The sequence below is a fragment of the Paraglaciecola sp. IT1134 genome, from assembly GCF_058068185.1.
On sequence record NZ_CM176486.1, the window covers coordinates 2306368 to 3229113 of the forward strand.

A 922746-nucleotide genomic window follows, 5' to 3' on the forward strand; every position below is an offset into this window, starting at 1 on the left:
ATAATGACATTATTTATATCGATATCGATGCTTGGCACGTCATTTTATATTAAGCAATCACCACTATCACGGTTTGATGAAAAATATTAAATGGGTAATTTTACCCATTGGAGGTGCCGCCGCTTAGGCATTCTGGTTAAATAAAACGCGGCATGTCCTAACATGGTTAAATGCACAGACCATGAAACCAAACAGCAAACTAACCGCCCAAGATAGCTGGCTGCTTTTGTCTCAGTCTCTAAAGACAGGTATGAAAAAAGCCAGCTTTGTACTGGCCTTGATACTTCATCTTTGCCCATGGACTTATTAAGATTAACGTCTAATAAATGGATTAATTTAATACTTCAGCGAGGGTTTTGTCGCCGTTAAATAACTCTAATACCTTGCCAGTTAATTCAGGTTTGCCCACTGCATAGGTTAGTGCGCAAGCAGCATCTTCACGGTTAATGGTCATATCTTCTTTGCTGCTGGGCCTCAGGGTTCGCACTTTGCCTGTGGCGTCATTATCAGTTAATGAGCCGGGCCTAAAAATAGTGTAATTTAGCCCACTGTGGATCAAGTGTTCGTCGGCCATGTGTTTGGCAACCAGGTAAGGCCTCATTTTTTCTGCACCTTGAGAGGGATCGTCCGCGCCAATAGAGCTGACCATGACAAAATGTGACACGTTAGCCGCTTTTGCGTAATCGACAGCTTTACATGCCGCCCATAAATCAATGAGCATGGTTTTGTCTGCGCCTGTTTTGCCACCGGAACCCGCACTGAAAATGACCTGATCGCAATCTTCAAATGCCTGGCTGAAGTCATTTTCCAAATCTGCCTCAACAATGCGCAGTTGATCGCTGGAAATATCAGTCAATTTATCCTTGTCGCGCACTAAGGCTATCACCGCTTGGCCATCGGCTAACAGTTGCTGGGCTGTCATTTTACCGATTTGTCCGCTTGCGCCTATAATAAGTGTCTTTTTCATTTTAACTTCTCCTTCGTATGGAATTACTCTTTTTATCTTACCGCTAAACATGCTGGCGTCGTTTGCTACAGTGTTTATAGTATTTACACTCTCTCTAATAACACTGGGGTCTGATCAGAGCGTTTCAATGTATAAGAGGTTATTGGCGTTTCCCGGCATTTTATGTTTTAAAGGGTAGGGAGGACAAAACTCAGTAGACTGGGCATATTTTGCTGACAAATTAAGCGATTAAACAGTGCAAACCTAAGTTCGTGTAAATTCCTATTCGAAATACTTGTGTTTCACCGCAACTGCCCCAAGCTCTATTGTTAAGTCAAAGAAAACAGTAACGAAAAAGAAGTAACGTTAATCCAAGAGGAAAACCTATGAAAATAAATCTTTCTGGTCACCATGTAGATGTAAGCGATACCGTAAAAGAACACGTCAACGAGAAGTTTTCTAAACTAGCCATTCATTTTCCCACCCTGATAGTACTAGATATCATCATATCCAAAGAACATGGCGAGTATGACATTGAGATTAGAACCAATTACGAGGGCAGTCGGATTTCAGCCTCCGCGCAAAATACAGTGATGTACCCGGCTATAGCCAAAGCGGGCAAAAAATTGGATGCGGCCCTTAAACATCGCAAAGGCCAATTGAAAGAGGATTTGCATAAAAAACCCCAGGTTACTACACCAGATATCGCTCACGAAATTATCCAGGAGATGGATCTGACTTAATCCTTGCCCGCTAGGAATTATCTGTAAGCCGCTCAATTGAGCGGCTTTTGTTTGGCTGCCGTTGTGATTTTTTTATTGGCCGTTCGCTTGGGCTATTAAGATTAGGATAGGCGATAACCGTGTCAAACTCATTGGCGTTTTGTTCATCAGGATGCAGTATAAACAACAGGGCAGCAAGGTGGCCTGCCCCTATGTGATAAATATCGGCAAATAGGTTTTTCCTGCATCCACAGGCCTTCGCTACACAGGTCATTTAATCAGGGATGTTTTGCACAAATATTTAAAAACGTATATAAATGCCTGATGAGGAGGCCAAAACCTCAACCTGAAAAAATATATTTTGGGGTATTTGTGCGCTCTTTTTTGTAATTAAGTAATTGTGAAACCTGTTGGTTAATATAGGAACATATGGCGCAGTGTGATCCCATCGGGATATTTGATTCGGGTATCGGTGGTCTGTCAATTGCCAAACAAATTAGGGCATTGCTGCCCAATGATCACCTCATTTACGTCGCCGATACATTCCATGCGCCCTATGGCGACAGATCTGATGAGTATATTTTACAACGTTCCCTGGCGGTAACAGATTTTCTGTTTGCGCAAAACGTTAAAGCTGTCGTTGTGGCCTGCAATACGGCCACTACGGCCTGCATAGCCACACTGCGTGCCCGTTATCCCCTGCCATTTGTGGGTGTCGAACCGGGGATCATGCCCGGCATACTTCACACAAAAAGCGGGGTAGTGGGTGTTTTGGCGACCTCAAAAACCTTGATTACCAATTCCTTTGCCGCCCTGGCCAGCAGAGTCGGTGCAAACGTCAAAATTGAAATCATGCCCTGTCCCGATCTCGTCAGACAAGTCGAGGCATTAAAGCTGGATTACGCCGATGCGGTTAACGTCGTCAAAAAGTATGTACTACCTCTGATTGAAAAAGGCGCCGATACCCTCGTTCTGGGGTGTACGCACTACGGATTTTTGGCCCACGTTATAGCGCAAGTGGCGGGGCCGGATGTATTACTCATCAACACTGAAGGCGCAGTAGCAAAAGAGGTTGTGCGGCGCCTAGAACATGCTCAATTGATTGCCCCTCCAGGCCAGGTAGGCTGGGAACAATTCTATAGCAATGGTCACCTTGGTTCTTTTCAGCACCAAATTGATCTATTGTGGGGCCAGTCTGGTCAGGTCAAGGGGTTTAGTTAGGTTGGCCCTTTAGGTGTTTTTTCAATTCATAAACAAATTGTTGGTGTAACGTGTGGCGAGGGTAGGCCCCCGCTCATAAGGCTACAACTTAGCTTAAAAATCTGCAGCAAACAAAAGGTGTACGTTGGCTATTCACTAACTGGCGGGTGTTTCTTTCTCTTCGGCCTTTTTAACCCGGATTTTGCTGGTACCGAGTTGGTAACCATTTAAACTGATTACTGCCGCTTTGGCTTCACCCGGTTTAGGCATCTCAACAAAACCGAAACCTTTGGATAAACCCGTGGCCTTGTCGATCACCACATTACAAGACTGCACCATGCCATAACCTTCAAATAAGGTTTTTAGCTCTGTTTCGCTTGTGTTTCTGTCCAGGTTACGGATAAGTAATTTCATAAATCGGCCTCAAATTCAAAGAGGCATATGGTAGCAGGCTTAAGCGCTAAACCACATTAAAATGCTCCCTAAGATAGATATATAATCAAGTGAACCAGGGGGATCTTCCATAAATAAGGGGGTTGGTTGAGTTATTCCTTTATTGGCAGATAAAATCGTGAACCGGACTGAGAAGAACATTGAGCTGGGAAATTGAAGTAGGTCGGGTAAACAATCTTCATACTGTGAGCTTTAGGCTCGTATAGCTGCATAAAATTTGTATAATACCAATTGGCATAAAAACCTGGGAACGGCACATCAGTTGACCCATTACCCTATGGAACGTGTAGCGCTAGTGCACAACACCTATACTGCTGATTTTTCCGCGTCCCGAGCGTTTCGGCAAATTGCCCTTAAATTGCTGTGAGCGGATTAATATTTTTGAATACGTATGTAATCACCTGTTACCACGGGATGTCGACAGGTATGATTTGTGATTAACTTATTAAAACTAAACAGCACTTCAGTGTGATTTTATTAGGCGCTAAACCGTAAGCGTAGCTACTGGAGTGTCATGGAATAATTGTTATGACATTTTTATCCAAGCGGCCTTTGGCTCGATTGAGCCTGATTTCCGTTACCCTTGGGGTGTTATTCGCCTGTGCTCCTGGCGGTTATTATTCCACTACTGCGAACTCAGATACAGTTCCTACTGAGGAAGTAGAGCCCAGCGCGACCGCGACAACCATACCAGAGGTTGACGGCCAAGAATTGGTACCGTCCTCAGACGACAGCGTTGTGGCCGAAGTTGAGGAAACTATGCAAGAGATGCAAGGCAAACCTGTGGTATACCAAGTTTTCACCCGATTATTTGGCAATACTCAAACCAGTAATATTGCCTGGGGCACGATTGCTGAAAATGGGGTGGGTAAATTCAGTGATTTTACCGATAAAGCCCTAGAGGGGATCAAACAACTGGGTACAACTTATATCTGGTATACCGGTGTGCCTCATCATGGTGTGATCACCGATTATACGGCTTACGGCATCAGTCAAGATGATCCCGATGTAGTGAAAGGCCGTGCGGGCTCGCCGTATGCGGTCAAAGACTATTACACAGTTGATCCGGACTTGGCCGATGATCCCGCCAAGCGTCTGGAAGAATTCGAGGCGTTGATCAAACGTACCCATAAACATGGTATGCGTGTGATCATCGATATCGTACCCAATCATGTGGCCCGCAATTACCACTCGATCACCATGCCACAAGGTATCGCAGATTTTGGTGAAAATGATGACCAAACTGTAGAGTATGCCCAGGACAATAATTTTTATTATGTCGTAGGCAAAGATTTCAAAGTACCAGAATCTACTCACGGTTACCGGCCCTTAGGTGGTGATCGTCATCCCTTGGCAGACGGCAAGTTCAGTGAGTCGCCGGCAAAGTGGACTGGCAATGGTTCTCGTAAAGCGCAGCCCAAGAGCGATGATTGGTACGAGACCATAAAAATCAACTATGGGGTCAAACCTGATGGGAGCCATGACTTCCCGAGTTTACCGGAGGAATTTCGCCACAAAGATTACGCAGCTCACGCCGCTTTTTGGGCCGACAAAAAAGTGCCCGACTCCTGGCACAAATACCGCGATATTGCCCTGTACTGGATAGCAAAAGGGGTAGACGGCTTTCGTTATGATGTGGCCGAACTGGTGCCGGTTGAGTTTTGGAGTTATTTGAATTCATCTATAAAACTGGCTAATCCCGAAACCTTTTTACTCGCAGAGGTTTATAACCCTGCACTTTATCGCGATTTTATTCAATTGGGTAAAATGGATTATCTGTATGACAAAGTCGATACCTACGACACGCTGCGGGCCATAATGCAAAACAAGGCGCCGACCGATACCTTGGCAACCATCCAGAAAAGTTTGCAAGATATCGATATGCATATGCTGAACTTTCTGGAAAATCACGACGAACAGCGTATCGCCAGCCCACAATTTGCCGGCAGTGCCGAAAAGGGCAAACCCGCTCTGGTGGTGTCTTCGTTAATTAACCGGGCAGCGAGTATGGTGTATTTTGCCCAGGAAGTCGGCGAAGATGGCAGTGAAGAAACCGGCTATGGTGATCCCTCGCGAACCACTATCTTTGATTATGCCGGGGTACCGGCCCATCAACGCTGGATGAACCATGGCAAATTCGATGGAGGGGGCTTAAGCAAGCAGCAACGCGCCCTGCGTAAGTACTACAGTAAAGTATTGCAACTCTCTGCCCAAGCCCCCGCCATGGGCGGTCAATATGCCAGTCTGCATCAGGCCAACTTGGATGCAAACAGCACTTATGATCAACGGATTTTCTCTTTCGTTCGCTGGTCAAAACACCAAAAGCTGATCGTGATCACTAATTTTGACGCAGAGCAGGCCTATGAATTCGATTTACACTTACCCTCCCAAATAATGGCTAGCTGGAAATTGGACTCTGGTACCCATGCTCTGCAGGATCTGCTAACCGATCAACCAGCCCAGTTGCAAGTCGAGGACGGGGCAGGTCATATTGCGGTTGCGCTAGCGCCCCTGCAATCTATGGTTTTTACCCTCGTTGAATAAACACCGAGGTAATCAAAAACGGTGCCGTAGTAGGCCCATACAGGCAAACTTGTGATAAAAATTAAACACACTGCAGGCTGCTATCTATTGGGCCTAGCCTTATTGGGCCTAGCCTTAACGGGCCTGGTTGGATGCACAGAAAATGTCTCGGTGCAATCAACCGCTGCACCTAATGTCAGCGTATTACCCATGGGGTTTTTAATTCCCGAAGTTGAGCGCATCCGCACGGTTCGCTTGTATTTGCCACCGAGTTACGAGGCCAGCACAAAACAGTACCCGGTGCTGTATATGCAAGATGGGCAGAATTTATTTGATAATGCCACGGCCCATGCGGGTGAGTGGGGCGTCGATGAAAGTCTTAATAAATTGGCCGCAGAAAAAGGTCTGGAGCTGATAGTCGTGGGAATTGATAACGGCGGCGATTCTCGTATGAATGAATTAAGTCCCTGGCCGAACAAGCGTTTTGGTGAAGCCCAAGGTGAACAATATCTGCAGTTTATCGTCGAGGTGGTAAAACCTTACATAGATACCAATTACCGAACCCTGCCACAGACACAATATACCGGTATCTTGGGCAGTTCAATGGGCGGCTTAATGGCCCATTATGCTATTCATCAACATCCCAAAGTCTTTGGTAAAGCCGGGATATTCTCCCCGTCTTACTGGTATTCCAGCGAGGTTTTTGCCCATACCAAATCCCATCGGGCAGATGATCAGGCTCGCCTCTATGTGTTATTTGGAAGTGAGGAGGGAGACGGCATGATTGGTGATACCGACAAAATGCAACGCCAGCTGAAACAACAAGGTCATCCCCGCCAGAATATGTTTTTTACCAGAATTGAAGGTGGTGAACACAACGAAAAATTATGGCGCGAAGCCTTTCCGGCTGCCGTGCAATGGTTATTTAAATGATTCCCATACGCCGGCCTTTATGGCTGGCGCTAACCAACTAGTGATACCTACCCTATGATCCATACTAATTTTAGAAACCTGCGTCTATTTGCCAGATCACTGCTGCTAGCCAGTCTGCTGATAGTCAGTGGGTTGGGTTCTGCTGCCCGTTATCTTGACCATGAACTACAGGGACAAAGCCTGATAATACAAACCGACGAAGGGCAGGTGACGTTAACGGCCTACAATGCCCATGCCTTTGAGGTTTTTTACCAACCCGTGCATACTAAACAGCTACCTTCCTTTGCCATTGGTGATCCACCTCTGACAACCGAAGTGACCTTGGATGATCAAGCCCAATCGTTGCTTTTTCAGGTAGAGGGGTTAAAAGCGGTCATTGCTAAATCGCCGCTTAGTATTAGCTATTACCAGGGCGACAAACTCTTGTTGGCCGAAGAGGTTGGTCTATTCAAACAAGATACCCTGAGAGGATTTCGTTTCGCTCTGCAAACCGGTGAAAAATTACTGGGCGGTGGCGAACGTATATTAGGCATGGATCGCAGGGGTCAACGTTTCCCCCTGTATAACAAAGCCCATTATGGTTACGGCAATGAGTCTAACCAGATGTATTTTGGTTTGCCCGCCGTGATGTCGAGCAACAAATATGCCCTGATTTTTGATAATTCCGCCAGCGGCTATATGGATTTAGGGGCCACCGAAGGGGATATCATGCAATTTGAAGCCATCGGCGGGCGCACCAGTTATATCGTGATAGCCGGTCAAACCTATCCAGACTTGATCGCACATTATGTCCAAGTAACGGGCACTCAACCCTTGCCACCCCGTTGGGCCCTGGGCAATTTTGCCTCACGTTTTGGCTACCATACCGAGCAGGAAACTCGTGACACGGTACAGCGTTTTATCGAACAGGATTTCCCCTTAGATGCCCTTGTTCTGGATCTATACTGGTTTGGGGCCGATATCAAAGGCCACATGGGTAATCTGGCCTGGGACAAAAAGGCTTTTCCAACTCCGGTGCAGATGATTACCGATCTGAAAGCCCAGGGCGTGAAAACAGTGGTGATCACTGAGCCCTTTATTTTGTCCTCTTCGGCTAAATGGGCCAATGCGGTTAAACATGATGCCTTAGCCAAAAACCTGGGAGGTAAACCCCGCCAGTTTGATTTTTATTTTGGTAATACCGGTTTGGTGGATGTATTTGATGATAACGCCAGTAATTGGTTTAACCAGATCTACACCGATTTGTACAAACAGGGTGTGGCAGGTTGGTGGGGCGATTTAGGCGAGCCGGAAGTGCACCCCGGGGATACCATACATCAGTTAGACGGAGTCAGCGTAACCGGTGATGAAATTCACAATGTCTACGGCCATAAATGGGCTCAGCGTGTATATGAAAATCAGCGTGTCATCGCCCCACAACAACGCCCGTTTATTATGATGCGTTCGGGGTTTGTCGGCTCACAGCGCTATGGCATGATCCCCTGGACAGGTGATGTCAGTCGTTCATGGGATGGATTGAAGCCACAAGTAGAGTTGTCCCTGCAAATGGGATTATTAGGTATGGGTTATACCCATTCAGATTTGGGCGGTTTTGCTGGTGGCGAAGTCTTCGATCAGGAAATGTATATCCGCTGGTTGCAATATGGTGTCTTTCAACCGGTTTTTCGGCCCCATGCCCAAGACAACATTGCTCCAGAGCCGGTATTTCATGATCAGCAAACCCGGGATATTTTGCGCCCGTACGTCAAGTTGCGTTATGCCATGCTGCCCTATAACTATTCTCTGGCTTACCAAAATAGCCGAACCGGCCTGCCATTGATGCGCCCTATGTTTTTCGAAGATGAAACCGACAGCGCCCTTATGGACATCAAGGACCAGTATTTTTGGGGGGACGCGTTTTTGATCAAACCTGTGACCGAGGCAGGTATTGAAACCATCAGCATGCAATTACCCCAAGGACGTTGGTTTGATTTTTGGACAGATAAAGTCTATTCAGGATCCCAGAATATAAATCTGTCGCTTTCTCTAACCACGTTGCCAGTAATGGTCAGAGCTGGCTCCTTCGTACCTATGGTGGCACCGTTCCAATCCACCGATGACTATGTTACGGACAAGCTCGAATTACATTATTATGCTCATGAGTCCGTACTATCCGCCCAAGGGGTGATGTATGACGATGACGGAGTAGATCCCGAAGCTCTCAAAAGTGGCCAGTTCGAAACCTTGAATTTCAAGGCCGAGCAACATGGCGATAATTTGCAGATCGGCCTGGCCCGAAATGGTGAGTACCAAGGCATGCCGCTAACCCGTGAGCTGACAGTGGTGATCCACAACTGGCGTGAGGGGAGTGAAAAACTGCAAGCCGGCGGAAAAACGCTGGACCTTTATTCCACTGAGGCCGAATTGCTGCTACATCCTAGCGGTGCCTGGTGGGATGAAGGGAGCCACTTACTTAAAGTGAAATTTCCATGGCAACAAAATACCAACTTGAGCATAGGTGCTAACTAACGGGCGATGAGGCGTTGTCGGTCGTTAGGTGCAGCAGAATAATGCCGTGTCTAACGGCTAAAACACCGCAAATAGCCGTTTAAATAACTAAAATAACATGCTTCTTATTGGGAATTTTGCTGTAATGGGCAGGTATTAGTTACTCAGGTTATTTTCCCTATGCAGCCATATATATTAGCCGCTACCCTTGTTTTGGCCCTTTGCGGGCGACTGTCTAGTGCCCAGGCTGTGGCCACCGGTAGCCTTGAAACAAAAAGCCCCATGATGCAATCCACATCTACACCACATAAACCCCGTATTAACTTATCCAGACAGCCGGCGCCAACTATCATGAATTTTCGGTGTGACGGTCGTCAGTATTGTAGTCAGATGACGTCTCGTGGCGAGGCAGAATATTTCTTGCAGCACTGCCCTGATCCACGCATGGACGGGGATAGCGATGGTATACCTTGCGAAAATGACAGCCGGTTCTAACGGGCTCATCCGAGTCACCGTAAGACGATGCCCCATGTCTAGGCACAGATAAGTTCAAACATCGGTGGCGCAAACAGCCAAAGGATTTCAATGAATATAACCATCTTAGCCAACCGGGATATTGCCAGCAATTACGCGGTTAACTTATTACTAGCGGGTTTGACCGGTCATCGCGTAACGATTTTTTTGTCTGCCAGAGTCGGCGGAAGTGGCGTAAAACCCGTTGAATTACAGCGTTTAGGGCTTTATGAGCAAGCGTTACTCAAGCAATCTGCTGAATGCGGAAAAATTACCGGCGCATTTATGTCAGGGGCGCACACTGCCCAGGGACCAGTGCGTTGCCAATCCTTTGCTCAGTTGAGCGAACTTACCACCGGCTCCATTGTGGAGCTTAACCACATCAATAGCGCTGAGGGCGTTGCGACTATTCAGGCAGGTAGCCCGGATGTGATCCTGTGCATTCGTTTCGGGGTTATTCTACAGCCCCAGGTGATTCGCCTGGCTAAATACGGTGTGCTAAATCTGCATTCCGGCTTGTTGCCTAATTATCGTGGCGTGATGGCCACCTTTTGGGCGATGCTCAACGATGAACCACAGCTAGGCACCACACTGCACTATATCAGCGATAAGGGCATAGATACGGGGGACATAGTGGCCACCACTGAACTGGCAGTGAATAACAACAGCTGTTATTTGGCCCAGGTGCTGCAACTCTATGTTGCCGGTAGTGAGCAAATCCTGGGTGCGATAGCGACCATTGCAACAGGACAGGAAGTGTCCCGAATTTCCCAGCCAGTAGGGGGGAATTATTACAGTTTTCCCGATCAGGATACCCTGGGTGCCTTTAACCGCAAAGGTCTGTGTCTGATAAACGAAGTAGAAATGACGGCCTTTATGGCCAGACATTATTACTGAGCAGACATCAGTCCGGGCACTCTAAAACAATCATTACTGTGGTGGCTTAGAATATGTGTCGCTGTGCGATGGGCGTTTCACATCTTTTTTGCACAACAGTTTTTATGTTTTGTGAGCCTAACGAATGTTCAGTTACATTTAATTAACATAGAACATCGTTTACACTCACTTTGGTACTGTGTAAATGGATTAATTAGCCAATTATTCGGCCAAATAAAAAAGAGTGTTAAGATCCACAGCGGCAATAAAGGATTTATTTGTGAACCGATTTGAAGCAAATATGGCAGAATTTATTCAGGCTGAAATGCAAACCGATCTGGCCCATGATTTTCAACACGTGCAGCGTGTGGTTAACAGCGCACGTTTTTTATGCGCCAAAGAGCAGGGTAATATTGACGTTGTATTGCCTGCGGCCTGGTTACACGATTGCCAGACCCTAGCAAAAGACCACCCCCAGAGGGCACTCAGCTCCCAACTTGCCGCCGATAAGGCCATAGTATTTTTAACTAAAATTGGTTACCCTCAGGAGCATTTTGGGCATATTCACCATGCCATAGTTGCCCACAGCTTCAGCGCAAATGTTACACCACAAACTATAGAAGCCAGCATAGTACAGGACGCAGATCGCCTGGATGCATTAGGCGCCATAGGCGTAGCACGTTGTATTCAGGTCAGTGCGGCCCTTGACCGGCCGTTATATTGTCCGGTAGATCCCTTTTGCCAGCACCGCGAACCAAATGACGAGCGGTTTACCCTGGATCATTTCTATCAAAAATTGCTGCTACTAGGCAAATCCATGCATACCAACTCGGCTAGGCGTGAAGCCATGAAACGCAATGACTTCATGTATCAGTTTATCCTCCAGTTACGCAAAGAAACCACACTAGGCTGATTGCAATCAATCCAGCAGCAGCCTGCAGCGCCAACGCGATAAACGAATGAAGAAAAAACACCTGCTATGGTCGGATTTTTTGAAATAACCAAAGCGCTTCAATTGCTGTCACTACCCCTTTTAGCCCTCCAGGCACATTTTTTTGGGTGATGAGTGTAACCTGGTAGCTCGACCCATAATGGTTGAGTAATTCTGCCTCGCTGATGGAAAATGGTGGGCCATCCAATAGCTGTTGATCGTACTCAAAAGTGATTAATAATTGCGCTGCGCTCTGGCTGATGTCGATCAGGTGGGCGCTATATTGAACGCGCATCTCCGCTGGCAAGGCAACCAGGGCCGCACGATCATAGATTGCGTCTACCTGGCCCATATCTTCAGCGGTGATATCAAAGATGTTGCCCACCAAGATATCAATATCGGGTGTTTGGTAGCGCGTTACTTCTTTTTCCTTGGTTATTTGTGGCTGTACACCCAACTCGTCAAACAATTCGGTAACGGCGAACTCACTTAGTTCTGCGCCTACTACACGATAACCTTGGGAAACTAACCAGCCAATATCCCGGGTTTTACCACACAGGGGCAGAAATATCCGACTACCTTTTGCCAGCTCCAATTTTGCAACATGTTCAACCAAGTAGGCGTGTGCTTTTCTGTTATGAAAAGCGATGTCTCCTGCTGTCCATTTTTGATGCCAAAAACTTGCTTTCATTTAACCCTATTCACTTCCAAAACAATATGAGGGCAAAGCCTGGGGTTAACCTACCCAGCTATGCCTGGCGTTTAATTTTGCGCCAACACCGATATTAAATCTAATGCCGTTATTTGTGGCTACCATCACATAACGGAGGGGATGCTGTATCTTTACAACCACAGAAAAACACGGTTTTCGACCTGGTTGCCTGGTATTTTACCGGTGCGAAATCTGTACCTTTATGTGAACCATCACAATAGGGTTGTGATTTACTTTCACCACAAGCACACCAAAAATATGTGTGACCCGACTCTACAGCCATCGCGTAAGGAGCGTCTGATGCTCTTTTAGGCTTATGCATAATTAAATCTCCCAAATAAGTTAAATTTAATAGAGGGTTAGACAAGGGATAGGATGTAGCTAAAATATACCACTTAATGGCCTTATATCTACTGTTTAGCGTTACCTTTTACATAGATGCGAGGTATTACGCCAATTAGTCTGGTTCTAAATACCCGGTGCGTAATGTGTGGTATCCGTGGTCTAACACCATAGTATAACCCAAACCAGCCATCGAAATTAGCGATACCATTGGAGCAATAAAGCACGTAAAATCCGTATCTTGACAAGTTTTTCTTACGCTTAGTTTGAAAAATCCCCATTTAATTACGTGAATATACTGCCCTTTGCTAGGAGCTCGTTTAGATGCAGATCGGTGAAAAATTGAGGTCGGTGACCCGCTCAATTCATCTACAATTACATGCCCACCCATTGCTGAGTATTTTAACCAGCCCTGACATCAGTGCAGATGATCTGGTTTATATTCAAAAGGCGCAATATGGATATTGGCAGCTGTTGCAAAATGTCGATCATACATCTATGCCGGTAAGCCCGATGTTATTATGGCTACAAGAGGATTTGAGAGCTTCTGGTGTTGACCCTTTACAGCTCAGCATATGTCAGAATATACCGCCGTTGACCAATGAGGAACAACTACTGGGCTTAACTTATGTTAAGGAGGGGTCATTGCTAGGTGGGCAGGTGATTTTTAAACATATTAGTCAATCATTACCTGAGTGTGTGCATGCCTTGCGTTTTTTTCAAGGGCGGGGTAAAAATACAGGGTTACACTGGCGTGAATTTTTACACTATTTAGAGCTGCGTTCGCACAAACTTGATCATGATCTTATTTGCCAAAGCGCGTTAAATACCTTTATTTGCTTTAAGCAATGGATGGATCATTGTGACGACATGCGTCGTGTAACTCAAAAAGTGTAATTTTGTATCAGAGCTTGGGCCTGCTAAGACACAAGCTTTTCAGCTTTGCGAGAGAACAAATATTACTCTTCCAAAACGGATTTCAACGTATGTAATGAGACTGGTTTAACGAAATGCTGCTTGAAGCCTGCATCCTTTGCACGTTCGATGTCTTTTTTCGATCCCCATCCACTTAGGGCATAAAACGACGTTTTGGCTGCCTCGGACAATTTTTGCAAAATTCTACACAGTTCATAACCGTCTATATTTGGCATGCCAATATCAAGAAAAACAAAGTCCGGCTGAAATGTTTTAAATGCTTCTTTGGCTTTTAACGGATCGGATATACCTAGTGTTTTATAGCCCAAGGTGTCACAAAGTAAGCAATAAGCTTCCAGAATATCGACATTATCATCTACGAATAGAATTTTTTTGCCTTTTCCTGTCAATAGCGGGCGCGGTTGAGGAGGGGGAACCACAACTTCTGGCTGTTCCACCAGTGGTAATGTAATTTTAAACTGACTTCCCGTGCCAATGCCTTGACTGGTAACAGAAATCCTACCGTGATGAAGTAACACAAGTTTTTGCACTAGGGTTAAACCAATGCCAAGGCCGCCTTCTGTATGAGTAGAGTGCGCTTCAACCTGGGTAAACATGTCAAATACATCTTCTAAGCGATCAGGTGGAATACCCAAACCATTATCGCCAATAGTGATGACCGCGTTTTTCCCCTCGGACTCAATTTCCAGCTCAATCAGGCCTTCGCGCTCAGTATACTTAGCAGCGTTATGCAAAACATTGGAAAATATTTGAGATAAACGGGCTTGGTCACCGTTAACAAACAGCGCCTTAAGGGGTTTTTTTATACTCACACGATGGGATTTTTGTTCAATTATTTCGGCAACAATTTCAAGTGAATGAACTATAGTATCTTCCAAATTTAGACGTTCAAAATCGATTTTTATTTTGCCGCGAGTGATACGCGAAACATCCATTAAATCGCTGATAAGTTTCGACATATATTCTGCTTGGCGCTTGATTATGGCAACGACTCGTTTTCTTACCGGTGCTTCGGGTTCATTCTCTAATAGCGCAACACCGGTGTTTATCGGTGTCAGTGGATTTCTTAGCTCATGGGCCAAAGTGGCCAAAAATTCATTGCGGTATTTATCCTGCTTTTTTAAATTAGTGAGGCTATTGTGCATACGATCTTGCGCATCGAGAGCGTGCACCAAAAACATCCGATTTAGACGATTAGCCGTCGTAATATCGGACTGATCAAATGGAAGACAATACCCAGTTATCTCCCGGATATTGACTTGAAATGATGCTCTTGGTGAAAGCCGTTCTTTTTTCGATGCGTTCGCAGAGGTTTCTTTTTCAACACCTGTCCAACGTTGGTTTTGGATCCTTTCTTTGCGAAACCATGCGGTAAAAAATTTCTTTTTCTCAAATAGGGGGATGATCATTATGCCAGCGATACCGTTTAATTCTTCGGCGCTATATTGTTCAAATAAATTTTCAATGACATAAGGAAACTGATTTTCAGCACTGGCTCTTGCAACTAAGATTTTTACCAGGCTGATCGGCAAAGTTTGCCCTAACGTGATGGTTTCTTGTTGGGAATAATAAATAAACCCATCGCAGTTCATTGCTTCTAGAAAAGCGGTTTCGGCGCTTTTGATTACCTTGACGATAGAGTTGGAAGGCCCGATCAAGTCCAGCATGTCATCGACAGCTTGGTCCGTGTCATTTTTTTTCTTGGAGAGTAACTCTTCCTCTTTGGCCAATAAATGCCAACTGAAAAGCTGACTTAAATTTTCACACTGAAGCCTTACATCTTGGGATATATATCTAGGGTGTCGGCTGTGACAAGAAATGAGACCGTAAAGATCACCACCCGTCACTAAAGAAACTGAAAACGATGCTTTTAGACCTTGATTGCGAATGTATTGCAAATGAATAGGTGACACCGTTCGCAGTAATGAATGGGTCATATCCAATGGAGTGCGCTGCACTTCATTTGTTCTTGGCAACAGCGGGGAGGAAGGCAGGTTGACATCAGGCACTAACCTTACCCAGTTAACTTTATATAACTCCCTCGCCTGGGGCGGAATATCAGAGGCGGGGTAATACAAATCCATGTATGACTCCAAATCATCATCTTTTGCTTCAGCAATAACTCTGCCTGAATGATCGTCGTTAAACTTATACAAAACCACGCGTTCCATACTGGTCAAATAACGTATGGTTTCGACCATCTGCTGGGCCATTTCACTAAGGGAGGTTAGAGCCTTAAAACGCGGAGCGATGCTCATAGCATAGAGTTTTATATATTGCTCCGCGCTGTATCGCTCTCTAAATTGAGTAGAAGGCTCCAGTTCGACTACGTAATAGGGTCCACTTGCATAAACGACAGCAAAGTACTCTAAATCAGTGTCCGCCACTAATAACGACTGCTTAAATTTAATCCGAATTGGCAGTCGGGTATTACTTGTCTCTACCCGACTAAAGGTTTCTTGCAGAAAGTTGCGTTCGTCAGAATCCTCTTCCAGTAAATCAAAAAAAGGCATATCTACTAAGGTCAGGTCACCAAAAATATTTTCTGTATTGGCGCTAATGACAGATATTCTGAGAGAATCCCGATGAAATGCGAAAAGATAACCATATCCCTGAATTGATTCGGGAATGTGGATTTGCTCTTGTTCACACTTGTCAAAATTTAGCTTATCGATATCTAATTTCACTACTTTCCTTAGTTTTAACGCGTTGCACCTGGGATGTCTTTATTTCTATTGAACTGGTATAGAAGCACACATCCTATTTGTTTGGTATCAGCACTGAGCAACGTTGAAGCGAAATAAACACTAGTTGTGATAAATATCGCGTACTTGTTGTTACTGACTATTTTAATCAATCCTGTTCGCTTTTTAGAGACGCGAATATTTCCACCAAGAAATCTTTGAAAGGACTATGGCAGAAGGCCCGCAAGTACTCAACCCAGCTTTACATTGTGTTTATACACAGTGATTTTGCGTATTATGGCTAAGATAAAGGGTAACAGTCAATAATTGCTGACAGCGGCTAGGTTGCAAGCTTCAAATTCATATTCCTGGCATGCAGAACTGATAGGCATTTTGTTTTATCATCCCAATTCTAAACGGCGACTTTTAAGTCGTTATTGGCAACCAAACAATAGTTTATAAAGGTAAAATATGACACAGGCTTCAACCTATCACATTGGCACACCGGACAAACCTTGGGGCGAGAGCGAGAAAAAAGCCTGGCTGGCTGAGCAAAACAAAAAGCGCAGTTATGTAGATGATGTGGTTAGCCAAATTGAGCCGCTTAGGGCAGAGTTTGATATTGAGCAGTACGCCACCCTGGATTACGCAGCGGGCCAATATCCTCTGTTTGTGATTAAAACCAAGCTCTTTTCCCCAAATAAACCCACCGTTTTGGTGACCGGTGGGGTGCATGGTTACGAAACCAGTGGTGTGCATGGTGCTTTATATTTTGCCGCCCACCAAGCCAAACATTATGCCCAATACTTTAATATTGTGGTAGCCCCCTGTATCAGCCCCTGGGGTTATGAAACCATCAATCGCTGGAACCCCCAAGCTGTTGATCCGAACCGCTCTTTTGTGACCAATAGCCCGGCGCCTGAAGCGGCTAACATTATGGCCTATGTGGCGTCGTTGGGGCTGGATTTTCTGGCTCATATCGATTTACATGAGACCACAGACACGGACAATAGTGAATTTAGACCGGCCTTGGCGGCACGTGATGGCATCGAGCAAGATAACTGGAATATCCCTGATGGTTTTTATACTGTAGGTGACAGCCACGATCCGCGCCCGGAATTTCAAAGTGCGGTAATAGCCTCGGTAGAAAAGGTAACCCATATCGCCTTGGCGGATGAAACAGGAAAGTTAATTGGCTCGGATCTGGCCCAGCACGGCGTGATCAATTATCCCTTACACGAGCTGGGATTATGTGCTGGTTTCTCAAATGCCAAGTTCACCACTACTACCGAGGTATACCCAGATGGCGTCAATGCAACGTCAAAAGAATGTATAGCGGCGCAAGTGGCGGCCGTAGTGGGTGCCCTGGATTACCTAAAAGCTCAACTATAAGCCTGATTATCATCTGCGTTAACCTGGATAACCCAGGTTATTAAGGGTTAACGTGCTTTTTATTGCCAAATACACACAATCTATGACACCCCTTGGGGTAAAATCCTGTATATTTCGCCATCATTTTTTAACTACAACCAAGCAATTTCAACATTCAGATCCCGGCGCCGCTAAGTGAGCAGGGTTCAGGCAACTTTTTACAAACATAGTATGTAAACAGGTTGCGTCTATGTTTTGGTCTGCCGGTAGAGGAATTAGCATGAAATTTTCATCATTAGATTTAGCCAAACAACTGCAAGACGCCATTGACGTTTGTGGTTACAGCGATATGACCCCCGTGCAAGAACAAGCTATTGTGCCTGCCAGAAGAGGGCGAGACTTGCTGGCCACGGCGCAAACCGGTACGGGTAAAACAGCGGCCTTTGCTCTGCCTATTTTGCAACAGATGCTCGACAAACCCAAGGCCGCCCAGTCAGGTAATCCTCGGGCCCTGATCTTGACTCCCACCCGGGAACTGGCAGAACAGCTGGCCAATACCATTGCAGCATATGCCCAGTTCACCACATTGAATGTCACGGCTTTTTACGGTGGTGTGAAAATGGGGGGCCAGGCCGCCAAACTCAAAGCAGGAGTGGATATCTTAATCTCTACCCCGGGGCGTTTGCTGGAACATATGACCCTGAACAATGTGCATTTAGCCAACGTGGAATTTGTGGTACTAGATGAAGCTGACCGTATGCTCGATATGGGTTTTATTGCCGATGTGCAGCACATGTTGCAACAGATCAATAAAAAACATCAGACCTTGTTATTCTCGGCTACCATCTCCCCTAGTGTGAATGAGCTGGCGCACAAGATCTTGAATAACCACCAGGAAATTCGCGGTACCCGACTAAACAGCACCGCAGATACCGTTGAACACGTGATGTATCCAGTGGGCGAGTCGCAAAAAATTGAATTATTCAAAACCCTGCTGGCTGAGCAAAACTGGTATCAAGTGCTGGTATTTACCAGCACTAAAGAGCAAGCCGATACATTGATGGCCGCGCTCAAAGTGAGCAAAATTGAAGCCGGTGTTTGTCATGCAGATAAGAGCCAGGGTGCCAGACGTCGTGCCTTGGCCGATTTTAAATCCGCCAAATTGCAGGTACTGATCGCCACAGAAGTTGCCGCCAGAGGCTTGGATATTCAGGGTCTGGATCACGTAGTGAACTTTAACTTACCCTACCTTCCAGAAGATTACGTGCACCGTATTGGGCGCACAGGTCGGGCCGGAAAAGCAGGGCATGCCATCTCTTTTGTCAGCCGTGAAGAAGAGCGTACCGTGGAGCGGATTGAACGATTAATCGGCAGCAAAATCACGCGTATTGTTAAACCTGGCTTTGAAGTCAGTAACCGTGAATCCTTACTCAAAACCGTGTCTCGTCATAGTCGCCCCAGCCGGACCAATAAATCCACTCAAACTCAAATCGTGTTTGATAAAACCAGCGGTGGCAAAAACAAAAAAGTGAGCAAACCCGGCGCTAGCCGTAAACGCACCACGCCGGCAAAAGCCAATAAATAAAGCTTTATCTAGTGAGTGGCGGCCACCGAGTGGCGGCCACCGCGTAGCTTCCACGGCGTAGCTTCCACCGCGTAGCTTCCACGGCATAGCCCCCACCGCCAGCTACGCGGCTTTGTTTTATTTGGCCGTTATCAGGGCTGAGGTTTGGTTTCTCGGCCTCTGAGGCTTGAAATAAAACAGGCCCCTAAGGCACACCCAAAGGAGATATTCAATGCTAATACCACGGTTTGCAACAGGGCCGGGTATTGGGCAGGAGTAATTTGTTCATCTCCCAGAAAATGATGTACCAGCAAATTGACCAAACTCATACCCACCAGGTTACCTATAGTGCGCGCCAGGTTCATACTGGCCGAAGCAACCCCCAGTTCACGCATATGCACTGCGCCCATAATGGCATTGTTATTGGGTGTGGAAAATAAACCGAAACCTATACCAATCAAAAATAGTGATGAGCCGATATAAAAGGCGCTACTTTGTAAGTCCATGCGACTGAGAATAAAAAAACCGCAGGCGACGATCGCACAACCCAACGTCGCCAATAGTCTGGGTTGTACCTTGTCTGAAAGGCGTCCGGATAAGGGTGCTAAAAAGGCCATGGAAAACGCCTGGATCAGAATGATTTGGCCTGCGTCGGACGGACTAAAGCCCTTTACATATTGCAGGTATAAACTCAGCAGGAAGGTCAAAGGATAAATACTGGCATACATCAGCAATGAAGTACTCAGCGACATAGAAAAGACCCGGCTTTCACGAAACATCTGCACCCGGATCAGCGGTTCTTTATGGCGACTCTGATGCAAAACAAACAGGCCCATACTGATAATAGCGACTGTTAGCAAAACCAGGCCGGTTAAGCTGGGCAGCATACTGAGACCAAATACCAAACAGGTGGCAGACAAGGCAAAAATTGCCGTTCCACGCCAGTCGAATGCCGATCGTCTGTCGTTTTTCCAATCGCCGTGCAGGCGTAACTTGATCAGGATCAGCAAGATGGCCACCAGGGGGATTTGAAACAAAAAAACCGACCGCCAGCCCCAGAGCTCCGTTAACCAACCGCCTATGGCAGGGGCGACCGTTAATCCCACATAAACACAAGCTGCACTGATCCCCAGGGCAAAACCTCGCTTGCTTGGCGGGGTGACCGAGGTGAGTATGGCCACCCCGGTACCGAAGATCATGGCCGAAGCTGCGCCTTGTATAAATCGCCAAAACAAAATCCACTCAATGCTGGTGCCAAAGGCACACATCATGGACGCCAGGGCGTTAAGGGCGAGCCCCCCTGCATACACACGTTTACGGCCGTAATTGTCGGCTAACTTACCAAAGGGCAGCATAAACGCCACATTGGCCAATAAAAAAATAGTGGGTAACCAACTGACCATTTTGGCATTGGCTTGTAACTCGGCAGCCAGATCCGGGATCGCAATATTCACCGAGGCCATACCCAGTGGCCCGATAAAAGAACCGATACAAACGACAATAAGGGCGACAGTGGTTACAGGTAATTTCGAGAAAAAAGACATAACAACAGTTGGTAACCTAAAAGAGGTGCAATGATACCCAAGGCAAGCGTCAGTTGCACTGCTTGCATTTCAACATTAAGGCTCCGATGAAAAGAGTAATAAATACGGTAAACAGACATACCTATAGACATGCTTTGCAGGCCATATAGATAAAGGCTTGCATAGGTTTTAGAAATGTCTACGGCTTTGTGAAATTTTCTAGCTCTTTACCTGTAATTATGTCTATTGCTACCAAGCTGATTTTAACATTAATTCTGACTATATCGAGTGGTCGATGGGCAAACGAATAATAAGACATGACTGACGGCAATGAGCGATGAGCGGCCATTCAGAAAATCTGCTTATCTTTAAAATTGTTTGATGTTTTCTTTTGGCATCCTAATGAAAAGTGCTCCGACAAGGAGACATAAGCACTTAGAATTTTATAGGTGTATTTTGCTAATAAAGTCCATCAGTATAAAGCCGGTTTGTACTTTTAGTTCAAGCGGCCATAAAACCTGGATAAATTTATGTCTCTAACCCCATCTATTGAAGTCGTTTGAAGGGTAAAATCGTTCCGCAAGACTCAGATAGGTGGCAGTAAGTTGCTTGTTTGTATCAATAAAACATGTCGTTTTGAGTTGGTATCAAACTTGCTGATTTCGCCGAAAGCTTTAAGATGGTGTGTAAATTCCTATCGGGTAAGAATCATAAATATAAACCAACAAAAGTGATTCAAAACTTACTTTTGTTGGCATTAGACAAGTTTAATTGGGTACTTGTATGATGTGAACGCAAGGCATATAGTCTCCCCAAACATTCTCATTGCGACTAACTAAGCGTGTATCGATAATTTTGCGTGCACTATCTACCGTAAACTGTACTTTGCAATGCCAGAGTTTGTTGTCAGGTGCCACTATCTCTTTATGATATTCTAAGACCTCATTGCCTTGTGCATCTGCGCCGATGCCAGTAGAAGGACCGATTTGATTCACTAGACGTTTTGCAGTCTCGCCGTTCCATAATGCTAAACGTTGTTTTAATTCATCTACAGGCTCAACAACAGCCCAATTGGTTGAACAAGCACTCAATAGAAAGCTCGCAATAAACACTGATATAGTATATCTCTTCATGACATGCATCCTCAGTTACTTAGTAATGTTTCTTTGGTAATGAGCTTAATTGATTTCACCAAATTTTTTAGTTTATCGCTATATTGATCATCTGCCAAAATTCTATCTCTTTCTTCGTTGACCAAATCGTTATAGCTTTGAATGCGTTTACCTTTTATGTCCCAAACTTTGTTTCGAGCGCCTAAAGGCCAAACTTCGATTTCAATTTTAGACGTTTTCATTTGACCTAAAGCTAACCCTAATAACATTTGACCGTGCATTATGGTGCTGGAATCGGCAGTTTGTGTTGCATTTAAAAATTGTACGACACCTTTTAGACCGCTCATATAATCGTCTACTGCATCGTCATCGTACCGTTCAATACCAATGTTAATATCATCTTCAACCTTAATAGTTTGGGTTTTGGTAGGTTTAGTAAAAGCGCCAGTGTCGACATATGCGCACGAAGCGAGCGTGAGAGTAAAGGCTACTATTAATAAGCTTGTTATTTTGGTTTTACCTAGTTGCATGTCCTTTCCTTAGTGTTTGTTGGATGCAACGAGAACAAGGTGCCAAAGTTAGGCGTTTACCAAATAAGGCTCACGAAGAGCAAACTAGGACATTCATACTCGGAACTGCCAATATTTTTGTAGTTTTGAAAGTGATTAATAAATGATCTTTAAGTGACTAATAAATAGTCTATCGCACCCTATTTTAATCGACAAACTTTGTCAAGGAAGCATTTTAATAGTCGTTCTACTACGACCCCATAGAACCACTTTACCGATATAGTATGTCGTTCCGTCTATACTCTTACCATTTTCGGTAAAACCTTTTAATTTAAGAATATATTGCTCAAAATTAAGCTTTCCAACAAGACTTTAAATATGCTAGGTTTTATATACAAAAAATATAGATGCCTCATATATTTATGATTTTTTTATTGAAAATCAGTTTTTTTCAACATTGAAAAGCCACTTATGATTTGTATTACGCTATAACCTCAATTCGATAACTAATGTAAAAAGTGATTTCAATAGACTCAAGGAATAGTAATGAGCATTAATGACGATAATCCTAACAATGATACAATACAAAGCGATGTGCCAGAGTCAGTGGAAGCACAGGGCGGGATCAAACTTTAGGTTATAATTAGTCATCTATCGATCACCTATTGATATAAACAGTCTGGAACTTTTTGCTTGAGGGTCGATCAGATCGTCAACTTTCCCCAATCGGTATTATCATATGGAACTCATCGACTGCTTAAAAGACGTTCAAGAGACACGCTCGCATATTAATCAAACATATCCGTTACTGGAAATCATGTTCCTAGTGGTGGCGGCTTTAGCCTGTGGCCAGAAAGGGTGGTCAGATATACAAGATTTCGGTGACGGCAATCTTGACTGGTTACGCCGCTATTTGCCTTATGAGAATGGCATACCCACCCGGCATAACATCGCCAAGATAGTCCGTGCTGTCGTGCCGGATAGCTTTGTCGGTGCCTTAGTCAAGTGGGCGAATGTGCGGCGCACCCGCCATGGCAAGCCATTAATTGCATTAGATGGGAAAGATATTCGGGGTGTCGAGCGCAGTGGTAAAGCCTCGCCCCTGAGTATTGTCTCAGCCTTTGATGTGCAGCAAGGCTTAGTGCTCTATCATAGTGCCACACAAGGCAAAGGTCAGGAAATTCAAGCGGTGTGTGATCTGCTTGATGCACTGGATATCCAGGATTGCATTGTGACGATGGATGCACTGCACTGCCAAAGTGACACACTGAGCTTGATCAAAAAACGCGGCGGCGATGCACTCGTACAAGTCAAAAAAAACCAGGACGCCTTATTCAATCAGATAGATGGGGCATTTCAGGCATACTGGCAACAATCTCAAACCCAGGACCACATCGCAGAGGCAAGTGAGAATAAAGGTCATGGCCGGGAAGAGTCTCGTTGTGTATATAGCCTGCCTGCTACTCTTGGCGAGGCACTCAAGATAAAGTGGTCAATGTTAGAAAGCGTTATCGCGGTCGTTAGAACCCGCAAGATAGCGAATAAAGTCAGTCACGAAACCGCTTATTTTGCTTGCACCACCCACCTCCCCTTAGCCCTGGCAGCGGATGCCACACGTCGTCACTGGGACACTGAAAATCGTCAGCACTGGGTGCTAGACGTTGTATTCAGAGAAGATGCTCAAACCATTTACACACGCAAGGCCGCGCAGAATATGGCGACAGTAAGGCGTTTCGTATTGAATTTACTCAGGCGAGACAATGGGAAACAGAGCATGCCACGCAAGATGAACAAGGCGGCATGGGACGAGAACTATCGTCATGATGTATTGTTTACAAATTAGTTACAAAGTTCGCTCGCGCCCTGAGTGGAAGCACTACCCATAGAACAAACAGATCATGAACACCAAGAGAAAGGGCATAGCTTTTTCTATCCATTTGTGTTTCCATTTTATCAAAAAAACTGGCTACCTAAAATGTGGTGGGTTCCGGTTTTGGGATTTGTTCCAATCGTTAACTTGATATTGCTGCAAGGTTGGCGATTTTCTTTAGTTAGTCGCATGACCGCGCATGAAAAAGAAATACTGCCAACTGCCGATATATCTTTGTTTTTTAAAAAAGGCCTAGTTCTTTGGTTTATGACCTTGTTCTATCTAATCATTCCGACAATTATAATATTTAGCGCAGGTGCTGGAGAGCTAGGTAATCTGTTTAGATCATTGGGTTGTTTCTGGACATGGATCTTTGGAGACGAGAATTCCCCTACTTTGTATACATGTATAGTAGCCGAAGCTGGAGACATGATGATTCGCTTTGCTATCGAATTGGTTTGGCTTATTGTTCAAGGCACCATGTTTAAGGTTGCCCTTATTCGCTATGCAATTACCGGTAAAAAACGCGTATTCTTAAACTTGCCGGTTAATGCGGGCATCGCTCTATATCATATGAAAACAATTGTTATGATGATTGTTTTTGGACTGGTCATGACAGCAGTATTCTTGCTAGCAACATCGGTAATGTTGGCAACCGTGGTATTAACTCCCCTTATTCCGTTAATTCTTATAGTGGTATATTACTATGCAACTGGCTATGAATATGGCCACTTAGGCCATAACATTGCGGCCTTTAGGAAGAAAGAGCACCGTAAGCACTAATATACGGTTGAAATCTTACCGAGACACCAATTATAGATACGCTTAAATCACGAAACAGATTGCTGCAATGACAACAACCCTGGGTCCTTGATTGCGCGATTTGGATGAAAGGATGGCAGAAGTAAGTAAACTTATCGAATGGTCAATAGAAGATTTTTGCGTGTAAAAGAGGCAAATTTTTTATGACAGCCTTAAAGTTGTGAATGCCCATTTAGTTTTAGAACCAGAGCTACAATCTAGCGGCAAAAATCAGTTCAGTTCGAATTAAGTAAGTCCAACTGGCCGCTATTGGCACATTTTTGACTGACAACTCCGAGCGATCTGCCGGAAGTCGAAATTGGTTAATCCTATAATTCGCTCTTACTTCCCTGTCAGGTCTAGTTTGAATATATTGACAAGATGTGCTCTTTAAGTGAACTATAATTATGAGACCGTCTTGAAATAGATTATATATTGAAGATGTCCCATGACCGATGAACCTGACTGGACACTCAACCAAGAACCCTTTAAATCGAAACAAGCACCGCTCTCGTTTCTTCTTCGGGAAGTGGAGCCAGTGAAGATGTTCCTTCTCAAGGCCAATCGGTATATCGAGCAATGTGACTCATATCACGACTTACGGTTTTGAGATTTTTCTTTGAATAGTAGAAACGACTAAATGCATACCGGTTGGCTTCTTTTCAAGGCTCACCATCTGAAAAGAATATCTGTGGGAACGCTTTTATTTTCTTGGACTTAGGATTTGGAATAAAGCCATGCTTGGCATTTGGCGACGAAGGATTGTATATCATTGATTGATGAAGAATAGTTTCTAGAACTGCCATAATTTAGATCCAAAGCTATTATTCTTAGATAGTAAAGGATATACATTAAAAGTGTCTATAGTTCTTAAGTTTATATGTACTGTGTGCTGCGCTTAAGTATACCGTAAAGTGTCATCCTAAGCGGCTCAAAAGCGCCATTACCAGCCATGCGCTATTTGTTTGAAATAGTATTTCGCAAATAGACTTCTCATCAATAGCAGACTGAATAACGGCTTGGTGCCATAAAGTCCGATTTTGAGGTGAGGCTAACAACACCTGTCCGTTTGATTCAGTTAAGCAACCCATTTCCCTTTTTTAGTCAGCTACAAGTTATTCGAATAGCCAGTTTTGCTTCACAATTGCAGCCCAAGACAGCCTGTTGCTCATTGCTTGGATCAGAGATAGCGTTTATCCTTCTTAGACTAGTCCCGATAAACTGAAGTGAATAAATGCAATCGTTCGAAAAAAAGCTGGAAGCAGGAATTTTTGCCAGTCGATGGCTATTGGCGCCGTTTTTCGTCGGTCTCATCATCGCTATTCTGGTTTTGCTGATCAAGTTCATGAAGGAACTGGGTACGCTTGTCATGAGCGCCTGGAGCGCCGATGAGTATGAAACAGTAATTTCCATCCTCACCCTGGTGGATACGGCGCTGATTGCCAGCCTGCTGCTGATCATCATTTTCAGCGGTTATGAGAATTTCGTATCGAAAATTTCGGTTAGTGGCCACGAAGATCGGCCAGCCTGGATGGGCCGAGTTGGCTTTGCCGATCTCAAACTCAAATTGATTGGTGCCATTGTCGCCATCTCGGCAGTAGAGCTGCTCAAAGCCTTCCTGGTGAGTGACCTGTACACTAATGAGCAACTTGGCTGGAAAGTAGGCATTCACTTAACCTTTGTGCTTTCCGGGCTGTTCTTTGCATTAACGGACTGGATTTCTGAATCCCGGAAAAATGATCACTAAATGATCAGCGGTATCTGGCCTTGGGTGCTATTCAATTTGTTTGTGGTTGGCCTGTTGGCACTGGATCTTGGGCTTCTGCATCGAGGCAATCGGCAGATTACGGTGGCCCACGCGCTTTGGCTAAGCCTGGGCTATATGGTGCTGGCCTTTCTGTTTGCGGCTGGGATGTTCCATTTCGTAGGTGAGAAAGAAGGCTATCAGTTCATTACCGGCTACCTGATAGAAAAAAGCCTCAGCATCGATAACATCTTTGTGTTTGTGCTGATCTTTACGCACTTTTCGGTGCCTCAGGAGTACCAGTACAGGGTGTTGTTCTGGGGCATACTCGGAGCCCTGGTCATGAGGGGCGCGCTGATCCTGGTCGGCGCATCACTGATTGAGACGTTTCACTGGGTGATCTACCTGTTTGGCGCCTTCCTGATTTTTACAGGTATCAAGATGCTGATTACCGTGGGTGCCGAGCCGGATGTGGAAAATAACCCTGTCGTTCGGCTGATGAAACGACACTTCCGGGTGACCGAGGGTTTTGAAGGCGGCCGGTTCACGGTGCGCAAAGACGGCGTCCGTTACATCACGCCGTTGCTTATCGTGCTAGTACTCGTTGAGCTGACGGATGTGGTATTTGCACTGGATTCCATTCCCGCGATCTTCGCAATCACAACCGACCCGTTTATTGTCTATACCTCCAACGTCTTCGCCATACTTGGCTTGCGGGTACTCTATTTTGCTCTAGCCGGCATCCTCCACCGCTTCCACTATTTGAAATACGGGCTATCTCTGGTGCTGGTGGTGGTCGGACTGAAAATGGTCCTCAATGCCTGGTTCGGCGCCAAGGTCATCCCCACCGAAGTGGCGCTGCTTTTGACGGCGATACTTATTGGCGGCTCTATCGTGTTTTCTATGTGGAAAACTGCAAAGATGCCCGAAGGCGAAGCCCGGCGCCAGTCCAAGCGCTGGTGGGTACCTGGTAGCCCGGCGAAGAAAAAAGACAGCGCCCGGAAGCCTTGAGTTCCCTTGACTACAAAAAAATGTACGTAGACAGGTTAAATATCAAAAAACAGATAATTTTAAAATGGTCTATGTAACTCGCCGTCATGCATGGGGGCAGGGCACTAACTTGTTAATAAAATCAGAGGGTGATTATAAGCTCAATTGACGACGCATGCATCTTAGGCGTGATAACTGCCTCGCTAGTTGATTAAATTTACATATCCTACTGAAGCTGAAGATTGACGGGTAAATTACCATATTCAAGGTAAATGAGATATCCACAGCAATGCGGCGTCAGAGAACTTTCTGCTAATTCTGTTCGTGATTTTTCGTTTCATTTTTGTCGCGCTCAACTAACTCTTCAAGTGCTGAACCCGGATCTTCTTCTCCAGCGACGGATTCTTCAAACGGGCACGCTGCTTCAGCTTCACTGTCTTCGAGTGTAATTTCACGATTATGTAGCTCATTCTTTTTATCGTTTTTCATATCACTGCCTAATATGTTAATTGTTAGAAATAATGGCAAAAATTGAAATGACTTATTTGTGGAAAAGGCAATTTTGGCAGCTTTTTCGATACTGCGAAACACCCTAGTCTTTATTAAGATCGTCACTACTTTTTATACCATCGAGGATATAATTTTCAAGATTTTGTTTAATCAACTAAAGCTATCCGCACACCTAATCTGACAAATCCATTTCCCAATATTTGGATGTTCCGTTGGAACTGGGTGTGCTTGCCAAGCGGACATCGACACCTGAAATTTTCTGCATTGCTTTGATTTTAGCCTAAGTGTGCACGTTTAGTTAATTGGCTCGGTATTTCTCATATCAGCCAGCGTGTTGTCGCAGTGGGTGCCGAATTGCTCATTCAGTTCAAGTTGGTATGGGGTAGACCATGGGGTGAAGGTATCCCGCGGCTGCGGTTTTATTGGGTGGTTTTATATCTAACGCAACTGACATTGGTAAGCGTTATTTAAACAAACCGGCGTACTGAGCGGGCAACAGCGATAAAACACGAATCGCAATATTTTTTGTAAGAAATTTCGACCGCTGCGCTTTGCCACTGAATTTTCCCTTCGACAAGCGAAGTACTGACACCGTCTTTTAAATAGCGCGAGTTTTTGAGCACCATCACCACATGGCCATTAACAATGTGCAAATTCTGGCCTTCAAAACAGATCAGTTCTAGCGTGTTGCATTCACCTGCTGGTTTTTCAAAATTATCTTTGCTTAATACAAAGCCCTGAATTTCTGCGACAACTTCCATGCACGGAAATGTTCCTGTCCGTGTTTTCCAATGGCGCAGTATAGAATGCCACTGTCTTTAAGTTTGGTTTTCCGTGGTGACCATTTCAAATCAGGCGACTGACATTCTCGACGATACCTAGAAACCCGCTCCCACCTCAAAATGCAGCCATTTTTTGCTGACCGGGTGGTTAATTTTGAGGGATTGGGCGTGCAGGTACAGACGTTGGCCTTGTTTACCATAGAGATCATCCCCCATTATAGGCATATTCAAGCCACAAACATGAGCGCAATGCACCCGTAGCTGGTGAGTACGGCCGGTTTTGGGGTACAAATATACTTTAGTTTGCCCTTTCACATGGTCCCGAGCCAATACCTGCCAGCGGGTTTCGGCGGCTTTGCCGGAATCTTCACAAACGCGCTGTCTGGGGCGATCATAAAAATCGCCACACAGGGGCAAGGTGATCGTTCCCTCTTGCCCGGCTAATAGACCATCAAGCAAAGCCACATAACGTTTTTCTACACTGCGGCTGATAAATTGTTTCTGCAAATTTTTATGGGCCTCTTTAGTCAAGGCGATAACCATCAAACCCGAGGTCGACATATCCAGACGATGCACAATTAAGGGCCCGGAGGCCTGAGGGAAAAGGGCCTTGATGCGTTCATATACTGAATCACTGATATTTTTGCCGGGCACCGATAGTAACTCTGGCGGCTTATTGATGATTAACAGGGTGGCGTCCTGATAGAGGATAGTAAGCTTTTTATCCTGACCGGGGTTTAGCAGCATAGGGTTGTCATCAACCTCCAGGCCGTCAAGCATATGGGTCAAAATGGGGTGGCATTTACCCTGACAAGCAGGATAGTAATACTGATGCCGTCTTAGTTCAGCTTTTGGCGACGCCCCCCACCAGAACTCTGCCATCGCCAAGGGCCGTAAGTCCCACTGATAAGCGTAATGTAACAGTTTCGGGGCCGCACATTCACCCGCCCCGGCAGGCGGAAGGCCCGTAACCGTAGCAGCAAACAGCTCACCCAGGTTTTTTTGCTGTTTATTGGCGTTAAAAAAACAGTACTGCTTAAACAGCTTTTGTTGCAAGTCAGCAGATAAGGTTTTGCGTTTAAGCTTATGCTGGCTTATTTGCGCTTCCCATAGATTAACTTTGATTTGAGCCGCGTTTACCTGTGTATCCCAGTGTGATTTTAGCTGGCCAAGCTGTATTTTGAGTTCAATGCTCTGTTGATTGAGTTGCTGCTGTTTTTGCTCTAGCTTCATCGCGGGGAGTGTCTGTTGGGCGATGGCACGTTGAGCCTGGCGCTCAAGACGACTGGCTTGCATATCTTGTTTAAAAGCGGTGATATACCGCTCTTTGGCGGCAAGATGCTGGGTTAAAGCTGATTGTGCAGCGAGATAATCCGGGTGTGTTGCCAGTGTTTCAAGTTGCTGGTTTAACTGGTTTATCTGCTGTTGCCGGGGTAGGAAAAAGCCGTCTGTGGTTAACATGTCAAAAACCGGCGGCACAAATTTTGGTAAATGATTTTGCTGGGCTAATTTTCCGGAAAAGGCCGACAGGTAGCCTATGCGACCATCCGCGTCTTGAACTACCAAAACACCGAACATTTTGCCAATTACCTGCTCTCGATCCTCAGTTAAACCGAAGTTATGTTGCCACTGAGTCTGGTGTTCAAGGTGGTTTTGCAATTCTTTGGCCGCCACTAAACATAAAGGATGGGGCCGGTAATAAAACGGAAAGGTAAAACGTTCGGGCAAGCTATAACTTGCAATGTCTGCCTTAAATTCCGTAAAACAAATGGTTCGCTGCTGTGGTGGTGTGTCGAGTTTGGGTTTCATATAGTCATACTGCATACAGCCAATGCCAGGGTGATAAAAGGGAAATTAAAATAGCTCAACGTCGATGATGCCAGCTTACCGTGCCGGCTCCAGGTTATTTAAGGCCAACCAGGTCGCCTACCTTTATGCGCCCATCGCCTAACACTTGGCAACACACGCCACCGCGCCAGTTTGGCACTAACGCCTGAGTTAAGCCCAGGTACTGGGCATCCATTTTAGGGCAGGGGTCGGTTTCACCGGTGATCAAAAGGTGCAGTGCACCGATAAACAATTGTTTGCCCACATGCTGAGGGCCAAAGCTTAGGCCTTCAACTAACAGATTGGCCCGGCGTATTGTCCAGGGCAGGGTGGTGCCCAGGGCCGTACATGCCTCTTGCCATTGTTCAATGCTCAGTACGGTCACCTGGCGTTTACCTGGTCTGCGTCGAGCATCACCTTCTAGCCCGGATACACGGGTTACCATGGCACTAAAGGTGCGTTGCATGTCGGCCCGGGGCGCAGTCCGATAGGCGATATTGAGCAATTGCATCTCTTATTTTGCAACCTGGGTGTTAATGGTCAAACTGTCGTTTATGCCCTCTTGTGCATATCGGCGCTGAATGTAGCGCAGGCGCAACCCGAGCAAAATTGCCGCAGACGTGAGGCCACAGATAAAGCCAACCCAGAAACCGGCCGCCGCCATTTTGGGTACGATCCAATCGGTGAGGGCTAACACACAGCCGATGGTCATGCCTATCACCCAATACGAGATAAAACTCAGGTAGAACATGGCGGCGGTATCTTTGTAACCGCGAAGGGCAGTAGCTGAGACGACCTGGATGGCATCAGAGAACTGAAACATGGCCGCCAAAACCATCAGACTTGCCGCCATGTTGATCACCGCCATATCGTTGCTGTATAGCTGGCCTATGTGTACCCGGGCTAAAATGGTTAAAGAGGCGGTGATACAAGCGATAGTTAGGCCCATCAGTAGCGCACAATAGGTGGCTAACTTGGCTTGTTGTGGTTTGCCTTCCCCCAGCAAGTGCCCAATCCTAATGCTGGTCGCCATACCTAGGCTCAAAGGCAGCATAAACATCAAAGATGAGAAGTTCAGTGCCACCTGGTGAGCCGCTACTATAGTGGCCCCAAAAGGCGCCAGTAAAATGGCCACCACAGTAAACAGGGTTACCTCAAACAATATGGTCATGGCTATGGGTAAACCGAGTTTTAGACTGGCCAACATATCTTTGGCATTGGGCCAATGTATATTGGCGTGCAAGGCAAACTTTTTAAGCTTTTTAGAATGTAGGGTATACAGCCAGGTGGCTATTAACATAGCCGCAAAAACCAGGCCGGTGGCTACACCACAACCCGCACCGCCAAGTTCCGGTAGCCCAAATTTTCCATATATCAACACGTAATTGGCTGGAATGTTTATTAGCAAACCTATAACCATAATGATCATGCTAGGTTTGGTGATGGATAAGCCTTCACAGTAATTGCGCAGCACCTGGTAAAGGGCAAAAGCCGGCATGCTATAAAGCAGATATTGCACATATTCGATGGTGATCTGGCGTAACTCGGCCTCCATGGCGATCATCTGGAAAAAGTCGTGCAAGACAAAACTGACCAACAAGGCCAACATTGAAAACGCTAAGGTTAGCCACATCACCTGATAGGTGGCATTGGCGACTTTGTCTACTTGTTTGGCTCCGTTAAACCGGGAGATGATAGGCGGCAAAGCCAGGGTTATACCCTGGATAAAGACCAGAATAGGCATAGTAAAGCTAAAACCTATAGCGACCGCAGCCATGTCCGTGGCCGAATAGCGCCCGGCCATAATAGTGTCGGATACCCCCATCAAGGTTTGGGTGATTTGAGCGACCAGTAATGGCCAGGCCAGATGGGCGATAGTTTTTAATTCAGTTTTAAATGCCACTTAGTATGCCAATGTAATAAAAGGTTGAATGGTGACAGGCTGGCCTTGGGTAATATTGCCGGACTCTTGGGCCAATACCAGATAACAATTGGCCTGGGTGAGCGAACTCATGATCCCCGAGCCTTGTTTGGCAATAGGTTTGGCCAAAAGCTTACCCGTCTCGTCACGATAGTATATGCCCCGCTGGTAGTCGGCTCGTCCCGGGCGTTTTTTGATTTCACAATCAGCAGTGGCGATAAAATATTCTGCCGGGCGGGGGGCCTGAGCGGCTAATTTTGCCAGTACGGGTTTGACCAATTGTTCGAAGGTGACATAAGAAGACACCGGGTTACCCGGCAAACCACAAAACCAGGCTTGGGATAATTTACCAAAGGCAAATGGTTTTCCCGGCTTAATGGCGACTTTCCAAAAATTGACCTGACCGAGTTCCTGCAAAATATCTTTGACATAATCGGCCTCACCCACAGACACACCGCCGGATGAAATCAGCAAGTCGCATTCCTGATCGGCCTGGGTAAAGACCTGGCGCAACCGGGTTTTATCATCTGTCACTATACCAAAATTGATAACCTCGGCACCAAAATTCTTAAGCATGGCACTTAAGGCATAACTGTTGCTCTCAAATATCGCGCCGGTTTTTAATGTTTCACCCGGGGGGGTAAGTTCGTCGCCCGTGGCAATTAAGCCGACTTTTACCCGGCGCACTACTTGCAATTGGTTTAATCCCACCGAGGCCAATAAGGCCAAATGCGCAGGTTGCAAGCGACAACCTTTGTGCACGATCACCGCACCTTGAGTGATGTCTTCACCGGCAAAGCGGATGCTATTACCTGGCTTGGGGCGCTGGATAAATTGAATTGTGGAATATGATCCGCTACTTTTCTCACTGGCCTGGACTATGCGGGTGTTCTCCTGCATGACGACCGCATCGGCACCAGCAGGAATGACGGCCCCTGTCATAATTCGGACGCACTGACCTTGACGCACTTGGCCTTCAAAGGGTTTACCCGCTAAAGACGTGCCGATCAGGCTTAATGTATCAACTTCTGCCAAATCTGCCGCTCGAAAAGCATAACCGTCCATGGCTGAATTATCGGCAGGGGGCACCATGACGGGGGATATCACATCGACCGCTACAATACGCCCATTGGCATCGGCTAAGGGACACCAGCTACTATCGTCAATGGCAGTGATGGCTGAGAGCATAGTGAGTAAAGCGTCAGAAATGGGCAATAAGCCCGGGGTATCGCAGCTGGCTATCATAGAGAATCAGTGGCACGTATGTTAGGGTGATTTTGCTGGCCAATAATACTGGCAAGCGGCATTGAACGAAAGGCTAAGGCTTAAATAAAGCTAAAATTAACGGCTATTTTACCCTCGATCACCTAACCCCTTGGCCACATACCTCACATTTGGGCTGCTGAGCTATGTTGAAGGTTTGAAATTGCATGCTGCTGGCGTCAAATAAGAGTAACTTACCGGTCAGTAATAGGCCTGCACCAGTTAACAGCTTGATGGCTTCCAAAGCTTGCATATTGCCAATAACACCCACCACAGGACCCATCACCCCAGCCTCCACGCAACTCAGTTGTTGCTCTCCAAAGGACTGGCTCAAACACAAATAACAGGGGCCATGGCCGTCCATCAAAAAGGTGCTCAACTGGCCTTCAAAACGTATGGCCGCTCCGCTAATCAAAGGGATATGGGCAGCGAAACACAAGGCGTTTATTTGCTTTCTGGTGGCCAGGTTGTCCGTGCAATCGAGCACCACATCATGTTGGCTTATTTGCACGGCCATGGCATGGTCAGTTAACCGTTTATCGATAGTGTGAATAATACACTGGCTATTGACCGTTGACAGACTGGTTTTGGCTGATTCAACTTTTGGCTGGCCAATACTGTGCTCGTTATACAAAACCTGGCGTTGCAAATTGCTAATATCTACCTTGTCATCGTCCACCAGCGTAACACTACCTATACCGGCCGCGACCAGATATTGCGCCGCCGCACACCCCAACCCGCCCAATCCTATAATTAAAACCTTGGCCGCCAGCAGAGATTCCTGTCCATCCAGGTCAACGCCCGGCAGTAATACCTGCCTGGCATAACGCATGGCTTGAGAATGAGTGAGCTGAGCAGTGGATTTAGTCATCAGATTTTTTCGACTGTGTAACCATTGGCCACCAGTTTCACCAATACACTATCGGGACCGGCCAAATGTAGACTGCCCACCAAGATGAATTCGATAGGGGCATCGGTCAGCATGCGCTGAATTTGTGGCAGCCAGTTGTTATTGCGCTCAACCAGCAAGTCTTGATAAATCTGCGGATAATCTGCTTTAAAGGGCACAATACTCACTTCTGCCATTTTTTCGATATCCCCCTCACGCCAACTGGAGCGTAGCTCAGCAATCATTTGCGGCATTTTTTTAATATCCCGCAAGGAATATTCTATCAGAGCGTCTTCATCCCCTAAGCCCAGATTAGCCAAAAATGCCAATTGTTGCCCAGGGGTCTCTAACCAGCCCTGCTTTTTTCCTTTTTCAGTGGCCAAGTTGGCGTAAAACTGGTCAACACCAATACTGGTAAAACCCAGTGCGCGCAATTCCATCATGCTCAACGTTATGGCAACTAAACTCGGTTTTAGGCGAGCCAATTGTTGGATGGCCATGCCACGCTGGCTTAAATGGGTTTCCAGGGCCGCGTATATTTTAGGGGACAGAGCGTCACTTAAGCGCTTGCCGTCTTCATAAGACATGGAGGCCATCATTTGTTGTTGAAATTTCGGAGAATTAATGGCCGTCATATCGGTTTCAAACACTATGGTCGAAGCCAGGGCAAAGGCCTGATCGTATTGTTCGGGTAATGGGTAATCTTTAGGGGCCAATATATGGATAGTGCCACCTATATACAAGCTGTGCTCATTGGAGGTGACTTTCCAAACGGAGGCAGCTTGCAGGTTGCAGCTCAGTAAAACGAGCAGAGGCAGGGTAATACAGCGGATTAGATCCATAAATTGAAGTCTTCCATTACTAACGTACAATCAAGGTGTTACCAGAATTGAACCTAGGGTATGTAGTTAAGGTACCGAACTAGTTTGACGCCTTTACCGCCAATAGGGAAATAATTTTAACGCCAGGCGATATGTCTTCAGAAATAAAAATCCGTTGAGTTTTCAGATTAAGAAGTGAATTAAGATGAACATCGTTTTTTAAACGGGGATGCAAAGGCATAATAAATAAGGACAGGTCGCGCGCAGCCGCGACTTAAGCTTATTGTTGGACAAGCCCGGTAGGGGGCCCCGGCCGGAGAGCCCGGTGTGGAAGGTTTCTACTTATAACCGTGTGTTATCGCTACGCGATTTTATCTGACAATTTTAAACCCGTTATTTGGGCGTTGGTATGACTCCCCCACGTCAAAATAACCTAGGATGATCTATAAAAAAATGTTGGCGAAGTGGTTGCATTACATTGTTTTTTTGAAGCTCATCCATGAGCATCTTTCCCTCAAAAAATATACTTAAAACGTTGCTCCAACCCATAGCCACAGTTTGTCAGCATCTACCCGGGCACTTTCGCCTGAGTAAGCTGCATATTTAAGTCCCGCGCTGTAGTTTTTGCCGTATTTATAGGTGTACTGCAGATCGATTTCACTGCCCAAATCATCCACTGCGGTGCTGGCTTCATCGGCTTCGAAGTCATGGTAAACGGCCATCCAGCCGCCCCCTGCAAGCTTGCCCGCTAATGTTACTGAAACATCGACTAACCCCTGATCTGGCGTAGCCAAAAACTGATCAGACCAACCATTGAATTTATGTAAGGTCGCAAGCGGCGTAGAAAAACCATAGGCACCTTCGTCTGAGCCCAACACCTCATAGCCCAGTTTCGCGGTAATACCATTTAATACAGCCCCGGCTTCAAGCATTAGGTAGTCAGCATCATAGTCTGTACTGGCAGTTTCGCTGCTTTGACTGGCATATTCTGCGCCATACAAAATTTTAGTATCACCCGCCATGGTATTACCGCTAAAACTCACTCCATAGGTATCCAATGAATTGTCGGTATGGTTATCTACTTCCAATAAATACCCGTAGGCTACTAATGTGCCTACTGGGGATTTGTAGGATGCATTGAGCAAGTGATCTTTGGCATCCAGATCGGCGTCTTGGGCAAAGATACGGTTGCGCTGACTGATATAACCGTAATTCAGGGTTAGATCTTTAGTCGGGGTAAACTTTGCGGTCACACCATCAAATGTCTGCTTGTCTTGGCGCCAGCCTACGTCACCAATAAATCGGTGTCCGTCATAGGTGATCACCTGACGGCCCACTTTGACTTTAAGCTTGTCAGATTGGTATTGCACAAAACCCTGATCCAACTCAGTATGCTCTGGATCGGCAATCACCGAATAAATACCAGGATTATAACCGCTGGGTCCAACGGTATAGTCGCCCTCTCCTAATACAATACGATTATCTTCCATCTCAAGCATGGCAGAAAATCCGTTAACACTGCCGGTTGTATAACCCAATAAAGTACGCAAAGTTAAGGCACTGGCGTCTTTAGCGCTGTTATCTTGTTCAACACTTTCATAGCGCAGTCGAAAATCAACACTGGCGGTGCCAGAGGTCAGCGCGTCAGTGACACTATCGGCCAATACTGTTTGGCTGTTAAACGCGGTAAAACTTGCCATCACAGCAAGGCCAAGTGGTGTTAGGTTATGTGTGTTCATGGTTTTTCCTAGTTAAATTGACAATAAGATCCCACAGTACAAATGCACTGATTTTAAAATTTTGATTTTTTACTATTCATCCCTGAAACTGCATGTTCATTTGCTACCGCCATGCAATTCCGGTGATTTTGGGTGTAACTGTTCTAAAATACTGGGCAGCTAGGCTGCATTACTGTTGGTTCTATTTGGGATCACCTTGTCATTTTTTACTGTTGCTTTTAGTCCTGCCTGAATACGATGCTGAACTACTGATTCGACCTTGCGTTGTTTTTCATACAAAAAGCTTAATACTTCGTGACGGTAGTGGTTATATTGGGGGTTGTCGGCCAGAGCAATACGATTTCTTGGCCGCTCTAATTCCACTGCTAAAATGTCGCCTATGGTGGCCGACGGTCCGTTGGTCATCATCACTATACGATCCGATAGCAACACAGCTTCGTCCACATCATGGGTGATCATGATCACTGTGTTACCAAGTTGTGCATGGATCTCCATCAGAGAGTCTTGCAAATGAGCACGTGTGAGCGCGTCCAGCGCGCCAAAGGGCTCATCCATCAACAATACTTTGGGCTCCATAGATAAAGCTCTGGCTATACCTACTCTTTGTTTCATGCCACCTGAAAGTTCCGCAGGTAACTTGTCAATCGCATGGCTCATATGAACCAGTTCAAGATTGTGTTCCACCCATTGACGTATTGCTTTTTTATTGCGGCCCTGACGGGTTTGTTTAACCGCCAATTCCACGTTCTTGTATACCGACAACCAGGGTAGTAATGAGTGATTCTGAAATACCACGGCCCGTTCCGGCCCCGGTTCATCCACTTCCATATTATCCAGAATAACGCCGCCCGTCGTGGCCTGACATAAGCCGGCGACAATATTGAGTACGGTTGACTTTCCGCATCCTGAATGACCGATTAAAGAAATAAACTCGCCTTTATTAATACGCAAATTTACATCCGTCAGTGCAGTAAACGGCCCTTTAGGTGTAGGGAAATCGATCCCAACCTGAGTCAGTTCTAAGTGATGTTTAGTGGTCATTGTCATATTCTCCAATTTGGCCTAACGCAATACGGCATTTTTGTCCCAGCTTACTTTGCGTTGCAGCAGCAACATCAACTGATCTAATACAAAACCAATAATGCCTATGGTCAACACAGCCACCATAATTCTGGCTAATGATTCAGAGCTACCGTTTTGAAATTCGTCCCAGACAAACTTACCCAGTCCCGGGTTTTGCGCCAACATCTCAGCGGCAATTAACACCATCCAGCCAATGCCTAAAGACAAACGCAAACCGGTAAAAATCATCGGAATGGACGAGGGTAGAACAATCTTAACCACATGTGTCATGGGGCTTAGGCGCAACACTTTACTGACATTGATCAAATCTTTTTCAATACTCGATACCCCAACAGCGGTGTTGATCAATGTTGGCCAAATACAACACAGTGATACGGTAAAGGCAGAGGTGATAAAAGATTTAGAAAACATCGGATCATCACTCACATAGGCCGCGCTAACGACCATCGTCACCAGGGGTAACCATGCCAGTGGTGAAACGGGCTTGAACAGCTGTATCAGTGGATTCATCGCTGCATAAGCTGGTTTGCTTAAACCGCACAGGATCCCCACAGGAATAGCAATGAGTGAAGCGACTAAGAAGCCCACGGCAACGGTGTATAGACTCGTCCATATTTGCTGCAAAAAGGTAGGGGCACCAGTAAACGCACGTATTGTCGGCTGATAACTTGGGTCTTGCGTTACACGTACCTGATTACGTTTATCCTGACGCACATAAAATGCCTCGGCTTTGGCTTGCTGTGTTATATGCTCATCCACTAATACGCCGACCTGCTCCCATACCTGAGCAGGTCCGGGAAATTGTCCCAGCGACGTGTCGATGTTTTTAGCCATCACATTCCACAAGGCCAGAAAGATCATAAAGCCAAGTAATGGCAACATAATTGCGCCACTCAACGCTTTTAACATGTCGTAATTAAAGCTGTGTTTCACCGAACTTAAACCAAATGACAAAGTCGCATTTTTTAGCATATTGCTGCTCCCTTAAATATTTGCCGGAATGATCCCGGCAAAATAAGCTATATTTTTGTGTCACCTTTTAAACCAATTTTGAATTTTTCAAGATAGGCATTAGGTAAGGTTCCGTCATACACAATGTCATCAATAAAGTGTTTTTGCGGTGCTTTAAAACCCGACTCTGTGGCAAACTCAGGAAAATCTTTGGCATCGGCCTTACCTTCACCAATCAATGCTTTTGCGGCCTGGGCGTAAATGTCTGGGCGATAAACTTGTTTGGCTATGTTTTTATACCAATCATCAGACTTCATATCGGATATTTGTCCCCAGCGGCGCATCTGGGTTAAATACCAGATAGCGTCGCTGTAAAAGGGATAAGTAGCGTTGTGACGGAAAAATACATTAAAATCAGGTACAGCGCGTTTGTCGCCTTTTTCATATTCAAAGGTGCCTGTCATGCTGTTGGCAATCACTTCTGCGTCTGCTCCAACATATTGGCTTTTTGACAATATTTTCACCGCTTCCTGACGATTGGCATTATTGTTTTCATCCAACCACATGGCGGCACGGATCATAGCTTTGACTACGCGAATATGCGTATTTGGATATTTACCCGCCCATCCCTTACTGACGCCAAATACTTTTTCTGGATTGTTTTTCCAGATTTCATAATCGGTCACCACAGGCACACCTATACCTTTAAATACTGCTTGTTGATTCCAGGGTTCACCTACGCAGTAACCATCAATGGTGCCCGCTTCCATGGTGGAGGGCATTTGTGGTGGAGGAGTGACTGACAACAAGGCATCCGCACTCAACTGGCCACTGGTGTCACCGTTATGTGGTGCATAATAGCCGGGGTGTATGCCCCCTGCAGCTAGCCAGTAACGTAATTCGTAATTGTGAGTAGAAACAGGAAACACCATACCCATTTTGAAGGGTTTGCCCGCTTGCTTGTAGCTATCCACCACCGGCTTTAAGGCATCTGCCTTGATAGGATGCACAGGTTTGCCATTTTCATGGGGCACATGGAGCTTCATTTGTTTCCACACGTCATTGGAAACCGTGATGGCGTTACCATTTAAATCCATACTAAAGGCGGTAATGATGTCGGCCTTAGTACCATATCCAATCGTTGCACCTAAAGGTTGACCGGCCAGCATGTGCGCCCCATCCAATTGCCCGTCAATTACCCTGTCCAGCAAAACTTTCCAGTTTGCCTGCGCTTCAAGCGTGACATACAAACCTTCTGCTTCAAAAAATCCTTTCTCATAGGCAACAGCTAAAGGTGCCATGTCGGTCAGCTTAATAAAGCCAAATTTAAGTTCTTCCTTTTCAGGCCAACCGATTGTTTCTGCCGACTCAGCAAAAACATTCACTCCGCTTACTGCGCTAATAAAATAAGCGGCAAATAGGACGCCGGTACGGGTGCGTTTAACCATTGCTATTAACTGTGTAAGTCTCATTGTGTTCACTGGTTTTACTCCTGCTTATTGTGGCTAATAACAAATTTCAGACAAAAAAAAGCCCATACTGACCTCAGGACACGAAAGTCAGTACGGGCTACGTTGCCTTACTATCCAGATTGCAACATTGCAATCTGGATAGTATTTTTTATCGTTTTAGTTATTATTATGTGACGCACTTAATGTGCAGACAACTTAACAAAGCACAAACAGTGCCAATATTTTTATCGTTGTTTTACAATTGCTTATGAATTTTTAGAGGGTTTCCAACCACAAATGTATATTCATCGTTGTGCAGCGAGCACTAATACGGTGCTTCACTAGTTGCCCTTACACTGCCGGTAATATTTGCCGTCAATTTGTCCTGCCCGTTTTGACTAACCCTTCACCACGCACCAGTTGTGGCAAATTAATTGAGCCATTATTAGTAGACGAAAATTGATTGTATGACGGAATATAGCGCGGTGGTTTAGTAATATGGGTTCAAAAACAGCCACCAAAAAGCAGCTTCAGCGAATTTTACTGTTACATCAAAGCTGACTACCCGACAACACCGCAGTGTGAGCAAGCTGTATAATCATGTGTTACATAGCTTATCCAAATGGCTTAACTGTCGCCGTGCTCGTCGCAGTTACAACTGGAGTAATTTCAATAAGATGCTAGAGTATTTACAGATTCAGACGCTACGAGTTAGCAAGAGAGTAAACTATGTTGACAGGTATTAATGGGGGGCTCTCCCTCGATGCTATCAGAGAAAAATACATGAAAAATCTAATGACATTGGCTGTTTTATTTTTATGTGGGTGCAGTATTGCAGCAAATAAAGTTGATGCAAATGCATATCTTAAAACTACGAATATTCGTCACGAGACAGTGGTATCAAAAACAAAATGGAATCATGGCTCGACTCATTGTGAAACAAATGGTGATCCTGCTTTGGATATTTATAAACATGATACTCAGAGTTACATTATTAGGCAGAATAAGTGTTTAACGTTTGAAGCGCCATTTATTTACGTTCTGATTGGTACGCAGAAGATCTTAGTTCTAGATACAGGAGCATTAGAAGGCTTAGCTGGCTTTTCAATGTATCAACATATAAAAGATATGATTGGCGAAAGTCAACTAGCTAGTAAAGATATGTTAGTGCTGCATTCCCACGGTCACAGCGATCATTATAGTGGTGACGTTGACTTTAATGGTCAACCAGACGTTACTTTGATCCCGCCAACTGCGAAAGGTATTCAGCACTATTTAAAATTTACAGATTGGCCGCAGGGAGTAGCGAAGGTTGATTTGGGCGACAGATTAGTGACTATTATTCCTACACCCGGACACCAGGAGGAAGCCATAACTATTTACGACCATAAGACTAAATGGTTATTAACCGGTGACACTTTGTATCCTGGCTATATCTACGTTAAAGATTGGGACGCTTATCGAAGTAGTGTCGGCAGGTTGGTATCATTTGCAAACCAGAACGAAATATCCGCTATTCTAGGGGCACACATTGAAATGAAAAATGAGCCGGGGCAATATTATCCCATCGGCGCGACCTATCAACCGAATGAAGCGTCGCTTGACATGAGCGTTCAAAATTTATTTTTTTTGCATGATGCATTAACGAAAAACACTAAGCCGCTAAAATTAGAGTTTGATTCTTTTATTGTTGAGCCAATGGGAGGAATTCAAAAAACAATCAGTAATATTGTCAGGTGGTTCACACAATAGCTAATAAACAAGGATAGGTGCGACACGAAGTTGCATAATGAAGTTGTTCCGCCAGGCTTGGACGGAACCACCCATGTCACTGGGTGAATCTACGGGCCTGAATAAAGCAGCGGCCCGGACAATGTAACGAAGCACCGCAAGGTGCGGGGTGCAGAACGTGAGAGATGCGCCCTTCTGGCAGCCACAAGCCGGATGAGGACTAGATAGCCGGTATGGTGAAGATATCTGAACGTGTTGTAAAGATCGTTAGTTTAAACAAGCGGAAGTGGCTACTACGCTTGAACCAAAATGGTACAGGAAGTGGGAGTGGCGTTACTATCCTGCGCACTCGTGACCCACAGACTTCCCGGTCGACAGCAGGCACCTAACCCGGCGTACTTCATTATGTGGAACGTGGAAACCCCGTATCGCTCCCCAACGGGGACAGCAGACTGCAAAGCCTGCCTATAGCGATGCGGGTTTGGGAGGTCGGAAGAAGCAAAGGCCAGGCTATCAACCTCTACCGCTGCGGCGCATTTATATACCCAAGAAGAATGGCAAACGCCGTCCGCTCGGTATTCCCAGTATGGGTTGCAGGGCCATGCAGGCCCTACACCTGCAAGCGCTCGAGCCCGTCGCGGAAACACTGGCGGATCCGAATGCTTATGGGTTCCGTCCCAGGCGCTCGGCAGCAGATGCCATAGCGCAATGTTTCCATGTGCTCAGCCGCAAGAACGCTGCGCAATGGATCCTCGAAGGGGATATCAAAGCCTGCTTTGATCGGATAAGCCATCCATGGCTACAGGAGCATATCCCCATGGATAAACGCATCCTCGGCCTATGGCTGGCAGTGGGTTACATGGAAGAAGGCAACGTCTATCCGACAGAGGCAGGGACACCGCAAGGCGGCATCGCATCCCCCGTGTTGGCGAACATGGCACTGGATGGACTGGAAGTCGTCGCCCAACACGCGGCCCGAAACCAGAAAATCAATGTCATCAAGTACGCTGATGACTTTGTTATCACAGGTGCCTCGAAAGAGGTTCTGGAACAACGGGTGAAACCGGCCGTAATAGCCTTTCTCGGGATGCGTGGTCTGGAGCTTTCGGAAGAAAAGACTCACATCACGCACATAGACGATGGTTTTGATTTTCTCGGATTCAATGTACGCGAGTATAATGGCAAGCTCTTGATAAAGCCCGCTAAGGCTTCGGTCAAGCGCCTGCTGGCGGACATCCGGGCCCTGATCAAAACCAACAAGGCCGCCACTACGGAGCAGTTGATCCGGCAACTGAACAGCAAGCTCAGGGGCTGGGCCTACTATTACCGCCACGTGGTGTCCAAAGCAACCTTTAACTATGTGGACACGCAGGTGTTCCAGGCACTGATGGCTTGGATCAAGCGACGGCACCCCCGCAAATCGGCATACTGGAAGAAGCACCGCTATTTCCGCGTCGACGGTTTGCGCCAATGGGTGTTCTTTGCGTCGATCCGGGACAAGAAGGGTGCGGTTATTACACTCGATCTGTTCAAAGCCGCCAGTGTACCCATCGTCCGGCATGTGAAAATTCAAGCCAAGGCGACGCCGTACGACCCGGCCTACACCGCCTACTTCATTCAACGAGCGCAGTCTCGCCGGGTGTGTAAGCGAGCATGGGCAGAATTGCTGTCGATGTCTGGGCTGGGGTCGCCGAATGCACCACTGTGTCGAGTCACCGGGTCCGGTCAAACGGGCCTTTGTAAGGCTTGAGCCGTGTGCGGTGAAAGTCGCATGCACGGTTCTTAGGGGAGGGAACGGCGGTAACGTCGTTCTCTTACCCGACGTCGCGTGCTTTTTTTAGCGACTTAATCCTGTTGTTGAACAAGCCCGTTGGGAAGGTTTCTGTTTATACAGTAGATATATCGATAGAAAGTTGATGGCAAGTAAAGCGTTGTTGGGGCGGTTTCGTCAACGACAGGTTCCACTGTTGGTGTGACGTCAGGCGCGGGGACATCCAGTAACCGTCTCGTTAGCGCCAGTTTGGTTTTGCTGTCAAGCAACCCGTAATGACGTATGTGATGAAACCTGCATGGCAGTGCATGCAACATAAACCGGGGGATAAACTCGCTCGTTTCTAACTGCATGGTTTTGTGCTGAGTGCGTCCTTTGAGTCTATAGTTCTTGTAGATAAAGGTATCGTATTTTTCGTTGGTCTCGCGCAATCGCCACGCGATGCGTATATCTGGTTAAGTACGCCTATACCGCGTCTGGGCCAGCAAAGGTACGTTTGGCATACTCGACCCGCTCTCGGTCTTGTTGCTCAGCGCACCAGATATCGAAGCGGACAGGTGTGCTAAACCCACTCAGTTCACCGTAAAACAGTAAACGGCCATCTGCAAATAACTGGCGCTGCCCTGTGACAAACACACAGCGAAATAATCGAGGCAAGTATAGTGCCTAAAGCAAATCGCACACTCACTCATCACTCGCTTGGAATATTCTTCATTCCCCGAGCTAACGGCCTTAAGTTAAAAGCACCCCTGTGAACGATTTCCTAAATCCGTTTTGAAAGTCTGCCAGAACGAATAGAAAACACACTGTAACAATGGCTAGCAATGAATTGATCAACAACGCCCCAAACTGCATCCCGCACAGTACCTCAGTATAGAATAGCTTGGTCGAATTTGACGAATTGGGTGGTGGGGGCGACCAGCATATTGTTCTGCGCTACATCGGGCATACTTTCACGTGGTACTCCTTCATTTGATCCCCTCCGTTTGATTTAAAAACTTCCTTTAGTATCAACTAAATTTTAGTGATGTGTGATTGTTCTCTGACATTCTGGATAGCATTTTAAATCTAACTGATTTTGAGGAAGAAGAGAGTCGTTGATCCAATCACTTTCTTATCAGAGTGTCTGATTTACCTTAATTTGATAAACATGTTAAGCACATTAAATTTAACTCTACATTTCTAGTCAATGGGAGAACAAAATGCCAGTTTCACTTACTTATCCTGGAGTCTATATCGAAGAGGTTTCCAGTGGTGTTCGGACCATTACAGGAGTTGCAACATCAATTACGGCTTTCATTGGGCGGGCTAAACGTGGACCAGTCAATAAAGCAAAAACCATAAATAGTTATGCTGATTACGAACGAATTTTTGGCGGCCTAGATTTAAATAGTGCCATGAGTTTTGCGGTTAGAGATTTTTATCTAAACGGTGGTAGCCAAGCAATCATTGGTCGTTTGTATGAAACGAATCCAGATGGTGCGGCGCTAGCAGTGATAACAGTTGATACTTTACAACTTGAAGCGGCAAGTGAAGGTGCTTGGGGTAATAAGCTAAGAGTGAGAATAGAGCAAGCTGATTCCGCATCTGCAGATGTAGCTGCCCAACAAGGTTTAACTGTTGAAGATCTTTTTCATATTTCTATTCGTGATACAGGAACTGGAGAAACCGAACAGTTTTTGAATATTTCAGTTATTCCAGGTCCTCGACAAATCGATATGGTTTTGCTTAACCAATCGAAATTACTCAGAGTACAAGGTGCTTTACCAGCGGCTCGCCCGGCTGCGAGTGCTGATCCTTCGCCAGGAGATGACGCTTTTGCAATCAATGACCCGGTAACGAATTATTTCGCTACTACTGAAGCAGTTGATAGTGCACCGCTTGTTATTGGTTCTTATACGGCCGCAGGATTTTCGGATGCAAAACAGGGCTTGTATATACTAAAACAAGCGGATCTATTTAATTTGCTGTGTTTACCGAGCGAAGGCGCTGCTGATTATCCAGCAGGATTGTTAGCATCAGCAACGACTTTATGCGAACAAGAAAGAGCATTATTAATTGTTGACTCAGCAAGTACATGGACTGATAAAGATGCTGCCAAAGCTGGCGTTGGTGCTTACGTGGGTTCTAGAAGTAAAAATGCTGCTTTATTTTTCCCACGTTTAAAGCAAGCTAATCCATTACGTGAAAACCAAATTGAAGAATTTCCAGCATGTGGAACCGTTGCTGGTGTCATGGCTCGTACTGATGTGCAACGTGGAGTCTGGAAAGCGCCAGCGGGTATTGAAGCGACCATAAGAGGTGCTGCTGGTTTAAGTGTAAATCTTAACGATGCAGAAAACGGCGAACTAAATCCCATTGGGATTAATTGTTTACGAAATTTCCCTGTAATTGGGAAAATTGTTTGGGGCTCCAGAACCTTAAGAGGAGCAGACATTCTTGCAGATGAATACAAATATATTCCTGTACGTCGATTAGCTTTATTCATCGAAGAAACTTTATTCAGAGGCACTCAATGGGTCGTCTTCGAGCCAAACGATGAACCGCTTTGGTCTCAAATCAGACTTAACGTTGGGGCATTTATGCATAACCTGTTTCGCCAAGGTGCATTCCAAGGAACCACACCACGCGAAGCCTATTTCGTTAAATGTGACAAGGAAACGACGACACAAAACGATATCGACCGTGGCATTGTCAATATTGTTATTGGGTTTGCCCCATTGAAACCAGCAGAATTTGTCATTGTTAAACTCCAGCAAATTGCTGGCGAACTAGAAATTTAAAGGAGTAAGCCATGCAATTCAGTGTAAATCCACAACGATTCGATCCGTATAAAAACTTTAAGTTTCGGGTTAAATGGGACGGCAAGTTTGTAGCAGGTGTTAGCAAAGTTGGTGCCCTCAAACGTACCACAGAAATGGTTGAACATCGTGAAGGCGGCGACCCTAGCAGTACGCGTAAATCACCTGGTCAGTCCAAATTTGAAGCGATAACTTTAGAGCGAGGCGTAACCCACGATCCAGAGTTTGAAAAATGGGCGAATAAGATTTGGAATTTCGGTTCGGGTTTAGGCGCTGAAGTGTCACTTAAAGATTTTCGCAAAGATATTATTATTGAAATGTATAACGAAGCTGGTCAGTTAGCAGTTGCGTATAAGGTTTTTCGCTGCTGGGTTTCAGAATATCAAGCCTTACCAGAATTAGATGCAAGTGCAAATGCTGTCGCTATTCAAACCTTGAAATTAGAGAACGAAGGTTGGGAACGGGATTACGAAGTAAGCGAGCCCTCAGAGCCTGAGTTTACAGAGCCTCAGTAAACGAAACTCTGGTTATAACCATGCGACAATTCACTGCAATCGATATGTTAGCTGTTTGGGAACAGGGATTGAACGAATCCCTGTTAAATAAAGCTTTGCTCTTGTTGATGACGACTCATCCGGAACTCGACCCAAATGATATCGCAAAATGGAGTATTGGGCAGCGCGACCAGCATTTACTTCAGCTTCGTAAACAACTATTTGGTTCTACGTTGGTCAGTACATGCGTTTGCCCTGAGTGTTTTGAGCGTATCGAGTGGCAAAATAACGTTAACGATATTTTGATTGAAGAAGAAGAACTAAATGATTCTGACTTCGAGCTTGAAGTTGACACTTATAAAATGCGGTTTCGCTTGCCAAATAGCCTTGATATAGCAGCGGTTATAAACGCTGATGACATGGAAAAAGCACAAACTGACTTGTTGAAACGTTGTGTTCTGGAGTTTTCTAACAAAGGAAAAGAAGTGTCCCATGCTAAATTGCCGAAAAAAGTGGTCGTAGCACTGTCAAAACGTGTCGAACTTTTGGATCCGCAAGCTGAGATTGCTATTAATTTGACTTGCCCAGCCTGCGCGCATAGATGGGATGTGTTGTTTGATATAAGTCGTTTCTTGTGGACTGAATTAAACGATTGGGCACAGAGCACGATGCAAGTGATACATGTTCTTGCAAGTGCATATGGATGGACTGAGCAGGAAATTCTTATGCTGAGCCCAGTGCGCAGACAACTCTATTTAGGGATGTTGAGGCCATGAGTAACTTTTTTGCTGATCTAATCGGACGACACAAGGAACAGGGCTCAAACAGTTGTGCCAAACCAATAGTTGAGCCTCGTCCAAAAGCCCGCTATGAAGCAGAGTCTGAAGTGCCTAATGAGCCCTTATCAGATCAACAATCCTCTTTGCTTGTGAATACGGGGGTTGGCGAGAAATTATCGCGTAATTCGAAACTTACGCTTCCATCGTCTAACCAGCGCCCGAATTTACCAACACAGTCAAGTGTACTAGACACCACCTACCATAAAAAAACGTCTCGGAGAGAGCGAATCAATGAGATGGATATTTCTGCGAAAATAGAAAACTTAACAGTGTTTCCGCCCAACAGAGGGTTGTTGAAGGAGTTGACGATACCTGATCGGACTAATAGAGAAAGTCCGAAGCCTGGTTTTAAACTGGAAGAATTTGGAACTGATGACGACGGCCATAATAATGGCGCATTAGTTGCCAATGAATTGGATTTGCGTATTCAGTCTATTCTGCATCGCCTGAGATCTTCGGAAATAAAGCATAAGAGTGTTGATGAAGAATTTTATTTTGATAAAAAAGCAATGTTATCGACAAGCTCAGAAAATTCAAATCCAGCTCATTCGGAACACTTTGACAATCCTTCCAAAGATAAAATTGATGAGTCGTCGTTAGATTCAAATAGCAATAAAAGTACACGGGACGAACATAGTGTGTCCACGCCACTAAAAACAAACCCGGAAGGACTATTAAATATTCCAAACTGGTTAGCTGACATGCAATCAGATATCAATAAGCGCTGGCAACACCTCAACGCAAAAATTGGATCTACAAAACCTGTAGTGAATGTAACGATAGGCCGTGTAGAGGTTCGTGCCGTGCATGACTCTGGGTTGCAAGGGGCTAAATCGCAGAATCAGGCGCTTAAAAAGCCAAGTGGTGTTATGAGCTTGAATGATTATTTGAAATCTAGGGATAAAGAGGGGCGAGCATGAGCACGCCAACTGCTTTAGCCACAGTGACTGCAACTTTACATCATTTGTTATCCAATGTTACCCCTGGTGTCGTGGTGACAACCCAAAGCCCAAGCGTCGCACGAGTTGATAATACAAGTGATCAGATTAATATTTTTCTATACGGTATTCATTACAACCCGACATTTAGGAATTCGCCTATGCCGGGCGAAGTTAGAGGAGGAGAAAGTGCTTTTCCTCCGATGCCCTTGATTTTAAAATATTTAATAACGTCTTATGGGGCAGGAGATGATGATATATCGGGTCAACAGATTTTAGGGCAAGCGATGAGCCTGTTGCATGATCACCCACTGCTAGGGAGAACTGATATTGAAGGGATAACTCCAGACTCCGATTTGCAAAATCAAATTGAAAAAGTACGCATCACACCAGACGGTTTGAATTTAGATGATATGTCTAAACTTTGGACAAGTTTTCAATCCGCTGAATATCGTTTGTCTACAGGATACGAAATATCCGTGGTGCTAATCGAAAGTGAGCGTGCCAGTAAGACTCCTCTACCCGTTCTTAAACGGGGGGAAGAAGATAGGGGGGCAAGTATACTTGCTGCACCTACGTCATCACTTACTGGTTTGCGTTTTGTAAATCAAAAACCCAGTGCTGAATTAGGTGATCTGATTAGCCTACTCGGTGAACAATTAAGCGATATAAATACCATAGTACGTTTACAACATCCTCTGCTGAACAGTTCTATTGATATTCAACCCGAACCTCCGTTAAGTGAAACTGAAATGGCATTTCAAATCCCAACTTTCACAGACGATGTTGAACTTGGGTCCAAATGGCCAGCTGGTTTTTATACCGTATCATTAGTGACACAAATTACAGCTGTTCCCACAGTAGTAAGCAATTCAGTATTTATGCCTCTGTCGCCTCGCATAGAGTCGATTGATCCTATAAGTGCCCCGGCCGGGAACATCGTTTTCACTATTGAGTGCTTGCCTCAAATACGCGATGGTCAGAAAGTCAGCTTACTATTTGGTGACCAAATTATTTTGTCTGATGTTATTAATACACCGCCTGATCCCACCGCTAGAACAACCATAACGTTCACAGTAGCTAACGCTCTGAGTAAAGCGACGCCCTATGTATTACGTTTAAGAGTAGATGGAGCCGACAGTATACCCATTGATTTCTCTGGAGACACACCAGAGTTTGACGACAATCATAAGGTGACGGTGACATGATTGATCAAGACAGTTGGCTAGAAAACAATGATAAACATCTGCATGCGATCGTCGCATGGCTTCGGTTGTGCCTAGAAAAATTAGCTTCTTCATCAACGGTTGAGGTAGTAAAACCTCAAGAGTTATCAGAACCAGCATCCGGTTGGTTTAACCGTAAAAAATCAGATGATACAAAGCTGCTAACTCCGCCAAGTACGACACCCTTGGACCAACAAATTGAACATGCAAGACAAGAGATTAATAAATACGAAACTGATGAGCTTTCGCCCGCATTGGTTTTATTAGCTAAGCATTTAGGCTTGTCAAAATTTGATAGCCATGTGCTGGCGCTTTGTGCAGCCATGGAGCTAGACACCAGCATAGGAGCTCTTTGTGCTAATGCTCAGCAGAATCCCAGTAAAACCTACCCGACATTCGCACTGGCATTTGCCCTGTTTGACGATCCTGACTGGAATGCTTTATCTCCTCATGCGCCTTTACGTTATTGGCGTTTATTAGAAATTAATCAACCGGGTAGTGTTGCCCTCACTAGTGCATCGTTGAATGTAGATGAACGTATTGTTAATTATTTGAAGGGTATTAATTATTTAGATGATCGGCTTACGCCCTTGCTGGATCCCAGAGTACTGTCGACCAAAGCCGATGCATTACCCTTATCACAACAACAAGTGGTAAATGAAATAATTGAACGCTTAAAGTATGCAAACGGAATCGATAAAACTCCCGTTGTTGAGCTGTTGGGCCATGATTCAGCCAGCAAACAATTGCTTGCAGACGCTGTGGCATCTGAATTTGGTTTGAATTTGCAATTTATGAGTAGTAATGCAATTCCAAAGCAAGCGGGTGATTTTGAAATTTTCACTCGGCTATGGCAGCGTGAGTCATTATTAATGCCGCTAGCTTTGTATGTTGATATACAAGGAAATGAAAATGAGGATAAATCCCAATTTAAGCGTTTTATAGAGCGTTGTGATGGTGTGGTATTTGTTGATCTAAATGATACTAAAACCGAAATAGTGCGTAACCGCTTAAGTGTCGAAGTTAATAAACCAACCCCTTCAGAACAACAGAAAATCTGGGCACATGCTTTGCCAGGCCATGCTTTGCAATACCCCCAGCATCTTGTTGAACAGTTTTCGTTTAACCAAAGCGAGATAAACCGGATAGCTCACTCAGTAATTAACAAACCGGCTAACAAAAACGCTGATGAAACCAATTCCTCACAGCCCCCGAGCTTGGACGGCCAAATTTGGCAAGCCTGCCGGTTAACAGCAAGAGTTGGAATGGAGCAGTTGGCAAAACGAATAGACGTCAAAACTAATTGGGAGCAATTAGTTTTACCACCTGAACAAAAGGCCTTATTACAGCAAATTACTAATCAAGTTGCGCAGAGAAATCGTGTTTATGAACAGTGGGGTTTTCGCGACCGGATGAACAGAGGACTAGGTATAAATGCTTTATTCACTGGAGCAAGTGGCACCGGTAAAACCATGGCTGCTGAGGTTATGGCTAATTCATTGGGGCTCGATCTTTATAGAATTGATTTGTCTACTGTAGTCAGTAAATACATAGGAGAGACAGAAAAAAACTTAAGTAAGTTATTTGACGGTGCAGAAGATAGCGGTGCAATTTTATTTTTCGATGAGGCAGATGCACTTTTTGGAAAACGTAGCGAAGTCAAAGATAGTCATGATCGTTATGCCAATATTGAAATTAACTATTTATTGCAAAGACTAGAGTCTTACAAAGGCTTAGCAATTTTAGCGACCAATATGAAAAGCGCCATAGACAAGGCTTTTGTAAGACGCTTACGTTTTATTGTAGATTTTCGAATTCCTGACCATTTACAACGGCAGGAAATTTGGGAAAAAGTGTTTCCAGCTCATGCACCATTGGACGAAAACTTTGATTACAAGCGCTTAGCCAAATTAGATCTTACTGGCGGTAATATTCATAACGTCGCTATGAACGCAGCATTTTTAGCCGCGCAAGAAAATTCTAAAATCACCATGCCCCTAATTTTGAATGCGGCGCGTGTCGAATATAAAAAACTCGAACGCCCAGTTAAAGAATCGAATTTTCATTGGTTAGATGCGAGGCAGGCGTGATGGATATTAATTTACATATTGAGTGCTTGGTTTTGGACGGTATAGATGTTGCACCTGGTCAAAATGATTTGTTGCAAGCGAGTATGACGAATGAGTTAACTCAGTTATTCAACCGAGGTGGCTTAGCTTCAAATCTTGTTGGTGGTGAATCTTTGAGTGGAGTAGCGACTAACAGCATTCAATTGAGTGAGGGGAAACCGCGAGCACTAGGTCAACAAATTGCACAGGCTGTGTATGGAGGAATTGGCCGTGAATAGAACAGCTGTAGTTAAAAATAATAATTTCGAAACTTTTTCTCCACATTCAAGCGGTATCTTGCAGCGTAAATGTGCATGCGGGCAGCAAAAGCAGGGCAGTGAGCAGTGCAGTAGCTGTCAGAAAGATGAGCTAGTTCTGCAGCGTAAGGAAAAATCGAGTAAAACACCGGGATCAGTCGCTTCACCTTCTCTTGGCAGGACCAGTGGACAACCTCTTGGCGCTTCGTTGGCACAACACTTTCGTCCCAGCCTAGGGTCGTTGATTGATCGGGTTCGAATTCATAACGACAGTTCCAGTGGTGGGTTTGCCCATCGCCAGAATGCGGTCGCGGTGGCCTCTGGCACCGATATCTATTTTGCGCGGGGTACGTACCAAGCGGGTACGACGGCTGGTAGAAATTTGATTGCCCATGAATTAGCTCATGTGCATCAGCAGCATCGTAGTAACGGTCCTCCTGCAGGGTACCGTTCAACACCAGGAGACACCTACGAGAAAGAGGCAGATCGTTTTGCTGAAACCGGCCGTATGCCATCAGATGCATCCAGTGTGAAGATAAAAGCAAAACCAGTTTTTCAACAAAGAACTGCAGCTGAGCAGATAGCAACAACCTTACGTCAAGCGGGGGATGGGCTCGGTACCGATGAAGAAGCTATCTTCAACGCACTAACAGGCCGAACGGCGGCTGAAATAACGGATATTAAAGCGGCCTATCTGGCGCTTTCCGGTGGTGAGTCTCTGGAAGCGATGTTGCGCGACGAGCTCTCCAGAGATGACCTTTCGAATGCCTTATCGCTACTCCAAGGAGAAACGGCCGCGACGGAAACCGCACGACGTTTATGGAACGCGATGCGTGGGTTGGGAACGGATGAAGAGGCTATATACGCAGCAGTGGCGGGACGCACTGCGGCTCAATGGGCTGATATCCAGACCGTATACCAAACGATGTCGGGTAATGGACTTCTGGTTGATCTTCGTGATGACCTTAATGATAGTGAATGGCGTTATCTTCAAACGTTATTGCCGGGCGCAACGGGTGGAGCCGTGACTGACGAAGACCGAGCGACCGTGATCGCTAATCAATTAGAAGCGGCGATGGCTGGGCTTGGCACGGATGAAGAAGCAATTTATACGGCGTTGACTGGTCGGAGTAACGTTGAGCTACGCGCCATAGAAGCGCGGTTCAGGTTGTTAACTGGGTCTACGTTAGATGTGATGTTGCGTGATGAACTGTCCGACTCAGAGTATAACCGAGTACGATTATTACTGAATCATGATGAGCCGCTCCGTGTTGCAATGAGGTTGCGAGACGCGGTTGAAGGTATGGGTACAGATGAGCTAGAAATACAAGCCATCTTGACTGGCAGAACACCAGCGGATTTAATCCTCATCCACACAGCATATCAAACTGAGTATGGAGAATCATTAAGTGATCGACTAAATGATGAGTTCAGTGGTACGGAACAAACAACTACGAACACCTTGAGGCAACAAGGCGTGTTACCGCTTGAAGATGAAATTAAGCTCGCAATTGAGGGGGCTGGCACTGACGAAGAACGATTGTTCGCTGTACTAACAGAAATTAAGAGTGATCCCAACCCCGCTGCGAGGCTACAAGCTGTTGGTAATCAATATGCGGCTAAGGGCTACGGCAATATGGTGGAGGATATTGTTGGTGATTTATCCAGCTCCAAACTTGAACAGCTTTGGGCAGACTTTGTACGTTGCCCTTCTGTAAAAACAGTCAGTGTTGATTTCGTGAGGCTTGCTGGCTCTACGGGGTCACCAGCATCTGATTTAGGTGTTGCAAATCGAATTTTTAAGCAATGCTGCGTCCAATTTTCAATTGGCAAGAGTCCAACAACTGAGTCTGAAGCGACTACCAGATCCTGGCTAGGCGGCGATACGGATTTAGCGACAGCGGCATCCTGCAGCACTAGTCCGCCCGAGGAGACTTCGATGTTCACCAATGCCACGGCCGCGCATAGCTTGTCGAGTCGCATACGAGCGTTCTATCCGGCATCAGTTTCAGGTTTTTCAGCCCATGCTTATAGCATTACCCCGTCCTGTGCTGCGAGTGGTGTTGGTTTTGCCAATCATACAGTGATATATCCGACGGCATTTCCTGAAACCCTTGCTCATGAGTTTGGACATATTCTGCTAAATAGTGGCTTGCATACTGGAATTGTTCAGCCCTCAGATGAGCGAAACATAATGTTCTCTCCGCGTCAAAGTTCCCGAAAAAATTTAGATAACGTTCAGTGCCAAACGATATATGCCAACGCATAACGACTGGAAAAATTATGAGGACTTCTAACAAAACCCACACTTACAGCATCGGCGAGATGCTTGAGTTGGAAAAAAGCACTGACGAAATAGTGATTACAGCTTTGCCAGCTATTTTAGTTGATATATCCATTGTTGGCACTGAGCAATCTTCGTCAGCGTCAACAAAGATTAAAGTTAGTAATACAGAATTGGAAGGCTTGATGTACAGGAGCCGCACTTCAGCCCCAATGCAGTATGCAAATGCTGATCAAGGCAAGTTAAATCGCTGGGCAATCAAGCTTGGTCTGGCGTAGCAATTTAATGATGTAGTCGATGCTTTAAGGATAACAATTATGACAACGTTTCCAGGTTCACCAAAACTTATTAAAAGTGGTTTAGTGCTTTTAAATCCAAGTACGAACGCGGTGTTACGAGTCATAGCCTTGCAATATAACCCGGATACATTAACGCGTACTTTGCAAGTTCAAGGTGCGGGTGGTGATGGTGGTGATCGTTCTGAAGCCTTGCGCCTCAAAGGTCCACCCGTTGAAACCATAAAATTGGATGCTGTAATAGATGCGGCCGACCAACTGGAGTTTCCAGAACAGCATCAAAATGTTGTACAAAGTGGTTTGCTAACACATTTGGCAGTATTGGAAACTACCATTTATCCCACTAGCCAATCACTTAACGCTAATAACGTTTTAGCCAGTTTGGGAACGATAGAAATTGCACCGATGGAATCCCCATTGATGTTATTTATTTGGAGTAAAAATCGCATCTTACCTGTGCGTTTAACGGAGTTTAGTATTACTGAGGAAGCCTTCGATCCATCACTTAATCCGATACGAGCAAAAGTAAGCTTAGGCATGCGTGTGCTCAGTGTCGATGACCTTGGCTTTGATCACAAAGGCGGTAGTTTATTTATGAGTTACTTACAGAACAAAGAACAGTTATCGAGCAAACATTTTTCTAGTTCGTTAAATATATTTGGTATAGAGGGAATCTGATGAACGATCCGTTAGCAGCATTGATACAAGCAGGCGCCCTAAATAGAGCTTTATTTCCACCGACAAGTCGCTATCACGGCATTGAAACCAAGATACTTGAAAAAAAGGATGGTCAAAAGGTGATTTTTATCAAACGCCGATTTATTCCGCATCCCGAACGCTTCAGTTTATTGCAAGAACATGTGGTTACCGAAAATGAGCGCTTAGATAATATAACCGCCCATTACCTAGGTAATCCAGAACAATTTTGGCAACTATGTGATGCGAATCGTGCAATGTTGCCAGATGAACTGACCGAAGACATTGGCCGTCGCTTACGCATCACATTGCCCGACGGAATTCCAGGGGTAGACAATGCTTAAGGGTGTTCATCTCACTTTATTGATTGGGCCGGCCGTCCCTGTGCCAGCACCAGCAATGGTGGTTGATTCATTAAGTGGGGTGCAAGTAAGTCACGATAAAGATCGCAGCGGTTTTCAATTAACCTTTAATGTCAGTAAAAACTCCCTGTTATTAAACGTAATGTTGCCAGCTGGGTACTTTGACCCAATGATTACACGCGTCATTATTATCGCTACCTTAAATGGTTTTCCGCATGTACTAATGGATGGAATTGTTACTCGACAAGCTATGGCGCCAAGCAGTGACGTTGGGCAATCGACATTAACGATTACGGGCGAGGATTTGAGTATTGCAATGGATGTGATCGAGAATATATTGCCTTACCCTGCCATGCCAATTGTTGCAAAAATTTATACAATTCTAGCGCCGTATGCAGCGTTAGGGGTTGTGCCATTAGTAATTCCTCCCTTTATCGATATACCCGATGGGCTAACTGAGCGTTGGGAAACGCAAACAGTGACTGATCGGGTTTTTATAAAACGATTAGCGCAACTGGTTGGTTATGTATTTTTTGTAATGCCCGGTCCCTCACCTGGACAAAGCATCGCGTATTTTGGCCCGGATATTAATGTGCCTGTGCCACAACCAGCTTTGACCATGAATATGGATGCTCATACAAACGTAGAGTCACTAAGTTTCGCATTAGATGGTTTAGCTAAAAACATAACGATCATGAGTATTCTTGACCCAATAAGTAAAAAGGTGGTGGTGCCAATCCCACTACCCAATATAAATGTGTTTAAGCCGCCTTTAGGTGCAAGACCAACTGCACCAGCAAAAGTTACCTTTGATAAAACAGGAGCCAAATTGGGTCCCGCCAAAGCTGCTCAGAAAATTCTTGGACACTTAATGAACAACTCCTCTGCAGTTAGTGCTACTGGGTCTATAGATGTCATGCGATATGGTCATATTCTCAAATCAAGATTATTAGTTGGGGTTCGTGGAGCTGGACTGGCTTACGATGGCATGTACTACGTAGATAGTGTTAGCCACGACATTAAGCCGGGTGAGTACAAGCAAAACTTCACCTTATCGCGTGATGGATTAATTTCTAACACACCGCTGGTTTTACCATGAGTGATAACGACAATTTATTCGGTAAATATCGGGCAACAGTGATTAATAATGTTGATCCTGAATTACGTGGAAGGCTCATATTAAGTATTCCTGACGCCCTGGGATTGGTGCCTTCAACGTGGGCGGAGCCATGCACGCCGTTATCTGGACCTACTGGGCCTGCGATGGGTGTATACATGGTTCCACCTATAGGTGCAGGTGTTTGGGTGGAGTTCGAACAAGGCAATGTGGATTATCCAATTTGGGTTGGTGGCCGTTGGGGAAGTTCTGCGGATGTGCCTCCATTGGCACATGCTGGGCTACCCATTTCTCCAAATATAGTGATGCAGACAGCAGGCCAAAACGCTTTTGTTATTAGTGATTTGCCAGGGCCAACGGGTGGGCTGATGCTAAAGAGCGCCACAGGTGCATCAATCATTGTAAATGACACGGGTATTTATATACAAAACGGCAAAGGAGCCAGTCTGGTCATGACCGGACCAACTATAACGGTTAACAATGGCGCGCTAGTGATAACTTGAGGAATTAATTATGCCTGGATTTTTAGTACATGTTGGTGCACAAGTTCTTTGTTCTCATGCAGGACAGGCAACGCCAACTGCACCTAATCCACGGGTCACTGTGAGTGGACAAGCAACAACCTTAATAACGGCTCCTTATGTCGTTGCTGGTTGTACATTGCCGCCACCTAACGCTGCGAATGGGCCATGTTTAACGGCACAGTGGATAAGTGGTACTACGCGCGTTTTATCTAATGGCCAACCCTTAGTGGTTCAAAGTAGTCAGGCAATTTGTACTCCGACAGGCACTCCTTTATCAATTATTGCTACACAAACGCGCGTGACCGCTCTTTAGGGATATGAAAATTATGAATATAGATTTCCCATTTCATTTTTCCAGTCGCGGACAAACTGGACTGACTGATAACAATGATCATATTCGAGACATGATCGAACAATTTTTGTTTACCAATGCTGGCGAGCGAGTAAATCGCCCAGACTTTGGGAGTGGTTTAATGCAATTAGTTTTTGCGCCGAACCGTCCTGAATTAGCTGCAACTTTACAATTTACTGTGCAGGCAGGATTGCAACAGTGGCTAGGGGATTTAATTGAAGTACAAGAACTTGATGTAACTAGTGAAGATGCAATTTTGCGTGTCAATCTAGTTTACAAAGTGCGCCGGACAGAAGCGATAGCCTCGACTAGCTTTACACGGAGCGTAGCATCATGAGTACCTTAATTTGTAATAAGAATCGTCGCCGGGAAAAGATTCGCCAGCATCAAAAATTAAATGGTTTGGATTTCCTTGAAGTGGGTTCAGTGGAAGAAGGTAGTAACCAGTCCACTTTAACCGTACATCTTTTGGGAAAATCACCTGTAGAACTTAGTGCTGAAAACATTCTTATTGAAGGCGGTCAACGTATTCGCGACATCAAGGTTAATAGCGTTGAAATGGTAACTCATGATAGTGCTGATTTTGATAACACTATGGTAGTGATCGTTGATAAGGCGGGCGACTTCTCTAACTATACTTTAAGGGTTGTTGAAAAAAATGCACAGGGCCAATTAGAGAAACACGCTCAATTTGATCCGCGCTACGATCGTATTGATTTTAGTTTTAAAGTTGACTGTCACAGTGAGCTAGATTGTAAGCAAGCAATAATCTGTCCTGAAGTAAAGCAAGATGAACCCGATATTAATTATCTTGCAAAAGATTATGCCAGCTTTAGGCAATTGATTTTAGATCGTATGGCATTAACAATGCCTGACTGGCAGGAGCGTCATGTACCTGATATTGGAATCGCATTAGTAGAAGTGTTGGCATACACAGGTGATTATTTGAGTTATTACCAGGATGCTGTTGCCACTGAAGCCTATTTGGATACGGCCAGACAACGTATTTCTATACGACGTCACGCTCGTCTGGTTGATTACAAGATGCATGAAGGTTGCAATGCACGCGCATGGATTTGCATGACTGTGAGTCAGAATATACTACTTAATCTGCCTGATGAGAAAATACAGTTTATTGCAGGTTTTGATGAAAGTATTAATGCTCTTAGCACTATATTGCGTGACGACGATCTGCGAAAACTATCTACGACTGACTATGAGGTTTTTGAATCTTTACCAAAACCCCCAATACAGCTTTACCAAGCTCATAATCGTATTCGTTTTTACACTTGGGACGATCAAGAATGTTGTTTAGCTCGCGGTTGCACTACGGCAACCTTGGTAGGTGAGTGGGTATTATCAGTAGATGATGGCAGCGTGCATTGTGACCCCGAAGTCCCCGTCGATAATAGTGACAATACTGATAAAGGCGATGAGAAAGGCAACAACGGCTCACAAGTGGTAAACACAGTACCGGCATCGTTAACCAATGCAGCCAAGTTGCATCTGAGAGTTGGTGACGTACTTATTCTGGAAGAAGTCATTGGTTCACAAACTGGCCATCCTCAAGATGCAAACCCTAAGCATAGACATGCCATTAAACTTACCCATATCGCAGCTGATATTGATCCTCTAAATGGACAAGCAATTACTCATATCACCTGGAGCGAAGAAGATGCTTTGCCATTTCCTTTGTGTTTATCCAATTTAAGTTCAGCCCCTGAATGTAAGCTACTAGAGGACGTTAGTATTGCCTGTGGCAATGTAATACTGGTTGATCATGGCCGTAGTGTAGAACAAGAATTTCCTAAAGTACCTGAAGGAAATGTAGTTGAATGCTGTAAAAAAGAAGGTTTGGCTCAAGTCAGTCACATTGTTCCAATTGATTACAATCCTAGTTTGGATTATATGCCTTTAACTTTTTGTGAGCCGTTAATAACAGACATGCCCGCAAATCAAATGCTTGTCCAAAACGAGCGTGAAGCCATTGCAAAGATAGGTTTGGTAAGTAATTCAGAATTAGAAACTAAACAGGAATGGTTTTCGCAACAAGATTTATTATCGAGCACGGCCAATGATCATCATTTTGTCGCTGAACTGGATAATGATGGCAGAGTACACTTACGCTTCGGCAACAATGAAATGGGCCGTAGACCAGAGCCAGGATCAAATTTTAAGGCAAATTATCGCATTGGTAACGGCGTATCAGGCAATGTTGGCGCCGAAGTAATATCACATATTTACTCGGCGAAGACTGCTTTTGACGGTGTTAATTTATCAGTGCGAAATCCAATGCCAGCACAAGGTGGCGTAAATGCTGAGCCGTTAATCGATGTTAAGCAATTTGCTCCACAAGCGTTCCGTGAAGAATTACAGCGCGCTATTATTGCTGGCGATTATGCAGACATAGTATTGCGTGAATTTAAAAGCAAGGTTCAAAATGCTTATGCCAAGTTACGCTGGACGGGCAGCTGGTATGAAGTTTTAGTGGCGATCGATCCTTATAGTAAAGAATACGCTGATCAAGAATTGTTAGATGAAATTAGTGCTTGTATACATCGCTATAGACGTATGGGGCACGATTTAGTGGTGAAATCAGCACAACGAGTGCCCCTGGATATAGAGCTTAATGTTTGTGTACTTCCAAATTATTTACGTGGTCACGTTAAAGCTGAATTACTTGAATTATTTAGCAATAAACGCTTGCTAGATGGCAAGCTTGGATTCTTTCATCCTGATAAATTAAGTTTTGGAGAAGATATTTATCTAAGTAAGCTTGTAGCGACGGCTCAGTGCGTCGAAGGTGTAGCAAGCGTAGAGGTTGGCAAATTCCAACGTTGGTGTGAAAACGCAAATAACGAAATTGAAAATGGACTGCTAACGCTCAGTCCGTTTGAAATTGCTCGCTTGGATAACGACCCGAATTTTGTTGAAAATGGAATGCTCACTCTAGATATACGAGGTGGCAGATGAAAACTCATTGCGCCGACTGTTGTTCACCAAAAAGTGTTATCCCTGAATCTTGCGGATGTTGCGAAGGCGTAGAAATAGTCACTCCATTACCAACTTATAACCGCTCGGGATTATCTGAGATTAAATATCGTATTGGAACGCACGCTAGTTTTTTAGAAACCATGAGAGCTCGTTTAACCGGCTATTATTTAGAAAAACCAGATACTGACGGTAATCTTCGAAAAGTATATCCCTTACAGGGATTGACTACGCGAGATAAATCGGACCCATCCATCGCTTTATTAGATGCCTGGGCAAGCGTGGGCGATGTAATGACCTTTTACCAGGAACGCATTGCAAATGAGGGCTACTTACGCACAGCAACAGAGCGTCGTTCTATACTCGAGTTATCTAGATTAGTAGGATACAAACCCAGACCAGGGGTTTCATCCAGTGTTTTCCTAGCCTATAACATTGATGATAATTTTAAAGAAGAAACAGTTTTACCTATAGGTAGCAGGGCACAGAGTATTCCTGGCCCTGATGAGTTGCCGCAGGCATTTGAAACCAGTGAAGAGTTAACTGCGAGGGCACAGTGGAATGATTTAAAACCACGTGTATCCAGGCCACAAACATTAAAAAGTATTACCACTGTAAATTATAAATCGAATGTTCACGCTCCAAGAGTTTATCTGAAAGGTGTAAGCACAAATCTTGAGGTTAACGATCCGCTCTTAATTCAGTTTGGTAGTGAACTACCTAAATTTCATCGTGTACAGGAATTGCAATTAGATTCTCTTGCAAATAGAACGCTTGTAATACTCAATGGTGGCTCTAGTGAAAGTCCATCAGGGTCTGGTAAATATAATAACTCAAGTTTATTAAATGACTTGGTCTTGCCACCCTCTGTGCAACCAAAAAATAATTTAAGATTACGAAGGACGCTTGCTGGGCAATTTAAAAGTAAGGCAGCCTCTGGTTATAAGTCAGTAGCTAGTTTTACACCAAAATTAAAACGCATATTAAAGACTGCAACTGCTAACGCGATACTTACACCGGCGAACGAAGTAAAAGTATATGCACTGAGAACAGCAGCACCACTATTTGGTCATAATGCTTCAAAAGAACCAGCCTATAGCAAGGAAACAGGGCAGCTTCTTAGGCAAGCTCAATGGCATCCCTGGGATTTAGATACTGTTGTAGAAGCTGAAAATATTCTCCATTTAGATAGACAATACTCCAAAATTCAAAATGATACGTTCATTGCTGTTGAGAGATTGAATTCTGAACCCGAGGTTTATAAAACTGCTGCGGTAGAGACTATCTCAAGAAATGCATATGGCATTGCTGGTGAGTTAACAAAAGTTACTCTAAATAATAACTGGTGGGATTTGCACACTGAAATTGACCCAGGCGATTTCTCGGATATACAAAATACCAAGATATATGCTGAACCTGAAGAGCTTGAATTAGCCGAAGAACCCATCGATAAACTTGTTTGTGGTGGTGATGAGGATCTAATTGAGCTGGATGGCTTCTATGAAGGCTTGGAGTCAGGACGTTGGGTGATTGTTTCTGGAGAGCGTGATATAGCTGGAACGTCGGGTGTGCGTTTTAGTGAACTGGCCATGCTAAGTGAAGTAACGCAAGATGTGATTAATGTAGAGGTTGAGAAGGAGGGTGCTGCGTCTGCTTCAAGTATACGTCGTGGCGAAAAGCTTCATACATTTGTGAAACTAGCCGAAAAACTGGCCTATTGTTTTAAACGCGACACAGTAACAATTTATGGCAATGTCGTTAAGGCAACACATGGTGAAAGTCGTCATGAAATTCTTGGCAGTGGACGTGGTGCACAAACATTTCAGTCCTTTGAACTAAAACAGTTCCCGCTAACCCATGTGTCTGCGAATAATCCAACAGGAATTAATAGCTCCCTAAAAGTATTAGTTAATGATATTGAGTGGCATGAAGCCATGTCGTTGGCAGAGCTTGAGGCTTGCGACAGGAAATTTATTACTAAAACCGATAATGAAGATAAGACAAAAATAATTTTTGGTAATGGTGTTAAAGGTTCACGTTTGCCAACAGGAACCGAGAATGTCAGAGCCATGTATCGCAATGGCATAGGTAAAGACGGTAATGTAAATGCTCAACAAATTTCCATGTTATCGACTAAACCTTTGGGAGTTAAAGACGTTACTAACCCTCTGCCTGCCTCCGGTGGGGCCAATAGAGAAACTCGCGATCAAGCCAGGAAAAATGCGCCGTTAGCTATTAAATCTCTGGAGAGATTGGTTTCAGTACAAGACTATCAAGATTTCTCTAGAGTTTACGCAGGAATTGGTAAGGCCCAAGCTGTTGAAATCAGTGATGGACGACAACAATTTGTGCACGTCACTATAGCTGGCGCTGAAGATATTCCTATCGATGAAAGTTCAGACTTATTAAGAAATCTACGCACAGCGTTACACGACTTTGGTGACCCACAACAAGCCATTCAGGTGGCGGTTAGAGAGTTGATGTTCATAACAATTGAGGCTGCGGTTGCTATTCTTCCTGATTACCAGTGGGAGTCAGTAGAACCCAGTTTGCGTGAAAAGCTACTTGACGCTTTTAGTTTCGAACGTCGTGAGATTGGCCATAGCGTTATGTTGAGTGAGGTAATAAAAGTTATGCAATCGGTGCGTGGTGTTGCCTACGTCGATGTTAATGCGTTTGGAGGTGTGCCTGAGAAAAGGGCTTTAGATCGACGAGATATCGAAATGCTCAGAGCCCAGAATGGTTTAAAAGATAATGAAAAATTCGTTTTACCCTACAAACGAAAAATTCTCTCGCCTGACGAAATTACTAGTACCGTCGCTGAAATTCTCTACATATCAAATTCCGACGGCGTTCTAACTTCATCCAGAAAACCGATTGCGCAGCGAATTATTGTGCAAACTGCTGCTGTGGATGTAAGTATTCCCGAAAATAGGCATATACGGCCTGCACAACTGGCTTTCTTAACACCAAAAGTTCCATCAACATTAATTTTAAATCAAATTGAGAGTCTTTCATGAAAGATCCACGAATAGATCGTCTCTATGAATTGCTACCCGTTATCTACCGCATGCGTGATGCTGAGCAAGGTGAAGCGCTTAAAGCCTTATTGCAGGTAATTTCCGAGCAAGTAAATTTAGTTGAAGATGATATACGTCAATTAAACGAAAATTGGTTTATAGAAACTTGTGAAGACTGGGTGGTCCCGTATTTGGCAGAATTGATTGGGTACGAGCCGGTGCATGAAGCCGGTGAACCGACAAGCGGCAATAATGTACAAGAGCAATTACGTAATAAAATACTAATACCTCGCCGTGAAGTAGCCAACACTATTCGTTATCGACGACGTAAAGGAAGTTTGGCATTACTTGAATTACTTGCCAATGATATTGCTGCCTGGCCTGCCAGAGCAGTTGAATTTTATCAATTGCTGGCACATACACAGCCAGTTAAACATCTTAATTTAATGCGTGGAAAAACTTTAGATATACGCGATAACAAGTGTTTAGAGTTGTTGGATGGCCCTTTTGATAAAGCGGCTCACAATGTAGATGTGCGGCGTATTAACTCAAAATATACCAAAGGCAGAGTTAACTTGCCCAGTGTTGGGGTTTTTGTATGGCGTTTGAAGGCATTTTCTGTGACTGAAACACCTGCATATTGTTTGGAGTCTTCTGGTCCTAATTGTTTTACCTTTAGTGTTTTAGGTAACGATACGCCTTTATATAACAAACCTGAACCAGAAACCGAACCCACGCATATTGCCGAAGAATTTAATTTACCAGTGCCGATTAGACGATCGCGAATCAAGGAAAGTTTGCAACACTTTTATGGAAAAAAGAAGAGTCTAACTATCTTTACAGGCCGCAAAAGAACACCGGTCTCTATAAATGACATAGTCGTTTCTGATCTAAGTAAATGGCATTATTTCCCTCCAAAAGGCAAGGTTGCTGTTGATCCTGAATTAGGGCGTATTGCCTTTCCTAAGCGTGCTTTTCCTAAATCGGGTGTTTGGGTTAATTACCATTACGGTTTTAGTGCTGATGTAGGTGGTGGTGAATATGAACGTCCAATTTTACATGTGCAAACTTATCGGGTTGGTAGAGATGAAAAGTTAACAACCATAAACGCCGCTCTCGACCAATGGAAGTCTGAAAAACCAGAACACGCAAGCATTGAAATTACCGATAGTGGTGTGTATGTCGAACAGATCAATATAGATTGTTGTTCAGATGATAATAAATCTGAAGCTGTAAAACTGAAGAGTTTGGAATTACGTTCTGCTAATCGCAAGCGGCCCGTTATCAGATTACTTGATTGGCAAACGGATAAACCCGATTCATTATCTGTGAACGGAGATTGTCTTGATTGCTTAATTTTAGATGGACTCTTAATTACCGGCCGCAGTGTGCAAGTTAATGGTGCATTGTGTGATTTAACTATTCGACATTGCACTTTAGTACCCGGTTGGGAAACCGATAGTGATTGCGAGCCTGATAGAACTGAACCAAGTTTGGAGTTATTTAGCCCCAACGTTTGTGTCAAGATCGAGCATAGTATTTTGGGCGCAATTCAGGTTGATTCTTCAGTTGAAATAAAACGGCATGATTACGCCGTTGATTACGACGAAAGTGATGATTCTACTGCTAGCTCGAATGACTCTCTTGATTGTCCAGATGAATTTATTGAAGTACGTTTGGATCCCATTCGCATATGCATTTCAGACAGCATTGTAGATGCAACTGATCCTGAAATAGAAGTAATAGGTGCGCCTGGCTGTCCAGTAGCACATGTGTGTTTAAGTGTTAAACGTTCAACAATCTTTGGACATACTCAAGTACATGCCATTGAGTTGGCAGAGAACACCATATTCGATGGTCGCATCACAGTCGCTAGACGACAAAAAGGCTGTATAAGATTTTGTTATGTAACACCAGGCTCAAGAACCCCTAGACGTTATCGTTGCCAACCAGATCTAGTCACCTCTGCCGTAGCAAAACAATTATCGCAAAACGCAATCGAGAGAAATCACCCCAGCCCAAGTTCTGCGATTATTCAGACGGCACAAACTCAGGAATCATTACGAGTTCATCCAAGGTTTAATAGCGTGCGTTACGGAAAACAGACTTATTGTCAATTGACTGATTGCTGTGCTGAAGAAATAAAATGCGGTGCAGACGATGGATCAGAAATGGGTGTGTTTCACCATTTATATCAACCGCAGAGAATGGCTAACTTAAGCGTTCGTTTAAGCGAATATTTGCCCGCCCATATGGACGTAGGCATCATAGTATCCAGTTAGGAGAATGACATGGCTGTTAAAAAAGTATCGCAGAAAACTAGTGAAAATAAGGTCGCCAATGTATCGAGCTCAGCCAAAATGGCTTCACCAACCGTTGGGAATTTAGATGGACAGCTTGGTGGCGTCATAGTTACTGGCGGGCGACCTAGCCTCACGAATTTTAGAAAAGTAAATAGAGGTGAATTTCGCGGTGATTTTACTCGTGACACATTTGACTCGCATAATAGATTTAGCCGAGTATTAATGCAGCAAGGCAGAGTGCAAGTAGATGCTGATTGGAATGAGCTAAACTCAATTATGCTTCATCATTTAAGGAGTTTAACGTGCGATGTAGGCGGTGAACATTGGGGGCCAACAAACAACTCAGGTTTTAAAATACCAAACAGAGATGATGACAATAATAATTTCACTATATGTCCAGGACATTATTATGTGAATGGGATTTTTTGTGAAATTGGTTTAGATGAAAATAATGATTTTCTTACTTATGCAACTCAGCCCGATTTTCCGTTGCCAGATAATCAAACCGTTGCGGCACTTACTAATATATTTGAAACTTATGAGACTGAAAATATTGAGATGCGTGCATTAGTTTATTTGGATGTTTGGGAACGGCATTTTAATTATATCAACGATGATTCCATTAGAGAAGTTGCTCTTGGTGGCCCAGATACTGCAACTAGAGCAAAGGTTATCTGGCAAGTAAAAGTTTTACCAGTACCGGCCGAAAAAGTTAAGTGGGATAATAAGGGCAATCACCCCTTGAAAGTAAATTATAAACGTTTCTTTGAAGAAATTTCAGCTGTTACAAGTCCTGGATTAGGAACTTTATGTGCAAAAGTTAAAGATAAAAACAATGCTACAGATCCTTGTCTAATTACTCCTGAATCACGCTATCGCGGTGCTGAAAATCAACTTTATCGTGTTGAAATTCATGACTCAGGAGTTGCTGAAGGCAATGCAACGTTCAAGTGGTCAAGAGAAAATGCCTCCGTAGTCTTTCCAATAACAGATATCCGATCCAATTTAATTAGCCTTGAGCACCTCGGTAAGGATTGTCGTTATGGATTAAATGCAAATGACTGGGTAGAAGTTATAGATGATGATTCGGTTTTGCAAAATAGAACTGATAATTTATTGCAAGTTGAATCGATTGATAACGAAAATCGCTTGGTAATTTTAAAAGATGCCCCAGAAGAAATTTGCTCATTTGAAGCGTCAAAACATCCTTACTTACGCCGTTGGGACCATGCCGATGGCGATGAGCGGGGAGTTAAATTAGGAGAAACTGCTGATGGTCAAGCGTGGCTTGAACTTGAAGACGGTATTCTAATCAAGTTTGATTCAGGTGGTAAGACAGAAGCAGATGATGCGGGTAGAGAATTACTTAAACAAAATATTTATAAAACTGGTGATTATTGGTTGATTCCTGCAAGAACTATTACAGGGGATATTGAGTGGCCGCGTGATAATGCAGGTAATGCCAAGTGCATACCTGCGCAAGGCATCATTCATCATTACGCCCCCTTAGCACTTTTTAATGGTGGTACACGCAAAGATGAAAATGGAAACCCTATTGATATAGATGTGGATTTAAGACGTATTTTGAAGCAAGCTTGGGAAGATTCATAGAGACTTAATCATTATGCAGGATTCAATACGTGATCTTATTGAAGTGGAAGAAATGGATTCTAAAAACACATAATTCCAGCATATATTAAAACATAGCCCAATAGCTGGTATTTACATACCCATAGGTTTTCCGAAACCATTTGCTCTTGTTTCACGCGGAGATACTGTATCAGTCGGTTCAATTGACTAGCTAGCCAAAGACCTTACTATATGGCATGAAAAGGTTTTGCTGAGTAGCTTAGCTAGGCAGATAGAAATGCAAATAAATGTAATTGTTAAAATTAGAACTAATGTAACTAATGAAATTTATCAAGATTAATCAATCCCATTCGACAAGCCTGTATAGCAGCCTCAGCTCGACAGGAAATATTTAAGCTACGATAGATATCCCGAATATAACCAGCAACAGTACTGTCAGATATTGAAAGTAATCTTGATATTTCCTTACGACTTAATCCTTTTGAAATATAAATAAGAACCTCCGATTCTCTGGGGGATAAATGAGGGGTTTTATGATTAACCTGTGTGGCACTATCTCTATAATGCCGAAGTAACCTGCGTGTAATCCCCGGAGATAGTGGTGGGTCTCCAATATTTATTCCGCGTAATTTATCAATAAAAATTTCTTCTGAGATATCCTTGAGTAAGTATCCATATGCACCTGCTTGTAATGCACTAAGTAAATGTTTGTCATCATCAAATGTTGAACAAACTATGATATATGTATCGGGTGAATTTTTTTTTATTGATACTATAAGCTCCGTTCCAGCGCCATTCTGGAAGCCTATGTCAAGTAACACAATGCTGTATTTAATCGTAGTTATAGCTTTATAAGCACTATCAGTGTCTACATGTTCACTTATTAAAATACCAGGATATGCTCGCAGTAAAAGGTTTTTTAATCTATTACGACTGTCCGTAACCTCTTCAATAATTAAACCGTTTTTCATGCTATATCTCTCTTATTTCTTGTAACCCATAGCTCTAACCTTTCATTTAATAGCCCGATTTAATTTCTGATCACCCATACACATCAGCCAGTCTAATAGTCGGCATGGCATGGGCGGTGTTAGTACAGCGATCTTTGCAAGCCGTGGCAGCAACACCCATAGATCGAATCGGTTATTGAACCGGTAACAGACTTCCGTCAGGTGCCGTGGCAGATGCTTTGCGCCAATGGCCTGACAACTGCCTCGTAGCGAGTTTCTCTCGTTTCCTATTCCAATTGAGAGCAGGGTGGTCCAGCATAAACATATGACCGCCTTTGACCGCTCGAAAATGATGCTTATGCTCACTGGAAATGGCACGGAAGCAGGCCAGACTGTCGGAGATAACAGTGGTCTGAGGGCCTATATGCCACTCAGACCATTGGGCTATCAGCTTGGATTTGAATCCTTTTGCTACGCCCATCTTCATCCGTACCGGGTGGTCTTGCTCATTCAACGAAACGGCGACGACCAACGGTCGTCTTGCCGGCTGCGCTTTCCCTTGTTGCTCGCCGGCCCAATAAGCATTATTCAGTTAAACAATACCGCCAAGGAGATGATGGTAATCCATTTTTTCTTCGCCTGTAGTAACTTGTATTTTAGCTTCAAGGCAGTGTTATAATTAACGCCCAACTGGCGTTTCAGTTCCATCGCTGACAACCCCGTTTGAGACTGGGCCTACCGGATGGATAGCCATAAACGCTTAGTTAAAGGTAACTTCGTGCTAGTAAATAATGTTCCGCTGATCAGGGAGTGCTGGCAGCGACATAGATTACATTGCAACAGCCTACGGCACTTCAACTGGCAATAGGTACTATTGCCACATTCTCGGCGTATACAGACTTCTGCGAAACGCCAACTGAAAAACGCTTATTCACACACCTATCTTCCGTGCCAAAGCCTTCTGTAAACTCGAACTAGGTACACCCTTTCTGGAACTGACCCTGGTTCTTCGCCATGATCTGAACTCACCAAAAACTGTGTAAATGCACAGTTTGTCGGTGACTGTGCAATGTGGGTAATCAGGATTTAATTTGGGTTATAATTTTTTATTACTTTAATATATTATGGTAAAAAAAAATCTCGTATGACAAGGAGTTTAGTCAATAAAACAGCTTAAAACAGAAAAGCTCACAGAAAAAATAAAAATAGGTGTAAGAAGCAATGAGAAATAGCACCACATTAAGTATTTGAGGCCCTTTTTCCAACGGTTCGCGATAAAATAGATAAGCTTAAACAACTCGCTACAAAAACGTCGCGCAGGTGGATTAAAAGTATGTGTACCCCCCAGAAAGTCGGAGCAGTTATAAGTAGAAATTCCCGCTAACCTAAAACGGAGAAGTTTTGCATGGGTAAATCACGATATACCGAAAGTCAGATCGTGGCGATCTTAAAACAAAAGTGAACGTGGCGTGCCCATCGCTGATCTGTGTCTTTCGTGGTTATTTCCCCATAGGTAGTTTTTGCTAGTTTCTTACTCTATTCAATACTTTCAAGTAGATAGTTCTCCGGTCATTGTGCCCAATCAATGTGTCAGCTATTAGTGCGGATGGAAGGGAAGTCCGGTTTACCTCACTGATTCCTAAACGGACTGGACTGGTAATTTAGTGGCAGATCGCTCATAACCAAGCCGGAAAGCAAAATGTGAGAGCGACTTGAGTAGTAGCTCTCACAGTAGTTTTGTTAAACGTTATAAACGTTAATCGTGATTAACCGAGCCTATGCGATGGATGCTCAAATCTGCGCCTATATATTCATCTTCTTCGCTCATGCGTAAGCCCATTAATTTATTAACCAGGCCATAAACGATTGCGCCGCCTATAAGCGCCACGGCAATACCTGCTAGTGTACCGATAAATTGGGCGGTAAACGACACGCCGCCCAAACCGCCCAGTGCTTCACTGCCAAATATACCAGCGGCGATACCGCCCCATGCGCCGCACAGCCCATGTAAAGGCCATACACCGAGTACGTCATCCACTTTCCTACTTTTCTGGACCAAGGTGAAGAGTTTGACAAACAACAGGCCTGCGATAATACCTACCACCAATGAGCCGATAGGGTGCATCACGTCTGAGCCTGCGCACACGGCAACTAAGCCAGCTAGCGGTCCATTGTGGATAAAACCCGGGTCATTTTTACCAAACAATAAGGCTGCAATAATACCGCCGACCATAGCCATTAAGGAGTTCATTGCCACTAAGCCACTGATGCCGTCCATGCTTTGTGCAGACATAACATTAAAGCCAAACCAGCCGATACACAGGATCCATGTACCTAAGGCGAGAAAGGGGATATTGGAGGGCGCAAAGGAAATCAGCTTACTGTCTTTGATGCGGCCGTTTCTTAGACCTAAGAAATACACACCTACCAAAGCCAACCAGCCACCTACACCATGCACCACTACCGAACCGGCAAAGTCATGAAACTGGGCGCCAGTCTCTTTTTCCAACCACGCCTGTAAACCATAATTACCATTCCAGACTATGCCTTCAAAAAAGGGATATACCACCGCAACGATCAGTGCCGATGCGAGCAAAAATGGGTAAAACTTGGCGCGTTCGGCGATGCCGCCAGAAATAATCGCTGGAATGGCTGCAGCAAAGGTCATTAGAAAGAAAAACTTAACCAGGTCATAACCATTATTGGCGGTTAATTCGCTAGCGCTGGCAAAAAAGTTGGTGTCGTAGGCTATCCAGTAACCAATAAAAAAATAGGCAATACAGGAAACGGCAAAATCGGTAATGATTTTCACCAGGGCATTGACCTGGTTTTTGCTGCGTACCGTGCCCACTTCGAGAAAGGCAAATCCGCCATGCATGGCAAAAACCATGATCGCGCCAATTAACAGGAAATAGGTGTTTGAACTTTGCACCAGCGTTTCCACTGCGCTATTTACGTCTGGCATAGTGTTATCTCAGTTGAATATCTAATGGGTGTTCTTATGAGGCGCAAACTAAATAGCGTCATCATTCTCTTCGCCGGTTCTAATGCGGATAGCTCGCTCAACGTCAGAAACAAATATTTTTCCATCGCCGATTTTACCAGTAGCCGCGGTATTCATAATTGCCTCAATACATCGCTCTAGCTGGTCTGTTGTTACTACAATATCAAGTTTTACTTTAGGTATGAAAGCCACCTTGTACTCAGCGCCGCGGTAGGTTTCTGTGTGCCCCTTTTGACGGCCATACCCCTTAACCTCGGTAACGGTTAAGCCGCTTATTCCCGCTTCACTGAGGGCTTCACGCACATCATCTAGTTTGAAGGGTTTTATGATTGCTTCCACTTTTTTCATGAACTATTCCAATGAGTTAAGACTGTTAATATCAATTAAGTCACGCAGATGATACAACGATACGGTCCACATTAGTGCAGGTGGGATATACTCAAAAGTGATAGTCAATTACAAATTCAACGATTTGTTAACATTGCCTACCCTCTCAACGTATTATCGTCAAGTTCTCAAAGGTCAAAAGTAAGTGTCTGGTGGTCCTCACTTTCCACTAATTTATTTTGCAGGTCACAATATCGCACCTATTAATTATCGGAGTGGATCATGGCGTTACGTAGGGCTTATTGGTTGAGGCTGGCTAACACTAGTTTTTCGGCCGCGCTTAAACCGTGGGGGGATCTGGCCGAACGGTATTGGCCTGCATCAGCTAAGGTTTGTTGGTCGATAAGTTGCATGATGAGAGGGTGAATATAATAGTCTTTGCATACACTGGGGGTATTTCCCAGTTCGTCGGCCACAAAACGCAGCAGCACGTTGGTGAGTTTACGCCTGGGATTGAGCCCAATTTCTGTTAATGCCCGGGGGTAATATTCCACCGCCAGGCGGCTTGCTACCCAAGTACGAAAGTCTTTACACGTAAAGCTCTCACCGGCTAAGCTTCTTAGATAATCGTTCACCTCTGAGCTGTCGATATCCTGCCATTGCCCTTGTGTGTCCTGATATCGAAAAATTTCATATCCCGGCTGCTCGGCGACCTGTCTGATGTGTTTAACCAGTGCTGTATCATCAATGGTTACCTGTCGTTGTTGATGACTTTTTCCTTGGTAGCTAAAAAGCAATTCACTGCCATCTATAGAAATATGTTTGCGGCGCAAAGTAGACAAACCATAACTGGCGTTCTGTTCGGTGTAATGGTTATTGCCAATGCGAATGCCGGTTTGGTCAAGTATCAATAACATTAAACTCAGCACTTTGTTTTTTGGCCAATCGGACTGTTTAAGTGCGCCCAGGCAGTGCGACCTTACCTTGGGTAGCTGCTGACCAAATAGTGCCAATTTGGCAAATTTTTCGTCCTGACGCTGACGCTCCCATTCATTATGATAAATATACTGCTTGCGGCCTTTTTGATCACGGCCGGTAGCCTGGATATGGCCATCGTGCCAACGGCAGATATTAACGTCGGTCCACATAGGGGGGATCACTAACGCTTTTAACCGGAGCAGTAGCACAGGCTCTTTTATCTTACTGTTATGTTCGTCAACGTATTGAAATCCGCGGCCGTGTTTTTTGCGTTTAATGCTGAGCATGGAGTCATCAGCTTGTTTGAGAGTATGGCTCATGGGTTAAGTCCTGGTCTATTGGCTTCCAATCTGTGCAAAAAATGAGCTCTTTGCCAAACCACTAAAGAGGGGAGTGAGGTTAATTCAGCCTAGTCCCTATATGTAATTTTTACCATTTATGTTTATTTAATATAACTTTTTTACATTAACAGAATGTTAATGATTGAATTTCAGATGTGTTTTTTGCAGAGTGTTTTTTATTATTATATTTAATAACAGTTACTTAGGTTGTTTGGCGTAGTCCTTGCTCTAGCTTGCATTGGTTTAGTTCATAAGCGAGTTATCAACTGCCAATGAACTAACGTTCCGGTTGTTTAATGCAACCCTTATTATTAAAAGGAATACCCATGAAAAAATTACTTATCGCCTCAAGTGTTACAGCTATTGCCGCCTTTTCTGCAAATACGTTTGCGGCCAGCCCTGCGTGGAATTTTGTAGAGGGAGCTTATATTAAAGCTGATATTGAAGGTGAAGGTTTTGAATCAGAGCCCGATGGTTTTGGTGCCACAGGATCATTTTTACTCAATGAAAATATTTTTGTAATGGGTAAATATTCCCGTTTGTCTGATGACATTCGTGTGCTCAATGGCACAGTTGAAACGGATTATAACCAAGCGTCACTGGGGTTAGGTTATCGCCACCCTATCTCTGCTACGACCGACATCTTCGGTGCCGTGTCATATGAATATATTGAACTGGAAGCAGACGGTTTCGGCCAGTCTGACAGCGTAGATGAAGATGGCTATGGGTTAGCTGCCGGTGTACGGTCTATGCTAAATGAGAATGTAGAGTTAAATGGTACCTTATCGTATGTGGATATTGACGATGAGTCGGAAACCGCCCTTGGCTTAAGTGCTTATTATTACTTTAATCCAAACTTCGCAGCGGGTTTAGGTTATACTTTCGGTGATGATGCTGATACTTATCAGGCGTCTTTGCGTTACGCCTTTTAATTGTTAAGTTCAAGTATTTAACCTACAAACAGCCTCTTAAGAGGCTGTTTGTCTATTAGCTTGGCACCCATTTTTTATATTTTTAGTCGGTGACGTTAGCTGCAAGGTATCAAACACTGGCCAGTTAACCCCTTTAATTAGCGTGGCAGTGCAGGAGATTTGCCTCACTGACTCATTGAAATGGAATGTGTTCAGGTTTAGATCAAGAGCAAAACCATAACCAATGTCATTCTGTTTTTTTGTTAAATTTTTAGCTTCGGTAGCTTATTATATATGCCAGATTCTTTTTGCCATGTTTGGGAATACAAGGGCTATCCAACTGCCGATAAGCCCTAATAGGTAGTAGCTAACAATAACCAGGGCCGCGATAGGGACTTGCCAGATTTTTAAAGCGACCCGTTGTCTATAGGTTATTAATCGCTTTACTCCTCTATAGATTTTGGAACCACTCCAACGAATAGTTTCTCTGAACAAACTGCGTAACCTGATATCCGGTTCGCCCCACTGCACGATGTGATCTCTTCCTTCCGCCAGTGCCCGGGTGACAATATGGGTAAAATTTGCGGGGGCAGGGTGCTCTGCTCTAACGCCAGTATTAAACCAGATTTTTTCACCTGAATCCGTGAGCGATCTTGCCAATATTCCGCAGGCTCCACGCGTAACCCCATGAGGCATTTGTGGAAAAGTGTTACGTAAGAAAAAGGCTTTTTTAAAGGCGACATTATTGGCATAAAAATGCTGTCCATCAGGGGTTAAGTCGTCTATCGAGATACGCAACGGAAAAAACCAGCTTAAAGAAAAAACTTTATCCAAAAAATTATCAGTGGCCAGATAAGTGTGACCGGCCAATACGTTTATCTGTTGGTTTTCCTCGAACGTGTTTACCAGCGAAGGTAACCATGTGGGTTCAATAATAACGTCGGAATCCAAGAAGACAATAACCTTGCCTTTAGCATGGCGGGCACCTTCATTTTTCAATTCATAATAATGTTTATCTGGTATCGAAATAATACGCACAATCGCCATTTCATTTGGAAAATTAAAATGCTCATCTAATATTTTTTCTACGTCCCCTAGATTTAACTGAAGGGGGTTAAACAAGAACACAATTTCAATAGTTTTAGGCGACTGTTGAATTTGATTTTTTAATCTAGATAATAAAGTAAAAAAACGAAAATCTTCCGCTAGTATGACGTTTTCCCATTCAACCAGAATACTGTAATCAATATCACGCGTTAACTGCATGCGACTCTTCTTATTATTTTTATTAGACTTAGTATGCCCTAGAATATTTGTTAAATAAATGTGAATGCATCCAGTGGTGGGCATTGATATTGACCAAGCCATAAAGTTAAAGGTAAAAATACCAGCTAATGATCAGTGTTTATAGCCGCTCACTCAAGGTTAAGCAGTTGACTAAATCTTGCATTAACATTCTATTATCGTGATGTGAACCAACTAATCCAGTGTCCGCCGGTTCAGGTTTATTCAGCGGGGCGGTTAGCGAGCTAAATTGTTGTCGCATATGTTGCTTGGATGTTTCTGATAACCACCATCCCAGCGGCACTTGTTGGTCACTGTCTTCAATTTTTCCCAACATGAAATGCATGACCCCCTGATAGTTATTGAGCCAGGTACTACAAGCGCTTGGCTGGTTTTTAACGCTGGCCGTTAAGGCCGCCAACTGGCGTTGTTGTAATACCCCTAACTGTTTAACTGCGCCCATGGTATGTGCACCCTGAGTAGAGACCAAACCTTGAATGGGGCCGGTTATACCCGCCACAGGCCAGGTTGTAGATGTAAGCCATTCATCCGGAGTTAGCTTAAATTCTGTGGCGATGCGTGAGGGATCATTGGTGATGAGGATAACTATGGGCAGAATGGGGATTGGTACAAGTTGGCTATTGCCGTTTTGGTTAGTGGGAGAGTCATTTTTTTGTAGCAAAGATAAATGATGTAGCATATTGGCGGTGGCCAGGGTGCCATAGTTTTCATGGTAGCCACCGTCGAGAATGTGACCTTTGGGCATGTCGCTGTCTGTACTTTGTTTATTCAGACTACCTGCGGGTGTTATATAGGGAAAACGCGCGGCATTTAAGGCTACCGTACTTAGGTTCATATCTGCAGATAACTTATAATCCGCTGTGCGCAGATCGCGTCTGGCATAGATATCCCCTTGGTCGATAAATATTTCAGGCTCAACAGGAAAAGGCGCCGTGATAATACGGCGGCCGGATTCCTGGTGACTGCCCATACTTAAAATCAGCGGCAACCACCTATTGTCGGCAATGCCTTGTTGATACAGGGCTTGAAAACCCAGTGCCAGATTGACCTTAGCATCATCGGGGTAACTGGTTGCGAAGCCCCGTTCCCAATCTTGTTCCAGAACTTGGGCGCGATCCCGCTCCAATGGCGCCCATGGAATTGGTAAAAAACGATAAATCAGATCATTGTGAATAAAAGAAGTAACTACCCCTGAGAGGTAATCTCTGCCTACCGCCGCGAGCAACGGATCCTGCAACGAGCAATGAGCTTGCCCACCGGCAAGGCAGGCCTGATAATTAGCCAGAGCAGCGGTGTAAAATACATTTCCCACAGAGCCACCAGATACACCAGCTAAGCTGAAAATATAGTGATGAAAGCCTGGCATTTTTTTCTCCAGTTCGCTCAGTACCAGAGCTGTCCAGTAGGAAGCCCGCAGACCGCCACCTTGACTGGCAACAAAAAATGCCGGTAAATAGGTTTGGCCATTGAGTGTGATAGTAAACTTTGTTTTATCCTCTTGCCGACTCTGACGTTGGAACGCCACGACCTGGCCTTTAAAGCCTTGCCAGGCAAGTGCAAAATCATCAAAGGCATAACCCTGGTCTGCTCCAAGGGAATGTTTACGGATTTCATGATTATCGGTATCAAATAGCACAGACACCAATAAAGCTATGCCTAATACCGGCAGTAAAACCGGGTAGGGGGCTGAGGCAAAGTGGCGCAAAAAAGTATGAGAAAAGGCTAAATAGGTAAAGTAGGTGAGTGACCACAAGATGCTACCCAAGCCCCAGAAGATCACGAAGCCGGCGCCAAAAATATCGCCCATTACGTAAATCCAGCCTACGGCTACCACTGCAGAGACAAACCACAACGCCAGGGTTATCAACCCCCAGGTTTTTGCGCTCAACCAGGGGTTTGATAGTGTGCTTTGGGCCGCGATTGATCTTACGCCTTTACGCCGCAGACTGACCAAGATCAACACCACTATCGAGGTTGCCAAACTACAAAAGGCCACATACCCATAACCGCGGAATAGGGCATGACCGGCGACTATGGCCCCAGGGGTAAAGCCGTAAATCCGTGGTAACCATTTTATGGTTGCTGCGTTAATCGGACCGTTTACGGTCATTAAGCTTCGCGTAATAGGTTCAGTTCTGGCTACTTTACCCGATTGATTGAAAATAAAACGCCCGCACCACCAGCAATGCATAGACAACCAAAATAGCGCCAAATACGTGATGAAATGTTCAGGCGCATTCATTTGTAATATTATGTCGCCGATTTGATCGTTACCTAGTAGTAGAGCAAACACCACCAGACTGACAAAGGTAAAGCCAGTGGTATGCACACCATTAAATATTTTCCTGAGCTTATCGATGAAACTGAGGCGAGCAGGTTGCACTTGATACTGCCGCGCTGCTGGAGCCTGAGCCATGGGATAGTTCCTTGTAGACAGCTTATGTAGATAAAAATAGCCTATACAAGGGAAATAGATATGTAAAAATAGCTAGGTGCCTAACGTGATATTTATGGGAATTGCTGCAACTATTCATCTTTGGTTGCACCAACATCAGCATAACTGTGTGTGCCTTTAGCACTTCCTGAAGTTGGAGCCATTTATTTGGCCCGGCAACAATTGCATAAAGAGAACGTATTATGACAGTCAGTATCATGGCCACAGAGGCGGCCGAAGCGCCCAAAGTAGTGAAACAGCAATTTGAACAAAACCAAGTTGCATGCGAACAACTCGGTGCACGTATTCGCCAGTTTGCCCCGTCTTTTGTGTATATGGTCGGTCGAGGTTCGTCTGAGCATGCCGGAGTATTTGCCAAATATCTGATTGAAATCGAGTTGGGTATCCCTGTCACTGCGTCGGCGCCCTCGGTATCCAGTATTTATGGTAAACATTTACAATTACAACAGGCCTTGGTGATCGTTATCTCTCAATCGGGCCGCAGCCCGGATATTTTAGCCCATACCCAGGCCGCTAAAGATTCAGGGGCTTTGTGTATTGCTTTGGTAAATGATCAGAGCTCGCCTCTGGCAAAAATGGTTGACGTAGTTTTGCCGCTGCACGCAGGCCCGGAGTTGGCCATCGCTGCAACTAAAAGTTACATTGCTACTATCCATGCGCTACTCATGCTGGTGGCATATTGGAATCAGGACAAACCACTGATTGACTCGCTCGCCAAGTTGCCGGGTTATCTGCAAGACGCCATTGACGCACCAATACAATTACCCACTGCCTTTGTTAAACCTTTGGTTCATTGTGTGGTGTTAGGCCGAGGGTTCGGTTATGCCATTGCCCGGGAGATCGCCCTGAAACTAAAAGAAGTCTGCGGTGTACATGCCGAGGCGTTTAGTAGTGCAGAATTCTTGCACGGGCCTGTTACCTTGGTCGAGAAAAAACTGGCGATAGTGGATGTTTGTGTGCAGGATGAATCTTATGAGTCACATTGCGAGCAGATTGCTGAAGTAAAGAGGCGGGGTGCTCAATTGTGCCAATTGTCGCAGATAAGCGGTCACATCGAACCGCGTTTAGCGCCTATTACTATTTTGCAGCGTTTTTATCTGGATATAGAGAAGATTGCCGTTGATATGGGTAATGATCCTGACAAGCCAGTAGGCCTAAAAAAAGTCACGAAAACACTATAGGAATTCACGTGTCAATTACTTACCTCCCAACTTCCTTGTTTGACGGGCAACAAATCCATCAGAATCTGGCCATTACCCTTAACCATGGCAAAATTACCGCAATCGGTACCCCCCATGATATGGCTGGCGACATTATTGAGCTGGATGGCTTGCTTAGCGCCGGCTTTATAGATGTGCAAGTTAATGGTGGTGGGGGAGTGTTATTTAATAACAGCCCTACGCTGGCTACCCTGATCACTATGAGCAAAGCCCATGGTTGCTTTGGTACAACCTCGATGTTGCCTACCTTGATAACAGATGATATTGGGGTGATGCAGGACGCCGCCAATGCAGTCGCCGAGGCTATGGCCAGCAATCTGGCAACAATCAAGGGAGTGCATTTTGAAGGGCCCCATTTAAGTCAACCTAAAAAGGGGATCCATCCCCTGCAACATATTCGCCATATCAGCGAAGACGAATTAAGCTTGTTTTGTCGTCGGGACTTGGGGCAAGTAGTGGTTACTCTGGCGCCTGAAACTGTGCCCTGTGACGTGATCACCGAGCTGGTAAAGCAGGGTGTAAAGATCTGTCTTGGGCATTCGGATGCCGATATTGACACCACGCTGGCGGCCTTGGCTGCTGGGGCGAGTGGATTTACCCATCTTTTTAATGCCATGTCACCACTGGTAAGCCGCGCCCCAGGCATGGTGGGGGCTGCGCTACTGGACAATGACAGTTATTGTGGGCTGATCGTTGATCATCATCATGTGCATGCGCGCTGTTGCCAATTGGCTTTCAAATGTAAAGGCTACCACAAGACGATGCTGGTCACGGATGCGATGGCCCAAGTCGGTGGGCAGCGCGATACCCTTGAGTATTTTGGCTCGCTGATCACCCGCCATGGCAATAAATTAACCCTACCGGATGGTTCACTTGCCGGCTCTGCCTTGGATATGGCCAGCGCTGTGCGCCACTGTCACCAGGACTTGAACGTGCCACTGATGGGGGCGCTGACCATGGCCTCACAAACGCCTGCAGAATTTTTAGGATTAGGCAATACCCACGGCAAACTAGCACTGGGCCTTCAAGCCGATTTGGTGTTACTCGATAGGGATCTACAGGTCAGATCAACCTGGGTAAATGGTAAACCGGACTTCACCTCGAGTGAACACCACAAAACGTCGCAATAATTATAATAAAAGGCCGCCCAATGCAAACAGCCGCATTCGAAAAAGACAAACCGAGCTCCAGTTTGGTCCCCATGTGTATCATCGGCGCACTGTTTTTCATATTTGGTTTTGTTACCTGGCTCAACGGAGCCCTGATCCCGTTTCTGCAGATAGTCTGCGAGTTATCCGAAACAGAAGCATTGCTGGTGGCATTTTCTTTTTATATCTCTTATGTGGTGATGGCACTGCCTATGGCCTGGATCCTCGAACGCACCAGTTACAAACACGCCATGGTGCTGGGGTTGGTGATGATAGCCGCTGGTTTTTTGCTGTTTGTGCCCGCTGCTCTGAGCCGTATATTTGCAGTTTTTCTGCTCGCCCAGTTTGTAGTTGGCACCGGCTTGACTATATTACAAACCGCCTCTAACCCTTATATTGTCAAAATTGGTCCCCAAGAAACCGCCGCGGTACGTATCTCCATTATGGGGCTGTTAAACAAACTGGCCGGAGTTGTGGCACCGGTTATGTTCACTGCCTTAGTATTGGGTGAATTTCAGGGGATCACTGCCCGGGTGGTAGCCGCCATGCCAGAGACCCAGCGTCTTTCCCAGATTGAAAACCTGTCCCACAGTTTGATTGAACCTTATGTGGCTATGGCTATTGTTTTGTTGTTACTGGCGTTTTTCCTTAAGTTATCCTCTCTTCCTGAATTAGATTTGGCCAAGGAAACCGCCAGCTCAGCTGGGCAAAAACGTTCCATATTACAATTTCCGCAGTTGATGTTAGGGGTACTAACCTTGTTTATGTATGTTGGTGTTGAGGTGATAGCCGGTGACACCATTGGTTTGTTTGGCTCCCAGCTGGGCGTTGCCAATGCCACCTCACTCACGTCTTATACCATGGCCTTTATGGTCATAGGCTACTTGCTTGGTTTGGCGTTGATCCCGCGTTTGTTAAAACAACAACATGCTTTGACGGCATCAGCCATCGCAGGTTTAATCCTGTCATTTTGTGTACTATTTTCCAATCCGCAACACACCGCTGTGTCTGAATGGTTATGGGGCTGGACGAACATCCCAATCTTACCCAATACGATTACATATGTGGCTTTACTGGGGTTTGCCAATGCATTGGTTTGGCCGGCGATATGGCCGCTGGCGCTGGACGGGTTAGGCAAGTTCACCGCTAAAGGGTCGGCCCTGTTAATCATGGGCATATCCGGTGGAGCAGTGCTGCCGTTGGTGTACGGTGTCTTGTCAGATAATTTTGGCGGCCAAAACGCCTACGGGGTAATGATCCCATGTTATCTGTTTATCTTGTTTTACGCAGTGAAAGGCTACAAGTTACGTTGATATAGTTAAACGGCCCACTAGAGACTAGTGTTCGTAAGGACAATGTTGACGCTGGTAATTCTCAGGGTTTATCGGGAAGTCTGGGTAGTACCCTTGCTAGTGGAGACTCTTATATTATTGTCGGGTGGCCTATTACTCAGGCAGAAAGCCCTGAGGAATCTGCAAGAGAATTTAATAATCAAATACGCAGTGCGGCAAATGCTTAACAAATTGCGGTAATTAGGCCTAGTAAAGCCGTCATTTTTTGAAAAACATTCAAAAAAGCCGCTAACTCACCAAGCAGTTGTGGATCCAACGAATTGCAATACATCCAAAAGATATTGGGATGGACTCATTGGTATTGTGCAAGGTGCTGCTCCCGACGAATTTAAATAGGAATAGATGAAATATGGGCATGAGTGATGGAAATACTAAATTACCTTTATTGGCATCGCTGGCATTTGTGGCCTCTATACAAAGTGCGCACGTCCAAGCCGCGCCAACTGATGCCCTGCGCAATACCATAGTCTCATTGGACAAGGCTCTGTTCGATGCTTTCAATGCTTGCGATTTGAATGAATGGAGACGATATCTGGCCGAGGACATTGAGTTTTATCAAGACAATGACGATGTGACTAAAACGCGTGAGCAGCTAGAACCGTCGTTTCACGATCGGTGTGGGCCAGACAATAAATCGAGACTGCGCCGGGAACTGGTACTAGAGACAATCGAAGTTCATCCGATCCAGGGGTATGGCGCGGTGCAGCTTGGTTCGCATCAGTTCTGGCTTGAGGGAGCAGTAGAGCAGAGTAAGCCTGCGGCTACACCCAGGTTTGTGCATTTATGGCGAAATAATGATGGCGTATGGCAAATTACCCGAGTGATCAGCTATGGACACTAAACCGGGCCCCGGAGATAACATATCGCGTCCGTAACCTTTTTGTATGAGTAGTCGTACCCAATATATTGGCATATACCAACCAATCACCCGCACTTGACGCAGTTATGTCACACTCATGGCATATAGACGTCGTATTAAAAAAGGCAATACTTCTTCATATTGATTGAACATTTATGAAGAGGATTTGAAAATGGAAATGGAACTAAATAAAGCAACGTTAAAACTTCAAAGAGACTCTAGAGCTTGGAGTCAAACCCAATTGGCTCAGGTCTCGGGTTTAAGTTTACGAACGATTCAACGAATTGAAAAAACCGGAGTCGCATCACAAGAGTCTGCAAAATCTCTAGCAGCTGTCTTTGAATGTTCTATTACTGAGTTAGTAGCTAAACCGCTTGATGCAGTAACGAAAGGTAAATTTTCTGTCAGCAAAATGAGTTCAAAGACCAAGTTAATCCACCTTTCTGTATTATTGCCTGCTCTTTCAGTTGCTTTGTATCTTTTGTGGACGGGGCACAATTCTATTGCTTGGGTAAATTCACTTAGAGATTCCATTTTTAGCAGTGCTATTTCAGAGCAACGATTAGACAAAATTAGTTTCTTAATACTGGTTTTGGTGGTTGGTTTACCCTCGTTAATTCCTGGTTTTATTTATGACTTTATAAATAAACAAGGTGCATTTGAATAGCCGTATAGCTAGCCAGAATTTCACGCGGGACATATAGCAGCTTATACTATTTCGTGTCGCTAGATTATTTTCGCCATCTATTTTCTTTACTTTAAATCGACCTTAGGCAATGCTCGAACTTCTACTATTCAACCATCTTCACACACAGCTGAGCTAAGTCATGTTAAACATTTTCTATCTATTGATTGGCATCGGATTGTTAACCGCTGGCGGTGAATTTTTGATTCGAGGAGCGCTGGGTATCGCTAAAAGAGCAGGGGTATCGCCGCTCTTTTCTGGGCTTGTGATCGTTGGCTTTGGCACCTCAATGCCAGAGCTGGTTGTTTCCGTTAATGCGGCTATCAACGGACAGCCAGATATTGCCATTGGCAACGTTGTTGGCAGTAATATTGCGAACATTCTGCTCATCCTAGGTATCTGTGCATTGATTGCACCGCTGGCGGTATCTCCTTTGTCACTTCGTCGTGACGCCGTGGTGGTAATAGCGGCAAGCCTGTTATTTATCCTCCTCGCAATAGGCGGCTCTTTGAACATGGTTGATGCGGTGATCCTATTAACTGCACTGATGAGCTATTTGATCTGGACATATTGGACAGAGAAAAATCAATCTGTGCTTTCCGGGCAGGTGCATGCGGCCGAAGCCGCTGAGATCGAATTGGTACCTAAAACTCTCACTTGGTCGGCAATTGAAGTGACAGTGGGTCTGGTTTTGTTAATTGCCGGCTCTCAGGTTTTGTTAAAAGGTGCAGTTGGTATAGCCCTTGGTTTGGGGGTTTCCCAGGCTGTAATTGGGCTGACATTAGTCGCTTTTGGCACATCGCTTCCCGAGCTGACGATTTCCATCATCGCAGCCCTACGCAAACACGCTGATGTTGCTGTTGGCAATATCCTTGGCAGCAATATTTTTAATCTATTAGGTATACTGGGCGTTTCCGCAATCCTGCAACCAATCGAGGTCACAGGTCGGGTTGTGGAGTTTGATCAGTGGGTTATGCTTGGCGTGGCGCTTGTGCTTTTTGTCTTTTTGTATACCGGTCGAAAACTAAGTCGAATGGAGGGCGGGGTGTTATTGATCGGCTATTTTGCCTATATCAGCGCCAGTTACACGCTTTTTGTTAGCTAAATCTGATGCCTTTTTAGTATCAACTCTAATGGCTTAGTTAAGTAGGCCAACTAATAAGCTGCGTAATCTTTTTCTAAATTTTTCGATATTAATTGTCCTGCATCGTTGCCTCATTTTGGTTTTTTTGCACCACAATGAGGCACCTGGATAGCTGTCATAAAGTTTGATTGATATTAACCAATTGAATTATATCGATAAAAAATATGGCAGTGATCCTGCATTAACTCAGGCATCAAGCTGCAAGATTAGCTCAGGCTAGTTGACGTTAAGTAATGATTACTTAGCGCAGTGAACATAATTTTTGGTTGGCATTGTTGCCACACCATAAACAGGCAACGAAGCCCATCAATACTGTTATCTAACGGTCTTGATGGGTTTTTTTTTGCCCTTAACACAAGACCCAGGGGATGACGATGTCAGGCAATACACAGAAATTGAAAATAGTCGTGGTAGGTAACGGTATGGTTGGCCACCATTTTGTTGAACAAATCGTGCAACAAGGTAAGACTAATTCAGCGGTTGATTATGCCATCACAGTTTTGTCGGCTGAACCCAGGTTGGCTTACGATCGCGTTCATCTGTCGGAATATTTTTCAGGTAAAACAGCGGCGGATTTGGCACTTACCACCCCTGAGCAATATGAGGCCTTGGGTGTTGATTTTCATGTAAGTGCCCGGGTTAGCCATATAGATAAAGCGGCCAAAACCGTAACCCTGGCTAGCGGCGAGCTGTTTGCATATGACAAGCTGGTATTAGCTACTGGTTCGTTTCCCTTCGTGCCGCCTATTCCCGGTAACGATCAGCCCCACTGCCTGGTTTATCGCACCATAGAAGATTTAGAAAACATTAGCGCATCGGCCAAAACCAGCAAGATTGGTGTGGTGGTAGGCGGTGGATTACTTGGCCTGGAAGCAGCGAACGCCTTGCGTGAAGCCGGGCTTGAAACCCATGTAGTTGAATTTGCCCCCCAACTGATGGCGGTGCAGGTGGATGTGGGCGGCGGGCGTTTACTTAAACATAAAATTGAAGAATTAGGGGTGAAAGTTCATACCCAAAAGGCCACCCAAAATATCATCCCTGGGGATAACTGTCGTTATAAAATGTGTTTTGCCGATGGTGAAAGCCTGGAAACCGACATGATCCTGTTTTCTGCCGGTATTCGTCCCCAAGATAGCCTGGCCCGTGAATTTGAGCTCACCATAGGTGAGCGTGGAGGCATAGTGGTGAACAATCATTGTGTCACCTCAGACCCAGATATTTACGCTATAGGTGAGTGTGCGTTGTGGAATAACTTTATATTTGGTCTGGTCGCCCCGGGTTATACCATGGCTCGTGTTGCAGCCAGCCATATTAACGGGGGAGACGTCACATTTTTGGGTGCCGACATGAGCACCAAACTTAAGTTAATGGGGGTGGAAGTAGGCTCCATTGGTGACGCCCATGCACGGGGGCAGGGAGCGCAAACCTATACATACGAAGACCAACCCGCAGGCATTTATAAAAAAATTGTGGTGAATCCGGAACAAACTGTATTGCTAGGTGCGGTGTTAATAGGTGATACCAGCGAATACGATACACTTTTACAATACGCATTAAATGGCATTGAGTTGCCCAAGCACCCCGAAAGCTTGATTTTACCTGCTTCGGCTGACGCACCCAGCAAAGGTTTGGGGGCCGATGCCCTGCCTGAGTCCGCCACGATTTGTTCCTGTCACAATGTATCCAAAGGCGACATTATCGGCGCATTTGATGGCGGCGCCTGTGATTTGGCTGCGATTAAATCCTGTACTAAGGCGAGCACCGGCTGTGGTGGCTGCGCGGCACTGCTTAAAACTGTAGTGGATTGTGAACTGGGCAAACGTGGTGTTGAGGTGAAAAAAGACATATGCGAGCATTTCGCTTATTCACGCCAAGAGCTGTTCCATATGGTTAAAGTAGGGGGCATAAAGACCTTTGAAGTACTTCTGGCTAAACATGGCCATGGCCTGGGCTGTGAAATTTGTAAACCTGCCTGTGGCTCAATTTTGGCCTCGGTATGGAATGATTTTATCTTGGAAACACCCCATGTGGCCTTGCAAGATACCAATGATACTTATCTGGCCAATATGCAAAAAAACGGTACCTATTCGGTCATACCCCGTATCGCTGGCGGTGAGATCACCCCGGATAAATTGATTGCCTTGGGGCAAGTGGCAAAAAAATACAACCTGTATACCAAGGTAACAGGCGGCCAGCGCATTGATTTATTTGGCGCGCGCGTTGAACAGTTACCGCCGATTTGGGAAGAGCTCATCACCGCCGGTTTTGAAACGGGTCATGCATACGCCAAATCCCTGCGCACAGTTAAATCCTGTGTGGGTAGTACATGGTGTCGTTATGGGGTGCAAGATTCAGTAGGCCAGGCCATCGATTTGGAAAATCGTTATAAGGGTTTGCGGGCACCACACAAAATCAAGTTTGCGGTTTCCGGTTGTACCCGTGAATGTGCCGAGGCCCAAAGTAAAGACATCGGCATTATCGCCACCGAAAACGGCTGGAATCTTTACGTCTGTGGTAATGGCGGCATGAAACCGCGTCATGGGGATCTGTTTGCTACTGATCTCGACGATGCCACTTTGGTTAAATACATCGACAGGGTATTGATGTTTTACGTGGCCACAGCAGACCGCTTGCAACGCACCTCGGTGTGGATGGAAAACCTCGAAGGGGGCTTGGCGTATCTGCAACAGGTGGTGATCGAAGATTCACTGGGCTTAGGTGACGAGCTTGAGCGCCAAATGCAACATGTGACCGATAGCTACCAATGTGAGTGGAAAACCGCCGTTGAAAACCAGCAGTCACGCAAGCGTTTCCGCCAGTTTGTCAACAGCGATGAAACTGATCGTCAGATCGTATTTGTCCAGGAGCGGGAGCAAATCCGCCCAGCAACACCCGCTGAGATAAAACAGTTAACCCCCGAACATGCCTCTACTGACGACCAAGAGACAGACATTACTACCCTGGAATTAGTGTAAGGAGCCCATGATGACAAAATCGACTAGCTGGACAGCAGTATGTAGCGCCGATGACCTGGTGAATAACTCAGGTGTGTGTGCCTTGGTTGAGGGGCAGCAAATCGCCATATTTAAGGTGCGTTTAAATGGTTTGGAACAGTTGTTTGCCATCAGCAACTGGGATCCTATTGGCCTGGCCAACGTTTTGTATCGCGGCCTTTTGTGTTCTGTGGCGGATAAAACCGTGGTGGCATCCCCCTTGTATAAACAGCGCTTTTGTTTATTAAGTGGCCAGTGTATTGATGATGTCAGCCTGAAAGTACAGGTTTATCCGATACGCTTGGAAGGCCAGAATGTGTTATTACAAATGCCTACTGGGCAGTAGCTGTACAAGGTGACTGATATGAATCAAGCAAGCTTGTTATCCAGCGCGTTATCCGTCCCAAATACGGTTACTGAGTTTGTAGATAACAGTAATCAAGCGCCACAAAAACCTTGCCTTAAAAGTACCACGTGCCCTTATTGCGGCGTGGGGTGCGGTGTAGAAGTTAATCTGTCTCCTGAAGATAAGCAGGGCAAACAACAGTTACTCAAGGTCAGCGGTACTCATGGTCATCCGGCTAACTATGGTCGCTTATGTGTCAAAGGCAGTAAATTGCTGGAAAGTAACGGTTTAGCCGGGCGTTTGTTAACCCCCCAAGTGGGTGGGCAAGACGTTGATTGGCCCGAGGCCATCCATACGGTAGCGGATAAATTCTCTCAGGTGATCCGCGATCACGGCCCCGACGCCGTGGCCTTTTATGTATCAGGCCAACTGTTAACCGAAGATTATTACGTCGCTAATAAACTGATGAAAGGTTATATCGGCAGTGCCAATATCGATACTAACTCCCGTTTATGTATGTCTTCTGCGGTGGCTGCGTATAAACGCGCCTTTGGTGCCGATGCCGTGCCTTGTTGCTATGAGGATTTGGAGCACACTGAACTGCTGGTGATGATAGGCTCAAACGCGGCCTGGACCCATCCGGTGTTATTTCAGCGGGTTGAACGGGCCAAAAACCTTAACCCTAAAATGCAAGTGGTGTTTATTGATCCCAGGCGCACCGCCAGTTGTGAATTGGCCGACTTGCACTTGGCCATTAAACCAGGCTCAGATGTGGCTTTGTTTAATGGTCTACTGCACTACTTAGCCGCCCACAATGCTCTAGACGAACAATATATTGCTGATCACACCGAAGGTTTTAGTCATACCATTGCGGCATGTGAAACCTGGGATCCGGCCAGTGTGGCGAGCTATTGCGATATTGAACTGAATGATTTGCTGGCATTTTACCGGTCTTTTGCCTCGGCGAATAAAACTGTGAGTTTCTATTCTATGGGGGTCAACCAGTCCAGCTGTGGGGTAGACAAAGCCAACGCGATTATTAACTGTCATTTGGCCACAGGTACTATTGGTAAAGTGGGTTGTGGGCCGTTTTCAATCACCGGCCAACCCAATGCTATGGGCGGCCGTGAGGTAGGTGGACTGGCTAATATGCTGGCGGCACATATGGATATTGAAGACCCAGGTCATAGGCAACTGGTACAAGATTATTGGCAGTCGCCGACTATTCCTAGCCAGGGGGGCTTAAAAGCCGTGGATCTATTTGAGCAGATAGAGCAAGGCAAGGTTAAGGCGGTATGGATCATGGCAACCAATCCTATGGTCAGTATGCCAAATCGTAATAAAATCGAATCCGCTTTGGCTAAATGTGAAATGGTGGTGGTATCAGATTGTGTCGCCAAAAACGATACAATCAGCCTGGCAGACGTTGTATTACCCGCTACGGGCTGGTCTGAAAAAAATGGCACGGTCACCAACTCTGAGCGCTGCATCTCTCGCCAGCGTGGACTGTTAGCGCCTGCCGGGCAAGCTCGTCACGACTGGCAGATAGTGTGTGACGTGGCCAAAGCCATGGGATTTGCTAAAGGGTTTAACTTCACTCACCCCAGTGAAATTTTTTGTGAACACGCAGGTCTTAGTGGCCAGCAAAATGGCGGTAGTCGGGATTTCGACTTGTCTGCTCTGAGTCAATTATCCATGGCCCAGTATGACAATCTGGCCCCCGTGCAATGGCCAGTTAACCAGGCCAATCCTAATGGAACCAAGCGGCTTTTCACCGACGGCCGGTTTTTCACCCCAAACCGCAAAGCCCAATTTATTGCCCTGAAGGTGTTAACCCCACAGCAAATCACCTCTGCAGCCTTTCCTTTTGTGCTCAATACCGGGCGCATACGGGATCAATGGCACAGCATGACTCGCACGGGCACCAACACCGACCTGACCAGCCATATTGGCAAAGCGACCCTTAGTTTGCATCCCGCAGATGCCAAAGCGCTAGCCGTAAAAGAAGGGCAGTTAGTGGGCATAAGATCTGCCGTGAGTCGCGAGGTACGGGCCCAGGTGATCTTACCCGTGAAAGTCGATGACAGTCAGCGTCAGGGGGAAGTGTTTGCGCCCATCCACTGGAGTCAAAGCAATGCCTCGTCTGCCAGTGTCAGCTGTCTATTAACCGACGCTAATGATGGCATATCGGGTCAGCCAGAATTGAAACACGGCGCCGTCAGTTTGCAAAAAGTCGACTTTATGCGCTATGGCCAGTTAGCTGTTGCGCAAGACAGTGCGGAGCAGCTTGCCGATCCAAAAAGTTTGAGTATGGTTTTTGATTATTGGCGCAAAACCCCTATTGCCGGAGGCGAGCTGATCACTTTTGCCCAGGGTACCGTTGGGGGCGAGCTTGTGGAGCCTCAATCCCCAGAGTTTGTATTAACTGACTGGCTGCAAGCCAATATTACCCAACCTTTGCAATGGCTGACTAGCCAACGTGCCACTGGGCAAAACAGTTACGCCATGCAGGGACAAAAATTAGTCATAGCTGCCTTTAGTGAGCAAGATACGCTGGATATCAATGCACAGTGGTTAACTGCCTTGTTCGCCCAGGACCAACTTAGCCCAGAGCAACAAAGTGCCTTGTTACGTGGTGAGCCCGATGCACAGTTTAATCAGGGACGCCTAATATGCAGCTGCTTTAGGGTGGGAGAAACGGCAATTTTGGCGGCCATCGACAAGGGGTGTCAAAGTGTGGATGAACTCGGTGCCAAGCTGCAGTGCGGGACAAACTGTGGCTCCTGTAAATCAGAACTCAGTCAACTGTTACATCAACATAACGGCGTGGAGCAAGGTGCTGGTGTCAGCCCCGTTGTAGACAAACCTCGCCCTCACTTAATAGCGCTGGAGCCAGTGTAATGAATATGATCTTTTCTTTGTCACAGTTTATCAGTCAGTTTTTTGTGCCAGCCAGGCACGGATCCAATGGCGCCGGCAGACTTGTTAACTGGGCCACAACTAAAGTTGTTCGCCATGCTCCTTCCAAACAGCTGCCAAACCCGAGCTGTTATGGTCAGGTCTCGTTGATTGGTGCAGGGCCAGGAGATGCGGAACTACTGACCTTAAAAGCTTATCGCTTGTTACAGCAGGCCGATGTGGTCATGTATGACTGGCTGGTGAACCCCCAGATATTGCACATGATCCCCCCTCATGTGCAGCGGATTTTTGTTGGTAAAAAGTGTAACCAACACAGCATGGCACAACAGGATATTTGTCAGATGATGGTAACCTATGCTCAATCTGGCAAAAATGTCGCGCGCTTAAAAGGCGGCGACCCGGCTATTTTTGCCCGCACGCCTGAGGAATGTGTTGCACTGACTGAAAACAATATTGAATTTGTTATCGTGCCTGGGATCACCGCTGCCTCCGGAGCGTCAGCTTATGCAGGCATTCCCCTTACTCACCGGGACTGCGCTCAATCAGTGCGATTTATCACTGCCCATTTACAAGATCCCGATGCCCAACCTGATTGGGAAAATTTGGTGGCTCCATACAAAAGTGGTCACAATGGTGAAACACTGGTGTTTTACATGGGCTTAAGGCGCGTCGCCGGTATTATGCAAAATTTGCATAAACATGGCATGTCTGCGGATATGCCCGTAGCGGTGATCGATCAGGCAACGTCCGCAGCGCAACAGGTATGTGTGGGCAGTGTCACTAATATTGCCACTTTGTTGGCCAGTCTGAATTTTACGGGCCCGGCGCTGATTATTGTTGGTGAAGTTGTCAGTAAACGGCAGGGGGTGTCCGTGCACGCTCAAAAAACGGCATTCGGTAAGATAAATTAGCCCCCATGCTTGTCACAGATTAATGAAGAATCATACTGGAATTGGCTGCTTTGAGCGATATATAGCCGTTCGTCCATAGCAAGATGAATAGGCGGTTTTGATCCAAACCAGCCTTTTTAGTTAGGTAGACATTCATTTAGTTTGACTGTATAGCGGACTATGCTGTCAGTTATATTCGTTTACGGTCAGCTAAACAATTTCCCAACCGTTTTCATCGGTAAAAACATACGAGTGCGTCCGTTATGCTCACACAAAACTTCAAAGCCAAATTTCTGATAAAAACTTAAAGCAGGATCAGTCACACGGTCACCAACTATTGCGTAGGCGCGATGTGAGTATTAACATCCCACAGATATTCTAACTCCCTGATTAAACTCACTTTACCAAGAGCACTCCCATGAAATTCTTTATGCACAGCTAGCTGTACAAGCAAAAGTAAAGGAATTGGATAGCGAGGAAGTTTTTTTGACAGTTGAACAGGTAAAGTTTCTCGACTAATCGAGCGAGGGGCAACGCTATAAAAAGAACATATTGGATATTTTTGATGAGGTAAAGGGGTAGTAGCTGGCAAAACCATTGTGCGGCTTATGCCTGCTTGCATATGTTTAGCTGCCTGAGTTCAAATAAAAACATTCAACTCACTTGCCCCACAATCGAAAGAATCGCGATCATGCTTGGCCTTATTGATCTCTTCAAAAGCGTTCGACCAACTCACTTAATACCACCACCTTTAGTTAAAGTAGCGGCATTGGGCAACGCGCGATTGGGAGTATTAGCCTGGTCACAAGCTGACATAAACTGATCGAATACGTTGTCTTGAACAGTTACATTTTCGTATTGAGAGATAACTTGTGTTGAGTCTTCGTCCATTAAACGAACGACATATTCTGTTAAGATTTTCAAACTGAAGGTCGTATAAAAAACTGACCGTTTAGATTGGCCGCACCTTCATGGTGCGTTTGCACCTACTTACCCCTAAAAATGGCACTTGAATTTTTTACTGCAATTTAACTGGTTGTATTTTATAACATTATATTTTGGCTTGAGCCTTGCACATGACTGTTTAGATATAGTTAGGTAGTTTATATTCAGGAACCTGCGTTGGCGACATCAGTGAAACATAACTCAGGCCAGTTGGCCGTGGATCAACTAAACATTTTGTTGATCGATGAAAATGTGCAGCGTGCTCAGTCGATCACGGCAGCCCTGGATAAATCGCGTTATAAAATCAGTCATCTGGCCTGCTCAGAGGTGGGATTATTAAAACAAGTGGATCAATTCCAGCCTGATATTATTGTCATCGATATCGAGTCACCGAATCGGGATATGCTCGAAAGTCTAAGCACCATTTCCAGTTATAACCCCAAGCCTGTAGTGATGTTCTCATCCAAAGAAGATACAGAAACGATTAATTTGTCAGTGCAGTCCGGGGTCAGTGCCTATGTAGTGGGAGATATCGACCCACAACGGGTTAAACCTATACTAGACGCCGCCGTGGCTCGCTTTCATCAGTTTCATAAACTCAAAGACGAACTTACTGAAACCAAACATCAACTTGAATCCCGCATATCCATAGAGCAGGCCAAACGCTTGTTAATGAAAAGTAGCGGCTTAAGTGAAGAGCAAGCCTTTCATACAATGCGCAAAACAGCGATGGATGCAGGACAAAAATTGGAGGACGTAGCAAAAACCATTATTTCCATGCTGCGTACCTTAGATAAAGGAAGTCATCATGATTGAACCCGAGCAAACCCATTTAACCTTGGGCTTTATTCCGCTGACAGATTCAGCGCCACTGGTTGTGGCCAAAGAACTGGGTTTTTTCAGTCAGTGGGGATTAGAAGTAGAATTACAGAAACAGAACTCCTGGGCTACCCTGCGAGACAAGTTACACGCCGGTGTACTGGACGCCGCGCAAATGTTGGCACCTATGCCGATCGCCAGTACCTTAGGTTTAGGTGTAGAGCCTGCAAAGGTGATCACCCCGCTGATACTGAGTTTAAACGGCAACGCTATTACATTGTCTGAAAATCTGCATCAAGAAGTGCTGCTGGCCAATAATATTCGTAACGTCACATTGCCCATGGCGGCCTATTTACTGCAAAACGTGATTGCCAAACGCAAAAGCAGCGGCTTGCCCAGGCTCAAATTTGCCACAGTATTTCCTTACAGTTGCCATAATTATCAACTGCTTGATTGGCTTTTGTCGGCTAATATCACAGCGCAAGATGTCGATTTTTTGGTCGTTCCACCGGTGAATATGGTGACGTTTTTGGAAAATGGCGAAATTGATGGCTGTTGTGTGGGAGGCCCTTGGAACGCCAAAGCGGTGCGGGCTGGCATTGGCCTGACCGTCTTGACGTCGTTTGACATCTGGCAAGATTCTCCCGAGAAAGTACTAGGTTTGCTCGATAGCTGGTATCAACAGAACCCGAATACTGTTTTGGCGATGTGTGCGGCATTAAAACAGGCCTGTGTCTGGCTGGAAACTGTGCCCAATCGCTTCGAAGCCGCGCGTTTGTTGTGCCGTGAAGAATACTTAAATGCCGAGCTGGACGTGATTGCTCCCTCGTTATTAGGCAGTTGTTTAACTCACATATCCATGGCGCCACGTAGCATTTCATCTTACAACCAATTTTCGGTAAGCAACAATGGCTCCATTAATCAGCCTGAATTGATCCGGGGCGAGTGGCTGATCAAACAAATGAGTAACGCCGGGCAAATCCCTCTCAATTTGACTATTCCCACTGATTTGATTGCAACTATATTTCGCCCGGACATTTATCAGCAAATGCGTTTATTGTTGGCTGACCAATCAGTGCAGTTTTATCGTCGCTCTGGCTAAGCTGCACTTGTTTGGTGCGAGTTGCACCTAGGGGAGCAAAAACCGTTGAATGTGTTCATGTGCAAACCCCTAAGCCATTGTAAAATGTATAAAAAAAGTTTGGCCTTATTTGTGCTTTGTTATGACTAATTGATTAAGACTCGGATTATTCACTCTTAGTCGAAAAAATTATGTTTATTCACCATCGGGAGGGTAAACATACAGGCAACGTAGCCCACACAAGAATTTGAGTCATCAAATTCTTGTGTGGGTTTTTTTTGGTCAATCGATATGCCAACATAAAAGGGTTATCTATGAGTGCGGAAAAATTTAATTTGATGACATTTAGTGGCAAGATGAAAACCTTGCATTTATCCTGGATGGCATTTTTTATTACCTTCTTTGTGTGGTTTAACATGGCGCCGCTAAAAGAAGCCATCATGGGTGACTTAGGTTTAACCCTAAGCGAATGGAAAACCCTGCTGATCATAAACGTGGCCTTGACCATTCCTGCCAGAGTGTTGATTGGAGCGTTAACCGATAAATTTGGCCCGCGTTTGGTGTATTCAAGCCTATTGGCTGTGTGCGCTATACCTTGTTTTACCTTTGCCCTGGCAGATAACTTTACCCAGATGGTGATATCACGATTTGCCCTGGGCTTTATTGGTGCGGGTTTTGTGGTGGGTATTCGCATGGTCAGTGAATGGTTTCCCCCTAAAGAGTTAGGCACGGCTGAAGGCATATATGGCGGGTGGGGCAACTTTGGCTCGGCCGCAGCAGCCTTTACCTTACCCACTTTGGCCCTGGTATTTGGTGGGGACGACGGCTGGCGCTACGCCACCGGTCTGACCGGTGTGATGAGCTTGTTATTCAGCGTGATTTATTACCGCAACACCACAGATACTCCCAAAGGTTCAACCTATTTCCGACCCAAAAACCTCGGCGGTTTGGAAGTCACCAGCGTAGGTGATTTTTATTTTTTAATCCTGATGAAAACGCCTTTATATCTGGCTTTGGCCTTACTGAACTGGAAGCTGTCACCCGAGGGTGTAGGTCTACTCAGTGAATCGATTGCCCTGGTTTTGTATCTGGGTCTTGGGGGCTTATTTTTATACGATAGTTACGCCACCTATAAGGTTAATCGCGATATTTTTACCACTCCAGTACCCGAAATTCATCGTTACGCCTTTAAACAGGTGGCGGTTTTAAATATTTTGTATTTCGCCACTTTTGGCTCCGAGTTGGCGGTGGTGTCTATGCTGCCGGCATTTTTCGCCGATACCTTTACCTTGAGTATGGCCAGCGCCGGATTGTTAGCCGGTATGTATGCCTTTATGAATTTGATGTCACGCCCCGGTGGCGGCATGATCTCCGATCGCTTCGGGCGCAAAAAAACCTTGTTGATCTTAACCGCAGGTTTAGCGATAGGGTACTTTTGCATGAGTATGATTGACGCCAGCTGGCCTATCTGGGTAGCGGTTTTGACGGTCATGGCCTGTTCGTTTTTTGTGCAGTCAGGGGAGGGCGCTGTATTTGCCGTCGTGCCGTTGATCAAACGTCGTTTAACCGGGCAAATTGCCGGTATGACCGGCGCTTATGGTAATGTCGGGGCTGTGGTGTATTTAACCGTGTATTCCTTGGTCGAAGTCTCCACTTTCTTTATGGTTATTGCGGGCACGGCTGTATTGGGTTTTGTTACCTTGCTATTTATGCGCGAGCCAAGCGGGGCGATGACCGAAGTACGGGAAGACGGCAGTGTCGAACTGATCCATGTAACCTGAAGCAGGGTTATTATTCATTCTCAAAGGGCGTGGGTCTGCACCCACGCCCTGGACCCTACGTAATTGCTTAAACACCAACAGGTAACCGGTATTTTGCAGAAATTGAAAGTTGAATTTGGTGGGTATTCCAGCCCGGGGCTCAAAGCAGAAAATCAGGACGCCTTTGCTGCCTGGTTACCCAAGGACAGTCAACTGGAAACCAAAGGGGCGGTGGCCGCCATTGCAGATGGCGTTAGCGCTTGTAGCCGTGCCAGGGAGGCCGCCGAAACCTGTGTTACTAGCTTTATTCAAGATTACGCCCAAACCCCTGAAACCTGGACCGTGAAACGGGGCGTGAGCCAGGTGCTGGACAGTCTAAATCGCTGGTGCCATGGCCAGCATGATTACCAGCACGGTGGCCACAGCCAAATGGTCACCACTTTTAGCGCCGTGGTATTTAAATCGACCAGTGGCTTTTTATTGCACGCCGGTGACAGTCGCATCTATCGTTTGCAAGGTCATCAGTTTGAGCAGCTTACCATTGATCATACTTCACGCCAGGGCAGCCAGCGCTATTTGACCCGAGCTATAGGTATCGAACCTAAGCTGGATGTGGATTACCGCAAGTTCGAGCTGTTGCCTCAAGATGTGTTTCTGCTCACTACCGATGGGGTACACGAGTTTTTGTCTGCTAAACAGCTGCAAACCTTGTTAGCCAATTCCACACAAAGTTTGGAGCAAGTGGCTGAACAAATTGTGCAGGCGGCACTGGACGCCGGCAGTGACGACAACCTCAGTTGTTTGTTGGTACGGGTAGTTCAGTTGCCCTCAGGGGATTTAGACGAACATTATCGTCAGTTGACTCGTTTGGCGATGCCTCCGGCATTAACTGTGAGTATGAAGCTGGAAGGTTACCGGGTATTGCAAGTACTGTTTAATGGTACTCGCAGCAGTTTGTATAAAGTGCAAAGTGAAGTGGATGGCAAGGTTTACGGCTTAAAAACCCCGTCCCAACATTTTGCCGATGATCCGGTTTACCTCAGTGGTTTTTTGCGGGAAGAATGGATTGGTCAACGGATTAAACATCCCAATATTATGGCGATCCATAGCCGGCCGGATAACGCTAAATTTATGTACCATCTATGTGAATACATAGAAGGTCAAACCCTGCGCCAGTGGATAATAGACAATCCTCACCCCAGTCTAGAACAGGTCAGGGCAATCATCAGTCAGCTCGTCACAGCTTTAAGGGTATTACAGCGCCGAGATATGGTGCACAGAGATGTGAAACCAGAGAATGTGATGCTTACCTACCAGGGCGAAGTTAAACTCATCGACTTTGGTACAGTGTGGGTGGGGACGCTAGCGGAAACCAATACCTTGCCGTTGGAAGATATGGCCCTGGGCTCAGTACATTATATCGCTCCGGAATATTTGTTAACGGGGCACAGCGACCATCGCAGCGATTTATTTTCCCTGGGAGTGCTGTGTTACGAAATGCTCTGTGGTGTATTGCCGTTTAAAGCCTTTAGCTATCAGGACTATGTGCCAAAACACTACAGTGAGTGGCAGTATCAATATTTACATCACAGTCGCCCAGATTTACCCGGCTGGGTGAATCTGACCTTACGTAAGGCTCTACAAGCCAATCCGGCACTGCGCTACCAGGCTCTTTCAGAATTTCTGACTGACTTGTCTAATCCTAATCAGAGCCTGATTGTTGCCGAAAAATACCAACCCCTGGCCCAGCGTAATCCCTTGCTAATGTGGCAATTGATTAGTGCTTGTTTATTGATGGTAATAGTGTTTTTGCTTGCCAGCAGTTAACTCGTTAACCATCTCATGCCTCATCCAGACCAAGGACTATGCAGGGATTTCTGTTGGGCTCAATTAGGATGATTTTGCTCAAAACGCACTGGGTAGACATGGATCTTCGGTTAGTATTTTTTAACCATAGGTCAGTCTCTGATCCGATTATTTGGGCTTTGATTGTTCGCCAGGTGGGGACGGCATTTGTTCAAGGAAATGATATTTTTCGTATAATTTACCGAGTTGACCGTTTTGTGTCAGTTTTGCCATACCTTGCTCGAAAATATCGTTTAAGCGCTGCCCCCGTGCATTTTGACTAAAAATCATAAATAGCTGTAATCGGCCAATATCTTCCAATTGATAATCAGATGCCTCTAATTTTCCCGTAGGCTTCTTTTTTAGTTTCTCTAGCCAGGCTTGATGTAATGCTTTGGTATCTAAAAAATAATCCGCTCGACCAGAGACCAATAATTTATAAGCGGTCTGACGCTCTTGCACTGAAAAGCCTTTAATAAAAGCTTTGTTGGCAGTAGAGATTATTTCCTCCTCATAGGGGGCCGGCCATACCGCAACATAGTTTTGCAATGAGGCCATATTGGTGTACGTCATTTTCTTTTTATTGAGTAAAATACTGATGGGCGGTGCCAAAATAGCATACCGAGGAATAATGTAACCTGCCTGAAAACTCGTCGCCCCTGTGATGTCAGCAGTACCATTTTTGACTTCCAATAGTGCTCTTTTCCAGGGTACATAACTTATGTCAATTTGGTGGTCAGCAAAGACCGCCTGGATTATGTCATGGTATAAACCACTGCCGTCTTTATTGGTATAATTTTGCCAGGATTCAGTCACCCAACGGATAGTCTCTGCATTGGCAACGTGGATAGTTATACATTGGAAAGTTATACATAAAGTAAACAGGTATAACTTCATTCCATCATCTTTATATTGTTAATATTAATCCGCTTTATCCTGGGTAACGGTCAGGTTTATACTGTAGATGCTCGCAAATCATCTTTGCACATACTGAAAAGTATGTCATTTATAAGCGTTTAGCCTGCTATTAAATAAACACACTTGCTGCTTATTTAAAACGCTAGTCATACCCGTTTGTTGAGTGAGTGTATATTAAGTGGCAGCATCTGCTAGGGTTAGGGATAGAGATGTAGCAACAAAAACTTAAACCAAGGGATAACTTGTGACAGACCCACACCATGATCCCAGCTTATTTTTTCGGTTTCTAAACCTGGATAAGCTGCAAGCCTTTACATTAACCAAAGAAGTGGCAGGTGCAAGCTATACTCCACATCCAGAAAACAAGGGGTATATTGGATGCGTTCCCTTGCTGGAGTGTCATTTAGATAATTTGAATATTTTTTATGTGCGTCAACAAATCAAACTGAGTGACTGCGATATATTGATTGCTGCAACGACTCACAATACTAGCGGTACCTTTGCTATACCTCAAATTGTTAACAAGTGGCTAAAACACATTGATTGCCAATTGACGTTCTCTTTTACGTTACGTGAAGATGATTGATAACCCACGCCTGCCCAAACTTGGATATTTAACTCATTTGCTAGGCGGTTTTTTTTGGTGTTTAAGGGAGGGAGCTGTATTTTGTTTGGCGGCACTGTCAATATAACCTAAATTTATGACTACTTGCGTTAGCCTAAACAGCCCTACGCCGACCAAAGAAAGGCTGAGCCACTATTTAATCTACGATTTAGCTAATCAATTAGTCTAACATATTGTTGTTTTTCACTATTTCTGCTTGCTGCGCTCGCTATCAGCATGAATACTGAAATTATGTTGGCACCACTTTATGCCAGCTTCTAGGAAACATATTTTTTGGCTGTGCCCGTTGAAATTTGCTGTTGTCAATAATCCCACTGCGCTCGGCGTAATGAGCAGGAATAGACACGCTATCTCATGTTATTTAGATCGCTCGATCCAAATAACATCTCTACTAAAGGTAAAAATAATGAAATTAGTTAAAAATAAAGGCCTGTTTGCTGCAATCGCTATCACCACTTTTTCTGCATATAGCATGGCTGTCGAAATAAATAGCACCCATCCTGAGACACAAGGCGCTGCTTGTGAGGGATTTGGCCCTCAAACGCCAAGAGATATTGATAACGTAGTCGGTGAAAATGATCGCAGGTTTTCCCTCGCTCCAAATTATAAAGAAATGAATTTATGTAATATTCATTTTCACAACAACGCCGAACATAAAGCCAAGGATTTTGCGATCTTTGCCGGAGAAGGTGAACACGGGCATGGGGGAGGGTATCAATGCACCATCAGTCAATCTCTGACAAAATCCGAACTTCAGGCCCCTAAGGAAGAAATATGTAACGGGTTGACACCTGGCGATACCATAGAGGTGCATTGGGTGCATTCTTCCTGTGACGTGCAACCAGGTAAAGGTCTTGGTGCGTGTTTGTCCGAAAAATGTGCTAATCCAGAGCTGCGGGTAGAAACCCAGGTGTTCACTGTTGTTAATGATGCCTCAGCCCTTGATTTTAATGACTTGACCTATGACGGCAATATTGTAAATGATCTGCACCAAGCCAAGTCTTTGCCCCTTGATACTGGCAAACCCGTGGAATTTATGGGCTCAACTACAGGCCCCAAATATACTGAGCAAGTTTGCTCTCCGTTGCAGGTAACATGGAGCGTTCGCCCCCAGTGTGCCAAGGTCAATATCAATAGCTTGGGCCAGTGGTGTAAAAGCAACGTATTTGCAGAAGATCATGCCCATGGGGTAAGAAAGCTGGTCACCAATCCCAAACTATTATCTGAAATAAAGTAGAGGTGTTAATAATACCCTGTCTGCACAGTCATCACTATTTGATGACAGCGGCTGTCATTACGGTATCAGGCTCAGCGTAATAAATTCATATAACCGCTACACCAAACTGGTGTGGTGGTTAACCTAGTATGAAGGCAGGAGCTTGAAGTCGTAGCTAATAAGTATTGTTCATTTTAACAGGCAGTCGTGTATGCCGCGGCGCACTGACGCAGGCGGAGGTGGTGGTGCCTGGCCAATCCGCAGCAATATTTGTGGGCACTCCAAGGTCGTTAAGCGTTTTTGTAGCCGGTTGCGCTGTGCGCTGATCTCGATCACTTGATTGATGTAGGCTGCACCGAGGCCATGATGGGTTAAGATAAGCAGCACATGGCCTAAGGCACGACCGGTATCCAGCCAGTCGTGCTGTGAGTCAGATTGACTGGCAAATATAGCCAAGACGGGAGAGCCAGACTGGATCTTTTGTCGATTACGATCAGCTACCCGTTTACCTATGTTAAAGGTCCTGACCACGAAACCGGCTAGGGGGGTTAGCAGGTCAGGTAGGCCAAAACGGCCAGCCGACATGCCATCTTTGCTTAGGCTGTGTTTGGGGCGCATCCACGAGGCCAGTTCACTGCGAAACCATGGCTGGGCAAACTGCTTGCGATCCGCCAACTCAGCGAGCTCGGCAATAAAAGATTTATGTTCGGGCGAAGTAAAGTGCGCAAATTCCACCCCATACGATTTAGCCGCACTGACACAGTCGGCCATAACTTGAGGTGAGACGTCGGTGTCGTCAAACGAACTGCGACTGGTGTGTCGCCGTTTAATCGCTTCAAATATGGCAACATCATCACTTGACGGTGGGTGGCTTTTCGTCAGGCTGGCCGTGGCTAATAAATCCGGCGGGCGTGTGGCCGGTGCTAAGGTCACCTCTAACCGATAACCAAAATATTTTGCCGCGAGGGCCAAAGTGCCAATTGCCGCACCGCAACTGATGATCATTTCCCGATTATCGGGATCCACAATTGACAGGGTTCGTGTTTGGTCGAAAACAATATCGACACTGGTGTCGTTTAAGCGAAACAACCAGGGCTGGGCATTGTGGGCAGAAGGTGCCAGCAAAGCGTAATTAAGTAAAAAACTGAGTTGCGCCTTACCATTACCCTGGGTCGGAAACTGATTGGCATTAATGGTTCTGGGATTTCGGGGTGCTAGCATCATATGGGCTCCGGCTGATTGCCCAGCTATTCTAATATGCATTAAATACTACCCCCTCTCATCTTCCCCCCTCTTGACCTGGATCAAGCTGTATGACGACAGCCTATGGTTAACTAATTTAAATATTTGTGAAAGCGAGGCAACCCATGGCCACGATAAAATTTTTCGGTGCAGCACAAGAAGTCACGGGTTCATGTCATATGCTTGAATCCGCCGCTTTGGGGCGTATTTTACTCGATTGTGGCATGCATCAAGGTGGAAGCTCAGTGCGCAGGATCCAAAAGGAAACATTTCTGTTTGAGCCCAGTTCAATCGATGCTGTTGTGCTTTCCCATGCCCATCTTGATCACAGTGGAATGCTGCCCAAATTGGTACATGATGGTTTTGACGGCCCAATTTATTGTGCCGATGCCACTGCGGACTTGCTGCAAGTGATGTTACTTGACTCAGTGGATATTTATCTTGGGGATCTGGCCAGAGAAAATCGTCAATTAGCGCGCAAAGGGCGAGAGCCCCTCTTGCCGGAGTACACTGAAGAAGACGTATTTAAAACATTAAGTTTGTGCCAGTCAAAAAATTACCAGCAGTCTTTTCCTTTGCCACCTGCAGCCAATGTTACATTTTATGACGCCGGACATATTTTAGGTTCGGCCATTGTAGAAGTCGTATTTACCGAAAAAGGAAAAACCAAAACCTTAGTTTTTTCCGGTGACTTGGGCAATAAAAATGCGGTTTTGATGAAAGACCCCACAGTCTTGAAAAAGGCGGATATAGTCTTGATGGAAGGTACTTATGGTGATCGAAACCACCGACCTATAGAAGACACAGTCGACCAACTTAAGCAGATATTACGTGATACCCAAAAACGAGGCGGCAATATCATGATCCCGGCCTTCGCCGTGGGGCGTACCCAGGAGTTGCTATTCTATTTGGGGCAATTACAGCAAAGTGGAGAACTGGACAATTGGCAAGTGATACTCGACAGCCCCATGGCGATAGAAGTCACAAAAGTCTATGATCGCTGGTTTTCGTCACTGGACAGTGCGGAAATAGAGCAGGCCACACCATCTGCCCAGTCAATCATAAAAGACTTTATTCCGCGGCTTTTTCTATCTGTTACCCCAGAAAACTCCATGGCAATCAATAATATAAAAAAGGGGGCCTTGATTATCGCAGGTAGCGGAATGTGTACTGGGGGTCGTATTCGCCATCATTTTAAACAGCGTATTTGGGACAGCCGTAACACGATCATATTTTGTGGTTATCAGGCACAGGGAACGCTTGGGCGCTTATTAGTTGATGGCAAACAAAACATTAAAATTTTTAGTGACAGTTACGCCGTCAAAGCGCAAATCGAAACCCTAGGCGGCTTTTCGGCCCATGCGGGGCAAAGCGAGCTAATACAATGGGTATCAAATTTTACCGATTCCCCAAGAGTGGTCTTGGTGCATGGGGATCCGGAGGCGCTGGATGCTTTGTCACTTAAGTTGTGGGATGAAAAATCTATGGTCACTGACTTACCCGCCTTGGGTCAATGTATCGCGTTTTAAGCTCAAACAGTTAACACAAAGTAGAAGACACAAAGCTATGCTAAGAGCGAAACCGCTAAAGATGTTTTGGTGGGGCCGCATGGGAATGACTCACTGTTGCCCCAGGCGAGCTTCGTATCTTGCAGGGCATGTTTAATGAACACTTTTGTAGCATTCAACGGATTTCCCCTACTTTAGTTTAAGGACGTTATTTTATGAATACAGCTCGTAGTCTTGTTGTTTTTGCAAGCATAGTATTACTGTCGACCGTGCTTGCCGCAAGTGGTTGCAGTAGCGATTTTGCGGCAGCTATGCGTAAAGTTACCTACCCGCCAGATTTTAAATATGTCAGTGGTGAGATGCTGCGTTCAAGCATGCAACAACTGGCATATCAGCTTCAGCAACTTGATGAAGCACTGGTGCCCGACAATCCCCAAGACACCGCCCAACAACAAAAGGTGTTGGGCGCCCTGAGCAATATCGAACGCATAGGGGCGAGTTTACAAGCCGGTGATGCAGGGGCCAGTCATCCGTTTCTACAGGATTTTATGCAAGACTTCCTGGCCGATGTTGATCGGGCCCGCAGTGCCGCTTCCTTAAGCCAGCCGCGTTATTATCTTGCAGGCCGAGTTTCAGGAGGATGTCTCAATTGCCATAAGGTTAATCGCTAGGTAGGCACAGGTTAATATTGTGCCTATTAAGCAGTTATAACAATAGTGTAGTGAGCCAGCTGCTAACCAGCGACGATAACCATTTTTTGATGCAAAGGAAAACACGATGCATATCGAACAATTAAGTTACTTTTTTGGCTGGTGTACCGTGATGAATTACATCTTGTTGGTGATATGGTTTGGTATGTTCATACTGGCCCATGACTGGATTTACAGGACCCACCAAAAATGGTTCGACTTATCTGAGCAGCAGTTTGATCTGTTTCACTATAGTGGTATGGGGTTGTTTAAAATGTTTGTTTTTATCTTTAACCTGGTGCCTTACTTGGCGCTGCGCATGCTAGCTTAACACGGTCGTGCGTAACTCATTAGCCCTGGGCACGCAAATTGTGCCCAGGGATGCCTACTTGGATGGTTTACCAATGTGCTGGTGCTTCGAAATCATTCGGTTTGATCCCTAATATGTCGCAATCGACGATCTCAAGTAACGCTTGTGCGGTGCTGCCCAACAGGCCTGAGCGGTACGTGGTGCCCAGCACCAGTATGCCGCCTTGCAGTGTGGTTAGTTTTGCGGGCAACACCTGTTCGATGGCACCGGACAACAGGTGTTGATTAGCACTATTAGGCACCCATTGAGCGCATTCATGGGCAAATTGAGTATTATGCTCCTCACGTAGGTTTTCCATGATTTTGGCTTCATCTGTGTGCGTGGCAGCTGGGAATACTTTTTTCCATAAGGCGCTTTTTACTATGCCTGCAAATATCCTATCTGCGTAATCGGGATTAAAACAATGTACAGCATGCATAGGCGCATCAAGTTGGCGGGCAACAACATATGCTGTACTTAAGATAGTTTGATCAAGCTCGCTTTGTTTACTTAACGGATGACCGGGATCCAATGCGGCTACCACACTGGTTTTGGCCGACCATGATGGCTGTTTTACCAGTAAAATAGGTACCGGACACGTTTTGAGTAAATACCAGTCTGTGGGGGTGGAAAATCGCCGGGCAAGCGTACTATGTGAATGACTACCCTTGATAAGCATATCTGCTTGAAAATCATCAACCGCGCGTAGTATTCCCAAATACACCGGTGTTTTCAAGACGACCTCGGTTTGATATTCCACATTTTGCGTGGCATGTTTTTCTACCAGTTCCGTCAGTCTTTGGGTATGTATAGCCAATAAAGCTGCTTGAGACGTTTTGTGTTGTTCAAGGTGCAATGCCGTATCTAGCGCTTCTGATGGATAGGACAGGCAGGTAAGCAGTTTGATAACCACCTTGGTGTGACCGGCAAATTGCAAGGCCCTGGTTAATGCTGGCTGTTCCTGTGTGTCAGGATCGATATCAACCAAAATCCTGGTTATGTTGGGTGTTTTATCTGTCATGATGTTCTCTGCTCATTTCGGGTTTTAGGGCTAATATTTCGCAAGTCAGGTTGGCTAAAATGTGTTCAGCGGTGTTGCCAATAAAGGTTGCCGCCAGACCTGTTCGGCCCACCGTTCCCAATACCACTATTTGCGCTTCTAGCTCGTTAGCCACACGTGGGATCTCGATGTCTGCTGGGCCGTCAACTAGGTGCATGTGCTCGCTTAAAAAGTCATGACCGGCCAATAAGCTTTGCATTTTTTCCCGATGGGCTGCGGCGGTTTCTTCTCTGAGCGTCTTGTAATCCAGTCCAGGTAAATCAACGGACGGCAGGTGGCTAATTGTTTGGTAAGTATTGATGGTGTGGGGTTGGGCTTGGGTGACTTGGGCTAACATCTTAGTAAATTCAAGTATTTGATAATTCAACGCTAGGTGTTTGGCATCAGAGGCGTTGGGATCCACTGCGGCTAATATGGGTTTATCCGTCCACTGGGACTGCTTAACCAATAACAATGGAGCATGGCAATAACGTAATAAGTGTCTGTCAGTGGGCATGGCAAAAGGATTGAGACTGCCGGTGTCATCGCTGATATGTTTTATAACCAAGTCGGGGCGCACTTCGTCCACCGCCTGCTCTATGGCTTCATGTAACTCCCTGTGCCACGTTATATTAACACTGCACTTGATGCCTTTTTTATCCAGGGTTTCGGCGATGTCTTCCATGTATATCGAGCGATCAGCCATATATTGGCGCTTCATTTCGTTACGATGGGTACTGGACAACAGATCTGTTAGTTCCATTACCGGCTCATAAATGGAATTGAATAGATGCAGATGTACATCATTAAATTCGGCAAATTTTAATGCCCGTTGCAGAGCAGGATGTTGTTTGTGCTTGCCGCTTATGACGACCAGAATACGTTGGGGAGTTTTCATAGCGGGCTTCTACTATCAGCTGAAGTTTAATAACTAAATTCTAATCAGCTAACGCAACTATGGGTTGATATAGATCAACTAATGACAAGGCGAAGCATAGGTACCTCAAACACTTATTAATTTGTGGATCTTGACATGGGGTAAATTGTCGCACCCTTGGGAATAGGCAAAACTAAAATAATAGCGGGAAAAGACAGCAAAAATGCGTCAGTAATTTCAGTTTGGCATGGCTTTATATGCCAAACTGTGTCGAGGCCGGGTTATTGACGTACGGTCATCTCAATATTTCCAGCGTAAGCCGTATCAGGATCACCGCCGTAACGGTGGTTACGATCCAGTGCGTCAATCCACTGGATTTCATCGGGGGTCTACAATAAACGCGCAAGTTGTTGCTGAAGCAGCTGATTTTCCCGCTCAAGGGCTTCTTTTTGTTTCAGTAGTTCAATCACCATTGCAACCGCTACCCAGTCGATTTCCAGTTCCCGACTTAGGCGTATGGCTTTTTTTAGCCAATGTACGTTGGTACTGTCAAATAACCAGTCTTGGCTTGATTGGCCAGCAACGGGCTCGGCTATGCCATACTCGACTACGCTTATCACCAATTCTTCATTTATGTGGGTCGATTGGCATAACTCATTAAAGGAAATATTCCAAATTACCTTGCTCATTGTTCATTACTCCACTGGGCTCTGGGATCGAAATTGGCGGATTTAGCCAGCTGTTGCCACAAGGTGTTGACCTGTTCGTCGCTGGTGTCGGGCATGACTACCTTTAACACCGCTAGCATATCGCCCACCCCGGTTTTGGTTTTTAGACCTTTACCCTTTATGCGTAGTTTTTGTCCGGACTGGCTATTCTTGGCAATATTTAAGGTGATCTTACCTTTTAGAGTTGGCACGGTGATCTTCGCTCCCAATGCTGCCTCCCAAGGGGTCACAGGCACTGAAATGACCAAATTGTGCCCTTGCACATCGAACAGCGGATGGGGCACCAGACGAATATGCAGATAAAGATCGCCACTGGGACCGTTACCTTGGCCCGCTGCTCCCTGGCCTTTGATACGCACCCGCTCACCATCGCTGACGCCCACAGGGATCTTGACTCTCAAGGTCTTTTTCTCTCGTGATACTTGACCGTTTATCATGCTTGGCACCAAAAACTCTACGGTTTTTGCCTCTGCCGACAAGGTATCTTCGAGAAATATAGGGACTTCCAGTTCAACATCCTGACCTTTGTATTCAGGGGCAGCCCGCTGACCGCCTTGTGTGAAACCTCTTTGGCCACCAAAAATAGAATTAAAAAAATCTGAAAAATCCTCTGCACCCCCACCTGAAAACCCGTCTGAGGCGTGTCTGCTTTGCCAGCCTGGTGGCGGTTCAAACCCTTGGCCTGGGGCACCACCGTATTGGCGTAACTCGTCATATTCAGCTCGACGCTTTGGATCTTTTACCACTTCGTAGGCTTCGGCGATTTCCTTGAATTTCTCTTCTGCATTATCTGCTGCGTTCATATCCGGATGATATTTTAAGGCTAGCTTGCGATATACTTTTTTTATCTCCTTTAAATCAGCATCCTCTTTAACGCCAAGAATTTGATAATAATCTTTAAATTCCATTCAACATTCCTTAGGTGATCAGTACAGCTTGCCAAATTTGGCTGACGGTTATTTAGCTTTTGCTAAGTGCGGCTCGGGAGGTGATGCTTACACCGTCCGAAAGTTGATCGTTAGGGTATAAGACGAACCAGTCCCCCTCATTTAAGCCTGAAATGATCTGCGCCGCAAACGCATTTTTACGACCAATTTCCACCCGACGTTTTTCAACAACGTTATTATTGGCTAAAAATACCGCCCAGTGCTGTTGATCACGAAATAACGCGGTAATGGGTACCGTTAATACATTCGTACCCTCCCATAACATTATTTTTACGTCAACTTGGTAACCATGGCCAAGTCGTTGCCATAACGCTGGGTCACTTTGGACGCTAACAATAACATTAACCCTTTGTTCTTCAATGCCAAGGGCCGATACTTTTAAGAAACCTATGGGCTCGATGCGGCTCACCGCTCCGGTCAGTGGTGTTGTGCCGCCCCAATTGTCGATAGCGACTTTTTGCCCAGGCTGCACTTTAACAGCATCAAATGACAGCAATTCCACCACAATTTCTAAATCCTTGGGATCACCAATTTCAACCAAGGGGGTGCCTGCAGTTACTACGCCAGCGCTCTTGTTGATAATTTTTAAAATATGGCCATTTACCGGCGCGATAATATTTAAACACTGGCAACGACCATGGCTTTGTTGGGTAGTCGTGGGCGATAACAATAACGCTTGTACACGCTCAAACTCGTAGTTGCGCATTTGCAAAGCGGCCTGGGTTGTAGCCAACGCTGCTCGTTGAGATTTGTAAGCGCGCTCTGCGTTATCTAGCTCCCGTGTGGAAACACTATTATTGGCCCGTAGTTGTCGCATGCGCTCAACCTCAGATAGGGCAAATTCCAGTTCTGCCTCGGCCTGGTTGACTTCAGCTTTGGCCAGGCTTTTGGCTGAGTCGGCCGTCTGGATATCGGCCTTGGCTTGGGCTTCGCTGCGCGGGTCCAAAAATGCGGGGTCTATGGGTTCGATTTGCGCCACTATGGTACTGGAAATAAGCACCGGATCACCGACCTCGAGCTCTATACGTCGCAAATAGCCGGTGATCGGAGCTGATAACACATAGGTATCATGCACCCGGGTTTTGGCTTCATCGGAAATTGTCACCTGCAACGTGTCTCTTCTGACCTGGGTCATGTCGACGATCACCGCACGAGGCCAAAACAAATACAGCAGGGCAATAAACAGTAGTGTGCCAATTACCGTCCATAATATTTTACGTGAGTTTATCGCTTGCATGGCTTACTCCCGGGTTTTTAATACTCTGATCAAGTCAAGTTTGGCGATGCGCTGGCGCACCAGAATGGCGGTTAGGGCGCTAGCCAGTAAGACCCACACTATGGCATAACCATAGGTAGACGGGTCGATAACCAACGGAATACGATACATTTCTGTATCAAACGACTGGGCCATTGACCACACCAGGGCCCAGCCAAATAAAGCTCCCAAGGGCAAGCCGAGTAATGTAAGAAACATTACTTCACCTAGCAACACATAAGAAATCTCACCTTTGGTAAACCCCAGTACCCTTAACGTCGCAAGTTCTCGACCACGCTCGGATAATGCAATGCGGGCACTGTTATAAGTCACCCCCAAGGCGAGGGTGACCGCCAGCCCGGTAAACATGGAAATAAATACCATCAAGTGCTCGATAACATTTTCGTTGAAGGCGTTAAGCGCGGATTGTTTAAGCATCACTGCACTTATTTTGGGAGTATTTTTAAATGTCAGATAAAGCTCATCTTGCTGATTTGGGTCAAGCAGTAAATTGGCAAAACTGAACCTTGGGGGCTCGGTGAGAAGTCTGTTTAAAGTCTCTAAGCGCATATAAGCAGGTAGACCAATGTAGGTTTCAAAAATGCCGACTATCTGTATGGGTATTTCGGGCCGTCTACCTTGCAGGATTTCCACCCAGATTATATCACCCAATTTAACCTGTAATTTCTGCGCCAGGCGGCTGGCGATAACCAAGCCTGAGGCGGGCAGGCTGACAACCTTCCTTTGTGCATCGTCGTATATGGGGTGCAATTCACTGTTTTGAGGCAACGCGGTGATCGCCCCTCTGTGGGAAATAACCCCCGCTTTAAACTCAGCGCTTACCATGCGCATAGGCTCTGCTGCTAGTACTCCCGGCAAGTGGGCGAAGTCATGAATAGCCCGAATAGATTGGTCTTCCACTACACCTACCATAGCGTTTTGCCGCTGGGCTTCAAAAAAATATATCCGTGATAAATGTTTAAGGGAATCATCCCATTGCAGGCTCAAGATAATCAGCCCTGCGGCCAAGGCGATACCCGAGCTGGTCAGTAATGAGCGCACGGGCCAGCGAAAAATTTGCCTTAGGGCAATTCGGCTTGGTTGATCTAGCCAGTTAGCGATAATGGCCGAGGAGATAAAGGTGCTGCGGTAAGTGTCTGGTGAAGGAGGGATCATGGCTTCTGCCGGAGGCAGTTTGACCGCTTTACGTACGGCGTTTAAGGCGCCTAGCCAAGCCGCCAGTGTACTTACCAGCGCTCCTACCAGAAAGGCGAAAGGGCCGGGGTGGTAAATCAGTAAAGGGAAACGAAACAGTTCAGCGTACATTTGCGTATTGAGGCGCCCAAAATAGGCACCTATTACTGAACCGAGCAATACACCTAATATGCAGATAAGCAAAATCATTTTACTGTAGTGCCAGCCTATTTTCCCGCTAGAGTAGCCAAAGGCTTTGAGCAAACCGATTTCGGTTCTTTGGGTGGTGATCAGGCGGGTTAATACCATATTCGATAAAAACGCAGCTACGGCAATAAAAATAGTCGGTAATATTCTGGCCATGCTTTTTTGCTGGGTGATCTCATTTTGTACAAACCAGTTGGATATCTGGTCCTCGCGGGTGAAGGCGCGAGTGCCGCCATAAGGCTCCAGTATTACATCCAGTTGTTTTAAGACCCTCTCGGGCGGGGTCTTATAGAGCAACGTGAGGCTAAGATCGTTAAACGAACCCTCAAGATCATAGGCAGCCTCAAGAACTTTTTGGCTCATCCACATCACGCCGAAGCGTTTGTCATCCGGCAGTAAGGCACCAGGCCCGATGCTATAGATAAATTCTGGACTCAGGGCAACGCCGACAACATAAAAGCGCCGTTTGTGGCCGTTCATTATAATTACTATGGGATCCCCAGGAGCAAGTCGATGGGCCTGGGCAAAAGGTTCACTGAGGATCACCTCGTCGTCTCGTCCGGGGGAAACCCAACGGCCCTTACGGATCACCAGCTGGTTAAGCTTAGGCTGTGCGGTTTCCGGTATAGAGGTGATCTGACCGATAACCGGCTCGACAAAGCCGTCGATATCTATATTTGCCAGTCGGGTAATACGGGTTTGCACCGTCTGCACACCTGGCAAAGATGCAATCTGACTGAGCAAACGCTGCGGCGCGCGAGTCGCTTGAGCAAAAATTTCCGCGAATCGGTAGCGTTGATAATAAGTATCTGTAGTCTGTTGCAGAGCCTCTACCGTCGACAGTGACATGACCAAGGTCGCCACGCCCGAGGCAATAACGAGAGCTACCGCTAGCACTTGCCCACGCAAGTGCCATAAATCTCGTGTTAGCTTTTGATCCAGGGCGCTCATGCTCACCAACTCAGCTCCTTGGCTGCCTGGCGATGAGAATTCAGGGTAATGTCACAGATAAGACCATCAGAGATGTTGACTACCCGGTCTGCCATGCCGGCCACCACAGTGTTATGAGTGATCACCACTGTGGCGGTACCGAGCTGGCGATTGATATTCTCTATGGCTTCGAGTACCAGAATGCCGGTTTGTTTGTCCAGGGCGCCTGTGGGCTCGTCACACAATAAAATATCGGGCTGTTTGGCTATGGCCCGGGCAATAGCCACTCTTTGCTGTTCACCTCCTGATAATTGGGCGGGAAAATGATGCTGCCTGTGCCCCAGTTTTACCAAATCCAAGGCCGCGGCTGGGCTTATTGGATTGGGCGCGATCTCAGTGACTAACGAGACATTTTCGTAAGCGGTCAAACTGGGAATGAGATTGTAAAACTGGAATACAAAACCGACGTGGTCTCTGCGAAAAAGGGTGAGTTGGCTATCGTTAGCCTTGCTGAGGTCCTCATCGCCATAAAATACTTGCCCCGAGCTAGGTAAATCCAACCCGCCAAGGATATTGAGTAAGGTCGATTTGCCACTGCCGGAGGTGCCTAATAATACCACCATTTCGTTAGGGTAAAGCTCAAAATCCACACCGCGTAAAGCTTGTACTTCCAGGTCGCCACTGCCATAGATTTTGCTAATTTCACGTGCAGCAAGTACCGGTTGCAGTGCAGCGTGATTTGAAATTTTACCATCAGGCAACATGAGGCAGTCTCCATTGGATACTTATCTGAATATTTCCATCTATTTCACATTCACATATTGATTCAGATCAAAATACCCGCTCTCGGTGCCTTTACACTGTCAACCGACAAACAGCAATTGCACAGGTGTGAAGATCACAATTTCAATTTCCTCCGACCGTTATATGCAGCAGGGTGTTAGTGCAATCGACGAGTGCAAAGGCCTAAGGAAATAATATAGTGAGGATTTGCTCGCCAGAGCCAGATCAGTGGTTTATAAAAAGGCGTATCCATCAGGGCAATAAACAATATTTTGGTAATTTTTAAAGGAAGCAAGATAATGCAAAATACGAATACATCCAGTAATTCTGCCAGTATGGCCCCCGCAATCTGTGAATTAGACGGCAAAAAAATTAAAATTCGCCCGATTACAAAAGATGATATGCCTCTGGAAGCAGATTTTATTCAGCACTTGTCGCCCGAGACTAAACATTATCGTTTTTTCGGTGCGCTAAATACGGTTTCACCAGCCATGCTAAAGTCCTTATGTGATGTGGATGGTGAAAATTCCATGGCCTTTATCGCTACTGAAGAGGTGGATGGCAAAGACGTGGAAATAGGGGTGAGCCGATACGCGGTGGGCGATAGCCACGAGGTGCACGAAATAGCCTTAACCTTGGCTGATAACTGGCAGCACAAGGGATTAGGCAAGTTGTTAATGAGCTATTTAATTGATTACGCCAGAACCCATGGGGTGAAAATCCTGTTTTCAGTGGAATTAGCAGACAATAACACCATGCGTTTGTTAGCAAAAGAGATGGGCATGAAAGTCAGGCCCGATCCCGAGGATATTCATCAGCTGATCTATACCCTGGCGCTGTAGTTGTTTATAGCGATTAAGCGTTGCAGACCAACGTAGCATCAATCACTTCGCCAAAAAGATATGAGCGGCCAAATCAGCAAAACACCCTTGAAATATCATCGATAACAGGGAGGGGTACAGAGTCAATTGGATTGCGTTATTTATACTCACTCATCGGTCGGCCCGGCAATTAAGTAAGACACTCAGGGTAGATGATCAAAGTCACGGGCAGTGTGGTAAGCAGTGCGGTTATTCAAGATAACTTTTTAGAAAGTTTGGCTGGCTGAATCGTTAACGTGTCGATCATTACAAGCAATTGATCGGGGCCAGCTCACTGATGAAGTGGGCAATACCAAATTTGCTAAAAATAGCACTTAAGCCCGTTGTATTTATCACACAGCGGGGCTAATTTTCCATATTTATGTCCAGCCAGTTTCGACAGCAAAAAGAGTTTGGCGGTGTTAATGAAAAACCTTATGACTAAATCGAGCATGTTTGAATGATCCCATTAGCCTCATAAAGTCTTTGCGGTCGAGTTGGATCAAGGTTTCATGATCACCACTTTCGATAAACAATTCCTGCTGCTGGATCAATTCCTCGTCATAAACCGCGTCTAAATGATAGGCGCTGGGCATGGGAGGAATGGCTCCTGAGTCACAATCAGCAAACATTTGATAGACTTGGGCTTCTCTGGCCAATTTCAATTCACGGTTGAGCGCGGTACTCAGTACACGTAAATCTACTTTGTAGTCTGCTGGTAATATGGCCATTAAATGTTTCCCTTCGTGATCCTCTAACATGACGGCTTTTGCTATTCGGTGCATGGGAACTTCGGCGCTAATGGCCGAACTAATAGAACTTCTGCTGTGTGCATGGGGTACCATCGAGTAGTGGATATGCTCACTATCGAGAAATTGTGTAACACGATTTTGATTTATCATACTATTGCTCCAGTTGAGCCAATAAAGGAGCTGTAATTATAGTCCATAGCAGAGTATTTGAACTTTATTAACGACAAATATAAGCGTTAAAAAGGCATATCGGTTACTGGGCAGGGGTTTTTCACACCGCTATTGGAAATGACCGCTCCACACTTATAATTCCACTGGCCACCTTATTACTTTGGCCATAGTCGCTTACCGTTTTGGTTTTCTTACTATGGGCGGCTATTCGTAAATCTAAAAAGGTGCTCAGCCTATGCTGAACACCCTTGTGTTCGAAGAGCAGATACACCTTGGCCATTACAGCACACGATATTGACCGTAATGGGTATAGGTGATGGGTTTAAGTTCATATTTTGGTTGCAAAAACGACACGAGATTAACCAGCTCGGTAACGGTCATTACATCATTAAATATCGGCATTTTGGATGCGCCGCTTTCATCTTTTACCTTGCTTTCATAAGGGGCTCTTGGTGCCAATTTATGGGACGGATTAATAATAGAAGTCACCAGTTCTGCGTAGGTTTTTACCCTAGCCGAACGACCACCAAGTCTGACCGGTGGATCAAAAGCCTTTTCCATATCACTCCCTGCATAGTTATCTAAGGCGTGGCATGTCTGACACTGATATTTGATAAAGACCTGTTCACCCATGGCCACGTCCCCCTCAGGCAGGCTAAAACCTCTAGGCGAATCCGGGCCGTAGGAACAAGCTGCAAAGCCCGCAACCAATGCCGCCAAACCGATCAAATTTAACTTATTCATATTGATTCCTTGCTGAGAATGAACCGCTTAACGATAACGGATCAGCTGGCAATTGAAATCAATAAACCCCCACTTTATTGATGGAGATCAAGATGTCGAAACAAATATTGAAGAATGACTGCTTGGCACAGGCATGGGTGCCTTGCACAAGTGGTTGATGTACGAGCCAATGGGTTAACTCAGCGCCAGCCACACCCCGACCAACACCAACAAGCTACCCGCTATACGGTTCATCCAGCGAATATTGTCGCCTGTGTTTAAAAATGCCCTTAAACTTTTGCCACCGCAAGCGTAAGCCAACATACAGCCAAATTCACTGAACATAATAATACTCACCAGTACCACTAGCTGAGGGGCGACGGGTTTGGTCACACTGATAAAAGGAGGCAGCAAGGAAATCATAAAGGCCCAGCCTTTGGGGTTGGCCACAGCAGTAATAAAGCCTTGCGACACCAGTTGATTACGCCTGGCTTGGGGCACCTGGGTTTGCTCGCTGACTTGGCTTTTAGCTCGCCACATACTGAGGCCCATGTAGACCAGATACAGGCCCCCGAGCCATTTTCCTAACATAAATACGCTGGGGTAATTGAGCATAACGCCCGCCACTCCTAGAACGGCTGCCACGGCGACCAGCGCAACACCAGCCACTTCACCAAGCATCATCCATAAGGTGCGACGAACGCCAATACTCATGCCCAGCGTCATCGCCAGGGTCATACACATACCAGGCGTGATAGAGACAAAAAAGAAAGTCGGAATAAATACCGCCAACAGGGCAAAATCGGGCATAGTGATATTCAAAAATAGCAAAGAGCTGCAGTGTAGCGTTATTTGCCTGTTAAATAATACAGGCGCTTGTCCCAGATCTTAATAAATTTAATTGTGCCCACAATAGGTAAATCACGCCAGGCCCTTATCTAGAGCCACCTTTATAGACATCAAGCGCAGCTACAAAGGCGTAAGGTTATGCATTGCAAATAATAGGGCTCACCCGTTCGCCATTGAAGCTGGCAACGAGTTGTGAAAGGCATGTTTGGGGGATTTCCCAGACATACCTGCATCACCCTGCATGCAGTGGCTGTTATTTTTTAGCAGCTAACGCTTGCAGGGCAGTGGCTTGTCAAAGTCAATTTGCGGATATTAAGCTACAGATTGAGGTTCATTACTTAACCGTAAATCTTCTTCCTGGGGCATAGTTGTATCGGCCGGGGCTCGCACCGTGAGCAGCTTACGCAAGGCAGACACCAGAAATACCGTGGTTTCTAATGGCGAGCGCGCATAAAAACTCTCCCAGGCATGGCTTTTAAACTCATTATAATTGTCCACTCGCTTTGGATATTGATCCAAATAAGCCAAGTGCACTGCATGGCCTATGGTCACATCCACCACTATCGCCTCGTCTATCATAAGGGTCGGGTTTTGCTCAAAGAAGCTGGCCAGGGCGCTAAGGGTTTCCACTGTCAATTGCCGATATTCGGCTGCATGGATATTATTCAGCATGTGGGCAACCAACAGCGCAAACGCGGCTTCGCCTTCCGTCATATCACTTAGCACATAATCACTGTCGATACGGTTTCGTTTGTCCATTTTGTTACCGATCACCAGCGCCGGGGTATGATGCAAAATACGCCATATTTGACCATTAAACAGCTCCGTGCGCCGGTCGATGGTGCCTTGATGTTGGCGCCATACCTGCCAGCCTTCTTTTGGTGTAGCCAGTTGCTCCAGACCCAAATCTTGCTGCCATTTGAGCTTGCCTGGGCTGGCTTGAGCGTGCAGCTGTTCCAGTTTTTGCGGCAGGTCGGCCAAGGCTTGATATTCTTCCAAAACGGCTTCTAATCTGTTTTGAATAACAGAAGGAGGCATATCCATCAAGTTTTCGTAGGCTTGATCTGGTGTGCTGTGTTGTTGCCGGGCCAGTTGGCTGGTTAACAAGATAATCAGATGACTAACCCTTATGGTCAGTAATTCGCTAAATAGCTCTGGACGGGCTTTTATCAAAACCCCTAAACATAACAGTACTTCCTGGGTCAGGATCTGATCTCTGACATCTTCCCGGCAATAATTATGGATCTTGGCCATTAACTCTTCATCGTGCAGTGGCTTGGATATCAAAGAGTCGTCGCTGTAGGAGCGGCCCACCTGAATATATTTTTGGGCAACCAGCAAGGCACCTACTGCCAAGCTCAGATGACTGTCGATTTTGTTCAGTAATCCCGACGCATGGCGCAATATCGACCACAGGCGTAAGCGGCCCGCCTGGGTATACACTTCTTCGAGCAATTCACGAATACTGTGATTTTCATCCCGTAAGCTAATGCTGGTATCTATATCGCGTTTTTTTGCCAGTGCGGCCAACAAGGAAATTTGCAAATAGAGGTTATCGGCATCGGCCAGATGTTCGACTACTATATGTTCCTGGGTTTCCAGATCGATGCTTAATTCTTCGCTAGGCGTAAGTGGCCGGTGCGTGCCGTCTATGGCCAAAAACTTGGGCTGAGTCAATAAACTGGCCAGGGGCTGTGCGGGTAAAACTAAATCGTGTAATTCATCTATACGCTCAATAGCGGCTGTGGGGGTGAGCTGGGCCATACGGCCGTGTATGACTGGCACGCCAGCTACTTCGCCGCTGCTGATCTGCTGCATCAGCTCGAAGAATATAGTGCGCTCCGCATCCAGTAAATTGCGCGTTAGCAGTACCGTGACAGTCGGGCGGCCGACTTCGGTCCAGTTTCTGTGCAAATAACTCAACTCACTCTTAAAACGTCGCACCAGCAGGTCAATATCGTAGCTGAGAAAAAATTCCTGTTGCATAAAAGAAGGGCTTAAACACACTGCACGTTGTTTGCCTAACATATAGACCCGGCTGGTCGTCAGGCTTTTTAAAGTCCGGGGGATACGGCCGGTTAACCTCAGGCTATCGCAACGGCCAACCTGGGCATGCACAGCGGCAATATCTTCTGGGCGATAAACCTTAACCGGTGCGATATCGTCGAGGGTTTCGGTGGCGACGCCATGGGCCGCCATTTCCGCCTGTAGGGCCTGGTCTTCGGCTAAAAAGATCAGTTGCACCACAGGGCGTTTGGTTTGCTTCACGTGGCGTCGCCCCAGAGGATCAAGATCCCCGGGCAGAAGCAGTCCATCCTCAAGCATAGCCCCAAGCAAATACAAGCTTTGGGCCCATACCAAAGGCACATTGTCATTGGGCACTCGATCCTGAGATTGGGGGGTTTGCCGTTCAAGTTCAATAGAATCATGGGGCACAAAATACAGTTCCGGCAACAGTTTGTAGCCATTTTGTTCTACCAGCACACCGTCGAGGCGCTGACGGTAATGTTTTATCTGGGGGGTATCATCACGAAAAATGGCATCCAGGTACAAATAGGCATAAAACAGCGGCCATTCGGATTCAATATGTTCAAACTGTTTAAGCTCTTGCTCTTCATAATGCAGGCGCCCTTCAACTTCGAGCACGGTTTGATGCCCGTCACGCAAGAAACGTTTCAAGCCATAACGGCCCTCAAGCTTACTAATAATTTCGCCGCGCACCCGGTCAGCCAGGACCTGATCTTGTATCGCAAACGCTGGAAATCCCACCACACTTAATAGGGCAGCATCGATTTCCTTGGTATTGGACTCCCTGGGTAACATGGCGCTCAGGGTAATATTGGACTGGGCAATATTGTCTGGTGCGACATGTATAACGGTATTTTGCGAGCCTTTGGCACCAAACAGGTTGAAACCTGACAAGGCCTCTAGCGCCGCCTTTGCCATGCCCAACGAGCTGGCGTTGAGCTCCACATTACCACTATTTGATTTGGCCCCGCGCTCCCAAATACCATAGTCGGGAGTACGATAGGCCCGTTCAATGTAATACACCAGGTTTTGCACAAAACACACTTCTTCCTGGGTCCAAATCACCTCTAGGCCTGAGGCTATCATCTGCGTCATGGTTAACAGGAACACCGATGTGGCATCGATTTGCAGGTGGCCCCACTCCAGATCGCCTACAACATTGGCCCCGGTGATGGTGTCGTATTTGGCGTGTAACGCATCGTGGGGATTACGGGTCTTCTTAAATTCTTCGACCTTGGGCGATTGCGCCATCATAGAACTTAATAAGCCGCGCATTAACTTGACGGTCCGCTGACGTAATTCAAATCCTCGGCCGTCGTCGTCGTCAAGATTACGATAAGCCAGGGCTAAGCCCCAAACGGCGAGAATACTGTAAACGTTGTCCCGTACCCAGGCATCCTGGTAATTACCGTGCACGGTAATAGCCGTACTGGCGGGCAGCAACCCGGTAATGGGGTGCTGTTTGTCTAAAATGATTGACTTTACTTGGCGGTAATAATCATCAAGGTTGTTATGTAAATCGATACTTTGCATGGGAAGATCCTTGTTGACTAAAGAATGTCTTGGATGATGAAAAATAACTGGCATCCGGATAAACGGTTTACCTGTCAATTGTGACAATTTAAGGAACCGGCATTCGGTTAATTATCCAGCAAATAACGGGCCATAAAGAGGCTTTTTTTAGGCCCAGCTGATATAACCTAGCTAATTCATTGTTTATATGTACTTTAATTAAAGAATATACTTGTGTAAATTGCCGGGCAGTTTAGCCCGCCCAAGACCAATTGCCTATGTTTTGGCAACAACATACGTTTGCAAAAGCCTAAATTGGCCGAATTAGCACTAAGGGTGTGCAATAACCAGGGCCTAACATGGCCATAAGCAAGAAATTCGGCCTGAGACTTGTTTTAACCCAAACAAGACTCGAGATCTATTAGACCAATAGGTATACATAGGCAATAAATGCAAACAATAACTATTATCATTTAACTTTAAGTGCGACAATACTGGCTTATAATTATTAAGGGGGAAGTAAAAAGGCATGCGTAATATCATCAAAGAGTGTGTGACTTTTGTTCACCACTGGAACGATACCTTATTCAGTTTTAAAACGACCAGGGGTAAGTCATTTACCTTCGAAAGCGGACAATTTGTGATGATCGGATTAGAAATGGCGGGTAAACCACTCATGCGCGCCTATAGTATTGCGAGCGCCAATTATGCGGACGAACTGGAATTTTTTAGTATTAAAGTACCGGACGGGGCCCTGACTTCAGAGCTACAAAAAATAAAAACCGGAGACGAAGTCGTGCTCACCACTCGTGCCGCAGGTACCCTGGTAGCCGGTTATTTGCAACCAGGTAAAAATCTGTATTTACTCAGTACAGGCACCGGGTTAGCGCCGTTTATGAGCATTATTCAAGATCCGCACATTTATGAGCAGTTCGACAAAATAATTTTGGTGCACGGGGTGCGCTGGGCCTCGGAATTAGCCTATCAGCAGGAAATCGAAGTAGGCTTACCCAATAATCCGTATTTTGGCGATATGGTGCAAGAAAAGCTGCTTTATTACCCCACGGTTACCCGTGAGGTTTACGAATATAATAGCCTTAAAACAACCGACGGTTTATGTGCCCATCAAGGGCGTATTACGGATTTGCTGCTGTCTGATACGTTAACCAATGACTTGAATTTGCCGCCGATCAATCCTGATGCAGATCGTTTTATGTTATGTGGCAATGACGCCATGTTGAAGGATCTTGCCAGCATTTTGGATGCCAAAGGTTTTACTAAAGCCAACTCCCGCTCCCAGGGGCATTATGTGATTGAACAAGCTTATATCGACAAATAAATATTGCGCGCCTGGGGGGAAGGGGTTTTTTATTTGCTCACTGGTTTGATGGCTCACTTTGCTTCGCCAACCAATAGCCCATGCCCGGCACTGCTGATATACGTAGGGCCATAGTGGTTCTGTCGCCTATGACAAACGCGCCATTACCCGGCCCTGTATCTGGCGAATGATGACTCAAGCTTTACAACAGGACAAACCCATATTATCGATTTAGGCTGGTGTAATTACCCGGTGTTTTGCACAATATTATTCACCCCGTTACTGGAACAGTAGTTTATCCAAAAGAGAATGGCATGAAATTATTACGCTTTGGCCCAAAGGGGCAAGAAAAACCCGGCATAGTAGACAGCCAGGGCAAAATCCGCGATTTAACCGGTATCGTGACTGATATAGCCGGCGGCACGCTTGATGATGCCAGCTTGCTTAAAATTCAACAACTGGATTTGACTACCCTCCCTGTGGTCGATGCCGACGTGCGTTTAGGGGCCTGTGTGGATAAGGTCGGCAAATTTATCTGCATAGGACTCAATTACCGGGATCACGCCAAAGAAACCGGCGCAAAAGTGCCCAGCGAACCGGTTATCTTTATGAAAGCAACCAGTGCCATCAGTGGGCCAAACGATCCTATTGTTCAACCTAAAAATAGCACTAAGCTAGATTGGGAAGTAGAGCTGGCAGTCGTGATTGGTAAGCCTTGCAGCAATGTCACAGAGCAGCAAGCAACCCAGTATATTGCCGGTTATTGTATATGTAATGATGTATCCGAACGGGCATTTCAATTGGAAATGGGAGGGCAATGGGATAAAGGCAAAGGGTGTGACAGTTTTGGGCCTATTGGCCCTTGGCTTGTGACCCGAGATGAAATCCAAGATGTACTGAATTTGACCATGACCCTAAGGGTAAACGATAAGGTCTATCAAAATGGCTCGACCCAAACCATGATTTTTTCACCGGCCTTTATTGTCAGTTACGTCAGTCAGTTTATGAGTTTACAACCAGGAGATGTTATCAGTACGGGTACACCGCCTGGGGTGGGTTTAGGTCAAAAACCGCCGGTTTATTTGCAAGTCGGTGATAAGCTTGAACTGGCTATTGAAGGTTTGGGCATACAACGGCAAACTGTTCAAGCCTATGCAAACTAACCATAAAAGGTTGGGCCGACGGAAGCGTTAATCACTCGCTCGAAACAATCAGGGGCTTTGTTGGTGATCGCCCATTGTTTGACATTGCTGCAAACCAGCGCCAACCCCTATGTGGTCACTATGGGTAATAATAATACCGTCTAACTACGGCTTAATGTTGCACAAGTATTCAATCCCCTGGGTGGTATTAGCGGGATCCTGATCAGACAAAATATCATTTTTACCGGGGGCGAATATGCTCCCCAACAATTAGCTACGTCATCTGCCACAGGCGCTCGCCAGGCTAAGACCAGAGCAAATAACCCCCGGCTGCGATGTTTAGCCCGCTGTGATTGGTTACCCAGAATAACGGGCAGTGATTGCAATCATTCAAACATATCTTAAGGTGAACATACGCTGCGCACTATACATCGTTAAACTAAGTGTGGTAGAAGTTGTATAGGATCACTTAGCTATGTTGTTGTTCTGAAGATCGCGTTGTAGCAAAGATAGGTGCATATCTCGTGTATTCTATCTTGTTTTGGTATCGCCTCGCTAAATGCTGTTGCTTACATAATATAAAGGAAGTCGATGTATTCATACTTAGCCCGTCAACCAATAGTAGATAATACGCACACCATATTCGGATACGAACTATTGTTCCGGGACGGTGAGAAGAACTGTTTTCCGGATATTGATCCCGATGAAGCAACCTCAAAATTATTAACCCAAAGTCACCTCACTACGGGTGTCGAGATGATAGCTAACGGTAAATTGGCTTTTATCAACTTCCATGAAGATACCTTGATACACTGTTTTCCAACGTCCCTTGACCCGAAAAAAGTGATCATCGAAATAGTAGAAACGGTCCAGTTAACTGAAAGGTTAGTGCAAGCATGTGCGCACATTAAACAGTTGGGTTATAAACTGGCACTGGACGATTATGACTTCACGTCTAAATGGGACGTATTGTTACCCTACGTGCATTTTATCAAAGTGGATATTAGCGAACACAGTGTGGACGTCATTCGCGCTATCATGCCAAAACTTAAAGCATCAGGGGTTAAGTTAATAGTAGAGCGTGTTGAAACCAAACAAGAATTCGACTGTTTTAATCAGATGGGTTTTGATTATTTCCAAGGTTACTTTTTCGCCAAGCCAGAAATCATAAAGAATAAAGTTATTTCTTCTTCAAAAATGGCCTTGCTGCAACTAATGGCGGCCAGTAGTAAAACCAGCTTCGATTTTGACGAAATCAACACTATCATCGAAAGAGACGTGGCGCTGTCATACAAATTATTGCGCTTTATTAATGGCCCCTCGGTAAACAAGCGTCATAAAATACTGTCGCTTCGCCATGCCTTAAATTACATGGGCGTGGTTGAAGTGAAAAAGTTTATTGCGCTGCTGGCCTTAGCCAATCTCGCTGAGGACAAACCCCATGAGCTGGCAAATATGTCACTGGTTAGGGCCAAATTCTGTGAGTTATTGTCTAACGCCAAAACCGACGCCGAAAACCCGCCTTGCGGATTTTTGGTGGGCTTGTTTTCATTGCTCGACACCTTGCTTGAGCAAACTATGCAAGACTTGACGGCAAAACTGCCGTTAAATGAAGAGTTGGTCGCCGCGTTGTGTGGTCAAGACAATTACTTAAACCATTATCTACAACTTGTGTGTGCGTTTGAACATGGTCGATGGGACGACATTGCCCAGGCATGCGCATATTTGCACGTTCAGCAAGACGTAGTCTTTAATATTTACCAGGAAGCTATTAGTTGGGGTGGCGGCATGATGCAGGAAATGGCAGTAGCCTAACCGGCATTAATACGGGGGTGATCTGTGTTACTCACAGTATCAAAAAAACGGCGGTTATTTACAATCTCAGGGCGCGGATCCTTGCGCCCCAATTAGATTTCCCCTGATTGCACTTAAGCGTGCTGTTTGCTGGTTTGCAAATGAGGGCCCGCAGCGACCAATGCCATGCCATTTTGGGTATCGGTAAACTTGGTGAAATTCTCAATAAACAATTCCGCCAAATTCTCGGCTTTTTCAGTCCACTGACTTTCATCACTGTACGTTTTGCGAGGGTCGAGTATTTTAGAGTCAACCGCCGGCATGGCGTTGGGGATCTGCAGGTTAAAAATTGGCAAGGTATAAGTTTGTGCTTCGTCCAGTGAGCCATCGAGTATGGCGTCGATGATGGCACGGGTGGCCTTGATAGAAATACGTTTGCCTGTGCCGTTCCAGCCGGTATTAACCAAATAGGCCTTGGCGCCAGATGCTTGCATACGGCTGCGTAATACTTTGGCATATTGGGTGGGGTGCAGGCTTAAAAAGGCCGCGCCAAAACAGCTGGAGAAGGTAGGCGTAGGTTCGGTAATCCCCCTTTCGGTACCTGCTAATTTGGCGGTAAAACCAGATAAAAAGTAATATTCGGCTTGTTCGGCGGTCAGTTTAGACACCGCAGGCAAAACCCCAAAGGCATCGGCGGTTAAAAAGATAACCTTATCGGCATGACCCGCCCGAGATATGGGTTTGACTATGTTATCAATATGGTGAATAGGGTAAGAAACCCGGGTATTTTCGGTTTTTGAGCCGTCGTCATAATCAATCTTACCTTGGGCATCAACGCTAACGTTTTCCAGCAGCGCATCTCGGCGAATGGCCTGGTGAATGTCCGGTTCGTTCTCTTGGCTTAAATTGATGGTTTTGGCATAACAGCCGCCTTCAAAATTAAATACGCCGTTGTCGTCCCAACCGTGTTCGTCATCACCTATCAATTGGCGATGGGGATCAGTAGACAAGGTGGTTTTGCCGGTGCCGGAAAGGCCAAAAAAGATCGCCACGTCGCCGTCTTTACCTACATTGGCACTGCAATGCATAGAAGCGATGTTTTTAAGGGGCAAAAGGTAGTTCATTATCGAGAACATGCCTTTTTTCATTTCGCCGCCGTACCAGGTGCCGCCAATCAACTGAATTTTTTCGCTCAGGTTAAAGGCCACAAAATTCTCTGAATTTAAGCCATGGGCCTGCCAATTGGGGTTGGTGGTTTTGGCACCGTTCATCACGACAAAATCTGGCTCATAGCTGGCGAGCTCTTCATCTGTGGGGCGCAGAAACATGTTTTTGACAAAATGGGCTTGCCAGGCAACTTCAGTTATAAAACGCACTTTGAGGCGGGTATCTGCATTGGCGCCGCAATAGGTGTCGACCACAAATAGGCGTTTGGCGGATAACTGCTCGGTAACCAGGGTTTTTAGCTCAGACCATACCGCCTGTGAAATGGGTTTATTATCGTTTTTACCCTGGTGAGACCACCATACTGTGTCTTTGCTTACGTCATCATGCACTATGTATTTGTCTTTTGGCGAGCGGCCGGTAAACTTACCTGTGTTAACACATACTGCACCTGATTCGGTTACCACGCCTTTTTCGTATCCCTCAAGGCTAGCGTTAGTCGTCTCTTCAAACAGAAGATCATAAGATGGATTATGCAGAATTTCGCTAACGTTAAGAATGCCGTAACTTGCTAATTCTTCTGCTAATGCTGATATATTCATGAATAGGTAATCCTTTGATTGATGATCGCACCGCCCCGATGCGGTTTCAGTTTATTTACCCTTAGTTAAACTGAAGAGTGCAGTAGTATTGTTTTTGACTAACGTCGTTTCTGATTATATTGGTTATTTGGCATATTTATTATCATTTTTTGAAAGTTATTTGGTAATAAAACGTAATAACTTACAACTTTTTGCCTGGCATCCGGATGTTCTGTATAGCGGGTAGGCAGGTCATTCTTGCTGAATGTGTTGCTGGGTGGCGGTTTGGGGCGGGTTTGCATTGGGTGGGCCATGCGGTATTACCCTGTCAGAGGTTTGATTTTATGTAACCGGTGCTGGTGAATTACGGGTTGTTTTGGTTTGTTTGTGGTTAACATAAGGGCAAGAGGTAATGAATAAACCCACAGTGGAGTATTTGGCGGACCTTGAACTGTTACTGGATAAACAACAGATTATCCAGGATATCAGCCGCCGCCGGGCATTTGGTACCGACGCCAGTTTTTACCAGTTAGTGCCGGCGCTGGTACTAAAGCTGCACGATCACCAGCAAGTGCAAGACGTATTGCAACTGAGTAATGAACACCAAGTAGCGGTAACCTTTCGGGCGGCTGGCACCAGTTTATCGGGCCAGGCGATCACCGATTCGGTGTTGATCCTGCTTAGTGAACATTGGCGAGGCCACCAAATTCTTGATAACGGCCATAAAATTCGCCTGCAACCCGGGGTGATAGGCAGTGACGCCAATCGTTACCTGGCCCCTTATGGCCGTAAAATTGGCCCAGATCCAGCTTCTATTAATACCTGCAAAATTGGTGGTATAGCGGCCAATAACGCCTCTGGCATGTGCTGTGGGATCAGTCACAATACCTTTTACACCTTGGCAGATATGAGCCTTATTCTGGCCGATGGCAGCCAGGTTGACAGCAGCGATGCACAAAGTGTTAAAGCGTTTCGCCAGCTGCACAGCGCCATGTTAACCGAGCTTGGCCAACTAGCTGAGCAAACCCGCAATAACAGCGAGCTTAGCCAACTTATCGAACATAAATACCGCCTGAAAAACACCTGTGGTTATGCCCTTAATGCTCTGACCGATTACAGCGATCCCCTGGATATTTTATTACATCTGATGGTGGGCTCGGAAGGTACCCTGGGTTTTATCGCCGATATTACCTATTGCACCATAGTAGAACACCCCCACAAAGCCAGTGGTTTGTATCTGTTTAGCAGTGCCGCCCAAGCCTGTGCAATGGTAAACGGTTTAAGCCTGGTGGCGGTGGATGCAGTGGAGTTGATGGATCAGCGCGCCCTTAACTCGGTGCATGGCCAGCCGGGCTTGCCTGATAGCTTTTGTGGCAACCCCGACAGTTATACCGCCTTGCTGATTGAAACCAGTGCCGAGGGTGCCTTGGGCCTGGCTGAACAAATGGAGATGATTGGCCAGCTAGTGGCCGGGCATAACCCGGTGGCGCAAATCGCCCTGAGCAACGACGTTGAGCTGTGCGCCCAATTATGGGCCATTCGTAAGGGTACCTTTCCGGCAGTGGGGGCGGTGCGCGAAACCGGCACTACGGTGATCATCGAAGATGTGTCGTTTCCCTTAGCCACACTGGCCACGGGGATCAGCCGTTTACATGCGTTATTCGATCGTTTTGCTTACACCGAAGCGATCATTTTTGGCCATGCCTTGGCAGGCAACCTGCATTTTGTATTTACTCAATCTTTTAATACCCCTGGCGAAATACAGCGTTATGCCGATTTTATGCAGGCCTTGACCCAATTGGTAGCCCTGGAATGCCAGGGCGCCCTTAAAGCTGAACATGGCACCGGGCGTAATATGGCACCTTTTGTGGAACTGGAATGGGGTACCCAGGCGTATCGGGTTATGCAGCAGCTCAAGGCCCTGATTGATCCTAAAGGCATTTTAAACCCCGGAGTGATTTTAAATGCCGACCAGCAGGCCCATCTTAAACACCTCAAACCCATGCCCCAGGCGAATGAACTGATCGACAAATGCACCGAATGTGGTTTTTGTGAGCCGGTTTGCCCCGCGAAAGACTTAAGTTTTTCGCCCCGCCAGCGCATAGTGATCTGGCGGCGAATACAGCAACTAAGTCAGCAAGACACCATCAGCGAGACAGAAAAACAAGAGTTGGCAAGTTTAGAAAAAGATTTTCAGTACCTGGGTATCGATACTTGTGCGGCCACAGGTTTGTGTGCGGTGCGTTGCCCGGTGGGGATCAATACCGGGGATTTGATCCGCCAGTTGCGCAGTGAAAAAATCACTAAGTTTGGCCGGGTGATGGGCCAATTCAGTGCCGGGCATTTTGCAGGGGTAAGCAAATCCATGGCCTTGGGCTTAGGTTTGTCGGCCTTTGCCAGCAAAACACTGGGCCCTGGGCGCACCGATAAAATCGGTGCCGCCCTGCATAAGGTAAGTGCCAAGCGACTGCCTTTATGGTTTAGCCAGTGGCCAGGTAAAGCCCCGGCTTTACATTTTAGCCCCCCAAACAAACACAAACCCCTTATCTATTTCCCCAGTTGCGCCAGTCGCACTATGGGAGCCAGCCCCCATGAGACCGATAAACGCAGCTTGTTTGAGGTGGCCACATCGGTGTTTGCCAAAGGCGGATATGATTTGATCCTACCCGATGAGGTGACCGAGTTATGTTGTGGCATGCCTTTTAGCAGTAAAGGCCTGCCACAGCTTGCCAAGCAAAAAAGCCAGCAACTGGCGGAACAGTTATTGGCCATCAGCCAGGGTGGGGCGATCCCTATTGTGTTTGATACCAGCCCCTGCCAGTTGCAAATGGCGAGTTTAGCTTTGACCTTGCCCATATTTGAAATCAGTGAGTTTATGGTTAAACACGTGCTACAGGATTTACACATTACCCCCCAGCTTGAGCCCGTGGCCCTGCACATTACCTGCAGCAGTCGCAAGATGGGTTTAGAACCTTATTTGCAGGCATTGGCCCACGCCTGCGCCCAAGAGGTGATCGAGCCTGAACACATTCAGTGCTGCGGCTTTGCGGGCGACAAGGGGCTGTTTGTGCCCGAACTCAACGCCAGCGCCCTGAGTACCCTTAAACAGCAAATCCCCCCTAATTGCCATGCCGGTTACAGCAATAGCCGTACCTGTGAAATCGGCCTAAGCCTTCACGCTGGTATTCCTTATCGTTCGTTATTATTTTTGCTCGACAAGGTGAGCCGTGCCAAAAAAATGGCCAAAGCAAAAGACGCCACCCCCAGTTAACCTGAAAAACTGCCCAAGTTGCCCGACAAAACGCGGCGAAATAAGCGTTATGTGACCCCAACCATAGGTTAGGGGCAAGATTTTTAGTGGTTTTTGTGGTAGATTAGCTGGGCAGGTGTAGGTGGTTAACGACAATGCTCTTGAGTATTGCTGCCAGTGAACTGGCTGAAGCAACCATACTCGTGTTGGCTACCAGGCGCTGATTACGTCGCATCGGGAACGGACCCGGGGTGTATTCACCGGAAGCGATCAAACGCCAAGCTTAATAAGTGCCCCAACATTCGTGTTTTTAGCCCAACTCAGCTATCGCGTGATATCAACACTGGGCTTGAGCAAACTGCTCAACTCACTTTAAAAAAAGCGTTGTTCAGCAATTTTTGTAAGCTTGGTGTATGCCACTTGAGTGACCGCAGGTAAATGCCACCTTATCGGCAAGTATTGTGTGTAAGGTATTAATAACTATAATAATTAACTGGAGGTAGAGATATGGAATTCGACAAAGAGTCGGCAAACAGCAAAGAATTGGAAATTAAAGTATCGTTAAGAACTTCACTTATCAGCATGGGATTAGAGCCCAGCGTTACCGAAGAATTCATAGCCAATACTTTGAACGCTTCTATTTCGGTTAAACCTCCCAGAAAGCAAATGTCAGAAGCCACATCCGAGGCAACATCTAAAGATGGTGAAAACACCAAGCAAAAACCCGGCAATATTAAACTCAGTATTACTGCCCTGATTGATCAGATAGTTAAAACCTCACCGGCTGGCCACATCATCAAGCCTGAGCCCTGGGTCGCCGTTTTTGCCTTTATCGAAGTGTTACGCCAAAGCTCTAATTTACAAAACGTTAAGATCACTGAAACTGACGCTATGGTCATTTGGAGCATGTGGTTTGTAAGAAATCGTCGCAGCAATACCATCAGCAGTGACGACCTGCTCACCAAGCTAAATACCCATATTACCAAATATGAACGCACGGCACTGACGCAAAGTGAATTAGATGCCAGCGTTAAAACCCTGGAAAAAATCAGTACCATCAAGCAATCAAAAAATGCACCAGAAAGTTGGTACCTGGTGGGCTGGGTTAAAAGAAGCTACGAGTAACCTTAAATAATTCCAAGTTAAAATGGCTGCCCGGTTTTATCGCCTTCGCAGCCATTTTTTTGCCCGTATTCCCATGACAACAAAACCTGTGCCCTAAAACGGCAAGTAAATATTGCTCCGTAGCCAACCAATTGCTATAAAAAACCACCAAGCAACGTAAATAAATTAGCGCTAGTTGGTACTGCATATGAAAACCTTATGTTTATTGATGGCACCTGGCCACAGCTGCTATTAATGGGCCTTGTGACAATTAGGGGCAATAAAATACAAAGCAAATTCTCTGAGGATGTCATTCTTTTATCCGATCTGAAAATCAATCCAGGTAATCTTGTGGGTCGCGCCAATGACACGTTTTAGCCTATTCTGATAACAAGCAAAGGGCGGCGGGCGGCAGTGTTGCAAGGACTGACTGATATACGTGAGGGCAACACGGTCACATTGAATGAGGCTGAAAAAAATACTCGGCGTTAGGTAAATGAAACGCGTAATCGCGCGCTTGGCACTAAATGACCTACTAGTTATTTAGGCATATTACCAAGGGTAGGGCGTTACCCAAATCAGCCAATAGTTTGTAAGTGTTATTCTCAAACGGGCGCAAAGGCTGATTGACCACCTGACTCGGGGAGGAAAATTCTTGAGTTCGATCAAGAGATAATTCGAAAAATTACTTATCCGTAGTTTCGCATTATTTACCCGCGCTATACTTTAAAATCAATTCGCTTCGGGTATGGCGTATTGCTGGGATTGAGCGAAGTCTGCTGTTACTACCTGGACAAAACATAATATGGCGTTAAACGTGGGCCCATAACGGCTGTCATTGTTTTTTCACAAGAAAAACCGCAAAATCAATACCAACCTACGCGTCAGTTAACGAAGTGTTAAGCAAACAAGGAAAGTCTAATGAAACTTTTAACACCGCTATTTATCTTTCTCCTATTTCCATTGTCTGCGACTGCCAATGACTCAATATCTCAAAGCGAGCTAAAACATAAATCAGAAGCATTCATTAGCGCTAAAAATGCAAGACAACAACCCGACACGACCATAGAAGATATAGACTACTTCATTTCATTTTTGTCCGATGATTTCATTGACGAACATATTAAGTTTAACGTTACGGTGACAAATAAAGCGGACCTTCGAAAAGGTATGATTGAGAAGATGAAAGATAAAATTTTCTTCAGTGAAATAATTATTGATCAGATTATGGTTGGGCGGAATGTGGTGTTCGTTAAATATACTGAACACGCAAAAGTTCAACCAAGTCACATCGATAGAGTTGTCGAATATACGAGTACTAACATTATGTCTTTGGAGTTTAACAGTGAAGGCTTCATCAATCACATACGCCGACACCATGGATAACTGTTTGCCTAACGAATAAGGGTAGGTCGCGCGCAGCCCTTGATTAAGGGGGGCTCAAACGTTGCTGTATACCACACTGCTCCTTAATTTACCTTCAACATTCAAGGGCATCAGAAGTACAGAGCATCATTCACTCTGCAACGTAGCGGCTTCGTACAACAAACCAATTAACAAGCGACTTTGCAGCCAAACAAAAACTCGCAAGCCTCGCGTGGCACATCGCTAAATTACCCGTTATTGTGAGCGTAACCTGTTAATACAGTCGGAGGTACAGTGAACGTTGAAATTCAATCCAAGTTTAATAACTACCCGCAACAGGCGAGAAATCAGCTGCTCAAAGTACGCGACTTAATATTGGCCATCGCAGCCGATAAGGGGGTGGGCAGCGTAACAGAATCGCTTAAGTGGGGTGAGGCCAGCTACCACATAAAAGGGGGTAGCCCAATTCGCATAGATTGGAAGCCCAAAGACCCCGATAACATCAAGGTCTACTTCCATTGCCAGAGCAAATTGCTCGAAACGTGCAAAGAACTTTACCCAGATGATGTTAAATACGAAGGCAACCGAGCCATTGTTGTACCGCTCAATAGCAAAATTGAAGAAGGGCCACTGCGCCATTGTATCGCTCTGGCTCTTAACTATCACAACGTAAAACACCTGCCGTTGCTCAGGGAATAGGCGGGTAAAAACAGGCAACAAAGTAACAAAAAATTAGCAGCATCAAACAATCTTAAAATGTACCGTGCAACCCCATTAGGTATCTACCAACGGGTACTTTCTGCTTCACCGTAAGTTTCAGGATTATGCAAGTTTTAAACTTATTGACTATAGTGGGAACAGCAGTGTTTGGCAGGGACTGCCAGTTAGATTGACCCTTTTCATATATCAACCATTACACAAGCTAAACACCGTTAAGTTACCTACGTCTGAAAATCGCTGTAACAAAGGGGGGGATATGTTATACCCCAAAAATTATAAAAAGCCTAATGCCCCCATAGCCATTGACCAGGGCTATAGTTTTTTTAAACGTTGTGAGCAACCAGCTCCAGTCTGAGGAAAAAATGTAGGATTGGCTTTACAAATGGCACCGGATCACTATTTTTTTTAATGCATAAAGTAGGTGCTTAGCGATGTTAATGATTAGCCCGGTAAACCTCTGCATTTCTGGTGTATTCACGTCGCTCATCATTACACCATACATCAGTTAGCATCAGGGCAATTTAAACGGGGTTAGTTGGTGCGCTAAAATTTTATTCAAAGGAGAGCTACATGGATGAAGATATAGATTTTTTTGAAGGTCAACGGCCATTAACTAAACTCGTTCTTGTTTATCATAACGGCAAGGCAAAATTAACGCTAACACCATGGGAAGAATGGCGACTAATCGAACCAACGCCATTTACATTACGTTGCGGCAATAAACGCGATCGAAAAATTACTCAGCGTATTGGTATTGAGCATTCTCAACACAGTTCGTTCGAATCTTCGATTGGAAGTACTCTAGGTATAAAAGGAATAGCCTCGATTGAATCATCATGGAAATCAACTATCGGTACAAACATTAAATTTGAAGTTGGTTCTGAAATTGAAGATACATTTTCTTTTGAGTCGCCAGCTTGTGGATACAAGCTGGTAAAGCTTTTTCAGAAAGTCAGAGTGATACATCTACAGTATGAGGATACTAGATTTTGGCATAAAAACGCGGTCGAAATTTCATTGGTACAATGGTTGAAATCGATTTATGACGCAACAATCACGGTACAATTTGATCCGAGTTGCAAGTGCGAGCACTCTTCAGATTTAGAAGAGAAGAAAGGTTCGCCGGTCAGGATCGTGGCAGGTCTTATCGCCAAATTAGCAATACTCAGAACTGACAACAACCAATTAGAGTTTCCTGAAAAGGCAGAATCTTTAAACGATTATTTCACCTGGGGGGGCAGGGAGGTACCCGGTCAAATACCCGCTGATATTTTGCCAGATTACCTGCGCTTTCTATCAGGAGTAGACGACGGCGAATTCCTGGATGTTAAAGCCTGGCAAGAGTCTGTTCAGTTTGTAACTACGCCAGAATTTAATCACCCTGCCGGGGAAGTAGAAATAGAGTTTGACCAATTATTCCAACAAGTTGCACACACCTCGGCGCTTATGCCAGCTAAATTTGAACGGGTTTCAAATGAAGGGTCTTCTGTAGATATTCGAGAGCACGTTAAGGTACAAGATGATAGTTGATCACTGTTTTAAAAAAAATTCAAAAACGCGGCTCAAATTTTCTAGCCGCTCTAACTTTCCAATAATATCGGCCGAAGTGCACGTGGTCAGCAGAAGTACTAAATGAAGATATCGCCAAATGAAAAATGTTCCTAAGAGTCATTTTTATAACGACGTAAGGGTAATTGAAATATGATCACTTCGTTCGCAAAAGCATGCTAACCCCCATAACCCCCATAACCCCCATAACCCCCATAAATCCCAAAAAAGCCATGACATGAAGCATTCCCGCTGATAAAAGGTGCACCGTTTGGCCGCCTCAGCCCAACCTTTTACGACAACAGGTCAATTAAACCGAACACTTAAAAACTAACCACAACATCATAAAACCCTATCAAATATAAATATTGTATGGATAACCACCGCTTAATTCGGTTTGATCCCATATTCATGTTGTTTACACTTATAAAATAAATGTAGCCAATCTGCGACCTTTTAGTTGATTCACAAACGGCTACGCAGTATGGTGGAAAAACGCGAAATATTTTGGGCGCTGGTTCTCGCAATTTAGAGATCCAAAGCAAAATATGCAGTTACGCAGGGTAGATTTAATGAGTAAGGCAAATATCGCAATTTACGATGAACAAGCCACAGGCTTTTTCAATCTGTACGAGAGCCTGGAATTTGAACGGGTGCACGCTGATTGGTTAGGGTTATTGCCCAGTGGCGGTTACGCCCTCGATATAGGTGCTGGCTCGGGCAGAGATGCAGCCAAACTTGCAGCAAAAGGTTTTACCATATTTGCCGTAGAGCCTGCCTCAGCGTTACTTGCGCTAGCGCAACGTACCCATACATCGGCTAATATAAGCTGGTTTAATGACGAGCTGCCTCTACTTAGCACGATTGCCCAATCCCAGACGTTTGATTTAATTTTACTCAGCGCCGTGTGGATGCACCTAACCCAAGAACAGCAAACTACCGCGTTACCTGCCTTAATCCCGCGCCTTAATCCCGAAGGCCTGTTAGTTATTACCTTACGTACGGGTTTATATAGCGATGGGCGAAGCAGTTATACCGTACATACACAGCAGCTTATTGAGCACGCTGAAACCCAAGGGCTAGTGTTGCTTAAATTAAGCACTAACCACGATAAGTTAAAACGCGAAAACATCACATGGCTATCCTTGGTTTTTAAACGTCCAAGCCTGGTTCCTGGGCCGCACCAATAATCCCCATTGGCTATTCTGGTAACATGCCGAGGGCGGTTATTCGGGGACTGACAGTTATTCGTGAGGGCAACACTGAATCTTTCACGTGCTCATATTTGATTTCGTCGAATAACACTTCTGTAGTTACGTATAGTTGAGTTATATTAACGGTAACGCGGAGGACTAGTACATTAGCTACCTTTTATTCTCATCTTCTGAAATGAAAAAATTACTAAAATTGACTGACTGTGAGTTGATGCATTTACGTACATCAGGTGAGCTGACATTTCAAAAAGTGGGTAGGGCCTTTAGGTATATTCTGCCTAGTAATTTTTCTTTTATGCAGCACCCATTAGGCAAACAGTTAACAGAATGGCATGTTGATAGTCACCTTCGAACGATAGACAACACGCCTTCCGCTGTTTCAAAGCGCTTTTTAGAAATGCTTGTGGCAGAAATACTAATACCGATTGAGTGCGAATTTAACGACATAAAAATCACCTACGGTTTTACCTCTACAGCATTGGCAAAGTACATTAAAAAGCATTCGCCTGAAGGCACTGCGTCTTCGCTCGATCAGCATACGTCCTGTGAGCAAAATCAACGGGGGGATCAAATTTGTGATAGAGGCGGTAGCGCTTGCGATTTTTTAGTTCCTGGACACTCAATGGCTAATGTGACCCGTTTCATCGTTAATAATTTGAACTTCGATCGACTATATTATTACGGTGAGGATCGCCCCATACACGTGAGTGTAAATGACGAACCTTGTCGCCATCTGCAAGTGATGCAGGAAAGCAAACTAGGAAGACGATTTCCAGGTAAAAAAGCGTTCGCTGATGCAGCCATATTACTGGCAAAGGAGCTTTAATTATGGACGCCGCACTTTTTTCTAGTTTAGTTAGCCAAATTCAAGTAGGCAAAAAACTACCCGACGCAATCTACATTCACGAAAGCGCTTTAAGTGATATTCCCCCGAAATTAGCCACTATTATCAGTGCCGTAGGCAAGGCCCTTAAAATTCCCACAGAGCACTGGAATATCGTAAAGTTATCTCGAAAAAATTTTTCGATGAGTTTGCTGCACTATCCAACCTTCTTTGAAGAATCATATCCAGCAATAAAGCAAAGCGTAACGGTCGATTTAGAAAAATTAAGTCACAAAGTAACTGACTATTCGAAATACGACAACCCGCCAATATTGCATCGAAAAGAAACAATGATCACCAGTGAACATCCTGCTTTTGATGACTTTAGTTTGATAACTCAAGAAGGCGAAAATGCTGGACTGTATGAAAACTCACGACATATTGGATTTAAAGCATCCTGGGAAGCGATCATAAACTCTCATGGATATGAACTTGTAGATGGTCGCCTTTTTAGAAATTCTGCACTAGCTACTAAAGCAGACCAACAACAAATAAGTCGCGATAAAACGGCAATCGTTCGATACGACTTTTCAGCGCCGATGAAAACCTTAGCCAAAAATGGTTACTTGGAAGGGCAATATTCGATTTTCGATTACGGGTGTGGCCGTGGCGATGATCTACGTGAATTAGAGGCGCATGGTCTCGACGCTTTGGGATGGGATCCTAACTTTTTACCCGATGCTAACAAGGTACTCTCAGACCTCGTTAACATAGGTTTCGTGGTCAACGTTATCGAAGATAGAAACGAGCGTATTGAAGCAGTGCAGGGCGCCTGGGCACTTACCGCAAAGCTATTGGTTGTATCAGCCATGCTAGCCAACGAAAGTTATCTAACGCAATTTACACCCTATAAAGATGGCATCATTACCAGCCGAAATACCTTTCAGAAGTATTTTACGCAAAGTGAATTGAAGTTATTTATCGAACTCAGTCTTGATGAGCAAGCTATTGCCGTTGCGCCAGGCATTTATTTTATATTTAAAGATAAAGATTTCGAACAAGAATACCTACAAAATCGACACCGACGTCAACACTCATGGGAGCATAAATCCAATCCCATCGACGTAAAAGAAGCCACAACAAAACTGCTATTCACGAAACATAGCGATTTGTTTGAGTCATTTTGGCAGGCTTGTTTGCTATTAGGGCGGTGCCCAGTCGCTGAGGAATTTAACCAGTCAGCTGAGCTTATTGAAGTGATGGGAACGATTAAAAAAGCATTTAGGCTGTGTAAAAGCTTTTATGACCAAAGTGATATGCTTATTGCACAGCAAATGCGACGGGAAGATTTATTGGTTTATTTCGCTGTAGGTTTATTTGGCAAGCGTAAACCTTACAAACATCAACCTGAGCAAACAAAGCGTGACATTAAAGCTTTTTTTGATACGCATACTGCAGCGCAAACCGAGGCAACTGACTTACTATTTCAAATAGCAGACATCGAAAAAATTGAGCAAGAATGTATCGCCGCAAACGACAAGCTACCAGCTAGCGTTCTAGACCGTGAATACGACAAGCCCCACGCGCTAACCTTGCACAAACAGTACCTAGATTTACTGTCACCACTACTACGAGTGTACGTGGGTTCAGCGCTGCAGCTTTACGGCGAATTAGAAGATATACAGCTGATTAGAATTCATATCACATCAGGTAAATTAACCCTGCTTGGCTACGAAGACTTCGAGACTGAAGCGCAGCCTCGATTAAAAGAAAGGGTAAAAATAAAAATGGCCGAACAAGATGTAGATTTCTTTGATTATTCAAGCGAATTTTCGATTTGTTCACTATTAAATAAAGATAAATACTAACTTTATTTAATCCGAAAGTAATTTTATAAAATACAAGTCATCTTCTAATAGTTCAGGGTCTTGATCTATTTCGAGTTTTATATAACTTAGCCCCCCGTTCGCGTAAGCTTCTATCTCTTTTTTTACAAGTTTAATTTGCTGAGAAATAAACTCTTCATCCTCAAATTCAATAGCACTCATGTCAAATTCCGATAGCGCAATCGCACATGTTAAAAGACTATTAGTTAGGGATAAAGGTTGCCAATTTTTCATTTCCCAAAAATCCTTTAACTTGTCATCTTCGGTTAATTCTATTCTTTGGTTTTTATATAATCCGATAAAAAATGCATAGGTATAAAGCTCGTAGGCATTTGAAAAACTTTTAGCTTTTATATACTTATCCGCCTCTGCTCCGCCACCAAATTGCGAAAGTTGATCAAAGAAATCTTGATGTTTCGGCAAATACCCTGGTCGTAGGTTCCCAAATTTGCTTTTAAGAATAATCATAAATATACCTCTTTAATATCTACACTGAGATCTGATCTATTGTTATTATCCCCTGAAGGAGTAAACGAACTAATTTGATATACTTTTCCAATCTTGAAATATTTAAGATATTTCTTTTTATCGTCATCTAGAAAATCGTAAGTAGTAACAATACTTTGAGAGAATCTCTCACTTAGAGTTTTATAAAAACCAAACGTATAGTTTTCTGCCATTTTAGATGTAGGGGCATCTGAAATAAGTGAGTAATTATCACTCCATTTTGCGCGAGCAGTGAGAATAGCCATTATTAAGGCCAACTTAACCAATATTATATTAGAATCATTTGGTGACTTTATTATAAAACCATCACTATCAACTATTTCAGGTATATAACTTCCATTAGACAATTTTCTAAATTTAATATTTCCTTTAATAGAGGAGTTTTTCGAAGTCATACTTTCAAATATTTCATTAGCAGAAGACTCCAACTCTGAAATTATACTTTTGAATACTTGCTGCTTTGTGGAGTTTACTATTTTTAATAGTTTTGAAAAAATGTTTTCAGCTGTTTCTATTTTAGCGTCAATTTCACCAGTCACGAGTTTATCGATTTTCTTCTGTATATCGGTTTTATTATTGTTTGCTTTTTCCAAGTTATTAAGTAACTCAGCTTTATTTTCCTCAAACCTATCTCGTTGCTTGCTGTGTGATTTATAAGAACCAACAATGTCTTCTGATTTGTCTTCTTCAATTAATATAGTAAATTGACTGTCTATCTCCCTAATTTTTTTTCCGGCATCAGCTAATTTGGTTCTTAAATCTTGTATTTTTTCCAACTCATCCAAAATAGAATTATCTATCTCTTGTATAGAAACTCCGTACCTAAGATTATTCTTGTAATAATCTTCAAGTTCTTCGGAAAAATCGTTGTTGAAAATATTTTTAGGCGTTTCTCTTTTAATTAAACTCAATATATGTTCGTAAGCTTCAGAGCCTTCTAAAGCATCTCTCCCACAAACAAAACAGGCTTGATCTTCGAGCATTTTCTCTACGTGAATAGGCTGTGGCACATTCATCGGGAGCTTTATCTGAACTAGTTTATCCGTGTTCTCTTTTATATTATGTTGAGCAACATAATTTTTATACTTCGATTCAAATCTCTTAAAAAATGGTTCGGCATTCTTTAAAATCCAATGTTTTTTGAATAAATTTTTGGAAAAATCATTATTTTTGTTTAGTAGCTCTTTTTCTAGTCTTTTATATTCACTGCTAAGATTCTTTTTTTCAGCCTTATACTTAGCTTTCGACTCAGCATCATCGACCTTACTGATTAACTCCTCGACTTTTATTTTCGCTTTTTCAATTTGTATATTACATGTCTCAATGTCTTGCTCATATTTATTTATTTTCTTTAAACAGAATTCCATTTCTGTGTTGAGTGCGTCACTTTTCTTTACATCAGAACTTAGTCTGTTTTTATGCTTCTGTAACTCATTTGTAGCTTTACTGCTACCATTAGTTGCTATAGAAATAAGCTCTTCGTAATCTGTTATATCAGATAAAAGGTTAACTACTTTTGTTAATGCGGTGCTATCAGATAGGTCCATCAAACTATCCACTTGTTCACCCTGAAACCACATATAAGGTTCAATATGTTTTGGTATTACTCTTTGGAGTATACCTGCATGCTTTTGTATTGGGACTAAAGTCCACTTAGCTTGCGTGAATTCGTATATCAGTATTGTCGAGTCGGAATTTGAATCCCAGTTTCGTTCTCCCAATTTTTTAGCCGAAAATATTCTTTCGAGTTTATATCTTGTGTCGTTCGAACTAGTGACGAACATAATCACTTCTGCGGAAATGCTCGACCCTATTTCACATACAGACTTAGCTTTATCAGAAATTATATTTTCTTTATATATTCTGGTATTGATCATCTGCCTTTGATCTGACAGAAATATTTGGTTGTGAATAATCCAATAAAAAGCGTCGTACAGCTTAGACTTACCTCCTCCATTGTCACCTATAATGAGGTTTAAACCTTCTGTGAAGTTTAAAGTATTACTTTCGTGACTTCCGGAATAACATTGGAAGTTTTTCATTGATATAGAATTTACTATCATGATGTTGCGAGCTCACTTGATATTAAAATATTAATTTTTTTCAATACTTGTTGATGGCTGTCATCCATACAATAACTAAATATCAATTTTTTCACCGATTCAGCCAGTAAACTTTCAGAGCTCGAAGTGAAGTTTATCGATTTTATGTCGATATTTTCATTTTCCATAAACTCCAAAAATTTTTCATTTTTCAAGAACTGATTGAACATATCATTTCTGTCTCTTGCCATTAGTGACCTCCTAATTCATTATGCATTGCATAGATATCCAAATCATAAAAATTCGCTATCTGCTCGAATACTTCCATTGCTTGATAATAATTTTTAGCAAGGGAAGCAAAATATATAACCCTGATCAATTCTTCTCTTATTAAGTTCTTTTCGATATTAAAGGTAGATGGATCTGAGTCCGTGCTAGGAATTACTACTAAATCGTAAATTTTCGCGTAATCTTTATCCTTATGCATTCTTAGAACTCTGCCTCTTCTTTGAATAAATTGACGTGGATTACCCGTACTTGAACAGAATATTGCTAGTTCTGTTCTAGGAACATCTACTCCCTCATCTAAACATTTCATAGAAAATAAAGAGTCGATATACCCATTTTCAAAATTACTCATTATTTCTTTTTTGTGCTTGGTTTCCCCAGTAAAAGCTAGCGCTCTTGTACTTGGCGAGACTTCATTTAGAATAGATAAATATTCACTCATGATGTTATTCCCTTCTTCATCATCTCCTTCAGGCACATATACAAATGAGAACTCTAATTTCTGCTGTTCTTGGATTTGCTTTAATAATATTGATTTAAAGGCATTTTTTTTATTTTCTGCTTTATGAATAATTCGTTTTCTAGCTAATAAAAGTTTTTCGACTATATCGTTTTTCTTCAACATTTTAGTTTTACTATCAAAAAATTTTGCTAATTTCTTACTAATATCCTTGTATCTACCTAATTCTTCATCCGTCAAATTAACGATTGTTGGGAAATATTCATAGTTACATAATATTTTTTCTTGAATAGCCTTTTCCATTGAAAATGAATATGTATAGGGTTCTTCAGATGAAAAGAATTTTTCAATTAGATCATTACCATCTTCATCAAATTTTCTTTTTGGTGTTGCAGATAAAGCTAGTCTCTTCGCTAAACCTAAATTTGGAAGTAGAGCTTTCATCTTATGACTTCCAATGTTGTGAGCCTCGTCAGCTATTAGAAAAGTTTCTTTAGGAAGATCTTTTATATATTTAAAAAATTTTTCAGAAGAGAAGGTCGCATAAGTACTGATAATAATAAATGAAACTTTAGAATTTAGCACGAGGTGCATTGTTAGTTTATTTAGATTTTCCCGCCATTTATGATCTGACGATACAAGAAAAATATTTGAAAAATTAAACAAAGATATTTCATCGTACCATTGTTCAAGGAGCGTTTTAGATGGGACCAGTATAATTGCTTGATATATACCTGACTGTTTATACTCTTCCAATAAACAGTTAAGGGCAGTAATTGTCTTCCCTGTACCTGTGGCCATTGCAAATATGCCCTGTTTATCATTTTTAATCCAGCTACTATGTGCTTCGGTTTGATAAGTTCTTGGGGACGAGTTATATGGAAATCTAGGTGAGGATTTTTCTTTTTCGATTATACTATCAAGCTGTTTTTTATATTTATCAATTAGTATGGAGTTAGTTTTTTTTAAGTTTTCGTCCAATAATTTAATTTCATCTTCAAGTAATTCTTTTATTGTTTTTTCTTTTCCTATTGATGAAACTGCGTCAGTTATCTGACTGCTATCTAAATATTTATACCTTAAGTTTTTTCTATCACAAATGCTCATTATATCCTGAGTTTTACTTTCCACCTTTCGTTGTTCGAATTGTTCCCCCCATGAGCGATAAATTGAAATATTTTCACCATTCTCTAAAAGTCCATTCGCTGTAAAGTTACAACTTCCGTCCATAAATATAGCATCGTCATCTCCGTCGATAAAAATCCCTTGTTTATAGTGCGCCATCTTATTTGGCAATAGCATTACAGGTATTATTTCGATTCTATCTTTACTTATTAGATACCTTAAACAATTAAAGAACTGCTCTGTTTCAGATGATAGAGCGGACTTTAACGCGTCCAGATTATTTATTATTTCTAAATTCTCAACATCTTGCGGTTCTGCAGTGCCTTCAACCAGTTGCTTATCTGAATTATACAAAAAATGGTTCGTAGCAATTTTTATTTTCCCACCACGGTATATGAATAGAGCGAAACCGTATGCAAGCACTTTTATTGCCGTAGAGCTAAAGTAGCCTAGTTTCAAGTAAACAGTTCTGGAGCGCGGGAATGTGTTCAAATAGAACTCTAAAGGTAAGTCATTTGAATCGGAACTATATTCAAAATTGTGAGGAAATTTAACGTCTTTAAAGCTCAAAATGCTGTTCCCTTTGCTATGCTCGATAATCTCGGGGGTATACTAATCCTAAGTGTATAAGACTGAGTTATCATCTTTTAATAATTTTATTAATAATTGTTCTTTGATTTTTCGTTATATTGTACTATGCGCTCTTTCTTTACCGTCTGCAATTGCATACTGATTTTTTTGATTTTTGTGAAGTTATGGCCTATTTGGTAAAAGACTGGGTAAAAATACAGTATTTATTAAGCGTACTCGCTTTCAAAGCGTAATAAATGGATATAACATGTACTTCTGGAGAGTTTCTCCAAAAGTTAATGGATAAAGTATGAAAGCAAAATTTTCAGGGCACGACACGTTTCCTTTAAGATACGGATGGTTATACAAATCTGTTAACCATCTGAAAAATAGAGGTAAATTTCAAACTTCGAACGAAGGACATACTCGCGCAGCCATTGTGGAGCTTGGTGTTGGCAAAAATATGATCAATGCAATCCGTTATTGGGCAGAGGCATGCTCTTTTGCAGTGCCTGTGACTGACAATGGTAGAACTGAACATCAAGTTTCTCATCTTGGGGAATATATGTTCGGTTGTGGTGAGCCTGAAACCGGAGCTGATCCTTTTTTGGAGAAAATTGGCTCCATTTGGCTTGTACATTTTATGTTGAATTTTAGCTATGACAGTTTAACTGCGTATCGTTATTTTTTTAACTACTCCAATATTCAGAGCTTCGAAAAGAAAAAGTTACTTGACGATTTTGTTGATGAATCTGGTTTTTTAACGGATTCAGAAGTTTCAAACATCTCGACGCTAAAGAAGGATCTTGACTGTTTTATCAATACATATAGTAAGAAGCGTAAATCGGTTACCGGTAAGAAGAATTTTACGATAAATGAAGATCACTTCAGCTCGCCGCTTTCAGAATTAAACTTGCTAAACGAGAACAGTAACTCCTTTTTTATCAGTGAGTTAACCGAAAGGGTAAGCTTGCCAGTCGAAATTTTTATATTTGCGTTGGTGAAATTTGTTGCTTATGAAACGGCTGATTCAAGAGTCGATACTATAGATTTTGACTCTCTTCTTTCTAAGCCTTGCTCTCCAGGCAGAATTTTTAGACTGTCTGAATCAGGTCTTGGGCATAAACTCGATCAGGCTCAAGAATATACACAGGGCAAAGTTGAATGGATAGACTCCCTTGGCTTGAGGCAGGTAAGAGTGAGTAACGAAATTTTAAGCAAGCCTGAATCTTTTATTTATCAATATTACGGAGATAGCCGTGACAGTTAATCCCACTATTTCCGTCAACCAAAGATACAAAACTTCTACTCGTATTGATGGCGCAGATAATTATATTTCATTTATCGATGATTTTGTTGTTCATGGTACAGCAATAAACACTCTTGAAACTCTCAGTAGAAGCTATTCAACTAGCTCTCAGCGAACTTATACGCTAACTGGACCCTATGGGTCGGGTAAATCCACACTTGCACTTTTTTTATCGTCATTACTTTCTAAGAATATTAGAGAACGAGATTACGCTTACCAGAAAATAAAGAACAACACTGAGTTATTGGAATTAGTACAAAGCTCGTTTGAAGTAAAACATGGTTGGCACGTTATAAAACACGTTTGTGACCTAAATTCGCCTGCCCAGTCCATTCTAAAAAGTATTTGTCAGCAGATAAATGATGATGTTGCCGTTGCAACATTGACGATGATGACAGATGCTCAATGCCTAAAGAAAATCAAAGAGATATTTGACCGTAAGATTTACAAGGCTGATGGTTTCGTCTTACTTTTAGATGAGCTTGGTAAAGCCCTTGATTTTCAGTCAAGAGCTGGGGCTGATCTATACTTCTTTCAAGAGTTAGCTGATATAGCTCAACAGGCGAAAAGCGAAATTATTGTTATTGGATTTTTGCACCAAGCATTTGTTGAATACGCCAAGAATAAAGATGCATTAACACAGAAAGATTGGGCCAAAGTACAAGGCCGCTATATTGATTTTGGGTTTAACCCTAGCATTGATGAATCGCTTATTTTAGTGGGTGATTCAATATTTAAAGACAGTGCCACAACCACGGCCCTTGAAAATAAATACCGAGAGTTGGCTAAAATCACCGCAAGCGCTTTTAAAGGTCAATCAGCAAATCAAAACGTTTTACTTAAAACATTACCCTTAGATCCGTTGGTGAGCCTGTTGCTAGGGCCTATTTCAAGAAGGCGTTTTTCTCAGAATGAACGAAGTCTGTTTGGTTTTCTTGCATCCAACGAAAAATACGGTTTCCGCGAGTTTCTGCTTAAAAATTATCAGGGCGAGCCAGATCAATTTTTAAGTTATACACCTGAGAACCTCTGGGATTACCTATTGCATAATTTGCATCATGTAATAGTCACATCTGCTGATGGAAAAGCGTGGCTTGAGGCATGTGACGCAATCCAAAGAGCTACGCAAAAAGGGGAACAGCTACACATAGCAGTAACTAAAATTGTAGCGTTACTGTCTATTTTTGGTTTTCAGCATCATTTACATGCTACGCGTACATTCATTATTGATTATATGCAACAGTACGGCTTAGATCCGGTAGCAGTATCGAAAGTCATTGCGGATCTGGAGCGTTGGACAATTGTTATTTTCAGAGCCAATCATAATGCGTTGTTTGTGTTTCAAGGCAGCGATATTGATATCAATGCGCTATTACTCGAAACGATTGAGTCAATAAGTAGCGGTGTCGATTGGACATCAGTTTGCAATATTAATACACCTGTATTAGCAACATCACTTTATCACCGTACCGGCACGATGCGCTGGGCAAATACACTTATTACAGAAAAACTAGCAAGTATTGATGATGACGTATTGAATGCGTCTCAGCTGTCAGGCAATGCATTTGCCACTTTTGTCGTTTTGGCTAAAAAGACAAAAAATCAAGAGTTAAAAGACTTTTCATGTAAGTCCAGTGCCGTGATATTAGGGGTACCAGAAGATGTAGAACATCTAAAAGTAACGGCGATTGAGTTACTGGCCTTAGAGCATATTAAAAAGTATGAGCGACAGATAAATCACGATCTGATTGCTAAAAGTGAGTTAGAAAGCCGAATTGACGATGCAAAACGCAATGTAAACGACTTTTTTCATGAATTACTCGACAACTCGACTTGGTCGTATTTAGGCTCTGAGCTTAAACATCAACCCCTTACGGTAATCGCGTCGAACATAGCCGACAAGATTTTTTGTGATTCACCTACAGTATTGAATGAACTTGTTAATCGTTCTAAACCATCAGGAAGTGCAAACGCAGCAATAAATAAATTGATGCATGCCATGTTGGGTAAGGCAAGCATTAGTGATCTTGGATTTGAAGTTGATAATTTTCCTCCAGAAAAAGGAATTTACTTGTCTTGTTTGAAGAGTAAAGGCTGGCATAAAAAAACTCCTGAAGGTTTTATGTTTCCCTCTGAATGGGATGCGGAAACCGAAGGTGCAGAACCTCAGATGCACAATATTTGGAAATGTGGGGTAGAGTTTATTAAAACTAGTACCTCACTTGTTACCATCGATGAATTGTATAGGTATTGGATGGCGCCGCCCTTTGGTTTAACTTCGGGATTGTGCAGGATATATGGCCTGGCGTTGCTTAAATCATTAGAAGGACAAGTAGCCTTTTACGATAAAGACTCGACAAATAATCTTATTTTTATTCCTGAATTGGATGAAGTATTCGTAAATAAGTTGCATAAACACCCTCACGAGGCCGGTGTTAGATATTTTGAAGTAACGGGTATCCAGACTGACCTGATTAATAAAATCGCTGAAGCAACAAACTCTGCAGTTGGTAACGACACAACTATATTAGCAATTGCGAAACACATCGTAAAAATTGTTCATCAATTACCTGCTTGGGTTAAAAAGACTTCTGGTGATAGCTTTATCGACGGAACTGACTTAGGTTTAACAGCAGAGGCTAGGGCATTTAGAAATGAAGTTTTGCGAGCAAATGACCCATATAGGTTAATTCTTGAAAGCCTGCCAACTATTTTTGATGTTGATGCAAAGGATTTGGATGGTAAAGATGTACTCTCAAAAAAGTTAAAATCAGCAATTCAGGATCTTTCATCACAACATGAAATGTTGACAAGCGGTTTCAAAAAAATAATAACGGATTTACTTGGTACTGAGTTCAATGAGGAGCTAAAAAAACGCTGCTTAGATGTTGCGAGTGCATCGCAACGCCCTATGGTTAAGGAGTTTGCATCTCGAGTCGCCAATTACATTGAGGGTACTTTAGCGTTTGAAATGGTTATAGCAACTGTGGTGGGGGCGCCTGAGCGTAATTGGACTGATCGTCATATTAGAAACGCACTTGATGAGATTCAAAACCTGTGTATTCAGTTTAGAAGAATAGAGTCATTCAGCCGTTTTTCACAAGCAGCATCATCAACACCCTTTGCATTGTTAACGGAAGACGCGGCGGGGCAGCATAAGGGATATGAAATATATTTGGCTAAAACTCTATTCAATGACTCTGAGGTAAAGAGCACCGTGTCGCAATTAGACAAATTATTGAGTGACGTTCCAATTGAGAAGCGGAGAGCTGCACTAAGTCAGCTGCTGATGGCTAATATGGATGAAATTCAGAAGGAAAATAATGCAAGTTAAAAAAATAAAACATGTATTAGGATTGTCCGGGGGTAAAGACAGCAGTGCTTTGGCGCTTTATGTGAAGGAGACGCGACCTGACTTAGATATAGAATACTTCTTTACAGATACTGGGTATGAATTGCCTGAAACGAATGAGTTTATTGACCAGTTAGAAGAAAAGCTAGGTTATATCCATAGGCTGAACGACAGATCTTTGAATAATATTGAAGGACGAGGTGAAGTTGAATTTAAAAGCTTACTGAAAAAACATCAAAATTATTTACCATCTCAACGCGATCGTTGGTGCACCGTACAAATGAAATTAAAACCATTTGAGCAGTGGGTAGATGGATTTATCGCCGAGGGTTTTTCAGTTAAAAATTATGTTGGTATCAGGGCGGATGAACCAGAACGCGTGGGTTTTATGACAATAGCAAAGCCCATAGAATCTATTATGCCTTTTCGCGAAGATGGAATTGTAAAAAGTGACATAGAGAATATTCTGCAGCGCAACGGCTTAGAGCTGCCTGCATATTATTCATGGCGCTCGCGTTCTGGTTGTTCATTTTGCTTCTTTCAAAAGAAGATTGAATGGGTAAGGCTTCAAGAAAAACACCCCGATTTGTTTGAACAAGCTAAGGCCTTTGAAAAAGGCGAAAACAATAATGTAACTGGTGAACGTTTTTACTGGATGGGTAAGGGAGAGCCGCTAGAAACTCTTGAAGATCCTGTCAAGAAGGCGTCAGTCATTGAAAATCACGAGAAAAAAGTTGAACGCTTTAGCAAAAAGCGCCGGCGTAATGCTCTTCTTGGTGATATTGGTGGGGCTTGTGAAATGGAAGACCTTGACGAAATTTATGATGATGTAGAGGGCGGTGGAGCCTGTGTTACTTGTTATAAATAAAAACCGTAAGGATCCTTAATGAGTTATAGATCATTTTCCTGGGATATACGCTCTGCAACCTGCGCTGTAAAGACAGTCGATCCAAGCTTGTTGAAAGAGGGAACTACAGGCATTCCTCATGACATTGCCCCTTTCTTCTTTGGTAAACAACTTGAAGAAGGGGAAGAAAAATCGCTCTCTTTCAGTGTCTTGGGGCAAAGCGCCAAATGCTTATGCACTCGGAGAAATAATAGGCACAGATTGTTTTTTAAAGAATTAAAAAATCAACTCAACGCTTATAAATTAGGAGAAGGAGACCTGCTTTTTTTCGATAAAAATCCAGAGCAGAGTGATTCGTTTATTGTTTCAGCGATATTAAATAACGCTAATCAACTTATTCATCCAGATTTTCCTACCAATAATATAATCGGCGAAAATCGAGCGACCTATACAACTTATCGCATAGGACATGAGTTTTTTAGTGAGCAAGTTAGAAGAAGATTTAACAATAGTTGTGCGGTGACAGGTGTCAGTGATTTATCTCCAAAAATTTTAATAGCAAGTCATATTAAGCCTTGGAAAGATGCTAATAGTGTCCAGAAAGTTGATAGGTTCAATGGACTACTACTAACACCAAATTTAGACAAATTATTCGATATAGGCCATTTATCTTTCAATCACAAAGGGGAAGCTCTTTTAAGCCCAAATATTGATAGTCGATTAGACAGGCTGTGGGCACTATCCTCATGTTGTCTAAAAACATTAGCGCGTGAGTCGAGTGAATATCTCGCGTACCATAGGGAACTTCATGGATTTAATTAAGGCCCATTGCTACCGAGATGATATATCTCTCTGTCTTAAAGTGCAGCTAAGCTGTTAACAAACTGATTTATTTCGCTTACCTCATTAAAATGCCCAAAGCTTAATCTAAGCGTTTTATCTGCCATCTCATTACTCAAACCTAATGAAGTCAAGACATGCGACGGTTCAATTTCTTTGGCAGAGCAGGCGGAACCTTGAGCTAAACAGAACTTAGATTCAGTTTCGCGTAAGAGTAGGCCTACATCTATGATGGGAAAGGTGATAGAAACAATGTTTGGTAAAGTTGAGTCAAATTTTCCATTAATAGAAAAATCTATTTTTGCATCATTTAATGCATTGATGAGGCGGTGTTTCAAATTGTCCTGTTTTAACTTTTTGAAGTGTTTTGGAAATTGCTGAATAGCAACGCCAAATGCTGCTATTAAAGGGGCTGCAACAGTTCCACCTCTTAATCCCTCTTCTTGCCCAGCACCGTGTATGACTGGTGTTAAAGCTTTTTTTCTAAGATCCCGAATGTACGCTGCACCGATACCCTTTGGGCCTCCGATTTTATGTGCTGAAAATGACATCAAATCAACATTCAAATCATCAACGTCAATGGGTAACTTTAAGAGGCTTTGCGCAGCGTCAACATGGAACAATATTCCCTTTTCGTAACAAAGTGCCCCTATTTCACTGATTGGATTAATGGTTCCTAGCTCATTATTGACATGCATAATTGAAACTAAGACAGTCTCAGGTCGAATAGCTTGTTCTATCGCATTTTTAGAAATTATGCCGTCTTTATTTGGATTAATATAAGTAACCTCGAAGCCAATTCCTTCGAGGTATGCACAGATAACTAATATACATTTGTGCTCAATAGCGCTGGTAACAATATGGCGTTTAGATTTGAACTCATGATTATCGAGCAGCAGGCTTTTAAAAGCTATATTGTTAGATTCTGTTGCGCCACTCGTGAATATCACTTCGCTACTATAGGCTCCTATCACGTCGGCCAATTTATTGCGTACGATATTGACTGCATCACTAGCCTCAGCGCCAGCCAAATGAATAGCTGTTGAATTGCCATACAAGTGTTCGAAGGAGTCTTTTAACGTATCGAGTACTTCTGGTAGGACCGGATACGAGGCGGCAGAGTCAAAGTAAATCAAACAAATATTCCCAATAACAAAATATAGCTACAGAATACCTAAACGGCTTGATATTGCACCATTTCAGTAGATTCCATTTTCACTAAGCATTTCATATTTATCTGAACATGTGTAGCTGAAACATGAAGATAGTCGTTACCGTTACAATTATTGCTCATGGGGTCGTACCTGCGCGGTTAGATCGAATCATGTCGACTGACAATTTGAAAAATAAGTATATGCGGGAGCAATATTTTCAAAGAAGTAACAATAGGCTCGCTTGTTTCTTTAGCGGCCGGGTAGGTCTCGGCAACTTTTCGGGTCGCCGCACTAAAGGCTTAACGCTCACCCGTGCACAAATATAGAAAGTGTATGGCGATGAATACCACGTGGATCAGTTCCAACGCGATATCCTCTGGCAGGTCGTGTTGAATGTAACCGTTCACCGGACAGGTATTGACATGTAAAAATATTTATTTTGCATGATCCCGATGATCCTATTGCGCGATCCCGCCCATGTGGCATGGTGTCAACATGACACGCAAAAAATCCCGTCCAGCCGCCCCTAAAGCCGACACGCTTGAACAAGCCAATGCGCTTATTCAGTCGTTATGGGATAGGCTCAATGACATTGAAGACAGGCTGAAACAATCCAGTCGCAACTCTTCTCGCCCGCCTTCTTCCGATGGCCCAGCGGCTGTAGATCGCCCGCGTAAAAGTAGCGGCAAACCGCGAGGCGCCCAGCCGGGGCATAAGGGCAGCAATCGCGCGCGAGTAGATGAGGTGGATGTGACACTGTCCTATTATCCTCCCGGCGAATGTGCATGCGGGGGGAAAGTGGTATCCAATGCCACGCCTTATTATCGTCATCAGGTGTTTGATATCCCTCAACAAGCCTACAACGTGACGGAGCACCAGCTTTATCAAGGTAGCTGTTGCCGCTGTGGGGAGGCTGTCCAGGCGACGTTGCCCGAAACCGTCAACAATGGTCAGATGGGGGCCAACATGTTGGCCTTTATCGCCATACAGGCCGGGCAGTTCCATCAGAGTATCAGCCAAATCCAGCAACAGTTGCAGCAGAACTTCGGGGTGTACTTTAGCCGAGGTGCCATATCTGAAGCCCACGGCAAGGTCAGCGCGATGCTCACGCCCGTTCATCAGCAGATCAAACAGCTAGTCCAGGATTCTACCGTTATCCACGCTGACGAAACCCGGCACAAGCGTGAGAATGAAAACCGCTGGATGTGGCTGGCCTGCACCGATGAATTATCCTGTTTTATGATCCACTACTCCCGGGCGCAACATGCCGCCAGGGCATTATTAGGCGACGTCACCGAAGCCGTGATCGTTACCGATCAATATGCGGGCTACCATTATCTCCCCCCATCTCAGCGGCAATTTTGCTGGGCCCATATTTTACGTAATGTGGGGGCAATAGCAGATAGTTGGGGGCCGAATAAACCCATAGGGCAGCGATTAGAAACCTTGATCCATCTTATCTTTCGTACCCGCCACCGATTTGAGCGAGGGGAGCTATCGCCTTATTTGTATCAAAAGCGTATGGGTAAACTACGCAAACGTTGGCAAGCCACCCTGGAACATGCCACCGAAGCTTGTGTTACCCCGCGGTATCGAAACCGCTGCGGATTATTGCTCAAACACGATGAAAGCTGTTGGACATTTCTGACGGATAAGGATATTCCTCTGACCAACAACGAGGCAGAGCGCTCCTTGCGCAGCTATGTACTGTGGCGCAAAGGCAGTTATGGCGTGTACTCACACCGGGGCGAGCAATTTCGGCAACGCATTCTCACCATTGTAGAAAGCTGCCGCAAGCTGGGGGCCAATCCTCTGGACTGGCTAAGGCAAATCGTCCACGCCGTGATCACTCGCTCGGAATATCCGGCACTCCCTGAACTAACGGCCTTAAGTCAATAGCTCCCCGGTGAACGGTTACGTGTTGAATGGCATACATAAGATAGTAAAGCGAGCCAATACCGCGTACACCAACAGTGCTCTTGTCGGTGTCGTTTTTTACTCCACCATCGGGACTGCTAACGCTAATCGAGTCACACGATTCGAATATGTCATGCACTTGCTAGAGCAACTGAGTCAACCTGAGCCTGATATCGAATCGGTACTGCCATGGAGTATTAAACTAGGCCAGGCGCTAATGGCCGGGTAGTTACGTTTCGCTGGGTTAACGGGTTGTTTTTTGTTAGTATATTTTTATCCAAATTGTTTGATGTAAGATGCTGAAAGACTCAACGAACCAAGGTCATAAAAGTACTGGAGAAACGGGCTCAGACGGTAAGTTTATCAACCAGTCATTGCCTTTTAAACCTGTCAATTACCTATCTCAGCCTGGTCTCGGTCGCAATGCCGTGTTGTTATGGCTAGTGATATGCGTGATCACCATCCCACTTGGTACGCTTACGCGTTTCCTGGATTGGACGGGTATCGATCTCAACGTATTTGGGTTTACGTTGCACCTGACAATCTATATTCCCACCTTAATCTGCATTCCTCTTGTACTCTGGTATGGTTATTTTTGGTCGGCTATTCTGGCTTATTTGTCGAGTTTTACGGTGGCGCTGGTCGGGGGTATGCCACTTTCTTGGGCATTGATTTTTGCGTTTTCTAATCCGCTAGGGTTGGTGATGTATTCGCTGTTTTATCGGGTGTCTCAGCTGCGTATAGACATGCGAGACTCAAACTCTATTGTTGGCTTTGTGTTGATCTCACTGTTGGCCTCACTGGCCGGCTCAACCGGCTCTTTTATTTGGACTTACACCAATCAAATTGGCATCAATCAGACCTTTGCAGTATGGCAAGGTTGGTGGTTGGGTGAGTGGCTTCATTCGCTGGTGTTTGTTTTACCGTTATTATATTTTTCAAGCCCTTATATGCAAGCATGGCTACAGCCGTTAAAAAATCAAGAAGCCGTTTTTGCTATAACGCGAAAAACTATCACTGTTGCGGCGACAGCCTTATTGGTTGTGCTCGTAGGGTACGTTGTGACTGCACGCATGTTCAGCGTCAAACAAGCTGAGGCGGCCAAACAGCTAATAAACCAAGCAAACATCTCTGAGCTTATTACCAATGCCGTTGATGGCATGTCATATCCTTTGTTTGTGCTAATCGTAGTGATGCTGGCGATGGCTTTTTTGGGCTATCAGGTTGTCATATATTTTAATCGTGTGTTGCTAGCGGCCAATCTCAAGTTGTCTGAGCAGAATGTTACCCTTGAATCACTGGCCAACGTTGATGGTTTAACCGGCCTGTTGAATCGCCGCAAAGTAATGGATTTTTTTGAACTGGAATTTGTGCGAGCGCAACGTACCCAAAAATGGTTATGTGTCATGATGCTAGACGTAGACAACTTTAAGTCTATTAACGATAGGTTCGGTCATTTGGTGGGCGACGCAGTACTGATTGATATTGCCCAGCAAGTGAAAGCCAACTTGCGGCCCTATGATTTAGCCGGGCGTTACGGCGGTGAAGAGTTCGTCTTAATATTGCCAGATACTACTTTGCCTAAAGCCGCCCAGATCGGTGAGCGTATTCGCCAGGCTATCAAAAATTCCATCATTGAAATAAATGGCCTGAAAATCACTGTGACGGTTAGTATAGGCATTTCCTCTTACCACCAAGCCGACACGCTCTCAACACAATCACTGACCCGGGCAGATGACGCACTATACAAAGCTAAGCGTGCAGGTCGTGATTGTGTGGTGTTCTAATCACAATTTTAGCCAAAAACGATCAGCAAACAGGCAATTAACCATTGGTAAGTACAAAATATATTAACCCATTCACCATTGTGGCCCAAGAGAATGAAAGGTCAGTTACCCCAAATCTCAGCATCGATGAACGCATGCAAATCATAACTTCAGCGATTGGGTATATTTGGACATTCGCGGGTCATACGAATGGGGCTAATGAAGCCTTAGCCCCATGTTTATTATGAATTGATGCTAGCCACCAAGTAGCATTTTGATGACAATTTTAAGCCATTCACCACCCAAAGTAGGGGTAACGCTATAAGCCCATACTCCATGAATAAAACGCTGGATTCATTGATAAAGAAAGCGACTCTTTGGGATACAGGTGTTAGACGAATATCACTGGTACGCACATGCGTTATTGAGCTGTACCGCAATGGGGCAAGCACTACTGATATAATGGTCATAACAGGCTTTAGTGAGGAATCTGTAAAACAAATTCTCACGATGGATTACATGCAACTAAGCCCAATATACGGCTGGTTTGAGCAACGTTCAAAACGTAAGCAAAAGCGGCTTGAGAGCTTCAAAAGAAGAAGATTCATGATATGACCAAGAAGTTTAAATTCATAAATAACCAATCAAAGAAGGAGTTTCTGGCACTCCCGGATGTTATTCAAAAGCGCTTTGCCAACGATTTGAACGCGATTTGTCAGGGTAAAGAACCGTTTTGTAAATTTAAGCATCTGAAAGAAAGTGTTGGCATTGGGGCGGTAGAACTAATAGAGAACGGCAGGCCAGCGTACCGAACTGTCTATGTAGCTAAATTTGCTGACACTGTATTCATTCTACATTCTTTCACCAAGACGACCAATGGCGTGGATAGAAAAGCAATCGATACTGCCAAAACGCGCTACAAGCTTATGCAGCTAGAGTTAAATACCTAATATATCAATACTTGTATAAATATCAGTATTGATATATGTTGTGTGTGAGTTAATCAAAGAGAGCGAATTATGGCATTAGAATACAGCAATATTTTTGACGCCATCACGGACGATGCGGCGGAAGCCTCAGAGCTACAGACTCGCTCTGACCTTATGATAGCCATTCGAGACATTGTGAGTGCTAAGGGATGGGATCAGAAGCAAGCGGCGGCGGCGATGGGTATTACCCAACCGAGAGTTAGTGATTTGGTGAATGGCCGGATAGAAAAGTTTTCCATAGACAAGCTTATTACTTGCCTGTACCGCATTGGATATCGGTTCAAGCCCCATTTTGAAAAAGGTGAATTATCTATGGATGTTCAAATGGTGGCGCGTTCTGATAACAGTGATGTAATGACTACAGTGGTAACTCAATAGGAAATATCAGTTTTGAAATTGATCACAGTAGAAGAGAAAAGTGAAGGATTCAGTGTTCTTGTAGATGGCAAGCATGTTTACGGGCCAGCAACAAAAGATGAAGCTGAGTCGTATAAAAACAAGCTTGATAAGAAAAATCGAAACCCAAAGCCACCTGGTGATGAAGACGGTTTCGAACCATAGGAAACAAGCATGAAAACAGAATTAAAAAATGACCCAGGCGGACAGTCCTCTTCAGCTACTAATGTTTGGATTACCCTAAAAGAGCCATGCACCGTAACCGTTCACCGGGCATGCCCATAAACAAATTGTTACTTGATTACCCTCATTGTTAAGGCACTGCATTAGGAGTATTTATACAGTCACCGGTGGGTGCAAAGCATGGTGAACAGTGAACAATCAAGTTCAATACCCGATAGGGCATTGTTTATTCGAGTTTATGTAGGTCTTTGGCAGGCAAGATAAGCGCGAAAAAGCGTTGTTTAATTGGCGTTACCCAGCAGGTTACGTTTGGCTAGAATGTGCCAACAAAAACTCACGGCAACTCTTCGTGACGGCGCACTAAAGGCTTAACGCTCACCCCGTGCACAAATATTGAAAGTGCAATGGTGATGAATACGACATGGATCAGCTCTAAGGCGATATCTTCTGGCAGGCCGTGTTGAATGGCATACATAAGATAGTAGAGTGAGCCAATACCCCGTACACCAAACCATGCACTCATGCTGCGTATTTTCATTGGCAAACCGGATCGCCACAAACCGATGTAAACACTCAGGGGCCTTGCCACCATAAAAACAAACGCGGCAAACCCGACGGCTCGCCAACTCCAGGAGTCGAAAAATAAGGTACCGCCCAATAATATAATCAAGGCAAGCTCGGATATACGCTCCAGATGTTCATTGAACACTAAAACGCCTTCGCTTAAATGTTTAATAGGGGCAGTGGTATCTGTGCTTACTTCGGCAAGTTGTAATTCTTTTTGCACGGCCTGATTTTTTTTGTGTAAAGCAAGTGACGTTTCGGTTTGCCTTAAGGCCACGGCTGCGGCAAATACCGCTAAAAACCCCCATGCAGTCACTAACAAACTTACGCCGTAAACGGTGGCAATCAGCCCAAGGCCCAAGAAATCATGTAAAACAGCGGTTTTTTGGCGATAACGCCTTACATGCCACATCAAATAACCTAATAACCAACCGAATATTACGCCGATACCCAGACCGGCAATGGTCGCCCACAGTACATCTACAAGAAACCATTGGGCCCCAAAATCACCCAGCTCATGTAGCCCTAACAGGCCCAAACCCAACATCACAAACGGGAACGCACTGCCGTCGTTTAGCCCGGCTTCACAGGTTAAGTTAAATCGCAGTTGATCCTCGTCACCATGGTGACGTACTTGCACATCTGTGGCTAATACCGGATCGGTTGGCGCAATGATGGCGCCTAATAGTATGGCGGCGCCCAGGGGCAGTTGTAATGCTAAATGGGCAAAGGCGGCTACCAGGGCGACAGTGATAAACATCGAAAAAGATGCCAGTTGAATAGGGCCTCGCCAGAGCTTAAAAGAAACCGGCACGGGCATTTTAACGCCTGCTGCAAAGAGCGAAATTAACACCGCACATTCCGTTAAAATTTCAAGCGATTCGGCTTCCTCTAGGGGATTAAAATGAAAAAACGCAAAGCCCATGGGGCCTACCAAAATCCCCACGGCGAGGTAAAACATAGATGAGGTGATGGGCAAGCGATTTATCACAACCGTCAGAAAGCCCATGCTCAGCATAAGGCCACCAATTAACATAAACCATGAGGCTATCGCCATAATTGTGTTCGTTATCCATTGATTAAGACCGTTCGCCGAACAGCCCATATTCGTTAACTTGCCGTGAGGTAACTAACCCCGTACTAGCAATGCAATATTATATATTAAGCATCGAGTGCTTTATTGCCAAGCTCGACGTGCTCATTTTACACTTCACATCAACTTCTCTGCGCTCATTGTGATGTGTTCGAAACGCCCAGCTATGCGCTTTATTGAGCGCAAATCATCCATCAAAGTGGTTTGAATGCATAGCGTTTTTTCGGTAATTCACCTTCAGATCGTTGGGGGTCAGCGATCGAGATCGATGGGGTCAGTGAGATCGATGGGGTCAGTGTATTTGATTTGTCTCAAATGAGCTCAAAACGTTAGCAATACACGCATGTTAACGCACTATGGTTCACTGTTGCTCAGGCAAGTTAGCAAGATCCCGGTTTTTCATTCAAAATAAACTCATCTCTGCTGCTCGGTAGCCATTAGTCACTAACTTCTCTTGCCATTGTTGCCACTTGCCAAGTCGTTCGGCCAGCTGGAATTACGTTCTCAGCTTTTGTGCATAAACCTGCATAAAAGCTGGCATCAAAGAATTGCTCGGTGAGCTGGGCGTTAGCCGTAAAGTTGAAGCTGATAATGTCTGTGATACTATAGTGATACATTTTTGCATCGTTAATTGAATTTCTCATGAAAGTAGAGTTAGTTACAACGCTTAAACGGCAAGCAACCAAGATATTGGCTGATCTTCATTCGTCAAAAGAGCCAGTGTTAATTACCGAACACGGACAACCGTCTGCTTATTTAGTAGATGTAGATGATTATGAATTCATGCAACAACGCATGCAGATACTCGAAGGTGTTGCTCGAGGCGAGCAAGCTATTAGAAATGGCGATACATTCTCTAATGACGTTGCAAAAGAGAAAATGGGCAAATGGTTGAAATAATATGGACAGCGCCTGCTCTTCGTGACTTGAACTATATAGCTGAATATATTGCGCTAAGCAATCTATCAGCGGCCAAAAAATTAACCCAGAAAGTGTTTGATAAAATCGCAAGGCTAGAGAGTCACCCTGCATCGGCAAAGATCCCACCTGAGTTAAAAAGCTTAAACTACAGAGAAGTTATTGCTAATCCATGTCGTATTTTTTATAAAATAGATAACAAGCAAATTTATATACTGCATGTCATGCGCCAAGAGCGTGAACTGAGAAAATTGCTTTTAGGTAATTAACCGTTCGATCGGATCGCGTTCGATCGGGTCGCGTTCGATCGAGTCGCGTCGATGAGGTCGAGCAACTGATTTTCATACTCAGTCGTGATGGCTTTTCATGGTAATTTATCAAAAAATATTAACCTTGGCAGATCCCGACTTTAGTTAGAAATATCGGCAAATTTTTAGGCTAGCCAAAGCAATGGGCTTGGCAAAACGTTAATTCGCCAGGTTTGACAATAATGGCAACAAGACCATATTCGGTTTATATTTGGTCTCATTGCTTTTGTTTACGTTACACTGTTGGAGATTATTATGAGTTTATTGACACACACCAAACCTATTAGTTACTTAAAAGCTAATGCAGCCAAGATTGCACAAGAGCTAAAAAAAGACGGTGAACATTATATAATCACGCAAAATGGCGAACCTGCAATGGTGGTGCAATCGGTGCGTGAGTACGAGGAAACACAAGAAACTCTGGCTATGTTAAAAATGCTGGCACAAAGTGAGAAAGCTATTACACAAAGAAAAACAGTGTCAGCGGATGAAGCGTTTGACATGTTGCGGCAACGCCGTGGATTAAAATGAGTTTTGATATACGTTTCTCTCAGCCTGCTCGCGATGACTTGTTACAGATCCATGATTATTATCTTGCTAAGGTGAGTGATAGCTTTGCCGCTGGGTTAATCGACAAATTACAGTTTGCCGTTAATTTGCTGCACGATAACCCACAAAGAGGCTATTTCCCTTATGAGCTACATGGCACCCAAGATTTGTCTTATCGCCAACATATTGTTGAGCCTTTTCGGATAATCTATCAAATAAAAGCACCCTTTATTTTTATTCATGGGGTGTTAGATAGCCGTCGCAACGTGCGAACTATTTTGCAGCGAAGATGGTTAAACCAATAGAACCAAAACGTTCAGGCTAGGTGATTTATCCACTTTAATCATCCCTTATAAAGAACGTAACGCGTTGATTTTTATCGGCTTCGGTAATATCGATGTTAAGGGTGAGACTTTTTTGTCGTAGACGCCAATTAGCAAGCCACCTATATAAATCAAGATTTTCAACACAAGGATAAAGTATTAATGATGATTGTATTTTGGCTTTTATTAGCCGTGCTTGTAGGTGTGTATGCTTCATCTAAGGGGCGTTCAGGGTTTGGCTATTTTTTGCTAGCGGTGCTGTTGTCGCCACTAATCGGCTTTATTATCGTGCTAGTTTTATCGCCCATAACGAAAAATACCGAAGCAAAAGCGATTAGTTCTGGTGAGATGAAAAAATGCCCGAATTGTGCCGAACTTGTAAAAGCTGAGGCTAAGCTGTGCAAGCACTGTGGCTCTGATTTGGCATAGTGTTATATTAAGCCAATTATGTGTGTTCAACAGGTTGAACTAGGGCGCGCAATAACGTGCGGCCCATATCATTAAAAACTAGGGAGGGTTTGGCAAATGAAAAAACTAGCATGGTTAATTTATGTGGGTTTGGTTTTATTGCAATGGGCAAGTGTTGCTCAGGCGCGTTCATCGCAAGGTTTACAAGACGCGTATCAAAACCATAAAAGTGACATTCAGGTACAGGGCAGTGGCACTGTTGTGAGGATTTTAAAGGATGATAATCAAGGCTCGCGTCATCAAAAGTTTATTCTTAAATTGGCATCGGGTCTAACGGTTTTAATCGCGCATAATATTGATCTTGCCCCGAGAATTAGCTCAATTTCAGAGGGTGACACTGTGCAATTTTATGGCGAGTACGAATGGAACACTAAAGGTGGGGTTATACATTGGACCCACCGGGATCCCAACAATCATCATGTGCACGGCTGGTTAAAGCACAAAGGCAAGTTGTACCAATAGCGTTATAACAAGCTGCGCCGCAAAGCTGGCAAATTGACATGCCATGCAGGTTAATTTGGCTGAAGCCGAAGAATTAAAGCTTATAATAGATACTCGGTAATCCCCCGAATAGCTGGGGCCAATTTGTTTAATAAATCGGCAGTTTGATGTTGTGCCAGGTAAAAGGGTAATTGAGTGATTTCAAAAAAAATACGTGAACTGTTTGTCTCATTAATGGAGGCCAACAGCAACAACAGCACTGCGAATGTTAGCTTTGATCCTGAAACTGAGAAGTACACCGGGTTGTTTAACGAGGCACTGATCAACAAGTTCATTAATGAAGGGGCTTTTGAGCTTGTGGCTAGTGCTGATGGTATTACAAGTATTATCATGAACCATCGAGAAGACTTTTTAAGTGGCTTTGCCTCGGGTGTCAATGAGGCTCGATTAGGGCGGGATCAATACTACGCTGATTACAACGCCAACCCGTTTGCTTTTTCAATCGGCTATGAGCACTATTTGTACATGAATAAAAAACCCAAGCGGCTCGAAGATTATGTTTGTCACGGCTTTACGCATAATGACAGCGATTGATTTGGAGTGGCTCACATTGAATTTCCACTTTTTCTCAGTAGGTTCAAGCCATGCCTGAAGGGCAGGGCAGAGCGTTTTGCAGATTTGTTTTAAATGCTGTTTTTGTTTCCTGATAACACACAGTCGCCCATCTTCACCCAGTTTTGATATGGTTTTAATGATTGAATTTAGCCATGCCTGAACCACCGCCACTAGTCGTTGATTGGGGGGCATAGCGCAATCTATGGTTTATGGTTTTTTTATACAAAGGATGAAGGCTATTATAGCTGTTCAGCGCAATTTGCAGGTTTGCCTAACCTTAATAATGAGCAAGGCCATCTAAAATCAGGTGCTATTTTTCATCACCCTGGTCCAACAATCAGTTCAAATACCCTAAACCCAGCAAAATTAACGCCTGTTGAATAGAAGTGGTATAGCGTTTATCCTTATAATATTCAAAGAGTAACTCAACATAAACAAGGAACCAATGAATGGAAGAGATTCTTGGAACAGACATAAATGCTTCGGAATTATTAGACCAAGCCATATCGCTGGTTATGATTTACGCACCCAAGCTGGTGCTGGCTATTATTACATTGGTGGTTGGTCTGTGGCTGATCAATCGCTTTGTCAGCGTTATAGACAAAAGACTCGGCAAAAAAGACCCAACCTTGAACAAGTTCTTGTGTGGGTTGATCAGCGCCGTTATGAAAGTCATGCTGCTGATTTCAGTTGCCTCAATGATCGGTATTGCAACGACTTCGTTTATTGCGGTGATCGGTGCTGCTGGCCTCGCGATAGGTCTCGCGTTGCAGGGCAGCCTGGCCAATTTTGCCGGGGGGGTGTTGATCCTGATCTTCAAACCCTTCAAAGTGGGCGATACCATTGAAGCTCAGGGTTTTTTGGGTGCTGTCGCCGAGATCCAGATACTCTACACCGTGGTGAATACCTTTGATAACCGTCGTATCGTTATTCCAAACGGTAGCCTGTCAAATGCCACTTTGGTCAACGTTAGTATTTACGACAAGCGCCGCTGCGACATGACCTTCGGGATCCACTATGACGACGACATCGACACGGCTAAGGCCATTCTTCAACGCCTGTTTGAAGAGGACGAACGTTCACTGACGGATCCAGCGCCAAGGATCTGTGTTGGCAGCCTGGGCGATAACTCAGTCAACCTGATGTTTCGCCCCTGGGTTGCCACCGATAACTTGTGGCCCTACTACTGGGACATGCAAGAAAAGGTCAAAAAGGCTTTTGATAAAGAAGGCATTACCTTTCCCTATCCCCAACGGGACGTGCATGTTTATAAGTCTGAGTGATTGGTATTTTATGAACACAGTCTGTTATTCGCAGTCTGCACAGGCTCAACTACGTTGACATTTAGTGGCGGTGGGGTGGCGAATGCTGCCATACCGCAAGCCATTGAAGCCGGCAGTTTTACTCAGGCTGCGGCTGCCGCTTACTTAAAGTGCAGCCTTTTCAAACTTTAACATCCGTTACGGTCCCAAAGGGAATGCCCTGCGGATTTTGCGCTACGTTTTCGTTATTTGAAAGGAGGCGGCCATTTCTGCATAGCGACGCCTTGTTCAAAAAACGCTGGACGCATTCTAAGTGAGCATTTATTTATACCGATTGGTATAAGACCTAATTGTAAATTCCTATTCCAACAATTGACTCTTTACTATTACCTTGTTGTGCAACGTTTTATGCACCGGGCACTTGTCTGCAATTTCTAAAAAACGTGTTTTTTGTTGCTCATCTAAATCACCCACATAACTGATATTGCGCACAATAGCTTCAATACCCTGGCTGTTCATTTCACAATTTTCACAATCTTGTTGGTAATCACGTGTATGGGTGAGTTCTACCTTGATATGTTCCACGGGCAGTTGCTTTCGCTGGGCATACATTCGCAGAGTCATGGCTGTGCACGCGCCTAAACCAGCAAGCAGATGCTCATAAGGATCGGGTCCTGCATTTTGACCGCCCACTTTTACAGGCTCATCGGCCAACCAATAGTGGCTATTAGTGCTCACATGTTGCGTAAACTTGTGGTCTTTTTCTTCTACCATAACATGGCCTTGACTCACGTTTGCGTGGTAACTCTTAACTTCAGTTAGTACGTAACGAGTGGCCCAGGCCGCGATCACTTCTGCAACATATTCCGAGTCACGCTTATTGCTCAGTAAATGGTCTGCATCTTCTAAACTAACAAAACTTTTCGGATGCATTGCTGCACGATAGAGCTTTTCTGCCTCAGCTATTTTCACTGTCGCATCCACAGGCGAGTGCATCACCAATAGTGCCTTTCTAAGTTTACGGATATGGCTGGTATTATAACTCTTGATATCCTCTAAAAACTGCTTTTGGATCGTAAATTTTCGGCCCCCTAAACTCACCTCTGCTCGACCTTGTTGCTCTATTTCATCGATATGCATAGAAAAGTTCTGGGCTACATGGGCAGCGTCAAATGGGGCACCAATAGTGATCACGGCGGTCGATTCGGGCACATGTTTGGCAACACCAAGTACCGCGGCACCGCCTAAACTGTGCCCAATTAGCATTTTTGGCGCTTGATAGTTGGCCCGCAAAAAATCAGCCGCAGCGACCAGGTCTTGAATATTAGAAGAGAAATTGCTGTTCGCAAAGTCACCGTCACTGTTGCCCAAACCCGTGAAATCAAAACGCAATACAGCGACCCCTTTTGCCATTAATGCACGGCTGATCCGTGATGCCGCAGCCACGTCTTTTCCACAAGTAAAACAATGTGCGAACAATGCGTAGAATTTGATGTGGGTTTCTGGTGTCTCTAACAATCCACTTAACTGATTTTTTCCACTGATGAACTCTACTTTTTGTCGCATAAATACACCTTTGAATAATGGTTATTGTGAGTTACCTGACCGCGCGCCGCCCGTTATTATTTCTTTTTTAGCAGAACAGGCTTCATAGGAGCTACCGAGCCCCCTTTTGATTAAATGGTAGTCGTGGTTGATGTTACATCTCAAAATAATCTGCGCCCCTATACCCCAACCAATACTAACGTAAACTAGCAGCGTATCTTTTGAAGTCAAACTATAAACATAAAGCCGATTTAGTCCTTGGCTTGGGCCAGATACAGCGCCTTATCAGCTTGCCTAATTATAAAAATGAACAGGATAAAAATTAACACAACACCCAAGCTCATCGACTAAAACAGTAATCATGCATGGTTTGCTGGTTTTTTGCTCATTCACCTAAGGTTGTACACATAATATCTTTGCCGTTTTAATAGGTTAGTTTAAGGTAGGCTAATTATTTCAAACATGTTGTTGTGTTAATTGGGCTAGGGGCAACGCCGCTATAGCTTACCGGTACGCAATATCACACTTTTGTTGTGGTTGTTGGGCCCAAGGGGCTTTCTCTTGGGGCTAACAGATATCGCCATAATAAAAATAGCCATTAATAATTAGGTTTACTATGTTATCCGTACTCGTTTTTTGTACAGCATTGATTGTGCTGGCGACTTTGCTGCCTTTGTCCCGCCATCCCCATTGGTTTGTAAGGGGTATGGATTTTCCGCGTTTTCAAATTGCCTTTTTAGCCGCTGTGTTGTTGATTGCGGATTTGCTGGTGCTCGATACCCAAGAGGCCATTACCTGGGTACTGGTTGGCGCCATGGCCCTGTGTTTGGCTTGGCAGTTGTGGTGGGTATTGCCTTTTACATTTTTATGGCCTAAGGAAGTTAAAACCGCCAAGTATGAGAGCCCAGAGGTGCAACTTGGTATCCTTACCTCTAATGTACTTACTAGCAACCATAACGCCGAAGCGTTGATCGCTCTGGTGAGAAAACATAAGCCCGATGTGCTGGTCACCCTTGAATCAGACCAGTGGTGGGAAGATAAACTCAACGTGTTGCATGACGACATGCCTTACAGTGTTAAATGCCCGCTGGATAATTTGTATGGTATGCATCTTTATTCAAAAGTGCCGTTAGAGGAGCAAGAAATCTGTTACTTGGTCGAGGACGATGTGCCATCAATACACGCCTTGTTGGTATTAAAAACAGGGGATAAAATTCGTGTGCATTTTGTGCACCCAGCACCACCTAGCCCCACTGAAAATGAAGAGTCAACACAGCGAGATGCAGAGTTGGTGATTGTGGCCCGAAGTGTGGCCGAAAGTAAGCAACCTGTTATTGTAACCGGTGATCTGAATGACGTGGCTTGGTCTGCCACTACTCGTCTTTTTCGTAAAATCAGTGGCTTGTTAGATCCGCGTGTAGGGCGGGGTATGTTTAACACCTTTCACGTGGATTACCCGTTTCTGCGTTGGCCTTTGGATCATCTGTTTCATAGTCGACATTTTACCTTACGCTCCATTCAACGTTTACCGTCAATAGGTTCTGATCACTTCCCCCTGTTTACAGTACTTGAGTTTACGCCGGCCCAAGGTGCCGACCAACAAGGGCTAAACCCCGAAGGCGATGATAAAGATTGGTCAAAAGAGATAACTAACGATCAGCATGTGAGTAAAAACGATGTGCCAAAACCTGGTGAGTCAAATTTAGCCTGATCGTTAATTAGTGACGTTAAACTTTTGGGGTAATTATACCCTTTATCCTTGAAACTGCCTGTTTGTCGGCAGCGCTCATCCGGCAATGTTGGCAATGTTGGCAACCGCGTTGCGCCAACCGCGTTGCGGTAAACGCGTTGCACTTATCTGACTAAGCTCATTGGGACTCATTCGTTTGCCGCCGCCATGCAATTCCAATGATTTTGGGTATAAGCCGCCAATCCGTCTCTAGGGAGAGCTTGATCATCAAGGCCTTACAACTGCTTGACCATGAAGTATTTACAGCCTGTTTTTGGATAACCTTCTTGAACCCACTGAACCGTGTAGCCATGCTTTTCATAAAAAGGCTTAGCTTGAAAGTTTAGCGTATCCAATAAGCACTTTGTACAGCCACGAGATTTACCCGCTTCTTCTACTTTTTGTAAAATTTTGCTACCTACATCTTGACCACGCAACGCTTCAGCAACCCATAGCGTATCTAATAACAACCAATCACCAAACGAACGCGCTGCCGCACCCGCAACAACTTCACCTGAATCGTTTTTAATTTGAATTGCTAACGGGAGCCTTTCTTTTACTTCCCAATTAGCCCAATTGAAGTCAATTATTTTTTGGCCAAGGTAATCAATTAGCTCTTGTGCTGGATCTTCTATTACTTCGATATTCATTAAAACTCCATACTTGCCTGTAGTGCTAACGCCGCCAGTACGGGTCGGAAAACGAGAGCAAAATCAAAGGGGTCAGAGTCTGACGAATCCCCACGAAATATGATTAGAAAACAATAAGATAATTGAAAGTTAAATGGAACATTCATGGTGTTTGGTGATCAGATCTATCGCCAAACAAAAATAACCACGGGATTACACCATGAATGTAAAACAAATCTTATCAAAATGTTTAACTCATATCACTCCAACAATGCACAAAGTTCGTCGATTAAGTTTGTTTGCCGCCATTGAAAGAATCAAAGGGGTCAGAGTAATTGATCTTATAGAGTAGTGTGACTACTCTTAGTGTTTTCATCTGCTTGGTCGTTTTTTGATGGCTCGTTTACCTCGGCTAAATGTTCCCGGCGTCCCTCAGCATGTAGTACAAAGGGGGAATAATCGACTTCACTGTTTTTTTGAAGAGCAAGATTATTGGGTTTATCTCGATAAATTAAAGGTGTACGCCAAAAAGTATCAAGTAGAGGTGCATGCCTTTGTGTTAATGACCAATCATGTGCATTTACTGATGACACCTTCAACAGAGAAGGGCGTTAGCCAATTAATGCAATCGCTCGGTCGATATTATGTCAGGTATATCAATGTTACTTACGGGCGAACAGGTACATTGTGGGAAGGTCGATTTAAATCCACCTTGGTCGACAGTGAACAGTATTTTTTGTTGGTCAGCCGTTATATAGAGCTAAACCCATTGAGAGCGAATATGGTGACTCATCCAGCCGAATACCCCTGGTCAAGTTATCATGGCAATGCACTAGACAAGGAAATTGAATTGCTGACACCACATCCTTGTTATTTATCATTAGGGAACACGCCAATAAATCGCAAAAAAACCTATCAAACGTTCTTTGAGCAGGAAATTCCGGAGTTATCGCTACAGGAAATCCGAGATGCAACGAATAAGGCGTGGGTGCTGGGGGATAACCGCTTTAAAGAGCAAATTGAAGCAAAAACGGGCCGACGGGTATCACCCTTGACGCGAGGCGGGGACAGAAAATCCAAGGCATACAAAGATCAAAAGTGAATATCATAATATCATCGACACTGACCCTGAGGGATCCCCACGAAATTCAATAACACGCTTGTGGCTCCGCGATTAATGAATTTAACTGAGCTATTGCGGCTTCCCAATGTTTTTTTAATAAAACAAGTTGCTTATCTTTATATGCCCGTAATCCAATAAATTGATTTGATAATACGTTGCGGTTTTTAATCGAATTGGCCTGGTAACGATAGTGATATTCTGCCGACTTCACTGCTAAACCCAGTAAAATTAGTAAGTATTGTGAAACCAATGCAATTAGCAATAACACTTGTAATCGAGGGGAACGCCGAGAGCCACTATTATTCATTTTCAGCCCTGTTTTTAGATCGCGAAAGCTTTCTTCTATTTGCATTCTTGTCGCATAAATTTTGACTGCTTTTTTTGATAAGTTCTTCGTTTTATTCAAAGAGGTGGCTAATAGCCAGGGCTCCTTTTCTCGCTCAGCACACGCTCTGGATTTTTTACTTCTTCTGGCGCGCTCACCTGTGGCGGTTTTATCTTTTCGCCCTTTAGATTTACGCCAGACGATGATCATTCTCGACTTAAAAGCAATTTTCTCTCCTTGTTGATATATCCCTAAATCTTTCGGCCGTAAAGTGCCCAATTGATAAAGTGATTTCACTGGAGCCCACTCGTCATCTTGCAGCTTTTTGCAATGTGTTTTATTTCGTACTCGTCCAACGAAGTCCCAGCCCAGTGATTCAACAAGTTTAAACCAGGGGATCCGAAAGCCAGCGTCGGTGACAATAATAGGGTGGCAGTCCTCGGGTAACATAGCCTTTAGCTGTTGCATAAATAGAAGATGAGTTTTAGGTTTTTCTTTCATATCTAATGGATGGATTTCTTCGTAAAGCGTTAATGAACGCCCTTGCGTGGCCAGTGAGGCTCGAATAATAAAGTGTTGCTTACGATCATCCATATCTGACCAATCAACATGTATAATCGGTCGTTTAGTGGTATGGATAAGTTGAGCACACATTCGATGATAAACCGATGATATTTCTTGTTGTAAATGAACATTACTACACAAACGGTCAACTCGTTTTATACGATGTTTTTCAAGCGCCTTATTATCAATATTTCGACCAAGTCCGGTAACGGATAACGTGCCGCCATTAAGGGTGCTTTCAATGGCGGCAAACAAACTTAATCGACGAACTTTGTGCATTGTTGGAGTGATATGAGTTAAACATTTTGATAAGATTTGTTTTACATTCATGGTGTAATCCCGTGGTTATTTTTGTTTGGCGATAGATCTGATCACCAAACACCATGAATGTTCCATTTAACTTTCAATTATCTTATTGTTTTCTAATCATATTTCGTGGGGATTCGTCAGACACTGACCCCATTGATCTCAACGAATAAGGCGTGGGTGCTGGGGGATAACCGCTTTAAAGAGCAAATTGAAGCAAAAACGGGCCGACGGGTATCACCCTTGACGCGAGGCGGGGACAGAAAATCCAAGGCATACAAAGATCAAAAGTGAATATCATAATATCATCGACACTGACCCCATTGATCCTCAGACACTGACCCCATTGATCGACCCCATTGATCCCTGACCCATTGATTGGGGGTTTTTAAAAGCGTTTGGCCCAGGAGACATTTAAAAAATCTATTCCGGGGTTTCTTGAATTGAGTCCGCCATTGGAGTAGTGCATATATCGAATTGAAACGGACTGCTGAAGCTTGTCACCCAAGTCCATGGTTAGGCCTAAGCGATCTTCAAACTGGTAGTGAGATCCAATATCTTTGCCAGCAAACTGTGTATTATTTACCAGTGATATACCAATGCCAAATTCCCATCTTAACGGGTACTTATTTGCAATAGTCGCAAACTGAGAGGTGATTACCGGTGATAGGGCAAGGGCAAGATTGGTTTGGTGTTGATTGTCAGCCCCGTATTCCCAAAAGTTGGCGCTAAGTTCCCAGTAAAGACCAACTTCACCCAACCACGGGATTTGGGTAACTTTAATGGTATAGGGGCGATACGCCAATCTAACGCCACTTAAATTCCCTTCACCATTTAAGTAGTCAACGGCTATTGTTTGATGCTCGCTGGGTGGTAATTGCCATGCGCCTGCAATGCCCGGCAGCATCAGTAGAATAAAGCCTAAAGCCGAGATGATCTTTTGTTTGTTATATAACCAAAACATAATTAAACCTAAAATAAATTAATATATTGGTATATGTGAGGGTGGTTTTATAAAAATCCTGGCAATAAATAAGCAAAAAATCGCATAGATATTTCTATTTATTAGAACTTTTTTTGGGTGGCTTCATTTGCATCAAAAAGCGCAAGGTTTCTTTGATTAACTTTTTTCAAAATTACCGTCGCTTAGGGGGTAGTCCTCGTCTACACTGCGCCTTCTGATAAAAGCAGGATCAGCAGGGTGGTGTGTTTACCCGGTTGTTGTTGTCAGCCTTGTAACAGACCGCTCAGGTAACATCGTTATCAGCGCTGTCTGCGTCATTTTAAACACCTTAAAGAAGTAGGTTAGGTTTGCGTTTGGATCACCCCCCCTCAGTCTCGATAGACAACTCGGCAAATAAGTCGAATAACAACTCGAAAAATACACTCACAAAAACTGTCAACGATGCCATTAGCCATAGTTGGTTTGGCCGCTGGTTTGAAGGTTTGCAGGGCAGTGTATTGCTTAGCGAACAGGGTTTTAGTTTGCCCCAGGGGTATTCCTTTACTGATTTGGCCGATAGCCAGGCGTTACACTGGCAGCAATTAGATGCACCACCGGAATTTCAGTGGCATTGGCTGGGTGGGGTAATGCACTTTAGAGTCAGCGGTAAAGCCTATCACTTACCTTACTTGTGTTACTTCGCTGGCGGGCGGTTTCGCCAGCAGGTTCAGGGTTTATGGGCCAAGCAAAACCAACAGGCTCTGTTGCAGCTGATCTACAAGGTGGAACACGCCCTGCAAATTCAGTATTTACGCGCATCCCGCTGGGTGGCGATTCAAGGGCGGATAGCACGGGAATTCAAGCGTTGGTTCCCCTGGTGTGAAAGTGTGGCGCTTAACGGGGATCTGCAAGCTGCATTGGCAAAACTTCGCAGTATGCATGGCTGGAATAGTGTGCATGTCGAGCGTATTCGTGAAAGCTATATTCAAGGGCAGCTTAATACGTATGCTGATTTTTTTGAGCAGGTTGAATCGAACCCGCTCACCGAAAAACAGCGCCGGGCGTGCGTGATAGACGATAACAACAACCTGTTGTTGGCGGGGGCGGGCACCGGTAAAACCAGCGTGATGGTCGGTCGTGCCGGGTATTTGCTGGCTAGTGGTCAGGCTAAGCCTGAGGATATTTTATTGCTGGCCTATGGTAAAAAAGCCGCCGATGAAATGGACAAACGTATTAAACACAAGCTCGGCCTGGATGATATTAAAGCCAGTACTTTTCATAGCCTGGGTTTAAAAATTATCGCCGAGGTTGAAGGGGCAAAACCCAGCTTGTCACCTTGGGTAAACGATGAAAAAGCCAAGGGTAAATGGGTGCAAGATACCTTAGAGGCCCTGATTGAAGAGCCCCGTTACCGGGGGCAATTATTCGAGTACTTCAGCCACTATTATTATGTACAAAAAAGCCCCTTTTCCTTTCAAACCCAGGGGGAATATTTTGCCTATTTAACCGATAACGATATTCGCAGCTTAAAAGGGGAGCGGGTAAAGAGTTTTGGCGAGTTATATATTGCCAACTGGTTGTTTAGCAATGGTATTGAGTATCGGTATGAGGCCAGTTACGAACATGATGTCAGCAGTGTAGATTTTCGCCAATATCAACCGGATTTTTACTTGGTAGACTATGGGGTTTATATCGAATATTACGGCACCGACGAAGCAGGCAATACCGCGCCTTATATCGATAAAGATGCTTACCAGGCAGCGATGACCTGGAAGCGCCAGTTACATCAAGAGCGCGGTACAGCCTGTATTGAACTGTTTTATTTTCAGCATAAAAAAGGGGTTTTGATCCCGGAACTTGAGCGTTTACTGCAGGGGTTTGATGTGGTGTATTCCCCCTTACCCGATGAGGCCATACTCGCCACCTTGCATGAGTTAAACAGGATAACTGAGCTGGCTACGCTTTTTAGCCAGCTAATTGGCCTGTATAAAGCCGCTTGCCTTGATGAGCAGGGCCTTGAGCAAATGTTTGCCAACACCGCTGATGTTAACCAGACCCGCGTGGCCTTTGCCTTACTCAGCCCGGTGTACGAACAATACCAACAACAGCTGGCCATGCGCGGTGAGATTGATTTTGAAGATATGATCACCAAAGCGCTGGGATACGTGCAACAGGGGCAGTTTGTCTGCCCCTGGCGGTATATTATGGTGGATGAATTTCAGGATATTTCAGAGCCCAGGGCCCGTTTAGTGCGAGCCTTGCGGGATCACGCAGGGCAGGGTGCAAATAACCCCGCATCGCTTTTTTGTGTGGGGGATGATTGGCAGGCAATTTATCGTTTTAATGGCGCAGATGTGAGTCTAACCACCCACTTTGAGGGCTATTTTGGGCCCACAGCCAAAAGCGTTTTAGATCTCACCTTTCGGTTTAATAACCGTTTAGGGGAGGTGGCCACCCAGTTTGTTAGCCAAAACCCTGGGCAGCTGACAAAAGCGATCCGCTCTTTGGTACAGGTTGAGCCACCAGCGGTATCGATTTTACGCAGAGGTGCGCAGCAAAGCGCCACTGAGCAAGAGCCAACTGCCGATGCGCTCAACCAGGCATTGACGGCCATTACCCAGCGGGTTAAAGCCGCCGCTATTGTGGGAGATATTAGCTGTCAAGCCCGCCCTGAGCCCTTAACAGTATTTGTGTTGGCCCGCTTTGGCTTTCAGTTGCCGGCGCAATCTGTTTTACGGGCGCTAAACGCTACTTATACAAATTTGCAGATTGAATGCCTGACATTTCACGGGGCCAAGGGTAAAGAAGCTGATTATGTGGTGATCATGGGCATGACCCGCGGGAAACATGGCTTTCCTTCGAGCAAAATGACCCCGCCCCTGCTGGATGCCTTGTTACCTAAAGCTGAAGTGTACCCCTTTGCTGAAGAGCGCCGTTTATTTTATGTGGCCCTAACCCGGGCCAAACACCGGGCCTATATATTGGCCGATATGACTAACGTCAGCCCCTTTGTGGTGGAGCTTATCAACCAGCCCTATGGGGTAGAGGTAGATGAATTTGAAACCTCATTGGTGCAGCGGGTATTTGAAGATATTAACTGTGCACGCTGCGAAACGGGCAGCCTTAATTTCAGAAGTGGTAAATATGGGGCCTTTTATTCTTGTTCGCACTTTCCGCTGTGTGAACATACCGAAGCGGGCTGTGAGCGTTGCCATAACCCTATGACACGCAAACGAGTAGTCGGTTTTAAAGTATGCCTAGATGAGACCTGTGGCCATGCAGCACCGCTTTGCCGTGTGTGTGGCGGCGATATGCTCTTAAGGCAAAGCGCCCGCGGGCCGTTTTGGGGCTGCCGGAATTATCGAGGTAAAGACCAACCGGGCTGTAACCATACCCTAAACCAAGAGGAACTATCTATACCCGCCTGAAACCAGTTTAGAGGTACGTAAGTCCCAATATTCGAAGCCAATAAAAATGGGGCGCAAGGGCCCCATTGGTTTTGATAACTGAGTTACCTCAGTTGTTGTTTGTTTACGGTGCTTGCTCAGTCACTGTCAGGGTTGGGTTTGCCACGTCGCTGGCGTCTAACTCAAATACCAGATCGGTACTATTTGGTAGATTGATATGTAAGTTATCGCCTGATCCCGGGTACAGGGTAACCGCTGTGCCAAGCTGTACATCGGTATTGGCACCCAGATTGGGGCCGCCGCTGCCGCCCCAATCCTGGTCGGCAATTTTGAAGTAATAATCGCCGGCCCCAATGTTAAATATCCCTCGGTATATGCCGTTACCTTCGTAACTTAGAGGTGAACTGGTACCCCAGCCGTTCATATCGCCTCGTAATAAAGGCACATGGTTGCCATAGGGCGGGGGAATGGCATTGGGATCATCAGGTATAATAGTTAAGGTGGGGTTGGCGCTGTTGGCGGCGTGGAGCACAAATTTGTAGTTGCCATCAGCAATTAAGCTCACGCTTAAATTATTGGCTCCGTTGGTCAGGGTTGCGGGGGAGCCCACTGGCATGGTGAAATCTCCGCCTAGGTTGACCGCCGCAAAATCCTGATCGGCAATTTTAAACTGATAATCGCCTTGTAACAGTGCGGCATCTACTACGTAGCTATCGTTACCCTGGTAGTTAAAGGGTAATGATGTGCCCCAACTGTTAAAGTCACCACGCAAATAGATAATTTGCTCGCCATAAGGAGGCAGAGCCGATAACCCGTAACCTTGTGCACCATTTTGTGGTTTAACAAATACTGCAGTGGTTAGTGCGGGTACCGTAAAGGTACCGCTACTAAACGTGGCGGTTTGTACTCTGGTATCAACCGATTCTTGTTGGCTTTGATGCAACACAAAACCACTGGCGTTACTTACGGCCACAGTCTGGGCCGTGGCACTGCCATTAATCAGCACGACTACAGCGTCATTGGCGCTGTCTAAATCCGCCAGGCCAATGCCATCATCAATACTCATCACAATCAGGCCCTGGATTTGCTGGCTGCCGGTGTTGTTGAATTTAATGCGCTGGGCAATATCTTCTGCGCTATTTAAGCGGAACAACTTGCTGGTGCTGCGAATGTGTAAAAATTCTTTAAACAGTGTGGCAGAAAGTTGAACGTCAGTGGCGGTAAAATCCGTATTTGGGTTAGCGCTAATAGCACTTATGCTGTCCCACTTGTTTTGGTTATCCTGGGCTAGGGGTAAGCCAATATTCCAGTTGTTGGTAGCTTGGGTAAAGTCAACACGGTTATACCAGTCGCCCGCATCATAGGTATTTCTGTCCATGGATTTGGAGCGGATCAAGTCTGCGCCCATTTGTAAAAACGGAATGCCCTGACTTAAAAGCGGTATAGATAGGGCTACATTTTGAATACGTACCCGGTCTTGTACTCCTAAGTCTGCCGGCAACGCGTATTGCAGTTTGTCCCACAAGGTTTCATTGTCATGTTTGGATATATAGTTAATGGTATCGGCAGGATCATCGCTGTAACCCGCTGGCTGGCCATTCCATTGGTAATCGTAGGTTGATATATAGGCATCGCTGGCTGCCACAAACTGATAGCTACTTACATTGCCCACCATACCAACGCGGATCACGTCTTGCTCGCTAATGCTGCCGCCGGTAAACATGGCGCCGTCGCGCACGGCATCACGCTGACGATCAGAATAGGTGCCAATTTCGCTGCCCGCCATATTCAGTTGTGAAGCTTGCTCAAACCGGCGGTTATTCGCCACCTCGCCAAAATTCCAGCCTTCACCGTAAAAGTAGGTGTCGGAGTCCACCGCGCGCACGGCTTCCCGAGCATTCATAATGGCCTGTTTGGGGATATGCCCCATCAGGTCAAAACGGAAGCCGTCAAAGCCAAAATGCTGGGCAAAACTGACCAATGAATCATTCATCAATTTGGCCATCATTTTGTGTTCGGTGGCGGTGTTTTCACAACAGGTGGAGTTTTCAATTTGACCACTGGTTTCGTTTAAGCGGTGGTAATAGCCGGGCACAACTTTGTCCAGTACCGAGTTATCGTACACGCCCGAGGATGCAGCGTGGTTATACACTACATCGAGCACTACCCGCAGCCCTATTTCGTGTAAAGATTGGTTCATGGCGCGCATTTCCAAAATACGGCTGGCGCCATCTGCATCGGTTGCATAACTGCCTTCAGGTGCGGCGAAATGCTGGGGATCATAACCCCAGTTAAACCCGTCCATAGCGCGCATGGAACCCACCAATGCTTGTGCATCTGTGGTGGATGGGTCGTAACTTTCCAGCACTTGCAACAATGTTGACTGGTTATTTTCCACTGCACATACCGGGGCTGTGTTATTGAGCTGGCATAGCCTGGCGACAGTATCGGTAACATCTACTCGCTGGCTGTTATCTTCCTGGATTGAGGCAATGTCGTTGGCCGGCAATACATGGAAGTGAGTTAAACCCACTGCCTGCAAACTCTGTAAATGTTGCATGGGCAGGGAGTTGAGCTCAGTAAAGGCCAGGTATTTACCACGATGGGCGACACTGGTGCTTTGATCCAGAATACTGAAATCACGAATATGGCCTTCGTAGATCACCGCATCTTCGGGGTCGGTGATGGTTGGCACAGTATGGTCGTCCCAGTTAGCGGGTTTTAGGTCGGCATCAAGCAGGTTAACAAATTGGCTGTAACGGCCGTTGGTCGCCAGGCTGACCGAATAGGGATCCGTAGTAGCCAATTGTTCAATTTGCTCAGTAAGCGGGTGATATACAGTCACATCGTAACGATAAAACTGGCGATCAAGCGTGGTTTTGGCGCCGCTGTAAGTCCAAACACCGCTTGTCGCGTTTAAGCTCATGGCATGGCTGGCCAGAGGTTGTTTATTACTGTTAAATACACTGATATTCACCGCTGTGGCAGTGGGTGCCCAAAGGGCGGCTGTAATGGTGTCGGTGCTGTAGGTTACGCCTAACTGGGCTTCGTCGGCATCGTTAGCGGCGCTGGTATATAGGTTATCTAACAGCCGAGGCAGTTGTACCCGCGTGGCCTCGACCAGTTCGCCTTGGGCGTTCAGTGCCACTGCAAGGAGTTGCTGTTTGGCCCATTGTTTGGCCTGGCCTGTGGTGAGATCCATGGTAAACCCGCTAAAAGCGCTAAGTTGTGGGTCTTGCTCATACACAGCCGGGTCGGCGGCGGTCATGGTTAACGGCGTAAAACTTGCGTTGGCTAAGGCTTCGTCATTGACACTGGATAAACCGGCATCGGCAGAAGTGTATAACCGATATTCGGCGGCATTACCTGAAGTCGCCCACAGTAAAGTATTGGGGGTCATCCAATGTGCTTTTGCGCCGTCAATGGTAAAGGGGCGAGAGACAAGGGGTTCATACCAAAGCTCTGGGTAGCCGTCAAAGGTAAAGGCTTGCTGGCCATTGGCGGGTTCAAAACGACTATTATTATTGCCCAGCGCTTTGTTATCACCGTTATGCACGATAAAGTTGTAACAGGTTGAGCCTGGGGCAATGGTCAAAATATAATACGCGCCGTACAATGCGTGCACGCCATCAACCGGATAGGGATCGCCCCAGTTACCAAAATGGACATCGCTACTGGTAGGCTCAGCATAGTTACCACAGCCTTCACCATTCCATAAATGCAAGCCCCAGCCCTGGTAGTTATCGTCTTCTCGTTTGTAGAATAAAGCGATTTGATTTTCAGCTAGCTGCAACCCTGTATCAGGCAAAGTATCGGCCTGCAAACGCATTTGCATGGATATCCGTCCGCGCTTTAAGCTCTGCTTAACGGTGAACTTGTGCGACGTGCCAGCGGCAACTTTGTTTGTGGCCAAGGTAATAAAAGGTATATCGTTATCACTACCATCACTGTTCATAATTTGATGGCTGCTGGCATCAAACATCACCCGCATGGGCGCGTCAATAGTGTTGCCCGCATTGGTGAGGGTGACAATAGTACTGAATTGGCGATTGACCCGGTCAAAAACCGGCCGTGAGGAATAGCTAAACTCGGTATTGTCAACATCTTGCCAGGCCGCATTGGCGATAGGCGCCAATAGCAACATGACAAGTATATTTATACAGGTAAATAATTTCATATTAGATAGTCCGTTTGGGTTGTTTGCGCCGCGAAAACAGGGCCGCAGCACCCAGCAGTAACAACGCTGCCATAGGGGGGGTGGGCACATCTGTGGTTACAGCCCTAAGTGCCACATTGTCGATTAACAAAGTCGATGAAAACGAATCTGGGTTAAATCCGCCTTCTAAAGTGAAATCCAAAAACCAGCCTGGTTGATTGTTAAAGCTGCTATCGAGCATCACCGAGAAGCTGCCAGCGCCGTAAGCACTGATGGGATCAATTAAAAACCCGGGGTTGGCATCAGCGCCGGTCATATTTCCCAGGTCGTCGGTAAAATTCACGAAGAACCAATCGGCGGTGTCGGTGCCATCGTCAAAGCCGGCAAAATCCCAGTCAAAACTTAGCCATAAGTGCGTATTGGCAGCGGCACTTAAATCAAGCTCGGTAGACAGGGTATTGGCAAAAAACGCGCTGGCTCCGCTGCTAACATCAATATTGATCTGGGCCTGACAGTTGCCGCCACTATTAATGATATTAAAATCAGCGCTGGGGTCGGGGGTACTCTCCCCATCGATATATCTGTCCCAGGCGCTAAAGTCACAACTTTGAAAATCTCCGTTTGTGACCAATGAAGCCTGGGCGCTAAAAGCGATCAGTAAACATACTAATGTTATTAGTTTTGGTGTGGTTTTCACAGTAACAGCCTTTGTTGTTTGACGGTAAATACACCTGTGCAACACATCGTTGACAAGTTGTTTACATGAAACTTTAATTGAAAAAAAATTTATCGACCATTGAATTTGACCGAAAAGGGCATGAATACGTATGCAGCTAAAACGTCAAAATCTTCTAACAGGCAGTCGCTTTTGTGACTCACATAGCGAATGAACTGGGGATTTCGGCTATTCAATTGTGCATAAGGGACGGGGTGTTTTGATTAATTATTTTAGCGCAAATTTACCTGCTTGAATATCAACGCTCTAAAGCAATCAGCTGGTTTTAGATTTAAGTGATCCTGCAAGTTTGTCACTGGTACCCAACCTGCAATAAGACCCACATTTAACTATTAGATGTTAAAAAAGGGCAATATTATGTTTGGGCTGTTCTAGGGGGCATCACCTAAAAAGCGTCGTAAGCAATAGTCAGGATTTTCTCATTCCAGGTCTGCTGTATAGAGCAGGTATAGTGTGTGTTCTTCTCTACTCAATTTAGTCTGTCTACGGCTTCCCATCCTCCCGGATCACCAGCAGGGTGAAATCGTCTTGCAGGCTTACTGTAGAACGTGCCGCCGCCTTTCGTATGGACTCGATCATCGTCTCGGGATGGCTCGATTCGAGGGCTTTATCCCATATTTGGTCCCAGCCCGCGAACTTCCATACCCCGTCGGTCATGGCCAGTATCGTCCAAGGCGGTGCCAGGGAGAACTTGAAACCAAATGCCAAGGCCCGACCTGATCCGACGGGAGGGTTCTTCATCTGTCCGTTGGTCAATACCTGAACATCACTGGCGGTGACGGCCATTAACGCACTGTCGCCGCAGGCCGCCCCGCACAGCCGGTGCCGCATTACCGCGAATGCAACCAGGGTGGTGAACCCGGCGTTGGTGTCAGCACGCAAGGCTCGGTCGGTTTGCACCAGCAACCGTTTCCATTTTTGAGTCCAGCGCAGACTCCCCGGCCAGCATTGAGCTGCTGCATCTACTATCAACTGGCAGGCCCGTTGCGCGGCGACCTTGCCACCTGGTTGTCCCCCTTGTCCGTCGGCTATCGCCACTAGTAATAACCGTGGTTCTTTGGGATGTTGCAGTACCACCAGTGCATCCTGGTTTTCACCGTACCCGGGGCGGGTATCGCTGGCAATATGCAACATGACCGGCTACCCGCAGATCAGCACAGGACGATTGCTTTTTTGCAATACCTGCGTCACCGCACTACCCACGTTGATATACCAGGGCGCGTTCCTGCCATAGGTGCCCATGAGGATCAGATTGCTACCTTGTTCTTTGGCCGTGTTCAGGATCGCCTCGACGATATTGTTTGTTCTCTTAATAATATAGACTGCCTCGATGCCGTGGGACTCCAGATAATGACGGGCCCGTTGCTGGGTTCTGGCAGCAGGCACCTGATCCTCGTGGGCCGTTAACACTGCTAGCTCTACAGCCCACTGACTGGCCAGATAAGTGGCAGTATAAAGCGCTTCCCGGGCTTGGTCACTGCCGTCGTAAGCCAGCAGTATTCTATCGAGGTTTGATTTGACCTGTGTTACTACCAGCACCGGTCGCGGGCAGGAACGCAACAGGGTGCGCAGTCCCTCGCCGAGTTTCGTTTCTGGGGGCGGACACGTGAGACAGACTACCGTCAGGTCGGTATAGCGGGCGCGCTGGCAGATCCGGTTGATACGCTCACCGGCATCGATCGCTAACCGGCCTGACAAATCCAACGTGCAGCAGCGGTCGCTGAATTTGCTTTGCAGCTCATCGATCCGCGGTCCTTGGCGCTCGGTTTCTGCGGCAACGACATGTAGGCCGTGCAGCCGGGCACCGTTTTCGCGCCTGGCAATCAGAGCAGCATGGGTGAGACTGTTCCATCCGCTGTCGCAACCGTCGATGGCCACTAGGATATCCCTGAACAGACGACCTTTGACCAATGCCGCTTGTGGATCCGACCCCTCGTGCGGCGGAACGACCGCTCTGACCGCTCTGACCGGTTCGCTGGTCGCCCGATAACCGGACGAGCGCGGTTCGATATCGCCAGCGGCGGTTTCGGCGGTAATCTCCCAACCCAGGGTTTTCTCGAGTTCCGCCCTGTGCTGGGTGATATAGAGATAGAGATCAGTATCGGTGCGACCGGAAAATTCCCGCAACATTCCCCGCCTGCGGATGATATCGACTACCGGTTGATAAAGGGTATCGTACCAGTGTATCACCGCGTCGGCATAGGCGACGTCCCGGCGCTGGTCGATCCCCATATAGTAACGATGAACATTGATATGCTCGATCAGCGCGACGTACTGACCCGGTACAGTCACCGTCAGATCGGCGTCGGGTCGAATTTGGTCGAGCCGTGTCTGCTCGAGGAACTCGGCGAATTCAGCCTTGAGGATCAGTTCATCGGGCTCGACATCCAGGGTGAGTGGCACTTTGGTCCGCACGTGGGTGACATAGGCCTGGAAATGGCTGAATCCCATTTCCCGGGCCACCGACACGCGGTGATTACCGTCTTTGACGAAATAGACCTCGCCGATCTGATAGACTTCGATGGGCGGCACGCCTTTGAGACCGGTCATCGCCATTTTTACCCGAGCCCAACGTTCAGAACGGATACTGTCTCGCGGCAAAAATCGCCGGTTAAAATCCCGATAGCGGCCGACGCTGCCGACAATCGAATCAATTGGCACATCCTTGAGTTCCTGCGCCGAGACTTCGAGTCCTTTGAGCTTGTGAACGACGTCCTCGTAGGACAACAGGTCGGAGGATTTTCCTTTGAACTGGAAAACGATTTCCTGCAGAGCTGCGCGACGGCGGGCGCGGCGAAAGTCCTCGAGCGCGCCGGAGGGGTTGTGGCTAAATTCGAATGACATCGGTCGATTCTCCTGAGTTACTGGGTAATGAGTACATACTATGCGGCGCAAATTAACCAGACATGCAACATAACACGCTTTTTCAATTGATGAAATCGAGCCCTGTTTAAGAGGCTAACTATCAGTTTTTCTGGGTTATAAGCCTGTTAATTATTCTTAATAACCGCTTGTTTTCGGTAAGTTTAGTCAAGTTGGTGGGTTGTCTAAATGGGCAGGAGCGACAAGATGAGCCTCATCTGATAGCGCCAATGTTGACGCCTAAGAGGATCGCGGACAGGGTGGTTCTAAACATGAGCGTCGTGCATCACCAGAAGCGATTGAAGCGTGCGTTGATAAAACACCGTCATAGCAAGGCGTGAGAAGTACTGTGTCATTGTCTACGTTGGCTTGGTTAAAGAAACGTTCAGTTGAGCTGAAAGTGCTAGACAAAGAAGTGAATGACCACCTTGAACTTAAAAAAGTATTTCGGCTTAGTAGAACATGATTACTAAACACGGAAATAAAAAAGCTGCCGTTTAACACGCAGCTTTTTTAATGGTAATAATCAGACTAAGTTATTTAATAAACATCATTTCCTGATATTTTGGCAAGGGCCAGTATTCATCGGCAACAATACCTTCTAAAGCATCTGCAGATTCACGCACTTCTAGCATCAGCGGGCAAATAGTTTCTGCACAAAAAGACATATGCGCCTCAACCGAATCAAAATCGTGCTCATCAATTGCCACACTGAGTTTACTTACTGAAGCCATCATTTTATCTGCAAGGATAACGACATTTTCAAGGCTGGTTTTACTGACTCCAATTCCCATAGACGCTAAACTTGCTGTGGTTGAGGATAACTCAGAGATATATTTAATGGCTGCGGGGTATAATTTGGTCGTTGCGATGTCTTTAACCAGCTTAGCTTCCACTTCAATTGACAGAATATATTGTTCAGCATATACCTCGAATCGGCTTAACAACTCTTTTGGCGTCAATACGCCAGTACTCTTAAACAACTCTATGACTGCTGCATCTTTGAAATAAGGTAAAGCGTCAGCTGCTGTAGGGATATTTTTTAAACCACGCTCTTCAACAGCTTCCTTGTGCCATGCTGCTGAATAACCATCTCCGCCAAATATCACATTGCCATGCAACTCCATCAGCTCTTTTATTACCAGAATCACTGCTGTGGTTTTATCTGTACCATCGGCTAAGGCAGCCTCTAATTTAGAGGCTATCCAACTCAACGAATCCGCCAGCATGGTGTTCATTGCGACTAATGGACCCGATACCGACTGTGAAGAGCCTACCGCGCGAAACTCAAAACGATTGCCAGTAAAAGCAAAAGGAGAGGTTCGGTTGCGATCACCTGGGTCACGTTCAAATTTGAGAATTTGGGTCAACCCCAAGTCCATTAAGCCACCTTTAGCTTTCTCAAGTAAATTTCCGGCTTTAATATCATTAAAAACACTTTCAAGTTGTTCACCCAAGTAAACTGACAAGATAGCGGGAGGTGCTTCATTGGCACCAAGGCGATGGTCGTTCGCGGCCGATGCAATAACCGCACGTAACATTGGGCCATATAGATGCACACCACGAATGACTGCACCACAAAATAATAAAAAGTTAAGATTCGAATGGGGTGTACTGCCTGGATCAAGCAAATTACCCTGGGTGGCGTTACCCACCGACCAATTGACGTGTTTACCTGAACCATTCACGCCAGCAAAAGGTTTTTCATGCAATAAACATAAAAAACCATGTTGTTTGGCAGTACTTTTCATCAGCGTCATTAATAGCTGCTGATGATCAGCGGCGACATTAGCTGACTCAAAATACGGGGCTATTTCAAATTGCCCCGGCGCGACTTCGTTATGGTGGGTTTTAGCCGGAATGCCAAGATGATAGAGCTTGTCTTCAAAGTCTTGCATAAACACCTGAACACGAGCCGGAATGGCGCCAAAATAATGGTCATCAAATTGTTGCCCCTTGGCCGGTGGTGCACCAAATAAAGTTCTGCCCGTTAATAGTAGATCAGGACGACTATTGGCAAAATTTTCATCAACTAAAAAATATTCCTGTTCTGCCCCACAGCTAGAACTGAGAGTCGCAATCTCAGTTTCGCCCATCAGAGCCAATACTTTTTTGGCGGCCTTATCCATGGCAGAGTTGGAGCGCAATAAAGGAATTTTTTTGTCTAAAGCTTCACCCGTCCACGACATAAATACGCTGGGGATCATCAACGTCGCGCCATTATCTGTATACATGATATAGACGGGGCTGGTTGGATCCCAGGCAGTATATCCGCGGGCTGCATTAGTCATGCGTAAACTACCATTAGGGAAAGAAGAGCCATCTGGCTCGCCTTTAATTAACAGACTGCCAGTAAATTCAGTAATGGCATTACCCTCTGCATTTGTGATGATAAAACCATCGTGTTTTTCGGCAGTAATGTTAGTCATAGGGTAAAAAATATGAGAAAAAAACTTCGCGCCTTTTGACATCGCCCAGTCTTTTAATGCGGCTGCCACTACATCTGCGGTAGCAGGGTCGAGTGGGGCCCCGGTTTGAACGGTATTTTTCATTGCTTTAAAAGCATTTTTTGATAATGCTTCTTCCATCGCCGCCAAATTAAACACGTCCTTTGCCCAAATTTTGCTCAGAGGATCGGGCATTTTGCTCGTTTTTGGTTCACGATTAGTGATCAATGCGATAGCTTGTAATCTTGCTTGGTTTCCACTCATTGTTATTCCTCAGCCTAGTAATATAAAGGACTTGTTACCCGCCAATTCCATTCGTCCTGTTAAAAAATTTGAATGTAACCAAGGTAATCGCAACAACTATACCGATGAGTTTTTTTAAATCAATTTATTAACCAAGCGAGACGTAGATGTTTGTTTGAAGTGGTTTTTTTGATAAGAAAAAGATGCACTACGATGGCTCAAAACAGCCGTAATTTAACTTAAATCCCACAGGTATTTCAGACTCAAAATTTTTAGTGCAACAGTCAATTTCACGCTCGAAAAAACGAAAAAGCCAAAAAGGGGTCGGAGTGAAAAAGGGGTCGGAGTGATTTAAAGCTTATTCTCGGAAAATCACTCCGATCCCTTTTTCGCAACGGCATATCATTGACACTGACCCCATTGATCCTGACCCCATTGATCGGCAAACACATGTGGTTCGGCAGCGAACCGTAACCTGCAATCATGTCGTCTATTGCATTTCTGGCGCTGCTGTTAAATTCGGTCTGCTTTATTTTGCTATCAATTTGCGCGCCAGTTGGATCCGTTCTCGCAATTATTGTTATTCACTCTGCTTTGCAGATTATTCGTGGAGCAAGGTATTCAATTGCACAAAATAAATATCAACAAGTTAACATCAGTTCAGATTTACCTGTAAATTGAGTCAGGTATAATGTTAGCATGCCAAGCTTGTTGGCAATAGTTACCAATAAGCTTATCAATAAACAATGAGAGAATAAGTACTTAATAATGAAAAGTTGGTTGTGTCATTTATTGGTAGTATTGATTGCTTTGCAATCAGTTGTTGCTGTGGCTGACGTACACAAATCTCATCAATCCGGCCAACAACACCTTTCTTTTGATCACAATGATGCAGATTTTTCGATTGAATATTCCTCTATTAAATCCAAGTCGCTAAAGTCGGAAATCAGCAGTAAACAAATCCCATCAGCCACACCAAACTTTGATTGCCATCATTGTTGTCATTGCCACAGCTCACATTTGAATTACTTGGCCGTTAGCCAAGCCAAGATTTTCCCTTCAGTTAGCAAATCCTTAAACATTAATTATAAATATTTCGCTAAGAATGGCGAATACTCTACGCTCTACCGCCCACCCAAAGTTTAATTCTACGACCGATTTATAAATTTAATGTGTTGTGGCTGATGCCATAGCACCAAACTTTTATGCATTAAAAATTCGTGGAATATAGTCATGATAACGTTTTTCTATTCACCTAATAATGGTGATGTTACGCTCGTCAAACCCAAAATAAAGTGGATCATTTTTAGCGTATTGCTAATCTCTCAACCTCTTTTTGCGTCCGAAAAATTGAGCAAATTTGATTCAGGTAGCAGTACGCTGACGTTAACCACAGCAATCAAAAATACATTGCAGCAAAATCCCTCTCTTAAAGTGTTTGCTTTTCGACAATCAGCCTTACAAGGGCAATTACAAACAGCCAATTTAAAGCCAGTCTATGAACTCGGGGTCGATAGTGAAAATATATTCGGCACCCATAGTTTCACTGGTGTGGGTGGGGGCGAGCTAACTGTCTCGTTATCGTCGGTTGTTGAAATGGGCGATAAACTGGCAGCTCGTGTTGGCTTTGTTTCGAAACGTCAAATACTACTGCAAGCACAACGACAGGTAGCGTCACTGGATTTGCTGGGTGAAGTGACCCGCCGCTATATCAATGTATTGGCAGCACAAGAACAATTAACACTGGCTTTTGAGGCAGCCGAACTGGCCAATACCAGTCTTACAATAGTAAAAAAGCGTGCTAATGCTGGGGCGACACCCGAAGCTGAAGTCAAACGAGCACAAGCGGCAGACGCTCAAGCAAAGCTTGCATTAGTCGCTGAACAACAGCGATTGCGTTATTTGAAAACGGCTTTGGCGGCAATGTGGGGGTCATTAGAACCAGAATTTTCTACGGTTAAGGGTGATCTTTTTCAATTTGGTGCAGATGTTCCATTTGAAACACTGTATGCCAAAGTGGAGCAAAATCCAGCGATCCAAACGTTCGCCTCACAGACTCGACTCAAAGAAGCGGAAGTGCGGCTCGCACAAACCCAATCGAGTGCGGATATAAGCTGGTCCGTTGGTATCAGGCGGTTACAAGAAAGTAATGACACTGCCCTAGTTGCCGGATTTAGCATGCCGCTGTTTACAAGTAATCGAAATAGTGGCGCGGTGGCCACAGCCCTGGCGGAAAAAAATGAAGTATGGGTGCGGCGAGAAGCGACCTTGCTCGACTTACATACCCAACTTTTTCGCGCTTTTTATAATCGCCAACAGGCCATTGCGACTGTGAATGCATTACGTGCCTCTATCATCCCACCACTTGAACAAGCATTGTCTGAAACAGAGGCCGCTTATCAGCGAGGACGATATGGCTACCTGGAATATGTCAGTGCCAGGCAGGAGCTCCTTGATGCAAGGCGCACATTGATTGAATCCGCATCTGCCGCACTGTCCTATGGTGCCGAACTCGAACAATTAACCGCCCAGCCTCTTCCCGCCAATCAATACAGCGCTAAAAACGAATTATCAGGTACAAACCAATGAATATAACATCCAGAATGAAGAACGCATTAGTTGCAAGCCACGTTACGCTTTTCCTGATGTCGGGTATGTCGGTCTCGGGCCACGTTTGGGCCCAAGAAGGCCATGAAGAAGCATATATCGTATTAACTGACCCGCAGATAAAACATGCGGGGATCATGCTTGCGGATGCAACTGCCGGAACCATACGCGAAACACTACCTGTCTATGGGCAAATTGTGCCCAATGCAGAGCGAGAGCAGTCAGTCAAAGCCCGTTTTTCAGGGGTTATTCGGGACATAAAAAAAAGCGTCGGCGACCCGGTTCAAAAAGGTGAAGTATTGTTGACTGTCGAAGCCAATGAAAGTTTGAAAAGCTATTCAATCACGTCAGCGTTAAATGGCGTCATAACCGAGCGTTACGCAAATGTTGGTGAACAAACAACCGACAAAGTGTTATTTGTGGTGCGAGATTTTTCTTCACTGTGGGTCGAGTTATCTGTTTTTCCGAAGGATATTAATCGTGTTTCCGTCGGTCAGGTAGTGCGGATTAAACGTTTGGATCCAAGCGAGGTCGTTGCAGGAAAAATTATTTACATTGCCCCTAATGGGCAGATGGCCAATCAGGCGATCAGCGCTCGGGTATTAGTCGATAATGCCAAGGGAACCTTAAGACCAGGACATTTTGTCAACGCCCAAATCACCCTTACCGAAGTTTCTGCGTCAGTCGTTGTGCGTAACGAGGCCGTGCAGTTGGTTGAAGATAAAACGGTTATTTTTGTTAAAGGAGACGAAGGCTTTGAGCCCCGTGAAATTACACTTGGTCGCACAGACGGCGAATTAACTGAAGTACTCAATGGCCTAAATAATAACGAAGTTTATGTCAGCAAAAACAGTTTTGTTCTGAAATCAGAAATGGGTAAAGAGGATGCGGAACATGGTCATTAATCAAAAGCTGTTTACGTGTTGTTTATCCTTTAACTGTGGCGAATTTGTCGCGAGCCGACAATCACAACAATGCTTAATGGGAGGTCGTAATGATCGATAAATTGATCCAGTTTTCCATTGCCCGCCGCTGGCTAGTTATGTTTATGGTACTGGCTGTTGCAGCATTGGGCGCCTGGAATTATCAGAACTTACCAATTGATGCCGTGCCAGATATCACTAATGTGCAGGTGCAAATCAATACACAAGCGTCTGGCTACTCACCATTAGAAGTAGAACAGCGCATTACGTATCTGGTGGAGCTTGCTATAACGGGCTTGCCTTATGTGAAAGAGACCCGTTCGCTATCCCGCTATGCGCTGTCTCAAGTTACCGTGGTTTTTGAAAAGGGTACCGATATCTATTTTGCCCGCAATCTCATTAACGAGCGATTGCAACAGGCAAAAAGCGAGATGCCATCGGGTATTGAACCCGTAATGGGGCCGGTAGCTACCGGGCTAGGCGAAATATTTCACTATGCGGTACATGCAACACCTGGCGCACTTCAGGCTAATGGTAAGCCCTATGACTCAACAGCACTACGTACACTTCAAGATTGGGTGATCCGGCCACAACTTAGGCTGGTAGAGGGCGTGACCGAAGTGAATACCATAGGCGGATTCGAAAAACAGTTTCATATAAACCCTCAACCGGCAAAATTATTAGCCTATCAACTGACGTTTGATGATTTGGTTACGGCGCTGGAAAAAAATAATAACAATGTCGGTGCTGGTTATATTGAAAAAAACGGTGAACAGTATTTGATCCGCGCACCGGGACAGGTGGCCGATATTCCTGCTCTGGAAAAAATTATCGTCGCCCATCGAGGGGGAGTGCCCATCATAATTGCTGATGTCGCTTCAGTTGGTTTTGGTAAACAGTTACGTACCGGGGCCGCTACTCTCAATGGCGAAGAAACGGTATTAGGCACGGCCGTTATGTTACTCGGTGGCAATAGTCGCTCAGTGTCAAAAGCTGTATCCGCTAAATTAACTCAAATCAACAAAACCTTACCTGAGGGCGTGGTAGCAGAGGCCGTTTATGACCGAACCGTGTTGGTGGACAAAACCATATCCACGGTACAAACTAACCTGGTCGAAGGTGCCATTTTGGTAGTAGTCGTATTGTTATTAATGCTGGGCAATGTACGTGCGGCGTTATTAACGGCAATGGTTATCCCCTTGTCGATGCTTATGCTGATGACAGGCATGGTGCAAACTAATGTCAGCGCCAATTTGATGAGTTTGGGCGCACTGGATTTTGGGCTTATTGTTGATGGCGCAGTTATCATCGTGGAAAACTGCTTATTGCGGTTGGCCACAAGACAGCATCATCTCGGTCGTATTTTGAAGCTGGATGAGCGGTTTCAAACTGTCTTTGGGGCTACCCGTGAAGTTTTCATGCCTAGCTTGATCAGTGTATTGGTGGTTATTTTAGTGAATTTGCCGATCCTGGCGCTTACAGGGGTAGAAGGCAAAATGTTTACCCCGATGGCGATGGCAGTCATTATGGCTTTGCTGTCGGCGCTGGTATTATCGTTAACGTTTGTGCCTGCCGCAGTTGCACTGTTTATGACGGGTCGAATAGAGGAAAAAGACAATTTCATTGTTCGTCAGTCGAAACGACTGTATAGCCCAGTTTTGGCATGGGCACTAAGGTTTCGTCTGCTGGTATTGGCAGCAGCCCTGATATTTGTGGTATTTATCGGCGCAATGGTAACCCGCATGGGTACTGAATTTATCCCCAGTCTTGATGAAGGAGATATTGCTATTCAGGCGCTTAGGATCCCTGGTACCAGTCTCAGCCAATCCCTGGATATGCAATTTCAATTGGAAAAAGCCGTGCTGGAAATTCCTGAAGTTAAAACCTATTTTTCACGGGTTGGTACCGCCGAGGTGGCCAGTGATCCCATGGGACCTAATATCTCTGATGGATACGTCATGCTCAAAAAGCGCGACGACTGGCCTGATCCCGATAAGACTAAAACACAATTATTGATGGATATTAATGAAAAGCTCGCGTTATTACCCGGTAACGCCTTTGAAATTAGCCAACCAATACAACTAAGGTTTAATGAGCTGATTTCAGGAGTACGTTCAGATTTAGGTATCAAAATATTTGGTGATAATTTGCAACAGTTGCTTAAATCTGGTGGTGAAATAGCGTCAGTGCTCAGCGGTATTGAGGGAGCACAGGGGGTCAAAGTTGAACAAGTTTCTGGCTTGCCGATTTTGTCAGTCGAAGCAGATCGCTCAGCTTTGTATCGTTACGGCCTCAATGTCGCTGATGTGCAGGATGTTGTGGCCGCAGCCACAGGCGGCGAAGACGCGGGCTTGATTTTTGAAGGTGATCAACGTTTCTCCATTGTCGTTAGGCTGGCAGAAGATATAAGGAGTGACTTGCGTGCACTGGAACGTCTGCCTATCCCCCTACCAGAAGGCGGTTATGTACCGCTACGAGAAGTCGCCAAACTTAATCTGGCACCGGGGCCAAACCAAATTTCCAGAGAAAATGGTAAGCGGCGGTTGGTGGTCAGTGCCAATGTTAGCGGACGCGATTTAGGCGGGTTTGTGGCTGAAGTTCAGGCTAATGTTGAGCAAAAAGTAACCTTGCCACCCGGTTATTGGGTGGAATACGGGGGTACATTTGAGCAATTACAGTCAGCATCCCAAAGGCTAAGTCTTTTAGTGCCTATAACATTAGTGATGATTTTTGCGTTGTTAATGATGACATTTGGATCCGCAAAAGATGCAGCCTTGGTGTTCAGCGGCGTACCACTTGCCCTTACCGGCGGCGTCATTGCGCTGTGGTTACGTGACATTCCATTGTCGATTACCGCCGGGGTGGGATTTATCACCTTATGCGGCGTTTCGGTACTCACCGGGGTCATGATGGTCTCGGCATTTAGAGACGCATTGGAACGCGGTGAGACGATTGAACAATCGATACTTGAAGGTGCAATGCTCAGATTAAGGCCGATATTGATGGTCGCACTGGTTGCCGCCTTAGGCTTTTTACCTATGGCGCTCAACACCAGCACAGGCGCGGAAGTGCAAAGGCCATTGGCCACTGTGGTGATAGGTGGGATCATTTCCTCCACCTTATTAACCTTGTTGGTACTGCCAGGACTCTACCGACTGGCCTGGCGAAAACCGCAGGATGTTCATGCCAATGGAAGCGTCACCACTGAGTGACCACCCGTCAGCCGTGACAGGCTAACCCTGTCGCGGTACCCAATATGGTAAATTCCGACAACATTATTTAGGAAATTCAACATGAAATTAATTACAGCCTTAATTCACCACATTCGTTCAGCAACGGTTGTCGACGCATTGCACGACGCCGGATACAAAAATATTTCATTGCTTGATATCAAGGGGACCTTGACGCCATTGGGAGAGAAAGAATTATCTTATTCAGCCGAAACTGGAGTGGTCATTTCCGAGGTGCAATTGTCCCTAGTATGTGAGGAGCAACAAGTTAATGAAGTAACAACTATTATTCGTCGAGTGGCCAAGATAGGCCTAAATATTTCAGGTTGGGTTTATGTTAGCCCTATAGAACAAGCCTTACCGATTAATGGTGCGTAGCCATAATAATCGTTTAATTTAGCTCGACAGAAATTGCTTTTGCAAAGGCGAGTATATGCATAAACATAATCACGCTGGCGGTAGTGAAACCTCCAAAAGGATTGGGTGGGCGTTCTTTCTCAATGTCATGTTTACCATCATCGAGTTTATTGGAGGTTGGTTAACCAACAGTACTGCAATTATGGCCGATGCCGTCCATGACCTGGGCGATAGTCTGTCCATTGGCACGGCATGGGCGCTCAATAAACTCAGTGACAAGGAGGCAAACACCACTTTTTCGTACGGCTACAAACGTTTTTCATTGCTTGGGGCATTAATTAACGGCGTGGTGCTTACGCTCGGCTCATTCTGGATTTTGTTCGAGGCGATCCCCAGACTTGCCGATCCTGAAATGCCCCAAGTTGAAGGTATGCTGTTATTGTCGATATTTGGTATAGCGGTCAATGGATTTGCCGCTTATAAACTGAGTGAAGGCAATACACTTAACGAACGCATTCTCAACTGGCACTTACTTGAAGATGTATTGGGCTGGGTGGCGGTGCTTATTGTTTCAGTCGTACTGATGTTCAAGTCCTGGCCAATATTGGATCCAATATTGTCCATTGGTTTCACCCTTTTTATTTTGTTTAATGTGAGCCGAAATATTAAAGAGACCATACTGCTGTTTTTGCAAGCGACGCCAGACAATAGGCAAGAAAAAGACGTACGCAATATACTCTTGTCGAGAACAGAGGTTGCCGAGCTACATCATTTTCATATTTGGTCATTAGACGGTGAGCACAGTGTAATGACAGTGCACTTAGTGTTAAATACCGAAGTTACAGTGACGCAAATTAAAAACTTGAAAAATCAGCTTCAAAGCGAACTCGAAGCATTTGAATTTATTCATACTACAATAGAGCTAGAATTTGCGGATGAGGTATGTAGAGATGAAAGCACCGATATATAGTACGAAAAAGGAAAAAGGGGTCGGAGTGATAGGAAAAAGGGGTCGGAGTGATTTTCCCATTAAATCACTCCGACCCCTTTTTCACGCTTTTTCGAAGCTAAACATCGATAGGCCAGCATAATGGCCCAGATCAATGGGCATGGTCTTCTTTGCTGGTTTCTGCGTTGTCGTCGGACCGCCGTTGTGATAAATAATATTTCTCAAATGCAAAGAATCCGGCAATTCCAGCGAAAGAAATGACAATAATCATTGGATCGCTAGTCGCTTTCATGGTCAGAAACGCGCCAAGGACAATCAAATCCAGAATGATGGCACTTAGCAGTACCCACGATTTTGCCTCGACATCATCTTTGAGATGACGATATACGCCCCAATGAATGATGATGTCCATGACCAGATAAAATATTGCCCCTAAGGATGCAATTCGGCTTAAATCAAAAAACGCAGCCAATAGGGCCGCTGCGATGACGGTGAATACTAGCGTATGCTTTTGAATATCACCGGGCATGCCAAAATGGCGATGCGGAATGAGGTTCATGTCCGTGAGCATCGCGAGCATGCGCGATACGGCAAAGACACTAGCAAGCAGACCCGAAGCGGTTGCTATGATGGCAACCGCAACCGTGAACCAGACCCCGTATTGGCCAAAAGCAGGACGCGCCGCTTCTGCCAGCGCATAGTCTTTAGCGGCAGCAATTTCACTTATGCTCAACGTTGAGCCTACTGCCAGCGCAACGCTCATGTAAACCAACAAACAGATAGCCAGAGAAATTACGATGGCGCGACCAACATTTTTCTTAGGATCCACAACCTCGCCACCGCTATTGGTGATCGTAGTAAATCCCTTGAACGCTAATATTGCCAGTGCAACCCCGGCAATAAAACCGGTAGGCGAGGCGCCTTCGTTTGGCGTACTTTGGATAAACTCAAATGTGAACCCAGATACCCAAAGAATTGTAAGGGAGAAAATCAGTATTCCGCCTATTTTTAAAATCGCAGTGACGGTAGATATCGTGCCAATAATCTTGTTGCCGGCGATGTTGACGATAAATGCGAAGACAATCAGGCCTATCGCGAGTATTGGAACCAGTGCGGAATCGCCGCCTATATCGAACAATTGGAGCGTATAAGTCCCAAATGTTCGTGCAACCAGGCTTTCGTTGATAATCATCGAAAAGGCCATCATTAATGCCGCCGCACCAGTGATGGTCGATGGGCCATATGATTTTTTGAGAATCATTGCGATGCCACCAGCCGACGGATATTTATTGGATACTTTTATATAGGTATAGGCGCTAAACCCGCTGATCACGGCGCCAATCAGGAAGGCAAGCGGGAAAAGTGGCCCGGATAATTCGGCGACTTGACCCGTTAGTGCAAAGATCCCGGCACCGATCATGACACCTGTGCCCATGGCCACTGTTCCTGCCAGCGTTAAACTGTCTTTGTTATACGAATCGTTTTGCATATAATTGTTCCTTAGATATGTGCGACGGATATGAAATGTAAGTATGCAATTTTCAATATCTGGCTGTCTAGCCAGAATTAAACGTTTATTACTTTGAGCTATCCTTTATTTTTCGTCGTTTAACATAGGGCAAGTCGCTGAAATATTTGAAGTAAACGAACCTAGCCTAGGTACAAAAGTTGGACTTTAATAAATAATCGAATTCAAGCCAAACGCCCGGTTTTCCTGTCTCTGTCAGGATGTGCCTGTTTGGCATATTTTGCCAAAAAAATGGAAATCCTTCTGCAACTTGGGAAAATCACTCCGACCCCTTTTCCAGTTTTTTACCCCAGATATATGGGCTGCCACCACTTCATGCTTTTAAATTTTGGGGAAAGGTCATCTCGGTAAACGCATCAAATAGCATCATGTTATCGATGATTCATGTTATTTCTGATTGAAAAAAAATGTTGTTTATGCGACTATTTAGTTCAATTTTTATATTTAGTTGTTGATTTTTGACTTTTAACTTTCTTAATAAATTAATGGTATTGCTGGTGTGTTTGGCTTTTTTTAGTCAGACTATGGCGTCTACTATTATGCCTTATCAAATGATGAGCATGTCAGGAATGAATAGTCAGGAACAATCGCAAAATATATCAGTGATGGATCCCAGTAAGCATAGCATGGTTAGTGGTTATTCTTACGATTCAGAAAAATCAACTGACGATTGTTGTGTTAAAACATGTTACTGCGTCACTGTTGCTTGTTCATGCATTGCTGTGTTAATTAAGGATGTAGCCATTGGCTCAGATGCAATCCTTGATCTATCATCTAAAATAATTTCCTATTCATTTTTAGTACAGACCCCCCAGTTAACATCTTTATATCGCCCTCCAATATTAAGTTAAATACAGAATAAATGTGTCCAAAATTTGGTTCATTTATATAACTAATATCTGTATTAGGTTTTTTTGATCTTGGTGTATATAGAAATATTTTTATACCTCATCAAAAATAACCTAATTAATTAAAAAATATTAATTGATATCCCTATTGGGGGGGTTATGTTTTCAAATGAATTAACTTTAAAAGTTATAGCTACCTTTTTTGCGATAATTGCACTTGCGAGTTGCACTGATAACCAAACTATTGCCGGTGCGGCGCAGACTCAAAATGCTAGGTCACAATCTATTGTTTTAGATGTCTATAAAAATCCCAACTGTGGCTGTTGTAACAAGTGGAACAGTCATATCAACGAACATGGAATTCAATCGAACGTTCATATTTATCAAAATCCTTCAGTCATTAAAGATGAAAAAGGTATCGAGCCCCGATATCGTTCCTGTCATACCGCTATGTCCAAAGATGGGTACGCCTTTGAAGGCCATATACCTGCAAAGTTCATCCAGCAATTCTTGGATGAGACACACGCTGACGACGTTATCGGTTTGTCTGTTCCTGGTATGCCCTTAGGTACACCCGGTATGGAAGTTGATGACAAGTTTCAGCCATACAGGGTTTTACTTTTGAAGTCGGATAGAACGTCTGAAATTTACGCGAGTGTTCATTCCTATGAGGAACAATTCTAATGAATAAGCTAAATGGGAACACCAAGTTCCGCAGAAAATGCAGTGCGGGGGTCCTCGCTTTAACGGTTTTTTATGTCAATGCTGCACAGACCACAATAAGGAGTGTTAACACTCCTTTATCTTTTGAAAAGGCAGTCATGTCAGCTCAAAAGAACGATCCATGGTTAACCGGAAATATACATCAGCAGAAAGCCATTGAATCGATGAGTACAGCAGAAAGTACATTACCCGATCCAAAAATATCTATCGGACTTGCAAACCTGCCGACCAATGGCTTTGATTTTGGTCAGGAAGGCATGACACAGGCTCAGGTGAGTATTTCACAAATGTTTCCTCGAGGAGATACTTTGGATATTAAAAGCCAACAATTAATGATTCAAAGTAGAGCGTTTCCGTACCAAAGACAAGACAGAGAATCAAAAGTAGCCGTTATCGTAGGAAGTTTATGGTTGGATGCTTATCGAGTTCAGGAAAGTATCGCATTAATTGAAAAGAACAGATCATTATTCGAACAATTGGCAGATGTGGCTGAAGCAAGCTATTCATCAGGTATAGGGAAAACCCGACAGCAAGATATTGTTCGAGCACAATTAGAGTTAACACGTTTGGAGGAGCGGTTAGATATATTAGGCCAACAAAAAAATCATTATGAAGGGCTACTTTCCCAATGGTTGACAAAATTTTCTACGGGGAATGGTTCATTTGATGAGGCAACATTGGTAACTGACTTTTCTTTAAATAATATAGTGCTCAGTAAACAACTGCCTCTCATTAACTTGCTTAATCGTAAATTAGTTTACAACGAAAGTTGGCTTCAACCTGGAGAATTGGTCCGGTACTTTTCGAATCACCCGTCTGTAGTTGCTTTAGAAAAGAAAGTAGATGCAACCAAAACTGGGATTACATTAGCTAAGCAAAAATACAAACCTGAATGGGGGGTTAATGCTAGCTATGGATATCGTGCAGATGATCCAATGGGCACTAGTAGAGCCGATTTATTCTCAGTTGGCGTAACGTTCGATCTGCCACTATTTACTGAAAACCGACAAGATAAAGAGGTTCAATCAGCAATATCTAAAACAGAAGCTGTGAGAACCGAAAAACTATTGTTGCTCAAGCAATTGCTGGGTTCTTTTTCGAGCGCAAAGGGCAGGTTACTGCGCTTAAAAGATAGACAGAGTTTGTATAAATCAAAGTTATTGCCTCAAATACATGATCAAGCAGAAGCTTCTTTGACAGCCTATACCAATGATGATGGCGATTTTGCGGAAGTGGTTCGCTCACGTATCGAGGTGCTTAACGCTGAAATAGACGAGCTCACACTAAACGTAGAGGAACAAAAGATTCGGCTAGAGCTTAACTACCTTTTTATTGACAGTGTCAATACTGCAATCATACAAAAAAATATGAAATTAACCAATAGCAATCAATATGTTGCTGTTTCGGGACAAAAATAATGAATAATTATATTAAACCAATAATGGTTGGCATGATCATAGGCGGTATTCTCACATTTGGTACGTATCATTTTTTAGCAACTTCGGGTAGTGAGCAAGTAACTAGCGCTGTATCTGATGAAAAAAAGCCGCTTTATTGGGTTGCGCCAATGGATGCAAATTATAAGAGAGATAAACCTGGTAAATCGCCCATGGGGATGGATTTAGTGCCCGTATATGATGATGGGGGAAAAGGGCCTGATGAAGGGCCTGGAACAATCCGCATCTCTTCTGCTGTCGTAAATAACTTAGGCGTGAGAACGTCAACCGTAAACTATAGAGCATTACACACCGAAATAAACACTGTGGGGTATGTTACTTACGACGAAGATAAACTCGTTCATGTTCACCCGCGTATTCAAGGCTGGATCGAAAAATTATACGTTAAGGCTGTTGGTGATCCGGTTAAAAAGAACCAACCATTATACGATATCTATTCACCAGAATTAGTTAATGCTCAAGAAGAACTGCTATTAGCATTAGATCGTAAAAACAACCGCTTAATCAGTGCCGCCGAAAATCGATTGCAGGCATTACAGTTACCTAAATCGACCATTGCAAAACTGAAAAAAACTAAACAAGTTCAACAAATGGTTACTTTTTATGCACCTCAAAATGGTGTCATTGAAAACTTAACAATACGTGAAGGATTCTTCGTTAAACCGGGTTCTACTTTGATGTCAATCGGTGACCTATCAGAAGTTTGGGTTGTGGGTGAAATATTTGAAAGGCAGGCCGGCCAAGTAAAAACGGGTATGCCGGTTACCATGACACTTGATTATTTGCCCGGTAAACGTTGGAAAGGTCAAGTGGATTATATCTATCCAACGCTGGATCCTAAAACACGCACGGTGAAAGTACGTTTGCGTTTCAATAATGAAGAGGGGGGGTTTAAGCCTAATATGTTTGCACAAATTGCAATTCATACAACCAGTAATGAACAAGCGTTGCTCATTCCCAAAGAAGCGCTTATTAGAACGGGTAGTCAAGATAGGGTTGTTCTTGCATTAGGTTCCGGCAGCTTTAAGTCTGTTGAAGTATCTGTGGGTCGTTATGGCACTGAGAGCGTCGAGATACTTAAAGGGCTTAGCGAAGGGGAGGAAATTGTAAGTTCAGCTCAATTTTTACTTGATTCAGAGTCAAGTAAATCATCAGATTTTAAGCGTATGGATCACGAAGACTCTAACCGCGACGGAGCAGCACTTTCATCAGTGTGGGTGCAGGCAACAATACAAAGCACTATGCCTAGTCACAAAATGCTAACGCTAACACATGATGCGATACCTGAATGGGATTGGCCAGAGATGACAATGGACTTTACAGCAACAGATACCGTTGACTTTTCTGGGCTCAAAGAGGGGCTTAACTTACAGGTTGAGTTAACTAAAACCTCTAGCGGTGATTATCAAGTAAGTAATATTCGTGTGCCCGATGAAAGTACAAAGAGTGAAATGGATATGCCGCAAGATAATGGTGATAACCGCGCGACAGTAACAGGCATTATCAATTCACTCATGATTGATCATGGAATGATTAATATAAGTCGTTCAGCGATAGAAAAATGGAACAGACCAGCCGCTACACTTGATTTTATTACTGATGAAGACGTGAGGTTGAATGGGTTAAGCCAAGGCATGGAAGTTAGGTTTACCTTCGAAATACGTGACGGAAACTTTATTATCACCGATATTGCGCAATTGACTGACGATGCACAATCAGGCGTTAAATCTTCAGTGCAAGAAACGCCTGTTGATCATTCAAACCACTAATTAGGAGTTAAACTATTATGATTGCTTCTATTATTCGTTGGTCCGTTGGTAATCGATTTCTCGTACTACTAGCAACATTGTTACTTGTTGGCGCTGGATTATATTCTGTCAACAAAACACCTATTGATGCACTTCCTGATCTATCAGATGTGCAAGTGATAATAAAAACAAGCTACCCAGGTCAAGCGCCACAAGTTGTTGAAGATCAGGTAACTTATCCATTGACCACCGCCATGCTATCAGTGCCGGGTGCAGTCACCGTACGCGGTTTTTCTTTCTTTGGTGACTCATATGTGTACGTCATTTTTGACGAGAGTACTGACTTATACTGGGCACGTTCAAGGGTACTTGAATATTTAAGTCAAGTTGCTCCAAATTTACCCAGTAATGCTCGTGCACAACTAGGTCCTGATGCAACAGGTGTTGGCTGGGTATACTTGTATGCTTTAGTTGATAAAACGGGTCAACATGATTTGAGTCAGTTGCGCAGTTTGCAAGACTGGTTCTTAAAGTATGAATTGCAAACAGTCCCTGGCGTATCTGAGGTTTCCGTATTAGGGGGGATGGTTAAGCAATATCAAGTAAGAATTGACCCAGATAAACTGCGAGCCTTTGGCATTCCCTTATCACTTATTCAAATGGCTATTCAGCAGGGTAACCAAGAAATAGGGGCATCAGTTGTCGAGATGGCCGAAGCTGAGTACATGGTCAGAGCCACTGGCTACTTGAAAAGTGTTTCAGATTTAGAAAACATCCCATTGGGAGTGAATCAAAATGGCACGCCATTACTGCTAAGGGATGTTGCAGATATTGGCACAGGGCCTCAAATGCGCCGGGGGATTGCTGAGCTTAACGGTGAAGGTGAAACCGTTGGGGGCATAGTCGTTATGCGTTACGGTGAAAACGCTCAGCAGGTGATCAAAGGTGTAAAAGAAAAACTTGAGAAACTAAAAAAAGGTTTACCGGATGGCGTTGAAATTGTGCCTGTTTATGACCGCTCTGCACTGATTGAACGAGCAGTTGATAATTTGGCATATAAACTATTAGAAGAGTTTGGAGTGGTGGCGTTAGTTTGTATAATTTTCTTATTCCATGTTCGCTCTTCTTTAGTGGCGATTGTTAGTTTACCAGTAGGTATTTTAACAGCCTTTATTATTATGCATTTACAAGGGCTTAACGCCAACATCATGTCGTTAGGAGGTATTGCTATTGCTATTGGTGCGATGATTGATGGTGCTATCGTCATGATCGAGAATATGCATAAACATATGGAGAAAACACCATTAACCAAAGAAAATCGCTGGCAAGTCGTAGTGGAGTCGGCAAGTGAAGTAGGGCCTGCTTTATTCTTTAGTTTATTAATTATAACCGTTAGTTTTGTTCCAGTATTTACCTTAGAGGCGCAAGAAGGGCGAATGTTTGCCCCGCTAGCGTTTACCAAAACTTATGCAATGGCTGCTTCTGCCGCCCTGGCCATTACGTTAGTACCCGTACTGATGGGGTATTTTATTCGAGGTAAAGTTTTACCTGAGCATAAAAATCCGATAAATAGATTTTTGACCTTTATCTATATGCCGGCTTTAAAAACCGTTCTACGTTTTCCAAAAACGACATTATTAGTAGCATTAATGGTACTTGGCGTGGGTTTATACCCACTTGATAAAATCGGTAGTGAGTTTATACCACCACTTGATGAAGGTGACTTCATGTATATGCCAACTACTTATCCTGGTATTTCTATTGGTCAGGCACGTCAGCTGCTACAACAAACTGACAAGCTGATTAAAACCGTTCCAGAAGTGAAAACAGTATTTGGTAAAGTGGGAAGAGCTGAAACTGCAACAGATCCCGCGCCTCTTACAATGATAGAAACCTTTATTCAGTTAAAACCACACGATCAATGGCGGGAGGGAGTAACGACAGAAAGCTTGAAAAAAGAGCTGGATGCATTGGTAAAATTTCCTGGCGTGACTAACGCGTGGGTCATGCCAATAAAAACACGTATTGATATGTTAGCAACAGGAATTAAAACCCCTGTTGGTATAAAAATCGCTGGACCTGAATTGAACGTTATTCAAGATATCGGCAAACAAATAGAGATCATCTTAAAAGACGTACCTGGAACCGCTTCAGTTTATTCAGAGCGTGTTGCGGGCGGTCGATATATAAAGGTTGATATTCAGCGAGCGAAAGCAGCTCGTTATGGTTTAAATATCGCTGAAATTCAACAGGTTGTAGCTACTGCAATTGGTGGACTGGATGTCACTAAAACGGTTGAAGGTTTAGAGCGCTATCCTGTGAGTCTACGTTACCCTCAAGACTATCGTGACTCCCCTGAACAGTTATCACTGCTACCGATAGTGACGCCTAATGGACAACGTATTTCATTGGGAGATGTTGCTAATATCATCATAGAAGATGGCCCTCCAGGTATTAAATCTGAAAATGCACGCTTAAATGGCTGGGCATTCGTTGATATTGATGGCGTTGATGTTGGAACCTATGTTGTTGACGCACAAAAAGTGGTGGCAGATAAATTAGAGTTGCCTGCCGGTTATTCTATCGCCTGGGCAGGGCAATATGAATACATGCAACGTGCTAAAGCTAAGTTGACTTACGTTGTGCCATTAACCTTATTTATTATCATCATTTTGCTTTATCTTAACTTCCGTAATGTTATAGAAGTAGCGATGATTATGGGAACTTTGCCACTAGCTATGGTAGGTAGTGTTTGGTTGATGTATATACAAGGATTCAATTTCTCTGTGGCGGTTGGTGTTGGTTTTATCGCGCTAGCGGGGGTGGCGGTAGAAATTGGCGTCATTATGCTCGTTTATCTAAATCAAGCTTACCAAGAAATGCTTAGCGAGCACCATTTAAAAAATATTCCTACTACGAAAGCAGATGTATTACAGGCCGTTTTAAATGGGGCAGGTATGCGTGTTCGCCCGGTTATGATGACCGCAGCAGCGATTATTGTTGGTTTGTTACCAATTTTGTACGGGACAGGCACTGGCTCTGAAGTAATGAGCCGTATTGCTGCGCCGATGGTTGGTGGCATGTCAAGTGCGGTCATATTGACGTTGCTTATCTTGCCAACGTTATTTTATTTATGGCGCTCGTCATCGATAAAAAGCACCGCGTCAAAAACATAATGGCATGAACGTATTAAAAACCAGCATTTCATAAATAGTTGAGATTGGTTTTTGATTAGTCTATATCCGGTGTTTATGTATGTTTTGTTTCTAGAGATCGTTTCAATATGGCGATCTCTACATTCAGCCTGTAGTTAGACCACTTCATAGCGCCATGTAAATTATTACTTGTTCAATCGTTTAACCGGAGCAATAGAAGTAACTGAAAGATTAATCGTCGAACACCATTATGGCCCAATAAATCAGAAGAATTCTGACGTGAGCTGATCGCGAACACAGAGGACTGAAAAGAGCGATTGGATAAAAGCCTTTAAATCGTCTCTAATGCCGATTAATATGAATGTGATGTTTATGTGGTTATAGAGTTGAATGCTGTATATGTTGAATAGAAAGTTTATTGTTGCTGCACTGTTGTTGGCCTTCTTCGGTCAAACCTTTGCTGCGTCATTATCTTGTTCGACAAATAATTCCACTGAAAAGCAGAAAACGCATCAGAAAATGATGGATCACAATATGCCACTTAGTAAAATGATGATGGATCATCAGAAAACTAAAAAACCAGATTGTTGTGATAACGACTGTTCATGTCCTGTCAGTGCCTGTTCTTCGTTCTCAATTATCACAAATGGTACGGTTTATATTGCTCCTGGAACCAATCATCAAAAAATTGGCCAGCCCCCTGGCTTCGTACTCCAACCTGATATTACCTCCTTATTTCGACCACCCATAATTTCCTAACTTAGGATCAGTGTGTCTGAAATTCACTCAAATCGAGTGCTAAATTCAGCGTATCAATTTCATTTTAACTAACTTTTCAACATCTAATTTTTGTTGTACCTAGCCGATTTATTCGGGGGCGATATGTATCTAATAAATAAATATTTTAATAATTTAATGTGGGTGATTTTTATAACACTAAGTGTCTCTGTCATTGCTCAGGGGAATGAACTTGAAAAAACAGGTAAAATTGAACTAGAGGTGTACAAAACACCCTCGTGCGGATGTTGTAAAAAATGGGTGAGCCACATTGAAGATCAAGGTATTGCAGCCTCTACTCACGATTTTTACGATATTGGAAATATAAAATCTAAACTCAATATCAAACCAAAATACCAATCTTGCCATACCGCTGTATCAATAGAAGGTTATGTATTTGAAGGCCATGTTCCAGCCAAATTTATTAAAAAGTTTCTTCAAGAACAGCATCCTGATGCGTTGGGTCTATCTGTGCCAGGAATGCCTCTAGGTTCACCTGGAATGGAAGTTGGCGAGCGTTTTATGCCATATAAAATATTGCTATTACTCAACGATGGTAGCAGTCAAGACTACGCCATGGTGAATCATTACGAGGAGCAATTCTAAATGTACCCAACGAATAAAAAAAATACAGCCAGTGATGAGTTTGTTAACCAGGTGCTGAAAACGTTTGACATAAGGGGGGGCACTAATGAATAAATCGATGGGAATGCTCAAAACCAGCCGTAAATTTCATAAATGGCTGATGCTATTTGTTGGCGTGCAATTTGTTATTTGGTCAGTCACCGGGGCCTATATGGTCTTTTTTGATATTGACTACATTCATGGCGACAGTTTAGTGATTAATCACCAAACTAAAATAACCCCAAACGAGATGCAGTATTCATTGAAGAACCTACTCAATGATTATCCACAAGCTGAACAAATAAGAGTCGGCACATTTATCAATGCTAACGTCTATCGATTTACAGTGGAGGGGAAAGTACTGCTTGTTGATGCCGTCGAGGGCCGTCTGCTGTCTCCGCTAGATAAAGCAACGGCACAAAATGCGGCCAGATACTATTACAGTGGTGAAGGGAAGATCAATGAAGCCGAACTACTGATTGATAATCCACCCTTTGAGTTAAGCCGCCGGCAACTTCCTGCTTGGCGGGTAAATTTTGATGATTTCGGCTCACCATCAATTTATGTATCGGCTCAAAGTGGCCAATTGGTCGGTAAACGCCATGAATTTTGGCGACTATTTGATTGGATGTTTCGCTTTCATATCATGGACTACGGTGATGCAGAAGAGATCGATAACATGCTTCTTTTCTGGATTACCTTGACCGGTATCTTGGCGTGTATCTTTGGTCTTATGTTGGTCTATTTCAGAGTCTTTAAAATGAACAGTGAAAAAATGGATCCTGCATTAGAGTCAGCAATCATAAATAAAGGCGATAAATCATGATGCCATGGATAAGGAAAATACATAAATGGGCGTCTGTTATTGTAGGAATTCAATTTTTGTTGTGGTTGACCAGTGGAATATACTTTAACTTGATGGATCATGATAAAGCAGCGGGTCATGCCTACCTGTCACATTCACAACCAGTAGTGAATATTGATCCTCAAAGGTTACTGGAACCGGCGAAAGTGTTAGCAAATTTTCAGCCCAGTGTGCTGTTAACTTCAGCAATATTACTATCTAAGCCGATTTACCAACTCACACACCAAAAGGGCTTGTACGCCAACTTTGAAAATCACTACACGCTTGTTGATGCATATACTGGACACCAGATCACCATAGATCAAGCGATGGCCAACGCCTTAGCAAAGCAGTCGTACAATGGCCCAGGTAAGATCCGTTCGAGTGCATTGCTTAGTGGTTTAATCAGTGACTTTCCTAAGCAACAGAATCCGACTTGGCAGGTAGATTTTGATGATGATGTCGAGACAAGTGTTTATGTTGAGGCGGGTTCTGGCCGCATAGTAGGACACAGTGATGAAGATAAACGTTTGGCGGATATCTTTTTTATGTTGCACTTTATGGATTATGCTAACCAGGGAAGTTTCAATAGCGTGCAGATGATTCTGTTTGCATTTGTTTCTTTATGGTTATCCTTCACCGGTATAATTTGGACGGTTGATCTGGGTTTTCGTGGACAGTATCAAATAAAACTCTTTGCTAAAAAGCGCCAAGTAAAGCTGTTTGATGAGACGCGTAAAAGCATGGGCAGTGTCACGTTCTCAACCCACACTAATTTGCTTGATGGCCTGGTTGAGCACGATATTGTTTTACCCTCTACCTGCGGGGGAGGCGGCACCTGTGGACGGTGCAAAGTAATGATCAGCCCCCCGGTTAAAGCCACATCGGCGGATCAGCTACATTTTAACCACGATGAATTGGCACAAGGTTATCGTTTGGCTTGTCAGCATTTTAGTGATGATGTCAGTCATATGACATTAATGGATGTGACGAATGCCAGAAAGCATACCCTTGAACTTATGCAAAGTCGTTTTTTAAGTCCGTTTATTAAAGAATTACGCTTCAAAGTTAAAGGCGGCTATCGCATCCCCTATCAGGCCGGTGCTTTTATGCGTTTCTTTATCCCGGCTGCCAAAAGTAAATCGATTCCCTCGTCATTGCCTGAAGATCTCAAGACACATTGGCAACATGTCAAAGACATTCAATTTGACCACGATCCCTGCACAAGGAGTTATTCTTGCGCCGTGTCGGCCATGGCTACTGATGAACTTGTGTTTACAATTAAAATTCAATCTGCCCCCCATGAGGACGTGCGTCCCGGGTTGGCATCACATTACCTTGGTAACCTTGAACTAGGTAAAACGGTTGAAGTCATAGGTCCGTTTGAAGAATTCGCTATCAAACAATCCAGTGAGAAAAATATAGTATTTATAGGAGCCGGTTCCGGTATGGCCCCCTTAAAGTCGTTAATCGATGAAGAATTGGCAATCCAACACAAGGACCACAGCACTCAAACACGTCGTCAAATACACTTTTTCTATGGCGCACGTGCTGAGATCGATTTACTGTATGTGGACCATTTTTATCAGCTTGCCGAACGCAACATTAATTTTCATTACTACCCAATTCTGTCAAGGCCTGAAGATAAATGGTTAGGTGCAACGGGTTACGCACAACATATTTTGGCATTGAATCTTGATAACTTGGGGGATATACATGCTCTGGAGTTTTACCTTTGTGGGCCTCAAGGATTAATGGACGATGTGATTGCATTTTTGCGCAGTAAAGGTGTTAAAGATGAGGATATCAGATTCGACTTGTTCAAATAATAGCAACAATCACCGTCTCGTTATTGTCTAGGGTTTAAGTTGGCGCTTTACAGGGAGGTTGTATAGGCAAGCACGGGCAGATAACTTAGCTGAACACTCTAAGTACTAATGACCAATCCGGTAACTACTGGTTAGTTTGAATTTGTTGGCGGGATGATATAAAACAACATAACTGATGGGTTGCCCATTCGAATACGTACTCCTTGTTACTTTCAGACAAGGAGTATTGTCATTCAAATGTAGATTATGTTTAAGTATTTTTGTCGGCATTACAGCTTCTACACAGATGTCAGCTTCAGTTAGGGGAGCCACTGAGGTTAAATAGTGGTGCGCCGTAATTTTGCTGAAGTCTTGCTGTAAAAAAAGAGGCACTTTATCCGCATTGACGTATCTCTCTTCGAGCTGAATGGGGAAGTCATTTTCAAAGTGAATGATGATTATTTTAAACACATTTTTACTTTGTAAGGAGAAACTTATGGCAATCGCATCGTTTGGTACAAGCGTCAACTTACTGAGTACTGTCATTTTGTGGGAATGTCCCCTCGACGAGATCTCATCCGCAATATTTTTTATCTCTAATAGTGAGCTCTGAGGAATAATAGATTTAACAAACGTACCCACACTGGGGATACGTTCAAGCAAACCTAAGTTAACCACTTCATCGACTGCCTTTCTCGCAGTCATACGACTTGCAGAAAACTGAGTCGCTAAATCGGTCTCAGACGGAATTTTATACCCTTCCCGCCACTTCATCGATTCCATCTTATCTTTGATGAATTCAGCAATTAGCTTATATTTGGGTTGTATCATAAGTTCCACTTCTAACTTCTATAATGCGCAAAAAAGGCAGCTACCAAGTAAATGATTTGCATATCTTTTTAGTTAATTCCTCGCGAAATTAATTATTAAAGGTATTCACTCTTTAATAAATAATCCTAAATACTTCTCAACAGTTCATTTTCAATCATGGTTAATTTATATTCCTTTTTTTAGCTTACCTATCATTCCGCAACTTATGCATGAGTACAAGAGCAATTGAGCCCAAATCGATAAATAAAAATTGAAAAAATAAATTGTAGTATATACCACGTTGCGAAATGCTCAAATCGCATTTGATCGGTTTATTCCTTTACCTATTAGGATGTATGCAGTGTCTGTATTAAAACTAAGCTGTTGTATATACCAGTATGTTGGTATATAAAAGTACGGGGCACAGGTATTTTCTAATAAAATAATTATTTTCAAAAAGCACGAGGGATAACACATGAAACACCTAAATTTAAAGACTTCTCGTATTTGTACAGCCATGATTGTTGCCGGAATTGTTACAATTCCCACATTAGTCAACGCACAAGAAGCGGCCAAAGTAGAGAGAATCGAAATTACCGGTTCAAAAATAAAAAGAACTGATATTGAGTCAGCCAGTCCTGTATCTATCATAACTTCGGCTGATATAAGCATGTCAGGCATTTCTAACGTTGAGAATTTATTACAAGAAATGTCCTTCTCTGCTGGAGTGGCAGGAAATGCAACCAATGCCTACTGGACCAGTGGGGGATATGGAACTGCTCAGGTTAACCTACGGGGTTTAGGGATAAAGCGTACCCTCGTGCTTTTAAATGGTCGCCGGGTGGTGGGAGGCGGAACGGGGGCTAATAGTTCTGTGGATTTAAATATGATCCCGACCTCGATGATCGAGCGTATCGAAGTATTAAAAGATGGTGCATCGGCAATATACGGTGCAGATGCCGTTGCAGGAGTGGTAAATATTATTACCAAAAAAGAATTTAATGGAGCTGAGTTAAACATAAAAGCCGGTATAACCGACGAAAACGATGGAGAAAATCAAGACGTCAGCCTCACACTTGGTGGTAATTTTGATCGAGGAAATGCCATTTTTAGCGCGAACTATTCAAATACTTCGGCCGTACGTCAATCTGACCGTATTGAATGCTCAAAATTTGGGACTGAAGAGGGCACGTTTGAATGTTTCGGTAGCAGCACTACCGAAGGAGGGCGAGCGCTTTTGGCTGATGGTACCCAAGTACAGTTTAACCAGGATGCCGATACGGCCAATCGTGGCAATGATTATGGCCCCTATGATGCCTCCCAGCATAGCTTTGTATATATCCCTTACCTCAATGCCGTTAGCCCGTTAGAGCGTATTAATATTTCCAGCTTTGTAGATTATGAAATTAATGATTCATTAAGTTTATTCACCGAAGCGATGTATACCAAGCGCAAAGGCGAGCAAATTGTTACACCCAGAAATGGCTTTGCAGGAATAAAGGTCGGAGCCGATTTTCGATATAACCCGACAGGGCAAGATCTTGAATTTCAACGCCGCAGAAATACTGAGTTAGGCGCCCCTTATTTCTTCCAGGAAACCGATACGGTGCGTGTAGTAACGGGCATCAATGGCGCTCTTGAGAATGATTGGGAATGGGATGTCGCCTTCAATTATGGGCGTAATACTGGCACGGATGGTTGGACATTTGATATTGATCCGGCCCGCGCCTCTCAAACCTTGGATGACAGTGTTTGTAGTTATGACAATAGTAATGGAATTCCCTGTGGTGACTGGTTCGGTGCAAATGAATTGAGCCAGGAAGTCATTGACTACGTTAAATATCGTCGTGAAGGTACGGGTGGCAATGAAATGCGCAGCTGGACAGCCAATATTAACGGGGATTTAATCGAATTGCCTGCTGGTACCATGGGGTTTGCCGTTGGCGCTGAAAAACGTGCTGAAAAAGGCTGGCGTGATCCGGATTCAACCGTACTGCGCAATGGTCAGGAAGATCCGATTCGCGGTAGTTATGATGTAACTGAAGCCTTTGTTGAATTGTCAGTACCATTATTAACCGATATGACGCTGGTTAAAAACTTAACGGCAGAGTTGGCCGCCCGGTATTCCGATTACAGCACTGTGGGAGCTGAAACCACCTATAAACTGGGCGTAACCTGGAATGTGAATGATACATTAATGGTGCGGGGGGTTCAGTCTACATCTTTTAGAGCACCTGTGATCACTGAGCTATTTGGTGGTACAAATGGTGAAAACTTACGCACAATTGATCCCTGCGAGAATGCGACTGGCGTCATTGCCACAAATTGCCAGGCAGCCGGGGTGCCAGCGGATTTTGTCCAGGATGGAACAACCGTACTAACCAGTGTCGGTGGCAACCCGGATCTTGGTGCAGAATCAGCTGATACCACCACCATCGGCATTGTCTGGCAACCCGGATTTGCTGAAGGTTTGTCCACCACTGTGGATTATTTTAATATTGAAATCCAAGACGCCATAACGTCTGTCAATGGTTCAGATATGCTGAAGTTGTGTTACGAAGATCCCCAGGGCAATGCTCAATTTTGCGATACTTTTACGCGCCATCCGGTTACTAATCAGGTGAGCGAATTAAATCAGCGCCCCGTGAACGCCGCGGTAGAAAAGGTCAGCGGGCTTGACTTTAATATCGCTTATAAATTCGACATTATGGGGTTGGATGCCCGTTCTACCCTGGATATCACGCGATTACTCAATCATGAAAGTACCCCCTTTTCTGGTCAACCGACAATTGATAAAGTGGGTTTTATTACTGAAGATCAGGGTAGTTATACCAAATGGCGCAGTAATTTCAGCTTTTCATTGATGAGCGAAAAATGGACTGCTACCTATTCATTGCGTTATATAGGTGGGGCTGATGATGTTAACGGCGGTGATTTTGACCCCTTGGGGAAATCTGTTGATGCGCTGACTTATTCAGATTTAGCCGCGTCCTACTTCGTAAATGATGATCTTGTCGTCTCAATGGGCATAGATAACATCTTCGATAAAGAGGCTCCTTATCTTACCTCATGGAATGACGCCAATACCGATGTGATGACCTATGATTTGTTAGGTCGAAAAGGCTTTGTGAGAGTAAATTATCACTTTTAAGTTGTCATATACTTAGCCTGTTGATTTGAAGCTTGTCACGTACTCATTAGTGACAAGCTTTATTTATTAGTCATACAAGTAAATAACTTTGATGCTGAACAGCTTATAAGTAAAAATCCGGTTGCTGATTCTACTCCAGCCATTAAACGCAAGTCTTCGGTGGGCTGTGAGCTCCCCAGACCTAACGTAGTGATGGTCGTTAACGAAAAATAAAAAATATCTTTCACACTGTGTCCATCTTTAAATTCCCCGAGATCCAATTCAACCCCTATCAGGTAGCACAGGCAGAATAACCCTGCGTTTAACACTTGGCTGCCCACCGCAATCAATATAGTAATCTGCATTGCCGCAAATCGGCTGTTAAATTTACCTGTAATGCTGTCGGCCAGCCAGGTGATATTAACGTAATGTATTGAAAGTGCAGCAGAGACGGCTAGCAGTGAAATTAACAGCGTAGTTATCATAAATCACCTATATAAAAAGTTGGAGTATATGTTGCATGAAATATCATGCCTAGCCCCAAGTCATTGTAAAAACACTGCTTTTTACTTAAATTATTAATCAATATGAAAGGATTACTCGATGAATTATGTAAAATTTACAGCAATGATTGTTACATCCACCATTGCCATGTTTATCATGATGTACTTCAATACCTACGCAATGTCACATGTCTGGTTCAGCGAAACTAGAACCTATATGGCGCTATACATGGGTGCGGGTATGGCCATTATCATGCTTGCTTTTATGCTGGGTATGTATAAAAACAAAACTTTGAATATGGTTATATTTATAGGTGCGGCACTTTTATTTATCCTATCTGTGTACCTTGTACGCTCGCAGTCAACCGTTGCCGATGCATCCTGGATGAAAGCGATGATCCCTCACCATTCTATCGCTATTCTGACCAGTGAACGCGCCAATATTGAAGATCTTAGGGTTCGTGAATTGGCCGACGGTATTATCAAAGCACAACGTAAAGAGATCAAAGAAATGGAATGGTTAATTGGCGATATTGAGCAGAACGGGGTGGCCCAGACCACAACTGAAGCGAATGCCAGAGCTGTGCCCAAGTTTGAGGGGAAATTGAATAAAGGAGAAGAAGATGAATAAGACAGCTGTATTATACCGTATGGAGACAGACGAACATATTTGCCCCTATGGCCTGCGTTCCAAAGATTTACTGGAGCGACAAGGATTCACTATTGAAGATCATAAGCTCACTACGCGGCAAGCGGCTGATGAATTTAAAGCCAAACATAATGTCGAAACGACTCCACAGGCCTTTATAGAAAACGAACGTATTGGCGGGTATGACGCCCTTCGGGAATATTTTGGGAAAGGCGAGGCCGGGCAAACCGGTACTACATACACACCTGTTATTGCGATTTTCAGTGTGGCAGCACTGGTTGCTTTGGGATTTCAGATAGGGGTGTCCGGCACTATTTTATCTATTCGGACATTAATGTTGTTTATTGCTGTGTCAATGGTGTTGTTGGCCGTGCAAAAACTAAAAGATCTTTACAGCTTTACCAATTCATTTATTACCTATGATCTGCTGGCTATGAAGAATATACGTTACGGGTATCTTTATCCGTTTCTCGAAGCCTATGCAGGTATTGGCATGATCGCGTCTTTGTCTGCACTATGGGTAGCGCCAATTTCGTTATTTATTGGTACGGTAGGTGGAATTTCGGTTATTAAAGCGGTTTACATCGACAAACGTGAGTTGAAATGCGCCTGTGTCGGAGGCGACAGCAACGTTCCACTGGGATTTGTATCGCTAACGGAAAACCTATTCATGATTGGGGGCGGGCTGATTATGTTGATGCAGTAAAATCTGCTATTCAAGACAGAGGCTAATCACGCGTTAGCTTCTGTTAATTTAGGCGCACATTGAGCAAAACGGTGTGGCGCTAATCGACCATAACTGCCCATATGGTCTGCACTGCAAGGAGTAACATAAACGAAACGGATTCAATATAGCAGACCACAAACTAACATCACGGCAAACGGCTAATGATTTTAAAGCTGTGGTGACATATTTTAGCGGAATCAAAAACAGCGTAAATGTGATACCTCCGCCTTTATGGCATTAAATCAATTCCAAACTCCTTAACCAATAGTGCGAAAAGCCAAAAACAAATTACCGTGAAAACAGCACTGATCATCAATGAGAGCCAAAAGCTAAACTTTTGTAACAATGTCGGAAATATCAAAAACATCGGAAGTGTTGGTAATACATACCAGAAGGTGTACCAAGCGTGATTGGCAATTTTTTCCGTTGGTTGTTTTTCAACATATAACCAAATCATCGCCAGAATAGTAACAAGAGGCAAGGCCACAATTAGTGCGCCCAGTTTGTCATTTCTTTTGGCAATTTCCGATACTGCGACCACAATTGCCGCGGTGATCAGATATTTCGTAATCAACCATCCCATATGTGTTTACCTAATCCTATGCTGTAAAACCGATTGCCTGTCGGTTTTTATTGTGCCACTATAATGACCATTATGCTAAGAGAAATATGTCATGCAATTAGGTGAGCTCGAAAAAATGGTTCTGCAATACATCTGGTCAGTGCCTGAAGCTGATGCTAAGCAAGTACACGGTGTGCTTGGGAAAGAACGTGGAAACTCATTAAATACCATTCAGAGCACACTTGATAGATTACATAAAAAAGGGTTATTGGGCCGCACGAAACAAAGCCATGCGTACCACTATCGAACTAAAGTGGGGCGTGAAGAGTTAATTGCAAGATTAATTGATGTTGCCACAAGTGATTTTGTAGGGGCTGATGAGCATAGTTTAATCGCTGCATTTAGTTCAGCCTCCTCAAACATGAATGAAGCACAATTGGACATGCTTGAAAAAATGATCGAGCAGCAACGTCAACTGCGAAAAGGTGATAAGCAGTAATGCTGACAGGGAATGTGGCCATTATACTCAATTTGCTTAGCGTCGCGCTGCTGTCGTTTGCGATAGTTGTTGGATTTTTATCTATTCTCGTATCCGTTGTGCATTCTAAGCTTAAATTTTTTGCCTTGCGTTATCGTAAATGTTTGATGTGGTTACTGGCTGCTAGCCCTTGGTGGGTGGCGGCAACCTGTGTTGCGCTGTTCTGGCCCGCCACACGCAGTTTTAATACGGATCCATGGTTTAAAGATATCGCTCATTGGCATCATATTGATGTATTTAATCTTGGAAGTTGGCACGGCCTTGCGTTGCTGATGGCTGGCGGTTTCATGACTTGGTTGGCAGTATCAAAAACCTATCGAATTTTAACGCACAGTAATATCATTCAACAGTTAAACACTCTGGGTGTAGAGAAGCGCGAATGTTCACAAGATGGCAAGGTGCTATATATCCTGTCATCAACCGTACCTGCTGTTTTCACTACCGGGCTATTATCGCCGCGGATCTACATTACTACTTCACTTCAAAAACAAGTGAATCAGCAAGAGTTGGATATTATCGTTAAACATGAGTTAGCCCATGTCCGTGTTTATGATCCCTTATTTAAAGTCTTGTTCCTGATCTTATGTGGTTTCTTTCCAAAAACCGTCAGCCTATTACTTATGCAGCAATATACGCTTTTAACAGAACAAATAGCGGATTGTGCGGTGACCCGCCATCATGATAATTTGGATGTTGCGCAAACCTTAGTGAAAGTAGCCAGGTTGCAACGAACCCCACCTTTTAATTTTGATAGTGTTCAATTAAGTTATTTTGGCAATGAACAAATCAGTCAACGTGTGCATGAGCTGGTTTCTCCGTTACCTAAAACACCCATAATAGCCCTGTTTTTCGCCTTGCTCCTCTTTATCAGTACACCATTGTTCACTGCTTCTACGGTTGATAGTTTTCACCATCTCATTGAATCGTTTTTCACTCACTAAGTAAGGATTGGCCATGCAGCCATTTTTTCTGATCAATACACTTAAAAAACCGACCGGCAATCGGTTTTGCGTCGGTTTGCTGAGTCTATCGCTGGCACTTTCAGCATCTGCTGACGTTCCCCCAGGCTCAGGACCAGACCCGGTATTAACCTTGTCGCAAGCCGTTTCGCTAACGTTGAAACAACACCCTGAATTGAATGCCTTTGTGCCTCGACATCGCGTGCAGCAAGGCCAAATTCAACAAGCCAGTGTGGGTCAACGTCCCCAGGTTGGGCTAATGATAGAAGATGCGCTGGGTAATTCAGAGCATAGTGCTTTGGGAAGTATGCAATCGACTTTGACTTTTACCTGGATGTTACAGCAGGAACAGATCGATAGTCGTATCGCCGCAGCAAAATCTCAGACTGGCCAACTTGAGGTAGAGCAGCGGATAGCCTCTTTGGATTTGGCTTCCCATACCGCCAAAAAATTCATTCAAATCCTGATAAAAAATGAGCGTTTGAAGTTAAATAAAATCGCTCTGCAACAGGCAAAGGATGTACACAATGCCATAACCGAGCGGGTTGAAGCCGGTAAAAGCTCCAATGTTGAAAAATTTCAAGCCGAAGCGGAACAGGTGCGTCGTGAATTGGCTGTAGAGGATTTACAACATGAATTAAAGGCTAGTCATTATCAATTGACGTCTCTTTGGGGAGAAGCCGGTAAAGCCTATCAAGTGAGTGGCAATCTGATGGCACTGCCCGCTAACCCGTCAGTTGGATCGCAATTAAGTCGCCTTAAAAAACAGCCACTTCTGGCCAAGTTTGCCACCCAGCGGCGTATTGCTCAGTCGCAAATGGAGTTGGCCCGCATAGAGGCTAAACCGCAATGGCAATTGTCAGCGGGTGTGCGGCGGTACGAAGCGACGGATGATTTTGGTTTGGTTGCCGGGATCTCAATCCCTTGGGGTGACAGCAACCGAAATGCCGGCAAGATTGCCGCATTAAAAGCGCAGCAAGAAGTACTAGCTGATGAAGCCGGTGCTTTGTTACAAAAGCTTGATGCACAACTTTACGTGCTGCTTCAGGAAATGGGGCATTCACGTCATGTTATCGACACCATACAACAACGTATTGTACCGCTTTTGGAAAATGCCTTGTCAGATGCATCTAGTGCCTTCGACATCGGCAAGCTCAATTATACCCAATGGAACAGTGTTCGACAGGAATTGCTGACGGCGAAATCGCGATTATTAGACGCCTATGAAAGCTTACACCTGCAACATATCGAAATTCAACGCCTGACTGGCTCGTCTATTTCCCAATGAGAAATTTTATGAAGAACAAAAACATCATCTCAGCATTAACAACCACTATTTTGATGGGGCTGTCTTACTTATTATCCCCCTTGGCATTGGCGGAGTCGGCCCCTGCGGTCGAGCAGGTAGAGCCTGAAAAAGGCTCCCACAATGGTCGCATGCTGCGTGACGGTGAGTTTGCGATAGAACTGGCTATCTTTGAAACCGGCGTGCCGCCTGAGTTTCGTGTATGGATAACGGATAAAGGACAACAGATATTACCTGATAAGGTTGATCTTAATATCAAGCTCACCCGACTAGGCGGCATAGTGGATGACATCCAATTCATTAAGCAAGACGATTTTCTGCGCGGTGATATGGTGATTTACGAGCCGCATTCCTTTGTGGTAGCGATAACCGCTAAACATCAAGGTAAAACCCACCACTGGAAATACGACAATTTTGAAGGGCGTACCAGCATTGAGCAGGCTATTGCCGATGCCATGGAGATTAAAACTGAAGTCGCAAGTAGTGTCACGCTTCACCAAACGATCCCGGTTTATGGCACGTTAATGTTACCGCCAGGCGCAAACCGCATCGTTGCGGCCAGGTTTGATGGAGAAATCAAGCAATTGCATGTCAAGCAAGGCGAAAAAGTAAAAAGGGGCCAGTTGTTGTTGACCGTCGAAAGTAACGAGAGTTTGAAATCTTTTCAGATCACGTCTCCGGCGGATGGCATCATCACTGCACAACAGGCCAGTGCCGGCGAGCAAACTGCTGGACGAACTTTGCTCACTATTACCGACACGTCTACCTACATTGCGCAATTGGCGGTTTACCCCACTGATTACGCAAGCGTAACCATAGGAGCACCGGTCACCTTGAGTCTCGACGGGTACGCCTTAGCATTTACTGGCAATGTCGCGTATATCGAACCATCGGTGCGTGATGATCAGGCCAGATTGGTATGGGTGTATGTTGAGGATGCAGAAAACCAGTTAACCACGGGCAGTTTTGTTAAGGCGGCAATTGAAATCGCTAGCATTGATGTGCCCCTAGCAGTAAAACGTAGCGGCTTACAAGCCTTTCGAGATTTCACCGTAGTGTACGCAAAAGTAAGTGAGCAATACGAAGTACGGATGCTGGAATTAGGCCGTCAGGATAAAGTGTGGGTAGAAGTAATAGGTGGGCTGGAGCCTGGCACCGAGTACGTGAGCGAAAACAGTTACATTCTTAAAGCCGACATTGAAAAGTCTGGCGCATCCCACGACCACTAGGAGCTGACAATGTTAGAATCGATTCTACGTTTTTCGATTAAAAGAAACCTGCTCATTTTTGTGATGGTATTGGGTTTTGCAGGACTGGGGATATGGAATTTCACCAACCTCCCTATAGATGCAGTACCGGATATAACCAATGTGCAGGTAATGATAAACACCGAAGCGGCTGGTTATACACCGCTGGAAGTCGAGCAACGAGTTACTTACCCGTTAGAAAACGCCTTAGCGGGGTTACCAGGACTCACCTACACACGCTCGGTTTCCCGTTATGGCCTGTCACAAGTTATTGCCATCTTTGCTGATGATACCGATGTGTATTTTGCCCGCCAGTTGGTCAATGAGCGCTTGTCTGCTGCCCGTGCCGAACTCCCCTCTGGATTAGAGCCGCAGCTTGGGCCTATAGCCACCGGCTTGGGCGAGATTTTTATGTTTACCGTGGATGCGCAGCCTGGGGCCACCAACGAGGATGGGACGCCAATCACACCGATGGATTTGCGGACCGTTCACGACTGGACCATACGCCCACAATTGATGCGTGTACCTGGTGTGGTGGAAGTCAATCCTATCGGTGGGTATGAGCGTGAAATATTGGTCGGCTTTAAGCCTGACAAGTTGTTGGCGTACGGGCTGACGCAGGCGGATGTTATCACTGCAATTGAACAAAATAACAACAATCAGGGGGCGGGTTTCGTAGAACAAAACGGGGCGCAATGGCTGTTACGCATGCCTGGCCAGATAGAAGATTTGCAGGCGCTTGGTCAAATTCCGTTGCGTAGCACCAACAGCGCATCGATACGCATCAAAGATGTTGCCGATATCAGTAGTGGTAAGGGTCTTAGAAACGGGGCAGCGACACAAAATGGTCGTGAAGTTGTGATGAGCACAGTATTCATGCTCATTGGTGAAAATAGCCGAACCGTGGCTAGTGCAGTGGGTGAAAAGCTCATAGAAGTCAATGCCAGCTTACCTGAGGGGATTGTTGCAACAGCCGTGTATGATCGTACCAAACTGGTTGATAAAACATTACAAACCGTCAAGACCAATCTGCTCGAAGGGGCGCTATTGGTTATTGTGGTATTATTTCTACTGCTGGGCAGCTTTAGGGCCGCGTTTCTTACCGCACTCGTTATCCCTTTTGCCATGCTTATGACTATTACCGGTATGGTACAAAGTAATGTTAGCGCCAATCTGATGAGCTTGGGGGCACTAGACTTTGGACTGCTGGTCGATGGCGCTATCATCATTGTTGAAAATTGTTTGCGGCGCCTTAGTCAGGCCGGCTCTGCCAACCAGACATTGCCTTTGAAAGAACGGTTGGAGTTAGTATTTGAGGCAACACGTGAGGTCATTCGGCCTGCGCTGTTCGGCGTACTAATTATAACCGCTGTGTATCTGCCCATTTTTGCCCTCGAAGGCGTAGAAGGTAAAATGTTTCATCCTATGGCAATAACGGTCGTGATCGCATTACTCAGCGCCATGTTTCTGTCAATCACTTTTGTTCCGGCCATGATTGCACTGCTGTTCAAAAAACCGGTAAAAGAGAAACACAATCCTATCATTCGCGGTGCAACTGCCGTTTATCGTCCAGCCCTTGCTTGGGTGTTAAAAGGCAGATGGCTCGTGGTGATAGCCGCAAGCTTACTGGTTATCCTGTTTGGTTATCAGGCTACACGCTTAGGTAGCGAGTTTGCGCCGGATTTGGACGAAGGTGACATTGCCATGCACGCTTTACGGATCCCAGGTACATCCCTTAGTCAGGCTATTGCGCTGCAAGAGGTACTAGAAGAAAAAATTAAGCAAATGCCGGAAGTTGAACGCGTATTTGCCAAAATAGGCACCGCAGATGTGGCAACAGATGCCGTACCGCCCAGTGTGGCAGATAACTTTATTATCCTTAAACCTCGTGACCAGTGGCCTGATCCTAACAAGTCTAAGGAACAGGTGGTTGAAGAATTAGCCGCTATGGTTGCCCCAGTTCCAGGTAATCGCTACGAATTCCTGCAACCTATCCAAATGCGTTTTAATGAAATTCTTGCGGGGGTTCGTGCAGAGTTGGCCATCAAGGTATTTGGCGACGATTTCGACACTTTGGCCTCGATAGGGGGGGAGATAGAGTCTGCTATCACTAATGTTGCGGGTATTGCCGACATACAGGTGGAGCGCACTACCGGACTGCCAATGCTGAGTATTGAACCCAAACTTGAAAAGCTGGCGCAATACGGCATCAGTAAGGCAGCGGTGCAGTCGCAACTGACTACCGCAATGGGCGGTGCTGTGGTCGGTAAGTTCTACCAGGGGGATATTCGCTCAGACATTGTTGTGCGCCTTGCTGAAGAATTACGTACAGACATAGATGGACTTGCCTATTTGCCTATTCAACTTCCGGACGGTCACGCTGTGCCACTTCAAGAACTGGCCACACTGAATTTAGTGGACGGAGCCAACCAAATAAATCGTGAAAACGGCAAACGTCGGATAGTGGTTACTGCGAATGTCAGGGGGCGTGATTTAGGCAGTTTTGTGGCAGATATTCAGCAAACCATTGGCAACAATGTCGAAATTCCCGCTGGTAATTGGGTAGAGTACGGTGGCACTTATCAAAAGTTGCAATCCGCTTCAAAGCGACTCAGTGTGGTTGTGCCGATTACTCTGCTGATGATCATTGGTTTACTCATACTGGCACTTAGTTCATTTAAGGATGCCATGATCATATTTGCCGGCGTGCCCTTGGCTTTAACGGGAGGCATTGCAGCCTTGCTGTTGCGGGATATTCCGTTTTCAATTTCGGCTGCGGTAGGGTTTATTGCGCTATCCGGCATTGCCATTTTGAACGGATTAGTAATGGTCTCCTTCATTCGCGAACTTCGTAAAGACAATGTCTCGCTTAATCAGGCCATTTTTGAGGGGGCGTTAACCCGTCTTCGCCCAGTATTGACCACGGCCTTGGTTGCCGCCCTGGGATTTGTGCCAATGGCCCTCAATACCGGAATAGGTTCTGAGGTGCAGCGTCCGCTGGCAACGGTGGTCATTGGCGGCATCATCTCATCTACCTTGTTAACCCTATTTGTTATACCTGCGTTATATCGCATTTTACATAAGGAAAAGGAGTCAATCTTGACTGAGTCTGAAACATTGGAGCCGACCAATGCCAACTAATCTGTTGAAAGTTAGCCTGGTTATTTTTTCGCTGGGTTTAATGGCCCTGAGCCTAGACGTATTTGGCCATGGCGTAGATGACAATACCCGGGCGTTTCTGGAGCAGAACACTGGCATGCAATTTTTGCCCTTTTTGTATATCGGCGCTAAACACATGATCACCGGCTATGACCATCTGTTGTTTCTGGTGGGGGTGATCTTCTTCTTGTACAAAAGTCGCGATGTACTGCTGTATGTCACCATGTTCACTCTAGGTCACAGTACAACCTTATTGTTAGGCGTCCTGAGCGATGTTCAGGTCAACGCCTATCTGATAGACGCCATCATTGGTCTGTCGGTGGTGTACAAGGGCTTTGATAACCTAGGGGGCTTTAAACGATGTTTTAACTGGCAACCGAATACCAAATTGGCAGTATTGATTTTCGGTTTATTCCATGGCTTTGGATTGGCGACCAAATTGCAGGAATTCCAGTTGCCAGAAGATGGCCTGATAATCAACTTGCTCGCTTTTAATCTGGGTGTGGAGCTGGGACAGTTTGCGGCATTGGTATTTATCCTCATTGCCATTAATGCTTGGCGAAAGTTACCGTCTTTCCAACGATTCGCCACATTCACCAATACGTTATTGATGAGTGGCGGACTAATGCTCATTGGCTTCCAGCTCACCGGTTTTGTAATTAACTAATTAGAACGAGAATAATATGCAACACACTGTAAGTACTAAAACGCTATTAAAAGCCAGCGCATCGGCAACCCTTGTCGCTATAGTCGCGTTGATTACCTTCATTTTACCTGCCGAATACAATTTCGACCCCACAGGCATTGGACATAAATTGGGTTTGACGGCACTTGCCGTTGCTGCTGAAGCACAAACTCCAAATAAATTAGCCAAAGCAGGGTCGGATGAATATCAGGTTATCGAGGTTAGTGTGCCTGCCGGAAAAGGGATTGAGTATAAGTTTAGCATGCAACAAAACGATAAAATGACCTATGAATGGCTAACAGATGGTCCTTCGCTGTATTTTGATTTACACGGAGAACCTCAGGGGGATACCACGGGGTATTTTGAAAGCTACGCCATTGCCACTCTAAACGAGATGAAAGGCAGCTTTACCGCGCCTTTTGCTGGCTCTCATGGTTGGTATTGGAAAAATAATTCAGACAAGCCCATTGCGGTACAGCTAATGGTGAAAGGTCAGTATGAAGTGATTGGATTAAAATAATAATTGGAGAAAAATATGAAAAAAATACTATCTGTATTAACACTGTGTAGCGCGATGATCTGTAGCAACGTTTCAGCGCATAGTGATCACGGTATAATTAGCGGTCAGGCTGCTATCAATATCGCGAACAAATCGTTACCACAAATGACGTTCAAGGAATTTGGTTTTGAAGTCGGGAAGCTGGATACATCTTGGAAATTGCTGACAGCAAAAGATTTGTCAGTCGTGAGCGTTGAAGACAGCTTTTATGTTGTCAGCGCCATCAACAAAGAAACACAAAGTACGATCTATTTCAAGATCGCCAACAATGGCCAAGTAATGGATGTTACCCATAAAAACGATTTTTAAACTTAATGAGCCACTTCATGGCTTACTTCTCTTGTGAAGGGAGCAATGTTCTGGATTTGGCTTTTTGCTTTATGTACAAGCTTGTTGAAAAACATGACTAATATAACAGTCGTAACTGTGTGCCGGAATCAGTCGAATTTGGAAAGCTTATCTTGTCAATTTTCGGAAAGGCTTATTATTACTTTGCTGAAAACGGTAATAGACTGGTAGCGCGAAAAACGCTGCGATCCGCAGTGTCGTTTCTATGGAAGTCTAAGCCGGCACCTGGAAGGGACCTATTTCTGTCATTGTTGGGTGAGCGCACATTGTCGTTGATCTCTGGCAGTTAGGTCATGACTGACACCAATCCCATTAATGCAAAAAAAATCGGTTGGTGTACTAGGTAAATTATCAAACTATGCTGGCCTGGCACACTCAGCCATACATTTTTTTGAAATACCGCTTTGAGAGGGTCATGGATCAGTATTTTGGTGTGGCCCAGCCAGATGCCAATAAGTACTACGCCTATCCAAGGAAAGACGGGCACGTAATCATTCGAATAAGATGGCAGAAAGTGCGTGAACTGGCCGAATGGCCACGCACTATTTAATATGCCCACATTAAACAATGTGACGAAAACTATTCCAGTACAGAGGGCTAATTTGGGCCTGTTTACAAATGCTAATGCCACCAAACTTGCGAAAATAATAAAATGCAGCACGCCAAAGTAGATCCAATTATTAGGTACCATCAGCAGTGTGACCAAAGTGATAGCCGTTGCGCCGGCAACTATTTGCACTATGCGGATAAAAAATGCTCGCCATTTTATTTTTGCCGAATGCACTATGACCATAGAGACACCGAGGCTGATAAAGAACAGACTCAAAATTAATTGGCGAAATTGCTTCCATCCGGGACCGTCAGGCACACTCCATTGCACCCATCCAAAAAATTTCAGATCATACATAAAATGAAATATCACCATCAAAATAATTGCGAAAGTTCGCAATACATCCAGCGTGATATTCCGCTGTTTAACCCGATCATCCATTGCTTTTAGTGCTTATGTTTATTTGGTTTAGTGTCCCGTGATGATGAATGGGTGTGTAACACTTTCCACGTATCATCAATTTGCTTAAACAAAAACGTTTGATAGCCAGACTTGTCAAATTCCTTGCCTGAACTTTTGACTTTGCCCTTAACACGAGTATTGGCGATAACCCAAGCAAACTTGTCTTCTATATGCAGCTCGTAATCCGAGAAGTTTAATGAGAGGTACTCAAGGGCATCTTTTTCAGGTTCAACATGATTGATAACAAGGTCATCAAGACTGTCATTTTGTCCACCGGATTCAATATAACGCGCCCCATTAAAATCTAAATAATGCTTGCGAAATGGCGTCCCATCACCATTTTCCCAGCCGTGTTTAATGTCGTTGATGATACCGATTAAGATCTCTTTATCTTGTGCTGCCAAAGCCGCAGGGCTAATGATCAAGGCTATTAAAAAACCTAATATGAATTTATTAACTTTCAAAACGTTCTCCTTTTAATGATGATTGTTAGTGACATCAAAGAATAAGAGTGATCTTCCAACCATCACTCCCGTTACTTAGCGTGATAATTTCGTTGCCCTTCAGGTCAATATTTTTGCCTTTGGTCGAACTCGGTGAAATTGAAATACTGGGTCAAACTCTTGAACGTGATATTCAAGAGTTTCCACATCGGTAGCTTGGCAATATGTCATATCAGCTAACATGTGATGTCCAGTATATTCATATGTGCTACTGCCCCAGTACAGGGCTGAAATATTGTCCAGTTCACTTTACTTTACTTAATGTTGAGCGCCGTCCTCGTCAGCATCGCGAGCTGTCAATATTTGATATTCTTCTGCTGTTAATTTCGGTAATTTTTGCAAAAAAGCCACCATGGCCCAAATACGTTGGTCATCATGAGTTGGGCCCCAGGCCGGCATGCCGGAAGCCTTTATGCCATGTTTGATGACCCAAAATTGTCGACTTGCCAGCTGTTGAATATCGCCATTTTCGTGGTCTTCTTCATGATCGTTAACCGACAAATTCGGTGGGGCCGGGTATAAGCCGATGCTCATATCACTTTGTTCTTTACCTGGCTTTAAGTGGCATCCGGCGCACATATCATTGTAATCCGGCCCACCAGCCAGTAGCAGTTCGACAGACTCTAACGAAGGTACGCTGATTTTGGATGATGCACGATCAATGGAGTTATCGCGCAAGGTCTCTAACAGCCAAAATTCAGTATCATTATGGGGGACATCAGCACCGATAGGGTAAATACCAGAATAGATGAAACTCGCCACTCCTCCGATGGCAAGTACGATAATTGCCAATAATGTATAAAAAATTTTCATGACTAACTCTCCGTTTTAATTAGTCGTTTAGTGCTTATCTTGGTGATTGTCATCTTTTTCCATATCTTCCATGTGTTTATCTGAATTTTTGTCAGCCATTTTGTGGCATTTTTTCATCATTGCCATCATAACCGGATCATTTTTGTCCATTTTTCCCTTATCCATGTCCTGCATAGACTCACAATTTGGCGCTTCCTTTTCTTTTGCATGTTCTTTGGGATTATGGGCATAGCTACTCACTGAATAGGCTGCGGTAACTATTAGTAGGGTGGAAATCAGTTTATTGGTTTTCATGGTTATTCCTTATCTATATTGTGAAAAAAATAATAGTGCGTCGAAATAAAACATGTCGGCGCACAGGTTTTTTATTGAAACCAGAAGCGTATTCCGGCTACCCATTGCGTTTGTCTGGTTGGCCGGCCTTCTAATGTCGAAAAATCGGCGGTATTACCGTATTGACCTGTCCATTCCACCCCCAAATAGGGAGCAAATTGGCGGTTAAATTCATACCTCAGACGAATGCCAGCGGTTAACGAAGACAGGCCCTTGCCAACCCCATTTTGGGCGTCATCTTTACCGTAGGCGCTAATGGCAACTCGAGGTTGCAGTATTAAGCGCTGGGTAATAAGCAGCTCATACTCGGCTTCCAAATCAAACGCGGTGCGCCCTTCGGTACCCACTGATAAACTGGCATCGACTTCAAACCAATAGGGAGCGAGCCCTTGTACGCCAAAGGTCAACCATTGCCTGGATGGTCCTTCGGATGTATCGAATCTGGCACCAAGTTGAGTATCCCAGAAGCTACTAATGGCATGTCCCCACAAAATCTGGTTTTCACTCTCTTCCAGTTTTCCATCAACTATTTCACCTTCGCTTTTTATCACCAGACGATCGTAAGTGCTGCCGTACCAGGCTTGCATATCGTATTGAGCGGCACTGCCCAAACCACTAGATAGTCCGTCTGCATATTCAAAGCGGTCAAACAGAACTGTCCAAAAGGCGTGTTCATCGGCCATTTTTAGTTGTCTTGGCCCGGGCAAGGCGTAAGCACCGCTGTCCAGGGTTAACCCATCTGAATAAGCATGGGGATCGCGTGCGTCAGGCGGCGCAGTGTTGCTTTTATCGGGCATTTTGGAATGATCCATTCCTTGCGTTGATTCCATCTCGTCCATGGGATCATGACCCATGGCGCTGTGATCCATTGGTTTATCATCCTGGTCAGCATCATTGGACTGCATTTTAGAATGATCCATCTCTTGCATAGATTCCATCTCGTCCATGGGATCATGGCCCATGGCGCTGTGATCCATTGGTTTGTCATCCTGGTCAGCCTCTTTGGGCGGCATTTTGGAATGATCCATCCCTTGCATGGGTTCTACCTCGCCCATTGCGCTATGATCCATTGGCATGTCATCCGCGCTCTCACTTAGAGGAGGTTGTGGCTCGTCATTATCTTGCTGCTGCGCTATCGTGCCAGTACAAAACAGACAAACTAAGGTCGCGACCGCTGTTTTTTTATTCAATATCAATATATTTCTCATGAAATCACCACTTCACGAAACATGCCCGCATCCATATGGAATAGAAGGTGGCAATGCCAGGCCCATCTTCCTAATGCATCCGCATTTACTAAAAAGCTGATGCGCTGCGCGGGCTGAACAGGAATGGTGTGACGCCTAACCATAAATTCGCCTTTGTCATTTTCTAATTCACTCCATACGCCGTGTAAATGCATGGGGTGAGTCATCATGGTGTCATTTTGCAATATCACCCTGACGCGTTCGCCATGATTAAAGTGCACGGGGGTGGATTTGCCAAACTCCAACCCGTCAAATGACCAGGTGTAACGTTCCATGTTGCCGGTTAGATGCAGCTCTACTTCGCGCTCGGGTAATCGCGGATCGAGTGGGCCACCAATAGTGTGCAGGTCAGCTAGGGTGAGTACCCGTCGACCATTGTTGCGTAAGCCAACACCTGGATCGTCGTGATTGGTTCTGGGCATTTCGACTCTGGCATCCACTGAAGGGCCATATTCACTGCGGGCGTGATTAACGGTTTGTGACGGTACAGCCAACGGATTTTTGTGTTTGGCATGCTCTTTGTGATCCATCGACATAGCACCATGGGCCATTGAACTGTGATCCATCTGCATGTTGTCATCCATATTCATACCTGACATGTCACCCATCATGTCTTTCATGGCGAGCCACACGGGCTGATCAACCGTGGGGACTTCGGCAGTCAACCCTCGCTGCACGGCTAAAGTACCGCGAGAATAGCCTGTTCTATCCATCGACTGCGCAAAAATACTATGCGCATCATCGGTGGGTTTTACAATAACGTCGTAAGTTTCACCCGGGCCAAATCTAAATTCATCGACGCTAACCGGCTCCACGTCTTGTCCGTCAGCAGATATAACCGTTAGTTTTAAACCCGGGATGCGAACATCGAAAAAGGTGTTGCTAGAGCCGTTGATAAATCTAAGGCGAATGGTTTCACCGGGTTTAAAAATACCTGTCCAGTTGCTATTTGGTGTCTGACCGTTCATCAGAAAGGTAAAGGTTTCAGCGGATAAATCGGCTAGATCGGCGGGACTCATGCGCATCTCATTCCACATTTTTCGCATGGCAATGGCTTGTCCCATACCGTAACGGGACATGTCATCGAAGAAATCCCGAGCAGTAGGCTGGTTATAGTTGTAATAGTCACTCTGTTGTTTTAAATGGGCAAAAGCTGACATGGGGTTCTCATCAGTCCAATCAGACAACTGCACCACCATATCTTGATCGGTACTGATTTTTTCACCGGATTTGGGCTCAATGACTATGCTACCGTACATGCCGGTCATTTCCTGAAAGCCAGTATGGGAGTGATACCAATAGGTACCCGTTTGCTGTACTTTGAACCGGTAAGTAAAGGTCTCACCTGGGGCAATGCCCTCATAGCTGATGCCAGGCACACCATCCATCTGGAAAGGTAAAAGAATGCCGTGCCAATGAATAGATGTGGACACCGACAAACGATTTGTGACACGAATGGTCACTGTTTCTCCTTCACGCCAGACTAAGGTGGGGCCCGGAATACTGCCGTTTATGGTGGTCGCCGTACGTGATTGTCCGGTGAAATTAACAGTAGTTTCACTTACGCTAAGGTCAAACTCGTTACCCGTTAAGGTATTCGTTTTGGCAACACTGCCATATTCTTGGCTTTGCGCCGTACTGATACGCCCGACTCCCATAGCTATGGAGCCTGCCACCGCCCCTTTGACAAAGTTGCGTCGGGGTAGGCTTGGTGGCGAAATTGGATGACGACTGTTATTTGACATAGTTCCTCTAAGGTAAATTTAGCGTTTGATGTGGAATATAGTTTAGATTACCAGTCCTGACCTCAACATGACGACAAGATTACAAAAATGTAATCTTAGGGTAATCTGCTCGTTAAGCAGGCGGGGTAGAATGGTGTGGGTTAGCGTGATAGAAGCGAGACGGATATGCGGTTGTTAGTAGTAGAAGATGAAAAAAAAATTGGGGATTATTTGCAAAAAGGGCTAGAGGAATCCGGTTTTGTCGTGCAGCTTGAGCGAAATGGTCTCGATGGTTATCACTCAGCTGTGTCGGAGGCCTTTGATCTGATCATTCTTGATGTGATGTTGCCGGACATCAATGGTTGGCAAATTTTGCAAAAACTTAGAGCGGCTGATTTGTCTGTACCGGTTTTATTTCTCACCGCCAAAGACAGTCTGTCTGACAAGGTCAAAGGGCTGGAGATGGGAGCGGATGACTACCTGATTAAACCTTTTGCCTTTGCGGAGTTATTGGCAAGAGTGCGTAGTTTGTTGCGTCGCGGGGTGAGGCAGGTTATTCCTGATGTATTGAAAGTGGCAGACTTAGTGCTGGATATTCCGAAAAGAAGGGCAATAAGAGATCATATTCGAATAAATCTTACTAATAAAGAATTCTCGTTATTAGAGTTATTGGTACGCAGCCAAGGTGAAGTATTACCACGCTCGCTAATTGCCTCACAAGTCTGGGATATGAATTTTGACAGTGAAACCAACGTGATAGACGTTGCTGTCAGGCGTTTACGTGCAAAAATAGATGATCCGTTTGCGACCAAACTCATCCATACCGTGCGGGGTATGGGTTATAAACTTGATGTAGATGATGGCAGCTAAATTTATGTTTACCACCCCAGTGTCTCTTTCAAGCAGGGTCATTTTATTGGTGGGATTAACCCTCGTCCTGTCTTTTTTTTTACTGGGAGCGGTTATTGATCGCTCGATCCAGCATCACTTTGCACAACAAGATGCCAATGAACTGGAAGTGGTTGCGCAATCGGTCAAAGATAGGTTACGGACCTTGCACGCAGATGCTGGAACTGAAAAGATTCAACAGTCGTTAAACAGGGCTGTAGTTGGTCACCATGGTGTATATTTCGCTATTTACTCCACTCAAGAAAAACGAATTATATATCAGGCGGAAGAGGCGGACTTATCACCTTTATTGAGTATCCCTGCCTTATACCATTTATCTGTGGATACCTTGAGCAAGTGGCGAGCAGCTCAACATGCATATCGGGGGACAAATCTGGTCGGTTACATGCTCGATGCCTACCCAGTCAATATATTAGTGGCTAGTAATATGGACTTTCATATTGATTTTCTTGAGCGATTTCGCAAAACCTTATGGATTATTATGTTAATTGTCTGGTGTATAACCATGATATCCGCGTGGTGGGCGGTGACATTAGGCCATCGTCCGCTGTTAAAGGTGAGTCGGGATATACGCGATATCAGTGCCGATAACTTACATATCCGTTTACAGCCGGAGAAAATCCCCGATGAGCTACAGGAATTGGTGGTGTCATTTAATACTATGATCAGCCATGTGGAAGCGGGGTTTAAACGTTTGTCCTATTTTTCAGCGGATATTGCCCATGAATTGCGTACACCGCTAACCAACCTTGCCACTCAAACCCAAGTGGCATTAAGCCGACCCCGAAATGTAGATGAATATAAAGAGATCTTGTATTCCAATCAGGAAGAATTTGATCGGCTGACCAAAATGGTCAGTGATATGCTTTGGCTGGCAAAAACCGACAATGGATTAATCGTTCCAACATTAAACGAGGTGGATTTAAATAACGAAATACTGGCTTTGTTTGAATATTTTGATGCTTGGGCTGAGGAATCAGAACTCAAACTGAAATTAACTGGGCAAGGGAAGGTAAACGTTGACCGGGAGATGTTCAGACGAGCACTCAGCAACTTATTATCTAACGCTATCAAATATTCTCACCCTAAAACCACAATGTATGTGGGAATTAGCACATGTAATAACTCCGTTAAGATATCTGTCAAAAACGAGGGGGAAACCATTTCCCCCGAACATATTTCGCACCTGTTTGACCGATTTTATCGGGCGGATGAGTCGAGGACTCGTACTGGAGACGGTACCGGACTAGGTCTGGCAATCTGTAAATCGATTGTTGATATTCATCACGGCAGCTTAACCGTGAGTTCGACTCGCGGCGATACTATTTTTACCATCACGTTACCGTAGGTATTTATAATTCTAGGAAATTTAAATTCCGATTAATGTTATGAAAGTCTACCCTAAGATTCTTTTGACGGTGAAAAAAAGTCTGCAGTGAGAAAAAACACCACCGAGATCCCATTCACCAGCACTTGGAGTGGCCCTTCGGCCGTGGTTAACCAAGATACTCAGCTGTGCGGTTCGCAGGGCGTCCAAGACTGACTGCGAGGCCGGATCACACCACTGACGCGTGAGGATAAATCCGTCCATCTCTGTGCCAAGGTCGCCCGTGTCTGATGCCGACACAATAACAACTCTGCTCAGGTGCAGCTATAGATCGTAAAAGTCTGGCGACCCATGACCAGTGCAGTTTGTTCTACCAACGTATTGCCGCCTATGTTGGCGGCCTCGTTGCGTGCCAGAGCAAGTACCTCGTTGGCAACTTTTTTGTCGCTGCGTGAAGGCGCCCACCTGTCCCTGGTTTTCTCGGTGGTAGTACCGAGCAACTTGCAATCCGCCACATCTGCTCCGTTGCGCAGCTTCACGGTTTCAGCATCGGGCTGGAAATTTCCCAAGGTACAAGCGGAAGTCGCCGTCAGTACCACAGTCAGCGTAAAAAACCGCGTTAACATGCGCATAATTCAACCTCTGAATTTAAAGTCATAAAAAGCAACCCCATTATACTTAATTGCGTCTTGGCATAGATTGTTGAGGCCACAAAAAAGGTGTTTAAATAACCACTCGCTGCTCCACCACCATTAGCGCAGGCCACTCATGACAGGCAAACTGGACCAACTGAAACAGATGGCGGCGGAACTAAAGTTAGTTAGTGTTAATGAAATCTATAACGTGTTTACACAGAAAATGCAACAAAGTTATTATCAGTGATAATTGCACTTTGTGAGAGCCTTCGGTGCATTTTTGGATTTATAACTATGTCAACTACTTGGGATATGGAAGTGACTATATTAAATTGGTTTGAAAAATTCGCGCCTCTTTATAATTTATGGGATATTAGATGGGCTGTGGACATATTACCTAATTATTGCATGTTGCGCTGTAAGTCTTCTAAGTAAAGGGGGACACAGCGGTGAGTCTTTTGAAATATCCCAATTTAACCCTTACCTTTAAATGAGAACTATTCGTTACATGCCACAACGCTACTTGATTCGCGAGAACCCTATCGTGGAGTAGAAATTCTGCGCAATACGCATGAAGACATGAGTATTCTAAACGAACGACAAGTCAGGGATCTATACGATAAAAATGCACGTTACTACGATTTCTTAAACTTACCATTCTCTTCGACTGCGCCCTTAGCGTTACTTCTCATACCGCTGGACTTCAGACCCCTATAACTACGTAAATAAGGCATATCTCCGTTATCCTCGACGCTTCAACGATGTTGGCGGCATTTCAATCAGTTATGGGTCAATATACTTATAACTTGATCTAGATCATTTATCTTTTTGCACTGAGCGTTAGTGTTATCTCAGTGTTTAAACGGTTGAAAGTTATTGATGAAAAGTCGCGCACTTTTACAGCTTATCTTGATGATGGTGCTACTGCAATCTGCAGCAATGCCAGCTCGTGCTGCGCATGACTGTCAGTCAATGGATATGACCTCATATTCTTCGTCCGAGTTTAATCGTCAGATTAGTTCAGCACATGCTGGGCACATGGCTATGCACAGTGAGGCATCACCTGACGATATCAGCCAACTTTGTGAATGTGAGGATTGTGTTTGCCCTCAGGGGCAATGTCACTCAAGCGGCTTCGTTATGCATCTTGACCAGTCCCAATCCTTAAAGTTCGCGCCTGCCCACCATCTTAACCAGCATATTTATGTTGTGCTACCTCGAATTCTCACTCCCGATTTACGTCCTCCGATCATCTCGTAATACAGGATAGATCCGTCTGTTGGTTATATAACGGCCTGGCGTCTAGCCATCGGGCGTTCCGGTAAGGAACACCCTATGCACACTAATATAATTGGCAGTGAATTGAAAACCCGTTTCGATTGTCAGGGTGGCGCTTGGATCAGCACTGGATAACATCGTTCCTTCTTAAGGAGGCAATTATGTTAAGAAAAAATAGGCTGATCCACAATTTAATAACCATCATCAGCGATACCAAAGATGCCCATCTTTAAATGTTGGAACAACGGATGGCCATGATGGAAAAAATGATGGGGCATACCGTTGAGAAAAGTAAAAAAAGACATGTACACAAAAAAAATTAATCTGATGTGGAAACGCTTGACTTGTGTCTAACACACAGGTTTAGAGTTTGGCATGACTCAAACGTTTTAATTTAACAACCGCGCAATCAGGCGCACAAAAAGAAGGAATAGATCATGAAAACAATAGTAACGCTAGCGATCGCTTCATTGTTGGTCATCTCACCTGTAACAGCCGTTAACGCACAGCAACATGCTGACAAACAGTCCATGTCTATGGGGATGATGAATGAAGCAAAAATGGAAAAAATGCAGCAGCATATGTCCAAAATGAAGACCTTGCTCGAAGAAGTTAAGAGCGAAACGGACTCTGTAAAGCGTCAAGAATTGCTGCAAAAGCATGCCCAAAGCATGGAAGATATGATGACAATGATGCATGACGATAATAAAGACATGGGGCACTCCATGGGTAAACAGGATATGGCCAAGATGAAAAAGTCAGAAGCTATGTCGTCTGAACACAAGACTCAGATGATGGAAAAACGCTTAATGATGATGGAGCAAATGATGGGGCAAATGATGGGACATACAGCAGAGGAAAGTAAAATGGTTCACGAACACAAAAAATGAGTTAGCCATTTTGTGAACAGAAATGTTTAAGAGCCGTGCACCTGTGAGTCGTTCTCAGGTGTACGCATACTTCTCACCCCTTAAAAGCGAATATGTAAACTACGGACGTGGAGTTACTAAGGAACAACGCACGGCCAAGTTCGGTTGGGTGATGTGCTAGGTGAAGGGACATACCGTTGATAAAGGTAAAAAAGACTTGTTAATTAAAAACTTGACCTGTGAGTGAGACGTGGGTCTAGGATGCATGCAGAACAATATAGTGCAGTCGCACGAACGTTAAGGAATAACTTAGATGCAAGTAAGTGAAGTGGCAAAACTTCTGAAAGTAACTGCAGAAACCATTCGTTATTACACGCGTATTGGCTTAGTAGCGCCGAAAAAAAATGTCGACAATGGTTATAACGAATATAACGGGAAAGAGACCCAGCGCCTGAAGTTCATTTTAAGTGCACGACAACTGGGATTTTCGGTAAAAGATATCGAGCAAATTTTGGCTCAAGCCGCTCAGGGAGCAACCGCTTGTCCTATGGTAAGGCATCTGCTTGAGCAGCGTTTACTGGAGACTGAATATCAATTTCAACAAATGAAGGCATTGCGTAACAAAATGCAGGAGGCAATTGTGCAGTGGCAACAGTTACCAGACAAAGAACCAAGCAACGAAATGATTTGTCATCTGATTGAATCATCTTCTATCTAACAGCACGAGGTATAAGCCAGTGACGGAGTCAAAAGTATTAAAAGATGTTGTATGTGGTATGGAGGTGAGTGAAACCAGTGAATATCACAGCCAGCTCAAAACAATAGACTATTATTTTTGTAGTCAGCGCTGCAAAATCAAATTTGATACGGCGCCTCAAGGTTATGTTGAACAGCATAGTTGTGGTCATGGTGACAAGAGCGATCATCAGGCTAAACAAAAAGAAGCGGACGCAACTGGCGAGGATAAGGATGCTATTTATACTTGCCCCATGCATTTGGAAATCGAACAAGTGGGGCCGGGTACCTGCCCAAAATGCGGAATGGCGCTAGAGCCCAAAGAAGTATCGCTTAGTGTCACTAAAACCCAATATACCTGCCCAATGCACCCACAAATATTACAGGATGAACCGGGCAACTGTCCCATCTGTGGTATGGCTCTTGAGGCGACAACGGTGTCGCTTGAGGAAAGCAATCCTGAATTGCAGGATATGAGTCGGCGCTTCACCTGGAGTGCGCTATTGGCAACGCCAGTATTTGTGCTGGCAATGATCGCCGACCTTATGCCAAATTGGCTTCCTTCGCAATTATCTATGAGCACCGTGCAGTGGATCCAGTTCTTGCTGGCAAGCCCTGTCATTATATGGGGAGGTTGGCCCTTTTACGTGCGCGCCATTGATTCTGTAAAAAGCTGGAATCTGAACATGTTCACCCTGATAGGACTCGGAGTATCAGTGGCCTATGTTTACAGCGTGACAGCACTATTGATGCCGGGGTTGTTCCCAGGAGCCATGCAAAGTAGTGAGGGTGTAGTGCATGTATATTTTGAAGCCGCAGCAGTGATCACCGCTTTGGTGTTGCTGGGGCAGGTGCTGGAATTACGCGCCCGTTCACAAACCAATGCGGCGATAAAATTACTCTTGGGTCTGGCGCCAAAAACGGCACGGGTCATCAGCGACAGTGGGGACGAGCAAGATATTCCCCTTGAGCAAGTACAAGTAGGTGACCGTTTAAGAATTCGACCCGGTGAAAAAATCCCCGTTGACGGCGAGGTGCTGGAAGGCACTAGCAGCGTGGATGAGTCAATGGTCACAGGAGAGCCCATTCCTGTGGGCAAATCCCAAACAGAACGACTCATAGGCGCCACCGTAAACGGGACAGGTACCATGGTGATGCGGGCCGATAAAGTGGGTGCCGACACGCTGCTGGCACAAATTGTCAAGTTAGTTGCTGACGCCCAGCGTACCCGCGCCCCCATCCAAAAAATGGCAGACACCGTGGCGGGTTATTTTGTCCCTGCGGTGGTGCTTATTGCCGCAATTACTTTTGCTGTGTGGTTTATTTGGGGGCCAGAGCCTGCCTTTTCTTACGGCCTGATTAATTTTGTGGCGGTACTTATCATTGCTTGTCCCTGTGCGCTGGGCCTGGCCACACCCATTTCCATTATGGTGGGTACAGGCCGCGGCGCACTGGAAGGGGTGTTGATCAAAAATGCTGAGTCACTGGAAATACTGGAAAAAGTAGACACCCTAGTGATAGATAAAACAGGCACCCTTACCGAAGGCAAACCCAAATTAGTCAGTGTCACCCTCAATTCGGACCATAGCCAGAAGTTAGAAGAGGCGCAAGTATTGGGGTGGATAGCGGGGCTAGAAAAATATAGCGAACATCCCCTTGCCGCAGCCATAGTGCAAGGTGCTAAGGACAAAAACGTTGAGGCCATTGACGTTAGTGATTTTGAGTCGGTAACGGGCATGGGCGTCATGGGTAATGTAGCCGGTAAGTCACTGGTCTTGGGCAACCTGAAATTGATGCAAAAGCAGGGTGTGAGTGAACCCCAGACGAGTAGCGCTGAGCACTTCTTTGACCAGGCAGATGGGTTGCGTAGTGAGGGGCAAACGGTGATGTTGTTTGCAGTTGATGGTCAGCCAGCGGCATTAATAGGCGTGGCCGATCCGATTAAGCCCTCAACCGCAGACGCTATCGCCCAACTACACAAACAGGGTATCAGTGTGGTGATGTTAACCGGTGACAATGCCACCACCGCACATGCAGTGGCCGCAAAGCTGAATATTGATCGGGTGGAAGCCGATGTGTTGCCCGAGCAGAAAGCCAAAATAGTCAAAGAGTTGCAAGCGGCAGGAAAAATAGTCGCCATGGCGGGGGATGGCATCAATGATGCGCCCGCCCTGGCTCAGGCACACGTTGGCATTGCCATGGGAACGGGCACCGACGTGGCGATGGAAAGCGCCGGGGTAACCTTAGTTAAGGGCGATTTGCGCGGCATTGTCAAAGCCATAATATTAAGTCGTGCCACTATGCGTAATATTCGCCAAAACTTATTTTTCGCTTTTATTTATAACGCATTAGGTGTGCCGGTTGCGGCTGGGGTGTTATATCCATTTTTCGGTATTTTACTCTCACCCATGATTGCCGCTGCCGCCATGAGTTTTAGTTCGGTGTCGGTTATTTTAAATGCGCTACGGCTCAAAAAGCAAAAGCTTCGTTAATCAGGAGGTGACTTATGGACGGCTTAATTTCATTTTTACTCTTTGCCGTTTTTTTCTACTTTATGATGCGTTTTGGTTGTGGTGCCCACATGGCACACGGTCATCACCGTCATTCAAAATCAGATAAAGCAGAACCCATCATAGATCCGGTTTGTTCCAAGGTCGTGGAGCAAGAAAAAGGCTACGGTAAATTATACCAGGGCGCGCTTTATCGTTTTTGCTCCAAAACCTGCCTCGACGAATTCGACCTGCATCCCGAAAAATATATAACCACTACAAACGACAAGGGAACATCCCCATGAGCCACAAAATATCATTATTTGCCTTTGGCCATGCCAGCAGTCTTTTCATCAGCATCAGTTTTGTACTGTGTGTGGTGTTTGACCTGTTATTTCCCCAACAGGCTATGTATCAAGTGTGGCTGAAGTTGTTGCCTGGCTTTGAGTGGCTAAGTTTTAAAAGTTTTTTTTTAGGGCTGTTTGAAAGTTATTTGTACGGCTGGTTTATCACCCTAATTTGGGTGCCTTTGTACAATTTTTTCGGCAGTAAAGCGAAATAACTGCATTAACTATTTTAATAATTAACTTAAGGAGAGCAACCCATGAACGAACCTATAGCACATTCAGGAATATGGATCCTGGCGCTTATCATGATCGTGCTTGTCTCATGGTATATGTACAAATATTTGGCCCCAACATCCTGGCATGAATGGGCAGGGGCAGGGGTGGTACAAGCTTTCATCATTGCCCTGTATGCCGAAATGTATGGTTTTCCCTTAACAATCTATCTGTTGGCTAGATTTGGTGGACTGGATGGCACTGAACTTAATGCCAATTTATGGTCGTCGCTGTTGGGAATGGGCGAAACCGGCATGATGATTTCGATGATCCTGGGCTACATTTTACTGTTTGTGGGCATAGGGCTATTTTTTCAGGGCTGGCGTCAGGTATACAAAGCGCGACAACAACATGTCTTGGTCACCGATGGGTTGTACGCCCTGGCAAGACATCCTCAATACACAGGTTTGTTTATTGCTTTATTTGGTGAGGGCATAGTGCATTGGCCTACCTTATTTTCCGTCGCATTGTTTCCGGTTATTGTATTTATTTACTACCGTTTGTCCCTGCGTGAAGAAAGGCAGGTCATTGCCGAGTTTGGTGATGAATATATAGCCTACAAAAAACGCGTGCCAATGTTTATTCCGCGCCGTGAACAATGGAAGTCCTTTGTTAAGCAAGCAAAAATATAATTAAAAATTCAAAAGTTTTAAACCCACATTTTAGCCATATTTTAGGAGTAAGAACATGAGTGACTTAGATCACCGCGTAGGGGTTAGGGAAGTCAATTTGGTGGTAAGGCATTTAAAACTGGAAGGTGTAGATGAGACAAACCGAGACGCCATTGTTGAGGCCATTGATCACACCTTTGGCATTGACAGCGTGCAATATGATGACAAAACAGCCACCTTACACTTAGCCTACGACGCCACGCACTGTCAGCTAGACGGTCTGGAGGAAATGTTGATGCAATTTGACGTAGATATAGCCCATGACTGGTGGACACGTTTCAAAGAAGGCTATTACCAGTTTGTTGACGAAAATGTTCGCGAAAATGCAAAACATGTCCCTTGGTCATGCCACAAAGTACCGCCCGGCGCAGGGCGTAAACGTTAATGACACATAAACGCAAAATAAGATTACTAAAATGGTCACGAAATTTGATAGTACATAGGCCAAGCGCAGCTCTCTCCCCGGCATCTGCTGTAAGGGGGCTTGTTGCTGCCTTTGTCTTTTAAGCGCGTATAGCAATTTTTATACGGTGTCAGCTGAGTCTGTCGGTGTGGAGCCGCGCTTTGGGCATTATCACGAAGTCGTTGATCCCGGCCAGCATGCCAAATTTTCGTTTGGCGTGCATACTGTGATAGAGCCGCCTATCAAACGTCAGTTAAAACAAGAGTTCGGTTTTAGTACACCCGGTGCTACCCGGTTTGGAGATCTTTAGAAAAACGGTTCGTAAAAGAAGATGCCACACCTAAGGAGAGCATAATGAAACTTCACGCACAGAAGTTCGATATTGTTAACAGCATCAGCGCTGTGGGACATTACTGTGTGTGCATTTATTGCTTACTTGCGATCAGAGCACTGTATCGCATTGGACTAGCGTAGACGTGGCAATACTGAATGATTTTTGCGCGAAAATACGCGCACTATTGTAGAAGTAACACCACGAAAGATCAGAAAGGAGTTTTAGGAGCATGGCAAAAATCAATGAACCCAATCAACAGCGGCGCCCGTTTTTGACTGCTGCAACGTCTTTTCGGCAACGTGAACTGGTCCACGCTTTAAACGAGGGCAATGTCTCATGACGCATACCATGCCAAGCCTTTCAATTGCTGCTGGCGCATCCCCCGATCCTGATTCGATTGAGATACTCAACAGTGAATGCTTTTGTCTTAGCCTTGATACCGAGGCCCTGAGACAAGCGCTGGAGTCCGAGATTGGCCAACCGGGCCTGTTTGATTTGATTCAGCAACGTTGCCCTTACCTGTTCGCGACGCGCCCCGTCTTTGTCTCCCACGCCAACATGACACGTATGTCGCAAGTGGTTCACGCCATCGAGTCAGTCGTGGCATTGCCGGCCTATCGCGCGGAGATCTTGGCCAATTCGCCCCCCATCGCGAGCCACGAACCTGGTGGCGCCAAGGGCGTGTTCTTCGGCTACGACTTTCATGTCACCGAAGGCGGCTTCGGGCTTATCGAGATCAACACTAATGCGGGTGGAGCAATGCTCAACGCTGTATTGGCAAGGGCGCACCGCGCATGCTGTCCGGCGATAGACAAAATGGTTTCGTCGCTAGACATGGCCAGTGTGCTGGAAGACGACATCATCTCAATGTTCCGCCAAGAGTGGTCACTTTCTGGTCATGGACGAGCGTTGCGCAGCATCGCCATCGTCGATGATAACCCCACACAGCAGTATCTATATCCCGAGTTTTTGCTGTTTCAGCAACTGTTCCAGCGACACGGACTCCAGGCCGTGATTGCAGATCCGTCCGAGTTCAACTTCCGCGGAGGTTTGCTTAAATACGGCAAGATTAATATCGACCTGGTTTACAACCGACTGACAGATTTTTCGCTTACCGCGCCCACCAGCGCCACGTTACGTGAGGCGTACATGCAAAATGCCATGGTACTCACGCCCAATCCGCAGGCGCACGCCCTGTATGCAGACAAGCGTAACCTTGCATTGCTCAGTGATCCAATGCGGCTGCAGGCATTGGGTGTGCCTCAGTCCACGCAAGAGATTCTGCTGGCCGCTGTTCCCCACACTGAGATTGTGCTGCCTGAGAATGCCGACCGCCTTTGGGGTGAGCGCCGAGGTCTTTTCTTCAAGCCTTTCGCCGGGTTTGGCGGTCGAGCTGCCTACCGCGGTGACAAGTTAACTCAGCGTGTCTGGCAGGAAATCCTCGCCGGCGGTTATATCGCGCAAGCCTTGGTGAAGCCCGGCGGACGGGTCGTTTCAGAGCACGAACCGGCACAGGTACTGAAGTTCGACTTGCGCAACTACGCCTATGACGGCAATGTGCAATGGGTGGCGGCGCGTTTGTACCAGGGGCAGACGACAAATTTCCGCACCCTCGGTGGCGGTTTTGCGCCGGTGTACGAAGGGCCGACTGAGGCACATGAAGTAAGTTGTGCAGCGGTGCATGAGCCGGGCAATGACTTGCCCGGAATTGGTGTGCACGGCGACACCGGGTGCCCCGAACCGGTTGTGCAACATGAAACCCGACTGTTTCTACTCGACGAAAACGGTGTAAAGCGACTCGATCATGATAAGTACGTCGCGCTCGTTCGCGACAAGAGTACTGCGCAAGAGTTTGCCGGTCGTCGTTTTATCCTGATCGACTGGTATCTGCGCCTCGTTAGCGACCAACCCCAAGCCGTTGTCAACGAAACCTGTAGTTGGTTGGTATTCGATGCCCAAGGTGCGCTGGACTTAAACGCAGCCCATGAAATCGATGCCGAAGCAGCGCTAACAGAGGCACAGTGGGCACAAGTAAACGTGCTCGTGTTCAGCGATCCCGTAAATTCTCAGGGGGTTAAATGACGAATAGTGAAACACCGAGATAATATTCTTTACATGGATTAACTGGCGTTCAGCAGCAAAAAAAGGTGAGAGCATGCGTTCTTGGTCTGACTGTACTTAAGACGCACAAGCAATTGGCATACTATTAACGCAAAACATTTGCCACTGCACTTAGCGCATACCGGTTATTGGTTCAATAACCGGTATGCGCTAAGAACGTTGCTGGCAAAGCTAACAAAGTTTGCAGTGCAAACAGTACCTATGCCATACCGGCTGTTGTGGTTGGCTGATTTTTGTGGGTAATCTGGTACTTTATTGATTTGGTTACTTAGGGTATATAGCATCGATCGGATGCGAAATTTTGGATAAAGGTGAGAAATATGACAACCACATTTATAGTTATTCTGGTTCTGATTGCATTGCTGTTTTTTTATGTGATCAGCGTATTTAATAAACTGGTTACGCTCAAGAATCGCTACAAAAATGCCTTTGCACAGATCGAGGTGCAATTAAAACGTCGATATGATTTGATCCCCAACCTTGTCGAGACCGCCAAGGGCTATATCAAACATGAACGGGAAACCCTGGAAGCCGTTGTAGAGGCACGTAATACGGCGCAGAATATGTTGTCAAAGGCTGCGGCTGATCCAGGTAATGCTGATGCAATAAAAGGACTTAGTGGTGCCGAAGGTAAATTGGGAGCGGCCATGATGAACTTTAACATGGTGATGGAGGCCTATCCGGATCTTAAGGCCAATCAGAATATGCTGCAGTTAAGTGAGGAGCTTATCTCCACGGAAAATAAAGTCTCTTTTTCAAGGCAGGCCTTTAACGATCAGGTGATGACTTATAATACCTATAAACAGACCTTCCCTCCGGTCTTTATTGCCAAGCGATCTGGGCATACGCAAGATGCGGCATTGTTAGAGTTTGAAGACACTGTGGCTATCCAGGCGGCACCCAAAGTCTCATTTTAGGCATTTTTTCTAGGTAGTTGGCATGAATTTTTTTGAATCCCAGGACAGGGCACGTAAAAACACCTTCCAGCTGATTTTGTTGTTCAGCCTGGCGGTGATCGTGCTGATCATTATGGTGAATCTGCTGGTTATGCTGGCGTTTGGTTTTATCGACAATGCGCAAATGCCAAATGGTCCGTCTTTATGGCAGCAAATGGATTGGCGCACATTTGCCATGATAAGTATAGGTGTCGTTCTGGTGGTCTCGGTCGGCAGTCTCTATAAAATCATGGCCTTGTCGGCTGGCGGCAAGGTAGTTGCCGAAGGGTTGGGCGGGCAATTAATCGCGCAAAATACCACTGTTTTGGATCAGCGAAAATTATTAAATGTGGTAGAGGAAATGGCTATCGCCTCTGGTACGCCAGCACCACCGGTATATTTGTTGGCCGGTGAGAATGGCATCAATGCATTCGCTGCCGGTTTCTCTCCCAAAGATGCCGTTATTGGCGTGACTCAAGGAGCGATTGAGCATCTAAGTCGCGATCAACTTCAAGGTGTCATAGCCCATGAGTTTAGCCATATTTTTAACGGTGATATGCGCCTTAATATCCGCTTGATCGGAGTTTTGCACGGGATACTGATCCTCGGTATTGTTGGTTACCACTTGCTTTATTCCACGTCTGGTTCTAGGCGTGGACGGGGCAACGGTAAAGGGGCTGCAGGAATATTGGCAGTGGCGATAGGGTTAATTGTCATAGGTTTTGCCGGTACTTTTTTTGGCGGCTTAATAAAAGCGGCCGTGAGTCGACAAAGGGAATTCTTGGCAGATGCCTCGTCGGTTCAGTTTACCCGTAACCCCGAAGGAATTGCGGGTGCATTGAAACGTATCGGCGGGCTCGAGTTTGGTTCTGTGATAGAGGATCCCGGGGCACCTGAAATCAGTCATGCTTTTTTTGCTCAAGGCGTTTCAGGTTTCATGCAACGGTTGTCCGCTACCCATCCACCGCTGGCAACGCGTATCTTGCAAATCGATCCCCATTGGGATGGGAAATTTGCCACCGCTGACAAGGCTGACGAAGAGCAAAGTGTGCCATCTGGCGATAAAAAAGTAAGCAAGCCCCACGCAGAACGGGCAAACATAATCAGTGGTGTTGCTGCTGGAGCTGCCATGATCGATGTAGCCAATAGCATTAGTCAAATAGGCAATCCTAAGCGGGCAACTGTCGATTATGTCCAGGCATTAATCGCGCAGTTACCCACTGTCGTCAAGGATGCTGCTCGCGAACCTTATGGGGCTCGGGCCGTTGTTTATGCTCTACTATTGGATAAGGATCAGGAGGTTCGGCATAAACAACTAGCATATTTACACAACTATGCCGACCCGAATGTTGAAGTTTTTACCCGTAAACTGCTGTCTGAAATAGATAAGTTAGAAGCTGGGTCTCGGCTTCCATTAATTGATATAGCCATTGCGGCACTCAAACAGTTATCACTGTCTCAGTATCAGACCTTCAGAGACAATATGGATGCTCTGATCGACATGGATTTTAAACTTGTCTTAAACGAGTGGACGTTACGTAAAATTCTGTTCCTTCATCTGGATGCTCAGTTCTTCAAACATCCGCGCAGGAAAATGGGTAACATAGATAGTGAGCAACTTAAGCCCGAAATTGCATTGCTGCTATCAGTATTGGCCTATGCCGGCCAGCAAGACCAGGTTACCAGAGAGCAAGTTTTTATCACCGCGGCAGAAGTACTGGGAATGAGTGAACTGACATTAGTAAACGAAAATGCAGTCAATCTAACCGATCTGGACAAAGCGCTACACAAACTCGAAAAGTTAAAACCTCTGGCTAAACCAAAGTTATTGCACGCTTGTGCCGCCTGTATCATGCGCGACCAAAAGATAGATCCCGTTGAGGTTGAATTACTACGGGCTTTTTCAGATGTACTGGCTTGCCCAATGCCACCACTGATCCTTAATGTTTAAGTATTGTTGTAGGTTAACGTTGGTTATCAGGGGAAAATGTTACGTGAGCCAGAAACTTTTAAATATTGATTTATGATGCAAAAATTTGAAAGTTTTTAGGGGCTGTTGCTCTTTTTTAAATTTTATTGGTTGCTGGCAATCTCGTACAATTTATTTCTTACTCCGTCAAAAACAAACATAACGAGATTGCCATGCCCCGATTAATGCTCACTGATGAGTTATGGCCGAAGTTGAAAGCTATATTGCTGGAAGTTCACGTGTAACAACCTTTATCACTACAAATGCCAGCCAAAAAATTTGGCAGGCATGAGGTCACAAGTCACCTTTAAACTACTAATTGCAATGGCATTTGCGCTCCTTAGCGCAGCAACCACCCAGTGTCTTCGCCGAATATCCAGCCTTATGTAAAGCAGCCAATATATCTTCTTCACTGGCTTTACTGTCTATTGTAACCAACTGTGTAGCCAGGTCGACCTCAACTTTTGCATCTGCTTGGTGCTGCTGAATGGCTTTGGTTACTATTGAAATGCAGTGCTTACAGGTCATTTTTTCAATTTGAAGTTGTAACATATATTCTCTGCGAGTTGTAAAGTCGTTTACAGACTGAGACTTACAATAAGGAGAGGGTCAAGACGTTTTTAAATTTAGTTATGAAAAAAAAGATTGACCTTCCCATGGTGGTAAGCTTGAACCTTGGGTCGAGTTCACCAATTCAGTTAAGCGCAGAGGTTTTATGAGTACCACTTTACAACTTAAAATTGATGGCATGTCCTGCTCATCATGTGTCGGTCGTGTTGAAAAGGCCCTAGGAAAAATTGCTGGCGTAACAACGGCCAATGTTAACTTAGCAACGGAAACTGCAACGGTTCAAAGTACTGCCAGCAGCAGTGAAATAGTTGATGCTGTTAATGCTGCGGGTTATCAGGTGCCTGTAAAAGCAATGCAATTTAGCGTTGGCGGAATGAGTTGCGCATCATGTGTGGCCCGCATCGAAAAGGCACTTATAAACGTAAAAGGTGTGGTTAGTGCTTCAGTTAATTTAGCTACCGAGCAGGTGCATGTAAAGAGTTTGCCCTTTGTCACAAACGAGCAACTTGAACAAGCGGTGGCACAGGCGGGTTATACCTTGACGGCCCCGGGATCAGAAGATGAGGCTGAGTTAAAGGATCAAAATCAAGCTTTTTACCACAAACCTTGGTGGCCCGTATTGGGCGCAAGCTTGCTTACCTTGCCGTTGATTCTGCCCATGTTGGGCCTGTTATTTGCCGAGCAATGGATGTTACCCCCACTTTGGCAATGGTTATTGGCTACCCCGGTCCAGTTTTATTTTGGGTCACGATTTTATCGCGCAGGGTGGGGTGCATTAAAAGCCGGTACCGGCAATATGGACCTGCTTGTGGCAATTGGCACCAGTGCAGCCTACGGGTTGTCATTGTATTTATGGTGGAGTTTCGATAGCGCTGGTGGCATGCCGCACTTGTATTTTGAAAGTAGCAGCGCAGTCATTACCCTGGTTTTGCTGGGTAAGTATCTGGAACATAAAGCAAAACGCCGAACAACTGATGCGTTGCGTGCCTTGGAAAGCTTAAAACCTGTTGATGCAACAGTGAAGCGTCAGGGTGAATGGCAAAAAGTAGCGGCTTCATCGGTGCTGTCTACTGAAACGGTCAAGGTGATCCCTGGGGAACGGGTGCCGGTTGACGGTGAAATACTGCTAGGCCAGAGTCATCTGGATGAAGCGCTCATCAGTGGTGAATCGATACCGGTTAGTAAAAAACCGGGGGATAAGGTTACAGGAGGCTCGCTTAACCTGGACGGTATGTTGGAAATTCGTGCCACCAGTGTGGGTACAGAGTCCACGTTGTCTAAAATCATTCAACTGGTTGAGCAAGCCCAAGGGGCTAAGGCCCCGGTGCAGGCTATAGTAGATAAAGTCAGTAGTATATTTATTCCGGTGGTATTACTGGTGGCCCTCAGTACCTTGTTGGTGTTGGGCTTGGTAATGGGCGACTGGACAACCGGCATCCTTAATGCTGTGGCGGTGTTAGTAATTGCCTGTCCATGCGCACTTGGCCTGGCAACACCAGCAGCCATAATGGCAGGAACAGGCACCGCAGCGAGGCAGGGTGTGTTGGTTAAAGATGCGGTGGCATTGGAACAGGCAAAAAACATTGATTTAGTTGTCTTTGATAAAACCGGTACGCTGACCAAGGGTAAACCTGTTTTAACTAAGATGACGACCATCAACGGCGGTGAAGAAGCACTATTGCAGTTGGCCTATTCCTTACAAATAAATAGTGAGCACCCCTTAGCCAAGGCAGTGATAGCAGAAGCGTTAGCAGACGGTACACAACCGCTTGCTGTGGATGAGTATCAGGTCGTCGCGGGTCATGGTGTTAAGGGCATGGTTGGTGAACGGCTGATATTGATGGGCAGCAGTTATTGGATGCAACAGTTAGGCGTAAACCTACCCACTGATCAAATTGTTATACCAGGGGCTTCTGTCTCTTGGCTGGCAAGCCAGCAGCAAGATAAAACCGAATTATTGGGCCTGTTTTATTTCAGTGATGAGTTAAAGCCTGATGCAGTGTTAGCAGTGCGGGTATTGCAGCGACAAGGTATCAAAGTTGCTATGCTCACAGGCGACAATACCGCCAGTGCTACGGCGGTTGCTGAACAATTGCAGCTGGATGATTTTAAAGCAGAAGTATTACCCGAAGATAAAGCCAAATATATTCGTCAATACCAACAGCAAGGCCATCAGGTTGCTATGGTTGGCGATGGTATTAATGATGCCCCGGCGCTGGCTCAAGCCGATTTGGGCATGGCAATGGCAAGTGGCACTGATGTGGCGGTAAGTGCTGCCTCTTTCACCCTCATGCGCAGTGAGCCAAGTCTGGTGGCTACTGCACTGGTCATTGCAAGGCTTACTTACCGTAAAATCAGGCAAAACTTGTTCTGGGCATTTATCTTTAATGTAGTGGGTATTCCGCTGGCAGCTTTTGGTTATCTTGACCCGATTATTGCTGGGGCCGCGATGGCCTGTAGCAGTTTATTTGTGGTCAGTAACGCATTGTTATTGCAGCGCTGGAAATTGGAGGAAAAATAATATGGTTGAACCAGTCACAATAGGCGAAGCCGCCAAGTTAACCGGTGTGTCGGCCAAAATGATCAGGCATTATGAAAAAATTGAGGTATTAAAAAAAGCGAATCGCACAGATTCGGGCTACCGGCTTTATAATCAGGCACAAATACAACAACTGGGATTTATTCGTCAGGCCAGAAAACTCGGGTTTTCCATGGATGAAATTCAGTCACTGCTCAAATTCTGGCTGGATACAGGCAGAGAAAGTCGCAACGTAAAACAACTGGCTCTGAGTCACTTGTCCGATATCAATAAAAAAATATTGGAGCTCGAGAAAATGAGAACGGTACTACAACAACTTGCTGATCAATGCGATGGTGACGATAACCCGGAATGCCCGATACTAGATGGTTTGGCACAACTGCCACTAGAATAACTTCGGATAGTTCAGTTAAAATCAATAAAAAGTCATTCGGTAGGGGATCTGCTGATTTTGGTTATTTGCCTATCCCTATTTATGTTATTAAAAGGGTTAGGCAATTCACATCAACAAAAAGTGTGAGATGCGTTCGCGAAAACCAGGTGACACTATCCATCCCCCATGGCCAAGATGATTAATTACAAATTTGCTCCATCACCCAGTTGGTGCGCGCGGCGGTAATACCGGTAGAAGGGCAATGGCCCGTGCCCAGCAGTTCATCTACTATCGTCTGGATCAGGGGTTGCTGGATATGTTGGGGCAAGTCAAAGTCAAAACGTTGCAGACCCTGGTCGGTTTCCAGCAACACCTCTGCCGAGCCAAAGGAGGCATATTGAATGCGCCCTTTACTGCCGATGATCTCGGTGATATCACACTGGGCACTAGGGGCGCTGGTAAAACACCAACTGCCGGTGCCGAGCGCGCCAGAGGCAAATTCAAAGCTGGCCGTGACCATATCAGGGGCGGCATATAAACCCGCTTGGTTACTCGTGATCCCTTTGACTTGTTTAATCGGACCTAAGGCATAATCAAGAAAATCCAGCTGATGAGACGCGAGGTCATGAAAATAACCACCCCCGGCTATCTGGGGATCAACCCGCCAGTTGTCGTCCATGTTGGCTACCAGTTGCGGTTTGACAGGCTGGTTCATGCGGATATTCAGGTGGCGTACTTCACCTATGCTGCCGTTTTCGATTAAGGCCTTTACCTTTAAAAAATGGGAGAGGGTGCGCCGATAGTAGGCGACATACAATGGTACCCCAGCTTTTTCACAAGCCGCTATCATGCTTAAACATTCACTGTGATTGCGGGCCATGGGTTTTTCCACGTATACAGCTTTGCCCGCCGCGGCGGCTTTGAGGGTCATGGGCAGGTGTGCAACCGGTGGGGTAGCAATGTAAATGGCATTAATATTTGGGTCGGCAATGAGGGTATCGGCATCGTCATACCATTTAGGCACGTTGTGGCGTTTGGCATAATCCTCGGCTAGTTCGCCATTTCGGCGCATCACGGCGACCAATGAACTGTTTTTGACCCGCTGCATAGCCGGGGCACTTTTGACTTCACATACATTGCCCACACCGATAACGCCCCAGTTGATTTGGTTGCCCTGGATTTTTTGCATTTGTTTACCCTTTGCTGGCTGTTACGCTGCGTTTCTTACTGGCGGCGGTCGTAAATCTATTCTCTATGCTCTGGAGCCGCACCCGGTGGATTAAAGCGTTTCTATTTTTGCTAACATCTGACTAAATTCTGCCAGCTCGACTTCTAGGTACTCGCCGCCGTCACGCCATTCCACGCCAATTAACACATTGTCTTGAGCTAAGTCTTCTACCCAAAACTCTAACCAGTCAGCCAGGCTAATGGCCATAGGTACGTAGTCTTGCCATTCGTCTACGCAATGAGTTTCGGCCAATTCGATACTGGACCACACTGGCATTACATCGGCGTTTTCAAAATTAATGGAATCGAGTATCACCCATCCTTCACTGGTTTGATCTTGCAAGGCCCAGATAGTTTGAGTGTTTTGAACTTGGGACATAAAATCGGCTGAAGGCGTGTTGGTATCTGTCATGGTGAGTATTAATCTTATCTGTATTTGGGGTAATCATACGGAGTAAGTCAACCCGTAACAACGCTAAACTTATCATTGACCCTGGGTTACGCAACCGTACGGGGTGAGCTAAATGTCTTGTTACTGGTGTGCAGTAGGGCAAGCAGAATAACAGCCAAAGGCTGCACCTGTTGGGTATCACGCCAGGGTTGTTATTGTGGTTATCCTTATGCTTTGTAATCTGCTAAGTTTACGAAAAAGTAAGATGGATCATAAGGATAACTATGCAAACACTGGTGGTAACAGCTCAGCCCGGGTATTTATTACTTCTTGCTTTGGGGGCTGTACTCGCCTTGCTCGGCTTAATTGTCAAACTGCGCCTGCATGCCTTTATTGCCTTGTGTGTGGTCAGTTTACTAACGGCCTTGTTCGCCGGGATCCCGGTAGTTGAAGTGGTGCCTACTCTAATGGCCAGTTTTGGTGGCACCCTCGCATCGGTAGCATTACTGGTAGGGCTGGGGGCCATGATAGGTAAATTGCTTGAGGTGTCGGGTGGGGCACAGGTATTAGCCGACAATCTGGTGAATCGTTTTGGGGCTGATAAAGCCCCGTTGGCATTAGGGGTGGCGTCGTTATGTTTTGGGTTCCCGATATTTTTTGATGCCGGCCTGATCGTGATGATGCCGATCATCTTCAGTGTGGCCAGGCGTTTTAATGGGTCAGTATTAACCTATGCCTTACCCGCCGCCGGTGCATTTGCGGTGATGCATGCTTTTGTGCCTCCTCACCCTGGGCCGGTAGCTGCGGCGGACTTTTTGGGGGCCGATATTGGATTGTTGTTGCTGGTGGGTTTGGTGATCGCGCTGCCAACTTGGTATCTGGGGGCTTACCTGTATAGCCAATATGCCGGCAAACGTTTTGTTATCCCCTTAGATTCACTGTTTTTTACAGACAATTCCCATGGCAATACTGAGGCGCATACGCCGCCAAGTTTTGCCAGTGTAATGACTATTTTATTGTTACCTGTACTGCTGATTTTTATGGATACAGGCTTAAATACCTTGCTCACAGCCGGTGTCATCGCCGGGGGGAATACTGTAGTAGATACCCTCAGACTGGTAGGGAAAACTCCGGTGGCATTGTTAATCACTCTGCTGCTTAGTATCGTTATGTTTAGTCACCGTTACGGTATGGCCAAAATTCAAGATTGGTGTGGGGATTCACTGGCGCCTATTTGTGGGGTGATATTAGTCACCGGAGCAGGGGGCATGTTTGGTGGTGTATTGCGCGCCAGTGGCATAGGTGATGCCTTGGCTAGCTTGTTGGCCGATACCGGCATGCCATTGATCGTGGCGGCATTTATTATTTCTGCCTGTTTACGGGTCGCCCAAGGCTCGGCTACAGTGGCGTTAACCACTACTGCGGCCTTACTGGCGCCCATGGTTGCGGCCACCACAGGTTTATCAGCTATAGATTTATGCTGCGTGGTGATTGCTATTGCTGGCGGAGCAACAGTGCTGTCGCATTTTAATGATTCGGGGTTTTGGCTGGTCAGCGGCTTGTTAAATATGGATGAAAAAACTACCTTGCGCACCTGGACAGTCATGGAAACCTTGTTAGGCACCATCGCCTTTGCATTGGCATTGCTGATAAGTCTATTTTTGTAAATCGCTGTGAAGGGCTAAAAGGTGAGGGCAGCTTATTGGTGGCAGGCTAAAGCTGTGGAAGCGATTTTTTGCACACTTTTTGTGTTTTAACTTTGCTAAGAGGGGAACAAATTTTGGCTATTAGGGGATAGACTTAATCGGAGCAGCCGTTTATTCTACTTATACTCTTTAACGTTATATAACTCTTTAATTTTAAATTTTTGTTATAAGTTTGTTAGCGTTTTACGAGTTGTTACGTATATAGAGGCAGGACGATGGATTCAATTCTTCTAATTATTTTTATTTCTCTGGCCATCGCCAGTGTGCTTAATATCATCTTCAAAAAGCTGGCGATTTCACACATTATCGGCTACATCATCACCGGTACAATCATCAGCAATTTGTTTGATTTCAACAATGGGGACAACCCGGAATCGTTAGAGCTAATTGGTGAATTTGGCATAGTCTTTTTGATGTTTACCATAGGCTTGGAGTTGTCGTTCAGTAAGCTTAAACGCATGAAAGAAGTCGTGTTCGTGAATGGTACTTTGCAGGTTATGCTCAGTGCCCTAGTGATTTTTCTGCTGGCTCATTATGTATTTTCCATCGAGGCTAGCGCGTCGGTGGTCATTGCCCTGGCATTTAGTTTGTCATCAACGGCTATTGTTTTAAGTTATTTAAAAAAATCCAAAGATATTTATACCCCTTACGGCAATAAAACCGTCGCTATTCTGATATTTCAGGATTTAGCGGTCATCCCCATATTGTTATTGATCAGCTTTATGTCCAACAACGAGCTGTCGTTGGGCGATGTGTTATTAAAAACCCTGCTCTCTGCCACCTTGGTCATCGTTTTTATGTTTACTCTGGGCAAGAAGCTGATTGAGTGGTTGTTGCATTTTTCGAATAATGCCAAGCTGGAAGAGCTGTTTTTAGGCTCGGTGTTGAGTATCGTAATAGGTGCTTCTTTGCTGGCCCACGAAATGGGGTTCACTTATTCTCTGGGCGCTTTTATCGCCGGGATGATCATTGCAGAAACTAAATTTCATGTAAAGGTTGAGGCTGATATTGCCTCATATAAAGACATTCTACTGGGGGCGTTTTTCTTTTCCATTGGTAGCAATATCAATATCGCGTATTTCTATGAGCAGTTCTTTTGGGTGCTTGGGGTGTTGCTGTTTACCATGGTCATTAAAGCATTGCTTATCTATGGCTTAATCCGTCGCAAATCAAACAAGAGTGATGCCATTAAAACTGCCATTGCCTTATGTCAGATTGGCGAATTTTCGTTTGCAATCTTTTCCTTGGCTATCAGTCAGAATATTTTATCCCAGGAGTTAGGTAGTTTTTTGATCCTGGTGACCGTGCTGTCGATGATTATTACCCCGTTTATGGTAAACAATATTTATAAACTGGCATCTTATTTTGTGGTGGAGTTTTTCGAGTCGGACAAAATCACCCCCATAGACGCAAGCCAGCACGCGGTAATCTGCGGTTTTGCCGTAATAGGGCGCATAGTCGCCAAGGAGTTGACTAAAAGAGGGGCTAAATTCGTAATCATCTCTGACAATTTGCAGCATGTATTACTGGCGCGGGAACGTGGTTACATGGCCTATTTTGGGCATTTGGATAACCGCTCGGTACTTGAATCCCTAAGAGTTGAGCAATCAGCCAGCGTGATCGTTACGGTAAACACCCTATCTAGCAAAAAGATCATCTGTCAGGCGGTACTGGATTATTATCCTGGCGCCAATGTGGTGGTGAAAATTAACAGTCGTGATGAAAAGGTTGCTTTAAAAGGCTTAGCCATCAGTGCTTTTGTCCATGCTCGGCAAGAAACTGCAAAATTATTGGTAAATAAGAGCTTAGTCACCACCTCCACGCCTATACTAGATACTGTTAATAGAGTTGAATAGCTGAGGCTCAATTAGCCGAATGAAACAAGAGGGGAGTTTTTCATCGAGGGTAGGGGTATTTTTTTACTTATCAATGACCGTTCATTTAATTCTTTACTTTATGAACGAAAATTAGTTACCATCTAGCATGGAATTTTTTTAACCGTAGTTATTGCAAGGGCACCGGAATATGGATTTAAAAAATAGTGAAATTCCTGTCATTTTGAGGAATCTAAGAAAAGAGGCCGGTTATACCCAGGGTGAGCTTGCCCAGCGGTTGGGTTTGAGCCGTGAAACTGTTTCGGCTATTGAAAACCACAAACCTGAAACTATGCGTTCTCTGCAAATTGAATTAGTGAACAAATGGTGGTCTGTGTGTCGTAGTAAAGCCAAAGCTCAAACTCGAGCAAGTTTCGTTGATCAAATTGTCGGATACTTTAAATTTATTACCGATAGAATCTAGTAGGCGTGTATTTAAATTCTGCTCGCATAGCGAAGTTTGTCGGTGCGGTGGTGTTTATTGGCGCAGGCTTTTCCACTTTCGGTCAAGGCCTGTTATTCGAAAAAATTTATCTAGCCCTACTAGCTTTTTTAGCAATACTTTTTATCCGTGAAATTAACATGGTCAGTGTCATCGTTATCATGGCCGTGTCTAACTTATCTTCAATGTTGTTATTTCCTGTGATTATTGGCTCGGATTTTCAATTAACTTTGAAGATCTTGACCTACACTGCAGTAATTCTGTCACTTATCAAATTTAGCGAAGAATCCCTGCGCTTGTCGATAGCTGTGGTAGTGACTTTATGTATAGTCGCTGAGTTTTATTGGTATTTCAGCGAACACCAGGGCGCAGTGATCTATTGGTATGTATTATTAATTAATATCAACATGTTAGTCCGTTACTTTTTCTTTCGCCGGGTTTTTATCATGGCGACGTACTTTCCTACTCGTTATCGCTCCTTGGACCTGGATCATTCATTGTACCAGGTGGCGTTGTTATACATAGTGTTACATGAATTGGTGTTAGTGGAATATGTGTTAAGGCGGGTTTTTGATGTGCCTAGCACAGTGGTGTATTACGCTGCGCCCTATGTTTTTCATGGGCTTACAACCTATGCCGTACTATTAATGTTAGTGCAAGGGTATACGTTAATTTCCAAGTATTGGTTTAAGGCTTAATACTATCCCGGCAAGAGCATGAATGTTTAATTATTGCTCAATCGAGTTGCATCTCGCTAAAAATATTGCCCCAAGGTAGCAAGTAACCATTGCAGCCACTGATTGTTTACTCCAATCACTGGCTTTTGTAATCGTATCACCCTTTATCAGAATAATGCCGCTGTGGCTAAAACGGGCAATATTCTTGGCACCATCCCCACGCTATATTTGCCCGTTATCCTCACCTATCGCTGTGTTCAGGACCCTGTGCGCTTAGTTCCTATACGCCATTTCTCTGTCGTCAGCAGGACTCAGCTGATGTAATAGCAGTACACCAGTGACACCTTTTGGCCATTATGCTGGTAGTTTATCGCCATACGGATACGCTTTACATCTGCCCAATCATGGTATGTCTCGCCTTACCTAAATCTTCAAAATCCTTCCTGCCTTCACAGCCCGTGATGATGGCGCAAATAGATAAAAACAAAATATCATATAGGGCATAGCTTATTTTAGCCGTTTGCGGTGGGTCTTTTAGATAGGCGAAGTGCTGGGCACATACATCGTTTATCATAGTTTGACTGCCAAAAAGGAGCATAAGATCACAGCAAATCAGACCGTCAAATTATGTTGAGTCGGTTCAAATAACGATCACGATATCGCCGTGTTAATACTATGGTATTAAAAAAAAGCTATTAATTTCGCTTTAAGTGTGACATTGCCCTCCAATATCCTGATAATCAATATGTGGAACTCAATCCACCTATTGAGATATTTAGGATATTTATATGAAAACACTTAACCTTGTCACCCTTATAGCCGTTTCTGTTTTAGTTTCTAGTTCAGCTTTGGCTACTTCCTCGAGTAACAGATTAATATTTTCCGCTTCTGCTGATGCGATTACCTCTTCTGAGTCTGCCGTAGTAGGCGGTGTGATGACCCCTCCTGAATTTGCCGTAGTAGGCGGTGTGATGACTCCTCCTGAATTTGCTGTTGTAGGCGGTGTGATGACCCCTCCTGAATTTGCCGTAGTAGGCGGTGTGATGACTCCTCCTGAATTTGCTGTTGTAGGCGGTGTGATGACCCCTCCTGAATTTGCCGTAGTAGGCGGTGTGATGACTCCTCCTGAATTTGCTGTTGTAGGCGGTGTGATGACCCCTCCTGAATTTGCCGTAGTAGGCGGTGTGATGACCCCTCCTGAATTTGCCGTAGTAGGCGGTGTGATGACTTCTCCTGAATTTGCTGTTGTAGGCGGTGTGATGACCCCTCCTGAATTTGCCGTAGTAGGCGGTGTGATGACGCCTCCTGAATTGGCCATGGTTGGCGGTGTGATGACGCCTCCTGAATTGACTATGGTTGGCGGCGTGATGACGCCTCCTGAATTGGCTATGGTTGGCGGTGTGATGACCCCTCCTGAATTGGCTATGGTTGGCGGCGTGATGACCCCTCCTATAGTTTAAATAGAGGTAACCATTTGAGTATGCCGAGTCCAATCTGGCTGAGTAATTATCAGCCTGCCGTTGTGTCAGGCTAGTTTCTGCCGACCACATGATACTGTTAAATAGCCGTGCTGGCACAAGCAAGATGCTTAAAAATTGATATGCACTCCAAGGTACAGTGCCCTAGGCTGACCACCAAAATAGCGATAAGAGCCAAAGGCATAATCTGCACGACTGGCGTAGGCCTTATCGGCGATATTCTCGACTTTAGTGGTTACGCGTAACCAATGAGGTGGCTAGAATTGGCCGCGTAGCTGTAATAGCTCATGCCCAAGGTAGCTATGAGTACTGGCCGGGTTCAGGTAATAGCTACCAAGGTGTAACCATTCCCATTCCAGGTTAAAGGCTGAATTAGGGCGCCAGGTTAAACGGGCATTTCCAAGCTGCGTGGGAGCGGTGTCGATATTGTTGCCTTTAACCACACCACTGCTCGGGCGGTCAAATTCGTATTGATGTTGGCTGAAGCTGTAATTGATTGCCAGTACTATCTGTTTAATAAGTTGGTAGCGAGCGGCAAGCTCTACCGCGGTGTGAGGTTTCGCCGTCTGTAACATTTAGCCCGTCCTCATCTCGCAAGAAAAAATGGCTTTTATCCATGTTAAGACCCACAGCTTCAAAACTTAACTGGCCGGATCGCGGATAATATCTATCTTGCAGGCTTGAGCATGTTTACTCCTCAGCGGGTTTAAGCTTAGGTTCTGTGGCGCGTTTGAGGTTTACTTCTAGTGGTGAGTTCATATTGAGATGCACATCACGCTGAGGAAAGGATATTTCGATATTATTGTCACGAAATTCTTTATCTATACGCATGTGCAGTTCATGGGTCACCATGGCCCGGTCGACAACGGTACGAGCAAATACCCGTAGTTCAAAATCCAGACTGCTGGCACCAAAGGCCATAAAGAGTGCGGCAGGGGGCGGATCGGCAAAGACATTTTTGCTGGTACTGGCTATTTCGAGCAATAAAGCAACGACTTTTTGGGTATTGCTACCGTAGGCAACACCTACTGGAATAATTATTCGGGTCACGGGATCGGACAAGGTCCAGTTAATAAAATCCTGGGTGATAAAGGTTTTATTGGGGATGATCAATTCCTTGCCATCCCAGTCACTGACCGTGGTGGCGCGTATGCGAATCCGGGAGACCGTGCCGGTGTGCCCGGCTATGGTAATGGTATCTCCCAGTCGAACGGGACGTTCGAATAACAGTACTATTCCCGAGACAAAGTTAGCGACGATTTCCTGCAAGCCAAAACCTAATCCTACACTCAAGGCTGCGATCAACCATTGCAGTTTGGACCATTGGGCTCCCAGCAAATTTACCGATACCAAAATACCTATGATCACTATGCTGTATTTGAGCATGGTGGTTATGGCATAACTGCTGCCTGGGGCCAGATTCAGACGCCCAAGTACGGTCATTTCCAGCAAGCCGGGTAAATTGCGCACCGCAATTAAACTGATGATCAAGATAGCCACTCCCAGCAGACAACTCCAAAGAGTAATGGTCTTAACGGCTTCAGCAGGATCGCTGTTGGCGATTTCCCACATGACTATGTCATCTAACGAATTGACTACAGGGGAAAGTTCTTGCCAGATCACCATTAGCGAAGCAATCAAGCCAACCCAGATAACCAGGCGGATCACAGCTTTGGTCTGGCTGGTAATAGTGTGCCGGTCCAGCTCCTGGCTGTCGATGACTTCAGGGATACCCTCACCGGATTGTTCCGCTGAGTCTTGCTGGGCGCTGGCGGCAACGGCTGCGGCTCGTTTGGCGCGGATATGCTCCAGCGCAAGACGCCGGGCATAGACCTTCAACGCCCGATCTGCGGTGTAATAAAGTAGTAAAGCTGCCGTGACCAGGACTCCCGTTTGCAGGCTTAGGCTAAGGATACGTTGGGCACTATATTGATAACCTATAGCCGATAAAATGATCAGGCCGACGGGTAGCACGATCAACAAGGCATACAAAAAGTAGGAAAATCGCTCTGAGGAATGCAGGGAACGGCGGTTTTTGTAATATTCATTGCGGGTGATCCGGCTACCAAAAATGGCCAAAGACGAACACAAGATGATCAGAGATAACTGACCCAAGTCTTCCCTTATTTCGGCACTGGCCTGGGCGTTGATCAAGGTCATGATAATGCCCACGGGAATAAAGACGATCATCAGCAAGCGGTTGTTTTTGCGTAATAAACCCAAGGTGGAATCGCGCCAGCTAAAATGTGCCTCTCCCAGACCGTCTTTTCTGACCAGTTGCAACATAAACTCCAGGTAAATCATCATCAAGCCGCCTATATAAAAGGCGTTACTGAGACTATTGGCGAAACCGGAAGGCGCATCACATAATGCCGATAAGCCAAATAATAATAGGGCAGGGGGCAAAGCCAGTATGGTTGTTATGCCCAAGGCTTCAGCGGTCAATTTAAAGCTATCAGATTGCACGCGGCCAATATCTGGCGTGATTGCTGTCAGGCGCAGTTTAAGCCGGCGGCGTACCACCAAACTGATGATCAGAAACAGGCAAATGATCAGTAAACTGAAGATGTTTCGCGACAGGTTGACTTGGACTGCTCGGCCCACCGTCTGCCAATGCTCAGTGCGGAATAACCAGGTGGCAGAGTCGCCCGCTTCCGTGATGGTATTAAAATAAAATGGACTCGCACTGGGGATCCAAAACAGGTTGCTCTCCAGCAGGTTGCTGTATGTGACGGTGCGGTCAGTTAAATAACGTACCCGGTCGAGCAATACTGATAATTCTTCAACATGTATGGTGTAGGCATTACTTAGTTCAGAAATAAGCTCGTTGCGCTGTTCGACCAGTTTTTCAATACTGTCGCGCCATTGTTCTGCCTGAGGACCGATTTTGAGCATTAACTGTTTAATACTGGGCCTTTGGTAAGGCGCTCGGTGCTGATTAATACTGAACAAGGTGACCCGGCTGTCAATTAATGTCTGCTCAGTTGTTTCAATCAGGTTACTGGTATCACTAAAGTTGGAGGCCAGCTCCCATTCCTGACGGAGGGCGTCGCCGAGCACTGCTGAGGATGCATAAATCTCCAGTTCTAACAGGCGATTAAGAGATGAGTATTTGGCATTCAGATCGGTTATCTGGGCTTGAATATGAGACAGGTCATAGTTGGTTTTTTCCTGAGTGTCAGTCATTTTTGCACTAAGCGTAACCAAATCCAGATTTTCCTCGGCCATTTTTTGCAAGGCGGCGGGGGCAGTGCTTAATGTTTGGGAAAACTCCTTTAGCTTGGCTAACAAGGAGGCATTTTTTTGACTGTCCAACTGATTTTGCACCTGTTGCAATTGATTCAACAGCGCCTCGGTGCCAGCTAGTTGTCTACTTGTTAACGCAATTTCGCTTTCCAGCAAGGCAATCCGTACCGGGCGATAGATCAAACGCTGTTTCAACGATTCAATCTTAGCCTGTTGCATTTGTCGCTCAGCCTGCTCAGCGACCGATTGTGCTACTTGCCACTGCTTGGTATCGGGTTGAGCCACAGTTACACTGTTACCGGCATTGATTGCCAGTTGGGTTTCATTGATCATTTGCAACAGCAACAGGCTGCGCTCTTCGTCTAGATTAGCCTTGAGATCGGTCAAACTTGCCCTTAGGGTGGTGACTTCACCTTCGGTTTTGGTCACCCGACGTTTAATTTTCGTTAAGGAAACACCTTGTAAGGATCCGGTTAACGTCTCGGGCCGATAACGTTCCAGTTGCTGTTCCAGGGCTAACTGTTCTTTCGGGGCATTGAGCAAGACTTGTTTGTAATTCTGGGTCTCTGTTTCGAATTGTTGCGTGGCGCGAATATGCTCAATAGCCTGACTATAAAACTTGTCAATTTCGAGTTTTTCTACCTCACTTAAATCTTCCGCTTCGCTGGCTACGCTCAGGCGCTGTTGCAGGTCGGCAATAGTGGGTAAGGAGTCATCATCGGCTAGGCCTAAGGTGCTAAATATGATGGCGAACAAGCCAAAGCAGGCAAAAACAACGGAGGAGGTTGGGTTAGTAGTCATAAGGGCTCAAATAATCATGCTGTGGCATTGTACATCAGTTATCGGTGAATGTGACTTTGGCTTAACAGGCCCATAAATTACGCAGAGTTACGGGATATTATGCATGGCTATTTACACCTGGCGCAAAGTGAATAGCGAGATTAAATAAGGGCGATTACACCTTAGCAACCCTGAGTTAGAAAGGCTATAACACCGTTTGAAAAATTAACCTAACCGCCCTTTGTTAAGCAATTCAGCGAACTGTTCGGTTTTTAACGGATGGGAAAATAGATAGCCCTGGGCGAAATCACAGCCCATGTCTTCCAGAATTTTCTGCTGTTCGGTGGTTTCTACACCTTCGGCTATCACCTTGATGCCAAGTTTTTTTGCCATCACGATAATCGCTTCACACAATACTTTATCATTGCTCACCTCTGTCATGGAATGAACAAAGCTTTTATCAATTTTAAGGTAATCCGTGGGATATTTCTTTAAATAGGAAATGGATGAAAAACCCGTGCCAAAATCATCCAGGGCGATATCCACCCCAGCCTGGCGGAATTGAAATAGCTTTTTGGACACACTCTCATTGGAGTCCATCAGCAAACTTTCGGTTATTTCTAATAAAATAGCTTCCGGCGGCGTGGATGATTCCAATAAATAATTTAGCCATTGGGTAATGCAACGTTCATGGTCGGTGTAGTGCACTGGAGAGGTATTAATACTGATTTGTAGCCTGGGGCAGAGCGTTTTACGCCAGTGTTTTACCTTGTTACATACTTGTTCCAATACCCAGTTACTAATGTCGATAATAAAGCCAGTTTCTTCAGCCAAAGGGATAAAATCTACCGGAGCAATTAGGCCCCTTGTAGGATGTTGCCAGCGGATCAGTGACTCCGCTTTGTAAATATCTCCACTTTGTAAATCCACTATAGGCTGATAGACCACATACAATTCCTGATTGCTAATTGCCAGGCGTAAGTCGTTGATCAGGCTCATTCGTTCAAGGGCCGCATCACGCATACTCTGGGTATAATAATGGTAGTTATTTTTGCCCATGGATTTGGCGCCGTACATGGCTTGGTCGGCATTTTTTAACAAAGTGGGTACGTCTTTGGCGTCGTTGGGATAGATGGTAATGCCTATGCTGGCCGAGCTATGTACGACTTCGTTTTGTAATTCATATGGGACAGACAACACTTTAAGGATTTTTTGCGCTGTGCGTTCGAGGCCTTTGAAATCAGGAATGTCGGTGAGGATGATCACAAACTCGTCTCCACCTAAGCGAGCTACCGTGTCTTTTTCTCGCACACTTTGTTTGATGCGCTGGGCACATTCAACCAATAAATCATCACCTACGCTATGGCCCAAGGTATCATTGATATCTTTAAAATTGTCGAGATCAAGAAACATCAAGGCCACCTGGGTGTGGTCTCTGTGGGCTGCATTTAACGCATGTTTAAGATGTTCGCCCATGATATTACGATTGGGTAAGCCGGTGAGTTCGTCAAAATTGGCTTGATGCCAAATCAGATCACTGCTTCTTTGTCGTTCAATGGCGATACTGGCCAAGTAGGCAAATTGTTCAATTAATTTTATATCGTTTTTGTCGGGGGAAGCGGGGTGATTATGATAAATTGCAAAGGTACCTAACGCGGTGCCAGTTGCATTTTTGATCGGCTGTGACCAGCAGGACCGCAGATTGGCCTTGGCGGCGAGTTTTTTCCATTTCCCCCAATAGGGATGAGTCATGATATCTTCAGCTATTACTCGTTCGCCAGTGAACATAGCCGTACCGCAGGAACCTTGGCCCATGCCTATTGCTAACCCTTCAATTGCCATATTAAAAAAATCCGGAAAAGATGGGGCCGCACCTACGGTTATATGGGACCCTTCGCCATCAAGTAACAATATGCTACACAGTATATTGCCGTATTCCTGTTCGACACTTTTGACTATGGTATCCAATATAGGCGCGATAGCCGTCGAATTAACGATCAGTTCTAAAATATGGTTCCTGATCCGACCGAGTTTCTCGTTTTCTTTAAGGTGTTTTTCCGAACGAACCAGCGCCCGGGAAATGTCATTAACCTCCAGCGCTTGCAGCTCAGACTCGGCTATGGCGGCTAAATCTTCCAAGATTGCAACATCGGTGATACTCATGGCGCGCGGTCGATTGTCTAAGATACACAGGGTCCCGACCTTGTGTATCTTATTGATCTTTAAAGGAACTCCCGCATAGAAACATACGTGCGGTTCACCTGTGACCAGAGGATTGTTGAGGAAATCCTGGTATTCCCGGGTATCTGTTATGATCAGAGTTTTGTCATGTAAAATTGTATGGGCGCAGAATGATATTTCCCGAGGTGTTTCGATTAAATCCAATTGAACCGCGGATTTACACCATTGCCGGTTCTCGTCTACCAGCGTGATAGATGCATGGGCGCAATCGAATATTCTGGTAGCCAAGCGGGTAATACGGTCGAATCTTTCCTCTGGTGGGGTATCCAGCAGCGCCAGTGAATAGAGGGCTTTTAGACGTTGCAATTCATTATCTGGTTTCTCTGCACTTCTCAAACATCGACTCCCGAGTATGTAATTGCAACTAATCAAATATAATTAGGCAGGTCGCTGAAGACCCATAGTATAAAGATGTAACGAAAAAGCCAAATTCTTTAATGCAGTGCGCAAAGTCTAGAGTTTACAATGCTGCGTTTTATTCAAATATTGTTTGATGGACTCGATTGGAAAACCGTAGTCAATGTTAATGTTTTGGCCGCTATTTAACAGGATTTGAATGGACTCTTTACGTCTACCTGGTTTGCGCAACCGAATACTATGCATGTCAACAAAATAGACTCGCTCTTCAATCGCCCCGTCAATCAAAAGTATAGAGTCATCATCAATGTGCAGGCTAGGGAAATGGCTTTGTTTGTAAGCCTTAAGCCAAAATTGCAAAGATATAATAGCGCTAATTACTAGGGCCAATGGGCCTAATACCAGCATGCTGTTTTGTAATACATTGAATAGATATTTTAGCTCGAAGTGGCTAAACGTCCATGCGAGGTAGATGCCGGCTAGGGCGAACAAGGCTAAGGGAATAAACAGTCTTTTCAGGGTTTTTACACGATATTTATTCGTGAGATATTCAAATTTTTGCATGGCATTCCAAGGAAGATAATTAAGCTAGTTGTTGGTTTGCTAAGTAGCTGGCTAATAAAAATACCAACGCATAATACTAAAATACGATTACCGGTACTGGGTAACCGGTTGGGTCAGCAGATGCCAATATCTGAAAACTTATGACCCCCGACATCACGATTTTTTTAAGACCGGATCGATGTCTACTAAAAACTGTAGACCAGGTAATTAAAACACCAAACTTTATACCATAATTTAGCTGTTTTGCCGAGCGGGTTCAGGCCTTATGCCCGGATATTTAGGTTTTCTGCCCGTTAGGCCACAACTTAAATTGGGGTAACTGCCGTTGGGTGAGACGAATGAGTCTGCTATTTTACGCTTCTATATACACCTAAGATACGTATGAAGCGTTCTTATCTGAAGTTTGGGTACGCTTGGTGATTATTTAGGTCTATATTAAGTATCTACCTCCCAACGCTGTGCAAGGTTTTATCTTGGGACGAGGCAAACATTCAATGTGTTCCAAAGGACGGGAATATGACTGTCGCTCCTAAAAAGCAGCGTAAAATCATTGTCGTTCATGGCGTACAACTAGGCCAGGACGAGCACCAAAATTAACTTCAGGCGATAATGGAGTTAGTCAATAGTCGCTTGGACAACCTGCCTTTAAATTTTGCCGCAGAAATGTTTCGTTATGAAAATTTATGTTTATTACCGGCGTTGTTTCTGATATCGATAAATGATTTATTCCCGGGGCGGTTACCTATTTGTGACGTACCGCGCTTTAAACATAATACACACCCTGAGGTTTGCACCCGGGGAAAATAATATCTTGAGACAATAACATGCAGGAAATATCAGGCTTGATTGATAGCCTTTATAAAAGCGAATACCGCAGACTGTTGGCGGTGTTAACGCGAATATTTGGCGGACATAACCTGCATTTGGCGGAAGATGTTTTGCAGGAGTCGTTTAACCAGGCGTTAGTGCACTGGAAAAGCACAAGCGTCCCAGCTAATCCGTCAGCCTGGTTAATACGGGTGGCTAAAAATCGGGCGCTTGATGTAATCCGGGCCAATAAAACCAAAACCAATTTTGCCACTGATCTTGGCCAACAACTTGTTAGTGAGTGGACTTTAAATCTTACCGTAGAGCAAGCTTTTAGTGAGGACAATATTGTCGACGACCAGCAGCGTATGATCTTTATGTGCTGTCAGCTGGAGCAAAAAACAGAATACATCCTGCCCTTTGTCTTGCGTTATTTATGTGGTTTAAGTATCAAGGCTATTGCTAGAGCCTTGATACTGGAGGTAACTACCGTTAAAAAACGTCTGCTACGTTGTAAAGCTCAGTTGAAAAATGAATATTTCGTGCAGCCAGATGATTCTCAATTAGTAACTGCCATGGATAGAGTACATACGGTTTTATATTTATTATTTAACGAAGGTCTGCATAGCTCCGATGACAAAGCGTTGATCAACCCCTTGTTTTGCCAAGAGGCGATAGGCCTTGTTGACTTGATGCTGGACATGCCGAGGCTGGCCAATCAAGACACCTTCGCCTTATTTGCGCTGATGCACTTTCACATTGCCAAGCTTGATGCCCGAGTCGATGCCAAGGGCTTTGGCATCCCCCTGAATAAACAAGATCGTAGCCTGTGGCATAAAGGTTATTTGCACACTGCCCAGCAGATGCTGGCGTTGGCGGCAAAAATGCCCAAAGGGGCAACCGGACGATTTTACCTTGAAGCGTTAATCGCCCAGCAGCATTGCCAGGCGATTAACTTTGAGCAGACCGACTGGCGGCAAATTATCCGCCTTTATGACAGCTTAATCGATATCACCGACTCGCCTTTAGCCAGGCTGAACCAGGCAATTGCATTAGGCTATGCCGGCGAGGTAATTCAAGCTATTTCACACGTTCAAGCCTTGGCCCAAGACAAGGTGTTCGCCAAGTCCCATCATGTTTGTGCGGTACTGGCCCACTTGCATGCTAAAGCCGGTGATAAACAAATGGCTCAACATTATGTCGGGCAGTCGTTAGAGCAAGGAGGTACCGCCCATGAGCAACGCCTGATGATGCAGCAAGTGGCAAGCCTGTTGGCGCAAGCCGACAGCAACAATCAACAGGTCGCTAACCCTTAGTGGCTAACACCTGTTGATTGAACGTGTTCACTCAATGACCTGGCGACTAATCCATCTTAATCACTTGGCGCACTTCAACCGTGATATTCGGATAAGAAAAAATAGGACAGTCTCTGGCGATATCTGTGGCCGCTTCGATATTTTGAGCTTTAACGATAGAATAGCCTGATACCAGTTCTTTAAATTCAGTGGCGGCAATATCTGTGACTACGCCCTCTTTAGTCAAGGTTTTCCCGGAGTAAGCCAGGGGAGACCCGCCAGACACCAACTGATCTTGCTCTTGTAACCTGCCCATCCACGCTCCCCAGCGCTGCATAGAGGCATCCATATCCTGTTTGGAAACATTATCCATCCAGTTCGGATCGCCGCCTTTGTATATCAACATATATTCGTTCATGATTTATCTTTCCAGTTTAGTTGTAGTTGATACTAATAACGGATTTTATCAATATCACCAATTAGATGACGAGCAAAGGACTAGAAAGGAGACAATTTATAACAATATTTTGCCAACTTAGGTTCACAGACCTTAGACTAAAGTATAATATTCTCTTAAATTGACGTTAAGCGTCTGATGTTAATCATAAACTTTATAAACCGTGGCAAATCCAACAAATTTTTGTTTGGGAATTGAACAAATACATACGTCAACCTTAAAGGCATCGTTAAATGATCAGTAGTAATTCATCGGTAGTGAGTCAGCAGATTAGTTTTGGGGAAACGGAAGAATTAGTGTCGACCACTGATATACGTGGCGTGATCCAGTATGCCAACACAAGTTTCTGTCGTGTTGCTGGTTATACTTCTGAAGAGTTAATCGGGCAAAATCACAGTATAGTGCGTCATCCGGATATGCCCAAAGCCGCCTTTGTCGATATGTGGAGTAAACTAAAAGCTAAACAGGCTTGGCGAGGCGCGGTTAAAAATAAAAGTAAAAACGGTGGTTTTTATTGGGTTGACGCCTATGTCACGCCAATCTATGAAAGCGGAAGTTTAACTGGCTATCAGTCGGTGCGAAAAGTGCTTAAACCGGGTTATCAGTCTGTTGCCGAGTCGCTATATGCTAAATTAAATGCGGGTAAAACCCAGGGGAATTGGGTTGAGCAAAACGGCTGGAGCAAGGATGTGTTATTTGTTGCGGCTACGTTGGCAATAGTGGGGCTGAGTTTTATCTCTGCTTACTTCACTCTGTTGTCGTTGCTACTGCCTTATATAGTGTTTAATGCTGAGTTACTCGGATTTCGTCAGCATGCCACCGCTATCAAAACCCGTTACGATAGTGTCTCCCGGACGATTTTCTCTGGAAACGGCAATAAAAGTGTGGTGGACTTTGCCGTGAAAATGTTAGAAAGCAAGGTTGGCACTATATTAGGGCGGGTCAAGGACAGTACTACTTCCCTTGATCTTGGGGTGAACGTCTTAATGTCAGCTGTGGGTACCACCAAAACCAGTGTTGAAAATGAAACCCGACAGTTGCATCTGGTTGCTGCGGCAGTAGAAGAAATGGTCACAAGTATCGATGAGGTTGCAAAAAACACCATTCATACTGCGGCTAAGGTCGACTCTGTTCACCAAGATTGCCGTGAGGCCACAACTGCCATGTCTAGTACGATGAATAAGGTGGCGGCATTGGCAGTAGATGTTGCCAATTCGGCCAATTCGGCAGCAGGTCTTGCAGAGGAAGCCAAACGGATTGGCGACATTATGCAAGAGATCCAAAGTATTGCCGATCAAACAAACTTACTGGCATTAAACGCTGCCATTGAAGCGGCGCGCGCTGGCGAACAGGGACGGGGGTTTTCTGTGGTAGCGGACGAAGTGCGTGCATTGTCTAGCCGCACGCACGGGGCGACCACCCAGATCCAATCGTCGGTGGTTGAAATCCAAGATACCTTGCTTAGATGGTCAAAAACTATGGAGCAAGGAAAAGCGGCGGCTGAATCCTGTGTAGATGAAACCAGAGAAACACAAAATGTCGTTAATAAAGTGTATGACGACGTGGCAGATATTGCTGAATTGGCCAGTCAAATCAGTGTGGCGTCTGAGCAGCAAAGTATTGTGGCGCAAAGCATCAGCGAAAGCATTGTCAATATCAGTGATGCCTCACAACACAATTTAACACAGGTGGAAAAGGTTGAGTTTGAAGCTAAGAGCATATCGGCGCGCTCAAAGAATTTGGCTTCCATGGGGCAGACTTTTGGCTGATGGTACGATGGGGCTTCTGCCGCAGCGTGTGAAGATCAATCGCCCTCGCTGTAAATCGGGGGGATTAATAATCGCGGTTGCCAATTGAGCATCTTAGGGGCTTTCTCGGTTAACCTATGCTCGATAAAATTTATTCAGCATAAGGCATATTGACCTAATGACGGCAAAACTAACGACTTTTACATTGATGACGATTTTATTTGTCAGTCAGTCGTTTGCCTTTATTACAAAGGACTGCTAGCAGCACCGGGTCTGTCTATCCAATCCACAGTGCATAATATGGGACACTCTCTGTCAGGCAATACAGTCGTGAGCGCCTTGGGCATATGCATAGCGCTGATACCAGGGAACTGGCTGACACTAAGCCCGCCAAGCGCTTTTCGGCGTCGCGTCTTCAATGCGTTTTAAATGTATTCGACCCAACCCTTTTTTCACTTTCACAGCAATGGTAATCAGCTTCTTTCTCTACTATTTGCTGTGCTATCTTTGTTTGGCAGCCCATCGCATCAATGGATACCAGCGCACCTTTTACCTCCAGTAGCTTAATGAGCGCTGGGATGGCGGTAATTTCATTCGATTTTTGTTCGGTTTTAAGCTGTCCCATCACCACTTTGTTGGCACACGCAAACGCATTTACCATGTGAATAGTGGACTGCCTATCCCCTCGTTGGTACGAGCTACGTAATGTTTTTCCATCGATGGCGACCACTTCGCCTTCAGTCACCTGATGCACCTCCTGCATCCAATTTATAAAGCATTGCCGGAACTGCTCAGGTTCAATTTTAGAGATAATACGGGCAATGGTGTCATCGACCGGCACGCCATCGATAAGAAAACCCTGTTACTTGAACCAGTCGTGGTGACCTTCAGCGTAATCATAAATCTCAGACCAACCTTCTGCGCCTGCTATCACGCCACAAAGGGTGACGAACAACACATCACACAACGGATAGGTGACTTTAGCGGATTGACGTTGGTCGATAATGGCACTGAAATGAGTCGTAAACGCTTCGAGATACATAAAGGCCTCCACAAAAGGGAGTATAAGATCACAGCTACCTATAAAATCAAAGAATTATCTTAACGAAAAACTCTAATTGTCTAAAAAATGTTCACGATCTCGCCCTGTGAAGACAAGGTTATTTTACACAGTAGGGAGTTAGTATTGGAAAAGGCAAAAATGGCGAACCGATTACGCTGGTCCCGTGATGTCAGGAATTGCCAACCGGCAGGGCCAGTATCATTGAATCCAGAGAAGGAAAGTATAAAAAATGAGCAGGAGAATGTAGCCTAACAAAAGTTGGGAAAACAGTGCCAACTATCTTGAAAACCACCGGTATTGTCCAAAAAAGACAGATTTAAAAAATGTGACTCAACATCAATTGAGCAAGGTAGAAAACTCACTCAATAATCGACCGAGAAAATGCTTGGAATTTAAAACGCCAAATGAAGTCTATAATGAACTAAGTGGTGCACTTCGTTTTAGAATCTAGGGTTTACATAAATTGTACTTTAAAATGGATGTTTACATAAACTATTGAAAAGCCAATATAAAATATATACATGAGGGCGTTGTAAAAATATGCTTTGAATTGTATTCGACAGTTTGGGGTGTTTAAACAAACCATTTTGTCGTTAACTAAATTGTTAGGCCCAGGAACAAAAGTCTATGAAGATTAGAAAAAAAAATCTCGGCTGGCTGTTACTCATGGCCATCCTAATCACTGCCGGGGGAGAATTATTTGCAAGATACTATCTTGGCTTAGGCACGCCTCCTCTTACAGTAACAGACCAGACAATTGAATATATGTTTAAGCCTGATCAAAATCTCTTTCGGTTTGGTAACCACATTATCATAAATCATTATGGGATGAGGTCGGGTTCATTTCCTCCACAAAAAAGGGGAAATGAACATCGGGTTATGGTATTTGGTGATTCGGTATTGAATGGCGGCAACTTAATTGATCACGCTGAGCTGGCAACTAGTATTCTACAAGACGAATTGACTGAAATTACCGCAGGAAATGTGGTTGTGGGTAATATTTCTGCGGGTAGTTGGGGGCCAGGAAACTGGCTTGCTTATGTCAAAAAATACGGCTTTTTTGAAGCTGATGTCGTGGTCTTAGTGATTTTAAGCCATGACTATAGTGATAATCCAACTTTTCATCCTCTTAATTCAAATACACACCCGACAAGTAGACCGTTCTCAGCGCTGGTTGAGGGCTTTACTCGGTACTTGCCAAGGTATTTACCGAATTTTTCGTCGAGCGCAAATGCAAATGAGAACGATCATTTTGCAGTACCATCTACTGAAGAAGTTGCCGAGGGGCTTGATGATTTAAAGAATTTCTTGATCCTGGCGAAAAATAATTCCAAATCAGTCTTGGTGTTTCAGCATTGGGAAAGAGGTGAGATAAATAAAGATAGAGCAAACCCCGGCAATGCTCGAATACGTGAACTATGTGAAACAATAGGAATAACTGCGATACAGCTTGAACCATATTTCACAGAATCAATTAAGAATGGAAATAATCCATACCGAGACAATATTCACCCGAATCCAATAGGGCAACAGTTGATTGCAAAGGCGATATTGGGAAACATGCCTAATAAGCTGTTGAACTAAGCCGCTACGCGGAGCCTGCGCCTCTCCGAATTTAGACCACACTTATCGATAGGAATTGTTCCCCTTTATCGAAGGAGATAAGTGATGAACATCCTATCGCAACAACTCAGTGATGAAATTAACGCTCGAGGCTATTCTGAAAAGACCCTTAGTGCCTATTGGGCTGCAAGTGACCATTTAATTCGTTACTTCGAACAACCCGTTTCAGATATAAGCGACGAGGCACTTGGCGCTTATTTCAAACATCTCTCATTAGAGAAGAAATTATCCAGGGCGACGATCGCCTTAAAATTTAACGCGATCCATTTTCTATTTGCCAATGTGCTGCATCGCGAATTTGCCATTAAAGTGAGTTGGCCGAAGAAACAACTCAAAATACCGGAGTTGATGTCGCGAGCTCAAGTACAGAGCATCATCCAACACTGTACACCAGAAAAGTACCGTGTGATGTTGTCGATACTCTATGGTTGTGGTCTACGCATTAGTGAGCTTTTGAATTTGAAAGTGCAAGATATTGATGGGGAGCGCTGCACGTTTAAGATCCGATTAGGGTAAGGCAATAAAGACCGATTTGTCGTCATTCCCCCGTCGTTGCTTGGGCAATTAAGACGGTATTGGTGTCATGAACATCCCCGTGACGGGTTGTTTCCAACCGGTTTTCGAGGGAATTATCCTATCAGTGACTCATCACTTAGAAAAAAACTCAAGGCCACCCTGCAAATGGCCGCATCGTAAGGTGTCGAGTTAAGCGTTGATACGGGAAACTATTGAGCCGCGAAATCCACACTTAAGCGTGCTGACCTTGTTGGGTGAAGGGGAAGGCAACACGACTAATCGATGAAATGTCATAAACTGCGGTGCTAGTGATTGGTTGACGCTTCGCAGAAGTAATCAAGACACGATAATTCTTCCCACGATAACTCTTGGATAGCTAGGGGAACCCAATTACTTAGGTTCTATGTTTATGAACCATTTAATAAACAAGTAGCAACATCGGGTAATGGAACTATGATTTCATTTTTGGCTCCTAATATTGCTTGTGTTAATGAATCGTACTCTGCGGCACTTAAATTTGGTGGCACCGATGAAGGAGCACCAAATGAAAGAGAGCATTATGGTGCAGGTTATTACGGAGCTTATATTCGAGATCCTGATGGAAATAAAGTTCATATTGTTTGCCGAGGTGACATCTAAGCCTAACAATCGCTTTAAACGAAAAAAATGTTGTTGGCTGTTTTACTCCATTCAACATTTTAGCCAACAAAATCTTCCCGCTTAAGAGGGCGGTGAGCGACCATGGGGGAAAGTAGTAGTTGAGCCGTATTGTTTTCTGCGGCTTTGTGGCTTTTTTTGTAGTCGCGATCATTGGCTATCATACCAGAAAGTTGCCTGGGAGTGGCATTTCGGAGACTACCAGCGCCAAAACGGATTTCTAATTCCCAGTCACGGGGAAGTTGGTTGGTACGCCGATGGAAAACTACAGCTTGTATGGAACGGGGAATTAACCAGTGTGCGAATTAAAATTGATTGATAACCCCTTTTGCGGGCGCGCGCGCACGCCCAATAAATTATTGCATGTGATGTCTGACCCGCTGCCTATTTTTGCTGCCGCAAGAACAGGCATCGTCTCAAACTCACCTGAACTCGGAGGATAGGCCTAGATTATAGGAGAAAAGTACGATGTTTATATCTGATCGTTTTGTTTATCTTGAGCTGCATAAAACAGGATGTACTCATATTCGAAATACCTTGAAAGATCTGCTTGATGGGGAATTAGTAGGAAAGCACAATCAAGCAACTCCAGATTTATTTAATGGAAACAAGATATTTTTGGGGTCAGTACGAAATCCATGGGCGTGGTATACATCGCTATGGGGTTATGGTTGTGATAACAGAGGAGCAGTTTTTAGCAATGTCACAAAAGCAAATGATGATATACGTGGTTTGGGTTGGATAAACAATCCTTATGCTGCTTTTTTAAAATTACTTGCAATTCGTTCTAGAAACCCAAAAGCATGGAAAGATACATATGCAAACATTAATGATGCAAGTGCCTTCAGGGAGTGGCTGAACATGATGCATGATGAAAAATACATGGCCGATATCGGCGAAGGCTACAGTGGTTGCACAGTAAGTCGAGCTGCGGGGCTTATGACATTTCGCTATCTAAAACTATTCTGTACAAAATCGAACGAACTACACGTGCTTAATAAATTATCGACCGTTAAACAAATCAAGGAATATGAACAAAAAAACTGCTTTGTAAACCACTTTATTAAAAATGAAACCTTGGAAGCGGATCTGTTTCGCGGTCTTAGTAATTATGGTGTGGAGATGTCAGGAAATACGAAGTCAAACGTGATATCAAGGCCTAAGACAAATACCTCCTCTAGAAAGAATGGTCCAGAGTACTACTACGACATAAAATCAGCGAACCTTGTCGTCGAGAGAGAGCGATTAATTATCGAAAAATTTGGTTATGTTGCCCCCAGATTCGAAACAAGGCCCTAACAAGGCGCTTCACTCCACCGAGGAGTAATCAAAGGGAGTAATCAAAGGGAGTAATCAAGACACCCACGATAACTATCGAGTAATCAAGACACCCACGATAACTATCAATGACACGTTAGCATAAAGGCGTCCCTCACAGCGTTGAATATTTAAAATGGATATCTGTATAAACTAATATAAATTAGGGATACCCAGTTGGCGTTTACCGCGATCGGGTTTATCAATTTCCACACGCCGAACGGGTTAAGGTTGGTATTGGCCTGAGCGAAGCTCAGACATAATACGTTTCCAATTCCCATCCTTTGCCCAAGTGGGGAAGTCATCAATGGTCATCCCATCAACGCCAGCGGCCCTTTATTGGCTTGAACCCGTTTCCATGCCTTCAATATATTAGAATATTGGAGAATAGGCTCAAGTAGATACACGCTAAAGGCTGGCTACTTGTCGGTACGCTGAGTCACGTTGCTACCGGACGGCATTCGTGTGCTCAAGTCTGACAAGGCTCCTCCTTTGTTCTAAATGTTCTGGTGGGGCGCCCATGCGACTTCAACGTGTCTCAACCTTTACGATGGGCGTTTGGCTACTAAGCCGTCTGCTGACTTCTGCTTAATCACAAGACGGCTACACCGTCCCGCGCTATCGGTTTTCATCTATTCGCTCTATGCTGCTGATGATTTCAGCACAGCCAAGGCATTTGTATACCAGAGCTTTACTGATTAGTTGCCGATCGCTTGTTAAGCAGATCTCCGGAAGGCCGGCCCCACCCAGATAAGAGCATAAACTTTCCCTGCACTGCTGCATCATTTACGGTGGCCGTTAGATCACATGGCTTCGTCGTCTTGTGCCAACTCGCCTTCAGCCTACGCCTCGTATGACGTTCTAGTTCATCAGCTCGCAGTTTTGCGTCCGGCTTCCTTAAGACCAAACCTCACGGAGGCCGGCTCCCGGTTTGGCCCTTGCCATTTGCTAGTAGTTAACGTTTAATAACAATAAGTTACTTAAACGGCGATCTTCCTACAGAGGACTTTCATCCGGGGTGGACTGCGCTCATTAGTTCATGCCCATGCTGGGCGTACACAAAACATTGCACCGGACAAGCCGGTGAATACGGCGTTAATAGAAGTTTAATGCAATAAGGAAGTTTAGGTTTTGTTTAAATTAAAATAGGGAAAAATTATGAAGTATATTTGTATTTCAATTATTCTGCTGCTTTCTGTGCTGAGTACTAGTAGCAAAAGTTATAGTCAAGATGAATTTCCAATTCTGAAAGGTCCCTATATGGGGCAAAAGCCACCGGGCATGATGGCGGAGCCCTTTGCACCCGGCATTATCTCCAGAGAAGGCTGGGAGCTTGAGGGCGTGTTCGCGCCCGGCATGAAAGAATTTTACTTCACCACAGGAGGCGCAAAATACACACACACCACCGTTATCGGCTTCCGTCAGCAAAATAATGTCTGGAAGAAATACATTGAATTCACGCGCAGCGGTGAAGTTGTCCTCTCGCCAGACGGCACGCGCATGCACATGGCAAAAGGTTACAAGGACCGCATGGGCGACGGCTGGTCAGAGCTCAAAAGCCTTGGCCCCATGTTTGACCGAGAGGATTGGGGCATCATGCGCCTGTCGGCCTCAGCAAAAGGCACCTATGTGTTTGATGACTATAAAAGTAATGACGTGATCCGCATCTCAACATTCAAGGACGGCAAGCGCCAAGCACCCATACAAATGGGCCCGATAGTCAACACAGGCAAATGGACAGCCCACCCCTTTATCGCCCCGGACGAAAGCTACCTGATTTGGGATAGCGAGCGGGAAGGCGGCTACGGGGGCTCTGATCTTTATATTAGTTTCCGACAAAAGGATGGTTCATGGGGCCCTGCGATCAATCTGGGCGACAAGGTCAATTCCGATAAATGGGATGCCTATGCGAGCGTCACCCCTGACGGCAAGTACATACTCTTCAACAGAGGCATAGATGACGATAATCATAATGTAGATATCTACTGGGTGGATGCAAAAATTATTGAGAATCTCAGGCCCAAATCATAAGCCATATAATCGCAGCAAGAGCGAAGGCAAAAGACGGCGCGCATTCTGCGGGCGTTAAATTTCTCACGGATGGATTTGTGAATTTCAGAATTATTAAAAATGCTTTAGTAATTGTAACTGTATTAGCTGTATGTTTTGCCGCTTTCTTTAAGGTAAAGCAGTACAAAGATGAGTACACGTCTGATTTTGTTGATGAAACTGTATATTCTGCGGTACTAGGTGAAAACAGGAAGGTTTTTGTTCGGCTACCTAGTGGTTATGATCGAAGTAAAAGCTACCCACTAATTATTAAAATTGACGGTAATTTCAATCTGAAGCGGTGGGATGAAACACTGGCTGGGCTAGGACCGCAGGGTATTACTGAAGATTCGATAGTTGTTGCAATACCTAATTTATTTTGGGTTGATTCGAGAAACAGGGATTTGGTTCCTCCTTATGCTCGACGTGACGTAAGTATTGAGGCGCGCCCTGAAGGGGATGATAATCCGGATATATTTGGTAAAGCTGACGTGTTTTTGGAATTTATCGAAACTGAATTAATCCCGTATATTGAGAAAAAATATTCTATTAACGACAACAGATTGCTAACTGGCTTTTCGGCAGGTGGGAGTTTGGTGCTATATGCAATTGTAACTAAACCGCATCTATTTAGTGGTTATTTTGCTTTTAGTCCAGCAGCTTGGTATGACGATTCAGTGGTTGTAAAAGAGTTTGCGAAGAACTTGCCCGTAGCCAATGGCAAACCTATTTTTTTATACCTTAGCTTAGGTGTAGAAGAGAACGAAATTATTACGGCGTCTTTCAAAGGGTTACTTAGTGCATTAGAAACCAATGCGCCTGCAAATTTACAATGGGCGTACAGTTATAGCGAAGGAGCTGGGCATGTTGCTAACCCTTATATTTCTGTACCTAAAGCGCTTTCTAAGTACTATGAGTTTTGGGCAAAAAAAATTTAACAAGGCCAGTCAGCAACGCTCAATGCGTGGGCTGGACTTCAAACCTGCTGCGTGGCTTTTCGGCCGCCGCTGGCTGCGTTAAACCTACTCGGAGATTTCAGTGGTAACTGTTAGAGAAGCGAAATTATCAGATATCGATATTGTTTATGATTTGATTATTGCTATCGCAAAACACCATAATCAAGAGCAATATGTAATAACGACTAGAGATGAATTAATCAACTCTGGATTTGGGGATATCCCTTCATTCGGTGTACTACTGGCAGAAATCGACGGTGAAGTGACGGGGTATTGCTCTTACACATGGAACTATTCAATCTGGTGTGGTTCAACCTATATGAATATTGATGATGTATTCGTATGGGAAAAATTCAGAGGAAAACAGATAGGCGAGTCTTTGATGTTTAGAGCAAAAGAGGTTTGCTTAGCTAAAGGGGCTAGTCGAATTAAATGGGAAGTTGAACAAGATAACCATGGTGCAATAAAGTTTTATGAGCGTTTAGGCGCCAACTTGGATATTAAAGGTCTTTTCCGATGGGATGTTGCATCGTAGGCTTAATAAACAAGGATCGGTCGCGAGCTTTTTCCGCGACTTAATCCTGTTGTTGGGTAAGCCCGTTTGGACGTTTTCTGCTTATATAGTAGATATATCGATAGATGATTGAGGGTAAGTAAGCCATTGTTGTGACTTGCCTTTTTTATAGGCGAGTTTGGCTGAGACCACCATTATTACTGCTTTAGCCATCTGTGTTACCGCCCTTTTTAAATTCTTTTTATCCTGTCACCCCCTTGGTTGTTTTTACTCAATGTGGCGTGGGTGCATCGCATCCTGTGCCTAAGCGCAATCCATTGCTGTGTAACTTCGCGGTACCAGTGGCATGAGTTTGTTTCGTTTCATCCAAATCAGGCGCCGTGTTGTGCCACAGTCCGGGCAACTCATCGTTGCGTTATGTCAAAAAAGTAATCAAGCACCCAGTGCGCCGAGATAAATCGGCTCTTCACAGCGTTAAATATTTAAAATGGATGTCTACATAAATTTCTACATAAATTGTTCTCTCTGCCGCTTAGCGGCTTCGTTCAACAAGCTAAGGCAAGTGATGTTAACAACACACACCTGCTTAGGGCTTTGGCTCGAGATGCACTCTAGCATTTAGAATGAGGCGGCGTGTGTTCACGAGTTATCTCAACGAATTCTCCCTAAAAACTTCATATTGCCTGCATAATCATTCTGTATTATGTGCAACTATTGACAATAGAAGCCGTTGGAATAAAGGATATTAATTATGGGTTCATCAAGCTACCGATCACTAATGGGTGTCATTGCCTTTAGTGCACTAACTTTAGGGGGATGCGACAGCTCCTCTGACAAGGCAGCGGAACAAGTTACTGCTCCTGAGGAGCACATTACAGCAGAAAAAACAGCTCTTCCCAAGGGGATGGATGTTTCTATGTTCGCAAAGGAGGCATTTACCCAAGAACCTAAAATCGTTGACTGTGAAACCGCTGAAGGCACAAAAACGACCTGTTACCAAATCGTCACTGATGGAGCACCTGCCGGGCGAACACCTGGTCCTTTCTGTCCAAGAACAACCACCGATGGCGCTGATGTAAGCGGATCTTGGTTTAGCAAAGACGGCACTGGGGATTTGGTCGACATCACTGGAGAATTCATTCTAAAGCTGAGTGACTACTACGGTGACGAAAAATGGATGGTTTATGACGCAAAGACAAACAAAGTACGTTATACAGCGACGAAAGAAGCCTGCTTAGGCGCAGCAAAACCGGATGTTGAAGATGAGTATATGCAAAATTGTATTGAGTGCGAGTTGTCGTACCTTGATGATGATTTCTCTCGTACCTTCCTCATACCGACGACGCCTATTCCTGCTGCTAAGAAAGGCCGAGTACATTCTGCGGGTGTTGCACTAGACGGTAGCGAGCTATCGGGCTCAGCACCGGTTGATGCAATTTTAGGGGCTTATACGATTGCGGCATTTGATGATTGTGGTGGGCACATTAACGTACACCAAGGCTATCACTACCACTCTACGACGGGGTGTACTGATAAATCGAATAGTGACGATGGACACGCTCCATTAGTAGGCTATGCATTAGATGGCTATGGTATTTATGCATTTAAAGACTCACAGGGCAATGAAGCAGGTTCGCTTGATGAGTGTCGTGGTCAAACTGATGATGTCAGAGGCTATCACTACCATGCAGCAAGTCCGAGCGAGAATAGGTTTATTGGATGTTTTCACGGTGAAACTGTCCGCCCAAAAGGTGCCCCTCCTGGTGGACAACCTGTAGGTGACCGTCCCGAGGGCGGCCCTCCCTTAGGTGTTCACGGTGATAAACCAGCAGTACAGTGATGGGATTTCAATCAATTGGTCTTTTTTATAACAAGGCCATTAAATTTGTTGCATACGGTCGCCGGCCGCTCGCAATCTGGTGGCATTTATTGAGACGTTAGGGTTGTAATCAAACGGTGGAGTGTAAAATGAAATTAGGTGCATTTTCAGTAAGTTTATCGGTTAATAACATCGAAGAGTCAAAAGTGTTTTATCAAATATTGGGCTTCGAAATTGTTGGCGGAGACCAATCTCAAAATTGGTTAATACTAAGAAACGGTGGGCATACAATCGGTTTATTTCAAGGGATGTTTGAAGGGAATATAATGACGTTCAATCCGGGTTGGGATGAAGATTGTAAAACACTAGAATCATTTACAGATATTAGAGATATTTTAAAAGAGTTCGAGGCTCAAGGTGTCAGCATAATACAAAAATCTATTACGGGAGAAAGTGGTCCTTCAAGCTTTTCTATTAAAGATCCTGATGGCAATTCAATCCTAATAGATCAGCACGTGTAATAACAGAAACAAGTGAATATGGCGTCTATAACTAATTTAAAACCGTTGGTTTTTGCTCCTGCGTCGCTATTTTCGCCAACAATTTTGCCCATCATTCGGGCGTAAGCTGCTAAAAGGAGGAGTCATGCGGCTTGAAGTAGTGATTATCGATGCCCCCACAAACCTCGGCTTGAGGCCTCCGGAGCAGGGCTCTGTTCCGGGCTGTTACAAGATGCCTTGGACACTACGAAACGCCGGCTTGTTAGAAGCTCTTCATGCGAAGGACGCCGGTTGCATTGTGCCGCCTCGCTATGAGGCCAATTGGGCACCTGGACACACGACCCGGAACAGTCACGCGATCGCGGAATATTCGATCCAACTCGCCTCCCGGCTCAATGACGTTCTTCAAAGCGCCAGATTTCCTGTCATCGTGGGTGGCGACTGCAGCGTTCTGATTGCAACAGGACTCGCGCTGAAGCAGCGCGGCAGGTACGGCTTGGTGTTTCTCGATGCGCATTCGGACTTCCGCCACCTGGAAAGTTCCGAAAAGGTCGAGGTAGCGGCGGGTGAAGACCTCGCCACCTCGCTTGGTTACGGTGACCCGCACCTTATCAACCTCAGCGCCCACGGCCCCAACTTTCGAGCCGAAGATGTCGCCGTCCTGGGGGTTCGCGACTTTGACGAGCATCTTGATGAGTTGACTGGCCTCGGGGTGTTCCATGTCACGAGCAGCCAAGTTGCGCAAGCGGCTGATCAGCCGCTCCAAGATTCTCTCTGCGTCGTTACTCGGCAAACTGACGGCTTTTGGGTGCATGTCGATTTCGACGTTGTCGACTCAGAGGAAATGCACGCGGTAGACTGCCCAGAGCCGGAGGGGCTTTCTTTTCTGACGCTCTCTTGTCTGCTGCGTGGCTTGGTCAAGCATGATCGATGCGTCGGTGTCGAGCTGACAATTTATGACCCGGATCTTGATTCTACTGGAATCTGCGCCACGCGCATTGTCGAATGCCTAGGGAATGCGTTCAGCAGCTAATAATTCATTCAAACGTTACAACTACAAGGCGACTCATGAGAAAAACGATTAGTTCAGGATCACATCTTGAAGAACCAATAGGTTTTTCTCGTGCTTGCCGAATTGGTAATTATATCTCTGTATCAGGAACCGCTCCTATAAATAATGGAGAAACCGTTTATGTTGATGATGTATATAATCAAACGAAATATTGCCTTGAGCTTTCCATTTCGGCTATAGAAGAAGCAGGTGGAAATATTCAAGATGTTATTCGAACCCGGATTATGCTCACAGATATATCTCGCTGGAAAGATGCCGCAAAAGCTCACGGAGAGTTGTTTTCGACTATTAAACCCGCCTGCACATTTGTTGAGGTAAGTCAGTTCATCGATAAGCAGTGGTTAGTAGAAACAGAAATTGATTGTGTTGTAATGTAGTTATCAAGCAAATAAACAAGGGCACGTAACAGTTGGCTGCGTTCCACACTGTAGCCAACCATTACGTAGCATAGTATTTGGGCGTTGGTAATTGTAGGGGCTATGCGGGCAGCATCGAATATCGCCAAATCCAGTTCACCCTATTCCTGCGAGATTGGTAACGACATTCGGTCTGCTCTCAACCTAAGCATACGGCAGTGATGGGCGGCTCCTGCCAACTCTTTATGAGTATCAACGCTAATGAAAAGTATGTTATGTTTGCCCATGCTGACCTCCGTTTTTAGTTTGTTCAACACAACGATTATGGCGCTGGTCGGGCCACGCTGGCCGAGCCACGTTGACCTTGGCTAACCCACGAAAAATTGGAGATCAGCACCTAAAGAAGCTGGCTCGTGGGGAGCCATTATGTCTAGGTGTAAACTAAATAAGAGGTTATTCATGTATTACATAGTTGAAACCGTTAAGTCATTTGAGCAAGCATCGACCGATCTTGAATCAGCGGTAAAGCGGCATGATTTTGGTGTGCTGCATATCCACGACCTGGGAACCACACTGCGAAGTAAAGGAATTACATTTGATGAGCAGTGCAAGGTTTTTGAAGTCTGTAATCCGGGGCAAGCCGCAAAAGTGATGTCAACCGACATGCGCTTGAATATGGCGCTTCCGTGTCGGATCTCGGTATTTACGGAGAAAGGTAAAACAAAGATTGGCCTTATTAAGCCATTGCAAATGCTTTCGGCACTTTCTCAGGATGAAGCGTTGGTTCAAGTTGGAAAAGAGGTTGAAGAAAAGACCATCCAGATGGTTGACGAAGCGAAATAAACACACATCACAATAAACAATGATAGGTCGCGTGCTTTTTTCGCGACTTAATCCTGTTGTTGGACGCCCGGTTTGAGCCTCAGATGTTTGGATTTCCTGCTTATATAGTAGATATATCGATGGAGGTGCGTATTCCGGTAAAAACAGACAGTCATTTCGGTTTTATCCGATCAGTTTTAGAATGCCGTTGACAACCCGCTCTGTTTGACTTACCGCGAACCAAGATTTGATGAGCGATTGATAAGGCATATCTCGCTTATTAGCTTCAACTTTAATGCTATCCAATAACCTTTCGGGCAGTCGGAGCGAAATGGCGTTAGATTTGTCCTCGAAACTGATATGGCATGTTTTAAGGCAACGTAATCGCGCGATTTCGTATAGTGTTGCTTCCATGTGGCCAAATGAGTTAAGTAATCCGTATAACAGGGGAGATAACCAGTCTGGTGGACCGCGTGCCGCTTTCTGAGACAAAACACAGCATGATATGGCTAACTATTTGGGTTGATTGATTTTTGTACTTGAATGATCAATAGCCCCTACTAATAGTTTTCTCACTTTTAGTTGAAAAATACCCAGTGATCCAACAAACGCAGCAACAAGTGTTGAAATAATTATTCCTTCCTGAGTGGTGATCCACGTTTCTGTAAGTATCAAATAAAGCGTTAATATTACCCATAATATATCGCCAACTGAAAAATAAAGGGTTAGCGCTCTAGATGCTTCAGATTTTAGAGAAGTCCAAATCAAATGCAGCCCATTTAAGACAAGTCCAATACCAATTGTTGTAATCATCAAATCTGGTGCCTTATTGTCTAAGCTCAAAAAATTTGAGATTGTCGCTGGTACAGCTATAAAAAAAACACCAAAAAAAATACAACTTATTGAGTTTATAAGAAAAAGTCTCTTTAGCGTGATCATTTTCAAAACCTAATGTAAACTTGGTTGACATAAATTAAACTAATAGCGCATATATGTCAACCAAGGTGACACAAGATGACATTCCCATGGTGGATAGCCAAACTTTGAAATTGGTCTTTTCTACTGCCAAGGTTAATGAACAAATTACCACGTACGTATCCAACTCTTTAAAGAATATGGGTTACCAGTCAGCATCCGTATCCACGCTTAGTTTTCTTAGTACACTGGATTGCGGTGTAAACTATGGCTCTGAAATTGCGCGTAATTTAGGTGTATCAAGACAGATGGTTGCAAAAATAGTTAAAGAGCTTTGTGCGGCTGGATATTTAATACAAGCAGACGGGAAAGGAAAACAAAAACAAATCTTATACACCGAGTTAGGGGAAAAATTAATAGCAGAATCAAGAAAAATTCTTTCTCAATTAGATTCGTCATTAAGTAAAGAATTGGGTAAGACACCACTCAAAGTAACTATCTCAAGGTTAGAAAGAGTCAGCTCAGCACTAATGAAACTCAACAAGGCATATTAAACACCCCTACGTAAAGTTTACGAAAATTTTCACTTTTGACCTCAGCTATTTTGGGGGAGTGTTTGCAGTAGTACCGGATACAACTTTGCTTTTTTCGATGGTATGCCCTGATAGACTCGAGTAGAGTTAGTCGAAAGACTGCTAGAGAGCTTAGACGCCCCCAATACCGAAATAAATTCTATTTGGGCGCGGGAGTCAGATGCTCGCGCTCAAGCTTGCGAAAAGCATTAACTCGGTTCCAAGTCCGTTTCGGAAGTACTAAAAAAACACAAATAAATGAACGTTGAATTTTAGATATCGCAGAAAAGGAACTTGATGATGCGTTCAAATACTACGAGGAAATTTATAAAGGGCTCGGGTTTAGGTTCATTGGTGAACTAGAGACAACGATAGAACGAATTAAGTTAAATCCTTCAGCTTGGCAAAAATCTAGTATGTTTACACAGATGCTTACTCAATCGTTTTCCGTACTCTATGACTTATCAAATCTGAAATGATTTGTTACTTGTCGTTGCTGTTGCTTGCAACCACCAGAGACCGAACACTGGATTGATCGAGTTGACGACTAATAAACAATGATAGGTCGCGTGCTTTTTTTGCGACTTAATCCTGTTGTTGTATCTCACCTTTTTAAAAGCCGCGTTAGGCTGTGCCGCAATCCCGGCAACACATAGGGGCTTTATGTCGGCTCGGCGGCAGTGCGAGTTTGACCTTCAACATCTTACCTCTGCCGCTTAGCGGCTTCGTTCAAGCCAAGGCAACTGAAAATCCTCGTCGGCTAAGCCAAAACGCTTGCGTTGTCCGCTGCTTGGAACGTCATAAACCCGTGTTACCCAGGATCAGTAACCACCCTGTCTAGTTAGTGTCATTACTATGGAGGTGCTCGAAATGGCACGCAAGAAAAAACACGCATACACTCATACATTGATACATCACAGTTACACGAAAATATATAAACGATACGTTAACTATTGAAAGCAGGTAGAAACTTATGAAAAAAACAACAGTTGCGGCCTTGATAGGATTGTTATTTGGAATGGCACCTTTGCTAAGTGCCGGGGAAAGCAAAGTTGGTTCAAGCTTAAATGAGAAGTACGAGATTGAATTAACCGAAATACCTGACAGCGCCATGGTGGCCATTTTAAAATTTAGGCCAGATTTTGTAGCCAAAGAAGCAGAGAAAGAGCTTAAACACGGCAATCATTACCTTGATATTGAAGGTGTAGATGGAAAGGGGAATGACGTTGAGTTTGATATGTTACAAAAAGATGGTAAGTGGCAGGTTGTTGAGATTCAGCGTGATTTAACCTTAGCTCAATGCCCGCAGTTAGTACTTGATGTGTTACCTAAAATCAACCCACAACGCATTATCGAAAGTGACCAAACCAATGGTATCGTAATTTACGAATTTTATACGGTAGCGGCAGATGGTAGCGAAAGTAAATCTGAGGTCAAAGTAGAAAATAATCGAGCTGAATTGCTAAGCAAAGAGTGGCGTCATTAATTATGGTTAGAACCAGTCTGGTCATTGAGAATTTGCTGCTCGCAAAATTGGTAATGTAATTTATTGTTACCAATAATGTTAAATGTTATTACGAAGTTGTATAAACCTGTGTACTATTGGTTACAATTATTGGCTTAACAGATTCTATGTCGCCACAGTATTCATGCGGCTTGCTGCATCGATTCGACGCTGGAGCGCATTGTTTGTGATCTGTTTTGAGGATGGCACATTATGAAATTGATAAACAAGGAACACATAAACATGTACGCTAGAAAAATCACTTTCCTGTTGTTGATGGTAACCGCACTTGCAACATCGCTAGTAATACAGGCGCAGGATCATCCCAATCTGATACTGACTAAGGCCGGCGTCGAAAATATCAGAAGAAATTTGGGTAAAGCCCCGTTATTTGATGCGACCTTGCAAAGTGTCAAGCAAGAGGTCGACGCAGAAATAGCATGGGGTATCGATACCCCGATCCCAAAGGATTTTTCGGGCGGCTATACCCACGATAGGCATAAGCAAAATTTTATCATTGCCCAAAAAGCCGGGGTGCTTTATCAGATATTGCAAGAGCAAAAATACGCCGAATATATCCGCGATATGCTGTTCCAATATGAGGCTATGTATAAAGATCTTCCCGTTCATCCACAGGAAAGATCCTATGCTCGCGGCAAACTGTTTTGGCAATGCCTTAACGACAGTAATTGGCTGGTTTACATGAGCCAAGCCTACGACACTATCTATGATTTTTTGTCAGAAAACGAACGCGCCAAGTTAGAGACAAACTTATTCCGCCCCTTTGCCGATTTTATCTCGATAAAAAACCCACAATTCTATAATCGCATACACAACCACAGTACCTGGGGTAATGCGGCGGTCGGCATGATTGGTCTGGTCATGGGCGATGAAGAGCTCATTCACCGGGCGTTGTACGGTATAGAGGACGATGGCCTTGAGTTGGGTGGTAGAGACAATGATGGCGGTTTGATTAAAGTAGAAGGACAGAAATCGGGTTTCTTGGCCAATCTTGAAGATCCGTTCTCACCAGAGGGTTATTACACTGAAGGTCCCTATTATCAACGTTATGCCATGTATCCGTTTTTGATTTTTGCGCTGGCAATGAACAATGAAAAACCCGAATTAAAGGTACTTCAACATAAGGACGGGGTACTGCTAAAAGCCGTGAATGCACTTCTCAATCTATCTGATGCCGATGGTGAGTTTTTTCCGTTGAATGACGGCCAAAAAGGGATGTCCTATTATACCCCTGCATTGGTGACAGCTGTTGACATAGCTTATCATTACGGTGAACAAAATCCGCAATTGCTCAGCATTGCTGAAAAGCAAAATGAGGTGTTGTTGGACGAGTCGGGCCTGTCAGTTGCTATCGGAATTCGGGATGGGAATGTGCAACCCTTTGTCAAAAAATCCATCAATCTAACAGATGGGCAAAATGGCAAACAAGGCGGGGTCGGCGTACTTCGCTATGGCAATGAGGATTTAACCCTAGTATTTAAATATGCGGCGCAAGGATTAAGTCACGGCCACTATGACAAATTGTCTTTTTCTCTATACGAAAAAGGCGATGAAGTTATTCAGGATTACGGCCTTGCCCGTTTCGTCAACATTGGGCAAAAAGGGGGCGGTAATTATTTAAAGGAAAATAAAACCTGGGCCAAAACGACTATTGCACACAACACCATTTCCCAGAACGAAATAATGCATTTTAATGGAGATTATGAAACCGGGAGCAAACATCACTCGCAGTTGTATTTTTATGACGCTTCAAACAAGGATGTTCAGGTTGTGAGTGCCACAGAAATCAATGCCTATCCGGGTACCCAAATGCACCGCACTATGGCGCTGATAAAAGGTGAACACTTTGAGAAACCATTTCTGCTGGATATTATGAAAGTAAATTCTAGCACTAAAAATCAATATGACTTCCCCTTCTATTTTATGGGTCAAGTGCTCAATGAGAATTTTAGCTACGATTCCCCTTCCAGCTTGAGTCCATTAGGTAAAACGAATGGTTACCAACATTTGTATATAGAGGGCAAGGGCAAACCTTCTTCCGGTAATACGCAATTTTCATGGTTGGGCAACGGTAAATACTACACCCTGACCTCAGCGACAGATAAATCCGACGAATTGTTACTTACCCGTTTAGGTGCACATGATCCGGAATTTAATTTGCGTAGGGATGCTGCTTTGATGATCCGCAGGAAAGATAGCGACAACACCATTTTTGTGTCTGTCATTGAGCCACACGGAAGTTATAGCCCCGTTTCTGAATTGTCCAAGAATTCGGACAGCAACATTGCTGATCTCAAAGTTGTTTATGACGATGATAACTATACGGCGGTCAGCATTGAGGATGTAAAAGGAAACGGGCAATTGTTCATTCTATCGAATAAGGATCCATCAAGCTCGGCTAAACATCGATTAACAATCAATAATCAAGTCTATCGTTGGACGGGTCCCTATCACTATCAATGAAATTAGCTGGATAGCCACTTTAGTAATAAATTTCAAAAGCTGCCGAGCACTTTTAATTTGTTCAATTAGGTCTGAGTAGTTGCACTAAATGCCTAATAAACAACATTCGCGTCGCGCATTGGGGAAAAGCCGCGCTGGCATTTCGTGCCAAAGCACTCGGTTTTTCCCGTTATTGTAAGCGTCTAGAAACATATTAAATCGGATCAGAGTCGAAATGAATGAGTAAGCTAGATCCTCTGAAATAGGTCTTATGTTAGCATCCGACATAGATGTAGATACTCTTTTCAGAGACCGCAAAAATAACGCTGAGATTAAATTTGTGCAAGAATTATATGCTAAAGTATTTGGTCTCACTTGTTTAGTTGAAGATCCTGATGAGCATATTATTAGAGTCTGCTCAGTGGATTAACAATAAAGCTAACAAGCCTAGTCATCGGAAAACGGTGTTTGTTAAACTAGTTGGCGCGGCCACCACGTTATGCCTCTGAACTTTAACAGTATTACGTTCGTGGTTTAGTGCAATGTTCTGGTAAATCCCAACCTGGGATTTACCAGCCCATATATATCAGCGCTAACACATCCTTCACGATTTACAGCACGGTCGGTTATGGAATAATCTATGTAAGCTATATTGGTTGCAATACTGCCAAGCGTGGTTGTCGCACTTACATATATTAAGAATCAAAATATTCGAGGTCTGATTTACAGACATTCTCTCATTTAGTGCAAAATACCCTGTGGGAGACCATGCCGTTCCTTTAATTCGATACGTGCGTTGGTTGTGCGCCAAAGTGTCGCAACGCTTGCACTCGTTAGGCTGTTTACGCACCAAATTGTCTCAATCGAATACTTCATCTTTATGTTAACTATCTGAAATTTATCAATTTAGCTGGTTGGCACAATACTTGTTATAGCAATATTGATGTTCGGGTGATTTTGCCCTTTCAAACAAATTAATTCAGACGACGGTGTCTAGTTTATCTGCTTCTTAGCGGGTGAGCTGACACCGTTTTTTTGTTTGTTTGAAAGGAAAAAATGACTGACTTATCCGAACTGAAACCATATATCAGGCGAAACACAGTTAATTTAACGGGATTACTTATGGCTTATTTATTACCGGCAGAGTTTGCCGTCAAGATGGTTGATGCAGGGGAATCAAAAATATTCATGTCTACACGAGACACGTTGATCCGTGCTTACATGGCTGGGGCAATTTTGGCCCTAGCGGCGGTTTTCGCTATTACTATTGCAGTGCAAACGGGGATGTTTTTACTCGGTGCCATTTTATTCCCCGTTGGTTTTTGTATGCTGTATTTAATGGGCTTCGATTTACTCACAGGGGTCTTTGTTCTCACACCTTTAGCCTTACTCGATAAGCGGCCCGGCGTCACAATTCAGGGTGTACTTCGCAACTGGGGCTTGGTTTTCTTAGGGAATTTCGCTGGCGCGTTAACCGTGGCTATCATGATGGCGTTTATATTTACCTATGGCTTTAACACCGATCCTGGTGCTATCGGCAAGAAAGTCGCGTCAATCGGAGAGGCTCGTACTTTAGGTTACGCCGAATATGGTACCGCAGGTTGGTTTACGATTTTTATTCGTGGCATGTTGTGTAACTGGATGGTGTCGCTAGGTGTTGTAGGTGCGATGATTTCAACCCATGTAAGTGGCAAAGTGATCGCGATGTGGATGCCTATATTTCTGTTCTTCTTCATGGGCTTTGAACATTCAGTGGTTAATATGTTCTTGTTCCCATTCAGCCTGATTTTAGGCGGTGACTTCTCAGTCATGGATTATTTGGTATGGAACGAGATCCCTACGGCTTTGGGCAATTTGGTTGGTGGCTTGACCTTTACTGGCTTGACCTTGTATAGCACCCATGTGCGTACCGCGCCAAAACGTAATTTACCTTATGCAGAAACGGCTGATTTAGCCTCAAGCTCAGTCGCTGAGCATGCAACTCGCTAAGTTAATAGTCGGCCAGCATAGTATTGCTGGCGTTAAAGCTATTAATCAAGATTATTGCGGCAGCCGCTGTCCTGTGGACGCCCAATGGCGCATGAAAGGTCAGCTGCTGGCTATCGCAGATGGAATTGGCAGCAGTAACGTTAGCCAGGTAGCAAGTAAAGCTGCAATTAATAGCTTCTTGCAAGACTACTATGCTACGTCTGATGCTTGGTCAGTTGAAACATCCGCCAGGCGGGTGATGCAATCCATCAATGCGTGGTTGCATGGTTATACCAAACAAAGTGAGTTTTGCTACGATATTGAAAAAGGTTATGTGTGCACTTTTAGCGCCTTGATTATAAAAGGTAACACTGCACACATTTTTCATGTTGGAGATGCCCGGGTCTATCTATTACGCCAAGGGGTGTTAGAACAGCTTTCCAATGATCATCGTCAATATGCTGCCCAAGGGAAAAGTTATTTGAGCCGAGCGTTAGGTATGCATACCCGGCTGGATATCGATTATTCAAATATGCCGGTCTGCCAAGACGATATTTTTATCTTGTGTACTGACGGTGTACATGAATATCTATCCCCCGCTGATATGCTACACGGCGTAACATCGACGCCTGCTATCGACGATGAGTCCTCTGCTAGCGCTTTAGCCGAATCCTTGGTGCAACATGCCCTCAATAATGGCGGCGACGACAACCTGACTTTACAAGTCGCTAAGGTGACAGAATTAATCAAACCCCAGGGTAAACCTATTACCGATGAACTGACTGCCTTGCCATTGCCGCCTATGTTACAAGCGGGACAAAAATTTGATGGCTACAACATTCTTCGGTTAATACATGTGTCTCCCCGTAGTCACGTATATTTAGTTGAAGAGTTAACGACCCACCAACAATGGGTATTGAAAACCCCCTCGATAGATTTATCCGAAAACGATGAATACTTAGAGCGTTTTTGTTTAGAGGAATGGATTGGGCGGCGTATACATAACCCGCATGTGCTGAATGTCCTCCCTAGTTCAAGGCCCAAACAGTACATTTACTCTGTGGCTGAATATGTACAAGGTCAGTCTTTACGCCAATGGATGACCGACAATCCCAAACCTGAACTTGAGGCAGTAAGACGGATCATCGAGCAAATTGCCAAAGGGTTACAGGCTTTTCATCGCCTGGATATGCTGCATCAAGATATTCGCCCTGAAAACATCATGATCGACTCACAGGGAACTGTGAAGATCATCGATTTTGGCTCAACCACGGTCGCCGGCTTACAAGAGGTGGGGCAAGGCTGTGGTAAGAATGAATTGCTCGGCACTGCACTTTACATGGCGCCGGAATACTTTCTAGGGGAGGTAGGTACGCCGCGCTCAGATATATTTTCGTTGTCTGTATTGGCTTATCACATGCTCAGCGGCCGCTTTCCATACCATACCCATGTGGCCAAAACGCGTACGCGGGCACAACAAAGCCGTCTTATTTATCAATCTGTCAGAGATGACAACAGCGTATTACCTGCATGGTTAGATGCAACCCTGAATAAAGCGCTAAAAGTTGACCCTTACAAACGTTATGCACAGCTGTCGGAATTTATACATGACTTACGCACCCCCAACGCCGCTTTTGTGCGTCAATCAAAACCACCGATTATAGAGCGCAACCCTGTGGCATTTTGGCAATGTGTCGCCAGTGCGCTGCTTATCAGTAACCTATATTTTATTTACCTATTTTTAGGCTAATCAATCACATCAATTCATTTATTTATTTAGGAGTAGATTTTATGCAAAACAGAGAACAAGTTACTCAGGCAATCCTTGTGGCAAAAGTCCAAAAAGGCATTACCTGGCAGCAAGTTGCAGATGCTATGGGCCAATCAAAAGAGTGGACAACCGCTGGCTGTCTTGGACAAATGACGTTCGATGCACAGCAGGCGAATATCGTCGCCGAGTTGTTTGATTTAGATGAGAACGCTGCCGCTTGGTTACAAGTTGTGTCTTATAAAGGTTCCTTTACTGAAAGCGTGCCAAGTGATCCGCTACTTTACCGATTATACGAAATGATAAATGTTTACGGGTCGACAATTAAATCTCTTATCCATGAGGAGTTTGGTGATGGCATCATGAGCGCTATCGACTTCTCAATGGACATACAGCGCGAAGAAAATAGCGCCGGTGATAGAGTTAGTATTGGGTTGTCGGGTAAGTTTTTACCTTATAAATCTTACTAACTTGAATGCACAATGATGGCTAAGACGTGAGGAGTATTGGCGATATTATTTATGATATATCTGCGCAATTTCCTCTTATGGAGCTCACCTTAAATTTTGATTTCCCACCAAAATCATGAGCTGGGCTCACTAACTAGCGCTTAAAATTCCTCGCTGTCTGGTCCGGAAAAACTGAAAACCTTGGTTAGATCTTTTAAGTTCACCGGTTTGGTAAAATGATAATTAAAGCCCGCTTCGTTTGCTCGACGCACATCTTCTGCTTGGCCATAGCCGGTTAACGCCACCAGAACCCTGTTATTATTCTTGGTTAGAATATTTCGCGCCACTTGGTAACCATCCATATCGGGTAATCCAATATCTAATAATATGATTTGTGGGTCAAAACTGTCCACATATTCTAATGCCTGATGGGCCGTATAAGCTGTTGCAACCTTATGCCCTTGCAGTCTTAATAGCTCTGCCATGGTGTCGGCAGAATCTCTATTGTCATCCACTACCAGTACGCGTTTTCTAGCATTATTTCTGGTATCCAAGCCTTTATCTGCAAGTAGGGGGGCATTAACTTTTGGCAAGTTTATGCAAAAGCTGGAACCGCAGCCTAAACCGCCACTGCTCACTGTCACATTGCCGCCGTGCATATGCACCAAACGCTGCACAATGTTTAATCCTATACCCAGTCCACCTTGAGAACGATCCAGTGTTTGCTTCGCCTGCACAAATAACTCAAATACTTTACTCTGCATTTTTTGGCTTATACCGCAGCCATTATCAGATACGGTGATGTTCGCCATATCGTCGGTGCTAGCCAATTTAATATCTATTTTGCCGCCGCTGGGCGTGTATTTAATCGCATTATTGATCACATTTGACAGACACTGCACCATACGGGTCATATCACCGTTGATAAATAATGGCTGCGCGGCGTCAGTAAAATTTATTTTGTGTTTTTTTAAGGCTATGGTGCTTTGTAACGACTCCAGTGCCAAATTGACTATGGTAGACATATTTAAGACTTCGAGTTGCAAGGTAATACGATTTTGGCTGATACGTGAAATATCCAGCAGATCATCCATTAAACGCGTTAAATGCGTGACTTGGCGAGCGAGTATGTTGCCAATGTTTTGCAGCTTATTATCTTGCTGGGCAGATTGAGTTAACATTTCACTGACATTGCGTATGGGTGCTAAAGGATTACGCAACTCGTGGGCCAGCATGGCGAGAAATTCATCTTTGCGACGATCTTCTTCTTGCAGAGATTTATTTGCTAGGACGCGATCAGTTACGTCGTACCCCTCTACCAAAATCCCGGTCACCTCTCCTTCTGCGGCCAGTATGGGTTGGTAAATGAAATCCACATAAATTGGCTCCCCGGAACCAAAACTAAGGGGAGCGGCCACGCCTTGGTGGCTTTTACCATTTACGTATACCTTATCTAATAATTCAATGAATCCCTGGTTGCCGACTTCCGGTACCACCTCCATCACTTTTTTACCCAAAATATCCTGCTGGCCAAGCATCTCAAAGTAGTTGCGATTGGCATATTCGAAGCGATGCTCTGGCCCTTGTAATATACACATAAAGCTGGGGGCCTGATCAAACAATGCGCGCCAGCGTGCCTCTGCGGCTTTCATACGTTGCTCGGCCTGTACTTGTTTGGTTGTTTCAGTGCATACCACTAACACACCGCCCACTCCGGTGTACGCTTGAGGATCATCAATCGGTCCGTAACTGTAGGTCCAATACACATCCTCGCGTTTGCCGTTGCGGGTAATAGGTAACAGTTGATTTTCGTGCCAGGTATGTCCTTCACCCGCCAACACCTTGGTTATTTGCGGCTCTATGTCGGGCCATATCTCGGCCCAGCATTCTTTACCCTGTTGGCCAATTGCACTTGGATGACGTTCTGGGCCTATGGAGCGTGCGTAGGCGTCATTGTAAAATTGTATTAAATCTTTTCCCCACCAAATGAACATAGGATGACCGGTGGAGAGGAGTAAACGCAAACTGAGTTTCAATGGTTGCGGCCAGGTTTCGGGTAGACCCAATGGGGTTGCAGCCCAATCGTAGGCTCGAATGAAAGAGCCCATTTCACCTCCACCGGACATGAAATTTAATTGTGTATTTGCCTGAGATTTTTGAACCATAAACCTATTTCCAACTCAGCCAAACCGCCATTGTTGGTCCATGTGATAACAAAAAAACGCGTCGGGTCAGCTGGATTACCATGCCAGTCGACACAGAATCAAAAAATGATTAGGATCGAGTGTTTCTTCCTATATAAGGTGCACAGCATATTATACAAAACTGCTTCGTGACTAAAGAATTTAGCAGAAAAATCACCTTAAATATCTAGTGGATGTTGTAATAAATAGCGATTTTGTAGCGGTAAGCTTTGCGGTCTGTAGCGCTGCAACAAAGATTCAGATTCATGAAATTTAATCCAACGACATAAGCCCCCAAAATCTGAATAACGATTTTAGAGTGCACTAAGTCAACCAAGCCGCAAGCTTGTTTTGGTCTGTTACTTCAAGATAAATCGTGTCGGATTGGGCTTGGCTAACGGTCAGGTGTAATTGCTTTAGCTGATGATGGCGAAGTAGATGCAGTGGCACAACTTGGCCACATTCAAGATTATCCAATATGCTGTGTAGGTTATTTGCGTTAACCTGCCAATGGTTAATGGTCAGCAGTTGATCATCCACTTGTAAACCACTAGCAAAGGCGGGGGTGTTCTCAACCACCTGGCTAATTTTTACACCTGTATCCAGGGCTTTGATGTTCGCCCCAAAGTCATGTTTGATGGCGTTGTTAGCCGCTTTACCGCCCATATCTGTGGCGTTGGTGCGGGGCCGATAAACACAGTGGAGACCAAACCGACTCAATAACTCATCGACGGGTAATTCGTTGGTGGTATATAAGGCATTATTTAAAAATTCATCCAAGGGGAACTGCAGATAGTCGCGCAAAATAGTGTGAATAATATCTTTATTCGTTCCTTGGCCTACTTTGCCATGTTGGCGCCAAAGGTAGCGCATGACGTCGTCCAGGCTAAATTGCCCCTGACTGTTTGAGCGTATATGTAAATCCAGGCAAAGGGCGATAATGGCGCCTTTGTTGTAATAACTGACGATATTATTGATTGCGCTGGCATCCTGCTGGTAAAACTTGGTCCAGGCGTCGAAACTTGATTCGGTAACACTTTGCTTAAATCGGCCCTGGTTGCGCAACAGGCGAGTGAGGGTTTGTGCCAACACTTCCAGGTAACTCTGGGTGCTAATTACGCCGCAGCGTTGCAGGCTTAAATCGTCGTAATAACTGGTAAAACCTTCGTAGATCCATAGCTGTTCTGTATAGGTTTCTTCGCTCAGGGCAGGATTTTCAAGTTCAAGGGGTTTTGTGCGTTTTACATGCCAAGTGTGCAAAAACTCGTGGCTGCATAAACTTAAAAACGTACGATAGCCGTCAGGCATTTCAGAACTTTGAGTTTTTATTGGTAAATCGTGACGGCTAAATAACAACGCGGTGGATGACCTATGCTCCAACCCCCCAAATCCATCACCAGTGAGCATGGTAATAAACAGGTAACGCTCAATGGGCGGGGCATCGGCAAACAGATCGAAATGATGCTGACATATTTTAGTCAGATCCTTGGCCATACGTTCGGTATCACCTTGATGGCCACCAGCCAAGATTAATTCAAATTGGCAGTCCAGGGTATCGTTAGCCGCACCTGATGTTGCCTTAAAGGGGATGATATCGTAGCGACCCATTAATACGGGGTGGTCGATAAGTTCGGCATAATTGCCGGCCTGGTATTCACCAAATTGGTGAGGTTGCGTGCCGTGGGCTAAAGGCAGGGTGGTGGCCACGCTCCAATTCTTACAATTGGTCTGCGCAGGACGGTGCAAGATCACCCTGCAGTTTGCATCGCGTTGCCCGGCTACCGCTAAAAACATACTGGTGCCGTTAAAAAAACAGAATTCATCATCCAAATAGGCGCTACGTACCGATAAATCGAAAGCATAGACAGTGTAATGAACTTTAATTGGGCCGTTATGGGGGGCAATCAGCCAGTTTTGTTTGTCGTTTTTTTTCACATTAAGGGGTTGACCATCTGCGCTATAAGCACTGAGTTGAATAATATTTTTGGCAAAATCGCGGATCATATAACTGCCAGGGATCCATGCAGGTAGGGATAACTTTTGTCCCGTGACACAGGGCTGAGCGATATCCAGGGTAACATCCAGAGTGTGGCCGCCGACGGAGTGGATTTCAACTTGATATTGTACAGGCGAAGCAAGTGGGTACATGTATATTGACCTTAAAAGATAGACACCTGGACGGATTGAGAAATGCTGTTGTTATGCACACGTCTGGGTTTATTAATAATGATTAGGTGAAATAACGCTTCCTATTGCGCCGAATTTTCACTTTAATAGCTTTCTAATATGACATAAATCTGTTTGATATTTCAGGGGTTATAGCACTTTTGCCACAAATAAGCGGGTTAGCCAACGAGGATCTCCAAAAGCTGCGTTCGATGCGACCGGGCATGACGGTTGATTTGCAGATAAATTCACCAACCCTACGTAGACGTGTGCGCACGGAATTTGTAGGAATAGACGGCTCGCGATATCTGATTTTTCGTTTTCCAGACGAAAAAAAATGGGCAGGATTAGGTGGAGCGATTTATATCAATAATACCATGATAGTGCGTTACATATTGGAAGATGAAACCGGTGAAATTATTGCTTTCAAGGTCAAAATCATTGTGGTGATCAATAGCCCCAGTAAACTCATTTTCACCAAGTTTCCTGAAAGTATGCAAAGTCATGGCTTACGGGCTCAACCGCGCTCGCAAACCCGCATCGCGGCGTTATTGATTGACGCCAATAATGGCAGTCATATCGTGCCCTGTCTGGTGCGGGATATTTCTATCCAAGGTTGCATGATCAGTATCGGGCGCGAGGCCAAAAGTATCAAACCGCAAATCGATCAGCGTTTAGAATTGTTGATCAGAAACTCTCACTCAGACGATATCACCCTGGCTGGTGTGACACGTAATCACAAATCAGACGAAACTACTAACTATTACGGGTTACAGTTTGATGCCTCAGAAGAGGAAATGGAAAAACTGCTCACTCAGCTGTTGATAAAACCCGAAAAAACTTTATAGCTAAATGTACTGCTGTGGAGTCAGTGCTCATCGGGTTTAGAGTACTTTTGTTGGCTGGCGCAGTTCCCCTTGTGTAAAACGCGCCAGCTTAAGAAAAGGTTAGGGTTTGCTTTGCAGTAACTCCTCAGCCGCATTGACCAGAAAGATATAACGGGCCCCCAAATTGATAACATACTCGTCTTCACCCCACAAAAAATGGCCAGTCTTCCTTATCTTCAGGGAAGTCAGGCTTGAGGTTCAATACCCCAGGCAGTATATAACCTAATGACTTAGGGCATATTAGTGAGGTAAATCACACCGCCCCGTTTTTATTTAAATGCACATCCAGCGGTGTTTTTTGGCCGGTAAGATTTTCATGTCGTACAAATTTTCTACCAGCATATTTTTTATACAGGGTAGATAATTCCAATTGGTAACTTTTAACACTATATTTTGATTAGTTAATTTATTTGATTTAGCGGCTGATATAATAGTTGTTAATTGTTCAGGGACGCGGAAAGTTGACTACTTTCACGTATTTAGTAAAGCCGCTAGACAAATGGAGATATTATGAAAAGTCTACATGTAAACACATTAACTGCGGCATCATTTATATTAACAGCGAGTTTCGCACAAGGGGCTGTGAATAACAGTGGGGTTGATCATTATGGGATCTATGTCGGAGCCGATTATGGGTTGATAGACGTGCACGCTACAGAAGGCTTAGATCAAGCGGATAATGCATCGAATATTTATGTCGGCGCTCAATTTGGCCAAATATTTTCTGTGGAAGCCGGATATATTGATTTTGGTGAGTATGGAAACAATACCTTCGACACACAAGTAGACGGCTACACCTTAGGATTAAAAGCCGGATTGCCTGTAAACAATATGATCACTATTTATGCCAAGGGCGGACAACTATGGTGGCAGGCTGATCTGCATGCCATTGATGGCAATGATGATATTAACGGTTCAGATATATATTACGGTGTGGGTGCATCCTTTGCGTTGTCTGACGGTTGGGGCGTTCGACTGGAATACACCCGATTCGATTTGAAATTAGAACGAAATGACATCGGTATTTTAGCCGACATAGAAAGTTTCGATAGCAAGCTTGATTATACCAGTATTGGTATCCAACATACTTTTTAAGGGCTTTAATTGACGGTATGACTGGCTACAAAACAGCATTATTATAAAAAAAGTGTAACTACCAAAGGTTCGGCCCTGTGCACGAACCTTTGCGTTCTATTCCCAGCCAAATGACTGTAGTGCTATAACGAGTTTTTAGTTACCGTTGTTAGAGGCCAACGCGATAATGATTTGCAGGGACTCTTCCTTAGTAAAACCTTGGTCTATTAATGCCAGGTAATACTTTCTATGATAGGCCGCCTGGGCTTTTATCAGTTCAGGATCGCTCATAGCACGCATCTGATTTTTAAGTTGTTCTGCTAACTGGGCATTTACAAAGTCCAGTGGATTGCCAATTTGTTGCGCATTTAGAGGGCCGGAGGCGAACATGAGGATACCTGCCAAGGCGTATAGTGAGGGAATTTTACTGCGCATGGGACATTCCTTATTTAAAATATGGGTGGCGATATTTAGCAAACATGAATATCACGTTATCTGACTGCTGCCATAGCGTGGGCTGATTATTAGCCGAATCTAGGCGCAGATGTTGACCTGGGTCAGGTCTTTGCAAGTATATTGACAGCCAAGGGCGTGATTGGTTGCAGTCTACCCCCATGTTGGCTGATTACTGACAAGGGAAGGTAGGTCCCCTGCTAACGAGCCAGGGTCATGATCAGATCAGTGTGTTGGGGAAACAAAGTCAATAAGTTGGCCTTTTGCCCCAGTTGCATATCGTTATAATCGAATCCGGGAGAGACTGCCTCGCCGATAAGGCCGTAACCATAAATGCCAGTTGTGCTGATGCGAGATGCTTTCCAGGTGCCGCCGTTAACCACCATTTGCATTACCTGTCCTTGATTAGGCTTCGAGCCCATCACTACCGTTTCTAAGGTGCCATCAGGATGGATCAAATAATAGGTAATAGGGTCACCCATGTGGAAATAATGCACAATATCACTTTGGTTCATATGAAAGTGGCCAATAGGGGACTGGGCAGTCAATAAATAATAGATAGAGGTCAAGGTGACGCGCTCGCCATTTTCTGTGCTAATGGGGGGGCGATGATCAGCCTTAAACGTTTGTCGAAAATAGCCCCCTTCCACATGACCTTCGAGTTGCAGAGCATCAATCAATTGAGCGGTACTTAATCTAGGCATTTGGGCTTTGATTTCGGTTTGTAGCGCAAAAGCAGGAACAGTGGTTTTTGCTCCACTTAAAGATACGGATGACTCAATGGTATATGGTGGAGTTGTTTTATCCTCAGACCAGTTGGCAACAAGAGTATTCAACACCTTGCTGCCAACGGTGTAGGCTGATTCTGGGGACGATTGAATGCCAGCATAACCCTTCTCACCGCCCTCTGCTGTTTGACTGGTTTTTTGTGCAGAACATGCTGTTATCAGTAGCAGTAAACTACTGAAAATAGCTATTTTTAGAATGCGCATATTTACCTCTAAAAAAAGGATAAGCCTGTTTATACAACAGCCTTATCCCGTGATATTAGACCACTGAAATAATCAGCAGCTGCAGATTATTAAAACGTAAAAGCAAACTTCGCCTGATAACTAGGTGGCAATTCTGGTAATACCACCGAACTACCAAACAAATCAGCAAAGTTAAAACGGTAGTAGGTTTCATCAGTTAATTTTTTGATGTTAACACTAACCGGCTAGGTATCTTCTTGATACATCACACCGGCATTGACTAAGGTATAAGCGGGTAACTCAACTGCCTGAGAATAACCTATATAAGTGGAGTCAACATCTACAATACTGGTGTTAGCAGAAAACCCATTTTGGAAATTGTAAGTTGCCTTTAACAGCCACCTCTGTAAGTTCAGAGGTATCAAAAACATTACCTGCATACACACTACCGGTTTTAAGTTCAGCACCTTGCCGCGCAATGATAGTCGACTGCTGTGCGGCCGCAACTTACGGGATTAAACCAGCGTCTCAATAACTACCTGTATAGCATTGTGTCATCAACATCTATGTGCCTAGCCAATAAACGACGATCTAAAGCACTTGAAGCCATGGTTAAATTACGACGGTCAAAATATTTATTTCCAGTCTTCACCGTGTTCAAAATCGGTATAACGTAGAGAAGGAGAGACTTGCATTTGCGCCAAAAAACATCGGTTTAATAACCAGTTGAAAAGATAATTTTGTCTTCTACTACCCAGCTATCGTGGTATTGAGAGGATCCACACGTAACGAGAGCCGCGATAGGCTCTGCGAACCCTGATAAACGCAATTCGTCCAGGTTAAACACCGCCAGATCAGCTTGTTTGGCTTGTTAAGTCACTCACATTTTGCTGAAATGAGACGACCGCAACAGATAAAATATTTGGAGTCCTGAATGCAACACAGTAGCGCACTGGTTAGCCCATCTTGGTTATATGCCCATTTGCAGGATGAAAATATGGTGGTATTGATGAGCACTATGAACGTGATTGGCAGCGGGCAGCCAGAAGACGCTCCACCAGGGTACATTCCGGGAGCTCAGTTATTCGATTTTGAACATTGTGTATGTGATGTCCATGACCCTTTGCCGCACACTATGCCCACAACCGAGCTATTTGAAAAAGAAGTGCGCAAGTTAGGCATCACTCGGGATAGCGTGATAGTGGTGTATGACAATCAAGGCATTTATACTGCGCCACGGGTATGGTGGATGTTTAAAACCATGGGTCACCAACAGGTGTTTGTGCTCCAGGGTGGTTTGCCTGGCTGGCAGCGAAAGGGTTACGCCATTGCTCAAGGGTTAACCGTCGCTCAAAATAAGGGAGATTTTGTCAGCCACTATCAGGGCCAGCTAATGGGCGATGTCAACTCGGTTCTAGCGGCCATAGATGATCGCCATAGCCAGATTGTGGACGCCAGGTCATCAGGCCGTTTTAATGCAACTGAACCGGAACCAAGACCCGGATTAAGGGCCGGACATATGCCCGGGGCGTTAAATTTACCTTTTGGCCAGTGCGTACAAAATACTGAATTATTGCCCCCTGAACAGCTAGAAAACCTATTTAGCCAGTTAGGCCTTAGGCGGGACACCCGGCTTATTTTTAGTTGCGGCTCAGGAGTGACTGCCTGCGTGTTGGCGCTGGCGGCCCATGAAGCCGGTTATGCACATATAAGCGTTTATGATGGCTCATGGAGTGAGTGGGGCGCCCGGGCCGAGCTGCCCATTGCTGTCATCTAATTTGCTGTGGGATATTGATTTTAGTATATTTATTCAGCCTTAGTGAGTCGGGTTGGTTCAGCTGTTATTCATTCTGACACTGACACTATGTGTCGTTCTTATTGAGCATGTAATTTAATTACCTAGGACATACAATGAATAGAATTTTAACGATCCTCGCCATATTAAGCATAAGCATAAGCATAAGCGCCTTGGCCAATGAGCATAAAGTGGTGAATCAGATCAGCGTAAGCGGTCAAGCTAATGTGGCAAGCGTGCCTGATTTGTTTGAGTTTAGTGTTTATGTGGAAGAACAAGGAAAACGGGTGCAGGATTTAAATACTGTGGTGGCGACTAAAACCCAGGATATTATCGCTAGCGTGTTGTCTTTTGGGGTACAAGAAAAAGATGTGCAATCCATGCGGGTACAATTAAACCCATGGTATGAACATAAACAAAATGAGACGCGACAAATGGGTTTTCGCCTGTCGCGCGAGATTAAATTTACCCTGCGAGATATTCAAAAGTATGACCAAGTTATCGATGCGGTGTTAAGTACGGGGGCTACCCGTATCGAAGGGTTTAACTACAGCGTTGAAGACCCCGGACCTAGTTATTTACAAGCCCTGGAGCTTGCCCTAACGGATGCAAAGCTGCGAGCCAAACGTATGACTGAAACCTTAGGGGTAAAATTAGGCAAAGTAATAACGATACAAGAAAATAGCAGCTATTCACCTATGCCGTTGGCTCAGGAGTCACTAATGCGCAGTCAATCGAGTGATTCCTTACCGGGGCAAATTCAAACCAGTGCCCGAGTAAACGTAGTATTTGCATTAGTGGAGTAATAATAAGGGGAACAGGCCGATACTTAACAGCCTGATCCTAATCAGCCAAGTCGATTATTTCTGTGTCCAAGGCATAATCTTTATATACGTCAAGTCCGCGTGAGAAGAGACAGCAAACAGCAACATTAATACTGAAATGCAGCTAAGACAATATTTCGCTGTTTTTTCCCTGTTTAAGCGCCCGTTTTCAGGCGGTAAAAAGTATAGTGTTGTTTATAGATGAAGCAAAAATTGCCTGTTATATCCTTGCCGGTGAGAGCTATTTATAGGTTAAAAAATGTAATTTGGGTAATAAAGCTACCTAATAACAGCCAAGGTTAGCCAAAGGGATGATTTACTGCTCTAGAATATTGTTTATTATTAAGGCCCATAAGTACTGATACCCTTATTTTACAAGGTAAGCTGCATGAAAAAAGGCCAAGACTCATTAGACCGTATAGACCTTAAAATTTTAGATATTCTGCAACGGGATTGCCGAATTTCTAATGTGGAATTGGCTAACCAGATACACTTAAGTCCTACGCCTTGTTTAGAGCGGGTCCGACGCCTGGAAAAAAATGGTTTCATTGAAAAATATGTCGCCCATTTAAATCCTAAAAAACTCAATGTCAATTTAACCGCCTACATCCAGTTATCTTTGATAAGCACTAGCAGCGAAGATATACAAAATTTTAATCGTCAAATCTCTAATATAGATGAAGTGGTTGAATGCAGTTTGGTAGCCGGAGGGTTCGATTATTTGCTTAAAATCAGAACCCAAAATATCGAAGAGTATTGTAAATTTTTAGGCGATAAGTTGGCCTCCATAAAAGGTGTCACCCAAACCCAAACTTATGTGGTGATGGAAGATGTAAAATCTACTCATTTAATCCAATTATAAGAAATGCGGTAAAGAGCTGGTTGTTTGGCTGCAAGCCAATTCTAAATGATGCACAATTAGGCTATCTTGAGTCAAAAGCATCGTCGAATGAATAAAATCGCAATATTTGGGGCCAATGGCCGAATGGGAAGAGTACTTATTGAGGCGGTATATCTGGCGCAAGGGGCTCAGTTAACTGCCGCGTTTGTCAGACCAGGTTCGTCCTTATCGGGGACCGATGTGGGGGAATTGGCAGGTATAGGTACACGTAATATTAAGATTAGCAACGAACCTGGAACCGCGATCAAGGAGGTCGATATTGTTATCGACTTTACTTTGCCTGAAGCACTTGAAAGCAACCTGGCGCTGTGTGTCAAACACCAAAAACCTGTTGTCATTGGGACCACTGGACTTAATCAAACACAAAAACAAGCATTACAAGAAGCCGCCAAGCATATCCCCATTGTATTTGCCGCTAACTATAGTGTGGGGGTAAATTTACTGCTAAGCCTTGCGCGCCAAACCGCACGAGTACTCGGTGAAACGGCAGATATCGAAATAATTGAAACCCACCATAGATTCAAAAAAGATGCACCTTCAGGTACAGCTATGGCCATTGGCGAGGCTATCGCGGATGAACTGCAAAGGGATCTCAAGCAGTGTGCCGTATATGGACGAGAAGGGGACACAGGTGAACGTGACCAGAAAACGATAGGATTTGCTACAGTTCGCGCTGGCGATGTAGTGGGGGATCACACAGTATTATTTGCCGATCTTGGTGAACGACTGGAAATTAGTCACAAAGCTTCAAGCCGTCTGACCTTTGCCAAAGGTGCAGTTAAAGCCGCCCAATGGCTGACAACTAAGCCTCCTGGTCTGTATGACATGCAACAGGTTCTAGGTTTAAAGTAGTCTTTTTGCGGGTTAGATTGATAATATTGCATGAAAGCACTGTTTTCATAAAGTTTCTATTTGGGAATAGACCTCCAAGCGCTATTCATGTATATTATTGCGAATTTGCCAAATTTTAGTGGGTCTTTCGGTACCCACCCAAATATTAGCTGCAAATAAGGTAAAGCTAGATGTAAATCAATATGTTACATCTCGTTTTTTATAGATTAATGGTGCATTGCCTGCACTTTAATCTTAGGTTAACTATATTCGGAGGTTGACTTGGCTAATTCCGCCCTTTTAGTGCTAGAAGATGGTTCTGTTTTCAAAGGCACAGCTATCGGAGCGACTGGTACTTCTGTTGGGGAGGTGGTGTTTAATACCTCAATGACAGGTTATCAGGAAATTCTTACAGATCCCTCATACGCAGAACAAATTGTCACATTAACCTACCCCCATATCGGTAATACCGGTATAAATACTGAGGATTGTGAATCCGCTAGAATTTGGCCTAAAGGCTTGATTATTCGGGATTTACCTCTTCTTGCCAGTAACTTTCGTAGTCAACAAAGTTTAGCTGAATATCTTTGTGCCAATAACATCTTGGGTATTGCGGATATAGACACCCGCAGATTAACCCGTATTTTACGAGATAAAGGTGCACAAAATGGCTGTCTCATGGCCATAGATTCGGCATCCGATTTCACGTTGGACGAGGGCGTTGCCCTAGCAAAAGCCAAAGGTTTTGCCGGTCTCAAGGGTATGGATCTGGCCAAAGAAGTGACGACCGATCAAGCTTATAACTGGACGGACGGCTCATGGGTATTGGGTGAAGGGTTTGCTGAAAATCAAACCAATCTACCGTTTCATGTCGTGGCTTATGATTTTGGAGCCAAACGTAATATTTTACGCATGTTGGTGGACCGTGGCTGCCGTTTAACTGTGGTGCCTGCCAAAACCAGCGCTGCCGATGTATTGGCATTGAAGCCAGATGGCGTGTTTTTGTCCAATGGCCCAGGGGATCCTGAGCCTTGTGATTATGCGGTAAGTGCGATTAAAACCCTGCTGGATATAGACATGCCAATTTTTGGTATTTGTCTGGGGCATCAACTCTTAGCGCTGGCTAGCGGGGCTAAAACGGTAAAAATGAAATTTGGACACCATGGGGCCAATCATCCGGTTAAAGATATTAAGGGTGAGCGCGTTATGATCACTAGCCAAAACCACGGTTTCGCGGTGGATGAAGACGCATTACCGGATAATCTGCAAATTACCCATGTTTCGTTGTTTGATCAATCGCTGCAAGGCATACATCGCAAGGACAAACCGGCGTTTAGTTTCCAGGGACACCCTGAAGCAAGCCCTGGACCTCACGATGCAGCCCCGTTATTCGATCATTTTATTGAATTGATGCAAGCAAGCCGCTAACACAACCCTAGAGTCACGAATTAGAGTAAAAGCACAATGCCAAAACGTACCGACATAAAAAGCATCTTAATTATTGGTGCTGGCCCGATCGTCATCGGCCAAGCCTGTGAATTTGATTACTCCGGCGCGCAGGCCTGTAAAGCACTGCGCGAAGAGGGGTACCGGGTTATCTTGGTCAACTCTAACCCTGCCACTATTATGACCGACCCTGAGATGGCCGATGCGACCTACATTGAGCCGATCCATTGGGAAGTGGTAAAAAAGATCATTGAAAAAGAACGTCCCGATGCGATTTTGCCTACTATGGGTGGGCAAACTGCACTCAATTGCGCTTTGGATTTAAATAAACACGGCGTGTTGGCGGAATTTGGTGTAGAAATGATCGGCGCTACTGCCGATGCTATCGATAAAGCTGAAGACCGAGAACGTTTTGATAAAGCGATGAAGTCTATCGGCTTGGCTTGTCCCCGAGCAGAAATTGCCCACAGTCTGGAACAGGCATTTGATGTATCTACCAGGATAGGCTTCCCCTGTATTATTCGCCCTTCGTTTACCATGGGCGGCAGTGGTGGGGGTATTGCCTATAACGTAGAAGAATTTGAAGAAATATGCCGACGGGGCCTGGATTTATCCCCTACCTCTGAGCTGCTTATCGACGAGTCGCTAATTGGTTGGAAAGAATACGAGATGGAAGTGGTGAGGGACAAGGCAGATAACTGCATTATTGTCTGTACCATAGAAAATTTTGACGCCATGGGTGTGCACACTGGTGACTCGATCACTGTGGCCCCGGCCCAAACGTTGACCGACAAAGAATTTCAGATCATGCGTAATGCGGCTATGGCAGTGCTGCGTGAGATAGGTGTGGAAACCGGTGGTTCCAACGTACAGTTTGGCGTAGATCCTGAAACAGGACGCATGGTTATCATCGAAATGAATCCTCGTGTGTCTCGCTCATCCGCCTTGGCATCTAAGGCCACGGGATTCCCCATTGCCAAGGTGGCAGCCAAACTCGCCATAGGTTATACCCTGGATGAACTGGCTAATGATATTACCGGCGGCTTAACGCCTGCATCCTTTGAGCCGGCAATAGATTATGTGGTCACTAAAATACCGCGTTTTAACTTTGAGAAATTTGCCGGCGCCAATGACAGATTGACCACTCAGATGAAATCTGTGGGTGAAGTCATGTCCATTGGGCGCAATCTGCAGGAATCTTTGCAAAAAGCCCTGCGCGGCCTGGAAGTAGGCGTTAATGGACTCGATTCGATCATCGATATCACCGATCCTGAAAGTAAAAATATAATTTTACGGGAATTGCGTGAACCAGGCGCTGAGCGCATTTGGTATATAGCCGATGCAATGCGCATGGGCATGAGTGTTGACGAAATATTCACTCTGACCAATGTCGATCGCTGGTATTTGGCGCAAATTGAGGAACTGGTTATTATTGAAACCCAGATCGCGCAAAATGGTTTATCAGGTATAGATGCTGACCTGATGCGAACCTTAAAACGCAAAGGTTTTGCCGATGCGCGTATTGCCGAACTTACAGGTGTGGATGAGGCGGATGTGCGTCAATTAAGACGCGGTTTTGACATCCATCCAGTTTTTAAAAGAGTGGACACCTGCGCTGCAGAGTTTTCTACCAGTACGGCATATTTGTACTCCACTTATGACGAAGAGTGTGAAGCTAATCCGTCAGACAAAGACAAGATAATGGTTATTGGCGGCGGGCCCAATCGTATCGGTCAAGGCATTGAGTTTGATTATTGTTGTGTACACGCGGCCTTGGCCATGCGTGAAGATGGCTACGAAACCATCATGGTTAACTGTAACCCTGAGACAGTATCAACAGATTATGATACCTCTGACCGTTTGTATTTCGAATCAGTTACGCTGGAAGATGTACTTGAAATAGTGCGCATAGAAAAGCCTGTGGGTGTCATAGTGCAATATGGCGGACAGACGCCCTTAAAACTGGCCAGAGATTTGGAAGCCAACGGTGTGCCTATAATTGGTACATCACCGGATGCCATAGATAAAGCCGAAGATCGCGAACGTTTCCAAAAAATGGTCAATAAACTCAACCTTAAACAACCCGCTAATGCGACCGTAAAAAATATGGAAGAAGCGCTCACGGCAGCCAGCAAAATTGGCTTTCCTTTAGTGGTGCGTCCGTCTTATGTGCTCGGTGGGCGCGCCATGGAAATCGTGTATGACCTGAAAGATTTGAAACGTTATTTAAACAACGCGGTAAAAGTCTCGAATGATTCCCCCGTGTTGCTGGACCGATTCCTCGATGACGCCATAGAAGTTGATGTGGACGCCATTTGCGACGGCACTGACGTACTTATCGGCGGTATTATGGAGCATATTGAACAAGCCGGAGTGCACTCTGGTGATTCAGCCTGTTCGTTACCTCCTTATTCCCTGAGCCCAGAAATTCAAGATGTGATGCGTGCACAAGTCAAAGCTATGGCACTTGAATTAGGTGTGGTGGGATTGATGAATACCCAGTTTGCCGTCAAAGACGGAGAAGTCTATCTGATTGAGGTTAACCCACGAGCTGCGCGAACCGTGCCTTTTGTTTCTAAAGCAACAGGTTTGCCTATCGCTAAAATTGGGGCGCGTGCCATGGCTGGGCAGTCCCTTAAATCACAGGGTTATAATACTGAGATCATTCCGCCTTACTTTTCAGTCAAAGAAGTGGTGTTACCCTTTGCTAAATTCCAGGGCGTGGATCCCTTACTAGGTCCAGAGATGCGCTCTACTGGCGAAGTCATGGGTGTGGGCGATACTTTTGTGGAGGCCTATGCCAAAGCCAATTTAGCTGCCGGTGAACCGATCCCAGCTTGTGGTAAGGCGTTGCTTTCTGTGCGCTTAAACGATAAAAATCGGGTGATTGAATTGGGTCGTGCCATGTTAGCCAAAGGCTTTACACTCGAGGCAACAAGAGGCACAGCCGAGGTGCTTAATAATGCGGATGTGGCATGCAGCGTCGTCAATAAATTAAGTGAAGGGCGTCCCAACATCGTCGATGCGATAAAAAATGGCGAGTACTGTTATATAATTAACACCACTGAAGGTCGCCAGGCCATAGATGACTCGGTGTATATCAGACGCGAAGCGCTGCTTAATAAAATTGCGTATACCACTACCATGAATGCAGCCTTCGCCACCGTGAGCGCCAATAACGCAGATGATAGAGCGCAGGTAAATTCTGTTCAGGAATTGCACCAACGTTTACACTAGTAGACTAGGTCAGTTACTCGCAATTGGCTGACCAGACGTTGATTAATTTTGTTTGGTACATATTTATATATGTACCAAACAGTAACTAAACTTTAAAGCGAGCTATTGTTAAATGACTCAATATCCAATGACAGCCAAAGGCGCAGAAATGCTGCGCGAAGAGCTACTACATCTCAAGTCCGTAAAACGTCCGAAAATTATTTCTTCAATCGCGGAGGCCCGTGAACATGGGGATTTGAAGGAAAACGCTGAATATCACGCTGCTCGGGAACAACAAAGTTTTTGTGAAGGACGCATTCAGGACATTGAAGGCAAATTGTCTAATATACAAATTATTGATGTTACCAAAATGACGAATAACGGTAAGGTGATATTTGGCGCTACTGTGTCCATCGTGAACTTGAGTACCGATGAAGAAATCACTTACAGAATAGTTGGTGAAGACGAAGCTGATATCAAAAATAACTTGATATCATACAGCTCGCCTATTGCCCGAGGCCTGATTGGCAAAGAACTGGACGACGTTGTTAATATTCAGACACCTAAAGGTAAAGTTGAATTTGAAATTTGTGCGGTAGCGTATATCTAACCATCACCAGACAATGAAGTGATGTGCGGCGTTAACAACAAAAAGAGTGCTCAGTAGCACTCTTTTTTTCGTCCTTATTTAATGTCGCAGCGGTTCACTGAGGTGCTCGATAACCTGCTGGTTAAGGGTGACCAGGTTAGCAGAGGTTCTGCTGGTAAATAGGTCTTTATCCACTACTAGATCTCTGTCGATCGGCTTGGCTCCCGCATTGCGTAGGCGATTTAACACATCTGGGTAAAGGGTTACCATTCTATTACGTAAGACATTGGCTTGCATTAACATCCAGGCGCCTTGGTTTATGGCTACCACAGGTTTTGATATGGGGCTGTTAAAAAAACCCCTGACAAAATCGACCGCGTCCTTGTTCTGCACCAATACATCAGGATTAAATAATCCCCCGGGTAAAATAAGCGCGTCGTAATCCTCGGCACTGACATTTTTTAGGGTCTTGTCAACCTCGACCTCTATACCCCACTGATTTTCGTCCCAGGCTATGATAGTGCCGGGCTCTATGGACACAATATGTACCACAATACCCGCTGCGGTTAGTGCATCCCGGCTCTGTAATAATTCGCATTGAGCAAAGCCATCTTTGGCCAGGATTGCGGCTGTTTTTCCATTCAATACCGTGCTTAACATTTATTACTCCACAACTCAGGTACCTGCGTTGTCTGTTTATTATCGCCGAAAAGGCGTTTTAATTGACTCTTATGGGTTTATATGAAGAAAGCATGTAACGTGCCACAAGGTCAATAATTACACAATTAACAAGTTGTATTCTACACGCCTTGATTCTAGTCGCTCAGGAGCGCATTGCCTTCGCTCCATAAAATCTATAAACGTTAACTCTTATAATAATAGTCCGTATTTGACGATATTAGGTGGTAAAAATGAGCCAAATTTCTGACAAATAGGGGAAGCATATACTCGGCGGGGTAAGTTTATTTACCTAACCGGTTGTTTTACTTGGTTTAGCTCCAGGTAATCATCCCCCTGCCTACTCAGTTTCTGAAGTGTACGGATCACTTCTTGGGCAAGACCTCGAGCAATATCCGAGTCTTGATTGTGCCACCTAAGTTTGTTTAGCGCCTGTAGCAACTCTTTGGGAGTCATGGTCAAATGCATTTTATTCAGTGCCCCTTGGAGTTGGGGTATCAAGATCAGTGCCTGAGAATTTATCGCTGGGATTACCATATAGCTGGGAATAACGTCGTCCGGATCGGTCAATCTTATTACATCACCATCGAAAGTCTCTGGGTTGGTCTCATGACCGACAAATATGTCTGTTTCATGATTATGTAGGGCATAGTAACGTTTTTCTGCCCAGGAGGTGTTCAGGGGAGCACGAATTAGGAGGCGCGAACTACCTAAGGTTTAGCACGTACGGCTACGACTAAACCACATAGTGCGAGCAACCAAACCAGGCTATTGCCGAAATAGCGGTATGGCGTCATGCCTTCGACTCGCTGGATCTTATCCGTTAACACGCCGGTTTCAAACTGGGGCAGACGACTTTGGATTTCACCCTTATGATTGATAAAGGCGGTGATGCCATTATTGGTGGCACGTAACACTGGAAGGCCAAATTCTTTGGCCCGGACCTGAGCGATCTGCAAGTGTTGTGCTGGACCGTGGGAATGCCCAAACCAGGCATCATTGCTTACAGTAATAATAAAGTCTGTGTCAGGGGTAATATTCGCCGCAATTTGCGAGGGAAAGGCTATTTCGAAACACAGGGCGGGGGCAAAATGAAAACCGTTAATTTGTAAATTAGCTTGCTGATAGTCCCCTCTGGAGAAAGACGACATGGGCAAGTCAAATATCGGTGCCAGGCCTCTTAACCAATCTTCCATGGGAATAAATTCACCTATGGGTAACAGATGGTGTTTGGAATATCGATTGGCGTGACCATAGCTGTAATGACCTTGTTCGTCTTCAGCTTGTTGTAAGCCAAATCCGATTAGACTGTTGTAGGCTTCGCGCGTTTCAAAATTGTAATTTACGATACCACTAATTATGCCAGTTTTATGTTCTGCGGCTTGTCTGTCAAGATCCAGCAGGTAGTCACTGGACATAGGCTCTAACTTGGGGATGGCAGCCTCAGGCCAAATGATCACCTGATTATCCCAGTGTTCTTGGGTTAAATTAAGATATTTTTGCATGGTGGGCCAGTCTTGCTCAGGTGCCCAGCGTAAGTCTTGCGCAATATTACCTTGCACCATGGCAATGGATACCGCTTCACCTTTAGGACTAGACCACTGATGAAGTTTCAACATCCCGCCACTACCAAAGGTTACCAGTACCAGTATTACTGTATGCAGATATCGTTGTTGTCCTAACCACAGGGCTGATATTGCGGCTAACAGAACCAGTATACCACTGACCCCAAATTCGCCAATAACAGGTAACCAGCCAGCGAGTGGACTGTTTATCTGACTATAACCTAAGGATAACCAGGGAAAACCACTTAACAGCCAACTACGCAGCCATTCAACGAGTAGCCAGATGAAGGGCATGGCCCAGGGCCATAATCTGGGTTTAACATATTGCTTGGTGAGTTTACTAAAAACAGCCGGAAAGAGAGCCAAATAAACGCTCAGCAGTAACATTAGGCCCAGTGAGCCTGCGAGGGGCAAGCCACCGAATTGTGCGATACTCACATGCACCCAACTAATACCGGCCCCAAACCATCCCAGGCCAAAACTCAGACCCAGCTTAAACGCATCCGCTTTAGGTATCTTGTACAACAGCGCAAAATAACAGGTCAGGGCGAGGGGCATCACGGGCCAATACGAAAAAGGAGCAAAACTTAAGGTTAAGCTCGCTCCAATAAGTAGCGCCAACAAACAAGGAACTAATGTGGCCAGGGGATTACTCTTCTGTGTTGGGCAGGGTAACTTTTAACTGAATCAATCTGCGTGCGTCGGAGTTGGTGACTTTAAATATCATATCGTTTATCTTAACTTTCTCATCGCGCATGGGCATATGGCCGAATGCTTTGAGCACTATACCGCCAATGGTATCGGCCTCTTCTTCATCAAATTTTGTATTGAAAAATTTATTGAAGTCATCCAACTCAGTCAGAGCTTTAACCGAATAGGTATATTTGTTTAAGGGACGAATACCGTCGTTTGTATTCTCTCCAGCGTCATGCTCGTCTTCGATTTCGCCGACGATCAATTCAAGAATGTCTTCTATAGTCACCAGTCCGGAGACGCCGCCATACTCATCTACCACTATGGCCATATGGAAACGGTTTTGTTGGAACTCTTTGAGTAAAACATCAACTCGTTTGCTTTCTGGCACTATGACTGCCGGACGCAGAATATTTTTTAGTTCAAACACTTTGCCGGGAATAAACGCATATTCAAGTAAATCCTTGGCTAATAAGATCCCTTCAATGTGGTCTTTGTCTTCACTGATCACCGGAAAGCGAGAATGAGCTGATTCAAGCATAGTTGGTAAGAATTGCTCTACGGCCTCATTGATATCTATGGTGGTCATTTGCGCGCGCGGGATCATGATTTCTCTGACTCGCATTTCGCTGACTTCCATGACACCCTCGATCATATCACGGGTTTCAAGGTTAATAACTTCGCGCTGCTGAGCGTCAACAATGACGGCAAAAAGTTCTGTTTTGGTTTTCGGTTCTCCCGTGAATGACTGAACTATTTTGTCCAGCCAGCCTTTATTGGCAGAACCGCTACTAGATGGGGGGTTGTCTTCGCTCATGATCTCGTAATTTTATTGCGTGAATCGGTATCTTCAATGATCTTGGTAAGGGTCGTCAATCGATAAATTTCGCAATATCTCAATTTCCAGTTCTTCCATGTCTTGTGCGTCATTGTCATCTATATGGTCGTAACCCAATAAATGCAAGGTTCCGTGCACTAACATATGGGCCCAATGATGCATCAAGGGTTTATGTTGTTCCGTGGCCTCCTGTTGTACAACATCAGCGCAAATCACTAAATCACCGAGCAAATTCATCATTATACCCGGGGGGGCTTCGAACGGGAATGATAACACATTAGTCGCTTTGTCTTTCCCGCGATATTGATGATTTAGTGTCTGGCTTTCAGCTATATCGACCAAACGTACGGTGATTTCCTGATCAGCCAGATCCCTGGCATTTAATACGGCATCCAGCCATAGTTGCAGATTTTTCTGCGTAGGGATCTGTTGTGATTCACAGGCGACTTGTAAATCTAGCACTGTTGTCACTGGAATTTTTTCTCAGCTTGTTCCTTCTCGGCTTTTTTTTCCAACCGCTCGCGTTCTTGCTGAGCGTCAAATTCTTCATAAGCCATGACAATCCGCGCCACCACAGGATGACGTACTACATCATTGGCATTAAAGAAATTGAATGAGATGTCGTTGACGTCCTTAAGAACTTCTATGGCGTGACGTAAACCTGAGCGTGTACCTCTGGGCAAATCAACCTGGGTGATGTCGCCCGTGATGACCGCCTGAGAATTAAACCCGATGCGGGTCAAAAACATTTTCATTTGTTCGACTGTGGTATTTTGACTTTCATCTAGAATAATAAAAGCGTCATTCAGTGTGCGTCCTCGCATATAGGCCAGGGGTGCAACCTCAATCACATTGCGTTCGATCAGCTTTTCGACCTTTTCAAAACCGAGCATTTCGAACAAGGCGTCATACAAGGGGCGCAAGTAAGGATCGACTTTTTGGGCCAGATCACCAGGTAAAAAACCCAGTTTCTCGCCAGCCTCAACTGCCGGGCGGGTCAATAGTATACGCCTGACCTCTTGACGCTCCAGGGCATCCACTGCACAAGCGACGGCCAGATATGTCTTACCCGTGCCAGCAGGGCCAATGCCAAAACAAATATCATGGGTCAGAACATCACTGACATACTTGGATTGGTTGGGATTGCGGGGTTTAATTACCCCCCGCTTGGTTTTGATGTGTATATCTTTACCATAATGCCCGGCTTCGGCTCGTTCGAGGCATTTGGCTTCCTGAATGGCCAGATGTACCTGTTCGGATTCCAAATCCGGGATTTGACCGCGCACAGGTTGAGTTTCCATATATAACAACTTAAGTAATTCCGCGGCACCACTTGATTGGTGAGGCTGCCCGGTTACCTTAAACTCATTGTTACGATAAGTGATCTCTACCCCTAATCGGCGTTCTATCTGTTTTATATTGTCATCAAATGGACCACATAGACTTACCAGACGTTTGTGATCCGATGGTTCCAGAAATATGTCGTTACTTTCAAGTTGGCTCAATATAGGTCTCTCGTTTATGTGTAAACTATCAGTTAGACGGCACGTATTGGCTGACACCAATAGCATCTACTTTAGCTGATTTTTTAGCCAGTATGGCTTGAGGTGTAATGCTACTGCGTAACGCCATTTCAGCTTCTGTGCGCAGCACTACACCACGCAAGGAGTTAGCAAATACATCGGTTATTTTTACATCTACAAATCCGCCTATCATATCCGGTGTGCCTTCGAAATTGACCACTCGATTGTTCTCGGTGCGACCGGATAATTCCATGGGATTTTTCTTGGATGGGCCTTCAACCAAAATTCGTTGCTCGCTATCTATCATGTTGCGGGCAATACGCAGAGCCTGTTGGGTAATGCGCTGTTGCAATAGTTGTAAACGCAACTTCTTGGCATCCTCAGTCACATCATCCGGCAGATCCGCTGCGGGTGTACCCGGTCGGGCGCTGTAGATAAAACTAAAGCTCAGATCGAAATCCATGGCTTGAATCAGATCCATGGTGGCTTCAAAATCTGTATCGCTTTCCCCTGGGAAACCGATAATGAAATCCGAAGACATGCTCAAATTGGGCCGGATCTTTCTAAGTTTGCGGATTTTCGACTTATATTCTATTGCGGTATGGCCACGTTTCATCATGTTGAGGATCCGGTCTGAACCGGATTGTACCGGCAGATGCAAATGATCAACTAGCTCGGGAATGGTGGCATAGGCGTCAATAATATCGTCGGTAAATTCCACCGGGTGGGACGTGGTATAACGTATACGGTCAATCCCCTCAATCGAGGCTACCATTTCCAGCAATTCAGCAAAGGTACAGATCACGCCATCGTGGTGTGGCCCACGAAATGCGTTGACATTCTGACCAAGTAAATTCACTTCGCGTACACCTTGTTCGGCCAATTGGGCGATTTCGAACAATACGTCGTCCACCGGTCGACTGACTTCCTCACCACGGGTGTAAGGCACGACGCAAAAGGTACAATATTTCGAACAGCCTTCCATAATAGACACAAAAGCTGATGGGCCCTCTGCTTTTGGTTCTGGTAAGCGGTCAAATTTTTCAATTTCAGGAAAACTGATATCGATAACCGAAGAACTGCCTCCTTTTATCTGATTGATCATTTCTGGCAGGCGATGCAAAGTTTGCGGTCCAAAAACCAGATCAACAAAGGGCGCGCGTTGACGGATAGTCTGGCCTTCCTGTGATGCCACGCAACCTCCGACACCAATAATTAACTCAGGTTTATCCTTCTTTAGATTTTTCCAACGGCCCAGTTGGTGAAATACTTTCTCCTGGGCCTTTTCGCGAATTGAACACGTATTGAGCAAAATCAGATCAGCTTCTTCAGCGGTTTCGGCAACTTGATATCCATGAGTCGAGTCCAGCAGGTCAGCCATTTTTTGCGAGTCATACTCGTTCATTTGGCAACCCCAAGTCTTAATAAAAAGTTTTTTAGTCATAACGCCGTGTGTTTACCTTACTCTTGTAAAATCTACTTATAAAAAATGGATGTATCGGATTAGTTCGTTGCAATAATCAGATAAAACTGAACCGTATATTTTACGGGTTATTTGTATCTTAAGCTAGTTTTATCCTTTTTGGGGCTGCTAAAAAGGTTCTCAAACTTGGTAGTTTTAAGGGAACCGCCGGCGGGTGGCAGAAATATCTTGAGGAACATAATTTGCTCCTTGCATAATTATGTAGCGCCACTGAGCCTTACACCACTTTACGATTGACTGAACACCCCGTGTATCACGCTGAAGTGATACCCAAGTTTGTCTGGCCTTGTTATGCTAAAGGCACAACTTTAATTTACGATTTCCAGATATGAATAATTTACACTCTATTGCCATAGGCGACATTCGTGTTGCTAACGACCAACCTTTTGTTCTTTTTGGTGGAATGAATGTATTGGAGTCTAGGGATATGGCGATGCGCATTGCCGAATATTATGTGAATATTACCAGCAAACTCGGTATACCCTATGTATTTAAGGCCTCCTTTGACAAGGCAAACCGTTCATCGGTCAATTCCTACCGCGGACCGGGGTTAGACAAGGGATTGGAAATATTCGCGGAGATAAAATCCACTTTTAATGTGCCCCTGATCACCGATGTGCATGAAGCTCACCAGGCAGCACCTGTGGCGGAAGTGGTCGACGTGATCCAGTTGCCAGCATTTCTAGCACGTCAAACTGATCTGGTCGTGGCCATGGCGAAAACCAATGCAGTGATCAACGTCAAAAAACCACAGTTTCTTGCACCTCACGAAATGCGGCATATCATCAATAAGTTTTTGGAAGCAGGCAATGATAAAATCATTCTGTGTGAGCGCGGCTCCAGCTTTGGGTACAATAATTTGGTGGTAGACATGCTGGGTATGGACGAGATGAAAAGCTATGCTCCGGTTATTTTTGACGCGACCCATGCGTTACAAAAACCAGGCGGACGAGAAGATTCTGCGGATGGTCGACGTGCCCAAGCGGCACAATTAGCTAGAAGTGGCATGGCATTAGGTTTGGCTGGCTTATTTATTGAAGCCCATCCTAATCCTAATGCAGCGAAATGCGACGGACCTTGCGCGTTATCCCTGGATAAGCTGCAACCCTATTTAGAGCAGATGCTGGCGTTAGATGAATTGGTAAAAGGATTTTCGCCTTTGGATACCAGCGCTATATAAGATCGCCCTGGATGATAAACGGTAGTGAGCACTGGTTATCAAAGTGCTCGAACCGTCATGTGTGTAACGAGCTGAATATGACATTAGGACTAAAAAACTGTCCATATGTTTATTCAGTTAAGCGGAATTGATTAGTAGAACTCGTCGTGTCGCTGGCGCGGGGCATTTCAGGGCCAAAATCGCTATTCAGCTGCAGAACGACTTGATTAAACACATCTTGGCTAGTATGCATAGCGGCAATATCCGTTAACAGGCTAGAGATACTGGTTTCGATATGCTGACTGATAAAGTCTGCAGATAAATCGAACTCCTGGGCCGCAAGGTTGTGACTGAATACTAATGCAGTTAAACTGCTTAAAACTAATTTATTGTTGAATTTCATAATAATCACCTAAAATATATTAATGTAATGAGAAAATATTCGCACAACATGTTAACTAATTGCTTATCTTGTTAACTGTTGTTTTAAAAGTCATTTATTTTTTGACCGTGTGAATATTAAACAATTTGGCACTATTGTTAAAATGACATTATGTATGGATATGGATTAGATAAACTAATGAATACAACCCAGTGCTGACAGGAAGCAGTAAATAGCTAATGAGCCGTCGTTTACCCCCATTAAATTCACTTAAAGCGTTTGAGGCTGCTGCTCGACATCTAAGTTTTACCCGTGCCGCAGACGAACTTTTTGTGACCCAGGCCGCGGTCAGCCATCAAATTAAATCATTAGAGGAGTTTCTGTCGATGAAACTCTTTTTGCGCAAAAACCGCTCCCTACTATTGACCGAAGAAGGCCAGGGTTATTATCTGGATATCAAGGACGTATTTCACTCGCTGCACGACGCTACGGAGCGTCTATTAGCGCGCGGCGCCAAAGGAGCATTGACAGTCGCATTGCCACCGAGTTTTGCCATTCAGTGGTTAGTTCCCAGACTCAATCAGTTTAACCAATTCAACCCTGATATAGATATCCGCATTAAGGCTGTAGATTTTGACGAAGGTTTTTTAACTGATGATGTGGATGTGGCTATTTATTACGGCAGGGGAAAATGGCCAAGCTTGCACGCGGAAAAGTTACATACTGAATACCTGACTCCGGTGTGTTCGCCCTTGTTATTTCAAGGGCAAAAGCCCCTGAATACCCTGGAAGATCTTCGCCATCACTTATTACTGCATGATTCTTCGCGGGAGCCATGGAAGAACTGGATCAAACATTTCCGCATTGCTGGAATCAATGTCAATCAGGGGGCGGTGTTCAGTCACTCAATGTTGGTGCTCAAGGCCGCAGCATTAGGCCAGGGGATCGCGCTGGGCCATAGCGTGCTGGCAAGGCCGGAAATAGAAGCTGGACGACTGGTGTGCCCCTTTAACGAACGTTTGGTTACCAACAATGCCTATTATGTTGTCTGCCATCAATCCCAAGCAGATTTAGGCAAAATAGTGGCTTTTCGCGAATGGCTGCAAAACCAGGTGAAAGATGAACAGGAAGAAGACTATTTTAACCACTAAAGCTGGTAAACCCGTCGCCCACTTAATTCTTGGTCACGGTGCAGGAGCGGGCATGCGCAGTGACTTTATGCAAAACACTGCATTAGCATTAGCCGCTGAGGGTATTCAGGTGAGCCTTTTTGACTTTGCTTATATGCGATTGGCGACCGAGCTGGGTAAACGCCGTCCTCCGGATAAAATGGAAAAGCTGCTCGCTTGCTATCAACACGTGTTAAAGGACACAACCGATGGGCTGCCACTATTTATAGGGGGTAAGTCAATGGGTGGACGAGTCGCTTCTATGTTATTGCATTCATCAGCAGTATTAGGAGGGGTATGTTTTGGCTATCCGTTTCATCCAACGGGCAAACCAGATAAGTTAAGAACAGAACATCTTTACCATATTGCTAAACCTATGTTAATCGTCCAAGGGGCCCGTGACACTTTAGGTAACCAACAGGAAATTGCTGACTACGCTTTACCCAATAATATTCAGTTAAGCTATTTGAGTGACGGTGATCATAGTTTTAAGCCCCGTAAGTCGTCGGGTTTTACGTTTGAGCAACACTTTAACCACGCTATGCGCACCACCGCTGAGTTTATAAAATATCATATACCTGCTAATTTAAATTTGGAAATCTGATGAAAGCATTTTTAGCCCTGGCCGCCTGCAGCGCCATGTTAGCCGTGATCCTGGGCGCCTTCGCTGCCCACGGTCTCAAAGATAAATTAACTGAAACCGCAATGAGTGCATTCCAGACGGGCGTGCACTATCAGCTTTATCATTCTCTGGCGGTTATTTTAACTGTCGTTCTCTTTCGTCAAACTCCCACTCCCATGCTGCTATGGTCCGCTAGCTTTATGCTGACGGGAATAGTGCTTTTTAGTGGTAGTTTATATCTGTTGGCCCTCAGCGGTATCAAATGGTTTGGACCGGTCACACCCTTGGGCGGTTTATGTTTTATAATAGGCTGGGGATTATTGCTGGTTGCCAGTTTAAAAGGGAGCCAGTAGCACATGGCCGGGCTTGCACTTTATTGTCGAACGGGGTTTGAAAAAGACCTAGCCAACGAAATTCAGGAAAAAGCGGCGCAACTGGAGATATTTGGTTATCCCGAGGCCAAACATGACAGTGGTCTGGTTATCTATCATTGTTATCAATCAGAGCAGGCTGATGAGCTTGCTAAATCCTTGCCACTGAAACACCTTATCTTTGCCCGTCAGCACTTTGCCAGCTTTGAACGTTTACTCGACATGGACATAAATGATCGCATTGGTCCCGTATTGCTTGCCAGTAAGGATTTTCCTTTATGTGGTGAACTGCGGGTAGAACACGGGGATAGCACCCAGGGGCGCGAAATTTCCAAGTTTTGCCGCAAGTTCAGCGTCCCCCTGCGCCAGGCTCTACGTAGCAAAGGTAAGCTGACCACAAAAGAAAATCCTAACAAACCCGTTATGCATGTGTATTTTGAAGACAGCAATAACGCCCTGATTGGTTATTCATACCCCCATAATAACTCTGACCAACCTCTGGGTATTTTGCGTTTAAAGTTCCCCCACGATGCCCCCAGTCGTTCAACGCTTAAGCTCGAAGAAGCATTTGAATTGTTTATCCCTAAAAAAGAACAGGCTGTGCGTTTATCTGGCGGTCTGCATGCTGTTGACTTGGGTGCCTGTCCAGGCGGCTGGACCTATCAATTGGTTAAAAAAGGTATGTTTGTTGAAGCAGTGGACAACGGGGCGATGGATGAGGCCTTAATGGCGTCTGGGCAAGTAAGATATTGTCCCCAAGACGGTTTCAAATTTCAGCCACGGAAAAATAACATCTATTGGCTGGTTTGCGACATGATAGAACAACCTCAAAGAGTCGCTAAATTAATGGCAACTTGGGTGGCGACCGGACGCTGTCAGGAATCGATATTTAACCTGAAGTTACCCATGAAAAAACGTTACGAGTCTGTGCAACAAGCATTGGCAATCATCGATGAGAGCCTTGCACAATACCACGCAGGCCCATATGATTTGCAGGTTAAACATTTATATCACGATAGAGAAGAAGTGACGGTGCACTTGCGTTTACGCTCAAGTATCAAACACCCATAGCCCAATTTTGATTTTTAAAACACGCAAAAACAACAGCTTAAGTCACTATATGTGGGGACATAATTTGAGTTATTGCTCGAATTAATCCGTGCGCTGACTTTCGCTGTCAGTATAATATTCAAATGAAACATTTTAGATTTAGTGACAAGCCGAATGAAAAATATTGAAATCGAAGACGATTTATACGCTTTTATAGCGTCTCAGACTCAGCACATAGGTGAAACTGCGTCAGATATCCTCAGACGTATAGTGATGCCACAGAGCGGGCAACCCCCACATCTGTCCGGTGCTACAATTAAGGGGGATATCTTCAAGGAAATTACTGAAGAACAATTACTTGGATATCCTAAAATGGTAGAAAGATTTTTACTAATCTTATCAAAATTGCACCAGATCCACGGTCAGGGCTTCGAGCGTGTATTGCAATTAAGTGGCAGAAATCGGGTATATTTTGCCAAAGACAAAGAACAATTGTTACAAGCTAGCAGTGTAACGAATCCAAAACCTATTCAAAATACAGAGTTTTGGGTGATGACCAATAACAACACAGCTAAAAAAGCGTCTTTACTGCGGGAAGTGGCGGAAGTACTGGATTACTCGCCTGAGCAAGCCAAGCGTTTGGCCATATTGTTTGCTCCGGAATTATTTACAGATTAACTATCAGTTGAAGACGAAGTGTAAGACTAACCAAGGGGACATCAATGGCTATACATCCACAAGCAGGTAAACCTGCATCACCAGAACAACTGGTTAACGTTGCTCGTCTGATTTGCGCCTACTATAGCAACAAACCGGATAAAGGGGTTGTTAGCCAGGCTGTGTTATTCGGCACCTCTGGCCATAGAGGGAGTTCCTTATTAAGTACCTTTACGGATACACACATCGCGGCGATATGCCAGGCATTAGCTGAATATCGCCAGGCTCACAGAATCACTGGCCCGATGTTTGTTGGTATGGATACTCATGCCTTGTCTGAGTCTGCCTTTGTGACCGCCGTTGAAGTGCTCGCCGGAAATGCGGTGAAACTCAGGGTGCAGACTGACCGAGGTTATACCCCCACACCTGTTATTTCTCACGCCATTTTGGATTATAACGAGGGCAAAGATCAGGCCTTGTCTGATGGTGTGGTGATCACCCCGTCCCATAACCCGCCTGAAGATGGGGGTTTTAAGTATAACCCGCCGGATGGTGGACCTGCTGACAGCGATGTCACCAACCAGATCCAGGCCCGCGCCAATGAGTTGATCCAAAACGATTTGGCAGACGTGAAACGCATGGACTTTAATACCGCCTATGCCAGTGAATATGTGCAAGAAATGGATTTTTCCGAAAATTATATCGCCCAGCTCGACCAAGTGGTCGATATGCAGGCCATTGCCAAGGCTGGATTGAAACTGGGCACGGATCCGCTGGGTGGAGCAGGGTTGCTGTATTGGGACAAGATAGCCGAACGTTATGGTCTGGACATAGATGTAGTCAATCGTACTGTAGATCACCAATTTGCCTTTATGCGCCGGGATAAAGATGGGAAAATCCGCATGGATTGCTCCTCTCCCTATGCCATGGCAGGTTTAATAGACTTAAAAGACAAATATGATTTGGCCTTTGGCAATGATCCGGATTTCGACCGTCACGGCATTGTGACAAAAACAGGCGGATTGATGAATCCTAATCATTACCTGGCCGTAGCCATTGAATATTTATACCAACAACGTGGTGATTGGCCCAAAGGTCTCAAGGTGGGAAAAACTTTAGTATCTAGCAGCATGATCGATCGTGTGGCTAACAGCCTGGATCTAGAAGTAGCGGAAATGCCCGTTGGCTTTAAGTGGTTCGTTAAAGGGTTATTGAACTCTGAAATCGGCTTCGCTGGCGAAGAAAGTGCCGGGGGCATTTTTTTACGTCGCAATGGTAAACCCTGGGCTACAGATAAAGACGGCATCATCTTATGTTTGCTTGCCGCAGAAATCTTAGCGGTGACAGGCAAAGATCCCAGTGAACATTATCAACGCCTGACCCAAAAATTTGCTGCGCCTGTATATAGACGTATAGATGTTCCGGCTAACCATGCCCAGAAACAGCTGTTGAGTAAAATGGATAAAAGCGTTATTCAATCCACTACCTTAGCGGGTGAGCCTATCCTCAATATACAAACCCATGCCCCTGGCAACAATGCCGCTATTGGTGGGGTAAAAGTCAGTACTGAAAATGGCTGGTTTGCCGCTCGTCCTTCTGGCACGGAAGAAATTTATAAAATTTATGCCGAGAGTTTTAAAGGTGAAACTCATTTACAATTATTGATCGATGAGGCTCAAAATTTGGTTGACGAAGTTTTTAATTCGGTAAATGAGTAGTTAATAAATCCAAAGCGTTAACTAAGTGTTAAATAAGAAGGGCCGAACGCTAATAAGTTCGGCGTTTCTGTATCTGTTAACGAATATTTAACAACATTAAGCCAGAAATCCTGTTAAAACATATCTCAAAGCTAAATGTGTAATTTAATTACGAAATATTTCGACAGAAAATTGCGTCGATAATTAACCCTTAGTGTTAGAGAGTAAGATATGAGCAGTCCCACATCCAAACGAAACACCAAAGCAAAAGTTGGCAAAACCAGTGGCCAAACCGAAAATGTGCAGTTGAATAAAAATCAGATTAAGGCAGCAATAATCAGGCATCTGCATTGCTCATTGGGCACCGACGAAAATAAAGCTAATAATCACGCCTGGTGGAAGGCAACCTGTGCTTCGGTGCAGGAGCATGTGTTGGAAGGACTACGTAAAACTCAAAAATCCCATTATATGAATGACACACGGGCGGTACATTATTTTTCCGCCGAGTTTTTGATGGGGCGCTTGCTGTCCAACAATTTGCACAATTTGGGCCTTTACGCACAAACCGACCAAGCGTTGCAAGAGCTTGGCGTTAACCTTACGGACATCATGGAAGAAGAGCCCGATATGGCTCTAGGTAACGGTGGTCTGGGACGCTTGGCCGCTTGTTTTATCGATTCTTTGGCCACCCTGGATTTACCGGCCGTAGGTTACGGTCTACATTATGAACATGGTTTATTCCGTCAGGAAATTAAAAACGGCAAACAGATTGAACGGCCTGATAGCTGGCGTGATTATGGTAATCCATGGGAAATTTGTCGCCCTGAATCAATTCAGGATATTCCCTTATTTGGTTATGTTGAAACCAAATATGCTGAAAATGGACGAGTTCATAAAGAATGGCACCCTGGACACATTGTCAAAGGTTTGCCGTGGGACATCCCGGTAGTAGGTTATGGGGGAAAAACCGTCAATGTGTTACGTTTATGGCAAAGCCAAGCTTCGGATTATTTTAACTGGGATGTTTTCAATGCGGGGGGATATGTGGATGCGCAAAAGGAGAATGTGCAGGCCGAAACGATCTCCAAGGTGCTTTATCCTAATGATGAGACTGAAGCGGGTAAGGCGCTGCGCCTTATCCAGCAATACTTTTTTAGCGCCTGTTCGTTAAAAGATATCATTCGCCGGTACAAACGTGCCCACGGCGACGATTGGAGCCGTTTTTCAGAGCAAGTGGTGATCCAGTTGAACGATACCCACCCGGCCATCGCTATTCCCGAACTCATGCGCATATTAATCGATCGGGCCGAGCTGGACTGGGATTCGGCATGGGAAATATGCGGCAAAACCTTTGCCTATACCAACCACACCTTGTTGCCCGAAGCCTTAGAAAAATGGCCCGCTCGGATGTTTGAAAAAATTCTGCCTAGACATCTGGAAATCATTTATGAGATCAACCACAGGTTTATGGACCAACTTGAAAAAGTCTGGCCTGGGGATAATAAAATTAAACAGAAGCTGTCAATTATCGAAGAAGGCAACGAAAAAATGATACGCATGGGTAACTTGTCGGTTATCGGTTCATTTGCGGTCAACGGTGTGGCTCAGATGCACTCGGAATTAGTTAAAAAAGAACTGTTTCCGGAATTTAATAAATTGTGGCCGGATAAATTAACCAATGTCACCAACGGCATCACCCCGCGACGCTGGCTAAAAGCCTGTAATCCTGCTTTATCCAGTTTAATAGACGCCAAGATAGGCAATGACTGGCCGTTGCATTTAGATAAATTGCAAGGCTTAGCTCAATTTGCAGATGATGCCAAATTCCAGAAAGAGTTTATGGGTATCAAATATAACAACAAAGTAGCGTTGGCCAAGGAAGTATTAGCCTTGACTGGGGTAGTGATAGACCCCACTGCAATTTTTGACATACAGATCAAACGTTTGCACGAATACAAAAGACAACATTTAAATTTATTACACATTATGGCTCTTTATCGCAGGTTGCTTGAAAACCCCGGTTACGAAATGCATCCGCGGGTCTTTCTATTTGGTGCCAAAGCAGCGCCTGGTTACAAGCTGGCTAAAGATATTATTTATGCGATCAATAAAGTTGCGGACAAAATTAATAATGATCCCAGGGTCAATCACAAACTTAAAGTTGTCTTCCTGCCAAATTATCGAGTCAGTCTGGCTGAGAAAATGATCCCGGCGGCGGATATCTCAGAACAGATTTCCACTGCAGGTAAAGAAGCTTCGGGAACCGGCAATATGAAATTGTCCCTAAACGGGGCACTCACTGTGGGTACGCTTGATGGCGCTAATATTGAGATCGCAGAGGAAGTGGGCGAAGAAAATATTTTCATCTTTGGTTTGACGGTTGATGAAGTGAATGAACTTAATGCTAAAGGGTACCAACCCTATGATCACTATTATCAAAATCGCGAACTGAAAGCCATATTGGATTGGTTGGAAACCGATTACTTTACGCCGGGTAAACCAGGCGCTCTATCCTCGTTAAAACACAGTATGCTTGAAGGCGGGGATCCTTACATGGTGTTGGCTGATTTTGAATCTTACAGTGAGGCGCAGAAACGTGCCGACATAGCCTATCAGGATCCTAAACGTTGGGCAAAAATGGCCATTTTAAATACAGCGCATATGGGTAAGTTTACCTCGGATCGGTCGATACAGGATTATGTTGCCCGAATATGGAAGTTAGAGCCCTGCAAAGTGGAATAATGGCTTGTAATGAACAACCCATTCCCCACGATTTTATGCACATTTGTTTAATGCCGATAAAATTGTTATAACCTAACCTGGTAATGAAAGAACTCGGGCAAGTCTCCGAGTTTTTATTTTTTGCATGATAGACAGGGGGATGTCTGATGTTCACTGAGGTTTGTTTTTCACAATGAAGCAATTACATGAATCATTGCTTACTCTGCCTAATCGCCATATCTTTTTGCAACAAATAGCGGACATAGTCAACGACGATCCGTTGCAAACCCTGTTGCTTATTGATGTCGTACGTTTTTCCGATGTGAGTTGCAGTTTCGGTTATCAATTTGGTGATCAGATATTGCTGGAGATTGCCAATCGCATAGGTTATCTGTTCGAACGCTATGACGCCGTACTTGGTCGAGTAAGTGGCGATATTTTTGGTCTAGTCATCCCCGGGAAGTACAGTAAAACGCGGTTATTTTCTTTTTATACCCACCTGATAGATCATTTTAAAACTCCCATTGCATGTGATGACCACTCATTTATCGCCGATTTTAACGTGGGGGTCGTGTCCAACTTGTCAAAACTTGTGGATACTAATCGGTTTTTTTCCCGAGCCGAAGCCGCACTCAAACAAGCCAAGCAGAATCGTTTCGAAAATTTTTGTCACTTGAATATCGAGGATAAGAGCGATACGAGCCGTTCTTTGACCCTTAAGGCTGATCTTAAACGGGCCTTATCTGAGCAAGAACTTGAGATATATTTTCAACCCAAAGTTAATCTCAATAGTCTACAGATTACCGGAGCGGAATGTTTACTGCGCTGGAATCATCCCCTTGACGGGGTATTGTTTCCGGGAGCCTTAATCGAGGCTGCAGAATCTTATAACATGATGAACGAGATGGGCTATTGGGTACTAGAAGAAGCATTCAAGGCAGCTAAGGTCCTTTGCACCATCAATCCGGCTCTAAAAATATCCGTCAATATGTCACCGACCCAATTATATGATCCAGATTTTGTGACGAAACTGGCTGACTATGGTCAGAAACATCAGATTAATCTTAATCAAATTGAATTGGAACTCACGGAGGATGTGGCTTTATCCAACTCGTTTTTAGTGATCAAGCAATTATCTGCCGTTAGGGCCCTGGGGGTTTCGGTCGCTATCGATGACTTTGGAAAGGGTTATTCAAACCTGGCCTATATGCGCAATATTCAGATAGATACCATTAAAATAGATAAAACTTTTATTATGGAACTGGAACAAAGTCCAATTAATCGAGCCGTAGTGGAGGCAACGCAATTAATTGCCAAGGCCGCAGGCTGTGCCGTGGTTGCCGAAGGCATCGAGAATATTCATCACTTACATATCTTGCGAGAGGTTGGTGTGCTTGAAGGTCAAGGTTTTCTCTTTTCACGAGCTGTGCCAATCAAAGAGTTTGTCGCCTTGACCCAACAGGACTTGTCCGTTGGTGACTCGTTCGCCCGGCAATCCAGGGGTGATTAAGTTCCCATTAAGGGCAAAAATCTAAAATAGCGGTTCATTGCCTGGAACCTTGGGTTATCATTGTCTTTTTATCGTTATTGTCGAAAGTAATATGATAGCTACACAATTGCTAGAAACCGGTCAGTTTTTAGGCCTTTCCCGGACGCAGCCCCAACTGTTCACCCAACCCTTGAATTTTCAATTACCTAATGGTACCCAGGTTATGATTGACGGGCCGGGGATCATCGCGTTTACTCCTAAATTGCCGGGTAACAAACGGATTGTTTTGTCCTGCGGTATACATGGAAACGAAACCGCCCCTATAGAAATCTGCGACGGGTTTGTGCAGGGTATTTTAACCGGGCAACTTGATCTGAAGCATCGGGTGCTTTTTATCTTTGGCAACTTGCCTGCCATGGATATAGCCGAGCGTTTTGTGGAAGAAAACCTGAATCGTTTATTTTGCGGTGCTCATAGTGAACCTGCCAATGCAGTGTCATACGAACGCACCCGAGCCAAACAGCTAGAAAAATCCGTGGCAGATTTTTATCAGCAATCCCCCCAAGAAGGTGGAGGTGAGCGTTATCATTACGATTTACATACGGCGATCCGCGCCTCCAAAAATGAAAAATTTGCCGTATATCCCTATTTACATGGCAAGACTCACAACAAAGAGCAACTGCAGTTTTTATTGGCCTGCGGTATAAATACAATATTGTTGTCCGGTAGTCCAACAACTACCTTTAGTTATTATTCCTCTTTAAATTTTACCGCCCATGCATTTACCGTGGAGTTAGGTAAAGTAAAACCGTTTGGTCAAAATGACATGAGCCGCTTTAGCGACGTGCAAACGTGCCTACAAAAGCTCATTAGCGGGCAAACGATCGAATTTAAAGCCTTTAATAATACTGATTACCATATTTATCGGGTCAATCAGGTCATCAACAAACAGCAAACCGATTTTCGCCTTAACTTCCCAGATGATTTGCCAAATTTCAGTGTGTTTGCGTGCAATGACGTGCTCGCCGAAGAAAGTGGGCAACAGTATAAAGCCCAGTATGAAGGGGAGGCCGTAGTGTTTCCAAACGCCGATGTCGCAGTGGGGCAACGGGCATTACTGACGGTTGTTCCCACCCATATTTAACCTAAATGGAAAAGGGTTGTTACATTTATTCCTACCGTAACAGGATAATCTGACTAATATACCCAAGTACCTTAGCGCTTAGTTTTGTCGAAGACATTAAAGGAACCCAACATGATCATGACAACCACGCCGGGAATCGAAGGTAAAAAAATTGAAACTTACTGCGGGATAGTGGTAGGGGAAGCGGTAATGGGGGCCAATGTATTTAAGGATATTTTTGCGGCGATCAGAGACGTGGTTGGAGGCCGCTCCGGGGCTTATGAGGATGAGTTAACCAATGCCCGCAAAATAGGATTCAAAGAGCTGGAGGTTGAGGCCCGCTCCATGGGTGCCAACGCGGTCATTGGTATAGACATCGACTATGAAGTGGTAGGCAAGGGCGGTAGCATGTTAATGGTCAGTATCAGTGGCACGGCGGTGAAGTATGCCGATCTCTAAATAGCCAGACGATTAACATTTTTAGTGCGTTTAGGCGCACCATCTTAATCTGGCTGGGAGAAAACTACTTTTTACCCCAGTCATCCTCTTCATCATCGAAATTTTTATTGTTGTCTTTGCTTACTTTGGGCATTTTTGTATGCGCACTTTGTTTTAACAGTAATATATTGCCAATAATAAACCCCAGTACCACCACCACGATCGCCACGACTATCCAAATATTCATGTTGTGCCCTTATTTAACGTATAACGCTGGAAAATCAATTCCAAGTTGTCCAAAATACATGATTTTCCACCGATGTCTGCCTGTTCTATCGCGGCGCGTAGAGGTTCAAATGTCAGCTGTTGAGCAATTTGTGACGCTAGGGGTCGGTAACTTATATGCCAAGGCTCTGCTGCGACCCCGCCATTATATTGGGCATAGGGCTGGTAAAAACCATGTTTTTCACAGTTCTCGTTTAGCCATAAGACAAGTCTGTGACAAGGACCACCTGGCGCGTACTCTTGGCTGACTAGTTGCAGGGGCAAGCCAGATTGTTGCACGCCTTGTGGATCAAAGATATCGAGATCTGTTCCCCAGTGGTGACGGCTGGCCCCAGGCAGCGCCGACCAGGTGAGGATAGCGTGCAGTTTTTGAACATCGGACAAGGTATCTGCATTCAGTGCAATACCTTCTGGCGAATAAAGTGGCTTAAGACCTTGCCATTTTTGGTTCCAAATCCATAGTTGACGGTCAAAATCTCTATGGCTACTGGCGATACTTATTTCGATCCCGACGTGGCGGGCAGCCTGCTGCATTTTTGAAAAATGCTGGCAGGTTTGTGTTTCCAATTTATGTGGGGGCTGGATTGGTTGCAGATGCTCATTATTTTGCCCCAACCACTGCTTTGCAGAGATCACGTCAGTAGTTCAACCAGTATTTGTTCATAGACTAAGGCAAGGGACTCTAAATCACTCATTTTAACGCATTCATTCACTTTATGAATAGTGTCGTTAAGCGGACCAAGTTCAATGACCTGAGCCCCTGTAGGAGCGATGAAACGACCATCTGAGGTGCCGCCAGCCGTGGATAATTGGGTTTCTCGCCCAGTGATCTTCTTAATGGCGACTTGGGTCGCTTCCACCAGTTTACCTGAATCAGTAAGAAACGGCTGACCGTTAAAGGTCCAATCAATGTGGTAATCAAGTTCATGTCTGTCGAGTAGGGTGGTAACCCGCTCAATCAATTGCTGATCCGTAACCTCGGTAGAAAAACGAAAATTAAAACACACCTGTAAATCACCAGGTATGACATTACCCGCTCCGGTACCGCTATGAATATTGGAAATCTGCAAACTGGTTGGAGGGAAAAACTGGTTACCATTATCCCAGTGTATTTGCGTTAATTCCGTTAACATTGGAACCACGAGGTGAATAGGATTTTGCGCCAAATGGGGGTAGGCCACATGTCCCTGGATCCCCTTAATACTTAAATCAGCAGTGAGGGAACCCCGTCGACCGTTTTTTACCACGTCTCCCAGGTCTGTGGTACTGGATGGTTCACCGACCAGACACCAGGTTATTTTCTCGTTTCTGGCCTCAAGGGTATCTATGACTTTGGTTGTGCCGTTGATAAAGGGACCTTCTTCGTCACTGGTAATTAAGAAGGCTATGGAGCCCAGATGTTCGGGATGTTTTTGAATAAAATTTTTGCTGGCCACTAACATCGCGCCCAAACTACCTTTCATGTCTGCAGCACCACGACCATGCAAGTAACCGTCTAATTCTGTGGCCTGAAAAGGCGGGGTGTGCCATTTTTCGTGGGGGCCAGTGGGCACCACATCAGTGTGGCCGGCGAAACAAAATACTGGGCCTGAATTCCCCTTACGGGCCCACATGTTACACGTATCAGCAAACTGCATATCCTCGATATTAAAACCCAGGGGGGCGAGATATTCTGCCATCATATGCTGACAACCTGCATCATCCGGGGTAACCGAGGGACGATTGATCAACTCTTTAGTTAACTCTACAACTGACTTGTTCATGCAAAAATCTCTTGGTATTGGGTTTCGTTAAATCCTAGATGATATTGGCCATCGTGGATCAGCACCGGGCGTTTTATCATGGCCGGATTGGCGACAAGCAAGTCCAGTGCTTTATCCTTGTTTAAATCGGTTTTTTGTGTATCTGTTAATTGACGGAAAGTGGTGCCACGCTTATTTAGTAATGCTTCCCACCCAAGATGGGATTCAGTGGTAACTAACCAGGTTTTTTCCAAGCCATCAATCCGATAATCGTGGAATCGATAGGCGATGGCGTGACTATCAAGCCACTTGCGTGCTTTTTTGATGGTGTCACAATTTTTTATCCCATACAGCGTGGTCATAGAACCCCAATATCAATATCTCAAGTCAGGCTAAACTATAACGACAGTCACCCTGCGGGGTAAAGGGGCAATACTGTTTAAGCGCCAGGCTTTTGTGCCTAACTGCCGAAAAATACAGCAATTTACCAATTCTTCGGCTATAAGTCAGACTGGTTTGATGGAACTAATTGACTTCGGGGGCTTTTATTTAGTGCTTATTGCCATATATCAGGAGGATGAAAGAGCCTAATCCATTATCTAAAAGTATCGTCAGCAGTTGCTTATTTGTGTTGTTATTATGGTGCATAAAATCTGCGGAAATCCTATTTTCTCTAAACATGCATGGTTTAGGTGTTTATCCATTACACTGGCAAGGTTTACTGGGTGTTTTTACCGCGCCACTTATACATGGTTCCCTGACGCATATCTTCAGTAATACCTTACCGCTTCTAATTCTGGGCAGTGTATTGTTATATGGTTATCCCCGCTCACGTTTTCGTGTGTTAGCGTTTGTCTGGCTGGTTTCAGGCTTGGGTGTGTGGCTGTTTGCTCGACAAGCCAATCATATTGGGGCCAGCGGCCTTTCACATGGCATTTTCTTCTTTTTGTTTGTCGTAAGTATCCTCAGACGAGACAGAAGCTCAGTGGCAATCATGATGATAGCATTTTTAATGTACGGCGGTATGACCATGACTATTTTCCCCCGAGAGCCTGGCATATCCTTCGAATATCATTTTTTCGGGGCCTTAGCAGGAGCCGTTTCTGCTGTCCTGTGGTACAAGCGGGATCCCAAGCCCGTTGAAAAACGTTATTTTTGGCAAGATACCGATGAGCTGGATGACCCTGTCATTGGTGATGAATGGCGAACACAAGACGGCTTAACGGTAAACGAAGAGCAAGATATATCGCCCCAAAAGGACGAAGAGCACAGCAAAGTATTGCATTGATCCTTTCACCTAACCCTGTGGCTAATTATCAGTCAATGCCAGTCGAAACGGTTGTTCGTGACTCACCGATTGCCCATAAGTCAGCCTGATACATCTCTACCATCAACCAGCTTGATGATCCTATTGACACTCTGGCCATGGACTCTCGGGGAGCATAAGCGCTATTGTGGCCGTATTTCAGTGGAAGAGCGTCGTTATTTAATGAATGGGTAAACGAGGATTAAGCCACTCTCAGGCCGCTTCCCCTGGTTTAGGGCCTTTTAAATTACCGGCTAAATTCACTGAATACGTATGCAAAAACTTGTTTGTATAATGTTGCAAAGGATAGGCTACAGCCAACGTGTTATAACCCATTATTAACATCTATCTTGGCAGCTAATGTAAATAATTCTAGTGGATGTTCGTAACGAATGTTCGTAACGAGTGTTCGTAACGAATGTTTTAACCACGGTTTATGATCCAAGCCATTGCTTTTTAGCGTCTTCTTGCTTTGTTTTGGGTAAGGCAATTTAGAATGCGAATCATTGCTCGGGTTTGATTTTAAATTATTGACCGGTGACCACGCCCTATCTTACCTAACTAGGCCGCATCAGCAGTCCATCTACATCAGAGAAACATACATGCAACAATCAAAACCTCAGTTAAATTTTTGGCAGATTTGGAATATGTGTTTTGGATTTTTGGGGATCCAATTTGGCTTCGCCCTACAAAACTCAAACGTCAGTCGAATATTTGAATCACTGGGAGCCGATTATAGTAATCTGGCGGTGCTTTGGGTCGCGGCCCCGATAACGGGCCTGATAGTCCAACCTATAATAGGGTATTTAAGCGACAACACTTGGAACCGATTAGGTCGCAGGCGACCGTACTTTTTGTTTGGAGCCATAGCTGCAAGTCTGGCCTTATTTATCATGCCTAACTCCCCGACACTTTGGCTAGCGGCGGGTATGTTATGGGTCATGGATGCCTCAATCAATGTTTCCATGGAGCCCTTTAGAGCGTTTGTTGGTGATATGTTGCCCAAAAAACAACGTGCCCTGGGTTATGCCATGCAAACCTTTTTTATCGGGGTAGGGGCGGTCATAGCTTCGGCCTTGCCCTGGATGATGAGCAATTGGTTTGAAATCAGTAATGTGGCAGCAGCTGGCGTGGTGCCAGATTCGGTTAAGTTTTCCTTTTATGCCGGTGGCAGTATATTTTTTATTGCGGTGTTGTGGACCGTATTGTCTACTAAAGAGTATTCACCAGCCCAACTCAAAGCGTTTGATGAAGCGGTCAGCCATTCAAAAAAGACTCATGCAGTGCAGGAAGTGGCAAGAACGCCCCGCCAGTATTTTGTAGGTGGCACTATTTACTCCCTGGTTGGCGTGGCAGCCTATTTGGTCATTGTAACCAATATCGAGCAGTTGGATAAAAATCTGTATATTTTGGCCGCCGGACTGATAGGTTTTGGTTTATGTCAGGTAGTTGCAGGCATGCTAGGTAAAAGTGGTCGTACAACAAACGGTTTTGTGGAAGTGATGGGCGATCTCTTTACTATGCCACAAGCCATGCGCCAACTTGCAGTGGTACAGTTTTTTTCCTGGTTCCCGTTATTTGCCATGTGGATTTACACCAACTCTGCGGTTACGGCCCACCATTATGGCACCACAGATGTAACCTCAGTGGCCTACAATGAAGGTGCAGATTGGGTCTCGATTTTGATGGCGACTTATAACGGCGTGTCGATTTTTGCCGCTATCATTATCCCCGTGATTGTACGCATGTTGAACTTACAGTTTGCCCATATGATCAATTTAAGCTTGGGCGGCATAGGGTTTATTTCCTTTTTGTTTATTGACGATCCCGCCTGGTTAGTGCTGTCCATGGTTGGAGTCGGTTTCGCCTGGGCATCCATTTTGTCTGTACCCTATGCGATTTTATCCAATGTACTGCCCTCCCACAAAATGGGTGTCTACATGGGGATCTTCAATTTTTTTATTGTTATTCCACAAATATTGGCCGCCAGCATTCTGGGGTTTTTGATCACTAAGGTGTTTGATAATGAACCCGTATATGCACTGGTTGTGGGTGGTTGCAGTATGTTAATTGCCGGATTAGCCACGTTACGTGTGAAGATCCCAGAATGATTATCTTAGCTAAAACTATGAACCCACTGACCAAAAAGCGTCTCACCTGGCTTATTGCCAGTAGCTTGGCGGTTTCAGCTTGCAGTAACCACTATGACTCTACCTCTACCAAGCAGATAAATAACCCAAAGGACCAGGCTGAGTTTTATGGTAGTGACAACCCTTTTGTCAGGGAAGCCATTTATTTCGTGATGACCGATCGTTTTGTTGATGGGGACAGCGGAAATAATCAACCACTGCAAGGAGGAGCTTTCCCCACCTTTAATTTGCCCTTGACGTCCGCAGATGGTCAGACGGCCAATGTGGGTTATGTAGGTGGTGATCTGCGAGGTGTATTAAACAATGCAGCCTACATTCGTGACATGGGATTCACTGCGGTGTGGCTGACCCCAATAGTGGATAATCCTGATGAAAGTTTCGCTGGAGGGCAGCCTATCGAATTTGGCGGGGCATTTAAAGACGGTGGTAAAACCGGGTATCACGGTTATTGGGCGTCCAATTTTTATCAAATAGATGAACATTATCCTTCTGCGGGGCTGGGGTATAAGCAATATTCCACCAAAATGCGCAGTGAATATGGTTTGAAATCGGTCTTCGATATCGTGGCCAATCATGGCTCACCGTCTTTTTCTATGCCTGTAGATCAGCCCAAATATGCTGAACTTTATGACAAACAGGGGCAATTAGTCGCAGACCATCAAAATCTGCGCCCAGCAGAATTGGATGCCAACAACCCGTTGCATGCTTTTTTTCACAATACCCCTGACATCATGCAACTGTCTAATTTGAATGATGAGAACCAGCAATTACAAGATTATTTGATCAATTCTTACTTATATTGGATAGAGCAGGGGGCGGATGCTTTTCGGATAGACACCATTAAACATGTGCCTCACCACTTTTGGAAAACCATGGCCCAGCGTATCCGGGCAGTAAAACCACAATTTTACATGTTTGGGGAAAGTTTTGATTATAACGCTAATTTTATTGCCCAACATACTCTGGCGAAAAATGGCGCTATCAGTGTCCTGGACTTTCCAGGACAAAAAGCCATTACGGATGTTTTTGAACATCACAACAGTGACTTTGCTCAGCTACAAGACTATTTACACTTGACGCATGGCCCCTATGCTAATCCATATGAATTGGCTATTTTCTATGACAATCATGATATGCCCAGGATGAATGCTAACGACCAAGGTTTTATCGATGCCAATAACTGGTTGTTTACCAGTCGCGGTATTCCGGTTATTTATCAGGGTTCGGAAATAGGCTTCATGCGCGGGAAAGCTGAACATCAAGGCAACCGAAATTACCTGGGGCAAGAAAATATCAATCAGGCGCCGGGACATAAAATCCAGCAGAATTTGTCGCGCATTGCGAATTTGCGCAAAAATAATGTCGCCCTGCAAAATGGTCTGCAGTTAAACATTCAGCTCCAGGGGCACAAAGCTGCTTTCTACCGTATTTTCCAGCGAAAAGAAGAAGCTCAGACTGCGCTGGTGTTATTGAATAAAGGGGACACGGCAGCTGATTTTGTGATTAATCAATACTTACAAGAGGGGAATTGGATTGAACAGATCAGTGGCGATAATACAAACATAAATTCTGAGCATGCTCAATTAAAAACCCAGGTCAGCCCCCATGGCGTGCAGGTATGGATACGACAGGGCCAAATCGAAGAGTCCGGTTTGCTTACCCAACTCAGTTTGCTAATGCAAAACAAGTAATCTTGATTATGCACCAGGACCTATGGTTTTGCCCCACATGACTGACGGATGACCAGCTCCACAGGCATGAGGTAGTGTTCGACTTTTTCCCCGGCAATGAGTCTGAGTAAACTGTTGACTAATATTTCACCCGCCTGTTTGGTGTCCTGTTTAACTGTGGTCAAAGCTGGATTGGCAAAGCTTGCCACGGGTATATTATCGTAACCCACGACCGCAATTTGTGCGGGGATCTGAATATTATGATCTCGCAGTGCCCTAAGCACGCCTATAGCAATCAAATCACTGGCACATACTATTGCATCCAGTTGATGTGCTTGGCTTAGCAGGCTAGTGGCTGCATCATACCCCGAGTCTTCGGTAGAAATCGCGTCAACCTGCAATGCACTGACTACCTCTCCCCCTTGTTTGACTGCTTCTTTGTGGCCCATAAAACGCGCCATAAATTCCGGGGCGTGGCTGTCTGCACCACCGATGAAGGCAAAATTCTTCTTACCCAAACCCAAAAGATGCCGGGTAATGTCAAAACCGCCCTGAAAATTATCACAGCCGATTGAAACGCCAGGGTGTTGTACGTCATGAGCACCCCATCGCACAAAGTGGGTATGCTGTTCTTCCAGTTTGGTAAGTTTAGTCCGGTAATCGACATAATCCCCATAACCGAGCAAAATAATCCCATCGGCTTTATTAGAGTCTTCGTACTCTGCATGCCAGTCATCGTTAAGGTTTTGGAAGGATACCAATAAGTCGTATCCTGCCTGGGCGCTGGCACGGGTAATACTGCCTAACATAGAAAGGAAAAACGGATTGATCAGCGAGTTGTCGGAAGTGGGATCCTCAAATAATAACAAGGCAATAGTCTGACTATGTTGACGACGCAAATTACTGGCGTTTTTATCCACTTTATAATTGAGTTGCTGGGCGATCGCCTGCACCCTGTCTTTGGTTTCTTTATTTACCAATGGGCTATTTCTAAGCGCTCTGGAGACGGTAGATTGAGAAACGCCCGCTTGGTGGGCAATGTCAAAGGAAGTCGCTTTGTCTTTCATAAAGGAAGTTTAACCAACTACAAAAAAGGGTTATTTACTTATATTCATCAGTTATACACTAGGGAGCGTGGGATATCTTTAAATAAATGTCGATTTTGTCTATATCAGCGCCGGAGTATCGAAGGTAAGTTAATGATATTCATCATCTAAATATCTGGATGGTAAAAGAGATGACAGATAGGTGAATGGATACCGGTTATGAGAAAAGCACTTTGCCAAGCCAAGATACTGGTATAATATCCGTCGTTTTCACCGTGTTGTTGTTAGGGGTAATAATTAATGGCCGAGACCGAGAGTCGTCCGACCAATTTCATTCGTCAAATCATTGATAAAGATCTGCAAGCAGGTCGTCATACAGTGGTGCATACGCGTTTCCCACCAGAGCCTAATGGTTATCTGCACATTGGTCATGCTAAGTCGATTTGTTTAAATTTTGGCATAGCCGCGGACTATCAGGGCCTGTGCAATCTTAGGTTTGATGATACTAATCCAGAAAAAGAAGACATCGATTATGTCAACGCGATCAAAAAAGATGTGCATTGGCTGGGTTTTGAATGGGCAGGTGAGGCCCGTTATTCATCCAATTATTTTGCCCAGTTGCACGCCTACGCCATCGAACTGATTGAAAAAGGTTTGGCGTATGTGGACTTTTCTACTCAGGCTGAAGTGCGTGAATTACGGGGAACCTTAACCACTGCGGGTAAAAACAGTTCGTATCGTGATACTTCGGTAAGTGAGAACCTTGAGTTGTTTGCCAAAATGACAGCAGGGAAATTTGCTGAAGGCCAGTGTTTGTTGCGGGCCAAAATCGATATGGCCTCGCCCTTTATGTGTATGCGCGATCCCGCGCTATACAGGGTGAAATTTGCCCACCATCACCAAACAGGTGATAAGTGGTGTATCTATCCCATGTATGACTTTACGCATTGCATTTCGGATGCGATTGAAGGGGTCACCCATTCCTTGTGCACCTTGGAATTTCAGGATAACCGTCGTTTATACGATTGGGTTCTGGAAAATATCAGTATTCAAACCGTGCCGCATCAGTATGAATTTTCCCGTTTGAATTTACAGTTCACGGTGTTAAGTAAACGCAAGTTGATCCAACTGGTAGAAGACAAACACGTCGTGGGTTGGGATGATCCCCGTATGCCAACGATTGCCGGTTTGCGTCGACGGGGTTATACCGCCGCTTCTATCCGTGAGTTTTGTAAACGTATTGGCGTAACCAAAATGGACAACCTGGTGGAAATGGCCATGCTGGAAGCCTGTCTGCGAGATGAGTTAAACGAACACGCCCCTCGGGCCATGGCAGTACTGGAGCCCGTCAAACTGATCATCGAAAACTTTCCTGAAGATAAAGTGGAGCAGCTTGATGCCCCTAACCATCCTAATGATGAGGCAATGGGAACACGGGCGGTGCCTTTTACGCGTGAAATCTACATCGAGCAAGAAGATTTCCGAGAGGAGGCCAATAAAAAGTTCAAACGATTGGTAATGGGCAAAGAGGTGCGTTTACGTAATGCTTATGTGATCAAAGCACAGCGCGTGGAGAAGGATGACACGGGCAAGATAACGACGATTTATTGCAGTTATGACCCTGACACCTTGGGTAAAGATCCCCAAGACGGGCGTAAAGTTAAAGGCGTGATCCACTGGGTATCAGCGTCCCATGGCAAGCCTGCTGAAATACGTTTGTATGATCCGCTGTTTATTGTGCCCAATCCCGTCGCAGAAGAAGACTTGGTCAGCAGTCTTAATCCCGATTCACTGACTATCAAACAAGGCTGGGTGGAAGCCAGTTTAGGTGCGCTAGCTTTTGATGACGAGAAGATCCAAACCTTTCAATTTGAGCGCACCGGGTACTTTTGCCTGGACAAGGACTCCCGCGCCCAAAAGCCAGTGTTTAACCGCACTGTAGGTCTGCGCGATACCTGGGCTAAAATCGGCGATTAAGACCCGGCTATCGGCCACTACCATTAGTAATGTTTAAGCCCTTAAATATTCAGATATTTAAGGGCTTTTTAGTTTATTTAGAAAGCCTACTAGTACTATTTGGGTTGAGCATGAAAGGTTTTTCCGGTTTCACCCTGGCTTTCTTGACTCATTAAATATAAATACAGCGGCATAATGTCTGCGGCTGTTTTTAATTTACTTGAGTCTTCGGCTGGAAAGGCTTGGGCACGCATTTTGGTGCGGGTACCCCCTGGGTTGATACAATTAAAACGCATGTTGCTATTTTCATATTCATCGGCTAAAACTTCCATCATGCCCTGAGTGGCGAATTTGGAAATCGCATAACTTCCCCAATAAGCTCGGCCTTTTAGACCTACGCTGGATGTGGTAAATATCATCGAAGCATTAGGCGCTTTTTGCATCACAGGCAATAATGCCTGCGTCATATAAAACTGACTATTTAGATTAACTTGCATAATCTGCTGCCAATCACCTTCACTTATTTGGCCAAAAGGCCCCAGGTGTCCTAACATGCTGGCGTTATGTAAGACGCCGTCTAAGGTAGTAAACTGGTTGTCGATCGTGGCAGCCATATCGGCATAGTGTTTAACGGTTGCCCCAGCAAGATCCAGAGGAATTATCGCGGGCTCGCTGCCGCCTGCTGCGACAATCTGATCATACACCGCTTCTAGCTTGGCTACGGTTTTCCCCAACAAAATAACAGTGGCTCCGTATTGTGCGTAATGCAATGCGGCCTCTTTACCTATGCCGTCACCGGCCCCTGTGACCAAAATGGTTTTGTCCGCCAAAAAATTTGGTCTTGGTTGATATTTGTTCATATAATACTGCGCCCATAAAGTTTTACTAATTTTATCATTTAGAAGTGAAAATATCCTACCGAAAATAAAAAAGGCGCTGTTGGCCAAATATTATGACGGCTTGTTAACAAACCTTTGCAAATCCTCAATAAACTCAATAATATTGCCATACAAACACTGGTCTAACGTGTTATAAAGTTTTGATCTTACAAGCATAGGTTTGTAAATTCACTATTAGCTACTTGTATAGTCAATTAATAATAAAATTAGGGAGATACGATGAAAAAACTGTTACTCAGCGCGAGTATTACGGCAATCCTGGGATTAACGGGTTGTGGTGGCGATTCTATAGATGAACAAAAAAATGATACACCGGTTGCCAAACCCTTTGTAAGAGTGGTGTTTGATCCGGCTAATAGTGATTTAAACGTACCTAACGATTTACTTATGATCCCCCAAGGGACATTTTTTGATTTCACAATTAATACCGAAGGCACGGACACTTTTGATCCTGCTAATCCGGAGCATGCTTTAAGCGCCCTGGACGGTTGGTCCACTCAGCATCCTTTTGCCATTCGCGTTACCTTACCTACTGGTGTTGATATAGACCCCAGTTCGTTGTCAACTGGTGCTGTGCGGATTTTTAAAGCTACTCAAGCACTAGAGGGTGAAGGTGATCCAGTCTGTGACGCGATCGCTGCTGCGTTACCAGCACCGGGTATACCCTGTGCCTTAGGTGACGAGTTGCAATACGGTGAAGACTTTGTAACCTCCTATACACCTGGTTCCGGATCGATAAACGTAATCCCCTTAAAACCCCTAGCCCCTGCCCAAGGGCATATGTTAGTGGTCACCGAGCAGGTAAAGGACACTGATGGTAAAGCAGTCAGGGGTTCTACTACCTGGGATCTGGTACGCCAGGATATAGATACGGCCCCACTTGTCACTGATGAGCAGCTACAACTGCAAGGTTTGGTAAATCGCTTAGTAGCCGTCCTTGAACCAGCAGGTCTTGACAGAGATGAGGTATCTTATGCTGCTTATTTTTCGACTCAGTCCACCGGTACAGTGATAGGTTCCGTTAAACAATTGCAAATAGCCGGCTATGCTCAGGCTTATGCTGCCGCTTCGGCCCAAGGTGCAGATGCATCGGCAGCAGCGGCCATTGCTGCTCAATATTTACCGGCCATTACAACTTCTGTGCCAGCCTCTGGACCCAATGCATTTGAATTTTTAGCACCTAGTATTTTGTCTGCGGAACAATTAGCGAGTTTGACGGCAGTGGGTTTAAATACCTGTGACGGGTTGATGGCAGCTATTGCAGATCCTGATTCGCCATTAAACGGCGCTGCTACAGAAACCTTTACCACTGCAGGACCTTTGTGTGCAGCAACCCGTGTAGTAGGCCAAGTCAAGCTACCTTATTATTTGAATCCAGTAGATCCCTTGGGCGACTGGTGGCGTGCTGCCTGTACTAATGGTGCTATGCTGCGTGCTTTGGGCGCAGAAGCCGTTGGAGGGTTGATTCAAGCTGGCGCTGTGGGACCAAACAATGCATTGTGTCAATTGGCCTCGGACGGCCAATTGTATGATTTAGATCTCACCTCGTTAGGCATCGATGACCCTCGCCATCTAACCAAGGTTAATCCTTTACCCGTGGCCCGTGGTTCGAATGCTGATGATCCCCTCACACCTTATAATGAGGCGGGTAGCGAAACAGTCAATGTACAATTTACTGTACCCAATGAAGCGGTCATCGCCGCTTTTTCCGCAGCTAATGGTGGTGCGATCCCTTTAGTAACTAAACCTGCTGCAGGTTGGCCTGTAGTGATATTCCAGCATGGTATCACCGGAGCCAAGGAAAATACCTTAGCTCTTTCAGCTGCTTTGTCATTAGCAGGTTTTGCTTCGGCAGCTATCGATCACCCTTTACATGGCCAGCGTGGTTTCACTCTGGCCGATGGCAGTGTGGTCAGTGCGACCACTCATTCGGCCACGGATTATATGAACTTATCCAGTCTGTTGACGGCAAGAGATAATATCCGTCAAAGCATTGTAGATACGATGGGTTTCAGGTTGTCACTTAATGCCATCGAAAATACCACAGGTTTGATCGACCTTGATTTGAGCGAAGTGCATTTTATCGCCCAAAGTCTGGGGTCTATCACGGGCACAGGCTCGGTCGCCACCGCTAACGCCAGTTTACCCGGAGATTTCGCCGCCTTTAATGGCATGTATGCCATTAACACCGCTGTATTGAACGTACCTGCTGGAGGCGTGGCCAATTTCTTGTTTGAATCTGCCGATTTTGGCCCCTTGATTAAAGGCTCGTTATTAGCAGCTTCATCTGAGGATTTTGTGGCTTTTCTGACCCAATATGCGACTGCAAACGAGTTGTCGATTGAAGATGCCTTGCGCCCCGCCTATTTGGCCTTCGCCGCCGGTTTGACAGAAGAACAGTTAGCGGCCGTCAACGCCACGTTTTCTTCGTTTGCCTTTGCCGCACAAACGGTTATGGATGCTGGAGACCCGGTTAACTTTGCTGCGAGTCTAACCGAAACCACACCCACTTTGATGCAGCTTATGGTAGGTGGGGGCACCAATGATGATGGCTCTGAAGCGCTAACGGACCAGGTTAACCCCGTGCTAACAGCTTTGCCTCTGTCAGGTGGGATCCCTTTGTCCAAACTGATGGGGCTGACTCAGGTTTCATCCACTATTGAAAGCGATAGCACCCACAATGGTGTGGTTTATTTCAAAGAGGGTGAACATCAGTCACTGCTAAGACCATCACCTAGTGCAGGGGCCACGGCTGAATTGCAAAATGAGGCTGTGCAGTATTTTTTAAGTGACGGTACGAATATTATTATTGCCGATGAGTCAGTAGTAGCTAACTAGATTAGTCTTAATTGTAAAGCTAGGCTGCGGCCTAGCTTTTTTTTTACATTTTTGCCCCAATATCCTTTGAAATCTTATAGTAGGAGCAGTTAATTTTGGAATTTTTGTACGAGTATGGGTTGTTCATTGCAAAAACAGTAACCTTGGTCATCGCCATTTTGATCGTGGTGGGAAGCGTGATTAGCTTAGCCACCAGGCATAAACGACCTAAAGGTAATCTCGAGATCGATTCAATTTCAGACCGTCTGACAGAAGTAAAAGAGCGAGCTAACCATCTGATCAGCACCAAAGAAGAATTGAAGAAGCAACAAAAAGAGCAGAAAAAAGCCGACAAAGCAGCGAAAAAAGCCGCAAAAAATCAATTACCAAAAGACAGTAAAGGCAATTTATATGTTGTCGATTTTGACGGCTCCATGGATGCCCATGAAGTGGATAGTTTGCGTGAAGAAGTGACGGCTATTTTATGTATTGCCACCCCAAAAGACGAAGTATTAGTGAGGTTGGAAAGTGGTGGGGGAGTGGTGCATGGATATGGCTTGGCGGCGTCACAGTTACAAAGACTGAAAGATAAAAATATACCTTTGACCATAGCAGTGGACAAGGTTGCAGCCAGCGGTGGGTATATGATGGCTTGTGTTGCCGATACTGTATTAGCGGCCAAATTTGCGATCATTGGCTCAATAGGGGTTATTGCGCAAATACCGAATTTTAATAAACTGTTGAAGAAAAATGACATCGAGTTCGAACAACATACCGCGGGACAGTTCAAGCGTACCCTGACCATGTTCGGCGAAAATAGCGAAGAGGGACGTGAAAAATTTCGCAATGAACTGGAAGACGTACATCAGATGTTCAAAGGTTTTGTGCAGGAGCACAGAGAAAAATTGGATATTGACAAGGTTGCAACAGGTGAATATTGGTATGGCAGCAAAGCGCTGGAATTGGGGTTAGTTGATAAAATTCAGACCTCTGATGATTATCTGATCACGGCTAACGCCAACCAAAAGATCTATTCAGTCAAATATTCAGTGAAAAAGAATTTGGCCGAAAAGTTTGGGATTTCGGTTAGTGCAGCAGTCAGTAACATATTTATGCGTTTATGGAGCAAGAGCCAGTCGTTAACGAAATAAACTGCACTTTATTCTGACCTACGTGCAAACGCCAACAACGTTGTTGGCGTTTTTAGATTTTTTCTATTCCTAAATAGTTTTCATGTTATCAATATATCGCTTAATCATTATTCTCATTAACATAATGCCTTTTAATGCGCATTCAATAGAATATATCACTGTTAGTGTTCGCTGACTCTTCAATACTGCACAATCCGTTTGAAAGTTGAATTAATTATCCTATACATAATAAGGCACCCTAGATAAACGTTGCGTTTGTCCATGGAACAGCAAGAGAGCTATGTACTGTCTGCGCCAGCTGGCAATTCCTAAAATAATTTAAACATAGCGATAACCAATTACCTTAATTTGGAACGATAATGAACACACCGCTAAATAAATTAACGACAAACATTCGACTTATTTTTGCTGCTTCGGCTACGATTGCAGCGATGAATTCTGCAATCGCCCAAGAGACGGCCAACGACTCAGCAGATGTTGAAAAAATTGCAGTAGTAGGCTCGCGCTCGGCACCACGTTCTGTTGGAGAATCTGCGGTCCCGATTGATATCATCAGTGCAGAAGAATTTAAAAGCCAAGGTTCCACTGATATTACCTCAATGATGCAATCGGCTATTCCGTCGTTTAACGTTAACGACCAACCGATAAACGATGCCTCCACCCTGGTTAGACCTGCCAACTTAAGAGGATTGGCGCCGGATCACACGTTGATCCTGGTTAACGGTAAACGTCGCCATCGCTCAGCGGTTATTACCTTTCTTGGTGGGCAAATATCTGATGGTGCCCAGGGACCAGATATTTCAACTATCCCATCCATTGCCCTAAAACAAGTAGAAGTATTGCGTGACGGCGCTGCCGCCCAATACGGTTCAGATGCAATTGCCGGGGTGATCAACTTTGTATTAAAAGATGATTCCGAAGGCGGAGCAGTAGAATTTAACAGTGGCCAATATTACGCAGGTGACGGCAATGCTGTGCAAGTTGCAGGAAATGTTGGACTGGCACTAAGTGCTGACGGATTTGCTAATTTCTCCTTGGAATATCGTGAATCGGATCCCACTTCTCGCAGTGTACAGCGTGATGATGCGGCGGCCTTGAGTGCTGCAGGGAATAACAATATATTGAATCCGGCGCAAGTCTGGGGCAGCCCGGAGATTAAGGAAGATCTTAAATTGTTTGCCAATTTGGGGCTGGAGTTATCCAGTAACAGCCAGGCATATATGTTTGGCAATTACGCCACACGTGAAGTCGAAGGAGGCTTCTACTACCGTAACCCGCACAACAGAGGTGGCGTTAATGATGGTGGTAAAGAACCTGCTGACATCGACGGTGATGGTACTATTAGTGAGGGTGAAGGTTACCAATTATTGCTTGTAGGGGATTTGACCGCTGATATGAGTGGTAATTGCCCTACGGATATTCGAGTAGGCGATAATGTGTTAGATAACCCTCGTTATATTTCCGAGGTTGCCAATAACCCGGATTGTTTTGCCTTTAACGAAATACTTCCTGGTGGATTTACCCCCAAATTTGGTGGCACTGTGACTGATGCATCCCTTGCTGTGGGCACTAAAGGTACGCTTGGCAATGAGGTGAATTATGACGTCAGTACCTACTATGGCAACAATGAAATTGAATATGCTATTAGTAATACGGTCAATCCGTCAATGGGCCCTTCAACGCCCACTTCGTTCAAACCTGGTCGTTATATCCAGGAAGAAGCCAGCTTTAACGTCGACATCAATCAGTCATTTGACTTTGGTTTAGCTGAAGATGTGTTTTTGGCCGGTGGTTTCGAATATCGGTACGAATCATTTGAAGCCATAGCGGGTGATCCCAAGTCCTATGAAGTGGGGCCGTTGGCTGCCCAAGGGTTTGGAATTGGCTCTAATGGTTTTCCGGGATTAGCGGCGCGGTTCCAGGGTAAAAACAGCCGAAATAGCATGGCTTTGTATGTGGATTCTGAAACCTATTTGACCGAAGACTTTATGGTGGGCGCCGCGATCCGTTATGAAGATTTTTCTGATTTTGGCAATACCACTAAGGGCAAAGTATCGGCGCGATGGCAGCTGACTGATGTTGTGGCGTTACGAGGTGCGGTTGCTACTGGTTTTAAGGCTCCGACTATTGGCCAGTCTAATGTACGGAACGTCACCACGGCGTTCTCAGCTGCGGGTTTGGTTGACCGTGCCACCTTACCGCCTTCGGATCCTATTGCGATCCAAAAAGGCGCAACCCCCCTGGAGCCAGAAGAATCTACCAGCTTCAGTTTGGGTCTGGTCGGAAATTTCGACAACGGTTTATTTATAACTGTGGATTATTTCAACATCGAGTTAGAAAATCGCATCAGTACCACTTCAGGTATCCAGCTCACTGCACAGGACATTGCCGAACTGTTGACTCAAGGCGTGACGGATGCTTCCAGTTTTAGTGAGGTGAGCTTTTTTACCAATGACTTTACCACTACCACTGAGGGTATCGATGTCGTGGCTAATTATTCCTTAGAAATGTTGGGGGGGGATACCATCTTTTCACTGGCTGCGAACTGGACCGATACCGAAGTAGACTCAGTTAAAACCTTTATGGTAGATGGTCAAGAAGTAAAAAATATCTCGGATACCCGCATCCGAATGATAGAGGATAACTTGCCTGAATATCGATACAGCTTGACGGCCAATCACACTAATGGTGACTGGCGGGTGCTAGCAAGATTAAATTACTATAGCGAAATATTCGAAGATCATATTGACGCAGGTTTACCGATAGAAGAGGTGAGTGAAGAATACACCTTGGATTTGGAACTTGGCTATCATATATCGGAAAATCTGCTGGTCACACTAGGGGCTAAAAATACCTTGGATGAAAGACCGGATCGGAACGTGTTATACGACACCGAAGTCGCCGGTTCTAAGTATCCTACTACCTCACCTATAGGTATCAACGGTGGTTACTACTATGTGAAAGGTGTTTATTCCTTTTAGACGTTAGGTTTAATTAGGTTTTTTAAAAAAGGGCTAATTGCCCTTTTTTATATGAGGTGTTTATTGATTGAAAACCCTGACCTTGTTTCGCCATGCTAAATCAAATTGGCAATATGATCTTGAGGATATCTACCGGCCCCTGAATGCACGCGGCTACAAGCAGGCACAATTTATGGCCCAGCATTGTGAGTTACCGCCCCCTGATATAATCGTCAGTTCACCTGCCTGTCGCTCGTACAGTACGGCGTTATTTTATTTGCAAGCCTACGATTTGTCGTTAACTAGCTTGGTGTTGAGCGCTGATTTATACCAAAAATCCTGGCAGCACCAATTGAGCTGGTTAAAAACGCTATCCAATAACATTCAGCATGTTTGGTTATTTGGGCATAACCCTGACTTGGCTGATTTGGCTGACGTATTACTCAATATTAAAGGGTACTGCGGTGCAGACAACCAGTCGGCAAACTTGGCAACGGCAGCTTATATGCACCTGAACTTGTCGATTTTGACCTGGACAGCGTTGCACGATGGCAGTGCCGAGCTAATTTATTTTAGACGGCCTAATAAAAAACCGATCCGGTAGATCGGTTTTTATCATACATTACTGTTGGTATAAGGCCTCGGACCTCGGGCTTATTTGTCTAGACTAACCTTCCCAGCCACACTGACGATCGACATTTTGTTCATCGAGCCAGGTTTTCAGCGGTGCGAAGTAATCCAGTATCGCCCGGGCATCCATTTGTTCACTACCGGTTAACGATGCCAAGGCCTTCTGCCAGGGCTGGCTTTGACCCATTTCGAGCATAGTGTTCAATGCCTGACCTGCTTCTTTACTGCCATAAATCGAGCACCTATGGATAGGATCCGTATTACCTGCTATTTCGCAAAGTTTTTTATGGAACTGGAACTGTAATATATGTGCCAGAAAATAACGGGTATAGGGGGTATTACCCGGCACATGGTATTTTGCCCCGGGATCAAATGCATCAGCAGGTCGCTCAACAGGAGCCATTACCCCTTGATACTTTTCACGTAACTCCCACCATGCTGCATTGTAATCTTGCGGTTTAACCTCGCCTGAAAATACTTTCCAACGCCATTGGTCAACCATCAAGCCAAAAGGTACAAAAGCGATTTTATCCAGTGCCAGTTTAAGCAACATACCTATATCATTGGATGCATCGGGGATGCCGCTCACCAAACCAATTTCCTGCAGATATTTAGGGGTAATTGACAAAGCGATGGTGTCGCCAATGGCTTCATGAAAGCCGTCGTTAGCTGAATTACGATAAAGTAAAGGTTGGTCCTTGTAGGCACGTTGATAGTAGTTGTGCCCTAACTCATGGTGTATGACAGAAAACTCTTCACCAGTAAGCTGAATACACATTTTAATGCGTAGATCGTCTTTGTCATCTATGTCCCAAGCCGATGCATGGCACACCACATCCCGATCCGCTGGCTGGCTAAATAATGATCGGTGCCAGAAGGTCTCGGGTAGGGGGGCAAAACCCAAAGAGGAGAAAAAAGATTCCGCTTGTTTTACCATCTTTATTTCGTCATAACCTTTTTCAGCCAAGGCTTGGGTAACATCAATCACGGTTAATGTTTGCTTGGGTTTGACAATGTCATAAATATTCCCCCAACTTTGGGCCCACATATTTCCCAGTAAATGGGCGGGTATGGGTTTATCTTGGGGAACAATATCGGTACCGTATTCTCTACCCAACTCAGCACGCACATGACAGTGCAAGGCATCATAGAAAGGTTTGATTTGAGTCCACAAACGATCCAGTTCGACGGAAAAATCATCTGCTGGCATATCGTATCCGCCGCGCCATAATTGACTAATATCAGCGAAACCTAATTCTTGGGCGCCTTCATTGGCTAAGGCAACCTCTTCTTCATACAAGGCTTTCATGGGTGGCGAGACTTCACGCCAACCTTGCCACATTTCCAGTAATAGGGCCGGATCCCGTTCAGTGGCCATGATGTTGCTCATATCGGTCAGGCGCATGCAATCATCCTCGCTACGACAGTATTTGCCACTGCCATACATGCCTTCCAGCTCCGAGGTGATTTTTGACAAACGTTCGGATTTTTCTGCCGCCGCCGGGGCCGGTAAAACCAAACCATTGCGCATTAAATCGAGTTTGCGTCTGGTGTCGGGATCGACTTGCATATTATTATACCGGGCAGCTTGTTTAGCCAGTTGCGAGGCTTTACTGGAATGCTTTTCCGATAGATAAGCTGAGACCGCTGCCGTATCCTGATTGATATAAGTTTGATAGGCCCAGGCCGCTTGTGCTGCCGGAGTCTGCAATTTAGCAAGTTCTTGTTGGGCTTGTTCGGTAAATGCTTTGGCATCCTGAGGCACTGAAAGGGTAGCGGGCTCGACTAGTGTCCCGGTTGACTGAAATTCGGTCTCTGTGCACCCGCTAATTGCACCCGAAACAAAAAGCGCAGTAATTAAATTAAGTTTATGACCCATGATTCCCCCGTTGTATTTTTATTATTATCCACGCAGATTATACCTGACATTGAGGAATATCCGAGTGTGATCCCATAATTTGTGGCGCTAATTTTAGGTTAACTGATGCAGTTAACATGAAATGCTCAATTAAATTTAATCATTGCACTGATCAATTTTTAACTGAATGACGTATGTTGATAGTTCAAAAAACTATAACGAGTTGAGGGGAATAATGTGAAAGCTTTGGTGTGGCTGCGCACAGATTTACGGGGATCCTGGAACAGTGCACTGGATTATGCACTTGAACATCATCAACATGTCACAGTGGTCTATTGCCTAACGCCGCAGCAGTGGCAGAGTTATGGTTATGCCCCCTGCAAAATCAACTTGATATTGGATCGCTTGGCGGAGCTTGAGAAGGTCCTGGCAGAGCGAAATTTACAGCTTCATCTAATCGATAGCCAAGACTACGCACAAACTGCGGTTTCTTTATTGGCCTTTTGCCAAGAAAATTCAATCCGTTATCTCTATTTCAACGCTGAGTACGAATGGGATGAACGGCAGCGTGACGCTCAGGTCAAACATCTGCTTGAACATCAAAATATTTCAGTCGCCAAGTTTAATGATACCTGCCTGGTTAAACCCTCACTCATTTTAAGTAAACAACATACCCCTTATAAGATGTTTACCCCGTATTTTAATCGCTGGTTGGAAATTTTATTCAACAACCTGGCGCAGCCCGATAGCTTTAAGACGATGCCGGTTACGAATGATACCCACACCCGGTTGCCTGATCTTAGCTCTTTTACCCAAGACAGTACCGTGCCCCCTTGGCCATACAAAGATGTGGAAATTAACGACAAGCTACAGTTATTTATACGTGAACATGCCCCCGATTATGACTACAAGCGGGATATCCCCTCCATCGAAGGCACCAGCCAAATGTCAGCCTATCTGTCAATTGGTGCAGTCAGTGCCGCCCAATGCCTGGAAAGCTTACTGCGCGAATACGGTGACAGGGTACTTAATCCTCCCCATGGGGGTTTTGTGTGGCTAAAGGAGCTGGCCTGGCGCGACTTCTACCGTTACGTAATGTTTCATTTTCCCCATGTCAGTCGCGGCATGCCGTTTCAGAAGCATTATCAGGCTTTTCATTGGTCAACTAACCAGTCACATTTTCAAGCATGGCGCGATGGACAAACCGGCTACCCCATAGTAGATGCGGCCATGATCGCCCTCAAACAAACCGGTTGGATGCACAACAGATTACGCATGATAGTAGCCAGTTTTTTTTGCAAGCACTTATTGTTACCTTGGCGTTGGGGGGAAGCGTATTTCATGAGTCAACTGGTTGATGGGGATTACGCGTCTAATAACGGAGGTTGGCAATGGAGCGCTTCTGTGGGTACCGATGCTGCTCCCTATTTTCGCATATTCAATCCCACTACCCAGAGTGAACGATTTGATCCACAAGGACTATTTATCAAAAAGTGGTTACCGCAATTAGGTCAATTAAGTCCCAAGCAAGTACACCAGCCTGCTAAATATATGGATGTGACAACGTTGCCTTATCCTGAGCCTATTGTGGATCATAAAGCGGCGGTGGTCCGTGCAAAAGAGCAGTTTAAAGGGTTTTTAGCTGTCCTGAAGTCATAAAAACGCCAATAGCTTTATTGGCGTAATTCATTAACGAAATTGATAGCATTTAGCTATTTAACGAGGAGGTGTGGAGCCGGGGTTCTGCTGCTCTATTTGTTCTAACCACAAAGATTTAACTGAAAAAGAGTCTTGTTTGCCCTTGGCAGCTTTCTTGGTTTTTGATTTTGTCTTCGTCGCTTTGCTAGCCTTTTTACTGCTAGTTTTTTTGGCGGATTTTTTCGGTTTTGCCTGGGATTTAGTCGCAGGTTTACCACCGGCAAGCTCATCCGCCATTTCGTCAAGCTGTGCCAAACGCACATTTTTTTCGCCATCAACGCTGTACCAGCCGCCTTTTGCTTCAATATCAGGTGCTTTGCCATTTGCAGCGGTGTAAGCTTCGGTAAATTTTGTAACTACTAGGTCTTTATCCAAATCACTCATAATAAGGTCTCAGCCTTTGGTTGGTTAATTAATAGAAAAAAAGAGGCTAACTTTTATACCGTTTTTTACAGCCAAAGTCTAATAATCGCTTAACATCAGTGTATGTCGGCTAAAATCCGCGAGAAAATCACATGAGTATTAACAATCGAACCCTGCTTGCTTATCTTAACCAGCTATTGAAACCTGAGGCGCTCCAGGATTTTTGCCCCAATGGTTTACAAGTTGAAGGTAAAGCGACAATAACAAAAATAGTATGTGGTGTGACAGCATCCCAAGCTTTGATCGACCAGGCCGTTGTACAAGGTGCCGATGCTATTTTTGTGCACCACGGTTATTTTTGGAAAGGGGAGGACCCTTGTATTGTGGGAATGAAAAAACAACGTTTGGCAACCCTACTTGCTCATGATATTAATTTGTATGTTTACCATTTACCCTTGGATGTGCACCCCCAATTCGGCAATAACATTCAGTTGGCCAAACAGTTAGACATTCCCGTGTTAGGAACTTTATCTGTGCCTAATGCCCCAGAAGGCATTGTCATGCATGGAAAATTCCACAAGGGCATTGAACCTAAGCAGCTCAGTGAGATGCTTAGGCAAAGATTGGCCAGGGTACCTTTACTTGAGCAGGTAAATAATCAACTTATTAATACCGTTGCCTGGTGTACCGGTGGTGGTCAGGATTACATTAAGGCTGCCGCCGAACAGGGAATAGATGCCTTTATAAGCGGTGAGGTATCAGAGCAAACTATCCATACTGCTCGTGAGATGAACATTCATTTTTTTGCCGCAGGTCACCACGCAACAGAACGATACGGAGCCAAGGCGATAGGGGAACACTTGTCAGAAAAATTTGATCTTGATGTTAATTTCATCGATATAGCCAACCCCGCCTGACAATGAAGCGGGGTGCTGCTGGTTTAAATATAATATTGTAATTTGACTAAGCGATACTTATGACAATACACACCGGTGATCAAAACTTTGATGTTATTGCGGATAAGTTTGAAAACAACATTTATGGCACAACCAAGGGGCAGCTTAGACACGAGCTGTTAACCCATTACCTTGTCAAACACCTGGATTTCAAGTCGCCGCACCAAAAAGTGCTCGATGCTGGCGGAGGCACCGGGGAAATGAGCAAAGAAATGCTCAAATTGGGTTGTGAGGTGACCCTGACGGATATTTCCGCTGACACTTTGCAACTGGCCCAGTCCAAATGCCATCAACATCAGTCATTACATATAATCAAAGGGGATATTTTGAGCCTTCCCGAAGACCAATTGTACGATCTGGTGATATGTCATGCGGTGTTAGAATGGCTGAGCGATCCCTACCCAGTAATTGATAAATTGTTACGTTTGACCGCACCTTCGGGGCATTTGTCGTTGAGTTTTTTCAATAAAGACGCCCAGCGATTCGGTAACTTGCTGTATGGCAACTTTGACTATGTGCAACAAGGTATGAAGGTAAAAAATCAGGTGAGATTGAGTCCCAATTATCCCCTGTACCCCCGGGAGGTTTTAGGTTTTCTGGCCGCTAAGTCGCTAGACATTATATCGCTGGCAGGGATCCGCTGTTTTCACGATTATCTGCAAGAAAAAAACATGCAAGTTAGTCATTACGGTCAACTTAAGCAGGTGGAAATAGATTATGGCTCATGTGAGCCATATATGTGGTTGGGCAAATATTTCCATATTATTTTGAAAAAATCCTAACCTGCCCTCTATCAACCCACGCTATTGAGTTGTATTTCTATGTCCTGGCTAATTTGCCGAGGCTTAGTGGTGGGGGCATAACGCTTAACTACTTCTCCCTGTTTGTTAATTAAAAACTTGGTGAAATTCCATTTTATTCGTGTACTGCCTAATATCCCGGGAGCGGAATGTTTGAGGAAGGCAAACACGGGGTGGGCATGGGGGCCATTTACCTCTACTTTGGCAAATAAATCGAAGCTCAGGTTAAAGTTCAGGCTGCAAAACTGTTTGATTTGCTGGTCATTTTCCGGCTCTTGGTGGCCAAACTGATCGCATGGAAAACCGAGGACCTCAAAGCCTTGGGATTGGTACTGCTGATATAGTTCTTGCAGCCCAGTGTACTGGGGCGTGAAACCACATTTGCTTGCTGTATTTAGCACTAACAGCACTTTCCCTTGATAGTCCCCTAAGGATTTAATCTGACCATTGTTTAACTTGGCTTCGAACTGGTATATGTTTTCGGTCATAAAATTTCCTGAATCGTTGCTAATCGTTATATAGTGTCAGTTTTTTCAAGCTATCAAAGAATTATAGGGGATATAGTGAGTAAAAAAATTGCATTTATCGGATTAGGCGTGATGGGTTATCCCATGGCCGGGCATTTAAATAAAGCCGGTCATAACGTGACGGTGTATAACCGCACCCAAAGTAAAGCTAAGCAGTGGGTGTCCGACTATGCTGGTGAACATGCAGACACGCCTGCTATTGCCGTAAAAAATGCCGAAATTATATTTATTTGTGTAGGTAATGACGACGACCTGCGGGCTGTCATGTGCGGGGATGATGGGATCCTGGCGACAGCACCAAAGGGCAGCGTGATAGTTGACCACACCACAGCCTCAGCTGACGTCGCCCGGCAAATGCATGAATTGTGTCGCCAAACAGGTTGCCATTTTCTGGATGCCCCAGTATCGGGCGGGCAAGCAGGCGCACAGAACGGCCAATTAACCGTCATGTTAGGTGGGGAGCCTAGTGTATTTGCGCAAATTCAACCTATTATCACGGCCTACGCAAAATTCAGTCGCTTGCTCGGCCCGATCGGTAGCGGTCAACTGGCTAAAATGATGAACCAAATCTGTATTGCCGGGGTGGTTCAGGGTCTTGCGGAGGCACTACACTTTGGGCAGAATGCCGGACTTGATTGTGCTGCAGTCATTGAGGTGATTTCCCAAGGCGCCGCTCAGTCTTGGCAGATGGAAAACCGCTCGACCAGTATGTTGCAAGCAAACTATGACTTTGGCTTTGCCGTAGACTGGATGCGCAAAGATCTGAAGATTGCCCTGGATGAAGCACGTAAAAATGGCAGTACCTTGCCATTAACGGCTATAGTGGATCAGTTTTACGCCGACGTGCAACGTCTCGGCGGGGCCCGTTGGGATACCTCGAGTTTGCTGGCCAGGCTCAATAACCATTCGCCAAACTAAAATTAGCGTATGGAGTAATCTGAAATACGAGCCTGTTCAGGACGTTACAGGCTCACAATGCCATTGATGGCTATGGAAACAAACTTTCGCCTTGGAGAACTCGCGTTCTGCGCGCCAGGTTCGATTATTTAACTTCACTACCACCCCTGGATAAATACGCTTATTGGCGATTAACATAATACTCTGTTGGTAGTTTTCTTTAGCCACTGACATTTCACTGGATTTTTGTTCCAGCCACTGCATCAACTGGGTTTCATTTTTAAATAATTCCCTGGCTTCTTCCACTCTCTTTTGCAGATCCAGTGGAACCGATTTGGAGTTGATAATGTTCATACGATCCTGATGGCGATTAAAATTCTGGCGGATCTGTTTTACCAACTCATCTAACGTATCTTTTCGCTCGAGCAGAGTGTTAAAACCATCACTGAAATCCAAGGTTAAATTACTTCCGGATACCGCGCCGAATGTTCCGGCGGAAATTTTATTTTGACTAAAGATACTGCAGGCAAATAAGTTGCCATTGGGTTTATCAACTGGGCCCACTGACATTTCCCCGCGACAGACCACTTTGCTAAACGCCAGTTGACGGCCGATGCTGACGTTGCCTTCGCATTTAATATCCAACCCTTGTCCATGCTGAATATGAATACTTCCGTTGGCGCGCAACACACTACTGTAGCTGGTATTGGTTTCGTTTACCTTACCCATGGCTCCTTCAGTGATGATAATATCGCCGCCTGCTATGATAGTGGCTGATTCGACAAAACCATTCACAGTAACGTCGCCTGTGGCTATGATTTCCATTTTTTCGGTAATATCACCATTGACCAGTACCGCACCATCGTAATTCACATTACCTGTGCCAACATTCACGCCTTTACAAATGTAGGTATCATCGACCCACATTTTTTGATCTTTAAACTTGGGCATACCGGATATTTCTGCCAGCAACAGATTTTCATCTTTATTGCTAATAGCCGTCCCGTCTCCAGGCCTAAATTTTAGCCATTCTCCAGGTTTTGATTTTATGTTTTGCCCTGTGACTGTATAGCCTGCGCGACCATTTGACGGGGGCATACGTCTTAACAGTTCAGTGCCTATTTTGACACAGATAATGTCGCCTAAATTACGCATATCCACTCGACCATTATTGGACGATTGAGGACGTAATATACGTTCAAGGGCATTCTGTACCAGGGGTTTGAGCCGGGATGAACGTCCCGTTTTAGGGGGGAGACCTTTGGCGATTTGGGCAGTCATTTCTTCGCCGGATTTTGCTAAGCCGTATTGCTCGAATAGGCTTACCAGCCGCTTTACCCCCAAACCCCTGACTATGCCCGATTCTTTGGCACAATTTAAAAAATCCACCAGTAGCAAGGGTTTTCCCCCATAACCTTTGGTAACCGTCATGCTAGCGCCTAACTCACCCTCTTCAATCTTACACTTTATAGCTGATTGGCGGCGTTCACCGATACTCTCAGTTATAGGAACCGTTGATTGACTTTTTAGCGCCTTATGATGACTAGCGATCGCGCTTAACACAGCATCATCAAATATATAAAAATCCCTGAATTCACTTTGCATTATGTGTTTATGTAAAAGCATAAAGTCCAGTTTGCCTTTTATTTCCCCCGGGGAAATATGCAAATTTAGCTGGGTATCATCTTTGTCAACTTTGAGGGCTATTCCATCCATTCGAACCACCTAACAACTTAAGTAAAATAGGAGTGCAGGTTAACGAACATATTAACCTAACAATAGTGCTATCGGTCAATTATCAATTGTATAAAGGTAAAACTTTATAAAGTGTGTGTATTATTGCTCTTATAACGCTGTGGCGTATTGATATAGTGCACGCAAAATAGTCAGCTTTTCCGGGTTTGCTTGATACTGTAGGCTTAAGTCATCCAGGGTTTGCATGTATTGCGGCATTTTAATACTGGCGGGTGAGGTGGGATCCATGAACCTAAATTGCCTGTGGTTCTGCCATTGTTGTGATTCATTCGCCGTTAATATGTGTGGATAGTTACGTGCTTTATAGCGAAGCAACAATGAACTTAATCGGGGATCGCTAAAGGGTAATACGAGTTCGGTTAATTGCTGGACATCACTGCTCCTGACACGATCCATTAATTGTCTGTCGTTATCACTAAAAAATCCGCCAGAATACAGAGCATAATCCGCATCCAAGGGCTCGCGCTCTGGTGTCGTAGCATAAACTTCAATTAGTTTGGTTTTAAGTGTCTTATTTGCTTTTATTTTTTGTAAATTCGCCAGGCACAATTGGCGATTAATGCCTAAACGTTCTGCGTTTTGTTCGGTTAACGTTTTAGCGGGGGCCAACACTGGGCTTTTGTTCAGATGGACCAATTTAATAGGTAAACGTTCTTCCCCGGGTTCAAGCAGGTGATTTGGCGTGTAAAGTTTAGCTATGATTTCCTCCACACTGAGCTCGAATAGAGGATCGGGACAAAGCGCCAAATTCAATACGATAACAGCATTTTTGTTGCCGGGATGAAAACTGATGGGTGCTATCCAAGTACAACAGCCATGTTCGGCGGAAATTTTGGAAGAAACATGCACTACAGGGGTGACATTGTCACAGTCAATGAGTTGTGCAGCGGTTTTCTTGAATCTGAGGTTAAACAAAAAATCGTATAATTTAGGTTGTACCTGTTTAACCAACTTGGCCATACCTATAGTCGCGTGCACATCGGACATGGCATCATGGGCTGCGGCATGTTCAATTCCATTCGCTTGAGTTAAGTCCTGCAGTTTAAAACTCGGCAAGTCTTCTTCGTTTACGGGCCAATTAATACCATCAGGACGCAGGGCATAACAGGCGCGCAACATATCGATGATATCCCAGCGACTATTGCCATTTTGCCATTCTCTAGCATAAGGTTCATAAAAATTACGATAAAGCGTGTAGCGTGTCACTTCATCGTCAAAACGTAGATTATTGTAACCGGCGACACAGGTATTTGGCTGTATGAACTGACCATGGATTTGCTCAATAAACTCCGCTTCGATTAACCCCTCACGCAAACTGTGTTGTGGTGTGATGCCGGTGACTAGACATGCTTGCGGGTGAGGTAAATAATCATTGGGAATTCGACTGTAGATCATCAACGGTTCAGAGACAATATTTAACTCGAGATCCGTACGGATCCCGGCAAACTGACAAGGTGGATCTTTTTGCGGATTGACTCCCCAAGTTTCAAAGTCATGCCAATAAATGGAAGGTGAAGACACTTTATTCCTTAATAGGATAGTTATTCACTGATCAGAGCAGAAATAACCGCCAAACTCAACAATAGACTAGATTAGGGGAAATAGCCGTTGGGGTAAATGTCTTATAACTATGTATGTCTAATCAATATCGGGCGGGTAAATACAAATTATCGCTTTTATTTGACGATAATGCTGTCAAAAGCGAGAGCTTATGCTTATCTTTAGATTGTTAACTTTAAGTTAACACGAATTTATAGCCTACCAGCGGAGTATTTATGGAATCATTACGAGTTAGCGATCATATGAACCGCCGTCCCGTTACCTTTAACATTGAGATGTCAGTTGCTGAAGCGGTAGAAAGTCTATTACAGGTCCAACAAACCGGAGGACCGGTTATCGATGAATATAACAAAGTTGTGGGCTTTTTATCTGAACAGGATTGTTTGGTGCGAATGCTGGAGTCGAGTTATTACCGGGAACAGGTATGCCGGGTAAAAGATATTATGCGTACAGATGTGGTGGCGATTAAACCTTATATGTCTGTTATCGAGTTGGCAGAGCAAATGTCTGTGAATAAACCTAAGGTGTATCCTATTGTCGATGACGATGGTTATTTACTTGGCACTATAAACCGCACGGCATTACTCAAAGCTATAGATATGCACTTGCGTGATGGCTATCGCATAGCAGGATAAGTTAACTATTTGACCAGCGGCACTAGCATTTAAATTCTCATTCTTCTAGGATCTGCAACTGAATTTGCCCGTACCTACTCAGAGTAGAATTTATTGTTTTCAGATCATAGTTTAGATAGTCAAGAATTAACCATTGCCGAGTTAGCGCCGCTTATCAGTTCATGTATGTTGGCTGACAGATTTCGCCTGAGCAGGCGTGTCCGGCAATACAGTACAATGGACGACACCAAAAAGGCTGGTTTTCTTACCAGGCTTAATACCGATATTCGTCGCTCCTGTCAAACCAGTGAAAATCGTTTGGCCCAACGTCCCCTTGTGAGTTACCCGCCATTACCCGTTTCCGAGCAAAAGGACGATATCGCCCAAGCAATAAGAGAAAACCAGGTGGTGATCATTGCCGGCGAGACGGGTTCAGGTAAAACCACTCAAATCCCAAAGATATGTATCGAACTGGGCAGAGGGGTACAAGGTTTAATTGGCCACACGCAACCCAGACGTTTAGCTGCACGCAGTGTTGCCAACAGAATAGCCGAGGAACTCAATACCCCGCTTGGGGAGCAGGTAGGATTTAAGATCCGTTTCTCGGACCAGGTCAGTGAAAAAACTTACATTAAATTGATGACCGATGGCATATTACTGGCGGAAATCCAGCAAGACAGGTTCCTCAGTAGGTACGACACCATTATCATAGACGAAGCACATGAGCGCAGTCTAAATATTGATTTTATTCTGGGTTACCTCAAACAGCTGTTGCCCAAACGACCAGATTTAAAGCTGATTATCACTTCAGCGACCATAGACCCCCAAAGGTTCTCGGCCCACTTTGATAATGCACCCATAATCCAGGTCAGTGGCCGCACCTTTCCCGTTGAGGTTCGATATCGACCTTTAGGTGAGGCACCTGACAATGATGCGGATCAAACCCAGGCAATCATTGATGCAGTTAATGAGCTAAGTGGGCATAGCAACGGGGACATCCTCATTTTTCTTAGCGGCGAGAGGGACATTCGCGATACTGCCGAAGCTCTTAACCGCCAACAGTTCAGACATACTGAGGTTGTTCCCCTATACGCTCGGTTATCCGCCGCTGAACAAAATCGGATCTTTCAGCCCCATTCAGGTAGGCGCCTAGTCTTAGCGACGAATGTGGCGGAAACCTCGTTGACCGTTCCCGGGATTAAATATGTTATTGATCCCGGTACCGCCCGGATTTCTCGTTACAGTGTGCGTAGTAAAGTGCAGCGCTTACCTATCGAAGCGATCTCTCAAGCATCAGCCAATCAAAGAGCAGGGCGCTGTGGTCGGGTGTCGGAGGGAATTTGCATTCGCTTATATAGCGAGCTGGATTTTCAAAACCGAGATGAATTTACCGACCCCGAAATCCTGCGTACTAACCTGGCATCGGTCATTTTACAAATGCTGGCGCTGGGTTTAGGCAAGATAGACCAATTTCCATTTGTGCAGGTTCCGGACTCGCGCAACATCAATGACGGCTTTACGCTGCTCGAAGAGCTCGGAGGGGTTGAGAAAAATGCCAGTCGTCTCAAGCTTACGACCCTTGGCAGACAGATGGCCAGGTTACCCATAGATCCCAGATATGCTCGTATGATCATTGAGGCCGCCAAGCTCAACAGCTTAAGGGAGGTGTTGATCATAGCCGCTGGTTTGAGCATTCAAGATCCCAGAGAAAGACCTCAAGATAAACGACAGGCTGCGGATGAAAAACATCAGCAGTTTGTCAGCAAAGAATCAGACTTTTTAGGCCTGGTTTTGTTGTGGCAAGGATTTAGGCAGCAACAACAAAACTTAACTAATAATCAGTTGCGTAAGTGGTGCAAGCAACATTTTATTAATTATTTACGCATGCGTGAATGGCAAGATATCGTCAGTCAACTGAAAAAATCTATCGCTGAGCTGGGTTTACGTTTAAGTAATGAGGACGCCGACTATCAAGCCATACATCAGGCCATGGCTTCAGGTTTGTTGTCCCATATAGGAAATAAAGATAAAGAGCGGGAATACTTGGGGGCCCGCAATAGCCGCTTTATGATCTTTCCTGGCTCAGCTCTGGCTAAAGCCAACCCCAAATGGGTAATGGTCGCTGAACTGGTCGATACATCCCGGCTATTCGGCCGCATGGCGGCGAAAATTGAGCCTGAATGGCTCGAATCCCTAGGGCAGCATTTAATTAACCGCAGTTATAGCGAGCCTCATTGGTCAAAGAAACAAGGTGTGGTACAAGCCTTGGAGAAGATCACCCTCTATGGGTTAGTATTAGTAGCCGGACGACGTAAAACCTTTAGTCAAATAGATCCGGTATTATGCCGGGAAATATTTATCCGTGAAGCACTGGTGAACAATGATACCAAGCTAAAGTACCCTTTTTTAGAGATCAATCAACAAGCCGTGGAAGCGGTACAGGCTCTAGAAGATAAGACCCGGCGCAGGGATTTATTGGTCGACGAAGAAACCTTAATGAGTTTCTACTTCGAGCGCATACCCGAGCATGTATGCAGTGAAGCGAGCTTTAAAAAATGGTGGCAAAAAGTAGCGACAATTGAATCGACGTTGTTAACGTTCGACACCGATATGTTGCTCAAAAATAGTACCGAGCATGCCAATGCCGATAATTTTCCTGAAGTATGGCAACAGGGCAATATCAAGCTGCCTTTACATTATCATTTTGAGCCGACGGACGTGGACGATGGGGTGAGTTTGATGATCCCGCTGTCATTGCTTAACCAACTGCATGATGTTGGTTTCGATTGGTTGGTTTTGGGCTTGCGCAGAGAGTTGATCATAAGTTTAATCAAATCACTTCCGAAAAAATTAAGGCGCAATTTTGTCCCGGCTCCTAACTATGCGGAAGCCTGTTTGGCTGATATCAGCCCAGTGGATAACAAACAACAACCCATTGCCTTTTTGCAAGCGTTGAGTCTAAAACTCAAGCGGATGACAGGCGTGGAGGTACAACCTGATGAATGGCAAATGCAAAGCCTGGCAGCGCATTTGCGTTTTAACTTTAAAGTTGTCGATGAACACAACGCATTGTTAAAAGAAGGGCGAGATTTAGCCGAGTTACAACATGGTTTACAAGGCAAAGTGAAACAACGCCTACGTCAGGTGGCGACCCCTGAATTGGAACAAAGTGGGCTGACCCTTTGGAGTTTTGATCATCTGCCCGAAGAATTTGTCAGTAAACAGGCGGGGTTTGATATTAAAGCCTATCCGGCTCTTGTGGCGGAAAAATCATCTGTGGCCATTAAGCTATTCGACAAACCCCACTTGGCACAAGACGCTCATAAGCAAGGGGTACGCCAACTGATTTTGCTGAGCATTCCTTCTCCCATCAAGTATTTACAAGACAAGTTGCCGAATAAAGCTAAGTTGGGGCTGTATTTTAATCCTTTTGGCAAGGTCGGGGCCTTAATTGATGATTGCATTGACGCTGGGATTGACTTTTTAGTTAGCCAGTACTGCATCGAGCATGGCGTAAATATACGGGACAAACAGCTTTTTCAAGCCTGTTGTGATTACGTCAGGGCGCACATTAATGAGCAAGTCTTGGAGATTGCGCAAAAAATTGAAAAAGGCCTGACCAAAGCTCATTACATTAAGAAAAAAATGAAGGGTAATGTGCCACTGGCTATGATCAATGCTTATGGCGACATAAAACTACACTTGGACAGTCTGGTCTTTACCGGCTTTGTCAGTGATATAGGCGTCAGCAGGTTGGACGATTGGCAACGCTACATTGAGGGGATAGTGCGCAGATTGGACAAGTTAGCCATCGATCCGGTAAAAGACCGGCTGCACCAATTAAATATTGAGAAAGTCCAACAGACCTATAATAAACGTTTGCATAAAATTTCAGCGGGCGTGGCAGTTCCTCCCGAACTCGCCGAGATTCGCTGGATGATCGAAGAACTTAGGGTCTCGTTTTTTGCCCAACAACTGGGTACCGCTATGCCGATCTCTACAAAACGAATTATTAATCAGCTGGAATAGTGACAAGTTAAACTAAAGTCCGTTGACTTTAGTTTCTCTGCACCCTATAAACGAAGTGTAGACAGTAAACTAGGATGAGGTTTTTGATGTTAGGCTACAACGACAAACGTAATTTTTTTCGAATGATGATCAATTCAGGTTGTGAAATAGTAGTGAATGACCACGAATCGAGCCGGACCTTAACTGCGATTTGTAAGGACATAAGTGCAACGGGTATGTCGTTTGAAGTGGAGGATGAATCCGTGGAAATTGGCACTATGGTGGACGTGTTTATCGAATCCACCAACAGCCAAATTCCGTCGCTATCAGCCAAAGCCAGGGTAGTGCGCTCCGAGTGTGGGGCGGATAAAAGTTGCACCATAGGAGTTGAAATAACGGAAATGAATTGAGCTTTTCATTTCCGTTAAATTAAAGGACCTTACAGACTAAGCCTTTTAAGTAGAATCCTTCTGGATAATTAGTGGCCACGGGATGATCCGGTGCCTGACTCAGGCGTTGAATTATCTGTACTTCCCGTCCCGCATCTAAGGCCGCATCTGCCACGACTTTTTGAAATAAATCGAAAGGCATCAGTCCCGAACAGCTAAAGGTGACTAAGATCCCCCCGGGTCGCATAATTTGCATGGCCAGCATATTAATGTCCTTATAACCGCGACACGCCCGGTTGAGTGACGCTTTTGAGTCTACGAACTTCGGCGGATCGAGAATTATTTGCGAAAACTGGCGAGCTTGGGTTTTATAATCACGCAATGCCTGAAATACATCTTGATTAACAAAGTCGCATTTGCTGGCATCTAGCCCATTGATATCAACATTGCGTTTTGCCGTCTCTAAGGCCAGGTCTGATACGTCAATGTTGGTTACACTGTTGGCACCCGCCGCTAATGCATAACTGCCAAAGGTTCCCGTGTAGCAAAAGCAATTCAAAACATCCCGTCCTTTGGCATATATAGCGGCGATGGCACGATTATCCCGTTGGTCCAGATAAAAACCTGTTTTGTGACCTTTTTTGACATTCACAATGATTTGAATGCCATTTTCTTCAATAATTATTTCATCGGGCACTTCACCAGCCAATACCTGGGTAATCTCCTCGAGACCTTCTTTTTTACGCACCGACACGTCACTGCGTTCGTAAATAGCGTAATCAGGAAACTGTTTTTGTAACGCCCAAACTATTTTATCCCGATGTTTTTCAGCGCCCGCTGACAGCAATTGACACACCAAGACCTGGGCATAAACATCTATGGTCACCCCGGGCAAGCCATCGGATTCTGCGGCGATCAAACGATAACCGGATAAGCCATGACGGGCGATCATTTCCTCTCTTGCTAAATACGCTCTGGCAATGCGCCGTTGAAAAAAGCCGTTATCTATACTTTCTTCTTTTTCGAACGTCCACACTCTTAGTTGGATTTGCGAGTGTGGAGACCAGGCTCCCCGGCCTAACCAGGCTTGTTCATGACTATATATATCGACTGTGTCACCTAAGTTCATTCTGCCTTTGGTTTCGGATATGGCGCTGGCAAAGATCCAGGGGTGGCGACGAAGTAAGGATTTTTCTCGTCCGGGGTGTAGTATGACGCTCGATGACATAATGTATGTGTTTTCCAAAATACTGAATAGGTAAGTAAAATGTCTGTTACTGGCTAGACTTCGGTGTTAACAATAACCTTAAACCCATTCATCCTTTATACAGGAGGAACGATGCATTTCATTGATTACCAGGAAGGTGGCGCGGCTGACAAACTTTTTGTCAATACTACAGCAAAACCCTCGTTAGAGCATGGCCAAGTACTGATAAAAGTCGAAGCGTTCGGGATCAACCGGGCGGACACATTGCAACGCCAGGGTAAATATCCGCCGCCCAAAGGCGAAAGCGCCGTTCTCGGCTTAGAGGTGGCTGGCAAAGTGGTGGCTATTGGGCCTCAAGGCGATAACCATAGCAATCCAACATTATGCCGTTGGCAACTTGACGATAAGGTATTTGGTTTAGTCGCCGGTGGCGGCTATGCCCAATACGTAGCTGTCAATGCTGAACATTTGATGCCGGTGCCGAAAAATATGCCAATGATTGAAGCTGCGGGTATCGCAGAGGTGTTTTTAACGGCTTACCAGAGCCTATTTAAAGTAGGAATGTTGAAACCCAGGCAGAGGGTCCTGATCCACGCTGGCGCAAGTGGCGTAGGCTTAGCCGCAATCCAATTGGCCAAGGCGGCTGATTGTTTTGTGGCAGTAACAGCCTCGAGCCAAGTTAAATTGAATAAATGTCAACAGCTCGGCGCGGATATGCTGATTAACTATAAGCAACAAGACTTCGCGGCGGCTATTGAAAAACAAAATGGTGGCTTTGATGTGATCATCGATTTTGTGGCGGGGGATTACCTAAATCGTAACTTGAAGGTGCTAAATATCGATGGGCATATAGTATATCTGGCTATGCTCGCTGGGCGCTTTGCGGATAAACTGGATATGGGGTTGCTGTTGGGGAAAAGGGCAACCATTAGCGGTTCCACTTTACGAAATAGATCAAATGAATACAAACTTGCATTGATTAAGGAATTTTCTGAACGTTTTTACAGTGGGTTTGAACTAGCCGAGATTGTTCCCATTATAGATACCGTCTACCAGGCTGAGCATATCGCCGCTGCCCATAAACGTCTTGAGAGCAATGATAGTATGGGGAAACTAATTGGACACTGGTAACATAATGCCTGAACACTGTTGCCGTCAGCCCACAAACCACATATTAGTTCAGATATCCCCCAAGGGGGATATCTGAACATACAGTGTTATCTCGAAAAGCTATCTGACTTTTACGGCGGAAAACTCGGGTTTTGACAGAAAGCCATCCTGATTGGCATCAAGATCTGCAAAGATCGCCGTTAAGGTAGTGTCAACGCTCGCCTCTTCTAAGCTAATCAACTTGTCTTGATTAACGTCTAGTGTGGTGAACATGTCTGTTGTGGCCAAAACACTGCCTGTCACCATGACTAATACTGCGGAGATAACTAATTTTTTCATGCCTAAATCCTTGGTTTTATTTTATTACTTAAGTCGATTCGTGAGACGCTAATATTATTGAACCGCTTAAATTAATAATCGAGTTCACTGGCAGTCAGATATCCATCCTTATTTACATCTAGTTCAGTAAATGATGATGAGATAGATGAATCGGCTGATGCTTCTTCAACACTGATGCGACCATCGTTGTCAGTATCAAGCTTTGCCATCAAATCTTCATCAGCCATTACGGCAGTTGAAGCCAAAAACAGTGTAGTGAGAGCAATAAGTTTTTTCATTTGTTTCATTCCTAATTTCTGTGGCAGCAAAGTTAACTTGCCGATACTTAAATGAGTTCTGAAATCTTTCTGAACGCATTTATCCGTTTCACTATTTTACCTTAACGGTAAAAAGTAGCCTTTTTGCCTGCCTTGCCATACTACTTAATTGGTATTTAGGCTAGCTATTATCGATAGTTACATTAACTGTGCCATGTATATAATATCCCATTAAAACATAGACTTACCCAGCACCCTATGGTTACGCGTAACTAAATCATCGGCACTTGTTAATAAAATGTAGGTTTTGAGTTACGCTTTACCTTTAATTAAATTATTTTCCATATAAATCAATCTGTTGAAGTGATGCAAATCGGGGACGAAAGAGGTTTTTGGGGTGACAAAATTGTCCAACGTCCATGTCGCGGGATGGTAGGCTGACTATTACTGGCGAATATTGCTCAGCCACATCGTTTGGTAAGGATAAATATCAATAGTTAAATCATCGGCATAAATTTCTTTTTGGGCAAGCAAATCCAGCCATTTTTCCGAGCCAACTAAATTAATATCGGTTAACCTGATATTCTGCAGTTGATCACTAACGTTACTAATACAGAATATACTCTGGCGTCTATCAATACTTTGTCGCCAGAAACCAAAGATCTGGTCACCCAGTTGCAAAGTGAATTGGGTGGCGCTGGGGTGAAAGGCTTTTTGTTGTTTACGTATTTGAATTATCTCACTGAGTTTTTCCAGTGCTTTAAAATGTTGAGAATAGGGAGTGGCCAATTGCTCTTCTAACAAGGCATAATTCCATTTATGGCGATTAATGGCGCGGTTTTGGCTGGTATTTTTGACCCGTTCATAGTCATTACCCGTGCCCAATAAACTGTGTATATAGATGCCAGGGATCCCTTCAAGTCCCAACATGATGGCGTGGGCACAAATAAAGCGCTGAAGGCCCCATTTGTCCGGACCTTTAACCGTGCCTTGCAAAGCATCAATCAGCGCTATATTAATTTCATAGGCTTTTTGCTGACCTTTATCCGATGCTCGCCACGACACCCGTCCACCGAAGTTTTGCATGGTATTAACCAGTACAGTGAGTTCGTCGTCGTCTAGCAATCCTTCGGCCGGACGTAAACCTATGCCATCATGGGACGCGATAAAGTTAAAATAGGTAGTGCCATTTTGCGCAGGGGGCATACTCATTAACCAGGATTTCAAATAACGGCAGTTGCCCGTAATTAAACTGTTAACCAACAGGGGAGGCAGGGAAAAATTATAAATCGCATGGGCTTCGTTGGCGTTTCCCAGATACGCCAGATTTTCGCGGTTGGGAATATTGGTTTCGGTGATGATGATAACATCGGCCTGGGCATGTTCAATCAGAGTGCGCAATAATCGCACAACCTCGTGGGTTTGTTCCAAATTAATACAACTGGTACCGATTTTCTTCCATAAAAAAGCTACTGCATCTAAACGAAATAGTCTTATACCGCTGTCCAAATACTGACGGATAATAGACACAAAGGTATCGAGAACGTCCGGATTTCTAAAGTCAAAGTCCACTTGATCATGGCTGAATGTGCACCATACATGTTGGATCCCTTTGGCGGTTTCGGTCTCCCGTAACAATTCGGATGTGCGTGGGCGCACCACTTGTGATAAATCATCGTCTAGGCTGGCAGTAAAGAAAAAGTCGCTTCCTGGACCTTCGCCTTTTACAAAGTTGGCAAACCAGGCGCTACGCGCAGAACAATGGTTAATGACCAGGTCCGACATCACCCGAAAATCACTAGCAATACGGCCGATATCCTGCCAATCGCCCAGGGCCTCATTTACGCTGGAATAATCGATTACAGAAAATCCATCATCTGAGCTATAGGGAAAAAAGGGTAAAATATGCACACTATTGATGGTCGATTTACAATGTTTGGTTAAAAAGCAATGCAGGGTTTGCAGCGGTTTTACACCTTCCTCTTCGATGGAATCACCATAGGTTATCAGCACCATATCTTCCTCAGTCCAGTTATTCTGGTGAGGTAAAGGAGGCTGCAGAAGTTGATCATCCAACAAACCCATGGTGGCGAGTAGCCTCTTGCTGATTTGCTGATAACTTTGGGATAATTCAACGTCCTTGTATATCACACTGAGGTGATGCTCAACCCGCTCGGTCAGTTGTTCATATACGCTTAACATATTCCCACCATTGCAATAATTTATAAGGCTTTTTTTACCCATTTAGATCTTGTTTTCGTTGTAATCTTCTTCCACGGCCGTTTTTAGTCTGTCCAGTACATTGGGCATGGCACTGACAACCCGATTCCAGCTCGGTACAAAGGGCGTTTCCATAGGGTTATCCAGAAAACTTTCCCCTGCTTTCATAATATTGTGTGCAAACAACTCAACCGCCTTTTCTTCGCTGTGTATATCCAGTTCTAAGCCATTCATGACGGCGTCGTTGTGATAAGTTTCGACAAAATCCAGGGCGATACGAAAATAAGTGGCCTTTATGGAACGGAATCGTTCCGTATTAAAAGTTTCCCCCTGGGTTGCCAGCTTTCTAAAAAGCGCTTTGGTAATATCTATGGACATTTTGGACAGACCCCCCTGATCATTATCAGCAGATAAGTCTTGATGTTTATGATCATAGGTTTTAGCGATGTCCGCTTGACATAGACGATTGTTGGAATAATTGCGATGCATTTCCGATAACACGCCTATCTCTAAGCCCCAATCGCTGGGAATGCGAATATCGTTTAATACGTCACGTCTGAACGAAAATTCTCCCGCTAAGGGGTAGCGAAAGCTGTCCATAAATTCGAGATAAGGAGTATTACCTATTACCCGTTTCAATGCCCTGAGCATAGGTGTGACCAGTAAACGTGAAACCCGGCCGTTTATTTTACCATCTGCAACCCTGGCATAATAACCTTTACAAAATTCGTAATTAAATTGTGGGTTAGCTACAGGGTAAATCAGGCGGGCCAGTAAACTACGATCGTAGGTGAGGATATCACAATCGTGTAAAGCGACCGACTCGGCTTTACCTGTGGCTAAAATGTAGCCCATGCAATACCAGACATTTCGCCCTTTCCCTAGCTCTTTAGGAGCCAGTCCCATCCCCGCCAATTCGGCGTCCAGAGCCTTCAGCCGCGGGCCATCGTTCCATAATATTCGATGTTCTTGGGGTAACTTGCCGAAAAAAGATAAGGCATGTTTATATTGTTCCTTGTCCGCTCTATCCAAACCTATGACGATCTGTGACAGGTAAGGAACCTTGGTGATTTCATCTATGATGTGGGGCAGGGCGGTGCCTTCGAGTTCCGAAAACAATGACGGTAAAATTAGCGCCATGGGTCTTCTTTTAGAAAATTGTACCAACTCCCGTTCCAAATCCTCGATTGAACGATCAGATAAGTTATGTAAGGTGGTTACTATACCGTTTTGATAAAAGTCAGCCATGGGAATTCCTATAAGTGGTTAGCGAGTATTTGGGTCATACATTCATTCCAACCAGCAGGCCCAGTTTGCGTGCTGGTATAAAGGTTATGTTTAGGATTAACTTGAGGTAATGGGTTGCTGGGAGATAAAATGCGCACCGCAATATCGGCTGCCTCCAGCATGGCAATATCATTATTGCTGTCACCCAGGGCAATGGATAAACAGACACTGTCTGGATGTTGAGAACTAAATTCATCTACCAGCCAGTTTAAAGCTGTTCCTTTATCACAGTTACCACAGACGTGAATAAAACGCCCCCCCTGAAGAGGACTGGCTCCGAGCTGGGTTAATACCTGAATGAAATGCTTGCGGGTACTTTCGTTCCCCAACCAAAGCACAGGTTCTCCATACTGGCGTTGTGCTGCACGCTGGGCAGAAGGGCCGTCCAATCCCGTAGCCAGGCAAATCTGCTCGATAGTCATTTTTGAAAACTGTTGGAATAAACCGGCGAACTCTACCTGCGCTTGTTGGAGTATGGCGAGCCAGTGCTGCTTGGGATAGGTACATTCCTTAAGCCAAAAATTTGCCACAGTTTTTGTGCCACTGGGTTGGTTGGGTAGGAAGCCGTGGGGAATAAAAATAGCTGCACCATTTTCTGTAATAAACGGGCCGGACAAAGCCATTTCGTCCCGTAATACTGCCAACTCCGCAAAGGTTTTACTGGTCGTAGGGATCACAGGTATGTCTAGACGTTTGAGCTTATCGAGCATAGGTATAGCTGGCTTGTGGCTGTAAGTATGGTGGTCCAAAAGCGTGCCATCCATATCGGTAAAGACTAATACTTGTTTAGCCATGGTGACTCCGGGAATGGGCTTCGACGATCCGTCGGTTATGGTCGAGTTCGAAAACCAGATCACATTTGTCTGGCAGGGTATCCAAACCGTGTTGTGTCAGGCGTTGATAAAATTGGATAAAACGAGCGATTTGTCGGGGGTTCATCAAACCTGGGGCATCTTGGTCGGTGGTGGCGGCAATCAATTTTTGCTCCTGTTCAAGGCGCCAAGTATAAACATCTTGAAAAGAAGGGGCCTTCAACATGATCCAAAAATCCATCAAGGCATACATAGGTTGATAGTGTTTAGCTAACTGGCGATTGGCGAAACTGCGCCAGACTGCCGTTTCATCTTCGCAGCGTTCTAATTCGTTTATTGGCACCACCAGGCTTGCATTGGTTTGGGCTTCTACCCCGAAACACCAACCTTCAAAGATCACTATGTCTACGGGTGTCTGGGTAGTTGGCCATAACTTTTCCGATTTAGGATTGTCATTGGCTTTGTCAAATTTCGGTAAGGCTAGCTCCCCGCGTGTCTTGCCGAGTTTGTTCAATAACTGTTTGGCCATTTCAATGTTATGGGTGCCCGGGACGCCTCGGGTTTCAAACAGAGGATGCACTTTAATCGACAGAGCCATACGTTGAGATTGATCCAGGTAAAAGTCATCCAGAGACATAACAATGACATTGAGCTTATATTTATGCTGTAAATAGCTTTGTAGGAAATCCGCTAAAGTCGATTTCCCCGACCCCTGGCTACCATTGAGGCCAACATAAAACGTGCTTTTTGCACCATTATGGTGCTGCTTGAGTTGGTCGGCTAAAGGTATGTACCATTTTCTTGCCGTATGTAGAAATTCCTTGCCTAGCTTATGTTTGGTAGTAAATTCAGTCAGCATAAGACCTGTTAGACTCCTGTGTATGCACCAAAAATGTCTATCCTGTGCGGCCCAATTTGTTAAGCCCCTTGAAAATACTTCAACATGCGTGCCAAATATTATAGTCAGTAAAGTTCAGACTCGAACATCACAGTTTTTCAAGCCTCCCAGCGCAACAATCTTTCCATGGAAAACAACAATTAATTAAACCTCAGATGCCTCAGTAGAATAGAACCGCTTTACAAACTATGCTATTAATACCCTTTGGATTAACTCCGAGCCTTCAAACCTAACTCTGACTGACAGGGTTTGCTGGCCGCGATATTGGTTATCGCCAGGGTTGCAAGAGAAATCGCGCAGCCTCCCGTAAGTACCGCACTACTAATGTGTGGCCACTTCATTTTGGAAAGGTGTTATTAAAATGTTAGAAGATAAATTTGGACGCCGCTTCCATTATTTGCGGCTGTCAGTGACAGATGTATGTAACTTTAGCTGCGAATATTGCCTGCCCAACGGTTACCAATGTGATACAGAGCGTGACTTTCTGACACTTGACGAAATTCGCAAAATCGCTCGGGCGTTTGCAAATCTGGGTACCAGCAAAATTCGTATCACAGGCGGAGAACCGTCGTTACGTAAAGATTTACCGCAAATTATTCAGGCTTGTGCCAGTACACCTGGAATAGAGCAGGTAGCTATTACATCTAACGGTTATAAACTTCCCGAGCATATTGTCAGTTGGGTCGATGCGGGGTTAACCTCGTTAAATGTCAGCATTGATAGCCTAGATCCCCGCATGTTTGCCGCTATTACCGGACATGATAAGTTACGAACTATTATGCAAGGCATTGAATTGGCACTTGAGCTAGGCGTCAAGGTAAAGGTCAATGCCGTATTGATGCGCCATTTTAACCAAGGTGAACTAAATAGTTTCCTTGAATGGGTAAAACAGACACCTGTCACCTTACGTTTTATTGAGCTGATGCAGACAGGGGATAACAAGCTGTTTTTTGACCAGAACCATACCTCAGGTCTGCCGATAAAAGAGCGCCTGCTCGGCAACGGTTGGCAACAAACTGTACGAGATAAAGCCGCAGGCCCAGCACAAGAATTTACCCATAATGAATATAAAGGGCGAATTGGTCTGATCATGCCCTATAGCAAAGATTTTTGCGCCAGTTGCAATCGTTTACGCATATCAGCCCTGGGGAACTTGCACTTGTGCCTGTTTAGTGATCATGGACTGAATATCAGGCAGTATTTACTAGATGACTCTGTGCAACGTCTGCAAGATGAACTTGTTAGTTTACTGGGGGACAAAAAATCCACCCATTTTCTGCATGATGGTTATACAGGTGCAACCAAACATTTGGCGATGATTGGCGGCTAATGCAAGATCACGGCGAATATAGGATAGTGGTGTGTTAGTTGGTGTTGTCTTAGCCGGGGGCTTGTCGAGCCGAATGGGGACCGACAAGGCGACCTTGCGACACCCTGGCTCTGGGCTTACGCTGCAGCAACATGCGGCACGTAGTTTGGTGCATGCGGGAGCAGCCGTTACTATTACTAGCAGTAACCAACTGCCCGGCATGTTGGCCGATGAATATCCTTACTTCGGGCCCTTATCTGGGATCCACTCTGCCTTTACTTATTGTACTCAATCCTATCCATCTACTTCGGGTTTGTTATTTTTACCCGTGGACATGCCCAACATCACTTCGGCAATGCTGCTCTGGCTTTACAAACGGGGTAAATCACAGGGTAAGGCTTGTTTTTATGGTAGACAGTTTTTACCTTTATATCTGCCATTTTCAGTAGCCTACTTTGAATACCTGCAACACACCCTGTCCAAACGGGGAAATACTTCCCTAAACGCTATGTTAAGTGGCCCGTTAGGCGCAGTGCAGCTTGAGATCCCCACTAGTAGTAAAAACGCTGATGTCTTTATCAATATTAATCAGCCAAACCAGTGGGCGGCTTTTCAACATACCCAACTTAAGTCTATATATTAATCAGTAGGCAGGATAATCGTGACAGAGCACTCAACTATGACTCAACAAACATTAAAAGTGGCAATATTAACCGTATCAGATACACGTAATGAAGAAACCGACACCTCAGGTGCTTTTTTAGTTGACGCCGCAACGCAAGCCGGACACCTAGTTATTGACAAGTGCATAGTCAAGGACGATAAGTACCAGCTAAGAGCCATAGTATCCAAATGGATAGCTTCCACTGAGGTGCAAGTGGTATTGGTAACAGGTGGCACCGGTTTTACTTCACGTGACACCACGCCTGAGGCGTTATCGGTACTGTTTGACAAACAGATAGAAGGTTTTGGCGAGTTATTCAGGTATATTTCATACACGGAAATAGGTACGTCCACAGTGCAGTCTCGTGCGTTAGCCGGAATGGCCAATGGCACAGCTGTGTTTTGCATGCCCGGTTCCACCGGTGCTTGCAAGACAGCCTGGAACGGCATACTCCAGCAACAATTAGATAGTACACACAAACCGTGTAATTTTATTGTGCACTTGAAGTCTTCTGACTCAAGCCCATGCAATTCGCGGGGGTAACTAAATGAGCCAAACAAACACCCTGTCGCATATTGACCGCCACGGACAGGCCAATATGGTTGATGTCACCGAAAAAAACGTCACTCAACGAACGGCCTTTGCCGAAGGCTATGTTCATATGACTCAAGAAACATTTACGCTGATAACCAAAGGTGAACATGCTAAAGGTGATGTATTTGCCGTGGCGAGAATTGCCGGGATCCAGGCGGCTAAAAAATGCAGCGATTTGATCCCTCTGTGCCATCCCCTAATGCTGAGCAAGGTACAAGTGGACTTTGAGCCTGTTACCAAAAATCATAGTATTCGCGTGCTGGCTATGTGCAAACTTGCTGGGCAAACCGGCGTCGAGATGGAGGCGCTGACTGCAGTTTCTGTAGCAGCCTTGACCCTATTTGATATGTGCAAAGCTGTTGATCCGGCGATGTGTATTGAGGGAATAAAAGTATTGGAAAAACACGGTGGCAAAACCGGAAGCTGGTACCGAGGCCATCCACCCACAATAGACTAAATAGAGTGAGTTTAAGATGAAAGTACTTTTTTTCGGGCAGTTAAGAGAAATACTGCAAACCGATAGTATGGAAATTGATACTGCGTTAACTAAAGTGCATGAATTACGCAGGGAACTGCAACTAAAGGGTTTGCTCTGGCACAACTCCCTGGACGCTAAGCTCACTTTGGTTGCCGTTAATCAGACGATGGCCCACGATGATACACAACTGGAAAAAGACGATGAAGTCGCATTTTTCCCACCTGTGACAGGAGGCTAGCACTGTGGAAAATGTCATAGTGGTGCAAACCCAGGATTTCGATATGCAAACCTTGTATCAACAGTTACGTCAAACAAATACCACTGACGGTGCTATCGTAATTTTTACTGGTTTGGTCAGAGACTTTCATCACAACCTCCAGGTGTCCGGTCTTTACTTGGAACATTATCCGGCGATGGCACAAAAAGCATTGCAACAGATTGTCAGTGATGCGCGGCTAAGATGGGAATTAGGTCGGGTAAGCGTCCTTCATCGGGTAGGGCAGTTAGCCCCCGGTGAACAAATTGTGTTTGTAGGCGTGACCTCAACTCATAGACAAAATGCGTTTGCGGCCTGCGAGTTTATAATGGATTATTTAAAGACTAGGGCGCCGTTTTGGAAAAAGGAAATGACTAACGAAGGGCAACACTGGGTTAGCGCAAAGCAACAAGACAAGGCGGCAACGGATAGATGGGATCGATAAAATGGAGTTGCATACTGCTATTAGCGTTCGTTTTGACCTCTAATGCTGAACAAAAGGTTAGTGTGGCTGTTGCGGCTAACTTTAAACCTACAATAGAGCACCTTATCGACCAATACGAGGTGCTTAACCCACAAGTGCATATTGCCGTTTCCAGCGCTTCGACCGGGGTGCTTTTTGCTCAAATCCAAAGAGGGGCACCCTTTGATATATTTTTGTCTGCCGACAGTGCCAGACCTAAATTACTGGAACAAGAGGGCTTGATCCTAAAGGGGAGTCGGCAAAATTATGCCTTCGGACAGCTGGTTTTATGGGCCCCGGACGAGCATCAAACTGACAAAAACAGTTTGCACAGCCTTAAGGGAAAATTGGCCATTGCCAATCCGAAGTTGGCTCCATTTGGCCAGGCCGCCAAAGTTGCATTACAAAGATTAGGGTATTGGCAAAACGTTGGACCGCACTTGGTGATGGCCAATAATGTGCAACAGGTTAACCAACTGATATTCAGCGGGGCCGCACAAATGGGTTTTGTGGCATTAAGTCAAGTATTGGAGCTCCCCAAACCTCAATATTGGCTATTGCCGAGCAATTATTATCCACCTATCACTCAGCAAATGGTTATTTTAAACCGAAGAAAAACGGGTTCGGCAAAACATATCCAAGCAGTACATGGTTTTTTTGACTTTATTTTAAGTACACAAGGGCAGGGGATCGTTCACACAAATGGGTACCAGAGCGCGGCAAAACAAGAGAACCGTAGAGTAAGACCGGATGTTCGATAACCCGATTTGGCAAGCCGTTTGGTTGACCACAAAGCTGGCGACATTTTCTACGTTATTACTGTTCGTGTTGGGCTTACCGTTGGCTTGGTGGTTGAGCCAAACCCGCTCATATCTAAAACCCGTGGTGGACGCGGTGATCACGCTACCACTTATCCTCCCCCCCACTGTACTTGGCTTCTATTTGTTGGTGATGTTCTCCCCTAAACACGCTTTTGGCGGTCTGTGGTTGGATATATTTGACTCACCTTTGGTATTTTCATTTTACGGTCTGCTGATAGGATCGGCGGTGTACAGCATGCCTTTTGTGGTACAGCCTATACGTGATGCCTTTCGTAAAATTGATAAGGATTTACTGGACGTTAGTCGCACTATGGGCGCAAGCAAGGGACAAATTTTTCGCTTTGTTATATTCCCCCTCAGTAAACAAGGTATTACCACGGGTTGTATCCTGGGATTTGCCCATACGATAGGTGAATTTGGCGTAGTACTGTTAATCGGTGGCAATATTCCCGGTGAAACCCGGGTACTGTCGATTGCTTTATATGACTTGATCGAAACCATGCAAATGGATCAGGCCAATCAGTTGGCGGCAGGTTTACTTGGATTTTCGTTTACGGTGCTGTTACTGGTGAGTTATCTGCAAAGGCGTGAGTAGAAAACTTGTTAGCAGATAATTTGCAGTTTTTGCCTTGATGTAACTGGATTTGGCGATAAATGTATCAAAAATTTCTAGGCCTGAGCACAAGCAATACGCCCAGAAAAAACGTCTAGATGCGTGTTATGCATTAGCTTTTTATTAGGCTAAAACTGATATCTCCACCATTTCACTGGTTGGATGATTTAACACACTTTAGGACGAAGGGAGGCGATTCCTAAATATTAGTGACTCAATCTAGCCAGCAATATTTAGGCTATTCAACTTGCCATAAATAGGATCTTAATCGTCGTTGCAGTCTTCTTTACATTCCCCATAGAGATAGAGACTGTGGTGGGTTAATGTCATATTATGCCGCTGGGCCACTTCTTCCTGGCGTCTTTCAATTACATCATCTTCAAATTCGATAACTTTGCCACAATTTAAACAAACTAGATGATCATGGTGTTTTTTATGGCTAATTTCAAATACAGACTTACCTCCTTCGAAATGATGGCGATTTAATATACCAGCATCATCAAATTGGTTAAGTACTCGGTAAACTGTGGCTAAACCGATTTCCTCACCGTGTTCGATGAGTAGTTTATAGACATCTTCAGCACTAATGTGCTGATTCGCGGGGGCTTGCAGAATTTCAAGAATTTTTAAACGCGGAAGCGTTATCTTCAAACCTGCTTTTTTGAGTTCTTTATTTTGTTCCATCGACCTGACTTAGCAATGATTCGAACCCCATTATAATGGACTGAGCCGAATATGAAAGGTGTAAGGCGGTGTTTAAAATAATGAATGGGTGAATTCAGACAAATTTATATATTGCCACCATGCGCACAAATAATTTCATCGGAAAATACTGTAATAGAGGGATTAAAGAGATTTTAGTAACATTTAACAACGCTTGCTATTTCCTGGTGGAAAATGGCGATAACACGGTCCCGGCAAGGCTTTTTAGCCGAGGATAAAGGAGTTTAAGATATCAGGTTAAAATAAACAGAAAATAAAACAGGGAACATCTGCTCCCTGTTTACGTACTGATATTACAACAATTCGGCCAAACACATTTCTTCGTAAATTTGTTTACACCAACCTTTGACCCGACTATCAGTCAATTCCGGTTGACGGTCCTCGTCTATGCCTAAACCAACAAAATTATTCTCGTCAGCCATACCTTTTGAGGCTTCAAAATCATATCCCTGGGTTGGCCACTGACCAATTAGGATCGCGCCTTTGGCTTCTACTATGTCTCGCACCATGCCCATGGCATCGAGAAAATATTCTGCGTAATCTTCCTGATCACCGCAGCCGAAAATGGCAACTAACTTATCTGCAAAATCTATTTCTTCCAACTCCGGGAAAAAATCGTCCCAATCACATTGAGCTTCACCATAATACCAGGTTGGAATACCAAATATGAGTAAATCAAACTCGGCAATATCTTCCTTACTGCTCTTTGCAATATCACGCACATCGATCAGACTCTTGCCCAGTTCTTTCTGGATCATCTTTGCAATATGCTCAGTATTACCTGTGTCACTGCCGAAAAATAGGCCTACGCTCGCCATCGTAAGGGGTACCTCAAAAATCTAAAATTAATTACTACTGGCTAAGTGCCAGCGCCATTAGTTTGCCAAAATAATTGCACCACACCTTTAAATATAAAACCGGCGGCACCTAGAAATAAGACTAAATAAACAACGACTCTACCAATCACAGGAACGTCGTTTTTCTTCAAAATGTCATGTACAGCAAACCCCATGAGTAAAAATAAACCGACTAAGGCAAGATTTAATACAATAGCTTCAATCTGTTCATAATATTTACTTAACATGCATACTCTATAATTCAACTTACGGCGCTACTTTAACATATTGCCTTTTGCTTGAAAAAAACTAATTCAACAAAAATGTGCTGATGTGCCGGGCGCACACTTTTGGTTGTTCGGCATGTAACCAGTGGCCCGCATTACTAATTGTTTTTAAGCGACTATCAGGAAATAAAGTCAGCACCAGATTGCTATACTCACTGGCTAAATAATCCGACAGTTCTCCCTTAAGGAAAAGTACGGGTTTAGGGTAGGGAACGTCGCAGTGAATGGCTTGGGATAAGAGTGAATAATCCCTATTCAACAAGTTTAAATTAAAACGCCATTGCCACTTATGATCTTGTTGGAACAAACTTTTGAGTAGAAACTGACGCACTGACGCTTCCTCGAGATAGGTACTCATTACCTGATCAGCCTCTTTTCGCCCCTGTAACAGACTCAAATCCACTGCTTTTAATCCGGCTAATACCTTTGTGTGACGAGCTTTATAAGCGACCGGCGCAATATCCAAAATGACCAGCTTAGTCACTAACGTTGGATTGCTTAACGCCAGTTGCATGGCTACCTTTCCACCCAAAGAGTGACCAACCAAGGCAACCTCGGGTAGACCAAGGTCGGTTATCAGCCCCTTAATTGCTTCTGCATAGCCGTTAAAACTGAATTTATCGGTAAAACTAGATTTGCCGTGATCCGGTAGGTCTATGGATAAAACCTGAAATTCACTTTGCAGCTCTCGCCTTAACATTGCCAGGTTATCCAAACTACCAAACAGACCATGAATTAATATAATCCATGATGCGGTTGATTTATCCGAATCTATACGATAGTTAATATTAGAAGTAATTATGTAAGACCTTTAGAGGATATAAATAATTAGCTATTTACAACTAATTAACCAAGCTAATTTCAAAATGGTCGCGTTGAGTTACTCATTTGATCGTTTGTGACTATATTAAGTATTGATCCAGTGATTTACCTGATTCAAGCGCCGCAGCGTATACTTTAGGCATTCTGCCAATTCCTGTCCAGGTATGTTCATTGCCTTCGCTATCACTCAGCTTATATTTGATGGGCCGTTTTTGCCCAGTGCGAGCTGATTTTTTGGCAGGCTCTACTTGGCGTAAATCATCAAGCCCTAAACCGGCATCTTCGAGTTGGGCGAGAATACTATTTAATTTTTCTTGTTTAGCTTTTTGCTCAACAAGTTGTTCCTTTTCTTTTTCTTTGCGGTTTTCAATTATATTGTTTAGCTTGTCCGCCACTGTTACAAGTTCTTGAACAGATAATTCCTTTACTGCTCCTTGTAACCGACGTCCGTGTGTTAATATATTAATAAAATCGTTCATAAATCACCTTTTTGATATGTATACATTAGATAGGTAGCAACATATATTTTTAGCTCATATTTGGCAATGAATTTATATTTATTTAATCAATTATTTGTAACTTTTAGCTATTTTATTCATTCAAAGCATAGAAAGCGAAATTATTTTCGCTTTCTATGCTTGTTACATGTGAACTACATATTTGGATAATTAGGACCGCCGCCACCTTCGGGAACGACCCATTTTATATTTTGAGTCGGATCTTTGATATCGCAGGTTTTACAATGCACACAATTTTGTGCATTAATTTGCAGTGCTTTTTCACCTTGCGGGGAATCAACAATCTCGTATACCCCTGCAGGACAATAACGCTGTGCAGGTTCGTCGTACAAAGCCAAATTTACGATAATGGGAACCCTGTCATCCAGCAGTTTCAGGTGACAAGGTTGATCTTCTTCATGATTGGTATTGGAAATAAATACCGAAGACAACTTGTCAAAACTAAGAATACCATCCGGTTTCGGATAATTTAATTTCTGACAGTCCTTCGCGGATTGGATTTGCTCGTGATCTTTATTTTCATCTTTTAAGTCGAACCCCAAATTTCCCTTAAACCAATTTTGCTCCAGGGTATTAAAAGCACCACCAAAAAAAGTACCGAATTTATGTAACGCTGCACCGAAATTTCTGGATCTAAACAACTCGTCATATAACCAGGAGTCTTTAAAGCTAACGCTATAATCCTCTAAATCCTGACCACCTTTGGCGTCGTTTGCCGTGAGTGTTTTAAATAGCGACTCTGCGGCTAACATGCCGGATTTCATGGCGGTGTGATTACCTTTTATTTTCGCAAAGTTTAATGTACCCGCATCACAACCTACCAATAACCCGCCGGGAAAGGTCATTTTAGGTAACGAATTAAACCCGCCTTTAGCGATCGCCCTGGCACCGTAGGAGACACGTTTACCGCCTTGCAGATACTGTTTGAAAACCGGATGATGTTTCATTCGCTGGAAGTCATCGAAGGGACTCAAGTGCGGATTGGCATAATTGAGATCGACTATCAAACCGACTAAAACCTGATTGTCCTGGGCATGGTAAAGGTATGACCCGCCCGTTACATCCGTAAGCGGCCATCCTGCGGTGTGTACAACCAACCCTTCTTGGTGTTTGGCCGGTTCAATTTCCCAAATTTCTTTAAAACCTATGGCGTAGTGTTGCGGAGCTTTACCCGCATTGAGGGAAAAGTTATCTATCAATTCTTTGCCTAGATGTCCCCGGCAACCTTCAGCAAATACGGTATATTTGGCTTTAAGTTCCATACCTGGCATGTAAGAATCTTTGTGTTGGCCCGTTGCACTGACCCCCATATCACCGGTGATAACCCCCCCAACACTGCCATCTTGGTTGTAAATCACGTGTGATGCTGCAAAGCCGGGAAATATTTCAACACCCAGTTGCTCTGCCTGCTCTGCCAACCAGCGGCAAACATTGCCCATGCTGACGATATAATTGCCGGTATTGTGCATGGTTTTTGGGGTCATTATGGCTGGTAACTTTTGGGCTTTTTGCTCATCACGCAACAGATAAATGTGGTCTTCGGTAACTTTGGTTGTAATGGGCGCGCCTCGCTCCTGCCAATCGGGAAACAACTCATCGAGTGCGCGGGTCTCGAATACCGCTCCAGATAAAATATGCGCCCCTACTTCTGAACCTTTCTCTACCACACACACCATTAACTCTTGTTGTGCATCTTGGGCCAACTGCATTAATCGACAAGCAGTAGAGAGTCCAGCTGGACCAGCACCGACAATGACAACATCAAATTCCATCGATTCTCGTTCCACCAGTTTCTCCTTTATTATAAATATCTATTAGTTAAAAAAATATATTTCTGCCGCTTTATCGTCCGTTTTGCCGCGTTGCGGCATAAATAATCATCATTGCTACTGATAATCTAAACACTCGTCCCCGAGCAAATATAAAGCTTAAAGGCCTCAATCCCGCTGCCTCAGCGCTTTTCTAGCGCCTTGCTGTATAGTCTAAGTCATAGGGCGTAAGCTGTACTCATCCCGTAATTATTAGTTGGCTATGTTGTGCTTATTCGTTGACGTTTGACAATAAGGCGTGTTTTAGCCCATTGAGCGAGAGTAGTGTTGGTTGACGCTTACGTCAACAAAAAGTAAATTAGCCACCACCTACGTAAATGTGATGTAAATTGCATTGTTTTGTTGCTTAAACGCCTGTCGAAAGAGGTGAAAATGAAAATATTAGTGCCGGTAAAACGCGCCATAGATTATAACGTTAAAGTTCGCGTTAAGGCCGATCATAGCGCAGTGGATTTAACCAATGCCAAGATGTCGATCAATCCTTTTTGTGAAATAGCGGTTGAAGAAGCTGTTCGTCTCAAAGAAAAAGGGGTGGCCACAGAGGTGCTGGTTGTCTCTATTGGTGAGAAGGCCTGCCAGGAGCAGATCCGCACGGCATTGGCATTGGGTGCCGACCGTGGTTTACATATAGAAACTGCTGACAAATTAGATTCGTTGCAGATCGCTAAATTATTACAAAAAGTAGTTGAACAGGAATCACCAGATTTGGTTATTCTGGGTAAACAGTCTATTGATTCTGACAACAACCAAACCGGCCAAATGTTAGCAGCCCTAACCGGTATGCCTCAGGGAACCTTTGCCTCCGAGGTTGTGGTGGAAGCCGGTAAAGTCAAAGTGACCCGAGAAATCGACGGGGGTCTGCAAACCTTAGAATTAACCTTGCCAGCTGTAGTGACCACGGATCTTCGTTTAAATGAGCCGCGTTATGCTTCGCTGCCAAACATCATGAAAGCGAAACGTAAACCCTTAGAGGTAAAAGCCGCCAGCGAGTTTGGGGTTAACTTGACGTCGAACGTAAAGGTACTGAAAGTTGAACCGCCAGCTCAGCGCAAAGGTGGTGTTAAAGTGGCTGACGTAGCGGAATTGGTGGATAAACTTAGAAATGAGGCAAAGGTGATCTAATGGCAATTTTAATGTATGCAGAACATGACAATGAGCACCTTAAATCTGAAACCCATAAGCTAGTTCACGCAGCGGCTAACATGGGCGATGAGTTGCACCTTTTGGTAGCGGGAGCTAATTGTGCCGACGTGGCCAAACAAGCGAGCAAAATTCAGGGTGTGACTAAAGTGTTGTTAGCTGACAATGCTTCCTATACTCATCAATTGGCGGAAAATATCGCCGATCTGGTAGCTGAAATAGGTAAGGATTACAGTCATATAATGTGCGCTGCGACCACGACGGGTAAAAACTTTATGCCTCGAGTTGCGGCTATGTTGGATGTGGCACAAATTTCAGACGTTATTGGGGTGCAAAGCAGCGATACCTTCATTCGTCCAATCTATGCGGGTAACGCCATTGCCACCGTGCAATCTTCGGATGTAATCAAAGTGTTAACGGTCAGAACGTCAACCTTTGATGCCAATAGTGAAGGAAATGACGCGCCTGTTGAAACCCTGGATTTGGTCAAAGAATCGACTACCTCGCAATTTGTCAGTGCCGAGCTGACCAAATCAGAAAGACCAGAGTTAACGGCAGCAGATATAATAATCTCCGGTGGTCGTGGCATGCAAAACGGTGAGAACTTCAAATTGCTTGAGGGCATCGCGGATAAGTTAGGTGCCGCAATGGGCGCTTCGCGAGCTGCGGTCGACGCAGGTTTTGTACCGAACGATATGCAAGTGGGTCAAACGGGTAAAATTGTTGCGCCTCAACTTTATATCGCAGTGGGTATTTCTGGGGCGATCCAACATTTAGCCGGTATGAAGGACTCCAAAGTCATAGTTGCCATTAATAAAGATGAAGAAGCCCCCATTTTCCAAGTGGCCGATTATGGCTTGGTTGGCGACTTATTTGATGTGCTTCCTGCATTAGAAGCCGCTTTATAAATTAATGATAAATCATTACTTATGCCGCTTCCCAGAAGCGGCATTTTTGTATGTATCACTGTTTATACATCAGCAACTACCTTAGGTTTGCGCGGTGCAATCAAGGATTAAATCCTGATCACTGAGTTTTCATCTGATGAGACAGGAGACATCACATAATCATCCGCATGTCCGTCATTCTCATAGGCCGTCTGATTGAGCAAATACCTGAACTGATAATCCTTGTCCACGGGTAAGTCCAAGGCGGCAGAGAATCCGCCATTCTTAAGTTTTTTCATGGGCGCTGCTTCACCGTTCCAGTTATTAAAATCTCCAACAATACTGACAGAATTTGCTGCTTTGGCTTCATCTTTGGATAATTTGAAAGTCACTTTGCAAACAGGTTTAGATTTAAGATACAGTTTTTTAAACGCCATGGTGTTCCCCTATTGATAATCAAATGCCAATTTTTTGCAATAGCTAAAATTGTGTAAAGATGACACCTAAGGTGTCGTGAAATTCAACTGCCCCATTATGAGGCGGTTGATATAAAATGGTGCAAGCTATCTTGCCGCAGTCTTTTGTCCTCGATAGTTTACTACCTCCCTAATATACATAGTAAAAAGTAACAGGTAATGACAGTTTCGCCAATCTGATGAGTAAGTCACAAATGCACTGAACTTAATATTGTGTACCCGTGCAAAAAACATGCAATATATTCAAAAGTAAAGGTGTCGTTTTTAGGAACAAGGGGATTTTACAAAATTAAACCTTGCCCAAGGAGTCATACCCTGCATTAGCTCGTACAATGCTGGCTCAGGCTCAACGAGCCAGATTCAGTTATATATCAGGGATCAACAATAAAAGCAGGCCTGCCGGTCTTGATTGTCACGCTAGTTATAGGCGTGTCGGCACTGATGGTTTCGATAAAAAAGGTCCCAGAGCAAAAAACGGTCGAAGATAAAGATTTTGAGTCAACGCAAAGGCCATAACCACTCAAGATCTGAATTTCATTGTGAAGTCACAAGGGACAGTCACGCCGTAAATTCAAACGATTTTCAGTGCGCAAGTCACCGTTAGGACCGTCAAAGCGTCTGACTCTTTTATTGAGGGGGAATGTTCCGTAATGGGGATTTATTAATCCCGATAGAACCGTTCGACTACAACACAGATTTAAAACGTTATGAGACAGAACGGGCTCAAGCCAAAGCTGCTTTGTTAGAGGAACATGCCAGGTCATCTTGGAGTTTCACCAGGATCACTGCCCATAGCTATTAGCCATAGTCATTGGCAAAGCCTTAGCGTTTGAATTTTTTGCCGTACTGACTGGGTGACAGGCCCGTATGTTTTTTAAATAAGCGGGTAAATGAACTTAAGTCATCATAACCAACCTGACTGACGATCCGCTCTATAGAATCGGCACTCACTTCAAGACGCTTTTTGGCCGCCTCGATACGCACGCCTTGTAAATAGGACAAGGGACTTAGCTCGGTAGCCTGTTTAAAGCGTCGGATAAACGTACGTTGAGACAAGTTAACTTGTTTGGAAATCTCGCTTACCTGGATTTTTTCGGCGAAGTGCGCTTCCAGCCATTCCTGGATCTGGAGTATGTCACTATCTTGATGATACTTTTTCGTCCGTAAAGATGCATAAGCCGACTGTTCCCCTCGTGACAGGTCAATAACATGGGCTTTGGCTGTAGTGGTAGCTATGTCATGGCCGCAAAATCGCTCGATCAACAGTAAGGTCAAATCGAACCAAGCCATACCACCACCGGAACAATAGATATTGTCCTGATGGGTGATCAACCTATGAGCCTGCAATTTCACCTGGGGATAGCGACTTTTAAATAGCTCGGCATAACCCCAATGGGTAGTGGCATAGCGGTTCTCCAAAATACCCGCCTCCGCGAGAAAAAAAGCACCACTGCAATTGCTGGCAATATCCGCTCCGTTGAGGAAATGTTTCCTGATATGGGGTAACAGCGCCATATTGTTTCCCAGTACCTCTTCTGGTACCCCACCTATAGTCGGTATAAGCAGTAGGTCGGTTTGCTGCACTTTTTCAATAGCAATATGGCTATTGAGCTCTAATTGATTAATACAACGCACCGGTTTTCCTCCTAGGGAAGCAATTTGCACCTCAAACAGTGGTGTAATGGGTAAACCTTGCATGCGTTGCCAGGTGACACCGGCCAAGGCAAACAGATCAAGGGCACCGGTTATGGCACTCCCATAGGCCTGGTTAAAACCTAAAATGGTTACTTTAAACACAAATTCACCCTAACTATAAATGAGCCTTTATTGATTGTATAAGGCCAGGTGATATCTGGCCGAAATGACCATTATTATGTCATATATGACAGTTAAACGTGTCGGGAAAATTTGACAATATTGTCCCCTGTTAAGCAGATATTGATTTTGTCACCCGTGACCCAGCTTTTCCATTTCGGTCACTTGAGTCTGTATCTCACTATATGAGTAGCCAAGATGAGTGAAGAACTAGTCAGCCACAAAGAATTAGCATTTCAGCTCTACGAAGTGTTAGACACAGATAAATTGTGTCAGCGGGAGCGGTTTAGCGAACATAATAAAGACACCTTCGATGCTGTGATGGCAACAGCAGACAAGATAGCCAGGGAAAAATTCGCCCCTCACAATGCCAAAGCGGATGCCAATGAACCGACATTTGATGGTGAGAATGTGCATATGATCCCCGAGGTGCAACAAGCGTTTAACGCCTATGCCGAATCTGGGTTGATTGCCGGGCGTTTTGATTTTGCCGAAGGTGGCATGCAGTTTCCCGAAACCATAATGACAGCTTGTGCCGGCTATTTTATGGCCGCCAACCCCTCCAGTACTGGCTATGCTTTTTTAACCATAGCCGCGGCTAACGTGATTAAAAATTTCGCCAGTGATGATGTCAAAGGGCAATTTATGCCACGCATGTTAAGCGGTGAATTTACCGGCACCATGGCGTTGACCGAACCCCACGCTGGTTCTTCACTGGCAGACATCCACACCCGTGCTAAAAAAACCGAAGATGGCAGTTATCGCCTCAAAGGCAGTAAGTTGTATATCTCTGCGGGTGATCATCAGCTTAGCAAAAACATTGTGCACTTGGTGCTGGCTAAGATTCAGGGGTCCGCGGCTGGCGTGAAAGGTATTTCATTATTTGTGGTGCCTAAATTTCGTCTGGATGAAAACGGCCAACCCGGGCAACGTAATGATGTAGCCCTAGCCGGCCTTATTCATAAATTAGGTTATCGCGGCACAACTTCAACTGCCCTGAGTTTTGGCAGTCAGGATGATTGTCATGCTTACTTGGTGGGCGAAGAGCATCAGGGCCTTAAATACATGTTTTTGATGATGAATGAAGCCCGCTTGGGTGTGGGTTTTGGCGCCGCTATGGTGGGATATGCAGGTTATCGATATTCCCTGGCGTATGCCAAAGAGCGCACCCAGGGACGAGTAGCCCCCCATACCAAACCCGCGGACAAGGCCGCGGCCATTATTGGACATGGTGATGTCAAACGTATGCTGTTAACCCAGAAAGCTTACGTGGAAGGCGCCATGAGTTTGTGTTTTTACGCGGCACGTTTGGTCGACGATATTCATACCCTGGAAGACGAAGGCGCGCGGCATAAAGCGCGGGAACTATTGGATTTACTCACCCCTGTGGTTAAAGCCTGGCCTTCTGAATACGGTCCCAAAGCAAATGATTTAGCGATCCAGGTATTAGGAGGAGCGGGTTATACCCGTGAGTACCCGGTTGAACAATACTGGCGGGATAACCGTTTAAACCCCATTCACGAAGGCACAAACGGCATTCAGGCACTGGACTTGTTGACTCGCAAGTTATGGCAGGCAAATGGTGCGGGCCTAGCTCAACTGCAACAAATTATCCACGGGGATTTTGCCAAGGCCCAAGGAGAGGTGTGCCAACTTCTGGTAGCCAATACCCTGCCTTATTTACACCGATTACAGCCTCTTATTCCTCAACTTGCTGCGGCCCTTAAGGGCCAGGAGCAAAACGTTATGCTGGCTAATGCCCAATGTTTTATGAATATCTTTGGTCAGCTTGTGATGAGCTGGATCTGGATCAGGCAGGCCATTGTGGCCGAAAAAGCATTACAACAGACAGGTATCAGCCCTGATGAACAGCATTTTTACAAAGGTAAACTCCAGGCGGCGAGCTATTTTATCAATTGGGAATTAGCCACAATCACTCGTGACTTTGCCTTACTGGAAACTATGGATAACAGCTGCTCGGCTATGCAAGCCGAGTGGTTTTAATGAGCAGCCTTATTACGATTTATTCACAAGGAACAGATAATGAAAAATAGTCAGTTTTTACTCGCATCTCGTCCGGTTGGCATGCCAAATAAAGATAATTGGAATTTTGTACAAAGCCAAGTACCAGAGCTAAAAGACAATCAGGTATTAGTAAAAATAGAATATATCTCACTCGATCCCGCTATGCGTGGCTGGATGAATCAAGGAAAATCTTATATTGAACCCGTACAGATTGGCGCTGTTATGCGTGCCAGTACTGTGGGCAAAGTACTTAAATCCACTGATGCTAATTTTGCCCAAGGCGATTATGTGTATGGCCACTGCGGTGTGCAGCAATACGCCGCGGTATCCACAGCCGATATCCACAAGATAGATACTGATCTTGCTCCCCCTGAACGTTTTTTAGGGGTATTGGGCATGCCGGGTATGACCGCCTATTTTGGTTTGTTGAATACTGGTTTGCCGACAGCCGGTGAAACGGTAGTGGTATCCGGTGCTGCAGGTGCAGTAGGGACAGTCGTCGGGCAGATCGCTAAAATTAAGGGCTGCCGCGTCGTAGGTATTGCTGGCGGAGCGCAAAAATGTGCTTACCTGACCGAGGAGCTCGGGTTTGACGCCGCTATAGACTATAAAAACAGCAATGTTAAAAATGCCTTAAAAGAACATTGTCCCAAAGGCATAGATGTGTATTTTGATAATGTGGGCGGTGAAATTTTAGATGATGTGCTTACCCAAATTCGCATGAAAGCCCGTATCGTGATCTGTGGCGCTATTAGTCAGTACAACAATACTGCGCCGGTTAAGGGGCCCTCAAATTATTTGTCTTTGTTGGTTAACCGGGCGCGGATGGAAGGGATAGTGGTCTTCGATAACGTCAAGTATTATGCTGAGGCAGCGGCGGAAATGGCCGGTTGGATAGCACAAGGAAAATTAAAGGCCAAAGAGCATGTTGTTACAGGCATTGAAAAATTTCCAGCAGCCTTGTTGATGCTCTTTAATGGCGAAAATATGGGTAAATTGGTGCTTAAAGTGGACGAAAGTTAATGAGTGATAACAGTGTAAACGCTAAACATATTGTCATTACAGGCGGCGCATCCGGGATAGGCGAATACACCGCTATTTTATTGGCAAGACGCGGCGCCAAAGTCACCTTGGGTGATCTCAATCAGGTTGCTGGAATAGCCTTGGCTCAGCGTATTAATGACGATGGTGGACAAGCATTATTCATTCCCCTGGATGTCAGCCAACCGGATTCTGTAGCGGCTTTTTTCCAGCAGGCGATACAGAAAGTGGCGCCTATAGATGTGGCGATTAATAGTGCTGGTATCGACCATGTTCCCAAACCTATGCTTGAAGTAGCTGACGCGGTTTTTCATCAGAATATCGCCGTAAACCTGGCGGGTGTCTGGTATTGCATGAAACAAGAGATTGCCCATATGCTTGAAAACGGTGGCGGACACGTGATCAACATTGCGTCTGTGGCCGGCATACGCGCAGCGCCCACTTTGTCGGCTTATAGTGCCACGAAACACGGGGTGATGGGGCTAACTAAAACCGCAGCGGTTGAATACGCCAGGGCCAATATTCGTTTTAACGCTGTATGCCCCAGCTTCATCCGCACCCCTATGGTGGAAAACGTGTTGGCAAATGTGCATGAACGAGTGCAACAGGCCATGATCAAAGCCAATCCGATGAAACGTTTAGGTGAACCACAAGAAGTAGCGGCTGCCTTAGCTTGGTTATGCTCGGATGAATCCAGTTTTATGACCGGTCAATCTGTGGTCTTAGATGGTGGTATGACCGCCTAATCAGCCACTCAAAAAGGAAAGAATTATGAACAAAGATATTTTTGATTTAAGTGGGAAAGTAGCACTGGTAACCGGAGCAAGTCGGGGAATAGGCGAATCTATTGCCCGTTTATTAGCCGCCTACGGTGCTCATGTTATCGTGTCCAGTCGTAAAATTGATGGCTGTGAAACCGTTGCAGCCAGCATTCGTGAGACAGGTGGAACAGCCACGGCGCTGGCCTGCCATGTGGGGGAGATGGCCCAGATTGCGGCGACATTTGAAACCATTAAAAACCAGTTTGGGCGCTTAGATATTTTGGTTAACAACGCGGCGGCTAATCCTTTTTTCGGTCACATTCTAGATACAGATCTAGCCGCTTTCGATAAAACAGTCGATGTAAACGTTCGCGGTTATTTCTTTATGTCGATTGGTGCCGGCAAGATGATGAAAGAGCAGGGAGGGGGAGTCATTCTCAATACTGCCTCGGTTAATGGCGTATCTCCAGGGGCAATGCAGGGAATTTATTCTATAACCAAAGCGGCGGTGATCAGTATGACTAAAGCCTTTGCCAAAGAATGCGGTCCGTTAAATATCCGGGTTAACGCCTTATTACCGGGATTAACTGAAACCAAATTTGCATCGGCTTTAACCAGCAACGAAAAAATACTCAAGACCGCGTTAATGACCATTCCTTTGGGCAGGGTTGCCCAACCTGACGAAATGGCGGGTACTGTGTTGTATCTGGTCTCAGACGCTTCCAGCTATACCACAGGTACCACCATCACCGTGGATGGGGGCTATCTGGCTTAAGCTTTTGCTGACAGCATAAAGCCGACAAACTGTCGGCTTGTGTATTGCTCTTTATTTCTTGACCCAACTGCCGTTAACCAATAGATAATGACCAGAACTGGTTTTATCAAAAGCCTTCTTAGCCGCGAGTTTTTCAACTTGTTCTAATTGCAGGTTATTTTTAGCAGCCAACTCTGCGTATTTAGCCTTACGTTTGGCATTGACATCTATGATCAATGTTTGGACTTGTGCATTGTTAACCACAGCCCCCAAATAACCGTCCATTTGTTCGCCCACCAGGCCTTGATCCTTGGCGTCGTCCAAGTCTATGGCAAAGGCAATACTGCTAAATAACAGGGTTAGGGCACCGACTAAAGTCGCTAACGTCATTTTTTTCATCATATTTTCCTTAGAATAACTCGCTGTCTTCGCTGAAAATATCATCCAGCTCTTTATCAACTTTGACCCGAATTTCATGATCAATTTTAACATTAATATTGATCGTAATCGGCTCTTTGGTCTCAACTTGTACCTTGTGGGTACAGGCTGTAACCGCCACCGTCACTGCTATCAGCAACCATATTTTCACTTTTCACCACCTTGTTTGATTTTTTGTTCAATTTGACTTTGCACTGTATCGGTTAAGCGTAAGGATTTTAACAAGGTTAAAATATTTTCCTCGTGACTGTAATTGAAATTTACCCCTTGGCCAAGTTCTGGATTATTACCGAGAATGGAAAAATCCAAAAATAGCCAGCCGTCGGTATCGAGCCTTACATTACTGCTTAGCTGTTTAAAGTCCAGGTTCTCTAAATAAGCCAGCTCGGTCTGTTGCGCCTTAATCGACTCAAAGGCCGGGTTGTCGGTTATGCGTAGCTTGCCAGGCCCATGACTCGTTATCCTGCCCCCTGTTATCGTTATACCTTGTGCAGTTGATGTCAGAGGCAAGGTACCCTGGATTTCACCGCTTAACTGGATCCCTCGCTGTTGCTGCAATTGTGCGACCTCGCCTAATTCGATATGAGAAACTTGCACCACGGTACTTTGCTCGCGCCCATCCAGCCACAAATCGTTTAACGCCATACTCCCCCCTAAAAGCTGAGCTGTGACTCGGGTGATATTGACCTGACTATCCACCACCTTGTATGACGCATTTATGTCTGTTATGGGTAAACCTACTTGGGCCGAGGCGAGGGTCAGACTAGCTTTTTTTAGCTGAAGACCCGCTGAATCTAAAGTAAACGCACCGGCGGTAGTCAAGTCGGTAAAGACAAACTCCTGGTAGTGGGCAAGAAGTTCCTGGACATCGAACTTCCCCTGACCGGTTAGTATGCCAAGATCCAGTGCCAGATCCGCAGATAACAAACCCGCGGTTAGTTTGGCCTCAGGCAACAAGCTATGTAAAGCAGGGTTTAGTGCCTTTATAGATTGTTTTGCAATATTGATATTAACCCGACCCTGTTGCTGGTCTATCAATGCGAAAAACTGCTCATTTAGCAACACCTGGTGTTGGCTTGCCACTTGAGCAGATTGTTGCTTGGCACTGAGGTGATGTTTAACATTCACTTTGCCCAAGTTTAGATAACCTGCATCCTTAACCTTTATGACTAGGCCGCTTAAGTTAGATTCCCCGCTTAACGTCAACTCATTAAGTGTTTTAAGGGTCAGATCCAACTGGTTGTTTAGGGTGAGAATTGCAAACTGGTTGTACAGCACATCGGCCATAGAATTGTGCAGCTTAATGTTAACCTTGTCCAAATTCATGGCAATAGCACTGAATTGACTGGTCAAATTTTTGATGGTGATGGCCTTGCCATTTACTCCATAACTCAACCCGTGGACTGAACTTTTCCCTTTAAGTATTAACCCCTGATCGCTGGTTAACCTGGCACTGAATTCGACATTGGCCTTAGCCAGCTTTACGCCCTGGGCAAACTTGTTAATGCTCAGAGTGTTGGTCGGTGCCACTAGCTGCCAGTGGTCAGGACTATATTGGCCTTGGCCTGAAACTACTAAACTTATATCAGGGCTGCTAGTCTTGGTGGGCTCAGCATTAGGTTGGGGGGTAAACAACAGGGAAAAGTCTGCCTGCAGTTGGCTCTGCCCCGCACGGGGAGTAACGTGATAGTTAAGATCCCTAAGTTCAAGGTTGAGTTGGGATGCAGGGCCATCACTAATGCTGATCTGCGGCACAGTTATGGTGTCGGCAGTCAGAGATATTTTTTCGACAAATTCAACCCTCAGATGTTCGGGCAATGCAAAACCAACAACTTTGCTAGGGGGCAAGCAGTGTTTTATTGCTGATACTCGGGTATCCAAGCCGCTTAAGTCGAGGTACCCCTGTTTATTGAGCAATTCGAGGTTTGCAGTTATGCTGCCGTGGGTATTAAACGTTAACCGGCAATCTTCGTGCACTTGATAAATGCTTGTCAAATCCAGCTGGTGTTGGCTTTCAATATGCCGCCCGTCGAACAGCACCTTAGAATAAATAGGTGTTTTGACCAGGGCTTGCTGGGAAAAGAGTGCACCTTGCTGAGCCTGTAACTGGCGACCGAAAGCCAATTTTGTTAAAACATCGGCTAAAGACCAGGTCACATCCAGCTTAAGCTGTCCTGCCTCTAAGCGAACCGCTGCGCGGACATCCCCTGTTAATACAATATTGTTGGGGCCGGATTGCTCAACACTTAAATGGACAGGCTCAGCTAAGAGGGGGCTTCGTAGTTGTAATTGTTTTACCATGAGGCGGGGGAAATATGCCGCCAGGGAAAAATCCGCCAAGTTGAGCGTATCTGGTTCACTGGGTTTGTCTTCAGCATCTGTCTTTAACAAATGCTCTATACCCAGTTCACCGATAATCAATTCGTTTGTACGATAGTGCCATTGCGCATCTTGTAGCTGTAATTTGAAGTCCGGGCTGACTAAACATAATTGTTCTATGCTCAGGCTCAAATCCAGGTGCAGTTCAAACTCCAGGCAGCTTACTTCAATATGCTGCTGGGCGCCGAAATATTCCAAAACGGCTACCGCAATTGGCTGCCTAAAGGCATAAATCAATAGATCCGTCAGGATTATCAAACCGACAACCGCTGTTATTTTTAGGCTCAACCGACTCCACGACATTACGCGCATAGCTCCCTGTTTCTCATTTGTGGTGTTCCTTATATTGAACATTATCAAATAAATAGACAATGAACAGATAATTAAATTTTACATGCCCACATGACGACTAATCCGAGTTTAGGTTAATATAACGGGGGATAGACCCAAGGCGAAAGGATGTTAAAAAATGAAAATATGGGTAGATGCTGATGCATGTCCTGTGGTGATAAAAGAGATCTTATTTCGCGCCGCCGAACGTAAAAGCATAGAAACGGTCTTGGTGGCCAATCAATATATACGCACACCACCGTCTAAATTTATCAAATCGATGCAAGTAAAGGCTGGTTTTGATGTGGCTGATGATGAAATAGTCAAATTGCTCGGTCCAGGGGATCTAATTATCACCAGTGACATCCCATTGGCGGCCGAGGTTATAGAGAAGGGTGGGTTGGCGTTAAGCCCCAGAGGGGAAATGTTTACCAGTGAAAATATTCGGGCCAGGCTAAATATACGCGACTTTTTAGATACCATGCGGGCCAGTGGTGAACATACTGGCGGACCGGCACCATTAAATCAAAGTGATCGACAAAACTTTGCCAACCACCTGGACAGATTACTGGCGCAGCGCAATTAACGCTGCCACCAGCTATAACGTCAGTGCTTAGCGTTGACTGGTACCTCTATTACCGCTTCGGTTGCCAGTTTGGTGGCCGCGAGCGTTATCTCCTGAACGCTGGCCATCGCGATGGCCGACCCGTGCTCGTTTGGGCTTGTTGGCTTTGATGGGGCGGTTATCCAAGCGTGATTCAGGTAGGTCGTTAACCGGTTCAAAACCCTCAACTATCTTACGTTGAATAAGCTGTTTGATGAGTCGTTCGATATCAGCTAATAAACTAAATTCATCATTAGTCACTAGGGATATAGCCTGTCCACTGGCACCTGCACGACCTGTGCGGCCTATTCTGTGCACATAGTCTTCGGGCACGTTGGGTAAGTCATAGTTTACCACTTGAGGTAAGTGGCTTATGTCCAGGCCCCTGGCAGCTATGTCGGTGGCAACGAGAGCGCGTACTTTACCGCTTTTAAATTCAGCCAAAGCTTTGGTGCGCGCACCTTGGCTCTTATTTCCGTGGATGGCGGCGGAAGTAATGCCTCTCGCTTCCAATTGTTTGGAAATCCTGTTCGCCCCATGTTTGGTGCGGCTAAAGATCAATACCTGCTGCCAGTCATTATCCTTTATTAAACGAATAAGCACAGGAGTTTTCTGGTTTTTATCCACGGGATAAACCCACTGTTCGACCGATTCGACCGTAGTATTAGGAGGAGAAACCGATATCTCTACAGGATTGTTCACCAAACCTTTGGCCAGGGTGCGAATTTCGTTAGAAAAAGTGGCTGAGAACAGTAAATTCTGACGTTTAGCCGGCAGCAATTTAATGATCTTCTTAATATCATGAATGAAACCCATATCTAACATGCGGTCGGCTTCATCCAATACCAGTATTTCCAGTTCGTCAAAACGCACGGCATTTTGATTATACAAGTCGAGCAAACGGCCTGGGGTGGCAACTAAAATATCCACGCCTTTGCGCAGCTTTATCATTTGCGGGTTAATGCCCACACCGCCAAATACCACGGCTGAGCGCAATGACAAATCTTTACCATAGGTAGTTACGCTTTCGGCCACCTGTGCTGCCAGCTCACGGGTAGGGGTGAGGATGAGCGCTCGAGTCTGGTTACCTGTGGCATTCGTACCACGATTGAGCAACTCAAGTATGGGTAGGGTAAAACCTGCGGTTTTGCCTGTGCCGGTTTGTGCGGCGGCCATTACATCTTTACCTTGCAACACCGCTGGTATGGCTTGTGCTTGGATAGGTGAGGGATCGGTATAACCTTTAGCGGTTACTGCTGAAAGAATAGAGGGGGATAAGCCTAGGTCGGCAAAACTCATATTTTACTCGCTGGTGATAAATTAATGATTATTGTCAGTGTTGATATTTTATGCATCACTGCGCAGGCCGCGAGGATACAGCATCTAAGGGGATTAGCAATCGCGAACATAAAAAATCCGTTATTGGCTAATACCAATAACGGATTTTATTGACCTGATATCAAAAGTTAAGAATCAGAGCCTGGTCTGGTTGCCGGCGCTGCCGAGCTGGTAGAAGCTTTTAAAAATGTGGCTGTTTTACCAGACACTTTTATTTCTGGACGCGCTTCATTAGCCAATGACCCGACTTTTACCTGAGTAAACTCTTGCTCTATGCTGGCAGGTTTAGCCATAGGATGTGAAAAAGAAGCAGGTTTAGGTTTAGGCACGGGCGCCACCTTTTTTGTCTCGCTTATAGGTGTCGAAATAGTGGGTTTAGCCACAACTTCTGCACTTTGAGGCTTAACTGACTCTACTGCCGGTGCGGTGGCATTTGCTTGTGTTAGTTCAGGTTGAGTTTCAACATCAGGTTTAACTTCAGCATTAACTTCAGGTTTAACATCAACTTTAACTTCAGGTTTAACATCAACTTTAACTTCAGGTTTAACATCAGCTTTAACATCAGCTTTAACTTCAGCTTGAGCCTCGGCCTGTGGCTCAGAAGTTGAAGCCGCCGGCAGCTGTGTTTCGTCCACGTGCATGGCGTTAACTTCAGGGGCCACTGGCACAACTTCGGCCAGGGCCATTGGCTGATTTTCGTCAACCTGGGTCTCTTTTACGCTTGGCTGTTCAGCTACGGCTGCGGTTTCCTGGGTAATCATTTGCGCTGCAGCACCTCCTTGAACACTGGGCACAGGCGCAGTTTGCGGCTCGTCAAATTGCAATTCATCTTGCTCGTTAACGACAATTTCAGTAGCTGACTGCTCTTCGTTATCCTTGCGACGTTTTTGACCTGCGGCGCGAATATGACGAGGAGAACGGCGACTACGAGCTCGACTACCTGCGTCGTCCTTGTTATTGCTATGGCTGTGCTGGGCCTCTTCATGGGTCACATGAGTGGCCGTGTCACTGACGGTTGGCGTCAACTCTGCATCGTCTGTCTGCTTGACACTGGGCAGCTCAGTTTGCACGTCTTCTTGGGGCGTATCGGCGCCAGAAGCCTGGACCTTATTTTCCGTCACTGCGGCGTCCATTTGCACGGGTTTTTTCTTAGCTGCGGGTTTTCTAGGTGCGCGATTGCCATCAGTATCATCAACTGGTGCAACTTTGACCTCGTCGGTAGACTGGTTTTTGTCATCTACACGCACACTTCGTCTGTTATCACGACGTTTACGTCTTTCAGCCAATTGCTCTTTCTGTTCAACCGGGCGGCTAGGTGCCGTCTTGGCTGTGTTGGGTGTTTTTGCTTCAACAACGTTGCTGGCGACCTTCGGACTATCTTCACGACGAGGTTTGCGATTGTCTTCGCGACGTGGTTTACGCTCACCGGATTGCTCGCGGCTATCGTTTCTATCTTTCCTTTCACGACCTTCAGCGCTTTTCTCATTACGATCTCGGCCTTCACCACTTCTACCTCGTCTATTGGTATTGCGATCGGGACGGGTGTTTTTGCGGGTATTTTGCCCCCCAGTACTAGGTGTCTTAACCTCAGGTTCTGGTGTTTTGGGCTCAGATGCTAGCAAGCCACCCAGCCAGTTGCTCAGCTTGGTGAAAATTGACGTTCCCTGAGCCGTTGGGGTTTGAGTGCCAGTTGGCATAGCCTTGGCCGGAGATACGAAACTTTGCAATGCAGGCTGCTCTTTAACAGGCATAGCCGTAACTGGCCGGTCTGCTTCAGTGTCTGAGGTTTCCATAAGCGTGACGTTATAACTCATATCATGCATGGCATCATCGGGACGACGGCGAGCTACGTTATAATGCGGTGTTTCCATGTTTGGATTAGGAATGATCACCAGCTGTACATTGTGGCGTTTTTCAACACTAGCTACTGCACCGCGTTTTTCATTCAGTAAATAGGTAGCGACATTTACCGGTAATTGGGCTTCAATTTGTCCGGTATTATCTTTTATGCTTTCTTCTTCCATAATACGCAATACAGACAAGGCCAGCGATTCTGTACCACGCACTGTTCCATGACCACTACAACGTGGGCAAACATTATGGGCAGAATCACCTAATGACGGACGCAAGCGTTGGCGAGACATCTCCAGTAAACCGAAGCGTGAAATACGGCCTAACTGCACACGTGCCCGGTCATGACGAACCGCATCTTTTAGGCGGTTTTCGACTTCCCGCTGATGCCGTATCGGTGTCATATCGATAAAATCAATAACCACCAGGCCACCTAAATCACGCAAGCGCAACTGACGGGCAATTTCATCTGCCGCTTCTAAATTGGTATTAAAGGCGGTTTCTTCAATATCGCTCCCCTTAGTCGCCCGGGCAGAGTTGATATCGATGGACGTTAGCGCCTCCGTTGGATCGATAACAATAGAACCACCGGAGGGCAAGCGTACTTCCCGTTGAAATGCTGACTCTATCTGACTTTCGATTTGATAATGACTGAATAAAGGAACATCGCCCCGATATAATTTTACGCGACTGGCGAAGTCGGGGCGCACCAGCTCAATATGTTTCATCGCATGCTCATAAACACTGGTTTTATCGATCAATATTTCGCCTATATCACGGCGTAAATAATCACGAATAGCGCGGACAATGACATTGCTTTCCTGATGAATTAAAAACGGGGCAGGGCGTGATTCCGCAGATTCTGAAATGGCTGTCCAGTGGGTTAGCAATACGCTTAAATCCCACTGTAATTCTTCAGACGATTTACCCACGCCGGCCGTACGGACGATCAAACCCATGCCATCGGGTAAAGATAAATTACTCAGGGCTTGTTTTAGTTCTGTACGCTCGTCGCCTTCTATACGACGTGAAATGCCACCGGCCCGAGGATTGTTTGGCATCAATACCAGATAACTACCTGCCAAACTGACAAAAGTCGTGAGCGCCGCACCTTTTTGGCCACGCTCTTCTTTGTCGATTTGGATGATAACTTCCTGGCCTTCTTTAATGACGTCTTTGATGTTCGGACGCCCTTCAAATTTATAGCCTTTGGGGAAGTAAGTACGGGCAATTTCTTTTAGGGGTAAGAAGCCGTGGCGGTCCGCGCCATAGTCGACAAATGCGGCTTCAAGGCTAGGCTCTACGCGGGTAATGGTGCCTTTATAAATATTGGCTTTCTTTTGTTCGTGGCCTGGGCTTTCAATATCTAAATCGTAAAGTTTCTGACCATCAACTAGGGCAACGCGCAGCTCTTCTTGCTGCGTTGCATTGATTAACATTCTTTTCATTCTATTTAACTCGGTGGTATACCGATCGCCATGGATGAAAGACATGTGTTGATATTCGACAATTTTCTGTCATGCAGCCTCTCGGCTGTATTCAACTAATTTTAAGTTTTGCCTAAGTATCTTATACATTATTTTTATGTATGGTTTTTTAGATACTTGCCCATTTGGGTGTCAGTTACGGCTGTTATCTGACATTCACGTATTCGTTTCTTAAAACGGTTAATATTCGGTATTTAGCACCACAATCTCAGGCGCCAAACAAACCCAATACCTTGTCAATTCAATTACATTCTTCACATCATTGGCGATCAAAAGGTTATTTATCGCTGATGTCTAGGTTCTGTTCTATCTGACGTACGAAAAGTTACACACTTCGCAGTCGATACGGCAATATTTAACGACATTGATTTGTCGCCTTGCTACCAGAACGGATTCATACATCTGTTTGTTTAAAATTATTTTCATCTAATTTTAGACCGGTCCATTATCACATTAATCCCGTAAGGGTGGCAAGAGAATAAAAATGCTGGTCAAAGGTGGGGGTTCTTCAGTTACAATGCGCGCACTATGACAGATACATTATTTCAAAAAGTGCAATTCATCGATATCGATCCTGACCTTGAGGGGCAAAGGATCGATAATTATTTGCGTACCTTGTTAAAAGGTGTGCCTAAAAGCCTTATATATCGCATCGTGCGAAAGGGCGAAATCCGGGTTAATAAAAAACGGGTTAAACCGGAATATAAGCTCCAGGCAAATGATCAATTACGTATTCCACCTATTCGCATAGCCGAACCTAATGCTGCCCCCTCCACCAAACTTGATAAAGTGGCAACGCTGGAGTCACACATATTGTTTGAGGATGAGTTATTTATCGTACTCAATAAACCTTCGGGAATGGCAGTACATGGGGGCAGTGGTTTGAGTTTCGGAGTTATAGAGGCACTAAGGGCGTTGCGCCCGACTGAGCGCTTTTTGGAATTGGTTCACCGCTTGGATCGTGACACCTCAGGCTGTTTGGTGATCGCCAAAAAACGTTCTGCCCTAAAACATTTGCATGAACAACTACGAGACAAGAAGGTGGATAAACGTTATCAGGCATTGGTTGCCGGACACTGGCCCACAGACAGGTATAAGGTCAATGCCCCTTTATTAAAGAATACCCTCAAGTCTGGGGAACGTTTAGTGTCGGTAAATGCAGAAGGTAAACCTTCGGAGACCCGTTTTCGCATCTTGCAACAATTTACCGACGCCACCTTGGTCGAGGCATCGCCCATTACCGGCCGCACCCACCAAATCCGGGTACATTGTCTACACGCTGGCCACCCTATTGCTTGTGATGACAAGTATGGAAACAGTGAATTTGATCAGTATATGCAAGATAAAGGCTTAAAACGCCTCTTTTTGCATGCCTATTCTATTGCTTTCATTCATCCTAAAACACAAGAGCGGGTAAGTTTTATGGCTCCCCTGGACATGCAACTTAGCAAAGCGCTGAAAAAAATAATTACAAATATATAAGCAATAAGGAAAAGTCGTTAATGAAAATACTGGTAACCGGTGGCGCAGGTTTTATTGGTAGTGCAGTGGTTAGGCATCTGTTGGAAAACACAACAGATACTGTTATTAATCTGGATAAGTTAACTTACGCTGGAAACACTGAATCCATTCCGAGTGAATTGCACACTAATCGCTATCTTTTCGAACAGGTTGATATTTGTGATGCCCCCGAACTAAACCGGGTTTTGCAACAACATCAACCCGACGCGGTGATGCACCTGGCTGCAGAGTCCCACGTGGATCGTTCCATCGACGGCCCCGCCGAGTTTATCCATACCAATGTAGTGGGGACTTATACCTTATTAGAAGCCACGCGGAGTTATTGGCAAGGATTGTCTGGGCAGAAACAGCGCGGTTTTATCTTCCATCATATTTCAACGGATGAAGTTTATGGCGACTTACCCCACCCGAATGACTTGCCTCAAGGTGCTCCTTTACCACTTTTTACCGAAAATACCCCCTATGCGCCCAGCTCACCTTATTCGTCTAGTAAAGCCAGCTCAGATCATCTGGTGCGTAGTTGGCAGCGTACCTATGGTTTTCCTACTGTGATCACCAATTGTTCAAATAATTATGGGCCCTATCACTTTCCGGAAAAATTAGTTCCTCACGTGATCTTAAATGCTTTGGCGGGTAAACCGTTACCGGTTTATGGCGATGGCAGCCAGATACGTGATTGGTTGTATGTTGAAGATCATGCCCGCGCTCTGTGTTTAGTTGTCAAATCCGGTAGGGTCGGGGATACCTTTAACATTGGCGGGCACAACGAAAAACGTAATCTGGAAGTAGTGAAAACCATTTGTAGCCTACTTGACGAGCTAGCTCCGCAAAAACCTGAAGGAATTAGCCAATATAGTGAGCTAATAACCTTTGTTAAAGACCGGCCTGGTCACGACGCCAGGTATGCAATTGATGCCAGTAAAATTCAGCGTGAACTCAATTGGACCCCCCAGGAAACCTTTGAATCTGGTATGCGTAAAACGGTTAGTTGGTATCTGGAAAATCAAGGGTGGTGGCAAAGGGTATTATCCGGCGCTTATCAACTAAATCGACTAGGGTCAGGTGAATAAAGATGCTTAAGTATAAAGGGATTATTCTGGCCGGGGGGTCAGGGTCACGTTTGCATCCTATTACCCAGGGCACCTCTAAACAGCTGTTGCCCATCTATGATAAACCGATGATTTATTATCCTTTATCTGTACTCATGCTGGCCGGGATCCGCGAGGTGATGATCATAACCACCCCCGAAGATCAGGCAAATTTTCAACGCTTATTGGGTGATGGAAGTACTTTTGGCATAGAGATCACCTACGCAGTGCAACCCAGTCCCGATGGTTTGGCTCAGGCTTTTATTATCGCTGAAGCGTTTATTGGTACCGATAATGTCAGCCTGGTTTTAGGCGACAATATTTTTTACGGGCAACATTTCTCTGACAAACTCAAACAGGCCACGGCGCGGCAAACTGGGGCCACGGTTTTTGGCTATCACGTAACCGACCCGGGGCGTTTTGGGGTGGTCGAATTTGATGAACATAAAAAAGCCATCAGTATCGAGGAAAAGCCTGCCAAGCCAAAATCCCAATATGCGGTTACAGGTTTGTATTTTTATGATAACGATGTGATTGAAATTGCCAAAAATATCCAGCCCTCCCACCGTGGTGAACTTGAAATCACAGACGTAAACCTGGCCTATCTACATCGCGGGGATTTACACGTGTCGCTATTGGGCCGGGGTTTTGCCTGGCTGGATACCGGCACCCATGACTCCTTATTAGATGCGGGCCAGTTTGTGCAAACAATTGAACACAGACAAGGTTTAAAAGTTGCCTGTCTGGAAGAAATTGCCTTTCGCCAAAAGTGGGTGGATGTCGAACATTTGCTAAAACAGGGCAACAGTTTGCAAAAAACTGGCTATGGTCAATATTTGCTCAAAGTGGCAGGGGGTTATGAATAGATGAAAATTACTCACACACCATTAAACGACCTGTTGATTTTTGAACCCAAGGTGTTTGGGGACCAACGGGGCTTTTTTATGGAAACCTTCCGTGCAGATTATTTTACTGAAGTAACAGGTGTTGAAACCTTAGTTCAGGACAACCACAGTAAATCAGTGCAAGGTATTTTGCGGGGGTTACATTACCAGCTTGAACATACCCAGGGTAAGTTGGTGCGGGTCACCCAAGGCAGTGTCTATGATGTGGCCATCGATATGCGTCGCTCTTCTTCTACCTTTGGTAAATGGTGTGGTGTTGAACTAAGCGCTGACAATAAAAAGCAAGTATGGATCCCTGCTGGTTTTGCCCATGGTTTTTATGTCACCAGCGAAACGGCAGAGTTCGTTTATAAATGTACCGATTATTACCATCCCCAATCAGAGGTATCCTTGCGCTGGGATGATGCGCAATTGGCTATCCACTGGCCACTGGTGAATGACCAGCAACCGAGTTTATCGGCAAAAGATGCCAACGGCTTGGCATTTTGCGAGGCACCAACATTTCCCTAGCCTAAATTGATTGGCGCCATTTAAATACGGAAAAACACAATGAAAGTTATGGTAACAGGCAAAAATGGCCAACTGGGTTGGGAGTTAACCCAGAGCATTCCCGATGGTGTGGATTGCATTGCACTGGGCTCCGAAGAGCTGGATATCAGGAATGAGACAGCGGTCAATGCGGCCATAGCCAGCATCAAACCAGATGTGGTGATCAACGCTGCCGCTTATACTGGGGTAGATAAGGCAGAAGGTGAAGAGGAAGATGCCTATGCGGTCAACGCCCTTGGACCAAAGTACATCGCCCAGGCATGTTTGACCCATCAGGCCCGTCTGATCCAGATATCAACAGATTTTGTGTTTGATGGTAATCAAACCACACCCTATCAAACGGACGATCAACCCCACCCCCTTGGGGTTTACGGGGCGTCTAAATTGGCTGGTGAAAAAGCGATTACAAACATATTAGCCGATGCGGTGATTGTGCGCACAGCCTGGGTATATTCGGTGCATGGCCATAACTTCGTGAAAACCATGTTGCGCCTGATGACTGAAAAACCGCAACTGAGCATTGTTTATGACCAGGTCGGTAGCCCATGTTGGGCCGGGGGCTTAGCCAAATGGTTATGGGCAGTGGCCAGCAAACCGCAAATTTCCGGTACCTACCACTGGACAGACGCAGGCGTTGCCAGTTGGTATGATTTTGCCGTCGCTATTCAGGCGCTAGCCATGGAAAAAGGCCTGCTCCAGGCTGCCATCCCCATCCGGCCAATATTAAGCGCGGCTTTCCCCACCCCGGCCAAACGCCCGCATTTTTCGGTGATGGACAAAACCAGAGCCGAACAGGCTACGGATCTATTAAGCACACATTGGCGTATGCACTTGTCTGCTATGTTGGATACCCTGAAAACGATAGGTTAATTTAGTCGCCGGCGGGGCGGTTGATGTGGGCAAAAATATCGTAGTCAAATTTTCCAAGTAATTCGATCAAGCCAATGAGCGGTAAACCCACTAAAGTATTGGGATCGCGCCCGTCCAGTTTTGTGAATAAACAAATTCCCAATCCTTCGCTTTTAAAGCTGCCGGCACAGTCATAGGGCTGTTCTGCTTCCAGATAGGTTTCGATTTGCGACTGAGTTAAAGGTTTAAAGGTCACACTAAAGGGCTCGATTAAACTTTCATGTCTATTACTTATTGAGTCGTATACACACAAACCCGTATAGAAAATCACGGTTTTGGCGGCTAAAAAGCTCAGTTGCTGCACGGCATTGGCAAAGTTGCCCGGTTTACCGAGAATTTGCCCATCAACACTGGCGACCTGATCTGAGCCAATAATTAAACCTTGGTGGTGTTTGGCGACATTTTTGGCTTTAGCCAACGCTAAGCGTGCCACTAAGGTTTGTGGGGACTCAGTTAACTCAGGGCTTTCATCCACACTGGGGGCTATCGATTCAAAGGGAACCAGCAATTTTTTTAGGGTGGTACGTCGGTAGGCTGAAGTTGAGGCTAGAATTAGTTTCATGAAAATGATGACGTGTTATATAATTGAGGTCATCAAATCAAAGCATAATTCGCTTAAATTACATAGGACTAATCGTTATATTTTCTTTGACTAAACACTCTTCAGCCTTTATGATGCGCGCGCTATGCAGAAAGTGAAATTACCCAAACTACTTGACCCAGTCAAAAGTGCTACAAAACGCTCCGAATATCGGGGCATGATGTTAGCTTCTGATATGCCGAGGCTGCTTGAGGTTGTCGCTGGTATAGACGATGAAATTGATGCTGAGGTTAAGTTCTTAAAAGACGAGCAGGGTCTTTCTTACTTCGAGGGTCAATTACATTGTACAACATCACTTGTCTGTCAAAGATGTGGTGGTGTTTTTACTCATCCAGTAAATGTATCTTTTTGTTTCAGTCCTGTGCAGGGTCTGGACAATGAAGATACCGATGAGTTACCGGACACTTACGAACCGGTAGAGGTCAATGACCATGGAGAAATCAATTTACTTCAAGTATTTGAAGATGAGCTGATGTTATCCCTGCCCATCGTGGCCCTTCATGCAGAGGAGGATTGCGCTAGAAAGCGGGATGACATGAGTTTCGGAAAAATTGAACCGATCGATGAGCGTCCAAACCCGTTCGCGGTTTTGAAAGAACTTAAGCGAGACTAGGAGTAAACTAATGGCAGTACAAAAGAATCGTAAAACCCGCTCTAAACGTGGCATGCGTCGTTCGCATGATTCGTTGGGTACTACTACTTTGTCTGTAGATTCAACATCAGGTGAGACGCATGTTCGTCATCACGTGACTGCTGATGGTTACTACAAAGGCAAAAAAGTTCTCTCATTATAATTTGAGGCGACTTTGAGTCATCTAACCTTAGCGTTAGATATTATGGGGGGCGATAACGGCCCCCATATTACTCTACCCGCAGCCATGAAGGCGCTGCACGAATTCCCCCAGCTAAACTTAACCTTATGCGGCGATAAACCCATTATCCACGCCTGGCTTGCCGAAAATCCTAATTCCTATTCCAACCGCTATTCTATAATACACTGTGCACAACAAGTTTTGATGGATGAAAGTCCGGTTTCGGCGTTGCGCCATAAAAAAGAGTCATCTATGGCCCGGGCCATTCATTTAGTGGACCAGCAACAAGCCCATGCCTGTGTTAGTGCCGGTAACACTGGCGCTTTGCTAGCTATTGCTTATTCCGTTTTAAAAACCTTACCAGGTATTGTGCGTCCGGCGCTGATTTCAACCTTACCCACAGTGTCGGGAAAAAAAGTGTATTTATTGGATCTTGGAGCCAATGTGCAGTGCGATAGCGAGGCGTTGGTGCAAAATGCCATAATGGGCTCTGTGGTGGCGGAACATGTATCCGGTATCGCTTATCCTAAGGTTGCGCTGCTAAATGTGGGGCAGGAGCAAATTAAAGGTAATTTGCAGATAAAAAAGGCAGCTAAAATTTTAGCCACACTGCCCAGTATCAATTACATCGGTTTCATTGAAGGAGATAATATATTCAATGAGGTGGCTGACGTGATTGTCACCGACGGTTTTACCGGCAATATCGCACTCAAATCATGCGAAGGGCTGGTTAAGTTGCTAATTGAAGAAGTAAAACGCGATGCACGTCAAAATATGCTGACCAAGATCATGGCCAAATTAGCTCTGCCTTTATTGCGCAAGATTTATTTACGAGTGAACCCCGACCAGTATAATGGTGCGAGTCTGATAGGATTGCGCGGAATAGTGGTAAAGAGCCACGGTAATGCCTCCGACGAGGCCTTTTTGTATGCCATTAGAGAGGCGGTACAAGAAGTGACCAGACAAGTTCCGAATAAAATTAAAGATAAAATCGAAGCCGTATTGATGGAGCGCACAGAATAAATGAATTCGAAAATAATTGGTACTGGTAGTTACTACCCACAAGAGATACGTACAAACGCTGATTTAAGTCAGATGGTGGATACGTCTGACGAGTGGATTACAGATCGCACCGGTATCAAAGAAAGACGTATTATAGGTATCAATGAAACCGCCGCTACTATGGGCGCCGAAGCCAGCAAGAAAGCGATAGAAGCTGCAGGTATCGATCCTAAATCCCTGGATATGATAGTGTGCGCCACCACCAGTGGTCGATATGCTTTCCCCAGTACTGCATGTGAAATTCAAAAGGCGCTGGATATCGATGGCATCCCTGCCTTTGATGTGGCCGCGGCTTGTGCGGGGTATTGTTATGCCTTAAGTGTGGCTGACCAATACATAAAATCCGGCATGGCCAAGCGGATCCTGGTAGTAGGTACAGACTGTTTAAGCCGTATGATCAATCCCAATGACAGAACCATGGTGATTTTATTTGGTGATGCCGCCGGGGCGACTATTATTGAAGCCAGTGAAGAGCCGGGGATCTTGTCGACACACATTCATGCCGCCGGATCATTCGGCGATTTATTAACTGTGGGTAACCCAACCCGTGGAGACGAGCTGTCTATACACGAAAACTGGGGCTCCATGAAAGGCAATGAAGTATTCAAGGTGGCGGTGACCAAGTTAAGCCAAGTCGTAGAAGATACCTTAGCGACCAATAATATGCAGAAATCAGATTTAGACTGGCTGGTACCTCATCAAGCTAATTTTAGAATTATTAAAGCGACGGCTAAGAAATTGGACATGTCGCTGGATCAGGTGGTTATCACATTAGAAAAGTATGGTAATACCTCGGCAGCTACGGTACCCACGGCTTTGGACGAAGCGATCCGCGATGGCCGTATTAAACGCGGGCAACACTTATTGTTAGAAGCCTTTGGTGGCGGTTTTGCCTGGGCTTCGGCCCTGGTACGTTATTAAGCAACGATATATTAAAATTATTTTGTTAATTCTTTTGAAGGAAGCAGTATGACAAAACGCGCCTGGGTGTTCCCTGGTCAGGGATCACAATCAGTGGGTATGTTAGCGGATATGGCGGAGAAATTCCCCCAGGTTAAGCAAACATTTGACAGGGCAAGCCTTGTCCTGGGTTACGATTTATGGGACGTCGTGCAAAACGATACGGACCAGACTTTGAATCAGACCCATGTTACCCAGCCTGCCTTATTGGCAGCAAGTTACGCTATTTATAAAACACTGGAAGCCCAAGAAATCGACCTGCCTGATTACATGGCGGGACACAGTCTTGGGGAGTATTCTGCTTTGGTTTGTGCCGGGGTGATAAAATTTGAAGACGGCATACGCTTGGTGGAAGCCAGAGGCCGCTTTATGCAGTTAGCTGTACCTGAAGGGGTAGGAGCCATGTACGCCATCATAGGTTTGGCCGATGATAAGGTGCAAACCTGTTGTCAGCAGGCTGAAACGGAGACTGGCTTAGTGGTCTCTGCGGTGAATTTTAATTCTCCTGGCCAGGTTGTGATTGCCGGCAATGCCGAAGCTGCACAAAAAGCGGCTGCGCTATGTAAAGCAGCTGGCGCAAAACGAGCCTTGCCACTGGCGGTTAGCGTGCCTTCCCACTGCGCTTTAATGCGACCCGCCGCAGAAATGCTGGCCACTATGCTTGAAAATATTGATTTTTCCACTCCGACCGTGCCAATTATCAACAACGTTGATGTCGCGGTACAAAGTTCTGGGGAGCAAATCAAGTTGGCACTTACCAAACAATTATATAGCCCAGTCAGGTGGACCGAATCGGTGCAGAAATTAGCCTCATTAGGCACCGCTGAACTATATGAAATCGGTCCAGGCAAGGTACTGACCGGTCTGATCAAGCGTATTGATAAATCCTTGAGCTGTGAAGCGGTAAACAGTGCCGATTCAGTATCAGCCATTCACTAATTAACAGAGAGTATTCAATGTCTGGATTAACAGGAAAAATAGCCTTGGTCACAGGCGCCAGCCGGGGCATAGGTAAAGCAATTGCCGAGCGTTTGTTGGCTGACGGTGTGACGGTAATTGGCACCGCAACCTCGGCGTCTGGCGCTCAGGCTATCAGTGCGTACCTGGGTGAAAACGGTAAGGGCATGGTATTAAACGTTTCAGATGCCGAATCAATGAAAACCCTGCTCAGCGATGTGAGTGAGCAATTTGGGGTGATTGATATCCTGGTTAATAATGCCGGGATCACCCGGGATAATTTACTCATGCGTATGAAAGATGACGAATGGCAAGATATTTTAAATACCAATCTAAGCTCGGTTTTTAGTATGTCAAAAGCGGTGTTACGTGGCATGATGAAAAAACGCTGGGGCAGAATCATTAATATTGGTTCAGTGGTTGGCAGCACAGGAAACGCCGGACAAGCAAATTATGCCGCAGCGAAGGCAGGGGTCATTGGCTTTAGCAAGTCCATGGCTCGAGAAGTAGCATCTCGCGGTATTACGGTGAATGTGGTCGCGCCTGGTTTTATCGATACCGATATGACCAAGGCGTTATCGGATGATCAGCGAGATGCTATCTTTAAAGATATTCCGGCAAATCGGTTGGGCTCAGTTCAAGAGATTGCCGCTACGGTTGGCTTTTTAGCCAGTGAAGGAGCCGCTTACATCACAGGGGAAACTCTGCATGTAAATGGTGGAATGTTTATGGGTTAAGAAAAGTAATAGGTGCTACTATGTGCTGAAGCTTTACTTGATTGTAAAAATTTTGTTTATTAATATGGATTTTCATGTGGTTCGACCAGTAAAAAACTTTACAGTCTTGCTTGCAAGGCAGTGGGTTGGTGAATACACTACTCAAAATTTATATCTAGCGACTTTTAAGGGAAAACTAGAATTATGAGTGACATCGAAGAACGCGTTAAAAAAATCATCATTGAGCAACTGGGTGTTAAAGAAGAAGAAGTAAAATCAGAAGCCTCGTTTGTTGATGATCTAGGTGCGGATTCTCTGGACACAGTTGAATTGGTTATGGCTTTAGAAGAGGAATTCGATACAGAAATTCCTGATGAAGAAGCAGAAAAAATCACAACTGTTCAGTCTGCCATTGACTACGTTAACGCTCACAAAGACGCGTAATAAGTTTTAAAAACGGCTCTTCCTGAGCCGTTTATCATTTCTATAACTACCAATTTTAATAACGTTCGGAGGCCAATGTGGCTAAACGTCGGGTTGTTGTAACCGGTCTTGGCGTCCTATCACCTGTGGGCAATGATTTTGCCTCTACATGGGATAATATCGTCAAGGGTCAAAGTGGTATCGATCAAATTACTGCATTTGATGCATCTGAATTTACTACCCATTTTGCAGGGGAAGTAAAAAACTTTGATGCTGAGCAATACATCCCCAAAAAAGAAACCAAAAAAATGGACAGGTTTATCCAGTTCGGGGTTGCTGCGGGTAGACAAGCATTGGCCGATTCGGGTTTGGTTATCTGCGAACAAAATGCCGACCGCGTTGGTGTGGCAATTGGTTCGGGTATAGGTGGCTTAGGTCTAATCGAAGAAAATCACAGTAAGATGTTGGAATTCGGACCTAAGCGTATCTCACCGTTTTTTGTGCCAGCCACCATAACCAATATGATTTCAGGCTTCTTGTCTATTATGGAAGGTTTAAAAGGCCCCAATCTGAATATTGTTACCGCCTGTACAACCGGCGTGCACAATATAGGCGTAGCCGCTCGCACCATAGCCTACGGTGATGCAGATGCCATGCTGGCGGGCGGGGCAGAAGCCTCCATTTGCCGACTTGGCTTAGGTGGTTTTGCCGCTGCACGCGCATTGTCCACCCGCAATGACTCGCCGCAAATAGCCAGTCGCCCTTGGGATAAAGATCGCGACGGTTTTGTCATGGGAGAGGGAGCTGGAGTAGTGATGCTCGAAGAGTACGAATTTGCCAAGGCCCGTGGCGCAAAAATTTACGCTGAGTTGGTGGGTTTTGGCATGAGTGGTGATGCTTATCATATGACTTCGCCGCCGGCAAATGGAGAAGGTGCGGCAGCATCCATGCGCAACACCCTCAAAGATGCTGGCATCAACCCCGAACAGATTGGATATATTAATGCCCACGGCACTTCCACACCTGCCGGTGACATTGCCGAAGTAGCAGCATTGAAAAGCGTGTTTGCCCGTCATGCCAACAAAGTCTTGGTGAGCTCAACCAAATCCATGACCGGGCATTTGCTTGGGGCGGCCGGTGCCATCGAAGCGATCTTCACTATCCTGGCACTACGGGATCAGGTAGCTCCGCCGACCATTAACTTGGACAATCCGGGGGAAGGTTGTGATCTTGACTTTGTGCCTCATCAAGCCAAGGCCATAAAAATGGATTATGCTTTATGTAATTCCTTTGGTTTTGGTGGTACTAACGGCTCGTTATTATTCAAAAAAGTTTAAACTGGCAAGCACTAACGATCTTTAATAGTATCAAGTCTAAGCCTGTAATATCATTTGCTATTACAGGCTTTTTTAATCAGCGCAATAAATGTTAAAAGTGGATTTTCGCCAAACCAATGATTGTTAACGGACAACAAACTACTCAAATAAACATAGCTGATCGCGCCACCCAGTACGGCGATGGTTGTTTTACGACCATGGCCGTTGATTTTGGTGATGTGGCTCACTGGGAAGCTCACCTAACACGACTCAAAAACAGTTGCGATAGATTATATATTGCATTTGAACGTTGGGATGAGTTGCGCCACTGGGTATTCGAATTAGCACACAATTACCAAAGCTGTGTTATCAAAGTCATGATCAGCCGGGGAGAAGGTGGGCGAGGGTATGGCATAGCGGGTACAGGAAACCCGAGTTACATTATCACCCGGCATGATATGCCAGCGCATTATTCCACCTGGCGCAATAACGGTATTGAGCTCAATGTCAGTACGATCACTTTGGCTAAACAACCGCTTTTGGCAGGTTTGAAACACCTCAACCGGTTAGAGCAAGTATTAGTAAAACGAGAGTTGGAGCAAGACGCATTTCATGACTGCATTGTGATGGATACAGATAACCTGATAGTCGAGACTTCAGCAGGTAACTTGTTTTGGCATAAGGATGATACCTGGTTTACCCCCTCGCTATCATACTCGGGAGTTGAAGGGGTTATGCGTAACCATGTCATCGAGTTATTCAAGGCCATGGGTAGTCAAATCCTTGAGTGTCGTAACAGTCTAGACATATTACAACAAGCTTCCGAGGTGTTTGTCTGCAACAGCTTAATGGGAGTGGTGCCAGTCAATGCAATTGAATTCAATGATGGACATCGTGCTTATTACCACAGCCATTTGATCCACACACTTCAACAAAAGGTAAGCACTTATGCTGTTTAATATTCAGGTAGTCACTTGCTGAAATCTCATATTCTAAAATTCCTGCTGCTAGTATCCGTGTTTATTGTTGTCGCTGCGTTAGGGAGCTTTTACTATTTAAAACAGCAGGCTTACCAACCCCTTAACCTGGCTGAGCCCCGGCTTTTGACGGTGGAAAGAGGGCAATTTGCCAATTCAATTTTAGCTCAACTTAAAAAGCAGCAATTGCTTGATCACACACTCGCAGTGAAGCTGATGCTCAAAGTGTTACCTGCACTGTCATCCGTAAAAACCGGCACCTACGAGCTGACACCAGGCATGAACGCGTTAGATGTCTTCACCCTTATCGCCAGCGGCAAAGAAAAACAATTTGCTATCACCCTGGTTGAAGGTTTCAGATGGCAAGACTGGCGTAAACAATTATTGGCTCATCCGAATTTGCAGGTTTCCGCTGAGTTTGAACAGACAGCTACGAAAATTGCTCAGCAAACGAGGGGGCAATCGTTAGAAGGCTGGCTGCTACCTAATACTTATCACTTTATAAATCACACTTCGGTGGATGCAATAGTGTTGCGTGCATACACCCGGATGCAACAGGTATTGGCGGAGTTGTGGCTTAATAGACAACAAGACTTGCCCTACGAGAGCCCTTATGAAGCACTCATTATGGCGTCAATTATTGAAAAAGAAACGGGCAAACCGGATGAGCGTGAACGTATCGCCGGCGTTTTTGTCAATCGCTTGCGCTTAAACATGCGATTACAAACGGATCCCACTGTGATTTACGGAATAGGTGCGAACTTTGACGGTAATATTAGGCGCAAAGATCTTAAAACACCCACCCCCTACAATACCTATGTGATAAAAGGTTTACCCCCTACGCCCATTGCGATGCCCAGTAAGCTAGCGTTATACGCAGCCCTCAACCCTGCTACCACAGAGGATCTGTATTTTGTGGCAAAAGGAGACGGCAGCCATCATTTCTCAGCGTCGTTGCAGGAACATAACCAAGCAGTGCGCCAATATCAGTTAAAAAGATAGGAAAGTCGTTTTGAAGCCAAAGGGTAAGTTTATTGTCATTGAAGGGCTCGAAGGTGCGGGTAAAAGTACCGCCGTGAGTATAATAAAAGCCTGTATTGAAGCCGCGGGACAAACTCTGATTTGTACCAGAGAGCCAGGGGGGACACCCATGGCAGAAGCCATCCGCCATTGCGTGAAACAACATTGGCAAGATGAAACCGTAACGGTCGAAGCGGAATTGCTGCTGATGTATGCGGCCCGCGCCCAATTGCTGCACAATGTGATCCACCCTAACTTGCAACAAGGTAACTGGGTTTTAGGGGACAGACATGACATGTCATCTCGGGCTTATCAAGGCGGAGGACGTCAAATTGCCGACGAACTTATCGAGCCGCTACGACACATCACCCTAAAAGGGTTTATCCCTGATTTTACCTTGTATCTGGATGTGGAGCCCGAAGAAGGGTTAAAGCGGGCCAGGGGACGGGGTGAATTGGACAGAATTGAACAAACCGACATCCAGTTTTTCCACCGCACTCGGGCGCGTTATCTAGCCCTTGCGGAACAAAATCCGGCGTGTGAAATCGTGGATACCATGCAGCCCATCGAACAAGTGCATGCTCAGATTAAACATTTTATGCAACAATTTCTGGCTCAATAACATGTATCCCTGGCTACAACCGAGTATTAACCAACTTTGTGCCCGGGTTCAGCGGCATAAGCTTCACCATGCCCTGTTATTACAAGGTGCCGTAGGTATAGGCAAGACGGAGTTTGCCCAATTCTTGGGGCGTTACTTATTATGTTCTCGGCGCCATACCAGCGAACCTTGTAATGAATGCCAGTCATGTCTATTGCTGGCGGCGGGGAATCACCCGGATTTATACGAGATCATCTCCGATAAACAAATCGGGGTGGATTCTATTCGTGAGGCAATTCGTAACCTCAGTGGTTCATCCCAGTTATCCGGGGCTAAGGTACTAATAATACATGCGGCCCATACTATGACTGAATCCAGTGCTAATGCCTTGCTGAAAACCTTGGAAGAGCCGACCAACAATACATTTTTACTGCTGCTGACCCACAAACCAGATCGTTTGTTAGCGACTATCCGCAGCCGCTGTGAAAAAGTATTATTGCCCAGTCCGAATACTGATACTTGTATCAACTGGTTGTCTATGCAGGGAGCGTCATCCCCGGACCCTGCTTTGCTGAGTATGTATGTCAGCTCACCGCTAATTTTGCTTGAGCAGCTCAATCATCCACCGAAAATCACTTATCAACACGTCCTTGATGGGATCAGTGGATTACGCGCTGGTGATATAGGTACCGCGGAGCTTGCCACTAAGTGGCAAGAACATCCAGAAACGGTAGTCAAATGGTTGCAATATTGGCTAAGCGAACAGATGAAGCAGCAACAACAACGCCCTGAAATGTTATGGGCCATGCATCAGGCTTGCATTCACGCTGCGGCGCAACTTGCCCACCCGGGGATCAATAAAACCCTGCTGCTGGCTAATGTATTACAAAACTTGTTAGAGTAAAAAGTGCTCAACTTAATTGTTTTCCGCTCATTATTTAGGATATCCCTTTGTTTGTAGATTCTCATTGTCATTTAGATCGCTTGGAAAAAAGTCCCCAAGAGTTAGCCCAAATTATACAATTCGCCGAACAGCGGGGAGTTGAACACTTTTTGTGTGTATCGGTGTCAGTTAAAGACTTCCCGGCCATGCTCGAAACCATTCGTCCTTTTGCCAACGTTTCGGCGTCCTGTGGCGTGCATCCCTTACATCAGGAAGACGCCTGTAGTTACGAAGAACTGTTGGCGATGGCCTCTAAAGACGAAGTGGTAGCAATAGGGGAAACTGGCCTGGATTACTTTTACAGTGCCGATACAAAAGACGTGCAAGTCAGTTCTTTTGTTGATCATATTAAGGTAGCCAACAAACTGAATAAACCGTTGATCATCCATACCAGGGACGCCCGCGGCGACACGATTGAATTGTTAAAGAAACATAAACAGGCCGAGACCCGCGGTGTATTGCACTGTTTTACAGAGGATTGGCCAATGGCACAAGCGGCCATAGAGTTAGGTCTGTATATTTCGATATCCGGCATAGTAACGTTTAAAACTGCCACCGAATTACAAGAGGTTGTCAAAAAAATCCCGTTAGAAAAGCTGCTGATTGAGACAGATTCGCCCTGGTTGGCTCCGGTACCATATCGGGGTAAACCTAACCAGCCTGGCTATGTGCGGGAAGTAGGGGAGTTTATTGCCAATTTGAAGGGTATATCTGTGGCTGAATTGGCTAAGGTAACCAGTCAGAATTTTTATGATTTGTTTAATATTGCGCCTTCGAGCTCGCAATAGTCAATATAATCGTCAAGGTTTGGGCAGAAGTCAGCGAATAGTGGAGGGTGCATTGCATATCATCTTATCCTGCTCCAAAATTATTGAGCTACCCTAAAGAGCCAATAATTTCCCTTATACTGCTTCGCCAGGCTCGCCAGCAAGACATTGTGTAAAAAGGTAAATTTGATATGAGAAAATTTCATTTATTATGCTTATTTTTTCATCTCAGTAATTGACAGTACCTATTGAGCCTATGTGTTGTAAGGCACACAGCTGTTAATATCAATATGGCACGATTTAAGCCTTAATAAAGTTCCTACTCGTTAAAAAAGGAAATTATCATGTTACGTTGGGCGCTTATATTTTTAGTTATCGCACTGGTTGCTGCAGTATTGGGATTTGGCGGCGTGGCGGGTTCCGCGGCTGGAATAGCCAAGATCATCTTTTTTGTATTTCTTTTATTGTTAGTGATCTCGGTTGTTATGAATCTCGTTCGGGGTAAATAGCGATTTAATACTCCAAAGAACGGAGTATTAAAATATAAAAAAGAGGCTTATTAGTCTCTTTTTTTATATTCCATACATTGCGTTGTGATAATGGGTCGTTTCGTTTCGACCATTAATTTATTTAATCTAAAAACCGGGGCAAGGTGTCTAACGCTTAGCGTTGCATTTAGCCAGTGCCCCGCAACTGATATTAAAAACTGGCGGAGACGGATTCTGCACTTTGCTCAAGCTGGGACTTGGCTTGTTCGGTTTGTTGATGATTTTCTGTATGTATTATAACTACCCATTTGGCGTCTTGGGTCGCTTGTCGCGTCGCGTTCACCACTGCATCCTGATCCGGGCGCAACGAGACTAACCCTGCAATCATTAAACCGGCAAAAAGCCCCATTATCACAAGAGCTGCCACCGTTAATCCTGGACTAGACTGAGTATAGATCGGCCCGTAAATGCCCAGTATTATCCCCCCTGCCAGCCCCACCAATGCGCCGCAAATACCAAAATTCACATGGCTTTTAATTAACGTACGACCCACCTTTTTGTCATTGGGCTCTATCTTACGATCATAATTTACATCGTTGGGTGGTACGAGACTGATTTGTTTCTGAGCGAGCGACATTTTGCTCATGATGGCCTTTAGCGCTGATTTTGCTTGCTGTTCATTGGCGTAAATTGCGCTAACTTTACCGCGTATATGGCTGTTCATTACTGATCCTCTCCTTTGTCTATCAATAGTGCCTCACTATCGATAATTTGGTTTTGTATCGTTTTTGTTGTTTCTGATATTCGTACTGCGCAATTGCTATGCCAGTTTTAGACACCTGAAAGGACGTATTTAAATGGAGTGGATCAGTAGGGATTTATAAAACCTATAATTCGGGGGTATTACCAACATTGACGCTCTGGCAAGTTGGCGCAATTTAAGCTTAAGTACCTCATCAAAGAGAAGTACAGCCTACAATCCATTTTCACAATCATATGTAAATTTAAGGAAAAAACATGTCAAATCCCCAAGATAATCCAGGTTTATTCAAACTAGCTAAGGGGTATCAGGTCAAAGTGTGGGCCCCCCATGCGACATCCGTATCCATACGCGGGGAATTTAACGATTGGGCCGAAGAGGGGATCGCACTTGCTTCAGGTGAAAAAGGCATCTGGCAAGCTACCATAGATGACTTGCAAAACGGCCAGCAATATCAATTTGATATCTGCGATGCCCAAGGTAAGGTGTTAAAACGTAATGATCCTCGCAGCAGACTGATGACTAACAGTGTAGGAGCATCGGTCGTTTATGATGACGATTATCAATGGCCAGCCACTGATTTTACGTTACCTTCTTGGGATAAACTGGTTATTTATGAGCTACACATAGGCACCTTTAACCGCCTTGATAGCGACGAAGGATCGGGACCAGGAACCTTTAGTTCTGCAATCGAAAAGCTGGATTATTTGGCGCAATTAGGCATTAACTGTATCGAACTCATGCCAGTTAATGAATTCGCCGGTGACTTTAGTTGGGGTTATAATCCGGCCTATCCGTTTGCTGTAGAAGAAGCTTATGGCGGACCTAATGGGCTTAAAGATTTTATCCGTGAAGCACATAGCCGCAATATCGGGGTTATTCTGGATGTCGTATACAACCACTTCGGCCCCAGCGATCTGCATCTGTGGCAATTCGACGGCTGGTCTGAAAATGGCAAAGGGGGCATCTATTTTTATAATGACTGGCGCAGTGACACGCCGTGGGGCGACACCCGGCCTGACTATGGCAGACCACAAGTCAGGCAGTATATCTTTGACAACGCCATGATGTGGCTAGAAGAGTTTCGTCTGGATGGCCTGCGTATGGATATGATCCCCTATATGCGCTCAGTCTCGGGTAGTGAATTACCTGAAGATAGCATCCAAGAAGCGTACGAGCTGATCCGTTGGATTAACAGTGAAGCCAAAAAACGTTTTGCCCATAAATTAATGATTGCTGAAGACTTACATGGTAATGATTTTGTCAGCGATTTTACCGATGACGGCGGTCTGGGGTATGGGGCCCAGTGGGATGCCGATTTTGTACACCCGATCCGTGAAGTACTTACTCAACCCGAAGATCAAGCAAGGGATTTACATATTGTCATCAAGGCTTTATCCAGACGCTACAGTGACCAAGCATTTAATCGTGTGGTGTATGTTGAATCTCATGACGAAGTAGCCAACGGGAGTGCCAGGCTAGCCGAGGAGATAGCCCCAGGCAATGTTGATAAGGACTATTTCGCCCGTCAGCGCTCGGTAATTGGGGCGGCTTTAACCCTGACAGCTCCTGGGATCCCGATGTTATTCCAAGGTCAGGAATTACTTGAAGATCTGTGGTTTAACGATCAGGATCCCATTGATTGGGCAAGACTGGAAAAATTCCCGCAACTCAATAAAGCTTACCGAAGCCTGATCGATTTACGTAAAAATGCGGCGGGGTTAAGTGCTGAACTGATTACTTTTGTGCATCAGGATCACGACAATAAGATCTTAGTGTACCTGCGCGACCCAGAAGATAATGACGAAGGTAAGGTATTGGTACTGATTAACTTTAAAAATCAACGCCATGAAAACTACCAACTAAATGATATCGTTCAACAACATTGGCAATGTGTGTTTAATTGGCACAACGGTTATCATGAGCCTGATACCTTTGCCTTTACCGGCATGGATGAAGAGCCGCAAAGCACCTTGACAATTGAGCCTTATCAAGTCCTGATTTTCAGCCAAAAATAAATTAACAGGCTAACCAGGTGCGAGTTAGTTCGTTCCTGGTGGGCCCATTACATTTAGCCCGTAATGTTTTCCAAACTATGTGAAAAACTTACACGTTTTAGTTTTGCTAATATGGTTCAAAGCTCTTTGAGGATTGATTCTAGCGTATCTCATCATTAAGTTTTAACTATAAAAAAGGTGACTGTAACTAATTTTGTATCCCTGTTTTGTAATATACGTTTAACTGAGTTTTCGGCGACACCTGTTCTGGTCAACGCGATGCTAAAATTAAATGGATGGCGTAATAATTGCTCGTTATTTTGTCGATAACCATCAGGCTGTATTCAATATATTGGTAAGCCCTTGGCGGACGTTCTCGCCAAGGGTGAACATTTAAGTCGTTTCGTGCCAACTCCGAATAGTCACCAACTGATTTTAAACGCAACTCACTTAAACTGACTTTGAACTGAATGGCACTTAATTATTAAAGCAATATTAGTAAAATTGTGTGGTAAATACATTTTTAGTCATGATGCCATCATAATGTTAATGATTTCAGCATAACGAGCGCAAATGGGCTAGCTGTTGCCTGTCCAACTCACGTTACTCTCGTCCTTTGCTGCTGCCTTCAGCAAATCGATCAAAGGTAAAGCACGGTGAGAGAGACTGACCAAAGAAGCTTCCTCGTTATCGTCTTCAGACACTTCCGGTTCAGGTTGTTGCTTCGTTGCTTCGATCGCAGCTTCCAGATGCGCCAGTGCAGCCGGAACATCTTTTGCAAATATCGCACTGGGCACGGTACCGCTATGCCCCATCATTTTTAGCAATTCGACTGCCACATCTCCGAACATCGTTATGTTGGCACTGGCCGGACTGGAAAAAATTACTAGCATGATCAGTTCTCTCTTAAGGTTTGCTCAATGATTATAGGAAGAATAAACGCTATGCCTAATCTATACAACAGGCATTAATTTTGTGGGTTCATGGTCTGCATACCGTCAATCGCCACCAAAACATCTGAGAACATATTCATTTCACGACACAGCTCGTCAAACGCTCGGCATGCACGCTTAATACCTTTGCCTTTGTTCTATCTTAAATCAGCGATGGCCTCAAAATCAGGTTGTAGACGACCCAACAACCACAACACCTCAAACGACAGAATCGCTTGGTAATTAAGATACAAAAAAATAACTTGGCGGTAACACAGTTAAACTGTATTTGTATGTCCGCTTTGTCCCGACATAGCGACTTTGTTTACGCGTCAAAAAAACTGTATTTTGTATTTCGATTTTGTGTTGATAGCAGACTGTCACCAGCGAAGAAAACGCTTTCAAGCGTTCAAGCGTTCAAGCGTTCAAAAAGGCGACGCGACGTTTTAAGTTTTTTCCAGAAAATCTACTAACGCCAAACAGGTTGCTGATTCCTTACGTGGTGTCTCGGCGGGTACCTCCACCGAGACTGACTCACACTCGATTTTACGGCGCTTTTGCGGCTAATATTAACATCAGAGCGACGGTAACCGCGCCACAAAGGGAAAAACAGCTTCAACTTACCATCATGGGCTATTTAATCATCGTCGCTGTATTTAAAAGAAGTCATCGATTTTAATGCGTCCTTAGTTGAATCAAAATAGAGATCATCACCATCAGCACTCACACGGAGCTGGTCATAAGGCACAGCAACGAGCTTTTCGCCCATTCCTAAGAAACCACCCACTGAGATAATTGCCATGAGTTTTTCGTCCGTTCTTGAATAAACAACATCGTCGATTTCTCCAAGGTTATCACCATTGGCACTTTCAACGGTTTCACCAATGATTTCACTGATACGGATTTTATAAAGGCTTTTAGCATCACGATATTTACCATACTCAACTGAATTAGCAAACTCGCTTTCACGAGCATTAGATGAGGCATTTTCTCGACTCATTCTCATCTGTTTACCGGTATTTTCACCGTCGTTGTATTTAAACTCGGCTTGCGCTTTTAAGTTTTCTGAAGACGAATTGAGAAAAACATCGTCACCACCATCACTAACGCGAAGTTCGTTGTACGGTACAGCAATCAGTTTTTCTCCCAAGCCTAAAAACCCACCGATTGATATAATTGCCATGAGTTTTTTATCAGTACCGGCATAGACTAAATCATCGATTTCACCGATATTGTCGCCGTCACGTTGCTCTACCGTTTCGCCAATAAGCTCACTAGCACGTACATGGTAAGCACTTTTGGCATCTCGTTTTTGATCATACATGACTGAATTGTCATACATCGTACGGCGTTTATTGGCGGCCATTTTCATTCTCGCGTTTCTCATCATTTGGCCGGAAGTTTCGCCTTCATTGTAAGTAAATTCAGCTTTGGATTTTAATGCCTCTTCAGTTGAGTCAAGATAGACTTGATCACCATCTGCACTTACGCGCAATTCTTTATAAGGAACCGCAACAAATTTTTCACCCATGCCTAAAAAGCCGCCGACCGAAATAATTGCCATTATCGTACTGTCAGTATCTGAAAAAACTAAATCATCAATTTCACCAATACTATCGCCATTAGATCTTTCAACTGTCTGACCGATAAGTTCGCTAGCTCGAGCATGGTAGCTGCTTTGCGCGGCGCGATTTTTACCATATTCAACAGAACTTTCAAAGTTATTCTCAGATGAATTCATCATCTTAGCTTTACTTGTCGACTTATCTTCCTGCATTTTGCCTTGTGTCTCTGCAAATGCTTGACCATAAAAAGTCATGCTGCTAATAAGTATTGATATTGCTAAAGTTCGTTTATTAATTTTCATGATAATTTCCATTTGTCTGCAGGTTAATAAAAAACTACGTTGCACTTTTTACATTATGCGACAGGAACCGAATTTTTCAAGATAGATGCCTCCTCTAAAGACAATCAAATATTATGTCGTTTATTCAGTAATCTGTTTCTCCATTTTAATAAGTGACTGCAACCAACCACCCGAGTCAGGATAGATACCCCGCTAAAATTTCATATTTTTTAGATCGAGGGAGCGGTAATCGAACAATAAGTGTCTATGGATTCAACACAACGGTAAATACGCCACTAAAACCGTATGGAAAGCATGGGAGGCCCTAAAGATATCACGCATTGGATTTACGCCACCGATGAAGGAATTGGCCCAAATGCAAATATTCACCTGAAACTAAAGGGGCACTTTAATTATTGCATGGAGGCCAATGATGGCTAGGTGCGGTTTGACTTTACGGGTTTATTTACAAAAATTGAAACGCACCAAGTCATTGAATATGCATTTGAAGACGGTCATAAGGTACACCACTTTCGTTGAAACGGCGCATGTCATCAAAGTGCGGCAAAGTTTCGATGCTGACGATGAGCACTCCAGCAAGCAACAAAAACAAGGTCGGTAGACTATTTCAAACAACATGTTGAGCAAAACAACAATAAATAATACTGATAAAACAGGATATATAGTCATAGGGCCGAATCTAGTCACTTGGTTTGAAATTTAGGTTAATGATATGGCAAGCGCTAAAACATTTTATGAAGTCGTGTAAAAAATATCCTTAGAAGAACTCAAAGATAGTACTGACACTGAAAAAAAATAGTGATGCAATCCTTTCACTCTAAGGAGCTGTGGGGTCGAGTTCTTTGAAAAAAATCTCTTGGACTAACATATGCTAAATGGTTGCCGTTACCCAAGCGCCTATAGATCGCTCATTGGGGACTTTCAAGATAGTCGAACCCCAACCTCAAGCTGTCAGAACAGATTTGAGCTACGATAGTTTTCGCTCGACAGTAGCGGCAACTTGTTGCTGCAAATTCGCACTAATATAAATAGACAAGGTCGATAAATTGGCATGGCCCGCATTTTTCATAACCACCTGCAAAGGTGTACCAACTGCAATAGAAGTTGATATACCGGTATGGCGCAGCGAGTGCACACTGAAATGGCGTAATTCCTGAGCTTCATAGGGGTCATCATTGGTCAGTCTGTCAGCGGTTAACTCAAAAACCTCGCGCACAATACCCCGAATAGCTTCTACGCCCAACTGGGCATCTAAGATACCGGTATCACGGCCGTGAGTGGCAGCCTTATGCCTTACAAACAGCGGGATTTGTTCGTCTGGTTGTGGCAGTTCACTCAACCCAAGATACTGACGATAGCGTATTAAACACTGTAAAAGTTCATTTGGGCAGGGGATGATGCGGCTTTTTCCCCCTTTACTACGGGGAATTTTAAATACCCAGTTACCGCTTCTATGTTTGAAAAAATTGCTCATCAATGGGGTAAATCCTGGCCGCGCCGCTATTTCGGAAACTCTCGGATAGAGCAAGTAGAGTAGGGCGAGTAGCAGGCGGCTTCGTTGGTGTTTTTCTGGCTGCTCTTGCGCCAACTCATTAACCACCTCCCACACATTGTGCCATTGCAGTGTGCTTAATGCCTTTTCACCATCTTCACTTTCAGTTACATGGGTATTGTTAACGTTTAACCTACGTAACAATATGGCTGCCGGGTTCTTATCGTGATATTCCACGTCGTTTAGGAATAAGAAAAAGCTGCTTAAAAGTGAAAGTTGGGCCTTTAAGGTTGTTGTTTTGCGTATATATCTGCCCATACTACGATTTACAAAAGGTTGCCATTTAGGATTGGCTTGCACCAATTCAGTATGCACATCGGTGATAAAAAATGGATAGGAAGTACGGGCGATCAAGTGGGCAGGGGGTTGATTACAAAAGTCGATAAACTTGCGCAAAGTAATGCGATCGATCTGGGCAATAGAAACACCACATTCAAACCAAGCCCAGTTAAACAACAAATTCAATTCACCGCGAATTGATTTGAAATTATTGGCGTTGAAGCGATTCTCTGCCAGGTACTCAATCGCCAATTCGTAACTATAAGCTGCATCAGGAATACGTCTGTCGAGACGAGTGATACATTGATTAATATAATCCACTCCCAGTTCGAGCTGATCTGCATGGGGGAATAACGGCATGAAATTTTGGGACATGGCATGTTCAGAAATTTGGAAAACACATTTAACTAATTTTAACTGTATATTCATCCAGTTTACATCATCATTTGGTTAAATTCACTTATCTAACATAGCTATACCGATACCAGCGGATACTCCGTCCCCCTGACACCTCTTTAGCAGCCTTTTGACGCTCAGCAACTATGCAATAAATTTTTATTGCATAGTGAATTGTTCTCACTTGGGTGTTTACTTGTTATGTTTGGCATTGGGTTAAGACCCGCAGTCATTTTATTAGGTTATTATGCGTTCGAGTCGTCAGCTTAAGTACATTCTGTATTATTGAAAAAATGCACTATTGCGTGCAGAAGGAAATAATTTCAACGTGCATACATTAAGTAAAAATTTTTTGAAATTGTTCAATAAAGATTAAATAAAATCATACGTTTGAACAGGTTAGTAAGGAACGTGATATGAAAAGCAAGTCGGATATTGGTTTAGTGGGTTTAGCGGTTATGGGTGAAAATTTGATCCTCAACATGGAGTCAAAAGGTTTTACCGTAACGGCATATAATAGAAGTTACTCGAAGGTAAAAAAATTCATTGCCGGTCGTGCTCAAGGCAAAAACATCCGCGGTGCAGACAGTGTTCAAAGCCTGGTTGCCTCACTGGCCACCCCAAGAAAAGTGATGTTAATGGTAAAGGCAGGCCAAGCAGTAGATGATTTTATCGAGCAATTAATTCCGTTTCTTGCCCAAGGCGACGTCATTATTGACGGCGGTAATACCCATTTTCCTGATTCGAACAGACGAACAAAATATTTAGAAAGCAAAGGCTTGTTATATATTGGTACCGGTGTGTCCGGTGGTGAAGAAGGGGCGTTAAACGGACCTTCAATTATGCCTGGCGGTTCAAAAAAAGCCTGGCCGTTGGTTAAAGATATTTTCCAATCTATTTCTGCAAAAGTTGCTGATGATAATGGTAATGAAGTAGTTCCCTGTTGCGATTGGGTGGGCGATGCTGGTGCCGGGCATTTTGTCAAAATGGTTCACAACGGCATTGAGTATGGTGATATGCAACTAATTTGTGAAGCATATCAACTAATGAAGGTGGTATTAGGTTTAAGCTCTGACGAAATACAGAAAGTGTTTGCCCAATGGAATACAACGGAGTTGGATAGCTACCTAATTGATATAACTAAAGATATCTTCGCCTTTAAAGATGAAAATGGCGACGCGCTAGTTGAAAAAATTCTGGATACTGCTGGACAAAAAGGTACTGGTAAATGGACAGGTATAACTGCCCTTGATTTAGGCGTGCCTTTAACCTTAATTGCCGACGCCGTATTTGCTCGTTGTATTTCGGCTAAAAAAGAACAGCGAGTTGCTGCTTCGAAAGTCATTTCCGGTCCAGATATTCATTTTGACGGCGATAAAGCGGAATTTATTGAGAGCCTAAGACAAGCGGTATTGGCAGCCAAAATTGTCTCTTATGCACAAGGCTACATGCTCATGCAAGAAGCAGCAAAGGAGTATTCTTGGGAGCTAAATTATGGGGGCATAGCGTTAATGTGGCGGGGCGGTTGTATTATTCGTTCTGCGTTTTTAGGAAAAATTAAAGAAGCGTATGACGCCGAGCCAGAGCTAGAAAACTTATTATTAACACCTTACTTCAGAGATACCGTTGTATCTTCTCAAGCTGGATGGAGGAGGGTGGTCGGTACGGCCGTGGCCAACGGCATTGCCATTCCATGTTTAAGTTCAGCATTAACCTACTTCGATGGCTTTCGAACAGCCCGTTTACCTGCCAACTTGTTGCAAGCGCAACGTGATTATTTTGGTGCCCATACTTATGAGCGTACTGACCAACCTAGAGGGGAGTTTTTTCATACTAATTGGACTGGCCGTGGCGGCGATACAGCATCAACAACCTATGATGTGTAGTGATTCTCAAACACAGTCGTAGTATTTGATAATTAACGTCTTCGACCTCCTGGTCGAAGAATTGAACTTCGTCACCGAGGAAATAGCTCTTATGGTCGTATAACGCTAATTATACGACCATAAGTATTAGGCTCTCACTAACACTTTTAAACAATAAGATACCAACCAAGCATTCGGTTATTAACGCCACTGATAATCTCGCGAAAATAATGAGTAGCCTGTTATTCGCTATCCTTTCAGTTACATGGGTATTGTTAACGTTTGGTCTGCGCAGCAAAACGGCACCGAAGAGTGATCAGCATGGACGGGAGAACCGGTGAGCACCTTAGGGATAATGAATGATCATCTTCTTGGGAATACCCAGTACTTACATTTGCTTCAGCTCATATTCAGATAAGCCGCATAATATTGACATTTCTAACCTTTACGGTTTTTTCAGGACCATAACATGAACACCATAAAAACTTTTCTCAGTGTTGTTACAATAGTGCTGATAACGGGTTGCGGAGGCGGCAGCGATGATGACAGTAGCTTTATTCCCGGCCCCATTATTGAGGATCCCCAGCCTGAGTTCACGCAGCTTGGCCTCGACAATCATATTATTAACCGCATCACAGAGATCGAAGGCCAGTTGTTTGCCTCCACGGATCAGGGACTGTACGCGCAGATCGAGGATGACAACTGGCAATTGCTGACATTGACCCACTGGAACGTTCAGGATTTGGTAGTGGCAAGCGAAAACCAGTGGCTGATAAACGTCTCCGAAGACCAGCGGTACTTTCTGGCCCAGAGCACCAACACCGGAGAAAGCTGGCAGGTACTGGAGCATGATTTTGGTGGCCCTAACCGCAACCCGGCCGATCCACAAGAGCCCATATTCAGGCTGCTGCATGATGAGGGCCGGTTATTTGCGGTAGGACCTGACGCACTGGCCTTATCAGAAAACAATGGACGTAACTGGACATTGCAGGCGGGAGTCTGGGATGGCTTTGCCACCGGATTGGCGGCACTGGCCCTTAACAAAGACAGAAATGACGTTTGGTATGGCGGCCAGGGCGCAATCGAAAACCCCCGGCTGCTGCGCTACAGCCTCGACAGCATGGCGCTGGCGGAATTTCCTGAAATCAGTGAATTGCTGGAATTTCCGAGCGTGGTTAAAACCATCGTGCTGCATCCGCAACAGCCTGACACCCTCTATGCGGGCGGTGAAGGCGGCCTGATCCAGACTAAAAACTACGGTGTAACCTGGCAGGATATGCTCACCAATGACAACTCCCGTTTTTACTTTGATCTTGTGCTCGACCCATCCGACGCCAATATTCTGTATACCGCAGGCTGGGATAAAAACTTTGACGAACCGCAGCCGTTGATCCTGGAAATAAGCCGTGACGCCGGACAAACCTGGCAGAGCCACACCTTCCTCGATGACGACATATTCGGCGGTGTACAAAGCCTGCTTGGACGACATGAACAGGGCCAGTTTGTGTTATACATAGGCTTGTTCAAAGGCGGCGTATTCCGGGTAACCTTTAACTAATAGTGCCTGGCTACCAGCCTCCATTAGGTGGAATTTATTCCAACAACGGTGGCAACACAACGCTATTGTCGGGCTAAAGCCGCGGCCTACGAATTCCTCGTCATGAGTATAGAAAGGATAAACGCAGATAAGACATTGGGCTTATTGCAATAGGCCCAGATTCCAATAGTAAGTCCATCAACATGACATTGGTAGATTGCGCCTGACAAAGAGAATGTTATACAAAGGATAACTCGCCAAGGCGCTAACCAATCCGTATCTGAATAGATTCCGGCGACTATTGCCTTGAAAACTCAAAAGTATGCACGTAGCAGCGTGATAACATACTGCCATTGATAACTGAAATGAGGATAAATCAACGAAATAAGGCCTTCCTAAAGATCATATAGATATTCGCATAATGTATATTATGTTAAATTGATTATATTGTTGGATTTATCACTCGCTATCTTTTGTTAGTTCAAATTGAGACTGAGATCGGTTCTCACTTTCATTTGAAAATCGAAAACCATGCCCTACTTGGGATACCGTCGTTTTAGTAAAAGCACATTTTAAAAATTTTGTGAGATTCCGCTTCAAAATATTTATTAAGCTGCTATAAAGTGGCAAATGTATTCCAGCTACCATTCATCAAAGAGGTGATGGCATTTAGTAATGTCGTGTCTGCGGAAAGTTTTGTTTTGCTCAACAACATGAAGTTATCTAACCAATTACCTATTTCATGCAGTTCATAAGTATCAATCTAGCCAACACTACTTTTGGAGGCTGTTCGGGAGATTTTTACCAAGCAAAGTTGTCCCACCCGAACATTTATTAAATCACTAAAGACAAATCGTCCACGCCGTCATCACTCGCTCGAAATATCCGGCACTCCCTGAGTTAACGGCCTTAAGTCAATAGCTCCCCGGTCAACGGTTACCGCTCTAGTGACTAAGGATGATTTTTAGTCATGAGATTTATTTTTGCATATAGGATTCCAATCGATCTGTTTCACTTTTGACGACTTTATAACATTCGCATGATTGGGCTTCTAAGCGAGGGCGATCGACCACGCTAATATGACCGCGTTTATAGGTAATAATACCTAGCTTTTGTAGTTTTCCAGCTGCTTCGGTGACACCTTCTCTTCTCACCCCTAACATATTGGCGATCAGTTCTTGGGTCATGATCAGGTTATTACTGGATAAGCGGTCGAGGGATAATAACAGCCAGCGGCATAACTGCTGGTCAATGCTATGGTGCCTATTGCATACTGCCGTTTGCGCCATTTGGGTAATTAAAGACTGAGTATAACGTAGCAGTAACATACGCAAATCGAGCTGGCTGTTAAACTCGCTACGCAATTCCGCTGATGGGAAGCGGTAGGCAGACCCAGCACTTTGCACTATCGCCCGGCTAGGTGTACTTTCTCCGCCCATAAACACTGCGATGCCAACTAGCCCTTCGTTACCAATAACAGAAATTTCGGCAGAGGAACCGTCCATCATGACGTAGAGCAAAGACACAATACTATCGGTTGGAAAATACACATAATCCAGTTTTTGGCTGGCCTCATAGATGACTTTGCCCAGGGGTAAACTAATCAATTTGAGGTGTGGTAACATGCGTTTCTTCGCATCAAGGGACAGGGCATTAAGTAACTTGTTTTTTAAACGCTCCATTTTAAATCTATTTCCTTTTCAGAGACCTGCTTAAAGCACCAAATCCCTCACGAATTCATTCAGCAATGGTGATATTAGTATATATAACCTTTGGGTATTCAGTAAATGTTAATACAGTTTTTCAGAAGAATATTTGCAGGTATTTGACGTTTTTATTTTATGTGGTGTTTTGCTTCCGCAAAACTTCGATAACCTGTTTTGGTTTAACGGGTAACGCCAAATTTCTTTGATAGTACATGACACCATTAAAAGCAAAGACCCAAGTTAATCAACCCTACTCCGCTATGTGCGTTGGCGCACATACTAGCACCCTCCCCGGCAGTATCTTAAGGGAAGTTATTAACTCGAAGTCATGCGGTCACCCATGAACTCCACTTATGATCCCATTGTTTTAAATTATCCGGTCAGTATTTCCTGTGCACGGTCAACATTCCCTAGCGCAATCCTGTTTATCCGCCGAGAATGCATATAATGAGTTTAAAAACGCGGTTCACTACCTTTTTTCGCCGTTCTAGCTGGTTCAAATCACCTTTACCGGAGGAACAAACACCACTAAGAGCGGAACTGCTGAACGCGGTTCAAATGGCGCAGCACGCAATATCACTGGCCGAAATGCATGTATTGGACCCGGATAACTCTCGAGATCAACTGCTGAAACGACTGGACGCCAATGAACAGGTACTCATCGCTACCAATAGGTTGCTAACCCTTGCAGTAAAGGCTAAACAGCGCATTGCACCATCGGGGGAATGGTTGCTCGACAATTTTTACCTCATCGAAGAGCAAATTCGTACCGCACGGCGCCACTTACCCGAAGGTTATAGCCGCGAACTGCCTCGTTTAGCCCAAGGAGTGTCCGCAGGTTTGCCGCGGGTGTATGACATTGCGCTGAACGTTATCTCTCACCGAGATGGTCGTGTGGACGGTGAAATTCTTGCGCATTTTGTAGCGGCCTATCAATCGGTGACCCCCCTCGCGCTGGGCGAATTGTGGGCGATCCCTATCATGTTAAGGTTGGCTCTGATTGAAAATATGCGCCGGGTCAGCGGCCGCATCACCATTGCTCGCCAGTATTTAAATCTGGCCCAGCATTGGGCAAATGAAATGTTGGAAACGGCCGAAAACGATCCTAAAAGCCTGATCTTGGTGGTCGCAGACATGGCACGCTCAGAACCGCCGATGGAAAGTGCTTTTGTGGCTGAGTTGACCCGACAACTGCAGGGGCATGGCCCCGCTCTGGCGCTGCCTCTAACGTGGATCAAACAGCAACTGGTGGAATCAAGCCTCACCATTGAACAATTGGTGCAAACTGAAAACCAACAACAGGCTGCCGATCAAGTATCCATTAGCAATACCATTGGCAGTTTACGTTGGTTGACCGCCATGAACTGGCGCGATTTCGTTGAGGCCAACAGCGGTGTAGAAGAGGTCTTGCGAAAAGACCAGCATGGATTGTACGCCACCATGGATTTTGCCACTCGGGATAGCTATCGTCAGGCGATCGACAGACTAGCTAAACGCAGCCCGTTTTCTGAAATCCACATCGCTCAAACTGCACTGCAATTGGCGCAACAGGCCAAGGATCCACAAAGCGAAAATCAATGCATCACTAATCCTGCTAATCATGTCGGTTATTATTTGATTGATGACGGAATGGTGCAGTTAGAAACCGCGGTCAATGCGCGGAGCACCCTGTTGACGCGATTGCGAGCGTTTATTCGCGGCATACCATTAGTTCTCTACCTTGGGTCAATCTTGTTGCTAACTGCCCTGGTCAGTACTGGCCTATTGGTAATAGCTGAGCCACAAGACATCACAGAGTGGCGCTTCTTGCTACTGGCAAGCCTATCTTTACTGGGGGCCAGTCAACTGGCCTCTGCGTTGGTAAACTGGATTATCACCTTGTTGGTTGAACCCCAACGTTTACCGCGTATGGACTATTCGAAAGGCTTACCAGAAGCTATGCAAACGCTAGTAGTGGTGCCCACCATGCTCAGCAATGCAAGAGGCATCGAGCTTTTACTGGAAGTACTGGAAGTAAGATTTCTGGGCAATCGCGACGGGCATCTGCATTTCGCGTTACTGACTGATTTTCACGATGCGTTACACCAAACCGAAAACGAAGACCAACCACTGCTGCAACAGGTGCGTATGGGCATCGAGCAGCTCAACGCTAAATACCCGGCCCAATCTGCGCTACACGGTGATCATTTTTTTCTGCTGCATCGCCCGCGCAGCTGGAATTCACAGGAACGAGTTTGGATGGGTTGCGAACGCAAACGCGGTAAATTAGCGGATCTGAACGCACTGCTGCGAGACCATAATTCAAAAAACTTCGATCTCATCGTTGGCAGTATTAGTGGGCTTTCGCAGGTGAAATATGTCATTACTTTGGATACCGACACGCAACTGCCACGGGACTGTGCACTGCAGTTGATTGGCACCATGGCACATCCGCTCAATCAGCCACGTTTTGATAACAAAAAGCAGTGTGTGGTGGGTGGTTACGGTATTTTGCAACCGCGTATGGCGGCCAGTCTGTCCGGGCAGAACTTGTCGCGTTATGCGCAGCTGTGTGGAGAGGAACCAGGTATTGATCCCTATACCCGTTCGGTATCGAATGTCTACCAGGATCTGTTCGCTGAAGGCTCGTATATAGGTAAGGGTATCTACGATGTGGATGCGTTTGAGCGTACGTTAAACAACCGTCTGCCACAAAACCAGATACTCAGCCACGATTTGTTAGAAGGCTGCTACGCCCGCTCTGGGCTGTTAAGTGATGTGCATCTGTACGAGGAATACCCCGCCAGTTATGACACCGACATGGGCCGGCGCGAGCGTTGGATCCGTGGTGATTGGCAGATTGCTCACTGGTTGCTGCCCTGGGTAAAAAATGCCCAGGGCAAAAGATGCCGCAACCCACTATCCTCACTATCGCGCTGGAAAATTTTTGACAATCTACGTCGCAGCGTTGAACCCCTGGCGCTGTTATTGCTGCTATCGATGGGTTGGTGGGTGGTCCCTAGCCCCCTTTACTGGACACTGGGCGTTATGGCTATTTTTCTACTACCGCCACTGTTTACCGGTCTGCTGGCCGCCTGGCGAAAACCCGCCGAAATGTTGCTTGCCCACCACCTGCAGGGAGCGCTGCGCGACGGCGTGCGGCAAGTTGCTCAAGTCGGATTCCGCCTAGCTTGTCTACCCCACGAGGCCGTGTTTAATCTAACGGCGATTTTGCGTAGTCTCTGGCGCATGCTGTTCACCCATCGTCGCTTGCTGGAATGGCATGTGGCCGATGATAAGTCGAGCCATTGCACAGATGGTCTGCTCGGCAGCTACTGTTCCATGTGGGCTGCCCCGGTCATCGCGGCCTGCATAGCCAGCGGACTTGTTTGGAGGCAAGCCGATAACCTCCTACATTCCGATTTAGTGGCCGCTCTACCAATACTAGTGTTATGGTTTGTAGCCCCTGCTATCGCCTGGTGGTTGAGCCAACCACAATTCGATCCCAAGCCAACACTTACCTCTGAACAAAGTACTTTTCTGCACCGAATTGCGCGTAAAACCTGGGCTTATTTCGACCACTTCAGCATCGCAGAAGATCACTGGTTGATCCCGGATAACTTTCAAGAACAACCCGGCCCATTGACGGCCCATCGCACTTCGCCCACTAATATTGGTCTATCATTATTGGCAAACGTCAGCGCCTATGATTTTGGTTTTATTCCAGTGAGTGGTTTACTGCAACGCAGCGCCAATTGTTTTGCTACGCTGGATAAATTGGAGCGTCACCAGGGACATTTCTATAATTGGTATGACACCCAGTCGCTGCTCCCCCTGCCCCCGCGTTACATTTCCTCGGTTGACAGCGGCAATCTGGCAGGTCACCTGCTGACCCTGCGCATGGCGCTTCTGGAACTGCCAGAGCAACGCATCCTGCACCCGCGTTTTTTTGAAGGGCTGAGCACCACCTTGGATATTTTGGCGACGTCTTTTACCGATAAACCTTCGGGGTCTGAAGCGGAACTCAATACCGACATGCCCAACGATGAGGAAAGATACGTCATATTGGCTGCGATCCAATCGATGGGCACATTGTTAAGTGGTGCTCAAACACAAGCGCCTATCAACCTTAAACAGGCCGAGCAGCAACTAATCCCGCTTACTCAACGCGCCAAAACACTGGTCGCTAGTTTCCAGATGCAAGCCCATACACAAAGCCGACAATGGGCCGAAGACTTGCACACGCAGTGTGACGCGGCCCTGCAAGATTTACGTTTGCTGGCACCCTGGCTGCACCTGCCCATTGCACCAACCAGCCTTCAGTCATTCGCACAGTCGATTAATCAAGACAATGGCATCCCTTCCCTGCGCCAACTGGCAGCAAACAGCAGTGCCAATTTGGCTGCGATCGACGCGCGCTTATCATCAGCGCAGTCGGCGCAGGAGAGCCAATGGTTGTCTACTGTGCACAGCCAGACTATAAATAGCGCCGAACAGGTCAGCAAGCGAATGCAGGAGTGCGAACAACTGGCACAACGGGCGTTCGAGTTTGCATCCATGGAGTATGCTTTCCTGTATGACGAAACCCGGCACCTGCTGGCGATTGGCTACAATGTAGACGACCAGCGCCGTGATGCCAGTTTTTACGATTTGCTGGCCTCGGAGGCCCGCCAGTGCACCTTTATCGCCATTGCTCAGGGCAAGCTCCCGCAACAAAGCTGGTTTGCCCTGAGCCGTCTGTTGACCTCAGCGGGTGGCGAACCTGTGCTGGTGTCCTGGAGCGGCTCAATGTTCGAATACTTGATGCCAATGCTGGTGATGCCCACCTACCCCGGCACCCTGCTGGACCAAACCGGTCGCGCGGCCGTCACCCGCCAGATTGCCTATGGCAAGTTGCATTCAGTGCCCTGGGGGGTGTCCGAATCAGGTTATAATACAGTTGATGCGAATCTCAACTACCAATATCACGCCTTTGGCGTGCCAGGCCTTGGTCTGAAGCGTGGGCTGTCAGAAGATCTGGTTATTGCACCCTATGCATCAGCCCTGGCGCTGATGGTTGCACCACAAGCGGCTTGCGAAAATATGCAGCGCTTAGCGCAAAACGGGCTGGAAGGTCACTATGGATTATACGAAGCCATAGACTATACCCCGGCACGTTTATCCCGTGGCCAAACCAGCCAGGTTATCCAGTCGTTCATGGCCCACCATCAGGGCATGAGTTTGCTCGCGCTGGCGTATCAACTGCTTAACCGTCCCATGCAGCGACGCTTCGAATCAGATCCCATATTTCAATCCACCCTGTTACTACTCCAGGAACGAGTGCCGAAAACGTCGGTGTTCCAGCCGCATGTCGATCAATATGCCGAAAGCGGCGCACTGTTTGACCACCCCGCAGAGTCTGTTAATACGCCTATCTCTGGTGAAACCCCCACACCGGAGGTTCAACTGCTGTCAAATGGTCGTTACCACGTGATGCTCACCAATGCCGGCGGTGGATACAGCCGCTGGCTTGATTTGGCCGTCACTCGTTGGCGGGAAGACCCCACCTGCGACAATTGGGGCACCTTTGTGTATGTGCGGGATACCGCCAGCGGTGAATTCTGGTCTGCCGCTCATCAGCCCACGCTCAAACCTGCCCAATCTTACAGTGTATTGTTTTCAGAAGGCCGCGCCGAGTTCCGTCGCAGCGATCAGGACATTGAAACCTATACTGAAATTGTGGTATCGCCGGAAGATGACATTGAACTGCGCCGGATCCGTCTCACCAATCACTCAAACAACCCGCGCAAACTCGACGTTACCACTTATGCCGAAGTAGTAATGGCACTGCCAGCGGCGGATATAACCCAACCCTCGTTCAGTAACCTTTTTGTGCAAACCGAAATTGTCGCGGGCGGACATGCCATTTTATGCACCCGCCGAGCACGGTCCGCAGACGAAAAAACACCCTGGATGTTTCATCTGCTGGTGGCCCATTGCAGTGGTCACGGAGTCAGTGTTGGGGCGTTTTCAAGTACCACCGACCGTATGCAGTTTATTGGCCGTGGTCGCACGCTAGTGTCGCCACTAGCCATGGATGAATCCGGCGAATTAACTGGCAGTGCCGGCTCGGTGCTCGACCCTATGGTCGCCATTCGTTGCCCGGTGACGTTGGATGCGGGCAAAGTCGCCACTGTTGATTTGATTACCGGTATGGCAGACAGCCGCGAAGCCTGCCTGGCACTGGTAGCCAAATACCAGGACCGACATTTGACTGACCGGGTGCTTGACTTGGCCTGGACTCATAGCGGCGTTATTTTACGTCAACTCAACGCTAGCGAGGCCGATACGCTCCTTTACCGACGTTTAGCCGGTTCTATTTTGTACGCCAATTCGGCGCTACGCGCTGACCCGGCAATATTGATCCAAAATCGCCGTGGCCAATCTGGCCTGTGGGGTTACTCTATTTCAGGGGACTTGCCCATCGTGTTGCTGAAAATTTCCAGTAGCAATCACATCGAGCTAGCACGGCAACTGATCCAATGCCACGCCTACTGGCGCTTAAAAGGATTAGTGGCAGACCTGGTTATCTGGAATGAAGAGCAGGTCGGTTATCGTCAGCGCCTGCATGATCAAATCATGGGCCTAGTTGCCACCGGAACCGAAGCGCAATATATCGACCGTACTAGCGGTATCTTCGTGCGCTCAGGTGAGCAGATTTCAAGCGAAGATCGGATCCTGCTTCAGGCTGTGTCCCGCGCCATTTTAATCGACAACCGGGGGACTTTGGCTGAACAAGTCAATCGACGAACCCTAACCGAAAAACGCGTGACGTTATTGACGCCAACGGGAACATTCGGGTTGACAAAGGCGATAGAGCCGAGTAAACCACGGCGGGATTTGGTGTTGGGTAACGGGCTGGGCGGCTTCAGCAGCGACGGGCGAGAGTACATCATTACCACTACCCTGACTAACCAGACACCCTTGCCCTGGGTGAATGTGCTGGCCAATGCCCAGTTCGGTAGTGTAGTCGCAGAAAGTGGTCTGGCTTATACCTGGAGCGAGAATGCCCATGAATTTCGCCTGACCCCCTGGAGTGAAGACAGCGTTGGTGCATCCGGCGGCGAAGCTTTTTATCTGCGTGATGAGGAGAGTGGTTATTTCTGGTCGCCTACGCCAATGCCTAGCCGAGGAACGACCCCCTATGTTACTCGTCACGGTTTTGGTTACAGTATTTTTGAGCACACCGAAGACGGTATTCAGTCGGAACTTTGTGTGTACGTGGACTTAGAAGCAGCGGTGAAGTTTTCGGTGCTGAAGATCCGCAACACTTCCGGACGGCCAAGGACGTTAACAGCAACCGGTTACGTGGAATGGGTGTTGGGTGATCTACGTTCAAAATCCGCCCTGCATGTCGTAACCGAAATCGATGCCAGCAGTGGCGCAATGTTTGCTCGCAATGCCTACAACTCCGAATTTGGCGATAAGGTGGCATTTTTTGATGTGGACGACACGGCCCGTTCGCTCAGCGGAGACCGTACCGAATTTCTTGGTCGCAACGGCACACTGCGCAGTCCTAATGCCATGACGCGGGCACGACTGCCCGGCCGCTTGGGTGCGGCGCACGATCCTTGTGGTGCAATTCAAGTGCCATTTGAACTGGCCGACGGTGAAGAACGCAGCATCATTTTTCGACTCGGCGCCGGGCAGGATTTGGAACAAACACGTGCACTGGCATTGCAACTACGCCAACCCGGCACCGCTCGAAGAGCATTAGAGAATGTCCATCAGTTTTGGCACGACACATTAGGTGCCGTGCAGGTGGATACGCCCGATACGGCGGTGAATTTGCTGGCCAACGGCTGGTTGGTGTATCAGACCTTAGCCTGTCGTTTTTGGGCACGCAGTGGCTATTATCAGTCGGGTGGCGCATTTGGTTTTCGCGACCAGTTGCAGGATGCGATGTCATTGATACATGCACAACCGGCGCTGTTGCGCAAACACTTGCTTCACTGTGCGACTCGCCAATATCCCCAAGGGGATGTACAACACTGGTGGCATCCACCCGCCGGGCGCGGCGTGCGCACCCGCTGTTCAGACGATTATTTGTGGCTGCCATTGGCGGCCTGTCGTTATATATCAAGTACTGGCGACACTGGCGTGCTCGATGAGATGGTGCCATTTATTGAAGGCCGTGCCCTGAATGATGATGAGGAGTCTTATTACGACTTGCCTACCATCAGTCAAGAGCGATCCAGCCTGTATCAACATTGTGTACTGGCAATTTTACACGGACTGCGATTCGGTGAAAAAGGCCTACCTTTAATGGGCTCTGGTGATTGGAATGACGGTATGAGTCTGGTGGGCATTGACGGTAAGGGCGAAAGTGTGTGGCTGGGATTTTTCTTGTATAAAGTATTGCAAGACTTTTCGGTTGTCGCTGGTCAGCACAAAGATCCAGATTTTGCCCAGCGCTGTGTTGATGAGGCAAAAAAACTGCGAGTCAATCTGGCTAAACACGCGTGGGATGGAGCATGGTATCGCCGGGCTTGGTTTGATGACGGAACCCCCATTGGATCCTCTGTTAATACCGAATGTACCATCGATTCTATCGCGCAAAGTTGGTCGGTATTGTCTGGTGCGGGTGACATCAAGCGCTCACTGCAAGCAATGGGATCCCTCGATCAGCGTCTGGTTCGCCGCGACAGCAAGTTGATCCAATTGCTCGATCCGCCCTTTGATAAATCCAGCATGAATCCGGGGTACATCAAAGGCTATGTTCCTGGTGTACGTGAAAACGGTGGTCAATACACTCACGCTGCTATTTGGGCGACCATGGCCTTTGCAGAACAAGGAGACAGCAAACGGGCCTGGGAATTAATGGATTTGATCAATCCACTTAACCACGGCCGAAATGAACAACAAGTAGCCACCTACAAGGTGGAACCCTATGTAGTTACGGCTGATGTATATGGTGTTGCACCCCATATCGGACGTGGTGGTTGGAGCTGGTATACCGGTTCGGCTGGCTGGTTATACCGCCTGATACTGGAATCCCTGCTGGGATTATCGCGAGAGGCCGACCAACTGCGACTCACGCCCTGCATACCCCAAAGCTGGAGTTCATACTCGATCAACTACCGTTTTCGCAGTACCGATTATCATATTGTCATCTGTCAAATTTCGGCAGATGCAGATCTAATCGGCACAGGTCTGACACTCGACGGACTAGCGCTGCAACCACCCTATATACCGCTCAAGGATGATCAGCAAGAGCATAGTGTGAAGTTCACTCTTCGCCGGGCAACGACCGTCGAGGTGAAATCCTAACCAGAATATACAATTTAGTGTAACTAATTGGTTTATCCGATATATCTCGAATTGCTTTTAATAATTTGGAGCTAGTTTCTTCTGTCATGGCATCAATTATTTGTGCAAATATATAACAGGCAAGTATTGTGGTTTTTGTTTTTCGTACAAGCAGTCGAAGCACCTCTGCTAATATTGTTATTCTAATTTTTTAAACCAGCCGTGTGACTACATTGTTTTTTTAATGATTATTTGAATCCAAAAAAATCTATAATACTCATTTTTAAATCGTGCCGTTCAATGCGCCCTAAAGTATCCCCATGAATGACACATAAAAATCTAATCGAAAGATTGGTTCTATCAAAGGGAAGGTCATATAAATATCAATCGGCCTTAGTCGAAAATCTTCGGTTCAATATGCACCAGTACGTCCTGGATATTAAATTTATCGGCTAATACTTTTTCTATCTCATCAGCGATTAGGTGTGAGTCTATGGTCGACAAATTAGGATCAACGGTGACAATCACGTCAGCCACCCTGCCCTTACCACTTGTTCTTGAGCGCACCCTAACGACGGCATTCACATTTTCAACGCTATTAACAGCAGCAGAAACAGCCGTGGGATCCACATCACTATAGTCGACCAATATGGGAATGGCCCTTTGAAACAGTTTAAAAGCTAGATAGAAAATGATCGCCGATACCCCGACAGCAAACGCGGTATCCAACCAATAATAGCCCTGCGCCGCGAGTTGCCATCCAATTATGACCACCAAGGTGGTTAATACATCACTTAAGGTGTGGCTGGAATCTGCTTGCAAGATGTCAGAATCGAGACGTTTAGCCCAGTAACGTTCCCAAATAGTTAAGGCGATATTGATCAATAAGGTGATAATCAAGATACTTAAACCCAGATAACTTTGCTCAACTTCTTGGCCAAAGCGCTTCAAGGCATTTATTAATACTTCAAAAGCAACAATGCTCAGTAACGATGCTAGTCCAAATACGGCTAGTTGTTCATATTTTTGGTGGCCATATTGGTGATCGTTATCCGCCGGCGCCTTGGCCAGATTTATTGCCATCCATGCCATAACGTTATTAGCAACATCGGTTAAAGAATGCAGTGCATCAGCGATAACCGCTGAAGAGTTAGTCATAAAACCAACAGTCAACTTAGTCAACGTGATCAGTAAATTGATGCAGCCTTCGATCATCAAGACGGTTTTAACCTGCATTGTTAGTCCTTTGAGTGCGTGATTTACACGGGATCTGCCATTAACATCTTGGCATTTTTTTTGGCCCTAACATTGATTCCGGTCAAGGCTAACTTTACTTAATAAACACAATTGATTTAAGAGCATGGTGGTCGCTCAATAACGTGCATCTACTTACTTGGCACTTGTCCTGAGTCAATTTTCGAAGCTAGGTTTACTTTACTATTTGGCTATAACACGACTGCTAATCTTTTTTTAAGGTTTACTCCATGAAAATTGCTTTTTATAATACCAAACCCTATGACCGAGAGTATTTCGATAAACTTAATCAAACTCATGACCATGAAATACGGTATCTAACACCTCACCTGAACCTTGAATCGACTGCCTTGATCAACGACGAACAAGTCGTCTGCGTATTTATCAACGATTGCCTTGATGCCAGTGTGCTCGAAGTGTTGCAGCAAAAAGGCGTAAAGTTAATCGCATTACGTTCCGCTGGCTTTAATCATGTTGATTTAGTTGTCGCAAAACAATTAAAGCTGCCCGTGGTAAGAGTGCCTGCTTATTCCCCCTATGCTGTCGCTGAACACGCGGCAGGCCTGTTAATGTGTTTAAATCGTAAGCTCAACAGAGCCTATAATCGCGTACGAGAAGGAGACTTTTCGCTACACAACTTAATGGGTTTTGATCTGCACGGCAAAACCGTAGGTATTATCGGTACGGGTAAGATTGGCCAGGCGTTTAATAACATCATGCAAGGTTTTGGCTGCCACGTCATCGCCTCCGATAATACTCAATACCAAGAATGCATCGATACAGGTCTTGAGTATGTCCCCCTGGACACCCTATTTTCCCGGGCAAGCATCATATCCCTGCATTGTCCGCTCACGCCAGAGACAGAACATATGATAAACCCGCAGTCGCTGGCTAAAATGCAGGACAATGTGACCATTATCAATACCAGTCGCGGCAAGTTGATCGATACCAAGGCGATTATCAATGCGCTAAAGACCGGCAAAGTGGGTTTATTGGGCTTAGATGTGTATGAAGAAGAAGAAGCCTTGTTCTTTGAGGACTTTTCATCGAGTGTCATTAAAGATGATCAACTATCAAGATTACTGACCTTTCCCAACGTGATCATTACCAGTCATCAAGCTTTTTTTACGCGCGAAGCCATGCAACAAATCGCCCAGGTGACTCTGTCAAATATCACCCAATTTGAAAAAAATGGCATTATTGAAAATGAAGTGTCTCTTTGAACATAGTCAATAACCAGCCCACGTCCATGCGCGTTGGTATATTAACTGGCGGTGGGGATTGCCAGGGCTTAAATGCCGCTATTCGCGCGGTGGCTAAAAGTCTGATGTTAAGTTGCCACGCAGAAATAGTCGGCATTGAAGATGGTTTTGCGGGTTTAATCGAACGCCGAGTACGTCTATTAAGTTATGCAGATTGCAGTGGTATTTTATCACGAGGCGGCACAATTTTAGGAACCAGTAATAAAGCCAGTCCTTTTAGTTATAAGGGCGAAGATTGCTCGGCAAAGGTAATGTCATATTATCGGGAATTAGGCTTGCATGCGGTTGTTATGATTGGAGGCGACGGCACTATGTCAATTGCCTATGAATTATCAAAACTGGGCATGAACATTATTGGTGTGCCTAAAACCATCGATAACGACCTGATGTGTACCGAACGTACTTTTGGCTTTGATACTGCTGTGGCCATTGTCACCGACGCCCTTGATCGTTTGCGCACCACAGGACAATCCCACAAACGAGTCATGATACTCGAAACCATGGGCCGCTATGCGGGTTGGATTGCTCTGCATGCGGGCATTGCCGGTGGGGCAGATGTGATCCTTATCCCTGAATACCCCTACAACATTAATGAAGTAGTCAAAGCCTGCAAGTTACGCGCAAGTGATCAGCATTATTCGATTATTGTGGTGGCAGAAGGAGCCAAAGTTAAAGGTGAAGGTTTTACCGTTCATCACACAATAGAAAATAGTCCTGATCCCCTGCGCTTAGGAGGAATTGCCGAGATGCTCAAACAACAACTAGAGCCCCACCTTGATGCCGAAGTCAGAGCCACGTCACTTGGACATATACAGCGCGGGGGTTCGCCCACTGCCTTCGACCGAATATTTGCCACCAACCTTGGCTGTTATGCGGCCTCTATGGTTGCGTCTAAACATTTTGGCCGTGTGGTGGTAATGCAAAAAGGTGATTTAACCAGCGTTAAACTGGAACACGTTGCCAATCTTACCAAAACGGTTCCACCAGACGATATGGCAATGAAAAGTGCCCTTTCCCTCGGTATCAGTTTTGGCAGTCCTATACTCAACAGCCAGATAGATCAGCCTGTTGTAGTTGAGTTGAGATGAAAATATAAAGTACATCCTGTCCTGGTTTAAGATAGTGGTTCCGGGTGTTAAATTTCACCAAAAAGCTTAATGCAAGGTCAATCAAACAAATCTTGATCAGGGTCAATAGGGCCCAGTTAACAATCGGCATAATCAACTTAACTAATTTTGTGGAATATTTATGCCTACTCTTAGTGACATACCAGACTCAGACGACCCTGTGCATAGCGGTACTGTAGTTGCGGTGCGCGGCAGTGTAGTAGACATAAAGTTCACCAGCCATCTCCCCGCTATCCATACCGTCTTGTATGCACAAGACAAAAAAACGGTGATGGAGGTACACACTCAGCAAAATGCCCATCATGTAAGAGCCATAGCCTTAACCCCTACACAAGGACTTGCTCGAGGTATGCGGGTAACAAACTCGGGGCAACCCATCAAAGCACCTGTGGGTCGCAATATTCTTTCCCGTATGTTTGATGTATTTGGTGCACCTATTGATGGACTCACGCCGCCTACCGACGTGCAATGGCGCAGTGTCCATCAAGCGCCGCCTGCACTGGCAACACGATCCAGCAGTTCACAGATATTTGAAACAGGAATAAAAATTGTCGATGTTTTATCGCCACTGGAGCGTGGCGGCAAAGCCGGATTATTTGGTGGTGCCGGCGTGGGCAAAACAGTGTTATTAACAGAGATGATCCACAACATGCTTGGTCATCAACAAGGTGTGAGCATTTTTTGCGGTATAGGTGAGCGTTGCCGCGAGGGTGAGGAGCTATACCGCGACATGAAACAGGCTGGAGTATTGCCCAATATGGTGATGCTTTTTGGGCAAATGAATGAACCGCCCGGTAGTCGCTTTCGTGTTGGTCATGCGGCCCTTACCATGGCTGAATATTTTAGAGATGATGAACATAAAGACGTGCTGCTGCTGATTGATAACATCTTTCGCTTTATTCAGGCTGGCGCAGAAGTCTCCGGTTTATTGGGGCAAATGCCTTCACGTATGGGTTACCAACCGACAATGGGTACAGAGCTAGCGAGTCTCGAAGAACGGATTTCCAGCACAGACACCGGCGCCATTACTTCCATTCAAGCCGTTTACGTACCCGCGGATGATTTCACTGATCCGGCGGCCGTGCATACTTTTTCACATCTGTCAGCCTCTTTAGTGTTGTCACGCAAGCGTGCTAGCGAAGGATTTTATCCGGCGATTGATCCCCTGCAGTCCAGCTCGAAAATGACCACCCCAAGCATTGTTGGCAAACGCCACTATGAGCTGGCTCAGGAAATTCGCCAGATACTGGCCCAATACGAAGATCTCAAAGACATTATCGCCATGCTGGGTCTGGAACAACTTTCAGCTAGCGATCGTGACGTAGTCGTGCGCGCTCGCAGATTAGAACGTTTTTTTAGCCAACCGTTTTTTACCACGGAACAATTCACCGGCATGCAGGGAAAACTGGTAAGTCTTGAAGCGTCTCTAAACGGTTGTGAGCGGATATTGCGGGGTGAATTCAACCAATACCCGGAAAGTGCCTTATACATGATTGGCGCGATCGACGAAGCAATCAAATCGGCTCAAAAAGTTAATCCCAGCATAGAGGTTGAACATGATGCGCCTTAAAGTTCTGCTACCCCATATGGTTTTCGCCGAACATATGGATGTGCTGCGGATAGTGGCCGAAACGCATGAGGGCTCCTTTGGCATATTACCTCAACGGCTAGACTGTGCCGCTGCCCTGATCCCCGGCATATTGACCTATGAAACTCAAGCACAAGGCGAAGTATTTGTTGCTGTAGATGAAGGCGTACTCGTCAAAACCGGTGATCAGGTATGGATATCTGTACGCAGAGCCTTTGGTGGGGTGCCACTAGAAGCATTACGTGAAGCCATAAAAACAGAGTTTTTAAGCCTTGATGAACAAGATAAAGAGCTCAGAAGTGTATTAACCAAGCTGGAAAGCGGGTTTTTAAGGCAATTTACGGAGCTAACAAAAGTTTAATCTTGTGAATAATAAGCCCAGCAAAGAAATAGTCCCCCCCAAAAAGGCGAAGCTATCAAAGCAAATAGGGATAAAGGCTAAGCGTAAGCTTAAAGCTCGCCAACATGCGGGCGGCGGAATGTGGTTTGGTCTGGGCATGATGGGCTTGATTGGTTGGTCGATTGCCATTCCAACACTGCTTGGCACAGTCTTAGGTCTATGGTTAGACGAACATTATTCAGACCAGCGTTCATGGACCCTGGCTTTGTTATTAGCCGGGCTCGTTTTAGGTTGTTTTACTGCATGGAGTTGGATAATTAAAGAAGATAAGGCGATCCGAGAAAATAATAAGGATGAGGACGAAGAAAATGACTAATTTACTATCAGTGAGCTTAAACATGTTGCCAAACTTTTTGTTGGGCATGGTGCTTGGCTTGGCGTTTTTTTTGACCCTGTGGTTCACGGTGCGCCAAGGCTTGTTATCAAAGCATCCAGCTAAATGGTTTCTGGGTGGATTACTGCTAAGAATGAGTATTGTTTTAGTTGGTTTCTATGTTGTCGCAAAGAGCGGTTGGTTGCCAATACTGACCTGCCTGCTTGGATTTATTATTGCCCGTGAATTGGTGCAAAGATTATGGGTTTTTAGACGCCCTGGCGGCCCAAGTTCTCAAAACACTGAGCATCATAATGCACATTAGTCCCGACGAAATTATCTTTTGGCAATACGGTATTTTCAAGCTCAACGCTACTATAGCGTTCACTTGGGGGGTAATGATGGTATTAATAATTAGCGCAAAATTGGTGACGCGTAACCTATCCACAGCTCTTTATCACTCACGCTGGCAAAATGCTTTGGAAGTTATCGTAATTACCCTGGAACAACAAATTAGCCAAGCAGGATTAACACCCGCAAAACAGTACATTGTATTTTTAGGCAGTATATTCTTATTTGTTGCCACGGCAAACCTACTGACCATATTTCCCGGTTACGAAGCCCCTACAAGTTCGTTATCCACCACTATCGCTTTAGCATTATGTGTATTTGTTGCGGTGCCCTATTTTGGCATTAAGAAAAAAGGCCTTAGGGCATACCTGGCGTCTTATACTCAGCCTACAATGCTCATGCTACCTTTTAATATCATTGGCGAGTTATCACGCACCCTGGCGCTGGCCGTTCGGTTATTTGGCAACATGATGAGTGGCACCATGATCCTTGCCATTTTATTAGTGATTTCACCGCTTTTTTTCCCCATTCTGATGACCACGCTGGGTTTACTCACAGGCATGGTTCAAGCCTACATATTTTTTGTCCTGGCCTCGGTTTACATTGCCGCTGCAACAACGGTAGACGGTGAAAATTCGCCCCCTAATAATTCTGTAAATAATAGTAATAAGTAAGGAAATATCATGGATAGCTCAACGCTAATCGCAGTGGCCTCGATTATAACAGCAGGTATCACTATTGCTTTTGGATCATTAGGCCCAGCTCTTGCTGAAGGCAGAGCGGTAGCCACAGCATTGACCGCATTAGCCCAACAACCCGATGCATCGTCAACTATAACCCGCACCTTGTTTGTGGGTCTGGCAATGATTGAATCAACGGCCATTTATTGTTTTGTGGTAGCGATGATCGTGCTGTTTTCCAATCCATTTTGGAACTACTTTATCGCTCAAAATGGAGGTTAAAGATGCCTATTGATTGGTTTACGGTAGGCGCTCAAACAATTAATTTTTTGATACTTGTTTGGTTATTAAAGCGCTTTTTGTATCACCCTATACTTGACGCTTTAGATGCCCGCGAACAAAAAATAAAGACAATACTACAAGATGCAAACACGAGTAAAACTCAGGCGCAGAAATTACAAACACAACTGGAGCAAGAACAACTACAGATTGAACAACAACGCTTGAATATCTTAAATAAGGTTAACGAAGAAGCAACAATCAAACGTAAGCAATTATTCGAAGCCGCGCAAACAGCTGCCGATGGCATGCTCAGAAAACGCCTAGAAGCGCTGCAAAAAGAACTACAAAATTTGCAACATGATTTACTACGCCAAAGTGTAAGGGAAGTGTATGCCACCACCCGCAAAGTATTGCATGACCTTTCGGGGTTAGATATCGAGCAGTGCATGTTAACCAAGTTGTTAAATCAGCTAAATACGTTAAAAACCGAACAGTATACCGAGCTCATGACCGCCCTTGAATCTGCTAATTATTCAGTCATAGTTCGCAGCGCATTTGAGCTTAATGCCCAACAACAACAAGCAATCCAACTCTGTATACAAAAAAAATTCAGCGACCAGTCCGATAAATTGCTGCATCTTACCTTCACTCATGTGCCTGAATTTATTAATGGTATTGAGCTGACCATAAGTGGTTGGAAAATCGCCTGGAGTAGCAGCAACTATCTGGCGTTATTAGAACAAAAAATAAACCAGCTAAGCGGGCAAAAACTAACAAAGAAACAAAAACATAAACGATTGAGCCCCGTTGATGTGTAGATATAGGCAACAGGAATTAAGCAAATGAATGAATGGTTAGATAGCCATATGGGCGCGAACTATGAGCAAGTTTTTGCGGATTTACAACGCAGCAGAGAAAGCCTAAAACCCGTGCTATCGCCACAGGAAGTCGGTGCCGTGACCAGTGTGTCTAGCGGTATTGCAATGGTCAGTGGCTTGCCAGGTGTGGGTTTTGAAGAATTGTTAATATTTCCTCACGACATATATGGCATCGCTTTTAATGTAGACAAAACTGAAGTGGGTGTAGTGTTATTAGGGGAATATTGGCAACTCGGTGCTGGCGACGAGGTGTTACGCACAGGGCGAGTCATGGACATCGCGGTTGGAGAAGAACTTTTAGGTAGAGTAATAGACCCCACGGGACGTCCACTGGATGGCAAAGAGCCATTGAATCTCAGCCAGCGTATGCCAATTGAACGCCCTGCCCCCGCTATTATGGTGCGAGACCCAGTCACTGAGCCATTACAAACCGGCTTAAAGGTCATTGATGCATTGTTGCCCATAGGTCGCGGTCAGCGAGAGCTGATCATGGGTGACAGACAAACGGGCAAAACCTCCATTGCAATCGATACCATACTTAATCAGCGGGGCAAAAACGTATTGTGTATTTATTGCGCCATCGGCCAACGTGCAGCATCGGTTGCCAAAACTCTGGCTATTTTAAACACTAAAAAAGCCATGGAATACACGGTAATGGTGGTCACCGAAGGTAGCGATCCCCCTGGTTTAAACTACATAGCGCCGTATGCTGCTACTAGTATTGGCGAGTATTTTATGCAAAGCGGACGAGATGTATTAATTATCTACGATGACCTGACACAACATGCCCGTTCATACCGAGAGCTTTCTTTATTACTGCGTCGGCCGCCGGGGCGTGAAGCCTTTCCAGGAGATATTTTCTACATCCATTCACGATTGTTAGAGCGCTCAACACATTTAAAAAAGGAATATGGCGGTGGGTCGCTAACAGCCTTGCCTATAATTGAAACTGAAGCGCAAAATATGGCGGCGTATATCCCCACCAATTTAATTTCGATCACAGATGGACAGATTTACCTGTCCCCCACTCTGTTTGATTTGGGTGTATTGCCAGCCGTTGATGTAGGTAAGTCCGTCTCAAGAGTAGGAGGTAAGGCACAAAAGGCGGCCTATAGAGCGGTAGCCGGAGACCTCAAACTGGCTTATGCACAATTTGAAGAGCTGGAAACCTTTGCTCGTTTTGGTGCACGCCTGGATGAAAGCGCCGTAAAAACCATTGAACATGGACGACGCATTCGAGCATGCCTTAAACAAACAGAATCGTCGCCTTTGTCAGTAGCGGCACAGATTACCGTTTTATTGGCATTAACCAATGGGCTGTTTGAACCTATTCCCCTAACCATGATGAGTGTTGCCGAATCAGCCTTAATCAGCGCCACACCAGATTTCTCCCTTGAGCTAATTGGAAGATTAGAAGCGGCAGAGCTATTAAGTGACAAAGATAAACTGGCAGTGCTCACCCTAGCACGTCAAGTTTTAGCTGACTTAGGCGCGAACCAAAATATGCCAGAGCGAGTGAAAAATAACACTCCACAAAAAGTCCTAAGCGCAGATCTATCATGAGTGGATCTACGGTCGGCTTACAACGCAAGATGAACACAGCAAGTGAGTTAAAGTCTGTAGTGCGCACCATGAAAGCCATGGCGGCAGCCAGCATAAGCCAATACGAAAAAGCAGTGTTATCCCTAGATGATTATTATCGCACGGTGCAACTGGCGTTAGGCGCCTGTTTTGCTGGTACTGAGCCCCTTCGCATGAAACCTGCCAATCTGGCATTTGATCCCCTGCCCACCAATAAAAATACAGGCGCTATTGGGGCCATTATATTTGGCTCTGATCAAGGCTTGGTTGGACAATTTAATGACACACTCGTCAACTTTGTGACCCAAGAATTAGCTAAGTATCCCGGTAACAAACGATATTGGGCTGTGGGTGAACGGATGCAAGCTCGCCTGAATGAAACAACGCTGATTGCCGGTCGTAGTTTTGCCCTGCCCAGCGGCATTGAATCAATCACACCCTTAGTCGCAGAACTGCTAATAGAAATCGTTAAACAGCGGGAACGTGGTGAAATTGATCACATTTATCTGTTTTATAATCTGCCTAAATCTCAGGCGAGTTATCTGCCGGTTTGCCAATCACTGCTGCCCCTTGATCGACAATGGCAACAATCTGTGGTGGCAAATAAATGGCCGACAAAACAACTACCCCAATTGTTAAACACCATAGAAACTACCCTGCGGGCACTCGTTCATGAATATCTTTTTGTCTCGATTTTCAAAGCGTGTTCTGGGTCACTGGCCAGTGAAAATGCCAGTCGTTTAGTTGCCATGCAACGCGCCGAAAAAAACATCGAGGAACTACAAGACCGGTTACAGCGTACATATCACCACCAGCGACAAAGCAGTATCGATGAAGAGTTGTTTGATTTAGTTGGGGGGTTTGAGGCTTTAACAGATGTGAGTTGATACCCCCCCAATAAATTGGTGGGTATCAACTCACTACTTACCCTGAACTATTACCTCGCATTCAAGGTGAGATTCTGACTTTAAAGAGTTACTCACAAGACATGATTGCTCGGCTTTATTGAGCAAACGTTCAGCTTTCTCACTACTTTGTGTCGCCGAAATCACTAATTTGGCTTTGATAATAATTTTGGTAAACTGAGTTTTTCCTTCCGATTTATCAAGTTCTCCCTGCGCGTTACAATCCAATGATAACCAGCTAAGATTTGAGGCCCGGGCAATGGCTCTAAATGACAGGATAAAACAACTTGCTACCGAAGCCATAAAGAGATCTTCAGGTGACCATTGATCGCCAGGGCCACCAAACTGCGCCGGTGGCGCTACGGTTAAATCCGCAAGGTTCTGCACGGAAACTTGTAAATTGCTATCTGATTGGCCTTTAACATGAACATTATATTGATGTGGAAGTGCTTGCATTGTCTTGCCCTCGTATGTTGTTTTTCACATTTTTTCTAATTGACGAACATGGGTAATAAGTACATTAAGCACTGGCTGTTTGCCTCTGGCCCCTATTGCTGGAGGTCACAGTTAAATAAGTAGGAATCTCAATGGCCAAAAGCCTTACTTTGTTTATAGCGATTAAACGCGAGAGACATCCAATTCGAATTAAAGCGCTAGTCACCAAGTGTACGGTATTCTCAGGCTAACTACGCCATCGTGCCTATTTCTGCGCTAGCCTTGTTGGCGAAGTAGGCAGAGGATCATCGCTATCAAAACACAGTCCCAAAGGCGCACAATTTTGATAAACGTTATTGGCTTGTAATCTGCGCGTAATTATAATTTATCTCGAAGTCCATTTTTATTATTTGTTTGAGAAAGCAATCTTACAAAATTTGTCCATGTTGGGCTTTCGCCAGTGGGCTAAATCCTATACCTTAATGAGTAACGCTAGATATTCGTTATTCTGCGTAATTTATTGCGGAAAGTACGTATAAAAATATACCTCTAATAAAGAGCAGATGGAACAATACGGTGACCCAAGGTTTAGGGAAAAAAAAGATAACAGACGACAACAAACGCGATTTTAACGATGCGAATGCCAAGCTCAGCGCCCTATTAAATGCGACCGTTGACGCTATCATTATTATCGATCATTTAGGTAACGTTGAGTTATTTAACGCAGCAGCAGAACGCTTGTTTGGCTACCAAGCTGCCGAGGTGGTGGGTAATAATGTAAAAATGCTGATGCCGGAGCCATACCAAAGCGAGCATGATCAATACCTACATAATTATATGCACACCAATCAGGCACGAATAATTGGGATTGGCCGTGAAGTAAAGGCACGTAAAAAAAGTGGCGACATATTTCCTATGGAACTGTCTGTGGGAGAAGTGAAGGAGTCCAGCCATAAACAATTTGTCGGTATTATTCGTGATATTTCTGAACAGGTTAAAGCGCGTTCTGATGCGATTTTAAACCGCGAACGCTTAGCTCACGTTACCCGTTTAAGCACTATGGGCGAAATGGCCGCCGGCATTGCCCATGAAATTAATCAACCCTTATCCGCAGTAAGCAGTTATGCACAAGCTTGCAAAAACATGCTAAATAAAGGTGATATCAATTCAACTGGATCAGATTTTGAGCGGCAAAAAATATCCGATACCCTGGAAAAAATCAGTAATCAGGCGTTGCGTGCAGGGGAAGTAATACGCAGATTGCGTGCTTTTGTTAAAAAAGGAAATGTACAAAGAGAGCTTGTCGATCTTAATGGGCTAATAGTAGACACGATTGAATTAGCAAAAGTTGATACCCGTTTGCTCGACCACGGTATTAAACTGCATTTAAGCACTGAGCCTAAACCACAGCTCATAATAGACCCGGTTCAGATCCAACAAGTGCTGTTTAATCTCATTCGTAATGCCATTGATGCAATGGAAAAACAGCCCACTGAAGCGGTGCATATCCATTCCAGGTGGCTTGACCAGCAATTTTTAGAAGTTGCTGTGTCTGATACAGGCTATGGTGTAAGTGATGAACATCTGAATAACTTGTTTCATCCTTTTTTTACCACCAAAACCGCTGGTATGGGTATGGGTTTACCCATTTGTCAGTCTATTATAAAGTCTCACGGCGGCGAATTAAAACATCGTCCGGGCAACCCTAGGGGGAGTGTATTTTCCTTCACCTTACCCGCTAATCCAAATATTAATACCCAAGTAGAAACAAAAAATAATGATTGAGCGAATAAAAAAAAGAGTAAACAAAACCTTGTGTACTCCTATCGTTCACATCATAGATGACGATGAGGCAGTATTAGACTCATTAAGTATGTTACTCGACTCTGTTGGTATCGACAATACAGTCTATTCTAACGCCCAGTTTTTTTTGGATACTCATTCAGATGAGAGTTTAAAAACATTGTGCGGATGTATTGTACTGGATATTCGTATGCCCGGAATGAGCGGTATGGAATGCCAACAGAAATTGGAAGAATTACAATGTCCCCTGCCCATTATTTTTATCACTGGTCACGGTGACGTGCCCATGGCTGTAGAAGCGATGAAAAAAGGGGCGCTGGAGTTTATTCAAAAACCCTTTCGTGAGCAGGAATTGCTGGATTGTATTCATCACGCTTTGGAAATAAACAAATCTGCACAAGAACAAGTGTTTTATGCTCTGATTATCCAAACTCGTCTTCAGTCCCTGACGAAACGCGAACAACAAGTGATGCAACGAGTTATTGCGGGTCAAGCTAACAAAATCATTGCTAGCGATCTAAATTTAAGTCAGCGCACAATTGAAATTCACCGTGCCAATGTGATGGAAAAAATGCAGGCGCATTCTTTGGCCGAGTTAGTCACCATGGTGTTGACGCAGGAATAAGTCATTTTCTAGCCATGTAGTTCATTTTATTTTAATTCACTCAGAATTAATTTTTTCTTGATCTAAAACAAGTTTATTCGCTAACAAAGCTCTACCCTAAGATTGATATTATCACCATCACCTCCGAGGCAAGGCTGGGGATGTTCAACTCCACTAAAACACTTATTAAGCAACCTATTATATACTTGGTTGATCATGACGAGAATGCACTTGCTTCTTTGTCTTGCTTACTCGCCCCTTTAAACGCCAGCATACTATGTTTTACCAGTGCAGATGGCCTATTGCGCCACCCTAGCATCAGCCACGCCGCATGTATGTTAATAGAAGCGCATTTACAAGGTATCAGCGCTGGCGGTATCGATTTGTTAGAACATTTAGTCGGCCAGGGGCTCTATGTCCCAACAATTATTCTGGCTAGTATGGGTGACATTCCTACAGCGGTGCGAGCCATGCAGGCCAGCGCTATCGATTTTATCGAGAAGCCTTATGTTGAGCATCTATTAGTCAAAGAGGTTAAATCAATACTTCAACAATGGCCCCCAATTAGTCACTGAGCCGATCATTGGCCTGTCTCGCCAATGAAGATAGCGTTGCTAAGAGTCAATTTGTTCACCAAATACAACGCCCTCAAAAAAATAAATAGCCAGCCTGGCAGCAAAACTATGTTGCTAACAGGGTGGCTTGTAACGGGTATGCCATTTTCTTCCAATCTAATTGCCTAAAACATATTCAGCCATAGGTTAAATGCAAATTCCTTGAAGCATGAGGATGTTGAGTGATCAAGCGGGAAAGGTGTTTCGCCGCCTTGAGATAATTTATTTTGTTTATCTGGGTGGCAAATTCAAGCAAGCGGCCCTGCTGCGTTACCAATACCCAACAAAATACCCGACCATCTAATTGAGGTAATCGAAACTGGTGTAGATATACGGTTTCTTCTAAGTGCGCCGTACTGAGTTTTAGCCAGATTGCATGGGGGAATGTTTTCAAACCAAAGGGTTTAATCACCTTCCTCAGCCCTTCTAAGTCATTGCCTGGAAGAATACACAAGGTGTGCTGAAACGAGTTATCGGCTTCTTCGAAACCGATACCGTATTTTGCGATCAAGTTATCAATTGCCTTCAAACCACTGTGAGTGTTCATGCCAACCTCCACACTGTATGTACGCACAGTATAAAAGTTGATTGTAAATTAGGCAAATAAATTTAACATGCTGCTTAGGGGCCTATACTTGCGGGTACGATTTAAAGCGTATCCAGCAGGGCCAAAACCCCTACTGCCCCGGCGGATATGCTAAGTACCAAAACCATGGCGGCCAACATATCTTTGACCTGTCCAATGCTGGGATGGAGCTCGGGATGCAGGTGATCGATAAGCGCTTCGAGTGCCGAATTAATTAATTCACTAGCGAGGATCAAACCTATACATAAAATTATTAACGCCCACCATAGGAATGCTACTTGAATAACAGCAAACAATAGGATGGTACCCATACCCAGTACAACATGGCGACGCATATTAGCTTCGTTGCGCAAGGCGTAAACCATGCCATTTAACGCAAATCTCAGTTTTTGATAAAAAGGCTTATTTTTCATACCTGCTGAATTGTTTTTTACCTCGCTATCCTTCATTCATACCTCCTATTGACACTCAAGCCCCAGGGCTTAAAACGTCGCCGACAGCTCGATGCCGTAATGACCATTATTGGCATATGGGGTGATTTGCATGCCATTGTAGGGCGTAGTGAAATAAAGGCTAGATAAAACACCGATAGCGGCGCCAGCTAATACATCGACAGTATAATGTTGTTGTGACTCAACCCTGGTCCAGCCCACATAAGTCGCAGCCACGTAGGCCGGTATCCCATAAGTCCAACCGTAACGTTGCTCAATAAAAGTGGCGCTTTGAAATGCTATTGCGGCATGACCGGAAGGAAATGAAGTATAAGACGCTTCCAGGGGGCGTTTTTTACGCACCGTTACTTTGAGTAATTGGGTAGCTACGGCCGTACTTAAAATAGACTTATAGAATTCAATGCGCCCATCCTTGTCCCCCAGGTAAAATGTTGAGCCGTATGCTAACAAAGGTAATGCGAGTAAACCCAGATCGCCGGATGTTTCGACATCGCTTGTAGCGCCATTGGCAGACATTGATAGGCAGCATACTGCCGATATAAAACTAATTTTTATTCCCTGATTGATGAAATACATGCATACCCTTAACTGATTAGAATTCTATTATTTTCTTCTGGCTAGTAGCGGCTTTCATTAAGCGCTGCGACTGGATAGTAGCGGATAAAAATTAAGTGAACATTAACAATGCTGATCAATGATCGCTATGGGGATATGTCTATAGGTACTCAAACGAATACTGGGTAACAGGCCCCTACCCATTGATAAAAAAATGCACCCAAATGCCGCCTGCATAACCTAATGCAATAACCGGCGTCCATTTTAAATGACTAAAAAACGTATAATGACCACGGGCCTGGCCCATAAGCGCCACTCCAGCAGCAGAACCAATGGACAACAGGCTGCCCCCTACCCCAGCCGTAAGTGTTACCAATAACCACTGAAATTGATCCATCTGTGGCTCCATGGTTAACACCGCATACATCACCGGAATATTATCGACAATAGATGATAATAAGCCGATCAGCACATTGGCATTGGTGGGCCCCAAGTCACCGTACATATAGGCAGATACCAGACCAAGATAACCTATAAACCCTAACCCGCCGACGGCCATTATTACCCCATAAAAAAAGAATAGGGTGTCCCATTCGGCATTGGCGATATGTTCAAACACATCAACTTTGCGCTCATGGGCTTTTGCGTCGGGTACGCCAGGATCTGCTAACATGGCCTTAATTTTTATACTCATGTAATAACTGAATATTTTTAAATAAGCCAAGCCAGTCATCATGCCAAATACCGGGGGTAAATGGAGAAAATTCTGGAAACTAACGGCGGTAACAATCGTTAATAAAAATAACGAAATGATGACTATTGCACCTTTTTTCATCGCTTGCACATCTTCACTATCGGCTTGTGGACGTCCTGGGGGTATGTAAAATTGCATGATAAAAGCTGGGATAAGGTAATTGGCGACAGACGGCAGGAATAAATTCAAAAAGGTACCAAACGCCAACTCTCCTTTTTGCCAAACCATTAAGGTGGTGATATCACCAAAGGGGCTGAATGCCCCCCCGGCGTTAGCAGCTATCACTATATTAATGCACGCCAGGGAAATAAATTTAGGTTGATCTTTACCTGTGGCTAACACGACTGCACACATGATCAAGGCCGTGGTCAGATTGTCTGCGACCGCCGATAGAAAAAACGCCAAGATACCCGTTATCCAAAACAGGGTACGATAACTAAATTCCTTGTTAACTAACCAATATCTAAGGGTACTAAACACCCCCCGCTCCAACATGGTATTAATGTAGGTCATGGCGACCAATAGAAAAAAGAACAATTCGGAATATTCCAGAAAATTACGACTAATTGCCAACTCGGCCGTTTCGTTGTCGCCGCTGGCGTTATAGGCAAAGGCAATTAGTATCCAGATAATCCCTGCGGCCAATAACACAGGTTTGGATTTACGCAGATTGAGTTTTTCTTCCAGAATAACCAGTAGGTAGGCCAGCACAAAAATGCCAATGGCACTGTACCCAACCCAATGTTGGGTCAAATTCAATTTATCAGGTAACTCATCGGCGGCAATAACAGAGAATGACGGTATTAACATGGCCAGCAAACTGAATGACTTCAATCTTAATTCCTCAGAATTACCCATGATCCAAGATGCGGCTAAAACCTGGCAGGGTCAAGATCAGAACCCCATATTTCTCTGTATTATTAATATTTGCCAGTTATAGTGTTTAATGTCGAGGCTGAAAACAGGCTGTTTTAGAGCCAATTTTTACGTCTGAAATAATACAACATGCTGCCAATCATCGTAATTATCACCGACCACACGCCAACATAACCATATTGCGAAGTTAGTTCTGGCATACTAAATGGGCCCAACGCTGGGCTAAAATTCATGCCGTACAAACCGACAATAAAAGTGGGTGGAATAAACAGAGTTGCAATTATCGTCAGCACTTTCATAACATCATTCAACCTCAGGCTGACTGTGGTCATATGTAATTCCATCAGTCCTGATGTCATTTCATGATAGGTTTCCAGCATCTCCATTATGGAAATGGTATGATCGTGACAATCACGTAAAAACATTAATGTATCAGGCTGGATGAGATCGTTGTCATCGTCTCGCAACAGTTCGTTGATGACTTCACGTTGTGGCCAAAGTCTTCTGCGTAATAACAGTAATTCTCTGCGTAACGAATGGATTTGGCGCAGCACATTATTGTCATGACTCTCAAGCAGCGTTTCTTCAATCGCCTCTATTTTATCGGCGTATTTTTCCAATATGGGGTAGCCATAATCAATTACCGTATCGATCAAACAGTAAAATAAATAGTCCGTTTCCCGTTTACGTAGCCTTCCGATATTTGATCTCAATCGCTCGATTATTGCATCGAAAGGATTAAAGTCTCCGCTGCAGAATGAAATCAGGGTGCGGTTATCTAGGAAAAGACTGATCTGCTCGATATTCAGCCGTTCCAGTCCATTGACCGGAAGACTCAAGATCAAAAATATCTGTTTATCTAAAGTCTCTAGTTTAGGACGTTGACCAATATTGGCCACATCTTCAATATATAATTCGTGAATGCCAATACTATCAGCAAGTGACTTGAGGGTCTCATTGGTAGGCTCGCCTTGCACATGGATCCAGGTGAAATTATCGTTTTCTATAAAGTCTCGACAAGCATCCGTCGACAAATTATGTTCTTCAAAAAAGTCTTGGGCAGAATAATTAAAAAGTGAAAGGCTATACTCACCACTAAGCGGTTCTTTAAGCGTGCCTGGCATAGTGCCGGGAGGATGATAAGTTTTATGTAATAAATTCATCACTATAATCCAAGATATGTTTGTCCTTCTAGACTAAACCAAATATCCCTGAATACGAAAAGTAAGTTAGTTATCGATCTGCACCCACCCACCAACGAAAGTCCCGGAAATAAAAGCCTAATAGCTATCAACAACGAATTTCAGCATTTGAATAATAGGTACAGCAATCATGATAACCTCTCATTATCAAGGCCAGCCAGTCCATAAAGCCTCGCGTTTGTCAGGAGATTGCGTCGGTTTTAATAAAACAACCAGCATGACTTGGCTTAGGCTGGTAGTCCGCCAAAATAGACATAAGTTGGCCGTTGGCTATCTTCGTCATACCCCAGCCTGTCAACATCCCACGCGAAAAGACTCACTGCCTATTCAACTGTTCATAACGGCTACAACTGGCCTTATCGTGAATTGCCTATATTTACGTTATTAAAGGTGTTCTTAATAACCATACTCGTTATACTGCCGAATCCTTTTATTGGTCTATAAGCAGAGCAATCAGTTATTGTCAAATTTTTAACGATGAATATTTCGTCCCAATTCCTCTAATTTAAAGCTCGTCCAAAGGTTACGTACACTATGATCCCAGACACAACTGGCGCTATTCAGCCACTTACATTCAAATCTCCCAAGGCGACCACTTTTGGCGCAGTTGGCATAATTTTATTTCTGGTGATCAGTGGTGTGACGGCTTATTCCAATACACGTACGCTTTATAGTGAAACGGCACAAATAGTCAACATTCATCAAGTGATCGAGACGATGGACGAAATTTTCACCTTAATCAAAGACGCCGAAACCGGTCAACGAGGTTTCCTTATCACTGACGAAGAAAGCTACCTTGAGTACTATGCTAAAGCCCGTGAACAAGTGGCAAACAAAACGGTATCGCTGGTTCAGCTCGTGGGACGTAGACCAGCGATTATAAATCTCACCAATTTGGTTAACCTCAAGTTTGAAGAGCTTGAGCAAACGATTGTATTGAGACGCACACAAGGATTGCAAGCGGCGAGCAACGCGATGGCCACTGATCAAGGTAAAATTATAATGGAAAAAATCAGAGCTCAAATAGGTATAGTGCGAGCCGAGCGGGTGGATGACTACAATAGTCGGCTAGATAAAATGCGTGATGCTTATCAAACGGCGATAGTGGTGGGCATTATTACTAGCGTTTTGAGTTTAATCCTGGTTGGATTAGTGGTTTACCTTTCCAGAGTAACCAACGTCACCAGACGCCGCGAAGTGCGTAAACAACACTTACAAGTGGGCCTAAGCAAGGCCATGGACGGCGAACAAGGGCAAAAACAACTTGGCAGTAATATTTTGACATTTCTGGCCAGCAATCTTAACGCTCAAGCTGGGGCGGTTTTCGTTGGAAATCACGGTCTTTTTCAACGATTGGCTACTTATGGTGTCCCAGCAAACGCTGAGCTCCCAGAACAAATCCGCTTAGGCGAAGGGCTAATTGGCCAAGCTGCTACTGACAACAAAATGCACGTTATTGGCCCAGTGCCAGACGGGTACCTGACCATGGGCTCTGCCTTTGGCAGTGCAAGCCCACGATACTTAGTCATTTTCCCTACCTTGGTTGACGGTGTGGTCAACGCCATAGTTGAGCTCGGTTTCCTACATCCCGTCAATGATTTTGATCTGCAACTACTTGAAAGTATTGCTTTATCTATCGGCGTCGCCGTTAAGTCTGCTGACTATCGTATTCAGCAACAAAATTTATTGGAAAAAACCCAAAATCAGGGCGAAGAACTGCAAGTGCAAAGTGAAGAATTGCGCGTTGCCAATGAAGAGCTGGAACAGCAAGGCAATTTACTGCGTGTGTCCCAAGGGCAATTAGAACAGCAGCAAGAAGCACTCATGCAATCCAATGAACAGTTGCAACAACAAACGGATGTTCTTGAAACGCAGCGGGATGATCTAGAAAGCACTAAAGCAGCCGTGCAACTTAAAGCAGAGGAATTGGAACGCTCCAGTCAGTTTAAGTCTAATTTTCTGGCGAATATGTCTCATGAATTGCGTACCCCCCTCAATTCATTGTTAATTCTATCCAAATTATTGGCCGACAACACAAAAGGCAATTTGACTGAGGAACAAGTAAAATTTTCCACCACCATTAACTCATCGGGGAATAATTTACTGGAGCTTATCAACGATATCCTTGATCTTTCCAAAATCGAAGCCGGTCAGATGCAGATTTTTACAGAGTCAGTCTCTTTGCAAGGTTTAATCAACGATCTGCACAATACGTTTGAGCCCTTAGCCGAACAAAAATCCGTTCAATTGGAAATGAGTATTGCACCGCAAAGCCCAAAATTTATTACCACCGATCGCCAGCGCCTAGAACAAGTGCTGCGAAATCTGTTGTCGAACGCGGTGAAATTCACGGAAAAGGGCGGGGTTAGTTTAACCATTACGGCAGCGCCGGAAGCAAAAGTTGCATTTACGATTGTCGACACCGGCATAGGTATAGCCATAGACGAACAACAGTCAGTCTTCGACGCTTTTCAGCAAGCTGACGGGAAAGCTAACCGCCAGTATGGTGGTACCGGACTTGGATTGTCCATTTCAAAAGAATTGACGGGATTGTTAGGCGGTAGTTTAACGGTCCACAGCGTCCTTGGCGAGGGCAGTACTTTTACCCTCATTGTGCCTGAAAAATGTGACCCAGGCGCAGTATCCAACGAGCAACAAATTGAGCATGCTGAGATAGGCCTATCCTCAGTAGTTGATGCAAGAACGAGTACTCACAATGCGCCCAGCGAAACTGAAATAGTTGAAGCGCCGAAAGCGCGTTATCACCTGGAGGATGATCGTGAGCGCCTTGCTCAGGACAAGAATTTAATCCTGGTGGTTGAAGATGATGAACATTTCGCCAAAATTCTTTACGATCTGGCACATGAGCTTAATTTCTATTGTTTAATTACTTCTACTGCTCAAGAAGCGTTATTCTTAGCCAAACAATATTTACCAGCAGCAGTGCTATTGGACATTGGCCTTCCTGATGGCTCAGGCCTGTCCGTACTTGACCAACTCAAGCACGACAAACTCACCCGACATATTGCGGTGCACATGATCTCAGCTCAGGACGATCCATTAACTGCACTAAATTTGGGTGCCACCAGTTATTTGACCAAACCTGTTAGTAGTCAACAACTGATCCAGGCGTTTAAAAGCATAGAAGTCAGACTTAGCCAAAAGATGAAGCGAGTGCTAGTGGTAGAAGACAACCTGATCCAGCGTGAAAGTATTGCCAAGCTGCTGGACGCAGATAACATTGAGATTATCGGTGTAGCCAGCGCTGCAGAATGTTTAGCATTACTTAAAGATTCCACCTTTGATTGTATGGTATTAGACCTGAAACTAGCGGATTCATCGGGCAATGAGTTGCTCGAAACCTTGAGTGAAAACGACAGCTATTCCTATCCCCCGGTGATAGTTTATACGGGTCAAGAGTTATCCCCGTCAGACGAACGCAGTTTAGCCAAGTATTCGAAATCAATTATCATCAAGGGTGCAAAATCGCCGGAAAGACTATTGGATGAAGTCACGCTCTTTTTACACCAAGTAGTGTCCGATTTACCGGTAGAACAACAAATGATGCTCGAGACATCTGGAATTCGAAATGACCACCTGAAAAATCGCCATATATTGATCGTTGAAGACGATGTAAGAAACGTTTATTCCCTGGTCAGTATTCTCGAACCCCAGGGAGTAGTCCTAACCATCGCGCGTAATGGTTTCGAAGCGTTAGAGGCTTTGGAAAACATAGAAAGCAAAGGGGAAATTGAGCTGGTGTTGATGGATGTCATGATGCCGGGAATGGACGGTATTACCGCTGTAGGCAAAATTAGAGAAAATTCACTGTGGCAAACCTTACCCATTATTATGCTCACGGCTAAAGCAATGCCCAATGATCGTGACAAGTGTTTGCAGGCAGGTGCCAGCGATTATTTGCCAAAGCCTATCAATATCGACAAATTACTTTCTTTGCTGCGGGTGTGGATGCCCAAATAATGTCTACCCGCCCTACCCCAGTCACTGAGCCGCGCCAAAATCTTGAGGATTTTGAATTAGAGTTGCTACTCGAAGCGATCTTTTATCAATATCACTTTGATTTTCGTGGCTATTCAAAAGCCTCAATCAAACGCAGAATGACCAAAGCCAGAGAACATTTTGTCTGTGAGACGTTTTCATTGTTACAAAATCGCATCTTGCACGAGAGCGACATAATGCCAAAATTATTGGCTTTTCTAACCGTGCCTGTAAGTGATTTATTTCGCGATCCACTTTATTTTAAAGACCTTCGCGAAAAGGTACTCCCCCATCTGAAGACCTACCCATCGATCAATGTGTGGATCGCCGGATGCTCTACCGGTGAGGAGCTCTACTCATTAGTGATTTTATTTCGCGAAGAAGGGTTGGAAGAACGCACCACTTTTTACGCCACAGATATTAATAACGAATCATTGAAGAAAGCTAAAATGGCCGTTTATGATCTCGATAGGATGAAAGTCTTTAGTAAAAATTATTTGATGGCCGGAGGCAAAGCGTCGTTATCTGATTATTATACCACCGCCTACGGTGCAGCCAAATTAGATAGCAGCCTAAGTAAACGGATCGTTTTTTCTGAACATAATTTGGTCAGTGATGCTGATTTTGCAGAAATGCAATTGGTGTCTTGTCGCAATGTGCTTATTTATTTTGAAAAAGATTTACAAGCCAGAGTGATCAAACTGTTTAACCATTCCCTTTGCCGTAAGGGCTTTTTATGGCTTGGCTCTAAAGAAAGTTTACAGTTCTCCCCTCATGCCCATGCGTTTACTGCGTTTTTGCCTAAATCTAAAATCTATCAAAAAGAAACGAGTTTAGAATATGTCACATAACATTGAAGCAATAGTCGTAGGCGCGTCGGCAGGTGCTTTTGATGCGTTAAAGACTATATTGACGCGATTACCGGCAAATTATCCGTTACCGATCATAATAGTGGTGCATTTAGTCAGAGATCAGCCCAGTATGTTAGTCGAACTTTTGCAACAAGGTTGTCGGTTAACGGTAAAAGAGGCGCAAGACAAAGAAGCGTTAACACCTGGGGTGGTTTACCTAGGCCCCCCAGATTACCACCTGTTAATTGAAACCAATAAAATTTTGTCTTTTTCCAGCGATGAACCGGTACAGTATTCTCGCCCCTCTATTGATGTCTTGTTTGAAACGGCCGCCGATGCCTACCGAGAAAGGCTACTGGGTATTGTGCTCACCGGTGCCAATACTGATGGCGCTAAGGGTCTTAAACGTGTAGAACAAGTTGGAGGTATCGCAATAGTGCAAAACCCGGAAGAGGCTGAAATAGACACCATGCCATTGTCGGCGATTAATGCCTGTCAAAACCCGCGCATTTTAAACTTAAATGCGATTAGTGACTTTCTAACTGGGGAACTAATAGCATGACTACCTTACCTATTTACTTTTTGTTAGTTGATGATTTGGAAGAAAATCTGTTAGCGCTTGAGGCGCTTTTAATCCGTGATGGGCTGACGTTACTCAAAGCCAATTCTGGTGAAGAAGCCCTCGAACTACTATTGGAATACGAGGTAGCGCTGGCGTTGTTGGATGTGCAAATGCCGAATATGAATGGATTTGAACTTGCCGAATTAATGCGCGGACGAGAAAAGACCCGGCATACCCCTATTATTTTTCTTACCGCGGGTCACGACGATCAGAACCGACGTTTTCAAGGATATCAAGCCGGCGCGGTAGATTTTCTGCAAAAACCTATCAATCCGGATATTTTACAAAGTAAGGCGGCTATTTTTTTTGACATTTATGCCCAAAAATTGCAACTGCAATTACAGCATGACGAATTACAAACGTTAGCACATGAAAATAAGTCACTGTTAGATATTAGCCAAAAATATGCTCACGCGTTAAAAGAAAATGATCAACGAAAAGACGAGTTTTTGGCCACCCTGGCCCACGAATTACGCAATCCTTTGGCCCCGATCCACAATGGTCTACAGCTTATTCGTTTGAGCGAAGATCCGAGCAGCATCCTACAAATCTGCGACATGATGGATCTTCAAGTCAATAATATGGTCAGGTTAATCGACGATTTGTTAGATATCTCCCGGGTAAGTTTGGGCAAGATAAATCTCTGTAAAGATAATTTTCCTGTTGAAAACTTTATCAATAATGCACTAACGGTAAGCCTTCTTAATATTGAGAATAAAAAACAACACCTTAGCCTCGATATTGCAGACGGGTCGGATTACGTATATGGCGATCTGACCCGGCTCTCACAAGTCCTAATTAATTTATTAAATAATGCATCAAAATATACGCCAGAGGGTGGTCAAATTAGACTGCTCGCCTTTCGTGATAATTCAAGTTTCGTAATCGAAGTAAGCGATAATGGGATAGGTATTAGCGTTAATATGTTGACTAAAGTGTTCGACATTTTTACGCAAGTAGATTTCACCTCTCGCTATTCACAAGGAGGATTAGGCATTGGATTATCGTTGGTAAAACAGATTGTTAAGATGCATCAAGGGTCCATCGAAGCAAAGAGTGACGGGCTAGGTAAAGGCAGCACATTCAGGTTATGTTTACCCATAGTTTCAGATATCACTTCGAACATTAATCATACGTTCAGTAAAACTGCCACAGTCGCTGAGCAAGGCACTGCTAAGCCAGTCGCTTTACGTATATTAATTGTCGACGATAATCAAGAAGCGGCAAATTCGTTAGCTGAAATTATGACCTTGTTAGGACATGCCGCAAAAGTAGTATTTAATGGACGCAACGCCATAAAAATTGCCGCCGACTTTGCGCCGGCGGCAATATTGTTAGATATCGGCTTACCGGATATTGACGGCTACCAGGTTTGCCGTGAACTGCGTAAAAATAACCGTTTAGTCAATACACTCATTGTTGCTCAAACAGGGTATGGTCAGCAACAAGATCGTGAAGATGCCACTGCAGCTGGCTTCGATCATCATTTAGTCAAACCCGTAAGTTTAAAGGATATTAATGCCTTATTGGCAACTATAGAATAATGACTCTTGACACCAAACCTTGTCTTTTTAGCATGTATGCTGAGGTTAAGCGACGGCCCGAGATACTTTATGATGTTCACCCCTGAGATCAGACTAGAAATTAACCGTCTTGTTGATTATGCATCCCCCCGCCATTAGATCATTTGTCACCGTGCTTAAACACTTTTTCTAAACTATGCAGCAAATCCATAGGCAGCGGAAAAATAATCGTATTGCTTTTGTCGCCGGCTATTTCTGTCAATGTCTGAAGATATCTAAGCTGCAAGGCTTGAGGTTGTTTTGCCAGTGTAATGGCCGCACTGAGTAGCATTTCAGACGCTTCATTTTCGCCCAAGGCATGAATAACTTTGGCCCGGCGCGAACGCTCTGCTTCTGCCTGTTGGGCAATGGCTCTGATCATGCTTTCGTCCAAATCTACATGCTTTATTTCTACATTTGAAACCTTGATACCCCAGGCGTCGGTTTGTTTATCGAGTATGGCTTGGATATCGGCATTAAGTTTCTCACGCTCTGCCAACATGTCATCCAGTTCATGTTGGCCCAACACTGAGCGTAAAGTGGTTTGTGACAGCTGACTGGTTGCTGCTAAGAAATCCTCTACCTGGATGATGGCTTTTTCCGGGTCGATAACCCTGAAATAGAGGACGGCGTTAACTTTGACTGATACGTTATCTCTGGAAATAACGTCCTGGGTAGGCACATCCATCACCACAGTGCGCAGGTCAACCCGCACCATTTGTTGGATAAAAGGGATCACAATAATGAGACCGGGGCCTTTGACCTGTTGAAAACGACCGAGGAAGAAAATCACTCCTCGTTCGTATTCTCGTAGAACCCGAAAAATAGATAAGACAAACAACGCCAGTAAGAAGATTAAGGGTACCCACACATATTGTAAAAAAATTGTGTTATTCATTTTCGACCTCCGATTGTTTACGCACGTTTAAGATCAGTCCTTTGATAGACTTGATTATTACCCTGTCGCCTGGCTTCAATGGAGAGTTGGCCTGGGCCTGCCATAGCTCACCTTGCAGGCGAACCATGGCGTGGGTGTCATAGAGCGTTTCCACTTTTGCAGAAGCTCCGATCAAACTAGCCACGCCACTGCGTAACTTTTGCCGGCGATTTTTAAGCAACATACTAATGGTCAAAAAAGTAAAGCTGGCGCTGGCTATAGCGACGGCAGCAATTACTGGCCAGGCTATTTGCAGAGCAGGTTCTGGCGTATCGATCAAAATGACCGAACCTATAACCAGTACGACGGCACCGATAATCCCAAAAAAACCAAAACTAGGCAGCAACGCTTCTGCGACCATCAAGCCAACCCCCAGTAAAATACAAACAACCCCCACGTAATTGACCGGTAGTACCTGAAATGCATATAACGCCAAAAGTATACAAACGGCGCCTGTGATCCCCAGCACCCCTCCCCCTGGATTTGAAAACTCAAAAATTAGGCCATACACACCGATCATCATGAGCACATAAGCGATACTTGGATCGCTTATAACGGCCAAGAATTGTTGCCGCCAGGTTGCATCTTTTGTGACTATCTGGGCATCTAAGGTGTTCAGCGTCAGCTTTTTGTCTGGCATAGTGACCGTCATACCATCAAGCTGTTGCAGAAGATCGGCTATATCTAGTGCAACTATATTAATCACGTGTTGCTCCAATGCTTCTGCAGCCGACAGACTGGCCCCAAACCGAACAGCCTGTGCCGCCCATTGACGATTGCGTCCTCTTAGGTCGGCCAGGCCCTCGATATAGGCGGTTGCGTCATTTATGATTTTTTGCTGCATAGTGCTAACTGGCGGTGCAGCGTCACTACCTTCGTGATCAGATTGTGCCGGCGCTTGGGGGCCACCAAGTTGTACTGGCGTGGCGGCCCCCAGGTTAGTTGCCGGGGCCATGGCAGCGATGTGGCTAGCATATAATAGATAGGTGCCGGCACTGGCTGCCCGTGCCCCTTGTGGCGATACATAACCGACGACAGGTATAGTAGAAGATAAAATACGCTGGATCATTTGCCGCATAGCATTGTCCAGCCCACCTGGTGTATCCATCCGTAGAATAATGACCTGCGGCCGTTCTTTAGGGTCAGTATCAGTGGCAGAATCTATAGCTGACACCAGGTATTCCATGCTAGCCACGCCTATAGCCCCGCGAATTTCTAACAACCACACCTTGTTGGCCGCTGCGGTTACCAGAGGCGAAAAAAGCAGGATCAGCAATACCCATAAACGTATGTTCAACACAGTAACGACTCGGACCGGAATGACAGTTTAAGTATAGCCGTTACTGTACGAAAACGGTTTAATCGCCGGGCATTTTCAGCTAATACCCTCTAGTTCGTCACTATGCCGGGCTCAGACAAGCCAGACTTAGCGACAAAAAAAATAATGCCCCCAGGTCGCAACGGCTCTTGTAAGTCAATAACTTTGGATGCATATGGCAGCTAGGGTCCTGCCAAGTCCACCAGTGCGTTTTTGCCAAGGAATTTACTATATTTATCAAACTACTTCTTGTTTTAGCTCAATTGCTGTGTCTGAATAACAAGTTAGGATCTGGGCTGGTATTAAGCCATTCATCAGCAAAAATTAAGGTTGATTAAGTGAAAATAAAAAATATTCTGGTCGTTTCAGACCAAAAAGACGCGTCACAAAAAGCTCTTGCTCATGCGAAAACTATGGCAGAACGTTATGATGCCAATTTGCATGTCGTGGGATTTAGTTATGAACGCTTAGCCATTTTGTCCGAAAATTTGAACGAACAACAGCTTGGCCAAGCCAAACAGCAGATTATAGATAATCATCAAGTTTGGTTACAAGACGCCATCAGTAATCAAGGCTTACCCAGCGATACGAGCTGCGAAATCGTCTGGAGCAAAGACATGGCGAGCTGGGTCAAGCAGCATTGTGAAAATCATAGTTATGATCTGATCGTTAAAACGGGCCATCGTAGCGAAAAAGCATTTTACGTACCTACTGATTGGAACCTGTTACGCAACGGCGGGACGCCAGTTATGCTGGTCGCAGAAAAAAAGTGGCGTAAAAAACAGTGCATTATGGTGACTTTGGATATGGCTTCGAAAAAAAAATCCAAACAAGCCTTGAATCAAAAGCTGATTGAAGCAGGCAAAATGTTGGCTGCAGCAAACGACATGCCACTGCATTTGTGTTTTAGTTTGGCAATTTCTCCTGTGCTAAAAGATTTGGGAATAATTGATAAAAACAAAACTGTCAAACAAGCCAAGGCTAAATATATTCCATTAATGCAGGCAATGTTAGGCGACTACGATATTCCGTTGGATCATATACATATCAAAGCCGGCGACACTGACAAAGTGGTCCCCAGTGTCGCATCTGACATAGGCGCAGCGTTGGTGGTGATGGGTAGTGTTGGGCGCAAAGGATTGAAAGCGAAATTATTAGGCAATACCGCAGAGAGTGTGCTTGCTTTACTTAAAACCGACGTATTGATCGTTCAGCCCTAACGGAGTTACCCTAACGAGCGCCATTTTCGCCCCGAAATCAGGCTTATATTCGGCTAACAGGCAATACCTGTCACTGGCCAAGGGACAAAACTAAACGTGTTCCTTGGCTCCTTTATCGTTGCTATCCGACGAATCGGTTGCGACCGGTTTTTTTGGCTTTATATAGATTTTTGTCTGCAACTAAAACCAAATCGTCAGTAGACTGTTCATTACCGTCAATGACAGCCAAACCAACACTGATTGTTAAAATATTGAAGGGTGACAATTTGTGTGGGATCCCTAAGTCAGACACACTGTTGACCAACTTTTGAGCCATATACTGTGCTCCTTTCACATCTGTGCAAGGTAATACACACGCAAACTCCTCGCCACCATATCGAGCCACTATATCTGTAGGGCGGCTCAATACACTGCCTAAACATTGTGCAACTGCACTTAACTGATCGTCTCCGGCCAAATGACCATATTGATCATTAAACTGTTTGAAGAAATCAATATCGATCATCAACAATGCCAAAGTCTGTTCTGAGCGTTTGGCCTGGCCCATTTGCTTACGTAAAAAATCGTTAAAATATCTACGGTTATACACCCCGGTCAAACCATCCAAGTAAACCATTTTCTTCAGTAAATCGGTCTGAAATTTAAGGGTAATATGTGCCTTAACTCTATTACGTAAGGTGGCAGGGTTGACGGGTTTAATCAAATAATCAATGCCTCCCGCTTCCCAACAGGCATTTTCCTCATTTTGTTTTTGCAAAGCAGTGACAAACATCACCGGAATAGGTTCCAGTCCAGGGGTTTGTTTCATGATTTTACAGGTTGTCAATCCGTCCATATTAGGCATTACCACATCCATTAAAACCATGTCTGGTGGGGTCTTCGTGCAAAAATTCAGAGCTTCGTCCCCGGAGGTAGCAAAAAATAGCTGATAATCTTCTATCAAGATCTGGTTGATTATCTGAATATTAATCGGCTGATCGTCCACAACCAAAATACGCGGTTTGTCTGACAGGGTTACGCCTTCAACCGGATTTAGCGTCGTCTTCAAATTTTTCTCCCGGGTTTTTAAGTGATGCATATTTTACTACATCACACTAATTCAGAAGCAAACCACTTAACACGATGATTTTACTCCGCCTGACTAATAAAAAGAGCTCAATGTTTATCAACTTGACACTTGAGGCTCTGTATGGAGTAATAATATTCGTCTAACTGGTCATTGTCATTGACTAATACAGGTCAAGCCAAATTTTAATTGCACGTCGGATGGTTGCTAAAGTTTAATCCCACAACTGGATTGAAGTAAAAATGATTACTCCAGTTTCAGCATTCAGCCTACACTATAATAATGAAATATAGGGTAAAAAATTTGGGTTATAGTTCCGGTTAAGATGAAAATAGCACTTTTCAATCCCAAGGCATATGACCGCAATGCCTTTAACGTGCAGGATCAATTACAGCATCACGCCATTTATTACTTTTTGCCACGTTTAAATCTTGTGTGTATGCATTAATCACTAAAGACGTCATGCAACAAATTGCCGAAGTTACCCTGAACAATATTTCCCATTATAAGCACTATGGAGTAGTCGAATATGGCGTTAACCAATAAACCTTTACGAGTTGGATTATTAACTGGCGGAGGTGACTGCCCTGGATTGAATGCCGCTATACGAGCCGTAGCCAAAACCCTGATGTTAACCTGCAATGCTGACATTGTCGGAATTGAGGATGGTTTTCTGGGATTAATTGAAAAGCGGGTTCGAGCACTAAGTTACCAAGATTGCAGCGGCATTTTAGCTACGGGTGGAACCATAATAGGCACACACAATCGGGCCAATCCATTTGCCTATCAAGGTCAGGATCAGTCAGCCGCAGTGAAAGCCTATTATAATAAATTGGGATTAGATGCGTTAGTCATAATAGGCGGAGACGGTACGCTGAGTATCGGCTATGAGCTGACAAAGTTAGGCATGAATATAGTCGGTATACCAAAAACCATAGATAACGACCTTATGTGCACAGATCGCACCTTTGGCTTCGATACAGCCGTTAGTATAGTCACTGATGCACTGGATAGATTACGTACTACAGGTCAATCCCATAAACGTATTATGATTTTGGAGACCATGGGCCGCTACGCGGGCTGGATAGCCTTGCATGCAGGGGTAGCCGGTGGTGCGGATACCATTTTGATCCCCGAACATCCTTATGACATTGACGAAGTCGCCAAATCATGTAACGCCAGAATGGGCTCTCAACATTATTCAATAGTGGTGGTTGCCGAAGGAGCAAAACCCGCTGGTGGTGAAGTAATTGTCAGAGAAAATATAGCTAACAGCCCAGATCCATTGCGTCTTGGTGGTATAGGTAACGTATTAAAAACACAACTGGAAGAAAGGTTGGACGCAGAAATACGTTCGACGGCTTTGGGTCATATTCAGCGAGGTGGTTCGCCTACATCTTATGATCGTATTTTTGCAACCAATCTTGGTCGATATGCGGCTAACCTTATTGCAGCCAAAGAATACGGACGAGCAGTCGTGATGCGAGACAACAAATTATCCAGTGTAAAACTTCAACAAGTCGCGAATAAAACCAGATTAGTTCCCCAGGACGATCGAACATTTTTAAGTGCCCTTTCGCTGGGAATTAGTTTTGGGGATCCGGGTATGGCCTCACAAAAAAAATAGTCCTAAGAATTGTTTTTGCTAATGCGCCAAGCCAAAACGGCTAACTTCGCCAAACGCAGTTTCTGGCCAATATGAGTCACGAATTCCCCCCCTATTAGCGGTATGTTTGGCATGATGGAGTATTGTTGGCCTTGGCAGTACGTTCACTGTCTCACGGCCTTTAGCAAAAGGCGTCCTGCTTAGTACCGAGTCAGATTTCACAATCGATAGAACGGTCAAGTTTGCGGTTATCGACGATTTGGGAAGCAGCCGCATGCATATTGCCAGTATTTTGCACAATGAAAATTTTGTCGCTGAGACATTTGATTCCGGTAGCGCATTTTTATCTAAAAAAGATAAAATCATCAAATACGCTGGTCTTATCATCGATATACAAGTTGCGCTGTTTCAGGCGATTTCGATATGATTTTAATGGATATCAAGCTACCAGATATGAGTGGCATACAAGCCACTCATTTAATCAGCAACCAATCTGTCGCTATTCCGGTCGTTGCTTTAACCGCCAACGCTTATGAAGAGGACAAATTGCGTACACGGGAAGCCGGGATGTCTTATCACCTGGTTAAACCTGTGCTCTATTATGAATTAAATAATGTGGTAAAACTGATTTTGAGGACAGTTGATTTCATAGCCAATTCGTTAATTTCAGGCCTAAGCCTATACGTTGGACGTGCTGATCGTAGTAGATCAAGCTCTCACCGTAGCCGTTAAAATATTCCACATAGCCGTGCAGATGTTTAGTGATGGGAAAAGTCCAGCCCAATTGCACAGCCCCGCGATTATCACTACGCAGATTGTTCCTCAACTGTAATTCGAGGGTTTGCTGGTCTGAAATACTCCACACCGCACCTAATGCTCCGTAACCCATGTATTTTTCTATATCAGGGTTATCATCACCATCCGGTGCCTCCGGGGTTATTTTATTGTCTTCTGGTATACGCCACCATGTTTGCAGGCCCCAGGTAACGTTATTGGTATGCGCAAAAACAATACCCGCAATGATACGGTTCCAGCTTCTGGATAGCAGCCCCGTTTGACCATTTGATTGATGGTTCAAGGACAGGGAAGTTTGTTCAACCGGCAAACCTAACAATGACCAGGATTTATTAAGGTTGAGTATCAATTCAGGCTCATAATTAGTTTCTCTAAACGGTGCGGATATCTCCCCGTTGTAAGACTGCCAGTAACTATTTAGAGTGAAAGCTACCTGTAAGTCCAGCCCTTCAAATAACACGTCTTCTAGGGCCAGATATTTTAAAGATATTTGAAATTTGGCTTCAGTATCCTGATATTTTTCAGCCTTGGGATCGCCGACATAAGGATCTTTACTGATATCCGCCAGCGTGATGGGCAGCACATAGTTTGGCTTATGTGGTAATAAGGCAAACGGATTAAGGGCGGCTCTACGTTCTAGGGCAGCGCGCTTTTGCAGACGGTTATTCAGTGGATCACTGCACTGCAATCTAAGTTCGCCGACTGTGGTCTTTGCAGAGGCCATAGACAGCTGCTTGATCAGACAGTTGTCCATATTATCCGATGTTTCGGCAGCAGCTTCCTGTGCCTCAAGTATTCCAACCCTGAATAACAGGGGCAGTAAACAAAGTAATGGCGTGCGCATCTAATGTATCCGGTTTGTATTTTGCGATTAAGACTCGATTAGGCGTGTTAGGACTACGCTAATGTATCTTTGAAAATCAAAACATTGATTGTAGCGTTTTTAAAAGAGATAAAAAAGGCACCCTTTGGGGTGCCTTTGCCGTATAACTAAGCGTTGCTTGTTAGCTTTTAACTTTGGTTCTTATTGTTGCTGTTGCATGCGCTTCGATGCGGCGGTTGATCTTATTGGCTTGGGCCGTATTGCTGGTGTCCAGTAACTTGGTTTCACCATACCCTTCAGTTTGCAAACGCTCTGAGGCAATGCCGTATTTTTCTACCAGTAAGTTCTTGACCGCTTGAGCTCGGTCAATTGACAAGGCCATATTATAAATGGCTTCACCGGGAGCTGAGGCATACCCCTCAATCACGGCATCAGTGTCAGGGTGACTTTGCATAAAATCAGCAAATTCTTGCACACTGGCTCTATCAAAATTAGTCACTTCAGCAGAGTTATTAGTGAACAATATCTCCAATGTTTTTGATACTTGGTTTTGCGTGTAAATGCTGCAACCTACGGCATCCACTTTATCCCCTGCGGGCGTGTTGGCACATTCATCATTGGCGTCTAATACACCATCATTGTCAGTGTCTACATCTGTTGGCAACACACAACCGTTAGCATCAACTTGGGAGCCGTATGGTGTGTTAGGGCATAGATCACGTGTATCTATCACCCCGTCATTGTCCGCATCGCTTGGGGCGCGTGACGCTACAGTTTTACTGAAGCTATACGCCAAACCCAATTTCACGCTATATTCCGGGTTACCTTGACCAAAATCGTAATAACCCGCCGCTTCGGTAACAACCTTCAAGCGATCATTTAACTGCCAATGGGCACCCAAACCAAGATTAGCCGTTCTGTAACTTTCTTCCAGGCGTTGATTTTTCAAACCAGCAAACATATACATATTGCTTTGTTTGATATAATACAGACCATCAATACCAATTTTATCTCCGGTGATGTTGCCACTGCCAATTTCCGCATCCAAATCCAGGTGTGAAAACTCGAAGCGCACACCCCAATCAGGATTAAGACGCACCCCTATTTCTGCCCCATAACCCAATCCATTTCCATAGGCGGTGCCAGGTTCAAATTTTTCTGGATATGCTGAATAATACTCACCAAAAAGTGCTCCCCAAACTTCCTTTTCGACGATTTCTTGAGCGCCAGTAAATGTACTGCAAACTGCTAGTGAAATACCAATGGCCAATGTATGTTTTTTCATTATATTTTCCTTTATAAACAATTTCGAATGTCTGTATCGAATAGTGACTACTGGTATTTACACCATAGTTATTGACTAATCTTCTGTATAGACGAAGGCTAAACAGAAAAAGTCACACAACTAATTAATATTTATCAGATTGCTTGTTTTCTTTAGTTTTAGGCAGTAATTTGGTAAATGGAATAAGGGCACCCATTACGATCCCCAAACACAGAGTGAACAATAATAAAATGGCCCGGGGCATGGAAAAATCCCAAAATAAAAAGCTCACAATATCAGTTTGAATATTTTGTAAAATAAATAGTGCGAATAGCACTACTACCGAACCGTATAGATATAATTTAGGTTTGCTCATTTTAACCTCCTGGTATTAAATATCATGTTTGTTGTTGTTCCAATTGATTCGTTTCAGACCAAAAACTGCCATACTTATTCACTGTTTAAGCGGCTAGCGTCTAATTTAACAATTGTTCAGCCTTCAATTTATCCAAGGCGCGATAATAGCGCATTTTAGTAGCACTTAAAGTCAAACTCAGTTGTTGGCCTATTTCTTCGAACGAGCATTCTAGCACCGCTCTCATCACGACTATTTCTCGGTCAATTGTTTCTAAACTGGCCAGTAATCGCTCAGTCTCAGTCAAATCCAACGGCTCGTCGGCTTCTTCTTCCTGACGCAATAAATGGCTGATTTCATCGACCCGCTGTTTATCTCTTAACACATCCAAGGCCGAATTACGGGCGATCGTAACTAACCAGGGAAAAAATTTTTCGGGGTCTTTTAATTGTTCCAACTTATGCCAGGCCAGCATAAAGGTGTCTTGCAGGACGTCATCGCTTATCCCGTGGTTGTATCCCACCTTAGCACCTACATAGGCTGATACCTTCCTTTGGTACCTGGCATACAGATAGGCAAAGGCCAAAGTCGCGTCTCCTCTGCGTTGCAACGTTCTGCGTACCAGTTGCGTATCTGTTAAGTGTTGCAAGTTATTGAAATCATGTGCAAATGCGAAATCCAACTGAATTCAGTGCTGTCAACGTCAAAAAAATTAGTGAATGGTTAAGCCATCCAGGAAAACTTTATTATCAATCACCTTTAAGGATTCATCTTGTTGACGAACGATGGTTACCACAGCATTTATTTCCACCACTTTGCCCGCGACACCGTCTTTCAAGGTAACGCTGTCCCCTACCTTCACTGTATCGGCTATATACAAAGAGTAAATGATATTTTGCGATGCTTCACGACTGCCTAAACCCAAAGAGATGGCGGCTCCTATACCCAGCGCCGCCAATGCAATAGCAATAATGATATCCAATAGGCGAGTATCAATTTCCAACTGATTAATAGCGAGGGACAAAGTCAAAATTGCCACCAGGCCATAAGTAGCATTGGATAGCGGGCGGGCAAAATCAAAATGAGCTGCTTTTGCGTTTTCGTAGATCATCGCTTTTATCAGATTAGCGGCGGCTAAACCAAACAGTAAAATTAAGGTAGCGGCGATTAATTTAGGGATAAATAATAAAAACTGATCAACGGTTTCACCTAACTGGGCCAAACCTAGTGAATCTGCCGCCATGACCACAAATACCAGCAGCGTGATCCAAAACACCATCAAGCCAAGGGCGCTGGACACTGAGACTTTTTTACCCAAACGCGCTAGCTGCCCGTCAATGCCGGTAGCTGAAGCAAGCCTATCCATACCAGCCTTTTTTAAAACGGCCACTAAGGCATAACGAACTAAGCGGGCGATAAAATAGCCAACAACTAAGATAATGATGGCAGCAAACAAGCCTGGTAAAAACCCTGCAACTTCCATAAACAAGGCTTCCAATGAGCTCGATATCGCCTGAAACCAAACATTTATATTCTCTTTCATCAGCGCTTAACCTTTTTGGACTGGGAAGATTTATGCTGCAACAACAAAGGGGCAAATAGCGAAAGTACGACACGCATAGCCCCATGGACGCCTAGACGGACAAATTCTTTGCATTGAACATGTTTGGTAATCTGCGCCGCCATAACTTCAGCCGAGGGGAATTCATGTTTAGTAAATGCATCTTCTGCCAGTTTTTTTTCGAGTTCACTATAATCAGACGTCATTCCACTTGCTCCTGTTATCTGAATGGGGTCATAAACATCAACCTTTGGTTACCTGTAAAGGTTGAGAATCTAACAATGGACGTGGTGTAGCCAACAAAAGTCACAAAATTGCGGAAATTTTGTCACGCCGCATAAGTAAACGAAGACTCATTAGCCAGGATATAAGGTTAGGCCTTCACCTGAAAACATTTCATTGGAAGCTGATTTTTAGGCCTTGTAAACCCGTGACTAAAAAGCTGTTTGAGAGCAAAGGCGCAATCGCCAACCATTATCATTTTCATTCTATATCTATATGAAATAAAAAGCTTTTTTTTGCTTTATAGTAGTTAACAAATTATACTTGCAGCCTTTGATGATTTTAGCGCGCCAATAATTAATTGGGGCTTAAATACAGGTAACATACATGAAAGGTAGTAAAACCATTAATTCGATATTAAACGAGGTGCTGACCGGTGAGTTAACCTCCATAAACCAATATTTTTTACATGCCCGCATGTATAAAAATTGGGGGTTGACGGCTTTGGACAAACGTTGTTATAAAAAATCCATAAAAGACATGAAACAAGCCGATGTTTTAATTGAACGGATTTTGTTTCTCCAAGGCTTACCCAATCTACAAATGCTTGGGAAATTGTTGATTGGTGAAGAAACCCAGGAGATGATGGACTGTGATGCAACCTTCCAATCCCAGCAAATATCAGTATTGAAACATGCCATCAGTCAATGTGAAATTAAACAAGACTATGTGTCGCGGGATTTACTCGAAGATATTTTGAAATATGAGGAAGATCATCTTGACTGGCTGGAAACTCAGCAATACCAGATTACCAATATGGGTTTGCAAAATTACTTGCAGGCCCAAATAATTGACGGAGAAGATTGATGCAAGGCAAAGCCCCTATTATCGACGCGTTAAATGGCTTACTCGCTTATGAGTTAGCTGCGATGGATCAATATTTTATTCACTCACAAATGTATCAGGATTGGGGCCTACACAAACTGTTTGAGCGTATCGCCCATGAGTTTGACGACGAAAAAAGTCATGCAACCAAATTGATAGAGCGAATATTATTTTTGGAAGGCACACCAAACATGAAAGACCGAGACGGTCTGGAGATAGGTACAGATGTACCCTCTATGTTGGAAAGTGATTTACGGGTTGAGTATGAAGTATGCAATAAACTCAAAGATGTCATTGCCCAGTGCGAGAAAGAGCAGGATTACGTGACGCGAGAAATGTTAATGGTATTGCTCGATGACACGGAAATGGATCATGCCTACTGGCTGGAAAAACAGCTCGGCTTAATCAAGCGTGTCGGTTTAGCTAACTATTTGCAGTCACAAATGTAAAATCACAATTGAGCCGTTGCTAACGGTGGCGGCTTAAGCTCCTGTATCGGTGGAAAAATTGTAAAATAACCTGTGTTGTGTCCCTGATATCGGATTGAGATAAACCAGTACCAGTTGCCATTGCATCTTGCTTTCACTGCAAGCACCCAAGAAAAATGTCAGTTCACTAAACGATTTATCCCCATCGCTAACAATGTTTTTTGGTAATAAGGCAGTACGCCCCATATACATATTCACACCCTGGATCCAGCTTTTTTCCAGACGATAGTGAGCGGGGAAAACCAGTTTAATGCCTAACTCTTCTTCTACTTCTGCTGGCCGCAACATTTGCACCGCAAATTCTTGCTGTTCAATAACCAATACACATTGTTCGGTGGCGACGAGCTGACACTGGACCCCCGAATTCACATCATGTTTAACGCGGTTGTAAAAATAACCAAACAATAACAAGACTGCAATAACAGATAAGGGCAAAAAGCGAACAATTAATAAACGATTCAAAGTGTTGCCATTAATTAAATTGATTTGGATCAAGTTTGCCGCATAGAAACCCAAGTGACAATACTGTTTGCCGCTATCTTTTTGATACTGAAATGACTATCATAGAGCCGGTTTTTTTATTGGTATTTTCAGCTTATTTTTCAATCGGTAAGATCTTTTAAATAGCAAAATACATACATATCTAGGTTGACACCAGATACACATACCATCCTTATTGAAGTGGAAGATTCATTAAATGAGTGAAGCGATTCAAGTACACCCTGAATATAACTATAAGGTTATACGTCAGTTTGCAGTTATGACAGTGATCTGGGGCATAATAGGCATGTCTATTGGCGTGTTTATTGCCGCTCAGCTTTATTGGCCAGCCTTAAATTTCGACACTCCCTGGTTAACATTCTCGCGACTAAGGCCATTGCATACCAATGCGGTGATCTTTGCCTTTGGTGGTTGTGCATTAATGGCCACTTCTTTATATGTTGTGCAGCGCACCTCTCAAGTCAGATTATTTAGTGATAAATTGGCGGCGTTCACCTTCTGGGGGTGGCAGGCTGTGATAGTTTCGGCAGTGATCACCTTACCGATGGGGATAACGTCAACTAAGGAATACGCTGAGTTAGAGTGGCCAATCGACATCTTAATTACCCTGGTTTGGGTCGCCTACCTTATTAACTTTTTCGGTACTATGGTTATTCGCAAGGTATCTCATATCTATGTTGCCAATTGGTTCTTCGGGGCCTTTATAATCACCGTAGCGGTCTTGCACATAGGTAATAGTATGGTGGTGCCTATTTCCCTGACCAAATCTTATTCCATCTATGCCGGAGCCGTGGATGCCATGATGCAGTGGTGGTACGGACACAATGCCGTTGGATTTTTCTTGACCGCGGGTTTCCTGGGCATGATGTATTACTTTGTACCCAAACAAGCGGGCCGGCCGGTTTATTCCTATCGTTTATCTGTTGTGCACTTCTGGGCCCTGATTTCATTATATATCTGGGCTGGTCCACACCACCTTCACTACACTGCCCTGCCCGATTGGACTCAATCCGTAGGAATGGTGATGTCCATAATACTGTTTGTTCCTTCTTGGGGCGGCATGATAAACGGCATCATGACCTTATCTGGTGCTTGGCATAAACTGCGCACCGACCCCATTCTACGTTTCTTGGTTGTGTCTTTATCCTTTTACGGTATGTCGACTTTTGAAGGACCTATGATGGCCATCAAAACCGTTAACGCACTGTCCCATTATACAGATTGGACGATAGGCCATGTGCATTCAGGCGCCTTAGGTTGGGTTGCCATGGTCTCAATCGGTTCTATTTATCACTTGGTCCCCGTTTTATTCGACAGACCTAAAATGCACAGTATCTACCTGATAAACGTACATTTCTGGTTAGCGACTATAGGGGTAGTACTGTATATCGTTGCTATGTGGATGTCTGGCGTGTTGCAAGGTCTGATGTGGAGAGCAATCAACGCAGATGGAACCCTAACCTACAGTTTTGTTGAATCACTTGAAGCATCAAAACCCTTCTATTTTGTGCGTTTTATAGGTGGTATTTTTGTGGTCATCGGGATGTTCATCATGGCGTACAACTGCTATATGACTATTCGTTCCAAACCTGAAGAAACGGTTTCTGACTCAGACACCCAAGTGCAACCGGCATAGGAGCGAAGTATATGAAAAATGCACATGAGTTAGTTGAAAAAAATGTTGGTTTGCTAACTATCTTGATCCTGGTGTCCATCAGTTTTGGCGCTATGGTTGAGATCACCCCGCTGATGTATCAGCAACAGACTATGAAACCGGTAGACGGATTAAAGCCTTACACTGCCTTGCAAATGGAAGGTCGGGATATTTATATTCGTGAAGGTTGTGTAGGTTGTCATAGTCAGATGATCCGCCCCTTTCGTTCAGAAACTGAGCGCTACGGTCATTATTCCGTGGCTGGCGAATCGGTCTGGGAACATCCCTTTTTATGGGGTTCAAAACGCACTGGGCCCGATTTGGCCCGGGTTGGCGGTCGTTATAGTGACGAATGGCATAAAGTTCATTTGAATAACCCCAGAGATGTGGTGCCCGAGTCCAACATGCCCGGTTTCCCCTGGTTATTTGAAGATAAATTAACCGGCGAATTAACAGCCAAAAAACTGCAAGTATTTAGAGATTTTGGTGTCCCTTATACAGATGAAGATATAGCCGGCGCCAAAGCAGCCGTGCAAGGCAAAGCCGAAATAGAAGCCTTGGTCGCCTATCTGCAATCTCTTGGCACGGCGTTGAAATAATATGGATTACGCGGTCACGGGCACTATTTTCACATTATTCGTATTTGTTGTTTTTATAGGTATTGTTATGTGGGCTTACAGCAAAAAATCAAAAGCGGGTTTCGAGGAAGCTGCGAATTTAATCTTTGCTGATGAACCTAAAAAAGAAGAGCGGGAGTCAGGCATAAATGAGTAGCTTTTGGAGCATCTGGATAACGGTCATTACACTGGGATCAATTATTGGTTGTTTTTTACTTTTACGTTGGTGTTTAAGTAATAAAACCGGTGTAGCTGAAGGTGACGATATGCATCACGAATTTGATGGCATCATCGAAATAAACAATCAGTTACCACGTTGGTGGACCATCTTGTTTTACGTCTGTATCGTCTGGGGATTTCTGTATTTCTTGTTATACCCCGGCTTAGGAAATTTCGAGGGTATATTAGGATGGAAGAGTTCTAATCAAGGCGTACTGTCATTGGCCGAATCTGAAGCCGCCCGCAAGGCAGCAAAAGAAAATGGCAGTATAGTGCAATACGATCGGGAACTGGATTTTGCCCAAGAGCGTTTTGCCCCCATTTTTGCCGAATATGCCAAGCAGCCTATCGAGCAAATTATCCAGGATCCACAGGCGCTAAAAATTGGCCAACGTCTGTTTAGCCAAAACTGCTCACAATGTCATGGGTCCGATGCCCGTGGTCAAAAAGGTTTCCCTAATCTAACCGATGACGATTGGTTATATGGTGGTACACCAGCCAAAATCACCGAAACCCTGACGTTGGGCCGACAAGCCATGATGCCCGCTTGGTTAGACTCATTTGGTGACAAAGGCATTGAAGAAGTTGCTGCCTATGCGCTAAGTCTCAGTGGCAGACAAGTTGATCAGCAATTAGCCGATCAGGGCAAAGTGCGTTTTGCAGCCTGTGCAGCCTGTCATGGTCCAGACGGCAAAGGCAACCAGGCGCTAGGTTCTCCTAATCTTACGGATAATATTTGGTTATACGGTGGCAGCCATCGTGCCGTAACTGAAACCTTAAACTACGGAAGAAATGGGGTGATGCCCTCATTTAAGAAAACCTTAGGGGACGAAAAAATCCATCTGGTTGCAGCATATGTTTACAGTTTATCCCAAGAAAAATAGCCAAGTTGTGGTTAAATAAGCCTCGCGTTGTCGAGGCTTTTTTTATCAATCAACCTTTTCATAATTTAAGGTGTGTATGTCCCCTACTTCTGACCCTAGTGCTACTGATACCAAGAAATGGTATCAACAGTTTTGGCCCTGGTTCTTAATCACAATTCCACTGTGTTCGATGATCCTGAGTTTTAATATGCTGCGTTTTGCTTATAACAGTGAAGACAGCATGGTGGTGGATGATTATTACAAACAAGGCAAGGCCATCAATTTGAGTTTAGAGAAAATCGAAAAGGCTAAAGCATTAAACATTCGAAGCTTATTAACAATATCAGGTGACCAACTGACATTGACCTTTCCCCAAGGCCAGCCACAAGATGGCTCTGCACTAAGATTATCTTTTTACCATGTAACTCAGCAATACAAAGATCAAGCCTATGATCTAATTAAAGATGCATCCGGCGTATATCGCGCGACTGCTGCAAGGGACCTGAGCGGAAAGTGGCGCGTGGTATTGCAGCCCCATGATAGAGAGTGGAAAATTCAACAGACTTTATCCTTTCCCCAGGAACGGGCCATCCCCTTTAATCCCTGATGAATCAAGCCACGTCGAGATGCTATCACTGCGGTTTACCGGCAGTAGATGGTGATAAATTTGATACGCTGGTATTAGGTTCCCAACGCACTATGTGTTGTCCCGGTTGCCAAGCTGTGGCCCAAGCAATAGTCGAGAACGGACTGGATGATTATTATCGTTTTCGTACCCAAGCGGGCCACAAAATTCAATCAGACCTAGCCGACACCCTGCAACAGTTGGCATTATATGATGAGCCAGGTATTCAACATGATTTTGTGATCCAACAGGGGCAATACAAGCAGATCCAACTTTCTATTGACGGTATAACGTGCGCGGCTTGTGGATGGTTAATCGAAAAACAACTGGGCAAACTGCCCGGTATCGAACAGATTTCAGTTAATGTAACCTCAAATCGGGCGCTGATCAGTTGGTCTGCCGAATCGTTGGCCCTAAGCCAAATAATGGCGACCATAGAGCGCGTCGGTTATCATGCCAGTCCTTTTCAGGCAGACGGACAAGAAGCCTTATTTAAACGCGCCCACCAGACGTTGCTCAAACGTCTTGGACTGGCTGGTCTAATGACCATGCAAGTGATGATGTTAGCCGTGGCTATGTATTTTGATTTAATGGGTGATATCGACCCGCAAACCAGTTCATTTTTTAATTGGGTCAGTTTATGTTTGACTACACCGGTTGTTTTTTATTCTGGGGCGGGATTTTATCGAAGCGCACTTCAGGCTTTAAAAGCCAAAAGTATCAATATGGATGTTCCCGTTTCCATCGCCATATGGGCGACTTATCTGTCAGGTGTTTGGGCTACTTTCTATCACCAAGGCCAAGTCTATTTTGAATCGGTTTGCATGTTTATTTTTCTGTTGTTAATCAGTCGCTTCATTGAACATCAGGCACGACGGAAAGCCGCCCAGATCTCAGCTAACATGTTGCGCTATATTCCCCTAACGGCCAATGTACTTGTAGACCACACACTGCATAGCGTACTGGCTAAAAACCTCCAAGTTGGACAAAAAGTACTGGTCAAAACTGGAGAAAGCATCCCCATTGACGGTGAAGTTATAGCAGGCCACGGTCAAGTTGACGAGTCGTTGCTCACTGGTGAATTTTATCCGGTGGCTAAAAATCCCGGGGATAAAGTTTATGGGGGCACGATAAATAAGGGGGCAAGTCTGACGATTACCGTTAGAACTGAATTTAAACATGCCCTGGTCAACCAGATCGCTCGTTTACAAGAGTTGGCCATGGCCAACAAACCTAAAATCGCTACCTTGGCGGACAAAGTTTCCCGGTACTTTGTATCGTGTGTCTTGGTGCTGTCCCTGGCCAGTTATACAGTCTGGTCACTATTGGGTAACGACCAGGCTTTCTGGATTGCTATTTCCATATTAATAGCGACTTGCCCTTGTGCTCTTGGGCTGGCAACGCCTTCCGCCTTATCATTCGCCATGGCCAATTTGAATAGACAAGGGGTGTTGCTCACCCGCGCTGACGTGCTCGAACAACTCAACGATATCGACTGTATTATGCTGGATAAAACCGGCACCCTGACAGAAGGCAAGATCAGTATCAGTGAAGTTCAGACTCTGACTGGACACGACCCTGCTACGCTGATGGAATACGCTGCCAGTATCGAGCAGTTTTCTGAACACCCCATTGCCCGGGCATTTCCCGGCCCGAACACCGCTCAGGAAGTGACTGATTTTCACAGTACTTTAGGTTTGGGAGTGGAAGGACAAATCCAGGGCGCAACAATCAAACTGGGTTCACAGCGGTTTATGACCCAGCCCGTCCCTGATGAGTTGCGCCAATGTAGTATTTTTATTCAGGTCGACAAGCTGGTTTTAGGGGGATTTGTATTGACAGACAAGTTACGTGAAGATTGTCTGGATATGTTAACCCAGCTCAGAGACAGAACACTGGTACTTTTAAGCGGTGACAATCAATACAATGTTAAGCAAGTAGCCGAGCAACTTTCTATCTCCCAGTGGTATGCCCAGCAGACGCCAGCAGACAAATTGCAAAAGGTTGATCAAGCCCAGCAATATGGCCACAAAGTAATGATGTTTGGCGACGGCATTAATGACGGTCCGGTTTTGGCTCAGGCCGACATTGCGGTGACTTTGGGCGCCGGTTCAGATCTGGCCAAGTCCTCTGCGGACATTATTTTGCTACAAAACTCCTTACACAAATTACCGCTACTTTTTAGTTTGGCCAAACGGTGCAATAACAAAATCAGGCAAAATATACTTTGGGCCCTGGGGTATAATATGCTGGTTTTACCCTTGGCTATCAGTGGCGCCTTGGCCCCGTGGATGGCGGTGATCGGCATGTCATTAAGTTCGATCATCGTTGTAGTCAATTCTGTCAGGTTACTTAAATGACTCAAAGGCAACGTGTATTATGGACATAATCTATATCTTGATCCCCATTGCTGTCTTGTTAGTTTGCTTGGCTATCGGCCTTTTTTTCTGGGCGGTAAAATCCAATCAATTCGAAGATTTGGAGCGTCATGGCTCTAGTATTTTATTTGATGATGATATCAAACCCAAATCCCCTGCCCCTGCTAAAAAACCACGCACAGATAACAACCATGACTGAGTTGAGCCTGCTATCAGCCTTGTTTATTGGCCTGGCCGGCAGTGTGCATTGTGTTGGTATGTGCGGCGGCATTGTAAGCGCATTCAGTTTTGTGATCCCCAAAGGTGCCGCGCAATGGCCCTACATAGTGGCATACAATATAGGGCGTATTGGCAGCTATAGTCTGCTTGGTGGTTTAACCGGTTATTTGGGCAGTTTAGTGACGGTGCATGTGGCGAGTGGACTTCTGGTGCTGCAAATTATAAGTGGCGTATTTTTGTTGTTGATGGCTTGTTATATCGGCAATTGGTGGCGCGGGTTAAGTCATCTGGAGCGTGCTGGGGCCATACTGTGGCGCAGGATCCGCCCCTGGTCCAAGGCACTGCTGCCCTTTAAACACCCCCTATATGCCCTACCCTATGGCGTGATATGGGGCTGGCTTCCTTGTGGGCTGGTATATTCAACCCTGACCTGGAGTCTTGCCAGCGGCAGTGGCTACCAGGGAGCGGCCATTATGTTTTGTTTCGGGTTAGGCACTCTGCCAGCCCTTATCGCCATGGCGGCGAGCATCGAGTCCATCAAACATCTTCTTACTCACCCCGTTACGCGTCAAGCCGTCGCTAGTTGTCTACTGATTTTTTCCTTGAGTATGCTTTGGCAAGCGTTTTGATGGCTAAATAGTCCGTACGCCAGGCTAGGGACATATTCCCAAAATATTAGCTGCCCCCCGGTGTAGCGTAATTTGATTGTCGCTCCGCTAAAGTTATGCCAAGCTAGGCTGGTTAGCTAATTGAGCAAAAGATTGTTAATTGGTCGGCCATTCATGGCAAAAACCGACTTAGTTACATACACTTGTATTGCTCTTGGGTTTCGGCACTTTAGTACTGGAGAATGATGATGCAATATCAAAAAATACTTGCGGTGATAGAGCCAGAAGACGAACATCAAAAATCTATTTTACGGGCTATAGAGATAGCCTATATTACCGGAGCCAGCATTACCGCATTTCTGACTATTTATGATTTTTCCTACGAAATGACAACCATGTTGTCTACCGACGAGCGTGAAAACATGCGCCAGGCGGTAGTCGATGACCGAACCCTGTGGTTATCTGATTTAGTCGAAGAGATTATAAAGGGATCAAATATCGCAATCGATATCAAGGTGGTCTGGCACAACCGCCCTTACGAAAGCATTATCTGTGAAGTGATCAACCATGCATATGATTTAGTGGTCAAGGGAACCCAGCAAAACGATACCTTAAAAGCAGTGATTTTTACCCCAACCGATTGGCACATAATGCGTAAATCACCTGTTCCGGTGCTGCTGGTCAAAGATCATGGGTGGCCAAAAGGCGGACAAATCTTGGCCGCAGTTAATGTGGGTGTAGAAGACAAGGAGCACGACTCACTCAACCATAGGGTCACCACCGAAGCCAAACATTTTGCCCAATTGTTAAATGCCAATGTACATCTGATCAATTCCTACCCAGGGACCCCAGTTAACATTGCCATCGAAATTCCCGAGTTTGACCCGGGAGTATATAACGAATCAGTTAAAGAGCATCATCAACTCGCCATGGCCCGCCATGCCCAAAAACATAATATAACCGCGTCTCAATGTCATATTGAAGAGGGCTTACCTGAAGAGGTTATTCCCAGATTGGCGGAATATTTGGATGCCGAACTGGTCGTGATAGGCACAGTGGGTAGACAAGGTATTTCAGGGGTATTGATTGGTAATACCGCAGAACATGTCATTGATAAACTCAATTGCGATGTACTGGCAATTAAACCTGAAGGATTTGTCTCACCTATACGCTGTTAACTCACCCGGTAAAATACTCGAGCGAGGTTACGATGTTATCAAGCCTTGCTGCAATGAACGTTGGTAAGCACCAATGGCTGGCCACAGCGCCAGTAGCCAGGCCAAAATAACAGCTAACAAGATATAGCTAGCGATCTCGCTGTTTAGTACAACAGGAGCGATAAATAGACCGTAACTGTGCTGCAGTGTTTCTTGGCCAAACCACAATGCCGCACTCAAGCCCAGATAACCCAAAACACAGCCGAGTAGGGTCAACAGCAAAACTTCACTTTCAATCAGCAATATTATAATGAGCGCATTGGCGCCAAGTGCTCTTAACACGGCTATTTCACGCTGCCGCTCATGCATTGACGCCAATAACATGATGAGCATGCCAAGCATGGCTGCAAGCAAAATCAGACTGGATATAATACTCAGACTGACCTCCACTATCGCCATTAGCCGCCACAATTCGCCCAGGACTACCCCGGGAATAATCGCCGACAAGGCTTCATTTTTAAACTGATTAATCTGCCGCTGAACTTGCAAGATGGCGATTTTACTGCCTAACCCCAGGTAAATCGCACTCAGTTGCATATCATGCGCGTCTATATCCGGGGACGTGTCAACCAACTGACTACCAGTGACATTGGGACGCCCGGCGCCATGCATCGCCTCTATAGCGCCTATGTGCAGATAGATACTGTGATCCAGCGGCGTACCTGTGGCCCTGAGTATGCCCACTACCTTCAAGGGATGGCTACTGTGGTGACTAAAACTGACTCGTCCTGTGCCATGAGCGACGACAAACTCGTCATCTTCACCGTACCCTAGCTGTTTGGCGACCTCAAACCCCAAAACCGCTTCTTGTTGTGTGGAGAAGCGTTTGCCGCTTTGGAATTTCAAAGGATATTTGTCAGCATATCGAAAATGTTGGAAAAATGCCTGAGTCGTGCCAACGACCGAATACCCTTTATGGGAATCCCCTAAAGATATAGGAATAGCCCAAGCTACCCCCTGAGCTTTGCCGATAGCCTGATAGCTTTGCCAACTGATATTATTGCTTGGCATACCAATATGAAAAACCGAATACAGCAATAAATTTAGCTGACTGGTACGTGCCCCGACTATCAGGTCGACTCCAGATACCGAACGGGAAAAATTTGCTTTAATTTCGGTTTTCAGGTGTTGCACACTAAACAGCACAAACATGCTCAGCGCCACAGAAAACACAGTCAGGGAGGCCATCAGTTTACGGGCGCGCAAACTGGCTAACGTCAACTTAACTAACATTCTGTTGCCCTTTGTTGAGGGTATTGATGGCAAATTGTTGATCAAAATATTGACCCAGGCTCTGGTCGTGGCTGACAAAGATTACGGTGGCGTTATTTAAGCGACTTTGTTCCAATAACAAGGTGATAAAGTTATCTCTATGTTCCCTGTCCAGCGCAGAAGTCGGCTCATCGGCTATGATGATTTGTGGTTGGTTTATCAAGGCCCGGGCCACGGCAATACGCTGTTGCTGACCCACACTCATATGACTGGCTTTTTGTTTGAGCAAAGCCGGTGACAAACCTAACTGGTGGTATAGGTGCTGGGCGAGTTGACGTTGTTTAGTATTTTTATCCTGGCCTTTAGCTGTGTCTTTAAACGCGCCAGCCAAGGCGATATTTTGTTCACCGGTTAAATACCCCAACAAGTTAAACTGCTGAAAAATGACCCCAAGATGCTGCGCCCTGAAATGATCCCTTTGGCGGGCAGATAAGGCCTCAATATTCTGTCCTAATATTGATAACTGGCCAGCCTGGGCGGTCAACACCCCGCACAATAAATTCAGCAGCGTGGATTTACCACTGCCGGAAGGCCCATATAAAAACACATGTTGGCCACGCTCAACCTCCCACTTTGGGATATGCAAAGTAAGGTTAACTTTCTGGGACCAGGCAAAAACAAGATCAGATATACTTATCGCGAGAGACATACAACAACTAGCTAGGTAACAATAGCCACAGAGTAACAATTTTTGTTGTCTCGGCAAGACAATAGTCACTCCTAAAGTGCAGTTATTTGGGTATAATCCCGCTGCACTGTCTTTTCATATTCTCACTAGTTGCCTAGCTATGACCCAAAGTATCAAACCTAAAATCGCTTCCAATTTTAAAAAACTGCAGACTCGACTGCGTAAAAAGACCGGCCAAGCTATCGCTGACTTCAATATGATTGAAGCGGGCGACAAGGTTATGGTTTGTTTATCTGGAGGGAAGGATAGTTATGCCATGTTAGACATGCTGTTACACATGCAGCGTCATGCCCCCATCGACTTCTCTATACTCGCGGTCAACTTGGATCAGAAACAGCCTGGTTTTCCCGAACAGGTTTTACCTGAATATCTGCAACAATTAGGTGTGGAATATAAAATCATTGAAGAGGACACTTACTCCATCGTCATGGAAAAAGTGCCTGAGGGAAAAACCACCTGCGCACTGTGCTCTCGCTTGCGTCGAGGTATTTTGTATACCCAGGCCACTAAACTGGAGGTGAGTAAAATTGCCCTGGGTCATCACAGGGATGACATGCTGGAAACCTTGTTTCTCAATATGTTCTACACCGGGCGCTTAAAATCCATGCCGCCCAAGTTAACCAGCGATGACGGTAAACACATAGTGATCCGCCCATTGGCCTATTGCGCCGAACAGGATCTGGCCGACTATGCTCTGGCTAGGGCGTTTCCAATCATCCCCTGTAACCTATGCGGCTCACAAGAAAATTTACAGCGTAAACGCGTAAAACAGATGTTGCAGCAATGGGATCAGCAATATCCAGGGCGGATTGAGACAATGTTTAGTGCCTTGCAAAACGTGGTGCCCTCGCACCTGGCGGATCCCAAGGCTTTCAATTTCGTTGATCTTGCCAGCCAAAATACAGCATACGCCGGCGGTGATCAGGCCTTTGATCCTATTGATTTAACGGCCTCCAGCAAACGCCAGCGAGTCGAAGAATTTGTGAATATAACCCCTATTGAATAACCGGATGAAGACAGGTATGTACAGATGAAAATTGGACTTGCATTAGGAAGTGGCGCCGCCCGAGGTTGGGCGCATATAGGTGTCATCCAGGCCCTGGAGGAGCTAGGTCTACAAATTGATGTTGTCGCCGGTTGCTCCATCGGTGCGTATGTCGGAGCGGCATATGCCTCGGACAAACTAACCCCTCTGGAGGAGTGGGTACGAAGTCTCACTGAATGGCAAGTCTTCGCCCTGATGGGGGTCGGTTTATACAGGGGGGGGCTGGTGAGCGGCCTAAAGGTCTTCAAGGCCCTGAAAGATAATTTCAGCGCCCACACGTTTGAAGAACTCACCAAGCCATTTGCTTGTGTCGCCACCGATTTATACAGCGGTAAGGAGATCAACTTTTTGACGGGCTCAGTAGTCGATGCTGTGCGGGCCTCTTGTGCCATACCCGGTTTGTTTCCTCCTACCATGCATCATGACCGTTGGTTGGTTGATGGTGGCGTGGTTAATCCTGTGCCGGTCAATCTATGCCGTCACCTGGGTGCCGATATTGTGTTTGCCATCAATCTGAGCGCGGATTTTCGCCCTCAGGCCCTTGAGCAAAACAAAGTTGAACATGAACGTAATCAACAAAAGATCACAGATTTTTTTAGCAAAAGTCAGGCGCAAATCCAAAATTGGTTCAAAGGCGAGACTAAATCCGCGGAAGTATCCAGTCACCCGCCCCCGCCAGATCTGGGAAAAATTAACGCTGGAACCAAAAATAACGCCCCGAGTATGATAGGTGTGATGGCCAGCTCTTTGGAAATTTTGCAAGCCAGGGTTACCCGTTCGCGGTTGGCAGGTGATCCTCCGGATATCCTGATTGAACCACAGTTACGTGATTTTGGCATGATGGAGTTTTATCGGGCTGATGAATTAATCGAGGAAGGTCGAAACAGTGTCAGGCGCATCGCAGATCAGATCCGTTACCAGCTTAGGTTGAATTAATTTCCTGGTCTGAAATCAGGCTAGCCCTGGGTTATTTGTTAACAATGGCGGTTATGCGTAACGGCTTGTTCGTAAGTGTCAAACCATCGTTCTTTTCAATCCAGGCTTGGCTTAATTTCAGCTTACCTTGTTTGATCTGTAATTCATTATCTATAACCATATTCAAGTTATGATCAGCAAACTGAAAGGTCATTCCTTTCACTGTCGGCATCAAAAATGCTAGAAAACTGCCCATGTCATCAAAAAAGGTTTGGTACTGGGCATACAGCGCTTTGAGCTCTGCCGCCTGGTAATTCATTTTTAGCCAGTCTGGTTTTGTTTCAAGTTGTACCGATATGTCACATTGATTGGCGGGCTCTTGCAAGTCAAGTACGACCTCGGCTCGTGCCATTTTTAAGGCTTTTTCCGTGGGCATGGTGAAACGCTGTTCTCCAGTTACAAGCAATTCAATATCTTGTTTTTGAGTGTGAATATAAGCCGCGTTAATATGGCATAAATCTAAGCTTTGCACTCTTTTAAAGCCAAAGGCGAATTGCAAAGCATCGGTGTCTTCGTCCTGGATTTTTCTCAGGTGACTATAAAAAGTGCTGTATTCAACGACCAGTGGTTCGGCCATTAGACTGGCGGGTAATAACAATGTTGCCAATATCCATTTTTTCATAAATTCATATGTTTCTTATTCATTCTCATCATACCCACTAGTTCATCTATGTAGTCTTGGCCGCGTTCAGAGTAGCTATGTAAGCCTTGAACCAAGGCTTTGGCAGTAACAGGTTTGTCTTGTTGGCGCAACTGACTGCGTATTTCGCGCATTTCTTGGTAAGCATAATGACGGTTTAAATTTCGTATATAAGTCATCACTGCGTGGGACAAATTGTTAAATTTTGCCACCTCATGCACTGTTCCCTCATTGCGTCGATGGGGCACAAATCCGCAGCCTTTTTTAAAACACCAGAGGCCAAAAAAATTATATCCTTTGCGCGCAAAACGCGATGTTCCCCATCCAGATTCATTGGCGGCCTGGACGAGTACTAATTCAGGGGGAATTATATCCACCTTTTGCTTTAACACCGCCAATGCTTGTTTGTCATGCAAACTTTTTTTAACCCGATAATTTTTGCGTAAATCTGCCAATAACTCTTGGGCAAAAGGCGTCAAGGGTTGACTGGCAGATATAAGCTCTTGCATAGCGAAGACGGCTTTGCGTAAGGTCAAGGTGAGTTCGTTTTGACGCTTAATTTCAGGTAACAGATAAGCAAAAAAGGCGCGTTTTTTTTGGGTGACTGAGGAAAACTGCCGAAAATCAGGCATATCTTTTATCTTGTTGTAGTTATCCTCTTTAACGCGGTCAAATTCATCAATCAGTGTAGTTAGTTCGTTTTCTGTTAAACCTAGCCCGTCTTCGGGCCGCTGTGAATCAAAATAATAGTCCGCCATATACAAGATACAGAAGATCAGGATGCCGGCGCCAAGATAACGCCAGCGTTGATATTTGTCTTTTTTGTCAAGCATAAAAAACCGTTTCGTTTTTGTGGCTGGCAGTTGGCTGCCTGGGTGAGTTTACTTCAACACCAAATAACTCACGATACAACACACCTTTAGTATTAAAGTACCAAGGCACTAACCAAATATAGGCGATGCCCAAGGTAAATAGCCCTAACATAAAGAGTACAAAGGCACCGATATAAAACAGCGATAATGCTGACCAGTAACGGTTAAACACCCGGACAGACATTAACATCGCCTGACTAGGGCGCAATTTTTTGTCTGCCAACAGCGGCAGGGCAAAGGCGGTCGACATGGCCAAATAGACACCTGGCACCAGTAGCAACGACATTCCCAGGTTGACTAACGCCCCGATCATCAAGGCCGTAAAAATGAGTAAGGCAGAGCTAGCCATTTGTTTGGCCAAAGTTATAAAAACCGAACTATATCCCACACTCTGACGAATACCAATGACCATTAATGCAGTTAACAGCGGGGCTGTTAATAAGGTAAACAGCACATTTAGCAAAAAGCTGACCTGGATGGATACGTTTTGCAGATCTTCCAGATCAAACCAGATTTGGATCACAAAAATGAGTAACAGACTCATGGACAAAGTGAACAAGCTACCTTGCAATAACGCACCTCGGTTGGTTTTACTTAACAACCAGCCCTCTTTTGCACAGCTTGCCATTTCAATCTTGGTCTCCCCTCGCAGCGTCGTATCGATATCGCCACCTAAGGTGATTTTCTTTTCCTCACTCACAAATTAAACCTTTTTTGCATAATTGGTCGCTATGATAACTGATGAAAGGTCTCGATGCGAAATCTGCTCCGTTAGTCTAGGTAGACTGAATTATATTCCTAATTCGGCCAGAGTAATTTCAGGGCTAAAGCCAGTAATACCCCCCCCATCAGCCGGTCAAACCAGTATGCCTTTTCGCCAATAAATAATCGCACTTTTTCGCTGCTTAAAAAATAGGATAAAATACAAAACCACAGACCAGTGGCCAGGGCCAGGTAAAGTCCGTAGATCAGCTTGACACTAGTGGGTGTGTCGACGGATATTGCCACCGCAAAAACTGACAGAAAAAACAAGGTGGCCTTGGGATTTAAGCCATTGGTTAAAAATCCCACCATTATGGCTTTTCTATCGGAAATATCAGCCTTGCGAGGGCTACTATCTCTGCTGAAATCACCATTAGGCTGGCTGCGCAGAGCGCCCCAAGCGATAAATATTAAATAAGCGGCAGCAATATAGCTGAAAATTTGGAATAGCCCAGGGGTAGTTTTAATTAACAAACCCAGCCCGAGTAAAGAATACGCTACGTGGACCAGAATGCCCAGTCCCACACCCATACTGGTTAGCATGGCCGCCCTGCGTCCATAACCGATACTGTGTTTAAGTACGACCGCGAAATCTGGCCCTGGACTGGCTACGGCCAATAGATGTACCGCTGCAATGGTTATAAACTCGACCCAATAGAGGTCAAAATTTGTGAACATGAACTGAGTTATCCTTTAAGTAATTGGGCGATATAACCAGGTACGATTTCGCTAGCCAGGCCATAATAGGTTTCACTAAATTCGTTTCCCCCCATACTTGCTGCAAGATTCAACTCCACCGTATGCGCCCCAAATTGTTTGGCTTGATGGACGAAATCAGCAGCGGGGTAAACGCTGCCCGATGTGCCAATGGACACAAATAAGTCCGCCTGCCATAGCGCCTGTTCAATCTCATTCATGTACATGGGCAACTCGCCGAACCATACAATATCAGGGCGTATTTTGTTTCCCGGACAACAGCAGGTACACAAACTGTTTTGGTCGAAATTATCTCGGGTAACAAAACTTTTATGACTTACGCAACAACGGGCACCAAGCAGTTGCCCATGCATATGTAATACATTTTGGCTCCCTGCCCGCTCATGCAGATCATCGACGTTTTGAGTCACAATAAGTACGTTACCTGGGTGGCATTGTTCAAGTTTGGCCAAGGCCCCATGGGCAGCATTTGGCTGCACGGTTGGGCTCGTCAATTGGGCCCGGCGCAAATTGTAAAAACGATAAACCAGTTCAGGATCCCGGGCAAAGGCCTGAGGTGTCGCCACGTCTTCAAGACGATGATTTTCCCACAAACCATCATTATCCCTAAAGGTTTTCAAACCTGATTCAGCGGATATCCCGGCCCCCGTTAATACAACTATGTTGCCAAATTTCACCTGAAATACTCCAGTTCGACGCGTTATCTGAAAGTGCCAATATGGCTTTTAAGCATATTTGCGTTTGTGGTGAGTACATTTCACAATTATGCTTGAGCCAAGTTTTCCCAGTCGTTAAAAATGCCGTGGCAAAAATTTTATTTAAAGATCGCATCGAACAACACTACCAACAATTATCCCCAAACGGGCGTAAGATAGCCGACCATTTGCTGCATAATCCAATGGACGTGGTCAGCAGTCCGGTGGCGATTATAGCGGATAAAACGGGCACTTCAAAAGCTACCGTAAGTCGTTTTTTCCGACAGCTAGGCTACGCTTCCCATCAAGATGCCAAACAGGAACTGAACTCGTTGCGGGCCACGGGTTATCCTCTGTATATCAAATCCTCGGGCAGTGACCTATTGGCCCAGGAGCTGCAGCGAATTCAACAGACATGGAACAATATTGACGAGACGGCCTTGGACAAACTGATCGCCTCCATTTGTCACGCCTCACGGATCACCATAATAGGTTTTCGTAACAGCTACCCTGTGGCGCTGCATTTGCGCCAGCAACTACTGCAAATACGCAGCAAAGTCAGATTGTTACCCCAACCTGGCCAGACCCTAAGTGAAGAATTACTAGACATAAGCCCAGATGAATTGCTGCTGGTGATCGGTTTTAGACGCAGACCTAAGATTTTTCAGGCGTTAATGAAAAAACTACAGGATCATAATAACGTTGCTCTTTTGGCCGACCCTTCCGGCCAGCTATACTGTGATCAAGTAAAACATTTGATTATCTGTCAGTTAGGCCACGAACAAGCGTTGGACAGCTACGCGGCGCCAATGAGTATTATTTCCGTCATCTGTAACCGGGTCTTCGCTACGATGGGGCAATCGGCGCAACAAAGGACCAGCGCTATTTCTGCCCTTTACACCGACTTGGATGAATTGGAAAAAACCTGATATCAAGTCGTACAACATCTTCAGATCTCTCGATTTCAGGTCAACTACTCTATGGAACGTCAGTAGCAGGTCAGCATATATATTTGACCAATATTGTCAAATTATAGGACTTGAAAATATTCACTCAGGGCCAATACTAAGGTGTGTAGGTTTGATTAATTTGCAGCATAACTCATCCTAATATGATGAAGTCATCGAACTTACGTGCCCATAAATGAGATACATCCTTATTATACAGGAGCACTTTTATGTCGAACAACAAATGGCTACTTATCGCCAACGGCGCCAATGCCACCATTTCACGCTACTGCAATATATTCCAATCCCTCGAAGTTCTGCCTAACGGCACATTACAACATGTCAATCTTCCGTCTAGCGAGTTGGTCACCACCAAACGAGGCCGAGCCGTGAATAACGCCAGTGGTGGGCGCAGTGCATTCGAACGTCCCACGGATCCCCATACCCATGAAAAACAAGTCTTCGCCAACGAAATTGCCGATTTCTTGCAACAACATATAGATGAATTTCACAGTCTAATCGTTGTTGCGGCACCCAAGACCTTAGGAGATTTGCGTAACTCATTTTCGAAACAGCTTAAGGACAAAGTGATTGCCGAAGTGGATAAGGATTTCACCCACATTAAGGAACGTGATCTACCAGCAAAATTACGTATTTTATTGATGGATTCATTGTGGCCAGGAAAGGCAAACGCCTAAGGTAATTCATATGACTCACCCCAATCCGTTCGAAAATGCCCAGCACACCAGCCATCATTTATTTGGCAAACAGACCCAGCTTGCCCTGGAAAATTTTGCCATCAGTGGTTTACATATGCCCCCTGCTTTTATCCATGCCCTGGGACTGCTCAAAGCCACTGCGGCCCAAACTAATGGCGAACTTCAGTTACTGGATAAAGCCGTGGCAATCGACATTGAACGCAGTGCAATGGAGGTAGCAAGTGGCCAGCATGACAGTCAGTTTCCGGTAGACATATTCCAGACGGGCTCTGGTACCAGTACCAATATGAATGCCAATGAGGTGATAGCCACACTGGCGACGTCCAAGCAAGGTAAAGAAGTACACCCCAATGATCATGTGAATATGGGACAAAGCTCAAATGATGTAATACCCAGCTGTATTCATATCAGTGCCTCGTTGGGGATCAAACATAAATTGTTACCCGCCCTGGAGACGTTACGCAAGGCTATCGAAGGTAAAAGCCTGTTCTATCAGGACACAGTCAAGACGGGCCGCACCCATCTTATGGACGCCATGCCTATCACTCTGGGTCAAGAACTGGGTGGTTGGGCCCGTCAAATTGAGCTGGGTATCAGACGTTTAGACCAGGCTTTACCGCGCTTACATGAACTGGCGTTAGGGGGCACGGCTGTGGGTACCGGGATCAATACCCATGCCGATTTTGCTGCGTCGGTTTGCCATAAACTCGCTCATACGACGGGGATTAACTTTGTGCCCAGCCCGAATTATTTTGCCGCCATCAGTAGCCAGGATACAGCGGTTGAGATAAGTGGGCATCTCAAAACACTCGCTGTAAGCTTGATGAAAATAAGCAATGATTTGCGCTGGATGAACAGCGGTCCCCTTGCAGGACTTGGGGAGATCTCTCTGCCCAAATTACAGGCCGGTAGCAGTATTATGCCGGGAAAGGTTAATCCGGTTATTCCTGAAGCCGTAGCCATGGTTTGCGCCCAAGTGATAGGCAATGATACAACCATAACGATAGCAGGCCAGTCAGGGAATTTTCAGCTCAACACCATGTTACCCGTGATCGCCTATAACTTACTGCAAAGCATCGAAATTTTAGCTAATGCCACGGAGTCACTGTCGGCAAAGGCCATAATTGAACTTAGAGCAGACAAACAAAAGATGGCTGACTGTCTGACATTTAACCCTATATTGGTCACAGCACTAAATACCAAGGTTGGTTATGAAAAAGGGGCAGAAATTGCTCAAGCTGCCTATTTACAAAAACGTCCAGTGTTAGACGTTGCGCTGGAAATGACCAACCTGGATAAGGAAGAACTCACCCGTATGCTGGATCCAAAAAATATGACTTGATAATACATTGGCCAATAGTTCCTCACTATTGGTCACTTATTTATGACCCTTGTTAATACCCCTGTGAAACAAGAACAAGGCATAGTTTTTTAAATAGTCGCACCAGACCAATGCTTCTCTTGACTATTAATTGAAACATTTGTTTCATAGCGCAAGACTAATCACCCAAGATATACGCCCCAGTTACACATCCCATGGAGCAATTGAAGGAGCGCTGGTCTAATTTTAATTGATCGAGCAAAAAAATCACGATAAGGCACTTATCGAACTCACCCAAATGCTTATAGAGAAAACTACATGACAACATCCTATCCCGTGGCCTTTACTGCCCCCCATTATGCAGCCAGCCAAGTAGGGCAAAATATTTTAGAGCATGGTGGCAGCGCAATAGAAGCGATGGTGGCCGCAGCTGCCTCCATTTCAGTGGTTTATCCCCATATGAATGGTTTGGGCGGAGATGGATTTTGGTTGGTCAGTGAACCTGGCAAGGCTCCAATGGCAATTGATGCGTGTGGTGTAGCCGGTGCCAAAGCCGATCTCGCCTATTACCATGGCCATGAGGCTATTCCAAGTCGAGGGGCAAAAGCGGCACTGACTATGGCCGGAGCCGTTGCGGGTTGGCAAAAAGCACTGGAGATCAGCCACAATTGGCAACCTGGCTTAGCGCTTAGCGAGCTGCTCGCGCCGGCCATAGGTCAGGCAGAATGGGGAATCGAAGTCACCCAGAGCCTGCAAGATGCCAGCGAAAAAACGTTCGACGAATTGTCGCATCTGGCCCACTTTGAACAATTTATGATGAAAGGCAAGAGTCTTAGAAAAGGTAAAATATTAAAACTACCTGCCATTGCTAAGACGTTAACCACTCTTGCAGAAAATGGCCTGAATGATTTTTACCAGGGGGGTATTGCCCGAACATTGGCTGAAGATCTTCAAGCGGCCGGGTCGCCCCTCACACTGGCAGACTTTGAGACCTATCAAGCTCAGGTGGTGACGCCCCTTTGTGTGCAAACTTCCGTGGGCAAGTTATTTAACCTACCGGCCCCTACTCAGGGGATCGCCTCGCTAATCATTTTGGCACTTTTTGATAGGCTACAACACCAAGCTAAAACGGAAGCTGACTTCGTTCATCTTATAGTGGAATGTACCAAGCAGGCCTTTTTAGTACGCAACAGCCAGGTAACCGATCCCGGTAAATTGACCATAGAACTAGAAGCCTTTCTGTCTGATAAGGCCCTGGATAAGATGCAGGCTAATATCACCATGGAAAAAGCCTTACCCTGGCCCTATCAGGCGCAACAGGGAGACACCATATGGATGGGCGCCTGTGATAATCAAGGAAGAATGGTTAGTTACATCCAGAGCATTTATTGGGAATTTGGTAGCGCCGTAGTATCCCCGCAAACGGGCATAATATGGAATAACCGCGGCACGTCTTTCTCCTTAATACCTGATTCACTGCGGCAACTCTCCCCGGGGTTAAAACCTGTTCATACCCTAAATCCTGCTTACGCCGAACTAGCCGATGGCAGGCGTATGAGCTACGGCACTATGGGCGGTGAAGGTCAATCTCAGACCCAGGCGGCAATATTTGCTCGCTACGTCTATCAACAAAAGTCCCTGTTTGAATCCATCAGTCTGGGACGTTGGTTGTTAGGACGTACATGGGGCGACGATAGTCACAATCTAAAAATCGAAAGTGATTTAGCCAGCCACATCCAGACCGATTTGACCGCCAGAGGCCATGATATCGCAACTGTTGCTGCCTGTAATGAATTAATGGGACACGCAGGCGCGGTGGTACTCAGACCAGACAACACGGTAACCGCAGCCAGTGATCCCCGTAGCGATGGCAAGGCTTTTGCCACCCTCAACAATTTTTAACCCTATATTGACTGAGAACTTAATAGACTTGATTTTGCAAAACCTGCCGACCAATGGTGCGTTGGCTTGTACTGGTGTGTCTGCCGGATTATTGGGTGGCGGATGGAGCATTCAGCGACATGCTCCTGGCCTTAGAACGTGTTGTCAGCGCAAAAATTGGTCACCTCGGTCAGCCACTTGCAATATAAATAGGATTTGTGAGGGAACGGCATTTAGTCTGGATATTCCCAACGTAGCCGATGAACCTAACGGTAATGTCGCAGGGTAACCATTGATATCAAAGCCACCCATCAGGCAATGGCGGTAAAGTGTGACCAACAGCTCCAAGTTAAACTGGCCACTGCTCTGTAAACCAGTGGCAATATGGCTATGGCCAAAATCTGCACCGTGGCCATGTAGTTTATGCGCTGAGTATCTGTGATATAGCTCTCGCTACCCAGGTATTGGCAGAATTTTTAGTTAACTACTGAATCAGACCCTATTATATTGGACAATTGCTGCATTGACTAATACCCGTCGTATCCATGCAGTCAAATTTCTCTATATACTGCCTTCACTTTCCACCACTAGGATCCTAGCCTCTCCCAAAGGACAGGCCACGTGTTGCGTACCCTGTGACGCGTGGAATATATCCCCCTGATTCAATAGGACCGTATATACCACGTCGTTTTCCATGTATTGCATTTCTACCATACCATCGAGTACGACAAATACCTCCTCACCCTCGTTGGTATGCCACTTGTAAGGCTCATTTGTCCAATGTAGCCTGGTGGTAATTCCATTCATATTGGCAATTTTTTTGGCCCCCCAAGGATGGGCAGCGGTAAACTTCTTACTTCTTATGATTTCCATATATTTCTCTACGTGCTTTTCCTATTAAGGCCTGTTCATGGTAAAACGCAGACTTTCGTCTATAGAAAAGTAATCACCGGCACCTCCACCGCGTAACACTGGTTGAGCGGAAGCGGTATGGTAAATGCCGTCCTGAATAAGGGCATTGTCTATATGCACTCCGACCACTTCGCCAAACACCATCCAGGTATTAACCGGTTTTTTATCGGCGCCAGTTAATTGAATGATTTGCGATAGGCGGCATTCAAAGGTTACAGGGCTGGCTGCAACATGAGGCACAGACACAATCTTTGACATTTTAGTTTCAAGGCCAGCTAAGGCAAATTCGTTTACCTCAGCCCCTGCGCCAACGGACGTTTTATTCATAGCCTGGGCCAAGGGTTTGGTCACCAAGTTCCAGCAAAATTCTCCGGTTTTTTCGATATTACGCACCGAATCTTTATAACCAACACTGGCAAACCCCACTATAGGGGGATGGTAATTAAAGGCATTAAAAAAGCTGTATGGGGCCAGATTTAGATTACCTTGCTGATCTTGGCTGGATATCCAACCAATAGGCCTGGGCGCTACCAGGGCATTAAACGGATCATGGATCAAACCGTGACCATTTTGCGGTTCGTAAAAATAGCAATTATGTTGCAAAATTCATCCTTAAAGAAGGGGGATGGCAAGGCCATTACCCAAGCGGCCAACAGTTTTCGATTATACCGCCTATCTTACTATTTTTTATATTATTTTTTATATTAGACAAATATTTTAATGGCCGAATATTGACCATCCCGTACGCTGAACTAACATTTCTAGGGCTTCAGTACCCAGTTTACTGTTACCAATTACATCCAGACCCGGTGACCATACCGCAATAGACGCCTTTCCTGGGGCGATGGCCAGAATGCCGCCCCCTACTCCACTTTTGCCGGGCAAACCGACGCGAAAGGCAAACTCTCCTGAGCCATCATAATGTCCGCACATTAACATCAAGGAATTGATCCGCCTCGCCCTATGCTCAGGTACTACTTGAATTCCCGTATATTCATTCCTACCATTTGAGACCAGAAATGAGCCGGCCTTGGCCAGTTGTTCACAACTCATGGAAATTGAACAATGATGAAAATAGGTGCCCAAAACCTTGTCCACCGGATTACGCAAACGTTGGAAAGACGCCATAAAATGCGCCAGAGACGCATTTCTGCTACCGGTCAGCAATTCGGATTTCACCACTTTTTCGTCAATGCCGATAGAGTCATCATCAGCAACAAACCTGACAAATTGCAGGATTTCAGCTAAGGCTTCTTTGGGCTCATTGCCCATCATTACTGCATCGGCAATGACGATAGCACCGGCATTAATAAACGGATTACGGGGGATCCCTGCTTCATGCTCAAGCTGCACTATGGAGTTAAACGGATCCCCTGATGGTTCTCGGCCAACCCGTGTCCAGATTTCGTCGCCTAATTTACCCAGGGCAATCGTCAGGGTGAACACTTTGGAGATGCTTTGAATTGAAAACAGCGTATTGGCGCATCCTGCGCTGTAGATTGTGCCATCTTGCATCACCAGGCTTATGCCAAATTGATTGGGGTTTACACAAGCTAATTGGGGAATGTAGTTGGCAACTTTGCCTCGCTCGGTGCGGGTCGCCATTTCACGGTATATTTCATCTACAATATTTTGCACGCTAATCCACTTTTTATTGATGTTTTACCAAGAAAATTAAATGTTCTACGCCTTCATATAGGCCTTACAAATGGGTTTTATGGCTACGAGCCACCTTCCGACAACGGCTTTCCAAGCTTGATATAGTGGCTAATGCCACAGATCTTATCATCCGCGTGATGATTAACATAAATGACTGAGGTTGTTTGAAACTCACAGATGCGCTCAATTAAATGCAATACACGCTGGCGGTTCAAATCATCTAAGCCGTTACACGGCTCATCCAGTATTAACAGAGCTGGGTGTTTAACCATGGCCCTGACTACCAAACACAAACGCTGATCGCCGAATGATAATTGCTGGAACGGTTGATCTTGATCCGCTACTAACCCTATTAATGTTAACCATTGTTTCGCCAGTCTAACTTGCTCTGAAGTGGGTTGCTGATACAAACCAATGCTATCGTAAAAACCCGACAGAATGACATGTAATACACTACAGTTTACCCGATGCGCCAGATGTAATGTGTTCGATAACAATCCAATATGCTGTTTGATATCCCAAATACTTTCACCGCTTCCACGTTGGAAACCAAACACCTGAATGTCGTTGCTATAACACTGTGGGTGATCACCTGTTATCAACTGTAACAAACTGGTTTTACCCGAACCGTTGGGGCCACTTAACTGCCAATGCTGGCCACAATTAATTTGCCAATTCAAATTTTCAAACACTATTTTATCAGGATGAATTACTGTAACGTTTTTTAATGCAACCAACGAACAGCCTACCTTGAAAAGGTTACGCATAACTTTCACATCAGGTGATGGCAAGACCATTTCAGTATGTTGCTGGTGGATAAGTTGCTGCAATTGCTTACGCTGCAGAGGACTTTTATCACCCACAGTCACGGCAAGTTGTCCGCCCTTGACAAAAGCAAAATTGCGCACAAAATCCGGCACTTCGGATAGTCGGTTAAATACCATAACCATGGTTACAGACTGAGTTAACCCACTGAGTAACTCAGCCAACTTTTCGCAAGCGGAACTATCGAGACCATCAAATGGCTCGTCCAAAATAAGCAATTGGGGCTTGGAAATTATGGCCCTTATCAACAACAACTTGCGTGTCTCACCGGTCGATAAAGCCATAAAATCATGGTCTAGCAATGTCTCGAAATTGAACAGCACCAGCAAACACTGGCACAAGTCTGTGTACAGCACGCCGTCCCCCTGCTCACTGGTTTGGGTTAAAATTTCCCTGACTTTGGTCGGCACTGGCACTATATCCAATATATCAGCTGAATCTTTTTTTAACTCCAGCTCAATCAAGGCATTAAGGGATTCGTAGGAAACCAGCCCTATCCGAGTAAAGCTGGAACTCAGCTCCCCCTCGGTAATGTGTCCTTGACCCGCAAGCAAAGCTGCTAAAGCGGACTTTCCAGCGCCATTGGCACCCACAAGCACCCAGTGCTGATGCTCCTTAACCGTCCAGTTAATTTGCTTCAGACAAAAGTGCCCGGAAAATTCGGCACTGACATTGCTCAGTTTAATCTGTTGCTTGTCACCACTCGGTTGCAATTTAATATCCACTTGTTACCTATTTTTTACTGTAATTTTTTTAACAAATCCAGCAACGCAGTCAATTGTTTGGACCCCATGTCAGCCGTAACCGTATCCATGGCATTTTTACAGCTTAAAAATGCGTATTTATACAAGTCTCGTCCGCTAAACGTTAACTTAACCAGGCTGACCCGAGCGTCCCGATTATTCTTTTCCTTTTCAACCAGATGAGTTTTTTCCATTGGATTGAGCAATCGGGTAATACCCGAGGCGGAGAGATTGACTGCGTCCGCCAATTCAATTCTGCTCATCATTTGATTTTGCGCGTAGTTAAGTTGCTGCAGCACCATAAATTCACTCAAGCTAATGCCGTGTGTGCTCAAGACACGATCGACTTTTTTATTCACCTGACTAAAGACCCCCGATAACTTAAATAACAATTCCATAGATTCGGCTAGTGGCACCATTATCTTTACTCCTGCGTTTAAAGATGGCCGATATGACCATTCCAAAAAGAAGGTTACATCAAGTAAATACCCACATCAAGTAGTTGATCAATCAAGTATAGGTGAAATATGCATCAAGCTTCAATGAAGCGTAGGCAAACCTTTAGCGTTGCACTATTAAAGATTTATTATTCGGTCATCCCCTTTTTAAGTATGGGGTTAGGGTATAGCGATTACTTACTCGCTTTTTCAAATAACACGTCGCGAAACTGTGTTGGGTAAAGCTGATTATTAGAAAGCTGGGTTAAAGCTTATTTATGACTTCAGGGGGAATGAAAATTGGAAATTGTAGTGCGGTGGAGAAGACAGAAGATGTTTTAGCAGAAAATAACATGCCAATTCATTACATTTTTGGGCGGTGGTCTTGGGTGGCTATAGTCTATGGCGACTAATCTAAACGTTGCCCACACGGAATATTCAGTATTAGGTAATGGTTAATACTCAAACGACTGTCGTAAATGATTATGTTTAAGTGATTCCAGTCAGCGGTAAATCTGATAACAAAGAGGCTGCAATTATCTGTGCGGATTGTAGAGAGAGAATCTCATAGGAAATCCTTGCTTAAATCTACAAATATGGGGAGACCTAAAATGACTAATTTATTTCAGCTAAAAAATTTTGGACCTATGTAAAAACTGACCGACTTCAGACCTTTACATAGGTTGGAGAAAAAATACACTTCATTCCAAAATAGAAATAGATGGCTTTAGCGCTGATATCGCATCCCCCATCATGTCTTTAGTATTTAATCGAGTCACAAAGTCTACCCGTTTTCTGTGTGATTGAAGTTTAGGCTAAGGTTACTCTGGCTTCTTAGCTTTGTTGGCTAATTTTTCCATGCGTGTCAGTGTCCACAAACCGGCATATTTGTTGTAATTAGTTTGTGCATAATCCATGGCAATCAAAAAACCGACAGGGCCATCTAGAAAGCCACCGCGAATAAAATAAACCAAATTAAAAGTCCAAAAACCTCGAAGTAAAGCACTAAACAAGCTGTGGCAGCGTTTACCCTTGCTAAAATATTTTTGGCTGCCTAGCCAGGCGTATTTAACATTTTTATGGCTGGCATGGCCATAATTCCGGTGTGTGAAGTGCAATAAGCGGCCATTTAACGTGACAGTCTCGCCAGGTGGGTGAACTATTTTTTCATGCACCTGTGCATCAGTGAACGAAGCGCCCTCACGCCATACCATGCGTAATTGCGAACGTGCACTGCGGCCATGATCCAAGCGCTTATTGTAAATAGTCACGCCCCAAGGCATTTTGATGGCAACTTTGTTGCCCCTAGGTTCAAACAATAGTTTACGTACGCTTTCTTGTAATTCGGGGTCAAGTGCTTCATCTGCGTCGATCGCCAATACCCAGTCATACTGAGCCTGTTCTAGCGCCCTTTGCTTTTGAACCCCGTAACCAGGCCAGTCAGTCTCCCATATTTTGTTTGTATAACGACGCACAATATCCAAAGTGCCATCGGTACTGCCACTATCAAATACAATAATTTCATCGGCAAGATCTTTAACAGATTCTAGACAACGTTCAATTCGGTCAGCTTCATTTAGAGTAATGATGGTGACAGATAGGCGGTATAATTTATTCATGGGGGCCCTAAAAAAACAACTTTTCAAAAAAACTTTTAAATATTTAGCCGGGCATCTTAACACGCATATTCTAACCAAACCCAGCTTCAAGGTGGTGGAACATCACCTTCCCCCCGTTTTAAGCGATACTAGGGATGAGTTTTTTACACGGCAACCAGACTAATACAACCCTATGTCATCATTAGATAACGATGACAGTTTTCACCAGGATCATGTGCAGGAAATGCAAAGCCATTTTGCACGGCGAGATTAATGGCCCTGGACTTCGCAGAGGGTTATACCGTGCAAGTCGAACCATAGGTGCCTTTAGCAAAGAGATTCCATGTACATAATCCGTTTTTAAGTTTGATTGAGCTAGGCAATATCTATCTTTTAGGTTTAATGCGCATCGCGAGTCCAGATGACATCAACTACCCCATTAATGGACAATAAGTCACTTTTGCTATACTTCTTTAGTTTCCCATGATTGAGTTCCCAAGGATAAAGCCCAGCGTCAAAAATCAGTTCCAATAAAGCGCCCGGAGAAATGTTGTGGCGCCGCATGATATCCGGAGAGTATTCGCATAGAATAATTTGACAGCGTTTTAGTATCTCTTTTCCACTCTTTAGTGCGAAATATTCATAGCCTTCCACATCAATTTTTAAAACTCGCACTTTGCGATCTTCAAGTCCAATATCGCTAAAAAATTCATCTAAACCGACTGTATCCACATTGACAGAAGTTTGGTCCGATGATTCGAGCATAGAATGCTTTCCAAGGTTATTGCTGTTGTATTGGTAGAGCTTTGCTTTACCAGTAGACTCAGCCACTGCGGCCTGAATAACAGTGACTGACTTGGCCTCGTTAATTTCAAGATTATGATTCAACAGGGTACTATTCAAGGGATCCGGTTCGAATGCAAAGATTTGATTATCATTATTTGCTAGACGCGAAAAAAGAACTGAATACCAGCCAATATTCGCGCCTATGTCCAAAAGCACATCTCCCTTAAGAAGGGTCACATTATTCACTAGCCAATCGCTTAACTCAGGTTCATGCGCTTGGTATTTATATATATGTCGTCCTACCACGTCCTTGGTCTTTACTTTGAACACTAAGTTTAACGAATCAACTCTAGCATCCAAAAATTCTCTACGTAAAATCCAGCGCTGGAAAAAATAAGATGCTGCTCGTGCTAAAGATTTTTGTTTAACTATTTTCAAAAGTTGCTTTCCCTAATTCCACAATAATCATGTGAATATTTCTGTTAGTTTTATGAGTTACGGTTCAATTCATTGACTCTACAAAATTTGATTCATCAAAGTTGCAAAAGAATCGTCATTCCCAAATATTTCCTAAATTAATCACCACCATTACACCTAATAAAATTCTTGCAAAAATCTATTTTTCAGTGGGTTGTAGTGTCTCATTGTAATATATTTTGCCGGAGAAAAAGCAGTTAACTTAGGAGTAATTGAGCACTTAATCTAGCCAAAACAAGTTATGCACTTACTATTTGAATCCGGGAAGATAAAAACCCTGTGGAAGGTCGGTTTTAAATGACTGAAACGCACAGTCATGCGTTAGACGTTTTCAAAATAGTTTGCAAACCAGGCAGCTACATAAACGGCCTGATTTGCGGTTATCTACTCAACGCTCCAACACAGATTTCAACGAGCTGATGCAATAATCGACATTTTTCTGGTTGCAGCCATACCCCATCAATCCTATACGCCAGACTTTACCCGCCAAGGTACCTAATCCCGCCCCAATCTCTAAATTGAATTCGCTTAAAAGTTGCTGCCGGACAGCTGCCTCGTCCACCCCTTCAGGGATCCTAACCATATTTAATTGCGGTAAGCGATACTCGGGTGCTACCACAAAATCTAGGCCTAATGCGGTTAAACCGGTTCTAAGGGCCTGATGCAATCTGGCGTGTCGCTGCCAGGCCTGCTCTAAACCTTCGGCGTGTAAAATAATCAATGATTCATGCAAGGCATATAAACTATTAACCGGTGCGGTGTGATGGTAAGCGCGTTTGTTACCCTGACCCCAATAGCCCATCACCAATTCCATATCTAAAAACCAGCTTTGCACGGCAGACTTACGGGATTTGATCACTGCTATTGCCGTTTCGCTAAATGACACCGGAGATAACCCTGGCACACAGGACAAACATTTTTGTGTACCGGAATAAATAGCATCAATTTGCCAACCGTCCACATCCAGCTCAATGCCTCCAAGTGACGTCACCGCATCGACTATGGTCAAACAATGATATTGTTTTGCCAGGGCACAAATCCCATGGGCATCGTTACGCACACCAGTAGAGGTCTCGGCATGCACAAAGGCGACAATTTTTGTATCAGGGTGAGCTTTTAAGGTTTGTTCCAGCTTGTTTAAATCCGTTGGCTCACCCCAGGTATCTTGAACCATAATGGCTTGGCCGCCACAGCGCTGCACATTTTGCTGCATGCGGCCACCAAACACGCCGTTTTGACAAACAACCACTTTATCACCTGGCTCGACTAGATTGACAAATACAGATTCCATGCCAGCCGACCCCGGAGCCGAAACCGGCATGGTCAGTTCGTTTTTGGTTTGAAAGGCATATTGCAGCAGGGTTTTGATCTCATCCATTAAATCGATGAAACTAGGATCAAGATGGCCGACAGTCGGACGAGCTAAGGCACTGAGTATGCGGGGATCCACGTCTGACGGGCCTGGGCCCATTAAGGTTCTGACCGGGGGGATAAAAGAGTGAAATTTGGTTTGCATAAAATTCCTTAAAACAGACAACATCAATAGACAACAATCTTACAGATATCAGACTTGGCAACAAGAGCAGGATGTTGGACATAGATTAGCTGAATGTTCAGCTATCTATTCCCTGGCAACTAAAATGGTTGTGGTGAGTGTCTGATTTACGCGAACCACCTGTGCATAAGCGGTGCATAACACCTGGAAAAGCTGTGTATGCAGCACATTTTTGCCGCTAATAATTAAAGCTAAAATGTTGTTTTTAATAAGAAATCTTTCTTTGAGTAAAAAAATTAGTTTTCTAAACAACTTGTTCTACACTTATTATTCTGTAGTTGATAGGTAACAGTTAGCGCACGGCTCTACCATGGAGCCCTTCCCCAAGACTCGGATCAGTCATGATCCGAGTTTTTTTTATCGCACAATCTTTATTCGGCCACAGGTTTGAGTTCACGCCTAAACCGCTGGGCGTTATCTACATAGTGCTGAGCAGATTTACGCAGCATTTCTTTGTGCTCTTGGGCGATGGGTTTCACTACCTTGGCCGGCGAGCCCATCACTAGTGATCCATCTGGGATTTCCATATTTTCTGTGATCAGGCTATTAGCTCCTATCACGCAGTATTTACCGATTTTCGCTCCATTGAGGATCACACTGTTAATACCAACCAGGGTGTAGTCACCAATTTCGCAGCCATGCAACATGACTTTATGGCCCACTGTGACACCTTTACCCACTATTAGGGGCACACCAAAATCCGTATGTAAAATTGAACCATCCTGAATATTACTGTCTTCGCCGATTGAAATTAAGTCGCAGTCACCCCGTAATACGGCGTTAAACCACACACTGCTATTGTCTGCTAAATGCACTGCACCAATGACATGACTACCCGGTGCAATAAAAACGTTTTCCCCTAGAGTAACTTGACTATCACCTAGTGTATAAACCATGTCTAATCCTCTATCTTACGTATCAAGCCTTCTTGCATGGTAGATGCTACCAGCTTGCCTTGGCGATTAAAAAACTGCCCCCTAACCAGGCCTCTGGCCCCACCACTAAAGGGACTTTCGGCGCAGTACAGTAGCCAATCATCAAAATCAAACGGGTGATGAAACCACATGGCATGATCGATAGTCGCCATAATCAAATTTTTATCCCGTACCGATAAACCATGTGGCTGGGTAGCGGTTGATAGAAAATGATAATCCGAGGCATAGGCCAACATCGCTTGATTCAGAGAGATATTGCCTGAAAGCAACTCTTGTGCTTTCATCCAAATATAACGGGTCGGCTCCTGAATACCGGGATTGACAATATCGATATGCTGCACGGTGCGCATATCGATGGGTTTATGGTAACCGATTGCTTCGCGCATTCTCAAGGACAGACTGTCTTTGGATAACTCATCAAACATGGTGTCAGGTTCAATTGACTCAGGTGGTGGCACGTCGGGCATTTGGGCGAATTGATGTTCAAGCCCTTGTTCTGGTTGTTGAAATGAGGCCGTCATATAAAAAATATTGCGGCCATTTTGGATAGCTTTTATACGCCGGGTAGAAAAACTGCGGCCATCGCGCACCGTTTGCACGTCGAAAACCACTGGTTTTTTAGCATCACCAGGGAGTAAAAAATAGGAATGGAAAGAGTGCGCTACCCGGCCTTCGGGTAGGGTTAACTGTGCAGCCGCTAAGGCCTGGCCCATCACTTGTCCACCAAAAAGTGCCCGAAAACCCAAATCCCAGCTTTGTCCGCGAAACAAACCTTGCTCAATTTTTTCCAATGTGAGCAAATCTACTAATTTAATATCTGTCATAGGGTCCCAAAACAATCAAAAATTATACGAATATTAACTCGTGTGTGGATTTCTAGGGTAAAACTTATCAGGTAAATGCGCTTGATGCTCAAAAAATCGGGTGTCTTTATAGGGTAACTTCATAAAACCTGATAAACCAAGCCCTTGAATTTCTGGTATTAAATCCAAAATGTCCTGCAGTAAGCTTTTAAATTCCATCTCCATGGTGTGATCCAGCAGGGTAAAGTAACTGTGGATTTTCAGGTGAGTAGGTAAAGCTTCAAAAATAATACAACCCGTATGGTGAATACAATTTAACTGGCGAATAATGGTCATCAAGGGGTCTGGTAGAGTTAACAACTCATCGGGATCGTCACCGTCTTCAAAATAGGAATGCATACGACTTTCGTCTTCGGTTAACGAAATATGGTTTAAATCATAGGCAATGTTTAATCCACCTGGAGCAATAAAACACTCTTGCTCGTTTTCACGTTCAATATGTAAGGTATCCCTAGCGTTAAACATACAGCTTTTGAATACACCTACCCGGTGAATTGAACGAGCCAGGCTGATGACATTATTTACGGTTGCATCAAAGGAACGTTTGAGTGCCGGATCATATAAGTTCAAACTAGAGTCGATATAGACACCCTTCGCCTCCCAGCGCACCGCTAATCCACCCACTACAGGGTATTTACCCAGACGACTGACTTCTGAAATAAACGCTTTTTCTGTTTCGCCCATGCCTTGTAAATAGTTTTTGTAATAACGCTCAAACTGAGCATCATTTATATAATGCAGTTCTTGTGGGCTTTGGTCAGACTCCACACGCAAAAATGATTTGCGGGAGCTGTAGACTACCGTATCGATTTCCTTGCTCTTTTGATGACACCAAGTAGGAACTAGCGCGGCTTGGGGAACAGGATCGCCATCCTTAAACACCAGATTTTTCATAAATTGCATATTGTGAATAAAATAGTCCCCGCCCTGGCGACGTATCTGGGGATCATTGCTGAGCATAGCGCTCAACGTATGCGCCAATTCTATAGGTAACCCCAGGGCATTCGGCCGGATAACTTGGGCGCCAAAACGGCTCGATTGCCCCGAAGCTAATGCATATAGGGTACTGGCCAGGCCCTGCTCATCAAATCTAGGCGATGATAACTCGCCGTTTAGCTGCTCTTGCCCGATAAAATAGATATCGCCTAACCGGGCATTGGTTTGCTGCATGTCACTGGACATCAAATCCATGACATTGTTGCCCATAAACTGGCCATTTTCATCTAATTGGGCAAACACAGATGAGCCCCAATCAATCAAGCCAATTTCCTCACTTTGAGGATCAAAGACGATATTGGAAGGTTTAATATCACCGTGTGTTATGGGTTTGGCTTGGCCATTTTCCTGGTAGTTTCTCAATGTCAGCAAAATGTCCGCCAATTGCGCCGCAATCTTTACCACTAAACGCGGACTAAGGGGGCCGTACTCCAGTGAGATCCGTTCCAAATCTCTGCCTTTGGCCCGCTGCATCACCAGAATGGCCTGTTTTTTTATGTATTGAAATTCTATCAGCGCGGGCACATGAGTATGCAAGACATGACTCAGCATATGTGCCTCTTCTTCTAATCTGTCCTGAACATGCTGGGGTAAATTAATTCGCGAAAACTTGAACACCAGCTCCGCCGGTATAGCCTGATCCACCCGGGGAAAAATTCCGGCAAACGCGAAACCGAATGCACCTTTGCCTATCATTTCAATGTTTCTATACCCCAATAACTCAAGTTGCTCAGTACACAATTTAATCCAGTCTTTTAGTTTCTGGGCATCCTTGTGTGACAACAGATAAATGGACTGCTCGTCAGGGATATAAAAATGTTTTAGGTTGGCTTGTACAGACATAATAATTAGCGCCGAGTCGGGCTATTCATCCCCAACAAGCCAGTTAACTGTGCCTTTGGCCTTAGGCGACTGAGCCAAAAGAGGTACCAGGTCTTGTAAACATGCGCTGAGTTGTTCATCCAGTTGCCAAGGCGGATTTATGATGACCATTCCCGAGCCATACATGCCCTCGTCCCGAGTTTCATCTTGCACATTCAGTTCAACACTTAATAAATTTTTGAAACCCTGTAACTTAAGTTGTTCAAGCATGTCCTGGCTTTTGCCCTGTTTGCTTGGCGCCGCTTCGAAACGATCAGATTGCACAACATCACGCTGCCGGGCCTCGCCGTGCCCTGCGCCGCGTTTTAGCAACAGCGGGTACCAGATAGCATATATACCCGTAGGCCACTTTTTATAGGCTTTACTGACGGTGGCTACCACTTGTTGATAGTCCTCGGACGACTCATAAGAGGGGTCTATTAACACCATGCCTCTGGCGAGTTTAGGCGGTGTCATGGCCACCAGCCCCTCATTGCCATCTCTATGATGTATCGCTATATGGCTAGCTCTTAAATTGCGCTTGAGGTTAAGCACTTCCTGATTGTGCCACTCCATGAGCTGCAAATTGTCTTGGGGGCGCAGTAAAGCATGGGCAATCTCCGGCGAGCCGGGGTATTGATTATGTTTGAGGTATTTAGCGGTGAGTGCCTGGTAGGCTAAAATGGCTTTATTATCACCGCTGTAATCCGTGAGCCGGGCAATGCCTTGTTGATATTCCAGCGTTTTTTGTGCTTCAACGGCGTCCAGATCATAAATACCGGCCCCACTGTGGGTGTCGATATATACAAAACCCTTGGCTTTGCTCTTAAGTTTTTCAATGATCAACATTTGGCATATATGCTTTAGCACATCTGCATGATTTCCGGCGTGAAAACTGTGGCGGTAACTAAACAAGTAGCCTGCTCCTGGCAAAATGATTTACAACAAAAAAGGATAAGGCCCTAGTTTACCCGTGAACACCGAATATAAGCAAAAACAAACCCGCATTAAGCGGGTTGTTTGGCGTTTAATGGTGTGGCTATGTTAGCCCTTTTTGCTTATCGCAAGGTTGTCAGCATAGTTAAGGGTTGTTCCAGGTAACCTTTCCAGACATTATTAAAACGAACCATAGTCGCTCCATCAATAATGCGATGATCTCCTGACCAGCTTATTTGCATAATATTAACTGCTTTGACCTGATCCTGTTCATCAAACCGAGGCAAACGCTGGATTTTACCCAAGGCCACTATCGCCGCCTCTGGATGGTTGATCACAGGTGTGGCCACTGTCCCACCTAATACTCCTATATTGGAGATACTGATAGTACCGCCACGTAGATCGGCGCTTTTTAATCTCCCTTGGCGAGCCTGGTCAATCAAAGTATTGGCTTGCTGGGCAACTTCCAGCAAAGAGAGGTTTTGTACACCTTTAATATTAGGCACCATCAACCCTAACTTACCATCCACCGCCATACCAATATTGTGATTGGCAAAGTAGGTCAGTTCAGAACAGTCCTGGTTGACCTGGCTGTTAATAACGGGAAATTGTTTCAGCGCCATTGACAAAGCCTTAATGAAAAACGGCATAAAACTAAGCTTTACTCCCTGAAGAGCAAACTCGTCTTTTAACTGAGCACGCAAGGCAATTAAAGCGTCGAGTTGAATTTCCTCGCTCACGGTAAAGTGCGGAATAGTTGCCACGGCGTGGCTCATCTGTCTGGCCATTGCTGCTTTTATGCCCGAGATGCGTTCAGTACGATCACCCATTGATTGCTGTACAGCCGCGGGTCTAGACGACTCCTTAGCTTGTCCGTCTCCAGAAACAGAGGTATTCACTTGTGTTTTGCTTGGCAAATCACATTTCAGTACCCGGCCTTTGTCACCACTGCCTGTAATATTAGCCAGATTAATATCCAGCTCACGGGCCAAACGCCGCACCGCGGGACTGGCGAGGGCCTTACCCGTTCGTTTAGCATTAATTGTACTGTGGGGGATTGCTGGAGCCTGATCCTGCAGTGACTGACTAGTCGTTACATTGACCTGGCTGTCCTTTGTCACTGGATCGCTACTATCAGAGACCACGCGCATACTAAACAAAGGTGTGTGCACTTTAGCAATATCCCCTTGTTGATAAAATAAGCTGATAACTTTGCCCGAATGTTTAGCCGGAATTTCAACCAGGGCCTTGTCTGTCATCACTTCCACTACCGGTTGATCTTCGTGGATATCATCCCCTTCCCCAACCAGCCATTTAACCAGTTCGCACTCTACTATGCCTTCCCCTATATCAGGTAAGATGAATTCTTCTAATGTCGAATTCCCAGCTTGAGTCAGGTTTTGAGTATCTTGTGCTTTGCTGACTGTTGTTGCTGATTTTTCGGCTGGCACGGGCTCTTCTTGCCCCTCTATTTGCATGGCAAAGAGAGGGGAATGCACAGCCGCAATATCACCCGCCTGGTAGTAGAGTTTTTTAACCACGCCTGAATACATAGCGGGTATCTGTACTGTCGCTTTATCTGTCATAACTTCGGCCACGGGCTGGTCTTCAACTATCACATCCCCTTCGTTAATCAGCCATTCGAGTAACTCGCATTCCACTATACCTTCACCAATATCCGGCAAAATAAAATCTTTCATAATCCCACTCTCCAAATACTGGTTAGAAATTTACGCAACGTTTAATCGCTTCGTAGGTTTTAAGGTGATCAGGCATATATTCTTTTTCATGGGCCAGGGGGTAAGGGGTATCTAAACCACACACCCGCTGTATAGGGGATTCCAGGTGCAAAAAGCAGCGTTCCTGAACTGTGGCAGCAATTTCACTGGCGAAACCACCGGTTAAAGGTGCTTCATGATTGATCAACAACCTGCCGGTTTTCATCACCGACTCGCTAACAGTTTGGGCATCCCAAGGTAAAATGCTGCGTAAATCAACGATTTCACAGGAAATACCATCGTTTTGGGCCATATCAGCGGCTTTTTCCAAGATTTCCATTTGTGCGCCCCAAGCCAGCAGCGTGATATCCGTACCCTCTTTTACCACTTCAGCTTTTCCCAGAGGAAGTTGATAATCTTCGTCGGGCACTTCGCCTACTGAGGCCCGGTACAATCTTTTGGGCTCCATAAATAACACCGGGTTATCGTCGCGAATTGACGCCAGCAGCAGCCCTTTGGCTTGATAGGGATTACGAGGGATCACGATTTTCATCCCGGGTATATGAGCAAAAAAGGCCTCTGGTGATTGTGAGTGGTAAAGACCACCCGCAATTCCCCCACCGTATGGGGTACGGATGGTTAAGGTGCCACAGGTGAATTGACCTCCTGAGCGGTAGCGGAATTTCGCCGTTTCATTGAGTATTTGATCGAAGGCCGGGAAAATGTAATCGCCAAATTGAATTTCCGCCACAGGCACAGAGCCTTGTGAGGCCAAACCGTTGGCGAATCCTATTATTCCTTGTTCGGTCAAAGGTGTATTAAAACAGCGGCCTTTGCCAAATTTTTGTTGTAAGTTACTGGTGGCTCTGAATACGCCACCAAAATGACCTACATCTTCGCCAAATACCATGACTTTTTCATCGTCATTCATGGCCGTGATCAGGGCAGCGTTAACCGCCTGCAACATATTCATTTTACTCATTGCCAAGTCTCCCGGATGTCTTCGGATAAGCATCAGGATACTGACTGATATGACTCTTAAGCTCTTTGAGTTGCTGACGTAGGTGCCAGGGCGGCGTATCATACACATCATTGACAATCTCATCGATGTCACAAATATCTACTTTCTCGGCTTGTTTCATTTCAGCCAGTACCTCTTGTCGGGTTCGCTCGACAAATTTGTTATTTTCTTCATCGTCTAACCAATCTTGACTGTGCATCCAGTTGGCCATGCGCAACACAGGATCTTTGTCCCGCCATTTCTGCTCTTCGTCTTTGGAACGATAGCCGGTAGGATCATCTGATGTTGAATGCGCCGCCAGGCGGTAGGTCATAGCTTCAATCAATACCGGACAATTCTCGGCCAGGGCAATTTTCCGAGCATGTTGGGTCGCGGCGTAGACGGCTAAAACATCATTGCCGTCCACTCTAATGGTCTTTATGCCATAACCAATCCCTCGGGAGGCGATGCCATCTCCAGCAAATTGTTCTTCTGCCGGAGTAGAAATGGCGTAACCATTATTACGACAGAAAAAAATCACCGGACACTTAAGTACCGCCGCCATATTCAAACCCGCATGAAAGTCTCCTTCAGATGCCGCCCCTTCACCAAAATAACATATGGTGATCGCTTCATTACCTGCCATCTTTTGTCCGTATGCATAACCCGAAGCCTGAGGGATCTGAGTCCCTAACGGTGATGATATGGTCATAAAATTCAGCGCTTTATCCCCATAGTGGATCGGCATTTGACGTCCTTTATTGGGATCCAGTTTGTTGCTAAACATCTGGTTCATAAATTGGGTGGTGGTGTAACCGCGATACGCTAAAGCACCCTGCTCTCGGTACTGAGACATGATCATGTCTTGCGGCGCCAAAGCCGCCGCACTGGCAACTGTAGAGGCCTCTTCGCCGGTACACGCCAGATAAAAGCTTATCCTGCCTTGTCGCTGAGCGGCGACCATACGCTCATCCAGGATCCGCACATATTGCATAGTCTGGTATATCTTTTGCGCAGTGCTTTTTTCCATATTGGGTAGTTGGGCGCTGCTGTGCGCAGTGCCATCGCTTTGCAGCATCTGCAACATCGGAATATCCACCAGGCCATTGTCAATGATGTTGACGTTATGGCTCAAGCCGATATTTGAGAGATGATTTCTGTCTTTCACCTGTAACCCCTAAAATGAAAACATTGACCCAGAGCCAATGTTTAAAAATTGTTGCTTAAGTGTTAATGCTAGAGCATATATTAGGATAGAACCTTGCCAATTTAGATTCGAAAAACCACAAAGGTGGGACAGTCATTCTAATATTCAGATGAAAACATGATGCTCATACCCAAGTGACCTCAAAATGCAGGGTCAGAGTTTGTGCAGGAAGTCAGAGCCTGGCACAACACGCGAGAAATGGCATTCCCTTTTTAAGGGTTGTAACGCCGCACTGATTGTTGCCTAATCTTCCGGGAATACGGGCACACATCTACCAGGGCACAGCTAAAAAAGCCCGGAAGATGCTAAGCCAGCTAAACGGTTATTATTCATAATCCCTTAGGCGCTTGACTTGAATAGTATCAATATATCCATGCCAGGTGGCGTAACCGATAATCGGCATCAATACCACAAATCCGATAAAGCCAGTGGCAAATCCCAGTAATACAAAAAGCAAAATGATAACCGCCCAGAACAACATGGGCAGTTTATTGCTCCAAACCGCATTCATACTGGTCAATACCGCCGTTGCCAAATCGACTTTACGTTCCATTAAAATCGGTTGGGTAAAGGCACTGATAAAAAACACTAGTAAGGTAAAGCCAGCGCCGACAACGGTACCCAGAGCTAAGAACGGCATCAAATTTTCAAAATTTTCGTCCAGATAAGGCGGATATAAGACATGGATCGCCGAGGCGATCCTTAACCAAAAAATCATCAGTACCATCAACAAGATGCCAAATCCCCACTCATTCACAGCATTACGTTGTATGGCCTTGATACTATGCAAAATAGAAGGGGCTCGTTTTCTACCCAACTGCCAGCTCACATCATACAAACCCGCAGCGAGAAAAGGGCCTAGCAGCATAAAACACACAATCGCAGGCAAAATCACCAGATGCCACCCAGTCAACCTGACTAAGTAGGTAATAAACCAGGGGACGGCGGCAAATACCACACCGAAAAACAAAGTTAACATAGGCGCGCCCAGTGCATCTTTAACTCCCAGTTTAAGCCACCTGAGTGGATCGGACATCGATAACTGCTTACAGGGAATAACCCGGGCAATACGACTATCGGTAAAGGCATTTTGGGGGGCTTGTTTAAAAGGTTGCGACATAGATGTACTCCAATTAACAAAAATGAATTAACGCCTAACACTGCCAACATGTGCCTGTTAAGCGTAAGCCCATATCAACGGAATGTCAGGTCTAAATATGCGCAGGCATACTTTTATCGTCATTTCTGTGCAGTCAGCGTATCCACGGCCCTAACTCCACGGCAAGATCATTATAAATTGAACCTTTAGAAAAAGTAGTGATCAGATCGAGGCATAATATCTACCTCGGTCATCATAATGAGCTCTACTTTTCTGAAACACTTCTCCTCTATTTCTGATCCACGAATTGAACGCTGTAAAAAACATAACTTACTCGACATTTTGCTACTGGCTATTAGCGCCGTTATGTCAGGCAGTGAGGGCTGGGAAGACATTGAAAACTTTGGTCATCTCAAGCTAGATTGGCTTCGCAAGTATCGTCCATTTAAAGCAGGTATCCCACGGCATGATACGATTGCACGGGTGATATGCCGGTTAAAATCGGATGAAATAGAGAAAGCCTTCCAAACATGGATATCATCGCTTGTTGAAGATACGGGTTGTGGTGTGATTGCGATTGACGGTAAAACCGCACGACGCTCTTTTTGCACAAAAGAGCGAAAAAATGCACTGCATACCGTCAGTGCATGGAGTTGTGAGCATCAGCTTGTGCTAGGGCAAGTAGCAGTAGACAACAAAACCAATGAAATCACCGCCATCCCTGAATTGCTGGCAATGCTCGATATTGAAAACAGCATTATTACACTCGATGCAATGGGGTGTCAGCGTGAAATCGCCCAGCAAGTGATTAAACAAAAAGCTGATTATATCTTAGCGCTCAAAGGAAACCACTCAGGTATGCAGGCGGAGTTAGCCGCATGGTGGCATAGATGTGTGCGAGAGGGATTATCAGATAAGGTTTATTCGACCCATACAGAAATCAATACAGGACATGGGCGCATTGAAAGCAGAACATGCCAACAACTGCTTATTAATCACAATTGGTTGGATAAAAAATATCAATGGCGCGGTCTAAAAAGCGTTATTCAAGTGACGTCAGAGGTGCATGATAAATCGACAAGTACAGATAGTGTCGAAACACGCTGGTACCTGAGCTCTTTAGGTTTAAACGCCGAGCAGGCCTTGAATTGTGTCCGAAGTCATTGGCAAGTTGAGAGTATGCATTGGGTCTTGGATATGACGTTCAGAGAAGACGAATCACGTATCCGCAAAGGGCAAGGAGCACTGGCCTTCAATGTGATGAGGAAAATAGCGATGGCCTTGTTCAAACAAGATGAAACAAAAGTCGCTAGCATGGCAGCTAAAAAGAAAATGGCTGGGCTTGATGATGATTATCGCTCAACCCTTTTAGAATCTGGCATTAAAATGCGCTAGCCGTGGCCCTAACTCGGCCCTTGGCCAATTTACCTGACAGTGAAAATGTTTCTCTAACCGTTTATGTAAGTCACTGAAACGTGTCAGGGGTTCATTATTGCCGCTGATACATTGCCAGACAAATCTATGACAGTTGTTTTTGAATACATCGTACTCACTATATTGATAAAGCTGTGTCACTGCTCGCATGACTGCTTGTGCAGCAACCAGTGGTTCACCTTTTTCATTGCAGGCCACAGAAATCAATTCACCGCTGCGCTGGGCCACAAATCGCGCCGGAGAGATTGCCCAGATCAAGCCGTTGCCCTTAAGTTCAATGATATCGCCGTCTAACCAGATAGCGGTATGTTCAAACACACCAAAGATGCCACAGCTAACAATTGCTCCGTCAACCGGTGCAACAGCTTCTGCGGTCATAGCACTATGACGTTTATCGGCGTATTTAACGCCCGCACAGATAGCGGCTGCCCCCAGCCACATTAAGGGTATTGGCATCTCAATCTCCTGCTCATTTTAGGTATTGTTAGCGTTTATTAGCCTAAATGTACAATTTGAGACTGTAAGAAGATGTTAGCCAACATTTTCACAAAAAATAATAGCAAAATAGAATAATGACTTAACACTAACAGACTAGCTGTATTACCCTGTGAAACATGTGGTAGTGACTTGTAATGGCAATGAGAAAAATAAATAAATCTAACAAATTAGAAAACGTGTGTTACGACATTCGCGGTCCTATCCTGGCACAGGCGAAAATGATGGAAGACGAAGGGCATCGCATTTTAAAATTAAATATTGGCAACCCTGCGCCATTTGGCTTCGACGCACCTGACGACATACTCAAAGACGTGATCCACAATCTTCCCCAATCCCAGGGTTACTCAGATGCCAACGGCATTTACGGGGCACGGGTGGCGATAATGCAATACTACCAACAGAAAAATATCCGCCATGTATCAGTGGATGATGTATATGTCGGTAACGGCGTGAGCGAGCTTATCGTCATGACCATGCAGGGTTTGCTCAATACCGGTGACGAAGTGCTGTTACCTAGTCCGGATTACCCGCTGTGGACAGCAGCCGTAAGTTTAGCCTCTGGTGCACCGGTGCATTACCGCTGTGACGAACAAGCTGGCTGGCAGCCGGATATTGAGGACATCAAGTCCAAGATCACATCAAACACCAAGGCCATAGTGCTGATCAATCCCAACAATCCCACAGGTGCGGTGTACTCAAAGGCCTTGTTACTGGAAGTGATCGAGGTTGCCCGCCAACACCAGTTGATCATTTTTAGTGACGAGATATACGACAAAATATTGTATGACGATGCCCAGCATCACTGTATTGCAGCCCTGGCAGATGACGTGTTTTTTATCACTTTTAGTGGCCTCTCCAAAAATTACCGGGTGGCGGGGTTCAGAGCTGGCTGGTTCGTGGTCAGTGGTAATAAACTCATGGCTGAGAATTACATTGAAGGCTTAAATATCCTGTCGTCGATGCGAATGTGCGCCAATGTACCCAGTCAACACGCTATCCAAACGGCTTTGGGAGGTTACCAGAGCATCAATGATCTGACAGCTCAAGGGGGGCGCTTAAAACTGCAACGGGATCTGGCCAGCAGGATGCTCAATGAAATTGATGGTATCGAATGTGTCATCCCCAATGGTGCCATGTACTGTTTTGCCAAGGTGGATGCGAAAAAATTTAATATCACCAGCGATGAACAAATGATCCTCGATTTGTTACGACAGGAAAAAGTATTATTAGTGCACGGCAAGGCCTTCAATTTGGCCGGGGGCTGCTACTTCAGGTTGGTGTTTTTACCCCATGTGGATGTCCTTGAGCCGGCCATAAAAAAAATTGAAAACTTCTTTAAATATTACCGACAGGCAGACTAGTTAGTTATGAGTATTGCACCAAATAAAAGTCATTTTTTCGCACATATGTCTCGTATGAAACTCATCACTCGCTGGCCGTTAATGCGCAATGTACGAACGGAAAATGTGCAAGAGCACAGCCTGCAAGTGGCCATGGTGGCGCATTCATTGGCGTTAATTCGCAATAAGTATTTTGCCGGGCAGCTGGATCCTTTCAAGATAGCAACCATTGCCTTGTTTCACGACGTATCAGAAGTTCTAACAGGCGACCTGCCGACACCGGTCAAGTATTACAACCCGGCTATTCAGGCTGAATACAAAAAGATCGAAAAAATCGCCGAACAGAAATTGATCGATATGACCCCTGGGGATTTCAGGGAAGATTATGCTCAGTTGATCAACCATCACCACCATAGTCAAGATGAAGCCTTTATCATCAAAGCCGCCGACGTCATTTGCGCCTATCTGAAAACACTGGAAGAATTGTCTGCAGGTAATCATGAATTTGAACCCGCCCGCAAACGTTTAGTTAAGATTCTTGAAGATTACCAATCGGCGGAAGTGGATTATTTTATGGGTGCCTACGTGCCCAGTTTTAGCCTCAGCCTGGATGAAATTAGTTCGGAAGAATATTAAAGTTTAGACACAGCAGAAAAAACAGTTTCCCTACTATTTTCACCAACACAAGGCGGTTAATACCCATGCAGCAAAATTCAAAGTGGTCAGACCGGTGTTTCGGCCAACAAGTTCAGCGAGACGGGGATCATCGTTCAGTATTTCAACGAGACAAAGCCCGTATCTTACATTCCGCTGCCTTTCGTCGATTACAGGCCAAAACCCAGGTTCTGGGGGTGGGTATGAGTGACTTTTATCGTACCCGGTTGACCCATTCTTTGGAGGCATCGCAAATCGGACAGGGCATTGCAGCCCAATTGCGCAGCAAACAACCGCAATTGACCGAACAACTTGACCTTAATGACACCTTAATTGAAGCTTTATGTTTAGCCCATGATATTGGTCACCCTCCATTTGGCCACGGTGGTGAAATCGCTTTACATTATATGATGCGTAATCACGGTGGTTTTGAGGGCAATGGCCAGACGTTTCGGATTGTCACTAAGCTGGAACCCTACACCCGAGATCATGGCATGAACTTATGCCGTCGCACCCTACTGGGTCTGGTGAAATACCCCAATTATATTCAAAGTCTAAACACCAAGGAGAACCCCCCAAACGGTTTATCGCCCTTAGAACAGTTTTCCGTACCCCATCGCCAAATTAAAGCCAACGATTGGCATCCCCCAAAAGGGCTTTATAATTGCGACGCTGAAATGTTTGAGTGGTTGCTTGAGCCCATGACAACCGATGACAGAGCGCACTTCATGCAATACAGCAGCGCCGAACTGCCAAATAATCATCATAAAACCCGTTTTAAATCCTTCGATTGTTCGATCATGGAATTGGCCGATGATATTGCCTATGGGATCCATGATTTGGAAGACGCTATTGTTATGGGCATTGTTAATCGTCAGCAGTTTGAGACGGAAGTGGTTGAGCCCGTTTCCCAATTAAAGCCATGTTGGTTGGCCAACAAGATAGCCCCCTTATCCCATAAGCTTTTCAGTCGCCATCATCACGAACGCAAAGATGCCATTGGCGCCCTGGTCAATTGTTTTATTACTAATATAGAAATTAACCGAACCAATGCGGCTTTCGACCAAGACTTACTCAAATATAACGCCATCTTTCCTGCGACCTATCAGCAGGCATTGTCAGTGTTTAAACGATTTGTCTATCAAAGGGTGATCCGCAAACCGGACATTCAATTGTTGGAATACAAGGGGCAACAAGTGGTAATGGAATTATTCGAAGCCTTTGCCTCAGATCCGGCGCGATTGCTACCTGAAAATACCCGGCAACGCTGGTTAGAGGCTGAAAAAGTGCAAAACGGTCACCGCGTCATCTGTGATTATATCTCTGGTATGACAGATGAATTCGCGTCACGTTTGTACAACAATTTATTTACGCCCAAAAGCAATGGTGGCCACGACAGTATTACTATATAAAGCTAGCATTTCACTGATTTCCAAAGTGAAGTAACAGTCGTGATAAAAAAGTGATGAAATTAATGCAAGGCCAACCTTGTCCTTATTACTGAAAGAAAATGCGACCAAGCGGAAGTGACTTTATTATGTTGATCAAAACTCCCAATGCAAGTGCCGAAAACGAAAGTCAGGTGACAGATGAAGCCGTGTATTGGCAAAGACGGCAGGTTCTCAAGAGTATGGGATTTTTGGGCGCGGCGGCGTTACTGGCCAGTCCGGGGGCAAAGGCCGGTTTTTTTGATGATGACGAGATCAAATTTAAAACCCGAGCATTGGATTATCAGCCAGCCACCACTGCCCTATCCGGCGATAGCCTGACCCCGGAAGAAAAAATTATCAGCCACAATAATTTTTATGAATTTGGTACTGGCAAAACCGACCCCCTTAATAATGCCCAGCAATTTGATGTGGACCCCTGGTCACTGAGCATAGATGGCTTAGTTGAAAAGCCATATAAATTGGGTTACGAAGACCTATACAAACAGTTTGATTTGCAAGAACGTATATACCGGCTGCGCTGCGTTGAAGCATGGTCCATGGTTATCCCTTGGATTGGCTTTCCGTTGGCTCAGCTGCTAGCCAAGGCCAGTCCCTTGAGCTCGGCTAAATATGTGGCCTTTCAAACCCTGCACGATCCCAAACAAATGCCCGGACAACGTAATGCCTTTGCCGGTGGCGGTATAGATTATCCCTATGAGGAAGGTCTGCGCATAGACGAAGCGAGTCATCCTCTTACCCTGCTGTCAGTAGGACTGTATGGCAAGACTTTACCAGCGCAAAACGGCGCCCCGATACGCTTAGTTGTACCCTGGAAATATGGTTTTAAGAGTATCAAGTCTATCACTCGTATTCATTTGACCGATCGAAAGCCGGCCACCTCCTGGAACAAATTGGCTAACAACGAATATGGTTTTTACGCCAATGTAAATCCCCACGTAGACCATCCCAGATGGAGCCAGGCCAGTGAAAGACGTATCACCTCTGGTGGTATATTTACCCGAAACCGTATTCCTACCCAACTGTTTAACGGCTATTCACAAGTGGCCTCACTATACGCAGGCATGAACTTATCCAAAAGCTTCTAAAGATCAGGTGGATCTATTTAGGGTTAATTTTCTGCCAACAAGACCTGTTTACATGCTAATTAAAACTAGACTCACTTTGAAACATATTCAGTGGTTTAAGGTGTGTATTCATCTTAGCGCGCTGCCCCCCCTACTCGTGACCTATTACCGGGCATTTAACGATCAACTCGGGGCCGATCCGGTCGAGGCGCTTTTGCACTTCACCGGTATCAGCGCATTTAACTTACTGCTGATTTCCCTATGCATATCGCCAATGGCCAAAATTCTCAGACAAGGATTATTGCTCAATGTCAGACGACTGCTGGGGGTTTACGCGTTCGTTTATGCCCTGGCCCATGTGAGTAGCTACGTCTTATTCGAACTACAACTGGACTGGCGTCTAATAGTTTCAGAAGTGATTAAGCGGCCATATATTACAGTGGGTTTTAGCGCCTTTGTCATACTGTTATTAATGACTCTGACGTCGACTAAAAGTGCACAGCGCAAATTGAAGTCTAATTGGCAGAAGCTGCATAACTGGGTTTATTTGGCCGTGATATTAATTGCCTTACACTATATATGGTCGGTTAAGTCGGCCATAAGTCAGCCACTTTTGTATTGGGCCCTAGTAGGGTTTGTATTGTATTTCAGACGGCAAAAGTTATTGCGCCCGTTTATGCATTGGACAAAAAAGAGGCAAAAATAACAAAAAAAACTTGCATGTATTTATATACAGTACTAGTGTATACCCAACCACTGTATATAACATCAGCTAAAGAGCAACTTATGGCAAGTCTACATGCATTCTCGAATACCAGATTGACTAACAAACTAGATAATGTCTCTATCTATAACCAGGGACGCTTAGCTAGTTTATTTTTAGCCAACGAGCAACACAAATGGACTTATGTGATTGCTAATAACCTGGTTTTTTGTGCGCAGCAGGCACACGTGATCCAGTTGAAAAAGCCTAGAAAAGCAGACCTTGCCCAGTGGATAGAAAAAATAATTTGTGCCGGTCAATGTGCAATGTTATTTGTTGAGCAATTAGACTTGGATGAAATAAGCAAGGCGCGCATCATGCAACTATGTGTTATCCATAATGTGGTGCTGGTTAATATTTCACTTAACCAAGCCCAACGCGCTGAAGTTATTAAGGGCCCATGGTTAAATGACTAGGGCTGGATAACGTTTATAAAAGCTTTTGTGTTTATCAAGCTGGATTTACTCTAATGCCAGTGTATGATCGGCTCTAGTTTGACGAACGCCAAGATGATACTCCAGGTAGATATGAATAATGATTTTCCGTGTTATTGCGGCTACGACCACCCCTTTTCAGCCTGTTGTCTGCCGATTATAACAGGTAAACGGCAAGCCAGTACACCTGAAATCCTTATGCGCTCCAGATACAGCGCTTACGCTGGTAGGTATTTCGAGTATGTATTGGCAACCTATGCCTTAACCCCGCGCAATTTGCTAAACCTCAATGATATTCAGGAAGATGCCGGCAACACTAAATGGCTACGACTCGAAGTAATTAACACAATGACCAGCCAAGACACTGGCGAAGTGGAATTCAATGCGTTTTATCAGTTCGATAAGCAATTATTCAAATTGCATGAGCGCTCGCAGTTTTGCCAACAAGATGCTAATTGGCGTTACACTGCCGGTGAAATTTATGCCGATTCAGGCCCGTACCAGCAACGCAGAAATGACGAATGTCTTTGCGGCAGTGGTAAAAAATTTAAAAAGTGCTGTCTTTGACAGACGATAACAGCGCAAGACTTGGCAATGATGTGTTCGGGGCGTCAGCCAACAGAGACTTCCACCAAGCTGAAACCGAGGTATAAGATAGGTTGGTGTATTAAATAGATAATAAGTGAGTGGCGTCCCAGATATCCGAGCGCCCCACTTAACCTATTGTGGCTAAAACACAAACCAAACATATTTTTATACATAATATAAATGCCTATCAACACCACACCAAACCATGGGATGAAACTCACCAAATCTACTGAGCGTTCGGGTATAGACAAGTGCTCAACGGCCCATTTCCATAAGGGATAAAGATCGACGCCCCAGCCTAAATAGGCGCTGAGCATTAATACCCCCACTGCCAGGGATACTTTTGGTAACCTGGCAAACCATACTGAAAACAATAAAGATAATGCGATGAAATGCAGGATCCCGAAATAAACCCATTTATCCGGGTACATCAACAGGCTGCCGACTGTTATGCCCAAGGCGGATAAAACCAACAAACCCAGACTACGAAAAAATTTAGACCAGATGATTCGTTTTGAATAAGCAATGTAGCTGCTCATGCCAACAGCCAATAGAAACCCGCTGACGATAACTGCTCTAAAAACACGCCAATGTATATCGCCAGCAGTATTAAAATCGGCATAATCAAAAACGGCTAAATCAAAACAGAAGTGGAAAATCACCATTAGAACGATGGCCGTTCCCCGAAACACATCTAATTCAAAAATCCGCCGCATCATTTAAGACAAATCACCGGCGTTACCCACCTTAGGGGCTAAATTATTTTTCATGATCTTTTAACCACTCGTTAAGCAACTTTATTTGGCCGCATTTATATGCCGCGTAGGTTATGCGTAACGCATTAGACAGTATTTCACTGTCGGTCCAGCCGGTTTTGTCAGCTATCTCCTGGTAACTCTGCATAGCTTGCTGGGTCACGTATCCTCTGACCTGCCGCTTGCCTAGCTGTTTTTGGCGTTCACGGAAGCGGCGCTGTTTTTCGGCGTTCGCCTGCATTTTTACATTTTTCATTTCGATATCATCAGTTTATAAAATTCGACCTTGAACACTTTGCGCTATAATCTATTACTCAGCCCGTGATGTAAATAAATCACTGTTCAGAGTTGTTTAGCGTACAAGTGTTCGCTAAATTACGCCCTTTGAGAAAATAGATTCGGAATACTATGACAATACAAAAAGGCAGTTTCACAAGAGAAGATCTATTAGCCTGTAGTCGAGGTGAGTTATTTGGTCCTGGAAACAGCCAATTACCCGCACCGAATATGCTGATGATGGATCGCATCATTGAGATTTCAGAATCTGGTGGGGAACATGACAAAGGCGTAATCATCGCCGAACTGGATATCAATCCTGATTTGTGGTTTTTTGCCTGCCATTTCCCAGGTGATCCGGTAATGCCGGGCTGCTTGGGCCTGGATGCCATGTGGCAGCTCGTCGGTTTCTTTTTAGGTTGGTGTGGTGGCCCGGGTAAAGGTCGCGCCCTGGGTGTAGGTGAAGTGAAATTTACCGGACAGATATTACCTACGGCCAAAAAAGTAACTTACCGTATTGATATGAAACGGGTTATTAAACGTAAGTTATATATGGGGCTAGGTGATGGCACTGTATCTGTAGACGGACGGGCGATTTATCACGCAAAAGACTTAAAAGTTGGCTTATTCCAGGATACCAGTAATTTCTAACTCCTTAATAAAACTAAAGCCCCGTAAGGGGCTTAAAATTTATCTGGTGTTCAGACCTATATTTCGATCTCCGATGGCCTCTCGCCACCCCCCTAACCATTCAGATCTGGCCTCTGAAGCCTGGAAAGGGCATAGCTCTTTCGATCGTCCACAAATGCCTGCTTGGTAACCTTTGGAATGCGCTCTGGAAAGTTTATCTCTCTTTTGTCTCTTCATTGAGTTTCCTTTAATGACATAATTTAAACCGTGCTCAGGGTGAACACCCAGATAGAGATAGGGGTTCTACTCATTTGGTTCAATAACATTTCCTCAAATTAGGCTTTGATAGATACTAAGTAACTGAAACTAAGCTAATTTAACCTATAAACGTATTTAACATATTGAATCGTTATTTAAGACCATTTTGTAATAAACCGCTATTTACCCCCATATCGAGTAGGGTGAGGCTTATGCCTCATCCCTCTCACAGAACCGAACGTACGGACCTCGTACACGGCTCCTGCATACTTCATATCACCTTAATTTGTGACACAACATCATTATGACAACTAACATCGCGTGCTAGGTTCGCTTACGCTGTGTATCGCTAACTTCCTATGGCTTACTTCACACCCCACCGTTAGCCAGTGACGCACTTGCCATTCAGATTATCTTCCCCTTAGTCAGGGTGACTCCACTATCTTTCAAATGGACGGGTTTGCCAGCTTCGCTGGGCAAACAAAAAAGCCCGTTATAACGGGCTTTAAAAAATAACTTGAGCACTTAGGATCTGCGGCGCCAACCTACCAATAACAAACCTAAGATATTTAGGAAACCCAAGCCGGCGCCTTTACGATCGTTATTAATATCTCCGTCTGGGTCTGGGCCACAGTCATCAATAGTGCCCCCAAGTATGGGTTCCAGACGCACGGCAACCACTTTATCCGTTAAAACTTCATCGCCATTAGCATCAACGATATTTTGCCCTAAAATATTTTGCAACGGGCTACGTATGAGCGCGGAGGCAGCAATTACGTTTGAGTCGTTAATCGCCGCAGCATCCACCAGGGTATAAGCGGAATGACATTCGACTAAGGTATTTAGATTCTGAAACGCCGCAGTATCATGGTTATATAGAAAAGCTTCGCTTCTACGATTTGAGATAGAGTTACCCACTTCCCCCTTGCCTACCACCATGCCGGCGTTATTTATCCCGTTAGCAACGCTTGACGAGCCCCGGAAAAAGTCTGAAGGATAGACTGTCTCATCAGTATTGACGTCATGCACAAAAAACTTGCTGCGGGTGGTGCCGTTTACCGTTTTATAACCGTAGCCAGTCACTAGCCCAGCATTATTAATATCGGTAGCGGTGCTTGAGAAATATTCATTCTCGTCAGTAATAGGTTTGACATCATCACCGTTGAAAATCGCTGCAAATGTGCGGATAACGCCAGTATCCCGCAGCTCATCCTGGGAATCTCCCACCGCCACACCACTGTCATTGATGGCAACCGCCCGGCTAAAATAATTAGCGGTATCATCTTCCTCTGGGGTATAAAGCAGACCTAATTCTTTGGTACTGATGATGTTGCCTTGGTTGTCCAATTGCCAGATTGTTCCCCGGCGTTGAAAACTAAATTCCAATGTTTTAGCACCACTGGTATTTGCAAACAAAAAAAGTTTGCGTAAACAGACTTCAATGGGCTCATCGGGACGAGTGGCATCATCCTCACAAGTATCGATCGACGTTTGTAATGTGGCAGAATTCAACAATGAGGTGCTGTATCCGGCCACCTGATTGCTAGTATTGATATCGTAAGCTACACTTTTACCGCCCGCGGTTTCGTCTATGGGAGGCAATTCCACGGTGGTACCATTGACCTGGGCAAAAGCTCGGGAGTAAAAGTCGTTCACCACATAGGTAACGCCTGTCCCATCCTCAAGGGTATAATCCAGAGTGTAAAACAAATCAAAACTGGTGCCTACTGAGCTGCCAAGATCATTAACCGCTCGTACTGTAGTATCGTTACTGAAACTATAGGTATTGCTATCGTCCAACTGGTCAAAACCTGGTAAAAAGTTGCTTGAACTGTTATCTACCAAATAGGCCTGTGTTTGGGCAAGCTGTTGAACCGTCAAGTTTTCACGATTACTAGCGATCAAGCTATATAAAAATGCGTAATCGGCATCGTTATAATTGCCAATCTTGGCCGCTTCTATATCCGTTAAGTTGTCAATTAAGACTTGCAGCTCAAAATCGATTAACGATTCATCAATGGGCGGATTGTAGGGGGTGGCAACGTTGACAGCTATTTCGCCACTTGCGTTAATAGCAATGGGAAAGGTGTTTTGCCCTTTGTTGCTCACTTCAAGCTCGACAATTCTATATTGGGCACCCTGTGCCACAGAAAGGGTCAAAGCCGATAAGGTAAATGCTGCTGCCAGTCTTGTTTTATTCATTTAAAATCCTGATGTCTTTATTCAGTTGCTAATATTCAAGTTTCACTTATTCAAGCATTGCTTCTAGCTCATTCCATCGCTCAAAAGCTTCACTCAACTGACTTTCAGCTAAGGCTAACTTTTCAACGGTTTGGGACGAACTCAGGCTGTCTTGTTTAAAAAATTCCGGGTTATTAATATCAGTCTGTATCTCTTTGATTTGGGTTTCTAAAGCCTCGATAATTACTGGCAATTTTTCTAATTCAAGCTGATGTTTGTAGGTCAGCTTTTTACCTTTATTTGGCACCACAGTGGCCTTAGGACTGCTAGAACGATCAGAAGTTTCAGCTTTACTCTTAGTGGGTACCACTTGTTGATCATACCACTGGTAAATATCCCCATAACCACCCACAAATTCCTTAATCACCCCCTGGCCTTCAAAATACAAACTTGAGGTAATAACATTGTCCACAAACTCCCGATCGTGGCTAACCAGTATTAGTGTACCTTGATAATTCCCCAAAATATCTTCTAATAACTCCAAGGTCTCCACATCAAGATCATTGGTTGGTTCATCCAAAATAAGCAGGTTGTTGGGTTTTAACATCAACTTAGCCAATAACAATCTGTTTTTCTCACCACCGGATAATGAACTAACCGGCGCATTTATCCTGTCTGGGGTAAACAGGTAATCCTGAAGATAGCTAATGACGTGTTTACTTTGACCGTTGATAGTCACTTCGCGTTTTCCGTCGGCGATGGCATCCACGACTTTTTGATTTACGTCCAATTCACTGCGATGCTGGTCAAAATACGCCAGTTCAATCTTGGTACCACAACGTACCGTACCACTGCTTGGCTCAAGTTGTTCAAGTAACAATTTAATCAAGGTACTTTTACCACAACCGTTGGGGCCGATTAAGGCAATTTTATCGCCGCGGAAAATCGATAAATCGAGGTTTTTAACTATGACATTGTCTTCAATTTGGTAATTAAGTTGCTCTGCCTCAAAGATGATTTTACCTGAGTTCTGGCTTTGACCAAGGGTAACTACGGCCCTGCCTTGAACATTACGTCTTTCCGAACGCTCGTTTCGCAGTGCTTTAAGGGCTCTCACCCGGCCTTCGTTACGTGTTCTGCGGGCTTTTACACCTTGCCTGATCCAGGTTTCTTCTTGGCTCAGTCTCTTATCAAACAGGGCATTCTGGGTTTCTTCCACCTCAAGATCGTGGGCTTTTTTGTCCAGGTATTCCTGATAGTTGCCGGGATAACTGACTAACTGCCCACGGTCAAGATCAATAATGCGGGTGGCCACGTTACGAATAAATGCCCGGTCATGGCTCACAAATACCACTGCCCCTTGATAATCCAGAACGGTACTTTCCAACCACTTGATCATCTCAATATCCAGATGGTTTGTGGGCTCATCTAGTAACAAAATATCCGGTTGATTGGCCAACGCTCTGGCTAATGCAGCCTTGCGTCGCCAGCCCCCGGATAAGGTCGACAGTTGTTGATCCGGATCGAGTTGCAATTGCGTTAACACCTGCATAATTTTTTGCTCGAACTGCCAGGCATTATGATGATCTAGCTGTTGTTGCAGCTTTTCCAGCTTGTTGAGTTGCGCCTCACTATAATCAGTGGCAATGACATGCGTCTGATGGAAGTAGGCTTTGAGCAACTCCCCCACTTCAGCCATGCCTTCGGCCACGTAATCAAACAGGGTACTGTCCACACTAGTGGGCGGGTCTTGGGGCAAACGGGAAATCTTCACCTGGTTACCGACCAGACGCTGGCCGTCATCCAGCGCTAACTCACCGGCGATAATTTTCAGCAAGGTGGACTTTCCGCAACCGTTGCGTCCTACTAAACACACTCGCTCACCGCTATGGATCCCCATTTCAACCCCACTCAACAAGGGCGGGTGGCCAAAGATGATACTGGCGTTTTTCAGTTGTAATAAACTCAAGACAAAAACTCTCTTAATTGTTGTTTGTTAAATGGCCAGGCTAGCTCTTGAGCTGAGTCCTGACGTTGTAAGACCGGAATTCTGGCGCCGTATAGGTGGTAAAGCTGGGTGTCCGCCCGCACATCAATTTTTTTAACCTGAGCTTGGGGACTGACGTCTAGTAATAACGCTTGCGCCTCATCACACAGACAGCAGTTTTTTCCAGAATACAGGATTAGATGTTCGTTACCCACGTAAGGTCAGCAACCAGCACTGGTGGATTTTGGGATTACGGCTGAAATCTTCAGGTAACGTTTTGCTGCTTATATTTTCGATATCCAGTCCCAGGGCCGCAATTCCCTGCTCGTCCAGCTTAAATTGCCGCAGATTATTTGAAAACATGATTTGTCCTTGAGGCCGCAAACAAGTGACCGCGTCCCCTAATAGCCCTATATGGTCACGCTGAACGTCCCAGGTGGTATCCATGCGTTTGGAATTGGAAAAGGAAGGCGGATCGATAAATATAAAATCATAAACATTGCGATGATGTGCCAACCAGGTCAAACAATCCGCCTGCACAAATTCATAAGGCCCACGTAGATTATTGAGTTTAAAATTATCTTTGGCCCAATCTATATAGGTATTGGACATGTCCACTGTGGTCACCGATTTAGCGCCACCCAGCGCGGCGTGCACTGAAACGCTACCGGTATAGGCAAACAGATTCAATACATCTTTGTCTTTGGCTATTTGTCGCACTAACTGGCGAGTGGTACGGTGATCGAGAAATAACCCCGTATCCAGGTAATCCGTCAGATTGACCTTGAATTTGGCACCGTTTTCGTAAGCCTCTACGGTTTGCTGTACCTGTGAAACCTTTTGATATTGGTTCTTGCCCCTTTGCTGGGCTCGGACTTTCAATACTATATGATCACCAGGAATGTGCATGCATTGAGATAAAGACAGCAATACTTCCTGTAATCTGCGTTTAGCTTTGTGCTCGGGTACATCCTTAGGTGGTGCGTATTCCTGCACTACCAACCAATCCCCGTAACGGTCTATGGCAACCTTATACTCCGGCAAATCCGCATCATAGATCCGATAACAGTTAGTGTTTTGCGTCTTCAACCATTTATCAATGCGTTTAAGATTTTTACGCAAACGATTGGCGAAATCTTTATTTGGAGCGAGGGGCTCCATGGTTTGACAATTTTTTTCATCGAGTTCGAAGTTAACCAGTTGGCATTCCAGTTTACCGTTCATTAACTTGTATTGTTTGTGGGCAAACATTTTCATTTGTCGCAGCAAATCACGATTTGAGGTGAGCAAAGACAAATGCCAACCCTGGAAATTTAGCTTCATCCAGGCGCCCCAATTCTGAAACAAAGGCAGTAGTGCGTCTAATTCACTGAGGCGCTCGCCATAAGGGGGATTGCTCACAATATAGCCAGGGGGCTGACCTTGCGCGGGTTTGACTTTACATGCATCTATGCAGGCAAAATTGATATAGTCAAATACACCAGCGAGATCCGCATTTTCTTTGGCTGATGCCAACACGCTAGGATCTATATCACTGGCCGTAATACTGCCTTGGGGCACAACTATGGCTGCGTTGGCCTTGGAAATCAGTTGCTTCCAAATTTGCCCATCGTGTTGTTGCCATTTGGAAAATCCCCACCCTTCACGTTTTAGTCCTGGGGCTATATTAGCCAACATTAGGGCCGCTTCGATGGCAATAGTGCCGGCACCACACATAGGATCAAGCAAGGGTAAGGTCTGATTTTGGGTCCAGCCGCTGCGCACTAACATGGCGCAAGCAATATGCTCTTTAACCGGGGCAATGCCGGTTTTCACCCGGTAATGTCTTTGGTGCAAACTGTGTCCGGACAAATCCAGATAAAGGCTTAATTTATCACTCCACATCCGCCCTTGCAGGCGAATATCCGGGGCAATTTTGCTCACAGACGGGCGGGAATCGAACAGCTCACTAAATTGATCAACCACAGCGTCTTTAATTTTTAGTGCCCCGAACTGGCTATTGTTGATGCAATGGCTGGTACCAATAAAATCGACGACAAACGTATTATCCAAGGTGAAATGAGATGACCAATTAACCCCAGCGGTAATTTGATAAATGTCTTCGGCGCTGTCTACATGTCCTTCGGCAAGTTTGAGCATCACCCTGTTGGCCAAACGCGACCACAAGCAAATACTATAGGCCTGTTCCAGCTGGGCACTAAACAACACCTGCCCTGGCTTGGTTTTTACCGCAAGTCCTGGGCAGATATCAGCTATTTCTTGCGCCAACAATTGATCCAGACCTTTGGCCGTCGTGACTAAAAATTCAAACATATACCCACCCATTAATTTCTACGGGCGCGATTATACGGCAATAAGCAGTATATCGCTTGGTTAAATGCCAAAGAATCGGTTTGCTATTTGCGATGACCAGTAGATTAAGCGCGTTTAGAGAAGGCAATATCCGCTATATAAGGAATGAGCCTATTGTTCATCACCTTAATCAATTCGAACTGGGCCAGGGTTTTGGTCGCATTGATTTGAAAACTGGGCGCCAAAGACATGCAGGTGGCTGTATCTCTATCTTGCTGTAATACCAGCACCTCACCCAGTGCATAACTACCGTCCTGAATCAGGGGTTCCAACAGCGCTAAATGGCAATGTACTCCAGGTGTGCCCTGGGTGGCAAAATGCCAGCTCTTCACACTCAATGGTTTATGAAATGTTAGTGCAGCTGTGGCGTTTAACAAGATTTGACTGAGCTGACCGCTGCCCAAAGTGATACCGCTTTGGGCAAGGTTTTCTCCCAGCCCCACGTAGTGTTCTGTATCCTGCAGACTAAATAATTGTTTGCCCATGGGTAAATTAATCAAAAGCTTTAAGGGGTAAGGCACCACAAAGCTTAAATCGCCACCCAGATCGATGCGCAGCGTTTGCTGGTGCGTATACCAAAACCAATCTGTTTTAGGGAGAAGCATAAGTTTACAGGCTCAATTTGTTAAATAAATCACTCTAAAAGCTAACACAAATTGCGGCGAATGGCGCATGTTTCCTCATATCCAATAGCAATAAAAGCTAACGATCAGGCCTGGATCATTATAAGGAATCTACGATCTCCTTTATGACTTTTGGCCCCTTGTAGATCAATGAAGAATATAACTGAATCAAAGTTGATCCTGCTTCGATCCGTCTTTGAGCAGTACTTGCACTGTCTATGCCCCCCACGCCTATAACTGGCATGCAGCCCTTCAGTTCTCTACATAGCAACTCAGTAACGTGTTGGCTCTTGTCAGTAAGTACTGACCCACTCAGACCACCAGTCTCGTCAGCATGCTCCTGCCCTTTTACGGCTTCTCGATCCAGAGTGGTGTTGGTCGCGATCACACCATCGATCTGAGTGGCTATTAGAGAAGCAGCCAAATCCACCACTTCAGAATCTTGCAGATCAGGAGCGATCTTGACCAAAATAGGCACATACTTAGCGTGTTTTTCTGCTAGTCGCTGTTGCTCTATTTTAAGCCCACTCAACAAGTGTGTTAACGCCTCGCCGTACTGTAAATTGCGCAAACCCGGAGTATTAGGCGAGGAAATATTGATAGTCACATAACTGGCATACAGATAAACTTTTTGCAAACAGGTCACATAATCATCCAAGGCTTGATCTTCTGGCGTGTCCTTGTTTTTGCCTATATTAATACCCAGTATGCCTTGATATTTCGCGCGCTTTACCTGTTCGACTAAATAGTCCACGCCCTTGTTATTAAAACCCATTCGATTAATGATTGCCTGCCCTTTAGGCAGTCTGAACATTCTGGGTTTGTCATTACCAGCTTGAGGTTTAGGGGTGACCGTACCAATTTCAATAAAACCGAAACCCATGGCAGCAAAGGCATCGATGCACTCACCGTTTTTATCTAATCCCGCCGCCAGACCCACCGGATTTTTAAAATGCATGCCTAAAACTTCCACGGGTTTGTCCGCTATAGTTTGGCTGTAAACACAATCCAACAGGCTATTTTGCGTTCTCTTGAGCCAAGTTAACGTGAAGTCATGGCTCCACTCGGCATCCTGGGTAAATAGTAATTTCTGAACAATAGCGTACATATTAATTCGTTTTCCTTTGACAAAAAAAAGCCCCGGTTTACACCAGGGCGTGGATTTACTGCATGAAACCTAGGTGTTAGCGTTTATGCTAAGTAACATCAATTCGCGCAAGGCGACCGAGAACTTGGCAAATTCATGGGTGGTACTGGTTTTAAATTCGGACATCATACTATACCAACGTTCTAATAAAACCTGATTATTGTCCATCCAGTTTGTCAGTATTGCTTCGGCATCATTGTTTTTCGGTGCGGCTGTTAACAACACAGTAGCTAGAGCTCGCTGCTGCCAATCCAGCTCTTCCCGATAGGAGGCCCGGGCGAGAGCTTGCCAATGGTTACTAACAGTTTGCCTGTTGATCTGTTCCAGGAACCAATGCAGTTCCAGTCTTGAACCCAGTTTGAAATACAAGCTAGAGACCAGTTTGATATCACGCTTTTCGACTTCGGCAATTTGAGCCAAATCCAAACAGGGGAACAAATTACTTAAGCTGGCGACTTTATAGGCCACATCCTTAGGCACGCCTTGATTGATAAGGGCGGCGCTGGCAGATTCCAAATCATTGTATTCATCTTCAACTAAGTAGTTCTGCATGTTCACAAACAGATCTTTAAAGGTTGAGGTGTAGCGGTCAATGGCTTGTTGAATATCCATGGATTTTACCCCATGGCGTAAATACCACCTGGATGCCCGTCGCAGCGTTCGACGCATACTGTCGAGCATGGTCAACTGAGTATCGGCACTGACCTTGTTGTCGAGTTTTTCAATTTCTAGCCACAAGCTTTCCATACCAAAAATCCCTTTAACCACACAATAAGCATTAGCAATTTCGTCAATGGTGGCGCCGGTTTCTTCACGCATTCTAAAGACGAAATTCATACCCATGTCATTGATGATATTGTTGGTAAGTTTAGTGGCAATGATTTCACCGCGCAGTGGATGTTGTTCCATTTGTTTGACATAACGTTCCTGTAATACCTTAGGGAACGCGCTGACCAATAATTTTCTGTGGTAAGGATTTTCGGTAATTTCCGGCGTGTTAAATTTCTCTTTCAAACCCATTTTGCCGTAAGCAATCAATACAGAAAGCTCTGGACGAGTCAGGCCTTGAGACGCTGCCAGGCGGTCTGAGATATCATCATCTGAGGGAATATATTCCAGTTCACGATTCAGATTGCCTTCTTTTTCGAGATTGTGAATGAAACGCAGTTGTTCCTTGAGTTGACTCCCACCGCTCATATGGGTAATGGACATGGACTCTGTCTGGCGATAACAATCCTGAATGACCAGTTCCCCCACATCATCTGTCATGTCGTAAAGCAGGTTATTCCGCTGTTTAAGCGTTAAATCACCGGCATTAACCAGGGAATTAAGCAAGATCTTGATATTCACTTCGTTATCCGAGCAATCCACCCCACCGACATTATCAATAAAATCAGTGTTTAATCTGCCGCCATTGCGTGCTAGTTCTATCCGTCCGAGCTGAGTGAGTCCAAGGTTGCCCCCTTCTCCGATAATTTTTGCCTGTACCTCACCGCCATTGACACGCAAGTCATCATTGGCCCGATCTCCAACCTGAGCATGGCTTTCTTTACTGCTTTTTACGTAAGTGCCTATGCCGCCATTCCAGATCAGATCAACCGGCATTTTTAGAATATTATGGATCAACTCGTTAGGCGGCATAGTCATATGTTTGGTACCTAACCACTTCTTCATTTCCGGGGTAAGTTTAATAGATTTGGCAGAGCGATGAAAAACATCACCACCTTTGGAAATAAGCGACTTATCATAATCGTCCCAGCTCAGCGTAGGATTTTCAAAAAGACGTTTTCGTTCGCCGTAGCTGGTTTTAACATCTGGATTCGGATCGAAGAAAATATGCATATGGTTAAAGGCGCAAATCAGCTTGGTATGGTTGGATAACAGCATGCCGTTACCAAAAACATCTCCGGCCATATCGCCTATGGCTACACAGCTAAAATCTGTGGTCTGGCAGTTAACACCCATTTCGCGGAAATGACGTTTAACCGATTCCCAGGCACCTTTGGCAGTGATCCCCATTTTTTTATGGTCATAACCAATACTGCCTCCGGAAGCAAAAGCGTCCCCAAGCCAGAAATTAAACTCCTGTGAAATACCGTTGGCAATATCCGAGAAGGTGGCAGTGCCTTTATCTGCGGCAACCACCAAATAGGGATCATCTTCGTCTAAACGGATCACGTCTCTAGGATAAACCACCTTACCGTCAACTATGTTGTCGGTAATATCCAACAAACTGCGAATAAATATTTTATAACACTCTTGCCCTTCCTTCTGGAATGCTTCACGCCCTTGGTTTACGGGCAGATTTTTACATACGAAGCCACCTTTGGCGCCGACAGGTACAATCACAGTATTTTTAACTTGCTGGGCTTTTACCAGGCCTAAAATCTCGGTGCGAAAATCTTCTTGTCTATCCGACCAGCGTAATCCACCCCTGGCGACTTTTCCACCGCGCAGGTGAACCCCTTCAACTCTGGGGGAATACACAAAAATCTCAAATTTAGGTCTAGGTAAAGGCATGTCAGAAATAAGCTCAGGCAACATTTTAAAAGACGCATAGGACTTCTCATTGCCTTCTTCGTCAGTCTGATAAAAGTTGGTGCGCAAAGTTGCCAAAATCAAATCCAGATATCGACGAATGATACGATCATCATCCAGGTTAGATACGTTGTCCAAGCCTTCTTTTACTGCATTTAATAAGGCTTCTTCTTTTTTCGGTGATCGCCTGACTGTAGGGTTGTAGCGCTGGTTAAATAGTGCCACCAGAGTCTTGGCGATTTCTGGATAATTAGCCAAGGTATTGGCAATATAATTTTTACTGAATGAACTGCCGATTTGGCGCATGTACTTTGCGTAAGCTCGCAATATCGTCACGCTGCGTCCCGGCAGCCTGGCCCCTAGTACCAAACGGTTAAAGGCATCGTCTTCCAATTGGTTGTACCAAACCTTGGAAAAGGCTTCCTGGAACAGACGCTGGGCCTGTTCTAATTCCATATGATTGCTGCTGCTGTGCAACATGGAAAATTCCATTATCCAGTTGACTTCACCGTCGCTGGACTTGACCCGGTATGGACTTTCATCTATTACACGTAAACCAAAATTCTCCAGCATCGGTAACACCGCAGACAAATGAATAGGTTCATTTTTGTGAAATAACTTCAGCTTCACAACTTCACTGTTACGTCCTTCTTCCTGCGGTCGATAAAACAGCATGTCTAGAGTGTGTTCGACAGTTAGCAGTTCAATTTTTTCCAAGTCTACCAAAGCCGCACTGGGTAAGTTATGTTCTTTGTAGCTGGGGGGAAAAGCGTCGTCGTATTTTTTCTCCAGTACTTTGCCTGCCGCTTCTCCATAATTGGTGCGTATGGTCGCAGTTAATTTATCATTCCAGCTTTTCGTCAATTCAATAATGTTTTTCTCTATTTCCTTCACGTTGTATTCCGAATTATTGTCTTTTACTCTAACGATGTAATGAGTTCTGGCATACACGGATTCCGAGAAATAGGTAGTAAACTCGATGTCTTCATTACTATTAAATGACTTTTTAAGCAGCGTTTGGGTATCTTTACGCAGTTGGGTGTTGTAACGCTCCCGCGGCACAAAGACCATGCAGGAGATAAAGCGACCAAAAATATCTTTACGCACAAACAAACGTGATATGCCACGCTCTTGCATTTGAAAAATACCCAGGGCAATTTGTGCCAGCTCGTCTTCACTGCCTTGTAACAATTCGTCCCGTGGATAGGTTTCAATAATGTTCAAAAATGCTTTATAACCATGGGACTCTTTTTCAAAACCGGATTTTTGACAGATGTTGTCAATCTTGTTTTGCAAGACCGGTACCTGGGTAGCACTACTGTTATAAAACGATGCCGAGTAAAGACCTATAAAACGATCTTCGCCGACTACGTTGCCTTGTTCATCAAACCTTTTGACCCCGATATAATCCATGTAAGCCGGACGGTGGACCCGGGACCGGCTATTGGTTTTGGTCAGTAATAATGGGTGATTGCTTAAGGCTTCTTCTCGGGCGGAACCTGGAATATTGGACAGTACTCGATCCCGTTCACTGGTTGAATTTTTCATCAATCCCAAGCTCGAGTCGTTATCGGCTAACCAACGATGATCCCCTTTTATCGCCTTAGCAGAGTAGCCACGGTACCCCATCAAGGTGAAGTTATGATCACTTAACCAGGACAAAAACTTGATCGTTTGCTCTTTTTGTTCCGCAGAGGCCGGACAAGGTCGCTGACTAAAATCGCTGATAACCTCTTCTAATTTTTCGCACATCAAGAGCCAGTCTTTAACCGCTAAGGATACTTCATTAACCACAGACATCAATTCAGTGGTCAGGGCATCTAGGGCTTTTTTAGTGGTTTGTCTATCCACCTCGATTAGGAATATGGTTTCCTTGGTGGCAGCTTTGTCTCGTTTTTTGCTATCAACAAACTCGACAAACTTATGCTCGGCGTCGCGTTTAAGGGAAATAGGGCTATGCAATAATAAATGTGCGGTTACGCCCACACGGTTCAAAACCATTCTTACGGAATCAACCAGAAACGGCATATCTTCCACCAGAATTTCTACTATGGTGTGGGTTGACTGCCAACCATGTTTGCTGATTTCTGGATTAAATACATGAATATAGGGCTTGTTTGGATTAAAATCCAAAAACTGGTTCCACAAACTTAAAGTGGCCCCGTATAAGTCGCTGTCACTGCGGCTATCTAAATCATCGGCGGATATATTGTTAAACAAGATCCGCGAAAATTTTATTGCTAAGTCGGTTTGTGACTTGTGGACTTTTTTCTCTAAAAGTTTGTATACGTTTTCTAAAAGCACTGAATGCTGGTTTGTTGCAACCGTCATGTGTTTACCTATCCCCTACTGCGCGAAAGTATATTGGGTATCCAGTCAGTGCTCACACGACACAGATTGTCGTTAGGACACTGGCTAAAACTTATGAGACTCGACAAAAGACTGAGATATATACAGTTTTTCGCCTTTGTTGGTCTATTCTCGCTAAATTGGCAATGCATTAAAAGCATTAAATTTACCTTTAATTTACATAAAAAATAGTTATCTGAATTTCGCTCATAAAAAAAGGCCAAACGGCCTTTTTTATGCAAAAAACTAGATAGTTATGCGAAATTATTTTTGCTTATGCCAAAACAATGCAGCCAGGGCCGGCAAGACAATTATCGCCCCTAACATATTGACCACAAACATAAACGTTAACAAAATCCCCATATCCATTTGAAATTTTAACGCTGAAAATACCCAGGTGCTCACCCCGACGGCCAGGGTTGCGCCAGTAAACAGCACTGCACTGCCCCGCTCTCTCAGCGCTTCGAAGTAAGCCTGCCTGACGGCCATACCAGCCTTAAGTTTGCTATTCATAGTGGACAGAATATAAATGCCATAATCCACACCGATGCCCACGCCCAGTGCGATCACCGGAAGTGTCGATACAGTAAGCCCGATTTGCAAAAAGGTCATCAATGCCTGAGCCAATATCGAGACTACATACAGAGGGATAACCACAGCCAAAGTGGCTCTAAGCGACCTGAAACTGATTAGGCAAAGCAAGATCACCGCACCAAACACATACAGCAGCATAGGACTTTGCGCCGCTGAAACCGCTTCGTTTTGCGCTGCCATCACACCAATTGGGCCTGAGGCCAGTTTGAACTGCAGGTTTTCTGATTCATATTGACCGCGAAACGTCTTAACCGCATTGACAACCCGACTAATGGTCTCTGCCTTGTGATCCTGCATAAACAAGATGACCGGCATAACCGAACAATCTCCGTTTAACAATCCAGAGGATGTATCCACCCGGGCAATATCTTGTACCAAAGTTTGTTGATTGCGCGGCAATACCCGCCATTTAGGGTTGCCTTCATTATATCCAGCGTTGATGACCTTGGCCACAGAGGCCAAACTAACCGCCGATTGCACACCTTCAACATTGCGCATGCGCCACTGCAATTCGTCTATGGCATTCATCACCTCATAAGAGGTGCAGGCATCTTTACCGGTTTCCACTAAAATCGACATATAATCCACACTGATGGCGTATTTGTCGGTGATCAGGAAGGTATCCTGATTGTAACGCGATGACTCACGCAGGGCTGGGGCACCGGCGTGCAGATCACCAATTTTCAACTGTTGCGCTTGTTGCCATCCCAAACCAAAAAGCACACCCGTGATCACCAGGATCACAACAGCCACTTTGGGATTGGCACACCGTGCGATCCAGCTCCATATATGATCAAAACTTCTTTCTTTACCGGCAAATTTAAGATGATGCCTGTCACTGAATTTTACAAAAGACATCAACACAGGTAACAATAATAGATTGGTCAGAATGATCACCGCCACGCCTAAACTGGCAGTGATTGCCAACTCGCGAATAATACCGATGTCGATGACCAGCAAGGTCATAAAACCGATGGTATCTGACAATAGCGCCACCCCACCTGGGATCAGTAAACTGGCAAAGGCAATTTTGGCGGCATTTAACGAGCTTTTGCCACTTATCACTTCTTTACCCACAGAATTTATCATCTGCACACCGTGACTGATGCCTATGGCAAACACCAGAAACGGCACCAGTATTGACATAGGATCCAGACCAAAGCCCAGCAGTGTTAACATGCCCATTTGCCAAATCACCGCTATTACCGAACACAACAAGGGCAACACGGTCAACATCAGGGATTTACAAAAGAAAAACACCAATACAGCGGTGATGGCTATTGCCAGAGCAAAAAACAGCACTACATCTTTTGCGCCATCGGCCACATCGCCAATCATTTTGGCAAAACCAATAATATGGATGCTGATTTTATCGGTTTCGAATTGGCTCCTTAGTTGTTGCTCCAAATCGTCAGCCAACGCCAGGGTATTTAGCTTGGCGCCTGTTTCAGGGTCGAGTTCGAGCAGCTGGGCATTGACCATGGCGCATTGGTAATCGTCTGACACCAAACTGCCCACAATGCCCGCCTTTTCGATATTGGCAGACACTTTGTTCAAGCCTTGTTGATCCGTGGAATTAAAATCCGCGGGAATAACGGGTCCACCTGAAAATCCACCTTCGACAATTTCTGTGAAACGGGTTGAGGGCGAAAATAGTGACTTTACTAAGGACCGATCGACACCATTGATGAAAAACAATTGATCATGCACATTTTTCAAGGTATCGAAGAAATTTTGATTAAAAATATTTCCTTGGGTATCACACACTGATACAAGAATACTGTTTGCTCCGCCAAAATCTTTGGCGTGTTTCATATAATTCTGCATGTATTCGTGATTCAGCGGAATATTTTTAGTAAAACCTGCATCCAGTTTTAACTGGGAGGATTGGTAACCTAGAAAGACTGTGGTCAGTAAAAATATTACCAACACTGCCATTCGATTACCAAATATCAGGTTTTCTAAAGATTTGATTAAATTGACCATATTCTACTACTGTACCTCTTGCAAATGTTTAATACCGCCAACCGAAACAGCAATAATATGTTGCTTGAATACCAGGCCGCTAATCATGGACTCACCATCTTCTGCTTGGCGATAACTGGCTTTGTCGCCGACCAGTGTCACTATCGCTCCGTTATTGCCAAGCACAACGGTGGTTTTATTATCGACAGAAACAATCGCATTCAATGACGCATTGCTGCCGGAAACAATGGCTTTCCAGGCGCTGTTTTGTGCATCATAAACAAATAAATTGCCGCGTAATCCTGCCGCCACCAATGAGCCGGAAGACGTTTTAGCGATATTGAAAAAAGACCCTGAATAATCAATCTCCATGCGCTGCCAATGCGCGCCAAAATCCTCGCTAAAGGCCAGCAACCCTGCTTCACCGGCAAGATACAGGGTGTTACCACTTATGGATACGCTATTGAGATGCGGTAAAATAGAGGCTAATTCTTGCTCATAAAAGACTTCGTCTTCTAGGCGGATCTCGTTAAGATATTGCTGATCGTCCGGATCTAAAAATTCCGCATGTAACTCTCTGAGCCAGGTTTTTCCGCCATCTTCAGTACGTAAAAACGTGCCATAGGCACCCACTGCAATCCCCTGTTGAGCATTAAAAAAAAGCACGTCGAGTAACGGACGCTGCAGATCAGGGGCAAAATTTTGCACTTGCCAATGTTGGCCACCATCGCTGCTATGTAAGATATTCGCATCATGACCAACCGCCCAACCTTGCTGGCCTATGAAATAAACTCCGGTTAAGGTTGAGGTACTCGGCACGTCGACTTGCTGCCAGTTATCGCCGTCTGTAGACAAAATGATATGCCCTCTTTCACCCACAGCCACCAGTTGAGAACCAGTTTGAGCAATGTCTAATAACAGGGATTGGCTAACCAGGGGGGCTTGATAACTTTGTGGCGCTGCATTAAGCATAGACATAGGTGCAAGTAAAACTACCATACACACACTTGCTAAACGTAAAATCATAGTGTTTTCATCTCGTTAAAATAAAAACGGTTGGCATAGCCAACCGTTCTGTTAGTGATTAGCGTCTGCCTTCTCGGCGCAGCGCCTGTGGCGTAAACTCTCCATCATCCATGGGGACATTAAACTTGTACATCTTTTCTTCGTTATCCAAACCGAGAGCCAGATAACGGCGGGAATTCAAATCGTGATAAACATCCAGGGTAGACCACTGAGTAGGCACCTCATAGTAGTTAATCCCATGGGATATGGCTACACGATACAGTTCATTACGATTATCGTACATATCCGCCACTTGGATCTGCCAGCTATCTTCGTCAATATAAAACACCCGTTTTTGATAAATATGACGATATTCAGACTTCAAATTAGCTTCGACTACCCAGACACGATGTTTCTCAAAACGGGTCAATTCAGGATTGATATGACCCGGCGTCAAAATTTGCTCGTAACTGACATTGTTGCTGTGCAACTGGTAGTTATTATAAGCAACATACATCTCTTTTTTGCCCTTGAGTTCCCAGTTGTAACGGTCAGGTGCCCCGTTAAACATGTCGAAATCATCTGTGGTGCGCAAGCCATCTGACGCGGTACCTGGTGCGTCATAAGCTATATTCGGCGCTCTACGCACTCGGCGCTGGCCGGTGTTATAGGTCCAGGCCTGACGAGGTTCACGAATTTGATCCATGGTTTCATGCACCAACAAGGCGGTACCGGCCAAACGTGCGGGAGAGGTAACTTTTTGTTTAAACTTGGAGATAATATTTTCTTCAAGCAACTTTTCCCGGGTCGCACCTTTGGCTGAATATTTCTGCAACAATTCTTCGTCAAAACCTATGACATTGTAATCACCGGAAGCTGTAGGTGCAGCTTGGCCACCGAAGCGCTGAACTGTCTCACCACGATAACGCAAGATATGATTCCAAATCGCTTCGAGACCATTTGCTGGCAATGGAAACGGGATCCCAATTGCAGCATTTTTAACGCCGTTACCCCCTTCGATTAGTTCCGCAAGGCCGGCATTTTTGGCTGTCTCATCATAGACAAACTGAGGAGTAGACGCCGAACGACGACTTTGGTATACCGGCATTTTATAGCTATCGGGATAAGTTTGAAAAAGTTTCTTCTGGCCATCACTCAAAAAGTCTGAGTATTGCTCATAATTGTCCGAGGTGATCTCGAATAACACTTTGTCATCCGGAAAAGGGTCCGGATGAAAGTCACCCACTTCATAGCCCTGGGGTGCCTTAGTGATACCGCCTGTCCAAGCAGGTATACTGCCATCTGTATTGCCGGCTGTCAGGCCGCCAAGGGGCATAAGTTCACCACCCAATTTATCCGCGTCGGCTTGTGACACTTTGGCATGCAGTGCCCCCGAACTGAAAACTAACGCCATGGTAGACGTAAGAAGTGCGAGTTTTTTAATCATATTGCGGCTCCTTAAATAGAGTATTTAATATCAAACGATACAAAATCACGGTCAGACAAGCCGTTGGTTGTGCCAACACCTCCCCAGAACGTATTGTACGAGGCAGTGGCAGACCATTTACTCAGGTAATCCAAAGTCACTGACGCACTGGCAGATTTTCTATCTTCAACAAATAAGAACAAGGGATCTGGGGTTATGCCGTCAACGTCGTGGGCGAAGGTGCCTCGCGCTTGTACATTTACGCCAGCGAAAACGTTGTTATAAGAGGCAACAGCCAATACCCGATAACCCCATGCATCGTCCGTTGGAAACGGATTTTGCTCAGGACCATCAGATAGCCCCACATGCAATCCCTCTCTTGTATTACCGTTGGCGTCAGGCTGCAATGAAGGGGTACGCACCGAACCTGGGCCATTTAGACGAATAACGTTAGGATCCGGAAAGTCCTGGATACTTACATAACCGACTTCGCCTAATAAGATCAGGTTATCCGTGCCAAGTGCCGGGCCGAATATATGGGTTGCCGTAACCTGCATTTGCACCGTATCAGAAGTGATATAACCTTGGGCGGTTTCACCTGGGCCAGTGGTAAATCCCTGGAAACCGTCGAGTTGGGAAATACCCGCCAGATCCGGGCGTAGACCAGCGATGGCAAGTTGTTGTGGCATGGCTGCATACAACAGCTCAACATCATCGATTTGTAGCGGTTCGTCTACACGATAGGCGATTTCACCGGCCAACGCCGTTTCACCGACATTAGTATTAAAACTAAAACCGTATAGTTTGATATCTTCCGGATATTCGAAACCGGTTTTGGTAAAAGCGCGCAGGTCTGTAACGTTATCGCTGGTGATTTCGTTTGAAGCTAAATAAGCCAAATCCGCACCTATACCCGCTTGGGTAAAATCGGACGTTAGACCCGAAATCAATGGACGCTGGCTATGGTAGTTAATCAGGTACAAACTAAATTCAGTTTCGTTTAATTGTTCAGCATAATATCCGAGTTTGATCCCGTATTGACCTTGGTCATCCGCATCCGTATGGGCGCGATCACTGAAACCGCGCACCGCAACTTTGGTTGGGTAGGCTAAATACGCCTGTCCTATTTGGGCCGGATCAGCGCCGGCTTGCAATGCTGCCCCCAACTGATTAAGTCCCGAGAGCAAGAAATCCAAATCTATATCCGGGTTACCACTAAAACCAAGCTGGATATTTTGCGCTTGTCCGCCTTCACCGGCAAAATCGTTGGTTGAGAAATATGCGCCGGCCTGAGGTAAGCGGCTGCGCTCCCACTCGTATTGATAATACATGGACAGGCTGGTGTTATCAGTCAAACCAAATGACGCAAACACCATACCCACGGGAATAAAGACTTCTTTAAGCTCAGCTCCTGGTGCTTGTGCCCTAGATACATCGACCGGGTTAATGGTGTTGATCCCGTGTTGAATAAAGGTACTTTCACCCCAGCTGATCACCTGATCACCGATACGCAAGGTTACCGGAATATTGCCCATATCGAAATCTGCATAGAAAAATGCATCCAGCAAGCGGATATCGGAGCACAATTCGTCACTGGCTTGTGATGTTGCACAAGGATCCTGAGTTTTACCGGTGATAGGATTTTGCCAATCCCGGTCACCGTCTTTCATTTCAAAGTCGTAAAAATACATACCTCGAACAAACAACCCCATGTTCTTGTACTGAATGTCAAGTTCGTGCACACCTTTGAATAAGGTTGAAAAGGCTTCACCCTTGTCATAATTCAAGGTACTTAGGTCACCATTGGTTGAATAACCACCTGTGCCTAATGCCCACACATCTGCCGAGCCATAAATAGGATTCGTTGCCGGGTTATAACCTGACCAGTCAAACTGTAAACCGTTACTGTTGCCAACCCGGGAGAAATCCCGTTCTTCCACCCGGATACTGGTGCCTAATGAGAAGTTAGAGTCGAATGTGGCAGACCAATCGCCTTCTGACCAACTGGCGGCCTGGGCCGGCATAAATACACCGCCTAACAGTCCAATAACACCCAACGCGATAGGTGATTTCTTAAATGTGAAAATTTCACGGTTCATCCTTACCTCCCTAATCATAAGTTTGACTAAACCTATGTGACTATCGATTAAACAACTTGCTATTAACAAAATGATTACATCAAACTGAGCTGATAGCAAGGACTAATCGTACCAGTTAACTTAAGTACAACCTGTTCTATATCAGTAAGTTGGAATATTGATAGTCAAAAAAACATCCCTTTAGGATATTTTTTCCAGGCTGTATATTTTATTCTCAGGAGTAACCAGTAACCTAAAACGGCCTTGTAAACCGTTTCGTTGCACAAAAGGACGTAAATTTTTAGCCGGCAATTGGATACGCTTGCCGTTTTCTGCCAGTACAACGACCGAATTATTACCCGGCCGATACAAACTTTCACAGCGTTCATAGGAAAGCTTCAAATTAAAAAAATAGCTGTGCATTTATTAACTCGTAAAATCTAAACTCTTGCTGACTTTCTCCAACAGATCTTTACTTAACTCGGGACAATCGGCAATTCGCAGCAATTGCTGACGCATTAATCCCTGGCGTTTGGGATCAAACTTTTGCCATTGAGTCAGGGGGGTGATAATACGCGCCGCTACTTGGGGGTTGACGCTATTGAGGCGTAGCAGATAATCGGCAATAAACTTGTAACCACTGCCATCGGCGGCGTGAAATCCCAGCACATTATAGAAGGCAAAACTACCGACCAGTGAGCGCACTCGATTTGGATTATCCATGCTAAATTGACTGTGACTCATCAACAGCTCCAGACGCGTTAAGATATCGTCTCTGGGAGTATTGGCCTGCAAAGCGAACCATTTGTCTAACACCAGGGGATCATGGTGCCACTTCTGTTCAAAGCCTTGCATAAAGTGATCAAACAGCCCGAGTTCGCCAAATTGTGCAGCCTTAAGTACGCCTAAGGTATCGCTCATGTTGTCTGCTTGCTGATACTGCTTGTGCAATAAATCCGCAGCCCCGGATGCATCCCCTAGTACCAGGTATACCAGGCATAAATTGCGCAAGCGCCTGCTATTGACTTGTTCGGGGGTGTATTCATAAGGGTCGGTAATTTGCTGGTGGTATAGTGCCAACCACTTGTCTTGTAAACCCTTGGCCAATTGCCTTTGCAACTCTCGCTGGGCATTAAACAGCGCCTCAACATGGATCTCGTCAACCTGTTGACTCAAGGTTTCGAAACTGGGAAGACATAACATTTCCGCCATCAGGGCTGGATTGTTATGTCCCGTGGCCAAAATACTGTCAGCCGCTTCTAATACGCTGGCGATCAAGCTGTCGCTTTGGGTTTGATTAGCATTTACCAAACTATGAATACAGCGACTGTACAAGGTTTGGCTGGCATCCCATCTGGCAAAGTCATCACTGGAATGTAGCATGATGTGCTGTAATTGCTGGCTAGTATAGGGATATTCGAGTTTAACCGGCGCACTAAAATCGTGTAATAAAGAGGGCACGGGTTTGCTTTTTAATCCGGATAATTTGAGATTATAGGTACGCTGGCTTAATTCAATCAGTTCATTGTTCAGTTCCGGCACATCTGTCATTACCAGAGGTCGTCCCGTGTCATCGAGTAATTCAAATTTAATGGGGATATGCAGGTTGTGTTTACTTGGCTGACCAGCTGTTGGTAAATTGAGTTGTTCAAATACCAGGGAATATTCACCACTAGCTGGATCATACGAATCCTCTACTTTAACTCTTGGCGTGCCGGATTGGCTATACCATAACCTGAACTGAGTGAGTTCCACATCAGTGGCGTCTTGCATCGCCTGAACAAAGTCGTCGCAGGTCACAGCTTGACCATCAAAACGCTGGAAATATAAATCCATGCCCTGACGAAACCCTTGGGATCCAAGCAAGGTATGTAACATGCGGATCACTTCGGCACCTTTGTCATAGACAGTAACGGTATAGAAGTTATTCATCTCCATCACTTCATCGGGACGAATGGGGTGCGCCATGGCGCTGGCGTCTTCAGCAAATTGCTGCTCACGCATAATGCGCACGTTTTTGATGCGATTGATCACCGGGGACGACATATCCGCACTGAATTGTTGATCGCGAAACACAGTCAAGCCTTCTTTGAGACTCAGCTGAAACCAGTCACGACAGGTCACTCGGTTGCCCGTCCAATTATGGAAATACTCGTGACCGATAACCGCTTCAATATTGAAATAATCTTCGTCTGTTGCCGATTGTGCATCGGCCAGCACATACTTACTGTTAAAAACGTTTAATCCTTTGTTTTCCATGGCACCCATGTTGAAAAAATCCACAGCAACAATCATGTAGATATCCAGATCATATTCCAGGCCAAATACCTGCTCGTCCCAGCGCATTGATTTTTTAAGAGACGCCAGGGCATGATGACCTTTGGCTAATGCGCCTTTATCTACAAACAGTTGTAAGACCACCTCGCGGCCACTCTGGGTTGTGAATTTATCTTCGAGCAGGTCAAAATCCCCTGCTACCAAGGCAAATAGATAACAAGGCTTTTTAAAGGGATCATGCCAGGTTACCCAGTGCCGCCCGTCATCAAGATCACCCTTGCCAGTCTGGTTACCGTTAGACAGCAAAAATGGATAATCGGTTTTATCAGCATAAATCGTCACCTCATAGGTAGCTAAGATATCTGGCCTGTCGAGGAAATAGGTGATTTTGCGAAAGCCTTCCGCTTCACACTGGGTACAATAGGACCCTGCTGAAAGATACAAACCTTCCAGAGATTTATTGTTTGCGGGGTTGAGCTGAGTGGTTATGCGTAGTTCAAAGGCATCGGTAGTTACTGGCAAACTCAGACTATCACTGGTTTGCAGATAGTTGTCTGTAGGCGCCTGGTCAATGCATACCTCAACCAGCGTAATCCCTTCCCCATCGAGCACCAGAGGCTTATCATGTCGGCCGTTACGTTTCACCGTGCTGGTAGCGATAACCTGGGTCTGATCTCCAGCTAAGTCTAATACCAATTTAACCCCTTCGATTAAAAAATCGGGAACCTGGTAATCACTACGTTTTTTAATTTCTGGAGATAAAACGGCCATACTTTCCTCGATATTTTTATAAATGGAGTTCACTAGTTTCGGTGATAGCAGTTGACAGCACTAAGCCGCTTGCTGGTATTGATTAATTTGCTTTAGCCTGTGCAGCTTTGACTTGCTTGTCATCTTCAGCAACAGGTTCGGGAATAGGAATGCGCAATATTTTGAAACCCAAATAAGCATAAATGATGGCCAATACAGGGTTAATCAAATTGAAAAATGCGTAAAAGAAATAATCAAAGGGATGGACCAATAATACGCCCTGCATATACGCCCCACAGGTATTCCAGGGGATCAAGGGCGAAGTAATAGTACCGCCGTCTTCCAAACTGCGTGATAAATTCAGTTGATGTAATCCGCGTTTTTTAAATTCTTCTTTGTACATACGACCGGGCATAACGATTGCCATATATTGATCCGCGGTAATGATATTCGTGCCAATGCAGGTAAGAATAGTGCGGCTAATCATGCTACCGGCAGAGTGTGCACCACGTAAAAACAGCGAAACTATGGCCTTAAGCAAGCCGGTTTTTTCCAGCACTGCACCAAAACTCATGGCACACATGATCAACCAAATCGTATTTAACATGCTCGACATGCCCCCGCGACTCAGCAAGGCATTTAAATTTTCGTCGCTGGTGTTAAAGATCACCCCGTCGAATAATGCTGTCCAAACTACGGTTAAGGCGCCAGTAAAACCTTCACGGCCCTCACCAGCCATAGATGCCACCACTTCAGTTTGAAAGATAACCGCCCAAACGCCACCCAACAAAGCGCCTATGGCTACAGACGGAAAAGCCGGTACTTTTTTGATCGCCAGGGTCAATAATACAACTAAGGGCACCAACATCTCCCAGCCCAGGTTAAATTCCTTAGCCAGTAACGCCTGCATTTCTGCAATTTTACTTGAGGCGTCATGCTCCGCACCGGAAAAACCGATCAGGGTAAAAAGTATCAAGGCCAATATAAAACTGGGTACCGTGGTCCATAACATGTAGCGAATATGCTCAAATAGCTCGGTGCCCGCCACGGCTGGAGCCAAATTAGTGGTTTCCGACAAGGGTGAGATCTTGTCGCCGAAATAGGCACCGGAGATAATCGCCCCCGCGGTGATGGCTTCAGACATTTGCATGCCAGTGGCCACACCCATCAGCGCGACCCCAACAGTGGCCGCCGTGGTCCAGGAACTACCTATACTCATGGCAACCACAGCGCAGATTAAACAAGTAGCTGCATAAAATAACGAGGGATTGAGTAATTCCAGACCATAATAAATTAAGGTTGGCACAGTACCGGATAACATCCAGCTACCAATTAACGAGCCAACCGCCAATAAAATAAGCACCGCACCTAAGGATAACGAAATCCCACTGACGATGCCTTTTTCAATTTCATGCCAGGTATAGCCATTTTTCAAACCAACAATAGTTGCGACGCCCATGGCAAATAACAAGGCAATTTGGTTAGGGCCGTAAGAAGAATTATCCGCAAACAGATAAACTGAGGTACTGAGTAAAACAACTAAGACGACTAATGGAATGAGGGCATCCAATAATGAGGGCTCTTTGGGCTGCTGAAGCATATTTTTATCCATTATTAAACCGCCAATATATCCAGGGAACGTAAAAACATGAAGATGATGATAACCGGACAAACAAAGCGTAAATACCAAGGCCATATTTTCCAGAACAGGCTGTGCTCAGCCTGTGGGTTGCCTTGTTTTAATTCCGTCAGAATTTGATCGCGCTTCCAAACCCAGCCTACAAAGATACACAAGGCTAAACCCAGCAATGGTTGGCTGTATTGGGTAGTCATTGAGATGACTAGACCAAATAATTTATCAAAATTGAAAATAATAATGCTGCTGGCTACAAAGATGAGTAGCGCCAATAACCATACGGCTTTTGTGCGACCCAGGCCTTTACTTTCGACAACATAGGCTACGGGTACCTCTAACATGGATATGGACGAGGTCAAGGCCGCGATGATCATCAAGGCAAAAAAACCAAAGGCGACAAAATTGCCCACTACGCCCATGGTTTCAAACAACGAGGGCAGCACGGTAAAAATAAGGCTGTCCCCGGCGATAAATTCGCCATTTTCGGCAAAAATTTGCACGCCGTTATTCAGCGCTACGTACATGGCTGGAATAATTAACATGCCTGCCAAAATAGCTACGCCTATATCAACCAGGGCTACTGAAGCCCCAAGTACAGGTAGGTTTTCGTTTTTACTGACGTATGAACCGTAGACCAGCATAGTCCCCACACCAAGAGACATGGAAAAAAACGCCTGGCCCATAGCGCTGATCAACAGGTCAGCATCAAAAACCAAACTAAAGTCAGGCAATAAATAAGCCTTCCAGCCAGCCAAGGCACCATCGAGCGTTGATACATAGCCAATGAGCAAAACAATAATAAATATTAAAGTCGGCATTAGTCGTACAGACCAGCGCTCAATGCCGTCACTCACTCCGCCTGTAACGATCAAGGCTGTCAGTCCCAAAAACAGACCACAAAAAATCAGGCTACGGGCCGTGGATGACTCAGTCAACCAGGTTGAGGCCGCATCCCAGCCAACAATCTGACTCATGGATTCCAGAAAATAGGCAATCATCCACCCGGCGACTATGGCATAAAACGCCAAAATCAATGAAACCGTAATAAAGCCCCAAATTCCTGTGGCTTTACCCAGGCGACTACCGGATATCTTGCCTAAGGCATCGACCATGTTCGCACGGGTTGCCCGGCCTATTATCAGTTCGGCCATCAATACCGGGTATGCCAATACAAAGGCCAATAATACGTATACCAGCACAAAGGCCGCGCCGCCATTACTCGCTACCTGAGTGGGAAATCCCCAGATATTGCCTAATCCAACGGCCGATCCTGCTGCTGCCAGGACAAAACCTATTCGAGATGAAAATTCTCCGCGTGCACTCATCAATCACCTTCTTTCGTTTTTTATTGTTTTGAGGTTTTTGTTTTTGGTTGTGTGGGACCGGATAAAGAGCACGACGCTTAGGTAACGCTATACCGTATTATCCAGATCCATATTTTTACGCAAGTTTATCGTTCAGACGTGCTCCACGCTAACTAAAATGGAGGTTACAACAAAAAAGGGCTGTATAGCCCTTTTTATTTAGATTTAGCAAGTTAATTGCTGTGAATTGCGTATTTGCCCGTGCCCAATAGATCGTAGGTAATGCTGGCTGCCTCATCTAAAAACGGATCGAGTTCCGGCTGTTCATCAGGTAAATCATCCAGGCTGGCGATTTTCTCCAAACCTTGTCTGACTAAACGCTCATTGGCCCGTTTTAATTGTTTGGCGTCCATTTCATTTTTGTCTTTGATCCGCTGTGACTCAACCAGAGAAATAGTTTTGTCCTCCTTCTTACTTTTATATTCTTCGATATCTTCAAAGATATAAGCAAACTCAGGATCATCTAGTACACGTTTACGATGAATTTCACTCAATTTCGCAGCCACTTCTTTGGTTTCACCAAAGGCCGAATATTTAGCGCGCTCTATACTATCCCAAGGAAGGGCATTTTCTTCTTGGCTCTCGCCCCATTCTTTGGGATCAATAGCCGATGGAAATAGTACGTCCGGTACCACACCAAGATGCTGAGTGCTGCCGCCATTGATGCGATAAAATTTGGCGATAGTGAATTGCACACTGCCCAACGGGTTTTCATACAGATCGTAAATTCGTCCTAAACCACGATGTTGCTGCACCGTACCTTTACCAAAGGTTTGTTCACCTAGTATCAAGGCACGACTATAGTCTTGCATAGCTGCAGCAAAGATTTCTGACGCCGAGGCACTGTAACGATCAACCAATACGGTTAATGGGCCATCGTAATAAGTTACGCCGTCTACATCTTGTTCGACACGAATACGACCGGCTCCGTCACGAATTTGTACCACTGGACCTTTTTCAAAAAATAGGCCCGAGAGCAAGGTCGCTTCGGTTAACGAACCACCACCGTTGCCACGTAAATCGACAATAATTCCTTCGACTTTTTTCTCTTTTAAGCTTTCCAGTTCGACCCGCACATCCTGGCTGAGGTTGTTATAAAACGACGGGATAGTGATCACCCCCAGTTTTTCACCTTTGTGGGAACCGGACTTAGGAACATACACTTCTGATTTCGCTGCCCTGTCTTCTAATTTTATCTTGTCCCGGGTTAAACTGACCACCTCAGGAACACCACTGTCAGTATCACCTTTTTGGATCTGTAACTTGACCACACTGCCCTTAGGACCTTTGATCAATTCGACAACTTCATCTAAACGCCAGCCAATAACATCGACAAACTCACTGTCTTCTTGAGCCACACCGACAATTTTGTCTTCCGGTTTGATCTTCTTCGACAAATCAGCCGGCCCGCCAGGTACAACGCTGCGGATCACGGTATAATCATCTTCGCTGAGCAACACAGCTCCAATTCCCTCGAAAGATAAGTTCATCTCCATTTGGAATCGCTCAGCATTGCGTGGCGACAAATAACTGGTGTGCGCTTCAATACTACGGGCAAACGAGTTCATAACGATTTGAAAGACGTCTTCACTGGTGGTTTGTTTTAAGCGTTTAATTGCCTGTTCGTAACGCTTGGTGAGCAACTCCCGGGTTTTCTCCCTGTCTTTACCCGCTAATTTAAGATTTAACGCATCGTACTTAACCCTCTGGCGCCATAACTCATCCAGCTCAGCGGTATTTTTAGGCCAGGATGCCTCTTCCCTATCGAAAGAAAAACTATCCTTGGGCACTTCGAAATCAAATTCCTGATCCAATAAACTCAACGCATATTCGTAACGTTCAATTCTGCGCTGCATATTCAGTTGATAAATCTGGTATGCGCTATCCAAATCGCCCATTTCGATTGCTTCATCCAACTTATCTTGCTCAGCACTGAATTTCGCAATGTCCGAAGCCAAAAACACGCTGCGATTTGAGTCCAATGAGCGTATATAACGGTCGAAAATCTTTTCCGATAAAGCATCATCGAGGGAAATCTCTTTATAATGAGAGCGTAAAAAGCTTGATGATATGCGCTTAGTCGAAACGGCATGTTGCGACTCTTGCTTGAGAATAGGAATGTCTTCGACGCTGTTTGCATGATTAATAGCTAGCGCTACTGTACTAAAAGCAAACAACGCTGAAACAGCGGAAACACGAATTGAATTTATCATTAAATTACCTCTTAGAACGGGCAAGCCTCAAGTTGTCTACTTGAACCTTTACCACCATACCGGAATCAAGCTGCACTTGGATCCCGTCTTTGTTCACATCTGTGATGGTTGCAGGCATAGGTACTTTCCCTACTTTCACTGTCACCGCGGTCCCCGCCACGATCTGATCGGTCGACAACTTCTCAGCAGGGGGTAACTTAACCTTGGGCTTCACATTATCCGGAATAGTTCCCTTCTCCGAGGATTTAAATGCCGGTACGCCTTTATTTTTGTAACTTTTCTTTGCAGCTGGCTTTTCAACCTTTTGCGCTTTGCGTTTTTCGGCCACCTTGGCCTTACTTTCTTCTAATTGAAGTTTAGCATGATCTGCATGTTCTTTTTCGATTGGTGCATCATTTTCACCTTCCAGGTTTACTCTGAATGCCCCTTCTTTAACACTGTGCAGATAACGCCAACTATTGGTGTAATGGCGCAATGACGAACGCAACAGGGTTTTGCTTAACCGCTCTTCGTCCTTTAAGCGCTCGGCTAAATCTTGAAAAATACCAATTTTTAGCGCCTTAGCGTCGCCCGTCAGACTGAAACACTCTGGGAAGGTTTCGCTTAAAAAATTGATCACGTCTTTACTATTTGAAAACTTTTGAGGATTATCCATTAAATATTCTAGTTAGTGTGGTTAGCGGGGTTGTTGATGTTCATCATCCCAAGTTGACAATAATTGGTCAACCCAGTCGTATAAATCATCATCGTCTATATCAAGCAAATAACTATCTTCTCGCCAGTTTTCCCAAATATATTGGATCATATGTTCTAAACTGGCGGTTTCTATATCTTCATCGGCATTGTCATACAACATATGTAGCAATGCATTAAATCTGTCGGCCGCTTCTTCTGCCTGGTCGTCCCAAAAATCCATATCTTCAGCTGTGGCCAGGGTCACATGAATATCGACAGAGCTCTTCATGCCAAGGCGTCCTGCAGTAAATCAACCAATACTTGCAAGCCTGTCATATCCTCTTGATCAAAACGTCCTACCTTGGGACTATCCAAATCCATGACACCGTGCAGTTTCCCCTGATAATAAAAGGGTAACACCGCCTCTGAATTTGACTCGGCATCACAGGCGATATGGCCAGTAAATTCGTGTACATCATAAATACACTGAGGCAATCCGGTTTCTGCCGCTTTGCCACAGACTCCTTTACCCAAAGGGATCCTGATACAGGCTGGTTTGCCTTGAAAAGGTCCGAGCACCAGTTGATCTGCTTGTAGTAAATAAAACCCAGCCCAATTCACATCGGGCAAACTCATATACATAAGCGCACTGAGATTGGCCAGATTGGCAATCATATCAGATTCACCCGCCATTAAAGATTGGGCTTGCTGCGCTATCTCTTGATAAAGTTGTTTTTTACTCAAAGCCACTGTTGTTGATTACCAGTTGAGAAGTTAAATTACGCGACATCCATCGGATATGGCTTCCAAGTTACTTGGATCACACGCAAAATCAAAGCAATTTGCAGATAATTTTACGTTTAAACAGAATTATCCGCTATTTACTACGTTATCGCGCTTTTGTAGAGCGCCAACGGGTATAACCTTAAGGCTACCCCTATCTATTTTAGATAAAAAAAGCCGCTTGTTATGCGACTTTTTTGCTCCAACTATCCTTTGCAAAATGCACTAGATAAATAGTTAGTTAGTTAAATCATCAAAGAATTTTTTAACACCATCAAAAAAACCACTCTCTTTGGGACGGTTTTTGGCTGTATCTTTGCCCTTGCCCATGGATTCTTCCAATTCTTCCAATAGCTCTTTTTGTCGAGTATTGAGATTTACAGGGGTTTCGATTACCACCTTGCAAATTAAATCCCCCACGCTGCCACTGCGTACTGATTTTACGCCTTTATTGCGTAACCGAAACATCTTACCCGTTTGGGTTTCTGGGGTGACTTTAAGTTTTACCTTGCCCTCAAGGGTGGGAACATTGATCTCTCCCCCCAACGCAGCCCGGGTGAAACTAAGTGGCACTTCACAATACAGATTGTTACCATCACGAGTGAATATCTTGTGCTCTCGTACATGGACCTGCACATATAAATCACCTGCAGGTGCACCATTTTCACCGGCTTCCCCTTCATTTGATAAACGTATGCGATCACCGGTATCCACACCAGCTGGAACTTTTACCGACAAGGTTTTGGTTTTTTCCACACGACCCTGGCCGTGACAAGAAGAGCAAGGATCGGTAATAATTTTACCTTTACCCGAACAGGTTGGGCAAGTTTGTTGTACAGCAAAAAAACCTTGACGCATCTGCACCTGGCCTTGACCATGACAAGTCGTACAGGTTTTTGCGCTGCTACCTTTTTTTGCCCCTGAGCCGTCACAGGTATCACACTGGGCGAGCGTTGGCACACGAATTTCGACACTTTTACCACGAACCGCTTCTTCCAAGCTCAGTTCCAGATTGTAGCGCAGATCCGAACCTTGACGTGCTCGTGATTGACGCGCACCGCCTCGGCCACCGCCAAAAATATCGCCAAAAACATCACCAAAAATGTCGCCGAAATCACCGCTACCTTGGCCGCCCTGCCCGCGATTAGGATCCACACCTGCATGACCATATTGATCATATGCCGCTCGCTTTTGTGAATCCGTCAGAATTTCATGAGCTTCTTGCACTTCTTTGAACTTTTCTTCCATTCCTTTATCGCCCTGAGTACGATCCGGGTGGAATTTCATCGCAAGGCGTTTATAGGCCTTTTTTATATCGCGCTCGGCAGCCTCTTTGTCAACTCCCAGCACTTCATAATAATCTCGCTTCGACATATAGCTTGTTTATCCTGATATTTTTGCACCAACCAAAAGGTAAGTTGCCTATTCTTTTCATGTGTGTTTGTTAATTATTCGCCTAAATGATGACAGTCAGTTTGTGTCTGCACATCTCAATCCAAACGGCGTTGAAACAAACACGGGCGCAATGGAAACCAGTCCATGCGCCCGAGCATGCCCTTGCTGTACAAGGGCTAATGTAGTCGACAAAAAATTATTTTTTGTCGTCTTTTACTTCTTCGAACTCGGCGTCAACAACATCGTCGTCCTGTTGTGCAGAACCCGCTTCCGGCTGCTCGCCGCTAGCTTCTGAAGCCGCTTTAGCTTGGGCGACTTCCATCAGCTTGGCAGAAGCTTGGATCAACTCTTGAGTTTTGGCTTCGATTGCGTCTTTTTCGTTAGCTTTCACCGCATCTTCAAGTGCAGATACCGCCGTTTCAATTTCTGCTTTATCTTCTTCAGATAAGGCTTCACCGGCTTCTTCAACCTGTTTGCGCGTACCATGGATCAAGCCATCTGCCTGGTTACGAACCTGAACCATCTCTTCGAATTTTTTATCTTCTTCTTTATTGGCTTCAGCATCCTGAACCATTTTTTCCACTTCCTCTTCACTTAATCCAGAAGAAGCTTTAATGGTGATTTTTTGCTCTTTTCCAGTATCTTTATCTTTAGCAGATACATGCAAAATGCCATCTGCATCGATATCAAATGTAACTTCGATTTGCGGGGCGCCGCGCTGTCCAGGGCGGATGCCTTCAAGGTTAAATTGCCCCAGGGATTTATTACCTGCAGCTTGTTTACGCTCACCTTGTAATACGTGCACAGTAACCGCTGACTGGTTGTCTTCCGCTGTTGAGAAGGTTTGTGACTTCTTGGTGGGAACAGTGGTGTTCTTTTCTATTAGCGCGGTCATCACGCCGCCCATCGTTTCGATACCCAATGACAATGGCGTAACGTCAAGAAGCAATACGTCTTTCACTTCACCAGACAATACTCCACCCTGGATAGCTGCACCTACTGCGACTGCTTCATCGGGGTTAACATCTTTACGTGGCTCTTTACCGAAAAATTCAGTCACGTACTTTTGCACTAATGGCATACGGGTTTGGCCACCTACCATGATGATATCGTTGATATCACTAACGGATAAATTTGCATCCTCCAGGGCTTGTTTTAGCGGCCCCAAGGTTGCTTTAACCATACTTTCAACCAAAGACTCAAGCTTGGCACGAGTCAGTTTTATGGTTAAATGTTTAGGGCCAGAAGCATCAGCCGTGATATAAGGTAAGTTCACTTCTGTCTGCTGGGCAGAAGAAAGTTCAATTTTAGCTTTCTCTCCCGCTTCTTTTAAACGTTGCATGGCCAGGGGATCTTTACGTAAATCCATGCCTGATTCTTTTTTGAACTGTTCAACCAAATAGTTGATAACCTGGTTATCAAAATCTTCACCGCCCAAGTGTGTATCACCATTGGTGGCTAGTACTTCGAACGTGTGTTCGCCATCGGCTTCATCAATTTCGATGATAGAGATATCAAACGTACCCCCACCCAAGTCGTATACTGCAACGACGCTGTCACCTTTTTTCTTATCCATACCGTAAGCAAGTGCAGCGGCGGTGGGTTCGTTGATAATACGTTTAACGTCTAAACCCGCAATACGGCCCGCGTCTTTCGTTGCCTGACGCTGAGAATCGTTAAAGTAAGCTGGTACGGTAATGACCGCAGCAGTCACTTCTTCGCCCAAATAATCTTCGGCGGTTTTTTTCATTTTCTTTAATACTTCAGCAGAGATTTGTGGCGGTGCCATTTTCTCGCCTTTCGCTTCTACCCAAGCGTCGCCGTTATCGGCTTTGATGATGGTAAAGGGCATGATATCGATATCACGTTGCACTTCTTTATCTTCGAAGCGACGACCAATCAAACGCTTGATCGCGAACAAGGTGTTTTTCGGGTTAGTCACAGCCTGACGTTTAGCGGGTTGCCCAACTAAAGTTTCGCCGTCTTGGCTATACGCAATGATCGAGGGTGTTGTGCGATCCCCTTCTGCATTTTCAATTACTTTTGCTTTGCCGCCGTCTAAAACCGCAACACACGAGTTAGTGGTACCTAAGTCGATTCCAATGATTCTACCCATTAGTTTTTCTCCAAAAAATGTTCTATTAATGCCTGTACACTTTGTGGGGTTATTCTAAAATTTTTCAATGTCTTAACCGAAAAATTTTGCCACAAAAATGAAATATTTATTAAATAATCTTTGTCTACCCGCACTTAAGCTTGAGTATTTACGCCACTTTCAGCTGCCCGTGACACCATCACCATGGCTGGACGCAATAACCGCCCGTTTAGTACATAACCTTTTTGCATCACTGCCATCACCGTATTTGGGGCCAGTTCAGCATTTTCCTGCATGGACATTGCCTGATGCAGTTCAGGATTAAAAGTTTGGCCCTGGGGGTCAATCACCTCAATGCCGAATTTTCCAATTCCACTGATAAATGATTTAAGGGTTAACTCAACACCGTCTACCACAGGTTTTATGGCTTCGTTGGCTCGATCGGCAACTTGCAGGGCACGCTCCAGATTGTCAGCCACAGGTAATAATTCAGCGGCGAATTTTTCCAGGGCAAATTTGCGTGCTTTATCGATGTCGAGCTGGGCACGCTTACGCACATTGTCGGCATCCGCGATAGCGCGTATCACAGAGTCTTTCTGTGCCGCAAGCATTCCCTCAGAGGCGGCAAGTGCAACTTCTAGCTCCCGAATCCGCAATTGTTCAGGTGTCAATTGCTCTTCCTCAACTTCAGCGTTTTGTGTGACGCTTGCTTCTTGGGTTGCATCAACATCCACCGTTACTGGTTGTGCGTCTTCATTTTGAGCCTGCTCTTCGTTACTCATAATTACTCCGTTTACTTGGGGTCTCGTTAAACCTATTTTTCAATTGCAGCTATTTATGGGGTTAGTTTGACAAGCTTCAAGGGGAAATTTTGCATGTTTTCAAATTTGTCTGTGAAAATACCTCTCCCAAAAATGCTAAAACAGCGCTTTTACCTGCCAGGTGTTCGAGGTAGAGTGCTGATATATAGCCTTATTTTGGTAAGATATGTTTAGTGTTTGGAGTTTGATAGCGATAATTCTCGGCTATCTATTGATCTTGTTTGGTTTGGCATTTTGGGGAGATAAACGCTTTAGTGGCGGGCAACAGCATCCGTATATTTACAGTTTGGCCCTGGGTGTGCATTGTACATCATGGGCATTTTTTGGCACCACTACCCAAGCTGCGCAGTACGGCTGGGCATTTATTCCCACTTACTTGGGCATAATAGCGGTCTTTCTGTTTGCCCATCCCGTGCTCAAGCGCATTGCCAATCTGTGTCATCAATATAATGTCAGTTCCCTAGCAGACTTTATCAGCCTGCGTTATGACAAGTCACATTTATTGGCGGCCCTCGTTACCTTGTTATGTCTTATTGGTGTGGTCCCCTACATCGCCTTGCAACTTGATGCTGTCACGCGGGGGATCAGTGTGGTAACCGGCCTGGATAATTTATGGCCCGACAGCGTGGGCTTTTATGTGGCGGTATTGATGGCCCTGTTCGCTATTTTGTTCGGCACCCGCTCCTTGAGTCTTACGGACAAACATCCCGGCTTAATGTTAACCGTCGCTTTTGAGTCAATAGTAAAATTGGCGGCACTGGTGATTGTTGGTTTATTTGTGTGTTACGGCCTGTTCGACGGCGTATTTGACTTATTGGGTAAAGCGCAACTCAATCCCCGCAGTAAAGCCATAGTAGATGCCGATTCGGCCATTTGGGTGTATGCCAGCCAGATGTTACTCGGGGTATGTTCGATGTTCTGCCTACCCAGGCAGTTTCACATCAATTTTATCGAGAATAATGGCGATCAGGAACTTAACACTGCCCGTTGGCTCTTTCCCATGTATCTGATGGGCATGACCTTGTTTGTATTACCCATAGCCTTGGCCGGACACATGATCTTTGACCCAGGCACAGTGAGCACAGACAGCTATGCCTTGGCGCTGCCGGTGTTTGCCGGTAACCCCTGGATCACCCTTATCTCCTTTATTGGCGGGCTGGCGGCGGCCACCAGCATGATCATTGTTGCCACCCTTGCTATGGGGATAATGATATCCAACAACCTGGTGACCCCCCTGTGGTTCACGTTTCAGTTAAGAACCAATCAACGGCATAATTTAAAACCCAATATTATCCTGTTGATCCGCCGCTTGACGGTGCTAGTGGTCCTGGGAGTGGCTTACCTTTATCACTTGGATATCAGCAAATCCACGTCTTTGGTAAAAAGTGGCATCATTGCCATCGCGTTATTATCCCAGACCATGCCTATTCTAATACTCGGCTTGTATTGGAAACGTGGCAACAAACTGGCGGCGCATATAGCCTTGATTTGTGGTGCATTTTGTTGGGGCTACTGGCTGTTATGGCCCAGTATTACGGCCAGTTACTATTTCAATCCCCCTCCTAGCGATTTGGCCTTGGCCCAGGGTTTTTTGTACAGTTTATTGGTCAACATAGGGGCGTTTGTACTGGTGTCCTGGCTAACTTCCTCAACTATGCAAAGGAATGGTTTTAGTCCACTGGATCACAGTTTACCTGTGCTCAATCATGCGGTGAAAATTTCTAACCTGCTGGCAGTCACCGAAAAGGTCTGGGGGGCGGAGCGTCATCAACGTTTATTGAAAAATTTATCCGCCGCCCAGCTTTCCGGTTATGCCAGCCCCAAGTTGCTCAATAGTGTCGAGGGTGAGCTTGCCAGTCAGGTTGGCAGTGCCAGCGCCCGTATTTTACTCTCTGCCATAAGTGAGAAAAAAAATGTGGCCTTGGCGGATTTGGTGGAGCTGGTTGAGGAAGCCAGCCAAACATTCCAATTTAATCACGAAGTGTTGCAATCCTCGGTTGAGCACATTCAACAAGGTATCAGCGTACTTGACCGGGATCTTAGATTACTTGCCTGGAATCAACGTTATGTAGAATTATTTAAATACCCTAACAATTTTATCAAAGTCGGTTTATCCATACAGGAATTACTCAGGTTTAATGCCCAGCGCGGCTTGTTTGGGGACAGTAAAGATATCGAGACGGAAATTGAAAAACGGGTGGAATACATGCAAACCGGTAGCCGTTATAAATATGTTCGCCATCAGGAAAATGGCCAAGTCATTGAGTTAAATGGCAGTGCGTTACCCGGCGGCGGGTTTGTCACAACCTACAGTGACATCACTGAATACATAGCTATTCAACAACAGTTGCGCCAGGCGAAAACCCATCTGGAATCCCGAGTTGCAGAGCGCACCTTACAGTTACAAAACGCTAATAAAGCGCTGGATGCGGCCAGACGCGACGCTGAAAATGCCAATGACAGCAAAACCAAGTTTTTAGCCGCCGCTGGACATGATTTGATGCAACCCTTTAACGCCGCCTCTTTATTTGCTTCCATGTTAAAACAAAAAGCTCCTAATCAGGAAATGGCCGACATGAGCCATAAACTCGTGCAATCTTTAGGTAACGCTGAAGAATTACTTAGCATGTTGTTGGATATGACCAGACTGGAATCGGGCATACTGCAGACCCATATTCAAACTTTCTCCTTGCACGGATTGCTGTTGCCTATGATCGATGAATTTAGCGCCTTGGCACAACAAAAAGGGTTACGCCTAACCTACGTAACTACCGACTTAGTTGTGGTGTCTGACCCTAAGCTATTGAGACGTATTATTCAGAATCTGATATCTAATGCCGTGCGCTACACCCAAAATGGGCGCATTCTGATTGGTGTTAAACGCTCATCTGGCCAGGCTCGTATCTGCGTAATTGATACCGGCTGTGGCATAGCCAAGGACAAGCAGCAAGAAATATTCCTGGAGTTTCATCAACTCGAAAGCAATAACAGTTCACAGGGCTTGGGTTTGGGTTTAACCATAGTGGAACGGATCAGTACCCTACTTGCTCACCCGGTGACACTGCTGTCAACGCCTGGCAAGGGCACCTGTTTTGACGTGACTGTGCCTGTGGGTAAATCGCAAAACATAAACATAAAATCTCAAACCGCGGTACAAAGTGACAGCAGTTCATTATTGCGCGAAAAATGGGTTTTGATTGTGGATAATGATGCACAAATTTTATCCGCCATGCATACTCTTCTCACGAGTTGGGGTGCCATTGTGCTGGTAGCTAAGGATCTGCAAAGTGCTATGGCACAATGTACCCAGCCCCCGGATTTGATGGTACTGGATTATCAACTCGATCATGGTTTAACAGGGCTGGAAGTGTCTCGGGCTATTCGAGGTAAATTCTGTGAGCCGATTGTCGGTGTTTTAAATTCGGCTAATCAAAGTGATGAGGTGCGGGCCCTGGCAATCGCCGGCCAACTGCATTATTTACCTAAGCCACTAAAACCTGCAGCCCTGAAACGTTTGCTCAAACAACTAAAGCTTTGAATCACGCCCTGACCCGGTGAAAAACCGTTAACATAGAGTCAATACAAAGCGTATTGGGGGATTATTAGACTAATGAATGTCTAGTTGGCATTGCTTTTGAGGCGTGTATTGTGCTCAGATCCCACTTATAAAACACCTGTAATTTGAAAGGACTCCCTTTGAGCGATCCCGTTATCTCTTTAGTCGCCGTTGGCTTAATATCCATTGCCTGCCAATATCTGGCCTATAAAATAAAAATACCGGCAATTTTGCCCCTGCTGGTAGTAGGGATCCTGGTTGGGCCCGTTACTGGTATCATCGATGCTGACGCGCTATTTGGTGACCTTTTATTTCCCATAGTGTCATTGTCAGTGGCCATTATTCTATTTGAAGGGGCCCTGACTTTACGTTTCGAGGATTTGGGTGGCCATGGCTCTATGGTGCGCAACCTGTGCACGCTTGGTACGTTGATCACCTGGATGGTTGCGGCTCCCATCGCCCATTTTGCCCTGGACATGTCTTGGCAAATGGCCTTTTTATTTGGTGCGATAATCACGGTTACCGGCCCGACAGTGATTGTGCCTATGTTACGCACTGTGCGTCCCAGCTCAAAGATATCCAACATATTACGTTGGGAGGGGATCATCATCGATCCCATAGGGGCACTAATGGCGGTGTTGGTATTTGAATATATTATTTCTACCCAAGATGCCCTTAGCCATACACTCTATGCTTTTGGTTTGACTCTGGGCGTTGGCCTGGGTATAGGTGCGGCGGTTGGCTATTTACTGGGCCTGATATTGCGCAATAGCTGGGTGCCCCATTATCTTGAAAACACTGCAGTACTGACCTTGATGTTAGGGGCTTTTGCCGGTTCAAACCTCATCGCCCATGAGTCAGGTTTGTTAACAGTGACGGTCATTGGCATGTTTCTGGCCAACATGAAAAACGTCGATGTCGACGACATATTAGAATTTAAAGAAACCCTGAGCGTACTGCTGATATCAGGTCTGTTTATACTGTTAGCGTCGCGTATTCAGTTGGAGTCCATTGTCAGTATTGGTTGGGGGGCAGCAGTTGTTTTACTGGTTATCATGTTTATTGCCAGGCCCTTGGCGGTGTTTGCCTCATCCTGGAAAACCGAACTTAACTGGCGAGAATTGGCCCTGCTGAGTTGGATAGCCCCCAGAGGCATAGTGGCGGCCGCCGTATCGGCGCTATTTTCTCTCAAATTAGAAGCCCTAGGTTATGCCCAGGCAGAACTGCTGGTCCCCATGGTCTTTTTGGTGATCATTACGACCGTAGTGGTGCAAAGCCTGACGTCGATAAGGGTTGCTGAATATTTAAAGGTTCGCGCCCCGGAGCCCAATGGCTTTTTGATTTTCGGTGGTGGATTGTTTTGTCGCATGTTTGCCAAAGAATTACTTGCCCAGGATATTCCTGTGAGACTAGCCGATACCAACTGGGATGCTATACGCTCAGCACGTATGGACAATATTCCCACTTATTTTGGCAACCCTATGTCCGAGCATGCAGCTCGTACCCTGGATTTATCGGTATTTGGCAAGGTATTAGTGATGTCACCCTATCGCCAGTTAAATCCTATGGTGACCTACCATTTCGAGCACGAAATGGGCAAAGGCACGGTGTTGGGCTTGAGTAACAACGAACAACAACAACGACCCAGCCATCAAGTGTCCGAGTCTTACGCCAAGAAGTTGGGATTATTTGCCGAGGATGTCAACTATGGGAAATTGGCAGGTCTGGCATCAAAAGGTGCCTCCATCAAAACCACACGCCTTTCTGACACGTTCAGTTATGAGGATTATAAGAACCAATACGCCGACCGCTTATTACGTTTGTGTGCTATCGACCCCCAAGGCCAGGTGTTAATGTTTACCACTTCAAACAACATCAAACCTAAAGCAGATTGGCGAATAATCAGCTTAATTTCACCTGAAGTAGCCACACCCAAACCTGATGAGATTGTAAAAGTGGAATCTAAATTACCCACCTAACGTTGGGTGTATAGAGGGTGATATTGTTTTGTTTAAGCAGTCCAATGGCACTTACTTCAGGGTAAGATTATTATAAATAGAACTGAAGCAGCATTGTTTTGTCAGATCGAGAAACACTATCTAGAATTTCTCCTATGGAAATAATTAAATAACACACTTTTAGAGTTAGAAGCCCTGCATCGAGCGATACAAAAGGCATCAACTGAATAGTGTGCAATTATTGCACGGTAATCCCCTCAATTTAGGAACCGAAATTACGAGTATAGGCGGTATGCTCCAAATCACTCCGCCCCCTATTTACCTGACCGTGCGGCATGAAGTGCCAGTCCCAAGCCCACTTGTTAGGCTGATAGGACTCTTGTATGTTTAGCGCGCATCGTAGAAATGCTCCACAAACGGTTTACGAAAACTCTGATGGCATGCCAGACAACTGTTTTGTAGTTTCGCAAAAGACGAGATCACAGATTGTCCTTCGTTACGCACGCCCGCCTGCTCCAATGCTCGCGCCGCCTGGTGCGTTTTTTCGTCATAGCTCTTAAATTTGCCCACATCTGAACCGATAAAACTCAATATGCGCATTTTCTCAGCCAGTGGTGCCTGAGGGTGATCGGCAATCAAGGGGGCCGTTCTTGCCACCATTTCCCAGTCTTCGCGGGAAATTCCATCGGTAATAACCTGCATGTTCTTACCCATGTCTTGCATGATCTTTCGTAACGCTAGCGGCTTGGTCTTATCGCTGTCATCGGCCCAGGCCTGAGAGCTGACGCACGCCAGGATCGTGCTAATGACTGTGGCTGTAAAGTAAGCTTTGAACTGATGTCGGTGTTGCATGGATAATCTCCAAGAAATAGTTGGTTAATATTTTGAGGGTGCATTCAACGCGTGTAGCGCTCCCTGCGCCTCACTAGAACTCAATACTCAGGGCGATGGACCCGTAAGCTTGATTCGTGCTCTGTTGCTCGAATTCGCGCGTGCGGTAAACACGCATCAAGGCTAATCTGATGCCATTCCCCGCCAAGGTACCTTGCGTACTGACACCCACCGCAGCTTGGGCAAGCCAAGGCCGACGCGAAACACTGTGGCTGGAGCGAAAGAGGTTTCCGTCAAGGGAAAAGTCGTAGGCGACCGCCTTCGCTTCCAATATTCCGAAGAAGTGCACGCCGGGGCGTGGCCGACTGATGGCCGGGACGGAATCTCTGAATTTTCCATGAACGGAAACGGCTGATGGCGGACGGTTCTCGGCACCCGGCCTGAGGGGATAGCTCCCAAAATCATTCGGCAGATTCCATCCGACGCGACCCTCGATGCCTAACGTGGCTGATGTCTCGATGTTGCCAAGCCGGAGCCCCAGAGAAGGTATCGCGTCGGCGGAAAAACCTGGGATGACTGCCCCGGGTCCACGGAACGCCCTGAACTTGCGATCCAGAGCCAGTTGAAAGCCTAGCTCATTCTTCAATTGGTTCGGCCAGCCCTGAAACCTGTCAAAACCTCGCGCTTTGTGCACCAGGTTCTGGGTTTGTTCCGCCAGTGACCAGGAACCGATCACCCCGAGCGTGATCTCACGCGTATCGAGCATTTCACGATTCGAACCGAGTTCGTGTTTCCTTCGGTTCCATGCCAACCCCATGTAAAGCAATCCTGCATATGGCCGGTCGTCGGGGATCAGATCCGTCCGGGCGTAGTCCTCGGGCGTATACATAGACTGCCCGAATCTGACTACCACGTTTTGCGTATCTGTGGAATTAGCTGCACCGGCCCAGAATCCGGGATTCATGAATTGAATGAGTTCCGCATGCAGCCGAATCGGCACCGGCAAGCATTCGGGTCGCAGCCTACCGGGGATGTCGTGCGAAACCAGCGTGAAGGCCACGCCATTCGTATAGTTTTGGTCAGTGCCGGTAAACAGATCGTTTTCCAGTCTTAGCGTGCCACCACGGAATCGGAGTGCTTCTTGCGTTGCGCAACCACCGACGCCGTCAGCGCCCCCATTGGCGGCTAGCACCAGAGTCGGTAAGAGCATGATGACACTCAACGCCATGGCAATGTGACCCACACCGTACTTAACAAGCATGTATACGAAGACCGGACAGAGGGTGTATCTACTCACTTTTGCTAGCCCCAAAAACAGGCGATTTCATACGCGGCATTAGGTTCAAGGCCATAACTGCGATTGTCACCCCTACCAATGTTCGCAAGCTCATGGCGATCACCGACCGCATTTCATAAATACCACCGTCATACACATGTGCACCAAAAGCGGCAAACGCGAGTGCTGTCGCTACTGCAATAGCGACTGCCAGCCACGCAGCCCAACTCTGTTGTATCCATAGCCCGACACCAGAGATGGTATAAGCAAAACCCGCTAAAAAGTTAAACCAGAGCACGAATGGCACATAGTTCCCGACAGCAACACGTGCAGACTCGTTGCCGAACAGGCTTGTTCCGCCTTCCTTGACGGTCAGTAGACCGAAACCAACGGCGACCAGAGAAATACCCCTTATCCAGATGCCGCGCTGCTTGAATGTTGTCATAGCTATTGCTCTGTACTCAATTCAAAAATTTTCAGATACTCTGGTAGCAGCAAAGCACTCATTCGAACCCCCGCCCTTCACCCGCTTCCTCGTAGGTTACACCGTCGCGGATGTGGTAGATGCGTTTGAAAGTGGGGATGATTTTTTCGTCGTGCGTGACGACGATGATGGCAGTCTCGAACTTGTGCGCCATGTGATTGAGGATGCGGATGACGGCCATGGCACGTTCGCTGTCGAGCGGTGCTGTCGGTTCGTCGGCCAAGATAACAGGTGGCCGATTGACTAGCCCGCGCGCGATCGCTACCCGCTGTTGTTCGCCACCGGAAAGCTGTGATGGCATGGCGCTAGCGCGGTGCTGCACGTCCAACGCTGTGAGTAGTTCCAGCGCCTTTAACCGCGCTTCACCATTGGGTATACCGGCCAGCATCGGCAACAGCGCTACATTGTCAGTGACATCGAGGAACGGGATCAGATACGGCGCCTGGAACACGAAGCCAATCTTATCCCGGCGCAAGGCACGCAGGTCGCGCACTTTCCAGCCATCATCATAAATCACCTCATCGCCCAGGATCATACGCCCGGCGGTGGGTTCGATCACCGCGCCAAGGCATTTGAGCAAAGTGCTCTTGCCGGAACCGGAAGGCCCTATAAGCCCCACCACCTCTCCCGGTGCTACCTCCATGTTGACATCTTTTAGCGCATAGACGGTAGTATCACCCTTCCCATAACGCTTGCTCAAGCCCTCGATACGGATGCCTTTTTCGCTCATCTTGTCACCCAATCGCTTCGGCCGGATCGACCTTGAGTGCAGCACGAATAGCAATGATGCTTGATAATATGCAGATCAAAACTACCACCATGAATCCGATCACCGAATCGAGCGGCTCAAGCAACACATATTTGGGAAAAATCGGCGCCATAAATAAAGTAGCGGATATTTTTCCAACCACAAAGCCGATGACTCCGAGCGCAAGCGCCTGTTGCAGGATCATTGCGGCAATAGTTCGGTTTCGGGTTCCTATTAACTTGAGCACCGCGATCTCACGGATTTTACCGAGCGTCAGGGTGTAAATAATGAAGGCTACGATGGCCGCGCTGACAATCGAGAGGATCACCAGAAACATACCGATCTGTTTTGCGGAGGTGGCGATCAGCTTACCCACGAGGATTTCCTCCATCTCGCTTCGGGTGTAAACCGTCAGACGCTTCCAGCGGCGAATTGATTCAGCCACATCATTAACGCTGTAACCCGCTTTAATCTGCACAAGAACTGCGTTGACGAACGCGTTGGTGCTTTGTGAAGCGATGACTGCATCAAGCAAGCCCGGATTACCTGGGCTGTTGAACGCCGGGTTTGCCGCGCTGCGCCTTCGCTGCTGCAAAATAGCGTCATTGTCCTTCAGAAACTGCGCTTCCTGCGCATCCTTAAGCGGGATGAACACCATCGGATCGCCGCCGGAAGAAACCATACGTCGGGTCAGACCCACCACCGTGTAGTGGTTTCGACGGATCTGTAGAAGATCGCCAAGCCTGAAGCCGCTTGCGATGTCGGCTACCGCCTCGTAATGGCCACGGGTGATCTGACGCCCGGCAACCAGATGCGGCGGCCAGCCAGGTGCGCCGTGTTCGCTAGCCATTATACCGGTGATCATCGCCCGCACGTCGCGCTGACCTTTGCGCACCTGCATGGTGAGGTAGGTAACATTAGCTGCTCGCGCCACACCCGGCATGCCGCGGATGCCGCGCCACGTATCTTCGTAGATACTGGATGATTCTGCATACGGGCCCAAGGTGTCCTTTTGCACCACCCAGAGATCCGCACTGCTATTATCCAGCAGTACTTTGGCGTCATCAATCATGCCACGGTAGATGCCTGCCATCGACAGGGTCACACCGATCAGCAGCCCGAGGCCCACACCGGTAAAAACGAATTTCCCCCAGGCGTGCATGATGTCACGTCCAGCTAGACTGATCACTGTGGCGCTCCTGGAATATTTTCAACCACATGAATACGGCTGCGCGAGGTCAGCGCCTTTTCGCTGTAGATCACGACTTCGTCACCGGCATTGAGCCCTTCATGCACCTGCACGAAACCATTCAGATCGTAAGCACCGAGTTTGACCGAAGTGAATCGCAGATCTCCATCGACGATTTGCCAGACCCCGACCTTGTCGCCATCGCGCCGAATGGCAGCATTAGAAATGGCAGGTGCAGCTGGAAGTGCCGGGAGATCAACCGTGACCTCGGCCAGCTCGCCCACCGGCGGCAGAGGCTGAGGTATGCCATCGAAGACCACCTTGGCCAACATTTCTTCGGTCACCGCATCAGCCTTGGGTTCAACACGCAGTACTCGGCCTTTCGAGGTTTGGCCGCTACGCGAACGCAAAACGATGCGCGCCGGCAATCCTCCAGCCAGGCCCGATGCGCTGACTTGGTCAAAGCGCACGTTGATCCACAGACTCTTAGGATCGATAATTTCAACCACAGACTGGCCGGCCACGATGGTCGTGCCAGGATCTGCATAGCGCACCGCAACCACGCCATCCGCCGGTGCAATCAGGCGCAAGCTGCTGCGCTGTGCCACCACTCCTTCACGGTCGGCATGGGTGCGGGCGAGCTCCTCCTGGGCGGCCGAAAACGCAGCTTCAGCAATGTGTAATTCCTGGCGCTTAGTGGTGGTAATTTCCTCGCTGGTCAAACGTGCAGCAAACAATTGCTCATAGCGCCGTGCTTGGGTCTTTGCATAGGTTTGCCGAGCCCCGGCCTCGCGCAGTGTCGCTTCTGCACGTTTGAATGCAGCTTCCTGTGAGCGCACCCGATCATCGAGATCGACCGGATCCATCTCACCGAGTACCTGTCCGACTTTAACCTGGTCGCCCACTTGCACATCCAGACGTTTGACGCGCCCGGCAAACGTCGGCCCGATATTATAGGTGTAACGCGCCTCCACTGTGCCGATGCCGAATAACGCCGGCGTGACAGCGCGAGATTCCAAGGTCGCGACCTTTACCTCAACCGGTGCAAGTGGCCCGGAACGCAGACCAACATAGATGAAAAGTACTAGCAATGGGATGATAACGCCCAGCAGCGCTAGAGTACGACCTTGCACGGGTAATTTTTTCATTGAACTCTCCCGATACCGCGTTTATAAATGGCGAACACCTTGGGTGCATCGTGGCGTATACGTTCCACATCTCCAAGCAATAGCGACTGCATCACTAATCCCTGGATCGTGCCAATGAACAGCGTGGCCGCTGCCTCATTGTCCAGAGAGGGAGACAGCTCACCCCTCGCCTTGCCCTGTTCGATGAGGCTATGCAGCCGCTCCCCGTAACGCTGGATCAAAGTTTGCACCATGCGCTTGGCTGGTGTTAGTTCCGAACGTTGAAGCTCGCCAAACATAATCCTCGGCACGCCAGGATGTTCGGCCACGAATTCGATATGACTCATGAACATCGCCTCCATGGCTTCCAAGGGCGACTCAATCCCTTGCGCAGAACGATCGATTCGAGCCAGGAGACGTTCCGCAACCCACTGTACGACAGCCCTCCAAATATCGTCTTTGTTAGGAAAGTGCCGAAACAATGAGCCTTGGGTGACGTGCATGTGTTTGGCAATAGCAGCAGTAGTGATCTTGCTTGGGTTTTGCGTACCGGCAAGCGTCACTACGGATTCGACAGTTACGGCACGACGTTCATCAGCCGGAAGATGCTTTGGATGAGTATGCATGTTCGCCCCCTCAGATAAGATAGTAACTAATTACTATCTTATCATTAAGAAAGATGAATATTCAACTCAACACTACAAATAGAGATCATCTACTGATCATTATTGTCTCAGCCGGTCGTAACATCTTTGATCTGACTCAATATATGGAGCGCTATTTGCCGCACAGATTTGCTGGTTTATTATTGATTGTCCTGAGCAAACACCAGAAAAAGAACCGGTTGACGCTAGCGAGTACGCCAGACCCTAATAGATATAAGGAGATGAATGTGAGGTCGTATTTTTTGACAGCAAAAGTGGTGAACGCTCTATGTAAGGTTGCACTGAACACTGTCAGAAACAATACAACCCGAAAAGCGAGAATGAAGTAGAAACTAAAACAGGCCGTAGTCGCCGATGATTTCAGAGCTGTACTATGATTGGGGAAAATTCAAATGCCCTTACCCTGGCACTTAATTTGGCCTCTATATTCATTCGAGTAGCAGTGTGCCCTCAGTCCATGGGGATACACAGGTGTGATGCAGACCGATCTGACAAAGATTGAAAATAATGTGTTTTGGACGCCATAGGACTATTCGCTTACGTTAGCACCCATGATTTGTTTGAATAAAACCCCGGCCTGAGTGCGGTTATTAAAACTTAGTTTATGCAAAACTGCCGACACATGTTGTTTAATAGTAGATTCGCTGACATCCAATTGGTAAGCAATTTGTTTATTCAGTAGTCCTTCTGCCATAAGGTGTAAGACTCGGAATTGATGGGGGGTAAGTTGTTCGAGTTTGCTGGCAAATGCCTGATCCTGGTTACCATCTAGTTGGCTGATCTGGTTTAACATATCACCAGGTAACCATTGATCACCGTCCAAAATTTGCCTGACCGCATCGGCAATAATGGGCAAAGGTGTGGATTTAGGAATGTAGCCACTGGAACCAAAATCCATGGCTTTACGCACCATCAGCGGATTTTCATCGGCGGAAACTATGACCACCAAGATGTCCGGATATTTATTCCTTAAGGTCGTTAACCCGGTGAGACCTTCATTACCTGGCATTTTCAGATCGAGAAAGACCAAATCTACGTCCGGGTTATGCTCGAGTAGGGCAAGGGTTTCACCAAAAGAAGCAGCTTCAAGAATATTATTGCCCAATATGCCTTCAACGGCTTGTTTCATGGCGCTGCGAAATAACGGATGGTCATCTGCAACTATAGATTTTGCGTGCATTAGCGGCGCTCAGTTAAGCCCAAGTTTAAACTAAAAATGTCTGCTACCTATATGATATTTAATTAGATTACAAGTTGGCACTATCAGTGAGTAAGCCTTTAGTGTCAAGTTTGATTCAACCGAATAACAACTTATAATTAACAAAAAAGGCAGTCGAAACTGCCTTTTTCTTTTAGATTTTATTCAATCTCGATAGTGTGCCGTCTGGGCCTAAAAACGATAACCCACGGTCAGACTGACAGTACGTGGGTCTCCATAATAACCGATCAAAGTAAGGTCTCCGCCTAGCCCGGGTATATAACCTTCTTCCGCATTACCGCCGACAAAATTGTAACCACCTACCAGATATTCTTCATCTGTGAGATTTTTACCATGTAAGCTGGCATACCAGTCACCTTCCACACTTTGCCAATTGATACTGGCGTTAAGCATACCGTAACCCTTTTCCTGCAACAAATTACTGTCTTCAAACAGACGGTAATCATCACGGTAGTAATAATTGGTGTTGAAGACAAAATCACCCACTTCAGTATTGAATACATAATTAATCGCAAAATTTACCGTGTAATCCGGGGTGTTAGAAATACCCAACAAGGGCGGTACTGCGTTGTTTTCTTCAATTTTTGAGTCAAAGGTACCGACCGCTAAATCAAATGTCAGATTGTCACTGGCAACCAAGGTCAGTTCAGCTTCAATTCCCTGAGCAGACGTGGCAGCCACGTTAGCTAAAAACTGATTTAATACTGAAGCATCATCGCTTGGGATCACCCCTATATATTGGCGGTCTTTATGATCCAATGAGAAATAAGTGACGTTAGCGCGCAGCATGTCCCACCAATCACTTTTCATACCGATTTCGATAGAATCAACAATTTCTGGATCTGCCGCAGGCTCATTGACTGTAGCCCTAGGGTTAAATGTACCGGATTTAAAGCCTTGAGAGTAACTGGCAAAAACCATTAAATCCTGGTTAACCTGATACTCCAGACCGATACGTGGGGTAAAACGTGACCAGCTTTCAGTCGCGGCGGAGTCGAGAACATCGTCGCCATTTGAGTCGCTACCTAAAACTTGTGGCACTAATTCACCGTCTGGGCGCACATAGCCCGGAACCCAACCAGACTCAGGATAAGCCGCCGCAAATAACAAACCATTGTTAACATTTGCCTGTTTCTCTTCGTCGGTAAAACGTGCACCCAAGGTCAAAGAAAGCTGCTCGGTTAAATCAACTGAGCCCTGAACATAAGCGGCAATACTTTCACTGTTATTACAACCCGAGACTTCGCGAGTCAATCCAGGCAATCCCAAGCTTCGACCAAACACGCCTAAAATGGCTTCAAACTGTCCGCAGGATTCACCATCGTAATAATACACACCACCGACCGCTGTATAGCCATCGCCACTATAGTTGGCCTGTAATTCATGGGTCGTGTTTTTATCGTCATATACCGCAGGTACGTCAAAAATATCCAGGGGGGTATTGTCAAAATCGATGTTAGTGGGTGAATAACTTTCCCGTTTCGCGCCGATATATTTAAGGTTCAGATTATCACTTATGTCCCAGCTGGCGGTTAGGCTTATGCCTTCCAATTCAACTTTATTTTCAGTGGGCAAACTGGTATAGGAGTCAAACACGCTGTCGGGCACCGGGGCATCGGTTAGCAGACTAGGCAATAATCGATAGCCGCCTTTGGCATTGGAATCATCATCAGTTTTGTCCCAGTTTAAACGGAAAAACACATCGTCACTCGGCGTAAATTCAAGCGTTAACCGTGCAGCGGTTACGTCTTTGTTGTAGTTTTCCATATCCTGGTCAGGTAAGGCAGAAATCAGATATTCCCCAAAGCCATCGCGACTCAAATCGGCAAAACCAAAACCTACATACAATTTATCTTCTATGATCGGAAACTGACCGGTTACTTTCAGATCCCGCTGGGCGTAGCTGCCTACGGTACCTTGTACGTTTAGCGTTGGATCACCACTCATAGGTTTGGTTACATACTTGATAGCACCCCCTATGGTGTTTTTGCCATACAGCGTGCCTTGCGGGCCACGTAACACTTCGATACGTTCAACATCGAGCAAATCCAGTACTGCACCCTGGGGGCGAGCGACATAGACATCATCTATATAAATACCTACACCAGGCTCATAACCCCAGAGAGGATCCTGCTGACCTACGCCACGAATGAAAGCAGTCAATGTGGAATTAGTCCCGCGGCTATTTTGTAAAGTAGTATTGGGCGAAAACTGCTGGATTTCGGTGAGTACGGAAATACCTTTTTCACCGAGTTCGACAGCACCGATAGACGTCACGGCAATGGGCACGTCCTGTAAGCTTTCTACGGTTTTACGCGCAGTAACTTCGATGCGCTCTAATCCCTTTTTATCCGTTTGATTGGCTTGGGTTTCCTGGGCAAACAGGGCTGACTGGCAACACAGCACAGATGCAACCGCACCTGCGCAAAGTGATTTGGTGAATCTAGGTTTGTTCATAATGTGTCCTTGAATAGCAGTTCTAGTCTGGTTATTTATAGTTATTGTCGTAATCTGCATGCTGCGGTCTAAATAACCTTAATCCAGTTTTGCCTCCCCGTCCTTAGTACCATAGTACTATGGGCATGAAAGGCGCATTGCTACACAATCCTTACATCTTTTTTGTTTGACTGCGGTCACAGTTTAAACTTAAAGGAAAATAACATGCTCAGTTTAATTGGCTTGGTAGGTGGGTTACTGCTGTTAATAGTGTTGACTATTCGCGGAATGAACCTGTTTATTGCCGCGCCCTTGTGCGCTCTGGTAGTGGCATTAACCAGCGGCATACCGATATTTATCGGTGAAATCAATTTTGTTAACGCTTATATGCAGGGCTTCTCAGGGTTTATTGCCGCCTGGTTTTTTATGTTTTTGCTCGGTTCGCTATTTGGCAAATTTATGGAAGACACGGGTGCTGCGGACTCAGTGGCGCAGTTTATCATAACAAAACTGGGGCGCAGTCAAGCGGTAGCTGCGGTGGTTATCGCTTGCGCTATATTGACCTATGGTGGGGTCAGCCTCTTTGTGGTGGCATTTTCGGTGTATCCGATGGCCTTAAGCCTATTTAAAGATGCAAACTTGCCTCGGCGTTTTATCCCCGCAGCCCTGGCGTTTGGTTCGGTAACCTTTACCATGACCTCAGCGGGCTCCCCGGAAATCCAGAACTGGATCCCGATTAAATATCTGGGCACATCACCTTTTGCCGGATGGGAAGTCAGCCTGGTGGTCGCCATATTTATGGCCACTTTTGGTTTTTGGTGGATGCGGCGCATGATCAACAAAGCCCTGGCCAATGGCGAGACTTTTGAACATTGGGCCCAAGACCCCAAAATTGCCGAACGGGACTACCCGCACCCAATAACGGGGGTTATTCCGCTGTTGGTCGTCTTGGTATTGTCTTTTGTTCTACACGATACCCTGCAACAGCTGGCGCTCATCGTTGCATTAGGCGGAGGCGTCTTAACCTTAATGGTCATTAATTTTCGCCATTTCCATAACATGCAAGGCGCTATTACTGCAGGCACCACAGGGGCCCTGGTGGCTATTGGTAACACCGCTGCGGTGGTAGGTTTTGGCAGCATTGCAAAATCAACCCAAGCCTTTCAAACGGCGGTTGAAGTGATGACCCATATTCCGGGTAACGAGCTAATAGGTGCGGCGATTGCCATTAGCGTTATCGCAGGTTTAACCGGCTCTGCGTCCGGGGGGCAAGTGATAGCCCTGCCTTTATTGGCACCCCATTATATAGACCAAGGCGTCAACCCGGAGGAATTGCACCGAGTGGTATCTATCTCCTCAGGCGCTCTGGACTCCCTGCCCCATAATGGTTATGTGGTAACGGTTATCCGGGCTATCTGTAATGAAACCCATCAACGCGCTTATTGGGCCGTTGGGGCGTTGACTGTGGTGGTGCCGGTTTGCGGCTTGGCGCTGGCTATTGCATTATTCAATTTGTTTTAATCACAATGAGACTACACACTATGTATTATGTGAAATCACCACGTTTGATTGCCGGATTGCTGCTTAGTTGCTTTCTGGTTGCCACAGCACAGGCCAATACCGACCAGCTTGCTCTTGTTGAGAAACAACGCTTCGAGATGCAAAATTTTGTGACCTTTGGCGGCAAGACCATCAAACAGGTGCAAGTAGGCTGGGAAAGCTACGGTGAGCTTAATGCTGCTAAGGATAACGTGATCCTGATCACTCATTATTTTAGTGCCACCTCACATGCTGCGGGCAAATACGCCCAGGACGACCCACAAACAGGTTATTGGGATGCTATTATCGGCCCGAATAAAGCCATAGATACCAACCAGTATTTTGTTATCAGTGTGGATACCTTGGTTAACTTAAACGCCAACGATCCCCAAGTGATCACCACAGGCCCAGCCTCAATCGATCCCGATACCGGTAAGCAATATGGTTTAACCTTTCCTGTCGTGACTATCCGTGATTTTGTCAATGTGCAAAAGGCAGTGCTTGAAAGCTTGGGCATACACAAGTTACATGCCGTGATTGGCGCCTCTATGGGCTCGATGCAAGCTATTGATTGGGCAGCAGCTTACCCGGATTGGGTGCCAAGAATGATATCGGTGATAGGCAGCGGCCAGAGTGACGCCTGGACCACATCCTTGCTGGAACAATGGGCCATCCCTATCCGCCTGGATGTTAACTGGCAACAAGGTAATTATTATAATAGTTCGCCACCTACTGCAGGGTTAACGGCCGCATTGATGTTTATTACTCAAGATGCCCTGACACCGGCCTTTTTTATTGCCACCGGCCAGCAAGCATCGATTAACTTCCAAGCGTTAGAATCAGGCCCGTTACATGATATCCGTCAAAGCCACAGCATAGTCAAATGGCTGCATGAGCGTGCGGCCAGTCGGGTCAAACTGATGGATGCCAACCATTTACTCTATCTGGTTCGCGCCAATCAGCTGTTTGTGGCCGGGCATAAACATGACTTAACCAGCGGCCTGGAAAAACTCCGGGCAAAAACGCTGTTTTTACCTTCCAATAATGATTTATTACTCATGCCTTACCTGGCTAAAGACGCCTTTGAAATCCTAAAAAAACAAGGCAAAAATACAGAGTATGACGAACTGGACGGCGACTTAGGGCATCTCAACGGTGTGTCAAAAATCACTCAGCAAACACAAAAAATTAGCGAGTTTTTGGCTGACTACCCCCTAAATTATGAAAAAGAAGGATAACCTATGAAAACAACCAAGTTCGGTATCAACCTCATCTGTATGGCGATGTTAGGGGTGTCGTCCCTTTCGTCGGCTTTACCTAAGCTTAATCTGGATGTGGAACATGTCAGCCTATCGGGTTTATCCAGCGGTGGCTACATGGCCACCCAGTTCCAGCTGGCTCATTCGGATTGGGTCAACGCCGTGGGGATCATCGCTGCCGGGCCTTTTTATTGTGCACAAAATGATATCCGTATCGCCTTAAAACAATGTGTTAATCAGCTCACCAGCCCCATAGATCTGAACGTTTTAAACCAACAGGCGCAAACCTGGCAGCAGCAAGGGAAATTGCCCAGTTTGAGCAATCTTAAAAGCCACAAGGTTTGGTTGCTCAATGGCAGTAAAGACAGCAAGGTTATTGCAGGGGTTAATAATAAACTGGCAGAACAATACCAGCACTGGGTCGCACCTCAGAACCTCACGTATATTAATGATAAACCTTTCGCCCATCTGTTCCCTACCCTTAACACCGGCGGAAAATGCGAGGTATCTGAAACGCCATTTATTGGCAATTGTGGCTATGACGCCGCCGGAGAAATGCTGACATTTATGCTCGGTGAGTTGCAGCCCCGCAGTGAAAACCCTAGGGGAAAACTGGTTGAGATAGACCAACAAGCGTTAGGGGGAGAAGCCGCTGCGAGTCTGGCAGATAGTGGTTATCTGTATGTACCTCAATCCTGTGAAAATGGTACAACCTGTAAGGTGCATGTCAGCTTTCATGGTTGCAATCAAAATGCCGATGCAGTGGGTAAACAATATACCCAAAACACCGGTATAAACAATTGGGCTGACAGCAACCACATAGTGGTGCTCTACCCCCAAACCAAAAGCTCGATGATGTTACCGCTCAATCCCCAAGCTTGTTGGGACTGGTGGGGTTACACAGGGAAAGATTATGCCAATCAAGACGGCCCACAAATTAAAGCCGTAAACAACATCATTCACGCCCTAGCAAAATAACAGGAAATAAAATGCAACCAAGAACAGTATTGATCACCGGTGGTGCCAGCGGCATTGGCTTAGGTATGGCCAAACAGCTGGGCGCCAGTGGTCACAAAATTATTATTGCCGATATGAATATGCCGGCGGCACAACAAGCCGTGGCTGATTTAGCCGCTACCGGCATTGATGCCCGCGCCGTGCTGCTGGATGTAACAAAAGTCGAGCAAATCGCCCAATTGCCAGCCCAATTACTACCGGATAAAGTCGATGTATTGATCAACAATGCCGGTATTCAGCATGTGGCAAAATTGGAGGATTTTCCCGCTGACAAATGGCAGCTGTTGATTAATATAATGCTGGTGGGCCCTGCCCTGTTAACCCAGGCATTTTTGCCGTCTATGCGCCAGCATAACTTTGGCCGCATCATTAACGTAGGCTCAGTGCATTCCCTGGTTGCCTCACCGTATAAATCGGCTTACGTTGCAGCCAAACATGGGTTGTTAGGTTTTGCCAAAACCGTGGCACTGGAAACCGGTGACTGTGATGTGACGATCAATACCCTATGCCCGGCTTATGTGAAAACCCCACTGGTAGAAAAACAAATAGCCGCTCAAGCCAAAGAACATGGCATGAGTGAGCAAGACGTTATTAACAAGATCATGTTAGAGCCCATGCCGAAAAAATCCTTTATCGACATTGATGAACTCGCAGCCAGTGCGGCGTTTTTAATGCAAGATACCGCACGTAACATTACCGCCCAAACCTTAGTTTTGGATGGCGGGTGGACGGCAAGATAGCAATTTTCGTATCATGACAATGAGGGAATAATTAAAAAAGCCTGACATTACTGGGTAATGTCAGGCTTTTTTTTGGGCAACGTTTACTACTGAGCAACTTCTTTGCTTGCTAACGCTTGATTGACGACCTTATCACCTGCGTCTATACCAAAGCGACTATGATATTTACCTACAGGTAAGGTGGCAATTACCGATTGATTTACTTGATGGGCAACAGGCACATAGTCAATCATTGCAGTGGTGATCGCAGTACTAATAATATCTGCGATCAGATTACCGCTGTTGCCGGAAGTATTAATCACAACGACGTTGCGGTACGTCCACAACAGTTGCTTTGTAGTTGTAGAGATCAGCTCAAAATCAGCTCCAACCGTCACGTTACCGCCGGTCACATAATAGTTAGTATCCCATTGATTTATGGTAACGAATAGTACTGAGTCAGCACCAAACATAGTCTTAAACTTGGCAACATCCACGTTGCGCAGTTGCTCACCGTCGCTAACGCCTTCGTAAGCGAGCATCATCTCCACCATCGGAATAGGCATAACATAATAGCCCGCTTCAGCCAGAGGCTGAGCAATAGTGGTTGAATACAACTGTGGTGCATCTGCAGCTGTGGAGCGATTTACTGCCGGTACCACAACAATCGCGTTGGTACCTTCTTGATACATGTTTGGGTAGGCTTCACCTTTGGTTAAAAATGTTGGTGCTACGCATCCGACCGTTTGCAAGGTCAGTACCACAATCCCTAATCTAGCTAGTCGCTTCATTTACTGCTCCGTTTTTATCCATTAACTCTAACAATACTTCAACCATACGAGAAGATTCCGGGAATAAGGTTTTTTCCTGTTCCAGTAACGCTCTCGCGCCCACTAGGTTATTTGCTTCGAACTCCATTTTAGCCAATTCGGCATATATTCCTGGCGGTATTTTTTTATTTTTGTGCCCAGCATTATTAATAATGTCTAAAAGAGCATCTTTATGAGCCCTGGCTGTTTTGTCAGACGGTTCGTGTTTAAGCTCGTAGGCAGACTGGGAATAATCACCCCAGTAATAAAGCGATTTAGAGGTGGCACAACCCATTAAGGTCAAAATACCAACTGCAACAACAATATTTAAAACATTTTTAATCATGGGACTATTACCTCAAACACATTTCCGTTAGTGACATATATTTTGCGTTTAACTAAGGTTTTGTCGTTCTTAAGGACTTCAATTAAATGCGTACCCGGTTGCACTTCGAATTTTGCGACATTTTGGCCGTCTAATTTAAATGTATCGACCTGAGTTAGGTCGATTTTTTTGTCATCGATAATTAAAATACCATTTTCAAAGTCGCCCGTGAGCTGCAAATACGCTTTATCATCTAACTGTTTTACTTCGGAAAAATTTGTACTACATCCAGATAATAGGATGGCAAACAAGCATGTAATGATAAGTTTCATCTAGTTTTGCTCCTTAATTTCGCGCACAGCCAAGGTTGAAAATGCCGTTGCATCAACCGCGCCGTCAACAACATCAACCAAAGACAAGGCGTTTTGACCTTTGCCAATGAATGATTTCACTTTAATAGTGGCAACACGGTCGCTAGGCAGCTCGATCATCATGCCGGTTTGAGGATTTTCAACTCGTTTTCCCTGAGCAACCACGGAGAATTCGTCGCCAAGCTTGAGCCCTTGTTCAACACCGCCTGTCATCATAAACATACCGTTCTGCTCACCAACCAAATAAGCTTGCCAAGGGGAATCCATTAAATTTTCTACGATATTACTTACCAATTTGGAAATCGCTGCTGATATTGCACCGTCATCAAGGCTACTGTCATAGCCAGCGGTTTCACCCACGCCAAACACACGATTTGCTTCAGCGCGCGCTTCACCTGATGCTTCTTGTGAGTAAACAACTTGTCCGGTTTGGGTATTGATCAATCGAACATTAACAGTGGCAGAGGCGATTTGAATTTTGTTGCGACTAAAAACACCGACTTCGCTGTTGGTAGCGCGGCCAAATTGTGAAATTGAGCCGACGATGAGAAAGTCGGCACCTACTTTTTCAAGCGTACTCTGACGGATCTTATTTTCCGCTTCCAGTTCATCCATTTCCTGACGTTCCAGCATAATAAATTTCTGAGTATCAGTTAATCGACTGGACAATATATCCGCTGCTTGTTTACCTAATCTGTCACCTTTGTTATCTACAAAAAAGCTACTGCTGCGTTTGGTTTCATCGGAAAAACGTGAGATTGCCACGACTCGCTTTAACCCTAACTGCTCTTTCGTTACTAACGTTGGGCTAACAATCGGCGTAGAGCTCTCAACTTTGTTAACCTCTTCCCGGGTTGCACTTGTGCAGCCCCCAAGTGTCAATCCTATGGAAAACGCCATAGAAAATAATGCAATCCTTTTCATAATATCCTCAAATAGTTTTTGTTATTGTTTAGTTACGTTGCGAAATAGATAAAGAATTAGGCGGGGTGTGAAACAACGTCTGGTTCCATCAAACATCACAATCGTGCTAGCAGACTACCAAAAATCAGGAGTAAAAGAAAAGCCTTTAAATTCATACAATTAACCCGACCTCAATACCGCGCGCAATATCGCCGCCTAAATCATAGTTTTAGATGGTGGGTGGACGCGAGGTCGCTGCGCTTCCAGTTGGGGCACTCTGAAACATATATAAGAGCGTGCTGCGCACCGGGTTCGTCTCAGCTTTAGGCCTAACCAAACCCGCCATTGGATTAATAGAGATTAAACGTAAAATAACGAGAAGCCCATGACCCTAAACCTTCTTAGTTTTACCCTGCTTACCCTGTCACTGCTGTCGTTTTCGGCCATAAGTTCGACTTGTACCAAAACCAAATACCCTATAGTGCTGGTGCATGGCTTGTTCGGTTTTGATGATGTGTTAGACCTAGATTACTTCTATCGCATTCCTAATTCCCTGAATAAAGACGGTGCAAAGATGTTTATCGCCGCAGTATCGGCAGCCGATCATTCAGAAGTTCGCGAGGAGGAGTTACTCGCCCTATTAGAATATATACTCGAGTTGAGCGGGGTTAGCAAAACTGAACTTGATTGGCCATAGCCATTGTGGGCCTACAGCACCCTATGTTGCTTCGGTTACCCGTGTGGGTGGCCTTTACTAGGACACCCCGGTGGCTGATTTGCTCAGAAACAAGTACCCCCGGGGGCATCTTTGAATCCATTTTGTATGGCGTAGTCAATAGTCTGGCGGGTTCGATTGTCTTTAACCAAAGATATTCGGAAGAGCTACCGCGCAATCCTTGCGGTAATGGCACTATGTTAGAAGGCATCGACGTGGCATATTTCTCTTGGAACCGCACCTGGCCCGTCACCAACGTTTTTAACCCGGTCGAAGCCGCTCTTTCGATCATCATGCTATTATTTGGTGAGCCAAACGACGGATTAGTTTCTGCCGGTAGCAGCCACTTGGGCTATGCAATAAAAGATAATTACAAGATGAATCACCTTGATGAAGTCAATCAAATTTTGGGGATCCATCACTTGTTTGAAACCGACCCCATTACCCTGTATCGCAGACAAGTAAATCGTTTGAAAAACATGGAATTGTGAATTTTGATGTGGGAATTGAGCGTCGCCTGTTTAGTGCTAGCACCAATTCCCCATTCAGCAGATTACCCAAGTTGACTCCAAACTGCTCGATGCGACTGGGCCTATTGCCAAAGTGCTACCTGGCGCGGCGCTACAAAAAGACGACTCTCTCATCGCGGCGTTAGCGATAATAAGCCCGATTGGTTCGGTATATAGCTCAACGACAGGTTAGACGGCTTCAGCTCGGTATACGAACAGAGGGGAAATTAATGTGGCAAGCGCTCAACCAGCAATGTCAGTTGTTCGACGATTGTCCGGGACTATCGGAGTTATTCACTCGTTACCTGACACACAAAAAAGCGTTACAGGCTATAGATGGCCCTTCGCCCACAGATACAGAAACTTTTGTTTGGTGTCTGGATGATTTACTGCTTGTCCGCGGACAACACTTCACACCTACTGCGTGCGACACGCTCTTTAGTCGTGAACAGGCCTGGGGCGAAGCGGCGTTGCAACCCTTGCAAATCAATCAAGACCCAACCTTAAAAAAGCAGCAAAATAGACTATTACTCGTATCACCCCTCAATGCCTTGCCGGGTCCTTTAAAGCTCCCTTCTGCAATTACACCAACTAGCCGTCGAGTCTGGTCCACAAGCCGCTGATCGTCTTACCGAGTTAGCTCATAAACGAAAAAACTGGCAGCTCAGGGTCGATGATTGCCAACGCCAGGTAAAGAGGTTAAGCCGCGAATATACGGCCAATCAGCTAATCGCTGAAACTCAGGCGCTTAAAACTCAGCTATTTAACCACAATGAACAAAAACGTCTGGCGGTGTCTTAAGGAAATTGAGCAGGAATAGATTAATACTGATTTAACGCTAGGATGCTTAAATAATTAAGTAATGAAACACTATCTGGTAATATAAAAAGTTCGTTGCAAAACAGACTTATCTCTAAAACAATTAACGCGCCAAATAGCCCAAATCTATTTAGTTTCTCTACTCTGCGCTACGCTGACACTGTGCAAATCTTCGATAAAATAATCCAGCGCCCGTTGCTCTATTTGTCTTATCTGGGTTTGTTGTTTGGCATTTAACATGTGGTACATGCTGGCGGCACCAAAATCGCCAAAGATAATATTGGCCTCATGATCAAACAATGTATTGTGCGCATATAAATCACCATGACATACTTGATTGGCATGCAGGTGTTCAAATACCGCCTGCATTTGTACAGCTATTTTGTTAATTTGCCCAACAGACAGGCTAAAGCCTTGGGTGAAGGTATCCCGGGTGCAACTTTCAAGTGAAGGGGGTAAACCTAAATTTTGGTAGTGCTGAGGGATCAACTTCATGATCAAGGCTAAATAACCTGGCTCATTCACCTGAGCGATGGATTGCACCAGGTTTGCATGATTACCCACCTTTAAACACACTTGCAACTCATCTTTTGGATAACCGTCGCTGGTAACTTCACCTTTAAATACTTTAACCGCAATCTCCTCGGGAAATGCCGACTGTTGGGTATTCCAGCGCGCTTTTGATATCACCCCTGACGCGCCCTGTCCCAATACGTTTTGTAGCGTGTAGCTAGACGAAGGCAGATCAGGCGCGGAGTCAATGTGCAGATCAGCATTGGAAAATGGATTACCAGAAAACGCAAACCAGGCCAACTTGGGTAACGCCAGCAATTGATCGGGGCATTCGGTTAGGTTATTGGCTGAAATACGTACTAATTCCAGGTTGTGTAGCTGGTCCATATTCTGAGGAAGATGGGTTAACCGATTGCCTGCCAGGGCCAGTTTTTGCAATAGAGGTCGCTCACCTAACGTGTTGGGTAGGGTTTCAACTCTATTGTCGGTTAATATTAGCCAGCGCAATTTCACCGGCAATGCGCTCGAGGGTACCTGGCTTATTTTGTTTGACTTAAAACCTACCATCTCCAGGTTTTCACACTGCCCTAGTATCTCAGGCAGGGTGACAAACTGGTTATTCGAGGCAAAAATAATCTTCAGCTTGGTAAGCTGGGTGAGTGCGTCAGGCAAGCTACGAAGTTGATTATTGGACAAATCGAGTATTTCTAGGCTGTCCGCCAGTTGGAGTATTTCACTGGGAAATTCAGTTAAGTTTTCGGATAAGGTTAAACGGGTAATACCGCTTAACTGGCCTGATTGGAGCTGGGAGAGGGTTTGCAAAATACTAAATCCAGGGTAAGAGTAAAACAAAAACGGCGCTAGACTACTGAAAACCGAGGCAAAAAGAAAGTAAACATAAATTGATGTAACGGACTTAAGCCCCTTACTGGGTACTCTGTTTTTTCTCGTTAACCATGACCAACAGCTCAGCGGCGGCTTGTGCATCACACAAGGCCCGGTGATGGTTGTCGAGCTGTAGCCCATATTCTTTGCTTAATTTACCTAATGAATATGACGCAGAACCCGGAAAATACTTACGCATCTCCCTGACAGTACAAAGCTTAGGCAGACTAAATTCACGCTCAAGTCTGGCGTATTCAAGTTTGAAAAAGCCGTAATCAAAATTTACATTATGGGCCACAAAGATACTGCCGCGCATAAAGCTTTCTAAACTATCGACCACGTCACCAAAAAGTGGCGCCGTTTGTACCATGCCATCGCATATCCCGGTCAAGCGGGTAATAAATTTGGGAATACTGCGCTGGGGGTTAATTAGGCTGCTCCAACTATCAACGACTTGACCATCAATGACTTTTACCGCGCCGATTTCCGTTATGCGATGCCCGGCACTGCAGCCGCCTGTGGTTTCCACATCGACAACTACATAGGCCTGCTCGGGGTTGTAATACCACTGTACCTGGCACACCCCCACCTCAAAACCTGAATTTTGCAGGGCATCGATGCTCACTAACTGATTAGCTCGGAGCTGATCCCCCGGCGCTTTGATTTCCTCAAACCTAAGCTGGTCATTCTCAATAACCATCAAATCTGGATAACCGTCTTTAAGCCCCTGGTAGTTTTTGGCCATGGCGCGCAGGTGCCCTATTAAACTCGTAGCACTGACGTATTTTAGTAATACAGCGATTATTTCCAGTATTTTGGCATGCCAGTGGAAAATACCATTTGGTTGGCCGTAATGCCGGGTGGCGATATCCGTAAGGTAAAGCAGAGCCTGCTGTGGCTGTGTAAACAGGTTTAAACGCTGTTCAACCTGCTCTGCCAATTCGATATACAACCGGTTTTCGCGAATTAGCCGGGGTCGACGATCAAATTCCGAACCCGTAGCGCGCTGGGCTTTGTCAAACAATTCCGCCCAAAAGGTCAAACCGAATAATGCTCTGAACAGCCAATTTTCGGTGCGATATGCTTGTATGTCATGATCCTGATAGTACTGCTTGACGCCGTCCTCAACCCTATCTTTGTAAATTTCGTCAATATTCAACTTACGGCTGTTTTCACGCAGATGCTGGGTGCGAATACTGAGTTTGGCGTGATTAAATTTACGTTGGTAAAAGTCAAAAGCAAACAGGCTGAGTTCATCGTCCTGGGGATCATGTAGAATAACCTCCAGGGTTAGTTTTGCTGCATTTTTATCGACTTTGTAGGTTTCCCTTATCCAGCGCTCTTGGGCTTTTTGATGGGAAGACAATTTCCAGCAAGTGAGCGCCTGTGATTGATCAACAGACAACAATGCTGTACCGAGTAAATAAAACAAATTTGCCGCATACTCACGAGCCAATGTGCCCTTGGGCATTTGACTAATTGCGTTATCGTTTGCTAATGCCAATAGTTGCTGTTCATTCATATGTGGCAAGGCTTGGATTTGACTGGCAAAAAAATAGGCACTTTGCGCTTCATCAAGGGTGCTAAAACGCGCTCCTTGTTGCTGGTTTTTTTTACGGGTTTTAAGTAAACCTAAATCCCGCATAGAAAATTTATCCAGTGCACTGCTTAAATTCCCAAAAAATAAAAACAGCAGATATTGCCACTTTTGCACAAAGGTTTTTACCGCAAAATCGGTTATTACAGGGTGCCTAGTCATGTCGGTTGCATCTAGCTGTTCCACCAAGGCCACTAGAGCCCCCTTCGCTGCACTTTTTTTAAAAGCCACACCTTGGGATAAAAGCAATTCGACAATTTGTATTTTGTTTAATTTTACTAACAACTGTGGCATATGTTGGGGGGTGACCGAGTGCAAAAAGCCCTGCTCGGTTAAATGATTTATCTGCCCGGCACAATCGTTTATTTCGGCATACATTAATTTGCTTCGGGCAATAAAGGTTCCCCGTCGGTTTATGATCCGCACCAACATGCACTGGGCATTATGTTCAAGCCGTTTAAATGCCTGGATAAACTGGTTATGTTGGGCTAACAGTAGTCCGGCGCAATGCTGCTCAGTGTACGCGATGAATTCGTTGAAATGGTCAAGGTAATATTTTTCAGGCAAGATTAACAAGTTCGCCCCTAGTCGTCTTGCAAGTTAATGTTGTCGATCAGTAAACAGAAATCTCCGCGTTGGCTATCACCAATCAAAAAACCGAGCTGGTTTATATTTGTCCACAGTAAAGGCGCTGCACCAGTCAGGCGTTTACCCCGCAGAGATGCTTTAAAGTCACTTAACCTAAACTCAAATTGCTGCCATATGTTGGCTTGGGTACTAAAACCTGCACCATAGGATGGGCTATTTGATTCGGAGTTTTGCTTTACGCGCAACTGATAGCGTTTACCGTCGCCCATGACCCGAATGTGTAACACAGATTCCTGGCTGACTGGAGAGACACTTACCCGACGCTTGACCGAGGCGAAACCGCCGTTATTTTCCATTGAGACACAACCACTAAATACCGCTAACTTATTAACATGAGTTAATCGACTATTCGACACACCACCCATGACAACATCGTTAACCGACTGCCACGTATCACTATCTTGTACCTTAAAAAGATTCATCATTGTGCGCCTCAATCAAACCGCCCTGGTGTCAGGGTGTTATACTTGTTTATCAATACCCGTAAAAACCGAATCACATACAGTGGTTCATACAGTATTCTAACCAGCTTTTAGCGGTTAGCGCAAGGCACTCGTTAATATAAACCACAACTTAGAAATTACGCCTGTTCTTGTTCCTCAACCTTTACCCATTGTTGATTATTTTTTGCCACTTCAAAACGCGCCCAATTATGAAACTCGGTACGTAGGCACATATGTGTTTCGTAGCCCCCATCACCAGCTAACACCTTATAAATCACTTTGTCTTTACTGGTTGGTGTATTAACAGGCGCTGCATCCACAACTTGGCGGATACTCCACAATTTACCTAACTTACCATTACTGTATATACGCCCAGCGATGATCTGTGCCGGATGGGTGGTGTTTTTCTCTGCGTGCTTTTTAGCCAGTTCAAGAAGATCCGTTAAACCATCAGGCGTGATATCAACATAGGAGTCAAGTTCTTGCATTGCTGCGGCAAAATCTTCTTGGGTTAGATCGTGTTCTCGCTCACTGGATTGAGGACTTACCGGTTTTTTTAACTTATGGGCCAAATGTACGGGATAACGACGCCAACCAAAACACCAATTAAAAAGCAAAGTGATCCCTAAGATCACCAGGATATTCAGCGTTAAAGGCATCAACAAAAATTCATAGCCCAAAGCGTCAATATCTGCACCGCCTATAACGATGGTCAATGCGGTAGCCCCGCCTGGTGGGTGAATGCAACGCAAGTAATACATGGCACCAATTGCGCCACCAACAGCAAAGGCCGCCACCCAAGGACCATGGCCGAGAATTTTTACGCAGGTTACACCCAGTGCGGCAGAAATCAGGTGTCCGCCGATAACAGCCCACGGCTGAGATAACGCACCGTGGGGCACAGCAAAAAGTAATACGGCGCTGGCACCCATGGAAGCGATTATCAAAATGCTGCTATTAACGCTCAGTATCTGTGCCTGCACGAGAACATGCATAACCCACATGATACCGGCTATACCAAAGCCCCCCCCAATAGCAGAAATGATTTTTTCATTGTGACTGGTGGTATTGGCTGAAAAACCGAAAAGCAGTTTTAGTTCATGAAAAGTGGCACGTAATTTCATCAAGCAGACACGGAATAGAAAAAACAGGCGGGTATCCTAAGAGAAACCCACCACCAGGTGCAAGTAAATCTATGTATTGCAACTAACTAAGCTAGCGGTTTTTATGCTAATTTGTTGCTGCCTATTATTATTTGCGCCACAAAAAGTTGCCGCGCTGTGGCAAAGACCTGCCCGTTTGTCATCGCTTAATTTCCTTCATTTACAGCTGCTGGCGATATTAGCAGCTTGTTATTTTTCCGTTTCCTTTAACCCTAAGGTCTTTTTGACTTCATTAAACAGCCCCTGTGACTCTCCACGGGAAGCCACAGACAGACCCTTATCGGACAAATAGAAGCTATCTAGGGAAAATAGATATTCCCGACTTTGTGTCAGATAAGTCACGACATCGTCTTCATGAACATCCGCCGCTTGGAGTTTTTTGGCGTACTCCTGGGTTTGTCCCAACTCATAAAATTCTGACAAAGCATTGAGGCCAGTGAGCTTACTTTGTAGCCCGTGATTGCGATCCAGGTAACTTTGCAATTGTTGCACCCCTTTAGGCTGGGAATCTTGAGCGCTTAGGACTTGCCACTTGCCGTCTTGCTGCTGTAACCGTACATCAACATTCAGGCCCAGATCGGCAGCCGCTTTTTGCAAATCCTCAGCCACAGGACGCAAGTTGAAGCTGAGCATATTGTCCAGAGTTTGCAGACTCAAGCCGTTTTCACCACCCTGGATACGTGCCAAGGCATCATCGGCATTACCCGTAGCAAGGTTACCCTGCAGGCTGCGTATTTCGCCAGCAAGGTTATCTCCTTGCCTGGCTACACTCTCCTGTAAAGCACTATCTGCCTTGCTAGAATTCCCTATGTAGTCAAATAAAGATGTCCCGTTATTGTGTACTTGCATGAACTTGCCCGTTTCACTTTGCTAATGGCGTTATGGCTTTGATACAGCAAAGATTAGGCCACAAATTAACCACGCCGGTCCGCTGTTCAAGCTGTAAGGGCGTGACTCATACACTTTTGCTATCAGATCCGGTTTCATCTGAAATATTTGCTAAAACCACTTATTCGCATCCTTTAATCAACGTGCTAAAGTTCAGCGAAATCCAGCTTTTAAAGGCTATAACGTGCGATATTTTGTCGGTGCTTACGCTACCTCTCCCGCTTGGTCAACATGGGATCCCGCGCTTGAACGGGAGTATTACCAGCAACTCAAAACTTTTAACAATATTAAAGGCCTGGAACATCCCTTTGTAGGCACTTTGCACCCCCACGACGAACAGTGGTTTGTGGACAATATCGACCCCAACTGGGACTTTGTGTTTACCTGTGTACCGGGGATCATGAATGCTCTGGGGCAAAATCCTCAATTTGGCATTGCCTCAAATGATGAGCGAGGCCGGAGCCAAGCCCTGGCGTTTATGCAAAAAGCCTGTGAAGCCATAGGCAAACTCAATAGCGCCAGTGGCCGTCAAGTGGTTAAAGCCATCGAAATCCAAACGGCACCAAATCAGGTTGTTGCCCCTTCCTCTGCTGCTGCCTTACGAGATTCCCTGGAGACCATGCTTAGCTGGGATTGGCAAGGGGCAAATATTGTTATCGAACATTGCGATACCTTGATCCCAGGCCAAATCCCTGCCAAAGGTTTTTTAAGCCTGACGGATGAAATTGCGGTACTCACCGAGCTTAATCAAAGCCACGCAAAAGATATGGGCATAATCATTAACTGGGGGCGCTCAGCGATTGAGACGCGCAGCACACAAGGGGTTATCCAGCATATAATCCAGGCGAGAGACAGTGGGCTTTTAAAAGGTCTGATGTTCTCTGGCGCCTCTGATATAGATACGCCTTACGGTATCTGGAAGGATAGCCACATGCCCGCATTGCCCGCTGCGGATGGTCAAATCGGTGCAGAACATTCATTGTTAAGCGAAAGCCAAATTCATCAATGTCTTGCTACCTGTGGTGATGTACTGAATGCAGATACCATTATCGGCATCAAACTTGGCATACGTCCAAAAGATGCGCCCCTTGCCCAACGGTTGGCTTATAATGAGGCGGCTTTGACTATGTTAGATAAGTTTTTTGATTAATTTAAAACGCCAATCTTTTGCAAAAAACAGGTGACTCGATCGGGGCAAAAAGCAGAAACTGTCAGCCCCAGTCCAAGTTAGTGGATTTTATCCCCACGCCTCATCTTTAGTATGCCAGCAGGCCACACGCATAAACTTGCGGCCTGGAATCACCCCAAACCGAATCCGTACACCCTGATAGCCAACATTGCATTTTACGACCCGAAGTAAGGGCCACCAGTGACATAGAATAGATTGGGTAAAATCCGTCCTGATCCTCACTTAATACAAAAGGAATCGCCCCATCACATTCTTTAGGATTCGACTGAGCCTCTTTAGGGAAAAAATACAGCGTTTTATTGTCATATCTTACCTCTTGCAAGGTGAACTCTACGGCTAAAACATTTATCGATAAGAGTAAACAGATCCCAATCAAAATATTCCTCATAAACCTCTCCATGTAGATTCGCTTAGAGACAATAATTTCCTGCGAAGTTAACGTCATTCATTGGTGGAGTGACGATAAACTGCGTGCACCAGAGTTGACCTATTATAGTTGGGTTAGAGAAACAGGAAAAATAAACCGCCCCCCTTACCACCAGTTGCTATACATTTTACAAATAGGGGAAGGATCTTTAGGGTTTAAGAACTGAAGTCAGATGAAGTAAAATGGTTCATTTTTTGGTGGGTGTTTTGGGGCAAAAGGCCAAAATGCCAGCCTAAGTGATCGAATAGTTAACAAAAAAGCCGCCTTGGCTTGACGGCTTTTTTGACCAACAATACTTTATAAACCAAACAAGTTTGCCAGGAATTTAGACAACCAATAGCAAACTTGTTTTTTGCTGGACATTTTGCTTATCTGCGTCTAACTCTCAGTGCTAATAACCCAAATAATAAGTAGCCTAAATGAAAAGGCTCAGGGACCGGCAGTGCAGCAGGTACAGGCCCTACCCCGGTAGCCATTGACTCCGGATTACTAATGGCAAATACACCGCCAGGGCCAGAAGGGGCTTGGGTTGTCTGCCAAAAAAAAGTAATTTGTTCTTCGCTATCCCATTCATCAGTGGTGGTTGACCAAACGAGCTCGCCTGCGTTATTTAGATCTATGTCGAAATTGACATTTGCGCTGGCAGCGTTTGAAAAACTGTAACCTGCGATCCCGTTAAAGCCTACAGCCTCATATCCCAGCTTGAAATTCTGTACATTGTCAAACGCTAGCACCACAGGTGGGTTGGGAAAAGGTGCATCATTTACCTTATCAAACCCTGGAATAACAGTATGGGCGTAGGTATAAATTGTGCCAGGAGAATTGTTGGATGGAACACACGTTGTAAACCCCTCAGGGCAACTTACGCTGCTCGATAAATCCCCCACACTATTGCCGTCACCATTAATTATCGATACCTCGACGTCAGGTCCGACGGGCCCAACGATTTTAGCGCCTATATTTAGGACATCAAAATCATTAGAACTAATAGGGCTAGCCGATACAGACGTTGCCAATAAAAAAGGAAAGATGAGAAGATGACGAGCGGCACTGGGCATAAATATTCTCCAAAAAGTGTATCAAGATCGATTAAAACGTCAGTATAGATTGCATTTAGACCAACACATAGAGTAGGTAAAAATAATTCCAAAGAATTTTGAGTAATACTAACTACAATCGAATATCAAAAGGCGCAGTGGTGAGTCTCAGTGCGCCCTATTCAAAGATGAAAAAATTGATTACCAGCTTAAATCATCCGGAATGTCATAATCTGCATACCAGTCGTCGTCCTGGCTGTTTTTGGCTTGTTCTTCCGGTAAAATATCGGCCCTGTACACTACACAAGCCTGGTCGCGTTCAGCTATTTTATCCGCTACCGGCATAGGCACCAACTCATAACCATCGTTGAGTTTGACTATGGCCAGTTGCCCCTGGATGATCTGGCTATGGGTGTTTTTATTCACATATAACCGTTTGATAACCTGATTATCGGTAAAGTTACAGACTATATCGCCCTTACCCTTGGGCTGTTTGTTCACCTCAATCATCTGTTTGATTTGGGCCAAAACAGCCTTTTTTTCAGCTTCTTGTTTGCTCTGCTGATTTAACTGGCGATCTTTGGCTTTTTTGGCTGCAACGGCCTGTTCCACCGCTAACTTTTCTTCACTGGTGTCTGTTACATTTTGTCGTTGCTGTGCCTTGGCCTGTTTATGTTTTTGCTGACGTACCTGTTTCGCCTTTTTTTTATCGGCCAAACCTGCTTTTAATAGTTGTTCTTGAAGTGACAATGCCATGATTGAACCTGTGTCTTGAACGTGGATAAAGCCGGTGAACATTCGTCACCGGCTTGGTTTGTTTGCTGTGCTATTTGGCTATTTGACTTTTTTGCGTTTATCTTCCACCAGCCATTTACCATCTGTATGCCAGGCAGACCAACCAGATGCCTTACCTTCCTCATTTTCAGACATCACGTATTGCTGTTTAGTTTTTCGGCTGTAACGAATAAGCGCCTGATTACCATCAGGATCCGCTGCTGGGGCATCGGCCAAATAATAAAATTTGGGCGATATACGATCCCGAAAACGGGCCAGTTCAGCCACCAAGGGTGCGCGGGTTTCCCGGGATTTAGGGAAGTTGTGGGCCGCCATAAACAACCCAGAAGCACCGTCACGCAATACAAAATGCGCATCTGACTTGGTACACTCAAGTTCGGGCAAATCTACCGGATCTTCTTTAGGCGGCGCGGCTTCCCCACTACGTAGCAACTTACGGGTATTTTTACACTCTTCGTTGGTGCAACCGAAGTATTTACCAAAACGTCCGGTTTTAAGCTCCATATTCGAACCACACTTGTCACATTCCAGCAACGGCCCGTCATAGCCTTTAACCTTGAATGTGCCGGTTTCTACCTGTACACCTTCGCAAGTAGGAGCATTACCACATACATGCAATTTACGGGTTTCATCAACCAGATAGCTGTCCATGGCAGTACCGCAAATCTGACAGCGACGTTTGGCCCTGAGTAATTCAGTTTCCAGTTCGTCTTCATCTTCAACTTTTACCACTTCGTCGCCATGAGTCAGATTCATGGTCCCGGTGCAGCGCTCCTTGGGTGGTAAATTGTAGCCTGAGCATCCCAAAAATACGCCAGTGCTGGCGGTACGCACATTCATCGGTCGACCGCATTTTTTACACTCTATATCTGTAGGAACAGCCTGGTTCAAACGCATGCCACCATCTTCAGGTGGTTTTTCCGCCTGGATCAGCTTCTGTTCAAAATCTCCGTAAAAGTCGTTCAATACCCCCTTCCAGGGTGTATTGCCATTGGCTATTTCATCCAGTTGCTGCTCCATTTTAGCTGTGAAGTCATAACTAAGTAGATCATCAAAGTTTTCCAGCAGGCGATCATTAACTATTTCACCCATTTTTTCCGCATAAAAACGTTTGTTTTCTTGGCGTACATAGCCTCTGTCTTGGATAGTAGAAATAATACTGGCATAAGTAGACGGACGACCAATGCCGCGTTTTTCCAACTCTTTGACCAAAGATGCCTCGTTAAAACGGGCCACTGGTTTGGTAAAATGTTGTTTAGGATCCAGGATATTAAGCTCGAGTTTTTCCCCTTCTTTCACATCCGGCAGTAGCACATCTTCTTCGCCTTTTTTGCGCTGGGGATTTTGGACCCGGGTCCAACCATCAAATACAAGCACCCTGCCCTTGGCTGTCAGTTCAAACTCGCTGGCACTGACCCTAATGGTGCTGGCATCGTATTTGGCCGGTGTCATTTGACAGGCCACAAATTGGCGCCAAATCAGTTCGTACAGACGTTGAGCATCCCTTTCCATTTCAGACATGGATTCAGACTTAATTGCAACATTAGACGGGCGAATGGCTTCATGTGCCTCTTGCGCACCTTCTTTGCTACCGTATTTAAGGGCCGATTCTGGTAGATATTTATCACCAAAACTGTTGCTAATATAGTCGCGACAGGCATCAACAGCTTCTTTACCCAAATGGGTCGAATCAGTACGCATATAGGTGATGTGGCCACCTTCGTATAGGCGTTGAGCCATCATCATCGTCTTTTTGACGCCAAAACCTAAACGGGTACTGGCCGCTTGTTGCAAGGTCGAGGTAATAAAAGGGGCAGACGGGCGACTTTGGGTCGGTTTTGCTTCCCGGCTGATAACCTGATATTCCGCATTGTCCAATTTGCCCAAGGCTGCATCTGTTTGGGCTTTATTTACCGGTTTAAAGCTTTTCCCGTTATGTTTGACTACCTGCATACGCAAGTCTGTTTGTTTGGCGGTTAGCAAATCAGCATGTACATCCCAAAATTCCTCGGGTACAAAAGCATTGATTTCGCGTTCACGCTCTACCACCAAGCGCACGGCAACGGATTGTACCCGTCCCGCTGATAGCCCGCGGGCCACTTTTTTCCACAACAAAGGCGAGACCATAAAACCCACGATACGGTCTAAAAACCGCCGCGCCTGTTGGGCATTGACCCGCTCAACATTGACTTTTCCTGGGTGGGAAAAAGCCTCTTGAATGGCGTTTTTGGTGATTTCGTTAAACACCACACGCTGAAAATCTTTGCTAGGATCGTCAATCAACTCCTGCAAATGCCAAGCAATAGCTTCTCCTTCCCTATCCAAATCCGTTGCGAGATAGATAGTGTCGGCATTTTTGGCCAGCTTTTTGAGTTCGTTTACGACTTTTTCTTTGCCCGTTAAGACTTCGTAATGGGCGGCCCAGTCATTTTTAGGATCGATGCCCATTCGGTCAACTAATTTGCGATATTCATGTTCACGCAAATAACTATCACGCTTCTTTTCAGACAATAATTTAAGCTCTTTTGCCGGTTTTTTAGGCACAACATTGCCTAAAGCTTTGGTTGGAAGATCTCGAACGTGGCCTACACTAGATTTAACGATAAAATCTTTTCCGAGATATTTATTAATTGTTTTTGCCTTTGCCGGTGATTCGACAATGACTAGAGACTTTGCCATATATTTAGTCTTAACCTTTGATTATAATGGGATTTCTTGATGAACCTAAGGCGGTTTTTGAATTCATCGCTTGAGAATGCTTTTTAACATATATCGACAAAGTGAATAGAAAACAAGTTCTTCTTCATACTTATACGATAATCTTTATTTTCAGCCGGGCTTTAGCGTACAGATTTCATACAGCCCAATTGGCAGCGCCAAGAAAAACAGTATAATGCGGTTAAGTACTCGCCTAAATAAACAAATATTTGCAGTTTCAAGGCTAAATTTACCCGCCCAGGTTTGGGGCAACTGACGCTTGTAAGAGGATTTGAATGAAGCAGTTTGAAGTGAACTTTGACGGACTTGTGGGCCCGACTCACAATTATGCAGGCTTGTCTTACGGTAATGTTGCTTCTTTAAATAATGCGAGCGCTTCTAGCAGCCCTAAACAGGCCGCTAAGCAGGGTTTAAAGAAAATGAAGGCCCTAACCGACCTTGGCATGGTTCAAGGCGTGTTGGCACCTCAGGCGCGCCCTGACGTAGATGCCTTGCGTCGTCTTGGCTTTGCCGGAACAGACGCTAATGTTTTGCAACAGGCTGCCAAACAGGCACCTGCTATTTTTCAGGCCTGTTGTTCGGCTTCCAGCATGTGGACCGCCAACGCGGCAACGGTTTCGCCCAGTGCCGATACGGCCGATGGCAAGATCCATTTCACCCCGGCCAATCTAACCAATAAGTACCATCGGTCCCTTGAGCCCCAGGTTACCGGCAAAATTCTCAAAGCAACCTTTGCCAACCAAACACATTTTGCCCATCACCAACATTTGCCCGACAATGAGCATTATGGTGACGAAGGTGCAGCCAACCATACCCGCTTGTGCACCCAGTATGGGCAAACCGGTGTTGAGCTGTTCGTTTATGGCCGTTATGCCTTTGACCAGAGTAAACCGGCGCCGGTTAAGTTTCCCGCCAGGCAAACCTTTGAAGCCAGTCAAGCCATTGCTCGGCTGCATGGTTTACAAGATAACAAGGTGGTGTACATTCAGCAAAACCCGGATTTAATTGACCAGGGGGTTTTTCACAACGATGTGATCTCTGTGGGTAATCAGAATGTGCTATTTTACCATGAACAAGCCTTTTTAGATTCCGACAACGCACTGGCGCAAGTGAAACAAAAATTTGGTGATCATGAATTGCATTTCATCAAGGTTCGCACCAGCGACGTGAGTGTGCAAGACGCCATAAAAAGTTATTTATTCAATACCCAAATCATCACCTTGCCAAGCGGAGAGATGGCCATCATTGCGCCTTCTGAGTGCGAAGAAAACCCGGCGGTAGCAGCGTATCTGGCGAAGCTGGTTGCCATGAATACCCCGATCAAACAAGTTCAGTATTACGATGTCAAGCAAAGCATGCGCAACGGCGGCGGCCCTGCATGCCTGAGGTTACGCGTAGCCATGACAGACAGCGAACTAGATGCCGTTAATCAAAGTACTCTGATCAATGATGCACAATTTGACCGACTCAATACCTGGGTCGACAAACACTATCGTGACCATTTATTAGTAGATGACTTACGGGATGTAGAATTATTAAATGAGTCCCGTACTGCCCTGGATGAATTAACCCAGTTATTAAAACTCGGTTCTATTTATCCATTTCAGCAAGGGTAGTATTACAGCTGTTTTCGTTACCGCCTCTAGCTAAAATACGAGTAGACGAATAACAAAAAGCCCAGCAAATGCCGGGCTTTTTGTTAGGTTTTATTTGCCTACTAATTGGTGTCGTTGCAGTTAACACCTATCCCAAACGGACTAACCGGAGGCTTGCTTGCTTGGTTAGTCAGGTCCGCGGCGGCCACACCCAAGGCATGATCCCGCTGTTCAGATGATTCACTGCCCTGTGACTGGCCGCTGGCAGTGATGGACACATCTACCCAAGCACCAAAAGATCGAGGGTAACTTAGGGTAAACTGAACCTGGCCGTTGGCATCAGTAGTGCCATTTGATTGAATGGCCACCACATTACCCGGGGTCAATTGACCGTCACCATTTTTATCTTCATCCGCATCCAACATGCCGTTACCATTGTCATCTTCACCCGCATCCAAAATTCCATTGGCATTGGTATCTTCACTCAGATCTAAAATGCCGTTGGCATTGGTATCTTCATTGGGACAGGTTGCCGTCACAATTTGGAGCCACTGGCTCGAGCCAGTACCCCAAAACCAATCCCCCTTGCGATACACTCCGCCTAAATTAAATGCTACCGGCGGCGCCGAAAACGTCATTTCAGCTCCGGCCACAGGATTGGAGCCCGGGTCGGTCACAAAGGCTGAAAATTCTTTGCTGTAGGACGACGATGTTGGCGACTGAATAAGATTGCCGGTGCCAAACACAATATCGAAAGGTTTATCCCCCACGGTAAGCAGCGTAAAGTCCGTGACATTGCTGGTATCTGCCACAGTGGCGTACAGCTTTACCCCTTCAAAGGTGCTCAGTGCGTTGGAGGTGTACACCGTTGAGGCAATGCCGCTGCGATCGGTTGTAGCCTGATTAGGGGATATTTGCCCGCCACTGACATCATCCACCAGAAAGTTAATCAGTTTACCTTTTACCAGGTTACCGGTGGGATCGCGCACCACGGCACTAATGGTACTGGTTTGCCCTATAGGCCCAATTGAATCGGGAGTGGCATCCACTATGATGCTATTGGCTTGGGTAGCGACAAATTCAATTTGGGTACGGGCGCTGACCTCATTACCGTCACTATCCACCCCGATGGCAGAAACGGAGGCAATGCCGGCATTGTCTGAACTGATGTTAAAACTCACTATACCTTGTGCATCGGTGTTTTGTACTGGCGTCACAATCATACCTCTGGATGAAGCAACCGTAACTTGATCCCCAGCATTAGGCGCATTGTTCTTAAGCCAGCTAATGCTTAACAACGCCGAGTCACCTAAAGGAATGTCACCTACTGGCTCAGTAGTGAAGCTGAAATCATCTTCTTGTACGGTTACTTCAAAACCAGTTTGGGCATTAAGGGCTGACGCGGTGACGGTGTCCGGCCCGGCAACACTGGCGGTGTAGTCAACGCTAATTTGGCCATCGGCCGAAGTGACAGGGGCTGTATTAGACAACACCCCGCTTTGGGCACTTAACATCACTTGTTGGTTGGCTATACCGTTGCCATCTGAGTCCACTAAATTGATTGTTAAAGGCACGGGGTCGTTAATAATAATTGAGCTGGGCCCGTCGATATTAACCGCAGTGCCAACCACGGCTATATCCAGGGTTTGGCTAAGTGTGCCTGTTTGAGCAGTAACAGTTATAGTGCGATTCTGGCGGTTATTCTGGGTAGACAGGGTTGCCTTGGCGATACCATCATTGGCGGTGGTGCCCTGGTTAATCATTAAGGCTGCGTCAGAATTTGCAGAAAAAGTGACGGCCACACCTTCCATCAATACGTTTTGGGCATTTTTAACCAAGGCGATCAAATCAATTTGATCTGTACCACTGGACGCCAGTTGCACTGAACTGGCAAATAAATCTAATGAAGCGGGTAACTCGTTAGTTTGTGAGGTACCACTGGAAGTAAAGGTAGTACTGGCCGTTTCGCCCGAACTCAGGGTAGCTATGACTCGACCGGAGCCTGAACTTTCTGCGACGATTAAACCAATGCTCGCCACACCTGTGGTACCCGTTGTCCCCGTACCTGCGTCGTTGGAAAAGATTGCCAGTCCTACGGGCTCGAAATTAAAGACAACCAGTTGGTCAGCCACTTTTGCGCCAGTAGAATCGGTCACTGTAGCGCTTAGGGTAAGAGGGGTCGCTGGGGTTAATTGTGAGGAGACCTCGCCAGAATCATTGGTTAATGACAGTTGAATTGAATATGTCGCCGAACCGTTATCTCCGCCATTGTCTGTTGGGGTGCGTGATATGGCGTCATCCCCACCGCCGCCACAGGCAAAAAGAGCAAACAGTGCCGGTAGGCACAATACAGTTCTAAAACATACATTCATATAATAATCCTTGGTTTCCACGCATCAGTCAGTTTAATCGGCCGTAAGGCCAGATAACATTAATAGTTCAGCTTAACGGCCAATCTTGCTAATCTATATCTAATAATAATAATTCAGGAAAATCATGAGCCAATCCCTTCCCCAAAAATCCGAAAAATCCGAAAAATACAGTTTAACCGCCAGGATCTTCTTTGGCATGTTAGGTGGCATTGTTATTGGCGGCCTGTTGCAAGTGCTGTTTGATGATAGCGGAGATTTTTCCTTTAGTGTATTTGGCCTGCAGGTTTCTACGTATGGGTTTTTGGTAGATGGTATATTTAATGTTATCGGGCAAATTTTTATCGCCAGCTTGAAGATGCTGGTTGTACCTTTGGTCTTTGTTTCGTTGGTATGCGGTACTGCCAGTCTGTCTGATCCCAGTAAGTTGGGCCGTTTAGGCGGGAAATCTATTCTGCTCTATATAGGCACCACAGCTGTTGCCATCAGTCTTGCCGTCAGCTTTGCGTTACTGGTTTCACCGGGTGAGTCTATGAACCTAAGCACTGACTCCACGTTTGAGGCTCAAGAAGCGCCTAGCTTGGCCCAGGTTATTATTAATATGATGCCCACCAATCCGGTCAACGCCATGGCCGAAGGCAACATGTTACAGATCATAGTATTTGCTGTTTTATTTGGGATCGCGATGACATTATCAGGTAACGCCGGCAAGCGACTGGCTAATGTTTTTGAAGATTTTAGCGTCGTGATCATGAAATTAGTCACCATATTGATGAATTTAGCCCCTTACGGTGTATTCGTGTTGATGGCTAAATTATTTGCCACTATTGGTTTTGCCACCATAGGGGGTTTGCTAAAATACTTCCTGTTAGTGTTGTTTGTACTGGGCGTGCATGCGTTTGTCTCCTACCCCATCATTCTTAAACTGCTCAGTGGTCTTAGCCCCCTGATCCTGTTGCGTAAGATGCGTGATGCGGCAATATTCGGTTTCAGTACCTCTAGCAGCAGTGCTACCTTGCCAGTGACGCTGGAAACTGCAACCAACAAGTTAGGCGTGAACCCGTCCGTTGCATCCTTTACCGTGCCGTTAGGCGCCACAATCAACATGGATGGCACCGCTATCATGCAGGGTGTTGCAACAGTATTTATCGCCCAAGTTTATGGCGTCGACCTGTCCCTGGGTGATTATATGATGGTGATTTTAACAGCCACCCTGGCATCCATAGGTACTGCAGGTGTGCCCGGAGTTGGCCTAATCATGTTGGCCATGGTCCTCCAGCAGGTTAATTTGCCCGTTGAAGGTATAGCCTTGATTATAGGGGTCGACAGGTTACTTGATATGACGCGCACCGCAGTTAATATCACCGGTGATTGTATGGTGGCCTGTATCGTAGCCAAGAGTGAAGGCGAATTGAACTTAGAAAAATATAATGATCCCGATGCCGGGGCCAAAGAAGAAGAAATTGACATGGCAGCGATGACCAAAAAATCATCGAATTAAGCCAGGCTATTAATGCCCAAGCACGGTTGCCGGATCCACTCTGGCAGCCTTGCGGGCCGGATACAAAGTAGCGAGAAAACTAAGCGTCAGGGCGATAATAGTGGTTAAATACACTTCATGCCAGTTGAGTTGTGAGGGTAAAAAATCGATAAAATAAATATCCCCGGACAAAAACTGGATCCCCAATAAATATTCAATTCCTTTAGCTACCTGGGCCAAATTAAGGGCCATCAATACCCCAACTGAAGTTCCCACAATGGTGCCTATCACGCCATTAATCAAACCCTGCAGCACAAATACCGAGATGATCATGCTGTCTTTTGCCCCCATAGTTTTGAGCATGGCAATTTCCGTTTGCTTTTCGTTGACCGCCATCACCAAAGTAGAAACGATATTAAAACACGCCACCCCGATGACGAGTATCAAGGTGATATACACAACCACCCTGACCAGCTGAATATCTTGGTATAAATGGCCTTGTGTGCGGGTCCAATCTGACATGTAGACATCCTGGGTAAAGGCATAACCAATTTCCCGGGTAAGAGTGGGGGCAGCAAAAGGTTCAAAATAGCGAAAACGCAATCCTTGGGCGCCGTATTGAGTTCCCAGGGTTTGTGAGGCGAGTGCCAGGTGCATATAGCCAATATGATTGTCCAACTCACCACCAATGCTGATACTGCCGATAACGTTCAACCACAGTGTTTTAGGCGCCCGTATCGACAGATCTTCACTTATCTGCGGCAATAACAATTGCACCCGGTCTCCTACTTGCAGGTCCAGTTTATCCATAGCGCCCTTTCCCAGCAGCACACTTTTTGGATCGGCAATAAACTGCTGCCAAACACTGGGTGGCAGGGCATTAAGTATCTGATCATGTTCAGCATAATCCGCACTCACGCCCACCAATTCTATAGCTTTCATCTTGCCGGCTTTTTGTAACATGCCTGTGGCCTTGCTATAAGGTTGAATCGATTCGATCCGAGAGTCCTGTTGTAAACGAGCAATTTCTGCTTGCCAGTTTTTGATCCCCTGAGCGCTGGTTGAATAGAGCTCACCGTGGGGGATAATTGATAGCAAACGATCTTTTAACTCTCGTTCGAAACCGTTCATTACAGATAGCAGCAGGATTAATACAAAACAACCTAGGCCTATGCCGACCGTAGACGAGGCTGAAATAAAAGAAATATAGCCATTTTGCCTTTTACTGGCTCGAAAACGCCAGGCGAGCTGCCAAATTAGTTTCATTGTTGGTTACTCATGCCATCACCATTGATGGATAGGTGCCCGTCCACCAAGCTGTAAGAGCGGTCGAGGCGATTGGCCAATTGAATATCGTGGGTAACTACAATAAAACTGGTTTGAATTTGTTCCCTAAGCTCATTTAACAGCTGATAAATTCCTTCACCGGTTTTCTGATCCAGATTACCCGTGGGTTCGTCTGCTAGAACCAGTTTGGGTTGATTAACCAGTGCACGGGCAATAGCGACACGCTGGCGTTCACCACCGGATAATTCAGACGGTTTATGACTTAGGCGCGGTCCTAGGCCCACTTTGTGTAAAATATCCTGCGCTTGATGTTTGGCCTGCTCTGCGGGCAATTTAGCTATGAGTAGCGGCATCGCGACATTTTCCAGAGCACTGAATTCAGGTAATAAATGGTGTACCTGATAAACAAACCCTAAAGATTGATTACGAAACTTTGCTTGCTGTCCATTGGAGAAACTAAAAATATCCTGTTGTTCAAACAGTACCTGACCACTGCTAGGTTTATCCAGCGCCCCGAGTAAATGCAACAAGGTACTTTTTCCTGAGCCGGAACTGCCAACTATGGCTAACTGTTCACCTACATCAACCCGCAAGTTAACATTTGTCAATACCTCTACCAGATTCTTACCGTCGTTGTAGACTTTACTTAAATTTATGCACCTGAGTAATTCACTCATACGTCTAGCTGATGTCCTGTTGGTAATGGCGCGTCAGTTCGACGCTGCTTCTAAAGCTGTTTATCGCGCTTGATAAAAGCATTTCTTTCCCGGCGTTTCCACATTATTCGGGCTAATTTTTTCATACTGACGATTTTGTCGTTTTCATCAACGATTTCGATACCCAGTACACTCTCGATCAGATCTTCGTCGGTCAATATGCCTTCTAAGCCGCCATATTCATCGACGATCAATAACATGTTACCGCGTTTACTGTGCAAGGGATGAAACGCTGCGGATATGGACATACTGCTAAGAAGGGTCACCATGGATTTACGATAAACCCTGAGTGAGTTTTTCTCATTGCCCCTGATCATCGCTAATAACAAGTCCGTTTTGAGCACGTAACCTGTAATGCGCTCAGGATCGCCCTGTTCAAATACCGGGATGCGTGAAAATTCAATATTGCCGTGTTTATGGTAAAACGCTTTCACACTTGTATCTTCAGACACGGAAAAAATCACCGTCCGATGGGTCATCACATCTTTAATGTTGACCTGCTCTGTGGCTAACAGGTTTTGTAAGATATTGGCTTCCTGGTGCGCCAGTTGCCCTTCTTTGTGCGACTCTGCCGTTAATATGGCCAGTTCTGCGCGGCTTAGCCCTTTGAGCGGCGTATCTTCATTAAAACCTGACGTTAATTTATTGGCCAATAATACAAAAGGATACAGCACCAAGATCAGATATTTAAGCACATAGCTAACAACCGGGGCCAGTTTGCGCCAGTAAGTCGCCCCCAAGGTTTTAGGGATAATTTCTGAAAACACTAATATAAGCAGGGTCAAGACACCAGACACTACCCCCATATAGACATCACCGAAGACTTTGACGGCTTGGGCTCCGGCTCCCGCAGCTCCCATGGTATGGGCTATGGTGTTAAGCGTAAGGATCGCCGCCAGAGGATTGTTAATTTCTGATACTTGGGCCCTTAATAAGGCGCCGCTAGGATGTTGTTCGTTTTCTAAAACGGAAATGTAAGCAGACGAAACACTCAAGATCACCGCTTCAGCCACTGAGCAGACAAAGGAGATCCCTAATGCCAAGGCGATATAAAAGAACAGTAAGATCAATTTGAGTCACCGATTTGAGTAATTACAACTTCCTAAATAACATCATAGTTAGATTTGGCCGACCAGCCTAAAGATAAATATAAACGCAGCGATATAACAAGCCAGCAACGAGACAATTTAGTTTACCCGAATTTTTTACGACAACACAAAGTTAAGCCGATGATTTATGTAATTAAATAAACATAGCTAAATAAAAGAATGAGATAACACTAGAAGAATGAAAAAAGAAGAAAATTTAATGGCGGAACGGACGAGACTCGAACTCGCGACCCCCGGCGTGACAGGCCGGTATTCTAACCAACTGAACTACCGCTCCCCATATAAATTTTGTGTGTTTTGATTTGGCGGAACGGACGAGACTCGAACTCGCGACCCCCGGCGTGACAGGCCGGTATTCTAACCAACTGAACTACCGCTCCGCTGTATCAAAACTGAAAACGGATAAAGAAATGGCGGAACGGACGAGACTCGAACTCGCGACCCCCGGCGTGACAGGCCGGTATTCTAACCAACTGAACTACCGCTCCAGTTTCTTTATTATTTTCAACGGCTTATGAAGTTAATCAAGGATATCCCTCCTCAACCGCGGCGCAGATAATACGGGTTAGCCCACTATGAGTCAACTGCTTTTTAGCGCTTTTTCTAGATAAATCCTGATATTGGGTGTATTTGCTTTAGGAATAACCAATTTGCTTAATTAGCATGCAAAAATTAGTCTTTAGGCATGTCTAGGTTCACTATTCCGCTGTCTTGTGTATCAGCCGAGACTTTATTGTTTTTACTCTTTTTAGGGGCTTTAGGTCTATTAAAGTACGCTTTGAGTTTGCCAAGTAGACCTGTCTTGGGATTGTTCCTTACCTTAACAGCAGACTCAATTGCCCCGATCTTTTTATCTTTGGTGATAAACCAAATCAAGCCAACCCCCACTATTAATAAAAATAGATTGATACTAACAATCACGGTTACCAGGGTATCTGTACTCATTTCCTGCTCGTCAGCTATGGACGGTATGCTGCCGGGAAATGGCTGACTGACAGCATCGGTTGCACTACCACTGTCTACTGGGATTGCCATTTCGGTGTTGGTGGCATTTTCCACTGACGGCGGTAAGGGCTCCTCTGTCAAGAAACTAAATTCTGGCACGTCCAGAATAAAATCCCGGCCATCTAGGGTATTACCAAAAGCAGTTAACTTTACCCGGAACACCCCAAATTCATAATCAACGATCAGGTATTCCCGCATATCCGCAGACATCTCTGTGATAGAAAAATTTTGGATATCGCCGTTAGGAAACTGGATTTTGCCATCGATTAACAAGGTGGACATATCCACATATTTCCGGTTGGCGTCGATCATTAGTTTATGGTAACCGCCACCGCCGCCATTTTGCTCCACTGAAATAGCGATAGGATTAGGAAACAAGGTAACGGCTTCGCCTAGTTGTTCACGGGTGAACATGGGCGTGCTAACGACAAAGGTAGGCGTCCACTGACCAGCGGCAATCGATAAATTAAATTGCCCGGTAAACGTGCCATCCAAAGGCTTTTCATCCATGCCCTTGCCATTATCTTCAAAGCTTGCAATGGTCTGGGCGTCAGCACCAAAATTGTTGTATTCAGGATTGTTGGTGCTCAAAAATAACATGTTTAAGGACACCACATCCCGAAATGGCGCGTAATCTATCGGCTGGCCACCGTTACTCAGGTAGGCGGTTTGTTTGAGAATTTCGCCGGCGAATATGACCTTGGGTAAGGGCTGGGCATGCAATTGCAAATCGCTCATCACCATCACGCGACTTTGGGGAGTAATATTTCCCACGGCCTGCCAAGGGCCTGGCATAGGATTTTTTATGCTGATCAGGTCATAGGTCGAGCTATCAAACCAGAATATGCGCTTTTCATCGCCTTGGGACTGATAGATCTTTGAACCATCGGGTCGCACTAAAACGACGGGCACGCTGCCGTATTCGCGAAAGAACACCATAGTGATCTCTTCAACCTCATGGTCGATGCGGAAACGGTTCTGCAACAAGATGATGCTATTTTGAAATTCCGTGCCCAGGGTAGTCAGCGGGCTAACGGGTTCAGATTTGGTGGCGGCTTGCTGTGCCAGCGCAGTACCGACACACAGCAACAGACAAAGTACTAGGGGTCTTAACATAGGTTCTCAATTAGCTAATTGGGGATCATTGACGCCAGAGACTCGATTCACCTTCTTTGTCGACTACATCCAAACGTTTTTCATGCTCCTGTAATTCATCGGCTGTAGCTTGTATAATCTTTAATGGTTTTCTATCGCTGCTTAGCCGGCGGATCCCCTCAATTTGCACGCCCCCTTCACCACTGCCTTTACCACTGAGATTCAAGGCGGTCTGGCCTCCTGTCATCATCAAGTAAACATCGGCAAGTATTTCAGCATCCAATAAAGCGCCGTGTTTTTCCCGGTGCGAGTTGTCGATACCCCAGCGTTTACATAACGCGTCAAGATTATTTTTTTGCCCGGGATGCAGCTGTCGGGCTAAATGCAGGGTGTCGAGTATGGTGCAAAAATCTGCCGTTTTTTTACCTTGGAAGGCAGCAAGACGATAAAACTCGTGATCCATGAAACCCACATCAAATGGTGCATTGTGGATCACCAGTTGGGCGCCTTTAATAAACTCAAAAAACTCATTGGCTACCTGGGAAAAAAGCGGTTTATCCACCAGGTATTCATTGGTTATACCATGTACACCTATGGCTTCCTGCTCCACCAATCGCTGAGGATTGACGTAGACGTGAAACGTATTGCCGGTCAGACGACGATTGAGTAATTCCACACAACCAATTTCGATGATGCGATGCCCCTGTTTGGGATCCAGGCCGGTGGTTTCAGTGTCTAATACGATTTGTCTCATTGATTATCAATAGCTCCGCTGTGGTGTAAATCCTGTGGTAAAACATTATACTGCGCAAAATTTTAAAGTATTGGTTAATTAATGAAACACATAGAAATTTATACAGATGGCTCTTGTTTAGGCAACCCGGGTCCAGGCGGTTATGGCGCTGTACTAAAATTTGCCCAACACCGCAAAGAATTGAGCGGGGGCTTCAAACATACCACCAACAACAGAATGGAGTTGTTGGCCACCATAGAAGCCCTAGCCAGCTTAAACGAGAAATGCAAAATTGATCTGACCACCGATAGCCAGTATGTCAAAAACGGTATCAATCAATGGATTAAGAACTGGCGTAAAAATGGCTGGCGAACCTCGGACAAAAAACCGGTAAAAAATGTCGACCTGTGGAAACGCTTAGATGAGCAAGTTAATCAGCATGATGTAACCTGGCATTGGGTAAAAGGCCACTCAGGCCACCCGGAAAACGAAGCCTGCGATGTTTTAGCCCGCCAGGCTGCCGAAAGTAAGAGCCAGTCAATAGACGAAGGTTTTGTATCCTGAATAGCGCCCTGCCCCTGACATAAATCCGGCAAGTGGCACAAAAGCTACTTGTCACTCCACAACGCATACTCATTGTTATTGTTGTCACTAAAATGAAAACGCCGTCCGCCAGGGAAGGAAAATATGGGTTTGATGATCTTGCCCCCCGCCTCTTCGATGGCTGTTTGCGAAGCCGCTAAATCGGCGCTGTATATAACCACTAATACACTGCCCTGGTTAGTTGATACGGTGCCGCTGGACTTGAACAAACCGCCGTCTATACCGGCTTCAACTATGGCGGCGTAATCCTCGCCATAGTCGACAAACTGCCAAGCAAACACCTGGGAAAAAAACCGTTTGGATGCAGCAACATCCTTTACAGGGATTTCTATATAATTGATTTTATGGTGATTGCTCATGATGCACCTGATACCGAGTGGTTAACAAACATTGAGTATAAGCCAACTTAGCTCAGGCACAATCCACACTTACCCTATGGGGTATTAAGCCCCAGGCTAAAATCAAAACAAATAGGTATGGCTGGGTTAATTGACCTTCCTTGGTTTACGCGTTGTGGTAACTAAATTTCAAGTTGAAATGATAAGCGACCTTCCATCATATTATCGCAGCCAGTTCGGCACCTTGCCTGATCGCCCTTTTGGCATCCAGTTCGGTGGCCACATCGGCTCCACCAATGAGATGGGTGATGATGTTATGGGCTTTGAGCCCTTCTTGAAGTTCACGCAGAGGTTCTTGCCCCGCACATAAAATTATATGATCAACCGCCAGGCATTTTTGTTGCTCATCCACTTCAATATGTAGGCCGGCATCATCTATTTGTAAATAGGTAACGCCAGAGATCATCTGCACCTTATTTTTCTTTAGTGAACTGCGGTGGATCCAACCGGTGGTTTTACCTAAATCCTTGCCTACCTTGGAAACTTTGCGTTGCAGCAGATAGATTTCCCGAGCGGGATGACTCGGCTCGGCTGGCATTAAGGCTCCGCGCTCTTTATAGTCGCGATCTATGCCCCAGGCCGCTAACCACTTCTCGGGCTGGGTGGTAAGGGATTCGTCTTCTACCAAAAATTCCGCCACATCAAATCCTATACCTCCGGCCCCGATGATAGCCACCCGGTTACCCACAGGTTTATTATCTCTAAGTACATCCAGGTAACTAAGTACACTTGCATGCTCTATGCCTTCGATCTTTACGTCTCTGGGGACCACCCCCGTTGACAGTACCACTTCATCAAAGTTGCCTTGAGCTAAACTGTCAACAGTCTGTGGCGCATTTACCTGTAACTTAACCCCGGTTATTTCGATACGTTTAGTAAAATAACGCAGGGTTTCGTAAAACTCTTCTTTGCCCGGAATGCGCTTGGCGTAATTAAACTGCCCGCCTATTTGTGCGCCTTGTTCAAATAGATGCACTTCGTGACCACGTTGGGCAGCATAACAACTGAAGGCCAAACCGGCTGGGCCAGCACCGACCACAGCTATCTTTTTCTTGTGGGTGGTCAAAATAAAATTGAGTGATGTCTCGTAACCAGCCCGGGGATTTACCAGACACGTGGCCCGTTGTTTTTTAAAGGAGTGATCCAAACAGGCCTGGTTACAGGCAATGCAGGTATTAATTTCATCATCCTTACCCTGGCGTGCTTTAAACACAAAATTCTCATCAGCCAAAAAGGGGCGCGCCATGGAAACCATATCTGCCTGCCCCTGAGCTAATACACTTTCTGCAATTTGCGGGGTATTGATGCGGTTGGTGGCGATAAGTGGAATAGAAACTTGGCTTTTCATGCGCTCAGTAACCCAGGTAAAAGCAGCCCTTGGCACCATGGTGCTTATAGTGGGCACCCGCGCTTCATGCCAGCCAATCCCTGTATTGATCAGGGTCGCCCCTGCTCCCTCAATAAGTTTGGCCAGGGCCACCACTTCATCCCAGTTACTGCCGCCTTCCACCAAATCCAGCATCGACAGCCGGAAAATAATAATAAAATGGGCACCCACACGCTGGCGTACGGCGTCTACTATGTCAACCGCTATGCGGGCACGATTGGTGAAACTACCGCCCCATTCATCTTGGCGCTGATTGGTTCTGGCACACAAAAACTGATTAATAAAGTAACCTTCAGAGCCCATGACCTCAACCCCGTCATAGCCGGCTAACTGGGCCATCTGAGCACTATTGGCATAATCCTCTATGGTACTAAGGATGCCTTTTTTGGAAATTTCTTTAGGTTTAAATGGCACAATAGGCGATTTGATGGCCGAAGGAGCGACAATAAACGGATGATATCCATAACGCCCAGTATGCAAAATTTGCATGCATATTTTACCCTCATGGGCGTGCACAGCCTCCGTTATGACTTTATGTTTACCCGCATGACGTTTATTGGCCATACGTGAAGCAAAGGGAAATACCCAGCCTTGACGATTGGGGCTTATCCCCCCGGTCACTATAATACCTGCGCCCCCTGCCGCCCGCTCGGCGTAAAAATGGGCCAACAATTGATGACCATTTTTCTCTTCTTCTAGGCCCACATGCATCGAGCCCATTAACGTGCGGTTACGAATTGTCGTAAAACCTAAATCTAGGGGTTGAAACAAATGCGGGAAATACTGATTTAACGACATAGTAACCACCTAATAAGCAAAGATATTATAAGCCTCGAGTGTATCGCAAAAGGGCAAAAATAGAATTTTTGCGTTACAAAAATTTACACTTGTTGATTCTAACCTGGGGGGAATTTAGTTAGGATGCAGGACTATTAAGTCATGTAGTGAATAAATATTCTATGTCATCTGAAAAAAGTTGGACCAAGTCGCTGTTTACAGGCTTGTGGTCAATACTCAATTTTAGCCGTAAGTTATTCTTTAACATTATATTTTTGGTTATTGTTATAGCTTTTATCTCCGTTTTATTACGGGACAATGGCAGCGTTACCGTTCCCCAGGACTCGGCACTGGTACTAGCGTTAAAGGGTGATATCGTCATCCAGAAACAATCCGTTGATCCTTTTGCAGAATTTATGCAACAGGCATTTGAGCAAACTGATGATGAACCTGAGGTTTTACTGCAGGATATTTTATTGGCCATAGATAACGCCAAACAAGATCAAAGAATTAAGGCCTTGGTGCTGGATTTGCATGAACTCAATTCAGCAGGATTAGACAAGTTAGAACAAATTGCCCAGGCAATAGAAAGTTTTCGTCAAAGCGAAAAACCTGTATACGCAATAGGCGATTATTACACCCAAAATCAGTATTACATTGCCAGTCATGCGGATCATATTTATATGAACCCTATGGGTTGGATGTTGTTTGAGGGTTACGGCCGTTTTGGTATGTATTATAAATCGGCGCTGGATAAGATTAAGGCCACCACCCATGTCTTTAAAGTGGGCACCTATAAGTCTGCAGTAGAACCCATTTTACGGGATGATATGTCTGAACAGGCCAAAGAGGCCAACCGCGCCTGGTTAAATGCCATGTGGACCCAGTACAAAAATGATGTGGCGCACGCTCGTCATATGTCGCCTATGAATTTTGATGAGAAAGTTGAAGAATTCATGCATAAATTCGAACAGGCAAATGGTGACTTTGCCCGTTACGCATTGGATAACGGCTGGGTAGACTCGCTAAAAACCCGTGAACAAAGCTTACAAGAACTTATCAGCGTAGTCGGTGTTGATGAAGACTCCGAACGGGGTTACAACAACATTAGCTTTAAAGATTATCTGCATATCATCAACCCGGTTTTACCAAATATCCCTACCGATATGGATAGAGTTGGCATAGTTGTGGCCAAAGGCACCATTTTAAACGGGGTGCAAAAACCCGGTACAGTGGGTGGTGACAGTACTGCCGCCCTGCTACGCAAAGCCCGCTTGGATGAGACGATCAAGTCAGTGGTGTTGTACGTGGATTCTCCTGGTGGCAGTGCATTTGCTTCAGAAATTATCCGTCAAGAAGTGGAAAATCTAAAAGCCGCTGGTAAACCAGTAGTTGCCTTAATGGGAACTTACGCAGCTTCTGGTGGCTACTGGATATCCGCAAGCGCTGACCAAATCTGGGCCGCGCCCAGCACTATCACTGGCTCCATCGGCATTTTCGGCATGTTTTTGACCTTCGAAAACACCCTGGATTATTTAGGAGTCCACACAGATGGCGTAGGCACCACAGATTTTGCAGGCATGGGTATTACCCGTGGCATCGATCCAAAAATGGGCCAAATATTGCAGCGCGGTATAGAGCATGGCTACGACCAATTTATTACCTTGGTAGCAAACGAGCGCAACATGAGCAAGGAACAAGTGGATAATATCGCCCAAGGCCGAGTATGGATAGGTGAGAAAGCCCAGGAACTAGGCTTAGTGGATGAACTAGGTTATTTTGATAATGCGGTAAAGGCTGCGGCCGATTTAGCCCATCTTGAACGCTACGACGTAAAATACGTTGAACGTACCTTGAGCAGTTCCGAGTTATTTTGGAAAGGTATTTTTGGTCAAGCCTCGGTCCTGTTGGCCAAATCGCAATTCGCCCAAAGCGATAGCCGCTTGCTGGGATTAGTGAAAAAGCTGACGGCTGATTTTGAAGACTTTGCCAAGTTAAATGATCCCCGTGGTGTTTACGCGTTTTGTATCGCCTGTGAAATTTAACGTGTTAATAATCCGACTCGCAGCAATTTGCTGCGGGTCAATTTGCTTGCCATTTTAAGATTGTCACTTCCTCCCCCCCCAATTTGTCAGCTACAGTTCGCCATAAGGCAGCAGGTTGAGCAATGTTTCATCAAAGCCGAAATCGCTCTGCAACGACAATTTGTCCGCCCTAACCTGTATTTTACCCAGCGAGGTAAAATAGCCGGCTGTGCGCGCCTGCAAAGCAATGAGTTGAAGTTCAACCCCGTGTTGCTCGGCGATAATCTGCAAACGTTTTTAGCTGAGGTGGTGCCTCATGAGATTTGCCACTTGTTGGCTTTTCAGTTATACGGCAAAGTAAAACCCCATGGTCAGCAATGGAAAGCCTTGATGTCGAGCCTGTTTAATTTGCCCGGTTGCGCTTATCACGCTATGGATGTATCAAAGGTCAGGGGGAAAACCTTTGCCTATCAATGCCCCTGCGGACCGGTTGAGTTGAGTATCAGGCGGCATAATAAAGTTATTCGTCAACAGCAGTGTTATATTTGCCGAAACTGCCAACAGCCGTTACACAGAGGCTAAAACCACTGTTTGGTCAAAACTTTATCCAGTTCGTCAAATGCGGTTTTCAGCAATCTGGCTAATTCTTTGTATTTGGGTCGGAATTTAGGACTCTTTAAAGCGCAGCCTTGTAGCTGCATTTTATGATGAATGTCCTGATACCAGCTATTGGTGGAAGGAGGCAGAAATTGATTAGCTCGATGGCCTAACCACAGCACCCCCTGTGCTGGAATGGTCAGAAAAAACATTCCCATTGCGATGGCTTGAGGCAAGTGTTCAACACCCAGAAAACTGACTGAAGTGGCTACGGTCAATACCGCTAAAGGTGGCATAGTTTTTATCGACAGCCTAGTGGCTGACACGATCCGACATTCCGGAAACAGTGCATACAGTTCTTTCTTAACTGGCCAGGTTTGCAGATATTCCTGACCGTCTTTAAACAGCGCTGAAAGTGTCTGTGCCATGGTTTACCTTATACTGTCGACATCAATATCTGTAGTCTACCCGTTTAGCGTGGGGATCGCCAAAACCTTAGGTTATATTAAATCACTTTAGTCACGCAAAACTGCCTAAGCAAATAATTGGTTCTCAGATAGACGAATTAGTTTCAGCCAGCGGATTGAAAGTTTGTCCCCCGGCCGCATTAATAGAGCTAATCCTGTTGATCTACTTTACCTGGTTGGCGCTATTGCATAGAATCGCCGACAAATTTATTTTGGAGATATTCATGTCTGAAACGAGACACGTACGATTACTTATTCTAGGTTCAGGCCCTGCAGGCTATTCAGCGGCTGTGTATGCCGCCAGAGCCAACCTTAACCCGGTACTTTTAACGGGTATTCAGCAAGGCGGTCAACTGACCACCACTACTGAAGTGGAAAACTGGCCAGGGGATCCCGAGGGGTTGACCGGACCAGACTTAATGTTGCGCATGCAAAAACATGCCGAAAAATTTGATACTGAAATTATTTTTGATCATATCAATAATACTGACTTATCCAAGCGCCCCTTTACCTTAACTGGCGACCAGGGCACTTATACCTGCGATGCCCTAATTATTGCAACAGGTGCGTCTGCAAAATATTTAGGCATGGAATCCGAAACAGCTTTTATGGGTAAGGGTGTCTCAGCCTGTGCCACCTGTGATGGATTTTTCTATCGTAATCAAAAGGTTGCAGTAGTAGGTGGTGGCAATACCGCAGTAGAAGAAGCCCTTTACTTAGCCAATATCGCCTCAGAAGTACATGTTATTCACAGACGTGATTCGTTCAGGAGCGAGAAAATATTGTCACAACGCTTATTAGACAAAGCACAAAATGGCAATGTCACTCTACATTTAAACAGCACCCTGGACGAAGTCCTGGGCGACCAAATGGGCGTCACGGGGATCCGTATTAAATCCACTGAGTCTGAAACAACCACAGATTTGGGTTTGATGGGGGTATTTATTGCCATTGGACATCAACCCAATACGGGTATTTTTGCCGGGGAATTGGAGATGAAAGACGGTTACATTAAAGTCAATAGCGGCACAGCAGGCAACGCTACCCAAACCAGTGTGGAAGGCGTGTTTGCTGCAGGTGATGTGAGTGATCATGTCTACCGCCAAGCGATCACTTCTGCCGGGACAGGCTGTATGGCTGCATTGGATGCAGAAAAATATCTAGACGGTTTAGTTTAATCGAACAGGCCCCGCTTGGGGCCTTTTTATCCAACATAAGCGAGCCAATGATAGAGCTTTATCAACTAGACCATTCCCTCAGGTTTCCTGCGCCCGCAACCGCCCTATCCGATCCACCTGGTCTACTGGCATTTGGTGGAGATTTATCCGTTGAAAGGCTTAAATTCGCTTACCAAAATGGAGTTTTCCCCTGGTATAGTGAAGGTGAACCCATTTTGTGGTGGTCACCGGATCCCAGGGGCATTTTGCCTTTGGAGCACTTCAAGGTCTCTAGAAGTCTAGCGAAATTTATTCGTAAAACGCCGTTTAGGGTGACCTTGAATCAGGATTTTGCTCAGGTAATTGATGCCTGTGCGCATGCGTCCAGGCAAGATAGCGGTACCTGGATCAGTAAAGCTATGATCAGCGCCTATCAACGCCTGCACAAAGCCGGATATGCACAATCGGTTGAAGTGTGGGATGGGCCTGACTTAGTTGGTGGCTTGTATGGGGTAACGGTTGGCACGCTTTTTTGCGGTGAATCTATGTTTCATCACTCAACAAATGCCTCGAAACTTGCTATGTTTTATCTAGTGCAACATCTACGGACACAGGACTGTGAGTTTATTGATTGTCAATTACAAAATCCGCATCTTGCCAGCCTGGGTTGCATTGAAATACCCCGTGAAGAGTTTTTAGTCATGTTGAACAAAGCTATCAGTTCTGAACTGGATAAAACCCTTTGGCAATCAGTTGAGTTAACCAAAATCACATGAAATTTGGCATAACCCAGGCGTTTAGTTGTAGTTATCTTCCTGAGCAACAGGAGAAGCTGTTGGTCTACGCTAAGGATAAGCAGCCTGGCCCTTACTACGAAACGCTGTTAGGAGTCGGGTTCAGACGCAGCGGCGAGCAGATTTACCGTCCCCACTGTGATCATTGCCAAGCCTGTCAGTCGCTCCGTGTACCTGTTAGCCTATTTAAGCCCTCGAAAAGTCAGAAAAGGCTGTTGAGCCGCAATAACGATATAAAGGTGCTAGTGAGTGAGGTTAACAAACCCGGTTATTACTCACTGTATGAACAATACATCAATCAACGCCATGAAGATGGTAGTATGTATCCTGCAAGCGAAAAACAATATGCCAGTTTTTTGAGTTGTAACTGGATTGCCCCTTTATTCATCGAGTTTTTTCTAGCTGACAGACTGATTGCAGTTGCCGTCACGGATCAACTTAAAGACTCCTTGTCTGCGCTGTATACATTTTTTGCACCGGATCAACAGGCGCGTTCTCTGGGTACTTTTGCCGTGCTGCAGCAAATAGCCATTGCGGTGCAATTGAACAAGACATATCTGTACCTGGGATACCAGATCGACGACTGTCAGAAAATGAACTATAAACGTAACTTTTTGCCCCATGAGCGGTTTTTTCAGCATAAATGGCAGCTAATTACAAAAAAAGAGCAGTAAAGCTTTACAGCGCCGTGCTTATTGGGCAGAATCTGCGCGGCATTTTTGAGACTTATTATTACAGAGGTAACAGAGCTACATGGCGAAAGAAGATTGTATTGAAATGGAAGGTACTGTGTTGGATACCCTTCCAAATACCATGTTTCGTGTCGAATTAGAAAACGGTCACGTTGTTACTGCGCATATTTCAGGCAAGATGCGTAAGAACTATATCCGCATCCTAACAGGCGACAAGGTCACCTGTGAAATGACGCCTTATGATTTGAGTAAAGGCCGCATTATTTACCGCGCGCGCTAATATTTACCCTTAAAAAAAGCCCGGTGTTAACAGCACCGGGCTTTTTTTAGTGGGCGAAATAAACTAACAGACTCTTTCCCTAAGGGCCTGTAGTGAAATACAAGTTAAGCTTCTGATTTTTCTTGCTTGAGTGCCTTGAAGGTGAATACCAGTTTTGCATCTTTTAAGGAAATTTTTACACTGCCCCCCTGACTTAACTCACCAAATAACAGTTCGCTGGCTAGCTCCTTCTTCACCTGCTGCTGAATGACCCGAGCCATGGGCCTTGCCCCCATATCGCGATCATAACCCTGCTCAGCCAACCACAGACGCGCTTGATTGGTCACTTCCAGCGACACACCTTTATTATCAAGCTGTACTTGTAGCTCGACAATAAATTTATCCACCACCTGCAAGATCACGTCTTGGTTCAGATGATTAAACCACACGATGGCATCCAGGCGGTTACGAAACTCCGGCGTGAAAACCTTGTTAATGACCGACATAGCGTCATGGGTATGATCCTGCTGTTTGAAACCAATAGATTTACGAATGGTTTCCTGCACACCTGCGTTGGTGGTCATAACTAATACCACATTGCGAAAATCTACTTTACGACCATTATTGTCGGTCAAGGTACCGTGATCCATTACCTGCAACAGAATATTGAAGATATCGGAGTGGGCCTTCTCAATCTCATCCAGCAGTACCACAGAATAGGGATTTTTAATCACGGCATCAGTCAACAAACCTCCTTGATCAAAACCCACGTAGCCCGGTGGTGCACCAATAAGACGGCTTACTGCGTGACGCTCCATATATTCAGACATATCGAATCGTACCAGCTCCACCCCCATAATTTTGGCCAGTTGCTGGGTGATTTCGGTTTTACCCACTCCTGTGGGCCCCGCAAACAGAAAATTCCCTATAGGTTTGGTTTCTGCGCCCAGACCTGAACGGGACAACCTGATGGCATCGGTCAAGGTATCAATTGCTTCATTCTGGCCAAACACTACCAGTTTCAAGTCCCGGTCGAGATTTCGTAAGGCTTCTTTGTCGCTCGACGATACGGATTTTTCAGGGATCCGCGCAATTTTGGCGATGATATGTTCAATATCGGTTACCCCTATGGTTTTTTTGCGTTTTGACGGTGGTAACAACCGTTGGCTCGCCCCAGCCTCATCCATGACATCAATCGCTTTATCAGGTAAGTGACGCTCATTAATATATTTGGCAGACAACTCCGCTGCGGCGCGAATAGCTTTATGGGTAAAGCGCACGCTGTGGTGTTGTTCATAACGGGATTTGAGGCCCATTAATATCTTGGTTGTATCGTTAACTGTGGGCTCAACCACATCAATTTTTTGAAAGCGCCGCGCCAAAGCCCGGTCTTTCTCAAATATCCCTTGATACTCCTGATAAGTTGTCGAACCAATACAACGCAGCTCGCCACTGCTTAGTTTAGGTTTAAGCAGGTTGGAGGCATCCATGACACCACCTGAGGCAGCACCGGCCCCTATGATAGTATGGATTTCATCAATAAATAAAATAGCCTCGGGGTCTTTAGTCAGCTCTTTGAGAATACCCTTGAGGCGTTTTTCGAAGTCACCTCGGTATTTAGTACCCGCCAGCAAGGTGCCCATATCCAGGGAATAAACCACGGCATTGGCAATAACTTCTGGTACATCCTTGTTAACGATACGGTACGCCAACCCCTCAGCAATAGCGGTTTTTCCTACTCCAGCCTCACCCACCAACAAAGGATTGTTTTTGCGGCGCCGACACAAGATCTGAATACTGCGCTCCACTTCCATATCTCGACCAATCAGGGGATCAATCTTGCCTTCTTTGGCCAGGACATTGAGATTGGATGAATATTGGTCAAGCATGGATGCGCCCGCCTCCGGCTCAGTCCCTTCCTCTTCAATATCCGATGAATGTTCGCTAGATTCGTCGCTTTTGGACACGCCGTGGGAAATATAATTCACTACGTCCAGGCGCGTGACATCGGCTTTTTTCAATATATACACGGCTTGGGATTCTTGCTCACTGAAAATCGCTACCAACACATTGGCCCCGGTGACTTCGTCTTTACCTGAAGACTGAACATGGAATACGGCGCGTTGCAGGACCCGTTGAAAGCCCAAGGTCGGCTGGGTTTCCCGTTCATTATTGACATCATCAAGCAATAAAGGGGTAGTATCTTTAACAAAGTCGGTCAATTCACTCTTAATTGACTCGACATTCGCCCCACAGGCTTCCAGAGCCTCTGTGGCAGCACTATTATCGAGCAAGGCTAGTAGCAGATGCTCAACCGTCATAAACTCGTGCCTGTGCTCTCTGGCAAAGATAAACGCTTCGTTCAACGTTTGTTCTAAATCTTTATTTAACATTTTAAGACCCTCTTACTGCGTTAAACCTGTTCCATAGAACACATCAACGGGTGTTGATGCTTCTTGGCATACTGTGTAACTTGCAAAACTTTGGTTTCTGCGATCTCTGCAGTATATATGCCACAAACGGCTCTGCCTCGATAATGCACAGTTAACATAATCTGATTGGCTTTTTCTGAGTCTAGGTTGAAAAAACGGAGCAATACCTCAATCACAAAATCCATTGGGGTGTAATCATCGTTATTCAGCAAAACTTTGTACATAGGCGGTGGTGCCAACTTTTGCTTGACCGCTTCAAGCTGTTTCTCACGATCGATATTTATAGTGTTATCTTTGCTCATAATAAAAAGAATAGTGCCCTTAGTGCAAATTTTGCAGATTTATTACTATTTAACAAAAAGTCAAATTAGCCTTGACAAAAACAGGTTAAAAAATCTACATTTTCAGTAGCGATATTGTTTTTTTAGCAATTCGCCAAGCTCCATGTTTTATTGTGGGGACAAAAATGCGTCAGTTCAAGGGATTAAAAGGAAGCAGAAGTATGGCAGTCGGCAAAGTTAAGTGGTTCAACAATGCAAAGGGGTTCGGTTTTATTGTTCCGGAAGATGGTGGCGAGGATATTTTCGCTCATTATTCTACCATTCAAATGGAGGGCTATCGCTCTCTTAAGGCCGGACAAGAGGTTAAGTACGACGTTCAGCAGGGGCCTAAAGGCTTGCATGCCGAGAACATCGATTTTAACGGAGAACCCGAAAGATAGTATTCGTGCATAAAAAAAAGCAGACCCAAGGGTCTGCTTTTTTATTTCTTAGAACAAATATTTATTTAAAATCTTTTAATATTGTGTTCAAAGTTTCACTTGGACACATCGCCTTAGTGATTAACGTTTCATCGGGATAGTAATAACCCCCAATATTTTCAGGCGCTCCTTGCGTTGCATCAATCTCTTGCATAATTTTCCCTTCGTTTTCTTGCAAAAGTTTATGCAGCGATTTGAACTTGGCCGCCAATTCTGCATTGTCAGATTGAATTGCCAAAGCTTCTGACCAATACAATGCCAGGTAGAAGTGGCTACCACGGTTATCTAATTGACCGGCCTTACGCTGGGGAGATTTACCTTCATTGAGTAGTTTTTCTGTCGCCAGATCAAGCGTACTGGCCAACACTTTTGCTTTTGCATTATCATTTTTGAGCGCCAAATCTTCCAGCGATACCGTCAGGGCCAGAAACTCCCCTAATGAATCCCAGCGTAAATGGCCTTCTTCAACAAATTGCTGAACATGTTTGGGAGCTGAGCCGCCCGCGCCAGTTTCAAACAACCCGCCGCCCGCCATAAGTGGCACTATTGACAACATCTTGGCACTGGTACCTAGCTCTAAAATTGGAAATAAATCCGTCAAATAGTCACGCAATACGTTGCCGGTGACAGAAATAGTATCCAAACCCCTGATAGCCCGTTCCATTGAGTAACGGATCGCTCGGACCGGTGCCATAATTTGGATATCCAGACCTTGGGTATCGTGATCTTTTAAATAGGTTGTTACCTTGGCAATCAATTGTGCATCGTGAGCACGCTCGTCGTCCAACCAGAAGATAGTGGGGATGCCTGATTGGCGGGCACGGTTAACAGCCAGTTTCACCCAATCTTGTATAGGTTCATCTTTAACTTGGCACATACGCCAAATATCACCGTCTTCTACTTTGTGCTCAACTAAAACATTCTCATTTTGATCAATGATGCATACCGTTCCATCTCCGACCATTTCAAAGGTTTTATCATGAGAGCCGTATTCTTCGGCTTTTTGCGCCATCAAACCAACATTTGATACCGATCCCATAGTAGTAGGATCGAATGCCCCGTGAGTTTTGCAGAAATTGATCATTTCTTGATAAATAGTCGCGTAGGTGCTTTCCGGAATAACCGCTTTGGTATCATGCTGTTTGCCATCCGGCCCCCACATTTGTCCAGAAGCGCGGATCATCGCGGGCATGGATGCATCTACAATTACATCACTGGGTACATGCAAATTGGAGATCCCTTTGTCTGAATTGACCATGGCGATCAATGGACGGTCGGCATAACAGGCATTGATATCCGCCTGGATCTCCGCGCGTTGGGACTCGGGTAAACTGGCAATTTTGTCGTATACACTGCCTAAACCATTGTTGGCATCAACACCTAGTTCTGCAAATAAGTCGGCATATTTTTCAAACAACTCTTTGTAAAATACTTTGACACAATGGCCGAACACTATGGGGTGCGAAACCTTCATCATGGTCGCTTTAACATGCAAGGAAAACAGCACACCGGTTTTTTTGGCGTCTTCAATTTGCGTTTCGAAAAACTGACACAAGGCTTTTTTACTCATAAACATACCGTCGATAACTTCGCCGGCGAGCAAGTCAACTCGGGGTTTAAGAACCTTTACTTGGCCATCTGTACCGATAAATTCAATGCGTACGTGGCCCGCTTTTTCCACAGTCACAGATTTTTCACCTGAGTAAAAATCCCCTCCACGCATGTGCGCTACATGAGTACGTGAAGCCTGGCTCCACTGCCCCATGGAATGAGGATTTTTGCGGGCATAGTTTTTGACGGCTTTTGGGGCTCGGCGATCAGAGTTGCCTTCACGTAATACCGGGTTGACGGCACTACCCAATATCTTGCTGTAGCGCGCTTCAAGCTCAATTTCTTCGTCGTTAGCGGGATCTTCAGGATAAGCTGGCACCTTAAAACTCTTAGCATTTAATTCTTTAATCGCTGCTTTAAGCTGCGGTTTGGACGCACTAACGTTAGGCAACTTGATGATATTGGTCTGCGGATCCTGGGTAAGCGCACCAAGTTCGGCCAGGGCATCAGGCACTTTTTGCTCTTCTGTCAGGTAATCGGGAAAACTGGCAAGAATACGGGCAGCCAGAGAAATATCACTAAGTTCGATTTCGATGTTGGCAGGAAAAGTGAACGACTTGATGATAGGTAATAGTGAATATGTGGCTAACGCTGGGGCTTCATCCGTTTTCGTGTAGATAATCTTTGACTTCTGAGTTGTCATTATATGCCTCAAATGTTGCGGTAGTGAGCTACCGGATTAGTGTAGACTGGTAATAATAAAAGATAAAAATATCCTTAACACCTGTCGTATATGTAATTATTTAGACCTAAACTGTTAGGATCCTGAATTTAGCTAAAGGTTATTTTGGATAATTTGCTGCAAGATAATAAACAATTCATCGCAGAGTGCAAAACAACTCAGCAGATTTATGCATAATAAGTAGTAACAAATGACTATTAAGACCGCTAACAAATCCTCAACGCCTTCGCGCAGTACAAAAATCGTACTATTTAATAAACCGTTCAATGTGCTCACTCAGTTTACCGATGCCACAGGACGGCAAACGCTCAAAGATTATATCCCTATTTCCGAAGTATATGCAGCTGGCAGGCTGGATCGTGATAGTGAAGGACTATTAATTCTGACCAATGACGGAAAATTACAAAGTAAGTTGACCGATCCCCAAAATAAAACCACAAAAACCTACTGGGTTCAGGTCGAAGGGATACCGCAGGAAGATAAGCTCGCCCAATTGCGCGCCGGGGTCGAATTAAAAGACGGTATGACCCGTCCGGCAAAAATAAGTGTAATGCCTGAACCTGCCATATGGGCACGCAGCCCGCCGGTTCGCTTTCGCCAGTCTATTCCCACAAGTTGGTTGTCCATTACCATCACTGAAGGCAAAAATCGTCAGGTCAGACGCATGACGGCACATATCGGCTACCCGACCTTGCGCCTCATTCGCTACCGTATCGGTAATTGGTCTATAGATGGTATTGACAACGGCCATTATATTGAAGTGTGATATACCCTACATCCTTGAAACTGCTTGTTTGTTGGCTAAACTCATTCGCTGCCGCCATGCAATTCCAATGATTTGGGGTATACACATAAATATGATGTGCTTTTTAGATCTAGAATCAAGGTGATTTAAGCCAGCTAATTTGCTAGTATTCGCCTCCATTTTTCCAGACTCTATATAAAGTTAATCATGTTAAATACCCTGTCACAATGCGCCATCGAAAATTCCGACAATAAACACAAAAAAGTTATAGTTGGCATGTCAGGTGGCGTGGATTCATCAGTCTCGGCTTACTTGTTACTGCAACAAGGTTATCAAGTAGAGGGCCTGTTTATGAAAAACTGGGAAGAAGATGATAACGATGAATACTGCGCCGCAGCGGAAGATTTAAAAGATGCCCAGGCTGTAGCGGACAAACTGGGAATTGAATTACACACCATAAATTTTGCAGCAGAGTACTGGGATAATGTATTTGAATACTTTCTGGCTGAATATAAATCCGGACGCACCCCTAACCCGGATATCATGTGTAATAAAGAAATTAAATTCAAAGCCTTTCTGGAATTTGCGGCTCAAGAATTGGCGGCGGATTATATTGCTACCGGGCATTATGTGCGGCGACAAAAACATGACGGCCAATGGCAGATGTTGCGCGGTTTAGATGATAATAAAGATCAAAGCTATTTTCTCTATACCCTAGGTGAAGAGCATGTAGCCCAAACCTTATTCCCTATCGGTGACATAGAAAAACCAAAAGTGCGGGAAATTGCCCAGCAACAAGGGTTGATCACCCATGATAAAAAAGACAGCACCGGTATTTGTTTTATTGGTGAGCGCAAATTCACTGACTTTTTATCCCAATATTTACCTGCACAACCAGGCATTATCGAAACTGCCGAAGGACAGGAAATCGGTCAGCACCAGGGGCTGATGTATCATACCTTAGGTCAACGTAAAGGTTTGCTGATTGGCGGCATGAAGGAGTTTGGTGAAGAGCCCTGGTATGTTGTAGACAAAGACATGCAACGTAATGTACTGATAGTCGGCCAAGGTGCAGATCACCCTCGCCTGTATTCCACTGGGCTAGTGGCAAACCAGTTACATTGGGTGGATAGAAAAGGGCCAACCAGCCCCATACGATGCACGGTTAAAACTCGCTATCGCCAACAAGACATCGACTGCACATTGACGCCATCAGCAGATGGCTCAGTCGAAGTCGTATTCGACACCCCACAAAAAGCCGTTACACCCGGGCAATCAGCGGTATTTTATGCCCAGGACATTTGCCTTGGTGGCGGAATAATTGAGAGTTATATTCGATAAGATGCAAAATACATTAACCACCAGAGAAATTGAAAAAAACATTGCCCTGGCGGGTGTCTGTCAGGCCGCTATGTTAGTCAAACAAGTATCCAAACAAGGCCAATGTGATGAGCTGGCATTTAAGGCCAGTATAGCCAGTATCACTATTACTGAACCGGAAAATACGGAACAAGTATTTGGTCAACTGAACCATGTAAAGCTTGGTTTTACGACATTGCACAATCAGCTTGGTAACGGTTCAAGCGACAAAGATACCGAGATCACCCGTTATATAGCGAACTTGCTGAGCATTGAACGTAAGCTCAGTAAAAACCCTAAACGGATGACTGAATTGGGTGATCGTATCAATAACATCAAACGCCAACAAATGCATCTGGACTTATTTGACAGTCAAATGCTGGCTAACTTAGCTAGCATTTACAGCGATGTGATAAGCCCCATGACCACTAAAATTCAGGTGTCCGGAGATCCAGCGTTGCTAAAAATAGGTGAGAATCAACACAAGGTTCGCGCATTATTATTGGCCGGCGTGCGAGCGGCAGTATTATGGCGTCAGCTGGGCGGTAAGCGTCGGCACATTCTGTTTAACAGACAACGCATAGTGACATGTGCAGAACAAGCATTAGCGCAAATAAACCAATCAAGTTAGGAGCAATCACTTCATGCAGCTATCCGCATTAACCGCCGTGTCCCCAATAGATGGACGATACGCCGCTAAAACCACTGAACTTCGGACTATCTTTAGTGAGTTTGGGCTACTTAAGTATCGCGTTCAAGTTGAGGTACGCTGGTTACAAAAATTAGCCGCCACCCCACAGATTGAACAGGTACCGACATTCAGTGAGGCAGCCAATGCGCTGTTAGATTCCATAGTCGCTTCTTTTGATGAAAAAGGTGCCCAACGCATTAAAGAAATTGAACGTACCACTAACCACGATGTAAAAGCGGTGGAGTACTTCTTAAAAGAACAGGTCGCAAATAATGCGGAATTGCACAGCGTCAATGAATTTATTCATTTTGCCTGTACCTCAGAAGATATCAACAACCTGTCTCATGGGCTAATGTTGCAGGAGGCCCGTGAACAAATATTGCTACCTTATTGTGACCAGCTGATCGGTGAATTAAAACGTTTGGCTAAAGAATACAAAAATATGCCAATGATGGCCCGCACTCACGGACAACCAGCTTCTCCCACCACCATGGGCAAAGAAATGGCAAACGTAATGCAGCGCTTGGCGCGCCAGCGTCAGCAAATTGCCGCCGTGGATATACTAGGTAAGGCCAACGGCGCCGTAGGGAACTATAATGCCCATTTGTCAGCCTATCCGGATGTAGACTGGCATCAATTTTCCGGGGAATTTGTGAGCAGTTTAGGCATTACTTTTAATCCGTTTACCACCCAGATTGAGCCTCATGATTATATTGCTGAGTTGTTTGATGCTATTGCCCGTTTCAACACGGTATTACTGGATTTTAACCGGGATATGTGGGGCTATATTGCCCTGGGTCATTTCAAACAAAAAACCGTAGCCGGAGAGATTGGCTCGTCTACCATGCCTCACAAAGTCAATCCCATCGACTTTGAAAACTCTGAAGGTAACCTGGGCCTAGCCAACGCCATGTTTGCTCATTTAGCCAGCAAGCTACCCGTTTCTCGCTGGCAACGGGATCTCACCGACTCAACGGTGTTACGCAACTTAGGGGTGGGCGTCGGCTATGCAGTCATAGCTTATCAATCGTCACTAAAAGGGATCAGCAAGCTACAGGTCAACGAACAAAGTTTGCTCGACGAATTGGATAATAATTGGGAGCTGCTGGCAGAGCCAGTGCAAACCGTCATGCGTCGCTACGGTATCGAAAAACCTTATGAAAAGCTCAAAGAGCTAACCCGTGGCAAAAAAATCAATCAGCAAATTATTGCAACCTTTATCGATGGTCTGGATTTACCCGAGAGTGCCAAAGTTCAGCTCAAGTCACTCACGCCAGCCAATTATATTGGCCGTGCCATAACCTTCGTCGAACAACTCTAGGCCACTCTCATTTAAAGCGCAGAGTCGTCGTCTCTGCGCTTTAATATCCTCATTTTTCTCCTATACTTTATCCCTCCTGCTCGCTAGCTAAACGGATTTATTATGCTAAGCCGAATGTTGCACGCCTGGATCTGGTGCGGAATATCCCCCTCGTTAATCGAAAATATTAATCCGGTACGTATCTGTAACATTATTGCCTTACTGGTTATTTTCGTGCTCATGTTGCAAATTCCCATGGCCAGCTATTACTGGCAACAAGGCGGTAACCTCAAAGTGACCTTGTTACTGGGTCACATGCTGTTCTTATTCGCCATACCTTTACTCAATCAGGCCCAATTTCCACGCTTGGCAAAGCTCGCATTAGTCTTGGTATTTACCAGCTATATTTCTTGGTCCTGCGTTTTATGGCAAGCCAATATCCAGACTCAGTATTTTTTGCTATTAGCGGTATTTGTCTGCCCGTTTTTATTCGAGCCCCAAGACCGTCTGGTCATGTGGTGTTGCATCGTTTTAGATGTCAGTATCTTTACGTTTGTGGAATGTTATTATTTGCTGATTATCAATAGTCAGAACTTGTCTGAATACCATCAGGTTGTGGGTTTTTCCAGCAGTTTTTTCTTGGCTTTTTCTTGCACCCTAACCAGTTACCACGTAGGACGGAATGTTAACCGCAACCATCACAAGTTACTCTATGCCAGGCAGCGTTCAGAACAGTTGCTGCTCAATATACTGCCCCTGCCTATAGCTAACAGATTGAAAAACCATGAACGGCGGATCGCCGATCATTACGAGCAGGTATCAGTCTGTTTTGTGGATTTAGAAAATTTCACCCAGATATCCAAACAACTTAGTCCCCATGCATTGGTGGCGATATTAGATGATATTTTTTTACAATTTGATGGAATTACTCAAAAAAATGGCCTGGAAAAGATCAAAACGATGGGGGATGGCTACATGGCTGCAGCGGGTGTGCCCAGTGCCAATCCTATCCATGCCCTGCAATGCTGTACTTGCGCCTTGGCCTTCAAACAAGTTTTCCCTGCCTTACAAAAAAAGCATAAACTCCTAAATGGCATTCGCATCGGTATAGGTACCGGTGAGGTCGTAGCCGGCGTAATTGGTCAAAGCAAGTTCTGTTACGATCTATGGGGAGAAGCGGTAACCCTGGCATCCCGCATGGAAAGTCACGGCCAGGAAGGCAAAATTCAGGTCACCCAATTTACTTATGAAATGGCGAAACATAAGTATAACTTCGCCCCCCGAGGTAGAATTGCGGTCAAAGGCATAGGCGCAGTGGAAACCTATTGGTTGTTGGGCAGTAAATAACGGGATGTCATCCCGTTACACGTCTTAACCTATATCCTGCGACTGAAGAGCATCGATTGACAACGTTCCCCAGTAACAAATTTTAGGACCTTACATGTATAGATTAAGTAACTTTAACCCCGCCGATTTTCTAGCCCACTACTGGCAACAAAAACCCGCCATATTCAGACAGATATTTTCCGATTTTAAGGATCCCCTTGATGAACACGAATTGGCTGGCCTGGCTCAGGACCCTAATGTGGACTCACGTATCGTGGCCTTGGAAAAACACAAATGGTTAGTTAGCCACGGTCCATTTGCCGAGTTTACCGCCCATTGTCAGGGTGCCTGGAGCTTACTGGTACAAGCGGTAGATCAGCATATTCCCACAGCAGATAATTTGATCCGTGCCTTCAATTTCATTCCCTATTGGCGTATGGATGACCTGATGGTGAGCTTTTCCACTCAAGGAGCGGGAGTCGGACCCCATCTGGACCAATACGATGTTTTTATTATCCAAGGTAAGGGCTCAAGGCGGTGGCAAGTAGGTGCCAAAGGCGAATATACTGAACATTTCCCTCATGCTGATCTACGCCAAATAAGTGACTTCACGCCGATAATAGACGAGATATTGCAGCCCGGTGATATGATTTATATTCCTCCTGGGTACCCCCACAATGGTCGGGCTCTGGAGGAATGCTTAAATTATTCAGTGGGGTTTCGCGCCCCATCACAACAGGAGTTGCTGACATCATTTGCTGACTACGCTATTGATAACGGCTTGTTTAAACAACGCCATCAGGACAAAGCGCTAACAGTGCGTCCATCACCCAGCCAAATAAATCTTGACGAAGTAATCTCCTTTAAAAATTCACTCAAAGAGACCATCGACTCACCGTACTTTGACTCCTGGATCACCGAATATTTTAGTCACACCCAATTAAATCAGGGCTTTGACGAGGTGCATAACCCAGATTATCAACTCCCGGAAATAATCGAGTTATTCAAACAACAGACAGTGTTTGAACGTCAGGTTGGCATAAGACCGGTTTACCTGGAGTTAACACCAGACGACGCCACGTTGGAGGTATTTATTGAAGGACAATCTTTTGCCGTTTGCTTAAAATATGCTGAGCAGGCTAAAAAATTGCTGCAAGCGCCGCAATGGCAATTTAACCCAGATGAACAGCGAGATGACCTGCCCTTTTGGGGAGATTTGTTACTTAAGCTGGTAAATATTGGGGCCTGGTTACCGGAAGAATAACCTAAAATTTGACATGTTCTCATGAGCCTGCAAATGGGAGAGCTATTTAGCTGAGCGACCCAGGGACGTCAACATCGAACCGGTTACAACTATCAGTGCCCCCAGGTAAGCCCATACATTCAACTCACTAAAGGTAAAGTGAGTGGGCAAACACCACACAGCGACCCACATGCTGATAAAGGTAAACACCGGGGCCAGCGCAATAACCGCACTAACCTTAGCCGCCGGCCATACACCAAGTGCTTCGGTAAAGGCTCCGTAACCGATAATAGTATTGATACAACAAAAAATAAGGGCCCCAAATTGTAATTTGCTCATATGCATGAGCTGCGACAACTCAACAAAAGGAAAAAGTAAAACTACCCCTAGCAGATAAATCATCATAGTCAGTTGTCTGGCGGTTAATACTCGTAACAGAGGTTTCTGCATCAATGCATATGCTGCCCAAGTAGTGGCGGCAAACAAAACGTAAATGATGCCGATATTGAAATGATTGAGTGATCCAAACAAGGTATCTAACCTGTCATTAAAAAATAACAATAAGCCAAAAAACAGCAAACAGGCGCCAAATTTTTCAATAGGTTTTAAACGTTCACCAAAAAAAGCGATCCCCCCGATCATTAGTAAAAACGGGGCTAACTGCATAACCACTTGAGTTGTTTCGGGATTCAGATATTCCAGACCTTTTACGTTAGCGACGTAATTGCACAACAACAACACCGTGGCAACAAATAACAAAACGCCTCTATTCGAGGCAAAGCTGCGCATCACAGGCAGGGCCCGCTTTTTGGCTAGAAAGGTAAAAACAAACAAACCGGCAACGGCGAAACGATACCAGGTGATAGTAGGGGCATCCATTGTTTCAAGACACAATTTAATAAATACCGGTAACACGCCCCACATAAAAGCAGTGAGTAGTGATAATCCGAAACCATACCAGTGTCTGGCTGTATCTTGCACCTAGGTAGGTCCCTACAACTATGATTAATCCATGTAGGTTTATAGATCCTATAAACCTACTTTTTGTTTAGCAGATGGTCAGTCTTCTATCAGGTCATTGATATCATCAATAATACCTTGCAGCTCTTTGATGGCTTTAGTTCTTTGTTTTTTACTTAAGCTTTGGGATAACGCTGCGAGCAATTCACTGTAGACTTGGCTATTGAATGCCGACTTTTGGCGAAAGGCGGTATCTTGATAGTTTTCGGGCTGGAGCATCACCTCGAGCAATTTTGGTTGGAAATCCACTTCATGTCTATGCTCTAACATCAGTATTCTGGTATCACGTTGAATATCGCGGCGATAACTTATCCAGTCCTCAAAACTTAATTCAAAGCGCTGGGCATATTCTTCGACCAACTGGTTCTGCTTAGGAGTCAATCTACCTATAAATTCCTTGGCCTGCTGCTGAATGTCTTCAATTTGCATGGCCAATCGCTGTTGCGCAGTTTGTCCTTCCCGATCTTCGATCCGGTCGCGATTTTTCTCCTCTAAGGCGTCAAACAGTGAGTCTATTTGCTCGTCACTTAATTGGGGCGCGAGGGACACCAGTCCGGGGCTCACTTCGTCTCGTAAGCTAACCCAATGTTGTTTGGCGCCTTCCATGTGTGCCGACCACTGTCCGGGCGTGACAACACCTTCGCTGATCTGCTGCTTGAGGGTCTGCAATTGCGCCGCATATTGCTGCAACTGTTCGCTGCGATGCCAGACCAACCATTGTTGCACTTTAGGTTCGAGTGAGGATTTCTGTTGCCTGTCCAGGTCAATATAATCGTCAATATACCAGTACATTAACCAGTCGATATTGTTGTAGGCAAACTTCGAGCTACAGCCACTGAGTGTTAAACACATCATGCATAAAACCAGCAAATATTTTTTCATGTCTTCCTTAAATGAATTTTGGTCTTTGGGGTTACAGGAAATACGACTATAGCTTGATCATAGTTTTGACATTATCACGATGACTACGGCTGACTTTCAACTCACTGCCGTTGGCCAGAATGAGGTGATATTCGCCGCTGACATGGCTCACCAACTTCTGCACAAATTTGATATTGACGATAGCCGAGCGATGGATGCGCACAAAAAGACGGGGATCCAGCTGCTCTTCCAGTTCCTTCATGGTACGACGCATTATATGGGTCTGTTCACTAGTGTGCACACACATATAATCGCCGGCCGCATCTATCCACTGGATCTGGTTAATATCCACCCGGGTGACTTCCATGCCATCCTTGATCGCCAAAACGTCTGGATACTGGTTGGTATTAATTGGCTCTCCCGAGGCAAGTTTACGCAGTATGTCTTCGCAATCATCACCTGTAAAGTCAGCCACTAATTTAGCCAAGGTCTCTTTATGTCCGGTTTCAGTGTGCAAGGATACGTGTTCGAAAACCTTGTCCAGAGCCGATTTCAAGCGTTTTTCATCCACGGGCTTCAATACATAATCCAGCGCATGGGCATCGAATGCCTTGATAGCATAGGTATCATAAGCGGTGACAAATATAACCATGGGCACGAGTTGATTAAGATCTCGCAGTTTACTGATGACCTGAAAGCCATTTAAACCTGGCATTTGAATATCCAGAAAAATTAAATCTGGGCGCAGTTGGGGTATCAGGGTGACGGCTTCCAACCCGTTTTTACATTCGGCCACTATGTTTATTTGTGCATACTGAGCCAAGCGCATGGCCAGTCCCTTGCGAGCAAGAGGTTCATCATCGATGATCATGGTGTTAATTTTCATTAACTGTTTCATCCGTCTCAAATGGAATGCGTATTGACACCTTTATACCCGAAGGTTGATTGCCAGATACACTAAAAGAAAAATCGTCTTTATACAGGGAGCGCAGGCGTTCCTGAATATTCTCTAACCCTACCCCATTTGTGCGATAGAGTTGGCCTTTGACTATCTGTGCCCCGGGTCCGTTGTCCGCCACTTCTAACATCAAGTCTCGGCCGAATGCCTTAGCTGAAATGGCAATCGCGCCCCCTTCCTCGAGTTTAGATATGGCATGTTTGATGGAGTTTTCGATTAGTGGCTGCAAAATCAAGCTTGGCACCAAAGCCTGTGAGGCGTTTTGTTGTATGTCCCAAATAACGGTCAGGCGGTCCTCAAAACGTACTTTTTCGATTTCCAGATACAGTTCCAGGGCTTCTATTTCCTGACGCAAAGCAACTTTTTTAATTGGATCTTTATCCAATGAATAACGCAAAAAATCGCTTAAGCGACTGACCATAGCATCGGCTGTGTCATTTTCTTTCATCAGAATAAGGGTCGATATAGCGTTGAGGGTATTAAACAAAAAATGAGGGTTGAGTTGATACCTTAACATCTTGATATGTGCCTGGTGGGCCATGGCGGAGGCGCGCAATACGTTCTGCTTTTCCTTGAGCAACATTTGGTAATTTTTTATACCAAAATATAAACCTGTCCAACAACCTATCATAATTAACGAATTGACCGTATTGGTAAAATACATGTACCACTGTTCAGGCCGGTAGCCTTTTTTATAAATCTCCCAATAGTTCACGTTTTTCACCAGGGCCCAGGCCAGCGCTACCACATAGACGCTGGCAAGCACCACCAGCAACATATTCATGGGTTTAAGTTTCATCGCTCGGGCATAGATGTAACGCAGTGGAATGGTTAACAACCAACCTGCATAGGCATTTAATATGATCACAAACAGCCAGATACTGCGCATATCATGCAGTAAAGAACCGATATAATAAATCACCGCAAAGCCCGCCCAACCTAAGGTATGCAAGGTCCAAAAAAGGCGTTCACGAGTTTCGAACAGGGCTTGCCACTTGAGCACAGAAAATACCAATATAATTCAACTAAATAAGGATTATACGAGAAAGCAACACAGGGATCTCATCTTTGGTCTTGTCCCTAAGTTGATTTATCGCAATTCCCCGAGGGAATAAGCTTTTGCCTCTAATAGGAAATATTCATTCGCTTCAGCCAGTGTACCCACCACCAAGCAGGCCCCACCAGTAGAAACTGTAAATCTTTAAAAAATGATGGGCTTTTACCTTCTATTTTGTGACCAACGAATTGTAAAATCCACATCACAATAAATACCCCTACACAAAATTGCCATACGGGTACAGATGAGGCTTCTATCAGCTTGATCCCGGCAAGTGCGATAATACTTAACAAGGTCATCGCTGCGCCAATGGGCCCAGACAATTTGAAATAATAAAAAAGGATGGGAATAACCGCCACATGGGCCCAATTTATTCCAAAATGTTCCAACAACTCAGGCGTGGGCAGTGCCCATAATAAACCCAGAGTGACAAAATAAATTGCCGGTACGGCTATGACATGGATCATGATATTCATTTTATTGGTATGGCTGTGACCATACTCAGTGAGCAGAAATTCTATTTGGCGCATACAGGCCCTTTTGCATTAACAAATAATTAACAATGAAAGTAGCATACCTAAATCCAACACCGGCGTCTATTAGATCAATTAACAGATAAATTTCAATAAGTTAATAGTCTTATGCAACTCTAGTACTGACACAACTGTATTTTGACTGTTGCATTGTGCCGGCTCCCTATTAGCTGACCAGTAACAGATCAGTGCTCCATTACGCGTTTTTTCCAATATGCCTTTTTATCTTCACTTAGAAAGCTGGCGGTGAAGCTGTTGGCTACCAGTTTTTTGAGTTGGCTATGAGTCACGGGTAAATGATCCACTAATGCCTGATAGTTGTCATTTAAATAGCCGCCAAAGTAACTGGGATCATCAGCGTTAACCGTCACCAGCATTCCCATGTCGAGTAGCTGTAAAATATTGTGTTGTCTCATATGTGCAAATACACATAATTTAATATTAGACAGTGGGCAGACCGTCAACGGCATCTGGCGACTGGCCAGCTCACTCATTAACGCCGCATCTTCAATACTGCGTACACCATGATCTATGCGCTGCACATCTAAAACGTTTAGTGCTTGCCAAATATATTCTGGTGGGCCCTCTTCGCCAGCATGAGCGACCCGTAACAACCCCAGCTCCTTGCCTTTGGCAAAAACACGGGTGAATTTTTCAGGAGGATTACCCAGCTCTGCACTATCCAGTCCGACAGCTGTGATCATATGCAGATAAGGCTGTGCAGCGTCTAAGGTATGCAATGCACTTTGTTCACTTAAATGCCGTAAGAAAGACATGATCAATAAACTCGATTGGCCCCACTCTTGTCTGGCCTGTTCGATGGCCCGAGCAAAACCCGGCATGAAGATCTCAAACCCTATACCACGTTCGGTGTGAGTTTGGGGATCAAACATCATCTCGACGTGCACCACTTTTTCTTCTCGACACTTGCACAAGTAGGCCCACATTAACCGGTAGAAGTCCTCCTCATCACGCAACACCGAAGCCCCAATATAGTAGAGGTCTAAAAAACTTTGCAAATTGTTAAAATTATAGGCCGCGCGAACTTCGTCTATATTGGTGTAGGGCAAGGTCACTGCGTGTTTATGGGCCAATTGCATCATAAGTTCGGGCTCGAGTGTGCCTTCAATATGTAAATGTAATTCGGCTTTGGGCAAACATTTTATCAACTCGGTTATGCCCATTTCGAAACTATCCATCATGTGCTCCTAATTATTCTCTGATTGCACCACTATTCTGCAATTCTGCATCTCAAACGTGCGGTTTAACTTGGCCCTTGTGCGAAATTAGTCGCATTAGTATTATAAAATACTGGCTTGTGCACTGTGCAACTGAAGTGTGCTTGAGGTATAACAGCCCATGACTATTGTTTAGCATAAATCACTCCAAAGCTAGACTAAATGGTCAGCATATTGCTAATCAATGCTGGATATCCACTTTCGCCTTCGGCTCACTCGCCCATTAATAAGAATTGAGGCCCCCATATGCTTAGTGCAGTTTTTGAAAAGTTTTTCCATCTAAACCACAATGGCACCGACATCAAAACCGAATGTATTGCAGGCCTGACTACCTTTGCGGCTATGTCTTATGTGCTGGTCGTCAACCCAGGTATCCTGTCCGCTGGCGGTATGCCCATAGAAGGTTTGATCACCGTAACCGCATTAGCGGCCTGTCTGGGCACCCTGTTAATGGCGTTTATGACAAATTATCCCATTGCTCTGGCTCCCGGCATGGGTTTGAATGCATTTTTTGCGTTCACTATTTGTCTTACCCGTGATATTCAATGGCAAGCCGCACTAGGCATTGTATTTTGGAATGGCATTCTTTTTCTTTTACTTTCATTAACCGGGGTGCGCAGCAAAATTGCTGAAGCGATTCCTGAAGCGCTTAAAATTGGCGTGCAATGCGGGATCGGGCTTTTTATCGCTTTTATCGGGTTAAAAAATGCCGGATTGGTCGTTGCCCATCCCGCAACCTTTGTGACTATAGGCGATCTTTCGCAACCGGCCGCTATGCTGGCCTTGGCTGGCATACTGCTGACGATAATTTTGGTCATTAAGCAGGTCACCGGGGCGATTTTGGTTTCGGTATTAACGTTAACCCTGATAGGTGCCTTTATTCCGGTAGCAGACGGATACTTAACCGCACATACTGACTCGATAATTGGTTTACCAGACAGTATCAGCTCAACTTTTTTTGCCATGGATATTCTCTACCCTATAGAGCATATTGCCCAGACTTGGGATTTAATATTTGCCCTGTTGTTTGTCAATATGTTTGACACCATAGGCACCCTCATAGGTGTGTCGCGCCGGGCGAATCTGCTCACGCCACAAGGTAAATTACCCAAAATTGGCTCAGCCATGACAGCAGATGCTACCGCCAGCGTTGTTGGCGCCGCTTTAGGCACCTCCCCGGTTACCTGTTATGTCGAATCCGCAGCCGGGGTGGCGGCCGGTGGTCGTACCGGCCTCACCTCCCTGGTCGTTGCTTGCTGTTTTTTACTGGCACTGTTTTTCACACCGCTGATGAAAGTGATCCCGCTGATGGCGACTACGCCAGCCCTTATAATGGTCGGCATTTTAATGATGGATTCATTCCGCCAGCTGGATTTTGACGATTTAACCTCCTTGGCCACCGCTTCGGTCGCCTTGCCTCTGACATTCAGCATTAGCGAGGGAATTGCTCTGGGGGTTATTACTTATGTGGGGATCATGTTAGGAACAGGAAAATACCGACAGGTATCAGTTATCACTTATGTAATGGCGGCTATCTTCGTGCTTAGGTATGCGCTGGATTTGAAATAAACATGCAGCGACCAGTATAAAAAGCCCGAAGTATCTTCTACCACGGGCGGGGTATGAATACCTCAAGAATGAGATATCAAGGGTCTTATTTACTGGGAAAATGCTGCTGCCAGTGCCTGGCAATTTTCTCTCTGGTGCATAACCAGACATTGTCATGGCCTTGCACGTATTCGATAAAACGCTGCAATGCAGCCATTCTGGCCGGGCGGCCAACTATCCTGCAATGCAAACCGATGGACAACATTTTAGGTGCATACTCCCCTTCTGCGTACAATACATCGAAGGCGTCTTTTAAATATTGGAAAAATTGTTCTCCGCTATTAAAGCCGCCTGGACTGACGAAGCGCATATCATTGGTATCCAATGCATAAGGCACCACCAGCAAGGGTTTATCGTAGTTGGTATCATAATAAGGCAAATCATCCGCATAAGAATCCGCGCAATACAATAAATCCTCCCGCTCGGCGATGAGTTTTAAGGTATTGGAACTAGTGCGTCCGGTATACCAACCAGCAGGTTTAGAACCCGTAATCGCCTGGTGCAATTGTATCGAAGCATCGATCATCTTACGTTCTTGGACTTCTGGCATATCCTGATAGTGGAGCCAGCGCATGCCGTGACTGGCTATTTCCCAGCCGGCATCTTTCATTGCCGCCACAGCTTCTGGATTTCGCTGCAGTGCCATGGTCACGCCAAAAACGGTGATCGGCAGATGATAACGGGTAAACAGTCGATGCAAACGCCAAAATCCAGCACGACTACCATATTCATACATAGATTCCATGCTTAGGTGGCGGTCTGGGTATGCTTGAGCGCCAATAATTTCAGATAAAAACACTTCGGATTGTGGGTCACCGTGAAGCACACAACTTTCTGCGCCTTCTTCGTAATTCAATACAAATTGCACGGCAATCTTTGCCTTATCTGGCCAATTAGGGTGCGGCGGATTCTCGCCATAACCAATCAAATCTCGGGGGTACGCGTGGATCATGTCCGCTCTCTTTATCGATATTCCGGGGGTACTGTCAAACCACAACCATTTAATACTAATTTAATTAAACTTTTGGTGGCGTCTGTGAACTGGCTTTGATCCATCGGCTGGCCTTTTAGTTCAGTTATCTGTGCAGAAAAATCCGCATAATGCTGACAGCTGGCCCAGATGTTAAATAAGGTGTAATAAGGATCTACTGGTTGCAGCTTGCCCAGCTGGATCCATTGTTCGATTACGTGCACTCGCCCTTTCATCCAACTTAAGTGCTGATCTTTAAAAAAACTGCTTAAATTTGGTGCACCATTGATGATCTCCAGTGCAAAAATTTTCGACGCATCCGGACGACAGCGAGATATTTCCATCTTATCGGCAATGTAATTGGCTAACACTTCCCCGGGATCATCTTGAGCACAGGCACTGTCAAAACTACTATTCCACAGACTTAATATTTCTTGCAGCAAGTCAAGGTACAAACCATCCTTAGATTTAAAATAATACAACACATTGGTTTTGGGCAGTCCGGCCTGATCCGCAATTTTTTGTATACGTGTTCCTTTAAAGCCATGAATTGCAAACTCTTTTTCGGCGGCTGCGAGAATTTTCGCGCGGTTTACTGCGCCAATGCTGTCTTCTTTTTTTGATAAAGGTTCGCTCATCAACCAGTCCATTTCCTTGATTGTATTGTCCACTAAAACTCCCCCCGTCAGGGCTTAACACAAATTTAACATCGGTTAAGTCAACTTGCTAGTTTGACCGATGCGTCATGTTTACTAAAAGTAACGGCTTGCACTTTTTCAGCGCTCTTTGCTTAATTAATGCTGGTTTGGGCATTGTTATATAGCAGTCATAGTACCAAAATTTTCTTTTATCCGACAAATAAGCTGACCAGTTGGTCTGGTTTTTATGGTAAATCCAGCTATGATAGTGATAATTTGTTTACGAATGCCATCAAATTACTGGAGGATCCCATGATCAGCTTTTTGCTTAACGACAAAGCTGTGCAAATTTCTGATGTTAGTGCAGATACCACCTTGCTCAATTACCTGCGGGACAATAGAAGACTCACGGGGAGCAAAGAAGGCTGTGCATCTGGGGATTGTGGTGCCTGTAGCGTAGTATTGGCCGAACCTTGTGACCAGGGCAAAACTTTGCGGTACAGAGTCCTAAATAGTTGCGTGACGTTTTTGTCTGCCCTACAAGGCAAACAACTGCTAACGGTAGAACATCTGGCTGAGGGGGAAATACTGCATCCCGTGCAGGCAGCAATGGTGGACAAACATGGCTCCCAGTGTGGCTTTTGCACACCAGGTTTTGTTATGTCTATGTTCGCGCTGTATCAGCAAAATAGTCACCCATCGCGAGAAGACGTGAACGTTGCCTTGGGCGGCAATTTATGCCGCTGTACCGGCTATCGCCCCATAATCGATGCGGCATTGGTTTCATGTAGTGGTGTGGCCGATGATCAATTTGTGCGTAGACAAACACAGACCCTAACCCAACTCCGCCAACTTAACGATGCAAAACCCGGCCTGCATGGATTGCATATGCCGCAAAACCGTGTCGAGTTGGCGCAGGTCAGGCAAGCTTATCCCAATGCCAAGTTATTTGCCGGTAGCACTGATTTGGCATTGGAAGTTACCCAACAGCTAACAAACATGCATAACCTGATTTGTTTAACCCAGGTTTGTGAATTGCAGGAAATCATTGAACTGCCCGGATCCCTTAAAATTGGGGCGGCGGTATCCTTTGGCAAGTGTGAGCATTTATTACTCAAACACTTCCCTGGGCTTCAGGAACTGCTCGAGCGTTTTGCTGCCACACCTATACGTAATCAGGCAACCTTAGGGGGTAACGTAGCCAACGCCTCGCCCATTGGTGACATGCCGCCGGTATTATTAGCGCTCAATGCGCAAATCCAATTGGATAACGGCCAGGTACGCAGAAAAATCCCTGCCCAGCAATTTTTTACCGGTTACCGCCAAACCGTGCTCGCCCCTGATGAATGGGTAGAGGCCATCATCATTCCCTATGCAGACAAACACAACCAGCTAAGGGCATACAAGGTATCAAAACGTCACGAAGACGACATTTCGGCGGTCTGCGCCGTCTTTAATCTGCGCCTGGACGACGGCAAAGTGAAATACCTTCATTGCGGCTTTGGCGGTGTAGCCGCAATACCAATGTCAGTACCAGACCTTTCCACCGCCTTAACAAGTCTTGACTGGGCCAGTAGCGAGACATTTGAACGAGGCAAAGACATTATAAGTCAGGCTTTTAGACCAATAGATGACGTGAGAGCTACGGCCCACTATCGGCAGTCCGTATTAGTCAATTTGTGGACACGCTTCTGGTTGCAAACTAATCAGCAATCACAACTGATCCAAACCCGGGTGCACGTTTATGAATAAACAGCGGTTAGGGTTTTACTCACACAGGATTCACTACCATGCGTAAACTTATCACCCAACCTTGGGCACCAGGGATCCAGGGTAATGTGGGTAAGGCCCATCCACATGAAAGTGCGATCAGGCACGTTAGTGGCCAAGCCCGATATGTGGACGACATGCCCCACCCCGCCAATCTACTGCATGCTGCCGTCGGTATGAGCACCAGTGCGGCGGGTAAGATCACTAAACTGGACTTAACCCAGGTGTGGGCTGCCCCAGGTGTAATAGACGTCATTACGGTGGCAGACGTGCCTGGACATATCGATATTGCCCCGGTTTTTGACGGAGATCCGATTTTTGCCAAAGACCAAGTCTTATTTCATGGTCAGGCGCTTTTCGCTGTCTTGGCCGATAGTGTCAAACATGCTCGCCAAGCAGCGCGAAAGGCGTTACTTGAAATTACCCCCAACCCGGCCTGTTTGAGCATTACAGAAGCCAAACAGCAACAGAACTTTGTGCGGCCTCCTCATTTTATGCAACAAGGGGATTTTGAGCAGGCCTATGGCGCTAGCCCTTTGCAACTAACTGGTCAATTACGGATCGGCGGTCAGGAACATTTCTACCTCGAAGGTCAGGTGTCTATGGCTATCCACGACGAAGAAGATCGCGTACTGGTCTACACCTCAAGCCAGCACCCCAGTGAAGTGCAAAAACTGGTGGCGGAGGTACTGGATATCAAACTTCACAAAGTAGTGGTGGATATGCGCAGAATGGGCGGCGGTTTCGGCGGTAAAGAAACCCAGGCCGCTCAATGGGCTTGTATCGCGGCCTTGCTGGCCAAGCGCAATCGCTGTGCGGTCAAATTACGTTTGCCACGTATGCAAGACATGATAATCACGGGCAAACGCCACCCATTTGAAAACAGCTACCAGGTAGGCTTTGATGCTAACGGATTAATTTGCGCCACAAATATCGAAATCAATGGTAACTGTGGTTATTCAGCAGATTTGTCAGATGCCATAGTGGACCGGGCAATGTTTCACGCCGATAACGGTTATTACCTGGGCGATGTCAAGATTGCGGGCCATCGCTGGCGCACCAATCAGGTATCTCACACCGCCTATCGGGGTTTTGGTGGCCCCCAGGGCATGATAGTGGCTGAAGCTATGCTGGATGCCATTGCCCGCAAGGTGGGTAAAGATCCCCTCACAGTACGTAAACTGAACTTGTACGGCGAACATGAGCGTAATATCACGCCCTATGGCATGACAGTAGAGCATAACGTTTTAGCCGACCTAATTGGCCGCCTAGAGGATTCGTCAGATTACTGGGGGCGCAGGCAATCCATTGGCGAATTCAATCAGACCAGCCCAATCATTAAAAAAGGCTTGGCTCTTACGCCGGTGAAATTTGGTATTTCGTTTACTGCCAAACACCTAAACCAGGCCGGTGCCCTGCTGCACATTTATACAGATGGCAGCATGCAAATCAATCATGGCGGTACTGAGATGGGCCAGGGCCTGCATACCAAAATTGGTCAGATAGTGGCCCATGAGTTTGGTATTGTGTTGTCCGATGTAGAGGTCACGGCGACCCGCACCGACAAGGTTCCCAATACCTCACCAACCGCAGCCTCAAGTGGCACGGATTTAAACGGTAAGGCGGCACAAAATGCCTGTATTATCGTCAAACAGCGTCTGGCTGAATTTTACGCCGAGCAGTTTGATGATGAAGCATTGACTGCCGAAAAGGTCGTGTTTGTCCAGCAACAGGTGCGCTTAGGTGAGCACAGCATCGCCTTTGTGGATTTGGTGCAACAAGCCTATATTGCCCGAATATCCCTGTCTTCAACGGGATTTTATAAAACCCCAAAAATTCACTATAACCGGGAAACCGGACAAGGACGGCCGTTTTTCTATTTCGCTTACGGTGCCGCTGTCAGTGAAGTCACCCTAGACACCTTAACTGGAGAATACAAAGTGGAACGGGTCGATATACTGCATGATGTGGGTCAAAGCCTTAACCCAGCGGTGGATTTGGGCCAAATTGAAGGTGGCTTCATCCAGGGCATGGGTTGGTTAACCACAGAAGAATTGCAATGGGATAAGGACGGAAAATTACTCAGTAACAACCCAGCCACTTATAAAATTCCGGCCATAGGTGATACCCCCGGGATATTCAATGTTGATCTCTACTCTAGAGCGAACGACGAAGATAGCATTTATCATTCAAAAGCGGTGGGAGAACCCCCCTTAATGCTGGCCAATTCTGTGTGGTGCGCAATAAAAGATGCCATTTCCAGTCTCACCGATTATCAACACGACCCTGACTTACCGGCACCGGCGACACCCGAAGCGGTGCTTAATTGCATCGAATCACTGGGCGAGCTTAACTGATATGAATAGCAACAAATGGTTTGATGCCTTACATCAATGTCAGGAACAAGGCAAAGCCTACGTTTTGGTTACTGTGCTGGCATCTGCAGGCTCTACGCCCCGCGGCAATGGCACAAAAATGGTCATTACCGGGGAGGAGACCTTTGACACCATAGGCGGCGGTCACCTTGAATTCGCTGCCACAGAAAAAGCCCGTGAGCTATTAGCGGGCAATGAACATACCCAGCATATTGAGCATTACCCCCTTTCAAGCAAACTTGGGCAATGCTGTGGCGGTGCCGTTAATGTGTTGTTTGAAGCGATGGTGGAGCAATGTCAAACGGTGCAGATATACGGCGCGGGTCATGTTGCCCGTGCCCTTATCCCGCTATTAGCTCAGTTACCGTTGCAAATTCAGTGGATTGACCAAAGATCGGAATTGTTTCCTAAAAACGACAGCAAATTTGCCCTTACTAATCTAAACATGCTGGTCAGCGACGAACCTAGCGAACACATTGCCTTAGCACCGAGCAATAGCTGGCTGGTGATCATGACCCATAACCACCAATTAGATTACGAACTTGTAGAAGCGGCGCTTAAGCGCCCTGACCTGCCTTACATTGGCATGATAGGCTCTGACACCAAAGCTAAGCGCTTTAATAAGCGTATTTCGGCTCGTATGCCTGACATTAAGGCCCCAGAGCGTTTAGTTAGCCCTATAGGCGTACTCGAGATCCCAGGCAAACGTCCAATTGAGGTTGCAGTCTCCATTGCAGCTCAACTAATTCAGCGCCTTAACAGCCAAGACATGCAAGAAAAGGAAAAATATCAAGTAGCTCCCAATAGTACGGCAATCACTAAACGCGAAAAACAAGCACAGGCTTGGCGTGCAACCAAAGAGCTTAAAAATCTGTTATGACCTTAACCGAACTCAACTTATTAATCCCAAACAAGGCTGAAATATTTTTTAGCCAGACATGTGCTGCCAAACGTTGGGTGACATTAATGCAACAGCAGCGCCCCTATTCGAGCGTTGATCGGGTGCTTGAATGCGCCCAACAACATTGGCAAAACATGCAACAACAGGACTTTTTACAAGCCTTTGATGCTCACCCTATGATTGGCGACATAAATAGCTTGCGCGAAAAGTATGCCAACACCAAAATTATGGCAGGCAATGAGCAGGACGGCGCGCGACAAGCAGATGAATCAACCTTGCTGGCACTGCAAGAGCTTAATGTAGCGTACCGGGAGAAACATGGCTTTATATTTATCATCTGCGCCAGTGGTTTGAGCGTGCAAACCATGCTGGATGCAATCCGCTGTCGCATCCACAATCATCGCGAGCAGGAGCTTGGCATTGCCGCAGCCGAACAAATCAAGATCACCCTATTGCGTCTCACCAAAGGAATTGAAAATTAACACTATGAACAGTTTATCCAGCCATGTATTAGATACCACATTAGGTAAACCCGCAGTCGGCATGAAGTTGCAACTAACCGCCCCAAACGGCAAAACCGTGCACGGACAAACTGACCGCGACGGACGCTGCAGCAACTGGCAGGAGATGCCATTAGAGGCGGGAGTGTATCGTCTGCGGTTTAATACAGGAGACTATTTACAAACAACCCATGGCAGCGCATTTTACCCCCAGGTTGATATCCATTTCACCGTCGCCCAAGAAGGTGGCCATTACCATATCCCCTTGCTAATTTCGCCTTTTGGTTTTAGCAGTTATCGCGGTAGCTAACGAGTATTCTATCTATATGACAATTCAGACTTACCGCTCGGCTATTTTGCATTTCCCCGAGGCTAGCGACTGCCCCAGAGACGACTACGTCTACCTGGAAGACGGCCTTCTGGTTACGCGTAACCAAAAAATAATAGCTCTAGGCGAAGCTAAAAACCTATTAAATCAATACCCTGGAGCTATTCATCACGATTACTCAGGTCAATTGATAGTTCCAGGCTTCATTGACAGCCATCTGCACTTCCCCCAGACAGAAATGATCGCCAGCTTCGGTGAGCAACTGCTTGACTGGTTAGAAAATTACACCTTTCCGGTAGAGCGAAAGTTTGCCGATCCAGAATACGCCGACAAAATAGCCGAGATTTTTTTACGCCAGTTATACAAACATGGCACCACCACCGGCATGGTCTATTCCTCAGTACATAAACAAGCCACTGATGCCCTATTTAGCGCCGCACAACAAGACAACATGTTACTGATAGCCGGCAAAGTTTGCATGGACAGAAATTGCCCACCCTGGCTGCAAGACACTGCTGCCAGTGCCCAGAAAGACAGCGCTGAATTGATCGAGCGCTGGCATGGCAAAAATCGTTTGTTTTATGCTATTACGCCGCGGTTTGCCCCAACTAGCAGCGTAGAACAATTACATGCCCTAGGTGAGCTGGCCCAACAATATCCGGAAGTGTATATTCAGAGTCATCTGTCAGAAAACCTCAATGAAATTGAATGGGTAAAATCGTTATATCCCCAGCACAGCGGTTATCTGGACGTCTACGATCAGTTTAATTTACTGCGTCCCAAAGCGGTATATGGCCATTGTATTCATATGTTAGAGCCGGAATGGCAGCGTTTTGCTGAATCCGGGGCCACTATCGCCTTTTGCCCCACATCAAACCTGTTTTTAGGCAGCGGACTGTTTGATCTCAAGGAGGCTGAACAACACCACATTCCGGTGGCGTTGGCCACAGATGTGGGCGGGGGCACTAGCTTTAGCATGCTCAAAACCTTGGGAGAAGCCTACAAGATAGGTCAGTTGCAAGGCAATCAACTCAATCCTATGCATGGTTTGTATCTGATGACCCAAGGTGCGGCTTTGGGGTTGGGACTGGCAGATAAAATTGGCAATCTAAACCCCCAAAGCGATGCGGATTTTGTAATATTAAACCCGGACTTTGATGAGCTGAGTACCTTACGTTTTGAAACCCATCGCCAACCTCAAGACATTATTTTTGCCTTGAGTATGTTGGCGGACGACCGGGCAATAAGTGCCACGTATATAGCCGGTAAACCCGTCTACCAGGCAACCCAACAACAACAATAAAGGAATAAGCCATGCCATGGTTTGAATGGTCATCGTTATTTATCCGCTGGTTTCATGTGATAGCAGGGGTTGCCTGGATCGGCGCCTCTTTTTATTTTATCTGGCTGGATAATAATCTGCGCCCCCCGCCGGATTGGAAAAAACAACAAGGCATAAAAGGTGACTTGTGGTCGGTTCATGGCGGTGGCTTTTACGAGATTGGAAAATATGAATACGGCCCACAACAAATGCCGGAAAAGCTGCACTGGTTTAAATGGGAAGCTTACAGCACATGGTTAAGTGGTGCCTTGCTACTGGGCCTGATTTATTATTACGGTGCGGCAATTTACCTTATCGATCCGGCTGTGATGGCATTTACCCCAGGAGAAGCCATCACTCGCGGTATTGGACTGATTTTTGGCGGATTATTCATATACGAAGCCGCTTGTCGCAGCCCGCTTGGGCGTTATCCTGCCCTATTTGGCATCTTTTTGTTGTTAATGTTAACAGTGGCCAGCTTTTTAGCCACCCATTGGTTTAGTGGCCGGGGCGCATTTATGCATATTGGCGCCTTAGTAGGCACTATTATGGCTGGCAATGTATATTTTAAGATCATGCCAGCCCAACGCCTGATGGTCGCTGCAGTGGCGAATAAACAATCCGTAGACCCCGCTTGGGGTCAGGCGGCCAAGTTACGTTCGGTACACAATAACTACCTCACCCTGCCCCTGTTGTTCATAATGATCAGCAATCATTATCCTATGACGTTCCAGCATCCACAGAGCTGGTTAGTATTGGTGGCAATTGGAGTGGTATCGGCCTGGATCAGGCATTATTTTAATCTTAAACATCTGGGCATTTCCCGCCCGTCAATTTTAATCACCGGCGCCATCGGCATGTTACTGATCACCGCCTGGGTATCCATGCCCCCACGTCAGGGCAGCGAACAGGATCAAATAAAAAACACCGGTACATTCACCAGTAAGAGTCTCACCAGCGAGCAGCAACAGGTCTTTAACGTTATCCAGAAGCACTGCAGTAATTGTCACTCCGCCAAACCCTCCGATGAGTTATTTGTGGTAGCCCCTATGGGGCTAATGCTGGACAACTGGCGACAGATTGCGCTGCGGGCACCACAAATCTACCAGCGTGCCGCGGTCACTAAAGACATGCCGCTAATGAATAAAACCGGTATGAGTGAAGCAGAGCGGAAAATTATCGCTAACTGGTTTATACAACGAGGCGCATATTAAACCCAAGTCAGTATGTGCCTAGCTCTTTTATGTATCAATAGGACAGCTTAGACGTTTCGTTTCTGGCGGAGCGACTTGGTAGCGGTCAAGTAGTGTTACCTAGCTTTACCTGCTTGGGACGCTTCGGTAATTTCGACCAATTTACCGTTTTTGCAATCGTAGATATAACCGTATAGTGGAATATCTGCGGGTACCATGGCATTGTTTTTAATGCGTCTGACATCTTCCACCACACTTTTGGCATTGTCGCTGAAGGTTAGCCAATTAATGTACTTGCCCTCAGTGGTCCCCCCGCCCGCATTACTGTCATGCCAACCAGAGGCGTCAGCGCTGGCGGTTTTTAGGCTAGCGGTTAATAAATCGCCCATAACTTCATCGCTGAACGTTAACATACCGCAATCGGTGTGGTGGATCACAAACCACTCTTTAGTGCCCAGCAGTTTATAAGAAATCACCAGGGAGCGTATCGCATCATCACTGGCCCTGCCGCCTGCATTGCGAATAACATGTGCATCCCCTTCGGCAAGCCCGGCAAATTTGGCCGGATCGAGACGCGCATCCATGCAGGTCAAAATGGCAAAGCGTCGAGCTGGAGGCATAGGCAAATCCCCTTTATCACCGAAGTTCGCTGCGTATTTTTCATTAGCAGACGTTAATTCATTTACAAGATCACTCATTGTCACTCTCCATTGATTGGCCGCAACTTATCGACGTTAATGGTTTTCAAAGCCGCAATATTGAAAACCTCACGGGGACCCATCGTTTAAAACGAGATCATGTTTATCTTTGGGTTACTAGACTGATTCTAGGCGGCTTTTATTATTCTTGCTATTTACGCTTGAGAGGGTTAAAAAATCTACGGGATTATTAAGCAGTCAATACATAAGAGAGGTCTGATTGTTTTGTGTCTGTTTGTGGCCGCATCCAGGTTAGCAAAAACCGAACAACTTACCTGAAATGTTGATGGCTTATTCCTGGACCCATCACGAGCTTAGATTTGTTGTACCAGGCACTCAGTGGCAACAGCGCAAACTATTTTTCGTAAATTTGTCATTATCGGGCTTTCTGTTCGCCAGTAGTGCCAATAGAGTGGCACATCCATATAATAATCAGGCAGTAAAGGCATCAATCGTCCACTATCGATATGCGGTTTGATTTGTAATTCTGGCAGCAGTCCGTAACCCACCCCCGCCAATGCACATTGCACAAATCCTTCAGACGAAGGGCATAAATGAATATACGAGGGGTCGCAGTCTGCTATATTTTGCATAAATTGATGTTGCAGTAAATCATCACGGCTGAATATCAAACAAGGTATGTCTGCCAGCTGTTTATTACTCAGTTTCTTTATATGGTAACGCCGGATAAATTCTGGACTGGCAAAGGGGCGATAGCGCATCGCCCCCAAATACACTACTCGGCCGCCATTAACCGGCTCAGGATCGGAGCATAAACAGGCCATCACCTCTCCCTGACGCATACGCCTCAGCGCCACAGTCTGGTCTTCTACTAAAAAATCATAAGAAACGTTTTGCAATGATTCACTCACCAACGCAGCGGGCAACCAGGTCGCCAGCGAGTCCGCGTTAAGCGCAATTCGAATGCTTAGCCGCTGCGTTTCATTCACCAGTTTTAACCCCGCCTCCATTTGTTGTACCTGCTGCCAATGATTGTGCAGCTTTTGTCCTAACCTGGTGGCTCTGGGGGGAGTGCTGCGAATTAATACAGGTTGACCAAGTTGCGCTTCCAATAGTTTGATACGCTGGCTTATGGCCGACTGGGTAATAAAAAGGTTTTGTGCACCTCGCTCAAAACCTCCCTGCTGTATCACTGCGCCTAAGGCAGCTAATAAACGATAATCAAGCATAAGCAATGTTAATGTATCAGTAGTAATATTGATTTCACTAATACTAATCATCTCTCTTAAACTTACCAACACATTATTATTTAGGAAAACACAATGTTGTCGTTGATCACTGGATTTATCGTGGGTTTGGGCCTTATCGTGGCAATAGGCGCGCAAAATGCCTGGGTGTTAGGTCAAAGTATGCGGGGGCAAAACCGCCTTATTATAGCGTTAGTGTGTATCGCTTGTGATGTGGCGTTGATCACTTTGGGGGTATATGGATTACAGGAATTTCAACTTGTACTACCGCAATTCGTGCCTTTGTTAACTTGGCTAGGAGTCGGCTTTCTCCTTTACTTAACCTGGCAGTCGGCAAATCGGGCCTGGCAGGGAAAATCCAGTTTGCATCTGGCAGCAGAAGTGATTATTCGATCTCCCTGGAAGACCGTTGTTGCTACCTTGGCTATTACCTTACTTAACCCTCACGTTTATTTGGACACTGTGGTGCTGATTGGCAGTGTGGGTAACCAGCAAACCCAACCCCTGTTATTTACTTTAGGGGCGAGTTTAGCTTCAGGCTTTTGGTTTATTTCACTTACCGCCGGTGCCCCAAAACTGGCCAGTGTGATGAAATCTGAACGGCACTGGCAATGGTTTGACTACGCTATGGCTACGTTGTTACTCGGTGTCAGTGCGTCTCTGGTTTACAATCTCTAGAATGTTGAAGGCATGTACCTTAAACTAGAGTGGTAAAAGGTACTTCCCAGGTTATTCATTTCGGTACAAGGTACATACCTTGTTACCTGATGGATCACGCAAATAGGCTAAGTAGAGTCGGCCACTTGCGACCTCGCGAATACCAGGAGGGGCTTCACAGGCAGTACCACCATTGGCCAGCCCGGCTGCATGCCAAGCATCCGCTTGCGCTGGGCTTTCGGCTTTAAAACCTATGGTACTGCCATTGCCATGACAAGCCGACTCGCCGTCAATGGGTTTAGTTAGAGCAAAAACCCCTTTTTTATCGAAATAAAAACAGCGCCCCTTATCATCTATTACTCCGGGCTTATAACCCAAAGCCCCTAATGTGGCATCGTAAAACACCTTCGAATGCTCAACATCGTTGGCACCAACCATAATATGACTAAACATAACTACTCTCCTGCTTTACAAGTTTAAAAGAACAAACAACAGCGGATACCATTGCAATTCCGGCTACGGGAATGAAAAACAATGACCGATACAAGCTAACATCAAATCCTGATCAAGGTTGTGCCTTTCTCATTTAGTCACTTAAGCGCAATAAATTATCAGTACTTCTGGTGGGAAACCAGTGATTATCCAAGGGATATTAAAGGGGTAACTGAATAGGGCGCACCCGCCCTATCCGTGTTTTATGGTAAGTTGATTATTAGAGGATCACATGGCACGTACTGAGGCCATTTATTTAGCGATAATACCACAGGCAACACGATCACCACCGCCACCCAGGGATTTAGGTGAGTCTGAATAATTGTCACCGTCAGCATGGATCATGATCGCCCGGCCTTTAATATCATCTAGCTCCAAGTCCGGGATCATTACCGGATGGGTGGCTGTGCCATCCTGATCGACAAAAAGTGCGGGCAAGTCGCCTTCATGGCCTTTTTCTGACCAGGGAAAACTATGTTTGCCGGTTTTTTGGGGATCAAAATGCCCCCCTGCGGCTCCACCTAAAACCTTTTCCCCATTTTTTGTGGCAACCGAACAATCTGGATTTTGATGAATATGAAAACCGTGCAGCCCCGGCGTCAAGCCCTTCAGGCTAGGGGTAAACACCACTCCATCGTCATCATATTCGCTTAACAAGATGGTGCCCATACTTTGACCATCTTTAAGGGCGTTAATATTAACCGTGCTTTCACTGGCCAAAGATGCGCAGCTAAATGCAATGGCGATAGAGCCGACAAGGGCTGGTAATAAAGATTTGATCATATTGTGCTCCTAGGTGTAAGTTGATAAAAATACTCTTCCACCTAACTGAGAAGCACAAAACACACCAAGCCAACAATTGGGGCGCAGGGCTATACGAAACAAAGCACGTCGGGTCTTGTATGCCAGTGCCGACTCAACGAAAGAGCAACTTTTTCCGATCATAGATGCAAATTTTACATCATCTTTTATATGTATTGTTTTGGCCTAAAATGATCTACCGAACGGTTTATATCTAGTTGATGCGGGAGCTCTGGATTTTGCGAGAAGCGCTTATTTTATCGAAAAATAAAATAATACAAAAAATAGGACCCGGCGAGAGTCAGGTTTTGCTCATAACAAAACCCAAGATCCGCAAAATGTTCCTGAAGCTAAAATACCGAGGGGGAGTAAATCCCATAACTAATGTAAGTTTGCGCCCTGCTTAAGTGGCTAGGCTGATTTTAGGCGAACTAAATCACTGCCGGTTAAATAAGTACTAAATTCACTGATGAGTTTATTAACATAGTGCTGGGGTACTTTATCGCAAAACTTCAAATTTTTTATCGAAATCAAGCTGCAACCCAAACGCTGGGCGAAACAACTGGCTGGGATCCCACGATGGGAAATAAAAGTTAAAAAACGTTTACCGGTCATCCTGACTACTCCTACAACTTAACGCAGTAAAACCACTGCGTATTGCAGATTTTACACCTACAGGGGCAAAACTAACAAGGTTGTATGCAACATATTTTTTACAACAGAAACAAATACCTAACAATGCAAGGTGTTGCATTAAATATTACGTTGACGACACCTTAAGATAAGTTCGTCACCAGCTAGTTTTATTGGGTGATCGGCGCTAAAGGAAAGTTATAAAATATTAAGGTATCCGCCAAAAATCAGCCCCAAAGCCGGGTGATAAAGAAAGTTAATCAGTCGCCTCAACGCGATGAATTCGGGTAAACCCTCAGGCATCTTTTGCACAACGTAGATAAAACCTATATAAAAGATAGATATGGGCGCGGTGTAAAAATATGCTCTGGATAAAATTGGATATTTTGGGCGGTATAAATACACCATTTTGTTGTTAACTAAATTGTCGATGTATGTCGGCCAACTCTCCACGTTAAGGGTATACAAATATGCAACATGCTCTTGAAGCAAACAAACAGAACGCAATTGAATTTTATCGTACAGCCTACCTAGGCGATCCGGCCAAAGCTGTTGAGCTGTACGTAGGAGCGGAGTATATACAGCACAATCCGTTAGTCGCTGACGGAAAGGCGGCTTTCATTGAGTACTTCAATGAGATGGCGAAAGACTACCCTGAAAAAACTATCGAATTCGTGCGAGCAGTAGCGGAAGGTGATTTGGTCGCGCTTCATACGCATCAGACATGGCCCGGGAGCGAGGAGTATGTGACTATGGATTTCTTTCGCTTCGACGAGAACAAAAAGATCGTGGAGCACTGGGACTCGATACAGGAAGTGCCAAATGAAACGAAGAACGGCAACCCAATGTATTGAAAAAACACCTAATAAACAAGAATAGGTCGCGTGCTTTTTCCGCGACTTAATCCTGTTGTTGGACAAGCCCGGATTGGAGAGCCCGGATTGGAGAGCCCCGTTTGAGAGGCAGACATTTGGATTTCCTGCTTATATAGTAGATATATTGATATGGGTTTAATGACGCGTAAGGCTTTGTTATATCTAACTTTTCAAAAGCCGCGTTAGGCGGTGATCGCCATGTTCAATGCCTTAGCAATCTGTATTGAAGCACATTTTTAAGTCTTGTATATCTTGCCACCCCCTTGGTTGTTTTTGTACACGTTGGCGTGAGCGCATTCCGTGCCCGTCGAAAGTCATTGGGCAACACTTTTTGCAGCGGTTGCCCCCAGCCGGTTTAACAATGGGATCCAATCCCAGGGTTTATTCAGCACAAGGAGGTAAAGTACTGAATGGCATTGCGGGTAATTTAAACTGCACTCCATGATCTGGCTTCCACCAGAGACAATAATTAGCCCTTAAGCTGGGCAGCCGTTAATGCATCTGGGCAGGTATCAAAAAGCATCGAGACTTGTCGCAGACAGCAGCTATACATGTCAACGGTTTGGGGACTTTTACCTTGCAACGTCAATTCAGTTAGATATGCTTGGTAGACTTGATTAAAGCGGGCTTTATCGTTGATATTCATCTTAACACTCCTTAATTCACCGCCAACATTTAAGGCTTTAAGAAGTACCGACGACCATTTTCTTTGCCGCTTAGCGGCTTCGTTTAACAGGGCAATCGTGCGGGAAAAACCTGCACGTTGCTTCGGTTTCCCCACATTGCAGCGCTAGCATCTTTACAGTAAGGAGAACTCGGTGAAAAATAAACCTTGTGTATTATTCCTGTCCCATGGTGGAGGCCCAATGCCCCTTCTAGGAGATGAAGGGCATCAAGAAATGGTTAAATGTTTGCAAAAAATCGCAACTAATATAAATAAACCATCAGCTATTATAGTAGTAAGCGCACATTGGGAAGAAAGCATACCCACTATCACTTCGAGCTCGACGCCTTCACTTATCTACGATTATTCAGGATTTCCGGAAGAGTCTTACAATATTCAATATCCCTGCCCAGGAGAGCCCATTCTGGCTGCTCAAATACACAATACTCTTGAAGAATTCGGTATCAGATCCAAACTTGAAGATCAGCGAGGTTTTGATCATGGCCTATTTGTGCCACTTAAAATAATGTATCCAGATGCCGATATTCCGTGTGTTCAGTTGTCTCTGGTTAACAATCTTAATCCTGCTGAACACTTAAAAATAGGCCAGGCTCTGCAAGGTTTGGTTTATGAAAATTTGCTTGTTGTTGGTTCAGGCTTTTCCTTCCATAATATGAAGGCATTTTTTGCGTCGAACACCAATGAATCGAGAGCAATGAATGAATCTTTCGAAAGCTGGTTATTGGAGACCTGTTCCAATATGAATATTAGCGAAGTGGAAAGAGCGCAGAGGCTTGTCGAATGGGCGAAGGCTCCGTCGGCCCGCTTTTGCCACCCTAGAGAAGAGCATTTGTTACCTTTGCACGTCTGCTATGGTCTTGCTCAATCCGGTTGTTCCGAGTGTTTTGAGTTACAGATAATAAATAAGAAATCGAGTATGTATCTCTGGTCAACAGAATGCGTACACAAAACATTACATGGGACAAGCCGGTGAACGCGGCGTTATACAAAACTAGAGAATCCTGATGAGTAGTGATTTTTTCGAGCATAAAGCAGATATTTACGATAGAGATGACAATAGAGTTTCAAATGTAGAAAATATCGCTAATGCTATAATTGGAAGTGTTAGTCTCAATCCAAGAATGCACTTAATGGATTTCGGCTCAGGTACAGGACTATTGCTTGAGCGTATTGCACCATTCGTACGAAAAATTACCGCTATTGATATTTCAAAATCGATGAATGATCAGCTCGATAAAAAAAGACGCAGTATTAATTGTGAAATTGATATCCTGGAAATTGACTTAGAATATTCTGTTGTCACTGATAAATTTGACGGGATAATATCTTCCATGACAATGCATCATGTGAAAGATATTCGGGCGATGTTCGCAAAGTTCTATTCTTTACTAGATGAGGGCGGAATAATCGCTATATCTGATCTCGATAAAGAAGATGGAAGTTTTCATACAGAAGATACAGGAGTCTACCATTTTGGATTTGAGCGAGATGCAATTGCAAACGCTGCAAATCAAGTTGGTTTTCGAGAAGTTGTAATTGTAAATGCAAGTGTAGTGCAAAAGCCACATGGAGCGTTTCCGGTATTCTTACTAACGGCAAAGAGATAAAAATGTATATCAAACAGTTCCAGTTGAGGTATAGAGAGCGACATAGTGCAATTTTTAGATCACGTATCAATATCAGTTCTCAATATTGCCGACTGCAAGGCGTGATATGATTCAATGATGGATGCACTCAGTTGTGAAAAAGTTTACGAAACCAACGCGTCCTTGAGTTATGCCGTTAGGTGTTCGGTCGAGAATGAATCACATAATTGCCTTGCTATATTTCAATCTACGGCAGCTATTACTGACGATGTTCGTCACTGGTGTTTTAAAGCTGCATCTAGAAATGCTGTGGATCAATTTTATGAAGCAGGCATTCACCACGGTGGAACATGTAACAGTCCGCCAGGGCTTCGTCCCAATTACCACGAAAATTATTATGGTGCCTTCTTTTATGCCCCATCAGGAAACCGCATCGAAGCCGTGTCTCATGGACAGTAAAGACCTTAAAGACTCAATCATGTCGCCGCTAAAAAACGCCGCTGTGAGCTGTGTATTGAAGTGTCAGATTACTTAAGCACGTCCAAAACACTTAATTCTCTAGAGCTATAACGCAATATCATGACAAGAAAAATACTATCTTTGAATCTGAACAGAAATAGAGACTCAAAACAAGTAGATGAGGTGGTCAAGGCTGTATCTCATGATGACCCACAAAAGCATTTTTTAAATGGCGTAGCCATCAATCCTTCTCAGTGCATTTGCCTGGAATTAGGTTCTGGCCAACTCACCACGCGAGCGATGGATTTGATCACGCCAATCGGAATGGGCCAGCGAGGTTTGATTGTTGCTCCACCGGGCTGCGGGAAAACCACCATTTTAAAGCATATTTGCCAGGCGGTGGGGAAAGCTTATCCCGAGATAAAGCTTTATGCGTTACTCATTGATGAGCGACCGGAAGAGGTGACTGATTTTAAGCGCAGCGTGCCGGCACAAGTACACGCCTCATCCACAGATGAAAGCTATGACCAACACGTACGTGTGGCCAATGACCTTCTTAACACCGCCCGCCGAGAAGCTGGCGAAGGTCACAATGTAATGATTGTCATCGATTCTCTCACAAGGCTCTCACGAGTACATAATGCAGAGCGTAAAAGCAGCGGTCGTACAATGTCGGGGGGGCTTGACGCTAGAGCCTTGGAAATACCACGAAAACTGTTTGGCGCAGCTAGACAGATTGAGAATGGTGGCTCGCTTACCATTCTAGCAACCATACTCGTTGATACCGGAAGCCGGATGGACCAGGTGATATTTGAGGAATTCAAGGGCACGGGCAATATGGAAATCGTTTTATCACGGGAGATTGCTAGTCAACGGATTTTCCCCGCACTGGATATTGCTAAAAGTAGTACGCGTCGTGAGGAGCTTATTCTAAATTCGAACGACATCGAAAAGATAAGAGTATTGCGCAGGGCACTAACCCATCTTAAACCTGTAGAAGGCGCCAGGAAACTGGTTGAGTTACTTGAAAAATACCCAACAAATGCCGAGCTATTGAACCGTTTGTTACCAAAAAATTGAAAATCTGCCTTTCAAAAGACTTGATTAACGTAGGCGGTCAAACTGGATGTCTCAAATGCCTACTAACCATTACATCTTTGTATTTGGTGCTATCGTTGGTAGTAATATTGACGGTGAACAGCATTAAACAACGGGTTTAACCAATGGGGTCAAAGACGTTGCTCTGGTGTTACTCCCGTTGGTTGCTCAGTCTGTTGTCTGAAACGGTTTTCGCCTAACACCCAAGCTTAGTGAGTGGCATCACGTAATTTATTAAGCGTTGATGCGGGAATGTGATGTTCAAACTGTGCCCGAGTACCTCCTTTCGTTCTGCCTGGTTGCTGGCAAGTGTTTGATAACAATGATGGGGTGTCAATAACGCTATTTTTTTATCTAATGTATGCCCATGATAACTTGACTACGGATACTCAGCTGGGTGCTTAACCATATTTTCTCTGACAGCTTGAGTTCGATATAACGACTAACCAAGGCCGATTTATAGCGTGTTCTGGTCAACCTTTCCACAGCTTCATAAATACCCTCAACGGCAATCAGAGTGGGCCTGCACTTTACCCAAAAACAAAAGAGATTTTTTTGTTTTATGGATCATACTAACTGTTCAGCCTGGACAAAATACAATTAGCTGATTTCAGACGATTAATATTTTAGCCAATTATATTATTGCCCCTTAACTGGGCGCTGTTATATTTACTTGATAGCGGAGTGCAAAATTGGAAGATATAAATTATTCATTGTTAGCAAATTATATTGCAATCGTTGTACTAGTACTTAAATCGTTATTCGATCTCTGGATCAACAGATGTATATTTGATAGGCAAATTAGTAAGGGGGTGGATAAGTTAGATGCCCTTATGAAAAGAAATGCTCGCGGCAACATAACATCTGCAGTAGCTTTTACTGCGATGTCATTATCGATACTTTTATCAATAGGTGGAACTATGGAAAATGAAGATATTAGTCCTAGCACTCAAGATATAGCTAATTTACAGCAATCTATAAATGACCACGGCTCAAGATTAAAGAAAATTGAAAAAGTCATCTGGCCTCCAATTGAAGAAGGCGATTATGGCAACCCCGTGCCAAGAGGGCCATGGGATCCAGTAGGCATGGAAAACTCACTCGCTGAAATAAAGAAAGAGCTTGCCGATTTAACTGCTAAAGGAACCGTTGCAGAAGATCGGCTAGAAAGGCTAATTACAATAGTAAATCAACTAACTGAAAATGTAGAAGCTTATAGTAAGTCCGTTAAGCAGCTTGAGAAATTCATGGCAGCTCCCGCGGGGTAAAACAGTCAACGGACCTAGAAAAATAAAGTATTGCCTAAAAGGTTAAACCTTGAAGATTGGCCGCCCTCGCCTTGCAAACCGCTGGGGTAATTACAACATGCGCAGCATCGGTTTAATACCGGTCAAAAGCTATAGCTGGATCAACAGAATTAGTTAAATATAAAGAAGAATAAAAAATTTAAAATGGTGCCCGGAGCCGGACTTGAACCGGCACAACCTTGCGATCGAGGGATTTTAAATCCCTTGTGTCTACCAATTTCACCACCCGGGCATCGGATGAACTCACTGAACTGTGAGGAGCTTCTGGGTTTGGACCAAACTATGTTTGGTACCTTGTGGTCACTGCCAGCATCCTGCTTCACGCGACACTTGTGCATCCTGCACATCGTCTACCAATTTCACCACCCGGGCATCGGATGAACTCACTGAACTGTGAGGAGCTTCTGGGTTTGGACCAAACTATGTTTGGTACCTTGTGGTCACTGCCAGCATCCTGCTTCACGCGACACTTGTGCATCCTGCACATCGTCTACCAATTTCACCACCCGGGCATCGGATGAACTCACTGAACTGTGAGGAGCTTCTGGGTTTGGACCAAACTATGTTTGGTACCTTGTGGTCACTGCCAGCATCCTGCTTCACGCGATACTTGTGCATCCTGCACATCGTCTACCAATTTCACCACCCGGGCAACGGATGAACTCACTGAGCTGTGAGGAGCTTATAAATCTTCACCAAATGACTTTGGCTTTTGCGAATTATGGAGGCGGAACCCGGAGTCGAACCGAGATCCACGGATTTGCAATCCGCTGCATAGCCATTCTGCCATTCCGCCGAATTCAAAACTTGGAGCGGGAAACGAGATTCGTATCCGGCCACCGCGTGGTTGCAACCCCTTGGGGGAGCGACCAGTAGTAATAAAAAAAACTACTATTCTTTTACTACTTAAATTTGGAGCGGGAAACGAGATTCGTATCCGGCCACCGCGTGGTTGCAACCCCTTGGGGGAGCGACCAGTAGTAATAAAAAAACACTACTATTCTTTTACTACTTAAATTTGGAGCGGGAAACGAGATTCGAACTCGCGACCCCAACCTTGGCAAGGTTGTGCTCTACCACTGAGCTATTCCCGCACCTGCTTTACTGAGCCTAGGTTGTGAAATGCGCTGACTTGCCGCTTAACAACTTATGTACTGCTCTGTAAATCTGGGCTGCATTCTACATCGACAGTCATTACTGTCAACCACAAAAAACACATTTTCTGACTGACTGCCTGATTTTTGACTAATGCGGCTTATTTTTACACGATATACCACAAACTTACTGACTAAGATGACTTTTTGACAACGCAGGCCAAGCGGCAAGTGTGTAGGTGATCATCGACCAGAAAGATAAAATGGCGGCAAAATAGAGCAAACCATAACCCAAGGTTACCCAATAGATGGGAATACCCATAAAAAATTGTAGTTCCGAGAGCAAGCCAATCAACGCTAACATCTGGGCCATAGTCTTGGCTTTGCCCATAAACGAAACCTTAACCGAATCTTGCAAGCCCTTCTGCCCCATCCACTCGCGCAGTGCCGAGATATAAACCTCTCTGGCGAGGAGTAATATTGCCGGAATAGTGATCCATATGCTGGCATAGGAATGGGTGATTAACAGTAATGCTGTGGCTACTATTAATTTGTCCGCTACCGGATCCAAAAACGCCCCAAACGCGGTGGATTGCTGAAGTTTACGCGCCAGATACCCATCAACCCAATCGGTGATCGCAGCGAACCAAAAAATAAAAGCAGCAGCTTGATGCGCCCATTTCCAATCCAGAAAATATACGGCAACAAATATTGGGATAAGCACAACCCGTACTGAGGTAATGATATTGGGAATGGTCCACATTTAACGGTTAACCCTCTTGGTTATTTTTGTGGCAGAAAATGTCTGCGCAAGCATTATTATTGCGTTAGGCAAAAACTTTACGAACTAAATTAAAATTAATGGTGAATATGATCGTAAATTGTATCGGCTAATTCTTCACTGATACCCGGCACTTTGGCAATTTCACTTTTACTGGCTTGCAGCACCCCGTGTAATCCCCCCATATACTTCAATAAACTCTGCCGACGCTTGGCCCCTACTCCTGGGATCGATTCCAGTTTTGACGTCTTTTTGTCTTTTTGTCGCCGTTGGCGATGGCCGGTTATGGCAAAACGGTGGGCTTCGTCTCGTATATGTTGGATAAGGTGTAACGCAATGGAGTCGCCAGCCATGGGGATAGTAGCATGATTGCCAGCCAAAATTAGGGTTTCAAGACCTGCCTTGCGGCTGCTGCCTTTGGCAACGCCGATAAGCATCGGTTTTTTCGGCTGAGCCCAATCTTCGAAAAACGCTTCGGCTTGTGACAATTGTCCCTTACCACCATCAATAAATAAAACATCCGGTATTTTAGAGATATCTTTTACGTCGCGGTAGCGCCTTGTCAGGGCCTGCGCCATGGCGGCATAATCGTCGCCTGGGGTAATACCTTCGATATTATAACGTCTATAATCGGTCTTATAAGGGCCGTCCCGATTAAACACCACACAAGACGCCACCGTTAATTGGCCGGAGGTATGACTGATATCGAAACATTCCATACGCTCTATAGGCTTTTCGAAGTCGAGAATTTTTTCCAGTTCAAGGTAACGGGCGAATACCGATTTTTGCTGGTTCTGTTTCGTAATCAGGGCATTTTCGGCATTGGTCTTGGCTAAGTCAAGATAACGGCGTTTTTCATCACGTACACCGCGATAAAACTGGATTTTACGCCCCGCTTCTTTACTGAGTAAGTCTTCGATAGCACCTTGTTCTGATACCTCAAAAGGCACTACTATTTGTTTAGGAATGACTTTATTACCCGCTAAATAAAATTGCAGGATAAAAGATTGAAAGACTTCATCTTCACTGGAATCCGCCGGCACCTTGGGGTAGAAACTTTTGCTGCCAAGCAGCTTGTTGTCCCGGATAAATAGCCCTTGAATACTGGCGATACCGTTACGATAGGCCAAGCCGAATACATCCATCTCCTGCTGGTTACCACTAACCCATTGTTGCTCTTGCACCTTGTTTAGGGCACTGATTTGATCCCTATAACGGGCCGCCGCTTCAAAACGCAATTCAGTACTGGCGCTTTCCATGCGTTTAACCAGTGAGTCTATCACCTGTTTATTTTTGCCTTTGAGAAATAAACGCGCAAGACTCACCTGCTCCTGGTACTCCTCATCAGATACCAGCCCGCTCACACAAGGCCCAGCACAGCGTTGCAACTGATACTGCAAACAAGGGCGAGAACGGGCGCGATAATAACTGTCTTCGCATTGCCTAATGGGGAACAAGCGCTGCATGGTGCGCAGGCTCTCGCGCACGGCCCAAGCACTGGGATAAGGGCCGAAATATTCACCTTTGAGTTTTTGCGGACCACGATGATTGGTCAACCTTGGGTGCTCATGGGCTGACAAAAATATAAAGGGGTAAGATTTATCATCACGCAGCAACACGTTATAACGAGGTTTGTATTTTTTGATGTAATTATTTTCAAGAATAAAAGCTTCGGCTTCACTGTGCACCACAGTGACATCCATCTGGGCGATTTGCTTGACCAAAGATCGGGTCTTAATACTGTCAATATTGGCCCGAAAATAACTCGCCACTCGATTTTTAAGATTTTTGGCTTTGCCTACGTAAATCACGTCTTGATTGTGATTATACATGCGGTATACGCCTGGCTGGTTAGTGAGATCCTTTAAAAAAGCTTTAGGATCAAAAGGTTCAATATCGGTCATCTATTACAAATTATCTGAATTTATCAACTTGTGGCGCAAAGCCAAGTGGGTAAGTTCGACATCTGTACTAACACTTAACTTATCAAACATGCGATAACGATACGTATTGACTGTCTTGGCACTGATATTAAGATAACTGGCGATATCAGGCACCTTGGCCCCCTTGGTCAACATCAGGGTGATCTCGAGTTCCCGTTCAGACAAACATTCAAAGGGATTACCATTGCTAAAATCCAACGCCCCTATGGCTATTTGTTGGGCGATATCCGGCGACACGTATTTTTGTCCGGCGGCTACCTTACGGATAGCGCGGATCATCTCCTGGGGATCAGAGTCTTTGGTTAAATAACCAAACGCCCCCATGCGCATAACCTTGGCCGGTATGGGATTTTCTTTGTGTACGGACAACACGATCACCCGGGTATTTTCACTAAAACGTAATATTTGTTTGGTGGCTTCTAATCCCCCAATTCCCGGCATACTCATGTCCATTAATACCAAATCCGGGCTATTTTTGCGGCAAAACTTCACCGCCTCTTCCCCCGTAGTAGCCTCCCCCACCACAACAAAATCCTGTACGTCTTCTAAAATACGCCTTATACCGGTTCTGACCAGTTCATGATCATCGACCAACAACATTTTTATCAAGTAGCTGTGCTCCTAGTGGAGAGTAATTCTTCGCAAAATAAGGACTAAATATCACATAAAACGAGATTTATTTCAGCAATGAATTTCGTTTTTAAGCAGTTTATTTGGGGTATTTCACGGTTAACGTCGCTTAACGTGTACTTAACGGTAAAAATGAGTACTCAATCTGTTCCAGCCTAGTATGGTATCGTTTAAACCTTGACCAATATTTTTTGCACAGCAGGTTTTCACCTGACATTGAATAAGCCACCTGTTACTGCAACCAGCTACCTGCATGGGTATGCTCGGAGAGCCGCCACAGCGACAACGGTTAGGAACCTCAGCGACCGATAACTCCCGCATTTGACTATGCTCTCGACTCATTTACCTAACTCAATAATATTTTTACCGCCTTTAAAAGGGAGCATAAAGGAAATCACTGCCTAAAGTCACGGTTATATTGCTTGTGGTTAGGCTGGGAAAATAGAGGCAAGTAATTTACTTATTTCGCCTCGAGTAAGTCGCTTGTCACAAAAACGGTGCAAAGGTGGGGCTTTGTTTATATGGCTGACGGGAGGGATGTACTCTGGCACGTCGCTGTGCCTGGCGCAGCGTCCGCTTCGCGCGCCTGTGCCGGTAGTGAATGCTCCCGGCATTCGCTCGAACCGCGGGGCTTCTCACCCTCCCGTTTAAATTTGTTCTTCATTTGAAGCACAAAAAAACCCGCAACTTGTGCGGGTTTTTTTAATATGGCGGATAGCGAGGGATGTACTCAGGCACGTCCCTGTGCCTGACGCTCCGCGCGCCTGTGGCGGTAGTGAATGCTCCCGGCATTCGCTCGAACCGCGGGGCTTCTCACCCTCCCGTTTAAATTTGTTCTTCATTTGAAGCACAAAAAAACCGCAACTTGTGCGGTTTTTTTTTAATATGGCGGATAGCGAGGGATTCGAACCCCCGGTAGGTTTGACCCTACGTCTGATTTCAAGTCAGGTGCATTAAACCGAGCTCTGCCAGCTATCCAAATTTTTATGATGCTATTTTGTATACAACCCCGAAATAGCCGGGACAAAATTAACAATATGGCGGAGAGGGAGGGATTCGAACCCACGGTAGGTTTGACCCTACGTCTGATTTCAAGTCAGGTGCATTAAACCAAGCTCTGCCACCTCTCCGAATTGAGGGGGCGAATATTAATAACGTTTAAGGGTCTTGTAAAGTCTTAATTTGCTAAAGTAATTTAAATGAACACAAATCAATCACAGTGCCGGTATTTACATCAACTTACGAATAAAGTAGCCGATTATCGCTTTAGGCACTTGAAAAAGTGAACGAAACACCATACAACTGCATCATATTCATATAATCTAGTTTTTAATAACATCACTTTACCTATTGGAGGTAACAATGGAACAACGATCTACCTATAGCAACACCGCACAACCCTCGGTACTGCAAACTAACAAGGTATTGCGCAACACCTATATGTTGTTGGCAATGACTTTAACTTTTAGTGCAATCTGTGCCGGTATCACTGCCGCCATTGGTATTGGCCCTGGCGTGGCATTAGGCATGAACCTCGCCGCATTAGTAATGATATTTTTCCTTAATAAAGCGTCGCAAAGTTCAATGGGCATCTTGTTTGTATTTGCTTTTACCGGTTTACTGGGCGGTTCGCTTGGCTACACACTTAATTATTATGCTGGCATGCAGGGTGGTTCTGAAATAATCATGCAAGCATTTGGCGCAACGGCCTTAGTGTTTTTCGGGCTATCTGGCTATGTATTGACCACCAAAAAAGACTTCTCCTTTATGGGTGGGTTTTTAATAGTGGGTTTGATTGTGGCAGTCGTTGCTTCGCTGGCTAACATCTTCTTTCAAATCCCAGCGTTAAGTCTGGCCGTTAGCGCGGCTATAGTGTTTATCATGTCAGGTTTCATCTTGTATGATACCAGCCGCATCATCAATGGCGGTGAAACCAATTATATTCGCGCCACGGTTTCCATGTACCTGAACATCTATAACCTGTTCATTTCCATACTGCATCTGTTAGGTGTCTTCGGTGGCGATGACTAATATTAGTTGAAACAACGCTAACACCCCGCTAGTCGGGGTGTTTTTATTTGTACACGTTTATTTGGTATAGTTTGCGCGATATGGCAACGTTTAGTTTATTGGTTACTCACCCCCCTTTTGATCAGCAACATGCGTATAGCGCTTACCGGTTTGCCTTGTCTGCCATAAAGTTAGGCCATCAGGTCAAAGGTGTGTTCTTTTATCAGGCTGGCGTGCATAACAGCAATAGCTTTCAAGCTGGGCATTCTGACGAGTTTCATCTTTACCAGGCCTGGGTGAATCTCAGCAAGGAGCATAATGTCGACTTGCAGGTATGTGTCACGGCCGCCAACCGCCGGGGAATAATCAATCAACTGGATGCCAAAGACGCAGACAGAGAACACTATAATTTAACTGCACCTTTTTTTGAGGTGGGCTTAGGCGATTTGGTTGAACTGCTGCATGGAAGTGATCGAGTGATCCAATTTTGAGCAAAATCAGCATTGCCATTATCAACAGAAGCGCGCCTTATGGTCAGGCAAATGGTCAGGAAAGCCTGGATCTAGCCATAGCCGCGGCAAATTTCGGTCAAGCGGTCTGTTTAATTTTTATCGACGATGGGGTGTTCCAATTGTTAAAGGCCCAGTCTCCAGAGCAGGTACAAGCCAAGAATTACAGTAAAACCTTCGCCGCCCTGACCTTTTACGATATCGATGATATTTACGTCTGCGAACAAAGTTTGGCCCTGCGTAATTTAACCCCTGACGATTTATGTATCTCCGTTAAAGTGTTAAGCGGTGATCAATTAAAAACCTTGCTAGCTTCGCACCAGCACCTGATGAGTTTTTAATGGTTTTACATATTGTCAGTACCAGCCCCTTTGCCAGCCAGACATTGAGCCAGTGTCTTAATCGCATGACAAAACAAGACGGGCTATTATTGATCCAGGACGGTGTTTACGCTCTGACAGATCAACGTTTACACCAGCAATTAGCTGGAATCGAAAAGCTGTACGTCTTAAACGAAGATATACAAGCCCGAGGCCTGGGCTCAGGGACCCTCAGTGTCGAAATAATAGACTATGCGGCGTTTGTCACGTTGACTCTGGTCTATGAGCACAGCCTAAGCTGGTAAGGGCGCAATACGAGCTAATTGAAGTGTTAAGTTGAGAGAACACATGTCATATCAAATTGAACTTGCAGGAAAAACCATCCCAGTCGACAAAGCCGGTTATTTACTTAACGTTGAAGACTGGCATCCGGCTTTAGCACAGTTATTGGCCCAAACTGAGGAAATTGAACTGACCGAAAGCCATTGGGAAGTCGTCAATTTTGTGCGGGAATTTTACCTTGAATATAATACCAGTCCGGCAATGCGGGCACTGGTTAAAGCGATGCAGCTGAAATTCGGGCCAGAAAAAGGCAACAGCCGTTACCTGTTTCGGTTATTTAAAAAAGGCCCAGCCAAACAAGCCACCAAAATTGCCGGCTTACCTAAACCTGCCAAGTGTTTGTAACACTACAATAGTTAATGTTAAATCGAGTTAGTTTAAGCTTGTTTAGTTAATACACTCAGTCCCCGCATATAAGGTTGCAAAACTTTGGGCACGGTTATGCTGCCATCTGCTTGCTGATTGTTCTCCAGGATCGCCACTAACGTGCGCCCTACTGCTAGACCCGAACCATTTAGAGTATGCAATAACTCCGGCTTGTTCGTTTCGGGGTTGCGGAAACGTGCTTGCATTCTGCGTGCCTGGAAATCCAGCATGTTAGAACATGATGATATTTCACGATAGGTATCTTGAGCGGGTAACCAGACTTCCAAATCATAGGTTTTACAGGCGCCAAAGCCCATATCACCGGTACACAACAGCATTTTTCGATAAGGCAGTTCAAGCAACTGCAACACTTTTTCGGCATGGCCGGTTAACTCTTCCAGGGCCTCAAAGGAATGTTGCGGATCCACCAGTTGGACCAATTCGACTTTATCAAATTGATGTTGGCGTATCAGTCCGCGGGTATCGCGGCCGTAAGATCCAGCCTCACTGCGAAAACAAGGGGTATGGGCAGTCATTTTGACAGGCAACTGCTCGGCGGCAAAGATCTGGTTACGGGCGGTATTGGTCAAAGGCACTTCAGCTGTGGGGATGAGTGACAAGCCCTGGCCTTCTTCTGTGGCCGGTTTGGTATGAAAGGCGTCCCCTGTAAACTTGGGGAATTGCCCTGTGCCATACATACTATCGTCATTAACCAAATAAGGTACGTACATTTCCTGATAGCCATGTTCCTGGGTATGTAAATCCAGCATAAATTGCGACAAGGCACGGTTTAAGCGAGCGATTTGACCTCGCATGACCACAAAACGTGAACCGGTCAATTTAGTAGCGGTTTCAAAATCCAGACCATTGTCCAGGTCAGCGCCTAAATCCACATGATCCTTAACCTCAAAGGTAAAGGATTTGGGCGTTCCCCAGCGACTAATTTCAACGTTGTCCTGTTCGTCCTTGCCTTCAGGAACGGAATCATCCGGCAGATTAGGTAAATGTGACGCCAAGGTGTGGATCTCGTCCAACAGTGTGACTAATTCCGCTTTGGCCTTATCCAGTTCATCACCCAGCTGCCCCACTTGGGCCAGTAATGGCGCGATATCTTGACCTGAGGCCTTGGCTTTACCTATGGACTTTGAGCGCACATTGCGTTCATTTTGTAATTCTTGAGTGCGTATTTGTAGAGATTTACGCCTTTCTTCTAACTGCGAGAACAATGCCACGTCTAATTTGAAGCCACGTTTTTGTAACTTTACTGCTGCTTGTTGTATCTCGTTGCGTAAATAATTTGCGTCTAACATGTTGTATAAATTAACCTTTTACTAGTTGTGTGCCTAACCATGCGGCAAATAAGCAGCAGACAAGATTCAAAAAGATATTGACTATCCCTTTGAGCCACAAGCCCTGCTGCAGCAGCAAAATTGTATCGACTGAAAAAGTGGAAAATGTCGTTAACGCCCCCAGAAAACCAATTCCTATGGTAGTGCGCCAAATAATTATCTCTATGTGTCCGTGCTCGATTAATGCGTAAAGAAACCCCAGACAAAATGAACCAATCACATTGACCAGAAGTGTACCAAAAGGAAACCCTTTGCCAAACCACTGGAGCATTAAATGCGATAGAAAAAAGCGCAAACAGGCACCTGTGGCCCCACCTAGTGCAATAAAACTGTAAATGGCTACGCTGTGCTGCATTTATGTGTACCTTTTTTGGATACTTTGCCTATCTAAATCAGCGAGATAGTCCAACTTTGCCTTAAGCTTGATCTCAAGTCCGCGTTCGTTAGGATGATAATAACGGGTGTCTTTGAGTTCTGGCGGCATATAAGATTCACCGGCCGCAAACGCATGGGGTTCATTATGTGCATAGCGGTATTGTTCACCATAACCCAACTCTTTCATTAATTTAGTGGGTGCATTGCGCAGGTGATCTGGCACCGGATAATCCACCAGATTTTTGGCATCATTCACGGCACTTTTGAAGGCATTATATACTGCATTACTTTTAGGAGCGGCTGCACAGTATAAAGTTGCCTGGGCAATCGCCCTTTCCCCTTCGGAGGGCCCTACCCGGTGAAAAATATCCCAGGCGTTGAGGCACACTTGCATGGCCCGGGGATCCGCATTACCAATATCCTCGGTGGCTATCGCCAATAAACGTCGTGCTACATATAAGGGATCCCCCCCAGCCACTAGCATGCGCGCATACCAATACAGGGCCCCATCGGGTGCGGATCCCCGTACCGACTTGTGAAAGGCAGAAATCATGTCATAGAATTGATCACCCCCTTTATCAAACTGGGCAACCTTATCCCCTACCGCTTGTTTAACCACTTGAGGCGTAATGATCCCCTGTTCCGCAAAATCTGCAGATAATTCCAGGTAATTCAACAGACGCCTGGCATCACCGCCTGCCAGTTGCACAAGCAACGACATGGCGTCATTATCCATTGTAAGGTTCGACTGCCCTAAGCCTCGTGGTGTATCGCTCAAGGCACGACTGGCTATATCCCGTAACTCATCGGTGGATAACGGCTTAAGTACATAGACCCTGGCCCGAGACAATAAAGCGCTGTTGAGTTCAAATGAAGGATTTTCAGTGGTTGCGCCAATAAAGGTCACAGTGCCATCTTCAATAAATGGCAGGAAAGCATCTTGCTGACTCTTGTTAAATCGATGCACTTCATCCACAAACAAGATGGTGCGCTTGGATTGACTGGCAGCATATTGTTTGGCCTTTTCGATCGCGCTACGAATGTCTTTAACCCCTGAGGTTACTGCTGAAATTCGTTCAATATGTGCATCACAGTGCAGGGCGATAATTTCCGCCAAGGTGGTTTTCCCCGTCCCCGGAGGTCCCCACAGGATCATGGAATGACATTGTCCGCGGCTTACTGCCAAACGCAGTGGTTTACCCAGACCGACTATATGTTGCTGGCCAAAATATTGTTCAATATTGTGCGGACGCATACGCGCCGCTAAAGGTGAGAAATCGGCTTTATCGTCCCCAGCAAAATCAAATAAATCACTCATCAGTTACGCTGGTCATCCAAATCAAAGCCTTGAGGAAGGCTAAATTCAAAGACAGAATCAGCTATGCTTTGATTTTGCTGGGCATCGAAAAATTCAAGCACACTGGTTTGCTGCTGGCTGTCCTGCATGCTTAGTGCAACCAGTGCATCACCTTGAAAATTCAGGGTAAGGCGACTGATAGGAGAATCAGTCTGGATCGCCTGAATGATAAAGGTATCGGCTTGGCGAGTGACATTAAATTCGTCCCATACATCACTAAGGGGCTGAGTAAGTAAGATAAGCGGGTTGTTTTTAACCGCTTGTGCTTGTTCGACCGCCACCACTTGTTCAACGAAGGGATCCACGTTCCACAGAGTCTGGCCATCTGCAATGAGCACGCTTTCATGGGGCTCATCGAGCCGCCAAAACACCTTGTTGGGCTGTTGCAAGGCGATGTTGCCTTTGGCCTCTTGGAGCACTTCACCATTGGCATCCGTCACCCGCTGGCTGAATTTTGCCTGAAAACTATGTAGATTTGCCAACCTTATTTTCAGGCTATCCCCAGCATCAGCTGATTGCCCTGCGAAGGTAAAATGTGTGTTAAACACCAATAACGCTGCCCAAATCAACTTGAGCCCCTGGTTTAAACCGTTATGAATTTTAAACATTCTTTTTATTCCCTTGGTGGTGGCGGCGCTAAAACTTCGCGATTGCCATTGTGACCGGCTGGCGTTACGACACCACTTTGTTCCATTTGTTCGACTAAACGTGCCGCTCGGTTGTAACCGATGCGAAATTTGCGTTGTACACCTGACACCGATGCCCTGCGGGATTCAGTCACAAAAGACACGGCTTCATCATAAAATACGTCGAACTCCTGATCCGCGCCTTCGGCTTGTTCGCCAGGCAACAAGACCTCAGCGCCGGCATCACCACTTAATATTTCGTCTATATATTGCGGCTCGCCGCGTTTTTTCCAATCCGCCACCACAGCGTGCACCTCATGATCATCTACAAAAGCCCCATGTACACGAGTAGGCACGCCAGTGCCTGAGGGTAAATACAGCATGTCCCCCATGCCCAACAGGGTTTCTGCACCTTGTTGATCGAGTATCGTGCGTGAATCGATTTTAGATGACACCTGAAAAGAAATTCGAGTGGGTATGTTAGCTTTGATTAACCCGGTTATCACGTCCACAGACGGGCGTTGGGTAGCCAGGATCAGATGAATGCCCGCCGCCCTCGCCTTTTGGGCAATGCGTGCTATCAGCTCTTCAACCTTTTTACCGACTATCATCATCATGTCGGCAAATTCATCGACTACTACCACTATGGCCGGCAGTTTTTCCAGATCAGGGGCCCGGGTCTCCATGCTCTCTTCAAATCTCCACAGGGGATCTTTAATCGGCTCACCAGCGGCAATACCAGCGGCTATTTTAGCGTTGTAGCCCTTAAGGTTTCGAACGCCCAAAGCAGACATCAAACGATAACGACGTTCCATTTCCCCTACACACCAGCGTAAGGCATTGGCGGCGTCTTTCATATCCGTCACGACTTCGGTTAACAAATGCGGAATGCCTTCATAGACCGATAACTCCAACATTTTGGGATCGATCATTATCATACGCACATCATCTGGGCTGGATTTGTATAACAAGCTGAGGATCATGGTATTGACCCCCACAGATTTACCTGAGCCCGTGGTACCCGCCACCAACAGATGGGGCATCTTAGCCAAGTCAACCACCACGGGCTCGCCGGATATATCCGCCCCCAATACCATGGTTAAGGGAGAGTCTGCGTGTTGAAAAGCATCACAGCTGATAACTTCGCTAAGACGTACCATTTCCCTGTTTTTATTTGGCAGTTCCAGTCCAATTACTGATTTACCTGGGATGACTTCCACTACACGTACCGAGATAGCCGACATGGCCCGGGCTAAATCTTTGGATAATCCGGTGATCTTGCTGACTTTAACACCAGGCGCCAAGTCCATCTCGAAACGGGTGATCACCGGTCCCGGGTAGACCCCAACCACTTGTGCTTCAATATTAAAATCAGCGAGTTTTTCTTCCAATAATCGGGAAACTAATTCCAGTTCCTCTGGGGTAATAGGATTAAGTACCTTGTCTGCTCGATCAAGTAAATCAAAGGAAGGCAATGCTTCTTGCGGAGCATTTACATCGCCTTGTTCAATCAGCTGTTCGTCTTGCTCCCCTGGCTTTTCAATATCGCCTATTTGAGGCTCTACCTTAGGATTGGACTTTACCTTGCCCACTTTGCTGATTTTATTACGCAGTTCACTGATTGATATAGGGCTAGGGTTAGCCGGTTGAGTCTCCTTTTGTGTTCCGTACAGTGCCTCTTCAGGTATGCTAAATGCGGGCGCGCTGCTTGGGGGGACTGAAGGCTCGACTCGCTGATTAACCGGTTTATATAGTGGCGCGTGACTGGCGGCTTCGTCTACCAACGCTTCGTTGTCCTGTTTTCTAAAACCTAAGCGCAGCATGGGGACTTGCTGAATTTTCTCTGGCAAACCCCACATTGTGCGAAATATACCCAGAGTCAGCCCCCCAAGCTTATCTACTACTGTGAGCCAAGAAATGCCGCTTAATAGCGTAAAACCGGTGCAAAATAAACTTAGTAATAACAATACCGTACCGGCGAAATTCAAATAAGGGATCAATGAAGCACTGACTACGTCACCTAACATACCGCCGGCAGAAAAATAAAACAGATCATTAAAATTCAAACTGGCAATGCCTGCGGCTCCTACCAGAGCCAATAATAAACCAATGATGCGTAAACCAATGGTCAAATAATCAAACTCGGTGATGCTTTTTCTTTGTTGAAACATAAACCAACCGGCAAACGCGGCGGTAAAGGGAAAAACGTAGGCGATAAAACCAAAGGTAAAAAACAAAATATCCGCCAGCCACGCCCCTATAGCCCCCACCCAGTTGTGAACGCCACCTTGCAACCCTGCCTGACTCCAGCTGGGGTCAGCGGGATGAAAAGAAACCAAAGCAAGTAATATGAAAAAAGCAAATGCACAACTGAGCATCATACCTACTTCCATAATCCGCTGCATACCTGTAAGTCTTGCCATAGATTTTTTTATCAACATTAAGTGTCTACTAAAATTAGAGCTGTATAAGATACCAGTGCTTCACCTAAAATCCTAGTTGGAGGCAATCTTATGCTGAGTATTTAACCAGCTCGTAGTTTTCGCCTTTATCGTGGATTAATTTTCAACATGGTGGTGTCTTTTATTTCTTCCATAACCACATAAGTACGTGACGCACTCACTCCTGGGAGCCGCAATAGGGTATCCCCCAGTAGTTTTCGATAACTGGACATGTCTGCGACCCTGGCTTTGAGCAAAAAATCGAAATTACCGGATACCAGATGACACTCCTGAATGTCATCGTGTAATCTCACCGCAGCAGAAAATTCTTCGAAGATGTCCACCGAGGTCTTTGTTAAGGTAATTTCCACAAATACCAACATCGCGGCCCCCAGTTTATGGGGATCAACTCGAGCGTGATAACCCAGTATATAACCTTGTTGCTCCAGGCGCTTAACCCTTTCCAGGCAAGGGCTGGGGCTGAGACCAACTTTAGTGGCGAGATCAATATTCGATATTCTGCCATTTTTTTGCAGCTCAATAAGGATATTTCTATCTATCCGGTCAATGTGTTTCGGAGTTTTTATCAGCATATAATATTCTGGGTTATTACCGTTTAGCCATATATTAAACTTTATCTTTTGAATTTTCAGAATAATTTTCTTGCTGGCTTACTCTATACTTGCGGCGCTTCTTTTACATACAGCGTTACTCCTAACGCCAACTAATTAAGGTTTCGACATATGCTAATCGGTGTACCAAAAGAAATAAAAAATCATGAATATCGGGTGGGTCTTACCCCGGGTGCGGTCAAAGAATTTGTTACCTACGGGCATCAAGTCCTGATTGAAGACAATGCAGGCACATCTATCGGTTTCACCAATGAAGATTATATCGCTGCAGGCGCCGACATTGCCTCAGATGCGCAAGAAGTGTTTGCTAAAGCCGATATGATTGTGAAGGTCAAAGAGCCTCAGCCAAACGAGTGTAAGATGTTACGCAAGGGCCAGACCCTGTATACCTATTTACATTTGGCGCCGGACCCAGGTCAAACCAAACTCCTTATCGAATCCGGTGCAACTTGTATCGCCTATGAAACCGTCACCGATAACCGTAACGGTTTGCCATTACTTGCCCCTATGAGTGAAGTAGCCGGCAGAATGGCCGTTCAGGCTGGTGCCCATTATCTGGAAAAAGCCCAGGGTGGCAGTGGTACTTTGTTAGGTGGCGTACCTGGTGTTGCCCCTGGTAAAGTGCTGATAATAGGTGGTGGAGTAGTCGGCACCAATTCCGCCAAGATGGCTTTGGGTCTGGGTGCAGATGTTACCATTTTGGATCGTTCGTTAACCCGTTTGCGAGAACTGGATGACATTTTCGACGGCAGATTAAAAACCGTATTTTCTACTGTAGATGCCATTGAGCATTATTCATCAAAGGCAGATTTGGTTATCGGCGCGGTGTTAATTCCGGGGGCAGCGGCACCTAAGCTTTTGACCCGAGAACATATCAAAAACATGAAAGAAGGTTCGGTAGTAGTTGATGTCGCCATCGATCAAGGTGGTTGTTTTGAGACGTCCAAAGCGACTACTCATCAAGATCCTGTTTATGTGGTTGATGGTGTGGTGCATTACTGCGTAGCCAATATGCCAGGCGGTGTGGCAAGAACATCGACTATGGCTCTAAATAATGCCACCCTGCCCTTTGGTTTGGCATTGGCAAATAAGGGCCCTAAACAAGCCATGTTGGATGATCCCCACTTGTTAAATGGCATGAATGTGCACCAAGGCATGGTAACGTACAAGGCGGTGGTTGATGCCTTGGGCCGGGAACTTGGCCTGGAATATACCGATCCGAAAACAGCATTAAACGGCTAATTCGGCGCTAATATATAAAAAGGGCCACTTATTCAGTGGCCCTTTTCGTTTGTTAGTCAACCTCGCCGTTAGATAATTAGAGGATACTTTCGTTTATCGCCAACAAGGTGGCCAGAGGATCCGCAGATTGGGTAATAGGTCGGCCGATGACCAAATAATCCACGCCGGCATCAATTGCTTGTCGAGGGGTCATAATGCGTTTTTGATCGCCACTTTCAACGCCAACAGGACGGATACCTGGCGTAACTAACGTAAAATCACTGCCGAGTCGCGTTTTGAGCATGCTGGCTTCTTGAGCCGAGCACACCACCCCATCCAATCCACTTTGTTTAGTCAATTTGGCCAGGGTCAGAACATGCTCCATGGGGCTAGTGGTAACGCCAATGGCCTGAAGTTGGGCTTGATCCATACTGGTGAGCACGGTCACCGCAATTATCAACGGTCTGTCCTGTCCAAAACGTTCGACGGCAAGCCTTGCCTGATCCATCATTGTACTGCCACCCGAGGCGTGTACGTTTAACATCCACACACCCAAATCCGCCCCAGCGGTACAGGCTTTAGCAACCGTATTGGGAATATCATGAAATTTAAGGTCTAAAAATACATCGAAATTCTTGGCCACCAATGACTTGACAAATTCGGGGCCAAAATAAGTAAACATCTCTTTGCCGACTTTCAACCGACATAAGCTCGGCTCAAGTTTATCGACAAAGTTCATCGCTTGGGTTTTACAGTCAAAGTCAAGGGCAACAACAACTTTGGGATCATGCATTTTCAACTATTCTCCATCTAATCCTTTAATGGGTTTGACTAAACCCCACTTTTTACACGAAGGGCATAACCAATGGATCTGGCTTCCGGAAAAGCCACAGCTGTGACAACGATATTTGGGTCGTTGTTTAATTTGTTCTTCCACCAAACCTTTTAACAGGGTCAGGCTGTGAACCGACTCACTTTGTGTCGGCTGCTCAATATACAAGCCCATCAGGGTTTTGAAACCCTTCATGGTGGGGTGACGACGTAATTGTTGTACCAGCACTTGTGCAGCTTCCTCGGCTTCACCACGTTGTGCCATCAAATTGACCTTGGCCAAATAAGCGGTGGCACACTGTTGCCAATACTGGTCCAAAATACTCTCTAACTGAGACATATCATTCAGAGCCTGGGCACTTTGTTCTATCAGCGGAACTGCTTCACTAAACCAGGATATATCTCGTAAGGGTACTTGTTTCAGATATTCAATAGCCGTCTGGTATTGTTCTTGCTCTATGGACATTTTACCGAGCATTAACCAGGGGCGAACAGTGGTCTGATCGACATTGATGGCCTTTTGCAGGTTTTTTTCCGCCAATAAATAGTCTTTGTTACGTAATTCAATGGTGGCTTGTTCACAATAAAAATGTGCCACTCTGGCACAAAGCTCATCGCTGTCCCCATGACATTCCATCATATTTTCGGCTAATTCTATGGCCCGAGTCCAATCTTTAGTGGTCTGGTAAATATCAAATAATTGTTGCTGGGCATCGAGATAATGTTTATCACTGTTTAATAGTTGCAAAAAGGCATTTTCGGCCCGTTCCAAAAATCCTGCCAGAACGTAATCACGTCCGAGTTCTTTGAGGGCGGACTCTCTTTGGGTGGGGGAAATTTGCTCTTTACTGACCAGGTTTTGATGAACGCGTATGGCACGGTCCAACTCGCCCCTGTGGCGGAAAAATTTGCCCATGGCGATATGAGTTTCAACCGTATCACTGTCCAGGTTGATCATTTTTATCAGGGTATCAACAGCTTTGTCTGGCTCATCGGAGAGCAAAAAGTTGAGTCCCTTATAATAATGTTTAGAGAGGATGCTGGATTGTTTACGTTGCGCCTGACGCACGCTATTTCGCCCCATTACCCAGCCATAGCCGGCTGCAACAGGCAACAAAAGGAATAACAGTTCAAGCATAATTAAGTTTTTTCAACGCGAACCAATTTTTTATGCTGGCGCTGTAAACTAAGGATGCGCCATTTCAAACGCAAAATATAACTGGTAAATAATATCGCCGATAACGCGGCCCCAACTAGCAACATCACCAGCATCAACACTGACACCCGTAATTCACCCTCTGCTACGAGGTAATTCACCATGACACTATGAGTATTTTGCGAGCCCAGAAAACCGCCTATCAGGAGTAATACCAGCACCACTACAAGAGATAATAACCCCTTAAACTTCATATTTTTTTACCTCTGGGTAGATCCATATCTCAATGTTAGCGTTTAATTATGATTTTGCTCCCACGAGATTAACCATCCGTGACCCATATTGGAAGAGCACATTCGTAAATTAATACCACTCTAACAAAAACGGCACTCCAATTGGAGTGCCGTTTGAATGATTTATCGAAAAATCAACTTACTAAATCTTCGTTGACCCGTTCGCGCAGTTCCTTACCAGGTTTAAAGTGAGGGACGTATTTACCGTCCAACTCAACAGTTTCACCGGTTTTGGGATTGCGTCCAACGCGTGGTGCCCGGTAATGCAATGAGAAGCTGCCAAATCCGCGGATTTCGATACGTTCACCCTTTTGCAGGGTTTGCGCCATTTGCTCAAGCATTTCCTTAATAGCCAACTCAACGTCTTTTGAAGGTACGTGACGGGCTTTATCCGCTAGTCTTTCGATAAGTTCTGACTTGGTCATATAAACTCTCCTTCAACAAACAAAACGCTGTAAGTGATTTTAAAGGTGCGCATACATGCGCACCTGGCTGGATTAATCGTCGCTTTTCGCAGCTTTAAAGGCTTCAGCAAAGGCATTGGCAAAACCAACTTCTTCGTGCTGATTAACTTTATCCATTGCGTCTTTCTCGTCAGCTTGATCCTTGGCTTTAACAGACAAGTTAACGATGCGATTCTTACGATCTACGCCCATAAATTTGGCTTCAATCTCAGAATCAACAGCAACAACTTCGGAGGCATCTTCGACACGTTCGCGAGCCAAATCGGTGGCGCGAATGTATCCTTCAACTTCATCAGCTAGCTTAACGGTAACGCCCTTGGCGTCAACAGCAGTAACAGTACCAACAACGATAGCACCTTTTTTGGTGTCTGTCAGATACTGGTTAAACGGATCTTCTTCAATCTGTTTAACACCTAGAGAGATACGCTCACGCTCTGGGTCAACTTGTAATACAACAGCTGATATCTCGTCGCCTTTCTTGTATTCACGAACAGCGTCTTCGCCAGTCTTGTTCCAAGAAATGTCTGATAAATGTACCAAACCGTCGATGCCGCCGTCCAAGCCGATGAAGATACCGAAGTCAGTGATTGACTTGATCTTACCGCTGACTTTATCGCCTTTAACTTGCGCTTTAGCAAACTCTTCCCAAGGGTTAGGTTTGCACTGTTTCAGGCCAAGTGAAATACGACGACGTTCTTCGTCAATTTCCAATACCATAACTTCAACAGTGTCACCCAAATTAACCACTTTAGAAGGATGAATATTTTTGTTGGTCCAATCCATTTCAGATACGTGAACCAAACCTTCAACGCCGTCTTCGATTTCTACGAAACAGCCGTAATCAGTCAGGTTAGTTACCGCGCCGCTTAATTTGGCGCCTTCAGGATAACGCTCAGCAATTTCTTGCCACGGATCGTTGCCCATTTGTTTCATACCCAGAGAAACACGTGATTTCTCTTTGTCGAACTTAAGGACTTTAACGTTAATTTCATCACCAACATTAACGATTTCACTCGGGTGCTTAACGCGTTTCCAAGCCATATCGGTAATGTGTAACAGACCATCAACACCACCAAGGTCAACGAATGCGCCGTAATCAGTCAAGTTCTTAACGATACCTTTAACTTCATGGCCTTCTTCAAGGTTAGCCAACAAAGAATCACGTTCAGCACTGCTTTCAGCTTCGATAACCGCACGACGAGAAACAACTACGTTGTTACGTTTGGCATCTAACTTGATTACTTTAAATTCTAGTTCTTTACCTTCAAGATGAGTCGTGTCGCGTACTGGGCGTACGTCAACTAGCGAACCAGGTAAGAATGCACGAACTGTATTTACTTCAACCGTAAAGCCACCTTTGACCTTACCATTGATTACACCTTTAATCGTTTCTTTGTCATCGAAAGCTTTTTCTAGCTCAACCCAGGCTTCGTGACGTTTGGCTTTTTCGCGAGATAATATAGTTTCGCCGAACCCGTCTTCAATTGCGTCTAGAGCAACGTCGACTTGATCGCCAATTTCAACGTCCAGGCTGCCATCGGCATTTCTGAACTGTTCAATTGGAATAGCACTTTCAGATTTCAAACCCGCATCTACTAGCACGATGTCTTTATCAATAGATACTATAGTACCTTTGACAATCGCACCTGGACGGGTTTCAATTACTTTTAAGCTTTCTTCGAATAGTTGAGCAAAATTTTCAGTCATAGTTAAGTTAAATGTTTCATTTTGACATCCACACTGCAATCCGGCTAACGTGGGGTTGTTATTAATTGCCAACTGTCATCCTGATGTTGGGCAGTTACATACTTTAATCAATACGCTAAAAATTTACTGCTAGTTTAGAACGTACAAATTCACTAATCTTTTCAAGCACTTGCTCTACATTCAACTCAGTTGAATCTACCACAAGTGCGTCTTTTGCCGGCACCAAAGGTGCAACAGTGCGATTAGAATCGCGCTCATCGCGAGCCTCAATGTCCGTCAAAAGGCGCGATATGCTAACATCATACCCCTTTTCTTTCAACTGGTAATATCGTCTTTGCGCTCGCTGATTAGCACTTGCGGTTAGAAATATTTTCACCTCGGCTTCCGGGAAAACTACCGTGCCCATATCTCGTCCATCGGCAACCAGACCTGGGGACTCCTTAAACGCCCTTTGACGGCGTAATAGGGCCTCACGCACACTTGGCAAAGACGCAATTTGTGAGGCAACCGAGCCAACTTCCTCTGAACGAATGTCATCGGTGACATCTTCACCTTCCAGTATGACTTTACTGCCGTTATCTCCTGGCGCGAAGCTAACATCTAGCCCTGTGGCTAATGGTAACAAGCCAATCTCGTCACTGGGATCAATTTTATGATGAATAGATGCGATAGCCAGCACTCGATAAATTGCGCCGCTATCTAGAAAATGCCAACCAAGACGATTTGCCAGTAAGGTACTTACCGTACCTTTACCGGCGCCACTTGGACCATCGATAGTAATGACGGGAAATGCTTGCATGCTCTCTCCTGAGCTTATGAAAATCGCGCGCAATTATACGCATTGAGTGTAGATAAGCAATGAACGACAGGACAGAAAAAGAGTCGACGAGATCGACAAATGGCCATGGTCGCCATTAGCTAGCTACTGATCTGTTTTAGTCGGGCAAAATAATCCGGAAACGTTTTTGCCGTACAGCCCGGATCGTTAATCGTAACAGCGGTATCCCCTAAAGCGACCAAGGAAAAACACATGGCAATACGGTGATCATCATAGGTATCAATATCCGTTTCGAGCAGTTTTTCCGGAGGCGTAATTGTAATGAAATCGTTACCCTCTATCACCTCTGCCCCAACCTTTCTGAGTTCGCAAGCCATAGCTGCTAATCGGTCCGTCTCCTTGACCCGCCAATTATAAATATTGCGAATGGAGGTGGTACCTTTGGCAAATAAGGCTGTAGTGGCGATGGTCATGGCTGCATCCGGTATATGATTCATATCCATATCCACCGCTGTCAGAGGCGCCCCCTGTACCTGGATATAATCGTCACCCCAGGTGATCCTCGCGCCCATTTTTTCCAGTACATCAGCGAAACGAATATCTCCTTGAACACTTTTTTCACCCACCCCCGTGACCTTTACCGTCCCACCTTTAATTGCACCTGCCGCTAAAAAGTAAGAGGCGGATGACGCATCTCCTTCCACCAAAAATTCCCCGGGGGCCTGATATTGCTGCGCGCCCTGGATGGTAAAGGTTTGATAATTATCATTGACAACCGTCACCCCAAACTGGGCCATGATGCTCAAAGTAATGTCGATGTAGGGTTTGGACACCAGCTCACCGACAATTTCAATGCTCGAATTGTGGGCAAATAATGGTGCAGCCATTAACAGGGCTGTCAAAAACTGGCTGGAAACGCTGCCATCAACGCTTATTTTGCCACCGTTTAACGCCTTACCGGTTATTTTAAGTGGCGGATAGCCCGGTTTTTTTAGGTAGCTTATTTCTGCTCCCGCCTGGCGTAAAGCATCGACTAAGGCACCTATTGGGCGTTCTTCCATGCGAGGCTCGCCGGTTAATTCAAATTCCCCCGTCGACGTGGCAAGGACGGCGCATAAGGGGCGCATAGCGGTTCCAGCATTACCCAAAAACAGGCTTTGTATTTGGCTAGCTGAAAATGGTGCACCCAGACCGGTTACCCAACATTGGGTTTTATCATCGGACAGGCGGTAATCTACCTTTAATTGTGTTAACGCATTTAACATATGCCTTATATCATCGCTGTCGAGCAAATTCGTTAAATGGGTTTGGCCCTTGGCCATGGCTGCCAATAATAAAGCTCGGTTAGACAAACTTTTAGAGCCTGGCACGTTAACACTGCCGGAAATGTGTTTAATAGGCTTAAGTAATAAAGACGGAGGTTGACTCATCACTACGCATTCCTATTAGCAAAATCTTGCATGAAAGTTACAAGTGCCTGCACGCCAGCAAGTGGCATGGCGTTATAGATACTGGCGCGCATGCCACCCACTATACGGTGGCCTTTTAATGCCTTAAGTCCAGCGGCTTCAGATTCCAGCAGAAATTGCTTATCTAATTCAGCACAGCGCAAATGAAAGGTAACGTTCATCCGTGAGCGATAATGGGTAGCCACCTTATTATAGTAAAAATCAGACTGATCGATGCACCCATATAACAACTGAGATTTGGCCAGGTTACGCTTAGCCATTTCTTCAACGCCGCCTTGGGCTTTAAGCCACTTAAACACCAATCCAGCCAAATACCACGCAAAGGTTGGTGGCGTATTATACATGGAGTCATGTTTGGCGATGATGCCGTATTCCATTATGGAAGGTGTTTCACTGCGCGCTCTGTCCAATAAATCATCGCGCACGATCACCACAGACAAGCCAGAAGGGCCAATATTTTTCTGTGCACCGGCATAAATCACCCCAAACTTGCTCACATCTATGGGTTTGGACAAGATATTAGATGACATATCCGCTATCAATGGAATATTTCCGGATTGGGGAACCCAATCGATTTCAATGCCATCCACGGTTTCATTTGGACAATAATGCACATAGGCTGAATCTGGATTTATTTGCCACTGGGACTGCTCGGGCATGGCCAATAACCCGTTTTGAAAGCCGGCTTCAGCCAGCACCTTTACATTGACATATTTATGGGCTTCCTCCACGGCACTTTTTGACCAGGAGCCACTGACCAAATAATCGGCACTGTCGGTAGCAGCAGCCAGATTCATCGGCACCGCAGAAAATTGACCACGACCACCGCCATGGGTAAATAACACTTTGTAGTTATCAGGAATGCTCAGTAAATCTCTCAAATCCTGTTCAGCCTGGGTCGCCAAGGCAATAAATTCGTTGCTCCTGTGGCTGATTTCCATCACTGAGCAGCCTTGGTTTTGCCAGTTGACGAATTCACTTTGAGCTTGTTGCATAACAGCTTCCGGTAACATAGCCGGTCCGGCACAAAAATTATAAACCTTGGTCATTTTCTTATTTTCCGATAAAAAAAAGAGCGGCACAGCCGCTCGTTTTAACAAACTACAGGTAAGTGAAGTAAACCCAAGATCTACTCACCACACCCTACAGGCTTTATTCGTCGTTTTGAACGTCGTCATCAGTGGACGTATCCACTTCAGATATATCAGTAACGGCATCAATATCAGCGAGCTCTTCACTCTCATCGATTATTTCTACTTCCACTTCATCGATACGTTGCAAACCGACCACATGTTCATCGTCAGCGGTACGAATTAACCGCACACCTTGGGTGTTTCGACCCACGGTTGACACTTCGCTAACTCTGGTGCGCACTAAGGTACCTTGATCACTGATCAGCATAATTTCATCGCTGTCGTTAACCTGTACCGCACCGACCACTTTACCGTTACGCTGTGAGACCTTGATAGATACCACACCTTGGGTTGCACGACTCTTGGCGGGGTAATCCTCTACTGGCGTACGTTTACCGAAACCGTTTTCAGTCGCGGTCAATATGGCACCCTCTCCGTTAGGCACAATAAGCGATACAACACGCTGATCATCCTTCAATCGGATACCACGAACACCTGTGGCGGTGCGTCCCATAGGACGTAACGCTAATAACTCTTCGCCGGTTTCAGGATCGATTTTCACTTCACCAGTTTCAGAATCACGCTGTTTCTCATTAAAGCGCACCACTTTACCGGCATCGGAGAACAACATAATGTCGCTGCTGCCATCTGTGATATCGACTCCAATCAATTCGTCGCCTTCATTTAAATTTACCGCGATTATACCGTTAGCACGGGGGCGAGAATATTGCGTAAGAGCTGTTTTCTTGACCGTCCCGTTTGCCGTTGCCATTAATACGTATTTACCTTCTTCAAACGCTTTAATTGGCAAGATAGCGGTAATACGTTCACCCGCTTCAAGGGGTAAAATATTGATAATAGGACGGCCACGTGCATTGCGACTGGCAAGAGGTAGTTGATAAACCTTCAACCAATACAGTCGTCCACGGGTTGAGAAGCACAGAATATGATCATGGGTATTGGCTACCAACAACTTCTCAATGAAGTCTTCTTCTTTCATCTTAGTGGCGGATTTACCCTTACCGCCGCGACGCTGAGCTTCGTAATCATTTAACTTCTGATACTTAACATAACCCTCACGAGAAAGAGTAACCACGACGTCTTCACGTTCGATCAAATCTTCAATATCGATGTCATGGGTTGCAGCAGTAATTACCGTACGACGGGGATCACCGAATTCTTCGCGCACTTTTTCCAGTTCTTCTCTGATCACTTCCATCAAGCGCTCAGGACTGCCTAATATGTATAGTAGCTCAGCAATAACATCTAAAAGCTCTTTATATTCAGATAAGATTTTTTCATGTTCAAGACCGGTCAACTTGTTCAAGCGTAAATCGAGTATGGCTTGAGCCTGTTGTTCAGTTAGATAGTAATAACCTTCACGGATCCCGTACTGAGGTTCCAACCAATCAGGACGGGCAGCGTTATCCCCTGCTCTTTCAAGCATTTCTGCTACATCACCTAGCTGCCAACCTTGGGCTGTGAGCGCGACTTTAGCTTCCGCCGGGCTCTTGGACGCTTTAATCAAGGCAATAATAGGATCGATATTAACCAGGGCGATAGCCAGGCCTTCAAGGATATGCGCTCGTTCTCGTGCTTTTTTCAGTTCAAAAACGGTACGGCGGGTGACTACTTCACGGCGATGCAGTACGAAGGCCTGCAATATTTCCATGAGGTTAAATATTTTAGGCTGGGTCTTATCCAGGGCCACCATATTAATGCCAAACACAGTTTGTAATTGGGTCTGGGTGTATAAATGGTTCAGCAGCACTTCGCCGGACTCATTACGTTTGACCTCAACGACTATGCGCATGCCGTCTTTGTCCGATTCGTCACGCAGCGCCGAGATACCTTCGATTTTCTTTTCTTTTACCAGTTCGGCAATTTTTTCAATCAGACGGGCCTTGTTAACCTGGTATGGCAATTCGTGCACGATAATGGTTTCTTTACCATTGTCTTCCGTCTCGATCTCCGCGCGGGCACGCATGTATATTTTGCCCCGACCGGTACGGTAGGCTTCTTCAATTCCTTTGCGACCGCTTATAAAGGCGGCGGTAGGGAAGTCAGGCCCGGGAATATATTCTATGAGTTCTTCAATGGTTAGCTGGGGATTATCAATTAAGGCGATACAACCATTGATCACTTCCGTCAGGTTATGAGGCGGAATGTTAGTGGCCATACCGACCGCTATACCTGAAGACCCATTGACCAATAAGTTGGGGACCCTGGTAGGCAAAACATCTGGAATAAACTCTGTACCATCATAGTTAGGCACAAAATCCACTGTTTCTTTTTCTAAATCTGCCAATAGTTCGTGAGAAATTTTCGCCATGCGAATTTCGGTATAACGCATTGCCGCAGCTGAATCCCCGTCCACTGAACCGAAGTTACCTTGGCCATCCACCAACATATAACGCAGTGAAAAAGGCTGAGCCATACGTACTATCGTATCGTATACCGCCGAATCACCGTGAGGGTGATACTTACCAATCACATCACCTACTACGCGAGCGGATTTTTTGTAAGGTTTGTTGAAGTCATTTTTCAGTTCGTTCATGGCGAATAAAACCCGGCGATGCACCGGTTTTAAGCCATCTCGTACATCGGGCAGCGCCCTACCTACGATAACGCTCATCGCATAATCAAGATAAGAATTTTTAAGTTCTTCCTCGATATTAATAGGAAGAATTTCTTGGGCGTGATCAGTCATATACAGCCTTGTCCCTAGTCATTATTATTAGAAATAGAATTAGAATTAGACATAAAATTAGAAAATTCGCGTCACTTCAATTGAGCTAGGCCTCAAACTGGAAGACAACGTTTAACTCTGGAATTTTGTTCTATTAAGCTATGGGATTCTATCACCGGCCACAAAAAATTCATAGCCAGGATCCGCTCATATAGTAGGCAAACACGTTAAAAAACAGCATATATTCGATTTGTTTGCTGTAGCCAGAGTTCTAATTTGCTGGCTATAATAGCTGGGTAATGTTTTTTGGACCTATATATGACCACAGCGCAAAATGTTGACCCCATAGAAATACAGAAATTCGCCGCCCTTGCCTCAAGATGGTGGGACAAAGAGGGAGAATTCAAGCCGTTACACGAAATTAATCCCTTGCGCACTGACTTTATCAACCAATATGCCGATGGTTTAAAAGGCAAGTCGGTTCTCGATATAGGTTGCGGCGGTGGTATTTTAGCCGAAAGCATGGCTCGGGCCGGTGCTCAGGTGACAGGTATAGACATGGGGGAAGAACCCTTACAAGTAGCCCGCTTACACGGCCTGGAGTCGCAACTGAGTGTGGATTATCAGCTCAGTACTGCGGAACAATATGCCCAGACCTACCCCGGACAATACGACATAGTCACCTGTATGGAGATGCTGGAGCATGTACCCGACCCCGCTTCCGTGATCCAGGCTTGTGGTGCTTTGGTCAAACCTGGGGGCAAGGTATTTTTCTCAACGCTCAATCGCAATATCAAATCCTATCTAATGGCGATTGTGGGTGCTGAATATATTTTACGGTTAGTGCCAAAAGGCACCCATGATCATCAGAAATTTATTAAACCCTCAGAATTACTCAACTGGGTTGATCAGACCCAACTGGTGGCAAAAAATATAACGGGACTACATTTGAACCCATTGACACAACAGTTTTACCTGTCCGAGCAAAATGTCGACGTCAATTACCTGGTGCATTGCCAGCACGTTGGTAATGTCTGAAATGCCGCGCAAACCCCAGGCTCTGTTATTTGATCTGGATGGTACCTTGCTCGATACCGCCAGGGACTTAGGTAACGCCCTCAACCATGTGCTGGCCAGCCATAATCAGCCAATATGTGACTATGCAATTTATCGCAATATTGCTTCAGATGGTTCCAAAGGTTTACTCGATATAGGTTTTGGTCCACAGATACAAGATTACAATTTTGAAGAACTGCGCCAACAATTTCTAGACTATTACCACCAGGCCATCTGTGTAGATACCGAAGCATTTTGCGGCGTTCAGGAATTAATCCAAGGGCTCGATTCGGCGGGTATCCCCTGGGGCATAGTCACCAATAAACCCGGTTGGCTGACAGCAAAACTTCTGCCTCATTTTGCAGAATTGGAAAATTGCCAAGTGGTCATCAGTGGTGATACGTTTACCCAGCGCAAGCCGCATCCCTTGCCACTACTTGCAGCCGCCAAGACCTTAAATATCATGCCGGCTGAAATCTGGTATGTGGGCGATGCCAAACGAGATATCGACGCTGCTAAGGCGGCTAACATGGTCAGTGTGCTAGCAAGTTATGGTTATATAGATGCCACTCATCAAGCCCATTTGTGGGCCGCCGATTTGCAAGTAGACCATCCCGCAACGCTGCTCAACTACATTTAGCACAAACACGAGATGTAGTGGTCGAATATCATTCGCACCACTATATATCGTGATATTATAAATAATTATTTTTTAAACAAAAAAAGTTTAAGCAAAAAAAATTAACTAAATTGCACTTGCAATCCCTATATCCTCAACTCAGATAGTGTTGTTAGGTGAGTCGCCACTAACATTAATTTCACTGCACCATGATTGCGCAGAAAACCACCAGATGTTGGGTTGCAATGTACCCAAAACCTCACTATCTTGTGTTTCATCACTTGATGCACCTGCACACATTGTTCCACTAGGTATTTTTCAGTTGAGTGAAAATATTGAGGGGGTTGTTTGCCTGCAAACGGCCCTCAATTTGTACCCACTAAATAGATAACGGCATATACATGAATAATAAACTATTCGTTACCAAACGTAATGGCGAGCGCGAAGTCATCGATCTCGAAAAAATCCACAAAGTCATTACCTGGGCCGCCAAAGGCCTGAATAATGTTTCAGTTTCACAAGTGGAAATAAAGGCTCACCTCCAGTTTTACGACGGCATGAAAACCGCAGATATTCATGAAACCCTGATCCGTTCAGCAGCTGACTTGATCTCAACTGAAGCCCCGGATTATCAGTATTTAGCCGCCAGACTGGCCATCTTTCATTTACGCAAAAAAGCCTATGGCTGCTTTGAACCGCCTGCCCTATTTGAACATGTTCAATCTATGGTCAAGATGAATAAATACGATCGACATCTTGTTGAAGATTATACTCAGGCCGAGTTTGAGGAGATGGATGTTTACCTGGATCACTGGCGCGACATGGATTTCAGTTATGCCGCCGTCAAACAATTGGAAGGAAAATACCTGGTGCAAAACCGGGTAACAGGTGAAATATACGAAAGCGCCCAATTCTTGTACATACTGGTTGCTGCCTGTTTATTTGCCGATTACCCCAAAGATACCCGCATGGATTATATCAAACGTTTCTATGATGCCACATCCAAGTTCAAGATATCTTTGCCTACTCCTATCATGGCAGGTGTGAGAACCCCCACCCGACAGTTTAGCTCGTGTGTATTAATTGAAGCCGGCGACAGTCTGGACTCCATTAATGCCACGGCCAGTGCCATAGTAAAATATGTCAGCCAACGGGCCGGTATTGGTGTAAACGCCGGCCGGATCCGTGCCCTAGGCAGCCCCATTCGCGGGGGCGAAGCCTTCCACACCGGCTGTATCCCGTTTTATAAGTATTTCCAAACAGCGGTCAAAAGTTGTTCACAAGGCGGAGTGCGTGGTGGGGCGGCGACCTTGTTTTTCCCCCTTTGGCATATGGAAGTTGAATCCTTATTGGTGCTTAAAAATAACCGTGGAGTGGAAGAAAACCGGGTCCGTCATTTGGATTACGGTGTGCAGTTTAACAAACTTATGTACCAGCGTTTGATCAAAGACGAAAACATCAGCTTATTTAGCCCTTCAGATGTGCCTGGCTTATACGATGCGTTTTTTGCCGATCAACCCAAGTTCGAGCAATTGTATTGTCAATACGAACAGGATGAGTCTATCCGCAAAAAAACCATTAAAGCGGTGGAACTGTTCAGCATATTTATGCAGGAACGCGCCAGCACCGGGCGAATTTATTTGCAAAATGTGGATCACTGCAATACCCATAGCCCCTTTAATCCTGAGCTGGCACCCATACGTCAAAGTAACCTGTGTTTGGAAATAGCCTTGCCTACCAAACCCTTGGAACACGTTAATGACGAAAACGGCGAAATAGCTTTGTGTACCCTATCGGCGTTTAATCTTGGAGCCATTGAAAGCCTGGATGAATTCGCCGAAATGGCCGACCTGTCGGTGCGAGCCCTGGACAGCTTGCTCGATTACCAGGATTATCCTGTTCCTGCCGCTTACAATGCCACTATGGGTCGTAGAACCTTGGGCATAGGGGTGATTAACTTCGCCTACTACTTGGCCAAAAATGGGGTGAAATATTCAGACGGCAGTGCCAATGGTCTGATCCACAGAACCTTTGAAGCCATGCAGTACCAGTTGATGCGCGCATCGTGTAACTTGGCCAAAGAAAAAGGTGCTTGTCCCAAATTTAACGAAACCACTTATTATCAAGGTCTGATGCCGATCGATACCTACAAAAAAGATATCGACAAGATATGCAACGAACCTTTGCATTGCGACTGGGATACCCTACGTGCCGATATCAAACAATACGGTTTGCGCAACAGTACGCTGTCGGCTTTGATGCCATCTGAGACTTCTTCCCAGATATCCAATGCCACTAATGGCATAGAGCCGCCCCGCGGCCACATCAGTATTAAATCCAGCAAAGACGGCGTATTGAAACAAGTGGTGCCTGAATACGAAAGGCTCAAGGATAAATACGAATTGTTGTGGGATCTGCCCTCTAACGATGGCTATTTGCAGCTAACGGGTATCATGCAAAAGTTTGTCGACCAGACCATATCCGCGAACACCAGCTATGATCCTAATAAATACGAGGGTGGCAAAGTGCCGATGAAACTGCTGCTCAAAGACTTGCTCACCGCCTATCAGCTGGGGATTAAAACCCTGTATTACCATAACACTCGGGACGGTGCCTCTGACTCATCCCAACTAGAACTGAAATCTACCAAGTTTGTCCCCCAAGAAGTGGTAGAGGAAGAAGATGATGATTGTGCAGGCGGCGCCTGTAAAATATAACAAAGGTGCCCGTCAGTGCTAATAACTGACGGGCAAGTTTAACCAATAACGGCTATTTACTATTCATGAAATACACCACTTTTAATCAAAAGAATAACGATCCGTTAAAAGAACCTATGTTCTTTGGCAACCCGGTCAATGTTGCCCGTTACGATCAACAGAAACACAATATTTTCGAAAAATTAATCGAAAAACAAATTTCCTTTTTTTGGCGGCCTGAGGAAGTGGATGTCAGTAAAGACCGAGTAGATTTTCAAAAATTGAGTGATTCTGAAAAACATATTTTCATTTCCAATCTGAAATACCAAACTTTACTCGATTCCATCCAGGGGCGTAGCCCCAACATCGCATTTTTGCCGATCATTTCCATCCCAGAGCTGGAAACCTGGGTCGAGACCTGGTCCTTTTTCGAAACCATTCATTCCCGCTCTTATACCCATATTTTGCGCAATTTGTTTGGGGATCCCAGCAGTATCTTTGAAGATATAGTGGAAAACGAAGAAATCAAAAAACGCGCTGCCGATATATCACAATATTACGACGATCTGATTTTTTATACCCAGCTTTGGCAAACTTTAGGGGAAGGCATACATACCATTAACGGCGAAACTCATAATGTCACTATGCGCCAACTAAAGATCAAACTATTTTTATGTATGAACTCAGTCAATGCCCTAGAAGCCATACGCTTTTATGTGTCTTTTGCCTGTACCTTTGCCTTTGCTGAGCGTGAATTGATGGAAGGTAATTCGAAAATTATTCGCTTGATTTCCCGAGATGAAAATTTGCACCTTACCTCAACCCAACACATCTTAAATCTGTGGGCCAAAGGCAAAGACGATCCGGAGATGGCGGAAATCGCCCAGGAATGCAAAGAACAAGCTACGGAGATTTTTATGAATGCCGTAACACAAGAGAAAGAGTGGGCCGCATACCTGTTCCAGCACGGCTCGATGATAGGGTTGAACAAAGATATTTTATGCCAGTATGTTGAGTTCATCGCTAACCATAGAATGTCCGCTATTGGTCTGGGACAACCCTTTGATATTAAAAGTAACCCGCTGCCTTGGATGAATAACTATTTGAACTCGGATAACGTGCAGGTTGCCCCCCAGGAAACCGAAATCAGTTCCTACCTGGTTGGACAGATAGATTCAGAAGTGAACGCCGGCGATTTTGGTGATTTTGATTTATAGCCACTACCAATGAGCGACCCTAAAGGCAGTTTTGTGATCCACATCAAAGAACATAAAACTGTCTTGCAACAACCTGCTTGCACCCTGCTAGAAAGCATCGAGAAACACGATATTGATGTGCATTATCACTGCCGAGAAGGCTTTTGTGGCTCATGCCGAACCAAACTCATTAGCGGTCAGGTGGAATACACCACCGATCCTCTGGCTTATATAGACGATGACGAAATCCTGCCTTGCTGCTGCATCCCGCTGTCGGACCTTGAGATAGAATTAAGCTAATCAGCTTGCTTTTAATCGTGCATATTTAACCACCCAACAAAAAAGCCACAAGTTAGATTGTGGCTTTTTTGTTGGATCTGAGGTTGTGTATATACCCGAGGTTAAGCTAATCAACCAGCTGATACTCAGTGCGCAGGATAGTGATAATATCCGCTTTGGGATTATCGCTTAATTCGATTTTTTTACCGGTAATTTTTTCTGCTATTTGAGTATAAGTAGCAGATATTTGCATTAACACGTCCACCGGCAGGGCGTTGTTTTTGGCCAAAGCGTTACGCTCGTCCATCCGCTCTTTGTTTAACAGGATATCAGGATCCGGAAAATAGTTCAGCAGCAGTTGCCGGAAACCTTCCTTAGAATTTTCCACTATATTACCGTTGTCATAGGCGGCTTTGTCCCAAATTCGTGAAGAATCCGGGGTACCCACTTCATCCATATAGATGAGTTTCTCTTGGCCTTGAGAATCTTTCACATAACCAAACTCAAATTTGGTATCCACAAAAATTTGTCCGACTTCGGCCAATGCATGACTAATCACCTCAAAACCTTCGGTCAATAATCGTTCATATACATTAATATCTTGGGCCGAGTTAAAATTAAAGGCTTGATAATTTTTCTCGATATTATCCCGGGAAACATTCACATCATCCGCCTCAGGTACACCCTGGATGCCTTTTAGTACGCCTTTAGTCGACGGGGTGATCAACAGCCCAGGTAACTTGCTGTCACGGCCTAATCCATGAGGAAGTTCAATACCACAAAAGATGCGTTCGCCCTTTTCGTAAGCCCGCCACATAGAGCCGGTAATATACTGACGGCAGATAGCTTCAATCATCACCGGACGAGCCTTTTGTACTATCCAGACCAGGGGGTGGGGAATGTCTAGAATATGGCTGTCGGCCAAGCCATTTTGTTTGAACAGTTCAAACCAATGATTCGAGATTGCGTTCAACGCCGCTCCTTTGCCAGGTACACCGCGCATCCCCCCTTCCCCATGCCAAATACAATCGAATGCAGAGATACGATCGCTGATCAACATAATGGCCAAAGGTGTATCTTGGGGCACCGGATAACCTTTCTCCGTGATCAGGCGGCGACTATCTTGTGCTGTTAACCAGTAAACCGACCTTACTTTACCGCTATGCACGGGTAAATCTGTGCGTATGGGCAAATCGTCATTAACGGCAAGAACTTTATCGGCAAAGCTCATAGGGATCCTCAAGGGTGTTAAAATAGCGTAGAAGGCCAGTGTAGCACTTCAAAGAACTCATCGAGTATCCCTTAACACTACATTGGCTGTACATACCAATATGACTTAAATATCCAGGTTGTCGTCAGCCATGATCTTGGCAAAAGTCGCATAAAGTGACGCCAGTTTATCCTGGGTAAAGGCGGTATTATCCGTATCCAGTAAGGTTAAAGTACTTTTCTCATCCCGTTCAGCCAATTTAAAGCGGTACTCGTCTTTTTCTAACGGCAGGGCATTGGCGTCACTGGACCACAAAGAGCTCCACCATCCACTTTGGGTACCGTTGTACTTCACAAATAACAAACCATTGGATTGATCGTAGTCTTTTACATCAAAGCCAAGTTTACGTAATACCAATAACACTCTGGGCCAGGCGGTATCGTAATTTGCATCGATGACAAAAGCTGGTGCCCCCTCTTCGTCAAGACCTAATTCCATTTGCGCACCCCGGCGAATTTCCCGGATGCGTTTGGCGTCGGCTACGCGAATTTGATATTCGTAATGTCCGATAACCTTGTTCAATATACCTACTTCGTTGGCCCTAGCGTCGGTATCGTCCATTTTGGCCACCACGTTTTCGCCTTGTACTTCCTGGTAATCAAGTAAACGCACATGTAATGCAGCGGTTCTGCCGTGGGGTTTCATCTTCAAGGTAAATTCAAAACGCTGGCTGGTGCTTTTTTCCACCGGCGACCAATTATACCAATGGTCATCCAAGGTTTCGGTGATCACCATCCAGTCGGTGATCAGTAGTTGTTTTTGTTTATCGAAACTTTCAATACCAATTCCCTGCTCTTCCAGATAGCTCAGCAAGGAATTCCAAATGGTGGTGTCTAGCGCTTGGCTATCATCCACTTGATCGAACAAAACCGTGGCGGCTTTGCTACCATCTTCAACATGGGAGCCGCTAACTAGCGGTAAAACCAAAGGCGGGGCAACGATTTTTAATTTTTTACCGAGAATATTCTGGGGGGCATCATTGCCCAAAGGCGGCAAGGTATAGGCGCCACTAAATTTAGGGCGGTCAACATCTTGGGGTACCTTGAACTCTTGCCCAGGTTGCTCTTTAATATAATCAAAATCACCACTGGCGATTTGCCTCTCTTCCACGGAACTACAGGCTGTCAGACAGCCTACAACTAATGCGCCGCTAACAAAAAACTTATGTGTCATGCTATCTCCTTAAGATAATACGCCAGAACTGCGCATGACTTGTTCGATATGTATTTGGCTTTCAAGTTCCGATTCAATTAGCGGTAAACGCAAAAATGCCGTCTGAATAAGCCCCATTTTGTATAGTGCCCACTTGGGCAGCACCGGATTAGGTTCGATAAAAAGAGCAGAATGTAAGGCTGCTATTTGGCTATCAATTTGTTTGGCTTTGACAAAATCGCCCGCCAGTGCCGCCTCACACATCTGGGCCATTTGCTTAGGAACAATATTAGCCGACACCGAAATAACACCATGGCCACCCGCCATTAAAAATTCACAACTGGTAATATCATCACCACTTAGAAACAAGAAATCATCTGGCACCAAGGTCTGAGTTTGTTTAAGCCGCTTAATGTCGCCAGTGGCGTCTTTTAAACCAACTATTTTAGGATGGGTGGCTAATTCAGCGACCGTTTCGGGCAACATATCGGCCACTGTGCGGCCAGGCACATTGTATAACAAGACAGGTAAATCTGTGGCATCCGCTATAGCCTTGAAATGTGCGATCATACCTTTTTGCTGTGGCTTATTGTAATAAGGCACCACGCTAAGATAACCGTCGATACCCGTATGCGCCATTTGCTCACTCAGGAAGATGGCTTCCGAAGTGGAGTTAGCCCCACTACCGGCCAACACCGGAATTTTGCCCCCTGCAAATTCCACCATACGTTTGACTACTTCAATATGTTCATCAAATGGCAAGGTGGCAGATTCACCTGTAGTACCCACGGCAATTAATCCATGACTACCATTTTTAATATGAAAATCGACGAGCTTTTTAAGCGAGGGATAATCTATCTTCCCAAAGCTATCCATTGGGGTGACTAACGCAACAAAACTACCAGTAAACATGCCTACTCCAGAAAAAATTAGCGCCTAATGGTAAAGAGCATAAGTATTAAAAACAAGCATTGAATCACCAGAATTGAAAAGCAGTATTGAAACTGGAAATATAGGGCGACTTTCAGGTATGTTGTATAGGTCTTAACGGGGATAATAACGCGTAAAATGAAGCAACAATTAATCATTACCATATTGGGCGCCAATAAAGTTGGCATATTGAGCACCTTAGCAGACGCAGTGAGCGAGAGTGGCTGCAATATTTTGGATAGTCGACAGGCTGTGTACGGCCAGGACTTTTCCTTAACCATGATTGTCGAAGGCTCGCCCAGTGCCATAGTACGAGTTGAGCTGGCGATCCCGGTTAGCTGCCAACGTAACGATCTGCTGTCGATGATGAAACGCACCAAGCGGCATTGTAAACAAAATCTGGAGCATTTGGCGGACGTCGAATTTTCCGGAGCCGATGCCCTTGGGGTAATCAAACAGGTGACCCACTTTTTTTCTAAATATAATGTTGCTGTCAGTGCCTTGCGCTTGAAAACCCTGCAATCTGAGTCGCAAGGGACGGATTTGGTCCAGTGCAAAATGGTGGTCAGTATGCCTCACGATATACAATTTGCCGAATTTGATGCCCAATTTACTGGCCTGCTAAATGATCTCAATCTGCAAGGTGCCATTAAACAGAATCATTAAACAACCCGACTCACTTTCACCTTGGATACTAAAGGACCCCTATGACAAATTAGCTTGTTCGATAGGCCGATCATAGCCAATTGTTCAAACGTCCCAGTAAAAACACTAAGATGCCCGATCGTTCACAGTTTCATCCCCTGGGCCATGCCAGTACACGTTCCACTTAACCTTAAAAAGCAGTATTCAACAGCCTAAGCAGATTGTCTGAGATCGATTGACGATTGGCTTTGTAATCTTTTAGCGATTATGGCCAAGCTGAAAGTTTGCTTTTTTCCCCTGGTACAAACCAAAACCAAGCTCACGGATAATAATCCATAATCTGCCAAATAGCGTTGCTAGACACGCCTGTAGTGGACAAACTTAAGGGAGCAAGCTGATAGCTTGCATCTGCGCAAAAAGGCTTAATAGCAGAGCAATGGGTGTAATAATTATTTATCTGTCGTTAAAACTATTTTTAATATATTTAGTATATTGATTTAGAAAGCACACGACATGACTCCGAAGTCTTAAGTAGTGAAATTTTACGTCAAAAACACTGAAAGCAGACAAAAAAAGAACAAAGATATTATTAATACCGCAGCATTATGTAACACAATGCCATACATTGAGCATTACACAGACAAAATAACGACCGCCATGACGACGAAGTCAATAAAAAACACAGAAAAATGAAAAACCCTCAATAAACCCGTTAACCACTGTTTAATAAGTTAATTTTACAGAATATCACACCTGGCATTATCATTAACGCTGAGTGAAACACTTTGTTTTACGCAAACACTCTTGACATGAAAATGATTGCGAAGTACAAATATGACTGTGGGAGCTATCTAAATCCCCCCGCACTGATAAAATGATAATAAAACTAAATACACTCTATTGATTGATAGAAGGAAAAACTTACTCATGAAGTCAGCTACATCAAGAAACATCACGAAATCAGCAATAGCATTAGCGGTTATCAATGCTTGTTTAAGCCAATACGTATTCGCCGAGGAAGCGATAAAAAAAGAAAGTTCCGGTAAAATTGAAAAAATATTAGTGACAGCAAACCGCCAATCACAAGACTTGCAAGAAGTTTCTTCTTCTATCACCGCATTGGGTGCCGACGATGTAGAGCGTGCGGGTATTATTGATATAACTGGTTTGCAACAAGTCGTGCCGGGATTAAAAGTAGGTAGCTCTGGTGGTGAAGTACGCCCTGCAATGCGTGGCGCGCGCACAAATGAAGTAGGTGTAGCTGGTACAGGTATTGCGGAGCAGATTGTTGGTATCTTTCAAGATGGTATTTATGTACCTACAACTACCGCTGGCATGGGCGCCTTTGTAGATATTGAGCGAATTGAAGTATTAAGAGGGCCTCAAGGTACGCTTTACGGACGAAATACATTTGCGGGCAGCATCAATGTGATTACCAACCGTCCAGACATGGACGATATAGAAGGTAATGTTAAGATAACGACAGGTGCATATAATCGTAGTGCATATGAAAGTGTATTAAACCTACCGTTATCAGACGGCTTAGCAACACGTCTTGTTTTAGCCTCAGATAGGCATGATGGTTATATTAATAATCACTTTTTACCGGGTCCATCTGACGATTTACGTGAAAAAAATTCTTTTTATGCTCGCTCTGTTACACGTTATGAGCCAAATGATGACTTTAATGCCACATTCCGGTTAGATTATTCGAAGAAAGATGCTAACTCTGAAGCGATTTGGGGTTACCAACAAATAGCAGGTTATTCACTAACAGAAACCACACCTGGGTCTGGTGTTTTTAATCCGGATGCGACAGTGACCCAAGGCCATATCTACCAACCCGGCGACACAGAGCGTGATGATATTGGACCGTATGACGTTTATCGAAATGCGATGTCTTGGGACAAACAAGAAGCATTTTCTGCTACCACTACTCTTGAATGGTACACAGATGTAGCAGACTTTAAATGGACATCCAATTATTCTGAATTAAGCGGTAAGCAATTCTATGATAATGATTATAGTGACGGTGGCTTAGATTTTGTTGGTGGTTTTGGTCGTCAAGATGATCAAAAAACGATCTCAACTGAATTACAAATATCATCAAACCATGAAGGCCCGTTGCAATGGATAACGGGTTTATATTATTTTGATCAAGAAGCTGATTGGGAATGGATATCGAGTGAAGATACAACCGGAAATGGTGTAGCGGATTCATTAGTTGTACCGAGTTGGGGTAACCCTGATAACGATCCACATACGTCAGATTCAATCGCTATCTTTGGACAGTTACGTTATGAAATATCAGACGATTTACGCCTAGTCGGTGGCCTACGTTATAACAAAGATGAAAAAACATTTACCGGTGAGAGCATTCCTGATTGGGATGACTCAGCAGTATTATGGAAAGCAGCATTTGAGTTTGATCAAAGCGATGATTTAATGCTTTATGCTTCAGCTGCCACGGGCATTAGAACAGGTGGTGCTAACGATGGTCGTGTGGTATCTCGTGGCGCAGACCCTCTTTATAACAATGAAGAAGTAATCTCATATGAAATAGGTATGAAAAGTACGTTACTTGATGATGAAATGCGTTTAAACATTTCTGCATTTCTCAATGAATATGACGATGTAAAGGCGCAATTATTTGCTGTTGCGTGTAACGATAGCATGTCTACCGATACCGTATTAGATTGTGTTGAAGCCGGTACTACGCAAAGTTTCGAATACTACGAAAATGGTGGAGGTATAGATACAACAGGTATCGAAGTTGACATGCAATGGTACCCGACAAATAGCTTATCTCTTTCAGGTACGTTTACATGGTTGGATGCGAAATTTTCAGATGATTATGCCGTTGGAAATTCGTTGTTGCGCCCATTACTTGGTCTGGGCAATATTGAAGGTCGCCAAGATATAAATGACAATAACAGCAAATTTAGTTTTGCTGGCTGGTCACCTGCTATGGCGCCAGAATATACCATAGGACTGGCAGTAACATACGAAGTAGATTTAGGTAACGATTCATATGTAATTCCACATATTCAAATGAATTACAGTGATGACTATTACGCGTTTGATACAAATATTCCGGAAACTAAAGTAGATGCACACGCAATGGTTGATGCGCGTGTAAGCTGGATCATCAACGAAAATGTACAAATGGACTTCTTTGTTAAAAATCTAACAGATGAGGAAATACTGACGCGCGCAGTTGTACATTCACAAATTCGTGATTCTAAACCACTTAATTCAGTGCAAGCTAACTGGAACGACCCTAGAACTTGGGGCGTAAGCTTAAAATATACGTTTTAATGAGTATTAATGGTTCGTGATCAAAACCGCAGAAATATCTGCGGTTTTTTTATGACTAAACTTTGCTGATAATACTAAATTCAATGTAGAGTCGTCGGCACCTGAGCAACAGAACAAGACATCAGTTACACCCGCAACCAGCCTAAACGTAAGCCATTACCATAATACTTACCTTTGAAGTGATAGCGCAGACATCGTCGAAGCGGATAACGGTTGCGATTGCGATTGCTGCCAGGGTGTGATGTTCAAGCAATATGGAATTGAGCTGAGTCGTAATACTATGGGTGATTGGCTAATCAAAATCAACAAACTGCTCGAACCGCTATACGAACGATTGCATGAGTTGATATTGCACATGCCGTTATACAGGCGGATAAAACAATCTTAAAGGTCGTAAATGAAGATAAATCGATCTGCTATAGGTGGCTGTTCTGCAAGGTTACTGACTCGCCTAATGGTGCTTTATCTACCGGGAAAGGCTGCACCATACCCAATATCGTGTTGTACGATTATGCAGGTTATCTGCAAGTGGATGGATATCAGGGTTATAAGCAAACCCAAGCGAACTTAGTCGGATGTTGGACGCACGCCAGACGCAAGTTCTAAGAAGCGGAGGTTTCGCGTCGGAGCGCCGACCGACCAAACAGAGAAATGGGCAAAGGGAACTGGGCGCTGAATCACATTTAGAAGCTGTACCGGATTGAAACGCAGATAAAAGACAAACAGATAACACAACAACACGCGTGGCCACTGTTGAGCCAATTCAAAGACGGACGGGCTGGACAAGTCCACACTTCAGGTGCCGCCCAAAACGGCTATAGATACCCCTAGCGATTACCGTTTGCGTCAGTGTCCCAAACTCATTCGTTAAGGTGATGACGGTCATCTGTATATCGACAACAACCTACCAGAAAAAACAATTAAACCCTTCGTCATTGACCGAAAATGGGTTGTTCAGCCACAGCGTTAACGGTGCAAAGACCATTCGATTACTTGATGCACCGGCTAGAGCTGATCAGTCGGCCTGATCATGACATTCTGCAACTGTTACTATGGGGATCGACTAAACGCTAGGTGGGATCACAGGACTGACACGGTCATACGAACGGGAATGACAAGTTATAGCCTTTACAGATTGCTAACCAATCAACTTGAAATTGTTCAGCGATAATCATATTGTTTTTCAATACAATAATTGAAATCACAGGGATCCTAATGCGTTTTATCTTGTCACCTTCAAGATAATCGCCGTCAATTTGCCATTGAATAGCAACGCTGTTGTTCTCGCTGTCAAAACAAATGTGCTCTAATTGACAGTAACTACGCTTCATACGATTATGCAATTTAAGCTGAAACTTGCGCAACGCAAAATAACCTTGACTATCCCCTACACCTGCGATGTTCACTTCTGCATCTTTTGCATAAATTTGCTCAAAGCTCGCTAAGTGCTTTTCTTGCCAGATATTCCACCATTGGGTAATCGTCTGGTTTACGTTATCAGGCATTTCACAAACATCTTTTGGAACGGCATGATAACTTTGTGGGTGCATTTGATGATCAAATTGACTTAATGACAAAGGATCGGGTGATGGTAATTCTGCAATAACTTGTTCGGGTGATAGGTCCAATAACAGCGCCAGTTTTATCGTATCGATTATGCAATGTAAGCGCTTTACATGAGCATTGTTATGTTCAAAAAAAAGAGTTATAGAAATTGATTTTTCATCATTTTCAGTAGCAAGCTCAAAATAAATCGCTGAAAACTCCTGCCCCCGTACAATTTGTTTTTTAGATAGGGTTAAAAAACCAAACTGCTCTAGACTCTTTAGCCATAAATTTCCTATTTGCATATTGCCATAAGCAGTAAAGTCATGCTGTTTCCAAGAGGTGCTATGTAAAATACGTTGTGATAGTTCTGCGATATCGCCTTTGGTATAAAGCTCTATGAGTTTGTTAAACATAGTTAAACTCCCTGCCCTGAAAGGGGTAATGTTTTACCCGACTCACGAATAATGTTTGCATAAAGTGAAATTTCATCAAAAACAGTGACTTCTTTGATTATTTTTTGATTTCTAACCCTTAAATGTGTGCAGCCTAAGACAAAAAATCGATTCCCTTTCAACATATTCAATCTTTCGATATGTGGTGAATACGTGCCTGCAACCGACCAACGAAGTGCAATATCAATAGTCTCTTCATCAAAACCGACTACCGCTATATGATCAACACTCATCTTGGCGTCAGGGCATTGCGCTAACCACTGAATTAAGGTGCCACTTATCTGTGCAAGACCGGTTGACTTTCTGCCGCCCGGCCACTGATGAGCGGCCGCGGTATGATAAAAATCAGTTAAGGTTGAAAACTGTTTTTGATTAAAAAGCGTTTGCGCCCATGACTGGATAAAATTTGCTACCGTCCAGTTATCAACGTTTAAGTGAAATGTTTTACGATGCTCTTCCTGACGGACCCGCGTAAACTCTTCATCGTACCAAGCGGTAAATGTGTCATTGGGTACTAATTTAGAAAAGTGGATTGCAGCATCAATGAGATTAAGCCCAAGCTGTGCGATTAAAAAGCTGTTATCTCTAACTAGCCACTCTTTAATTATTTTATTTTCAAAACACACACAATCGGCGATCGTAGTTACTCGACCAGTTTTATTAGTTGCTAAACCAAAGTCTGAATTACCTGTATTGGTCATTATGCTGGTTATTAAATGTGAAGAGTAATACGTTTCATCTTCTTCCTCTTTCCAAATAACATTTTCACCAATCAAACTGCGATCAGGAAATGCAGCAATTGTTTTCAAGGTGTTTTGTACGACTTGTTCAACACATTCCGAATAACCACCTAGTGTATATACTGGGCAAATATCGCTATAATATTGATAACATAGTCCAACGTTTTTTTGCTCCCATATCCTATGGGTTATACGAATAATATAATCAACAATGTCAATGAATTCATCATCAAAACCTGACAATGTTTGTGTCTTTTCTCCCGAAGGCACTAACAATTTGGTTAGCGGCTGCCAATGCACTTGGGTGATCGTGTTGTTAAACTTAAAACTCATATATATTGCCTGTTATTCTTAAATAAAATACTCAAATGAAAATAGAAAAACGAGCGTGAAAATAAAGAATGCGAAGAGTGAGTAACACACCTTATCGACTTTACCTGGTACTAAATACCAACCATTTTCTTTAGTAGGAGCGCCGCTTTGTTCAAATGCCTTAATTTGACCTTTGATAGTGTATGGAGAATATTCAGTTTGTTTACCATCGATAATAATACTTGCAATGATCGTTACGATCACATTGACAAATGCGCCTATAGCCGCGTACCAAGGCCAAGCGATATCGGTATAAATTGCAGCATACGCCACTGCCACAACACCAACGAAGGTTCCGACTAATAATCCACGTTCGCTTGCATGTTTTGAAAAGAAGCCTAAGCCAAACATACCTAGTTGAGCACCGACAAAATATGAACCAACCTTGCTTAACACTTCCAAAATTGATCCGGTACTGTGTAGATGGTACATAATGGCAGGAATTATAATTATTGCGGCCCAAAAGACAGTGGAAACTCTAGAGACTTTAAGGTAATGAGCATCACTTTCAGCAGGTTTATAATATTTTTTATAAAAATCTATCGTTGATATTGTTGATAAAGAATTAAACGCAGAGTCTAAACTCGACATGGATGCAGCCATAACAGCAGCAGCAATTATGCCCATGAGCCCCGGCATACCGTACTCTGCAGCAAACTGTAAAATAATGGTATTTTCATTTTCAAATGTTTTACCTTGATAATAGTTATAAAACAAGATCCCCATGAGGATGAAAAAGAAGTAAACAAAAAACGCCAAAAAACCCATTAACAGATACGATTTTTTGGCATCACCGATATTTTTTGCGGCTAATGTACGTTGCACCATCATCTGGTTGGTTCCATAAACGGTAATATGATAGAGCGTCATTGCCAAAATACCTGACCAAGCAGTAGTAACCGTTGTTAAATCAAAATCAAAATTCAAGGGATTTGTTTTTCCTTGGGCTTTGAGTTGAGCAAGGCTTTCCATAACAGGTGTTGTACTGTTATCTATAAGCGCATACATAATGATACCTGCGCCAAAAAATAATATGGCAGATTGTATTACATCGGTCCAAATGACCGCAGTGATCCCCCCCATAACGGTATATATGAGCGCAATAATGGTCACTATCACAATCGCGGTAATTTCAGGAATGCCGGTAATAAAGCTCAAAACAATAGAGGTGGCGTATAAAACTGCGGCAGAACTCATCGTTTGTGAAACTAACCAAATCCCTGAAACAAGTGCTCTGGCTTTTTTACCAAAACGTTTTTCTTGGTATTCGTAAATTGAAGCAACCCCGGCATTATAAAAGAAAGGGAAGAAAAAAGTGATGACCGCAATAATAACTAGGGGATAATTAAGGTGAATGGCTATAACTGAAAGCCCATCTTTATATGCCCAAGCCGGAGCGCCCAGAAATGTCATCGCACTAACATAGGTTGCAATAACTGAAATACCGATTGCCCACCAAGGTGTTTGTTTCTGACCCAGATAGAAATCGTCTGCCGTACTAACTTTTTTACTAATAACAAAACCAAGCAAAAGATTAGCTAAAATGTAAACAATTAAAATAGTCCAATTAAGGGTTCCAAATTCTGCCATGTGTATATCTCTTATTGTTTTTAATAATAAATTGTATATCTCTTATTGTTTTAATAATAAATGTTGACGCTTCAATGAAATTGACTTCGAAGTCAAACAAACATAGCATTGATCTAAATAATATAAAAGCATAAGTTGTGAAAATTGGAATGAAAAGGTTGTACAGAGGCTTAGTGTTTGACACATGCCCAGCATTTAACGGTCGAAAACAATGCATTAAACGCATGAAACTAAAAGTAAAACCCATATTTTATAGGTAAAGGAAAATTTTCGTGAAAAGTATTGAATTACAAAATAAAGAACTTATTTTAGAATATTATCAAGCGCTAGAACAGGCTAACTCCGAAACCATTAGTGAAGTACTGTCACACTACATGAGTGACGACTGCCATTGGCATGGCGTACACCCGTTCAACGAGCAGATTGGTCCAAAGGCCATAAATAATACATTTTGGCAACCATTTTTAACATCTTTCAAGAATATTCAACGCCGACAAGATATTTTCATGGCGGGTGTTAGTGGTAACGATAAAACTAACTGGGTAACCAGTATGGGTCACTTCATGGTGCAGTTTGACAAAGACTGGCTGGGCATACCACGTTCGGGTCAAGTGGCCATGATCCGCTATGCTGATTTTAACTGCGTTAAAAACGGAAAGATCATTCGCTCTGGTTTCTTCTGTGACATTATTAGTGTTATGCATCAAGTTGGTATTAATCCTCTTCCTCAAGCTACCGGCCACTCCTTTATATACCCGGGTCCAAAAACTCATGACGGCATTCAGTTAGCTGATATGAAACACGATGAAAGTCAAAAAACCATGGCGATACTCAATCAAATGATTGACGATTTATCGCAACTCAATCAAACGGCCAACGATAATTATCCTCCTGAAATATTAGAAAAGACATGGGCAAAAGACATGGTGTGGTACGGGCCTGCAGGTATTGGCGCAACGTACACCATCCCCAAATTTCAAGAACAACACTCTTACCCATTTAGACAAGGGTTAAAAGATAAGGTATTTAATGGCCATATCTGTCGATATGCAGAAGGCAATTATGCGTGTTTCTTTGGTTGGCCAAATATAACTAATACGCCAATCGGAGGTTTTTTGGGACTACCCGGCGGCAATGTAAGAGCAGACATGCGAGTAGTTGACGTATACCGCAGAGAAGGCGATAAGCTCATCGAGAACTGGGTATTAATTGATATTCCATATTGGTTAAAACAGCAGGGATTGGATATTCTTGAACGTAGCAGGAAAATTAATAATCCCAGTTAATAGCTTATATTTTAATATCATTGAAAGGGAAGCTGATACTGCTCCCCTTTTTAGAAACCAAATACTTACTGGTTTCCTGTAAATTGTTGTTTCATCATCGCAAAGACATCAAGCCCCATTTGCATACACATATCAATAATATCAATTGCTACCCAGTTTTCTTTCAATAGCTCACCGTCTCTGCGCCATATATCCATCACTCGCAGCGATAACTCTTTATTGCAAGGAGGCAAACCTAACCAACCACCAACAGTATGTGTGCCATGCATATGGGGCCATCCGCCTGTAGATACATAATTACCCTGTGCCACTAACGTTGCTTTATGATCGACGCTACGATCGGGAAAACTAAAAACAAACGGTCCCTGGTGATTCGCCCTAAAACCTTCAATACCTCGGGTAGTACCTATTCCCGCAGGCCCATACCACATAAAGTCATGATGCCAAAAATTCTGTAATTGCATACTTTGTAATGATTTACCATCAAAACGGCCTAATTCGTCGAGCATATCAATCACAAGTTGCTGAGATTTTTTTGCTTCAACATCATCTGAATGTTCACAACATAAGCCATCCATAGTGGTTGGTGGCATTATTAAGCCATCATGACCCAAACTTTTTCTTAGGGGGTTAACGCCCGCTTGATTCATGGCATCCAAGAAATCAAGGATGATAAAGCACTGTTTAATTTTTCCTGCTTCAAGCTGCACTAGTTCGGTATAGCGTAAATATAACGTTCTATTCGTCGCCGGAATGCCGAATAAGTCATCAGTGAATGTGCCGATAAAATAACCTGTACCCGCTATCCACTGATCACCTTCATACTCACTTTCTATATGAATAAATGGCTTTCTTTCAATGTCAGGTAAAGCGGTTATCAAGGGTTGCCAAAATTGAGTTAACATCTGTGCTCTATTGTGCAGGTCATTAATCGGCGCACTTACATGCCATTGCACATCGCTCACAATATAGGCATCAATATTGTCGGTAGAAGATTTAAGCTGCAGGTATAAGTCATCTAAAAGTGTCGTCATTTAATTTATCCCTTTTAAAATTTTACTTGTATTGAATTTTTTGCAGAGTACCATCAAAAGACTTCGAAGTCATAAAGTTTTATAAACCCTTCAATGTATAGATAGTGGCGAATTGTCCCTCGTAGATAAAGCGTCAGATACACAACATATATACTGGAAATTATGGCTAGGTAGGTTTCTCAGAGGTTAGAAATGTCATCATTACATAACAGACACAAAGTATTACTCCAACCATTACGAAATGCTTTATATAACTTTGCCCCCAAGACCGTATTAAAAGCGTTAGAGAAAGTACTAGCGCCCGATGTGTTGGTGCAATTATCTTATCCATTTGAAACCATGCATGGCGTGCAACATTTTTTTGAAACCGCCTACACCCCCCTAAACATTGCCATTCCTGACTTAGAGCGCAGAGAAACAATTGTGATGGCAGGTAAATGCGAGGACGGTAGTCATTGGGTCGGATTTTGTGGCTATTATACGGGCAGTTTTGAAAAAAGCTGGCTCGATATTCCCGCCACAGGGCATCATGTATCGATGCGATTTCATGAGTTTTACCGCATTGAAAACAATCTAGTTGTGGAAATACAGGCTATTTGGGATATCCCTGAGGTTATGATGCAAGCAAAGGTCTGGCCTATGGTGCCTAGTTTGGGTCGAGAGTGGCATGTACCAGCACCTGCTACACAAGATGGTTTAAATACCCAAGAAGGCCATCTAACAAATACTAGCGTCAAACTTGTTGAAGACATGTGTAACTCGTTAGGTAATCATGCCAGCGGTGGTGTGGAAGCTATGGATCTTGATAAGTACTGGCATCCAAAATGCAGCTGGTATGGCCCATCAGGCATAGGAACAGGTCGAGGAATAAAAGGTTTTAGAAATTGGCATCAAATTCCGTTTTTAAATGCTATGCCTGACCGAGTTGGCGATGTTGAAAAAGGCTTTTTATTTGGCGATGGCAATTATGTTGGTTTTACCGCATGGCCAGGTATGCAAATGACCATTAGTAACAACGGCTGGTTAGGTATTGCACCAGCAAATCAACAAATAGCCATGCGTAGTTTAGACTTCTGGCGTTGTGAAAACGGCTTGATCAGAGAAAACTGGGTATTGGTGGATTTATTGCATGTATACCATCAAATAGGCGTTGATGTACTCGGGAGAATGGGAGAATTTAATAAAGCGCGTTGTTAATATTTCCAACAAATAAATAATAAAAAAGCGCTTATTGGCGCTTTTTCTATTTTCTCTGACCCGTCCTAAATAAGGTTGTCACTTTGCGCAATAGCCGCAGTAAATTTTTGTTTTAATTGTTCTGCACCGCTTAACATAAAGCTATGATCAGAGCCTAATAAAAATAGGCTAACACCTGCTGCAATCCAGCGAGGTAATTCCGTGAGATCACTGACAAACATTCCACAGTTCTTACCGAATTTATTCGCTGCATTAACGACCTTTTCTACAGCAGCCATTACATCAGGATGGCTCGCATTGGTTTGTTCTAACGCAACAGTAAGATCCATACGGCCAATAAAAATACAATCTATACCTTCAACTTGGCATATTTCATCAATATTATTTACCGCTTCCATGTCTTCAATTTGCGCGATTACACAGGTTTGATTGGCATTGTTGCGCAAATTCTCAGGTAGTTTTTTTGTTGTATAACCCGCAAATCTCGTCGAGCCGGCGTACCCTCGCCCGTCAGGCCCATAAAAGCACCTCTTAACAACTTCCCGGGCATGCGCCGCATTTAATATATGTGGTAATACCACACCATCAGCACCTAAATCCAAAGCATTTAAGATGGATGAATTTTCTGTATTGGGCAGCCGAATAATGACGGGTTTTTGTTGCGATCTGGCTGCTAATACGCATTTATCAAGATCCGCTCTATCAAATGGTGCATGTTCAGCGTCCAAACATAAAACGTCAAGGCTGGTATGAGCAAGCACTTCAGTATTGTGAAAATGAGGTGTTTTAATAAATGTGCCAATAATTGGCTGTTTTTTAGCTAACCTACTTTTTAATGACATGATAAGTGACCTATTATTCTTGATTAAGAAATTACAAGGAGTGCGATAAATACCATTTAGCCAACAATGACGACACCTTTTCTGGCTGTTCTAAGGGGGAAAAGTGCCCGCACTGCTCAAGTAACTCAATTTCACTATGGTTTAAGGCTTGGTGCATCATTTGTTGATGCTGCGCTGGGCAAATTTTATCTTGCATACCGCCAATAATCAGTACTTCTGCGGCGAGTTGTTGTAGTGTTGTTAGAGAATCGCCGCGATCTTCTAATGCTAACACTTGCGCTTCAAAACAATCAGCGCCTAAGATTTCAGCCATGCCAATAATAACTTTTTCGTGTTCACCGTTAGAGGTATATAAGTAATTTGGCAGCAAGGTATTTATTATTAATTCAGTAAAACCGCCAGAGTGTGCTTGTTGAATTTGTGCTGCACGTGGGGCTTTTCGTGCAGGAAGATCAGCGTGACAATTACTGTTAACCAGCGCAAGCTTTGCAATAAGCTCTGGCCGTGTTTTTGCAAGTTCCATTGCCACAATCCCCCCCATAGAGAAACCTATCATTGCACAGGGTTTATTATCGGTAGCGGATATTACTTTTTCCGCCATCTCGAATAATGTTGTTTCAGTGGTAAATTGTACAACATTGATATTGTCGCAAAATTGACCTAAATAATTTAATTGATGAGTGAACATTGCGGCCGTACACAAGGTACCAGGTAATATTAATATAGGTAATTGAGACATGTATCTTCACTTAAAAAGGCCAATCTAATATTACCTAACTCCACTATTTGAGCATACTAAGATTAGCTATAAACGTTTAACTGAATTACCTTTTATCAAAGCGCCTGTTAATACACGCGACTCCGGTGGTGAATCAGGATTTTCAATATGATCTAGTAGCATTTCAACCGAGGCTTTAACGAGTTGTTCAAGCGGTTGTTTAATCGTTGTTATTTGGTAACTTTGCCACGCTGAAGAAGTGATACCATCAAAACCAACAACTGACATATCATTCGGAATGTGGATGCCATGATTCTCTCGTGCTTCATCAATAACGCCAATGGCCATGGTATCATTACTACAAATTACTGCATCGGGCTTAGGGTTTTGCTCAAGCCACTTGGCAAGACAATCTCGACCCGATTGATAAGAGTAATCTCCATATAACACAGCGACATCTTTGACGCCAAATTGCATTAACAAACTCAGCGCAATTTCTCGACGATCATTGGCTACATCTGAGTCTTCAGGGCCAGATAATACCAAGTAGTTTTTGGGGTTGCTCTTTTCTAACTCAATAATTAGTTGCTTGATACCCTGCTCATGATTGCAACAAACCGTATTCGCCATGGCACCTGGTACATTTCGGTTATATAAAACAACGGGAATTTTATGCTGTTCAAATTGCGCTAATTTGTCACTTTCAAAATGTGCGGCAAGTGCAATAACGCCATCAACTTGAAAGGTCCAAATTTGTTCAAACAACTCATCAAGCCCTTCAGCATCATCAAGCGTAAACAACAAAACACGTTTATTTCGAGCGGCAAGTTGTTTACTGACCTGCGAAAGTACTTCAGGGTAGGTAACGTTTGCTCGTGATGACACAATGACAGCGATCATACCTGACTGCTTTGTAATTAGCATTCGGGCAATGGCGTTTGGTCGATAACCCATCATATTTGCTGTTGCCATCACTTTGTCACGTGTTTTTTGAGAGACACTCAAACCGGGTCTAAATACACGTGAAACGGCTGACTGAGACACGCCTGCCTCACGTGCAACGTCATAAGAAGTCACTTTATTATTTTTAGTCAATGTTTACCTTTTGTATCTTCTTAAGCGGATATCAGCTTGCTCCTTATGCCCAGCAAAGCCTTCAACTGCACATAATCTTGAGCAATATTCACCAACGACAACAGAAGCTTCTTCTGTTGCACTTTGGAACGTACAGGTTTTAATAAACTTACCCACCCATAAGCCGCCAGTATAGCGCGCAGCTTTACGTGTTGGAAGGGTGTGATTTGTACCGATACATTTATCGCCATACGAAACATTGGTTTCTGGCCCTAAGAACAACGCACCGAAATTACGCATGTTTTCTTTGAAGTAAGACACATTGTTTGTCATCACTTGCACATGTTCAAAGGCTAAATCGTTGGCGACTTCAATCATTTCTTCATAGGTATCACATACAATGACTTCACCATGATCACGCCATGCCACTCCTGCAATGTCTGCCGTAGACAAAATAGTTAACTGGCGTTCAATTTCTGCAAGTGTATCGTTGGCCAATTTTTCACTGTTAGTGAGCAAAATTGCTGGAGACGTTGGGCCATGCTCTGCCTGACCAAGTAAATCGGCCGCACACAACTCACCATCAACACTGTCGTCTGCAATAACAAGTGTTTCTGTTGGGCCCGCAAATAAATCAATACCAACGCGTCCAAATAACTGGCGCTTAGCTTCTGCTACATAAGCATTACCGGGGCCAACGATCATATCGACAGGTGCGATGGTTTCTGTACCTATCGCCATTGCCGCTATGGCCTGAACACCACCGAAGCAATAAATTTCATCTGCACCGGCAAGATCCATTGCAACAACAATCGCTGGAGATGGTTTGCCATTAAAAGGGGGAGCCGCCGCGATCACTCGCTTTACACCGGCAACTTTAGCAGTAACAACACTCATATGAGCAGAGGCAACTAAGGGGTATTTTCCTCCAGGGACATAACAACCAACACTTTCCATCGGAATATGTTTATGGCCTAATTTAACGCCAGGAAGCGTTTCAACTTCAACGTCTTTCATTGAATCACGCTGAATTTGGGCGAAATTTCTTACTTGAGTTTGTGCCCATTTAATATCTTCAATGACACTGTCTTCAAGTTGTTCATAACATGCTGATATTTCTTCCTTACTCAACCTGAATGACTTCGGATTCCACTTATCAAATGTTTCAGAGTATTTTGCAATTGCCCTATCACCACTTTCTTCAATATCTTCGATGATACTTTCAACAGTAGATTTAACTTGCTGTAAAAACTCTTTTTTTTCTTCTTCCTGTTTGCCTTTTTTGACATATTTTATCATTTGATAGTCTCCAACTTATTTTAGTTAAACCAAATATTATTTTGACAATGTTCTTGAATATGAATAAATCCTACGCAATAATGACTTCGAATGCAATAATGATTTAGAGTTATTTATGAACGGTTTTAATCACAATTTACTTTTTAATAAAACAATCCTTATAGCGGGTGCTGGTAAAGGGATTGGCTTGGCATGTGCCCGCATGGCGGCTGAATGTGGTGCAAATGTAATAGCTGTTGCAAGAACTCAAAGTGACCTAGATGCCTTAATTGAACAACATCCTAAAAATATTACCGGTTGGGCAATGGACGTAGCTAGCAATGAATTTTTCGAACGCATAAATCTATTGCCTAAATTGCATGGGTTAGTCAATAACGCAGGAATTAACCGCGTAGGGCCAATGGATAAACAAACAAATGAGAATATTGATGCGGTTATTGATTTGAATATTAGAACGTTATACAAAATATCACGGGCAGCAATTGCACCGATGAGACGCGCGGAAAATGCTTCAATAGTTAATATGTCTTCACAAATGGGTTTTGTTGGTTCGCCAAATAGAACGCTGTATTGCATGAGTAAACATGCGGTTGAAGGTGTTACAAAAGCCATGGCGGTCGAGTTAGCACCTGACAATATCCGAGTAAATACTGTAGCTCCAACATTTGTTATGACCCCCATGACACAGCCTATGTTTGAAGATAACGCATTTAAGACATTCGTATTCGATATGATCCCGCTTGGCCGTTTAGGCAAGGTAGAAGACGTCGCGAATAGTTGTACATTTCTACTCAGTGAACTTGCATCGATGATCACAGGTACGAGCATCAAGGTGGATGGTGGATGGACGGCTCGATAAATCAGCATCACGAGTACACAATTTTATCAATAATAGAAGGTAACGAATATGACACTTGAAGATAGACTAATTAGATATACTGACTTAAAACCATGCACAAACGCCTTTATTGATACACATAGCCCGGGAAGTGATAAAAAAGAAAATTTCACCTTAATTGGCCCAGGGGTTGCCGAAAATCCTGATCAACACATACATATTTCTATCCCCCACGGATTTAATATAGGTGGTGCAAGACAACCAGGTGGTTGCCTTAATTCGCAACATAGCCACCTTACTGAAGAAGTTTTTGTTATTCATAAAGGAACATGGGCATTTATCAGCGGTGTTAATGCCGATGACGGTAAAATCATTCTTAATGAGGGTGACATTATTTCAATTCCTATGGATATTTTTAGAGGGTTTGAAAATGTCGGCGATGATATTGGTTATCTACATGCGGTGTTAGGCGGTGATGATCCTGGGCGTGTTTTATGGGCACCTAAAGTTTTTGAGCTTGCCAAAGAATACGGCTTAGTTTTATTAGAAGATGGCAGTTTGATCGATACTACGCTGGGTGAAGTAGTACCTGAAGGTAAAAAACCTATGCCTGTCACCTCCCCTGAACAAATTGCTCAACATCGGGTTGTGGATAGTGATGCTTTGAATGCTATTGTGCAACGTACAGATAACTTCAATTGGTCAAAAAACAGCTGTTTGGCGCAGTTTGATGGCGTTGAAGAAGTGGCACTTGTTGGTGGTCAATGTCCATTAGAAGATTTGCCTAGCAGCAAATTGAACTGGTCTCACAACTTTGTTGTCCGCGCATTAAAATTAAGCACTGGTGCCAAGGTTAATGATCACATTAGATATGAAGAAGAAGTCATATTTGTTCATCAAGGCCAAATTGAAATAGCGGTAGATGGCGCGACATTATTATTAGAAAAAGGTGACACCTTCACAACTCCTATTGGATCTACCCGAAGGTTTACGCATATGGGGGCTCAAGATTGTATTATTTACATAACAAGACGCAATGATAAACCGACCCCTCCTAAATTTGTTTAACGTCGCTTAAAAAGGCATTTATTTTACTATAGTTTTTTAGCAAGCTGTTTGTACGAAATAGATCACAGGAGGAAGCGGTAAAAGGTAACAAACCAATCGCCAATCGTTCAAAGTCAAACAGCTTAGGCGGTGGCATCCTGCTTTTTAAGGATGAGCGCAGGGTTTGCTGACATGGGACCCAGGGGATGTAACGCTATTCGATTGAACACCTTGGTGTCTTTACCAAGATGTTTGAAGCAGGTGACCCACTTTTTTTCTAAATATAATGTTACTGTCAGTGCCTTGCGCTTGAAAACCCTGCAAGGTGCCATTAAACAGAATCATTAAACAACCCGACTCACTTTCACCCTGGATACTAAAGGACCCCTATGAACAGATTAGCCGCCGGTGATAACACACCTAATTTCAGCTTGCCAAATCAAGACGGCAACACTATCAGTCTACAAGATTATGTTGGGAAAAAAGTGTTGGTGTATTTTTACCCTAAAGCCATGACGCCTGGCTGCACTATCCAGGCTCAGGGGCTTAGAGACAGTAAATCTGCCTTGGACGAACACAATGTAGTGGTATTGGGGATCAGCCCAGACCCGGTCAAACGTTTACCTAAATTTATCGATAAAGAACAACTTAATTTCACCCTGTTATCGGACGAAGAACACGGGGTAGCCGAGCTCTTCGGGGTCTGGGGCCTAAAGAAATTCATGGGAAGGGAATATGATGGTATTCATCGCATTAGTTTTTTAATCGATGAAAATGGCCAGGTCGAACAGGTATTTGATAAATTCAAAACCAAGGTTCATCACCAGGTAGTATTGGATTATTTAACGAGCTAAACCGGTATCCAGTACCCGGCAAAAGGAGTATTGACCATACAGGTCAGTACTCCTATTGCTTTTATTAGGGTAATAACGGCTCATCTGGTTGCTGATGACCTGGTCCCCCCCAGGCATTGATCACCGCCTTGACTAACGTGGCCAAAGGAATAGCAAAAAACACCCCCCAGAAGCCCCACAATCCTCCGAAGAACAATACTGCAATAATGATATAGACGGGGTGCAAGCTCACAGCTTCCGAGAATAACACCGGCACCAATACATTGCCGTCTATCGCCTGGATCACCCCATAAGCAATAAACAAATACCAAAAATCCGGGGTCAATCCCCACTGAAATAATGCCACGATCACCACAGGCAAAGTTACCACAGCCGCCCCTATATAGGGGATCAACACCGATAACCCCACCAGTACTCCCAGCAACAAGGCATAACGTAAATCCATAAGCGCAAAAGTGACCACTGAGACGGTGCCTACTATGACGATCTCGATCACTTTGCCGCGAATATAATTGGCGATCTGCGCATTCATTTCAGTGCCAACTTGTTTAATCAGGCGACGCTGGGTGGGCAATAAAGGAGACAGGTTTTCCATAAGCAGAAATTTGTCCTTGAGCATAAAAAACACCATCAATGGCACCAGGATCAAATAAATCAACATGGAGGCCAGGCTACCTAAAGAGCTTACAGAGGCAGACAACAATTGTTGCCCCAGGGACACGATGCGATCGTTGACCCCCTCCAACATGTCTTGAATATTGCCCAGCTGCACAAAATCCGGATATTGCTCAGGCAGATGCAGCAGCCAAATCTGTGCCTGGGCCCAGATCTGCGGCATTTCGCTGATCAGATTAATACTCTGCTGGGAGATAACAGGCACCAAACTAATGAAGGTCAGAATGCTAAGGGCAATAAAACTAAATATCACCACACTGCAGGCATAACTGCGCCCTAAACCCAAGCGAGTTAATTGGCTGACGGGCCAGTCCAGTAGATAGGCAATAACCGCTGCCACTAATACAGGCATCAGTATTTCGCCCCAGATCGCCAGCAAAATGGAAACGACCAACAGCATAACCAACAACATCACAGAATCAGGATCGGAAAACTTACGTTTGTACCAACGTTCAAACACACTAATCATTTAGGCTCTCTATACAGTAATACAATTCAACATTTTGCTTCAATATCCCAAACCCAAGCCTCTAAGTTTGACGCTTAGCAGATTATAGCTGGCACAATTGACAACTTTTTTAGGCATTCTTATTTTGTCGCGGCATATTATATTGCCTAGCGACTAAAGATAAGTCTTTTCACTGTAAGTAACACAATATTGAAAAGCCTGATTTTTGGCAAAAAAATTAGCAGCGAACTACCCAAGCAATAATTAAATGTTAATCTAACAGAGCAGCGTCAGGCTAAACTGTAGTGGGCATATTACGCTGGCCAGATTATTCAACCTGTGTTCAGGCAGTATTGGGTCACAGGTAAGGCTGGCGTAGCTAAGGTAATACTGAGGAAGCAATTCACTTCGATGGGTTTTGCAATGCTCTAAAAGAGTATAATAGTCTCCGTTACTTTGACACATTAAGGCTTGAGTTGCTGGTCACATGCCTCAATACTATGGGAGTATCCGTCGGGCCAAGGAACTAAATGCATCTATCTGCATTCCTATAAAGGTAAGGCAATGGACAATGCGTAACGCAGTAAACAAAATTGAGTAACATGATTAGAACGACAAAAATATTCGCAAAAAGACTGGTCGCAAGTAGCATTGCGTTGGCAATACTGACGGTTTTGCCAGCGCATGCCATCAATCAGAAAAATGCATTACCGGAAATTGGGGTGGTGGCGTCTGGTGCAATTAGTCTGGATAAAGAGATCCAAATCGGTGATGTATTAATGCGTCAATTGCGCGGTCAGGCACCGATCATTAATGATCCTCTGTTAGAAGAATACATTCAGGATTTGGGCAATCGTCTGGTAGCTCAAGCTGATAATGTCAAATTTCCGTTCGAATTCTTTTTACTCAATAGCCCCAGTATCAATGCTTTTGCATTTTTTGGTGGACATGTGGGTGTGCATACCGGTTTGATTTTTAGCGCGAGAAATGAGAGTGAGCTAGCATCGGTATTAGCTCACGAAGTCAGTCACGTTACTCAACGGCATATCGCTCGTAGCATGGAAGCCAGACAGAAATCATCACCTCTGCAAATTGCGTCTGCTTTAGGTGGGTTGCTGCTTGCCATGGCGAATCCAGAAGCCGGTATTGCAGCCATGAGTGCAGGCTCAGCGGCATCCGCCCAGGCAGCTATCAACTACACCAGACAAAATGAAAAAGAAGCCGATAGTATAGGTATTCGTATACTGGCCGAAGCCGGATTTGACCCCAATGCCGCCGGCGCTTTCTTTGGCACCTTAGTCGAAAAATATAGATTGAAGTCCAAAACCACGGCATTTTTGCAAACTCACCCTTTACCTGAGTCTCGGGTCGCGGATGCCCGGACACGGGCGGCGGGTTACCGCGCGGGGCCCGTGCCTGAAAGTTTAAGCTTTCATCTGGCTAAAAGCCGGATATTGGCCCGTTATTACGGCAATCCTGAAAATAATATCGCCTACTTTACAGCCATACTCGACAACCACCGCTATGAGTTTAAACAGGCTGCTGATTATGGCTTGGCGTTATCTTATTTGGCAAATGAACAATATAACAAGGCCCAAGCGATCATCGACGATTTACTCAGTAAGGACGGGGATAACTTGTTTTATTTGGATACCTATACGGATTTGGCGCTGGAAACCAATAATATCCAAGGGGCCATCGACATCCTCAGCGCTCGGGCCAAACATGCCCCACGGAACAGAGTATTAAGCTTAAACTTGGCTAATGCCATGGTTAAAAACAAACAATTTAATGATGCTGTCCGTTTACTCAAGGACTATTTATTAATAGAGCCGAACAACTTATTGGCCCACCAGATACTCGCCGATGCCTATGGTGAGAGCCAGCAAAAACTGGAAATGCACCAAACCAATGCCGAAGTTTATGCCTTGGCAGCATCTTATCCCCGGGCCATTGATGAGCTGCATAACGCCTACAATTATGCCAGCACCAGAGAGCTGGAAAAGCAGCGCATCCGCGCCAGAATCGAACAATTTAGAGAATCACAAGCCCGAATGGAGGCCCTCTAAATACGCAATGGCTTGGCTGAGAGAATCGGCGCTCTGTTCGCCCAGTAATTGTTTGGCAACCGTGCCATCTGGGGCAATGAGAAACGTGGCAGGCAGGCTTTTGGGTCGCAGCATGGGTAGCGGTCCACTCACCTTGGCGATCAATGGAAACTGAATATCGAATTTTTGCTGCATGTCAGTCAGTTGTTGCGCGGATACGGCATCAAAACTGATGGCAAACAATTTAATTTGCGGGTTATTTTGGCTATAGAAAGTATTAAGCTGAGGAATTTCCCGTAGACAAGGCGCGCACCACTGGGCAAAGTAATTCACCACCACCCATTTACCTTGCAATTCTTGCCACTGATAATGGGTGCCATCCACTGTGGTAAAGTCAGGACGCTGAGCATTAAATGCCAAGATGCCAGCCCCAAGCGCCATTATGCCCAGGGCAAGCACTAAAATTTTTTTTAACAATGTCATGCATTTCCTTTACGTGATTGCCTAAGTCGATAGAATATCGCCATCAGCAAAAAATGACAGTAGAATTTCCCCCATGAATGACTTTATTATTTTACATAATCCGCGCTGCTCAAAAAGCCGCCAAACATTGCAATTACTGCAAGACAATAATGTACAACCTACGGTGGTGGAATATCTTAAAACCCCGCCCTCGATTGCCGAACTTGGCAATATATTGAGCTTGCTGGACATGACCGACCCGCGCCAGCTAATGCGTAAGGGGGAGCCTGAATATAAAGCGCTCAATATCGATAGTAACAATATGTCTGTGGATGAGCTGATCCAGATAATGCACCTTACACCTAAACTGATTGAGCGACCGATCGTTATCAAGGGGCCTTTAAGTGATGTTCAAAGTCGAGCGGTGATTGGCCGCCCACCTGAAAACGTCTTGAATCTCCTATGTTAGGGCCCGTTCTAGTGCTGTATTATAGCCGCAATGGTGCGACCAGGAATATGGCTAATAAGATCGCCCAGGGGATCGAAAAACAAGGCCTGACAGCGATGTTACGCACCGTACCTGAAGTATCGAGCGGTCTCCAGCCAGCTAAAGCACAGGTACCCGAAACCGGCGACCCTTATGTCTGCCAACAAGACCTGGTTGACTGCAGTGGGTTAGCCTTAGGCAGCCCTACTCGTTTTGGCAACATGGCCGCCGCGTTAAAGTACTTTATCGATGGCACCAGTGGCCAATGGTTATCCGGCGCTCTAGCGGGCAAACCGGCCACAGTGTTTACCTCTACCGGCAGTTTGCACGGCGGACAAGAATCAACGCTGTTGACCATGATGCTACCTTTGTTACATCACGGCATGTTGATCTCAGGTTTGCCCTATACCCTTCCACAATTGCATTCTACCAGCTCCGGCGGCAGCCCCTATGGAGCCACCCATCTTGCACAAGGCCAGTATGAAACCAAACTCACCGAAGATGAGCGCATATTATGTTTAGCTCAAGGGCAACGTCTGGCTGATCTGGCTCGCAAACTTGGATAAATTATGAGATTTAATACACAGTTTTACAAACGTCTTGCCCTCTGTAGTTATGTATTGCTGATTAGCTGGTTGCTGATTTGGCACTTTGTCTTGACGATCGATAAACCCACGTCTACTACCTTTACCCTGTTGTTTTGGATCTTACCTATTTTGTTACCCGTAAAAGGCTTGTTTGAGGGCAAACCGTATACCTATGCTTGGACTAATTTCATTGTTATGTATTATCTGCTGCATGGCTTAACGGCTATTTATGCTGTAGAGGGTGAACGACTGTATGCCGCCGTAGAAATACTGTTGTGCTGCGGTTTATTCACCGGATGTAGTTTCTATGCGCGGCTGCGTGGCCGAGAGCTGGGTACGGGGATCAGAAAACTCAAAGAAGAACTGCAAGAAGAGAAGGAAATATTCGAGGCTCGAATCGAAGCTCAACGAAAACGCTGAATATTAGCGACCAGCATCAGGCGAATAAAGCAGCTGATGTGTAGTTTAAGGCTGCATTGCGCCCAATACAGGCCCCAGTTTATGCATAAATACTTGTTGAATGACTCAGGGCGCGAACCCGACGTTCAAACAATCTGTATTTCCGTAGATTTGTTGATGATCCTTATGTCAGCTGATCCGACATTGCGGTCATAAGCGTTATTTTATTAGAGAAATAGTACAAAAAAAATAACCGACCAAAACAAAATAGCCCCAATACCATTCCACATTATTGTTTGCCTAAAAGTAAGTGGCGGTGCATTCATGAATTTATGATGAAATGCGTCCATGCTCTTTCGGCCTTTGAATACCAGCAGGGCCAACATTGCAATCCATGACCATAAGGTCATAGCAACAGTGCCCATAACCCCAGCTAATTTATTCAATTCAGGGTTTCATTATAAATTCCACTGAAATGTAGTTGCTCTTTAGGAGTGCTAATCTCATTTTTCATTTTTATACTTTTCAAAAGTTGCAGGTTCATTTTGTTTGGCTATTTCCAAGTGCTCTTCATAATTTTTGTTGAGGTTAACATCATCAGGGCTGTCACGTTTACGTTCGAGAAGACCCCGCAGATTAACTTCAAGTATTGATAATTTTTCATTCATATAAACTCTACCTTTAAAATAACTGAACGCACATAACAGTGTATTAGTTCGACCTTGTAAGGCATGTCAAGCCTATTGCAGTCTTCACTTACCCAATGCTGCATTCGGTCGTTCAGCGTATTGTTATGCATTTTTACTATGCTGAACTATAGATTCTATTGCCGCCAAGATTTTAGGCAATAGAGCCTCATGTATTCTTTTAACAGAATCGATGTGTTCGGACTTAATGTGAATGGACTCATCTTCAAATCCCCTTATAGCATCTGTACCTACTAAAATCCTAATGCGATAAGGAATCTCGAAAATCAATTGGTATGCTTCAATTATCACTTCGATTTCATCTGGTTCTAAGATGCCTATTTTATTTAGAAGCGTGTTATACACATTATTCTGAACCTTATTTTGCATGAGAGCGGGTCTATCACCACTAGGCTCATTGAACTGTTCAATTCTATGCTCGTATGCTTGTTTATTTGAAATAAGCTCGGCTTTTAAAGCACTTCGCAAAGCCTACTTTTCGTGCTGGATAGTTCTATTGTGCTGCGCGCGCTGTAAATATGCATTTGCCAGCATTGTAAATACAACCCCCGTAAAACCGACGATTCCAGCAACAAGAATTTGGTACGTTTTGAGGTAGCAAAGTAAATTGTCTATGAGTTATACCTTTATGCCTAACAGTGTCACCGATAGTTTCCAAGCTATCCTACCTTTTAAGGTATGACAAGCTTACGACTGCTATGTGCTCATTTTTGACGTTTTGGTAGTGAAATAAAATAAAATAAAATAAAATAAAATAAAATAAAAAACTAATGGGCAAAAATCACCTAATTTGAAGTAAAAGATTTTATTCTAATTACCTTTCAAATTGATCCATGAAATAATCCAACCTTATGACCGCTTCGGCCCCTAGAAGATAAATAGAACCTTGTTCATTAAAGCCAAGAATCAATGTCTTGCCCACCTAGAATAGCCATGATTTCAACACCTTCACTACCGACTCTATAGTAAATAGTATCAGAAGCGTAGGAGCATCTCCTGTAGCCAAGTCTAATATTGTCTATTGATTCATAATGGAGAGGATTTGCAGCTATTTTTTCAAATGCATCGAAGAAACCTGAATAATAGATATCAGCTTGCTGCTCACCGAAGTTTAAAAAACCATATTGATAAATTCTTTCGAGATCTTCTTTAGCTTCTTCTGATAGCAAGTAATCTGATTTCATTTTAACTTGCGCTTAAATTCAGCTAATATTTCAGCCTTAGTTTGCGTTACGAAGCCTCTTTTTTCTGCGCTCGCCAATTTTGCATTAATCAATTCTGCGCGCCGAGCCCTGCGAATTAAGTCATTAACTAGTTCGCTTTTATTTGCATAATCACCCTGATTATTAACTTGTTGTTTTAACCAGCTATCATTTTGTTCAGTAAGTGTAATACTTTGTCTCGTCATGATTTGCACCCTCCTGCCTGGTGCAATATTACACCACAGAGGTTTATTAACAAAGTAAATAAAACCTAGAGCGTTTTACTGTTATGACCGTAATGTGCTCAAACTTGTCTTTTGGGCTGTGAACCAGACTCACAAGTCAGTAGCAAAAATCAGCTTAATTGAAGTAAAGCGCAGTGACAGGTGTTGGCACCCATTGCGCCATTCTCATTTCACCGATTACTTAATATAAGAAGGAATATTCATGCTGTGATGGAGTACTCGTATCACCTGAATATTTGTAGTGCTGCCTGTATACACAATTAGGTGGCTCTTATACGGCGCCAATTTTACTGGCGGTTCAAACTCATTGCGAAGGGCAAATTTTTCAGGGAAGTTAGTTAAAGACTGTATTAATAAATTGAGAGAATCCAAGTAACTATCTGCGATTAAGTCTCCCCATTCAGTCTCGCCATACAACCAGATATCAATGAGATCATCTATTGCTAGGTTAGAAACATTTATATTCAAGATTGTTTACTAACTCTCAGCCGAGCAGACGCTTTAATGGACTCTATATCAAGCAAGCCACCGTCACCGCTTGCTATACCGTCATTGATAGCAGATTGAAGTGCTTGTTGTTTCAATTTTAAGTAGTCCTTTGCAGAAATTAACACGCCTTGCTCTTTGCCGTTACGTGTAATGCTTATAGGTGTTGATTGCACATTCATCAACAAATTACCAAAATTGTTTTTCGCTTCTGTCGCAGTGATGCTTTTCAAAGTAAATTCTCCACGGAAACTATGAAGTTTACACAATAGCCAAAGTAGCTAAACTAGACAACTATCACTGTTTAGTTTAATGACTATAATGTGCTCAAAATTGTCTTTTTGGCTGTGAACCAGACTCACAAGTTAGCAGCAAAAATCAGCTTAATTGAAGTAAATCCCAATGACGGGTTATGTTTACCCCTTACTTTGATTGATGTCAGCTTGAGTGCAAAATAATTCAACTTAGGGAGTGCGCCGCTAATCTATTGCCATCGTTAGCCTAGATAAATGCTGTAAAACCATGGCAGCGATAGAGGGAGTACGTTGGACAACCTGGCAGTCAGCATCCCGAGTATGACTAATACACTGTTAAATTCCGCCATCGACATTCATGTTCAACAACATCCCGCTGAGACGACTACAAATTCAACGCCTGTTTAACAAAAGGAATAGTCAATTTACGCTGTTGCTGTAACGACAATTCATCCAATTTATCCAGCGTACTCATCAAGGCCGGCATATCACGTTGCCAGTGATTTACCAGGTACAGGGCTACTTTGTGTGGCATATTCAACCCCCTTTGCCGGGCGCGAGTCAGCAAGGCGATACAGCGTTCTTCATCATTGAGGCCCTGGAGATTATAACTTACCCCCCAGGCAAAGCGGGAGGCCAAATCCGGCAACTGTAAGTCCAAGGATTTAGGACCACTGTTAGCACATACCACTACATGGCTTTTACCTTGCTCTTTTACCCTATTGAGCAAATCAAATACGGCTACCTGCCACTCCATTGACCCATTTAATGCATCAGCATCGTCCAGACAAATAAGTTGGCTATGCTCCAAACCATCTAATACTGCCGTGGTGAAGTCCTCTTTTTCTTTGAAATTCAGATAGACGGCATTTATTTGTGCAGATTGAGCCTTATGACATAATGAAAACAACAGATGACTCTTCCCTACCCCATGATCGCCGCTAATAAAGGTCAGCCAAGGTTGCAAAGTTTTTTCCGAGGTTTGGCTGAGCAAGCTCTTTAATTTATGAACCAATTGAGAATTCTCGCCCACAATAAAACTGTCGAACGTCTCAGTGTCCCGTAGGTTTACCGCCAAAGATAATTGCTTGGTCATTATAATACCCAGATGAACTCCAGGTCCTGCTTAACCAGGCCAAAATCGTTGACAGGTTTGAGTCTGTTGTCCAAGCCCATAGCATTGACAAAGTCATCGATACTGCCGAGCAAATCCAGTTCAAAGGTCGCCACCTGCCCCTGTTGCATGATCAACGATGCTTTATTGACCACGCTTAAACTATCGAAAAATTTCATTATGCTGGCATATTGTTGTAATGAACCAATGTTCATTATCTTAACCTTGCTTTTAAGCGCCCCGGGATCGAGTTTACTGATATCAATGGCATAACGCGCCGCTAAATTATCCGCCAAAACGTCAACGACTGCCTGGGCAGCTAATTCAGCTGAGCTTTGCTGTACTTGTCCTGACAACAATCGGCCTCCGTCCAACAAGGTCCAGTCAGCCGTCCACTCCAAGGCTGAAGATGAGGTATTAGTCTTCTGAACGCCCGGCGTTTGATATAGTCGTGCAGACAAAATATTGTCTACTCCGTATCGCTCGCTAGCCTGAGCGAGCTGGTGTACAAAACCGCCCCAAACATCATAACTACTGACGCGTTGTAAATCGTCCAGATCCAGCAAGGGAGATACAATGTTTATGCCCCGGGTAGCTGCGGTTTTTGTACTTAGTTCCAGAAGTTGGGGGTAATCGGATTCAGCGACTAATTGTCTGTGTCCCGAAACCGGATCTTTTATCGCAAACCATAAAATGGTATCAGGACGACGTTTGTCCCAAATCGGCAAACCCGCATCCCGGATCATTTTTTCTAGCCGCTGGGCATCGAAACTAACCAGAAAATACAACTGTTCATCAGATTCTTCAAATCGATAAGTATGGATATAGTCTTTCGCTCGCTTAATTTCGCGACTAATTGTCTTGTCGGACAATAACTGACTGCTGCCACTGACTTTAACTAACACTTGTTTAAATCCTGTGCGTACTGCCGACTCCTGGCTTTTTAGAGTCTGATCGGAAATTGCCACACGCGCCTCATACAAGTCATGCATGACCGAAGCGTTGACCGGCAGCAGCACACTGCACAAAAAAGCATAAAATAAGCCTAATGTGAGTCGAGATTTTAACGTTGTGAACATAGTTCCATACAGCTCCAAATTGCGCGGGGGGCTATTGTCATTGATTTATGTACAAATTTCATCTTTTGTTTGATCAACGATTATAGAGCTGTTGGTCAAATTGAATGGATTTTGTGTACCTTTTAACTTTCTGACCTGATAAAATCTGCGCTCATTTTTGCACTCTCTCCCTTATAAAGGTAATTACGTGACCGATAATAAACCCTCCTTAAGCTACAAAGATGCAGGTGTCGATATAGATGCGGGCAATCAACTTGTTGAACGAATTAAATCAGTTAGCAAGAAAACCCATCGACCCGAAGTAAGAGGCGGTTTAGGCGGGTTCGGTGCATTGTGTGCATTACCTTCTAAGTATCGCAATCCGTTATTGGTATCCGGAACCGATGGTGTAGGAACTAAATTGCGTTTAGCCATGGATTTAGCACGCCATGACACTATCGGCATTGATTTGGTTGCCATGTGTGTTAATGATTTGATCGTGCAAGGTGCCGAGCCGTTATTTTTTCTGGATTATTATGCCACCGGCAAACTCGACGTCGATACCGCAGCCAAAGTGGTAACAGGCATAGGCAAAGGTTGCGAATTATCCGGTTGCGCCTTGATTGGCGGCGAAACCGCTGAAATGCCGGGTATGTACCATGGCAATGATTATGATGTGGCGGGTTTTTGCGTGGGAGTTGTAGAGGCAGAAGATGTCATCGATGGCAGCCGGGTAAAAGCCGGAGACACCCTCATTGCCTTAGGCTCTTCTGGCCCCCATTCCAATGGTTATTCACTGGTACGTAAAATACTTGAAGTATCAAACAGTGATACAAACGAATTACTGGATGGCAAGTCCTTGGCAGATCACTTGCTCGAACCGACTCGCATTTATGTTAAAAATGTATTGGCAATGCTCGAACAAGTACAAGTCAGCGCTATTACCCATATTACCGGTGGCGGCTTCTGGGAAAATATTCCCCGAGTTTTGCCTTCAGGTACCAAAGCTGTTATCGACAAAAATAGCTGGCAATGGCCGAGCATTTTCAACTGGCTACAAGAAAAGGGGAATGTGTCCACCCATGAAATGTACCGCACTTTCAACTGCGGCGTGGGTTTGATCATTGCCTTGCCTGAAGATAAGGCGCAACAGGCGTTGAGCATATTAGCCGAATCAGGTGAAAACGTATGGAAGATCGGTCGTGTAGACATAGCAAGCGACAGTCAGCAAGTTGAGATCTGCTAAATGACTGAAGCACAAGAAGTGGCTTCAGTAGTCGTCTTGATCTCTGGTAATGGTTCGAATTTACAGGCACTCATCAACGCCATAAATGAACAGGATATCCCGGCTGAAATCGTGGCGGTTTTTTCCAATAAAATAGACGCTTACGGATTACAGCGGGCCCAGGACGCCAATATACCTGGCGTATGCATTGACCATAAAACCTTCGCCAGTCGCCAAGAGTACGACGGGGAACTTTGTCGGCAAATAGAAAAGTATTCCCCTGATCTATTGGTTTTAGCTGGCTTTATGCGTATCTTAAGTGACAAGTTCGTCGAAACCTTCGCGGGTCGTATGTTAAATATCCATCCCTCTTTGCTACCAAAATACAAAGGTTTGCATACTCACCAGCGAGCCATAGATGCAAACGATACCGAACACGGCGCGTCGGTACACTTTGTCACACCACAACTCGACGGTGGTCCGGTGATATTACAATCCAAGGTACCGGTTTTTGCTCAGGAAACGGCGATCGAACTGGCATCCCGCGTTCAAGAACAAGAACGTCAAATGTACCCATTAGTAGTCAAATGGTTCAGCCAAAAAAGACTAGTAATGCTTAATAACAAGGCATATTTAGATGGAAAAGAAATTCCTGTCTCCGGTTACGCCGCGGATTAACAAAGGGTGGTTAGGACTGGTGTTGATAGTGTTGTCCACCAGTGCGTTTACGGCAACCTTGTCCAGCTTTGAAGCTGAATACACGGCTTATCGTTATGGCAAAAAGCTAGGTTATGCCCTGCTGAGCCTGGAGGCACTAGACCAGGAAAATCAGTATCGCCTTGAGTACTATTCGAAAGTATCATTGTTCTTTCTGTCTGATAAACGCAGCGAAATCAGCAAATTTGAATACAAAGATAATAAATTTATCTCCCAAGATTATCGTTTTACCCGCACCGGTACAGGCAGTAATAAAAGTACTAACGTAGTGTTTGATCAGTCCAGCGGAAAAATCCTGGTGGATAAGGAGCCAGTTTTTGATTGGCAGGATCAGTTTGACAATCAACTATATCGTTTAGATATGCAGCGAAAACTTGCCCAAGGGCAAACTGATTTTAGATATCAGGTAATTAATTACCGCGGTCAGTCCAGAGAATATATTCTTAAGGTTATGGGCAAAGAACAATTAACCCTGCCCTATGGCACCCTTGAAGGGGTCAAGGTAAACATCGTACGTAATAATTCTTCCCGGGAAACGTTTGCCTGGTTTTCTCCGCAGCTGAATTATCAATTGGTGCGCTTGCAACAATTTAAAGATGATAAAGAGCAAGGCGATATACAACTAAAATCATTTCAACTCACCAAGTAATTATCCCCTAGCTATTTATCGGCTTTTTCTAGCCGGTAAATAATCCTCACTGTGTATCATTCAACTAAATTGTCCCTTAGGATATTTAATCATTGTTTCAAAGTTAATGAGTTACACTTATTTAGTCAGTTGATACTTGATATTTATTGCACAAAATAATACTGTAAACATTCTGGTCAGACCTCTATTGGAGTCTTTATGCAAACGTTTATCTGGTTACTTATTATACTCACTACAATTGGTGCGGTGAGCTACTTTAGAATGAAGCTTTTTAACGCCACCTTGGTCGTTGCCGCCGTAATGCTTGCAGGCAGTTTTTTGGGCATGGTAGGCGGCGTGCTTTGGCTGCTTTTTCTCATTATCGCCCTGCCCCTGAATATTGAATCTATCCGCAAAAAGTACATGACAGCGCCAATCCTGGATCTGTACAAGAAGATCATGCCAGAGATGTCCAGCACCGAAAAAGATGCCATAGATGCAGGTACGGTGTGGTGGGATGGTGAAATTTTTAGCGGCAACCCTAACTGGCAAACATTACACGGTATCCCTCAGGCGCGACTCACCACAGCAGAGCGTGAATTTCTGGACGGGCCGGTAGCCGAAGTATGCCGCATGGCAAACGATTGGGACATTACCCACAAGCGTACAGACTTGTCTCCTGAGGTTTGGCAATACCTTAAAGATAATAAGTTTTTTGCCATGATTATTAAGAAGCAATACGGTGGATTAGATTTTTCTGCCTATGCCCAATCCCGGGTACTACAGAAACTTTCAGGCGTCAGTGCCGTATTAGCCACTACTGTAGGCGTGCCTAACTCCTTAGGCCCAGGTGAGCTGTTACAGGATTACGGCACCAAAGAACAACAAGACCATTATCTGCCGCGTTTGGCCACCGGTGAAGAAATCCCGTGCTTCGCTCTGACCGGTCCAGAGGCTGGTTCTGATGCTGGCTCATTACCCGACACCGGCGTTGTATGTAAAGGCCAATGGGAAGGTAAAGAAGTGGTAGGAATGCGCCTTACCTTTGATAAACGTTATATCACCTTGGCGCCAGTTGCCACGGTTATTGGCCTGGCCTTTAAAATGTTCGATCCGGACGGCTTGCTCGGTGACGAAAAAGAGCTTGGCATCACCTGTGCCATGATCCCCAGAGATACTGAAGGTCTGGAAATCGGTAATCGCCATTTCCCCCTAAATGTGCCCTTTCAAAATGGGCCGCTGCGGGGCACGGACATCTTTGTACCGCTGGATTACATAATAGGGGGCGTAAAAATGGCCGGACAAGGCTGGCGTATGCTAGTTGAATGTTTATCCGTTGGCCGTTGTATTACCCTGCCCTCGACCTCTGCCGGGGGTGCCAAAAGTATTGCCCTGGCAACGGGTGCCTATGCACGTATTCGTCGCCAATTCAAAATGCCGGTAGGTAAAATGGAAGGTATCGAAGAAATGCTGGCCCGTATAGGCGGTAATACCTACTTAATGGATGCCGTCACCAGTTTGACCACTAAAGGCGTGGATTTAGGCGAAAAACCATCGGTTATATCAGCCATATGTAAATACCATTTAACCGAAAAAATGCGTCAACTGATTAATGATTCCATGGATGTTCATGGGGGCAAAGGTATTATGCTTGGGCCAAATAACTATTTGGGCCGGGCGTATCAAGGGGCCCCTATAGCCATTACGGTTGAAGGGGCAAACATTCTAACCCGTAATATGATGATTTACGGTCAGGGCGCCATGCGTAGTCATCCCTTTGTATTAAAAGAGCTGTACGCAGCCAATAACCCAGACAGTGAGCAAAGTTTAAATGAATTTGACGATGCTGTATTCGGCCACATAGGTTTTGCCATCAGTAATACCTTTCGTAGTATTTGGTTTTCACTCACAGGAGCAGTTTTTGCCGGAGCCCCCTTTGACGACGAAACCGCACATTATTATCGCTCCATGCAACGTTATAGCACCAACTTAGCCTTCCTGTCCGACGTGACCATGGGTGTATTGGGCGGCGAATTAAAGCGTCGTGAGCGCATATCCGCACGTCTGGGTGACATTCTCAGCTATCTGTACTTGGGTTCGGCAGTATTAAAGCGTTTCGACGATCAAGGACGTTTAGCCGAAGATTTACCCCTTGTTCACTGGGCCATGCAAGACACCCTGTCGAAACTGGAAGTGGCCTTGAATGAGTTACTCGACAATTTCCCATCACGGGTGATAGGCGCAGTGCTTAGGTTATTGGTGATACCTTTTGGCCCGACCTACAACCGCCCTTCTGATAAGCTGGATCACAAAGTAGCCGACATATTGCAAACCGACTGCGCGGCCCGGGCCCGTCTTGGGGAAGGCCAACATTTTGGTGGTAGCGATTGTTTAATGGGCGATCTGGAATTGACCTTCAGGGATGTACTTGCCAGCGAGCCTGTGTTCGACAAAGTGTGTAAAGCAACCAAAGAGCGTTTGCCCTTTACCCAACTTGATAAAGTCGCAGAAAAAGGCCTCGAGCTTGGGATTATTACGGAACAAGAAGCGGATTTGCTACGTAGAACCGAAGCAGGCCGTTTACGTACCATCAACGTAGATGACTTCGATCCTGCAGAGTTAATTGCCAACACCGCGGCACCTAAGCCCAAAGGTAAAGGGAAATCAGTGGCGGCAGCCTGATAGCCTAACTGGCAGCACGTTACCTGGGCATACATAGAAAACCGCTGTATCGGCAATGACCCCCACTAGTTGGATTATCCAATTAGTGGGGATCTTTTATTTCTACTGCAGTAACAGCTTCATCCCGATAGCCAGCATGACGTTGGCACGTTATCCAGCTAAAAAAAATCCGTTAAACGCGAAGTTCAACGGATTTTAAGTTAGTTACCACTGCCAAAATTTACTCAGTCGGTTTTGTGTTCTCAACACGACTCTTGAGCTTCTGTCCTGGACGGAAAGTGACGACTCTGCGCGCTTTAATCGGAATATCCTCCCCTGTTTTAGGGTTGCGTCCCGGTCGCTCATTCTTCTTACGTAAATCGAAATTACCAAAACCAGATAGCTTTACCTGCTCACCTGATTCCAATGCCTCACGGACTTCTTCGAAAAACGCCTCAACAAGATCTTTTGCATCTCGTTTATTTACGCCTAACTTTTCAAATAAATGTTCCGCCATTTCGGCTTTGGTTAACGCCATATCCGTCAGTCCCTCAAAGATGCCCCAAATTGCTCTGACAACTTAGCCAGAATACCATCGACCACCGCTTGAATTTCTGATTCTTCAAGCGTTCTGGTCCTATCTTGTAAAGTAAGTGAAATTGCCAAACTCTTAAACCCTGGCGCTATACCTTTACCCCTGTAGATGTCGAACAAGTTTAGGCCAACTAATTGATTTGCGCCAAATTTTTCTATGCAATCTAAAATTTCACCCACAACTTTATCATCGTCTACAACGATGGCAATGTCACGTCGATTTGATGGAAATTTAGATATTTCTTTTGCTAAAGGTAAGTTTTTACTGCCCAGAGCGTCAATTTCCAGTTCAAATACAAAAGTTCGGCCATTTAAACCCAAGCTCTTTTCAAACTTAGGATGCACCGCACCTAGGTAACCAATACAGGTTTCTCCCCGATACACAGCTGCACTTTGCCCTGGATGTAACCCACTATGCTGGGCAGCCACAAAGCGAAATTCCGATAATGTTGCCATGTTGCTTAAAATGGCCTCGACATCGGCTTTCAGATCGTAAAAATCCACAGCCCGGTCGCTACGATCCCAATGGGCGTCATGCAGATTGCCACTGATAGCACCGGCAATTACATTTTGCTGACGCACACCGGTTTTTTCAGTTTGCTCAGGGATAAAACGCAAACCTGACTCAAACAAGCGCACCCTAGTTTGCTGACGCTTTTGGTTATAGGAAACGGCTTGCAGCAAACCTGTCCATAAACTGACACGCATAACCGACATATCCGCGGAAATAGGTTGGGGTAAAACCAAACCAGAAATATCCGGGAATAGCGCTGCCTGATGTTTGGGATCAACAAACGAATAGGTTATCGCTTCCTGATAATCACGATTGACCAAACTGGATTTAAGTTGACTGATTGACAACAGCTGCTCGGAATTACCCGACATACGTAAATCAGCAATGGGCGCCACATTGGGAATATTGTTATAGCCGTAGACCCGAGCGACCTCTTCAATCAAGTCTTCTTCTATGCTGATGTCGAAGCGGTAAGCAGGCACTTCAACCTGCCAGGTACCACTGACAATTTTCGGGCTAAAACCTAAGCGACTTAAAATATCTGTGACACTTGCGGTCTCAATACTGATACCCAGTACTTGGCTCAAGCGCGCAGCGCGCAGTGTCACCGCTTTTACACCGGGAATATGTTCCTGACTAAACGCTTCGACTATAGGTCCAGCTTCGCCACCCACTATCTCAAGTAACAGGCTTGTGGCCCTCTCCATTGCCTGGCGTTGTAACTCGGGATCGACCCCCCGTTCATAACGATGAGAGGCGTCAGTATGCAAACCGTATTGACGTGCTTTACCCATAATGGCATCGGGAGCAAAAAATGCGCTTTCTAAAAAGATATCACGGCTAGTTGGGGTGACGCCTGAATCCAGCCCACCAAATATACCGGCCATGGCCAAGGCATTTTTTTGGTCGGCGATCACTAGCGTATTGGCATGCAGCTTAACTTCACTTTCATCCAGTAAGGTCAGCGTTTCCCCCTCACAGGCCATCCTAACAACCACGTCACCATTGAGTTTATCGTTATCAAAGGCATGCATGGGGTGGCCGAGTTCGAGCAATACAAAGTTGGTAATATCCACCACCGGATCGATGCTGCGCACCCCACTGCGGCGCAGTTTTTCTTGCAGCCACAAGGGTGATTTAACATCCTGATTAATATTTCTGATCACCCGCCCTAAATAACGCGGACAAGCTTCGGGGGCTGCCAACTGGATCTGACGTTCATCCGTAATTGACGGGATTATCGCAGGATAAACCGGTTTGCTCACTTCAGCCTGATTCAATACTCCCACTTCCCTGGCTACCCCACGCATGCCCAGGCAGTCAGCCCGGTTTGGGGTCAAATCAATTTCAATTGTTACATCGTTGAGGCCCAGGTAATCGCGAATATCCATGCCAATAGGTGCGTCCAGTGGCAGCTCCAGTATGCCATCATGATCATCGGATATACCTAGCTCAGAGAAACTGCATAACATCCCCAGTGAAGACTGACCTCTTAACTTGGCTTTTTTGATTTTAAAGTTGCCTGGTAAAACAGCACCGACCTTGGCCACTGCTACTTTGATCCCCGGGCGACAATTGGGCGCACCGCAGACGATATCTAATAGTTCGCCATCACCGACGTTAATTTTTGTAACCTGTAATTTATCAGCATCGGGATGCTGGCTACATTCAACGACTTCCCCCACTACCACTCCACTGAAGTCACCGGCGACAGGCGTGATCCCATCGACTTCCAGACCCGCCATACTCAGCTGATCGCACAAAGCCGCCGTTGAGATATCAGGGTTAACGCTTTCTCTTAACCATTTTTCACTGAATTTCATTGTCTAATTGATCCTTACTCTTAACGGAATTGCTTGAGGAAGCGCAGGTCGTTTTCGAAAAATGACCGCAAGTCATTCACCCCATAACGCAACATCGTCAGACGCTCGACTCCCATACCAAAGGCAAACCCGGTGTAAACTTCAGGATCGATATTTACCGCCTTAAGTACATTAGGATGCACCATGCCGCACCCCAGTACTTCCAGCCACTTACCGTTTTTACCCATCACATCCACTTCGGCTGAAGGTTCAGTAAAGGGAAAATACGAGGGGCGAAAACGCACCTGTAATTCTTCTTCGAAAAAATTATTCAAAAAATCGTGCAAGATCCCTTTGAGTTCGCTGAAACTGACATTTTTGTCAACCATCAACCCTTCCACCTGATGGAACATAGGCGTATGGGTTTGATCGTAATCGTTTCGATAAACGCGCCCGGGTGAGATAATACGTAAAGGGGGCTGCTCAGTTTCCATAGTGCGAATTTGCACCCCGGAGGTTTGGGTTCGTAACATCACATCGGGGTTAAAATAAAACGTATCGTGGTCGGCTCGGGCCGGGTGGTTATCCGGGATATTCAGAGCGTCGAAATTATGGAAGCCGTCCTCTATTTCCGGCCCAGTTTTTACACTAAAGCCAAGTTCGGCAAAAAATTGTTCTATACGGTTGATGGTGCGCGTTACCGGATGCAGCCCACCTAAGCGCGTAGACCGGCCAGGTAGAGTAACGTCGATAGACTCACCGGCCAGTTTGGCATTGAGTTCAGCGTTGCGTAAAAACTCCCCGCGCGCATGGATCAATTGCTGGATCTGCTGCTTAGCTTGATTGATTTTCTGACCGGCTGCAGGACGCTCTTCGCCACTCAATTTACCCAAACTCTTTAACTGTTCAGTTAAGTGGCCTTTTTTACCCATATACTCAACACGCACTGTATCGAGTGTCACGCCGTCTTTGGCATCGTTGATCAGCGCTTCGGCCTGCTTAATAATGGCATCGAGATCCATAGATTCCCCAAACATATACTGGATTGATAAGCGGCCAATCAGCCCCTAACGAAAAAGCCGTCTATTGTACACGAAGGGAGGGATTAACTGCTAGGCACAAGCTAAAAAACATTTAAAAATAAGCATGTTAGTGATAAATGGTGAATTTTCCTTTACTCTAGCATTCTGACATATTTAATTATTAATTTTATGATGAAAGTTTATACTGCCAGACAAGCCATACTTAATCGTAGACAACAAACCGTAGCTTATGAGCTATTTTTTCGAGACGGTATCGAAAACGCTTTTCCCAGCCACGTAGATTCTAATGTGGCAACGTCCAGATTGTTACTCAACCAGCACTTTAATCGGGGATTCAAAGCCCTGGCAAACGGTAAAAGAGCCCTGATCAATTTTTCAGAACAAGGCTTATTGGAGCGGATGCCAAGCCTGCTGCCTCCGGGCGACATCATCGTAGAGATATTGGAAGATGTGGAGCCAACCGATGCAGTTTATGAAGCCTGTCGTGAGCTATTTCACCAAGGTTATCGACTGGCTCTGGATGATTTTTTATATCATAAGGATTGGGATCGTTTTATCAATTTCAGTCGTTTGATTAAATTCGATCTTCACCGCACTCCTCTTGCCGAAATCGCCCCCTTATTGCCCCAATTCAGGAAACGCAAAGGCTTAAAATTACTGGCGGAAAAAGTCGAAACGCGAGAGGAATTCAAACAGGCGATGGATTTGGGTTTTGATTTTTTTCAGGGCTACTTTTTTTGTCAGCCAGAAATGCTGGTAAGTACTGATATTGAAGCTGAGCACCATATGATATTGATCGTCTATCAGGAAGTGCTCAAACCCTATTTCAGTTATAGCAAACTGGCCAAATATTTTGAACAAGACGTAGCTTTAAGTTATAAATTGTTACGTTTCACTAATTCAGGTTTGTTTCAGCTCAAAGAGCCCATCGAGTCCATCAAACAAGCTTTGGTCTATTTGGGAGAAGAACAAGCCAGAAAATTTGTTTGTCTGGTCGCCACCGCCCATTTAGGTAAAAACAAGCCGGTAGAATTAATCAGAATGTCTATTATTCGGGCCAGATTTTGTGAGCAAATTGCCCTGCGGGGTGATCCCAAGTTGGCGGACAACGCTTTTCTGGTTGGATTGTTTTCTCTGATGGACGCGCTATTAGATAAATCCATGCCAGATTTAGTCGCTAAACTACCATTAACTGATGACGTTAAAGATGCTTTATTAGGCGAAAAAAACGCTTTATTTTTTCAACTCGAGCTGGTCAAGGCTTACGAATCAGGTAGTTGGTTTGCGACCAGTAAACAGGCCAACATTGTCGGGATAAAACAGGAGGAACTGCCTGATATGTATGCAAGCGCCGCCAAATGGTCAGAGACTTATGAAAATTGTAATGCGGCGAATAGCCAGAAAAACGAAAGTCTTAAATAAAAAAAAACGGCAAACTTCCCGTTTGCCGTTCTCTGAAAGAACTTAAACTAATATTGAAAAATTAAGCTAACGCGCCTTTAGCAGCATTTACTAATGCGCTGAATGCGTTTTTGTCATGTACCGCGATGTCGGCCAAAATCTTACGATCGATTTCAACAGCGGCTTTCTTAAGACCATTGATGAAACGACTGTATGACAGACCATTTTGACGTGCCGCAGCATTAATACGGGCAATCCATAATTGACGGAATACACGTTTTTTCTGACGACGGTCGCGATAAGCATATTGACCAGCTTTGGTTACTGCCTGAACAGCAACACGATAAACTCGACTACGAGCACCGTAATAACCTTTGGCTTGCTTTAGTACCTTTTTGTGACGAGCACGGGCTACAACACCACGTTTTACTCTTGCCATTTTTTAACTCCTCTCTTAAACGTACGGTAACATGCGTTGGATCAACGCAGTGTCAGCAACATGGACTAATTTCTTGCCACGAAGGTGACGTTTACGCTTAGAGCTCTTTTTAGTCAAAATATGACGCAAGTGAGACTGTTTGCTCTTGAAACGACCTGAAGCGGTTTTTCTAAAACGCTTGGCAGCTCCACGGTTGGTTTTCATTTTAGGCATAGCTAAAACTCCGCATTGTTAATGACTAATCTGCTTTGCAGAAACAGAAAGTCGTAGTTACATATATAGCAGCAAGGTGAGGAAGGGTGCAGTGCCCTAACTACTTGTAGACCTTAACTACTTCTTGATTGGGGCGAGCACCATGATCATCTGACGACCTTCTACCCTATGGGGAAAAAATTCGCAGTTAGCAATGTCTTCTAAATCGGTTTTAACCCGTTTTAAAAGATCAATACCGATCTCTTGGTGAGCCATTTCACGACCGCGAAAACGGATCGTTACTTTAGCCTTGTCACCACCTTCTAAAAAGCGACGCAGGTTGCGCAGTTTTACCTGGTAATCGCCTTCATCAGTGCCAGGGCGAAATTTAATCTCCTTGACCTGAATTTGCTTTTGTTTTTTCTTTTGCTCTTTCTGAGCCTTACTCTTTTCGAAGATGAACTTGCCGTAATCCATTACCTTACATACTGGCGGCTCTGCATTAGGGCTAATTTCAACCAAATCCAAACTTGATTGTTCAGCAGTTTCCAATGCTTCACTGATTGATACTACACCAATCTGTTCACCATCTTTACCCACCAAACGCACTTCATTTTCTGTAATATCTTCGTTAATCCGAGCTTTGCCCGAATCTTTAGCCTTAATGTTAGCGCCTTTAATATGTTATTCCTCCACGAAATTTATCGAATTAATTTACTAGTGATCTGTTCACAAGCCAACTCGACGAAAGCATCGACCGACATCTTTCCAAGATCATCGCCTTTGCGTGAACGTACTGCTATTTCACCGGTTTCCATTTCTTTATCACCGACTACCAACAAATACGGGACACGCCTTAGCGTGTGCTCGCGGATCTTAAAGCCTATCTTCTCATTTCTCAAGTCAGACTTTGCCCTAATTCCACTTTCTTTTAGTTTTTTCACTACTTTATCGGCATATTCGCCTTGATTGTCCGTAATATTCATTACCACAACCTGAGTTGGAGCTAACCAAAGGGGGAAGGCACCGGTATATTCTTCAATCAAAATCCCGATAAAACGTTCTAATGAACCTAGTATTGCCCTGTGGATCATCACCGGCACTTTACGTTCGCCATCTTCTGCCACATAGGTTGAACCTAAGCGTCCAGGCATGGAAAAATCTAGCTGTACGGTACCACATTGCCATGCCCTATCCAGGCAGTCATGCAGGGTGAATTCGATTTTTGGACCGTAGAAGGCGCCTTCTCCTGGCAAATATTGAAATTCAACGCCTTTGGCGGTGAGCGCTTGAGCCAATTCTTTCTCAGCCTTATCCCATATTTCGTCACTGCCAACCCGTTTTTCCGGGCGAGTGGACAATTTGACCGAAATATTTTCAAAACCAAATATTTTGTATATCTCATATACAGAATCTATACACCCGCCTACTTCCGCCAAAACTTGTTCTTCAGTACAAAAAATATGGGCGTCATCCTGAGTAAATCCGCGCACGCGCATCAAACCATGCAAGGCGCCGGATGGTTCGTTGCGATGACAACAGCCAAATTCCGCCATGCGTAACGGCAAGTCACGATATGACTTGAGCCCCTGGTTAAAAATCTGCACATGCCCGGGACAGTTCATGGGTTTGATGGCATATTCCCGCTTTTCAGAGGTAGTAGTGAACATGTTTTCAGCGTATTTGTCCCAGTGTCCGGATTTCTCCCATAAGGATCTATCCATCATCAAGGGAGCTTTAACTTCCTGGTAATTATATTCCCGGAGTTTTTTACGAATAAAGGTCTCCAGTTCAGTATAAATACTCCAGCCGTCATTGTGCCAAAATACCATGCCGGGAGCTTCTTCTTGCCAATGGAACAAATCCAGTGCCTTACCAATTTTGCGGTGATCGCGCTTTTCCGCTTCCTCCAGGCGATTCAAGTAGGCCTTAAGTTGCTTTTTATCGGCCCAGGCTGTGCCATAAACACGTTGTAACATTTTATTATCGCTATTGCCTCGCCAGTAGGCACCCGCCACTTTCATCAATTTAAAATGCTGGCAGAAACGCATATTGGGTACATGGGGTCCGCGGCACATATCCACATATTCTTCGTGGTGATATAACCCTGGCTTATCGTCACGACTGATATTTTCGTCTAAAATTTGCAGTTTATAGGTTTCGCCTCGGGCTTCGAATGCGTCACGGGCTTCTTGCCAACTGACCACATTTTTGACAACCTCATAGTTGGTCTTGGCCAATTCAAGCATGCGCTTCTCAAGCTTTACCAGATCTTCATCATTTAGAGAATGCGCCATATCGATGTCGTAATAAAAGCCGTTATCGATAGTAGGACCAATGGCCATTTTCACATCTGGCCATAGCTGCTTGATTGCATGTCCAACTAAATGGGCACAGGAATGTCGAATAATTTCCAGTCCAGCTTCATCTTTGGCGGTAATGATCTGCAGGGTAGCATCGTCGTGGATCTGCTCGCAGGCATCAACCAGTCTACCGTCAATTTTACCAGCTATAGTCGCCTTAGCTAAGCCCGGGCCGATATCACTGGCCACATCTAACACAGAAACTGCATGATCAAACTGGCGTTGGCCGCCATCGGGAAGTGTAATAGTGGGCATAATAATCCTTGAGCAGTGGTGACACCTACCAAGCGCCACGTGCAAATATTGGGTGCGATAAAATCGCGTTTCTAAATAAAAAAACACCCTGAGCAGGTGTTAAAAATAGCCGTTCTGCTACTATCAGAATCGGTAACTGATTATAACGAAAATTCCCCTATTTATGCAATCACCATACAAATTCAATATTAGATTGCCCCTGTTGTGCTGGATGTTATGCATGGCCTTACCAGGTGCCGCCCAAGAATGGAAACTGGAAAAGCAACGGGACGGCGTGAGTGTATTTAGTCGCCCTTTGTCCAATCACCTACTGCAAATTAAGGCCCTTACCACTGTCCAAGGCAGCCACGAACGCTTTATTCGTTTGCTCGAGGATGTAGGACATTGCGCTAAATGGATTGCCAACTGTAAAAAAGTTGAGGTAGTTGCAGCCCCGGATCAGGCCACCCGCGTAGTACATACCTTTTTTTCGGCCCCCTGGCCTATTCGAGATCGGGATATGGTAACGCGCTCCATCACCACTAAACACCAAGACATATTGGAAATACGAGTCCAAGATGCCGGTCAAACGTTTCCCTTAACACCTAAACACGTGCGCATGACCGATGTCAGTGGCCAATGGCGATTGGTGGAAATACCCGATGGCACCATGACGGTTTCATATATTGGCAGTGGCAGCCCAGCGGGTAAAATTCCAGATTGGTTAGCCAAGGGTGCCCTGCTCGACTCAACGTTCGAAACATTTAGCAAGCTAAAAACCGTTATTAGCGACCCAAAGTATTCCATTGATCATAATGCTATTACTCCCTGATATAAATAGTGGCTTTTTCATAGCGCAATTAACCTAAAAACTGCTAAAAATAACGCATACTGTTGAGGGTATCTATTGACGAGTGTATGTGACTTATGTGGCATTTCATTAGTGAACAAATTGGTCTGCAACTTGATAGCGACTTTATCTGTAGCGATATTCGAAATCTTGCCGGTGGTCATACCCACCAGGCGTTTAAGATAACAGACGGTCGACGGCGCTTTTTTGTCAAAGTTAATCAAGAGCATAATGTTCAGATGTTCCACGCTGAGGCAGAAGGTCTTAATCACCTGCGAGGATCCGGCATTGTTAAGATACCCAAGGTCGTTTGCCTTGGCACGGTAGGCAGCCACAGCTTTTTGGTTTTGGAATACCTAAATTTAACCCCCGGAGATAACAATAGTTGGTTTGCTTTGGGCCAGCAGCTGGCTAAACAACACCGCCAGCAAACCCAAGAAATGTATGGCTGGCAAAGCGACAACTATATTGGTAGTACCTTACAACCCAATCACTGGCACAAAAACTGGAGTTACTTTTTCGCCGAACAACGTATCGGTTACTTGCTGCAACTACTGGCGGAAAAAAGCATTAAGTTAGCAAAAATAGAAGCAGTAATCGACACGGTCAAACAGCTGTTAGCCGGGCACAACCCTTTGTCTTCGATGTTGCATGGGGATCTGTGGCAGGGCAATATCGGCTTTAACAATCTTAATCCGGTGATTTTTGATCCCGCCCTGTATTATGGCGACCGGGAAACAGATTTAGCCATGAGTGAGCTTTTTAATCGTTTCCCCAACGCTTTTTATGATGGATATCAGGCTACGTGGCCACTGGATACCCAATATCAATACAGAAAACCTGTCTATCAACTTTATCACCTGCTTAATCACGCCCTGTTATTTGGCGGCCACTATGTGGGATCAGCGGAGGCTCTGGTAAAAAACATGCAAAATTGACAGCAACAGTTGGTTGAGCCAACGGTTTATGATTTAACAGTTTGTCAGTATGCTTAGGGTTAATTTAAAACGACGAACTTAATTATGACCGAAAAAGTAGTTTTTATCACTGGCAGCGCCAAGCGCATTGGCGCCACTACCGCTCGTTATTTGCACAATTTAGATTTCAACCTGGTTTTGCATTGCAACCACTCCGTAGAGCTAGCCCAAAGCTTGATGGTCGAACTGAATATGAAACGAGAAAATTCGGCGCGGCTGGTGACCGGCGATCTGTGTGATTTTTCGACCTTATCCGCTCTGGCAGATGCGGCAGTCCAGGCATTTGGTCGATTGGATGTACTGATCAATAATGCCTCATCGTTTTATCCCACCCCTATCGGGCAAATTACCCTTGAGCACTGGCAAAACTTGATGGGCAGCAATGTACAAGCGCCGCTGTTTCTTGCCCAGTACTGCGCGCCCCAGTTAGCCGTGAACAAGGGTGTGATTATCAATATGGTCGATATTCATGCCCAGCGCCCGCTCAAAGGACATACGGTTTACAGCATGGCCAAAGCCGCTTTAGTAACCATGACCCAATCCTTGGCCCAGGAACTTGCCCCGGATGTCAGGGTGAATGCGGTGGCACCAGGGGCGATCTTGTGGCCGGAACATCAATTGAGTCAACAGGACAAAGCGCAAGTGCTGGGACAAATACCGACCGGTAGATTAGGCGAACCCCAAGATATCGCTCAGGCCATCGCTTATTTGATTGATGCCCAATATGTCAATGGCCAAGTGATCGCCGTAGATGGTGGACGCAGTGTTGTGTCTAGCAGCAAGGCTTAAAAAATTGACCAGACTCGGTCTGGTTTATCTGCTGGCTGTCTGTGGTCTAGGTTGTGGCGGCCATACCTTACAAGACGATATAACCCTATATCAGAGTCGTTTGGCAAGGGTACTCGACAGCCAAATAGCCGAGGTGGAGCCACTTGAGCCCCTGCGTTATCCGTCATTACGAGATTTACAAAGCCAGCTTCCCCCCACCAGCATCGCGTTAAAGGATTTTCACGCCATCCAAGGCTGCCCGGCGAACTTGCTTATCGCCCAGCGAAACACTCCTTTGGGGCGCACCCAACTTCCTTCCAATCGTTATAGCTATGAAGTGCAGCTAATTACCGCCCTGCAAAACTGCTTAGGGCAAACCGCCTCTGGCAATACCAAGTTACAGGGCTGGTTAGCACAGAAAACCAATAATTTACCGTTGGTATGGGCAGATTTGATCCAAACCAGCAACGAAATCAAAACCGCCTTCAGCAGCAACGGCGTATTTTTAGACCAAACCACAAACGCAGCCCTAAGTGCCACTCAAAATGCCCTCGCTTATCTGCTGTCGTTAGAAAGTGGTGAAAATGCCAAGCTAGCAGGACTGGAACAGCACCTAAAACAATTGGCCCAACACAAGCTGCCAGCCAAAGTATGGCGGAGCCAGCGATTATTAGCCCAAGAACTAAATCGAACTACCCAGTGGCTAGTTAGCCGGGATCTGGCTAAGCAATGCATCAACGGGCAACCTAGCCAGCAACTTAGTTATCTTAAAAACGTTTTTCAGCTATTTTTTATTGAAAAAATTCAGCCCGTTGCCAGTCAACTTAACCATATTCAGTATCAGTTGGGCCCTTTGTATCAACAATTTGAACTCAGTCCCTATCTCAAGCCAAGTTTCAAAACCCTGCTAAAAAAGCATCATTTAGAGTTTATTGCCTATCAAGACGCCATGGCCCAACACATCAACTTCTGGCGAAACCTTCTGGCCCACTGCAACCTCTCCCCCACCGTTAACTCCAGATAGTACTAACAGGCGTATCTGGCGTCAGATGCGTTGCACTTTGGGCTTGCAGTAATTCGGCGCAGGCTAAAGCATCGGTCAAGGCATTATGTTGTCGATAGTAAGGTAAATGATAACGAGTGCGACTGTCAGTCAGGCGAATGGACGCCGGCTGTCGCCCCATCAAACTACGCCACAGAGTTTGGCGCATTGTACGAGTGAACCGGGCTTCAAGGGCCATGGTATCGATAACCGGGAATTCGATCCCCTCCTGGATATGACGTTTAAGCGCAGCATGCAAAAAACGCCGTTCAATAGGACTATGGTGCACAACCACAATCTTGCCCTGCAAACGAGACAGCAACTTTTCGATTAAGGTGGAAAAGTCAGGGGCATCAGCCACAGCTGAATGGGTAATACCATGAACCACAACAGAAGTAGAATGTAAGCGCGTTTCTGGTTTTATGATCCAGTGTCTGGCCGCATTGCACCGTATGCGGCTCATACTCATGGGGACCAAACCAATACTGACAATACTGTCACGATTGGGATCCAACCCCGTAGTTTCAAAATCCAGAGCAACCATAGGCACGTCAGCAATGGGGGTTGAGGGCGAGACAACGCCCTGTTGATAAAACGCTTTTAACGCCGGGTATTTGCTAGCTTTGGCCAGTGTCGCAAAACGACTGGACCAGTCCAGCTGTTTACCCTGTGGCATCGGTTGGGCCTGGCCGGTAAGTTGGTTTTTAGCAAGATAGAACATGCAACCTCCTCAATTTACCCTGCCTGGTTGATACCTGAATTTCATAAAACGCTGGGCACTGCTTAATATTTGAAAAGCCTCTTTAAGATTTTTGCGCTCAAAATCCGATAAATGCTCTGGCTCAATGTTGTTGTCCGGTTCACGTTTTAGTTCAATATCTAAGGCTTGATGACGGATCCTGACCATAGCAATAAATTCCAAGGCGTCGCGTAAATCGAGTCCCCTGCCGGGCGGCAGGATCTGCGCCTCAATAATATCTTCCAGGCGGTCAAATGTATTGCGCGCCGATGATCCCACAGCCAAAGCATGTAAACGCACAAGGTCGGCTATGGGGGCGGTGCCCCGGCGTTTCATATTGATCGAATTAGTCTGGCGACCATCCGTTTCCATCACAAAATCTTTGAAAAAACCCAAGGGGGGGGTTCTAAGCAAGGCGTTACGGGCCATACATGCCAAAAAACGCGAATTTTTATGGGCTTTTTCCCGGATCAACCGATTAAGTTGTTCCGCCCAGTGGATCTGGCCCCACACGCCTTCCAGATCGAAAAAAATAGCGCTGTGTAATAAAGACTCGGCGCTAGGTTTCTCTATCCATTGACTAAAATATTGTTGCCAAACAGCCAATGGTTGGCGCCACCGGGCATTGGTTGCCATTATGTTTCCTGTGCAATAGCTATAGCCACAAAGCGCCAGGCCGTCACTGACAAAGGTGGCCAAGGCACTAAAATATTCGTCATGCAGCTTGGGCACAAAGCTATTATCAAGAATAAGTGCATTATCCTGATCGGTCACTATCAGTTGTTCACCTCGCGCCATTGACCCTAAGGCTAAAAAGCAATAAGGCACCGGGGGCGGCCCCAAATGGACTTCTCCAAGCTCACACAAGCGTTGTTTAAAACTACGTCCTATCACCGCCATCGCACTGCCAATCATTTGTGAGTTAGCATCTTGGTGCACCATGCGCGTGAAACAACCTTGTACTTCCTGCGTAAGCCCGGCCAGCTCATCGACGTTTTGGGCATTAAAAATGCTTTTTACCACAAACAAGCTGTTTTGCGATTCGTAACGTAAGATATCAAGGTGACTTATAAGACCAATGGGCTGGCTTTTTTTCAACACCGGTAGATGCTGCACATTGTGTTTGAGCATCAACATCATCGCTTCAAACACAAACTGATGGCTCTGCACATAGATCAATTCTGTGGTCATGATATCCGCCACTTGAATGTCACTGCTTAAGCCTTGTGCAACCAGGCGCCCACGAATATCCAAGTCAGTAACAATACCGATGATTTGGGTTGCTTGCTCAGTTTGGCCGTTTTCAGAACGAGTGATTAATAATGAGGATACGTTTTCCTCGGTCATGCGAATGGCGGCTTGATGCACTGTGGTAGAGCTGCATACTTTGACGGGCAAAGCCGTGATTAAAGTGTCAACTTTAGCGGTTAGTAACGCATTATCGTCTTCGCGCTTGGCCATGGATTGGCGTAAACGGGTTTGGTCTTCTACTTCTACAAAATCCGCAAAATCTTCATAATTGTCGAATAAATGATTAAATCTTGTCTTATCAATAAGGTATACCAGCGTATCTTCCAGAGCGGTAACCGGAAAACGCACCGGGCGATTGAGCATCAAACTCTGTTCACCAAAAAAATCCCCTGCTCCCAGGCGATTATAGAGTTGACCGTCCCGGCGAAAGACTTCAACCGCGCCACTGCGGATCACATGCCACTGATGATTGTCTTGGCCTAACTGTAAAATAGCCGACCGTGCCCGGTAATAAGCGACTTCAACATTGTTGGCAACCTCACTTAACACCTGGTCAGGTAAATTTGAAAACGGCGGGTGACGCCGAAAAAAATCCAACACTTCGGATTGCTCAGCCTGCATTATCCTGCTCCGTGATTTGTTAGTTAGTCCCGGCCTGAACCAATGGTTGGTTCAGGCCGGGCACATGCCAAAGCCCGTATTATCTAGGCTCTGACATCAAACCTTTGACCGTGGAAAATGCAGCAACCAGCAGCACCAGGGTAAAAGGTAAGCCGGTAGATACCGCCATCGCTTGTAAGGCGACTAACCCACCCCCCAAAATAAGGGATACAGCAACCAGACCTTCAAATACACACCAGAATACTCGTTGGGGTGTCGGTGAGTCGACCTTGCCTCCGGCGGAAATTACGTCTATCACCAATGAGCCGGAATCAGATGAGGTCACAAAAAACACAATCACCAGCACAATGGCAATAAAAGAAGTGATACTGGACAAGGGTAATGCATCTAGCATGCTAAATAGCTGCAACGGCAAATCGGCCTCGACCACTTTTTGATAACCGTCTACCACAACTTGTTTGATGGCCGTACCGCCAAACACTGTCATCCAAAATACACTGGCGATCGACGGTATCAACAATACTGAAATGATAAATTCCCTTACTGTGCGACCACGAGAAACCCGGGCAATGAACATGCCTACAAAAGGACTCCAGGATATCCACCAGGCCCAGTAAAACGCTGTCCAGCCCGAGGAGAAATTACTGTCTTCGCGTCCCACGGGATTGGCCAGTTCCGGCAAATAACGGAAATAGGCCACGATGTTATCAACAAAACCTGTGGCAATAGCCAAGGTTGGTCCGACAAACACCACAAAAATCAATAATAGACCCGCAAGCACCATATTGATTTCAGATAATTTTTTCACCCCGGCATCCAAGCCCTTTACCACTGAAATTAGGGCCAGCGTAGTGATCCCGGTCACTAACAGGATCTGGGTGGTTTCCCCTAAAGGTATACCAAATAGGTAGTGCAGACCGGAAGCCGCTTGAGATGCCCCTAACCCCAAGGACGTGGCCAGACCAAATAAGGTCGCCAGCACCGCCAAAATGTCGATGATATGGCCAGGCCAACCCCATACTCGCTCACCCAAAAGTGGATAAAATACCGAGCGGATAGTCAGGGGTAAACCTTTGTTAAAAGAAAACAGAGCTAAACCCAAGGCCATCACTGCGTAAATAGCCCAGGGATGCAGTGCCCAATGATAAATAGTGGCAGCCATAGCCAAACGTTCTGCTGACTGGGCATCACCTGCTGCGCCGCCCAAGGGGGCCCAATCGGTGCGCACACCGTTTTCTGCTGCTGTTCCGGCAAAGGAAGTAGCAAAATGTGTCAGTGGCTCGGAGACGCCATAGAACATTAAGCCAATGCCCATACCGGCGGCAAATAACATCGAAAACCAGCCTAAATAACTGTAATCCGGCGTCGCTTCTGTGCCCCCCAGTCGTACCCGGCCCAAGGGAGAAACGACGAGAACTAAACAAATCAGCACAAAAATGTTTGCTGCACTAATGAAAAACCAGTCCAAATTGCTCGTCAACCAGCCTCGCACCCCACTAAACATAGGCTCTGCTTGCTCTTGAAAAAACAGGGTCAGAGCGACAAAAGCAATTACCGCAAGTGCAGAGATGGCAAAGACTCTATTGTGTATATCTAAACCAAACGGCCCCAGATTAACCAGAATATTGTCCTGGCCTACTTGATAGTCAGTATCAATCGGGGTGACTTTGCCATCAGGAGCCATTGGATCCTTATTATCTGTCATCAGATTATCCTTATTGTGTATTAATTAAAGTGTGTGACACTAAGTTAGCTTAAAAGTAATAACCGATATTGATATTAAAACGCTGCTCAAAGTCGTCGCTATCACCTGCTGCACTGCCGCCCACAAAAGGCTGGTTTTTGGCATGCACCCAATCAAAATAGGTAAACAGGCCGCCTGCCGCGACCGACACCCCAGTAATATTCATAACAGTATCTGCACTGTTGTCTGACTTGTCGTAAACGATACCGTAGTTATTATAAAATTGCAGGGCTGTCACTGGTCCAAATTGCACCGCCATATCGTAAGCCAGATTTACCGTAGTAGAGGTGGCCTCGGCGGCAATGGAGTCATAAAATGAATAAGCGCCTACGGCAATTCGCTCGACCTGATCTATGTCATAGTTATATTGGCTGTGTTGCAGTTGCAAATGCCAGTTTTGGTATTGGCTATTAGTATGCAATGCCCAGGCTTGGTAATCTCCAGCGCGACTCTCTCCATCATGCAGACCACCGCTTAGGGCTGATACGCCCACTTCTGTGGAGAGCGCTCCCTGGTTAAAATGGTAGGCAAAGCGACCACTAAAGGTATTGTATTCACCCAGGGCTTGACCTGGCTCATCATAAATCCCCTCGCCTAGAGACCGAATGCCAACAATATCATAGGAATAACGATCTGAACGATTGTCTACGTAACCGTCTACGCCTCCTAGTTCATCGTTTTTAAAGAACGCTAAATCCAACTGCCAATTATCAGCAATATTGCGTTTAAACACTATGCCCAAATCAAAGTCATCTTCCAAACCGAGATAATAATTGGTACTAAAAAAGTAATTTTGCGAATTATAAGGGCTGTTACCAAAAGGCACTTTAGTGATCCCTGCCTGCACTTGCCAATTCTGGCTAAATTGGTAGCCCACATAAGCGTATTTCACCGCCGTCATATAGTCGAAGAAACGAATTTCCCCATTTAGGGAAACTTCGCCTATTTCGCCGCTAAAATTCAGGCGAAAGATATCGAAATCAAAATCCCCACTGCGATCCTTATTGCCTTCACTATAAGATGTATGGCTGAAGTTGGTACGAATGGCCCCCCCCACTGTGATGCCGTCGTTAGACTCGGCCTCTACGGCCGTCGCATCAACGACTTGCTGCTCGGTTAGAGTTTTGGGGTTTACGGCCTCTTGTGCACTAGTTTCATTTTTTTGCTCTTCAAGCTCGGTGAGCCTGGCTTGCAGCGCCGAAATTTGGGTTTTAAGGCTAGACAGCTCTGTTGCCGTGACCTCTACAGTTTGTGCATAGCTCGGAATGACAAATGTGCTTGTTAATATAAGCGGTATGAAACGATACTTAGGTATCATGCTTTTTTCCCTGTAGTGAATAATTGAACTGGTTCTGTGTTAGTGTTAGGGGTGCAACTTGTGAAGGCAATTGCTGTCTTAAGCCACACGCCAAAAGTGTTTCCACTGCGTTAAACAAGAAGTGAAGATAAAATACAAAAATGTGTTGTGGGCCGGGTATTGCGTTAACCACTGTTACCCTGGATGTTTGATTGCAAACTGCCTTCGGTGCTAAATAGACGGACAACTCTCCATCGGGCATAATCCCCTGATTGTGCTGTTACAGCTTGTAAAGGATAGGCTAACAACCCTCAAACGGCGCAGCGACCAACGATGTTAGACGTTATAACTTGCCAGGATCACCGATCCACCCCAAAGTCATAAATTGAACACAGCAAAGATTAACATGTATCAGCCAAACCAGGCCCAAAAAAATACTCTGTTGCTATTTTTAGAACTGACTTTTGAATAAAAAATACTGCCGTGCAGTAGTGAAATGGTGCGTCCGAGTGAACTCGAATCACCGACCCCTACCATGTCAAGGTAGTGCTCTAACCAACTGAGCTACGGACGCACTGGGTACTGGCTATGCGTTTCAAGTGTTTACCTGAAAGCGGCGCGTATAATAACGATGCATGCATGGGACTGCAAGCGCTTTTTCAGTGCTCAAATCTAACTGCTGTAAATATAAACAAAATAATGACGTAGAAAGGTATTTCGGGGTTGGTAATTTGCTTAAGCGCTTGTCACTCAATGTGTCACACAGCTAAATTTGTACCAAAAACTTTCACAAGCGGGTTCCGACATAGCTTTTAGAGAGATAATCTATCAAAGTAGGCGCGATTTCGTTAATGTCTTTTATGTCCATAGCCGCCCCTTTTTCTATGGCGACCTTGGGCATACCAAACACCACACAACTTGCTTCGTCCTGCACCAAAGTGTAACCACCCTCTTGCTTGATATTTAATAATCCCTGAGCGCCATCCTTGCCCATGCCGGTTAACAATACCGCGGCAATATTACTGGCAAAGGGAACCAGAGACGCAAACATCACATCCACTGACGGCCTATGGCCACTGACAATACCCTCTGGTTCGAGAAAAGTACGATAATCTGCACCGCTTTTAACAATTTTGAGATGCATTGCCCCAGGGGCTAAATAGGCATTACCCGGTAATATCCTTTCATCGTGTTGCGCCTCTTTAACTGCGACCTTGCAACACGCGTTGAGGCGTTTGGCGAACGAAGTGGTAAAACCAGGTGGCATATGTTGGGTTATCACTATCGCCGGACTATTAGCTGGCAACGCGCGTAGCACGGTTTTAATTGCGTCAGTCCCTCCCACTGAGGCCCCAATAGCGATTATTTTTTCTGTGCCGCGATGCTGATAAGTGGTAGATAATACGGGAGCTTGACGGTGCACACGTCTTACATTTGCTTTAGAAACCAGGCGAATTTTATCGGTGATCAGTTGTTGATAGGCGCTAATACCCTCAGCGATGCCAAGCTTAGGTTTAGCTATAAAATCGACCGCCCCTAATTCCAGTGCTCTTAAGGTCGCGTCTGCGCCTTGCTCTGTCAGAGTGGATATCATCAGTACCGGGGTGGGCCTAGCCTTCATTAGTTTTTCTAAAAAGGTCAAGCCATCAACTTTAGGCATTTCTATATCCAGGGTAATCACATCTGGATTAAAGCGATTAACCATTTCCCGGGCAACGTAAGCATCGGGTGCTGCACCAACTAAATGCATATCCGGTTGTTGCTTAATTATGGCGCTTAATAAACTGCGAATAAGTGCGGAATCATCCACTATCAACACGCTAATAGACATCTCGTATCCTTATTAAAATAACTCAACTTCACCACAAATTTCTGCACTTTGTCGTAGCTTTATTCGGTATTCACTTTCACGATCAAAAATTGTAGTGTTATGTAACGTTTTGAGCTTTCTAACCTTTACTTCACCAGTGTCGGGGAAAAAATAAACCTTACGCGGGTATATATCTAACAAATCGCTGGCCACTACCGGGATCTGCTCGGTTTTAAGGTAGTCAACCACAAACTCGGCGTTTTTCTGACCTACAGGGTTAGTGACCAAACCTCGAAGAACGTTTCCCCCGCCAAATATTTTTGCTTCCAGACGATTTCTGTTTCCTCCCAACTTTAAAACCTGCGTAATCAGTATCTCCATGGCATAAACGCCGTAACGGGCGGATGCTGAATCCGCACTACCTTGTGAAGTATAATCATTGGGCAGCAGAAAATGGTTCATACCACCAATCTTCAGTTTAGGATCGCGTAAACAGACTGCAACACAGGAGCCTAAAACCGTCAGAATCAGGGTGTTTTCTGTGGTCGCATAATATTCACCGGGTAGAATTTTAACGGCATCACAAGCAAAGTGCCTATCGTAATAACGATTAGGTGCCATACCATCGGTGGCAGCATCTGAATGATAGGTATTCACTGTTGCCGCTTAACCGGCCGATAAACCGTCTTGCCCATTAGCTTGACCAGATGTCCTGCAGACGCGAAATTCTCCGAATGTCCGGCAATATATATTCCACGGTCAGGCAGTAATGAAACCATTTTTGTAAGTATTTTTAACTGTGTGGCTTTATCAAAGTAAATCATGACATTACGACAAAATATGATGTCAACCGTATCAGGCACTTGCCAAGTAGCATCAGTCAAATTTATCTGTCTGAACTGCACCATATCCGTTAATTGAGGCACTACCCTTACTTTGCCCTTATTGTCGCCCTTACCTTTATGCAAAAAACGTTTGCGCTGATCCATGCTCAAATTTTCGATTTTGTCTATGGGATAGATCCCAGTCTTGGCAGTATTTAGCACTTTACTATCGATATCAGAGGCAATGATCTCTACCGGTACGTCAAAACCTCCATAGGTCTCTGCCACTGTCATAGCAATCGAATAAGGTTCTTCACCTGTACTGCTTGCTGCGCACCAAATCCTTTTGGGGCCCGGGTTATCCAACAAATACTGTTGTAAAACAGGAAAGTGGTGCTGTTCCCTAAAAAATGACGTCAAATTTGTCGTCAACGCACTAATAAAATTCTGTTCTTCCTCTTTGTGTTCCGTCAAATAACCTAAATATTTTGCAAAAGTCGGGATATTCAGTTCCCGCAGCCGGCGCGCCAAGCGACTGTAGACCATGGAGTCTTTACTGTCGGCTAGGCGTATACCGGCTTTATTATGCAATAACTGCCTGACTTGATTAAAATCATGTTTGCTATAGGAAAATTCCTTTTGTTCAGCTGCCATTACTATCTCGCCTCCTCAATCAGAAACTCTCCCATTCGTCTGCTTCCTGGTTGCTAGGTTTAACTAACTTAACCTGGGTTTGGCGAGGACGGCTCGCTAGCGGGGCAACCTGATTTTTTGTTTTGTTGTCCAAACGGGCCACATTATTGGTTTCTTCCAAGGTGAAGGTGGCGACTCTTTCGCTTAACTCTTCAGCTTGCGATTGTAAACTCTCCGCGGCGGCCGATGCTTCTTCAACCAGAGCCGCATTTTGCTGAGTGACCTCATCCATCTGATTAATGGCCTTGCCAACTTCATCGATCCCCGATGCCTGTTCTGCTGATGCCGCGGCAATCTCTGCCATTAAGTCATTTACCCGCTTAATTGAGGTCACCACATTTCCCATAGTTTCACCCGAGCGATTCACTAAGGTGTTACCGTTCTCAATTTTGGATACTGAATCGGAAATTAATTCCTTTATATCTTTTGCGGCAGTGGCTGAACGCTGAGCAAGGGTTCTCACTTCTGATGCCACCACGGCAAACCCCCGTCCTTGCTCGCCTGCTCTGGCGGCCTCAACTGCGGCATTTAACGCCAGGATATTTGTTTGAAAGGCAATGCCGTCAATCACTCCAATAATGTCAGATATCTTTCTGGCTGATTCATTGATCGAGGACATAGTTGACACAACTTGTTGGATAAGCTCGCCCCCCTCACTAGCAACTGTGGAGGCTTGCGAAGCAAGTCCATTGGCTTGATTTGCATTTTCTGCATTGAGCCTTACTGTACCGGTCAACTCTTCCATGGTTGAGGCAGTTTCTTCTAAATTTGAAGCCTGTTGTTCGGTTCGGTTAGATAGATCCGAGTTACCTTGAGCAATCTCTCCCGATGCATTTTTGATGGTTTCGACCGATGTATTTATTTGCGCTATAGTGTTTGCTAAATCACTGATGAAGCTAGTGATCGCATCGCCTAACTCAATAAATTCACCGTCAAATTCCTTCTCGATTTTGGTAGTCAAATTCCCTGAAGACAATTGCATTAGTACCCGTTTTATTTCGTTTATGGCCTCTTTGCGTGCGGTGATGTCAGTGGCATATTTCACCACTTTAAACGGCTTACCATTGAGATCAAAGATCGGGTTGTAGGATGCCTGGATCCATACTTCATTCCCCACTTTACCGATGCGTTTAAATTCATCAGAGGTAAAGACACCGGCATTGAGTTGCTCCCAGAATACCCGGTACTCATGGCTGTTTTTAGATTCTGAATCTACAAATATACTGTGATGTTTACCTTTCACTTCAGCCAGCGTATACCCCATAGCATTTAGGAAATTATCATTAGCAACTTGAATAATGCCATCCATATCGAATTCAATGACCGCCTGAGACTTACCTATGGCGTCAATCTGCCCTGAATAATCGGCATTGCGTAATTTCTGCTCGGTCACGTCTGACGCATATTTAACCACTTTAAACGGCTTGCCATTGAGATCCAATATCGGGTTATAGGATGCCTGGATCCAGACTTCTTTGCCGTCTTTACCGATGCGCTTAAATTCATTAGAGGTAAAGGCACCTGTATTAAGTTGCTCCCAAAATGCCCGATACTCGTGACTATTTTTGTAGTCAGGCTCCACAAAAATACTGTGATGTTTGCCCTTGACCTCATCCAGGGTATAGCCCATGGCATTGAGGAAATTATCATTAGCAACTTGAATAATGCCATCCATATCAAATTCAATGACCGCTTGAGACTTACCTATGGCGTCAATCTGCCCTGAATAATCAGCATTGCGCAATTTCTGCTCAGTCACATCTGAGGCATATTTAACCACTTTAAACGGCTTACCATTGAGATCTAAAATCGGGTTATAGGACGCCTGGATCCACACTTCGTTTCCACTTTTTCCTATACGTTTAAATTCATTAGCGGTAAAGACACCTGCATTAAGTTGCTCCCAGAATGCTCGGTATTCGTGACTATTTTTGTAGTCAGGCTCCACAAAAATACTGTGGTGTTTGCCCTTGACCTCGTCCAGGGTATAACCCATGGCATTAAGGAAATTATCGTTGGCAAGCAGAATAATGCCCGCCATGTCGAATTCAATGACCGCCTGAGATTTTCCGATAGCGTTAATTTGTCCTGAATAATCCGCATTTAATAATTTCTGTTCGGTGACGTCTGTAGCGTATTTGACCACTTTAAACGGCTTGCCATTGAGATCCAATATCGGGTTATAGGACGCCTGGATCCAGACCTCGTTACCGTCTTTAGCGATGCGTTTGAATTCATTAGAGGTAAAGACACCTGCATTGAGTTGTTCCCAGAATGCTCGGTATTCGTGACTATTTTTGTAGTCAGGCTCCACAAAAATACTGTGGTGTTTGCCCTTGACCTCGTCCAGGGTGTAGCCCATGGCACTCAGGAAATTATCATTGGCAAACAGGATAATGCCCGCCATGTCGAATTCGATTACCGCCTGAGATTTGCCGATAGCGTTGATTTGTCCTGAATAATCCGCGTTTAGTAATTTCTGCTCAGTGACATCAGTGGCGTATTTAATCACACCTGTGGGTTTACCAGCGACATCTAATAATGGATTATATGAAGCTTGGATCCAGATTTCTTTACCACCCTTACCTATTCGTTTGAATACATCCGAAGTATAACGACCAGTATTTAATTTCTGCCAAAAATCGCGATATTCATCACTGGCTTTGTAGGCAGGCTCAACAAACATACTATGATGTTTGCCGATAACGTCTTGAGCTTGATAGCCCATTACCGACAGAAAGTTGTCATTTGCGGACTGTATAATGCCCTGTAGATCGAACTCAATAATCGCCTGAGAGCGATCCAGCGCTTCAAGCATACTCGCGTTGTGCTGGCGTTGCGCTGCATCACGCTTAGACGACTCACTATTTAGCCAATTAAAAAAATTCATATATTACTCCACCGCCGTTGCATTATTTTTGTCAAACAGACCCAATTCATCACTGGATATTAAACTGTCTATATTCACCAAAATGACCATATTTTCATCCACTGCCGCCAATCCATGTAGATACTTACTATCAAAAGCTACGCCAAATTCTGGCGGAGGGCGTACTTCGTCATCTTCAAGCTTGATTACGTCCGATACACCGTCCACCACTATGCCGACTATGCGCTCAAAAACGTTAAGCATTATGACGATGGTAAATTCGTTATAGGTTGCTTCACCCACAGCAAACTTTATTCGCAAGTCGACAATGGGCACTATGTCCCCACGTAGATTGATCACGCCTTTGATAAATGTCGGGGCGTTGGCGATCTTGGTTACTGTTTCGTATCCGCGAATTTCTTTGACTGCCATAATATCCAGGGCATAGTGTTCATCTCCTAAGACAAAGCTTAAAAACTCCTTTGACTCAGTGTGCAGATGATCTTGATGTACTTTACTGTTCATAGTGTGCTCTCTGCTCATGTATCAACTGTCATGACATTATTAGCCAGTGACTCAACATCTAGTATCAAGGCAACACAACCATCACCCATGATAGTTGCTCCCGCGATACCTTCGACTCGGCGGTAATTTTGCTCCAGGCTTTTAATTACCACTTGCTGCTGGCCTAATAGGCTGTCCACCACTAAGCCGAACCGCTTCTTACTGCTTTCAATCAACATGACTATCGCTTCGCTTGGTTCAGTGATGGCATTGTCAATCTCCATTTTTTTGTGTAGATGGACTAACGGCCAATATTGGTCGCGGATCCATAACAGTTTTTCTTTGGAGATCAACTTCATTTGTTTCTTCTCTGGCTGCACAGATTCGATAATGTTAACCAGGGGCACGACAAATATTTGCTCACCAACTGATACACAAATGCCATCCACTATGGCCAAGGTCAGTGGCAAATGAATATAAAAAGCTGACCCTTCACCGGCGCTGGATTCGATCTCGATCCTTCCGCCTATAGCCTCCAGGTTACGTCGCACCACATCCATGCCCACACCTCGGCCAGACACATCAGTGACTTCATCTGCGGTAGAAAAACCTGCTTCAAAAATAAGTTTCCATACGTCTTTATCCGGCATTGAGTGATCAACAACCAAGCCATTTTCGTCAGCCTTAGCTAATATACGATCACGGTTTAGGCCCGCCCCATCATCGATAATACTGATAAGAATACTGCCACCTTTTTGTTCAGCCCTGAGGATAACCGTGCCGGTTTCTGCTTTGCCGAGGGCGGCGCGGACGCCGGTTTTCTCAATACCATGATCAATGCTGTTACGCACCAAATGAGTCAACGGGTCGACTAATTTTTCGATCATGCTTTTGTCTATTTCGGTATTGCCACCTTCAATTTTGAGATCGACCTTTTTGCCCAGCTTAGACGATAAGTCTCGCACGACACGAGGGAAACGATTAAAGGTAAAGTGCATGGGTAACATACGCATTGACATCACGGATTCCTGGATTTCGCGAGTATTGCGTGTCAGTTCAGCAATGGCATTATGTAATTTATCGGTATTAATACTGTCCATTTCTGAGCTGATCAACGTTAGCATTGACTGAGTGATAACTAACTCACCAACCAGATTAACTAACGAATCTATTTTGGTGGTATCCACTCTAATGGATGATGATTCAATGATAGACTTATTCGGGTTGGCAACTGGTTTTGCAGCAGACTTGGGCTGATTTGCACTTTCTTTGGCTATTTGAGGTTCAAAAAATCCATAACCCTCTTCTACCTCAGGTTTATCTTCTTGGTCAAAAAAACCAAACCCGGCATCATCTTTATCATTAGGTAACGGTGTAAAAAAACCAAAGGACGGATCGTCGTTTTGCTCTTCCGACTCGGCTTCAGGCAAGGGTTCGAAAAATCCAAAACCATCTAAATCGTCAGAACTGGAGGCCAGTTCATCCTCCTCGACCTCCTTTAACAGAGTATTTAACTGCGCTATACCATCATCAATACTGTCTTGTTCAACTGGCAGCTGGTTACGATAGTTCTCCAATGTCAACTTCAACAGATCGACGGTTTCTAGCAGTAAATCAACTATTGGTGTAGTCAGCTCTATGCTATTTTTTCGCGCTTTATCTAACAGGTTTTCCATAATATGGGTAAGGCCGGTCAGCGCGTCGAAACCGAAAATACCACTGCCACCTTTAATAGAATGGGCCGCTCTGAAGATACTATTTAGCTGCTCCGGATCCGGTTGAGCTAAATCTAAAGCCATTAGCTGCTGTTCCATCTCAGCCAAATGCTCTTGGCTTTCGTCGAAAAACACTCCGTGGAACTGTTCCATATCTATGGACATATTAATCCTTACCCCATTAACCTAAGACTTTTGCGGCAACGTCAAGCAGCTTCTTTGGATCAAACGGTTTTACCATCCACCCAGTCGCGCCTGCGGCCCGGCCCTGTGCTTTCATATCGTCCCCCGACTCAGTCGTTAAAACGATAAGGGGGGTTGTGCGGTAATTGGCCATAGTGCGCAGGGATTTAATTAAGGTTAAACCGTCCATACGGGGCATATTTTGATCGGTTAAAACAAAGTCGAATTGCTTAGCTTTACACAAATCTAGTCCGGCTTGACCGTCGCTGGCCGTTGTAACCGCATATGAAGCTGACTTCAAAGTCATTTCTACCATTTGCCTAATGGATGCTGAGTCGTCGACGACTAATATATGTTTGCTCATAATGTGTTAGTTCTCATTTAATGACTACCCTAGTTCGATTACCCAGAGCGAAGACCAGTACTTGCTCTCAGAGTTGTTTACCCGATGGGATCCTCTGTTACACTCGCTCCATCCTTTATTTTCTTGTCAAAAAAATGGTCATAACCTTGACCACTATCAGTAATCTAAATATCCAGCTGACCGCGCTCAGATCCGAAGTGCAAGGAGAGACTGGTGCAATTTTCTAGTAGATTAAGACCCATGTGGTTTATTCGAACTCAAACAGCTTTTCAAAATTGGCGATTAACAAAATGTCCTTGGCATTACCTTCGGCCCCTGTGACAGATACTTTAATATTGTTTGTTTTAGCTTTTTTGTTTAGTAATACCATCATGCCCAAAGCCGAACTATCCAGATATTCAGTAGCAGAAAAATCCATTACTATTTTGCTGCAATTTTGGTCTTCCAACATTTGACTATATTGTTCAGTAAAGGACTTATGTTGTCCAAAATCGAATCTTTGAGGGATATTTAACACCCGTTTTTCACTCATTCACTTTCCCTAAAATAGTTAGAATAGCTCTAGCTCGCCCGCATCCATATTGTCTGATGAAACGGGATTATGTTTGTTTTGACGTTTTTCTTTAAAATTAACCAGGCAACGGTTAAACGTATCAAAATCGATATGACCGCCAGTTGCACAAAGTATGTCTAGCAGTTCGTTGACATAACCTAATGTCTCTTTGGTATAAGACAGGTTCTGAATATTGATATCATCAAACTGTAGCGCTCTAATGGCTTGTCCCAGGGCCGAATCCAAATTGCGAGAAATGTCATCCAGCTGATTAATCACCTTGGCATCACACTCTGCTTTATTAATAATTTCGGCCAACGCCTGCTTAATATCTCTTTTGGCATCAATTACATAAGTAACGTCGTAAGATGCAAGGGTGCCCACTTCATCAGTCAGTGCGCCTATTTCATCATTGATAAATCTTAAACGCTTTTGAATACTGTCACTGAATTCTGACGAACGGCTGGACAGCGAACGAACTTCATCGGCCACAACCGCGAACCCCCTGCCGTGCTCTCCAGCCCTCGCAGCTTCAATAGCAGCGTTTAGCGCCAGCAAATTGGTTTGGGAGGCAATGCCGTCTATGTCTTTTAATGCTTGCATCACCAGAGGCAAAGCTTCGTGAATTTTATTTACTCGATCGAGCAATTCCATCGACGCCGCAGACATATCGACAGTGGATTGAATAAAGCGGTCCAAGGTAACTTCAGTACCATTGGCAAACACGCGCATATTATCACTGTATAGGGCTTCACTATCCCCCTGCACAGTAATCAAACTGACAATACTCTTGCCTTGCAAGTTGATCATGGATTGCAGTTCAGAAAATGCGCTATTGAGCAAGCTAACTGCGTCGGACTGGGTAGCGCTAATACCATCTATATTATTTTCGCACTCCGCAATCACTGGTACGATTTCTGGTAACAAATTAGCGGTGTGGTCTTGATACTGAGAACTTGAATTTTCCTTTAACGTTGCTGAAACCGGTTGGACTGTGACTTTTTTCAGATTGTTATTAATCAACCAGGTTGCAAAAACCAGTATTGGTAACACTCCAACGTATATTTGTTCAAAATAATTCAACAAAAAAGACAAGGCGGTTACGACAATTAATATTTGCCAGTGCTTGTGCAAAATATTTACCTAAGAGTAAATTATTGGTCCACGAAACTAACGGCATTTTTAATAAACCACAAGCAATAAATTACTAACCCAAATAACAATAAAAATTTGTAACTTAGCAATTAAATAACCAACGGTATTTATTTTTTTCAAATCAAATCAGTGGCTTATACAAATTAGACTCATAAATCCAATGCAAAAAAAACAGAAACACTCTGTGCTCCAATATAATTTCTCATACTAATGTCTAATAATAAATACGGGGGTTTGTTGGAATTTTACGCTATTGATATTAATTTTTTGTAAACTGCTTTTTTTCAACCAAGGAAGATTTATAAACTTAAATGATAAATATGCAGATCACATTGTCTTAGTGACCAACCAAAATATAAGGTTTTAGCCAAGCGTATTTCAGGATCTTTAAAGGTGCCTGCGTCGGACCAAAATGCCTCCGGCTCTTTAGTTTGGATAAATATTTATTCGGTGATTTTTATAGCGACAAAAGCCAAAAACTCAATCTTCGCCCTTCTTACGCAGGTAACGTCACTAACGATTATATTAGTGCCGTTAAATTGTTCAAAATGAACATATTAATCATTAACCACTTAACCTAAGACTTTTGCGGCAACCTCAAGCAGCTTTTTTGGATCAAACGGCTTAACCATCCACCCCGTAGCACCTGCCGCCCGGCCTTGGGCTTTCATGGCATCCCCTGATTCAGTGGTTAACACGATAAGAGGGGTGGTGCGGTAATTGGCCATGGCGCGCAATGACTTGATCAGGGTCAATCCATCCATTCTCGGCATATTTTGATCGGTTAATACAAAATCGAATTGTTTAACTTTACACAAATCTAAACCGGCTTGGCCGTCATTGGCGGTGGTGACATTATAGGATGCTGATTTTAAAGTCATTTCGACCATTTGCCTGATGGAGGCTGAATCGTCAACGATTAATATATGTTTACTCATAGTCAGTTTATTCTCATTTAATGATTACTGAAGTTCTGTTTCCCGAAGCATATACACTCATCTGCGTACAAAGTTGTTTAACGAGTTTAAGCCCTCTGCCAGACAGTGCCCCTTCTCCCATATTTTTTAGCAAATCATGTTGATAGCCTTGACCACTATCACTAATAGTAAAATTAAGCTGCTCTTGCTCTGGTTCAAAGTTTAGGGAAAGTTTGATACGATCTTCCTGATCTAAACTTAGCAAACGTGTAACGCGCTCCTCCAAATAGAGCGAAAATCCTTCTATATCTTGTTTAAGGCTCGAATCTAACTGCAATACCCCATGATCCAGAGCATTGTTAACTAATTCAGAAACAACGGTAAAAGCTTTTTGCCGTAACTTGGCGCTTAAATTCATTCTGCGCAGCACATCGTCAACTGTTGTAACCAGATTAGTGGTGGCCAATAAATTTCCGGCAACATCCAAGTTAAAATCAAGATGACCGTTTTGTTTTCTATAGTGTTCAGACATGTCGGTATGATGTGATATATGCAACGCTTGCAGATCCACATAACAAACAGAGGCATCGTCCTCTATAAGCGTATCTGCGCAATGTTTTTCAAATGAAGCCAAAACCTCATCAAAAATCATCAGCGCTTTTGAACACCGGGCAAACACAGCGTGTAATCCTTTTTTACCAAACGCCTGATCCTGTGACGAACGCTGCTCAGTCAATCCGTCGCTGTAAAAAAACAGGTGCTGCCCAGCGGCTAATGGGAAGGAATCAATTTGCGGTGAAAAATCATTTTTATCGACTATGCCCAAGGGCAGTGAACGGGAACAAATGCTATGCAAAATTTCGCCATCATCACCCATCAATAATACATCGGGCATACCTGCATTGATGATATTAATCTCTTTGCGTTGATGATCGATTTCGATGCCGATGAGCGCTACAAATCTGTCCTCAGGTATTTTAGCAAATAATTTCGAATTAATTTCGTGCATAATCTGCTGTAATGGAATGCCTTTTTGCAGCATGGCACGGGTGGTGGTTACAACAGGCAAGATACTAATGGCGGAAGCCAAACCATGCCCTGTGCCATCCATTAACATCATTAAGCTATTTCCGTTAGGATATTGCTCCGAGATAAAAAAATCGCCGTTAAATGATTTTGACGACTGCATGTGTGTGCGAATAGCAGCGTTTTTCTCAGACGATGCCTGAGAGAGATGACGATATACATGCCTGGCTAAATCTTCTTCTTGCTGCTGCTCATCGAGCAGCAATTCTAATCGTTTATTCTGTAACCGAAGTTCCTGTTCGTTCTGATACGCGGTGTAACTACGGTGTAAAACCAACCAAAGTAATTCCATCTTCACCGGCTTAAGCAAATAAGCACTGATACCCAACGAAAAGTATTGCTGCATAGATATCTGATTTTCATCCGCAGTGATCATCAACACTGGCGACGAGATATGTTTTTCACGTACAAAACGCAGAAATTCAATACCAGTCCCATCAGGCAATAAACTATCGAGCAAAATCACATTGAATAAACGCTTACTTGCAATATCTTTAGCCGCTTGCAAATTCAAAGCAATATGTACCAAGAGTCCTTTGTTACTAAGATAAGCACCTACAGCTTGGCAAAAACTAACATCATCATCTACTAACAGCACGTCAGCGTTTTCTAATGGTTTTTTGTGCATTGTCGTTATTCGAAATCAAAAAGCTTTTCAAAGTTAGCGATGAGTAAAATGTCTTTAGCATTCCCCTGCGCTCCTTTAATTGACACTTTTTTATTGTTTGTTTTAGCCTTTTTATTTAACAATACCATCATGCCTAATGCCGAGCTATCGAGGTATTCAGTGTTAGAAAAGTCCATCACTATTTTGCTGCACTTGGTGTCTTCAACCATTAGGTTATATTGCTCTGTAAAGCTTTTGTGCTGTCCAAAATCAAATCTCGGAGGTATATTTAAAACTCGTATATCGCTCATTCATGTCCCATTATGATTAGAAAAGCTCTAACTCGCCCGCATCCATACTATCTGATGAAACGGGATTATATTTGTTGTGACGATTGGCCCGAAATGCATCCCGGCAGCGGTTAAACTCATCTAGCTTGGCCTCATCGTCCAGGTTGGCAATGATGTTTAACAGTTCGTTGATGTACCCTAAAGTCTCTTTGGTAAAAGCCAAATTCTGGTTATTAATATCGTCAAATTGCAATGCTCTGATGGCCTGCCCCAAGGCGGTTTCAAGATTATGAGAAATCTCATCCAGATTGTTAGTGACCTTGGCATCTGATTCAGCTTTATGAATGATCCCCGCCAGCGCACTCTTAATATCTCTTTTGGCGTCAATTACATAGGTAACATCGTAGGATGCAAGGCTGCCCACTTCATCCGTCAGTGCACCGATTTCGTTATTGATAAATCTTAGGCGTTTTTGAATACTGTCACTGAATTCTGACGAACGACTGGATAGCGAACGAACCTCATCGGCTACTACCGCGAATCCTCTACCGTGCTCTCCTGCTCGCGCGGCTTCAATCGCTGCATTTAGAGCCAATAGATTAGTTTGGGAGGCAATGCCGTCTATATCTTTTAATGCTTGCATAACGACTGGCAAGGCTTCATGGATCTTATTTACCCGATCGAGTAGTTCCATGGATGCCGCAGACATATCTACAGTGGTTTGAATAAAGCGGTCTAGCGTAATTTCAGTGTTATTAGCAAAATCACGCATTCTATCGCTATAAAGCTCGTCACTATCGTCATCAACCCGAATCAGACTTAAGATACTGCTACTTTGCAAATCGATCATGCTTTGAAGTTCTGCAAAAGCACTATTGAGCAAACTCACGGCATCGGCCTGGGTAGTGCGAATATCGCCTATATTAGTTTCGCATTCGACAATTGCCGGTATGACGTCCGGCAATAACTGGGAGCTGTGCACTCGCGCTAAAGAAGGGGGACTTTCCTCTAGTTTTGATGAAACAGGTCCGTTTGTACCATATGCTGCCTTACGTCTTGTCAACCAAACTGCAAAAAACAGCATTGCCAGTAAAGCAAGGTAGCTTTGACCATAATAATTCAACAAAACAGAAAGGGCAGTTACGACTGTTAATGCCTGCCATTGTCTGTTCAAAATTGTTCCCTAAAAGATATCGGCGAAAACAAAACTAACCGGAATTTTTAATTCCAGCAAGCAAAAACCGTTAAATAAACTAACCATCGACGGTAATTTAAGTTCACTACAAGACATAATTCAATCGCCGGACTTCACCTTTATCTAATAAAATTAATAAGTTATTAAAATGAAATGTAAATTACCACTGAACTAAACGCAGCGTAAATTATTCTCTTTTCTATGTTGCATTTCGTTGTGAAAAGACTCTTTTTATAGGCAATTAATCTTATTTTAGCGAAATAATGTACTGATTTGACTTTATTATTATCGTGCAGCGCTATCCTGCCGCTAAGCCAATATGCTGTTTTTGTGGCGAATACTAAGGCCATTTTTTCTTGACATGTTGTAGACTGCGATGAGGTAAATTCGGAAATTTTATGATCTTAGAATGTTAGATATATATGCAGGCAAAACTGCCATGACGACAATCCAAAAGGAAGGTTTTAGCCCATCGCTATTCAGCGCATTTTTAGGTGCCAGTGGTGGGCCAAAATGGTTCACACTTTTTGGTTTGGATAAATATTTGTTCAGCGAATTTTTTAGCGGCAGGCGCCAAGAGCTAAATTTAATCGGTTCTTCTGCAGGCGCATTTCGCGCAGCTTGTTTTGCCCAAAATGATCCGGTGGCAGCTATAAGCCGCTTAGCTAAGTATTACTCAGAATCCACCTACGCCGACAATGTCACTTCCTATGACATTAGTCTCAGTGCTAGCCAATTGCTAGATCGCGTGTTTGGTGATAAGGGCGCACAAGAAGTCATCGACAACCCTATCTTTAAAGCACATTTTTTGGTGGCTAAAACAAACGGCTTTGTGGCGTCGGAGCGTAAAACCTTACAAATAGCTGGCTTAGTTAAAAGTTACGCACTAAACCGGGTAAACCGTAAACTACTTACCAGGCAATACGAACGTATTGTCTTTCATCATCCCCGTAGTGCAATACTGATTAATGATGACAGTGGGTTTACAACACACAACGTGGCATTAAGCCAAGACAATATTAAAGCCTCACTGTTAGCCTCAGGCTCTATTCCTATGGTCATGTTAGGGATCAAGGATATTCCTGGCGCGCCAAAGGGCATGTATCGGGATGGGGGGCTCATCGATTACCACTTTGATATTTCCTTGCAAAACAGTCCGGGCTTAACCCTTTACCCACATTTTAATGCTCAGCCCAAGGCCGGATGGTTTGACAAAGATCTGGCTCGGGTTATCGCCCCAAAAAACTATGCCAAAACCGTGATGTTGGTGCCCTCTGCCAAATTCATCGCCACTTTACCTTATGGCAAAATACCGGATCGCGACGATTTCACCAAAATGCCAGCCGATGTACGTATTCAGTATTGGCAGACGGTGCTTAAGCAAACAGAACAACTCGCGGCATATTTGCATCAATTTTTACTAAAACCGGATATAACCCAGATCAAAGCGTTATGATCGCCGCTGGAGATCCGATCCCTAAGTTGGTTTTGTTAACCTGTTTAACACCCAACTACAGGATTTAAGCAATCCCAAAATTGCTCACTGGAGCTTATGGCTATTTATTTGAGCGCTGTAAATGCTGGTCTTGTGCGTTTTCCGACCAGCACTAAAATAGCTAAGCATATCAAACAATTAAGCACGATATAAAAAGAACTCAACAAGGTTATCCACAGAATCAGTGGATAACCTGAGTCATATTTGGCATAAATGTGAATAACAATCAGTTTAGAGCTAAATAAGCAACAGGTTTCGGGAGATTTACCATAACACGCTGGATCGGCAACCTGGTACTTGACTTAACGATGTGCTCACGCACAATAAAATCTTATCAAGCAAAGGAATCGACATGCCAAAACAAACGTTAGCCCTGCATCCCGAAATGTTCACTATCCACAGTTTGCCTGATATCGCCCCCATACCACCAGTGGTATTCACTGCACCGATTTATTTTATCGGCAAAACCCATGACGAGCTGTCTATCGTCATCCCGGCTAGTATCAGGATCATCAGCGATGATTCTGATACTGACTGGCGGGCGTTAGAAGTCTTAGGTCCGTTAAACCTGTCTATGGTGGGGATCATGGCGCAAATAGGTTCGGTATTGGCTAAAGCTAAGGTCAGTATTTTTGTACTCTCAACTTTTGAAACAGATTTTTTCTTGATTAAACAAACTCATTTGGATACGGCCACTAAGGCCCTACGTAATGACGGTTACAAAGTTAATAGTTAATGGGACTATATGATAAGTTGATCGACCCGCGAGCACCAGGTGACTTTCGTAAAAAACTGCCCCTGATTAGCCCCCTGACCGGCAGGGTTCAAACCCTGGCTCTCGTACCCTGCTCATTATTTAGTCAACGAGTTTTTGGTGAAGGCGTGGCAATTGAGCCCACTGGGTATCAATTACTCGCTCCCTGTGCAGGCCAAGTCATGGTCTTGAATGAATTGGGCCATCAAATGCGCTTGCAAGCCAAAAATGGTTTACAGCTATTGATCCAATTAGGTATCGGCTCAGAACACATGTTTGGGGAAGGTTTCAAACGACTGATCAAACCCGGACAACACTTCAATCAGGGACAAGTTTTGTTGGAGTTTGACTTGATCAAGATGAAAAAACAGCTGGTCAGTACCTTATGCCCTATCACTATTGTCAACAGTGACAAATTGCTGGGTATCGAAGCCCATTGCCATCATGTCATGGCAGGTGAAGATCCTGCCATGACGATCTATATTTAGCTTGGCAGAGCTCCGGCCACGACATGATTTTTAGCTGACCAATAGCCAAAAAGATCTCTACCAAGCCAAAACCCCATAATCAGATCATAGGCTAAAGTGTTTGTTAACCGGCAAATCCCGTATACGTTTACCACTAGCATGAAAAATCGCATTGGTCACCGAGGCCGCTACCGGTGGCACCCCCGGCTCGCCCACTCCCCCAGGAGGGGCGGTAGATGCAACGATATGGGTATAGATCTTTGGACTCTGATGCATGCGTAACACCGGATAATCATGGTAGTTTGACTGCACCACCGCGCCGTCTTTAACGCTCACCTCCCCCATCAAAGCGATAGACAAACCAAAGATCATGGCGCCTTCCTGCTGGGATTTCACTCGGTCGGGATTGACTATAGTGCCGGCGTCTATAACTGAATGCATTTCCAGCACCCTAACCTTGCCATCTTGTACTTTAACCTTGGTGGCCACCGCGACGTAAGACACAAAACTGCGATGCACGCTTATTCCCCATCCTTCATTTACCTGGGGTTTAACATTAACCGGTGTTTTGGCCATTAGTTCCGTGAGTACATACTTGAGCCGCTGGGTATCAAGGGGAAAAGTTTCGAAAGACTCCCCGTAATTTTCATATTCAAAGCCCTGGGGTCTGGGGTCAATATAGCGATCTTCACCTATCAATTGTAGCCACATTTTGTCCGTCGTTAGCTCACTGGCAACCGCAAGTTCATCCACAAAAGAACCCAGCGCAAAACCATGTTGAATATTACTTACGGAGCGTATCCAGCCAATACGAATGTGGCCGGTGGCCTTATGGGTTTCACAGGACAAATTAGCCACCGCCACAGGTACATCGCCAAAACCTAAGGATAATTCACCGTTTTGCGGCTCATCTGTGGTACCGGTAAAGGTCCAGCTAATACTGGGAAACGCGGTACGTTGCAGCCAGCTGGTTACCTGGCCGTTGGCATCGAATCCGGCTTGAAAATGCTGGGCACTGATGGCGTGATAATAGCCCTGGCGCACATCGTCCTCTCGGCTCCACACCACTTTGACTGGTTTGCCTGTTTCCTTGGCCAGAAGTGCGGCCTCCACTGAAAAATCCGGTTTAGATTTACGCCCAAACCCGCCGCCGAGCAAGGTGACATTTACTGTGACCTCAGATGTCTTTATATCCAGTGCCTTGGCCACATTTTGTTGGGTAGATTGAGGAGTTTGGGTACAGGCCCAGACTTCACACTGACCATTTTTAAACACCGCGGTGGCCGCAGGCGGCTCCATTGGCGCATGCACTAAATAAGGTACAGTATAGGTCGCTGAATGTTTGCTTGTTGCGCTGTCATAGGCTTGATAGGCATCACCAGCACTGCGAAACACTTTACCTTTGGTGACAATTTTCTGTTTTAAGTCCGCCAGGTAACGCGTCGAATCATGGGTCTGGTTGGCGCCCAAGTCCCACTCGATAGTCAGCTTTTGTCGCCCTTGCATGGCTGACCAGGTATTACTGGCTAAAACGGCCACTCCGTTAAAAGGTTTAAAGGCCACAGGTAAACTCTGCTCTGGCATCAGCACCACAGACTGTACTCCGGCAACTTGCATAGCAGCCTTTTTATCAAAACTTTTTACCTTGCCCCCCACTACCGGGCATCGCTCTATGCTGGCGAACAACATTTCATCCAGATAAATATCCTGGCCAAACACTGTATCTCCAGTCAGCACTTGGGGTAAGTCAACAGAGCTGACTGGCTTACCAATCAAGGTAAAGGTATCCGGCGATTTAAAGGTAAGTTTATCCGCTGCCGGGGGGGCAAGTTTTGCCGCCGCCTCTGCCAGTTCACCAAAGCCTAGCTGGCGTTGGGATTTCTTATGCAATACCATGGAGTTTTGTGCATACACCTGAGAGACGGGGACCTGCCAAGTATCGGCAGCGGCTTGCTCTAACATGGCCCGGGCCGTTGCGCCCATTTCGCGCATTTTGGTGTAAAAACGCCTAATTGAACGGGAACCATCGGTATTTTGGCTGCCGTACTCTTCATTAGCCAAACCTTGTATAACCTTTACTTTGGACCAGTCGGCACACAGCTCCTCTGCCACTACTTGGGGAATGCCTGTGCGTATGCCCTGCCCCATTTCACTGCGATGACATACGATATTCACGCTACCATCTGTGTCTATGCTGACAAATAAATTTAGCTGATTCTCCAGCTTGTTGGCCGACGGATTAGCCCGGGCCCATGCCTGAGTATAGATTGGCATTAGGGTGCCAAGGATCAGCGCACCGCTGGCCACGCCAGTATATTTCAAAAATGCCCGGCGACTGATATTTCGAATTTCCGTAGTCTGTTTCATGCCTCAGCCCCCACATTTTTAGCCAAAGAATATTTGCTTAATGGCTGCTGGGCGGCAGTTTTGATGGCGGCCTTGATCCGTGGATACGTGCCACAGCGACATATATTACCCTGCATATAGTTATCGATAGTGGCATCATCTGGATCCGGGTGCTCCTGTAAAAGGGCCACAGCACTCATTATCTGTCCTGACTGGCAATATCCGCATTGGGGAACATCATGTTTCAGCCAGGCTTGTTGCACGGGATGGCTGGCATCTGGCGACAACCCTTCTATGGTGTCAACCGACTTACCGGCTATGGCCGACAATGGCATCACGCAGGCGCGGATCGGCTGACCATCCAGATGCACGGTGCAGGCGCCACACTGGGCAATACCACAACCATATTTAGTGCCCGTCATATGCAAGATGTCACGTAAAGCCCATAACAAAGGCATATCCGGCTGGGCTTCCAGCTCTATTGTTTGCTTATTCAACGTAAAACTTATCATCTTCATCTCCAGTGTTCGCCCTATTGACGTTTTGGGTTAAAGGCATAAGGTTGATTACTCCGATTGGGCGGCTAACCAGCATTGCAAATCGGCCTGGGTATCAATATCGGTCTGGGCTTGTGGCATATCGATAGCCTCAACCTGTTGCCAGTGAATTTTTAGTAAGGCTCGTGCCCCCTGATCACCTTCAAGCTTAGCTAATTGGGCAAAAAAATGCCGGGGAAATATCACAGGAGGTCCACAAATATCAGCATATTTTGCGGCAATGATCTTATCCGGACTCTGGTGGCAATGGTGTATTAATAGGCTGATCAGATCATGGCTGACGTCCACCTGGTCCCCTAAAACCACCAGTAAGTGAGACACATCCTGGTTTAGCTGTTCCACGGCAAATGCCAGGCTGGCACCCATGCCTTGTTGCCAGTTTTCACAGGTTTTACTTTGCACAAAATTGGGTAATACCGGTACGATTTTCGCCGCATGAGCTCCGAGGATCACAGTCATACTTTGTAACTCACGCATCAGGTGACCATTAACGGCATATTGCCCAATCACCCGGGCGATCAGAGGTATATCATGCAATATCGTCAATTGTTTAATACCGTTAAAGCGGCGGCTATTGCCTGCGGCTAACATGGCCCCTGCGATATTCATCTACCCAACATGCCGCTGATCGATTGACCATCAGCCTGTTCGATATAAGCATGGGCTTCGGCTAACATCGACAAGGCAATTGACTCAGGTAATTCGCCTCCCAGGCGCAAACCCACAGGATTGGCTAAGGGTTTGCACAAATCGCTCCGGCACAATTTGATATGCTCCAGCACCCGTTCGGTTCGATGTAATGGCCCAAGCATTCCCACATAACGGGCAGAACTATGCTGAACAAGCGCTAAGGACTGGGCGTCAAGTTTGATATTATGGGTCATGATCAGGGCCATATCTATCTGTTGTAACCAGACGCTGGCCTCAAGTTCGTCTAGCGGTTGGCGAACAATAACTATAGACGGGTCGAACTGCCCACTGCGGGCATAACTGGTCCTGGGATCGATTAAGGTCAATTGCCAGCCAAGTTGCATGGCGATAGCCACCACCGGCCGTGCATCGACGCCTCCACCAAACACCGCTAAATGTGGCGCCGGTTTAATAATTTGTCGAAAACAGGCTAAGGGATCGTCAGCTGCTTGCCCCTGACTACCAACAGCTAACAGGGTGTTTTGGGGCAAGTTTTGGTGAATAAGTTGTTGATATTCACAACTTTGGCTGTTGCCTAAGTACTGGTAAAGCCTGTCCAGGCTAAGATACTGGTTCTCAGCGCTGACCGGTTGGAGTAGGATCTTGACCATGCCACCGCAACCTATGCCTAGCTGCCAGGCCAGGTCTTCCTCTTCGCGCATATCATACTCAACGATACGGTTATGCCCAGTATCCCAGCACCGCCGCGCTTGTAACATAATGTCAGATTCCAGGCAGCCGCCACTTAACAAACCAAAATATTGACCGAGATCGTTGATCATCATCATCGCTCCGGCCTTGCGATAGGATGAGCCAGCGGTTTCGATTATGGTCGCCAGTACCCATTGTTGCTCGTCTTTGCTGGTCAGCCAATTTTTCAATAATTGATTCAACCTATTGGCCATACCCTATTGCTCCACTTGCTCGGATTGCGCAAAAGGCACTTTTTCCCGGCGCAGATCGATGACCAGTGTTTCGGAAATTTTATCCTGAATAGCCTGACGATTGGGATCCCAGTATATCTGGATAAAACCCAATAAACCCGTAGCTACGCCAGCTCCGTAGCCACCATAACGACCGAAACTCTCCCACAAATTCAAACTACTGCCATCAAGTTTAATCACCTGTATGCCAAACAAACGTTTACCCGGGGTTTGCCCTCGCCATCTGGCGGTAAAGACACTGAAATAAACGGCTGCCCAGCCAAACCCCAGACCCATATCCGTAGCAAGTCCCAGGACCCAGTCAATTATACTGGGATTGTCCGACGCCAAACGTTTTTCCGCGGGCTCAATCTCCGCCAACTTATCCAGCCATTCACTTTGTGCTGATTTCTCCCCTGACTTGGCATCTACCATTGGTGTCTCTTCACGATCAGAAAGTTTTATGCCCGCCTCTGGCAGACTTTCTGCTAAGCCGGCATTATCGGTGTTTTTATTTTGGGCAAAAGTGTGTAAGAGCTGGGTTTCCAATTTGGCAACTTCAATCGGCGTCAGCGTGGCACTTGCCTGTTCAAGCAGCTGTTCAAATACTGGCTCAACGTCCTCTTCCCCAAGACCCAAAGAAGCCAAATCCTCGGCTAGATCTTGACCGAGTTCACGCCAGCACGGCAAGGCTTGGGCACAGGTTCCACTGGCGATATCGTCACCTACTCCCTTGGTTTTAAGCATATATTTAGCGGTAAGTCCGATTAACGCTAAACCTTCGACACTGTTCAGATCGTCAATCTGCAAATGGCTATCTGCGCCCTTGTCTACCAGTTCTTGGCGCAGCTTATCCGTCTCATCTCCTGAGTCGATGATTTCCTGCACCACATCCAGGACGCCAGCAGCTAATATAAATAACAACAGAGCACCGATTAAACGCAACAAAACCCGCCCCACATTGTAGCTTTTTTTTTGTTTAAGTCGGTTACCGGCTCGAAAAAAAGTGATGGCGGCAACCGCCGCCAACAGTAAACTGCTGGCCTGACTGACTAATCCCACCAGGGCAATATCAATACAAAAGGCCCCCGCTCTTTTTATCGGTCTGGCCAAAGGAGTGCCAAACAGTTCAGGGGGCACATGAAATGCGTAGGGGGTTACTATGTCTCGGGTTTCTTTTTTGCTGAGCGCCCCATGATCCACATCTTGTGACACATTAGTTTGCTCAGTTGTCGGTGTTGTCACCTGTTATACCTTTTCACTTTTTGTTTAATGCTTTGATACCATCACTGATGCCATCGAGTGTTAAGGGAAACATGCGTTTCTCCATTAATTCCTCAATAAGACCAATCGAGGCATAATAGTTCCAATACTTTGGCTGCTGCGGATTAAGCCAGATAGCCTGTTTGAAATGTGTCAACAGACGCTGCAGCCATATAGCACCGGTTTCTTCATTCCAATGATCCACGCTCCCTCCGGGATAGGTGATTTCATAGGGACCCATAGTGGCATCGCCAACAAAGATTAACTTATAGTCAGCGCCGTATTTGTGCACCACATCCCAAACCGGGATCACTTCCCTATCACGCCTTTTGTTGTCCCGCCACACCCCTTCGTATACACAATTATGAAAATAAAAATATTCCAGGTGTTTAAACTCGGTGTGCACCGCAGAAAACAACTCCTCACACACCTTTATGTGTGGATCCATCGACCCGCCTACATCGAAAAACATCAGCACCTTAATGCTGTTGTGTCGCTGGGGCATCATGTGAATGTCGAGTAACCCGGCATTTTTTGCGGTACCCGCTATGGTCCCTGGCATATCCAGTTCGTCGCTGGCGCCGGTACGGGCGAATTTACGCAATTTGCGCAAGGCAACCTTGAGATTACGGGTTCCGAGTTCCACGTCACCGGCCAAATTTTTAAACGCTCGCTTCTCCCACACCTTGGCCGCAGAGAAGTTACGATTGCCGTCCTGACCAATCCTTATGCCTTGTGGATTGTAACCGTTGGCACCAAAAGGAGACGTACCACCCGTGCCTATCCACTTATTCCCCCCCTGATGACGTTTCTGCTGCTCGGCCAAACGCTCCTTAAGGGTTTTAAGCAACTCATCCAGACCGCCTAATGCCTGGATCCTGGCTTTCTCTTGGTCACTGAAGTGCCGTTCAATTTCCTTGCGTAACCATTCATCAGGGATATCCTGACCAAACAGGTCAATACTTTGCACCCCCTCAAAATAATCTGCAAAGGCCCGATCAAAATTATCATACTGACTTTCGTCTTTGACCATACAAAGCCGCGCCAAAAAATAAAATTCGTCCAGGTTGGCAAACACCACGCCAAGCTCCAGTGCTTTGAGCAAATCCATTAATTCACTGAGGCTAGTGCTGACCTTGTAGTCTCGAAGTTTAAAAAAGAAATCGACCAGCATTAACGACGCGCCATGAATACCAGTTTTTCAAACAAGTGAATGTCTTGCTCATTTTTTAATAACGCTCCGTACAATGGCGGGATCGATTTTTTGCCGTTTTTATCCTGTAACACTTCAGGAGAAATATCTTCGGCGACCAGTAATTTTAACCAATCAAGCAATTCTGACGTAGAAGGTTTCTTTTTAAGGCCAGGCACATCACGCAAATCAAAAAAGGATTGCAAGGCCTGATTAAGTAAATCCTTCTTTATATTGGGAAAATGCACATCGACTATTTGACGCATTTCTGCCTGATCGGGAAACTGAATGTAATGAAAGAAACAGCGACGTAAAAATGCATCGGGCAATTCTTTTTCATTGTTTGAGGTAATGATCATCACAGGACGCTGGGCGGCTTTTATGGTCTGACGGGTTTCATAAACGAAAAACTCCATCTTATCCAACTCCTGCAGTAAGTCGTTGGGAAACTCTATATCCGCCTTGTCAATCTCGTCAATTAGCAACACCGGTCTTTGACCGGCCTCAAACGCCTGCCAAAGTTTACCCTTGATAATATAATTGCTAATATCGTGAACCTTGTCATCTCCTAACTGGGAGTCGCGCAAACGCGAAACGGCATCGTATTCATACAATCCTTGTTGGGCTTTGGTGGTGGATTTGATATGCCACTGGATCAGCTCAGTCCCCATACTTTTGGCCAACTCTTCGGCCAGCATTGTTTTACCCGTGCCCGGCTCACCTTTTATCAGTAGCGGGCGTTCAAGCGTGATAGCCGCGTTGACTGCAAGTTGCAGCTCGGTGCTGGCAATGTAATTTGTTGTTCCGTTAAAAGACATCAAGACCTCAATTCATTTATTTATACTTAGGCTCTATTTATCGCCTATGGGGAAAATATAACCGGCTAACATTACACTACAACAACCCTGTAAAATCGTACAGCAGGCGTCATTGCAGGACATCAATAGACGACTAAAGTGAACAATTTACCAATGATTATTTTTTAGTGTGAACTATTTCCATACGATATGGCGAAAAAGTACTTTGAATTTGCCCACTTCGCCGTAATCTACCTGCTTAATACCAAAAATGGTATCAGACAGAAACGTGTTATCTAACAATGTACAATAATGCCAAGCAATTTTCATTGCTAGCAAACAAGTAGCACAAAAAAAGCTTAAGGAAGTTTTATGCAAGTTTATGATGACAATTCATTAGCCATTGGCCCCCCTGGTTAAATTAAATCGCCTAACGGATGGCAATGTATATACCAATAGTTTTACCAGTTCCAGGTTCATCTTTTACCAACAATGGCTTCCCAAGAGTTATAGCGGCGTTTACTGCAAGCTTTAGTTCTTGGCTTGTCATATATTTTTATGGGCCGTTAACCGACACTAAATACCTCAATCATTAATTTTATACAGCATGTTAAAGCATGCACTAACTGTTTAGATGTTCATTATGACCTTTCATGTAAGGTTGAAACAAGTTCAATCTGATACTGTGCGCATGATAATGAATATTTTATTATTCCCACAAAGAATATAAATGGAGAGTTTATACGAAGAAAAATATTCCAAATAGTACTACTTTGACTATGCATTTTTTTAAAATGCAAGTCATTATTAACCCTCACAACTTTAGAAACTGGAGAGTTTAATCTAGTTTACATTTAGCAGTCCTCCACTTTTAAATATTACAGTTAATTTATTTTTTGATTCAACAGCTATTTCTTTGGCCCTAATACCAGACCTCTTGATATTCACGAACACAGAAAAGACAGCCATTTTAAAAGATGCATACTACAAGGTGGTGTGGTTTCGCCATGATCATCAAATATCATGCTCAATGAATTTGACCAATATTTGTATAATATTCACTTTGGGAAGAAAACGCGCAAAGGCGGTTGATATTGAAAACTTACCAACCAAGATAAATGCCCTATTGCAATAGAAGAGAACCGACAGTGGCTACCTGCTGCCGCTATCAGGCTTGGTTAACTGATGAGAATGCCTTAATAGCCGACTGGTTGATATGCATGACAGACAATCAACGCAACTGGGGGCTTTGGTTTGTGTTTTTTTGTACTTACGCAACGTTAATAATTATGGCTGGATCCACAAACACGTATATCGTATTTACCCAGAGCCGGAACTAAACCTTCTATTACCTGATACAACGCCTGCATCCAGGTAATAAAGCATTGGCTTAGCTGCAACAGGTCAATTTTGGAGGCAATACTACTAATCGATAAGCACAATGACATTTTTTATATGAACCTAAAGCTCAATTTTCCCTACATGGCCTTGCACATAAAGGTTTTTTTTGATTGCCTAAGGAAGATCCTGCACTATAATGGGTAGAGTTCGCCGTAATTTAGAGCAGCATTTTTTGGGTAATGGCAGGGTTTGTAGAGAAAGTCAGATTAAATCTAGTCAATCCAATAGTTTAACTTTGTCGGCATGCCTTTTGCTGGTATAGAAAGTAGAGAGAAAATAAAAAATAATAAGGTAGGTGTTAACTAAAGTTTCAATGTTGAAATTAAGGATGTATAACAAATAGCCCTAACATTTTTTGTTGTTACCCAGCATGTTTGTCTCAGACAAAGATTTAGCTTGGCTTGCAGTTTTGTTCGATATTGTCGTGCCTTTTTCAGGATTGTGAAATAGTAAAACACTCAATAACGGAACACTCAACACTCAACACTCAACACTCAACAAAATATTGTAGTACACATAATATTTGTAAAATGTGGTTATAGGGAAATATAACATGTTACAAAAAAACGGTATTATTGAAAATCACACCAGTAAATTCGCCACTTTTTATCAGCTCACAGATCTCGTTTTTATAAAATTCCCTTTGGTTTTAGCCTTGTCCATTTTTCAAACAGGGTATTCACACGAAATTTTTATCCTTCTCCTCATTTCTATCATAGGTTTTTCTATCTTTGCTTTATATCGCACACCGTGCGATGGCGGCTTTATACAAATAAGTTTTTATACTTTATTATGCGGGGCATTTTATTTTGCATTTGTCTTGCTTTTAAAATTATGGGCGTAATAAATGATTTTTTTGTTAGACCTCCCAACCCCAATTCATGGTATGTCAAATGTCAATTTAGCAATGACCAATTTAGCTAAAGGTTTTGGCTTAAAACCTAAAGTAATAAACACTGTGCCCTCTTATGCATCATCAATTTTCCCTGGAAAAACTTGGAATACTTTAAAGGCGTTACATACATTTTATTGTTATATATGCTTAGGTTTCTCATTACTATTAAGCCGAAGAGAAACAGTTTATCGCCCTATAAATGGAGGGGTTGGCCAAGTATACGATCTAATCTATATTTTGATTTCACACCTATTCGGTGCCAAATTATATATTCACCATCATTCATTTAGTTATCTAAATAGCAAAAGCCGTTTATTTACAATATTAAACAAATTCGCTGGACGCTCTGCAACACATATTGTCTTGGGTGAAAAGATGGCTGATTTGCTACAATCACTTTATAGCATTGAAAAAAGTCGGATTAAGGTAGTCTCAAACCTAGCTTTTTTCGAAAACGAAAAAATCTCTTCTTCAGAATCATTAAAGGTTTTAAGCATAGGGCACCTGGCCAATTTATGCACTGAAAAAGGAGCCGGTTTATTTATTAACATCTGTGAACAACTTGCAAGCCTTGAAGTAAATTTCATTGCGAAAATTGCGGGCCCATTTAGCGATAAGCATACAGAAAATATTATCTTAGAAGCCATTGAGAAAATCCCTCAAATTGAATATTTTGGTCCATTGTATGGAGAAAAAAAACTATCATTTTATGCCACACTAGATTGTTTCATATTTCCTTCAAAATATAAAAATGAAGCTGAACCCTTAGTATTATACGAAGCCGCTATGCATGGCGTTTTTTTGATTGGTACCCAGCGCGGTTGTATGCAAGAGGTTATCGCCAGATTGGGTGGGTACTCAGTAAACGAAAACGACCACCCCGTAGAAAACATGGTCAGTGCAATTCAGCAAGAATTCCAAAATAGCGAGCTGATAAATGATCAGAAGATAAAACGGGCGGATAAGTTTAGGGACGAACAAGTGAAGTCAAAAAATACGGTTATTTCACTAATGGATGAAATGAAAAATCATGAACTATCAAAAACTCACTAAATTCCAATTACCTAATGGGTTCAGAGGCCGCAATACAATTCAGGTTCAACTTTGGTGGTTAGTTCAGGCGACCCTGTTCAGTTGGTCACCACAATTTGCCTACCAATGGCGAAACTTTTTGTTACGTTGTTTTGGGGCAAAAATTGGCATAGGGGTCATTATCCGGCCAACCGTAAGGATTACTTATCCGTGGAAATTAGCGATTGGCAAGCATTCCTGGGTTGGAGATCATGTCGAGTTATATACATTAGGGAATATCACACTTGGTTGTAATGCGGTTGTCTCTCAACAATGCTATTTATGCACGGGTAGCCATGATTATCTGTCTGAAGCTTTTGATATATATGCATTGCCAATCGTCATTGAAGATGAAGCCTGGGTTGCAACCGACGTTTTCATTGGTCCGGGGGTTAGAATTGGAAAAGGCGCAGTTATAGCAGCCAGGAGCTCTGTATATAAGGATATGCCCGATGGCATGATATGTATGGGCAATCCTGCCAGACCAATCAAAAAAAGAAGTAAATTATGAAGCTACTTTTAACCAGCATCAATTATTCGCCTGAACTGACTGGCATCGGTAAATACAATGGCGAAATGTGCCCAGAATTAGTAGACCTTGGTATTCAAGTATCTGCAATAGTAGCTCCACCTTACTACCCCGAATGGAAGTTGCATAATGGTTATGCAAAACACTGGTACCGTACGGAAATAGTTAAGGGAGTAAACATTACTCGCTGTCCCCTTTATGTACCGAAGGATATTACCCTAATCAAACGACTGATTCATTTATCTTCATTTGCTTTTACGTCAGCATTTGCATTGTTTATTAAATTATTCTCAAAACCTGACGTAATTATTTTGGTACAACCAACTTTATTTTGTGCACCCTTCGTTTTACTTTTAAGCAAGCTGTGTGGTGCAAAGACGGTTATGCACATACAGGATTATGAAGTCGATGCCATGTTTGGTCTAAATATGATGGGTGATGGTAGATTGGCTAGTTGCACTAAAGCCATTGAAAAGTGGCTAACTAATAAATTCGATGCAGTTTCAACTATTTCATACAGCATGATCAATAATGCCAAACTTAAAGGTGTAGAAGAAAGCAAGATAATATATTTTCCTAATTGGTCAGACACAGCTTTTGTAACACCGGAAACAAATGGTGATCGGCTAAAACAAGAATGGGGATTTGAGGCTTCTGATGAAATTATTCTATACGCTGGCAATATTGGCGAAAAGCAGGGACTCGAAATGGTGCTCGAAGCAGCGAAACATTTTGAAGGTTCACCATCAGTAAAATTTGTTTTAGTCGGAGTAGGTGCTCGTGTTGAATATTTGATGAAGCATGCCGTCGAATTAGAGCTAAACAACTTACATTTCAAGCCACTTCAACCTTGGGAGCGTGTCCCGGAGATGTTGGCCTTGGCAAAGATCCATTTAGTAATGCAAAAAAAAGGCGCCGCTGACGCAGTTTTACCCTCAAAGTTAAGCAATATATTATCCGCTGGTGGTCATGCTTTGATTACCGCTGAACCTAACACTGAACTGACTCAGTTAAGTCAACGTTTTCCAGGTATATTCAGATGCGTAGAACCAGAGAATACTGATGCGTTCATCTCGGAATTAAAGTCAATTTTAGCCTCAGATATAAGCGCCCATAACACCATTGCCAGACAGTATGCTGAAGACTATCTGGCAAAAGATAAAATACTCAATAAATATGTTGCTGATCTTAGAAAACTTATTGCATAACGAGCTCATCTGGCAAAGATAAAATAATTTAAATGGAAAATAAGGGAATATTATGAAAAAAGCACTGATAACCGGCGTAACAGGTCAAGACGGTTCATATCTGGCAGAATTTTTATTAGAGAAGGGTTATGAAGTACACGGTATTAAACGCCGGGCTTCATCGTTAAATACGGAACGTATTGACGGCATATATCAAGATACTCATGACGATAATGCTCGGTTTTTTCTGCACTATGGTGACCTAACCGATTCATCCAGCCTTACTCGTATTATACGTGCAGTAGAACCAGATGAAGTCTATAACTTAGGTGCACAATCTCACGTTGCGGTATCCTTTGAATGTCCCGAATATACTGCTGATACAGATGCCCTAGGTACGCTACGTATTTTGGAGGCAATTCGCTTTTTGGGCTTTGAGAAAAAAACACGTTTTTATCAGGCCTCTACTTCCGAATTATATGGTGAAGTACGGGAAATACCGCAGAAAGAAACTACCCCATTTCACCCTCGCTCGCCTTATGCGGTAGCAAAGATGTATGCCTATTGGATCACTGTTAATTATCGTGAATCATATGGTATGTATGCCTGTAACGGTATTTTGTTTAACCATGAATCTTCACGTAGAGGTGAAACCTTTGTCACGCGCAAGATTACCCGGGCCTTATCAAACATTTCTCAGGGTTTGGAGAAATGCTTATATTTGGGAAATATGGATGCACTACGTGATTGGGGTCATGCAAAGGACTATGTGCGTATGCAGTGGATGATGCTACAGCAAGAATTCGCAGACGATTTCGTGATTGCAACGGGCAAACAAATTTCTGTACGAGAATTTGTACGTTTAGCTGCAAAAGAATTAGGTATCACTCTGGCTTTTTCAGGCAGTGGTGTCGATGAAATTGCAACAGTCGCAGCAATAAGTGGCGACATTAATCAAGCCGCTGCGGTTGGAGATGTTATCGTTAAAGTTGATACAAAGTACTTCCGCCCGGCTGAGGTTGAAACCTTATTAGGCGATCCAAGCAAGGCCAAGGAAAAGTTGGGCTGGGTACCAGAGATTACAGTAGAAGAAATGTGTGCAGAAATGGTCGCAAACGATTTGAGTAAAGCTAAGCAACAGACCCTGTTAAAAGGCAATGGTTACCATGTAAACGTTTGTCATGAGTAGAGATAGTTTAATATTTAGTGGGCAATGCCCTCGAAAAATAACTTAGCACATGGAATTCATGAATGTGTTTTAAATGTTAACGATAAACAACAATCGTAGGCCTGTGGCATTTTATAATAGGAAATATATATGAAACGAGTATTTGTTGCTGGCCATAACGGTATGGTTGGCTCAGCTATTGTTCGCCAATTGGCTGCGCAGTCAGGTATTGAGCTGGTATTACGCTCACGCAATAAGTTGGATTTACTCAATCAACAAGATGTTCATGACTTTTTTAAATCTGAGAATATCGACCAAGTATATTTAGCGGCGGCAAAAGTAGGTGGGATCATGGCCAACAATACTTATCCCGCTGAGTTTATTTACCAAAATTTGATGATACAGTGCAACCTAATACATGGGGCACATTTAGCCGATGTGCAGGATTTATTGTTCTTGGGATCTTCATGTATTTACCCTAAACTTGCCGAGCAACCCATGCAAGAAGCAGCGCTGCTAACTGGCCCACTTGAACCTACCAATGAGCCTTACGCGATTGCTAAAATTGCCGGGATTAAGTTGTGTGAGTCCTATAACAGGCAATATGGTCGTAATTATCGCTCTGTAATGCCAACCAATTTATATGGGCCTAATGATAACTTTCACCCAGAAAATTCTCATGTCATTCCCGCTCTGATACGCCGTTTTCATGAAGCTAAGTTAGCTCAGGCGCCCGAAGTAGTTGCGTGGGGCTCAGGTAAACCTATGCGCGAATTTTTACATGTTGATGATATGGCTGCAGCATCCATTTATGTTATGGGGCTTAACCAGTTGAGCTATGCCGCAAATACTCAAGAAATGCTTAGCCATATTAATGTTGGTACAGGGGTTGAGTGTACTATTCGGGAGCTGGTTGAATCCGTATCCAAAGCCACTGGTTTTGAGGGTACTATCTCTTTTGATCAAACTAAACCGGATGGTGCCCCCAGAAAACTTATGGATGTGTCTCGTTTGAAAAATTTAGGTTGGGAATATTCAATCAACCTCGAGCAAGGTTTGGCTAGCAGCTACCAATGGTTTTTGCAGAAACAGGGCGATTTCAGAACATCATAAGAAACATGTATGCACCTGATATGCTTTATGAAAAACCACAACAACATTGAGTTAAAAAGCACCACTCAGGTTAATTAGGATTTATGACATTTTTAAATAAACAAACATTTTCTAGTGTTATAAAAAATACACCTTTGGTATCTATTGATTTGGTGGTTAAAAATCGATTAGGGCAAGCTTTGCTTGGGCAACGACTCAATCGACCCGCACGATACCTATGGTTTGTGCCAGGAGGGCGGATATTAAAAAATGAATCAATATCTGCAGCCTTTAAACGTTTAACCTTAGCCGAACTGGGCCAGGAATTTGAAATAGAGCAAGCAAGTCCGCTTGGGCACTTTGATCATTTTTACCCTGATAACGTTTTCGGCGATAGTTTCTCAACCCACTATGTCGCATTAGCGTATGAGTTAAGACTAGACAACGAGTTAACCGCACTCCCTTTAAATGTGCAACATGGCGAATATGAATGGTTTGATATTAAATCTTTATTAGCTAATAATTATGTGCATATAAACACTAAAAACTATTTTAACTAAGTAACCTGTGTTTTGGATGATTTCCCTAACTATTTAATAGCAATTTATAAATCATATTTTGGGTGATGTGAATGTAAAACAGGCCAGTTAAAAAAAACTTTTTCAATATCTTACCTTTTTTCATTGTCTGAAATCTCATCTAAATCGTCAACATCAAATCTAATATGTTTGGTATTTGTGAGTTTCATGTGCTTTGTAAACAGTCTGGAGATTTTTTGTGTAATATTCAAGGTAGAGTAGCGCAGCAACAGAGTAATCGCACTAGGGTCCTTCGCGGTGTCTCTTACCAATAATATGAGTGCTCTCTTAGGATCGCGGCAAACTTCTCTGAAAAAGTCACGATAATGACCATGTTTGAGTGGTTCAACTAATCTCCTGAAATGGATATAAACCTCAATTTCATGGCCTCGCTTTTGCATAAATTCTAGCTCTCTGGCTTCAGATTTAGCATCAAATAGGGATATATAGCGTTGGTGCATATTTTTCCATTCAATAAAGCTGTTTATGTTAAGGCGCTTAGTCAAGCTCAGCACACCATCAATACGATAGTTGTAAAGAGGCTCGGTCACATAAATCATACGCTTTTCATGCTTTAAACATTCTAGTAAAAAATAAAAATCTTCACCCAGGGTTAGTCTTTTGTGGTGGTCATAACGAATTTGATGACGGTCCAGTAATTCGCGTCGGATCATGGGTTTCAATAACCCCAGATTGCGGGAACTTCGACTAATTCGGTCACCTTTAAAATAATCCTCAATAGTAAGGGTTTTAACTAAAAGATTATCACCTGAAGTCAGTAAATTTTTACAGTTCCCGCTTTCAGCTATAATAAATCGTTGATTATCGGCGGCAAGGTCTAAACCAAATTTATTGGCTGCCGCAATTAACCGCTCTAGCCTCTCAGGCTCATACCAATCGTCGGCATCTAAGAAGGTGACCCATTCCCCGCGAGATTGAGCGATACCCATATTTCGGGCATAACCCGGCCCACTATTTACTGGACAACGTAAGTGGCGGACACGGTTATCTCTAGCTTTCAACGATATAATTACGCTCATCGTGTCATCCGTTGACCTATCTTCAACTATGACGACTTCAAGATCACTAACACTCTGCTGCAACACAGATTGAACGGATTTTTCCAGGTAGTTCTCTGCATTAAATGCAGGGATGATCACTGAGACTAGTGGGACTGCCATATCTAGACCTCACCTTTAGTAAAGTGTAATTCATCAATTTTTTCACCGCTGGAATTATCATCCTCATTTAACAGGGCTCTGATAATCTGCCCATCGGTATGATCCAACTTCACAGAAAACAATTCTGCGATTGTAGGGGCAAAATCTTCTGTCTTTACATTGTATGACAATTTTTGTTGTTGCCAATCGCTAGCCAGAGCAAAAAAACGCCCTTTAATTCTGTGGTCACCGGTTCGGGTTTGCATATCAATTCCCAGGCAATCTACAATTCCTACCTTTGCAGACTCGAGATAGTTGATTGGGTGTGAACGATTCCAGGTTACCAGAAGGTCGGGCAAGCCCGTCAAAAATGGGCCTGGGTAAAGATCTCGTACCTGAATAACTTCTCGTACGGCAAGTTCGTCAGACTCTGGATTTTTGAGCTTGTACATTTCACTGGTTAACTCCGCACACAAGACCTCGTAATCATCCGCAGAAACAACCCCTTGCGCCTCCCTCCCTTTGAGATTAATGCGAATACCGGCAGTGCGATCATTTGCGTAGACTTCAAAAAAGCGTCGGCCTTCGCGGTTTGGCTGAAAACCGTCATTGGTTAGTCTTTTTCTGAAATTCAAAAACGGTTTTCTCATGTATTCTGGCATGACACGCCAAACACTGCGACTTAGGTTCATCAACAAACCTGCACGCGTAGCGACGGATTGATTATCCAAGCGTGCCAGTATTCTGTCCAATACTCGAGTTGCCGAGTGACGGGGTCCCATACCATGGCTTAGATACAAGATTACTCTGGCGTTGTTTTTTGTTTCTTTCACTAATCGCCCGATGGCTTGGTCTAACGCAATGTAAATATCTCGTAGTGGGTTTCCTGCGGCCTTCGCTAACTCAGCATTATGTAAATCATGATTGGGATCATGCAAGTGCCAGCAACGATGACCGGCACAATGTGCTTCGGTGAATACCGACATAAAAAAATCCCAAGGCTCTTGCTTCCATAGATGAAGAATCATATCAGTCTTTTTTTCAATTCGTTCGCGGTATATACGTCGAAAAGCATCCACATCCTCCAGGGTATCCATGGCGAAAAAATCACTTGATCGGCCTCCGGCAGGATCAGGCCCAAAGCGTTCTTCAATTTCCACAGCAAGCTCCGGTGGGTGGGTACGCAGATGCAGGAAATTGCCCCCTCCAGCAGGAACATGGCCAGCTCGGTCAACAACTTTGATACCATTAATACTATCGACCGGATAATTGTAGGGCGCGTCAATCACCGCACAACGTTTGCCTGCCTGACTTAATGATGCCCAGATAGGAGGCGTCGAATCTTTCTCTGGGTGATAGGACCTATGTTCATAATCGTCTGAATTAAAGAGTCTTGCTCCGTCATATTGCCCCATTCGACCGGGCCGAAGACCGAAATAAAAACTAGGCCAAACACTTCCAGCTTCAAATCCCTTGGGAGTGTCTATGTCCCCATACAAGGATGATTTCAGTAACTGATTGAAAGTCGGTAAATAGCCCTCTGCAACCCATTGTTCAACTAAATCCTTGTCAGCAGCATCCAGACAAACAAAAAATACTCTGGTTGACGTCATTTATAATCACTCCCTAACTTAAACAATATGTAATCGCTCCCTCTAACCTAAAAACTCCTCAGCCGTTCTTGGTACTGATTCTCATAATTTACTAGTGACAGTAAATTATGAGATTGTTATTCTCACCTAATGTAGATGGAAAACCCTATTCAATCGATTCGTGATTTGAATTTTAAGGATATTTACAGATTATTTCCATCAATTAATTGTTAAGTAATGAACATTACAAAAATCACTTAACTATACTATCCATCAAAATAAATATTTCGTTTACCTTGGATAAGACAGCGCTGTTTATTTTTACTATATGATGATCTCTATTTGATAGCACCATTTGCAAAAAAATATCGAAGTTTTCATCATTTTTGTCTATATCGTAAATTAGCTCATTCAGTCCCATTTCTTGATAAATAGCAAAGATTTTGGCATCCATAGAGTAACTGCCTATACAGATAGGCAAAGTCCCTAACATCATTGCTGGCAGTAACACGTGAAGACGATTACTAATGACTGCTTTTGCATCTGCCAAATGTTCCGCTGCTTTATTCAAATCATTATATTCTTCAGCGAGTCTTGCAGATATACCATTGGTCTCCAGATAAGACTTAAGATTGCTCTGCTCCGCTGAGTCAAACGTCACCTGCGAATAACATAATATATCACTAAATATTTTAGCTGCCTGTAAAGGTATATCATTATATACTGCCGCCTCATAATGCTTGCTAGATTTAGGGTAACGTCTATCGCCTCGTATGGAAAACACCACTTTATCTGAGAACGCAAAACCTCTTGACTTGGAACTTAGCTGTTTATAAGCTAGAAAACTCATATCGGGAACTACAGGGCAAAACCTTCTAGCAAATGGCAATAACTTTCTTTGACTATTCTCATCTCTCACGCAATAGACTTTAAATACTAATGCACTTAACGACTCGATAATCCTGGCTAGAATACCCATATTTCCGTGAGAAACGCCAACTCGAAATGTATATACGCCCCTCATACGTAAATACACAGATACCAGCAAAACCAGAATTTTTTTAATTTTCAAATTCCCTAAATGACCTGGTGATAAAACCACGGCATTTATAGCGAACCCTTTAAGTAAGCTTGTAACATAAAATCTTTTTGTCTTAACTGAATATCTGTCTGGGTCACTCGATGCTTTAATCGCATCTTTACCTGCTACTGCATACAAGAATTCATCAGGCATGCCCTGCTCTTCAATAATCACAGTTGCATCTTTACCCAACCATTTCACTAGTTGCTGGTTAATTAACAAATCACCTAGGTTTTGATGTTGGGTAGCCAGAGAGTACACATATATATTAGTGGTGTTCATTACTGATATACCTTATTCTTTTGATAAATAATTTCCTTATTACCCATAATGATTAACCATTTATAACAAGCGATATGGCGTCGCTGGGTTGATGAATACTGGGATGTGCTGGGTATCCAAAACCGATTTTTTATCGCGGAAAAGTAGTCACTCGAAATTGGCTCTCTTGGGCTTTTTTAGAATAGTCCTATATATATTTGACAGTAGTAATAAAACTCTCTTACCCAGGTATTTATTAATATAAAAAAGTAAATACGCTACATATAGTTGATATACTAAAATCCAAGAAGTATTTCTAATATTATTGATTTTACGAGCCAATAGTGATTCTTTATATGTGGTTACTCGATTTTTAATACTGGTCGATATTCCACCTTGTCCCATGAAAATACTAACCCCTTCGTATTTATCGATTTTATTTACATTTTTTTCGATACACCGCAACAAAAATTCGTAATCACCAGCAATTCTAAATTTCTCATTAAAACTTCCATAGTCATTAAAACAAGTTGCTCTATGTACGCAACCGGTATGAGGAAAAAGCATTGCATTGAGAAAATGTTTACGATAGTAGCTAATGTCTTTGGTGCCAAGAATTTCTATTTTCTGCATCGATTTGACATTGTCAACCAACTGCGCCTCAGGAAATACAAAAAGAGTTGATTCAGAAACATTAAGCAAAAATCTATAAATATTGCTCAGTGTATGTGGACCTGATAGACAATCGTCTGAGCCTAAGAAAAGAATCCATTTACCGTTAGTATGTTTTAACGCTTTGTTCCATGCATCATAAATGCCTTTATCTGGTTCAGAAATATAGTAGTTTATTAAATCACTGTACTCACTAATTATCTCTGGCGTTTTATCAAAAGATTCACCGTCGGCAATGACTACTTCAAAAGTTTTAAATATTTGTGCTTTGATGCTATCAAGACAAAGCGCTAATGTATCTTCTGAATTATATGTGGCAATAACTATTGTAAAAAAACACTCTTTAGATAATATAACGTTCATAAGCTTCCTTGTGGCAAGTTTAACCGATTAACCGATTAACATTCAGTGGGATGTCCCTCAAGTAATGATTTAGGAATATACGCATAATTTATTCCAGCCTGTCTAGGATATATTTCTTTATCAACTTAATTCTAGTATATGATATATGCCAAATTGATCTTATCCAGTGCAACGAAACCTTTTTAATTACATATCTGACTCATATTGATCCACTAGAATATTGATGGCTATTGTTATTAGTAAGTGCATTTGGCATTGATGTCACCAAAGTTTCGGCTTCATGTTTACTTAGTATACTTACCGCACGATTAAAACCCTTTGCTAAATCAGGGGCTCTGCCTTTAGTATTATGACAGTCTGATGCTATTGCACTAACCTGTCCGGCTATTAACAATTGCTCCGCCATAAACTGCACGTCTGCACCAAATTTACCTATTAGACTGCTCGCTGTAATTTGTAAATGACACCCCAAATCTACATAAACTTGTAACTTTTTCCTCTGGGCTAAAAAATTGCTATTCCGCTCAGGGTGCACGATTACGGGTAGGTAATCTTTTGCTATTAACCACTTAACTAAGTTTTCACTTCCAAATGGTATATCGCCACGTGGGAACTCCAATAAAAATATCTTTTGTCCTTGGTATATACCTAGACAAGGAATGGTATCGGCCACCGCCATTGCCATAATATCCGGATCAATGCGCAGTTCCGCCGCCAACAGCAACTTAATCGGTAAATTTTTGGCATCTACCTGCTCTCTAAAGCGCATAAAGCTTTGAACCAAATTTTCTCGATTGTTATCAAATCGCCCTCGATGAATATGTGGTGTTAATACTTGTGTCGTTACCCCTGAATCAAATGCCATTTGCAACATTGTCAGGGCTTCTAGTAGGTTGCGAGCGCCATCATCAATGCCAGGTAATATATGACTATGTATGTCTATCATTTTATATTAAACAGCAACAGGAAAGGACTCATCATCCTTGCCGGGCTTGATCCCGTAATATTCACCTGTTTGAAAGTGATCACCGTAGTAACTCATTTTTTTCGGGTCAGTTATGGTCAACACTGCACCAATGACATTGGCATTTAGTTTTTGTAGGCGCGATATCGCCTCTTTTGCAACTTTCACCTTTGTTGCTCCGGCTTTGATGGCAAATATGACACCGTCAACTTTGTTCGCCAATATGCAAGAGTCACTAACGGGCAAGGTTGGTGGGCTATCAATAATAATATATTCATAGTGTTGCTTAAATCTAACTAACAGTTCCTCGAATTTAATAGACGACAACAATTCGAGTGGATCATGAATGATTTTTCCTGATGTAATTACGTTTAATTTTCCATCATTTACGCTGTGTACAATATCTTCTTGACAAGTAACTGAGGCCCTTAACACATCAGTTAACCCCAACTTCGATTTGATACCGAAACTTTTTGCGATACTGGGTTTGCGTAAATCCACTTCAAGCAACAATGTTTTGCCCAAATTACTGAAAGAAGTAGCAAGGTTCATTGCCAGGGTTGATTTACCCTCGCTATCCACTGCTGACGTAACTAAAATAGTTTTAGGTGGATTAGCGATATTGGATAACAACAGACCCGTTCGAATTGTATTGATACTCTCAGCAAAGATTGAGTGTGAATCATGTAAATATTGGGTTTCCGGTATTACACCCTGCTTTTTCTCTTTCACGATCGATGTAATGCCAAGGGCTGGAAGGCTTAACTTTTCTTCAATAGCGTCTGTTGTTTTAAAGGTGTTATCTAATGCTTCACGCGTGAAAGCTAAAGTCATGCCAAAAATGAGTCCAAATATTATTGATAAAACCAAAATTAATTTTATATTGGGTTTGAAGGGCTTGTCTGGGACGGTTGCACTATCAATGATGTGCACATTTGACACTTTATATTCGCTAACTCTAGTGGCTTCTAACAAGCTTTCCTGGAAATTTTCATAAATGCGTCGATTGTTTTCTACATCCCGTTCCAAACTCACCAGAGAGAAATTTTTGGTTTGCAGTGCTTGAATATTGTTTCGATTTTGGACAATAAACTTTTCAATATTAGCGACCTGAACTTGGGCTAATTGATACGCTTTTGCAATGTTTTCTACCACTTTGTTGACTTCGACCGCCAGGTTATCTGTGGCGCTTGTTAACTCAGAACGTGCTGCAATCATCTTAGGGTGTTTCTCCCCATATCGTTCAAGTAATTCATTAACACGCTGAGACAAGCGAGCTTGCTGTTTTACCATGTCACTGGTCGTGCTGTTTTGTAAAACAGGGCCCAATGAATACAACTCTCTGGCGTCAGCCTTAACATTTTTGACTGCAAAATATTGTTCTTCTGCTGCACTTAATCGGGTTTGTGCCTTAATGAGCTCAGTGTTCAGAGACTGTAACTGGTTATTGAACAATTTTTGTTGTTGTTCAGTATTAACCAGTCCCTGCTGAAATTGATATTGATTTAGGCTAGCTTCAGATTTTTGTAGCGCAGTTCTTAACTGATTCGATTGCTCGCTTAACCATGTTTCGGTATTTCTCGCTTCATCTAAACGAGTTTCTAAGCCAAACTGGATATAGGCTTCAGAAATAGCATTAACGATAGCTGCCGCTTCCAATGGGTCTGGCGAAACATAACTGATGTTAATAATTTGACTTTGTTTACCACCACTTACCTCAAGCTTTTCCTGAATCTCCAAAGCCAGCTTAGTCCGTAAATTTGCGTCACTAAGAGGAGCAGTATTAGCATTTCCTCCGTCAGTTACGGATATATCTAGCAGTCCAAGTGTGTTTAGAACTGTATCAACGATTCCGCGCAACGGATCGGTAGATTCAGTGTATTTTCCGTCTAGTGGGTATTTATCAACCATCTCCAGTTTATCCACAACTGTTTCCGCAAGTTTGCGCGAGCTAATGATTTCATGCTGTGTTTGATAGAATAAACCGACCATGGCAGGCGTGATATTTTGCTCTTCCCCTTTAGCATTTGGCGGCTGTGGATCGGCCAATATTTTGCCCGACGCTTTATAAATAGGCTCTGAACATGACGCAATCCCCCCCCCTATAATGACGCAACACATGGTTATGGCAAAAATACTCCACTTAGCCCGTTTTATGGTGTTCCAATACTGAGGAAGGTCAATAACTTGCTCTTCTGCCTCGGTGCTTTTCTCATGCATGGGAGTTCCTCTGAATATTCTTTCTGCCACTACATCGTTCATTCTTTATACCAATCTATTTAGATTTTCTTAAAAAAAACTTTCGCCGATGGTGATCACATCACCCGGCTTCACATTATCACCAAGCGTCACCTCTCGGATATCAGGCTTAGCGCTGTCATTTACCAATGAAATCGCAGATTTCGAGGCTCTCTCAGTGAAACCTCCAGCTAATGTCACCGCCTTTTCCACTGTTAAGCCTTGCCTAAACGGATAACTCCCTGGATTTCGGACTTCGCCAGTTATGTAAAAAGGGCGATACTCAGTTATCGTCACAGTCAAATTAGGCTTTTTTAAGTAGTCTTGCATTAACAAGCCAGTTATTTTTTTTTCCACTTCCGCAACAGTCAAATTAGAAACAACAACCTGACCTAACAAGGGCATAGAAATAGTGCCGTTGGCACTAACCCTAACTTTTTTTAAATTAAGATCTAGTTCATTAAATACAGTGACCGAAATTTCGTCATCTGTTGCTAATCGATAACTATCAATATCGTCAGCACAGACATTCGCTGACCATACCAACAAAATACCGATACTGAATGCCAAGATGGCTCCTAAACACTTCATTTACTTTCCCTTATTTTCCCTTACTCTCAATTAACCAAACTACCCTGTGATTTATTCAAATGTACTATTTAACGATAGCTCCAATACATTAGCGTTAAATTCAAACAACTCAATATCTGACTCTCTTTTTTGGTGACGGTAATCTAACTGTATTACCAACCAGGAATTTAGCCTCTGCTTAACACCGATCTCTATATTTGTAAGGTGGTCTGTTCTATTTAAAAGTGAGGTGATTTCTTCTTCTGATTTGAAATAACCAGCGATGAACTCTGTATGAGGGGTGATCTCATGTTCAAGTGCCAACGAATAAGAGGTCTTTAGAAAACCACCTACACCGAGCTGTGCCGATTCTGTTGTCGCTCTTCGTGCGCCAAAATTAATTTTAGTATAGCTATAGGGCGACCAATCCATATTTAGAACATACGTTAGGCCCGATACATTATTGAACTGCTCTGCATCATAATCTTTGTTTTGATAGCCAATTTTGAAAGTACCATTGGTCTTTGCTGTCGCTTGCCATTCCACGCCCACAAAATAGCTATTTTCATCATTAGATTGATCAGCAAATTGAAGCTCTGATGTGTAATTAAAAGCAGCTACCCTCGCTTCAAATAACAATCGTGTATTTACTCCAAAATTATAGAACATGGTACCTATGAATGTGTTGCGATCGACGTTTCTAAATTCTTGTTGGTTATTGTTGTAGGCCCTATTATCAAAATCAAAAGAAAATACAATCTGACCTTTACTTTGACCTGAGCCATAATAAAACTTGGCCAGTGCACTTTTGCTTAAAATTTGAGTAAAGTCGTCAGCAGCAAAAGTCAACTCAGAGTTAGTCGTTCCTGGTTCTTCTATTTTGTCCTGGTAAGATAATCCGAATTCACTGTTAAAACGGTAACTATGGTCAAACAGTGCCGTCAATTTTAGACTATGATCAGTATAATTCAGTTTGCTGTTGTCTGAATAAGAAGTAAACCTTCCGTCGTAACCGAAAGAAAACTGATGTTTACCATACAAAGACATGAGGTTTACTTTGGGTAAAAATTTGATCATACGATCAGAAACGGGTGAGTTGCTGCGCAATAGATTATCATCATAACCAGCTGAAACGCCTGCATTTAACGACAAACCTTCCCGCGTTTGAGCGCTAGCGCTCATCTGGTTAAGCAATGCTATGACTAAGCAGTATGCCAATTTTACCGCCATCATGAACGCTGCGGTTTGTCCTTCACTATTCGTCACAAAACGTCCTCTTTGTCATACGCGAACATCTTTTTTATCCAGCCTTATTCTTTAATCAGCTATCATTCTCAGATTCAGGAGTAATATTGCCCCCTAAGTGAGCGACTTGCCCCCCTATATCCTAATTAATACTAAAAGTGCATTTCATTGCTTAATTCATCACCTAACCTTTGGCTAATTTGTTTAATAAGCGTTTTTATCAATAAATGAGCGAAAAATGGTATAAAAAACTATTTTAACGTCCATCCATAGGGACCATCGGCGAATGTAGTCAAGATCGTATTTAACCCGCATTTCCATTTTTTCGATTGTGTCTGTTTCACCACGCCAACCGTTAATTTGTGCCCACCCCGTAATACCTGGTCTAATTTTGTGGCGTAGCATGTAATAATGTACGGCTTTTCGATACTCTTCATTGTGAGCAACCGCGTGGGGTCGTGGCCCGACAACAGACATTGTGCCTTGCAATACATTAAAAAATTGCGGAAGTTCATCAAGCGATGTGCGGCGAAGAAACGCCCCTACTTTGGTGAACCGCGAATCATTCCTAGTTGCTTGAGTAACAATATTTGAGTTCTCTGTCGTTGTCATTGAGCGAAACTTCCATACTTTAAACTCTTTCCCGTTAAGGCCATAACGGCTTTGTTTGAAGATAATTGGCCCTTTTGATGTAATTTTAACGGCAATGGCTATAACAATTAATGGGACAGAGATCAGCATTAAAACAATGCTCGAAATAATAATATCTTCTAAACGTTTAATTAAAGCGTAGGAGCCTCGCAGGGGATTGCAATACACACTAATGGTTTGAATTTCGCCAACATATGCCATTGAGGAACTCATAATACTGAAAAGAAATAAATTAGGCACAAGCTGAACATTGGCTGTCGTATCGCCAAGTAATTGTAGAATGGTTTTTAAGCGTTCATCAGCCGTTAATGGCAAAGCTATGTAAATCACATCAAATTCATTTAAACGCGCATGGTCTATACCATTAGTAACCTTACCTTTAAGTAGTCCATGACTCATTTCTGGCAAACGTTTTGCATCTCGGTCATCATAGATAGCATTTAAACGATACCCAATTTGTGGATTGTCCAATATTTCTTGAGCAAGAAGTAGCCCTTCGTTTGTTAGGGCTATAATGGCTACACTGCGTGTATTCATGCCTTTACTGCGAATGTAACGTAGAAACAAAACAAAAAAGCATCGCCAAGAAACTAATATTATTACCGTTAGAACAAACCAAGTAGAGATTACCGCTCTGGAAATTTCAATGCTGTTTTCACTCAAAAAGGCATAAAGCAAAACAAAAACAAAAGAAAATGACCAAGATAATAAAGTATAAAAGATTGTTTCTATAAATAAGCCATCGCGCCATGAGCGATATAATGCGAACATTTCAGCAAAGATAGAAAAACCAATGATAGAAATGAGGAAAAGGATAAAAATTTCTTGTGAATAGCCTGTTTGAAAAGCGGACAAGACTAAAACCAAAGAAAATTTTATAAAAACGAGATCTGTGAGCCGATAAAAAGTGGCGAATTTATTGGTGTGACTTTCAATAATACCGTTTTTTTGCAACATGTTATATTTCCTTATAACCACATTTTACAAACACTATGTGTACTACAATATTTTGTTGAGTATTAAGTTTTCCGTTATTGAGTATTTTACTATTTCACAATCCTGACAAAGGTACGACAATATCGAACAAAACTGCAACCCAAGCTAAATATTTGTCTAAAAAAACATGCTTGATAACGACAAAAAATGTTAGGGAAAATTGTTATATATCCTTAATTCCAACATTGAAACTTTAGTTAACACCTACTTATTTCTTTTATTCTCTCTCTAATTTTTAATACGAGCAAAATGCATGCCGACTAAATCAAACTATTGTATTAACTAGATTTAATCTGACTTTCACTACAAACCCTACCATTCCCGAAAAAATGCTGCTCTAAATTATGGCGCGCTCTACCCATTATAGTGCAGGATCTTCCTTAGGCAATTAAAAAAACTGTATATGCAAGGCGATGTTGGCAGTCTGAGATATATGATTATGCTGAAGGTCATCATGACTGGTTCAAGCAACAGGGTTTTCTTATGGATGGTGTGCCGGTCGATGACACGAATGCCCGTATTATCTCTAAAATTGAACCTAAGCAGTATCAATAATGCTTTATTAAATGGATGCAGGCGGTGCACCAGGTGACAGAAGGCGAAGTGGTGATGGGACAGCTTAAAACCGAACAAAAATCGAATAAAATTACCACCATCCCAACACTCATTAAGCTGCTGGAGGTACGAGGTGCGCTGGTCTCCATTGATGCGATGGGCTGTCAAACAAAGATAGCGCAGCAAATAGTTGAGAAAGAGGCTGACTATTTGCTCGCCGTATAAGGTAATCAAGGCCAGCTACATCAAGCGCTTCAAGATGCGTTTATCGATGAGCGAGCGACACCCCTGGGTGGATTAGCGATAGAAAAAATCATGGCCGTGTAGAAGCCCGCGTGCAATATGTCAAAGATGCCAGCGAATTGGCGAGCACCTTCCCCCAGTGGCCTAAGTTGCGCAGCATTGGCTTGAGTATCGGGTTTCGTCAAGTAAAAGGTAAAGCGCCACAACTGGGTTATCGGTATTACATTAGCTGTGCCGAGCTGAGCGAAAAAGCGTTAGCCGAAGCCGTACATGCCCATTGGTCAATCGAAAATAGTCTGCACTGGGTATTGGACGTTGGCTTGGGAGAAGACCCATGCCAAATTTATCACCAACACGGAGCCGAGAATTGGGCAATGTTAAGGCAACTCTCTCTAAATATGCTCAGAGCAAAGCATTCAAAAGGCAGCATCAGTGCAAAACGCAAACGAGCATAGATGAAACCAACCTACTTAGAGGCTGTTTTAAAAGCGGGATTTAGCGAAATGTGTAAAAATTAAGCACTCATGCGGTTGCCCTGCAGTGCCACCCGCTAAGACAACAGGTTTCATTTTCATTCCTTAAAAGCTCAAACGACTTTAATCATATTTAATATAAGTGCTTAGATAGCTAATGCCTTATATAAATTAGTGGTTTAAAATAGTTAATGAAGAGTAAAAGTAAAATAGCGACAAATAGAAAACCCACTACAGCCATTAGGCTCCCTCTCAAAAAATAAACCTGATAGCAACAAAAGTAAAAATAAAAAATAGCGGGTAAAGCGCTTGTGCGATACAAATAGATGTTTTGTATTTTTTTATAAATCAACCCCAGTAAAAACATACCTATGGAGACGGCTATTAACCTGCCATCTAAATAGAACTCAGTTGGCAATGGAGCGGATAAATTTAAGAATTCATATTCCATATCAGAAGCGATTTTTTCTCCCGCAGATTTTAATTTCCCTGGCCAAAAAACTCTAGGAACAAAAAATAAAAGTGAGGAGGTAGTTTGCTGGCCATAAAATGGATCGATTTTTTCACTTAGATAAACAGCATTCATTTGTTGTTGGAAAGCATCGAAGTCTTGGCTGGACGCTAATTCTCCTTTTGGATCAATATTATTAATTGCTTCTATAATATTTCCGTCCATGGTATTTCTATATACATCCATGATTGGGAAAATGGCGACTAGTATGCTTACGTTTAACAAAAACCAAGCAGCTGTCCTAGCTTTATTAAACAATGAAAAATACAGTAATAGAGAACTTAAGAAAATAGCGCCCACCCAAAATCTAGGTGTTGATATTGGATTGTTTACCACACCGACTATGATGAGAAGGAATAATATTAACCAAACGCTAAATATTATATTTTTTCGATTGGCCTTTCTTTTTATTTGATAGACAAGATCGTAAACAAACAATAACATGATTATGACAGGTGGGACTCTAAGTATTGCCGATAGTATAGATCTTAGGCTACTATTCGAAATTGTAGAACTTATAGCGGCTGAGGCTTCATTTCTTGCTAAAAATATTGTAGAGACACCAACAAAAGAAAGACCTATAATCGTGCATAAGACCGCGCCTCCAAATAGTAAGAATTTGCCACGATTTGATAATAGAGGCTCTGCAATATTTTGCTCCACCTTTAACGATGAGCTGCGAATACAAATATATCCAATTTCAAAAAATAGCAATGATAATAAAGTTACCCACCATGCTTCCGTTATATATTGTTTGCTGTATCCCCCCCCCCAAGGAAATGCCCCGCTGAGTATTTGAATTAGTGGCGCAATAAGTAGAAAAACATAAAAAAACACAAGTAAAGACGCGTACAGGAAGTCTTTCCCTCTAAACCAAAAAAGTACCCCTATGACATAAGCAAATAGAAAAAATGCAAGCCATGCAGGCAAAATAACCTCTTCTAATTGCAGTAAAAGGTATGCAGGTATAAATAAAAGCACCAAATAGGCAATACAGTATCTGAGGCTAAGTTTTTCCTTAGTTACTTTAATTTTCAATTCCATATCACACTCTATATCCATATTGGTATTGATATCATTATTAAAAACTTATATTTGCGTATAGGAAGATAAACGCTATTCCTTATTTATACAACAGATTTGGATAGTGAACATACTGACTTCATATAACTGGAAATGAGCTATTTGTAAAGAAAATGTCTGACGAAAAATGCAAAACGAAATGATTAACAGCTGGATGACCAGTGCTTTTTATATTCGGCTTACAATACCATCAGTAAAGCAACCCTGCCCTCAGTAAAATGCTTATTGCTGTTGCGCACGCATGGGCAGAATTAAATTATATGGTTTGGCTACCGCTGACGGTTACAATCTATTACCCAGGTGTAACAGGACTTTTGGTTGGTACGGTTTGTCGGGCTCATTATTATCTTTCCTGATTACCTATGATCCTCAGCATAGCTGCAAAGCATTGCCCTGAAAGTCTTATTAACAGAGGCCATCAACTGTATCAGAACTCCATGCTAGTTCAGGAAGCCTATCGTTTACTTTGATTAAACCCTGTAAATTCAAAGCTTATAGCGATTTTTACTGCACAGTGACTGAGCCTTGTGGGTAATCGGGTTATCTTTTGATGATAAGTTTGGACTGTTCTTTCCGCGTTGTGAGGTAATTATTGCCGCTATAAGGCTAATATTGCCGCAAAGATACTGTAAAATCGCGTCGGGTTTATCCAACGCCGCTGGAGTTAATGCGGCGAGTTGGCAGCCACCTTTCAAGCAAAGCAGGTCTCCACCTTGCGCAATATTAACCAAACAATAATTCCGTCCTGAAATCTGAACTCCAAGCGGCAGCGCGTCGTTTGGCGGCCATGCTGTCTTTCTTGCCTTCATGTTGCTTTATCACGCCCAGACAGGCGCGATTGAACAGCGCCAGATGAGCCGCACCTGTTGGGTCAACCACCTTGAGTTCATCTTCTCGAAACACCATCCAGCACCCAATGTAATTGATTCTCGACCGCCCAATGCTCTCTTATAATTGTTGCGGCTTGTTCGGCATCAAGCGGTAATGAGCTAACATACCAACGTGATGAGCAGGCGTTGACGCCGTTCACGCAGCGCTCGCTGGCGACCTCAATTAGGGTACGAATGTGTGGCCACTTCTGCTTTAACTCTTTTGGCAATGTGGCATCCAACTGCATCACCGTGCGCTTTTCTTGGCGTCCGTGTCCACGATTTTCTTGCTCGAAGATAGCTAAATCCGGGTTATCATACTACTTGGCAAAACAGGCTCGGGTATGTTCGCTCAGAGCCGGTTGATTGCCCTTCAATTGAATAACGAAGTCACCTTTGCCTTTGATCACCGTTTCCATCGTCTGGGCCTGACAATGCAGCGCATCCAAGGTGACTACCGCATTATCTAATGCCAGCGACGCAATCACCTGGCGTGCGACTTCACCTTCGGTGCCTTTGCTGTTGGAGCGATCCTGATAGAGCGCCATCCCTCTGCCGACGTCAAATGCGCTGACCACATGCAGATCCTGACTGGTTTCCTTGCGCCACGCTCCGCGCATGGTTTTACCATCTAAGGCGATGATTTGTTTGCCTTCATGCTCGCGCCGCTCATTTATTCACCCAAAAACCGCTTGGGGCAGCACCTCTGTATCGAGTGCTTTGATAATGGCTGCAATGCAATGTCGCCGAGGAATACCCTGCTCAAATTCACGATGAAGCCGCAGCCACTCAAGCTGACTATCACCAACTCTTGAATGGACTTCCACCCCGTCGCGCCACTGAGAACAGCAGACAAGGTGAGAAAAATGACATCCACGAGGTTGTGCTTTAAATTGATGTCGTGACGATGGTCGGCAAAGATTTCCAAGTAGGTAATGAGGCTCATAATGGTCTTTGCCGATGATAAAAACCGACCTGATCACGCAAAGCAATAAGAGTTCTCAGATTTTATATATCAATAGATAATCAATCTGGGGAATCTTATATCAAAAAGTTAAGAATCTGCCTTGCCTTTCAAGTTAATTGTCGCTTAATACATACGTAACGGTTGGTCTATCGTAAAGTCTTACTGAATATTAGATGTTAAGTTGGGAGAAAACTAATGCCACATTCATATCCAATACGGTGCCAAGAATTGGGTAATGTTACGACAACTCTTTCTATACATGCTCAGAGCAGAAACTACAAAATGCAATCGAGCATGGATGAAACCAATCGTCTTAGAGGTTGTTTTAAAAGCGGAATTTAACCAATTGTGTGAAAATTAGACACTCGTGCTATTACCCTCTATCTGAGCTATAAGTTAATTTCACTGCGATGTGTCAATATTTTTACGCTCTCTATTATCATCATCAACACCACAATTCTAACCTCTGCCATATTGTTGACTTATATACATTTATATAACCTGGTCTATTTTTTGCTTAAACGGCACTAAGGGATTTTGCATAAATTTTAAAAAATCGTTACTGGTTGATTATTAAATAGTGCCGATAGCATTAATGAAAGAACAGGTTTAATTAGAATGAAAAGTTTAACTGCCCGCTTATGAGTCATTTCACACGTTAGCCGCAACAAAATTTAACCCGTCATTTGAAACAAAACAATGGATTTTTTTTCGACCAAGGTCGCCAGAAAATATTCGTTACGAGTTGATCAATAAAGGAATTTTTACGTCAGATGTCGCAGCAATTTAGGCTCGTGAAATACAAAGAAGCAGGCTATTAAAACGATTGTATCGTGAAAGAAGCGATTGAAATCCGACTAATTTCATAATGGTCAATTTGCAGAAATCTGCACATCAATGAACCAAAAATTAAAATATCTTTTTATAACATGAGGATGTTCTTTGTTAATACCAATGTATCGCTTTACAGATTTTACCACTGGTAAAAAATCTATTTAATGCACACCAACGAAGCTCATTAATTTTATTAGAAACAAATTGCAACCAAGAGGTATGTAAGTAGTGTCAAATTTATTTTCAAGTTCAATAATCGTTGCCGTATCCACATTTTTGATTAGCGGTGATGCTGAAGCCAGCACGCTGATCAATGGCAGCTTCGAGTCGCCAATCGTGAGCGACAACAACAGCCGATATCAATATTATTCCGGCAACGAAGTACCAGGCTGGCAGATTGCTGGTGATATCGATCTGATCACCAACTCAGTCTGGCCTTCGCCCGACGGCAACCAGCAACTCGATCTGAATGGGACGGGACCCGGCAGTATCACCCAGAGGGTATCTGACCTAGTCGCAAATGGAACCTATACGCTCAGCTTCGATTACGCACGGCATGCTTCAGGTGCGAGCGGCCTGAGAACAATGAACCTGTTCATCAACGGCCAACTGCTTGACTCGTTGTCGACATCCTCTCCTACACCAAATTACCTGTCGACCAGCTACCAGGTTCTGGCCACGAACGCAGGCGATCTCACGGTGATGTTTGAATCAACGTTCTTAAACGGCGATACCGGCATGATATTAGATGACGTCCGACTCGTCAGAAATGAGAATACCTCGCCTGTCATCTCGCCAATACCAAACCAGAGTTCACTCGAAGGGCAGACGATTGCACTTCAAATACTGGCAAGTGACACCGACAATGATCTCCTGACCTACTCGGCCCAAAATCTGCCCCAGGGCTTGTCAATTGACAATCAGACCGGCTTGATAAGCGGCTCCTTGGGCATTGGCTCGGCAGGTACCTACTCGGTGACCCTGACTGCCTCTGACGGCAACGGTGACGTGACAGACCAACTGATCCAGTGGATCATAAAAGTTGGCGGCGCGGTAATAAATGGCAGCTTCGAGTTGCCAATTGTCAGCGACAACAACAGTAAATATCAATATTATTCCGGCAACGAATTACCGGGCTGGCAGATTGGGACTGACATAGATCTGATCACCAGCCTGGTATGGCCGGCACATGAAGGTAACCAGCAGCTCGATTTGAACGGGATAGGTCCCAGCAGTATCACGCAGACCGTGTCCGACTTGGTCCCAAGTGGAACCTATACGCTCAGCTTCGTGTATGCCCGGCATGCTTTCGGAGCCAGCAGTCCCAGAACAATGGATGTGTTTGTTAACGATACGCTGCTCGACTCCTTGTCAACCACATCACCGGCGCCGAACTATCTGCCGGCAAGCTACCAGGTAAAGGCCACGAGCGCAGGCAACATTAAGATGATGTTTGCTTCAACGTTCTTAAATGGCGGTACGGGGATGGTGCTGGATGACGTGCAACTTGTGCGGGAGAACGCCGGCGATAATAACTCGCCTGTCATTACACCGATAGCTGACCAGAGCTCACTCGAAGGGCAGACTGTTACGCTGCAAGTCCTGACCAGTGGTGCCGACAACGATACCCTGACCTACTCGGCCCAGAGCCTGCCACCACCATTATCTATCAACAGTCAGACCGGCTTGATAAGCGGCACCCTGGATATCGTCTCAGCAGGTACCTACCCGGTGACCCTGACCGTCTTGGACAGCAACGGGGGCGTGGCGAACGAATTGTTCCAGTGGAACGTCGCGATAGTAGACGTTAATAGCCCACCTGTCATTACACCGATAGCTGACCAGAGCTCACTCGAAGGGCAGACTGTTACGCTACAAGTCCTGACCAGTGATGCCGACAACGATACCCTGACCTACTCGGCCCAGAGCCTGCCACCATCATTATCTATCAACAGTCAGACCGGCTTGATAAGCGGCACCCTAGAGACCGTCTCAGCAGGTACCTACCCGGTGACCCTGAAAGTATTGGACGGCAACGGGGGTGTGGCGAGCGAATTGTTCCAGTGGCGCGTAGCCACAGTAGACGTTAATAATCCACCTGCCATTACGCCAATAGCTGACCAGACCTCGGTCGAGGGGCAGACTGTTAGGCTGCAAATACTGGCAAGTGACACCGACAATGATCTCCTGACCTACTCGGCCCAAAACTTGCCCCAGGGTTTGTCAATCGACAATCAGACCGGCTTGATAAGCGGCTCTTTGGGCATCGGCTCAGCAGGTACCTACCCGGTGAGCTTGACTGCCTCTGACGGCAACGGTGACGGAACCGACCAACGGTTTCAGTGGGGCGTAGGCATAGTCGGCGGCACACTGATCAATGGCAGCTTCGAGTTGCCCTTAGTTAGCGACAACGGTAGCAGATATCAATATTACAGCGGCACCGAAGTACCGGGCTGGCAGATCAGCGGTGACATCGATTTAATCACCAGTCTGGTCTGGCCCGCGCCTAAAGGCAACCAGCAGCTCGATCTCAACGGGAAGGGTATTGGCAGCATAACGCAGACTGTATCTGGCTTGATCGCAGGCGAAACTTATAAGCTGAGCTTCGAATACGCCAGGCATGCTTCAGGTGCAGGTGAACCGAGGACAATGGACCTGTTCGTCAACGGTACGCTGATCGACTCGTTGTCAACGACCTCACCAGCGCCTAATTATCAGTTGGCAAGTTACCAGGTAAAGGCTACGGAAGCGGGCGATATCAATATAATGTTCGATTCGACGTATTCGAAAAACAGTACCGGTATGGTCTTGGACGACGTACGCTTGGAAGATTTTACGCAGAAGGCTGCAATCTCTGAACAAATGCCTCAGGCTGCAATCTCTGAACACTTTCTGCCCTCGGATCCTACTGTAAACGAAGATGCCCAAATAGCATCCAAAAAGGTCTTTGCTCACTACTTCACTCCCTACCCTCAGTCGATTAATAATAAAATGCCAGGAGAAAATTACTACGACCGTAATTATCTAAACCCTTATGGTGAAAATAACAAGTTTTTGCGTGGCGGCGGGTTACTCAGACAACGTCCGCTTTATCGGGCTCCCTTTGCTGGTGATTCCGAATGGCGTGTTACCGATGCACGATTCCAGGTCAGACAAGCAGCGGCTCTTGGTTTAGATGGTTTTTCAATGAATATCCTTTCCACCAGTGGTGCCAATTGGGATCGTCTTCTGCGCACCTACGATGCCGCGGAGGAACTCGGGAATTTCAAAATACTGATAATGCCCGATATGAACGCCGTTTTTAAAAACAGTCCAGAGCGATTTATTCCTACTATTCAAGCGCTTGACAAAAGGAAGGCGTCTTATCGTTTAGATGATGGCCGTTTGGTCATCGCTCCTTACTTAGCAGAAAACCGGTCTCCCGCTTGGTGGAAACAAACTCTGGATAAACTAAAAGCCTTAGGCATTAAAGTTGCGCTAATGCCTTTATATCAGGGCTGGGACTCTGATTTAGCTGCATTCAAGGAACAGGAGCCCGCTGCTTTCGATGAATACGTCTACGGCGTGTCTGATTGGGGACCAAGAACCCCCACCGCTGCATACGGTCTTATAAACCACCCCGGTCGTGCACAACAAGAGGGTATTAAATGGATGGCATCTGTTTCTCCCCAGGACAGCCGAGCTAAAAACCCTAGTTATACAGAGGCCGGCAACAGTGAAAATTACAGAGTCATGTGGGAAAGTGCTATCAAGGGCGGAGCTGACTGGGTGCAAGTCATTACCTGGAATGATTATTCAGAGACGACAGAAATTACACCATCTTCACAAACCGGCTATTCGTTTTACGACCTGACTGCCTATTATATTGATTGGTTTAAAACCAACCAAAAACCTAGCGTAGTGCGTGACACCATGTATGCATTCTATCGGGAGAACAGCACTAATACAGTCTTATCCGGCAGTGTGCAGACCAAAGCCTATGTATTGGTCAATGGAGAGTCTGCACGAAATGAAATAGAATTATTGGCATTCTTAACAACGCCAGCCACGCTGGAAATTAAAATAGCGGATAAAACGTATCAACAAACCGCAGCCGCTGGTATGACTAGCTTCAAAGTACCTTTGCAGGAAGGAACGCCTACATTTAGAATAATGCGAGATAATAAAATAATTCAGGAGATGGCCGGCCGGGTGGCTATTAACAACAATACCGTTGATGTTCAGGATATGACCTACCATGGTATGAGCAGTAGCCGATTACCAATTAGTCAAAATACCCAGCATTTAAGCTGGCCACAAAAGCTGAACACTGACAGCAAAAGCTCAATCAACAACGCGGACACACAATCTCCTTTTGCCAGAAATAGTAATGCTCTTTCTACAGAATTTGCTTTTGATGGACAGCAAGCAAATAGTGGTTTTGTTTATCAATTTTTAACATTGCCTGATAATTCATTAACCTCTATTGGATTTGACATCAATTTGAAAGATGCCTGCCTATTTGAATCTAACCTGGTGCTAAATCTGGCCGATAGCAATGGAAATACAGGCGGGGTGTTAGCGTTGTGCAATACTGATAATACGACGACTGAACTGGTCAACCGCTCGAGTTCTGGAGATGAAATTCTAGCAGGAACAAGTCTTTTACCTAATTCATGGTATCAGATAAAAATCACCGCTAAAAGTGGAGCCTCTGGTCAGGATGTTTATGATTTATTGATGACCCGACCAGATGGCTCAAACGTTGCGCATCAAAATTTGTTTTTCGAAAACGATGTTAATGGGCTTGGCAGTATTCAATTGATACTTGAAAATAGTGATCATACAGAAGTAAAAATCGCGATTGATAATGTTTATGTAGGGGAGCAATAAGCAAATCAATTGAGACCGTCTGAAACATGAGAGGATCTATGTTTTAGACGGCTCTTTCTGCACATTTATTTTAAAACAAATAATCTCTACGGGTGCTCAAGCCAGCTTGCAAACCCGTAGAGATTTGTCTTTTTATTATTTCCCTTCCTAATTTTCAAATTAGAAAAAACATTAAAAACCGGCATAATAAATGCCTGATATTTATCGCGAAACGCTGAATTCGATTTTTTTGACTTGATTTATGTATCATAGTTTTTCACAAATAAATCAATATTATACAGTGTAAATATTATTCTATATCGTATATACGTATAGGTAGCTTTGTTCCGCACTAACTATTTATCACCCTAATTAACTAATGTATATTACAACAATAGGATACTAGCAACACCAAAAACCAGCAATGGCGCAGCCACACAAAGTATCTGCAATAAGAAACACCAAATTTAAGAGATTAAGAGATTAATTAAATGAGCAGATATTTTACTAAAATAATATCTTCACATAGTTTGTTACTGTGTCTAACAGCTTGCAGTGTAACAAACTCTCAGAATGTTCCTTCGGCATCTGCACTTAATAGTCGCGATCCAACGTCAGTGAACCAAAGTGCCGTTGACATATCAAAACTGGTCTTCGCCCACTACTTCACTCCCTACCCTCAGTCGATTAATAATAAAATGCCAGGAGAAAATTACTACGACCGTAATTATCTAAACCCTTATGGTGAAAATAACAAGTTTTTGCGTAGCGGCGGGTTACTCAGACAACGTCCGCTTTATCGGGCTCCCTTTGCTGGTGATTCCGAATGGCGTGTTACCGATGCACGATTCCAGGTCAGACAAGCAGCGGCTCTTGGTTTAGATGGTTTTTCAATGAATATCCTTTCCACCAGTGGTGCCAATTGGGATCGTCTTCTGCGCACCTACGATGCCGCGGAGGAACTCGGGAATTTCAAAATACTGATAATGCCCGATATGAACGCCGTTTTTAAAAACAGTCCAGAGCGATTTATTCCTACTATTCAAGCGCTTGACAAAAGGAAGGCGTCTTATCGTTTAGATGATGGCCGTTTGGTCATCGCTCCTTACTTAGCAGAAAACCGGTCTCCCGCTTGGTGGAAACAAACTCTGGATAAACTAAAAGCCTTAGGCATTAAAGTTGCGCTAATGCCTTTATATCAGGGCTGGGACTCTGATTTAGCTGCATTCAAGGAACAGGAGCCCGCTGCTTTCGATGAATACGTCTACGGCGTGTCTGATTGGGGACCAAGAACCCCCACCGCTGCATACGGTCTTATAAACCACCCCGGTCGTGCACAACAAGAGGGTATTAAATGGATGGCATCTGTTTCTCCCCAGGACAGCCGAGCTAAAAACCCTAGTTATACAGAGGCCGGCAACAGTGAAAATTACAGAGTCATGTGGGAAAGTGCTATCAAGGGCGGAGCTGACTGGGTGCAAGTCATTACCTGGAATGATTATTCAGAGACGACAGAAATTACACCATCTTCACAAACCGGCTATTCGTTTTACGACCTGACTGCCTATTATATTGATTGGTTTAAAACCAACCAAAAACCTAGCGTAGTGCGTGACACCATGTATGCATTCTATCGGGAGAACAGCACTAATACAGTCTTATCCGGCAGTGTGCAGACCAAAGCCTATGTATTGGTCAATGGAGAGTCTGCACGAAATGAAATAGAATTATTGGCATTCTTAACAACGCCAGCCACGCTGGAAATTAAAATAGCGGATAAAACGTATCAACAAACCGCAGCCGCTGGTATGACTAGCTTCAAAGTACCTTTGCAGGAAGGAACGCCTACATTTAGAATAATGCGAGATAATAAAATAATTCAGGAGATGGCCGGCCGGGTGGCTATTAACAACAATACCGTTGATGTTCAGGATATGACCTACCATGGTATGAGCAGTAGCCGATTACCAATTAGTCAAAATACCCAGCATTTAAGCTGGCCACAAAAGCTGAACACTGACAGCAAAAGCTCAATCAACAACGCGGACACACAATCTCCTTTTGCCAGAAATAGTAATGCTCTTTCTACAGAATTTGCTTTTGATGGACAGCAAGCAAATAGTGGTTTTGTTTATCAATTTTTAACATTGCCTGATAATTCATTAACCTCTATTGGATTTGACATCAATTTGAAAGATGCCTGCCTATTTGAATCTAACCTGGTGCTAAATCTGGCCGATAGCAATGGAAATACAGGCGGGGTGTTAGCGTTGTGCAATACTGATAATACGACGACTGAACTGGTCAACCGCTCGAGTTCTGGAGATGAAATTCTAGCAGGAACAAGTCTTTTACCTAATTCATGGTATCAGATAAAAATCACCGCTAAAAGTGGAGCCTCTGGTCAGGATGTTTATGATTTATTGATGACCCGACCAGATGGCTCAAACGTTGCGCATCAAAATTTGTTTTTCGAAAACGATGTTAATGGGCTTGGCAGTATTCAATTGATACTTGAAAATAGTGATCATACAGAAGTAAAAATCGCGATTGATAATGTTTATGTAGGAGCCGGCCAAAGGAACGGGAATATCAATAATTCGCTAATCAATGGCAGCTTCTAGTCGCCACTAGTAATTGGCAACAACGGTAAATATCAATATTTTTCAGGCTCGAAGGTACCGGGTTGGCAGATCGGCAGTGACATCGATTTGATCACCAAACTAACCTGGCCTGCTCCCGACGGAAACCAGCAGCTCGATATTCACTGAACGGGTCACGGCGGCATTACACAAACAGTGTCAGGTCTGATAGCAAACGGGAATTATAAGCTCAACTTCGCATATGCGGGACATGCTTTGGGACCGAGTGGGCCCAGGACTATTGATATATTTGTCAACGATACACTACTCGACTCGTTGTCAACGACCTCAACGACGCCGAACTATCTGTTAGCAAGTTACTCGGTACAGGGGTCAAGCGAGGGCGACATCAAGGCGATGTTTGACTCGACATACTCAACCGGCGGCACTGGCAGGGTGCTGGATGGCGTGCAACTGGTAAATATAGGGAACCAATAAACAAGTTACATGAGACCGTCTGAAACATACATTGGTATAGCGTTAGGCGGCTCTTTTTACTTTAATTTGAGCCTGAGAGAGAACTTAACCGAACTAGAGTCTAGATACGGATTAAGTCCCGCTGTCGAGCGTCGCGCTGTCGAGCAATATAGAGTGCGTGACTATCGACGCTTAAAACACTCCAAATTGCCGACTAACCTTTGACCACGCTGCGTTAACATGCTATAAGCAAAGTAAGCTCTGGATCTATTTAACCAAATAGTTCCTACAAGCACTCTGCTTCGGTCATCGAGAAGTTATAAGGATTCTTGTTTTTAGTCAAAATTCTTATCTTCATGACCTGATTGTGATGTGCGAGGTTATTAATGCACCATTAGTAACCTTAATCGGGGTTGAGTTTAATCATTGATATTAAATTTTATCTACGTCTAATCGATGCCAATTTAAAACAATAACAATATTATTCTCTTTCATATTGGCTTACCTATATGGCCTACCAAATTGTCATATAGACTTTCTTTTTGTGTCTTTGGATAAGGTTCAATTGATTTAGTCTACAAAACCCACGTATAGATAGCTGAGAGACGTACGAGCCGAAACTGCTTGCCAGCATTCACTGTTAATAATTATGAATAAAACAGGGAGGTTCAGATGGTTACGAATATTAATACAGACGGATTACTCGCCAGAGCGAGAGTGATGTCGATAGGAACCGGACTACTCTTTGTTACGATTCTGTTCGCCGCATTGCCCGCACAGGTTGTTTACGCTGCGCCAGGAATCAATGCCCCCTTCCCGGTCGGCGCTTATCTCGACGGGGCGTTTCCGCCACTCAGCCCGGGCGCTGACCCAAATGCTAACTATACACCACAAAATCACTTTCCCACGCTGTCCTTTATTGAACCTATTCGCATAGTTGAACACCCAACAATCGACGAGTTGGCCATCGTGTCGAAAGACGGAACCATTCGTCTCGTTCCTAACGTATCCGGTGCAACAAGTACCACCCTGCTGCTGGATCTCAGCCCTATCATTCAGGCAAAGCTAGGGTCTGGCGAGGGCGGCATCGGTGGATTCGTGTTTCACCCAGACTTTGGTCAGCCGGCCAGCCCGAATCGCGGTTACGTCTACGTCTGGTATCGCTGGTCACCTGATGGCGGCTCATCGCCCAATGCTACAGTCGATGGCTACCAACATCTCTCGCGATTCGAACTAGCCGACGGCGCCACTCAGATTAACGTCGCAAGCGAAGTCATTCTTATTCAGCAATTCGACCGGCAGCAGTGGCATATCGGTGGTGCCATGTTTTTTGGCCAAGACGGTTTTCTGTATCTGAGCGTCGGTGACGAGGGCAACTGCTGCAACCGGCTCGAATCCTCCCAAAAAATAGACGGTGGTTTATTCTCGGGCATTCTGCGCATTGACGTCGATCAGGATCCAATACTGAGTCATCCAATCCGCCGTCAGCCCGAGAACGTTGGCACGCCACCTTCCAGCTGGCCAGATTCATTTTCACAAAACTATTATGTACCTAATAACAACCCCTTCCTCGATACTCAGGGGGGGGTTCTGGAAGAGTTCTATGCCATAGGCTTGCGACATCCGTGGACCGTCCACCGAGACGACGCAACGGGAAACATCTGGGCAGCTGATGTTGGCGAAAACACGTTCGAGGAAGTTAACGTAATCCAGAAGGGCGGTAACTACCAATGGGCTTATCTTGAGGGTATTTTTCCTGGGCTCATTGCCAAGCCACAGAATATTATCGGCACCGAGTACAGCCCGGTTTTCTACTATGACCGTACGATGGGCCAGGCCGTCATTGGTGCCGGCGTATACCGGGGTAACGTGCATCCCCAGTTAGTAGGAAAATATCTCGTATCCGACTTCCTGACGGGCACCTTATGGACAGTTGAGGGCACCGATCCCGCGACTGCAGTCGTAGAGCAAATCGGTAACGTTCCTGCGGGCTTCCCTATGGGGATAAACTCTTATCTGCTTGATCGGCACGGCCGGATCCTCATGGCCCAAACGGCGGGTGGCATGTTGCCCGGTGGTACAATTCAGGAACTAGTAACCAACGGTACTCCAAACCCAGAGCCGCCGGCTCTGTTGTCGCAGACCAACGCGTTCGACGACTTGATCGAGCTCAACGTGCACGACGGCTGTGTGCCCTATGACCTGAACGAACCCTTCTGGTCCGATGGCGCGCTTAAATCGCGCTGGTTATGTCTACCCAATGACGGCACGCACAATTCCCCCAACGAGCAGATTGCATTCAGCGAGAACAACGAGTGGAACTACCCGGTCGGGACCGTTTACATCAAACACTTCGAACTGCTGTTGGATCAATCCGATCCGACTTCGAACGTGCGCCTCGAAACGCGCTTCATGATACATGGGACCGATGGTTGGTATGCAGTAACCTATCGTTGGTTTAGCGACGAGACGGATGCAGAATTGTTGACGACTGCGGTCGATCAGTCCTACGTTGTGAACCGTGGTCAGGGTCCCGTGGAGCAGATATGGCATTTCCCCAGCCGCAGTGAGTGCCTGCAGTGTCACACGACGAACGCGGGCAGTGCTCTTGGCGCCAGCACCCGCCAGCTAAACGGCGACTTCAGCTATCCGCTTGCAGACGCCAACCAGCTTGAAACCTGGAACCACCTAGAGATGTTCGACCAATCGTTGACTCTCGGTCAGATAGCCGCTTTTCAAAAAAATTACGCCCATGACGATCTGAGTGCGAGTGTCGAAGATCGTGCGCGGTCGTATCTGGACTCAAACTGCGGCTACTGTCACAGACCCAGCGGCGTGCGCGCGAATTTCGATGCTAGATCAACCACACCATTGAGTTTACAAGGCCTGTTATTCGGCGAGGTGATTGAACACTTTGCCGGCGGCGATAGGGTCCTGTTCCCTGGCGATCCATCAAGGTCGGTCGCGTCCATCAGAATGGATCGGGTCGGACAGGGTGCCATGCCTCCCCTGTCGAAGGCGCTAGTCGACGACACTGGAGTAGCACTGCTCGAAGCCTGGCTGGACGTTGCCGCCTTAATCGGCAACGACACCAGCACCGACGGCTCCTTCATCGATGCTCATCATCCTAGCCTCTACATCAACGAAGCGGATACACTCGTCAATGGCGGCAGTGAAGTCAGCACCGTGACCGTTGGCGACTTCAAGTTCTACGCTCGCAAACTTGGCAATCCGATCACCCCTATCATCGTCAAGGTGGGTGGTGACAATCAGTTCATCGTCGTCGCCATCGGCACGTCGCGAACACAGAGCGAATATGTGATCGGCGAAAACCGATTCCCCTTTTCCGACACAGGTCTCATTGAAATCGAGTTGATGCCCGCTGAGATCTTGGCCACCGGCTTCATGGATGCCTACCCCGATGGCGATGGCTGGGGGGCCGGGACAGTGATCCCGGCCGACGACAGTGCTCTTGAGGATGAGATTTGGGCGCTGTTGCCCAACCCACTCGTGGCAACCTCGTCGGGATTCAATCCGTCTGCCGACACTCCAGCTGTTTTTCTCGGTGAGGACCCCCTAGTCACGAATGCTGGGAAGGCATTGGCCCAGTACACCACGCTAAATCGGAGCTATCGATACGGGATAGTGATGTCAGCGGATGGCGACCCCGGTATGGAGGAGATACCAGCGCTGCTGGTCAACGGTTCTTTTGAGTCGCCGTTAGTGATTGACAACAACTTTCGATATCAATATTACAGCGGCACCGAACTACCCGGATGGCAAATAGGCGGTGACATCGACTTAATCACCAGTAAAGTGTGGCCTGCCCCCAAGGGCATACAGCAACTTGATCTGAACGGGACAGGTCCCGGCAGCATCACCCAGACCGTGTCCGGCCTGGTCTCAAACGGGACTTATACCCTGAGCTTCAAATACGCCCGGCATGCTTTCGGAGCCAGTGGCCCCAGAACAATGGATGTGTTGGTTAATGGCACACTACTCGACTCCTTGTCAACTGTCTCACTGGCGCCCAACTATCTGCTGGCAAGTTATCATGTGCAGGCCACAAGCGCAGGCGACATCACGGTGATGTTTGATTCAACGTTCTTAAGTGGCGATACGGCGATGGTGCTGGATGACATACAACTGTTGGAGGGGAGTGCCGGTAATACACCACCTGTCGTTACGCCGCCCACTGACCAGAGCTCACTTGAAGGCCAGACGGTTGCACTGCAAGTTGAGGCCAGTGACGCCGACAACGATATCCTGACCTACACAGCCCAGGGCTTGCCGCCAGCGTTATTTATCAACAGCCAGACCGGCTTGATAAGTGGTGCACTGGACATTGGCTCTACCGGCACCTACTCAGTGACCCTGACCGTCGTGGACGGTCTCGGGGGGGTGGCAAACGAATTGTTCCAGTGGAGCATCACCCCCGGTGGGGGCAGTAATACCCCGCCTGTTATCACGCCGATACAGGACCAAAACGCCCTTGAAGGCCAGACGGTTACGCTGCAAGTCCTCGCCAGTGACGCCGACAACGATATCCTGACCTACTCAGCCCAGGGCTTGCCGCCAGGGTTATTTATCAACAGCCAGACCGGCTTGATAAGTGGTGCACTGGACATCGGCTCTACCGGCATCTACCCTGTGACCCTGACCGTTATAGACGGTATCGGCGGTGTGGCGAACGAATTGTTCCAGTGGAGCATCACCACCGGTGGGGACGGTAATACACCACCGGTTATCACGCCGCCCCTTGACCAGAGCTCACTTGAAGGCCAGACGGTTACGCTGCAAGTCCTCGCCAGTGACGCCGACAACGATATCCTGACCTACTCAGCCCAGGGCTTGCCGCCAGGGTTATTTATCAACAGCCAGACCGGCTTGATAAGTGGTGCACTGGACATCGGCTCTACCGGCATCTACCCTGTGACCCTGACCGTTATAGATGGTATCGGCGGGGTGGCGAACGAGTTGTTCCAGTGGAGCATCACCCCCGGTGGTAATAACCCGCCTGTTATCACGCCGATACAGAACCAAAACGCCCTTGAAGGCCAGACGGTTACGCTGCAAGTCCTCGCCAGTGACGCCGACAACGATATCCTGACCTACTCAGCCCAGGGCTTGCCGCCAGCGTTATTTATCAACAGCCAGACCGGCTTGATAAGTGGTGCACTGGACATCGGCTCTACCGGCATTTACCCTGTGACCCTGACCGTTATAGACGGTATCGGCGGTGTGGCGAACGAATTATTCCAGTGGAGTATCACCGCCAGTGGTGGCGGTAATTTGATCAATGGCAGCTTTGAGTCGCCGACCGTTATCGACAACAACGGTAAATACCAATACTACAGCGGTACCGAACTACCAGGCTGGCAAATCGGCGGTAACATCGATTTAATCACCAACCTGATCTGGCTCGCCCCCGAAGGCAACCAGCAGCTCGATCTAAACGGTACCGCTCCTGGCAGTATCACGCAGACCGTGCCCGGCCTGGTCGCAAACGGGACTTATACCCTGAGCTTCAAATACGCCCGGCATGCTTTCGGAGCCAATGTTCCAAGGACAATGGCTCTGTTTGTCAACGGCCAGTTGATCGACTCGTTGTCAACAACCTCTCCGGCACCGAACTATCTGTTGGCCAGTTACCAGGTGCAGGCAACTGGCGTGGGCGACATCAGCGTGATGTTTGAATCAACCTTCTCTGGCGGCTTGGGGATGGTGCTGGATGACATACAACTGGTGGTAGTAAGCGCCGGCGGTAATACACCACCTGTTATCACGCCGCCCCTTGACCAAAACGCCCTTGAAGGCCAGACGGTTACGCTGCAAGTCCTCGCCAGTGACGCCGACAACGATATCCTGGCCTACTCAGCCCAGGGCTTGCCTCCCGCGTTATTTATCAACAGCCAGACCGGCTTGATAAGTGGTGTACTGGACATCGGCTCTACCGGCATCTACCCTGTGACCCTGACCGTTATAGATGGTATCGGCGGGGTGGCGAACGAATTGTTCCAGTGGAGCATCACCCCCGGTGGTAATAACCCGCCTGTTATCACGCCGATACAGAACCAAAACGCCCTTGAAGGCCAGACGGTTACGCTGCAAGTCCTCGCCAGTGACGCCGACAACGATATCCTGACCTACTCAGCCCAGGGCTTGCCGCCAGCGTTATTTATCAACAGCCAGACCGGCTTGATAAGTGGTGCACTGGACATCGGCTCTACCGGCATTTACCCTGTGACCCTGACCGTTATAGACGGTATCGGCGGTGTGGCGAACGAATTATTCCAGTGGAGTATCACCGCCAGTGGTGGCGGTAATTTGATCAATGGCAGCTTTGAGTCGCCGACCGTTATCGACAACAACGGTAAATACCAATACTACAGCGGTACCGAACTACCAGGTTGGCAAATCGGCGGTAACATCGATTTAATCACCAACCTGATCTGGCTCGCCCCCGAAGGCAACCAGCAGCTCGATCTAAACGGTACCGCTCCTGGCAGTATCACGCAGACCGTGTCCGGCCTGGTCGCAAACGGGACTTATACCCTGAGCTTCAAATACGCCCGGCATGCTTTCGGAGCCAATGTTCCAAGGACAATGGATCTGTTTGTCAACGGCCAGTTGATCGACTCGTTGTCAACAACCTCTCCGGCACCGAACTATCTGTTGGCCAGTTACCAGGTGCAGGCAACTGGCGCGGGCGACATCAGCGTGATGTTTGAATCAACCTTCTCTGGCGGCTTGGGGATGGTGCTGGATGATATACAACTGGTGGTAGTAAGCGCCGGCGGTAATACACCACCTGTTATCACACCGATACAGGACCAAAACGCCCTTGAAGGCCAGACGGTTACGCTGCAAGTCCTCGCCAGTGACGCCGACAACGATATCCTGGCCTACTCAGCCCAGGGCTTGCCGCCAGCGTTATTTATCAACAGCCAGACCGGCTTGATAAGTGGTGCACTGGACATCGGCTCTACCGGCATCTACCCTGTGACCCTGACCGTTATAGATGGTATCGGCGGGGTGGCGAACGAGTTGTTCCAGTGGAGCATCACCCCCGGTGGTAATAACCCGCCTGTTATCACGCCGATACAGAACCAAAACGCCCTTGAAGGCCAGACGGTTACGCTGCAAGTCCTCGCCAGTGACGCCGACAACGATATCCTGACCTACTCAGCCCAGGGCTTGCCGCCAGCGTTATTTATCAACAGCCAGACCGGCTTGATAAGTGGTGCACTGGACATCGGCTCTACCGGCATTTACCCTGTGACCCTGACCGTTATAGACGGTATCGGCGGTGTGGCGAACGAATTATTCCAGTGGAGTATCACCGCCAGTGGTGGCGGTAATTTGATCAATGGCAGCTTTGAGTCGCCGACCGTTATCGACAACAACGGTAAATACCAATACTACAGCGGTACCGAACTACCAGGTTGGCAAATCGGCGGTAACATCGATTTAATCACCAACCTGATCTGGCTCGCCCCCGAAGGCAACCAGCAGCTCGATCTAAACGGTACCGCTCCTGGCAGTATCACGCAGACCGTGCCCGGCCTGGTCGCAAACGGGACTTATACCCTGAGCTTCAAATACGCCCGGCATGCTTTCGGAGCCAATGTTCCAAGGACAATGGCTCTGTTTGTCAACGGCCAGTTGATCGACTCGTTGTCAACAACCTCTCCGGCACCGAACTATCTGTTGGCCAGTTACCAGGTGCAGGCAACTGGCGCGGGCGACATCAGCGTGATGTTTGAATCAACCTTCTCTGGCGGCTTGGGGATGGTGCTGGATGATATACAACTGGTGGTAGTAAGCGCCGGCGGTAATACACCACCTGTTATCACACCGATACAGGACCAAAACGCCCTTGAAGGCCAGACGGTTACGCTGCAAGTCCTCGCCAGTGACGCCGACAACGATATCCTGGCCTACTCAGCCCAGGGCTTGCCGCCAGCGTTATTTATCAACAGCCAGACCGGCTTGATAAGTGGTGCACTGGATATCGGCTCTACCGGCATCTACCCTGTGACCCTGACCGTTATAGATGGTATCGGCGGGGTGGCGAACGAGTTGTTCCAGTGGAGCATCACCCCCGGTGGTAATAACCCGCCTGTTATCACGCCGATACAGAACCAAAACGCCCTTGAAGACCAGACGGTTACGCTGCAAGTCCTCGCCAGTGACGCCGACAACGATATCCTGACCTACTCAGCCCAGGGCTTGCCGCCAGCGTTATTTATCAACAGCCAGACCGGCTTGATAAGTGGTGCACTGGACATCGGCTCTACCGGCATCTACCCTGTGACACTGACCGTTATAGATGGTATCGGCGGGGTGGCAAACGAGTTGTTCCAGTGGAGTATCACCGCCAGTAGTGCCGGTAATTTAATCAATGGCAGCTTTGAAGCAGACGGCGCAGTGCCTCCGACTACTTCGATTACCGGTTGGACTGTGTTGACAGGCGATGTCGAAGTAATAGCAGCCGGCTATGACGGTGTTTACGCGCTGGATTTGAATGGCACGACACCAGGCAGTATCACCCAAACCTTAACTGAATTGACACCGGGTGTTGAATACATGCTCGACATCGTCTGGGCCGATCAGGCTCAGCGCAACCCAAATCTGCAAACACTGGCAACGGCGGATATATTCATAGCCGGCCAGTACGTCGCGTCCATGCGCACGACATCTGATACATTATTCGTCGACTGTAACTCGTTCCCATTTATCCCAACTGCTTCATCGGCAGAGCTCGAGATCCGCTCCACTACTCCATCTAATGTAGGTTTACGAATCGATAAAATCAGCATCCGTCAGGGCGTCCCCGTGCAGCCGCCTACATCGTCGCTTAACTTCACCAACGCGGGTTTCGAGATACCCTTGAATCCGCCAAACATCGACCCACACATTTGTGGGTTCAACCTCCCGGGGTGGCTGGTCACCCAAGAGAACGTCGACGTGGTCACACTTCTCTCGTTTGGTGCACCCGAAGGTGATTCAGTGATCGATGTCGGCGGCCATGGTCCGGGTGGCATTGCCCAGACAATCACCAACCTGGATCCTGGTCTGACTTATCAGCTGGGTTTCCAATACGCGCGGCACCGCTCCTGGGATCAGGAACCTGTGCTGACAGCAGACGTCATCATAGATGGCATCTTGGTGGACACACTGGCTCGGGACCTGACGCAGAAAGCACCAGCCTGGGAGTTCTACTCGTTGAACTTTGTCGCGCCACCGGACGGTTCGGTAACAATCGAGTTTCGCTCGACAGCACTCACTGTTGGAGGGGGTGTGTTATTCGACAACTTAACAATAACCCCTCAGTAACGAGCCTACTAGCAAGGAACTGTTTAATATGACTTATGAGCAGAACAAAACCATAACTGAGTTAAGTCAGATTGATGAAAATTTGTATGACATTGGGGTGTATCTGCGTGCGGTTTTTAATAATACCGGAGACCCAATATATTCGTAAAGGATGAAGAATTTACGTTCTTTATTGTTAATGACGCCTTTTGAAACTTTTTTTGAGTTATCTAGGCCCGAAATAGTCGGCACAAACTTGCCGAAAAATTTCCATCAAGTGAGATTGAGCATATTTTATCTATCGATAGACAGGTACTAAAGGCCGGGAAGGAGGTTTTATGCGAAGAGACCCTCTCACCTAGTGCAGTACAAGCTAAGACAGTTCTTAAAGTAGTCTAATTGATCCGGACACTCTAGATAATTATCAAAACCGGAGTGCACCATGAACGCTAGAAAGAAATAGTCAAAATAATTTAAGTTAGATACGATCAGCTTGGTGTTTGAGCAACAGAGCCGGAAATATTATGGCCTAATTCAGTAAGGGATAATTTTTGCCCGTCTATTAAAGATCTGGTTGCGACCATCAAAGAAACTAGTCGCCTAAAAATAATCATTTGATTAGGCCCATGATTTTTAGAAATTTTTCAGCCATACACGGTTTAGATAGGCTAGTAAATGTATTCAAAGCTCCCTGCGCTAATTGATACCTAATTTCATCATTTGATAACAATAGGTTTATTTTTGCTAACAGAGAGTCAACATTTAGACGCTCGAAAAGCAAGCCGTTAACTCCATCAATCACATAACTAGCCTCAGGTCCCATATGCCTTGCAATATCATTATGAACAATAACTGGTAATCCCAAGCCCATATAGTGCACAACACTCAAACCCGCATCTCCTCCATATGCTCCGGCAAAACAAGTAGACGCAATTTCCCTTTGTTTTACTTCGTCAAAAATAGCACCGTAAAAGGTCGCAATGGAGCCATATTTGTTCTTTAACCGCTCCACGTATTCGCTATCGCCTGTTCCAATTACTTTTACATTTACCTTACTTCGCAGAGCTGCTGCAAGCAATATATCAATATCACATCCTTGTCTTAAACGTCCTATATAAAATATCGAATGAGAAATGTTATTTTTTAACACCTTGTTGACGGGAGCAATATCCAATGTATTTTGACAAACACTAACTTTGTGCTGCAATCCACGAGGTAGTTTTTTTAATAATTCTTGTTTTGAATAATCGGTATAACAAATATATCCGTCACATAAAAATAAAAGCATTTTGTAAGTCGAATTAACAAAAAAATTACTACTTTTATACCCTCCTTGGCCGTGCAAATAAATTTTCTTGTTGGTAAAGAGCGTTGTTAACAAAAGTACCCATAATGACCAATACTTAAGATTTGCCACATGAAAAATAACGTCATGTCGATGCCAAAGTCGTAATAACTGCTTGTTGAAAATGAATGTTCCAAAAAAGCTGCGCCAGTTGGCGTCTTCATACACAAAATTACAATTTTTAGCGTTTTTTCTAGCGGGATCTGCTGTTTCTCCATGCATCCCAGCATATACAGTGACACTTCCCTTGTTGAATTTCGCAATTTTATCAAAGATATTTATTCTATATTCAGGTAATATTGGTTGGATTATTAATAGTTTATTGCCCATTTTTAATAGTCTCCTAAATCAGTAGTTTTTTTGTAAAAATTTAGTGAAAATAACAATACTAACACGGCTAAAAGATACCCAAATACAGTCATTAAACCGACGTGGGCAAGATAATTCGACCACCTCAGTTAAGCCAGATTTCTCCTTAAAAATATTTTAATGTCATCAAAACAAAATATTACACACAAGATAATAGAGCCAACTAGTAAACAAATGGAATTAAAAAAACCATAAGGTCTTAAGTTATTATTTGCATCTGTCAGCAAAAAGATTGTGTTATGTGTCACTGAATACCAAACGAATAATAACCAAAAAGCAGAGATCATAAGTAGTGATATTATTTTTAAACTTAAATTCATTTTTAGGATGAATTTAAAAGCCAGTAGATACATTAAAATAGCAACTATCTGAAATGTAGCTATGCTGCCCGATATAATTATTAAATTATCACTAAATCCTGATATTAAGGCTGTAAAAAAAAGAAAAATTGAGTCTATTAGTAAAGTTAAAAACTTACATTTAAATAATCCCAACGCATCCAACATCGAATATGTAACGGACATCATTATACGCGATAACAAACCCACAAGAAGTAGGTTGATTACCGGAATTGCATCTAACCATTTATCGCCCCATATTATTGAGATGATCGGCTTACTTATAATTATGCCCAGTGTGCAACATATAATAGCACCCGAAAGAACCAGTTTTGAATAAGACTCATAGTCCGCCCAAAATTGACTCATATTTCCTTCTATTTTTAATGCCGCAAGAGCGGGGGTGATAACAGTTCGAATAGTTGCCGTAATTAGTTGGCCGGATGCTGCCGTGAGTTGAAAACTAAAAAAATAAAACCCTAACAAAACAGCAGAAGAAGACATTGAAAGAGCAAGGAAATCACCTTGCATTGAAAAACCCATCACAAGTGCCGTGAGTAATGGCCATTTCGCCTCTCTCAGCATTGCGGTGATTTCTTTTATACTTAACTTAGTATTTTCACTCCGTACTAAATCCCTTTTTAGGATGCAGAGTACGAAAACCATGATGCCTACGAACAAATAAGGTAAGCCCAATGAATAAATCCCAAAATCCAGATACAAACAAATGATTAGTCCGCCATGCTGAGCTATGCTTGAATAAACGTTTAATTTACTTAGGGATTTGAAGTCTTGAAGGACTGAGTAGTGTAACCATAGTTCATCGCGTTTCCTTGATAATAATAAACATACAGAAAAAATAAGGAATAGGTTGGCTTTTTCCACTTCGTTTTGAAAGAACGCAAAAATTAAACATACGATAAACAATAAAATATTTAAATATGTTGCCAATTGAAGATATCGTTTTCTTCCATGTTCATTTTGATGTAAAAGAAAAGTAAATAGCCCACCATTTCTGACTGACAATAAAATAGCTGATATGGAAAAAACTGCAGCAAAAAGACCAAATTGTACTGGTAACAGATACCATCCTGCAACGATTTGAGCCCCCAGGCTGCCGACACGAGAAAAAACAACGCTAGACAAATTCCATAACAAACCTAGAAATGTATGTTTCCTACTCATCTTGTGTTTCCTAACATCACCCTGTTTTTTTGAGGGTTTAAATTGCCGTTGTAAAGTGCGAACAGGGTTCTCTGATAACTGATTTTCCAACCCTCAAACATAGCCAGTGAAATATGTTCATATTCTTTCAAAAATAACAGGAAAACGGTAATGATAAAAAGAGTAAAAAGCCTACCCGTGAAAGTATAGAAAATGAGGTTTTTTAGAGGACTAATTAGGTATAAAGAATATAATCCGAAAACATATTGACTTATAATATGCATTACAAAATCGTTGTTGTTATTCATATGATTCCCTTCTATTTGAACTCTTTGCACAATTAACTTTAATTCTTAATGGGAATTCACTTCATCCATGACAGGTCAATCTTAGATTCCGACACACTTGGTCTAGAAAGAGAGTAACCATCCGCGTTTGCCCGAATCCCCCCAGTGTCGGGGTTGACTTGTTTCAAATCATCCAACAAGTAATCAGAAAATAACCAAGCAGCGCCCTCTTCAGGTATGTCAGTTAGAGACCTTTAAGTTATATTTTTACTGGCAAGAAAGCGTTTATATGCTAGTGGGGCCGGAGCTTCAGTTGAAGTAGACGGTTTACCTTGTCGGAGCAAAGCATAAAGGAATTGTGTATGAGGAAAAAAGGGTAACCCGTCTGGCTGAAAAATCATCGTGAGCTTTCTAATCGGCTTAATAGACTGCTTTACTGTTAAATTTGACTCACCTGTTTCTATATTTATGACGTGTTCCAGTCTAGGATAAACTTGAGCACCAACTGGTTGAATATGAAAATCGTCTATCTGCAAAACTGATCTCCTAAAAGTACAATTTCATCTTAAGTCTTAATTTATCGAATTTCAACAGAACACATTGTCCGTCTTACAAAGTAGCGCACATTAATTTTTTTGGTTGTTCGAGATAATGATCATCACAGGACGCTGGGCGGCTTTTATGGTCTGACGGGTTTCATAAACGAATAACTCCATCATATCCAACTCCTACAGTAAGTCGTTGGGAAACTCTATATCCGCCTTATCAATCTCATCTATTAGCAACACCGGTCTTTGACCGGCCTCAAACGCCTGCCAAAGTTTACCCTTGATGATATAATTGCTAAAACCTTGTCATCTCTCAACTGGGAATCGTGCAAACGGGAAACGGCGTCGTATTCATACAATCCTTGCTGAGCTTTGGTAGTGGATTTGATATGCCACTGGATCAGCTCGGTCCACCTTTTATCGGTAGTAGGCGTTCAAGTGATAGCCGCGTTGACTGCAAGTTGCAGCCCGGCGCTGGCAATGTAATTTGCTTTTGCGTTAAAAGACCTCAATTCATTTATTCACACTTAGGCTCTTTTTATCGCCTATGGGGAAAATATAACCGGCTACCATTACACTACAATAAACCTGTAAAATCGTTACAACAGGCGTCATTGCAGTACATCAATAGATGACTAAAGTGAACAATTTACCAATGATTATTTTTTAGTGTGAACTATTTCCATATGATATAGCGAAATAGCACTTTGAATTTACTCACTTCGCCGTAATCTAAATGGTTAATACCAAAAATGGTATCAGACAGAAACGTGCTATCTAACAATGTACAATAATGCCAAATGATTTTCATTGCTAGCAAACAAATGGCACAAATAAACCTTCAGGAAGGAAATCTTATGCAAGTTTATGATGACAATTCATTAGCCATTGGCAAAACCCCGCTGGTTAAATTAAACCGTGTAACCGGTGGAAATGTGTATGCCAAGATAGAGGCACGCAACCCAAGTTTCAGCGTTAAGTGCCGTATCGGTGCCAACATGATTTGGGATGCCGAAAAACGCGGCGAACTGACTAAAGACAAAGAGATCATCGAAGCGACAAGCGGCAATACAGGTATTGCCCTGGCCTTTGTGGCCGCTTCCAGGGGTTATAAAATCACCCTTACCATGCCAAGTTCCATGAGTTTGGAACGCCGCAAATTACTCAAGGCATTGGGTGCCAAACTCGTATTAACCGAAGCGGCCAAAGGCATGAAAGGAGCCATTGCTGCAGCCGAAGAAATTGTCGCTGCATCCCCGGGGAAATACGTGCATTTGTTACAATTTGAAAACCCTGCTAACCCTGAAATTCACGAAAAAACCACCGGGCCAGAGATTTGGAATGACACAGACGGTAAAGTCGATATCTTCGTGGCCGGTGTTGGTACGGGTGGAACGATCACTGGTGTCAGCCGTTATATCAAACACACCCAGGGTAAAGCCATTATTTCGGTGGCCGTTGAGCCAAGCGATTCCCCGGTGATCACCCAAGCCAAAGCCGGACAAGAGCTCACTCCTGGTCCACATAAAATACAAGGCATAGGCGCGGGTTTCATTCCAGGTAATCTGGATTTGGATATAGTGGATGCAGTTGAGCAAGTAACCAATGAAGAGTGTATGGAAATGGCCCATCGCTTGATGAAAGAAGAAGGCATATTAGTAGGCATTTCTTCTGGAGCAGCGGTGGTAGCCGCCAAACGTTGGGCAGAAAAGCCAGAAAACGCCGATAAAGTAGTAGTGGTGATTCTAGCCAGTGCCGCAGAGCGTTATTTAAGTAGCCCCCTATTTGCCGGTGAATTTAGCGAGGCTGAAGAACTCCAATAGGCTGTTTTTTAGCTTAGGAAAAGGGGGCCGGCTGTCTCCCTTTACTTTTTTGTCGCAACAACGGTACACTTTGCTTCTCGTTGTTGTTAATAAAGAAAACTTGCATGATACTTTCCCGTAGCGCACGAACATCCCTTTGTTTGCTTTTTAGCTTGCTGGTAAGCAACTGCGGCGGCGACGAACCAGTCAAGGGTGCGGGTAAATATGGCATGATGGATAACAACATTCCGGAATACGCCGCATTACAATTTTTTGAACACATTTATGGCGATCCTACTATCACCCAAACGCTTGAGTACGCCAGCCCCAAGATGGCGCGACTGATCAAATCCTATCGAATCAACCGCAATGTTCAGCGACACGTGTTAAACATGGCCTTCGACACGGTAGAAATCAAACCCAACGCAGGCAGTGCCGGACGTAATGAATTTGCCAAAGAGGCCAGCGTCACCTTATTTTTCGAAGGCACCCTCAACGGCAAAAAGATAAAAGATTTGCGCACCATTAAACTGGTTCGTATTAATAAAAAATGGAAGGTAGACGAAGTCAGTCTGGAATAACCTCAAGTCAGTCAAACGATTGGTCGGTCCCGCTTGACATCGCTTTTCACCGCTTTCACATTTTATTACCAGTCATCATTCGTTAAGCGCCACTGATCCTGGGTGTTGGAAAACGACTCACCCACTACCATGCAGGCTTTAGCACAATAAGCTATGACTCGTGGTCCAAGTCTAAGGTAAGATACTGATCACTAAACTTAAAAATCCTAGTTATAAATTTCATGCTTAGCCTTCCGTTCCAAAAGACTCACATCCTTGGCCCTTTGTGCATTATCCTCATCAGTACTTTCCTGTTTCTTTTCGAACCGACCAGCAGCCTATGGCTGGCCTTCGACCGCAGTCAATTAGCCGAGCAACAGTGGTGGCGGCTACTCAGTGCTAATGTATTGCATACGAATCTCAATCATATGTTACTCAACTTTGCCGGCGTGATCCTGCTGTGGGGTCTGCACGGTGAATATTACCGCACCACACACTACCTGCTGATGTTCTCGTTTTGCGCGCTAGGCAGCAGCATAGGCATCTATTTTTTTGCACAACGCCTGGATTGGTATGTAGGTTTGTCAGGTGCCCTACACGGGGTATTTCTGTGGGGCGCCTTTCAAGACATCCAACATCAGCGGTCCAGCGGCTGGCTATTGATGCTTGCGGTTTGGTTTAAAATTATCCATGAACAATACTCAGGGGCCAGCGCTGACATCGCCCAACTGATCAACGCCAGTGTTGCCGTAGAAGCCCATCTGTATGGGGCGCTAAGCGGTATGTTGTTGATCTTTTATGCGTTAATTTTTAAGCAAAAAAAACTTAAATTGTGAAACACCTTGCGTTCGCGGTTTTTATCTAACTTTAAGCCGTGCGCGACATGAAATTGCCGTTCAACAATAGCGACTTTTATTACGCACCCTCAACCTGAAATAATTTTAATCGTTCCAGCTCATCCCCCGGCGACGACACCGGGAGCTAAGTGATACTCGGTAGCCTTATTTTGAATCGGCTCTGCTGACAAATTTATGTTCAGAAGTACTGACTTTAATTTTTTCGCCACTAGCGATGTACTCGGGAACCTGCACGGTCAAACCGGTAGACAATAACGCAGGTTTGGTACGCGCACTGGCAGAGGCGCCTTTAATAGAGGGATCAGTTTCGGTAATCAACAACTCTACATTGGGTGGCAGCTCTACGCCCACAGGTGAGCCATTTACGGTCATGATCTGCAACCCCACCGTGTCCTCGGTGATAAAAAACAACTCTTCTGCAATGGTTTCTTTGTTAAGTGAATAAGGAGTGTAATCTTCACTATCCATAAATACATACTCTTCACCGTCAACATAGGAGAAGGTAACTTGATGGCGGCTAAAATCGGCTAACTTAATCATCTCGTCCGCTTTAAAGCTCTGATCGGCTTTAGCACCCGTTGTCACTTCATATAAACGCATGCGATACAGACTCGCCCCCGCCCGACCACTAGGGGTGAGTTTGTTTATATCTTTGACAATATAAACTTTGTCGTTGTGTTCGATGGCCGTATTCTTTTTAACGTCACTGGCTTTTGGCATGATCATATCTCAAATTAAATTTTGCAAAGAAACTACCAGAAATGTCATTTTAGGCAAGTGTTGAAATTCCCATTTATGTTATTGAGTAGTATTTTCCTTTGCATAGGTGTTAATGCTACAGGCAAAAAAAACACCACAGACCCAAGGTGTGTGGTGTTTAAGGCATCTAACGCAATATTACAAGTTCGTTTCAAACAACTTGTAAATGCGCCTATATTCATCTAGCCAAGAGCTGGGCTGCACAAACCCATGACTTTCCACCGGGTAAATGGCCGTTTCAAAGTTCACTTTTTGCAATTCGATTAAGCGCTGCACCATCCGCACCGTATCAACGAAAAACACATTGCTGTCGATCATGGGGGCGTTAATCAATAAGGGTTTACGCAATCCTTCGGCAAAATACATCGGAGAGCTTCGTTCGTATGCAATAGGATCAATGTCCGGGGTATTAAGGATATTAGAGGTATAACCATGATTGTAGTGGGCCCAATCAGACACGGGTCTAAGCGCCGCGCCGGCCTGAAATAAATCCGGTTGGGTAAACAGGGCCATATAGGTCATAAACCCCCCGTATGAGCCGCCATAGGTACCGATACGCTGACGGTCAACCTGGGCATTTTTAACCAGCCAATTTACGCCATCTCGCAAGTCATCAATTTCTGGTTTGCCCATATGTCGATAGATTGCGGTGCGCCAATCCCGGCCATAACCAGCAGATGCCCGGTAATCCATATCCATCACAACATAACCCTGTTGCGCTAACATGCTGTGAAACATAAACTCCCGGAAATAACCCGACCAACCCAGATGGGAGTTTTGTAAATAGCCGGCACCGTGACTAAAGATCACCGCCCGATGTTTTTCTGGATCAGCAGCCTGATTAACGGGGGAATAAACCCGGGCAAAGATCGGCTGGTCGGCATTGCTGGATTCAACCGGCACTATATCCGGGGCCGTCCAGGGTATGGCCAAAAACGCTTCACTGACAGTGTGAGTAAGACGCTGAGCCTGGGCGTTTGGCTCAGCTGCCTGGCGGTATAATTCCGGCGGCAGACTGACTTTGGAGTGGGTCAGTAACAACTGTTTTTCATCCGGACTAAGCGCGTAATCCGTCATACCGTTAAGATCAGTCAAGGCCTCTATAGCCCCGGTATCCAAAGCCACACGATAGACTTCATAAATCCCCGGATGTTTTTTGTTGGCCTTAAAATACACGTATTTATCGTCATTAGTCAGGGTTAACGCATCGACTTCATATGGCCCTGAAGTCAGCGCCTTGGCTGGGCCATTCAGTTTTTTTTGATACAGGTGGGCGTATCCTGACTCCTCTGACAGGTAATAAAGTTGTTCACTGTTATGCAACCAGCCGAAACTGTTAAATTTGTAATTTATCCAGGCATCATCATGTAATTGATGTTGGTTAACTAACTGGTGTTGGTTAAAATCGACACTGGCTAACCAACGATCTTTGTTGTCCCATGCTTCCAGCATGATGGCGACTTGTTGCCCATTAGGGTGCCACACAATGGCGCTTTGCGACCAATACCAGTCCACCAGCAAACCTATGTCTCTGGGTAAGCGATTACTGATATAGCTTTCACCGTTAGCTTTGGCATTTTCCCTTTTCACCTCGGCTAATACGTCTTCGTTATAACCAGGCAACCCCTGATAACCGAGTTGATATTTTTGCTGTCCGGGGATATCTAACAACCACAACGTCTGGTTTTCAGGTTTGGCATCGGCCACCCGCTGGCGTACTTCTTTGCTTGCAATTCGCCCATCTTCACCAATGTAAGCTGGCATAAGATCATCATCACCACGCCAAGCAACGCTTGGTTGCTCAACCAAAATCAGTTTATGCCCATCTGGTGACAAGCTCGCTTGTACAGTTTGGTGCTCTTTAGCAAAATAAAAAGGTTGTGGGCTGAGGGTCGTATTGTGCGCCGTCAATTGCTGTTGCCGTTCAAACTGTTGCTGACGGTTGAGCCGGTTCAGCGCCACGTAATCAATTAAGTCTACCTGCTGGCGGGCGATATAATCCTCTGGCTCTTCTAACGCTTGAGGCTTGTCAGCAAATACCCACGAAACTAATTTCTGCCGGAATCCGTTGTTTAAATCCAGGGTGTAAAAACTATCTTCCAATTGATAGGCTACACGCCCGTCGAGTAAAAACTGCAACTGAGTCGGTTGGGCAGCGTCTTGGCTTACCTGCCTGATTTGGCCTGATGTTAAATCTTTAACAAAAATATTACCCTCAAATACCCAGGCACTGTGGCTTTGCTGATTATTGACTACCCGCCCCTCATAGCTGTACTGATGTAGCGCCTCAAGTGCTACCAGATCGCCATTCCCCTGAGTACTGTGTCCGTCAGTTTTTCGCTGCCAAAGGTTGATCAGCGGCGTGCCCTCTTCTTTGCGCTGATAAAAAATCGCGTGACTGTCATCTGCCCAATAACTGCCCAGAGGCTGGCGTCCTAACCAATCAGGGTCCGCCATGATCTGGGTTAGTTGAATAGCACCTGAGCCCGAACTTTTTGGCTGTGCTGCTTTTATGGTTGCAACCGTTGTCTTGGGTTGCGTGGGAACCGGCTTGGCTCCCACGGTGTCGACGTTGTTGATGGCACCGCAAGCGAATAAACTGCTGGTTATTATCACCACCAGCAGTTTCTTTGAATATTTATACATTATTGTTTTCCATGGAAATTTCGAACTATTTTGTGATTAACAATTTACTTTAAACCCAAAATCAAGCAGATTAAAGCCAAGCACAAGAGTGTTTACAATTATTTAATATAAATTGGCGTGAGATCAGTAGTGATACGCAAAGGGAGCACTATGCAAAAATTATTAATAATGACCTGCTTGTTTTTAATCGGTACCAATGTAAATGCAGCAGAGTGTCCGGATTTATTGAAATTCGCTAAACGTAAATTGAATTCTCAGGATACCGTCAACCTGTGCCAGGCGTATGCGGGTAAAACCGTGTTGTTTGTTAATACTGCCAGTTATTGTGGATTCACCCCACAATTTAAGGGGCTTGAGGCACTTTACCACAACTACCAGGATAAGGGTTTGGTGGTATTAGGATTTCCTTCCCATGACTTTAATCAGGAAGATCAAGACGAGGGAAAAACGGCGGAACTATGTGAACTCACCTATGGCGTTGAATTTCCTATGTTTGAAGCGATTTCGGTCAGAGGTAAAGAGGCAGATCCTCTGTATAGAATGTTAGCCAAAAAATCAGGCACCTCGGTTAAATGGAATTTTTATAAATACTTAATGGATAAAAACGGCGATATTGTGGAATCTTATGCCTCATCCACCAAACCTACTGATGCAGGTCTTATCGCCACCATAGAACAAACCCTGGCCAAGTCAATCCAGTGAACCTGGTAAAACATTGATCAGCGCTAGTATGCAATGTTAAGCCCAAGCTCTGGTATTACCAGGGCGTGGGCTGCTTAGGCTGCTTTTTTGGGTAATAACTTGGTCATAGCCTGACGGGCGGAATGCCAGGCTTCGGCAGTCGCCGACTCTCCCATGTTAACCCCCTCCAGATAAATAACGTGTACATCGGTCAATCCAATTAAGGCAAATACATCCCGCAAGTATTTGCTTTGGGTGTCTTTTTCTGTGCCTTGGTATATCCCGCCTCTGGCAGCTAAAACATAAACCGGCTTACCTTCAACCAGGCCTTTGGGGCCTGTGGCAGTATAACTGAACGTACGCCCAGCTCGGGCAATGCGATCTACCCAGGCCTTAAAGGTTGAGGGGATACCAAAATTGTACATTGGCATGCCAATCACAATGGCATCAGCCTCAAAAAGTTGGGCAAGCAATTGCTCGGAATGTGCCCCCAGGGCAAACTGCTCAGGGTTTTGCTTCTCAACAGGTACGGCCCAAGCCTGCATTTCAGCCATGCTTAAGTGGGGCAAATCCAACGCGGCCAAATCATTCTCGGTAATGGCCACTTTTTCACTACTCTGCCAATGTGCGATAAACTCCGCCGCCAGTTTACTGGAATTACCTGACGGGCCACTCAAACTGCTATTGAGCAATAGTACTTTTTTCATCACGTTTCCTAAGAAGGTTAATCAATTTATGGATCTGATTATACCTCCATAAAAAAGAACTAAAATCGCATTAAATTGCAACTATCATTCTATTTTTTAGAATTAAACAACTTCATACAGAAGCATTTTGCCACCTCAATATTTGTGAAACCTTTATTTACAATTTCAGCTAACCCAACAACTCTCACCAATTAACCTCACTTAACTTACTAATACCCAGGAAGACCTTGCCACCGGGTTTCGAGCTGTTAGCTTTACCCCTAGCGTTTGCGCCATGCTCGGGAAATTTAATTCAAGCCTGTTTTGTAAAAACAGGTAAAATACCCGGGGGATTTTACTGTGCTAATTACACAGTAATATATTGGTCAGCACGTCTGTGGGTAAAATTTCCCCTTGATATGATTTCAGTGACTAAAGTGATAAAAAAAGGAGACTGAGTGCGCGCTAAATACACCATTGGACTATGGCTTGGACTACTGCTACTTCCTGTTAGCGGCCACTTGCGAGGCAATGAAAATATCTTACTGCTGACCAACCCGGCTCCATTTTTTTCCACCCTGGATGAAAAAAGTCAACCTAGCGGTTATTCAGTTGAATTGGGCAAAGGGGTTTTAAGGCAAGCCGGTTATGTACCTATAACCATTGCCCTACCCTGGGCGCGATTGTTGAGATGGAGTGCAAAACTTGATCAGCATTTAATTTCTGATCTCGCCAGAACACCCTCTAGGGAGCAGCAATACCACTGGATCACGCCCGTCACGCGCAATCCCATTGCGGTTTATGCCAGGCGAAGTGATATTGGCCAAATAAATTCACTGGCTGAACTTAATAGGCTGGCTTCTATCGCGGTATTACGCGATGACTATCGAGTGGGGATCCTAAATCGAGCCGGAATAACCAATGTCAAACCGTTCAATACTTGGCCACAAGCGCTAGGTTCCCTTATCAAAGGCCGGGTCGACAGTCTGTTTTTGTCTGATCTGGGACTGACATTGACCTGTTTTGAAAGCAAGTTGGATTGTTCCCACATCTATAAAATATACGCTCATCAATTGTCCGACATTTATTTGGCCATGCCCAAAACACCTCACTCCCAACCGTTAGCCGATAACTTGCTAAAAGCAGCAGCTAAATACAAGTCATCTCCCGCATTTCGACATATGGCGAAACAACATTTAAGCGCAAATGACACTATCAGCCACGCCATGTCGCTCACGGATGGGGTGATCTCAGTTGGCAGGTAAGAGCGCTGTTTTTTTATACAACCGCTACACCCTAGATACCCCCTATCTTCCAATTAGAAATTTAACTAACAATTAGTCAATCTCACTAAAGCTTTTGTTAATAGTGAATACCAATCAATCAGACCTCAACCACTACCCGTATAAGCTTTTGATATAACTTGTTTTTTTACAAATAAAATTAGTGGCACAAGGCATGCAAACCTAGAGAAACACAATTTAATAATATAAGTTGCCGTCAAGATTGGCGTTTTCACCAGCAACTACACGATAAAAATAATGACACAGGGGAATAAAATGATCTTTAAAAGGATGCAAGTTATCAGTTTTAAAACGCTCACTTTAGGTTCGATGTTAGGTATGGCGGCATTATTAACAGGTTGTGGTGCAGAGGCCACCAATAGCGAACCGCAAAAAGATCTGGTGATTGCCGTACCCGTGGAAGCTGCTGGCCTGAAACAGGGTGATATTTCATCTAATTACACCACTACCGCCATACTGGAAGCTAAGGAAGAAGCCTATGTGGTCGCCAGGGCTTCAGGCATTATTGAGCACATCTACGTTGAAGAAGGGGATTATGTCGAAAAAGGCCAGGTGCTGGCCCAGCTCGAACCACAGCGTTATCGTCTGAGTTTGGCCAGAGCCAAAGCAGATCTACTCGGCATCGAAAAAGAGCTGGCAAAGATTGACAAGGTATACAACAAAAAACTGGTCAGTGATGATACCTACGATAAAATCAGCGCCCAGTACGCGTCGACTAAAGCCACCTTGTCGTTAGCCGAACTGGACTTAAAAGAAGCAACTATAGTGGCACCTATTTCCGGCTTTATCGCCCAACGCAACGCCAAGGTAGGCAATCTGACCGAATCCTTTCAGCGCGCTCAGATGTTCCATATTGTTGCCCAAAAAGAACTCTATGGCATAGTATATTTGCCGGAAAAAGAGCTAAGCAGAGTACACGAGGAGCAAGCAGCCACACTGATCCTCAGCGCCATAGGGGAAAATACGGTTAATGCATTTGTTGAACGTATCAGCCCGGTCATTGATGCAACCACAGGCACAGTTAAAGTCACCCTTAGAGTCTCCAATGAAGATAACCGCTTAAAAGCCGGCATGTTTGCCCAGGTTGAGCTGAATTACGACACCCATCACAACGTGACATTGATGCCCCGCAAAGCCATGCTGGCCATTGATGACAAGGTCAATGTGTTTGTGATTGAACAAGGCAAGGCGCACAAAAAACAAATCCAGGTGGGTTACCAAGAAGGTGAATACATAGAAGTGCTCAGCGGCCTCACAGGTGATGAACAGGTAGTCATCACCGGTCATCAGAACCTTAAAGACTTAGCCCCGGTAGAAGTAGTCAATAACGACGCCGACAACAGTTAATTAAGGATTTGTGATGAATATTGTTGATATAGCCGTAAAACGGCCGGTCACCGTGTGGATGTTCACCTTTGCCGTGGTGCTTTTTGGTATGGTTTCTCTGTCTCGCCTGGCATTAAATCTACTCCCGGAATTATCGTACCCCACCTTGACCATCCGCACCGATTATCCCGGGGCGGCACCGGGGGAAATCGAACAACTGGTGTCCAAACCAGTAGAAGACACCATAGGTGTAGTTAAAGGAGTGCGCATCGTCACGTCATCGTCCAAGGCCGGACAGTCAGACGTGCTGCTCGAATTCGAATGGGGCACGGATATGGATATGGCCAGCCTCGAAGTCAGAGAGAAACTGGACATACTGGAACTGCCCCTGGATGTGAAAAAGCCGGTTCTGTTGCGTTTCAATCCGAGTCTGGAACCGGTGATGCGTTTTGGTTTTGGTGCCACGACCTTAACGGCTAACAACCCACAGGTATCACCCCCTGCCTTGGCATTAAATGTGCCAGGCATGAAACGGCTGCGCACCTACGGCGAAGAACAACTTAAACGTAAATTGGAGTCCGTCAGCGGTGTGGCCTCGGTTAAAGTTGGCGGAGGACTGGAAAACGAAATTCAGGTCTTGGTTGACCAACAAAAAACCAGCCAGTTAGGTATCTCCCTCAGCGACGTTATAACGCGCCTCAAAGAGGAAAATGTGAATGCTTCAGGGGGACGGGTAGAAGACGGCTCTCAAGAATATTTAGTACGCACCCTAAACCAGTTTCAAAATCTGGATGACATGCGAAACCTGTTTATTGCCACCCGTGAAGATAAAAATATACGACTGGGGGATATTGCCCTGGTTCAGGATACTTACAAAGAGCGTAGCTCGATCACCCGTTTCGATGGATTAGAGGGGGTCGAGATTGCTATTTACAAGGAAGGCGATGCCAATACGGTTGAAGTAGCCAAAAATATTCGTCTACGCATTGCCCAACTGGAAAAAGAATTACCCCGGGATTATCAGCTGCAAATGATATATGACCAATCACGGTTTATTGCCAGCGCCATAGACGATGTCAAAGCCGCTGGCTTGATTGGTGGGGTATTGGCTATGCTGGTGCTATATCTGTTTTTGAAAAATATCTGGCCCACGTTAATTATTTCCATTTCGATACCGGTATCGATCATTGCCACTTTTAACCTGATGTACGGCAACGGCATTAGTCTTAATATTATGAGTTTAGGCGGCATAGCTCTGGCCATAGGTCTGTTGGTGGATAACGCCATAGTGGTGCTGGAAAATATCGACCGGCATAAAAAATTGAATAAGAGCTTTGCCCTTGCAGCCATAGACGGTACCAAAGAAGTTTCTATGGCGATCATGGCGTCAACACTGACTACTATGGCGGTATTTTTCCCGCTGGTATTTGTCAAAGGCATAGCTGGACAATTGTTTGGCGATCAAGCCTTAACGGTCACCTTTGCCTTGGGCGCATCTTTGTTAGTCGCGTTAACCCTGATCCCCATGCTTGCAGCACGACAAAACGCCCAGCCTACCCAAGACCCAAACAAGAGGGTCAGCAGCGAAGCAGTCATAAGTGCGGCGCCTAGGGGCAAGTTGGCCAAAATCTGGTATTACCTAGGTGTACCTTTGCGTTTTATTTTCATGTTGCTGTTTTATTATCTACCGCTACTTGCGTGCTCCAGTGTCCTGTTGCTTTTCAGATTGGTAACCAAGGTATTAGCTACCCTTTTCCGCCCACTGTTGTGGGCCTTTGACAAAATGTTCAACTCCATCGAGCGAAACTATTTAGCCGCCCTGAATCTGGCACTACAGACCAGGCTTTTAGTTTTGTCTGTAATTGTATTACTCAGTGGCGCCTCAGCGTTATTGCTTCCGCGTATAGGCATGGAGCTGATCCCGTCTATGGCCCAGGGGGAGTTTTACGTTGAAGTCAATTTGCCCACCGGAGCCCAGTTGCAACGTACGGATGCGCTTTTGGCCAGGCTCGCCCACTTTACCCAGCAACAACCCAAGGTAGCGCGCAGTTATTCATTGGCCGGTACCGGTAGCTTGATGAATGTTTCTGCCAGCCAAGGGGGGGATTATTGGGGCAAGCTTAATGTGGTGATGGAGCCAGGCAGTACACAAGCTGACAGCGAAAAAGTAAAAACTGTGATGCGCAACTTTCTAGCCAATCAGGCGGGGGTAAGAAGCCAATTCGGTGAGCCTGAGTTGTTTAGTTTTGCCAATCCTTTGTCGATTGAGATCATAGGATATGATCTGCAAAACCTTAGTCGTTACAGCGCCAAGCTAGTGCAAAGCTTGCAAAATGATCCACGTTTTGCGGATGTCAGTTCTTCCTTACAGGCGGGTAACCCTGAACTCAAGATAAGATTCGAGCACGCCAAACTGGCTCAATTGGGGTTGAATGCCCCAGAGGTATCCAAGTTGATCAACGCCAAAATCGGTGGCGAAGTGGCAAGCAAATTTAGTCTGGATGATCGCAAAGTCGATATTTTAGTACGTAGCCTTGACCGACAACGGGATTCCATCAGCGATATCGGGCAAGTTATTGTCAATCCTGGTGCAAGTCAAGGTATTCCACTCAATGCTGTGGCCCAATTAAGTATGTCGGTCGGTCCCAGTGAGATCACCCGTATCGGCCAACAAAGGGTGGCCGTAGTATCAGCTAATTTGCACACAGGTGATCTGGCCGAGGCGGTATTGGCCTCCAAGCAGATACTCAGCACATTAGATTTGCCTGTCAATATGCAAGCCAGGGTTGCCGGACAAAGTGAAGAAATGGAGGTCAGTTTTGCCTCTCTTAAATTTGCCTTATTGTTGGCGGTATTTTTAGTTTACCTGGTGATGGCATCCCAATTTGAATCCTTGTTACACCCGTTGTTGATATTATGCACTGTGCCCCTTGCCTGCGCTGGCTCGATATACGGCTTGTACCTCACCGGTACGAATATCAGCGTAGTGGTGTTTATCGGGCTTATTATGTTGGCCGGCATAGTGGTTAATAACGCCATAGTATTAATTGACCGCATCAATCAACTTCGCGCTGATGGTACCGATAAAATGGCCGCCATAGTTCAGGCGGCCCAAAGTCGTCTGCGACCCATTTGTATGACAACACTTACCACATCTCTGGGTTTGTTACCCATGGCCATCGGCCTGGGTGAAGGAGCGGAAATGCGCGTTCCTATGGCTGTTACTGTGATATTCGGCTTATTGTTTGCCACCCTACTGACCTTGTTTTTTATTCCCGTGATCTACAGCCTGTTTGACCGAAAACATTATACGCAGTCCGTACCTCAAACCGACAATGACAGTCAGGAGACAGTATATGGATAAGTTTGCCTCCACTGGTGCCAGTTTGGCGGCTTTTGCCATACGCCGACCGGTCACTATATGCATGCTGTTTTTGTCGATGCTGATATTTGGCATCATGGCCTCACAGCTACTGCCACTGGAGAAATTTCCCAGCATTGACATACCGGAAATTGCCATCCGTATTCCCTACCAAGACGCCACACCGGCTGAGGTAGAAAAAATGATCACCCGTCCTGTTGAAGAAGCCCTGGCCACCATGTCTGGCATCAAGCGACTGCGTTCACGTTCCAACGAGGATGCGGCGGAAATTCAACTGGAGTTTGCCTGGGATGAAAATCTCAAAGCCAAGGGTATCGAAGCCAGAGAAAAAATTGATGCCATACGCGATACCTTGCCTGACGATGTGCAGCGGATTTTGGTTTATCAGTTTAATACCAGTGACTTGCCTATCTTTCAACTCAGGGTTTCCAGCGATCGTGACTTGTCCAACGCCTACGACTTGTTGGAGCGAAATCTGAAAATGCCTATCGAGCGGGTACCTGGCGTGTCCAAGGTCGAGTTGTATGGCGTGTTAAAAAAGCAGGTCTCCATCCGTCTTGATCCCCTGAAGATGGCATCGTTAGACATAGATGCAACTGATTTGGCCAAAACCCTGCGCGCCGCCAATTTCTCCATGAGTGCAGGACAATTTTATGATTTACAACAGAAAATCACCGTAAATCCCCAGGGAGAATTTACGAGCTTTGAGCAAATCAGCGCATTACTAATACGCAAAGGGGTACGTTTAGCTGATATAGCCCAAGTCAAATACGAAAGTCCAAGGCGCATTGAAGGTCGGCATTTGGACCGTTCATATGCCGTGGGTTTCAATATTTTCCGTGAGTCTAATAGCAACTTGGTCGAGGTATCAAATCAGGTGATGCAGGTCATCGAGCAAGCCAATCACAACCCGGCGTTTACCGGCATCAACCTGTTTGTAATGGAAGACGAAGCCAGCAGTGTCACGGGATCTTTGGCAGACTTACTCAGTGCAGGTTTAATCGGTGCCTTGTTATCCGTATTGGTGCTCTATGCCTTTCTACGTAATCTGACCACTACCTTGATAGTGGTGCTCTCGGTGCCGTTCTCTATCTGTATAACCCTGGGATGTATGTATTTTATGGGGTATACCATTAACATTTTGTCGATGATGGGACTGATGTTGGCGGTGGGAATGTTGGTGGATAATGCAGTAGTAGTCACCGAAAGTATTCAGCAGGAAAAAGAACATGCCAGCGACCCAATCGAAGCTACCAAGGCCGGAGTGGGCAAGGTGAGTTTGGCAGTGATAGCTGGCACCGCCACCACCGCTATCGTATTTTTGCCCAATATAGTCGGCGCCAAGGTTAACATCACCATCTTTTTAGAGCATGTGGCTATCGCCATCTGTATATCGCTATTTGCCTCATTATTAATTTCCCAAACTCTGATCCCCTTGCTGGCTTCCAAACTCAAATACAGTGCTAAAACCCAAACCAGGCAGCCTAATCATTTCGCCAGAGGTTATGCCCGGATCCTTAACTGGAGTCTTAAACACAAGGGAAAAACCAGCTTGATAGCCATTGTATTATTGCTCAGCACGGCAATTCCCATGCAGTTTGTGAGCAGCGACGACGGTGACAGCAATAATCGCCTGTGGCTTAACTATGATATTCAAGGTAATTACAGCCTCAAAGAAGTAGAAAAATCCGTAACTAAGATGGAGGATTTTTTATATGCCAATCAACAGGCTTTTCACCTCAAACAGGTTTACACCTACTACACTGCCGGAGAAGCAACGTCGGCCCTGACCTTAGTTGATAACCTGCCGATCACCAAAGCCGAGCTGAAAGATAAAATTGCCAAACAAATGCCCAGCTTCGCCCGGGCTAAGCCGAGTTTCCAATGGGATCAAGGCAACGGTGGTGGCGTACAGCTAACCTTGCTAGGCGAATCATCTGAGCCATTAGACCGTATTGCGGCGCAAATTTTACCGGCACTTAGCAGTATTGAAGGTTTAACCGATGTAAAAAGTGACAGCAGCGTGCAAAAACAGGAATTGCAGATAAAGATTGACCGCCAAAAAGCCTATCGCTTTGGCCTCAACACTAACGATATTGCCAATATTATTGCCAACGGTTTACGTGGGGCCAACTTACGCACTTTACGTACCAGCGAAAGCGGCGAAATTGGTATACGTATGATGTATGACGAGCAATTACAAAGCTCACTGGCACAACTTAAAAACCTGAGTATCAAACGTCAAGGACAACAAAATGTGACCCTGGATATGCTGGCTGAAATGCGGGTGGTGCCCCGTTCCTCTGAAATCAAACGCAACTATCGCCAAGCGTCAATTACCCTTGGGGCTAACTTGCAAGAGGGCGTCACCTTGGAGCAAGCTCAAGAACGCATCGAACAGGTAATGCAATATATTGCCTTGCCAAATGGTTATAGCTGGACCTTTGATGGCAGTAGCATAGACAGGCAAAATGAGAATGAGTCGGTCATGCAGACCAATATGTTGCTCGCCGTGTGTATGATTTATATCGTAATGGCCGCCTTATTTGAGTCACTCTTGCTGCCTACAGCTGTGATTACTTCACTGTTGTTTTCACTTACAGGAGTCTTTTGGGCACTGTTTATCACCGCCACACCTATGTCGATAATGAGCATGATAGGCATGTTGATTTTGATGGGCATAGTGGTCAATAACGGCATAGTGCTGGTGGATAGGATCAATCAGCTAATCAATTGCGGGCAAGAAGTGCAACAGGCGGTGATCGAGGCTTGTTTGACCCGGGTCAGGCCCATACTGATGACGGTCGCCACTACCGTGCTGGGGCTAGTGCCCTTGGCGCTGGGTAATACCCAGATTGGTGGTGACGGCCCGCCTTACTCCCCCATGGCAATTGCCATCATAGGGGGGTTACTCTTTTCCACCGCCACCAGTTTGGTATTGGTACCCCTGGCTTATTTACTGTTGTTATCCCTTCGCAGTAAAACCCGAACAATGTTAAACAACAGCAAAACTATGGTCAGTCGCGTGATTAGAGCTCAGTAAAACCAAAAGTGCTGGTGGACAAAACACCGAACTTGGCCTTGGTTGAGTAACTCAATCCAGGCCATTCCCTCGGTTTATCAACGGCCAGAATTGTGAAATATTGGTGATTGGTTTAGGCTAACGGAAATTTTTTTAAGCGGACACACATATGATCATCCAAGATCCCAATCCACCCTACGTGGCCAATGCCGCACGTTACCAATCCATGTCTTTTAAACGCTGTGGTAAAAGTGGTTTGAAACTGCCTCAACTGTCCCTAGGTTTATGGCAAAATTTCGGTGCAGTTGACTCCCAGCAAAATGCCAGCTCCATGTTACACCGTGCCTTTGATTTGGGGATCACCCATTTCGATTTAGCCAATAACTATGGCCCGCCTTTTGGCTCGGCGGAAAGCACTTTTGGTAATATCATGGCCAAAAGTTTCAAGCCCTATCGCGACGAATTACTGATCTCCAGCAAAGCCGGCTATGATATGTGGGCTGGCCCTTACGGCATTGGCGGCTCCCGCAAGTATTTGATTTCAAGTTGTGAGCAAAGTTTAAAACGCACCGGCCTTGAATATTTCGATGTATTTTATTCCCATTGTTTTGATCCCGAAACGCCTCTTGAAGAAACCATGCAAGCTCTGGATCATATAGTACGCTCCGGTCGTGCCCTATATGCTGGTATCTCCAATTATTCACCCCAGCAAACCCAGCAGGCCCTGAGCATTTTGCAAGACTTAGGCACACCCCTGCTTATCCATCAAGCCAGGTACAATTTGTTCGACCGCAAGATTGAAGACGGGCTGACCACAGTGTTGGATGACAATGGGGTAGGCTCAATCGTATTTTCACCTTTGGCTCAAGGTTTTCTGACCAATAAATACTTAGGTGGCATACCTGAAGGATCCCGGGCCTCTCGCAAGGACCAAATCTACCTAAAGGCGGAGAATATAGAGCAACAAAAGGTCGCTAAAGTACAAAAACTTAACGACATCGCCCAGCAGCGCCAGCAATCCTTGGCACAAATGGCTCTTGCCTGGGTATTACACAATCCAACCGTAACCAGTGCGATTATCGGCGCCAGCCGAGTCAGCCAAATAGAAGACTGTGTCCAGGCCTTGGACAACCTGGAGTTTAGTCCCCAGCAGTTGCAAGCCATAAACCAGATAATGGCGGATTAGATGACTCAGCACGTCAGTTTATGCCTGCTCAATCCCAAAAGCCCGCAAAATATGGGCAGTATTTTGCGCGCCGCCGGGTGTTATGGCGTGCAGGATATTTTTTATACCGGCAGCCGTTATGCCAAAGCCAAGGCGTTTAGCACCGATACCAAAAACGCCGCCCTAAACATTCCTGTTAACAACATCGACTTTCCCGACCCGCCAGAGGATAAAGTCATGGTAGCCGTTGAATTGGTTGAAGGGGCAGAGCCACTGCCGCATTTCAACCATCCCCCAAAAGCCTACTATATATTCGGTCCGGAAGACGGTTCAATTGAGCAAGGCATACTCGACCGCTGCCAGCATATAGTTTATGTCCCCACCGAAGGTTGCATGAACCTGGCGGCAACAGTAAATGTGGTTTTATATGACCGACTGGCAAAATCAGCGGCCACCCATTACGGTGATGATATTATCCGCGCCAGTCGTGATACTAATAATCGCACCAGGAAGCGCCAAATCTAGGCAAGATGATGGTTCGGCTCATGACTGCAGGGCGATGAAGTGATACAAGCTCAAAACCCCTCATGCTAGATCTGGGTATTATGTTAACGACCAACTTTTTTAAATGGGAATTTGTGGTGAAAAAATCTGTGGCTATATTGGTTTCGCTGCTGGCTTTAGGCGCTTACGACCCATCGCCATAACTCCCATAACCACAGTGATGGGCTTATTACTGCTGATTTTGAGCAAGGATCCATGTTTTACGGCATGGCCAGTGTCATAGTGTTTGGCTTGGCCGTTGGTACAGTTTTAACCCTGGGGGGGTGCCTGTACTTTCCTGTACATTTTCCAAGGTTGAACGGCCTGAGGTGACATAACACCCTTAACCCGTCTATTGCATACCTCGTACAGTAACCGGCACACCGTTCAGTGCGGCGTTGCCTGATAATTCATCCAGTGCCATCTCGTCGGTCAAATCATTAACACTCACCCCGGCATGTTGTTCTGCTAGCTGCCAGGCCGTGCCTTTTTTATTATGTCCCCCCATGGGGAATGGAAATCACGCCAGGCATGATTTTGTCGGTGATATCCACCGCCAGGGTAACGTCTCCTACCCTGGAGGTGACACTAATTTGTTGCCCCTGGGTGATATCGAAACACTGTGCGTCCTGGGGATGCAGTTGTGCCGTACAGCGTGCATTGGCATTCATTTCCCCAGCAGCGACTTTATCCAGAGCCTCGTCCCAACTGATCGCCTGCCAACCATTGTCGGTTATTTTGCATGGGTTGGCGTAAACGCTGGGGATCGTCATACAAGTCTTTTAGTGCTGCCGCTTTAGGACACACATGGCCTTCACTAAAAGGATTTAATTTATCCCCCACTATAGACAGAATGTCCCGACCTTGAGTAGTCACTTCAATTCCGCACATCGCCTCACAAAGGGTACAAGTAGAATAGTGTTTTTGCTCGGGCGTCTGCATAGGGATATCGTTCGGTAATGGCTATTTAATAAACGTTAGCGAGTTAACATCTTATATACAAGCATCATTGAAACTTATGGATTGTGGATGTTCATTTATTGCAACTTCTAGATCTTGCAGTCCAGCGTATACATATTCAGGGGTTATGCCCCTCGCCCACTGGTAGCTGCTGAGGGTAAAGTTCAACGTTGGACAGCACCTTGTTCGTTAATGCACCGGGTGTGAATTACTTGTTGTTAATATTAAGTAATATTACCCATAGACAGCAAAGAGCAAATATTTTACCCTGAGTTTAATCGTAGTTTAGACAATTTATTTGTGGTGAATTTGTGGCTAAATTCGCATATGTCACAAGGAAAATCAGTGAAAATAGCCGATACTAGTGCTCAAGACACTGTGCTTGAACATAAAAAAAATTATAGATTCATCTGGCTAGTGGCTATTTGTGCGCTGATCCTGATCAGCATATACCTGTTGTTTGCTTCCTCATATACTCGCTGGTCGAATGCCGAAACTTCGGTCTCGTTGCAAAGTGTTCGCCTGGGGGAAGTCACTCAGGGCGCATTTGTGCGTGACTTATCCATACAAGGTCGAGTGGTAGCAGCAATCAGTCCGCGCTTGTATAGCCCAGCGCAGGGAACAATCACCTTTGAGGTCGATGCCGGCGATAGCGTGACAAAAGGCCAGGTGCTGGCTCGAGTAGAAAGTCCGGAGCTCACCAACCAACTGGAGCAAGAATTATCCGGCTTACAACGCAATAAAATGGAACTTGACCGCCAGCGTATCCAGGCCAAAAAACAGGCCCTGGAAAAACAAAAATCTGCGGACTTGGCGAAAGTTGCATTAACCGCGGCACAGCGGGAAAAACGCCGAGCAGACAACGCCTATTTAACCAATGCCATTAGCCAAATCGATTATGAAAAGGCCCAAGACGATTTGCAAAATGCCCAGTTGGTTTATCACCATGCATTAAAAGACGCCGAGCTGGATCGGGAAAGCCTGGATTTTGAATTACAAACCCAGCAATTATTGATCGACCGCCAGGCCTTGCAGGTTGATGAAACCAGCCGCCAAGTTACTCAATTAGAGTTGTTATCACCGGTCAATGGCATAGTGGGAAATCTCGCCGTTGAGCAAAAAAATCAGGTTAGCAAAAATCAGCCCATTTTAAGTGTCGTGGACTTGTCTGAGTTCGAACTGGAAGTGGATATCCCGGAAAGTTACGCCGATGATCTTGCCATAGGTATGGAAGCCGATGTGGTATTAAACGGGCAAGCGCATCGCGCCACCTTAGTGACCATTTCCCCTGAAATTGAAAATAACCAAGTCAACGGCCGGGTTCGGTTTGCTAAAGAGGATGAGCAAGGCCACCCATTACCTGCACCACAGGGTTTACGACAGAATCAACGTTTAAGCACGCGCATTTTAATGGAAAATAAAGCCGCGGTGCTAATGGTCCCAAGGGGTCAGTTTTTGCAAAGTAGCAACGGGCGGTTTGCCTATGTGGTCATAGATGGCCTGGCCCAGCGCACCCCAATTACCACAGGAGCCCGCAGTTTGTCTCAGATAGAGATACTGTCAGGGCTCAATTTGGGCGACACTATTATCATTTCAGGCACGGATCAGTTTGATGGCGCAGAAACGATCCTGTTGTCCAATTAAGCTAAAATACCATGATAAACAAGGACGACTTATGCTCAATATGAATGCTGTCGGTAAGAGTTTTCGTACCCAACTAATTCAAACCCTCGCCCTGCGTGACTTTAGCCTAAATGTTAAGGAAGGGGATTTTGTTGCCGTTACCGGCCCCTCAGGCTCAGGTAAAACCACCTTTTTGAATGTCGCGGGCCTGCTCGAAACCTTCGACAGCGGATCATATAAGCTCGACGGGCAAGATGTTAGTGGCCTAAATGACAATCAACGAAGTCGTTTGCGCAATGAGAAAATTGGTTTTATCTTCCAAAATTTCAACCTTATCCCGGATCTTGATCTGTTTGACAATGTTGATGTGCCGTTGCGATATCGGGGGTTTAACGCCAAGGAGCGCAAAAAACGCGTCGAACATAATCTAGACAGGGTGGGACTTGGCAAACGTATGTCTCACCTGCCTGCCCAATTGTCCGGCGGGCAACAACAACGCGTGGCCATTGCCCGAGCATTAGCTGGCGAGCCAAAATTTCTGTTGGCCGATGAACCAACCGGCAACCTGGACAGTGAGATGGCGCAAAGTGTCATGGGTCTGTTGCAAGAGATTAATCAGTCAGGTACCACTATCATCATGGTGACCCACGATAGACAACTCGCACAACTAGCCAAACGCATTATCACTGTACTCGACGGTCAGATAACCCAGGACCAGGCTATTGGTGCCCATCTTGCTTAGTTATTATTTACGCCTCGCCCTTAAAAGTATCATGCGCACCCCTGTGCTTAGCGCACTGACCATAACAACCATCGCCCTGGGTATAGCTGCCTGTACGATTACGGTGACCTTGTTGTATTTAATGTCAGCCGATCCCATTCCCCATAAGAGTAAACAATTGTTTCGGGTGCAACTGGATAACTGGGATCCAAATCAGGCTGCCATCGAGCCCAACTTACCGCCAGAGGATGTAACTTGGACCGACGCCACCAATATAGTGACCGCCAATCAGGCCCATCGCCAAACTGCCAGTGCCATTACCTGGGGAATGGTTAATCCTCAGCAGCAGGAAACCACGCCTTTTCTGGCCCAAATGCGCGTGACCTATGGAGACTTTTTCCTCATGTTTGCCGCTCCTTTTTTATATGGCAGCGGCTGGGACAACCAAGCAGACCAGGCAGGACAATTAGTAGTTGTACTTAGCAAATCTATCAACGAACAGGTCTTTAAGGGTGAAAACTCGGTGGGTAGAACCTTGCCTATGCTGGATAAAATATTCACTGTGGTCGGCGTGTTAGACGACTGGCACCCGAGTCCCAAGTTTTACGATATGGTTTATGGTGCATTTAGCGAGCCCGAAGATATTTATTTGCCCTTTCGTTTAAAAGCTGACCTGGAATTGCCCCATGGCGGACAAACCAACTGCTGGCAAGCCATTGAAAGTGATCAGTATGACGCTTTTCTGCACTCAGAATGCACCAACTTTCAGCTGTGGGTGGAGCTGAGAACACAGGCTGAAAAAACGGCTTTTAGTGATTACCTTCAGGGTTATGTGCAGCAACAAAAAACACTGGGACGTTTTCCCAGGCCAATCAATAATCGACTATCCAACGTCACCCAATGGTTGAGTTATAAACAGGTAGTACAGGCAGATGTGCGGGTAATGTTCTGGTTATCGCTTATGTTCCTGCTGGTATGTTTACTTAATGCCATTAGTTTGATCAGTGCCAAGCTCAATACTAAAACCCTGGAAATCGGCCTGCGCCGCGCTTTAGGCGCCAGCTATAGCCAGATAGTCACTCAATATCTGTTGGAGATCATGTGTTTGGGTTTAACCGGAGGCCTGTGCGGCTTGTTACTGGCCCTACTGGGGTTGCAGGGCGTCAAAGTGCTCTATTCGGGTTACGCCCAGCTGGTGCACCTGGATTTAGTATTAATTATGAGTGTGATGCTCCTGGCAGTAGTTAGTACTGTGGTTGCTGGTTTATTCCCTATCGTCAATGCCTGTCGCCCCGTGCCAGCCTTTCAGTTGAAGCAATAATAGGAGCCTGTATGCAAAAATTGTCCTTGTCCACATTGTCGATTGGCCCCATGGTAAGAGCCGCCGTTCGCAGCAAATACAGTGCTATGTTGGTTATCGTGCAAATTGCCATCACCATGGCGATAGTCACCAACGGCATCGCTATTTGCTGGGAACGCTATGAGCACATTGGTCGCAGTAGTGGCATAGACGAAGCCAACAGCTTTTACCTAACCAGCTCAGGATTCACCCCAGATTTTAACCCCAGGGTCAGCATAGAAGAAGACCTGCGCCTGATACGCCAGACCCCAGGTGTCATTGATGCGGTGCAAACCAACTCGTTGCCATTAACTGGCAATGGCAACTGGTATGAATTACAGACCAGTGCAGGGGATACAGTGAACAAGGTACCCACGGCTGGTTATAAATTTGATGAGCACGGTATTAACACCTTTGATTTATCTCTGGTGGCCGGTGAAAACTTCAGCCCGCAAGAATCCCTATGGTTAGGCGAATCTGACACACAATGGCCTGCACAGGTGATCCTTAGCCAAGCAACGGCCAGTGCCTTGTTTGGCGCAGATAACTGGCAACAAGCGCTAGGAAATACTATCTACGTCAATACAACTACCCCACTGGTAATCAAAGGCATAGTCGCCCGCCTGCACGCCCCTTGGGTGGAATGGCCATATGTGGAAAACAGCATGATCTCCCCTGCCCGGGTGATCTTGAATTCTGCCCGTTATGTTATTCGCACCCAGATTGGGCGACGGGACGAATTGATGCAAAACTTGGTTTTCACTTTGAGTCAGAGTAATCCCCGGCGGGTGATCCGCAAAGTGCACAGTATCGAAGCCGCCAAACGAGATATTTATGCACCAGATATCGCTACCGTCAGCATATTGTTAGTCGTTATGGCAGTACTCACCCTGGTTACCGCCATGGGTATAGCCGGCCTGGCCAGTTACAACATCCAAAAAAGGCGCCGACAAATAGGTATAAGGCGCGCTTTAGGCGCCAGCAAGACCAATATTATGTTTTATTTTTTGATGGAGAACCTGTTGCTGTCCACAATCGGGGTGATGCTTGGATCATTACTCAGTATAGGATTGAATATGAGCTTGGTGCATTTTTACGCTTTAGTCCCCCTGAATGTGGCTTATTTACCACTGGGCATGTTGTTGCTATTACTGATAGGCCAACTGGCGGTATTGTGGCCCGCCACGAAAGCCATGGGTATTTCGCCGGCTCTGGCAACACGAACGGTATAAGCAAGATATAGGCATAGATTGGTTGTTTAAAATAAACTTAATGCCCTGACGCTTGACGTCCGCGCCGCAAAACTATTAAGCAAACACACTTAAATGACATTTTTCAGCAAGAGCAAACGGCTGTCACGTAATGTCCAAGTTAAAGACACTGCTAAATATAACTATCTTTGCCAAATTACCTGGGGCTTATATAATCTGATTGAATAGGTTAACTGGACCGCTGATTTTGGTAATTGGGAGACATATGTTAGCTATTTATAAGACAACTGCTAGAGTGTGCTACCATAATGTGGACGCCATATACTTAGTATTATTTTGCAAGATAAAGCTTAAGTTGTCAGCTTATTTTACAAACAGTAAATAGATATCATATTTTTACATTAAAAATCAATAAGTTACAAATTGGCGCAATTTTTGTATTCATAACAAAATAGTTTGACTAAATTCAGGGTAGATAACGCAATGAAAGATTCAAATGGTAGCAAGGTAGTTGAACAGCAGGAGTCTGGCTCCTCAAGTAGACGTAAGTTTTTGATTAAAACGTCTGCTGGCGTAGTTATAACAACCTTACCTGCCCATTCTGTCTGGGGGGCCTGTAATGCCTCCGGTTTGTCCGGTGGTTCACGCGGTGCCGATCCCGTGTGTATTATCCCTTTAGTCAAAGGTGGCCGTTCACCAGGCAGCTGGAAAGTATTCGTAGATACTACTGAGAATAATGTAGCTACTACTCAAAGTAATAACGGACAAGCCAAAAAAGTTAAGGATGAGGAGCAGCTCGAACATAACAAAGTCAGAGAGATGTTTAGTCTGTCTAAATTTGACGACCTCGATGCGGCTTATTGTAGTGTTCGTAGCGAGATAGCTAGGATGCAACCTGTCGTGCTGTCTGACGGTACTGGCACTATTCCTTTTGCTGAGTTGAATATTAAAGAGGCCTTAGAGAATAGTGGCGGGATATGGAATCTGGCAGCCTATTATTTGAATGCCTATTTCGGCTTTTATGGCGATATTTCTCCTTTTAACAGTGCCCAAGAAATGGTGCAGCATGTTTGGGGGGTCTTATACGTTAATAATAATAATTCCGTTCCGACTGATTACGATCAGCTAACATCCAGTTTTACAGACGGTTCAACATCTTCTGATCGACTGCCAAGTGCTACTTGTTAATAATTTTCCAAAAGTTAAATTAGCAGACGATATGCTTTGTCATATCGCTGCTGACTTAAGTGGCCTGGTGTTTTTTTCTACTGAAGATTTTTCAACGTCTTGCATTCAATTTAATTTGTCTTCTTTTGAGCAATGCCGTCGTGCTGACGGCACTTTTGAGATAGAATTTTTTGACACGGCTTGTACGGGTAATGAGTCATTGAATGTGTTAAAACAACAACTCTTGGAAAATCATTTTATAACTGAGAGTTTGTGAACGCGATACTAGACTTAGGACTCTATCGGTTTGGTATCGAGCAGTGCCCTTCTTTTATTCTACCGAGTTTACATGCCTTGTATGATCAAAGTGTGGGATTGCATGCCGACAAACCAATCGATTTTCATTTAACTATCAAAAACACCTCCTTGCTTCGGCGTATCATCAAACCTCAAGTGTGTATTTATATTGATAATCAGCACCCCTTTCACCCGATTAAAAAAAGCTTATTGCTACCTTCTTTAGAATGGGGGCTGAATTGGTGTATTGCGTCTTTTGATTTTAATCATTTACTTATTCACTCTTCGGTAATTGTGAAAAATGGCAAAGCCATCATTTGTCCCGCTCAACCGGGTTCAGGTAAAAGTACGTTAGCCACCTATTTTGGATTACGGGGCTGGCAGGTTTATTCAGATGAAATGGCGATCATTAATTTACGAACTCAACGAGTACGCCCTATGCACAGGCCGTCTTCGTTGAAAAACAAGTCAATTGAAGTCATCAAACAGCTAGTTCCAGAAGCAGTAATGTCACCCACCGCCCATGGCACGCATAAGGGTGATATTGCCCACGTAAAACTCATGTCCCGGGCACAGTATGACAAGTTAGACGATGCTGAAGTGGTTGCGGTTGTGTTTCCTAAATATCAAATTAATCAGCCCCTTGAGATTGAAAATTTGTCACAAACCGCGGGATTTTCACGTTTAGTGCACCATGCGTTTAATTACAACGTATTAGGGACCGATGGTTTTAATACCCTTAAAAAGGTCATAGATAACTGTCAGCTTTATAATATTCGTTATTCAAATTACGAGGGTTTAGGTGAATTTCTGGATGACTTGGTGAGTTAATGCACAGCGGTATCAATCAACTACAATTTTTGCGTATTTTTTCTTGCCCAGCATCGCTAGAAGCGTTCAATGATAAAACGTGGGAGCAACTGCTAAGAGTGTTGCGTGGGGCCGATATGCTCGGCTCCTTCTATTACTTTCTAGAAACTAATCAGCAGTTAACCAGCGTGCCCCCATTTGCCCTTAAACATCTGCAATCCGCTAAACGCTACGCCGACCGACAGGTTCAGCAAATCAATACGGAAACACATGCCTTACAACAATGTTTGCGCAAGATAAATTGTAAACCTGTTTTTTTGAAAGGGGCTGCATACGTCTTAAATAAATCCAGTAATCACTTTGGCCGGGTAATGAGTGATATTGACATCTTAGTGCCTAAAACTGACTTGCATAAAGTTGAAAACGCCTTGAAAAAAGATGGCTGGATTGAAAAAACACTAGATGATTATGATGTGCAGTATTATCGCAAGTGGGCCCATGAACTTCCCCCATTTACCCACCCAGAGCGTGGGGCAACACTAGATGTTCACCATACTATTATCCCGCCTATTACCGGGGTTGTTATCCCAGAAACCGTGTTATTTACCCATAATAGTGTTACTCCACAGGGTAAACGGACATTGAGTGCGGAAATGATTATTATGCACTGTATTGTGCATTTGTTTTACAATGAGGATTACGAAAAAAGTTTCAGAGATATAGTAGATATTCATTTATTGCTAGCAGATTATGAAAGAAATAATAACCTGATTGAGATTAACGCATTAGCGACGTCTTTAGACTTTAGTAAAGAGTGGCATTATGCCTTATGTATTACCGATCAATTGTTTCATAGCAAACGTCTGGACCGGTTAATGAAAGAAACCGAACACTCAGTACTTTCAAAATTTAACCGGATTTTTATCGATAATATTATATTGGCTGCACTTATGCCCAATCATGATCTCATCGATACAAGATGGAACAAATTTGCACGTTTTGTCATGTTTGTACGTGGACATTTGTTAAAAATGCCCCTGAAAATATTGATCCCACATTTTTTGGTTAAAGCGCGCAGATCTTCAGTCATGTTGGTCATGGGGCCTCATCATTACGAGAAATGATGAATATCTGGGCTCAATTTTAAATAGCCTGTCATCTTTATTTTATTCAAACGTCTATGACATATAAACAAACAGCACCTCACCTATATGACATCCCAATACATGGCAGATCTGATCAACAGTCTATCAGGATTTTAAAAGCGCTAAACTTATCGGCACCAGAATTAGCGCTTAGTAAACTAACATAGCTATTGAGCTCAGTTGTGCACCTTAGTACTTAACTCCGCTTTGGTTGGCTTTATAATGCGCCCCAACAACGTTGTGCGTCATACGTTTGAAATATCAACAAACTAAATCAGGTCAGTAGAAGCGCTTGTTGAGCCGCCCATCAACCCTTTCACGCTTTCTTTCTAGGCCTGACTACCTTAATTAATTTTGTACACTAAACTTTATATACTTTACTAAATGGAGTTCACCGTCGTGTACTTAAAAACTCTGATAATTTCGCTGTTTAGCATGTTGCTTTTGTCTTGCGCCTCCATGGGGGATGGCTCGCTAACAGACAAGCGCGCGGCTATTTTACAAATGAAAGAATCCGCACTTGAGCAACTATTTGAAAAACGACCAGATGTCCGCAGCCAGTTACAAGCCGCGCCGGGATATGCCGTTTTTGCTAATGCAAACATCAACCTGTTGGTCATATCAGCAGGGACCGGTTCTGGCGTGGTATGGGACCAAAACCAAGCTAAACACACCTATATGAATATGGCTGAAGGTGGGGTTGGTTTTGGTCTGGGCGTGAAGGACTACCGCATCATCATAGTGTTTCACAAACCAGAGGCGATAAACCGTTTTATCAACTCGGGCTGGATGTTCGGGGGTAATGCTGATGCAGCGGCCAAGGCCAGTGATAAAGGCGTGTCTGTTGAGGGAGAGGCTTATTTTGGGAATGTAACAGTATATACCTTTACCACGAGTGGATTAGTACTCCAGGCTACGATCAAGGGTACCAAATTCTGGGTGGATGACGAGCTGAATTAAAATAAGCGAGCCAGGACGAATACAGCAAGTACAGCCGATACAAAAAAGCCCGAAAAGTTAATCAGAGTCAACGTTTCGGGCTCTATATTTGGTTGGTTGCGGGAGCGCAATACTAACAATATACCCTTTAAAATATCGAGAGTTGTTGCTCGATATAAGTGAGGTAGATTGCTGTCATGATCGAACTTGGGAGTATTGGAAAATACAATGTTAAGTATCAAAAAACCGTTTATTTAACTGGCATGCAGCCCTATTTTCCACAGGACGACGCGAGGAGAGGCTTAAAAATGTGAACAAATTTTTCGTCTTCAAATATCCCCATAACAATAGTATGTGCTAGCTGGTGATGAGGCTAATCTTAGCGAGGTTGATCGTAAACTGATTTGGAAGCGGCGGCTTCTGAATATATTTTCAATTGAGACGACTTAATGAAACTGACACAGGGGGATAATGCCACAATGAGTCAAGAACCCCTCGCGTTTTTCATTTAAGTCGCCAATATCTACACGGTAATATTAATCTGGTAAACGCCCCGTATAATATTGGTCGGCAGCTTACCCTGACCAAGCGACGGAAACATTGAGTCCGGTTTGAATCCTAGCATGATCGTCTGTGACCGATCTTCTATCCGCGCCTTGTGATGTGCAATTTCATATTTCATTACATCATCAAGATGAGGAATACCCAAATTTTGGGACAGCAGGAAGTCTGCCAGACTTGCGGCTTCTTCAGATGAAAACAAATTTGGCGTGGTACTTCGCCAGAATTTTTTCACTGTGGCCATTGTTTTCTCTTCACCGAGTTTTAATAGAAGATATCTGAATGTCAGGGTCAATGTTGATGCAAACATCCCGGCACGAATTTTCTCTATCAACTGTTGGTATATTTTCACACCTTGGTCGGAAGAGAACTGTTGATTACAACCTCTTTCACCACTTTGCATGATTGAATTCATTAAAGATTCCTCCCATTGTGCTGGGGAAATAGATGGGCAAGCAACTGTTTGGGTTTGGGCTTGTATTTGGCGACTATTAAAATATGTTTTTTTTGATGCACGCCATATTTTTTTCATGAATTCCAGTTCTCGTAGGATGTCATCAACCGATAGCTGTTTGGCCTGCAGGTATTCGGGCATAATTTCAAAATTAAAAGCCTTGAGGTTAATCAGACGCGGTATTACTGCACTAGCGATCTCTTTTAGCGGCTCAGGAATCAGGTCACTGTGGCCATCAAGCCAATAGCCATCCAGCCACTCACCTCCTGCAATATGCACTTCCCACACTCGTTCAAGCGGTAAACTGTCGATCACATCCATCAAGTCCTGACGACCATTGAGTTGGTTACACCACAGATTATGTAAGTCGAGTAAAATTCCGCAATCAGACTGCTCAGCTATTGTTGCGAAAAACTCACCGTCGCTCATTTCACCCTGAACTGGCTTCAGGTAATTTGCGGGTGTTTCGAAAGCGAAAGGCAGTTTCACTTCCTGTTTGAATAGGCGAATATTTGAAACTGACTGTTTGACGCCATCGCCGGTCTGTAAGGGGGGCAACAAAAAACCGGTATCCGCAACTTTTTGACCTACATGAACTTTGTTGAAGCTAAGATGCTCACTTACAAACTCAGGTTTGAGTTTAGCAGCGACTTCTCTGAAGGGTTCAAAAGAATTTTTGTCTGGAGGAATTGTACCACCGACAGGAAAACCAACACCATGTATCAGTTTATGAAACGGCAGGCGTGCAATATATTTCAGGGCCTGCTGGTTGACGTGAAAGCGGCCATCGCTTCTTCTGTACCAGATCGTTGCTGGCTCAAATTCGACAATATCAATCAAGTCTTCTCCGGCTTTTAGAATCGCTTCCAAGCCGGGGAAGTAAATAATCCCGACACCTAATGCATCCAAGGTATTATTCCAGTTTCGGGGGAAATATTGCTTTTATTTGTTAATGATGAAATTTCGTTGCATATCAAAACGAATGTCCCAACCCGAACAACACGCCATACATCCAAGCTCTCCAAGAATGTCTTTTTGAATATCCTGTATGCGCCCAAGGTCGTAATAGTCCTTGGCTGGAACGCTTACTCTTACAATATTGCGCTTAGTTCTAAAATTAACTGCTGCGGGTTTAATATCATAATTTTTAGCCATGATCCTTGCCTCTTTAATGTGAAAAAAATTGGAGTGAGATAATTTAGCCTTCTCAAATTCCCAAATTATTTCACTAATCAGATTCGATCATCTGATCACTTTAGAAAATAATTACTAAAAATAATTATTGTTCATAATTAAGACTAGCAGATAGTTAAAGAAAGTATATGTGGAGTCAGAATGATACTGTCAACTTATCGAATGCACCGGTAACTGTAGGATAATCCAAGTATTAAAACTACTAAAACGTACACGGGTTATCGCTATCCTGTCCAGATCATTAGTCATGCTTTACCATCGATTTACACTTAACTTTCGAGAGGTTGAAGCCGCAGCGTTAATGCGCAATCTTATCTATAAAATGTCGTTCATGGGGACGTGGGAAATATTAGTGCAGACCTCTGCGCAGATTATATGGGTCTAGTGCCAGAAACAACTCAACCCAGTCAAATGACTGGGTTGAGCTATGTGGTTGCGGGATCAGGATTTGAACCTACGACCTTTGTGGCTATAAAGAGCGAGCCCGAGGGCTAACCTTGAACAACACATACAAAAAAGCCCGAGATATTAAATGCCTATAACAATTAATATTTCGAGCTGTGTATTTGGTTGGTTGCGGGAGCAGGATTTGAACCTACGACCTTCGGGTTATGAGCCCGACGAGCTACCAGACTGCTCCATCCCGCGTCCGATGCAAGGAATATATACAAGCACTGCAGTCAGCGCAAGCGAAGTTTTACAAATAATGAGTGACTGCTTATTATTCAAACATCTTGTTGAATATAAAAGCAAAAACTCGCGAATTATTCAGGCTAGAGGCTAGCTGTGAGGCCCAAAACTTAATACCCGGGCAATCTGCCACTTATTTTCCCTGAGGCGTCAAATCATGCTTAAGTCCTCAATGCGCTCATTCGATTTTATCTAATTAAATTGGCAGAAACTATGACCGATACTGGAGCTTACTGCTCCTGGGTCAATATAGCCGCAAAAAAACATGGGCAAAACTCATCAGTATGGCCAGCGCGGTGAAAGTATTTTTCATTGGTTCTTCGAATGCGGAGTGTTATCTACCATAAGCCACTTCAGACAGTAAAAATTTTACTCGATAAAAATAATAAACATGCCCAATCCGCCTTGGCAAGTGCGGGCCGAAAATTACACTCATGCAGAAACGGTAACCCCCTGAAAGAGCAAAAGGCTAATTTTGATTATCTTTTTAAAACTCGACTTTCCTTTTAGGCATGACAAACAATTGGCTGGATTCGTGCCCACAGTTTAAAACTAAGACAACGGATAAAAACACATCCTGAAAAACCTAAAAAAACCATATTTTACAGTACGATAACAAATTTAATTCTATGATTTATTTTACCCACATAATACTATGAGCAATCACCTAAAGCTGGCATCGCACGGATCGCGATCCACAATAGAACGGTAGACAATGTTTACAGACCTTAAAATTGAATTTTTTCATTATCTTCTGCTGGCTGATTCATGTGAAAACGAACACCCCGTAGAAAGGTGGCGTGTGAGTGCCTTGCGGATCATTTTGGTTACCAGTTTTCTGTTATGTTTAGTCATTGCCATACACAGCTCTTTTAGCGCACTCAATCTGCAACTCTATTATGTATTGGCATTAACCAGTGGATTTTATGCGGTGACGGGTATTCAGATATGGCTTTCTAAAACACATTACCGGCTTAGTGCATATAGTTTATTGGTGTCTATCATTGCTGCTGCAATCTGCATTAACATCTTCATTAAAGATCCTGAACTGGCGATGTTAGGTCCTATTTTTATGTATTCCTTACCCTTAGTTGCCTTTATCTTACTTGGCCTTCGAATCGGTATATATTGTATGTTGATAAACATCCTGCCTTTTATGGGTTTGTTGCAGGGCCTGCATTTAGGTCAATATTTCAACTTTCAACTAGACTTGGAATATTCCGAAGTTTATCTACATAGCCTGGTTTTTCTGTTTTTTAATATCTGTGTGCCCCTGGCAGTGGCACGAGCGAGTGTCGCCGCAAAACGTTTAAACGCACAGATTTCTGCACAAAATACACGCCTGAAACGCCAAAACAATCTTTATCGCAGCTTATTTTTGGATACGGAAATTGCCAAGTTAATCGTCACCGGAGACGACTGTATTACCGAAATGAATCAAGCGGCAGAAAACTTGCTGGAATGTCAATTTAGCCAACTGCCCTCCCCTGTTTGTTTATCTACCTTGTTTTGTGAGCTCTCCGCAGAACTCAACGAAGTGATCGTTAATCGAACAGTGGCCGGCAGAATGAAGGCACTTAAAATAACCCGACGGATGACACCTGATGACAGCTACTTTCTTGTAACCATTCAAGATGTGACGGCCAAGGCGCTATTACATAAAACCTTGGCTGCGCAAACTCAGGTTATGAACCGTCATAAGAATTACAATGAAACAACGGGTTTACCCAATCGCTTATGGCTTGAAAACAAGCTAACGATGATCTTGAATGAGCACCGAGAAACGCTATCACTAATTGTCCTGAAAATTGACAATACCCAGTTTATTGAACATAAATACGGCTCGCATTATATACCGCAAATCATTCAAAAATTGGCCGGACTTTGGGATACCAAAACCAGTATCGAGTGTTTAACCGCAGCCATTGAGCCTAGTTATTTAACCATAGCCGTCACAGACCTGCCGGTTGTTCAAATGCAAAAACTTATCGAAAATTTTGTAGAGTCTGTACCCAAAGTATTCACCATTAAATCCCAGGACATTCCCCTGGTCATCAAAGTTGGGGTGTCCTTTTGTGAAGTAGTAGACTCGATGCCTGAAAAGTTGATCAACAACGCCCTGTATGCAGCGGATTCCAGTAAAAACCCTCTTAATTTTTACGAAAACTCCAGTTTTCAGCGCTTTATAGAATATGAAGAGATCAATATTCTGCTCAATGAAGCCATAGCTAATAATGAGTTACACATAGTGTATCAACCCAAAGTCTATGGTGACGGGCGTTTGATTGGTCTGGAAGCATTATTACGTTGGGACTGCGCAGTCATAGGCACCGTATCGCCGGCTATTTTTATTCCCATTGCCGAAAAATCGGGCTTGGTCGTGCAAATCACACAATGGTTAATCGACCATGTATGCAAGCAAATTGATGATTGGAGTAAAGCCGGCCTCTATACAGTGCCTGTGGCAATCAATATCTCTGGGGCAGATCTTGACCAAAAAGATTTTCACCAACATTTATTAAATTCCATCGTCAAATACAAGATCCAGCCCCAAGCCTTGGAACTCGAATTAACCGAATCAGCCAGAACTATTAACGCAAAAACAGCAGTAGAGACAGTACGTTACCTAGCTAATTGGGGGTTTTGTATTACACTTGACGATTTTGGCGTGGGCTACTCAGGCTTATCCAAATTAACAACCTACCCGGTAAAGAGGGTGAAAATCGATCGCCAGTTTATCAAAGACATCCATAAAGACACCAAGAAAGCCAAAGTGGTAGAGGCCATTATCGCGATGTGCAAAGTATTTGATATCGATATATTAGCCGAAGGAGTCGAAGCCTTAGAAGAAGTGGATAAATTATTAGCCTTAGGTTGTTCGACCTTTCAGGGATTTGTTTTTTCCAAGCCATTAATGCCTGAGCAGATAACAAAGTTACTGATTAGTAAAAACCTGTTAGTGATAGATGGCACAAAAGTGAATGTAAAAAATGGATCGCGCTCAGGTTAGTCAGGTATATCCATCGAAGCTAAAGGCACAGATTTAGCAAAATCAAGTTTATGCGTATTAATATCTTTTACTAACTATCCATCTATTCTTAAACAATCCATAGAAACTGATTTTAAATAGGCAACAGGTGACAGATCACTGCCAAAATCATCCAGCGCACATTTGCAGCCTAGTTTTTCAATGCAGCAACCAATGTACCACCTGAACAACATTGATCATGAGCACTGTTTCGGTCATTTCAAACCATATATTTTTCGGTTTCCCCCCATTTCTTAGCAGCAAAAAAAGCAGCCCCTTAAGAAAAGCTTTGTGCATTACACAGCAGTATTGGCCAACAAATCATTGCCATTAAGTGACTTGGGGAAACACACCTCAATTCTTCTTTTTTCTGGCATGGGAATAAGCAAATTTTGCGAGACCTAAGTTTAAAATAAATATCAATAAGCCCACAAATACGGCGTGAATTTGCAGTTATGTTGTATATGAATTAGTGAATCACATGGGGCCAAATGTTATAGTGCCTAAGAACAGGTCAGTTTTAGTAGATGAATAATTTGTGACTAAATTAAATGTAAATGACATAGCTTTAATAGCAGGTGTCAGCAATGCAACAGTTTCTAGAGCGTTTAGAGAGCCGGATAAAGTTTCAAAAAAAACCCGCGATAAAGTGATGACAGCGGCGAACAATCTTGGCTTTACCCCTAGTCGTTTGGGTGCAAGTTTAAAACAAGGCCGTACTTATAATATCGTTGTACTGGTACCCGATATTACCAATCCTTATTTTTCTCCTGTAGTGCGTTCGATGGAGAAAACCGCAAACTCCCGGGGTTATTCCGTACTATTAGGCGATACTCAGGACTCTCCAGAAAGAGAACAATCCTACGCAAAGATGGTTCAATCTAAACAAGCTGACGGTATTATAATTAACTCGCAAAGACTTCCTTTTGATTTGAATTTTAATCTAAATATCCCTCCGGTAGTCAGCTCATCAGAACTGGTTGAAAATGAAGATATTTACCGGGTGGGAGTAGACAATATTGCCATTGGAAAATTAGCGACATCACATTTATTGGCGCTGGGTCACACACGCATTGCGGTTATTAGCGGAACTAAAAATCTTCGCAGTTGTACTGAGCGCTTAGAAGGGTACAAGTTAGCATTACAGGAAGCGAATATTAATTACGATCCCAAATTAGTCTATTATGCAGAATACTCTCCAGAAACAGGAGCTCAAGCGGCCAAACAAATAGTGTCAGATTTCCCTGATATTTCAGCTATTTTTAGCTTTGGTGATTTAATGTCAATTGGCGTACTGCATATACTGTCTAAAATCGGTTATAAAGTCCCTCAGGATATTTCAGTGATCAGTGTTGACGATATATCCTTAGCACCATTTTGTAATCCGCCGTTAACAACTGTTGCGCAACCAATGGATGAAATTGGCGAGTTATCCATGACAACTTTAATAGACTTGATTGAGAAAAAAACACCTGTTAGTAAACTATCTATTTTGCCACATAAACTTGTATGCCGAGAAAGTACATCTCGATGCAAAGAGTTTAAATAAAGTGGTGACCTTATATTAAACATGACCATCTCACTGCTCGTATTTTCCTATTCCAGTGTTTCTTTTTCTAACCCAAAAACTGGCTATCAAAACAGCAAGCCCGGCAATACAGGCAGAAAAAACAAAGGTTCTCGACGAACCCTGTTGCCATGAATAGCCACTCAGTATCGAACCTATGGCTGTCCCTCCCCCTAAACAAACAGTAAAATAAATAACCACCCCTCTATCTTGATCTTTTTCAGTAAATTGTTGTCTGATTAATTCCAGTACCGCCGAATGTGTCGCACTATAAGTAAATGCATGCAATAGTTGAGCTATAAATAATACCGGTAATAATTCCACATATAATCCGACAACTAACCATCTGACAGCTGTAATAAAAAGACTTATGAGTAAAAGTTTATCTGCACCAAGTTTTAAAATTAATCGATAAACAAATAAAAACATAATGACTTCCGCGATAACCGCAACGGCCCACAAATTTCCGGTTATCCCCATCCCAATACCATGTTCATATAAATACAAACTAAAGAAACCGATATAGGCCCCCTGACTAATTTGTGCAAAAAAAATAGCGACAAACAAGCCCACACTACCACTGTCTTTTATTGCTCTTATAAGTCCAATTGTTTGGGTTTGTTTGTCAGCATATGTCTTGCCCGGCACTGTTTGAATGCTAATCAGCATCAACAACATAAAACAGGCAAGGATCAACGGGAAATTATCAATAGAAATGAACTCGAATGCCAAGCCTAAACCTGATACCGACAGCGCAAAACCTATAGACCCCCACAATCTGATGTGGCCATAATGGTGAGATAGCCTGCCCAAATGTGAAAGAGTTAATGACTCCATCAACGGATTGATCCCTTGCCAACAAAAACTCAAGACAAAAATAAATAATGATGTTGCAAGAAAACTATCTAATTTAAATAGAACGAATGAACAAAAAAAAGATAATAAAATTCCAATTTTGATAACTTTTATCGAACTTTGGACTTTATAATTCAACCGCTCCCAAAAAAACGGAGCGACAATGGTGGAAGTTAATAACAAACTACTACTGATCCCTATCTCACTACTTGTAAGACCAATTGAATCTAAATAAATCCCCCAATAGGGTAAAATCAGACCTAAAATCAAACAGTTAAAAAAATAAACACTAGATAAACGCCAAAAAGGCAATTCTGGCTCATTCAGTAATGAAGTGTAAGACATGATTTTCATAAAGAGGAATGGCTATTTGGCAGGATATTTATTAAAAACATTTATTCACCATATTATAGAACTACAATGAGCTAAAGACTTTGTATGCAACTTTTCTAACAGGGCTCTTAACAATGCTAAGGGCCCTATTACCATCCATTTTTATACGGCTACTTCTAATTAAATGCATAATCAGACGCTGGATTAGCGATTATTTATCAGATTATAAACAGTGATTAACACTCAACAACTCATTGCTGTCCTTACCAAGTCTTAATTGGCGTAATGCCAGTTTTGTATTAAAAAATAAGCCTAGGTTAGCCATTAGCCGTATGGTGAACTCATTTATAAATCGCTACTTTCAGTCAACCTAAATTCACTGCTTTGAACGTTATCAGAGCTAGTGCCGATATATAAGTCAAACTCACCCGCCTCCGCACCAAAACTCATATCCTGGCGATGAAAGGCTAAATCTTTGGCGCTAATAGTAAAACTTACCTTTTTCATTTCACCTTGTTTTAACCCTATTTTCTTAAAGCCTTTTAACTGTTTGACCGGCCGTGTTACCGATCCGACGCGATCGTGAATATACAATTGCACCACCTCTTCCCCGTCATAGTTGCCCGTGTTAGTAATATCTACGCTGGCAGTGAGGGTCTCTTTTGCCGACATCACCGGTTTATCTATGCTGATAGTAGAGTAGTTAAACGTGGTGTAACTTAAACCGTGGCCAAAATGATAAAGTGGCGTATTAACCGAATCTATATAACGTGATACATACTTCTGTTCTTTGTTGTCTTTGCTATAGGGGCGACCGGTATTTTTCATGTTGTAATATAAGGGAATTTGCCCCACGTTACGTGGAAAAGTAACGGGCAATTTGCCAGAAGGATTATAGTCACCAAACAGTACATCTGCGATGGCGGGTCCGCCCATCGTACCGGGGTACCAAGCTTCCAATATAGCATCCACATTTTGGTCCGCCCATTCAATCGTCATGGGGCGACCATTCATTAATACCAACACCATGGGCTTAGCCAGTTTTTTCAACTGTTGCATAAGTGCGTGCTGATTACCTGGAAAATCCAGGCTAGTACGACTTGTTGCTTCACCCGTCATATCCCATTTTTCACCCATGGCCAGTACTATGACATCGGCTTTTTTGGCTATGGCAATGGCCTGTTCAAATCCGGGATTACCTTGGTTATTAAACTCATAACTCGCTCCTTTGGCGTAAAGGACTTTAGATGGGTCGGCGACTTTAGCTTTAATCCCTGACAAAAGCGTGATGGGTTTTTCATGTCGATCACCAGCGGCAGACCAGCTACCAATCAGATCTTCTTTGCTGTCGGCTAATGGCCCAATTACCGCTATAGTTAAACCACTTTTACTTAACGGTAATTGCTGGTTTTCATTTTTCAGTAAAACCATTGATTTACGCGCTACGTCTTGAGCCGCTTGCAAGTTATCTTGCTTATAGATTTCCTGTGCTTCTCGTTTTTCATTTGAATAGCGATAAGGGTCTTCAAACAAACCTAAACGATATTTCATTTCAAGTACGCGACGGGCTGCGTTGTCTATCTGTTGTTGCGAGACTAAGCCTTGTTTGACTTGATTGGCCAAATATTCAAAATACACTGAGCCTTGCATATCCATATCAACACCTGCTTTGACTGCAAGCTCTCCGGCATGTTCATCATCCCGAGCAAAGCCGTGATGAACCATTTCATTGATAGAGGTGTAGTCGGTCACCACAAAGCCCTCAAAGCGCCATTCGTCACGCAAAATATCATTAAGTAAGTATTCGTTTGCTGAGGCGGGCACACCATTTAGTTCATTGAAAGATGTCATAAAGCTAGCGACGCCAGCATCAACCGCTGCTTTAAACGGCGGTAGGTAGGTGTCGCGTAATTCACGATCCGACATATCCGTGGTGTGATAATCTCTGCCAGCCTGGGATTGTCCATAGGCTGCGAAATGCTTAGCCGTTGCTAGAATGGTATCTGGTTTTGATAAGTCATCGCCTTGGAAACCTTTCACTCGAGCCCGTGCAATTGCAGTGGTTAAATAGACATCTTCACCCGAACCCTCGGAAATTCTGCCCCAACGAGGATCTCGAGCAACGTCAACCATAGGCGCAAACGTCCAATGGATACCTTCAGCTGACGCTTCAGCAGCAGCAACTTTTGCTGACAACTGAATCGCTTCAAGATCCCAACTGGCCGATTCACCTAAAGAAATGGGGAAAATTGTGCGATGACCATGTATCACGTCGTATCCGAATAATAGTGGGATACCTAAACGGGTCTCTTCAACCGCTATTTTCTGTAATTGTTTAGTGTATTTTGCGGTAAAGGCATTAAACACCGCTCCTACTTTACCTTCCTTGATTTTCTCTTGGTAATCGCTTCGAAGTGACGGACCTGTCACATCCCAATCACTCGAGAAAAGCGTCATTTGGCCAATCTTTTCTTCGAGGCTCATTTTAGCCATTAACTCAGCAATAAATGTATCCATTTGCGCTTTATCGTCGTTCCAGATAGTTTGCGAAATAGATGGTTGAGTATTTGGTTTTTCGGCAATGATAAGCGAAGGTTCGGTCACTGAATTACAACCCGTTAGGGCTAAATTGCTAATCAGGGCTGTTGCCAATAAATATTTTTTCATGAAATTATCTGCTACTTATAATTGAGTAAAAAGAATGGGTTATTGGGCTAATTTACTGTCTACAGTGAATCCCAATTTTGCTAAGCCACGTTGAACATCAGGATCTCGCATAAAATGATCCCATAATAGTCCGGAGCGATAATTTTCTATCATGGCCACAATAGGTCCCTGATCTATGGCTAGGTAGGTTTTTCTGACCTGTCGCGAAGTATCGTCACTAATAGATAAATTGATAGCATCATAGAATCCCATCATGCCAAACGCTTCTTTGCCATGTTGGTAATACAAATTCCTAAGAACCTTAATCGACTCATTAGGCGTATATGGCATTGATGAAAGTGCGGCGGTCGGATGTATTGTGCCTCGGTCTTTTTCACCTGGAGAGTGAGCCATATAGCCCTCAGGTAGCATATCGCCAGCGGTTATTCCCCAAAAGTCCTCGCCATAACCTTGCCAGTCTTTTGTGTTCTCAATCGCATAAGCTCGATTGATTAAGCTATGATTTTTATTTTGCTGCCAATAATCAGCATAACGGTCGTTTAAATCTCTAGGATCTAAGCTGAGATAAGAGTAGTGAGCAAAAAACAACGGCCCACCTAATTCTTTGGATGGCCCTAATGGGAGCGGGTAACCATAGAATTCTTCACCATTTTCAAAGGTGTTATGACCAGTTTCACCTGCAGCCCAGCCCTGGTGGTAAACGTCAGCCTCAACACTATGGGTCGGAGACGACGCCGCCAATATATAAACAATTAATGCCTCGTTATAGCCGCGAATACGGTGATTCATTTTCCAACCATAATTTTTAGACCAGTGCCAGGTTAAGACGTTTTCGGCTTTTCCCAGTTCATAACGGGTGTACCAATCCCACTGCATGTCCTGCCAAAGTTGTGTTATATCGGTTCGTAGCTGTTTTTCTGCCTCGTTATCGTGGGAAAAGTATTGCCGGGCTGTCAGCAGGCCTTGGATTAAAAACGCCGATTCAACAATATCGCCACCATCATCATATTGGCTGAAATGAAATACGTCTCCATCTTTATACCAATGTGCCCACATACCGTGAAAGGTTTCGGCTTGTTTCAATGAACGAGTTAATCTAAGTAATTGTTGTACGATTAGCTCACGTGTTGCCCACCCCCGTTCGGCTCCCGTAATGAGTGCTAAAATGCCAAAACCCGTCCCTCCGGAGGTGACAATATTTCCATCACCATTGGGAATACGCTCTTTCGCCCATCCTGTAGCGGTTTTGTCGTCAGGCCAAAAATAGCGAAATGTATAAGCTTGAACCATCTCTAACAATTCTTCGTCTGAGAAGGTCTGTGTAGCTAAACTAATTTGATCCAATTCAACTTCTTCATCACCTTGTAGTTGAGTTAATTTGTACTTTAACGACAGATTACTGCCTAATTCGCCCACAAAATCCAGCAAGGCCGTGGCCTGAGTCGTATGACGTAGCTGCCATTTTTGGCCCGCCACCGAGACATATATTTTATAGGTATCGTCATTTTTTTGTGTTTTGTGCCAATCTAGCTCTACGTGTTGATCATAGGCCTGTCCGTTTAACACAGGTGAAACAGTGGCAGTAGAAATGTTGGCAATCATCCATACTGACAAAACAAACATACTTACAAAAAAAGGATGATTTTTTAAAACTCTCATTTGGACTTTCAGCTCCATAAAACAACAAGCCTAACTAATCCGTTAGGCTTGAAAAATAAATAAAGTGCCGTTTAAGCGCTTTACTAACGGCATTTTTGGGTTGTGTACTGCCTAGAAGTCATAACCTATCGATAATTTCAGGGTCCGAGTAGGCCCTACAATTTGGCCATTGTGGGCACCATTACTTGCAGGAAGCTCTTCCCCCGCACCACCAAACCAGCTATCTGAAACACCGTAGTTTTTGGTATTAAGCAGATTCAATACATCTAAACGTACATACATAGCACCTAATCCAACATCAATGTCTTTAGACAAAGACATATCAACTTGTCGGTACGCCCAGTTGCCAACTAAAACACTTCTTTCGTCTTGGTAGCCAATAGAATATTTACAGTCTGACCAACCCGCTCTGCAATCCGTACCGTAAAATGGTGCCGCTGATTTTAGCGTGAGTTTTGTCGCCATTTGAATTTCCCAGGGAAGATCATAGGTCAGGCTAGCCACCAGTACATGATCACTGATGCCCGCAGAAGGATTAGTTCCAAAGCCATCGATGTCAGGGTAATCTAATGCAAATATTTCACCGAATTCACGGTTTTCGGTTGCGTCAGAGTAGGTGTAAGTTAACGCCCCTCCCCAATTGGTATTTTGTGTATGGGCTTTGGTTAGCTTAAGGTGCCATGAATCTCGGTCCGATTCCAAACCATTATTACCCAGTAATAAGTTGCTCAAGCCGTCGCCAGGGATATCATCCCCCCAAGGAACTCCCCAGGTTGCACCAGGGGCGAAAAAGGTTCCATCAGCACGACGGTTACCGATTTGGTACATGAAGCCGTCACGTGTTTCCACTCGAGTAAAGCCAACCTCTGTACTAAAATCCTCAAACGTACTACGTACACCAATGCTGTATTGATCCGCGTAAGGTTGCTTAAGGTCGTTATTTAACATAAACACCTCTCTGCTACCTGTTGCAGTTGGCTGATCAAGCGTAGTTAGAAAGTCTTCACTAAAAGGAATGCAAGGCGCATTACAAGGCTGTAAATGATCACCTGAAAAGTTAACCGTACGTTTGGGGAAGGTCCCTTTAGTGGTTTCTAATTGAAGATTGTCAAAACGGTTTCTGTCGTATGAACGTCCATACCCGCCAAACAATAAATGCATGGAGTCTTGGGTAAGTAAATAAGAAAAACCGATACGTGGCTCCCACTGCACATCGTTGCCGCTGCGTTCGTTGCCAGTACTAATATAATCATTAATATCATAATCGGTGTTTTCGATATTTGGCCAATTGGATACCGCACTCACCACATCTTCAGGTGTATGATAATCAGTATAAAGAGGCGAATCTTCATAACTCAAACGAAGACCAATATTCAGCTCCAGACGGTCATTAAGCGCCCAATCATCCTGAATATATAAACCAAACTGTTTATTTTTCGATACCGCGGCCCCGTTGCCTATTGAGTCAAGTGCTTCACCGTACTCTACTTTGTATGGTACAGCCGTCATAATGGTAGTGGTGTCATCTTCTGATACATTGGTGGCATCGAGTACATAGTATACTTGTGGATTGGCAGGATTTTTCTCAATAGCCGTCAATTCAACCGCTTTATAAGTAAAACCCATCTTCACGGTATGTTCGCCATGCCAAATGATGTCAGTGAAAGTAATATCATCTTTGATCGACCAACCTTTTTGGCCTTTTTCTTGAAAATCAGGACCAGCGCCCAGATTTATAATTGAACCAGACGTTTGGTCATCGGTACCGATCAAATATTTGGCACCCAACCCAGAGGTTCTTGCGTGAGGGCTCCATACCGCGTCTTCATAGGTAAGCGCAATATTATTTGACCAAGAATCGCCCCAATATTGATGATTTACCGTCAAACGTAAATCATCATTTTCTTTGTCCGTGCCATACTCCTGGGTGTTCACCCCCCCGATACCGGTTACTTCAACTTCATCACGATATTTGACTGTGGCAGATAAATTTTGATCATCGTCGATGTTCCAGTCTAATTTACCAAAAAATAAATCCTCTTCAAATCGAGCCGTAGTCGCACCGACGTTTTGAGCGATAGCGTCCTGTAATAACTGCGGATAGTTATCAATCAAGTCTTGTCGTTCTACGATCACTTCGCGTAAATCATCATTCTGTTTACGCTCATAGGTAGCAAAATAATGTAATTTATCTTTAATGAGCGGGCCTGCCAGCCAAAATCCAAATTGCTCCTGTTTACTGTCTGCTTTCTCGTTGTTACTTTCTTCGGTCGGCGTCTTCGCACGTAAATCTGAGTCCGTGTAATCATAGAAAACCCCACCATGTAATTCATTGGTGCCTGATTTAGTCACCGCAGTAATGGCCGCACTGGAAACTTGATCAAACTCGGCTTTGTAGTTGGACGAAATGATACGATATTCGCCAATCGCTGTTTGTGGGAAAGGGTTGCCCCGACTGCTATCCTGCCCTGATATACCACTTTTCAACACATAATCTTTTTGTCCGATACCATCAATAAACACATTTACTGCACTTGCTGTCTGCGCGCCGCTTCTGACGTTAATACTGCCATCAGCCTGGCTAACGCTTAAGTTAACTCCAGGTGCTTGGTCGGCAAAGGCCAAAAAGTTACGATTTATTTGCGGTAAACGTTGTATTTGCATTGCGGAGACATTAGTGCCGACTTCAGAACTCACATCAAAAGTGTTCGAATTCGCGACTACGCTAATGACTTCAATGTTTTCATCACTTCTAGATGTAACAGAATCATCTAAATCCATTACTTTTGATTGACCAACCTGAATATTGAAAATATCACTTTGACGGGTCGAATCACCTAATTGAATACGGTAGTTGCCAGGCTTCAAACCCGTTAATGTATAATTCCCGTTTGGATTGGTGGTGGCGTTTATTTTATTGCCGTTATCAACATTAATAATGGTGATATTCACGCCTTCGTTAGCCGATTTACCAGCCAGGATAACGTGACCTTTAATTGATGAGTCGCCAACATTTGCATTAGCAATTGGCGTCACACTTACCGCGCACCCTAAGATGGCTGCGGCTATATGGTTAGTTTTCTTTTTAAATGTAGTTCTCATAGTTGCCTCAACTGATATAAAGATAACAAAGGTAAATACTTTATTGTTATGCAAATGTTAAATCAAAATGTATACGTATACAATGCAAATTTTTTATACGTATCCGTTACGCGAATACAGGAGTACCGATTGCCTATTATCATCAGTTTAGTTACAAGGTGAATGTAAGGGCATGTTTATAATTTAAGCAGTAAAGATCTTCTGTCAGTAACGGGAGGCCATCGTGGCCAATCTCTGTTTGCGTTTTATACAGGCCTCACGTATCGTTTTTCGTTTGAGTTTATTAAGGGCAACTCGCTGGACAAGATCAATTTGTGGGTGGCTTCATCACGATATATCTGACAATCACCTTCACTCATCGCACCATCAGATACCCAGTGCAACTGATTTTCGAAGCCCCAGTGGCTACGCACAATTCTTGCCAAATTGTTCGACGTTGCAGATATCCGGAACATGCATCTGTTAGGTACTACGTATCTATAGTGACGACGTGGAAAATTGATGTTTAATAAGCACACTGCTTGTTTTCTATTAACGTAGCGCGATCTGCAAAATGCTCATGGAGTAAAACATCAAGTGCCGCGGCGGCAGCTTGTGCTTGTGCCACATCTTGAACTGTCACCGTTTTATCGACCCGAGTATAATGAAAACCGTAAAAATCTATGCCTGCGTCTTTTAATGCGTTTGCCATATTATTAATATTGTTAGTTTTATCATCTACAAAAACCACTGCATCGTATTGCCGACCGGTACGTACTAGCAAGTCCAATAACAATACCCCTTTATCCATACCCTGGACCATAAATACACCATCTACATAACTCACATTTGCGGTGCGCCCACCATGGCTAAAAGCATAATGATACGCCATGTCAGGTGGGGTCAATGCCTTGCGTTTGATATCCAGTTTGTTGCGGGCCAGCTCGCGCATAGTTGCCGCACGATAAGCACCGGAACGGGCGGTTAATATGACGAGATCGTTGCTCAACCCATTTACCAATTCCGCCATATTCTCTTGGGTGGGTTGGTTGGTGGCTATTTCAAACACCATACCTAAGGTATCGAATAGGCAATTCACTTTGTCACCAGGGGCCGTAGCCAAAACCTTTTTTTGTGGGCTAAGGGCACGCCCCCGCTGCCAGTCGTACCATTTATCGCTCCCAAAAAACTCAGTCGCCGTCAGCAAGGTGTCATCTATATCAAACACCACTAAGGTAGATGACAGGGGCAACGCTTGAGCTTGCCTGATGGCTGCGGATAAATCATCAACCTGCTGGATCTGGCTGACTGAAGGAACAGCAACGTGCCCGGCAAAATGGCTATCAGGGGGGCTGACACAAGCACTTAAGGTGAAACTAAAAAGTATGACAGCCGTTGGCTGAGCAACACCGCGATAAATTGCATGGAGATCAAACATATAAATGAAATACTCTTAGCTAGGATTGCCTTTAGGATACAACATACTGTTAATAAGGGTGATAAAAGTGCCAGCAATAAATCCCTTTATGATTTTGTTGTGCCCTGGCTCCACAGTTATCCTTTGCCGTTAGGCTACGTTCTTTTGTTAGAAAGATTTATGCTTAGCGCCTGTTTAATTTTCATTATTCAGTTAATGCCCGTGGTCTATCTATGAGCTAACCTTGTGTTAGTTCCCCAGCCTTGTCCTAAGGAAATTCTTATCTAAAGTGTGAATTTTTTTCTCACCCAGAACGGTCAGTCCCAGGTATAGAAAGTTGTCTAGGCCTGATGCGGATTAGGTTTAGGCTAAGTTGATATATCTGGCATGTCAACTGCAGTAATAGTTGAGAATTAGCAGCCTAGTCCGTGCCAGCAACAAAGCTTCAGGGTCTGCACGCTGCTCCAATCCAGTTAAGGAGTAAAGTTAATGTCAAATAGTATCCGAACACATATGTGGCAAGCCATGGCCAAAAGCCCTTATTTAATGATTGCGCTAAATGGCGGCTCACCTCATAGTGAACCCATGCGAGCTCAACTAGATAAAGATGCCGATGGCTGCTTTTGGTTTTACACTACCACTTCTAACCGAATCGCCAGTGGTGGGCAAGCAACGGCCCAATTTACCAGTAAAGATCACAAGGTATTCGCCTGCATTCAAGGCACCTTAACTGAAGAAACCGATCGTAGCATCATAGATAAGTACTGGTCGAAACAGGTGGCTGCTTGGTATGAATACGGTAAACAAGATAAGTCTTTGAAAATGATGCGCTTCGATCTGGTTGAAGCTGAAGTATGGCAGGTGGATCCGGACGTTAGCGGTTTAGTTAAGTTACTGGTAGGTAACAAGGTCGAACCGTCTGAGATGGGTGATCACCATAAAATAAAGTTATAATTCAGGATAAAGAAACACGGTTGGTGCCTAGCAACATGAATTGTGACTTAAACAGGAGATAAAATGAACTCAGGAAGTGTCCGTCCTCCGGTATTTTTGATGATAGAGAGTGATGCAGAAAATTGCGCACTCGTTCAGCTTGCTTTTGTCAAAAGCGGCGTGGCTAGCACGCTAGTAGTGGTCCAGGGCGCTGCTGCGTTGGTCAAATATCTTGCTGGTAGCGGTAAATATGCCAACCGCAGCGCATTTCCTTTGCCTAGTGTGATCCTGTTGGCGGTAGGCAGGGACTCTCAAAAAGCAGTAGAATGTTTAAGTCGGCTAAAAGCAACCCTTACCACCCGCAGACTTCCGGTGGTCATTTTGAGCAGCGTAAAAAACGAGCAGCATATGGGTCAACTTTATGCGTTAGGGGCCGCCGGATTTATTGTCAGACCTAACCCATTTACTGAGTTATTAGTTATGATCAGTAGCCTGGATGATTACTGGTCGCGTTGTGCTTTACCAGTATTGTCCCAATCGCTCCAAGGGATAGATATCACTAATTTGTTGGGAGAAAAGCAAGGTTATAGCTATCAGATTTTTGCGCCCACCTTGGATCGTCAAGCCTTGCAAAATACCGAGTAAAAAGAGCCCTATTCTTCCTGTGCAATAATTACAACAGGGGGCAACTGACTGGTCATCTAACGATAACCTGCCAGTTGTTAGGGCAGTAACTTTCTCCTCAGCTAACTCCCCAGCCAAAATAACTTCAGGCCTGTTTAAACCTTTTCCCACTCTACCTCGACTTATTGAGTGATTGTTCAATATTTCAGGGAAAACACATGAGAATCGCCGATACTAGCGGTCAAGACGTAGTGGTCACACAAAAAGCTAAACACAAAATTTACTGGGTACTAGCGGCCCTATCACTCCTTAGCATCGGCGGCTATGCAGCTGTCGCTCCGCTTTTAAGTAATTGGTCACATTCCGATACCAGTATTTCAGCAGCGCGCTTGCGATTAGCCCAGGTAAGCAAAGGGGATTTCATTCGTGACTTATCCATTCAGGGGCGAGTGGTGGCGGCCATCAGTCCGCGGCTATACAGTCCGTCCCAAGGTACCATCAGTTTTCAAGTAGACGCGGGAGATACAGTCAGCCAAGGGCAAATATTAGCCGTGGTCGACAGCCCGGAACTCACCAACCAATTGCAACAAGAACAATCCGCCTCGCAGAAGCTCCAGATGGAATTGGATCGCCAACGCATTATTTCTAAAAAACAAGCACTAGAGGACCAAAAAGCAGTAGACCTGGCGCATGTTTCTTTAACTGCCGCCGACCGAGAAAAACGCCGGGCCGACAAAGCCTTTACCAGTCGCTCAATCAGCCAAATTGATTTTGAAAAAGCTCAGGACGATCTAGAAAATGCCAAATTGGTTTATCAACATTCAGTGCAAGATGCCGATCTGAATAAAGAAAGTCTGGCCTTTGAAATCCAAAGTAAACAACTACTGGTACAAAGACAAGAATTGCTGGTTAGTGAGCTTATTCGCAAAGTAGATGAACTGGAGATGCGCTCTCCGGTAAATGGCATAGTAGGAAATTTGGCGGTACAGCAAAAAAATCAGGTGGCTAAAAATCAGTCGATTTTAAGTGTGGTTGACCTATCTGAATTTGAACTGGAGGTAGCTATCCCGGAAAGCTACGCCGACGATCTGGCAATTAATATGCAAGCCCTGGTATCCCTTAATGGCGAAACGCACTTAGCAAAGCTGGTCACTATTTCACCTGAAATTGAGAATAATCAGGTGACCGGCCGAGTGCGTTTTGCCACCCAAGACGAAAATGGCGATCCTCTGTACGCTCCCCAGGGGCTGCGCCAAAATCAGCGTTTAACCACCCGCATATTGATGGAAAATAAAGCCAATGTATTGTTGGTACAACGAGGACAATTTTTAGAAAGTGGTAACGGGCGAATTGCTTATGTAGTGAAAGATGGCATGGCCCAACGTACCAACATAGTCACAGGTGCCCGCAGTTTATCCAGTGTCGAAGTGTTAGATGGCCTAAATGCAGGCGAGACCATTATTGTCTCTGGCACTGACCAGTTTAACGGCGCCGAAAATGTGATGATCACCCAATAACCCATTTACTTCAAAACCGCTAAATACAGGGAAACAAACCATGCTAAACATGACAGATATAAAAAAAGTTTTTCGCACCGATCTGATTGAAACCCACGCCCTGCGTGACTTTAACTTACATGTAGAGGAAGGAGACTTTGTCGCTGTGTCCGGCCCTTCAGGCTCAGGTAAAACTACCTTTTTAAATATCGCCGGTTTACTTGAAACGTTTGACGGCGGCAAGTTTGAATTGGACGGCCAGGATGTCAGCAACCTAAATGACAAAACCCGCAGTCGTCTCAGAAACGAAAAAATAGGTTTTATTTTTCAAAGTTTTAACCTGATCCCAGACTTGAACCTGTTCGATAATGTCGACGTTCCCTTACGTTATCGGGGATTTAACGCCCCAGAGCGCAAAAGACGTATTGAGCAAAGTTTGGAAATGGTCGGTTTAGCTCAGCGTTTAAAACACCTGCCCGCTCAGTTATCCGGTGGTCAACAGCAGCGAGTCGCTATAGCTCGGGCGTTAGCTGGGGAACCACGATTCCTTTTGGCGGATGAACCAACAGGTAATTTGGACACCAAGATGGCACATAGCGTGATGGAGCTGATGCAAGAAATTAATGCCCGGGGCACCACTATCATCATGGTGACCCACGACGCCAATTTAGCGCAGCAAGCCAGACGTAATATCTATGTGCGTGACGGCAAAGTCAGTGAGATCAAAGAAAATGGCTTAGGTGCCAAACTAAATCTTGTCGAAGCCAGTGCCTAAGGAGCTGCATAATGTTTACCTACTATGTGAAACTCGCGTTTAAAAGCTTTAAGCGCAACCCCATACTCACCGCGTTGATGGTAGCGGCAATAGCGCTGGGCATTGGTGCCAGTATGACCACTATAACCGTCAATTATTTGATGTCTGCCGATCCAATACCTAACAAGAGCAGTGAGCTGTTTTATGTGCAGGTAGACAGCTGGGATCCCAATGAAGGATTTGACGATGAAGTGGATACCCCCCCAAACCAATTAACCTGGACTGACGCCACTAATTTGATGACCGCTCACAAGGCTAAGCGTCAAACCGCCATGGCAAAATCCGGTGGCATTATTCAACCCATGGGAGGTGACGCCAAACCTTTTGAAGCCTCTATTCGTTTAGCTTTTGCCGACTTTTTCCCAATGTTTGATACACCCTTTTTGTATGGCAGCGCTTGGGATGCCCAAACGGATAAAAAGCGGGAATTGGTTGTGGTATTAAGCAAAGACATCAATGATAAAGTTTTTGGCGGTGATAACTCAGTGGGCAAAAGCCTGGTGATGGCTGGCAAAAATTTCCGCGTAGTGGGGGTACTAGACAACTGGCAACCCGTTCCCAAATTTTACGATGTCAATAATGGCGCCTTCGATAAGCCAGAAGATGTTTACATGCCATTTTATTTAAAACAGGAGCTGGAACTACCGAACTGGGGCAATACTAATTGCTGGAAGACCCCTGACGGTGAAGGATTTGCGGCATTTCTACAATCTGAATGCATCAATTTTCAAATGTGGGTTGAGTTGCCAACACAAAATGCCAAGACGGACTATTTAGCTTTTTTGGATAATTATGTCAGGGATCAAAAAAACCTGGGACGTTTCCCACGCCCGATGAATAACCGCTTGTCTGATGTTATGCAGTGGATGGAAGATCAGGACGTGGTGGCCGATGACGCACAGATCATGATGTGGTTATCCTTTATGTTTTTACTGGTTTGCCTGCTCAATACCATAGGTTTGTTATTAGCCAAGTTTAGCGGCAAAGCCGCAGAAATTGGCTTACGTCGCGCTGTAGGCGCCGCCAAAAAAGATTTGTTTATCCAGCATCTAATCGAAACGGGCTGTATTGGCTTGTCCGGAGGCATATTTGGTTTAGGCTTGGCGGTCGTCGGTTTACAAGGGATCAAGAGCCTGTACGGCGATTTTGTCGATAACCTGGCGGCGCTCGATGCCTCTATGGTGTTTCTCGCGCTGGCATTGGCGCTGATATCCAGCATAGCTGCCGGATTATACCCAACCTGGCGCGCATGCAACATCGCCCCTGCCAGCCAATTAAAAAGCCAATAAGGAGCAAGCTGATGTCGACAAAATTATCCACAAATTGGGAAATCGGTCCGATATTTCGCGCCATGATACGCAACAAAGTCGGTGCTGTGCTGATCGCTATTCAGATAGCGGTCACCATGACCATAATAGTGAACTCCGTATTTATCATTGTTGAACGCAATCAACAAATGCAACGGGTAAGCGGCATAGATGAAGCCAACAGTTTTTATTTATCAAGCCTGGGCTTTGCCTCAGACTTTAATTCACAAGTCACAGTACAGGAAGATTTGGCCATGTTACGCAACTTGCCTGGAGTGGTTGATGCCATTCAGATCAACGCTATCCCCTTAAGTGGTAGTGGCTGGTCAATGGGCCTGCAAACCCAGGCTGGCGCAGAATACGATGGTGTAGGTACAGCGGTATACATGGTCGACGAACATGGTGTGAATGCGCTTGATGTAAAAATAATAGCGGGCGAAAACTTTAACCCTACGGATATTGCGCTGCGTGAGACCGGGCAAACTTCTTGGCCTGATAAAATTATCATCACCCAGGCGATGGCTGAAAAACTGTTTCCCGATGAAGGTTGGCAATTGGCCTTGGGCAAAACCGTATATATTAACGACATAGAGCCTATGGTGATAAGCGGCATTATCGACCAATTGCAAGCCCCCTGGGTGGGTTGGGATAATGTTGAAAACGTCATGTTATCTCCAGAGCGTATGAATGCTAAGTCCAGTCGTTACTTTATTCGCACCCAACCCGGTCGACGGGACGCACTGATGGTCGATATTGAAGAACGTCTGGCCAATAGCAACAAAGGCCGGATCATTAAAAGTATGCAGAGCATAGAAGAGGCACGCGAACGGGCTTATCGCGGGAATACCGCCATGATCAAAATCCTTAGCACGGTAATGGTGATCCTCACCATAGTCACAGGTCTGGGGATAGTGGGTTTGGCTAGTTTTAGTGTTAACAGACGTAAAAAACAAATTGGTACCCGCCGGGCCTTAGGTGCCAGCCAAGGGGCGATAGTGAGGTATTTTATGCTGGAAAATTTCTTGATTAGCAGCATAGGGGTAACACTGGGTGCGATATTAACCATTGGCCTAAACATGGTACTTGTGCACACCTTTAGCCTGGATCCTATTGCCTGGTATTATATCCCCATCGGCATGTTGATCCTGTGGGTTGTGGGACAGGTAGCCGTATTTGGGCCGGCCAAAAGAGCCGCTAATATTGCCCCCGCTATCGCCACCAGAACCGTGTAGTCATTTCAGTTAAACCAGCCTTTTTAACGGTTAAAGGGCTGGTATTCTTAGTCGTCAGATCAAACTGGCGATCCTCTTTTCTCCGGCTCTTTACCTGCGACTAATTACTAATAGAAATTAAGCCCTTTTTATCTTATCTTTGGAGTAATATTTTATTAAAGAACGTGGCGTAATTTCATAGCTGATATTGGCCTTGGGTAACGGAGATAACGAGAATATTATTTATTCTTGCAAAGCATGAAAAGGCAAAGCACTTACACCAGCAACCTGGATGGCAATATTCTTATTACCAGCATGTCCGGCAGCATCAACATTGCCGATACCCGGCGCATTTTTAAGCAAATAAAAATCCAGGTGCACACCCTAGCGGGTGAACCCTGGGCCAATTTAATTGATGCACAACAGTGGGAATTGAGCGCTGTCGATATTGATGACATTTTAATAGAAATGGAAATTTGGGCTAAAAAAGCAGGCAGGAGTCATCTTGTGTTTGTCATTGGCACTGAACATGCCGAATTAAAGAAATTCACCCTAAAAAAATACCTGGGAAACAACTTGAAGAAAAAAGAGATCCGGATAGTTGAAACCCTAACTGAAGGCCTTACCTGGTTAGTTCAGTACGGATTTCACTTGGCTAGTGTCAGTCAACCTCCAGTGGCGATACCCAATCAAAACTAAAAATTCACCTTGAGCCGCTAAATTAAAACACTTTGTGCAGACTTTTGCTTATAATAGCCAACTACCTTCCCCATCGATCCATGAGTCTACTTAATGAAGTATCTAGTTAAATTTATTCGCCAAGCCCTTGGTTATTTAATCGTGTTTCTCGACCTTGTCAGCCGCCCAAAAAAATTAAAACGCAGTAGCGAGGCTCAAGCGAAAGTGGAAACGGATATGGCCGGTATGTCGTTATATCAGTTTTATGCTTGCCCGTTTTGCATTAAGACCCGCCGGGCACTGCATCGCTTAAACCTGCCCATGGAAACCCGCAGTGCCAGTGAAGGTTCACCCCATAGACAAACCCTGCTTGCCGGTGGCGGCGCTATAAAAGTGCCTTGTTTGCGTATCGAACAAGATGATGAGATTAAATGGATGTATGAATCGTCCGACATCATTCAATATCTAAATCAGCGTTTCGCTTAGTAACACAGAAACAAACATTCCAGGCATATGTTGTGGAGTAACATCCGCTTGCATTCAATCCGATAAATAATATTCCACAGTGGAAACTACCCGCAACTTCTTGATATGCGGATTATTTTCATCCCTGGCGCGGACACTAAACTGGCCTTGGGATGCGCGTTTAATTTTACCCAGAGCGCTTTGTGGATCTGAGGCAAATTTTTCAGCCACTTCCCGAGCTTTACGAGTCGCTTCTTCGAGCATTTGGGGTTAGGCAGCATTTAAACGAGTGAAAATATATTCAATTTCGGCCTGATAGTTGTCACGGTTAAGTACGATGCCCTTTTTACCTAGTTATGACAGCTCCCCCATTACCTTTCTAACCAAGGCAATATTAGTGGAATATACCGTTACTGTTTGCAGCGCCGCATAACGAAATTCAACTTTAGCATTAGTACTGTATTGCTGGGCAGACTTGTCGTTGATGGATGGCGAGGCAAAACTCACTTCTTCGCTATTTCCCCCCCGTTGTAGCAGAAATTCGCTGATCAGGGCGCTACTTTGTTCAATTGACTCGTATAAACTTTCAAGATCTTTACCTGCCAAGGTAAATTGAATTGGCTAAATAACAATATCCGCTGGGAATTCCCGTTCAGACAAACCTTTTACCGTTACGCTGCGCTCATATTGCTTATAGGTTATGGCGGCATCTGCGAGCTGGTACTCCAATACTGAGAGGCCAGCACATAGAAAAACACCTAATATTAGTGCCGCAGCTGGCGTGTTTTTTTCCACTAATTTGAGCCTTAACTAACCATTAAAAATGACGAGGTTGGTTACTTTCCAAAACCACGATCAGCAAAGTCGCAAAGGGCCCAAAAAACAGGGAAAGTAAAAACCAGATCAAGCCGCTTCGTCCTTTGGCCTGGGCTAAACCAGCATTGATAAGCGCCAAGGTTCCCCAGCCAACAAAGTAAGAACTGGAGCTAATAATAGATTCAAATTCTGACATACTTATCCCCGTGGTGAATGTTTCAAATAATAAGGTGAGGTTGAGATAGACAGCTTAGCAAAACCCGCAACCGATAGCTCTCTCTGCAGAATATTGCCACGGCCAAAGGGGTAAGACTCGGTTGTCGTGTTTCGATACTTGGAGCCTCATATTTTGTGTTTTTGATTGTGGTCGTAGGTATGCTGACTAAGACACCAGCAGTATTAGTCGATCCGGCAGATACCAAGGTACGCGCCTTTACAACAACCTATTTGTGAGGCCTCCTTCACCTTATTTGTTAGCCCCCTTTTCAGGATTTCACTTCAGTTTGTCGGTACAACGACTCAAACGCACAGAACAGGCCAAATAACATCAGGCCCACGGCCATAATACCCAACAGCCATTGGCCAAAGGGTTGATTTAGGATCTCACCCATTGCTTCTTTTAATCCACCCGCTTCGTCGGGGTCGTGTTTATAAGCGGCTTGAATGAAAAAACCACCAACAAATACATAGAGTATGCCGCGGGCAGCATACCCCATGCGCCCGGCCCAGCGGCTGGCTGCTAATTCTTTGGTGCTCATACGCTGGCGTTCAAATTTTTGCATAAAATCACTTTTATGGGCGTGTTTGAACTGAACAAAAGCAAAGGTAAGAATTAATAACCCGACAATCCCCACCAACCACACACCTAAGGTGTATCCCATTAATTGTGCTGCCAAGGTTTCACTGTTGTCTTGTTCGCTGGACCTGCTCGAGTTCCCAATTAACACCCGAACAGCCAGCCACCCTGCCCCCGCGTAAGTCAGAGCCGAAAATACAAAAAATACACGCATCAACACGTCCTTTGCTTTGCTATTATCCAAATGCTCGGTATTTTTAATCGCCTGGATTAGCCGCCACAAGGCGTAACTAAATAACCCTAGGCTAACCAATGCCAGTAACACTTGCCCAAAAGGCTTTGCCAATATTTCGTGAAAAACGTCTTTTTGTGACAAGTTTTCGGTACTTTCATAAGACATGGCTGCAAGCAATGTCAGAATGCCTAGAGATATATACACTACGGTTTTGGCGGCGTAGCCACAACGGGCCACGTAATCAATCCAAGTTGTATGAGTGTTTTGCATATTCGATACTTTCCTTTTCGGCCAGAGTGTCATTCGTTAAGCTAGTATGTATTTCAACTCTACGCTAGCGCAACTGTTGTATTAGGCGTTTTGACAGGATTAACTGATGTGTGTGAGCCTCACATCAATCATTGGGGTAATTAATCTTACGCTGGAAATTGGTCCTGGATCAAATATACATCCGCAAATTACCTAAAAATATGATTTGTGAGATGGACAGTGACAAACTATCACTTGGTATACACGAAGCGATGGTTATTGGTGATTTTGCATAGCTGATAACGAGTGTGGCTTGGTACCCCGGCGTGGCATTCAGGAGCTCAACTCCTGTTAATACTCACTACTGATAGGCAATATTACACTGCATCTATGGTGCAAGATGCACAGTTTTTGTGCTGCACAAACCCCCCTTACCCCAGAGTGGATGGATGCGCCACCACCGATAAAATAACGACAACACTAAGCCACTCCACCCTGTCAGACTAATACACTCAAACTCAGACCAATATTTGCTCAATTTCTTTCGATAAACAAACATGCACCAGGATTTACGCCCCGTAACACCATTTTATTATAAAATGTTGTTACAACCCTGCTGCCCTTCAACCTATCACCACCCGCAAACCTAGGCCAATCAATAGTGTGCCCATCAGCCTGTCTACCCATTTGATATGCCGCCTAAGCCAGCTTAATGCGGGGCCACCAGCGAGCAACAAAGCGACTAGCAGGTACCATCCACTATCGATCAACATCACCGTTGCCCACAGCAGGGTTTGAGTCGTCAAATTCATATCCGAATGGATAAACTGGCTAAATAAGGCAAGAAAAAACAACGCCAGTTTGGGGTTTAATAACGAAATCATCAAACCATCCCGAGCAGCTTGGCCTAAAGACATGTCTGGTTGTTTGGACTCGTGTAAGCTGTTTTTACCTGCGTTACGGATAGCATTAATGCCAATCCATGCCAAATACAGACCCCCGGCAATTGAAATAACGTTAAATATTGCTGGATAGACCGTCATCACTACGGCTAAACCCTGCATAGTCAATAGTGCCCAAAGCCCCACGCCAAAGCCATGGGTCAAAGCCGCAATAGCCCCATGCATGGCTGACTGGGTCAAAGACAGGCGTAAAATAACCGCCAGACTTGGACCAGGTGACAATGCCCCCATAATACAAACGACTACTAACGACAGCCAAGTTGTCATTTCCATTGTTATTCCTTTTAGTTGTGAAACCGAATTTTACTCACCTAGGCCATATAACAAACTATATTTTCTTACTCAGCATAAGTGATCCCATAAATTTCCTCGCCCATATTGATGGTTATACAGCTGTTTTTTTACGCTTGTTTGTTGGTTTCGCTGCGGCTATGCTGATTTCCTAGGTTATATACTCAGCAATATAAACTCAGAACTACTGCGAAATATTTTACCCATACTGGAGTAACTAAAATGAAATTATACCCTTTAGCCATTATCGTACTGGTGATCTTTATTAGTGCCTGCTCAACCTCTTCCCGAGAAATTGTTGGTGTCAAACGCCCCCCCATAGAGGCCAGTGAGGTGCAGATCTACCTGCAAAAGCCTGCCCAATACGAGCAAATTGCCTTTATCAAAGCCAGTAGCAAGAATGCCCTTGCCTTTAGCGACGATAGCATGCAAGAAGTGGCAATTGATAGGCTCAAAAAAGAAGCCGCGGCGCTGGGGGCCAATGGTGTATTACTGACTACCAGTGAAGACGAAGTCACTGGCGCACTTGGCACGGGCTCAGGTGTTCAGGGTCGCAATGTCGGCATAGGTTTAGGCCTGAGTATTCCCGTCACCAACAAGCTACTCAGGGCGGTGGCCATCTACGTCGACCCACAATCGACGGACAATCAATCTGATAGCAGTGAATACCCACCGACATCAAAAAACTAGTGCTATTTGTCAGCACCAATGGGCGGTGAGCCTCTGAGTCACAACCGTTTTTAATTACGTGGATATCATTCCCAATGCATAAAAGCCTGCTCTTTTTAGTTTTCATCTGTGTTTTACAGTTGCCAGGATGCACTATTGCAACGGTTAAGTCAGCCGACCTAGCTCCTATTCCATCGGTGTTGATATTTAATATGGCCGACATGCATTCTGCTTATGATGCTTACCCCATTTTACTGGCCACGATAGACTCCAAAACCAGGGCCAGTAATGGCAGTCGATCCATCTTTGTCATCAATGGTGATTTTTTTGAAGGCGGCAGCATAGTTGCGCAAAAATCCAAAGGTAAACTGGACATGGCCTTGTTAGCACAACTGGTGAAACGGGGAGACGTGATTTTCAATATAGGCAATCACGATTTTGACATTTTACCCATGAACCACTTTATTCAACAGGCCACCGCCCTAGGCATAAAAGTCATTGGCACCTTTGCCAGCAGCCAGCTCGCCGCCCCGCTGCCCGCTTATACCGATATTCAAATCGAGCAACACAGTTTACGTTTTATTGGAGTCGATACTGACCATGTCCGCACTTTTCCGGCGGCCATACGACAAGGTCTGACCATTCCTTCGCCTGTAGAGTGGTTAAGGGATCATTATGGGGTATTGGCCCAAGGTGCGGACTACAACGTGTTGCTGTCCCATGCTGGCCTATTGGCAGATAAAGCCATGTTGGCATTTTTGGTCCCTCAGCCTATACAACCCTTATATATACTTGGGGCCCATGATCATCTTAATTTGCAAACAGAAATTGATGGCATACCTTATCTGCATAGCGCGTTTAAAGGCCTGCGCATGGTGATCACCACTGTGCTACTGACACAACCAGAGCCTCAGTTAACGGTGGAAACCCTGGTAACCGACTTTGCTCAGGCGGGGCTTAAGTCTTTTGCCGAACAGGTAGCAACTACGCGAGCCAAGAGTCTCAGCGCACAAGACTTGGTTAGTGTCGGCACCGTGCCCACAGCCATGACCTTGAACGAAGCGGTGGATTGGACCTTACACATAATGCGCGATAAAACCGCCGCAGATGTTGCCTTATTCAATCATTCATCCTTTGGCTCAGGTCTGCCACAGGGGCCATTGGCCCTGTATCGTTTTAATGAGTTTATGCGTTTTGAAAACCAACTAGTTGTTGTCTCAGTGGACGGCAAGACTTTAGAGCAGATCCTGTCTCGGGCCAACCAGCACCAATCAACACAATGGGCTAATCTGAGCGGTGATTTTGTCTATGCCAATGACATTAGTCCAAAGCCAGATAAACACTACAAGATTGTCACTACTGACTGGGTATCGGATCCCGATAACCAGGCGAACTATATAGGTAGGCAATTGAGCTTTCAGCCGCTGGCCAATATGTCCATCAAAGGTATTTTAAAAGAGGCGCTACGTGAACAGTGAGCGCCTGCCGAGCAGCAGTTGCCGAGCAAAGGTGCACGATACCGTTGCCCGGGCGCCAGTCAATATAACTTGATAACAACGGGTGACAAATAGATAGGCAAGCCAGTCAAGTAGTCTGCAGGCTTTTTTTAGAGCCAATCAGCCTTTTTCAGCGTCGCCTTTAGGCGATATCAGGACTAAATGCACATTACCGTCCCGAGCCGTTATCTTAATACTCTTAAGCTCATCATTTCTATAATCCACATAGATTTCTTGTGGCTCATGGATGATATGTTCAAACTCATTAGTCATCACCGTAAATACCTTATCTTTTTGATCATAGCTCAACCCTTTTAAGGCCACGGCCTTTACTTCTACTTGGGCACCAATGTCACGCCCCAATATATCGATTTCTACCTTATTACCTTCGACAAATTTTGATAAACCATTGAAATAATGTGGCCATTCCTGGCTTTCTATTTTATTAGTCGTCATTGCCAAATCCTCGCATTAATTGATTAAGTGTAGGTGCGCCTTAACGCTTGATGCATTCTGTTTCGATAAAAAACGTTTAAAAATGCACTGCTGGCTTAACTTTGATTCCAGCGTTAGGGGAACGTATTGATGCAGATCAACCTATTCATTGAGTAACGCAACGCACAGGTTTTTGGTATACCGAACAGCAAACAGTCGTATTAATCAGTCAGTAGAATGCAGACATACTACTTTCCTTAAGAATTTGCGCCAATTCATGCATTTTTATCACCAACATCTCGGCTAATGGCATGCACGGCAGCTTGGGTGAAAGCTTTTAAAATACGCCACTCGGCCTTAATTACATGTCCAAAATCCTTCCAGATTTGACGTTCACGTGGTCGATGGATATACCCATGACCTAACAGCTGTTGATAGTATTCAAGTGTTTTTTTTGCACACAAATCCAGTGAACAGGTCTGTGCTGTGACGCGAGCACCCTGACCGAGTTTTAACCGCTGGTTTTTGTCCAATGCAATAAACCAGCGCAACGCACCAGCAAACTCATCACAGCTGGCCTGGGCGGGCAATAACAGGCCATTGTGCTGATTGACCACCTCCCGCACACCCGGCGCATCCAGGGCGATGACGGGAACCGACAACGCCATAGCTTCTATCAATACCATACCTTGTGTTTCGCTGTGTGAACTAAAAGCAAATACATCCATTGCCTGATAAGCGCTAGACAACAAAGGATGTTCAATACAGCCGCCCATGTGCAGACGATCAGTTAAACCGAGAGTGGCGAAAGTCTGTTTAAGCATCACGTCTGAATTGCCCTTACCTACGACCAAAAAATGCGCTGTGGGTTCGGTTAGCATAAAGGCCGATACCGCTTGCGTTAAATACTGCAGGTTTTTTTCCGGGGCCAGGCGCCCCAAATGTCCCACCACAAAGGCGTCATCGGGTATGCCCAGCACGTTCCTGAAACCTTGACCACTACCCGGGGCAAAGGCATTGAGATCGACACCTGTGGGTGCGACTGCTATGGGGGAAAGTACGTCTCTGGCAGCGAGAATTTGCGCAATACTGTCACTGGGAGCAAACACTTGATCACACTTATTGGCGTAGCTTGAGGCTAACTTAATCGCAAATCGTTTTAATGTTTGCGAATCCCCGGGCACATAATGGGTATATTGTTCGTACATAGTATGGTGGGTAAAAACCAGGGGAACGTTTTGGGTACTGGCCACCAGTAGCGCGGTGGATCCGACCAAAAACGGATGATGTGAATGCACAATATCCGGCTCAAACTGGTTGATTTTTTCTCCTAAAAAATAGGGTACAGGTAGGGCCACGGAAAAATCACCACCATTAAATCGTTGAATGGCGGGTATACGTATAACCCCTTGCTCGTTGACCGGGGTTTGGGAGTATTCGGGCGCGACAATAAGCACTTTGTGACCAAAGTATCGGTAGTAGCGGCTAAAGCCCTCCACCGAACGCGCTACTCCCCCAACATGGGGCAAATAGGTATTAGTCATCATCAAAATATTCATATCGACTTAATTAGCTGCACACCTGCTCCTTTATTTGGCCAGCGCGGTCAAAAGCGGCACTAAGGCTTAAATCAGACTGCCCCCCTGCCGGGAGATCCAAAACTAACTTTTCACCTTCCAACTACCGTCTGCCTGGCGACAAGCGGTACCATATATTTTTTCAACGTTTCCCCCCAAAGTTGCATCAACTTGATACTCTCGGCAAGGTAAGGCGTTTTCTTGGTAAGTGCGGGTAGGAACCACCCGGTATTGATATCCAGAATCCGGATTGCGCCAACTGGATTCGACACCAGTACGCACATTCTCCAGCGAATGAGCAACTTTGATGCGATCATTCTGATCCATAACCCGTCCTACATTACCGCCAATAGAGGTGCCAATCAGGCTGCCTATTATAGTGGCAGCTGTCTGTCCGTGGCCGCCGCCTACCCCATGGCCCAGCACGCCCCCCAAAATGCCGCCGATGATCATGCCACTTGACTCATTTTGTCCTCGCGAATTAGCACAACCACTAAGCAAGAAAATAACACAGCATAATGCTACATAGAGATTCGCCTTAGCCCGGTTAATCATCATATTCACCATTTTTTATACCTGTCAGCCAACACAGCCAAACTGTTAATTAAATAATAAGATAGGCCCCAATGGATAATGCAATATTGATCTCCATCAACAACAGCGCGCATTCGCGATTTAAAGTCGGGCATCGAAATTGGTGCCTAACAGTAATGAAACAAGCCTTCGGAACGTTTAAAGACAGTGGTTTTATTTTCTAACTTGATAAACTCGTCATACCTATACGTTGGTCCCTGAACGCAAATTAAGTTGTTGGCAAGGTAACAGTGACCACACACACCCACACCACAAGACATTCTTTTCTCCAGTGACAACCAAATTTTATCAGTGCCTATAACGAGCCCCTGACAAGTTTTGGCTACCGATTCCATCATGGCTTGGGGTCCACAGGTCAACACGATTTCAGGCCGCCGAGCATGTTTTGCCAAAAACAGACTAATATGTTGTAACGGTGTGCCTAATGCGTCCGACCCGGCTCCATTGTTAAATGTTTCCAGCATTGGCAGTTGTGACTGCCAGCGGTGACGCTCTTGCTGCAATACCTGTGAGGCGTGATCAGCCGCACCATAAATGACAGTGGTTTCCCCCGCCTGCCCAAGCTGAATAAGTTGGTCTATGGCGGCCGCCAACGGCGCAAGACCACAACCTCCGGCAACAATAAGTACTTCCTTACCTACCATTTCATCCACCGGCCAGCCTTTACCCAGAGGCCCGATATAACCCAACACAGCCCCTGGCTGCAAAGCAAAAAGGGCTTCGGTAAGTTTGCCGACTTTGCGGATCAACGCGACAAAACGACCTTGATTATCCGGCAGTGAGGTATAAGTAAAAGGTGCCTGGCCCGCCCCCGGTACAGACAACATAAAGAATTGGCCTATCGCAACCGGGACCTTCTGGCTAATATCCGCAAGCTCAAAGGTAAAATGTTTAGCATCTTGCCCATCGTCGTAATGCGCAAGCATGTGAATAGGTTGAGGAGTCAGTTGTTGCATACTTGATCTATCCTTTTCATTACCGTGTGCACACCCACCGTCCCTGGGCAGCTCTGTTCACAGCGTCCGCATCCCACGCAACCGTAACGCGAAAATTCTGGTAAATATTCATCTGAAAATTTGTGAAACCAAAAACGTTCGGTTCGTTTTGCCGCCAAATGACTTGGATTGTGGCCACTGGCTTCCCGCTGAAATCCTTCAAATAAACATGAATCCCAGCACCTTAGAGTAGTGACCGCATCGCTATCTACCTCCTTTTGCTCATAAGTGCTGTAACAGGAACAGGTTGGGCACAAATTGGTGCAACCGGAGCAAGCCAAACAGCGCACACTTAATTCTTCCCACAGCTCTGCCGGAACAGCCACATCATTGATATGTTGGATACTGTTGTTGATATAGCTATGATCCGCGAATTGCTGCACGGCCTTAGCTTCCAGCCTGGTCCGTTCACTTAGGTGCTGCTCTTGGGCAAGGACCTTGGGCAAGCCCACAATACTGGCTTTTCCTCTGGCGGTGGCGGCGATAAGCAACCACGGTCTGTCTGGTAACTCAAGTTGGCTCAATATTAAATCTGCGGTCTGTTGTCGGACGTGAGGCCCAGCGTCCACCTGTGGGCAAAAACCCTGGTGGCAGGGCCCCTGGCAATCAATTCCCACGAGTAGCGTTTGCTCTCGTCTGGCCTGATAATGGGGATCATCCCTAAAAAAAGTGTCCTGATAAGCAATAGCGGTTAAATCACAGGCCTGCACGCCAAACAGCACCCTGGGTTTGCACAACGGGCGCCTTGGCGTAAAACTTTCCCCATCAAATTTAAATAACGCTTCATGGGGTGCAAATAAAAAGCCTTTTGGAGACATCAGGGGTAAATGATCCTGACCATACAATGGAGGGGTGTTCAGGGCGGCTACTTTTTGCCACTCATTTTCACCCTGGGCATCAGGCACAATTTGCAACAGCTCATAGTGTTTGGCCAAATGCTTTTGTAGGGCAGTCAGATCATTAAGTACATACTTATCGCCATTCATTGCTCGCTCTCCATCTGCCGGTTTGTTGTTTGTCTATGTAAACCAGGTACCCAAGGTCGGGGGCTCTGGTTGACTGGCAAACTCTGCACATTCACGGCACAGGCTTTAAGTTCCGGCATTTCGGTTAAGGGTTCCATGGCGTTATTTGTCAGTTGATTAGAGGGGGATTCTTTAAAGTGGTAGGGCATGCTCACTAAGCCCGGTGCGACTTGCTCACTAAAAATAACACGTGTTTCCACATACCCTCTTCTTGAGCTAACCCCCACTGCCTGATGATTTTGCAAACTCAGATCTCGGGCATCCTGTGGATGCATAAACAATATACCGTCCGGAGTTTCCCGTTCGAGTAAAGGGGATTGGCGCGTCATGGAGCCGCAACCATAATGAAAATGTAACCTGTGAGTGGTGAACCACAGAGGGTATTCGCTATCGGGCTGTTCCGCCGGCGAGAGCTGTTCAACCGCAATCAGCCGGCCTTTTCCAATGGGGAAAGTATCACGATGTAAATAATGGCTACCCAAAGGATGTGCAGCATTACATGGCCACTGCAAACCGCCATGTTTGGCCATTAGCTCATAAGACATGCCGCTAAAAGAATGCGATAGACTGGCCATTTCAGTAAACACTTGTTCGCTAGTTTGCCAATCCATAAGCGACCCCATGGCTAACTTATCGGCCAATCCGGCCAGAATTTGCCAATCCACTTTCGCGTCCCCCACAGGCGGAACAGCCCGGCGGATCAATTGCACCCGCCGTTCGCAGTTCGTAAAGGTGCCATCCTTTTCGGCAAAACTGGCAGCCGGTAGCACCACATCAGCCATCTTGGCAGTTTCGGTCATAGACAGCTCAACCACCACCAGCAAGTCCAGTGCATCTAATCCTTGTGCCACCTGATTCTGATCCGGGTCGGTCACCACTGGGTCTTCGCCAAAAACAAGTAACCCTTTAAAATTCCCCAGGCGCGCCTGATGACCCATGCCAAGAGATGTTAACCCGGGTATAGTGGCTACCTCCGTTCCCCACGCACGGCTGAATTTTAGTCTGACCTGTTCATCAGCCACACTTTGATAATCTGGATAAACATTGGGCAAGCAGCCCATGTCGCATGCACCTTGTACATTATTTTGGCCGCGCAAAGGATTAATACCGGTGCCGGGACGGCCTATTTGGCCACACACCAAAACCAGATTCGACAACGCTATCACGTTGTCGGTACCACATATAAATTGGGTAATGCCCATACCATAAGCCAGAAACGCAGCATTAGCCTGACTATAGTATTTGGCAGCCGCGACTAATTTGTCACCTGGGACACCCGTTACCTTGACCACTCGCGCTAAAGAGTAAGCTGCCACTTGTGCCTTAAGTGTTTGAAATTCCTCACAACGTAGAGCCAAGAAGTCCTCATTGTGCCAACCACGCTCAAAAATGATATTGAGCAGCCCATTGAGCAAGGCGATATTACTGCCAATATTGAGTTGCAGATGCACATCAGCCAGTTGCGACAAACGCGTTTGTCGGGGATCCACCACTATTAACTTGGCACCCTTGAGTTTGGCACCCATGATTTGGCCCCCGATGATGGCATGATTTTCTGTGGGGTCGGCACCAATTACCATAATCACATCGGCCTTGGCCACGTCATCAATGCTATTGGTCATAGCGCCTGAGCCCAAGGTTTGTTTTAGCCCAGCAACGGATGGGCTATGACAAATACGGGCACAGTGATCAATGTTATTGGTTTTGAGTACAGCACGGGCGAATTTTTGCGCCGCATAATTATCTTCGTTGGTGGCTCTGGCACTACTGATAACCCCTACGCGTTCAGGGCCGTCAGCGGTCAAATAACCCTGTAGTTTGTCAGCGATATAAGTGAATGCCTTATCCCAACTGACTGGTTGAAATTTACCCGCTACTTTTAATAAAGGATGGGTCAAGCGATGATGCCGCTCAATGGCAAATGCGCTACTCCAGCCTTTAGCGCACAGTTGCCCCTGACTGACAGGGTGATAACGAAGTGGTTGAACTGACACAACATTTTCATTCTCAACCGTTAAACCAATACCGCAACCTACACCGCAAAAAGGACAGATACTCTTAACTTGAGAGGGGCACATAACACGCCTAATAAGTTGTAAATAATACTAGTATTAAAGGATATTGTCCCTAAAGGGTGTTGATATACATCAAGTTCACGGCTTTTTATTTGCTGTGTTGTAACCATAAATCAGGTGATAGACCAGAGCCACCAAAACACTGCCACCAATAAGGTTACCTAAAATGACTGGCACGATATTGCCAAAAAAATCAGACCAGCTAATCATTTGAGAACCACCCACTAGTGAAGTGGATTGATCAAGCAACATGGCCATAGGGAAAAAATACATATTGGCCACACTATGTTCAAAGCCTGCCGCAACAAAAGCAGTGATGGGAAACACTATGGCCACCGCCTTATCCGTGATACTCCTGCCGGCAAAAGCCATCCATACCGCCAAACAAACCAGCACATTGCACAATATGCCTTTAAAAAGCGCCGCGCTGAAAGACAGCGAGCTTTTTGCCATTGCTATTTTCAGGTAAGTAACAGCCACCGCACCTTCATTCATTTCAGGGTGCCCCGATAAATAAACCAACACCGCCAGCCCCCCAGCCCCGACAAAATTTGCCAGACACACCACCAACCAATTCCTCATGACTTCTTTGAACGTGATCAGGCCATCAGCCCAGGCCATAACCAATAAATTATTGCCGGTGAATAACTCAGCCCCCGCAACAATGACCAACAACAACCCCAAACAAAACCCCAGCCCTCCGAGCAATTGCCCCATGGCAAACCCCAACGAAACATCAGACTTCACTAATACAAAACACATACCGCCGAGGCCAATAAAGGCTCCGGCCAATAACCCCAGCATGATTAATGGCAACATAGGTAGATGCGCTTTAACAACCCCAACTTGATCTACTCGCTGCGTAATTTGGCTCGGAGAAAAGGCATCAAAACCGAACATACCACTCATTAGCTTTCCCGGCTTATATTAGCTTTGTGGCGGGTGATATAAGTTGTCAAAGTCTGCAGACTATTCACTTGGTCGTAATCACTTTCCGGGATATTAACCCCCATATCTTTATCAATGCTGGTAAGCAGCCGCAGAAAATCCATTGAATCCAAATCCAGCTCATCCCGCATATCAGCGTTCGGATCCAGATTATCAATATCGGCCTCCGGCGCTATGTTCAGGATAAGGCGACACAGCTTGCTCTTGATGTCTTGTAAGTTCATTTTAGGGATCTCGGTTTTTGCAGTATACTATTGATTTTGTTTAGTAAACGCGCCCCAGAATGGCCATCACTGACCCGGTGATCCGCGGCTAAACTGATGGTCACGATATTAGCAATAGTGACTTGCTGATCAACCACCCAGGGCACGCTGCGCTGACGTCCGATAGCAAGGATGGCAACCTGAGGTGGGAAAATAATACTTTGCATGCTGTCCGTGCCCCTGTCCCCCAAGTTAGATACGGTGATGGTCGCGTCTTGCATTTCTGACATACGCAGGCCCCCTTCCCTGGCACGTATTACCTGATCAGTAAGTTTTATCATCATCTGCCGGGGATTAAGCTGTTGCGCATGGTGAATGGCTGCCACTACCAAACCACCATTATGCAAGCTGATGGCGTTACCTAAATGCACCGACTCCTGTGCTCGATAATGCCCTTGGTGATAGAAACCATTAAATGCCGGAAATGAGGGTAATGCCCGGGCGATGGCGCAATAGACCAGGGCATTAAGCAGTATGCGTTCATTCGCTGCTCGTCCTTTGTTATACTCACTTAGGTAAGCTAGGGCCTTATCTAGTTGTATACCCAGTTGCAGATAGTAGTGGGGGATTTCTCTTTTGGAGCGACTAACCACAGCCGCTATCGCCTCACGCATTTGTTGCGAGTTATGTTGCTCAGCGGTTTCAGTGACGACGACTGCGCTATTGTTCAGGGAGATAACATCCTCCAGTATCACCGCCCCTTGGGGGCCACTCCCCCCTTTTATTTGATGCCAGTCCAGTGAAAGTTCCGCAGCTTTTTTTCGTGCTGCGGGGGAAATGTTACGTCCGTAACCGCGGGTATTATCCACCGGGGTATTTTGTATCTCGGGCTCGGGGACAGGGTTTAGCTTGGTAGTGGTGTGCAAACTGTTGTCTGCATAATCCTGAATTTGTGGTCCATGATGGGGGCTCGATGTTTCAAGGGGGACAGTAGGCTCGTCAATCTGTGGCAAAGGCTCATTTAACAGCCGTAGCTCAGCAATAGGCTGACCTACTTTGATATCTTCCCCCAGAGGCACCAACAGCTTCTCGATAACACCATCATCAAAGACTTCCATGTCAATCAGCCCTTTCATGGTGTCTATGCTGGCCACGATATCACCTTTTTTCACCCTGTCTCCCGGCTTGACGAGCCACTGGGCCACTATGCCCGTAGCCATGTCCGCGCCAAATGACGGCATCGTCAACTGTTTCATATTGACCTGACCTGTTTGCCCAACAATGTAAGCACAGTATCCACTATTTGCTGAACTTGGGGAGTAGCCGCCTGCTCAAGATGCCGAGGGTAAGGGATCGGCACTTCCACACTGCATACTCGCTGCGGCGGCGCATCCAGCGACCAGAAACAATGCTCGGCAACTGAGGCACATATTTCAGCGGCTAGACTGCCGGTGCGCCAACCTTCATCCACCACCAGCAATCGTTTGGTTTTATCCACCGAGGCAAAAATAGCTTGACTATCCAGGGGGCGTAAACAGCGCAGGTCGAGCACTTCAGCGCTGATCCCCTGTTCTTCCAGTAAGGTCGCAGCCTGCAAAGTTTTGCCTAATGAGCCCCCATAGGTTATCAAGCTTATCTGCGTACCGGATGTGCGCACCACCGCTTTATGCATATCCGGGCAATCAACGGGTTCAGGCACGGCTGTCGTCTCGTTATAAAGCATGACATGTTCGAACAGCAACACTGGATCGGGGTCGGCTAAAGCCATGGCCAACATATACCGGGCATCGGCAACGGTGGCGGGGGCCAATACTTTAATACCCGGCACATGGGCATACCAGTTTTCTAGGCTATGGGAATGTTGAGCGGCTAATTGTTTGCCAGCGCCCGTAGCCATGCGGATCACCAACGGCACGCCGATTTGGCCACCGGACATATGTCTTAAGGTGGCGGCATTATTTACGATTTGATCAAGGGCCAACAGGCTGAAATTAACAGTCATGACTTCTACTATAGGCCGCATTCCCCCCATAGCTGCCCCAATGCCAGCGCCAACAAATCCGGATTCCGACAAAGGCGTATCAAGAATACGCTGGGGCCCAAATTCTGCGGATAAACCTTTGGATACGGCGTAACAACCACCGTAGTTACCCACATCCTCCCCCATCAGAAACACCCGCTTATCCTGGCGCATAGCTTCAGCGATTGCCTCATGGATGGCTTGTCGATAACTGAGCATATTATTGTCGGTTGAGATCACTGGGCATATACTCCCATGCTTAACTCTGACTCCGCCTCAAACGCCGATTTTTCAGCAAACTTCACGGCACTTGCAACCTCTTGTTGCACCTCATCTTCAAGTAACTGCAGTTCTGTTTGGGTGAGTTCATTGTTGGCTTGCAACCAGTGTTGTAACCTGACGATAGGGCCTTTATTTTGCCATTGCTGCACTTCCTCGGTGGTACGATAAAGTTGGCTGTCGAACATTGAATGCCCGCGAAAGCGGTAAGTGTTACATTCCAGCAGACGTGGCCCACCCCCGGCACGAATGGCCTGGCAATAAACAGTTGCCGCGGCTTCAACATCCGCCACATTCATGCCATCCACGGCCTTGGCTTGCATACCGTAACTTTGAGCTTTACTAAAAATATGCGGTTGTGATTCTGAAATCCCCAGAGCTGTGCCCATAGCGTAACCATTATTTTCACAGACAAATAGTAGCGGTAACTGCCACAGTTGTGCCAAGTTGAGACTCTCGTGGAACTCTCCTTCTGCCACCGCACCTTCCCCAAAAAAACACACAGTGACGGCCGCTTTGCCCTGCATCTTGTCTGCCAGCGCCAACCCCACAGCCAAAGGTAATGCCCCAGCGACTATGGCATTACCGCCATAGAAGCGTTTCTCGCTATCAAAGATATGCATGGAGCCACCTCGCCCACGGCTACTACCAGTCACTTTGCCGTATAGTTCAGCCATAACTTTGCCCATATCCAAGCCCCTGGCAAGGGCATGGCCGTGCTCCCGATAAGTCGCTAGCACGGCGTCTTGCGGCTGGAGTGCTTGCATGACCCCCACAGCCACCGCTTCTTCACCGATGTACAGATGTAGAAAACCCCGGATCTTTTCTTGGGTATAAAGCTCGGCACATTTTTCTTCGAACCGCCTGATACGCAGCATGTGTTTGAGTAACGCATGCAGGTGTGTTTTGTCCATATGAGGTTTGCGATTGTCATTCATCTGGATACTCATCACTTTCCAGGGTGGAAATATCACCCTCAGGTAAACCAAGTTCTCGGGCTTTTAACAAGCGTTCGCATAATTTTACCACTGCGGGTCTTAGGCAAATTAGCCTTGATAACGATATCTCTCGGAGCCAGTGCAGCGCCGAGGCGTTTTCGGGCATGGGCTAAAAGACTTTTGAGCAGCGCGTCATTTTGTGCATAATCAGGCTTGAGGGCTACAAAGGCTTTCACCACTTCGCCAGCCACGGGATCAGGTACTCCTATTACCGCCGCTTCCGCCACAGCCGGGTGTTCCATCAAAGCGCTTTCTACTTCGAAAGGGCCGATAAGATGCCCTGAAGATTTAATCAGATCCGAGTTTCTGCCAACAAACCAGTAGTATCCGTCTTTGTCGCGATAGGCCAAATCACCGGACAAATACCAGCCATCTTTAAAACAGTTGTGATAGCGTTCGGTGTCGTTCAGATAATCCCGAAACATGGAGGGCCAACCTGGTCTTAATGCCAACTCCCCCGTTTCATCGGCGCCCATCAATTGGATGACCTCTCCTTGGCTGTTGGTACTAACAATTCCGGCCTGAATACCCGGTAATGGCCTGCCCATTGAACCGGGTTTGACCTTTTCGTCAGCAAAATTAGCTAACATAATGCCGCCGGTTTCCGTCTGCCACCAGTTATCATGAAATGGTAGGCCCAGTACTTCCTGACTCCATATGACGGCCTCAGGGTTAAGGGGTTCGCCCACGCTGGCGATAAAACGCAGGGCACTTAAGTCATATTGATGACGTAACTCATCACCCGCTTTGATCAGCATGCGAATGGCTGTTGGGGCCGTATACCAAACATTGACGTGCTCATTTGCCAGGATGTGATACCAACGTTTTGGGTCAAATTCCCCCTGATCGACAATTATGGTAGCGCGATTACATAAGGGTGAAATGATCCCATAGGACATACCCGTCACCCATCCTGGATCCGCCGTACACCAATAAATATCGTTGGGGTGAATATCCAGGGCCAAATAGCCTGAATATTTATGATAAACCACAGCTTCATGCACATGCACTACCCCCTTAGGTTTACCTGTTGTACCGCTAGTGAAATGCAACAACGCGGTATCCTGAGCCGAGGTTTCACAAAGCTCATAATTTTCATTTTGTTGCATGAGAGCGCTGTCTACGTCAATACAATCGTCGGGGCAGTGCCCGTCACAATCATAGAGCAATACTTGGCGCAGGCAGTGCAGTTGCTCACGCCAAGGAGCGATTTTTTTACGATAAAGTCTGGCACTGGTCAATAAGGCTCGGGCTCCGCCTATTTCCATTCGCCAGCGGACGGGTTCTGGGCCAAATGCGCTAAACAAGGGGCTAAACACCACCCCAGCCTTTAACGCGCCCAGTACCGCGGTATAAAGTAAAGGAATGCGATCAGACAAGCTACACAGCAAATGCCCTTTGTCCAAATCCAAACTGTTTAGAAGGTTGGCGAACCTATTGCTTTGACCATTCAGGTCAGAATATGTATACGTTTGCCTTTGGCCATTTTTAGCCAACCAAATCAGGGCGAGTTGCTGACCCTGGCCTTCTTCGCAGTGGCGAACCACAGCTTCGTAGGCAATATTAATGCCCTTGCCATAACCCTTAATCTGCGCGGTGGCCTGTTGCCAATCAAAATTCTGATAATAATGTTGATAATCCTGCAGATTTGGCTGTCGATCGGCACTGCTTGGGGGTTTACTGATACTGGAGAATTTCATCACGCCTCCACTGTATTCTGTTTGGCCAAGTTGGTTAAAAAAGTGTAGTCAATGCCGCTATTTTGGGCTTGACCTGAATCAAGTTTGCACGGCAAATACCCACCTCGGTGAACCTAATTATTTGTCCTTGCATCGTTTATAGATAAGTCCCTGGCGTACCAGATATTTTTCAATTTCAACAGCACCCCAAACCAATGATGACACCAGAATACAGATCACCAAATCAAATAAAGGCAGAGGCTGGGTGTGAAATATATTATTCAGGGCCGGTACGTAGATCAGCCCCAGCTGCAAAATAATCGCTAACATTATTGCCCCCAGCAGTGGTAAATTACTCAACAACCCCATACTCAGCAAAGACGCTTTTTCGCTACGCACCGCCAGGGAGTGGAATAGTTGTGACATCACCAAAACGCTAAACACTGAGGTTTGCCAATACTCTGCATGTTTGGCGATCGTCCAGGCCATGACCCCTAACGATAGCCCCGCAACCCACAAGCCCACCCACAGAATATGTTGCCACATACCATGGGCAAAGATATTTTCATTGGGTGGACGTGGCGGCCGCTGCATGCTGTCAGGCTCAGCAGGCTCAGCAATAAAAGCCAGTCCCGGCAAACCGTCGGTAACCAGGTTTATCCACAAAATATGAATGGGCAGCAAAGGGATGGGTAAACCTAGAAATGGAGCCAATAATAAGGTCCATAGCTCACCTGAATTGGAACTCATGGTATATTTTATAAACTTGCGGATATTGTCAAAAATCCGCCGCCCAGCCTGCACCGAAACCACTATGGTGGCGAAATCATCATCCAGGAGCACCATGTCGGCGGCTTCACGTGCCACATCTGTGCCCTTTTGCCCCATTGCCACCCCAATATTCGCCTGTTTTAATGCCGGGGCGTCATTGATGCCATCTCCCGTCATGGCGACAAACTCACCGTTTTGTTGTAACGCCTTGACGATGCGTAATTTTTGCTCCGGCGACACCCTGGCATAGACAGTGAGTGCACCCACCTGTTGTGCCAATTCTGCATCGGTTAATTGTGCAAGTGCTTCGCCGCTCATAGGTTGGGTTTCTGATGTGGCGATACCCAAACGCCGGGCAATCTGCATTGCTGTGGCAGCATGGTCGCCGGTTATCATCACAGGGGTAATGCCCGCAGTTTGACAAGCTAAGACGGCTTGTTTTACTTCAGGACGCAAGGGGTCAATTAAGGCTACCAAACCTAGAAAAATCAGATCCTGTTCAATATTTTGTGCGCTGATATTGGCTGGTAATTCACTTAATTCACGGCTTGCTAGCGCCAAAATCCGGTATCCATCGTTCGCTAGCTCAACGGCCTTTCGTAAAATAATCTGTGGGTCAAAGCTTTTTGATTCCTCTAAATAAGCCGCACTACGGCAGCATGCCAAAATACTTTCCGGTGATCCTTTTACGTACGCTACCACCCCCTGTGCAACGGAATGCAATGTGGTCATGCGTTTGCGGCTACTGTCAAAGGCAATCGTTGCCACGCGTGGCTGATGTTTTTCCAGTTCAGCTTTGTTAAATCCGCTTTTTTGTGCCAACTCATACAAAGCCAGCTCTGTGGGCTCGCCGGCCGCTTTGCCGTCTATGACACTGATATCATTGTTTAGGGCAAGGGCATGCCCCAACGCCTGTTGCTCCTGAGGCACTAACTCGTCACGTTTATCAGCGCAATACACCCCCGCTGCCGACATTTCATTTTGGGTCAGGGTGCCGGTTTTATCGGCACAGATATAGGTTACCGAGCCCAGGGTTTCCACTGCGGGTAAGTTGCGCACCAGGGCACGTTGCCTCAAAAGCTTCCGCGCTCCCAGCGCAAGGGAAATAGTTACCACCGCAGGCAACGCTTCTGGAATGGCTGCCACCGCCAAACTGACAGCGGTTAACAACATAAATAATAGAGGCTGCCCCTGAACGAGTCCAGCAGCAAAAATCACCGCGCAAATAACTAACACCCCTAACACCAAATATCGCCCAAAGCGGACCAAGCGTAATTGTAGTGGGGTTTTCAATTCATTTTTTTCCGCCAGAAGCTGGGCGATCTGCCCCATTTGGCTATCAATTCCTGTGGCAATCACCACGCCTGTGCCACGCCCGTGAACAATTAAACTGCCCATAAAGGCCAAATTGGTACGCTCCCCTAATGCCAGTTGGGGTTGAGTTAAGGGTGCGGTTTGTTTAATGGCCGGGTGCGACTCCCCCGTCAGGCTAGACTCATCAACGTGTAAATCATCAACCTCAAGCAATCGTATATCCGCAGGGACTATGTTGCCCGTTTCCAACAAGACCACTTCCCCGGGTGTCAGCATATTCGAAGCCAAAGTCACCACTTGCCCATGACGAAATACCCTGGCCTGGGGGGCCGCCAATTTACCCAAAGCAGCTAAAGCTTGTTGTGCCCTGATTTCTTGAACGGCACCTAAAAGGGCGTTGAGTAATAAGATCACCAGGATGGCGATGGTATCGATGGCTTCACCAATCAAGCCGGAAATCAGCGCAGCCACTAACAATACAATAATCATAAAATCGGCAAACTGTTTAATAAACAGCCGCAACCAGGAAAGGCGAGTAGCCGTAGGAAGCTGATTCGGCCCATGCTGCGCCAGCCGGCGCTGGGCTTCAGCGGCGCTTAAACCTTGCATGGATGAACTGAGACGCTCAAGGGTTTGGTGTACATCGATACTATGCCAAATAATATTGGGCATATTAATCGGCAGCAAAAAAATAGATAAGGCTAATGGTTACCAGAGCCACCAATAACGTCTGAATACCGCTCACCCACCAGGCCCGCCCCGATATACCAGCCAGAAAAACCCCCAGTAAAAAGATGATCAGCAGGGCGACCACCATGGCCAGTAAAAGCGGAGAGATTGAGCATATATAACCGGCCTGGGCTAACCATAAGGGTGTCAAGATAAGTACCGAAATAAGCAGCGGCGCCAAGCCATTCACAACCGCCACCATGAAAGGAACCCACACTGCCGCATCGCCATGAGCACTATGTTGTAGATCACTGACCATAGCTTCCTCCAGTTTACTCAGGGCACGGCGGCGCTCTGCCTCTTCACTCACATAAGCACTGCTCATGCCACTCACCCCCAGAGCGATAGCCGCACCAAGACAAACCTTAATAACCACAGACAGTTCGGTAGGAGCACTGAGCATAAAACCAAGCATAAGCCCCAACATGGTCAAGGCACCATCAAATCCATTGACCACAAAATAGCGCCGCACGATGGCGTGGGTTTGGGTCAGTTGCAACAAAAGGGAAATGCGCTGAGCTAAGGGCATAACAAACTAAGTGGCATGATCACCCTCGCTTTCACTCTGGCTTTCTACCTCATCAATACTATGTATCGATGCGCCCATATCACTTATCCCCGCTTGAATAGCCGCAAAATCGATGGCGTTACCGCTTATCTCAATTTGCATGGTCTCGGTTTTTTCATCCACTTCAACCACAGTCAAACGCACATGATAATCAGGCCCCACTTTGGCGATAGCCAAACAAAACTCCAGGGCATTAGGTTGATGGGGTTTGAGTACATCCAGTACGATCCTTTTTATGGAGACCACAAGCTGACCTTAATTTGTAGAAATTAAATGGCTGCCGCCCAGTATACAAATGAGCAGCAACAGCAAATTGATCCAGAGCAATAAGCTTGGCTAAACGATAGTTCCGGTATTAGGCCATCTGTCTGGTCTTAGAAGATAAAAAAGCAGGCCGGTCTTTCACGACCAACCTCCTAGTTCCGTATTGGCTTTGTTAATGTATGATTTACAACAAATTGCTCCTAGGCACGTAATTGGAATGGTTTATGTTTGCTGGCCTAGAATGAAGAGTAAGCGTGCAAGAAATAGATGACACATTGCCGCTTTTTTTATTCGTTGTGGGGATTGATCACCGTTAACCGGCTAAAAAGAGCTGCTTCAAGATACCGTGTAGCGTAAAGCTCGTTTCACTGATTTTTATTAAAGATACAGTCTAGCTAATAAACATCTGCACAACGCCCATGAACCTGGCTAAATAATGGCTTATTTTGCCACTAAGCCTAGGTTCATTTATAAAGGGACTGTTTAAAAGCCGTGCCTTTGCTCCATTAACTTAACTGCACTTTGTTGCCATTTACCGCAGCGTTTTCCCTTTCGATCATCGTTCTAAATTCATCTTTATCATGGGCAAATAACACCCCTACGCCTTCTTTGTTGCGGTGCATAATTAGGCCTTTTTGCAGCAGATACCGATTTTTTTTATGTTTATCTAAAAAGTGCATTTCCACAAAGTCATTTGTCGTCAGATCGGTGGCAGATAGTTCTATAAATACCCCGTAAGGACTAATATCTCGTGTGGAAGTAAACCCTATATATTTGCCCCTATGCCGGACTTTGACATCTAGCGTTAGAGGAATACGACCACTGCTGCGATGATGGATAGACATTTCAACTTCTCCTGTGTTTAACTTTTTATAATCGTTTACGCGCCATTCTTAAATATAAGCAAAATAAACGAAACTTCACAAGTCAAAAAGGTAAATAAAACAACCTAAATGAATTGACTTTCTATTTTGTCAGGCAAGACTCAACTGAAAGCAATAATCTGCGGCGCAACGCTGTCACCGTGTGAATAGACCGCTTTTAATTAAGTGCTAGCTAATGTGTGTTTAACCGTGTGCATCACCTTTTGTTGAGGCGTAATCAAAGCCTATAACCGTCTTTTATAACCCGCCGCAAATGACGCCCCAGAGGCCTGCCATGAGCACAAGCAAAGTTTCAATGGGATCCTATTCCGACTGCAAAACAGGCAAAGGCTCGGCTTGACTAGTCAGCTTGTCCACTACTACTGACGCTGTTATATCACCCAATACATTAACTACGGTTCTGCACATGTCCAGAATTCTGTCTACGCCAAGCAGCAGCGCCATACCGCTTTGGGGGATACCTATGTTTTCCAGCATCATGGCGAGAATAACGATACTGGCGCCCGGTGCTGCGGGCGAGCCCATGCTGGCAAAAATGGTCATGGAGACAATTAACACCAAGGCACTGGTATCGAGCGGAACGTCAAATACGCCAGCCAGAAAAACGGTTGCCACCGACTGATATAAAGCGGTACCACTCATATTGATAGTCGCTCCAAGGGGTACCAAAAATCGTACAGTGGCCGAATTAACCTTGAGTTTTTCTTCCAAAGTCTTAATCGTAAGCGGCATCACAGCCGCTGAACTGGAGGTAGAAAATGCCAATAACAACACTTCCCGGCAATTCGTAACTACCTTACCTAAACCCATTTTTAGGTAAATACTGGCGATCAGCAAATACAACAGCGCAACGATTAATAGACCTAACAGAACGGTCAGTACGTAAACTAACATTCCGCTAAGTACCTCAACACCGACTGCCGACGTGAGTTTGGTCATTAAACCAAACACGGCCAGCGGAGCAATCCTCATCGCCCAGCCGACTATCGCCATACACACTTCTTGCAAGCTGCCTAATAAATCATATAAAGGTGAGGATTTTTTGGCGGGCAGGCTCATCAAGGCCACACCAAATACCAAAGCGAAAATTACTATTCGCAACATGTCACCTGATGAGAACGCGGCCAATGGATTATTGGGCAACAAACCCACTACTTGGCCGGGAATGTCTTTCATCGACGGCAGGGCGGATTGTGCATTACCAGCGGTGTTTTGGGCCACACTCGTTAGGCCTGTTCTAAGCTGGGTGCCATCCATAAAACTAGCGGGATCGATCCATTGGGCTACCACTATGCCAATAGCAGATGACGCCGCGGTTGCCAGCAAGAAAAATAATCCGCCATAAAGGCCAAGCAATTTGAGTTGATCCATACTGCTGGCGGCGGTTAAGCCCCGCACCACAGATGCCAATACCAAAGGCACCACGATCATTTGGATCAACGCTAAAAATAAGTGACCGGGAAAGGCTAACCAACTTGACACCAATAGCGACGTTTCGGCTGATACCCAGCCGAGATTCGGCCCCAATATCACCCCCATCCCGACCCCCAACAGCATGGCAAGAATGACTTGCAGCCACAGTTTATTTTCGACCAGCTTATGCAACTGATCGGAAAGCTTGCCCAAAGACGTCAGGTTGATATCAGTCAACGTTGCCAATTTTTAATACTCGTATCGAAATATGTTGCGAGTGTAAACGTCCGGCTATCAAACAAGCTGACATATATCAACTAACTGCAATTCTGCGCAAACCCCAGCGACTAAATAGCAACACACAAGGGCGCAACTCCCCTGCATAGAATACAACTGGGCTTTATAACCCAAACAAAACGCCCATCCTGTTTCTACTTTACCGGGATCAATACTAGATTTAGGCCAACTGCTTAACTATTCAGCACGTGCTGTCGTCACCTGTGCCATGCCACACATCCGGCATAAGACACTACAGGTATAGAAACAATATTAAACAGGGGCACTACTATGTCGAAGCTTTCAAAACAATCTCATTCAGCTGCCAAATTACGCTAAAGCCCATTTTTGTAATTATTCCGGCGAACTCAGCCAAAAGTTGACTGATTTTGTCCTTTATCCAAGCGTCAGATTATGAACATTCTTGTGGTGTATTATTCGTTAACAAGACACACAGAAGGTGTAGCGAAAGGCATAGCCGAGTTACATAGGTCTGATATTCAAAAGATAGAAGACGTACACAGGCGTAACAATGTATTGGGCTATTTGCGCTCGGGTTTTGAGGTACTGCTGGGGCTTAAAGGGAAAATCCGCCAACCGATAAGCAACCCCGCAGACTATGATCTGGTGTATTGGGCACCCCGGTATGGATGATGCGTTTGCCCTCCCCTATGCGAACCTATATTGCTGATCACCAGCGGCTATTTCCCAACATAGCGTTTTTTAGCGCCCAAGGGGCCTCTGGGGGTAAGGGGGTCTTTACAATCATGGCCAAACTAATCGGAAAAACGCCGCTGGCAACTATGGAAATCACCGAAGCAGAGCTTGCCAGCGGTGAAGACAGGGCCAAAATAGCATTCTTTGTGCAAGCCACTCAACAGCCTGTTGCCCCCCGGTCTAAACCCAACCTTTCCAGCGCTTTGACAAGTCTATTTTTGGCGATAACCAAGCAGCACCCCCCATATCGAAGGGTGTGAACCTTGCACCGATGCCCGTTTGGGCAGCGGATCGTTGACAATATTTGTTACTCAAGCGCCCACAACATGAAATGCCCTGACCAAATCCTATGGGCAATAATTGTCTGTAATTTCTTACCTGCTTAAGTTTATGTACAACATAAAATCAACCATTTCATTGATAAACAACAAACACAGGTAACATTGCAACTGGGCCTATGAGCAACGAATTTTAAGAATAAGTCCAAAATGCCAAGCAATCGTTTGTCTCATTTGTTATAAAATTACGATGACCAAACACAGGAACAGCGATGAAATTTACAACCTTATTATCAATAGTCTCAGTATTGCCTCTTTTAGGTAGCCCAGGCGCAAGTGCACAGGGCATTAGTCAACAAGTTGAATCGACTATGCCTGAGTTAATGGCTTTATATAAAGATTTACATGCCCACCCTGAACTAAGCGGCTTTGAAGTCAAAACGGCCGCAAAATTGGCTAAAAAAGCCCGGAAACTGGGTTTTACCGTCACCGAAAATGTCGGTGGAACAGGCGTGGTTGCGGTATTAGAAAATGGTGGTGGGCCGGTCGTGATGATCCGTGCCGACATGGATGGTCTGCCGGTGGAAGAGCAAACTGGATTGGCTTTTGCGTCTAAAGAGCGAGCCGTAACCGAAGACGGTATTGAGTCAGGCGTAATGCATGCCTGTGGTCATGATACCCATATGAGTGGCTGGGTGGGTATCGCAACAGCCTTAAGTGCCATGAAAAGCCAATGGTCGGGCACGCTCGTTATGATCCTGCAACCTGCCGAAGAACGGGGCAAGGGGGCCAGAGACATGCTAAACGATGGATTGTTCAGCCGTTTTCCCAAACCTGACTATGCACTGGCATTTCACGATTCAGCAGGTCTTCCCGCCGGTACCATTGGTTATACACCCGGTTTTGCGCTGGCCAATGTAGACAGTGTCGATGTCATAATTAAGGGCCAGGGTGGCCATGGTGCCTATCCTCATACAACCATAGATCCCATAGTGCTGGGCAGTCGAATAGTCGGGGCATTACAAACGTTAGTGAGCCGCGAGCTGGACCCACAAGACTCCGCCGTGGTAACGGTAGGCAGTTTTCATGCTGGCGCTAAACATAACATTATTTCAGACCGGGCTACACTGCTACTAACCGTGCGCAGTTATTCAGACCAGACACGCCAGGCGCTATTAGACGGGATCACGCGCATCGCCAAAGGTGAGGCCATTGCCGCCGGCTTGCCAGATAATTTAATGCCTCAAGTGATTATCAAAGATGAATATACCCCTGCCACTTATAACAGCCCGCAGTTTAGTCAACAAATGGCAGCGTTATTTAGTCAACAATTTGGAGAACAAAGGGTACAGCAAACCCCAGCGGTTATGGGTGGCGAAGACTTCGGTCGTTTTTACCGCGCAGATAAAAGTATAAAAAGCCTCATCTTTTGGGTGGGCGGAGTGCCGCAAGTCGTGTGGGACAAGGCGAAAAAAGATCAAGCTAAACTACCATCATTGCACAGTGCCCTGTGGGCTCCGGATGCACAAAAGGTCATAAGTACCGCGACACAAGCACTAACGTTGGCCGCCATGCACATCATGCAAAAATAGCTTCAGGTCTGCCGATAAAAGGGATATAGGTAAACGGTCCTTAATTTTCGCTATATAAAATGGGTGAAAGGAGTATGAAAGGAAGTGTTGTTATTGTTAACTAACCGTTAACAAACAAGCAGCTTTTGCCAATGTCGCCTATTTGTCTATTTCCCCGTTCTTTACGTTATTTTGTATTGTTACTCTCGTCAGTTATTGGTTTTACGGCGCATTGCGCAGATCAACAAACAGCTGGAGAGGCTTCTCACGTAAAGGTGATAACCTCAGGTGGATTCGCTGCGGCTTTTGCCCTACTGGCGCCTAAATTTGAACAAGAGTTTGGTGTTTTAATCACCACCTCTTATGGTTCATCCGCTGGCGGTGCAGCTGACTCCATTCCGGTACGGTTGGCTAAAGGCGAAACATTTGATCTGATCATATTGTCACGCTATTCATTAGATAACATGACTGAACAAGGCTTTGTGATCCCAGATAGCCGCACAGATTTAGTTCACTCAGATATTGGCATGGCGGTCAAACTCGGCTCGCCAATACCGGATATTAGTACCCCCGCAGCCTTTATTGATACCTTGTTAAATGCCAAGTCTATAGGTTATTCGGCGAGTGCTAGTGGCACCTATTTATCCACTAAACTGTGGCCACAAATGGGCATTTGGCAGCAAATACAGGAAAAGAGCCAACGCATTGTTAGCGAACGTGTAGCAACCGTCGTGGCACGTGGTGAGGTCGAAATCGGTTTTCAACAAACTAGCGAAATTTTGCCTATTGCCGGAACAGTCTATGTAGGCCCTATTCCTGGTTCTTTGCAAAAAATCACCACCTTTTCCGCAGGAATCTTACGCCACGCCTCTAACGCTGAGCATGCCAAACAACTTGTGGCTTATCTGGCTTCTAAAGAAGCCGCACCGATTATCGCCACCACAGGTTTACTGCCCGTGGTACTTGAACCTCCTACACCTGTGAGCAAAAAATAATGCGCTACCTATCTAACCTTTATATTAAACATGCACTTGTCAGCATAAGTTTAGTGTCATTAAGTGCGTTATTACCTTTTCCAGCCTTGGCCGAGGATGACACATTTCCCGATCAACCCATCACTATGGTGGTGGGTTTTGGTGTAGGGGGAGGGACAGATCAAATGGCCAGAGCCGTGTCGAAATATTTCGCGGACGAATTGGGACAACCTGTGCAGGTAGTCAATAAAAAAGGGGCGGGTACTTTGCTTGCTGCTAATTATGTACTTGCCAGACCCCACGATGGTTACACCATTTTTGCCTCAGGATTTAATCCTTACCTGACTAATACCGTGCTGGAAGGCAATGCAGATTACACCATGGATGATTTTGCCTACCTGAATTTTCAATGGTTCGACGAAGATCTGATTGCGGTTTATAAAGACAGTAAATATCAGAGCTTGCCAGAACTACTGGAAGAAATAAAAGCGCATCCTAAAACCGTAAAAGCTTCAGTAGTGCGAGGGTCAGGTGGGCATCTAATGGCCAAATTGTTACTCGAGCTTTACGGTATTCCCGCAGAAAACCTTAATTTAGTGACCTATAACAGCGGTGGAAAGGCGCGGGCGGCGGTTGCCGGTGGGGTCGTGGATTTCATTGTGATCAGTGCCAAGGGTTCAGAAAGCATTCGTGAGTATGTTCGTCCACTGGCTATTATCAGCGATGAAGATGAACTGGATTGGAACGCACCGGCGATCAATAAAGCGTTAGCGCCCTTGGGCCTTGAGGCGCCTGTGTTACAAGGTACAATACGCGGCTTTGCCACCAGTGCCGAGTTCAAACGGAATTACCCACAGCGTTTTGCCTTTCTGACTGCAGCGATGAAACGCACCTTGAAAAATCCAGAGCTACAGGCGTTACTCAAACGCTCAAGTATTTCAGGACGATGGACGGGCCCTGAACAGTCCGAACGAATCATGAAATTTAATTTTGAAGCCTCTAAACAATATTCATATTTGTTGCAACTGTGAGAGCCAATATGAATCAAATAGCCTTAAAATTCACCCGCCACCAACAAGCTGATTTAGTGGTTCTGCTCGCCTTATCTGGCCTAGTGGTCTGGTATTTGTTTGATGCATACAGCGCATCCAGTCACATTGCCAATTTAATCTTGATTTTGCCCGTCTCTATCTTGGTACTAGTACTATGTTTGGTTGAATTTATTAGCCAACTACGGGGCTTGCATGAGCCTCCGCCTGATCTTGATCCTATTGCCAGCATGTTGCCAGTCATCGTCTTGTTTATATTATTTGTCCTGTCTCTGGAGTGGTTGGGGTTTGATGTGGGCACCTTTGCGTTTATCTGTGCTTTTTTGTGGCTGCATGGAGAGCGACGCATAAGGTGGATACTGGGTTACAGCATCAGTTTTGCCTTACTTATGTCGTTGTTTTTCTCGGCAATGCTTCCCTACCCTATGCCTATGCTGATCTTACCAACTGCCTACTAACAGGAGAAATGCACAATGAATATGAATGATGTTATTGCCGGTTTTGGGCTGCTTTTTTCCGACTTGTCTGTTTGGTTAATCGTCATACCCGGCATTTTGATCGGATTGATTTTTGGTGCCATACCCGGTTTGCAAATATCCATGGCAATGGCTATTTTTCTGCCATTGACGCTGTACATGGATTTTATGCAGGCTATGTTATTTTTAACCGGTATTTTTACCGGTGGTGGCTTTGGTGGCAGCATACCTGCCATCCTGATGAATATCCCAGGTACGTCGTCTTCCATAGCTACCACCTTTGATGGTTATCCAATGTCGGTACGAGGGGAGCATAATACTGCTCTGGGTATAGGTCTTGGGGCATCCTGCATAGGCGTTATAATAGGCTACGGCTTGTTGTTTTTTCTGATTGGCCCTATTTCTGAAATGGTGCTGAAATTGGGTCCCGCTGAAATGGCGGCAGTGATTTTATGGGGCATTACCTTGATCGCCAGCTTAAGCGGCGCCAATCTGAACAAAGGGATCATTTCGGGCTTAGTGGGTCTATTGATCGGCACAGTGGGTTACAGCGAAGTAGGCGTTGCCAGAGGCACCATGGGCAGCGTGTATTTACTTGATGGCATACCCGCCATACCGGCCATGATGGGTATGTTTGCCGCATCAGAATTGTTTAAATTGGTCAACACCCACTATTTGGTGGAAGATAAAGCACTGCGTAAAGTCAGTGTAAGAAAGATATTTTCCGGTTTTCTGCATGCGTTTCACTATCCAGTGGCTCTCATTCGCGGTAGTTTAATTGGTGTTTTTGTCGGTGCAGTGCCAGGTGTAGGCTCATCGGTCGCCAGTTTAATATCCTATATTCAAGCCAAACGTAAAGCCAAAAACCCCGGATCCTTTGGTAAAGGAAATCCAGCAGGCATTGTGGCAGCAGAGGCGGCCAACAGTACGTCCGAAGCGGGATCAATGGCCACCCTACTCGCCCTTGGTATTCCTGGAGGCGGCGCAACTGCGGTTATGTTGGCTGCTTTTGCTATGCACAACATAACCGGTGGTCCGCAGTTTATTCGGGAACAAACTGATGTGGTGTATGCCATTATTTTTGCCAACTTTGGTCAGGCGTTTTTGTTGATAATATTAGGGCTTATGTTTATCCCACTGCTGGCGAATATCGTTAAAGTGCCAATGAATTATCTGGTTCCCTCAGTGCTCGCCGTTGCCGTATTTGGTGCCTTCGGACTCACGGGTGATTTAACCGGCCCCGTTACTGTTATGGTATTTTCGTTGATTGGCTGGTTATTCAAACGATTCGACTATTCGGTACCGGCAGCGGTTATTGGTATTTTACTCGGTGGGATGGCGGAAGAGTCTCTAATTTTCAGTTACCAAATAAGCGGTGGCTTATGGAGTTATCTGCTAGAGCGTCCCGTGACTATTTTCATTCTGGTAATGTTAGTTGTATCACTGTTTGGTGGTAAATTAGTGTCCATGCTCACCCGTAAAGTTAAACAATAGTGGCGCTGCTAACCGAGCTTTCCCTGTGGATTTGGTTGATTATTATTGTTGGTGCTTTTGTGACCGGAGTGCTCCACGGTGCCACAGGGATGTTAGGCGGTATAGTCATGACGGCAGTACTGTCACAGCTGATTGGCATTAAACAGGCCATCCCCGTGATGACCTGTGCATTGGTGTTTAGTCATGCCAGCCGGGTGTTGATTTACTGGCAAAATGTTGACCGAAAAATTGCAACTCGGGTACTACTGTTCGGTGGCCCCACCTTAATTTTAGGCGCCTATCTGTTTAGTATTTTAAATCCGAAAATCATTGCTATTGTGTTTGTGTGTTTTCTTATCTTGTCGTTTCCAATGAAATATTATGCTCGACGACATAACATCAAAACCGGGCCTAAATTATTGGCGTCCGCCAGTATGATTTGGGGCATGCTGGCGGGTAACGTAATCGGGCCAGGCTTTTTTTTGGCGCCATTTCTATTAGGCACGGGCATGAACCGCCTGACTTTTGTGGGTACCCTAGCCACCATTACCTTGGCGATGAACAGTATCAAGCTGGTGGTATTTGGTTCAACCGATCTGCTCAGCGCAGAGCTGTTAGCCTTAGGTATCATAGTTGGGCTTTGCACTATCCCAGGGAATTGGGTAGGCAAAGCGATTTTGCAAAAACTGTCTGATGATCACCACCGCTATATAGTGGATGGTTTTACCCTTCTGGTTATTGTTAACTTTCTGTATTTGGCCGTTTAAGACGATTTTTGCTCAAGTGCAAAGCGTATCAGTGCCGCATAACGATAGATTGCATGCACAAATTTGCTATAAGGTAATACCACAAAGAAGCCAAACACAAATCCAAGATGAATGGCTAGCAGCCACCCCATGGCTGTGGTTTCTCTGAAGGCCAATAATAATAATCCGGTCAGGCTAATAAGAAACAACAGGGCTAAAAAACCGTAATCCATACCATACTGCCTGACCAACATGGCCTCAGTGTCACTCTTGAGTTTTAACCATAACAAACCAGCCGGGCCTATGAGCAAGCCAATTCCGCCTAGAGTACCGAACATGACCGGCAGACTAAAAAAGGGAAAAGGTGACATGATCCCCAATAAATATTCGTACACGGTGGCGGTAGAGGTGGCAGCAAAACACAGCACAAACCCCCACGCCATAAAATGATGATATATTCTGCGCTGATTTGAAAATGAAGCATCTTCGGTATTACACCCCTGGCCATGCCCTCCACCTAAGTATTTAAGAGTGGCCGCATTTTTGGTGGCTCTGTAGAGCGCAACGGGATTAAACAACGCAGTGAAGCCCACCATGCTTTGCCGCCAAAAATTGATAAACCCCATTAATAAGGCAAGCGCAGAAAACCCACTAGTGGTTGCGGCTACACCGACCATGACATCATGGCTGATCACCCGATAAAATGCCCCTGCACCTGTGTGTTGACCCTGTAATACACTGCTGTCTTGTAGGGTAAAACTGAGTAACATCACCAACGCCAAAGCGCAGCACACCACCAGGGAAACCACCAAACCATTATTGGCAAATAACTTGCCCAAAGGCCGGGGCCAGGCATATTTTTCATAAGTTTCAGTGCGCAGTGCCGCCAGTGCTTGCGGCACATTCATAGCAAATTCGTGGGGGGGGGCGTACTGACAAGCGTGATAACAAGCAGTACAGTTGTGGCATAAATTGGCCAGATAATCTAAATCTTCTTCAGCAAATTGCCGTCTTTGCTCCATGGCCTGGAACACAGCACAAAACCCTTCACAATAGCGACAGGCATTGCAGATATTCATGACCCGGCGGGCTTCCTGTACCGCGGGCGAGCCGGTAAGTGCGTCTATTTCGACAATATCGATTATTTCAACTGACATGCTGCCTCCTGTCCGGCGATACGTCCAAATACGCCGCCAATTGCCATACCGGTGCCGGCACAATAGCCTTGACCTAAAATGTTACCTGCCATAATTTCTCCTGCTGCGTACATATTTTTACTGGGTTGTCCGGTTTGCATCATGATCTGCGCCTTATCATTTACGGCAACACCAAGATAAGTAAAGGTGATCCCGGGGCGTAACGGGTAGGCATAAAATGGGGGGGTGTTAATAGGTAGAGCCCAATGGGATTTGGCCGGTGTGAGTCCCAGCGTACAGCTATCATCTAAAGCATTGGTATCGTAGGTGCCACTTTGTACCGCTTGATTATACTCATCGACCGTGTACTGCAATTTGCGGGGATCTAAGCCAATTTTTTCCGCCAATTCGCTAATGGTGTTGGCTTTAATGGACGGGAATACCGATGGCATAAACTGCTCACTGACCTTGTCATCGATGATAGCATAAGCAATCTGATCCGGTTGTCCTGCCACTAAACGCCCCCAAATGGCATAACGCTTTGGCCAGAAATCTTCACCTTCATCATAAAAACGTTGTGCTAGTTTATTCACCACGATACTGAAACTGACACAATCCACGCGGGTGACAATACCGCCATCGAACTTGGGAGATCGAGCATCAATAGCCACCGCATGACATTGAGATGGTTCGCCCACAGTTTGTACCTTATTTTGCATCAGGCTTTTTAATACCGTTCCACGATTAAAAGGTGTGCCACGAATAATGAAGTTTTCCGCTGCATCGCCCCAGGCTTCTTTCAACCAGGGTAAGTTAGCCTGAAAACCACCCGAGGAAACGATTAACTGTTCGGCTTTAACGTCATAGCTAAAACCGCGATTAATCACGGTTGCGGAGGTAAATAGCCCCTCCTCGATCGTTAATCCTACCACTTCTGAATAGTAGGCAATTTTAACGCCCAATTTTTCTGCGCTGAGATAGAGGGCATTAACCAATGCCTTTCCCCCGCCCAGAAAAAAAGCATTGGTTCGTCCCAAACTTAAAGTACCGCTAAGTGAAGGTTGAAAATGTACACCGTGCTCGACCAACCAGGGCAGGAGCTCGGCGCTTTTGTCGATCATCAAGTCAGCCAGCGGTTTATTGGTGTGGCCTTGGGTAACGCGCCATAAGTCTTGGCGATACTCCTTGGCACTGTAACTACCGGATAACGTGCTGATCGGCCCCTCATGCATGGCGCGGAAATTTCGCGTGTGGCGCGTATTGCCCCCACGCATTTGTGGTGGCGCATGCTCTAAAAGTAGAACTTCAGCTCCCGCCTTTCGCGCTGTGATCGCGGCGCACAGACCAGCGTTTCCTCCGCCAACCACTAGAATTTCAACTTGGCTTGGTAATGACATACTCACTCATTCGGTTAGTTTAATTAACACCTAAATAACAAGCTTGAATTTAGATGTTAGAATGTAGATACTAATTTTATTGATATTAGGGCAGAATACCAGTAACACTTATTAACCAATTTGATTAGTAAAACTTACATATAGGTTTGAGATTTAACATGGATCACCATAGACTTCCGCCGCTCAAAGCCTTGATCACCTTGCAGGCAGTGGTCAAACACCAAAGCATCAGCAAGGCCGCTAAAGAGCTGTTTGTAACACACTCGGCGGTGAGTCAAAATATCAAACAATTAGAAGAAAGTTTGGGAGGTAAGTTGTTTACGCGAGTTGGGCGTAATATTGTGCCGACCACAAATACTTTGACATATGTTGCCCAGCTTAGTGAATGTATACAGGGCATTGCCCAAGCCACTAAGGCTTTCCAACTGCGCGAAACCCCAGATACTATTACGCTGAAAATGGTCAGCACGTTGGCGCTACGCTGGTTTATTCCAAAGCTGACGGTTTTGCAATCACAACACCCGGCTTTAAAAATCAAGTTAGTCACCGAACCGGTATCCAATGTCAATAACTTGCCAAGGGATGTGGATGCCGCTATAGGTTTTGCATCTGACAATACCTTTGCTAATTTGTATCATCGAAAGTTACATGCCAGCGAATTGGTTTTGGTCAGCAAGACTGCTTATTTTTCCCCCCAGCAAGCCATGTTAGAAAACGCCCCTATATACGCTGACACCCCCCTTAGGGCTGACGATTGGCGAGAGTGGTGTGTAGCCAATGATGTGCCTTTGCCTGCCAGCGAGAAAAAATTAGTGTTACCCAACAGTGCGCTCGCATTAGAGGCGCTGTCTGCCGATGCCGGAATAATGGTTACCCAACAGATATTCGTGCAACAATTACTTGAACTGGAGCTGTTACATTCTATTGGTGCATCGGTAATTGATCATGCACAGGGTTATTATTTTTACTGCCGGCCAGAGCAAATACAAAGGCCATCCATCAGATTATTGCTAGATTGGTTGTTATCCAAACCCAGTGGCAGCTAAATTGACCTGGGAAACCGACAAATAACACTTGTTCCACGACTATCCACACCCTCGCATAATTCCAGTGTGCCTTTGTGCGCCTCAACTATTTCTTTGACTATAGCTAATCCCAAACCAGAACCAGTCTGCCGATCATCTAAACGTACAAAACGTTCTGTGACACGATCATACTGGTCGAGTGGAATACCTGGACCATCATCACGGACTTCGAGTACCGAATGCGCTAAAGTTTGATACGTCATCACTTCGATCGTCACCTTGTCGTCGCTGTATTTCTTGGCATTATCTAACAAATTTTTAAGCAACTCCTCGATAAAAAATTCAATGCCATTAATTGCAGCCGGTGCCAAAGACACACTTAATTCTAATTGGGGATGCAAATCGGTAAACTGGATCGAGGTTGTTTTGGCGATAATCGCCAGATCTATAATTGGGTATTCTGACTGACTCAAAAATATAGACTCTGCATAGGTTAAATTAAGTAGTTGATGGGTGAGGCGTGCGATATTGTCGGCGCTTTTCTTTATTTTGGTCAATGAGGTGCGCTCTTGCTCAGTCTGCGCATTGCGTAGGGCCAATTCAGTTTGCGGTAGTAAGGCTGTAACGGGGGTACGCAATTGATGTGCAGCATTTTCCACAAAACGTTTGGTTAATTGCAAATGTCCTGACAAACGCGCCAACAAAGTATTCAGTGCCCCTACCAAGCCTGCAATTTCCTTGGGCAAATTTGCATAGGATATAGGTGATAGATCACTTTCAGAGCGCTGATGTACTGAGTCTTGCAGCCTTTTAAGTGGGCGTAAACCCAAAGATACACCAACGAACAGTAGTATTGAGGCAATAACTATCATCAATACCACCCGATAAAGATCGTTAACCAAAAATGATTGCACATACTCTTCTCGGTCGTGCAACGTTTGTGCGACAAAGGTCGTCATCCAGCCTTCGTAATCTGAATTATTCACCAACACGGATATGGCAATCACCCGGACCGGCTGATCCAGATAAATCGCATCGTAAAATTTAATGTTACTTTCTACTACATTAATGCCATCCGGAGGCTCTGGAATGTCTTCGTAGCCAGATACAAAGCTTGCGTCGGGTCCGATCACTTTATAATAAAGATTATCATTGGTGGTAATTCTAATCAGTTCCAGCACTGCGTCAGTTAATAAATCGCCGCCGGATGACAATGCGTGTTCGGAAATACTAATGGCGAGGGTGACTAACAGCCGATCAAAAATTTTCTGAGAGGTTATTTTAGTGTCCAAGTGTGAGGTATACAGATGCGTTGCCGACATAAATAACAGTGGAATAACCAACCAACCGAGTAGTCGGGCGCGCAGAGATTTAAACATGTGTTATCACGCCCGACACTATGAAACCTGTTGTAATGCATAACCTAAACCACGCTTGGTGGTAATACTGACGGCGGAACCGGTCAGCCTTTTACGTAACCGGTGAATATAAATTTCGATGGAAGACACGCCAGCCTCATCAGCGAAACTAAACACGTGATCCGCAATGCTCTCCTTGCTCATCACACCGCCATTTTTGCGGATCAATAATTCTAACACTGACCTTTCACGAGGTGACAGTTCTAATACTTCGCCTGCCAGCCAGAATTCTCGCGTGGTCTGATCAAACTCCAGACTAACAAACTGAATGCGCATATCACGTTCATTTTTTCCGCGGCGAAATAACGCGCGAACTCGCGCTTCCCACTCTGTAAGATCAAAAGGTTTAATTAAGTAATCATCGGCACCTAAATCCAGCCCCTTGACCCGATCTTCGATGCTGATCCTGGCCGAGACAATTAATACCGGAATTTCCGGTTGATCTTTCTTGATTTTGGCTAAAACTGTCAAACCATCCATATCAGGCAGATTAAGATCCAGCACCAGTAAATCGTAGGTTGCAACTTTGCTGGCATTTAAGCCCAGTTGGCCTTTGGCGAATCGATCAAAAGCGATGTCCATCTGCTGCAAAGATTGCTGCATGCAATCGGCAATATCGTCGTTGTCTTCTATTAATAATGCTCGCAATGTTTTACCCATTTTTATACAAGTTGAGGTTTTATCGTTAGCTGAAAGGTTTCTGAAAGTTCAGATGTTTACACTATGTTAAAACAATGTAAATAGTGACATTAAGTCATAACTAGTTCCACCACATGCACATCCTATAACAGAGAGAACACATAATGCGAACACTCCATTTGTCAAACTGCATCCGTGCAGCGCTATTAGCTAATTTGGTCGGCATAAGTGGCAGCGCCTTTGCCCAAGAAACAGCAACTGACAGCAAGCCAAAAACCCAGCATTTTGAACAGATCACAGTGACGGGTTCGAACATCAGACGCAGCAATATAGACGTTGCCACGGCCTCCCCTGTGCAGGTGATGGGTTTAGAAACCATAGAGGCTTCTGGCGCCGGACAAGTTCAAGATTTGTTTAAAAATCTCTCCGTTAATACCGGCTCAGAAATGTCTACCAGTCAAAACTCGCGCCAGGGTTTATCGCAATTCAGCTTACGTGGTCTGGGCGTCAGTGGAACGCTTACTTTAGTCAACGGACGACGGGCGGGCTTGTCCGCCGTTGCCAGTGATGACGGCTTTTTCTTTACCGATATAAATCAATATCCGGTCAATATGATCGAACGTATCGAAGTGCTTACTGACGGTGCTTCTGCGACATATGGCTCCGAGGCGGTGGGTGGAGTGGTAAATATTATTACCCGTAGTAACTTTGAAGGTTTTGAAATTGGTGCAGAAGCGCGTGATTCAATCAATTCTGCCTATCAGCTTAATGCAGCAATAGGCTCAAGTTTCGACAAAGGTAAATTCACATCTTTTATTAACTATTACCAACAAGATGGCAATTTTCGCAGCGAGTTTGATTTTATTCAAGAGCGCTCCAACAATGGCGGCAATGGATTAAGCACCGATTCGCAATGGGTCTCTGGCACCGGAGCCGGCCGTTATCAACTGGCAGAGCTGGGGGCTGATGGTAATTACAGTCGCACCGGCACAACCGTGCCAGATGCACATTGTGGGGAGTCCGGACCGGGTAACTTTGTTGACGGTACTAACTGTCGATATAATTTTATCGATCAGCGCCGCCTCATTGCCGAAGAGACACGTCTGCAGGTATTTAATCAGTTCTCTTATGATATATCCGACAAAACCCAACTATTTGCCGAAATGAGTTACTCGTCTAACGAAGTACGTGATGCCATTGGTGGTGCAGTATTACGTACCACCACCGACGATGGGGGGTTCTTTGTACCGGCCTCTCATGCCTTTAATTATTTTGTCGATGATGGCAATGGTGGAATAGTCTGGGACGAAGCTGCGGTGGCCGCTGCTCCCAACCAAGCGGTTGATGTAATTGTACGTCAACGTCCCTTAACCTCGGCCTACGACGGGGCGAACGCAGAAGATATAGTGCGTGAATTTGACAATACCCGTACCGTAGTCGGTTTAGATATGGCATTGACCGATGACTTAAGTTTAAACGCCTCCTATATGTACGCACGAACCAAAATGACCGATTCACAACCACGCAGCTATAACGCCGATGCTTATGCCGGAGCAAATCTTTCAGGTAATTGGAATCCGTTCGGCTTTGCATCTGCCCAGCCGAATGCGGTCTCGGTGAAAGATAATATTAGCGTGGCGGGAAATACCGCCAGTGGACTAGACTCTTTCTCGTCTAACCGCACATTTACTGCCGAGTCAGTGCAAAAAGTGGCTGAAATGATTGTCAGCGGCGACATGTTTGAAATCGGCAGCGGTGACATGGTAACTATGGCATTTGGTGCCCAATGGCGTGAATTTGAATTCACTGATGTGGCGGACAGTTTATCTGAATTCCAACTTGATGGACGTGCCGACCCGGTTTTTTCCATCATCGGTGCTAAACAAGATGTATATGCCGTCTACGCTGAAGCCATTGTGCCAGCGGGGGATGATTTGGAATTCCAACTGGCCTTACGTTATGAAGATTATGGTGAAGGAGAAGGCGGAGACACCACCGATCCTAAAGTAGGCGTAAGATATCAAGCCACGGACACTGTATTATTACGCGGTTCATGGGGTACTTCTTTTCAGGCGCCCTCTATTCGTAATGTCGCCGGAGCGGTTGGTTCAGGTGGTCTAGATGATCTCGCCCGCGGTTTAAAGGTCGGTGACACCTGTAGAGACCAAGCCGAACCATTTAACGCGGCGCAGATAACCACTGGTGGCGATTTAAATCCACAAAGCGCCACTAATTATAATTTGGGTTTTGTGTATGAAGGTGAAAATGCCTTTACCACTTCAATGGATTATTTTGTGTATAACTATAAGGATCTGATCCAGACGGGAGAAGATTTCCAAACCATAGTCGACAACGAATGTTCAACAGGTACGTTTCAACCTGATCCCAGAGTATTCAGAGACGCTGCGGGGCAATTAAATAATGTCACTTCAAGTTTTGTAAACATTGGTGAAGTAAAAGCGGCCGGATTAGATTGGACAGCGCTGTATGTGCTTGACGATATTATGGGCGGCGACGTACAGTTAAACGGTAATGCCACCTATGTGACAAAATTTGATATCGATCAGGATGGTTCTGGCAATGCCTTCGATGGGGCGGGTAATCGCAATCGCTTTATTGGGTTTGGCTCCATACCTGAACTTCGTGCTAATTTTGGCTTTACCTGGCGCAGCGAAGACCATACAGCGGGATTAAATCTTCGTTATATAAGTGATTATCGGGATGAAACCCCAGATTCGGTCGGTGTAGATATTGCCAGTCAAACCTTAGTCGATGCCCAGTACACTATCACCCTAGATGGTATTACAAGCGGGACCACTAGCTTCACTTTTGGTGTTAATAACCTGTTTGATAGAGACCCACCTGCAATAGCTGAGCGTATCGCCTTTGACGGTCAGGTACACGATCCTCGCGGCAGAGTAGTATACTTACGAGCTAAATCAAGCTTCTAACTATTATGGAGACCCGATATTTTTAAACGGATAATATACGCTAGTGCGCCACACAAGCCACTAGCGCGGTTATATAGAGTTTCTATCAATAAAACCATCCTGGCCCTTGGCGCCGGGGTGTTTTTTATCGCCGACGCAACCGGTGTTGAGTACAGTCAACTATTGATGCAACGCTTACACACCTGTACCGCTATTGTCCCCCCTCAGGAAAGGGTCAATTGTTATGATAAATGGCTGAAAATACCAGTAACAATAGAATCAAAAACACGTGTACCATCCAACGAAGTCGCCGCACTGCCGGTCACGAAACAACCACCTCGGCTTGTCACCACAACCCAAACATCAAAAGCTCAGGTAATCCCTGACATTAAGGAGATCCAACAATTCGGTAATAAATACTTAGGACCTGCCCAACATCAAGCAGCAGAACGTAAGATTAACTTGTCGTTACGAGCGGCAAAAAAAAATAAATATGGCAAATGGACATTTTATTTCGCAAATGGCCAAGTGTGGCAACAACTGGAAGCGAAATATATTTCGGTACCCAAAAACAAACCTGTAGTATCTACCTTATCCACAGGAACATTGGGCAGTTTTGATTTACGTATTGGACTAAGCACCAGAGTGATCAAAGTCAAACGGGTAGAATAAAATGTATAAGTTAAGCAAGCAGATCATGTGTCTTATTTCGCCACTGGCGGTCATATTCAGTGGATTAATTGCGGCTGCCGAGGTGGATTTTAGTGGTAAAACAATTGAATGGATTGTGCCTTTTAAGATAAATGGAGGTGCCGATACTTGGGCGCGTTTTAATGCCCCATTTTTATCTAAACACTTACCTGGAAAACCCACGATAATCGTCAAAAATATTCCGGGTGGTGGCTCCACCAAGGCTGCAAATCGCTATTCGCAAAAAGCCAATCCAGATGGATTATCGCTACTTGGCACCTCCGCCTCGACTCAGTTTCCGTTTGTATTAGGCGACCCAAGAGTCAGATATGATTACAAAAACTGGCAGGTTTTGATGGTCTATGCAAACGGTGGGGTAGTCTACACTACGTCTAAGTTTGGGATTAAAGATACCAGTCAAATTGAACAATTATTAACTGAGAAACTGCTTTATGGTAGTCAGGGAACGACGTCGTTCGATCTGGTATTATTGCTAGGTTTCGAGTTACTGGGTTTAGATGTGACACCGATTTTTGGCATTCGTGGCAGAGAAGCAGGACGACTAGCCTTTGAACGCGGTAATACCAACATCGATTTTCAAACGTCTTCTGCTTACATCAAAAATATATTACCTATGGTCGAAGCTGGCAGCGCCATACCTCTTTTTACCCTGGGTGCACTGGATCAAAATGGAAAAATGATCCGGGATCCGCAGTTTCCTGATTTGCCAACCATCAAAGAGGTATATCAAAGTCTGCATGGTCGGGTCCCCGTGGGGATCGGCTGGGACAGCTGGACAGCTTTTAAAAATTTGGGTTTTGCGGCACAAAAACTGCTGGTCGTGCCCCTTTCTACGCCTGACGAAATCGTTAACGCCTATCACAAGGCAATAGAAGCTATGTTTCAGGACCCGGAGTATCTCGCCGAAAAAGATGCGGTACTTGGCTCCTATATACAGGTAACTGGGGATACGGCTACCCGTTTATATAAACGTTCTACCGAGATACCGGATAAACAAAAAAAATGGATGCTGGAATGGCTACGCAGTAAATACAACCTTAATATCTAAACAGTCTATGTGGCGGTACTCAGTGTGTAATGACTGGCAAAAATCGCCCCTAATTAAGGTAATGGTTTTTAAAAACCAGACTCGAAGTGGCACTGGAAATCGGCTGATATTACCCTTCCCTTTACAAACCGATGATGATCATAGGTAACTATTCCCAAGTTGCTATTTTTTTGCACCTGAGGCGGCTAATGTCGCCGCCTTGGTACAAACATCTCACCAGCCACTGAAACCACAGACCAAAACTCAGATTTGAGCATATCGGGCAAAGCTAGCGACAACTACGCTAACCCGTTGATGTCATTTCACAGGCTTGTTGAATTTCATCCATAGCACAAGTGATCACAGTCACATTCTGATAACCAATTCTGGCCAGTTGCTCGGCGCTTAGAATTGCCCGAGCCGACGTAGCACAATGCAAATAAATAGGTCGATTGGGGTCTTTTTCCAGATCCAGCATCTTCATTTCCAACAGACCTCGGGGAACGTTGATCGCACCGAATGCTGGCTTGGTTATATGCTCCGCTGGCTCCCGTACATCAATCAACAAGCCATTATTTTGACTGCGTTCACTCACTGCAGCTTGCGCGGTAAGGCACCTGACATTTTGTCTCGCTTCTGTTAAAAGTTGGGGGATGGTTTTAAGCATTATTTAGTCCTCTAATCCTGATTTTCTGAGAATGCTCATCATCGGGCACCAGTTGGTAAACGCCGATTGCATGAGATTTAGGGCGATAAACACCGTGAAATATATCCAGTTAGGGTGCACAAAATAGGTTAAGCCCAAGGATACCAAGATCATTATACCTGCAACTAACCTTAACGCTTGATTGACTGTCATTGCTATTTCTCCTATTGATTTACATTTTATATTAGAAAAAACTAATATTAGACAAATCTAATATACTCCCTATAATAAGTCAACTCAGTTTAGGGCAAAGGAATAACGTTTTATGGATCTACATCAATTGGCCGCAAACGCTGGTCAGGCAGAATCATTTATGAAGATGCTGGCAAATAAAAATCGTCTGATGATCCTGTGTAGCCTGATTGACAAAGAATGCAGCGTGACTGAATTAAGCCAGATCGTGCCCTTAAGCCAGTCAGCACTGTCTCAGCATCTGGCATCACTGCGTAAACATGATCTGGTGGCGACCCGACGAGATGCCCAAACTATTTACTATTCAGTGATAGATAATCGAGTCAAAGCGATCATCCAAAAACTGTATGAGTTTTTCTGTGTTTAACGGCCTATACAACTTGAAAAGGGAGCACATCGGGTGACACAACATCCACTGGACAAACTGGTTAGCTACTCACTAAAAGGTGGGCTGCCCTTTTTTATGTTTTTATTTGCATTGGTGGCAGGTGCGGTTGCCCTGAACTTTACGCCACGGGAAGAAGAGCCACAAATAGTCGTGCCCATGATCGATGTTTGGGTAGAGGTACCTAATCTATCGGCCCGTCAGGTAGAGCGTCAGGCCACAGTAGCGCTGGAGAATTTGTTAACACAGATCCCCGGCGTTGAGCATGTCTACTCCACCTCGATGGACGGAAAACTGAGTGTGACACTGCGCTTTTTTGTGGGCCAAAATCGTGAGGACGCCCTACTCAATACTTACAACAAACTGTATTCCAACCAAGACAAGATCCCTAAAGTGGTATCCAACTGGATGCTTAAACCTGTGGAAGTAGACGATGTGCCTATATTGGTGCTGGGTTTATATAGCACTGATCCCCAACGTTATGACGATTTCTCTCTGCGGCGTATGGCCCAAGAGGTCGCGACCTTACTGCAGGGGATCGCCCACACCAGTGAAGTTAAGGTCATTGGAGGCAGGCCTCGAAGCATACAAATCCTGGTGGATCCCCCGGCATTAAACGCCAGACAAACCAGTGTACTGGACGTATATCAGGCGCTGAGAACATCAAACGAATTACTCAAGACCGCCAGTTTGATTGTCGAAGGTGACGCGGTATTAATTGAATCTGGCGATGTGCTGCGTGATCTGGATGAATTGGCGAATTTGCCAGTTAATGTGGTTAATGGCAAAGCTGTATTACTCAAAGACGTGGCGACAATCGTTGATGGTCCAGACACTGTTAAGGCTTATCAATGGCTGGAGTTCGCCCAAAGTGAGCCGTCATCACCATCACTTGATGCACAATTTCCCATGGTGACTATCAGTGTGGCCAAACAAAAAGGCAGTAATGCCGTGGCTGTAGCTGCTGATGTGATCAATAAACTGCACGAACTGCAACTCACGTTGTTGCCAGAGGAAGTGCAATTTGAAGTTCTTAGAAACTACGGACAAACCGCCAATGAAAAGGTCAACAATCTGACCTCAAGTTTAGCTTTTGCGATATTCACAGTAGTGGTGTTTATTGGCATCTTTTTAGGTTGGCGTCCTGCTGTGGTGGTCGGCCTGGCAGTACCGGTCTGTTACGGCCTGACCTTGCTGCTGGATTTGTTATTTGGCTATACCATTAATCGCGTGACACTGTTTGCCCTGATTTTGTCCTTGGGTTTATTGGTAGACGATCCGATAACCGGCATAGATAATATCAGCCGCTTTTTGAATAAAAAATCCATCCCCGGTGATAACGATAAAAACAGCCGCATTGTGGCCGCAATGTCGGAAATTCGCCCGGCCCTGATCATGTCGACAATTACTATAATCTTAGCCTTTGTACCTTTGGCTTATATTACTGGCATGATGGGGCCCTATATGGCACCCATGGCTTTTAACGTGCCAGTCAGTGTGGTTATTTCTACCCTGGTTGCCTTTATTATCACCCCCTGGTTAGCCGCTCGTTTACTTAAGCCTGCCGAGCAACTAGGCGCCTTACCGAGCATATTTTATGCGCGCCTGCTAGCCCCGCTGATTGCCAATAAAAAACGCGTGAAAATAGGTTTGTATGTAGTGCTCGGGTTATTTGTTGCGGCTTGTATCTTGCCGTTAATGCGCAGCGTACCTCTCAAACTTTTGCCTTTTGACAATAAAAACGAAATCCAGGTGTTAATCGACATGCCGCAATCCGCCACTTTGGAACAAACTGCGGCTATGGCCAATCAAGTCATGCAAATCGCCAAGCGATTACCTGAAGTCAAGGCCATTGGTGCCTATATAGGCCAACCTTCGCCGATCGATTTCAATGGTATGGTTAGACAATATTATCAGCGTACCCAAGCCAACTTGGGTGAGCTTAGGATCACTTTGATAGATAAAGATTTGCGCCAACATCAATCTCATGCAGTCGTGCTAAGACTCAGAAAGTTACTCGCGCCATTGCAACGTGCTAACACTGTACTCAAAGTGATCGAGGTTCCACCTGGTCCCCCCGTATTAAGTACCTTGGTGGCAGAGATATACGCCGATCCCTTTGTGGATCAACAAACCCATATACGCGGTGCAAGCAATGTCATAAAACGTCTGCAACAAGAACCCCACGTAGTTGAAGTGGACAGCACCTTAGACACCCCAATTGAAATCGCCCGTTTTGTGGTAGACAAACAAAAAGCCGCATTATCTGGTATCTCCACCACAGACGTTAATCAAACCGTCGCTATAGGCGTAGCGGGCCTTGCGGCAGGCACGTATCAGCAAGAAGATGAAGCCTACCCCGTGCCCATCCTGCTCAAGTTACCCTTTGCGATTGGCAACTCACTTGCTGATCTTAATGGCCTGGGCATAAAGGGTCGCATAGGTGTGGCGCAACAAGATGCAGGATTTGGACTGGTACCCGCTCCCCAAGCCCTGGTCAGCCTCAGCGAATTGGGAAAATGGCAATCGCTGCGGGCATCGCAACCTATCATGCACAAAGATCTTAGGCCGGTTATCTATGTCACCGCCGAATTATCCGGTAGAACCCCAGCCGAGGTCATTGCTGATATCAGCAGTGATTTGGTTGATGAGGATACCAAACATACCGCGGATGACAACAACTCCCAGGATTGGCAAGATCGCAGCTATTTATCTTCAGGCGGAGGTATTGCCTGGCACATTCCCCAGGGCACACATCTGGATTTTTCAGGTGAAGGCGAGTGGCTCATCACTTTGGACGTATTTCGTGACATGGGCATCGCCTTTGCCTTTGCCCTGGTTGGCATCTTTTTTGTTCTCAGGCTGCAAACCGCAAGCACTGCCCTGGCATTGATTATTATGTCAGCTATTCCTTTGACGATTATCGGTATCATGCCGGGTTTCTATCTTATGAACCAGTTTGGTGAACGTACGATAGCCGATGCTCCCGACCCGGTTTTATTTACTGCCACTGCTATGATTGGCATGATCGCTTTGGCGGGGATAGTAGTACGTAATTCATTAATATTAGTTGAATTTATCGACCTTGCACGCAAGCAAGGCATGGCTATTAAAGAGGCCCTTATCGAAGCGGGAGCGGTGCGTATGCGCCCAGTGTTACTCACTGCTGGCACAACCTTGTTAGGCAATTTAATCATCACCCTGGATCCGGTCTTCAGCGGCCTGGCATTGGCCATTATCTTTGGCATCGTGGCGTCCACCCTGTTTTCTTTATTTGTCGTGCCAATGGTCTATTATCTGGTCTTCGTTGAGGAGCCCAGCCAACATTCACAGGAGGTTAAATTATGAGTTCAGCGTTAACAAAAATCGCAGCACCACTATTGGCAGCGGTCATACTGCTGCTATCGGTTGCCTGGATGGCCGGAATGTTTACTAGCAAAGTGGCCCCGGATACCCAGGTATTGTCCGCAGACAATATGCAAAACCTACTGACGGTGACGGTTAAACCTGTGCAGCGCACTGAATCTGTTCCGGCTGGAATTAGAGCCCGGGAAACGACACAAATTGCCAGTCGTATTATGGCTCGTATTGAAAAAATCCACGTTCGGGCCGGCGATAGAGTGGAAAAAGGCAGTCTATTAATCAGTTTAGATGATAAGGCACTCAATACTCAGGTGGCACAGGCAACAGCTAGAATAGCGTCAATACAGGCGCTGCTGGATGAGGCTAAGTTAACACTTGAACGTACCCAAAATATCCGTAAACAGGGGTTAGTTTCAAGTAGTGATTTGGATAAAGCCCAGGCAAATTTCACCCGCTTAATGTCGGACTTACAAGCTGCCAAACAATCCGAGAAAGAGACCTCTACCGCATTGAATTACAGCAAAATTCGCTCCCCAATCGACGGGCGTATAGTCGATCGCAACGCCGAGCCAGGCAATATGGCCTCTCCCGGGCAACCACTGCTGTCTTTGTATAATCCTCTTTCCTTGTTGGTTGAAGCTGATGTGAGAGAGGCACTGGCGGTCACGTTGACATTAGGTCAAAAAGTCATGGTGAAAGTGGATGCCCTGAACAGACAGATACCGGCCACTATATCGGAAATGATCCCCGCTGCTGATCCGAACGCTCGCAGCTTTGTGGTTAAAGCAGATATCGCTTTTGATGAAGCTTTATTACCCGGTATGTTTGCCCGTATGGACATAGGGTTAGGCGAAGAACAACAAATTCAAATTCCCGTTGAATACGTGCATAGCTATGGGCAACTTGAGATGGTGTGGGTAGTGACAGCAAATCAGTTAAAACGCAGATTTGTGCGCCTCGGGAAACGCTATGATGGCCAAGTTGAAGTTGTATCCGGGCTAAACAATGGGGAACGCATAGCACCGCATACTTGAGATCGCTTTACTTAAACATCCATCTCTCTTGATCAGCGTCAATTTGACCTACCCCTGAGCTTTTATACTTGGGGTACGTTATGCCCAGTGTTACAGGAGCCCCGTTATGCGGGTCAAAGACATCAACAATATGGTCTCAAATCCCGAGGGCTGAATAAAATGGCCTTAATTCACCTTATCCAACACACCGAAGGAAATTTCGATTGTTTCGCCACAGCCTACCAAGGCTGTTGTGATCAATTAGCCTGTTTGTGGCGACAAGACTGTTTTAAACACTCGGTGAAAGCCCCTAATTCCAACATGCACCCGCAATGCTAACGATGGCGCCAAACCACTAGACCTCAAAAGCAGTGAACTTGTAAACAATGCTTAATATCCGGAATGTTATGCCTAGCACACCGCCCCCTTGTAGCTGCGATAGTCAGTCGTGATTAGAAAAACCAGGATTTACGCTGACAGCGATTGCAGTAAAGGTGCCCTATTGGATTTTGTCGGTAAGGCCACAAGAGCGGAAATATCACACTCCCCAGCGAGGCAAGCTTGCAGTTTTTTGCTGTCCAGCAGGGTGATTTTTCGGTGCTCGACGGCAATCACACCGAACGTTTGCATTTTAGTTAACAATCGACTGATCGTTTCTATGGCCATGCCAAGATAATTCGCAATATCAATTCTGGTCATACTCAGGATAAACTCTTTACCGGACAGTCCTCTTTTTTCAAAACGCGCTGAAATATCTAACAAAAATTTGACCAAACGTTGTTCTGAGGTCATTTTACTGAGGCTCAGTAACAGCCCCTGCTCATCGATCAGAGCATGACTCATGCCTTGTAATAATTTATGCCGCATTTGGGCTGATTCGCAAATAGCATTATCGAGCTCACCTAAGCCAATACAACACACACTGCTGGTTTCTAAAAAATTTAATCTGTGCACATGAGTTCCACGATCAAATCCGTCCAAACCCATTAGATCCCCTGGATAATAAAAACCGGTAATTTGTTCATCACCACTTACAGACGATATTGAGCTCTTGGCTGAACCTGAGCGTAAGATAAAAAGTGCGCTAAAAACTGTACCCTCCACAAACAAGGAATCCCCTTTGTGGTATATACGATGGGATTTTATGCCCGGTCGTAACGACGTTTGATCGACACTGCCCAGACAAGCACCAGACAACGAACAATGTTTACAAGTAGTGGATTGCTGCAATAAATACGAAATCATTTCGGATCCTCATTTCTAAAATAACAAGTAATTGGATAAAAAAAGCAGACTACTTAACCTTGCGTACCCACCGTTAACTTTTGCCAACGGATAAATCCTATGCATTATCTAGCAATCACGCCATTAGATATTGTGCCTAATTTATTACGGTAAATACCTAATCGACCCCGTCATACATCACACAGCCTAATCGCTAATCGACTACAATAGGTAAACACATTAACCAAACACATAGCACTGCCAACCGCACGGCATCAACCTATTGGATGCAAGCGTAAACGCTATTTTCGTTAGCGCTCGTCAGGGGGTAAGTAAATATAGGCGCAGCCAACAACCTAATATCATTGTTATGGGAGAGGGGTAAGATAACACCTCGTAATTTGTCGACATTAACTACCATATATCTGAACGGCTAAAAGCATTAGCCTGATTATTTGCTGTGGGACAAATGCCTGCTGACATTGGCCCGCATATGTATTACCTGCCTAACCAGCAGTAAGGCGAATATCCCACGCAAAAAAAACGTTATATGACAACGTTGTACAGCTGACTAATGGTCGAACTAATCACTAAGGTTTTGGCGACTAAGCACTAGCTTTATCATTAGCCATTTCCTTTTCCGCCTTGGCAATACTGTTAATAGTGGTAGCAAACGAATCCGGATTGAGAGAAATTGAATCAATACCACAGTTAACTAAAAACTCAGCAAATTGAGGATAATCTGAGGGAGCCTGGCCACAAATCCCGACTTTTACCCCATGCTGGTGGGCTACTTTGATAACCTCGCGGATCATTCTGGTCAGAGCCAGATTTTTTGGATCGAATAAGTGCGCTATCTCCGCTGAATCACGATCCACACCTAACACCAGTTGGGTTAAATCGTTGCTACCGATGGAAAAACCATCGAAACGCTGGGCAAACTCATCGGCTAACACGACGTTAGATGGCACTTCGCACATCATATATACCTGCAGTCCTTCCTCGGAGCGAGCTAAACCACATTCAGCCATAATAGCTAATACTTTATCGGCCTCTTCTACCGTCCGGCAAAATGGGATCATGACAATAATGTTACTAAAACCCATCTTTTCCCTGGCGTTTTTAATGGCACTACATTCCAACAAAAACGCTTCTTTGTAGCTCGGGTGGTAATAACGGGACGCGCCACGCAGACCAATCATAGGGTTTTCTTCGTCCAGTTCAAAATATTCTCCCCCGATAAGTTTTTTATATTCGTTTGATTTAAAGTCGGAGAATCGTACCACTACAGGTCTGGGGTAACAGGATGCCGCCACCTTTCCTATTCCTCTGGCCAGGGTATCGACAAAATATTCTGCGCCGCTGGCATGACCCATAATGATCTGCTCAATTTGCAGTTTTACCGCCGGATCAGACACCAGCTCTGGATGCACCAATGCCATGGGATGGATCTTTATGATGCCGCTAATGATAAACTCGATGCGGGTCAAACCTATGCCAGCACAGGGTAACTGCCACCAACGCAAAGCCCCATCAGGTACCGCGATATTAATCATGACATTAGTTTTGGTGTGGGGTATCTCATTCACTCGGATAACTGACACGTCGTAATCCAAGGCTCCTAAATACACCTTCCCTACTGAACTGGAGGCACAATCGAGGGTGACTTCTACCAAGTTTGTAAGGGTTTGGGTGGCCGAGCCCGTTCCCACAATCGCTGGCACTTGCAGTTCACGGCTGACTATTGCTGCGTGACTGGTGGTCCCCCCTGAATCGGTGACTATCCCCCCGGCCCGCTTCATCACAGGTACCCAATCGGGATCTGTGCGCTCGGTGACCAATATGCCACCGGTTGGAAATTTGTCGGCCTCCGCAGGGTCTTTCAAATAACAGACTTTGCCACATACAATGGCATTACCCACACTGGCACCCTGGGCGAGTAATAGCGATGTTTGTTTGAGTCGATAAGTTTTCAACAAATTACGATCTTTGCGCGACGTTATGGTTTCAGGCCTAGCTTGTACTATATACAAATTGCCGTTTACACCATCTTTTGCCCATTCAATATCCATCGGCCGGCCATAAGTAGTAGCAATAGATACAGCCCAGCCTGCCAACAACAGAATGTCGTCGTCGCTAAGGACCATGGTCTGTTGCTCTTGTTGACTGGTAGCCATAGTTCTGGTGAACCCAACAGAAGGATTTCTGCCTGGGGTATGCTGAATATCACCTTCACCTGGGTGATAAATCATCTTGTACAATTTACTGCCACAACGCTTTTCGATGATGGGTTGAGTAAGCTTGTTGGCCAACAGAGGTTTAAAAACCATATAGCGATCTGGGGTCACACTGCCTTTTACTACGGTTTCCCCCAGGCCCCAGGATGCGTTTATTAACACTGCATCCGGGAACCCGGTTTCTGTATCCACAGAAAACATCACCCCGGCACAAGCCACGTCAGAACGAACCATTTGCTGGACGCCTACGGACAAGGCAATGCCTTGCTCACTGACCTGTTGTTTTTCTCGATAGGCTATCGCCCGGTCGGTGTATAACGATGCAAAACATAATCGACAGCTGGAAAGCAGCGACTCGACGCCCTGCACATTTAGATAGCTTTCCTGTTGTCCGGCAAAACTTGCTTCTGGTAAATCTTCCGCTGTGGCAGAACTACGTACAGCCACATCACAATTTTGTACCCCTACTTTGTCACATAGGCTTTGATAGGCATCGGCAATCTCTTGTTTTTGTGGCTCAGTAAATTCGCCCTTGGTAATGGCCAGTCTGATGTTGGTACCGGTAGTGCTAAGATCGTGTTGCTGGTTTGTCAAGGCGCTTAACTCGCGCTGGATCATTTCCCCAAGATTGTTGTTGGCAATAAATTCACGATACAGAACTGTGGTTAAGGCAAAACCAGGGGGAACCAAAATATTATTGATATTTTGCATATGGCTTAATTCACCCAGATTGGCATTTTTGCCCCCCACTAAGGCAATGTCATCCAGCCCTATGAATTCAAAACCCAGTATTTTGCAAGCTTGTTTGTCCATAATGTTCCCCTCAAACAGTTAAACCAACCTAAAGGCTTGGGCAAATTTAACACGCGATCCGGTAAAAAAATTGTCGCAGATCAGGGAATCTCCGGTTATCTTTTCTTTAAATCATTGCGATTAGGAGCTTCAAGGACCGGGAGAAGGCGGGTGGTAATATGGTTTGAGAAGGTGGATAGTTAACGGTAACGTGATATTCAGCCAAAACGCCGTAAACATTAAAGTATAAAAGGCCTCTTTATGAATAATATGCTGTTGCACATAAGCAATATCCAATACTACAAACGCCAGCTCGGCACGCCCCAGCATACCGCAGCCTATCAATAAACTACCAGGCCACAACATGCCGCTGGTGTAACGCGCGGCCAAGGCAGCCGAAGCGATTTGGGCAATAAAAAGGGCCGACACGAGTGCCAGAGTTTGAGGGATAAGGGAAACAAATAGTTGCCAGTCAAATAGTATATGTGTACCTAATTGCACAAAAAATACTGGTCCAATCCAGGCAAATGCGGCGTTATCCACAGTGCGTTTGGTGTTGGCATAGGAATCATGGCCGTGAACACTTTTAAAATACTCCTCTTTTAGGATCAATCCCGCCATATACGCCCCGACCGCGGGATGAAAGCCCAAATAATGAGCGATCAGCCCCAAGGCCAGTGCCATAAAAAGCACAATGAGGGTCGCATATTCGCCCTTTTCGAACGCCAAGATACTACGGGCACTACAATGCCTGATGAGGGGCAGTCGGCCAGCCCAGCTGTTGGCGTCATGGGGTAGCAACCACGCGCCAAACGCTGATACCACTACAAAAAATGCCACCATCTTAGCAATGATGAACGCCATCCCGAGTATCCCAGGTATTTGCTGGCCACTCGCTAGGGGTACCAGAATTGCCACCATAACCAGCGCCCCGATATCATCCAGCACCGCTGAGGTCATAATACGTGTGGCAACCGGAGTGTTAGCCAACCCCTCACTTTTCAGTGAAACCATAGTCAAGGAGACCGCAGTGGCTGTCATGGCCAAACCACACATCAGAGCCAGATTAGTATCTTGCCAAAAATAATCGGCTACCCAAAAAGCGCTGGCAAAAGGTGCAATGGCACCAAACAAGGCTATGCCCCAACTTTTTTTAACACTGGATAAAAAATTACTGGGATTCTCTTCAAAACCCAGGGCAAACATAATAATGATAATACCCAGCTCGGCAAAACCGCGAATAAAGGGATCTGGCTGCTCAGGAAGTAAACCGCTATTGACCATTAGCATGCCAATCAGCAGAAAAAATAACACAGGTGTTAACCTGCAACTGCGCGCAGCGGCTACTGCAATAAAAATGGCTAGCCAAATAACAGCCAGCTGCCCTAACGATCCAATCAAGCCAATAGCCTCATATGGGGATGAATGTCTACCTGCTGTGAACCTGATTGCTGTTTAACAAGCATAGCTTGGGTGACCAATACAATGCCCTCATTGCTGATGCGGAATCCTCTGGCCACATCATGTGCTTTATCTATCCCAATTTGCATGCCATCTTCAATCTTACAATCGCTGTCGATAATGGCGCGTTTTATCTTGACATGACGACCTATATGCACACCAGGAAGCACTACAGATTCTTCTATATTGCTGTAGCAATCGACATGTACGTCTGAAAACAATAACGACTTGCTGACTTTTGCCCCCGAGATGATACAGCCACCAGATACCGTGGAATCTACCGCATAACCTTGACGTTGGTCATCGTTAAACACAAATTTGGCCGGCGGCGACTGTTTTTGATGGGTCCATATTGGCCAACCATCATCATAGATATTTAACTGGGGAGTAATGCTGACTAAATCCATATTGGCTCGCCAAAATGAATCCAAGGTGCCCACATCTCGCCAAAAAGGTGTTTTACCATTGCCATCTCTGAATCTGAAGGCGAGCACTTGATTATGTTCGATCGATGCCGGGATGATGTCTCTGCCAAAATCGTGTTGAGATTGCGGGTCTTTGGCGTCGGCCAGCAACTGCTTGATCAAAAACTCGGTATTAAACACATAATTGCCCATCGATGCCAGGGTATAACCGGGATAATCCTTTAGCGGACAAGGTTCTTTGGGTTTTTCATGAAAATCGATGATCCTGTTGTGTTCATTAACACACATAACACCGAAATTGTTGGCGGCCTCTGCGATGGGCACTTCAATACAAGATACTGTCATATCGGCTTTACTTTTTACGTGTTCCACCAGCATGTCGCCATAATCCATTTTGTAGATATGATCACCCGCCAACACCATCACATATTTAGGTGCGTATTGGCGAATAAATTCAATATTCTGATACAAGGCATCGGCCGTGCCCTCATACCAGTTGTCAGAATACTGCTGGGAAGCCGGTAATAATTCAACAAACTCACCTAAATCTCTGTTTAGATTTGACCACCCCCGGGCCAAATGCCTGATCAATGAATGAGCCTTGTATTGTGTCATCACACCTATCTGCCTGATGCCTGAGTTAACACAATTTGACAGTGGAAAATCAATCACCCTAAACTTGCCGCCAAAATGCAAGGCAGGTTTAGCCCGAGACTGGGTCAGTTCGTGTAAGCGACTGCCCTTGCCACCCGCCAGGATAAGGGCCAGGGTATCGCGGGTTATTTGACTAATGTAACGTGAATTGGAAGTGATCATTTAACGTTTCTCCATACAAAAAATGGTAAATTAAACAATCAAAGAGGCTTCATACTTTTACTGCAAGTACGTCACATTTAACTCCATGTAGAACACCGTTAGCGGTTGAGCCCAATAACAGTTTCAAACCACTTTGACCATGGGTACCTATCACAATTAACTCGGCTTGGATTTGTTCGGCCAAACGATGAATTTCATCAACCGGTGAACCAATAGGAGCGTACGCCTGGGTAGACGGAATGCCGTGTTTTTCAGCGAGTTGTTTTAGTTGTGAATCGGCTTGCTGACGAATATCGCTGACAAAGTCGCCACCAAATGCCGCGCCATAAGGTTCAAAATAGACATGAGGCAGTGACGCATGGATAATACTTAACACCTCTGGCTTTTTGGCAATACTCAGAGCGCGCAGCAGTATGGGTTCATAAGAAGTATAGATATCTAGTGCCACTAAAATTCTTTGATAATCTTGCATACATTTTCTCCTTAAAGTCAGGCCGTCCTTGGCACCTGGCAAATTTATGTCATTTGGTTTCAACGTTTATTTTACGCTGTTTTAGTTGGGCTTTTTCAGACTTGGGAAATGCCACAGTTAATATCCCCCTATTAAAATCGCCTTAATTGCATCCTCATCGATACTCGAAGGAATGCTTCTGCAGTATTTAAAACCAGGAGGAAATGCTGATATTGATCCGGATCAACTAAGCCTGACAAAGGCTAACAATGAACTGCCAAACTTAAACCAACGCTTAGCAGGCGATTTGGCGTTACAGTAGAATGCGCGTTGTACGGCCACTGTTGTGCAGCAACAGGCCAATTAGCATGGGTTATTTTTATAAAGGCGGCTTTACAGTCGTGCACTTCTCCAACCCGAGATATCAAACCTTATAGGTAAGCCGCCACTATCGAAGGCCATATGTATCTTGGCAGTGTACCCTGCAACACTCTTTGCAATCCCTTGTGCGTCAGGAGCGCAAGCTCCGGTACTATCCCCGAACCTATCCCCGGAACTATGTTGATGCGCTGTTGATAAAAGCTGGAAGCGACAAGAGTCATCTCTTGTGCGCAACCATTTATGTCAACGACATGAAGTATTTTGCGGCAATGAATGAAGTGTGGGATGCGTGGGTACCGGATGGTCATGCACCAGCACGTGCCTGCGTCGAGGCAAAGATGGCACGAGATGCGTTATTGGTGGCGATTGCCGTGGTTGCTGCTGAAAAAACAAGATTAGCCCATTTGTGTAGGCAAATGTAAGCCCTCAGAAACCCTGCCTGGCTTCATGAACGCCCAGCCGACAAACCGTTGATGTCTTGGATGATTTGAAGTTACATGGAAAAGCACAGGGTTTAATTATGTGTAACACTTGAAATTGTGCGCCGTCTAGAAAATTAAGATGGGTTTCTACATGGCATAGAAGAAACCCTAAAACGTCTGCTGACGTTTTAAGTTAACCTTGACCCAAGTGATTTTTATTAAAAGTATTTTTTGCCGGTAAGTGCGATGTGAATGGCAAAGATCCCAACCAAGGAATACATCACCTCAAAATAGCTAATTTCACCGTAGTCGCCTTGCACAACGGTCGCACCTATCATTAAGGCCAAAAACAAAGACGGAATGGCTAAAATACCTATCAATATCCTGATCTTTAAAGACAACATGGGTTTGTCACTATTCGACTTCATCGACAACTTTCTCCATCATAAAAAGCCCTACTTTGACCTTATTTATCAAAATTTACAAAGACATATATATTAATTATTGTTCAAAATATACAAAGGAGTTTATATTCACGTTTACCCCTAGAGCTTAATGTTGTTGATGCGCTGGTAAGTAGTGTAGAGGTGATCTGGTGATCCACTTGTTCTGTTACAATAATGATATTAAATAAATAGCTAAAAGAGAATTTGATGAAAAAAGGATTAGTGATTTTTGGTTTGTTAGTACTGCTGATTGCAGGCGGTGCTTGGTATATGTTAAGCGGGGCGGGCGACTTTATTCGTGCGCAAATAGAGCAACAGGGGAGTAAATATCTCGGCTCGGCTGTGTCGGTTGACAATGTTGACCTGGCACTGACTGAGGGGCGAATGACCATCCGTGATTTGAACGTAAAAAATCCGAATGGTTTCAGTAATGAAGATGCGTTCAGTGTCGATTCGATCGCGCTAGATTTAGGCGAGGTTTTCAATGAACCTTATGTGGTGCAGACCATCAACATCAATGCACCGGAAATTCTTTATGAAGTAGAC

Annotated in this window: 776 protein-coding genes, 10 tRNA genes, 17 pseudogenes and 1 riboswitch (1 of these 804 only partly in view); of the genes and pseudogenes, 414 read left to right on the forward strand and 389 right to left on the reverse strand. The window is 45.0% G+C overall.

The window, feature by feature from the left end:
* Positions 1-331: 331 nt before the first annotated feature.
* Entirely contained in the window at positions 332-967 is a 636-nt protein-coding gene (locus tag AC3RV5_RS10025) for an SDR family oxidoreductase (protein ID WP_489731782.1), read from the reverse strand.
* 365 nt (positions 968-1332) lie between these two features.
* On the opposite strand from AC3RV5_RS10025, the gene hpf reads away from it, so the two are divergent.
* Positions 1333-1689 carry a ribosome hibernation-promoting factor, HPF/YfiA family gene (gene hpf / locus AC3RV5_RS10030; RefSeq protein WP_489731783.1) on the forward strand — a complete coding sequence of 119 codons (357 nt, stop codon included), beginning with the start codon at positions 1333-1335 and terminating at the stop codon, positions 1687-1689.
* Positions 1690-2097: 408 nt separating this feature from the next.
* The gene (murI, locus tag AC3RV5_RS10035) at positions 2098-2889 is read left to right on the forward strand and encodes a glutamate racemase (RefSeq protein WP_489731784.1); all 792 of its coding nucleotides are present in this window, start codon (positions 2098-2100) and stop codon (positions 2887-2889) included.
* 135 nt (positions 2890-3024) lie between these two features.
* On the opposite strand, the gene AC3RV5_RS10040 is transcribed toward murI, so the two are convergent.
* Positions 3025-3282 (reverse strand): RNA recognition motif domain-containing protein, encoded by a 258-nt coding sequence (locus AC3RV5_RS10040; RefSeq protein ID WP_489731785.1) that lies wholly within the window; start codon positions 3280-3282, stop codon positions 3025-3027.
* Positions 3283-4080: 798 nt separating this feature from the next.
* On the opposite strand from AC3RV5_RS10040, the gene AC3RV5_RS10045 reads away from it, so the two are divergent.
* The 6 genes from AC3RV5_RS10045 (at position 4081) to AC3RV5_RS10070 (ending at position 11566) form a co-directional block, all read left to right on the forward strand.
* Complete coding sequence (locus AC3RV5_RS10045) at positions 4081-5865, forward strand: alpha-amylase family protein (RefSeq protein WP_489732131.1); 1785 nt, start codon at positions 4081-4083, stop codon at positions 5863-5865.
* 51 nt (positions 5866-5916) lie between these two features.
* On the forward strand, positions 5917-6777 hold the full coding sequence (locus AC3RV5_RS10050; RefSeq protein WP_489731786.1) for an alpha/beta hydrolase: 861 nt from the start codon (positions 5917-5919) through the stop codon (positions 6775-6777).
* 54 nt (positions 6778-6831) lie between these two features.
* Positions 6832-9285 carry a glycoside hydrolase family 31 protein gene (locus tag AC3RV5_RS10055; protein ID WP_489731787.1) on the forward strand — a complete coding sequence of 818 codons (2454 nt, stop codon included), beginning with the start codon at positions 6832-6834 and terminating at the stop codon, positions 9283-9285.
* Between the two features lie 159 nt (positions 9286-9444).
* On the forward strand, positions 9445-9759 hold the full coding sequence (locus AC3RV5_RS10060; RefSeq protein WP_489731788.1) for an excalibur calcium-binding domain-containing protein: 315 nt from the start codon (positions 9445-9447) through the stop codon (positions 9757-9759).
* 90 nt (positions 9760-9849) lie between these two features.
* A complete protein-coding gene (locus tag AC3RV5_RS10065) occupies positions 9850-10674 on the forward strand; it encodes a formyl transferase (RefSeq protein ID WP_489731789.1) in 825 nt (274 codons plus the stop codon).
* Positions 10675-10933: 259 nt separating this feature from the next.
* Complete coding sequence (locus AC3RV5_RS10070; RefSeq protein ID WP_489731790.1) at positions 10934-11566, forward strand: HD domain-containing protein; 633 nt, start codon at positions 10934-10936, stop codon at positions 11564-11566.
* Between the two features lie 64 nt (positions 11567-11630).
* Here AC3RV5_RS10070 and tmpT read toward each other — a convergent pair whose 3' ends face one another.
* A complete protein-coding gene (tmpT, locus tag AC3RV5_RS10075) occupies positions 11631-12275 on the reverse strand; it encodes a thiopurine S-methyltransferase (RefSeq protein WP_489731791.1) in 645 nt (214 codons plus the stop codon).
* A 109-nt stretch (positions 12276-12384) separates the two neighbouring features.
* Complete coding sequence (locus tag AC3RV5_RS10080; RefSeq protein ID WP_489731792.1) at positions 12385-12618, reverse strand: CDGSH iron-sulfur domain-containing protein; 234 nt, start codon at positions 12616-12618, stop codon at positions 12385-12387.
* A gap of 344 nt (positions 12619-12962) precedes the next feature.
* On the opposite strand from AC3RV5_RS10080, the gene AC3RV5_RS10085 reads away from it, so the two are divergent.
* Positions 12963-13535: a biliverdin-producing heme oxygenase gene (locus AC3RV5_RS10085; RefSeq protein WP_489731793.1), complete on the forward strand. Its 573-nt coding sequence runs from the start codon at positions 12963-12965 to the stop codon at positions 13533-13535.
* Between the two features lie 62 nt (positions 13536-13597).
* On the opposite strand, the gene AC3RV5_RS10090 is transcribed toward AC3RV5_RS10085, so the two are convergent.
* On the reverse strand, positions 13598-16261 hold the full coding sequence (locus AC3RV5_RS10090; protein WP_489731794.1) for an ATP-binding protein: 2664 nt from the start codon (positions 16259-16261) through the stop codon (positions 13598-13600).
* Between the two features lie 468 nt (positions 16262-16729).
* Here AC3RV5_RS10090 and AC3RV5_RS10095 point away from each other — a divergent pair, with 468 nt between their 5' ends.
* Together AC3RV5_RS10095 and AC3RV5_RS10100 are read left to right on the forward strand one after the other, a co-directional pair.
* The gene (locus tag AC3RV5_RS10095) at positions 16730-17650 is read left to right on the forward strand and encodes a M14 family metallopeptidase (RefSeq protein ID WP_489731795.1); all 921 of its coding nucleotides are present in this window, start codon (positions 16730-16732) and stop codon (positions 17648-17650) included.
* 259 nt (positions 17651-17909) lie between these two features.
* Entirely contained in the window at positions 17910-19214 is a 1305-nt protein-coding gene (locus AC3RV5_RS10100; protein WP_489731796.1) for a DEAD/DEAH box helicase, read from the forward strand.
* A gap of 131 nt (positions 19215-19345) precedes the next feature.
* Here the strand turns inward: AC3RV5_RS10100 and AC3RV5_RS10105 are convergent, their stop codons facing one another.
* From AC3RV5_RS10105 to AC3RV5_RS10115, 3 genes are all read right to left on the reverse strand, one after another.
* Positions 19346-20737 (reverse strand): MFS transporter, encoded by a 1392-nt coding sequence (locus AC3RV5_RS10105; RefSeq protein ID WP_489731797.1) that lies wholly within the window; start codon positions 20735-20737, stop codon positions 19346-19348.
* 746 nt (positions 20738-21483) lie between these two features.
* Positions 21484-21849: a hypothetical protein gene (locus tag AC3RV5_RS10110; RefSeq protein WP_489731798.1), complete on the reverse strand. Its 366-nt coding sequence runs from the start codon at positions 21847-21849 to the stop codon at positions 21484-21486.
* Positions 21850-21860: 11 nt separating this feature from the next.
* A complete protein-coding gene (locus tag AC3RV5_RS10115) occupies positions 21861-22358 on the reverse strand; it encodes a hypothetical protein (protein WP_489731799.1) in 498 nt (165 codons plus the stop codon).
* A gap of 718 nt (positions 22359-23076) precedes the next feature.
* Here AC3RV5_RS10115 and AC3RV5_RS10120 point away from each other — a divergent pair.
* From AC3RV5_RS10120 to AC3RV5_RS10135, 4 genes are all read left to right on the forward strand, one after another.
* Complete coding sequence (locus tag AC3RV5_RS10120) at positions 23077-24180, forward strand: ISAs1 family transposase (protein WP_489728374.1); 1104 nt, start codon at positions 23077-23079, stop codon at positions 24178-24180.
* Between the two features lie 24 nt (positions 24181-24204).
* Positions 24205-24990 (forward strand): DUF4013 domain-containing protein, encoded by a 786-nt coding sequence (locus AC3RV5_RS10125; protein ID WP_489731800.1) that lies wholly within the window; start codon positions 24205-24207, stop codon positions 24988-24990.
* A 1252-nt stretch (positions 24991-26242) separates the two neighbouring features.
* Entirely contained in the window at positions 26243-26755 is a 513-nt protein-coding gene (locus tag AC3RV5_RS10130) for a TIGR00645 family protein (RefSeq protein ID WP_489731801.1), read from the forward strand.
* On the forward strand, positions 26756-27763 hold the full coding sequence (locus AC3RV5_RS10135; RefSeq protein ID WP_489731802.1) for a TerC family protein: 1008 nt from the start codon (positions 26756-26758) through the stop codon (positions 27761-27763).
* Between the two features lie 291 nt (positions 27764-28054).
* On the opposite strand, the gene AC3RV5_RS10140 is transcribed toward AC3RV5_RS10135, so the two are convergent.
* The 12 genes from AC3RV5_RS10140 to AC3RV5_RS10195 all read right to left on the reverse strand — a co-directional run bounded on the left by AC3RV5_RS10140 (position 28055) and on the right by AC3RV5_RS10195 (position 41000).
* Positions 28055-28231 (reverse strand): hypothetical protein, encoded by a 177-nt coding sequence (locus AC3RV5_RS10140; RefSeq protein ID WP_489731803.1) that lies wholly within the window; start codon positions 28229-28231, stop codon positions 28055-28057.
* Between the two features lie 488 nt (positions 28232-28719).
* Positions 28720-29013 (reverse strand): LamG domain-containing protein, encoded by a 294-nt coding sequence (locus tag AC3RV5_RS10145; RefSeq protein ID WP_489731804.1) that lies wholly within the window; start codon positions 29011-29013, stop codon positions 28720-28722.
* A 117-nt stretch (positions 29014-29130) separates the two neighbouring features.
* Positions 29131-30843, reverse strand: a complete 1713-nt coding sequence (locus AC3RV5_RS10150; RefSeq protein WP_489731805.1) for an RluA family pseudouridine synthase — start codon at positions 30841-30843, stop codon at positions 29131-29133.
* 94 nt (positions 30844-30937) lie between these two features.
* Positions 30938-31372 (reverse strand): MOSC domain-containing protein, encoded by a 435-nt coding sequence (locus AC3RV5_RS10155; RefSeq protein ID WP_489731806.1) that lies wholly within the window; start codon positions 31370-31372, stop codon positions 30938-30940.
* 3 nt (positions 31373-31375) lie between these two features.
* On the reverse strand, positions 31376-32764 hold the full coding sequence (locus AC3RV5_RS10160; RefSeq protein ID WP_489731807.1) for an MATE family efflux transporter: 1389 nt from the start codon (positions 32762-32764) through the stop codon (positions 31376-31378).
* On the reverse strand, positions 32765-34027 hold the full coding sequence (gene moeA / locus AC3RV5_RS10165) for a molybdopterin molybdotransferase MoeA (RefSeq protein ID WP_489731808.1): 1263 nt from the start codon (positions 34025-34027) through the stop codon (positions 32765-32767). It lies immediately after the preceding gene.
* Between the two features lie 118 nt (positions 34028-34145).
* Entirely contained in the window at positions 34146-34916 is a 771-nt protein-coding gene (gene moeB, locus AC3RV5_RS10170; RefSeq protein WP_489731809.1) for a molybdopterin-synthase adenylyltransferase MoeB, read from the reverse strand.
* Positions 34916-35776 (reverse strand): TraB/GumN family protein, encoded by an 861-nt coding sequence (locus AC3RV5_RS10175; RefSeq protein ID WP_489731810.1) that lies wholly within the window; start codon positions 35774-35776, stop codon positions 34916-34918. The genes moeB and AC3RV5_RS10175 overlap by 1 nt, the downstream gene beginning before the upstream one ends.
* Before the next feature lie 506 nt (positions 35777-36282).
* Positions 36283-37494: an alginate export family protein gene (locus AC3RV5_RS10180; protein ID WP_489731811.1), complete on the reverse strand. Its 1212-nt coding sequence runs from the start codon at positions 37492-37494 to the stop codon at positions 36283-36285.
* 159 nt (positions 37495-37653) lie between these two features.
* Entirely contained in the window at positions 37654-38535 is an 882-nt protein-coding gene (locus tag AC3RV5_RS10185; protein WP_489731812.1) for an ABC transporter ATP-binding protein, read from the reverse strand.
* Positions 38536-38556: 21 nt separating this feature from the next.
* Positions 38557-39549 (reverse strand): ABC transporter permease, encoded by a 993-nt coding sequence (locus AC3RV5_RS10190; RefSeq protein WP_489731813.1) that lies wholly within the window; start codon positions 39547-39549, stop codon positions 38557-38559.
* A gap of 47 nt (positions 39550-39596) precedes the next feature.
* Complete coding sequence (locus AC3RV5_RS10195) at positions 39597-41000, reverse strand: CmpA/NrtA family ABC transporter substrate-binding protein (protein WP_489732132.1); 1404 nt, start codon at positions 40998-41000, stop codon at positions 39597-39599.
* A 708-nt stretch (positions 41001-41708) separates the two neighbouring features.
* Here AC3RV5_RS10195 and AC3RV5_RS10200 point away from each other — a divergent pair.
* Positions 41709-42731 (forward strand): MBL fold metallo-hydrolase, encoded by a 1023-nt coding sequence (locus AC3RV5_RS10200; protein WP_489731814.1) that lies wholly within the window; start codon positions 41709-41711, stop codon positions 42729-42731.
* A gap of 460 nt (positions 42732-43191) precedes the next feature.
* A complete protein-coding gene (gene ltrA / locus AC3RV5_RS10205; RefSeq protein ID WP_489731815.1) occupies positions 43192-44460 on the forward strand; it encodes a group II intron reverse transcriptase/maturase in 1269 nt (422 codons plus the stop codon).
* 185 nt (positions 44461-44645) lie between these two features.
* On the opposite strand, the pseudogene AC3RV5_RS10210 reads toward ltrA, so the two are convergent.
* Positions 44646-45138 (reverse strand): annotated as a pseudogene (locus AC3RV5_RS10210) (transposase); the annotation flags it as partial.
* Between the two features lie 545 nt (positions 45139-45683).
* Between AC3RV5_RS10210 and AC3RV5_RS10215 the strand changes: the two are divergent.
* The 18 genes from AC3RV5_RS10215 (at position 45684) to AC3RV5_RS10300 (ending at position 68700) form a co-directional block, all read left to right on the forward strand.
* A complete protein-coding gene (locus AC3RV5_RS10215; RefSeq protein WP_489731816.1) occupies positions 45684-47264 on the forward strand; it encodes a phage tail sheath family protein in 1581 nt (526 codons plus the stop codon).
* An 11-nt stretch (positions 47265-47275) separates the two neighbouring features.
* Positions 47276-47797 carry a phage tail protein gene (locus AC3RV5_RS10220; RefSeq protein ID WP_489731817.1) on the forward strand — a complete coding sequence of 174 codons (522 nt, stop codon included), beginning with the start codon at positions 47276-47278 and terminating at the stop codon, positions 47795-47797.
* A gap of 20 nt (positions 47798-47817) precedes the next feature.
* Positions 47818-48552: a T4 family baseplate hub assembly chaperone gene (locus tag AC3RV5_RS10225; protein ID WP_489731818.1), complete on the forward strand. Its 735-nt coding sequence runs from the start codon at positions 47818-47820 to the stop codon at positions 48550-48552.
* Positions 48549-49535, forward strand: coding sequence for a hypothetical protein (locus tag AC3RV5_RS10230; RefSeq protein WP_489731819.1), 987 nt, complete (start codon positions 48549-48551; stop codon positions 49533-49535). Before AC3RV5_RS10225 ends, AC3RV5_RS10230 begins: the two co-directional genes overlap by 4 nt.
* Positions 49532-50761, forward strand: a complete 1230-nt coding sequence (locus AC3RV5_RS10235; RefSeq protein ID WP_489731820.1) for a Pvc16 family protein — start codon at positions 49532-49534, stop codon at positions 50759-50761. The genes AC3RV5_RS10230 and AC3RV5_RS10235 overlap by 4 nt, the downstream gene beginning before the upstream one ends.
* Positions 50758-52869 (forward strand): ATP-binding protein, encoded by a 2112-nt coding sequence (locus tag AC3RV5_RS10240; RefSeq protein WP_489731821.1) that lies wholly within the window; start codon positions 50758-50760, stop codon positions 52867-52869. Before AC3RV5_RS10235 ends, AC3RV5_RS10240 begins: the two co-directional genes overlap by 4 nt.
* Positions 52869-53126 carry a hypothetical protein gene (locus tag AC3RV5_RS10245; RefSeq protein ID WP_489731822.1) on the forward strand — a complete coding sequence of 86 codons (258 nt, stop codon included), beginning with the start codon at positions 52869-52871 and terminating at the stop codon, positions 53124-53126. The genes AC3RV5_RS10240 and AC3RV5_RS10245 overlap by 1 nt, the downstream gene beginning before the upstream one ends.
* A 58-nt stretch (positions 53127-53184) precedes the next feature.
* Complete coding sequence (locus tag AC3RV5_RS10250) at positions 53185-55413, forward strand: eCIS core domain-containing protein (protein ID WP_489731823.1); 2229 nt, start codon at positions 53185-53187, stop codon at positions 55411-55413.
* A gap of 14 nt (positions 55414-55427) precedes the next feature.
* On the forward strand, positions 55428-55706 hold the full coding sequence (locus AC3RV5_RS10255) for a hypothetical protein (protein WP_489731824.1): 279 nt from the start codon (positions 55428-55430) through the stop codon (positions 55704-55706).
* Positions 55707-55745: 39 nt separating this feature from the next.
* A complete protein-coding gene (locus tag AC3RV5_RS10260) occupies positions 55746-56402 on the forward strand; it encodes a hypothetical protein (protein WP_489731825.1) in 657 nt (218 codons plus the stop codon).
* Positions 56402-56764 (forward strand): hypothetical protein, encoded by a 363-nt coding sequence (locus AC3RV5_RS10265; protein WP_489731826.1) that lies wholly within the window; start codon positions 56402-56404, stop codon positions 56762-56764. The genes AC3RV5_RS10260 and AC3RV5_RS10265 overlap by 1 nt, the downstream gene beginning before the upstream one ends.
* On the forward strand, positions 56757-57881 hold the full coding sequence (locus AC3RV5_RS10270; RefSeq protein ID WP_489731827.1) for a hypothetical protein: 1125 nt from the start codon (positions 56757-56759) through the stop codon (positions 57879-57881). Before AC3RV5_RS10265 ends, AC3RV5_RS10270 begins: the two co-directional genes overlap by 8 nt.
* Positions 57878-58402, forward strand: a complete 525-nt coding sequence (locus AC3RV5_RS10275) for a phage baseplate assembly protein V (RefSeq protein WP_489731828.1) — start codon at positions 57878-57880, stop codon at positions 58400-58402. The genes AC3RV5_RS10270 and AC3RV5_RS10275 overlap by 4 nt, the downstream gene beginning before the upstream one ends.
* A 347-nt stretch (positions 58403-58749) precedes the next feature.
* On the forward strand, positions 58750-59112 hold the full coding sequence (locus AC3RV5_RS10280) for a GPW/gp25 family protein (protein WP_489731829.1): 363 nt from the start codon (positions 58750-58752) through the stop codon (positions 59110-59112).
* Positions 59109-61748, forward strand: coding sequence for a putative baseplate assembly protein (locus tag AC3RV5_RS10285; protein ID WP_489731830.1), 2640 nt, complete (start codon positions 59109-59111; stop codon positions 61746-61748). The genes AC3RV5_RS10280 and AC3RV5_RS10285 overlap by 4 nt, the downstream gene beginning before the upstream one ends.
* A complete protein-coding gene (locus tag AC3RV5_RS10290; protein WP_489731831.1) occupies positions 61745-64786 on the forward strand; it encodes a putative baseplate assembly protein in 3042 nt (1013 codons plus the stop codon). The genes AC3RV5_RS10285 and AC3RV5_RS10290 overlap by 4 nt, the downstream gene beginning before the upstream one ends.
* A 50-nt stretch (positions 64787-64836) precedes the next feature.
* On the forward strand, positions 64837-67068 hold the full coding sequence (locus AC3RV5_RS10295; RefSeq protein WP_489731832.1) for a hypothetical protein: 2232 nt from the start codon (positions 64837-64839) through the stop codon (positions 67066-67068).
* Between the two features lie 9 nt (positions 67069-67077).
* Complete coding sequence (locus AC3RV5_RS10300; RefSeq protein ID WP_489731833.1) at positions 67078-68700, forward strand: DUF6519 domain-containing protein; 1623 nt, start codon at positions 67078-67080, stop codon at positions 68698-68700.
* Positions 68701-68996: 296 nt separating this feature from the next.
* Here the strand turns inward: AC3RV5_RS10300 and AC3RV5_RS10305 are convergent, their stop codons facing one another.
* The 5 genes and pseudogenes from AC3RV5_RS10305 to AC3RV5_RS10325 form a co-directional block, all read right to left on the reverse strand.
* A complete protein-coding gene (locus tag AC3RV5_RS10305; RefSeq protein ID WP_489731834.1) occupies positions 68997-69650 on the reverse strand; it encodes a response regulator in 654 nt (217 codons plus the stop codon).
* A gap of 70 nt (positions 69651-69720) precedes the next feature.
* Positions 69721-70645 (reverse strand): annotated as a pseudogene (locus AC3RV5_RS10310) (IS1595 family transposase).
* A 740-nt stretch (positions 70646-71385) separates the two neighbouring features.
* Positions 71386-72594 carry an ammonium transporter gene (locus AC3RV5_RS10315; RefSeq protein ID WP_489731835.1) on the reverse strand — a complete coding sequence of 403 codons (1209 nt, stop codon included), beginning with the start codon at positions 72592-72594 and terminating at the stop codon, positions 71386-71388.
* A 48-nt stretch (positions 72595-72642) separates the two neighbouring features.
* Positions 72643-72981 (reverse strand): P-II family nitrogen regulator, encoded by a 339-nt coding sequence (locus AC3RV5_RS10320; RefSeq protein ID WP_489731836.1) that lies wholly within the window; start codon positions 72979-72981, stop codon positions 72643-72645.
* A gap of 278 nt (positions 72982-73259) precedes the next feature.
* Positions 73260-74258: a DNA topoisomerase IB gene (locus tag AC3RV5_RS10325; protein WP_489731837.1), complete on the reverse strand. Its 999-nt coding sequence runs from the start codon at positions 74256-74258 to the stop codon at positions 73260-73262.
* A 347-nt stretch (positions 74259-74605) separates the two neighbouring features.
* On the opposite strand from AC3RV5_RS10325, the gene AC3RV5_RS10330 reads away from it, so the two are divergent.
* Positions 74606-75211: an outer membrane beta-barrel protein gene (locus AC3RV5_RS10330; RefSeq protein WP_489731838.1), complete on the forward strand. Its 606-nt coding sequence runs from the start codon at positions 74606-74608 to the stop codon at positions 75209-75211.
* 267 nt (positions 75212-75478) lie between these two features.
* On the opposite strand, the gene AC3RV5_RS10335 is transcribed toward AC3RV5_RS10330, so the two are convergent.
* The gene (locus tag AC3RV5_RS10335) at positions 75479-76540 is read right to left on the reverse strand and encodes a glycosyltransferase family A protein (protein WP_489731839.1); all 1062 of its coding nucleotides are present in this window, start codon (positions 76538-76540) and stop codon (positions 75479-75481) included.
* 55 nt (positions 76541-76595) lie between these two features.
* The gene (locus AC3RV5_RS10340; RefSeq protein ID WP_489731840.1) at positions 76596-78911 is read right to left on the reverse strand and encodes a hypothetical protein; all 2316 of its coding nucleotides are present in this window, start codon (positions 78909-78911) and stop codon (positions 76596-76598) included.
* A gap of 221 nt (positions 78912-79132) precedes the next feature.
* On the opposite strand from AC3RV5_RS10340, the gene nagB-II reads away from it, so the two are divergent.
* From nagB-II to cobA, 10 genes are all read left to right on the forward strand, one after another.
* Positions 79133-80131 (forward strand): glucosamine-6-phosphate deaminase NagB-II, encoded by a 999-nt coding sequence (gene nagB-II / locus AC3RV5_RS10345; RefSeq protein WP_489731841.1) that lies wholly within the window; start codon positions 79133-79135, stop codon positions 80129-80131.
* Between the two features lie 8 nt (positions 80132-80139).
* Positions 80140-81300, forward strand: a complete 1161-nt coding sequence (gene nagA / locus AC3RV5_RS10350) for an N-acetylglucosamine-6-phosphate deacetylase (RefSeq protein ID WP_489731842.1) — start codon at positions 80140-80142, stop codon at positions 81298-81300.
* 20 nt (positions 81301-81320) lie between these two features.
* Entirely contained in the window at positions 81321-82631 is a 1311-nt protein-coding gene (locus AC3RV5_RS10355) for a sugar MFS transporter (protein ID WP_489731843.1), read from the forward strand.
* A gap of 394 nt (positions 82632-83025) precedes the next feature.
* Positions 83026-83511, forward strand: coding sequence for a nuclear transport factor 2 family protein (locus AC3RV5_RS10360; RefSeq protein ID WP_489731844.1), 486 nt, complete (start codon positions 83026-83028; stop codon positions 83509-83511).
* Positions 83512-83701: 190 nt separating this feature from the next.
* On the forward strand, positions 83702-84196 hold the full coding sequence (locus tag AC3RV5_RS10365; protein WP_489731845.1) for a helix-turn-helix transcriptional regulator: 495 nt from the start codon (positions 83702-83704) through the stop codon (positions 84194-84196).
* A 160-nt stretch (positions 84197-84356) separates the two neighbouring features.
* Positions 84357-85319 carry a calcium/sodium antiporter gene (locus AC3RV5_RS10370; protein ID WP_489731846.1) on the forward strand — a complete coding sequence of 321 codons (963 nt, stop codon included), beginning with the start codon at positions 84357-84359 and terminating at the stop codon, positions 85317-85319.
* A 413-nt stretch (positions 85320-85732) separates the two neighbouring features.
* Positions 85733-88333: a nitrite reductase large subunit NirB gene (nirB, locus tag AC3RV5_RS10375; protein WP_489731847.1), complete on the forward strand. Its 2601-nt coding sequence runs from the start codon at positions 85733-85735 to the stop codon at positions 88331-88333.
* A 10-nt stretch (positions 88334-88343) separates the two neighbouring features.
* Positions 88344-88697, forward strand: coding sequence for a nitrite reductase small subunit NirD (nirD, locus tag AC3RV5_RS10380; RefSeq protein WP_489732133.1), 354 nt, complete (start codon positions 88344-88346; stop codon positions 88695-88697).
* A gap of 18 nt (positions 88698-88715) precedes the next feature.
* Positions 88716-91598: a nitrate reductase gene (locus tag AC3RV5_RS10385; protein WP_489731848.1), complete on the forward strand. Its 2883-nt coding sequence runs from the start codon at positions 88716-88718 to the stop codon at positions 91596-91598.
* The gene (gene cobA / locus AC3RV5_RS10390; protein ID WP_489731849.1) at positions 91598-92527 is read left to right on the forward strand and encodes a uroporphyrinogen-III C-methyltransferase; all 930 of its coding nucleotides are present in this window, start codon (positions 91598-91600) and stop codon (positions 92525-92527) included. The genes AC3RV5_RS10385 and cobA overlap by 1 nt, the downstream gene beginning before the upstream one ends.
* Before the next feature lie 185 nt (positions 92528-92712).
* Here the strand turns inward: cobA and AC3RV5_RS10395 are convergent.
* Positions 92713-93242 (reverse strand): annotated as a pseudogene (locus AC3RV5_RS10395) (GNAT family N-acetyltransferase).
* A complete protein-coding gene (locus AC3RV5_RS10400; RefSeq protein WP_489731850.1) occupies positions 93239-93430 on the reverse strand; it encodes a type II toxin -antitoxin system TacA 1-like antitoxin in 192 nt (63 codons plus the stop codon). Before AC3RV5_RS10400 ends, AC3RV5_RS10395 begins: the two are co-directional and overlap by 4 nt.
* A gap of 210 nt (positions 93431-93640) precedes the next feature.
* On the opposite strand from AC3RV5_RS10400, the gene AC3RV5_RS10405 reads away from it, so the two are divergent.
* From AC3RV5_RS10405 to AC3RV5_RS10420, 4 genes are all read left to right on the forward strand, one after another.
* Complete coding sequence (locus AC3RV5_RS10405) at positions 93641-94267, forward strand: ANTAR domain-containing response regulator (protein WP_489731851.1); 627 nt, start codon at positions 93641-93643, stop codon at positions 94265-94267.
* On the forward strand, positions 94260-95372 hold the full coding sequence (locus tag AC3RV5_RS10410) for a CmpA/NrtA family ABC transporter substrate-binding protein (RefSeq protein WP_489731852.1): 1113 nt from the start codon (positions 94260-94262) through the stop codon (positions 95370-95372). Before AC3RV5_RS10405 ends, AC3RV5_RS10410 begins: the two co-directional genes overlap by 8 nt.
* A 293-nt stretch (positions 95373-95665) precedes the next feature.
* A complete protein-coding gene (locus tag AC3RV5_RS10415) occupies positions 95666-97132 on the forward strand; it encodes a NarK family nitrate/nitrite MFS transporter (protein WP_489731853.1) in 1467 nt (488 codons plus the stop codon).
* Positions 97133-97225: 93 nt separating this feature from the next.
* A complete protein-coding gene (locus AC3RV5_RS10420; protein ID WP_489732134.1) occupies positions 97226-98938 on the forward strand; it encodes a bifunctional protein-serine/threonine kinase/phosphatase in 1713 nt (570 codons plus the stop codon).
* A gap of 147 nt (positions 98939-99085) precedes the next feature.
* Here the strand turns inward: AC3RV5_RS10420 and AC3RV5_RS10425 are convergent, their stop codons facing one another.
* Positions 99086-99853, reverse strand: coding sequence for a substrate-binding periplasmic protein (locus AC3RV5_RS10425; RefSeq protein ID WP_489731854.1), 768 nt, complete (start codon positions 99851-99853; stop codon positions 99086-99088).
* Positions 99854-100118: 265 nt separating this feature from the next.
* Here AC3RV5_RS10425 and AC3RV5_RS10430 point away from each other — a divergent pair, with 265 nt between their 5' ends.
* Entirely contained in the window at positions 100119-100460 is a 342-nt protein-coding gene (locus tag AC3RV5_RS10430) for a hypothetical protein (RefSeq protein WP_489731855.1), read from the forward strand.
* Between the two features lie 445 nt (positions 100461-100905).
* The gene (locus tag AC3RV5_RS10435) at positions 100906-101736 is read left to right on the forward strand and encodes a delta-class carbonic anhydrase (RefSeq protein WP_489731856.1); all 831 of its coding nucleotides are present in this window, start codon (positions 100906-100908) and stop codon (positions 101734-101736) included.
* Positions 101737-101904: 168 nt separating this feature from the next.
* Here the strand turns inward: AC3RV5_RS10435 and AC3RV5_RS10440 are convergent, their stop codons facing one another.
* Positions 101905-102939 (reverse strand): Acg family FMN-binding oxidoreductase, encoded by a 1035-nt coding sequence (locus tag AC3RV5_RS10440; RefSeq protein ID WP_489731857.1) that lies wholly within the window; start codon positions 102937-102939, stop codon positions 101905-101907.
* 143 nt (positions 102940-103082) lie between these two features.
* Here AC3RV5_RS10440 and AC3RV5_RS10445 point away from each other — a divergent pair, with 143 nt between their 5' ends.
* The 3 genes from AC3RV5_RS10445 (at position 103083) to AC3RV5_RS10455 (ending at position 105485) form a co-directional block, all read left to right on the forward strand.
* Positions 103083-104486 carry an MBL fold metallo-hydrolase RNA specificity domain-containing protein gene (locus tag AC3RV5_RS10445; RefSeq protein ID WP_489731858.1) on the forward strand — a complete coding sequence of 468 codons (1404 nt, stop codon included), beginning with the start codon at positions 103083-103085 and terminating at the stop codon, positions 104484-104486.
* A 194-nt stretch (positions 104487-104680) separates the two neighbouring features.
* The gene (locus tag AC3RV5_RS10450) at positions 104681-105136 is read left to right on the forward strand and encodes a hypothetical protein (protein WP_489731859.1); all 456 of its coding nucleotides are present in this window, start codon (positions 104681-104683) and stop codon (positions 105134-105136) included.
* Between the two features lie 106 nt (positions 105137-105242).
* The gene (locus AC3RV5_RS10455; RefSeq protein WP_489731860.1) at positions 105243-105485 is read left to right on the forward strand and encodes a DUF6868 family protein; all 243 of its coding nucleotides are present in this window, start codon (positions 105243-105245) and stop codon (positions 105483-105485) included.
* 67 nt (positions 105486-105552) lie between these two features.
* Here AC3RV5_RS10455 and AC3RV5_RS10460 read toward each other — a convergent pair whose 3' ends face one another.
* From AC3RV5_RS10460 to AC3RV5_RS10490, 7 genes are all read right to left on the reverse strand, one after another.
* Positions 105553-106524, reverse strand: a complete 972-nt coding sequence (locus AC3RV5_RS10460) for a universal stress protein (protein ID WP_489731861.1) — start codon at positions 106522-106524, stop codon at positions 105553-105555.
* Positions 106514-107440: a universal stress protein UspE gene (gene uspE / locus AC3RV5_RS10465; RefSeq protein ID WP_489731862.1), complete on the reverse strand. Its 927-nt coding sequence runs from the start codon at positions 107438-107440 to the stop codon at positions 106514-106516. Before uspE (AC3RV5_RS10465) ends, AC3RV5_RS10460 begins: the two co-directional genes overlap by 11 nt.
* Positions 107441-107808: 368 nt before the next feature.
* A complete protein-coding gene (locus tag AC3RV5_RS10470; protein ID WP_489731863.1) occupies positions 107809-108108 on the reverse strand; it encodes a chaperone modulator CbpM in 300 nt (99 codons plus the stop codon).
* Positions 108105-109055 (reverse strand): DnaJ C-terminal domain-containing protein, encoded by a 951-nt coding sequence (locus tag AC3RV5_RS10475; protein ID WP_489731864.1) that lies wholly within the window; start codon positions 109053-109055, stop codon positions 108105-108107. The genes AC3RV5_RS10470 and AC3RV5_RS10475 overlap by 4 nt, the downstream gene beginning before the upstream one ends.
* Before the next feature lie 52 nt (positions 109056-109107).
* Positions 109108-110331: an efflux RND transporter periplasmic adaptor subunit gene (locus AC3RV5_RS10480; RefSeq protein ID WP_489731865.1), complete on the reverse strand. Its 1224-nt coding sequence runs from the start codon at positions 110329-110331 to the stop codon at positions 109108-109110.
* Between the two features lie 3 nt (positions 110332-110334).
* The gene (locus AC3RV5_RS10485) at positions 110335-112701 is read right to left on the reverse strand and encodes an ABC transporter permease (RefSeq protein ID WP_489732135.1); all 2367 of its coding nucleotides are present in this window, start codon (positions 112699-112701) and stop codon (positions 110335-110337) included.
* Between the two features lie 2 nt (positions 112702-112703).
* Positions 112704-113444 carry an ABC transporter ATP-binding protein gene (locus AC3RV5_RS10490; RefSeq protein ID WP_489731866.1) on the reverse strand — a complete coding sequence of 247 codons (741 nt, stop codon included), beginning with the start codon at positions 113442-113444 and terminating at the stop codon, positions 112704-112706.
* Between the two features lie 318 nt (positions 113445-113762).
* On the opposite strand from AC3RV5_RS10490, the gene AC3RV5_RS10495 reads away from it, so the two are divergent.
* Entirely contained in the window at positions 113763-114305 is a 543-nt protein-coding gene (locus AC3RV5_RS10495; protein ID WP_489731867.1) for a GNAT family N-acetyltransferase, read from the forward strand.
* Between the two features lie 440 nt (positions 114306-114745).
* On the opposite strand, the gene AC3RV5_RS10500 is transcribed toward AC3RV5_RS10495, so the two are convergent.
* The 4 genes from AC3RV5_RS10500 to AC3RV5_RS10515 all read right to left on the reverse strand — a co-directional run bounded on the left by AC3RV5_RS10500 (position 114746) and on the right by AC3RV5_RS10515 (position 120379).
* Positions 114746-115225 carry an aminoacyl-tRNA deacylase gene (locus AC3RV5_RS10500; protein WP_489731868.1) on the reverse strand — a complete coding sequence of 160 codons (480 nt, stop codon included), beginning with the start codon at positions 115223-115225 and terminating at the stop codon, positions 114746-114748.
* A gap of 300 nt (positions 115226-115525) precedes the next feature.
* Positions 115526-115990 (reverse strand): cytochrome C, encoded by a 465-nt coding sequence (locus AC3RV5_RS10505; RefSeq protein ID WP_489731869.1) that lies wholly within the window; start codon positions 115988-115990, stop codon positions 115526-115528.
* A gap of 174 nt (positions 115991-116164) precedes the next feature.
* Positions 116165-116779: a LysE family translocator gene (locus tag AC3RV5_RS10510; RefSeq protein WP_489731870.1), complete on the reverse strand. Its 615-nt coding sequence runs from the start codon at positions 116777-116779 to the stop codon at positions 116165-116167.
* 351 nt (positions 116780-117130) lie between these two features.
* Positions 117131-120379 carry a glycoside hydrolase family 15 protein gene (locus AC3RV5_RS10515; protein WP_489731871.1) on the reverse strand — a complete coding sequence of 1083 codons (3249 nt, stop codon included), beginning with the start codon at positions 120377-120379 and terminating at the stop codon, positions 117131-117133.
* 508 nt (positions 120380-120887) lie between these two features.
* Here AC3RV5_RS10515 and AC3RV5_RS10520 point away from each other — a divergent pair.
* The 3 genes from AC3RV5_RS10520 (at position 120888) to AC3RV5_RS10530 (ending at position 124633) form a co-directional block, all read left to right on the forward strand.
* Positions 120888-121697 (forward strand): ferredoxin--NADP reductase, encoded by an 810-nt coding sequence (locus AC3RV5_RS10520; protein WP_489731872.1) that lies wholly within the window; start codon positions 120888-120890, stop codon positions 121695-121697.
* Positions 121698-121990: 293 nt separating this feature from the next.
* Entirely contained in the window at positions 121991-122839 is an 849-nt protein-coding gene (locus AC3RV5_RS10525) for a fumarylacetoacetate hydrolase family protein (RefSeq protein WP_489731873.1), read from the forward strand.
* A 570-nt stretch (positions 122840-123409) separates the two neighbouring features.
* Complete coding sequence (locus AC3RV5_RS10530; RefSeq protein WP_489731874.1) at positions 123410-124633, forward strand: EAL and HDOD domain-containing protein; 1224 nt, start codon at positions 123410-123412, stop codon at positions 124631-124633.
* 113 nt (positions 124634-124746) lie between these two features.
* On the opposite strand, the gene pckA is transcribed toward AC3RV5_RS10530, so the two are convergent.
* Positions 124747-126378 carry a phosphoenolpyruvate carboxykinase (ATP) gene (gene pckA, locus AC3RV5_RS10535; RefSeq protein WP_489731875.1) on the reverse strand — a complete coding sequence of 544 codons (1632 nt, stop codon included), beginning with the start codon at positions 126376-126378 and terminating at the stop codon, positions 124747-124749.
* 391 nt (positions 126379-126769) lie between these two features.
* Between pckA and AC3RV5_RS10540 the strand changes: the two genes are divergently transcribed.
* The 8 genes from AC3RV5_RS10540 to AC3RV5_RS10575 all read left to right on the forward strand — a co-directional run bounded on the left by AC3RV5_RS10540 (position 126770) and on the right by AC3RV5_RS10575 (position 138249).
* A complete protein-coding gene (locus AC3RV5_RS10540; RefSeq protein ID WP_489731876.1) occupies positions 126770-129628 on the forward strand; it encodes an FAD-binding and (Fe-S)-binding domain-containing protein in 2859 nt (952 codons plus the stop codon).
* 486 nt (positions 129629-130114) lie between these two features.
* Positions 130115-130732, forward strand: coding sequence for a hypothetical protein (locus AC3RV5_RS10545; protein WP_489731877.1), 618 nt, complete (start codon positions 130115-130117; stop codon positions 130730-130732).
* A 900-nt stretch (positions 130733-131632) separates the two neighbouring features.
* Positions 131633-132097: a nuclear transport factor 2 family protein gene (locus AC3RV5_RS10550; protein WP_489731878.1), complete on the forward strand. Its 465-nt coding sequence runs from the start codon at positions 131633-131635 to the stop codon at positions 132095-132097.
* A gap of 273 nt (positions 132098-132370) precedes the next feature.
* Positions 132371-132775, forward strand: a complete 405-nt coding sequence (locus tag AC3RV5_RS10555) for a DUF1801 domain-containing protein (RefSeq protein WP_489731879.1) — start codon at positions 132371-132373, stop codon at positions 132773-132775.
* Positions 132776-133366: 591 nt separating this feature from the next.
* Entirely contained in the window at positions 133367-134326 is a 960-nt protein-coding gene (locus AC3RV5_RS10560) for a hypothetical protein (protein WP_489731880.1), read from the forward strand.
* Positions 134327-134916: 590 nt separating this feature from the next.
* Entirely contained in the window at positions 134917-135534 is a 618-nt protein-coding gene (locus AC3RV5_RS10565; RefSeq protein WP_489731881.1) for a class I SAM-dependent methyltransferase, read from the forward strand.
* 319 nt (positions 135535-135853) lie between these two features.
* Positions 135854-136384 (forward strand): hypothetical protein, encoded by a 531-nt coding sequence (locus AC3RV5_RS10570; RefSeq protein WP_489731882.1) that lies wholly within the window; start codon positions 135854-135856, stop codon positions 136382-136384.
* Between the two features lie 2 nt (positions 136385-136386).
* Complete coding sequence (locus AC3RV5_RS10575; protein ID WP_489731883.1) at positions 136387-138249, forward strand: DNA phosphorothioation-associated putative methyltransferase; 1863 nt, start codon at positions 136387-136389, stop codon at positions 138247-138249.
* A 6-nt stretch (positions 138250-138255) separates the two neighbouring features.
* Here AC3RV5_RS10575 and AC3RV5_RS10580 read toward each other — a convergent pair whose 3' ends face one another.
* From AC3RV5_RS10580 to AC3RV5_RS10595, 4 genes are read right to left on the reverse strand one after another with little or no spacing between them, the layout of a single operon-like run.
* Positions 138256-138735 carry a hypothetical protein gene (locus AC3RV5_RS10580; protein WP_489731884.1) on the reverse strand — a complete coding sequence of 160 codons (480 nt, stop codon included), beginning with the start codon at positions 138733-138735 and terminating at the stop codon, positions 138256-138258.
* Positions 138732-140816 (reverse strand): hypothetical protein, encoded by a 2085-nt coding sequence (locus AC3RV5_RS10585; RefSeq protein ID WP_489731885.1) that lies wholly within the window; start codon positions 140814-140816, stop codon positions 138732-138734. Before AC3RV5_RS10585 ends, AC3RV5_RS10580 begins: the two co-directional genes overlap by 4 nt.
* Positions 140817-140833: 17 nt before the next feature.
* Complete coding sequence (locus AC3RV5_RS10590; RefSeq protein ID WP_489731886.1) at positions 140834-141067, reverse strand: hypothetical protein; 234 nt, start codon at positions 141065-141067, stop codon at positions 140834-140836.
* Positions 141067-143259 carry a DEAD/DEAH box helicase family protein gene (locus AC3RV5_RS10595; protein ID WP_489731887.1) on the reverse strand — a complete coding sequence of 731 codons (2193 nt, stop codon included), beginning with the start codon at positions 143257-143259 and terminating at the stop codon, positions 141067-141069. Before AC3RV5_RS10595 ends, AC3RV5_RS10590 begins: the two co-directional genes overlap by 1 nt.
* Before the next feature lie 310 nt (positions 143260-143569).
* On the opposite strand from AC3RV5_RS10595, the gene AC3RV5_RS10600 reads away from it, so the two are divergent.
* The 4 genes from AC3RV5_RS10600 to AC3RV5_RS10615 are packed head-to-tail and all read left to right on the forward strand — an operon-like array spanning position 143570 to position 149589.
* Positions 143570-144529, forward strand: coding sequence for a DUF4007 family protein (locus tag AC3RV5_RS10600; protein WP_489731888.1), 960 nt, complete (start codon positions 143570-143572; stop codon positions 144527-144529).
* On the forward strand, positions 144519-147902 hold the full coding sequence (locus tag AC3RV5_RS10605; RefSeq protein WP_489731889.1) for a hypothetical protein: 3384 nt from the start codon (positions 144519-144521) through the stop codon (positions 147900-147902). Before AC3RV5_RS10600 ends, AC3RV5_RS10605 begins: the two co-directional genes overlap by 11 nt.
* Complete coding sequence (locus tag AC3RV5_RS10610) at positions 147892-148788, forward strand: phosphoadenosine phosphosulfate reductase domain-containing protein (protein ID WP_489731890.1); 897 nt, start codon at positions 147892-147894, stop codon at positions 148786-148788. Before AC3RV5_RS10605 ends, AC3RV5_RS10610 begins: the two co-directional genes overlap by 11 nt.
* Positions 148789-148806: 18 nt before the next feature.
* Entirely contained in the window at positions 148807-149589 is a 783-nt protein-coding gene (locus tag AC3RV5_RS10615; protein WP_489731891.1) for an HNH endonuclease, read from the forward strand.
* A 35-nt stretch (positions 149590-149624) separates the two neighbouring features.
* Here the strand turns inward: AC3RV5_RS10615 and AC3RV5_RS10620 are convergent, their stop codons facing one another.
* Complete coding sequence (locus AC3RV5_RS10620) at positions 149625-150743, reverse strand: cysteine desulfurase family protein (protein WP_489731892.1); 1119 nt, start codon at positions 150741-150743, stop codon at positions 149625-149627.
* 513 nt (positions 150744-151256) lie between these two features.
* Between AC3RV5_RS10620 and tnpC the strand changes: the two genes are divergently transcribed.
* The 6 genes from tnpC (at position 151257) to AC3RV5_RS10650 (ending at position 155994) form a co-directional block, all read left to right on the forward strand.
* Positions 151257-152660: an IS66 family transposase gene (tnpC, locus tag AC3RV5_RS10625; protein ID WP_489728769.1), complete on the forward strand. Its 1404-nt coding sequence runs from the start codon at positions 151257-151259 to the stop codon at positions 152658-152660.
* 19 nt (positions 152661-152679) lie between these two features.
* Positions 152680-152907 carry a hypothetical protein gene (locus tag AC3RV5_RS10630; RefSeq protein ID WP_489731893.1) on the forward strand — a complete coding sequence of 76 codons (228 nt, stop codon included), beginning with the start codon at positions 152680-152682 and terminating at the stop codon, positions 152905-152907.
* 67 nt (positions 152908-152974) lie between these two features.
* Positions 152975-154465: a GGDEF domain-containing protein gene (locus tag AC3RV5_RS10635; protein ID WP_489731894.1), complete on the forward strand. Its 1491-nt coding sequence runs from the start codon at positions 152975-152977 to the stop codon at positions 154463-154465.
* Positions 154466-155055: 590 nt separating this feature from the next.
* Positions 155056-155394 carry a type II toxin-antitoxin system RelE/ParE family toxin gene (locus tag AC3RV5_RS10640; RefSeq protein ID WP_489731895.1) on the forward strand — a complete coding sequence of 113 codons (339 nt, stop codon included), beginning with the start codon at positions 155056-155058 and terminating at the stop codon, positions 155392-155394.
* A 69-nt stretch (positions 155395-155463) separates the two neighbouring features.
* A complete protein-coding gene (locus AC3RV5_RS10645; RefSeq protein ID WP_489731896.1) occupies positions 155464-155811 on the forward strand; it encodes a helix-turn-helix domain-containing protein in 348 nt (115 codons plus the stop codon).
* Between the two features lie 12 nt (positions 155812-155823).
* Positions 155824-155994, forward strand: a complete 171-nt coding sequence (locus AC3RV5_RS10650) for a hypothetical protein (RefSeq protein WP_489731897.1) — start codon at positions 155824-155826, stop codon at positions 155992-155994.
* Positions 155995-156346: 352 nt separating this feature from the next.
* Here AC3RV5_RS10650 and AC3RV5_RS10655 read toward each other — a convergent pair whose 3' ends face one another.
* Entirely contained in the window at positions 156347-157633 is a 1287-nt protein-coding gene (locus AC3RV5_RS10655; protein ID WP_489731898.1) for a cation:proton antiporter, read from the reverse strand.
* A 678-nt stretch (positions 157634-158311) separates the two neighbouring features.
* Between AC3RV5_RS10655 and AC3RV5_RS10660 the strand changes: the two genes are divergently transcribed.
* The 8 genes from AC3RV5_RS10660 to AC3RV5_RS10695 all read left to right on the forward strand — a co-directional run bounded on the left by AC3RV5_RS10660 (position 158312) and on the right by AC3RV5_RS10695 (position 162574).
* Entirely contained in the window at positions 158312-158569 is a 258-nt protein-coding gene (locus tag AC3RV5_RS10660) for a type II toxin-antitoxin system Phd/YefM family antitoxin (RefSeq protein WP_489731899.1), read from the forward strand.
* Complete coding sequence (locus AC3RV5_RS10665; protein ID WP_489731900.1) at positions 158557-158856, forward strand: type II toxin-antitoxin system RelE/ParE family toxin; 300 nt, start codon at positions 158557-158559, stop codon at positions 158854-158856. Before AC3RV5_RS10660 ends, AC3RV5_RS10665 begins: the two co-directional genes overlap by 13 nt.
* 294 nt (positions 158857-159150) lie before the next feature.
* Positions 159151-159426 carry a type II toxin-antitoxin system Phd/YefM family antitoxin gene (locus AC3RV5_RS10670; protein WP_489731901.1) on the forward strand — a complete coding sequence of 92 codons (276 nt, stop codon included), beginning with the start codon at positions 159151-159153 and terminating at the stop codon, positions 159424-159426.
* Complete coding sequence (locus AC3RV5_RS10675; RefSeq protein ID WP_489731902.1) at positions 159423-159749, forward strand: type II toxin-antitoxin system RelE/ParE family toxin; 327 nt, start codon at positions 159423-159425, stop codon at positions 159747-159749. Before AC3RV5_RS10670 ends, AC3RV5_RS10675 begins: the two co-directional genes overlap by 4 nt.
* 180 nt (positions 159750-159929) lie before the next feature.
* Positions 159930-160196 carry a zinc ribbon domain-containing protein gene (locus AC3RV5_RS10680; RefSeq protein WP_489731903.1) on the forward strand — a complete coding sequence of 89 codons (267 nt, stop codon included), beginning with the start codon at positions 159930-159932 and terminating at the stop codon, positions 160194-160196.
* A 96-nt stretch (positions 160197-160292) separates the two neighbouring features.
* Positions 160293-160697 carry a DUF3465 domain-containing protein gene (locus AC3RV5_RS10685; protein ID WP_489731904.1) on the forward strand — a complete coding sequence of 135 codons (405 nt, stop codon included), beginning with the start codon at positions 160293-160295 and terminating at the stop codon, positions 160695-160697.
* Between the two features lie 174 nt (positions 160698-160871).
* A complete protein-coding gene (locus tag AC3RV5_RS10690; RefSeq protein ID WP_489731905.1) occupies positions 160872-161270 on the forward strand; it encodes a hypothetical protein in 399 nt (132 codons plus the stop codon).
* A 470-nt stretch (positions 161271-161740) separates the two neighbouring features.
* Positions 161741-162574 (forward strand): mechanosensitive ion channel family protein, encoded by an 834-nt coding sequence (locus AC3RV5_RS10695; RefSeq protein WP_489731906.1) that lies wholly within the window; start codon positions 161741-161743, stop codon positions 162572-162574.
* A 339-nt stretch (positions 162575-162913) separates the two neighbouring features.
* Here AC3RV5_RS10695 and AC3RV5_RS10700 read toward each other — a convergent pair whose 3' ends face one another.
* Positions 162914-164119, reverse strand: a complete 1206-nt coding sequence (locus tag AC3RV5_RS10700) for a bifunctional alpha/beta hydrolase/OsmC family protein (RefSeq protein WP_489731907.1) — start codon at positions 164117-164119, stop codon at positions 162914-162916.
* A 595-nt stretch (positions 164120-164714) separates the two neighbouring features.
* On the opposite strand from AC3RV5_RS10700, the gene AC3RV5_RS10705 reads away from it, so the two are divergent.
* Positions 164715-165809, forward strand: a complete 1095-nt coding sequence (locus AC3RV5_RS10705; protein ID WP_489731908.1) for an endonuclease/exonuclease/phosphatase family protein — start codon at positions 164715-164717, stop codon at positions 165807-165809.
* Positions 165810-166063: 254 nt separating this feature from the next.
* Here the strand turns inward: AC3RV5_RS10705 and AC3RV5_RS10710 are convergent, their stop codons facing one another.
* Positions 166064-166477, reverse strand: a complete 414-nt coding sequence (locus tag AC3RV5_RS10710; RefSeq protein ID WP_489731909.1) for a GNAT family N-acetyltransferase — start codon at positions 166475-166477, stop codon at positions 166064-166066.
* Positions 166478-166850: 373 nt separating this feature from the next.
* Between AC3RV5_RS10710 and AC3RV5_RS10715 the strand changes: the two genes are divergently transcribed.
* Positions 166851-167558 carry a transposase gene (locus tag AC3RV5_RS10715; RefSeq protein ID WP_489731910.1) on the forward strand — a complete coding sequence of 236 codons (708 nt, stop codon included), beginning with the start codon at positions 166851-166853 and terminating at the stop codon, positions 167556-167558.
* Positions 167559-167604: 46 nt separating this feature from the next.
* On the opposite strand, the gene AC3RV5_RS10720 is transcribed toward AC3RV5_RS10715, so the two are convergent.
* The gene (locus AC3RV5_RS10720) at positions 167605-168798 is read right to left on the reverse strand and encodes an IS4 family transposase (RefSeq protein ID WP_489728999.1); all 1194 of its coding nucleotides are present in this window, start codon (positions 168796-168798) and stop codon (positions 167605-167607) included.
* A gap of 364 nt (positions 168799-169162) precedes the next feature.
* Positions 169163-169738 (reverse strand): acyloxyacyl hydrolase, encoded by a 576-nt coding sequence (locus tag AC3RV5_RS10725; RefSeq protein ID WP_489731911.1) that lies wholly within the window; start codon positions 169736-169738, stop codon positions 169163-169165.
* A 377-nt stretch (positions 169739-170115) separates the two neighbouring features.
* Between AC3RV5_RS10725 and AC3RV5_RS10730 the strand changes: the two genes are divergently transcribed.
* Positions 170116-173145: a UvrD-helicase domain-containing protein gene (locus AC3RV5_RS10730; protein ID WP_489732136.1), complete on the forward strand. Its 3030-nt coding sequence runs from the start codon at positions 170116-170118 to the stop codon at positions 173143-173145.
* Between the two features lie 103 nt (positions 173146-173248).
* On the opposite strand, the gene pulA is transcribed toward AC3RV5_RS10730, so the two are convergent.
* From pulA to AC3RV5_RS10755, 5 genes are all read right to left on the reverse strand, one after another.
* Positions 173249-177301, reverse strand: coding sequence for a pullulanase-type alpha-1,6-glucosidase (gene pulA, locus AC3RV5_RS10735; protein ID WP_489731912.1), 4053 nt, complete (start codon positions 177299-177301; stop codon positions 173249-173251).
* Position 177302: 1 nt separating this feature from the next.
* Positions 177303-177977, reverse strand: a complete 675-nt coding sequence (locus tag AC3RV5_RS10740) for an MYXO-CTERM sorting domain-containing protein (protein ID WP_489731913.1) — start codon at positions 177975-177977, stop codon at positions 177303-177305.
* Between the two features lie 522 nt (positions 177978-178499).
* Positions 178500-179150: a protein phosphatase 2C domain-containing protein gene (locus AC3RV5_RS10745; RefSeq protein ID WP_489731914.1), complete on the reverse strand. Its 651-nt coding sequence runs from the start codon at positions 179148-179150 to the stop codon at positions 178500-178502.
* 6 nt (positions 179151-179156) lie between these two features.
* Positions 179157-180860 (reverse strand): universal stress protein, encoded by a 1704-nt coding sequence (locus tag AC3RV5_RS10750; RefSeq protein WP_489731915.1) that lies wholly within the window; start codon positions 180858-180860, stop codon positions 179157-179159.
* Positions 180861-181414: 554 nt separating this feature from the next.
* The gene (locus AC3RV5_RS10755; protein WP_489731916.1) at positions 181415-183589 is read right to left on the reverse strand and encodes a glutamine synthetase III family protein; all 2175 of its coding nucleotides are present in this window, start codon (positions 183587-183589) and stop codon (positions 181415-181417) included.
* Between the two features lie 747 nt (positions 183590-184336).
* On the opposite strand from AC3RV5_RS10755, the gene AC3RV5_RS10760 reads away from it, so the two are divergent.
* The 6 genes from AC3RV5_RS10760 to AC3RV5_RS10785 all read left to right on the forward strand — a co-directional run bounded on the left by AC3RV5_RS10760 (position 184337) and on the right by AC3RV5_RS10785 (position 191655).
* A complete protein-coding gene (locus AC3RV5_RS10760; RefSeq protein WP_489731917.1) occupies positions 184337-184714 on the forward strand; it encodes a hypothetical protein in 378 nt (125 codons plus the stop codon).
* Between the two features lie 87 nt (positions 184715-184801).
* Positions 184802-186157: a TolC family protein gene (locus AC3RV5_RS10765; protein ID WP_489731918.1), complete on the forward strand. Its 1356-nt coding sequence runs from the start codon at positions 184802-184804 to the stop codon at positions 186155-186157.
* Positions 186154-187080: an efflux RND transporter periplasmic adaptor subunit gene (locus AC3RV5_RS10770; protein WP_489731919.1), complete on the forward strand. Its 927-nt coding sequence runs from the start codon at positions 186154-186156 to the stop codon at positions 187078-187080. Before AC3RV5_RS10765 ends, AC3RV5_RS10770 begins: the two co-directional genes overlap by 4 nt.
* An 89-nt stretch (positions 187081-187169) precedes the next feature.
* Positions 187170-190310, forward strand: coding sequence for an efflux RND transporter permease subunit (locus AC3RV5_RS10775; RefSeq protein WP_489731920.1), 3141 nt, complete (start codon positions 187170-187172; stop codon positions 190308-190310).
* Positions 190311-190391: 81 nt separating this feature from the next.
* On the forward strand, positions 190392-190706 hold the full coding sequence (locus AC3RV5_RS10780; protein ID WP_489731921.1) for a P-II family nitrogen regulator: 315 nt from the start codon (positions 190392-190394) through the stop codon (positions 190704-190706).
* 55 nt (positions 190707-190761) lie between these two features.
* Positions 190762-191655 carry a cation diffusion facilitator family transporter gene (locus tag AC3RV5_RS10785; RefSeq protein ID WP_489731922.1) on the forward strand — a complete coding sequence of 298 codons (894 nt, stop codon included), beginning with the start codon at positions 190762-190764 and terminating at the stop codon, positions 191653-191655.
* 130 nt (positions 191656-191785) lie between these two features.
* Here AC3RV5_RS10785 and AC3RV5_RS10790 read toward each other — a convergent pair whose 3' ends face one another.
* Positions 191786-193123 carry an APC family permease gene (locus AC3RV5_RS10790; protein WP_489731923.1) on the reverse strand — a complete coding sequence of 446 codons (1338 nt, stop codon included), beginning with the start codon at positions 193121-193123 and terminating at the stop codon, positions 191786-191788.
* Positions 193124-194169: 1046 nt separating this feature from the next.
* Here AC3RV5_RS10790 and AC3RV5_RS10795 point away from each other — a divergent pair.
* The 8 genes from AC3RV5_RS10795 to AC3RV5_RS10830 all read left to right on the forward strand — a co-directional run bounded on the left by AC3RV5_RS10795 (position 194170) and on the right by AC3RV5_RS10830 (position 205167).
* The gene (locus AC3RV5_RS10795; RefSeq protein ID WP_489731924.1) at positions 194170-194694 is read left to right on the forward strand and encodes a DUF411 domain-containing protein; all 525 of its coding nucleotides are present in this window, start codon (positions 194170-194172) and stop codon (positions 194692-194694) included.
* Positions 194694-196151 carry a TolC family protein gene (locus AC3RV5_RS10800; protein WP_489731925.1) on the forward strand — a complete coding sequence of 486 codons (1458 nt, stop codon included), beginning with the start codon at positions 194694-194696 and terminating at the stop codon, positions 196149-196151. The genes AC3RV5_RS10795 and AC3RV5_RS10800 overlap by 1 nt, the downstream gene beginning before the upstream one ends.
* Positions 196151-197959: an efflux RND transporter periplasmic adaptor subunit gene (locus tag AC3RV5_RS10805; protein WP_489731926.1), complete on the forward strand. Its 1809-nt coding sequence runs from the start codon at positions 196151-196153 to the stop codon at positions 197957-197959. Before AC3RV5_RS10800 ends, AC3RV5_RS10805 begins: the two co-directional genes overlap by 1 nt.
* 17 nt (positions 197960-197976) lie before the next feature.
* The gene (locus AC3RV5_RS10810) at positions 197977-201114 is read left to right on the forward strand and encodes an efflux RND transporter permease subunit (protein WP_489731927.1); all 3138 of its coding nucleotides are present in this window, start codon (positions 197977-197979) and stop codon (positions 201112-201114) included.
* 378 nt (positions 201115-201492) lie between these two features.
* The gene (locus AC3RV5_RS10815; protein ID WP_489731928.1) at positions 201493-201852 is read left to right on the forward strand and encodes a hypothetical protein; all 360 of its coding nucleotides are present in this window, start codon (positions 201493-201495) and stop codon (positions 201850-201852) included.
* Positions 201853-201975: 123 nt separating this feature from the next.
* Entirely contained in the window at positions 201976-202476 is a 501-nt protein-coding gene (locus AC3RV5_RS10820) for a DUF411 domain-containing protein (protein WP_489731929.1), read from the forward strand.
* An 85-nt stretch (positions 202477-202561) separates the two neighbouring features.
* Complete coding sequence (locus tag AC3RV5_RS10825) at positions 202562-203320, forward strand: PepSY domain-containing protein (protein ID WP_489731930.1); 759 nt, start codon at positions 202562-202564, stop codon at positions 203318-203320.
* Positions 203317-205167: a 2Fe-2S iron-sulfur cluster-binding protein gene (locus AC3RV5_RS10830; RefSeq protein WP_489731931.1), complete on the forward strand. Its 1851-nt coding sequence runs from the start codon at positions 203317-203319 to the stop codon at positions 205165-205167. The genes AC3RV5_RS10825 and AC3RV5_RS10830 overlap by 4 nt, the downstream gene beginning before the upstream one ends.
* Positions 205168-205272: 105 nt before the next feature.
* Here the strand turns inward: AC3RV5_RS10830 and hutC are convergent, their stop codons facing one another.
* Complete coding sequence (gene hutC / locus AC3RV5_RS10835) at positions 205273-205977, reverse strand: histidine utilization transcriptional repressor HutC (RefSeq protein ID WP_489731932.1); 705 nt, start codon at positions 205975-205977, stop codon at positions 205273-205275.
* A gap of 454 nt (positions 205978-206431) precedes the next feature.
* Here hutC and AC3RV5_RS10840 point away from each other — a divergent pair, with 454 nt between their 5' ends.
* Positions 206432-209107: a TonB-dependent receptor gene (locus AC3RV5_RS10840; protein WP_489731933.1), complete on the forward strand. Its 2676-nt coding sequence runs from the start codon at positions 206432-206434 to the stop codon at positions 209105-209107.
* Between the two features lie 59 nt (positions 209108-209166).
* Here the strand turns inward: AC3RV5_RS10840 and AC3RV5_RS10845 are convergent, their stop codons facing one another.
* The gene (locus AC3RV5_RS10845) at positions 209167-209571 is read right to left on the reverse strand and encodes an ion channel (RefSeq protein ID WP_489731934.1); all 405 of its coding nucleotides are present in this window, start codon (positions 209569-209571) and stop codon (positions 209167-209169) included.
* Between the two features lie 118 nt (positions 209572-209689).
* Here AC3RV5_RS10845 and AC3RV5_RS10850 point away from each other — a divergent pair, with 118 nt between their 5' ends.
* Both AC3RV5_RS10850 and AC3RV5_RS10855 read left to right on the forward strand, forming a co-directional pair.
* Positions 209690-210220: a DUF305 domain-containing protein gene (locus tag AC3RV5_RS10850; RefSeq protein ID WP_489731935.1), complete on the forward strand. Its 531-nt coding sequence runs from the start codon at positions 209690-209692 to the stop codon at positions 210218-210220.
* Positions 210213-210944 carry a MauE/DoxX family redox-associated membrane protein gene (locus AC3RV5_RS10855; protein WP_489731936.1) on the forward strand — a complete coding sequence of 244 codons (732 nt, stop codon included), beginning with the start codon at positions 210213-210215 and terminating at the stop codon, positions 210942-210944. The genes AC3RV5_RS10850 and AC3RV5_RS10855 overlap by 8 nt, the downstream gene beginning before the upstream one ends.
* Before the next feature lie 250 nt (positions 210945-211194).
* Here AC3RV5_RS10855 and AC3RV5_RS10860 read toward each other — a convergent pair whose 3' ends face one another.
* Positions 211195-211548 (reverse strand): DUF3147 family protein, encoded by a 354-nt coding sequence (locus tag AC3RV5_RS10860; RefSeq protein WP_489731937.1) that lies wholly within the window; start codon positions 211546-211548, stop codon positions 211195-211197.
* 91 nt (positions 211549-211639) lie between these two features.
* Between AC3RV5_RS10860 and AC3RV5_RS10865 the strand changes: the two genes are divergently transcribed.
* From AC3RV5_RS10865 to AC3RV5_RS10900, 8 genes are read left to right on the forward strand one after another with little or no spacing between them, the layout of a single operon-like run.
* The gene (locus AC3RV5_RS10865; RefSeq protein ID WP_489731938.1) at positions 211640-212026 is read left to right on the forward strand and encodes a BlaI/MecI/CopY family transcriptional regulator; all 387 of its coding nucleotides are present in this window, start codon (positions 211640-211642) and stop codon (positions 212024-212026) included.
* A complete protein-coding gene (locus AC3RV5_RS10870; RefSeq protein WP_489731939.1) occupies positions 212026-213006 on the forward strand; it encodes a M56 family metallopeptidase in 981 nt (326 codons plus the stop codon). The genes AC3RV5_RS10865 and AC3RV5_RS10870 overlap by 1 nt, the downstream gene beginning before the upstream one ends.
* 13 nt (positions 213007-213019) lie before the next feature.
* Positions 213020-214312 carry a TolC family protein gene (locus AC3RV5_RS10875; RefSeq protein WP_489731940.1) on the forward strand — a complete coding sequence of 431 codons (1293 nt, stop codon included), beginning with the start codon at positions 213020-213022 and terminating at the stop codon, positions 214310-214312.
* Positions 214313-214320: 8 nt separating this feature from the next.
* Positions 214321-215559, forward strand: a complete 1239-nt coding sequence (locus tag AC3RV5_RS10880) for an efflux RND transporter periplasmic adaptor subunit (protein ID WP_489731941.1) — start codon at positions 214321-214323, stop codon at positions 215557-215559.
* A gap of 9 nt (positions 215560-215568) precedes the next feature.
* Positions 215569-218718 (forward strand): efflux RND transporter permease subunit, encoded by a 3150-nt coding sequence (locus AC3RV5_RS10885; RefSeq protein ID WP_489731942.1) that lies wholly within the window; start codon positions 215569-215571, stop codon positions 218716-218718.
* On the forward strand, positions 218708-219403 hold the full coding sequence (locus AC3RV5_RS10890; RefSeq protein ID WP_489731943.1) for a HupE/UreJ family protein: 696 nt from the start codon (positions 218708-218710) through the stop codon (positions 219401-219403). Before AC3RV5_RS10885 ends, AC3RV5_RS10890 begins: the two co-directional genes overlap by 11 nt.
* A 16-nt stretch (positions 219404-219419) precedes the next feature.
* Positions 219420-219941 carry a hypothetical protein gene (locus AC3RV5_RS10895; RefSeq protein WP_489731944.1) on the forward strand — a complete coding sequence of 174 codons (522 nt, stop codon included), beginning with the start codon at positions 219420-219422 and terminating at the stop codon, positions 219939-219941.
* A 15-nt stretch (positions 219942-219956) separates the two neighbouring features.
* Positions 219957-220289, forward strand: coding sequence for a DUF6488 family protein (locus AC3RV5_RS10900; protein WP_489731945.1), 333 nt, complete (start codon positions 219957-219959; stop codon positions 220287-220289).
* Positions 220290-220614: 325 nt separating this feature from the next.
* Here AC3RV5_RS10900 and AC3RV5_RS10905 read toward each other — a convergent pair whose 3' ends face one another.
* The 6 genes from AC3RV5_RS10905 to AC3RV5_RS10930 all read right to left on the reverse strand — a co-directional run bounded on the left by AC3RV5_RS10905 (position 220615) and on the right by AC3RV5_RS10930 (position 225981).
* Positions 220615-221319: a heparan-alpha-glucosaminide N-acetyltransferase gene (locus AC3RV5_RS10905; RefSeq protein WP_489731946.1), complete on the reverse strand. Its 705-nt coding sequence runs from the start codon at positions 221317-221319 to the stop codon at positions 220615-220617.
* A gap of 5 nt (positions 221320-221324) precedes the next feature.
* The gene (locus AC3RV5_RS10910; RefSeq protein ID WP_489731947.1) at positions 221325-221804 is read right to left on the reverse strand and encodes a nuclear transport factor 2 family protein; all 480 of its coding nucleotides are present in this window, start codon (positions 221802-221804) and stop codon (positions 221325-221327) included.
* Positions 221805-222101: 297 nt separating this feature from the next.
* The gene (locus AC3RV5_RS10915) at positions 222102-222656 is read right to left on the reverse strand and encodes a c-type cytochrome (RefSeq protein WP_489731948.1); all 555 of its coding nucleotides are present in this window, start codon (positions 222654-222656) and stop codon (positions 222102-222104) included.
* A gap of 27 nt (positions 222657-222683) precedes the next feature.
* Entirely contained in the window at positions 222684-222950 is a 267-nt protein-coding gene (locus AC3RV5_RS10920; protein ID WP_489731949.1) for a hypothetical protein, read from the reverse strand.
* 71 nt (positions 222951-223021) lie between these two features.
* Positions 223022-224197 (reverse strand): copper resistance protein B, encoded by a 1176-nt coding sequence (locus AC3RV5_RS10925; RefSeq protein WP_489731950.1) that lies wholly within the window; start codon positions 224195-224197, stop codon positions 223022-223024.
* On the reverse strand, positions 224194-225981 hold the full coding sequence (locus AC3RV5_RS10930; protein ID WP_489731951.1) for a copper resistance system multicopper oxidase: 1788 nt from the start codon (positions 225979-225981) through the stop codon (positions 224194-224196). The genes AC3RV5_RS10925 and AC3RV5_RS10930 overlap by 4 nt, the downstream gene beginning before the upstream one ends.
* Positions 225982-226146: 165 nt before the next feature.
* Here AC3RV5_RS10930 and AC3RV5_RS10935 point away from each other — a divergent pair, with 165 nt between their 5' ends.
* Positions 226147-226830 (forward strand): heavy metal response regulator transcription factor, encoded by a 684-nt coding sequence (locus AC3RV5_RS10935; RefSeq protein ID WP_489731952.1) that lies wholly within the window; start codon positions 226147-226149, stop codon positions 226828-226830.
* Between the two features lie 4 nt (positions 226831-226834).
* Positions 226835-228217, forward strand: coding sequence for a heavy metal sensor histidine kinase (locus AC3RV5_RS10940; RefSeq protein ID WP_489731953.1), 1383 nt, complete (start codon positions 226835-226837; stop codon positions 228215-228217).
* Positions 228218-228510: 293 nt separating this feature from the next.
* On the opposite strand, the gene AC3RV5_RS10945 is transcribed toward AC3RV5_RS10940, so the two are convergent.
* Positions 228511-228828, reverse strand: coding sequence for a DUF4156 domain-containing protein (locus AC3RV5_RS10945; RefSeq protein WP_489731954.1), 318 nt, complete (start codon positions 228826-228828; stop codon positions 228511-228513).
* 1718 nt (positions 228829-230546) lie between these two features.
* On the opposite strand from AC3RV5_RS10945, the gene AC3RV5_RS10950 reads away from it, so the two are divergent.
* The 11 genes from AC3RV5_RS10950 (at position 230547) to AC3RV5_RS11000 (ending at position 241237) form a co-directional block, all read left to right on the forward strand.
* A complete protein-coding gene (locus AC3RV5_RS10950) occupies positions 230547-230999 on the forward strand; it encodes a hypothetical protein (protein WP_489731955.1) in 453 nt (150 codons plus the stop codon).
* 292 nt (positions 231000-231291) lie between these two features.
* The gene (locus tag AC3RV5_RS10955; RefSeq protein WP_489731956.1) at positions 231292-231696 is read left to right on the forward strand and encodes a MerR family transcriptional regulator; all 405 of its coding nucleotides are present in this window, start codon (positions 231292-231294) and stop codon (positions 231694-231696) included.
* 58 nt (positions 231697-231754) lie between these two features.
* Positions 231755-234205 (forward strand): heavy metal translocating P-type ATPase, encoded by a 2451-nt coding sequence (locus AC3RV5_RS10960; RefSeq protein ID WP_489732137.1) that lies wholly within the window; start codon positions 231755-231757, stop codon positions 234203-234205.
* A gap of 14 nt (positions 234206-234219) precedes the next feature.
* Positions 234220-234507 (forward strand): YHS domain-containing protein, encoded by a 288-nt coding sequence (locus AC3RV5_RS10965; RefSeq protein WP_489731957.1) that lies wholly within the window; start codon positions 234220-234222, stop codon positions 234505-234507.
* Positions 234504-234764 carry a DUF5676 family membrane protein gene (locus AC3RV5_RS10970; RefSeq protein WP_489731958.1) on the forward strand — a complete coding sequence of 87 codons (261 nt, stop codon included), beginning with the start codon at positions 234504-234506 and terminating at the stop codon, positions 234762-234764. The genes AC3RV5_RS10965 and AC3RV5_RS10970 overlap by 4 nt, the downstream gene beginning before the upstream one ends.
* Positions 234765-234806: 42 nt before the next feature.
* Positions 234807-235454: a methyltransferase family protein gene (locus tag AC3RV5_RS10975; RefSeq protein WP_489731959.1), complete on the forward strand. Its 648-nt coding sequence runs from the start codon at positions 234807-234809 to the stop codon at positions 235452-235454.
* A 55-nt stretch (positions 235455-235509) separates the two neighbouring features.
* On the forward strand, positions 235510-235878 hold the full coding sequence (locus AC3RV5_RS10980; RefSeq protein ID WP_489731960.1) for a cation transporter: 369 nt from the start codon (positions 235510-235512) through the stop codon (positions 235876-235878).
* 145 nt (positions 235879-236023) lie between these two features.
* Positions 236024-236206 carry a hypothetical protein gene (locus AC3RV5_RS10985; RefSeq protein WP_489731961.1) on the forward strand — a complete coding sequence of 61 codons (183 nt, stop codon included), beginning with the start codon at positions 236024-236026 and terminating at the stop codon, positions 236204-236206.
* A gap of 360 nt (positions 236207-236566) precedes the next feature.
* Positions 236567-238312, forward strand: a complete 1746-nt coding sequence (locus AC3RV5_RS10990) for a hypothetical protein (RefSeq protein WP_489731962.1) — start codon at positions 236567-236569, stop codon at positions 238310-238312.
* 359 nt (positions 238313-238671) lie between these two features.
* Positions 238672-239268 (forward strand): LemA family protein, encoded by a 597-nt coding sequence (locus AC3RV5_RS10995; protein ID WP_489731963.1) that lies wholly within the window; start codon positions 238672-238674, stop codon positions 239266-239268.
* 22 nt (positions 239269-239290) lie between these two features.
* Positions 239291-241237 (forward strand): M48 family metallopeptidase, encoded by a 1947-nt coding sequence (locus AC3RV5_RS11000; protein ID WP_489731964.1) that lies wholly within the window; start codon positions 239291-239293, stop codon positions 241235-241237.
* A 333-nt stretch (positions 241238-241570) separates the two neighbouring features.
* Here AC3RV5_RS11000 and AC3RV5_RS11005 read toward each other — a convergent pair whose 3' ends face one another.
* Positions 241571-241807, reverse strand: a complete 237-nt coding sequence (locus tag AC3RV5_RS11005; protein WP_489731965.1) for a heavy-metal-associated domain-containing protein — start codon at positions 241805-241807, stop codon at positions 241571-241573.
* Positions 241808-241970: 163 nt separating this feature from the next.
* Here AC3RV5_RS11005 and AC3RV5_RS11010 point away from each other — a divergent pair, with 163 nt between their 5' ends.
* Both AC3RV5_RS11010 and cueR read left to right on the forward strand, forming a co-directional pair.
* Positions 241971-244346 (forward strand): heavy metal translocating P-type ATPase, encoded by a 2376-nt coding sequence (locus AC3RV5_RS11010; protein WP_489731966.1) that lies wholly within the window; start codon positions 241971-241973, stop codon positions 244344-244346.
* A gap of 1 nt (position 244347) precedes the next feature.
* Positions 244348-244758, forward strand: a complete 411-nt coding sequence (cueR, locus tag AC3RV5_RS11015; RefSeq protein ID WP_489731967.1) for a Cu(I)-responsive transcriptional regulator — start codon at positions 244348-244350, stop codon at positions 244756-244758.
* A 178-nt stretch (positions 244759-244936) separates the two neighbouring features.
* On the opposite strand, the gene AC3RV5_RS11020 is transcribed toward cueR, so the two are convergent.
* The gene (locus tag AC3RV5_RS11020; protein ID WP_489731968.1) at positions 244937-245926 is read right to left on the reverse strand and encodes a Gfo/Idh/MocA family protein; all 990 of its coding nucleotides are present in this window, start codon (positions 245924-245926) and stop codon (positions 244937-244939) included.
* Between the two features lie 90 nt (positions 245927-246016).
* The gene (locus tag AC3RV5_RS11025; protein WP_489731969.1) at positions 246017-246376 is read right to left on the reverse strand and encodes a DUF2750 domain-containing protein; all 360 of its coding nucleotides are present in this window, start codon (positions 246374-246376) and stop codon (positions 246017-246019) included.
* Between the two features lie 263 nt (positions 246377-246639).
* On the opposite strand from AC3RV5_RS11025, the gene AC3RV5_RS11030 reads away from it, so the two are divergent.
* The 4 genes from AC3RV5_RS11030 to AC3RV5_RS11045 all read left to right on the forward strand — a co-directional run bounded on the left by AC3RV5_RS11030 (position 246640) and on the right by AC3RV5_RS11045 (position 251075).
* On the forward strand, positions 246640-248022 hold the full coding sequence (locus tag AC3RV5_RS11030) for a GntP family permease (protein ID WP_489731970.1): 1383 nt from the start codon (positions 246640-246642) through the stop codon (positions 248020-248022).
* Between the two features lie 254 nt (positions 248023-248276).
* A complete protein-coding gene (locus tag AC3RV5_RS11035; protein ID WP_489731971.1) occupies positions 248277-249917 on the forward strand; it encodes a cation:proton antiporter domain-containing protein in 1641 nt (546 codons plus the stop codon).
* A 169-nt stretch (positions 249918-250086) separates the two neighbouring features.
* Positions 250087-250359, forward strand: a complete 273-nt coding sequence (locus tag AC3RV5_RS11040; protein ID WP_489731972.1) for a helix-turn-helix domain-containing protein — start codon at positions 250087-250089, stop codon at positions 250357-250359.
* A gap of 5 nt (positions 250360-250364) precedes the next feature.
* Positions 250365-251075, forward strand: a complete 711-nt coding sequence (locus AC3RV5_RS11045; RefSeq protein WP_489731973.1) for a hypothetical protein — start codon at positions 250365-250367, stop codon at positions 251073-251075.
* Between the two features lie 394 nt (positions 251076-251469).
* Here AC3RV5_RS11045 and AC3RV5_RS11050 read toward each other — a convergent pair.
* A pseudogene (locus AC3RV5_RS11050) lies at positions 251470-251628 on the reverse strand (transposase family protein); the annotation flags it as partial.
* Positions 251629-251842: 214 nt separating this feature from the next.
* On the opposite strand from AC3RV5_RS11050, the gene AC3RV5_RS11055 reads away from it, so the two are divergent.
* Positions 251843-252514, forward strand: coding sequence for a hypothetical protein (locus AC3RV5_RS11055; protein WP_489731974.1), 672 nt, complete (start codon positions 251843-251845; stop codon positions 252512-252514).
* Positions 252515-252789: 275 nt separating this feature from the next.
* On the opposite strand, the gene AC3RV5_RS11060 is transcribed toward AC3RV5_RS11055, so the two are convergent.
* From AC3RV5_RS11060 to AC3RV5_RS11075, 4 genes are all read right to left on the reverse strand, one after another.
* A complete protein-coding gene (locus tag AC3RV5_RS11060) occupies positions 252790-253107 on the reverse strand; it encodes a hypothetical protein (protein WP_489731975.1) in 318 nt (105 codons plus the stop codon).
* Between the two features lie 115 nt (positions 253108-253222).
* Positions 253223-256579: a mechanosensitive ion channel domain-containing protein gene (locus AC3RV5_RS11065; protein ID WP_489731976.1), complete on the reverse strand. Its 3357-nt coding sequence runs from the start codon at positions 256577-256579 to the stop codon at positions 253223-253225.
* A gap of 204 nt (positions 256580-256783) precedes the next feature.
* Positions 256784-259135, reverse strand: a complete 2352-nt coding sequence (locus AC3RV5_RS11070) for a sensor domain-containing phosphodiesterase (protein WP_489731977.1) — start codon at positions 259133-259135, stop codon at positions 256784-256786.
* A gap of 117 nt (positions 259136-259252) precedes the next feature.
* Positions 259253-259720: a hypothetical protein gene (locus AC3RV5_RS11075; protein WP_489731978.1), complete on the reverse strand. Its 468-nt coding sequence runs from the start codon at positions 259718-259720 to the stop codon at positions 259253-259255.
* Positions 259721-260544: 824 nt separating this feature from the next.
* Between AC3RV5_RS11075 and AC3RV5_RS11080 the strand changes: the two genes are divergently transcribed.
* Complete coding sequence (locus tag AC3RV5_RS11080; protein ID WP_489731979.1) at positions 260545-261843, forward strand: RNA polymerase sigma factor; 1299 nt, start codon at positions 260545-260547, stop codon at positions 261841-261843.
* 46 nt (positions 261844-261889) lie between these two features.
* Here AC3RV5_RS11080 and AC3RV5_RS11085 read toward each other — a convergent pair whose 3' ends face one another.
* Complete coding sequence (locus AC3RV5_RS11085) at positions 261890-262240, reverse strand: YciI family protein (RefSeq protein ID WP_489731980.1); 351 nt, start codon at positions 262238-262240, stop codon at positions 261890-261892.
* Positions 262241-262512: 272 nt separating this feature from the next.
* Here AC3RV5_RS11085 and AC3RV5_RS11090 point away from each other — a divergent pair, with 272 nt between their 5' ends.
* A complete protein-coding gene (locus AC3RV5_RS11090) occupies positions 262513-264048 on the forward strand; it encodes a methyl-accepting chemotaxis protein (protein ID WP_489731981.1) in 1536 nt (511 codons plus the stop codon).
* A 448-nt stretch (positions 264049-264496) separates the two neighbouring features.
* Here the strand turns inward: AC3RV5_RS11090 and AC3RV5_RS11095 are convergent.
* A pseudogene (locus tag AC3RV5_RS11095) lies at positions 264497-265069 on the reverse strand (ISAs1 family transposase); the annotation flags it as partial.
* A gap of 648 nt (positions 265070-265717) precedes the next feature.
* Between AC3RV5_RS11095 and AC3RV5_RS11100 the strand changes: the two are divergent.
* From AC3RV5_RS11100 to AC3RV5_RS11110, 3 genes are all read left to right on the forward strand, one after another.
* Positions 265718-266674: an SGNH/GDSL hydrolase family protein gene (locus tag AC3RV5_RS11100; RefSeq protein ID WP_489731982.1), complete on the forward strand. Its 957-nt coding sequence runs from the start codon at positions 265718-265720 to the stop codon at positions 266672-266674.
* Between the two features lie 84 nt (positions 266675-266758).
* Positions 266759-267229: a tyrosine-type recombinase/integrase gene (locus AC3RV5_RS11105; RefSeq protein ID WP_489731983.1), complete on the forward strand. Its 471-nt coding sequence runs from the start codon at positions 266759-266761 to the stop codon at positions 267227-267229.
* A 453-nt stretch (positions 267230-267682) separates the two neighbouring features.
* Positions 267683-267868 (forward strand): VOC family protein, encoded by a 186-nt coding sequence (locus tag AC3RV5_RS11110; protein ID WP_489731984.1) that lies wholly within the window; start codon positions 267683-267685, stop codon positions 267866-267868.
* Positions 267869-267927: 59 nt separating this feature from the next.
* Here the strand turns inward: AC3RV5_RS11110 and AC3RV5_RS11115 are convergent, their stop codons facing one another.
* Positions 267928-268050 carry a hypothetical protein gene (locus tag AC3RV5_RS11115; RefSeq protein WP_489731985.1) on the reverse strand — a complete coding sequence of 41 codons (123 nt, stop codon included), beginning with the start codon at positions 268048-268050 and terminating at the stop codon, positions 267928-267930.
* A gap of 304 nt (positions 268051-268354) precedes the next feature.
* On the opposite strand from AC3RV5_RS11115, the gene AC3RV5_RS11120 reads away from it, so the two are divergent.
* From AC3RV5_RS11120 to AC3RV5_RS11160, 9 genes are all read left to right on the forward strand, one after another.
* Positions 268355-269185 (forward strand): hypothetical protein, encoded by an 831-nt coding sequence (locus tag AC3RV5_RS11120; protein ID WP_489731986.1) that lies wholly within the window; start codon positions 268355-268357, stop codon positions 269183-269185.
* Between the two features lie 1176 nt (positions 269186-270361).
* Positions 270362-271234 carry a TolB family protein gene (locus AC3RV5_RS11125; protein ID WP_489731987.1) on the forward strand — a complete coding sequence of 291 codons (873 nt, stop codon included), beginning with the start codon at positions 270362-270364 and terminating at the stop codon, positions 271232-271234.
* A 77-nt stretch (positions 271235-271311) separates the two neighbouring features.
* A complete protein-coding gene (locus tag AC3RV5_RS11130; protein ID WP_489731988.1) occupies positions 271312-272190 on the forward strand; it encodes an alpha/beta hydrolase in 879 nt (292 codons plus the stop codon).
* A 100-nt stretch (positions 272191-272290) separates the two neighbouring features.
* Positions 272291-272743 (forward strand): GNAT family N-acetyltransferase, encoded by a 453-nt coding sequence (locus tag AC3RV5_RS11135; protein WP_489731989.1) that lies wholly within the window; start codon positions 272291-272293, stop codon positions 272741-272743.
* Positions 272744-273473: 730 nt separating this feature from the next.
* Positions 273474-274562, forward strand: a complete 1089-nt coding sequence (locus AC3RV5_RS11140; RefSeq protein ID WP_489731990.1) for a YHYH protein — start codon at positions 273474-273476, stop codon at positions 274560-274562.
* A 128-nt stretch (positions 274563-274690) separates the two neighbouring features.
* On the forward strand, positions 274691-275062 hold the full coding sequence (locus AC3RV5_RS11145; RefSeq protein WP_489731991.1) for a VOC family protein: 372 nt from the start codon (positions 274691-274693) through the stop codon (positions 275060-275062).
* A gap of 124 nt (positions 275063-275186) precedes the next feature.
* Positions 275187-276074 carry an arginase family protein gene (locus AC3RV5_RS11150; RefSeq protein WP_489731992.1) on the forward strand — a complete coding sequence of 296 codons (888 nt, stop codon included), beginning with the start codon at positions 275187-275189 and terminating at the stop codon, positions 276072-276074.
* Between the two features lie 35 nt (positions 276075-276109).
* Entirely contained in the window at positions 276110-276490 is a 381-nt protein-coding gene (locus AC3RV5_RS11155) for a RidA family protein (RefSeq protein ID WP_489731993.1), read from the forward strand.
* Between the two features lie 438 nt (positions 276491-276928).
* Complete coding sequence (locus AC3RV5_RS11160) at positions 276929-277312, forward strand: DUF302 domain-containing protein (RefSeq protein WP_489731994.1); 384 nt, start codon at positions 276929-276931, stop codon at positions 277310-277312.
* Between the two features lie 162 nt (positions 277313-277474).
* On the opposite strand, the gene AC3RV5_RS11165 is transcribed toward AC3RV5_RS11160, so the two are convergent.
* Together AC3RV5_RS11165 and AC3RV5_RS11170 are read right to left on the reverse strand one after the other, a co-directional pair.
* Positions 277475-277705 carry a CopG family antitoxin gene (locus AC3RV5_RS11165; protein WP_489732138.1) on the reverse strand — a complete coding sequence of 77 codons (231 nt, stop codon included), beginning with the start codon at positions 277703-277705 and terminating at the stop codon, positions 277475-277477.
* Positions 277706-277804: 99 nt separating this feature from the next.
* A complete protein-coding gene (locus AC3RV5_RS11170) occupies positions 277805-278230 on the reverse strand; it encodes a hypothetical protein (RefSeq protein WP_489731995.1) in 426 nt (141 codons plus the stop codon).
* 53 nt (positions 278231-278283) lie between these two features.
* Between AC3RV5_RS11170 and AC3RV5_RS11175 the strand changes: the two genes are divergently transcribed.
* The 7 genes from AC3RV5_RS11175 (at position 278284) to cynS (ending at position 286951) form a co-directional block, all read left to right on the forward strand.
* Entirely contained in the window at positions 278284-278760 is a 477-nt protein-coding gene (locus AC3RV5_RS11175) for a MarR family transcriptional regulator (protein WP_489731996.1), read from the forward strand.
* A gap of 138 nt (positions 278761-278898) precedes the next feature.
* Positions 278899-278991, forward strand: a complete 93-nt coding sequence (locus tag AC3RV5_RS11180; RefSeq protein ID WP_489732139.1) for a hypothetical protein — start codon at positions 278899-278901, stop codon at positions 278989-278991.
* A 760-nt stretch (positions 278992-279751) separates the two neighbouring features.
* A complete protein-coding gene (locus AC3RV5_RS11185; RefSeq protein ID WP_489731997.1) occupies positions 279752-280264 on the forward strand; it encodes a hypothetical protein in 513 nt (170 codons plus the stop codon).
* Between the two features lie 261 nt (positions 280265-280525).
* Positions 280526-282766, forward strand: coding sequence for a heparinase II/III domain-containing protein (locus tag AC3RV5_RS11190; protein WP_489731998.1), 2241 nt, complete (start codon positions 280526-280528; stop codon positions 282764-282766).
* A 1101-nt stretch (positions 282767-283867) separates the two neighbouring features.
* Positions 283868-284734: a formate/nitrite transporter family protein gene (locus AC3RV5_RS11195; RefSeq protein WP_489731999.1), complete on the forward strand. Its 867-nt coding sequence runs from the start codon at positions 283868-283870 to the stop codon at positions 284732-284734.
* The gene (locus tag AC3RV5_RS11200; protein ID WP_489732000.1) at positions 284721-286463 is read left to right on the forward strand and encodes a bifunctional protein-serine/threonine kinase/phosphatase; all 1743 of its coding nucleotides are present in this window, start codon (positions 284721-284723) and stop codon (positions 286461-286463) included. Before AC3RV5_RS11195 ends, AC3RV5_RS11200 begins: the two co-directional genes overlap by 14 nt.
* Positions 286464-286504: 41 nt before the next feature.
* Entirely contained in the window at positions 286505-286951 is a 447-nt protein-coding gene (gene cynS, locus AC3RV5_RS11205; protein ID WP_489732001.1) for a cyanase, read from the forward strand.
* A 140-nt stretch (positions 286952-287091) separates the two neighbouring features.
* Here cynS and AC3RV5_RS11210 read toward each other — a convergent pair whose 3' ends face one another.
* Positions 287092-289095, reverse strand: a complete 2004-nt coding sequence (locus tag AC3RV5_RS11210) for a hybrid sensor histidine kinase/response regulator (RefSeq protein WP_489732002.1) — start codon at positions 289093-289095, stop codon at positions 287092-287094.
* A gap of 342 nt (positions 289096-289437) precedes the next feature.
* Complete coding sequence (locus AC3RV5_RS11215; protein WP_489732003.1) at positions 289438-291261, reverse strand: M61 family metallopeptidase; 1824 nt, start codon at positions 291259-291261, stop codon at positions 289438-289440.
* A 242-nt stretch (positions 291262-291503) separates the two neighbouring features.
* Here AC3RV5_RS11215 and AC3RV5_RS11220 point away from each other — a divergent pair, with 242 nt between their 5' ends.
* Positions 291504-292127, forward strand: a complete 624-nt coding sequence (locus tag AC3RV5_RS11220) for a flagellar brake protein (RefSeq protein WP_489732140.1) — start codon at positions 291504-291506, stop codon at positions 292125-292127.
* A 549-nt stretch (positions 292128-292676) separates the two neighbouring features.
* A complete protein-coding gene (locus AC3RV5_RS11225) occupies positions 292677-293261 on the forward strand; it encodes a porin family protein (RefSeq protein WP_489732004.1) in 585 nt (194 codons plus the stop codon).
* Positions 293262-293396: 135 nt separating this feature from the next.
* Here the strand turns inward: AC3RV5_RS11225 and AC3RV5_RS11230 are convergent, their stop codons facing one another.
* From AC3RV5_RS11230 to AC3RV5_RS11240, 3 genes and pseudogenes are all read right to left on the reverse strand, one after another.
* Positions 293397-293675 (reverse strand): hypothetical protein, encoded by a 279-nt coding sequence (locus AC3RV5_RS11230; protein ID WP_489732005.1) that lies wholly within the window; start codon positions 293673-293675, stop codon positions 293397-293399.
* Positions 293676-293893: 218 nt separating this feature from the next.
* Positions 293894-294601: pseudogene (locus tag AC3RV5_RS11235) on the reverse strand (cupin domain-containing protein); the annotation flags it as partial.
* Between the two features lie 308 nt (positions 294602-294909).
* Entirely contained in the window at positions 294910-295104 is a 195-nt protein-coding gene (locus tag AC3RV5_RS11240; RefSeq protein WP_489732006.1) for a hypothetical protein, read from the reverse strand.
* Between the two features lie 494 nt (positions 295105-295598).
* Between AC3RV5_RS11240 and sseA the strand changes: the two genes are divergently transcribed.
* The 7 genes from sseA to greA all read left to right on the forward strand — a co-directional run bounded on the left by sseA (position 295599) and on the right by greA (position 304287).
* Positions 295599-296441, forward strand: a complete 843-nt coding sequence (gene sseA / locus AC3RV5_RS11245; protein WP_489732007.1) for a 3-mercaptopyruvate sulfurtransferase — start codon at positions 295599-295601, stop codon at positions 296439-296441.
* 134 nt (positions 296442-296575) lie between these two features.
* Entirely contained in the window at positions 296576-297265 is a 690-nt protein-coding gene (locus AC3RV5_RS11250; RefSeq protein WP_489732008.1) for an SIMPL domain-containing protein, read from the forward strand.
* A 406-nt stretch (positions 297266-297671) separates the two neighbouring features.
* Entirely contained in the window at positions 297672-298145 is a 474-nt protein-coding gene (locus tag AC3RV5_RS11255) for an Lrp/AsnC family transcriptional regulator (protein ID WP_489732009.1), read from the forward strand.
* Between the two features lie 87 nt (positions 298146-298232).
* Positions 298233-299036, forward strand: coding sequence for a 4-hydroxy-tetrahydrodipicolinate reductase (gene dapB, locus AC3RV5_RS11260; protein WP_489732010.1), 804 nt, complete (start codon positions 298233-298235; stop codon positions 299034-299036).
* A 261-nt stretch (positions 299037-299297) separates the two neighbouring features.
* The gene (gene carA / locus AC3RV5_RS11265; protein ID WP_489732011.1) at positions 299298-300443 is read left to right on the forward strand and encodes a glutamine-hydrolyzing carbamoyl-phosphate synthase small subunit; all 1146 of its coding nucleotides are present in this window, start codon (positions 299298-299300) and stop codon (positions 300441-300443) included.
* Positions 300444-300479: 36 nt separating this feature from the next.
* Positions 300480-303698: a carbamoyl-phosphate synthase large subunit gene (carB, locus tag AC3RV5_RS11270; RefSeq protein ID WP_489732012.1), complete on the forward strand. Its 3219-nt coding sequence runs from the start codon at positions 300480-300482 to the stop codon at positions 303696-303698.
* Positions 303699-303810: 112 nt separating this feature from the next.
* Complete coding sequence (greA, locus tag AC3RV5_RS11275) at positions 303811-304287, forward strand: transcription elongation factor GreA (protein ID WP_489732013.1); 477 nt, start codon at positions 303811-303813, stop codon at positions 304285-304287.
* A gap of 78 nt (positions 304288-304365) precedes the next feature.
* Here greA and AC3RV5_RS11280 read toward each other — a convergent pair whose 3' ends face one another.
* The 7 genes from AC3RV5_RS11280 to miaB all read right to left on the reverse strand — a co-directional run bounded on the left by AC3RV5_RS11280 (position 304366) and on the right by miaB (position 311007).
* Positions 304366-304926 carry a DJ-1/PfpI family protein gene (locus AC3RV5_RS11280; RefSeq protein WP_489732014.1) on the reverse strand — a complete coding sequence of 187 codons (561 nt, stop codon included), beginning with the start codon at positions 304924-304926 and terminating at the stop codon, positions 304366-304368.
* A gap of 306 nt (positions 304927-305232) precedes the next feature.
* Positions 305233-305637, reverse strand: coding sequence for a glycine betaine ABC transporter substrate-binding protein (locus AC3RV5_RS11285; RefSeq protein ID WP_489732141.1), 405 nt, complete (start codon positions 305635-305637; stop codon positions 305233-305235).
* A gap of 17 nt (positions 305638-305654) precedes the next feature.
* Complete coding sequence (gene lnt / locus AC3RV5_RS11290) at positions 305655-307067, reverse strand: apolipoprotein N-acyltransferase (RefSeq protein WP_489732015.1); 1413 nt, start codon at positions 307065-307067, stop codon at positions 305655-305657.
* 91 nt (positions 307068-307158) lie between these two features.
* Positions 307159-308019 carry a CorC family transporter gene (locus tag AC3RV5_RS11295; RefSeq protein WP_489732016.1) on the reverse strand — a complete coding sequence of 287 codons (861 nt, stop codon included), beginning with the start codon at positions 308017-308019 and terminating at the stop codon, positions 307159-307161.
* 33 nt (positions 308020-308052) lie between these two features.
* Positions 308053-308511 (reverse strand): rRNA maturation RNase YbeY, encoded by a 459-nt coding sequence (gene ybeY / locus AC3RV5_RS11300; RefSeq protein WP_489732017.1) that lies wholly within the window; start codon positions 308509-308511, stop codon positions 308053-308055.
* Positions 308508-309545 carry a PhoH family protein gene (locus AC3RV5_RS11305; protein ID WP_489732018.1) on the reverse strand — a complete coding sequence of 346 codons (1038 nt, stop codon included), beginning with the start codon at positions 309543-309545 and terminating at the stop codon, positions 308508-308510. Before AC3RV5_RS11305 ends, ybeY begins: the two co-directional genes overlap by 4 nt.
* A 28-nt stretch (positions 309546-309573) precedes the next feature.
* Positions 309574-311007, reverse strand: a complete 1434-nt coding sequence (miaB, locus tag AC3RV5_RS11310; protein WP_489732019.1) for a tRNA (N6-isopentenyl adenosine(37)-C2)-methylthiotransferase MiaB — start codon at positions 311005-311007, stop codon at positions 309574-309576.
* Between the two features lie 367 nt (positions 311008-311374).
* Here miaB and kdsA point away from each other — a divergent pair, with 367 nt between their 5' ends.
* Positions 311375-312226, forward strand: coding sequence for a 3-deoxy-8-phosphooctulonate synthase (gene kdsA, locus AC3RV5_RS11315; protein WP_489732020.1), 852 nt, complete (start codon positions 311375-311377; stop codon positions 312224-312226).
* A gap of 109 nt (positions 312227-312335) precedes the next feature.
* Here the strand turns inward: kdsA and AC3RV5_RS11320 are convergent, their stop codons facing one another.
* Complete coding sequence (locus AC3RV5_RS11320; protein WP_489732021.1) at positions 312336-312608, reverse strand: hypothetical protein; 273 nt, start codon at positions 312606-312608, stop codon at positions 312336-312338.
* A 218-nt stretch (positions 312609-312826) separates the two neighbouring features.
* On the opposite strand from AC3RV5_RS11320, the gene AC3RV5_RS11325 reads away from it, so the two are divergent.
* The 10 genes from AC3RV5_RS11325 to AC3RV5_RS11370 all read left to right on the forward strand — a co-directional run bounded on the left by AC3RV5_RS11325 (position 312827) and on the right by AC3RV5_RS11370 (position 323945).
* Entirely contained in the window at positions 312827-313738 is a 912-nt protein-coding gene (locus tag AC3RV5_RS11325) for a transcriptional regulator GcvA (RefSeq protein WP_489732022.1), read from the forward strand.
* The gene (locus AC3RV5_RS11330) at positions 313707-314360 is read left to right on the forward strand and encodes an alpha/beta family hydrolase (protein ID WP_489732023.1); all 654 of its coding nucleotides are present in this window, start codon (positions 313707-313709) and stop codon (positions 314358-314360) included. Before AC3RV5_RS11325 ends, AC3RV5_RS11330 begins: the two co-directional genes overlap by 32 nt.
* On the forward strand, positions 314360-314731 hold the full coding sequence (locus AC3RV5_RS11335; protein ID WP_489732024.1) for a DUF423 domain-containing protein: 372 nt from the start codon (positions 314360-314362) through the stop codon (positions 314729-314731). The genes AC3RV5_RS11330 and AC3RV5_RS11335 overlap by 1 nt, the downstream gene beginning before the upstream one ends.
* Positions 314732-314734: 3 nt before the next feature.
* Positions 314735-315820: a 23S rRNA (cytidine(2498)-2'-O)-methyltransferase RlmM gene (rlmM, locus tag AC3RV5_RS11340; protein WP_489732025.1), complete on the forward strand. Its 1086-nt coding sequence runs from the start codon at positions 314735-314737 to the stop codon at positions 315818-315820.
* A 153-nt stretch (positions 315821-315973) separates the two neighbouring features.
* On the forward strand, positions 315974-316477 hold the full coding sequence (locus tag AC3RV5_RS11345; RefSeq protein WP_489732026.1) for a Negative modulator of initiation of replication: 504 nt from the start codon (positions 315974-315976) through the stop codon (positions 316475-316477).
* A gap of 44 nt (positions 316478-316521) precedes the next feature.
* On the forward strand, positions 316522-318174 hold the full coding sequence (pgm, locus tag AC3RV5_RS11350) for a phosphoglucomutase (alpha-D-glucose-1,6-bisphosphate-dependent) (RefSeq protein WP_489732027.1): 1653 nt from the start codon (positions 316522-316524) through the stop codon (positions 318172-318174).
* Between the two features lie 210 nt (positions 318175-318384).
* Positions 318385-320895 (forward strand): glycogen/starch/alpha-glucan phosphorylase, encoded by a 2511-nt coding sequence (locus tag AC3RV5_RS11355; protein ID WP_489732028.1) that lies wholly within the window; start codon positions 318385-318387, stop codon positions 320893-320895.
* Between the two features lie 172 nt (positions 320896-321067).
* Complete coding sequence (locus tag AC3RV5_RS11360; protein WP_489732029.1) at positions 321068-322384, forward strand: putative bifunctional diguanylate cyclase/phosphodiesterase; 1317 nt, start codon at positions 321068-321070, stop codon at positions 322382-322384.
* A 91-nt stretch (positions 322385-322475) separates the two neighbouring features.
* On the forward strand, positions 322476-323507 hold the full coding sequence (gene astE / locus AC3RV5_RS11365; protein WP_489732030.1) for a succinylglutamate desuccinylase: 1032 nt from the start codon (positions 322476-322478) through the stop codon (positions 323505-323507).
* Positions 323508-323618: 111 nt separating this feature from the next.
* The gene (locus AC3RV5_RS11370) at positions 323619-323945 is read left to right on the forward strand and encodes a heavy metal-binding domain-containing protein (protein WP_489732031.1); all 327 of its coding nucleotides are present in this window, start codon (positions 323619-323621) and stop codon (positions 323943-323945) included.
* Between the two features lie 64 nt (positions 323946-324009).
* On the opposite strand, the gene AC3RV5_RS11375 is transcribed toward AC3RV5_RS11370, so the two are convergent.
* From AC3RV5_RS11375 to AC3RV5_RS11390, 4 genes are read right to left on the reverse strand one after another with little or no spacing between them, the layout of a single operon-like run.
* Entirely contained in the window at positions 324010-324171 is a 162-nt protein-coding gene (locus AC3RV5_RS11375; protein ID WP_489732032.1) for a DUF2897 family protein, read from the reverse strand.
* Entirely contained in the window at positions 324168-324845 is a 678-nt protein-coding gene (locus tag AC3RV5_RS11380) for a M15 family metallopeptidase (protein ID WP_489732033.1), read from the reverse strand. The genes AC3RV5_RS11375 and AC3RV5_RS11380 overlap by 4 nt, the downstream gene beginning before the upstream one ends.
* Positions 324842-325972, reverse strand: coding sequence for a succinyl-diaminopimelate desuccinylase (gene dapE, locus AC3RV5_RS11385; RefSeq protein WP_489732034.1), 1131 nt, complete (start codon positions 325970-325972; stop codon positions 324842-324844). The genes AC3RV5_RS11380 and dapE overlap by 4 nt, the downstream gene beginning before the upstream one ends.
* On the reverse strand, positions 325969-326313 hold the full coding sequence (locus AC3RV5_RS11390; protein ID WP_489732035.1) for an ArsC family reductase: 345 nt from the start codon (positions 326311-326313) through the stop codon (positions 325969-325971). The genes dapE and AC3RV5_RS11390 overlap by 4 nt, the downstream gene beginning before the upstream one ends.
* 215 nt (positions 326314-326528) lie before the next feature.
* On the opposite strand from AC3RV5_RS11390, the gene AC3RV5_RS11395 reads away from it, so the two are divergent.
* The 3 genes from AC3RV5_RS11395 to AC3RV5_RS11405 all read left to right on the forward strand — a co-directional run bounded on the left by AC3RV5_RS11395 (position 326529) and on the right by AC3RV5_RS11405 (position 331098).
* A complete protein-coding gene (locus tag AC3RV5_RS11395; protein WP_489732036.1) occupies positions 326529-327239 on the forward strand; it encodes a rhomboid family intramembrane serine protease in 711 nt (236 codons plus the stop codon).
* Positions 327240-327859: 620 nt separating this feature from the next.
* Positions 327860-329368, forward strand: a complete 1509-nt coding sequence (locus tag AC3RV5_RS11400; protein ID WP_489732037.1) for an MFS transporter — start codon at positions 327860-327862, stop codon at positions 329366-329368.
* Positions 329365-331098, forward strand: a complete 1734-nt coding sequence (locus tag AC3RV5_RS11405) for an alpha-amylase family glycosyl hydrolase (protein WP_489732038.1) — start codon at positions 329365-329367, stop codon at positions 331096-331098. The genes AC3RV5_RS11400 and AC3RV5_RS11405 overlap by 4 nt, the downstream gene beginning before the upstream one ends.
* A gap of 20 nt (positions 331099-331118) precedes the next feature.
* Here the strand turns inward: AC3RV5_RS11405 and AC3RV5_RS11410 are convergent, their stop codons facing one another.
* Positions 331119-332144: a LacI family DNA-binding transcriptional regulator gene (locus AC3RV5_RS11410; protein WP_489732039.1), complete on the reverse strand. Its 1026-nt coding sequence runs from the start codon at positions 332142-332144 to the stop codon at positions 331119-331121.
* A 279-nt stretch (positions 332145-332423) separates the two neighbouring features.
* On the opposite strand from AC3RV5_RS11410, the gene glnS reads away from it, so the two are divergent.
* A complete protein-coding gene (gene glnS, locus AC3RV5_RS11415) occupies positions 332424-334100 on the forward strand; it encodes a glutamine--tRNA ligase (RefSeq protein WP_489732040.1) in 1677 nt (558 codons plus the stop codon).
* Between the two features lie 95 nt (positions 334101-334195).
* Here glnS and AC3RV5_RS11420 read toward each other — a convergent pair whose 3' ends face one another.
* Positions 334196-334939 carry a YciK family oxidoreductase gene (locus tag AC3RV5_RS11420; protein ID WP_489732041.1) on the reverse strand — a complete coding sequence of 248 codons (744 nt, stop codon included), beginning with the start codon at positions 334937-334939 and terminating at the stop codon, positions 334196-334198.
* Positions 334940-335197: 258 nt separating this feature from the next.
* Here AC3RV5_RS11420 and AC3RV5_RS11425 point away from each other — a divergent pair, with 258 nt between their 5' ends.
* The 4 genes from AC3RV5_RS11425 to AC3RV5_RS11440 all read left to right on the forward strand — a co-directional run bounded on the left by AC3RV5_RS11425 (position 335198) and on the right by AC3RV5_RS11440 (position 342510).
* A complete protein-coding gene (locus tag AC3RV5_RS11425) occupies positions 335198-337816 on the forward strand; it encodes a VolA/Pla-1 family phospholipase (protein ID WP_489732042.1) in 2619 nt (872 codons plus the stop codon).
* A gap of 95 nt (positions 337817-337911) precedes the next feature.
* Positions 337912-338946 (forward strand): protease SohB, encoded by a 1035-nt coding sequence (sohB, locus tag AC3RV5_RS11430; RefSeq protein WP_489732043.1) that lies wholly within the window; start codon positions 337912-337914, stop codon positions 338944-338946.
* 359 nt (positions 338947-339305) lie between these two features.
* Positions 339306-341927: a TonB-dependent receptor plug domain-containing protein gene (locus AC3RV5_RS11435; RefSeq protein WP_489732044.1), complete on the forward strand. Its 2622-nt coding sequence runs from the start codon at positions 339306-339308 to the stop codon at positions 341925-341927.
* Positions 341928-341994: 67 nt separating this feature from the next.
* Positions 341995-342510 (forward strand): SixA phosphatase family protein, encoded by a 516-nt coding sequence (locus tag AC3RV5_RS11440; protein WP_489732045.1) that lies wholly within the window; start codon positions 341995-341997, stop codon positions 342508-342510.
* A gap of 63 nt (positions 342511-342573) precedes the next feature.
* Here the strand turns inward: AC3RV5_RS11440 and AC3RV5_RS11445 are convergent, their stop codons facing one another.
* Positions 342574-344415, reverse strand: a complete 1842-nt coding sequence (locus AC3RV5_RS11445; protein ID WP_489732046.1) for a M2 family metallopeptidase — start codon at positions 344413-344415, stop codon at positions 342574-342576.
* Between the two features lie 216 nt (positions 344416-344631).
* Here AC3RV5_RS11445 and AC3RV5_RS11450 point away from each other — a divergent pair, with 216 nt between their 5' ends.
* Positions 344632-346053 (forward strand): cryptochrome/photolyase family protein, encoded by a 1422-nt coding sequence (locus AC3RV5_RS11450; RefSeq protein WP_489732047.1) that lies wholly within the window; start codon positions 344632-344634, stop codon positions 346051-346053.
* Positions 346054-346110: 57 nt separating this feature from the next.
* Here AC3RV5_RS11450 and AC3RV5_RS11455 read toward each other — a convergent pair whose 3' ends face one another.
* Complete coding sequence (locus AC3RV5_RS11455) at positions 346111-346476, reverse strand: hypothetical protein (RefSeq protein WP_489732048.1); 366 nt, start codon at positions 346474-346476, stop codon at positions 346111-346113.
* A 131-nt stretch (positions 346477-346607) separates the two neighbouring features.
* Here AC3RV5_RS11455 and AC3RV5_RS11460 point away from each other — a divergent pair, with 131 nt between their 5' ends.
* Both AC3RV5_RS11460 and AC3RV5_RS11465 read left to right on the forward strand, forming a co-directional pair.
* A complete protein-coding gene (locus AC3RV5_RS11460) occupies positions 346608-347372 on the forward strand; it encodes a Nif3-like dinuclear metal center hexameric protein (protein ID WP_489732049.1) in 765 nt (254 codons plus the stop codon).
* Between the two features lie 59 nt (positions 347373-347431).
* Positions 347432-348193 (forward strand): methyltransferase domain-containing protein, encoded by a 762-nt coding sequence (locus AC3RV5_RS11465; protein WP_489732050.1) that lies wholly within the window; start codon positions 347432-347434, stop codon positions 348191-348193.
* Positions 348194-348204: 11 nt separating this feature from the next.
* On the opposite strand, the gene AC3RV5_RS11470 is transcribed toward AC3RV5_RS11465, so the two are convergent.
* Positions 348205-348699, reverse strand: coding sequence for a glutathione peroxidase (locus AC3RV5_RS11470; RefSeq protein ID WP_489732051.1), 495 nt, complete (start codon positions 348697-348699; stop codon positions 348205-348207).
* A gap of 75 nt (positions 348700-348774) precedes the next feature.
* On the opposite strand from AC3RV5_RS11470, the gene AC3RV5_RS11475 reads away from it, so the two are divergent.
* Positions 348775-349656: an NAD(P)-dependent oxidoreductase gene (locus AC3RV5_RS11475; protein WP_489732052.1), complete on the forward strand. Its 882-nt coding sequence runs from the start codon at positions 348775-348777 to the stop codon at positions 349654-349656.
* Between the two features lie 36 nt (positions 349657-349692).
* Here the strand turns inward: AC3RV5_RS11475 and AC3RV5_RS11480 are convergent, their stop codons facing one another.
* On the reverse strand, positions 349693-351351 hold the full coding sequence (locus tag AC3RV5_RS11480) for a flagellar assembly protein A (RefSeq protein ID WP_489732053.1): 1659 nt from the start codon (positions 351349-351351) through the stop codon (positions 349693-349695).
* Between the two features lie 129 nt (positions 351352-351480).
* The gene (sbcB, locus tag AC3RV5_RS11485; RefSeq protein WP_489732054.1) at positions 351481-352911 is read right to left on the reverse strand and encodes an exodeoxyribonuclease I; all 1431 of its coding nucleotides are present in this window, start codon (positions 352909-352911) and stop codon (positions 351481-351483) included.
* Between the two features lie 254 nt (positions 352912-353165).
* On the opposite strand from sbcB, the gene AC3RV5_RS11490 reads away from it, so the two are divergent.
* The 3 genes from AC3RV5_RS11490 to AC3RV5_RS11500 all read left to right on the forward strand — a co-directional run bounded on the left by AC3RV5_RS11490 (position 353166) and on the right by AC3RV5_RS11500 (position 357982).
* Positions 353166-353585 (forward strand): CBS domain-containing protein, encoded by a 420-nt coding sequence (locus AC3RV5_RS11490; RefSeq protein WP_489732055.1) that lies wholly within the window; start codon positions 353166-353168, stop codon positions 353583-353585.
* A gap of 165 nt (positions 353586-353750) precedes the next feature.
* On the forward strand, positions 353751-357593 hold the full coding sequence (hrpA, locus tag AC3RV5_RS11495; RefSeq protein WP_489732142.1) for an ATP-dependent RNA helicase HrpA: 3843 nt from the start codon (positions 353751-353753) through the stop codon (positions 357591-357593).
* A gap of 86 nt (positions 357594-357679) precedes the next feature.
* Positions 357680-357982 carry a PilZ domain-containing protein gene (locus tag AC3RV5_RS11500; RefSeq protein ID WP_489732143.1) on the forward strand — a complete coding sequence of 101 codons (303 nt, stop codon included), beginning with the start codon at positions 357680-357682 and terminating at the stop codon, positions 357980-357982.
* 19 nt (positions 357983-358001) lie between these two features.
* Here the strand turns inward: AC3RV5_RS11500 and AC3RV5_RS11505 are convergent, their stop codons facing one another.
* Positions 358002-359189 carry a class I SAM-dependent rRNA methyltransferase gene (locus AC3RV5_RS11505; RefSeq protein WP_489732056.1) on the reverse strand — a complete coding sequence of 396 codons (1188 nt, stop codon included), beginning with the start codon at positions 359187-359189 and terminating at the stop codon, positions 358002-358004.
* Positions 359190-359300: 111 nt separating this feature from the next.
* Here AC3RV5_RS11505 and AC3RV5_RS11510 point away from each other — a divergent pair, with 111 nt between their 5' ends.
* On the forward strand, positions 359301-360299 hold the full coding sequence (locus tag AC3RV5_RS11510; protein WP_489727793.1) for an NAD(P)H-quinone oxidoreductase: 999 nt from the start codon (positions 359301-359303) through the stop codon (positions 360297-360299).
* 99 nt (positions 360300-360398) lie between these two features.
* On the opposite strand, the gene AC3RV5_RS11515 is transcribed toward AC3RV5_RS11510, so the two are convergent.
* From AC3RV5_RS11515 to AC3RV5_RS11540, 6 genes are all read right to left on the reverse strand, one after another.
* Positions 360399-360617: an EF-hand domain-containing protein gene (locus AC3RV5_RS11515; protein WP_489727794.1), complete on the reverse strand. Its 219-nt coding sequence runs from the start codon at positions 360615-360617 to the stop codon at positions 360399-360401.
* 71 nt (positions 360618-360688) lie between these two features.
* Positions 360689-360895 carry an EF-hand domain-containing protein gene (locus AC3RV5_RS11520; protein WP_489727795.1) on the reverse strand — a complete coding sequence of 69 codons (207 nt, stop codon included), beginning with the start codon at positions 360893-360895 and terminating at the stop codon, positions 360689-360691.
* Positions 360896-361318: 423 nt separating this feature from the next.
* Positions 361319-363076 carry a sugar phosphorylase gene (locus AC3RV5_RS11525; RefSeq protein ID WP_489727796.1) on the reverse strand — a complete coding sequence of 586 codons (1758 nt, stop codon included), beginning with the start codon at positions 363074-363076 and terminating at the stop codon, positions 361319-361321.
* A 42-nt stretch (positions 363077-363118) separates the two neighbouring features.
* Positions 363119-364342, reverse strand: coding sequence for a glycosyltransferase family protein (locus AC3RV5_RS11530; protein ID WP_489727797.1), 1224 nt, complete (start codon positions 364340-364342; stop codon positions 363119-363121).
* 8 nt (positions 364343-364350) lie between these two features.
* The gene (locus AC3RV5_RS11535; RefSeq protein ID WP_489727798.1) at positions 364351-365175 is read right to left on the reverse strand and encodes an HAD-IIB family hydrolase; all 825 of its coding nucleotides are present in this window, start codon (positions 365173-365175) and stop codon (positions 364351-364353) included.
* Entirely contained in the window at positions 365168-366052 is an 885-nt protein-coding gene (locus tag AC3RV5_RS11540; protein ID WP_489727799.1) for a P-loop NTPase fold protein, read from the reverse strand. Before AC3RV5_RS11540 ends, AC3RV5_RS11535 begins: the two co-directional genes overlap by 8 nt.
* A 240-nt stretch (positions 366053-366292) precedes the next feature.
* Positions 366293-366460, forward strand: a riboswitch (molybdenum cofactor riboswitch).
* Here AC3RV5_RS11540 and moaA point away from each other — a divergent pair.
* The 8 genes from moaA to modB all read left to right on the forward strand — a co-directional run bounded on the left by moaA (position 366453) and on the right by modB (position 371271).
* Positions 366453-367421 carry a GTP 3',8-cyclase MoaA gene (moaA, locus tag AC3RV5_RS11545; RefSeq protein ID WP_489727800.1) on the forward strand — a complete coding sequence of 323 codons (969 nt, stop codon included), beginning with the start codon at positions 366453-366455 and terminating at the stop codon, positions 367419-367421. (Overlaps the previous riboswitch by 8 nt.)
* A gap of 31 nt (positions 367422-367452) precedes the next feature.
* Positions 367453-368043: a molybdenum cofactor guanylyltransferase gene (locus tag AC3RV5_RS11550; RefSeq protein WP_489727801.1), complete on the forward strand. Its 591-nt coding sequence runs from the start codon at positions 367453-367455 to the stop codon at positions 368041-368043.
* 36 nt (positions 368044-368079) lie between these two features.
* Positions 368080-368607, forward strand: coding sequence for a molybdenum cofactor biosynthesis protein B (gene moaB / locus AC3RV5_RS11555; protein WP_489727802.1), 528 nt, complete (start codon positions 368080-368082; stop codon positions 368605-368607).
* A 4-nt stretch (positions 368608-368611) separates the two neighbouring features.
* A complete protein-coding gene (gene moaC / locus AC3RV5_RS11560; RefSeq protein ID WP_489727803.1) occupies positions 368612-369115 on the forward strand; it encodes a cyclic pyranopterin monophosphate synthase MoaC in 504 nt (167 codons plus the stop codon).
* 16 nt (positions 369116-369131) lie between these two features.
* Positions 369132-369374, forward strand: a complete 243-nt coding sequence (gene moaD / locus AC3RV5_RS11565; RefSeq protein ID WP_489727804.1) for a molybdopterin converting factor subunit 1 — start codon at positions 369132-369134, stop codon at positions 369372-369374.
* A 4-nt stretch (positions 369375-369378) separates the two neighbouring features.
* Positions 369379-369837, forward strand: a complete 459-nt coding sequence (gene moaE, locus AC3RV5_RS11570) for a molybdopterin synthase catalytic subunit MoaE (protein WP_489727805.1) — start codon at positions 369379-369381, stop codon at positions 369835-369837.
* Positions 369825-370616 carry a molybdate ABC transporter substrate-binding protein gene (gene modA, locus AC3RV5_RS11575; protein WP_489727806.1) on the forward strand — a complete coding sequence of 264 codons (792 nt, stop codon included), beginning with the start codon at positions 369825-369827 and terminating at the stop codon, positions 370614-370616. Before moaE ends, modA begins: the two co-directional genes overlap by 13 nt.
* The gene (gene modB / locus AC3RV5_RS11580; RefSeq protein ID WP_489727807.1) at positions 370606-371271 is read left to right on the forward strand and encodes a molybdate ABC transporter permease subunit; all 666 of its coding nucleotides are present in this window, start codon (positions 370606-370608) and stop codon (positions 371269-371271) included. Before modA ends, modB begins: the two co-directional genes overlap by 11 nt.
* Positions 371272-371553: 282 nt before the next feature.
* Here the strand turns inward: modB and fur are convergent, their stop codons facing one another.
* The 6 genes from fur to AC3RV5_RS11610 all read right to left on the reverse strand — a co-directional run bounded on the left by fur (position 371554) and on the right by AC3RV5_RS11610 (position 376262).
* Complete coding sequence (gene fur / locus AC3RV5_RS11585; RefSeq protein ID WP_489727808.1) at positions 371554-371973, reverse strand: ferric iron uptake transcriptional regulator; 420 nt, start codon at positions 371971-371973, stop codon at positions 371554-371556.
* Between the two features lie 332 nt (positions 371974-372305).
* Positions 372306-372830, reverse strand: coding sequence for a flavodoxin FldA (gene fldA, locus AC3RV5_RS11590; RefSeq protein ID WP_489727809.1), 525 nt, complete (start codon positions 372828-372830; stop codon positions 372306-372308).
* 41 nt (positions 372831-372871) lie between these two features.
* Entirely contained in the window at positions 372872-373096 is a 225-nt protein-coding gene (locus AC3RV5_RS11595) for a DUF2788 domain-containing protein (protein ID WP_489727810.1), read from the reverse strand.
* A gap of 61 nt (positions 373097-373157) precedes the next feature.
* Entirely contained in the window at positions 373158-373835 is a 678-nt protein-coding gene (locus tag AC3RV5_RS11600) for an alpha/beta fold hydrolase (protein WP_489727811.1), read from the reverse strand.
* A gap of 202 nt (positions 373836-374037) precedes the next feature.
* Positions 374038-374436, reverse strand: coding sequence for an H-NS histone family protein (locus tag AC3RV5_RS11605; protein WP_489727812.1), 399 nt, complete (start codon positions 374434-374436; stop codon positions 374038-374040).
* 173 nt (positions 374437-374609) lie between these two features.
* Positions 374610-376262 (reverse strand): electron transfer flavoprotein-ubiquinone oxidoreductase, encoded by a 1653-nt coding sequence (locus AC3RV5_RS11610; RefSeq protein ID WP_489727813.1) that lies wholly within the window; start codon positions 376260-376262, stop codon positions 374610-374612.
* A gap of 414 nt (positions 376263-376676) precedes the next feature.
* Here AC3RV5_RS11610 and AC3RV5_RS11615 point away from each other — a divergent pair, with 414 nt between their 5' ends.
* Both AC3RV5_RS11615 and AC3RV5_RS11620 read left to right on the forward strand, forming a co-directional pair.
* Positions 376677-377426, forward strand: coding sequence for an electron transfer flavoprotein subunit beta/FixA family protein (locus tag AC3RV5_RS11615; protein ID WP_489727814.1), 750 nt, complete (start codon positions 376677-376679; stop codon positions 377424-377426).
* Positions 377426-378352 carry an electron transfer flavoprotein subunit alpha/FixB family protein gene (locus AC3RV5_RS11620; RefSeq protein ID WP_489727815.1) on the forward strand — a complete coding sequence of 309 codons (927 nt, stop codon included), beginning with the start codon at positions 377426-377428 and terminating at the stop codon, positions 378350-378352. Before AC3RV5_RS11615 ends, AC3RV5_RS11620 begins: the two co-directional genes overlap by 1 nt.
* Before the next feature lie 107 nt (positions 378353-378459).
* Here the strand turns inward: AC3RV5_RS11620 and AC3RV5_RS11625 are convergent, their stop codons facing one another.
* Together AC3RV5_RS11625 and AC3RV5_RS11630 are read right to left on the reverse strand one after the other, a co-directional pair.
* Positions 378460-378768, reverse strand: a complete 309-nt coding sequence (locus AC3RV5_RS11625; RefSeq protein WP_489727816.1) for an isoamylase early set domain-containing protein — start codon at positions 378766-378768, stop codon at positions 378460-378462.
* Positions 378769-379629: 861 nt separating this feature from the next.
* Positions 379630-380604 (reverse strand): GlxA family transcriptional regulator, encoded by a 975-nt coding sequence (locus tag AC3RV5_RS11630; RefSeq protein WP_489727817.1) that lies wholly within the window; start codon positions 380602-380604, stop codon positions 379630-379632.
* Between the two features lie 216 nt (positions 380605-380820).
* On the opposite strand from AC3RV5_RS11630, the gene AC3RV5_RS11635 reads away from it, so the two are divergent.
* Genes AC3RV5_RS11635 through AC3RV5_RS11650 form a run of 4 tightly spaced genes read left to right on the forward strand, consistent with a single transcriptional unit; the run spans position 380821 to position 385224 of the window.
* A complete protein-coding gene (locus AC3RV5_RS11635; protein ID WP_489727818.1) occupies positions 380821-382626 on the forward strand; it encodes an acyl-CoA dehydrogenase in 1806 nt (601 codons plus the stop codon).
* A gap of 39 nt (positions 382627-382665) precedes the next feature.
* Positions 382666-383670 carry an NADP-dependent oxidoreductase gene (locus tag AC3RV5_RS11640; protein WP_489727819.1) on the forward strand — a complete coding sequence of 335 codons (1005 nt, stop codon included), beginning with the start codon at positions 382666-382668 and terminating at the stop codon, positions 383668-383670.
* On the forward strand, positions 383670-384434 hold the full coding sequence (locus AC3RV5_RS11645) for an SDR family NAD(P)-dependent oxidoreductase (protein WP_489727820.1): 765 nt from the start codon (positions 383670-383672) through the stop codon (positions 384432-384434). Before AC3RV5_RS11640 ends, AC3RV5_RS11645 begins: the two co-directional genes overlap by 1 nt.
* Positions 384435-384459: 25 nt before the next feature.
* The gene (locus tag AC3RV5_RS11650; RefSeq protein ID WP_489727821.1) at positions 384460-385224 is read left to right on the forward strand and encodes an SDR family oxidoreductase; all 765 of its coding nucleotides are present in this window, start codon (positions 384460-384462) and stop codon (positions 385222-385224) included.
* Positions 385225-385275: 51 nt separating this feature from the next.
* Here AC3RV5_RS11650 and AC3RV5_RS11655 read toward each other — a convergent pair whose 3' ends face one another.
* Genes AC3RV5_RS11655 through AC3RV5_RS11665 form a run of 3 tightly spaced genes read right to left on the reverse strand, consistent with a single transcriptional unit; the run spans position 385276 to position 388308 of the window.
* Positions 385276-385602, reverse strand: a complete 327-nt coding sequence (locus AC3RV5_RS11655; protein ID WP_489732144.1) for a YdbL family probable chaperone protein — start codon at positions 385600-385602, stop codon at positions 385276-385278.
* Between the two features lie 10 nt (positions 385603-385612).
* Positions 385613-385792, reverse strand: a complete 180-nt coding sequence (locus AC3RV5_RS11660; RefSeq protein WP_489727822.1) for a YnbE family lipoprotein — start codon at positions 385790-385792, stop codon at positions 385613-385615.
* Positions 385789-388308 (reverse strand): intermembrane phospholipid transport YdbH family protein, encoded by a 2520-nt coding sequence (locus AC3RV5_RS11665; protein ID WP_489727823.1) that lies wholly within the window; start codon positions 388306-388308, stop codon positions 385789-385791. The genes AC3RV5_RS11660 and AC3RV5_RS11665 overlap by 4 nt, the downstream gene beginning before the upstream one ends.
* Before the next feature lie 181 nt (positions 388309-388489).
* Between AC3RV5_RS11665 and AC3RV5_RS11670 the strand changes: the two genes are divergently transcribed.
* Positions 388490-388936, forward strand: a complete 447-nt coding sequence (locus AC3RV5_RS11670) for a YaiI/YqxD family protein (RefSeq protein ID WP_489727824.1) — start codon at positions 388490-388492, stop codon at positions 388934-388936.
* 27 nt (positions 388937-388963) lie between these two features.
* On the opposite strand, the gene AC3RV5_RS11675 is transcribed toward AC3RV5_RS11670, so the two are convergent.
* Positions 388964-390253: a DEAD/DEAH box helicase gene (locus tag AC3RV5_RS11675; protein WP_489727825.1), complete on the reverse strand. Its 1290-nt coding sequence runs from the start codon at positions 390251-390253 to the stop codon at positions 388964-388966.
* A 167-nt stretch (positions 390254-390420) separates the two neighbouring features.
* Positions 390421-393582, reverse strand: coding sequence for a ribonuclease E (gene rne, locus AC3RV5_RS11680; protein ID WP_489732145.1), 3162 nt, complete (start codon positions 393580-393582; stop codon positions 390421-390423).
* Positions 393583-394158: 576 nt separating this feature from the next.
* Between rne and rluC the strand changes: the two genes are divergently transcribed.
* From rluC to rfbD, 5 genes are read left to right on the forward strand one after another with little or no spacing between them, the layout of a single operon-like run.
* On the forward strand, positions 394159-395112 hold the full coding sequence (gene rluC / locus AC3RV5_RS11685) for a 23S rRNA pseudouridine(955/2504/2580) synthase RluC (protein WP_489727826.1): 954 nt from the start codon (positions 394159-394161) through the stop codon (positions 395110-395112).
* Positions 395113-395132: 20 nt separating this feature from the next.
* Positions 395133-396221, forward strand: coding sequence for a dTDP-glucose 4,6-dehydratase (gene rfbB / locus AC3RV5_RS11690; RefSeq protein WP_489727827.1), 1089 nt, complete (start codon positions 395133-395135; stop codon positions 396219-396221).
* Positions 396222-396223: 2 nt separating this feature from the next.
* Positions 396224-397105: a glucose-1-phosphate thymidylyltransferase RfbA gene (gene rfbA, locus AC3RV5_RS11695; RefSeq protein ID WP_489727828.1), complete on the forward strand. Its 882-nt coding sequence runs from the start codon at positions 396224-396226 to the stop codon at positions 397103-397105.
* Positions 397106-397654, forward strand: coding sequence for a dTDP-4-dehydrorhamnose 3,5-epimerase (rfbC, locus tag AC3RV5_RS11700; RefSeq protein WP_489727829.1), 549 nt, complete (start codon positions 397106-397108; stop codon positions 397652-397654).
* A 39-nt stretch (positions 397655-397693) separates the two neighbouring features.
* Complete coding sequence (gene rfbD, locus AC3RV5_RS11705; protein ID WP_489727830.1) at positions 397694-398563, forward strand: dTDP-4-dehydrorhamnose reductase; 870 nt, start codon at positions 397694-397696, stop codon at positions 398561-398563.
* Between the two features lies 1 nt (position 398564).
* Here rfbD and AC3RV5_RS11710 read toward each other — a convergent pair whose 3' ends face one another.
* Positions 398565-399164, reverse strand: a complete 600-nt coding sequence (locus tag AC3RV5_RS11710) for a Maf family protein (protein ID WP_489727831.1) — start codon at positions 399162-399164, stop codon at positions 398565-398567.
* A 124-nt stretch (positions 399165-399288) separates the two neighbouring features.
* Between AC3RV5_RS11710 and yceD the strand changes: the two genes are divergently transcribed.
* The 14 genes from yceD to AC3RV5_RS11780 all read left to right on the forward strand — a co-directional run bounded on the left by yceD (position 399289) and on the right by AC3RV5_RS11780 (position 410266).
* Positions 399289-399816, forward strand: a complete 528-nt coding sequence (gene yceD, locus AC3RV5_RS11715) for a 23S rRNA accumulation protein YceD (RefSeq protein ID WP_489727832.1) — start codon at positions 399289-399291, stop codon at positions 399814-399816.
* A gap of 10 nt (positions 399817-399826) precedes the next feature.
* Entirely contained in the window at positions 399827-399997 is a 171-nt protein-coding gene (gene rpmF / locus AC3RV5_RS11720) for a 50S ribosomal protein L32 (RefSeq protein ID WP_489727833.1), read from the forward strand.
* 12 nt (positions 399998-400009) lie between these two features.
* A complete protein-coding gene (gene plsX, locus AC3RV5_RS11725; protein ID WP_489727834.1) occupies positions 400010-401038 on the forward strand; it encodes a phosphate acyltransferase PlsX in 1029 nt (342 codons plus the stop codon).
* Complete coding sequence (locus AC3RV5_RS11730; RefSeq protein ID WP_489727835.1) at positions 401039-401998, forward strand: beta-ketoacyl-ACP synthase III; 960 nt, start codon at positions 401039-401041, stop codon at positions 401996-401998. It abuts the gene before it with no gap.
* Between the two features lie 48 nt (positions 401999-402046).
* Positions 402047-402976, forward strand: a complete 930-nt coding sequence (gene fabD, locus AC3RV5_RS11735; protein ID WP_489727836.1) for an ACP S-malonyltransferase — start codon at positions 402047-402049, stop codon at positions 402974-402976.
* Positions 402977-402993: 17 nt separating this feature from the next.
* Positions 402994-403731 (forward strand): 3-oxoacyl-ACP reductase FabG, encoded by a 738-nt coding sequence (fabG, locus tag AC3RV5_RS11740; RefSeq protein WP_489727837.1) that lies wholly within the window; start codon positions 402994-402996, stop codon positions 403729-403731.
* A 183-nt stretch (positions 403732-403914) separates the two neighbouring features.
* Entirely contained in the window at positions 403915-404154 is a 240-nt protein-coding gene (gene acpP, locus AC3RV5_RS11745) for an acyl carrier protein (RefSeq protein WP_006993870.1), read from the forward strand.
* 77 nt (positions 404155-404231) lie between these two features.
* Positions 404232-405470: a beta-ketoacyl-ACP synthase II gene (gene fabF, locus AC3RV5_RS11750; protein ID WP_489727838.1), complete on the forward strand. Its 1239-nt coding sequence runs from the start codon at positions 404232-404234 to the stop codon at positions 405468-405470.
* A 116-nt stretch (positions 405471-405586) separates the two neighbouring features.
* Positions 405587-406408: an aminodeoxychorismate lyase gene (gene pabC / locus AC3RV5_RS11755; protein ID WP_489727839.1), complete on the forward strand. Its 822-nt coding sequence runs from the start codon at positions 405587-405589 to the stop codon at positions 406406-406408.
* An 18-nt stretch (positions 406409-406426) separates the two neighbouring features.
* Positions 406427-407428 carry an endolytic transglycosylase MltG gene (mltG, locus tag AC3RV5_RS11760; RefSeq protein ID WP_489732146.1) on the forward strand — a complete coding sequence of 334 codons (1002 nt, stop codon included), beginning with the start codon at positions 406427-406429 and terminating at the stop codon, positions 407426-407428.
* A gap of 10 nt (positions 407429-407438) precedes the next feature.
* Positions 407439-408068 carry a dTMP kinase gene (gene tmk, locus AC3RV5_RS11765; protein WP_489727840.1) on the forward strand — a complete coding sequence of 210 codons (630 nt, stop codon included), beginning with the start codon at positions 407439-407441 and terminating at the stop codon, positions 408066-408068.
* 1 nt (position 408069) lies between these two features.
* Positions 408070-408951 carry a DNA polymerase III subunit delta' gene (gene holB / locus AC3RV5_RS11770; RefSeq protein WP_489727841.1) on the forward strand — a complete coding sequence of 294 codons (882 nt, stop codon included), beginning with the start codon at positions 408070-408072 and terminating at the stop codon, positions 408949-408951.
* A gap of 47 nt (positions 408952-408998) precedes the next feature.
* Positions 408999-409778: a TatD family hydrolase gene (locus tag AC3RV5_RS11775; protein WP_489727842.1), complete on the forward strand. Its 780-nt coding sequence runs from the start codon at positions 408999-409001 to the stop codon at positions 409776-409778.
* 323 nt (positions 409779-410101) lie between these two features.
* Positions 410102-410266, forward strand: a complete 165-nt coding sequence (locus AC3RV5_RS11780) for a DUF1328 domain-containing protein (protein ID WP_489727843.1) — start codon at positions 410102-410104, stop codon at positions 410264-410266.
* A gap of 190 nt (positions 410267-410456) precedes the next feature.
* On the opposite strand, the gene AC3RV5_RS11785 is transcribed toward AC3RV5_RS11780, so the two are convergent.
* Positions 410457-410969, reverse strand: coding sequence for a hypothetical protein (locus AC3RV5_RS11785; protein WP_489727844.1), 513 nt, complete (start codon positions 410967-410969; stop codon positions 410457-410459).
* Between the two features lie 293 nt (positions 410970-411262).
* On the opposite strand from AC3RV5_RS11785, the gene AC3RV5_RS11790 reads away from it, so the two are divergent.
* Positions 411263-413023, forward strand: a complete 1761-nt coding sequence (locus AC3RV5_RS11790; protein ID WP_489727845.1) for an alpha-amylase family glycosyl hydrolase — start codon at positions 411263-411265, stop codon at positions 413021-413023.
* Positions 413024-413580: 557 nt separating this feature from the next.
* Here AC3RV5_RS11790 and AC3RV5_RS11795 read toward each other — a convergent pair.
* The 4 genes and pseudogenes from AC3RV5_RS11795 to AC3RV5_RS11810 form a co-directional block, all read right to left on the reverse strand.
* Positions 413581-413895 (reverse strand): DUF1840 domain-containing protein, encoded by a 315-nt coding sequence (locus AC3RV5_RS11795; RefSeq protein ID WP_489727846.1) that lies wholly within the window; start codon positions 413893-413895, stop codon positions 413581-413583.
* 101 nt (positions 413896-413996) lie between these two features.
* Positions 413997-414155 (reverse strand): annotated as a pseudogene (locus tag AC3RV5_RS11800) (IS5/IS1182 family transposase); the annotation flags it as partial.
* Positions 414156-414571: 416 nt separating this feature from the next.
* The gene (locus AC3RV5_RS11805) at positions 414572-415801 is read right to left on the reverse strand and encodes a PRC-barrel domain-containing protein (RefSeq protein WP_489727847.1); all 1230 of its coding nucleotides are present in this window, start codon (positions 415799-415801) and stop codon (positions 414572-414574) included.
* Between the two features lie 967 nt (positions 415802-416768).
* Positions 416769-418061 (reverse strand): tyrosine-type recombinase/integrase, encoded by a 1293-nt coding sequence (locus AC3RV5_RS11810; RefSeq protein ID WP_489727848.1) that lies wholly within the window; start codon positions 418059-418061, stop codon positions 416769-416771.
* Between the two features lie 383 nt (positions 418062-418444).
* Between AC3RV5_RS11810 and gnd the strand changes: the two genes are divergently transcribed.
* Together gnd and AC3RV5_RS11820 are read left to right on the forward strand one after the other, a co-directional pair.
* Complete coding sequence (gnd, locus tag AC3RV5_RS11815) at positions 418445-419914, forward strand: decarboxylating NADP(+)-dependent phosphogluconate dehydrogenase (protein WP_489727849.1); 1470 nt, start codon at positions 418445-418447, stop codon at positions 419912-419914.
* Between the two features lie 448 nt (positions 419915-420362).
* Positions 420363-421451, forward strand: coding sequence for a hypothetical protein (locus AC3RV5_RS11820; protein ID WP_489727850.1), 1089 nt, complete (start codon positions 420363-420365; stop codon positions 421449-421451).
* Between the two features lie 956 nt (positions 421452-422407).
* On the opposite strand, the gene AC3RV5_RS11825 is transcribed toward AC3RV5_RS11820, so the two are convergent.
* Positions 422408-423112 (reverse strand): Crp/Fnr family transcriptional regulator, encoded by a 705-nt coding sequence (locus AC3RV5_RS11825; RefSeq protein WP_489727851.1) that lies wholly within the window; start codon positions 423110-423112, stop codon positions 422408-422410.
* A 471-nt stretch (positions 423113-423583) separates the two neighbouring features.
* Between AC3RV5_RS11825 and AC3RV5_RS11830 the strand changes: the two genes are divergently transcribed.
* Positions 423584-432424: a glycoside hydrolase family 94 protein gene (locus tag AC3RV5_RS11830; protein WP_489727852.1), complete on the forward strand. Its 8841-nt coding sequence runs from the start codon at positions 423584-423586 to the stop codon at positions 432422-432424.
* 372 nt (positions 432425-432796) lie between these two features.
* Here AC3RV5_RS11830 and AC3RV5_RS11835 read toward each other — a convergent pair whose 3' ends face one another.
* Positions 432797-433639, reverse strand: a complete 843-nt coding sequence (locus AC3RV5_RS11835) for a cation diffusion facilitator family transporter (protein ID WP_489727853.1) — start codon at positions 433637-433639, stop codon at positions 432797-432799.
* A 248-nt stretch (positions 433640-433887) separates the two neighbouring features.
* Here AC3RV5_RS11835 and AC3RV5_RS11840 point away from each other — a divergent pair, with 248 nt between their 5' ends.
* The 11 genes from AC3RV5_RS11840 (at position 433888) to AC3RV5_RS11890 (ending at position 443006) form a co-directional block, all read left to right on the forward strand.
* Positions 433888-434880: a 2-hydroxyacid dehydrogenase gene (locus AC3RV5_RS11840; RefSeq protein ID WP_489727854.1), complete on the forward strand. Its 993-nt coding sequence runs from the start codon at positions 433888-433890 to the stop codon at positions 434878-434880.
* Entirely contained in the window at positions 434877-436007 is a 1131-nt protein-coding gene (locus AC3RV5_RS11845) for a 6-phosphofructokinase (protein ID WP_489727855.1), read from the forward strand. Before AC3RV5_RS11840 ends, AC3RV5_RS11845 begins: the two co-directional genes overlap by 4 nt.
* 160 nt (positions 436008-436167) lie before the next feature.
* A complete protein-coding gene (gene atpD / locus AC3RV5_RS11850; RefSeq protein WP_489727856.1) occupies positions 436168-437616 on the forward strand; it encodes a F0F1 ATP synthase subunit beta in 1449 nt (482 codons plus the stop codon).
* Positions 437603-437995, forward strand: a complete 393-nt coding sequence (locus AC3RV5_RS11855; RefSeq protein ID WP_489727857.1) for a F0F1 ATP synthase subunit epsilon — start codon at positions 437603-437605, stop codon at positions 437993-437995. Before atpD ends, AC3RV5_RS11855 begins: the two co-directional genes overlap by 14 nt.
* 4 nt (positions 437996-437999) lie before the next feature.
* Positions 438000-438350 (forward strand): AtpZ/AtpI family protein, encoded by a 351-nt coding sequence (locus tag AC3RV5_RS11860; protein WP_489727858.1) that lies wholly within the window; start codon positions 438000-438002, stop codon positions 438348-438350.
* Between the two features lie 22 nt (positions 438351-438372).
* A complete protein-coding gene (locus tag AC3RV5_RS11865) occupies positions 438373-438672 on the forward strand; it encodes an N-ATPase subunit AtpR (RefSeq protein WP_489727859.1) in 300 nt (99 codons plus the stop codon).
* Positions 438662-439372: a F0F1 ATP synthase subunit A gene (locus AC3RV5_RS11870; protein WP_489727860.1), complete on the forward strand. Its 711-nt coding sequence runs from the start codon at positions 438662-438664 to the stop codon at positions 439370-439372. The genes AC3RV5_RS11865 and AC3RV5_RS11870 overlap by 11 nt, the downstream gene beginning before the upstream one ends.
* 9 nt (positions 439373-439381) lie before the next feature.
* Positions 439382-439660, forward strand: a complete 279-nt coding sequence (locus AC3RV5_RS11875; protein ID WP_489727861.1) for a F0F1 ATP synthase subunit C — start codon at positions 439382-439384, stop codon at positions 439658-439660.
* Positions 439661-439662: 2 nt separating this feature from the next.
* Positions 439663-440478: a F0F1 ATP synthase subunit B family protein gene (locus tag AC3RV5_RS11880; RefSeq protein ID WP_489727862.1), complete on the forward strand. Its 816-nt coding sequence runs from the start codon at positions 439663-439665 to the stop codon at positions 440476-440478.
* A gap of 24 nt (positions 440479-440502) precedes the next feature.
* Entirely contained in the window at positions 440503-442101 is a 1599-nt protein-coding gene (locus AC3RV5_RS11885; RefSeq protein ID WP_489727863.1) for an alternate F1F0 ATPase, F1 subunit alpha, read from the forward strand.
* Positions 442098-443006, forward strand: coding sequence for a F0F1 ATP synthase subunit gamma (locus AC3RV5_RS11890; protein WP_489727864.1), 909 nt, complete (start codon positions 442098-442100; stop codon positions 443004-443006). The genes AC3RV5_RS11885 and AC3RV5_RS11890 overlap by 4 nt, the downstream gene beginning before the upstream one ends.
* 33 nt (positions 443007-443039) lie before the next feature.
* On the opposite strand, the gene AC3RV5_RS11895 is transcribed toward AC3RV5_RS11890, so the two are convergent.
* Positions 443040-443480 carry an OsmC family protein gene (locus AC3RV5_RS11895; RefSeq protein WP_489727865.1) on the reverse strand — a complete coding sequence of 147 codons (441 nt, stop codon included), beginning with the start codon at positions 443478-443480 and terminating at the stop codon, positions 443040-443042.
* Between the two features lie 555 nt (positions 443481-444035).
* On the opposite strand from AC3RV5_RS11895, the gene AC3RV5_RS11900 reads away from it, so the two are divergent.
* From AC3RV5_RS11900 to AC3RV5_RS11910, 3 genes are all read left to right on the forward strand, one after another.
* Complete coding sequence (locus AC3RV5_RS11900; RefSeq protein WP_489727866.1) at positions 444036-445244, forward strand: two-component system sensor histidine kinase NtrB; 1209 nt, start codon at positions 444036-444038, stop codon at positions 445242-445244.
* Complete coding sequence (locus AC3RV5_RS11905) at positions 445237-445887, forward strand: response regulator transcription factor (RefSeq protein WP_489727867.1); 651 nt, start codon at positions 445237-445239, stop codon at positions 445885-445887. Before AC3RV5_RS11900 ends, AC3RV5_RS11905 begins: the two co-directional genes overlap by 8 nt.
* Positions 445888-446027: 140 nt before the next feature.
* A complete protein-coding gene (locus tag AC3RV5_RS11910; RefSeq protein ID WP_489727868.1) occupies positions 446028-446441 on the forward strand; it encodes a response regulator transcription factor in 414 nt (137 codons plus the stop codon).
* Positions 446442-446616: 175 nt separating this feature from the next.
* Here the strand turns inward: AC3RV5_RS11910 and AC3RV5_RS11915 are convergent, their stop codons facing one another.
* The 5 genes from AC3RV5_RS11915 to corA all read right to left on the reverse strand — a co-directional run bounded on the left by AC3RV5_RS11915 (position 446617) and on the right by corA (position 450866).
* Positions 446617-447027 carry a hypothetical protein gene (locus AC3RV5_RS11915; RefSeq protein WP_489727869.1) on the reverse strand — a complete coding sequence of 137 codons (411 nt, stop codon included), beginning with the start codon at positions 447025-447027 and terminating at the stop codon, positions 446617-446619.
* Between the two features lie 101 nt (positions 447028-447128).
* A complete protein-coding gene (locus AC3RV5_RS11920) occupies positions 447129-447515 on the reverse strand; it encodes a diacylglycerol kinase (RefSeq protein ID WP_489727870.1) in 387 nt (128 codons plus the stop codon).
* A gap of 33 nt (positions 447516-447548) precedes the next feature.
* The gene (locus tag AC3RV5_RS11925; protein WP_489727871.1) at positions 447549-448094 is read right to left on the reverse strand and encodes a phosphatase PAP2 family protein; all 546 of its coding nucleotides are present in this window, start codon (positions 448092-448094) and stop codon (positions 447549-447551) included.
* A gap of 175 nt (positions 448095-448269) precedes the next feature.
* A complete protein-coding gene (nhaD, locus tag AC3RV5_RS11930) occupies positions 448270-449661 on the reverse strand; it encodes a sodium:proton antiporter NhaD (protein ID WP_489727872.1) in 1392 nt (463 codons plus the stop codon).
* A 137-nt stretch (positions 449662-449798) separates the two neighbouring features.
* Complete coding sequence (gene corA, locus AC3RV5_RS11935) at positions 449799-450866, reverse strand: magnesium/cobalt transporter CorA (protein WP_489727873.1); 1068 nt, start codon at positions 450864-450866, stop codon at positions 449799-449801.
* A gap of 573 nt (positions 450867-451439) precedes the next feature.
* Here corA and AC3RV5_RS11940 point away from each other — a divergent pair.
* Genes AC3RV5_RS11940 through AC3RV5_RS11955 form a run of 4 tightly spaced genes read left to right on the forward strand, consistent with a single transcriptional unit; the run spans position 451440 to position 457921 of the window.
* Positions 451440-454886 carry a response regulator gene (locus AC3RV5_RS11940; RefSeq protein ID WP_489727874.1) on the forward strand — a complete coding sequence of 1149 codons (3447 nt, stop codon included), beginning with the start codon at positions 451440-451442 and terminating at the stop codon, positions 454884-454886.
* Complete coding sequence (locus AC3RV5_RS11945; RefSeq protein WP_489727875.1) at positions 454886-455755, forward strand: CheR family methyltransferase; 870 nt, start codon at positions 454886-454888, stop codon at positions 455753-455755. The genes AC3RV5_RS11940 and AC3RV5_RS11945 overlap by 1 nt, the downstream gene beginning before the upstream one ends.
* On the forward strand, positions 455745-456317 hold the full coding sequence (locus tag AC3RV5_RS11950) for a chemotaxis protein CheB (protein WP_489727876.1): 573 nt from the start codon (positions 455745-455747) through the stop codon (positions 456315-456317). The genes AC3RV5_RS11945 and AC3RV5_RS11950 overlap by 11 nt, the downstream gene beginning before the upstream one ends.
* Positions 456314-457921, forward strand: a complete 1608-nt coding sequence (locus AC3RV5_RS11955) for a response regulator (RefSeq protein WP_489727877.1) — start codon at positions 456314-456316, stop codon at positions 457919-457921. Before AC3RV5_RS11950 ends, AC3RV5_RS11955 begins: the two co-directional genes overlap by 4 nt.
* 139 nt (positions 457922-458060) lie before the next feature.
* Here the strand turns inward: AC3RV5_RS11955 and AC3RV5_RS11960 are convergent, their stop codons facing one another.
* Positions 458061-458837, reverse strand: a complete 777-nt coding sequence (locus AC3RV5_RS11960) for a slipin family protein (RefSeq protein WP_489727878.1) — start codon at positions 458835-458837, stop codon at positions 458061-458063.
* Complete coding sequence (locus tag AC3RV5_RS11965) at positions 458830-460176, reverse strand: NfeD family protein (RefSeq protein WP_489727879.1); 1347 nt, start codon at positions 460174-460176, stop codon at positions 458830-458832. Before AC3RV5_RS11965 ends, AC3RV5_RS11960 begins: the two co-directional genes overlap by 8 nt.
* Before the next feature lie 356 nt (positions 460177-460532).
* Between AC3RV5_RS11965 and AC3RV5_RS11970 the strand changes: the two genes are divergently transcribed.
* Positions 460533-461414 (forward strand): universal stress protein, encoded by an 882-nt coding sequence (locus AC3RV5_RS11970; protein WP_489727880.1) that lies wholly within the window; start codon positions 460533-460535, stop codon positions 461412-461414.
* 121 nt (positions 461415-461535) lie between these two features.
* Here AC3RV5_RS11970 and AC3RV5_RS11975 read toward each other — a convergent pair whose 3' ends face one another.
* Positions 461536-462462: a GGDEF domain-containing response regulator gene (locus tag AC3RV5_RS11975; RefSeq protein ID WP_489727881.1), complete on the reverse strand. Its 927-nt coding sequence runs from the start codon at positions 462460-462462 to the stop codon at positions 461536-461538.
* A 547-nt stretch (positions 462463-463009) separates the two neighbouring features.
* Here AC3RV5_RS11975 and AC3RV5_RS11980 point away from each other — a divergent pair.
* The 3 genes from AC3RV5_RS11980 to AC3RV5_RS11990 all read left to right on the forward strand — a co-directional run bounded on the left by AC3RV5_RS11980 (position 463010) and on the right by AC3RV5_RS11990 (position 464818).
* Positions 463010-464107, forward strand: a complete 1098-nt coding sequence (locus AC3RV5_RS11980; RefSeq protein WP_489727882.1) for a 6-phosphofructokinase — start codon at positions 463010-463012, stop codon at positions 464105-464107.
* Positions 464108-464360: 253 nt separating this feature from the next.
* Positions 464361-464513, forward strand: coding sequence for a hypothetical protein (locus AC3RV5_RS11985; RefSeq protein ID WP_489727883.1), 153 nt, complete (start codon positions 464361-464363; stop codon positions 464511-464513).
* Between the two features lie 26 nt (positions 464514-464539).
* Positions 464540-464818: a response regulator gene (locus AC3RV5_RS11990; protein ID WP_489732147.1), complete on the forward strand. Its 279-nt coding sequence runs from the start codon at positions 464540-464542 to the stop codon at positions 464816-464818.
* Here the strand turns inward: AC3RV5_RS11990 and AC3RV5_RS11995 are convergent.
* The 6 genes from AC3RV5_RS11995 to AC3RV5_RS12020 all read right to left on the reverse strand — a co-directional run bounded on the left by AC3RV5_RS11995 (position 464733) and on the right by AC3RV5_RS12020 (position 469090).
* Entirely contained in the window at positions 464733-465725 is a 993-nt protein-coding gene (locus tag AC3RV5_RS11995) for a phospholipase A (protein WP_489727884.1), read from the reverse strand. The two genes, AC3RV5_RS11990 and AC3RV5_RS11995, sit on opposite strands and share 86 nt — an antisense overlap.
* Positions 465726-465885: 160 nt before the next feature.
* Complete coding sequence (locus AC3RV5_RS12000; RefSeq protein ID WP_489727885.1) at positions 465886-466989, reverse strand: OmpA family protein; 1104 nt, start codon at positions 466987-466989, stop codon at positions 465886-465888.
* 124 nt (positions 466990-467113) lie between these two features.
* Positions 467114-467344 (reverse strand): lipopolysaccharide assembly protein LapA domain-containing protein, encoded by a 231-nt coding sequence (locus AC3RV5_RS12005; protein ID WP_489727886.1) that lies wholly within the window; start codon positions 467342-467344, stop codon positions 467114-467116.
* A gap of 100 nt (positions 467345-467444) precedes the next feature.
* Positions 467445-467972 (reverse strand): RNA polymerase sigma factor, encoded by a 528-nt coding sequence (locus tag AC3RV5_RS12010; RefSeq protein WP_489727887.1) that lies wholly within the window; start codon positions 467970-467972, stop codon positions 467445-467447.
* Positions 467973-468035: 63 nt separating this feature from the next.
* A complete protein-coding gene (locus AC3RV5_RS12015) occupies positions 468036-468866 on the reverse strand; it encodes a mechanosensitive ion channel family protein (RefSeq protein WP_489727888.1) in 831 nt (276 codons plus the stop codon).
* The gene (locus AC3RV5_RS12020) at positions 468866-469090 is read right to left on the reverse strand and encodes a hypothetical protein (RefSeq protein ID WP_489727889.1); all 225 of its coding nucleotides are present in this window, start codon (positions 469088-469090) and stop codon (positions 468866-468868) included. Before AC3RV5_RS12020 ends, AC3RV5_RS12015 begins: the two co-directional genes overlap by 1 nt.
* Before the next feature lie 403 nt (positions 469091-469493).
* Here AC3RV5_RS12020 and bfr (AC3RV5_RS12025) point away from each other — a divergent pair, with 403 nt between their 5' ends.
* Positions 469494-469973: a bacterioferritin gene (bfr, locus tag AC3RV5_RS12025; RefSeq protein WP_489727890.1), complete on the forward strand. Its 480-nt coding sequence runs from the start codon at positions 469494-469496 to the stop codon at positions 469971-469973.
* The gene (gene bfr / locus AC3RV5_RS12030) at positions 469973-470440 is read left to right on the forward strand and encodes a bacterioferritin (RefSeq protein WP_489727891.1); all 468 of its coding nucleotides are present in this window, start codon (positions 469973-469975) and stop codon (positions 470438-470440) included. Before bfr (AC3RV5_RS12025) ends, bfr (AC3RV5_RS12030) begins: the two co-directional genes overlap by 1 nt.
* 33 nt (positions 470441-470473) lie before the next feature.
* Here bfr (AC3RV5_RS12030) and AC3RV5_RS12035 read toward each other — a convergent pair whose 3' ends face one another.
* Entirely contained in the window at positions 470474-470941 is a 468-nt protein-coding gene (locus AC3RV5_RS12035) for a hypothetical protein (RefSeq protein ID WP_489727892.1), read from the reverse strand.
* Positions 470942-471176: 235 nt separating this feature from the next.
* Between AC3RV5_RS12035 and ccoN the strand changes: the two genes are divergently transcribed.
* From ccoN to uspE (AC3RV5_RS12080), 9 genes are all read left to right on the forward strand, one after another.
* Positions 471177-472616, forward strand: coding sequence for a cytochrome-c oxidase, cbb3-type subunit I (gene ccoN / locus AC3RV5_RS12040; protein WP_489727893.1), 1440 nt, complete (start codon positions 471177-471179; stop codon positions 472614-472616).
* A gap of 11 nt (positions 472617-472627) precedes the next feature.
* Positions 472628-473233 (forward strand): cytochrome-c oxidase, cbb3-type subunit II, encoded by a 606-nt coding sequence (gene ccoO / locus AC3RV5_RS12045; RefSeq protein ID WP_489727894.1) that lies wholly within the window; start codon positions 472628-472630, stop codon positions 473231-473233.
* A 1-nt stretch (position 473234) separates the two neighbouring features.
* A complete protein-coding gene (locus AC3RV5_RS12050; protein WP_489727895.1) occupies positions 473235-473408 on the forward strand; it encodes a cbb3-type cytochrome oxidase subunit 3 in 174 nt (57 codons plus the stop codon).
* Positions 473401-474354, forward strand: coding sequence for a cytochrome-c oxidase, cbb3-type subunit III (gene ccoP, locus AC3RV5_RS12055; RefSeq protein WP_489727896.1), 954 nt, complete (start codon positions 473401-473403; stop codon positions 474352-474354). Before AC3RV5_RS12050 ends, ccoP begins: the two co-directional genes overlap by 8 nt.
* A 76-nt stretch (positions 474355-474430) precedes the next feature.
* Positions 474431-474940, forward strand: a complete 510-nt coding sequence (locus AC3RV5_RS12060) for a FixH family protein (RefSeq protein ID WP_489727897.1) — start codon at positions 474431-474433, stop codon at positions 474938-474940.
* On the forward strand, positions 474940-477318 hold the full coding sequence (locus tag AC3RV5_RS12065) for a heavy metal translocating P-type ATPase (protein WP_489727898.1): 2379 nt from the start codon (positions 474940-474942) through the stop codon (positions 477316-477318). The genes AC3RV5_RS12060 and AC3RV5_RS12065 overlap by 1 nt, the downstream gene beginning before the upstream one ends.
* A 19-nt stretch (positions 477319-477337) precedes the next feature.
* Entirely contained in the window at positions 477338-477535 is a 198-nt protein-coding gene (gene ccoS / locus AC3RV5_RS12070; RefSeq protein ID WP_489727899.1) for a cbb3-type cytochrome oxidase assembly protein CcoS, read from the forward strand.
* On the forward strand, positions 477528-478184 hold the full coding sequence (locus tag AC3RV5_RS12075; protein ID WP_489727900.1) for a sulfite exporter TauE/SafE family protein: 657 nt from the start codon (positions 477528-477530) through the stop codon (positions 478182-478184). The genes ccoS and AC3RV5_RS12075 overlap by 8 nt, the downstream gene beginning before the upstream one ends.
* Positions 478185-478408: 224 nt before the next feature.
* Positions 478409-479341 carry a universal stress protein UspE gene (uspE, locus tag AC3RV5_RS12080; RefSeq protein ID WP_489732148.1) on the forward strand — a complete coding sequence of 311 codons (933 nt, stop codon included), beginning with the start codon at positions 478409-478411 and terminating at the stop codon, positions 479339-479341.
* A 27-nt stretch (positions 479342-479368) separates the two neighbouring features.
* Here uspE (AC3RV5_RS12080) and AC3RV5_RS12085 read toward each other — a convergent pair whose 3' ends face one another.
* Positions 479369-480613 carry an ABC transporter permease gene (locus tag AC3RV5_RS12085; protein WP_489727901.1) on the reverse strand — a complete coding sequence of 415 codons (1245 nt, stop codon included), beginning with the start codon at positions 480611-480613 and terminating at the stop codon, positions 479369-479371.
* Entirely contained in the window at positions 480603-481301 is a 699-nt protein-coding gene (locus AC3RV5_RS12090; protein ID WP_489727902.1) for an ABC transporter ATP-binding protein, read from the reverse strand. Before AC3RV5_RS12090 ends, AC3RV5_RS12085 begins: the two co-directional genes overlap by 11 nt.
* A 139-nt stretch (positions 481302-481440) precedes the next feature.
* Here AC3RV5_RS12090 and ttcA point away from each other — a divergent pair, with 139 nt between their 5' ends.
* Positions 481441-482346 carry a tRNA 2-thiocytidine(32) synthetase TtcA gene (gene ttcA / locus AC3RV5_RS12095; RefSeq protein WP_489727903.1) on the forward strand — a complete coding sequence of 302 codons (906 nt, stop codon included), beginning with the start codon at positions 481441-481443 and terminating at the stop codon, positions 482344-482346.
* Between the two features lie 24 nt (positions 482347-482370).
* Positions 482371-483321 (forward strand): patatin-like phospholipase RssA, encoded by a 951-nt coding sequence (rssA, locus tag AC3RV5_RS12100; protein ID WP_489727904.1) that lies wholly within the window; start codon positions 482371-482373, stop codon positions 483319-483321.
* A 31-nt stretch (positions 483322-483352) separates the two neighbouring features.
* On the opposite strand, the gene AC3RV5_RS12105 is transcribed toward rssA, so the two are convergent.
* From AC3RV5_RS12105 to cobB, 5 genes are all read right to left on the reverse strand, one after another.
* Entirely contained in the window at positions 483353-483982 is a 630-nt protein-coding gene (locus tag AC3RV5_RS12105; RefSeq protein WP_489727905.1) for a DUF2987 domain-containing protein, read from the reverse strand.
* Positions 483979-484833, reverse strand: coding sequence for a glucosaminidase domain-containing protein (locus AC3RV5_RS12110; RefSeq protein ID WP_489727906.1), 855 nt, complete (start codon positions 484831-484833; stop codon positions 483979-483981). The genes AC3RV5_RS12105 and AC3RV5_RS12110 overlap by 4 nt, the downstream gene beginning before the upstream one ends.
* Positions 484826-485572, reverse strand: a complete 747-nt coding sequence (locus AC3RV5_RS12115; RefSeq protein ID WP_489727907.1) for a DUF2189 domain-containing protein — start codon at positions 485570-485572, stop codon at positions 484826-484828. The genes AC3RV5_RS12110 and AC3RV5_RS12115 overlap by 8 nt, the downstream gene beginning before the upstream one ends.
* 98 nt (positions 485573-485670) lie before the next feature.
* On the reverse strand, positions 485671-486312 hold the full coding sequence (locus AC3RV5_RS12120) for a LysE family translocator (RefSeq protein WP_489727908.1): 642 nt from the start codon (positions 486310-486312) through the stop codon (positions 485671-485673).
* A gap of 8 nt (positions 486313-486320) precedes the next feature.
* Positions 486321-487028, reverse strand: coding sequence for a Sir2 family NAD+-dependent deacetylase (gene cobB / locus AC3RV5_RS12125; protein WP_489727909.1), 708 nt, complete (start codon positions 487026-487028; stop codon positions 486321-486323).
* 125 nt (positions 487029-487153) lie between these two features.
* Between cobB and AC3RV5_RS12130 the strand changes: the two genes are divergently transcribed.
* The 4 genes from AC3RV5_RS12130 to AC3RV5_RS12145 all read left to right on the forward strand — a co-directional run bounded on the left by AC3RV5_RS12130 (position 487154) and on the right by AC3RV5_RS12145 (position 491935).
* Positions 487154-487975 (forward strand): MurR/RpiR family transcriptional regulator, encoded by an 822-nt coding sequence (locus tag AC3RV5_RS12130; protein WP_489732149.1) that lies wholly within the window; start codon positions 487154-487156, stop codon positions 487973-487975.
* Between the two features lie 248 nt (positions 487976-488223).
* A complete protein-coding gene (locus AC3RV5_RS12135; protein ID WP_489727910.1) occupies positions 488224-488691 on the forward strand; it encodes a host attachment protein in 468 nt (155 codons plus the stop codon).
* A gap of 10 nt (positions 488692-488701) precedes the next feature.
* Entirely contained in the window at positions 488702-490054 is a 1353-nt protein-coding gene (locus AC3RV5_RS12140) for a class II fumarate hydratase (protein ID WP_489727911.1), read from the forward strand.
* 297 nt (positions 490055-490351) lie between these two features.
* Positions 490352-491935, forward strand: a complete 1584-nt coding sequence (locus tag AC3RV5_RS12145) for a gamma-glutamyltransferase family protein (protein ID WP_489727912.1) — start codon at positions 490352-490354, stop codon at positions 491933-491935.
* Positions 491936-492475: 540 nt separating this feature from the next.
* On the opposite strand, the gene AC3RV5_RS12150 is transcribed toward AC3RV5_RS12145, so the two are convergent.
* The 16 genes from AC3RV5_RS12150 to AC3RV5_RS12225 form a co-directional block, all read right to left on the reverse strand.
* The gene (locus AC3RV5_RS12150; RefSeq protein WP_489727913.1) at positions 492476-492787 is read right to left on the reverse strand and encodes a cupin domain-containing protein; all 312 of its coding nucleotides are present in this window, start codon (positions 492785-492787) and stop codon (positions 492476-492478) included.
* 24 nt (positions 492788-492811) lie between these two features.
* Complete coding sequence (locus AC3RV5_RS12155; RefSeq protein ID WP_489727914.1) at positions 492812-493429, reverse strand: flavin reductase family protein; 618 nt, start codon at positions 493427-493429, stop codon at positions 492812-492814.
* Positions 493430-493543: 114 nt separating this feature from the next.
* Positions 493544-494464, reverse strand: a complete 921-nt coding sequence (locus AC3RV5_RS12160) for a glutaminase (RefSeq protein WP_489727915.1) — start codon at positions 494462-494464, stop codon at positions 493544-493546.
* 83 nt (positions 494465-494547) lie between these two features.
* The gene (gene modF / locus AC3RV5_RS12165) at positions 494548-496035 is read right to left on the reverse strand and encodes a molybdate ABC transporter ATP-binding protein ModF (RefSeq protein ID WP_489727916.1); all 1488 of its coding nucleotides are present in this window, start codon (positions 496033-496035) and stop codon (positions 494548-494550) included.
* A gap of 14 nt (positions 496036-496049) precedes the next feature.
* Positions 496050-496472 carry a MarR family winged helix-turn-helix transcriptional regulator gene (locus AC3RV5_RS12170; RefSeq protein ID WP_489727917.1) on the reverse strand — a complete coding sequence of 141 codons (423 nt, stop codon included), beginning with the start codon at positions 496470-496472 and terminating at the stop codon, positions 496050-496052.
* A gap of 839 nt (positions 496473-497311) precedes the next feature.
* Positions 497312-498109: a glycosyltransferase family 2 protein gene (locus AC3RV5_RS12175; RefSeq protein ID WP_489727918.1), complete on the reverse strand. Its 798-nt coding sequence runs from the start codon at positions 498107-498109 to the stop codon at positions 497312-497314.
* A gap of 378 nt (positions 498110-498487) precedes the next feature.
* The gene (locus tag AC3RV5_RS12180) at positions 498488-499312 is read right to left on the reverse strand and encodes an FkbM family methyltransferase (RefSeq protein ID WP_489727919.1); all 825 of its coding nucleotides are present in this window, start codon (positions 499310-499312) and stop codon (positions 498488-498490) included.
* Positions 499313-499739: 427 nt separating this feature from the next.
* A complete protein-coding gene (locus AC3RV5_RS12185) occupies positions 499740-500867 on the reverse strand; it encodes a pyridoxal-phosphate-dependent aminotransferase family protein (protein ID WP_489727920.1) in 1128 nt (375 codons plus the stop codon).
* Between the two features lie 410 nt (positions 500868-501277).
* A complete protein-coding gene (locus AC3RV5_RS12190; RefSeq protein ID WP_489727921.1) occupies positions 501278-501802 on the reverse strand; it encodes a gamma carbonic anhydrase family protein in 525 nt (174 codons plus the stop codon).
* Between the two features lie 2 nt (positions 501803-501804).
* Positions 501805-502665, reverse strand: a complete 861-nt coding sequence (locus tag AC3RV5_RS12195; RefSeq protein WP_489727922.1) for an acyl-CoA thioesterase domain-containing protein — start codon at positions 502663-502665, stop codon at positions 501805-501807.
* A 33-nt stretch (positions 502666-502698) separates the two neighbouring features.
* Entirely contained in the window at positions 502699-504543 is a 1845-nt protein-coding gene (locus tag AC3RV5_RS12200) for a protein kinase domain-containing protein (RefSeq protein ID WP_489727923.1), read from the reverse strand.
* Between the two features lie 21 nt (positions 504544-504564).
* On the reverse strand, positions 504565-505476 hold the full coding sequence (locus tag AC3RV5_RS12205) for a 23S rRNA (adenine(2030)-N(6))-methyltransferase RlmJ (RefSeq protein ID WP_489727924.1): 912 nt from the start codon (positions 505474-505476) through the stop codon (positions 504565-504567).
* A gap of 143 nt (positions 505477-505619) precedes the next feature.
* The gene (locus tag AC3RV5_RS12210) at positions 505620-507197 is read right to left on the reverse strand and encodes a dihydrolipoyllysine-residue acetyltransferase (RefSeq protein ID WP_489727925.1); all 1578 of its coding nucleotides are present in this window, start codon (positions 507195-507197) and stop codon (positions 505620-505622) included.
* Between the two features lie 22 nt (positions 507198-507219).
* Positions 507220-508197, reverse strand: a complete 978-nt coding sequence (locus AC3RV5_RS12215) for an alpha-ketoacid dehydrogenase subunit beta (protein ID WP_489727926.1) — start codon at positions 508195-508197, stop codon at positions 507220-507222.
* A complete protein-coding gene (locus tag AC3RV5_RS12220; protein WP_489727927.1) occupies positions 508190-509383 on the reverse strand; it encodes a thiamine pyrophosphate-dependent dehydrogenase E1 component subunit alpha in 1194 nt (397 codons plus the stop codon). The genes AC3RV5_RS12215 and AC3RV5_RS12220 overlap by 8 nt, the downstream gene beginning before the upstream one ends.
* Before the next feature lie 364 nt (positions 509384-509747).
* Positions 509748-510542: a DUF2189 domain-containing protein gene (locus AC3RV5_RS12225; protein ID WP_489727928.1), complete on the reverse strand. Its 795-nt coding sequence runs from the start codon at positions 510540-510542 to the stop codon at positions 509748-509750.
* A 237-nt stretch (positions 510543-510779) separates the two neighbouring features.
* Here AC3RV5_RS12225 and AC3RV5_RS12230 point away from each other — a divergent pair, with 237 nt between their 5' ends.
* Entirely contained in the window at positions 510780-511916 is a 1137-nt protein-coding gene (locus AC3RV5_RS12230) for an ISAs1 family transposase (RefSeq protein ID WP_489727929.1), read from the forward strand.
* On the opposite strand, the gene AC3RV5_RS12235 is transcribed toward AC3RV5_RS12230, so the two are convergent.
* Entirely contained in the window at positions 511890-512411 is a 522-nt protein-coding gene (locus AC3RV5_RS12235; protein ID WP_489727930.1) for a hypothetical protein, read from the reverse strand. The two genes, AC3RV5_RS12230 and AC3RV5_RS12235, sit on opposite strands and share 27 nt — an antisense overlap.
* A gap of 182 nt (positions 512412-512593) precedes the next feature.
* On the opposite strand from AC3RV5_RS12235, the gene AC3RV5_RS12240 reads away from it, so the two are divergent.
* From AC3RV5_RS12240 to AC3RV5_RS12270, 7 genes are all read left to right on the forward strand, one after another.
* Entirely contained in the window at positions 512594-513814 is a 1221-nt protein-coding gene (locus tag AC3RV5_RS12240; protein ID WP_489727931.1) for a pyridoxal phosphate-dependent aminotransferase, read from the forward strand.
* A gap of 6 nt (positions 513815-513820) precedes the next feature.
* Positions 513821-514429 carry a 5'-deoxynucleotidase gene (gene yfbR / locus AC3RV5_RS12245; RefSeq protein ID WP_489727932.1) on the forward strand — a complete coding sequence of 203 codons (609 nt, stop codon included), beginning with the start codon at positions 513821-513823 and terminating at the stop codon, positions 514427-514429.
* Between the two features lie 65 nt (positions 514430-514494).
* The gene (locus AC3RV5_RS12250) at positions 514495-515859 is read left to right on the forward strand and encodes an anti-phage deoxyguanosine triphosphatase (RefSeq protein WP_489727933.1); all 1365 of its coding nucleotides are present in this window, start codon (positions 514495-514497) and stop codon (positions 515857-515859) included.
* A gap of 125 nt (positions 515860-515984) precedes the next feature.
* Positions 515985-516983 (forward strand): protein-methionine-sulfoxide reductase catalytic subunit MsrP, encoded by a 999-nt coding sequence (msrP, locus tag AC3RV5_RS12255; RefSeq protein ID WP_489727934.1) that lies wholly within the window; start codon positions 515985-515987, stop codon positions 516981-516983.
* A 52-nt stretch (positions 516984-517035) separates the two neighbouring features.
* Positions 517036-517668: a protein-methionine-sulfoxide reductase heme-binding subunit MsrQ gene (gene msrQ / locus AC3RV5_RS12260; protein ID WP_489727935.1), complete on the forward strand. Its 633-nt coding sequence runs from the start codon at positions 517036-517038 to the stop codon at positions 517666-517668.
* Between the two features lie 80 nt (positions 517669-517748).
* Positions 517749-518141 carry a hypothetical protein gene (locus AC3RV5_RS12265; protein ID WP_489727936.1) on the forward strand — a complete coding sequence of 131 codons (393 nt, stop codon included), beginning with the start codon at positions 517749-517751 and terminating at the stop codon, positions 518139-518141.
* A 111-nt stretch (positions 518142-518252) separates the two neighbouring features.
* The gene (locus AC3RV5_RS12270; protein ID WP_489727937.1) at positions 518253-518726 is read left to right on the forward strand and encodes a YchJ family protein; all 474 of its coding nucleotides are present in this window, start codon (positions 518253-518255) and stop codon (positions 518724-518726) included.
* A gap of 44 nt (positions 518727-518770) precedes the next feature.
* Here the strand turns inward: AC3RV5_RS12270 and AC3RV5_RS12275 are convergent, their stop codons facing one another.
* The gene (locus tag AC3RV5_RS12275; protein WP_489727938.1) at positions 518771-519466 is read right to left on the reverse strand and encodes a heparan-alpha-glucosaminide N-acetyltransferase; all 696 of its coding nucleotides are present in this window, start codon (positions 519464-519466) and stop codon (positions 518771-518773) included.
* 40 nt (positions 519467-519506) lie between these two features.
* Complete coding sequence (locus tag AC3RV5_RS12280) at positions 519507-519758, reverse strand: RepB family protein (RefSeq protein ID WP_489727939.1); 252 nt, start codon at positions 519756-519758, stop codon at positions 519507-519509.
* 152 nt (positions 519759-519910) lie between these two features.
* Here AC3RV5_RS12280 and fabA point away from each other — a divergent pair, with 152 nt between their 5' ends.
* On the forward strand, positions 519911-520429 hold the full coding sequence (gene fabA / locus AC3RV5_RS12285) for a 3-hydroxyacyl-[acyl-carrier-protein] dehydratase FabA (protein ID WP_489727940.1): 519 nt from the start codon (positions 519911-519913) through the stop codon (positions 520427-520429).
* A gap of 39 nt (positions 520430-520468) precedes the next feature.
* Here fabA and rmf read toward each other — a convergent pair whose 3' ends face one another.
* The 23 genes from rmf to grpE all read right to left on the reverse strand — a co-directional run bounded on the left by rmf (position 520469) and on the right by grpE (position 554881).
* Positions 520469-520645 (reverse strand): ribosome modulation factor, encoded by a 177-nt coding sequence (gene rmf, locus AC3RV5_RS12290; RefSeq protein WP_489727941.1) that lies wholly within the window; start codon positions 520643-520645, stop codon positions 520469-520471.
* 546 nt (positions 520646-521191) lie between these two features.
* On the reverse strand, positions 521192-522868 hold the full coding sequence (locus AC3RV5_RS12295; protein WP_489727942.1) for a DUF3466 family protein: 1677 nt from the start codon (positions 522866-522868) through the stop codon (positions 521192-521194).
* Between the two features lie 46 nt (positions 522869-522914).
* On the reverse strand, positions 522915-524816 hold the full coding sequence (gene uup, locus AC3RV5_RS12300) for an ATP-binding cassette ATPase Uup (RefSeq protein WP_489727943.1): 1902 nt from the start codon (positions 524814-524816) through the stop codon (positions 522915-522917).
* On the reverse strand, positions 524813-525049 hold the full coding sequence (locus AC3RV5_RS12305) for a glutaredoxin family protein (protein ID WP_489727944.1): 237 nt from the start codon (positions 525047-525049) through the stop codon (positions 524813-524815). The genes uup and AC3RV5_RS12305 overlap by 4 nt, the downstream gene beginning before the upstream one ends.
* Positions 525042-527147, reverse strand: coding sequence for a bifunctional 23S rRNA (guanine(2069)-N(7))-methyltransferase RlmK/23S rRNA (guanine(2445)-N(2))-methyltransferase RlmL (gene rlmKL / locus AC3RV5_RS12310; protein ID WP_489727945.1), 2106 nt, complete (start codon positions 527145-527147; stop codon positions 525042-525044). Before rlmKL ends, AC3RV5_RS12305 begins: the two co-directional genes overlap by 8 nt.
* A 104-nt stretch (positions 527148-527251) precedes the next feature.
* Positions 527252-527791: a cell division protein ZapC domain-containing protein gene (locus AC3RV5_RS12315; RefSeq protein ID WP_489727946.1), complete on the reverse strand. Its 540-nt coding sequence runs from the start codon at positions 527789-527791 to the stop codon at positions 527252-527254.
* 118 nt (positions 527792-527909) lie between these two features.
* Entirely contained in the window at positions 527910-528917 is a 1008-nt protein-coding gene (pyrD, locus tag AC3RV5_RS12320) for a quinone-dependent dihydroorotate dehydrogenase (protein ID WP_489727947.1), read from the reverse strand.
* Positions 528918-528986: 69 nt separating this feature from the next.
* Complete coding sequence (locus tag AC3RV5_RS12325) at positions 528987-533825, reverse strand: NAD-glutamate dehydrogenase (RefSeq protein ID WP_489727948.1); 4839 nt, start codon at positions 533823-533825, stop codon at positions 528987-528989.
* Between the two features lie 282 nt (positions 533826-534107).
* Positions 534108-536423 carry an efflux RND transporter permease subunit gene (locus AC3RV5_RS12330; RefSeq protein ID WP_489727949.1) on the reverse strand — a complete coding sequence of 772 codons (2316 nt, stop codon included), beginning with the start codon at positions 536421-536423 and terminating at the stop codon, positions 534108-534110.
* Positions 536424-536429: 6 nt separating this feature from the next.
* The gene (locus AC3RV5_RS12335; protein WP_489727950.1) at positions 536430-537428 is read right to left on the reverse strand and encodes a YCF48-related protein; all 999 of its coding nucleotides are present in this window, start codon (positions 537426-537428) and stop codon (positions 536430-536432) included.
* A 58-nt stretch (positions 537429-537486) separates the two neighbouring features.
* Positions 537487-538854, reverse strand: a complete 1368-nt coding sequence (locus AC3RV5_RS12340) for a DUF1329 domain-containing protein (RefSeq protein ID WP_489727951.1) — start codon at positions 538852-538854, stop codon at positions 537487-537489.
* An 11-nt stretch (positions 538855-538865) separates the two neighbouring features.
* Positions 538866-540932, reverse strand: a complete 2067-nt coding sequence (locus tag AC3RV5_RS12345; protein ID WP_489727952.1) for a DUF1302 domain-containing protein — start codon at positions 540930-540932, stop codon at positions 538866-538868.
* A gap of 180 nt (positions 540933-541112) precedes the next feature.
* Positions 541113-541334: a DUF2835 family protein gene (locus AC3RV5_RS12350; protein WP_489727953.1), complete on the reverse strand. Its 222-nt coding sequence runs from the start codon at positions 541332-541334 to the stop codon at positions 541113-541115.
* 3 nt (positions 541335-541337) lie between these two features.
* A complete protein-coding gene (gene pepN / locus AC3RV5_RS12355) occupies positions 541338-543959 on the reverse strand; it encodes an aminopeptidase N (RefSeq protein ID WP_489727954.1) in 2622 nt (873 codons plus the stop codon).
* A gap of 82 nt (positions 543960-544041) precedes the next feature.
* Complete coding sequence (gene nhaC, locus AC3RV5_RS12360) at positions 544042-545550, reverse strand: Na+/H+ antiporter NhaC (RefSeq protein ID WP_489727955.1); 1509 nt, start codon at positions 545548-545550, stop codon at positions 544042-544044.
* A gap of 2 nt (positions 545551-545552) precedes the next feature.
* The gene (locus tag AC3RV5_RS12365; RefSeq protein WP_489727956.1) at positions 545553-546899 is read right to left on the reverse strand and encodes a sodium-dependent transporter; all 1347 of its coding nucleotides are present in this window, start codon (positions 546897-546899) and stop codon (positions 545553-545555) included.
* A gap of 212 nt (positions 546900-547111) precedes the next feature.
* Entirely contained in the window at positions 547112-549151 is a 2040-nt protein-coding gene (gene prc / locus AC3RV5_RS12370; protein WP_489727957.1) for a carboxy terminal-processing peptidase, read from the reverse strand.
* A 4-nt stretch (positions 549152-549155) separates the two neighbouring features.
* On the reverse strand, positions 549156-549806 hold the full coding sequence (proQ, locus tag AC3RV5_RS12375; protein ID WP_489727958.1) for an RNA chaperone ProQ: 651 nt from the start codon (positions 549804-549806) through the stop codon (positions 549156-549158).
* Positions 549807-549827: 21 nt separating this feature from the next.
* Positions 549828-550115 carry a hypothetical protein gene (locus tag AC3RV5_RS12380; RefSeq protein WP_489727959.1) on the reverse strand — a complete coding sequence of 96 codons (288 nt, stop codon included), beginning with the start codon at positions 550113-550115 and terminating at the stop codon, positions 549828-549830.
* Positions 550112-550570, reverse strand: a complete 459-nt coding sequence (locus AC3RV5_RS12385; protein WP_489727960.1) for a GAF domain-containing protein — start codon at positions 550568-550570, stop codon at positions 550112-550114. Before AC3RV5_RS12385 ends, AC3RV5_RS12380 begins: the two co-directional genes overlap by 4 nt.
* 276 nt (positions 550571-550846) lie before the next feature.
* Complete coding sequence (gene dnaJ / locus AC3RV5_RS12390; protein WP_489727961.1) at positions 550847-551983, reverse strand: molecular chaperone DnaJ; 1137 nt, start codon at positions 551981-551983, stop codon at positions 550847-550849.
* Positions 551984-552200: 217 nt separating this feature from the next.
* On the reverse strand, positions 552201-554120 hold the full coding sequence (dnaK, locus tag AC3RV5_RS12395; protein WP_489727962.1) for a molecular chaperone DnaK: 1920 nt from the start codon (positions 554118-554120) through the stop codon (positions 552201-552203).
* Between the two features lie 134 nt (positions 554121-554254).
* Positions 554255-554881 carry a nucleotide exchange factor GrpE gene (grpE, locus tag AC3RV5_RS12400; protein ID WP_489727963.1) on the reverse strand — a complete coding sequence of 209 codons (627 nt, stop codon included), beginning with the start codon at positions 554879-554881 and terminating at the stop codon, positions 554255-554257.
* Positions 554882-555086: 205 nt separating this feature from the next.
* Here grpE and AC3RV5_RS12405 point away from each other — a divergent pair, with 205 nt between their 5' ends.
* The gene (locus AC3RV5_RS12405) at positions 555087-558458 is read left to right on the forward strand and encodes a PAS domain-containing hybrid sensor histidine kinase/response regulator (RefSeq protein ID WP_489727964.1); all 3372 of its coding nucleotides are present in this window, start codon (positions 555087-555089) and stop codon (positions 558456-558458) included.
* A gap of 158 nt (positions 558459-558616) precedes the next feature.
* A complete protein-coding gene (locus AC3RV5_RS12410; RefSeq protein ID WP_489727965.1) occupies positions 558617-560455 on the forward strand; it encodes a cation:proton antiporter in 1839 nt (612 codons plus the stop codon).
* 366 nt (positions 560456-560821) lie between these two features.
* Here AC3RV5_RS12410 and AC3RV5_RS12415 read toward each other — a convergent pair whose 3' ends face one another.
* From AC3RV5_RS12415 to AC3RV5_RS12455, 9 genes are all read right to left on the reverse strand, one after another.
* Positions 560822-561286: a cytochrome c gene (locus AC3RV5_RS12415; RefSeq protein WP_489727966.1), complete on the reverse strand. Its 465-nt coding sequence runs from the start codon at positions 561284-561286 to the stop codon at positions 560822-560824.
* A gap of 73 nt (positions 561287-561359) precedes the next feature.
* The gene (locus AC3RV5_RS12420) at positions 561360-562493 is read right to left on the reverse strand and encodes a lipid A deacylase LpxR family protein (protein ID WP_489727967.1); all 1134 of its coding nucleotides are present in this window, start codon (positions 562491-562493) and stop codon (positions 561360-561362) included.
* Positions 562494-562554: 61 nt separating this feature from the next.
* A complete protein-coding gene (locus tag AC3RV5_RS12425) occupies positions 562555-562986 on the reverse strand; it encodes a hypothetical protein (protein ID WP_489727968.1) in 432 nt (143 codons plus the stop codon).
* Positions 562987-563044: 58 nt separating this feature from the next.
* Positions 563045-563755 carry an ABC transporter ATP-binding protein gene (locus AC3RV5_RS12430; RefSeq protein ID WP_489727969.1) on the reverse strand — a complete coding sequence of 237 codons (711 nt, stop codon included), beginning with the start codon at positions 563753-563755 and terminating at the stop codon, positions 563045-563047.
* Positions 563756-563759: 4 nt separating this feature from the next.
* A complete protein-coding gene (locus tag AC3RV5_RS12435) occupies positions 563760-564962 on the reverse strand; it encodes an ABC transporter permease (protein WP_489727970.1) in 1203 nt (400 codons plus the stop codon).
* A complete protein-coding gene (locus AC3RV5_RS12440; RefSeq protein WP_489727971.1) occupies positions 564959-566110 on the reverse strand; it encodes an efflux RND transporter periplasmic adaptor subunit in 1152 nt (383 codons plus the stop codon). Before AC3RV5_RS12440 ends, AC3RV5_RS12435 begins: the two co-directional genes overlap by 4 nt.
* Positions 566107-566715, reverse strand: coding sequence for a TetR/AcrR family transcriptional regulator (locus AC3RV5_RS12445; RefSeq protein ID WP_489727972.1), 609 nt, complete (start codon positions 566713-566715; stop codon positions 566107-566109). The genes AC3RV5_RS12440 and AC3RV5_RS12445 overlap by 4 nt, the downstream gene beginning before the upstream one ends.
* A gap of 568 nt (positions 566716-567283) precedes the next feature.
* Entirely contained in the window at positions 567284-567934 is a 651-nt protein-coding gene (locus tag AC3RV5_RS12450) for a response regulator (protein ID WP_489727973.1), read from the reverse strand.
* A 210-nt stretch (positions 567935-568144) separates the two neighbouring features.
* Complete coding sequence (locus tag AC3RV5_RS12455) at positions 568145-570430, reverse strand: TonB-dependent receptor (protein WP_489727974.1); 2286 nt, start codon at positions 570428-570430, stop codon at positions 568145-568147.
* A 204-nt stretch (positions 570431-570634) separates the two neighbouring features.
* On the opposite strand from AC3RV5_RS12455, the gene AC3RV5_RS12460 reads away from it, so the two are divergent.
* The 4 genes from AC3RV5_RS12460 to AC3RV5_RS12475 are packed head-to-tail and all read left to right on the forward strand — an operon-like array spanning position 570635 to position 574964.
* The gene (locus tag AC3RV5_RS12460) at positions 570635-571930 is read left to right on the forward strand and encodes a GntP family permease (RefSeq protein ID WP_489727975.1); all 1296 of its coding nucleotides are present in this window, start codon (positions 570635-570637) and stop codon (positions 571928-571930) included.
* Between the two features lie 20 nt (positions 571931-571950).
* On the forward strand, positions 571951-573186 hold the full coding sequence (locus tag AC3RV5_RS12465; protein ID WP_489727976.1) for an E22 family MetX-like putative esterase: 1236 nt from the start codon (positions 571951-571953) through the stop codon (positions 573184-573186).
* 3 nt (positions 573187-573189) lie between these two features.
* On the forward strand, positions 573190-574185 hold the full coding sequence (locus AC3RV5_RS12470; protein WP_489727977.1) for an extracellular catalytic domain type 2 short-chain-length polyhydroxyalkanoate depolymerase: 996 nt from the start codon (positions 573190-573192) through the stop codon (positions 574183-574185).
* A gap of 11 nt (positions 574186-574196) precedes the next feature.
* On the forward strand, positions 574197-574964 hold the full coding sequence (locus tag AC3RV5_RS12475) for a 3-hydroxybutyrate dehydrogenase (RefSeq protein ID WP_489727978.1): 768 nt from the start codon (positions 574197-574199) through the stop codon (positions 574962-574964).
* 86 nt (positions 574965-575050) lie between these two features.
* On the opposite strand, the gene AC3RV5_RS12480 is transcribed toward AC3RV5_RS12475, so the two are convergent.
* From AC3RV5_RS12480 to AC3RV5_RS12495, 4 genes are read right to left on the reverse strand one after another with little or no spacing between them, the layout of a single operon-like run.
* On the reverse strand, positions 575051-575734 hold the full coding sequence (locus tag AC3RV5_RS12480; RefSeq protein WP_489727979.1) for a GNA1162 family protein: 684 nt from the start codon (positions 575732-575734) through the stop codon (positions 575051-575053).
* Positions 575718-576098 carry a DUF4810 domain-containing protein gene (locus AC3RV5_RS12485; protein WP_489727980.1) on the reverse strand — a complete coding sequence of 127 codons (381 nt, stop codon included), beginning with the start codon at positions 576096-576098 and terminating at the stop codon, positions 575718-575720. Before AC3RV5_RS12485 ends, AC3RV5_RS12480 begins: the two co-directional genes overlap by 17 nt.
* Complete coding sequence (locus AC3RV5_RS12490) at positions 576095-576409, reverse strand: hypothetical protein (protein ID WP_489727981.1); 315 nt, start codon at positions 576407-576409, stop codon at positions 576095-576097. Before AC3RV5_RS12490 ends, AC3RV5_RS12485 begins: the two co-directional genes overlap by 4 nt.
* A complete protein-coding gene (locus AC3RV5_RS12495) occupies positions 576410-577372 on the reverse strand; it encodes a CsgG/HfaB family protein (protein ID WP_489727982.1) in 963 nt (320 codons plus the stop codon).
* A 364-nt stretch (positions 577373-577736) separates the two neighbouring features.
* On the opposite strand from AC3RV5_RS12495, the gene AC3RV5_RS12500 reads away from it, so the two are divergent.
* From AC3RV5_RS12500 to AC3RV5_RS12515, 4 genes are all read left to right on the forward strand, one after another.
* On the forward strand, positions 577737-578048 hold the full coding sequence (locus tag AC3RV5_RS12500; protein ID WP_489727983.1) for an esterase/lipase family protein: 312 nt from the start codon (positions 577737-577739) through the stop codon (positions 578046-578048).
* Positions 578039-578557, forward strand: coding sequence for a hypothetical protein (locus tag AC3RV5_RS12505; protein ID WP_489727984.1), 519 nt, complete (start codon positions 578039-578041; stop codon positions 578555-578557). The genes AC3RV5_RS12500 and AC3RV5_RS12505 overlap by 10 nt, the downstream gene beginning before the upstream one ends.
* Before the next feature lie 248 nt (positions 578558-578805).
* Positions 578806-579198 (forward strand): lipase secretion chaperone, encoded by a 393-nt coding sequence (locus AC3RV5_RS12510; protein ID WP_489727985.1) that lies wholly within the window; start codon positions 578806-578808, stop codon positions 579196-579198.
* On the forward strand, positions 579152-579376 hold the full coding sequence (locus tag AC3RV5_RS12515) for a lipase secretion chaperone (protein WP_489732150.1): 225 nt from the start codon (positions 579152-579154) through the stop codon (positions 579374-579376). The genes AC3RV5_RS12510 and AC3RV5_RS12515 overlap by 47 nt, the downstream gene beginning before the upstream one ends.
* 144 nt (positions 579377-579520) lie before the next feature.
* Here AC3RV5_RS12515 and AC3RV5_RS12520 read toward each other — a convergent pair whose 3' ends face one another.
* The 5 genes from AC3RV5_RS12520 to AC3RV5_RS12540 all read right to left on the reverse strand — a co-directional run bounded on the left by AC3RV5_RS12520 (position 579521) and on the right by AC3RV5_RS12540 (position 585492).
* Positions 579521-580729, reverse strand: a complete 1209-nt coding sequence (locus tag AC3RV5_RS12520; RefSeq protein ID WP_489727986.1) for a leucine-rich repeat-containing protein kinase family protein — start codon at positions 580727-580729, stop codon at positions 579521-579523.
* Between the two features lie 103 nt (positions 580730-580832).
* Complete coding sequence (locus AC3RV5_RS12525) at positions 580833-582965, reverse strand: exonuclease domain-containing protein (RefSeq protein ID WP_489727987.1); 2133 nt, start codon at positions 582963-582965, stop codon at positions 580833-580835.
* Between the two features lie 8 nt (positions 582966-582973).
* Positions 582974-583462: a CIA30 family protein gene (locus tag AC3RV5_RS12530; RefSeq protein WP_489727988.1), complete on the reverse strand. Its 489-nt coding sequence runs from the start codon at positions 583460-583462 to the stop codon at positions 582974-582976.
* Between the two features lie 155 nt (positions 583463-583617).
* Positions 583618-584604 carry an HPP family protein gene (locus AC3RV5_RS12535; RefSeq protein WP_489727989.1) on the reverse strand — a complete coding sequence of 329 codons (987 nt, stop codon included), beginning with the start codon at positions 584602-584604 and terminating at the stop codon, positions 583618-583620.
* Between the two features lie 228 nt (positions 584605-584832).
* A complete protein-coding gene (locus AC3RV5_RS12540; protein WP_489727990.1) occupies positions 584833-585492 on the reverse strand; it encodes a hypothetical protein in 660 nt (219 codons plus the stop codon).
* Between the two features lie 223 nt (positions 585493-585715).
* On the opposite strand from AC3RV5_RS12540, the gene AC3RV5_RS12545 reads away from it, so the two are divergent.
* Positions 585716-586681, forward strand: coding sequence for a DUF4862 family protein (locus tag AC3RV5_RS12545; RefSeq protein ID WP_489727991.1), 966 nt, complete (start codon positions 585716-585718; stop codon positions 586679-586681).
* 106 nt (positions 586682-586787) lie between these two features.
* Here AC3RV5_RS12545 and AC3RV5_RS12550 read toward each other — a convergent pair whose 3' ends face one another.
* From AC3RV5_RS12550 to topA, 4 genes are all read right to left on the reverse strand, one after another.
* Positions 586788-587108, reverse strand: a complete 321-nt coding sequence (locus AC3RV5_RS12550; protein ID WP_489727992.1) for a hypothetical protein — start codon at positions 587106-587108, stop codon at positions 586788-586790.
* Positions 587109-587515: 407 nt separating this feature from the next.
* A complete protein-coding gene (locus AC3RV5_RS12555) occupies positions 587516-588205 on the reverse strand; it encodes an exosortase, PEP-CTERM interaction domain protein (protein WP_489727993.1) in 690 nt (229 codons plus the stop codon).
* 180 nt (positions 588206-588385) lie between these two features.
* On the reverse strand, positions 588386-588940 hold the full coding sequence (locus AC3RV5_RS12560) for a DUF2058 domain-containing protein (protein WP_489727994.1): 555 nt from the start codon (positions 588938-588940) through the stop codon (positions 588386-588388).
* A 78-nt stretch (positions 588941-589018) separates the two neighbouring features.
* Positions 589019-591658: a type I DNA topoisomerase gene (topA, locus tag AC3RV5_RS12565; RefSeq protein ID WP_489727995.1), complete on the reverse strand. Its 2640-nt coding sequence runs from the start codon at positions 591656-591658 to the stop codon at positions 589019-589021.
* 314 nt (positions 591659-591972) lie between these two features.
* Here topA and astB point away from each other — a divergent pair, with 314 nt between their 5' ends.
* Positions 591973-593313 (forward strand): N-succinylarginine dihydrolase, encoded by a 1341-nt coding sequence (gene astB / locus AC3RV5_RS12570; RefSeq protein WP_489727996.1) that lies wholly within the window; start codon positions 591973-591975, stop codon positions 593311-593313.
* A gap of 101 nt (positions 593314-593414) precedes the next feature.
* Here astB and AC3RV5_RS12575 read toward each other — a convergent pair whose 3' ends face one another.
* Positions 593415-595664, reverse strand: a complete 2250-nt coding sequence (locus tag AC3RV5_RS12575; RefSeq protein WP_489727997.1) for an Ig-like domain-containing protein — start codon at positions 595662-595664, stop codon at positions 593415-593417.
* A 124-nt stretch (positions 595665-595788) separates the two neighbouring features.
* On the opposite strand from AC3RV5_RS12575, the gene AC3RV5_RS12580 reads away from it, so the two are divergent.
* The gene (locus AC3RV5_RS12580) at positions 595789-597162 is read left to right on the forward strand and encodes a dicarboxylate/amino acid:cation symporter (RefSeq protein ID WP_489727998.1); all 1374 of its coding nucleotides are present in this window, start codon (positions 595789-595791) and stop codon (positions 597160-597162) included.
* 9 nt (positions 597163-597171) lie between these two features.
* Here AC3RV5_RS12580 and AC3RV5_RS12585 read toward each other — a convergent pair whose 3' ends face one another.
* The 8 genes from AC3RV5_RS12585 to dnaQ all read right to left on the reverse strand — a co-directional run bounded on the left by AC3RV5_RS12585 (position 597172) and on the right by dnaQ (position 603107).
* Positions 597172-598407, reverse strand: a complete 1236-nt coding sequence (locus tag AC3RV5_RS12585; protein WP_489727999.1) for a lipoprotein-releasing ABC transporter permease subunit — start codon at positions 598405-598407, stop codon at positions 597172-597174.
* Positions 598404-599105, reverse strand: a complete 702-nt coding sequence (lolD, locus tag AC3RV5_RS12590) for a lipoprotein-releasing ABC transporter ATP-binding protein LolD (RefSeq protein WP_489728000.1) — start codon at positions 599103-599105, stop codon at positions 598404-598406. Before lolD ends, AC3RV5_RS12585 begins: the two co-directional genes overlap by 4 nt.
* Before the next feature lie 50 nt (positions 599106-599155).
* Positions 599156-600214 (reverse strand): CNNM domain-containing protein, encoded by a 1059-nt coding sequence (locus tag AC3RV5_RS12595; protein WP_489728001.1) that lies wholly within the window; start codon positions 600212-600214, stop codon positions 599156-599158.
* A 239-nt stretch (positions 600215-600453) separates the two neighbouring features.
* A tRNA-Asp gene (locus AC3RV5_RS12600) sits at positions 600454-600530 on the reverse strand.
* Positions 600531-600556: 26 nt separating this feature from the next.
* Positions 600557-600633 (reverse strand) — tRNA-Asp (locus tag AC3RV5_RS12605).
* Between the two features lie 31 nt (positions 600634-600664).
* A tRNA-Asp gene (locus tag AC3RV5_RS12610) sits at positions 600665-600741 on the reverse strand.
* 184 nt (positions 600742-600925) lie between these two features.
* Positions 600926-602374, reverse strand: a complete 1449-nt coding sequence (locus AC3RV5_RS12615; RefSeq protein WP_489728002.1) for a TIGR03503 family protein — start codon at positions 602372-602374, stop codon at positions 600926-600928.
* Between the two features lie 25 nt (positions 602375-602399).
* The gene (gene dnaQ, locus AC3RV5_RS12620; protein ID WP_489728003.1) at positions 602400-603107 is read right to left on the reverse strand and encodes a DNA polymerase III subunit epsilon; all 708 of its coding nucleotides are present in this window, start codon (positions 603105-603107) and stop codon (positions 602400-602402) included.
* A gap of 81 nt (positions 603108-603188) precedes the next feature.
* Between dnaQ and rnhA the strand changes: the two genes are divergently transcribed.
* A complete protein-coding gene (gene rnhA / locus AC3RV5_RS12625) occupies positions 603189-603650 on the forward strand; it encodes a ribonuclease HI (RefSeq protein WP_489728004.1) in 462 nt (153 codons plus the stop codon).
* Positions 603651-603694: 44 nt separating this feature from the next.
* Here the strand turns inward: rnhA and AC3RV5_RS12630 are convergent, their stop codons facing one another.
* Both AC3RV5_RS12630 and AC3RV5_RS12635 read right to left on the reverse strand, forming a co-directional pair.
* Positions 603695-604048, reverse strand: a complete 354-nt coding sequence (locus AC3RV5_RS12630) for a VOC family protein (protein WP_489728005.1) — start codon at positions 604046-604048, stop codon at positions 603695-603697.
* A gap of 196 nt (positions 604049-604244) precedes the next feature.
* Positions 604245-606272, reverse strand: a complete 2028-nt coding sequence (locus tag AC3RV5_RS12635) for a 2,4-dienoyl-CoA reductase FMN-binding domain-containing protein (protein WP_489728006.1) — start codon at positions 606270-606272, stop codon at positions 604245-604247.
* 161 nt (positions 606273-606433) lie between these two features.
* Here AC3RV5_RS12635 and sppA point away from each other — a divergent pair, with 161 nt between their 5' ends.
* Positions 606434-608296: a signal peptide peptidase SppA gene (sppA, locus tag AC3RV5_RS12640; protein ID WP_489732151.1), complete on the forward strand. Its 1863-nt coding sequence runs from the start codon at positions 606434-606436 to the stop codon at positions 608294-608296.
* Between the two features lie 51 nt (positions 608297-608347).
* Positions 608348-608857: a SprT family zinc-dependent metalloprotease gene (locus AC3RV5_RS12645; RefSeq protein ID WP_489732152.1), complete on the forward strand. Its 510-nt coding sequence runs from the start codon at positions 608348-608350 to the stop codon at positions 608855-608857.
* On the opposite strand, the gene yfbV is transcribed toward AC3RV5_RS12645, so the two are convergent.
* Positions 608854-609300, reverse strand: a complete 447-nt coding sequence (gene yfbV / locus AC3RV5_RS12650; protein WP_489728007.1) for a terminus macrodomain insulation protein YfbV — start codon at positions 609298-609300, stop codon at positions 608854-608856. The two genes, AC3RV5_RS12645 and yfbV, sit on opposite strands and share 4 nt — an antisense overlap.
* Positions 609301-609563: 263 nt before the next feature.
* On the opposite strand from yfbV, the gene trxB reads away from it, so the two are divergent.
* The 4 genes from trxB (at position 609564) to infA (ending at position 612262) form a co-directional block, all read left to right on the forward strand.
* A complete protein-coding gene (trxB, locus tag AC3RV5_RS12655) occupies positions 609564-610517 on the forward strand; it encodes a thioredoxin-disulfide reductase (RefSeq protein WP_489728008.1) in 954 nt (317 codons plus the stop codon).
* A 47-nt stretch (positions 610518-610564) separates the two neighbouring features.
* Positions 610565-611272 (forward strand): leucyl/phenylalanyl-tRNA--protein transferase, encoded by a 708-nt coding sequence (gene aat / locus AC3RV5_RS12660; protein WP_489728009.1) that lies wholly within the window; start codon positions 610565-610567, stop codon positions 611270-611272.
* A complete protein-coding gene (locus AC3RV5_RS12665) occupies positions 611269-611964 on the forward strand; it encodes an arginyltransferase (protein ID WP_489728010.1) in 696 nt (231 codons plus the stop codon). The genes aat and AC3RV5_RS12665 overlap by 4 nt, the downstream gene beginning before the upstream one ends.
* A gap of 79 nt (positions 611965-612043) precedes the next feature.
* A complete protein-coding gene (infA, locus tag AC3RV5_RS12670) occupies positions 612044-612262 on the forward strand; it encodes a translation initiation factor IF-1 (protein WP_006990869.1) in 219 nt (72 codons plus the stop codon).
* Positions 612263-612366: 104 nt separating this feature from the next.
* On the opposite strand, the gene clpA is transcribed toward infA, so the two are convergent.
* On the reverse strand, positions 612367-614634 hold the full coding sequence (gene clpA / locus AC3RV5_RS12675; RefSeq protein ID WP_489728011.1) for an ATP-dependent Clp protease ATP-binding subunit ClpA: 2268 nt from the start codon (positions 614632-614634) through the stop codon (positions 612367-612369).
* Between the two features lie 20 nt (positions 614635-614654).
* Positions 614655-614975, reverse strand: coding sequence for an ATP-dependent Clp protease adapter ClpS (gene clpS / locus AC3RV5_RS12680; RefSeq protein WP_489728012.1), 321 nt, complete (start codon positions 614973-614975; stop codon positions 614655-614657).
* Positions 614976-615175: 200 nt separating this feature from the next.
* On the opposite strand from clpS, the gene cspD reads away from it, so the two are divergent.
* Positions 615176-615394: a cold shock domain-containing protein CspD gene (gene cspD / locus AC3RV5_RS12685; RefSeq protein ID WP_489728013.1), complete on the forward strand. Its 219-nt coding sequence runs from the start codon at positions 615176-615178 to the stop codon at positions 615392-615394.
* Between the two features lie 61 nt (positions 615395-615455).
* Here cspD and AC3RV5_RS12690 read toward each other — a convergent pair whose 3' ends face one another.
* A complete protein-coding gene (locus AC3RV5_RS12690) occupies positions 615456-617687 on the reverse strand; it encodes an NADP-dependent isocitrate dehydrogenase (RefSeq protein ID WP_489728014.1) in 2232 nt (743 codons plus the stop codon).
* 229 nt (positions 617688-617916) lie between these two features.
* On the opposite strand from AC3RV5_RS12690, the gene AC3RV5_RS12695 reads away from it, so the two are divergent.
* The 6 genes from AC3RV5_RS12695 to AC3RV5_RS12720 all read left to right on the forward strand — a co-directional run bounded on the left by AC3RV5_RS12695 (position 617917) and on the right by AC3RV5_RS12720 (position 624411).
* Positions 617917-618492 carry a pseudouridine synthase gene (locus AC3RV5_RS12695; protein WP_489728015.1) on the forward strand — a complete coding sequence of 192 codons (576 nt, stop codon included), beginning with the start codon at positions 617917-617919 and terminating at the stop codon, positions 618490-618492.
* A gap of 186 nt (positions 618493-618678) precedes the next feature.
* Positions 618679-619812: a tRNA 2-thiouridine(34) synthase MnmA gene (gene mnmA, locus AC3RV5_RS12700; protein WP_489728016.1), complete on the forward strand. Its 1134-nt coding sequence runs from the start codon at positions 618679-618681 to the stop codon at positions 619810-619812.
* Between the two features lies 1 nt (position 619813).
* On the forward strand, positions 619814-620461 hold the full coding sequence (gene hflD, locus AC3RV5_RS12705) for a high frequency lysogenization protein HflD (RefSeq protein WP_489732153.1): 648 nt from the start codon (positions 619814-619816) through the stop codon (positions 620459-620461).
* 13 nt (positions 620462-620474) lie between these two features.
* Positions 620475-621842 carry an adenylosuccinate lyase gene (purB, locus tag AC3RV5_RS12710; RefSeq protein WP_489728017.1) on the forward strand — a complete coding sequence of 456 codons (1368 nt, stop codon included), beginning with the start codon at positions 620475-620477 and terminating at the stop codon, positions 621840-621842.
* A 102-nt stretch (positions 621843-621944) separates the two neighbouring features.
* The gene (locus AC3RV5_RS12715) at positions 621945-623168 is read left to right on the forward strand and encodes an adenylate/guanylate cyclase domain-containing protein (RefSeq protein WP_489728018.1); all 1224 of its coding nucleotides are present in this window, start codon (positions 621945-621947) and stop codon (positions 623166-623168) included.
* Positions 623169-623262: 94 nt separating this feature from the next.
* Positions 623263-624411 (forward strand): cupin domain-containing protein, encoded by a 1149-nt coding sequence (locus AC3RV5_RS12720; protein WP_489728019.1) that lies wholly within the window; start codon positions 623263-623265, stop codon positions 624409-624411.
* Between the two features lie 42 nt (positions 624412-624453).
* Here the strand turns inward: AC3RV5_RS12720 and AC3RV5_RS12725 are convergent, their stop codons facing one another.
* From AC3RV5_RS12725 to AC3RV5_RS12750, 6 genes are all read right to left on the reverse strand, one after another.
* Positions 624454-625371: a DMT family transporter gene (locus AC3RV5_RS12725; RefSeq protein ID WP_489728020.1), complete on the reverse strand. Its 918-nt coding sequence runs from the start codon at positions 625369-625371 to the stop codon at positions 624454-624456.
* 78 nt (positions 625372-625449) lie between these two features.
* Positions 625450-626292: a DUF6279 family lipoprotein gene (locus AC3RV5_RS12730; protein ID WP_489728021.1), complete on the reverse strand. Its 843-nt coding sequence runs from the start codon at positions 626290-626292 to the stop codon at positions 625450-625452.
* A gap of 46 nt (positions 626293-626338) precedes the next feature.
* Positions 626339-627157 carry a LytR/AlgR family response regulator transcription factor gene (locus AC3RV5_RS12735; protein ID WP_489728022.1) on the reverse strand — a complete coding sequence of 273 codons (819 nt, stop codon included), beginning with the start codon at positions 627155-627157 and terminating at the stop codon, positions 626339-626341.
* On the reverse strand, positions 627147-628232 hold the full coding sequence (locus AC3RV5_RS12740; protein WP_489728023.1) for a sensor histidine kinase: 1086 nt from the start codon (positions 628230-628232) through the stop codon (positions 627147-627149). Before AC3RV5_RS12740 ends, AC3RV5_RS12735 begins: the two co-directional genes overlap by 11 nt.
* Positions 628233-628354: 122 nt before the next feature.
* Positions 628355-628816, reverse strand: a complete 462-nt coding sequence (locus tag AC3RV5_RS12745; protein ID WP_489728024.1) for an Mpo1 family 2-hydroxy fatty acid dioxygenase — start codon at positions 628814-628816, stop codon at positions 628355-628357.
* Between the two features lie 188 nt (positions 628817-629004).
* Positions 629005-630003 (reverse strand): adenosine deaminase, encoded by a 999-nt coding sequence (locus AC3RV5_RS12750; protein WP_489732154.1) that lies wholly within the window; start codon positions 630001-630003, stop codon positions 629005-629007.
* 300 nt (positions 630004-630303) lie between these two features.
* On the opposite strand from AC3RV5_RS12750, the gene AC3RV5_RS12755 reads away from it, so the two are divergent.
* Complete coding sequence (locus tag AC3RV5_RS12755) at positions 630304-631626, forward strand: NCS2 family permease (protein WP_489728025.1); 1323 nt, start codon at positions 630304-630306, stop codon at positions 631624-631626.
* 85 nt (positions 631627-631711) lie between these two features.
* Here the strand turns inward: AC3RV5_RS12755 and puuE are convergent, their stop codons facing one another.
* The gene (gene puuE / locus AC3RV5_RS12760) at positions 631712-632617 is read right to left on the reverse strand and encodes an allantoinase PuuE (protein ID WP_489728026.1); all 906 of its coding nucleotides are present in this window, start codon (positions 632615-632617) and stop codon (positions 631712-631714) included.
* Between the two features lie 11 nt (positions 632618-632628).
* The gene (locus AC3RV5_RS12765; protein WP_489732155.1) at positions 632629-633273 is read right to left on the reverse strand and encodes a TetR/AcrR family transcriptional regulator; all 645 of its coding nucleotides are present in this window, start codon (positions 633271-633273) and stop codon (positions 632629-632631) included.
* 312 nt (positions 633274-633585) lie between these two features.
* Here AC3RV5_RS12765 and xdhA point away from each other — a divergent pair, with 312 nt between their 5' ends.
* Genes xdhA through AC3RV5_RS12800 form a run of 7 tightly spaced genes read left to right on the forward strand, consistent with a single transcriptional unit; the run spans position 633586 to position 641682 of the window.
* Positions 633586-635025, forward strand: coding sequence for a xanthine dehydrogenase small subunit (xdhA, locus tag AC3RV5_RS12770; protein WP_489728027.1), 1440 nt, complete (start codon positions 633586-633588; stop codon positions 635023-635025).
* A gap of 38 nt (positions 635026-635063) precedes the next feature.
* On the forward strand, positions 635064-637400 hold the full coding sequence (gene xdhB, locus AC3RV5_RS12775) for a xanthine dehydrogenase molybdopterin binding subunit (RefSeq protein WP_489728028.1): 2337 nt from the start codon (positions 635064-635066) through the stop codon (positions 637398-637400).
* Between the two features lies 1 nt (position 637401).
* Positions 637402-638298, forward strand: a complete 897-nt coding sequence (xdhC, locus tag AC3RV5_RS12780) for a xanthine dehydrogenase accessory protein XdhC (RefSeq protein ID WP_489728029.1) — start codon at positions 637402-637404, stop codon at positions 638296-638298.
* On the forward strand, positions 638295-638801 hold the full coding sequence (gene uraD / locus AC3RV5_RS12785; RefSeq protein ID WP_489728030.1) for a 2-oxo-4-hydroxy-4-carboxy-5-ureidoimidazoline decarboxylase: 507 nt from the start codon (positions 638295-638297) through the stop codon (positions 638799-638801). Before xdhC ends, uraD begins: the two co-directional genes overlap by 4 nt.
* A 4-nt stretch (positions 638802-638805) precedes the next feature.
* The gene (uraH, locus tag AC3RV5_RS12790) at positions 638806-639129 is read left to right on the forward strand and encodes a hydroxyisourate hydrolase (protein WP_489728031.1); all 324 of its coding nucleotides are present in this window, start codon (positions 638806-638808) and stop codon (positions 639127-639129) included.
* A 16-nt stretch (positions 639130-639145) separates the two neighbouring features.
* Positions 639146-640450: a guanine deaminase gene (gene guaD, locus AC3RV5_RS12795; protein ID WP_489728032.1), complete on the forward strand. Its 1305-nt coding sequence runs from the start codon at positions 639146-639148 to the stop codon at positions 640448-640450.
* A gap of 11 nt (positions 640451-640461) precedes the next feature.
* On the forward strand, positions 640462-641682 hold the full coding sequence (locus AC3RV5_RS12800) for a urate hydroxylase PuuD (protein ID WP_489728033.1): 1221 nt from the start codon (positions 640462-640464) through the stop codon (positions 641680-641682).
* A gap of 95 nt (positions 641683-641777) precedes the next feature.
* Here AC3RV5_RS12800 and AC3RV5_RS12805 read toward each other — a convergent pair whose 3' ends face one another.
* Positions 641778-642359: a beta-class carbonic anhydrase gene (locus AC3RV5_RS12805; protein ID WP_489728034.1), complete on the reverse strand. Its 582-nt coding sequence runs from the start codon at positions 642357-642359 to the stop codon at positions 641778-641780.
* A gap of 314 nt (positions 642360-642673) precedes the next feature.
* Entirely contained in the window at positions 642674-643600 is a 927-nt protein-coding gene (locus AC3RV5_RS12810) for a LysR family transcriptional regulator ArgP (RefSeq protein WP_489728035.1), read from the reverse strand.
* Positions 643601-643642: 42 nt separating this feature from the next.
* Here AC3RV5_RS12810 and AC3RV5_RS12815 point away from each other — a divergent pair, with 42 nt between their 5' ends.
* Positions 643643-644245, forward strand: coding sequence for a LysE/ArgO family amino acid transporter (locus AC3RV5_RS12815; RefSeq protein WP_489728036.1), 603 nt, complete (start codon positions 643643-643645; stop codon positions 644243-644245).
* 51 nt (positions 644246-644296) lie between these two features.
* Here AC3RV5_RS12815 and AC3RV5_RS12820 read toward each other — a convergent pair whose 3' ends face one another.
* From AC3RV5_RS12820 to AC3RV5_RS12830, 3 genes are all read right to left on the reverse strand, one after another.
* Positions 644297-644677: a VOC family protein gene (locus AC3RV5_RS12820; RefSeq protein ID WP_489728037.1), complete on the reverse strand. Its 381-nt coding sequence runs from the start codon at positions 644675-644677 to the stop codon at positions 644297-644299.
* Between the two features lie 291 nt (positions 644678-644968).
* Complete coding sequence (sodC, locus tag AC3RV5_RS12825) at positions 644969-645499, reverse strand: superoxide dismutase [Cu-Zn] SodC (RefSeq protein WP_489728038.1); 531 nt, start codon at positions 645497-645499, stop codon at positions 644969-644971.
* A 429-nt stretch (positions 645500-645928) separates the two neighbouring features.
* Positions 645929-646132, reverse strand: a complete 204-nt coding sequence (locus AC3RV5_RS12830) for a hypothetical protein (protein ID WP_489728039.1) — start codon at positions 646130-646132, stop codon at positions 645929-645931.
* Positions 646133-646620: 488 nt separating this feature from the next.
* Between AC3RV5_RS12830 and AC3RV5_RS12835 the strand changes: the two genes are divergently transcribed.
* Complete coding sequence (locus AC3RV5_RS12835) at positions 646621-647004, forward strand: nuclear transport factor 2 family protein (protein WP_489728040.1); 384 nt, start codon at positions 646621-646623, stop codon at positions 647002-647004.
* Between the two features lie 490 nt (positions 647005-647494).
* On the opposite strand, the gene AC3RV5_RS12840 is transcribed toward AC3RV5_RS12835, so the two are convergent.
* A complete protein-coding gene (locus AC3RV5_RS12840) occupies positions 647495-647671 on the reverse strand; it encodes a hypothetical protein (RefSeq protein WP_489728041.1) in 177 nt (58 codons plus the stop codon).
* Positions 647672-647891: 220 nt separating this feature from the next.
* On the opposite strand from AC3RV5_RS12840, the gene AC3RV5_RS12845 reads away from it, so the two are divergent.
* The 5 genes from AC3RV5_RS12845 to AC3RV5_RS12865 all read left to right on the forward strand — a co-directional run bounded on the left by AC3RV5_RS12845 (position 647892) and on the right by AC3RV5_RS12865 (position 652121).
* Positions 647892-648683, forward strand: a complete 792-nt coding sequence (locus tag AC3RV5_RS12845; RefSeq protein WP_489732156.1) for a DODA-type extradiol aromatic ring-opening family dioxygenase — start codon at positions 647892-647894, stop codon at positions 648681-648683.
* A gap of 31 nt (positions 648684-648714) precedes the next feature.
* On the forward strand, positions 648715-649317 hold the full coding sequence (locus AC3RV5_RS12850) for a class I SAM-dependent DNA methyltransferase (protein WP_489728042.1): 603 nt from the start codon (positions 648715-648717) through the stop codon (positions 649315-649317).
* Between the two features lie 114 nt (positions 649318-649431).
* Positions 649432-649755, forward strand: a complete 324-nt coding sequence (locus AC3RV5_RS12855) for a VOC family protein (protein ID WP_489728043.1) — start codon at positions 649432-649434, stop codon at positions 649753-649755.
* A 120-nt stretch (positions 649756-649875) separates the two neighbouring features.
* On the forward strand, positions 649876-650835 hold the full coding sequence (gene rho, locus AC3RV5_RS12860; RefSeq protein WP_489728044.1) for a transcription termination factor Rho: 960 nt from the start codon (positions 649876-649878) through the stop codon (positions 650833-650835).
* 710 nt (positions 650836-651545) lie between these two features.
* A complete protein-coding gene (locus AC3RV5_RS12865) occupies positions 651546-652121 on the forward strand; it encodes a hypothetical protein (RefSeq protein ID WP_489728045.1) in 576 nt (191 codons plus the stop codon).
* Between the two features lie 184 nt (positions 652122-652305).
* Here AC3RV5_RS12865 and AC3RV5_RS12870 read toward each other — a convergent pair.
* The 8 genes from AC3RV5_RS12870 to AC3RV5_RS12905 all read right to left on the reverse strand — a co-directional run bounded on the left by AC3RV5_RS12870 (position 652306) and on the right by AC3RV5_RS12905 (position 657738).
* Positions 652306-652392, reverse strand: a tRNA-Leu gene (locus tag AC3RV5_RS12870).
* A 490-nt stretch (positions 652393-652882) separates the two neighbouring features.
* Positions 652883-652956 (reverse strand) — tRNA-Cys (locus AC3RV5_RS12875).
* 223 nt (positions 652957-653179) lie between these two features.
* Positions 653180-653254 (reverse strand) — tRNA-Gly (locus tag AC3RV5_RS12880).
* Between the two features lie 187 nt (positions 653255-653441).
* Entirely contained in the window at positions 653442-654017 is a 576-nt protein-coding gene (gene pgsA / locus AC3RV5_RS12885) for a CDP-diacylglycerol--glycerol-3-phosphate 3-phosphatidyltransferase (RefSeq protein ID WP_489728046.1), read from the reverse strand.
* A 95-nt stretch (positions 654018-654112) separates the two neighbouring features.
* Entirely contained in the window at positions 654113-655939 is a 1827-nt protein-coding gene (uvrC, locus tag AC3RV5_RS12890; protein WP_489728047.1) for an excinuclease ABC subunit UvrC, read from the reverse strand.
* Positions 655940-655942: 3 nt separating this feature from the next.
* Positions 655943-656587, reverse strand: a complete 645-nt coding sequence (gene uvrY / locus AC3RV5_RS12895) for a UvrY/SirA/GacA family response regulator transcription factor (protein ID WP_489728048.1) — start codon at positions 656585-656587, stop codon at positions 655943-655945.
* A gap of 907 nt (positions 656588-657494) precedes the next feature.
* A tRNA-Ser gene (locus AC3RV5_RS12900) sits at positions 657495-657586 on the reverse strand.
* A gap of 60 nt (positions 657587-657646) precedes the next feature.
* A tRNA-Ser gene (locus tag AC3RV5_RS12905) sits at positions 657647-657738 on the reverse strand.
* Positions 657739-657970: 232 nt separating this feature from the next.
* On the opposite strand from AC3RV5_RS12905, the gene AC3RV5_RS12910 reads away from it, so the two are divergent.
* From AC3RV5_RS12910 to AC3RV5_RS12930, 5 genes are all read left to right on the forward strand, one after another.
* A complete protein-coding gene (locus tag AC3RV5_RS12910) occupies positions 657971-658639 on the forward strand; it encodes a Bax inhibitor-1/YccA family protein (RefSeq protein ID WP_489728049.1) in 669 nt (222 codons plus the stop codon).
* 80 nt (positions 658640-658719) lie between these two features.
* Positions 658720-659109, forward strand: coding sequence for a sulfurtransferase complex subunit TusD (tusD, locus tag AC3RV5_RS12915; RefSeq protein WP_489732157.1), 390 nt, complete (start codon positions 658720-658722; stop codon positions 659107-659109).
* Positions 659106-659468 (forward strand): sulfurtransferase complex subunit TusC, encoded by a 363-nt coding sequence (gene tusC, locus AC3RV5_RS12920; protein ID WP_489728050.1) that lies wholly within the window; start codon positions 659106-659108, stop codon positions 659466-659468. The genes tusD and tusC overlap by 4 nt, the downstream gene beginning before the upstream one ends.
* A complete protein-coding gene (gene tusB / locus AC3RV5_RS12925; RefSeq protein WP_489728051.1) occupies positions 659468-659752 on the forward strand; it encodes a sulfurtransferase complex subunit TusB in 285 nt (94 codons plus the stop codon). Before tusC ends, tusB begins: the two co-directional genes overlap by 1 nt.
* A gap of 43 nt (positions 659753-659795) precedes the next feature.
* Entirely contained in the window at positions 659796-660134 is a 339-nt protein-coding gene (locus tag AC3RV5_RS12930; protein ID WP_489728052.1) for a TusE/DsrC/DsvC family sulfur relay protein, read from the forward strand.
* 32 nt (positions 660135-660166) lie between these two features.
* Here AC3RV5_RS12930 and serS read toward each other — a convergent pair whose 3' ends face one another.
* The 6 genes from serS to lrp form a co-directional block, all read right to left on the reverse strand.
* Positions 660167-661465: a serine--tRNA ligase gene (gene serS, locus AC3RV5_RS12935; protein ID WP_489728053.1), complete on the reverse strand. Its 1299-nt coding sequence runs from the start codon at positions 661463-661465 to the stop codon at positions 660167-660169.
* 10 nt (positions 661466-661475) lie between these two features.
* Positions 661476-661859 (reverse strand): fluoride efflux transporter CrcB, encoded by a 384-nt coding sequence (gene crcB / locus AC3RV5_RS12940; RefSeq protein WP_489728054.1) that lies wholly within the window; start codon positions 661857-661859, stop codon positions 661476-661478.
* On the reverse strand, positions 661860-663197 hold the full coding sequence (locus tag AC3RV5_RS12945; protein ID WP_489728055.1) for a replication-associated recombination protein A: 1338 nt from the start codon (positions 663195-663197) through the stop codon (positions 661860-661862). It abuts the gene before it with no gap.
* Positions 663197-663844, reverse strand: a complete 648-nt coding sequence (lolA, locus tag AC3RV5_RS12950; protein WP_489728056.1) for an outer membrane lipoprotein periplasmic chaperone LolA — start codon at positions 663842-663844, stop codon at positions 663197-663199. The genes AC3RV5_RS12945 and lolA overlap by 1 nt, the downstream gene beginning before the upstream one ends.
* 5 nt (positions 663845-663849) lie before the next feature.
* Entirely contained in the window at positions 663850-666285 is a 2436-nt protein-coding gene (locus AC3RV5_RS12955; RefSeq protein ID WP_489732158.1) for a DNA translocase FtsK, read from the reverse strand.
* Positions 666286-666410: 125 nt separating this feature from the next.
* Positions 666411-666896: a leucine-responsive transcriptional regulator Lrp gene (gene lrp, locus AC3RV5_RS12960; RefSeq protein WP_489728057.1), complete on the reverse strand. Its 486-nt coding sequence runs from the start codon at positions 666894-666896 to the stop codon at positions 666411-666413.
* Between the two features lie 150 nt (positions 666897-667046).
* Here lrp and ald point away from each other — a divergent pair, with 150 nt between their 5' ends.
* On the forward strand, positions 667047-668177 hold the full coding sequence (gene ald / locus AC3RV5_RS12965) for an alanine dehydrogenase (protein WP_489728058.1): 1131 nt from the start codon (positions 667047-667049) through the stop codon (positions 668175-668177).
* Positions 668178-668253: 76 nt separating this feature from the next.
* On the opposite strand, the gene pyrF is transcribed toward ald, so the two are convergent.
* The 9 genes from pyrF to gyrA form a co-directional block, all read right to left on the reverse strand.
* On the reverse strand, positions 668254-668949 hold the full coding sequence (gene pyrF, locus AC3RV5_RS12970; protein WP_489732159.1) for an orotidine-5'-phosphate decarboxylase: 696 nt from the start codon (positions 668947-668949) through the stop codon (positions 668254-668256).
* Between the two features lie 6 nt (positions 668950-668955).
* Positions 668956-670125, reverse strand: coding sequence for a lipopolysaccharide assembly protein LapB (gene lapB, locus AC3RV5_RS12975; protein ID WP_489728059.1), 1170 nt, complete (start codon positions 670123-670125; stop codon positions 668956-668958).
* 2 nt (positions 670126-670127) lie between these two features.
* Positions 670128-670397, reverse strand: a complete 270-nt coding sequence (locus tag AC3RV5_RS12980; RefSeq protein ID WP_489728060.1) for a lipopolysaccharide assembly protein LapA domain-containing protein — start codon at positions 670395-670397, stop codon at positions 670128-670130.
* Positions 670398-670570: 173 nt separating this feature from the next.
* Entirely contained in the window at positions 670571-670861 is a 291-nt protein-coding gene (gene ihfB, locus AC3RV5_RS12985; protein WP_489728061.1) for an integration host factor subunit beta, read from the reverse strand.
* Between the two features lie 72 nt (positions 670862-670933).
* Entirely contained in the window at positions 670934-672607 is a 1674-nt protein-coding gene (rpsA, locus tag AC3RV5_RS12990; RefSeq protein ID WP_489732160.1) for a 30S ribosomal protein S1, read from the reverse strand.
* 115 nt (positions 672608-672722) lie between these two features.
* Complete coding sequence (gene cmk / locus AC3RV5_RS12995; RefSeq protein WP_489728062.1) at positions 672723-673406, reverse strand: (d)CMP kinase; 684 nt, start codon at positions 673404-673406, stop codon at positions 672723-672725.
* 119 nt (positions 673407-673525) lie between these two features.
* On the reverse strand, positions 673526-674815 hold the full coding sequence (aroA, locus tag AC3RV5_RS13000; protein ID WP_489728063.1) for a 3-phosphoshikimate 1-carboxyvinyltransferase: 1290 nt from the start codon (positions 674813-674815) through the stop codon (positions 673526-673528).
* Between the two features lie 2 nt (positions 674816-674817).
* Positions 674818-675903 carry a 3-phosphoserine/phosphohydroxythreonine transaminase gene (gene serC, locus AC3RV5_RS13005; protein WP_489728064.1) on the reverse strand — a complete coding sequence of 362 codons (1086 nt, stop codon included), beginning with the start codon at positions 675901-675903 and terminating at the stop codon, positions 674818-674820.
* A 103-nt stretch (positions 675904-676006) separates the two neighbouring features.
* Entirely contained in the window at positions 676007-678697 is a 2691-nt protein-coding gene (gene gyrA / locus AC3RV5_RS13010) for a DNA topoisomerase (ATP-hydrolyzing) subunit A (protein WP_489728065.1), read from the reverse strand.
* A 297-nt stretch (positions 678698-678994) separates the two neighbouring features.
* Between gyrA and ubiG the strand changes: the two genes are divergently transcribed.
* The 5 genes from ubiG to yfaE all read left to right on the forward strand — a co-directional run bounded on the left by ubiG (position 678995) and on the right by yfaE (position 684543).
* Entirely contained in the window at positions 678995-679714 is a 720-nt protein-coding gene (gene ubiG / locus AC3RV5_RS13015; RefSeq protein ID WP_489728066.1) for a bifunctional 2-polyprenyl-6-hydroxyphenol methylase/3-demethylubiquinol 3-O-methyltransferase UbiG, read from the forward strand.
* Positions 679707-680372 carry an HAD family hydrolase gene (locus AC3RV5_RS13020; protein ID WP_489728067.1) on the forward strand — a complete coding sequence of 222 codons (666 nt, stop codon included), beginning with the start codon at positions 679707-679709 and terminating at the stop codon, positions 680370-680372. Before ubiG ends, AC3RV5_RS13020 begins: the two co-directional genes overlap by 8 nt.
* A 380-nt stretch (positions 680373-680752) precedes the next feature.
* On the forward strand, positions 680753-683068 hold the full coding sequence (nrdA, locus tag AC3RV5_RS13025) for a class 1a ribonucleoside-diphosphate reductase subunit alpha (protein WP_489728068.1): 2316 nt from the start codon (positions 680753-680755) through the stop codon (positions 683066-683068).
* Between the two features lie 65 nt (positions 683069-683133).
* Complete coding sequence (gene nrdB / locus AC3RV5_RS13030; RefSeq protein WP_489728069.1) at positions 683134-684264, forward strand: class Ia ribonucleoside-diphosphate reductase subunit beta; 1131 nt, start codon at positions 683134-683136, stop codon at positions 684262-684264.
* A gap of 9 nt (positions 684265-684273) precedes the next feature.
* The gene (gene yfaE / locus AC3RV5_RS13035; RefSeq protein ID WP_489728070.1) at positions 684274-684543 is read left to right on the forward strand and encodes a class I ribonucleotide reductase maintenance protein YfaE; all 270 of its coding nucleotides are present in this window, start codon (positions 684274-684276) and stop codon (positions 684541-684543) included.
* Positions 684544-684649: 106 nt separating this feature from the next.
* Here yfaE and AC3RV5_RS13040 read toward each other — a convergent pair whose 3' ends face one another.
* The 3 genes from AC3RV5_RS13040 to dapA all read right to left on the reverse strand — a co-directional run bounded on the left by AC3RV5_RS13040 (position 684650) and on the right by dapA (position 687856).
* Complete coding sequence (locus AC3RV5_RS13040; protein ID WP_489728071.1) at positions 684650-685753, reverse strand: phosphoribosylaminoimidazolesuccinocarboxamide synthase; 1104 nt, start codon at positions 685751-685753, stop codon at positions 684650-684652.
* 105 nt (positions 685754-685858) lie between these two features.
* Positions 685859-686965 (reverse strand): NlpB/DapX family lipoprotein, encoded by a 1107-nt coding sequence (gene bamC, locus AC3RV5_RS13045; RefSeq protein WP_489728072.1) that lies wholly within the window; start codon positions 686963-686965, stop codon positions 685859-685861.
* 9 nt (positions 686966-686974) lie between these two features.
* On the reverse strand, positions 686975-687856 hold the full coding sequence (gene dapA / locus AC3RV5_RS13050) for a 4-hydroxy-tetrahydrodipicolinate synthase (protein ID WP_489728073.1): 882 nt from the start codon (positions 687854-687856) through the stop codon (positions 686975-686977).
* Between the two features lie 156 nt (positions 687857-688012).
* Between dapA and AC3RV5_RS13055 the strand changes: the two genes are divergently transcribed.
* The 3 genes and pseudogenes from AC3RV5_RS13055 (at position 688013) to AC3RV5_RS13065 (ending at position 692443) form a co-directional block, all read left to right on the forward strand.
* On the forward strand, positions 688013-688540 hold the full coding sequence (locus tag AC3RV5_RS13055; protein WP_489728074.1) for a glycine cleavage system transcriptional repressor: 528 nt from the start codon (positions 688013-688015) through the stop codon (positions 688538-688540).
* Positions 688541-689446: 906 nt separating this feature from the next.
* A complete protein-coding gene (locus AC3RV5_RS13060; protein WP_489728075.1) occupies positions 689447-691837 on the forward strand; it encodes a TonB-dependent receptor in 2391 nt (796 codons plus the stop codon).
* A gap of 280 nt (positions 691838-692117) precedes the next feature.
* Positions 692118-692443 (forward strand): annotated as a pseudogene (locus AC3RV5_RS13065) (IS66 family transposase).
* Positions 692444-692934: 491 nt separating this feature from the next.
* Here AC3RV5_RS13065 and AC3RV5_RS13070 read toward each other — a convergent pair.
* The 3 genes from AC3RV5_RS13070 to AC3RV5_RS13080 are packed head-to-tail and all read right to left on the reverse strand — an operon-like array spanning position 692935 to position 696539.
* The gene (locus AC3RV5_RS13070) at positions 692935-693798 is read right to left on the reverse strand and encodes a hypothetical protein (RefSeq protein ID WP_489728076.1); all 864 of its coding nucleotides are present in this window, start codon (positions 693796-693798) and stop codon (positions 692935-692937) included.
* Between the two features lie 2 nt (positions 693799-693800).
* Positions 693801-694910, reverse strand: a complete 1110-nt coding sequence (locus AC3RV5_RS13075; RefSeq protein ID WP_489728077.1) for an ester cyclase — start codon at positions 694908-694910, stop codon at positions 693801-693803.
* Positions 694911-694928: 18 nt separating this feature from the next.
* Positions 694929-696539: a sodium:solute symporter family transporter gene (locus AC3RV5_RS13080; RefSeq protein WP_489728078.1), complete on the reverse strand. Its 1611-nt coding sequence runs from the start codon at positions 696537-696539 to the stop codon at positions 694929-694931.
* 272 nt (positions 696540-696811) lie between these two features.
* Here AC3RV5_RS13080 and AC3RV5_RS13085 point away from each other — a divergent pair, with 272 nt between their 5' ends.
* Entirely contained in the window at positions 696812-697825 is a 1014-nt protein-coding gene (locus AC3RV5_RS13085) for a nuclear transport factor 2 family protein (protein WP_489728079.1), read from the forward strand.
* Between the two features lie 65 nt (positions 697826-697890).
* Here AC3RV5_RS13085 and AC3RV5_RS13090 read toward each other — a convergent pair whose 3' ends face one another.
* Complete coding sequence (locus AC3RV5_RS13090) at positions 697891-698859, reverse strand: ester cyclase (protein WP_489728080.1); 969 nt, start codon at positions 698857-698859, stop codon at positions 697891-697893.
* Positions 698860-699051: 192 nt separating this feature from the next.
* Between AC3RV5_RS13090 and AC3RV5_RS13095 the strand changes: the two genes are divergently transcribed.
* On the forward strand, positions 699052-700056 hold the full coding sequence (locus AC3RV5_RS13095; RefSeq protein WP_489728081.1) for an ester cyclase: 1005 nt from the start codon (positions 699052-699054) through the stop codon (positions 700054-700056).
* Positions 700057-700121: 65 nt separating this feature from the next.
* Here AC3RV5_RS13095 and AC3RV5_RS13100 read toward each other — a convergent pair whose 3' ends face one another.
* The 4 genes from AC3RV5_RS13100 to hisD form a co-directional block, all read right to left on the reverse strand.
* Positions 700122-700898 carry an HpcH/HpaI aldolase family protein gene (locus AC3RV5_RS13100; RefSeq protein ID WP_489728082.1) on the reverse strand — a complete coding sequence of 259 codons (777 nt, stop codon included), beginning with the start codon at positions 700896-700898 and terminating at the stop codon, positions 700122-700124.
* Between the two features lie 31 nt (positions 700899-700929).
* Positions 700930-701637 carry an alpha/beta fold hydrolase gene (locus tag AC3RV5_RS13105; RefSeq protein ID WP_489728083.1) on the reverse strand — a complete coding sequence of 236 codons (708 nt, stop codon included), beginning with the start codon at positions 701635-701637 and terminating at the stop codon, positions 700930-700932.
* A gap of 66 nt (positions 701638-701703) precedes the next feature.
* Positions 701704-702711 carry a LacI family DNA-binding transcriptional regulator gene (locus tag AC3RV5_RS13110; protein ID WP_489728084.1) on the reverse strand — a complete coding sequence of 336 codons (1008 nt, stop codon included), beginning with the start codon at positions 702709-702711 and terminating at the stop codon, positions 701704-701706.
* Positions 702712-702714: 3 nt separating this feature from the next.
* Positions 702715-703989: a histidinol dehydrogenase gene (gene hisD / locus AC3RV5_RS13115; RefSeq protein WP_489728085.1), complete on the reverse strand. Its 1275-nt coding sequence runs from the start codon at positions 703987-703989 to the stop codon at positions 702715-702717.
* Between the two features lie 115 nt (positions 703990-704104).
* On the opposite strand from hisD, the gene AC3RV5_RS13120 reads away from it, so the two are divergent.
* The 3 genes from AC3RV5_RS13120 (at position 704105) to bcp (ending at position 706728) form a co-directional block, all read left to right on the forward strand.
* Entirely contained in the window at positions 704105-704848 is a 744-nt protein-coding gene (locus AC3RV5_RS13120) for an SDR family NAD(P)-dependent oxidoreductase (RefSeq protein WP_489728086.1), read from the forward strand.
* 48 nt (positions 704849-704896) lie between these two features.
* Positions 704897-705895, forward strand: coding sequence for a cupin domain-containing protein (locus tag AC3RV5_RS13125; protein WP_489728087.1), 999 nt, complete (start codon positions 704897-704899; stop codon positions 705893-705895).
* Between the two features lie 368 nt (positions 705896-706263).
* Positions 706264-706728 (forward strand): thioredoxin-dependent thiol peroxidase, encoded by a 465-nt coding sequence (bcp, locus tag AC3RV5_RS13130; RefSeq protein ID WP_489728088.1) that lies wholly within the window; start codon positions 706264-706266, stop codon positions 706726-706728.
* Positions 706729-706792: 64 nt separating this feature from the next.
* On the opposite strand, the gene AC3RV5_RS13135 is transcribed toward bcp, so the two are convergent.
* Positions 706793-707872 (reverse strand): AI-2E family transporter, encoded by a 1080-nt coding sequence (locus AC3RV5_RS13135; protein WP_489728089.1) that lies wholly within the window; start codon positions 707870-707872, stop codon positions 706793-706795.
* Between the two features lie 581 nt (positions 707873-708453).
* Here AC3RV5_RS13135 and bepA point away from each other — a divergent pair.
* Positions 708454-709920 carry a beta-barrel assembly-enhancing protease gene (bepA, locus tag AC3RV5_RS13140; RefSeq protein WP_489728090.1) on the forward strand — a complete coding sequence of 489 codons (1467 nt, stop codon included), beginning with the start codon at positions 708454-708456 and terminating at the stop codon, positions 709918-709920.
* Here the strand turns inward: bepA and AC3RV5_RS13145 are convergent.
* On the reverse strand, positions 709894-710382 hold the full coding sequence (locus AC3RV5_RS13145) for a TlpA family protein disulfide reductase (protein ID WP_489728091.1): 489 nt from the start codon (positions 710380-710382) through the stop codon (positions 709894-709896). The genes bepA and AC3RV5_RS13145 overlap by 27 nt on opposite strands.
* Before the next feature lie 73 nt (positions 710383-710455).
* On the opposite strand from AC3RV5_RS13145, the gene arsC reads away from it, so the two are divergent.
* From arsC to AC3RV5_RS13160, 3 genes are read left to right on the forward strand one after another with little or no spacing between them, the layout of a single operon-like run.
* On the forward strand, positions 710456-710830 hold the full coding sequence (gene arsC, locus AC3RV5_RS13150) for an arsenate reductase (glutaredoxin) (RefSeq protein ID WP_489728092.1): 375 nt from the start codon (positions 710456-710458) through the stop codon (positions 710828-710830).
* 47 nt (positions 710831-710877) lie between these two features.
* Positions 710878-711414 carry an NAD(P)H:quinone oxidoreductase gene (wrbA, locus tag AC3RV5_RS13155; protein WP_489728093.1) on the forward strand — a complete coding sequence of 179 codons (537 nt, stop codon included), beginning with the start codon at positions 710878-710880 and terminating at the stop codon, positions 711412-711414.
* A gap of 3 nt (positions 711415-711417) precedes the next feature.
* A complete protein-coding gene (locus tag AC3RV5_RS13160) occupies positions 711418-711855 on the forward strand; it encodes a DUF2069 domain-containing protein (RefSeq protein WP_489728094.1) in 438 nt (145 codons plus the stop codon).
* Between the two features lie 482 nt (positions 711856-712337).
* On the opposite strand, the gene AC3RV5_RS13165 is transcribed toward AC3RV5_RS13160, so the two are convergent.
* The 8 genes from AC3RV5_RS13165 to AC3RV5_RS13200 all read right to left on the reverse strand — a co-directional run bounded on the left by AC3RV5_RS13165 (position 712338) and on the right by AC3RV5_RS13200 (position 716921).
* Complete coding sequence (locus tag AC3RV5_RS13165) at positions 712338-712502, reverse strand: hypothetical protein (RefSeq protein ID WP_489728095.1); 165 nt, start codon at positions 712500-712502, stop codon at positions 712338-712340.
* A 123-nt stretch (positions 712503-712625) separates the two neighbouring features.
* Complete coding sequence (locus AC3RV5_RS13170; protein ID WP_489728096.1) at positions 712626-713009, reverse strand: hypothetical protein; 384 nt, start codon at positions 713007-713009, stop codon at positions 712626-712628.
* Between the two features lie 425 nt (positions 713010-713434).
* Positions 713435-713725 carry a type II toxin-antitoxin system RelE/ParE family toxin gene (locus AC3RV5_RS13175; RefSeq protein ID WP_489728097.1) on the reverse strand — a complete coding sequence of 97 codons (291 nt, stop codon included), beginning with the start codon at positions 713723-713725 and terminating at the stop codon, positions 713435-713437.
* Positions 713722-713949 (reverse strand): ribbon-helix-helix domain-containing protein, encoded by a 228-nt coding sequence (locus AC3RV5_RS13180; protein ID WP_489728098.1) that lies wholly within the window; start codon positions 713947-713949, stop codon positions 713722-713724. The genes AC3RV5_RS13175 and AC3RV5_RS13180 overlap by 4 nt, the downstream gene beginning before the upstream one ends.
* Positions 713950-714165: 216 nt before the next feature.
* Positions 714166-714456 (reverse strand): type II toxin-antitoxin system RelE/ParE family toxin, encoded by a 291-nt coding sequence (locus AC3RV5_RS13185; RefSeq protein WP_489728099.1) that lies wholly within the window; start codon positions 714454-714456, stop codon positions 714166-714168.
* On the reverse strand, positions 714453-714707 hold the full coding sequence (locus tag AC3RV5_RS13190) for a type II toxin-antitoxin system Phd/YefM family antitoxin (RefSeq protein ID WP_489728100.1): 255 nt from the start codon (positions 714705-714707) through the stop codon (positions 714453-714455). Before AC3RV5_RS13190 ends, AC3RV5_RS13185 begins: the two co-directional genes overlap by 4 nt.
* Before the next feature lie 406 nt (positions 714708-715113).
* Positions 715114-715824, reverse strand: a complete 711-nt coding sequence (hda, locus tag AC3RV5_RS13195) for a DnaA regulatory inactivator Hda (protein WP_489728101.1) — start codon at positions 715822-715824, stop codon at positions 715114-715116.
* A complete protein-coding gene (locus tag AC3RV5_RS13200) occupies positions 715824-716921 on the reverse strand; it encodes a DUF2066 domain-containing protein (protein ID WP_489728102.1) in 1098 nt (365 codons plus the stop codon). The genes hda and AC3RV5_RS13200 overlap by 1 nt, the downstream gene beginning before the upstream one ends.
* A gap of 187 nt (positions 716922-717108) precedes the next feature.
* Here AC3RV5_RS13200 and purM point away from each other — a divergent pair, with 187 nt between their 5' ends.
* From purM to fadE, 4 genes are all read left to right on the forward strand, one after another.
* Positions 717109-718146: a phosphoribosylformylglycinamidine cyclo-ligase gene (gene purM / locus AC3RV5_RS13205; RefSeq protein ID WP_489728103.1), complete on the forward strand. Its 1038-nt coding sequence runs from the start codon at positions 717109-717111 to the stop codon at positions 718144-718146.
* Complete coding sequence (gene purN / locus AC3RV5_RS13210) at positions 718147-718803, forward strand: phosphoribosylglycinamide formyltransferase (protein WP_489728104.1); 657 nt, start codon at positions 718147-718149, stop codon at positions 718801-718803.
* Positions 718763-719491 carry a DUF3108 domain-containing protein gene (locus AC3RV5_RS13215; RefSeq protein ID WP_489728105.1) on the forward strand — a complete coding sequence of 243 codons (729 nt, stop codon included), beginning with the start codon at positions 718763-718765 and terminating at the stop codon, positions 719489-719491. The genes purN and AC3RV5_RS13215 overlap by 41 nt, the downstream gene beginning before the upstream one ends.
* A 198-nt stretch (positions 719492-719689) precedes the next feature.
* Positions 719690-722152, forward strand: coding sequence for an acyl-CoA dehydrogenase FadE (gene fadE, locus AC3RV5_RS13220; RefSeq protein WP_489728106.1), 2463 nt, complete (start codon positions 719690-719692; stop codon positions 722150-722152).
* Between the two features lie 220 nt (positions 722153-722372).
* Here fadE and AC3RV5_RS13225 read toward each other — a convergent pair whose 3' ends face one another.
* Genes AC3RV5_RS13225 through pheS form a run of 3 tightly spaced genes read right to left on the reverse strand, consistent with a single transcriptional unit; the run spans position 722373 to position 726063 of the window.
* Positions 722373-722669 carry an integration host factor subunit alpha gene (locus AC3RV5_RS13225; protein WP_489728107.1) on the reverse strand — a complete coding sequence of 99 codons (297 nt, stop codon included), beginning with the start codon at positions 722667-722669 and terminating at the stop codon, positions 722373-722375.
* 5 nt (positions 722670-722674) lie between these two features.
* Positions 722675-725062, reverse strand: coding sequence for a phenylalanine--tRNA ligase subunit beta (gene pheT, locus AC3RV5_RS13230; protein WP_489728108.1), 2388 nt, complete (start codon positions 725060-725062; stop codon positions 722675-722677).
* Positions 725063-725082: 20 nt separating this feature from the next.
* Positions 725083-726063: a phenylalanine--tRNA ligase subunit alpha gene (pheS, locus tag AC3RV5_RS13235; protein ID WP_489728109.1), complete on the reverse strand. Its 981-nt coding sequence runs from the start codon at positions 726061-726063 to the stop codon at positions 725083-725085.
* A gap of 189 nt (positions 726064-726252) precedes the next feature.
* Here pheS and AC3RV5_RS13240 point away from each other — a divergent pair, with 189 nt between their 5' ends.
* Positions 726253-727506, forward strand: a complete 1254-nt coding sequence (locus AC3RV5_RS13240) for an EAL and HDOD domain-containing protein (RefSeq protein ID WP_489728110.1) — start codon at positions 726253-726255, stop codon at positions 727504-727506.
* Between the two features lie 61 nt (positions 727507-727567).
* On the opposite strand, the gene rplT is transcribed toward AC3RV5_RS13240, so the two are convergent.
* The 4 genes from rplT to thrS all read right to left on the reverse strand — a co-directional run bounded on the left by rplT (position 727568) and on the right by thrS (position 730734).
* Positions 727568-727924 (reverse strand): 50S ribosomal protein L20, encoded by a 357-nt coding sequence (gene rplT, locus AC3RV5_RS13245; RefSeq protein ID WP_489728111.1) that lies wholly within the window; start codon positions 727922-727924, stop codon positions 727568-727570.
* Between the two features lie 15 nt (positions 727925-727939).
* Complete coding sequence (rpmI, locus tag AC3RV5_RS13250; RefSeq protein WP_007105571.1) at positions 727940-728137, reverse strand: 50S ribosomal protein L35; 198 nt, start codon at positions 728135-728137, stop codon at positions 727940-727942.
* A 117-nt stretch (positions 728138-728254) separates the two neighbouring features.
* Positions 728255-728782, reverse strand: coding sequence for a translation initiation factor IF-3 (gene infC, locus AC3RV5_RS13255; RefSeq protein ID WP_489732161.1), 528 nt, complete (start codon positions 728780-728782; stop codon positions 728255-728257).
* Between the two features lie 35 nt (positions 728783-728817).
* Complete coding sequence (gene thrS / locus AC3RV5_RS13260; protein WP_489728112.1) at positions 728818-730734, reverse strand: threonine--tRNA ligase; 1917 nt, start codon at positions 730732-730734, stop codon at positions 728818-728820.
* A 220-nt stretch (positions 730735-730954) separates the two neighbouring features.
* On the opposite strand from thrS, the gene AC3RV5_RS13265 reads away from it, so the two are divergent.
* The 4 genes from AC3RV5_RS13265 to AC3RV5_RS13280 all read left to right on the forward strand — a co-directional run bounded on the left by AC3RV5_RS13265 (position 730955) and on the right by AC3RV5_RS13280 (position 734332).
* Positions 730955-731545 carry an START domain-containing protein gene (locus AC3RV5_RS13265; RefSeq protein ID WP_489728113.1) on the forward strand — a complete coding sequence of 197 codons (591 nt, stop codon included), beginning with the start codon at positions 730955-730957 and terminating at the stop codon, positions 731543-731545.
* 95 nt (positions 731546-731640) lie between these two features.
* Positions 731641-732501 (forward strand): fructosamine kinase family protein, encoded by an 861-nt coding sequence (locus AC3RV5_RS13270; protein WP_489728114.1) that lies wholly within the window; start codon positions 731641-731643, stop codon positions 732499-732501.
* Between the two features lie 84 nt (positions 732502-732585).
* Positions 732586-733329, forward strand: a complete 744-nt coding sequence (locus AC3RV5_RS13275) for a pteridine reductase (protein WP_489728115.1) — start codon at positions 732586-732588, stop codon at positions 733327-733329.
* Positions 733330-733333: 4 nt separating this feature from the next.
* Positions 733334-734332 (forward strand): DUF3080 family protein, encoded by a 999-nt coding sequence (locus tag AC3RV5_RS13280; protein WP_489728116.1) that lies wholly within the window; start codon positions 733334-733336, stop codon positions 734330-734332.
* Here AC3RV5_RS13280 and AC3RV5_RS13285 read toward each other — a convergent pair.
* The 18 genes from AC3RV5_RS13285 to AC3RV5_RS13370 all read right to left on the reverse strand — a co-directional run bounded on the left by AC3RV5_RS13285 (position 734319) and on the right by AC3RV5_RS13370 (position 754656).
* Positions 734319-735071 carry a 3'-5' exonuclease gene (locus AC3RV5_RS13285; protein WP_489728117.1) on the reverse strand — a complete coding sequence of 251 codons (753 nt, stop codon included), beginning with the start codon at positions 735069-735071 and terminating at the stop codon, positions 734319-734321. The two genes, AC3RV5_RS13280 and AC3RV5_RS13285, sit on opposite strands and share 14 nt — an antisense overlap.
* A gap of 9 nt (positions 735072-735080) precedes the next feature.
* The gene (locus tag AC3RV5_RS13290; protein WP_489728118.1) at positions 735081-736961 is read right to left on the reverse strand and encodes a putative nucleotidyltransferase substrate binding domain-containing protein; all 1881 of its coding nucleotides are present in this window, start codon (positions 736959-736961) and stop codon (positions 735081-735083) included.
* A gap of 79 nt (positions 736962-737040) precedes the next feature.
* Entirely contained in the window at positions 737041-738666 is a 1626-nt protein-coding gene (locus AC3RV5_RS13295) for a BCCT family transporter (RefSeq protein ID WP_489728119.1), read from the reverse strand.
* A gap of 49 nt (positions 738667-738715) precedes the next feature.
* The gene (locus AC3RV5_RS13300; protein WP_489728120.1) at positions 738716-740023 is read right to left on the reverse strand and encodes a porin; all 1308 of its coding nucleotides are present in this window, start codon (positions 740021-740023) and stop codon (positions 738716-738718) included.
* Positions 740024-740499: 476 nt separating this feature from the next.
* Positions 740500-740576: transfer RNA gene (locus AC3RV5_RS13305), tRNA-Val, on the reverse strand.
* 213 nt (positions 740577-740789) lie between these two features.
* On the reverse strand, positions 740790-741833 hold the full coding sequence (locus AC3RV5_RS13310) for a protein-glutamate methylesterase/protein-glutamine glutaminase (RefSeq protein WP_489728121.1): 1044 nt from the start codon (positions 741831-741833) through the stop codon (positions 740790-740792).
* Positions 741834-741845: 12 nt separating this feature from the next.
* Positions 741846-742433, reverse strand: coding sequence for a chemoreceptor glutamine deamidase CheD (gene cheD / locus AC3RV5_RS13315; protein WP_489732162.1), 588 nt, complete (start codon positions 742431-742433; stop codon positions 741846-741848).
* Between the two features lie 32 nt (positions 742434-742465).
* Positions 742466-743290 (reverse strand): CheR family methyltransferase, encoded by an 825-nt coding sequence (locus AC3RV5_RS13320; protein WP_489728122.1) that lies wholly within the window; start codon positions 743288-743290, stop codon positions 742466-742468.
* A gap of 19 nt (positions 743291-743309) precedes the next feature.
* Positions 743310-746219, reverse strand: a complete 2910-nt coding sequence (locus AC3RV5_RS13325; RefSeq protein ID WP_489728123.1) for a methyl-accepting chemotaxis protein — start codon at positions 746217-746219, stop codon at positions 743310-743312.
* A 3-nt stretch (positions 746220-746222) separates the two neighbouring features.
* Positions 746223-746723 (reverse strand): chemotaxis protein CheW, encoded by a 501-nt coding sequence (locus AC3RV5_RS13330; RefSeq protein WP_489728124.1) that lies wholly within the window; start codon positions 746721-746723, stop codon positions 746223-746225.
* 14 nt (positions 746724-746737) lie between these two features.
* The gene (locus AC3RV5_RS13335) at positions 746738-748582 is read right to left on the reverse strand and encodes a chemotaxis protein CheA (RefSeq protein ID WP_489728125.1); all 1845 of its coding nucleotides are present in this window, start codon (positions 748580-748582) and stop codon (positions 746738-746740) included.
* 16 nt (positions 748583-748598) lie between these two features.
* Positions 748599-748964, reverse strand: coding sequence for a response regulator (locus AC3RV5_RS13340; protein WP_489728126.1), 366 nt, complete (start codon positions 748962-748964; stop codon positions 748599-748601).
* Positions 748965-749211: 247 nt separating this feature from the next.
* Positions 749212-749496 (reverse strand): STAS domain-containing protein, encoded by a 285-nt coding sequence (locus tag AC3RV5_RS13345; protein WP_489728127.1) that lies wholly within the window; start codon positions 749494-749496, stop codon positions 749212-749214.
* Positions 749497-749514: 18 nt separating this feature from the next.
* Positions 749515-750651, reverse strand: coding sequence for a methyl-accepting chemotaxis protein (locus AC3RV5_RS13350; RefSeq protein ID WP_489728128.1), 1137 nt, complete (start codon positions 750649-750651; stop codon positions 749515-749517).
* Positions 750652-751244: 593 nt separating this feature from the next.
* Positions 751245-751610, reverse strand: coding sequence for a response regulator (locus AC3RV5_RS13355; protein WP_489728129.1), 366 nt, complete (start codon positions 751608-751610; stop codon positions 751245-751247).
* A gap of 13 nt (positions 751611-751623) precedes the next feature.
* Positions 751624-753303, reverse strand: a complete 1680-nt coding sequence (locus tag AC3RV5_RS13360) for an ATP-binding SpoIIE family protein phosphatase (RefSeq protein WP_489728130.1) — start codon at positions 753301-753303, stop codon at positions 751624-751626.
* 5 nt (positions 753304-753308) lie between these two features.
* Positions 753309-753593, reverse strand: a complete 285-nt coding sequence (locus tag AC3RV5_RS13365) for an STAS domain-containing protein (protein WP_489728131.1) — start codon at positions 753591-753593, stop codon at positions 753309-753311.
* A 16-nt stretch (positions 753594-753609) separates the two neighbouring features.
* Positions 753610-754656 carry a methyl-accepting chemotaxis protein gene (locus AC3RV5_RS13370; RefSeq protein WP_489732163.1) on the reverse strand — a complete coding sequence of 349 codons (1047 nt, stop codon included), beginning with the start codon at positions 754654-754656 and terminating at the stop codon, positions 753610-753612.
* Between the two features lie 520 nt (positions 754657-755176).
* Between AC3RV5_RS13370 and AC3RV5_RS13375 the strand changes: the two genes are divergently transcribed.
* The 3 genes from AC3RV5_RS13375 (at position 755177) to AC3RV5_RS13385 (ending at position 757504) form a co-directional block, all read left to right on the forward strand.
* On the forward strand, positions 755177-756223 hold the full coding sequence (locus AC3RV5_RS13375; protein WP_489728132.1) for a patatin-like phospholipase family protein: 1047 nt from the start codon (positions 755177-755179) through the stop codon (positions 756221-756223).
* Positions 756224-756614: 391 nt separating this feature from the next.
* Positions 756615-756998 carry an ACT domain-containing protein gene (locus AC3RV5_RS13380; protein ID WP_489728133.1) on the forward strand — a complete coding sequence of 128 codons (384 nt, stop codon included), beginning with the start codon at positions 756615-756617 and terminating at the stop codon, positions 756996-756998.
* Positions 756998-757504, forward strand: a complete 507-nt coding sequence (locus tag AC3RV5_RS13385; protein ID WP_489728134.1) for a PTS sugar transporter subunit IIA — start codon at positions 756998-757000, stop codon at positions 757502-757504. The genes AC3RV5_RS13380 and AC3RV5_RS13385 overlap by 1 nt, the downstream gene beginning before the upstream one ends.
* Positions 757505-757588: 84 nt before the next feature.
* Here the strand turns inward: AC3RV5_RS13385 and AC3RV5_RS13390 are convergent, their stop codons facing one another.
* The 8 genes and pseudogenes from AC3RV5_RS13390 to AC3RV5_RS13425 form a co-directional block, all read right to left on the reverse strand.
* Positions 757589-759850, reverse strand: coding sequence for a xanthine dehydrogenase family protein molybdopterin-binding subunit (locus tag AC3RV5_RS13390; RefSeq protein ID WP_489728135.1), 2262 nt, complete (start codon positions 759848-759850; stop codon positions 757589-757591).
* The gene (locus tag AC3RV5_RS13395) at positions 759847-760341 is read right to left on the reverse strand and encodes a (2Fe-2S)-binding protein (protein ID WP_489728136.1); all 495 of its coding nucleotides are present in this window, start codon (positions 760339-760341) and stop codon (positions 759847-759849) included. Before AC3RV5_RS13395 ends, AC3RV5_RS13390 begins: the two co-directional genes overlap by 4 nt.
* Positions 760342-760395: 54 nt before the next feature.
* Positions 760396-760995, reverse strand: coding sequence for a nucleotidyltransferase family protein (locus AC3RV5_RS13400; RefSeq protein WP_489728137.1), 600 nt, complete (start codon positions 760993-760995; stop codon positions 760396-760398).
* Positions 760992-761981 (reverse strand): XdhC family protein, encoded by a 990-nt coding sequence (locus tag AC3RV5_RS13405; protein ID WP_489728138.1) that lies wholly within the window; start codon positions 761979-761981, stop codon positions 760992-760994. Before AC3RV5_RS13405 ends, AC3RV5_RS13400 begins: the two co-directional genes overlap by 4 nt.
* 3 nt (positions 761982-761984) lie before the next feature.
* Positions 761985-763244, reverse strand: a complete 1260-nt coding sequence (locus AC3RV5_RS13410) for an RDD family protein (RefSeq protein ID WP_489728139.1) — start codon at positions 763242-763244, stop codon at positions 761985-761987.
* 13 nt (positions 763245-763257) lie between these two features.
* A complete protein-coding gene (locus AC3RV5_RS13415) occupies positions 763258-764436 on the reverse strand; it encodes a vWA domain-containing protein (protein ID WP_489728140.1) in 1179 nt (392 codons plus the stop codon).
* Positions 764436-765272 carry an AAA family ATPase gene (locus AC3RV5_RS13420; RefSeq protein ID WP_489728141.1) on the reverse strand — a complete coding sequence of 279 codons (837 nt, stop codon included), beginning with the start codon at positions 765270-765272 and terminating at the stop codon, positions 764436-764438. The genes AC3RV5_RS13415 and AC3RV5_RS13420 overlap by 1 nt, the downstream gene beginning before the upstream one ends.
* Positions 765273-765705: 433 nt before the next feature.
* Positions 765706-765801: pseudogene (locus AC3RV5_RS13425) on the reverse strand (AAA family ATPase); the annotation flags it as partial.
* A 604-nt stretch (positions 765802-766405) separates the two neighbouring features.
* Between AC3RV5_RS13425 and AC3RV5_RS13430 the strand changes: the two are divergent.
* The 8 genes and pseudogenes from AC3RV5_RS13430 to AC3RV5_RS13465 form a co-directional block, all read left to right on the forward strand.
* A pseudogene (locus tag AC3RV5_RS13430) lies at positions 766406-766596 on the forward strand (IS3 family transposase); the annotation flags it as partial.
* 609 nt (positions 766597-767205) lie between these two features.
* Positions 767206-767496, forward strand: coding sequence for a hypothetical protein (locus AC3RV5_RS13435; protein ID WP_489728142.1), 291 nt, complete (start codon positions 767206-767208; stop codon positions 767494-767496).
* A gap of 3 nt (positions 767497-767499) precedes the next feature.
* Complete coding sequence (locus AC3RV5_RS13440) at positions 767500-768600, forward strand: glycosyltransferase family 4 protein (protein ID WP_489728143.1); 1101 nt, start codon at positions 767500-767502, stop codon at positions 768598-768600.
* Positions 768578-769129: a putative colanic acid biosynthesis acetyltransferase gene (locus AC3RV5_RS13445; RefSeq protein WP_489728144.1), complete on the forward strand. Its 552-nt coding sequence runs from the start codon at positions 768578-768580 to the stop codon at positions 769127-769129. The genes AC3RV5_RS13440 and AC3RV5_RS13445 overlap by 23 nt, the downstream gene beginning before the upstream one ends.
* Positions 769126-770355: a WcaI family glycosyltransferase gene (locus AC3RV5_RS13450; RefSeq protein ID WP_489728145.1), complete on the forward strand. Its 1230-nt coding sequence runs from the start codon at positions 769126-769128 to the stop codon at positions 770353-770355. Before AC3RV5_RS13445 ends, AC3RV5_RS13450 begins: the two co-directional genes overlap by 4 nt.
* Positions 770356-770407: 52 nt before the next feature.
* A complete protein-coding gene (gene gmd, locus AC3RV5_RS13455) occupies positions 770408-771523 on the forward strand; it encodes a GDP-mannose 4,6-dehydratase (RefSeq protein ID WP_489728146.1) in 1116 nt (371 codons plus the stop codon).
* Between the two features lie 129 nt (positions 771524-771652).
* Positions 771653-772615, forward strand: a complete 963-nt coding sequence (gene fcl, locus AC3RV5_RS13460; protein ID WP_489728147.1) for a GDP-L-fucose synthase — start codon at positions 771653-771655, stop codon at positions 772613-772615.
* Between the two features lie 83 nt (positions 772616-772698).
* Positions 772699-773154 (forward strand): GDP-mannose mannosyl hydrolase, encoded by a 456-nt coding sequence (locus AC3RV5_RS13465; protein ID WP_489728148.1) that lies wholly within the window; start codon positions 772699-772701, stop codon positions 773152-773154.
* A gap of 110 nt (positions 773155-773264) precedes the next feature.
* Here AC3RV5_RS13465 and AC3RV5_RS13470 read toward each other — a convergent pair whose 3' ends face one another.
* From AC3RV5_RS13470 to AC3RV5_RS13510, 9 genes are all read right to left on the reverse strand, one after another.
* Complete coding sequence (locus tag AC3RV5_RS13470) at positions 773265-774353, reverse strand: glycosyltransferase family 2 protein (protein WP_489728149.1); 1089 nt, start codon at positions 774351-774353, stop codon at positions 773265-773267.
* 2 nt (positions 774354-774355) lie between these two features.
* Positions 774356-775945, reverse strand: a complete 1590-nt coding sequence (locus AC3RV5_RS13475) for an alkaline phosphatase family protein (RefSeq protein ID WP_489728150.1) — start codon at positions 775943-775945, stop codon at positions 774356-774358.
* A gap of 232 nt (positions 775946-776177) precedes the next feature.
* Complete coding sequence (locus AC3RV5_RS13480; protein ID WP_489728151.1) at positions 776178-777287, reverse strand: polysaccharide pyruvyl transferase family protein; 1110 nt, start codon at positions 777285-777287, stop codon at positions 776178-776180.
* Positions 777288-777434: 147 nt separating this feature from the next.
* Positions 777435-778301, reverse strand: coding sequence for a glycosyltransferase family 2 protein (locus tag AC3RV5_RS13485; RefSeq protein ID WP_489728152.1), 867 nt, complete (start codon positions 778299-778301; stop codon positions 777435-777437).
* Between the two features lie 199 nt (positions 778302-778500).
* Entirely contained in the window at positions 778501-779247 is a 747-nt protein-coding gene (locus AC3RV5_RS13490) for a tyrosine-protein phosphatase (protein WP_489728153.1), read from the reverse strand.
* A 6-nt stretch (positions 779248-779253) separates the two neighbouring features.
* A complete protein-coding gene (locus AC3RV5_RS13495; protein WP_489728154.1) occupies positions 779254-781485 on the reverse strand; it encodes a GumC family protein in 2232 nt (743 codons plus the stop codon).
* 69 nt (positions 781486-781554) lie between these two features.
* Positions 781555-782073: a polysaccharide biosynthesis/export family protein gene (locus AC3RV5_RS13500; RefSeq protein ID WP_489728155.1), complete on the reverse strand. Its 519-nt coding sequence runs from the start codon at positions 782071-782073 to the stop codon at positions 781555-781557.
* Between the two features lie 72 nt (positions 782074-782145).
* On the reverse strand, positions 782146-783339 hold the full coding sequence (locus AC3RV5_RS13505) for an outer membrane beta-barrel protein (RefSeq protein WP_489728156.1): 1194 nt from the start codon (positions 783337-783339) through the stop codon (positions 782146-782148).
* Positions 783340-783522: 183 nt separating this feature from the next.
* Positions 783523-784926: an undecaprenyl-phosphate glucose phosphotransferase gene (locus tag AC3RV5_RS13510; RefSeq protein ID WP_489728157.1), complete on the reverse strand. Its 1404-nt coding sequence runs from the start codon at positions 784924-784926 to the stop codon at positions 783523-783525.
* Positions 784927-785388: 462 nt separating this feature from the next.
* Between AC3RV5_RS13510 and AC3RV5_RS13515 the strand changes: the two are divergent.
* A pseudogene (locus AC3RV5_RS13515) lies at positions 785389-786218 on the forward strand (ISAs1 family transposase); the annotation flags it as partial.
* Between the two features lie 172 nt (positions 786219-786390).
* On the opposite strand, the gene AC3RV5_RS13520 reads toward AC3RV5_RS13515, so the two are convergent.
* The 3 genes and pseudogenes from AC3RV5_RS13520 to AC3RV5_RS13530 all read right to left on the reverse strand — a co-directional run bounded on the left by AC3RV5_RS13520 (position 786391) and on the right by AC3RV5_RS13530 (position 789645).
* A complete protein-coding gene (locus AC3RV5_RS13520) occupies positions 786391-787791 on the reverse strand; it encodes a hypothetical protein (protein WP_489728158.1) in 1401 nt (466 codons plus the stop codon).
* A 524-nt stretch (positions 787792-788315) separates the two neighbouring features.
* Complete coding sequence (locus tag AC3RV5_RS13525; protein WP_489728159.1) at positions 788316-788561, reverse strand: hypothetical protein; 246 nt, start codon at positions 788559-788561, stop codon at positions 788316-788318.
* Positions 788554-789645 (reverse strand): annotated as a pseudogene (locus tag AC3RV5_RS13530) (ISAs1 family transposase). The gene AC3RV5_RS13525 and the pseudogene AC3RV5_RS13530 overlap by 8 nt, the downstream one beginning before the upstream one ends.
* A 1083-nt stretch (positions 789646-790728) precedes the next feature.
* On the opposite strand from AC3RV5_RS13530, the gene AC3RV5_RS13535 reads away from it, so the two are divergent.
* The 4 genes and pseudogenes from AC3RV5_RS13535 (at position 790729) to AC3RV5_RS13550 (ending at position 807749) form a co-directional block, all read left to right on the forward strand.
* Positions 790729-795372, forward strand: a complete 4644-nt coding sequence (locus tag AC3RV5_RS13535) for an endo-1,3-alpha-glucanase family glycosylhydrolase (protein WP_489728160.1) — start codon at positions 790729-790731, stop codon at positions 795370-795372.
* A gap of 596 nt (positions 795373-795968) precedes the next feature.
* A complete protein-coding gene (locus AC3RV5_RS13540; RefSeq protein WP_489728161.1) occupies positions 795969-797975 on the forward strand; it encodes a glycoside hydrolase family 71 protein in 2007 nt (668 codons plus the stop codon).
* A 1155-nt stretch (positions 797976-799130) separates the two neighbouring features.
* Positions 799131-800291: pseudogene (locus AC3RV5_RS13545) on the forward strand (PQQ-dependent sugar dehydrogenase); the annotation flags it as partial.
* Between the two features lie 600 nt (positions 800292-800891).
* A complete protein-coding gene (locus AC3RV5_RS13550; protein WP_489732164.1) occupies positions 800892-807749 on the forward strand; it encodes a putative Ig domain-containing protein in 6858 nt (2285 codons plus the stop codon).
* Positions 807750-808338: 589 nt separating this feature from the next.
* On the opposite strand, the gene AC3RV5_RS13555 is transcribed toward AC3RV5_RS13550, so the two are convergent.
* The 4 genes and pseudogenes from AC3RV5_RS13555 to AC3RV5_RS13570 form a co-directional block, all read right to left on the reverse strand.
* Positions 808339-809403, reverse strand: coding sequence for a glycosyltransferase (locus AC3RV5_RS13555; protein WP_489728162.1), 1065 nt, complete (start codon positions 809401-809403; stop codon positions 808339-808341).
* Positions 809404-809531: 128 nt separating this feature from the next.
* On the reverse strand, positions 809532-810965 hold the full coding sequence (locus AC3RV5_RS13560) for an oligosaccharide flippase family protein (RefSeq protein ID WP_489728163.1): 1434 nt from the start codon (positions 810963-810965) through the stop codon (positions 809532-809534).
* A 520-nt stretch (positions 810966-811485) separates the two neighbouring features.
* Positions 811486-811767, reverse strand: a complete 282-nt coding sequence (locus AC3RV5_RS13565; RefSeq protein ID WP_489728164.1) for a hypothetical protein — start codon at positions 811765-811767, stop codon at positions 811486-811488.
* A gap of 96 nt (positions 811768-811863) precedes the next feature.
* Positions 811864-812291 (reverse strand): annotated as a pseudogene (locus AC3RV5_RS13570) (MoxR family ATPase); the annotation flags it as partial.
* A 345-nt stretch (positions 812292-812636) separates the two neighbouring features.
* Between AC3RV5_RS13570 and cysK the strand changes: the two are divergent.
* From cysK to rrtA, 3 genes are all read left to right on the forward strand, one after another.
* A complete protein-coding gene (cysK, locus tag AC3RV5_RS13575; RefSeq protein WP_489728165.1) occupies positions 812637-813602 on the forward strand; it encodes a cysteine synthase A in 966 nt (321 codons plus the stop codon).
* 104 nt (positions 813603-813706) lie between these two features.
* Positions 813707-814162 carry a hypothetical protein gene (locus AC3RV5_RS13580; RefSeq protein ID WP_489728166.1) on the forward strand — a complete coding sequence of 152 codons (456 nt, stop codon included), beginning with the start codon at positions 813707-813709 and terminating at the stop codon, positions 814160-814162.
* Positions 814163-814383: 221 nt separating this feature from the next.
* Positions 814384-814977, forward strand: a complete 594-nt coding sequence (rrtA, locus tag AC3RV5_RS13585; protein WP_489728167.1) for a rhombosortase — start codon at positions 814384-814386, stop codon at positions 814975-814977.
* A gap of 165 nt (positions 814978-815142) precedes the next feature.
* On the opposite strand, the gene efpL is transcribed toward rrtA, so the two are convergent.
* Together efpL and AC3RV5_RS13595 are read right to left on the reverse strand one after the other, a co-directional pair.
* A complete protein-coding gene (gene efpL / locus AC3RV5_RS13590; RefSeq protein WP_489728168.1) occupies positions 815143-815718 on the reverse strand; it encodes an elongation factor P-like protein EfpL in 576 nt (191 codons plus the stop codon).
* Between the two features lie 177 nt (positions 815719-815895).
* Positions 815896-818403, reverse strand: a complete 2508-nt coding sequence (locus AC3RV5_RS13595; RefSeq protein WP_489728169.1) for a S9 family peptidase — start codon at positions 818401-818403, stop codon at positions 815896-815898.
* Between the two features lie 150 nt (positions 818404-818553).
* Here AC3RV5_RS13595 and AC3RV5_RS13600 point away from each other — a divergent pair, with 150 nt between their 5' ends.
* Complete coding sequence (locus tag AC3RV5_RS13600) at positions 818554-819105, forward strand: glutathione peroxidase (RefSeq protein ID WP_489728170.1); 552 nt, start codon at positions 818554-818556, stop codon at positions 819103-819105.
* Positions 819106-819179: 74 nt separating this feature from the next.
* Here the strand turns inward: AC3RV5_RS13600 and AC3RV5_RS13605 are convergent, their stop codons facing one another.
* The gene (locus tag AC3RV5_RS13605) at positions 819180-819791 is read right to left on the reverse strand and encodes an FMN-dependent NADH-azoreductase (protein ID WP_489728171.1); all 612 of its coding nucleotides are present in this window, start codon (positions 819789-819791) and stop codon (positions 819180-819182) included.
* 437 nt (positions 819792-820228) lie between these two features.
* Between AC3RV5_RS13605 and AC3RV5_RS13610 the strand changes: the two genes are divergently transcribed.
* From AC3RV5_RS13610 to AC3RV5_RS13635, 6 genes are all read left to right on the forward strand, one after another.
* The gene (locus AC3RV5_RS13610) at positions 820229-821035 is read left to right on the forward strand and encodes a substrate-binding periplasmic protein (RefSeq protein ID WP_489728172.1); all 807 of its coding nucleotides are present in this window, start codon (positions 820229-820231) and stop codon (positions 821033-821035) included.
* 309 nt (positions 821036-821344) lie between these two features.
* Complete coding sequence (locus AC3RV5_RS13615; RefSeq protein ID WP_489732165.1) at positions 821345-822421, forward strand: efflux RND transporter periplasmic adaptor subunit; 1077 nt, start codon at positions 821345-821347, stop codon at positions 822419-822421.
* 13 nt (positions 822422-822434) lie between these two features.
* A complete protein-coding gene (locus AC3RV5_RS13620; RefSeq protein ID WP_489728173.1) occupies positions 822435-825764 on the forward strand; it encodes an efflux RND transporter permease subunit in 3330 nt (1109 codons plus the stop codon).
* Entirely contained in the window at positions 825757-828825 is a 3069-nt protein-coding gene (locus AC3RV5_RS13625; protein ID WP_489728174.1) for an efflux RND transporter permease subunit, read from the forward strand. The genes AC3RV5_RS13620 and AC3RV5_RS13625 overlap by 8 nt, the downstream gene beginning before the upstream one ends.
* Before the next feature lie 148 nt (positions 828826-828973).
* A complete protein-coding gene (locus AC3RV5_RS13630) occupies positions 828974-829990 on the forward strand; it encodes an aldo/keto reductase (RefSeq protein ID WP_489728175.1) in 1017 nt (338 codons plus the stop codon).
* Complete coding sequence (locus tag AC3RV5_RS13635; protein WP_489728176.1) at positions 829991-830494, forward strand: RNA methyltransferase; 504 nt, start codon at positions 829991-829993, stop codon at positions 830492-830494.
* Positions 830495-830864: 370 nt separating this feature from the next.
* Here AC3RV5_RS13635 and AC3RV5_RS13640 read toward each other — a convergent pair.
* Positions 830865-831454, reverse strand: a pseudogene (locus AC3RV5_RS13640) (molybdopterin dinucleotide binding domain-containing protein).
* Between the two features lie 363 nt (positions 831455-831817).
* On the opposite strand from AC3RV5_RS13640, the gene AC3RV5_RS13645 reads away from it, so the two are divergent.
* The 9 genes from AC3RV5_RS13645 (at position 831818) to AC3RV5_RS13685 (ending at position 840745) form a co-directional block, all read left to right on the forward strand.
* Complete coding sequence (locus AC3RV5_RS13645; protein WP_489728177.1) at positions 831818-833116, forward strand: efflux RND transporter periplasmic adaptor subunit; 1299 nt, start codon at positions 831818-831820, stop codon at positions 833114-833116.
* Between the two features lie 31 nt (positions 833117-833147).
* Positions 833148-833837, forward strand: coding sequence for an ABC transporter ATP-binding protein (locus AC3RV5_RS13650; RefSeq protein WP_489728178.1), 690 nt, complete (start codon positions 833148-833150; stop codon positions 833835-833837).
* On the forward strand, positions 833830-835137 hold the full coding sequence (locus AC3RV5_RS13655) for an ABC transporter permease (protein WP_489728179.1): 1308 nt from the start codon (positions 833830-833832) through the stop codon (positions 835135-835137). The genes AC3RV5_RS13650 and AC3RV5_RS13655 overlap by 8 nt, the downstream gene beginning before the upstream one ends.
* Positions 835138-835148: 11 nt before the next feature.
* Positions 835149-836387 (forward strand): ABC transporter permease, encoded by a 1239-nt coding sequence (locus AC3RV5_RS13660; RefSeq protein ID WP_489728180.1) that lies wholly within the window; start codon positions 835149-835151, stop codon positions 836385-836387.
* A gap of 462 nt (positions 836388-836849) precedes the next feature.
* A complete protein-coding gene (locus AC3RV5_RS13665) occupies positions 836850-837554 on the forward strand; it encodes a hypothetical protein (RefSeq protein ID WP_489728181.1) in 705 nt (234 codons plus the stop codon).
* Positions 837541-837810 (forward strand): hypothetical protein, encoded by a 270-nt coding sequence (locus AC3RV5_RS13670; RefSeq protein ID WP_489728182.1) that lies wholly within the window; start codon positions 837541-837543, stop codon positions 837808-837810. Before AC3RV5_RS13665 ends, AC3RV5_RS13670 begins: the two co-directional genes overlap by 14 nt.
* Positions 837807-838661, forward strand: coding sequence for an HprK-related kinase A (locus tag AC3RV5_RS13675; RefSeq protein WP_489728183.1), 855 nt, complete (start codon positions 837807-837809; stop codon positions 838659-838661). The genes AC3RV5_RS13670 and AC3RV5_RS13675 overlap by 4 nt, the downstream gene beginning before the upstream one ends.
* Positions 838661-839764, forward strand: a complete 1104-nt coding sequence (locus AC3RV5_RS13680) for a nucleotidyltransferase domain-containing protein (protein WP_489728184.1) — start codon at positions 838661-838663, stop codon at positions 839762-839764. Before AC3RV5_RS13675 ends, AC3RV5_RS13680 begins: the two co-directional genes overlap by 1 nt.
* 405 nt (positions 839765-840169) lie before the next feature.
* Entirely contained in the window at positions 840170-840745 is a 576-nt protein-coding gene (locus AC3RV5_RS13685; RefSeq protein WP_489728185.1) for a lipid-binding SYLF domain-containing protein, read from the forward strand.
* A 502-nt stretch (positions 840746-841247) separates the two neighbouring features.
* On the opposite strand, the gene AC3RV5_RS13690 is transcribed toward AC3RV5_RS13685, so the two are convergent.
* The 3 genes from AC3RV5_RS13690 to AC3RV5_RS13700 all read right to left on the reverse strand — a co-directional run bounded on the left by AC3RV5_RS13690 (position 841248) and on the right by AC3RV5_RS13700 (position 843581).
* A complete protein-coding gene (locus AC3RV5_RS13690; protein ID WP_489728186.1) occupies positions 841248-842648 on the reverse strand; it encodes an MbnB/TglH/ChrH family RiPP precursor modification enzyme in 1401 nt (466 codons plus the stop codon).
* Positions 842649-842681: 33 nt separating this feature from the next.
* A complete protein-coding gene (locus AC3RV5_RS13695; protein ID WP_489728187.1) occupies positions 842682-842894 on the reverse strand; it encodes a hypothetical protein in 213 nt (70 codons plus the stop codon).
* 610 nt (positions 842895-843504) lie between these two features.
* A tRNA-Met gene (locus AC3RV5_RS13700) sits at positions 843505-843581 on the reverse strand.
* Between the two features lie 757 nt (positions 843582-844338).
* Between AC3RV5_RS13700 and AC3RV5_RS13705 the strand changes: the two genes are divergently transcribed.
* Together AC3RV5_RS13705 and AC3RV5_RS13710 are read left to right on the forward strand one after the other, a co-directional pair.
* Positions 844339-846633: a putative bifunctional diguanylate cyclase/phosphodiesterase gene (locus AC3RV5_RS13705; RefSeq protein WP_489728188.1), complete on the forward strand. Its 2295-nt coding sequence runs from the start codon at positions 844339-844341 to the stop codon at positions 846631-846633.
* A gap of 556 nt (positions 846634-847189) precedes the next feature.
* On the forward strand, positions 847190-848200 hold the full coding sequence (locus tag AC3RV5_RS13710; RefSeq protein WP_489728189.1) for a LacI family DNA-binding transcriptional regulator: 1011 nt from the start codon (positions 847190-847192) through the stop codon (positions 848198-848200).
* Positions 848201-848230: 30 nt separating this feature from the next.
* Here the strand turns inward: AC3RV5_RS13710 and AC3RV5_RS13715 are convergent, their stop codons facing one another.
* The 5 genes from AC3RV5_RS13715 to AC3RV5_RS13735 form a co-directional block, all read right to left on the reverse strand.
* Positions 848231-849427: an MFS transporter gene (locus tag AC3RV5_RS13715; protein ID WP_489728190.1), complete on the reverse strand. Its 1197-nt coding sequence runs from the start codon at positions 849425-849427 to the stop codon at positions 848231-848233.
* A 324-nt stretch (positions 849428-849751) separates the two neighbouring features.
* Positions 849752-852073, reverse strand: a complete 2322-nt coding sequence (bglX, locus tag AC3RV5_RS13720; RefSeq protein ID WP_489728191.1) for a beta-glucosidase BglX — start codon at positions 852071-852073, stop codon at positions 849752-849754.
* A 39-nt stretch (positions 852074-852112) separates the two neighbouring features.
* The gene (locus tag AC3RV5_RS13725) at positions 852113-853732 is read right to left on the reverse strand and encodes a glucoamylase family protein (RefSeq protein ID WP_489728192.1); all 1620 of its coding nucleotides are present in this window, start codon (positions 853730-853732) and stop codon (positions 852113-852115) included.
* Between the two features lie 111 nt (positions 853733-853843).
* On the reverse strand, positions 853844-856834 hold the full coding sequence (locus AC3RV5_RS13730) for a TonB-dependent receptor domain-containing protein (RefSeq protein ID WP_489728193.1): 2991 nt from the start codon (positions 856832-856834) through the stop codon (positions 853844-853846).
* A 505-nt stretch (positions 856835-857339) separates the two neighbouring features.
* Entirely contained in the window at positions 857340-858251 is a 912-nt protein-coding gene (locus tag AC3RV5_RS13735; RefSeq protein ID WP_489728194.1) for a DUF2608 domain-containing protein, read from the reverse strand.
* A 468-nt stretch (positions 858252-858719) separates the two neighbouring features.
* Between AC3RV5_RS13735 and AC3RV5_RS13740 the strand changes: the two genes are divergently transcribed.
* The 8 genes from AC3RV5_RS13740 to AC3RV5_RS13775 all read left to right on the forward strand — a co-directional run bounded on the left by AC3RV5_RS13740 (position 858720) and on the right by AC3RV5_RS13775 (position 865779).
* Complete coding sequence (locus AC3RV5_RS13740) at positions 858720-859184, forward strand: pyridoxamine 5'-phosphate oxidase family protein (protein ID WP_489728195.1); 465 nt, start codon at positions 858720-858722, stop codon at positions 859182-859184.
* Between the two features lie 63 nt (positions 859185-859247).
* Positions 859248-859808, forward strand: a complete 561-nt coding sequence (locus tag AC3RV5_RS13745; RefSeq protein ID WP_489728196.1) for a response regulator — start codon at positions 859248-859250, stop codon at positions 859806-859808.
* A gap of 197 nt (positions 859809-860005) precedes the next feature.
* Positions 860006-861304: an efflux RND transporter periplasmic adaptor subunit gene (locus AC3RV5_RS13750; protein ID WP_489728197.1), complete on the forward strand. Its 1299-nt coding sequence runs from the start codon at positions 860006-860008 to the stop codon at positions 861302-861304.
* A 40-nt stretch (positions 861305-861344) separates the two neighbouring features.
* Entirely contained in the window at positions 861345-862058 is a 714-nt protein-coding gene (locus AC3RV5_RS13755; RefSeq protein WP_489728198.1) for an ABC transporter ATP-binding protein, read from the forward strand.
* Positions 862059-862069: 11 nt separating this feature from the next.
* The gene (locus AC3RV5_RS13760) at positions 862070-863386 is read left to right on the forward strand and encodes an ABC transporter permease (RefSeq protein ID WP_489728199.1); all 1317 of its coding nucleotides are present in this window, start codon (positions 862070-862072) and stop codon (positions 863384-863386) included.
* An 11-nt stretch (positions 863387-863397) separates the two neighbouring features.
* Positions 863398-864636: an ABC transporter permease gene (locus tag AC3RV5_RS13765; protein WP_489728200.1), complete on the forward strand. Its 1239-nt coding sequence runs from the start codon at positions 863398-863400 to the stop codon at positions 864634-864636.
* A 237-nt stretch (positions 864637-864873) separates the two neighbouring features.
* A complete protein-coding gene (locus tag AC3RV5_RS13770) occupies positions 864874-865314 on the forward strand; it encodes a hypothetical protein (protein ID WP_489728201.1) in 441 nt (146 codons plus the stop codon).
* Between the two features lie 93 nt (positions 865315-865407).
* Positions 865408-865779 (forward strand): glutathione S-transferase N-terminal domain-containing protein, encoded by a 372-nt coding sequence (locus tag AC3RV5_RS13775; protein WP_489728202.1) that lies wholly within the window; start codon positions 865408-865410, stop codon positions 865777-865779.
* A gap of 54 nt (positions 865780-865833) precedes the next feature.
* Here AC3RV5_RS13775 and AC3RV5_RS13780 read toward each other — a convergent pair.
* From AC3RV5_RS13780 to AC3RV5_RS13795, 4 genes and pseudogenes are all read right to left on the reverse strand, one after another.
* Positions 865834-866553 (reverse strand): annotated as a pseudogene (locus AC3RV5_RS13780) (SIMPL domain-containing protein).
* Positions 866554-866575: 22 nt separating this feature from the next.
* Complete coding sequence (locus tag AC3RV5_RS13785; RefSeq protein ID WP_489728203.1) at positions 866576-866770, reverse strand: antitermination protein NusB; 195 nt, start codon at positions 866768-866770, stop codon at positions 866576-866578.
* 289 nt (positions 866771-867059) lie between these two features.
* Positions 867060-867875, reverse strand: coding sequence for a DUF1206 domain-containing protein (locus AC3RV5_RS13790; protein WP_489728204.1), 816 nt, complete (start codon positions 867873-867875; stop codon positions 867060-867062).
* Between the two features lie 602 nt (positions 867876-868477).
* On the reverse strand, positions 868478-869089 hold the full coding sequence (locus tag AC3RV5_RS13795) for a LysE family translocator (protein ID WP_489728205.1): 612 nt from the start codon (positions 869087-869089) through the stop codon (positions 868478-868480).
* Positions 869090-869329: 240 nt separating this feature from the next.
* Here AC3RV5_RS13795 and AC3RV5_RS13800 point away from each other — a divergent pair, with 240 nt between their 5' ends.
* Together AC3RV5_RS13800 and AC3RV5_RS13805 are read left to right on the forward strand one after the other, a co-directional pair.
* Positions 869330-869797, forward strand: a complete 468-nt coding sequence (locus AC3RV5_RS13800; RefSeq protein ID WP_489728206.1) for a DUF4156 domain-containing protein — start codon at positions 869330-869332, stop codon at positions 869795-869797.
* A gap of 74 nt (positions 869798-869871) precedes the next feature.
* Positions 869872-871254, forward strand: coding sequence for a metallophosphoesterase (locus tag AC3RV5_RS13805; RefSeq protein ID WP_489728207.1), 1383 nt, complete (start codon positions 869872-869874; stop codon positions 871252-871254).
* Between the two features lie 138 nt (positions 871255-871392).
* Here AC3RV5_RS13805 and AC3RV5_RS13810 read toward each other — a convergent pair whose 3' ends face one another.
* From AC3RV5_RS13810 to AC3RV5_RS13890, 17 genes are all read right to left on the reverse strand, one after another.
* A complete protein-coding gene (locus AC3RV5_RS13810) occupies positions 871393-871728 on the reverse strand; it encodes a DUF5335 family protein (protein WP_489728208.1) in 336 nt (111 codons plus the stop codon).
* A 254-nt stretch (positions 871729-871982) separates the two neighbouring features.
* Complete coding sequence (locus AC3RV5_RS13815; RefSeq protein WP_489728209.1) at positions 871983-873254, reverse strand: glycosyltransferase; 1272 nt, start codon at positions 873252-873254, stop codon at positions 871983-871985.
* A 114-nt stretch (positions 873255-873368) separates the two neighbouring features.
* The gene (locus AC3RV5_RS13820; protein ID WP_489728210.1) at positions 873369-873851 is read right to left on the reverse strand and encodes an RT0821/Lpp0805 family surface protein; all 483 of its coding nucleotides are present in this window, start codon (positions 873849-873851) and stop codon (positions 873369-873371) included.
* A 134-nt stretch (positions 873852-873985) separates the two neighbouring features.
* Positions 873986-874834: an FAD-binding oxidoreductase gene (locus AC3RV5_RS13825; protein WP_489728211.1), complete on the reverse strand. Its 849-nt coding sequence runs from the start codon at positions 874832-874834 to the stop codon at positions 873986-873988.
* Positions 874822-875859, reverse strand: a complete 1038-nt coding sequence (locus AC3RV5_RS13830; RefSeq protein ID WP_489728212.1) for a 4Fe-4S dicluster domain-containing protein — start codon at positions 875857-875859, stop codon at positions 874822-874824. The genes AC3RV5_RS13825 and AC3RV5_RS13830 overlap by 13 nt, the downstream gene beginning before the upstream one ends.
* On the reverse strand, positions 875856-877976 hold the full coding sequence (gene fdhF, locus AC3RV5_RS13835) for a formate dehydrogenase subunit alpha (RefSeq protein WP_489728213.1): 2121 nt from the start codon (positions 877974-877976) through the stop codon (positions 875856-875858). The genes AC3RV5_RS13830 and fdhF overlap by 4 nt, the downstream gene beginning before the upstream one ends.
* Positions 877977-878051: 75 nt before the next feature.
* A complete protein-coding gene (locus tag AC3RV5_RS13840) occupies positions 878052-878882 on the reverse strand; it encodes a formate/nitrite transporter family protein (protein ID WP_489728214.1) in 831 nt (276 codons plus the stop codon).
* The gene (locus AC3RV5_RS13845) at positions 878882-879145 is read right to left on the reverse strand and encodes an acyl carrier protein (RefSeq protein WP_489728215.1); all 264 of its coding nucleotides are present in this window, start codon (positions 879143-879145) and stop codon (positions 878882-878884) included. Before AC3RV5_RS13845 ends, AC3RV5_RS13840 begins: the two co-directional genes overlap by 1 nt.
* Positions 879142-880380, reverse strand: a complete 1239-nt coding sequence (locus AC3RV5_RS13850; RefSeq protein WP_489728216.1) for a dihydrolipoamide acetyltransferase family protein — start codon at positions 880378-880380, stop codon at positions 879142-879144. Before AC3RV5_RS13850 ends, AC3RV5_RS13845 begins: the two co-directional genes overlap by 4 nt.
* On the reverse strand, positions 880377-881384 hold the full coding sequence (locus tag AC3RV5_RS13855; RefSeq protein ID WP_489728217.1) for an alpha-ketoacid dehydrogenase subunit beta: 1008 nt from the start codon (positions 881382-881384) through the stop codon (positions 880377-880379). The genes AC3RV5_RS13850 and AC3RV5_RS13855 overlap by 4 nt, the downstream gene beginning before the upstream one ends.
* Positions 881381-882373, reverse strand: a complete 993-nt coding sequence (pdhA, locus tag AC3RV5_RS13860) for a pyruvate dehydrogenase (acetyl-transferring) E1 component subunit alpha (RefSeq protein WP_489728218.1) — start codon at positions 882371-882373, stop codon at positions 881381-881383. Before pdhA ends, AC3RV5_RS13855 begins: the two co-directional genes overlap by 4 nt.
* 26 nt (positions 882374-882399) lie before the next feature.
* Positions 882400-884121, reverse strand: coding sequence for an acetate--CoA ligase (gene acsA, locus AC3RV5_RS13865; protein WP_489728219.1), 1722 nt, complete (start codon positions 884119-884121; stop codon positions 882400-882402).
* 117 nt (positions 884122-884238) lie between these two features.
* A complete protein-coding gene (locus AC3RV5_RS13870) occupies positions 884239-886857 on the reverse strand; it encodes a cation-translocating P-type ATPase (RefSeq protein ID WP_489728220.1) in 2619 nt (872 codons plus the stop codon).
* Position 886858: 1 nt separating this feature from the next.
* Complete coding sequence (locus AC3RV5_RS13875; protein ID WP_489728221.1) at positions 886859-887443, reverse strand: VIT1/CCC1 transporter family protein; 585 nt, start codon at positions 887441-887443, stop codon at positions 886859-886861.
* Between the two features lie 6 nt (positions 887444-887449).
* Positions 887450-887728 (reverse strand): DUF211 domain-containing protein, encoded by a 279-nt coding sequence (locus AC3RV5_RS13880; RefSeq protein ID WP_489728222.1) that lies wholly within the window; start codon positions 887726-887728, stop codon positions 887450-887452.
* A 524-nt stretch (positions 887729-888252) separates the two neighbouring features.
* Positions 888253-888591 carry a PilZ domain-containing protein gene (locus tag AC3RV5_RS13885; RefSeq protein ID WP_489728223.1) on the reverse strand — a complete coding sequence of 113 codons (339 nt, stop codon included), beginning with the start codon at positions 888589-888591 and terminating at the stop codon, positions 888253-888255.
* A 342-nt stretch (positions 888592-888933) separates the two neighbouring features.
* Positions 888934-890289: a dicarboxylate/amino acid:cation symporter gene (locus tag AC3RV5_RS13890; protein WP_489728224.1), complete on the reverse strand. Its 1356-nt coding sequence runs from the start codon at positions 890287-890289 to the stop codon at positions 888934-888936.
* A gap of 444 nt (positions 890290-890733) precedes the next feature.
* Between AC3RV5_RS13890 and AC3RV5_RS13895 the strand changes: the two genes are divergently transcribed.
* From AC3RV5_RS13895 to AC3RV5_RS13930, 8 genes are all read left to right on the forward strand, one after another.
* Entirely contained in the window at positions 890734-890973 is a 240-nt protein-coding gene (locus AC3RV5_RS13895; RefSeq protein ID WP_489728225.1) for an NADPH-dependent FMN reductase family protein, read from the forward strand.
* The gene (locus AC3RV5_RS13900) at positions 890970-891296 is read left to right on the forward strand and encodes a hypothetical protein (protein WP_489728226.1); all 327 of its coding nucleotides are present in this window, start codon (positions 890970-890972) and stop codon (positions 891294-891296) included. The genes AC3RV5_RS13895 and AC3RV5_RS13900 overlap by 4 nt, the downstream gene beginning before the upstream one ends.
* A 290-nt stretch (positions 891297-891586) precedes the next feature.
* Positions 891587-892906: an amidohydrolase gene (locus AC3RV5_RS13905; protein WP_489728227.1), complete on the forward strand. Its 1320-nt coding sequence runs from the start codon at positions 891587-891589 to the stop codon at positions 892904-892906.
* Positions 892907-893037: 131 nt separating this feature from the next.
* Complete coding sequence (locus tag AC3RV5_RS13910) at positions 893038-893880, forward strand: substrate-binding domain-containing protein (RefSeq protein ID WP_489728228.1); 843 nt, start codon at positions 893038-893040, stop codon at positions 893878-893880.
* Entirely contained in the window at positions 893880-894890 is a 1011-nt protein-coding gene (locus AC3RV5_RS13915; protein WP_489728229.1) for a Bug family tripartite tricarboxylate transporter substrate binding protein, read from the forward strand. The genes AC3RV5_RS13910 and AC3RV5_RS13915 overlap by 1 nt, the downstream gene beginning before the upstream one ends.
* Before the next feature lie 8 nt (positions 894891-894898).
* A complete protein-coding gene (locus tag AC3RV5_RS13920) occupies positions 894899-895366 on the forward strand; it encodes a tripartite tricarboxylate transporter TctB family protein (protein WP_489728230.1) in 468 nt (155 codons plus the stop codon).
* 15 nt (positions 895367-895381) lie between these two features.
* Positions 895382-896878 (forward strand): tripartite tricarboxylate transporter permease, encoded by a 1497-nt coding sequence (locus AC3RV5_RS13925; protein ID WP_489728231.1) that lies wholly within the window; start codon positions 895382-895384, stop codon positions 896876-896878.
* A 59-nt stretch (positions 896879-896937) separates the two neighbouring features.
* Complete coding sequence (locus AC3RV5_RS13930; protein ID WP_489728232.1) at positions 896938-897624, forward strand: sulfite exporter TauE/SafE family protein; 687 nt, start codon at positions 896938-896940, stop codon at positions 897622-897624.
* Here AC3RV5_RS13930 and tcuB read toward each other — a convergent pair.
* Together tcuB and tcuA are read right to left on the reverse strand one after the other, a co-directional pair.
* Positions 897621-898760, reverse strand: a complete 1140-nt coding sequence (gene tcuB / locus AC3RV5_RS13935) for a tricarballylate utilization 4Fe-4S protein TcuB (protein ID WP_489728233.1) — start codon at positions 898758-898760, stop codon at positions 897621-897623. The two genes, AC3RV5_RS13930 and tcuB, sit on opposite strands and share 4 nt — an antisense overlap.
* Entirely contained in the window at positions 898745-900136 is a 1392-nt protein-coding gene (gene tcuA / locus AC3RV5_RS13940) for an FAD-dependent tricarballylate dehydrogenase TcuA (RefSeq protein WP_489728234.1), read from the reverse strand. The genes tcuB and tcuA overlap by 16 nt, the downstream gene beginning before the upstream one ends.
* A 158-nt stretch (positions 900137-900294) precedes the next feature.
* On the opposite strand from tcuA, the gene AC3RV5_RS13945 reads away from it, so the two are divergent.
* Positions 900295-901182, forward strand: coding sequence for a LysR family transcriptional regulator (locus AC3RV5_RS13945; RefSeq protein ID WP_489728235.1), 888 nt, complete (start codon positions 900295-900297; stop codon positions 901180-901182).
* Here AC3RV5_RS13945 and AC3RV5_RS13950 read toward each other — a convergent pair.
* Complete coding sequence (locus tag AC3RV5_RS13950; RefSeq protein WP_489728236.1) at positions 901179-902540, reverse strand: sensor histidine kinase N-terminal domain-containing protein; 1362 nt, start codon at positions 902538-902540, stop codon at positions 901179-901181. The two genes, AC3RV5_RS13945 and AC3RV5_RS13950, sit on opposite strands and share 4 nt — an antisense overlap.
* 18 nt (positions 902541-902558) lie before the next feature.
* Positions 902559-903227 (reverse strand): response regulator, encoded by a 669-nt coding sequence (locus tag AC3RV5_RS13955; protein ID WP_489728237.1) that lies wholly within the window; start codon positions 903225-903227, stop codon positions 902559-902561.
* A gap of 155 nt (positions 903228-903382) precedes the next feature.
* Between AC3RV5_RS13955 and AC3RV5_RS13960 the strand changes: the two genes are divergently transcribed.
* The 3 genes from AC3RV5_RS13960 (at position 903383) to AC3RV5_RS13970 (ending at position 907907) form a co-directional block, all read left to right on the forward strand.
* Positions 903383-906169 carry a TonB-dependent receptor gene (locus tag AC3RV5_RS13960; RefSeq protein ID WP_489728238.1) on the forward strand — a complete coding sequence of 929 codons (2787 nt, stop codon included), beginning with the start codon at positions 903383-903385 and terminating at the stop codon, positions 906167-906169.
* Positions 906170-906286: 117 nt separating this feature from the next.
* Positions 906287-906820, forward strand: a complete 534-nt coding sequence (locus tag AC3RV5_RS13965) for a hypothetical protein (RefSeq protein ID WP_489728239.1) — start codon at positions 906287-906289, stop codon at positions 906818-906820.
* Between the two features lies 1 nt (position 906821).
* Positions 906822-907907, forward strand: coding sequence for a Bug family tripartite tricarboxylate transporter substrate binding protein (locus tag AC3RV5_RS13970; protein ID WP_489728240.1), 1086 nt, complete (start codon positions 906822-906824; stop codon positions 907905-907907).
* A 283-nt stretch (positions 907908-908190) separates the two neighbouring features.
* Here the strand turns inward: AC3RV5_RS13970 and AC3RV5_RS13975 are convergent, their stop codons facing one another.
* Both AC3RV5_RS13975 and AC3RV5_RS13980 read right to left on the reverse strand, forming a co-directional pair.
* Positions 908191-908553, reverse strand: a complete 363-nt coding sequence (locus AC3RV5_RS13975) for a rhodanese-like domain-containing protein (RefSeq protein WP_489728241.1) — start codon at positions 908551-908553, stop codon at positions 908191-908193.
* A gap of 3 nt (positions 908554-908556) precedes the next feature.
* Positions 908557-908745 carry a YgaP family membrane protein gene (locus AC3RV5_RS13980; RefSeq protein WP_489728242.1) on the reverse strand — a complete coding sequence of 63 codons (189 nt, stop codon included), beginning with the start codon at positions 908743-908745 and terminating at the stop codon, positions 908557-908559.
* A 112-nt stretch (positions 908746-908857) separates the two neighbouring features.
* Between AC3RV5_RS13980 and AC3RV5_RS13985 the strand changes: the two genes are divergently transcribed.
* From AC3RV5_RS13985 to AC3RV5_RS13995, 3 genes are all read left to right on the forward strand, one after another.
* Positions 908858-909151: an ArsR/SmtB family transcription factor gene (locus tag AC3RV5_RS13985; RefSeq protein WP_489728243.1), complete on the forward strand. Its 294-nt coding sequence runs from the start codon at positions 908858-908860 to the stop codon at positions 909149-909151.
* Positions 909152-909247: 96 nt separating this feature from the next.
* On the forward strand, positions 909248-912517 hold the full coding sequence (locus AC3RV5_RS13990; protein ID WP_489732166.1) for an efflux RND transporter permease subunit: 3270 nt from the start codon (positions 909248-909250) through the stop codon (positions 912515-912517).
* On the forward strand, positions 912514-913566 hold the full coding sequence (locus tag AC3RV5_RS13995; RefSeq protein ID WP_489728244.1) for an efflux RND transporter periplasmic adaptor subunit: 1053 nt from the start codon (positions 912514-912516) through the stop codon (positions 913564-913566). The genes AC3RV5_RS13990 and AC3RV5_RS13995 overlap by 4 nt, the downstream gene beginning before the upstream one ends.
* Before the next feature lie 447 nt (positions 913567-914013).
* Here AC3RV5_RS13995 and AC3RV5_RS14000 read toward each other — a convergent pair whose 3' ends face one another.
* The 5 genes from AC3RV5_RS14000 to AC3RV5_RS14020 all read right to left on the reverse strand — a co-directional run bounded on the left by AC3RV5_RS14000 (position 914014) and on the right by AC3RV5_RS14020 (position 920972).
* On the reverse strand, positions 914014-914790 hold the full coding sequence (locus AC3RV5_RS14000; protein WP_489728245.1) for a helix-turn-helix domain-containing protein: 777 nt from the start codon (positions 914788-914790) through the stop codon (positions 914014-914016).
* Positions 914791-915374: 584 nt separating this feature from the next.
* Entirely contained in the window at positions 915375-917819 is a 2445-nt protein-coding gene (gene ppsA / locus AC3RV5_RS14005) for a phosphoenolpyruvate synthase (RefSeq protein ID WP_489728246.1), read from the reverse strand.
* Between the two features lie 129 nt (positions 917820-917948).
* A complete protein-coding gene (locus AC3RV5_RS14010; RefSeq protein ID WP_489728247.1) occupies positions 917949-919199 on the reverse strand; it encodes a cation:proton antiporter in 1251 nt (416 codons plus the stop codon).
* Positions 919196-920500, reverse strand: coding sequence for a glucose-1-phosphate adenylyltransferase (gene glgC / locus AC3RV5_RS14015; RefSeq protein WP_489728248.1), 1305 nt, complete (start codon positions 920498-920500; stop codon positions 919196-919198). The genes AC3RV5_RS14010 and glgC overlap by 4 nt, the downstream gene beginning before the upstream one ends.
* A 49-nt stretch (positions 920501-920549) precedes the next feature.
* The gene (locus tag AC3RV5_RS14020; RefSeq protein WP_489728249.1) at positions 920550-920972 is read right to left on the reverse strand and encodes a universal stress protein; all 423 of its coding nucleotides are present in this window, start codon (positions 920970-920972) and stop codon (positions 920550-920552) included.
* Positions 920973-921511: 539 nt separating this feature from the next.
* Between AC3RV5_RS14020 and AC3RV5_RS14025 the strand changes: the two are divergent.
* Positions 921512-921754 (forward strand): annotated as a pseudogene (locus tag AC3RV5_RS14025) (RidA family protein); the annotation flags it as partial.
* Between the two features lie 218 nt (positions 921755-921972).
* Here AC3RV5_RS14025 and AC3RV5_RS14030 read toward each other — a convergent pair.
* Complete coding sequence (locus AC3RV5_RS14030) at positions 921973-922182, reverse strand: hypothetical protein (RefSeq protein WP_489728250.1); 210 nt, start codon at positions 922180-922182, stop codon at positions 921973-921975.
* 225 nt (positions 922183-922407) lie between these two features.
* On the opposite strand from AC3RV5_RS14030, the gene AC3RV5_RS14035 reads away from it, so the two are divergent.
* Positions 922408-922746 carry the 5' end (the start) of a hypothetical protein gene (locus AC3RV5_RS14035; protein WP_489728251.1) on the forward strand. The gene runs 444 nt beyond the window's last position, so 339 of the gene's 783 nt are visible here — the first part of the coding sequence; its start codon is at positions 922408-922410; its stop codon lies off the right edge, out of view.

Coding starts and splice junctions, on each gene's coding strand:
- AC3RV5_RS11465 (WP_489732050.1), top strand. CDS start 347,432: ATGACAATACACACCGGTGATCAAAACTTTGATGTTATTGCGGATAAG.
- yfaE (WP_489728070.1), top strand. CDS start 684,274: ATGAGCGACCCTAAAGGCAGTTTTGTGATCCACATCAAAGAACATAAA.
- serC (WP_489728064.1), bottom strand. CDS start 675,903: ATGACCAAGGTTTATAATTTTTGTGCCGGACCGGCTATGTTACCGGAA.
- AC3RV5_RS10215 (WP_489731816.1), top strand. CDS start 45,684: ATGCCAGTTTCACTTACTTATCCTGGAGTCTATATCGAAGAGGTTTCC.
- AC3RV5_RS11600 (WP_489727811.1), bottom strand. CDS start 373,835: ATGTTAAGGCGAGAGCTGCAAAGTGAATTTCAGGTTTTATCCATAGAC.
- AC3RV5_RS13560 (WP_489728163.1), bottom strand. CDS start 810,965: ATGAGTAGGAAACATACATTTCTAGGTTTGTTATGGAATTTGTCTAGC.
- AC3RV5_RS12090 (WP_489727902.1), bottom strand. CDS start 481,301: ATGTCTCTCGCGATAAGTATATCTGATCTTGTTTTTGCCTGGTCCCAG.
- AC3RV5_RS10995 (WP_489731963.1), top strand. CDS start 238,672: ATGACAACCACATTTATAGTTATTCTGGTTCTGATTGCATTGCTGTTT.
- AC3RV5_RS13145 (WP_489728091.1), bottom strand. CDS start 710,382: ATGACATTGTTAAAAAAAATTTTAGTGCTTGCCCTGGGCATAATGGCG.
- AC3RV5_RS10120 (WP_489728374.1), top strand. CDS start 23,077: ATGGAACTCATCGACTGCTTAAAAGACGTTCAAGAGACACGCTCGCAT.
- AC3RV5_RS12550 (WP_489727992.1), bottom strand. CDS start 587,108: ATGAGGAATATTTTGATTGGGATCTGTTTACTCTTATCGATAAATGTT.
- dnaQ (WP_489728003.1), bottom strand. CDS start 603,107: ATGAGACAAATCGTATTAGACACTGAAACCACCGGCCTGGATCCCAAA.
- AC3RV5_RS10610 (WP_489731890.1), top strand. CDS start 147,892: ATGCAAGTTAAAAAAATAAAACATGTATTAGGATTGTCCGGGGGTAAA.
- AC3RV5_RS11085 (WP_489731980.1), bottom strand. CDS start 262,240: ATGAACGAATATATGTTGATATACAAAGGCGGCGATCCGAACTGGATG.
- AC3RV5_RS10505 (WP_489731869.1), bottom strand. CDS start 115,990: ATGAATAAGTTAAATTTGATCGGTTTGGCGGCATTGGTTGCGGGCTTT.
- cobA (WP_489731849.1), top strand. CDS start 91,598: ATGAATATGATCTTTTCTTTGTCACAGTTTATCAGTCAGTTTTTTGTG.
- AC3RV5_RS13020 (WP_489728067.1), top strand. CDS start 679,707: ATGTCTGAAATGCCGCGCAAACCCCAGGCTCTGTTATTTGATCTGGAT.
- AC3RV5_RS11460 (WP_489732049.1), top strand. CDS start 346,608: ATGAGTATTAACAATCGAACCCTGCTTGCTTATCTTAACCAGCTATTG.
- AC3RV5_RS11480 (WP_489732053.1), bottom strand. CDS start 351,351: ATGGATGGAATAGCCCTCAAAGTTGACAAAGATGATACCCAGCTAAAT.
- AC3RV5_RS12540 (WP_489727990.1), bottom strand. CDS start 585,492: ATGCAAGTACACAATAACGGGACATCTTTATTTGACTACATAGGGAAT.
- AC3RV5_RS10485 (WP_489732135.1), bottom strand. CDS start 112,701: ATGAGCGCCCTGGATCAAAAGCTAACACGAGATTTATGGCACTTGCGT.
- AC3RV5_RS11785 (WP_489727844.1), bottom strand. CDS start 410,969: ATGAACAGCCATATACGCGGTAAAGTTAGCGCAATTTACGCCAATGAA.
- AC3RV5_RS12745 (WP_489728024.1), bottom strand. CDS start 628,816: ATGCGCCAAATAGAATTTCTGCTCACTGAGTATGGTCACAGCCATACC.
- AC3RV5_RS13380 (WP_489728133.1), top strand. CDS start 756,615: ATGCCAAAACAAACGTTAGCCCTGCATCCCGAAATGTTCACTATCCAC.
- AC3RV5_RS10515 (WP_489731871.1), bottom strand. CDS start 120,379: ATGCAAAGTATCGATTTACATAACAACCTTGATGATTATTACCGCCAA.
- AC3RV5_RS10580 (WP_489731884.1), bottom strand. CDS start 138,735: ATGATTATTCTTAAAAGCAAATTTGGGAACCTACGACCAGGGTATTTG.
- AC3RV5_RS10820 (WP_489731929.1), top strand. CDS start 201,976: ATGTATCTAATAAATAAATATTTTAATAATTTAATGTGGGTGATTTTT.
- AC3RV5_RS13725 (WP_489728192.1), bottom strand. CDS start 853,732: ATGAGAGTTTTAAAAAATCATCCTTTTTTTGTAAGTATGTTTGTTTTG.
- AC3RV5_RS11620 (WP_489727815.1), top strand. CDS start 377,426: ATGGCAATTTTAATGTATGCAGAACATGACAATGAGCACCTTAAATCT.
- AC3RV5_RS10915 (WP_489731948.1), bottom strand. CDS start 222,656: ATGAAAATTTTTTATACATTATTGGCAATTATCGTACTTGCCATCGGA.
- xdhA (WP_489728027.1), top strand. CDS start 633,586: ATGATCAGCTTTTTGCTTAACGACAAAGCTGTGCAAATTTCTGATGTT.
- sseA (WP_489732007.1), top strand. CDS start 295,599: ATGCAACACAGTAGCGCACTGGTTAGCCCATCTTGGTTATATGCCCAT.
- AC3RV5_RS13785 (WP_489728203.1), bottom strand. CDS start 866,770: ATGTCAGAATTTGAATCTATTATTAGCTCCAGTTCTTACTTTGTTGGC.
- AC3RV5_RS12380 (WP_489727959.1), bottom strand. CDS start 550,115: ATGAAGAGCTCTGTCGATATTCATGTGACCCTGGCCACAGCTGAAGAT.
- AC3RV5_RS13095 (WP_489728081.1), top strand. CDS start 699,052: ATGTCATCATTACATAACAGACACAAAGTATTACTCCAACCATTACGA.
- AC3RV5_RS11470 (WP_489732051.1), bottom strand. CDS start 348,699: ATGACCGAAAACATATACCAGTTCGAAGCCAAGTTAAACAATGGTCAG.
- AC3RV5_RS13075 (WP_489728077.1), bottom strand. CDS start 694,910: ATGAGTTTTAAGTTTAACAACACGATCACCCAAGTGCATTGGCAGCCG.
- ccoN (WP_489727893.1), top strand. CDS start 471,177: ATGAGTGAAGCGATTCAAGTACACCCTGAATATAACTATAAGGTTATA.
- AC3RV5_RS10240 (WP_489731821.1), top strand. CDS start 50,758: ATGATTGATCAAGACAGTTGGCTAGAAAACAATGATAAACATCTGCAT.
- AC3RV5_RS11895 (WP_489727865.1), bottom strand. CDS start 443,480: ATGCAAGCACTTCCACATCAATATAATGTTCATGTTAAAGGCCAATCA.
- rpmI (WP_007105571.1), bottom strand. CDS start 728,137: ATGCCTAAAATGAAAACCAACCGTGGAGCTGCCAAGCGTTTTAGAAAA.
- rnhA (WP_489728004.1), top strand. CDS start 603,189: ATGAAACACATAGAAATTTATACAGATGGCTCTTGTTTAGGCAACCCG.
- rlmKL (WP_489727945.1), bottom strand. CDS start 527,147: ATGTTTGAATTTTTAGTCACGACGGCCAAAGGTCTGGATCAATTGTTG.
- AC3RV5_RS10025 (WP_489731782.1), bottom strand. CDS start 967: ATGAAAAAGACACTTATTATAGGCGCAAGCGGACAAATCGGTAAAATG.
- AC3RV5_RS12135 (WP_489727910.1), top strand. CDS start 488,224: ATGTCGAACAACAAATGGCTACTTATCGCCAACGGCGCCAATGCCACC.
- trxB (WP_489728008.1), top strand. CDS start 609,564: ATGTCTGAAACGAGACACGTACGATTACTTATTCTAGGTTCAGGCCCT.
- AC3RV5_RS11540 (WP_489727799.1), bottom strand. CDS start 366,052: ATGCTGACTGAATTTACTACCAAACATAAGCTAGGCAAGGAATTTCTA.
- AC3RV5_RS13920 (WP_489728230.1), top strand. CDS start 894,899: ATGAATCAAATAGCCTTAAAATTCACCCGCCACCAACAAGCTGATTTA.
- AC3RV5_RS10370 (WP_489731846.1), top strand. CDS start 84,357: ATGTTAAACATTTTCTATCTATTGATTGGCATCGGATTGTTAACCGCT.
- AC3RV5_RS10060 (WP_489731788.1), top strand. CDS start 9,445: ATGCAGCCATATATATTAGCCGCTACCCTTGTTTTGGCCCTTTGCGGG.
- AC3RV5_RS10570 (WP_489731882.1), top strand. CDS start 135,854: ATGCAGCACCCATTAGGCAAACAGTTAACAGAATGGCATGTTGATAGT.
- AC3RV5_RS11890 (WP_489727864.1), top strand. CDS start 442,098: ATGAGTGGATCTACGGTCGGCTTACAACGCAAGATGAACACAGCAAGT.
- AC3RV5_RS10945 (WP_489731954.1), bottom strand. CDS start 228,828: ATGCGCATGTTAACGCGGTTTTTTACGCTGACTGTGGTACTGACGGCG.
- dnaK (WP_489727962.1), bottom strand. CDS start 554,120: ATGGGTAGAATCATTGGAATCGACTTAGGTACCACTAACTCGTGTGTT.
- AC3RV5_RS12500 (WP_489727983.1), top strand. CDS start 577,737: ATGACCCTAAACCTTCTTAGTTTTACCCTGCTTACCCTGTCACTGCTG.
- AC3RV5_RS12445 (WP_489727972.1), bottom strand. CDS start 566,715: ATGCATACTCATCCAAAGCATCTTCCGGCTGATGAACGTCGTGCCGTA.
- AC3RV5_RS11960 (WP_489727878.1), bottom strand. CDS start 458,837: ATGAATAACACAATTTTTTTACAATATGTGTGGGTACCCTTAATCTTC.
- AC3RV5_RS11400 (WP_489732037.1), top strand. CDS start 327,860: ATGCAACAATCAAAACCTCAGTTAAATTTTTGGCAGATTTGGAATATG.
- AC3RV5_RS10385 (WP_489731848.1), top strand. CDS start 88,716: ATGAATCAAGCAAGCTTGTTATCCAGCGCGTTATCCGTCCCAAATACG.
- AC3RV5_RS12015 (WP_489727888.1), bottom strand. CDS start 468,866: ATGAAAGAGAATATAAATGTTTGGTTTCAGGCGATATCGAGCTCATTG.
- AC3RV5_RS12665 (WP_489728010.1), top strand. CDS start 611,269: ATGAAATTTGGCATAACCCAGGCGTTTAGTTGTAGTTATCTTCCTGAG.
- AC3RV5_RS12150 (WP_489727913.1), bottom strand. CDS start 492,787: ATGGAAATCATAAGAAGTAAGAAGTTTACCGCTGCCCATCCTTGGGGG.
- AC3RV5_RS13795 (WP_489728205.1), bottom strand. CDS start 869,089: ATGGAAATGACAACTTGGCTGTCGTTAGTAGTCGTTTGTATTATGGGG.
- bfr (WP_489727890.1), top strand. CDS start 469,494: ATGAAAGGTAGTAAAACCATTAATTCGATATTAAACGAGGTGCTGACC.
- AC3RV5_RS10895 (WP_489731944.1), top strand. CDS start 219,420: ATGCAACACACTGTAAGTACTAAAACGCTATTAAAAGCCAGCGCATCG.
- AC3RV5_RS11215 (WP_489732003.1), bottom strand. CDS start 291,261: ATGTACCCACTTGCTTCGCCTGTACAATATCAAGTTGAAATCCACTCC.
- murI (WP_489731784.1), top strand. CDS start 2,098: ATGGCGCAGTGTGATCCCATCGGGATATTTGATTCGGGTATCGGTGGT.
- AC3RV5_RS10850 (WP_489731935.1), top strand. CDS start 209,690: ATGAATTATGTAAAATTTACAGCAATGATTGTTACATCCACCATTGCC.
- AC3RV5_RS11090 (WP_489731981.1), top strand. CDS start 262,513: ATGATCAGTAGTAATTCATCGGTAGTGAGTCAGCAGATTAGTTTTGGG.
- ttcA (WP_489727903.1), top strand. CDS start 481,441: ATGACCCAAAGTATCAAACCTAAAATCGCTTCCAATTTTAAAAAACTG.
- AC3RV5_RS10705 (WP_489731908.1), top strand. CDS start 164,715: ATGTTATCCGTACTCGTTTTTTGTACAGCATTGATTGTGCTGGCGACT.
- puuE (WP_489728026.1), bottom strand. CDS start 632,617: ATGATCCACGCGTACCCCCGAGATTTGATTGGTTATGGCGAGAATCCG.
- AC3RV5_RS12495 (WP_489727982.1), bottom strand. CDS start 577,372: ATGAAAAGGATTGCATTATTTTCTATGGCGTTTTCCATAGGATTGACA.
- AC3RV5_RS11120 (WP_489731986.1), top strand. CDS start 268,355: ATGTTTATATCTGATCGTTTTGTTTATCTTGAGCTGCATAAAACAGGA.
- infA (WP_006990869.1), top strand. CDS start 612,044: ATGGCGAAAGAAGATTGTATTGAAATGGAAGGTACTGTGTTGGATACC.
- AC3RV5_RS11390 (WP_489732035.1), bottom strand. CDS start 326,313: ATGACCACGCTGTATGGGATAAAAAATTGTGACACCATCAAAAAAGCA.
- AC3RV5_RS10770 (WP_489731919.1), top strand. CDS start 186,154: ATGAATATAACATCCAGAATGAAGAACGCATTAGTTGCAAGCCACGTT.
- AC3RV5_RS11330 (WP_489732023.1), top strand. CDS start 313,707: ATGAACAGGAAGAAGACTATTTTAACCACTAAAGCTGGTAAACCCGTC.
- AC3RV5_RS14020 (WP_489728249.1), bottom strand. CDS start 920,972: ATGCAAGATTATCAAAGAATTTTAGTGGCACTAGATATCTATACTTCT.
- nirB (WP_489731847.1), top strand. CDS start 85,733: ATGTCAGGCAATACACAGAAATTGAAAATAGTCGTGGTAGGTAACGGT.
- AC3RV5_RS11875 (WP_489727861.1), top strand. CDS start 439,382: ATGGATAGCTCAACGCTAATCGCAGTGGCCTCGATTATAACAGCAGGT.
- AC3RV5_RS13750 (WP_489728197.1), top strand. CDS start 860,006: ATGAGAATCGCCGATACTAGCGGTCAAGACGTAGTGGTCACACAAAAA.
- AC3RV5_RS12455 (WP_489727974.1), bottom strand. CDS start 570,430: ATGAACAAACCTAGATTCACCAAATCACTTTGCGCAGGTGCGGTTGCA.
- AC3RV5_RS10860 (WP_489731937.1), bottom strand. CDS start 211,548: ATGGGATGGTTGATTACGAAATATCTGATCACCGCGGCAATTGTGGTC.
- AC3RV5_RS13175 (WP_489728097.1), bottom strand. CDS start 713,725: ATGAAATCAGATTACTTGCTATCAGAAGAAGCTAAAGAAGATCTCGAA.
- AC3RV5_RS13815 (WP_489728209.1), bottom strand. CDS start 873,254: ATGATGACTAATACCTATTTGCCCCATGTTGGGGGAGTAGCGCGTTCG.
- AC3RV5_RS11295 (WP_489732016.1), bottom strand. CDS start 308,019: ATGAGCGAAGACAACCCCCCATCTAGTAGCGGTTCTGCCAATAAAGGC.
- AC3RV5_RS13770 (WP_489728201.1), top strand. CDS start 864,874: ATGAAAAGGCAAAGCACTTACACCAGCAACCTGGATGGCAATATTCTT.
- AC3RV5_RS13135 (WP_489728089.1), bottom strand. CDS start 707,872: ATGATTAGTGTGTTTGAACGTTGGTACAAACGTAAGTTTTCCGATCCT.
- AC3RV5_RS13055 (WP_489728074.1), top strand. CDS start 688,013: ATGAAGCAACAATTAATCATTACCATATTGGGCGCCAATAAAGTTGGC.
- AC3RV5_RS13355 (WP_489728129.1), bottom strand. CDS start 751,610: ATGAGTAAACATATATTAATCGTTGACGATTCAGCCTCCATCAGGCAA.
- AC3RV5_RS10325 (WP_489731837.1), bottom strand. CDS start 74,258: ATGAGCCATACTCTCAAACAAGCTGATGACTCCATGCTCAGCATTAAA.
- AC3RV5_RS12330 (WP_489727949.1), bottom strand. CDS start 536,423: ATGGTCAATTTAATCAAATCTTTAGAAAACCTGATATTTGGTAATCGA.
- rssA (WP_489727904.1), top strand. CDS start 482,371: ATGAAAATTGGACTTGCATTAGGAAGTGGCGCCGCCCGAGGTTGGGCG.
- AC3RV5_RS12810 (WP_489728035.1), bottom strand. CDS start 643,600: ATGATTAGTATTAGTGAAATCAATATTACTACTGATACATTAACATTG.
- topA (WP_489727995.1), bottom strand. CDS start 591,658: ATGGCAAAGTCTCTAGTCATTGTCGAATCACCGGCAAAGGCAAAAACA.
- AC3RV5_RS13285 (WP_489728117.1), bottom strand. CDS start 735,071: ATGTTCTATCTTGCTAAAAACCAACTTACCGGCCAGGCCCAACCGATG.
- AC3RV5_RS10725 (WP_489731911.1), bottom strand. CDS start 169,738: ATGTTTTGGTTATATAACAAACAAAAGATCATCTCGGCTTTAGGCTTT.
- clpS (WP_489728012.1), bottom strand. CDS start 614,975: ATGAGCAAAGATAACACTATAAATATCGATCGTGAGAAACAGCTTGAA.
- cheD (WP_489732162.1), bottom strand. CDS start 742,433: ATGGCACCTAATCGTTATTACGATAGGCACTTTGCTTGTGATGCCGTT.
- AC3RV5_RS11195 (WP_489731999.1), top strand. CDS start 283,868: ATGGCTTATTTATTACCGGCAGAGTTTGCCGTCAAGATGGTTGATGCA.
- AC3RV5_RS10105 (WP_489731797.1), bottom strand. CDS start 20,737: ATGTCTTTTTTCTCGAAATTACCTGTAACCACTGTCGCCCTTATTGTC.
- AC3RV5_RS11995 (WP_489727884.1), bottom strand. CDS start 465,725: ATGCGCACGCCATTACTTTGTTTACTGCCCCTGTTATTCAGGGTTGGA.
- AC3RV5_RS13330 (WP_489728124.1), bottom strand. CDS start 746,723: ATGAACAGTAAAGTACATCAAGATCATCTGCACACTGAGTCAAAGGAG.
- pheS (WP_489728109.1), bottom strand. CDS start 726,063: ATGGATCTCGATGCCATTATTAAGCAGGCCGAAGCGCTGATCAACGAT.
- AC3RV5_RS13885 (WP_489728223.1), bottom strand. CDS start 888,591: ATGTCTATCCATCATCGCAGCAGTGGTCGTATTCCTCTAACGCTAGAT.
- AC3RV5_RS12910 (WP_489728049.1), top strand. CDS start 657,971: ATGGAACAACGATCTACCTATAGCAACACCGCACAACCCTCGGTACTG.
- pheT (WP_489728108.1), bottom strand. CDS start 725,062: ATGAAATTCAGTGAAAAATGGTTAAGAGAAAGCGTTAACCCTGATATC.
- AC3RV5_RS13470 (WP_489728149.1), bottom strand. CDS start 774,353: ATGGCAGTCCCACTAGTCTCAGTGATCATCCCTGCATTTAATGCAGAG.
- AC3RV5_RS12530 (WP_489727988.1), bottom strand. CDS start 583,462: ATGATGAATCTTTTTAAGGTACAAGATAGTGATACGTGGCAGTCGGTT.
- AC3RV5_RS11395 (WP_489732036.1), top strand. CDS start 326,529: ATGAAAGAGCCTAATCCATTATCTAAAAGTATCGTCAGCAGTTGCTTA.
- AC3RV5_RS11405 (WP_489732038.1), top strand. CDS start 329,365: ATGATTATCTTAGCTAAAACTATGAACCCACTGACCAAAAAGCGTCTC.
- AC3RV5_RS11530 (WP_489727797.1), bottom strand. CDS start 364,342: ATGGCTGACTTTTATCAAAACGGTATAGTAACCACCTTACATAACTTA.
- atpD (WP_489727856.1), top strand. CDS start 436,168: ATGCCTACTCTTAGTGACATACCAGACTCAGACGACCCTGTGCATAGC.
- AC3RV5_RS10530 (WP_489731874.1), top strand. CDS start 123,410: ATGTATTCATACTTAGCCCGTCAACCAATAGTAGATAATACGCACACC.
- AC3RV5_RS10545 (WP_489731877.1), top strand. CDS start 130,115: ATGGAATTCGACAAAGAGTCGGCAAACAGCAAAGAATTGGAAATTAAA.
- AC3RV5_RS10700 (WP_489731907.1), bottom strand. CDS start 164,119: ATGCGACAAAAAGTAGAGTTCATCAGTGGAAAAAATCAGTTAAGTGGA.
- AC3RV5_RS11240 (WP_489732006.1), bottom strand. CDS start 295,104: ATGCAGGTAATGTTTTTGATACCTCTGAACTTACAGAGGTGGCTGTTA.
- AC3RV5_RS10080 (WP_489731792.1), bottom strand. CDS start 12,618: ATGCATAAGCCTAAAAGAGCATCAGACGCTCCTTACGCGATGGCTGTA.
- AC3RV5_RS13375 (WP_489728132.1), top strand. CDS start 755,177: ATGTTAGATATATATGCAGGCAAAACTGCCATGACGACAATCCAAAAG.
- fadE (WP_489728106.1), top strand. CDS start 719,690: ATGCAAACGTTTATCTGGTTACTTATTATACTCACTACAATTGGTGCG.
- AC3RV5_RS10680 (WP_489731903.1), top strand. CDS start 159,930: ATGATGATTGTATTTTGGCTTTTATTAGCCGTGCTTGTAGGTGTGTAT.
- AC3RV5_RS12275 (WP_489727938.1), bottom strand. CDS start 519,466: ATGATGCGGCGGATTTTTGAATTAGATGTGTTTCGGGGAACGGCCATC.
- xdhC (WP_489728029.1), top strand. CDS start 637,402: ATGAATAGCAACAAATGGTTTGATGCCTTACATCAATGTCAGGAACAA.
- AC3RV5_RS11040 (WP_489731972.1), top strand. CDS start 250,087: ATGGATTTAAAAAATAGTGAAATTCCTGTCATTTTGAGGAATCTAAGA.
- AC3RV5_RS12235 (WP_489727930.1), bottom strand. CDS start 512,411: ATGCCAATACCCTTAATGTGGCTGGGGGCAGCCGCTATCTGTGCGGGC.
- AC3RV5_RS11710 (WP_489727831.1), bottom strand. CDS start 399,164: ATGAAACTAATTCTAGCCTCAACTTCAGCCTACCGACGTACCACCCTA.
- AC3RV5_RS11375 (WP_489732032.1), bottom strand. CDS start 324,171: ATGAATATTTGGATAGTCGTGGCGATCGTGGTGGTGGTACTGGGGTTT.
- kdsA (WP_489732020.1), top strand. CDS start 311,375: ATGAATAATTTACACTCTATTGCCATAGGCGACATTCGTGTTGCTAAC.
- moaC (WP_489727803.1), top strand. CDS start 368,612: ATGAGCCAAACAAACACCCTGTCGCATATTGACCGCCACGGACAGGCC.
- AC3RV5_RS11855 (WP_489727857.1), top strand. CDS start 437,603: ATGATGCGCCTTAAAGTTCTGCTACCCCATATGGTTTTCGCCGAACAT.
- msrP (WP_489727934.1), top strand. CDS start 515,985: ATGTTGATCAAAACTCCCAATGCAAGTGCCGAAAACGAAAGTCAGGTG.
- AC3RV5_RS11355 (WP_489732028.1), top strand. CDS start 318,385: ATGAGCAGTCCCACATCCAAACGAAACACCAAAGCAAAAGTTGGCAAA.
- AC3RV5_RS11145 (WP_489731991.1), top strand. CDS start 274,691: ATGAAATTAGGTGCATTTTCAGTAAGTTTATCGGTTAATAACATCGAA.
- AC3RV5_RS13595 (WP_489728169.1), bottom strand. CDS start 818,403: ATGTATAAATATTCAAAGAAACTGCTGGTGGTGATAATAACCAGCAGT.
- AC3RV5_RS12555 (WP_489727993.1), bottom strand. CDS start 588,205: ATGCCCAGTGCCGCTCGTCATCTTCTCATCTTTCCTTTTTTATTGGCA.
- AC3RV5_RS11280 (WP_489732014.1), bottom strand. CDS start 304,926: ATGTTAAGCACGGTATTGAATGGAAAAACAGCCGCAATCCTGGCCAAA.
- AC3RV5_RS12730 (WP_489728021.1), bottom strand. CDS start 626,292: ATGAAAAAATATTTGCTGGTTTTATGCATGATGTGTTTAACACTCAGT.
- AC3RV5_RS13625 (WP_489728174.1), top strand. CDS start 825,757: ATGGATAAGTTTGCCTCCACTGGTGCCAGTTTGGCGGCTTTTGCCATA.
- AC3RV5_RS12110 (WP_489727906.1), bottom strand. CDS start 484,833: ATGCTTGACAAAAAAGACAAATATCAACGCTGGCGTTATCTTGGCGCC.
- AC3RV5_RS10525 (WP_489731873.1), top strand. CDS start 121,991: ATGAAATTATTACGCTTTGGCCCAAAGGGGCAAGAAAAACCCGGCATA.
- AC3RV5_RS11535 (WP_489727798.1), bottom strand. CDS start 365,175: ATGGCTAAACAAGTATTAGTCTTTACCGATATGGATGGCACGCTTTTG.
- dapA (WP_489728073.1), bottom strand. CDS start 687,856: ATGTTTACTGGTAGTTTTGTTGCGTTAGTCACCCCAATGGATAGCTTT.
- lnt (WP_489732015.1), bottom strand. CDS start 307,067: ATGCCCCTCGCCCTGACCTGTTATTTTGCGCTGTTGTACAAGATACCT.
- AC3RV5_RS13445 (WP_489728144.1), top strand. CDS start 768,578: ATGAACTATCAAAAACTCACTAAATTCCAATTACCTAATGGGTTCAGA.
- AC3RV5_RS11790 (WP_489727845.1), top strand. CDS start 411,263: ATGTCAAATCCCCAAGATAATCCAGGTTTATTCAAACTAGCTAAGGGG.
- AC3RV5_RS10565 (WP_489731881.1), top strand. CDS start 134,917: ATGAGTAAGGCAAATATCGCAATTTACGATGAACAAGCCACAGGCTTT.
- hda (WP_489728101.1), bottom strand. CDS start 715,824: ATGACCAAGCAATTATCTTTGGCGGTAAACCTACGGGACACTGAGACG.
- rpsA (WP_489732160.1), bottom strand. CDS start 672,607: ATGACTGAAAATTTTGCTCAACTATTCGAAGAAAGCTTAAAAGTAATT.
- AC3RV5_RS11980 (WP_489727882.1), top strand. CDS start 463,010: ATGGCGTTAACCAATAAACCTTTACGAGTTGGATTATTAACTGGCGGA.
- AC3RV5_RS10720 (WP_489728999.1), bottom strand. CDS start 168,798: ATGAATGTAAAACAAATCTTATCAAAATGTTTAACTCATATCACTCCA.
- AC3RV5_RS10435 (WP_489731856.1), top strand. CDS start 100,906: ATGAAATTAGTTAAAAATAAAGGCCTGTTTGCTGCAATCGCTATCACC.
- AC3RV5_RS13080 (WP_489728078.1), bottom strand. CDS start 696,539: ATGGCAGAATTTGGAACCCTTAATTGGACTATTTTAATTGTTTACATT.
- miaB (WP_489732019.1), bottom strand. CDS start 311,007: ATGACTAAAAAACTTTTTATTAAGACTTGGGGTTGCCAAATGAACGAG.
- AC3RV5_RS12185 (WP_489727920.1), bottom strand. CDS start 500,867: ATGCAAACCAAATTTCACTCTTTTATCCCCCCGGTCAGAACCTTAATG.
- AC3RV5_RS12690 (WP_489728014.1), bottom strand. CDS start 617,687: ATGACAACTCAGAAGTCAAAGATTATCTACACGAAAACGGATGAAGCC.
- AC3RV5_RS12805 (WP_489728034.1), bottom strand. CDS start 642,359: ATGAGTGATCTTGTAAATGAATTAACGTCTGCTAATGAAAAATACGCA.
- pyrF (WP_489732159.1), bottom strand. CDS start 668,949: ATGCATGATCCCAAAGTTGTTGTTGCCCTTGACTTTGACTGTAAAACC.
- cysK (WP_489728165.1), top strand. CDS start 812,637: ATGCAAGTTTATGATGACAATTCATTAGCCATTGGCAAAACCCCGCTG.
- AC3RV5_RS11360 (WP_489732029.1), top strand. CDS start 321,068: ATGAAGCAATTACATGAATCATTGCTTACTCTGCCTAATCGCCATATC.
- bepA (WP_489728090.1), top strand. CDS start 708,454: ATGATTAGAACGACAAAAATATTCGCAAAAAGACTGGTCGCAAGTAGC.
- AC3RV5_RS12845 (WP_489732156.1), top strand. CDS start 647,892: ATGCCCCTTCTAGGAGATGAAGGGCATCAAGAAATGGTTAAATGTTTG.
- AC3RV5_RS13975 (WP_489728241.1), bottom strand. CDS start 908,553: ATGCTTAAAACCATCCCCCAACTTTTAACAGAAGCGAGACAAAATGTC.
- AC3RV5_RS13510 (WP_489728157.1), bottom strand. CDS start 784,926: ATGTTGCAAAAAAACGGTATTATTGAAAGTCACACCAATAAATTCGCC.
- AC3RV5_RS11650 (WP_489727821.1), top strand. CDS start 384,460: ATGAACAAAGATATTTTTGATTTAAGTGGGAAAGTAGCACTGGTAACC.
- AC3RV5_RS10295 (WP_489731832.1), top strand. CDS start 64,837: ATGCGTGATGCTGAGCAAGGTGAAGCGCTTAAAGCCTTATTGCAGGTA.
- AC3RV5_RS10840 (WP_489731933.1), top strand. CDS start 206,432: ATGAAACACCTAAATTTAAAGACTTCTCGTATTTGTACAGCCATGATT.
- AC3RV5_RS13040 (WP_489728071.1), bottom strand. CDS start 685,753: ATGAGCTTTGCCGATAAAGTTCTTGCCGTTAATGACGATTTGCCCATA.
- AC3RV5_RS13870 (WP_489728220.1), bottom strand. CDS start 886,857: ATGCCCAATATTATTTGGCATAGTATCGATGTACACCAAACCCTTGAG.
- AC3RV5_RS10455 (WP_489731860.1), top strand. CDS start 105,243: ATGCATATCGAACAATTAAGTTACTTTTTTGGCTGGTGTACCGTGATG.
- moaA (WP_489727800.1), top strand. CDS start 366,453: ATGTTAGAAGATAAATTTGGACGCCGCTTCCATTATTTGCGGCTGTCA.
- AC3RV5_RS12145 (WP_489727912.1), top strand. CDS start 490,352: ATGACAACATCCTATCCCGTGGCCTTTACTGCCCCCCATTATGCAGCC.
- AC3RV5_RS13995 (WP_489728244.1), top strand. CDS start 912,514: ATGAGTTCAGCGTTAACAAAAATCGCAGCACCACTATTGGCAGCGGTC.
- aat (WP_489728009.1), top strand. CDS start 610,565: ATGATAGAGCTTTATCAACTAGACCATTCCCTCAGGTTTCCTGCGCCC.
- AC3RV5_RS11870 (WP_489727860.1), top strand. CDS start 438,662: ATGCACATTAGTCCCGACGAAATTATCTTTTGGCAATACGGTATTTTC.
- AC3RV5_RS12065 (WP_489727898.1), top strand. CDS start 474,940: ATGAATCAAGCCACGTCGAGATGCTATCACTGCGGTTTACCGGCAGTA.
- AC3RV5_RS13200 (WP_489728102.1), bottom strand. CDS start 716,921: ATGTTCACAACGTTAAAATCTCGACTCACATTAGGCTTATTTTATGCT.
- AC3RV5_RS13730 (WP_489728193.1), bottom strand. CDS start 856,834: ATGAGAACTACATTTAAAAAGAAAACTAACCATATAGCCGCAGCCATC.
- AC3RV5_RS13705 (WP_489728188.1), top strand. CDS start 844,339: ATGTTTACAGACCTTAAAATTGAATTTTTTCATTATCTTCTGCTGGCT.
- AC3RV5_RS13385 (WP_489728134.1), top strand. CDS start 756,998: ATGGGACTATATGATAAGTTGATCGACCCGCGAGCACCAGGTGACTTT.
- AC3RV5_RS13985 (WP_489728243.1), top strand. CDS start 908,858: ATGGATCTACATCAATTGGCCGCAAACGCTGGTCAGGCAGAATCATTT.
- AC3RV5_RS10855 (WP_489731936.1), top strand. CDS start 210,213: ATGAATAAGACAGCTGTATTATACCGTATGGAGACAGACGAACATATT.
- AC3RV5_RS13850 (WP_489728216.1), bottom strand. CDS start 880,380: ATGAAACAGTTGACGATGCCGTCATTTGGCGCGGACATGGCTACGGGC.
- AC3RV5_RS11985 (WP_489727883.1), top strand. CDS start 464,361: ATGCATATTGCCAGTATTTTGCACAATGAAAATTTTGTCGCTGAGACA.
- AC3RV5_RS12415 (WP_489727966.1), bottom strand. CDS start 561,286: ATGCAACACCGACATCAGTTCAAAGCTTACTTTACAGCCACAGTCATT.
- AC3RV5_RS12315 (WP_489727946.1), bottom strand. CDS start 527,791: ATGCTTCTCCCTAAAACAGATTGGTTTTGGTATACGCACCAGCAAACG.
- clpA (WP_489728011.1), bottom strand. CDS start 614,634: ATGTTAAATAAAGATTTAGAACAAACGTTGAACGAAGCGTTTATCTTT.
- AC3RV5_RS13480 (WP_489728151.1), bottom strand. CDS start 777,287: ATGAACACCACTAATATATATGTGTACTCTCTGGCTACCCAACATCAA.
- AC3RV5_RS10235 (WP_489731820.1), top strand. CDS start 49,532: ATGAGCACGCCAACTGCTTTAGCCACAGTGACTGCAACTTTACATCAT.
- AC3RV5_RS10710 (WP_489731909.1), bottom strand. CDS start 166,477: ATGAATATCGAAGTAATAGAAGATCCAGCACAAGAGCTAATTGATTAC.
- AC3RV5_RS12325 (WP_489727948.1), bottom strand. CDS start 533,825: ATGACGGTTGCAACAAACCAGCATTCAGTGCTTTTAGAAAACGTATAC.
- AC3RV5_RS11730 (WP_489727835.1), top strand. CDS start 401,039: ATGAATTCGAAAATAATTGGTACTGGTAGTTACTACCCACAAGAGATA.
- AC3RV5_RS10960 (WP_489732137.1), top strand. CDS start 231,755: ATGGAGGTGAGTGAAACCAGTGAATATCACAGCCAGCTCAAAACAATA.
- AC3RV5_RS12955 (WP_489732158.1), bottom strand. CDS start 666,285: ATGGCAAGACTTACAGGTATGCAGCGGATTATGGAAGTAGGTATGATG.
- AC3RV5_RS11675 (WP_489727825.1), bottom strand. CDS start 390,253: ATGAGTTTTGCCGACCTAGGCTTATCCCCCTCTATTCTTTCAGCAGTA.
- AC3RV5_RS13580 (WP_489728166.1), top strand. CDS start 813,707: ATGATACTTTCCCGTAGCGCACGAACATCCCTTTGTTTGCTTTTTAGC.
- AC3RV5_RS10890 (WP_489731943.1), top strand. CDS start 218,708: ATGCCAACTAATCTGTTGAAAGTTAGCCTGGTTATTTTTTCGCTGGGT.
- AC3RV5_RS10780 (WP_489731921.1), top strand. CDS start 190,392: ATGAAATTAATTACAGCCTTAATTCACCACATTCGTTCAGCAACGGTT.
- thrS (WP_489728112.1), bottom strand. CDS start 730,734: ATGCCCACTATTACACTTCCCGATGGCGGCCAACGCCAGTTTGATCAT.
- AC3RV5_RS12020 (WP_489727889.1), bottom strand. CDS start 469,090: ATGACGTCTGATTATAGTGAACTCGAAAAAAAACTGGCAGAAGATGCA.
- AC3RV5_RS13945 (WP_489728235.1), top strand. CDS start 900,295: ATGGATCACCATAGACTTCCGCCGCTCAAAGCCTTGATCACCTTGCAG.
- AC3RV5_RS10410 (WP_489731852.1), top strand. CDS start 94,260: ATGATTGAACCCGAGCAAACCCATTTAACCTTGGGCTTTATTCCGCTG.
- greA (WP_489732013.1), top strand. CDS start 303,811: ATGACTCAATATCCAATGACAGCCAAAGGCGCAGAAATGCTGCGCGAA.
- AC3RV5_RS10150 (WP_489731805.1), bottom strand. CDS start 30,843: ATGAAACCCAAACTCGACACACCACCACAGCAGCGAACCATTTGTTTT.
- AC3RV5_RS13125 (WP_489728087.1), top strand. CDS start 704,897: ATGACACTTGAAGATAGACTAATTAGATATACTGACTTAAAACCATGC.
- AC3RV5_RS10335 (WP_489731839.1), bottom strand. CDS start 76,540: ATGCCCACCACTGGATGCATTCACATTTATTTAACAAATATTCTAGGG.
- AC3RV5_RS11500 (WP_489732143.1), top strand. CDS start 357,680: ATGTTAGGCTACAACGACAAACGTAATTTTTTTCGAATGATGATCAAT.
- bcp (WP_489728088.1), top strand. CDS start 706,264: ATGAACAGATTAGCCGCCGGTGATAACACACCTAATTTCAGCTTGCCA.
- AC3RV5_RS10185 (WP_489731812.1), bottom strand. CDS start 38,535: ATGACCACTAAACATCACTTAGAACTGACTCAGGTTGGGATCGATTTC.
- AC3RV5_RS11420 (WP_489732041.1), bottom strand. CDS start 334,939: ATGAACAAATATCAACCAAGACCAAATTTTTTGGCGGACAAAACCATT.
- rfbA (WP_489727828.1), top strand. CDS start 396,224: ATGCTTAAGTATAAAGGGATTATTCTGGCCGGGGGGTCAGGGTCACGT.
- AC3RV5_RS13715 (WP_489728190.1), bottom strand. CDS start 849,427: ATGAAAATCATGTCTTACACTTCATTACTGAATGAGCCAGAATTGCCT.
- AC3RV5_RS11830 (WP_489727852.1), top strand. CDS start 423,584: ATGAGTTTAAAAACGCGGTTCACTACCTTTTTTCGCCGTTCTAGCTGG.
- AC3RV5_RS12850 (WP_489728042.1), top strand. CDS start 648,715: ATGAGTAGTGATTTTTTCGAGCATAAAGCAGATATTTACGATAGAGAT.
- fabG (WP_489727837.1), top strand. CDS start 402,994: ATGTCTGGATTAACAGGAAAAATAGCCTTGGTCACAGGCGCCAGCCGG.
- AC3RV5_RS10360 (WP_489731844.1), top strand. CDS start 83,026: ATGAGTGATGGAAATACTAAATTACCTTTATTGGCATCGCTGGCATTT.
- AC3RV5_RS10940 (WP_489731953.1), top strand. CDS start 226,835: ATGTTTACCACCCCAGTGTCTCTTTCAAGCAGGGTCATTTTATTGGTG.
- AC3RV5_RS10950 (WP_489731955.1), top strand. CDS start 230,547: ATGAAAACAATAGTAACGCTAGCGATCGCTTCATTGTTGGTCATCTCA.
- AC3RV5_RS12755 (WP_489728025.1), top strand. CDS start 630,304: ATGCTTAGTGCAGTTTTTGAAAAGTTTTTCCATCTAAACCACAATGGC.
- AC3RV5_RS13100 (WP_489728082.1), bottom strand. CDS start 700,898: ATGTCATTAAAAAGTAGGTTAGCTAAAAAACAGCCAATTATTGGCACA.
- AC3RV5_RS13390 (WP_489728135.1), bottom strand. CDS start 759,850: ATGAAACAGACTACGGAAATTCGAAATATCAGTCGCCGGGCATTTTTG.
- guaD (WP_489728032.1), top strand. CDS start 639,146: ATGACAATTCAGACTTACCGCTCGGCTATTTTGCATTTCCCCGAGGCT.
- moaD (WP_489727804.1), top strand. CDS start 369,132: ATGAAAGTACTTTTTTTCGGGCAGTTAAGAGAAATACTGCAAACCGAT.
- AC3RV5_RS13320 (WP_489728122.1), bottom strand. CDS start 743,290: ATGGCAGCTGAACAAAAGGAATTTTCCTATAGCAAACATGATTTTAAT.
- AC3RV5_RS13325 (WP_489728123.1), bottom strand. CDS start 746,219: ATGAATTTTTTTAATTGGCTAAATAGTGAGTCGTCTAAGCGTGATGCA.
- AC3RV5_RS13895 (WP_489728225.1), top strand. CDS start 890,734: ATGAACATTCTTGTGGTGTATTATTCGTTAACAAGACACACAGAAGGT.
- AC3RV5_RS13090 (WP_489728080.1), bottom strand. CDS start 698,859: ATGACGACACTTTTAGATGACTTATACCTGCAGCTTAAATCTTCTACC.
- nagB-II (WP_489731841.1), top strand. CDS start 79,133: ATGACAGTCAGTATCATGGCCACAGAGGCGGCCGAAGCGCCCAAAGTA.
- AC3RV5_RS10115 (WP_489731799.1), bottom strand. CDS start 22,358: ATGCAACTAGGTAAAACCAAAATAACAAGCTTATTAATAGTAGCCTTT.
- AC3RV5_RS14030 (WP_489728250.1), bottom strand. CDS start 922,182: ATGAAGTCGAATAGTGACAAACCCATGTTGTCTTTAAAGATCAGGATA.
- AC3RV5_RS13345 (WP_489728127.1), bottom strand. CDS start 749,496: ATGAGTGAAAAACGGGTGTTAAATATCCCTCAAAGATTCGATTTTGGA.
- AC3RV5_RS10880 (WP_489731941.1), top strand. CDS start 214,321: ATGAAGAACAAAAACATCATCTCAGCATTAACAACCACTATTTTGATG.
- AC3RV5_RS10825 (WP_489731930.1), top strand. CDS start 202,562: ATGAATAAATCGATGGGAATGCTCAAAACCAGCCGTAAATTTCATAAA.
- AC3RV5_RS10815 (WP_489731928.1), top strand. CDS start 201,493: ATGTTGAATAGAAAGTTTATTGTTGCTGCACTGTTGTTGGCCTTCTTC.
- AC3RV5_RS13300 (WP_489728120.1), bottom strand. CDS start 740,023: ATGATACCTAAGTATCGTTTCATACCGCTTATATTAACAAGCACATTT.
- AC3RV5_RS12615 (WP_489728002.1), bottom strand. CDS start 602,374: ATGTTAAGACCCCTAGTACTTTGTCTGTTGCTGTGTGTCGGTACTGCG.
- AC3RV5_RS13270 (WP_489728114.1), top strand. CDS start 731,641: ATGTGGCATTTCATTAGTGAACAAATTGGTCTGCAACTTGATAGCGAC.
- uspE (WP_489732148.1), top strand. CDS start 478,409: ATGATGCAATATCAAAAAATACTTGCGGTGATAGAGCCAGAAGACGAA.
- AC3RV5_RS13265 (WP_489728113.1), top strand. CDS start 730,955: ATGGCCTTACCAGGTGCCGCCCAAGAATGGAAACTGGAAAAGCAACGG.
- AC3RV5_RS11255 (WP_489732009.1), top strand. CDS start 297,672: ATGAAAAAAGGCCAAGACTCATTAGACCGTATAGACCTTAAAATTTTA.
- dnaJ (WP_489727961.1), bottom strand. CDS start 551,983: ATGTCGAAGCGAGATTATTATGAAGTGCTGGGAGTTGACAAAGAGGCT.
- AC3RV5_RS10275 (WP_489731828.1), top strand. CDS start 57,878: ATGAGTGATAACGACAATTTATTCGGTAAATATCGGGCAACAGTGATT.
- AC3RV5_RS10920 (WP_489731949.1), bottom strand. CDS start 222,950: ATGAAAACCAATAAACTGATTTCCACCCTACTAATAGTTACCGCAGCC.
- cspD (WP_489728013.1), top strand. CDS start 615,176: ATGGCAGTCGGCAAAGTTAAGTGGTTCAACAATGCAAAGGGGTTCGGT.
- AC3RV5_RS10040 (WP_489731785.1), bottom strand. CDS start 3,282: ATGAAATTACTTATCCGTAACCTGGACAGAAACACAAGCGAAACAGAG.
- wrbA (WP_489728093.1), top strand. CDS start 710,878: ATGGCTAATAAGATCGCCCAGGGGATCGAAAAACAAGGCCTGACAGCG.
- AC3RV5_RS10270 (WP_489731827.1), top strand. CDS start 56,757: ATGCTTAAGGGTGTTCATCTCACTTTATTGATTGGGCCGGCCGTCCCT.
- tmpT (WP_489731791.1), bottom strand. CDS start 12,275: ATGAAAGCAAGTTTTTGGCATCAAAAATGGACAGCAGGAGACATCGCT.
- AC3RV5_RS11945 (WP_489727875.1), top strand. CDS start 454,886: ATGTCTACCCGCCCTACCCCAGTCACTGAGCCGCGCCAAAATCTTGAG.
- efpL (WP_489728168.1), bottom strand. CDS start 815,718: ATGCCAAAAGCCAGTGACGTTAAAAAGAATACGGCCATCGAACACAAC.
- AC3RV5_RS10220 (WP_489731817.1), top strand. CDS start 47,276: ATGCAATTCAGTGTAAATCCACAACGATTCGATCCGTATAAAAACTTT.
- aroA (WP_489728063.1), bottom strand. CDS start 674,815: ATGAGTCAACCTCCGTCTTTATTACTTAAGCCTATTAAACACATTTCC.
- AC3RV5_RS12270 (WP_489727937.1), top strand. CDS start 518,253: ATGAATAATGATTTTCCGTGTTATTGCGGCTACGACCACCCCTTTTCA.
- AC3RV5_RS13465 (WP_489728148.1), top strand. CDS start 772,699: ATGACATTTTTAAATAAACAAACATTTTCTAGTGTTATAAAAAATACA.
- AC3RV5_RS10905 (WP_489731946.1), bottom strand. CDS start 221,319: ATGGATGATCGGGTTAAACAGCGGAATATCACGCTGGATGTATTGCGA.
- AC3RV5_RS11250 (WP_489732008.1), top strand. CDS start 296,576: ATGAATAGAATTTTAACGATCCTCGCCATATTAAGCATAAGCATAAGC.
- AC3RV5_RS13440 (WP_489728143.1), top strand. CDS start 767,500: ATGATTTTTTTGTTAGACCTCCCAACCCCAATTCATGGTATGTCAAAT.
- rrtA (WP_489728167.1), top strand. CDS start 814,384: ATGCTTAGCCTTCCGTTCCAAAAGACTCACATCCTTGGCCCTTTGTGC.
- AC3RV5_RS10255 (WP_489731824.1), top strand. CDS start 55,428: ATGAGGACTTCTAACAAAACCCACACTTACAGCATCGGCGAGATGCTT.
- nhaC (WP_489727955.1), bottom strand. CDS start 545,550: ATGGATAAAAATATGCTTCAGCAGCCCAAAGAGCCCTCATTATTGGAT.
- AC3RV5_RS11230 (WP_489732005.1), bottom strand. CDS start 293,675: ATGCGCAGTAAAATTCCCTCACTATACGCCTTGGCAGGTATCCTCATG.
- dapB (WP_489732010.1), top strand. CDS start 298,233: ATGAATAAAATCGCAATATTTGGGGCCAATGGCCGAATGGGAAGAGTA.
- AC3RV5_RS10130 (WP_489731801.1), top strand. CDS start 26,243: ATGCAATCGTTCGAAAAAAAGCTGGAAGCAGGAATTTTTGCCAGTCGA.
- AC3RV5_RS13475 (WP_489728150.1), bottom strand. CDS start 775,945: ATGACGTCAACCAGAGTATTTTTTGTTTGTCTGGATGCTGCTGACAAG.
- nirD (WP_489732133.1), top strand. CDS start 88,344: ATGACAAAATCGACTAGCTGGACAGCAGTATGTAGCGCCGATGACCTG.
- gyrA (WP_489728065.1), bottom strand. CDS start 678,697: ATGACTGATCACGCCCAAGAAATTCTTCCTATTAATATCGAGGAAGAA.
- pdhA (WP_489728218.1), bottom strand. CDS start 882,373: ATGAGTATCCAGATGAATGACAATCGCAAACCTCATATGGACAAAACA.
- AC3RV5_RS10155 (WP_489731806.1), bottom strand. CDS start 31,372: ATGCAATTGCTCAATATCGCCTATCGGACTGCGCCCCGGGCCGACATG.
- AC3RV5_RS12585 (WP_489727999.1), bottom strand. CDS start 598,407: ATGAAACTAATTTGGCAGCTCGCCTGGCGTTTTCGAGCCAGTAAAAGG.
- dapE (WP_489732034.1), bottom strand. CDS start 325,972: ATGAACAAGTCAGTTGTAGAGTTAACTAAAGAGTTGATCAATCGTCCC.
- gmd (WP_489728146.1), top strand. CDS start 770,408: ATGAAAAAAGCACTGATAACCGGCGTAACAGGTCAAGACGGTTCATAT.
- yfbV (WP_489728007.1), bottom strand. CDS start 609,300: ATGGCACAGACACTTTCAGCGCTGTTTAAAGACGGTCAGGAATATCTG.
- hflD (WP_489732153.1), top strand. CDS start 619,814: ATGCAAAATACATTAACCACCAGAGAAATTGAAAAAAACATTGCCCTG.
- AC3RV5_RS13810 (WP_489728208.1), bottom strand. CDS start 871,728: ATGACGACTAATAAAATAGAAAGCCAGGAATGGCCACATTATTTCAAT.
- AC3RV5_RS11615 (WP_489727814.1), top strand. CDS start 376,677: ATGAAAATATTAGTGCCGGTAAAACGCGCCATAGATTATAACGTTAAA.
- AC3RV5_RS10175 (WP_489731810.1), bottom strand. CDS start 35,776: ATGGATCTAATCCGCTGTATTACCCTGCCTCTGCTCGTTTTACTGAGC.
- AC3RV5_RS13900 (WP_489728226.1), top strand. CDS start 890,970: ATGATGCGTTTGCCCTCCCCTATGCGAACCTATATTGCTGATCACCAG.
- AC3RV5_RS13450 (WP_489728145.1), top strand. CDS start 769,126: ATGAAGCTACTTTTAACCAGCATCAATTATTCGCCTGAACTGACTGGC.
- prc (WP_489727957.1), bottom strand. CDS start 549,151: ATGATAAATTCAATTCGTGTTTCCGCTGTTTCAGCGTTGTTTGCTTTT.
- AC3RV5_RS12425 (WP_489727968.1), bottom strand. CDS start 562,986: ATGACAACATTCAAGCAGCGCGGCATCTGGATAAGGGGTATTTCTCTG.
- AC3RV5_RS11950 (WP_489727876.1), top strand. CDS start 455,745: ATGTCACATAACATTGAAGCAATAGTCGTAGGCGCGTCGGCAGGTGCT.
- AC3RV5_RS10300 (WP_489731833.1), top strand. CDS start 67,078: ATGGCTGTTAAAAAAGTATCGCAGAAAACTAGTGAAAATAAGGTCGCC.
- AC3RV5_RS12715 (WP_489728018.1), top strand. CDS start 621,945: ATGCTAAGCCGAATGTTGCACGCCTGGATCTGGTGCGGAATATCCCCC.
- AC3RV5_RS13970 (WP_489728240.1), top strand. CDS start 906,822: ATGTATAAGTTAAGCAAGCAGATCATGTGTCTTATTTCGCCACTGGCG.
- AC3RV5_RS10490 (WP_489731866.1), bottom strand. CDS start 113,444: ATGTTGCCTGATGGTAAAATTTCAAATCACGCTGCACTGCAACCGGTA.
- AC3RV5_RS11925 (WP_489727871.1), bottom strand. CDS start 448,094: ATGTATTTCATCAATCAGGGAATAAAAATTAGTTTTATATCGGCAGTA.
- AC3RV5_RS11805 (WP_489727847.1), bottom strand. CDS start 415,801: ATGAAAATTAATAAACGAACTTTAGCAATATCAATACTTATTAGCAGC.
- yceD (WP_489727832.1), top strand. CDS start 399,289: ATGCAGAAAGTGAAATTACCCAAACTACTTGACCCAGTCAAAAGTGCT.
- AC3RV5_RS11910 (WP_489727868.1), top strand. CDS start 446,028: ATGTTCAACTCCACTAAAACACTTATTAAGCAACCTATTATATACTTG.
- AC3RV5_RS11175 (WP_489731996.1), top strand. CDS start 278,284: ATGTCAACCAAGGTGACACAAGATGACATTCCCATGGTGGATAGCCAA.
- AC3RV5_RS12430 (WP_489727969.1), bottom strand. CDS start 563,755: ATGAGCGAAAAAGGCATCCGTATCGAGGGCTTGAGCAAGCGTTATGGG.
- AC3RV5_RS10510 (WP_489731870.1), bottom strand. CDS start 116,779: ATGCCCGATTTTGCCCTGTTGGCGGTATTTATTCCGACTTTCTTTTTT.
- AC3RV5_RS10305 (WP_489731834.1), bottom strand. CDS start 69,650: ATGAAAAACGGTTTAATTATTGAAGAGGTTACGGACAGTCGTAATAGA.
- AC3RV5_RS11490 (WP_489732055.1), top strand. CDS start 353,166: ATGGAATCATTACGAGTTAGCGATCATATGAACCGCCGTCCCGTTACC.
- ppsA (WP_489728246.1), bottom strand. CDS start 917,819: ATGGACAAACAAGCTTGCAAAATACTGGGTTTTGAATTCATAGGGCTG.
- hutC (WP_489731932.1), bottom strand. CDS start 205,977: ATGATACAACCCAAATATAAGCTAATTGCTGAATTCATCAAAGATAAG.
- rmf (WP_489727941.1), bottom strand. CDS start 520,645: ATGAAGAGACAAAAGAGAGATAAACTTTCCAGAGCGCATTCCAAAGGT.
- AC3RV5_RS11825 (WP_489727851.1), bottom strand. CDS start 423,112: ATGGAGCGTTTAAAAAACAAGTTACTTAATGCCCTGTCCCTTGATGCG.
- AC3RV5_RS11505 (WP_489732056.1), bottom strand. CDS start 359,189: ATGTCATCGAGCGTCATACTACACCCCGGACGAGAAAAATCCTTACTT.
- AC3RV5_RS13060 (WP_489728075.1), top strand. CDS start 689,447: ATGAAGTCAGCTACATCAAGAAACATCACGAAATCAGCAATAGCATTA.
- rne (WP_489732145.1), bottom strand. CDS start 393,582: ATGTTAATCAATGCAACGCAGCAAGAAGAGCTGCGCGTTGCCCTAGTT.
- AC3RV5_RS12200 (WP_489727923.1), bottom strand. CDS start 504,543: ATGTCTGTACAAGCCAACCTAAAACATTTTTATATCCCTGACGAGCAG.
- AC3RV5_RS10670 (WP_489731901.1), top strand. CDS start 159,151: ATGAGTTTATTGACACACACCAAACCTATTAGTTACTTAAAAGCTAAT.
- AC3RV5_RS12105 (WP_489727905.1), bottom strand. CDS start 483,982: ATGAAAAAATGGATATTGGCAACATTGTTATTACCCGCCAGTCTAATG.
- AC3RV5_RS12215 (WP_489727926.1), bottom strand. CDS start 508,197: ATGAGTAAAATGAATATGTTGCAGGCGGTTAACGCTGCCCTGATCACG.
- pabC (WP_489727839.1), top strand. CDS start 405,587: ATGATTGTTAACGGACAACAAACTACTCAAATAAACATAGCTGATCGC.
- AC3RV5_RS11220 (WP_489732140.1), top strand. CDS start 291,504: ATGACGGTTGATTTGCAGATAAATTCACCAACCCTACGTAGACGTGTG.
- AC3RV5_RS13665 (WP_489728181.1), top strand. CDS start 836,850: ATGAAAGATTCAAATGGTAGCAAGGTAGTTGAACAGCAGGAGTCTGGC.
- AC3RV5_RS13600 (WP_489728170.1), top strand. CDS start 818,554: ATGCAAAAATTATTAATAATGACCTGCTTGTTTTTAATCGGTACCAAT.
- AC3RV5_RS10810 (WP_489731927.1), top strand. CDS start 197,977: ATGATTGCTTCTATTATTCGTTGGTCCGTTGGTAATCGATTTCTCGTA.
- AC3RV5_RS10415 (WP_489731853.1), top strand. CDS start 95,666: ATGAGTGCGGAAAAATTTAATTTGATGACATTTAGTGGCAAGATGAAA.
- AC3RV5_RS12240 (WP_489727931.1), top strand. CDS start 512,594: ATGAGAAAAATAAATAAATCTAACAAATTAGAAAACGTGTGTTACGAC.
- AC3RV5_RS10470 (WP_489731863.1), bottom strand. CDS start 108,108: ATGAGCAAGGTAATTTGGAATATTTCCTTTAATGAGTTATGCCAATCG.
- AC3RV5_RS11160 (WP_489731994.1), top strand. CDS start 276,929: ATGTATTACATAGTTGAAACCGTTAAGTCATTTGAGCAAGCATCGACC.
- AC3RV5_RS11905 (WP_489727867.1), top strand. CDS start 445,237: ATGATTGAGCGAATAAAAAAAAGAGTAAACAAAACCTTGTGTACTCCT.
- AC3RV5_RS13735 (WP_489728194.1), bottom strand. CDS start 858,251: ATGTTTGATCTCCATGCAATTTATCGCGGTGTTGCTCAGCCAACGGCT.
- AC3RV5_RS12560 (WP_489727994.1), bottom strand. CDS start 588,940: ATGGCATTGTCACTTCAAGAACAACTATTAAAAGCAGGTTTGGCCGAT.
- bglX (WP_489728191.1), bottom strand. CDS start 852,073: ATGAAAAAATATTTATTGGCAACAGCCCTGATTAGCAATTTAGCCCTA.
- tusD (WP_489732157.1), top strand. CDS start 658,720: ATGGCAACGTTTAGTTTATTGGTTACTCACCCCCCTTTTGATCAGCAA.
- rfbC (WP_489727829.1), top strand. CDS start 397,106: ATGAAAATTACTCACACACCATTAAACGACCTGTTGATTTTTGAACCC.
- yfbR (WP_489727932.1), top strand. CDS start 513,821: ATGAGTATTGCACCAAATAAAAGTCATTTTTTCGCACATATGTCTCGT.
- astE (WP_489732030.1), top strand. CDS start 322,476: ATGATAGCTACACAATTGCTAGAAACCGGTCAGTTTTTAGGCCTTTCC.
- cynS (WP_489732001.1), top strand. CDS start 286,505: ATGCAAAACAGAGAACAAGTTACTCAGGCAATCCTTGTGGCAAAAGTC.
- AC3RV5_RS10675 (WP_489731902.1), top strand. CDS start 159,423: ATGAGTTTTGATATACGTTTCTCTCAGCCTGCTCGCGATGACTTGTTA.
- AC3RV5_RS10805 (WP_489731926.1), top strand. CDS start 196,151: ATGAATAATTATATTAAACCAATAATGGTTGGCATGATCATAGGCGGT.
- AC3RV5_RS13745 (WP_489728196.1), top strand. CDS start 859,248: ATGAACTCAGGAAGTGTCCGTCCTCCGGTATTTTTGATGATAGAGAGT.
- AC3RV5_RS13160 (WP_489728094.1), top strand. CDS start 711,418: ATGAGATTTAATACACAGTTTTACAAACGTCTTGCCCTCTGTAGTTAT.
- AC3RV5_RS12835 (WP_489728040.1), top strand. CDS start 646,621: ATGCAACATGCTCTTGAAGCAAACAAACAGAACGCAATTGAATTTTAT.
- AC3RV5_RS10655 (WP_489731898.1), bottom strand. CDS start 157,633: ATGGCGATAGCCTCATGGTTTATGTTAATTGGTGGCCTTATGCTGAGC.
- AC3RV5_RS10970 (WP_489731958.1), top strand. CDS start 234,504: ATGAGCCACAAAATATCATTATTTGCCTTTGGCCATGCCAGCAGTCTT.
- AC3RV5_RS13070 (WP_489728076.1), bottom strand. CDS start 693,798: ATGTTTAACAAACTCATAGAGCTTTATACCAAAGGCGATATCGCAGAA.
- ihfB (WP_489728061.1), bottom strand. CDS start 670,861: ATGACCAAGTCAGAACTTATCGAAAGACTAGCGGATAAAGCCCGTCAC.
- AC3RV5_RS10110 (WP_489731798.1), bottom strand. CDS start 21,849: ATGAAGAGATATACTATATCAGTGTTTATTGCGAGCTTTCTATTGAGT.
- AC3RV5_RS13395 (WP_489728136.1), bottom strand. CDS start 760,341: ATGATAAGTTTTACGTTGAATAAGCAAACAATAGAGCTGGAAGCCCAG.
- AC3RV5_RS10575 (WP_489731883.1), top strand. CDS start 136,387: ATGGACGCCGCACTTTTTTCTAGTTTAGTTAGCCAAATTCAAGTAGGC.
- tcuB (WP_489728233.1), bottom strand. CDS start 898,760: ATGTCAGTTGAAATAATCGATATTGTCGAAATAGACGCACTTACCGGC.
- AC3RV5_RS12140 (WP_489727911.1), top strand. CDS start 488,702: ATGACTCACCCCAATCCGTTCGAAAATGCCCAGCACACCAGCCATCAT.
- AC3RV5_RS10965 (WP_489731957.1), top strand. CDS start 234,220: ATGGACGGCTTAATTTCATTTTTACTCTTTGCCGTTTTTTTCTACTTT.
- AC3RV5_RS11885 (WP_489727863.1), top strand. CDS start 440,503: ATGAATGAATGGTTAGATAGCCATATGGGCGCGAACTATGAGCAAGTT.
- AC3RV5_RS13295 (WP_489728119.1), bottom strand. CDS start 738,666: ATGACAGATAATAAGGATCCAATGGCTCCTGATGGCAAAGTCACCCCG.
- AC3RV5_RS10200 (WP_489731814.1), top strand. CDS start 41,709: ATGTTGACAGGTATTAATGGGGGGCTCTCCCTCGATGCTATCAGAGAA.
- AC3RV5_RS10280 (WP_489731829.1), top strand. CDS start 58,750: ATGAATATAGATTTCCCATTTCATTTTTCCAGTCGCGGACAAACTGGA.
- AC3RV5_RS13415 (WP_489728140.1), bottom strand. CDS start 764,436: ATGCTGGTCGATTTCTTTTTTAAACTTCGAGACTACAAGGTCAGCACT.
- AC3RV5_RS11425 (WP_489732042.1), top strand. CDS start 335,198: ATGAAAAAACTGTTACTCAGCGCGAGTATTACGGCAATCCTGGGATTA.
- AC3RV5_RS12005 (WP_489727886.1), bottom strand. CDS start 467,344: ATGAGCAAACCTAAATTATATCTATACGGTTCGGTAGTAGTGCTATTC.
- AC3RV5_RS12815 (WP_489728036.1), top strand. CDS start 643,643: ATGTTGTCGTTGATCACTGGATTTATCGTGGGTTTGGGCCTTATCGTG.
- AC3RV5_RS13435 (WP_489728142.1), top strand. CDS start 767,206: ATGTTACAAAAAAACGGTATTATTGAAAATCACACCAGTAAATTCGCC.
- AC3RV5_RS11670 (WP_489727824.1), top strand. CDS start 388,490: ATGAAAATATGGGTAGATGCTGATGCATGTCCTGTGGTGATAAAAGAG.
- AC3RV5_RS13310 (WP_489728121.1), bottom strand. CDS start 741,833: ATGTCTATTAGCGTGTTGATAGTGGATGATTCCGCACTTATTCGCAGT.
- AC3RV5_RS13485 (WP_489728152.1), bottom strand. CDS start 778,301: ATGAACGTTATATTATCTAAAGAGTGTTTTTTTACAATAGTTATTGCC.
- AC3RV5_RS10660 (WP_489731899.1), top strand. CDS start 158,312: ATGAAAGTAGAGTTAGTTACAACGCTTAAACGGCAAGCAACCAAGATA.
- AC3RV5_RS11325 (WP_489732022.1), top strand. CDS start 312,827: ATGAGCCGTCGTTTACCCCCATTAAATTCACTTAAAGCGTTTGAGGCT.
- AC3RV5_RS10665 (WP_489731900.1), top strand. CDS start 158,557: ATGGTTGAAATAATATGGACAGCGCCTGCTCTTCGTGACTTGAACTAT.
- AC3RV5_RS12210 (WP_489727925.1), bottom strand. CDS start 507,197: ATGAAAGATTTTATTTTGCCGGATATTGGTGAAGGTATAGTGGAATGC.
- AC3RV5_RS13405 (WP_489728138.1), bottom strand. CDS start 761,981: ATGGCCAATAGGTTGAATCAATTATTGAAAAATTGGCTGACCAGCAAA.
- serS (WP_489728053.1), bottom strand. CDS start 661,465: ATGTTAGACGCAAATTATTTACGCAACGAGATACAACAAGCAGCAGTA.
- ccoS (WP_489727899.1), top strand. CDS start 477,338: ATGGACATAATCTATATCTTGATCCCCATTGCTGTCTTGTTAGTTTGC.
- AC3RV5_RS10775 (WP_489731920.1), top strand. CDS start 187,170: ATGATCGATAAATTGATCCAGTTTTCCATTGCCCGCCGCTGGCTAGTT.
- rho (WP_489728044.1), top strand. CDS start 649,876: ATGACAAGAAAAATACTATCTTTGAATCTGAACAGAAATAGAGACTCA.
- AC3RV5_RS11060 (WP_489731975.1), bottom strand. CDS start 253,107: ATGTTACAGACGGCGAAACCTCACACCGCGGTAGAGCTTGCCGCTCGC.
- pgsA (WP_489728046.1), bottom strand. CDS start 654,017: ATGTGGACCATTCCCAATATCATTACCTCAGTACGGGTTGTGCTTATC.
- AC3RV5_RS13915 (WP_489728229.1), top strand. CDS start 893,880: ATGCGCTACCTATCTAACCTTTATATTAAACATGCACTTGTCAGCATA.
- AC3RV5_RS11065 (WP_489731976.1), bottom strand. CDS start 256,579: ATGACTACTAACCCAACCTCCTCCGTTGTTTTTGCCTGCTTTGGCTTG.
- AC3RV5_RS10440 (WP_489731857.1), bottom strand. CDS start 102,939: ATGATGCTAGCACCCCGAAATCCCAGAACCATTAATGCCAATCAGTTT.
- purN (WP_489728104.1), top strand. CDS start 718,147: ATGACTGAAGCACAAGAAGTGGCTTCAGTAGTCGTCTTGATCTCTGGT.
- fabD (WP_489727836.1), top strand. CDS start 402,047: ATGACAAAACGCGCCTGGGTGTTCCCTGGTCAGGGATCACAATCAGTG.
- AC3RV5_RS10475 (WP_489731864.1), bottom strand. CDS start 109,055: ATGGAATTTAAAGATTATTATCAAATTCTTGGCGTTAAAGAGGATGCT.
- AC3RV5_RS10315 (WP_489731835.1), bottom strand. CDS start 72,594: ATGCCAGACGTAAATAGCGCAGTGGAAACGCTGGTGCAAAGTTCAAAC.
- AC3RV5_RS10260 (WP_489731825.1), top strand. CDS start 55,746: ATGACAACGTTTCCAGGTTCACCAAAACTTATTAAAAGTGGTTTAGTG.
- acpP (WP_006993870.1), top strand. CDS start 403,915: ATGAGTGACATCGAAGAACGCGTTAAAAAAATCATCATTGAGCAACTG.
- AC3RV5_RS11025 (WP_489731969.1), bottom strand. CDS start 246,376: ATGACAGATACCAACACGCCTTCAGCCGATTTTATGTCCCAAGTTCAA.
- AC3RV5_RS13830 (WP_489728212.1), bottom strand. CDS start 875,859: ATGAATGGCGATAAGTATGTACTTAATGATCTGACTGCCCTACAAAAG.
- AC3RV5_RS13180 (WP_489728098.1), bottom strand. CDS start 713,949: ATGACGAGACAAAGTATTACACTTACTGAACAAAATGATAGCTGGTTA.
- AC3RV5_RS11445 (WP_489732046.1), bottom strand. CDS start 344,415: ATGGGTCATAAACTTAATTTAATTACTGCGCTTTTTGTTTCGGGTGCA.
- AC3RV5_RS10445 (WP_489731858.1), top strand. CDS start 103,083: ATGGCCACGATAAAATTTTTCGGTGCAGCACAAGAAGTCACGGGTTCA.
- AC3RV5_RS13740 (WP_489728195.1), top strand. CDS start 858,720: ATGTCAAATAGTATCCGAACACATATGTGGCAAGCCATGGCCAAAAGC.
- AC3RV5_RS11435 (WP_489732044.1), top strand. CDS start 339,306: ATGAACACACCGCTAAATAAATTAACGACAAACATTCGACTTATTTTT.
- AC3RV5_RS12085 (WP_489727901.1), bottom strand. CDS start 480,613: ATGTTAGTTAAGTTGACGTTAGCCAGTTTGCGCGCCCGTAAACTGATG.
- AC3RV5_RS10195 (WP_489732132.1), bottom strand. CDS start 41,000: ATGAGACTTACACAGTTAATAGCAATGGTTAAACGCACCCGTACCGGC.
- AC3RV5_RS13555 (WP_489728162.1), bottom strand. CDS start 809,403: ATGGGCAATAAACTATTAATAATCCAACCAATATTACCTGAATATAGA.
- AC3RV5_RS10925 (WP_489731950.1), bottom strand. CDS start 224,197: ATGAGAAATATATTGATATTGAATAAAAAAACAGCGGTCGCGACCTTA.
- AC3RV5_RS11200 (WP_489732000.1), top strand. CDS start 284,721: ATGCAACTCGCTAAGTTAATAGTCGGCCAGCATAGTATTGCTGGCGTT.
- AC3RV5_RS12340 (WP_489727951.1), bottom strand. CDS start 538,854: ATGATTAAAAAACTCGCACTTCTTACGTCTACCATGGCGTTAGTTTTC.
- AC3RV5_RS10695 (WP_489731906.1), top strand. CDS start 161,741: ATGGAAGAGATTCTTGGAACAGACATAAATGCTTCGGAATTATTAGAC.
- fur (WP_489727808.1), bottom strand. CDS start 371,973: ATGGAACAAAATAAAGAACTCAAAAAAGCAGGTTTGAAGATAACGCTT.
- AC3RV5_RS11225 (WP_489732004.1), top strand. CDS start 292,677: ATGAAAAGTCTACATGTAAACACATTAACTGCGGCATCATTTATATTA.
- AC3RV5_RS13990 (WP_489732166.1), top strand. CDS start 909,248: ATGTTTTTATTTGCATTGGTGGCAGGTGCGGTTGCCCTGAACTTTACG.
- AC3RV5_RS13680 (WP_489728184.1), top strand. CDS start 838,661: ATGCACAGCGGTATCAATCAACTACAATTTTTGCGTATTTTTTCTTGC.
- AC3RV5_RS11865 (WP_489727859.1), top strand. CDS start 438,373: ATGTTGCCAAACTTTTTGTTGGGCATGGTGCTTGGCTTGGCGTTTTTT.
- AC3RV5_RS12265 (WP_489727936.1), top strand. CDS start 517,749: ATGGCAAGTCTACATGCATTCTCGAATACCAGATTGACTAACAAACTA.
- lrp (WP_489728057.1), bottom strand. CDS start 666,896: ATGCTGATAAAAACTCCGAAACACATTGACCGGATAGATAGAAATATC.
- AC3RV5_RS13400 (WP_489728137.1), bottom strand. CDS start 760,995: ATGAATATCGCAGGGGCCATGTTAGCCGCAGGCAATAGCCGCCGCTTT.
- crcB (WP_489728054.1), bottom strand. CDS start 661,859: ATGCAGCACAGCGTAGCCATTTACAGTTTTATTGCACTAGGTGGGGCC.
- uraD (WP_489728030.1), top strand. CDS start 638,295: ATGACCTTAACCGAACTCAACTTATTAATCCCAAACAAGGCTGAAATA.
- AC3RV5_RS10615 (WP_489731891.1), top strand. CDS start 148,807: ATGAGTTATAGATCATTTTCCTGGGATATACGCTCTGCAACCTGCGCT.
- AC3RV5_RS12075 (WP_489727900.1), top strand. CDS start 477,528: ATGACTGAGTTGAGCCTGCTATCAGCCTTGTTTATTGGCCTGGCCGGC.
- AC3RV5_RS12475 (WP_489727978.1), top strand. CDS start 574,197: ATGCAACCAAGAACAGTATTGATCACCGGTGGTGCCAGCGGCATTGGC.
- AC3RV5_RS13620 (WP_489728173.1), top strand. CDS start 822,435: ATGAATATTGTTGATATAGCCGTAAAACGGCCGGTCACCGTGTGGATG.
- AC3RV5_RS13660 (WP_489728180.1), top strand. CDS start 835,149: ATGCAAAAATTGTCCTTGTCCACATTGTCGATTGGCCCCATGGTAAGA.
- AC3RV5_RS12485 (WP_489727980.1), bottom strand. CDS start 576,098: ATGATTAAAAATGTTTTAAATATTGTTGTTGCAGTTGGTATTTTGACC.
- AC3RV5_RS13650 (WP_489728178.1), top strand. CDS start 833,148: ATGCTCAATATGAATGCTGTCGGTAAGAGTTTTCGTACCCAACTAATT.
- AC3RV5_RS13360 (WP_489728130.1), bottom strand. CDS start 753,303: ATGCACAAAAAACCATTAGAAAACGCTGACGTGCTGTTAGTAGATGAT.
- AC3RV5_RS11190 (WP_489731998.1), top strand. CDS start 280,526: ATGTACGCTAGAAAAATCACTTTCCTGTTGTTGATGGTAACCGCACTT.
- AC3RV5_RS12575 (WP_489727997.1), bottom strand. CDS start 595,664: ATGAATGTATGTTTTAGAACTGTATTGTGCCTACCGGCACTGTTTGCT.
- AC3RV5_RS10140 (WP_489731803.1), bottom strand. CDS start 28,231: ATGAAAAACGATAAAAAGAATGAGCTACATAATCGTGAAATTACACTC.
- AC3RV5_RS12195 (WP_489727922.1), bottom strand. CDS start 502,665: ATGACAGATATTAAATTAGTAGATTTGCTCACATTGGAAAAAATTGAG.
- bfr (WP_489727891.1), top strand. CDS start 469,973: ATGCAAGGCAAAGCCCCTATTATCGACGCGTTAAATGGCTTACTCGCT.
- AC3RV5_RS10790 (WP_489731923.1), bottom strand. CDS start 193,123: ATGCAAAACGATTCGTATAACAAAGACAGTTTAACGCTGGCAGGAACA.
- AC3RV5_RS11035 (WP_489731971.1), top strand. CDS start 248,277: ATGGATTCAATTCTTCTAATTATTTTTATTTCTCTGGCCATCGCCAGT.
- rplT (WP_489728111.1), bottom strand. CDS start 727,924: ATGGCAAGAGTAAAACGTGGTGTTGTAGCCCGTGCTCGTCACAAAAAG.
- AC3RV5_RS10365 (WP_489731845.1), top strand. CDS start 83,702: ATGGAAATGGAACTAAATAAAGCAACGTTAAAACTTCAAAGAGACTCT.
- AC3RV5_RS11100 (WP_489731982.1), top strand. CDS start 265,718: ATGAAGATTAGAAAAAAAAATCTCGGCTGGCTGTTACTCATGGCCATC.
- AC3RV5_RS12250 (WP_489727933.1), top strand. CDS start 514,495: ATGCAGCAAAATTCAAAGTGGTCAGACCGGTGTTTCGGCCAACAAGTT.
- modB (WP_489727807.1), top strand. CDS start 370,606: ATGTTCGATAACCCGATTTGGCAAGCCGTTTGGTTGACCACAAAGCTG.
- AC3RV5_RS12170 (WP_489727917.1), bottom strand. CDS start 496,472: ATGGTGCCACTAGCCGAATCTATGGAATTGTTATTTAAGTTATCGGGG.
- AC3RV5_RS13635 (WP_489728176.1), top strand. CDS start 829,991: ATGACTCAGCACGTCAGTTTATGCCTGCTCAATCCCAAAAGCCCGCAA.
- AC3RV5_RS12800 (WP_489728033.1), top strand. CDS start 640,462: ATGCCATGGTTTGAATGGTCATCGTTATTTATCCGCTGGTTTCATGTG.
- AC3RV5_RS13165 (WP_489728095.1), bottom strand. CDS start 712,502: ATGAATGAAAAATTATCAATACTTGAAGTTAATCTGCGGGGTCTTCTC.
- AC3RV5_RS11455 (WP_489732048.1), bottom strand. CDS start 346,476: ATGAGTGATTTGGATAAAGACCTAGTAGTTACAAAATTTACCGAAGCT.
- pgm (WP_489732027.1), top strand. CDS start 316,522: ATGGCTATACATCCACAAGCAGGTAAACCTGCATCACCAGAACAACTG.
- AC3RV5_RS10480 (WP_489731865.1), bottom strand. CDS start 110,331: ATGCAAGCGATAAACTCACGTAAAATATTATGGACGGTAATTGGCACA.
- AC3RV5_RS13605 (WP_489728171.1), bottom strand. CDS start 819,791: ATGAAAAAAGTACTATTGCTCAATAGCAGTTTGAGTGGCCCGTCAGGT.
- AC3RV5_RS12230 (WP_489727929.1), top strand. CDS start 510,780: ATGAGCTCTACTTTTCTGAAACACTTCTCCTCTATTTCTGATCCACGA.
- acsA (WP_489728219.1), bottom strand. CDS start 884,121: ATGAAATTCTCCAGTATCAGTAAACCCCCAAGCAGTGCCGATCGACAG.
- moeB (WP_489731809.1), bottom strand. CDS start 34,916: ATGACTAAATCCACTGCTCAGCTCACTCATTCTCAAGCCATGCGTTAT.
- AC3RV5_RS11030 (WP_489731970.1), top strand. CDS start 246,640: ATGCAAACACTGGTGGTAACAGCTCAGCCCGGGTATTTATTACTTCTT.
- hpf (WP_489731783.1), top strand. CDS start 1,333: ATGAAAATAAATCTTTCTGGTCACCATGTAGATGTAAGCGATACCGTA.
- pyrD (WP_489727947.1), bottom strand. CDS start 528,917: ATGTACGCTATTGTTCAGAAATTACTATTTACCCAGGATGCCGAGTGG.
- AC3RV5_RS12345 (WP_489727952.1), bottom strand. CDS start 540,932: ATGAACCGTGAAATTTTCACATTTAAGAAATCACCTATCGCGTTGGGT.
- AC3RV5_RS10320 (WP_489731836.1), bottom strand. CDS start 72,981: ATGAAAAAAGTGGAAGCAATCATAAAACCCTTCAAACTAGATGATGTG.
- AC3RV5_RS13765 (WP_489728200.1), top strand. CDS start 863,398: ATGTCGACAAAATTATCCACAAATTGGGAAATCGGTCCGATATTTCGC.
- ccoP (WP_489727896.1), top strand. CDS start 473,401: ATGAGTAGCTTTTGGAGCATCTGGATAACGGTCATTACACTGGGATCA.
- AC3RV5_RS11410 (WP_489732039.1), bottom strand. CDS start 332,144: ATGAAAGACAAAGCGACTTCCTTTGACATTGCCCACCAAGCGGGCGTT.
- AC3RV5_RS11520 (WP_489727795.1), bottom strand. CDS start 360,895: ATGAAAAAACTTATTGCTCTCACTACACTGTTTTTGGCTTCAACTGCC.
- AC3RV5_RS13340 (WP_489728126.1), bottom strand. CDS start 748,964: ATGAGCAAACATATATTAGTCGTCGACGACTCAGCATCCATTAGGCAA.
- AC3RV5_RS12420 (WP_489727967.1), bottom strand. CDS start 562,493: ATGGCGTTGAGTGTCATCATGCTCTTACCGACTCTGGTGCTAGCCGCC.
- fcl (WP_489728147.1), top strand. CDS start 771,653: ATGAAACGAGTATTTGTTGCTGGCCATAACGGTATGGTTGGCTCAGCT.
- pckA (WP_489731875.1), bottom strand. CDS start 126,378: ATGAATATATCAGCATTAGCAGAAGAATTAGCAAGTTACGGCATTCTT.
- AC3RV5_RS11515 (WP_489727794.1), bottom strand. CDS start 360,617: ATGAAAAAATTAGTTATCTCCGCAGTATTAGTCATGGTGACAGGCAGT.
- AC3RV5_RS10930 (WP_489731951.1), bottom strand. CDS start 225,981: ATGTCAAATAACAGTCGTCATCCAATTTCGCCACCAAGCCTACCCCGA.
- AC3RV5_RS10795 (WP_489731924.1), top strand. CDS start 194,170: ATGTTTTCAAATGAATTAACTTTAAAAGTTATAGCTACCTTTTTTGCG.
- AC3RV5_RS12490 (WP_489727981.1), bottom strand. CDS start 576,409: ATGAAACTTATCATTACATGCTTGTTTGCCATCCTATTATCTGGATGT.
- AC3RV5_RS11880 (WP_489727862.1), top strand. CDS start 439,663: ATGCCTATTGATTGGTTTACGGTAGGCGCTCAAACAATTAATTTTTTG.
- AC3RV5_RS10425 (WP_489731854.1), bottom strand. CDS start 99,853: ATGAAGTTATACCTGTTTACTTTATGTATAACTTTCCAATGTATAACT.
- AC3RV5_RS12050 (WP_489727895.1), top strand. CDS start 473,235: ATGGATTACGCGGTCACGGGCACTATTTTCACATTATTCGTATTTGTT.
- AC3RV5_RS10560 (WP_489731880.1), top strand. CDS start 133,367: ATGGATGAAGATATAGATTTTTTTGAAGGTCAACGGCCATTAACTAAA.
- tnpC (WP_489728769.1), top strand. CDS start 151,257: ATGACACGCAAAAAATCCCGTCCAGCCGCCCCTAAAGCCGACACGCTT.
- fldA (WP_489727809.1), bottom strand. CDS start 372,830: ATGGCGAGCGTAGGCCTATTTTTCGGCAGTGACACAGGTAATACTGAG.
- AC3RV5_RS13950 (WP_489728236.1), bottom strand. CDS start 902,540: ATGTTTAAATCTCTGCGCGCCCGACTACTCGGTTGGTTGGTTATTCCA.
- AC3RV5_RS11640 (WP_489727819.1), top strand. CDS start 382,666: ATGAAAAATAGTCAGTTTTTACTCGCATCTCGTCCGGTTGGCATGCCA.
- modA (WP_489727806.1), top strand. CDS start 369,825: ATGGGATCGATAAAATGGAGTTGCATACTGCTATTAGCGTTCGTTTTG.
- AC3RV5_RS10760 (WP_489731917.1), top strand. CDS start 184,337: ATGAAAAGTTGGTTGTGTCATTTATTGGTAGTATTGATTGCTTTGCAA.
- AC3RV5_RS10750 (WP_489731915.1), bottom strand. CDS start 180,860: ATGTCATTCGAATTTAGCCACAACCCCTCCGGCGCGCTCGAGGACTTT.
- uvrC (WP_489728047.1), bottom strand. CDS start 655,939: ATGACCGATATTGAACCTTTTGATCCTAAAGCTTTTTTAAAGGATCTC.
- fdhF (WP_489728213.1), bottom strand. CDS start 877,976: ATGTGCCCCTCTCAAGTTAAGAGTATCTGTCCTTTTTGCGGTGTAGGT.
- AC3RV5_RS10520 (WP_489731872.1), top strand. CDS start 120,888: ATGCGTAATATCATCAAAGAGTGTGTGACTTTTGTTCACCACTGGAAC.
- AC3RV5_RS12820 (WP_489728037.1), bottom strand. CDS start 644,677: ATGTTTAGTCATATTATGGTTGGTGCCAACGATGTTGAGCATTCGAAG.
- AC3RV5_RS13790 (WP_489728204.1), bottom strand. CDS start 867,875: ATGCAAAACACTCATACAACTTGGATTGATTACGTGGCCCGTTGTGGC.
- AC3RV5_RS14000 (WP_489728245.1), bottom strand. CDS start 914,790: ATGATTTCGTATTTATTGCAGCAATCCACTACTTGTAAACATTGTTCG.
- AC3RV5_RS13775 (WP_489728202.1), top strand. CDS start 865,408: ATGAAGTATCTAGTTAAATTTATTCGCCAAGCCCTTGGTTATTTAATC.
- AC3RV5_RS13520 (WP_489728158.1), bottom strand. CDS start 787,791: ATGGAATTGAAAATTAAAGTAACTAAGGAAAAACTTAGCCTCAGATAC.
- AC3RV5_RS10290 (WP_489731831.1), top strand. CDS start 61,745: ATGAAAACTCATTGCGCCGACTGTTGTTCACCAAAAAGTGTTATCCCT.
- gnd (WP_489727849.1), top strand. CDS start 418,445: ATGAAAAGCAAGTCGGATATTGGTTTAGTGGGTTTAGCGGTTATGGGT.
- AC3RV5_RS13760 (WP_489728199.1), top strand. CDS start 862,070: ATGTTTACCTACTATGTGAAACTCGCGTTTAAAAGCTTTAAGCGCAAC.
- AC3RV5_RS11320 (WP_489732021.1), bottom strand. CDS start 312,608: ATGAAATTCAACAATAAATTAGTTTTAAGCAGTTTAACTGCATTAGTA.
- AC3RV5_RS12930 (WP_489728052.1), top strand. CDS start 659,796: ATGTCATATCAAATTGAACTTGCAGGAAAAACCATCCCAGTCGACAAA.
- AC3RV5_RS11125 (WP_489731987.1), top strand. CDS start 270,362: ATGAAGTATATTTGTATTTCAATTATTCTGCTGCTTTCTGTGCTGAGT.
- AC3RV5_RS12295 (WP_489727942.1), bottom strand. CDS start 522,868: ATGAATAAAACAAGACTGGCAGCAGCATTTACCTTATCGGCTTTGACC.
- AC3RV5_RS13240 (WP_489728110.1), top strand. CDS start 726,253: ATGATGAAAGTTTATACTGCCAGACAAGCCATACTTAATCGTAGACAA.
- AC3RV5_RS11335 (WP_489732024.1), top strand. CDS start 314,360: ATGAAAGCATTTTTAGCCCTGGCCGCCTGCAGCGCCATGTTAGCCGTG.
- lapB (WP_489728059.1), bottom strand. CDS start 670,125: ATGCTTGAACTGTTATTCCTTTTGTTGCCTGTTGCAGCCGGCTATGGC.
- AC3RV5_RS13695 (WP_489728187.1), bottom strand. CDS start 842,894: ATGGCTAAAAATTATGATATTAAACCCGCAGCAGTTAATTTTAGAACT.
- AC3RV5_RS12225 (WP_489727928.1), bottom strand. CDS start 510,542: ATGTCGCAACCTTTTAAACAAGCCCCCCAAAATGCCTTTACCGATAGT.
- AC3RV5_RS11645 (WP_489727820.1), top strand. CDS start 383,670: ATGAGTGATAACAGTGTAAACGCTAAACATATTGTCATTACAGGCGGC.
- AC3RV5_RS11170 (WP_489731995.1), bottom strand. CDS start 278,230: ATGATCACGCTAAAGAGACTTTTTCTTATAAACTCAATAAGTTGTATT.
- AC3RV5_RS10845 (WP_489731934.1), bottom strand. CDS start 209,571: ATGATAACTACGCTGTTAATTTCACTGCTAGCCGTCTCTGCTGCACTT.
- AC3RV5_RS12365 (WP_489727956.1), bottom strand. CDS start 546,899: ATGAGTGCACGCGGAGAATTTTCATCTCGAATAGGTTTTGTCCTGGCA.
- msrQ (WP_489727935.1), top strand. CDS start 517,036: ATGCTAATTAAAACTAGACTCACTTTGAAACATATTCAGTGGTTTAAG.
- ubiG (WP_489728066.1), top strand. CDS start 678,995: ATGACCACAGCGCAAAATGTTGACCCCATAGAAATACAGAAATTCGCC.
- AC3RV5_RS10900 (WP_489731945.1), top strand. CDS start 219,957: ATGAAAAAAATACTATCTGTATTAACACTGTGTAGCGCGATGATCTGT.
- AC3RV5_RS12460 (WP_489727975.1), top strand. CDS start 570,635: ATGCTCAGTTTAATTGGCTTGGTAGGTGGGTTACTGCTGTTAATAGTG.
- AC3RV5_RS10755 (WP_489731916.1), bottom strand. CDS start 183,589: ATGAGTGGAAACCAAGCAAGATTACAAGCTATCGCATTGATCACTAAT.
- AC3RV5_RS11525 (WP_489727796.1), bottom strand. CDS start 363,076: ATGTTAAGCGTATATGAACAACTGACCGAGCGGGTTGAGCATCACCTC.
- AC3RV5_RS12190 (WP_489727921.1), bottom strand. CDS start 501,802: ATGGTTTATACACTAGGTGATAGTCAAGTTACTCTAGGGGAAAACGTT.
- AC3RV5_RS10830 (WP_489731931.1), top strand. CDS start 203,317: ATGATGCCATGGATAAGGAAAATACATAAATGGGCGTCTGTTATTGTA.
- AC3RV5_RS11115 (WP_489731985.1), bottom strand. CDS start 268,050: ATGATAGCCAATGATCGCGACTACAAAAAAAGCCACAAAGCCGCAGAA.
- hisD (WP_489728085.1), bottom strand. CDS start 703,989: ATGATAAAATATGTCAAAAAAGGCAAACAGGAAGAAGAAAAAAAAGAG.
- AC3RV5_RS13685 (WP_489728185.1), top strand. CDS start 840,170: ATGGAGTTCACCGTCGTGTACTTAAAAACTCTGATAATTTCGCTGTTT.
- AC3RV5_RS12750 (WP_489732154.1), bottom strand. CDS start 630,003: ATGGGCATAACCGAGTTGATAAAATGTTTGCCCAAAGCCGAATTACAT.
- ccoO (WP_489727894.1), top strand. CDS start 472,628: ATGAAAAATGCACATGAGTTAGTTGAAAAAAATGTTGGTTTGCTAACT.
- AC3RV5_RS12735 (WP_489728022.1), bottom strand. CDS start 627,157: ATGAAAATTAACACCATGATCATCGATGATGAACCTCTTGCTCGCAAG.
- AC3RV5_RS10540 (WP_489731876.1), top strand. CDS start 126,770: ATGAATAAACCCACAGTGGAGTATTTGGCGGACCTTGAACTGTTACTG.
- AC3RV5_RS11780 (WP_489727843.1), top strand. CDS start 410,102: ATGTTACGTTGGGCGCTTATATTTTTAGTTATCGCACTGGTTGCTGCA.
- moeA (WP_489731808.1), bottom strand. CDS start 34,027: ATGATAGCCAGCTGCGATACCCCGGGCTTATTGCCCATTTCTGACGCT.
- AC3RV5_RS10600 (WP_489731888.1), top strand. CDS start 143,570: ATGAAAGCAAAATTTTCAGGGCACGACACGTTTCCTTTAAGATACGGA.
- AC3RV5_RS11140 (WP_489731990.1), top strand. CDS start 273,474: ATGGGTTCATCAAGCTACCGATCACTAATGGGTGTCATTGCCTTTAGT.
- AC3RV5_RS12480 (WP_489727979.1), bottom strand. CDS start 575,734: ATGAAGCGACTAGCTAGATTAGGGATTGTGGTACTGACCTTGCAAACG.
- AC3RV5_RS11635 (WP_489727818.1), top strand. CDS start 380,821: ATGAGTGAAGAACTAGTCAGCCACAAAGAATTAGCATTTCAGCTCTAC.
- AC3RV5_RS10340 (WP_489731840.1), bottom strand. CDS start 78,911: ATGGCTCAGGCTCCAGCAGCGCGGCAGTATCAAGTGCAACCTGCTCGC.
- AC3RV5_RS10955 (WP_489731956.1), top strand. CDS start 231,292: ATGCAAGTAAGTGAAGTGGCAAAACTTCTGAAAGTAACTGCAGAAACC.
- AC3RV5_RS10450 (WP_489731859.1), top strand. CDS start 104,681: ATGAATACAGCTCGTAGTCTTGTTGTTTTTGCAAGCATAGTATTACTG.
- AC3RV5_RS13370 (WP_489732163.1), bottom strand. CDS start 754,656: ATGCTGTTTTTTGCAGTTTGGTTGACAAGACGTAAGGCAGCATATGGT.
- AC3RV5_RS10875 (WP_489731940.1), top strand. CDS start 213,020: ATGCAGCCATTTTTTCTGATCAATACACTTAAAAAACCGACCGGCAAT.
- lolD (WP_489728000.1), bottom strand. CDS start 599,105: ATGAGTGAATTACTCAGGTGCATAAATTTAAGTAAAGTCTACAACGAC.
- glnS (WP_489732040.1), top strand. CDS start 332,424: ATGGCCGAGACCGAGAGTCGTCCGACCAATTTCATTCGTCAAATCATT.
- moaB (WP_489727802.1), top strand. CDS start 368,080: ATGACTCAACAAACATTAAAAGTGGCAATATTAACCGTATCAGATACA.
- uraH (WP_489728031.1), top strand. CDS start 638,806: ATGAACAGTTTATCCAGCCATGTATTAGATACCACATTAGGTAAACCC.
- AC3RV5_RS13630 (WP_489728175.1), top strand. CDS start 828,974: ATGATCATCCAAGATCCCAATCCACCCTACGTGGCCAATGCCGCACGT.
- AC3RV5_RS13820 (WP_489728210.1), bottom strand. CDS start 873,851: ATGGTGAATATGATGATTAACCGGGCTAAGGCGAATCTCTATGTAGCA.
- AC3RV5_RS10225 (WP_489731818.1), top strand. CDS start 47,818: ATGCGACAATTCACTGCAATCGATATGTTAGCTGTTTGGGAACAGGGA.
- AC3RV5_RS13275 (WP_489728115.1), top strand. CDS start 732,586: ATGACCGAAAAAGTAGTTTTTATCACTGGCAGCGCCAAGCGCATTGGC.
- AC3RV5_RS12630 (WP_489728005.1), bottom strand. CDS start 604,048: ATGAGCAATCACCATAAAATCAATTATATAGAAATCCCTGTAAAGGAT.
- AC3RV5_RS11940 (WP_489727874.1), top strand. CDS start 451,440: ATGATCCCAGACACAACTGGCGCTATTCAGCCACTTACATTCAAATCT.
- AC3RV5_RS11370 (WP_489732031.1), top strand. CDS start 323,619: ATGATCATGACAACCACGCCGGGAATCGAAGGTAAAAAAATTGAAACT.
- AC3RV5_RS11005 (WP_489731965.1), bottom strand. CDS start 241,807: ATGTTACAACTTCAAATTGAAAAAATGACCTGTAAGCACTGCATTTCA.
- AC3RV5_RS11605 (WP_489727812.1), bottom strand. CDS start 374,436: ATGAACGATTTTATTAATATATTAACACACGGACGTCGGTTACAAGGA.
- AC3RV5_RS10745 (WP_489731914.1), bottom strand. CDS start 179,150: ATGTTGCATATTGCCAGCGATACCCGCCCCGGGTACGGTGAAAACCAG.
- AC3RV5_RS10135 (WP_489731802.1), top strand. CDS start 26,756: ATGATCAGCGGTATCTGGCCTTGGGTGCTATTCAATTTGTTTGTGGTT.
- AC3RV5_RS10285 (WP_489731830.1), top strand. CDS start 59,109: ATGAGTACCTTAATTTGTAATAAGAATCGTCGCCGGGAAAAGATTCGC.
- AC3RV5_RS12450 (WP_489727973.1), bottom strand. CDS start 567,934: ATGCACGCAAAATCTATAGTTGCAGATGACCATCCGTTATTTCGCAGC.
- purB (WP_489728017.1), top strand. CDS start 620,475: ATGCAGCTATCCGCATTAACCGCCGTGTCCCCAATAGATGGACGATAC.
- astB (WP_489727996.1), top strand. CDS start 591,973: ATGAAGCAGTTTGAAGTGAACTTTGACGGACTTGTGGGCCCGACTCAC.
- AC3RV5_RS13495 (WP_489728154.1), bottom strand. CDS start 781,485: ATGCATGAGAAAAGCACCGAGGCAGAAGAGCAAGTTATTGACCTTCCT.
- AC3RV5_RS11165 (WP_489732138.1), bottom strand. CDS start 277,705: ATGGAAGCAACACTATACGAAATCGCGCGATTACGTTGCCTTAAAACA.
- xdhB (WP_489728028.1), top strand. CDS start 635,064: ATGCGTAAACTTATCACCCAACCTTGGGCACCAGGGATCCAGGGTAAT.
- AC3RV5_RS13105 (WP_489728083.1), bottom strand. CDS start 701,637: ATGTCTCAATTACCTATATTAATATTACCTGGTACCTTGTGTACGGCC.
- AC3RV5_RS11625 (WP_489727816.1), bottom strand. CDS start 378,768: ATGGCGTTTAAAAAACTGTATCTTAAATCTAAACCTGTTTGCAAAGTG.
- AC3RV5_RS13215 (WP_489728105.1), top strand. CDS start 718,763: ATGGAAAAGAAATTCCTGTCTCCGGTTACGCCGCGGATTAACAAAGGG.
- rpmF (WP_489727833.1), top strand. CDS start 399,827: ATGGCAGTACAAAAGAATCGTAAAACCCGCTCTAAACGTGGCATGCGT.
- AC3RV5_RS12635 (WP_489728006.1), bottom strand. CDS start 606,272: ATGTCGTTAAATCAGTATTTCCCGCATTTGTTTCAACCCCTAGATTTA.
- AC3RV5_RS11105 (WP_489731983.1), top strand. CDS start 266,759: ATGAACATCCTATCGCAACAACTCAGTGATGAAATTAACGCTCGAGGC.
- AC3RV5_RS13365 (WP_489728131.1), bottom strand. CDS start 753,593: ATGAGCGATATACGAGTTTTAAATATACCTCCGAGATTTGATTTTGGA.
- AC3RV5_RS10055 (WP_489731787.1), top strand. CDS start 6,832: ATGATCCATACTAATTTTAGAAACCTGCGTCTATTTGCCAGATCACTG.
- AC3RV5_RS10495 (WP_489731867.1), top strand. CDS start 113,763: ATGCAAAATACGAATACATCCAGTAATTCTGCCAGTATGGCCCCCGCA.
- ald (WP_489728058.1), top strand. CDS start 667,047: ATGCTAATCGGTGTACCAAAAGAAATAAAAAATCATGAATATCGGGTG.
- tusB (WP_489728051.1), top strand. CDS start 659,468: ATGGTTTTACATATTGTCAGTACCAGCCCCTTTGCCAGCCAGACATTG.
- AC3RV5_RS10095 (WP_489731795.1), top strand. CDS start 16,730: ATGACACAGGCTTCAACCTATCACATTGGCACACCGGACAAACCTTGG.
- AC3RV5_RS10870 (WP_489731939.1), top strand. CDS start 212,026: ATGCTGACAGGGAATGTGGCCATTATACTCAATTTGCTTAGCGTCGCG.
- AC3RV5_RS11810 (WP_489727848.1), bottom strand. CDS start 418,061: ATGAATATACAGTTAAAATTAGTTAAATGTGTTTTCCAAATTTCTGAA.
- AC3RV5_RS10585 (WP_489731885.1), bottom strand. CDS start 140,816: ATGAAAAACTTCCAATGTTATTCCGGAAGTCACGAAAGTAATACTTTA.
- AC3RV5_RS12510 (WP_489727985.1), top strand. CDS start 578,806: ATGTGGCAAGCGCTCAACCAGCAATGTCAGTTGTTCGACGATTGTCCG.
- AC3RV5_RS10975 (WP_489731959.1), top strand. CDS start 234,807: ATGAACGAACCTATAGCACATTCAGGAATATGGATCCTGGCGCTTATC.
- rfbB (WP_489727827.1), top strand. CDS start 395,133: ATGAAAATACTGGTAACCGGTGGCGCAGGTTTTATTGGTAGTGCAGTG.
- holB (WP_489727841.1), top strand. CDS start 408,070: ATGTATCCCTGGCTACAACCGAGTATTAACCAACTTTGTGCCCGGGTT.
- AC3RV5_RS11000 (WP_489731964.1), top strand. CDS start 239,291: ATGAATTTTTTTGAATCCCAGGACAGGGCACGTAAAAACACCTTCCAG.
- AC3RV5_RS13980 (WP_489728242.1), bottom strand. CDS start 908,745: ATGACAGTCAATCAAGCGTTAAGGTTAGTTGCAGGTATAATGATCTTG.
- rluC (WP_489727826.1), top strand. CDS start 394,159: ATGACAGATACATTATTTCAAAAAGTGCAATTCATCGATATCGATCCT.
- AC3RV5_RS12580 (WP_489727998.1), top strand. CDS start 595,789: ATGAGCCAATCCCTTCCCCAAAAATCCGAAAAATCCGAAAAATACAGT.
- AC3RV5_RS12405 (WP_489727964.1), top strand. CDS start 555,087: ATGTTTAGTGTTTGGAGTTTGATAGCGATAATTCTCGGCTATCTATTG.
- AC3RV5_RS11510 (WP_489727793.1), top strand. CDS start 359,301: ATGCATTTCATTGATTACCAGGAAGGTGGCGCGGCTGACAAACTTTTT.
- AC3RV5_RS13925 (WP_489728231.1), top strand. CDS start 895,382: ATGAATATGAATGATGTTATTGCCGGTTTTGGGCTGCTTTTTTCCGAC.
- AC3RV5_RS13800 (WP_489728206.1), top strand. CDS start 869,330: ATGAAATTATACCCTTTAGCCATTATCGTACTGGTGATCTTTATTAGT.
- AC3RV5_RS10100 (WP_489731796.1), top strand. CDS start 17,910: ATGAAATTTTCATCATTAGATTTAGCCAAACAACTGCAAGACGCCATT.
- AC3RV5_RS10980 (WP_489731960.1), top strand. CDS start 235,510: ATGAGTGACTTAGATCACCGCGTAGGGGTTAGGGAAGTCAATTTGGTG.
- AC3RV5_RS11820 (WP_489727850.1), top strand. CDS start 420,363: ATGAACACCATAAAAACTTTTCTCAGTGTTGTTACAATAGTGCTGATA.
- AC3RV5_RS13120 (WP_489728086.1), top strand. CDS start 704,105: ATGAACGGTTTTAATCACAATTTACTTTTTAATAAAACAATCCTTATA.
- cueR (WP_489731967.1), top strand. CDS start 244,348: ATGGTTGAACCAGTCACAATAGGCGAAGCCGCCAAGTTAACCGGTGTG.
- AC3RV5_RS10800 (WP_489731925.1), top strand. CDS start 194,694: ATGAATAAGCTAAATGGGAACACCAAGTTCCGCAGAAAATGCAGTGCG.
- rlmM (WP_489732025.1), top strand. CDS start 314,735: ATGGCCGGGCTTGCACTTTATTGTCGAACGGGGTTTGAAAAAGACCTA.
- proQ (WP_489727958.1), bottom strand. CDS start 549,806: ATGGATAATCCTCAAAAGTTTTCAAATAGTAAAGACGTGATCAATTTT.
- AC3RV5_RS10715 (WP_489731910.1), top strand. CDS start 166,851: ATGGCTCGTTTACCTCGGCTAAATGTTCCCGGCGTCCCTCAGCATGTA.
- tcuA (WP_489728234.1), bottom strand. CDS start 900,136: ATGTCATTACCAAGCCAAGTTGAAATTCTAGTGGTTGGCGGAGGAAAC.
- AC3RV5_RS11010 (WP_489731966.1), top strand. CDS start 241,971: ATGAGTACCACTTTACAACTTAAAATTGATGGCATGTCCTGCTCATCA.
- AC3RV5_RS13755 (WP_489728198.1), top strand. CDS start 861,345: ATGCTAAACATGACAGATATAAAAAAAGTTTTTCGCACCGATCTGATT.
- AC3RV5_RS12855 (WP_489728043.1), top strand. CDS start 649,432: ATGATGGATGCACTCAGTTGTGAAAAAGTTTACGAAACCAACGCGTCC.
- AC3RV5_RS10640 (WP_489731895.1), top strand. CDS start 155,056: ATGACCAAGAAGTTTAAATTCATAAATAACCAATCAAAGAAGGAGTTT.
- cmk (WP_489728062.1), bottom strand. CDS start 673,406: ATGCAAGCATTTCCCGTCATTACTATCGATGGTCCAAGTGGCGCCGGT.
- AC3RV5_RS10460 (WP_489731861.1), bottom strand. CDS start 106,524: ATGACAGATAAAACACCCAACATAACCAGGATTTTGGTTGATATCGAT.
- AC3RV5_RS11150 (WP_489731992.1), top strand. CDS start 275,187: ATGCGGCTTGAAGTAGTGATTATCGATGCCCCCACAAACCTCGGCTTG.
- AC3RV5_RS10065 (WP_489731789.1), top strand. CDS start 9,850: ATGAATATAACCATCTTAGCCAACCGGGATATTGCCAGCAATTACGCG.
- AC3RV5_RS10085 (WP_489731793.1), top strand. CDS start 12,963: ATGCAGATCGGTGAAAAATTGAGGTCGGTGACCCGCTCAATTCATCTA.
- AC3RV5_RS11185 (WP_489731997.1), top strand. CDS start 279,752: ATGAAAAAAACAACAGTTGCGGCCTTGATAGGATTGTTATTTGGAATG.
- AC3RV5_RS10865 (WP_489731938.1), top strand. CDS start 211,640: ATGCAATTAGGTGAGCTCGAAAAAATGGTTCTGCAATACATCTGGTCA.
- nrdB (WP_489728069.1), top strand. CDS start 683,134: ATGAAATACACCACTTTTAATCAAAAGAATAACGATCCGTTAAAAGAA.
- AC3RV5_RS13825 (WP_489728211.1), bottom strand. CDS start 874,834: ATGCAACAACTGACTCCTCAACCTATTCACATGCTTGCGCATTACGAC.
- AC3RV5_RS10635 (WP_489731894.1), top strand. CDS start 152,975: ATGCTGAAAGACTCAACGAACCAAGGTCATAAAAGTACTGGAGAAACG.
- AC3RV5_RS13910 (WP_489728228.1), top strand. CDS start 893,038: ATGTCGCCTATTTGTCTATTTCCCCGTTCTTTACGTTATTTTGTATTG.
- AC3RV5_RS13290 (WP_489728118.1), bottom strand. CDS start 736,961: ATGCAGGCTGAGCAATCCGAAGTGTTGGATTTTTTTCGGCGTCACCCG.
- AC3RV5_RS12120 (WP_489727908.1), bottom strand. CDS start 486,312: ATGTTCACAAATTTTGACCTCTATTGGGTCGAGTTTATAACCATTGCA.
- AC3RV5_RS13960 (WP_489728238.1), top strand. CDS start 903,383: ATGCGAACACTCCATTTGTCAAACTGCATCCGTGCAGCGCTATTAGCT.
- AC3RV5_RS11655 (WP_489732144.1), bottom strand. CDS start 385,602: ATGAAAAAAATGACGTTAGCGACTTTAGTCGGTGCCCTAACCCTGTTA.
- AC3RV5_RS10190 (WP_489731813.1), bottom strand. CDS start 39,549: ATGCTAAAAAATGCGACTTTGTCATTTGGTTTAAGTTCGGTGAAACAC.
- AC3RV5_RS10045 (WP_489732131.1), top strand. CDS start 4,081: ATGCAAGAGATGCAAGGCAAACCTGTGGTATACCAAGTTTTCACCCGA.
- AC3RV5_RS10145 (WP_489731804.1), bottom strand. CDS start 29,013: ATGGAAGTTGTCGCAGAAATTCAGGGCTTTGTATTAAGCAAAGATAAT.
- AC3RV5_RS13805 (WP_489728207.1), top strand. CDS start 869,872: ATGCATAAAAGCCTGCTCTTTTTAGTTTTCATCTGTGTTTTACAGTTG.
- AC3RV5_RS12470 (WP_489727977.1), top strand. CDS start 573,190: ATGAAAACAACCAAGTTCGGTATCAACCTCATCTGTATGGCGATGTTA.
- AC3RV5_RS12765 (WP_489732155.1), bottom strand. CDS start 633,273: ATGAGCGAACCTTTATCAAAAAAAGAAGACAGCATTGGCGCAGTAAAC.
- AC3RV5_RS12695 (WP_489728015.1), top strand. CDS start 617,917: ATGACTATTAAGACCGCTAACAAATCCTCAACGCCTTCGCGCAGTACA.
- glgC (WP_489728248.1), bottom strand. CDS start 920,500: ATGATCACTTCCAATTCACGTTACATTAGTCAAATAACCCGCGATACC.
- carB (WP_489732012.1), top strand. CDS start 300,480: ATGCCAAAACGTACCGACATAAAAAGCATCTTAATTATTGGTGCTGGC.
- AC3RV5_RS13225 (WP_489728107.1), bottom strand. CDS start 722,669: ATGGCGTTAACCAAAGCCGAAATGGCGGAACATTTATTTGAAAAGTTA.
- AC3RV5_RS11155 (WP_489731993.1), top strand. CDS start 276,110: ATGAGAAAAACGATTAGTTCAGGATCACATCTTGAAGAACCAATAGGT.
- AC3RV5_RS13420 (WP_489728141.1), bottom strand. CDS start 765,272: ATGTCTTTTAACGGAACAACAAATTACATTGCCAGCACCGAGCTGCAA.
- AC3RV5_RS11795 (WP_489727846.1), bottom strand. CDS start 413,895: ATGCTAGTAATTTTTTCCAGTCCGGCCAGTGCCAACATAACGATGTTC.
- AC3RV5_RS11075 (WP_489731978.1), bottom strand. CDS start 259,720: ATGCAAAAATTTGAATATCTCACGAATAAATATCGTGTAAAAACCCTG.
- AC3RV5_RS10500 (WP_489731868.1), bottom strand. CDS start 115,225: ATGATAAATCAAAATCGTGTTACACAATTTCTCGATAGTGAGCATATC.
- AC3RV5_RS11210 (WP_489732002.1), bottom strand. CDS start 289,095: ATGGTTCAAAAATCTCAGGCAAATACACAATTAAATTTCATGTCCGGT.
- AC3RV5_RS12350 (WP_489727953.1), bottom strand. CDS start 541,334: ATGCACAGCTATTTTTTTAATTTGAAGCTTTCCTATGAACGCTGTGAA.
- AC3RV5_RS10935 (WP_489731952.1), top strand. CDS start 226,147: ATGCGGTTGTTAGTAGTAGAAGATGAAAAAAAAATTGGGGATTATTTG.
- AC3RV5_RS12720 (WP_489728019.1), top strand. CDS start 623,263: ATGTATAGATTAAGTAACTTTAACCCCGCCGATTTTCTAGCCCACTAC.
- AC3RV5_RS10785 (WP_489731922.1), top strand. CDS start 190,762: ATGCATAAACATAATCACGCTGGCGGTAGTGAAACCTCCAAAAGGATT.
- bamC (WP_489728072.1), bottom strand. CDS start 686,965: ATGACACATAAGTTTTTTGTTAGCGGCGCATTAGTTGTAGGCTGTCTG.
- AC3RV5_RS12465 (WP_489727976.1), top strand. CDS start 571,951: ATGTATTATGTGAAATCACCACGTTTGATTGCCGGATTGCTGCTTAGT.
- AC3RV5_RS10685 (WP_489731904.1), top strand. CDS start 160,293: ATGAAAAAACTAGCATGGTTAATTTATGTGGGTTTGGTTTTATTGCAA.
- AC3RV5_RS12840 (WP_489728041.1), bottom strand. CDS start 647,671: ATGAATATCAACGATAAAGCCCGCTTTAATCAAGTCTACCAAGCATAT.
- AC3RV5_RS10990 (WP_489731962.1), top strand. CDS start 236,567: ATGACGCATACCATGCCAAGCCTTTCAATTGCTGCTGGCGCATCCCCC.
- AC3RV5_RS12000 (WP_489727885.1), bottom strand. CDS start 466,989: ATGAAAAAACATACATTGGCCATTGGTATTTCACTAGCAGTTTGCAGT.
- AC3RV5_RS12440 (WP_489727971.1), bottom strand. CDS start 566,110: ATGAAAAAATTACCCGTGCAAGGTCGTACTCTAGCGCTGCTGGGCGTT.
- hrpA (WP_489732142.1), top strand. CDS start 353,751: ATGTTGGCTGACAGATTTCGCCTGAGCAGGCGTGTCCGGCAATACAGT.
- corA (WP_489727873.1), bottom strand. CDS start 450,866: ATGAATTTATTACATAAAACTTATCATCCTCCCGGCACTATGCCAGGC.
- AC3RV5_RS10550 (WP_489731878.1), top strand. CDS start 131,633: ATGAAACTTTTAACACCGCTATTTATCTTTCTCCTATTTCCATTGTCT.
- AC3RV5_RS13875 (WP_489728221.1), bottom strand. CDS start 887,443: ATGCCCTTAGCTCAGCGCATTTCCCTTTTGTTGCAACTGACCCAAACC.
- lolA (WP_489728056.1), bottom strand. CDS start 663,844: ATGTTTAAAATTCATAACGGTTTAAACCAGGGGCTCAAGTTGATTTGG.
- AC3RV5_RS11990 (WP_489732147.1), top strand. CDS start 464,540: ATGAGTGGCATACAAGCCACTCATTTAATCAGCAACCAATCTGTCGCT.
- AC3RV5_RS11920 (WP_489727870.1), bottom strand. CDS start 447,515: ATGAAGGATAGCGAGGTAAAAAACAATTCAGCAGGTATGAAAAATAAG.
- AC3RV5_RS13335 (WP_489728125.1), bottom strand. CDS start 748,582: ATGTCCATAGATATGGAACAGTTCCACGGAGTGTTTTTCGACGAAAGC.
- AC3RV5_RS10180 (WP_489731811.1), bottom strand. CDS start 37,494: ATGAACACACATAACCTAACACCACTTGGCCTTGCTGTGATGGCAAGT.
- AC3RV5_RS12175 (WP_489727918.1), bottom strand. CDS start 498,109: ATGAATAAATTATACCGCCTATCTGTCACCATCATTACTCTAAATGAA.
- AC3RV5_RS12280 (WP_489727939.1), bottom strand. CDS start 519,758: ATGAAAAATGTAAAAATGCAGGCGAACGCCGAAAAACAGCGCCGCTTC.
- AC3RV5_RS11835 (WP_489727853.1), bottom strand. CDS start 433,639: ATGCAGGTTAAAACCGTCTTGATGATCGAAGGCTGCATCAATTTACTG.
- mnmA (WP_489728016.1), top strand. CDS start 618,679: ATGTTAAATACCCTGTCACAATGCGCCATCGAAAATTCCGACAATAAA.
- AC3RV5_RS11055 (WP_489731974.1), top strand. CDS start 251,843: ATGAAAACACTTAACCTTGTCACCCTTATAGCCGTTTCTGTTTTAGTT.
- pepN (WP_489727954.1), bottom strand. CDS start 543,959: ATGGCCGTTTTATCTCCAGAAATTAAAAAACGTAGTGATTACCAGGTT.
- AC3RV5_RS10245 (WP_489731822.1), top strand. CDS start 52,869: ATGGATATTAATTTACATATTGAGTGCTTGGTTTTGGACGGTATAGAT.
- AC3RV5_RS10590 (WP_489731886.1), bottom strand. CDS start 141,067: ATGGCAAGAGACAGAAATGATATGTTCAATCAGTTCTTGAAAAATGAA.
- sppA (WP_489732151.1), top strand. CDS start 606,434: ATGTCATCTGAAAAAAGTTGGACCAAGTCGCTGTTTACAGGCTTGTGG.
- AC3RV5_RS12945 (WP_489728055.1), bottom strand. CDS start 663,197: ATGAGTGATTTATTTGATTTTGCTGGGGACGATAAAGCCGATTTCTCA.
- AC3RV5_RS12535 (WP_489727989.1), bottom strand. CDS start 584,604: ATGAAATTACGTGCCACTTTTCATGAACTAAAACTGCTTTTCGGTTTT.
- fabA (WP_489727940.1), top strand. CDS start 519,911: ATGACAATACAAAAAGGCAGTTTCACAAGAGAAGATCTATTAGCCTGT.
- AC3RV5_RS11080 (WP_489731979.1), top strand. CDS start 260,545: ATGCAGGAAATATCAGGCTTGATTGATAGCCTTTATAAAAGCGAATAC.
- AC3RV5_RS12060 (WP_489727897.1), top strand. CDS start 474,431: ATGTCCCCTACTTCTGACCCTAGTGCTACTGATACCAAGAAATGGTAT.
- nrdA (WP_489728068.1), top strand. CDS start 680,753: ATGAATAATAAACTATTCGTTACCAAACGTAATGGCGAGCGCGAAGTC.
- AC3RV5_RS12980 (WP_489728060.1), bottom strand. CDS start 670,397: ATGAAGTTTAAGGGGTTATTATCTCTTGTAGTGGTGCTGGTATTACTC.
- AC3RV5_RS12335 (WP_489727950.1), bottom strand. CDS start 537,428: ATGATTTTACGTTTAGCAAGTGTGTGTATGGTAGTTTTACTTGCACCT.
- AC3RV5_RS12830 (WP_489728039.1), bottom strand. CDS start 646,132: ATGACCGGTAAACGTTTTTTAACTTTTATTTCCCATCGTGGGATCCCA.
- AC3RV5_RS11955 (WP_489727877.1), top strand. CDS start 456,314: ATGACTACCTTACCTATTTACTTTTTGTTAGTTGATGATTTGGAAGAA.
- AC3RV5_RS10645 (WP_489731896.1), top strand. CDS start 155,464: ATGGCATTAGAATACAGCAATATTTTTGACGCCATCACGGACGATGCG.
- AC3RV5_RS11840 (WP_489727854.1), top strand. CDS start 433,888: ATGAAAATTGCTTTTTATAATACCAAACCCTATGACCGAGAGTATTTC.
- rfbD (WP_489727830.1), top strand. CDS start 397,694: ATGAAAGTTATGGTAACAGGCAAAAATGGCCAACTGGGTTGGGAGTTA.
- AC3RV5_RS13840 (WP_489728214.1), bottom strand. CDS start 878,882: ATGAGTGGTATGTTCGGTTTTGATGCCTTTTCTCCGAGCCAAATTACG.
- AC3RV5_RS11020 (WP_489731968.1), bottom strand. CDS start 245,926: ATGCAAAAAATCCAGGGCAACCAAATCAACTGGGGCGTTATCGGTGTG.
- uspE (WP_489731862.1), bottom strand. CDS start 107,440: ATGAAAACTCCCCAACGTATTCTGGTCGTCATAAGCGGCAAGCACAAA.
- AC3RV5_RS13490 (WP_489728153.1), bottom strand. CDS start 779,247: ATGATAGACATACATAGTCATATATTACCTGGCATTGATGATGGCGCT.
- pulA (WP_489731912.1), bottom strand. CDS start 177,301: ATGAAATTATTTACCTGTATAAATATACTTGTCATGTTGCTATTGGCG.
- arsC (WP_489728092.1), top strand. CDS start 710,456: ATGAATGACTTTATTATTTTACATAATCCGCGCTGCTCAAAAAGCCGC.
- AC3RV5_RS13905 (WP_489728227.1), top strand. CDS start 891,587: ATGAAATTTACAACCTTATTATCAATAGTCTCAGTATTGCCTCTTTTA.
- AC3RV5_RS11110 (WP_489731984.1), top strand. CDS start 267,683: ATGATTTCATTTTTGGCTCCTAATATTGCTTGTGTTAATGAATCGTAC.
- AC3RV5_RS10230 (WP_489731819.1), top strand. CDS start 48,549: ATGAGTAACTTTTTTGCTGATCTAATCGGACGACACAAGGAACAGGGC.
- AC3RV5_RS13615 (WP_489732165.1), top strand. CDS start 821,345: ATGCAAGTTATCAGTTTTAAAACGCTCACTTTAGGTTCGATGTTAGGT.
- AC3RV5_RS10355 (WP_489731843.1), top strand. CDS start 81,321: ATGCAAACAGCCGCATTCGAAAAAGACAAACCGAGCTCCAGTTTGGTC.
- AC3RV5_RS13845 (WP_489728215.1), bottom strand. CDS start 879,145: ATGAACTTACAAGACATCAAGAGCAAGCTGTGTCGCCTTATCCTGAAC.
- AC3RV5_RS11345 (WP_489732026.1), top strand. CDS start 315,974: ATGAAAAATATTGAAATCGAAGACGATTTATACGCTTTTATAGCGTCT.
- grpE (WP_489727963.1), bottom strand. CDS start 554,881: ATGAGTAACGAAGAGCAGGCTCAAAATGAAGACGCACAACCAGTAACG.
- AC3RV5_RS10265 (WP_489731826.1), top strand. CDS start 56,402: ATGAACGATCCGTTAGCAGCATTGATACAAGCAGGCGCCCTAAATAGA.
- AC3RV5_RS10330 (WP_489731838.1), top strand. CDS start 74,606: ATGAAAAAATTACTTATCGCCTCAAGTGTTACAGCTATTGCCGCCTTT.
- sodC (WP_489728038.1), bottom strand. CDS start 645,499: ATGATCAAATCTTTATTACCAGCCCTTGTCGGCTCTATCGCCATTGCA.
- AC3RV5_RS10885 (WP_489731942.1), top strand. CDS start 215,569: ATGTTAGAATCGATTCTACGTTTTTCGATTAAAAGAAACCTGCTCATT.
- AC3RV5_RS11915 (WP_489727869.1), bottom strand. CDS start 447,027: ATGAACACTCACAGTGGTTTGAAGGCAATTGATAACTTGATCGCAAAA.
- AC3RV5_RS11595 (WP_489727810.1), bottom strand. CDS start 373,096: ATGTTAAGTAAATATTATGAACAGATTGAAGCTATTGTATTAAATCTT.
- AC3RV5_RS10765 (WP_489731918.1), top strand. CDS start 184,802: ATGATAACGTTTTTCTATTCACCTAATAATGGTGATGTTACGCTCGTC.